The following is a 907,656-nucleotide window of genomic DNA, read 5'->3' as shown; positions in this document are numbered from 1 at the left end:
CTGTTCTCTGCGCCTCCTGTGCGGCGCCTTGGCGGTAGGCAGAGTCCGCGCTCCAGCATCTCTCGATCCCGGCTTTCGCCGGGATGAGCCGTGGCCAGGGCGTGATCCGCACGCCGGTACTATGAAGGCTCTGACTCCTGGCCGCCGTCACCTCGGCCGCCAGGTCTCCCCGATTATCTCGTACACCCTTCCTGACGTTCCGCCTCCAACCACCTGGCAGGTCCCGTCGTCGCTTTGTCCGCCATGCCAGCGCGACGGGTGAGTTTCAGGCTTCGCTATCTCCCAGCGAGCTCGCCACCTGACCCGGCCGAATCGAGTTCGTCATCCTACGGACCGCCAGTTCGCCTCCGGTTGCTCCCCACCCCGCCTCGCGACGACGCAGTTACCTTTGGCTACGGGGCCATGGCTTACCCCGATGCGGACTCTCACCGCACTGTGTGCACGCCTTCTCGGGCGCACTGGGAGGGAGCTTCAGCTCGCGAAGTAGCGCGCAGCGCTACCCATGGGACGCCTCCGGCGCCTTCGTCGAAGCGTCGAACCGCCGGCAGAGTCGAGACGTCGAACCGCGGCCTCCCACCATCAAACCTGAAACAGGTTCACGCTAGTCTGTGAAGAACCTTTTTATTGCTGCGATGGCGACAGACCATCAGCATGGGATATAGCCTGTCCTCATGAGGGCGACCACCTCACCCCCGGTCGATCGCTGCCGCAGAAGGAACCAGGCCATGCCCCACCTGCACATCGCGCTGGTCAACGAGCATCCCGAGCACACCCTGATCCCGCTGCTCCAGCTGCGCCCCGAGCGGATCATCCTGGTGGCCTGCCGACGCGGGCAGCAGGCTGCCGAGCGACTGCGCATCCTGCTCCAGCACGAGCTGCCCGAGGCCCGCGAGATTCGCCTGCACGAGAGCCTGCCCCAGGGCGCCCCGGGGCGTACCGCGGAACTGGCCCTGGCGCTGGCCCGGGAGCTGGCCGCGCAGCAGCGCGACGTCCCGCCCCTCGAGGTCACCTGCGACCTGGCCGGCGGCGACCGCCTGACGGCCCTGCTGTTCCAGCAGGCCATGCGCCACTGCGGCGCCGACTGCCTCCATCTCGACCCCGAACGCAACGTCATCCACCGCCTCGGCCCGACGCTGGATCCCCGCTCCCTGCAGCGCCTGCCGATCAGCGCGGTACTGACGGCGGATCACATCCTTCAGGCCCACGGTCGCAAGCGCATTCGGGCCGCCTCGGATCGGGACGCATGGCGCAAGGCGGTCGAGGCCCGGCGTCCCCTGACCCGCTTCCTGGCCCATCAGGCATCGCGCATCGCGCCGCTGCTCGGCGAACTCAAGGCGCTGCTAGCGCCCTCCCCGGCAAGCCAGGCTGCGGGAGAGGGGGACACGTCACACCTGCTGGCCCATACACCACACTTTCCCGAAACCGACGCCCTGCAGCAGCTCGGTGAGGCGGGACTGATCGATTGGTCCCAGGAGCAGCCCCGGGCACTGAGCGTGACCACCCCGGCCGCGGCCGACTACCTGGCGGGCGGCTGGCTCGGCGAATACGCCTGGCTGTGCGCGCAAGAAGCCGGGCTGGCGCGAGTCTGCGCCGCGGCTCATGTGCTTGACCTCAGCGGACGCCACAACGACGAGCCCACGGTGTTTCACTGTTTGGCCGTGCACCGCAACCGGTTGCTGATCCTCGAGTGCCTGGAGCAGCCCGAAGACGACGCCACGGTGCTCCATCGCCTCTACGAGCTGGCCGAACACGGCGGCGAGCTCGGCGCCACCCGGGTACTGTTGACGGACGCCACCCTGGGCAGCGCCGAGCGGCGCGAGTCCCACCTGCGCCGCGCCCAGCGGCTAGAGGTTGCGGTATTGGAGGGCCCGGAGCTCACCCGACTGCCGGCCAGCCTCCGGCAGTGGAGGGAGAGCGGTCAGTGGCCTGAGAGCTAGTCATCAGATCGATAAACTTGTCTCGAAATCCGTGTTCCTCGCGACGATCGGTCAAATCCGACAGGCTCCTAGGCGGCGCGAGCCGCCCTCGGCATCAGCCGGCTGTCGGTTCGCCCCCACCAGTGGGCCACTCCCTCGGCCCAGCCGGCAGGCCCCATGGCCGCGGTCCGATAGAGGGCCGGATGGGCCGGCTCGACGGCAAGCCCGTGGCGGCTGCGGATCACCACCGCCTGATCCATTGCTTCGAGCATGCCGACATCGTTGGGCCCATCCCCGAGCCCCAGCGTCTGCGGGCGGCGGCCCCGCAGGGCCGTGAAGCGCCCCAGCAGCCACTCCACGGCACATCCCTTGTCGACCTGGCCGGTGACATACCAGAAACGCTCGCCGCGCAGCAGGCTAAGACCATCCCCCGCCAGCCCCTCTCGCAAGGCTTCGAGCTGGGCGTCATCGCCGTGCCACAGCAGCGGCTCGCTGCCCTCGCGCATGCGCGCCAGACGCGCTTCGGCCTCATCGACCTCGGCCACCTCCATCAGCCGCGCCAGGGCGATCTCGCTGGTCAGGGTGAACTCCGCTCCCAGGCGCTTGCGCCAGACCGAGAGCCGCTTGCGAATGAAGGCGATATCCACCCCCAGGGTCTTGACCGAGACCCCGTCTGGGCCGGGAGATCGCTCCAGCCGCGCATGGCACCAGGCCGGCGGCAGCCCGACCACGGCACCGTTCTCGGCGATAAAGGGCGTATCGGCGAGCCCCAGGGACAGGCGCAGCGGCGCCAGCTCGTGGCGCGTCCTGCAGGTCACGGGAATCACCGGCACCCCGTGCTGCTTGAGGCGGGCAAGCCAAGGGTGCGCCAGGGCCCCGTCGCGGCTACGCGGGTCCAGCAGCGACCCGTCCAGGTCGGTAAACAGCAGCCGCGGCGTCAGGGCGTCCCGGACAGGCGCCTTGCGGCTGGCGGCGTCTGGCAAAGCGGCGGACAGGGTGTCGGTCGGCATGGCATCACCTTCGTGGAGAAGAATCACCCTATGACCTTGCAGGTAGCATGCCAACCTGCGGCTGGGCGACAGGCCACGCCGAGCGGGCCAGTGCGCCGATGTCGCTGCCTTATGGAGAGGCAGCGCACCTCGAGAGCGCACCAAAATAGCGCAAGACCGACGCAAAGCGCCCCCGACACCGAGGGCGTCGAGGGCGCAGGCGAAGCGCGGGGAGTCGCTTCAGAACCGGAAGCGCACACCCACGCTGGCGGCATCGAAGGTGCCGTCAGACTTGTCCAGGTAGCGCATATAGTCAGCGCCGACTGCCAGGTTAGGCGCCACGTCGAACTCCGCCCCGGCCCCGTAGGAGAAGTCGCTCTCACGATCCACGTCGAAGTCCACCTCGGTCACCCCGGCCAGGCCGTAGAGCCGAAACTCCTGGGAGATCGGCACGATGCCCTTGGCATAGGCGCCCACCAGGTAGTCGAGTTCGACAGGGCCATCCGACCCGCCGGTGCCCAGGTGGCCTTCCACGGCGAAGAACTCATTGAACTGGGCGCCGCCGCGCAGGCGCAGGCCAACGCTGTCGCGACTGGGCGCACCGTCGGGATTGATTTCCCAGAACATCGCATCGCCCCCAACGTAGGGTTGGGGGTAGAGGGGCTGCTGGGCCTGGGCGGTGGTAGCGAAAGCACCCGCCAGCAGCAGCGCGGAAATCGATGTAACGGCAACGGTTTTCATGGTCTACCTCCAATTAGGAAACGGTGTTTCCCTACGCAGCCCCCATTTTGGTACAGGGACCGTCCCCGTGCAAGACTCAAGTCGCTCAGCCCTGTCGCGACAGGCTCAGCACCACGATGCCGCCCAGTACGATAGCGCCGCCCAGCAGCTGCACGGCCGAGAGCATCTGCCCCAGCACCAGGTAGCCCAGCGCCAGCGAGGCCACCGGCTCGACGTTCATCACCGGGGCGTCGCCACGCTAGCCAGGAGCAGCACGGCAAGATGGCGCGGAAGCGGTCCCGAGGCGGCCTGGGTCGCAGTGGATGTCGACATGTCCGGGTGTCCTTGGGGTTTCGACGAACCGCTCAGCATGCCAGCCTTGCCAGGAGAAGACGACTCCTGGCACTCCCTGCTGCAACGCAACACATGGTAGACTAAGGTCTAAATCAACCCCTCAGCGGAGACTCGATGAACGCACCGGTGCTGGTCATCAACTGCGGTTCCTCCTCGATCAAGTATGCCCTGGTGCCGGCCACCGCCGACCAGCCGAGGCTGGCCGGTCTGGCCGAGCGGCTGGGCAGCAGCGACGCCCGTCTCAAGGGCACCGACAGCCGGGGTGAGGCCTACACCCAGGCGCTGCCCGGCGCCGATCACACCGCCGCCCTTGAGGCGATACTGGCGCGCCTGGAGGGCCGGCGGCCCGGCGCCGTGGGCCACCGCATCGTCCACGGCGGCGAGCGCTTCACCCGTGCCGCCCGCATCGACGATGAGGTCGTGGCCGCCATCGAGGCCACCGCCACGCTGGCCCCGCTGCACAATCCCGCCAACCTGCAGGGCATCGCGGCCACCCGCCAGGTGTTCGCCGAGCTGCCCCAGGTGGCGGTCTTCGATACCGCCTTCCACCAGACCCTGCCGCCCCACGCTTACCGCTACGCCCTGCCCGAGGCGCTCTATCGCGATCACGGCATCCGCCGCTACGGGTTCCACGGCACCAGCCACGCCTACGTCAGCCAGCGTGCGGACGCCTTGAGCGGCCTGACAGGCGGCGGCTGGCTGACCGCCCACCTAGGCAACGGCTGTTCCACCGCCGCGGTGTGGGAGGGCCAGAGCCGCGATACCAGCATGGGTCTGACGCCTCTGGAAGGCCTAGTGATGGGCACCCGCAGCGGCGACGTGGACCCGGGCCTGCACGCCCACCTGGCGCGCCAGCTGGGCTGGAGCCTGGCGCGCATCGACGAGGTGCTCAACCGCGGCAGCGGCCTGCTGGGCCTTTCGGGGCTGACCAATGACATGCGCGAACTGGAGGTCGCCGCCGACGAGGGCCACGCCGCAGCGGCACTCGCCATCGAGGTGTTCTGCTACCGCATCGCCAAGTCCCTGGCCGCCCTCTCCTGCGCCCTGCCCCGCCTGGACGGCATCGTCTTCACCGGCGGCATCGGCGAGAACTCGCCGCAGGTCCGCACGCGGGTGGTCGCGGCACTGCCCCACTTCGGCTGTTGCCTGGACGCCGCCGCCAACGCCGCCACTATTCGCGGCGGGGAAGGCCGCATCGACGCCGGCGGCCCTCAGCTGTGGGTGATTCCCACCGATGAAGAGGGGCGCATCGCCGACGAAACCCGCCAGCTTCTCCAGGAGGGTCATGCATGACTCCGCGTAACGCCCGTCCCCAGCCCCAGGTCTTGCTGATGGTGCCCACCAGCGAAGGCGTCGGCCTGACCTCGGCCAGCCTGGGCCTGATCCAGGCGCTGGACACCGTCGGCCTGAAGGCCGGCTTTCTCAAGCCGTTTCGCCAGGACGAGCTCAACGGCCCCGGCCCCGACCGCTCCACGGCGCTGGTCGGCAGCACCCTGGGCCTGCGCCCGCCGAGCCCGCTCGACCAGGCCCACCTGGAGCGCCTGGTGCGCCAGGATCGCCTGGACGTCCTGATGGAGCAGGTGATCGATCTGCACGACCAGGCCGTCGAGGCGCACGAGGGCAGCCGCCCCGACCTGATCGTGGTGGAGGGGCTGGTACCCACCTCCCACGGCACCTATGCCACGGCCCTCAACGCCCAGCTGGCCCATGCCCTGAATGCGCGGATCATCCTGGTGGGCAGCGGCGACATGCGCGACCCCCAGGCGCTGGCCGAGCAGCTCGACATGCACGCCCGGGCCTTCGGCGGCGTGGGCTCGACGCGCACCCTGGGCTGCATCCTGATGCGCATGCGCCACCTACCCGGCGCCGAGGAGAGCCCCGCCCTGATCCCCGGCACCGCCAGCCCCGCCCTGGATGACGAGCTGCTCACCGAGCTGCGCCGCTACTCGCCGGCGCTGGCCACCGACCGCTTCCACCTGATCGGGGTGGTGCCCTACAACCCGGCGCTGGTGGCGCCGCGGGTGCTGGACGTGGCCCGGGCGCTGGGCGCACGCTTTCTCAGCGAGGGCGAGGCCGCCAGCCGCCGGGTGCTCTCCACCAGCCTGTGCGCACGCAGCGCCGCCAACGCCCTGCATGTGTTCCGCCCCGGCAGCCTGATCGTCACCTCGGGCGATCGTGACGACATCGTGCTAGCCTCGGCGCTGGCCACCATGAACGGCGTCCCCATGGCCGGCGTGCTGCTGACCAACGGCTTCATGCCCAACGACAACATGGTGGAGATGTGCCGGCCCGCGCTGAAGACCGGCATGCCGGTGCTGGCGGTGGACACCGACAGCTTCACCACCGCCAAGCACCTGGGCGCCATGGGCAACGACATCCCCATGGACGACCTGGAGCGCGCCGAGCAGGTGACCCGCTTCGTCGCTGGCCATATCGACCTCGAGTGGCTCAAGGAGCACCTCAGTCGCGGCTACGCCCGGCGCCTCTCCCCTTCGGCCTTCCGCCACCAGCTGGTCAGGCTCGCCCAGCAGGCGGACAGGCGCATCATCCTGCCCGAGGGCAGCGAGCCGCGCACCGTGGAGGCGGCCGCCATCTGCCAGCGCCGCGGCATCGCCCGCTGCGTGCTGCTGGCACGCCGCGAGGAGGTCGAGGAGGTGGCCCGCAACCGCGGCATCGAACTGCCCGACGACCTGGAGATCATCGACCCCGACCGCATCCGCGGCCGCTATGTGGCCCCCATGGTCGAGCGCCGAAGCGGCAAGGTGAACGCGCTCACCGCCGAGGCCCAGCTGCAGGACAGCGTGGTGCTCGGCACCATGATGCTGGCACTCGACGAGGTGGACGGCCTGGTCTCCGGCGCGGTTCACACCACCGCCAACACCGTGCGCCCGGCCTTCCAGCTGATCAAGACCGCCCCCGACTACCGCCAGGTGTCGTCGATCTTCTTCATGCTGCTGCCCGAGCAGGTGGTGGTCTACGGCGACTGCGCGGTGAACCCCGACCCGGACGCCGAGACCCTGGCCGAGATCGCCCTCCAGAGCGCCCGCTCGGCCCAGGCCTTCGGCATCGAGCCGCGGGTGGCGATGATCAGCTACTCCACCGGCGAATCCGGCAGCGGGGCCGACGTCGATAAGGTGCGCGAGGCCACCCGCCTGGCCCGGGAGCAGGCCCCGGAGCTTCTGATCGACGGCCCGCTGCAGTACGACGCTGCGGCCATCGAGAGCGTGGGGCGCCAGAAGGCGCCGGACTCGCCGGTGGCGGGCCGCGCCACGGTGTTCGTCTTCCCCGACCTCAACACCGGCAACACCACCTACAAGGCGGTGCAGCGCAGCGCCCGGGTGGTCAGCGTCGGCCCCATGCTGCAGGGCCTCAACAAGCCGGTGAACGACCTCTCCCGCGGCGCCCTGGTGGACGACATCGTCTTCACCATCGCCCTGACCGCCATCCAGGCGGCGCAGGGTAGCTGATCGACCTCGCGCTGCCCCGCCCATGTCATCAGCGGGTCAGCGCAACAATGAACCATCAGGCCGCGGAAATACGCCCCGCCTGAGGCGATGAGGCTTCCGCCCGGTCGCGCCGCGGCATGCGCCCGGCCAGGAAGGCCTCTCTTCCTGCCTCGACCGCAAGCTTCATGGCCCGGGCCATGCGCACTGGCTGCGGGGAGTGGGCAATCGCCGAGTTCATCAGCACCGCATCGCAACCCAGCTCCATGGCCAGCGCCGCCTCGGAAGGCGTACCGATGCCAGCATCGATAAGCACTGGGACGCTGGCGCGCTCGATGATCAAGCGGATGTTGTGCGGGTTCTGGATCCCACAACCGGAGCCGATCAGCGACCCCAGCGGCATGACCGCACAGCAGCCCAGTCGCTCGAGCTCCAGGGCGACGATAGGGTCGTCGCTGGTATAGGCCATGACGTCGAAGCCATCCTTGACCAGTTCCTCGGCCGCCTTGAGGGTCTCCACCACATTGGGATAGAGGGTGGCCTCATCCCCCAGCACCTCGAGCTTGACCAGGGGGTGTCCGTCGAGCAGCTCGCGGGCCAGCCTGCAGGTGCGTACAGCAGCACGGGCGTCGTAGCAGCCGGCGGTGTTGGGCAGCAGCGTATAGCGATCCGGCGACACTGCATCCAACAGACTGGGCTCATCGGCACTCTGGCCCAGGTTGGTGCGCCGCACGGCGAAGGTCACCACCTCGGTGCCACTCGCCTCCAGCGCCCTGGCCGTTTCATCGAAGTCCCGATACTTGCCGGTTCCTACCATCAAGCGAGAGTGAAAGCGTCTGCCGGCCACCACCAGCGGGGCATCTGCAAAGGGTTGGTCATGCATTGCGAACTCCTCCAAGTCCAGGTTCAACCGCCACCGATGGCATGAACGATTTCGACACGATCCCCATGGCAGATCCGGCAGCTGTCATGTTGGCTGCGAGGAACGATCTCCTCGTTTAACTCGACCGCTACACGACGCTCCTCGAGCCGACTTTGGACCAGCAGCTGACGGATCGTCGTATCCGGGTTCAGCAGACGGCTCTCGCCGTTAATCCATACTTGCATCACAGACTCACCACGCCAAACAGGATGAAGGCCAGCACCAGCCCGAGCAGGAACAGGGTCTCGGAGACCATCAGGATGACCGGCTTCCACCCCACTACGGCGAGCTTCTGGAAGGAGGTCTTAATGCCCAGGCCGGCAATCGCCGTGACCAGGCACCAGCGCGACAGATCGGTCATGCCGTCGGCCACGCTCGTCGGAATCGCGCCCAGGCTGTTGATGATCACCAGCACCACGAAGGCCACCAGAAAGCCGGGGAGACGGGGTATCTTGCTGTTGTTCTGGCTGCCTTCAGCATGGCGGAATAGCAGGATGAAGCACATCACCACAGGCACCAGCATCGCCACGCGCATTAGCTTGACGAAGGTGGCGACGTCGCCGGCATCCTCCGAGATCATGTAGCCCGCACCGACGACCTGGGCCACATCATGGATGGTACCTCCGAGAAAGACCCCGGCCTGCTGGTCGGTGAGACTCAGCACACCAGCAATCAGCGGATAGAGCACCATTGCCGCCGTCGACAGCGTGGTAACCCCCACCACTGTCAGGATGGTATTGCGCTCGCTATTAGCACCACGCGGCATCACCGCCGAGAGTGCCAGGGCCGCCGAGGCACCGCAGATCGCCACCGCGCCCCCGGTCAGCAGCCCCATGTCACGGTGCAAGCCCATTACTCTGGCCAGCAGTACGCCCACCAGAATGGTCAGCACCACGCCGGCCACCACCGTGATGATCGGTCCCATGCCAAGCGAGGTGACCTGCTCCACGGTGATCCGCACGCCCAACAGGGCCACCCCGAAGCGGAGAATGGTGCGGGCGGCAAACTCAATACCAGCGACACAGCGCCCCTCCTCAGAGAGGAAGTGCAGCGCCATACCGAACAGCAAGGCATAGAGCAAGGTGGGGCCGCCGTAATGATCGGCGATGAAGGTCGTTGCCAGGGCAATGGTGATGCAGATCAGCACCCCCGGCATGACCTGGGGCAACCCTTCGACAGCCGCACGCGACAGGGTGATGGGACTTCGAATGGCTCGTTTACCGCGTTCGATGATCATGTTGTAAACTTCCTTCGAGCGATACTGGGTACGAGCGCATCCTTGGCGCCGCTCTGGCGCCATTTGAGCCCTCGCTTCAGTTGGAAAAACTGGCGTGATGACGGGGATCGACCTTCGCTCTTCTGAGAGAAAAATCTCCCGAAAGCTCCTACTCAGGCGGGGGCACGACCACGACCGGCACCTGGCTGCGCTTGAGAACACCGCGCGTCACCTTGCCGGCATAGGCGGCAGTGAACCCACGCGTGTTGGAGGCCATCACGATCAGGTCGCAGCTCAGCTTCGATGCTCGCTGGACAATGACCTTGGCAGGATAGCCTTCGATCACGTCTCGACTGGCCACACAGGATGCCAAGACGTCGCCGCCCTCCCCCAAGGCACTGAAGAAATTCTCCAGTTTGGCATCCAGCTGCTGTTGAGCATCATCCAGGCGTTTGCGAATCAGCCCCTGAAGAGTCTGCTTGTCGCGAATATTGACGCGCAGGGTGTTCATCACGTCATCGTCAAGCGACTTGACAGCGTGCAGGACATGCAGCTTGGCGCCGGTGGCCGATGCCAGTCTTACCGCCTGCTCCAGCACCACGTGGCTATCGCTGCGAAGCCCGACACAGCACAAAATGTTATCGATCGACTTCTCCATACCCTCTCCCGTGAACTCTGAAGTTGATCCCTAGACCCAGTTCAGTAGCCCATCACTCTAGGCAACCAGAGGGCGATCTCCGGAACATAGGCGATGATGAAAAGGGCAATGATCGAAGCGGCTGCAAACGGCAGCGCGCGGTAGGAGATCTCCTCGATGGAGGCCCCGCCGATCCCCGAGGCGACGAACAGGTTCTCGCCCAGCGGCGGCGTCTGAAAGCCGATCGCCAGAGCACAGACCATCACGATGCCTACGTGGACGGGGTCGGCCCCCAGCATGTACATGATGGGCAGCAGTACCGGGGTCAGGATCATGATGGCTGCCAGGGTTTCCATAAACATCCCGACAAACAGCAGGAACATGATGATCATGGCCCAGATGAGGTACATGTTCTGGGTAAAGTCCAGCATCGCCGAGGCAATATAGGCGGGCACACGCTGCTCGACCAGCAGGCGACCGAATACCGTGGCGGTAAACAGAATCAGCAGCACCCGACCGCTGATCCAGGTAGTGGTTTCCAGGGTTTTCATGGCCGGTTGTAACTTGAGCTCTTTATGGATAAAGATACCTACCACCAGAGTGTAAAAGATCGCGAAGATGGCCGACTCAGTAGGGGTGAAGATTCCCGAGTAGATGCCTCCAAGAATAATGATCGGCGCCAGGATGGACCAGATACCGCGACGCAGCGCCGTCTTGATCGAGGCCGTCGACCAATGATCTGTCAGCCCCCGATAGCCATGTTTTTTTGACAGGACATAATTCATGGTCAGCAGGCTGCCGGCAATCACCATTCCGGGGAAGATACCGGCGATAAAGAGCTTGGGGATCGACAGTGTCTGGAAACTGCCGTGCTCCGCAATCGCTTCCGGCGGTGGCATCATGCCCATGCCGGTAATACCGAAGATGACCATCGGAATCGATGGAGGGATCACCACCCCCAGCCCGCCTGAGGATGCGGTGATCGCCGAGGCGTAGCCTCTGTCGTAGTGACGCTGCACCATGGCGGGAATCATCAGCATGCCCACGGCGGCCGTGGTCGCCGGTCCCGACCCCGAGATGGCACCGAAGAACATGCAGGCAAAGACCGTCGCCGCCGCCAGCCCCCCGGTTGCCGGACCGGCAAATGCCTCGGCAATATCCACCAGCCGGCGCGATATCCCTGAGGCTTCCATCAGCGCGCCTGCCAGAATGAAAGCCGGAAGCGCCATCAGCGGAAAGGAGCCCACCGAGGTGAACGCAATCTGCACAAACGAGGCCGGATTCTGGCCAATGTAGAGAAACGCTGCCAGAGCCGACACACCGAGCGACGCCGTAATGGGAGCGCCAAGTATCAGCAGCAGAAAAAAGGTGCCGAATAGCACATAGATGAAGGTGGGATCCATGACATTATCTCCGCTTTCTCAGCTCTTGTCGTCAGCATTACTCTGGGTACGCTTCAGCTTTTCAATCTGCTCTTCCTCTGGGTCTATCACCTGCTTTTTCATGACATGCTTCACATACATATTCTGCAAAATACGCAATGACATGACCAAGAAGGCAATCGGAAGAATCATATAGAAATACTTCATCGGAACCCCCATTGTCTGGGACTTCCAGAAGACGTTCATGCGATTGAAAACAAAGTCATAACTCAGATAAACGAAGTATAGGTTGAACCCTACCCAGACCAGGTCGGTGAAGATATTACAAATCTTCTCCACGACTCTCGGAAAGAAGCGAAACTGGAAGGTGACGCGGTTATGAGCAGACATCTTGGCCGCATAGACCGCCCCCATGTAGGCAAACCACACAAAGGCATAAGTGGCCAGCTCATCCCCCCAGTCCAGAGAACCATCAAACACATTGCGCAGCACGATCTGGACAAACAGAAGCACCACGAAGAACACCAGGAGAAACTGGCAAAGATAGTTTTCCAGGTTGTCCAGCACTTTTAAAATAACCTGTTTCATTTGGCCGACACCTCACTGATGTTCCATCCACAAGATCCGAAGGCTGCCCCGACCTTGGTAATCGCTGAATAAATTGGCGAGCGGGATGAAGCACAAGGCGTACGGAGCACAGAAACCGGAGCCTATGGGGTATAGGTGAGGATTTCGCGCACCGCGCAACGCAGTGATTCGCCCGCGCAGTCATTTATGCAGTGTTTCCCTTGGTGTCGGCGCAGCACATTCAGGGGGAAAGTGAGATCAGTTAAAGGTCACGGCCCAGCGCCTGGAGTGCTGCTTCCAGCCGCTCCTCACCGCCAATGCTGTCATAGAAGCGCGGCCAGATGCTGGAAGCCCGGTCGATCCACTCCTGTTCGCCATTGGCCGGCTCGATGATCTGCATGCCGTGCTCTTCCACCAGTGTTTGCTTGATCGCTTCTTCCGAATCCAGCAGGTAATCATAGCTATAGGCAGTGGCTTCACGCCCCGCCTCCAGCACGAGCTCCTGCATATCCGGGCTCAGGCTCTGGAACTTGGACTCGCTCATGATCAGCGGCTCAAGCGAGAACACGTAGCAGATATCCGTGATGTAATCCTGAACCTCGTAGAATTTCATCGCGTTGATGGTGATATAGGGATTGTCCTGCCCATCGACGACCCCTTGCTGAAGGGCTGTGAAGGTCTCAGACCAGGCCATAGGCAGCGGGTTGACGCCCCACTCCTGATAGGAGGCAATCATGATCTCGTTACGCGGAACACGAATGGTCAGGCCGCGAAGGTCTTCCGGGCTGGCGACCGGCTTGCTGGAGTTGCTGAGAACCCGGCATCCCGAGTAGGCCCAGGAGAGGATACGAACACCGGCATCGCGAATGGTGTTTTCTGTCAGCTCTTCGCCGATTTCCCCCTGAGTCAGCACCTTGGCATCCTCATGCCCCGTAATGACATAGGGAAGTGTCAGGACCCCGACCGTCGGGGAGAAGGGAGTAATGTTATTGATTGCCAGCACCGAGAGATCCAGCATGTCCATGCTGGCGCTGCTGACCGTGTCCTGCTCGCTGCCTAGCTGGCCGTTGGGAAACAGGTCGACATTGACCTGACCGTCGGTCTTCTCATGAATCAGCTGGGCAAATTTTTCCCCCATGGCATACTGGGTGCCACCTTGTGCATCGCCTAGCGCCATGCGCCACGTCTCGGCAAAGGCACTCTGGCTCATCACTGCACTAACCGCTGCCACGGCCACAGGAAGCATCATCTTTTTCATGTCATTCTCCCGGCAAGATATTGTTGTTGAGTTTTCTTTACTCAGAAACAGGCACTCGGATTATCTTGTGGATCATGCGCTGCTCTGTGGCTCTCACTTTAGCCCCCCTGCCGATGGAGACTAGAGCCAGACACTATCCATCGATTGGTCCAGTTATGCAGCAAACCATCATCATGAAACCCTCATAGTTTTCTTTGCACTGCATCGAATGCAACTCACTGATTTATCGGTTATTGCGCTGGACACCGGACGGTTTTCTTGGCATGTTCGAAGGCATGTGGGTCAACCCTTGAGCAGCACTCCCCAGCCGTACCACATCGGCTTTACTGCCACGACCTGCCGGGGAGGCTCATCTACTCGAGTGAATCATGAGCCAGCTTCTATTCCACCTCGACTCCAGCCAGCCAACGAGCCTGCAGCAGCAGCTACGCGAGCAGATTGTTCACGCCATCCTGGACGGCCACCTCCCCCTCGACGAGGCCCTGCCCTCTAGCCGCAAGCTTTCCAAGGAGCTCCAGGTGGCACGCAATACGGTGATGCTGGCCTACGAGCAGCTGCTCGATGATGGCTACCTGATCGCCAAGAGTCGCAGTGGGTACTTCGTCAACCCGGAAATTCTCGAAGGCCGTGCCGAAAAACCTGTCCGACTCAACGACATCGATGCCGAGCAGATGCCCTGGGAGAAGCTGTTGACGGTTCGCCCCTCTCAACAGGAAACCATTCGCAAGCCCAGCGACTGGCACCGCTACGACTATCCGTTCCTCTACGGTCAGATCGATCCTACGCTCTTTCCCACTCAGCACTGGCGGGAGTGCAGCCGCGACTCCATGAGCGTGCCGGCGATCCGCAGCTGGTCGGTCGATCATCTCAGCGATGACGACCCGCTGCTGGTCGAACAGATTCACCAGCGGCTGCTGCCACGAAGGGGGGTGTGGGCCAAGCCCGAAGAGATTCTGGTCACGGTCGGCACTCAGCAGGCGCTATGGATCGCCGCCATGCTGCTGCTCAAGCCGGGCCGGCAGTTCGGCATGGAGAACCCCGGCTATGTGGACATGTACAACATCGCGCGGATCTTCACCGACGACATTCGCCTGCTGCCGGTCGACGAACAGGGCATGCGACCCGTCGAGGAGCTGACCCAGTGCCAGCTGGTCTACACCACTCCCAGCCACCAGAGCCCCACCACGGTGACCATGCCGCTCGAGCGCCGCCGGCAGCTGCTGGACATGGCTGAGATCGACAACTTCCTGATCATCGAGGACGACTACGACAGCGAGACCAACTACCTGAGCAACCCCACGCCGGCCCTCAAGAGCCTCGACCGGCACAGTCGGGTCATCTATGTCGGGAGCCTCTCCAAGACCTTGGCACCGGGGCTAAGACTCGGCTACATGGTGGCCCACCCGACGCTGATTCGCGAAGCCCGTGCGCTGCGGCGGCTGATGCTTCGCCACCCGCCAACCAATAACCAGCGCGCCCTGGCGCTGTTTCTCGAGCGCGGCTATCACGATGCGCTGATCCGACAGATTCATCAGACGTTCCAGGCGCGCTGGCAACGCATGAGCGACGCCCTCGAGCGACACCTGCCCGACTGCTATACCCCCTCCACCTACGGTGGCTCCTGTTTCTGGATCAGAGGCCCCAAAGGGCTGGACTGTCAGCGCCTCCAGGCGCTGGCTCGTGAAGAAGGCATCCTCCTGGAACGCGGCGATCTGCACTACTTCGATCGTCCTGCCGCGGAGTATCTGCGTCTGGGCTTCTCGGCCATTCCCGAGGAGCGCATCGAGCCAGGCATTGAACGCCTGGCTCGACTGATACCGCTGGCGATGACGCCAGGGGCCTAGCCCCACTCCCCCACCGGCTCGCCTAGAGCACCTCGTCCTTGAGGTAGTACCAGCGATAGAGAAATCGCTGCCCAAAGCGCCGGAAGGGGGCGAAGGCCTGGGATTCGACCATTTCCCGGATATTCGGGAACGGCAGCTTGGAGGTGAAGATCGGCAGGTCGAGTTGCTTGCCGTCACCGGCGATCCACTGGGCCAGGCGACGTCCGGCCTGGGCGGAATACATGACACCGTTGCCCCCGTACCCCAGCGCATAGAAGACGGTCTCCTTGAGGTCGGGCTGGTGTATGCGCGGCATCATGTCATGACTGACATCGACCCAACCCCACCAGGAGTAATCCAGTGCCACTCCTTTCAGCGCTGGGAACTTGCGGGTCATGTTGCTCACCAGCGCGTCTTTGTATTTCTGCTGCGGCGCATCGCGCCCGGTGATCGCACTGCGGCTGCCGATCTGCAGGCGGTTGTCCGGGAGCAGGCGGTAATAGTGTCGCAGTACGCGGGTGTCGGTGATTACCTGGTGGGTACGCAAGCTACAGACATCGATCTCACCGGGAGTGAGCGGCCGGGTAACGATCGAGTTCGACAGGATCGGCAGCAGGCGATTCTTGAGCTCAGGGTGGAGGCTCTGGGAGGTATACCCGCCGGTGGCGATACCTACCGCTCGTGCCTTGACCACACCTCCCGGGGTCTTCAGATAGTGGACACCATCACGGGTCTCCCAGCCCTGCACGGGGCTCGAGGGATATACCTTAGCGCCCAGCGCCCTCGCTTTCTTGAGATAGCCAAATGCCAGCTTGCCGGCGTGAATGCCGATACCTTCGGGTTCGTGCATGGCACCGGCCGCTTCCTGATCACCGATCCAGTCCCGCTTGACCGTCTCGGCATCGAGGATCTGGGCATCGTAGTCGAAGGTCTCCCGCAGCAGCTTGGCTTCCTTCTCCAAGGTCGGCATGACCTTGGCGCGGTGAGCCACGTAGAGATGACCGCCGTGCTGCGGCTCACAGTCGATGTCCTGGATCAGAGACTTGAAGGTCTCCATGCCCGCAAGACACTCGCGATGCAGCTTGAGCGCGGTATCCAGGCCGTAGCGCTCGATCCACTGGGAGCGCTTGAGCCGTCCCGAGGCACACTGAGCCTGGCCACCATTGCGGGTGCTGCACCCCCAGCTGGTGCGATTGGCCTCTAGCACCGCGGCGTGAATGCCGTACTCCTGGGCCAGGAAGATGGCCGCGGTCAGGCCGGTGAAGCCGGCGCCGATGATCACCACATCGACGTCCATGTCGGCGGTCACCGGGCCATCATCGGCAGGCGGCTCCCCCGCCGTGCCGATCCAGTAGGTGGGGGCGTAGTCGCGGCCCTGCCCCGGAGTCGCACTGCTGAGCGGATCGTAAGCCGGATCATAAGGCTGGGAGGGGGCGGTCGCGTGACACTGCTCGTCTCCCGCCCTGCTGGCGAATGTCTCCATGATCGACTCCTTGTTGTCGTTGGTGGACCGTGACGACGCGACGGACTTAGCGGTCGCCGCCAGCGACCGGCGGACGGTTCTTGCGGAAGGCGTTCTTGACGGCGATCTTGCCGTCGCGGAAGGTGAAGGCATCGATCATGCGCGCCTCGGAGCGCACCCCGTCGGTGGTCGTACCCTTGTAGGTGGTTTCTGAAAAACCCCGGTCGCCGATCACGAAGTGCTCGCCATCCACCCAGCAGGCATCGGGCGCCGTCTTCCAGGCGTTCTCCAGTCCTTGCCGCACCTCGGCCTGGCCGATGAAGCTCTTGCCGACCAGCTCGGGGCCGGCCACGGCATGAAACACGCAGTCGTCGGTCATCATCGCCATGACCGCATCGATATCGTGACGATTGAGGGCGTCGCTGAACGCCTTGAGAAATTCCACATCAGGCTGGCGCATTGGTGTCTCCCGCAAACTGGCTGATAATCGCAATGAACGCGGCTCTGACCGGCGGCTGCCATGAGCCAGAGCCTGAGGGCGAGACTACCGTTGCGCTTGACATCCGCTTAGCGCCAGTTACGGACAACCTGTTGGACCAGGATTTTTTCTCTAATTATTCAATGGGTTGGAGAAACACCTAGGGGTCCTTGCCTAAGCCGTTGGCGGGGCGCATAGGGAGCGGGATCGATCAAGGGAGCGCGCCCCAGCAGTCGGTCGACAAGCAGCCGTGCCGATGCCGGTGCCAGTACCAGGCCATTGCGGTAGTGGCCGGCATTGACGAACAGCCCTTGGATCTCCGACAGCTCACCAATGAAAGGAATACCGTCAGGCGCCGCCGGCCTTAGCCCTGCCCAGTGATGCTCTATGGCGCAGTCGGCCAGGGCCGGCAGCATGGCCAGTGCACTTTGGCGCAGCGACTCACGGGCATCCCCGGTGGGCGTCTTGTCGAAGTCCGCATCTTCCAAGGTCGAGCCGATCAACACCCGCCCGTCCCCTCGGGGGATCAGATAGCGGCCATCGGCCAGCACCACCCGCTCGAGAAGCTGCCTGCCTTCGGCCATCGGCGGGGTACGAAACAGCATCATCTGGCCCTTCACCGGGCGAACCGGCAGCGCCACGCCAAGACGGTCGAGGAGCACGCCGCTCCAGGCCCCGCCACACAGCACTACCTGGCCGGCCGCAAGTCGCCCTCGGGACGTCTCGACTCCGGTCACCCGCCCCTCCTCGACGCATAGCTTTTCAACCGCCAGTCCCTCTTCCAGGGTCACGCCCGGCAGCGCCATCAACCGGGCCCGAAGCGCCTGGCAAAGGCGTGGATTGCGAATGCTACCCAGGGTCGGCATCCACAGTCCCGACTCGATCCCCCCGGTCAGCCAGGGCTCCTTTTCGTAAATCAGATCCGCGCCGACCGCCTCGAGGGGCTTGCCGAGTCGGCGTGCCCAATCGAAGGCCCGGTCGCCATCCTCGACGCGCAGATAGAGCAGCCCTTTCTGGCGATACTCGGGATCGATGCCGGTCTCTTCGAGCAGCCGGGCGGCCAGCTGCGGATATTCCTGCTCGGCAAAGCGCGCCAGGCTGGAAACCGGCTCGCTGTAGCGCCAGGGATACAGTGGGGAGACGATGCCTCCCCCGGCCCAGGAGGCCTCTTCGCCGCACCGTCGGCGCTCCACCAGGGTGACGGAGCTGCCTGCCTCGGCCAGCTGCCAGGCGGTCATCATGCCGATGACACCGCCGCCAATGATCAAGACGTCTTGCATATCACGCTGCCCCTCTCATATCACACTCCCCTATCGGCCCGGGGTGACTGTGCTGACGCCACCGTATCAGCCCACCAAACAGGATCCCCGGTCCGGCAGCGAGACACACTGCCCGGCGACCGGGGATCATCCGATGGAACGTTATGCCAGCTCGAGCGCCATATTTCGAGCCGCTGGAGAGGCGGCTCGAGTCCGACACACGGTGTCACACGTAGTCCTGGTACTTCTCCAGCAGGCGCACCGGCTTCTTCAGCGCGTCGCGGCGGAACGGGTCGCCCAGCTCACGGGTACACATCACCTCGATCACACAGGTCTTGCCCTCGGTCATCTGCATCTCCACCGCCCGCTTCAGCGCCGGGCCCACGTCTTCGAGCTTATCCACGGTGATGCCCTCGGCCCCCATCGCCCGGCCGATCTCGGCAAAGCTCTGGTTGTCCAGCTCGCCCGCCACGAAGCGGCGGTTGTAGAACTCCACCTGGTTCTTCTTCTCCGCACCCCACTGGCGGTTGTGGAACACCACCGCGGTCACCGGGATGTTCTCGCGCACCGCCGTCATGGTCTCCATCAGGCTCATGCCCCAGGCGCCATCCCCCGCGTAGGCGATCGCCGGACGGTGCGGGGCCGCCGCCTTCGCACCGATGATGGTCGGCAGCGCATAGCCGCAGTTGCCGAAGCTCATCGGCGCGAAGAAGCTCCGCGGCTTCTCGAAGCGCAGGTAGCTGTGCGCCACGGCGTTGATGTTGCCAATGTCGGTGGAGACCATCACGTCCTCGGGCATCGCCTTCTCCAACTCGCGCAGCACCTGACGCGGATGCAGGTACTCGCCGCCGGAGAACGGCGTCTCGCCCTGGGCCTCCTCGATGGCATCCAGGCTGAACGGGTCCTTCTCGTGGGTCCACTCGTCCAGCTCGCGCTCCCAGGCGGCCTTCTCGCTGGCGATCTGCTCGGCACGCTGGCCCTTGGTGGCGTCACAGGCCAGTTCGCGGCCGGCCAGGCGCTCGCTGAGCGCTTCCGCGGTGGCCTTGGCGTCGCCGCAGATGCCTACTGCGATCTTCTTCACCAGCCCCAGCATCTTGTGGTCGGCGTCGATCTGGATGATCTTGGCGTCCTTCGGCCAGTAGTCCAGGCCGTGCTGCGGCAGGGTGCCGAAGGGGCCCAGCCTCGTGCCTAGCGCCACCACCACGTCGGCTTGCGAGATCAGCTTCATCCCCGCCTTGGAGCCCTGGTAGCCCAGCGGGCCGCACCAAAGCGGATGGCTGGCCGGGAAGGAGTCGTTGTGCTGGTAGCTGTTGACCACCGGCGCGCCCAGCCGCTCGGCCAGCGCTTGGCAGGCCTCCACCCCGTCGGCCATCACCACCCCGCCACCGGAGACAATCACCGGAAACTTGGCGCCCGCCAGCAGCTCGGCGGCCTCGTCGAGGGTCTTGGTGCCGCCGGGACCGCGGTCCAGCCGCGAGGGCGCGGGGATCTCGCACTCGATCTCGCCATAGAAGTAGTCGCGCGGGATATTCAGCTGGGTCGGGCCCATTTCGGACATCGCGCGATCGAAGCAGCGCCCGGTGTACTCGGCCATGCGGGCCGGATGGGTGACATGGCCCTGGTACTTGGTGAACTCCTGGAACATCGGCAGCTGGTGGCACTCCTGGAAGCCGCCGAGGCCGATACCGGTGGTGCCCGCCTCGGGGGTGACGATCACCACCGGGCTGTGGGCCCAGTAGGCGGCAGCGATGCCGGTCACGCAGTTGGAGATGCCCGGGCCGTTCTGGCCGATGACCACCCCGTGACGGCCGGAAACTCGCGCATAGCCGTCGGCCATGTGGGCGGCGCCCTGCTCGTGCACCACCGGCACCAGGCGAATGCCGGCCGGGGCGAAGATATCCATGGCGTCCATGAACGCCGAGCCCATGATGCCGAACATATCGGTCACGCCGTTGGCCACCAGGGTTTCGACGAAGGCCTCGGACGGGGTCATGGTCTGCTTGCCCTGCACGACCGGGCGGGTATCGGGGGTAGTGTCGGTGCTCATGGGAGTCCTCCGGGCGACATTGGCCATTCTGTGTTTTATATGAAACCTATGATTCCGATTATCGAAATCCACAATGACTCTAGGCTTGGAGCAGCCGGGCGTCAAGTCAAAATTCCATAAAACGATACGGTTTGATTCTTTTTATGAAACTAAATATGATCGCTAGACACCCTGGCAAGGCCCCTCCCCCGACAACGCGGCCGCGCCCCAGGGCCAGAGGCCCATGGTGGCAAGGAGACAGTGATGACAGATCCGATCAACACCCAGCCCGACGTCATGCGCTCGGCACGCGAGCTCTTCGGCATCGACAGCGACATGCAAGTGCCCACCTTCCGCGAGCGAAATGACTACGTACCGGACATCGACGAGGCCTACCGCTTCAATCCCGACGTGACCCTGGCGATTCTGGCCGGTTTCACATGCAATCGACGGGTCATGGTTCAGGGCCTGCATGGCACCGGCAAGTCGACCCACATCGAACAAATTGCCGCGCGTCTCAACTGGCCCTGCCTGAGGGTCAACCTGGACGGTCACATCAGCCGCCTGGATCTGGTGGGCAAGGATGCCATCGTGGTGCGCGACGGCGTGCAGGTCACCGAATTCCAGGAGGGCATCGTGCCCTGGTCGCTGCAGCGGCCGGTGGCGCTAATCTTCGATGAGTACGACGCCGGCCGGCCGGACGTGATGTTCGTCATCCAGCGCATCCTCGAGCGAGATGGCCACTTCACCCTGCTCGATCAGAACCGGGTGATTCACCCACACCCCAGCTTCCGGCTGTTCGCCACCGCCAACACCGTTGGGCTGGGCAATCTCACAGGGCTCTATCAGGGCACCCAGGTGCTCAACCACGCCCAGATCGACCGCTGGAACATCGTCGCCAAGCTCGACTATCTGCCCCGCGACGAGGAGGTGGCCATCGTGCTGGCTCGGGTGCCGTCCAAGGACGGCGACAAGGGGCGCAAGCTTATCGCTTCCATGGTGGCGGTCGCCAAACTCACCCGCCAGGGCTTCGCTGCCGGTGACCTGTCGACGCTGATGTCGCCGCGCACGGTGATCACCTGGGCAGAGAACTGCGAGATCTTCCGCAATCCGGCCCTGGCCTTCCGCCTCTCCTTTCTCAACAAATGCGACGAGGCCGAGCGCCCCATCATCGCCGAGTACTATCAGCGCTGCTTCGGCGAGGAGCTCGACGAGTCCTGGGTGCGGGAGGCGGATCCGTCATGAGCGCGAGCGCCCAGCAGCAGGCGCGCCGCCAGCAGCGCATCGAGGAGCTTTGCGCGGCCAGCCTGCGTGCAATGACCGGCAATGCCGGTCTGCACTACCGCGGAAGGCGCCTGTACCAAGGCGAAACGCGCCTGCCGCCCCAGGCACCGCACCTGCGCATCGACTCCGCCCAGGACGACTTCGCCGACTGCCGGGCCGCCGCCGACGGCATGGCCTTGCGGCTGCTGCATTCCGATGCGGCCCTCCACCGCCGGCACGCTCCTGAAGATCCCCTCGAGCGGCTGGTGTTCGAACTGCTCGAGCAGCTGCGGGTGGAAACCTTCGCGCCTATCGACATGCCGGGCATGATCACCAATCTCCGTCAGCGCTTCGAGCGCTGGTCCCGCGCTTTCCATCGATCCGGGGTGACCGAAGGCAGCATCGGCCTGCTGCTCTATACCGTGGCCCAGATGTGCTGGTCCCGGCTACATGCCCGGCCAGTGCTGGAGGAAACCGAGGACTATATCGAGGGCACCCGCGCCTCCCTGGTGGGCCAGCTGGGCACCGCGCTGGCCGGCCTACGCCGGCATCGCCGCGACCAAGGTGCCTACGCTGAGCATGCGCTGACCATCGCCCAACTCGTCGGTGAGCGGGTGCGCGCGGAACGGGCTGCGGCCGAAAGCGATGACGGGAACGCCGATCAGGAAGAAGAAGCCACCGGCACCTTCGCCCTGCTACTCGACTTCGATGAGGGTGACGGCGATGACAACGGCATCGTGGCGGCAACGTCCGGGCGCAGCAAGGTCTTCGAGGACGCCGCCCAGTCCTACCGTGTGTTCACGACTCGCTTCGATCGAGAGGTCGCCGCAGGCAGCCTGGTCCGCTCCGCCTTACGCCGCGAATACCGTGAACAGCTGGACCAGGCCACCAAGGAGCAGGCCATCAATCTGCCACGCCTGGCTCGCCGGCTCGGCAGCGTGCTGTGGGAGCCGCGCCCCAGCGGCTGGATGTTTGGCGAGGAAGAGGGCCGTATTGATGGTCGTCGGCTCGCGCAGCTGGTCAGCTCGCCTACCGAACGGCGACTGTTCTATCGCGAGCAGGTCACCCTGGGCACCGACTGTGCGGTCAGCCTCCTGATCGACTGCTCGGGCTCCATGAAGCACCATATCCTACCGGTGGCGATGATGGCCGAGAGCCTGCTGCGCGCGCTGGAGATGATCGGGGCGAGCACCGAGCTGCTCGGCTTTACCACCGGGGCCTGGAACGGCGGCCGCGCCTACCAGGCGTGGATGCGCGGTGGGCGCCCCCGAGGGCCAGGACGCCTCAACGAGGTCTGCCACATGGTGTTCAAGGACGCCGATCGCAGCTGGCGGCGCGCCCGCAACGACATCGCGGCCCTGCTCAAGCCCGACCTGTTCCGCGAGGGCATCGATGGCGAGGCGGTGGACTGGGCGTGCGAGCGCCTGCTGGCACGCCCCGAGAGCCGGCGCATCCTGATCGTGATCTCCGACGGCTGCCCCACCGACAGCGCCACCAACCTGGCCAACGACGCCTACTACCTGGACAACCACCTGAAGGAGGTGGTCGCCCGGCGCACTCGGGAGGGACAGGTGGAGGTCCTGGGGCTAGGCGTGGGCCTGGATCTCAGCCCCTTCTACCGTCGCTGCCTGGCCACCGACATGGCCCAGGCGCTGGACACCCACCTGTTCGACGAGGTCGTCGAGCTGATCGGCGGTCGCCACCGTCGTTGACGGCCGCTTGGTGAATCTCGAATAGGCGTCAACTCACAACGGAGACCTTAGATGGCCAAGACCCGCATGGTGCACCAGTTCGGCATGGGCACCTCAATCCGCAGCCGCAACTACACCGAAGCGGCCGCCCGGGCGATCCGTGACGCCCTCTGGCACAACTCGCTGAACGTGGCCGACGCCTTCGGCTTTCCCAAGTCGGCCATGCTGATCGACGTCGAAATCGGCGTTCAGCAGCCGGAGGCCGTGGACAGCGACGCCCTGCTCGGCATCTTCCCCTATGGCCAGCCCCGCATCTCGGTGGTCAAGGGTGGGCTCGACGTGGACAAGCCCGACGGCAGCGTCACCACCGTGATCGCCAACGCCGCCGTCATCGTTTCCTTCGACATGGAGCGCAGCCATGACTGAGCGACGCATCATCCTCGAGATGGGCACCGGCAACGACCTCTACGGCGAGGACTACACCAAGGCCGCCTGCCGCGCCGTGCAGGATGCACTGCACCACTCATCCATTGTGCTGTTCAAGTCACTAGGCATCGACCACCGGCAGATGCGTGTCGAGGTGACCGTTGGGGTGCAACAACCGGAACGGGTCGACACGAGTGTGGTGGCGGCCGAGCTGCCCCGCGGCCGAGCCGAGGTCAGCGTCGTCTACGGTGGGCTCAACGTCCATGACCCCGAAAACGCCACTACCCACGTGATCGCCACGGCGGCCATCGCCGCCATGCTGCCCATCGATGGGGACCGGTGGCAGCTCAGCGGCTAGGCGATGGGCCGGGCAGGCCTGCACGCCTCCGGCCTCGTCACCGACGGGCAGGCAGGCCATGCCAATACTCACTGGCCCCATTGTCGTGATAAAACTGGCCCCATATGTGCTGTCCCAGCCCTGTTACGCTGGAGGGGCAGTGGCTAGCCGCACGGCCTGGTCATGGCTAGCCGATATAACAACGACAATGACCCCAGAGGCATTCAGGTTATGCATCCCCTTATCCAGCGCTCTTCGCGTATCGGGGTCGGTGGCCTGGCGGCAGTGCTGCTAGGCGCAGGCTCCAGCGCCCAGGCGGCCGGCATCGACCAGGCGGCCGAGACCCTGATCGCTCCCGTGGCCTCGGCGGTCTCATCACTGATCTTCTTCGCCCTGCCGCTGTTCGGCGCCGAGCTGCCGCTGGTGGTGCTATGGCTGATCGCCGGCGCGATATTCAGCACGTTCTACTTCAACTTCATCAACCTGCGCGGCCTCACCCATGCCTTCAAGCTGGTGCGAGGTGACTATGCCCAGCCCGGGGCCCGCGGCGAGGTATCGCATTTCCAGGCGCTAGCCACCGCCGTCTCCGGCACCGTGGGCATTGGCAATATCGGCGGGGTCGCTATCGCTATTTCCCTGGGCGGGCCTGGGGTGCTGCTGTGGATGATACTGGCCGGCTTCCTGGGCATGTCCACCAAGTTCGTCGAGTGCTCCCTTGCCACCCACTATCGCCGCCAGAACGCCGATGGCAGCGTTTCCGGCGGCCCTATGTTCTACCTCGCCCGGGGCCTTGCCGAACGCGGCCTGCCCCGCCTCGGCAAGGCGCTGGGCAAGTTCTATGCGATCGGCATCGTGATTGGGTGTCTGGGCATCGGTAACATGTTCCAGTCCAACCAGGCCTTCATGCAGTTTGTCAATGTCACCGGCGGTGCCGAAACCAGCTGGTTTGCCGACAAGGGGTGGCTATTCGGCGTCGTGCTGGCGGCACTAATCGGGCTGGTAATCCTCGGCGGAATCAAGTCCATCGCCCGGGTCACCGAGAAGGTGGTGCCCGTCATGGCCCTTCTCTACTGCAGCATGGCACTGCTGATCCTGGCCATGAATGCCGATGCCATACCCTTCGCCATCCAGGCGATCTTCCACGGCGCCTTCACCGCCGAGGGCATCGCGGGTGGCACCCTAGGCGCCATGATCATCGGCTTTCAGCGGGCGGTGTTCTCCAACGAAGCCGGCATCGGGTCCTCGGCCATCGCTCATGCCGCGGCGCGCACCCGCGATCCGATGACGGAGGGTTATGTCTCACTGCTCGAGCCGCTCGTCGATACCATTATCATCTGCAGCCTCACCGGCCTGGTGATCGTTACCACCCTCTACTACGATCCGGCGCTCACCGAAACCGCCAGCGGCATCCAGATGACCTCCCAGGCCTTCGAACGAAACGTGGCCTGGTTCCCGCTGCCGCTATCGGTGGCCGCCCTGCTGTTCGCCTTCTCTACCGCCGTCTCATGGTCGTACTACGGCCTCAAGGGCTGGTGCTACCTGTTCGGCGAAGGCCAGTGGGGTCGCAATCTGTTCAAGCTTTTGTTCTGCACCTTCATCGTGATTGGGTCGATGATCCAGCTGCAGTCGATGCTCACGCTTTCCGACGCGCTGGTCTTCGTGATCTGCGTGCCCAATATCCTCGGCATCTATCTGCTGGCCCCGGTGGTCAAGCGCGAGCTCAAGCGCTATCGCCAGCGGCTGGCCAGCGGCGAAATCGTTGACTACCGGCGCACTGGGAGCGCCACCCCTGCGGCCTTGTCAGAGCGACCCCGGCCGTGAGCCGGCTTACCCCAGAACGCCGACGCAGCGCCTCCTACAAATGGTCAGGGGATGGGATCAGGCGAGCGCCGAGACGATCAGGCTGACGCCGATCATCACCAGCACCACAAAAGCGATGCGACGCATGGCCAGAGAGGAAAAGGGCAGCGGGAACCGGCGGCCCGTATAGGTGGCTATGGCAATGACTGGCATGGACCAGGCGGTCAGCCAAAGAATCTCGGCATTCATCTGTCCCTGCGAGGTGATAAACAGCGTACGCATGCCCGAAGTCACGGCAAACAGCAGGATCAGCAGATTGCGGATTCGCACCGGCTCGATGGGCTGACGGTAGCAGTGATAGATCAAGGGCGGACCGGCGATACCAAAGAGACCGCCCAGTAGCCCCGAAAGGCCACCGAACAAGGCAAAACTGCGTCGAGAGGAGAGCTGTTGCTGGCGACTAGGCTGAAACAGCAGGCTGGCACCGCCGTAGAGAATCACCAGGCCCAACAGCAGGCTGAGCAAGGTTGTGGCTCTGCCACTGAGATAGTCAAGCAGCAGCACCCCAAGCACAATCATGGGTACTATGCCCATGGCAGCAGCCCGAGCCGACGGCCAGTCAATGTGCTGCAGCCGCCCGGGTAGGGCCACCAGGGAATTCATCAACATCATCAGGCTGACCACCGCAGCAACCGACGCCACCGGGGCAATGCCGAGTCCGCTGGTTGCCCCCATGACGATCAAGCCCAGGCCGAAGCCGGTCACTGTCTGGAAGTAACCGGCCAGGGCAGCGATCAACAGGAACGCCAGCAGTGTCTCCACGGCCATGGATCAGGCACTCGCGATCTGGCGTGCGTTAGCTGCCTGGGCCTGTACCGTCGTCACAGCGATGACGTGATAGATATCTTCAACGCTACAGCCTCGCGACAGGTCGTTGGCCGGTTTCGCCAGCCCCTGGAGCAATGGCCCGATCGCCTCGGCCCCGCCGATTCGCTCGGCCAGCTTGTAGCCGATATTGCCGGCCTCGAGGTTGGGGAAGACCAGCACGTTGGCACGCCCCCTGACCTGCGACTCGGGTAGCTTGCGCTCTGAAATTTCGGCAACGATGGCGGCATCCAGCTGCACGTCCTCGTCGATGGCAAGCTCAGGACGCTCGGTCTTGACTCTCCGTGCCGCCTGCACCACCTTCTCCACGTTGCCGTGCTGGGCGCTGCCGCTGGTTGAGAACGACAGCATGGCGACCCTCGCCTCCTCGCCCAGCAGCGCCTCGGCGCTGTCCGCCGCCGCCATGGCAATTGCCGCCAGCTGATCGGCATCGGGGTCAATGACCAGCCCGCAGTCTGAGAAGATCATGCCGCCCTTGAGGTTGTGAAACGGCTTGCACAGCATCATCAAGAAGAAGCTGGAGACCAGCCGACTCCCCGGCGCCAGGCCAAGAACCTGGATAGCTGTCCGGACAACATCGGCGGTGGTGTTGACCGCGCCGGCCACGCTGCCATCGGCATACCCCTCACGCACCAGCAGGTTAGCGAAGCACAGCGGCTCTCGTACCGCGTCTTCGGCCTGCTCACGGGTCATCCCCTTGTGCCGGCGAAGCTCATACAGCGCCATGGCCAACGGCTCGCTGAGGGGTGAGTCGGCAGGATCGAGCAATTCAATACCGTTCAGGTCGAGCCCCTGGTCGGCTGCCATGGCCACCATGGCCTGACGCTTCCCCACTAGCAGGATGCGAGCAATACCTGCCCTGGCCGCCTTGACGGCCGCCTGGAGTACCCGCTCATCCTCCCCTTCACAGAGCACGATGTGCCTGGGGTCCCGACACGCCCGCTCCACTATCCGATTCAGTGCTTTCATATCGGCTACCTCGCTGGGTCGATGGATAACGCTGGAGAAAAAACCCCCGGCCAAGCCGGGGGAAGACCACTGCCACTCAACGGCTTAGCCGTTACGCTACGTTCTGGTGGATCACACGTAGTCCTGGTACTTCTCCAGCAGGCGCACCGGCTTCTTCAGCGCGTCGCGGCGGAACGGGTCGCCCAGCTCACGGGTACACATCACCTCGATCACACAGGTCTTGCCCTCGGTCATCTGCATCTCCACCGCCCGCTTCAGCGCCGGGCCCACGTCTTCGAGCTTATCCACGGTGATGCCCTCGGCCCCCATCGCCCGGCCGATCTCGGCAAAGCTCTGGTTGTCCAGCTCGCCCGCCACGAAGCGGCGGTTGTAGAACTCCACCTGGTTCTTCTTCTCCGCACCCCACTGGCGGTTGTGGAACACCACCGCGGTCACCGGGATGTTCTCGCGCACCGCCGTCATGGTCTCCATCAGGCTCATGCCCCAGGCGCCATCCCCCGCGTAGGCGATCGCCGGACGGTGCGGGGCCGCCGCCTTCGCACCGATGATGGTCGGCAGCGCATAGCCGCAGTTGCCGAAGCTCATCGGCGCAAAGAAGCTCCGCGGCTTCTCGAAGCGCAGGTAGCTGTGCGCCACGGCGTTGATGTTGCCGATGTCAGTGGAGACCATCACGTCCTCGGGCATCGCCTTCTCCAGCTCGCGCAGCACCTGACGCGGATGCAGGTACTCGCCGCCGGAGAACGGCGTCTCGCCCTGGGCCTCCTCGATGGCATCCAGGCTGAACGGGTCCTTCTCGTGGGTCCACTCGTCCAGCTCGCGCTCCCAGGCGGCCTTCTCGCTGGCGATCTGCTCGGCACGCTGGCCCTTGGTGGCGTCACAGGCCAGTTCGCGGCCGCCCAGGCGCTCGCTGAGCGCTTCCGCGGTGGCCTTGGCGTCGCCGCAGATGCCCACCGCGATCTTCTTCACCAGCCCCAGCATCTTGTGGTCGGCGTCGATCTGGATGATCTTGGCGTCCTTCGGCCAGTAGTCCAGGCCGTGCTGCGGCAGGGTGCCGAAGGGCCCCAGCCGGGTGCCCAGCGCCACCACCACATCGGCCTGGGCGATCAGCTTCATCCCCGCCTTGGAGCCCTGGTAGCCCAGCGGGCCGCACCACAGCGGATGGCTGGCCGGGAAGGAGTCGTTGTGCTGGTAGCTGTTGACCACCGGGGCGCCCAGCCGCTCGGCCAGCGCCTGGCAGGCCTCCACCCCGTCGGCCATCACCACCCCGCCACCGGAGACAATCACCGGAAACTTGGCGCCCGCCAGCAGCTCGGCGGCCTCGTCGAGGGTCTTGGTGCCGCCGGGACCGCGGTCCAGCCGCGAGGGCGCGGGGATCTCGCACTCGATCTCGCCGTAGAAGTAGTCGCGCGGGATATTCAGCTGGGTCGGGCCCATTTCGGACATCGCGCGATCGAAGCATCGCCCGGTGTACTCGGCCATACGGGCCGGATGGGTGACATGGCCCTGGTACTTGGTGAACTCCTGGAACATCGGCAGCTGGTGGCACTCCTGGAAACCGCCGAGGCCGATACCGGTGGTGCCCGCCTCGGGGGTGACGATCACCACCGGGCTGTGGGCCCAGTAGGCGGCAGCGATGCCGGTCACGCAGTTGGAGATGCCCGGGCCGTTCTGGCCGATGACCACCCCGTGACGGCCGGAAACTCGCGCATAGCCGTCGGCCATGTGGGCGGCGCCCTGCTCGTGCACCACCGGCACCAGGCGAATGCCGGCCGGGGCGAAGATATCCATGGCGTCCATGAACGCCGAGCCCATGATGCCGAACATATCGGTCACGCCGTTGGCCACCAGGGTTTCGACGAAGGCCTCGGACGGGGTCATGGTCTGCTTGCCCTGCACGACCGGGCGGGTATCGGGGGTAGTGTCGGTGCTCATGGGAGTCCTCCACGGCATGCGCCGTTTCAATATCATTTTTGTGGTACAAAAAGTTCCGATTAACGAAACTTGAATAGAATCTAGCCGTGACAGCAACCAACGTCAACGAAAATTTCAAAAAACGGGACAAATTGATTTTTTTTAAAGAACCCCTTACCTTGGCGCCAAAGGGAGACCACACCATGACCCGCCAAAAATCCGAGATTACCAAGCTCGACGGCGATACCCCGGCCCAGCGGCTTCTGGCGCTGCTAGAGGTAATTGCCGAGAAGGATCAGTTCTTTACCCTGCAGAGCCTGGTCGACGAGACCGGACTGCCCAAGCCCACCCTGCACCGCATGCTGCAGCAGCTCGAAGGCTCCGGCATGCTGCAGCGCGAGGCCGACAGCCGCCACTACAGCAGGGGCAACCGACTACGCCGGCTGGCCGAGAACCTGCTGCTCAACGACACCGTCCACGGCGCCCGCCATGCGGTGCTCAGCCAGCTGGTCGACGACATCGGCGAGAGCTGCAACATCACCGCCCTCTCGGGTGGCGAGGTGCTCTATCTCGACCGCGTCGAGACGTCTGAGGCGCTGCGTTTCTACCTGCACCCCGGCTCGAGAGTTCCAGTGCACTGCTCCGCGAGCGGCAAGCTGTTTCTGGCCCAGATGACCCCGGCCCAGCGGCGGCGGCTGCTCGGTGAAATCCCTCTCAAGCCGTTCACCCGCAATACCCTGACCGACCTCGCGGCGCTGGAGGACGAGATCGAAACAGTGCGCCAGAATGGCTACGCCTTCGATGACGAGGAGTTTCTGCCCGGGCTGATCTGCATCGCCGTGCTGGCGCCCAGCCCAAAAGGCAAGTCCAACCTGGGTATCGCCCTCCAGGCACCGATCATGCGAATGAACCGGGAGAAGGCCCTCGAGTGCCTTCCGGCCCTGCAGCGTGCCGCCAAAGCCATTGCCGCCATCGACCGCCAGGCCATGCCGCAGGATGACAGCCTGGCCGGGTCGGAGGCCTAAGCCGCATCCAACAACCGGCGGTCGATACTTGCGCAGCACTGGTACAGAAGTCGTTACAGCCGAACAGGCAAGCTGGCCGGTCAAGGACCAGCCAGTCACCTGCCAGGGCATCATCAACCTGCCGCGGAAGCCTCGTCACGACGCGCCGCGGTTCTTTGGCGCCAGCGCTTGAGATTACGAATGGTGATCAGAATCAGCGACACGACCGTCAGCGCCAGGAAGAAGATCGTGATCTCGTTGCGCAACAGGATCGAGTAGTCTCCGTTCGACATTTGCAGGGCGCGTCTCAGGTTATTCTCCAGCATCGGGCCCAGCACAAAGGCAATCAGGAAGGGGGCCGGCGGAATATTGGCCTTGAGCATCCCGAACCCCAGAATGCCGACCATGAACATCACCAGCACATCGAAGGGATTGCTGTTGACCGCATAGGCGCCGAATACGCAGAGCACCAGTACCACGGGGAAGAGCACGGTATTGGGGATATCGGCAATGCGGGCGAATACCCGGATACCTAACTTGCCCCACATCACCATGAACACCGAACTGAGCAGGATTCCGCAGAAGATGGCGTAGACGATGTCGATGTTGTCCTGGAACAGCAGCGGCCCCGGCGTCAGGCCGTGAATCATGAAGGCACCGAGAATCACGGCGGTGATGACATCACCTGGCACCCCAAGCGACAGCAGCGGGATCATGGTCGAGCCGCACACACCGTTGTTGCCGGCCTCCGAAGCCGCCACGCCTTCCAGCTCTCCCTTGCCGAAGTTGTCGCCGTTCTTGGAAGCCCGCTGCGCCGCACCGTAGGAGACAAACGCCGCCGGCGCGCCACCAATACCCGGAATAGCGCCCAGCACCACCCCGATGACGCTGCCGCGCATGATGCTACGCAGCGACCCTTTGAACTCTTGCCAGCTGACCCGCGCATTGGCTGCCTCGGCGATTCGCGTGGTAACTCGATAACGCTTGGTGAACTGATTGATGATCTCCGGCATGGCGAACAGGCCGATCAGGATGGGAATGAAATTGATCCCGGCGGTCAGTTCCACCTCACCAAAGGCGAAACGCGGTGTTCCGAAGATGATATCCAACCCTACGCTGGCCAGCAGCAGGCCCAAGGCCGCTGAGGCCAGCCCCTTCATCAAAGAGCTACCCGATACCCCGGCAATAATGGTCAGCGAAAAGCACATCAGGGCGAAGAACTCCGGCGGACCGAAGCGTAGCGCGAAGGCCGCGATGAACCCTGCCAGAAAGATAAGCGCCAGGTTGGAGATAAAGTCAGCGCAGGCAGAGGAGTAGAGGGCCATGTTGAGGGCCTTGCCCGCCTTGCCCTGGCGGGCCAGCGGATAGCCATCCATCACGGTACAGGCTCCGCCAGGGGTGCCCGGCGTCTTGATCAGAATTGCAGGAATCGAACCACCATAGACCGCGCCCTTGTAGACGCCCACCAGCAGCAGGATGCCAGTCACCGGCGGCAGAGAAAAGGTAAAGGGAAGCACCAAGGCAACGGCCATGGTACCAGTCAGGCCGGGGATAGCACCGAACACGATCCCCGCCAGCACACCGATCAATATCGCCAGTATATTACCCCAGCTCAGAAAGAGCTCGAGGCCTTGAGAAAAGTTGTCGATTATCATGAATACGTCCTTCTGCGCCCAGGCCAGGCAACAGTATTCTCAAATAGTGGTGAACCGTAGTGGTCCGCTCAGAAAAGTGCGCGGAACACCGTTCTGGCCAGCGGATCGGGAATGGGAATTCCCGCCACATAGACGAAAAATAGATAGAGGACCACCGGCAGCAGCAGCGCCACGGGTATCAGGATCTGCCAACGACGTTCGCCGTAGGCATAGCCCAGCAGCACGATCCCCAGGGTAGAGGCAACGACCATTCCCACCCGGGTCATTGCCCAGTAGTAGCCAGAAAGCAGAACGAAGCCGACAACCAGCCCAACTATGGCACTGGCCAAGGGGCGCGGTTCGTCACCTTCATCACCGCCATCTGGCGAGCCAAGGCCTTTCTCGAACCAGGCCATCGCGGTCAGTACCAGCCCTGACATCACCAGAATCGAGGTGGCAATCAGCGGCCAGAAGCGCGGCGAAAGCTGACCCTCTCGTAATCGGCTAGGCTGGGGTATACCTTCGGGAATCAAAAAGATAAGAAGCAGGAAAGCAAGGGCCAAAACGAACAGGCCGATACCGACTTCCTTGAGTCTCATGGTCATGGAAACACCCGCCCTTGATAGCAGGCTCGGATCGAGGAATAGCCGAGCAGAATGAACGTCACAGGGGGCTGCCCGGCAGCCCCCTCAAGACACCGGAACGCGATGCTCAGTTGGCGAGATCCAGACGCTCGACGATATCGCGTATGACGGCAACCTGATTGCCTACAAATTCCTTCGTCTCATCGGGAGACATGATGCTGGGAATTGCACCTAAACGAATCACAGCGGCGTTCCAGCTTTCGGAATCCCTCAACTGCGTCAAGGCCTCGGACCAGGCCTCGACGATGTCACCGTTGAGGTCGGGCGGGCCTACCAGCGCACTCCAACCGATGCCGGCTTCCATGCTGTCGTAGCCCAGCTCGGTGAAAGAGGGAACATCCGGAAGGTCGTCGACACGGCTCGGTGTCGTCACGCCTAGCGCCTTGACGGTTCCGGAGTTGATCTGGCCCAGTGCCGGGGAGAGGTTGACACAGGTGAAGTCCACATGACCGCCTACCACCGACGAGACCACTTCACCGTCACCTTCATAGGGGACGTGGTTGGCGGTCTCGGGATCGATGCCCTGACTGTCGAGCAGCAGGGAAACTACCAGATGATTGCCGGTGCCGAACCCCGAGGTCGAATAGCTGTACTCACCGGGATTGGCTGCGACTCCATCACGCCACTCGTCCAGACTGTCGTAGGGTGAGTCTTCGGGTACGATGCAGACGAAGGCATCGAGAGACAGCATGCCCAGATAGGTAAAGTCATCCCACTCATAGGGGGCATCGGGGTTCAAGGCCGGCCCGGTCGCATGGGACCCATAGCGGGCCAACAGCAGCGTCTCACCGTCCGGTGCAGCGTTACGAACGAAATTCGAACCCACTACGCCAGCTGCACCGGTACGGTTCACCACCAGCACATTGGCCCCGACGTAGTCGGGGATGGATGATGCCATAGTGCGGGCAGCCAGATCCGAGGATCCGCCTGGGCCGTAGGGGGCCACTACGGTAATCGGGCCATCTGGGTAGTCAGCCAATGCCGCGAAGGAGGTCATCGACATGGCAGATGCAATGGCGAGGGAGAGAGACTTCGAGGAGAGCTTCATTCTGATTCACCTGATTCTGTTGGCATTGTTGTCACTGTCGTCAACGAGACGAAGGCCATGCCATCAAGCCCCTTCATCCGCTGACTTAACCTGACGCTACTCGCCAGCTGAAAGGGGCAATAGAACCAGTCATGACCTGTGGGTAAGGCCAGTTGGCGACTATTGCCGACAGGCAGAAACTCTCCGCTCGGTCAAAATCTCACCGTTTCAGGGCCTCATCGTAGACGACACCCTTGCCGCCCAACGCCCCAGGCCCAATCTCTACCGCGCCGGGCGGGGCCTGCTGCGGCGGCAACGTAACCCGTTCTTTCCTGGGAGCCTTGACTAGCCTAGAGTGGAAGCATGTTTCGTCCATATGCAGGAGGCAGGCCCATGACGGCGCAAGACCGACCCAAGGCGGTAGCAGGACCCCAGCGACGCGCCCAGCTCTCGCTGTTCGCACGCAACTTTTTCAAGCACCCCAAGATGCTCGGCTCGATCATTCCCAGCTCCCCCTTCCTGGTCAGGCGCCTGCTGGATCAGATCGACTGGGAGAATGCCCGAGTGGTCGTGGAGTTCGGCCCCGGTGTCGGCACTATCACCCGAGAGCTGCTACGCCGCATGCCGCCGGATTCGACGCTGCTGGTGCTGGAGACCAACCAGGACTTCGTCGATTTTCTCGAGCAGTCGATTCCCGACCCGCGCCTGCAGGTGATCAACGGTTCGGCTGAGAACGTTCAGGCCGAACTGGAGCGCCTGGGCCTGCCGCCCGCCGACTATGTCCTGGCGGGCATTCCCTTCAGCACCATGCCGGCGGAGATTCGCGAGCGGATCCTGACGGGCACCGCCGGTGCCCTCTCGCCCAGTGGCTCCATGCTGATCTACCAGTTCTCCTCACGGGTGCTGACCGACCTGCGCCGGGTCTTCTCCGCCGTGGAGACCGACTTCGAGCTGCTCAACATCCTGCCCGCCCGGCTCTACTACTGCCGTCCCTGACGCGCCCCAGCGCCCCTGCCCGGTTTGACTCGGCCGCCGCGACCAGCATATCCCGCTGGCCCGCGGCGGCCGTTGCGCCTATCCTCAGTGGCTTGAATCCTTACACTGCAAGAAATAGGGAGAGAAAGATGTCCGGCCTGCTACCCGATGTCGACCCCGATGGGCTACTGGAATACTCGGTGGTCTACACCGACCGCTCGCTGAACCACATGTCCCAGCGCTTTCAGGGCGTGATGCGCGATATCTCCGCCACGCTCAAGCGGGTCTATCACGCCCATAGCGCGGTGATCGTGCCCGGCAGCGGCACCTTCGGGATGGAGGCCGTGGCCCGCCAGTTCGCCGCCGGCAAACGCTGCCTGGTGGTGCGCAACGGCCAGTTCAGCTACCGCTGGAGCCAGATCCTCGAGATGGGTGACATCCCGGCCTCGGTCTCGGTGCTCAAGGCTCGTCGCCTGGACCCGGCCGATCTGCAGTCCCCCTTCGCCCCGGCTCCCATCGAGGAGGTCGAGCAGGCCATCCGCGAGCAGCGCCCCGAGGTGGTCTTCGCCCCCCACGTGGAGACGTCGGCGGGTATCATCCTGCCCGAGGACTACCTCAAGCGTCTCGCCACCGCCGTCCACGCGGTGGGCGGGCTCTTCGTGCTCGACTGCATCGCCTCCGGCACCCTGTGGGTGGACATGCAGGCCACCGGCGTCGACATCCTGGTAAGCGCCCCTCAGAAAGGCTGGAGCGGCCTGCCCTGCTGCGGCATGGTGATGCTCTCCGAGCTGGCGCGTGAGCGCATCGAGGCCACCACCAGCAGCAGCTTCGCCTGCGACCTCAAGAAGTGGCTCGGCATCATGGAGACCTATGAGGCCGGCGGCCACGCCTACCACGCCACCATGCCCACCGACGGGTTGGCTCGGCTGCGCGATATCATGGCCGAGACCGATGCCTATGGCTTCGACAAGGTGCGCGAAGAGCAGCTGGCCCTGGGCGAGGGGGTGCGCGCCCTGCTGGCCGAATACGGCTATCGCAGCGTGGCCGCGCCCGGCTTCGAGGCACCGGGGGTGGTAGTGTGCTACACCGACGATCCCGGCATCGCCGGCAAGTTCGCCGCGGCCGGCGTACAGATCGCCGCCGGCGTGCCGCTGATGTGCGATGAAGGCGACGACTACCGGGCTTTCCGCATCGGCCTGTTCGGCCTCGACAAGCTGCACCATCGCCAGCGCAGCCTGGCCAATCTGGAAGCCGCCCTCGCACAGATCGGCTGAGGCCAGCCCAAAGCGCAGCGGGGCGGCCCTTGTGCCGCCCCGCTGCGCTCACGTAGCCGGCTGGCTCAGTAGCCGCCCACGCCCCGCGGCACCAGCCCGACATTATTCTCCACCGACTTCACCCCCGGGGTGTTCTCGACGGCTACCTGCACGGCCATCCGCTCGTCCTGATTCTCCACCAGGCCCCAGACCTGTACCGCGCCATCGGCAACGATGACGTTGATCCGATCGACCCAGACGCCGGTATTGTCGTCGATTTCCTTGAGGATGGCGTCGCGAATCTCACGATCGTCGGCGCTGACCGACGGCTCGGCGTTCGCTTCGCTAGCGGAGAAGCCGCGCAGCAGGTTGGCACGACTGACGATGCCCACCAGGCGACCGTCACGCACCACCGGGACCCGCTTGATATGGCGTTTCTCCAGCAGCTTGGCGATCTGGCGCAGCGAGGCGTCCTCGGCGATGGTCACCGGGTCGCGGGTCATGATCTCGTGGGCCTTGCGCGCATGGGTCTTGACGTATTCGCCCGCGTTGTTGCCTTCGAACAACTGCAGCCACCAGGAACGGCGCCGCTGGGTGCCGGTCTCGACCCGGCGCATCAGATCCCCTTCGCTGACGATCCCGACCACCTTCTGGTCATCGTCCACCACCGGCAGTGCGCTGATGTTATTATCGAGCAATAGGCGGGCAATCTCCTGGACGTCCGCCTCGGGGGACACGGTGATGACGTTGGGCGTCATGACATCGGCAGCTTGCATGGTGGCTTCTCCAGCGTTGGGTCGTCAGATCAAGGGATAATCTAGTTTGACTCTAGCCCGGGTCGGCGACTCTCTCAATCCGGGCCAAGGCATTCCAGCGTAGCAAGGTATCAACGATGGATCCTTGACATACAACAACATGGACGGCCTCAGGCGCTGAAATGGCGGTGAAGATAGGCCTTTATTGCCTCGGGACCATAGAGCCACTCGTCGCCTCCCGGGCGGGCGATGCGCAGGCAGGGCGCTTCCAGCCTGCCGCCCTGCTTCTCCAGGGTCTGGCGATGATCGTAATCGAGCTGGGCATCACGCACCTCGATGGTCAGCCCCAGGCGAATGATCTCGCGACGCACCTGAATGGATTCCGGGGAGCCGCGGAAGTGGTAGAGCGCAAGCCCTTCACACTCGCGGTCGACCCGGGCCTGCTCGTCGGGTGGGCGAGTCACCTGCGGCGAGGGACCGAGCCTTGTGGCCAGCCACTCCAGCGGTGCCAGCAACTTCTTGAGCGGTGAGCGCATCGCGTCTCTCCTCCTGGTCGTCGGCGCCTTCCTGATAGACCCGTTCGACATCGACGATCCGCGAACGGCTCATGACGATCTTCCACCGCTGCAGCGTCGGCTCGGCGCTGCCCCCCTCCTCGCGAATCACCAGGTTGAAGAGGTGGCGCTTTTCCACCGACTCCCGTGAGACCTGGCCATCCTTGAGCCGATAGACATGGTGCTTGCCCTTGTCCATCAGACGCGCCAACAGCGACAGGTCCAGCGACAGCGTCTCGCGGGTCTTCTCGTAGCCGCTGAGGAAGCGTGTCGGCGACATCCGCGAACTCGACCGATAGTGCAGCACCACTTCCTCACGCTGGGCGACGTTGCGCTTGCGCACCCGCTGGATCTCCTCGTCGAGCCGGGCGAAACGCTTATAGTCGAACCACTCCAGCTGGCGACCCACCAGGGCATTGCTGGTGGCGTCCAGGTACTGGCGTCGCCACTTGGGGCGCCCACGACGCAGCCAGCGCCACAGGGTGTTGCGCAGATCGTCCTTGAACACCTCGCGCATGGCGTAAAGCACCGCCATGGCCAGCACGAACAGCGCGGTGATATCGCCCAGGGTGTCACGGGCATGCAGCAATCCCAGCGACACGAAGATCATCACCACCGCCGTGGCCAGCCCCTTGACCGCCTTCTGCTCGCCGCTGCCGAGCTCCTGGCTCTGCTGCTTGAGGGTCACCGGGTACTCGATCAGGCGGCGCAGCAGCCGCATCTTGTTGGACATCCGCGTGGGGTCGCGGGTGACCCGGGCCGAATTGTACTCGGCTCGCTCGCGATGCTCGCTCTCGGCCTGACAGATCGCCAGCAGGCGGTTGCGAATGGCCCGATAGCCCTTGCCTCGGGGCAAATGCGCCACCAGTGCCAGCAGGCGTTGCTCGGTGAACCAGGAGAGGTAGTTGTCGATGTTGGCGTAGTACTTATGCAGGCTCTCCTCGCTAGGCCGGTGGCGCCGCAGGCGCCTGAGGATACTCTGGGCCAGCTCGCACAGCTCCTCAAGCTGCGCATTGAAGCGCTCGGCCTGCTCCGCCAGACGCGCCTGGTCGGCGCGGCGTGCCTCGGCTCGCCCCGACTCGGCCGCGGCCTGGGCTTCGGCCTTCTCGACGGCCTCCTCGGCGGTGTGCAGCAGCTCCTGGGTCGCCCGCTCCAGCGCCACCGCGTACTGGTAGGCGTAGAGGCTCAGGCTCAGGCGGTACTGCTCGGTGCTGAGCTTGCCGCGGCTGGCCAGGCGGCTGAGCACCAGCGGCAGGTGGTGCTTGTCGCTGTAGTAGGTCCGCTTGACATGAATGGCCCCGTGATAGAAAGCGTCTTCCGAGATCACATGGTCGTTGAGCCCCAGCTCGCCGGGCACGAACAGGAAGACATCCAGGCGGTGGGAGGTCTCCTCCTTGAGCACCCGGGAGATCCTGAGGTGGAAGCCATCGCGACGCTCGACGCGGATCACGTCGGCGACGCTCCATCGGGTGAGGCGCCACGCACGCTGGTGTCACCATGCGGGTCGGCCACCCCCGCCTCGCCCGTCTCGCGGCCCTTGGCATCGCGCTGCCGCGCCTGCTCGTCGCCCTCCAGGCTGTTGGCGCCACGTCCCTCCATGCTGATGCTCAGTCGCGGCATGTCCAGATCGATCTCCTGGGCCTCCATGCGCTGTTTGAGCAGCAGGTTGAAGGCGCGCGCCACGTCCCACTGCATCTCCGGGGCGGTGCGAAAGCGCATGCGCAGGATCGGGCAGCCATCCTCGAAGGCCTGGATACCCTGCATCTCCAGCGGCGACCAGATATGGTGGCGCATCATCGGATCCTGGCGCAGCTCCAGCGCCGTCTCCTGCATCAGGGTGATGGCATCATCGATCTTCATGGTATGGGGAATGCGCAGGCGCATCAGGGCGATACCGAACTGCCGCGACATGTTGTGGATGGACTCGATCCGGCTGAAGGTGATGATATGCACCACGGCGTCCAGGTCACGCAGCCGCACGGTGCGCAGCGTCAGTCCCTCGACGGTGCCGATGTGGCCGTTGATCTGCACGAAGTCGTCCACCGCCAGGGAGTCCTCGATGATGATGAAGATACCGGTGATCAGATCCTGCACCAGGGTCTGGGCGCCGAAGCCCAGCGCCAGGCCGATGACGCCGGCACCGGCCAGCAGCGGCGTGACGTTCACCCCCAGGTTGGCCAGGCCGACGATACCGGCGATCACCACGATGGTGGCGAAGATCACGTTGCGAATCATCGGCGTGATGGTCTGGGCCCGCGCCTTATTGACCCGCCGCCCGCGCGAGCGCCCCGACGAGATCAGCGCCCGCTGAATGGCGGTGTCGGCGAAGATCCATGCCAGCCAGGCCAGCAGCACGGTGAAGCCCAGCGCCAGCAGCGCCTGGCCGATGCGCGCGCCGGCCACCCCGGCCTGGCCGATCCCGAACAGCGAGCCGCCCCACACCTGCAGCGACAGCTCCGCGAAGACGATCCAGGTCAGCATATGCGAGAGCGCGTAGCCGAAGCGCTCCAGCCGACGGCGATAGTCGCTGAGTCGACGCCGCTTGCTGCGACGCTCGCCGTGGCGACGAATCAAGCCGGTGATCACCAGCGTCAGCACCAGCAGTGCGGCGGTCACGATCGAGCGGGCCAGCGCCGTTCCCACATCGCCCACGGTCACGAAGATCGCCAGCAGCGAGCCCCCCACCACCAGCAGCGCCGGCACATGCCAGAGCCCACCGATGATCCGCGCGAGATCGGGCCCGGAACCGCCTTCCCGGCGCACCCGCCAGGGGCGGTTACGAATCAGGTGCTTGATCGGTCGCTTGAACTTGAGGATAAAGCGCACGCTGAGCAGCGCCGCCAGCATATTGGCCAGCACCGAGCCCAGCGCCGCCAGATCGTCGCCGATCATCACCGAAAGCCGCTCGGAATTGAGCGCATCGCCGAGTGCGATCAGCGCCCCGATCACGAACAGCAGGCGCAACCCCTGCTGCTGCAGGATCTTGACCGCGCAGAAGCGGTGGCCACGGGTGAACACCGAGACCACGCACTCCACCACCACCGACAGCGCCCGACCGCACAGCGACACATAGGCGATCACCAGCGCCATGGCACGCCCCGGGCTGTGAGGGAGCAGCTGCGCCAGGCCCAGCACCAGCACGAAGGCCAGCGCCCAGGGCAGCATGCGCCGCAGGAAATGCAGCGCCAGCAGCCAGCCCCGCGGGTCCCGGGGCAGGTCCAGCGGCATCCGCCGGCGCAGAAACAGCAGCCGTCCCAGGGCGATCAGAATCACCAGCAGCCCCGCCCAGATGCCCAGCAGCACCGCGCTGTCGATGACCACGTGCATCAGCTGGGTGGTGCCGGTCTCCACCATCAGGTCGCTGAGATCCGACCAGCCCTGTTCGAGCTGCCGCTGCCAGTCATCGATGGGCGATTCCCCGGCCTCGGCCTGCTCCCCCAGGTCGCTGAGGGTCTCCGCCAGCGCCCCCAGCAGCCCCTGGCGGGGGGCGATACCGACCTCACCGGTGCTCTCGGCATGCACCCGCTGCAGGTCACGCAGACTCTCGAGCAGCGCGCCGCGCTGCTCGGCGTCCTCCAGGGTCTCGATCACCTCCTCCAGGGACTGCTGGAACGCCCTGGGATCGTGCTCCGGGCCTTCGGCTTCGGCGCCCAGGCCGGTGAGCGGCAGCGTCTGGGCGGCTGACGGAGCCGCGGCCATCAGCAGCACCGCCGCCATCACGCACAGCAGCCACATCCACAGGCCGGCTGGTCGCCGGTCCGGTGTCAGCGCCTGCAGGAAATCAGCTGGCATCGCCTCTCCATCCCTCCATTGATCGTCGCCTCTGGTCGCGGTGATTCTGCGGAGCGGCACGGCGTCTGCCGCCCTCTCACCATGCTGCCTGCCGAGCCGGGACAACGCTATGGTAGGCTGACAGGCGATCGCCGCTCGAATCGCACAGGATGCCCCCATGTCACCGCAATCACCACCCGAGACACTGAATTTCCAAGGAGAACCCCGCCGCGTGGGGGTGGAAATCGAGTTTGCCGGCCTCCCCCCCCAGGCCACCGCCGAGCTGGTGCGTGAGCTGTTCGGTGGGGGCATCGAACTGATCAGCCCCCACCGCCAGAAGGTGGTCGACACCCGCTGGGGCAGCTTCACCATCGAGCTCGATACCCAGTATGCCCACCCCGACAGCAAGGTGCTCGAGGAGGTGCCCCGCAAGGACACCGAGTGGGAGCGCCAGCGTCATCAGATGCGCCTGGATTTCCACAACAAGACCCGCGAGCTGATCGGCGACGTGGTCACCGGCCTGGTGCCCACCGAGATCGTCTGTCCACCGGTGCCCTGGGACGAGCTCGGCGAGCTCGACGCCCTGTTCGCCGCCCTGCACGCCCATGGCGCCAAGGGCACCGACGCCAGCCTGCTCTACGGCTTCGGCCTGCACCTCAACCCCGAGGTGGCAAGCCTGGAGATCCCGCATCTGCTCGACCAGCTGCGCGCCTATCTGCTGCTCGCCCAGTGGCTGCGCGAGGAGATCGACGTGGACATCACCCGCGAGGTGCTGCCCCATGCCAACCCCTTCCCCAAGGAGTACGCGCTCAAGGTGCTCGACCCGGACTACGCTCCCGACCTCGACCGCCTGATCGCCGACTACATCGACTATAACCCAACCCGCAATCGCGAGCTGGACCTCTATCCGCTGTTCGCCTATCTGCGCCCCGACTATCCCCACGAGCTGTTCACCGACAGGCTGGTCAAGGCGCGGCCGACCTACCACTACCGACTGCCCAACGCCCAGCTGTCGCAAGCCGACTGGGGGGCCACGCTGGAGTGGAACCGCTGGGTGGAAGTCGAACGCCTCGCCGCCGACCGTGACCAGCTCCACCAGCGCGCCCGCCGCTATGTGCGCTACCACACCCTATCGCCGCTGACCCGGCTGTTCCTGCGGGTGCGCGACTGGCTGCGGGAGGGGCGGGCCACCTCATGAGACGACCGCTGATTGGCATCACCACCTCCGACTACAAGAGCCGCATCGCCTGGTGGTTCGACTGGTTCGCCGTCTGGCGCCACGGCGGGCGACCGCTGCGCCTCTCGCCCTCGCGGCCGCTGCCGGAGCGGCTCGACGGCCTGATCATCGGTGGCGGCGACGACATCCAGGCACATCTCTACGGCGGCGAGGTGCAGCTCGATGTACGCGTCGACCCTCAGCGCGACGAGCTGGAGCTCGAGCTGATCGAACGCTTCATCCCCCAGGGCAAGCCGGTGCTCGGCATCTGCCGCGGCGCTCAGCTGCTCAACGTCTATCTGGGCGGCACTCTGGACCCCGACATCTACACCACCCACGAGGGCCTCAAGCGCCGGCGCACCGTGCTACCCCGCAAGACGGTGGACATCGTCGCCGACAGCCACCTGCATCACCTGCTCGGTGTCAGCTGGTGTCGCATCAACAGCTTGCATCACCAGGCGGTGCAGGAGACCGGCGAGGGCATCGAGATCGTCGCCCGCGACCGCGAGGGGCTGGTGCAGGGCATCGAATCCCGCGACCACGAGTTTTTGATCGGCGTGCAGTGGCACCCGGAGTGGCTGATCTTCAACCGCCCCCAGCAGCGGCTGATCCGTGGCCTGATCAAGGCCGCCCGTCGCCGGCTGACGAACTGAAGGCGGCCGCCCGAGGGCGGCCGCGCTGACGCTATGGCAATGCAGTCCCCGTCGCGGGGGCCAGGAGGAGAGACGAGGGTTCAGTCTTCCAGGGCCGCATCCAGGGTGATCTCGGCATTGAGCAGCCGCGACACCGGACAGCCTTCCTTCGCCTTGTTGGCCGCCTCTTCGAAGGCGGCCGCGTCGGCCCCCGGACTCTTGACCCGCGTGACCAGGTGAATGGCAGTGATGCTGAAGCCGTCGCCGTCAGGGGTCAGCGACACGCTCGCCTCGGTGCGGATACGCTCCGGCGTCAGCCCCGCCTCGCCCATGATCAGCGACAGCGCCATGGAGTAGCAGCCGGCGTGGGCCGCACCGATCAGCTCCTCGGGATTGGAGCCCGGTGCATCCTCGAAGCGCTTGGCAAAGCTGTAGGGAACGTCCTGGAGCGCGCCGCTCTGGGCGGAGACGCGACCCTGGCCATCCTTGATGCCGCCCTCCCAGACGGCGCTTGCAGTTTTCTTGATGCTCATGTCGACTCCTTGCCGTTAAGCTCGGCCATGATGAACACTGGCCACGATCCAACAGGTGGCGCAGCGCGCCACCTCCCTTCCACACCATAGATCATGACATTGCCTTCGTCAGCCGCCCTCTGAAAAATAATGGAAAGTTTTTCCAAAAATTCTCTCCGCATGCCCACACCGACGCCGCCTTCCCCGCCCCGGCCCGTAAGGAGCCGCTGGATATCGTGTGACGCCTCGGCGATTCAGCCACCGCGCCGCGAGGCCAGGCGATCGGCGAGGCGAGTGGGCTCCGGCAGCTTGGTGCGGCCGAGACACCCCACCACCCACTCCCGCGCCGTGGCAAGCGACACCCGATGGCCGGTCGAAACGAAGATCGGCTTCACGCCTACCCGCGAGCGCAGCACCGCGCCGATTACCTCGTCGTCGGCGCCATCGGTCAGCGCCGCCCAGTCGCCCTGGGCCGGCCCCGGCTCCGCGTGCCGCCCGCAGAGCCGCGACTTGGCCACTCCGATGGTGGGCAGGTCGAGCCACAGCCCCAAGTGCGAGGCCACCCCCAGCCGGCGCGGGTGGGCGATGCCCTGGCCGTCCACCATCACCAGCTGCGGCCGGGTCGCGAGCGTCTCGAAGGCGGCCAGCGCCGCCGGCACCTCGCGAAACGACAGCAGCCCCGGCACGTAGGGCATGCGGGTCGGCTCCCGGTGCACCGCCTCCTCCACCACCCGGAAGGCACCTCCCTCCTCCGGCGGCCAGGCCAGCACCACCACCGCCGCCCGGGTGACGGCACCGTCCTGCTCGAAGCCGATATCCACCCCGGCGACATGGCGCACCGGATCCAGGCGATCCTCACGCTCGACGCGGCCGGCCAGGCGGCGCTGCAGGGCGATGGCCTGGGTCGGCGTCAGGTGCCAGTCGTGAAGGGGTGCGCGAGACATGGGAACTCCTGAGGATTCTTCAACGTTGCACTCGGCTTGTCGCCAGCTCAGCACCGATGGGATGGCTCCAGGGCAATCGCACGACAAGCATACCTCTCGTCTAGGGGTGATTCCTCCTGTGGGAGGCCGCTTCAGCGGGCGAAGCAGCGCCCAGCGCTGCCAGAGAATGGACGCCTGACGGCGCCTTCGCGCGGCAAAGCCGCCCTCCCACCGGTCACCCCTGGCCAATCAGAAGCCGCTCGATGAGAAAACGTTGCATCATGCGATCACCCTAAGGATGGCTCCGGGGGCCTGAACAGCCGCTGCCGAGTCACGTAGACTATCGCCTTTGGATGCCAGCCAGGGAAGGGAACCACGCCGACGATGCTAACGCTGATCCACACCGCCGACTGGCACCTGGGCCAGGGCTTCCACGGCCAGGAGCGCCACGCCGAACACCGCGCCTTCCTCACCTGGCTGCTCGACACCCTGGCTGAACGCCGGGCCGACGCCCTGCTGGTGGCCGGCGACCTCTTCGACGTAGTGAACCCCTCGCTCGCCGCCCAGGCGCTACTCTACGACTTCATCGTCGAGGCCCATGCCCGGCTGCCCTGCCTCGATATCGTGCTGATCGCCGGCAACCACGACAGCGGCAACCGCGTGGAGCTGCCCGCCCCGCTGATGCGCCGCCTGCGCACCCACGCCCTGGGCCGGGTCGGCTGGCGCGACGACGGCACCCTGGACGCCGAGCGCCTGCTGGTGCCGCTCACCGACGAGGCGGGCGAGACCCGCGCCTGGTGTCTGGCGCTGCCCTTCCTGCGGCCCGCCGAGGTCACCGGCGCCGGCCTGGCCCGTGACCCCGCCGACGACACCGCCTCGCGCGACAGCCCCCGCAACGACTACGTGGCCGGCATCGGCCGGGTGCATCGCCAGCTGATCGAGGCGGCCCGCGACAAGCGCGAGCCCGGCCAGGCGCTGGTGGCCATGAGTCACGCCCACCTGCACGGCGCCGCCGTCTCCGAGGCCAGCGAACGCCCCATCGTGATCGGCGGCGAGGAGTCGATCTCCGCCGCCCTCTTCCCCGCCGAACTCGCCTACGTAGCGCTGGGCCACCTGCATCGCGCCCAGCGGGTGGGCGAGGCGCGCATCCGCTACAGCGGCAGCCCCCTGCCCCTGGACTTCAGCGAAGTGGACTACCCCCACCAGGTGGTGGAAGTGACCCTGGAGGGCGAAGCGCTGGTCGATGCCACGGCGATTCCCGTTCCCCGGCCGGTGGCCATGCACCGCCTGGGCCCCGCCCCGCTGGAGGAGGTGCTGGCCGAGCTGGCCGCGCTGGAGGACGACCCGGCGCTGCCCCGCGAGCACTGGCCCTGGCTGGAGGTTCGCGTGACGCTCGAGGCGCCGATCCCCGATCTTCGCGCCCGGATCGAGTCGGCGCTCGAGGGCCGCGCCCTGCGCCTGCTGCGCCTGGAGCGCCGGCTGCCCCGGGGCGAAGGCGACACGGTCCAGCCGCGGGTCGACCTGGAGACCCTGGGGCCCCGCCGGCTCTTCGAGCGCACCTGGCAGGCGCGCTGGGGCGAGCCGCCCGGCCCCGAGGTGCTCGCCGACTTCGAACGGCTGCGCCAGGATGTCCTGGAGGGCGACGACGCCGATGACCGCCCCGGGGAGGGCCGCCCATGAAGATTCTCGCCCTGCGCCTGGCCAACCTCGCCTCCCTGCCCGGGCCGCTGACCCTCGACTTCACCGAGGCTCCGCTGCGCGACGCCGGCCTGTTCGCCATCACCGGCCCCACCGGCGCCGGCAAGAGCACCCTGCTCGACGCCCTCTGCCTGGCGCTCTACGGTAGCACCCCGCGACTGCGCCAGGCCCCCAGCCGCGAGAGTCAGATCGACGACACCGCAGACTCCACCCTGACCACCAGCGATGCGCGCACCCTGCTGCGCCGCGGCACCGCCAGCGGCTATGCCGAGGTGGACTTCCTGGGCCGCGACGGCCGCCGCTACCGCGCCCGCTGGGCGGTGCGACGCGCCCGGGAGAAGGCCACCGGCCGTCTGCAGGCCGCCGAGCAGTCGCTCACCGACCTGGACGCCGACCGCCTGCTCACCGCCCAGAAGCGCGAGTTCGAACGCCTGCTGCCCGAGCGCCTGGGGCTGACCTTCGACCAGTTCACCCGCGCCGTGCTGCTGGCCCAGAGCGAGTTTGCCGCCTTCCTCCAGGCCGACGACAACGCCCGCAGCGACCTGCTGGAGCGTCTCACCGGCACCCAGGAATACTCGCAAATCTCCATGGCCGCCTACCGCCGCGCCTCCCAGGCGAAACGGGCCGTGGACGCCCTGCAGGCGCGCCTCGCCGATGACCTGCCCGCCGACCCCGAGACCCGGACCACGCTGGAAGGCGCCGCGGAGGCGACCGGGCAAGCGCTCACTCACCTGCTGCGCCAGGAAGAAGCGCTCAAGACCCAGCAGCGCTGGCACGAGGAGGACCGGCGCCTGGCCGAGACCTACCGCGAGGGCCTGGCCCGGCAGCAGGCGGCCGAACAAGGGTGGCAAGCCCTCGCTGGCCGCCGCACCGACCAGGCGTGGCGCCGGCTCATCGCGCCCCGGCGCCACGCCCTCGCCCGCCGGGCCGAACTGCCGGCGGAAATCGCCGCGCTGGAGAGGACCCACGCCGAGACCCAGCAGGCGCTGGCAGAGGCCGAGTCGGCACAGCGGGCGGCGCAACGCGACAAACAGACCGCCGAGCAGACCCTGACCGAGGCCGGCGACGCCCGCCAGCGGGCCGATCCGGCGCTGCGCGAGGCCCGTGAGCTGGCCCAGCGGCTGGCCACCCTGACGCATCGCCTCGCCGAGGCGACCGAACACCACCGCCAGCAGCAGGCCCAGGCCGCCAAACTCGCCGACCGCCATCGCGAGGCCCTCGATGCCCAGCGCGCCCGCCAAAAGAAGCACGACGCCTGGCGGGCCAGTCTCGAACAGCTAGTGGGCACTCACCCACGCCTGAATGACGCCCGCCAGGCCGCCCAGCGGGACCACGACCGGGCGGCCCAGCGCCACCTGGCGCTGAGCGAGCTGGCCAGCCGCCGGCACGAGCACGCCCGTGCTGCGACAGCACGGCAGCGGCTGGCCGACCAGGCGGCCGAGGATCGAAAGCGCCGCGAGCGGCTGCTGGGCGACGGCCAGACCGCCCGCCGGCGGCTGGACGATGCCCAGACGCGCCTCGACATCGTCACCGAGCAGGTGGAGCGAAGCCGCGCCGTGCGCAGCGAGAGCGTGGTGCGACTGCGCGAGGCCCTGCAGGAGGGCGAGCCCTGCCCGGTATGCGGCGGGCGCGACCACCCCTGGCGCCAGCGGCCGCCGGCGACCCCCGAGGCCGCCCAGCTCGCCGCCCAGGAGGCCGAAGAGGCGCGCCAGCTCGACGCCGCCCGCGAGGCCCGCGATGCGGCCCAGGCCCAGCGCGACACCCTGCTGGGCGAATACCGTGCCGTGGAGGCCGCCCTGGAGCAGCACCGGCGGGACCTGGAAGCGGCCGAGGCGCAGCGTGACGACGCCCGGACGGCGCTGGAAGCGCACCCGCTGTATGCCGAACTGGCCGCGGTGAGCGACACCGAGCGGGACGGCTGGCTGCACGCCCAGCGCGAGGCCAGCGACGCGCAGCGCCAGGACCAGCGGCGGACCCTGGACGCCCTGACCCAGGCCGAGGCCGAGCTGGCCCCGCTGGAGGAGGCGCTTCGCCAGGGTGAGTTGGCGCTCACCCGCCTGGACACCGAGAAGACGGCGGCCGAGAAGGCGTTCGCCGAGCGGGAGGCGCAGCTCCCGCCGCTGCGCGCGCAGCGCGAGGCGCTGGCCGGCGACCTCGCCGCCCGGCTCGGCGAGCACGCCTCGCCGGATGCCTGGCAGCACGCTCTCGAGGCCCGTCAGCAACGCGCCCACCAGGCCCGGGATAGCGCCCTGACGCGCCTGCACGAGACCCAGCGGGAAGCACAGCGCCTCGCCCAGCAGCAGGCGCATGACGCCAGGCAGCTCGACGCCCTGCGTCAGGAACGGCAAATGCTAGGCGAGGAGCTCGACGCCTGGCGCCGCGCCCACCCCGAGCTGGATGATGCCACCCTGGCGAGGCTGCTGGCCCAGTCCGACGACGAGGCCCAGGAGGAGGAGCGCCGTATCGAGACGGCCGAGCAAGAATGGCAGCACGCCGCCGCCACCCTGGCCGAACGTCGCCGGGCGCTGCTGGCACACCGCCGCGAGCAGGCACCGGATGCTTCGGAAGAGGCGCGGCTGGCCGAGGCGATGGATCGCGAGCTGACCGGGCGCCGCGCGGCCCTGGACGAGGAGCAGCAGCGCCTGGCACCGCAGCTGGAGGAGGCCCAGCGGGCGCGGGACACCGCCCTCTATGCGCTCAACGACGACGACCGGCGCCGCGAGCGGCAGCGGGAGGGGCAGGCCGAGCTGGAGGCGGCCCAGGCCGACTACCGCCGTTGGGGCCAGATCAGTGAGCTGATCGGCTCCGCCGACGGCAAGCTATTCCGGCGCATCGCCCAGGCCTACAACCTGGAGCAGCTTCTCGAGCACGCCAACGCCCACCTGGCCGGGCTCAGCCGCCGCTACCGCCTGGTGCGCGGCGGCAGCCCGCTGGGGCTGCTGGTGGTGGATACCGACATGGGCGATGAGCGGCGCTCGGTGCACTCGCTCTCCGGCGGCGAGACCTTCCTGGTCTCGCTGGCCCTGGCGCTGGGGCTCGCCTCCATGGCCTCGAGCGAACTGGTCATCGAGTCGCTGTTCATCGACGAAGGCTTCGGCAGCCTCGACCCCCAGTCGCTAGCCCTGGCCATGGAGGCCCTGGACGGCCTGCAGGCGCTGGGCCGCCGGGTGGGCGTGATCTCCCACGTGCAGGAGATGCACGAGCGCATTCCGGTGCAGATCCAGGTGGAGCCGCAGGGCAACGGCACCAGCCGGGCGACCCTGGCAAGCCTTTAAACGGATTCATCACAGCTGGCGTGAAATGGCTTGCCTGCACAACAGATTCAGGCGGATCGGTGAAGAACCAATTCCTTGGCAACTTCCTGAGCGCCGCTACCCATGCGCGCGTCCCATGGCCCCGAGCCGCGCCGGAAAGGTAAAATGCGGCCACCCCCCAAGCATTACGGAGCCCAGCGTTCATGCATACCCCCGTGCTCGCCGTCGCCCGCACGCCGCTGGTCGCCGTCTACGGCACCCTGAAACGCGGGCTACGCAACCACCACTGGCTGGAAGGCGCCGAGTTTCTGGGCAGCGACCGACTGACCGGGGCGACACTCTACGACCTGGGCCCGTATCCGGGCGCCAAACCCGAGCCCTCTCGCGGCATCGACGTGGAAGTCTTTCGGGTCGACGCCCGCCAGCTGGCCGACCTGGACCGACTAGAGGACTATCGGGTCCGCACGCCCGCAGCGGGGCTCTACGATCGCGCCATTTACCCAACCGCCTTCGGCCCCGCCTGGCTCTACCTCTACAATCGCCCCGTGGCCGGCTGCCCGGCGATCCGCCACGGCGGCTGGCTGCCACGCCAGTGTGGTATAACGCCTTGAAGAAGGCTCCGTTCAGCTGAGGCCAGGAGGATACATGGGCCGACTCTTATCCCTGATCGTGATCGCCGCCCTGGCCTACGGCGGTCTCTATGTCTACTACGGCATCACCCTGCAGCAGACCATCGCGGAGCAGCTCGAGGCCCGCGGCCTGGCCGCCCTCGAGGTGCAGAGCGTCGACTACGGCCTCCTCGCCCCGGCCAGCACGAACAGTCAGGTCTCGGCCACCGTCAGCTACCGCGGCGCCGAAGCCAGCCTGGACATTCGCGTCATCGGCCATCCGGTCTTTTCCGACGAGATCCGCCTGGAGCTGGACGGCCTGCAGGCCCTGCGGCTGCGGATCGGCGCGGGGCAGTGAAGAGAGGGCAACGCGCGCCTCTCCAGCGCCTATAGATGGATGCGCTCTCGGAAACCGCCCCAGAGCAGCCGTTTGGGATCGAAGGGCAGCCTTGCACGGTCCAGCATATCGGCCAGCCGTGGGTCATCCATCACCTGTGCCAGGATGCGGTCGCGCTCCTGTCGAGACGCATAGCGGACCCAGGCGAAGATCACTGTCTCGCCCGGCTCGAGCGTGACGCTCTGCTCAAAAGAGGTACCCTCTTCTGTCGACCTGAGGTCATCGGCCACGCACTCGACGTACTCCAGGGCACCGTACTCCTTCCATACCTCGCCGGCATGGCGGGTGAAACGCAGGTAGTCATCCAGCCGCTCGAGCGGCACCGGAATCACGAAGCCATCGACATAGCTCATGGAGGTCTCTCCCTAAGATCAACGCGTGGACCTTGTCACAGTTTGGACCGAGGGCTCCGGGAATGCGTTCTGCCCGGCGCATCGTGATAGGCTTCTCTCAATTCGTCGTGGGCATCATCAAGAGGAGCGCGATATGACCACCGCTACCGACATGCTCGAGTCTCTGGTGGGCTTTCCCACCGTCTCGCGCGACTCCAACCTCGACCTGATCGCCTTCGTCGAGGCCTACCTCGACCGGCACCAGGTACCGCATTGGCGCATTGAGAGCGACGACGGCAAGAAGGCCAACCTGCTGGCGCGTATCGGTCCGGACCTGGCCGGCGGGGTAGTGCTTTCCGGCCACACCGACGTGGTACCGGTGGACGGCCAGCCCTGGTCCACCACCCCCTTCCGGCTGGTCGACAAGGGCGACGGACGACTCTATGGGCGCGGCACCTGCGACATGAAGGGCTTCATCGCCTGCGCCCTGGCCGAGCTGCCGCGCTGGGTCGAGCTCGACCTGAAGACCCCGATCTGGCTGGCGCTCTCCTACGACGAGGAGGTGGGCTGCATCGGTGCGCCGCGCATGATCGAGACGCTGATGGCCGAGCATCCACTGCCCGCGGCGGTCATCGTCGGCGAACCGACCCTGATGCACCCGGTGGTGGCCCACAAGGGCGCCACCAACCTGCGCACCACCGTGACCGGGCGCGCCAGCCACTCCAGCCAGGTCAACCAGGGGGTATCGGCTATCCACGTGGCGGCGAAGTTGGTCACCTATATCGAAGCGGTGATGGCCGAGCTCCGTGCCGAGGGGCGGGTCGACGAGGCCTTCAACGTGGCGCACTCGAGCCTGCACGTGGGCAAGATCGCCGGCGGCACGGCGATCAACATCATGGCTCGGGAGTGCACCTTCGAGTGGGAGATCCGTCACCTGCCCAGCGACCGCTTCGAGGCGCTGGTCGGACGCGTCGAGGCATATGCCCGTGAGCTGGAGGCCGAGATGCGCCAGCGCGCGCCGGAGGCCGCCATCGTCACCGAGGCGCTTAACGAAACGGTGCCGGCACTGGCCGACGACAACAACGCCGAGGTACTCGCCCTGTGCCGCGACCTGCTCGGCGAGCGCCCCTCGGGCGCGGTGGCCTATGCCACCGAGGCCGGGCAGTTTCAGCGCCAGGGGCTGCCCACGGTCATCTGCGGGCCGGGCAGCATCGCCCAGGCCCATCAGCCCGACGAGTACATCGAGATCGAACAGCTCAAGGCCGGCGAACGCTTCATGGCGGCCCTGGGCGAGCGGCTGAGCCGCGACTGAACGCTGTCAAGGAGAGACCCATGCCCCGACTGTTGATCGTCAAGACCGGCGACGCCTTCCCCGAAGTCGTGGAGGCCCACGGCGACTTCGAGGCGCTGTTCCAGCGGGCGCTGGCCAGCGCCGGGTTCGAGGCCAGGGTGTTCGATGCCCGCAGCGAGCCCCTCCCCGCCCTCGATGAGATCGACGGCCTCTATATCACCGGCTCTCACAGCATGGTCAGCGACGCCGAGCCCTGGAGCGAGGCCCTCAAGCCCTGGCTGGTCGAGGCCCGGGAGCGCAACCTGCCGATGCTCGGGGTCTGCTACGGCCACCAGCTGATGGCCGCGGCCTACGGCGGGGCGAGCGGCTATCACCCGGCGGGACGCGAGTCCGGCACCCATGCCGTAACGCTCACCGAGGCCGGCCGCGAGGACGCTCTACTCGGTCAGCTGCCCGAGCGTTTCCCGGCCCAGTTGACCCACGCCCAGTCGGTGCTCCAGGCGCCTCCCGAAGCGGTGGTGCTGGCGAGCAACGGCCACGATGCCTACCAGGCGCTGCGCTACGGCCCCCGCCAGTGGAGCGTGCAGTTCCACCCGGAATTCACCCCGGCGGTGATGCGCGCCTACCTGACCCGTCAGGTCGAGTCGCTGCGCGACCAGGGCCAGGACCCCGAGGCGCTGCTCGCCGGGGTCGCCGCCACGCCCGAGGCCGGCTCACTGCTGGGTGGCTTCGCCAGGGCGGTGGCCGCCCAGCTTCGCTATCACAACTGACCCGCGGGACGACACCAGAGTGCTTCATCGTCCACGATGGGCCCACCCAGTGAAATAGGGGTACGTCACCAATTTCCTGGACATATCCGGGCGCCTGCGGCGCCTTCGTCGAAGCGTCGAACCGCCGGCAAAGCCAGCCTCCCACAGTTTTTTGGTTCTTCACACTTTAGCGTGAACATATTTAGCAGGTTTTATGGATAGGGGTCGGGAAGGGCTGTGCCCTCCCCGCCCTCCGAACCGTGCGTGCGGTTCTCCCGCACACGGCTCTCCAGTCGATGGTTTTCCTCATCGGGATTGGCTCGCGTACCGCCAGGCTCCGGCTAGGGTGAAGAGCCCTGCGGTCGCGAAGAACGTATTCGACCAGCGCCATGTGTCCGACCGGGTGTTACCACGCCCCGGGCGCTTCTCCTGCTTGCGCAGCATGGCCCGAAGACGTCGACGAATGAAGCCATCCAGAGGCCGGAACGTCGTCCGATAGGCATGCTGGAAGTAGCCGAACCAGCCTCTCAGCATGGGGTTCAGCGAGGCAATGACGTGCCGCAAGCTCTTGCCTTCCGTCCGCCGCGTCTTGCTTCTCACCTTGTCCTTGAACGCCTTGAGGCTCTTCTTACGCACCCAGCGCCTGCCCGCCTCGAAGCGGTAGCCTAGGAAGTCGAAACCCTGTCCCTTCTGCCGGCAATCGCCGACGTGGGTCTTGTCAGGGTGCAGGGTCAGGCCATTCGCCGCCACCCATTCCTGTACGTGGGCCAGGGCTTGTCGGGCCTCCTGCTCACTGTGGCAGAGAATGACGAAGTCATCGGCATACCGCACCATACGGTAGCCGTGCTGTGTCACTTCCTGGTCCAGCGGATGCAGGTAGACGTTCGCCAACAAGGGGCTGATGATCGCTCCTTGTGGCGTCCCTGACGTGGGGGTCCATCGGCTCATGTCGCTGACAATATCCTGGCTCAACCAGCTTCGTAGCAAGGCCAGCAGTCGACCGTCGCTGATCCGTCCCTCGACGCGGGCCATCAGGCGGTCGTGCGGGATGCTATCGAAATAGCCTTGCAGATCCGCATCCACCACCCAGGTCATGCCCGCCTTGAGCGCCTCATCAACGTCTCGTAAGGCATCCTTGCAGCCTCTGCCCGGCCGGAAGCCGTAGCTCATCGGCAGGAACTCATGCTCGAAGATCGGTTCGATCACGCGCTTGACCGCTGCCTGGACAATACGGTCCTTGACGGTCGGAATGCCCAGCGGGCGCATCTTGCCGTTGCCCTTGGGGATCTCGACGCGTCGCACCGCTTGCGGGCGGTAACGCCCCGCTGCCAGGTCGGCCTGGAGCTCCTCAAGATAGCGTTCGGCCTGCGACGCAAAGCGGGACACGCTTTGCCGATCGACACCCGCCGCTCCCTGGTTGCGGTAGACCTGCAGCCAGGCACTGACCAGGGTCGACGAGCGGTATACCTTGTCGATCAGACTGAACCACTTACGTCCTTTGACGCCGTTATCCAGCGCCGCCAACATGCGGTCCGTCCAGATCGAGCGGTCAATCCCTGCCATCGTGGCGGGTGTTGACGCATCTTGTTTAGCCCCATCGTGGGGCACTGTCGATGCTGTGCTGTCGCGTTCGCTCATCTCTGGTCGTCTCTCGCATCCATCTTCCTGCCTCCCTTCCCTCGACGCAGGTTCTGTTCTCTGCGCCTCCTGTGCGGCGCCTTGGCGGTAGGCAGAGTCCGCGCTCCAGCATCTCTCGATCCCGGCTTTCGCCGGGATGAGCCGTGGCCAGGGCGTGATCCGCACGCCGGTACTATGAAGGCTCTGACTCCTGGCCGCCGTCACCTCGGCCGCCAGGTCTCCCCGATTATCTCGTACACCCTTCCTGACGTTCCGCCTCCAACCACCTGGCAGGTCCCGTCGTCGCTTTGTCCGCCATGCCAGCGCGACGGGTGAGTTTCAGGCTTCGCTATCTCCCAGCGAGCTCGCCACCTGACCCGGCCGAATCGAGTTCGTCATCCTACGGACCGCCAGTTCGCCTCCGGTTGCTCCCCACCCCGCCTCGCGACGACGCAGTTACCTTTGGCTACGGGGCCATGGCTTACCCCGATGCGGACTCTCACCGCACTGTGTGCACGCCTTCTCGGGCGCACTGGGAGGCCGGCTCTGCCGGGCGAAGGCGCCGAAGGCGCCCCAATGGGTAGCGCTGCGCGCTACTTCGCGAGCTGAAGCTCCCTCCCACAGCGCCTGTTCACGCCAGTCTGCGGAGAACCAGTTTTTCCTTCACCCGGCGGAGCCGGAAAGGTCTGCCTCAGCCAAAAGCCCCGACGCCGTCAGACGGCGTCGGGGCTTTGGCGTGGCGAGCCGGGCGCTGAGCCCGGCGTCACTCAGGCGCTGGTGCGGCGGCGAATCGGCGCATCGCCATCTTCGCGGCGGCGGCGCGGGGCACGCTCGGGAGCGCCGCGATCCTCGCTGATCTCCAGCGGACGGCCGGCGACCCGGGCGCGGGCCATCTTGGCCAGGATGCTCGCCGGCAGGGAGCTCGGCAGCTCGACCACCGAGAAGGCGTTGCGGATATCGATGCGGCCGATGCGCGCGCCTTCGATCCCGCCCTCGTTGGCCAGTGCGCCGACCAGCTGGCCGGGCTTGACGCCGTCCTTGTGGCCCACGGCCACGCGATAGCGGGTCATGCCCTCGCTGGGACCGCGGTCGCGACGCGGCGGCTTGCCGTCGCGAGAGGCGCGATCATTGCGCTCCTTGCGCGGCGCCTGCAGGCGGCCGATGGGCGCTTCGTCGGCACGCGCCAGGCGAGCAAAGGCACAGGCCAGCTCGATGGGGTCGTAGCCCTCTTCGACCAGGCGCTCGACCAGGGCACGCTGCTCTTCGGCGCCGGCGGTCAGGGCGGCGATGACGCGCTGGTGGAAGACCTCGTCGCGATGGGCGCGAATGGCCGCCTCGTCGGGCACCGGCATTTCGCTCATTTTCTGACCGGTGGCCTGTTCGATCCAGCCCACCTTGCGCCCTTCACGGAAGCCGACGAAGGTGATCGAGATGCCGGTGCGCCCGGCCCGACCGGTACGGCCGATACGGTGGGTATAGGCCTCGCTGTCCTGGGGCAGGTCGTAGTTGAAGACATGGGTGATGCGCGGCACGTCGAGACCACGAGCAGCCACGTCGGTGGCGATCAGGACGTCGACCTTGCCGCGTTTGAGGCGTGTGATGGTGCGCTCGCGCAGGCTCTGGTCCAGGTCACCGGAGAGGCTCGCCACGTTCACGCCGCGGGCGGAGAGCTGTTCCATCAGGGTGGTGCAGGCGGCCCGGGTGCGCACGAAGACGATGGCGGCATCCACCGGCTCCACTTCCAGGATGCGCGACAGCGCTTCCAGCTTGGCGCCGCCATCGACGCGCACCAGGCGCTGCTCGATGTTCTCGCCGGTGGTGGTGCGCGACTCGATGGCCACCTTCACCGGATCCACCAGGTAGCGGTTGACGATGCGCTCGATCTCGGTCGGCAGGGTGGCGGAGAAGAACACCCGCTGGGCTTCCTTGGGGGTATCGGCGACCACGCGCTTGACGTCGTCGATGAAGCCCATGCGCAGCATCTCGTCGGCTTCGTCCAGCACCAGCGAGGTGAGGCCGTCGAGCTTGAGGCTGCCGCGATCCAGGTGATCGATGACCCGGCCCGGGGTGCCCACCACCACCTGGGCGCCGCGCCTGAGCGCGCTCAGCTGCTCGCGATACTCCTGGCCGCCGCACAGAGTGGCGACTTCCAGGCCCTGGAGGTTCTGGCCGTACTTGCTGAAGGAGACGGCCACCTGCTGGGCCAGCTCACGGGTCGGCGCCAGCACCAGCACCTGGGGCTCGCGGCGGGTCAGTTCGAGACGCGACAGGATCGGCAGCGCAAAGGCAGCGGTCTTGCCGGTGCCGGTCTGGGCCTGGCCCAGCATGTCACGGCCTTCCAGCAGGGCCGGAATGGTCTCGATCTGGATCGGCGAGGGGGTCTCGTAGCCCAGGGTCTCGACGGCAGAGAGAACGGCAGGCAGCAGAGCAAGATCGCCGAAGCTCGGCGAGGCGACAGGAGTCGAGGTCATCAATCACACCTTGGTAGGCCGGCAGTGGCCGGCAAATCACATTGAGGCATCCCCGACGCAATCAACAACGGTCGGGCGCGCTGCGCCTATTGCTGGCCAATGGGCCGAGGGCAGAGCGAATCACGGTATCGGGGACGCCGGTCGCACCTGGCATCCGGTTCGCGCCCTGGGGGTCAGCGAACCGCTGTGGCGACCTTTCTGCGCCGATGCCACCCGTCTGGCGGCATCTGGTGGCGCTCCATCTTCACATCTCGGACGCTGGCGGTAGATGACCGCCGGTCTCGGTGATTCGACACAGGCGCTCGGCGCCAGCGAATCGTCATGATGGGAGGGTCAGCACATGCGAGGAGCGCGCATGCTACCATCGCCCCTAGTCGCTGGCCAGCCTTTTCGGCACGCCCTTGCCTTTCCCTTCCCGCCAGGAGTATCCCCATGCCGAGTCTTTGGGTCGACGCCGACGCCTGCCCCAAGGTGGCCCGCGAGATCATCGTGCGGGCCGCCGAGCGCACCGCCACCCCCGCCTGGTTCGTGGCGAACCACAGCATTCCCCTGCCGCCGTCGAAGTGGGTGAAGTCGCTTGCGGTGAGCCACGGCTTCGACGCCGCCGACGACGAGATCGTCGACCGCATTCAGGCCGGCGACCTGCTGATCACCTCGGACCTGCCGCTGGCCATGGCGGCCATCGAGCGCGACGCGAAGGTGATGACCACCCGCGGCGAGGCGCTGGATGCCAACAACATCCGCGCCCGGGTGCAAATGCGGGATTTCATGGAGACGATGCGCGCCAGCGGCGAGCATACCGGCGGGCCGAAGGGCTACTCCGACGGCGACCGCCGCGAGTTCGCCAATGCGCTGGATCGGTGGCTGGCGAAGAACAGGCAATAACTGTCGGGCGCCTGACGGCGCCTTCGTCCAAGCGTCGAACCGCCGGCAGAGCCGGCCTCCCACATTCGGTCACCCAACCGTTGGGAGGAGCGTTGTGGGAGGGAGCTTCAGCTCGCGAAGCAGCGCGCAGCGCTGCCAAGGCAGCGGCGTCTTGGGCGCCTAGCGGCGCCGTTCGCCCGGCAAAGCCGGCCTCCCACAGAACTCCCAAGCGCTACTCGCTCCTTATTTTCCCTTCTCGCGAATCCCCTTACCCGGCAGCCGCTCGCGGTCGTGGGGGCGCTCGAGGTCGAGCACGGGGCCCCTGGGCACGATGCGCGTCGGGTTAATGGTGTCGTGGCTGTAATAGTAGTGGCGCTTGATATGGTCAAAATCCACCGTCTCCTTGATGCCCGGCCACTGATAGAGCTCGCGCAGGTAGTTCGAGAGGTTCGGGTAGTCTTCGATGCGCCGCAGGTTGCACTTGAAGTGGCCGTGGTAGACGGCATCGAAGCGTATCAGGGTGGTGAAGAGGCGGATGTCGGCCTCGGTCAGCCACTCGCCGGTCAGGTAGCGGTGTTCGGCGAGCCGCGCCTCCATGCGATCCAGCGCCTCGAAGAGCGCCACCACGTGCTTGTCGTAGACTCCCTGCCGAGTAGCGAACCCGGACTTGTAGACGCCGTTATTGATGTGATCGTAGACATCGGCGTTGACCGCATCGATGGTTTCGCGCAGATCCTCGGGATAGAAGTCCAGGCGATTACCGGCCAGCTCATCGAAGGCGCCGTTGAGCATACGCAGGATATCGGCCGACTCGTTATTGACGATGCGTCGGGTCTGCTTGTCCCACAGCACCGGCACGGTCACCCGCCCGGTATAGTCGGGGTCGGTCAGGGTGTAGAGCTCGCGATGAAAGGCTACACCGTTGATCGGGTCACCGCTGGAGCCCTCCGCCTGATCGTAGGTCCAGCCGTCACTGAGCATCAACGGACTGACGTGGGAGACGCCGATCAGGTCCTCGAGCCCCTTGAGCTTGCGCAGGATCAGGGTACGGTGCGCCCAGGGGCAGGCCAGGGCAACATAAAGATGGTAGCGATCGGCCTCGGCCGGCAGCCCCGGCTGGCCGTCGGGCCCGGGGGTTCCATCAGACGTCACCCAGTCACGCAGCTGGGCGGATTCGCGCACGAACTCACCGCCGTGCTTGTCGGTGTCATACCACTGATCATGCCACTCGCCGTCGATCAACAGGCCCATGCTACCTCCGGTTCAGAATGCGTTTCCCCCTAGAATAAGCCGATTTCATCGACGCTCAAGCGCACTTTTTCCCGAATTTCTTTCGAAAAAATCGAACTCACCCCCGAGCGCTTGCCGGGCAGGTATCGGCAACCCCCTCGCGCAGCGCCGTGGCCATGGCGTGGGTGGCCGGCCCGGCCCGGTCCCGGTCACGATAGATCAGCTGTATCGGCGCCTCGCGCAGCCCCCCGGCGCTGAGCGGCAGGGGAATCAGGGTGCCCGACTCGAGCTCAGGCTGGATACGGGTCTCCGGCAGCCAGGCGAAACCCAGCCCACGTCGCACCATATCCAGCGAGGTCTCCAGATGGCTAACGGTCCAGCGCTGCTCGGCCTTGAGCCAGCCGGCATCCATCGATTGGCGCAGCGCCGAATCGCGCACCACCAGTTGCCGATAGCGCTGCAGGTCGCGCAGGTCTAGCTCGCGCCCCAGGCCGTGCAGCGGATGCTCGGGATGCGCCACGGCGATGAAGTTGACCGTCACCAGCGGCTCCCCCAGGAAGCCCTGGGCGGCAAGCCCCGAGGCCACCAGGTCGGCCCGCCCGTCGTAGAGCATCTCGATGCCACCGTTGAGTACCGTTTCGTGCAGCTGTACCCGCACATGGGGAAAGGCGGCCGAGAACCGGCCCAGCGCCTGGGCCAGGGCATCGGAGGGAAAGATCTGATCCAGGGCCAACACCACTTCCGCCTCCAGCCCCTCGGCCAGCCGTCCGGCGACATCCTCCAACGCCTCGGCGCTCTCGATCAGCTGGCGCGCCCGGCGCAGCAGCATCTCGCCGGCCTCGGTGAGCCGCACCTGGCGGCCGACCGGCTCCAGCACCTTGACGCCCAGCTGCTCCTCGAGCTTGTGCACCGCATGGTTGAGCGTCGACGGACTCTTATGGACCGCCTCGGCGGCGCGGGCGAAGCCGCCGTGATCCACCACGGCGGCCAGCATCTGCCATTGGGCCAGGGTGACGCGTGACATTTTCGATTTCCTCGAACAGTGAGTGCAAAACTATGCGCTTAATCTTCGAAAATTCCGCTCTAAAATGCCAGTCAGATCCCTTAATTCCGAGGACGGCTACCATGACTACCTCACCGACACTGCGCCGGCTCGACCGCCGCCTGACCAGCCAGCCCAGCCAGGACGGCGACGGCGTGAAGATTCAGCGCATCCACGACTTCGGGGGCGGCCTCGACCCCTTCCTGATGCTCGACGAGCTCGGCTCCGACCGGCCCGACGACTACATCGGCGGCTTTCCGCCACACCCGCATCGCGGCATGCAGACGCTAACCTACGTGATCCACGGTGGCCTCACCCACGAGGATCACCTCGGGCACTCGAGCACCATCAATGCGGGCGACGCCCAGTGGATGCACACCGGCCGCGGCATCATTCACTCCGAGATGCCGCTCACCGACAGCCAGGGCCTGCACGGCTTCCAGATGTGGATCAACCTGGCGGCGAAGGATAAGCTGAGCCCCGCCACCTATCGCGACGTTCGCGCCAGCGAGATGCCGCACCTGACCGGGGCAGGCGCCGAGCTGATCGCCCTGGGCGGCCGCTGGCAGCCCACCGAGGGCGACGCCGTCGAGGGCCCCCTGGACGCCCTGGCCGGCCAGGCGTCCGTTGGCCACCTGCGCCTGGCAGCCGGTGGCGAGCTGACGCTGTCGGTCAACGACGAAACCCTGGTGGTCTATGCCTTCGAGGGTGAGTTGGAGATCGCCGGGGAGCGTCTGCGCGCCGGAGAGCTGGGGCGGCTCGGCAAGGGGCAGACCCTGGCACTGAGCAGCGCCGGAGGTGGCCAGGCACTGATTCTCGCCGGCACCCCGCACCGCGAGCCCATCGCCCACTACGGCCCCTTCGTGATGAACGACATGCGCGAGATCGAACAGGCCCTGAGCGACTATCGCAACGGCACCTTCATCAGTGGCTGAGCCACCCGCACGCCCCCATCGGCAGGGGGGTTGAATTTCGAACGCCGTTCGCGTTCAATGTGGAGAGATTAAGGAACAGCGTTCGACATCCAAGCCACGACCCGCAGGGCCCTAGCGGCCCCGGCGGGGCGTGGCTTCTGTATGGATATACAGACTAGGCAGGCCATACGGCATGGGGTAAGGTTCCCGTGCCTTTTTTGCTTTTTTTCATTTATTTTTAATATGGCCTTTACCCATGTTGCGAATCCTCCATTCGCTGCCCCGCACGCATAAGTTGCTGTTGTTACCGGTCGCCACCATGGTCACTGTGCTGGGCGCACACAAGATCGTCACCCTCGTTGAAGACAGTCAGCGTCAGCCGCAAACCGCCGACACCCTACTCCTTCCCCTGTCACCCGAGAGCCAACCCGGCCTACCGTCACTGAATTCCGAACGCTTCCCGGTGGCCGATGCCCTGGAGATCGCCACCCAGACCATCGACGCCACCCGTAACACCATCCCGCTTTCCCAGCTCCGCCCCACCGAGATCGTCGATCTTGGCGAGCGCAAAGACACCGCTGGCGCCGGCACCACCCCGCCGGCCACTCTGGCCGCCGCGCCGCTTGGCGCCTCCTCAGCGCAGGATGCCACCATCGTCGAGCCCGACGCCTCCGACGCGCTGCTCGATCCCGGGGCCCTGCACATGGCGGTAGTGCTCGGCACCCTCAGCGGTGGCCTGCTGGATGCGGAACCGGCCGACGAGGCGCTTCTCGCCGATGCCACCTCCTACGAGGACATTCCGGACGAAGAGCTCGGCCTGTTCGACGATGGCCCCATCGTCTTCGAGCAGGAGCTCGCCACCGCCGAGCCCTTCGTGCCGGAGTGGGAAACCTACACCGTAGAGTCCGGCGACACCTTCGCCGTTTTGGCACAGAACCGGCTCGGGCTGGGCTACAGCGAAGCCATGCGGCTGCTAGACAGCCTGCCCGACCAGCGCTTGCTGACCCACTGGCGGGTGGGCAACCAGTTCGAGTATCAGCTCGATGAAACCGGCCGCCTGCTGACACTTCAGGTGATGAAGAACGCCCGGGAGGGCGTGCGGGTCAAGCGCGACGAGGAGCAGTTCGAGGTGGCCAGCATCGAGCGCGCCGGGGAAGCCACCCAGCGGCTGTTCGCCGGCAGCGTCAGCGGCAGCTTCGCCCGTTCGGCCCAGGCCACAGGCCTGTCCAGCACCGAGATCGCCCAGGTCTCCCGTCTGCTGGAGAAGAAACTCGACTTTCGCCGCGACACCCGTCGCGGCGACCAGTTTCAGGTGCTGATCGAGTCCGACATCATCGACGGTCAGAGCTTCGATGCCCGGGTGCTGGCGATCCAGTACGAGGGCGAGCGCATGAACCTGACCGTGGTGCGCAACAGCGCCGACAACAACTTCTACACCCCCGAAGGCGAAAGCCTCGACCCCGCCTTCGCCCGCTACCCCTTCGAGGGCAGCTACCGCATCAGCTCGCCGTTCAACCCGCGTCGCAAGCACCCGGTCACCGGCCGAGTGAGTCCGCACCGTGGCACCGACTTCGCCATGCCCATCGGCACCCCGATCACCGCCCCGGCCGACGGCCGTGTGGAGAAGGTCGCCAACCATCCGGTGGCCGGCCGCTACGTGGTCATCCGCCACGACAACGGCTACCAGACCCGCTACCTGCATCTTTCTCGCCCGCTGGTCAGCCGCGGCGACCGGGTCGAGATGGGCGAGCGCATCGCGCTGTCCGGTAATACCGGTCGCAGCACCGGCCCGCACCTGCACTACGAGGTACTGGTCAGCAGTAGCCAGGTCAACCCGATGACCGTGGACCTGCCGGAAAACACCAGCCTCTCCGGCGAGAAGCTGATCGCCTTCCAGCGCGAGGCCGAGCCGCTGCTGGCGGTTCTGGAGAGCGGCGAAACCGGGCCGGTGGTGGCCAGCACCGCCGAGCGTTCGGACGACGACGAAGGCTGACGCCGCCGTTCGCCCTCGCCTGCCGACGCCCCGCTCGCCAGCGGGGCGTCGGCGTGTTCGCCCCCTGGCCCGCTCGCGCCTTGCTCATCGCCTCGGAGAGACCGTTTGTCCTCGCCCCACATGCGCCGCGCCATCCCCAAGCCACCGCCTGACGGCAACCGCCTGAGCGCCTTCTTCGGCGTGTTCCGCTACAGCCGGCGGGCGCTATCCCTGGTGTGGCAGACCTCGCGGCCGCTGACCGTGGGGCTGGCGATCTGCACCCTGGTGGCCGGGGTGCTGCCGGCGGTGGCGGCATGGATCGGCCAGTTGATCGTCGACTCGGTGGTCGATGCCATGGCCCACCACCGCGAGACCGGCGAGGTCGACTGGTGGTCGGTGCTGCGCTACGTGCTGGCCGAGGCCGGGGTGATCGCACTGATCGCCATGGCCCAGCGCGGCCTCTCGGCCCAGCAGTCGCTGCTGCGCGCCCTGCTCGGCCAGAAGGTCAACGTGATGATCCTCGAAAAGGCCGGCACCCTGACGTTGGCACAGTTCGAGGATTCGGAGTTCTACGACAAGCTGACCCGGGCGCGCCGCGAGGCGTCGATTCGCCCGCTGGGGCTGGTCAACAAGACCTTCGGCCTCGCCCAGAACGGCATCTCGCTGGTCAGCTTCGGCGTGCTGCTGGTGCAGTTCTCGCCCTGGGCGCTGCTGATCCTGGTGATCGGCGCCCTGCCGGTGTTTCTCTCCGAGGCCAAGTTCTCCGGCGACGCCTTCCGGCTGTTCCGCTGGCGCTCGCCCCAGACCCGCATGCAGATGTACCTGGAGACGGTGCTGGCGCGGGAGGACAGCATCAAGGAGGTCAAGCTGTTCGGCCTGGAGCCGCTGCTGCTGGGCCGCTACCGCGACATCTTCGAGACCCTCTACGCCGAGGATCGGCGACTGACGATTCGCCGCGAGACCTGGGGCTTTCTGCTCGGTTTGCTGGGCACCCTGGCCTTCTACGGCGCCTACGCCTGGGTGGTCGCGGAAACGGTGACCGGCCAGCTCACCCTGGGCGAGATGACCATGTACCTGATGGTCTTCAAGCAGGGCCAGTCGGCGCTGTCGGCGAGCCTCACCGCCATCAGCGGCATGTACGAGGACAACCTCTACCTCTCCAACCTCTACGAGTACCTGGAGCAGCCGGTAGCCCCACAGCAGGGCACCCTGACCCAGGGCAGCGTCCCCGGCGACGGCATTCGCTTCGAGCACGTCGGCTTCACCTACCCCGGCGCCGAGACGCCGGCGCTGGCCGACATCTCGCTGCATCTCAAGCCCGGCGAGAGCCTCGCCCTGGTGGGGGCCAACGGCTCGGGCAAGACCACCCTGATCAAGCTGCTCACCCGGCTCTACGAACCCACCGAAGGGCGCATCCTGCTCGACGGCAGCGACCTGCGCGACTGGGATATCCAGACCCTGCGCCGGCGCGTCGGGGTGATCTTTCAGGACTTCGTGCGCTATCAGATGAAGGTGGGGGAAAATCTCGGCGCCGGCGACGTGGCCGCCTTCGAGGATGAGGTGCGCTGGCAGGAAGCGGCCCGCCGCGGCCTGGCCGAGGACTTCATCGCCGACATGCCGGGGGGCTACCACACCCAGCTGGGGCGCTGGTTCAAGGGTGGTCAGGAGCTCTCCGGTGGGCAGTGGCAGAAGATCGCGCTGTCCCGAGCCTACATGCGCGAGAGGGCCGACATCCTGGTGCTCGACGAGCCCACCGCGGCCATGGACGCCGCCGCCGAGGCCGCGGTGTTCGCCGACTTCCGCGAACACAGCCGCGACAAGATGACCATCCTGATCTCCCACCGGTTCTCCACGGTGCGCGCCGCCGAGCTGATCCTGGTGATCGACGGCGGGCGCATCATCGAGCGCGGCGACCATGCCAGCCTGATGGCGCTCAACGGCCGCTACGCGCGGCTGTTCCGACTCCAGGCCAGGGGCTACCAGTAGGGCCGGGGCAGGATCCGCTCGCCGCTCTCTCCCTGACGCCCCCTCGCGCGCCCCTCAGAGCACCAAGGGCCGGTCCAGCGCCTCGAGCAGGGCCGCGTCGCGCTCGTAGATGTCAGGCCGAAAGGCCAGCTCGCCATCCTCGTCGGGGTGGACCGTCCAGTAGTGCAGAATCACCGGGACCGGCTCGGCCAGCGACACGTTGCGGGTACGGCCGGTCTCGATCAGCGCATTGATATCCCGGGCGCTGTCGGTATCGTCGAACAGCAGCTGGGCAAACTCCCGCACCCCTTCCACCCGGATACAGCCGGAGCTGAAGGCGCGCTGATCACGATCGAAGAGGTACTGCGCGGGGGTGTCGTGGAGATAGACCAGGTGATCGTTGGGAAAGCGGATCGCTACCTTGCCCAGGGCATTGTGCGGACCCGGCGCTTGGCGCAGCACGACATTGCCGGGGTTGTCCCAGTCCACCTCCCAGGGATCGAGCGGCTGGCCCGAGGGGCTGAGCACCTGGATACGCTCGCGCCACAGGTAGCCGAGGTCACGACGTATCTCGGGCAGCACGTCATTGCGCCGGATGGTGGGGGGGATCGTCCAGCTGGGGTTGACGGTCATGTGCGTGATCTCGGAGCGCAGCGACGGGGTGCGTCGATAGGGGCGTCCCACCACGATGCGCGAGCGCCATACCTCGCCGCTGGGGCGAAAATAGCGCAGCTGGTAGCCGGCGATATCCACCAGCACGAAGGACTCCGGCAGGCCGTGAAGCAGCCAGCGGGCGCGCTCCAGGTTGACGCGAATCTGGTCGATGCGCGCCTCCACCGGCACGTTCAGCGCGCGGCGTGTCTGCGGGCCAACCAGACCGTCCACCTCCAGCAGGTGGCGGCGCTGAAAGCGGCGTACCGCAGCCTCCAGGGTGGCATCGAAGCGCCGCGGATCGGGCGTCTCGAGCATCGCCCCCGGAAAGGCGTCGGCGTCGGCGGCCATCACTTCCAGCTCACCGATCACCGCCAGCCGCAAGCGCAGCAGCGCCACCGCATCATCCACATCGCCCGGACGCAGCACGCGGGGCGCGTCAGGAAGGGGCTCCCAGCCCCCCAGCCGCTCGATGTTGCGATAGCGGGCCAGCCCCGCACGCAGCCGCTCGTAGGGGGCGTAGGAGGGGCGCGCCTCGGCGAAGGCCTGCTCGAAGCGTTGCCCCTCGATGGCCCGGGCGATGGCTGCCGGGTCGCGGGCAGGCGCCTCGACCGGCACCTCCCAGTGGGTATCGAGCTCTCGCGGGTCAACCTTGCCCCGCTGCAGATGCTCCAGCGCGGTCATCAGCACCCGGGTAGCATGCAGATCGAAACGCGCCAGTTCCCAGACCTCCCCGGAGGCACCGGCCTGGCGATGCCCGGCCACCAGCGCGTCGGGCCGATAGTCTTCGGGCCTTAGCCCATCGCCATCCAGGGTGTGCAGCGCAGCGGCGAAGGCCGCCACGGTCTCGCGGTCGCGCCACGCTGGGCGATGGTCGCGCAGCGCATAGAACGCCTGCAGCTCGCCGTCGGCGTCTTGCGCCAGGTGCTCGATCTGGACCGCAAGCGGCGCTTCCGCCCGATCGCCGGCCGCGGGGGAGTCGCCCAGCACGGCGCCCGACATACCCAGCAGCACGGCCAGCACACTCCCCATGGCGAGAATTGCCCGCATATTCGCCTCCTGCTTCGTTGATGGCTCAACTGGCCTTCCCGGCCCTCGCCCTCATAATAGAGGCTGCTACGGGGCCACAGGGAAGCCGGCCCCGTTTCGTGTGTCCGGGACATGCCGGCAACGGCTCTGCACGACATGGCCCGATGATTCGACCACCTCAGGTTGCCCATGACTCGATCACGACCGTCTTCTCCCGTCGCCTGCGCCACCCTGGCCGGCTCCCTGCTGTTCGCTTCCCTCCCGCTCCAGGCCGGCGATTTCGTGGCCCAGATGCTGCCTCACGAACAGCTGACCCGTCACACCTTGGACCACACCCTGACGCGCCTGGCTCCCGACGCCAACCCCGAGGTACTGACGCATGCCGCCAGCGCCCTGGCCTGCGCCGACCCGGAGGCCGAGCGTCTGGCGGTCATCGATTTTTCGCTGCCCTCCACCGAGCCGCGCCTGTGGGTCTTCGACCTGGCCGAAGAGCGGTTGATGTTCGAGGAGCTGGTGTCCCACGGCCAGGGCACCGGGGATGCCATGGCCGAAACCTTCTCCAACGTGCAGGGAAGCCACCAGTCGAGCCTGGGGCTGTTTCGCACCCTGAACAGCTACTACGGGCGCAACGGCTATTCGCTGCGCTTGGAGGGGCTGGAGCCGGGCATCAATGACCTGGCCTACCAGCGCGCCATCGTGATTCACGGCGCCGACTACGTCAGCGACGCCTTCATTCGCCAGACCGGCCGACTGGGGCGCAGCCAGGGCTGCCCCGCGGTGCGCCAGGAAGTGACCTATCCGCTGATCGACAGCCTCAAGGAGGACCACTACCTGTTCGCCTACTTCCCCGACTCCGAGTGGCTGGAAAGCTCCGCCTTCCTGTCCTGCGAGCGCGACGACTACCAGCTGGCCATGCACTGAGCCGCAGCGCTCACCGCAGCAGGCACCAGAATCGGGCGTCAGCGTACCGCACTGCACCATCGGAATGCCCATGCCCCCCTTAACGACGGGCCGCCTGGCAAAGGCGGCCCGCTTTTTCTCACCAACCCCATGAAAAAAAAAGAAAAACCTGGAAGTGGCAACTCATTTGCTTAACACAGGTCAAGATTTGGTGGACGTGGACCAGGCTCCGTGGAGCACGAGTGCGTCGAACCTGACCTTCAACGTCGAAGGGCTCGTTTGTTAACGCGACTGAACTGCTCCGCGAGGTAGCGCCATGGACATTCTCAACAAGGCCAACAGGATCCGCCTGCTGGACGTCACCACTCCCCAGATGCGTGCGTTCCACTTCTCCTGGTTCGCTTTTCATATCTGTTTCTTCGGCTGGTTCGGCATCGCCCCGCTGATGGCGGTGGTCCGCGAAGACCTCAGCCTGACCCAGACCCAGATCGGCAACACCATCATCGCCTCGGTGCTGATCACCGTGATCGTGCGCCTGGCCATCGGCGTGCTCTGCGACCGCATCGGGCCGCGCAAGACCTATACCGGCCTGCTGCTGCTCGGCTCGATCCCGGTAATGGGCATCGGTTTCGCCAACAGCTTCGAGACCTTCCTGCTGGCCCGCCTGGCCATCGGTGCCATTGGCGCCGCCTTCGTGATCACCCAGTACCACACCACCATGATGTTCGCCCCCAACGTGGTGGGTACTGCCAACGCCACCAGCGCCGGCTGGGGCAACCTGGGCGGCGGCACCACCCAGATCCTGATGCCGCTGATTTTCTCCGGGATCCTGATGCTCGGGGTCAGCGAGACCCTGGGCTGGCGGCTGGCCATGGTGGTGCCCGGGGTGGTGATGTTCATTACCGGCATCGGCTACTGGCTGTTCACCCAGGACGCCCCCAACGGCAACTTCGACGAGCTGCGGGCCCGGGGCGAGCTGCCGCCCGCCAGCGGCGAGAACGGCGCGGGCCAGAGCTTCATGGCCGCCGCCAAGGATATCCGCGTCTGGGCGCTGTTCGTGGTCTACGCCATCTGCTTCGGCGTCGAGCTCACCATCAACAACATCGCCGCCATCTACTTCTTCGACCACTTCGATCTGACGCTGGCCACCGCCGGGATGATCGCCGGCCTGTTCGGGCTGATGAACGTCTTCGCCCGCACCCTGGGCGGCATCTTCTCCGATCTGTTCGCCAGGAACGGCGGCCTGAAGGGGCGAGTGCGCTGGCTCTTCATCGCCCTGATCTGCGAGGGCATCGCCCTGGTGGCCTTCTCGCAGATGCACGTGCTCTCCTATGCCATCGGCATCATGCTGGTCTTCAGCCTGTTCGTGCAGATGGCCGAGGGGGCCACCTACGGCGTGGTGCCCTTCATCAACAAGAAGGCCCTAGGCGCCGTGGCGGGTATCGTCGGGGCCGGCGGCAACGTGGGGGCGGTGGCCGCGGCCTTCCTGTTCCGCTCCGAGGCCATCACCTACCAGCAGGGGCTCTTCTACCTGGGGCTGATCGTGCTGGTGCTGGCCTCCTGCGCGCTGCTGGTGCGCTTCTCGGACGAGACCGAGGCCGAGGAAGCCAAGGCCTACCGGGACGCCGTGGGCGAGGAGACCGGTGCCGGCGCCCTGTCGCTGCGCTGAGTGCAAGCACCGCGGCGGCTGGCTGCCGCGGCACATGCCCAACAGACCGCCGCCCCGGAGGCGGCGGTCATCGTGTCTGCATGAGGTGAACCATGACACCTGCCGAACGCCTGCTAGTGGCAGCCAAGCGCTGCGAAATCGCGGATCTCGAACATCTCACCGCCGCCTGCGACATCGTCGGCGACGTCAGCCGCTTCGTTCATGCCCTGCAAAAGGAGCGTGGCGCCTCGAACGTCTACCTGGCCTCTCGGGGACAACGCTTTGCAGAACGACGTCGCGAGCGCATCGAAGAGAGCCTGGAGAACGAAAGTGCGCTACGCCTGCGCCTTGACGCACTTGGCACTACCGCCGGGCGCCCTGCCACCACCGCCCGGCTGCTAAGGCGCGTCGCCTGCGTCTGGCACGCCCTCGATAGCCTGACGGCGCTGCGTAGCGAGATCGAAGCCCTCGACACCGGCCCCGACGCCGCCACCCTGGCCTATAACCAGCTGATCAGCGCACTGCTTTCCGTGGTGTTCGAGGTTGCCGATACAGCCATCGATCCCGAGGTCACACTGGCCCTGGTCGCCATCTTTCATCTCATGCAGGGCAAGGAACTGGCCGGCCAGGAGCGCGCCTGTGGCGCCGCCGGCTTCACCACCAGCCGCTTCGACGAGAGCCACCGCCAGCTGCTGGTACAACTCATCGAAGACCAGCAGCGCTGCTTCGATATCTGCCTGGAATTCACCAGCGAGCAAGGACGTCGGCAGTGGCAGCAGGAGATGCCGGCGCGGACCCTGTCCGGTATCCAGCAGCTGCGTGAAATGGCCTGTAACGATATTTTGTTGGCGCAAGGCACCAGCCCCCTGGGGGAAACCTGGTACGAGCTGACCACCCGACGCATCGACGCCATCCAGCGCGTGGAAGCCTATCTGATCGAAGAGCTCTCGACCCTGTGCCTGGCCAAGACCGTCGAAGCACGCCGCAACCTGGCGCACCAGGGCGACTTGCAGGCTGAGCTGAACGACGAGGCCCCGGGCGTCTGCCAGCAGCTCGTGGAGCTTTTTGACAGCTGTGCCAGCCAAGAGCTGGGGGAAGTGACCGCGCGCATCGTGGGGTCATCGCTGAACCGATCGCTGGTGGGGCTGATGCGCGCCCAGTCGGGGCGCCTGCAGGCACTCAGCGACGAGTTGGAAAATACCCGGCGCGCGTTGCGTGAGCGCAAGCTGGTCGAACGCGCCAAGGGCCTGATCATGGCGCATCAGCAAATGACCGAGGAGCAGGCCTATACCTTCCTGCGCAAGTTGGCCATGGACCAGAGCAAGAGCATGAGCGAGATTGCGCAGTCCGTGCTAGGACTGGCCGATATCCTGAAATCCTCAGCCAAGGAAACCGGCGATACCGGCTAGCTGCGTTTTGGTGCGCCGCACAACCGGCCTGCACCGTTGCGCCCCCCTACCTGGCCAAGCAATAGTTGATTGACATCACACGAACAAATGCAGACACCTGTTTTATTTAATATATTTTAGAGAAAGCCGCCATATGGCACCCAAGCTGCAAGGTAGATTCGTCCGCTGAGTCAACGACGGTTCAGCGCTTCCATGCAGCATCAGGACCAGGCAACGGCGTCTGCCCAGGTTCCCGTGACATCGTCACGCGAATCGGGGCAGGCGCCGTCTTTATTTGGCCAGACACTTCTAATTGGGAGCCATACCCATGAACAAGACCAACAAAGGCGGCCCTGCACTCGACCGCCGCCGTTTTCTCAAGCAGACCGCCAGCGTCGTGGGCGGTACCGCCCTGCTCAGCAGCCTGCCGCTGAGCTGGGCCATGGCCAGCGGACGGCCGGAAACCACCTCGGCCAAGCTCGGCTTCATCGCCCTGACCGACGCCGCTCCGCTGTTCGTGGCGGTGGAGAAGGGCTTCTTCGCTGCTCACGGCATGACCGACGTGGAGGTCCTCAAGCAGTCCTCCTGGGGCACCACCCGCGACAACCTAGTGCTGGGCTCCCAGCGCAACGGCATCGATGGCGCCCATATCCTCACGCCAATGCCCTACCTGATTGCCAGCGGTGCCATGACCCCCAACAACGTGCCGGTACCCATGAGCATCCTGGCGCGGCTCAATCTCAACGGTCAGTGCATTTCGGTGGGCCGCGAGCATGCCGATCTCGAGGTGCGGCTCGACACCGCCGAGTTCGCCCAGGCCATCGCCGCCAAGCGCGCCGGCGGTGACGCGGTCAACGCTGCCATGACCTTCCCCGGCGGCACCCACGACTTGTGGATTCGCTACTGGATGGCCGCTGGCGGCCTCGATCCCAATCGCGACATTTCGACCATCGTGGTGCCGCCGGCGCAGATGGTGGCCAACATGCGCGTTGGCAGCATGGAAACCTTCTGCGTCTGCGAGCCGTGGAACCAGCAGCTGATCAACCAGGGCATCGGCTACACCGCCAATACCACCGGCGAGCTGTGGAACGACCACCCGGAGAAGGCGTTTGCCATGCGCAGCGACTACGTCGAGGCCCATCCCAACGCCACCCGGGCGCTGCTGATGGCGATCATGGAAGCGCAGATGTGGTGCGAGGACCCGGCCAACCACGAGGAGATGGCCCAGATCTGTTCGCGCCGGCGCTGGATCCACGCCCCGTATGCCGATCTGATCGACCGTATCCAGGGCAACTTCGATTACGGCACCGGCCTGGTGATCGAAGACCACCCGCAGCGCATGCGCTACTGGCAGCACCACGCCTCCTACCCCTACAAGAGCCATGACCTGTGGTTCCTCACCGAGAACCAGCGCTGGGGCTACCTGCCCCAGGACTTCGACAGCCGGGCGCTGATCGAGCAGGTCAACCGCGAGGACCTGTGGCGCGAGGCGGCCGCGTCGCTCGGGGTCGACGCTGCCGACATTCCCGACTCCACCTCCCGCGGCGTGGAGACCTTCTTCGACGGCAAGACCTTCGATCCCGAGAATCCCCAAGCCTATCTCGACAGCCTGGCCATCAAGCGCCTCGCCTGACATCGCACGAGAAGGAGACATCCTCATGAATAGCGTGCAACGCAGCAATACCCTGGCCAAGCCGGCCGCCCTCGCCTGGTCCCCCGACTTCGTCGCCCTTCAGCAAGCGCTGGTGCAGCGGGTGCTGCCACCGGTGGTGATCATCGCCCTGCTCGGCGCCCTGTGGGAGCTGCTCTGCTCCTCCCCCGGCGCCGTGCTGCCGCCCCCCTCCCAGGTACTGCGCGATACCTGGGAGCTGATCGCCAACCCCTTCTACGACCACGGCGGAAACGACGTGGGCATGGCCTGGCAGATACTCGCCAGCCTCGAGCGGGTGGCCTATGGCTATGCCCTGGCCGTGGTGGCAGGCATCGCGCTGGGCGTGCTGGTAGGCCAATCGACCTGGGCCATGCGCGGCCTCGACCCAGTGTTTCAGGTGCTGCGCACCGTGCCGCCCCTGGCCTGGCTGCCGATCTCGCTGGCCGGGTTCCAGGACAGCGCGCCCTCGGCAATCTTCGTGATCTTCATCACCGCCATCTGGCCGATCATCATCAACACCTCGGTGGGCATTCGTAACATCCCCGAGGACTACCGCAACGTGGCCCGGGTGCTGCGCCTCAACGGCCTGGAGTACTTCACCCGCATCATGCTGCCCGCCGCCGCTCCCTACATCTTCTCGGGGCTGCGCATCGGCGTCGGCCTGTCGTGGCTGGCCATCGTCGCCGCCGAGATGCTGATCGGCGGCGTGGGCATCGGCTTCTTCATCTGGGACGCCTGGAACGCCTCGATGATCAGCGACATCGTGCTCGCCCTGATCTATGTCGGCATCGTCGGCTTCATCCTCGACCGCCTGGTCGCCTTCATCGGCAACCGGGTGACCCGCGGCACCGCCCAAGGCTGAGGAGAACAACATGAGCAACCGCTACCTGAGTATCGAAAACGTCGACATGACCTTCTTCGCCAAGGGCACGCAGAGTCAGGTGCTCAAGGGCATCGACCTGGCCGTGGACCGCGGCGAGTACATCTCCATCATCGGCCATTCCGGCTGCGGCAAGTCGACCCTGCTCAACATCGTCGCCGGGCTCACCGAATCCACTTCCGGCGCGGTGATCCTCGACGGCAAGGAGGTCAACTCGCCGGGCCCCGACCGCAGCGTGGTGTTCCAGAACCACTCGCTGCTGCCCTGGCTCACCGTGTACGAGAACGTGGCCCTGGCGGTGAACAAGACCTGTCGCACCAAGAGCAAGACCGAACGCCACGCGTGGATCGTCAAGAACCTGGAAATGGTGGGCATGGGCCATGCGCTGGACAAGCGCCCGGCGGAGATATCCGGCGGCATGAAGCAGCGCGTGGGCATCGCCCGCGCACTGGCCATGGAGCCCAAGGTGCTGCTGCTCGACGAGCCCTTCGGCGCCCTCGACGCCCTGACCCGCGCCCACCTGCAGGAGGAGGTGATGCGCATCCAGGACGAGCTGGGCAATACCGTGATCATGATCACCCATGACGTGGACGAGGCGGTGCTGCTTTCGGACCGCATCGTGATGCTGACCAACGGCCCCTCGGCACGCATCGGCGAGATACTCGACATCGACCTGCCCCGCCCCCGCGACCGTATCGCCCTGGCCGACGACCCGCGCTACAACCACTACCGCCAGGAGGTGCTGCGCTTTCTCTACGAGAAGCAGCGCAAGGTGGAGAGCCTGGCGCAGCGGCGCGGCGCCGGCGCCGTCGGCGAGAAGGAGAAAGACGAGAAGGAGAAAGCCAAGGAGAAACGCATGGCCAAGGCGTAAACCTCGCCCTGCCCCTGCCCCTGCGCCAACGGGCCAGCTTTGGGTGGCCCGTTGGCGCGTTGAGCCGACCTTAAAGGTCGTCGTCTGCGAGCGTCACGCTCATGCTCAGCAGTAAATAGGAGAGCGTCTTGCCGTGGCCATCCAGATTGAGGGCGCCGTTAACCCCGCCCTGCAGCACATCATCAATCACCAGGTTCATTCCTGACAGGGTCGGCATCGGATAGCGGCGAACCTGGGTTGCGCCGCGATGGGCGAACAGGGCCAGTACCCGCTCTTCGGTGATTTGGGCCAGCAGCGTCTCGTAGTGGCGAGGGTCATAGGCGAATACGGCCAGATTGAGCCGGTCACCCTTGTCGCCGGCCCGCGCATGGGCCAGGCGGTGCAGTGGCACGCTAAGGGTCTCGACTTGCGGCTCGAGCGGGGTCAGGTCAACTCGCGACATCGCCTTGGCTCCTTTCTGCATAAGGGCTCGCGGAATAGAGACTCGCGGAGGGAGTGACGTCCTGGCGACGCACTAGATAGGAGGCGGTACACACGCGCCTTTGGAACTGGCGTCTCACCCCGCCACCGCCCGCCGGGCCGGCGCAGTAGAGGGCTAGCAGCTCCTGGGTGGCACGCTCAACCCAGCGCCGTTCGACATGCTCGGCGGCGAGTCTCAGGCGATAGTCACCGCTGTCGGTCATCATGGCCATCCGCTGCAGGACCCCCGCATCCCCGTCGAAGACGCTGGCATGACCCACCACATCCAGTCGCGTGCGCAGTTCAGGCGGGGCGCGGAAGGTGAGGCGCTCTCGCAGCACCTCGGCCGCCAGCTGCGCCCGCGCCAGGGCGTTGGGGCCGGCGTAGGAGATCTCCGCCTCCCCCTGCCAGCCGCCCTCGTAGCAGACCGTGGTCTTGAGCCTCTGGGGGGCCGGCTTGCCACCTATACCTCTCACCGCCACCCGGTCGGGGCCGATCTGCTCCACCCGCACGGCGGAAAGATCCACCACCACATCGGGGGTCAGGTAGTTGGCCGGATCATGGACTTCGTAAAGCAGCTGCTCCTTGACGGTACGCTCGGTCACGCAGCCCCCGGTACCCGGCGGCTTGGTCACCACCAGGCTGCCGTCCGCCTCCACCTCGATGATCGGGTACCCCACCGTGGCCAGGTCCGGCACATCCTTGAAGCCGGGGTCGGCGAAGTAGCCGCCGCTGACCTGGGCCCCGCATTCGGCCAGATGCCCGGCCATCATGCCGGCGGCCAGGCGATCCCAATCGTTCCAGGCCCAGCCGAAATGATGCACCAACGGGGCAAGGAAAAGCGCCGGGTCGGCCACCCTACCGGTCACCACCACCTCGGCCCCTAGCGATAGCGCCTCGGTGATAGGTGCCGCCCCAAGATAGACATTGGCCGATATCAGCGCTGACTCCCCGGGCAACTCGCGGTGCTCGGCTTCCCAGCGCTGCAGGTCAAGAGTCGCCATCCGAGTGCGGATATCGTCGCCCTGAACCCGGCCGATACGGACCTGGGCATATCCCGCCTGCGCGGCTAGCCTGGCCACCACCTCACAGGCGCCTTCCGGGTTGGCCGCGCCAAAATTGCCCAGTACGGATATGCCGTTGGCCAGACAAGCTTCGAGCACCGGCTCCAACAGCTCAGCCAGCAGCGGCTCGAACCCGGCACAGGGGTCCTCGCGCATGGCCCGGTGCGCAGCGGCCAGGGTGCGCTCGCCCAGGGTCTCGAAGACCAGCGCGGCGGGCTGGCCGCGGCGGATCAGCTCTTTCACCACGGGAATGGCGGCATCGGTGCGGTCGCCGGAAAAACCGGCGCCGCTGCCCAACAGAAAGGTCATGAGTGGCTCTCCTTGGGCGCCAGGCCATGCTTGGTTTGCGACGGCGGCCGAGCCTCCCCTGTGGAAGCCACGCTCGCCTGCTGACGGCGCCTGGCATAGAGTCCCGCCAGCACGAGCAAGGCGCCCAGGGTGGTCAACCAGCCCGGGGTCAAGGCCAGACCCACCACCAGCATCAGGCTCACCGCATCCAGCCACCGGCTACCGGTGATCGCCACCCGCGACATCAGCGACGCAAAGGCCAGAACGAACGCCACGCCCTGGGAGATCGCCAGCAGGATATCGAAGGCGCTGCCGAAGCCGGCCAGGGCGGGATAGATCAGCAGCAGGAAGGGAATCACGTAGATCGCCGCCGCCAAGCGCACCGCCTCCCCCGCCGCCGGCAGCCAGTTGGTGCCGGCGATACCCGCGGCGACGAAGACCGCCACGCAGACCGGCGGCGTGATCACCGACAGGGTGGCGAAGTAGAACACGAAGAGATGGGCGATCAGCGGCTCGACGCCGATGGTGGTCAGCGCCGGCGCCAGCACCGAGGCCACCAGCACATAGGCCGCGGTGGTGGGAATGCCCATGCCCAGGATCAGGCAGACGCCGCCGACGATGAAGGCCACCAGGAACAGCGACTGGCCGCCGACGTTGACGATCAGGCTGGCCAGGGTCACACCGATCCCAGTCATGCCGATCATCGCCACGAGTATCTGGGCACCGGCCAGCAGCACCCCGATGATCACCATGCCCCGCCCGGCATCCATCAGCCCGGAGAGCAGCTTGCCGGCGATCTCGCGCAGCGGCATCCTCGCCAGCAGGGCGAAGGGCACGAAGGTGAGCAGCGTCATCAGGATGCCGTAGAAGGCCGACATCTGGATCGAGCGCCCGGAGAGCACGCCGTAGAAGAGCCCGCCCAGCGCCGCCAGGATGGGAATGATCCGCTCCGGGCGCAGCACGTCCGGCCAGCTCGGCAGCTCGTCGTCGGGCACCACCTGCAGATTGCGGCGCTTGGCCACCAGGTGGATGGTCAGAAAGACCCCAAGATAGAAGAGCGCCGCCGGCAGCAGCGCGGCAAGCGCGATGCGCAGGTAACTCTCGCCGAGGATCTCGGCCATGATGAAGGCTGCGGCCCCGAGAATCGGCGGCGCGATCTGGCCGCCGGTGGAAGCCACCGCCTCCACGCCCGAAGCGAAGGGTCGCGGATAGTTGAGCCGCTTCATCATCGGGATGGTGAAGTTGCCGGTGGTGGCCACGTTGGCCACGGCGCTGCCGCTGACCATGCCGAACAGGCCCGAGGCCACGGTGGCCACCTTGGCGGCCCCACCCGGCGAGCGCCCGCTGATCCGCAGCGCCAGATCCATGAAGGTCTGACCGCCGCCGGTGTGCAGCAGCAGGCAGCCAAACAGCACGAAGGCCGCAATGGTGGTGGCGGCCACGCCGACCAGCATGCCCCATACGCCCAGATCCCCCAGGTAGAGGGTCTCGGTGATGTAGTAGACATCGAAGCCGCGGTGGCCAAGCGGCCCGGGAATAACGGCCCCCAGCCAAGCATAGGCCAGGCCGGCCACCACCAGCAGCGGGAAGATCACCCCGATGGCCCGGCGCGAGAGCTCCAGGATCGTCACCAGCAATACGCCGGTGAACAGCATGTCCCGGGGCGAGGCCCAGGGGAGCTCCACCAGAATACGGTCATGATTCATGGCCACATAGCCGCAGGCCAGCACCACCCCGGCCGCCATCGTCAGGTCCGCCGCCAGCCCCAAGGGGCGCCAGCGCTTGCCGGCGCCCAGGGGATAGACGGTCAACCCCAGCAGGATGACCAGCGCGAGAAAGATGCTGCGCTGAACCAGGCTCTCGAAGGGGCCGGTGGCCGACGTGTAGAGAATCAGCCCGCCCAGCAGCAGGGCCAGCACTTTAGTCAGGTTCGCGCGCATGGCAGACACCTTTGGGTAGGCGTTACTGGGCAGGCTGCAGGGCCTCGGGGATCTCGTGGCCCTGCTCCTCGAAGTAGCGGGCCGCACCGGCATGCAGGGGCACGGTGCCGACATCGAGGGTCATCTGCGCCAGGTCAGCGTCACGCACGGCGGAAAAGGCGTTGGCCTGGGGCTCGGGATTCTCCATCACCGCCTTGACGATCTGGTAGGCGGTCTCCTCGTCGAGATCCGGATGGGCATGCACGGCCACGCCGAAGGCCCAGGTGGTATAGGCGGGAATACCCTCGCCGGCGCCTTCCGGCACATCGACGATGGCCACATCAGGCATCTCCTCACGCAGCGTCTCGGCCTGCTCGTCGGACAGCGAGAGCACGCTGATCGGCGTGAAGGTAGCGATGTCGAGGCTCGAGCCGTCGAGGCGGTTACCGACCCCGGACTTGGCCGAGCCCATCACCCGCCCATCCTTCATGGCATCGACGATGTCGGTGGTCGAGCCGCGCACGTAGTTGGGCGAGATCCCCAGGGTGCGCATGACGGCCTCGGTGGTCTTCTCGGTGGCAGAGCCGGTGATGCCCGGATTGAAGCGCACGCCTTCCAGCTCTTCCAGGGTGGCCACCTCGGCATCCTGGCGCATCACCACGTTCTGGGGCGCCACGGTGTAGACCCACAGCAGGCGACTATCCACGGGGCGACCCTCGAAATCCTCCTGGCCGGCATAGGCATGGTAGCCGGTGTTGGTCGTCACCAGCCCCATGTCGATCTGATTGCGGCCGAGGCGACGCAGGTTGTCCACGGTAGCGCCGGTCTCAGCCACCGAGGAGCTGACGCCATCGAGCTGGCTGTTGATGATCTGGTTGACCGCCACGAAGTAGCCGTAATGGCTCGACGAACTGGAGGTCGAACCGATCAGCAGACGCTCGTTGGCCTGCACGGCCGTGGTGGAAGCAGCAATGACGGCGGCACTGGCCGCCACGGCGGTGAACAGGGTTCTCATGATTGGCTCCTTGGCCCGCGGTGCGGGCTTGTTGTTGTCACATCGCGGTGGGGAATTTCCCAATAGCAGGATGGAAGGGGACAGAAATTTTGTATATTGAATAGTTTTTAAATTCTGTTTTACTTTCTAAATGAACCCCAGCATCAAGCAGCTCAAGGCCTTCGTCGCCGTGGCCCAGTCCCGAAGCCTCGCCGAGGCGAGTGATCGCATCCATCTGTCCCAGCCGGCGATCTCCATTACCATTCGCAAGCTGGAAGAGACGGTCGGCGGGCCGCTGTTCTCGCGCACCGCACGCCAGCTCGCCCTAACGCCGGAGGGAGACGCCTTCCTGCCGGTGGCGGTACGACTGCTCCATGACTGGGAAGACGCCTTTGCCGACCTGGGTGAGCGCTTCACCAAACAGCGCGGCAAGATCACGGTGGCCGCCCTTCCCACCCTCGCCGCGGGGCTGCTGCCGCGCATCATTGCGGCTTTCCACGCCCGCTATCCGCGCATCAACTTCAGCCTTCACGATGTGCTGGCCGAACAAGTCAATCAGATGGTGCGCGAGGGCCGCGCTGATCTGGGGCTGTCGGTGCCGCCCCAGCAATCGGAGGATCTCGGTTTCGAACCGGTGCTGGAGGATCGCTACGTGGCGGTCTGCGCGCTGGGTCACCCACTGCTCGAACAGGAAACCATCGCCTGGGCGCAGCTGTCGGGACACCCCTTCATCGGTATCAACCGTCTTTCCAGCTCCCGCCAAGACATCGATGACATCATGGAGGCGGTGGGCCATCCCCTGGATATCCTCTGCGATGCCAGTCAGATCGCCACTGTGGGCCGCATGGTGGCCGCTGGGCTGGGCATCAGCGTGCTGCCGTCGCTGAGCTTTCGCCAGATTGCCACGGAGGGCATCGACCACCGACCGCTGGTCTCACCCACCATTCGACGCGAGCTCGGCATCGTGATGCGCCGGCGCGATCCGCTGTCTGCGGCCGCCGCCGCCTTCAAGGCGATGATTCAGGACGACCACCTCGCTTCCTTGGCCGACGGGGCTCCCCCCTATCGACGCGACAGCTGACGCCCCGGCGTCTATCCTTCGACAGGTAGGATGCAACCGGCGGGCGCGGCCTGGCCCGCCGAGGAACCCAGGGAGCGCCGAGCGTGGTCGATGAGCCCCCCGTGATCGCCTTCTTCGATGAGCGCACGCTGGCCCATCAGCCGGACAGCGATGCCGCCTTCGTTCCCGGCCGCATGGACCGGCGTATTCGCCAGCTGCTGTCGGGGCTCGGTGTACCCTGGAAATACCCCGAGCACCCCGGCCGTCTCGTCGCCATCCGCCAGCTGCTGGAGCGCGAGCCTATCGACGGGCTGCGCTTCGAGGCCGGGCGCGCCGCCACCCGCGAGCAGCTGGCTCGGGTGCATACCACCGGCTACCTGGATCACCTGCTCAGGCTGCGCGGCCAGAGCGCCTGGCTCGATGTGGATACCACCGCCGTCTCGCCGGGCAGCATCGAGGCCGCGGAGGTGGCCGCCGGTACCGCCATCGCCGCCGTGGAGGCCGTGACCCAGGGACGCGCCCGCCACGCCTTCGCGCTGGTGCGCCCACCCGGCCATCACGCCGAGCCGGTTCGTGCCCGCGGCTTCTGTCTGTTCAACAACGTGGCGGTAGCCGCCGCCCACGCCCAGGCGGCGCTGGGCTGCGAGCGCGTGCTGATCGTCGACTGGGACGCCCACCACGGCAACGGCACCCAGGACATCTTCTGGGCCGACCCCAGCGTGCTGCTGTTCGACCTGCACCGCGCCGCCCCCTTCTATCCGGGAACGGGTAAGCTCGAAGAGGTCGGCGTGGGCCTCGGCGAAGGCACCACCCTGAATGTTCCGCTGCCGGCGGGCGCCGGCGACCAGGCTTACCTCAAGGCCTTTCACGACATCCTGGTGCCGGCCACCGAGTGGTTTCAGCCAGACCTGATCCTGGTCTCGGCGGGCTTCGATCCTCACTGGCACGACCTGGCGCTGAACGTTTCCTACGAAGGATTCGCCGCCATGACCGGCATCCTTCAGGCACTGGCCGCCACCCACTGCGAGGGGCGCCTCGCCTTCGTGCTCGAAGGGGGCTACAACCTGGAATCGCTGGCCCGCGGGACCCATGCTGTACTCAGGGTACTGGCGGGAGGCGAGGTACCCGAGCCCGGCATCTGCGGCGTGGCCGAGGTGGCGGCGGCCGCCGCCTTCCACCGCCCGGCCTTTCTTCCCGAACAGAACCCCTGAATGCGGCCGCCCCTGGCGGCCATAAGCGCAGCCCAACCACAGGAGACGACCATGAGACACGACAGCATGACCGCCCGCGGCAGCTGCCTTTGCGGCGCCGTCACCCTGGCCGTGGAGGCCCACAAGCAGAATCTCGGCGCCTGCCACTGCCGCATGTGTCGCACCTGGGGCGGCGGCCCGCTGCTGGCGCTTGAGTCGGTGACCCGGGTGGAGATCGAGGGCGAAGACAACGTCAGCCTCTACCCCTCCTCGGACTGGGCGGAGCGGGCCTTCTGCCGGCGCTGCGGCACCCACCTCTTCTACCGGCTGAAGACCGGTGACCACTACGCCGTGCCGGTGGGACTGGTGGACAACGGCGAGGCCTGGACCTTCGATACCCAGATCTTCATCGACGAGAAGCCCGCGTTCTACACCTTCGCCAACCAGACCCAGGATCTGACCGGCCAGCAGGTGTTCGAGGCCTACCAGGGAGACTGACACGACGGCCCCTCAATCGACTGGACACACCGCGAGAGTTCAGTAGGCTGGCAGTAAGCCACTCCGGCCCGATCGACCAGGAAGCTGCCGATGCCTCTCACCACGGGTGACACCCTGCCCGACGTTTCCCTCAAGACCCACGGCGCCCAAGGCCTCGAGGAGATCGCCACCGGCGCTCTGTTCGCCAGCAAGCGGGTGGTGCTCTTCGCGGTGCCCGGCGCCTTCACTCAGGCCTGCTCCGAGACCCACCTGCCCGGCTTCGTGGTCAAGGCCGATGAACTCTTCGCCCGTGGGGTCGACACGGTGGCCTGCCTGGCGGTCAACGACGCCTTCGTGATGCGGGCCTGGCAAAAGAGCCAGAACGCCGAGGCGATCCTGATGCTGGCCGACGGCCATGGCGACTTCACCCGTGCCGTGGGCATGGAGAACGACCGGCGCGCCGCCGGCATGGGCATACGCAGCCTGCGCTATGCACTGATCGCCGAGGACGGCGTGGTGCGCTATCTGGGCGTCGATACCGAACGCGGCGTGGTCGACCAGAGCAGCGTCGACGCCATCCTCGCGCAGCTGTAGCCCGGGCCGCGCTGCCCTGCCTCAAGCTCGGCGCCGGCTGGCCGATAAGGCGTATATTGTGCAGGATCGCTCATTCGCGATGAGGCCTGCGATGGCCAAGGAGGCAAGATGCAGGAGCACGACACCACTGAGCTGCTGCACCAGCTGGAGCAGGCCAACAGCCAGCTGCTGCAGTCCGAGAAGCTGGCCTCCATCGGCCAGCTGGCCGCCGGGGTCGCCCACGAGATCAACAACCCCATCGGCTACGTCTTCTCCAACCTCAAGACGCTGACCGACTACGTGGGCGACCTGGTGCGCATCATCGACGCCATCGACGACGCCACCCACCTGGACGACCTGCGCACCCTCAAGCAGCGCCTGGAGTATGGCTATATCCGCGAGGACGTCCAGGCGCTGCTTGGCGAATCCGAGGAGGGTCTCGAACGGGTCAAGAGCATCATCGGTGCCCTCAAGGACTTCTCGCATATCGAGGAGGAGGACTTCGTCGAGACCAACCTGCACCGAAGGCTCGATACCACCCTCAACCTGGTCAACAACGAGCTCAAGTACAAAGCCGAGGTGGTCAAAGCGTACGGCGACCTGCCGCCGGTCGAGTGCCTGCCCTCCCAGATCAACCAGGTGATACTCAACCTGCTGACCAACGCCGCCCAGGCCATCGACGGACGCGGGCAGATCACCCTGCGCACCGGCCGGGAGGGCGAGCGGGTGTGGTTCGAGATCGAGGACAGCGGCCGCGGCATCCGCCCCGAACATCGCGAACGGCTCTTCGAGCCCTTCTTCACCACCAAGCCGATCGGCGAAGGCACCGGGCTCGGTCTGGCGCTCTCCTTCAGCATCGTGCGCAAACACGGCGGGCAGATCGAGGTCTCAAGCGAGGTCGACCAGGGCAGCCGCTTTCGCGTCTGGCTGCCCATTCGCCATGCTAACGGCTCCACCCCGGAGGGCGTTGCCCCATGATGTCAGATGCCACGCGCCCCGCCGCCGAAGCCAGCCTGCTGCTGGTCGACGACGAACCCCACGTGCTCTCGGCACTGCAGCGCGCATTGCGCCGGGAGGGCCATCGACTGCTCACCGCCACCAGCGGCGAGCAGGCCCTGGCACTGCTGGAAGCGCAAGCCGTCGACCTGGTGATCTCCGACTCCCTGATGCCGGGCATGGATGGCGCCGAGCTGTTGAGCCGGATTCAGCAACGCCGGCCGGACTGCCTGCGCATGCTGCTCACCGGGCGCGCCGACCTGGCGGCCACGGTGCGCGCCATCAACGAAGGTCACATCTACCATTTCATCGCCAAGCCCTGGAGCGACGACGAGCTGCGCCTGACGATTCGCCAGGCCCTGGCGCATCAGCAAGCCGAGCGCGAGCAGCAGCGGCTGGAAGCCCTCACCCGGGCGCAGAATCGCGAGCTCATAGAGCTCAATGCCACCCTGGAGCAGCGCGTCGAGGCCCGCACCCAGGAACTGCAGCAGGTGGCCGACATGCTGGATGCCGCCTACGGCGAGCTCAAGCAAAGCTATGTCACCGCCACCCAGGTCTTCTCCTCGCTGCTCAACCAGCGCCTGCCGCGCCATTTGCAGACCAACGCTCAGGTCGGCGACCTGATCAAGGCGTTTGGCGAGACCCACGGCCTGGAGGAGGAGCTGCAGCGGGAGCTCCAGATGGCCGCCGCCCTCTACAACCTGGGCAAGCTGACCTGGAACGACCACCTGATCCAGACCCCTGCCCAGCGGCTTTTCATCAAGGAGCTGGCGGCCTACCAGCGCTATCCGGAGACCGGGGAAAGCCTGCTGATGAGCCTCGAGCCGCTCCAGGGTGCCGCCAGGATCATTCGCCACCACCGCGAGCGCTGGAACGGCAGCGGCTACCCCGACCACTTGAAGGGGGAAGCGATCCCCTACGGCGCCCGCCTGCTGGCCCTGGCGGTGGACTTCATCGAACTGCAGCGCGGCATGATCCTGCCGCGCCGGGTGCCCCGCGAGGATGCCCTGGCGCTGCTGCGCAAGTTCTCCGGCCGGATCTATGACCCCGCCCTGTGCAAGCCCTTCGTGGCGATATGCATCGAACAGGCCCCCGACCTGGGCCTCGCTGGCAAGAAAGTGCTGTCGCTGCCCCCGCGCAAGCTGGAACCGGGCATGACGCTGGCCCAGGACCTCCACTCGCTGAACGGGCTGCTGCTGTTGAATCAGGGCAAGGCGCTGACCCGCCAACTGATCGACAAGCTGATCCGCCTGGAGGAGCTGGAAGACACCCGGTTCTCCCTGCTGGTACACCCGCCAGAGGCAACCGCCGACGACTCTCCGCCTCCCCAGTCGACCTAGCGGAAACCATAGCCACATGCCAGCGAAGTCCCTAACGCACAGCTCCCTTATCTACCTGGTGGCGATCACCTGCCTGGCGATCGGCGCCTTCGCGCTGCTGGACGCCTGGCTCCAGGCCTTCCCGGCCGCCTCCCGCGCGCTGATCCATCCCGACGGCGGGCTAGCCACCGCGCTGCTGGGCCTCGCCCTGCTGCTGTCGCTGCATGGCTGCAGGCGGCTCGCCAGCGTTGCTGCCGCAGGGCAGCTCGCCACCGCGGCCGCCAGCCCCTGGCTCGCCGCCGACACCAGCATGCCCCACGCCATGGCGCTGATGTTCGCCCTGCTGGCCATCGGCCTGCTGCTGCTTGGCCATCGCGGCTCGCGGTCGCTTGGCATCTGTCGCTGGCTGGGCCGGGGACTCGCCCTGGTCGGCGGTCTTTTTTTGCTCACCGGCTGGCTCACCGGACTGCCAGAAGCGCTCTTTACCCACTACCACACCGCGGGCATTGCCGCCCTGGTGATCCTCTTCGCCGGCCTGTCGCTGGCCCATCTGGCACAGCCCAACCGCCCCCCCTCCCCCCTGCCGGCATGGCGGTCGATTGCCGCCGGGGCGCTGGGTGCCCTGCTCTCGGTGGGCGGCTGGTATCTATTCAGCAGCCAGAGCCTGCAGCGCATCGATCAGGGGGGTGAGTTCGCCATCGCCCAGAGCGAGGCCACCATTCAGCGCACCCTGGCGGAGCACATCCGCCTGATGCATCGTCAGGTCGGACGCTGGGAGGTCCTGGGCCGGCTGCCGGAGACGCCCCTCTGGCAGCACGAGCTGGAAAGCTACCTGGACGACTACCCGTCGCTGGGCTTCATTGCCCTGCTGGATGACAGCCCGGCCACCTGGCGCCTGGAGTCCCGGCACCCCGGCATCGATGCCGCCTGGCTCGACGACACCCTGAGCCATCCCATCCTGGACGGATGGCTCACCGCCAGCCAGCACGACCGCCAGGAACGCCTGAGCCCACTCATCCCAGGCCCTGAGGGCGAAAGCCGCATCCTGCTGGCCCTGCCGCTGACGCTCCCCGACCACCCCGACCACTGGCTGCTCACCAGCCTTGACATCCCCACCCTGCTGGGCAGAGAGATCCCCCATACGGGCCGGTACGTAATCCAGCTGAGCCAGGACGACAACCTGCTGTTCTCCAGTAGGCCGGTCAACGCCACCCATGACCTACGCCCGATTGGCAGCACGGTCCTGGCGCTGCCGGGCGAGGCGCGATGGACTCTCTCTGCCCAGCTGCCGCGGCAGCAGCTGGTGCAAAGCGCCCTGCTGCCCAGCGGCCTGCTGCTCAGCGGCCTGCTGCTGACCCTCCTGCTGATGACCAGCCAGGAACTCTATCGGCTCTCCAACGAACGTCGGCGCCACCTCGACAACAACCACCGGGCGCTGCGCAAAGTCCTTCAGCAGCGCGACCAGTTTTTCACCCTGTCGCTGGAGCTGTTCTGCCGGGTGAGCCTGGAGGGGCGCTTCCTGCAGGTGAATCCGGCCTTCCAGCAGCAGCTCGGCTACGCCCCCGAGGCGCTGATCGGCCATCGCTACAGCGAACTGATCATGGCAGAGGACCACGACCTGATCGCCGCAGCCATCCAGCAGCTGGCCCAGGGAGAGCGGGTCACGCAGTTGGAAACGAGGATCATCGATGCCCAGGGCGAGGTTCGCTGGGTGGAGATCAACGCCGACCTGGGCGAGGAGGAGGTCATCTACGCGGTGGCCCGCGACATCACCCAGTGGAAGCACCGCGAGCGTCAGCTACGGATTCTGGAGCGCAGCGTCGAGGCCAGCGTCAATGGCGTGGTGATCGCCGATGCCCGGCAGCCCGATACCCCGATCATGTACGTCAATAACGCCTTCGAGCAGATCACCGGCTACACCCGAGAGGAAGTGATCGGCCGCAACTGCCGCATCCTGCAAGGCGACAAGACCGACCCCGACAGTCGACAAGCCATCCGCCAGGCGCTCCTGGCCCATCGCAAGCTGCACGTCACCGTGCTCAACTACCGCAAGGACGGCACCCCCTTCTGGAACGATCTCTATATCTCCCCGGTACACGACGAGCAGGGCGAGGTCACCCACTTCATCGGCGTGCAGAGCGATATCTCCACCCAGCGCGAGTACGAATCGAAGCTCGCCTACCACGCCAGCCACGACGCCCTGACCGGGCTGCCCAACCGCACCCTGCTGGAAGATCGCCTGGAGCAGAGCTGCCAGTTCGCTCGTCGCCACGCCCGCAGCCTGGCGGTGCTATTCCTCGATCTGGACGAGTTCAAGCCGATCAACGACTCGCTGGGTCACGAATTGGGTGACCGCATCCTGGTCGAGGTGGCGCGGCGCCTGGAGCAAGGGGTGCGCCCCGGCGACACCGTGGCGCGCTTCGGCGGCGACGAGTTCGTGGTGCTGCTGCCCGACCTGGCCCATCAGGACGATGTACTGATCGTCGTCGAGCGGCTCCTCGATACCATCGCCCGCCCCTATCGCGACGACAGCGGCGAGCTGCGGCTCACCGCCAGCATCGGCATCGCCATGGGAGAGGGCGAGATACGCCAGCCCACGCGGCTCATCCAGCAGGCCGACCTGGCGATGTACAAGGCCAAGCGCCAGGGCCGTAACACCTACCAGTGGTACACACGAGACCTCAATCACAAGGTGAGCGAGCGGGTCGCCCTGCGCAATGCCCTGCAGCGCGCCATCGACGATCAGCAGTTCGAGCTGCACTATCAGCCGCAGGTGCATGGCGTCACCGGCTCGATCCTCGGCTTCGAGGCGCTGATTCGCTGGTGCCACCCGGAGCGCGGCTACATATCGCCCATCGATTTCATCAGCCTGGCCGAGGATACCGGCCAAATCATCCCGATCAGCCAGTGGGTGCTCACCACCGCCTGCCGGGACAACGTCTACCTCAACGGCCTGGGGCTTGGCGACTTCGTCATGGCGGTCAACGTCTCGCCCATGCAGTTCCATCGCCCGAACTTCCTCGACGGTATTTCCCAGGCCCTGGAGGCCTCCCGGCTGTCCCCCTCGCTGCTGGAGCTCGAGCTCACCGAGGGGGTGCTGATGGACGGTTCCGGGAGCGCCATCGACAGCCTCCACGCGCTGCGCAAGCGCGGCATCCAGATCGCCATCGACGACTTCGGCACCGGCTTTTCCAGCCTCAGCTATCTGAAGCAGCTGCCCATCGACAAGATCAAGATCGACCGTTCCTTCGTGCGCGAGGTGATCAGCGACCACCGCGACGCCGCCATCGTCCAGGGCATCCTCTCCATGGCGAGCCCGCTGCAGCTCAAGGTGGTAGCCGAAGGGGTCGAGACCCAGGCCCAGCTTGCCTATCTCAAAAAACACCTCTGCGATGCCTTTCAGGGCTACCACTTCGCCCGCCCCATGCCGCTGGCCGAACTGGAGCCCTTCCTGCGTGAGCACCAGGCCACCCAGCAGCTGCAGCAGGCGCACCAGCACGGCGACGAGGGCCGCCAGACGCTGCTGCTGCTCGACGATGAAGCCAACATCCTGCGCGCCCTGACCCGGACCCTGCGGCGCGACGGCTACCGTATCCTCACCGCCGAGACCGCCCAGCAGGCCTTCGAGCTGTTGGCCACCGAGGAGGTGCAGGTGATCATCAGCGACCAACGCATGCCGGGCATGAGCGGCACCGAGTTCCTGGGGCAGGTCACCGAACTCTACCCCCAGACCCTGCAGATCGTGCTCTCCGGCTACACCGACCTCAAGACAGTCACCGCCGCGATCAACGAGGGCGCCATCTACAAGTTTCTCACCAAGCCATGGGACGACGATGAGCTGCGGCTGGTGGTCCAGCAGGCCTTCCGCAAGGCCGCCAGACGCAAGGTTCGGGAACAGGCGCATGGGCATCAGGACGGCTAGGCCATCTGCCCCTTCAGCGCCAGCGTTGAATGCCTCGGTGCTGGGCCCCGTGCCAGGTTGCTAAGGTGGAAGCAGCGGGGAGGTCGCCGGGGGCAACACCTCCCCCCGACTCCGAGGGGCTGCGATGCAATGGCGAAAGGGGCGTGAAGGCGGCTGGGATCCACAGCGCTGGAAGATGTTCTCGCTGATCGCCGGCCTGCTGCTGCTGGCGGCGCTGGGCACCGGGTTCAACGTGGTCGTGGTACAGATGCAGGCGGCGGCCTCCGCCTATGTCAGCGGCGAGAGCATCTGGTCGCGGGCCCAGGTCTCCGCGGTTCAGTATCTCGAGCGCTATGCCCTGACCGGCGACGCCGATACCCTGGCACAGGCGCGCGACTGGCTAGAGATCCCGCTGGGGGATCTGCAGGCGCGCCAGGCCATGGAGGCTGACGAGCTGGACCGCGAGGCGGCCCGGGACGGGCTCTTACAGGGCCGCAACCACCCCGATGACATCCCCAACATGATCCGGCTGTTCCGCCACTTCGCCGAGGCCCCCTACTTTCGCGAAGCGGTGGCGGTGTGGCGCGACTCCGACCCCTACATCCTCGAGCTCGGCCGCCTGGCCGACCGACTGGAAGCCGAATGGCAGTCGTCCTCCCCATCTTCGGCGGCGCTGTCACGGCTGCGCGCGCGCCTTCACCAAGTCGACCAGGCGCTCGCTCCCCTCAGCGCCACCTTTCGCCAGGCCATCGGCGATGCTGCCCGCTGGCTGGGGCAGCTCCTGACCGCTGCCAGCGTGCTCTTCCTGCTGGTGCTGGGCCTGATCGCCTGGCTGCTGGGCTGGCGCCTGACCCGGGCGCTGACCGCCGCCGAACGCGCCTTCCGGGCCACTTTCGAGCAGGCGGCAGTGGGCATGGCCCTGGTGGATGACAAGGGCCGCCTGCTGGACGTCAATCAGGCCCTGTGCCAGATCCTTCGCTACCCGCGCCCCCATCTGCTCGGCCAGCGCTACCCCGACCTGGTGCATCCCGAAGACCAGCAGATCGGCCGTCAGGAGCAGCGCCGCATCCGCGCCCGCGAACTCGACAGCTACACCATCGAGCATCGACTGCTGCGCGGTGACGGCGACACGGTGTGGGGCAAGCTGACGGTGTCGAAGATCCGCGATGACCACGACCTGAGCGCCTGCCATGTGGCCATTCTCGAGGATGTCTCCGAACCGCGCCGGCTCTCCGCCAGGCTCCAGTACGAGGCCAACCACGACCCCCTCACCGGGCTCTACAACCGCCGCGCCTTCGAACGCAGCGTGGCGGAGGTGCTGCGCCAGTCGCGGACCGAAGGGTCCATCCATGCGCTGTGCTTCGTGGATCTCGATCAGTTCAAGGTGGTCAACGACACCGCCGGCCATGTCGCCGGCGATCAGTTCCTGCGCCAGATTGCCGACACCCTGCACCGCCAGCTGCGCGAGGGCGACCTGCTGGCCCGCCTCGGCGGCGACGAATTCGCCATCATCCTCGAAGACTGCGACATGCAGGGCGCCCATGAGGTCACCGAGAAACTGCGCGCCGCCGTGGCCAATACCCGCTTTCGCTGGGAAGAGAGCACCTTCAGCGGCGGCTGCAGCATCGGGGTGGTGCTGATCGATGCCGAGAGCCTCGACCCCGGCAACCTGCTGCGGGCCGCGGATATCGCCTGCTACCTGGCCAAGGAGCAGGGCCGCAACCGGGTCTACCTGCTACGGGAGGACCACCCCCAACTATCCGAGCGGCGCAGCTAGCAGATGGGGGGCACTACCCGAACCAGGTGAGCTTCGCGCAAGGCCATGGCCTGCATCACCCCTGCCGCTTCGAAACGCTGCTCTCCGACAGGCCGCTGGTAACGGCGCGTTGAGAGGTGCCAGCCACGCCGGGCGCGGCCGGACTCTGCGCCACCATGCGCACCACGCTGCCCACCACGATCAGGCAGGGCGAGGGCAGCGGCTTTGCCGCCAGCCTCTCGGGCATATCGGCCAGGGTGCCTACCAGCGACGCCTGCTCCGGCAGGCTGGCGTTGGCCACCAGCATGATCGGCCAGTCGTCGGGCAGCCCGGCCTGGCGCAGCCCCTGGCAGATCGCCTCGACCTTGGTCAGCCCCATGTAGAAGATCAGCGTCTCGTCCCGGCGTGCCAGGGTGTGCCAGTCGGGCTCGCCGTCGGCGCGGCACCGCTGCGCGGTGACGAAGCGCAGCTGCTGGGCGTGGGCCCGGTCGGTGAGCGGGATGCCCATGCCGGCGGCGGCCGCCGAGGCGGCGGTGATGCCCGGCACGATCTGGGCGGGCACGCCCGCCTCGCCCAGGGCGGCCAGCTCCTCGCCCAGGCGCCCGAACATCCCCGGGTCGCCGCCCTTGAGGCGCACCACCGACTTGCCCTGCCCCGCCAGCTTGACCAGCAGCGCGCCGATCTCGGCCTGGGGCACGCTATGGTGGCCGCGCGCCTTGCCCACGTAGTAGCGCTCGCGGCCGGGGGGAATCAGCGCCAGCACCTCGTCGCCCACCAGGCGGTCGTAGACCACCGCGTCGGCCTCGCCGAGCAGGCGGGCGGCCTTGAGGGTCAGAAGCTCCACGTCGCCGCTTCCCGCGCCTACCAGGTAGACCCGGCCGGTGCGGCCCTCGCCGCCCAGGCTCGCGTCGTCCGCCGGGGTGCAGCAGTGCGCCGCGCTTCGGGGCGAGCGCAGCAGGCCGCCCAGCCCGTTCAGGCGTGACAGGGCGCCCGCCACCGGCGCCATCCGCCCGAGAGCAGGCTCAGGCCACAGCAGAGTCTTCAGTCGGCTCAGCGCACGCATGGGCCTTCTCCTCTTCGATCAACGATTTCAATTCGGGAATGCAGCTGCCGCACTGGGTGCCGCAGGCCAGCCGGGCCCCCAACGCCTCGACGCTGCCGTCGCCGCCCCGGATAGCCTCCAGGATACAGCGCTGGCCCACCTGATGGCAGCTGCAGACCACCGGGCCGCTGTCGGCGGCGCCGTCGTCGCAGCCGGCCAGCAGGCGACGCCGGCGCTCGGCGGAGAGCGGCTCGCCCCGGGCCGCCTCGGCGAAGCGCTCGTCGAGCCAGGCCAGCCCCGGCAGTTCGGTGGGCGGCCCCACCATCAGCCACCAGCGCAGGCGACCCGCCTCGATACCCGCGGCACGCAGGCGCCCGCCGGCGGGATCCTCCAGCCACAGCGCCGCCGCCGGCAGGTGGCGCGTCACCCAGGCCAGCCAGTCGCGGTCGGCGCTCTCGGGGGCGCCGGCCAGCTGCCAGCGCTGGCCATGGGCCAGGGGGATACGCGCCCAGTAGGCGCTCTCCTCGCACCAGTCGGGGCTCACCGCCAGGTCATCGGCCACCAGCAGGGTGGCCTCCCAGGCCACCGGCAGCGGCTCGAGCGCCACGGCGCCGTGCTTGGACTCGGGCTGGCCGGAGACGGGGTCGAGGTGGGCCGCCAGCAGGCTGCCCATGCGGGCGCTGCCGCTGAAGCGATCGGTCCAGTGCATGGGCACGAACAGCTCGCCGCGGCGCTGGCCCTTGGCGAGCCGCACCCGGCCCAGGTAGTCGCCGCCTTCGCCGGTCAGCCGAGCCAGCTGCTGGTCGGCCACGCCGAAGGCCTCGGCGTCCTCCGGAGTGATCTCGATAAAGGGCTCGGCGCGGTGGTTCATCAGCCGCGGCGCCCGGGCGGTGCGGGTCATGGTGTGCCACTGGTCGCGGATGCGCCCGGTATTGAGGCGCAGGGGGCGCGTCTCGGAGAGCGCCTGCTCGGGCTCCCTGGGGCGCACGGGGATCAGCCGGGCCAGGCCGTCCGGGGTGGCGAAGCGGCCCTCCTCGAAGAGCCGGGCGGTGCCCTGGGGGGAAGCGGCATTGACCGGCCACTGGATGGGCGCGAGGGCGTCATAGGCGGCGCGGTCGAGCCCGGCCAGCCCGGAGATATCGAACAGCCGCTCGCCCTCGTCCGCATTCTCGAAGCCGGAGAGCCGGGCGTGCTCGTCGAAGATCTCCGCCGGGTGCGCGTAGGGAAAGGCCTCACCGTAGCCCAGGCGCCTGGCCACCTCGGTGATGATCCACCAGTCGTGCTTCGCCTCCCCCGGCGGCGGCAGCAGGCCCCGCTGGCGGGAGATGCGCCGCTCGGAGTTGGTCACGGTGCCGTCCTTCTCCGACCAGGAGGAGGCCGGCAGCACGATATCGGCGTAGGGCAAGAGGTCGGTATCGGTCACGCACTCGGAGACGATCACCAGCGGGCACTTGGCCAGCGCCGCCCGCACCCGGTCGACCCGGGGCAGGCTGACCGTCGGGTTGGTGGCCATGATCCACACCGCCTGCACCTCGCCGCGCTCGATCGCCTCGAACAGTGCCACCGCCTTGTGGCCGGGCCCTTCGGGCAGGGTCGGGGTGAGCGTGGCGGTGGTCCAGAAGCGGGTGACCCGGTCGAGGGCCCCGGGGCTGTCGTAGTCCATGTGGGCGGCCAGCTGGTTGGCCAGCCCGCCCACTTCGCGGCCGCCCATGGCGTTGGGCTGGCCGGTGATGGAGAAGGGCCCGGCGCCGGGCAGGCCGAGCTTGCCGCCGGCCAGGTGGCAGTTGATGATGGCGTTGCCCTTGTCGGTGCCGCTGCTCGACTGGTTGACCCCCTGGGAGTAGAGGGTCACCACGTGCAGCTGGCTGGCGAACCAGTAGTAGAAGGTCTCCAGGCGCTCCGGGTCCAGATCGCAGTCGGCGGCCACCGCGGCCACCGAGACGTCGTCTTCCCGGGCCGCGGCCAGCGCCTCCTCGAGGCCCTGGGTGTGGCGCTCCAGATAGACCCGATCGAGCCGGCCCTTGTCGGCCATCCAGGCCAGCAGGCCGTTGAACAGCCGGGCGTCGCTGCCGGGCTTGATGCCCAGGTAGAGATCGGCGATCTCGCAGCTGTCGGTGATCCGGGGGTCGATCACCACCACCCGCATCAGCGGATTGCGGGTCTTGGCCACCTTGAGGCGCTGATAGAGCACCGGATGGTTCCAGGCCAGGTTGGAGCCCACCAGCACCACCAGCTCGGCCTCCTCGAGGTCCTCGTAGCTGCAGGGCACGGCATCGGCGCCGAAGCTGCGCTTGTAGGCGGCCACCGCCGAGGCCATGCAGAGCCGCGAGTTGGTATCCAGGTGCGGCGTGCCGAGAAAGCCCTTGAACAGCTTGTTGGCGACGTAGTAGTCCTCGGTGAGCAGCTGGCCGGAGAGATAGGCCGCCACCGCCCCGTCGCCGTGCTCGCGGCGGGTCGCCGCCAGGCGGTCGGCCACGGCAGAAAGGGCCGTGTCCCAGTCCACCTCCACGCCGTCGAGGCGCGGCCGGGTCAGCCGGCCGTGATCGCCCAGCGTCTCGTGCAGGGCCGAGCCCTTGACGCACAGTCGGCCGTAGTTGGCGGGATGATCGCTATCCCCGGCCACGGCGGCGATTCGCTCGCCGTCGACCTCTGCCACCACGCCGCAGCCGACGCCGCAATAAGGGCAGGTAGTTTTTGCCTGGTGCATGCCGTTCTCCTGGTCGGGGTCGGTCGGAAACGCAGACGCCCATCAACGGCTACCTTGGTAGACAGACGTTGATGGGCGTCGTTGCCGCATCTGAAGGGGGACTTGCAAAGGGCATCTGCAAAGAGCGTTTGCAAAGCGTGTGCCAGAAGCCGCTTTCCCCTCCCCTACCAGTGAGCTGAGTATGATCGCAGGGTATCTGAGGCGTAGCGTGACGCCGCCGATTCGCACCAGCGGCTGCCGCCAAGTGCACTGCTTGCACCAAACCGGTGCCGACTCGGCGCCGCGGCGTAGCCCTTACCCGCGCCGTTGCCGCGGCGCGTCGGCTCTCGGGATGCTGGAATGCATCTTGCATACCCCTGGGCAGACGTGACTTCCCACCAATGACGACACTGCCATGCCCCCCCAGACCACTACTTTAAAGGTGCTGCTAGTCGACGACGAGGTCGTACGCGCCGCCATGGTCGAGGAGGCCCTGATCGCCGAGGGCCATGAGGTCATCTGTCGGCTGCAGAGCCCGGCCAGCCTCAACGAGATGGTCGCGCGTCACGAGCCCGACGTGGTGATCATCGATATGGAGTCCCCCGACCGCGACACCCTCGACAGCATGGCCCTGCTCAACCGCGAGAACCCGCGTCCGGTGGTGTTCTTCGCCGACCAGCACGACCCCGACACCATGCAGGCGGCCCTCAAGTCGGGGGTCAGCGCCTATGTGGTCGACGGACTGGTGGCCGGCCGAGTCAAGCCGATCATCGAAGTGGCCATCGCCCGCTTCGACGCCTTCCAGTCCCTGCGCCAGGAGCTCGACCAGACCCGCAACCAGCTCGCCGAGCGCAAGCGCATCGAGCGCGCCAAGGGGCTGCTGATGAAGCACCAGGGCTGCGACGAGGAGCAGGCCTACCGCATGCTGCGCAAGCTGGCCATGGACCGCGGCCAGCGTATCGCCCAGGTAGCCGACAGCGTCATCGATGTGCTGGAACGCCTGACGCCCCCATCGTCCGAGCCTGAATAGGGATTCCCCATGAGTGTGACATCGACTCCCCCTCCCCACCGCCACCCGACGGCCAGGCCGCTGCCCCCTGAGCTCGACCGCGTGACCCTGGGCTTTATCCCGCTGCTGGATGCCGCCCTGCCGGTGATCGCCCGCGAGCACGGCTTCTTTGCCGAGCAGGGGCTAGAGGTGACGCTATCCCGGGAGAACGCCTGGTCCACCCTGCGCGACAAGGTCGCCGCCGGCCTACTCGACGGCGCCCAGATGCTCGCCCCCATGCCCTTGGCCATGAGCCTGGGCCTGGAGCGCGCGCCCTGCGACACCCTGGCGCCGATCACCCTGTCGCGCAACGGCAATGCCCTGGTGCTCTCCCGCGCGCTTGCCGATGCCTGTAACGTCACCCTCGATGACGCCCCCGAGACCAGCGCCAGGGCGCTGGCCCGAGGGCTGGGCGAACAGCCCGAGCGGCGGCGACCTCGCCTGGCCATGGTCTACCCCTTCTCCTGCCAGCACTATCAGTTGCGCGACTGGCTCACACTCGGCGGGCTCGACCCGGACCGCGACGTGGAGCTGGCGGTGCTGCCGCCGCCGCGCATGGCGGATGCCCTGGAGGCCGGCGAGATCGACGGTTTCTGTGTCGGCGAGCCCTGGGGCAGCCTGGCCCAGCATCGCCAGACCGGGCGCATCATCGCCACCGGCGCCCAGCTCTGGCCGGACGCTCCGGAGAAGGTGCTGGGCGTGACCCGCTCCTGGGCCAGACGCTACCCCGCCACCCTGGCCGCGCTGATTCGGGCGCTGATGGCGGCAAGCCAGTGGCTCGGCGCGGCCTTGGCCCATCGCCGCCAGGCCCGGGACTGGCTGGCGCTGCCGCCCTATCTCGACCGCTCGGTGAGCCATCTCGACACCCTGCACCTGGACAGCGTCCCGATCCACCAGCGCCTGTGCGGCGCCGGCGTGCTGCGCCCCGATATCGAGTCCATGGGGCGGGTGGCCGAGGCGCTGAGCCGTCACCTGGAAGACCGCGGCCGCTCACTGGACATTCGCACCCTGCACGAGTGCTACGCCCCCGTGCATTTCGATGCCGCCATGCACCAGTGATGTGCATGGCATCCGCCGCGCGGCGCGCCCCAGCCCACGCCACTCCTCTCCAATCCCTTGAAAGAAAAGAACAAAACCGTGCCACACAGCATCTTGGCCGGTTTCTTGATAGGTGAAGGGCAGCACGGTGATCAAAGGCGATCACCCCTGACGACAGAAGACACGCATTGGACGAAGGCGTCCCAGCGCTCTCCCCCCGGGGAGTTGCGCCGGGGCGCCTTCTTTTCGTTGTCGCCACCCCTTTTGACTCAGCGGAGGTGCCTGAGCATGCATCAAGCCCCCCATCCAGCGAACGAGCACCTGGTCATCGTCGGCAACGGCATGGCAGGCCACCGGCTAGTGGAAGCACTGGCCGGCAAGCCGGGGCGGCCAGCGCGCATCACCGTGATCGGCGACGAACCGGACCCGGCCTACAACCGTATTCTGCTCTCACCGCTGCTGGCCGGCGAAATGACGCGTCCGGCGCTGACCCTGCATGACAGCGACTGGTACGCGGACCAGGGGATCGACCTGATCCTCGGCGAGCGAGTCACCGACATCGACCGCGCCGCACGGCGCCTGACCACCGATAGCGGCCGCACCCTCGACTACGACCGGCTGGTGCTGGCCACCGGCTCCCGCCCGGCCCGCCCCCCGGTGCCGGGGCTCGAGCTGCCCGGCGTGGAGGTGTTTCGCGACCTCCGCGACGCCGAGGCCCTGATTCGCTTCACCCAGCGCCAGGCCGACGAGCGCGACGGCGGCGCCGTGGTGATCGGCGGCGGCCTGCTGGGCCTGGAAGCCGCCGAGGGTTTACGAAAGCGAGGACAGGGCAAGCGCGCACAGGACCAAGGCGGCATGCGGGTGAGCCTGCTACAGCGCGACGACCGCCTGATGAACCGCCAGCTCGACCTCACCGCCGCCCGGCTGCTCGAAAACGAGCTGCGCGGCCGCGGGCTCGACATCCACACCAACGCCCAGCTCGAGCGCCTGGAGGCCGACGGCCAGGGCCGGGTGTGCGCCGCCCTGCTGACCGACGGCACCCGCCTGCCTGCCAGCTGCGTGGTGGTGGCCATCGGCATCGTGCCCAACGCCGAGTTGGGCCGCGTTGCCGGGCTCACCGTCGAGCGCGGCATCGTGGTCGACGCCTGGCTCACCACCAGCGACCCGGCCATTCACGCCCTGGGCGAGTGCTGCGAGTTCGAAGGCCAGACCTTCGGCCTGGTGGAGCCTATCTGGCGCCAGGTCGAGGTGCTCGCGGCCCACCTCTCCGGCGAGACGGTGGACGGCTACGTCGACACCCCCTGCGCCACCAAGCTCAAGGTCAGCGGGGTCTCCCTCTACGCCTTCGGCCCCACCGACCCCGACCCCGACCACGAGGTACTCAGCTATCGCGACCCCCAGCAGGGCGACTACCGCCGCCTGCTGCTGAAAGACGGCCGCCTGGAGGGCGCCGTGCTCTACGGCGACACCGCCGCCGGCCCCTGGTACTTCGAGCAGGCCCTGGCCGGGCGCGATCTCAGCGCCGGCCGCGCCGGCCTGCTGCTCGGCGCCGCCGACGCCCAGGCGCAGCTCGACGATGCCGCCGACGCCGCCACTGATTCACCGCACAGCCCCGCGAAGGAGGCCGCATGAACACGCCCGCTAAACCGCAACTGATCGTCATCGGCAACGGCATGGTCGGCCACCACCTGGTCGAGCAGCTGGTCGAGCGCGGCGCCACCGAGCGCTACGCCATCACCGTGTTCGGCGAGGAGCGCCATCTGGCCTACGACCGCGTGCACCTCTCCGAGTACTTCAGCGGGCGCGACGCCGACTCGCTCGCCCTCTCCACCCGCGACTACTACGCCGAACACGGCATCGCGCTGCGCCTTTCCGAGGCGGTGGTCGCCATCGACCGCAACAAAGGCGAAGTGGTCACCGACCAGGGTCGCATCCCCTACGACCGCCTGGTGCTGGCCACCGGCTCCACCCCCTTCGTGCCGCCGATTCCCGGCAACGACCGCGAGGGCTGCCTGGTCTACCGCACCCTGGAGGACCTCGACGCCATCCGCGAGGCCGCCGAGACCGCCACCACCGGCGTGGTGGTGGGCGGCGGCCTGCTCGGCCTGGAGGCGGCGGGTGCCCTGCGCGGGCTCAACCTCGACACCGCCGTGGTGGAGTTCGCTCCGCGCCTGATGCCGATGCAGGTGGACAGCGAAGGCGGCGAGCTGCTGCGCGAGAAGATCGAAGCCATGGGCGTGCAGGTCCTCACCGGCCGCGCCACCCAGGAGATCGTCGACGGCGAACGCAGCCGCCACCGCATGGTGTTCCAGGACGAAAAAGTGCTGGAAACCGACCTCATCGTTTTCTCCGCCGGCATTCGTCCCCGCGACGAACTGGCCCGCGACTGCGGCCTGGAGATCGGCGAGCGCGGCGGCGTGGTGATCGACGACAACTGCCTGACCAGCGACCCGGCCATCCTGGCCGTCGGCGAAGTGGCACTGTGGAACAACAGCATCTTTGGCCTGGTCGCCCCCGGCTACCAGATGGCCAAGGCCGCCGCCGTCACACTGCTCGAAGGCAATGAGCCCTTCAAGGGCGCCGACATGAGCACCAAGCTCAAGCTGATGGGCGTCGACGTAGGCTCCATCGGCGACGCCCACGGCGACCGTACCCCCGGAGCACGCCAGTTCCGCTTCCTCGACCCGCTCAAGCAGCAGTATCGCAAGCTGGTAGTCTCCAGCGACGGCAAGCGCCTGGTAGGCGCCATGCTGGTGGGCGACAACAGCGTCTACGATACCCTGCTGCAGTACTACGCCAACCGCATCGACCTGCCCGAGGACCCGGCCTCGCTGATCCTGCCGGCCGGCAGCGACGCCGCCCCCGCGCTGGGGCCGGACGCCCTGCCCGACACCGCCATGATCTGCTCCTGCCACAACGTCACAAAGGGCGACGTCTGCGCCACCATCGACGCCGGCGCCGTGGACCTCGGCGCCGTGAAGGGCGAAACCAAGGCCAGCACCGGCTGCGGCGGCTGCGCCGCCCTGCTCAAGACCCTGGTGGACCACGAGCTGGAGAGCCGCGGCGTGGAGGTCGACAAGTCGATCTGCGAGCACTTCTCCCATACCCGCCAGGAGCTCTACGACATCGTGCGGGTGGAGGGCATCAAGACCTTCAGCGAGCTGATGGAAAAGCACGGCAACTCCGACACCCACGGCCTGGGCTGCGACATCTGCAAGCCGGCGACGGCCTCGATCCTCGCCTCCTGCTTCAACGAGCCGATCACCGACGCGGCCCACATTCCGCTGCAGGACACCAACGACACCTTCATGGCCAACATGCAGAAGAACGGCACCTACTCGGTGGTGCCGCGCATCGCCGGCGGGGAGATCACCCCCGACAAGCTGGTGGTGCTGGGTCAGGTGGCGCAGAAGTACGACCTCTACACCAAGATCACCGGCGGCCAACGCATCGACCTGTTCGGCGCCCGCCTGGAGGACCTGCCGGCGATCTGGGGCGAGCTGATCGAAGCCGGCTTCGAGACCGGTCACGCCTACGGCAAGTCGACCCGTACCGTGAAGTCCTGCGTGGGCAGCACCTGGTGCCGCTACGGCGTGCAGGACAGCGTGGGCATGGCGATCGAAATCGAGCACCGCTACAAAGGCCTTCGCGCCCCCCACAAGCTCAAGTTCGGGGTGTCCGGCTGCACCCGCGAGTGCGCCGAGGCCCAGAGCAAGGACATCGGCGTGATCGCCACCGAGAACGGCTGGAACCTCTACGTATGCGGCAACGGCGGCATGCGCCCCCGCCACGCCGAGCTGTTCGCCACCGACCTCGACGACGAAGCGCTCTACCGCACCATCGACCGCTTCCTGATGTTCTACATCCGCACCGCCGACCGCCTGCAGCGCACCTCGGTGTGGCGCGAGAACCTGGAAGGCGGCCTGGACTACCTCAAGGAGGTGATCCTCGAGGACAGCTTAGGGATAGGTGAGGAGCTGGAGCGTCAGATGCAGGCCGTGGTCGACACCTACGAGTGCGAGTGGGCGGGCGCCATCAGCGACCCCGAGAAGCTCAAGCGCTTCCGCAGCTTCGTCAACGACGCCCGCCCGGACCCGGACATCATCTATACCACCGAGCGCGGGCAGCTCCGCCCGGCCTGATCGATCAATCCGGCATTCGCGCGCTAAAGCGCCCTCCCACAAGGCGTTTCTCCCACCGCGGTGGGAGAATCCCGTGGGAGGCCGGCTCCGCCGGGCGATTGGCGCCGTCAGGCGCCCCCAGTCAACCGTACAAGGACACGATTCATGAGCACAGCAACTGCAGCCAAGACCATGACCCAGACCTGGCAAATCCTCTGCACCCGCGCCGACCTGGTGCCCTACTCCGGCGTCGCCGCCTGGGTGGAAACCCCGGAAGGCCCCGCACAAGTCGCCGTTTTCTACCTGCCCGGCCACGCGCAGGAGCTCTACGCCCTCGACCACCACGACCCCTTCTCCGGCGCCAACGTCATCGCCCGCGGCATCGTCGGCGACATCAAGGGCCAGCCGGTGGTCGCCTCGCCGATCTACAAGCAGCACTTCCGCCTGGAAGACGGCCAGTGCCTGGAGGACGAAGCCGTCACGCTGCGCACCTGGCAGGTAAGCTTCAAGGGCGATGAGGTGTGGATCGAGGCGTAAGGTTTCGGTCTTCTGGAAAGAAAAAAGGCTCATCGCAGACTGGCGTGAACTTGCCCTGTGGGAGGGAGCTTCAGCTCGCGAAGTAGCGCGCAGCGCTACCCACGGGGCGCCTGCGGCGCCTTCGCCCGGCAGAGCCGGCCTCCCACCATAAAACTTGCCAAACATGGTCACGCTAAAGTGCGAAGAACCAGAAAAAAGCCGCCGACGCATGAAAAGCGTCGGCGGCTTTGGGTAAGCCCACCCGCATCTCAACCGCGAAACGCTGCCTCGATCTCGGCGATGTCGATTTTCCGCATCGTCATCATGGCCTCGAACGCCCGCTTGGCGGCGGCGCGGTCGGGACTGGAGAAGGCCTTCGTCAGCGCGATGGGGGTAATCTGCCACGAGATGCCCCACTTGTCCTTGCACCACCCGCATTGGCTCTCCTGGCCGCCATTGCCGACGATGGCGTTCCAGTAGCGATCCGTCTCCTCCTGGTCTTCGGTCGCCACCTGAAACGAGAACGCTTCGCTATGCTGGAAGGCCGGCCCGCCGTTCAGCCCGAGGCACGCCACGCCCAGCACGGTGAACTCCACCGTCAAGACGCTCCCCTCCTCCCCCGCTGGGTAATCCCCAGGGGCCCGGTGCACCGCGTCGAGCGATGAATCGGGGAAGGTCTCGGCATAAAATCGTGCGGCTTCCTCAGCGGCGCCATCGTACCAAAGGCAGATCGTGTTCTTCGCCATGTGCTTCATGATCAGCTCCCTTCTGTGAGTGATTGCCGTGAGTGGCAATCTATTGTCGAGCGGAGCTGCCCGAAATCGACAGCAGTGGTGGTGGCTGACGACCGCAATCACCGGTGACAAAACCGGCGCGAAGCAGAGGCTTGGGCATACGGTGCATGGCTTGGTTATGTGTTGCTTCAGGCGGCGACAAGCTTCTTGACCTTGAGCTCTTTACGATGCTGCTCAGCATGCCAGAGCTCATACTGGGACTGCTGATTCAGCCAACTCTCTGCCGAAGTATCAAACGCAATAGAAAGCCGAATGGCCATCTCTGGACTAATGCCAGCCTTGCCGTTCAACACAGCACTCAGGGTTTTTCGACTCACTCCCAATGCTTCTGCAGCGGCCGTTACAGAGAGGCCCATGGGCTCCAGACAAAGCTCACGCAACACTTCACCAGGGTGGGGGGGATTGTGCATCAACATCGGCAATACCTCAGTGGTAATCTTCGTAGCTCACTATCTCGGCGTCTCCGTCCTCGAACCGGAAGGTCACGCGCCAGTTACCACTGACCGTTACTGACCAAATTCCGGCGCGATTCCCCGAGAGCTCGTGCAGCCGAAGGCCTGGCAAGTCCATATCTTTGACGTCAGATGCTGCATTTAGCCTACCGAGAATCAGTCGAAGCCTCTTCGCATGAGCGGCCTGGATCCCTGCGGTGCTGCCGGACTTGAAAAATTTGGCCAAGCCCTTGTGCTTGAAGCTTCGAATCATGCTCTAAGTGTAACCTGTAACGCCTCGGGTGTCAAACGCACATAACGCCCGCCATAAACGGCGCGAGGAACGAGCGTCCGGCGACCGCAGGGAGCGAATTTAATGGCGTTGTTAGACAAGCCTATTCTCCCGTAGAGTTTGTTCTCCGCTCGGAGTTAGCCGCAAATCGCCATTGTCATCTGGACAGATGAAGCCAGATTGTTGCATTCTGTATAGAGCTTCGTCAGATACAGTTTGGCCTTTGACCCAATTAGCAAGCGCAAGAATTATCGGTGATATTTGTGGTTCTGCGGTCACGACTTTGTAGTTCTCCATATCAGGAAGTTGCTCAATTGTGGGTCTTATCTGACGCTCAATGTAGATTTCCGGTTCTAGTGGTAGAGAGTTCCCAAACGGATCTACAACTTGAACGCTAATTATTTCTCCATTACTTAAGCGTTGTACATATAACCCAGTATAACTACTCATCCTCTTTCTCCGTGAATGGTGATAACTGACGTCTAACAGTGATTGGACGGCGCGTCCTGATATTGAATGAACATCCTGCGCGTTCAACGATTTTATCTGACGCGCCCCTTCTCTCCCAACGCATTGATTTTGCACCAGATTAAGTATAGCTCGGCCACCCATGCAGAATTCGCGCGCTTGCGCGTTTTGCCGGAACCAATAATACTGTATGTACATCCATGTCAGGGAAGGAGCTGCCGTATGGATACGCGCACCAGGCCGCCAAAGCTGATGGACCGTGTGAAGGCCACCATGCGGGTGAAGCGCTACAGCCCACGTACCGAGAAAACCTACTGCTACTGGATACGCTACTTCATTCGCTTCCATGGCGTGCGCCACCCTTCCAGCATGGGTGGCTCCGAGGTGCGTGCCTTCCTGGAACACCTTGCGGTGGAGCGCCAGGTGGCAGCCGCCACGCAGAACCAGGCGCTGAATGCTATCGTCTTTCTCTATCGCCATGTTCTCGAGCAGCCCTTGGGAGAGATCGGTGAATTCTCACGCGCCAAGCGCCCACGCCGATTGCCGGTAGTGCTATCCCATGAGGAAGTGATGCGCGTACTGAGCCACCTTTCCGGCTCCATGTATCTGATGGGGACATTGATGTACGGCTCAGGGCTGCGGCTCATCGAAACATGCCGCCTACGTGTCCGGGATATCGACTTCGAGCGTCAGGTGATTACGGTGAGAGCTGGCAAGGGCGACAAGGACAGAACCACCCTGCTTCCTGCGACCTGTATTCCCGCCATGCAGCATCAAATCTCCACGACCAAACAGCAACTTGACTATCGCCTGCATCATGGCCGCGTACCAGTGACGCTGCCCCACGCGCTGGATCGCAAGTACCCCAATGCAGGCATCTCCTTGGCTTGGCAGTGGCTCTTCCCTGCCAGCCGTCCCTGCTGTGACATGGATGGCAAGGTGGTACTTCACCATATCCACCCATCGGCAGTGCAAAGGGCGGTCAGGCACGCCATGCGGGCCGCTTCGCTGCCACGCCCCGGCTCCTGCCATACTCTGCGACACAGTTTCGCCACTCAATTGCTGAGCCAGGGAACGGATATCCGCACCGTTCAGGAATTGCTGGGGCACAAGAGTGTGGAAACCACCCAGATCTATACGCATGTGCTGGGCAAGGGCTTTGCCGGCGTGCGCAGCCCTCTGGGATAAGGAAAATCGAGGCGTTCAGGCACGCTACCGCCAGGGGATGCGGGTCACCAGCCCCCTCCCTGGCGCTTACAGGCCGCCTGAATGCCATCATCGGATTACGCAGGAGTCCGATTCAGTAATCGAGGCAGCCACAGTTTTTTTCTCAAGAAAAAGATTGGCTCTTCACACTTTGGCGTGAATCCGTGCTTCTGGCTACACTATGGGAGTCCGGCCCTGCCAGCGGTTCGACGCTTCGGCGAAGGCGCCGCAGCCCCCCCCCTTTGGCAGTGCTGCGCACTGCTTCGCGAGCTAAAGTCGAGGCGTCGAACCGTCCCTCCCACAAAGCCATTTCACGCCAGTCTGCGATGATCCAAAAGAGTCGGCTTTAGGCCACTGCTTCAGCCCCCTTAGCGCCAACCTACCGCCTTCTTCCGTGTAAATCCATGCGGTCGGGCCCGGCGATTGACCTTGGTCGCATCGGCGTGGGCGATGACTTACAGCATGTAAGCCATTTCTTACGCCACTTGGCAGACTGAGGCTGCGCTGGCGTGAAAGGCGGTATTCTCCCTTGCCTTGGGGCGTTCTACAGCCCCAGCAGCCGCCAGGCCAGCGGCAGGAACAGCGCAGTGAAGATCCCCGTCAGGCTCATGCCGAGCGAGGCGAAGGCGCCCGCGGTGGGGCCGAGTTCGAAGGCGCGCACGATGCCCACGGCGTGGCCGTTCACCCCCAGCGCGAAGCCGAGGATGCGCGGGTCGTCGATCTTCAGCAGGCGGGCCAGCAGCGAGACGAAGATGGTGGTCAGCACCCCGGTGATCAGCAGCCCGCCCAGCATCAGCGAGACCGAGCCACCGATCTGCTCCACGATGCCGATGCTCAGCGGGGCGGTGACCGACTTGGGCGCCAGCGAGGCCAGCACGATGGGCGGTGCCCCCAGCAGCCAGGCGATCAAGACAGCGTAGAGCGCGGCCAGCAGGGCGGCCAGGGGCAGGCAGCAGAGAATCGGCTTCCACAGGGCGACGATATGCCGGCGCTGCTGGTAGAGCGGCACCGCCAGCGCCACGGTGGCGGGGCCCAGCAGCAGCGTCAGCCCGGCCACGTTGCGCAGGTAGTCGGCGAAATCGAGGCGCAGCAGCCATAGGCCTGCCGCCGTGAGCACGGCGCCGATCAGCACCCCCGGGCACCAGCTCGGCCGGCCCATGCGCTCGAACAGGGCCATGCCGGCGAGGTAGGCCGCCAGGGTCAGGGCAACGGCGAGGGCGGGAGTGTCCAGCAGCGAGGCGTGGAGGTCGTTCATGCCGGGCGACTCCCTTCGTCGCGCTCGGCGTCTTCTCTCGGCATGAAGCGCCGCATCAGCCACAGCGTGGTCAGCACGCTCAGGAAGGTCCCCACCAGCAGCGCCACCATCACCGCCGTCCAGTGGCCGGCGAACTCGTCGATCACGAAGAATACCCCCACCACCCCGGGCATGATCAGCATGGCGAGCAGCGGTATCAGCGCCTGGCTCGCCGTGGCGACGCTTTCGCTGAGCCCTCGATTCACCAGCAGCCAGGCCAGCAGCAGCAGCAGCCCCGCCATGGCGTGGGAGATCGGGAGCGCCAGCGCTTCGACGAGCACCTGACCGAGCAGTAGGAAACCGAGCAGCCAGAGAAAGCCGCGCAAGAGTGTCATGTCGCCCCCATCCGGAAAGTGATCCGCCTACGGCCCCGCTGTGACCATCGAGGCAGAGCGGGGGCGGAGGTGAAGGGCAAAGGTTAACACGCTATCGGTTGCGTGGCGGGCACGCCGGGCGCATCGGTGTTGTCGTCGATGAGATCGTCAGGCCGAGGCGCCAAGCAGTGAAAAGAAGGTTCATCGCAGACTGGCGTGAACTTACCCTGTGGGAGGGACGGTTCGACGTCTCGACTTCAGCTCCGGTTCGACGCTTCGATGAAGCAGTGCGCAGCACTGCCAAAGGGGCGCCTGCGGCGCCTTCGCCCGGCAGAGCCGGCCTCCCACCAGAGAACCTGCCAAACATGTTCACGCTAAAGTGCGAAGAGCCGAAAAGAAGAAGGCGACCCACAGCCCCATCAGCAGCACGAAGCTCGACATGTAGGCCGCCAGGCGGTGCATCACCCGGTTGTACGTGCAGTGGATGAGGCTATGCGCCGCGCGGAGGGCGACGAAGAGCCAGGCGCCGAGGGCCAGCCAAGCCGGCGTATGCTGCACCGCGAGGGAGACGGCCGCCAGCCCGTAGAAGAGCACTGGCACTTCGAACAGGTTACGAAAGTTGTCGGCGGCCTGGACGTTCTCCAGCCGCGCGGACATCTGCAACGAGGTCGCGGCGGACTGCGGGTGGATGCGCTTCTCCCGCATTTCCGTGACCCGGGTATAGAGCAGCCTGATGCCGACGAGGAAGGTCAGGATCGCCAGCGCCAGCATGGCGCCGACGAGCGTGATATGAGCAGTCATAGGGGGCCCAAATAGAGACATCTCTTGCAAGGTGGATTCACGCCGAGACCGGCAGCGATGCCGCCGCTGCGGGATCATGCATTCCTCGGCACAGGGGGCGAGAGAGGACGGGCCGGCGCCGCCCAGGCGGCACCGGCGGGTGCTGAGGTTAACCGGTCGGCGGTTCCAGGCCAGCGTAGCGGACCCCGGTGAGCAGCGCCATCTCCCGGTGCCAGGTGGCCAGGTCGTCCTTGTGGAACTGGCTCAGGGCGTCGTGGCCGCAGGCCCGGGCCATCACCTTCATCAGCTGGGTGGAGGCCTCGAAGAAGGTCTTCAGGCGCTGGGTAGAGCGATCGACGTCGAGGCGCCTGCGCAGCTCCTCCTTCTGGGTGGCCACGCCGGCCGGGCAGTTATTGGTGTGGCACATCCGCGCCGACACGCAGCCCACCGCCTGGATGGCGCTGTTGGCCAGGGCGATGCCGTCGGCGCCCAGGGCCAATGCCTTGACGAAGTCGATGGGCACCCGCAGGCCGCCGGTGATGATCAGCGTCACCCGGCCGCTGGCCTTCTGGGCGTCCAGGTAGCGTCGGGCGCGGGCCAGGGCGGGGATGGTCGGCACGCTGATATGGTCGCGGAAGATCTCCGGGGCCGCCCCGGTGGCGCCCCCGCGGCCGTCGAGGATGACGTAGTCGGCGCCGGCATCTAGGGCGAACTGGATATCCCGCTCGATATGGTTGGCGCTGAGCTTGAAGCCCACCGGCACCCCGCCGGTGATCTCCCGCACCCGGTCGGCGAAGGCGCGGAAGTCGGCCACCGTGACCAGATCCTCGAAGGTGGGAGGAGAGGTCGCGTCGGTGCCCTCCTCCAGCCCCCTGACCTGGGAAATCTTGCCGCGGTTCTTGATGCCGGGGAGATGCCCGCCGGTGCCGGTCTTGGCGCCCTGCCCGCCCTTGAAGTGGAAGGCCTGGACGCGCTCCAGCAGCTCCTCCCGATAGCCGAACTTGGCGCTGGCCAGCTCATAGAAGTAGCGTGAGTTCTCGGCCTGCTCCTCGGGCAGCATGCCGCCCTCGCCGGAGCAGATCCCGGTGCCGGCCAGCTCGGCGCCGCGGGCCAGGGCGATCTTGGCCTCCTCCGAGAGGGCACCGAAGCTCATGTCCGAGACGAACAGCGGGATCTTCAGCGTCAGCGGCTTCTTGGCCTCGGGGCCGATGACCAGCTCGGTGGCCACCTCGGCGTCTTCCATCAGCGGCCGCGTTGCCAGCTGGGCCACCATGAGCTGCAGGTCGTCCCAGTGCGGCAGGGTGTGGCGCGGCACGCCCATGGCGGTGATCGGGCCGTGGGCGCCCATCTTGGAGAGCCCCTCCTCGGCCAGTTGGTGGATGAACGCCACCGTGGGCTCCTCCTGAGTGGCCTTGGCGATCACCCTGTCGTCGCCGCTGGCGCCCGGCCCCTCCTTGCCTACCTGGTCACTGCTGAACGACTTGTGGGTGCCGTCGCAGAAAGGCATGTCCTTGGAGTGCTTGCATCGACAGAAATACCCCTCGCCGCCCTCCTCGGCCGTGTACTTCTGCGGCTTGAAGCCGGTATCCGCATGGGAGCCGTCACAAAAGGGCTGGTCGCTGGATCGACCGCAGGTGCAGAAGAAGTAGGTCTCTCCCTTCTCAAGCGTTTGCTTGATCGGCTTGTTGTCGGAAATCACCGGGTTGCTCATCACGGGTCGCCTTATTCTGAGAAATCGCCCCTATCACCATAGTCGCCACCGCCGGAGGACGCTTTCACGCTGCATCATCCCCGCGGCTAGCGTTGAAGCCATCGACGGTAGCCGCGGAGCCGAGGCTTCATGCTGATGTCATAAAGCCAAGCAGGGCGAAACGGAGGAGATCACGCAACGCAGGTGACACTGGCCACGAGGGAGCCCGGCTGTCATGTGACGGTAAGGTGTCAGTGCCAGTGTCGAAGGTGCCGTCAACCCAGGAGTGCTGCCCCGATGGTACGACTCGACAAGAAAGCCAAGCGGCTCTACGTGCTGGACACCAACGTCCTGCTTCACGACCCCGCTGCCCTGTATCAGTTCGAGGAACACGAGGTGGTCATTCCCATGACCGTGCTCGAGGAGCTCGACAAGCACAAGAACGGCATGCGCGAGATCGCTCGCACCGCCCGCCAGGTCAGCCGTACCCTCTCCGACCTGACCAATCAGGTGACCTTCGACGAGATCCAGCGCGGCATCCCCATCCCCCGCGCCGGCGGCACGCCGCTGGGCCGGCTGCGGTTCCTCTGCTATCCCGAACTCGAGCCCCTGGAGCATCTGGAGGAGAGTCCCGACAACTGCCTGCTGGCGGAGACCTGTCGACTACGCGACGAACGCCCCGATGCCTCGGTGATTCTGGTCACCAAGGACATCAACCTGCGGGTCAAGGCCGCCGCCCTGCGCGTGCCGGTGGAGGACTACCTCACCGACCGCGCCTTCAGCGACAGCGATGCCATGCCCGACGGCGTGCGCATCTACCCCGACGCGGAGAGCGACGGCAGCGGCCCCTGGGAGGCGCTGAACGTGGAGGTCGCGGTGGAACGGGTCGACCACCACACTTTCTACCAGCTCAGCGGCGAGCTGCCCGGCGATTGGCACCTGGGCATGCTGGTCTCCGACAGCGAGAACGGTGCCGGCTTCGAGGCCATCGTACGCGAACTCTCCCCCGGCCAGGCTCGGCTGCAGCTGCTCACCAACTATCGCCACAAGGCCGGCGCCTGGGGCGTTCACGCCCACGACAGCCGCCAGAACTTCGCCTTGAACCTGCTGATGGACGACGATATCGACCTGGTGACCATCGCCGGGAGCGCCGGCACCGGCAAGACCTACATGACCCTGGCCTCCGCCTTCCAGCAGACGCTGGACGCCAAGCGCTTCGAGCGCATCGTCTTCACCCGGGCGCCGATCTCCATGAGCGAGGACATCGGATATCTGCCCGGCACCGAGGAGGAGAAGATGTCGCCCTGGATGGGAGCCTTCCACGACAACATGGATAACCTGCTGCGCGACGAGAAGGACGGCTCGACCAGCTGGAGCGAGGACGCCACCCGCACCCTGATCGGCTCACGGGTGCAGATCCGCGCCCCGGGCTTCATGCGCGGGCGCACCCTCAACGACACCTTCCTGATCATCGACGAGGCGCAGAACTTCACGCCCAAGCAGCTCAAGTCGCTGCTGACCCGCGCCGGGCGCAACACCAAGATCGTCTGCCTGGGCAATGTGGGGCAGATCGATACGCCCTATCTCACCGCCAACACCTGCGGCATGGCGGCGGTGGTGCAGCGCTTCCGCGACTGGCCCCACGCCGGCCACGTGACGCTGAGAAGCGTGGAGCGCTCGCGGCTGGCACTGGCCGGCGAAGAGCTACTGTAATCTCCATAGGTTGGGGTAGCCCCCGCTACCCCAACCAAAACCCCACCAGCAGCAGCAGCGCCACCCCCACCATCAGCGGCACCGCCAGGCGGCGGAAGCCGCGCTCATAGCGGCTCAGCTCGGCGAGCCCTTTGAGCAGGCGCCGCTCGGCCTCCACAAGCCGCTCGCGCCGCCGCGAGGCCCAGCCCTCGAGCGCCCGGCCGGCTCCGTCCAGGGCGCCGACCAGCTGCTGGGCCAGGGAGGCATAGAGCCACCAGAAATCGCCGGGCAGCAGCCGCCGGCTGATCCGCCAGGGCAGCGCCCGGGCCAGCTGCCAGACCGCTACCGCCAGCACCAGGCCCAGCCCCACCGGCCACAGCAGGCCGGCCAGCTCCTCGGCGGGCGGCCAGTGCGGCCCCGGTCCGGCCATCGGCAGCCATAGCGGCACCGTGGCGGCCAGCGCCACACTGGCCAGCCAGGTCACCGGCATGGGTGCCCAGGTAGCGCCCTCGGCCTCGCCCCGCTCGCGCCACTGGCGCCACAGCGCCCGCGCCATTAGCGCCGTGGTGCCCACCGCCGCCAGGCTCAGCCACAGCACCAGCGTCGATAAGCCGCCGTCGTAGAGCGCCGCCTTCAGGGTCCACTTGGTGGAAAGTCCCGAGGCCAGCGCCCCGGTCAGCGATAGCGCCGGCAGCGCCAGCAGGGCCCACAGCAGCCAGGCCGGCAGGCGCGGGGGGTGCTCGCTGATGCCGACGCCCAGGAACAGCGCGCCCTTGGTCATGCCATGGTGGGCGGCGAACAGCACCAGCGCCGCCGAAAGCGCCGGCCACAGCGCCGGGGCCGCCAGGCCCGCGCCGAGGGCGGCGGTGAGCATGCCCATCTGGCTGACGCTGGAGTAGGCCAGCACCGCCTTGGGGTGGCGCTGGGTGACCCCGAACAGGGCGGCCACGAAGGCCCCCGCCAGCCCCAGCACGATCGCCACTCGCCCCAGGGACTCGAGCCCGGCCGCGGGGTCACCCAGGGGCAACGTGCCCAGCCAGCCCAGCAGGCCGGCCTTGATCATCACCCCGCTGAGCACGGCGCTGGCCGGCGTCGGCGCCACCGGGTGGGCCAGCGGCAGCCAGACGTGCAGCCCCACCACGCCGGCCTTGACGCCGAAGCCCAGCCACAGCAGGGTGGCCATCCAGCTCCCTCGCTCGGCGGCGGCGATGCCCTCGCGCAGGCCGCCGAGAGTCAGCGCTTCGGCGCTGCCGGCGGCCCACAGCAGCCCGGCGAGGATCATCGCCTCGCCGAACAGCGCCAGAATCAGGTAGGCCCGCGCGCCCAGCTGGGCGTCGCGATTGCCAGCATGCACCACCAGGCCGTAGGCGGCGAAGGTCATCACCGCGAAGCCGAGATAGAAGCTGGGAATGTCTTCGGCGAGGATCAGCAGCAGGTTGCCGGCCAGGGTCAGCGGCCACAGCAGCGCCAGGCCCAGCAGGCGGCGGAAGGCGCCTCCGTGACCGGCCTCCGCCACCTGCTGTTCGGCGGCCAGATAGCCGCGGGCATAGCCCCCCGCCAGCAGCCACAGCAGGGCGCTGAACGCCAGCCAGGGGCGGCGGGTCTCGTCGAGCTGCCAGAGCCCGCCGAGCAGCCAGCCATCGAGCAGTAGCGCGCCTTCCCCCGGCCACAGCGCCAGGAGCAGCGCCGGCAGCGGCGCCGTGACCCAGACCCCATCGAGCAGCTGCGGCCGCTGGCCCGGCCGCCACAGGCCGTCCTGCTCCATCATCAGCCGCAGCGGGTTGCGCAGCATCACCACCAGCGGCCAGGCCACGGCCAGCGCGATCAGCAGCTCGACCATCATGGCAGGTACTCCTCGGTGGCCACCAGGGTCGCCAGGTCCAGGGGGCTGAACGGCAGGCCGGCCAGCAGCCCCGCCAGCAGGCTGAACAGCGCCGTGACCACCGCCGGCCACAGCAGCCAGCCGCTGGTCTCCAGCCGCCCCAGGCGCTGCTCTGCGGGCCACTCGCCGCGGCCGTGATCCGGGCCGGGCCGGAACCACAGACGGTGCAGGATAGGCAGGAAATAGGCCGCGTTGAGCAGGCTGCTGGCCACCAGCACGGCGATCACCCAGGGCATGCCGGCCTGCACGGCGCCCAGGCCCAGGTACCACTTGCTGATGAAACCGGCCACCGGTGGCAGCCCGATCATCCCCAGCGCGCCCACGGTGAAGGCCAGGCTGGTGAGCGGCATGCGCCGCCCCGCTCCATCGAGCTCGTCGATACGATGAATGCCCAGCTCTTCGGCGTAGTTGCCGGCGCAGTAGAACAGCGTGACTTTCATCAGCCCCTGGTGCATCAGGTGAACGAGCCCGGCGATGGTGCCGAAGGGGCCGAACAGGCTGATCCCCAGCACGATGTAGGAGACCTGGCTAACCGTGGAGAAGGCCAGCCGCGGCTTGAGCTCCTGCTGGGCCAGGGCGCGCACCGAGCCGTAGAGGATGGTCACACAGGCCACCGCCGTGAGCACCCCGAGCAGCCCCAGTTCGAAGCTCAGCTGGATGCCGTAGACGTCGTAGACCAGCCGCACGATGCCGAAGGCACCGGCCTTGACCACCGCCACCGCATGCAACAGCGCGCTGACCGGAGCCGGCGCCACCATGGCGCGAGGCAGCCAGCCGTGCAGCGGCACCAGCGCCGCCTTGACCGCAAGCCCCAGCAGCAGCACCAGGAAGAGCCCGACCAGCAGCGGCCGGCGCTCCGGGTCGAGCGCGGCCAGCGCCTCGCGCTCGCCGAAGGTGACATCGCCCACCAGGGCGTGCAGCCCCACCACGCCCAGCAGCAGCACCAGCCCGGCGGTCAGGGTGTAGCGCAGGTAGAGGCTGCCGGCGGCCAGCGCCTTGGGACTGCCACGGTGCACCACCAGCGGATAGGTGGAGAGCGTGAGCATCTCGTAGAACAGCAGGAAAGTGAACAGGTTGCCGGCCAGGGAGATGCCGATGGTGCTGGCCACGCAGAGGCTGAAGAAGCCGAAGAAGCGCTTGCGGTTGGAGGAGTCCTCCAGGTAGCCGATGGCGTAGACGGTGGTGGCCAGCCACAGCAGCGACGACAAGCCGGCGAACATCATCCCCAGGGCATCGACCTTGAGCAGAAAGTCGACGCCGTCCACCACGGTGAAGGCGAACTGATAGTCGCGGCCCCGGTAGAGCCCCACCACCATCAGCCCCACCAGCAGCAGCTTGGCCAGGGCGGCGGCGAGGTTGAGCACCGCCCGGGCTCGCCAGGCGCGCTCCGGCAAGGCGAAGATCATCGGCGCCACCAGCAGCGAGGTGGCCAGGGTGGCAAGGGGCAGCCAGGCGGCGTTCATGACGCACCTCCCAGCTGCAGCAGGGCCAGCGGCCACTGGGCCACCAGGCCCAGCGCCATGGCGACGAGGGCCAGCAGCAGGGCGATCATGTCCATGCTGCGGGGGACCGGGGTGAAGTCGTGCCGCGGGGCCTGCTCGTCGAAGGTGTAGCGGAACACGCGAAACACATAGGCGGCGCTGAGCAGCGTGCCCACCGCCAGCACCACCAGCCAGGGCCAGTGGCCGGCGGCGAGCGAGGCGTGCAGCAGCAGCCACTTGGCGGTGAAGCCGGCACTCGGCGGCAGGCCCACCAGGCTCACCGCGGCGATGCCGAAGCTCAACAGCGAGAGCGGGAAGCGCCGGCTCGCCCCGGCCATGGCGGCCACCTTCGATTCGCCGGTGGCCAGCATCAGGTTGCCGGCGGCCAGGAACATGGCCGCCTTGGCCAGGCCGTGGGCGGCCAGCTGCAGCCAGGTGCCCTCCCAGGCGATGGCGGCCACCGCCGGCGCCGTGCCCACCAGCAGCGGAAAGCCCAGTAGCAGGTAGCCCAGCTGCGACACCGTGGACCAGGCCACCACGTCCTTGAGCTTGGCCGCTCGCCAGGCCATCAGTCCGCCCCAGATGACCGCCGCCCCACCCATGGCGCCCACGGTCCAGGCGGCCACCGCGGCATCGGGCACCAGCACCAGCCACAGCTTCAGGGCGATGAAGAAGGAGGCCTTGATCACCAGCGCCGCGTGCAGCGCACTGACCGGGGTCCAGGCCGAGGCATGCACCGGCGCCAGCCAGGCGTGCAGCGGGAAGGCCGCCGCCTTGAGCAGCAGCCCGGCGCTAAGCAAGGCCATGGCCACCCACAGCAGCACCCCTGGCTCGGCCGCGGCGGCCAGCCCCACCAGGTCCAGCCGCCCCCAGGCCGCCAGCAGCAGCGCCACACCAAGCAGAAAGGCCAGCGAGCCAACCAGCGCCAGCAGCAGGTAGCGCATGCCCGCGGCCAGGGCCTCGACCCGCCCTGGCAGCAGCATCAGCCCCACCGCCGCCAGCCCCATCAGCTCCAGGCCGACGTAGAGCGTCAGCAGGTCGGCGGCGAACCAGATCAGCGACAGGCTGGCGGTCAGCGCCCCCAGCAGCGGCCACAGCCAGGCCGCGCCGATGCCGTGGGATACCCCGTCGCCCCGCAGATAGGCCGGGGCATAGGCGGCGCTGGCCAGGGTCAGCAGCTGGGTCAGCAGCAGCAGCACCAGGCTGAGGCCGCCGGCACGCAGGTGCAGCGTCAGGCTGCCCACCTCGAACGTCCAAACCTGAACGCCCTGGTTGCCCACCAGCCACGCCAGCCAGGCGCTGACCAGCAGCGGCAGCAGGGCCAGCCCCGCCACCGGCCCGCTTCGCGAGGGGCGCAGCAGCCCACCCAGCACGCCGAGCACCAGCGGCAGGCCCAGCACCAGCAGCAGCGGGACGACGCCGCTCGTGGTGTCCTCAGGGGGGATGAGGCCCAGGCGCTCGATCATGAGGCGGCGCCGCCGCTGCTGGCGGCCTTCATGACCCGCCGGCCATCCAGGGCATTGAGGCGGCGGATCAGCAGCGCGCCCAGTGCCGTGCCCAGCAGCGCCACCACCAGCCCGGTGATCACCAGGCCCTTGCCGGCCGCCGGCGCTGTGTCCCGCACCAGCGAGATCAGCAGCAGGAAGATCCCGGTGCCGATCACATTGAAGGCCAGCAGGCGCCGCAGCAAGTGGCGGTGCAGGGCGAAGGCCCACAGGCCGAGGCCCAGCAGGGTGATGCCCGCCAGTCGCAGCGGTTCGGTGCCCTGACGCACATCGGGCAGGGCCGCCAGCGCCAGGCCCAGCATGCCCATGGCCGTCAGCGCCGGCAGCAGGCGGGCCAGGCCGCGCGGCCAGGTCAGCGGTACCGGGTCGCGCCAGCGCGCCAGGCGCCCTCGCGGCGCCACGCCCCCTCGCCTGACGCCCAGCGCCAGGAACAGGAAGGCGCCGGTCAGTACCGCCCCCAGCAGCGCTTCCAGCGCGGCCAGCCAGACGAAGCCCAGCTGCCACCACGCCAGGGCAACGGCCAGGGCGAAGATCACGAAGACCGCGCAGGCCCGCACCAGGTGACGGTCGAACAGGCTCAGCCCTGCCATCACCACCAGCGCCAGGGCCAGCGGCCATTCACCGATTAACGGCATGTGATGGCTCGGCGCCTAGCGGGCAGGGCGATTGACGACGGTCTCGAGCAGCGCTTCGCTTTCGCTCCCTGGGCCGAGCCGCAGGAAGGTCAAGGCGTCATGGTAGCGGCAGAAGTCGTGCTTGCAGGAAGCGCAGCGCACCGGATCGTCGACGTTATGCGTCCGGGAGACGCGAAACAGATGGCTGCCGCACTGTGGGCAGGCGACCGGCAGACGAATCTCTTCGTTAAGGTCAGGCATGGCGATGCGCTCCTCGTCCGGTAAGGGTTGGCTATCATCTTGATACCTTGGGACTCATCCTGCCCGACTCAACCCCGAGGGGCCACCCCGAGCGATCAACGTGGCGGGGTGGTCGAGGCGTCGGCTGGTCGCTCCCCCTCCCTGGCGATGCGATTGCGGCCGCCCTGCTTGGCGCGGTAGAGCGCCCGATCGGCGGCCGACAGGGTCCCCTCCAGGCTGCCGTCGGGCGGCAGGAAGGCCAGGCCGATGCTCACCGAAAAGCGGACGGCAGCGCCCGCCAGATCGAGCTCGAGGGCCGCTACCGCCTCGCGCAGTCGGTCCAGGATCAGCCAGGCGTCATCCAGCTCGGTGTCCACCAGCAGCACCGCGAACTCCTCTCCCCCCAGGCGCCCCAGCAGGTCGTAGGGGCGCAGGCAGTCGCGGCAGGCCTCGGCAAAGGCCTGTAGGGCCCGGTCCCCAGCGGCGTGGCCGAATCGGTCGTTGAGTTGCTTGAAGTGGTCCAGGTCGAGCATCGCCACCGGCAGCGTGCGCCGCTGACGCCGCGCCTGGGCATGCACGGCGGCGCCGCGTTCGAAGAAGGCGCGGCGGTTGAACAGCCCGGTGAGCGGGTCAGTGTAGGCCAGGCGACCGAGCCGCTCCTCGCTGGCCTTGCGCTGGGTGGCATCGAACAGCACGCCGTGCCAGAGGGTATAGCCGCCCGCCTGGCGCTCGGGCATCGCCAGCCCCTCGACCCAGCGCTCGCTGCCGTCGAGGTTCACCAGGCGGAATTCCAGATGCCAGCGGGTCAACCCCACCGCCGACCGGGCGACGGAGGCCTCGACGGTCGCCTGGTCATCGGGATGCACCCGCCCGAGCAGGCGCTCGGGGTCGTCCAGCACCGCCTGGGGCGACAGTCCGCAGAGGTGACGAATGCCCTCGCTGATATGAAAGAAGGCGAGCCGGCCACGGGGGTCGCGGCAGGACTGGTAGACCGCCACCGGCACCTGGCCGAGCAGATGGCGCAGCTGGGCCAGCTCGCTCTGGTCGGCCAGCCGCGATTGCCACGCCTGGGTGATATCGCGCAGCAGCACCAGCACCCGGGCGCGGCCGCCGTGGGAGGCGCTCAGCGGCTGCAGCACGGCGTCCTGGTAGGTGCTGGTGTGACCATCGGCGCCGACGTTGCAGCGCACCACGCCCTGCCAGGGCTCGCCGCTTGCCAGGCAGGCATCCAGGGCGCGCCTGAGGGTACCCTCGAGCGGGTCGACATCGAGGCTAACCAGGCGCCGGCCCAACAGCGATTCGGGCTGAAGCCCGGTCTGCTCCTCGAGCTGCGGGCAGGTCTGCCGAACCACGCCGTCGCCGTCCAGCAGCAGCACCGCCCCGGGGTAGTGGATCAGCAGCTGTCGCGCGAACGCCTGGTCATGCGCCTGCTCTCCCAGGTCGCGCCGCTCCAGACCGAAGCCCGCTGCCGCCAACCCGGCCAGGGTCACGCCCGCCAGGCCCAGGGCGGGCCCCAGGCCCACGGCCAGTTTCAGCAGCCCGACCGCCACCCCCACCGGCAGGGTGCCGGCGACGATGATCATGATCCAGCGGCGAGCGAGCCTTCTGCGCCGATCCGTCGGCGCATTCTGTGTCGGAACCGTGGTCACACCTTGCCACCTTGGCGATTGCCCAGCCGGGGCCACAAGGCAGGGCCCCTCCCCGCCGCGTGGCGCTTACCCTAACCCTAATGCAATTTTGAAGGCGGCACCGGGTTTTTGGGTAACGGTTCAGACAACGCTCCGAGGCGACAATTGGCTCCCACTCAGCTCATAGACCGAGTTTCTCGGCGACGTAGTCGGCATCCTTGTCGCCGCGGCCGGAGAGATTGACCAGGATATGCTGGTCGGCGGGCAGGGTCGGTGCCACGCGCATCGCCCAGGCCACGGCGTGAGCGCTCTCCAGGGCCGGGATGATGCCCTCGACCCGCGAGAGGGTGAGAAAGGCGTCGAGGCACTCGGCGTCGCTGGCGGTCTCGTAGTCGACCCGGCCCAGCTCCTTGAGGTAGCTGTGCTGGGGCCCCACGCCGGGGTAGTCGAGCCCCGAGGCGATGGAGTGCACCGGCATGGGATTGCCGGCCTCGTCCTCCAGCACGTAGCAGGCCATGCCGTGGATCTCGCCGGGCTTGCCCAGCGTCAGGGTGGCGGAGTGGCGCGGGGTATCGAGGCCCTCGCCGGCGGGTTCCACCCCGACCAGATGCACCGCGTCGTCCTCGAGGAAGGCGGTGAACATGCCGATGGCATTCGAGCCGCCACCCACGCAGGCGGTGACGTGCTCGGGCAGCTTGCCGTGGCGTGCCAGGAACTGCTCGCGGGCCTCCTGGCCGATGATCGACTGAAAATCGCGCACCATCTTGGGGAAGGGATGCGGGCCCACCACCGAGCCGATGGCGTAGATGAAGTTCTGCGGGTCCTTGAGGTACTCCTCGAAGGCGCTGTCCACGGCGTCCTTGAGGGTGGCCGTGCCGCGGGTCACCGCCACCAGCTTGCAGCCGAGGATCTTCATCTTGGTGACGTTGGGATGCTCCTTCTCGATGTCCACCTGGCCCATGTGGATCTCGCAGGGGATGCCCACCAGGGCGCAGGCGGTGGCCAGCGCCACGCCGTGCTGGCCGGCGCCGGTCTCGGCGATCACCTTGGTCTTGCCCATGAACTTGGCCAGCAGCGCCTCGCCCAGGCAGTGGTTGATCTTGTGGGCGCCGGTGTGATTGAGATCCTCGCGCTTGAGATGAATCTGGGCGCCGCCCAGCTTCTCGGAGAGCCGCCGGGCGTGGAAGATCGGGCTGGGGCGGCCCACGTAGTCGGCGAAGAGGCTGGTCAGCTCCTGCTGGAAATCCTCGCGGAGGCGGATCTCCTCGTAGGCGGCGTCGATCTCGTCCATCACCCGCTTGAGCTCGGGCGGAATGTGCTGGCCGCCGAAGCGGCCGAAGTAGCCCCGGGCATCGGGCAGGTCGGTATAGGGAGAAGGGCTCATGGGGCGTTCCTGACGCAGTGGATAACGTCGGAACATCTTGCCGAGCCGGTTCGGCGCTGTCGAGACAGACCTTGGCCGGAGAGCGGCTCGGGACACGGGAAAGCGCCCAACCTTGCGCCGGGTCAAGCGGGCAAGGCGGACCGCGCGCCGGGCCGGCGGATCAGCGCGCCAGGCGCTCGGAGAGCCACTTGCCGATATCGCCGACCTGCTGGGGACAGACCGCATGGGCCATGGGGTACTGGCGATAGTGGGCCGGGTAACCCAGCGACAGCACCTTCTCGAAGCCGGCCTTGCCCAGCGCCTCGGGCACCACCGGGTCGAAGCTGCCGTGATGCACCTCGATGGGCAGGCCGCGGTTGGCCTCGGCCAGTTCGATGCTGTCGGCGGTGGCGAAGTAGGTGGACATGGCCAGCAGGCCGCCCAGGGGCCGGTCGAAGGAGAGCGCCGCCTGATAGGCCACGGCGCCGCCCTGGGAGAAGCCGGCGAGGATAATGCGCCGGCTGTCGATGCCCTGCTCGATCTGCTCGGCCATCAGGGCCTGGATGCGCTCCGCCGAGGCCATGAGCTGCGGCTCGTCGACGCGCCGGTCGAGGTTCATCTCGAGAATATCGTACCAGGCGGGCATCACCATGCCGCCGTTGATGGTCACCGGCAGACGCGGCGCATGGGGCAGGATGAAACGCACCGCGTCGTCGGTGGGCAGCGGCAGGGCCGGCACCAAGGGCTCGAAGTCGCTGCCGTCGGCCCCGAGGCCGTGGAGGATGAACACGCAGGCATCGGCGGGTCGGCCGCTTCTCGGTTCGATGATCAGTTCGCCGGGCTGGCTCATGGTGTTGCGTCCCTCGTCGTGCTGTCGGTGGAAAGCCGTCACCCTACCGCAAACGCCAGGCGGCGGCGACCTCCGCCAGGGCGCCTATCGGCGCCAGTCGCGACGGGGACCGGCGCTCCTACAGGCGGCCACCTCTAATGTAGGAAATGGGATGGACCCGTCCCTCCCTGTGCCAAGATGAGTTTGCAACGCCATCTTGGGTGCACGGGGCACCACGCGGCATCTCGAAGAGAGGGTCCATCCATGAATCACATTAGCATCGTCGGGATCGATCTCGCCAAGCATGTCTTTCAACTTCACGCCGTCGATTCCAAAGGGCGGCAGGTGTTCAGCAAAACGGTGTCACGCTCGGCATTTCCCACCACGCTAGCCCAACTGCCTCGCTGCGTTGTCGCCATGGAGGCCTGCGGTGGGGCCCATTACTGGGCCAGGGAGATCCAGGCGCTGGGGCATGAGGTCCAGTTGATTCCGCCCCAGTACGTGAAGCCCTTCGTCCTCGGGCACAAGAGCGATGCCCGGGATGCCCGCGCGATTGCCGAGGCAGCGGCCCGGGATGCCACGCCACGGGTGGCGCCCAAGACACTGGAACAGCAGGCGCTGCAAGCCATGCATCGCGTGCGCTCACGGGCCATCGCCAGCCGCACGGCGCTGGGCAATGAGCTGCATGGCTTGCTCGCCGAAATGGGGATCATCGTGGCCAAGGGGCACTCGGTGTTTCGCCAGGGGGAGGTCAGGCGCTTGCTCGCCGAGCATCGAGTCCAGCTGGGCGACGACCTCTTCGTGGTACTGGATGATGTCCTGGACCAGTGGCTGGCGCTGGATGCCCGCATCCGTGCCTATGATCAGCGCCTGGCACGGCTGGCCAAGACGACGCCGGTTTGTCAGCGCTTGATGAGCGTGCCCGGCATCGGGCCGGTCAATGCCACCTTGCTGGTCAGCCATATCGGCGATCCGAAACGGTTTGCCAATGGCCGCGCCTTCAGCGCCTCGATTGGCTTGGTGCCCCGCCAGCACTCGAGTGGCGGCAAGGAGCGATTGATGGGCATCTCCAGGCGGGGCAACGGCGAGGTGCGTCGACAGCTCGTGCATGGTGCCCGAGCGGCCTTGCGTGCCTTTCAGCGCCAGCAACAGCCGGATCGGTTGGCACGTTGGGCATGCTCCTTGGCCGCGCGACGCGGCGCTGCCAAGGCCACTGTCGCCCTGGCGAACAAGCTCGGCAGGATCTGCTGGGCGGTGATGGCGCGTGACACGCGCTACACAGCCATGCCGTGAAGCACGAAGATGGCATGAAATAACTCAGATTTCCCCGGAGGTTGCGCAGGTACGTACGTAGATGGCAGGACAGGTCAGACCGGCTCTCCGCCACTCTGTGAAGCTGTATGGCCACTCGTGAGGCCGAGTAGGAGATCAGATCGGAGAGCGCGCATCCCATCATGGCCAGGTACCGACGAAGTGCCACTGACAGGCCGGATATAAGCGTGCAGTCTCACCCCCGCCGATACGTGTCGGGCTTGCACAACGGGACGGGTCCATATAAGCAGCTTCAGCTCCGGTCCGACGCTTCGGCGACTGGAGGCGCAGCCTCCCGGCGGTGTTGCCTGCGCTGGCGGTCAGCGCCAACGCCGGCAGCCTCCGCCAGGGCGCCTATCGGCGCCAGTCGCGACGGGGACCGGCGCTCCTACAGGCGGCCACCTCTAATGTAGCAGCTTCAGCTCGCGACTGGAGGCGCAGCCTCCCGGCGGTGTTGCCTGCGCTGGCGGTCAGCGCCAACGCCGGCAGCCTCCGCCAAGGCGCCTATCGGTGCCAGTCGCGACGGGGACCGGCGCTCCTACAGTACTAGAAGGGCCAGATTCGGGGGATCAGCGTCAGCGCCACCGCAGCGACCAGCAGGTTGAGCAGCCCGCCCACCCGCAGGTAGTCGCCGAAACGGTAGCCGCCGGGGCCGTAGACCATCAGGTTGGTCTGATAGCCGATCGGGGTGAGAAAGCTGGCCGAGGCGGCGAACATCACCGCCACCACGAAGGGCATGGGGCTCACCCCCAGGCTCTCGGCGCTGGCCATGACGATGGGGAAGATGATCACCGCGGCGGCGTTGTTGGTCACCAGCTCGGTGAGCAGGGCCACCAGCGCATAGGTGCCAACCAGCAGCAGCCAGGGGTTGCCGTCGGCCAGGCCCAGAGCCAGGCCGGCCAGAGTGCCGGCAGCGCCGGAGCTCTCCAGTGCCGCCCCCAGGCCGAAGGAGGCGGCGATGGTCAGCAGCACCTGAGTATCCATGCCACGCTTGGCCGCTCCCACCGTGCAGCAGCCGGTGAGCATGGCCAGGGCGGCGCCCAGCATGGCGGCGTTCATCATGCTCATCACGCCGAGGCTGGCCAGTGCCACCACGCCCAGCAGGATGCTCCAGGCCAGCCAGGCCTTCTCGTGCACTGGGCGGGCGGCGCCGTTGACCTGGCTGATCAGCAGGAAGTCGCGGGACTGGCGGTGACGCTCGATGAAGGGCGGGCGCGCCTCGAGCAGCAGCACGTCGGCCGGCTGCAGGCGCACCTGCCCCAGGTTGCCGAGCACCCGCTCGCCGCCGCGGCATACCGCCAGCACGGCGGCACCGTAGAGGGTGCGGAAGTGGCCGTCGCGAATGCGCCGGCCGACGAACTGGCACTGGTCGGAAACCACCGCCTCCACCAGGCGACGCTCCTTGAAATCCTTCTCCAGGCTCGATTCGCCGTGACGCGAGGGGATCAGGCCACGAATCTGCTGCAGCTCCACCGCCGCCGCCGAGGTGCCGGCGAACACCAGCCGGTCGCCCCCCTTGAGCCGCTCTCCCGGTCCCACCACGCTGACCACGTTGCCGTCGCGCTCGATCTCCACCAGAAAGAGCTCCTGCAGATGGCGCAACCCGGCCTCCTCCACGCTCTTGTCGACCAGCGGCCCCTCGGGGTCGACCTCCATCTCGATAGTGAACTCACGGGGGTTCTCGAAGGCCGCCTGGGCGCCGCGGCGCTCGGGAAGCAGCCAGCGCCCCACCAGCATCAGGTAGGCGAGCCCAACGACGGCTACCGGCACGCCGACCCAGGCGATATCGAACAGCCCCATGGCGAGATCCGGGTAGCGCTCGATCAGCAGGCCGTGCACCACCAAGTTGGTGCTGGTACCGAACAGCGTGATGGTGCCGCCGAGGATGGAGGCGAAGCTCAGCGGCATCAGCAGCCGATGGGCGGGGATGGTCAGGCGACGGCTCCAGCTCAGCACCGCCGGGATATAGGTGGCCACCACCGGCGTATTATTGAGGAAGCCGCTGAGCGAGGCCACCGGGAGCAGCAGGCGCGCCAGCGCCCGGCCCTCGCTGCGGGGACGACCCAGCCCATAGCGGATGATCAGGTCGATGCCGCCGGTCTCGCGGATGCTGGCCACCAGCACATAGAGGAAGGCCACGGTGAACAGGCCGCTGTTGGAGAAGCCGCCCAGCGCCTGGCCGGTATCGATCACCCCCAGGGTGAGCAGCAGGATCAGCGCGCCGAGCAGCACCATGTCGGGACCGATGCGCGTGAACGCCATCAGCGGGAAGACGGCGCTGACGACAGCAAGCGAGATCCAGGCATCCAGGGGCATAGGGGGGGAGTCCATCACCAGGCAAAGTCACCCGGCCATTGTGAACGCCGCCCTTTATTCCTTAAAGTTATTTGTGGAAATTTATGTATTCGATTTCATAATATATAAGCACTAGCCCAGCACAAACGCGCAGGGCCCGCTTTCGCGGGCCCTGCGTTGCGTCACCCGGGGGTGGCGCCCATCAAGATCGGTGACGAATCAGCCGATGACCTTGATGTTGGAAGCCTGGAGGCCTTTCTTGCCCTGAGTGACGTCGAAGGAGACCTTCTGACCGTCCTGGAGGGACTTGAAGCCGTCAGCCTGAATCTCGGAGAAGTGCGCGAACAGGTCGTCGCCGCTGTCGTCCGGAGAGATGAAGCCGAAGCCTTTAGTGTCGTTGAACCACTTGACAGTACCGGTAGCCATTATCGAATTCCTCGAATAGCGTTTGATTTGCCGGGAAATACCCGAGTTGCAGTGGGTAAAACAAGAAACTTTCACCGGGAAATCGACGCCATGAGCCTTCGATGACCACTTGCGATGTTCCACTTGCTAACCAACTGCGCACAGCTTGCGCCCTTCTCGGGCGCAGGTCAAACACTATTTGCACCCTGTGACAAGAAAGTTACTCCCCGGCCAGCAGCCACCCGGCCGCCTTCTCGGCGATCATCAGGGTCGGGGAATTGGTGTTGCCGCTGGTGATGGTCGGCATCACGCTGGCATCCACCACCCGCAGGCCCTGGACCCCGCGCACCCGCAGACGCGCATCCACCACCGCCATGGGGTCGTCGTCGCGCCCCATCTTGGCCGTCCCCACCGGGTGGAAGATGGTGGTGCCGATATCGCCGGCCAGGCGGGCCAGGTCGTCGTCGCTCTGGTACTCCAGCCCCGGCTTGACCTCCTCGGGGCGATACTTGGCAAAGGCCGGCTGCTCGGCGATGCGTCGGGTGACCCGCAGGGAGTCCGCCGCCACCTGGCGATCCTCCGGGGTGCTCAGGTAGTTGGGGGCGATGGCCGGCGCCTGGCGCGGGTCGCGGCTGGTGATGCGCACCGTGCCACGGCTGGTGGGATTGAGGTTGCACACGCTCGCGGTGATCGCCGGGAAGGTGTCCAGGGGCTGGCCGAAGGCGGGCAGGCTCAGCGGCTGGACATGGTACTCGATGTTGGGGTGCGCCATCTCCTCACTGCTGCGGGTGAAGGCGCACAGCTGTGAAGGCGCCATGCTCATCGGGCCGGAGCGCTTGAGCGCATACTCCAGGCCGATCTTGGCCTTGCCCACCAGGGAGTTGGCCATGGTGTTGAGGGTCTTGGCCCCGGTGACGCGATAGACCGAGCGGATCTGCAGGTGGTCCTGGAGGTTCTCTCCCACGCCGGGCAGCTCGGCCACCAGCGGAATCTCGTGCTCGGCGAGCAGGTCGGCCGGGCCGATGCCCGAGAGCTGCAGCAGCTGGGGCGAGCCGATCGCCCCGGCAGCCAGGATCACCTCGCGCCCGGCGCGCACCAGGACCTCCTCGCCGCCATGGTCCACGCGCACGCCGGTGCAGCGCGGTTCGCCATCCGCCCTGTCAAAGTCGAGCCCCAGTACCTGGCTGGAGTGCCACAGGGTGAAGTTGCCGCGCTTCTCGCACGTCGGGCGCAGGAAGGCCTTGGCCGCATTCCAGCGCCAGCCGCTGCGCTGGTTGACCTCGAAGTAGTCGACCCCCTCGTTGTCGCCGCGGTTGAAGTCGCGGGTACGCGGAATGCCGGCCTCCACGGCGGCGGTGGCGAAATCGTCGAGCACCTGCCATTTGAGGCGCTGCTTCTCGACCCGCCACTCACCGCCACGGCCATGGAAGTCACGGTGGGGGGCATCGGCATCACCTCCCGCATCCAGGCGATAGTGGTCTTCGTGTTTCATGAAGTCCGGCAGGCAGTTCTCCCAGCGCCAGGCGTCATCGCCGGTGAGTTCGGCCCAGCCGTCGTAGTCGCGGGCCTGGCCGCGGATATAGAGCATGCCGTTGATGCTCGAGCAGCCGCCCAGGGTCTTGCCCCGCGGGTAGATAAGCGAGCGACCGTTGAGGCCGGGGTCGGGCTCGGTGCGAAAGCGCCAGTCGGTGCGGGGGTTGTCGATGCAGTAGAGGTAGCCCACCGGGATGTGGATCCAGTGGTAGTTGTCGCGGCCGCCCGCCTCGATCAGCAGCACCCGGTTGGCCGGATCGGCGCTGAGGCGGTTGGCCAGCAGGCAGCCGGCGGTGCCGGCCCCCACGATGATATAGTCGAATTCCTGCTCTGCCATGGTGTGTTCTCACTGCGGCAAATGGTGGCTCATACTGCTTCTTGCGCAAACTGGCATGAGCCCTGGTTGAGGCTGAGAACTTATTGTGGGAGCTGGGCTTTGCCCGGCGAATGGAGGCCGAAGGACTCCTGGCGGAAGATGCCAACCTCACCAACACCGCCGGGGCGCCTGCGGCGCCTTCGCCCGGCAGAGCCGGCCTCCCACGAAACTCAGAGCCGGCTTCCCACAACGGCCCCGCCTGCAAGTCGATGCGCCATGCTCCATTACTTATGCGTCGGCATGGCAAACTCGGCGCCGGCGTTGATCGAGTCGGACCAGCGCTGCATGATCGACTTTTGCTTGGTGTAGAAGCGCACCCCCTCCTCGCCGTAGGCGTGGGTGTCACCGAACATCGAGCGCTTCCAGCCGCCGAAGCCGTGCCAGGCCATGGGCACCGGGATCGGCACGTTGATGCCCACCATGCCCACCTGGATGCGGCGGCCGAACTCGCGAGCCACGCTGCCGCTCTCGGTGAAGCAGCTCACGCCGTTGCCGAACTCGTGGTCGTTGATCAGCTGGATGGCCGTGGCGATATCGGGCACCCGCACGCAGGCGAGCACCGGACCGAAGATCTCCTCCTTGTAGATGGTCATCTCCGGGGTGACGCGGTCGAACAGCGAGCCGCCCATCCAGAAGCCCTCGGCGCAGCCCTCGCCGGCGCTCGCCGCATCGAAGTGCCGGCCGTCCACCACCAGCTCGGCGCCCTCGGCCACGCCTTTGTCGATATAGCCGGTGATGCGCTGATGGGCCTGGGCGGTGACGATGGGGCCCATCTCGGCGTCGAGCTCCATGCCGTTCTTGACCTTCAGGGCGCGGGCCCGCTCGGCCAGGCGTGGCACGATCTTATCGGCCACGTCGCCCACCAGCACCGCCACGCTGATCGCCATGCAGCGCTCGCCGGCGGAGCCGTAGGCGGCGCCGACCAGCGCATCGACGGCCTTGTCCAGGTCGGCATCGGGCATCACCACCATATGGTTCTTAGCCCCGCCGAGGGCCTGGACGCGCTTGCCGTGACGGGCGCCGCGCTCGTAGATCAGGTTGGCGATGGGCGTGGAGCCGACAAACGATAGCGCTTGCACCTCGGGATGGTCGATCAGCGCCTCGACGCTCTCCTTGTCGCCTTGCACCACGTTGAAGACACCGTCGGGCAGTCCGGCCCGCTTGAGCAGGTCGGCGATCAGCAGGGAGGCGCTGGGATCCAGCGGGCTCGGCTTGAGGATGAAGCTGTTCCCCGCGGCGATGGCGATGGGGAACATCCACATCGGCACCATGGCCGGGAAGTTGAAGGGGGTGATGCCGGCCACCACGCCCAGCGGCTGGCGCATCGTCCAGTTGTCGATGCCGGTGCTGACCTGCTCGGTGTAGTCGCCCTTGAGCAGCTGGGGAATGCCGCAGGCGAACTCGACGATATCGATACCGCGGGCCACTTCCCCCTGGGCGTCGGTGAACACCTTGCCATGCTCCTTGGTGATCGCCTCGGCCAGCTCATCCCGGTGGGCGTTGAGCAGCTCCAGGAACTTGAACATCACCCGAGCGCGGCGGATCGGCGGGGTGTCGGCCCAGGCCGGGAAGGCGGCGGAGGCCGCCGCCACAGCCGTGTCCACATCGGCCCCGGAGGCCAGGGCGACCCGGCCGGTCACCTGGCCGGTGGCCGGGTTGAAGACCTCCTGGCTCAGGCCGGACTCGCCTTCGGATATTTGCCCATTGATATAATGCGGGATCTGTCTTGCGCTCATGAGTGCCTCGCTGCCGTGATCGTTTCAGCGGCGCTAATGCCGCCAGTGGCTTTCCAGCCTAGCCTGACCGGCGCCAGGATCAATTGAGAAATGCAAAACCCATATATAAACTCTGCTTATATCACTTACCCACGAGCGCCCTATGCAGGATCTTCAAGCGCTGCGCGCCTTTGTCACCGTGGCCCGGGAGGGCAGCGTGTCCCGGGCCGCCGAACGGCTGCACCTGACCCAGCCGGCGGTGAGTCTGAAGCTCAAGCAGTTCCAGGCGAGCCTGGGTCTTACCCTGTTTCAGCGCCGCCCCAAGGGGCTCGCACTGACCGAGGATGGTCGAGCCCTGCTGTCCGCCGCCGAGAAGGCGCTGGCCGCCGTGGCCGCCTTCGAGCAGAGCGCCCGGGCGCTGCACAGCACCCTGCGCGGCCGCCTCAAGATCGGCACCATCGTCGACCCCGAGTTCATTCGCCTGGGCGCCTTTCTGCATCGCCTGGTGGAGCGCGCCCCGCAGCTCGAGACCGAACTCACCCACGGCATGAGCGGCACGGTGCTGGAGTGGGTGCGCCGGGGGGAGCTCGACGTGGGGTTCTTTCTGGCTCCGCCAGGCGAGGGGCCGGGTCTGGCGGATATCGCCTACCGCGAGCTGACGCAGTTTCACTATCACGTCATCGCCCCGGCCGGCTGGGGCGGCCGCCTGGCTGATACCGGCTGGCCCCAGCTGGCCGCCCTGCCCTGGATCGTCACGCCTGCGGCCTCGGTCCACCACCGGCTGCTGCATGGCGTGCTCGACCCGCTTGGCGTCACCGTCAACGGCGTCGCCCAGGTGGACCAGGAAGCCTGCATGCTCGACCTGGTACGGGCCGGCGTGGGGCTCAGCCTGGCCCGCGACGCCCTGGCCATGGCCGAGCGCCAGGAGCGCGGCCTGGTGGTAGCCGAGGGACTGCGGCTACCCTGCGCGCTCTGCTTCGTATGGCAGCAAAATCGCAGCGATGAGGCGGTGATCACCACCGCCCTAGAGGTACTGGCCAGCGTTTGGGGCCACGGCTAGCCGCGTGCCGACGCCTCGATGGCCACCTTGAGCACCCCGTCACGCTGGTGGGAGAAGAGGTCGTAGGCCTCGACGATCTCTTCGAGCCCATAGCGGTGCGTCACCAGGGGGCCAAGATCCAGGCGCTGGGTCTCGATCACCTGCATCAGGCGACGCATGCGCTCCTTGCCGCCCGGGCAGAGTGAGGTGATGATCCTGTGATCGCCCAAGCCGGCACAGAAGGCACCCAGCGGTATGCTGAGATCCTCGGAGTAGACCCCCAGGCTCGACAGGGTGCCGCCGGGCTTGAGCACCCGCAGGGCGTTCTCGAAGGTGGACTGCAGGCCCAGCGCCTCGATGGAGGCGTCGACGCCGCGGCCGCCGGTCAGCCGCAGGATCTCCTCCACCACATCCACCTTGCGGTAGTCGAGGGTGATATCGGCGCCCATCTGGCTGGCCATCTCGAGCCGCTCGTCGATGCCGTCCACGGCGATGATCAGCCCCGCCCCGCGCAGCCTGGCCCCGGCGGTGGCGCACAGGCCGATCGGCCCCTGGGCGAAGACCGCCACGCTGTCGCCGATCTTGATGCCCGCCGACTCGGCGCCGGCAAAACCGGTGGACATGATGTCGGGGCACATCAACACCTGCTCGTCGGTGAGTCCGTCCGGCACCGGCGCCAAGTTGGCCTGGGCATCCGGAACCCGCAGGTACTCCGCCTGGGCGCCGTCGATGGTGTTGCCGAAGCGCCAGCCGCCCATGGGCTTGTAGCCGTGGGCATGATGGCCACCGTCCTGGGCGCTGCAGCCGTCCTGACAGGCGTAGGAGGTGAAGCTCGGGCAGATGGCGCCGGCGATGACCCGCTGCCCTTCCCGGTATCCCTGAACGTTGGCACCCAGCTTCTCGATGACGCCCACCGGCTCGTGGCCGATGGTGAGCCCCCGCTCGACCGGATACTCGCCCTTGAGGATATGCACGTCGGTACCGCAGATAGTCGTGGTGGTGACGCGAATCAGGGCGTCGTTGGGGCCGATCTCGGGAATCGGCTTGTCGTCGATCTCGATACGACCCGGCTCAACGAAGATGGCGGCTTTCATCATGGCAGGCATGGCGGCTCCCCTGTGGCGACGCTGAGGGCCCGGAGGTGGGCACACATCAGGTTTGGCACAGCCGCCCGGAGCCTGCCTTGACGCAAGTCAACTCTCGAAACAAGACCGCGCCGGTGGCAGCCGGCGCGGTCTGGTCATGGCGTCTCTATCATGGCGTAGCAGCGAGGCCTTGCCTCACATCACCGGCACCCCGGTGATCCACACATGCAGATGGAAGGCGAAGAGATAGTAGAGCACCAGCCCCGCGACCACGGTGATGGCGGTTCCGGCCAGGCGCGGCTCGGTCACCGTCGGCTGCTGGGGGCGACGACGAGCGGAGCGGAAGTCGAACACGGCCCACGCCAGGAAGGCGCCGAAGAAGACGATATCGCCCAGTCGACCGTTGGCAAGCAGGTGGGAAAACGCCCAGAGCTTAACGGCGATGATCATCGGGTGGCCCAGCTTGACCTTGAGGTGGTTGCCGGGCACATAGGCCGCCACCAGCAGGATGAACGCGGGGATCATCAGCAGCGCCACGGCGTGACGCAGCCCCACCGGCGGAAACCAGACCCAGGTAGGGTCGAGACGCATCTGGCCATAGCCCCAGATGGCAATGGCCAGGCCGACGATCGAGGCGACGGAATACGCCGCCTTCCACGGCAACTCGCCCATGCGGCGAATCTGCTCGGTGCGCCAGTCGTCGGCAACGATGCGCACCGAGTGCACACCAAGAAAGATCAGCAGGCCTAGGATCATCACGGTCATGGTCGGGCTTCCTCTGCGGGTGGTTTCCAGGACAGGCAGCAGCTTAACCACCCCGGGGCTCCACACCAAGACCTGTGCACCCTTATCACGGTTGCCACCCGGCCGGCGAGACTCGACAATGGGGCCGCCACCCAGGCGAGCCAGCCCGGCCGGCGCACCGCGCACCGGTGCTGTTCTTCCCCCTTCAGCCGCAGGACACAGGGACACCATGCAGCGCATCGAGATCACCTACGAACAGGTGGCCGCCGCCGCCGAGAACCTGACGGCCAAGGGCATTTCCCTCACCCTGCAGCGCATCGGCGAACACCTCGGCGGCGGTTCGCCAAATGCCATTCAGCGCCATCTCGCCGCCTGGCGCGGCAAGCAGCCCCCGGCCAAGCGCCCCGCCCCCACGCTGCCCGACGCCCTGGTGACGGCGCTGACCGAAGAGCTCCAGCGCCAGACGCTGGCCGCCCATGGCGAAGCCGACCAGGCGATTCAGGAAGCCCGCAGCGACGCCACCACCCTGGCGGAGCTAGGCGAAGAACTGGAGACCCGCGTCGAGCAGCTGGCCAAGCGCCTCACCACCTCCGAACAGGCCCTGGAGCAAGCGGCGACCGAGCGCGATGCGCTCAAGGCCGAGCGCGACGATCTGCGCGGCGAGCTCAAGCAGGAGCGTCAGTCCCATCAGAAGGCCCGCGAGCAGGGCGTCAAGGCACAGCAGCAGGTCGAGATGCTCACCGCCCAGCTGGAGGAGGCCCGACAGGCCCGACTGGTGGCCGAGCGAGCCACCCAGACCGCCCAGACGGCCCTGACCAAGGCCGAGCGCCATCAGGCGGTGGCGGAAGCACAGCGCGATGCCGCCCTCGAGCAGGCCCACGACCGGGCCCGGCAGGTGGAGCAGCACCGCCAGGCGCTGCAGGCCGAGCAGACCCGGCATCGCAAGGAGATCGAAAACATGCGCGCCGGGCAGAAGTCGCGCCTGGAAGACGTCGAGCGTGCCCGCAAGGAGGCCATGGATCAGGCGCAGAAGGCGACCCAGCGCGCCTCCAAGGCCGAAATCCGTGCCGAGGCCCTGGAGGCCACCCTGTCCGCGCTCAAGTCGCGCCTGGATGCGCTGCAGGTCCAGCAACGCCAGCAGCCGCTGGCTGGCAAGCAGACCGGCGCTCCCCGCCAAGAGAGCTGAGCGCCCCACTCCGCTTCCCTCGTACCGCTCCCCGGCCGCCGGCGGCTTGTCGTCGCGCCATCGGCGACCTACTATGGTAACGTTCCCATAGTGTAGGACCCGCGATGGCCCCTTCCCCCCGCGCCGTTCCACCATTCACGAAGTCGCCCGCGATGCCGGCGTCTCCAAGACCAGCGTGTCGCGCTACTTCGGCAACGAACGCGAGCGGCTCTCACCGGCGCTACGAGAGCGCATCGCCACTGCCGCCCGGCGGCTCGGCTATCGCCCCAACCAGATAGCCCGTGGCCTCAAGGGCGGCCGCTCGAAGCTGATCGGCATGCTGGTGGCCGACATCCGCAACCCCTTCTCGGTGGCGGTGATGCACGGCGTCGAGCAGGCCTGTCGCGAGCGGGGCTATTCGCTGCTGGTATGCAACACCGACAACGATGCCGCTCAGGAGCGCACACACCTGGCGCTGATGACCTCGTATCGGGTCGAAGGGCTGGTGATCAACGCCGCCGGCAGCCCCGACCGAGAGCTGCAGGCGCTGATCGACCAGGGCACGCCACTGGTGCTGCTCGACCGCGAGCTGGGGGCCGTTGCGGCCGACCTGGTGGGGCTCGACAACGAACGCGCCATCGACATGGCCCTCGACCACCTCCAGGCCCAGGGCTACCGCGAGCTGCTCTATATCGGCCAGGCTCCCGAGCACGCCAGCTCGCGCCGGGCTCGTCTGGTGCGCTTCCAGCGAGGCCTCACCGCCCGAGGCCTGCAGGGGATCACGCACTGCCTGAGCGCCGAGGAGGCGTCACTGGACGAGGCCATCGGCAATTTTCTGAAGCAACCGGAGAGCGTCCCGCGGGCGCTGCTGTGCGCCAACGGCAACGCCACCCTGGCCGCCGCCCGGGCCCTGAGGGCTCTCTCCGTGCGCCTGGGCGAAACGGGTCTGCTGGGCATCGACGAGCTCGACTGGTGCGGCCTGGTGGAGCCCGGCGTCACCACCCTGGCCCAGCCCACCGAGGCCATCGGCCGCGCCGCCGTCGAGAATCTGCTTCAACGCCTGGAGACCGATCAGCGGCAGGCACCACCGCGTCGTACCCTCTATCAGGCAGAGCTGATTTCCCGAGGATCCACGCGCCTCCCTACCCACTCTCCGTCCCAGGAGCCAACATGAGCGACACGCCAACACCCCCCGAGATTCTCACCTTCGGCGAGCCCATGACGATGTTCGTCGCCCAGTCCAGCGGCGAGCTGGCCGAGGTCGAGCACTTCCAGCGCCGAATCGCCGGGGCCGATACCAACGTGGCCATCGGCCTGGCGCGCCTGGGGTTCCGGGTCGGCTGGTTGAGCCGGGTCGGCCAGGACAGTTTCGGCACCTTCATTCGCCGCACCCTGGAAGCCGAGGGGCTGGACTGCCGGCACCTGAAGGTGGACCCGGACCATCCCACCGGCCTGGTCTTCAAGGAGCGCGCCGAAGGCGGAGCCGACCCCCGGGTCGAATACTTCCGCCGCGGCAGTGCGGCCAGCCATCTGGCACCGGCCGATGCCGCGGATGTCGACTTTTCGGCCCTGCGCCATCTGCACGCCACCGGGATCCCGCCGGCGCTCTCCCCCAGCGCCCGGGAGCTCTCTCGGCAGATGCTGGAACAGGCACGCAGCGCCGGGGCCAGCATCTCCTTCGACCCCAACCTGCGCCCCAGCCTGTGGAAGAGCGAGGCCGAGATGCGCGATACCCTCAACGACCTGGCCGGCCACTGCGACTGGGTGCTCCCGGGACTGGCCGAGGGCCGCCTGCTCACCGGACGCGATACCCCCGAGGCGATCGCCGATTTCTACCTCGAGCAGGGCGCGTCGGCGGTGATCATCAAGCTCGGCCCTGAGGGCAGCTACTATCGCGGCAACCTCGCCGGCAAGGAGGAGAGCATCACCGTGCCGGGCTTCACAGTGGCCGAGGTGGTCGACACGGTGGGCGCTGGCGACGGCTTCGCCGTAGGGGTGGTGAGCGCCCTGCTCGATGGCCGCCCCCCCCGCGAGGCGGTGCGCCGCGGCAACCTGGTCGGCTCACTGGCCGTCCAGGTGGTGGGCGATATGGAGGGCCTGCCCCTTCGCCCGCGGCTGAACGAACTGGAAGCCAACCTGGACTGAGGAGATTCCCATGCGCAAGCGTATCCTGGCCTATGGCCGCCTCAACGACGACCAGCTCGCCGAGCTTTCCCGCGACTTCGAGGTGCAAGTCTTCAGGGGACTCGATACGACCGAGGACCCCGCTTTCCAAGCCGCCCTGAAAGACGCCCACGCCCTGATCGGCTCGAGTCTTGCCATCACCCCGGAAAGGCTCGATGCGGCGCCGAACCTGGAGGTAATCGCCAGCATCTCGGTGGGCGTCGACAACTATCCGGTGGACGAGCTGACCCGCCGCGGCATCCTGCTCTGCAACACCCCCGACGTACTCACCGAAACCACCGCCGACACCGGCTTCGCGCTGATCATGGCCACCGCCAGGCGCGTCGTCGAGCTTGCCGACTTCGTCCGGCGTGGCGACTGGCAGGCGAGTATCGGCCCCGAGCACTTCGGCAGCGACGTGCACGGCAAGACCCTGGGCATGGTGGGGTTCGGGCGCATCGGCGCCGCCGTGGCCCGCCGCGGGGCCCTCGGCTTCGGCATGAAGGTGCGCTATGCCAACGCCTCGCCCAAGCCGGACCTGGAAGCGGAGCTGGGCGCCGTGCACTGCGAGCTCGACGACCTGCTGGCCACGGCAGACTTCATCTGCGTCACCGTCCCACTCACCGCCGAGACCGAGCATCTGATCGGCGAGCACGAGTTCGCCCGCATGAAGCCCTCGGCGATCTTCATCAATATCGCCCGGGGCAAGGTGGTCCACGAGGCGGCGCTGATCGAGGCCCTGGAGATGGGGCGAATCCGCGCCGCCGGCCTCGACGTCTTCGAGCAGGAGCCGCTGTCGCCGGAGTCGCCGCTACCGCATATGCCCAACGTGGTGGCGCTGCCGCACATCGGCTCGGCCACCCATGAGACGCGCACCGCCATGGCCCAGCGTGCCGTGGACAACCTCTGCCTAGCGCTCCAGGGCAAGCGCCCCATCAGCCCAGTCAACGCAGAGGCCTGGTGGCCGACCCAGGACGAATGACACCACCTTAGACGAAAGGCTATTGGCAAGGTGACGTAGCAGCCTCTAACTTTTAGACCAGTCTAAAAACAATGCCGCCCCGACAAGGAGCCCGCCCATGGCCCGCGACCCAGCGCCCCGCCGCAGACAGCGTGAATCCGGCAGCGTCACGCTGCAGGACATCGCCGAGCATGCCGGCGTATCACGCGCCACCGTGTCGCTGGTGCTGCGCGAGAGCCCCTTGGTTGCCGAACAAACCCGAAGCAAGGTGCAGCGTTCCATCAAGGCGCTTGGCTATGTCTATAACCGCGGGGCGGCAGCGCTGCGCGGTAGCCGTACCGCGACACTGGGGGTGGTGGTCTACGACATCACCAACCCTTTCTTCGGGGCCATGGTGGCGGGCATCGATGCGGCACTCAATCGCCAAGGCTATGTCGCCTTCCTCGCCAATAGCGAGGACTCCCCGGAGCGTCAGCAGCGCTTTCTGGAACGCATGCGGGAACACCGGGTCGACGGCATCCTGCTATGCCCCGCGGAAGGCACCTCGCCCACGCTGGTCGAGACGCTGACCGAGTGGCGAATGCCCTGCATTCAGTTACTTCGCCATATCGGAACGCCCCCCTTCGACTATGCCGGCACCGATTTCCAGCACGCGGTCTGCCTGGCCATGGACCACCTGGTGGCGCTGGGCCACCGGCGGATCGCCTATCTCGGCGGCCATATCGAGCACTCGGCCACCCAAGAACGCTGGCAGGGTTATCGCGACGCCCTGCAGCGTCATGACCTGGACTACCAGCGCCTGCTGCGCGCCAAGGTGACACGCCGCCAGGGTTTCGAGCTGATCCAGCAGCTGATGGCGGAGTCACCTCCCCCCAGCGCCGTTGTCTGCCACAACGACCTGGTCGCCTTCGGGGCCATGCTGGGGCTCAAGCGCATGGGGCTCGTGCCGGGCCGCGACTGCGCGGTCATCGGCACGGATGACGTCGAAGAAGCCGCCCTCAGCGACCCGGCACTGACCAGCGTTGCCACCCATCCCTACGCCATCGGCGAGGAAGCGGCGAGGCTTGCCTTGCGGCGTATCGCTCATCCCGACGGGGCACGGGAACAGGTCGTGCTGTCGCCCCAGCTCAAGATGCGCGACTCATGCGGTGCCAGCCTGACGGCGTCCTCGCGGCTCGCACCGACACTCTGATGTGGCCCTTGCCACATCGACGCCAGCCACCCTGGTTTTGCGCAGGGTGCCAACAACAATAGGTGTACTATGACTCATGAACGGATCGCTTCACTCCGCCACCCTCTTCGTCCCTTGGCCCGCGGCCTGCTGGCGGGCGCTGTCATGACCGCCTCTCTGGGCATGGCCGGCACCGCCCAGGCTTTGGAGCTACGCTTCGGCCACGGGGGGACCGAAGACACGGCCTACCATCTGGGCGCAGAGCGCTTCAAGGCGCTGTTGGCCGAGAAGAGCGACGGCAACATCGACGTCACCATCCTCGGCAATAGCGTGCTGGGCCACGAAACCGAAATGTTCGAGCAGCAGATGGCCGGCGCGCTGGACATCTCGATCATCAATCCGGGACTGATCACCGACTTCTCACCCTCCGCCAACGTCTTCTCGATCCCCTTCCTGTACCGCGACGAGGCCCACTGGCAGACGGTACTCGACGGCGAGGTGGGACGTGCCATTGCCGACCAGATCACTGCCGAGACCGATGTCCGGGTACTCGCCTTCTATGGGGGCGGCAAGCGCCAGATCGTCAGCAGTCAGCCGCTAGAGAGCCTCGACGATCTGTCAGGGCTGCAGATTCGCACCAACCCCACGCGGCCGCTGATCACTGCCTGGGAGGCCCTGGGCGCCGACCCGACGGTCATGGAGTGGAGCGAAATCTATACAGGCCTGCAGCTGGGGGCCATCGATGGGCTGCTCAACGAGGCCGAGTGGATCCATCGCATGCGCTTCCACGAGGTTGCCCCGCATATCGGGCTCTCCGAACACGACATTACCGTTCGCCTGCTGACCCTCTCCCAGGCCACCTGGGACCGCCTGGACGATACCCAGCGCGAGCAGATTATGGCGGCGGCAGCCGAGTCGGCCGACTATGCCCGAGAGGTCCAGCTCACCCAGGACGCCGAGGCCCTGGACCTGCTGGTCGATGAGGGTGCCACGCTCCATGAGATGGACCGCGAGACCATGATGGAGAGGGTCGCCGGGCCGCTGGAGGGCGTCATCAGCGACATGGGCCTCACCGAGCTCCACCAGATGATCGTCAACGCCGAATAAGGCCCTAGGCGCCTGTTGGATGTGACCGATTTCGCAGTGGATCAGCGCTACCTCCGACAGTCGCCCAGGTTCTGCCCGAACCATCGGCGAACGCCGCCCGTTTTCAGACAATGCCCAAGCCCCGGCCCGCTTCGGGCCGGGGCCATCAGCAAAGCCCTTCCTTCATTACACACGATCACAAGGTCATGCCATGTCCCGACTGCTCAATGGCCTGGCAAGCCTCAACCGAGCCCTGGAGCGTCTGCTGCACGTGGTGCTGCTAGCGCTGGTGCTCGGCTTCATCCTGCTGATCATCTATCAGGTGGTCAGTCGCAACCTGCCGTTTATGCCGCGCCTGTATTGGACAGAGGAGTTCAGTCGCTTCACCTTCCAGTGGATGGTCATGCTGGGTGCCGCCGTTGGCGTACTGCACGCCGATCATTTCGTGCTCGAGGCCTTCCCGCGCGGCTCGCGCGCCGACCTCGTCACTCGGGTGATCCGCGACCTCGCCTGCCTGGCAATAGGCCTGATCTTCGTCATCTATGGCAAGGACTTTGCCCAGTCGGGCCTGCGGCGCAGCGCCACCGCCTCCGGCCTCTCGATGGTCTACGTCTACTCCACCTTCATGGTCAGCGGCGTGTTCATCCTGCTATTCAGCGTCCAGCGCCTGCTGCACGCTGCGCTATACGGCATGGACGACATGGAGACTGCCCTCAACACCCCCAACGAGATCGACACGCTCGACGTCGATGAGCCCGACCAAACACCGCTCGAAGGCCTCGACAGGCGCCTGGACAGCGATCACTCCTCGAACGACAACGGGGGCACCCGCTCATGATGCCAACGGACTGGATGTTCCTGCTGCCCTGGCTGCTGTTTGGCCTCCTCGGGGTGCTGATCGTCGTGGGGGTTCCCATCGCCATGGCGCTGATCCTCACCGCCTTCAGCATGATCCTGCTTGACCCACGGCTGACCGCCTGGGTGATGTTCCAACGAATGTACAACGGCATGGACTCCTTCGTGCTGCTCGCCGTGCCGCTGTTCCTGCTGGCGGGCAACCTGATGAATGCCGCGCGCATCACCGACCGACTGATCACCCTGTGCATGCTGATGGTGGGCCACCTCAAGGGCGCCCTGGCACACGTCAACGTGCTGGTCAGCATGCTGTTCGCGGGCGTCTCCGGGTCCTCCACGGCCGACAGCGCCGGGGTTGGCACGGTGCTGATTCCGGCCATGAAGCGCGAAGGCTATCCAACAAACTTTGCCGTGGCGGTGACCGCCGCCTCCTCGGTGATGGGGATCATCATCCCTCCTTCGATCAACATGATCGTCTGGGGCGCCCTGACCAATACCTCCATTGCCGGCCTGTTCCTCGGCGGCATCCTGCCAGGCGTCATGATCGGCGTGGCGATGCTGAGCCTGAATATGCTTTTCGTACGCCGCTACAGCGTGCCGGTACGCAGGCGCGCCACCTTCAAGGAACTCGCGCACTCCGGCAAAGACGGCCTGATGGCGGCGGGCATCCCGGTGGTGATCATCGGCGGCATTACCCTGGGCATCGTCACCCCCACCGAAGCGGCGATGATCGCGGTACTCTATGCGCTTGCGCTGGGCTTCATCGTGTATCGCGAACTGCGGTTTCGCGACGTGCTGGAGGCTTCCACGGCTACCGTGCGGCTCTGCTCACTGTCGCTGTTCAGCCTGGTGGGGGCGGCAATCTTCGGCTATCTGATCAGCTTCTATCAGATTCCGCCTAAACTCATGGCCGGGGTCAATATCACCGACCCCATCGTGCTACTGCTGATCATGACCGTGGTAATGCTGATCATCGGTACCTTCATGGATTCGCTGCCGGCCATGGCGATCATGGCGCCCATCTTCCAGCCGCTGGCCATGCAGGCCGGCATTCACCCGGTGCACTTCGGGGTCATCGGCGTCATGGCGCTGGGGCTGGGGCTGATCACGCCTCCCTATGGGCTCTGCCTGATGATATCGGCCAAGATCGGCGGCATCCCCTTGCTCAAGGCGCTGGGCACCACCCTGCTCTACCTGCTGATCATGCTGGGGGTCATCCTGCTGCTGATCGTCTATCCCCAGTTGATCCTGGCCATTCCGCGCTTCCTGGTACCGGACTTTGTCTGAGCCAAGGACGTCATACCCCTGACACCGGCCCATGCCAGGCTGGACCGGTGTCCCTTCCCCCTGACGACGAGGTCGCCATGCCCCCTGCGCTCTGCCTGCTCTTCGACTCCGACGGCACCCTGGTCGACAGCGAGATTCTGCTCGCCGAGGTGATGGGCGAGATCCTGCCAACCTTCGGCCTGCCCTTCTCCGCCCGACAGTACATGGAGGAGTTTCGCGGCGTCCGCTTCAAGACCATCATCGAGGCCCTGGAGAGGCGCCATGGCGACCTGGAAGACGGACGCTTTCCGGTGATGGAAGCAACGATGCGCGACCAGATGGAGGTTCGTATGCGCGCCGAACTGCAGCCCATCGCCGGCATCCCGGCGGCGCTGGACGTCCTGGCCGTCCACCCCAAGGCGGTGGTCTCCAACGGCCCGGAGCGCAAGATCCGCTGCGCCATGGAGAGCAGCGGCCTCGCCCCCCACTTCGGCGACAAGTTGTTCAGCGCCTACACCCTGAACGTCTGGAAACCCGACCCTGACCTCTACCGCCAGGCCGCCGCGGCCATGGGCCAGCCACCCGAGCGCTGCGTGGTGATCGACGATGCGGCGGTGGGAGTAGAAGCCGGGCTCGCCGCCGGCATGCAGGTCGTGCACCTCAACCACTTCCCCGAGGAGGAGAGGACGCCCAAGGGCGCCATCGCCATCCGCCATGCCAGTGAGCTGCCCGGGGTCGTGGCCAGGCTGGCCGCCACCACGGCCTGAGTCGCTACCCCAGGGGCTCTTCCAGTCCCGCCACCGGCGCCGGCATGCCGAGCAGGCTGCCCGCCGCCGGCCAGCGCGCACGTCCCTCGCCATCCAGATGCTGGGTGGCGGTGGTGACGTAGAGCCTGCGCAGGTCAGCCCCGCCGAAAGCCAGCATGGTGGGGTGTGGGCACGGCACCTCGATCTCGGCCAGCAGCTCGCCCTCGGGCGAGAAGCGCACCACACGACCGCCGGCGTAAAGCGCACTCCAGTAGCAACCTTCGCTATCCACTGCCGCGCCGTCGGGCACGCCGGGTAGCCCCAGCGCCTCGAGGTCGACCCAGGTGTCGCCCTCTCCCAGCTCACCGCGCTCCACGTCGAAGGGGTAGCGCAGGATACGCCTTGTCAGCGAGTCGGTGTGGTAGAGCCAGCGCCGGTCGGGGCTGAAGGCCAAGCCGTTGGCGATGCCGATGCCCGACACACGGCGCTTGAGCTGCCCGCCGTCGAGGCAGTAGAGGGCCGCCGTGGGATGGGTCTCCTCGGCGTCGATGGTGCCGACCCACAAGCGCCCGGCGGGATCGCAGCGGCCGTCGTTGAAGCGGTTACCTTGCCCCGCCTGCCGCTCTTCGTTCACCTCTTTCTTCCACTCTGGATTGTCCGCCAGGCGTTCTAGCCGGCCGTCGAAGGGCAAACGCAGCCGCACGATTCCCGAGCTCATCGATGCCAGCAGCCCGTCTTCACACAGCGCAATGCAGCCGATCTTCTCATCCAAGCGGATCCTCTCCGGCGGCGCCTCACCGGCGGGCTGCCAGGCATAGATCGTGCCGCGATTGATATCCACCCAGTAGAGCGTCTGGCGCGCTACCGACCACAGCGGACTCTCGCCCAGGCTCATGTCCAGTGCGTGCACGATCTCGATGTCTTCTGCCGCCATCTCGCCTCTCCTCGGTTATTGCGTGTCGTGCCACTGCACCGGGCCAAACCGCCAGCGCTGCCGTAAACAGTCGCCGCTTGCCAGCTCGACCAGCCCCTCGCCGAGCGGGTCGTCGCAGTGGTGGGCATTGACGCTATGGCTGACCGGCTCGAAGCAGAAGAAGTCGGCGTCGCATCCCGGTGAAAAAACCAGGTAGCGGGATAGCCTCGGCGCCACGCTCACCGCCATGCCAAGCCTACGCTGCGGCCAGCACAGCTCGGTACGCCCGCGCCAGCCGGTGAACAGATTATCGATGCGCCCCTCGGGCAGCGCCGCCTGCTCGGCAAACTGCCAAGGGTCGTCGGCCGCCAGGGGCCGCCAATGGGTAGGCAGCTGATCGGCATCCACCTCCCAGACGCCGCTGGCCGGCGCCGATAGGCGCACGTCCGGCGTACGAGGAAACCAGGGATGCATGCCCACGCCGTAGGGAGTGGGCCGCAGGCCAAGGTGGGTCAGGGTTAGATCGACCACCAGGCTGGCGCCCTGCAGGCGGTAGTCGAGCACGGCCCGATAGTCGAAGGGTGGCTGCCAGGCCGAGTGCAGCGCGAGCCGGATCCTCTCTGGCGCCAGCGCCACCACCCGCCAGGGCTGCTGCCAGCCGTCGCCGTGGATCGGCAGCGGCTCGCCGGCCAGGTTGGCGGCTAGCGTATATTCCTGGCCACGCCAGGCGAAGCTGCCACCAGAGATACGGTTGGACCACGGCAGCAGCGGATACATGCCCATGCGGTTGGGGTCGTCATCCGCCCCTTCCCCGGGCCGAAAGAGTGGCACCGGGCCCGCCGCCGTCAGGGCGTCGAAACGCACCACGCAGGCGCCGTTGCCCGGCGCGACCACCAGCCTGAGGCGGCCGTTGTCGAGGGTCAGCGCCTCACACATCCACCCAGCCGCCTCCCGCCGCGGACGACGCCAGCGCACCGGTGATGAACTGCAGGCCGTCGACCCCATCCATCACGCCCGGGGTATTGGCCGCCAGCGCCGCGGCGGTGCGGTCGCCCTGGCGGGCACGAATCTGCTCGGCGAAGTCGGTGTAGAGCTGGGCGAAGGCCTCGAGGTAGCCCTCCGGGTGCCCGGGGGGAATGCGCGATGCCGCCAGCGCCGCCTCGCCGAGGCCCGGGCCGTTGCGGGTGAGGATCCGCGGCGGCTCGCCGAGCGGCGAGTGAATCAGCCGGTTGGGCGTCTCCTGGTGCCACTCCAGGCCGCCACGGCTGCCGTAGACCCGCAGCTTGAGGCCGTTCTCGTTGCCCGGCACCACCTGGCTCGACCACAGCATGCCACGCGCCCCGCCCTTGAAGCGCAGCATCATGTGCACGTTGTCGTCCAGGGCGCGGCCCTCGACGAAGGTGTGCATGTCCGCCGCCAGCGACTCGAGCTCGAGCCCGGTGACAAAGCGTGCCAGATGATAGGCGTGGGTGCCGATATCGCCCAGGCAGCCGGCCGGCCCGCTGCGGTGCGGGTCGGTACGCCACTCGGCCTGCTTGACGCCGCTCTCTTCCAGGCGGGTCGATAACCAATCCTGAGGGTACTCCACCTGCACCACCCTCAGCTCGCCCAGCTCACCGGCGGCGACCATGTCGCGGGCCTGGCGCACCAACGGATAGCCCGAGTAGTTGTGGGTCAGGCCGAAGAACAGCCCGCTGCGTTCGACCAGCGCGGCCAGCGTCTGGGCATCTTCCAGAGTGGTGGTCATCGGCTTGTCGCAGATCACGTGGATGCCCGCCTCGAGGAAGGTACGGGCCACGTCGAAGTGCAGATGATTGGGGGTGACGATGGCGACCACGTCGATGCCGTCCGGGCGCTGGCGCTCGGCTTCGGCCATGGCGCGATAGTCAGGGTAGGCACGCTCCTCGGCCACGTGCAGCTCCGCGGCCGCCGCGCGGCCGCGCTCGGGGTCGGAGGCGAAGGCCCCGGCCACCAGCTCGTAATGATCGTCGATTCGCGCGGCAATGCGATGCACGCCACCGATGAAGGCGCCCTGGCCGCCACCGACCATGCCCAGGCGCAGCCGGCGGGGAGTGTCGTGATGTTGGCTCATGTCGTTCTATCCTTCAGTCGAGGCCCAGCAAGCGACGGTTGGCCGCCTCGTCGGCGCCCCCATCGGCGAAGTCGTCGAAGGCTCGCTCGGTCACCTGGATGATATGGTCGCGAATGAAGGCGGCCCCTTCACGGGCACCGACCTCGGGGTGCTTGAGGCAGCACTCCCACTCCAGCACCGCCCAGCCGTGGTAGTCGTTGGCCGCCATCCACGAGAACATCGACTTGAAGTCGATCTGGCCGTCGCCCAGCGAGCGGAAACGCCCGGCCCGCTCGGTCCACGACTGGTAGCCGGAATAGACGCCCTGCTTGGGACTGGGATTGAACTCGGCATCCTTGACGTGAAACATCTGGATATGCTCGCGGTAGACGTCCAGGAAGCCCAGGTAGTCGAGCTGCTGCAGAATCAGGTGGCTAGGGTCGTAGAGGATATGGCAGCGCGGGTGATGGCCGACCCGTTCGAGAAACATCTCGAAGGTAATGCCGTCGTGCAGATCCTCGCCGGGGTGAATCTCATAGCAGAGGTTGACCCCGGCCTCGTCGAAGGCGTCGAGGATCGGCCGCCAGCGCTTGGCCAGCTCGTCGAAAGCGGTATCGATCAAGCCCGCCGGGCGCTGCGGCCAGGGGTAGAGGAACGGCCAGGCCAGCGAGCCCGAGAAGGTGCCGTGGTCGGTGAGGCCGAGGTTCTGCGAGGCCCTGGCGGCCAGCATCAGCTGCTCGACCGCCCACGCCTGGCGAGCCTGGGGATTGCCGCGCACCTCGGGTACCGCAAAGCCGTCGAAGACCTCGTCGTAGACTGGGTGCACGGCCACCAGCTGGCCCTGCAGGTGGGTGGAGAGTTCGGTCAACGACAGGCCGTGCTCGGCCAGCCTCCCCTTGATCTCGTCGCAGTAGGTGCGGCTCTCGGCGGCACGTTTCAGATCGATCAGGCGCGCATCCCAGCTGGGAATCTGCACGCCTTTATAGCCAAGCCCCGCTGCCCAGGCGGCGATGCCGTCGAGGCTGTTGAAGGGGGCGTCGTCACCGGCAAACTGAGCGAGGAAGATCGCCGGCCCTTTGATGGTTTGCATAGTGGGCTCTCCGATAGGGTGTCAGGCATGTCGAAGCGGGCAAGCGTTGCGACGCCCGCCCGCAGGCTCGATCAGAACGGTGAATCGGGGAAGTAGTACTGCTCGGCGTTCTCCTGGGTGATCAGCGGCGAGCCGAGGATGTACTCACCCACCACCGGGCCGTTGGAGACGAAGTTCTGCACGGTGAGATCCATGGCGGTGGCGATCATCGCCGGCGGATAGAGCACGTCGACCGGCACCAGCTCGTCGCCCTCCATGACCCGCGCGATGATGTCCTTCATGCCCGCCCCGCCAACGATGAACAGCTCGTCCTCGCGGTTGGCCTGGCGTACCGCCTCGATCACGCCGAGGGCGATGTCGTCGTCCTGGGCCCACACCGCGTCGATGCGGTCGAAGCGCGCCAGAAAGTCCTGCATCACCTCGAAGCCGTCGTCGCGGTTCCAGTTGGCATGCTGCATGTCGAGGATGTTGATATCGGAGCCTTCGATGGCCTCCTGGAAGCCCTGCACACGCTCTTCGTCGATGACCGTGGGGATCCCGCGCAGCACCACGATGTCGCCCTCACCATCGAGCTGGTCGCGGATGTATTCGCCAGAGACGCGGCCCATCTCGTGGTTGTTGCCGGCCACATAGAGGTCTTCGATGCCCTCCTGTTCGAGCCCGCGATCGACCACGGTGACGAACACACCGGACTCCTTGACGCGGCGCACCGGGTCGGTCAGCGGCCCGGACTCGAAGGGCAACACCACCAGCGCATCGATGTTGCGCTGCGAGACCAGGTCTTCGAGGTCGTTGGCCTGCCCGCCCGGGTCGCTCGCCGTTGAGATGGTGATGGCGATCTCGGGGTGCAGCGCCTCGAGGCGCTCCTTGGCCTGCTCGGCGTGGAAGTTGACCCCGCCGGTCCAGCCGTGGGTGGCGGCAGGAATCGACACGCCGATGGTGACCTCCTGGGCCACGGCGAGCGTGGGAACTCCCAGGGCCGCAGTGGCGGTCAGAGCCGCCAGTGTCATCTTGGTATTTTTCGTGATGGACATGGTGATGCTCCTCTGCTGTTTGTGCTTGTTATCTTGCTGCCTACTCGAGCGCCTCATGGCGCCGACTTCCTCCACGACGCGCGCTGCAGGTACACCGCGACGATGATGATGATCCCCTGCACCGTGCCGTTGAGATAGTTGGAGATGGCATCGGTGAGGTTGAGGATGTTGCCGATCATGGTCAGCATGATCGCCCCCACTACCGTGCCCCAGATGCGCCCGTGCCCGCCCTTGAGCACGGTGCCGCCAATGATCACCGCGGCGATCGCCTCGAGCTCCCAGAGCACCCCGGTGGCGCCCGATGCCGAGCCCAGCCGCGGCACGTAGATGATGGTCGCCAGCGCCACGCACACGCCCTGCAGCATGTAGGTCATGGTCTTGATGCGATCGACGTGGATGGCGCTGTACTCGGCCACCTTCTCGTTGGAGCCGATGGCGAAGCAGTAGCGACCGAAACGGGTATGGTTGAGCAGGATGTAGCCGACTACCGCCACCAGCAGGAACACCAGCACCGGAATTGGGATGCCCATCAGGCTGCCGTAGTAGACCGGCCGATAGAGATCGCGCACCCCCCAGTCCAGCGACAGGGTGCCCCCGTCGGCCAGGTAGGTCACCAGAGAGCGGTAGATCCCCATGGTGCCGAGAGTGACGATGAAAGCCTCGATCTTGCCCTTGGTGGTCACCATGCCGTTGATGAAACCGGCACACAGCCCCAGCAGCAGCGAGGCGCCGATGCCCAGCAGGATGGTGGTGAGGCCGGGGCCGAACTGTTCGACCAGGCTGTTCATGAAGATGATCATCACCCCGGCGATGAAGGCCGCCATCGAGCCCACCGAGAGGTCGAGCCCGCCGGCGGTGATCACGAAGGTGGCGCCGATGGCGATGATGCCGATGAAGGCGCTACGGGTGAGCATGTTGGAGAGGTTGTCCAGCCCCAGGAAGGCGGGATTGATCAACACCCCCAGCAGCGCCAGGGCGACCAGGGCGATGAAGGGCCCCCAGGTCTTGAGGTCGACGGAGACGTGACTCCGAGCGGCTGGCTTGTGGTCAGGCACGGCGTTGTTCATCGGCTCCTACCCCCTTGATCCCGGATGCGTACTGCATGATGTCGTGTTCGTTTATCTGCTCGCCCTCGAGCACGCCGGTCAGCACCCCGGCGCACATCACCGCGACCCGATGCGAGAGGCCGATCAGCTCGGCCATTTCCGAGGAGATCAGGATCACCGAGCGGCCGGCGTCGGTAAGTTCGCGCACGAAGTGGTAGATCTGGTGCTTGGTACCCACATCGATGCCCCGGGTCGGCTCGTTGATGATCACGATCTCGGGATCGATGGACATCACCTTGGCCAACAGCAGCTTCTGCTGGTTGCCGCCGGAGAGCTCCGCGGCGGTGGCCGCCTGGGTGCGCAGGCGGATGTCGAAGCGCTCGATGGCCTCCTGGAAGGCCTGCTCTTCGCGACGCCGGTCGATCAGCGGCCGGCAGTAGGCGCGCAGGTTGAGTAGCGTGAGATTGGGGCGCAGGCCCATGTTGAGGACCAGGCCCTTGCCCTTGCGGTCTTCGGTGAGATAGGCAATGCGATGGCGCACGGCATCGCGCAGATGGCGAAGCGTCACCGGCCGGCCGTTGCGCAGCACCTCGCCCGCGCTGCGGCCGCGCAGCCCCAGCAGCGCCTCGATCAGCGCCGTGCGCCCGGCGCCGACCACCCCACCGAAGCCCAGCACCTCGCCGCGACGCAGGGTGAAGCTCGCCTGTTTCACGGCCCCGGGTACCACCATGTCGCGAGCCTCCAGCACCACCTCGGCGTCGCTGGCCAGCGCACTGCGCTCGGGGTACATGTCGGTGATCTCTCGCCCCACCATCAGCCGCGCCAGCTCTTCCTTGCTGCGCCCGGCCATCGGCCCACTATCGATCAAGCGACCGTCGCGCAGCACCGTGACCCGGTCGGCGATACGCTCGATCTCGCGCAGCTTGTGGGAGATGTAGAGGATCGCCACGCCGCGCTGGCGCAGCCGCCCGATCAGCGCGAACAGCACCTCCACTTCATGCTCGGTGAGCGTGGCCGTGGGTTCATCCATGATCAGTACCCGCACGTCGCGGGTGATCGCCTTGGCGATCTCGACCATCTGCTGGTCGGAGGTGCTGAGCTCCTTGACCCTGGCGCGCGGGTCGACCCGGGTTTCGAGCGCTGCCAGCGCCTCACGGCAGCGCTCGCGCATGACGCGACGGTCGAGGAAGGGGCCGCGGCGCAGCTCACGCCCCAGGAAGATGTTCTCCTCCACCGTCAGCTGCTCGGCCAGGACCAGTTCCTGATGGATCATCACGATGCCGTCGGCTTCGGCGTCACCGCTGCTGCGGTAGCGACGCGCCTCGCCATCCAGGCGGACATCCCCCTCGGTCGGACTCAGGTAGCCGGAGAGAATCTTGACCAGGGTCGACTTGCCGGCGCCGTTCTCGCCCAGCAGCGCATGCACCTCGCCGGGCACCAGATCGAGGTCGATATCGAACAGCACCTGATTGGGACCAAACGAGCGGCAAATGCGGCGGGCCGACAGCAGCGGGGGGTTGTGATCGCTCATTAGCCCCACCCCGCATCGACCGAGAATTCGTGGCCCGTCAGCTGGGCGCTGTCGTCGGCCGCCAGGAACAGCACCATCGGCGCCACGTGCTCAGGCGCCAGGCGCACCTTGAGGCACTGATGCTCGCGGATGCGCGTTTCATCGTCGGGGCCGATCCATTTGTCGAGCTGCCGCTCGGTCATGATGCAGCCGGGCACCACCGTATTGACGCGGATATTCTGCTCGCCCAGGTCGCGGGCCAGGCTGCGCGTCAGACCGTGCACCGCCGCCTTGGCGGTGACGTAGGCGGAGAGGTTGCCCAGCGCCAGACGCACGCTGATCGAGCCGAAATTGATGATCGAACCGCCACCGGCCTGGGCCATCCGCTCGGCCACCGCCTGGCTCGAGAAGAACATCGGGCGCAGGTTGAGCGACATGCGCTCGTCCCAGTACTCGACGCTCACCTCACGCCAATCGTGGCGGTCGTCGTTGGCGGCATTGTTGATCAGGGTGCGAATCGGCCCCAGGCGCTCACTGACCTCATCGATGACGGCCTGCAGCGCGGCGATGTTACGGATATCGCAGTGTCGATAGCAGGGCGCGCGGCCGGTCCGGGCCTCGAGCTCACGGCACAGCGCTTGGCTTGCCGCATCGTCGATATCGATGAACGCTACTCGCGCCCCCTGGTGATGAAAGGCCCTCACCAGGGCGGCACCGATCCCACCACCGCCACCGGTAACGAAGACGACGCGCTCGGCAAGACTGGGATAGCAAGCCATCGGCTCGCGCATGGCAATCTCCCTTGTTGTTGTCGTTGAAGGAGTGAAGCGTTTGGCGCTGATTTACTTTAGACGCTAAAATAAATACCCATCCATGCAACTTAAGTCGCATGCATCACGCCGCGGAGCCTTGCCTGGCCAATCGGGTCGGGGTGACTCTGGTAGACTTTCCATGACGTAACGCAACGGCGATATCCATGGCCTCTCAGCCACACGACAGCAGCCGCCACGACAACACCCTGGCGGTGATTCGCACCCTTCGCGAACGCGGGCCGGTGGCTCGCGTCGACCTCGGTGCCCTCAACGGCATCAGCTCGGCGACCGTCACTTCGATCAGTGCCGACCTGCTTCAGCAGCGACTCATCACCGAACTGCCCCCCGACGGATCACGCCCCAGCGGTCGTGGGCGCCCCAAGACGCTGATCCGGCTCGCCCCCGACGCCGCCTGCGTCATCTGCGTCAAGCTGTCGATCAATGAGTTGCAGCTGGTGGTGGGTAACTACGCCGGCCAGGTGCACTACAGCGAACACCATGCCGTGCCCACCCTGAGCCTGACGCCGGATGATCTCGTGGCGCTGCTCGAGGAGAAGATTGCCGCGGTGCGCGCCACGGCACTGGCCAGCCACCGCCGGCTAGTGGGGATCTGCCTGGCGGTGCAGGGCGTGGTGTCATCCCACAGTGGCACGCTGATCTGGTCACCGGCATTGAGCTTTCGCAATACGCCGCTGGCACCGCCCCTGGCAGAGCGCTTCGACTGCCCGGTGCTGCTCGAAAACGACGCCAACTGCATCGCCAGCGTGCTGGCCGCGCAGCCCGCCTACGCCGGCTACCCCAATCTGGCGGTGATCATGCTGGGCTACGGCATCGGCATGTCGGTGATGATCGACGGCGTGCCGTTTCTGGGAGCCAACGGCTCCGCCGCGGAGTTCGGCCACAGCAAGTACCAGCCGGGGGGCGCCCAGTGCGCCTGCGGCAAGCGCGGCTGCATCGAGGCCTATGCCAGCGACTACGCGCTCTATCGCGAGGCCCGTGAGGTACTCGAGCTGCCCGCCGGCGACAGCGCCCACCCCTCAGAGGCACAAATGCAGGCCCTGACCCAGTTGGCCATGCAGGGCAACCCCGAGGCCCGGCGCATCTTCGCCGAGGCGGGGCGGGCATTGGGCTACGGCATGGCCAATCTGCTGGCGCTGTTCAATCCCGACCTGGTGCTGGTGACCGGCTCCGGGGTACGCGGCTACGCCGCCATGCAGGAGAGCATGCAGGACGCCATCGACGAGGCGCTGGTCAGCGAGCTGATCGGCCCCACCCGGATTGCCAGTTGCCCCTGGGATCGCGACATGACCTGCCTGGGGGGCATCGCGATTTCCCTGCAGGCCGCCGACTCGCAGATTCTAAGCGACGGACAGGCGAGCTAGCCGAGTCCAAGCCGGCTTCATCGCTCAAGGCAGGCCGTCCGTAGATTCTGGCGAGGGCAAGCACTGCACCCGACTCTCCCGCAGGGGGCAACACGCGTCTCAGGGCAGCTCGACGCAGCGCCCCAGCGAGCTGGCACCAGGTTCGATCCCCAGCGCCTCGGCGGTGCCGGCCAGCACCGCCTGGGCGGCCAGGAAGGCCTCTCGCGGGCGCCGCATGCGAATGCTCTCCATCAGCTGGCGATGCCGCTCGAGACTCTCCTCCGGGTCGCTGGCATTCTCATTGGACATCCACACCAGCAGGTGGATCGAGGGGCGCAGGATATGCGAGAGCTGGGCCCAGACGATGTTGTGGGTGGCCTTGAAGATCGCCACGTGAAAGGCCACGTCGCATTCGCTGTGCAAGCGCCGCTCCTCCGGGCAGCCGGCGTTGCGCAGGTTCTGCCCGAGGCCTTCGAAGGCCTCCTCGATGGCGACCAGGTCGCGGGCCTTGGCCCGACGCGCCGCGGTCATCGCCACATAGGGCTCGACATCGAGACGAAAGGCCAGGATCTCGCGCTGGATATCGGGGTTGGGCGCCGCATAGTGGGTCATCCACTCGGTCACCTGGGGGTCGAGGATATGCCACTCGCTGTACTCGCGAACCTTGGAGCCGTGGCCGGAAATCCGCTCGATGATGCCGGCATCGACCAGCTGACGAAGGTCGCTGCGCACCGCTGAGCGATTGATGGCGAAGCGCTCGCAGAGATCCAGCTCGCGGGGCACGAAGTCCCCGGGCTGATAGCGACCGGCGAAGATCGCCTCGGCCAGGTGTTCGGCGATGCTGGGGCGGGAGCCGGGCTTGGGGGCCGCGAGCCGGGAGCGTGAAGACGTCAAAGCAGTGAGATCCTGTTGCGATTCCTGGGCATGATAACGTATTCCCTCGATCGGCCGGATGGGCCCCGCCACCGATCAGTGGTTGTCCCGCGGCGGGCTCCGCCGGGCCACGTCGCGGTAGCGGGTGGCCGGCTCCAGCGTCATGCCGCGATCCAGCGGCTCCACCAGGGTGCGCTGAATCTCCTGCCAGGGCGTCTGGTGGTCGGGGTAGCGATAGCCGCCCCGGGCCTCGAGACGCTCGCGCCGCGCGGCCAGTTCGGCGTCGTCGATCAGCAGCCGCACCTCGCGCCGGCCCAGGTCGATGCGCAGCCGGTCGCCGTCCTCGAGCAGCGCCAGGCCGCCGCCGGTGGCGGCCTCCGGGGCGGCGTTGAGGATCGACGGCGACCCCGACGTCCCCGACTGGCGGCCGTCGCCGAGGCACGGCAGCGACTCGGTGCCGGCGCGAATCAGCGCTTCCGGGGGCTGCATATTGACCACCTCGGCGCCGCCGGGGTGGCCCACCGGCCCCGCGCCGCGCATCACCAGGACGGTGCGCTCGTCGATGCCCAGCGCCGGGTCGTCGATGCGGGCGTGGTAGTCCTCGGAGCCGTCGAACACCACCACCCGGCTTTCGAAGGCCTCGGGGTCCGAGGGGTCGCTGAGAAAGCGCGCGCGGAAGTCGCTGGAGATCACGCTGGTCTTCATCAGCGCCGAGTCGAACAGGTTGCCCTTGAGGTTGAGAAAGCCGGCGTGCTCGACCAGCGGCTCGGCGTAGCGGCAGATCACCTCGGGATCCTCGATGCCGCGCCCCGCCAGGTTGTCCGCCAGGCGGCATCCATTGACGGTCTGAACGTCGCCGTGCAGCTTGCCGGCGGCGAGCAGCTCGCTCATCACCGCCGGCACGCCGCCGGCACGATGAAACTCCTCGGAGAGGTAGGCGCCGGCCGGCATCACGTTGGCCAGCAGCGGTATCTCGTGACCCAGGCGCTGCCAGTCGTCGTTGGTGAGCTCGACGCCGGCATGCCGGGCGATGGCGTTGACATGGATCGGGGCATTGCTGGAGCCGCCCAGCGCCGAACAGGTGACGATGGCGTTCTCGAAGGCCTCGCGGGTGAGAATATCGCTGGGGCGCAGGTCCTCCCAGACCATCTCGACGATGCGCTCGCCGGTCTGGTAGGCGACCATGGCGCGCGCCTTGTAGGGCGCCGGGATCATCGCCGAGCCGGGCAGGCTCATGCCCAGCGCCTCGGCCATGGAGTTCATGGTGGAGGCGGTGCCCATGGTGTTGCAGTGCCCCACCGAGGGCGCCGAGTCGGTGGCCCGGGCCAGGAACTCGGCGTAGTCGATGTCGCCGGCGGCCAGCCGCTTGCGCAGCTCCCAGATGATGGTGCCGGAGCCCACCCGCTCCTTGTCCCGCCAGCCGTTGAGCATGGGCCCGCCGGAGAGCACGATGGCCGGGATATTGACCGTGGCCGCGGCCATCAGCGCCGCCGGGGTGGTCTTGTCGCAGCCGGTGGTCAGCACCACGCCGTCCAGCGGATAGCCGTGCAGCACCTCCACCAGACCCAGGTAGGCGAGGTTGCGGTCCAGCGCCGCGGTGGGCCGGCGCACGTTCTCGTGAATCGGGTGCATCGGAAATTCGAAGGGCACCCCGCCGGCGGCGCGAATGCCGTCCTTGACGCGCTTGACCAGCTCGATGTGGTGGCGATTGCAAGGTGTGAGGTCCGAGCCCGACTGGCAGATGCCGATGATCGGCTTGCCGCTGGTCAACTCGTCCAGGGTCAGGCCGTAGTTGAGATAGCGCTCGATGCACAGCGCCGTGGTGCCGGGGTGCTCGGGGTTGTCGAACCAGTAGCGCGAGCGAAGCTGCTCGGGGTCGACCTTGTGGTGTGTCGTCATCGTCTCCGCTCCATCCGCTGGGTTGATGCCAGATCAACGACGCCTTCATCCCGTTCGGTGCAGACGGCCTGCCGGGCCATCTCGGCTGTTTCCGTCAGCCGGGCCGGATGGGACACGTGTCGCCGCGATGCTGGCACCTTACTCCCCCACGCGCCGGATAGTCGATACATACAAAAGTATATGTTGAACAAATTGGCAATAAGTTCGACATTCCAGTGGCGGACGACGCAATCGGTGCGGCTTACTGCGGTACCCCCCATAACAATCAATGTCACCCTGGAGACTCACCCATGCTCCCAATCTGGCGTACCACGCTCACGCTGGCCGGCGCGGCCACCCTCTCTGTCAGCCTCGCTCACGCCCAGACCCCCGACCTCTCTGCGCCTCCCGCCATCGAAGGCGACACGGTCGGCGATCACGGCAGCGTCACCCTGCGCATGGGGATCGGCCTGGCCGAGACCTCGCCCCAGTACCTTTCGACCCAGTACTTCGCCGATATCCTCGACCAGCGCAGCGAAGGGCGCATCAGCGTCAACATCTTCCCCAACAGCCAGCTCGGCGACGACGTGCAGATGATGGAGATGCTGCAGACCGGCTCGCTGGACATGACCTATCCGTCGAGCTCGCCGGCCACCACCTATGTCAGCGAGCTGGCGGTGTTCGACCTGCCGTTCCTGCTGCCGACCCGCGAGGCGGCCATCGCCGTGCTCAACAGCGAGGTCGCCCAGGCGATGCTCGACGGCTTCGAAGGCACCGGCATCAAGGCCCTGGCGTTCTCCGAGAACGGCTTCCGCCAGCTCTCCAACAGCGCGCGGCCGGTCGCCACGCCGGAGGACGTGGCCGGCCTCGACGTGCGCGGCCTGTCGGTGCGCACCATGGAGAACCCGGTGCACCTGTCGATCTGGGAGACCCTCGGGGCCAACCCCACGCCGATGGCCTTCGGCGAGCTGTTCTCGGCCATGGAGCAGGGCGTGGTCGACGGCCAGGAAAACCCCTGGAGCACCATCCTCACCTCCAACTTCTATGAGGTGCAGGACTACGGCTCCGAAACCCGCCACGTCTACACGCCGTTCATCAAGATGATCTCCGAGCGCACCTGGAACCGCCTCGACGAGGAGTATCAGGCGCTGATTCAGGAAGCCGCCCGCCAGGCCGCCGAGTACGAGATCCAGCTGGCCACCGAGTATGACGACTGGTCCCGCGATCAGCTCGAAGCGCGCGGCATGCAGATCACTCGCCTCGACGACGACCAGATCGCCGCCTTCCAGGAGGCCGTGCAGCCGGTCTACGAGGAGTGGGCGCCGCGCATCGGCGAGGACCTGGTCGCCGAGATCCAGCAGATCGTCGAACAGACCATGAACGACTAAGGCGTCTGCCCTCGGGCAACCCATGAGTCAGACGCGGGGCACGCTGCCCCGCGTCCTGTCCGTCCGCGTTTGGAGCGCCTATGCAACCCTCTCACTCCCCGCCGGACCCGGCGGAGTTTCTCGACGACCCGCGCCGCCAGCCGCTGGAGATCGATACCGAGCAGCGCCGCGGCCCCGCGCCGTTCCGCTGGCTGACCGTGGCCATGGAGCACCTGATCGCCACGATCCTGGTGGCCCTGATCGTCTCGGTGTCGGCCAACGTCATCGGCCGGGCGCTGCTCAACCGCTCGCTGCCCTGGGCCGATGAGCTGGCGCGCATGCTGTTCATCTGGCTGGTGTTCATCGGCGCCGCCGCGGCCTTCGCGCGCTTCGAGCATATCGCCGTCGACCTGCTGCTGCGCAAGCTGCCGGCGCGCGCCGCCTACGGCCTCTACCTGATCCAGCACCTGCTGATCACCGGCCTGATGATCGTGATCATGGTCGGCGGCTACCTCGTCATTTCCCGTTCCACCGGGCGCACCGCGATCCTCGGCGTGCCCTGGAACCTGATCAATCTCTCGCTGGTGCTGTGCGCCGCCTTCATCGCCGCGGTGGCGATCTGGCGCGCCTGGGGCGCCGCCCGCCTGATGCTCGGCGCCCGCTAGGAGGCCTCTGTCATGCTCTGGATCTTTCTCGGCATTCTGTTCGCCTCCCTGGCCCTGGGCCTGCCGATCGCCTTCGGGCTGGGCATCGCCGCGGTGGTGATGGCGGTGATCTCCGATATCCCGCTGTCGATCCTCATCGAACAGTCGGTGCGCGGGATCAATAATTTCCCGCTGCTGGCCATCCCCTTCTTCATCCTGGTCGGCGAGGTGATGAGCGCCGGCGGCATCGCCCGGCGACTGATGGAGCTGGCCGGCGCGCTGGTCGGCTTCATCCGCGGGGGGCTGGGCCAGGTGGCGATCACCGGCTCGATGTTCTTCGGCGGCATCAGCGGCTCGGCGGTGGCCGATACCGCCGCCACCGGCTCGATGATGATCCCGTCGATGAAGCAGCAGGGCTATTCGGCGCCCCAGGCCACGGCGATCAACACCGTCTCCTCGGTGATCGGCATCATCATTCCGCCGTCGATTCCGCTGATCCTCTACGGCATCGTCACCGAGACCTCGATCAGCCGGCTGTTCATCGCCGGCATCGTGCCGGGGGTGATGATCGGTCTCGGGCTGATGGTTACCACCTTCATCATGGCCAGCTTCGGCGGCGCCGGGCAGACCCGCACGTTCCGCCTCGGCCCGCTGTGGCAGGCGTTCAAGGCCGCCTGGCTGGCGCTGGTGCTGCCGGTGATCGTGGTCGGCGGCATCATCGGCGGGGTCTTCACTGCCACCGAGGCGGCGGTCGCCGCGCTGCTCTACTCGCTGTTCATCTCGCTGGCGGTCTACCGCGAGTTCCACGTGCGCGAGCTGTGGGGGATGCTGATCCGCACCGCCAGGCTCACCGGCATGGTGCTGCTGCTGCTGGCCTTCGCCACGGTGATCGCCTGGTTTCTGACCATCAACATGGTGCCCCAGACCCTGGTGACCCAGGTGCAGGCGATCACCCAGGACCCGTTTTGGCTGCTGCTGATCGTCGCCGGTCTGCTGCTGCTGGTGGGCTTCGTGATGGACCTGACCCCGGCGATGGTGATCATGGCACCGATGCTGACGCCGATCGTCACCTCGGTGGGCATCGACCCGGTCTACTTCGGCGTCTTGATGGCGTTCATCCTCGGCATCGGGCTGCTGACGCCGCCGGTGGGCACCTGCCTGTACGTCGGCTGCGGGGTGGGCAAGGTGACCATGGAGCAGCTGGTCAAGGCGATGCTGCCCTACTACGCCACCCTGCTGGTCATGGCGGTGATCCTGATCGCCTTCCCCGGCCTGGTGACCTGGCTGCCCGATCTCGCCGCCGTGCGTGGCAACTGATCGGCCCCGTGCACATCCGACACGAGAGACACAATGAAGATCACCCGACTCAGGACATGGCAGGTGCCGCCTCGCTGGCTGTTCCTCAAGATCGAGACCGACGAGGGCTGCTACGGCTGGGGCGAGCCGGTCGTCGAGGGACGTGCCGCCACCGTGGAGGCCGCCGTTCACGAGTTGGCCGACCTCCTGGTGGGCCAGGATCCCCAACGCATCGAGCACCTCTGGAACCGGATGTACCGCGGCGGCTTCTACCGCGGCGGGCCGATCCTGATGAGCGCCATCGCCGGCATCGACCAGGCGCTATGGGACCTCAAGGGCCGCCATCTAGGGGTGCCGGTGCATCAGCTGCTGGGCGGCGCGGTGCGCGACCGCATGCGCATGTACGCCTGGACCGGTGGCGACCGCCCCAGCGACGTCGGTGCGGGTGCCCAGGCACTGGTGGCGCAGGGCTTCACCGCCTTCAAGATGAACGGCACGGCGGAACTGGCGATCGTCGACTCCCACCGCAAGGTCGACGAGGCGGTGGCCCGGGTGGCCGAGGCCCGTGAGGCCGTGGGCCCCGACGTCGGCATCGCCATCGATTTCCACGGCCGGGTGCATCGCCCCATGGCCAAGGCGCTGCTGCGCGAGCTCGAGCCTTTCCACCCCCTGTTCGTCGAGGAGCCGGTGGCCCCCGAGCACCTGCCCTGCCTCAGCCAGATCGCCGGCGGGCTCGGCTACCCCCTGGCCACCGGCGAGCGCCTTCACACCCGCTTCCAGTTCCGCGACCTGCTGGTCGACGGCATGGTCGACATCGTCCAGCCCGACCTCTCCCACTGCGGCGGCATCAGCGAGGGGCTGAAAATCGCTGGCCTGGCCTCGGCCTTCGATGTGGCGCTGGCGCCCCACTGCCCGCTGGGCCCGCTGACCCTGGCGGCCTCGCTGCAGCTGGATGCGGTCAGCCACAACGCCTTCATCCAGGAGCAGAGCATGGGCATCCACTACAACCGGGATAACGACGTCCTCGACTACCTGGTGGACAAGTCGGCGCTGGCCATCGAGGAGGGCTTCTGTGCCATCCCCCAGGGGCCAGGGCTCGGAGTGGAGATCGACGAGGCCTTCGTCGAGGAGCGAGCCCGTATCGGCCACCGCTGGCGCAACCCGCTGTGGACCCACGAAGACGGCTCGGTGGCCGAATGGTGAGCGAAAGCATCCGCGAGCGCGTCCGCTGGGTCGGCGTTGACTGGGGGTCAAGCCGGCTTCGCGCCTGGGCGCTGGACGCCGGTGACGCCGTCCTGGCCCGCGGCAGCAGCGACCGCGGCATGCTCTCGCTGGCCCCCGACGAGTACGAGGATGCCCTGCTGCGGGTGATCGGCGACTGGCTGCCCGACCGCGACCAACGGAACGTGCTGGTCTGCGGCATGGCAGGTGCGCGACAGGGCTGGCGAGAAGCCGCCTACCTGCCGGTGCCGACCCGGTTGAACGCCATGGCTCGGGGGGCCGTGGCGCCACGGTGCCAGGATCCGCGGCTGCGGGTCCGGCTGCTGCCGGGGCTCTGCCAGACCACCGACGGCCACTTCGACGTGATGCGTGGCGAGGAGACCCAGCTCGCCGGCCTGGTAGCCAGTGAGCCCGAGGCCTCGGGCCTCGTCTGCCTGCCCGGCACCCACGCCAAGTGGGCTCGCCTCGATAAAGGCGCGGTGACCCATTTCACCACCTTTCTGACCGGCGAGCTCTACGCGCTGCTGTCCCGACAGTCGGTGCTGAGACACTCCCTGGAGCAGGATCAGGGGCAGGACGAGAACGATCTGGCCGATCCCGGCGACCATGAGGCCTTCGTCAAGGCCGTCCGCGAGAGCCTGGCCGCCCCGGGACGCTACTCGTCGCGTCTGTTCGGCCTGCGCGCCGCCGACCTGCTGGACGCCGACCTGCCCCCCGGCAGGGCTCGCGCCACCCGGCTGGCGGCACGCCTCTCTGGGCTCACCATCGGCCTGGAGCTCGCCGGCCTGCCCCTCTCGGCCCCGGACGCCGCGACACCCGGCCCCGTTACCCTGATCGGCGACGCCGCGCTCTGCGACCGCTATGCCCTGGCGCTGGAGGCCGCCGGCCACACCAGCCGCTGCCTGAAGGGTGAGCGCGCCGGACTGGCCGGCCTCGCCCTGGCCCATCGAACCCTGCAACCCCTCGCCGACTGAGACACGACACGGGAGACACCCCATGACCCTTCCCGAGCCCCTGCCCCTGATCGGCATCCTGCGCGGCGTCTCCCCCGAGGAAGCGGTGGCGGTAGGCGAGGCGGTGCTCGCCGCCGGCATCACCACCCTGGAGGTGCCGCTCAACTCCCCCGCGCCCCTGGAGAGCATCCGTCGGCTGGTGGAGGCGCTGGGCGAGCGCGCCCGGGTGGGGGCCGGCACGGTGCTGACGGTCGACCAGGTGTACGAGGTCCAGGCCGTCGGTGCGCAGCTGGTGGTTTCGCCCAACTGCCGCCCGGCGGTGATCCAGGCCAGCCGCCGCCTCGGGCTGCAGAGCTGGCCGGGCATCGTCACTCCCACCGAGGCCTTCGACGCCCTGGACGCCGGCGCCACCGGTCTCAAGCTGTTCCCCGCCGTCCAGGTCGGCATCGACGGTATGCAAGCGCTGCGCGCCGTGCTGCCGGCGGGCACCCGCCTCTATGCGGTGGGCGGCATCGGCGTTGGCAACTTCGCGGCCTGGCAGGCCGCCGGCATCGACGGCGCCGGGCTCGGGGGCGCCCTCTACCGTCCCGGCCAATCACCCGTCCGGGTCGAAAAGCAGGCCCGCGAGCTGGTCGCCGCCTGGCGAGATGGTAGGACATGAATTGCCATAGTGTAGACCTGTATGATGACATGACAGTCAGCACACGCACCCCGACACCAGAAGTCCCCCGGCACCACAAGCCGTGTTTCCAAGACAGAAAGGAGTTCCCATGACCCCGCAAGGTACTTCCCTCATCGGCCGCGAGGCCGTCACCGGCGACCAGGCCATCATCCGCGCCGTGAATCCCGCCACCGGCGAGGCCCTGGCCCCGGACTACCCCGGCCTGGACCGTCAGGCCGTGGCGCGGGCCTGTGAGCTCGCCGAGGCGGCCTTCGCCACCTATCGCGAGACCGACCTCGAGGCGCGCGCCGCCTTCCTCGAGACCATTGCCGACGAGATCGAAACGCTGGGGGACGCCCTGATCGAGCGCGCCATGGCCGAGACCGGCCTGCCCCGGGCCCGCCTGGAGGGCGAGCGCGGCCGCACCTGCGGCCAGCTGCGCCTGTTCGCCTCGGTGGTGCGCGCCGGCGAGTGGCTCGACCTGCGCCTCGACCCGGCGCTGCCCGAGCGCACGCCGATGCCCCGGGTCGACCTGCGTCAGCAGCACATCCCCCTTGGGCCGGTCACCGTGTTCGGCGCCTCCAACTTCCCGCTGGCTTTCAGCGTGGCCGGCGGTGATACCGCCTCGGCGCTGGCCGCCGGCTGCCCGGTGGTGGTCAAGGCCCACTCCGCCCACCCCGGCACCTCCGAGCTGGTGGGTCGCGCCGTGCAGGCCGCCGTGGCCAAGTGCCAGCTGCCCGAAGGGGTCTTCTCGCTGCTGTTCGGCGCCGGCCGCGAGGTGGGCCAGGCGCTGGTGGCCGACCCGCGCATCCAGGCGGTGGGCTTCACCGGCTCCCGCGCCGGCGGCCTGGCGCTGCTGGCCACGGCCCAGGCGCGGCCCCAGCCGATCCCGGTCTACGCCGAGATGAGCTCCATCAACCCGGTCTTCCTGCTCCCCGAGGCACTCAAGGCGCGTGGTGGCGAGATCGCCGAAGGCTTCGTCGCCTCGCTCAATATGGGCGCCGGGCAGTTCTGCACCAACCCCGGCCTGGTGATCGGGGTGAAGGGCCCGGACCTCGACGCCTTTCTCGAGGCCGCCGGCGAGGCGGTCAAGGGAAGCACCGCCCAGACCATGCTGACACCGGGTATCCATGCCGCCTACCAGCAAGGCGTCGACACGCTGGCGACTCATCCCAAGGTACGCGAGATCGCCCGTGGTCAGGCCGGTGAGGGCCCGAACCAGTGCCAGCCCGGCCTGTACGTTACCCAAGCGGCCGACTTCCTCGCCGACGAGACGCTACAAGCGGAAGTCTTCGGTGCCACCTCGCTGGTGGTTGCCTGTGCCGACGTCAGCGAGATGAAGGCGGTCGCCGAATCCCTGGAGGGCCAGCTCACCGCCACCCTGCAGATGGACGACGGCGACCTGGAGGCGGCGCGCCGCCTGCTGCCGGTGCTCGAGCGCAAGGCGGGACGCATCCTGGCCAACGGCTGGCCGACGGGTGTCGAGGTGTGCCACGCCATGGTCCACGGCGGCCCCTACCCGGCGACCTCTGATTCCCGTAGCACGTCCGTGGGCAGCGCGGCGATCCAGCGCTTCCTACGCCCCGTCTGTTATCAGAACCTGCCGGCTGGCCTGCTGCCCGAGGCCCTCCAGGACAGCAACCCGTTCGGCGTCAGCCGCCTGGTCGACGGCAAGCGCGAATAATCGAGACAGGGGACACATGTTGGAGATCCTTGGCGGCCTGCGGGCCGCCTTTTTCGTGGCCGTCGCCCGGCGGCCGGTGGAGTTGGCAAGCTCGCCGAGATGCTCCATACTAACCAACAGTCATCCTAGCATCCTGTCATACCAGCAATGCCATAAACGGCTCCGCCACCCGTCGAGGACGCTCGAGACATGCGATTGAAGGACAAGACGGCCCTGATCACCGCCGCCGGACAGGGCATCGGCCACGCCACCGCGGTGCGCTTTGCAGCGGAAGGCGCACGGGTCATCGCTACCGATATCGACAGCGACAAGCTCAAGGACCTGGAGGGGCGCGAAGGCATTGAGACCCGCCGCCTGGACGTACTCGATGCCGCGGCCATGGCAACCCTGGCGACCGAGCTGCCGCCTCTGGACGTGCTCTTCAACTGCGCCGGTTTCGTGGCCAGCGGCTCGCTGCGGATGAGTCCGCCTACACCACCGGCACGGCCCAGGTGATCGACGGCGGCTGGCTGATTTGAACCAACCGACCCGAATCGATCGAACCGAACACCAAGGAGAGTCCATGAAACTGCTGCGCTTCGGCCCCCAGGGCCACGAAAAACCCGGCCTGCGCGACGCCAACGGAGCGATCCGCGACCTCTCGGCTCACCTGCCGGACCTCGACGGCCACCACCTCAGCCGCGAGCGGCTGGCCCGACTGGCCGAGCTCGACACTTCTCAGCTCCCCGAGGTCCCGTCAGACACCCGCCTCGGCCCCTGCGTCGGCCGGGTCGGCAAGTTCATCTGCATCGGCCTCAACTACTCCGACCACGCCGCCGAGACCGGCGCCGAGGTACCGCCGGAGCCGGTGGTGTTCAACAAGTGGACCAGCGCCCTCTGCGGCCCTGATGAAGACGTGATCATTCCCCGCGGCTCGACCAAGACCGATTGGGAAGTGGAGCTCGGCGTGGTCATCGGCAAGACCGCACGCTATATCGACGAGACCGACGCCATGGATCACGTGGCCGGCTACTGCGTGGTCAACGACGTCTCCGAGCGCGAGTTCCAGCTCGAGCGCAGCGGCACCTGGGACAAGGGGAAAGGCTGCGACACCTTCGGCCCGCTGGGTCCGTGGCTGGTGACTACCGACGAGATCGCCGATCCCCATGAGCTGGACCTGTGGCTGGAGGTGGATGGCCACCGCTACCAGGACGGCAACACCCGCACCATGGTTTACCGCATTCCCTTCCTGATCAGCTACCTGAGCCGCTTCATGAGCCTGCAGCCCGGCGATGTCATCTCTACCGGCACCCCGCCCGGGGTGGGCATGGGCCAGCATCCGCCGACCTACTTGAGGCCAGGCCAGCGCATGCGACTGGGCATCGAGGGTCTCGGTGAGCAGCAGCAACGCCTAGTCGCCGAAGGCGACGTCAGATGAACAGGAGCCCGACCATGACCTCTCCCATTGCCAGCGACGCCGGGCGCCTGACCAGCCTGCGCGTGCACGCCGACGATAACGTGCGCGTCGCCCTCAAAGACCTGCCCGCCGGCAGCGAGATCGACGACGAGGGGCGCCTGCTGCACCTGGCCGAGCCGATCCGCCACAAGCACAAGTTCGCCCTGCATGATCTCGCCGTGGGCGACAGCGTGATCATGTACGGGGTTACCGTGGGGCGCGCGACGCAAGCGATCGCCGCGGGAGCGGCCATCACCACCGCGAATACCAGGCACAGCACCGCTACCACTGAGCCCCAGGCCCGGCGCGGCGAATGGCGCGCCCCCGATGTGACGGCCTTCGAGGGGGTGACCTTCGACGGCTACCACCGCGCCGATGGCAGCGTCGGCACCGCCAACCTGTGGCTGGTGGTGCCGCTGGTGTTCTGCGAAAACCGCAATATCGAGGTGCTGCGCCAGTGCGTGGCCGACGCCCTCGGCGAAGACCCCTACCGCGACTACAAGCAGATGGCGCGCCAGCTGCTGCACGGCGAGGCGGCCTCCGCCGCGCCGCAAACCGAGTCGGAGCGGCTGTTTCCCAACGTCGACGGCGTGCGCTTCCTGACCCACACCCTGGGCTGCGGCGGCACCGACGACGACGCCCAGGCGCTCTGCCAGCTGCTGGCCGGCTACATCTGCCACCCCAACGTGGCCGGTGCCACGGTGCTCAGCCTGGGCTGCCAGAAGGCCCAGATCGACATGCTCAAGAGCGCCGTGGCAAGCCGCGACCCCAAGGGGCTGCGCCCGGTTCACTACCTCGAGCAGCAGGCAAGCTCAAGCGAAGAGGCGCTGATCCGCGAGGCGCTGACCACCATCTTCGACGGCCTGGCCGAGGCCAACCGCACGCCGCGCCGCCCGGCGCCGCTCTCCGCCCTCACCCTGGGCGCCGAGTGCGGCGGCTCGGACGGCTTCTCGGGGCTCTCCGCCAACCCGCTGGTAGGCGCGGTGATGGACCGGCTGGTGGCGCTGGGCGGCAGCGGCATGCTCAGCGAGTTTCCCGAGCTGTGCGGCGTCGAGCACGAGCTGGTGGCGCGCTGCGCCAGCGACGCCGTGGCCGAGCGCTTCCAGGCCCTGATGGTCGCCTACCAGCGCCACGCTTCCCGGGTCGGCGCCGACTTCTCGATGAACCCCTCACCGGGCAATATCCGTGACGGCCTGATCACCGACGCCATGAAGTCCGCCGGCGCCGCCAAGAAAGGCGGCGACAGCCCCATCGTCGACGTGCTCGACTACACCGAGCCGCGCAGCCGCGCCGGCTTGAGCCTGCTCTGCTCGCCGGGCAACGACGTCGAGTCGACCACCGCCCTGGCCGGCTCCGGCGCCAACCTGATCCTGTTCACCACCGGGCTCGGCACGCCCACCGGCAACCCGGTCACCCCGGTGATGAAGATCTCGAGCAACAGCGAGCTGGCCGCACGCATGAATGATGTGATCGACTTCGACGCCGGGCCGATCATCCGCGGTGAAGCGCAGATCGACGACCTCGCCGAGGAGCTGCTCAGGCTCTGCATCGAGACCGCCTCGGGGCGCTACCTGACCAGGGCGGTCAGGCTCGCCCAGTACGACTTCATCCCCTGGAAGCGCGGCGTATCGCTGTAGCCACCCTGAACGCAACGAGCCCGCCGATATCGGCGGGCTCGTTGCATTAGGGACACCAGGCAGCGCTAGGCGGATTCATCCTCCCTATCATCCAGCCGCTTCTTGAGCTGCATATAGGTGCCATAGTGGCGATCCAGGTGCCGGCGCATGGCGGCCTCGGCGGCGTCGGGATCGCGGGACTCGATGGCCTCCACGATCTCGATATGCGCGGCCATGGCGGCCTTGTCCTCATCCTTCTGCTGCAGTACCTGGGCGCGACGGTCGTCGAGCCACTCGGAGAGCGAATCGTGGATGGCGTCGAAGATGGGGTTGCGGGCGATATTGGCCAGCACGCCGTGGAAGGCGTTGTCGGAGCGCTTGAAGCGTGCACCGTCACCCACTGCCTGACGATTGTCGTCGAGGGCGGCACGCAGCCGGGCCAGGTCGTCCTCGCTGGCGTGCTGGGCGGCATAGCGGGCCAGCGCGATCTCGAACATCGCCCGCGCCTCCTGAAAATACTGCTGGCCGTCGGGCTTGGAGAGCAGCTGCCGGGTCACCCCGGAGAGCCGCGCCATCACCGCCTCGGCGGTGGGACGAATCACTCGCGCGCGGGTGCCGCTACTGATGGCGATCAGCCCCAGCTGCTGCAGATGAAACAGCGCCTCGCGTACCGCCGGACGCCCGACGCCGAACTGCTCCATTAGCTCGCGCTCGGAAGGCAACTGGTCGTTCTCGCTCAGTCGCCCCTCGAGGATCTCGGCCTCGAGCTGCTCGGCGACCTGTTCGGACAGCGTCTTGCGCTCTACGCGGTACTTGCTCATCTACGTCCCTCTTGCTCTGCTAGGGCGTCCACCCCGCAGGGCGTCGCCGACATGCCGACCATATTACTGCATTATCGCGTCGACATCGCGCTCCCGGACGGATCTCACAGCGCCGTCAAGGGTGCGATCTCGAGCCGCTCGGCGAGCGCGGCATAGGCGTCGCGATTGGCGCGATCGAGGGGAATGCCCTCGGCATCGCGCTGGGCCATGCAGCGCCACTCCCGGTCGCCCGGCGCCAGCACCTCGCCGCCGGCCACGGCGGGCTGGCGGCGGAGGTCGGCGAGGTAGTCGCCCAGGCGATGCTGGAACTGCTCGACATCGATGAAGCCAACCGGGTTGATGGCCAGGAAGAAGTGGCTGACGCCGCGCGGAGTGGCCAGGTCGTCGCCCCCCATCATCGGCAGCAGCCGAAAGCCGTTGAGCATGCCCGACAGGGTCGAGCTGAGGATCTCGGCGAAACCACCCAGCGCCGCCCCCTTGAAGCCGAACTCGCTGCCGCCCAGCGGCAGCAGCGCACTCACCTCCGAAGGCGTGCGGGTCACCTCGCCGACGGCGGTGGCCGCCACCTGGTCGGGCAGCTGACGGCCGATGGCGCCGTACTGCTGCACGCGGTTCCAGGGAATCGCGCTGGTGGCCATGTCGATGACATAGGGCTGGCTGCCCGCCACCGGGGCGGCGAAGGCGATCGGGTTGGTGCCGTGGAAGGCCCCCTCGCTGCGATGCAGCAGCACGAACGCATCGGAGTTGCTCACCGTCAGCCCCAGCATGCCCTGCTCTGCCGCCGCCAGCGCATAGCAGCCGGCGGCACCGTAGTGGGAGGAGTTGGCCACCGCTACCGCGCCCAGGCCCACCTCGCGGGCCATGTCGACGGCGTGGCCCATGGCAGTGTAGCCGGCCAGATGGCCGATGGCGTGATCGGCATCGAGGTGCCCGGTGGCCGGCAGGCGGCGCGTGAACAGCGGCGTTGGCCGAGGATTGATGCGCCCGCCGGCGAGCGCCTCGAGATAGTGCGGCAGCAGGCGCAGGCCGTGGCTGTCTGTGCCCCAGCGCGAGGCGGTGACCAGTGCCCGGATGACCGCCTCGCGGCTGCGAGCATCGGCCCCACGGCACGCCAGGGCTTCATCCATGAAGCGCTCCAGGTCGTGGCGGTCAACGCGAATGGCGGTGTAGGTGTCGCTCATGAGTGCTCTTGCTCTCCTTTGCGTCGATCAGCGATAGATCAGGGTCGGCAGCCACATCGAGATGGCCGGAATGAAGGTCACCAGCAGCAGGCACAGGACCAGCGGAATCAGGAACGGGATGGTGCCGCGCATGCAGCGCTCGAAGCTGACGTTGGAGACCCGCGACAGCACGTAGAGCACCATGCCCACCGGCGGCGTCAACAGACCGATCATCAGGTTTAGCACCATGATCACGCCGAAGTGCACCGGGTCGACCCCCACGGCCATGGCCATGGGCAGCAGCACCGGCACCAGAATGGTGATGGCGGCGATGGTCTCCATGAAGCAGCCGATGATGATCAGCACCACGTTGGAGAACAGCAGCACGGCGATCTTGCTGTCGGCGAACGGGCCGAGCAACGCCACCAGATGCTGAGTGACCTGATTACTGGAGAGGATCCAGGCAAAGATCGATGCCGCCGCGACGATGAACAGGATGATCGCCGTGGTCTCGATGGTCTCCATGCTGACCTTGAGCAGCTTGCGCCAGTTGAGGGTGCGGTAGACCACCACCCCAAGGAACAGCGCATAGGCCACGGCGGCGACCGCCGACTCGGTGGGCGTAAAGACCCCGGTGATGATGCCACCAACGATGATGACCGGGGTCATCAGCGACAATACCGCGCGGCTGAAGGTCTTGCCCAGCACGCCCACCGAGAAGCGCGTATCGGCGGTGTAGCCCCGGCGCCGCGAGATGAAAAAGATCATCCCCATCAGCATGGCGCCCATCAGCAGGCCGGGGATCAGACCCGCGGCGAACAGCTGACCCACCGAGGCGGAGGCCATCACGCCGTAGATCACCATCGGCAGGCTGGGCGGAATGATCGGCCCGATGGTCGACGAGGCGGCAGTGATGCCGACCGCAAACTCCTCGTTGTAGCCGGCATCCTTCATGGCCTTGATCTCGATGGTGCCTAACCCACCTGCATCGGCCACCGCCGCCCCGGACATGCCGGAGAAGACGATGCTGGCGCCGACGTTGACGTGGCCGAGACCGCCGCGCATCCAGCCCATCAGCGCCTTGGCGAAGCTGAAGATGCGCTCGGTGATACCGGCGTTGTTCATCAGGCTGCCGGCAAAGATGAAGAACGGAATCGCCAGCAGCGGAAAGCTGTCGATGCCGTTGATCATGCGGTGGGCAACCACCACGTCCGGCACCTGGCCGGAGATCAAGACGAACAGCAGGCAGGCGCCGGCCAGGCTGATGGCGATGGGCACGCCGAGAACCAGCAGCGTGAACAGCATGAAAAACAGAAACGACAGGTAGTGGCCGGTCACGGCCAGCACGACGCAGCCGAGCACGGCCAGGGCCGAGAGCAGTGGCGTGACGATCGGCGCACGCCAGCGCAACATGGAAAGTCGAGACATGGGAATGCACCCTTACTGACGAGCCGCGCGCAGGCGCAGGACGATTCGCTGAATGCCGCGCAGCGCCATCACCACGAAGGCGGCAAAAACGGTGAAATAGATGATGTTCTTGGGCAGGTCGACCGAGATCATCATGCTGCCGGTACGATCGGCGAGCTTGTAGGTCACCCAGGCCATGGCGAAGTAGAAGCCCACGCTTACGGCCTCGGCGACACCGGCGACCAGCTTGCCGAGCCAGTTGGGCATGTAGCGATAGAAGAACTCCACCATGATATGGGTGCCCTTTCGCACCGCCAGGGCACTGCCCGCGAAGCCGACGATGATCAGCAGGTAGCGGGCGATCTCCTCCGTCCAGGTGGTCGAGTCGCCGAGCACATAGCGGGTAAAGAACTGCAGTGAGACGACCAGAATCAGCGCCCAGAAGATTGCCAGCGTGAAATAGTCCTCGATGGCATAGTCGCTGAACCGGAACTCGTCATCCTCGAAGGCCGACTCGAAGTCCATCATCGGGTCGACGGCGTCGTCGAGACCCTCGCTGTCTTTCGACATGACACTCCTCCCGGCACCCACCACGGCGTGGCGGGCGCCTCCGTCGATGTCCGCTTACTGGCCGATGGCCTGCAGGCGCTCGTAGGTCTCTTCGTCCCAGTCGGCGTCGTCGCCAAGGTGATACGGCACGGTGACGTCACGGAACGGCGTGCGATCCACCTCGTTGACGGTGGTGCCCTGCGCCTCGAACCATTCGGCAAGCTCCGCCTCGGCCTGGAGGATATCGGCGGTATTGTTCTGGGCCGCCTCCAGCAGCACCTCACGGAAGATCTCCTGATCCTCCTCGGAGAGCTGGTTCCAGCGCGAGCCGCTAACGATGGTCACCAGGGAGTCGGTGACGTGGCCGGTGAGGTTGATGTAGTCCTGGACTTCGTGGAAGGCCATGGCCCGGATCGCCGGCAGCGGGTTCTCCTGGGCATCCACCACGCCCTGCTGTAGGGCCAGGTAGGTTTCGTCGAAGGAAACCGGGGTCGGATTGGCGCCGGCGGCGCGCGGGAACATCATGTACAGGGGGGCCCCCGGCACGCGAATGCGCAGGCGCTCCATGTCCTCGGGCACGTTGATCGGGTCGTTGGAAGTGACGTGGCGTTCGCCGTAGTAGTTCAGCGCGATGGGCACGTTGCCGGTGGCCCCCTCGAAGCCGGCGGCGATCTCCTGGAACAGGTCGCTCTCGGCGTATGCCTGCCAGTGATCGACATCGCGGAACATGTAGGGCGCGCCGGCGATGCCCATGGGCCCATAGTAGCGACCGGCGAACTGGGTACCGGTGTAGATGATGTCGACCGTGCCCAGCCCCAGACCTTCGTTGATGTCCTCTTCGCTGCCCAGGGAGGAGGCCGGGTGCACGCTGATGCTGTAGCGGCCGTCGGTACGCGCCTCGATCTCGTCGGCGGCCCACTCGGCCCACTGATGGAACGGCTCGGAGGTCTCGTAGACGTGGGCGAAGCGCAGATTCTCCTGGGCATAGGCGACACTGGCCAGGCTGACCCCGGCGGCTAGCAGCGAGACGGAGACCCAGCGACCCAGGGTGTGATGGCGGCGAGTATTGTTGTTCATTTGCGTACTCCTGTGGGGATTATCAGATAGTGATAGTGTTGTGCTGTATACGTATCATACCACCAAGGCAAAACCTAGCCGTTCCTGGAAGGCGTTGCAAGCCCGGTGGGCCGTTATCGACTCACGATGTTGTGCGCGACAGGGGCATCCCGTGCCGTGCTGCCGCCGTGAAGCTCCGCCAGCAGCGAGGACTCGCCGAAGCCGCCGGCCTTGGTGATCACCGGACGCGCGGTATCACCGTCACACAGGCACAGCACCACACCCGGTGACCACTCCGCCGAGACCGTCAAGTAGCGCACCTCGAGCCGTGCCAGGATGGCCAGCGCGGTGTCGCCGCCGGTGGCAAACAGCAGCCCCGCCGGGTGGGCCTCGCGCCAGGCCGCCGCACACTCCGCCAGGTCGCGGGCCACCTGGGCCGGGTCGCTCTGCCCACCGGGTGTGGGCCGAAGCAGCCACTGGGCCGGCAGCGACGACGCCTCACTCGCCTGCCGTGGCGTGAGGACCGCCAGGTCCGGCGCGTGGCGGCGCAGCGCGTCACACTGCGCCTGGCTGCGAGCCGCCCGAGATCCGACGACATAGAGTCGCGGCTGGTTCGGGAGGCGCACCGGTCGTCGCCCTGGCAGACGCCCGAACAGACACTGGGCGACGGCCTGGGCGAGCCCCGCCGCCCCGGCCAAACAGAAGGCTCCGGTAGCGCACAGCGCGGCATCGTAGAGCAAGGCAAGCTCGCTATCGCGGCTGGCATCCACGATGGTGTCGCGATGGGCCAGCACCATGCCTGGCTGTGCCGTCACCCGCGCGAGCGGCAATCCTGCCGCGCGAAATGCGGTATCGATGGGGCCCACCAGCGGTGCCGAAAGAGCATCGCGGCGATAGTCGCTGTCTGCCAGCCGCACGCCCTCCACCCACACCTCGGCGCCACGCACCTCGCGGCGCTGGGCCGGCACCGCCGGCGCCAACAACAGCGGCAGGCCGAGGACCTGCCCCAGCGCCAGGCACTCGGCAATCACCTGCCCGCGCAGCGTGGAGTCGACCTTCTTGAACCACCGCTCGGGGCCCAGCGGCTGCAGCGCCGCAAAGGCCGCCGTCACCCGTGCGGCAGCCTCCTCAGCCGGCAGATGCCGTGACTCGGCGTTGACCGCCACCACCTGGGGCGGCGCCTCCCGCCACTCGGCGACCAGCTCAGACAACCGCTGCTGGGCTATCACCACCCGAGCATCGGCGCCGCGGGCGGCGAAGGGCGCACAGGCATCCAGGGCGCCGGTCAGGTCGTCGGCGATGATCGCGATCCGACAGGGCGTCACGTCATGCCTCCCGCCACCAGGCGGTGGGCATAGGCCAGCGCCGAGTTCAGGTTGGTGGCGTTGGCGCGCCCCTGCCAGGCGATATCGAAGGCGGTGCCGTGATCCACCGAGGTGCGCTGGATCGGCAGCCCCAGGCTGACGTTGACGGTGGTATCGAAGGCGATCAGCTTGACCGGAATATGCCCCTGGTCGTGGTACTGCGCCACCACCAGGTCGAACTCGCCGCGAATGGCGCGATAGAACACCGTATCGGCGGAGATTGGCCCGCTCACGTCGAAGCCACGTTGTCGCAGCGCCTCGACCGCCGGCACTATGCAGCGCACGTCCTCATCGCCGAAGATGCCGCCTTCGCCGCAGTGCGGGTTGAGCCCCGCCACGGCGATACGCGGCTCGGCCAGGCCCAGCGCCTTGAGGTGGGCATGGCCAGCCTCGACGGTGGCGATGATGCGTTCCGGCGTGACCCGGTCGATGGCATCGCGCAGCGCCACATGGGTCGAGACGTGCAGCGTGGAGAGCGTCTCGGAGGCCAGCAGCATGAAAGAGGAAGGGGCGCCGGTCAGCGAGGCCAGCATGCCGGTATGGCCGTCATAGTCGTGGCCGGCGGCATGCAGCGCCCCCTTGTTGAGCGGCGCGGTGACGATCACGCCGGCGTGGCGTGCCTGGACCAGTTGCACCGCACGCTCGACGCAGCGAAACGCCATATCGCCGGCGGCGGCGCTGATCCTGCCATCGGGCAACTCGACGCCGCTTGGCGCCTCCACGGCCGACACCGCCACGCCGTCGTCGGCAAGCGGCTGGCCCGGCGCCCAGGGCACCAGCGCCAACCGCGCGCCGATCAGGTCGGCGGCGCGACGAAAGATCGCCGGGTCGCCTACCAGCAGCGTCTGGCGGCGCGTCTCTGCGGTCATCTCGGCCACCGCCCGGCAGATGATCTCCGGCCCGATGCCGGCGGGATCGCCCATGGTGATGGCGGTCGCGAATGGGGGTGTCGCAGCGACTGCAGTGTGGGAATGACTCATGGCATCAATTGCCCTCCGTTGACTTCGATGACCTGGCCGGTGACATAGCCGCTCAATGACTCGCTGCCCAGGAACAGGTAGGCCCCCACACACTCCTCGGCGCTGCCTAGCCGCCCCATGGGGATGCTCGCCCGGGCCGCGGCCAGATGGTCGTCATTGGAATGGCGAGCATGAAAATCGGTGGCGATGGTGCCGGGCGCGACCGCATTGACCCGGATGCCCTCGGCAGCCAGCTCCTTGGCCATGTTGCGGGTCAGGGTGCTGACGAAGCCCTTGGCCGAGGCATAGAGACCGGCACCGGGGCCGCCGCCGTTGCGGGCGGCGATGGAGCTGGTATGGATGATATTGCCACCCCCGGCCTGGCGCAGATGCGGCAGTGCCGCCTGGGACACCATCACCACCGAGCGCACATTGAGATCCATGACCCGGTCGTAGCGGTCGTCATCGATCTCCTCCAGTGTCGCCCGACCCAGCATATCGCCGGCGTTATTGATCAGCATATCGAGCCCGCCGAGCTGACCGACGGCTTCATCGACCACCCGCTGTGCCGCGTCGCTGCCGCCGAGGTCGCCTTTCAGGGTCACCGCTTCGCCCCCCGCCTCACGAATCGCATCGGCGACCTGCTCTGCCCCCTCGGCGCTGGCGTGATAGTGCACGCCGACCCTGGCCCCCAGCCTGCCAAGCTGCAGCGCCACTGCCGCACCGATTCCGCGGCTGGCGCCGGTGATCAGTACGCGCTTACCTTTCCATTCATCGAACATGGCATCACTCCGGATCTTGCTGTCATGGCTGATGATGCGCTACGCCCTATCGATATCGGGTACGTTACGCTGTTATAGTCTTGGCATACCTTTCATACAAGACGACATCAATAACATGATAGGCGACGCCGAGCCAATCGCCAGCTCGCCACTTCTGGAGGCTCCATGACCGCATCTGCTCCCCACGCCCTGCTCCCCGAGGATCTCGACCGCGCGCTGCTGGTTGGGCGCGTCTGGCGCGAGACACCGCAGCCGCGCCCGGCTCTGATCATGCTGCGCGACGGTGAGGCGATCGATATCAGCCACCTGGGGCCGACCATGGCCGATCTGCTCGAGCGCGACGATCTGATCGAGTCGCTGCGCAGCGCCGAGGGCGAGTCCCTGGGCTCGGCGGAGACCCTGCTCGACAACTCGTTGGCCGAGCCCCAGCGCGCGCCCTATCTACTGGCCCCCTGCGATGTGCAGGCGGTCAAGGCGTGCGGCGTCACCTTCGCGGTGAGCCTGCTGGAGCGCGTCATCGAGGAGCAGGCCGCTGGCGATCCCGGTCGCGCCAGCACCCTGCGCGCCGAGCTGCAATCACTGATCGGCAGCGATCTGTCACGCATCGTGCCGGGCTCGGACGAGGCCATGGCGCTGAAGCGCGAGCTGCTGAGCCGCGGCGGCTGGTCGCAGTACATGGAGGTGGGCATCGGCCCCGACGCCGAAGTGTTCTCCAAGGCGCCGCCGCTGTCGTCGGTGGGGTTCGGGACCACCGTGGGCCTGCACCCCGCCTCGCAGTGGAACAACCCGGAGCCGGAGATCGTGCTGGCGGTGGACAGCCGCGGCGAGGTGAAGGGGGCGACCCTGGGCAACGACGTCAACCTGCGCGACGTCGAGGGACGCAGCGCCCTGCTGCTAGGCAAGGCCAAGGACAACAACGCCTCCAGCGCCATCGGCCCCTTCATTCGCGTGTTCGATGACACCTTCGGCATCGACGACGTGCGCCGCGCCAAGGTCTCGCTGCGCATCGAGGGTCAGGACGACGACTTCCTGCTCGAGGGCGAGAGCGACATGGCCGAGATCAGCCGCGACCCTCTCGACCTGGTGCGCCAGACCATCGGCGCCCACCATCAGTACCCGGATGGCGTGATGCTCTACCTGGGCACGATGTTCTCGCCGATCCAGGATCGCGACGGCCAGGGCCAGGGCTTCACCCACCACCTGGGCGACACCGTGACCATCGCCACCCCGGCGCTGGGCGCCCTGGTCAACCGGGTCGGTCGCAGCGACCAGCTGCCCCCCTGGACCTACGGCATTCGCCAGCTGATGCGCGATCTGACGGAACGCTGACCCCCGCGAGTGGCGCCGGGGACAAGCCGAAGGGGAGGTCCTACGCCAGGGATGGCGTCGGTAGCGTACAAGGATGTATTCACAGCGCCTCCGCGCCGGCTTGTCGACGGAACAGCCACCAGTAACCCGGCCACCTGCGCCAGGCCATTCAGCTCGCTTGACACGCCCCCACTTCGGAGCCCCCATGACCACCATCACCCATGTCGAGGTCCAGGACATCCGCTTCCCGACCTCCCGCTCGCTGGACGGCTCGGACGCCATGAACGCCGCGCCCGACTACTCCGCTACCTACGTGATCCTCCATGTCGACGACGGCGGCCCCGAGGGGCACGGCCTGACCTTTACCATCGGCCGCGGCAATGAGATCGTGGTCACCGCAGTGCGCTCGCTGGCGCCTCTGGTCGAGGGGCGCTCCCTTGCCACCCTCACCGAGAACATGGGCGCCTTCTGGCGAGAGTTCACCGGCGACAGCCAGCTGCGCTGGATCGGCCCCGACAAGGGGGCGATCCACTTGGCCACCGCGGCCATCGTCAATGCTCTCTGGGACCTCTGGGCCAAGCGAGAAGGCAAGCCGGTATGGAAGCTGCTGGCCGACATGACCCCGGAGCAGTTGGTGGGCTGCCTCGACTTCCGCTTCGTGACCGACGCCCTGACCCCGGAGGAAGCGATTGCGCTGCTGCGCAGGCGGGAGGCCGGAAAGGCCGACCGTGAGGCCGAGATGCGCCGCGACGGCTACCCCGGCTACACCACCTCGGCGGGCTGGCTCGGCTATGACGATGACAAGGTGCGGCGACTCGCTCGTGAGGCCTTGGCCGAGGGCTGGACCCACTTCAAGCAGAAGATCGGCGGCAACCTCGAGGAGGATGCCCGCCGCGCGGCGCTGCTGCGCGAGGAGATCGGCTGGGACAAGGTGCTGATGATGGATGCCAACCAGGTGTGGGAGGTCGACGAGACGGTGGCCAAGATGCGCCGCCTGGCCGAGTTCGACCCGCTGTGGATCGAGGAACCCACCAGCCCCGACGACATCCTCGGCCATGCCGAGATCCGCCACCGCCTGGCCCCCATCGGGGTGGCCAGCGGCGAGCACTGCCACAACAAGGTGATGTTCAAGCAGTTCTTCCAGGCCGAGGCGTTGGACTACTGCCAGCTCGATGCCGCCCGCCTCGGCGGGCTCAACGAGGTGATTCTGGTGATGCTGATGGCCGCCAAGTTCGGCGTGCCGGTCTGCCCCCACGGCGGTGGCGTGGGCCTGTGTGAATACACCCAGCACCTCTCGCTGTTCGACTACATTGCCGTCTCCGGCAGCCTCGAAGGGCGTATCCTGGAGTATGTCGACCATCTCCACGAACACTTCCTCGACCCGGTGGTGATCAAGCGCGGCCGCTACCGGGTACCCGAGGCGCCGGGCTACAGCATCACCATGCACCCCGAGGCCCTGGCCCGGCACCGTTTCCCCGATGGCGCCGCCTGGCAGGAGGAGGCGTAACATGAACCATCCGACCCCGCAAAACGATCTGCTCGATGCCCTGCAGCAGCACCTAGGGGAGCGCGGCCTGCTGCAGGATGCCGCCTCCATGGACCGCTACCTGAGCGACTGGGCGGGAGATCGCCTGGGTCTGCCCCTGGCGGTGGCGCGCCCCGCCTCCACCGCGGAGGTGGCCGAGACGGTGCGCCTGTGCCAGGCCCACGGCGTGGCCATGACGCCCCAGGGTGGCCACAGCGGCCTGGTGGCCGGCGCCCTGCCCGCCGCCGACGGCGGCGAGCTGGTGATCAGCCTGGAACGCCTGGATCGTATCCGCGACATCGACCCGATCAACTTCACCATGACGGTGGACGCCGGCTGCATCCTGGAGACCATCAAGCAGGCGGCCGCCGAACACGACTGCGACTTCCCGCTCTCGCTAGGGGCCCAGGGCAGCTGCCAGATCGGCGGCAACATCGCCACCAACGCCGGCGGTCTCAACGTGCTGCGCCACGGCATGATGCGCCAGCTGGTCCTGGGGCTGGAGGTAGTGCTGCCCGACGGCCGGGTGTGGAACGGCCTGACCGCCCTGCACAAGGACAACCGCGGCTATGCCCTCTCCCAGCTGTTCCTCGGCAGCGAGGGAACGCTCGGCATCGTCACCGGCGCGGTGCTCAAGCTCTCGCCCCGCCCCATCCAGAGCCGCACGGCACTGCTCGGGCTGCCCTCGGTGGAGGCGGTGATCGCCCTCTATGGCCGGGCACGGCGCGACTGCAGCGACCTGCTCAGCGCCTTCGAGCTGATCCCCCGGCGCTGCCTGGAGCTCGCCATGGAGGCCACCCCCGAGCTCTCCGACCCGCTGGACGCACCCCACCCCTGGTACGTGCTGATGGAGGTCAGCGCCAGCGGTCCCCTGGACCTCGACGCCATGCTCGAAGGGCTGCTGGAGGGCGGCATGGAGGCCGACCTGGTGCAAGACGGCGCCCTGGCCTCGAGCGATACCCAGGCCGCGCGGCTGTGGCAGTTCCGGGAGAGCATGCTGGAGGGGCAGCGGCGGCGCGGCGAACACCTGCGCACCGATATCGCGGTACCCATTTCGGCGATCCCCGACTTCGTGACACGGGCCAGTCAGGCGATCCAGCAGAGCTCCCCCGACTGCGAGATCATCGCCTACGGCCACGTGGGCGATGGCAACCTGCACTTCAATATCCTGCCGCCGCCGGGGCTGAGCGACGACCAGAAGAAGGCCCACCTGCACGAACTGGAGTCCCAGCTCTTTGCGATCCTCGACGACGTCGGCGGCAGCATCAGCGCCGAGCATGGCATCGGGCGCACCAAGCAGGATGCCTACCTGGCACGCCTCTCGCCGGTGGAGCGGGAACTGGTGGAAGGGATCAAGGGGCTGTTCGACCCGGACGGGCTGATGAACCCGGGCCGGATATTGCCAGTTGCGGACTAGAGGCCCCTGCCCTACAACAAGGCTCCAGCCACCACGTTCCACTCTCGCACCTGCCAACGGGTTACGAGACCGTTGAGCACATAGGGATCATGCTCGACAAAGGCCTCAACCACGCTTTGGTCATCCCCCTTGAAAAGCAAAACGCCGGTATCTACGGGGTTGGCCAAGGCTCCACCCAGCAACAGTTCACCTCGCTCTGCCGCCTCCCGGGCTTGAGCTAAATGCGTCTCACGGTACGGTTGGCGTTTCTCGAGAATGTTGTCGACATAATCATAGGTGAGCAGGAAATACATCAGGGTCTCCAAGGCTTCATGCAGAAGCCGTTCAGGGTTCTTCCAATGATAGTCATCACGGCATCATATCCCCTTCAACCCTGACCAAAGCGCCCGGCCAGCCCACGCAGCCCCTCGGCCAGCACCAGGGCATCGACCCCCACGCCGACGAAGCCGCACCCGGCTTCCAGGTAGCCGTGGGCCTCGGCCTCGTCGAGGGTGATGATCCCGGCGGCCTTGCCGGCGGCGCGGATCCGCACGATGGCGTCGTCGATGGCCGAACGCACCTCGGGATGCCCGGGGTCGCCACGGTGGCCCATGGCCGCGGAGAGATCCGCCGGCCCGATGAATAACCCGTCTACCCCTTCCACCGCCGCGATGGCCTCCAGGTTGGCCAGCGCCTGGGGGCTCTCCAGCTGCAGAATCAGGCAGATCTGCTCGTCGGCATGGTCAAGGTAGTCCTCGACCTGGCCCCACCGCGAGGCCCTGGCCAGGGCGCTGCCCATGCCGCGAACGCCCTCGGGGGGATAGCGGGTGGCAGCCACCACCCGAGCCGCCTGCTCCGCCGTCTCCACCATCGGAATCAGCAGGTTCTGAACGCCGATATCCAGGTACTGCTTGATCAGCACGGTGTCGCCCTGGGGCGGGCGCACCACTGGCGCACTGCCATAGGGCGCGATGGCCTGGAGCTGGCCCAGCAGGCTGGCCAGGTCGTTGGGCGCATGCTCGCCGTCCAGCAGCAGCCAGTCGAAGCCGGCGGTGGCGGCGAGCTCCGCAACGTATGGGCTTGCCAGGCCCAACCAGACGCCCGTCATGGGCTCACCACGGCGCAGGCGATGCTTGAAGGGGTTGGGGGTCATGGAACGTCGAGACTCCTTGGTGAGCGTCGCCTCCGGTGAGGATTCGCTTCGTCGATGATGCTTCCTCAGACACACTTGTCATACAAGCATACATAGCGCATTTCACCAAAGCACTTAAAGCGCCCTGTGGCCACATTCCCGGCAGGAGCCCCGCAGCGCCACTATTCCGAAACGGAACCTGATTCAGGAAGCCGCGCCAGGCCGTCGAGTCCGCGATAGACGAAACAACGGCTGGCGGGGTCGCGACGTGAGGCGCAGAGTACAGCGAGCCGGATCAGGTCAGCCGGCGCACCGCCAGCTCCACCCCGCGCAGTTCGGCCAGGCCACGCAGGCGGCCATAGAGCGGGTAGCCCGGGGCCGTATCACGGTGCTGGTCGTCGAGAATGTGGTGGCCGTGGTCGGGGCGAAGCGGCAGGCGCGGCCCGCCTTCGCGCTCACGGCGACGCTCTTCGTCCACCAGCGCCCGGATCACCGTCACCATATCCACGTCGCCGTCGAGGTGCGGGGCCTCGTGGAAGGAACGCGGGTCGGGAGCCTCGCGCCGCGTCGAGCGCAGGTGGGCGAAGTAGATCTTCGGTCCGAAGCGCCGGGCCATCTCGGCCAGGTCGTTGTCCTCGCGCACCCCATAGGAGCCGGTGCACAGGGTCAGGCCGTTGGCCGGGCTGGGCACAGCGTCAAGGATCCACTGGGCATCCTCGGGAGTCGAGACAACTCGCGGCAGGCCCAGCATCGGCCGAGGCGGGTCATCGGGGTGGATCGCCATGCGGATACCCACCTCCTCGGCCACCGGAATGACCGCGCGCAGGAAATAACCCAGGTGCTCGCGCAGGCGCTGAGCGTCGATTTCGGCGTACTCGGCCAGCACGCCACGGAACTGCTCCAAGGTATAGTGCTCCTCGGCACCCGGCAGGCCGGCGATCAGCGTATTGACCAGCTTGTCACGGCCGGCCTCATCGAGGCCGTCGAGATAGCGCCTGGCCGCGGCCTTCTCGTCCTCGCTGTACTCCGCCTCGGCCCCGGGGCGTGTGAGCAAGTAGAGGTCGAAGGCGGCGAAGGCGGTCTGATCGAAGCGCAGTGCCAGCGCCCCGTCCGACAGCGACCAGGCCAGGTCGGTGCGGGTCCAGTCCAACACCGGCATGAAGTTGTAGCAGACGGTGTCGATGCCGCAGGCCGCCAGGTGCCGCAAGGTCTGGCAATAAGTCTCGATCAGGCCATCGCGCTCCGGCAAGCCCAGCTTGATAGCCTCGGGAACCGGCACACTCTCCACCACCGACCAGGTCAGGCCGGCGGCTTCGATCATGGCTTTGCGCTCACGAATTGCCGTCGGGGGCCAGGCTTCATGGTTAGGCACCTCGTGAAGCGCCGTGACGATGCCGGTGGCCCCGGTCTGGCGGATCTCCTCGAGGCGAATGGGATCCTGGGGACCGAACCAGCGCCAGGTCTGTTCCATGGGAGTCTCCTCCTGTCAGGTTCGCGCGCACTCGACCAGAGCGGCGGCGAGCCCATGTTGTGTCAGGGTGCGATAAGCAGCCAGCAGCGCCGCCACGAAGTCGGTGTCGGTCGCGAGCGCCGGCGGCATCACGTCTTGCATGGCGAGAAAAGCCCCTACCAGCGCCTCATCATCCTGGCCGTGCCGCTCATGCAGAGCGGCGAAGCGCGCTGCCAGGGGGTCGTCCACCGGGTAGACGTTACCGCGGTGATCATGGCCGGCGGTATAGCGAATCCAGGCAGCCAGCCCCAGAGCGACACAGGGCGCCGGCCGGCCGGCCTGTCGGCGCGCCAGGGTGCCCTGCAGCCAGCGCTGGGGAAGTTTCTGGCTGCCGTCCATGGCAATCTGCTGCAGGCGGTGGCGCAGGCTGTCGTTGGCGAAACGCGCCAGCAGGGAGTCGGCGTAGGCGGCGAGATCGGTATCCTCGGGCATGGCGAGCGTCGGAGCGGCTTCCTCCAGCATATAGCGGCGCAGCAGCGCCCGCAGGTCGTCGTGGCCGACCGCTTCGGCCACCGTCTCGATCCCCGCCGGGGCCCCCAGGTAGGCGAGCAGCGAATGGCTGCCGTTGAGCATCCGCAGCTTCATGGTTTCGAAGGGGGCGACGTCGGCGACCATCTCCACGCCGTCGGCCGCCCAGTCGGGACGCCCCTGGGGAAAGTCATCCTCCACTACCCACTGGGCGAAGGCCTCGCCGACCACGGCGTTGAGGTCGTCCACGCCCAGCTCAGTGAGCCGCGCGAAGTCGGCCTCGGTCATGGCCGGCACGATGCGGTCGACCATGCTGCAGGGGAAGGCCACCTCGCGCTCGATCCACTCGGCCAGGCTGGTATCGCGCTGCTGGGCCAATTGGATCACGGCCCGGCGGGTGCGCTTGCCGTTGTCCGGCATGTTGTCGCAGGAGAGCACCGCAAAGGGCGCACTCCCCTGCGCCCGACGCCGCGCCAGCCCCTCCACCAGCAGGCCCGGGGCGGTGCGCGGTGCCTGGGGCGAGGCGATATCGGCGGCGATCATGGGATCATCCACCAGCAGCTCGCCGCTGGCAGGACTGAGGAAGTAGCCCTTCTCGGTGACGGTCAGAGTGACAATGCGGGTGTCCGGCGATGCCAGCCGCGCCAGCAGGGCCTCGAGGTCGCGCCCCCAGCGCCCATTGGCATCACGCCCGGTGAAGAGCGTCTCCTCGATCACCCCAATCTCACGCAGGGTCAGCCTCTCGCTATCGGCGTATTCGGCCACCTGATAGCGATGGCCGGCGGCGCGCAGGCCATCCACCAGGTCCACGCCGGTGCGCAGGTTGGCACTGCTGATTCCCCAGGCGTCATTGCCGGTACGCTGGCGATAGTGCTCCAGGTAGACCGCCTGATGGGCGCGGTGAAAGGCGCCAAGGCCCAGGTGGACGATGCCAATTCGCCCGCTGGCATCCGCGGCGGAAAATCGCGTGATGATCATTGAACCCCCTTGGTCATCAGGCTACTCGCCCATCAGCAGCGTGGGCAGCCATAGGGAAATCGCCGGCACGAACGACACCAGTAGCAGTATGATGAGGTTGCAGACCAGGAAGGGCATGATGGCCTTGGCCACGGTCAGCATCGGCAGCTTGCCGATTCCCGACACCACGAACAGGCAGACCCCGACCGGCGGCGTCGTCAAGCCGATCATCAGATTGAGTACCGCGATGACGGCAAAATGCACCGGGTCAAGCCCCACCCCGGTGGCCACCCCCAGCAACGCCGGGAAGAGGATGATCAGGGCGGCGATGGTCTCCATGAAGGCGCCGACGAACAGCAGGATCAGGTTGAGAATCAGGATGACGATGATCGGGTTCTCGCTGATGGAAAGAATCAGCGCAGCGATCATCTGGGGGACCTGTTCGCTGGTGAGTATCCAGCCGAACAGATTGGCCAGGCCCACCAGCAGCAGCAGCGCCGCGGAGGTCAGCACTGTGTCGCTAAGAATCCCCGGCAGCTTGCGCCAGGTGAGCCCCTTGTAGACATACATGCCCACCACCAGCGCATAGAGGCTGGCAACGATCGAGGCTTCGGTGGGGGTGAAAAAGCCACCGATGATGCCGTAGAGGATGATCACCGTCATCAGCAGCGCCCAGAAGGCCGTGCGCGCCTCGCGCAGCAACTGCAGGAAGGGCACCCGCGCCCCCTTGGGATAGCCGCGGCGCACGGCGAGAATATACACCGTGATCATCATCGCCAGCCCCAGCAGCAGCCCGGGGATGGCGCCGGCCAGGAACATGCGCCCCACCGAGACCCCGGAGAGCGAGCCGGCGATGATCATCGGCACGCTGGGCGGAATGATCGGCCCCACGGTGGAGGAAGCGGCGGTGACCGCGGCGGCGAAAGGCTTGTCGTAGCCGGAGCGCGCCATGCCTGGAATCATCACCGAGCCAATGCTGGCCGAGTCAGCCACGGCGGTGCCCGAGATGCCGCCGAAGATCATCGAACCGCCGACGTTGGCCAGGCCCAGGCCGCCGCGAATATGGCCCAGCAGGGCATTGGCAAAACGCACGATGTGTTCGGTGATATTGCCGACATTCATCAGGTTGCCGGCCAGTACGAAGCCGGGGATGCAGAGCAGCACGAAGGTGTCGATGCCGGCATACATGCGCTGCGGCACGATGGTCAGCGAGATGCCCTCGAGCAGCAGGTAGCTCAGCGAGGCGATGCCCAGGGCAAAGGCGATGGGCACGCCGATGACTAGCAGCACCAGGAAGACGCTGAACAGAATGATCACTTCCATTACGGCGTCTCCACAGTGTCGTTATCAGGTTGACGGAACATGGCGACTAGCCCTTCCAGAAAGCCGAGGACGCTGTAGACCAGCAGCAGGCCAAACAGCACCACGGTGGAAAAGAAGACATACAGCATGGGGATCTTGAGGGTGGGTGAGCTCTGCCAGGCGGCATTCTGCGCATAGATCCACGCATAGGGCAGCACGATATAGGCAAAGACACCGACCACCAGACAGACCAGCGCCTGGTAACCGGCCCGGGCACGCGGCCCAAGGCGATGATGGAAGAGCTCGACGTTGACGTTGCGGTTCTGGCGCAGCACCACCCCCGCCGATAGCGCCACCATGTAGACGAACAGGTAGCGCGACAGCTCCTCGGTCCAGGCCAGGGTAAACGGCAGAAACAGCCGGCCGGAAATCTGCAACAGCACGGTAATGGCGATCGCCACCAGCGCCGACACGGCAAGCCCCATGAACAGGGCGTCGATCCAGCCGACCAGGCGCCCAACGGGCCCCTTGAAATGGGGAACCGACGCCAGCGGGGAGTCCAGGCTTTCGATGATTTCCTGCTCAACCGCCTTAGGGTCTGGGGAGTTCATACTCGAACCTCGCTCAGCCACACTGCCCATACGGGTAGTCGGACGGACACAGGCGTGTCCGCCCGGGCCGGATTATGGACCTGGCGAACAGGGGACCGGCCCCTGACCGCCGCACGCATTACAGGTCCTGGATGGCGTCAAACAGTGCGCGCTGTTCCTCGTTCAGCGCATCCAGCACGGCGGGACGCGCCTTCTCGGCGAAGGCCTCGATATCCACTTCGACGAACTCCATGCCACGCTCCTGCAGCGCCTCTTCGAGCCGCAGCTGATCTTCCTCGAACAGCTCGGCCTGATACTCCTGCATCACCGCGGCGGCATCGAAGATCACCTGCTGCAGCTCTTCCGGCATGCCATCGAGCTGGTTCTGGCCGATCACTACGTAGATCCAGCTGCGCACATGACCGGTGAGGTTCACATAGTCCTGCACCTCGTAGAAGCTGGCGCTCTCGATGAGGCTCAGCGGGTTCTCCTGGGCCTGGATGGTGTTCTGCTGCAGGGCGGTAAACACTTCGCTGAAGGCCATGGGCGTGGGCCGGGCCCCCAGGGCTTCCCAGGTGTCCACGAACAGCGGCACATTGGGCACCCGCAGGCGAATACCGTCCAGGTCATCGGGATGCTGGATCGGGCGGTTAGAGGTCAACTCCCGCGGGCCGCGTTCGAACCAGGCCAGCGGCACCAGATTGGCGCGCTCGGTGATCTGGGCCTCGATTTCGGCGCCCACCTCGCCGTTCACCGTGGCATGCAGATGCTCGGCATCGCGGAAGGCATAGGGAACGGCCATCATCGCCGCCTTGGGCGCCCAGTTTTGCAGGCTTTCGCCGGTGATGGTCATGTCGGCGGTGCCCAGCTGGATGCTATTGATCACATCCATCTCGGCGCCGAGCTGCTCGCTGGGGTAGATTCGCACCTCGATGCGGCCATCGGAGTTGGCCTCGACCTCTTCCTTAAAGCGCTCCGCGGCCAGGTGCCAAATGTTCTGTTCATTGGCCAGGTGACCAAAGCGCAGTGTGAAATCCGCTGCTAGAGCCGTCTGGCTGCCGATCAGGGTCGCGCCGAGCACGGCGCCGGTTACCAGTTGCTTGATCATGGTGTGAACTCCTGCACTTTCTGATTATGGGTTGTTGGCGATAGTGGGTTGTCGAGCGTGCTTCGTTACAAGCATCGAGCCACCCTCAGGCACCGATCTGGATCAGCACCTTTCGGGCCCTTTCAGGATGGTGATCGAGCATGTCGATGGCACCCGGCATCTCGTCGAATGGCAACCGGTGGCTAACCAGCGCCAAAGGATCGAGACGGCCAGCAGCCATCAGCTCGAGCACCTCCGGAAACTTGCGGTTGTTCAGGCGTGACCCCACCAGGGTCAGCTCCTTCTTGATCACCTCCAGCTGCACCAGGTCGCTTGGGGTCGGATTGAAGCCCAGCAGACCGATGCGGCCGGCCGGCGAGGCCAGGCGCAGTATCAGCGGCAGCAGCGCCGGCACGCAGGCGGCGTCGGCGATCAGCGGCACTCCCTCGCCCTCCGTCAGTTCGCGGACCACCTGCTCCACGTCCTGATCACGGCCGTGGACCACATGGCGCGCGCCCAGCTCGCTGGCGGCCGTCAGCCGCTCGTCGATGACGTCGGTGACGATCACCTCTTCGATACCCTTGGCCCGGGCCATCTGCAGGATGGTCAGGCCGATCACTCCGGCGCCGAACACCAGCAGGCGATCGCCCGGATGGGGCTGCATGCGGTCGAGGACGTTGGCGGCAATGGTGTAGGGCTCCACCAGGGCCGCCGCGTCCAGGTTCAGTCCCTCGGGCAGCCGGTGCAGGTTGGCGGCCGGCACCGCAACACGCTCCTCGAAGCCGCCGTCGCGATGCACGCCGATGACTTCCAACGAGGTGCAGACGTTGGGTCGGCCGATACGGCAGGGATAACAGTGGCCACAGCTGATCACCGGGTCGATGCAGACCCGATCGCCTTCGGCCACGCCTTCGACGCCCTCGCCCACCGCCTCGACCACACCGGCGAACTCATGGCCGGTGATGCGCGGGAAGCGCACGAAGGCGTTGTCGCCGTGGATGATGTGCATATCCGACCCGCAGATGCCCGCGAACGCAACGCGAACCAGCGCCTCACCGGGCCGGGCCCGGGGCACCTCCACCTCGGCGAGCCGGTAGTCCAGCGGGGCGTTGACCTGAAATGCCTTCATGATAGGTATCTCCTCACCAGTGCCAGAGGGTGCCATCTTCCAGGCGATTGACCGGCAAGCTGGCGCGCTTGTAGGGGTAGCGCTTGGCCAGCGCTTCATCGATGTCGACACCGTGCCCGGGCGTTTCGCCGGCGATGAAATGGCCATCCTCGAAGCGGTAGTCGTGGGGGAAGACCGCATCGGTCTCCGGGGTGTGGGGCATGTACTCCTGGATACCGAAATTGGGCACCCAGGTGTCGAAATGGATAGCGGCCCCCAGGCACACCGGCGACAGATCGGTGGGACCGTGGAAGCCGGTACGCACGTGGTAGAGCCCAGCCAGATCGGCGAGGCGACGCACATGGGTGATGCCGCCGGCGTGGGTCAGGGAGGCGCGGATATAGTCGATCCACTGGTTCTCGATCAGCGTCTTGGCATCGAAGAGGCTGTTGAACACCTCGCCCACCGCCAGCGGCGTGGTGGTGTGTTGACGAATCAGGCCAAAGCCTTCCTGATTCTCGGCCGGCACGCAGTCTTCAAGCCAGAACAGGTGGTAGGGCTCAACCTCCTTGCCCAACCGCGCCGCCTCGATGGGGGTCAGGCGATGATGGACGTCATGGAGCACGTGCAGGTCGTCGCCGAAGCGCTCGCGCACTGCAGCGAACAGCTTGGGCACGTGGTTGAGGTACTTCTCGGTGCTCCAGACGTGCTCGGCGGGCAGCTCGTTGTCGGCGGGTTCATAGCGCTCGCCGGCCTTCTTGGCTACCCCGTAGATGCTGGCGATGCCCGGCACCCCGGCCTGGACCCGCACAGCGCGATAGCCCTCATCGACGTGGCGAGCCACCTCGTCCAGACAGGCCTCGATGTCATGGCCGGTGGCATGGCCGTAGACCATCACCCGCTCGCGGCTCTTGCCACCCAGCAGCTGGTAGAGCGGCATGCCGGCCAGCTTGGCCTTGATGTCCCACAGCGCCATGTCCACCGCGGCGATGGCGCTCATGGTCACCGGGCCACGCCGCCAGTAGGCGCCACGGTAGAGGTAGTGCCAGATGTCTTCGAGACGCTGCGGGTCGCGCCCGATCAGCGCCGGGATCACATGCTCCTCTAGGTAGGCCACCACGGCCATTTCCCGGCCGTTCAGGGTGGCATCGCCGATGCCGTAGACCCCCTCGTCGGTGACGATCTTGAGGGTCACGAAATTGCGCCCCGGCGAGGTGACTAGGGTATAGGCCTGTTCGATTCTCATTCGCTGGCCTCCATGACCAAGGAGTGGGTCTGCTGCGCTTCGAACATATCGGGGAAGCGCCGCACCAGGTCGGGCAAGGACTTGAGGATCTCGCGCTGGTGAAGACGCATGGCCTGTTCGGCGCCTTCCACGTCGCGCGCCTCGATCGTAGAAACGATGGCCGCATGCTGCTCGATCAGCCGAGCGATGGGCGTGGCATCCGGCACGCTGAGATAGCGCACGCGGTCGAACTGAGCCTTCACCTCCTCGATCACTTTCCAGGCCGCCTGCTGGCCAAGTCCCAGCGACAGGGTGCGATGGAAGGCCTCGTCGAGGCGGTAGAAGCGATTGAAGTCGTGGGGCTCGACACAGCGCCGCTGGCGCTCCAGCAGCTCATGCAGCTCGGCCAGTGTGGCCGCATCCAGGCCCTTTGCCGCTGCACTTCGCACTACCGCCACCTCGATCGCCTCGCGCACGAAGCGCGCCTCCAGCACCGCCCGCTGGGAGATTTTCACCACATAGGTGCCCCGCTGGGGCCTGACCTCCACTAGCCCGGCCTCGGCCAGGCGAATGAAAGCCTCGCGTACCGGCTGGCGACTCACCGAGAAGGTAGCCGCCATCTCCTTTTCAGACAGCGCCTGCCCGGGAGCCAGCACCATATGGATGATCGACTCGCGTAGCACCTGGTAGAGCCGCTGGCGAACGGAGTCACTGTCGCGAGTTTCCTGCCACAAAGTTAGCAGTGTCGTGTTCATGGCACCTGTCCTGATTCGAAGGTCCACAGAGTGGCTAACCCTGCCCTGATATGACTAGTATGGTAGTATGGAGCAAAGATCGAAAGCGCGTTCCGCTTAGACGTTGGTATGATACGAATCGCCAGGAGATTCCCATGAAGCGCCGCCCCTACGCAGGAACCGACCACCGCAAGGCCCTCAGCATCGACGATCTGGAGCGCATCGCCCGTCGACGCCTGCCCCATTTCGTCTTCGAATACCTCTACGGTGGCTCCGACGACGAGCAGTCGCTGCGCCACAACCGAGCGGTGTTCGATGACTACCGGTTCGAACCAAACACCCTGACAAACGTCGGCAACCGAGATCTGTCGACCGATATGCTCGGCCGGCGCCACGCTCTACCCTTAGTGATCGGTCCCACCGGCTATAACGGCATGGTGAGCGAGAACGGCGACGTCAAGCTGGCCAGGGCGGCCGCCGGTCACGATATTCCCTTTGTGCTCAGCAATGTCTCCACCACCTCACTGGAGGAGATTGCCGCCCTCGAGGGCCTGAACGCCTGGATGCAGATCTACTTCTATCGCGATCGCGACTACGTCCGAGCGCTGATCGAGCGCTGCCGGGCCGCCGAGTACTCGACACTCGTCATCACCACCGACAGTGCCATCTACGGCAATCGCGAATGGGATGCGCGCAACTTTCGCCGCCCCATGAAGCTCGATCTCAGAAACATGCTGCACGTGCTCTCGCGGCCACGCTGGATCTTCGATGTGCTGGTCCCCCACGGCGTGCCCACCTTCAAGAACCTCGGCGACCTGCTGCCACCCGAGCGCAACACCGTGCAGGGTGCCTCGGCGGTGATCGGCGAGCAGCTCGACCCCTCTCTGAATTGGGACGACATCGCTTGGCTACGCGACCACTGGCGGGGCAACCTCATCGTCAAGGGCATCCTGGCTCCTCACGAAGCCCAGCGCGCCGCCGAGCTGGGCGTCGACGGCGTAGTGCTCTCCAACCATGGAGGGCGGCAGCTCAACCACTCTCGCTCGCCCCTGGAGGTGCTGCCTGAGGCGCGACGCCGGATCGGCAGCCGCTGCGCGCTGTACGTCGACAGCGGCTTTCGCCGCGGTACCGACGTGGTCAAGGCCCTTGCCCTGGGGGCCGATGCCGTCTGGCTGGGACGTGCCACGCTCTACGGCCTAGCGGCGGGCGGCCAGGCCGGCGTCGAACACGCCCTCGGTATTCTTCAGCGGGAAATCGACAGAACCGTCGGGCTGCTGGGCTGCAACAGCGTGGCCGAACTGAAACCCGAGCTGGTAGTGCCGGCGCTACGCTAAACAGGCCCGCCCTCGGCCAGCCGGAGACCCAGATACCCAGATACCCAGATACCCGGCCAGCAGCAGACTAGCCTCCATCCCGGGGTTTCCCATAAGATACGTTATAACGTAACGTTTCTAACTCCTGAATCGACCCGTAGCGCCTTCGAGTTAGGGGGTACCCATATGGGGCCTAGCAAACCCGTCGGCCACCGCCCATCACACCGAGGGTCACGAGAGACCGCGATGCCGCAATCAGCCGAAGAGGCGCGCCTGCTGGCGATGCCCGACGACGATTACATGAACGACGAGCAGCTGGACTTCTTCCGCCGGCGGCTGCTCGAGGAGAAGGCGCAGGTGGAGCGCCATCTGGACGAGGTACGCGCCGCCATGGCCTCCCATGAGCGTGACAGCGACGAGCTGGACCAGGCGGCCTTCGAGGAGGCGCTACGCCTGCAGCTGCGCCAGGCCGATCGCGAGACCCGCCTGCTAGCCAATATCGAGGCGGCCCTGCGCCGCATCGAGGCGGGCGACTACGGCTACTGCGAGGAGACCGGCGAGCCGATCGGACTGCCGCGGCTGCTGCTGCGTCCCACCGCGAGGCTCTGCCTGGAGGCCAAGGAGCGCCAGGAGCAGCGCGAGAACCACTACCGCAAGACCCGAGGTGACGGCTGATGACATCCCCGCAAACGCCCCTGCCGGTGACCGTGCTCTCCGGCTTTCTGGGTGCCGGCAAGACCACCCTGCTCAACCACATCCTCGCCAACCGCGAGGGCCGTCGGGTGGCGGTTATCGTCAACGACATGAGCGAGGTTAATATCGATGCCGCCCTGGTGCGCGGCGCCCCCGGTGGCGAGGAGGAGGTGACCCTCAACCGCGCCGAGGAGCAGCTGGTGGAGATGAGCAACGGCTGCATCTGCTGCACCCTGCGCGAGGACCTTCTCGTGGAGGTGCGCCGGCTCGCCGAGGAGGGGCGCTTCGACACCCTGGTAATCGAGTCCACCGGCATCTCCGAACCGCTGCCGGTGGCCGAGACCTTCACCTTCGCCGACGAGCAGGGGCAAAGCCTCTCGGACGTCGCTCGGCTCGACACTCTGGTCACGGTGGTCGACGGCGCCAACTTCCTCACCCAGTACCGCGAGGCGCAGTCCCTGGCCGAGGCGGGTGAGAGCCTGGGCGAGGAGGACGAGCGCAACGTCGCCGACCTGCTGGTGGATCAGGTCGAATTCTGCGACGTGCTGCTGATCAGCAAGACCGACCTGCTCACCGCCGCCCAGCTCGACGAGCTCACCGCCGTGCTGCGCTCACTCAACCCCGAGGCGGAGCTGATTCCCATCACCCACGGCCAGGTGCCGCTGGAGAAGGTGCTGGAAACGGGGCGCTTCAGCTTCGAGCGCGCCCAGCAGGCCCCTGGCTGGCTCAAGGAGCTGCGCGGCGAGCACGTCCCGGAGACCGAGGAGTACGGCATCTCGAGTTTCGCCTACCACGCCCGGCGTCCCTTCCGACCACAGGCGTTCTTCGAGCTGCTGCATGGCGACTGGTTTGGCGGCAGGCTGCTGCGCTCCAAGGGCTTCTTCTGGCTGGCCACCCGGCCGCAGTTCGCTGGCCAGTGGAGCCAGGCCGGCGGCATCGCCCACTACGGCTTCGCCGGCATGTTCTGGAAGGCGGTGCCGGAGTCCCGCTGGCCGGAGGACCCCGACTATCGCGCCGCCATCCTCGACAAGTGGCAGGAGCCCTTCGGCGATATGCGCCAGGAGCTGGTCTTCATCGGCCAGAACCTCGACGAGGCGCGCATCCGTCAGGCTCTGGACGCCTGCCTGCTCAGCGAGGAGGAGCTGCTGGCCGGCAAGGCGGCCTGGCAGGCGCTGCCCGACCCCTTCCCCGCCTGGGAGTAGCCCATGCACGACGCAGACCTCATGCCGGTCACGGTGCTGACCGGCTTTCTCGGCAGCGGCAAGACCACCTTGCTCAACGCGCTGGTTCGCCAGCCCACCATGTGCGATGCCCTGGTGGTGATCAACGAGTTCGGCGATATCGGACTCGACCACCGGCTGGTCGCCGAGGGCGACGAGCACAGCGTGGTGGAGATGAGCAGCGGCTGTCTCTGCTGCACCATTCGCGGCGACCTGAGCCGAAGCGTCCAGCAGGCCTGGGAGGCGCTCGCGCGCGATGGCGGCCGGCCGATCTCCCGGATGATCATCGAGACCACCGGCCTCGCCGACCCGGCGCCCATCCTGCAGACGCTGATGACCGACCACTGGCTCGCCCACCGCTTCCGCCTGGATGGCGTGGTCTGCCTGGTGGATGCCGCCAACGGCGTCTCGACCCTGAACGCCCACCGGGAATCCCAGCGCCAGGCCGCCATCGCCGACTGTCTGCTGATCACCAAGGCCGACCTGGTGGACGACGACCGCCTGGCCCGGCTGCGTGAGCGGCTCACCGAGGTCAACCCCGCCGCCGAGCAGTTAGAGGTGCGCCACGGCGAGGTGGACGCCGAGCGGCTGACCGCCCGGCGCCTGCCCGCCTCGGGCAAGGCAGGCCAGCAGGCCGAGGGCTGGTTGGGTGCCGCCTCCTACGCTCAGGTGTCGCTCCAGCCGGGACTGGCGCCCACCGCCAGCGAGGCCGCCGCACCGCTGCTGGCGCCAACCACCGCCTCGCCGCTCAGCCGGCACGGCGAGCAGATTCGCTCCTTCTGCTTCAGCGTGGAGGCGCCCATTGCCCCCGAGGCGCTGGAAGACTGGCTGGACCTGCTGATGAGCCTGCTCGGTGACAAGATGCTGCGCATCAAGGCCATCGTGAACGTGGCGGGGCAGGTGCAGCCGCTGGCGCTGCACGGCGTCCAGCATATCTTTCATCCACCGGTAACCCTGCCGTCGGAAGCCTGCCCGGACGGCGTCTCGCGCTTCGTGTTCATTACCAACGGCGTGGCGCCCGAGGCCGTGACCCGGCTGTTCGACTTCTTCCAAGCGCCCCAGGCCGAGCAGACCCCACCGCCACCGTAAGCCACCCAAGAGGACGAAAAAAAGCGCATGGTGCTTGTCAGCCATCATGCGCCAATACGTTCGAAACAAAAGACTCAAGGAACGGCTTTCATGTCATATCAGCACTCCGACCACATTCTCACCAGGTTGTTGTAGGTGCCCGTCAGGGCGACCAGGTCGGCCTGAGCCTCGCCCTGCTCGGCCCTCAGGCGACGCAGCGAATTGTCCATTTCGTAGAGCAGGCGGCGCTTTTCCGTGTCGCGAATCAGGCTCTGCATGAACATGTAGCACCCCAGCCGCTCGCCGCGCGTCACCGGCGTGACCTCGTGCAGCGAGCCCGACGGATAGGTCACCAGACTCCCCGCCGCGAGCTTGACGGTCTGCTCACCGAAGGTGTCGATGATCTTCAGCTCGCCCCCGTCGTACTCCTCCGGATCCGACAGGAACAGCGTCGCGGACACGTCGGTGCGCAGATAGCTGCCGTCCGGCAGCGGCCGCAGCGTGCTGTCGATATGCTTTCCGTAGTGGCTATCCTCCACGGTATAGCGGTTGAAGTTCGGCGGAATGATCTTGAAGGGAAGCAGCGCGCTCATGACGTCGGGCGAACGGTTCAACGCCCGCATCACCGATGTTCGCAGCTCGCTCAGGACCGCCGACTGCTCGGGAATCTGTAGGTTCTTCTTTACCTGTCTGGCCTGGGGACCGGCACTGATACCTCGCGCCCACTCGGCAGCCAGCAGCTGGCGGCGCATGGCCGCCAGCTCGTCAGGCGTCAGGATGTTCTCGAAACTGACAATCATGCCTTGGCCTTAACATTAAATCGCTTAGAACTCATAGCGAACCGTGGCGATGGCATGCCGGCCCGGCCCGGGAATACCTTGCGCCCCACCTTCTGCCAACTGGGAGATATAGTCCTTGTCGGTCAGGTTGAAGGCGTTCACACGCACCTGGAGCTCATCGGTAAAGCGATAAGACGTTGACGCATGGAAGATCGAGTAGCCATCGATCTCGACCTGGCGACGGCGCGCCCCGGGCTCGGACGCCACATTGTTCACCTGGCTAGCCACATACTCCATGCCGCCGCCGATGCTCCACCGGGGGGTCACGTCGTAGTCCGACCAGATATTGAACGTGTGGCGCGGTGTGCCGCCCAGTCGCGATCCCACCTCCCACTCGTTATTGGAGCTACGCACTTCCGATTCCATATAGGTATAGCTGGTATAGAGGTCCCAGCCGGGCGCCAGGCTGCCCATGGCCCCCACTTCGAAGCCCTCCACGCGCTGCTTGCCGTCCAGGACGTCGAGCAGGTCGCCGCCGCCCTGGGCAGGGGTCCGCGCGTTGGTCTTGTCGGTACGGAACAGCGCCGCGCTCAGCAGCAGGTTATCTGCGACGTTCCACTTGGTACCGAGCTCATAGGCGACGGTGCGCTCGGGGTCGGTATCGAAGGCCGACTCATCGATGATGTCCTCCCGCCGCCGATCGCCGCCATGCTTCTGACCCGTCGCATCGGCACCACCGGCCAACTGCACCAGGCCCCGGTCGAAGGTGCCGGTCACATCGAAGGCGGTTCCCACCGAGGCATAGACGGTGCCGTTCTCCGTCGGCTTGAAGACCAGGCCGAGGTTGCCGCTCCACTCGCTGTCGGTGCGCGATACCGGCCCCAGATTCCCTTGAGGGAGTGCTTCATAGCCGGTATCCGTCGCCGTGGACTTGACGTGGTCCCAGCGCACTCCGGTGTGAAGGTCCCACTGGGGCGAGAGGGCGGCGACATTCAGGGCATAGAGACCCAGCTGCTCCGACTCCAGGCGGTGGCGCGTCCCATCATAGTAAGCCACTGGCCTGACGCGACGCTCGGGATCGTACAGGGACGTCCGGGGGCCGTTCTGATCGGGACGGCGATCGTTCTTGATGTCGACATAGCCCAGTTCCGCACCGAGGACCAGGTCGTGCGCCACCCGACCGGTATCGAAGTTGAGCAGCAGGTCGGTCTGGTTGAAGAAGGAGGTGTCGGTCTGGTCGCGGGGCTTCAGGTCGCCCTGCACCAGCGCCTGGTCGAAGTCGCCGCTTCCCCAGGCCGCTTCAGGCACCTTGATGCGCGGCGAGGAGGTGATGGAGTCGTTTTCTACCCGGCTGGCACGAAACTGGTTGCGCACGCTCAGGCTGTCGTTCACATAGTGTTCCACCGCCACGCCCAACTGGTCGACGTTGACCTTCTGGTAGTCATCCACGTGGCCGTAGTAGCTGCCGTAGTCGATGCCCGGCGGTACTCGACCCGTGTAGTAGCCGTCACCGGCGCGCTGCCCCCCGGGGTTCGCGTATTGTTGTTGGCCGTCAATTCAGCGGTATCACCGCTGAAGCCTTCGCGGTCGATCGGGATCCCCTGGTCAGGAATGTTGTTCTGCCGAGTGTGCAGGAAATCGAGCTCGACCCGCGTGTCCTCCTGCAGCCCCCACACGTAGGCGGCATAAACCCCGTGGCGATCCTGCTCCACCACGTCCCGGCCATGGCCGTCCTGGGTATGGTGCATGAGGTTAAGTCGGAACGCGCTGTTATCGTCGATGCGGCGGTTGAAGTCCCCGGTCAGGCGAAAGAGGTTATCCGTGCCGATCGACGTATCGATCCGGTTGCGATCCTCCATGAGGGGCTGCTTGGTGACGAAGTTGATGGTGCCACCGGCAGAGCCACGGCCGGAGAACGCCGAGTTGGGCCCCTTGATGACCTCGATTTGCTCCACGTAGAACGGATCGCGGAAGTAGTTGCCCAGATCCCGGGCGCCGTTGACGTTGATATCGTCGCGAGCATTGAAGCCGCGAATCTTGAGCTGGTCACCGCCGGGCGGGTTACCCTCCCCCGCCTGCAGGCTGATACCGGAAACGTTGCGCAGCGCATCGCGCAGCTCGGTCACGTTCTGGTCGTCGAGCAGGTCGCTGGTCAGCACAGTCACGATACGCGGCGTTTCCTGAACGCTACGCTGATAGCGCACGCTGTCCATGAAGGTGCCGCGATACCCTGTCACGGTCACGGTGTCCAGCTCAGCGGATGGGGACTCTGGCGTCTGCGCATGAACATTGACGCTCATCGCGGCCAGCATGCAGGCACTGGCGGCTAGCACGCTGCGACCGAAGGAAGATTTTGCTGGCGCCGGGGAAAGCGCCTCTAGCGCCTTGGGCAGCGCTTTTTTCTGGCAAAAATGCATTGAGTGTTCCCTTATATGGAGAAGGCGAATGACCTGCCTCCCGCTCATTTCGTCACGATCCCTCCACCTCTCCGTGTGGAAGCGTTGTTGTTCGTTAGCTCCTGATCCGCAACACTGTAACAAAAGAAGAAAAAAACATAAAAAAAAAGGATTTGCATTCAGTAACTGCCATGCATCAGCCCCCCCTTCCTGCCAAACAAGCTCCTAGCCGGCGAAGGTATCGTCCGACGGCATCGGATCGACCGCCTGTGACTGCGCCAGGGGAAGCGCTTGATGTCGAGGGTCCAGGGGCTCGGCGGCGATCACGTAGTCCGCGCCGCAGGCCAGCCCCTTCTCGCTGCGCGCATGGGGGAGCGCCTCGGCGCGCAGCGTTTCAACGCGGCTTCTCAGCGCCGCTTCCAGGGCGGGATCCTTCAGGGCCTCCAGCTGCTTCAGGCACATGTCGAGCTGCGAGTTGACGAAGCGCTCGCGGTAGCGGATAGGAAACTGCCGGATCTCTCGCACGCGAAAGCCGGCAATGCCGAGCTGGCGCAGCACCCAGGAGGCCGGATACTCCCGATAGGGGCGCCCATTGCCCATCAGCAGGCAGGCGTCACGCAGCCGGCCGATGGCCTGGACGATGCGCCCCTCTTCGGTATCGGGTGCGTCGAGCACGTAGGGCTCGGTGCCGACGATGTAGAGCCTGCCCTTCACGTGGGGCCTCAGACGCGTCAGCACCTGCTCCTGCCAGTAGGGCGCAAACCCGTCGATGGCGCCAATGAAGTAGTCCAGCAGCACCGTATCGAAGCACTCCCCGTAGAGCAGTTCGGGAGCGACCCAGTTGGCCACCAGCACGCGATCCTGAGGGCGCATGCGCTCCCCCGCGGCCTTCTTGGCGGTGCGCGCCATGCCGGTCGAAGCAGTGACCGCGGCCCAGCGCTCGGTCTCCAGCGAGGAGACCCAGCGTAGGGAGTTGTAGCCGGTGCCCGCATCGAGAAAGCTGCCCCAGGGCAGGCTGCCCTGCAGGGTCTCGATGGCGCGGAAGATCGGCGAGGTGGTCTGGGACACGGTCTGAGAAGGCGCTGTGCTCATTGGGTGATCTCGTTAATCCAAAGCCGGCAACGGAAGATCCGAAGCGTATCACGACAGTAGCGGCAACCCACCCGCTGGCGCGCTGCCGGCCTGCCAGGCTAGCGAGGCCCCGAGCCACAGGATGATCAGACCGCCGGCCATGGCCAGCCAGCCACTCAACCGCCCCAGGCGCACCGCGCCCCCGCCGCTGGCGAACCGGCCGTAGTGGCGAATGACCCAGTCCCGGGCCAGCACGCTGGCCAGCGCCAGGGCCGAGACGGTCATCCCCGTGCCCAGCGCCATCACCATGACCGCCGCGGCGCCCAGGGCCGCATGGCCCAGCAGGCTGGCCGCCCCCATCATCAGCACCGCGCCGGTGCAGGGGCGCAGGCCGATCACCACCACGGTGGCCAGCGCCGTGCGCCAGTTGCCGACCTCCTCCGGGGCGATATGGTGGCGCGACCCGCAGCCGCAGCCATCATGCCGATGGTCGGGAGCGTGCCCATGAGCGTGGCCGTGATCATGCGTATGGCTGTGGTCATGGGCGTGGCTGTGGTCATGGGCATGGGCATGGGCATGGCGGTGAGCGTGCTCATGACCGAGGCCGGGTTCTGGCCCCAGCGCGTGCTGATGGCCGTGAGCGTGGTCGTGATCATGGTGGTGAGCGTGGTGGTGGGCATGGTGGTGGGCGTGGCGGTGATCATGCTGGCCGTGATCGCCGCTGGCCTTCGTGCGCCGCAGCAGCCGCCAGGCCCTCAGGCAGAGCCAGGCCCCCAGCAGCGCCACCATCAGAAAGCTCGCCAGCTCCAGGCTCGCCACGCTGCCCATAGCCTGGCGGGTCAGCCAGCCCAGGCCCTGAACCAGCACCAGCACCATGGCGATGGCCATCATGCCCTGCAGGAGGGCGGCGCTGAACGAGAGCCCCAGGGCGCGCTTGAGGCCACCGCCCTGGGAGACCAGGTAGGTGGAGAGCACCGCCTTGCCGTGGCCGGGGCCGGCGGCATGGAAGACCCCGTAGCCGAAACTCAGCGCCAGCAGCCAGCCGGCGGTGGCCCAGCTGGGCGTCTCGGACCAGCCGCTCACGGCCAGGGTGAGCGCCCGATGCAAATCGCGCTGCCAGGCCAGGATCTGCAGGCTCAGGCCGCGCATTACGCCCAGCTGTAGTAGCAGCGCGGCCGCGATAAACAGCAGCGCCAGGCCGCCCAACAGCCATCGGTGGCGTGTCAGGAAACCTCTCAGCCGGGAGGAAACGCCGGCCGGGTCGGTAGACGAAGGGAGCGAGCTGGCGTGACGCGTCATGGTGGACCTCTGGTGACGGTACTCTCTGGGCAGGGCTATCGCTGGTAGCGGCATCGCTCAAGGCTGCTCCGGGGACAGGTCGAAGAGGGGGTCCTATGCCAGGGATGGCATCGGTAGCGCCCAAGGAGGGGTTCACAGCGCCCCCTCTCAGGCCTGTCCCCGGCGCCTTTCGCTAACCGGCATCGGTAACTGCGGTAGCCCTACTCACGTAGTCCTTGGCTGGTTATCGGTCGGGCTCGAATGTTATGTTATAACATTTACTGCATCAACCACCGAGAGCGGTCCATGAACAAGCATCCTCTGGAAGATATCGCGGCGGCCCCCGCCACTCGCCTTGGCACACTGGGCTGGGTCGGGATGGAGGGCATCGCCCTGCCGCTGCAGGTGGCCGGCCAGGCCATCGCCGGCCGCGCTTCGGCGGGCGTCAGCCTCGATGATCCCACCGCCCGCGGCATTCATATGTCGCGTCTCTACCTGGCACTGGCCGAGCTGGAGGGTCAGGAGCTCTCGCTGTCGCGGGTGGCCGGGGTGCTCGACGCCTTCCTGGAAAGCCACGAGGGGCTCGCCCACCGGGCCTTTCTCGACCTGGAGGGGGAAGCGCTGCTGCGCCGCCCGGCGCTGATCAGTCCCCTGTCGGGATGGAAGACCTACCCCTTCACCCTGTGCTGCCGCCGCGACGCCCAGGGCCTGCACGCCATCCTCGAGCTGAGCGTGGGCTACTCCTCCACCTGCCCCTGTTCGGCGGCCCTGGCGCGCCAGCTGATCCAGCAGGCCTTCGACGAGGACTTCACCGAGATGCCGGTGAGCCGCGAGGCGGTGCGGACCTGGCTGGGCAGCGACCAGGGCGTGCTGGCCACCCCCCACAGCCAGCGCAGCCAGGCGCACCTGGCCGTGCGCCTCGACGCCGGCCAGGCGGGGCTGCCGCTGCTGGCGCTGGTCGACCGCGTGGAGCAGGCGCTGGGCACCGCCCTGCAGACCGCCGTGAAGCGCGTGGACGAGCAGGCCTTCGCCCTAGCCAACGGCCAGAACCTGATGTTCTGCGAGGATGCCGCCCGGCGCCTGCACCACGCCCTGCGCGACCAGCCCGGCATCGAGGGCTTCTCCCTGCGCGTGGTACACGCCGAGAGCCTGCACGCCCACGATGCCGTGGCACGCAGCCAGTGGAACTGGCAGGAGGCGTGATGGATATCTGGCTACAGCTGGAGCAGGCCGAGCGCGGCGAGCGTCGAGCGCTGGAAGCGGTGCTAGCCGCCATTCCCTGGAACGCCGACGGCCTGATCACCGCCATCGCCCAGCAGCACGACAGCGGCGAGGTGCTGATGCTGGCCTGGATGAACCGCGAGGCGCTGCTGGAGACCCTGAGCACCGGGCGAGTCTGCTACTGGTCGCGTTCGCGGCAGACCCTGTGGCGCAAGGGCGAAAGCTCCGGGCATCGCCAGCGGCTGATAGAAGCGCGGCTGGACTGCGACGGCGATGCGGTGCTGCTGCGGGTCGACCAGCAAGGCCCCGCCTGCCACACCGGGCGCCCCAACTGCTTCTACAACGCCATTCGCGACGACGCGGTGGAGGTCATCACCGCGCCGCTGAACCGGTAACGCCAACGCCGCCTGACCGAATCCAGAACAGCGGAAGCCACCCACGGGAGCACGATGCAACTCTTCAATACACTGACTCGCCGCCGCGAGGCGCTGCGCACCGAACGGCCGGACCGCGTGACCCTCTACGTCTGCGGCCCCACGGTCTACAACTACGCCCATATCGGCAACGCCCGCCCGGCGGTGGTCTTCGACCTGCTGGCGCGGGTGCTGCGCCACGACTATTCGCAGGTGGTCTATGCGCGCAACTTCACCGACGTCGACGACAAGATCAACGCCGCGGCGGCCGACGCCGGGGTACCGATCCGCACCATCACCGAGCGCTATATCGACGCCTACCACGAGGACATGCAGGCCCTCGGCGTGCTGCCGCCGGACCTCGAGCCCAGGGTCACCGAGCACATGCCCGAGATCATCGCACTGATCGAGACCCTGATCGAGCGCGGCCACACCTACGAGGCCGAGGGGCACGTGCTCTTCCAGGTCGGCTCCTTCGCCGAATACGGCCAGCTCTCCGGGCGCCGCCCCGAGGAGATGCTGGCCGGGGCCCGGGTAGAGGTGGCGCCCTACAAGCGCGACCCGCTGGACTTCGTGCTGTGGAAGCCCTCCTCGCCCGAGCAGCCGGGCTGGGAGAGCCCCTGGGGGCGCGGACGCCCTGGCTGGCACGTGGAGTGCACCGCCATGATCGGCGAGCACCTGGGCCACACCCTCGATATCCACGGCGGCGGCCAGGACCTGATCTTCCCCCACCACGAGAACGAGATCGCCCAGGGCACCTGCGCCCACGGCGCCCGCTACTGCCATAACTGGGTGCACAACAGCTTCGTCACCGTGGACGGCCAGAAGATGTCGAAGTCGCTGGGCAACGTGCTGCTGGTGCGCGACCTGCTCGACCAGGCCCCGGGGGAGGCGGTGCGCCTGGCCCTGCTCGCCACCCACTACCGCCGCCCCCTGGACTGGAACAGCGAGCGCCTGATGCGCGCCCGCCGCACCCTGCTCGACCACTACCGGGCGCTTTCCGAGGTGGAGGGGCTCGAGGCAGACCCCAAGACGCCGCCGGATGCCGAGCTGCTGGCGGCGCTGCGCCGGGACCTCAACGTGGCCGAGGCGCTGACCCGGCTGCAGCGGCTGGTGGATGACCTGAAGGCCGCCACCGACGACGCCGCGCGCGCCCGCGCCAAGGGTGCCGTGCTGGCCTCGGCCAGGCTGCTGGGCCTGCTGCAGCAGCCCCCCGCCGAGGCCCTGGCGGCGCTTTCGCCCCGGCGCTCCGACCTGCCGGTGGCGCGCATCGAGGCGCTGGTCGCCGAGCGCGAAAGCGCGCGACGGCAGCGCGACTTCGCCCGCGCCGACGCCCTGCGCGACGAGCTGGCCGAGCTGGGTGCCGAGGTGCGCGACACGCCTGAAGGCCCCCGCTGGGCGCCGCTGACGCTCGCCGCCGGCAGCGCCTGATACCCCATCTCCCCGAGAACCGCCATGAGAACGACACCATGACCGAGACGCCCTCCCCCGCCGCCGGCGAGAGCCTCACCATCACCCTGCCGGACGAGCGCGAGCTGACGCTGGCGTCCCCCACCAGCGTGGCGGAGATCGCCGCCGCCATCGGCCCCGGCCTGGCCCGCCAGGCGCTGGCCGGTCGCGTGGACGGGGCCCTGGTGGACGCCGGCGATCCCATCACCCGGGACGCCCGGGTGCAGGTGATCACGCCAAGCGACCCCGAGGGGCTGGAGATCATCCGCCACTCCTGCGCCCACCTGGTGGGCCACGCCGTCAAGCAGCTCTACCCCGATGCCGAGATGGTGATCGGCCCGGTCATCGACGACGGCTTCTACTACGATATCGCCTTCGAGCGCCCCTTCACGCCGGAGGACCAGGCGGCCATCGAGGCGCGCATGAAGGCGCTGATCGCCCAGGAGTACGACGTCATCAAGCGGCGGGTGCCCCGGGAAGAGGCCCTGCGGCTCTTCCGCGAGCGCGGCGAGCGCTACAAGCGGCGGCTGATCGAGGAGATGCCCGACGAGGCCACCCTGGGGCTCTACTTCCATCAGGAGTACGTGGACATGTGCCGCGGCCCCCACGTGCCCAACACCCGCTTTCTCAAGCACTTTCGGCTGACCAAGCTCTCCGGCGCCTACTGGCGGGGCGACGCCCGCAACGCCCAGCTGCAGCGCCTCTACGGCACCGCCTGGGCCGACCGCAAGGCGCTCAAGGCCTACCTCAAGCGCCTGGAGGAGGCCGAAAAGCGCGACCATCGCCGCCTGGGTCGCCAGCTGGGGCTCTTTCACTTCCAGGAGGAGGCCCCCGGCGCGGTGTTCTGGCACCCCGGCGGCTGGACGGTGCTGCAGACCCTGATCGCCTACATGCGCCGCCGCCAGGCCGCCGGCGGCTACGTGGAGGTGAACACGCCGGACATCATGGACCGCGGCCTCTGGGAGACCTCCGGCCACTGGCAGAACTATCAGGAGCACATGTACACCACGCAGACGGAGGACGGTCGCTCCCTGGCCCTCAAGCCGATGAACTGTCCCGGCAGCGTGCTGCTCTACCGCCACGGACTGAAGAGCTACCGCGACCTGCCCATCCGCATGGGCGAGTTCGGCAAGGTCCACCGCTACGAGCCCTCCGGCGCCCTGCACGGCCTGCTGCGGGTGCGCCACTTCACCCAGGACGACGCCCATATCTACTGCACGCCGGAGCAGATGAGCGCGGAGTGCCGCCGGGTGGTGGCGCTGGTGCTCGACATCTACCGGGAGTTCGGCTTCGAGGAGGTGCGCCTCAAGCTCTCCACCCGGCCGGAGAACCGCATGGGCAGCGAGGCCGTATGGGACCGCCTGGAGGGGGCCTTGACCGACGCCCTGGAGACGATGGACCTGGCCTACGAGCTCAACCCCGGCGAGGGCGCCTTCTACGGGCCCAAGCTCGAGTTCGTGCTGCGCGACGCCATCGGCCGCGACTGGCAGTGCGGCACCCTGCAGGTGGACATGAACCTGCCCGAGCGCTTCGGGCTCGACTACGTGGATGAACAGGGCCAGCGCCTGCGCCCCGTGCTGCTGCACCGCGCGCTGTTCGGCTCCCTGGAGCGCTTCCTGGGCATCCTGATCGAGCATCACGCTGGCAAGCTGCCCGCCTGGCTGGCGCCCCAGCAGGCGGTGGTGATGTCGATCACCGAGGCCCAGGCGGGCTACGCCGAGGCCCTGAGCGAGGCGCTTTGCGGCGCCGGGCTGCGCGCCGAGGCCGACGTGCGCAACGAGAAGATCGGCTACAAGATTCGCGAGCAGACCCTGCAGCGGATTCCCTTCCTGCTGATCGTCGGCGGCCGGGAGGCGGCCGAGGGCCGAGTGACCCTGCGCCACCGGGACGGCAGCGACCTCGGCACCCTCGAGGTGGAGGAGGCCATCGCCCGACTCCAGGCCGAGTGCCAGGCCCCCGACCGGGAGGCTCGGCGCCGCGACCAGGCGGCCCGCCTGGAACGCCTGCGCGCTTTGGCAAGCGCCGAGGAGGCCTGGGCATGAGCTAGCCCGACGACCTCGGCGCGCGCCTGGCCCGTCGCCACGCCGACCTGCTGGTGCTGGGGGGTCGGGGCAATCTGGCGCAATGGTCTTGATAAACGCCGCGAATAAACAGGTGCATTTTAATTCAATTTGCCACTTAAGGATGATGCACCTGCCCCCTTCGGACATTACGGGATTCGACTATTCGGCACAACACATAAAAGAGGGGTGTTTAGCATTCAGGTTATACGTACGCTGCACGAGTAGGGCACCCCTTTTCAGGCCCGTAAACTCAACATTCCCGAATCGCCGGAATAGCCTATGAATCCTTTATCTACTCCCACTCCGTCTCCCGGGAAGCACGGTCTCACGCTGCATACTGCGCTGGCGGGGGTCATCACGGCAGCTCTTGTCTGGCCGGTTACGGCTCAGGCTGAGGATACAGAGGCCTTTATCACCACCTGGGAAACCCTCGAGGCCGACGAGGAGGTCTTTATCCCCACGGCCCCCTACACCGACTATGACTTTACGATCGACTGGGGGAACGGCATCGTGGAGGAGGTCTCCGGCAGCGATCCGAACCCCTCTCACACCTACACGGAGCCAGGTATCTACCAGGTGACGATCCACGGAGACTTTCCCCGTATCTTTCTGGATGTCTGGTTTGATGGCAACGGAAATCCGGACGATGCCGAAAGGCTAAAAACCATTGAGCAATGGGGGGACATCGAATGGTCGAGCATGGAGGCCGCCTTTGCCGGCGCCGTCAACATGACGTATAACGCCTCGGACACGCCCGACCTCTCCAGCGTCACCAGCACCCGTGACATGTTCACTCATGCCCACTCGTTCAACGGAGACATCGGCGACTGGGATGTCTCGAACGTGAGGGAAATGAATCATATGTTCTCTGACAACCAGATATTCGACCAGGATATCAGCGGATGGGATGTCTCCAACGTCACCAGCATGGAAGGCATGTTCGCCGGAGCAGTAGCCTTCAACCAGGAGATTGGCAGCTGGGATGTCTCTCGCGTTACCCACATGGGCAACATGTTCGTGGGTGCGGCGTCCTTCAATGCGGATATCGGTGGCTGGGATGTGTCCAGCGTCACGAACATGGAGGGCATGTTCTTTGACGCCGAAGTATTCAACCAGGATATTAGCGCCTGGGACGTCTCCAGCGTGGAGTCCATGAGCGAGATGTTCAACAGAGCCGCCTCCTTCAACCAGGACATTGGCTCCTGGGATGTTTCCAACGTCACCACCATGGACGGGATGTTCGCGCGCGCGACGTCATTTAACGGTGATATTGGCGATTGGGACGTCTCCAACGTCACCAACATGGCCGCGATGTTCGCGATTGCCGAGTCGTTCAACCAGGATATCGGCAGTTGGGACGTCTCCAACGTCACCAGCATGGAGCGCATGTTTGGAGGCTTTGGCGGCGGAGCCGAGTCGTTCAACCAAGACCTGAGCGGCTGGGATCTCGCCGACGATGTCAATACGTCCGCCATGTTCGATGGCGCCGAGGCCTTTGACTCCGCCAATGCACCACCAAGGATTGAGTTGGACTAACGACGCTTTACGTCGCCACTCGAACGGCGGTGATGCCCACGGCTCTCACCTCAGACACTGCACGGATATCGACATGATGACGCCTACTTATACCGATGCATCCCTGCCCCGCCGGATACTGATACCCCTTTCAGCCGCGCTAGCAGGCTTGCCCCTCGCGCTACCCCTCACTGTGCATGCACAGGAAAATTCGGACTTCACCCTTGCGCCCAATGGCGTCACCGTGGTGTGCGTGGAGGCCGAGCTTGGAGACAGTGGCGAGGTCGAGGGCACCGTTTACACCAAGCGAGCCGCCGACGACATCACCCCGGATAATGCCGCCACGACCTGTACCAGCGGCATCAACGGGATGAGCCGACTATTCGATATGAGCCGGTTGGGCGAGGACGAGGCCGGGTTCAATGAGGATATCAGCCATTGGGACGTATCCCGTGTCAACAACATGAGCCAGATGTTCATGGGCGCCGAGGCGTTCAACCAGGACATCAGTGCCTGGGATGTCTCCCGGGTCCACAACATGCGCCATATGTTTGCAGAAGCCAAGGCCTTCGACCAGGACATCGGCGACTGGAATGTCGCCCGCGCGACCAACATGACCAACATGTTTTACGGCGCGGAGGCTTTCAACCAGGATATCGGCGATTGGGATGTATCGCGTGTGCGCAACCTCCACGGCATGTTTGCCGGAGCCAGGTCCTTTAATCAGGATATTGGCCGCTGGGATGTATCCGGCGTGACCGACATGTCCTACCTATTCTGGAGTGCCAGCGCCTTCGACCAGGACCTGAGTGACTGGGACGTTTCCCGTGTCACCAACATGGGCAATATGTTTGCCGAAGCTGATGCCTTTAATGGCGACATCAGCCGCTGGAGTGTCTCCCAGGTGACGAACATGAGATCCATGTTCAGCAATGCCTCCTCCTTCAATCAGGATATTGGCAGCTGGGATACCGGCAGCGTCACCAACATGCAGCAGATGTTTGCTGGGGCGTCTGCCTTCAATCAGGACATCAGCGGCTGGGATGTATCCAGTGTTACCGAGACACGTGCCATCTTTCATGGTGCAAGCGCCTTCGACCCCGAGAATGCCCCCGCCGGGCTGGAATAGCGACACTCATTGGTCCAACACTGAAATGCACAGACAGCGCCCCGGCAAGCGCCGGGGCGGCCTGGGCATGAGCAGGCCTGGGGGAGGCAGTGCGATTGAGAAAAATTCTAATCCTCGCCATTGACCTCCATTAGCCAAGTGTCTACTATCGCCGCGCTGCTGCATGGCAGCGAAACCCCCTTAGAGGAATCTAATGGAACCTCCGAGTCGCCATTACACGACCGACTACTCGATTGATCGCGCCGCGTCGTCTTGCGTGGTGCGCCGGAGCCTGCCCCTGCCTATCCGCTAGGCCGTGGTTCCTGCGCGCCCCAGTGACGCGCGTCAAGGAGCCATACCATGAGCTATGCCGTTCTCGCTGCCTCCCTGCGCAGCGCCCTTCAGCGTCAGGACACCGACGCCATTCGCCACCTGGTCGCCGAGATGCAGCTCGCCGACCTGGCCGAGTTCATCCAGCACGAGCAGGAAGACACCTCCATTTCCCTGCTGGACTACCTGCCCATGGAGCAGCGGGCCAGCGCCCTGGGCTACCTGGAAGAGGAAACCCAGAGCGCGCTTGCCGCCGAGATGGAGGACGCCACCCTCGCCGAGCTGATGCACTTCATGGATGCCGACGAGCGTGCCGACCTCTTCAAGCTGCTCGACGAGCCCCGCCAGCAGGGCCTGCTGCGCCGCCTGGCCCACGCCGAGCGTGAGGATATCCGCAAGCTGGCCAGCTACGAGGAAGGAACCGCCGGCGCCCTGATGACCTCCGAGTACGTGGCCGTGCCCGCCGAGGCGGACGTGGCCACGGCGCTAGAGAAAGTACGCCGCACCGGCCCCAACGCCGAGACCATCTACCAGATCTACTGCGTCGACGCTGAGGGCCGGCTGCTCGGCACCCTGTCGCTGCGCGAGATGATCCTGGCCAATTCCCAGGACACCCTGGCGAGTCTGATGACCGAAGAGCTGGTGGTGGCCAAGGTAGAGACCCCTCAGGAGGAGGTGGCCAAGCTGATCTCACGCTACGACCTGATGGCCCTGCCGGTGACCAACGGCGGCGACCGTCTGGTGGGCATCGTCACCTACGACGACGCCATGGACGTGGCCGAAGAGGAAGCCACCGAGGACATGCACAAGGGGATGTCCATCGGCAAGATCGAAGGTAGCCTGCGCTCGGCCAGCCTGTTCGATCTCTACCGCAAGCGGATCGTCTGGCTGGTGCTACTGGTGTTCGCCAACATCTTCTCCGGCGCCGGCATCGCCTACTTCGAGGAGACCATCGAGGCCTATATCGCGCTGGTGTTCTTCCTGCCCCTGCTGGTGGACAGCGGCGGCAACGCTGGCTCCCAGGCGGCGACCCTGATGGTGCGCGGCATGGCCACCGGCGACGTGCGAACCCGCGACTGGGCCAGGCTGCTGGGCCGCGAGGTCAGCGTGGCCATCGGCCTGGGCCTGACCATGGCGCTGGCCGTCTCGGTGGTGGGTATCTTCCGGGCCGGCACCGAGATCGCCATGGTGGTGGCCATGAGCATGGTGCTGATCGTGATCATGGGCAGCCTGATCGGCATGCTGCTGCCCTTCCTGCTGCAGCGCCTGCGCTTCGACCCGGCCACCGCCTCCGCGCCGCTGGTGACCTCCATCGCCGACGGCGTGGGCGTGCTGATCTACTTCGCCATCGCCACCGCGGTGCTGGGCCTGCCCACCTGACCCCAGGGGGGGGCGTAACCGCTTCCGACGTTTCGCCCCGCCCCTTTCCCCTGCCCCTTTCCCAGCTCCGGTCCCGACACCACATCCCGCTGGCGACTGTCCGCCAGCCACCTCAACCAACCTTGGACAAAGCCCTCCCTGCCTCCAATATCGACTTACCCTCATGGGGAGTAAGCATATACAGAGCCGTGCCTCTACACTGCGGAGTCAGCTGGCGACCTATTGATCGGTGAGCGAGATCCGGCAATCCCGCCAGCAAGCGACGTGAAAAATGGAGACGATTCAAAGGGACAACGCTGACAATGCCAACTCCAAACCGCTATGCCATCACTGCTCTTATCGCACTACTCGCCTCTCCTGTCGGCGCCGAGCCGCTATGGCTCTCGCCGGAGCTCCAGCTCGAGACGCGCCGTTCCAGCGACACTACACAGGGCCATATTGTCGTGCGGTGCGACAACATCAGAGCTGCAGATTACTGCGACACCTCAGCCGCCACGTATGCCCGGGCCAGGGAACAGGCCGCGCGCATCGGCGAGACCCTGCTCGAGATCCGCGAATGGTTCGATGACACCGGCCTGTTCCCGTCAAACCTACGGCTCAGAAGGAATAACGAGCGCCAAGTCTTGCTCCAAGAAGGTTTCGCGCGTGACGAAGACGGCACCCGAGCCCTGGTTGGCGGCGTGGAGAACATTGGCAGCTTGACATTGGAAGTTGGCACCGTCGCCCTTGATGACAGATTATCGCAAACGCTTGCGCATGAGTGGTATCACACGGCTTCCGCCCGCAGCCCAGCCCTAAGCTTGCGGCCCGCCCAGGAGGTCTTCAACCTCGAAGAGGCCATTGCCGAGGCCGTCGGCATTGCCTTCGCTTTCCCCAATAGCGATTTGATCGATGTCCTGGCGGCTACCGAGCGAAGCCTCGAGCTGCAAGAGCCGTTTCTCGCTCACCCTGTTGCCGAAGGCTATGAGAAGGCGCCCTATATTCTGTTCGTCGGCGACAGGCTGGGTGCGAAGCACAACATCGCCCACATCCGATCACTCATGCACCAGCTATCGGATGACGGCCATCACGGTATGAGCTACCTCTATCACCCATCGTTGGGCTCCGAAGTGTTTGACCGTGCCTTCCCCGAATTCGTCGCACGGATCAACCAGCCCAGGGGCGACCGCTACTACGGCGCGGTTCCAAGCGAGACCTGGCATGCCGGCGCCTACGGCAGTTTTGAGAACTTCTCCATTGACCGGGTCATCCGCTCGAATGCCGCCAGTCCCTTGCTGATCGAAACGATCGAGGTCAGCGGTCTCCCCGACGAACCACGCGACCGACTCGCCGTGGCCCAGTTAGAGATTGAGCCTGCAGATGCGGATGCCGAGGGGCATATCAGCATAGTCTACGAGCATCAGGTGATTGCCGACGGTACCAAGCGCTGGCTCGTGCCGTTGGAGGAAACCAATGAGGGGCCGTTCACACGGGTGACCAATGCCGGGCCAGAGCCGGCTGCCACGCAGGTGCGAGAGGCGACTCTCGAAGGAACCCTGAGCGCCATGAACTTCGAGCTGCCAGCGTGCATGGAGCCGGGAGAGACCAGAATGATCCGGGCGTCCGGCGCCTCACTCGATGGTGTGAGCAATTTCGAGATCGACACCTCGGCAGGGTCGATGGATGGGCTAGCCTTCACCGCACCGGAAGCTCCCGGTGAGGTGGATGTCACCCTTTCCATCTCCTCGACCATGACTCGTGGCCCGACCATCGCCCCGGTGCAGCGCCCCGATGTCGAGATTCCTCTCGGCACCATAACTGTCGTTGAAGAAGACGGCTGCGCACAGCTCGTTTGCCTCGAGCCCGGTGACTCCTGGCAGTTTGCCGCCGATAATCCGGCACTGTTTGGCAGGCCCATCGAGGTGGATTGGCGCAGCGACCGCGGCACCATCGATGCCGATGGTACCTTTACCGCCCCCGGTCAGCCCGGCCCCGTCACTGTCACCGCCACCGCGGTCGAGAACGAAGCGCTGACTGCCCAGACGACGTTCCAGGTCGGCGCCTGCTGCCACTACGAGATCCGTGTCGACGGACTGCTCGAAGGACAGGAGGCGGTCACCTGGAGCAGCCTCGACACTCCAAGCACCTCCGCCTTCGGTGGCGACCCCATTCCACGGGGCATCACCCTACAGGGCGTGGACTGGGAGACCGGCACCTTTGAACGTGCCACGTTCGGTCACATGGAGGGAGTGCTCGCACTGGAGACCGCGAAGGGCGGCGGCAGTGAGTTGCCAAGCGCCTTCGACATCGTCCACGTTCGCGACGACGCGGTAATGTATGAGTACCTGCCGGGCAGGGCGGAGTTTCCTGAGCGGATCGGCTATCGCCTGCTGTGGGCGGGCGACGACAGCCCCTACCAGGGCCTCAACATCCCTGTCGCGAACTGGAACCCACAGCCAGTGCCGGCACAGATTGAGGTCAGCGGAGTGCCCATTGATCCCGAAACGCCCACGCTGGAGCTCGGTATGCGTATTCAGGGCCCCATGCTGGTTGGACGCGAAGTGGTGAACACCGTGGACGGCAGCGGCCAGTGGGCCATGGCGGAGGCCATCACCGCCGAGCCGATCCTGGGCTCGATCCGCATCCGAGTCGATGGGGTCTTCCGACCCGATTTCGACCAGCGAGTCCCGCACCCCGAGCGGGACGACGTCAGTCAGGGGATGATCATTGACTGGGATCTCGATGGCGACGTCGCCTGGTGCGGCGGGTCGCGCTGGGAACGACTCCAGCACTACCAGTCCCCCCGCCCATGATCAGATTGCCTTCCCCTCGGCGCCACGCCAAGCGTGGCGCCGGGGTACGAGCGATCAGCGCTCCACGAGTTCGACCCGCCGATTCTGCTCGCGGCCTTCCTCGGTGCGGTTGGTGGCCACCGGCGCCATCATGCCGGCACCGGCGGGCTGCAGACGGTCGGCATCCAGGCCATGGCGCTCCTCGAGCCAATCGGCTACCGACTGAGCCCGCTCCATGGAGAGGCTAAGGTTATAGTCGAAGTCGCCGACGTTATCGGTGTGGCCCACAATGACCAGCTCCAGCTCGCTGCTCGACTCCAACACTTCGGCGATGGTGGCCAGGGCATCGGCCGACTCGTCGATAATCTCGGCGCTGTCGAACTCAAAGAGGATATCCCGCACCGCGACTCTGCCTTCCGCAACAATGCCCTCCTCTATCTCGGCAGCACTCAGGTCTTCAGCGTCGTGCGCGGCCACTATCTCATCACGCTCCTGTGGCGGTTCTGCAGGCTCAGGGGCCACGACACCCAGAGCGGGGGCTTCCTCGGGCTTCTCCACGACATCGACGCGCAGCACGGGCTCGCCGCCATCACGCCGATTCTCGTGGATATAGGCATTCACGAAAACCGCTTCCTCAGTATGGCGGGCGGCCAGGAAGTGCCTGTCACTTTCACTGCTCGACCAGCCATAATCGTGCACGCTGGTCCCGCTGGGTCGGCTGCGGTCGAAGGTGTCGAAGCGATGAAAGCGACGACCGAGCTCGTCTCGGCCACTGCCGGCAAACTCGATCTCGAAGCCGGCATCCTCCAGCCCCTCGCGGTAGGCGCGCTTGACCTGTAGTGGGCTCACCTCCGGTCTGCGCAGCAGGTAGAGCAGCTGGGTATGCTCACCTTCCAGAGTGCGTGCATCGGGATACTCGCCATCTTCGCGAGGCCCAAAGGTCAGTTCGACGCTTTCAAATTCAGCGTACTCGTAGGAAAGCAGCTCGCTCCCCTCAATCCTCGGTACCAGACGATGATCCCCCCACTCGTCGGGCTCAGCATGAGCAAGGGCGGGAGCACCAGCCATCGCCAGAAGCGCCAGTCCTGATATCGTGCTGCGAGTCAACAACATAGTCCATCCTTGATGAGTTAAGCGTATGAGCGGGTTCAGCCTCTCCAGACTAGCAGTCCGAGGCACCCTGTCGATCCCTGCCGATGAAGGGGAAAAGGATTGACAGCCGGCCGTTCCTTTAATAGAACGTTCGTTAAATGGAACGCCAACAGGGCCCGTCATGGACAAGCGCTCACTCGCCACCCTCGGCCAGCACCTGCAGTCCCTCCGTGTGACCCAGGGCTGGTCGCTCTCTCAGCTGGCCGCCGCCGCCGGCATCGCCAAATCGAACCTCTCACGGCTCGAGCAGGGCAACGGCAACCCCACCCTGGACACCCTCTGGCGTCTGGCGGTCCAACTGGGCGTACCCTTCGGCACCCTGGTGGCACCGATCAGCGTGCCGCTGGGCGAAGAAGGGGTGGAGGTGCGGCTGCTCGACCAGGGCAAGGACAGCCCCCAGGTGGACGCCTACTGGATGCGCTGCGCGCCTCACACCGTTCGCCGCGCCGAGCCCCATACCCCCGGCGCCCGGGAATCGCTGACCCTGATCAGCGGCCGGCTAGAGGCCGGCCCGGAAGGCGACACCGCGCGGCTGGCGGCGGGCGAGACCCTGAACTTCCCTGCCGACCGCCCACACCTCTATCGCACCCATGACGCCTGGGCCACGCTGCTGCTGACCGTCATCTATACCGGGGAGGGAGACAGCCCATGAGCCTGCAGGCCACCAACGCCCTCTCGCGCCCCTGGCTTGCCGGCCTGCGCGAGGCCATCCCGCTGCTGGGCGGCTATGTGCCGGTGGCCATCTCCTTCGGGCTGATCGCCGTACAGGCCGGTTTTAGCACCTGGGAGGCGGTGCTCATCTCCACCCTGATCTATGCCGGCGCCTCGCAGTTCCTGTTCGTCGGCATGGTCGCCGCGGGGTCGCCGCTGTGGCTGGTGGTCATCATGACGCTGCTGATCAACGCCCGCCATGTGGTCTACGCCCCCAACATCGCGCCCTGGCTGACGACCAGCCGCGCCTGGCCCTGGCTGATGCACGGCCTTACCGATCAGGTCTTTGCCCTGGCCCACACCCGGCTGCCGCAGCTGCCGGCGTCGCAGCGCCTCGGCTGGTTCACCGGCGCCGCGCTACTGGCCTGGGCCAGCTGGATCGGCGGCACCGCACTGGGCGCGGTGGCCGGCGAGGAGCTGACCCGGCGCTGGCCGCTGCTCGGCGAGATCATGCCCTTCGCCCTGCCGGCCCTGTTCCTGGTGCTGCTGGCCCCCCGCTTCACCAGTCGACGCTGGTCGCTGGCGCTGGGCGTGAGCATCACCATCGCCCTGCTGCTGGCCGTCACCGGGCTGACCAACGCCGCCATCCCCCTGGCCGCCGCTTGCGGCGCGCTCTGCTTTTATCTGGTGAAGTGCAATGTGACATCGAGAGGAGGACGCCATGAGTAACGCCCTCTGGCTGGCGGTGCTGGTCTCGGCGGCGGGCACCCTGCTGATGCGGCTGCTGCCGCTGCTGTGGATGCGCCGCCGCCTGGCGCGGCTCGGCGGCGACGACGGCCTCGAGGCCACGCCCCAGTGGCTCGGCATCCTCGGCCCGCTGATGATCGCCGCGGTACTCGGCGTCTCGCTGGTGCCGACAACCACCGACGCCATCTCCTGGCTCGCCACCGCCCTCGGGGTGCTCGCCACCCTGCTCGTCTGGCACCGGCTTCGCTCGCTCGGCTGGCCGATAGCCGCCGGCGTGGCGGCCTACGGCGCGGTGGTCGTGCTGGCGAGCCTGGCGGAGCTGACGGTGCTAGGCTGACGCGACAGCCAAGGAGTCACAACACCGACATGGAGGCCAGGATGACCGAGACGTTTCCCCCCCGCCCCTTCGGCCGGCACCGGCGCCACCCCGTGGCCGCCGGCGCGGCACTGCTGCTGGCCCTGCTGCTGACGACCGCGCCGGCGGCGGCCGACTGTCCCGAGGCGTCCACCGCCGACCTGGCCGCCATCAAGGGCACCGGCAACGCCTCGCCCCTGCCCGAGGGCCGGGCGGTGGTCACCGAAGGCGTGGTGACCGGCGCCTTCCTCGGCCGCGACAACCTGAACGGCTTCTACCTCCAGCAGGCCACCGAGCAGGGCCCGGTGGGCCTGTTCGTCTATATGCCAGGCGCCACCGAGCGCGACGCCGAGCACCTCCGCCCGGGCAAGCACGTTCAGCTCCACGCCCGTACCGGCGAGCACCGCGGCCGCCCCCAGCTGCAGCGAGTCGAGCGAATCGCGGTCTGTGACCGCGACCGGCTGCCCGAGCCGCAGGCCCTGAGCTGGCCTCTGGACGCGGCGACCCTGGAAGCCCACGAGGAGCTGCTGGTCACCTTTCCCCGGGCCCTGACCGTCACCGGTAACCATGAGCTCGCCCGCTACGGCAGCCTCTCGCTTGCCACCGAGCGCCTCTTCCGGCCCACCAACGCCCCCGGCGAGGACCAGGAGCGCGCCGTCCTGATGCTGGACGACGGCAGCTACCGCGCCTTTCCTAGCCCCATTCCCTACCTGAACGACGAAGGCACTCGCCGCGTGGGAAGCCGGGTCGCGGGGCTTACCGGCGTGCTCACCCACGCCTTCGACGCCTACCGCCTTCACCCGACCCGTGAGCCGCGCTTCGAGGAGGCCAACCCGAGACCGGGGCCCCTCGAGGCGCCGGGACAGCAACGGCGGGTGGCCACCTTCAACGTCGAGAACTACTTCACCACTTTGGGCCGACGCGGGGCCGCCAATGCCGAGGAACTGGAGCGCCAGCGGGCCAAGCTGGCCGCGGCGGTGGCCGGCCTGAATGCCGATATCCTCGCCCTGGTGGAGGTGGAGAACGACCCGGCGGCCCTCGCCGACCTGGTCGAGCAGCTCGGCGAGCGCACCGGGGTGCGCTATCGCGCCGTCGGCGGCAGCGCCGACCGGGGCTCCGATGCCATCAAGCTGGCGATCATCTACCGGCCGGACCGGGTGGAGGCCGTGAGCGAGCTCTATGCCGACAACCAGCGCACCCACCACCGCCCGCCCCTGGCGGCCTTCTTCCGCGACCGAGAAGGCGGGGCGTCCTTCGGCGTGGTGACCGCCCACTTCAAGTCCAAGACCGGCTGCCCACCCCGGGGCGATATCGACCAGGGCCAAGGCTGCTGGAACGAACGCCGGCTGGCCCAGGCCCGGGCCGTGGCCGCCTTCCTCGAGCGCCTCGCCGCCGCCGAGGGGCATCAACGTCTGCTGCTGATCGGCGACCTCAACGCCTACGGCGCCGAGGACCCGATCCGCGCCCTCACGGAGGCGGGCCTGGTCGACCTGCTGGCCCGGGAGCTGCCGCCGGAGCGCCGTTACTCCTATGTCTTCCGGGGGGAGTCGGGCTACCTGGATCATGCCCTGGCCAGCCCCGACCTGGCCGCGGCCGTGGCGGCGGTTCGTCCCTGGCCCATCAATGCCGACGAGCCCGACTTCCTCGGCTACGACGGGCCGGAGAGTGCGGCGCCCCACTTCCGCCCCGATCCCTTCCGTTCCTCGGATCATGACCCGATCGTGGTGGACCTCGCCCCGGAGGCGATGAGGTAACCCGGGGCGCCGGACGAGTGCGATAAAGGAAGAGGGACAGGAGCGGGCGTGGAAAGAACGTGCGCAAGATGCCGAGAAAAGGGGTGCAATGGCGGCTATTTACGGTTAGATAAGGAGAGAACAAGGACAATTCCGCCCCAGCGAGGACGCCCATGGAGTCACTGTCGGACGCCACCGCACTCCCCGAAAACCAGCGCCCCTGGGTGCGCCACTACGGCGCCATCCCGGCCGAGCTGCCGCCCCCGGAACACCCCAACCTGGCCGCCCTGATCAGCGCCAACGCCGAGCGCTTCGCCACACAAAGGGCCTTCACCAGTTGCATGCCCAACGGCATGAATGGCGCCCTGAGCTACTCCCAGGTCGACGAGGCCTCCGACGCCTTCGCCGCCTACCTGCGCGAGGGGCTCCAGCTCGCCCCGGGCAGCCGGGTCGCGGTACAGCTCCCCAACTGCCTGAGCTACCCGATCGTGGTCTTCGGCATCCTCAAGGCGGGCTGCGTGCTGGTGAACACCAACCCGCTCTACACCGCCTCGGAGATGACCCACCAGTTCCGCGACAGCGGCGCCGAGGCGCTGGTGATCGTCGATCTGTTCGTCGACAAGCTGCCCGAGGTGCTGCCCCACACCGCCATCCGCCAGGTGGTAACAACGAGCCTTGCCCAGGGCTTCCCCCCCGTGGTGCGCCAGGTCGTAAAAGCGGTGCTCAAGTACTGGAACCGGGTGATCCCGCCCTGCCCCGTCGAGGCCACCGCCCTCGGCGAGGCGCTGGCCGAGGGGCGTCGCCTGGGCCAGGGCGTCACGGTGAAGGATTACTGGCGCGACCTGGGGCCGGAGAGCCTCGCCGCCCTGCAGTACACCGGCGGCACCACCGGGGTCGCCAAGGGCGCCATGCTCAGCCACGGCAACCTGCTCGCCAACGTGGCCCAGATCGAGGCCATGGCCGGCTCGCACATCAGCGACGGCGAGGAGTGCGTGCTCACCGCCCTGCCGCTCTATCATATCTTCGCCTTCTCGGTGAACCTGCTCGCCTTCTTCAAGCACGGCGCCCACAACGTCCTGGTGCCCAACCCGCGGCCGATCCAGAACCTGCAGCGGGCCATCGAGAACTACCCCATCAGTTGGATCAGCGGGGTCAACACCCTCTTCAATGCCCTGCTCAACGAGGAGTGGTTCACCCTCTACCCGCCGCGCCGGCTGCGCGCCGCGGCGGCCGGCGGCACGGCCCTGCATGCCGCCGTGGCCGAACGCTGGGAGAAAGTCACCGGCACACCGCTGGTGGAGGGCTACGGCCTCACCGAGAGCTCGCCGGTGATCAGCTTCAACCCCCTGGTGGGGACCCGCAAGCCGGGCAGCATCGGCATCCCGGTGCCGGGCACCGAGGTCCGCCTGGTCGATGAGGGCGGCGCGCCGGTGGCCCAGGGCGAGCCGGGGGAGCTTACCGCCCGCGGGCCCCAGGTGATGCAGGGCTACTGGCAGCAGCCCGAGGCCAGCGCCGAGACCCTGCGCGACGGCTGGCTGCATACCGGCGACGTGGCCGCCATGGACGAGGACGGCTACCTGCGCATCGTCGACCGCAAGAAGGACCTGATTCTGGTCAGCGGCTTCAACGTCTATCCCAACGAGGTGGAAGACTGCATCGCCCTGCTGGACGCCGTGCAAGAGGTGGGAGTGATCGGCGTGCCCGACGCCGATAGCGGCGAGGCGGTGCGAGCCTATATCGTCACCCGCGGCGAGCTCGACCCCGAGACGGTGAAGGCCCACTGCCGGAAGCACCTGGCCCGCTACAAGGTGCCCAGGCAGGTCGAATTCGTCGACGACCTGCCCAAGAGCCCCATCGGCAAGGTGCTGCGCAAGGACCTGCGCGCCGACTACCTCAAGGATCATCCACAAGCCGCCGACGGGAGCCCCGCATGCTGAGCCCACTCGAGGAAACGCTGCTGGCCATCATGATGGCCGTGATCATGCTGGGCATGGGGTCGTCGCTGACCTTCAAGGACTTCCGCATCGCCATGCGCCATCCCCAGGCGATCGGTATCGGCTTCGCCTCCCAGTACCTGTTCATGCCGCTGCTCGCCTTCCTGATCGGCCGCGCCCTGCAACTGCCCCCCATCCAGGCGGTCAGCCTGATCCTGATGGGCTGCGTGCCCGGCGGCACCACCTCCAATATCTTCGCCTACTTCTCGAGGAGCCTGCTCGGCCTCTCCATCCTGATGACGGTCTGCTCGACCCTGCTGGCGGTGGTCATGGTGCCGCTGGTGCTGGCCCTCTACACCACCGGCATCGACGCCGCCTTCCGGATCCCCTCGGGCAATATCGTCGCGGTGCTGGGGGTGCTGCTGGTGCCGACCCTGTTCGGCATGTGGCTGCGCCGGCGCAACGCCAACCTCGGCGCCTGCACCGAGCTGCTGGGCGGCATCCTCGGCGTGGTGGTGATCGTCTTCTTGATCGCCACCTGGGTGCCGCGCAACTGGCAGCTGTTGATGACCACCGGCGCCGAGGTCTACCTGGCCGCCATCGGCCTCGGCCTGTGCGGCTTCCTGATCGGCTACTGGTTCAGCCGCGCCGCCCGCCTCAACCCGCTCAAGGCCCGCACCGTGTCGCTGGAGACCGGCATCCAGAACGGGCCGCTCGCGGTGCTGATCATCACCCTCTCCTTCACCGGCGAGACCCAGCAGCAGATGCTGCTGATCCCGGTGATGTACTCGCTGTTCATCGTTATCAACTCCACCTTCGTGACCTTCTACTACCGGGCACGCAGCCTGCGCGAGGAACTGGCCCGCGACCAGGCGAAGGTGGAAGCCGCGGCACCGGCCAGGGCCTGAGGCGAAGCATCAAGCAGGCCCGAGCCGGGAACCCCGGTGCAGGGCCTGCCGAGGCTCGGAGGCCGCCAGCGGGCGGCCCGCTGGCCACTTGGCAACTCGCCAGACACCAGCATTTCCCCAGGACAGCAACATGCGCCAAGAGGGCGTATTTCCCATTGCCGCTGGTCCATCAGCACGATGCCTACAGTTTTCCCCTGACCCGCCGATAGCGCATTGACCAATCGGTCAACACAAGCGCATCCGTCCTGAGGGTGCGCCAGCCAGGGGAATAACAATGAAGCACCTGACGATTGCCAAGAAACTGCTGATCGGCATCGGCCTGAGCATGATCCTGATCGTCGGCGGGGTGACGGCCATTCAGTATCACCTGTTCAGCGACCTGATCACCGAGCGGGTCACCGGCGCCGAACTGCCGGCCACCCTCGAAAGCATTCGCAATGACATCGACGCCACCCTGACCGGGCCGATCACCACGACCCAGGGCCTGGCGCATAACGGCTATCTGCAGGAGTGGCTGGCCGAGGGTGAGTCGCGGGAGGAAAGCAAGCGTGCCATCAGCTACTTCGAGCGACTCCAACAGCGCACCGGGGCCAACACCGTCTTCTATGTGTCGGCGCTCAGCGGCAACTACTACACGGCCGAGGGCATCGCCCGCACCCTGAACCGGGAACAGGACGCCTGGTTCTATCGCCTGGTCGAGGGGGCCGACGCCCCCGAGTACACCCTGGATATCGATTCCGAAGGCGGCGAGCTGAAGGTCTTTATCAACCACGTGATCGAACTGGACGGCGAGCGGGTGGGGATCGCCGGGGTCGGCTATGCCCTGGACGCCATGGCCGAGACGATCGGCGACTACCGGCTCGGCGAATCCGGCATGGTGTTCCTGGCGAACCGGGACGGCCGGATCAGCGTGCACCCCGACGGCGCCGCCCTGGCCGGTCGGCCGGTGGCGGAACTGCCCGGCTGGGAGACCCGGGCCGCCGAGCTGCTGGCGGGGACGGGCTATCGGGACGCCACCCTCACCGACGCGCAGGGCGCCGAGCAACTGGTCGCGGCCATCGACGTGCCCGGCACCGACTGGGTCGTCTTCGCCCAGATACCGCGCGGCGAACTGTTCGCCGACCTCAACCGGGCGGTGCTGCTGGTCATCCTGATCGTGGCCCTGGTCATGCTGGCGAGCCTGGCGAGCCTCGCCCTGCTGCTGCGCACCCTGTTCCGCCCCATTCGACTCACCGCGGAGGCCATGGGCGAGATCGCCGCCGGCGATGGCGACCTGACCCTGCGCCTCCCCGTGCAGGGCCGGGACGAAGCGAGCGAACTCGCCATCCAGTTCAACGCTTTCGCCGACAAGATGCATGACGTGCTGGCCCGGGTCAGGAGCAGCAGCGACGCCGTGCGCCACGCCGCCCAGGAGATCGCCAGTGGCGGCCGGGACATGGCGCGACGCACCGACCAGGCGGCCTCCAGCCTGCAGCAGACCTCGGCCTCGATGGAACAGATCACCGGCACGGTGGAAAACACCTCGGCCTCGTCCGGCGAAGCCAACCGGCTCTCGCAATCCGCCGCCGAGCTGGCCCAGGGCACCGGCGACACCGTCTCCCGGGTAGTGACCACCATGGGCGAGATCCAGCACGCCGCCGAGCGGATCGGCGATATCATCAAGGTCATGGACGACATCGCCTTCCAGACCAACCTGCTGGCGCTCAACGCCTCGGTGGAAGCGGCCCGCGCCGGCGAGAGCGGCAAGGGCTTCGCCGTGGTGGCGAACGAGGTTCGCCAGCTCGCCACCCGCAGCGCCCAGGCCTCACGGGACATCCGCAGCCTGATCGACGCCTCCGGCGAGAAGGTCCGGGGCGGCACCCGACTGGTGCGCGACGCCGGCAGCGCCATGCACGACCTGGTCGAGGTGGTGAACCGCGTGGCGGGCATGCTGGGGGAGATCAGCCACGCCACCACCGAGCAGAGCGATGGCATCGGCCAGGTCAATATCGCCGTGGCCGAACTCGACCGCATGACCCAGCAGAACGCCTCGCTGGCGGAGGAGTCCACCGCCGCCGCCGAGCAACTGCGCGAACAGGCCGACCGCCTCGCGGAGCTGGTCGGCAGCTTCACGCTCAAGGACGAACCACGGGAAAGCCAGCGGATTCCGGCGCTGGCGTAGTCCTACGAAACCGACGAAGGATCGAAGGCGGCGACATGGAGGTCTGATCTTACCCAGCATTGGACCCTGGATTCATAGAATAACCGCAGCGCTTTGGACCACGCGGTAGAAGCAAGGGGGCCAGCGCCGGTACCCTCCCTGCTTTACCGACCAAAGTGAAGCCGAGCTTTGGTGGCAGATTGCCCACCGTCCCACCACCTTTCTTCTACCTTATCGACATGCTATATTTATTCAAGGATTAATGATATTTAAACAAAGTTAATACCCAAGCTACGACATCGCCAGATCAATCGAACCCTATCAACACATACATAAAACCACAACAAAACAAGACACTTTGAAAATAAAAGGGAGCTAACCCTGTGCTAAATCAATCTTTTACTCCACACAATTTGCGAAAGATTTATGACAAGGAAAACCAAAAAGGAGATTATATAGAAAAAGGCTTCCCCTCTGAAATAGAAGAGCTGTCTTTAGCCATAAAAAGATGGCGAAATGTAAAAAAAAGACTGAAGAAGAGAAAAGAAAAGTACTCAGAAGAGGTATATCAATCTCGGCTTCAGAAAGCCCGGGACTCCATTAGGTCGTACGACCAAGCCCGTGACAACTCAATAAACTCACATCTAGAAGAAATATCTAAAAACATCAACAACAAGAAATTTAAACTCCAGATTGAGAAACATACATCCTCGCACCACGACAAGACAACTTATCGTGTAAAAAATAATCTAGAATCATTTTTCTCCGAAAAACAAGTCCAACAAAACATAAAATCCACATATGGTGTAAAACAGGCTTGCCGAGACATTATAATATCGCAACTAAAGTCTTCTCTTAACGACAACTTCCCAAAGCAAATTGTCAGAACCGATATTTCCAGCTTCTACGAGAGCATAGATAGAGAAAAACTAAAAGACAAAATAAACAACAACCCAAAACTATCTTTAGCTTCTAGGAAAATGATTGGGCAGGTAATGACAGGATATAAGGACATCACTCATAGCACAAAAGGCATCCCAAGGGGGGTTGGCATCAGCGCTTATCTAGCTGAGCTTTACATGCGTGATGCTGACGAAAAGATAAAATCGTTACCCGGTGTAATCTATTACGCTAGATATGTTGATGACATAGTCGTTATTTTTTCACCCTCAAGCACAATTGACGCTGAAGAAAGAAAAAGAAAAATAGCTGATATCATGTCAGACATAGGACTTTCCTTAAACGAGGCAAGCCGAGAGAAAACAAAGACAATAAACTTCAAAAAAGGCACCGGCTTTACCTTTGATTACTTGGGATACAAACTTCAACACCGCGAAAAAAAGCTAACAATTGGCGCCAGTGAAAATAAGACCAAAAAGTATAAGACTCGCATAGACAATGCATTTAGCAAATACCGAAAGAGCTATGGGTCCAGCGCCGACAGAAGGATCTTGATAGATCGCATTAGGCTTCTCACAGGAAATACAAAGCTTACCAATAACAAAGGAGGTGCATTCATTGGAATCTACAGCTCCAACAAGTGGATTGACGATCTTTCTTTTTTGGATCAGCTTGACCACCACCTAAGAAACCATGCTGGCCAGTTGACATGCCCCACCTTACAGAGAAAGCTTTCAAAGCTCTCTTTTAGAGATGGGTTTACAAAAAAGAGCTTTAGAAAATTCAATGCTCGCGACCTGGCAAAAATCACACAAGCATGGAAGCATTAAAATGAAAAAAAAGGTAAAACTGACGCATACAAAAGAGAGAGCCGTCATATCTGACGTGCTGCCATATGAGATACCACTAACTTTTTCCAATAGGCACTTTTATGATTTCCTTGTCGAAAACTCTGTTGAGTATAACAATGGAACCTTTGAGTGGATTCCTAGATGCAGTGGTTATCACTTAGCCATACAGATACTTCTCGGTGTTTACAACCCGAAATCCACCACTTATAAGAGCGGGGAATCACACAGCTTTAAACCTGATAAAAAAACAATGACTACAATCCCATTCACTTATGGAATTACACATAAGGAGGGCGAACTCAGAACTCTTTCATTCTCACACCCTCGGAACCAAATCAAGCTAGTGAATTTTTACGAAAATTACAAACACCTAATGATATACCATTGCAAAAAAAGCAAATTCACTCTTCGCGCACCGTCCAGTATTGCAAAATGCATATTTCTGGATAAAAACTCAAAGCTTCCCAGACAAAATGATGAAGATGAACCAGTCGGAAAGGTGGAGGAAGAAAATAAAGACTACAGAAGCCTTAAGTCCTTTTTTGTCTACAAAAAACACAGCAACATCTTCAAGTTCTTTGAGTCAAACAGGTACCATCAGTGCGAGAAAAAATACAACAACATGGCTCGCCTCGACATATCAAAATGCTTCGACAGTATTTACACTCATTCTATTGCTTGGTCTATATTTGGGAAGAATACTGTTAAAGATGTAATGGCAGGGGCAATTGAAGGAGGAGGACTAAAAGGGTGTTTTCCTGATGCCTTCGATGAACTTCTGCAAACTGAGAACTATGGAGAAACAAATGGAATCCTTATAGGACCAGAAGTCTCAAGGGTATTTGCTGAGATTATATTACAAAATATAGACAACGATGTCTACGAGGAACTTAAATCTCAAGAAATTCACCATGAGTCTCATTATGAGATTTTTCGTTATGTTGATGACTACTTTGTCTTCTACAACGACAAAGAAGTATACAAAAAAATCATCACTCAACTGCAAGCTAGTTTAAAGCAGTACAAACTCAACCTTAATACCGAGAAAGAAAAGATATATCAAAAGCCTATCATCACTGAAATAACGATAGCAAAAAAACAAATATCAAAGCTTCTCAGCGAAAAACTAAAATATAAAATCGAAGAATCAGAGATCTTTCGCAATGGTGAGAATTTAAAAGTCAAGCATGGAAAAATTTTTATTAAATCGTCACCATTGATAACAGGCTTCAAGACCATAATAAAGTCCAGCGGAGTTGAATATAAAGACATCCTCAACTACTCGCTCGCAATTGTTGAAAACAAATCAAAAAAAATTATCGAAGATTACTACGAAATTGAAAAAACGGAAAACTCAAAAAGTTCTTTGGCTTATGCTATCAGCTCAATAATTGAATTCACTTTTTTTATTTACTCAGTATCCCCAAGAGTTAACACAAGCGTAAAACTCATCAGAATACTATATATATTCATCTCTTTCTTGAGGACAAAGCACGCCACCCAAGATGACATGAATGGAATTTTTAAGCAGATCTTTGAAAACATTTACTTCATCACTGGAAAAAATAGGTCCAATCGACATACTCAGGTAGAGACTCTATATTTATTGACAGCCCTCTCCGAGCTAGGAAAAGACTACAGGGTGGAAGAAGAGATTTTAGCTTCCTATTTCGGAGCAAAAAAGCAAGAATCCACTAACAGCTACACACTCGACAATGAACTAAACCTGTTCTCTATTACTGTTGCTTTATTTTACATGAAAGACAAGAAAAGGTACACAAAACTCAAATCATGTATTGAGAGCCATATTTTTGAAAAAATGACAAACAGCAAAAGCTCTTTGACGAAGGACACAGAGAAGACAATGCTCCTTTTTGAAAGCTTGTCTTGCCCGTACTTAAGCACAACTCTAAAAAGAAAGATTTTAAAGCTCTATGGGATAAAATCTGTTTCTGAACAAGACTCACTGATAAACCTCAGGAAAGAGTGGTTTACGAAATGGACTGATTTCGATTTTGGCAAGGAGCTTGACGCAAAAAGGAGTCTTGAAGTATATTAGAAAAGTCCATGCATCATCCAACCGTCAATGGCTGTAGGCAGCTCACACACTCGCGTGGATGTTGCTGCTGTCCCATGCACGGAAGCGGCGACTAGGGTGGTCCGGATGAGCCACCCGCCTATCCTTCTCCAAAAGCTGGATGGAATATCCGAAGAAATCGGGGGCAGCCACTTTTTGCCGTTTAGATGAGCAAATCACGTCCTTGGCTACTCATCTCGCCAGCTCCTCCTCGCCAAAAGCATCAGCAGCGAAAGTTCTCCCCATCTCCTAATCTTCCCAACAGAGGCATGCTGAGTTTTCCTGGCCGCTCAAGGCGTTGAGCATAGCGTTGGAGGCCTTCTTCAGGAAAAGGCAGTGCATCACCTTGTTTTCCCTGTGATTGCGCACCAGAGCCATCCCGCTCCGTCAAGCTCGATACGATCGACAATGCCATTGGTGGAGTGCAACTGTCGTCGTCGCTCACTTCGGCTCTGTAGAGGTCGTTGAACCGGTCGATGATCTCGGCCAGCCGCGGCAGCGTCACAGGGCTCCAGCGGCAGGTAGGCCAGGTCGATATCGACCGATAGACGGGGTAATGGCTGCACGAAGAGGTTGATGGCCGTACCGCCCTTCAGGGCGAAGCACGGCTCATCATTGAGAAACGGCAGCAGCGAGACCAGCAGCCTGACCTGTTCGTGGTAGCGAGCTTCAATCGGCATGCAGGAACGCCTCCGGCACCGTAACGTGATATTCCCTGTCAAGCTTGCCGCCCTGGCAGAGCTGCCGCTTGCCTCTGCCGAGGTCCAGTCGGTCTGGTGCCAGCCGACCGTACCAGGCATGCCCAGCGTGGCGAGCCAGCACCAGGAAGGCCCGCTTGGTTCTCACCGAACGGCACCCCTCTAGCAATGCCTGCAGCCGGCGCGGGCGCAGCGTGTTAAGCCCGCCGAAGGTGTCCACCAGCTCACTGCTGAACAGCAGCGCATTCGGCGTCACGGCGATCCACTCCAAGACCGCTCGCTCGGGGGTCGATACCTGCAAACTGAAGGCCCTGCCATCCGGCGCGTAGTCCGTGAAGCTGCCGGGAAGCTGCACCGGCAGGCCCTTTTCAGAGTGGAGCACCATCCGCCCTGCCCACTCGGCATCACTCAACCAACGGGGCAGCCGAACGGCTTCCTTGCCATACAGGTTCGTCGTGCTCTCCCCCATGTGCAGGTAGTGGAAAAAGCCATGCAGTGCGAGGGCCGTCTGGCCACCCGGCCAAAGCGGTGGTAAGCCCGTGTCGTCGCTCGTCTGCAGGGCGAAAACAGCGCTCTCCCAGGTAAGAGGCTCCCCCGCTTGGCAGTAGGCGCCGTACCCCACGCGCTGCAGCCAGCCACTGCTGGCCAGCTTACGCGCCTGATCCGAGGTGACGCCGTGTGACGCCAGCCAGGCGGTCGTCACCACGGCGCCATACGGGATCTTGTGCAGCAGCTGGTTTATTTTCACATCAAAAAGCGGCCTTAATTTCCGTCTTCAAAGTGAAGAATAAACCACGTTGGTTTATCTTCAAGCACAAAATCGCCATTCAATGCCGTTTTTAGCATAGAATTTAAACCAAAGGCTGAGTCTCCGTCCCTGCTTGTGTCCAAATTTAGCGGGAGGAAGCTTGAGGGACGAAGCCAGGCAGAGAAGGCCGCTGCAGGGGACAAAGCGGCCACACATCACGTCAATCCTGATAGTGCGTGTACTTTTTCGCACTCCCCTTCACTTGGTCGGCGGGATATTTCTCCGCATTCTTCTCCATCTTCGCCCGGCATGCCGCTTCGATATCCACGTCCAGCTTGCCCGCCAGCCGGATCAGATAGAGCTGAACATCGGCAATTTCGTCACGCACGGCGGCCAGTTGCTGCTCATCCAGCTCCCTTGACTGCGCCTCGGTCAGCCACTGGAAGCACTCCTGCAGCTCGGCAGCCTCCACCGTCAACGCCATGGCCAGGTTCTTCGGCGAGTGGTACTGGTCCCAGTCGCGCTCTGTAGCGAACTGATCCATAGCGTCACGGAGCTGCTTGAACGGGTCTGACATCTAGGGGTCACCTGGTTCTACGGTATCGGATAGCAGTGAGCATGCCTGCTCTGTTGCCCACTATCCAGCCAGCATCGGCATGGGCGACCATCCAGCCGCCCACTCGTTCACAGCACGGAGAGGAATTCGCCGATGACCTTCAGGTCCTCAAGCTCGTCCTCTAGCACGATGTCCTTGTAGCCGAAGGCGTTGGTCTGGGGCTTCAGCACGATGCGCTGGTTCACGAACTCGCCGTACTCCTCGACCTTCTCGCTCTGATACAGCTTTACCGTGAAGCTGCCGCCGTGATCCGGATCCTCGATGGCTCGATGCTGTACCACGACGACCTTGCCTTGCCGTGTGCCACCAGGGTTGGCACGGAACAGGCACCAAGCGCCATTGGGGATGCGCCGATTCATCGACTCCCCCACTACCCGGCTGACGAAAAGGTCGGGGCTTGCGCGCATGAAATCCGGTAGCTCGACCCAGTGCTCGGCTTCGGCGATCTGCATCTCGCTGAACTCGCCGGCGGCGATGCTCAAGTCATAGACGGGCACATGGCGCTCGAATGGCGCTGCCTGGTCACGCGTCACGATGGGAAGGTGCAGGCCATCCAACACTTCGGCGTCCTCAGACGCGTCCAGTTGCCCGGGCGCCGCCTGAGAGCGAACATAGGCCGCAAAGTACTCGCGGGTCTCGGGGTCCGTGGCATAGACGTAACAGCCCTTCTGGCCCCGCGTCATCAGCGTACGATAGGTGTTCTTGATGATCTGGTCCGCCAGGCCACGGGCATGCTCAGGCTGCTCCTTGAGCATCTTCTTGTAGCCATGCACCGAGCGGTCCTGCCCTGCCCGCTTGGCCGCGTCTGTCACCGCACGGCCGTCACGAATCACGAAGTCGTCCCCGATGATGACGCCGACGTAGTCGAACTCGAGCCCCTGGCAAGTGTGGATGCAGCCGACCTGCTCTGCTGATCCATCGGCAATCGCCCACAGCATGCCGTCGTCATCGAGGTTCCACTGGGCCGCGAAGCCATGTTCGGGAAACACGATGTCCATGGCCTGCTTGTCCTTCTTGCTGGCCCAGGGCCAGCAGTAGCCCGCCACCATGCGTGCCTTGTTGGCCTTGCGGTTCTTATCGAGAATCGCCCGGCGCATGGCACTCGGGTCATCGAACACCTGGAAGTCGTAGTCGATGTCCTCCAGGTCGGTGTTGGCCGTGGTGCGAATCTGAAGGGCGTGATCGAGCCATGCCAAGTAGCCGTCCGAGCCGTTGCAGCGAAACTGCGATGCTAGCTCAAGCTCTTGCACCTCGGCGCCGCACTCGGCCGCACGTCGCCGGATCTCCTCGACCGTACCCACGTCCTTCAGCGTCACGCGCTGCGCTTCATCGATAAAGAAGATCGAGAAGCGTGACGCGGCGATCACCTCCTTGATCTGGCTCTCCCCCAGGTTCTGGTACATGCCGGACTTTTCGTTCAGGCGGTGCGCCTCGTCCACGATCAGGGCATGGAAGGTGTCTGGCTCGGCGTTGACGTAGCTACCCGAACCCTTGAAGAGGTTATCGATGTGCGTCTTCTTGCGCGTGCCGGTCAGCTTCTTCTTGAAGACCTCACGAGGGGCCGAGTTGCGCGAGACGTACTGCGTCATCATCTCGCGCTTCGTCAGCTCCACCAGCAGGTTGATGGCCACCACCGACTTGCCGGTGCCCGGTCCGCCCTTGACGATCAGGCACTGTTTGTTGCCGCTACCTGCACGATGCGCAAGATCGATGGCGGTTTCATAGACCAGCTTCTGGTCGTCGATCATCAGGAACTCGGCGTTGCCCTGCATCATCGAGGCCAAGGCATCCGCCAGGTTCTTGCTCGGCTTGATCACACCATGCTCGATGCGATACATGATGTCGTTGCTGTCGCCGTACTTGATGTGCTGGCTCAGAAACGCCGAGAGCTTCAAGGCATCCTGCGAGATAAAGACCGGCGCACGGCGCGTGTGGTGCTCGTAGAAGGGATCATTGATGGCGTCCCCTTGCTTCATGTTGTGCAGGTAGGCGCAGGGCACCAGGCGGATCGACTCGGAGCGAACCGTCTCGTTGTAATCCTCGATCAGCGCGCCATAGGACCATGCCTGATACGACGGATGGTTGGTCTCGCGTACGCCGCCGCCCAGCTGGGTACGCACGATGGCATCCTTCTGCGTCACCTCGACGGACTGCCACTGTTTCAGTTCCACGATGACCGCGGCATCGTCCCGCTGGTGGTTCTTGCCGGTCAGGATGAAGTCCACGCGGCGATTGGTCAGCGGAATGTTGTATTCGATGGCTACGCCTGCCGATGCGGGAATGCCCTCATCGAGCAGCACGCTCATCATGAAGCGAAGGGAGTTCTCCCAGGACGTCACCTCACTGCGCGGCGAGTTGCGGTTCAGCCTGCGTGCCACCTCGTTCTCAATGGCGTCGGTGATGACGTTGGCTCGTACATCGTCGATGAATTGCTGCTTGGTGGCGTTGTAAACCAGCATCGTCTCAAGGATTCCTTTCAAGACCGGAATTCAGCCATCTTGGCTCATGGAATAACCGCAGCACTTTGGCCAACGGGATAGAAGCAGCCAGGCAGGCCGATACCATCCTACTGTGGCTGAGCCACGATGAGGAGAGTCCTACACAGAAGGCATGGCTACCCTATCTCGGCATGACCCACGCTCGCCACAGCGGTTGATCAGCCACAGTCCCAAATGGACACAACGTAGACAGGTACCGCGAAGAACAGCGAGAAGAAGGGGAAAGCTAAGCGTAAGTGCCTGATTCTTGGTGGGCCCAGCTGGACTCGAACCAGCGACCAAGGGATTATGAGTCCCCTGCTCTAACCAACTGAGCTATAGGCCCTTTCAGCGTAGGAGGCGCGAGCGCGCCGAAGTATGATAGCGAATGGCGATGAAGGAGGCCATAGCCGGCCGCACTCCCCCGCCTATTCCGCCGCCGCGGCACCTTCTCCCGCTAGCGCGGTCTTCATTGAGCCCGCCCCTTCTGGAGATCCGCCGGTGCCCCTTCGCTCTCTTTCCCGCTCGTTAACCCGCTTTCCCACCCCGGGCGCTGCCCTGTTGGCGCTGCTGGCTGCCCTGCCGGCCACCGCCTGGGAGCTGGACCCGGCCCATTCGCGGGTGGCCGCCACCGTGGTGCAGCTCGCTCCGGAGGGGCCGATTCCCCGCCAGCATGAGGTGCGCCGGCTCTCCGGTGCGGCCGAGGCGGATGGCACCCTGAGCCTGCTGCTGCGGCTGGCCCAGAGCGACGTGATCGAGCGGATGGGCCCGCTGCCGCCCTGGCTCTCGGGCTTCACCGAGCGACCCATGGCGACCCTCACCACCCGCTTCCCGCCGGAGCGGCTGGAGGCCCTTGCCGTGGGTGATTCCCTGGTGGAGGTCCTCGAGCTCTCGGTGCAGTCCGGCAATGCCACCCGCCACGAGCCCTTGGCGGTGCGCTTTACCCGGGAGGCGCCAGAGCGGGTGCGGGTCACCAACGCGGAACGGGTGGCGCTGGACGGCCGCGAGCTGATGGCCGACCCCACCCTGCGCTCGGTGATGCTGCTGCTCGGCTACGAGCAGATCGGCGACGAGGTGCCGGTGAGCCTGGATGCGGTACTAGTGAGGCGGTAGTCGCCGCGGCGAACCGATACCGTGCCTGGCATGGCGCACACCGGCATTTTTGATAATGATTATTGCTTGTATAATGAGGCTTTCCGCAAATCCGGTGGTCTCGCCATGCCCTCCTCCCTGGCCAAGCTCTACATCGGCCCCCTGCAGCACCTTGCCCCGCCGGCGATCACTCCCCTGGCGGCCCCCCTCGGCATGCCGGACCGAAAACTGCCGGACGGGCGCCGCAATCCGCTCTTCCAGCCGGTGCGCTACCTGGCCGACGTCGCCGGGGGCGAGCCCGAACGGCGCCGACGCCTGTGCTGCATCCGCTACCTGATTCCCGAGCTCGGCTACTGCGGCAACTGCCCGCTGAGCTGTCGCCGGTCCACGCCGTAGGCGAGGTGACAGGCCATGTTTCCGACCCGCCGCCACACCGTCGCCGACTTCCTCGGCTACGGCCGCCGCTACCAGATCGACTACCGCTTCCCGGCGGCGCCGAGTCAGCCGGCGCGCGCCGCCCGGCTGCCCATCGCCCAGGGCCGGGTGGAAGAGGTCGCGCTGACGGCGGGGGCCGAGCTGGTGCTCTCCGACCTGGAGGTGGTCCAGCCCTATGCCTCCCGCTCCCGGGGCCAGGCGGCGCTGCTGATCGTGGCGGTGATGGAGGGGCGAGTGCGCCTGGGGCTGGCGGGCAGGGAGCGCTGGCTCACCGCCGGCGAGGCCTACACCCTGCGCCTCGACGACCGCCAGGTGCTCGGTGCCCACCAGCCCGCCGGCCAGCGCCTGCGCACCCTCAGCCTGGCCCTGAGCGATGAGGCCCAGGGCGAGTGGTGCGACTCGCTGCCCGCGGCGGCCCCATACGCCTGGTCGCTGCCCAATGCCCTGGCCCTGACCCTGGAGCAGGGCTATCGCAGCGGCCTCTCCGGCCAGTCGCGCCGTCTTTTCCTGCAGGGGCTGGCGCTGCAGCTACTGGCCCAGGGGCTCACGCCCCCCGCTCCGGAACGCCTCCCGGCCACGGCCACCGCGACGACCCCGGCCAGGCGCCTGGAGGCGGTCCGTCGCCTGCTCGAGGAGCATCCCGAGCGGGAACATGACCTGGCGGCCCTGGCGAGCCTGGCCGCCATGAGCCCCAGCACCCTGGCACGCCACTTCCGCGCCGCCTACGGCTGCTCGCCCATCGACTACCTGCGCCGCCGGCGCCTGGCCCGGGCCCGGGAGCTGCTGCTCGGCGGCCATAGCGTCCAGCAGGCCGCCCACCTGAGCGGCTATCGCCACGCCAGCAACTTCATCACCGCCTTCCGCCGCACCTATGGCGTCTCGCCGGGGAGCCTGGCGAGTTCCCGCCACTAAGGCAGGCTGGGGCCCGCCCATAACCCCTTGCGCGGCGCGCATAACTCGCCGGGGCGAATAAGTGGAACAATTCTCACTTTCACAGCAACCCTCCGAGTGTGATCCATGCCCCGCTTGCATCGCCTGACCCTCGCCATCGCCCTGGCCTCCGCCCCGCTCTCCACGCCACTGCTGGCCGACGAGGCCCTGGAGACCCTGACGGTCACCTCCAGCGCCGCCACCAAGACCGAGACGCCCTTTATCGAGACGCCCCAGGCGATCTCGGTGGTCGAGCGGGAGGACTGGGAGACCCGCGGCGCCGAGAGCGTCCAGCGCGCCGCCGACTATACCCCCGGCGTCTTCACCAACCAGATCGGCGCCTCCAACCGCTACGACTACCTGGTACTGCGCGGCTTCGCCGACGGCAGCATCAACAACACCTTCCTCGATGGCCTCAAGGTGATGAGCGACGGCGGCTCCTTCAGTTCGCTGGTGATCGATCCCTGGTTCCTGGAGCGTATCGAAGTGGTCAAGGGGCCGGCCTCGGTGCTCTATGGCCGCGCCTCCCCGGGGGGCCTGGTGGCCCAGACCAGTCGCCGCCCGGAATTCGAGTCCGGCGGCGAGCTGCGCCTGCGCCTGGGCAACAATGCCCAGCGCAGTGCCGCCTTCGACCTCACCGGCCCGCTGGACGCCGAGCGCCGCCTGGCCTTCCGCCTCACCGGCCTGGCCCGGGCCGCCGATACCCAGTTCGGCCCGGTGGAGGAGCGGCGCTACGCCATCGCCCCCCAGCTCATCTGGGACATCAGCGACGCCACCAGCCTGACCCTCCACGCCTACCTGCAGCGCGACCCGGAGGGCGGCTACCATGCCGGCCTGCCCTTCGAGGGCACGGTGGTGGACCGTAACGGCCGCCGCATCGCCAACACCTTCTTCGAGGGCGAGGAGGCCTTCGAGACATTCGAACGCGACCAGCTCATGGTCGGCTACGAGTTCGAGCATCGCTTCCATGACGGCCTGAGCGCCCGCCAGCGGCTGCGCTATACCGAGACCGAGGTGGAGCTGGCCCAGGTCTACGCCTACGGCTGGGCCTCGCCCACCGAGCTCAACCGCTACTTCTCCGGCGGCGACGAGTCCCTCGATGCCCTGACCGTGGATAACCAGCTGGAGGCGCGCCTGGCCACCGGCGGCGTGGATCACACCCTGCTGCTGGGCCTGGACCATCAGCGGCGCAACAACGACGTCACCTGGACCTCCGGGGCCTTCCCCGCCATCGACGCCTTCGATCCCCAGTACGGCACCGGACCCAGCATGATGTTCCCGGAGGTACGTCAGCGCCGCGAGCTGGAGCAGACCGGCCTCTACCTCCAGGATCAGCTGGCCTTCGGCAACTGGCGGGCCAACCTCGGCCTGCGCCACGACTGGGTGGATATCACCAACAGCGACCCGGTGAGCGGCACCCAAAGCGTGCTGGATGACACCCAGGTCAGCGGCCGCGCCGGCCTGCTCTATGCATTCGACAACGGCCTGGCCCCCTATGCCAGCTACTCCACCTCCTTCAGTCCCAACAGCACCACCGACCAGGACGGCGACCTGCTGGCCCCCACCGAGGGCGAACAGTGGGAACTGGGCCTGAAGTACCAGCCCCCGGGGACGCGCCACCGCTACAGCCTCGCCCTCTTCGATATCACCCAGGAGAACGTCTCCGCCAAGCGGCCCAACGAGACCTTCTATCGGGCCACCGGCGAGATCCAGTCCCGCGGCGTCGAACTGGAGGCGCACCACCAGTTGACCGAGGCCCTCTCGCTGCAGGCCGCCTACGGCTACACCGACGTGACCCTGGAGAAGACCGGCGACGCCACCCAGGGCAATCGCAGCAACCAGGTGCCGCGCCATCAGCTCGCGGTCTGGGGCCACTATACCGCCCAGTCCGGCGCCCTGGCCGGCCTGGATGCAGGACTCGGCGTGCGCCATCACGCCGATATCTACGCCGACGACGCCAACACCCAGAGGGTGCCGGACACCACCCTGGTCGACGCCACCCTGGGCTATGACCTGGAGCGCCTGGGCCTCGACGGCATGAGCGCGCGCCTCAACGTCAGCAACCTGCTCGACGAGACGTACGTGGCCTCCTGCTACGACCTGAACTTCTGCTACTTCGGCGCCGAACGCAGCGTTACCGCCTCTTTCCACATCGCATTCTGATCAACACATAGGAAACACCGCATGTTCGAGAACCACACTGCCACCTTCGAGGTTCACGGACGGCAGCTGCTTGGCGCTACCGGCCTGCCCCTGAGGGGTGGCCGGGTGCATGGCCTGATTGGCCGCGAGCTGGTGGCCTCACTGCTGGGCGACGCCTACTCCAGGGGCCCCGGCCGCCGATAGGCACGGCGCTCGCCTCTCACGCGCCGGGCATGGCCGCGCAGACATCTTCCTCGCGGGTATCGCCGACCTATCGGTCGGGAATCAGCCGGCCCGGCACGAGGCGCAGGAAGGCCACCATGCCGAAGAGTTCCACCAGCGATTGGAAGACGATCACCACCACCGCCGCCTGCCAGGCCTCGGGCAGCGCCAGGGCGATGGGCAGCACCACGAAGGAGTTGCGGGTGGCGAAGCTGAAGGTGAGCGTCCTGGCCGCCGGGGGCGCCAGGGCGAATGCGCGCCCCAGCGTCCGACCCAGCAGGGCCGCCAGCGCCAGGTAGGCCACGAAGATCGGCAGCACCTGCAGCAGCACACCGCCCAGGGTCGTCACGCTGCCCACTTGGGTAGCGGCGATGCTGAACAGCACCGCGGCGAGCAGCGGCACAGGCAGCCAGCCGAGCCCCGCCACCAGACGGCGGGCGCCGGCGCGGCGCCTGGCCAGGCGCTCGGTCAGCCAGGCCGCCGCCAGCGGCGCGAGGATCAGTCCGGCGAAGGCGGAGAGCAGCGGCCCGCTGATGGCCACCCGGGCCCAGTCGGCGCCCAGGAAGAGCCAGAGGTAGGCCGGCAGGGCCACCAGCTGCACCAGCAGCAGCAGAGGGGCGGCCGCAATCGCTCGGCCGGCGTCGCCGCGCCCCAGGTGGGTGAAGCTGATGAACCAGTCGGTGCAGGGCACCAATAGCACCAGCAGCACCCCGACCTGGACGGCGGGCGCCAGGGGCAGCAGGAGCACCAGGGCCCCCACCGCCAGGGGCAGGATCAGGAAGTTGCCGGCCAGCAGGGCCGCGCCGAAGCGCCAGTCCCGCGCCGCCAGGCCGAGCCGGCCCAGCGGCACCTGGGTAAAGGTGGCGTAGAGCAGCAGGCCGAGCAGCGGCCAGAGCGCGCCCTCCAGCGCCCCGGCCGCCTCGGGGCGGGTCATCCCCAGGCCGAGCCCCGCCAGGAGCGCCACCAGGTAGCCCCACACCTGGTGGCGATCCAGCGCCTCACGCACGGGTGGCGTCACCCAGGGCGGTATCCGCCATCAGCGCCCCGGTCTGCACCCGCCACTGGGCGGCGTAGCGGCCGTCGGCGGCGAGCAGCGTCTCGTGGCTGCCGCGCTCCACCACCTGGCCACCCTCGATCACCACGATCTCGTCGGCGTGGACAATGGTGGAGAGGCGGTGGGCGATCATGATCACGGTGCGGCCGTGGGCGATCTTGCGCAGGGAGCGCTGGATGGCGGCCTCGGTCTCGTTGTCCACGGCGCTGGTGGCCTCGTCCAGCACCAGGATGGGCGGGTCCTTGAGCAGCGCCCGGGCCAGCGACAGCCGCTGGCGCTGGCCGCCGGAGAGGCGAATGCCGCGCTCCCCCACCGGGGTGTCGAGCCCCTGGGGCAGCGCCTGGATAAAGTCCCACGCCTCGGCGGTCCTGGCCGCCTCGATGATCTCGACTTCCGCGGCCTCGGGCTTGCCGTAGGCGATGTTGTCGCGGATCGAACCCTCGAACAGGTAGACGTCCTGGCTCACCAGGCCAATGGCGCCGCGCAACGAGGCGAGGCTCACCTGGTCGATGGGCTGGCCGTCGATCCGCACCCGCCCGGCGCTGGGGTCGTAGAAGCGCAGCAGCAGCTTGATCAGGGTCGACTTGCCGGAGCCGGTGGCGCCCACCAGGGCCAGCGTATTACCGGCGGGCACACGGAGGCTGACGTTCTCCACCCCCACCTCGCTTGCCGCATAGCGAAAGCTCATTCCCTCGAAGCTCACCTCGCCGCGCAGGGGCTCGGCCAGCGGCGTGGTGGCGTTGTCGCGCACGGTGATGGGCACCGCCAGCAGGTCGAGGATGCGCCGGGTGCTGGCCATGGCGCGCTCGAACAGGTCGATCACCTCGGCCAGGCCCGTCAGCGGCCAGAGCAGGCGCTGGGTGAGGAACACCAGCACGCCGTAGGCGCCCACGTTGAGGTCGCCGCGCAGGGCGAGCATGCCGCCCACGGTGAAGGTGGCCAGGAAGCCGGCCAGGATCGCCATGCGGATCACCGGGATGAAGGCCGAGCTGACCCGGATCGCGCGGCGGTTGGCCTCCACGTAGGCCTCGCTCACCTCGCGCAGCCGCGCCGCCTCCCGGGCCTCGCTGGTGAAGCTCTTGATGGTGGCGATGCCCGCCAGGTTGTTGGCCAGGCGGCTGGAGAGGTCGCCCACCTTCTCGCGCACGTCGGCGTAGAGCGGGCCGGCCTTGCGCTGGAAGAAGAAGGCGCCCCAGACGATCAGCGGAATCGGCGTGAAGGCGAGCAGCGCGATCAAGGGCGAGATGATGAAGAAGACCGCCCCCACCGCCACCACGGTGACGCCCACCTGGATCAGCGAGTTGGCGCCGCCGTCGAGGAAGCGCTCCAGCTGGTTGACGTCGTCGTTCATGGTGGCGACTAGCTGCCCCGAGCTCTTCGACTCGAAGTAGGCCATGTCGAGCCGCTGGGCGTGCTCGTAGGTGTCCAGGCGCATGTCGGCCTGGAGGCGCTGGGCGAGGTTGCGCCACAGGATCTTGTAGAGGTACTCGAAGATCGATTCGCCGGCCCAGATAAAGAAGGTCAGGATCGCCAGAACGAATATCTGCTCCTGGGGCGTGGTGAAGCCGAGGCGCGCCACGAAGCTGCGCTCCTGGTTGACCACTACGTCGATGGCCACGCCGATCAGGATCTCCGGGGCGATATCGAAGATCTTGTTGATGATCGAGCAGCTGGTGGCGGCGATGATGCGCCGGCGGTAGCCGCGGGCGTAGCGCAGCAGGCGCACCAGCGCCTGGAAGCTGTTGGGGGCAGCGGTGTGGGTCATGGGGTGTCCTTGTGATTGACGCGCACAGGATAGCCGACGGCGGCCCTGCCCCACCAATGCCTCCGGCATTCACTCAGGGGAGCGCAGCCGCCGCAGGTCGGTGAGGATAGGGGTGCCGGTGACCGGGTCGTGAAGCAGGGTGCAGGCGACGTCGTAGAGCTCGCGCACCAGCGCCTCGGTGACCACCTCCGACGGGGCGCCCTGGGCCACGATACGCCCGTCGCGCATGGCCACCAGGTGGTCGGCGTAGCGGCAGGCGCTGGCCAGGTCGTGGAGCACCAGGGCCAGGGTGCGGCCGGCGCCAGCCAGGCGGCGCACCAGCTCGAAGACCTCCAGCTGGTGGCCCAGGTCCAGCGCCGAGGTGGGCTCGTCGAGCAGCAGCAGCGGGGTCTGCTGGGCGATGGTCATGGCGATCCAGGCACGCTGGCGCTGGCCGCCGGAGAGCGCCTCCATGGGGCGCTCGGCCAGGGCCTGGAGCCCCGCCGCGGCCAGCGCCTCCTCCACCGCCCGCTGGTCGTCCGCCGACCACTGGCTGAGCCAGCCCTGGTGGGGCTGGCGGCCGAAGCGGATCAGGTCGCGAACGGTGAGCCCCTCCGGCGCGCTGGCCTCCTGGGGCAGCAGCGCCAGGCGCCGGGCCAGCTCCCGGGCCGGCAGCTTGCGGATATCGCCGCCATCGAGGAGAACCGCGCCCCCTGCGGGGGCGTGCAGCCGGGCCAGGCCGGCCAGCAGGGTCGACTTGCCGCAGCCGTTGGGCCCGACGATGGCGGTCACCCGGCCCGGCGGCAGGGCGAGATCCAGGCCCTCGATCACCGGGGTGCGGCCGTGGGCGAGACGCAGCGCCTCGGCTTCAAGGCGCTGCGGCGGCGGGGTTCGCACGTTCATGTGAGCCTCCTCGAGGCGGGTCGCAGCAGGATCCACAGCAGCCAGGGGCCGCCGACGATGGCGGTGACGATGCCCACCGGCAGCTCGATGGGGGCCAGCAGCACGCGGCCGGCCAGGTCGGCCAGCACCATCACCAGGGCGCCGGCCAGCGCCGAGGCGGCCAGGGGCACGCCCCGGGACGACGACAGCGAGCGGGCGATCTCCGGGCCGATCAGCCCCACCATGCCCACCGGGCCGGCCACCGCCACGGCCAGCGCCGTCAACAGTACCGAGAGTGAGAGCACCTGCGCGCGGCGGCGGCGCAGCCTGACGCCGAGCCCGGCGGCCACGGCGTCGGAGAAACGCATCAGCGAGAGCGAGCGGCCCAGGGCCAGGGCCAGCGGCAGGCCCACTGCCAGGCCCAGGGCGAGCACGGTAACCGCGCTGCCCGGCCGGGCGTTGAGGGTGCCCACCGTCCAGGGGTAGGCGGCATTGGCGGTGTCGATGGGCACCCGGGCCAGCAGCAGCTGGGTGATGGCGCCGAACACTGCGCCGATGCCGATGCCGGCCACGATGAAACGGTAGCCGCGGGTATCGCCGCCGCTGGCCAGGCCGAAGGTGATCGCCGCGGCGGTGGCCGCGCCGGTGAGGGCCATGGCCGGCGGCGCCAGGGAGACGCCGAGTCCCACCACCGAGGCCACGGCGAAGGCGGTGGCGCCGTTGTCGATGCCGATGATGCCGGGGGTGGCCAGGCGGTTGCGGGCCAGGGTCTGCATCAGGCAGCCTGCCACGGCGAAGGCCGCGCCGGTGAGCCAGGCGGCCGCCAGCCGCGGCAGGCGCAGGTCGTGGATTACGAAGGTGGTGACCACCTCGCCGTCGCCGGCCAGCGCCCGCGCCAGCTCCGCGAGGCTGACCGGGATGCTGCCGACCATAAGGTAGGCGGCGGAGGCGGCCAGCAGCAGCGTCAGCAGCAACAGGTTGACCGCCAGGGCGCGGCGCTCGATCAGCAGGGTGGCTCGCCCGGCGGTCAGGTGCCAGTAGCCGGGCGGGACCCCGCCGCTGCCGGGGTCAGTCCCCGGCGGTATCAGCCCCGTTTGTGAAAGGCTCGGCGTCCCCATCGTCTCTTCCATTTTGTCTAAAGCGTCGGCAGGCGGCGGGCGCGCACCACCGCCACCAGCACCGGCGCGCCGAGCAGCGCGGTCAGCACGCCCAGGGGCATCTCCGCGGGGCTGACCAGCAGCCGGGCGGTGACGTCGGCGCCGAGCACCATCAGTGGGCCCAGCGGCAGGCAGAGCCAGAGGGTGCGGCGAACGTCGGGGCCCGCCAGGGCCCGGGCGGCGAAGGGCACCACCAGGCCCACGAAGGCAATGGGGCCGGCGATGGCCGTGGCGGCGCCCACCAGCAGCGCCACCGCCAGGACCACCAGCAGGCGCACCCGGCCGGGATGGTGGCCGAGGCCCGCGGCCACCCGCTCGCCCAGGGCCAGCGCCGCCAGGGGGCGGGCCAGCCACAGGGTCAAGCCCAGGGCCAGGGCGAGGCTCGGTAGCACCGCCAGCAGGTCCTCCAGGCGCCGCCCGGAGAGACTGCCGATCACCCAGAAGCGGATCTCGTCGGCACTGCGCTGATCGAAGAGCAGCAGCAGCGAGGTGAGCGAGGCGAGCAGCGCAGAGAGCGCCGCGCCGGCCAGCACCAGGCGCACCGGGTCGCTGCCCACGCCGCGCAGGCGTACCACGCTCAGCACGGCGGCACAGCCGAGCAGGGCGCCGAGCTGGCCCACGGCCACGCGCAGGGTGGCGGTGCTGGCGCCCAGCCAGAGCGCCACGCCCACGGCGAAGGCGGCCCCGGCGCTGACGCCGAGCAGCCCCGGCTCGGCCAGGGGATTGCGGGATACCGCCTGGAGCAGCGCGCCGGAGACCCCCAGCGCCAGCCCCACCCCGATGCCGATCAGGGTGCGGGGCAGGCGCAGCGACCCCACCACGAAGCGCGCCTCCTCGTCCCCCGCCCCCAGCAGCACGGCCAGGGCCCGCGTCGGGCCCACGTCACCGGCGCCCAGCAGCAGGCTGGCCAGCGCCGCCAGCAGCAGCAGGACGCAGGCCAACGCCGTCATCCCGGCCAGGGAGCGCCGGCCGTGCAGGGCCCCATAGGCCGCCACTCCCGCCATCAGGGCAGCAGGGCCGCTTCGATATCGTCGAGGATTGCCAGGGCCGCCAGGGGCCCGTTGGCGCTGGTCCACAGCTGGCCATCCACCGGCACCACCCGGTCGGCGGCCACCGCGGGCAGGCGGGCAAAGGCAGGGGAGCGGCGGGCCGCCTCCAGCGCCTCCTGGCCCTCTTCATTGAGAGTGGCCAGGAAGAGCCAGTCGCCGTCCAGCCGCGAGAGGTTCTCCAGGCTCAGGGGGTCGCTGTGCACCACGCCATCGCGCACCAGGCCGGCCTCGCCCAGCTCCAGGCCCGCCTTCGCGATCAGCCCGGAGGCGAAGAGCCGCTCCGACATCACCATGGGGCCCTGGGGCATCCAGCGGATCAGGTTGGCGGAACCCCCGGCCTCGGCCGCCTCCAGCGCCTCGGCCAGGGCGGCGCTGCGCGCCTGGACCTCGGCGATGGCCGCCTCCATGGCATCGGTCTCACCCAGGGCCTCGCCGAAAAGGCGCGCCTCGGCCTCCCAGTTGTCCGCCGCCAGGGGGCGGGTCTTGGGCACCACGGTGGGAGCGATACGCGACAGCAGGGCGTACTGCTCGGCGCTGAGCTGCGGCGCGGCCAGGATCAGATCCGGGCGCTGGGCCAGCACCGCCTCTAGGTTGATCTCCCGCACCACGCCGACGATGGCCAGCGACGCACCGGGGTGCTGCGCCTCCAGGTGGGATTCGATATAGCGGGCCACGCCGTCGCCGCCGCGGGTAGTCACCGCCGCCACGGGCAGGTGCCCGGCGGCCAGGGCCGCATCCAGGGCACCCTCGTAGAGGGTGACGATGCGCTCGGGGGAGGCGGGCACCTCGACCGAGCCGTTGGCGGTCTCGACGCTGTTCGCCTGGGCGGTGCCGGCGAAGGCCAGGCAAAACGCCAGCGCCGAGAAGGATCTCCCCAGCAGGCGGGACTTGAGGAAGGCGAGCGAGGCAGGCGGCATATGACGGGCTCCTGTGAGGACGAAACAACCAGAGGGCGAATAGTAATGATTAACAATTCACTGTTCAGCCCGCCCTCCTGGAACGTACCGTTCGAATCCGCGCAACAAGCAGCGGGCTTGCACCCCACCGAGCCGATTCACGACAATGCCTCGCTGACTCCACGAGGAAACCCGATGCTCGCCGAACTCTTCGCCGTGATGGCCCCCGTGCTGGCCGGTGCCGGCCTGGGCTTCACCTGGATCCGCCTTGGCCACCCCTATCCAGTGGAGTTCGTCACTCGGCTGGTCTTCAATATCGGCACCCCGGCGCTGGTGCTGGCCTCGCTCTCCGGGGCCGAGATCGATGCCAACAGCTTCGGCCGTACCATGCTGGCCACCGCCCTGGTGATGACCGCCATGGCGGCGGCAACGGTCGCCATGTCTCGTCTGCTGCGTCGCAACTGGCGGGTCCTGCTGGCTCCCATGATGTATCCCAATACCGGGAACATGGGCCTGCCGGTGGTGCTCTACGCCTTCGGCAGCGCCGGCTTCGCCTTCGGCATCACGGTGATGGTCACGGTGTCGCTGTTTCAGTTCACCCTGGGGGCGGTGCTGGCAAGCCAAGGCAATCCGTGGCGCACCCTGGCCCGCACACCTACCGTCTATGCCATCCTGATCGCCCTGGCGCTGCTGCTTACCGATACTGAGCTGCCGCTGTGGCTCGACAATAGCGTCGACCTGATCTCCGGGTTCACCGTGCCGCTGATGCTGATCACCCTGGGGGTCTCCCTGGCCAGCATTCAGGTCAAGAGCCTCAAGTCGGGCATCGGCTTCAGCCTGCTGCGCACCCCGGTGGCGGCGCTGCTGGCCTGGGGCATCGGCACCCTGCTGGGGCTGCCGCCGCTGGCCCTCGCCATCCTGGTGCTGCAGATGAGCATGCCGGTGGCGGTGTTCAACTATCTGTTCGCCCAGCGGTCCGGGCATGAGCCCGAGTATGTGGCCAGCCTGGTGTTCTGCTCCACCCTGCTGTCGCTGCTCTACCTGCCGATCCTGCTGGCGATCCTGATGTAGCCGGCCGACTCCGGAACACCCGCCGGCCCCGGGAGTCACTATGCTGTGGTAGGGAGAGCCACCAACCGGGAGAACAGGATGCACACCACACGCAAACGGCTATCCATACGCAAGCGACTCTCCACCCCTCTGCTGCTGGGCACGGCGCTGGCCGCCGGGAGTGCCCAGGCGGTCGAGGTGGTTCAGGAGCGTATCGCCACCGAGCACCTGGACCTGCGCCTGGAGCGGCTGGCCACCGACCTGGCCCACCCCTGGGGCCTGGCCATGCTGCCCGATGGCCGCTTCCTGGTCAGCGAACGGCCAGGGCGCCTATCGCTAATCGAGGAGTCGGGCGAGGTCCGCCACCTGGAGGGCCTGCCGGAGGTCAACGACCGTGGCCAGGGGGGACTGCTCGACGTGGCGCTCCACCCCGACTATGGCGACGGCGAGCACGACTGGCTCTATTTCACCTGGAGCCAAGCCGGCAGCGGCGGTACTGCCACGACACTCTCCCGGGCACGCCTGGAGGGAGACGCCCTGACCGACGTGGAGGAGCTGTTCGTTCAGGACCGCTTCTCGGGCCCCGGCCGCCACTATGGCTCACGCCTGGCCTGGCTGCCCGACGGCACCCTGCTGATGAGCATCGGTGACCGCGGCAGCGAGCCGCCTCGCGCCCAGGACAAGGGCGATCATGCCGGCAGCGTGCTGCGGCTGACCGCAGCCGGCGGCGTGCCCGACGACAACCCCTTCGTCGATGACCCCGAGGTCCTCGACGAGCTGTTCACCGCCGGCAACCGCAATATTCAGGGCATGATCGTCAATCGCCACGGCGAGGCCTGGGCCACCGAGCATGGCCCCCGGGGGGGCGACGAGCTCAACCATCTCCAGGCCGGCGAGAACTACGGCTGGCCGGAGGTCAGCCTGGGCCGCGACTATGCCACCGGCGAGCCCATCGGCGCCGACTCCCTGCCCGGCATGCGCGACCCCGTTCACGTTTTCGACGGCACCCTGGCCCCCTCCGGCCTCGCCGAGGTCACCGCCGACACCTTCCCCGACTGGCAGGGCGACCTGCTGGCCGGCGGTCTGCGCAGCGAGCGGCTGATACGCCTGACCGTGGCGGACGGCGAGCTGGCTCATCTGGAGGTGATCCTCGACGGTCATATCGGCCGGGTGCGCGACGTGCGCCAGGGCCATGACGGCGCCCTCTACCTGCTCAACGACGATGCGCCGGGCAGCCTCTACCGCCTGGTGCCCGCCGACTGAACCAGCCCACTGCCGGCGGCCCGCCACCGGCAGCGGCCCTCCACTCCCTACCCCGGGCTGCCATGCGCCTACGCAACCTCATCATTCTCACCGTCATCGTCCCGCTGTTCCTGGTGCTGCTGGTCTTCAGCATGGTCGCCATCACCTCGCTGGAGGAGAACGTCCGCTCCCGCCTGGAGCGGGAGGTCCAGGTCATCACCCATGTGATCGGCACCTCGCTCAGCCACGCCCTGGCCCGCGACACCACCGAACCGCTGGAGGAGTCGCTCTATTCGGCCTTCTCCTTTCATCGCATCTACGGCGCCTATGTCTTCGACGCCCAAGGCCAGGAGGTCTACGGCCTGGGGCTGGGCCAGGCGCTGTTCAGCCCCGAGGACATTCGCGCCGTGGCCGAGGCCGGCGAGATGCAGGCCGACTACCGCAATGACGATGGCTGGCACTACTATTCGGCCCTCAAGCCGCTGACCTCGCCCACCGGCGAGGTGCGCGGCGTGCTGCAGGTCAACCGGCTCAATACCGGCATCGAGAACTACACCGGCTTTCTCAGTCAGGTCGCGCTGCTCGCCTTCGTGATCGGCGCCGCCGGCGTGGTGCTGGGCATCTGGTGGGGGTTTCGCCGCCATATCGAGCGCCCCCTCGAGCGCCTGCTGGCGGTGATGCAGCGGGTCGAGAGTGGCGATCGCCACGAACGGGCCATCGTCAAGGGGCCCCAGGAGTACCAGCGGCTCGCCGCCGGGCTCAACGGCATGCTAGACGGTCTCGCCGAGAAGGATGCCGATATCGAAGCCAGAAGGCACAAGGAGATCGAGCTCGAGCAGCGCCTGCGCAAGTCGAAGAAGCTGGCGGAGCTCGGCGTGCTGGCCGCCGGCGTGGCCCACGAGATCGGTGCGCCGCTCACGGTGATCAACGGCCAGGCTCAGCGGCTGGCGCGACGCGACAACATCGGCGACGACGAACGGCAGCGCCTCGGGCGCATCCGCGGCGAGGTGGAGCGTATCGTCGAGATCGTCCGCCAGCTCATGGAGCTCGGTCGCCGCCATAACGTAGAGAAGGAGCCGCTGGCCCTGGACAGCCTGGTCGACGCCGCCCGGGAGCTGGTGGAGGAGGACCTGGAGCAGCGCCGCATCCGCCTGGTGCTGGAACTGCCCGAACCGATGCCGCGGCTGCTGGCCAACGGCCAGCAGCTGATCCAGGTACTGACCAACCTGCTGCGCAACGCCGCCCAGGCCGAGGACGTACAGCGGGTGCGGATTCGCGCCCGCCAGGATGAGGCCTGGCTGACGCTGTGGGTGGAGGACGACGGCGCCGGGATCGCCCCGGCGGACCAGTCCCAGGTCTTCGACCCTTTCTTCACCACCAAACCCGTCGGCCAGGGCAGCGGCCTGGGGCTGTCCATGGTACACCGCATCATCAACGATCACGGCGGCACCATCGGCGTCTTCGACAGCGACCTGGGCGGGGCCGGCTTCGAGATCGGCCTGCCCCTGGATGACACCACCCACGGAGGACTCACCACGTGACAGGGAACGACTGTCTCACACTGCCGCTGCTGATCGTCGAGGACGACCCGGCGATTCTCGAACTGCTGACGGAGGAACTCGAGGAAGCCGGCTACCACACCCTGGGCGTCGGCAGCGCCGAGGAGGCCTTGGCCACCCTGAGCCACAGCGAGGTGGCGCTGATCATCAGCGACGTGCGCCTGCCGGGGATCAGCGGCATGCAGCTGCTGGAGCAGCTGCGCGCCGAGGGCTATCGGCAGGGCTTTATCGTGATCACCGCCTTCGGCACCATCGATCAGGCGGTGGAGGCCCTGAAGATCGGTGCCGACGATTTCCTGACCAAGCCGCTGGATCTGGAGGGCGTGCGCGATGCCGTCTATCGGGTGCTGGAGAGCCGACGGCTGGTGGAGCGCTTCCAGCAAACCACGCCCCCCCGCCACTTTCATGGCATCGTCGGCGGCAGCGATGCCATGCAGACGCTGTTCCACGATGCCGCCCGGCTGGCCAGAAGTGATGCCCCCATCCTGGTACTGGGGGAGAGCGGCACCGGCAAGGAGCTGCTGGCGCGGGCCGTGCATGCCGAGAGCCCCCGCGCCGGGCGGCCCTTCGTGGCGGTGAACTGCGCCAGCATTCCCGCTGAGCTGATGGAGAGCGAGTTCTTCGGCCATGTCAAAGGCGCCTTCACCGGCGCCAGCGACGCCCGCCAGGGCCTGTTCCAGGCCGCCCATGGCGGCAGCCTGTTTCTCGACGAGATCGGCGAGATGTCCGCCGGCCTGCAAGCCAAGCTGCTGCGCGCTCTGCAGGAGAAAGCCGTGCGTGCGGTGGGCGCCGAGAAGGAAGAGGCGGTGGACGTGCGCATCATCGCTGCCACCCACCGCGACCTGGAGCAGGAGATCGAGGCGGGCCGCTTTCGCAGCGACCTCTTCTTCCGCCTGGAGACCTTCTCGCTGCGCATACCGCCATTGCGCGAGCGCCACGGGGATATCGAGCGCCTGCTCTCGGCGCTGATCGACAAGCACGCCGAGAGCCAGGGCAAGACGATCGACAGCGTCGAGCCCGCCGCGCTCCAGGCGCTGCTCGATTACCCCTACCCGGGCAACGTGCGCGAACTGGAGAACGCCGTAATGCGCGCCGTGACCTTGGCCGAGAACGGCCTGCTCAGTCACGGCGACCTGCCCGAGCGCATTCGCCAGCACGGCGCCGAGCAGCGCCGAGCCGGGAGCGACCGGGAAGCCGGCAATGCCCTGACCCCGACCGTGCCACAGAGCGGCTGGCCGCGCCTGGAGGAGGTCGAAAAGCGCTATATCCAGAAGGTGCTGGAAGCTACCGGCGGCAACAAACGGCGCACCGCGGATATCCTGGGCATTGCCCGTCGCACGCTCTATCGGCGCCTCGAGGAGGAGTAGCCATCCCCGGGCATGCCGTCGCGACGCACACCACAATGGTTCCGGCGAAAAAACGCCCCCGTGGGGAGCGGGGGCACAAGGGCGCCTTGTCCAGGCTGACGGCACTCCTGGGCTATGCCGCCAGGAGCTCAGGGAGGGTGGTGGGACCGTCAGTGGAGGGCGGCGCCAAGAGGTGAGTCATGCACCATGACAACGATCCGGCTTTAGGGCGAAGGCCCTGGCCCATCAGGCCAGGGCCGGGAACGCCTTACCAGCCGCTCTCCTCGTCATCCTCGTCGGGATACTCCCACTCTTCCTCCTCGTCTTCATACTCCATCACCGGATCGTCGGCCGGGTCCGACTCGCCGGGCATCGGCTCGGTGCCGCTGCCAAATCCGGGCTCATCGGCCGGTGATGTCTCGGCACCCGGTGCGGCGGGGTCAGCACCCGGCGCGGCGGGGTCAGCACCCGGCGCGGCGGGGTCGGCACCCGGTGCGGCGGGGTCGGCGCCCGGCGCGGTCTCAGCGCCCTGCTGCTGGGTGGCAGGGTTCTGATAGTCGTCGTCCTGCTGGAAGCTGCCCGCCATGGCAAGCGGACTTGCCGTCAAGCCAACGGTTACGCCAAATACGCCAAGCTTCTTGAGAAACGTCTTGGACATCATCTATATACCTCCTGGGAGTCGTCTTTTCCGACGAAGTGTGGAGGGCCTTTTGCCCTCTGCCGCTGTCCGCCCAATGCCGGACAGCGGCATGCAGTTGGGGGTGGCGCCGCGGGCGCCGTGGCTTGGTGGCGTTAGAAGCCGCCCTGCTCGTCATCCATCGGCTCGCCCATGGGCTCTTCCGGCTCCATGCCGGGATCCTGCCCCATGCCGGGGTCATCGGCAGGGTCCTGCCCCATGCCCGGATCCTGGGCCGGCTCTTCCATGGGCGGCTCTTCCATCGGTGGCAGTTCGTCATCGTTGCCGCAGCCGGCAAGGGCCAGGGTGCCCAGTGCCAGGGCCGCGATGGAGGCGAGTGCCGCCAGACGACCGCGGCGCGAGAATCGAGTGTGATCGGTGTGTTTCATCTGGATGTCTCCCTGAGTCATTCGCGTTCACCCAGAGAATTGCAGGGGGCATGCCACACACGCCAAAAAGACAAAAAAACAATAAAAATCAATATTTTGACAAGATTCGGAAAAGCTCTAGCAACGCACACTCAGCCCCAGGGCGCTGGTGAAAAATGACACATGGGTCAGGGCTGTCACAGCGCACTCCCCTGCCCTGCCGCGGTCTCCCTATCCCAGACAGGATGAAAAACAGGCGTTTAAACCCATTCGGAATCAAGGTGTTTGATCATGTACAATGCGTCGGCGATCGGCGACAGGTGGCGATAGCGATCACCAGCCCCGTTGACAGCAGGAGGCCCGCGGCACTGGCGGTGTTCGACAAAACCGCCACACTCAAGGGGGCAGCCGTACAGGATACTGCCGCGATTCCCTGAGCGAGCCCGCTGGTCGCTCTGCAGCGAAAGGAGGAGTAGGGTATGTACCGCAAGATCATGGTGCCGATCGACTTGGCACATATCGACGTCATCGAGCCATCCCTGGAGGCGGTCGCCGACTTGGCCCGCCATTATGATGCCGAGGTCTGCTACGTGGGCGTGACCTCCAGCAGCCCCAGCAGCGTGGCTCGAAGCCCGGAGGAGTTTCAGCAGAAGCTGGACGCCTTCGCCCAAAAGCGGGCCCAGGTACACGGCCAGCCGGTCAGCACCCATACCGTGCATAGCGCGGACCCGGTGGCCAATCTGGACGACCTGCTGCTAAAAGCCATCGACGAGGTGGGCGCCGACCTGGTGGTCATGCCAACACATCCCCCGAAGCACCTGGATGTCATCATGCCTTCCCACGGGGGTAAGATCGCCACGCACACCGACGTCTCGGTGTTTCTGGTCAGACCCAAGGCAGACTGAGCCACATCGCCAACCGCTAATAATTCAGATGTCAAAAAAAGGGAGAAAGTCAAGTGGACAAGCATCCTGACGACGACAGCGCCCCAGAGGCCAACAAGACCTCTGAAGGGATACCGGCCCCGGAAGGGCCCGCCGATCTAATCGATACCGACTACGTGATCGGTCAGGACAACATTACGGCCAGTCCCCTTGGGATCAACCTCGACCTGCACGGCAAGGTGTTCACTGTCTCATCGATAGTGATCCTGTTCTTCGTGATCATCGCCCTGGCGCTGCAGGATCAGATCGAGCCCATCTTCAATGTCGGCTTCAGTTTTCTGACGGTCAACATGGCCTGGTTCTTCCTGCTGGCCGCCAATATTTTCGTGATTCTCTCCATCGTGCTGATCTTCACCCCCCTGGGGAAGGTGCGCATCGGGGGGGCCGAGGCCAAGCCGGATTTCAGCTATCTCGGCTGGTTCTCCATGCTGTTCGCCGCGGGGATGGGCATCGGCCTGATGTACTTCGGGGTCTCCGAGCCCATGGACCACTTCCAGTCGGCGCTGGGGGGGATCGCCACCGAGAATGGCGCACGTACGGACTGGGCGCCGCTGGGCGCTGCCGAAGGCAACGAGCAGGCGGCCATTGCCCTGGGCATGGCGTCCACCATCTTCCACTGGGGGCTGCATCCCTGGGCGATCTATGCGGTGGTGGCGCTGGCGCTAGCGCTGTTTTCCTTCAACAAGGGCCTGCCGCTGACCATGCGCTCGGTCTTCTATCCCATCCTGGGTGAGCGCGTCTGGGGCTGGCCGGGCCATGTGATCGACATCCTGGCGGTGTTCGCCACCCTCTTCGGCTTGGCCACCTCCCTGGGGCTCGGTGCTCAGCAGGCTACCAGCGGCCTCAATAGCCTGTTCGGCATTCCCGATGCCAATGCCACCATGGTGCTGCTGATCATGGGTATTACCGTGGTCGCCATGGGCTCCATCACGCTGGGGGTCGACAAGGGGGTTCAGCAGCTCTCCAAGCTCAACATGGGGCTGGCCTTCCTGCTGCTGATATTCGTGATCCTGGTCGGCCCGACGCTGATGATCGCCACCGGCTTCTTCCAGAACCTGCTGGCCTACCTCACCAACCTGCCGGGCCTCTCCATGCCCTTCGGCCGCGAGGACGCCAACTTCAGCCAGGGCTGGACGGCCTTCTACTGGGCCTGGTGGATCTCCTGGTCGCCCTTTGTCGGCATGTTCATCGCCCGGGTCAGCCGCGGCCGCACCGTGCGCGAATTCCTGGTCGCCGTGCTGCTGGTGCCGTCGCTAGTGTCGGTGCTGTGGATGACCTCCTTCGGTACCGCCGGCATCCAGCAGTTCCTGGCGGGCAACTTCGAGGGCGACGTCGATGCGCTGTTCATCATGCTGGGCGGTCTCCCGCTGACCGAGATCACCTCCTTCATCGCCATCGTGCTGGTGATGGTGTTCTTTATCACCTCGTCGGATTCCGGCTCGCTGGTGATCGACTCCATCACCGCCGGCGGCAAGATCGATGCGCCCAAGCCCCAGCGGCTCTTCTGGGCGATCATCGAGGGGGCCATCGCCATCGCCCTGCTGCTGGGTGGCGGCCTGACGGCCCTGCAGACGGCGGTGATCACCACCGGCCTGCCCTTCACTCTGGTGCTGCTGGTGGCCTGCTACGCTATCGTCAAGGGCCTGATGAGCGAGCCCAGGGCCGTATAGCATAGCCACGCAAGACAGGCGCAAGACCCAAGCAAGACTCACGAGGCGGCCCACGGGCCGCCTTTTCGTTCTCCGCAGCGCGGCGCCTGCGCCGCTGTCGCCTCCGAGCTAGTGGCGAACGGTGCTCGGCAGCCCGCCGAGAGTCAGGTCCGCCACCGGCGCCGGCCGGCCATAGAGAAAGCCCTGATAGAGCCGACAACCATGGGCCTCTAGCCACCGGCGCTGGGCCTCGGTCTCGACGCCTTCGGCCAGGGTCTCCAGTGACAGGGTGGTGCTCAGGGTGATGATCGCCTCGACGATGGCCGCGTTGGTGGCGTCCTGGTCCACATCGCGGACGAAGGACTTGTCGATCTTGAGCCGGTCCAGGGGCAGTCGACGCAGGTAGGCCAGCGACGAGTAGCCGGTCCCGAAGTCGTCCAGGGCAAAGCCGATGCCGCGCCGCCGCAGGCGCAGCATCTTGTCGCGGGTGTCCTCCGGGTCGTGCATCAGCAGCGATTCGGTAACCTCAAGCTCGAGCCGCTCGGCCGGGGCGCCGGTGTCGGCCAGCACCGCCTCGACCTGGTCGACGAAGTCCGCCGCCGCAAACTGCTGAACGCTGACGTTTACCGCCACCCTGAGACCACGCCTGTCTGGCTCCTGCGCCCAAGCGGCCAGCTGGCGGCAAGCCTCGTGGAGCACCCAGCGGCCGATGGGCAGCATCATGCGGGTCTCCTCGGCCAGCGGAATGAAGATCCCAGGACTGACCTGGCCGCGGGTAGGATGCTCCCATCGCAGCAGCGCCTCCACGCCAACGACGGCCCCTTCGCTGTCCACCTGCGGCTGATAGTGCAGACTCAGCTCCTCGCAATCGAGGGCCTGGCGAAGATCGGCCTCCAGGGTGGCCCGCTCAATCACGCTGGCCTGCATCTCGGGGTCGAAGAAGCGCAGCGTATTGCGCCCGGCGGCCTTGGCCTGGTACATGGCCAGGTCGGCCTGCTGCATGATCTCGTCGGTGCGGCTGCCGTGGTCGGTGAACAGGGTGATGCCCAGGCTGCCGCTTACGGCGAAGCGCTGCTCTCCCACCTCATGGTACTCCTCGAGGACGGCCAGCAGCTTTTCGCCGACCCGCTCGGCGATCTGGGCCGCGGCCAGCGGCGCCTCGCCAAGGTCGGTGAGCATCACCACGAACTCGTCGCCACCCAGCCGCGCCACGGTATCGGACTCCCGCAGCACCGCGGTCAGCCGGCGGGCGACCTCACGCAGCAGGTCGTCGCCCCGCTGGTGGCCCTGGGTGTCGTTGATCACCTTGAAGTTGTCCAAGTCGATGAACATCAGGGCGCCATACTCGGCGCTGCGATGGCTGGCCTTGAGCGCCGCCTCCAGGCGGTCGAGCAGCAGTCGACGATTGGGCAGGCCGGTAAGAGGGTCGTAAAAAGCCAGCTGAAACGCCTGCTCTTCGGCATGCCGGCGCCGGGTGATATCGGTCAGGGTCGCCACAAAGTGGGTCACCTCGCCCCTATCGCTGCGCACCACGCTGATGGTCAGCCACTGCAGGTAGAGCTCACCGTCCTTGCGGCGATTCCATATCTCGCCCTGCCAGCTGCCGGTCTCGTGGATGGCCTGCCACATGCGCCGGTAGAAGCGCCCATCATGCTTGCCGGAGCTCCATAGTCGCGGATTCCTGCCGACCACTTCTTCCTGGGTATAGCCGGTGATGGCGGTAAAGGTGCGATTGACTTTCAGAATGGCGCCGCGGGCATCGGTGATGATCATGCCAAGGTGGGTCTCGAAGGCCATGGCGGCAATGCGCAGGTTGGCCTCCTCGAGAGAGGAGCGCAGCGCATCGCGAACCTCCTGGGGAGAGCGCCGCTGGACACCCTGGTGAACCGCCAGCGCCAGCACCATCAGCCCCAGCAGCCCGGCGGCGACCGCGAGCGGCCAGACCCGCTGCTGCCAGCTCGCCAGCCCCAGCAGCAGAGCCAGCAGCACTGGGATCAGGTGGCGCTCGGCAGTCCTCAGCGCCAGCCAGCGTTGCTCCATGGCGCTCTCCTTGTCGTTGTCAGTGTCCGTGGTAGGGTCGTGGAGAATGATGTCGCGGTGATCGTGTCATCACCGTGTGCCGCATGGCTGGCGTGCCACTATGCCGTTTCCCGCTCTGTTGCGCATTGTCCAGCGTCAACCCGCCGCCATCTAATGAGCGACAGCGCCGATGGCGACCGGCACTGGCAACCCGACGCCGCTTCGGGCATATTTTCCTGGCACCCTGTCGTTGCACCCCCGACCCAATAGGAGCCACCCGCCGCCAATGATGGCCCCCGAAGACGCCTTCCGCCTGCTGGCCGACAGCCTGGGCAGTAGCGGCACCCCCCGGGTGTTCGATCTGCTGGTCGAGCGCGTGGCCGCCATATTCGAGGCCGAGCACGCACTGATCGCCGAGGTGCTGCCCGGCGGCGAGTCGGTGCGAACGGTGGCCGTCTGGTCACAGGGACAGCTGCAGCCTGCGGTGAGCTATCCGCTGGCTGGCACACCCTGCGCCCATGTGCTGGACGACCGGACCTGCCACTATCCCGACAACGTCTGCGCGAGCTTTCCCGACGATCCCATGCTGCGCGAGATGGGGGTTAACAGCTACATGGGGGCGCCCATCAAGGCGCCGGACGGCCAGCTGCTGGGGCTGATGGCGATCCTTGGCAATCATCCCCTGGCACTGACCGACTACGCCCCGGAAGTGCTGCGTATCGCGGCGGCTCAGGCCGGCGCCGAGCTGACGCGTCAGGCCACCGAGCGGGAGCGGCGCAGCAGCCACCACCGCATCGAACAGCTGGCCTACTGGGACAGCGTCACCGGGCTGCCCAACCGCCGCCAGTTCATGGAGCGACTCACCGATGGCTGCGCGCAGGCCCGCCGAGAGGACTGCGCCCTGGGCCTGGTCTATCTCGACCTGCGGCGCTTCCGGCAGGTCAACGATACCCAGGGTCATGCCCTGGGCGACCGTCTACTGGCCGAGACCGCCGCCCGCTTCGGCGCCGCAGCGGCCCCCGGCGAATTCGTCGCCCGCCTCGCGGGCGACGAATTCATGGTGCTGCTGATGGACACCGACGAGAGCGCCATGGCCAGCGCGATCGAGCGCTACCGACGCAGCCTCTCCCCACCGATCCGCATCGCCGAGCGACGCTTTTCCCTGGCCACCAGTGCCGGGGCGGCGCTGTTCCCGCTGGATGCCGACGACGCCCAGTCGCTGTTCCAGCACGCCAGCATCGCGCTGAACCATGCCAAGCGCAGCAGCGACCGGACCCGCTTCTTCAGCACCGACATGGCCGATGAGCTGCATCGGCGCGAAGTCCTTCAGGCACGCTTCCTGCACGCCCTGAGCCAGGGGAGCCTGTTGCTGCACTTCCAGCCCCAGTTCAGCCTGGCAAGCGGCGAGCTGATCGGCGCCGAGGCGCTGTGTCGCTGGCAGGACGCCACCCTGGGCTGGGTCAGCCCCGGCGACTTCATCCCCCTGGCCGAGGAGCAGGGCCTGATCGGCCGGCTGGGCGACTGGGTGCTGGACACCGCGTGCCGCCAGCTGGCGGGCTGGGAGGCTCAGGGCAAGGCGTTCCCCGGGCGGCTATGCATCAACGTTTCGGCCCAGCAGATGGACGACCCCCGGCTGGCCGAGCATATTCAGCGCCTGACCGCACGGGTGCCGTCGGCGTGCATCGGCCTGGAGCTGACCGAGAGCGGCCTGATGCGCAACCCGAATCAGACCGTGCGCATTACCCGCACCCTCTGTGATGCCGGCTTCGGCATGGCGATCGATGACTTCGGCACCGGCTACTCGTCGCTGAACTACCTCAAGCGCTTCGCCGCCGACACCCTGAAGATTGACATGTCGTTCGTGCAGGACATGCTCAAGAGCAGCCACGACCACGCCATCGTCGCCACCATCATCGCCATGGCCCAGACCCTGGGCATGCAGACCATTGCCGAAGGGGTGGAAACCCGGGAGCAGGCCGAGGCACTCAGGGCGCTCGGCTGCAGCGGCGTGCAGGGCTTCTACTTCGGCCGGCCGGTGGATGCCGACAGCTTCGCTGCCCGGTGGCTGTGAGCCGTTAGCCGTGAAGCGGCTGGCCAGAGCTCAGGCCGGCGGTGGCGCCTCCGCGCCGCCCTCCTCCAGGCAGACCCGGTCACGGCCCTCGGTCTTGGCCCGGTACATGGCCAGATCGGCACGCTGGAGCAGCGTCTTGCGGCTGTCCCCCGGCCGCCACAGGGCCACGCCGATGCTGGCGGTGATCGACAGCGGCAGCCCCTCGACCGCGACCTCGGCGATCAGCCGGCGCAGCCGCTCGCCAAGGCCCGCCGCGGCCTGGCGATCGGTTTCGGTGGCCAGCACCACGAACTCCTCGCCGCCCCAGCGCCCCAGGTGGTCGCAGCCGCGCAGCGACTGCCCGACCCGCCGCGCCAGCTCGCGCAGCACCCGGTCGCCCATCTCATGACCGAAGCGGTCGTTGATGCGCTTGAAGTGATCGGCATCGAACAGCAGCAGGGCAAAGGAGCGTCCGTAGCGCTCGGCGGCGGCCAGCTCAACGTCGATGGCCTGCTCGATCCGATAGCGATTCCACACCCCGGTGAGCGAATCGAAGTGGGCCAGCTGCTCGAGCCGGCAGTTGGCATCGGCGAGCGCCTGCTGCTCCTCATGCAGGCGGGCGTTGAGCCGGTCGATCTCATGGACGGAAGCCGCCAGCGCCAGGTCCTCACCGAGGTCCATGGCGGCCAGGCGCTCGATTCGCTCCCAGGCGATACTGCGACCGCTGACCTCCTCGCGCCAGGCCGAATGGCGACCGGGCAGCGGCTGGTCAGGGACAGCAGCGGACCGCGCCTTTGCCGACTCGCCGGCCACCGCCCAATAGAGGGTCTCGACCTGCTCGGGACGAAACAGCAGCAGCCAGTCGCGGCGCTGAGTATTGAGCCGCAGCGGAATCGCCAGCACGCCGCAGACGCCGTCGAGGGCCAGCCCCTGGGTCATCGCCTGCGTGCCGGCATTGGCGGTATACCAGGGCCCCTCGTGGCGATGCTGCGCTTCCAGCCGCAGGACCAGGGTTTCCAGGGCCTCATGGGCCGGCACCTCGCCGAAGCTGACCAGCTCCCCGTGATGCACCAGGGTCACGCCCTGGGCGCGAAAGAGCGCCAGCCACTCGGCGCCATGGCGGCGTACCAGCAGCTCGGGGCTGGGCAGGCGCCGCCGGGCCCGGGTGAGCAGGTCGCGGCTGTCCTGCACCCGCTGCAGGTAGCGAGCCTCCTGACGGGCGCGCAGCAGGAACAGCCGCTGGGTGGCCATCTGCACCAGGGCCCGGGCGGCCTCCCGGATCGCCGGCGCCAGCGGCACCGGCGCCATGGCATGGCCGATCAACAGCCCCCACAGCTCCTGCTGGCTCTGAATGGGTATCGACAGCATCGCCCCGACCCCGAGATGCTCCTGATAGCTCACCTGCTCGGGAGAGGGCGCTCGCAGCACGCTCGCCGTCAAATCGTCCCTTAGCGCGCCAAGCTCGCTTTCGCTACTGAGCACCTCGACGGGACGCGACTGGACATCCGGCACGCTGCGCACGGGATTGTGCTCGATCAGGCTGCGCGCCTGGGGGGGAAAGTCGCTGGCGGGAAAATGCTGGCCCAGCAGGGAGTCCATCGCCCCCCGACGGTACTCTGCCACCACCTTGCCGTGCCAGTCGGCATCGAACCGGCACACCAGCACCCGGTCATGGCCGGTCAGCTGCGCCACCCCCTCCACCAGGGTGTCCAGTAGCCGGTCGCGGCTCTCGGCCTCGGCGATCCGCCTGAGCCACTCGTTGACCAGGGCCATCAGCCGCCGTTGCCCCACCGAGCCCAGGGGCTCGATCTCGACGATGACACGGTCGCCCCGGCGGTGGGCATTGACCTGGACCTTCAGCGGGCCGCCATCGACTCGGCGGGTGACCGACAGCGGCGCCGGCAGGCGCGAGCGCCCCTTGAGCTCGCGTTTGAGGCGAGCCACCAGGCGGCGCCCCAGCAGCTCGGCCGGCCGGGCATCGAGCAGTCGAGGCACGGTCAGGCCAGTGAGTTCCGCTAGGTTGGCGCTGGCCTGCAGCACGCTCGACGCCTCGGCATCGAGCACCAGCAGCCAGCCGCAGGGCTGGATGCGGCCGATGGGCCGAATGGCCGAGCGACCTGCAGAAGCGGGAGAGGAGGATGTCATGGGCGTCAGCGTGACCTCGCGTACCGACTGGCCAGCGAAAGGGTGAAACGCGCCTATCGTGCATCAGCCCGGGCGTCGATGAAAGCCGGAATAGCACAGTCAAAGCGGCCTGAAGGTCGACATGGTGGACCGATCAGCATGCCCCGGGTGGCGACAGGGCCCATGCCTGGCCAAACGGCGACGCCCGGCTCAGCTCCACAGCTCCCCCACGGGTGTCTGGGGGGCGTAGTGGGTGGCGATCTGCGCCTGCAGCAGTTCGGCAGTCGCCAGGGCATCGACCAGGGCATGGTGCCCCTGGTAAGCCGGCAGGCCGTAGCGCGCGCGACTGTCGTGCAGGCGGATCGACACCGGCGGCCGCCCCATCCAGCGCCGGAACCGCGACCACAGCGAGAGCCGGTGGCGCCGCGCCTCCAGCGACATGGTGTCGATCACCGGGAAACGCACGCCCTCCCCCAGGCGGGACTTGACCGCCGACTCCAGGAAGGGGCGCTCGATATGCCGAAAGTGCACCACCACCAGGCGTCCGGCCAGGGCGTCTAGCAGCTCGGGCAGGATCATTTCCAGGTCAGGCGCCTCCGCCACCTCCGAGTGGGTGATGTGGTGAAGAGTCACCGACTGGTGGGAGAGCGGCCGGGTCGGTCGCACCACCCAGTAGCGGCGCTCCGCCAGCCGGATCCGCCGCAGCGTGAAGGGCACCAGGCCGACGCTGACGATGGCGTGACGCCGCTCATCCAGGCCGGTGGTTTCCATGTCCAGTGCCGCCAACGGCGCCTCACCGATGGGCGTTTCCGCCGCCGGGCAGCCCGCGGCGAAGAAACGCGCCAGCAGCGGATGCGAGGCGCCGCCGGCGCGCTGGGCCATGTAGCCCGGCCAGTCGGGCACGGTGCGCCGGGACGGCAGTCGCAGGAGAGACATCGGCTCAGCGAGACCGTGCGCCACGCGCCGGCAGCGGGTAGCGATACTTGAGGAATTTCTGGGCGTTGCTCAGCACCTGGAAGGCATCCTTGAGGTTGTGACGTTCACTGTCGGCGACGTTCTCCGGCTCGATATTATTGTCCGGCTCGCGCTCCTCCTGAAGATCGATCACCTGGTGATGAATCCGCGACATGGCGAGAAACTCCAGCGCATAGCGCAGCTTCTCGCCGACGCCGGGCGCCAGCAGCTGGGTGCGGCCGATGTCATCGAGCCGCTCGAAGCTGTTCTGGGCGCGGGAGCCACAGGCCAGGGCATGAACACGGATCAGGTCGACCATGGGCGCCGTACCGCGGCGCTTCAAGTTGATGGAGTTGTTGTGCTTGCCATCCTTCTCCATCACGAAGGTACGAAAGAAGCCCAGCGGCGGCGTGCGGTTCAAGGCGTTGCGGGCCATCGCCGCCAGGAACAGCGGGCTCTGGGGCGCCTTCTTGGCCACCAGGTCCTGAAGCTGTTCGACCAGCGCCTCATCGCCGTAGGCGCTGTCCAGGTCGAAGAAAATCGAGCTGTGCAGCAGCCGTTCCGGCGTGGGGTTGTCGATCCAGTCGTTGAAGTAGCCCTTCCACACCGACAGCGGCTGACGCCACTTGGTCGTGGTGGCCATCACCTCGCCCTTGCAGTAGGTGTAACCACAGGCATCCAGCCCGTCGCTGACCCGCTTCGCCAGGGCCAGGAAATAGGCATCGTGCTGGTCGGGGTCGAAGTCATCGGCAAGCACCAGGGCATTGTCCTGATCGGTGACGATGGACTGCTCGTTGCGCGCCATGGAGCCATTGACCATGAAGCAGTAGGCCACCGGCGGCGGCCCCAGCTCCTCCTCGGCAAGCTCCAGCAGGCGCCGGGTGAAGCTGCGGCCGATGGTCGACAGGGCGCTGCCGATCATCTGGGAGTTGTTGCCCTCCTCCACCATGCGCACGAAGGCGGCGCGCACGTCGGGCGCCAGCCGGGCCAGGCCCTCGGCGCTGGACTGGCTGAAGATATTATTCACCAGGTAGAGGCTGGAGTGGGTCTCGTAGCGAATGATGTCCGACAGGTGCACGATCCCCACCGGGCGGCGGCGATGCAGCACCGGCAGGTGATGCACGTTGTTGCGCAGCATGGTGAGCATCGCCTCGTGCACGGACTCGTCGGACTGGATGGTGATCAATCGTCCGTCGACCAGATCCCCTACCGGGGTATCGGGGGAGAGCCCCTCGGCCACCACCCGGGTGCGAAAGTCGCTGTCGGTGAGGATGCCACACAGCTGCCAGGGGCGGTCCTCGCTGTCGGTAAAGGTGTAGCGCGGCTGCTCCCCCGGGGCATCGAGCACCAGCGCCGATGACGCCTGAGCCTCGGTAATCTGGCGCGCCGCCGCCTGCACCGTGGTGGTAGCCTCGACCATCACCGGATAGCGCGTCAGCAGCTTGCGAATCCGGGTGATCATCATGTCGTTGGCTTTCTTCTGCTGCTCCACCACCGCCTTCAGGCGGGGGCGGTCGAGCTCGACGAAGTCGGCGAAGTGCTCGTCGGCATCGCACAGGCGGCGAAACTCGGCCTCGGGAATGAAGTAGATCAGGGAGTCTTCCAATGCCCGGGCCGGAAAGCGCACGCGGTGATTTCGCATCAGGCTGAAGTGGCCGAAGATATCGCCCTCGCCCAGGCGGTTGTAGAGATCGCCGTTACGGCGGTAGACCTCCACAGCCCCGCTGCGGATATAGCAGAAATCGTGCACCTCCTGGTCGAGCACCAGGATATCCGCCCCGGCCTTGAAGTAGCCCACTTCGACCCGACCGGCCAGAGCGTCGAGGTGCTCATCGGAGAGACCGTCGAAGGGCGGAAAGCGCCCCATGTGCTGGCGAATTTCCAGCAGCTCTACTTCCATGCGTCCCCTCCGATTGCGTGGCGATCCGGCATTATCGCAGTGTGAAAGGGCGCCCGTTGACTGTAAAGCACCCAGCCGAGGGTCGACCACATAGGCAAGAGGCCACCCATGGGGTGGCCTCTCAAAGGTGCCGCTTGGCGAGTCGCGCGTTTACGACTGCTCGGCCATCGCCTGGACACGCTGCATCAGCTCGGGGTCCTGCTGAATGGCATGGCCAATGGCGTTGAAGGTATCCACATCGAGACCGCTGTCCTCGACCACTTCGACCATTTTGTCGTTGGCTTCCATGCGGACCTCGTTCTGGGCCTGCTCGTCTTCGGCCGCGTGAAGGCGCTCGGTGTACTCTTGGGAGATGACGGCGATCTCTTGCGAGGCATCGGCGAACTGCTGAAGCTGGTCATCAGAGAAGTCCTGCGCCGGGGCTGCCGCCTGCGGCTGTTCCGGTGCGGCTGCCGGGTCCTGCTGAGCATGGGCGTGAGCGGCCATCAGGCCGGCAGTGAGCAGAGCAGCCGAGAACAGGGCAGTGATCCGTTGCATGAATACCTCCAAGGGGGTGTTGCGGTGTATGTGCCCCCTGTGACGGACCACGGGCATAAGGGTTCACCATTTTCTTGTAACGCTATGTAATATATCGATAGTCCGCTAATTGCTACCTCGGTCGTCTTCCACCGACGTGCTCGAAGCCGTATCGTCGAGCCTTTCCGTCGGTCAAGGACGTCGCCCCTCATGCCTGCCTCTTCTTCCGCCACGCTCAAGTCCCTGGGTCTGGCCGCCATGCCGCTACTGTTCGTGGCCCTGTGGAGCACCGGCTTCATCGGGGCCAAGTTCGGCCTGCCCCACGCCGAGCCCTTTACCTTCCTGTTCGTGCGCTTCGTGCTGACCCTGATGCTGCTGATTCCGCTGGTACAGCTCTTCAACGGCGGCTGGCCCCAGGGAGCACGGCTCTGGGGGCATATCGGCGTATCCGGCCTGCTGGTGCACGGCGCCTACCTGGGCGGGGTCTTCTACGGCATCCACCTAGGCATGCCGGCCGGGCTGGCCGCGCTGCTGGTGGGGCTCCAGCCGCTGCTGACCGCGACCCTGGCAAGCCCTCTGCTCGGCGAGCGCATCACGGCCGTCCAGTGGCTGGGGCTGGCGCTCGGTCTGGTGGGGATCGGCCTGGTGCTGGGCAGCAAGCTCGATCCGGGCGCCGCGCTGTTCCAGGGCTTCGGGGTCGGCGCCCTGGCCAGCATCTTGGCCGCCCTGGGGGGCATCACCCTGGGCACTCTCTATCAGAAGCGCTTCTGCACCGGCATGCCCCTGCTCTCCGGCACCGTGGTGCAGTACCTGGCGGCGGGCACCCTGCTGGGGCTGGGGGCGCTGCTGTTCGAGGAGCGCAGCATCGACTGGACCCCGACCTTCCTGCTGACCCTGGCCTGGCTGGTGCTGGTGCTGTCGATCAGCGCCATTCTGCTGCTGATGGCGCTGATCCGCCGCGGCGCCGCGTCGCGGGTGGCCAGCCTCTTCTATCTGGTCCCGCCGGTGACGGCGCTACAGGCGTGGTGGCTGTTCGACGAGCGACTGCCCCTGGCCGGGCTGATCGGCATGGCGGTGACCATCGTGGGCGTGGTGCTGGCAGTACGCGGCAAGCCGGATCAGTCGCCTCCCAGCCGCTCCAGGTAGCGCGGGCCACCCAGGTTGCGCATCTGCTGGCGTATCCATTGACTGCGCCGCTCCACATGGGGGCTGGGGCGCGCCGCATCCCAGCCGCGGGGGTTGGGGAGGATGGCGGCCAGGCGGCTGGCCTGGGCTTCGCTGAGCCGGTCGGCGGAAACCCCGAAGTAGTGCTGGCCGGCCGCTTCCAGGCCGAACACCCCGTGGTCCCACTCGGCGATATTGAGATAGACCTCGAGGATGCGCTGCTTGGGCCATAGCGTCTCGATCAGTAGCGTGAACCAGGCCTCCAGGCCCTTGCGGCCCCAGCTGCGCCCGGTCCACAGGAAGAGGTTCTTGGCCGTCTGCTGGCTGATGGTGCTGGCCCCGCGCAGCCGCGCCCCGTTGCGGCTGGCCTCCCAGGCGCGGCGCATCTCGACCATGTCGAAGCCGCGATGATCGGGAAAGCGCTGGTCCTCGGCGGCGATCACCGCCAGCTTGGCGTGGTCGGAGAGCTCGCTCCAGGGACGCCACTGGCGCTGGATCGCCACCGGCTCTCCGACCAGCCAGCCCTGCACCTTGCGCTCGAACATCACCATCGAGCCGTAGGCGGGCACCTCTCGCAGCGCCAGCACCAGCAGCACCGAGAGCGTAATAAAGACGGCCACCGCGAGGGCCGCCCAGCGCAGTAGTCGGCGCAGCAGCGCCCGGATCATGCCGCGCCCTGGGTCGGGGGACGGTCAACGCTTGAACAGATGCTCCGCATGATAGCGCAGGTGGTCCTCGATGAAGCTGGCGATGAAATAGTAGCTGTGATCATACCCCGGCTGGCGACGCAGCGTCAGGGGGTGATCGTGCTCGGCGCACACCGCCTCCAGCCGTTCGGGCCTGAGCTGCTCGTCGAGGAAGTCGTCGCTCTCACCCTGGTCGATGAACAGGCGCTGGCTGGAGGCCCCCTTGGCCACCAGCTCGCAGGCGTCGTACTGGGTCCAGGCGCCGGGGTCGTCGCCCAGGTACTCCCCGAAGGCCTTGCGCCCCCAGGGGCACTGGCTGGGGTTGACGATGGGAGCGAAGGCCGACACCGAGCGGTAGTGGCCGGGCCGGCGCAGGGCCATGATCAGCGCGCCGTGACCGCCCATGGAGTGGCCGCTGATCGACTCGCGGCCGTTGACCGGAAAGTGCTGGCGCACCACCGAGGGCAGCTCCTCGGCCACGTAGTCGTACATGCGATAGTGCGCCTTCCAGGGCTGACGCGTGGCGTTGACGTAGAAGCCGGCCCCGGACCCCAGGTCGTAGCTATCGTGCTCGCCGGGCAGATCGGTCCCCCTGGGGCTGGTGTCCGGGCAGACGATGGCGATGCCCAGCTCTGCGGCCAGGCGCTGGGCGCCGGCCTTTTGCATGAAGTTCTCGTCGGTGCAGGTGAGCCCCGAGAGCCACCACAGCAGCGGCACCCGCTGGGTTTCCGCCTGGGGCGGCAGGTAGATGGCAAACACCATCTCGCAGTCCAGCGCCCGCGAGCGGTGGCGGTAGCGCTTGTGCCAGCCGCCAAAGCACTTGTTGCTCGACACCAGCTCCAGCTGTTCGGTCATGGTCATAACGCTCTCCCGGCGCGCAAAGATGTCACCCGTCGCGCGACACGCGACGGCTAAGTTGAGACATGGCGGCGCATGTCACGGCTCAATAGTGGAGCACGGTACGGATGCTTTCGCCACGGTGCAGCAGCTCAAAGGCCTCATTGATCTGCTCGAAGGGCATATCATGGGTAATGAAATCGTCGATGTTGATCTCGCCCTTCATGTAGCGCTCGACATAGCCCGGCAGCTCGCTGCGCCCCTTCACCCCGCCGAAGGCGGAGCCCTTCCAGACCCGGCCGGTGACCAGCTGGAACGGCCTCGTGGCGATCTCCTCGCCGGCCCCGGCCACGCCGATGATGATCGACTCGCCCCAGCCCTTGTGGCAACACTCCAGCGCCGAGCGCATCACGTTGACGTTGCCGATGCACTCGAAGGAGTAGTCGACGCCGCCGTCGGTCATCTCGACGATCACCTGCTGGATCGGGTCGGGATAGTCCTTGGGGTTGACGAAATCGGTGGCGCCGAACTGGCCGGCCAGCGCGAACTTGTCGGGATTGACGTCGATGGCGATGATACGGCTGGCCTTGGCCATCATCGCCCCCTGGATCACCGCCAGGCCGATGGCCCCCAGACCGAACACCGCTACGGTAGAACCCGGCTCCACCTTGGCGGTATTGAGCACGGCGCCGATGCCGGTGGTCACCCCGCAGCCCAACAGGCAGATCTTGTCCAGCGGCGCCGTCTTGGACACCACCGCCAGCGACACCTCGGGCAGCACCGTATATTCGCTGAAGGTGGAGCAGCCCATGTAGTGGTGCAGCGGCTTGCCCTCTAGCGAGAAGCGGCTGGTGCCGTCGGGCATCAGCCCCTGCCCCTGGGTGGCACGCACCGCCCCGCACAGGTTGGTCTTCCCGGAGAGGCAGAACTTGCACTGGCCGCATTCGGCGGTATAGAGGGGAATCACATGGTCGCCCGGCCTGACGCTGGCGACACCCGCCCCCACCTCCTCCACGACACCGGCCCCCTCGTGGCCCAGCACCGAGGGAAACAGCCCCTCCGGGTCGGCGCCGGAAAGAGTGTAGGCGTCGGTATGGCAGACGCTGGTGGCGGCCATGCGCACCAGCACCTCACCGGCCCTGGGGCCTTCCACGTCGATCTCGGCCAGCTCCAGCGGCTTGCCCGCAGCCCGGGCAATGGCGGCTCGTGTCTTCATGGCGATCTCCTGACGAGATGGTCGATGCCTTTCAGTCTAGGCCGCTTATGGAGCTGGCGAAACCCAAGGGAATCAGAGAATTATCTCAATAAAAAAAGCGCCCCGTAGGGCGCCAGGAAGAGGCCTTGCCGATGCCTTCACTTGAAGTTCTTTCGATAGGACTTGAGGATCTCGCCGACGATGCCGCTACGGAAGCTCAGCACGCAGACCACGAAGATTACCCCCAGGATTGGACCCACCCAGGCGCCCAGGGCGCCCTGGGCCAGCAGATGCTGCAGGCTGACCACCAAGCCGGCGCCCACCACCGGGCCGAACAGGGTGCCCACCCCGCCCAGCAGGGTCATCAGGATCACCTCACCGGACATGTGCCAGTGAGCGTCGGTCAGCGAGGCCAGCTGGAACACCACCGTTTTGGTGGAGCCGGCCAGGCCGGCCAGGCCCGCGGAGAGGATGAAGGCCAGCAGCTTGTAGGCATCGGTGTTGTAGCCCAGCGACACTGCCCGCGGCTCGTTCTCGCGGATCGCCTTGAGCACCTGGCCGTAGGGTGAGTGCACGGCGCGCTGCACGATGGCGAAGCCGATCAGGAAGACGGCGAACACGAAGTAGTACATCGCCAGGTTGCTGCGCAGGCTGATCACGCCGAACAGCTCGCCCCGCGGCACCCCGTGCAGGCCATCCTCACCACCGGTAAAGGGCGCCTGAACGTAGAAGAAGTACACCATCTGCGCCAGCGCCAGGGTCACCATGGCGAAGTAGATTCCCTGGCGGCGAATCGCCAGGGCACCGAACACCGTGCCCAGGGCCAGGGCCGCCAGGGTGCCGACGATGATGCCCATCTCCGGGGTCAGCGCCGGGTAGCTGGCCAACAGGTAGCCGGTCACGTAGCCGCCGGTGGCCAGGAAGGCGGCATGCCCGAAGGAGAGCAGCCCCGCGTAGCCCAGCAGCAGGTTGAAGGCGCAGGCGAACAGCGCGAAGCACAGCACCTTCATCAAGAACACCGGGTAGGCGAAGAAGGGTGCCACCAGGCCGATCGCAATCAGCACGAGATACAGGAGGTTGCGGCGCATATTGGCGCGCCGCTGGCGCTCCATGGTCGGGGTCAGGGTTTGCGTCGTGGCCATGACGTCATGCCTCCTTGCCGAAGAGACCGGCGGGTCGAATCAACAGCACCAGGATCATTACCAGGAAGATCACGGTGTTGGCCGCCTCGGGGTAGTAGACCTTGGTGAGGCCCTCGATCAGGCCCATGCCCAGGCCGGTGAGCACGGCGCCGAGGATCGAGCCCATGCCGCCGATCACCACCACGGCAAAGACCACGATCAAGAGGTTGGAGCCCATGGTCGGCGACACCGGATAGAGCGGTGCGGCCAGCACCCCGGCGAAGGCGGCCAGCGCCACGCCGAAGCCGTAGGTCAGGGTAATCAGCAGCGGCACGTTGACACCGAAGGACTGCATCAGCGCCGGGTTCTCGGTGCCGGCCCTCAGGTAGGCGCCAAGCCGCGTGCGCTCGATGATGAACCAGGTACCCAGACAGACCACCAGCGCCGCCAGCAGCACCCAGGCGCGATAGACGGGCAGGAACATGAAGCCCAGCTGGAAGCCGCCCTGCAGCGCCTCCGGCGTGGGATAGCGGGCGCCCGAGACCCCGAAAAAATTGACCAGGGTGCCTTCGAAGATCAGCGCCAGGCCAAAGGTCAGCAGCAGGCCGTAGAGGTGGTCCAGGTGGCCGATGCGGCGCAGCAGCAGCCGCTCGATCACCATCCCCAGCAGGCCCACCACCAGCGGCGCCAGCAGCAGTGCCGCCCAGTAGTTGATACCCAGGTAGCGCATTCCCAGCAGGGTGGCGAAAGCCCCGAGCATGTACATGGCCCCGTGGGCGAAGTTGACGATCTTCAGTAGGCCGAAGATCACCGCGAGCCCCAGGCTCAGCAGGGCGTAGAAGGCGCCGTTGATCAGGCCCAGCATCAGCTGGCCCATGAACACCGCCAACGGCACCCCGAATATCATCGTCATGTTAGGTTCTCCTCGCCGTCAGAGGGGCGGCGGCTGGCGCCGCCGCCGTGTCTTGCCCAGCTTAGTTCTGCACCAGCTTGCACTGGCTCTCGGAAAGCGGGCGGTAGGCTTCTTCGGCAGGAATGGTGGCCAGGATCTCGTAGAGGTCCCACTCATGGGTGGAGTCGGCCGGCGACTTCACTTCGGCCAGGTACATGTCGTGCACCATGCGGCCATCCTCGCGCAGGCGGCCGTTGCGGGCGAAGAAGTCGTTGATCTCCTGATCCATCATGTGGGCCCGCACGGTCGCCGGATCGTCGCTGCCGGTCGCTTCCACCGCCTGCAGGTAGTGCATGGTGCTGGAGTAGATGCCCGCCTGGACCATGGTCGGCATGCGGCCCACGCGCTCGTAGTAGCGCTCGGACCACTCGCGGGACTCATCGTCCATGTTCCAGTACCAGCCGGTGGTCAGCAGCAGCCCCTGGGTGTCCTCGAGGCCCATGGCGTAGACGTCGTTGAGGAACACCAGCAGACCGGCGAGCTGCTGGCCCGCCTCGACCACGCCGAACTGGGCGGCGGTCATGATGGCGTTGACGGTGTCGGCGCCGGCGTTGGCCAGGCCGATGATCTGGGCGCCGGAGCCCTGGGCCTGGAGAATGTAGGAGGAGAAGTCGTCGGTGGGGAAGGGGTGACGCACGCCGCCCACCACTTCACCGCCGCTCTCTTCCACCACCCGGGTCACGTCGCCTTCCAGGGCGTGGCCGAAGGCGTAGTCGGCGGTGAGCATGAACCAGCTCTCGCCGCCCTGGTCGACGATCGCCCGTGCGGTGCCGTTGGCCAGCGGGTAGGTGTCATAGACCCAGTGGATATGGTTCGGCGTGCAGTGCTCATTGGTGATGCTCGAGGCCGCCGAGGCGGACACGATGCCGAAGCTGTTGTTCTCTTCCAGCACCCGCGTCACGGCGATGGTCACCGAGGAAGCCACCAGGCCGGCGACCATGTCGACGTTGCGGGTGTCGATCCATTCCCGCACGGTGCTGGCGCCTACGTCGGCGCTGTTGCGGTCATCGGCGCTGAACACCTCGATCGAGGCGCCGTTGACGTTGCCGCCGAAGTCTTCGACCGCCATGCGCAGGGCCTCGAGGCCGCCCGGGCCGGCCAGGTCGCGATAGGTGCCGGACATGTCGGCCAGGTAGCCGATACGCACTTCGCCGTCGCTGATCTCGGCCTGGGCGGTAGCGGCCATGGCGGCGGTGGCGGCAATGGCGATGCTGCTGGCGAGGGTCTTCTTGATGAAGGTCATTTTCGTCTCCATGGCCCCGTAGGGCTGCTTGTTGTTGTCGCGGGCGCTGCGATCAGTCGCCGCTGTGGTGGTGGTTACGAAAGTTGCGGTTGTGGTTTTTGGTTAGCCGCCGAGGCGGCCCAGCTACTGCGCTTTCGGGAAGGCATCCAAGCCAGGGCACCCTCCGGAAAAATCGTCCCGCGCGATGGACTCACACCCCCAGCAGGGAGTTGAGATGGTCGCGCTTGCCGGCCAGCTCGGTCTTGCTGATCTCTTCGACGATCCGGCCGTGCTCCATCACATAGTGGCGGTCGGCCAGGGGCGCGGCGAAGCGGAAGTTCTGCTCCACCAGCACGATGGTCATGCCGCGGTCGCGCAGCTTGACCAGCACTTCGCCGAGTTTCTGCACGATGACCGGGGCGAGCCCTTCGGTGATCTCGTCGAGCAGCAGCATGCGCGCGCCGGTGCGCAGGATGCGCGCCATGGCCAGCATCTGCTGCTCGCCGCCGGAGAGTCGGGTACCCTGGCTGCGCCGCCGCTCATAGAGGTTGGGGAACATCTCGTAGATCTCGTCGAGAGACATCCCGCCGGAGCGCACCGTGGGCGGCAGCAGCAGGTTCTCTTCGACGTCGAGGCTGGCGAAGATGCCGCGCTCCTCCGGGCAGTAGCCGATGCCTAGCCGCGGAATGCGGTGGGGCTTCATGCCCAGCGTCTCGTTCCCGTTGATCATGACCGAGCCGGTGCGCCGGCCCACCATGTTCATGATCGCCTTGAGGGTGGTGCTGCGCCCCGCGCCGTTGCGGCCCAGCAGGGTGACCAGCTCGCCACGCCTCACGTCGAAGTCGACGCCGTGGAGGATGTGCGATTCGCCGTAGAAGGCGTGCAGGTCGCGCACCCGCAGCATTTCGGCGCCATCGTGATCCTGATAGTGCGTGGCGTCGGCGACCGGTTCGGCTACCTGATTCATGCGCTGGCCTCCTCTTCTGCATCCGCTTCAGTGCCCATGTAGGCCTCCTTGACCCGCGGGTCGGCGGACACCTCGGCGTAGTCGCCTTCGGCCAGCACGGCCCCACGCGCCAACACGGTGATGCGATCACACAGCCGGCTCACCACGCTGAGGTTGTGCTCCACCATCAACACGGTGCGGCCCTTGGCCACGCGACGGATCAGCTCGACGATGCGGTCGACGTCCTCGGCGCCCATGCCCTGGGTCGGCTCGTCGAGCAGCATCAGGGTCGGCTCCATGGCCAGGGTGGTAGCCACTTCCAACGCCCGCTTGCGCCCGTAGGGCATCTCCACGGTGAGCACGTCGGCGTACTCGCGCAGGCCCACTTCGTCCAGCAGTTCGATGGCCCGCTCGTTGAGGTGCTCGAGGGTGCGCTCGGACTTCCAGAAGTGGAAGGAGGTGCCCATGGGCCGCTGCAGCGCCACCCGCACGTTCTCCAGCGCGGTCATGTGGGCGAACACCGCCGAGATCTGGAAGGAGCGCACCATGCCCAGTCGGGCGATCTGGTTGGCCTTCATGCCGGTGATGGCGTCGCCGCGATAGAGGATCTCGCCGCGGGTCGGCGGCAAAAACTTGGTGAGGAGATTGAAGACGGTCGTCTTGCCGGCCCCGTTGGGACCGATCAGGGCGTGGATATGTCCTTCCCGGACCTGCAGGTTGACATCGTCCACGGCGGTGAAGCCGCGAAACTGCTTGGTCAACCCGCGAGTTTCCAGTATGAACTCCTGGGTCATGTGACGTCCTCTCTGGATCGCCGCCAGCGATCCGCGCTGATTTGTTGTCTTTGTCATGAAGGCTGATAAGCGAGTACCAGCCCGGGACTTTCTAACCTTTACGTTAACGTAAGCTAGAGGAGACGCCCCCGAGGAGCAACACCTGAAACGCCGAACTCGACCAATGGCGTAGACGCTCCGGTTTTCAGTAGCTTGCAAACAAAAACGCGACACCCGTCGGGGCATCGCGCTGGCTCGATATAGAGGATTGATCTAGAAGAAGCTTTCGCCCCTCAGCACTCGATGGCGTTGACCGCCAGCCCCCCACGGGAGGTCTCCTTGTACTTCTCCTGCATGTCGGCCCCGGTGTCGCGCATGGTGCGAATCACCTTGTCCAGGGAGATGAAGTGCTCGCCGTCGCCGCGCAGCGCCATCTGGGCGGCGTTGATCGCCTTCACCGAGGCGATGGCGTTGCGCTCGATGCAGGGCACCTGCACCAGACCCCCTACCGGGTCGCAGGTCAGGCCCAGGTTGTGCTCCAGGCCGATCTCGGCGGCGTTTTCCACCTGGCCGACGCTGCCGCCCATCACCTCGGCGAGCCCCGCGGCGGCCATGGCACAGGCCGAGCCGACCTCGCCCTGACAGCCCACCTCCGCGCCGGAAATGGAGGCGTTCTTCTTGCACAGGATGCCCACGGCGCTGGCGGCCAGCAGGAAGTCCACCACGTCGCGCTCGCAGGCGCCCGGCTGAAACTTCATGTAGTAGTGCAGCACCGCCGGAATGATGCCGGCCGCGCCGTTGGTGGGGGCGGTCACCATGCGCCCACCGGCGGCGTTCTCCTCGTTGACCGCCAGGGCGAAGACGTTCACCCAGTCCATGGCCGAGAAGGTCGAGGCGATCAGGCTACGGTCATCCTCGGCGGCGAGCAGGCGACGGTGCAGGGAGGCCGCGCGCCGCTTGACGTCGAGCCCCCCGGGCAACACCCCTTCGTGGTGCAGGCCGGTCTCCACGCAGGCCTGCATGGCCTGCCAGATCTCCCACAGCCCGGCGCGCACCTCCGCCTCGCTGCGCCAGGCCTTCTCGTTCTCCAGCATCAGCTCGCTGATGCGCAGGTCGTGCATGCGACACAGCGCCATCAGCTCGGCGGCGGAATTGAAGTCGTAGGGCAGTGCCGTGGTGTCGCTATCCAGCTCGCCCCGGGCGGCCTGCTGCTCGTCGACCACGAAGCCGCCACCCACCGAGTAGAAGGTGTTGCGGTATAGCTCGTCACCGTGACCATGGGCCACCAGCGTCATGGCGTTGGGATGATACGGCAGGCAGTCGTCATGCCACTGCAGGTCTCGAGCCCACAGGAAGGCGATCGCCAGGCGGCCGTCGAGCAGCAGGGTGCTGGACTCCAGCAGCTCTTCGATGCTGGGGCCGACGATGGCGGGGTCGATGACATCGGGGCGCTCGCCCATCAGGCCCATGAGCACGGCGCGGTCGGTGCCATGCCCCTTGCCGGTGGCCGACAGTGAGCCGTGGAGATGCACCTCGATGCGGGCCACCCGTTCGAGCAGGCGCCGCTGGCGCAGTGCCTCGACGAAATCGTAGGCGGCACGCATCGGCCCGACGGTGTGGGAGCTGGATGGACCGATACCGATCTTGAAGAGATCGAAAGCGCTGATTGCCATGACATCTACCTCGCAGGGGAACGGCGACTGACGGCGGGCAAGACGCTCCGAATACCGGCAAATACATCAGTGGAGCTAAACAGTCTTGCCATCTTGTTGGCTTTCGCTCTATGTTGAAGCGGTTCGCTGCGGCGGACAAACCAGAATAACTTCCCTTGAGTATAGAATGACTAAAGCATGAGCCGCCTCCTGCACGCCCAGACCCACGCCTGGCTGAAGGTCTTTGCCGTCAGCGCTCGCCACCTCTCCTTTACCCGCGCCGCCGAGGAGCTGCACGTGACCACCGGCGCGGTCAGCCAGCAGATCAAGCAGCTGGAGGCCCGGCTGGGCTTCAAGCTGTTTCGCCGACTGCCGCGCCGACTGGAACTCACCGAGGAGGGCCGCCGGCTTGCCGGCGTGGTCGACGAGGCCTACCAGGCGGTGGGCCTGGAGGTGAAACGCCTGCGCAGCGGGGTGATGAGCGGCATCGTTCGCCTGCGCAGCGTGCCGGCCTTTCTCAGCAAGTGGCTGATGCCGCGCCTGCCGCGGCTGCAGGCGCGATTCCCCGACATCGAAATGCAGCTGGTCGCCGAAGACAGCAGCCTGTCGCTGCGCGAGGGCGACTTCGACCTGGCCATCGACCTCAACGATGGCCACTATCCCGGCCTCTCGACCACGCCGCTGATGGAGGAGGTGATCTTCCCGGTCTGCGCGCCGGCCCTGCTGCACCGCCGCCCCTCGCTGTCTAGCCCGGCAGAGCTCGCCTGGTACCCGCTGCTCCACGACGTCACCGCCTGGCGCGGCGGCCACCCCTATGCCGAGTGGGAGCACTACCTGCAAGCGGTCGATGCACCGCCGATCAACGCCCGCCGCGGCTATACCTTCAACCGACATCGCCTGGCCCTGGAGGCAGCCGTGGCCGGCATGGGCGTGGCCATCGCCCGCCAGGCCCTGCTGACCGACGAGCTCAAGACCGGCAGCCTAATCGCCCCCTTCGCCACCCGCATCCCCACCGGCAAGCGCTACGGCATCGTCCACACCAGCGGCGCCCTGGACGACCGTCGGGTCGCCGCGGTGCACGACTGGATCGTCGAAGAAGCGCATCGATAACACCTCCCTCCCCCCTGCTCGAGGCCTCTGCGAGAGGCTGCTTCTGCCCCAGCTCAAAAAAAAGCAGGAATGGGTTTGCAGAACGCGCGCATGCCAAGTAATGTCGCGCGCCATGCCTTTAAGGCAACACAATATCCTGCAAAATAGCCATACAACGAGATAATTCAATGTCAGCTAATGCAACGCGCAGCGAGCGTCTCCGCCGCGGCGCCTTCAACCGCTTTCTCGACAGCGTGGAGTGGCTCGGCAACCTGCTTCCCCACCCGGTCACGCTCTTCGCCCTGCTCTGCGTCATCGTGGTGGTGGCCAGCGGTATCGCTGGCGCCCTGGGCGTCTCGGTGGCGGACCCGCGCCCGGCCAACGAGGGCGAGTGGATCGCCGTCAACTCGCTGCTCAACGCCGAGGGCCTGCGCCGCTTGATCAGCGAGATGGTCACCAACTTCACCGGCTTCGCCCCCCTGGGCACGGTGCTGGTGGCCATGCTGGGCGTCGGCGTGGCCGAGCACTCCGGCCTGCTCTCGGCCAGCATGCGCGCCCTGGTGCTCAACCGCTCGCCGCGCATCGTCACCTTTGCAGTGGTCTTCGCCGGCATCATGTCCAACATGGCCGCCGAACTCGGCTATGTGGTGCTGATTCCGCTGGCGGCGATGATCTTCCACTCCCTGGGCCGACACCCGCTGGCCGGTCTGGCCGCGGCCTTCTGCGGGGTCTCCGGCGGCTACAGCGCCAACCTGCTGATCGGCACCGTCGACCCGCTGCTCTCCGGGATCACCCAGGAGGCCGCCCGCCTGCTCGACCCCGCCTACAGCGTGGGTGCGGAGGCCAACTGGTTCTTCATGATCGTCAGCACCTTCGCCGTGACCCTGATCGGCGGCCTGGTGACCGAGCGCATCGTCGAGCCCAAGCTCGGCAAGTTCGATGCCGCCTATGCCGAGGACGATATCGACAACCAGCGCATGGAAGGCCTCTCCACCACCGAAAAGCAGGCCCTGAAGGGCACCGGCCTGGCCGCCCTGGCGATCGCCGCCACGCTGGCCCTGATGGTGGTTCCCCAGTGGGGCATTCTGCGCCATCCCGAAACCGGCGCGGTCAGCGGCTCGCCCTTCCTCGGCGGCATCGTGGTGATCGTGGCGGTCTCCTTCACGATCCTGGGCTACGTGTACGGCCGCCTGGCCGGCACCATGCGCGGCGACCGCGACATCGTCGACGCCATGGCCAAGAGCATGAGCAGCCTGGGGCTCTATATCGTGCTGGTGTTCTTCGCCGCCCAGTTCGTGGCGCTGTTCAACTGGAGCAACTTCGGCACCGTGATCGCCGTGGCCGGCGCCGACGTCCTGCAGTCCCTGGGGCTGCGTGGCCCGGCACTGTTCGCGCTGTTCATCCTGCTGTGCGCCTTCGTCAACCTGTCGCTGGGCAGCGCCTCCGCCCAGTGGGCGGTGACCGCCCCGATCTTCGTGCCGATGCTGATGCTGATGGGCTACGCCCCGGAGGTGATCCAGGCCGCCTACCGGATCGGTGACTCGGTGACCAACCTGATCACGCCGATGATGAGCTACTTCGGGCTGATCATGGCCGTGGCGGCGCGCTACCGAAAGGACCTGGGCATCGGCACCCTGGTCGCCCTGATGCTGCCCTACACCCTGTTCATGCTGATCGGCTGGAGCCTGCTGTTCTTCGTCTGGGTGTTCGTGCTGGGCCTGCCGGTGGGCCCGGGATCGGCGACCCACTACGTGCTGTAGACCTCCCCAAACCGGGTCAACGCGTCCGGCCCCGGCCGGACGCTGCATGCCACCGGGTGACGCAGACAGCGAAAGCCCCCGCCGGCAGTGCCGGCGGGGGCTTCGTCGTATCAGGCCAGCCGGAGGCTGACCGGGCGGCGGGCGGTTACTCGTCCAGGAAGGAGCGCAGCGGCTCGGAGCGGCTGGGGTGACGCAGCTTGCGCAGCGCCTTGGCCTCGATCTGACGGATCCGCTCGCGGGTGACGTCGAACTGCTTGCCGACCTCCTCGAGGGTGTGATCGGTGTTCATGTCGATACCGAAGCGCATGCGCAGCACCTTGGCCTCGCGGGCGGTCAGGCCGCCCAGCACGTTGCGAGTGGCCTCGATCAGCCCCTCGCCGGTGGCCGAGTCGATGGGCAGCAGCATGGTGCCGTCCTCGATGAAGTCGCCCAGGTGGGAGTCGTCATCGTCGCCGATGGGCGTCTCCATGGAGATCGGCTCCTTGGCGATCTTGAGCACCTTGCGCACCTTGTCCTCGGGCATCTCGAGGCGCTCGCCGAGCTCTTCCGGCGTGGGTTCGCGGCCCATCTCCTGGAGCATCTGCCGGGAGACCCGGTTGAGCTTGTTGATGGTCTCGATCATGTGCACCGGGATGCGGATGGTGCGCGCCTGGTCGGCAATGGAGCGCGTGATCGCCTGGCGAATCCACCAGGTGGCATAGGTGGAGAACTTGTAGCCGCGGCGGTATTCGAACTTGTCCACCGCCTTCATCAGGCCGATGTTGCCCTCCTGGATCAGGTCCAGGAACTGCAGGCCGCGGTTGGTGTACTTCTTGGCGATCGAGATCACCAGGCGCAGGTTGGCCTCGACCATCTCCTTCTTGGCGCGACGCGCCTTGGCCTCGCCGATGGAGAGGCGGCGGTTGATCTCCTTGAGCTCGGGCACGGCCAGCTGGACCATGTCCTCTTCGAAGGCGATGCGCCGCTGGGCGCGCTGGATGTCGCCGCGCAGCGCGGCGAGGCGGTCGGCGTACTTGCCATGGGCGGCGATGAACTCGTCGAGCCAGTCCTGGCGCGACTCGTTACCCGGGAAGGCCTTGATAAAGGTCTTGCGGGGCACCTTGGCCTTCTTGACGAACAGCTGCATCACCGCCTTTTCCTGGGCGCGCACCTGCTCGACGCTGATGCGCACCTGGCCGACCAGGCGCTCGAAGTGCTTGGGCACCAGCTTGATCGGCGAGAACAGCTCGGCCAGACGCTCGAGCTCGGCCCTGGCTTCGGGAGAGCCGCGCCCATGGGCCGCAATCGCCGCCCGGGCGCTCTCGTTGAGCTCGCGGATCTGCTCGAAGCGGGCCCGAGCCTCTTCCGGATCCGGACCGCCGGTGGTCTCTTCCTCGCCCTCGTCCTCGTCGTCATCCTCGTCGCCGTCGCCCTCGGACTCGGGGCGCGGCTCCTCCTCCGGCACTTCGGCCTCGGCCACGCCGGGGATGCCCTCGTCGGGGTCAATGAAGCCGGAGAAGAGGTCGGACAGGCGGCCGGGCGCCTCCTCGTCCTGGGTGGCGTCGTAGGCCTCGAGAATGGAGTCGACCGCGCCGGGCAGCCAGGCCAGCGCCGACATCACCTCGCGGGTGCCCTCCTCGATCCGCTTGGCGATCTCGATCTCGCCCTCGCGGGTGAGCAGCTCCACGGTGCCCATCTCGCGCATGTACATGCGCACCGGGTCGGTGGTGCGACCCACGTCGCTCTCCACGGCAGCCAGTGCCGCCACGGCCTCTTCGGCAGCCGACTCATCGGTGGAGTGATCCGACATCATCAGGGTATCTTCATCCGGCGCCACCTCGACGACGCTGATACCCATGTCGTTGATCATGCCGATGATGTCTTCCACCTGGTCGGGGTCGGCGATGTCCTCGGGAAGATGGTCGTTGACCTCGGCATAGGTCAGGTAGCCCTGTTCCTTGCCGCGCGCGATCAACTCCTTCAGACGCGACTGCTGCTGCGCATTTCCAGCCATAGAAACCCTATCTCGACGAAGAAGAATGAAGCACCTGAAGCGCTGGGGTGGAGAAAACTCATGAAGCCGAACAGTATAGCGGAAAATGCCTACCCCCCGCCAGCTCGACCCATTTGCTCGGTCACTCAGGTGTGTTAGTTTGTTCGGTTGTGCTGGCGCCGGTGCCCGCGGACCTGCTGCCAAGATGGGGGTGGCCGCGGCGATTTCAACCCCGGCTACCGCACCCGGCCGGCCCTTCACGCATCCACACGGCTCCTCAGCTCTTCAGCTCCACCAGCAATTCCATTAACCTTAGACGCGCTTCGCGCGGCAGTCGTTCGCCGCTGCGCTCCCTGGCCAGCAGGGCCGCGTACTCTTCCTGGGGCGACTGGCGACGCCGGTGGCGCCGCAGATGCTCCACCAGGCCATCGATTTCGGCCGCCCGGGCGCCGCGGGGAATCAACATCTCGCGCTGCGCCAGGGCCGCCAGCCGCTGCCCCGACTCGCTGCCGTGAAAGTGCGCCAGCAGCACCTGGGCACTGCGATAGCGCCCGGCTCGCAGCAGCGCCACCACCTCACGACACAGCCCGCTGTCCGGATCCCCCTCGGGGTACCAGTCGTCTTCGGCGGGCAGCCGCTCGACCAGCGCGGGCTCATGCACCAGCAGCTGCAGGATTCGCCCCACCAGCCCCAGCGGCGCCCTCTCGACGCCCAGCGAATCGCCTTCACCCGCCGGTCGATCGCCCAGCGGCGGCGCCATCGGTGCGACGTTGTCGGCAGCGGCCTCGGGCGGCATGGCGACATGGCGCGTCATCAGTGTCTCGAAGCGAGACTGATCGACGCCGGTTCGCCGCGAAAGTTCGCCCAGCAGCAGCGATTTCAGCACCCCCTCGGGGAGCCTGGCGATCGCTGCCAGCACCTGGCTGGCATAGCGCTCACGCTCCTCGATGCGCGCCAGGTCGCGCCCCGTGGCCGCCTGATCGAAGAGAAACTCCGACAGCGGACTGGCGCAGGTAATGCGGTCCTCGAAGGCCGCCTGCCCCTCCCGACGCACCAGAGTGTCCGGGTCCTCCCCCTCGGGAAGAAACAAAAAACGCGCCTGGCGCCCGTCGATCATCAGCGGCAGCACGGTCTCCAGGGCGCGACTGGCGGCCTGACGGCCGGCCCGGTCGCCGTCGAAGCAGAACACCACCTCGCTGACCATTCGGAACAGCCGCGTCAGATGCTCTTCGCTGGTGGAGGTGCCCAGCGTGGCGACGGCGTTGCGGATGCCGAACTGAGCCAGCGCCACCACGTCCATGTAGCCCTCGACGATCACCAGCCGCTCGAGGCGCGAGCTGGCCTGACGCGCCTCGTAGAGCCCGTAGAGCTCGCGCCCCTTGTGAAAGACCGGCGTCTCCGGCGAGTTCAGGTACTTGGGCTTGGCATCGCCCAGCACGCGACCGCCGAAGGCGATGGTGCGGCCGCGCAGGTCGCGAATCGGAAACATCACCCGGTCGCGGAAGCGGTCGTAGGTCCGTCCGCTCTCCTCGCGCTGCACCAGCAGGCCATACTCGACCTGCACCGACTCGGGAATTCCGCGCTCGCCCAGATGGCGCTTGAGCGACTCCCAGCCGTCCGGCGCATAGCCGATGCCGAAGGCCTGCTGCACGTCCGCTGAGAGGCCACGGCGTTCGAGATAGGCTCGCGCCCCCTGCCCTTCGGGCATCTTCAGGCGCTCGCGAAAATAGCTCGCCGACAGCTCCAGCAGGTTGACGCCTTCCCGGCGCTTGCGCTCGCGAGCCTGGGCCCGCGGGTCGTCATCCCCCTCGCGAGGCACCTCCAGCCCCAGCCGGGCGGCCAGCTGCTCCACCGCCTCGGGAAAGCGCAGCCGCTCGTACTCCATCAGGAAGCGCAGGGCATTGCCATGGGCACCGCAGCCGAAGCAGTGATAGAACTGCTTGTCGGCACTGACGGTAAAGGACGGCGTCTTCTCCTGATGAAAGGGGCACAGGCCGGCGTGATTACGCCCCGCCTTTTTCAGCGGCACCCGCTCGCCGACCACCTCGACGACGTCGACGCGGGCCAGCAGGTCATCGATGAAGCGCTGGGGAATCTGACCGGCCATGCGGTTATCGCCACCTCGACATAGGGCAGGTGGATGAAAGTCGCGGCGGGATCAATGGAAAAACAAGCGGCCACCCGCCGGCGGCCGCTTGGTCATCCTTCCAGGACAGCCGGGACGTACGCCTCGACCGCCCCACAGTACGGATCAGTAGAGCCGTTCGAAGCGCTTGCGCTCGCGCTGAAGCTTCTTGGCGTGACGCTTGACCGCGGCGGCCGCTTTGCGCTTGCGCTCTGCAGTCGGCTTCTCGTAATGCTCGCGACGGCGAACCTCGGACAGAATGCCGGCTTTTTCACAGGAACGCTTGAAGCGACGCAGGGCGACGTCAAACGGCTCGTTATCACGTACTTTGACAGAAGGCATTAAGCACTCACCTACCTTAGGTTTCTTGAGTTCGGTTTGTACGCACACCCTCTTCGGACAGATCTCGCGGTCGCCTAACCTCACCGGCAGCAAACTACCGGTGGCGACAAGGCAACGGATGCGGGAAATGCCCCTGGATGCACGACCCAGTCTTGCAGCGCACAGTATTTTAGTCGTCGCTCCCGCGCTTTGCAAACCATGTGAGCGTCAATGCACGCGTTATCTTGACATCACCGGTCATGTTGACGCACTCGGCTTGCCAGCCCCTGCCCGCCAGGATAGCGTGCTGTCTAGCTTTATAAGGAATTTATATATTTTCCCATGAGCGCCAGCCCATGCCCCGCCAACGCGAGTAGGCGGCACCAGGGCCAAGAGGTGGCTTTGCCGATGACCATCCGTAACCTGCTGATTACCCTGCTGACCCTCATGGGCCTGCTGATCCTGGTCGGCTCTAGCTGGGAAATTCGTGAGATTCGCGCCAAGCAGAGTGCCGCCCAGTGGGTGCACCAGAGCAATCAGGTGGCCGACCTCTCCCTGCGCGCCAGCGGCGTCATGGCCATGGAGCGCGGCATCACCGCCGCTATTCTCTCGGACCCCGATCGGGCCAATCCAGAGATGCTCTACGAAATGGCCGAGCAGCGCCGCAGCGGCGACGAGCTCTACGGCACCATCGTGGCACTGGCATCGGAGCTGACCGACGCCGATGCCGACCTGCCGCTGTCACGCAGCCTGCGACAGTTGGAACATCATCGAAACGAACTGGCCAGCGCCCGCCAGCAAGTGGACCAGCTGATCGCCGGTGACGCTCCCGCCCTGAACGAGCAGCAGTGGATACGCTTGGCAACCCGCCACATCGAGACACTCTCAGATCTTCGCGACGCCACCAATCAGTCCAAGCCCGGCAACCTCTACTCCCACACCCCCAATCCGGTGATCAAGGAAGTCTTGTTCAATGCCAGCGAGCACGCCGGCCGCGAGCGCGCCATCGTCGGCGCTGCCATTGCCCAGTCGCGCCCGCTGAGCGAGGCCGAGCTGGCGCGACTAGAGCGCTATCGCGACATCGTCGACATCTCGCTGGAGCGCGCCAACACCTTGCTCAAGCAGCTGCCCGACATCCCCGAGATGTCAGCGGCACGGGGGGCGCTGGACGCCGGGTTCCTGGGGGACTACCAGGCGCTGCGCGAGGCAGTGTATGCGGCCAGCCATGAAGGCGAGCCCTACCCGGTCGGCGCCAGCGAGTGGTACCAGAACGCCACTCGCGGAATCGGCACCCTGCTGGTGCTCTCCGAGGCGGTCAGCGAGCACTTTGAATCCCGCCTGGAACGGCTGCGGGACCACGCCCGGCTCTCACGGGCAATGGTGGCCATATCGATTCTCACCGCCGTCAGCGTCTTCCTGTTCGCCGTCTGGTCGATTCGCCGGCGCATCCTGCACCCTCTGCGCCAGCTCGAGGGGTCGATGAATCAGGTGACACAGGGCCATCTCGACCGCCCGCTGCCGCGCTTTCGCAACGATGAGATCGGCAGCCTGGCACACGCCTTCGAACAGCTGCGCGTAAGCCTGATCGACGATATTGCCCGGCGCGAGGCCAGCGAATCGGAGCTGCGCAAGCTCTCCCACGCCGTGGAACAGAGCGCGGATTCGGTCATCATCACCGACCGCGATCGCAACATTCAGTATGTCAACAGTGCCTTCGAGCAGCTGCGAGGCTACCGCCGCGAGGACATCATCGGCATGAACGCCCGCCTGCTGAGAAGCCACGAGCGCAACCCTCCAGAGGTCTACCGGGGCTTTCGCGAAGCGCTGGACAAGGGCGAGACCTTCCGTACCATCCTCGTCAATCTGAGCGCCAGGGGCGAGCTCTACTACGAGGAAATGGCGGTCTCGCCGCTGTATGACGATGCAGGGGAGATCACCCACTATGTGGCCAACGGCCGGGATATCACCGAACGGATGCGCGCGGAGCAGGAGCTAAAGAAACTCAACCAAGCCATCGACCAGAGCGTCAGCTCGATCGTGATCACCGACGCCAACGGCATCACCGAGTACGTCAATCCCCAATTCACGCGCACCACTGGCTACCAGCCCGAGGAAATCAAGGGGCGACGCATCCCCCTGCTGGAACCCGGCCGCCTGCCCCGCAGCCAGTATCAGAACCTGCGCCGCACCCTTCAGCAGGGCAAGGTCTGGGAGGGCGAGATCCTCAACCGCCGCAAGGACGGCCAGGCCTACTGGGAGCTCACCTCGATCAGCCCGGTGCGCAATCAGCACGGCGTCATCACCCACTTCGTCGGCATCCAGTACGACATCAGCGAACGCAAGCAGATGGAGGAGCAGATCAACCTGCTTGCCTACTACGACGACCTGACCCATCTCCCCAACCGCACCCTGCTGGCCAAGCGATTCGACAAGCTGGCCAAGCGGGCCTTGCAACGCGGCCAGCAGATTGCGGTCCTCTCCCTGGATATCAGCCGTTTCCATCTGATCAACGACAGCCTGGGCCACCGCGCCGGCGACAAGGTGCTACGCACCGTCGGCCAGCGGCTTGGCGAATGCGCCCGCGGCCAGGATACCGTCGCTCGCTACGCCGGCGACGAATTCGTCGTGATCCTTGCCGACGCCCCTCACTATGAGGGCGTAGCCGCCGTGGCCCAGCGCATGATCGATGCCGTGTACCGCCCCATGGCCATCGAGGGCCACGAGCTGCACATCAACATGCACGCAGGCATTAGCGTATTACCCCAGGACGGCCGGGATCTCGAGACCCTGCTCAGCAACGCCACCACCGCCCAGCACATTGCCGCCCGAGAGGGGCAGCGGGTGTTCCGCTTCTTTACCGAGGATCTCAATGCCGCAGCCCTGAAGCGGCTCGCTCTGGAGCAGGAGCTGCGCCGTGCCCTGGAGCAGAACGCCCTGGAGCTGCACTATCAGCCCAAGGTGGATTTTGCCAGCGGCGAGGTAGTGGGCATGGAGGCCTTGGCTCGCTGGCATCACCCCAGCGAAGGCCACATCTCGCCCATGCACTTCATTCCGGTGGCCGAGGAGACTGGGCTGATTCAGCCGCTGGGCGAATGGGCCCTCTACGAGGCTTGCCGACAGGGCCAGGCATGGCGGGACCAGGGCCTTGGCTCACTCAACATGGCGGTCAATCTCTCGGCCCGGCAGCTGCAGCAGCCGGACCTGGCCGCCTCGGTCGGCAGGGTCCTCGCCGATACCGGCTTTCCGGCCGAGCTGCTGGAGCTGGAGCTGACCGAAAGCGCGGTCATGGAGCGCCCCGACGAGACCATCACCGTGCTCAAGGAGCTTAAGGCCCTGGGGGTGCGCCTGGCCGTGGACGACTTCGGCACCGGCTATTCCAGCCTGGCCTATCTGCGCCGCTTCCCCTTCGACACGCTGAAGATCGACCGCAGTTTCATCACCAACATCACCACCTCCCCCGACGAGGCCTCCATTGCCCAGACCATCATCGCCATGGGCCACGGCCTACGCCTGCAGGTGGTGGCCGAGGGCGTGGAAACCCTGGCCCAAGCCGCCTACCTGCGCCGCCGGCACTGCGACCAGCTGCAAGGCTACCTGTTCAGCCGGCCGCTGCCCGCCGCGGAAACGGCCTCGCTGCTCAAGGAGCGGCCCCGCATGGCCCTGCCTCCCAGCACCCCACCCGAGGGCGACCGCACGCTGCTGCTGGTGGACAGCGACGGCGAGGCGCTCGCCGCGCTGGCCGGTGTGCTGCAAAGCGCTGGCTATCGCACCTTGACCGCCACGGGTATCGAAGAGGCCTTCGACCTGCTCGCCCTCAACGGCGTTCGGGTGGTGATCGGCGGCCTGCACCTGCCGGAAATGCCCGGGCTCGAGTTCCACCGGCGCGTCAGGGCCCTCTATCCCGAGCTCGCCTGCCTGGCCCTAGCCCGCCCCCAGGACGCATCGAGGGTCGCTGCCGCCGTCGACAGCGGCCTGCTCCACGGCTGGCTACCCGGCACCTGCCGAGAGCGAGAGCTGCTCGATCAGGTGCAGGCGGCCTTCTCCCTGGCCGCCTTGAGCGCAGCTCGCGGTGATGAACCCCTCGACGCCACGCCCTGCCCCTGACACCTAGCTCCGGCTACGACTTATCAGGCGGGCTCTGCCAGCCGACTCGTCGCAGGCGATGGCAGCATGGGGGGCGTATCAGACTGGTGCCGGTCACGCGACCCCAGCACGAAGGCGCTCATCAAGGCATTGAGGTGCTCGGCCTGTTCGCGCATATCGGAGGCAGCATTCGTGCTCTGCTCCACCAGGGCAACATTGCGCTGGGTGTTACCGTCCAGCTCACTGACAGCCTGGTTGACCTGAGCGATACCGGCGCTCTGCTCGCGAGCCCCGGCACTGATCTCGGCGATCACCGCGCCGACCCGCTCAACGCTGTGAACGATATCCTCCATGGTAGCGCCGGCATGCTGCACGATCTCTGCCCCGCGCCGGGTGTTGACCACCGATGCATCGATCAGCTGACGAATTTCATGGGCGGCATCGCCGCTGCGGCTGGCCAGGCTTCGCACCTCCTGTGCCACCACCGCAAAGCCGCGCCCCTGTTCACCGGCTCTCGCCGCCTCCACCGAAGCATTCAGCGCCAGGATATTGGTCTGGAAAGCGATGCTGTCGATCAGGGTGATGATCTCGCCAATTCTCTCGGCGGAGGCACTGATATCCTCCATGGTGACACCCACCTCCTGCATTGTGTTCTCACCCCGGCGAGCCACCTCGGCGGTGGAGAGCGCCAGCGCATCGGCCTGCTGAGCCGAGTCGGCGCTGTGGCTGACCGTAGCGGTGATCTGCTCCATGGAGGCCGAGGTCTCCTGCAGGCTCGAGGCTTCCTGCTCGGTGCGGGCGGCCAGCGCCTCGCTCCCCTGGGCGATCTCCTCGGCCGTGAGGTATACCCGCTGGGCGCTTTCCTTAACATCAAGCAACAGCCCCTGCATACGCGCCGCAAAGGCATTGAACTGGGCCGCCAGACTACCGATTTCATCATGATGGGTCACACTCAGGCGGCGCGTCAGGTCACCATCACCCTCGGCAATCTCGCGCATGGCCTGTGCGGTTTGACGCAGCCGCAGGACCGTACTGCGCCCGATCATCACCGCCACTAACACCACAAGTCCGGCGATCATGGTGGCGATCACACCGTTGCGAATCAGGTCTTGCCTAGCTCCGTCGCGCAGGCCAGCCACCAGTGTTAGCACGTTATCGGCCAGCGCATCCTCTACAACCTTCAGCCGATCTATCTTGACCGACTGCCACTCGAACCAGCGCTCAGGATCGACACCAAAGGCCTCTCGCGCGACGCTGTGAAGCACCGCCCCGCGGAGTTCGTCCAGCCGTTGGATCTCTGGGCCAGCCAGCTGCGCGTCGAGCAGCCCGCGCTGCGCGGGGGAGGCAAGGATCCGAAAGCTGTTCAGCTGGGCTTCCTGGGCGCCAATCAGCGAGACAAAGCCCCGATACCCCTCACCATCGATTCGGTCCGCGCCGAACGCACGCGAGAGCAGCGCCCGCTCGATACCAGCCAGTTCCTTGGCACGCAGGAGGTTGTAGTAGGCCGCCAAGCTACGGGTAGTCTGTGCCTCATCGGTGACATGGCTAAGCTGGCCCACGATGCCGATCAGTTCTGTGTTGAGCTCGGTATACTGGCCAGGTGCCTGGGTAACCGAGACGCCGAACTCATCCACTCGCTGTCGTAGCGTCGATAGGTCGGCCAGCTGGGCTGTGACGGTTTCGATCGGTGGCCGGACCTGACTGTCACTCGCGCCATGCCCCAGTGCCTGCAGCTGTGCCTTGAAACGCTCGATCAGGCGGTCGGTTTGTACGCGCTGCGCCTTCAGCTCGTCGCCGAACTGCCGCCCCTGGGTGCCGAGGTAGATCGCCGTGCCACCCCGCTCACGCTGAAGCTCATGAACTAGGTCCCCGGCAGTCAGCGCTAGACCGGTCAGCCCATGCAGCTGACTCATATGACTGGCCAGCTGCTGACGCTCCAGCAGTTGCAGACCGGCAAAGCCCGCCATGGCCAGCAGCGGCAGCATCAGCGCCAACAGTATCTTGTGACCAATAGAGATATGACGAAACAAGTGCATGACAATCCCCCACGCATTACCGGCAGCGCTCCTGCCGAGCTTGTTATGGTTGTTCCCAACTCAGCAGCCTAGGCCAATGCCAATATACCCCCATGATTCAGATCAATTTTTCGCCAACACTGCGAGACCGAGCGGACGTCATGCGTTGAATTTCGGACAATTCTAGCGGCTTGCTTTTCCCATCCTGCCGCTCTTGCCAACCGCCTCCTCGGCGACTTTGCTAGAATGCCGGCCTTAGCCCATTTCGCGAGCCTGAATCATGCGTGTCCTCGGCATCGAAACCTCCTGCGACGAGACCGGCGTCGCCCTCTACGACACCGAGCGCGGCCTGGCGGCCGATGCCCTCTACAGCCAGGTGGCCATGCACGCCGAGTTTGGCGGGGTGGTTCCCGAACTGGCATCGCGGGACCACACCCGCCGGCTACTGCCGCTGATCGAGCAGGTGCTCGAGCAAGCGGGGCTCTCCCGCGGCGAGCTCGACGCCATCGCCTATACCGCCGGGCCCGGCCTCGTCGGCGCTCTGATGGTGGGGGCGGCCACCGCCCACGGCATGGCCCGGGCGCTGGGCATACCGGTGCTCGGCGTGCACCACATGGAGGGCCACCTGCTGGCCCCGATGCTGGAGGACGCGCCGCCGGCCTTCCCCTTCGTGGCACTGCTGGTCTCCGGCGGCCATACCCAGCTGGTGGAGGTGCAAGGGCTGGGGCACTACCGGCTGCTGGGCGAGTCGGTGGACGATGCCGCCGGCGAGGCCTTCGACAAGGCCGCCAAGATGCTCGGGCTCGACTACCCCGGCGGCCCCCAGGTGGCCCGCCTGGCCGAACGGGGCGACCCGGGGCGCCTGCGTTTTCCGCGCCCCATGACCGACCGTCCGGGGCTCGATTTCAGTTTCTCGGGGTTGAAAACCCACACCCTGACCGCCATCCGCCGGCTCGAGGCCGAGGGCGGGCTGGACGACCAGGCACGCGCCGACGTGGCCCGCGCCTTCGAGGAAGCGGTAGTGGATACCCTGGTGATCAAGTGCCGCCGCGCGCTGGACCAGACGGGCCTGAAGCGGCTGGTGGTGGCGGGCGGCGTCAGCGCCAACGTTCGCCTGCGCGAGCGTCTGGAGCGGGAGTGCGAGAAGCGCGAGGCCCGAGCCTTCTATCCCCGCGGGCGCTTTTGCACCGACAACGGGGCGATGATTGCCTATGTGGGGGCAGCCCGACTGCTGGCCGGCGAACGCGACGAGATCGGCGTGATGAAGGCGGTGCCCCGCTGGCCGATGGAGACCCTTCGGGAGCCGTAAGCCGTAAGCCGTAAGCCGTAAGCCGTAAGCCTTGAAGATGCCTCTGCGCTGGCCAATGGCAATGGTTTTCTCTTACAGCTTATCGCTTACCGCTCCGGGCGAAGCCCGGGTTGGCTTATAAACCCGGCTCATCGCCGCGGCGCAGCCGGCGGATATTGAGCAGGTGGCGCACCAGCACCACCAGCGTGAAGGCGATCACCACTCCCGTATAGTCCGGCGCCAGCCACAGGCTGGCGAGGGGCGCGGCGGCGGCGCTGACCAGAGAGGCCACCGCGGCAGTGCGCACCCGCCAGGCCAGCAGGGACCAGAGCCCGGCGCACGCCAGTGCCACCCCCGGGGTCAGCACCAGCATCACGCCGAAGGCGCTGGCCACCGCCTTGCCACCGCGAAAGCGATGCCAGACGGGAAAACTGTGGCCAAGCAGCACGGCGAGCCCCACCAGTCCCTGGGCCCAGGGCGGCAGCCCCAGGTGGATCGCCAGCAGCAGCACCGGCATGCCCTTGGCGGCATCCACCAGCAGGGTAGCCAGCGCCAGCCGGCGGCCGTGGAGCCGCAGCACGTTGGAGAACCCGGGGTTACCGGAGCCGGCGCGGCGCGGGTCGCCCACGCCGGCCAGCCGACAAACGCTCAGCGCGCCCAGCCAGGAGCCGCTGAGATAGCCCAGCCCCATCAGCGGCAATAGCCACTCGACCACAGTCACCCGCTACTCGCCCTCCCGCACCTGATCTCGACGGCGGCCCCTGGCCGGCAAACCCCGCCGGAGCCGCATGGCCGCTGTCATCCCCTGGCCGGCTCACGTACAATCGGGCGCCTGCAGAGGATGCCGTGCATCCGCCACCACTAGTTAGTAGCCGGTCGGGGAGCCCGCCATGGACCAAGTTCTGATCGAGTCGCTCGGCGTGGACACCGTGATCGGCGTCTATGACTGGGAGCGTACCATCTCCCAGCGGCTGCTGCTCGACCTGGAGCTGGCCACCGACATTCGCCCCGCCGCCGCCGATGACGATATCACCCAGACCCTCGACTACGCGGCCATCTGCGAGCGCATCGCCCGCTTCGCCGCCGACCACCGCGTCGCCCTGGTGGAGACCTTCGCCGAACGACTGAGCGAAACACTGCGCGACGAGTTCGGCATCGCCTGGCTGCGCCTGACGGTGCGCAAACCCGGCGCCGTGCCCGCCGCCGCCGCGGTGGGCGTGCGTATCGAGCGCGGCACGCCCCCGGGGAGCCCCTGATGGCCTGGGTCAGCGTCAGCATCGGCAGCAACATCGACCGCGACCGCCATATTCGCCGCTGCCTGGATGCCCTGCACGCCGAGTTCGGCGAGCTGGCGGTCTCCCGGGTCTTCGAGAGCGAGCCGGTCGGATTCGAGGACGGGCGCAACTTCTACAACCTGGTGGTGGTCTTCGAGACCCACTGGACGGTGGGGGAGCTGCAGGCCTGGTGCAAGCGCCTGGAACTGGCCAACGGCCGCCGCCCCAACAGCCCCAAGTTCAGCCCCCGCACCCTGGATATCGACCTGCTCACGGTGGGCCGGCTGACCGGCGTCCATGACGGCGTCAGCCTACCCCGCGACGAAATCACGCAGCATGCCTTCGTCCTTCAGCCCCTGGCCGAAGTGCTGCCGGACACCCCACACCCGCTTACCGGAAGGCGCTACCTCGATCTCTGGGCCGAACTGGGCGCCGACTTCAAGGCCGCCGGCCAGCGCCTGTGGCCGGTGACCTTTCGCTGGGCCGGTCAGCCCATTTCCTCCCACGACCGAACCGACTGAGCCGACAAGCGTCAGGTCTCGTCACCCCCCAGCGCGGCAGCGATAGCCTCGCCGCGCCGCCGGGCCAGCTCCTCCCCCAGGGCGCGGCCGCGAAACCCCTCGGCCAGCAGCGCCCTTGGCGCAAGGGCTGCTGCGGCCTGCCAGCCCCGGGCCGCCGCTTGCGCGAGCGCTGGCGCCTCCAGGGCCAGTAGCGCCAGCAGCGGTGGGATGCGCTCCGGGCGCCGCCAGGCGTCGACACCGTCCAGCCAGGCCTGTACGGCATCGACGCTCGGCTCAGGCTGGCGCCACAGCTCCCGGGTCAGCGCCGCCTGACGCCCCAGGTCGCCGTAGGCCCGGGGCAGGCGCAGCCGCTCGGCGATGGCCGACCGCGCGTCCTCATCGAGGTGCTCCACCAGCCGCGCCCAGCGCCAGCGCCGCTCGCCGCCCAGGTCGGCCGGCAGCCGCTCGAGCCGTGCCAGCGCCGCCGACAGCGCCTGCTCGTCACCGGTCAGCTCGGGCAGCAGCACGGCCAGGGCACCGCACTCGTCCAGGCAGCGGAAGTAGACCGCGGGCTGCGGCTCGCCCAGGGCCTTCTCGGTTTCGGTCCAGACCCGCTCGGCCACCAGGTGAGAGAGCTCGCCGCTGTCGACCAGCTGGCGCATCAGCGTCCGGGTCTCCTCGGCGATGACGAAGCCGAGCCCGGCGTAGCGGGCCAGGAAGCGGGCGGTGCGCAGCACCCGCAGCGGGTCCTCGACGAAGGCCGGCGAAACGTGGCGCAGCACCCTCGCCTTGAGGTCGGCCAGGCCGCCGTAGGGGTCGACCAGCTCGCCCTCGGGGGTCTCGGCCATGGCGTTGATGGTCAGGTCGCGGCGGGCCAGGTCCTCCTCCAGGGTCACCTCCGGGCTCGCATGGACCACGAAGCCGGTATAGCCGTGCCCGGACTTCCGCTCGGTGCGCGCCAGGGCGTACTCCTCATGGGTGACCGGGTGCAGAAACACCGGGAAGTCGCGCCCCACCGGCTTGAAGCCGCGGCGGCGCATCGCCTCCGGCGTCGCCCCCACCACCACCCAGTCGGTGTCCTTGACCGGCCAGCCGAGGTGGGCATCACGCACCGCCCCGCCCACCCGGTAGACCTCGAGCCCCTCGATGCTGGGGTCGCGACCGTCACCCATGGCGGCCTCGACGCTGGCTGGGCACGCTGACGCGCTCGCCGCTGTCGAGGTTGAGGGCGGTCAGGCTGCCGCCCCAGACACAGCCGGTGTCCAGCGCCTCGGCGCGCACCCGGGCGCCGGGCAGCCCGCCCTCCAGCGCCGCCCAGTGGCCGAACACCAGGCGGGCCGCATCGTCGCGGGGATACTGGAACCAGGGCGCGAAGCCCTCGGGGGCGCTGTCGAGCCCCTCCTTGGCGGTGAAGTCCAGGCAGCCTTGGGCATCGATGAAGCGCATGCGGGTCAGCACGTTGACGATGACCCGCAGTCGGTCCATGCCGTCGAGATCGTCGTGCCAGCAGGCCGGGTGGTTGCCGTACATCCGCTCGAGAAAGGCGCCACTGCGCTCACCGCCGAGCCTCGCCGCCACCTCCTCGGCCAGCGCCTCGGCCCGCCCCACCGACCACTGCGGCAGCAGGCCGGCGTGGGTCATCAGGGTATCACGCTGCGCCGCATCGCCTCGGCGCACCAGCAGCGGGCGCGACTGCAGCCAGTCGAGCAGCGCCTCGCGGTCCGGGGCGGCGAGGATGGCGTCCAGGGTGTCCTTACGGTTGAGCGCGGCCCCGCCGCGGGCCACCGCTAGCAGGTGCAGGTCATGGTTACCCAGCACCGTCAGGGCGGCCTCGCCCAGGGCGCGCACCTCGCGCAGGCAAGCCAGCGAGCCCGGCCCGCGGTTGATCAGGTCGCCGGCCAGCCACAGCCGGTCGCGGCGAGGGTCGAAGTCGAGCCGCTCGAGCAGTTCGACGAATTCGGCGTGGCAACCCTGGAGGTCGCCGATGGCGTAGGTGGTCATGGCCACTCCCTGTGCGATATCGAGGCGCGCCGGACGCTCCGCGTCAGTGGACCTGGTTGGGACCGGCCAGCCGGAAGGGCGGCACCGCCACCTCGAAGGGCCGCTGGCTGGCGGTATCCACGCAGGTGTAGTCGCCCTCCATCACCCCCACCGGGCCGTCGAGAATCGCCCGGCTGGTGTAGCGGAAGGTCTGCCCGGGGCCGATCATCGGCTGCTGGCCCACGACCCCCTTCCCGCGCACTTCCTGCACCTTGCCGCTACCCTGGGTGATCTTCCAGTGGCGCGCCAGCAGCTGCACGCTGCGCGGCGAGTGGTTATGAATGGTCACCGTGTAGCTGAACACATAGCGCGACTCGTCCGCCGAGGACTCCTCCTCGCGGAAGGCCGGCTCCACGTCGATGCGAATCTCGCCGGCATGGGGAGTCTCCGAAGCCTGGGTCATGGGGTTGCCTCCGTCGCGGCCAGATGGTTGGCGATACGCACGAACTCTTCCACGTTCAGGGTCTGGGGGCGACGCGCGGGGTCGATCCCCAGGGCCTCGAGTGCAGCCCCGTCGACCAGCCCCTTGAGGTTGTTGCGCAGCGTCTTGCGCCGCTGCCCGAAGGCCTGGCGCACCAGGCGAAACAGCAGCGCCTCGTCCTCGGCCGGATGCGGCGGCTCGCCGTAGGGGGTCAGCCGCACGATGGCGGAGTCGACCTTGGGGCGTGGCACGAAGGCTTCCGGCGGCACCACGAACAGCGCATCCACGCGGCAGCGGTACTGAGCCATCACCGAGAGCCGCCCCCAGTCGGCCCCGCCAGGGGCCGCCGCGAGCCGGTCGACCACCTCCTTCTGCAGCATGAAGTGCATGTCGGCGACGGCATCGCCCGCCTCGAGCAGGTGACCGATCAGCGGCGTGGAGATATTGTAGGGCAGGTTGCCCACCACGCGCAGCGGCTCGCCCGCGCCGCGCAGGGCGCGAAAATCAAACTTGAGGGCGTCGCCCTCGTGGATCACGAAGTCGGGGTGGTTGAAGAACTGCACCCGCAGCCCCGGTATCAGGTCGCGGTCGAGCTCGATCACCTCGAGGCGACCGCCGGCGGCCTCCAGCAGCGGCTCGGTGAGGGCGCCCTGGCCGGGGCCGATCTCCACCAGGCGGTCGTCGGGGCGCGGCGCGATGGCCCGCACGATGCGCGAGATGATGCCGGGGTCGCGCAGGAAGTTCTGGCCGAAGCGCTTACGGGCCCGGTGAACCGGGGGGCGAGCTGCCATTCAGGGGTGTCCTTCTGTCTCTGTCTTGAGTGCGGTAGTGACTTCAATGCGGGGCTGATCTGGCGGCACGCCTGCGAGCGGGGCCGGCCTTCCGGAGGCGCTGTGAATACGTCCCTGTACGCTACCGACGCCATCCCTGGCGTAGGACCTCCTCTTTGGCTTGCCTCCAGCGCCCCTCGCGTTGGTGCTAAAAAGAACTTCCAGCCATCTCAGCGGCCAGGGCCACGGCCACGGCCAGGCTGCCGGGGTCGGCGCGGCCGCTGCCGGCCAGGTCCAGGGCGGTGCCGTGATCCACCGAAGTGCGCGGAAACGGCAGGCCCAGGGTGATATTGGCGGCGCGCCCGAAGCCGGCGTACTTGAGCACCGGCAGCCCCTGGTCGTGGTACATCGCCAGTACCGCGTCGACGCCGGCCAGGTGACGCGGTGTAAACAGGGTATCCGCCGGCAGCGGCCCGTCAAGGTCGAGGCCCTCGTCGCGCAGCCCGGCCAGGCAGGGGGCGATGATCTCGAGCTCTTCGCGCCCCAGGTGCCCGCCCTCGCCGGCGTGGGGATTGAGCCCGCAGACCGCGATGCGCGGCCGCTCGACGGCGAACCAGCGCCGCAGATCGGCGTGCAGAATGCGCAGGAGACGCGCCAGGCGCGGCGCGCGGATGGCATCGGCTACCTCACGCAGCGGCAGGTGCGTGGTGGCCAGCGCCACCCGCAGCGCCGAGCCGCCCTGCCAGTCGGGCGCGGCGGCGTGCAGGGCGCTGTCGGTGGCCAGCATCATCACTACCTCGTCGACGCCGCAGGCGTCGCGCAGGTACTCGGTATGCCCCGTGAAGCCGGCATGGCCGGCCTCCAGGATCACGCCCTTGTGCAGTGGCGCGGTGACCATGCCGGCGGCGTGACCGGCGCGACAGGCGGCCACCGCCACGTCGAGGGTCTCCAGCACGTAGTCGGCGTTGGCCGTGGCCAGTTCCCCCGCTCGGCTCGGCGCCCGCAACGCCACCGGCCACACCGGCAGCACCCCGGCGCGGGGCGCGGGCACCGGCTCGCCGGGCGAGAGCCGCGGCAGCGACAGATCGAGCCCCAGCAGGGCGGCGCGCTCGGCCAGCAGGGCCGGGTCGCCCACCGCGACCAGCCGTGCCGACGGCGGTGCGGCGGCCGCCAGCTTCAGCGCTAGCTCGGGGCCAACACCGGCGGGTTCACCGGTGGTCAGCGCCAGCACCGGCGCCTGGGCCGCATCGGCCATCAGCGCGCGGCCGACAGGCGATTGTCGATGAAGGCCTCGGCACGGATCTCCTGGATCCACGCCTCCAGGGCCTCGTTGGCCTTGCGCTGGAACACCGCCTGGCGCGCCTGCTCACGGCTGACCGCACCGCCCTGCTGTTCGATGAAGCGCTCGACCTCGCGCTCGCTGACGTTGACCCGGTTACCCACCTGGCGCTGCTGAAGCTCGCGCATCAGCATCTCGCGGCGAATCTCTTCACGCACGGAGGCGAGCGTCAGGCCGTCGGCCTCCAGGGCGTCGGCGAACTGCTCCAGGCTCATGCCGTTGTCTTCGGCGATGGCGCGCATCTGGCGATTGAGCTGAGTATCGTCCACCGAGAGCCCCGCCTCGGCGGCCTTCTGCAGCTGGATCTCCTCGAGGATCAGCCGTTCGAGGACCTGCTCGCGCATCACCGACTCCGGCGGCAGGTTCTGGGCCTGTTCGCCGGTCAGCTGGCTGCGCGCCTGCTCCAAGCGATCGCTGAGCTGGCTCTCCATGATCGCCTGCTGGTTGACCACCGCCACGATGCGGTCCAGCGACTGACGCTCCAGCGGCTGGAAGCTCTGCGCCTGGGCGCCGAGCGACAGGGCCCCGAGGCACAGCGCCAGGATGACGCCCAGGGTGGCGATTCGCGGAGTGCGCATGTCGTTCTTTCCTCTCATCATGTCTCTCGTTTGCCGACCACGCGGGTCGTTCAGAAGGCCGTGGCGCGGTAGCCCGGCACGGCCCGTTCGAAGTAGTCGCCGGCATCGCCGCCCACGCCGCCAAGGCCCTTCAGCACGAAGCGCAGGAAGATGCCGCGGTCGGTGGTGTCGTCTTCGACCCGGGCGGTATCGTTGTCGTCGATCCACTCGCGCCAGACCAGCTGCAGACCATAGCAGCAGTCATTCCACTGCACACCCGCCAGCTGCTCGAGGAAGCGGTCGTTGGTATGGTCGTAAAGCGCGCGGCCGATCAGGTCGATCCGCGGCGAGGCCTTCCAGGCAAACGACACATCGTACTCTTCGCGGTTGAAGTCACGGAAGGCGTCGTCGCCGGGCTCGACCGACGGATCGAAGCCTTGGAGTTCCCAGCGGTACCCCAGGTTCAATACGTGGCCGGCGAGGGCACGGTACTGCAGGTCGAGGGAGGCGCGTTCGGTCTGCTCGAAGTGGTCGTCGTAGAGCCACTGCCAGCGGGTGCGCCAGCGCTCGGTCACCTGCCAGTCGGCGCGGGCGACCAGCGGCGAGCGGTCCCGGGTGGCACGGTACCAGCCCTGGAAGTCGTCATCCCGCGCCGGCACCGTGTCCGGATCCCCGTCCATGTCGATGCGCCGGTCGTCGAGGTAAAACGCCTGCCCCACGCCGACCGCCAGGCGCTCACGCCCGCGGTCATCTTCCAGCAGGCGCGAGTCGAGGCCCAGCGACAGGCGATTGAGATCCCCCACCCGGTCGGCGCCGGAGAATCGGTACGGCGACCAGAGCTGCTCCCAGGAAAAGGCGCGCTCGCTGGTATCGAAGTCGGGAAACTCGGCCTGGTCGCGGGCCGGCACATAGGCATAGTTGAAGCGCGGCTCCAGGGTCTGGCGATAGTCGCGCCCGCCCAGCGCCAGCTCGCGCTCGAAGACCAGGCCGCCGTCGAGGCTACTCACCGGCAGCGTCCGGGAGAGCGAGGTGTCGCGGTCGGTCTCCCGGCGGCCGTAGTCCAGGGCGTAGCCGGTGTAGAGCCACTCCACCCGCGGCTCCAGGTGCCCCCAGCGCTCTTCGAAGCGCCAGCCGGTGGCCGGCGAGAGGTGCAGCCGGGTGCCAAGCGCCGCCTCCCGGTCGCGGGGAATCGCGGTCTCGTCCACGTCGCGCCAGAAATAGGTCAGGTTGGAGCGCCACTCCTGGTAGAGGCCACCCGGCTGCGACCAGCGCGCGTCGGCGGAGAGACTGGGCAGACGATAGAAGGGCTTGTCGCGGTCGCGCAGCGGGTCATCGAGGCGCTGGAACCCCTGGGCCCGGGCGTCCAGCCGCCAGACATCGCCGCCGTAGTGGAGCCGGGCCAGGCGCGACATGCTCGACGGGCTGTCACCGAAGACGCTGCCGAAGTCATCGAAGTAGCGCCCGTCGCTGGCCGCCCCGTAGCGCAGCTGGTAGCCGGTGCGCTCATCGAAGCGCCCCTGGTGCCGGTAGTCGAGGTACCAGCGATCCTCCCCCTCGAAGCGCCGCGAGGGAGCGGCGGGGTCGTCGCTGGAGCCGCCGCCGTCGCGGGCCAGGTAGGCGCCCTCGATCTGCCCGGCGTCGGTGGGGAAGAGGTAGCGATATTCGCCGCCCAGCAGCAGGCCACGGTCGCTGATCCAGCGCGGGGTGATGGTGGCGTCGTGGTTGGGCGCGATGTTCCAGTAGAACGGCTGGGCGTAGTCCAGGGCGCCACCGGAGACGCCGATCTCCGGCCACAGAAAACCGGTATGGCGGCGGTCGTCGATGGGAAAGCGCACCCAGGGCCAGTAGAAGACCGGCACCCGACCCAGTTCGAGTCGCGCATGGCGGGCTGTCCCGAAGCCGCTTTCGCGGTCGAGCACCACGTCGCCGCCGACCAGCCGCCACTGCTCGCTGCCCGGGTCGCAGGTGGTGAAATTCGCCGAGGTCAGGCGAAAGCGCCCGTCCTCCTGGCGCGCCAGGCGCAGCGCCTCGCCGCGCAGATGGCGGTCATGGATCACGTAGTGGGCAGCGTCAATACGCACGGCATCGCTGACCAGCGAGACCTCGGCGGCCTCGCCGCGCACCAGCAGATTCTGATCCCGCAGCGCCAGGGGGCCCTCGGCGAAGGCGCTTTCGCGGGCTGCCGGCACGCTGACGCGCGGCGATTCCAGCTGGCTGTCGCCGCGGCGCAGCACCACCTCGCCGCCGAGGATCGTCTCGCCGTCCTCGCCGTAGAAGGCGGTATCGGACTCGCTGCGCACCTGGCGCGGGTCGTCGGGGGCGGGCAGGCGATAGTCGGGCATCACGTAGACGCCGCGGCACAGCGCGTCCGCCGGCCGCTCGTCTCCCCAGGGGCGCCAGTCGAGACGCTCGGCCGGCATCGGCTCGGCCGCGGCCGGCGGCGCGCCGGCGCCCAGGCCCAGGGGGATCAGGCCGGAGGTGATCAGGCCGGCAAGGGCCATCCCTGAGTATCGCTTGCCCATGGTGCTCGCTGTCCTCGGCGAAGAGAGTCGGTATTATACAGATCGCATCCCGCCTGTCGTATGCGCCGCGGCCGCCGAGCCAGCATGCGGCGGCGTCCCACGGGCGTCAACCGCCGATGCCCGACACTCGCAAGGAGCCCGAATGACCGAGGCCGATTCTCCGACACGACTGAGCCAGCTGCGCCGCTGGGCGGCCGAGCGACACGGCCTCGCCGCCGATGCCCTGGACCTGCGGCTGGCCGCCGGCGACGCCAGCTTTCGTCGCTACTATCGACTGCGCCTGCCCGACGGGACGACGCGCATGCTGATGGATGCGCCGCCCGAGCAGGAGGACAGCCGCCCCTTCGTCGCCATCGCCCGCCGCTGGCGCGCCGGCGGCCTGCCGGTGCCCGCCCTGCACGCCGAGGCGCTCGAGACGGGCTTTCTCGAGCTCGACGACCTGGGCGACACCCCCTTGCAGCACTGCTTTGACGGCGACGACCATCCCGCGACCCTGGCCTGGCACGAACGCGCCATCGCGCTGATCCATGCCCTGCAGAACCGCGCCTCGCCGGACGCGCTGCCGCCCTATGACGCCGCGCTGCTCCAGCGCGAGCTGGACCTCTTTCCCGACTGGTGTCTGGACGAGTGGCTGGGGGTCGCCGCGCCCCCGGGCTGGGAGGCGCTACGCGAGGCGCTGGTCGACTCGGCGCTGGCACAGCCGGTGGTCGCGGTGCATCGCGACTTCGACGCCATGAACCTGATGGTCCAGGATGGCAGTCTCCATCTGATCGACTTCCAGGACGCGGTGGCCGGCCCGCTCAGCTACGACCTGATCTCGCTGCTCCGCGGCCGCTACTGCCGCTTCGCCGCCCCGCGCTTCGCCGCCTGGGTGGAGGCCTTCCGGCAGCGCGCCGCGGCAGAGGGCCGCCTGCCCTCGCGCACCGACCCGGCCGCCTTCCTGGCTCAGACCCAGGCCATGGCCGCCCAGCGCTCGCTCAAGGTGCTGGGCATCTTCTGCCGGCTGACCCTGCGCGACGGCCGCGACGGCTACCTGGCCCACCTCCCCCACTTCCTCGCCCACCTGGAGGACAGCCTGGCGGGGCTCGACGGCCACGAGGCCTTCAAGGCCTGGCTGGGGGAGACCTTCCGCCCCACCCTTGAGGCACGGCTGGAGCGCGGCGCATGAAGGCGATGATCCTGGCGGCGGGGCTCGGCAAGCGCATGCGCCCGCTCACCGACCATTGTCCCAAGCCGCTGCTGCCGGTGGCGGGCAAGCCGCTGATCGCCCACCACCTGGCGCGGCTGCGCGAGGCGGGCATCGTGGAAGTGGTGATCAACGTGAGCTACCGGGCCGAGCAGATCGTGGACGCGCTGGGGGACGGCGCCGGGTACGGGGTGCGCATCGCCTGGAGTCGCGAGGCGGCGCCGCTGGAAACCGGCGGCGGCATCCGCCAGGCGCTGCCGCTGCTGGGGAAGGCGCCCTTCCTGCTGGTCAACGGCGACGTCTGGTGCGACCTGGACCCGACCGAGCTTTCGCCGCTGGGCGGCGACCTGGCCCGGCTGGCGCTGGTGGACAACCCCGATCACCATCCCCAGGGCGACTTCCATCTCGACGCCCGGGGTCGGGTGCACGCCGAGGGCGAACCGCGGCTGACCTTCGCCGGCATCAGCCTGATGCGCCCCGAACTGGTGGCCGCGGAGCCCCCCGGCGCCTTCGCCCTGGCCCCCCTGCTGCGCCGGGCCATGGCCGAGGGGCGCGTGGGCGGCCACCATCACCCTGGCCAGTGGGTCGACGTGGGTACCCCCGAGCGGCTGGCCGAGCTCGACCGGCGCCTGGGGGGCTGAGCCGAAGACTGTAGTGGCTGGCAGGATCGCTCGAGGCTGTTCCGGCGACAGGCCTTCGAGGGGGCGCTGTAAATACTTCCTTGTACGCTACCTCGGCCATCCCTGGTCCTCGGACCCCCTCTGCGGCCTGTCCCCGGCGCCTCTCGCTATGGCGCCTCTCGCTATGGGCAGCTGCGATACCCCTGTATGCTGGCCCACTTTACCCGACAATCGAAAAGGAACCCTTGTCATGAAAGCCTCAATCAAATGGACCGACGGTCGCCAATTTGTTGCCGGGGGTTGTAGAAAGCCGGCAGCGGCCACGGTGGCCGTCCTGGGTCAGCGCATCTAAACCAATCGGAAGGAGTTCAGCTCGTGAAAGCCTCAATCAAATGGACCGACGGTCGCCAATTCGTTGCCGGGGGTTGTAGAAAGCCGGCAGCGGCCACGGTGGCCGTCCTGGGTCAGCGCATCTAAACCAATCGGAAGGAGTTCAGCTCGTGAAAGCCTCAATCAAATGGACCGACGGTCGCCAATTCGTTGCCGAATCCGGAAGCGGCCACAGCGTGGTCATCGACGGCCCGCCCGACCACGGCGGCCGCAATACCGGGCCGCGCCCCATGGAGATGATGCTGATGGGCATGGGCGCCTGCGCCTCCTTCGACGTCATGGAGATCCTCGAGAAGGCCCGCGCCTCGGTGACCGACTGCGTGGCCCAGCTGGAGGCCGAACGCGCCGATGCGGTGCCGGCGGTCTTCACCAGGATCCACGTCCACTTCACCGTGACCGGCCGCGGCCTGAAGGAGGCCCAGGTCAAGCGGGCGGTGGCGCTCTCCGCCGAGAAATACTGCAGCGCCTCCATCATGCTCGCCCAGGGCGGCGTCGAGATTACCCACGCCTATACGATTCTGGAGGAGTAGGCCCGGGGGGCGAGCGGCCGCTGGCCCCGTCGATCCGATCAGACCCGGTAGACGCTCTTGGTCATCACCTTGGACATCAGCGACATGCCGAACTTGACCGGGGCGGGAAAGCGGCTGCCCCCGGCCTCCAGCGCCAGCTGGGCGTGGTGCGCCTCGTCGATGGCCATCTGCCGCAGCACCGCGCGGGAGCGATGATCGGCGGCGGGCAGCCTGACCAGGTGATCCTCCAGGTGGTGGCCGACCTGCTCCTCGGTGGCGGCCACGAAGCCGAGGCTCACGCGATCGCCCACCGCGCCGGCCACGGCCCCCAGCCCGAACGAGGCCGCATAGAAGACCGGATTGAGCAGGCTGGTGCGCCCGCCGAGCTCCTGCAGGCGGTCGTCGCACCAGGCCAGGTGGTCGATCTCCTCCTGGGCCGCCTGCTCCATCTGGCCGCGCACCTCGGGCAGCTTGGCGGTCAGCCCCTGGCCCTGGTAGAGCGCCTGGGCGCACACCTCGCCGGTATGGTTGATGCGCATCAACCCTTCGGCATGGCGGCGCTCCTCAGGGGTCATGTCGTCATCGCGGATGTCCGGCGTCATCGGCGATGGCCGGGAGGAGCGGGCCGCATGGGGCACCAGGGTGCGCAGCACGGTATCGAACTGATGGATCAGCGCATCGGCGCGGCTCAGCTTGCGGTTCATGGCAACCCTTCTTCAGGACAGGTTCGGCGTCGGAGCCCCCATTTTACCCGAGCCGGGCAGCGGCCAGAAGTTCCCGCCCGGCATGACGGCAACGCCACCCTGAGCGGGTGGCGTTTCGGGGGTATGCACCTGATGCGTCGAACACCTGGTCGCGCGCGATTGACACCGCCGAGCGCCAGCTAGCCAGCCGGCCAAGTAAAGCGTCGACCGCCCATCAGGTGCATATGAATATGATAGACCGTCTGTCCCCCCTGGTCATTGCAGTTCATGACCACCCGGTAGCCCTCCTCGGCGAAGCCACGCTCCTCGGCCAGCCGGGCAGCGATGAGCGGCAGCCGCCCGACCAGCGCCTGGTCCTCCTCGCTGATATCGTTGAGGGTGGCGATATGACGCTTGGGAATGATCAGGATATGGGTCGGCGCCTGGGGGTTGATGTCATTGAAGGCGAGCACCTCGTCGTCCTCGTAGACGATATCGGCGGGAATCTCGCGGTTGACGATCTTGCAGAACAGGCAGTCCATGGGCATTCGCTCCTGTGGGAATGAAGATGGCGGCCGCCGCAGGCCGCTCAGCGAAAGCGGCGCTGGGCCAGCAAGTGGCGCACCAGCGGTGCCAGGATCAGCTCGATGGCCAGCGACATCCGCGCGCCCGGCACCACGAGCGTGTGGGGCCGGCTCATGAAGGAGTCCTTGATCATCGCCAGCAGCCAGGGAAAGTCCACCGTGGCGGGGTCGCGGAAACGGATCACCACGAAGGACTCGGCGTCGTTGGGAATATCCTGCACCTCGAAGGGGTTGGAGGTGTCCACCGTGGGCACCCGCTGGAAGTTGATGTGGGTGCGCGAGAACTGCGGCTGGATATAGCGCACGTAATCGTCCATGCGCCCGAGGATGGTGTCGATCACCGCCTCCTGGGAGTGGCCGCGCAGCTTGGTATCCCGGTCGATCTTCTGGATCCACTCCAGGTTCATGGTGGGCGCCACGCCCACCAGCAGGTCCACGTGCCGGGCGATATCGTAATCGGCGGTGACCAGGCCCCCGTGTAGCCCCTCGTAGAAGAGCAGATCGGTGCCGCAGGGCAGGGCCTGCCACTCGGTGAAGGTGCCGACCCGGTAGCCCGCCTCGATCATCTGCTTGTCTTCGGCATGGATATAGTGGCGATAGGTCCCGGTGCCGTATTCGCCATACTCTTGGAACAGCGCCTCGAGGCGGTCGAGCAGGTTGGCCTGCACGGCGAAGTGGGAGAGCTCGTCCTTGCGCTCGGGCTCATCACGGAAGATCCGCGCCAGTTCGTCGCGGGTATAGCGATGGAAGGCGTCGCCGTCGACGAAGGCGGCGTGCACGTCCTCGCGCAGGAACATCCGTTCGAAGGTCCGCTTCACCGTGGTGGTCCCGGCCCCGGACGAGCCGGTCACGGCGATGATCGGGTATTCGCGCGACATCAGGCGCTCCCCGCTCCGGCAATGGCCTGCTGCACGGCCTCGGGAATCGCCACCGGGCGCCCGATGGCCGGGTCGACCAGCATCACGTTGAGCCGGGCGGTGGCCACGGGCTTGCCGCCCTCGGCGTGACACACCCGATGATAGACGACCAGCGCCTTGCCCTGCGGCGACGGGATGGCCGTCTCCACCACCAGCGCATCCGGCCAGCGGGCCTCGGACTGGTACTGCACGGCGAGATCGGCCACCACGCTGGGAAAGCCGCCCATGTCCCATTCGGTGAGCCCGAGGGCCCCGAAGGCCTGGATACGCGCCTCGTGGAGCAGCGACACCAGGGTGTCGTGACCCAGGTGGCGGCCATAGTTCATGTCGGTGATGCGCACCGACAACGGATGGCGGTGAATCACCGCCTGGGCGGGAAACTCGAGTCTGATGCGTTCCATCCTCGCTCCGTCTCGTTGTTGTTGGGGAGGGATTTGCCAGGCCGGATCAGTCGGCCCGGCGCTCGCGGGCAATGGCGCGATGGGCGATATCGCGGCGGTACTGGGCGCCCTCCCAGCCGATGGCGGCCACGCCCCGGTAGGCCAGGTCGCGGGCCGCCTCGACACCTTCGCCCAGCGCCGTGACGCACAGCACCCGACCGCCGGCGGTGACGATCTCGCCGCGCTCGTTCTCCGCGGTGCCGGCATGGAAGACCTTGCAGTCCCGGGACTCGGCGGCCTCGAGCCCGCCGATCGCATCGCCCTTGGGGTAGCTGCCCGGGTAGCCGCGAGCAGCCATCACCACGCCCACCGCGGCGCGCGGGTCCCAGTCGCAGGTGTGGCCGGCCAGCTCGCCGCGCGCGCCGGCCAGGCACAGCTCGGCCAGGTCCGACTGCAGGCGCAGCATGATCGGCTGGGTCTCCGGGTCGCCGAAGCGACAGTTGTATTCGATGACCCTGGGATTGCCCTCGGCGTCGATCATCAGGCCGGCATAGAGAAACCCGGAGTAGGGGTGCCCCTCCCGGGCCATGCCGCGCACCGTGGGCAGGATCACCCGCTCCATGATGCGCTCGTGGACGCTCTCGGTGACCACCGGCGCTGGCGAATAGGCGCCCATGCCCCCGGTGTTGGGGCCAGCGTCGCCGTCCAGGGCCCGCTTGTGGTCCTGGCTGGTGGCCATGGGCAGCACCGTCTCGCCATCCACCATGACGATGAAGCTCGCCTCCTCGCCCTCGAGGAACTCCTCGATCACCACCCGCGCCCCGGCGTCGCCGAAGGCATTGGCCTCGAGCATGTCGCGCACCGCCGCCTCGGCCTCGGCGAGGGTCATGGCCACGATCACCCCCTTGCCGGCGGCCAGGCCATCGGCCTTGATGACGATGGGCGCCCCCTGCTCGGCGAGATACGCAAGCGCCGGCGCCACCTCGGTGAAGGTGCGATAGGCGGCGGTGGGAATCGCATGGCGGGCCAGGAAATCCTTGGTGAACGACTTGGAGCCCTCGAGCTGGGCGGCCCCGGCGGTAGGACCAAAGATCGCCAGCCCCGCCTCCTGGAAGCGGTCGACCACGCCCGCGACCAGCGGGGCCTCGGGACCGACGATGGTGAGGTCGACGCGCTGCTCGCGAGCGAAGGCCACCAGGCCGTCGAGGTCGTCGACGCCGATGGCGATGTTCTCGAGGCCGGACTCGCGGGCGCTGCCGGCATTGCCGGGGGCGACGAAGACGCGCTCGACGCGGGGCGACTGGGCGACCTTCCAGGCCAGGGCATGTTCGCGGCCACCGCCGCCGATGATCAGAACCTTCATCCGCTGTTCTACCTATAAAACGACTGGGAACGGGCACGACGCCTGCGCCCTGGGGACGCAGGCGAAAAATATCGCCGCATTATGTCAGAAAGACGCCGCCATCGCCGCCCCGGTCACGACGTCTTGGAGTCGTCATCGTCGTTGTTCTGGGGGCCTCCCTGACCGATGGTCTGCTGCCAGAAGCGCATGTTCTCCTCCGCCAGGTCGCGCATCAGCTCCATGGGCGAGTGGCGCATGGCCTGCTGCCACTGATCCTGCATGCGCTTCTGCTGCTCGAGCATCAGCCGCGTGCCCTGCTCCAGGTAGCGCGCCAGCGGCAGCGGCTGGGCCATGTCGTAGACGCGGATGAACTCCGCCAGCAGGTCGTTGGAGAAGACCTCCGCCTCGCCGTCGGCCTGCTCCTGCTCGATGATGATCGACAGCAGAATGGTCCGGGTCAGGTCCTCGCCGGATTTGGCGTCCTCGACGCGAAAGGGCTCCTGATCGAGGATCAGGCGACGCAGATCCTCCAGGGTCACATAGCGGCTCTGTTGGGTATCATAGAGCCTGCGGTTGGCATATTTGCGTATGACGCGCACGGCGGCACTCCTTGTTCATGGCAGGCAGTGTTGCCTTCATACTGCCATTGTGCACTGCGCCACCGCCCTTGCAACTCGAACCGATGCGACGAGGCCCGATGAACCTGATCCTGCTTGCCCCCGAGGACATCGAAGACAGCCGCCAGGCCCGGGTACGCGACCCGCGCCGACTGCGCCACTTGAGGGAGATCCACCGCGCCGGAATCGGCGATCGCCTGACGCTGGGCGTTCAGGGCGGCGGCATCGGCCGCGGCGAGCTCGTGGCGCTTGACGCCCACGAGGCCCGCTTCACCCTGGACGCCATGAACCAGCCACCGCCCCCGCCGCTGCCGGTGCATCTGGTGCTGGCCCTGCCGCGCCCGCGGATGCTGGCCCGCAGCCTCGAGCATGTCACCGCCCTGGGCGTGAAGCAGATCACCCTGCTGCACACCCGCCGTGTGGAGAAGAGCTACTGGCAGTCCCCGGAGCTCGGCGAGCAGAAGATCCACGACCACCTGGTGTTGGGACTGGAGCAGTCCCGAGACACCGTTATGCCCGAGGTGAACCTGGCCAGGGGGTTTCGCCCCTTCGTCGAGGAGCGGCTGGCGGAGCTGCTGGCCGGGCGGCGCGGCCTGCTGGCGCATCCGGGCATGCCCAGCCCCTGCCCGCGCGGCCTCGACCAACCGACCCTGCTCATCGTCGGGCCAGAGGGTGGCTTCATCCCCTATGAGGTCGAACGGCTGCTAGAGGCCGGCTGCGAGGGCATTCACCTGGGCCCGCGTATCCTGCGCGTGGAGACGGCGGTGACCGCCCTGCTCGCTCGACTCTTTTAGCGGTGGCCAGGAACTCTGCCCGGCATGCATCAGTCATGAGTGATATGCCCGGCCCAAAGGGGCGATGGGTTTGCTGCATCGAACAGATCGACAGCGCTGACCAAGCTGTCGTCTACACTGAGGGCCACATCATGGAAAAGGAGGACGCCTAATGGCACAGCGCCGCTTTGCAAGGACGACTCTCGCTACCGCCGTGGGCTTGCTGACCGCCAGCCTCGCGGCGGGCGCTCATGCGCAGTACGAGCCCCAGGGCCTCTACTCGGTCCAGTCGATTCTCGACGCCGACGTCTACTTCGAGGCCATCCCAGACACTGAAGCCAGCAACGTGACAGACGTGCTGCTCGGGGATGACATGCGGGTTCACGGCCTGGTGGTACGCCCCGACGGCGAACTGGGGCTCGGCGACACCCCGCTGGTGGTCACCAACCCCCACTACCATCTCGTCACCCACGAAGACGCGGACGGCCAGATCACCCACGATGTGATCGTCGACACCCCCGAGGAGGCCCTCGAGGAGATGCCCCACTACGACCAGGACTGGTGGGATCTGGCGCGCGAGCGGGCACGCGAGGCCTGGGATACCACCCAGGAGGGTGCCATCAGCGCCTGGCACTATACCCGGGAAGGCGCCGACCGCATCGGCGAAGGGGCCGAAAGCGCCTGGGAGCGCACCCAGGAGGGCGCTCAGCGGGCTGGAGAAGCCATTGAGGAGGCCATCGACAACATGACCGACTAGGCCTCCACCATAGCCAACCGCGCCCCCGCCCTTGGCGGGGGCGCTTGTCGTTCGGCCGTGTGTGACGGGCCAGGCGCCGATCCCCGGTCGCCTTGGCGCCTGGCTCAGCGCTGCAGCCGCTCCAGCAGCCGCCGGGTGGCGAAACCGTCGGGAGTGGTACCGATCTCACGCTGGTAGGCGCGCAGCCCACGGCGGGTATTGGGGCCCATGATGCCGTCGGCGGCGCCGACATCGAAGCCACGGGCGTTCAAGGCCTGCTGCATGTCGCGGACCTGGCGGCGCGCCAGCGGCTGCTCGTCCCGGGGCCAGCCCGCCACGATACCGTCACGACCGGCGATCTCATTGGCCAGGGTCCCCACCGCCAGCGCATAGCTGGTGGCATTGTTGTAGCGCAGAATGGCCCGGTAGTTGGGTCCCACCAGGAAGGCCGGCCCCCGGGCGCCGGCCGGGGCGATTACCGACGCCTGTTCGAACGCCGGCAGCGCCTCACCGCCACGGGCACGCACGCCCTGCTCGGCCCAGTCGCGACTGCTGCGCCGCGTGGAGAGCTCGGTCTGGGCGTAGTCGAAGTCGTCGGGCAGCTGCACCTCCACGCCCCAGGGCTCGCCCTCTCGCCAGCCGGCACGGGCCAGATAGTTGGCGGTGGAGGCCATGACGTCGGGAATGCTGCCCCAGATATCGCGTCGCCCATCGCCGTCGCCATCCACCGCGTAGGCTTCGAAGCTCGAGGGGATGAACTGGGTGTGCCCCATGGCACCCGCCCAGGAGCCCACCATCTGCCGGGGGGCAATATCCCCGGACTCGATGATCCGCAGCGCCGCCATCAGCTCGCCCCGGGCGAAGTCGCTACGGCGGCCGTCGTAGGCCAGGGTGGCCAGCGCCTCCAGGGTGGAAAAGTCACCGAAGTTGCCGCCGTAGTTGCTCTCGATCCCCCAGATGGCGACGATGATCTCCGCCGGCACGCCATAGCGGGCTTCCATGCGCCGCGCGGTGTCGCGGTGCTGGGCGAGTTTCTCTCGGCCCTGGGTCACGCGTGCCGCCGAGACGGCGGTATCCAGGTACTGCCAGATCGGGCGCACGAACTCCGGCTGAGAGCGATCGAGTTCGATCACCCGCGGTCGATAGCGGATGCCGTCCAGGGCGCTGGCCAGGGTCGCCTCGGAGATGCCCTCGGTACGAGCCTCGTCTCTAAAGCGGGCCAGCCAGGCATCGAAGCTAGCGGGGGGAGACGGCTCCGCGGCAACGGGTTCGACCGATGCATTGTCGGCGGCCACGGCAGCATCGGGGGGCGACGCCTCGTCGGCGCTGGCCTCGCGCACGGGGCCGCCCTGACAGCCGGTCAGAACGCTTAACAGCAGGCTCAGCCCAAGGGTCCGTTTCAACACGCGATCACTCTCCTGGCAGGGTTCAGGGGGGGATCATCGCGCAGATTCGGCGCCACCGCCAGGGCCAGGGACAGTCGAGGAAGAGAGGGAGTCATGGCATCTCCTGATCCGATTCCGGCACAAGCGATAGCGGGCGCTGCGGACCGCCGGGCCGCTCGGCAAGCGCCGGCAGCCAGCGCGCCACATAGGCGCCTTCGAGGTCATAGCGCTGCGCCTGCCATTGCACGTCAAAGCGGTGGGGGCGGCGATTTCTGCCGACGCCGGCAATGTAGCGCCAATTGCCCCAATTGCTGGCCGTGTCATAGTCGATGAGGGTGTGCTCGAACCAGGCCGCCCCGAGGCGCCAGTCGCCTCCGAGCTCGTGGATCAGAAAGCTGGCCACGTTCTGCCGCGCCCGGTTGGAGAGCCAGCCGGTGGCGGCTAACTCGCACATGGCGGCATCGATGAAGGGCACCCCGGTGCGGCTGTCGCGCCACGCCCGGAAGGCATCGCCGGGCGCCGGCAGCTCGCGACGGCCGTATAGTGCCGCCCCCTCCTGGCGGGCCGCCCAGTGAAAGTAGTCGCGCCACAGCAGCTCGAAGATCACCCAGTAGCTTGATTCGTTGGCGCCATGCTGCGCCTCCCAGGCCCGCACCGCATCGTGCACCTGGCGCGCGGACAGGCAGCCGTGAGCCAGCCAGGGCGAGAGCCGCGTGGAGAAGTCGGCGCCATGAAGGCCGTTGCGGGTCTGCTTGTAGTGTGCGACGGCGCCGCTGTTCCCGAGGTAGTGCTCGAGGCGGGCGAGCCCCTCGCTTTCGCCGCCGGCAAAGCAGAAGGCCGCTCGCTTATCCGGCAGCCAGCTTTCGGCCCGGCTGCACACCTTGCCCAGAGGCGGCAGCCCCCGCGGGGCGCCCTCCGGCCAGGGCGGCAAGGTCACGGGCGGTGGTGCTGCCACCGGCACCGACCAGGCACGCTCCGTCTTGCGGCGAAAAGAAGAGAAGCTGGTCGGAAGGGAGGGCACCGGCATCGGCAGACAGACCTCATCGAGCAGCATACCTCCATCCAGCTGCCTGAGCGTGACGCTCTTGCCTAGCCGTTGACCAAGCCGCTGCAGGTGCCGAGTCTCGTCCCAGCCAGCGTCTCGCCTGACGCGAACCTGGTCGGCGCCATGGCGCAGCGCCAACTTGGCCACCACCTCCACCGGGTCGCCGATGCGCACCAGGAGGTCGCTGCCGCGCTTGAGCAGCTCGCCGCGCAGGGCAATCAGGCTCTCCCACAGGAAGCGCAGCCTCGCCGGCCCCAGGCGCGACACGTCGAGACGGCCCGGCGCCTCGAGCCATTGCCGATCAAGCACATAGACACATAGCAGCTGCTGCTGCGGCGTCTCGAAACGCAGCAGGGGGTTGTCGGTCAGGCGCAGGTCGTGACGCAGCCAGACGAGGGTGAGGCTCATGGCGCATCACCTGTAGCCGTTTTACCGCGACGCGAGGCGAGGCGCCGTGGACGGCTCCCCCAGCACATGACGGTCAGGTGCGGCTTGCGTGGCATGGCGATTACCTCGAGCGAATAAATGGACAACACATGCATTGTCGTACAGATATCGTACAAGATAAAGCCTTGCGCGCCGCCATCGGCCGACGCCTAATGCCAGAGGCCGCCCGCAGGCGGCCTCTGGCGTCATTCGGTTCCGTATTCCCCTCAGGGCGGGTCGTTGTCCTTCGGCTCGCGCCGGGCGTTGGCCTGGGTCTCCATCCCGCTCTTCAGTTCGTGGGTGAGCGGATCGTAGTTGGGGCGCAGCTCGTCCTTGACCGTGCCGCTCCACAGCTTGGAGCCGACGAAATAGCCGGCTCGCCCGATCACATGGGCCGCCACCGGTGCGGTCATCAAGACGAAGACGATGATCGCGAAGGCGCGTGCGGCCACCGCCACCTCGGCGAAGTGCAGCGCCACCGCCAGCATGATCAGGATCACCCCCAGGGCCGCGGCCTTGGTGGTGGCGTGCATGCGGGTCAAAAGGTCCGGCAGGCGCAGGATGCCCAGCGCCGCCAGCAGCATGAACACCGCACCGGATAGAATCAGCGTGCCCTTGACGACCTCAATCATCGCGCGGCCCTCCCCGCTCCAGGAACCGAGCGAAGCCGATGGCGGCGAGAAAGCCCATCAGCGCGATCACGATGGCGGCATCGAGAAAGCTCGACACGTCCATCTTGATGGCATAGACCCCGACCAGCCCCACCACGATGCTGGCAAAGAGCTCCAACGCCACCACCCGGTCGGGCAGGCTCGGGCCGCGCACGACGCGCACGAAGGCGAGAATCAGCGCCAGGGCCATTACCACCTGGCTGATCAGAATCACGGTGTCCATGTCGGCACCTCGTAGTCACGGTCAGCGAAACAGCTCCAGGGCACGGGATTCCATTTCCTTGAGGTTATGGCGCAGCTCCTCTTCATCGTCGAGGAACATGGCATGAATGTAGAGCACCCGACGGTCGTCGGAGACGTCCAGGCTCAGGGTGCCCGGGGTCAGCGAGATCAGGTTGGCCACCATGGTGATCTCGAGCTCGGTGCGCGCCTCCAGGGGCATGGCGATCACCCCGGGCTTCATGTGCCAGGGCGGCGTGAGGATATCGAAACCGACACGCAGATTGGCCTGTACCAGCTCCCGAATGAAGAAGCCCAGAAAGCGCAGGATGCGCGGGATGCGCGCCGGATAGCCCTTGAGCGCCTCCACCTGGGGCTCGATCAGCACCAGGGTGACATAGCCGAAGACCAGCCCGACCACCAGGTTGAGGCCCGAGAAATCGCCGCTCAGGACGACCCAGGCGATGGCCAGCAGTAGATTCCAGATGGCACCGGTCATGGGGTCACCTCCTGCGCCTCGATCAGCGCGTCTTCGACGCCCACCTCGGCGCCCAGCACCGCCTCGATATATCCCTGGGGATGCATGAGCTGCTCCCCGGCCTGGTTCATGATACCCATCAGCGGCTCGGCGAAGAGGCCGATCAGCAGCGAAAACAGCGCCAGCACCGCCACCGGCAGGTACATCAGCCACAGGCTCGGCGGCACGATTCGGCTGTCGTCACCAACCACGGTCGCCTCGACCGGCACCCGGTTGTCCTCGGGCAGGGTCTTCCAGAACACCTCGTTCCAGATCTTGACCATGGAGTAGAGGGTCATCAGCCCCACCGCCAGGGCGATGCCCGTCACCACGTAAGCCTCGGCCTCGATGCCCGCCCTCACGATCACGAATTTGGCGAAGAAACCCGACAGCGGCGGAATCCCGGCCAGCGAGAAGGCCGAGAGGAAGAACGCCACTGCCAGCCAGGGCCGCTCACGATAGAGGCCGCCCATCTTCTTGAGCTCGTAGGTGCCCTGCAGCCGGCGGGTGATGCCGCTGATCAGAAACAGATTGGTCTTGACCACCATGTTGTGCACCACCGCGAAGATCCCCCCGGCGATGGCCAGCGGCGTGAACAGCGCCAGCCCCAGGATCATGTAGCCGATCTGGCTGACGATATGAAACGACAGGATACGCCGGAACTCGAACTGCGCCGCCGCCCCCAGCACCCCGGTGACCATGGTCAGCGCCGCCCCCCAGATCAACAGGTCCTGGGTGTAGCCCAGGGTCTGGTCGAACATCAGGGTGAACACCCGGAACAGCGAGTAGACCCCGACCTTGGTGAGCAGCCCGGCAAACAGCGCCGAGACCGCCACCGGCGGCGTGTGGTAGGAGGCCGGCAGCCAGAAGAACAGCGGGAAGGCCGCCGCCTTGATGCCGAAGGCCACCATGAACATCACCGCCAGCACCTCGACCATGCCCTGGTGCTCGGCCACTGCCAGGCGCTGGGCGATATCGGCCATGTTGAGGGTGCCGACCATGCCGTAGGTCAGGCCGATGGCGGTCAGGAAAATCACCGAGGCGAGCAGATTGAGGGTCACGTACTTGATGGCCCCCTCCATCTGCGCCTTCTCGCCGCCGAGGATCAGCAGTGCGAAGGAAGCCACCAGCATCACCTCGAACCAGACATAGAGGTTGAAGATGTCGCCGGTGAGGAAGGCGCCAGCCACCCCGGCCAGCAGCAGGTGCATCAACGGGTAGTAGCCGAATTTTTCATGCCCCGGCCCGGTGGCGGCCAGCGAATAGATCGCCAGGGCCAGCCCCAGGATGGCGGTCAGCACCACCATCACCGCGCTGAGCATATCGGCCACCAGGGAGATACCGAAGGGCGCCGGCCAGCCGCCCATCTGGATCACCACATAGCCTTCGCGGCTGACCGCAGCGATCAGCCAGAGCGCCACCCCCAGCAGGGCGGCATTGCCGGCCACCGCCACGAAGCGCTGCATGGGGCGCGAGCGCCAGAACAGCAGGGAAACGGCCCCCGACAGCAGCGGGAGGAGGACGGGAAGTGCAACTTCGGGCCTCACGTGTCGGTTTCCTTCATCTTGTCCAGATCATCGGCCTTGACGATTTCATAGGCCCGGCGAATCAGCACCACGGCGAACGCCAGCACGCCGAAGGCGATCACGATGGCGGTCAGCACCACCGCCTGGGGCAGGGGGTCGGCCACCTCGCCCAGCGGCGCCGCCATCCCCTCGGGGATCAGCGGCGGGGCCCCGCGGGTCATGCCCGCCGACGTGAAGATCAGCAGGTTGGCGGCATTCGAGAGCAGGATGAGGCCGATCACCAGCTTGACGATGGAGCGGCGCAGCATCATGAAGATCGCGGCGGCGTAGAGCGTGCCGATGGCCACGGCCATTATAGGTTCCATACGGGACCTCCCTGGCAGGTTGGCGTTGCGGCGAGGGCCAGCGGTTCAGGGTTCATCCTTGTCCACCTCCATCAGCGTCATGACCATGGCCAGCACCGAGCCGAGCACCGCCAGGTAGACGCCGATATCGAAGATCAGCGGCGTCGAGGCTTTGAAGTCGATGCCCGGAATCTCCCACCACTGGGCGGTAAGGAAGGGCTGGTCCATGAACCAGGCGGGAAACACCGAGATCATGCCGAGCAGCAGCCCCATCCCGACCAGGTCGCGGGGGTCGACCATGCGCAGCACGTCGCGGGTGGCACTGACGCCGAAGGCGAACAGATAGAGAGTGAAGGCACCTGCGGCCACCAGGCCGGCGATGAAGCCGCCGCCCGGCTCATCGTGGCCGCGCAGCAGCAGGAACACCGAGAACAGCAGCTGCAGCGGCATCAGGATACGCGCCGCCGTGTGCAGTATCAGGGTACCGGACTTAACCATCGTACCGCTCCTTCTCCGGGGTCGCTTTCTTGGCCGCCTTGTCGCCGGCGCGCAGCTTGAGCATGGCGATCACACCGATGGCCGCCAGGGCCAGCACGAAGATCTCGCCCAGGGTATCCAGCGCCCGGTAGTCCACCAGGATGACGTTGACGATATTGCGGCCGTGGGCCAGCGGCACGCTGTTGTCGATCATGTAGCCGGAGATCGGCACGAACTGGTCGATGCCCCAGGCGGTCAGCACCAGCAGGGTGATCAGCACCCCTACGCTCCCCGCCACGACGATATCCCGGACCCGCTCCACGGGTGTCGAGAGGCTGGCGAAGCGAGGCAGGCGGAACAGCACCAGCACCAGCAGGATCACAGTCAGCGTCTCTACCAGCAGCTGGGTGATGCCGAGGTCCGGCGCGCTGAACAGGATGAAGGTCAGGGCGATGGAGAAGCCCATGATACCCACCGACACCACGGCGCTGAGTCGCGAGCGGGTGATGGTGGCAAACAGTGCCCCCATCACCAGCATCCCCACCACCACGACCTCGTGGAAGCGAACGTCGACATGGAAGGCGATGGCCGGGGCATGGCGCAGCAGCAGCGAGTTGCCGACCAGGGCGATCAGGGTCAGCACCATCACCATGATGTAGTTGCGCATGTAGCCGTTCTGCAGGATTCGGGTCTGCCAGTCGGAGACCACCGTGACCCCGTGCATGAAGCCCTCGTAGCCCGCCTCCGGGCCCCGCGCCATCAGCGGGTCGAGGCGCGCGAGCCGCCCTCGCACCCGGTCCCAGCGGCGGAACAGCGCATAGCCGAGCCCCAGGCTGACCAGCGACATCAGCAGCGGCAGGTTGATGCCGTGCCACAGCGACAGCGACACCTCGATCGGCTCGCCGATCACCGCCGAGGCCGCCGCGGTGAGCAGGCCGGTGCCGGCCAGCATCGGGGTCAGCCCCAGCAGCAGTGACAGCACCGCCAGCACCGCCGGGCCGATCAGCATCGAGGCCGGCGCCTCGTGGGCGACCCGTGGCGTCTGACGGCGCTCGCCGAAGAAGGGCCGCAGGGCGACGATGGCCGCCACCGCGATGGTCAGGAAGGCCGCGGAGAAGGCCAGCAGCACGATCAGCGAGCGAAAGGCGCCCGCCTCGAGCACCGACTCGAACATCAGCTCCTTGGCGATAAAGCCGAACAGCGGCGGCACCCCGGCCAGCGACAGCGCGGCGATCAGCGCCACCACCGCGGTGACCGGCATCAACGGCCGCAGCCCCCCCATGGCCGTGACGTCCTTGGTGCCGGTCTCGTGGTCGAGAATCCCCGCCACCATGAACAGCGCCCCCTTGTAGAGGGAGTGAGCGAGCAGGAAGGTGACGAAGGCGATCAGCGCCCCGTCGGTGCCGATGCCCAGCAGCATAGTCAGGGTACCCAGCGCCATCACCGTGGAGTAGGCCAGCAGCTTCTTGATATTGGTGTGGCGAATGGCCAGGAAGGCACCGGTGAACATGGTCAGCGCCCCTACCACCGAGAGGATGCCGATCCACATCTCGGTACCGCCCAGGCCCGGCTGCAGGCGGGCCAGCAGGTAGATCCCCGCCTTGACCATGGTCGCGGAGTGCAAATAGGCCGACACCGGGGTGGGCGCCGCCATGGCGTTGGGCAGCCAGAAGTGGAAGGGGAACTGCGCCGACTTGGTAAAGGCCCCGAGCAGCAGGCAGATCAGCAGCGGCGTGTAGAGGTCGTGCTCGCGCAGCACATCGCCCATGGCGTTGAGCTCGGCCAGCGACCAACTGCCGCCGGCGATGCCCAGCATCACCAGCCCGGCCATCAGCGCCAGGCCGCCGGCGACGGTCACGAAGAGCCCCTGGCGGGCCGACTTGCGCGCCTCCAGGTCGGCGTGGTTGAAGCCGATCAGCAGGTAGGAGGTGATGCTGGTCAGCTCCCAGAACACGAACAGTGTCAGCAGGCCGTCGGCCAGCACCAGCCCCAGCATCGAGACCATGAAGGCCAAGATGACAATATGAAAACGCACCAGGTCGCGGTGCCCCTTGAGATAGCCGCCGGCATAGATCAGCACGAAGGTGCCGATCACCGTGATCAGCAGGGCAAACAGCAGCGACAGCCCGTCGACGACGAAGGTCAGGCTCATGCCCAGCGAGGGGACCCACTCCATTGCCAGGGTCAGCGTCTCCCCCTCCATCACCGTGGGCACCTGGCCCAGGAACCAGAGGGCCAGGGCGGCGGGAAAGGCCGCCAAAACGAAGCTAGTGCGCTCGCCGAACCAGCGATGCAGCAGCGGCGCGAAGGCGGCCAGCAAGAAACCCGATAGCACGGCTAGTTGCATCATGCAGCTCTCTTTTTGGTCAATCCTGTGTCAGGGACTGTCATGGCATGACGCCCGCCGTGCAGGCGCCCCACTCCCTAGGCAGCCGCCAACCCTACAACGGCTTTCCACGTCCGCTCAACGACAGCGAAGCAAGCTTTCCGGCCAGCGTCGCCGATCGCATTCAACGCTGATTCACGGCGCCTGGCCTACTCCCAATGGATGAGCCTGAGGGGCCCATGTCGCGCTGTTTATTGCAGCGCAAAAGCTTTAAACTTTCCGCCGCAGCTGGCAGCACCGGGCCCCGTTCGTCGATGAAACGGCCTGATAGTATAGCGATTTTCCGCCGTTTCTTCATATACCGCCCGCCTGACGCCAGCCGCGCGATCCGCCGATCGCCGCCAATCCCGATGAGCCTCTGTGTGGTATCCGGGTGCATCGCACGCCACGACACCATGACCCAAGCGTGGCGCAGACACCACCCTAGCCGCCGTCAGAATGGACGAGCCACCGATGTCATTGCTGTGGATTCCGCTTCTCACCATTGTCGGCACCCTGGTGCCGGTGATGACGTCTCGCCGTGGTCGCAAGGTCTGTGTCGCCACTACCCTGATCGCCCCGCTACTCGCGCTGCTGCTGGTGCTGTTTCACGCCCCGGCGGTGATCGGCGGTGAAGTGGTCAGCGTCCAGCTCAGCTGGATGCCGCTGCTCGGCCTCGACCTGGCACTACGCATCGACGGCCTAACCCTGCTGTTCGCGCTGCTGATCCTGGGCATCGGCAGCCTGATCCTGCTGTACGCCGGTTTCTACCTCAGCGCCGAGGAGGACGACGGCCGCTTCCTCTCCTACATGATGCTGTTCATGACCGCCATGCTCGGCATCGCCATGGCCGATAACCTGATTCTGCTATGGCTGTTCTGGGAGCTGACCAGCATCTCCTCGTTTCTGCTGATCGGCTTCTGGGGCCACCGCAGCGACGCCCGGCGCGGCGCGCGCATGGCGCTGACCGTGACCGGCGCCGGCGGCCTGGCGCTGCTCGCCGGCTTCCTGCTGATCGGCCAGGCCGCCGGCAGCTTCGCCCTCGGCGAGGTGCTGGCGGCCGGCGACACCATCCGCGCCTCGGCGCACTATCCGCTGATCCTGCTACTGGTGCTGTTCGGCGCCTTTACCAAGTCGGCGCAGTTCCCCTTCCACTTCTGGCTGCCCCATGCCATGGCCGCCCCGACGCCGGTCTCGGCCTTCCTGCATTCGGCCACCATGGTCAAGGCCGGGGTCTTCCTGATGGCACGCCTCAATCCCGCGCTGGGCGACAGCGCCCTGTGGGCCATCACGCTGTCGCTGGTGGGCCTGGCGACCCTGCTCTATGCGGCCTGGTTCGCCCTGCTCGAGCGCGACTTGAAGGGCATCCTGGCCTTCTCCACGGTCAGCCACCTGGGCCTGATCACCCTGCTGCTGGGGCTGGGCAGCCCGCTGGCCATCGTCGCCGCGGTGTTCCATATCCTCAACCACGCCACCTTCAAGGCGGCGCTCTTCATGAGCGTGGGGATCATCGACCACGAGACCGGCACCCGGGACATCGACCGCCTGGGCGCGCTGTGGTCGATGATGCCGCTGACCGGCACCATGACCCTGCTGGCCGGGGCCGCCATGGCCGGGTTCCCGCCGTTCAACGGCTTTCTCTCCAAGGAGATGCTCTTCGAGCAGAGCCTGGTCAATGACGTCCTGGGCGCCCTGAGCGGGCTGATCCCCCTGCTGGTGGTGATGGGGGCGGTGCTCTCGGTGGGCTACTCGCTGCGGCTGGTCTGGAGCCTGTTCTTCGCCGCCCCCAAGCTGACCCGCGAGCAGAAGGCCCAGCCGCCCATGCAGGTGCACGACCCGGCCCGCGGCATGCTGGCGCCGGGGCTGTTCCTCGCCGCCATGAGCCTGCTGGTGGGACTCTTCCCCATGACCCTGGCGGCCCCGCTGGTCAATGCCGCCAGTCTCGCGGTACAGGGCGACACTACCCCGCTGTTCACCCTGGCGCTGTGGCACGGCCTCAATCTGCCGCTGGTCATGAGCCTGGCGGCCGTGGCCGGCGGCGTGCTGGTACTTATCTATCACAAGCGCTTCGCCGGTATCGCCGCGCTCTTCCCGTCGCGCGATGCCAGCCTGATCTTCGAGGCGATCATGCTGCGCCTGATCAAGGCCACCCTGTGGCTGACCCTGCGCCTGGAGAACGGCTCGCTGCAGCGCTACCAGGCCCTGCTGATCCTCACCGCCCTGGTGATGACCGGCATCGGCCTGTCACAGCTCAACGCTCTGACCGGCGAGCGCGGCCTGCAGCCGCTGGATGGCATGCTGCTGCTGGGGGCGGGGCTGATGATCTTCGGCGCCATCGGCAGCGCCCTGAGCCACCGCTGGCGGCTGGTCTCGCTGCTGATGCTCTCGGTGGTGGGCCTGTCGGTGTCGCTCACCTTCGTGCGCTTCTCCGCCCCCGACCTGGCGCTGACCCAGCTGTCGGTGGAAGTGGCCTCGATGATCCTGATGATCCTGGCCCTGTTCTTCCTGCCCCAGCGCCCCCCGCTGATGGTGTCGGGACGCCGCATCGTGCGCGACCTGGTGCTGGCCGCCTCCCTGGGCCTGATCGTGGCCATGCTCAACTATGCCCTGCTGACCCGCGAGACGCTGACCATCGCCGACTATTTCCTGCGCGAGGCGGTGCCGGGCGGCGGCGGCACCAACGTGGTCAACGTCATCCTGGTGGACTTCCGCGGCTTCGACACCCTGGGCGAGATCACCGTGCTGACCCTGGCGGGACTGGCTACCTTCAAGCTGCTCAATCGCATGCGGCTGTTCATGCCCGCCGGCAACCTGGAGGGCATCCGCTGGTCGCGCCATCGCTATCCGCTGATCCTCTCGGTGGTGGCGCAGATCCTGCTGCCGCTGGCGCTGCTGGTCTCGGTCTATATCTTCCTGCGCGGTCACAATCAGCCCGGCGGCGGCTTCATCGCCGGCTTGATCACCTCGGTGGCGCTGATCCTGCAGTACATGGCCCGCGGCCACGACTGGACCCGTGAGCGCCTGCCGCTCTCCTACCCGGTGGTAGCCGTCACGGGCCTGGCCATCGCCACCGGCACGGGGCTCGCCAGCTGGCTGTTCGGCTATCCCTTCCTGACCTCGGCCTTCGATCACTTCCATATCCCGCTGATCGGCGAGATAGAGCTGGCCTCCGCCATGCTGTTCGACGTGGGGGTCTTCCTGGCCGTGGTCGGGGCGACTCTGATGATTCTGATCAACCTGGGTCGGATCACCACCATCCACCGCCCAAGCCTGGAGGAACGCTGATGGAAGCCCTGTTCTCGCTGGTGGTCGGCGTACTCACCGCCAGCGGCATTTACCTGCTGCTGCGCGGGCGCACCTTCCCCGTGATCGTAGGCCTGGCGATGCTGGGCTATGCGGTCAACCTCTTTCTGTTTTCCACCGGCGGCCTCAATACCCATGCCGCCGCGGTGATCGGCGAATCGCTCACTCCCACCGACCCGCTGCCCCAGGCGCTGGTGCTCACCGCCATCGTCATCGGCTTCGCCATGACCGCCTTCGTGGTGATCCTGGCGATCCGCGCGCGCAGCGAGCTGGGCTGCGATCATGTCGACGGCCAGCAGGGCGAAGAGGGGGATGCACGCTGATGCCTCAACACCTGATCGCCCTTCCCATTCTGCTGCCGCTGGTCGGCGCCCTGGGCCTGCTGCTGGCCGGCAAGGCCTCGGATGCCGCACACCGGCGCGTCAGCGTGGCGCTTACCGCTGCTCTGCTGGTGGTCAGCCTGCTGCTGCTGAAGCGGGCCGCCGGCGGTGAGCTCGCCTTCTATGCCCTGGGCAACTGGCAGGCGCCCTTTGGCATCGTGTTGATGCTCGACCGGCTCTCGGCGCTGATGCTGACCCTGACCGCGGCGCTGGCGCTGGGCTGCGTGCTGTTCGCCTGCGCCGGCGACGACGCCCGCGGCAGCAACTTCCACGGGCTCTTCCAGCTGCAGCTGGTAGGGCTCAACGGCGCCTTCTTGACCGGCGACCTGTTCAACCTCTTCGTCTTCTTCGAGATCCTGCTGCTGGCCTCCTATGCGCTGCTGATGCACGGCGGCGGAAAGGCGCGGGTCGCCGCCGGCCTGCACTACGTGATCCTCAACGTCGCCGGCTCGGCGCTCTTCATCATCGCGCTGGGCGTACTCTACGGCGCCACCGGTACCCTCAACATGGCCGACATGGCCCGGCGCATCGCGGTCATGTCCGGCGACGAGGCGGCTCTGGTCACCGCCGGCGCGCTGCTGCTGATCGTGGTGTTCAGCCTCAAGGCGGCGCTGCTGCCGCTCTACTTCTGGCTGCCGCGCACCTACGCCTCGGCACCGGCGCCGGTGGCGGCGCTGTTCGCCATCATGACCAAGGTGGGGCTCTACGCCATCCTGCGGGTGCACTCGCTGATCTTCGTCGACAGCCCGGCCGAGGCGGCCATTACCGCCTGGCTATGGTGGTCGGGCCTGGCCACCATCGTGCTGGCCGCCGTGGGGGTGCTCGCCGCCCGCGACCTGCGTCCGCTGATCGCCTACCTGGTGCTGGTCTCGGTGGGCACTCTGCTGGCAGGCACCGCCCTGGGGACCCCGGCGGCCACCACCGCGCTGCTCTACTACCTGCCCCATACCACCCTGATCTGTGGGGCGCTGTTCTTGATCGCCGAGCTGCTTGGCCAGCAGCGCGGCAAGGCCGGCACCCGCCTGGTACGCGCCCGCCGACTGCATCAGCGCTTCCTGCTTGGCGGGCTGTTCCTGATCGCCGCGGTGGGGGTAGCCGGGCTGCCCCCGCTGGCCGGCGCGCTGGGCAAGCTGCTGCTGATGCAGGCCACCGAGGGCAGCGCCCGGCTGTGGCTGTGGCCGCTGCTGCTGCTGGCCGGGCTCTGCGCGCTGATCGCCATGTCGCGGGCCGGCTCGGTGTTCTTCTGGGCCAGCTACAAGGGCGAAGTGGCCACCGGCAAGGTCAGTCGTGCCCAGCTTACCGGGGTGGTCTGGCTGCTGGCCAGCGCCCCCCTGCTGGTCGCCTTCGGAGGGCCGATCAGCGCCTACACCCAGGCCACCGCCCAGCAGCTCGCCAACCCGCAGCAGACGATCGTTGAACTGTTCGGCGAGCCACCCGCCGCGCACGCGGCCACCTTCCACGAGATCAACGGGGAGGCACCATGAGAGCCCTGGGACGCTATCTACCCACTCCCACCCTGTCGCTGGTGCTGCTGACGGTCTGGCTGCTGATGGTGCGCAGCCTCGCTCCGGGCCAGCTGCTGCTAGGGGCCTTTCTGGCGGTGGGGATTCCACTGCTCACCCAGCGTTTCTGGGAACCGCTGCCCCAGGTCAAGCACCCGGTCAAGCTGGCCTGGTTCGTGCTGGTGGTGCTGTTCGACATCGTCAAGGCCAACGTGCAGGTCAGCTTGATGATTCTGCTGCCCAAGCGCGAGCCGCATCCCGGCTTCATCGAGTATCCGCTGCAGGTCAAGGACCGGTTGGCGATCACCCTGCTGGCCAACACCATCACCATGACGCCGGGCACGGTCTCCACCAATATCCGCCTGGACGGCTCCTCGCTGCTGATCCACGCCCTGGACATGAGCGACGAGCAGGCGCTGATTCGCGAGATCCACGAACGCTATGAGCGGCCGCTCAAGGAGATCTTCGAATGCTAGACACCGCGCTGATGATCAGCCTGACGCTGATCGTGCTGGCCATGTCGATGAACATCTACCGGCTCGCCATCGGCCCTGACATTCCCGACCGGCTGCTGGCCCTGGACACCCTCTACGTCAATACCATCGCCCTGATCGTGATGCTGGGGCTGTGGCTGAACACCAAGACCTACTTCGAGGCGGCCATCCTGATCGCCATGCTGGGCTTCGTCAGCACCATGGCCATCTGCCGCTACCTGCTGCGCGGCGATATCATCGAGTAAGGGGGGACGCCATGACGTTCTATGTCATTGTCGAGGGCATCATCGCCTTCCTGCTGGTCGCCGGTGGCGTCTTCGCCTTCACCGGCTCGCTGGGCATGCTGCAGTTCAAGGACTTCTTCATGCGCCTGCACGGCCCCACCAAGGGCACCACTCTGGGCATTGGCTGCATCCTGATCGCCTCGATGCTCTACTTCTCGGTCACCCAGCGGGAGCTGCACATTCAGGAACTGCTGATCACCCTGTTCCTGTTTATCACCGCTCCGGTGACCGGCCACATGCTGGCCAAGACCGGCCTGCACATGCACCTGCGCTTCATTACCGGCACTCGCGGGTCGGTGCCCGAGTTCCGCGACGAGGACGTCGGCCAGAGCCGGGTGGCGCGTCCGGCCCGCGCCAAGCATCCCTGGAAGTACCGCAAGGCCAAGCGCTCGCGGCTGCGCCGCTAAGCAGAAGCCCCAGAACGCGAAAGGCTGCCATCCAGGCAGCCTTTCGCGTGATAAGGAGCGGTCGGCCAGGCGGTCAGCACCACCCCGAGAGCTCGCGACGAATGACCGTCAGCAGCGCCTCGATGTGATCCTCGCGGTCGTTGAGACAGGGGATATAGGTGAAGGTCTCGCCCCCCGCCTCGATGAAGCTGTCGCGAATTTCCTCTTCGATCTCCTCGAGGGTCTCCACGCAGTCGGCGGAGAAGGCCGGCGACACCACCGCGATATGCTTCTTGCCCTGGCGGGCCAGCTCGGCCACATGATCCACCGTTTGGGGCCCCACCCACTCCTCGGGGCCGAACTGGGACTGGAAGGCAGTCTGAATGGTGTCGCCCTCCCAGCCCAGCGCCTCGCGCAGCAGCCGCGTGGTTTTCTGGCACTGACAGTGGTACGGGTCGCCTTCCAGCAGATAGCGCTTGGGCACCCCGTGATAGGAGGCCACCAGTACCTCGGGACGCGAGGCGGCCGCCTGGTAGGCCTCGCGCACCGAGTTGGCCAGGGCCTCGATATAGCGTGGCTCGTCAAAGTAGGCCGGCACGGTGCGCAGGGCGGGCTGCCACTTGAGTTTCATCAGGGTGCGGAAGGCCTGATCGTTGGCGGTGGCGGTGGTCGGCGACGCGTACTGGGGGTAGAGCGGGAAGAACAGGATCTTCTCGCAGCCCTGCGCCTGCATGCGCCTGAGCACGCTATCGGTGGAGGGGTTGCCGTAGCGCATGCAGAAGTCCACCACCACCTGCTCGCCAAACTGCTCATGTAGGCCCTCGGCGATCTTACGGGTCTGGTCACGGGTAATGGTGAGCAGCGGACTCTCGTCTTTCTCAGTGTTCCAGATACCGCGATAGGCGGCGCCGGAGCTGAACGGACGCTTAGTGAGGATGATCAGCTGTAGCAGCGGCTGCCACTTCCAGCGCGCATAGTCGACCACCCGCTGGTCGGAGAGGAACTCGTTGAGGTAGCGACGCATGGACCAGTAGTCGGTGGCATCCGGCGTGCCCAGGTTCGCCAGCACCACCCCGACCCTGGCCCGGGGAATGGGAGGATGGTCCGCCGGAGCATGCTGAAGGCGTCCGCTGCCGGGGCTGTCCAGGTCGGGCTGATTGTCCGAGTTCGCTGGGGTCATGCGTGAGGTTCCTCCGGGTCGATGGTGTGCAGTGGGGACAGTCTATCAGGAGTGTCGCTTGGGAGTCGGATAAAGTTGTACCATAAGGGATAATTGTACAGTCTGAGAACAAGCCATGTCCTACCCCCTGATTCTGGTGCTCGGCGACCAGCTCAGCCTCGACCTGGCCAGCCTGCATCACCGCTCGGACAGTGCCGTGGTGGCGCTCTGCGAGGTGGCCGGCGAGGGGCGCTACGTCCCCCACCATCCCCAGAAAATTGCCATGATGCTGTCGGCCATGCGTCACTTTGCCGCATCGCTGCGTGAGCGCGGCTGGCGGGTGCATTACAGCGCCCTGGAGAATCCGGACAACACCCAGGATCTCATCGCCGAAGCGGAGCGGCTTGCCAGCCTCTACGGCTGTGACGAAATCATCGCGGTTCGCCCCGGCGAGTGGCGGCTATGGCAGGCCATGCGCGAGCGTGCTGCAGCTCCCCTGCCCTGGCGGCTACTCGAGGACGACCGTTTCTATACCACGCCGAGCGACTTCGCTGACTGGGCCCATGGCCGACGCGCCCTGCGCATGGAGTACTTCTACCGAGAGCAGCGCCGCCGTACTGGGCTGCTGATGGAGGACGAGGCGCCCGCCGGCGGCAAATGGAACTTCGATGAGGCCAACCGCCAGCCACTGTCGGCATCGGCGCCGCTCCCCGAGCCCCCGCACCATGGCCGGGATGCCACGACGGAGGCGGTACTGACCCTGGTGGCGGAGCACTTCGGTGACCATTTCGGCGAGCTGAAGGCCTTCAACTGGCCGGTGACACGGCGCCAGGCACTGGTCGACCTGCGCCACTTCCTCGCCCATGCCCTGCCCGAGTTCGGGCGCTACCAGGACGCCATCCGTGACGACGCGCCGTTCCTGTTCCACTCGCGGCTCTCGGCGGCGCTCAACCTGGGGCTGCTCTCGCCCCGGGAGGTATGCGAGGCGGCCGAACGGGCCTACTACGCGGGTAGCGCCCCGCTCAACTCGGTGGAGGGGTTCATTCGTCAAATACTGGGCTGGCGGGAGTTCGTGCGTGGGATCTACTGGACCCGCATGCCCGACTACAAGCGGGAGAACCGGCTGGGCGTGGAGGGTAGCCTGCCGGCCTGCTACTGGAACGGCGAGACCGACCTGCGCTGCCTCAGGCGCGCCATCGAGATGACCCGCGACAACGCCTACGCTCACCATATCCAGCGGCTGATGGTCACCGGCAACTTCGCCCTGCTCTGCGACGTGGCCCCCGAGGCGCTGTGCGACTGGTACCTGGCCGTCTATGTCGACGCCTGCGAGTGGGTGGAGCTGCCCAATACCCTGGGGATGGTGCTTCATGCCGATGGCGGCCTAATGGGTTCAAAGCCCTACTGCGCCTCTGGCAAGTATATCCATCGCATGTCCGACCACTGTCGACACTGCCGCTACGATCCAAAGAAGCTGACCGGCGAGGACGCCTGCCCGTTGAACAGCCTCTACTGGGGCTTCCTGGAGCGTCACTCCGAGACCCTCGCCGCCAACCCGCGCATGAAGCTGATCTACGGATCGCTCGCGCGCATGGGCGAGGCGAAGCGCGCCGCTCTTCGCCAGCAGGCCGACGCCTTCCTGGCCAAGCTGCCTCGCGCCGCGGCCTGGGACGAGGCGGGCGAGGCGCAGCGCACCCACCACCTGGCCGGCTACCGGGAGGAGCGCCCATGAGCCGCCGCGAGTCACTGGCCGCCAGGCCCCCCGTCACCCTCTATCACGATGGCCGCTGCCCGCTGTGCCAAAAGGAAGTGCAGTGGCTGAGCCACCACCCTCGAGGCAACCGGATACGGCTGGTGGATATTCAGGCGCCGGGCTTCGATCCGCAGGCCCTGGGCATACGTTTCGAGGCGATGATGGGAAAACTGCACCTGCGCGATGTCGAGGGGCGCTGGTTCATCGGCATGGACGCCAGCCGGGCCCTCTACGCCGTGCTCGGCTATCGCCGCCTGGTCTGGCTGAGCTGCCTGCCGGGGGTGGCCACCGTGATGGATGCAGGGTATCGCGGGTTTGCCCGCCGCCGGGTGCGCCTGGGGCGCTGGCTGGAGGGGCGGCGGCGGAAGCGGTAGGGAAAGGCGCTGCCTGGATGGCGAGGATTCGTCCGAAAAGCCGGCGAGCTAGGAGCCTGTCGGGTTTGACCGATCGTCGCGAGGAACACGGATTTCGAGACAAGTTTATCGATCTGATGAGGCGAATAGCGCGCTATTTAACGAATCAGATCGAATGAAATTGGCCGAAAGCCCGGGTTTCGCAGCAGATCAGCGTTAAGTCCGACAGGCTCCTAGAAGACCAGCGGCATGCGCGAAGTGAGCGGATCCTGGTAGTGGGCCTCGCGGCCGATCACCTCGTCCTGGGGAACGTGCTGGACCAGGTAGGCACGGTGGATCCCGGCCCGCTTGAGCTCCAGGTAGACATCCTCCAGCGAGCGGAACACCGTGGGCTTGCCTCGCCGACTCAGCATGTGGCGGGCACCTTCCACGTCTTCCAGCTCCACTTGATAGCAACGGCTGCCGCTATGGGTGATGACGCGAATCTCGAAATTGTCGTGGCGCGCCACGAAGGCCTTGAGGTCGTCGAATTCCATGTTTACCTCCATGTGGTCGACAGTCTGGCGGTTAGCAGCAAATACAAAAGTGGGCACAGCCTGACTGTGCCCCGTGACAGCTGCATTAACCTGCTATTTCAAAGCTGTGACCACCAGGCAAACGCCGGGTTCCCGCGGTTACATGGCGTTACTGGTAGCTGCTGGGATCGATGGCCTTGGCCAGGGAGTTGCGGTCGACCCACTTGCCGGCCTTGGTCTCCTTGTAGCGAAACACCACCCGATCGCCGACCGCAACGCCCAGCTCGGCCTCTTCAGTCTGATAGCTGTAGGCCTCGCCGTCGACCACCAGGTGGAAACGATAGAGGTCGGGCATGCCCAGCCACTCCTTGAAGGGCCCCTCCCGCTCCAGTGATTGCAGCTCGCCACGAGCCTCTAGCTTCGGGGTACGCTGGCGCTTACCGCGCCGAAATCCGCCTGCCATGCTGCCTCCTTCGGGGTGATCTGTCAGGGGGTCGGCATTATACGGTGCCCGTCTTCAGGCTCAAGTGCCGCCGGCACTCAGTCGCCGAAGGAGTCTCCGTAGCTGTCCGGCGCCAGATCCTCGAACCGGGTGTACTTGCCGATGAAGGCCATGTGTACCGTGCCGATGGGGCCGTTACGCTGCTTGCCGATGATCAGCTCGGCCAGCCCCTGGTTGTCGGGGTTATCCGGATTGTAGACCTCGTCACGGTAGACGAAGGTAATGATGTCTGCATCCTGTTCGATGGCGCCGGATTCACGTAGGTCCGACATCACCGGACGCTTGTTGGGGCGCTGCTCCAGCGAGCGGTTGAGCTGGGAGAGCGCCACCACCGGGCAGCCGAACTCCTTGGCCAGCCCCTTGAGGGAGCGAGAGATCTCCGAGATCTCACCGGTGCGGTTCTCCGAGAAGCCGGGAATCTGCATCAGCTGCAGGTAGTCGATCATGATCAGCGCCAGGTTGCCGTGCTCGCGCACCACCCGGCGAATGCGCGAGCGCATCTCGTTGGGCGACAGGGCCGCGGTATCGTCGATGAACAGCTGCTTGTCCTTGAGCAGGTTGACCGCCGAGGTGAGTCGCGGCCAGTCCTCGTCCTCCAGCTGGCCGGTACGCACCCGAGTCTGGTCGATCCTGCCCAGGGACGAAAGCATGCGCAGCATCAGCGACTCCGCCGGCATCTCCATGGAGAACACCATGACCGGCTTCTCGCTGGCGATCACCGCATGCTCCACCACGTTCATGGCGAAGGTCGTCTTGCCCATCGAGGGCCGCCCGGCAATGATCACCAGGTCGGAGGGCTGCAGCCCCGAGGTCATCTCGTCCAGGTCGCGAAAGCCGGTCGAGAGCCCGGTCATCTCGCCCTGCATGTTGAACAGCTCGTCGATGCGATCCACGGCCTTGGCCAGCAACTCGCTCATGCCCACGGGACCGCCCGTTTTGGGGCGTTCCTCGCTGATCTGGAACACCAGCCGTTCGGCCTCATCGAGCAGCTCGTCGGCGGGGCGGCCCTGGGGGGAGAAGGCGCCGTCGGCGATCTGGCTGGCGGCGCGGATCAGCTTGCGCAGGGTGGCACGCTCGCGAACGATATCGGCATAGGCGCGGATGTTGCTGGCCGAGGGGGTATTGCGCGCCAGCTCGGCAAGATAGGCCAGCCCGCCCACGGTCACCAGCTGGTCGCGCCCCTCCAGCGCCTCGGAGAGGGTCACCACGTCCAGCGGCTGGCCGGCCTCGGCGAGCCCGATCATGACGTTGAATACCAGGCGATGCTCATGGCGGTAGAAGTCGTCAGCCACCAGGCGGTCGGCCACGTTGTCCCATGCCTGGTTGTCGAGCATCAGACCGCCCAGCACCGACTGCTCCGCCTCCAGCGAGTGGGGCGGCACCTTCAGGGCGGCGGTTTCCTGATCCAACTCGACGGTGTCGTTCATGGCGGTCAGTGAGCCTCGGCAGCAGAGTAAGCGGCGCTCATTCTACCCCATCGCCCGGCGACACCCCATGGCCACATGCGGCCCTGAAGGAAAATCCCCGCGACCCTGACGGGCCGCGGGGAAAGATCGAAACAGCAGCCCGGCATCGCGACACGCCAAAGCTCCCGTTATCTGCAGTATGGTCGGGAAGTGGCCAGGAACCAGCGCCATGCAAGAACGCATTGGCCGTACTGTCAACGCAATAAAAAAGGGGCGCGGGGAGCCTAGCTCCCCGCGCCCCTGGCGGGCGTGACGCAGCCGATTATTCGGCCACGACCACCACGCGCACGGTGGCGTCGACTTCGGCGTGCAGGTGCAGGTCGATGTCGTATTCGCCGGTCTGGCGGATCGGACCTTCCGGCATACGCACTTCGCTCTTGGCGACATCGATGCCGGCCTGGCCCAGCGCCTCGGCCAGGTCGCGGGGACCGATGGAGCCGAACAGCTTGCCCTCATCGCCGGACTTGGCCACCAGCGACAGCTCGATCTCGGCCAGCTGGGCGGCACGCGCCTCGGCTTCGGCCTTGCGCTCGGCGGCCTGGGCCTCGAGCTCGGCACGCTGGGCCTCGAAGGCCTCGGTGTTTTCGCGGGTTGCCGGTACGGCCAGACCGTAGGGCACCAAGTAGTTGCGGCCATAGCCGGGCTTGACGGCGACCTTGTCACCCAGGCCGCCCAGCTTGCCAATCTTGTCGAGCAGAATGACTTCCATCTCGTGAACCTCTTGTCAGTCGCTGCGGGAGGCCAGACGGCCGCGGAAATCCACGAACACGTCGATGCAGGCCGCCAGCAGCACGATCAGTATCGTGGGCCAGGTGGTGATCAGCAGCAGATAGAAGGCGATCAGCCACAGCCCGTTCATGCCCTTGGCCCCGATGAAGCCATGTACCAGCGCGATGCCCGCCACCAGCAGGGGGATCCAGGCGAGCATGCTCAGGGCGGGAATCCCCACCACCATGCCCACCACAATCAGCGCGACCAGCAGCGCGAACTCGCGCACCGACAGGCGCAGCGCATGGAACTCCTGTCGGAAACCGCCGGGATTGTAGAGCCCCGCCTGCCAGCTGCGCCCCAGCGCCAGGCAGGCCACGGAGGCGACCAGCACCACCAGGCCAGTGACGCCGCCGATCAGCAGCGTGGCCAGCTCCTGGGTATCATACCCCTGGCGGGCCAGCTCGGTGAGCATGCGGTCGATCTCGTCCGATCCCTGGCGTAGCTGCTCCAGCAGCGCTTCGGTCCCGCCGGGCGGCACGAAGACCCCCAGCTGGATCAGCACCGCCCCGGCCAGGGCGCCGACGATCAGCGCTTCGCTCCAGCGCATGCGCTCGCGCAGCACCACCGCCATCAGCGTGACCAGCAGGACGGTGGCCAGCGGAATGGCATCGCCCCGGGTCCACCACAGGCCGGCCGGCACAGCCGCCGCGACGATGACCGGCAGCGCCGGCATCAACCCGCGACGCAGGGTCATCAGGGCGGCCACGGCGGCACTGAACCAGAACAGCCAGGGGACCAGCGCGGCCACCGCGGCCCCGCCTGCGGCATAGGGGGTTCCGCGCATCAGCCAGCGGGCAATCGGCAACATCAGGGCGTTCGACTTACTGGTGGCTGTCGGTGTAGGGCAGCAGCGCCAGGTAGCGTGAGCGCTTGATGGCGGTAGCCAGCTGGCGCTGATAACGGGCCTTGGTCCCGGTGATACGGCTGGGAACGATCTTGCCGGTCTCGGTGATGTAGGCCTTGAGCGTGTCCAGATCCTTGTAGTCGATCTGCTTCACGCCCTCTGCGGTGAAACGGCAGAACTTGCGGCGACGGAAAAAGCGTGCCATTGAGAGTCTCCTCTGGACGTGCGGAATCAGTTGGCTTCGGCGGTTTCGGCGCTACGCGGCTTTTCTTCGCGACGCGGGCGCTTCTCTTCTGCCGGCTTCATCATCGGCGAAGCTTCGGTGACGGCTTCCTTGCAACGCACGACCAGGCTACGAATGATGGCGTCGTTGAAGCGGAAGATGTTCTCGATTTCCTCGAGGGTCTCGCCGCTGCACTCGACGTTCATCAGCACATAGTGGGCCTTGTGGATCTTGTTGATCGGGTAGGCCAGGTGACGACGGCCCCAGTCCTCCAGGCGATGCACGGTGCCACCGCTGTCGGTGACGATGCTGGAGTAACGCTCGACCATGGACGGCACTTGTTCGCTCTGGTCCGGGTGGACCATGAACACGATCTCGTAATGACGCATGGGATCTCCTTTCGGGTTGGCAGCTTCCTCGTGAGAACCGCAGTCGCTCAGGGGAAGCAAGGAGGTGATAGTCAAAATGCAAACGCCCGCTCACGCAGGAACGGGCGCATGCATTCTAGTGAGGCGTGGCGCCAGATGCAAGAAAAGACCCGCTTTTCGGCCGCTCAGACGGGGGGCGTGCGGCGCTGGCGCACCGCCTCGAACAGCACAACTCCGGTGGCCACCGAGACGTTGAGGCTCGACACCGCGCCCGCCATGGGCAGCTTGACCAGGCTGTCGCAGGCCTCGCGCGTCAGCCGGCGCATGCCCTTGCCCTCGGCGCCCATGACCAGCGCCACGGGCCCCGTGAAGTCGGCATCAAAGACCAGCTGCTCGGCCTCGCCGGCAGTGCCGATGACCCAGACGCCCAGCGCCTTGAGCTTGGCCAGCGACCGGGCCAGATTGGTGACCTGATAGACCGGCACGCTCTCGGCGGCGCCACAGGCCACCTTGCGCACCGTGGCATTGAGCGGCGCGGCCTTGTCCTTGGGCACGATGACCCCGTGCACGCCGGCGGCGTCGGCACTGCGCAAACAGGCGCCGACATTGTGCACGTCGGTAACGCCATCCAGCACCAGCAGCAGCGGCGGGGCCGACAGCGGCCAGGCCTCCAGCCGGAACCAGAGTGCCGCCTCGCTCTCGGCGACCAGCGGTGGACACAGCGCCACCACCCCCTGATGAGCCGCCCCCTGGGCCAGGCGGTCGAGGTCATCCCGTGAGCGCGACTGCACCCGAGCCCCCAGCCGCCGGGCGGTCTCAACCAGCTCGGCGAGGCGCCGGCCAGCGTCGCCCTCCTGTATCCAGAGCTCACGCGGGGCCTCGCCACGCTCGATCAGGGCGCGAACCGCGTGCACCCCGAACACGGCCTCGAGCCCGCCAGGCACTCCGGCGGGTGGCCGGCCCCCCCCGCGCTTGCCGGACTCACCGCGACGCCTGCCCTGCCCCGACGCCATCAGCTGCGCCTCGGCTTGCGCGGCCCGCGGCGGCGCTTGCCGCCGCGAGCGCGCTTGTCTTCGCTCTTGTCGCCTGACGGGGACGCCGCGGGCGCCTCCGCGCTGCCGGCACGCCGCTTGCGGGGCGCACGCTTGGGCCGCGGCTTGTCGTCGGCCAGGGCGAAGTCGATCTTGCGATCGTCCAGATCGACCCGGGCCACCTGCACCGTGACGCCGTCGCCCAGCCGATAGCTCATACCGGTGCGTTCGCCCTTGAGGCGATGCTTCTCCGGCTCATAGTGGTAGTAGTCGGACGGCAGCGAGGTGACATGCACCAGGCCTTCCACAAAGACCTCATCGAGGCGCACGAAGATGCCGAACTGGGTCACCGAGGCGATGGTGCCGTCATACACCTCGCCGAGCTTGTCAGACATGAACTCGCACTTCAGCCAGTCCTCGACATCGCGGGTGGCATCGTCGGCGCGGCGCTCGGTCATCGAGCAGTGCTCGCCGAGCTCGAGCATCTGCTCGAAGGTGTAGGGGCACCACTTGCTGGGCGGGTCCACCTTGGCCCCCTCGGCGCGCAGCACGGTGTTGGTCTGACGCGGACCGCGGATCACCGAGCGGATCGCGCGATGCACCAGCAGGTCGGGATAGCGGCGAATCGGAGACGTAAAGTGGGCATAGGCCGGGTAGGCCAGGCCGAAGTGGCCCTCGTTGTGAGGCGAGTAGACCGCCCGGCTCATGGAGCGCAGCATCACGGTCTGGATCACGTCGGCATCGGGACGATCCTTGATCACCTCGGCCAGGTCGCGATAGTCCTCGGGACTGGGATCGTCGCCGCCCCCCAGCGACAGCCCCAGCTCATTGAGGAACAGACGCAGCTTGTCCAGGCGCTCCGGCGACGGCTTCTCGTGGATACGATAGAGGGCCGGCAGGTCGTGCTTGTCGAGGAAGCGGGCGGTGGCAACGTTGGCCGCCAGCATGCACTCCTCGATGATCTTGTGGGCATCGTTGCGGGAGCGCGGCACGATCTTCTCGATCTTGCGCTCCTCGTTGAAGACGATGGCCGTCTCGGTGGTCTCGAAGTCGATGGCCCCGCGCGCCTCGCGCGCCTCGCGCAGCACCCGGTAGAGCGCATTCAGGTTCTCGAGCGGCTTGACCAGCTCGCGGTACTCCTGGCGCAGGGCATCGCCCTCGGGGGCCTCCTCGTCGAGGATCGCCGCCACCTTGTTGTAGGTCAGCCGCGCATGGGAGCGGAACACCCCCTCGTAGAAGCGATAGCGGCTGATGGCACCGCTCTTCGAGATATTCAGCTCGCAGACCATGGCGAGGCGGTCGACGTCGGGATTCAAGGAGCACAGGCCGTTGGAGAGCAGCTCCGGCAGCATCGGCACCACCTGCCCCGGGAAGTAGACCGAGTTGCCGCGAGTGATCGCCTCCTGATCCAGCGCGCTGCCGGGACGCACGTAGTGGGCGACATCGGCGATCGCCACGATGAGCTTCCAGCTACCCGACTTGGTCTTCCAGGCGCAGACGGCGTCATCGAAGTCCTTGGCGCTCTCGTCGTCGATGGTCACCAGGGGCACGTCGCGCAGGTCGATGCGGTGCGCCTTGTCCTCCTCGACCACCTCGGCGGACATGCCGGCGATCTGGTCGTTCACCTCGGGGGGAAACTCGGCGGGAATCTCGTAACTGCGGATGGCGATATCGATCTCCATCCCCGGGTCCATGCGCTCGCCGAGCACTTCGATCACCTCGCCCACCGGCTGCACCCGGGTCTCGGGCTGCTGCACGATTTTCGCCGAGATCACCTGGCCATCCTGGGCCCCGCCGCAGGCGCTGTGGGGAATGATCACCTCCTGGGTGATGCGCGGATTCTCGGGAATCAGCACCCCGAACTCGGGCGTGTTCTCGCGGTAGACGCCCACCATGGTCTGGGTGTTGCGGGAGAGCACCTCGGCGATGGTGGCCTCGTCACGTCCTCGCCGGTCGCGCCCGCTGATGCGCACCAGCACGGCATCGCCGTGGAAAACGCGGCGCATCTGGCGCGGCGGCAGCACCAGGTCGGGCTTCTTGCCATCGTCGCGCAGCACGAAGCCAAACCCGTCGCGGTGGCCAAGCACCTTGCCCTTGATCAGGTCGAGCTTGTCGATCAGCGCATAGGCGCCGGCGCGGTTGCGCAGCACCTGGCCGTCGCGCTCCATGGCCGCCAGGCGGCGCCGCACCGCCTCCTGCAGGTCCTCATCCTCGAGCCCCAGCATGCGGCTCATCGCCTCATGGGTGATCGGCTTGCCGTACTCCTCGAGCCGGGCGAGCAGATACTCGCGACTGGGCGCCGGGTTGTCGTACTTGTGGGCCTCGCGGCTCGCGTGCGGGTCGTCGCTGAGCGTCCAATGGGTCATGCGTCAGGCATCCTTGGCAACGTCGGAGTGTGCGTTCTCGGTAGGGCCGATGGGGCGCAGGCGATACGCCGCGGGGGTGGGAACTTGCTATTAGGGTCTATTGTCATGGCCGCAGTATAGCGCCGGCGAAGGCACGACCCAACCTTGGGCATTGACACGCGCTTCCCGGCGGCGTTTTTTTTCGCCTCGCGACGCCGCGCGGCCTTGCATTGAGCGCGAAATTGGGTAACATACGCCTCGCCTGCCCAGATGGCGGAATTGGTAGACGCGCTAGCTTCAGGTGCTAGTGTCCTTACGGACGTGGAGGTTCAAGTCCTCTTCTGGGCACCATCGCCCCCCGGCCCGCATGGCCCGGGACGAAAAAAGGCATCGCTCGTGTTCGCCCAGGTGGCGGAATTGGTAGACGCGCTAGCTTCAGGTGCTAGTGTCCTTACGGACGTGGAGGTTCAAGTCCTCTCCTGGGCACCATCCCAGATGCGTGAACACGACAGCGACATGATGCGCCCAGGTGGCGGAATTGGTAGACGCGCTAGCTTCAGGTGCTAGTATCCTTACGGATGTGGAGGTTCAAGTCCTCTCCTGGGCACCACCGTTCTCACGGTCCCAGCCGCGTCATGTCGAGACAGCAAGCTATCGGAAACCGCGACGCGATCGCGGTTTTTTTGTGCCCACCAATCAAGCCTAGCCATTACCGTCGCGAGCGAAGAAAGGCGGCTTCTCGCCGGAGCGCAGCAACCGGAGTTGACTTGCGGCTCAATGAGGATTGCGAGTACCGCCGAGAAGCCGGATTTCGAGCGCAGCAGGGAATGGCCGGCTTGATCAGAAGCGGGCGGGCAGTCGCGCCACTTCTTCCAACGCCCACCCCTCGGCCACCACCTCCCCTTCCAGCGCCTCGGCCACCGCCTCAGGCAGCTGCGGGAAGAAATTCAGCCCGGTGCGCGCCTCGACCTCCTCGACGCTGACCAGATAGTCGTCCAGCGGCTCATCGCCACGCACCGCCTGGGGCATGATGAAAGCCAGCACCCTGGGGGACTCGGCCGGCACCACGATGATCTTGTAGAAGGCCTCGGGAATCTCGACGAGCCCCACGCGATTGAGCACGTTGTCGAAGAAGCGTTCCGGAAACACCGGCCCGGTGATCACCTGCACCACCCCGAAGCGCGGCACGAAGTGGTCGATCACGACCTCCTCGAGGCGCTGCCACAGCCGCCGGTTGAGGTCCGGGCGCTGGGGCGAGATATTGCTCATCAGAAAGGTCTGGCGCTGGGCATCGGCCCCGTGCACCGAGGCGATGGCGTAGTTGGGGGCGAGGTGGCCGCGGTCGTAGCCGCTGCCGAAGTAGCTATCGGCGGCGATAGGCCAGAGGGTACGCCAGTCGCGACGGAAGTTCGGCCGCGGACCGACGCCGGTCTCATCCAGCTCATACAGGAAGTAGCTCACCCACAGTGGGTTGACCCGTACGTCGGACCAGCCCACCAGAAACCCATCGTTGCGCAGCACGCGGTGTGCGGTGAGCGGCGTGAACGTCTCCCAGGTGGGGACGCCCATCCAGCTGAGCGAGTCGCGGTACTCCTGCTCCTGGGTATACCAGAGCCCGCTGCCCACCAGTACGAACAGCAGGGTGATGCCGAAGCGGCGGGCCTGGCGGCGCCAGCGTGACAGGCGTGGGGAGCGTCGGCGTCTTGCCATCCTTGGTCGTTTCGCATCCGGTCAGTGAGGCCGCCGGACGTCTCAGCGCGGCGGCATGGGGGCGAGAGAGCGAACGTATCCGTTGGCTACCAGCCCAGCGAAAACATCGTCTCGAGGTCGTGGCGAGAGTGCACCTGCATGGCGTTGAGTGTCTCGGTGTCGCGAATGCCCTCCACGGCGTTGAGCCGCTCGGTGACCAGCTCGGCGAGGCTCTCGAAGTCCCGAGTGCGGGCGATCGCCACCAGGTCGTAGCGGCCACAGGTGGAGTAGACCTCGCTGATTCCCTCGACGTCGGCGAGCCGTTCGGCCACCGCCTTGACCTGGCCCTTGTCGGTGTTGATCAGGATCACGGCATTCTGCATCGGACACTCTCCCGGGTCGGATAACTCCCGCGGCAAGGCAGTCGCCGCGACCTGGCGCGAGTATAGCAGCGCACCGAGCCAAGCTGAATTGCCGCGCCTCCCCGACCGATGCTTCGCCCGGTCACCGATCAGATGTAGTAGAGCAGCAGCGAGGCGGTCAGCAACACGGCCACCCAGAGCACCATGCTGCCGGTCGGCCAGGTGCGCGCCAGAACCCCCCTCGGTCCGTGGTAGCGCATGGCCTGAACGACGATGCGGCGCAAGGGCCAGCGCAGGGCCGCGAGCAGGCTGCGCCAGGCGATGGTGCCGTGGCGGTGGACCAGGCCAACGGCGCGGGGCGCCGCCACGCGATAGAACCAGTCCGTGTCGAGGGTGATTCTGTCCTTGGGCGCCATGAACCTCAGCAGGACGAAGAAGACCAGGCCGACGAACGAGAGCAGCTGCAGATCCCAGAACACATGGGCCAGCGTATAGGCGTTGTAGCCCACCGGCTGATGCGGAAGCATCTGGTAAAGCCACTGCGGATAGACGCCGATGAAGAGGCAGAAGAACGCCGCGATCCCCATGGCGACCAGCATGTTGGTCGGCGCCTCGCGGGGGCGTAGCCCGCTGTCGCGCCCCAGGAAGGCGAACCAGGGCAGCTTGAGACCCACGCTCAGGAAGGTACCGGCCGATGCCAGCGAGAGGACCAGCCAGACAAGTGCCGCCTGACGGTCGGCATAGGCCTCGAGGATCATCGTCTTGCTGACGAAGCCACTGGTCAGCGGCAGCGCGGAAATCGAGAAGGCGGCGATCATGTAGAAGACGAAGGTCACCGGCATGTAGCGGTACAACCCACCCAGCTCGGTCAGCTTCGCGCGTCCGGTCATCTGGATGATGGCCCCGGCGCTCATGAACAGCAGCGCCTTGTAGAGGATATGGGTGTAGGCATGGGCCGCGGCGCCGTTCAGCGCCATGGCGGTACCAAGACCGATACCGGCCACCATGAAACCGACCTGGCTGACGATGTGATAGGCGAGCAGCCGACGGATGTTGTTGGCCAGCACCGCATAGGTGACCCCCCAGAGGGTCATGAGCGCCCCCAGCCAGACCAGCACCTCGGCCTCGGGAAATCCCCGAATCAGGGTGTAGACCGCCGTCTTGGTGGTAAAGGCACACAGGAACACCGCCCCGGTCACCGTGGTTTCCGGATAGGCATCGGTGAGCCAGGCATGCAGGGGCGGCACCGCGGCATTGATCATGAAGCCGAGCAGAATCAGCCAGAACGCCGGACCGCCCGGCTCGATGGCATCGAAGCTCAGGCTTCCGCCCTGGCTGTAGTAGAGCACGATGCCGGCCAGCAGCAGCACGCCGCTCACCGCGTGCACCAGCAGATAGCGAAAACCGGCCGCCAGCGAGGCGGCCCGGCGATTGCGCCAGATCAGCCAGACCGAGGAGAGCATCATCAGCTCCCAGAAGACGTAGAGGGTGACCAGGTCGCCGGCAAACACCACGCCCATGGCCGAGCCGGCATAGAGCAAGCCGGCCACGTGCTGGATGGTGTCGCGCACATGCAGGGCATAGATGGCGCCTAACAGGGCCATGATGGCGAACACATGAGCAAACACCAGGCTCAGCGCGTCTACCCGCCCCAGGGTCAGCGGCATGGCGAGGAATTCAAGGCTGCCGTGAGTTCCCGGTGCGCTGCCGAGCACGGCGAAAAGGGCCAGCGTGGGCGCGGCCAGCAGCATCAGCTTCTTCGCCACTCCGCGCAACACCGAGACCAGCAGCCCCCCCAGGATCAGCACCAGGGAAGGCGAGAGCCACTCGATGATAGGCCAGTTGATCGCGAACCACTCATGCATAACGGCTGATCCTCAATGGTGGGCTGCATTCCACTCGGCTCAAGACGGGTCGGATCTACCGCGCTCCTCGTCGTCCTCGTCGAGCGCCCGGTAGGGGGCCAGCTCCTGGTCGTAATAGGCCTCCCGGCGATAGACCAGCCCCAGGCCCAGCGCCTTGGCCAGACCAATGAGGATCAGGCAGGCCAGCGCCCCGAACAGCGCGCCGAATCCGCCCCACGTCTCCCAGGCGAAGCGGTCATAGCCGGTAGGGATCAGCCAATCGGCGATCACCAGCCCCGCCATGGCGGCCAGCACTCCCCGTTTCAGCCAGTTGGCATGGCGTACCAGTCGGTCGAGCAGCTTGACGAGCATGTTCCCCCCCGTGGATCCGAATCAGTTGGCGAACAGCCCGGCCAGCATGGCGCGCAGCGGGTCCGCCGCCAGGAACAGCGCCATGCCGCCCAGCGCCGTGAGGCACAGCGGCACCACGCACAGCAGCGGCGCCTCCCGGATACCGCCGTGCCCCTCCGTCGCCTGCTTTGGCGGCATGAGAAACGCCCTCACGACCGGCGTGAGTAGATAGGCGATATTGAGCAGCGTGCTCAGCATGATCACCAGGACCATGAGCAGCTGCCCGCTGTCGGCCGCCCCCAGCACCAGATGCCACTTGCTCCACAGCCCCCCCATGGGGGGGACGCCGATGACCGCCAGGGCCCCGAGCAGGAAGGCGCCCATGGTGAAGGGCATGCGTCGCCCGAGGCCGTCCATCTCGCTGACATGGGTCTTCTTGCTGGCCACGTAAATGGCGCCGGCACAGAAGAACAGCGTAATCTTGCCGAAGGCGTGCATGACGATATGCATGCCGCCGCCAATGGCCGCCAGCTCGTGGGCCAGCATCGCCCCCAGGGTGATGTAGGAGAGCTGACCGACCGTGGAGTAGGCCAGCCGCGCCTTGAGATTGTCCTTCTGGATGGCCACCAGCGATGCCGCCAGCAGGGAAAAGGCGGCGATAGACATCAGCAGGTCCGCACTCCACAGCTCGCGGAGATAATCCTGCCCGAAGATGTAGGTGCTCACCTTGAGCACGGTGAAGACCCCGGCCTTGACCACCGCCACGGCGTGCAGCAGCGCGGATACGGGGGTAGGCGCCACCATGGCAGCGGGCAGCCAGCGATGAAAGGGCATCAGCGCGGCCTTGCCGATGCCATAGATGTAGAGCAGCAGCAATAGCGCCCCCAGGCCGTGGCCCACGCGCCCCTCCATGATCCCACCGTCGGTGAAACTCAGGGAACCGGTCAGCCACCAGGTCGCGACGATGGCCACCAGCTGGAAACCAATGGACGTCCCCAGCAGCAGTCCCAGGTAAGTGCGCGCCCCTTGCTGGGCTTCTCGGTTGCCCTTGTGGGCCACCAGCGGATAGGTAGAGAGCGTCAGCACCTCGTAGAAAATGAAAAGCGTGAACATGTTCTCGGCAAAGGCAATGCCCATCACCGAGAACAGGGCAACCGCGAAACAGGCATGAAAGCGCGTCTGCTTGCTCTCGTTGGCGCCGCGCATGTAGCCGATGGCGTAGAGCGAGGTGATGATCCAGAGGCTGGAGGCCACCAGCGCGAAGACCATGCCAAGCGGCTCGACCTCGAAGGCCATGCTCAGCCCCGGCAGCAGTTCGATCAGCGTCACGGCGGGCCGCTCGCCCGCCAGCACGGCCGGCAAGAGCTGCAGCACCGCGGTGAACAGCAGCGCGGCGATGGCCACCATCAGGCCATCACGAAGATTGGGGTGGCGGCCGCTCAGTGCAATCACCCCCGCCCCGAGGGCCGGAATGGCCAGAGTAAGCGGAATCGCCACGGAGGCGTCGATGAACGAGAACACACTCACCGGTAGCCTCCCATCAATGCCTCGGCGGCATGCTCGGCCAGGCCCACCGGCAGGGAGGTCTCGATACCGAAATAGAGGCAGGCCAGGGTGAGAAACCAGGTAGGAAGGAGCAGCGACAGCGGTGCTTCTCTCACCGCCATTCGCCTCAGCGGTGCGTGGAAGAACGCCACCTCCACCACCCGCCAGACGTAGAGCAGGGCCAGCACCGAGGTGCCCAACAGGAAGACGGCGATGGGCCAGAGCCCGCCGTCCAGGGCGGCAAGAATCAGATGCCACTTGGTGACGAAGCCGGCCGTCAGCGGGACGCCGATCAGCGACAGCCCGGCAATGATGAAGGCCGTCATGGTCCAGGGCATCCGCTGCCCCGCCCCCGTCATGTGAGCGAGGGACACACCGCCGAGCCGGTAGGCGATGCAGCCCAGCGCCATGAAGAGTGCCGCCTTGGTGATCGCATGATTGAAGAGGTGCAGCACCGAGGCCATCAGCCCCAGGGTGCTGGCGAAGCTGATGCCCAGAATGATATAGCCCACCTGCGCCACGCTGGAGTAGGCAAACATGCGCTTCACGTTGGTATGGAAGATGGCCACGATCGAGGGTATCAGGATGCCGAGCATCGCCAGCGGCATCAGCAGCAGGTTCATTTCAAGCTCATCGAAGCTCAGCTCATAGCCGAACACGCCGAAGATGAAGCGCATCAGCACATAGATGGCCACCTTGGTTGCCGTGGCGGAGAGGAACACGGTGACCATGGAGGGGGCGTAGGCGTAGGCGTTGGGCAGCCAAAGGTGAAGCGGAAAGAGGGCCAGCTTCAGCGAGATGCCCACCACGATGAAGGCCTGAGCGGCACGCACCGTCCTGGTGTCGTTGACCTCCGGCAGCCTCTCGGCCAGGTCCACCAGGTTCAGGGTGCCGGTCATGATATAAAGAAAGCCGATGCCGATGAGCAGGAAAGTGGTCCCGATCGTTCCCATCATCAGGTACTGATAGGACGCCATCACGGCCTGGCGCTCGCGCCCCGTGGCAATGAGGGAGTAAGACGCCAGCGCGGCAATCTCGAAGAAGACGAAGATATTGAAGGCATCACCGGTGATGGCGATGCCCAGCAGCCCGCAGTTAGCCAGCAGGAAGGCGGCATAGAAGAAGCCGTGCTTGTCTTCGCGGACCTCACTGGCCACGCTGAGCCGCGCGAAGGGCATGACCACCGCGCTGATGAAGCTGATCACCAGCAGCACCAGAATATTGACCGAGTCCACCCGGTACTCGATTCCCACCGGCGGCAGCCAGCCGCCCATATGGTAGGCGACGACGCCTTCGGCCTGAACACGGAGCAGCAGCAGTAGGGAAATCGTTAGAGTGAGCCAGCTGGCCAAGGTCGCGGTCGCCCAAGCCGCCCGCGGCGAGCGGGCCATGAGCATCACCAGCGGGGCCGCCAGCATGGGCACGATGACCTGAAGCGCCGGCAAATGATGCTCAATAAGCCCCATCACTGGGCCTCGTCCTGAGCGTGGATTTCGTCCTCCTCGATGGTGCCGTAGAGCTCATGGATACGCACCACCAGGGCAAGACCCACGGCGGTCAGGGCCACGCCCACCACGATGGCGGTCAGGATGAGCACATGGGGAAGCGGGTTGGAGTAGTCGCTGACCCCTTCCAGGTAAACCGGTGCGGTGCCGCCATCCAGCTTGGCCAGGCTGATGAAGAAGATGAACACGGAGGTCTGAAAGATGTTCAGGCCGACGATCTTCTTGATCAGATTGCCCTGGGCGATGACGATGTAGAATCCCACCATCATGAGCACCACCACCACCCAGTAGTTATAGAACCCGATCCACTCCATTACTCCCGCTCCCTGCCGGCAAAGGCATAGAACAAGGTAAGGGCAACGGCGGCCACGGTGATGCCTACGCCCAGTTCGATGCCGATGATCCCTAGGGTTTCGCCTGCCTGGTCGTTCGTCAGCAGCACCTTGTACTCGAGAAACTGGCCGCCCAGTAGAATGCCGGCGAGGCCAATGCCGATATAGAGCAGCACGCCAAGCGCCGCCAGAAACCGGGCCACCTCCGGGGGAATGGCCTCCTGAGCCATGTCCAGCCCGAAGATCAGGCTGAAGATGATGAAACCAGCGGAAAAGATGATGCCTGCCTGGAAGCCGCCTCCAGGGCTGTATTCGCCATGAAACTGGATGTAGAGCGCATAGATCACGATCAGCGGAATCATGATCTTGGTGACGATCCGCAGCACGATGTGATGTCTCACGCGCCGCCCTCCCTGCTGCCCGCCCTCTTCCGACGGCGCTTGCGCTGTCGGGCCCGACCGCTGCCGATCACCAGCAGCACCGCCACCGCGGCGGTGAGCACGACCACGGCCTCCCCCAGGGTATCCAGCGCTCGATAGCTGGCCAGCACCGAGGCCACCATATTGGGGATGCCGATCTCCTCCACCGACTGCTGGGTGAAATAGGGCGCCAGATGGGTATGAGCGGGCGCCTGGGGATCACCGACCTGTGGCATGTCCAGGGTGCCGTAAATGAGCGCCGCGCCGGTGATGATGACCACCACCAGCGCCAGGGCGTTCTGCCGCGTGATGCGTACCTTCTCTTCGCTGGTGGTGAGTGCCAGAGCGGCCAGCATGAGGATGATCATGATCCCAGCCCCCACGGCGGCTTCTGTCAGCGCCACATCCACGGCGTCAAGCATCACGAACAACGAAGCCGCCAGCAGGCTGTAGATGCCCGTGAGCATGATCACCGCGAAGAGGTTGCGAATCCTCACCACGGCAATCGCTACCAGTGCCATGAAGGCCAGCAGTACAAGGTCGATCAGGGCTGCGATGACTCACCCTCCTTGTCAGACCGCCAGGGAGAGAGCTTGCGCTGGCGCGCCGTCTTGGTCAGGGCATGGCTGGCGGCAGGCGCGGTAAAAAACAGGAACACCAGGGTGAACAGCAGCTTGGCCGCGACCCCAAAGGAGTCGGCCTGGAGCATCAAGCCACCGAGAATCAGGATCATGCAGAGGGTATCGGTCATCCCGGCGGCCTGAATACGGGAGTAGAAATCGGGAAAACGCAGCAGGCCGACGCCGCTGATGACCACCAGTATGGCGCCGCTGACCAGCATGAGCCCGCTGAGCAGATCCAGTAACAGGCTCATGATGTCTCCTCCTCATCGCGGCTGCCCGCTGCGCCGAAGCGGCCGGACTCGAAGAAGCGCAGAACGGCCACGACGCCGATGTAATTGAGCAGCGCGTAGACGATGGCGATGTCGATGAACTCAGGACGGCCGACGATGAAGCCAAGCAGGGCAATGAGCAGTACCGTCAGGCTACCCACGACATTCACTGCCAGGAGCCGGTCGAAGAGCGTAGGGCCCAGATAGGCGCGGGTCAGTGCGCAGCCTATGCTGACAAGAACGGCCAGGGCGATAACAACCAGCATCAGGATTTCCCCTCGAGTTGCGTTACTCGCCGGTCCATTTCACCGCGCAGCACGCCCTGCTCCAGCTCCTCGGTCAAGGCGTAGAACCACACCTCCTGTTCACGAACATAGACGGTCACCGTGCCCGGCGTCAGCGTGATGGAGTTGGCGAGAAAGACCCTACCCAGATCGGTTTTTTGGGTGGCATCCAGGCGGCTAATGCGCGGACTCAGGCTCTTGCGCCCTCTAACGATATGAAGGGCCACCACCAGATTGGCCTTCACGACCTCCTTGAACAGCCAGGGAAGATACTGGATGACGGGGAGCATCAGGTGGATGGGATGCCCTTCTCGATCCAGAATTCTCATGCGGTATGCAAGATAGACGGTGAGGGCGACCGATGCAGCGCCTAGCGGCACAAGAACCGGATGCGTCCAGTAACCGGACAGCAGCAGCCAGATGGCAGCCATCATGACAGTCAGGCTGACAGCATACTTGAGCACATTGCCCCCTTGAATGACCGCAGGAAGTTTAGCGCATAAGGTCTATCCACCTTACATCGTTCAGCCGTCACATGACGCGCCGACTGATTTAGACTTTGTACTTAATTTCCGCCTTATCTACCCCATGGTCACTTGCGATTAACGCTCATTCAAACGGAAAATCAACCGCCTTGGCGTTCGGCACGCCCTTAGAAGCAAGCCGTATCCAATCCCTCCAGAGCGAGCAGGCGGCGCTTTAGTTCGAGCCCTCCGCTGTACCCTCCCAGCCCACCGGCCGCCACCACCCGATGGCAGGGAATCAGCAGCGGCAGGGGATTTGCGCCGTTGGCGGCGCCGATCGCCCGGGCCGCTCCCTCGCGTCCCAGCCGCCTGGCCAATTCGCCGTAGGTGCAGGTCTCCCCGTAGGGAATGCGCTGCAGCGCCGACCATACCTGGCGCTGAAAATCGCTGCCGCCCGGCGCCAGAGGTAGACTAAAGCTGCGACGCCGCCCCGCCAGGTAGGCCAGCAGTTGCTCGCGCACTTCCTCCAGCGCCTCGTCATCACGGCGCGCATCGGTGGGGTCCGCCAGCCCCTCGGCATCGAGGGTCAGCCGCGTGATCCCCTGGTGCTCGTCGGCCTCGATCAGCAGCTCGCCCAGCGACGAGCCCAGTCGCGTAAAGATTGCCATCTCTCCCCTCCCTTGTCTGTGTCTGTCGATCGCCTGGGCGCTCGTCCCAACCGCTTCCTTCAGCGTTCGGCGCGTCGCTTCGAACTCAACGCCCCGAGACGGGTCGGAGCAACAGACGGACGACTACCGTCGACTCCATGATACCCGCCAATAGGGCTATCATGGCCGATAACTCAGACCGTGACGATAAGGAGACTCCATGGGCAATCAGAGCCGTCGTGACTTCATGCGCAACAGCCTGCTGGGCCTGGCCGCCCTGCCCCTGGGCGCGGGCATCCTATCGAAACAGGCCTTCGCTGAGACGCTGCCGCGCCTGGACCCCAACGACGACCAGGCACAGGCCTTGAACTATGTCGAGGTGGCCAGCGATGCCAGCGACCACCCGGCCTACGAAGAGGGTGAGGTCTGTGACAACTGCATGTTCTTCGAGGCCGATACGGAAGGCTGCCAGCTGTTCCCGCAGCACAGCGTAGAGCCCCAGGGCTGGTGCCAATCCTGGGCTCCCATCACCTGAGGGCAACGTCGCGAGTGCACTATCTGCATGTCAACGACCGGGCGCCCGCCCGGTCGTTTCGTTTGCCTTGATGACGATATGCCATGCCTGGTATGACCGCCAGGGCTCAGTGCGTACGCGCCTCTTCTTCGGGGAGCGGCCACTGATAGCGCCGGGCGACGCTGTCGTCGTCCATGGTCGACTCCAGGCGCACCGGAAAGCCCCATAGCTGGTGGAGATGGCGCATCACCGGATAGACGCTGCGTGCCAGCGGACGCCGGCTGTCCTGGACATGGCGCAGGGTCAGGGAGCGATCCCCACGGATGTCCGCCGAGTAGACCTGGATATTGGGCTCGCGAACGGCCAGCGCATACTGGGTGGCCAGGGCCTCACGGATGCGCCGGTAGCCACGGTCGTCATGGATCGCCGCCACTTCCAGCATCTCTTCCTGGTCATCGTCGACCACCATGAACAGCTTGAGGTCGCGGATCACCTTGGGCGACAGGTATTGCTGAATGAAGGATTCGTCCTTGAAGTTGCGCATGGCGAAGTGCACCGCCTCGATCCAGTCGCCCCCGGCGGTGTCGGGGAACCATTCGCGATCCTCGTCCGTGGGCGCCTCACACATGCGCTTGATATCGCTGAACATGGCGAACCCCAGGGCGTAGGGGTTGATGCCGCTGAAATAGGCACTGTCGAAAGGCGGCTGGCTGACCACTGCCGTATGCGACTGCAGGAATTCCAGCATGAAGCCTTCGTCCACCAACCCCTCATCGAAGAGCCGATTCATCAGCGTATAGTGCCAGAAGGAGGCCCAGCCCTCGTTCATCACCTGGGTCTGGCGCTGGGGATAGAAATACTGCGCCAGCTTGCGCACGATGCGCACCACCTCACGCTGCCAGGGCGCCAGCAGCGGTGCATTCTTCTCGATGAAGTAGAGCAGGTTCTCCTGGGGTTCAGGCGGATAGCGCTCGCCGCCGTGCAATCCCAGCGGATCCTCCTCATCCTGATCGTCGCTGCGCGCCTCGCTGGTCAGCGGGCCGGGTATGGTGCGCCACAGGGTGTTGACCTGGGCCTGCAGGTGCTCCTCACGCTCCTTCTGGCGCCGCATCTCCTCTTCGGCGGAGATCGGTGAAGGACGTTTGTAGCGGTCGACGCCATAGTTCTGCAGGGCATGGCAGGCATCGAGCAGCTGCTCCACCGCAGTAACCCCATGACGCTCCTCGCACTCCGCCACGTACTTTCGCGCAAACACCAGATAATCGATGATCGAGCTGGCGTCGGTCCAGGTGCGAAACAGGTAGTTCCCCTTGAAGAAGGAGTTGTGGCCGTAGCAGGCGTGGGCCATCACCAGCACCTGCATCATCAGGGTGTTCTCCTCCATCAGGTAGGCGATGCAAGGGTCGGAGTTGATCACCAGCTCGTAGGCCAGCCCCATCTGGCCACGCCGGTAGGCCTGCTCCACCGCCAGGAACTGTTTGCCGAAGGACCAGTGGTGATAGCCCACCGGCATGCCCACGCTGGCATAGGCGTCCATCATCTGCTCGGTGGTGATGATTTCGATCTGGTTGGGATAGGTGTCCAGGCGGTACTCGTCGGCCAGGCGCACTAACTCCTGCTCGTAGGCCTCCAGCACCTCGAACGACCAGTCAGAGCCGGTAGCGATGGGCTTGCGTCGGGTCATGCTGCCTCCTCATCCGCATCAGGTGGCGGTTCGGCGCCGAAACAGATCGCGAAAGACGGGATAGATATCGCCGGCCTCGACGATCTGGCGCATCGCGAAGCGATCGGAGAACTCGGCGGCCACCGTCTCATACTCTTCCCATAGCGCCTGGTGGGCATGGGGCGTGATCTCCACGTAGGTGAAGTACTGCAGCCGCGGCATCAGCGATTTCATCAGCAGCTCGCGACAGTTCACCGAATCGTCGTCCCAGTTGTCGCCATCGGAAGCCTGGGCCACGTAGAGATTCCACTGCCCCGGGGGGTAGCGTTTCTCGATGATCTCGTCGACCAGGGTCAGCGCGCTGGAGACGATGGTCCCACCGGTCTCCCGGGAGTAGAAGAACTCCTCTTCGTCGACCTCCTTGGCCGCGGTATGGTGGCGCACGAACACCAGCTCCACCTTCTCGTAGTTGCGCTCCAGAAAGAGGTAGAGCAGCAGGAAAAAGCGCTTGGCGATATCCTTGTGCCCCTGGGTCATCGACCCCGAAACATCCATCACGCAGAACATCACCGCCTTGCTCGAGGGCTGAGGCTGATTGATCAGATTGTTGTAGCGCAGATCATAGGTGTCGATGAAGGGCACCGCCTCCAGGCGCCGCTCCAGGCGTTCGATCTCCTCCTTGAGCTCGGCGATACGCGAGGGGTTGCGCAGCACCGGGTCCTTGCGCTCCTCCTCCGCCAGCGCCTCGCGGGCCTCCCGCAGGGCGCGACGGATCGGCGCGCGCATGGCGATCCGTCGCGCCTGGGCCTCACGCATGGAGCGCACGATATTGATCCGCGCCGGCACGCCCTCCTTGGAGACGCCGGCGCGCACCGGGCGCACCTCATCGAGATCCACCAGCGACTTGCGCTCCAGATGGGGAAGCTCCAGGCCGTCGAAGACGAAGTCGAGGAATTCCTCCCGGGAGAGGGTGAAGGCGAACTCGTCCATGCCCTCGCCCTGATTGGAGGCGCTACCCTCGCCGGCGCCTCCGCCGCCTCCCCCGCCACCCGGCCGACGCAGCCGGTCCCCCTCGACAAACTCCTTGTTGCCCGGCGCCACGATGGTGCGCTTGCCACCGGGACCGTGCTGAAACACCGGCTCGGAGATGTCGCGGGTGGGGATCGACACCTTCTCGCCGCGCTCCATGTCGGTGATCGAGCGGCGGTTGACCGCCTCTTCCACGGAGCGCTTGATATGGGTCCGGTAGCGATCGAGGAAGCGCTGCCGGTTGACCGCACTCTTGTGCTTGGCATTGGCGCGTCGATCGATGAAATAGGTCATGCAGACCTCCCGCCTTCGCGGCCGTTACTGCGATTTGCGCACCCGCAGGTACCACTCGGACAGCAGCCGCACCTGCTTTTCGGTGTAACCACGATCCTTCATGCGTGCCACGAAGTCCTCGTGCTTCTTCTGATCCGCCGTGGACGCCTTGGCGTTGAAGGAGATCACCGGCAGCAGCTCCTCGGTGTTAGCGAACATCTTGTGCTCGATCACACCGCGCAGCTTCTCGTAGGACTGCCAGCTGGGGTTCATGCCGTTGTTCTGGGCACGCGCCCGCAGCACGAAGTTGACCACCTCGTGGCGGAAGTCCTTGGGATTGGAGATGCCGGCCGGCTTCTCGATCTTTTCCAGCTCCTCGTTGAGGGCCTGGCGGTTGAACAGCTCGCCGGTCTCGGGATCGCGGTACTCCTGATCCTGAATCCAGAAATCAGCGTAGGTAACATAGCGGTCGAAGATATTCTGGCCGTACTCGGAGTAGGACTCGAGATAGGCGGTCTGAATCTCCTTGCCGATGAAGTCCACGTAGCGCGGTGCCAGGAACTCCTTGATAAAGCGGAGGTAGCGCTCGAAGGTCTCACGCGGCAGCTGCTCCTGCTCGAGACGCTGCTCAAGGACATAGAGCAGGTGCACCGGGTTGGCGGCCACCTCGTGATTGTCGAAGTTGAACACCTTGGAGAGGATCTTGAAGGCGAAACGGGTGGAGAGCCCGTCCATCCCCTCGTCGACCCCCGCCGCATCGCGATACTCCTGGATCGACTTGGCCTTGGGATCGGTATCCTTGAGGTTCTCACCGTCATAGACGCGCATCTTGGAATAGATGCTGGAATTCTCCGGTTCCTTGAGCCGCGAGAGCACCGAGAACTGGGCCAGCATCCGCAGGGTATCCGGCGCACAAGGTGCCTGGTTGAGCGAGGAGTGCTCGAGCAGCTTCTGGTAGATCTTGATCTCCTCGGTGACCCGCAGGCAGTAGGGCACCTTGACGATATAGACCCGGTCGAGGAAGGCCTCGTTGTTGCGGTTGTTACGGAAGGTCTGCCACTCGCTTTCGTTGGAGTGGGCCAGCACAACGCCTTCGAAGGGAATCGCCCCCATGCCCTCGGTGGGGTTGTAGTTGCCCTCCTGGGTCGCGGTCAGCAGCGGATGCAGCACCTTGATCGGTGCCTTGAACATCTCGATGAACTCCATCAGCCCCTGGTTGGCCTTGCACAGCCCACCGGAGAAACTGTAGGCGTCGGGATCGTCCTGGGAGTAGAGCTCGAGCTGGCGGATGTCGACCTTGCCCACCAGGGAGGAGATATCCTGGTTGTTCTCATCGCCCGGCTCGGTCTTGGAGATAGCGATTTGATTGAGCCGCGAGGGGTAAAGCCTGACCACCCGGAACTGGGAGATGTCGCCACCGTATTCCTGAAGCCGCTTGGCCGCCCAGGGCGACATCACGCTCTTCAGGTAGCGACTCGGAATATGGAACTCCTTCTCGAGCAGCTCACCGTCCTCCTCGGGGGAGAAGAGTCCCAGCGGCGACTCGAAGACCGGCGAGCCCTTGATGGCATAGAAGGGAATGCGCTCCATCAGCAGCTTGAGACGCTCGGCGAGGGACGACTTGCCCCCCCCGACCGGCCCCAGCAGGTAGAGGATCTGCTTGCGCTCCTCCAACCCCTGGGCAGCATGACGGAAGTAGGCCACGATCTGCTCGATGGCCTCCTCCATGCCGTAGAACTCGGAAAAAGCCGGGTAGCGACGGATCACCTTGTTGGAGAAGATCCTCGAGAGCCGCGAATCCTTCGCCGTGTCGATCACCTCGGGCTCGCCGATGGCCTTGAGCATGCGCTCGGCGGCGCTGGCATAGGCCATGGGATCCTCGCGACACAGCTCCAGGTACTCCTGCAGGCTCATTTCCTCCTGCCGGACCCGTTCGTAGCGATTCTGCACATGATCGAAGATGCTCATCGAAGCCTCCTGTTTGCCCGCCCCTTCAGCCATCGAGACACCGCATGGCCTCCGTGGGTTACCCATCAGCCTAGACAGCATCAGCCAATGGCGGTCTGCGAGCTATCAACGCAAGGAACATGTACCCATGAGAACGCGGGGAGCAGGCAGGGTTCGATCAGCAGCAGGAGAGCCATTAAACGCTGCAAGGACGCTTGGCTTAGGCCCTTCGACGTACCCAAGGAAGCGTGACGGCCCCGGGTCAGGGGGCCGTCACGTCGGTTCGTCGGGCCGGTTTCGGGTCAACCAGGAGGGATCAGCGCGCGGCCTGCTCACGCACGGCCGCCAGGTCCCAGGCGCTCAGCAGCTCCACCGCGACGTCCTGGGAGGCGAGGTTCTGGCCCTTCACCTGCATGAGAATGCGACCATCGAGTAGTAGGGTCGCCTCGACCCGGGAGCGATCGGGCTCCCACTTGACGATGGCCGACTCGCGGCCCAGGCGCACTCGCTCCATGTTGGGCTGCGCGGCAATCAGTGCCGGGTTGCTGAACATCGCCGCCATGCCCTGCACCATCGGATTGTCGATCATCAGGGAGGCCTCGAGCTGGGCATTGCCGTCCTGCTCACGATACTGACGCTGCAGCATGGTGCCGCCCGCACCGCCCAGCATGGCCGCCGCACCGCCGCCGGCCGACTCCACCTCCCCAGCCGTCCAGCCATCCGGCGCATCGGGGAAAGTCGCGCCGATTCGCCCCGACATCAGCTTGCGGATATCGTTGATGGCAAACTCCAGCTCGGTGATGGCCGCACCGTACTCCTCTTCCTGATAGAGCTCGAGCCCCAATTCTATCTGCTCGATGACCTCGTCCTGGGCCTGGACGGCCATCGGCCAAAGCAGTGCGGCCCCCAGGGCGGCAACGCCCAACCGGCTACGAAGGATTCCCATGGTCTGCTTCCCCATTTGTTGGTATTGAGATCAAGATAACCCACTGCTCGAATTCTAGCCCCTCGAGGTGCCCTGACAGGCTTACCTCATCCTCTCCAACTGCCTGAAACGCCAGCTCGGCTTTCATCACCCGGCGCTGCCGGTGGAAACGGCATCCTTCTGCTGGCCACCGGCCTCCTTGGCGCGCTCCTTGAGTTTGCGAAACGGCTTCGACATGCCATCGAGCTTGGCCTCCCACTCCGGGTCGGGCTGCTGGCCTTCAATGGTCTTGAAATAGGCCTGCATCAGGCAGGTGATGGCGAAGGGCTCGAGCAGCGCCACCTTGACGCTCCAGGCGAACAGCAGCGCCACGATCACACCGGTCGCCGACCAGCCGCCGGGGATCAGGTAGGCCACCAGGGCGGCCGGTGCCAGCATTACCAGGAACACGACAAAGGAGAGCCCGTAGACGATCAGCGCCAGCCAGGCGGCGTTCTTGAGCATCGGCTTGTAGTTCTGCCCATAGAGCACCAGGGCCTCGCGGGATGAGGCCCAGGCATTGTCGGAGCGGGTGCGAATGCAGTAGGCCAGGATCACCTCGTCGATGAAGCCCACGGCAATGCGCAGGAACATCTCGATCAACCGAACGAACTGGCGGGCCCCGGGAATCGGCAGCAGACGAAACACGCCGCGAGCCAGCCCGGTCAGGGTCTTCAATACCCCTTTTATCAGCTGGTCGACACCGAACAGCAGGCTGGCCTGACCGAAGCGCTCCTTGACCACGGTGGCGGCATGGTCGATCTGGCCCCGTCCTTCGGGCAGCGGCTGCTTGTCGAGCAGCTCCACCAGTACGGCGATATGGCCGGCCTTGACCATATAGAGCAGGTACTCGCGCAGCACGTACATGATGGCGCCGACGATGCCGAAGCCTACGACACCGCCCCAGAAGGTGGAGGCGGCACGAAAGCCCTCGTCACCGAAGCCGCCGATCCCCCAGCCGACGCCGGCACCGACGCCGGTCATCAGCACATAGGCCAAGGCCACGCCGAAATAGACGGCCAGGCGGAAAAGAATGAAGGGCAATGTCTTGGCCATCAGTCCTAGCGACTGACCGATCCGAAAGTCCCACATGGGTCCCCCTATCGCATGAAATGATACTCAGGTAGCAACAGCCTAGACGTGTCTCAGCCCCACGGCCCCCTTCATTCGAACGGGGCCGTGAGGCCAGCCATCTGGGCCGGACATGATGTGTCGGCCGTCCCCCTATCGAGGCGCCACCATGCTCGTCAATAGCAGAGCTCGGTAGTCCACTCATCTGACTCAGTGGGCCCGCGACGGCACTGGTGCTTGCGCTCCACCCGAGTCAGCTCCCAGCGGCCATCCTCGAGCGGCTCGAAGATGAGTCGATAGCGCCAGGCCCGTGAGGCATCGTCCTTCAGGTTGCTCAGGGTGAGCATCACGCGTACCTCCCCCGAGTCCAGCATCCACTGCTCGATGCGCTCCTCGGTCACGGGGTTGGGCAGCTCCCGGCTGTAGTGCTTTCGGGCCAGGGTCACGGGATCGCGCGCGGTAGTCTCTCCGGGCAGGTCGAGGACGAGATAGTCCGCCTCTTCCCCGCTGCTCTGATCCACGGCGGCGACATCGGCAGTTGCTGCGGCCTGCCAAATGCGCAGAATCGGGGAGGGATAAGTCGGCGGCTGGCCGGCCCAGGCCAGGCGGGTGCCCTCCTCGCTCACGGCAAGGGCGGTTGGCGGTCCCTGCCGGGGCATGGGCAGCTCAGGCGCCGCCGCCTCGGCATCCCCCGGAGGCAGCAGCTCGCCGGGAAAGCGCTCTGCCCGCTCCAGCAGCTCGCCCGTCTCCAGAGAGTAACGCTGAACATCCCGGCCACAGGCGGCCCAGACGCTCTCTCCATCGGCCGCAAAGGCGACCTCGCGACACCCCTGGCTACCCGCCAGGGCGTGAAGCGCCTCCCCCGTTGCCGTGTCCCAAAGCTTGAGCGACGCCTTGGGGATCACGCCGGGGTTCCAGCTGGTGCTCGCCAGAACGCTGCCATCGGGGCTGAAGGCCAGGCCAGTGACGGGGAGCGGCCAGTCCACTTCCGGAGAGCGATGGCCATCCAGCTGCTGTTTCAGCCTGCCGGTGGCCGTCTCCCACACCTTCAGGGACGACTCGCTTCCGCTCGCCAGAAGGGCGCCATCGGAGGAGAACGCCAACTACTCGACGCTCGACTCCAGCTCGAACTCATGCTGCATCTCGGCGGCTGCCCAATCGGCCGAGCCACCGCCCAGTGCCAGGGCCGGCAGCAATGCCAATATACCCAGCACAAGCGCGCGGCAGGCCGCCGGGCAACGGGACATGACGGCGTGGCGCCAGTAAAACATTGTCGATACCTCCTCTTGCCGTGCTTTTATGCGTCCGGAGCCTGCTATATGTGGCATAAGTGGTTACGGGCTCCCCTGACTGCCTGGCGCCGCCACCGGCTCGGGGTCTTCGGCCTCCATGCGCAGATAGGCTTCCAGCTCGCCGCGGATCTCCGGGACGATGTCATCGGCGTGGGTAATCCGCATGTAGAAGATCGAGAAGTAGATCACCTTGACCGAGGCGGCCATGCGCTCCAGCACCACGCTGAACAGCTTGGCGATCCACAGGGCGATCAGAATGGGCAGGGCCGTGATGGGCAGGGTGTCCGGCAGCGGCCCGGCACCGGCCATCGCCGTGCCCGCCAGGGGGTCCCCCAGGTAGTAGGGTGACTGGGGATCGCCCACCCAGATGCCGATCAGCAAGCCCACCAGCACCATCAGGACGTAGATCGGGAACATGATGGTGCCCACGGCCCGAGCCGCCACGTCGATCCCGAACACCCCGGCCAGGGTCTCGGGCACGTTCTCCTTGAGTCGCTTCATGCGCGATACGCTCTCGCGAATGCCGTAGCCGTCGATGACCACCGAGGGCAGCAGATAGTGGTTGACCAGGTCCCACACCTCACGGAGCCCTTTCAGCAATATCGCCATCAGCACGCCAACGCGACCGATACGCAGCGCCCAGCTCAAGGCCCCGTTGAACACCATCTCGAACAGCGCGATGAGCCGGCTGGCCCCCTTGAACCCCTTGACCCTGGCCTTGGCTTCCGACGCCGTGCGCCGATGACCTTGCAGGGCCTCGCTGACCAGCCAGCTCTGCCGGAGCTCCTGACGCACATAATAGAAGTACTTGTAGACGAACATCACAAGGCACAGCAGCAGCGCCGGGGTACCAATGTCACCGTTGTTGACCCACAGGGCGATCATGCTGATGAAGAATAGGCTGGCCATCACCACCCCGTAGACGGACATGCGAATCCAGGGCCTGAGAATCCCCGGGTCGCGGCCCACTAGGGCGAAAGTGTGCTTGAGCAGATAGCCCAGCTGCACAACACGCTCCTTGACAGCGGGCTGTCGAAGTGTCTCAGGTGTCATGTCACCCCCCAACCGGAATGGAATCGATGGGCCCACGGCACCACCGCATGCGTGGCCGGCGCAACAACCGGAAAGGCCAGCGTACTCGACGCCAGCCGCCTCGCCGCTCTACCCAATGCACTGGTCATTCTGCATGATCAAGCCTAGTGGATTCATATCAGACTTCCCCCATTCGTTTGAACGGGGACAACCCAGTCTGCCGGTCGGAAGATAGGAGGCACGATATTGGCTATGGTGTGCACGACCCGATCGCATTGCCGAGGAGACCACCATGCTAAAACGCTACCACGCCATACTCACGGGTGTTGTCTGCGGACTGCTGGCTGCCCAAGCGTCCGCCGCGGCCCTACCGGTTCCCGATAGTCCCCCACTGCTGCGCGTCAGCGGGGAGATCGCGCGCACCAATGTCGGTGACGAAGCCCATTTCGATCGCGCTCTGCTGACCGAGCTCCCACGCCAGCGGCTCGATACCTCGACCGTCGTTACCGACGGCGTCAACCGCTTCGAGGGATTTTTGATGCGCGACCTGCTGGAATGGGTCGGTGCCGAAGGTGACACCGCCGTGGCGACGGCGCTCAACGACTATGTCGTCGACATTCCGCTGGATGACTTTCGTGATTTCGATGTCGTGGTGGCTACCCACATGGACGGCGAAGAGCTAACCCCACGCGACAAAGGGCCGCTGTGGATCGTCTATCCCCGCGACGACCACACGGCCCTGCAGGATATCCGCTATGACTACCGCTGGGTCTGGCAGCTGGAGCATCTGGAGATTCAATGAGGTCCTGGCTGCGACATCGACCGCCTTACCTGCTGCCGATGGTTGCCGTGGTCGCCTTCGCTGCCTTTCTCGGCTTTTCGTTGTTGCGCCTGTTTCAGGTGGAGCAGGACATGCGCAGCAATGTCAGCGAGAACATGCTGTGGGTCATCACCCAGGCCCAGGTCGCCAGCCACCGACTCGACGAGGAGGTCCACCGGCGAGTGCTCGGCGACGAGCAGGCACACCCCACGCTGCGCCATGACGTCCTGGCCAGTCGACTGGTTCTACTCGATGAAGGCCCCCAGCGCCGCTACCTCGCCGAGATTGGCTTCGCCGAGGCGGTGGACGAGGCTTTCGAGCAGCTCCAGGCCGTGGAACCGCTGCTCGATGACGTCCAGCCGGGTCGTCTCGAGGCGGCCGATGCCATCTACACGCGGCTCAAGCCGATGATGATATCCCTCAACCGCATCGCCAATGCGGTGATGATCGAAGAGTGGGAAAACACCGGCGAGCGACTGGATCGCCACCGCAGCAGCCTGCTGCAGGTGATTGCCTCGGTGGTGGGCATCCTGCTCAGCGGACTGCTGCTTGCCACCCTGCTGATTGGTGCGATACGTCAGCGTCTGATGGCCCAGCAGTTGGAACGCTCACTGGATCAAGAGCGAGCGCTCAGCGAGTTTTATCGCAGCTTCGCCGCCATGGTGTCGCATCAATTTCGCACGCCCCTGGCGGTGATCGACGCCGGCCTGCAGCGCCTGATCCGACGCGGCGAACGGATGTCGCCAGAGGAGCGGCAGGCGCGTTACGGCCGGGTTCGTGATGCCGTGGGCCAGATGACGCGCCTGGTCGACAACTCGCTGACCACGGCGCGGCTGGATGGCGGCCAGGTAACCGTCACCCCGGCCCGCCACGATCTGCGCCGCATTGCCGAGCAGGTCTGCCGGCTGCAGCAGGAGGCCTCCGGCCAACGGTGCATCGACCTGGAAGGTGTCGCGCAGCTCGCCGTGCGCTGCGACCGTTCGCTGACCGAGCAGATACTGGCCAACCTGATCGCCAACGCCCTGAAGTATTCGCCCGAGGAGACGACGGTCAAGGTCCATCTGGCCCGACACGGCGGAAAAGCCGAATGTTGTATCATCGACGCCGGGATCGGCATTGCCGAGCAGGACCTGCCCCAGCTGTTCGAGCGCTACTTCCGGGCGCGCAACGCCACCTCGTCCCAGGGTATCGGGCTGGGACTGCACATCGCCCGCCAGTTAGCCCGGCTCCAGCATGGCGAAATCAGCGTGCACTCGAGGGAGAACGCCGGCACCACCATGACGCTGACACTACCGCTCGACGACAGGGAGGCCACACCATGAGCGAGACGCCCCTCACCCATGACACGCCGCTGGTACTGCTCGCCGAAGATCACGCTGAGCTGCGCGGCCATATCCGTGACGAGCTGCGCGATGCCGGCTATGCGGTAATCGAAGCCGCCGACGGCGAGGAGGCCGTGGGCCAGATTCACGCCGTGGCACCGGACCTGATCCTGTGCGATATCAACATGCCCGGGCGTAACGGCTATGAGGTGCTGCGCGAGATTCGCGATACCCGCCCCGACCTCGCCGACATGCCCTTCGTGTTCCTGACCGCGCTCTCCGACCCTCGCGATGTCATTGATGGCAAGCGGCTGGGCGCCGACGACTACCTGGTCAAGCCGATCGATTTCGATCTGATGCTGGCCACCCTGGAGGCTCGCCTGCGCCAGGTGCGGCGCATGCGTCGCAAGGCCTCACGGGAGATCGACGAGCTGCGCCAGGCGATGACCGACCTTCGCCATGAAGCCAGCAGCCAGGCATTTTCCGCCGCTACGCGAGCCCTGGACCTGGTGGCTCCGGGCATGGTGCTGCTGGGCCCAGACGGCCAGCTGCTATATGCCAATCGCGCCGCTCGACAGCTGGCCGGAGAAGTCGAGGGACTCGAGGTCACGCACGGCCTGTCGATCAGCAGCGGTACCGACAGCCAGGCACTGCGCCAGACGATACGCGCCACGCTGTCGGCCAGCGATGCCGGTCGGGAGGCCGTGAACTGCCTGCGCTTGGCCCGCCCAGGAAAGCGACGCGCCCTGCTAGTGCTGGCCTGCTCGCTGGGCGACGTCGGCGGCCTTGCCCAGGAGCCGGCCGCCGTCATTCTGCTCGCGGATCCTGAAAAGCGGGCCCGCGTCCCCCAGACGGTGCTCGCCAGCCTGTTCGGGCTGACCCCCACCGAGGCGCGGATCGCGCTGGCCCTGGCGGAGGGGCTGCGCAGCGACGAGATCGCCGAGCAGATGTCGGTATCGAGCACCACGGTTGCCTTTCACCTGCGCAACCTGTTCCAGAAGACCGACACCCATCGCCAGGCCGAACTCATCGCGCTAGTGCTCTCGGGCTCGATGTCGGTCGCCTTGAACTGAGGCAGCCGCCGGTCATAGACCAGCCGCCACCCGGGTGCCCTGCTCGATGGCACGCTTGGCGTCCAGCTCGGCGGCCTCGTCGGCGCCGCCGATCAGGTGCACCGCCACGCCGGCCGAGCGTAACGGCTCGAGCAGATCGCGCACCGGCTCCTGGCCGGCGCAGACCACCACGCTGTCCACCGCCAGCAGCCGCGGTTCGCCGTCGAGGCGAATGTGCAGGCCCTCATCATCGATGCCCATATACTCGCAGCCGGCCAGTGTCTCGACCCCACGGTGCTTGAGCGACGCACGGTGCACCCAGCCAGTGGTCTTGCCAAGCCCCTTGCCGGGCTTGGAGCGTTTGCGCTGCAGCAGGGTGACCTGGCGCGGCGTGTCCGGACGCTGGGGCTCGGTGATACCGCCCCGCCCGGCTACACTCAGATCCACGCCCCATTCGGCACACCAGGCCTGGGTGTCCAGCGCCGGGTGCCCCACATGGGTCAGCAGCTCGGCCACGTCGAAGCCGATGCCACCGGCGCCGATGATCGCCACCCGCCGCCCGACACGCTCGGGGTGCAGGATGGCCATGGGATAGCTCATGACCTTGGGGTGATCGCTGCCAGGCAGCTCCAGCGGTCGCGGGCGAACCCCGCTGGCCAGCACCACCGCGTCGAAGTCCTTGAGCCCATAGACATCCGCCTCGGCGTTGAGGCGCACCGAGACACGGTACTTGTCGAGCATCACCCGGAAGTAGCGCAGCGTCTCGTCGAACTCCTCCTTGCCGGGAATCTGACGCGCCAGGTTGAACTGGCCGCCCAGCTCCGCTGTGCGCTCGAAAAGGGTCACCCGATGACCGCGGCGGGCTGCCGTGACCGCCGCCGCCAGCCCGGCCGGCCCACCACCGACCACGGCCACCTCCTGCGGTGTTTCAGCAGGCTCGATGACGAGCTCGGTTTCGTGGCAGGCCAGGGGGTTGACCAGGCAGGAGGTCAGCTTGCCCTGGAAGGTATGATCCAGACATGCCTGATTGCAGGCGATACAGGTATTGATCTCTTCGTCGCGCCCTTCGGCCGCCTTGCTCACCCAGGCGGGGTCGGCAAGGAAGGGGCGCGCCATGGAGACCATATCGGCATGCCCCTCGGCCAGCACCTTCTCCGCCACCGCCGGCATGTTGATGCGATTGGTGGTGATCAGCGGAATGGAGAGCTCGGCCTTCATGCGCCGGGTCACTTCGGTGAAGGCCGCACGGGGGACGCTGGTGACGATGGTGGGCACCCGGGCCTCGTGCCAGCCGATGCCGGTATTGATCAGGCTGGCGCCAGCGGCCTCGATGGCGCGCCCCAGGGTCACCACCTCCTCCCAGGTACTGCCCTCCTCCACCAGGTCGATCATCGACAGGCGGAAGATAATCAGGAAATCCTCGCCCACCGCCTGGCGGATGCGCGAGACGATCTCGACGGCGAAGCGCATGCGGTTCTCGAAGGGGCCACCCCAGGCATCGCTGCGTCGGTTGGTGCGCAGACACAGGAACTGGTTGATGAGATAGCCTTCCGAGCCCATGACCTCGACGCCGTCGTAGCCGGCCTCCCGGGCCAGGGTCGCACAGCGCACATAGTCATCGATCTGCTGCTCGACCTCGTCCGCGGTCAGTTCACGCGGGCTGAAGGGATTGATCGGCGCCTGGATCGGCGAGGGCGCTACCAGCGCCGGCGAATAGGCGTAGCGCCCGGCATGTAGAATCTGCAGGCAGAGACGCCCCCCCTCGGCGTGGACCGCCTCGACCACCGCGCGATGGTCGGCCACCTGGTCGGGACGCATCAGCGTCGCCGCGCCGTCGAACACCGCGCCCTCGGGGTTGGGGGCGATGCCGCCGGTGACGATCAGCCCCACCCCCTCCCGGGTCCGCTCGGCGTAGAAAGCGGCCAGCCGTGCAAAGCCGTCGGGCGCCTCCTCCAGATTGGTATGCATGGACCCCATCAGCACCCGATTGGGCAGCGTCAGATGGCCCAGGTCGAGCGGTTGGAAAAGATTCGGGTAGCGCACGCCGGATACCTCCTGCTGATCGTGTCACGGTGTCGGACAGACGAAATTCAAACAACTGTATGATAGTCGGCCGCGATGCGCAAAGAGAAAGCACCCTGCCCACCCCTTAGCGGCTATGGGCCTAGCTGCTAAGGACATAGCACCTTGGCGAAGCCGGGGCCAGGAAATACGTGATCCGCACCGAGGGTGGGGAGGAGGGGAGAAGGCCGCAAAGGATCGGCGGACACATAGAGACACGTGCAGGAGAAGGCACAAAACGAACGACCCCGAGCCGTGGGCTCGGGGTCGGAATTCTTACGACTGCGATGGCGGACCGGACGGGACTCGAACCCGCGACCTCCGGCGTGACAGGCCGGCATTCTAACCAACTGAACTACCGGTCCGCGTGGTGGGTGATACCGGATTCGAACCAGTGACCCCCAGCATGTGAGGCTGGTGCTCTAACCAACTGAGCTAATCACCCACGCTACACGCAATTGTCGTACTGCTTATTACCGCATTGCCAAGCCATCGTGGCGGACCGGACGGGACTCGAACCCGCGACCTCCGGCGTGACAGGCCGGCATTCTAACCAACTGAACTACCGGTCCGCAAGACGACTGCGGCAACGGAAACATGTGGCGGACCGGACGGGACTCGAACCCGCGACCTCCGGCGTGACAGGCCGGCATTCTAACCAACTGAACTACCGGTCCGCTGCGTGTTTCCTACGTGATCGGCGCCGCTCGGCGGCGATGGTGGGTGGTACAGGGTTCGAACCTGTGACCCCCAGCTTGTAAGGCTGGTGCTCTCCCAGCTGAGCTAACCACCCCCGGTCACGTGGCGCTGCATTCTACAGGGCCGGCGCCGGTTGTCAACGCCTTTCGCACTCGCCCATGAACGACGCGATCGCCGTGGCCGCCGCCTCGATATGCCCTTGCTGGGTATGTCCCGAGGCGCGCCGCGGCTTCCAGTCATGATCGCCGTCTTCCAGCAGGTGGACGGCCACCGAATCGGGCAGCGCATAGCCTTCGATCTCGTCTCGACTGCCAAAGGGGTCGCGACTGCCCTGCACCACCAGCGTCGGACAGGCGAGCAGCGGCCAGTGGGCCAGGCGCAGGCGCTCCGGCTTGCCCGGCGGATGGAAGGGGTAGCCGCAGAGAATCAGGCCCGGCGCCTGGTCGCGTGCCGCCAGCAGGCTAGCGGCACGCCCCCCCATGGACTTGCCGCCCAGCCAGAGCGGCCCCAGCTTGGAGTGTGTCAGAATGTCGCACCAGGCAGCGAGTTCATCCACCAGGCGATCGATGCGCGGCGGCGGTCGCCGACGCGCCTCCTGCTGCATGCGCTGCATGTAGTCGAACTCGATGGCCAGGGTCTGCACGCCCCGCAGAGCCAGGGCATCGCGCAGCGTCCGCATGAATTCCGACCCCTGCCCAGCGCCCGCCCCGTGGGCAATCAACAGCCTGCCAACGGTGCCGCTGCCCTGCACGTCGAGCGGCCCCATCCCCTCGACTTGCCAGCTCTCGGCCGCTCCGGCGCACAGCGACTCCGCCACACCCGCCGGGGGGATTGCGACCCGCTCAAGTCGTGCAAAATTCGACACCCGTCAAACTCCACTATGAGTTTTCACCAATGGCCATGTTTCAGTCTGTCACGTGCCTGCGCTAGAATCCGGGGTGTTTTGACCTGCATCACCTCTACCGGGAGCGACGGCTGCGGCAGGCTGCCACAGTCGCTTCTCGATACCGCGTTCGATGGGAACCTGACATGAGCACAGCATTAGAGCACCCGACCTACAATTACAAGGTAGTTCGGCAGTTTGCGATCATGACAGTGGTGTGGGGCATCGTGGGCATGCTCATCGGTGTCATCCTTGCCGCACAGCTGGTCTGGCCGCAACTCAACCTTAACCTGCCGTGGACGAGCTTCGGCCGTCTGCGACCGCTGCATACCAATGCCGTCATTTTCGCCTTCGGCGGCTCGGCACTCTTTGCCACCTCCTATTACGTCGTGCAGCGCACCTGCCAGACGCGGCTCTTCTCTGACAAGCTGGCGGCCTTTACGTTCTGGGGCTGGCAGGCGGTGATCCTCTCGGCGGTCATCACGCTGCCGCTGGGCTACACCACCACCAAGGAGTACGCCGAGCTGGAGTGGCCGATCAACATCCTGATCGCCGTGGTCTGGGTGAGCTATGCCATCGTCTTCCTGGGCACCATCAAGCTGCGCAAGACCTCTCACATCTACGTGGCCAACTGGTTCTTTGCTGCCTTCATTCTCACCGTGGCGGTGCTGCATATCGTCAACAATGCCGCAATTCCGGTCACCGCCATGTACTCCGTCTCCCTCTACTCAGGCACCATCGACGCCATGGTGCAGTGGTGGTACGGCCACAACGCGGTCGGCTTCTTCCTGACCGCCGGCTTCCTGGGGATGATGTACTACTTCGTGCCCAAGCAGGCGGAGCGCCCGATCTACTCCTACCGCCTGTCGATCGTGCACTTCTGGGCGCTGATCATGATCTACATGTGGGCCGGCCCGCACCACCTGCACTACACGGCCCTGCCCGACTGGGCCCAGTCGCTGGGCATGATCATGTCGATCATCCTGCTGGCGCCCTCCTGGGGCGGCATGATCAACGGCATGATGACCCTCTCCGGCGCCTGGCATAAGCTGCGCACCGACCCGACCCTGCGCTTCTTGGTCGTGGCCCTGGCCTTCTACGGCATGTCCACCTTCGAAGGCCCGATGATGGCGGTGAAAACCGTCAACGCCCTGTCCCACTACACCGACTGGACCATCGGTCACGTGCATGCCGGGGCACTCGGCTGGGTGGCGATGATCACCATCGGCTCCATGTATCACCTGATCCCGCGCCTCTTCGGCCGCACCGAGATGTACTCGGTGGGCATGATCGCCGCGCACTTCTGGCTGTCCACCATCGGCACCGTGCTCTACATCGCCTCGATGTGGGTCAACGGCATCCTCCAGGGCCTGATGTGGCGCGCCATCAATCCGGACGGCACCCTGATGTACACCTTCATGGAGTCGGTCGAGGCCAGCGGTCCCGGCTACATCGTGCGCCTGATCGGCGGCGTCTTCTGGGTCGTGGGCATGCTGATCATGGCCTACAACGTCTTCATGACCATCAAGCGTAGCGAAGCCGCGCGTCAGCCGATTCCGCAGACCGCCTGAGCAACCGGGGATACCGAAACCGATGAAACACGAGATCGTCGAAAAGAACGTGGGCCTGCTCGCCGTCCTGATCCTGGTGGTGATCAGTTTCGGCGGCCTGGCCGAGGTCGTGCCGCTGTTCTTCCAGAAGCAGACCACCGAGCCGGTGGACGGCCTGCGCCCGCTCTCCGCGCTGGAACTGGAGGGCCGCGACATCTACCGCCGCGAGGGCTGCGTTGGCTGCCACTCGCAGATGATCCGCCCGTTCCGTGCCGAGACCGAGCGCTACGGCCACTATAGCGTGGCCGGGGAGTTCATCTACGAGCACAACTTCCTGTGGGGCTCCAAGCGCACCGGCCCGGACCTGGCCCGCGTCGGCGGCCGCTATAGCGACGACTGGCACCGCGCCCATATGTACAACCCGCGTGACGTGGTGCCCGGCTCGATCATGCCCGCCTATCCGTGGCTGTTCGAGCGCACCCTCGACGGCGAGGATACGCCCAAGAAGATGCGTGCCCTCAGAGCGCTCGGCGTCCCCTATACCGACGAGGACATCGAGAACGCCACCCGCGAGGTACGCGGCCAGCAGGAGATCACCGCCCTGGTCGCCTACCTGCAGCAGCTGGGCACCGTGCTCGAGGGTACGCGCTGATCATGGATACCGGCACCTTTCGCGGCATCATCACCGGGCTGTTGATCATTGCCTTCCTGGGCATCACCTGGTGGGCCTACTCGAAGCGGCGCAAGCGTGACTTCGACGAGGCGGCCCACCTGATCTTCAACGAGGATGATGAGCGCCCCAACCGTGACCGGAGCGCCTCGACGCCGAACGACTCGGGCGAGGCCGCATCCCCACAAGTCGATTCCCGAGAAGACAAGGGAGACAGGAACGCATGAACAATCTATGGGATGACTCCCTTTCCGGGTTCTGGAGCGCCTGGATCATCGTCCTCACGCTGGGCTCCATCGCCTTCGCCTTCTGGCTGCTGTATGCCAACCGGAAGACCGATAAGCAGCCCGACGCCGAGGGCAACGTCGAGACCACCGGCCACGCCGCCGACGGCATCGAGGAGTACGACAACCCGCTGCCGCGCTGGTGGTTCCAGCTCTACGTGGGCACCGTGGTGTTCTCGCTGGGCTACCTGCTGCTCTATCCCGGCCTTGGTAACTTCGCCGGGCTGCTGGGCTGGACCCAGGAGGGGCAGTGGGAGCGCGAAGTGGCCCGCGCCGAAGAGCGCTTCACGCCGATCTTCGCCCAGTACCAGGAGATTCCGATTCCCGAACTGGCCCGCGACGCCGAGGCGATGCAGGTCGCCGAGCGCATCTATCAGAACAACTGTGCGGTGTGCCACGGCGCCAACGCCCAGGGCGGCTACGGCTTCCCGAATCTGACCAACGACGATTGGCTCTATGGCGGCGAGCCCGAGCAGATCATGACCAGCCTGGTCCAGGGTCGCAGCGGCCTGATGCCCGCCTTCCAGCAGATCGGCGAGACCAACATCGAGAATGTGACCCAGTACGTGCTGGCGCTCTCGGACCTGCCCCACGATGAGGAGCGAGCCGAGCAGGGCGCTTCGGTCTATGCCTCGGTGTGCGCCGCCTGCCACCTGCCCGACGGCACCGGCAACCAGGCCCTGGGGGCACCGAACCTCACCAACGACATCTGGCTCTATCAGGCACCGGGCCAGAGCGTGGCGGACTCCGTGCGCCAGACCCTGCGTAACGGGCGCAATGGTCACATGCCGGCTCAGGAGGCCTACATCGGCGAGGAGCGCGTCCACCTGGTGGCCGCCTACGTCTACAGCCTACGTTTCCGCGACTGAACCGCCGGCCGCGAGAAAGGGTGCGACCTCGGGTCGCACCCTTTCGCTTTGTGATGCCCCCTCGATACAATGACCCGACCGCACTGCTCCCCTTCAGCGGGCCCTCCTCGCCCGCCACGAGATCGCCATGAGTGACAAGATACCAACCCACGATGTGACCCCGGATCCCGTGGGCCATCATTCTCCGCGCGAGACGGTACAGCAGGAGATGTACGCCAAGCGGCGCCATATCTATGTGCGCGAGATCAAGGGCCTCTTCCAGCGCCTGCGTCGGGGCAGCAACTGGGTCTTGATGCTGGCGTTCTTCGGGCTGCCCTGGGTGCAGTGGGGCGACCGGCCGCTGATCTGGTTCGACCTGCCGGGACGGGAGTTCCACCTCTTTGCCGCCACCTTCTACCCCCAGGAGTTCGTGCTGCTCTCCTGGCTGTTGATCATCTGTGCCTTCGGGCTGTTCTTCATTACCGTTTTCGCCGGCCGGGTCTGGTGCGGCTACACCTGCCCCCAGAGCGTCTGGACCTTTCTCTATATCTGGGTCGAGCACCGCCTGGAAGGCTCGCGCAACCGGCGCATCAAACTCGACCAGCAGCCGATGAGCGTCGACAAGGCCTGGCGCAAGGGCGCCAAGCATCTCATCTGGCTGGCCATCGCCCTGGCTACCGGGGTGACGTTCGTCGGCTACTTCACGCCGATTCGCCAGCTGGTCATCGACCTGCCCACCCTCCAGGCCCACGGCTGGTCCTACTTCTGGGTCGGCTTCTTCCTGGTGTTCACCTATCTCAATGCCGGCTGGCTGCGCGAGCAGGTATGCATCTACATGTGCCCCTATGCCCGCTTCCAGGGGGTGATGTTCGACGCCGATACGCTGATCGTCTCCTACGACGCGGCCCGGGGCGAACCCCGCGGGCCGCGCAAGCGCAGCCTCGGCCACGCGCAGGCCCGAGAAGCGGGCTACGGCGACTGCATCGACTGCGATCTCTGCGTCCAGGTCTGCCCCACCGGCATCGACATCCGCGACGGCCTGCAGTACGAATGCATCACCTGTGCCGCCTGCATCGACGCCTGTGACAGCGTGATGGACAAGATGGGCTATCCCCGCGGCTTGATTCGCTACACCACGGAAAATGCCCTGGAAGGCAAGCCCACGCACATCCTGCGCCCGCGCCTGCTAGGCTATCTGGCCGCCCTGGTGGTGATGATCGGCATGTTCGTCTGGGCCGTCGCCGACCGCACCCCGCTGGGCGTGGAGATCGAGCGCGAGCGCGGCCAGCTGTTCCAGATGACCCGCGAGGGCCGCATCAGCAACGTCTATACCCTAACGGTGCGCAACCTCGACCGGGAAGACCACGTCTTCCGCCTCGAGATCAGCGGACTGCCAGGCCTGGAGCTCGACACCGACAGCCTCAGCGTGCCGGCGGGCAGCTCTCGCACCCGGGTCATCCAGATCACCGCCGACCCGGCGGTGCTCGAAGTGCCCAGCCACCCCATTCAGCTGCAGGTCACCTCGCAGCACGACGAACGCGTCGCCCTAGAACGTGATACCCGCTTCATCGGTGAAGCCCGGAGATAACCATGACCCCCCTGATCCCCACCCCCTGGTACAAGCAATTCTGGCCGTGGTTCCTGCTCGGCCTGTTGTTCACCTCGATCTTCGGCAGTTCGACCCTGGCCGTGATGGCCGTGCGCACGGCCGACGGCATGGTCCAGGAGGACTACTATGAGCACGGCCGCGCCATCAACATGGTGCTGGCCAAACAGCAGCGCGCCCACGAGCTTAACCTCTCGGCGACGGTGCGCATCGACCCGATGACCAGCGACATCGTCGTCCAGCTCGACGGCGACGACCGGCCCGACCGCCTCTATCTCGAGCTGATCTTCCCCACCCAGGACAATCGCGACCAGACCCTCACCCTCGAGCACGTTCGCGAGGGCCGCTACCTGGGCCAGGCGCCGGACAACCTGCGCTACCGCTGGTACCTGCAGCTCCACCCTACCGACGAGACCCCCGAGTGGCGGATCGTCGGCGAGGGTCGCTTCCCCAGTGACGATGACTTCGCGCTGACCCCGGGCATCGCCGATCGCCGCAGCTGACGCCGCCGCGCCAGACCACAGGACGCCATGACCGACGCCGCCATCAGCGCCAGCCCCGACAGTTACCTGGACTGCTACCACTGTGGAAGCCGAGTACCCGACGGCGCCCCCTGGTCGATCACCCTCGACGAGACCCGCCATCCGCTCTGCTGCCCCGGCTGCGAGGCGGTAGCCCACGCCATCGTCGACGGTGGCCTGTCGAGCTACTACCGCTTTCGCACCGAGCTGCCCGAGCGCCCTGACGACCGCGAAGCGGCCCGCACCGAGACCTGGGCGGTGTTCGACGACCCGGGCCTGCAGCGTCAGTTCGTGCATCCGGAAGGCGACAGCGACCGGGTCCACGCCACTCTGGCGGTGGACGGCATCACCTGCGCGGCCTGCGCCTGGCTGATCGAGCATCGCCTCAACGCCGTGCCGGGCGTCGACTCCAGTGCGGTCAACCTCAGCCACCACCGGGTGCGGGTGAGCTGGGACCCCGAGGCGGTAAAGCTGTCGCGCATCCTCGCCGAGCTGGCCGCCATCGGCTACCAGGCGCAGCCCTACGAGCCCGACGAAGCCCAGGCGCGTCTCCAGCGCGAGGAGCGCATGAACGTGCGCCGCCTGATCGTCGCGGCAGTGGGCATGGCCCAGGTGATGATGTTCTCCATCCCCATCTACGTGGCCGGCCCCGAGGGGATCAGCAAGGACTTCCATGCCCTCTTCCACTGGCTCTCCTTCGCCCTGGCCACCCCCGTGGTGTTCTTCTCGGCAGCGCCCTTCTTTCGCAACGCCATTCGCGATCTGCGCACTCGGGTGCTGGGGATGGATGTGCCGGTCTCGCTGGCCATCGGCTTCGCCTACGCCGCCAGCGGCTACGCGGTGATCACCGGCAAAGGGGAGGTCTACTTCGACTCCGCGGCCATGTTCACCTTCTTTCTGCTGTTCGGCCGCTATGTGGAGGCCCGTGCCAGGCGGCGCAGCGGCCATAGTGGCAACGCCTTGGCCGGCGCCCTACCGCTCTCGGCGACCCGTCTCACCGAGGCGGGCGAGGAGCGCATCCTGCCCGCCAGCGAGCTCGCCGCCGGCGATCGTATCCTGGTCAAGGCCGGTCACGGGGTGCCCGCCGACGGCGTCATCGAGGACGGCGAGTCGAGCCTCGACGAATCGATGCTCACCGGCGAGTACCTGCCGGTCACTCGGCGTGCCGGCGACACCGTCACCGGCGGCAGCCAGAACATCGAGAGCCCGCTGGTGGTGCGGGTGACCCATGCCGGGCGCGACGCTCGGGTGGCCGGAATCGTCGACCTCACCGACCGCGCCTTCGCCAGCCGTCCGCGCCTGGCGCAGCTGGCCGCGCGCATGGCTCACCTCTTCGTATTGCGCCTGCTGCTGGTCACCGCCGTGGTCACCCTCACCTGGTGGTTCATCGACCCGGCGCGAATGCCCTGGATCATGCTCTCGGTGCTGGTGGTCACCTGTCCCTGCGCCCTGGCGCTGGCCACCCCCACCGCCCTGACCGCCGGCCACGGCCAGCTGCGCCGTCGCGGCGTGCTGGTGACCCGCGCCGACGCCATCGAGGCACTCTCCCAGGTGGACCGGGTTATCTTCGACAAGACCGGCACGCTGACCCGCGGCGAGATGGCGCTCGTGGAGACCCGGGCCCTGGGCGAGCTCGACGCCAAGCGCGCCCGCACCCTGGCGGCCGCCCTGGAAGCGCGCTCCGAGCACCCCATCGCACGGGCCTTCCGCCCCTTCCGCCTGGCCACGGTAGCCGCCACCGACGTGACCAGCCGCACCGGCCAGGGCCTGGAAGGCATCCTGGAGGGCCGCCGCTGGCGGCTCGGCAGGCCCGGCTTCGCCGCCCCCGACGCCGGCCTCGAGGCGCCCGGCGACGGCCAGTGGCTGCTGCTGGCCGAGGAGGGCGAACCGCGGGCCTGGTTCGCCCTGCAGGACGACGTACGGGAAGACGCCGACGAAACCGTGGCGGCGCTGCGAGCCCTGGGCCTGGAGGTGGAGCTGCTCTCCGGCGATACGCCCGGCGCCGCCGGAGCGCTGGCCCAGCGCCTGGGTATCGCCAGCTGGCGCGGCAGCGCCACGCCCGAGGACAAGCTGGCGCGCATCCGCGAGCGTCAGGCCGCCGGTGAGAAGGTGGCCATGATCGGCGACGGCATCAACGACGTCCCGGTGCTGGCCGGCGCCGACGTGGCCATCGCCATGAACGGCGCCACCGACCTGGCCCGCACCAGCGCCGACGCCATCCTACTCAGCCCGCGCCTGTCACGGATCGTCGAGGCCATCGAGATCAGTCGCGCCACCCGGCGGGTGATGCGTCAGAACATGATCTGGTCGGTGTGCTACAACTTCTCCGCCATGCCGATCGCCGCCATGGGCTTCGTGCCGCCGTGGCTGGCGGCCATGGGCATGTCGGCCAGCTCCCTGGTGGTGGTGGGCAACGCCCTGCGCCTCAACCGTTTTCGCAGTCGCGCCGTACCGGCAGCAGCGCCCCTGCCCACGCCCTCCTCCGAACCGACACGGGTGAACGCATGAGCATTCTCTACCTGCTGATTCCGCTATCGCTGATACTGCTGGGCCTGGCCGTCTGGGCCTTCTTCTGGGCGGTCAAGCACGATCAGTTCGAGGATCTGGAGGGGCCGGCCCACCGCATCCTCTTCGACGAGGACGACAACGACCTGCCCCCCGAACAGCGCCGCCAACGCCGCGACGCCGGCGACAAGCCAGACGTCGCCGAGCCTCGCGACGACGACGAGCCACGCTGATGGATCCTACCGGTCTCGACCTGCCACCGCTCGCCGCGGCTTTCGTCTTCGGGCTGCTGGGGGGCGCCCACTGCATTGGCATGTGCGGCGGCATCATGAGCGCCCTGACCTTCGCCGTGCCGCCCAGCATGCGCTCCCCCGGCCGCCTCACCGGCCTGCTGCTGGGCTACAACCTGGGACGCATCGCCAGCTACATGATCGCCGGCGCCCTGGTGGCCGGCCTCGGCACCCTGCTGACCCTGACGCCGGCCAGCCGAGTGGCGCTGCAGCTGTTCGCCGCGGTGATGCTGATCCTGATGGCGCTGTATATCGCCGACTGGTGGAAGGGGCTGCTGCGACTGGAAGCCCTGGGCAAGCGGCTATGGCGCCACCTGGAGCCCCTGGGGCGCCGGCTGATGCCGGTCGTGAAGGTGCCGCAGGCGGTGGGGCTGGGCGCCGTCTGGGGCTGGCTGCCCTGCGGCCTGGTCTACTCGATGCTGGCCTGGAGCCTGGCCATGGCCGACCCACTGCGCGGCGCGACGCTGATGGCCGCCTTCGGCCTGGGCACTCTCCCGGCGCTGCTCGCCACCGGTCTGGCGGCGCGCCAGCTCGCCGGGCTGATCCGCCACCCGGCCACCCGCACGCTGGCCGCGCTCTCGATCATCGCCTTCGCCCTCTGGCAGCTCGGCGGGGCACTGCTGCCAACCCACGGCGGGCACTGATCCCGGCGACCATTGGCGCTTCGCTTGACGCAGCTCAATCCACTGTGGTTCAGGGCCCGCTAGCATGAGAGCACCTATCGAGCCGCCGGAGTGCCTTCATGTCCGTCCCCGCGATGTCCGTACATCGAGCGATGGCCGACCCCTTCGCCTGGGACGAGTCGCTGCTGCGCCGCTACGCCATCGGCGGGCGTCGCTACACCTCGTACCCCACGCCGTCCGCCTTCCAGGAAGACTTCGGTGAAGTGGACTACCAGGCCGCGCTGGCGCGCAGCAACGCCGGGGCCCGACCGCTGTCGGTCTATGTGCACATCCCGTTCTGCCGCACTATCTGCCACTACTGCGCTTCCAACAAGGTAGCCGCCCGGGCCAACCGGCTCGCCGAGCCCTACCTGTCGCGACTCGACCGGGAAATGGTGCTGATCCGGCAGCGCCTGGACACCGCGCGGGAGGTCCAGCAGCTGCACTGGGGCGGCGGAACCCCGACCTTCTTGAGCCTCGACCAGATGAGCGATCTGATCGACCGGCTGGACGCCCGTTTCGGCCTGTCCGGCGCGCGTGATCGAGACTATGCCATCGACATCGATCCGCGCGAGGCGGATGTCTTTACCCTGCGCCACCTGCAGGCGCTGGGCTTCAACCGCTTGAGTCTCGGCGTCCAGGATCTCGACCCCCGGGTATTGAAGGCCATCAACCGCGTCCAGCCGCGGGTGCTGACCGAAGCGCTGATCGATGAAGCCGACCGCCTGGGCTTTCGCTCTCTCAACCTCGACCTTATCATCGGCCTGCCGCTGCAGACCCGCGACAGTTTCGCCGTCACCCTGGAGCAGGTAATCGCCATGGCGCCGCCCAGGCTTTCGGTGTTCCACTACGCCCACCTGCCCGAAAGGTTCGCCCCCCAGCGGCGTATCCGCCGCGAGGAACTGCCCAGCCCGGAGGAAAAGCTGGCGATCCTGCGCACCGCAGTGGCCATGCTGACCGCCGCCGGCTACGTACATATCGGCATGGATCAGTTCGCCCGGCCCGACGACAGCCTGGCGAAGGCCCAGCGCCAGGGCAGCCTGCAGCGCAGCTTCCAGGGCTACGACTGCCATGTCGACAGCGACCTGGTGGGGCTCGGGGTCTCGGCTTTTTCTCGCGTCGACGATGTCTACGCCCAGAACCACCCCCACCTGGCGGCCTACGAAGGGGCGCTGGATGCCAGCGGCCTGCCCATTTCCCGAGGGCTGCGGCTCAACTTCGACGACCGGGTGCGCCGCTACGCCATCGAGCGGCTGATGTGCGACATGGGACTGGACCTGGACGCCCTGGGCGAACGCTTCGGTATCGATGCGCCGCGCTACCTCGCCGACGCCATGGCCCGCCTTGAGGTCCTGGAGCGGGACGGCCTGCTGGGCTGGCAGGGCAGTCGCCTGGAGGCAACGCCCATGGGGCGCCTGCTGATCCAGCATCTCGCCATGGCCTTCGATGCGCGCCGTCCGGACGAGTCACCTCCTCGTTAACCAGGCGCTGCGCCTGACGTTTTCCCCCTTGCGGAGATTCCGCGCGGTCCTTGCCTTGCGTCCAATCGTCGCAACGAGCATTTTACCTACCTGAATAATGCTACATAATGACACCATGATCACGATGAGGAGGTGGCCATGGCTGTCAATGCGGCCAGTGCGGTCAACAAGCGGCGCTCCCTGCTGCACGAAACCCGCTGTCAGAACTGTAGCCTGAGTTCGCTGTGCCTGCCGTTGGCGCTGGAGCTCGAGGACATGGAGCAGTTCGACGCCATCATTCGGCGTCGTGCGCCCCTGAAGAAGGGCGAATCCCTGTTCCGTCAGGGCAGCGAATTCAACAGCGTATTCGCGGTGCGCTCCGGCAGCCTCAAACAGGTGACCACAGAAGGCTCCGGCGAGGACCAGGTCACCAACTTCTACCTGCCCAGCGAGCTGGTGGGGCTGGACGGTATCGACGAGGAAGCCTACCCCGGCAGCGTGATCGCCTTGGAAACCACCACGGTGTGCGAGATTCCCTTCGACCGGCTCGATTCGCTGTCCGAACAGCTTCCCGAGCTGCGCGGCCAGCTCTACCGCAGCATGAGCAAGGAGCTGCGCGACGACCGCCGCATGATGCGCCTGCTGTCGCGCAAGACCGCCGACCAGCGCCTGGCCAGTTTCTTCGCCAGCCTCTCCGACCGCTTCCGGCGCCGCGGCTACTCCCCCTACAGCTTCCGACTCTCCATGTCCCGGGCCGACATCGGCAACTACCTGGGGCTGGCTGTGGAGACCGTGAGCCGCATCCTGGGGCGTTTCCAGCAGCAGGGGCTGGTGGAGGTCTCCGGGCGCGAGGTCAACATTCTCAACCTGGAGGCCCTGCTCGAGCAGGCCCAGGAAGAGAGCTGACGCCCTACGCCACCTTGCGCCCACCCAAAACCCCGGCAAGCATCGCTTGCCGGGGTTTTAGGTAAGACGTTACACGTCCAGCTCGCTCAGTCAGCGGCCGGGCACCTCAAGCGCATCGATGCGCCGCGCCTGGCGATGGGCCTGCTCGGCTTCCAGCCCGGCAAAGTCGAACAGCGCGCGGTCGGCCAGCTGGGAGGGCGCCACGTTGGTCACCGCCTTGAACATGGTCTCCAGCCGCCCCGGATGCTTGGCCTCCCACTCGGCCAGCATCTCCTTGATCACCTGGCGCTGTAGGTTGGGCTGGGAGCCGCACAGGTTGCAGGGAATGATCGGGAAATCCATCAGTCGCGCGAACTCGGCGATGTCCGCCTCACGGCAGTAGGCCAGCGGGCGGATCAGGATGTTCTTGCCGTCATCGGAGAGCAGCTTGGGCGGCATCGCCTTGAGACTGCCGCCGAAGAAGAGATTGAGGAACAGCGTTTCGAGGATATCCTCGCGATGGTGACCCAGGGCCACCTTAGTGGCACCGATCTCTTCGGCGAAGCCGTAGAGCGAGCCCCGCCGTAGCCGCGAGCAGAGCGCGCAGGTGGTCTTGCCCTCCGGCGTCTTCTCCTTGACCACCGAATAGGTGTCGCGCTCGAGGATGTGGTAGTCGACGCCGATTCGCTCCAGGTACTCGGGCAGCACGTGCTCGGGGAAGCCGGGCTGCTTCTGGTCGAGGTTGACCGCCACCAGCGAGAAGTTCACCGGGGCGTTGCGCTGCAAATTGCGCAGGATCTCCAGCAGCGTGTAGCTGTCCTTGCCGCCGGACAGGCATACCATCACCTTGTCGCCCTCGTGGATCATCCCGTAGTCGATGATGGCGTTGCCCACCTGGCGCCGCAGGCGCTTCTGCAGCTTGTTGAACTCACGCCGGGCTTTGCCATCCAGGGCGTCCAGCGGGGACGGCGAACGCGCGGCGGGCGCCTCGGAGGACGCATCGCGGGAGGTGGCGGAAGCGAGGGGGTCGAAAATCATGGCGTCTTGCATGGTGGGGGGCGCTGCCAGGGCGGGTGGTGGATAACGGCCGCCATCCTACCATCGCGACCGCGCTCTGGCGACGGGCCCACGCAGGCCCGGACCGGCGAAGTGGGCATCAGGCCTCGCGCCGGGCCGGCAGCGCACCACGCTCCAGGCGCAGGTACATCAGCGCCGTGGTCACCGCATCCCCGAGGGCGGTATTGCGCCCCATGACCGGCACCCCCAGCGCCTCTGCCGCCGCCTCGAAGCGCGGTGCCGTGGCCGCCTCCAGGTGGCTGCGACGCAGCTGACGATGGTAGAGCTGGGCCACGTCGATACCGCTGTTGGGCAGATCGAAGCCGAAGCGCGGGCGCAGCTGGCGATTGAGGATCGCCAGGTCGAAGTCCAGCCGCCAGCCGAGCAGCGGGCGGTTGCCGATGAAGTCGAGCAGCTCGGCGAGGGCCTGGTCGAGGCACGCGCCGTCGTCCAGGTCGATGCCGCGTAGTCCGTGAACGCGGATCGACTCCCCGGACAGCGTCGACGGCCGCTGCAGCCGGAGATCCAGCGACTCGCTGGTCAATACCCGATCCCCGCGCACCTTCACCGCGGCGATGGAGACCGGCTCGGCGGTGCGCGGGTCGACCCCGGTGGTCTCGCAGTCGATCGCCACCAGCTCATCGCCGGTGTAGGGGTTGAACAGCCAGCCATATTCGCCGTTGGCGTGGCGGCGTCGATCGCTGACGCGTCGCAGGGCACGCAGCATGCAAGACCTCCGTGATGATTGTTGTCGTTACCTTGTTGAGGGAGAGCCGGCACGCCGCGGCTCAGCTGTATTCCAGGTGATAGCGCTGGGAGAGGTGCTGCTTGAAGTCCTTGACGATATGCAAGGCCTCGCGCAGCAGGTCGCGCTCCAGCGACGACAGCTGCTGTACCACCACGCGGTCGGGGCTGCTGCCGTCATCCTCCTGGTCCAGCCGCTCGAGCTGCTGCTTGAGGCGCAGCTCGGTAAACAGCGACAGTGCCTCGCCCAGGTTTTCGGCAGTGCGCTCGTCCAGGCGCCCGTCCGCCGCCAGGGCGTCCAGTCGCTCCAGCGTCGAGGTGGGCTTGATGCGCCGTTCCAGGGCCATGGTCCGCACGCCATGCACGATCGGAAAGATTCCCCCCTTCTTGATATCGATGCCGTGCTGGGGCTTTTTCAGCGAACCGAACAGGGTCAGCGGCGTGGAAAAGCGCAGGGCGGCCCGAGCGAAATAGGAGAGCAGTATCTCGTCGCGGGAGCACTGCTCGAAGAGCCCCTCGCGCAGCCGGTCGAGCAGCGCCGGATTGCCCGCTACCGCGTGAGAGTCGAGCATGATGGCCAGTTTCATCAGGCTGTCGCCGTCGCGCACCTGCACCCAATGGGCGATGCGCTCGCGCCACTGCGACTCGGTGCCCACCCACTCCGGGTTGGAGACCATGATATTGCCTGGACAGGGCGGATAGCCCAGATCGATGAGGGTGCGGGTCAGCGCCTGCATGCGCTCATCGAGATCGGGCCACTCCAGGTCGTCGGTCAGGATCAGGCCGTTGTCCTGGTCGGTCTTGAGGATCTGCTCGCCGCGCCCCTCGCTGCCCATCACCATCAGACAGGCATCGCGGTGATAGCGCTCGTCGATCAGAAAGCCCCAGGCCTTGGCCATGATCCGCCCGTTGAGCGCCGCCAGCAGCCCCATGGCGAAGCGCAGCTTGACGCCCTGGGCCATCAGCGCCTTGACGAGCTCCGGGGTGCGATGGCTGGCGCGCATCAGCGCCTCCAGGCTATCGGCCTGTTCCACCTGCAGGCTGACCACATAGCTACGACTGGAGAAGAAGCTGAGCACGTCGGTCAGCTCCACGACGCCCACGGGCTTCCCCTCCTCCATGACCACCACTCGCTCGACCTTGAAGCGGGTCATGATGACCAGCGCCTCGAACAGGTACTGGTTGGCCCCTACCGTGACCAGCTCGAAGTGGGCAATGTCCATCACCGGGCTGTGCTTATCTCGCTCTTCGATGACCAGCGCATTGAGCAGGTCGGTCTTGGTGATCATGCCGGCGCCCTGCTCGCCCTCCACCAGCAGGCTGTCGGCATGGCCCTCATTGAGGGTGTTCACCGCCTCGGCGACGGTGGCAGCGGGCGCCACGCACAGCGGCTTGCGCATGCATTCGCCCACCTTGGCCAGCATGAAACCGGCCATGGTCACGCCCCCTTCGGCGCGCTGCTCGGTCAACAGACGCGCCTTGTGGGAGAGCGTCTGGCGAAAAAACTCGGCGAACGGCGGGTAGTCGTTGCACAGCTGCAAGAACAACGCCTTGGGCAGCAGGTAGCAAAGGCTCTCCTGCTCGGCGCGAAAGCGGTAGCGGCTCTTGCCATTGAGGATGCTGATCGCTCCGAACAGATCCCCCTGGGTATAGTGGCCGATGCGCTCACGCGCCCCGGGCAGGGTAGTGTCCAGCTCGGCGACTTCGCCCTTGTGGATGATGAACACGAACTCACCGGGCTGGCCCGTTTCGAGGATAATCTCGTCGCGGTCGAAGTAGGCCAGGTCCACGCCACTGCGAATGCGCTCACGCCCTTCATCGTCCAGAAAGGTAAAGGGTGGCTGTGAGAGATCGACCTCGACCATGGTGCTGTCCTCGTGTTGCGGCGGTTCCCCTCGAGGGGCTCCGGGGGAGTCAGTCCGGTGGCGAAGCCACTCAGTAGGATGCCGCTTCGTCGCTGATGATACCCATGAACCACCATGAAGATGACATTCAAGTCAGAATAGCAACATCTACTTTTACGACGATACATAGACGATCGTTCAAGGCCGGCGACTCTAGACGAACGTCCAAGACGCCCTTCCCATAGACCAAGGTTTTAGAATGCCCGAAAGGTCATCTCCAGCCCCTGCTCGCCAGGCTATACCATCGTCCTATACGCTTGCGAACAGCCCCGCCAAAGACCCGGACAAGTCATCACAACTATATGAAAAATAACGATTTAATGTAACATCGCTCAATCACAGTTAACTCATGATACCAAAGTCTGGGATTTAATTTTCGCCTTCATTGCCCACTATCCATTCGTGCGTCATGCAGGGTAATCGCACGTCGATAACCGCCTCCGACAGCGCGCACTCAGGACGGACACCGCTCTCTTTGCGAGCGGCTCTGCCAACGGTGTCACGCGAGGATTCAGGCTGTAGACGCCCGATTGCCTTGATGAGTCAGCCCAACTCTTCAGTGCAATTTCCAAACCTTTAACAACAAGTGGAGTGCAACACTATGGCAGATGAAAAATCCAATGCCGCTGCTTACTGGAAGGCGAATGTCCGCCTGATATTCGGTTGCCTGGCCGTCTGGGCGCTGGTCTCCTACGGCTTCGCCATCCTGCTTCGCCCCCTGCTCTCCGGCATCCCCATTGGCGGGACCGACCTGGGCTTCTGGTTTGCCCAGCAGGGCTCGATCCTGACCTTCATCGCGTTGATCTTCTTCTACGCCTGGAAGATGAACAAGCTCGATGAACAATTCGGTCTCGGGGAGTAATCCGGCATGAGTCAGTTTGCAATCAACTTGTTATTCGTGGGGGCGTCCTTTGCCCTCTACATCGGCATCGCCATCTGGGCGCGCGCCGGCTCCACCAAGGACTTCTATGTCGCCGGCGGCGGCGTCCACCCCGTCACCAACGGCATGGCGACCGCCGCCGACTGGATGTCGGCGGCCTCCTTCATCTCCATGGCCGGCCTGCTGGCCTCCGGCGGCTACGCCAACTCATCGTTCCTGATGGGCTGGACCGGCGGCTACGTCATCCTGGCCATGCTGCTGGCCCCCTACCTGCGCAAGTTCGGCAAGTTCACGGTGCCGGACTTCATCGGCGACCGGTTCTACAGCAATACCGCACGCACCGTGGCGGTCATCTGCCTGATCGTTGCCTCGGTCACCTACGTCATCGGTCAGATGACCGGCGCCGGCGTGGCCTTCTCGCGCTTCCTCGAAGTCAGCAATACCTGGGGCATCTGGATCGCCGCCGGTATCGTTTTCCTCTACGCGGTCTTCGGCGGCATGAAGGGCATCACCTACACCCAGGTGGCCCAGTACATCGTCCTGATCATCGCCTATACCATTCCGGCCGTGTTCATCGCCTTCCAGCTGACCGGCAATCCCATTCCGATGTTCGGGATGTTCAGCACCCACAATGAATCCGGGCTGCCGCTGCTGGCCAAGCTGAGCGAGGTGCTGGTGGAACTTGGCTTCCGCGACTATGCCGCGGACGTGGACAACAAGCTGAACATGGTACTGTTCACCCTGTCACTGATGGTCGGTACCGCCGGTCTGCCCCACGTCATCATCCGCTTCTTCACCGTGCCCAAGGTGGCGGATGCCCGCTGGTCGGCCGGCTGGGCGCTGGTGTTCATCGCGCTGCTCTACCTGACCGCTCCCGCCGTGGCCTCCATGGCACGCCTGAACCTGCTGACCACGGTCTATCCGGAGGCCGCCGGCCAGGTGGAGAACTACGAGGAAGCCATGGCCGAGCCGATCCTCTACGAGGAGCGCCCGGACTGGTTCCGTACCTGGGAAGAGACCGGCCTGATCACCTTCAATGACCTCAACAACGACGGGCGCATCCAGTTCTACAACGATGCCAACGAAGACTTCGCCGACACCGCCGCCGAGCGTGGCTGGGAAGGCAACGAGCTCGAGGTCAACAACGACATCCTGGTACTGGCTAACCCGGAAATCGCCAATCTGCCGCCCTGGGTCATCGGCCTGATCGCGGCCGGCGGTATCGCCGCGGCACTGTCCACCGCAGCGGGCCTACTGCTGGCGATCTCCTCGGCCATCAGCCACGACCTGATCAAGAAGACCATCAACCCCAGCATCAGTGAGAAGGGCGAGATGCTGGCGGCGCGGATCTCCATGGCCGGCGCCATCCTGTTGGCCACCTATCTGGGGCTCAATCCGCCCGGGTTCGCGGCGCAGGTGGTGGCACTGGCCTTCGGTATCGCCGGCGCTTCCATCTTCCCGGCCATCATGATGGGGATCTTCTCCAAGCGGGTGAACAGCAAGGGCGCCATCGCCGGTATGCTCGCCGGCCTGCTCGCTACCCTGCTGTATATCTTCACCTACCTGGGCTGGTTCTTCATCAGCGGCACCAACATGCTGCCCAACACGCCGGACAACTGGATCTTGGGTATCTCGCCGCTCTCCTTCGGGGCAATCGGTGCGATGATCAACTTCGCTGTGGCCTTCGCGGTCTCCAGCGTCACCGAAGAGCCGCCGCAGGAGATCCAGGACCTGGTGGAAAGCGTGCGCTATCCGAAAGGCGCTGGCGCCGCCACCGGCCACTAAGCGATAATGGTATCCCGGCCCTGACGGTCAGGGCCGCGGAGCCGACACTCATCGGGCTTCCCCTCGGGAAGCCCGTTTTCATTCAGGATGACGCACTATGATATGGCACTTGATCGCCGCCGCCTTCGCCGGCCTGGGTGCGGCGGGCATCGGCCTGCTGCTACGCTTTCTCAGCGGCAAGCGCCTGCCCCGTTGGATCATCCCGGTCTGTGCCGGCCTGGGCGTACTGGGCTACCAGATCCATCACGAATACACTTGGTTCAGCCACAAGCAGCTTCAGCTCCCCGACTCGGCCGAGGTGGTCTCCCGAGAGGCGGGAGGCGCCATCTGGCGCCCGTGGACCTACGCCTTCCCCATGACCACCGCCTTCAGCGTGGTGGACCGGGACAACGTGATTCCCCGCCAGGCCGATGAACACCGGCTGGTCGAGTTCATTCTTTACCGCTTCGAGCAGCAGTACGTGGACCAGGTCACCCACCAAGCCTACCTGATGAACTGCACCACTCGGGAACTGCTGCCGCTGGTCGGCGAGTCACGTCAGCCGCGCTTCGAGTCGCTGCGCGAGCTCGACGCCGATGATCCGCTCTATGGAGCGGTGTGTGAGGAGCGCGCGTAGCGCTTGACGTGGTGCTGCCCCGGCTGCCCTCGCAGCCGGCATTACCCTAAAATAAGGGTCTTCGCACTTTGACGTGAACATGTCTGGCAGGTTTTATGGTGGGAGGCCGGCTCTGCCGGGCGAAGGCGCCGCAGGCGCCCCTTGGGTAGCGCTGCGCGCTACTTCGCGAGCTGAAGCTCCCTCCCACAGGGCCAGTTCACGCCAGTCTGCGGAGAACCAAAAATAGGCGGACACCGAAGAGGGGACCCGCATGTTCGCTGGCTGGCTACTGGTCGCCGTTTCACTGCTGTATATCGCCGTGCTGTTCGCCATCGCCTGGCGCGGCGACCGCCATGCCCGCAAGCACGGCGCCAGCCGCCGCCGGCCGATCATCTATATCCTGGCGCTGGCCATCTACTGCACCTCCTGGAGCTTCTACGGTGCGGTGGGCCAGGCGGCCACCGCCGGCTGGTCGTTCGCCAGTATCTACGTGGGGCCGATCCTCACCTTCCTGCTGTTCTGGCCGGTGCTGGCCAAGATGATTCGCGTCGCCAAGCGGCAGAACATCACCTCCATCGCCGACTTCATCGCCTCGCGCTACGGCAAGACCCAGTCGCTGGCGGCCTTCGCCAGCCTGGTGGCGCTGATTGGCACCCTGCCCTACATCGCCCTGCAGCTGAAGGCGGTCTCGACCTCCTTCGCGGTGCTTACCGACGCCACCGATATCACCCATGCGCCGCTGTTCGCCGATACCGCCTTCTACGTGGCGCTGGTGATGGCCGCCTTCGCCATTCTCTTCGGCACCCGCCATACCGATGCCACCGAGCACCACGAGGGCCTGATCCATGCCGTGGCCTTCGAATCGCTGGTCAAGCTGCTGGCCTTCCTGCTGCTGGGCGCCTATGTGACCTGGGGGATGTTCGGCGGCCTGGGCGACTTGATGGGGCGCGCCGATAGTCAGCTCGAGCTGCAGCGCCAGCTGGCCGACCAGAACTTCGGGCATGGCTTCTGGGCCCAGACCCTGCTGGCCATGCTGGCGATCTTCTGCCTGCCCCGCCAGTTCCATGTCGCGGTCGTGGAGAACACCCACCCCGACGATGCGACCAAGGCGCGCTGGCTGTTCCCGCTCTACCTGGTAGCGTTCGCCTTTTTCATCCTGCCCATTGCCGCCGCCGGCCTGGCGATGTTCCCCGACGGCTCGGTGGAGCCCGACACCTTCGTGCTGGCACTGCCCATGGCGGCCGGCAACGAGTGGCTGACCCTGCTCACCTATATCGGCGGCTTCTCGGCGGCCACCGGTATGGTGATCGTCGCCACGGTGGCGGTATCGATCATGATCTCTAACGAGATCGTGATCCCGGCGCTGTTCCGCCTGCATTGGCTGGACGCCCGCCCCCGCGACTACGGCCGCCTGGTGCTGCGCGCCCGACGCATCACCATCGGCGTCATCCTAGCACTGGCCTATGGCTTCTATCACCTGATCGGCGAGTTCGGCTCGCTGGCCTCTATCGGCATGCTGTCGTTTGCCGCCGCCGCCCAGTTCGCCCCCGCTCTGCTCGGCGGCCTCTACTGGAAGCGCGGCAACCGGCTGGGGGTGATCGTCGGCATGAACGCCGGCTTCGCCATCTGGGCCTACAGCCTGCTGATGCCGGCCATGATCTCCGCCGGGGTGCTGCCGGGACACTGGCTCGACGGCGGCCCCCTGGGCCTGGCCTGGCTCTCCCCCACGGCGCTGTTTGGCCTCAACTTCGGCGACGGCTTCACCCACGGGGTCATGCTCTCGCTGGGCGTGAACCTGTTCTGCTACATCTTTATCTCACAGGTCACCTCCCAGCGGGTGGTGGAGCGCATCCAGGCCTCGCTGTTCGTCGACAGCGTGGAGACCCGCCAGACCTCGGTCAATCGCCCCTGGACCGGCGCCACCACCGTGGGCGACCTCAAGGTTCTGTGCGAGCGCTTCCTGGGCGCCGGCCAGGTTCAGCGGGCCTTCGACGATTACGCCCGACGCAGCGGCACTTCGCTGGAAGACGGTACCCGCGCCTCCATCGACGTCATCCAGTTTACCGAACGCTTCCTGGCCTCGGTGCTCGGCGCCTCCTCGGCACGCATCGTGGTCAACTCGGCGCTGCAGGGCCGCGGCATCGGCATCTCCGACGTCATCTCGATCGTCGACGAAGCCTCCCAGGTGCTGGAGTTCAACCGCGCCCTGCTGCAGGCCACCATCGAGAACATCAACCAGGGCATCAGCGTGGTGGATCAGAACATGCGCCTGGTGGTGTGGAACCAGCGCTACCTGGAGCTGTTCCGCTTTCCCGACCACCTGATCCGGGTCGGCGCTCCCATCGACAAGATCTTCCGCTACAACGCCCACAACGGCGAATACGGCCCCGGCGACCCCGAGGAGCACGTGCGCCTGCTGATCGACAACATCCGTGACGGACAGCCTCATCGCTACGTACGCTATCGCCAGGACGGCAGCGTGCTGGAGGTACAGGGCAACCCCATGCCCGGCGGCGGCTTCGTCTACACCTACCAGGACATCACTCAGCAGAAGCGCATCGAAGAGGCGCTGATTCGCTCCGAGAACAATATCCGCATCTACACCGACAATGTGCCGGCGTTGATCGCCTACTTCGACAAGGAGTGCCGCTATCTCTTCACCAACCGCGCCTATGAGGAGGCTTTCGGCATCGACCGCAACGAGGTCATCGGACAGCATGTCGATACGGTGATCACCGGCGAGATGGCCCGCGAGCGTGCGCCCTGGATCCGCCGCGCGCTGGCCGGGGAGCGGGTCAGCTTCGAGGTCTCCATGCAGGGCAGCGACGGCATTCGCTACATGCTGGTGACCTACACCCCGCACTTCGGCGACAGCGGGGCAATACTGGGCTTCTTCGCCCTCTACCAGGACATCACCGAGCGCCGCCTGGCCGAGATCGCCCTCGAGGAAACCAACGAAACCCTGGAAGAGCGGGTGCGCGAGCGCACCCAGGCGCTCTCCGAGGCCAACGCCGCGCTGCGCCAGGAGAACCGCGTGCGTGCCGAAGCCGAGCAGGCGCTGCGCCAGGCCAAACAGCTGGCCGAGAACGCCAACGCCTCCAAGACGCGTTTCCTGGCGGCGGCCAGCCACGACCTGCTGCAACCGCTCAATGCCGCCCGGCTGTTCACCTCGGCACTGGCTCAGGAGATGAACCCCGTCGATATGAAGCGCACCGTCGGCCATATCGACAACTCGCTACAGGCCGCCGAGGAGCTGCTGGGTACCCTGCTCGACATCTCCAAGCTGGATGCCGGTGCCCTGACCCCGAGACGCAGCCACTTCGCCCTGGCCGATGTCTTCCAGCCGCTGCGCGCCGAGTTCGAGGTGATGGCCGAAGATCGCGGTCTCGACCTGGTGGTAGTACCGACCCACCAATGGGTCGACAGCGACCCCCAGATGCTGCGGCGCATCGTGCAGAACTTCCTGTCGAATGCCATTCGCTACACTCAGGAGGGACGGGTGCTGCTGGGCTGCCGCCGTCAGGGCGAGCGGCTTTCCATCGAGGTGTGGGACTCCGGCCCCGGGATCCCCGAATCCAAGCAGGCCGAGATCTTCCAGGAGTTCCGCCGCCTGGATCAGGCCTCTCGCCACAAGGAGAGCGAGAAGGGCCTGGGACTGGGGCTCTCCATCGCCGATCGCATGAGCCGGGTGCTCGACCACCCGATCCGGGTGCGCTCCTGGGAGGGCTTCGGCACCGTCTTCGCGGTCAGCGTGCCGACGGTGCAAGCGCGCAGCCCGGCCCAACAGGCCGAGGAGGCCGCCTCGCCCCGGCGGAGCGGCAACAAGCTGGCCGGCACCCGCATCCTGTGCATCGACAACGAGACGCTGATTCTGGAGGGCATGAAAGCGATGCTCTCCGGCTGGGGCTGCGAGGTGTTCACCGCCACCTCCATCGGCGGCGCCAAGTCGGTCCTGCGCCACCTGGACGGCGACCCGGACGCGATCCTCGCCGACTATCACCTGGATAACGAGGTCACCGGGCTGATGGCCCTGGAAGCCCTTGCCGAGCGCTTCGAAGGGGTGGTGCCGGGCATCGTGATCACCGCCGACCGCACCGAGGAAGTCGCCGCGGAGATTCGCCGCTCGGGCTATCACCTGCTGCAAAAACCGGTGCGCCCCGCCGCCCTGCGCGCCCTGCTCACCCGCACCCTGCAGGCCAGCCGGGCGACGCAGTAGAGCGAGGGGCGAGGAGCGAGGAGCGAGGAGAAAGGAGAAAGGAGAAAGAAATGAGGGGCGAGGAAGAAGCGTCAAACAATAACATCGCCACCTAATGCAAGAACCCACCGTATGGTGGGTTCTTGCATTACCTCGAACCTCGAACCTCGAACCTCGAACCTCGAACCTCGAACCTAAGACTCGACCTTCGGCGGCTCCACCTCGAGCTTCTGGGCGGCGATCACCGCCTGAGTGCGGGAGTGCACGCCCAGCTTGCGAAGAATGGCAGTGACGTGGGCCTTGATGGTCGCCTCCGAGACATTGAGCTCGTAGGCGATCTGCTTGTTGAGCAGCCCTTCCGTCAGCATGTTGAGCACGCGAAACTGCTGCGGGGTGAGCGAAGCAATCGCCTCGGCGAAGCGGGTTTCGTCCTCGTTGGCATCTCCCATGGCATCGGCCAGCTCCGCCGGCAGCCACACCTCGCCGTCGAGTATCTCGCTGACCGCCTCGGCAATCAGCGCCAGCGACGACGACTTAGGGATGAACCCAGAGGCCCCGTAGTCGATGGCACGGCGCACCACATGGGGCTCATCGCTGCCCGAGACCACCGCCACCGGGATATCCGGGGTCTGACCGCGCAGCTGGATCAGCCCAGAGAAGCCGTGGGCGCCCGGCATATGCAGGTCGAGCAGGATCAGGTCGGCATCGGGATGTCGCGTCACCACCTCGTTGGTGGCCTCCATGGTATCGGACTCGACGATCTCGGCCTGGGGTGCCAACTGACGCAGCGCCTGGGTCAGGGCTGCGCGGAACAGCGGATGGTCATCGGCAACGATGAATTTCTGGGCAAAAGCCATGGATACTCCTCCGGTTCCTCGAGCAGCAGGGGGGGCGGCCGGCCGCCACGACGCTGGGCACAATCTATCGATGAAGCTATGAGTTTCCAGAATGTTACCCCATGGGCAAAGCGATTCCCAAGCTCTGCCGGCGCCACATCCCGATTTCCTGACCTGCGACCACAAAAAGCCGGCCCGAAGGCCGGCAAAGGGGGGTCAAGCGATCCGCATGATCAGCGCGAGGCGCGATGCTCGATAAGCTCATCGACCACGCTAGGATCGGCCAGGGTGCTGGTATCGCCCAGGCCATCGGTCTCGTTGGCGGCAATCTTGCGCAGAATGCGGCGCATGATCTTGCCCGAGCGGGTCTTGGGCAGACCCGGCGCCCACTGGATGACATCCGGCGAGGCGATCGGCCCGATGTCCTTGCGCACCCACTGAGTCAGCTCCTTCTTGAGCTCGTCGCTGGGCTCGACGCCATCGGTCAGGGTCACATAGATATAGATCCCCTGACCCTTGATATCGTGGGGGAAGCCCACCACGGCGGCCTCGGCCACGGCATCATGGGCGACCAGCGAGGACTCGATCTCGGCGGTACCCATGCGGTGCCCGGAGACATTGAGCACGTCGTCGACGCGGCCGGTGATCCAGTAGTAGCCGTCTTCGTCGCGGCGGCAGCCGTCACCGGTGAAATACATGCCCTGATAGGTCGAGAAGTAGGTCTGAACGAAGCGCTCGTGGTTGCCCCAGATGGAGCGCGCCTGACCGGGCCAGGAGTCCAGGATCACCAGGTTGCCCTCGGTCGCGCCCTCGAGCAGATTGCCCTCGTTGTCGACCAGCGCCGGCATCACGCCGAAGAACGGCAGGGTTGCCGAGCCGGGCTTGAGATCCATGGCGCCGGGCAGCGGGGCAATCAGAATGCCCCCGGTCTCGGTCTGCCACCAGGTGTCGACGATCGGGCACTTCGAGTTGCCGATCACCCGATAGAACCACTCCCAGGCCTCGGGGTTGATGGGCTCGCCGACAGAGCCGAGCAGGCGCAGGCTGTCGCGCTTGCTGGAGTCCATGACATTGTCGCCATGGGCCATCAGGGCCCGGATCGCCGTGGGAGCCGTGTAAAGAATGGCGACTTTGTGCTTGTCGACGATCTCCCCCATGCGGCCGTGACTCGGGTAGCTGGGCACGCCCTCGAACATCAGCGTCGTGGCGCCGTTGGCCAGCGGTCCGTAGACGATGTAGCTGTGGCCGGTAACCCAGCCCACGTCGGCGGTGCACCAGTAGACCTCGCCGTCTTGGTAGTCGAAGACGTACTGGTGGGTCAGGCTAGCGTAGGTGAGATAGCCGCCGGTGGTGTGCTTGAGCCCCTTGGGCGCCCCGGTGGAGCCCGACGTGTAGAGGATGAACAGCGGGTCCTCGGCGTTCATGACCTCCGGCTCACACTCGGTGGACTGCTGGTCGACCAGCTCGTGGTACCAGACGTCACGCCCCTCCTTCCAGTCGATCTCGCCACCGGTGCGCTTGACCACCAGCACCTTCTCGCACACCTCGGTGCCCGGCCGGGTCAGGGCGGCGTCGACGTTGTCCTTGAGCGGCACCTGCTTGCCGCCGCGCACCGACTCGTCGGCGGTGATCACCAGCTTGGAGTCGGCGCCGATGACCCGCTGGGCCACGGCGTCCGGCGAGAAGCCACCGAACACCACCGAGTGCACGGCACCGATGCGGGCGCAGGCCAGCATCGCCACGGCAGCCTCGGGGATCATCGGCATATAGAGGGTCACCACGTCGCCCTTGCCGATGCCCAGCGCTTTCAGGGCGTTGGCCAGCCGGCAGGTCTGGGCGTGCAGTTCGCGGTAGCTGACGTGCTTGGCGTCATTGGGGTCGTCGCCCTCCCAGATGATCGCCGTCTGATCGCCCCGGGTGGCCAGATGACGGTCGAGGCAGTTGGCGCTAGCGTTGAGCTTGCCATCCTCGAACCAGCGGATATCCACGTTGTGGGAGTCGAAGGAAGTGTGCTTGATCTTCGTCGGTGCCTGAATCCAGTCGAGGCGCTTGGCCTGCTCGGCCCAGAAGCCTTCGGGATCGTCGACGGACTGCTGATAAAGCGCCTGATACTTTTCTCTATCGATCCACGCCTTGGCGGCAAAGTCGTCGCTTACCGGATGGACTTTTTGCTGTTCGGTCATTGAATAGCCTCTTCCAGGAGATGCACCCACTCTGTGTATGACACCGGCTCTGTTTATTATTGGCGAACCGGAACCTTGATGCCCACCCAGCATATACCCCCTGGGACAACCTTCCCCTTAGACATTGGTATCAAGAATTTCCTTTTTCATATCAATTAGTTGTATCGATTTTCAGCGATCTACCAACGGTTGATAGACCAAGGTCTGAGCGCAGTGGCGGCAGCGATAGCCGCGTCCTCGACGCACCAGCGCATGACGCTGCGGGCTAAAGGCGTGCTCACGACAGGCGCAGACATAGCGGTAAGGGGCCGGGCTCGCCCGGTGGGTATCGAAGCAATGGGTCACCCGCGGCGCGAGTCCGAAGAGCCCGCGCATCACTGTCTTCCACTCGCGCCCGTGAGGACGGGCCAAGTGTCCGTCCTCGAGATGGTGGACCAGCCAGTGGGCCATTTCGTGGGGCACCACCTCGACCAGGAAGTCGACGCGATTCTCTCCCAGCAGCACCGGGTTGAAGCGCAGACCTCCGCGGCCAAAGTGAGCCTGACCGGCACACTTGCCGCGCAAATCGCACCATACCGCCGGCCTGGGCAGGGCGGGATGCACCTCGCAGCAAAGCCGCCAGGCGAGCTCGACTCGATCTCGCAGCGCCCGCTCCAGCCCTGCGGCATTCAGGGCGGCGAGACCTTCGGAATCGGGAGGGGGGAGCGCGGGTCGGTTCATGGGGTGCTAGAATGGCGATCCTGTCCGGCGGCGTCCAGCCCGCTCGTCATACCGCTATTCCGACTGCGCAAGCGAGAAGCCCGATGTCCGATACGCCAATGCCCCAGCCCCTGCTCGAGGATGACGAATTCGAACGGCTCGAGGACTTTCTCGACTCCGATCGGGTCGACCCCGATGCCCTGGACCTGATCTCGGCCCACGGCTTTCTGGTGGCCCTGGCGGTGGCCCCGCGGGATATCGAGCCGGCGGTGTGGGTGGCCGAGCTGTTCCACGGCGAACCGGCCTTCGCCGATGACGACGAGCGCGGCGAGATCCTCGCCCTGCTGGAGCGGCTGCGTGATAACGCCATCACCACCCTGGAGCAGGGCGGGCTGCCGGAACTGCCCTGCGAGGCGACCCTCGACGGCCTGCCGGCGGAGGAGACCCCCATCGGCGACTGGTGTGCCGGCTTCATGGAGGGGGTATTTCTCGACGAGGCTGCCTGGTTCGAGCAGGACGAAGAGACCGTCGCCACCCTGCTGCTGCCCTTCATGGCGCTCTCGGGACTGTTCGATGACGAGCCGGACATGGCGGAGTTTCTCGCCGACGGCTCCCGCCTGGAGACACTGGCCACTCAGCTACCCGAGCTGGTGCTCGACCTCTACCTGCACTATCGGGTGCCGCCGGAAACCCCCAAACCCACCCCGCGCAAGAAAAAACCGGCAGGACGCGGTTCCGGCAAGGGCAAACGGTAAGCGGCATTGGGCGGCGGGCCGGACCGTCCCCCCGGCCTCCCGTCTCCCGAACCTCGCCCATCGCACCTCTTCCCTCGCCCCTCGCACCTCTTCCCTCGCCCCTCGCCCCTCGCACCTGGAACCCTATCGTAACCGCGTCAGCCAGGCGTCCAGGTTGCCGAACCACCACTCCTTGAGACGCTGCAGCCGCGGCCGCCTGGCCCACTCATGACGGTGGATCTCCTGGCTGGCGGCGAAATTGCGCTCGAACAGCGCGGCGACCTCACCGGCAAAGCGAGCGTCGTCCACTTCCTGGTTGGCTTCCAGGTTCCAGTGCAGGCTCCAGTGATCGAAGTTGCAGGAGCCGACGCTCGACCAGTGGTCCACCAGGGTGAACTTGGCGTGAATGAAACTCGGCGAAAACTCATAGATCCGCACCCCGGCCCTGAGCAGGCGTCGGTAGAAGCGCTGCCCGGCATAGCGCACTCCGGGATGATCATGATCCTTGCCCGGCAACAGCAGGCGCACATCGACGCCGCGCCGTGCCGCCCTGGCCAGGCGCAGACGCAGGCTGAAGGTGGGCACGAAATAGGGCGTGCACAGCCAGATCCGCCGCTGGGCCGAGGAGACCCGGCCGTAGAGCGAGTGGCGAATCGCCTGGTAGCGATAGCCCTGCCCCCAGACCACCCGGCCGCGCATGCCGCGATAGTCATCGCGATGGGCAAGCGAGGTGCCCAGCTCGCGCACCAGCCCTGCCGGCCCCTCGCCGCGGGTCATCGGTGAATCCCACAGGCGCGAGTAGAGGCGCACCCAGTCGGCCACCACCGGCCCTTCGATGCGCACCGCCACCTCGTACCAGGCATCGAGGAACTCGTCGACGGCACCAAAGCCACCGGTGAAGGCGACCCGACCATCCACCACCACCAGCTTGCGGTGGTCACGGGTCAGGTTGCGGGCCAGGGAGTGAAAGCCCAAGGGATTGAACAGGCGCAGCGCCACACCGCCGGCCTCCAGGCGCCGCCGATCCTCGCCGGAAAGCCCCATGGCGCCGTAGCCGTCCAGCATCAGCGCCACCTTGACGCCGCGCGACACGGCCCGGGTCAGCGCTTCGATCAGCGCCGTGGCCAGCCGCCCCGACTCCATCAGGTAGAGCTCCACCAGCACCGAGTGGCGCGCGCCCTCGATGGCCTCGAACATCGCCGGCAGAAACCGCGATGATTCCGCCAGTAGCTGGAAGCGGTTGCCATCCCGCCACACCCCATGCATGGCATGCCTCCCCGTATCCCTGTTGCATCGCTGAATTGACGCATGTTTGCGTGTCGAGGAAAAGCGCTTACGCCAACCCGCCCGCCGCGGAGCCCGGCATAGCCAGCCCTGTCCCGCTGACCCGTGACCTGGCCGGATAAGGGTCAGCGGGTCAGCGCCCGATGGACATAGAGGTCATAGCGGCTGGTCTTGCCCTCGAGGACATGGCGCGGGGCGGGGCCGGCGATGGGCGGCGCCTTGCGCGGCCGCTTGACCACCACCCGATGGCTGGCCACGTCCAGGGCCGCTTCCAGCAGACGCGGTGCGTCCTCATCGTCGCCGGCCAGGGTGCGGAACAGGCGCATCTCCTTCTTGACCAGCGCCGACTTGTCGCGGTGGGGAAACATCGGGTCCAGATGAATCACCTGGGGCGGAACATCCGCTTGGGCCACCAGGCCCTCGAGGTCGCGGGCCGCGTCGCCATGCACCAGGCGCATGCGAGCGGCGATCTCGGCGGTCTCGGCGTCCGCCCGAGCGCGGGCCAGGCCATCCTCGAGCAGCGCGACGATCGCCGCCACCCGCTCGACCAGCAGCACCCGCGCGCCGAGACTGGCCAACACGAAGGCATCGCGCCCCAGGCCAGCGGTGGCGTCCACCACCGCCGGCGTTACCCCCTGGCCGAATCCGCAGGCGCGGGCGATCAGCTGCCCGCGCCCCCGCCGAAGCGGCGCCGATGGGCGGCGCGGCCGGTCACGAAATCCACGCTCAGCGGTTTACCGTAGCGCCGGGGATCCCCGGCCAGCGCCAGGCCGTTCGGGGTAGGCGTCAGGATCAACTCGGCATCGGCGGCGTCGCACCACGGCAGCCCCAGGCGCGAGGCGAGCTCGACCAGGGCCGGATCGATCGCCGCCACCGAAAGACGTTCGTTCACTGGGACTTTTTCCACGCCACCTCGTCGCGCAGGTAGACCGGCTGCACCAGGTGGGCCGGCTGCCCCTTCCCGGCCTGCAGGTCGTGCATCGCCAGCAGCGCCATGTCGGCGGCATCGACCTCCTGGTCGGCCAGCCGCTGACCGAGCCCCGCCTGCACCTCGGCGGGCATCTGCTCCCACAGGCCCCAGCCGGAGCCGACTCCGACCCAGTCATGGTCATCGTGACTCGGGGGCAGACGCAAGCGCTCGGGCGGCATCACTGCCTCCTCGAGAAGCGGCTCGGGCAGGCCATCCCGGCACTGCCAGGCGGCCACGTAGATCTCGCCCATGCGCGCGTCCAGGGCGGTGATCAGCCAGCGGAAATGGTGGCGGCGATGGGCCCCCAGCGCCAGGGCGGCCAGGGTAGAGACGCCCAGCAGCGGACGGTCCAGGCCATAGGCCAGGCCCTGGGCGGTTCCTGCGGCGATGCGCAGCCCGGTAAAGGAGCCTGGGCCGCGGCCATAGGCCACGGCGTCGAGTTCGGCGGGACTCACGCCGGCTTCGGCCAGCACCTCATCGATCATCGGCAGCAGGCGGCGAGTATGCTCGCGCGGCGTCAGCGCGAAGCGGGAGATCAGTTCGTCACTGGCCCCCTCGCGGCGGCGCAGCAGGGCAGCGGAGCAGGCTTGGGAGGAGGCATCCAGGGCCAGCAGGATCGGCATGGGCGAGCAGCCTCATCAGGATCGATTAGGGACGGGGCATTATACAGTCCCCAAACGACGATGGCCCGCTTGAGCGGGCCAGGGAAACCACGTCGTGGAGAGGCAGGGGCGCCGGGGACAGGCCTGGAGGGGGTCCTATGCCAGGGATGGCATCGGTAGCGCCCAGGGAGGGGTTCACAGCGCCCCCGAACAGGCCTGTCGCCGGATCAGCCCCCTGCTCCGGCATATGCTACTGAGGAAATCAGCCCTCCAGGGCCTTGATCACCTGGGCGGTGATATCGTCGACGCTGCCCACGCCCTCGACCCGGTGGTAGGCCGGCGCCGCCTGCGGGTCCTGCTTGGCCCACTGCTGGTAGTAGTCCACCAGCGGTGCGGTCTGCTCATGGTAGACGGCCAGGCGGTTACGCACCGTGGACTCGCGGTCGTCGTCGCGCTGGATCAACGCCTCCCCGGTGACGTCGTCCTTGCCGGTCTCCTTGGGAGGATTGTACTCCACATGGTAGACCCGGCCGGAGCCCGGATGCACGCGGCGGCCCGCCAGGCGCTTGACGATCTCCTCGTCCTCGACGGCGATCTCCAGGACATGATCGATCTTCACACCGGCATCCTTCATGGCATCGGCCTGGGGGATGGTGCGGGGGAAACCGTCGAACAGGAAGCCATTCTCGCAGTCAGGCTGGCCGATGCGCTCCTTGACCAGCGCAATGATCAGGTCGTCGGAGACCAGGCCGCCGCTGCTCATGATCTCCTTGACCTTGAGACCCAGCTCACTGCCTTCCTTGACCGCCGCGCGCAGCATGTCGCCGGTGGAGATCTGCGGGATATTGAACCGCTCGCAGATGAACTGGGCCTGGGTCCCCTTGCCGGCACCCGGGGCGCCCAACAGGATCAAACGCATCTGGTTGCTCCTTGAAAGCGTGGTAAATCTTGTGGTGATAAAAAGTTGGAAAAGAACGATAACCGTGGCGCCGCGGCCAGACAACCACACCAAGGTCAATGAGGCTCCCGATACTAGCCAAAGCGCCTGATTTTTCAATCCATTAACGAGCAACTAGCACTTTGGTCTTCCTCGTTGACCCAGCGTGCCACCCAACCGCAAACAGCGGCGGCGCCCGCCAGGGCGCCGCCGCTGATGACCCACGAGACGCCTGCGATTACAGCAGCAGGCGACGGATATCGGTCAGCACATCGGCCAGGAAGGCCGTGAAGCGCGCCGCATCGGCACCGTTGATCGCCCGGTGATCGTAGGAGAGCGACAGCGGCATCATCAGCCGCGGCTCGAAGTCGGCGCCGTTCCATACCGGCTTCATCTGCGCCTTGGAGACGCCGAGAATGGCCACCTCGGGCGCATTGACGATGGGCGTGAAGGCAGTACCGCCAATGGAGCCAAGGCTCGAGATGGTGAAGCAGCCGCCGGTCATCTCCTCGCGCTTGAGCTTCTTGGTCTGCGCCTTCTTGCCGAGCTCGGCCATGTTGGCGGCAATCTCGATCAGCGACTTCTTGTCGGCGTCGCGCACCACCGGCACCATCAGCCCGTCCGGGGTATCCACGGCGACCCCAATGTGGACGTACTTCTTCCATACCAGGGTCTCGCCGTCGCCCTTGAGGCTGACGTTGAACTGCGGGAACTTCTTCAGCGCAAAGGCGCACGCCTTGACCAGGAAGGGCAGCGGCGTGAGCTTGGCGCCCTGGGCCTCGGCCTCCGCCTTCATCGCCTTGCGGAAGGCCTCCAGCTCGGTGATGTCCGCCTCGTCGAACTGGGTCACGTGGGGCACGTTGAGCCAGCTGCGATGCAGGTTGGTGGCGCCCATCTTGAGCAGGCGACCCATGGGTTTCTCTTCCACCTCGCCGAACTGGCTGAAGTCCACCTCGGGAATCGGCGGAATCCCAGCGCCGCCGGCCGCCGGCGCCGCGGCCTGTGCCGGCGCCTTGGCCTGGCCGGCCATTACCTGCTTGACGTAGGCGTGGACATCCTCCTTGAGGACCCGCTCTTTGGGACCGGACGGCTTGACCAGCCCCAGGTCGACGCCGAGCTCACGGGCCAGCATGCGCACCGCCGGACCGGCGTGGACCAGCTTGCCATCGCGCGGTCGGTGGGCGGCCATCTGGGCTTCGGGGCTCGGTGAGCCGGCCGGCGTTGCCGCCGGCTTGTCAGCCTTGGGCGCCTCGGCCTTGGGCGCCTCAGCCTTCGCCGCGGGCTGCGGCTTGGCCGCAGCGCCGGCCACCTCGATATAGCCGATCAGATCGCCCTCGGAGACGCTGTCGCCCTCCTTGACGGTGAGCTCGAGCAGCTTGCCCTTGAAGGGACTCGGCACGTCCATGGAGGCCTTGTCGGACTCCAGGGTGATCAGCGGGTCCTCCTCATCGACTTCATCGCCGACGGCCACGCCGATCTCGATGATCGGCACGTCACTGGAGCCGGAGAGGTCCGGCACGCGAATCTCCCGGCGCTCGGGCTCGCCGGAGGCCTCAGCGCTCGGCGCCTGCTGGGGCGCGGGCTCGGGGGCTTCGGCGGCTGGGGCCGATGGTTCGGCCGCGGCCGCCTCCCCACCCCCTGCCCCTTCGACTTCCATGGTGCCGATGACGTCACCCTCGGAGACGCTGTCGCCCTCCTTGACCGTCAGGCTGAGGAGTTTGCCGGCATGCGGGCTTGGCACGTCCATGGAGGCCTTGTCGGACTCCAGCGTGATCAGAGTGTCCTCTTCGGCCACCGAGTCGCCCTCGGCCACCGCCACCTCGATGATCTCCACGTCCTCGGCGCCGCCCAGGTCGGGCACCCTGATCTCGACGCTGCGCTTGCCGCCGTCACCGGCCTTGGCCGCCGGCTTGTCCGCGGCGGGCTCGGGGGACTTTTCGGGCGCCGGCTCTGACGCGGACGGTGCCTCGCTTTCGCCGCCGCCGGCACCCTCGGTCTCCAGCTCGACGATATCGTCGCCCTCGGAGACGGTATCGCCCTCCTTGACCAGCACCTTCACGACTTTGCCGCCCTTGGGGGCAGGCACGTCCATGCTGGCCTTGTCGGACTCCAGGGTGATCAGGGTGTCCTCGGCGTCGATCACGTCGCCTGCGGCGACCGCGATCTCGATGATTTCGACATCCTCACTGCCGCCGATGTCGGGAACTTTGATGATTTCGCTACTCAAGGTCGCGCTCCTTCCAAATCGTGCCTGGAACAGGCGGGCCCGGGGCCCGCCCTGCCACCGGAATCAGCTGGTCAGCGGATTGGGCTTGTTGGGGTCGATGCCGTACTTCTTGATCGCCTCGCCGACGACCTTGCGATCCAGCTCGCCGCGATCGGCCAGCGCCTTGAGCGCCGCCACGGTAACGAAGTAGCGATCCACCTCGAAGAAGTGGCGCAGCTTTTCGCGCGTGTCGGAGCGCCCATAGCCGTCGGTCCCCAATACATGGTAGTCCCCCGGCACCCAGGCGCGGACCTGATCGGCGAACAGCCGCATGTAGTCGGTGGAAGCGATGACCGGGCCCTCGCGTCCCTCCAGGCAGCGGGTGACGTGGGGCTTGACCGGCTCGGCCTCCGGATTGAGGAAGGCCTCGCGCTCGAGCAGCAGGGCCTCGCGACGCAGCTCGTTGAAGCTGGTGACGCTCCAGATCTCGGCGCCCACGCCCCAGTCGTCGCGCAGCAGCTCGGCGGCCGCCTCGACCTCGCGCAGGATGGTGCCGGAGCCCAGCAGCTGCACGCGGCCCTTGTTGCCCTGGGTCTCGCTCAGCCGGTACATGCCCTTGATGATGTCCTCGGCGGGCACTTCCTCGAGCGCCGGGTGCTCGTAGTTCTCGTTCATCACCGTGAGGTAGTAGAAGCAGTTCTCCTTGTCGGCGAACATCCGCTTCAGACCGTCCTGGACGATCACCGCCACCTCGTGGGCATAGGTGGGGTCGTAGCTGCGACAGTTGGGAATGGTCGAGGCCTGCAAGTGGCTATGACCGTCCTGGTGCTGCAGCCCCTCACCGTTGAGCGTGGTGCGACCGGCAGTGCCGCCCACCAGGAAGCCGCGCGCCTGCAGGTCACCGGCCGCCCAGGCCAGGTCGCCGATACGCTGGAAGCCGAACATCGAGTAGTAGACGTAGAACGGCAGCAGCGGCAGGTTGTGGTTGCTGTAGGAGGTGGCCGCGGCGATCCACGCCGACATGGCGCCCGCCTCCGAGATGCCCTCCTCGAGGATCTGGCCCTGCTTGTCCTCGCGGTAGAACATGATCTGGCCCTTGTCGACGGGCTCGTACTTCTGGCCTTCGGAGGTGTAGATACCCAGCTGGCGGAACATCCCCTCCATGCCGAAGGTGCGCGCCTCGTCGGGCACGATGGGCACCACCTGCTTGCCGATCTGCTTGTCCTTGACCAGGCCGTTGAGAATCCGCACGAAGGCCATGGTGCTGGAGACCTCGCGCCCCTTGGAGCCGCCCATCTGCGACGCGAAAGTCTTGTCGTCGAGGTCGGGAATCGGCAGCGCCTCGAAGTCGCTGCGCCGGCTCGGCAGATAGCCGCCCAGGCGCTCGCGCTGCAGGTGCATGTACTTGAGCTCGGGGGAGTCGTCGGCCGGCTTGTAGTAGGGGACGTCCTTGAGCTGTTCGTCGGAAAGCGGAATGCCGAAGCGGTCGCGGAATTTCTTCAGCGCCTCGTATTCCATGGTCTTGACCTGGTGAGCCTCGTTGGCCGCCTCACCGTCGCCGCTGCCCATGCCGTAGCCCTTGACGGTGTGCGCCAGGATCACGGTGGGACGGCCGTTGGGATTGTTGACCGCCTCATGGTAGGCCGCATAGACCTTGAAGGGGTCGTGGCCGCCGCGGTTGAGCCGCCAGATGTCCTCGTCGGACATGTCCTTGACCATCTCGGCGGTCTCGGGGTACTTGCCGAAGAAGTGCTCCCGGGTATAGGCACCGCCGTTGGCCTTGTAATTCTGGTACTCGCCGTCGACCGCCTCGTCCATGCGCTTTTGCAGGATGCCCTTCTTGTCCTTCTCGAACAGCGGGTCCCATAGCCGCCCCCAGACCACCTTCTGAACGTTCCAGCCGGCGCCGCGAAACACGCCCTCGAGCTCGTCCATGATCCGCGAGTTGCCGCGTACCGGACCGTCGAGGCGCTGCAGGTTGCAGTTGATGACGAAGATCAGGTTGTCGAGCTTCTCGCGGCTGGCCAGATGAATGGCGCCCAGGGATTCCGGTTCGTCACACTCGCCGTCGCCCATGAAGCACCAGATCTTGCGATCGTGCATGTCCCTGAGCTCGCGGGAGTCCAGGTACTTCATCACGTGGGCCTGGTAGATGGCCTGGATCGGCCCCAGGCCCATGGACACCGTAGGAAACTGCCAAAAGTCCGGCATCAGCCAGGGGTGCGGATAGGACGACAGGCCATCGCCGTCCACCTCCTGGCGGTACTTGTCCATCTGCTCCTCGGTGAGGCGACCCTCCAGGTAGGCGCGGGCATAGACGCCCGGCGCCACGTGTCCCTGGATATAGACAAGGTCGCCCTCGAAGTCCCCGTTGGGGGCGCGGAAGAAGTGGTTGAAGCCGACGTCATAGAGGGTCGCGGCCGACATGAAGCTGGCGATATGGCCGCCGAGGCCGGGGTTCGCCCGGTTGTTGCGGATTACCTGAGCGATGGCGTTGTAGCGAATCAGGGAGCGGATGCGGCGCTCCATGAACAGGTCACCCGGCATGGGCGCTTCGCGATGCACCGGAATGGTATTGCGATGCGGCGTTGTCACCGAGAAGGGCGCCTGGACTCCGTCACGGCGCAGCCGATCGGCCAGGCGGGTCAGCAGGTACCGGGCGCGCTCTTCGCCCTCACGATCCACGACCGATTCCAGGGAATCCAACCATTCCGTGGTCTCGACCGGATCGAAATCTTCTCTTGCCTCAAGACTCATAGACGTCTCTCCGAGTGACAATGTGATGTCAGAATGCCCGAGCGGGTAGCCGGGACGTTGCGCGTGACCGACGATCAGGGGTAATCCGTGCCGTCTCGCGGCGACTTGTAGTCATTTTACAAAACAATGGAGCGGCGAATGCCACCAATGTCGTAGAACATACCGTAAACTGCCCGTGCTGCCAATTCAAATGCAATGGAAATTTTTTCCACAGACGCCATATTGCATTGCAACACAAGCCGTTACGCCAATGACGGCAGCCGAATCGGCACAGTAATGCGCCATGTAATAAAACTACCGTATGATCTAGCCATGGCGTCGCTGACACTGCCGGAAATAGGCCCAGTCGAAGGCGGGTCCCGGGTCGGACTTGCGCAGCGGCGCGATGTGGGCATGGCCAGTGATACGCGCCGGGGTAAGCGCCGGATAGGCCGCCATCAGCGCCCGCAGGGTCGCCGTCAGGGCACGATACTGGGCCTCGCGATAGGGGCGGATCTCGTCGCCTTCCAGCTCGATGCCCACCGAAAAATCGTTGAGCTCCCCCCGCCAGCGCCGTCCATCGAACCAGCGCGAGCGCCCCGCGTGCCAGGCCCGGTCGTGGAAGGGAACGAACTGCACGCACTCGCCGTCGCGGCGAATCAGCAGATGGGCCGAGACCCTGAGCCCGGCGATCTGGGCGAAGAAGGGGTGGGCCGCAGGGTCCAGGCGGTTGGTGAAGAGGCGCTCAATATGCTCGCCGCCAAACTCCCCCGGCGGCAGGCTGATGGCGTGCAGCACCAGTGCCGAGACTTCGCCGGCGGGTCGGGCATTGTGGTTCGGCGACGGCACGCGCCTGGCGCCCTCGAGCCAGCCCTTGTCGATTCGCATAGACTCCCCTGACGTCCTCATCGATGTTTCCCTATAATGGCGGTCTCCCTGCTTCATGACCATGAGAAGGCCCGCCATGCACTATCAGGATGCCCTTGCCGAAGCGATCCGCGAAGCCGCCGCCCACCTGCTGGCGGAGGACGTCGGCGGTGGCGATATCACCGCCCAGCTGATCCCGGAGTCCCGCTGGGCCAGCGCCCGGGTGATCACCCGGGAGCCAGCGGTGCTGTGCGGCGTGGCCTGGGTAGACGAGATATTCCGCCGCCTCGACGCCACCGTCACCCTGCGCTGGCACGCGGCGGACGGCGACCGACTGGAGGCCGGGCAGTGCTTCCTGGAACTGGAGGGCCCGGCACGCTGCCTGCTCACCGGCGAACGGGCGGCGCTGAACCTGCTGCAGACGCTGTCGGCCACGGCCACCCACACCCGCCGCTGCGTCGACCTGCTGGAAGGCACCGGGGCGCGCCTGCTCGACACCCGCAAGACGCTGCCCGGACTGCGTCTGGCCCAGAAGTATGCGGTTACCTGCGGCGGGGGTCACAACCATCGCCTTGGGCTTTGGGACGCCTTCCTGATCAAGGAAAACCATATCGCGGCCTGCGGCGGGATCGCCGCAGCGGTCAAGGAGGCGCGCAACATCGCCAGCGACCTGCCCGTGGAAGTGGAAGTGGAATCCTTCGACGAGCTGGACCAGGCGCTGGCCGCCGGCGCCGATATCATCATGCTCGACAACTTCAGCCTCGACGACATGCGCGAGGCGGTGCGTCGCACCGCCGGGCGGGCGACGCTGGAGGCCTCGGGCAACGTCGATGAGACCACCCTGCGCGCCATCGCCGAGACCGGGGTAGACTGCATCTCCAGCGGCGCCCTGACCAAGGACGTCCAGGCGATCGACCTGTCGATGCGCATCGTCGAGCAGTAGCGTCACAGGGCGTCAGGTTTCCAGAGCCGCCAGGCGCTTCTCCATGCGATGACGGCAGAGCGACTCACCGCCGCGCTCGACCCACTCTTCGCCCAGGTCGCACCAGCCCCGCTTCAGCAGGCTGTCGACCAGCACCAGGCTGGCCTCTATGCGTATCCGCCCTTGACCCTGTTCGAGGAAGAGCCGTTCGGCATGGGCCAGCAGAGTGGTGCCGATGCCGCGTCGCCCCAGCGAGGGCCAGACATAGAGGGTCACGATGCGCCCAGCGGGAATATCGAGCTCGGCGAATCCCACGCAGCGCCCGTCGCAGGCTGCCACCAGGGTAGTGTAGAGCGCCTGGCGCGCCGCCCAGGCGCTGGCCTCACGGGGCAGCACCGCGGCCCAGGCATCGCGTTCGACCCGACTATAGTGGGCAGCGGCCCCCTGCAGCACGGCGTGATGGAAGACCTCGGCCTGGTCGGCGGCGTCCCGGGCCTTGGCCAAGCGATAGAGGATGCGCGGCCCATGGTCGGAAGGCGGCACGCTGTCCCGGTCGGTATCGGACGGAATCATGACGGGGCGTCTCTCAAGCGGTGTCGCCAGCAGACTACACAAGCGGGCGCCGGCGGCCAATCCCCCTCGCGAGACACCGCCCCCCCAGGCATAATGCCGCCATGAATCCGACGCCTCCCCCGCCCGACGCCCAGGGCCTGGCGATGACGCCGATCGGCGTCATCGAGAGCGACTATCCCGACAAGTTTGGCATCCCCCGCCAGCCCGGCCTGGCGACGGCCGCCCGCGCCTGCCTGGTGCTAACGCCCCCCTTCGACGACCCGCTGGCGGTGCGCGGCCTGGACGCCTTCAGCCACCTTTGGCTGACCTTCGTGTTTCATCAGAGCCCGCCGCGCTGGACGCCGCTGGTGCGCCCCCCGCGGCTGGGCGGCAACGCCAAGGTGGGGGTCTTCGCCAGCCGCAGCACCCACCGCCCCAACCGCCTGGGGCTGTCGCTGGTGGAGCTGCTCGAGATCGACACCCGGCGCGGCGTGCGCCTGGTGCTCGCCGGTGCCGACCTGGTCGACGGCACCCCGGTGCTCGACATCAAGCCCTACCTGCCCTGGGCCGAGGCCAGGCCCGAGGCCCGCGCCGGCTTCGCCCCGGAGACCCCACCCCGGCTGCCGGTGGACTTCTCCACGGTCAGCGAGACCACCCTGGCCGGTCGCGCCGACGGCGACTCGCTGCGCGCACTGATCATCCAGATATTGGCCCAGGACCCGCGTCCCGCCTATCACCGGCGCACCCTGGGCGGCGATCATGACCGGATCTATGGCGTAAGGCTGCGCGACGTGGACGTGCGCTTTCGCGCCGTCTCATGCAGCCATGGCACGCAAATGGAGGTGGTCGAGATCGTGGCGACCTGAGCGGCTCCCGGCCCCACCACGACGAAGGGCCCCGAGGGGCCCTTCGCGGTCTTGCCTTAGGCGCGACGCGCCGGCCTCAGGTGAAGTCGACACCGATGCGGCGCCCCACCTCCTCGTAGGCCTCGATGACACCGCCCAGCCCCTGGCGGAAGCGATCCTTGTCGAGTTTCTCGCGGGTCTTGGCATCCCACAGCCGACAGCCGTCGGGAGAGAACTCGTCGCCGAGCACGATCTGCCCCTTGAACAGGCCGAACTCCAGCTTGTAATCCACCAGCAGCAGGCCACCCTCGGCGAACAGCGCCTGGAGCACGGCGTTGACCTTGAAGGTCAGCGCCTTCATCTCGGCCAGCTGCTCGGGCGTAGCCCAGCCGAAAGTCTCGGCCAGCGACTCGTTGATCATGGGGTCGTGCAGGGCGTCGTTCTTGAGGAACAGCTCGAAGGTGGGCGGCGTAAGTTCCTGGCCCTCGGTGACGCCGAGACGCTTGACCAGACCGCCGGCGGCGATGTTGCGCACCACGCACTCCACCGGGATCATCTCGAGGGTCTTCACCAGGCTCTCGGTGTCGGAGAGACAGCGCTCGAAGTGGGTGGGGATCCCCGCCGCTTCGAGCTTGCCCATGATGAAGGCATTGAAGCGGTTGTTGACCATACCCTTGCGCGCCAGCGACTCCATGCGTTCGCCGTCGAAGGCGCTGGTGTCATCGCGAAACTGCAGGACCACGAAGTCCGGGTCATCGGTGGCGTAGACCGACTTGGCCTTGCCGGCATAGAGTTCTTGGCGCTTTTCCATGGGTGTCTCCAGGCATGATGGCGCTTGAGGAAATAAGGTTGGGCGGCTCAGATGATCGCCTGCCAGTGTAGCCCCTGATCCTGGGCGGCGACCGTCAGCCGCGAGGCGTCGCCGTCGAGCAGCGGGGTCAGCGCCTCCAGCGCTAGCTCGGGGCGGTTGTTGTGTTCGGAGAGGTGCGAGCAGACGATGCGCTGCAGGCGATCCAGCCCCAGGCGCTGAAGCAGCGCCGCCGCCTGGCCGTTGGCCAGGTGGCCCCAGTGGCCGCCGACGCGGCGCTTGAGCCGCGGCGGATAGGGGCCCTCGGCGAGCATCTGCACGTCATGGTTGCACTCCAGGACCAACGCATCGCAGCCGGCGAAGGCGCTGGCGACGTGCTCGGTGGGATGCCCCAGGTCGGTGAGCACGCCGAGGCGACGACCGCCGGATTCGAAGCGAAACTGCACCGGCTCGCGCGCGTCGTGAGGCACAGTCACCGGGTCGATGGTCAACCCCTTGATGGCGAAGCGCACCTGGGGGGTCACCCAGTGGCGCTGCGGGACCTCGCCCAGGCGGCCCGCCAGCCAGGTACCCGGCGTCAGATAGACCGGCACCGCATGACGGCGAGCCAGCGGCCCGACGCCGCGCAGGTGGTCGCCGTGCTCGTGGGTGACCAGCACGGCATCCAGCTGACGCGGGTGAACCCCCAGCCGGGCCAGGCGCCGCTCGGTCTCGCGCAGGCCAAAGCCGCAGTCGACCAGCAGGCAGGTCTCCCCGTCGCTGACCAGGGTGGCGTTACCCTTGCTGCCGCTGCCCAGGGAAGCGAAGCGTAGCCGTCCGGGGGCGGACAGGCTCGCCGGGACGGTGGCGCCTTCTCCGGCCATCAGCGCAGCAGGCCCGCCACCCGCTCCAGCAGTTCGCGGGCATCCCCCTCCGTGAAGCGGCGATCGCTCTCGTTGACGGCGCGCAGTTGGGTCTGCTGCGGCCCCGTCTCTTCCAGCACCAGGCGAATCTGCTGTGACATCTGCCGCACGTCGGGGCTCAGCACGATCTGCACGAAGCCGCGCTCGCGCTCGCTGGCGGTCATGTAGTCGATCACGAAATCGCGAGCCTGGGGGTTCTGCTCCAGCAGGTTGCGACGCTCCTCGACAGTGAAATCGGCCTCCAGCTGATGGCTCAGCTCGGCCCACACCCGATCGATCTCCAGCGGGATCTGAACGACCCACTCGCCGCTGTCGAGCTGGTCGAGGCGCAGGCGCGCTTCGCCGGCGAGCCGCTGGCCGGCCAGGGAGGCGGCGCTGGCGGTGGCGGTGCGAGCGCTGAAGTGCGACTCGAGCGCCTCCAGGCAGGCCGCCACCGGCCGCCCCTGACGGTCACAGCGCACCTCGCTGTCCCCGGCACGCAGCCCCTGGCGGACGCTCAGCCGACCTTCGGTGGTCTCCAGCACGCCGCGATCCGCATCGCTGGCCTCGACGCTCAGGCCCCGGGTACGGGCGAAATCCTGCAGCTGCGGCCAGACCATGCCGGGGTCGGCCCCAACCACCAGCCAGCGGTCATCGCCCACCTCGCGGCGCTCGACGAAGTCGCGTTCCACGGCCCGTCCGGTGGCCAGGCGCTCGGGGCTGGGTGCGCGGAAGCGCTCGCCGTCGCGGCGCAGGGTGCCGGTCGCCTGGGGCACCGGCATGGCATCCCGATAGCGCTGCTCGTCACGGCTTGCCGGGAGCGACAGGGGCGCGCTGCGCTGGGCCTCCACGTAGTCGATGTTGCGGTCGTCGTAGAAGCCGTCTCGGGCGCAGCCGGCCGTGGCCAGGGCGATAACGGCCGCCAGCGGCATCCATTTCAGCGCAGAATTCATGCGTCCACCTTGCATTGTGTTGTCGGGCCGAGGAGCCTGTCGGGCTTAACGCTGATCTGCTGCGAAACCCGGGCTTTCGGCCAATTCCATTCGATCTGATTCGTTAAATAGCGCGCTATTCGCCTCATCAGATCGATAAACTTGTCTCGAAATCCGTGTTCCTCGCGACGATCGGTCAAACCCGACAGGCTCCTAGTGACTCGTCGAGCGTTGTAACGTTCAGTCGTCGATCACGCCGGCCAGCTGCAGGGCCTCGTCCACGGTTGCATGGTACTTCTCGGAGAGCCAGGTCAGCGGCAGCCGGATGCCGGGCTCGACCAGTCCCATGCGGTGCAGGGCCCACTTGACGGGAATCGGATTGGATTCGATGCCCAGATTGGTGTGCAGGGGCATCAGCCGGGTGTTGAGCTGGTGGGCGCGGTCGGCATCGCCGGCCACCGCGGCGGTACACAGCTCGTGCATCGCCCTGGGGGCCACGTTGGCGGTCACCGAGATGTCGCCATGGCCGCCCATCAGCATGAACTCGCAGGCGGTGCCGTCGTCGCCGGAGTAGAGCATGAAGCCGCTGCCCGCGAGGCGTGCGATGAGGTCCTCGGCGCGCTCGAGGTTACCGGTAGCATCCTTGAGGCCGATAATATTGTCCACCTCGACCAGGCGCAGCACCGTCTCGTTGTAGAGATCGGAAGCGGTGCGGCCCGGCACGTTGTAGAGGATCACCGGCAGGCGGCTGCCGTCGGCCACCGCCTTGAAGTGCTGGAACAGGCCTTCCTGGGTCGGCTTGTTGTAGTAGGGGCAGACCGACAGGCAGTAGTCGGCCCCCACCTCGCTGGCGTAGCGCGCCAGCTCCACCGCCTCGGAGGTGGCGTTGGCCCCGGTGCCGGCGATCACCGGGATGCGGCCGTCGACTTCCTCCACCACCGTGCGAATCACGTCGAAGTGCTCGGCGAACGACATGGTGGTGGGCTCACCGGTGGTCCCCGCGGCCACGATGCCGTCGGTGCCGTTTTCCAGGTGGAAGTTCACCAGGCGGCGCAGCGCCTCCCAGTCGATATCGCCATTGACCTTCATCGGCGTCGCCAGGGCGACGATACTGCCAGTGATCATCCTGTCATTCCTCTCGCTCATGCCCCGCCCGCGAGTGTCGAATCGGCCCGCGCCAACGGCGACACCCCGTAGCCAAAGGGTAAATGGTACTCAGGCGGTGGAAGGCTGTACAGCGGCGCGCGGCCTGTCTTTGACAGCGTCGCCCCGGTTGCGTGTAATCAGCAGCGGGCTGCACGCAGGTTTCGCTGCGGCCACCCCTTCCCCGACCCACCAAGGAGCGCCCCATGACGCTTGCCATCGGCCAGCCCGTCCCCGACTTCACCGCCGACGCCACCGGCGACACCCGCGTGACCCTTTCCGAGCTGCGCGGCCAGCAGGTGGTGGTCTACTTCTACCCCAAGGCCAGCACCCCCGGCTGCACCACCGAGGGCGGCGACTTTCGCGACCACAAGGACGCCTTCGATGCCGCCAATACGGTGATCCTCGGCGTATCCCGCGACGGCCTTCGCGCCCAGGAGAACTTCAAGGCCAAGCAGGGCTTCAACTTCGCACTGATCTCCGACAAGGACGAGACCCTCTGTCGGCTGTTCGATGTCATCAAGCTCAAGAAGCTCTACGGCAAGGAACACTTAGGAATAGAGCGCAGCACCTTCCTGATCGACGCCGAGGGCCGGCTGGCCCGGGAGTGGCGCGGCGTGAAGGTGAAGGGCCATGTCGAGGAAGTGCTGGCCGCCGCCCAGGCGCTGCACGCCGAGGGCTGATCGTCGGCGGCGCCCGCCATCGGCGGGCGCCGCCGCCGCTCACTTCTCGACGCTCTCCTCGACGGCCTCCTGGGCCTGGACCTGCTTGATGCCCCGCGGCCAGGCGTAGACCAGGGCCTTGAGCAGGGTGGCCAGCGGAATCGCGAAGAAGATCCCCCAGAAGCCCCAGACGCCGCCGAAGAACAGCACCGCCACGATGATCGAGACCGGATGCAGGTTGACGGCCTCGGAGAACAGGATCGGCACCAGCACGTTGCCGTCCAGCGCCTGAATGATGCCGTAGGCGATCAGCACGTAGATGAACTGGTCGCTCATGCCGAAATGAAACCCCGCCACCGCCGCCACCGGCAGGGTGGCCACCGCGGCGCCGATATAGGGCACCAGCACCGAGAGCCCGACCAGCACCGCCAGCAGCGCCGAATAGGGCAGTCCGAAGAAAGCGAAGGTAAAGAAGGTCACGGTGCCGACGATGATGATCTCGACGAACTTGCCGCGCACGTAGTTGGCGATCTGGTCGTCCATCTCGTACCAGATGCGGGTCATCAGGGTGCGCTGCTGGGGCAGCAGCGAGAGGGTGAAGGCCACCAGCTGCTCGCGATCCTTGAGCAGGAAGAACACCAGAATCGGCACCAGCACCAGGTAGATGATCAGCGACAGGACATTGCCCAGCGACGCCAGCGACAGGGTCAGGGCACGCTGACCGAACTGGGTCATCTCGCGACCGGCCACCCCGATCCACTCCTGCACCTGGTCCGGCGTCACCAGGTTGGGGTAGCGCTCCTGGACGTCGTCCAGCCAGCGCTGGCCGCTGGCCACGATGCGCGGGGTTTCCTGTACCAGCCCCACGAGCTGGTTCCATATCAAGGGCATCAGGATGAAGGCCATCGCCATCAGGATCCCGATGAACCCCAGGAACACCAGGGTTACGGCCAGCAGGTGGGGCACCCCGCGCCGCGTCAGGGCGTTGACGCCACCCTGCAGCAGAAAGGCGATCACCAGGGCGGTGAGAAAGGGCGCCAGCATGCGCCCGAACAGGATCAGGGCGCTGAAGCCGAGCACCAGCACCACCAGCAGGATCACTGCTTCCTCGTCGGAGAAATAGCGCTCGACCCAGCTCTTGAAAACGGCGCGCAGGGTCATGGCGCCACGTCCCCACCCTTGCGGATCCAGTAGTGAAAGACCTCGCCGCGCTCCTCGCGGGCGACCAGCTCGTGGACGCTCTGCTCGGCAAAGGTCTCGAAATCGCGCCACGAGCCGGCATCGGTGGCCACGACTTCGAGCAGCTGTCCCGGCGCCAGCCGAGCCAGCGCCTGCTTGGCCTTGAGCAGCGGCAGCGGACAGGGCAGCCCGCAGGCATCGAGCACGTCGTCTGGTTGCACAGCCATGATGTCTCCCGGGAGAATGCTGAAATGCGACGCCCCGCGACCGGCAGCGTCAAAACCCTTGGGATTTAAAGGCACTTTGCAGGCCGAATCAATGTCGGAAAGAGACCCGACCGCCCCATCATGACGAGGATGGCCATGCCCCGCGACTTACGATCCTGCCTCAGCGCCGGCACCCTGGCGCTACTTCTGGCCTTCACTCCCCTCGGCTCGGCCAACGCGGCGGATGACTATGGGCTGCCCAGCCTGACGGGCAGCAGCCAGGCCATCAGCGGCGAGGAGTACCGATTGGGCCGCGCCTGGCTGCGCCAGTTCCGCGCCCAGGCCCCGCTTTGGCAAGACCCGATCGCCCAGGCGTACGTGGAAGCCATGCTGGCGCAGCTGTCGCCCCACAGCGGCCTCACCGACGCCCGCACGGTGGTGACCCTGGTCGACAGCCGCCAGCTCAACGCCTTCGCCGTGCCCGGCGGGGTGATCGGCGTCAACGCTGGACTCTTCGCCTTCGCCGATGAAGAGGACGCCGTGGCCTCGGTGCTGGCCCACGAGCTGGGCCACCTGTCGCAACGCCACTATGCCCGCGGCCAGGCCCGCGCCGAACAGACCCAGATTCCGGCCATGGCCGCCATGCTGGCGGGCATGCTGATCGCCGCCAGCGGCGGCGGGGATGCCGGCATCGCCGCCGCCATGGGCTCCCAGGCCGCCTTCATCCAGGATCGCCTGGCCTACTCGCGGCGCTTCGAGCAGGAGGCCGACCGCATCGGGCTGCAGGCTATGGCCCAGGCGGGCTTCGACCCCCAGGCGATGGTGCGCATGTTCCGCGCCATGCAGCGCCAGGCCAGCCTGCAGGGCGGCAATCCGCCGGAGTTCCTGCTCACTCACCCGCTCACCGAATCACGCATCAGCGACGCCGAGGACCGTGCCGCCCAGCTGACGGCCAGCGATCGCCGCCACCGCGACCCCAGCTATCACCTGGTGCGCGCCCGGGCACTGCTGACCATTCACCAGCGCGCTCCCCAGCAGGCAGCCACACGCCTGGAGCAGGACGGCGCACCCACCGAGGCGCAGCGCTACCTGGCCGCGCTGATCGCGGCCCGGCAGAACGATACCGACAGGGCACTGAATCAGCTCGACGCCCTGGCCCGGGAGCTGCCCGACCTGGCGATGATCCCGGTCAGCGCCGCCGAGGTGGCCTTTGCGGCCGGGCGCTACGACGACGCCATCGAGCGCAGCCGGCGCCTGCTGCGGCTGATGCCGGGCCATGTGCCAGCCACGATGGTGCTGGGCGAGGCGCTGCTGCAGCGCGATCCCAACGAGGCCTACCGGGTGCTACGCGACCTCGCCGAGCGGCGTCCGGAAGACCCCCTGGCCTTCACCCTGCTGGCCGAGGCCGCCGGACGCAGCGGCCGCGAAGCCTGGGGCCACCTGGCCCGCGCCGAGCAGCTGCAGCTCACCGGCGAGATCGATCGCGCCATTCGCCAGCTCGAGGTGGCCCGAGGGGTCGCCGAGCAGAGCGGCGACGGCAACGCCGCGGCGCGCATCGAACAGCGCCGCGAGGCCTTCATCGGCTATCGGGAGACGCTGGAGAAGTTCTGAGCAGGGGCGAGGAACGAGGGGCGAGGGGCAAGAAAGAGGCTCTTCGCACTTTAGCGTGAACATGTTTGGCAGGCTCTATGGTGGAAGGCCGGCTCTGCCGGGCGAAGGCGCCGCAGGCGCCCCATGGGTAGCGCTGCGCGCTACTTCGCGAGCTGAAGCTCCCTCCCACAGGGCAAGTTCACGCCAGTCTGCGATGAACCAGAAAGCGTGCCCCTCGTCCCTCGAACCTTACGCCTTGAAATTGAGCATCCGCTCCAGGGGCTTGAGGGCGCGCTGGCGCAGCGCGGCATCGACCTGGATCTCGCCGCTGCCGTGGCGCAGAGCGCCGGCCAGATTGTCCAGGGCGTTCATGGCCATCCAGGGGCAGTGGGCGCAGCTCTTGCAGGTGGCGCCGTTGCCGGCGGTGGGCGCCTCGAACAGGGTCTTCTCCGGCACCGCCTGCTGCATCTTGAAGAAGATGCCGCGGTCGGTGGCCACGATCAGCTTGTCGTGGGGCAGCTCCTTGGCGGCCTTGATCAGCTGCGAGGTGGAGCCCGCCACGTCGGCCAGCTCCACCACCGCCGCCGGCGATTCGGGGTGAACCAGCACCGCCGCGCCGGGATAGAGCGCCTTGAGGTCCTCGACGCCCTTGGCCTTGAACTCCTCGTGGACGATGCAGGCGCCGTCCCACATCAGCATGTCGGCACCGGTCCGCTTCTGGATATAACCGCCCAGATGCTTGTCCGGGGCCCACAGAATCTTCTCGCCACGGGCCTGCAGGTGCTCGATGACATCCACTGCAATGGATGAGGTGACCACCCAGTCGGCGCGAGCCTTGACGGCCGCGGAGGTGTTGGCATAGACCACCACGGTGCGGTCGGGATGGGCGTCGCAGAAGGCGCTGAACTCGTCTGCGGGACAGCCGATATCCAGCGAGCAGGTCGCCTCGAGGGTCGGCATCAGTACCCGCTTCTCCGGCGAGAGGATCTTGGCGGTCTCGCCCATGAAGCGCACCCCGGCGACGACCAGGGTGTCGGCCTCGTGACGGGCGCCGAAGCGGGCCATCTCCAGGGAATCGGCCACGCAGCCGCCGGTCTCCTCGGCCAGCTGCTGGATGGCGTCGTCGGTGTAGTAGTGGGCCACCAGCACGGCGTTGTGGGCCTCGAGCAGACGCTTGATTTCCGCGACGCGGGCCTCGTCCTCGGCGGGAATGCGGGTGGGGCAGTAGGCGCGAGCCAGGTGGTCGCGCACCTCGGCTCGGGAAGTCATGATCGTCATCGTGTCTACCACTGTGACTGGCAGGGGCTCCCCCTGCGGGTAACGGGTGCATCGCGAGCAGCGCGCTCCGCGCCGACGATGCGCCTGGGGCCGGCAGCGTCTCTCGCCGCCGATGCCCATAGCGCTATTCTAGACCACAACGCTGGGGTATTGACCAGCCCCGGCCCGAAAAGCGGCATCACGCCTGTTATGGGGGCGCCCCGGGTCCGATACAAGCCCCTTACCCGATACAAGCCATAGGACCGCCCAAACACAACGCCCCCGCCTCACTGGGAGGCGGGGGCGTCAGCAACTGGTGGGTCGTGTAGGATTCGAACCTACGACCAATTGGTTAAAAGCCAACTGCTCTACCAACTGAGCTAACGACCCGGTGCTTGCGAACAAGCGTACAGGCTCGGATGGTGGGTCGTGTAGGATTCGAACCTACGACCAATTGGTTAAAAGCCAACTGCTCTACCAACTGAGCTAACGACCCGTCCGAACGGGTGCAGATATTACTGATCGCACCCTTCACTGGCAAGGACTTTTTTGCCTTTGGTCGCAGCCGGCGGCCTCACCGGCCACGCTGCCCCTTGGGCTTGCGCATCGCCTGCACCGGGCGGCGCTTGTTCTTGTCGCGGCTCCAGCGGTTCTTCTCGTCCGGCGTCAGCTCCGGCACCTTGCGCGGCGCCAGCCCGGCATTCACCGCCAGGTCGTCGATCTCGTCCTGGGAGAGCTCGACCCATTCCCCGGCGCGGGCCCGCTTGTCGAGAAAGATATTGCCGTAGCGCACCCGCTTGAGGCGGCTCACCGTCAGACCCTGGGACTCCCATAAGCGGCGCACCTCGCGGTTGCGGCCCTCAGTGATCACCACGTGGAACCAGGTGTTGATGCCCTCCCCACCGAACTCCTGCACGTCGGTGAAGCGCGCCGGTCCGTCTTCGAGCATCACGCCCTCGACCATGGCCCGCACGTGCTCCCGGGTCACCTCCCCCATGACGCGCACGGCATACTCCCGCTCGATCTGGGTGGAGGGGTGCATCAGGCGATTGGCCAGCTCGCCATCGGTGGTGAACAGCAGCAGGCCGCTGGTATTGATGTCCAGCCGGCCGATGGCGATCCAGCGCTCGCCCTTCAGGCGCGGCAGCCGCTCGAAGACGGTGCGCCGCCCCTCCGGATCCTTGCGGGTGCACAGCTCCCCTTCCGGCTTGTTGTACATGATGACCCGCCGCGGGGTCTCTTCGGCGCCGCGCAGGGTCACCGGGCGCTCGTCGAAGCTGACCCGGTCGCGCAGCTCGATGCGATCGCCCAGGGTCGCCGGCTTGCCGTTGACCTTGACCCGGCCGGCAGCGATGGCCGCTTCCATCTCGCGGCGCGAGCCGAGCCCGGCGCGGGCGAGAACCTTCTGCAGTTTTTCCGTGGTGTTGCTCATGGGTCGTCAGACCTCTCTTCGGGTATGGATTCCGCCCCCGCTCCGCCGTCTTCCGCGACGCTGGTGCGGGCACGTTCGGCCAGGCGAGCCTCGAGATCAGCGAAGCTCAGCCCTGACCGGTCGGACGCCGTCCCGGCGTGTGTCTCGTCGGCCGTCCCGGCCGTCGTGTCGTCATGCTGCTGGTCGGCTGCCACTGAAACGTTGGCCTCATCGTCCGGGCCGGGGGCATCGGCCTGGGCCAGCACCTCGGCCGGCGCGGCCGGCGGCGCCTCCTCGGCGTAGGGGTCGCCGAACGGCGACTCGTCGAGGTTCTTGAGCTCATGCATGGGCGGCAGCTCATCCAGGGTCTTGAGCCCGAAGTCGTCGAGAAAGGCCCGGGTGGTGGCATAGACCGCCGGGCGACCCGGCACGTCGCGATGCCCGACGACCCGCACCCAGCCGCGTTCGGCCAGGGTGCGCATGATCGAGCTGCTCACCGCCACCCCGCGCACCTCCTCGATGTCGCCACGGGTCACCGGCTGACGATAGGCGATCAGCGCCAGGGTCTCCAGCAGCGCCCGGGAGTAGCGCTGGGGGCGCTCATCCCACAGCCGCGACACCCAGGACGAGAGCCGCGGCCGAATGCGCAACTGAAAGCCCGAGGCGGTCTCGAGTAGTTCCATGGCGCCGCACTCGTGGCGCACCTCCACCCGGGTGAGCGCCTCGCGCAGCGACCGGCGCGGCGGTCGCTCGTGATCATCGAACAGCGCCTCCAGGCGATCCAGCGACAGGGGCTCGCCGGCCGCCAGCAGCGCCGCCTCGAGGATCTCATCCAGGCTGCCCGGCTGTTCCATGGCCGTCATGTCGCCTCGCCTCCCTCGGGGTCATCCTCGGCGAAGGCGCTCTCCCCCGCCTCCTCGCTCGCTACTGCCTCGTCAGCCCCCGACTCGACCTCCGCCTCGGCATCATGGGGCGTCCGGGCGCGCACGTGGATCGGCGACAGCGGGGCATTCTGCACGATCTCGATCATCGCCTCCTTGGCCAGCTCCAGGATCGCCATGAAGGTGACGATCACGCCCGCGCGCCCCTCCTCCAGGGTGAACAGCGCCTCGAAGGGGGTGTAGCGCTCATGGCTCAGCCGCTCCATGATCGCCAGCATCCGCGCCCGGGTGGAGAGCACTTCGCGGCTGATCTGGTGGGCCTGGTTGAGCTCGGCGCGCTTGAGGATGCCGGCCAGGGCGCCGAGCAGCTCATCGAGCTCCACCTCGGGATGGATCACCCGCGCCTGCAGCGGCGGCAGGGCGGCACGCGCCGGAAACCAGTCGCGCCCCACCCGGGGCAGCTCGGCCAGCGACTCGGCGGCCTGCTTGAGCTGCTCGTACTCCTGCAGGCGGCGGATCAGCTCGGCCCGCGGGTCCTCCTCGTCGCCGTCCCCGCCCTCCTTCGGCGGGCGCGGCAGCAGGGTGCGCGACTTGATCTCGGCCAGCATCGCCGCCATCAGCAGGTACTCGCCGGCCAGCTCGATCTCCATGGCCTTCATCAGCTCCACGTACTCGATGTACTGGCGGGTGATGGCGGCCACGTCGACGGTCAGGATATCCAGGTTCTGGCGGCGAATCAGGTAGAGCAGCAGGTCCAGCGGCCCCTCGAAGGCCTCGAGAAAGACCCGCAGCGCCTCCGGCGGGATGTAGAGATCCTCGGGCAGCTCGGTGATCGGCTCGTCGAACAGCCGCCCCAGCGCCGCGGCCTGCTGGGGCGCGGCGGCACCTTCTCCGCCGCTCTCGGCGGCGCTCGGCTCGGGGCTGGCGGTATCGGGGGTGGCGCTCACGCGGCGTGCCTCTCCGGGGACGCAGGATCAACGCGCCAGTCTAGCAAGATGGCGGTACGAGAGACAGTTCTGACACTCTCCGAGGCTGCTACTTCCACATCGCTCGGGTACACCGCTCGGGGCTGACCCGGCGACAGGCTTCCGAGGAGGCGCTGTAAACCCTTCCCCGGGCGCTACCGATTCCCTGCTTCGCTCTCGCATCCTGCTCCGCCTGCAGGACCGGTGCTGGCCATCCATGGCCAGCCCGTTCGGAGCAGTGCTCCTCACCCCTGGAATCGGACCTCCTCTTCAGCCTGCCCCCGGCGCACCTCGCTCCAAACTAGATACTTTCCTCTACTCCGCCGCTTCGGCACGGCGATAGCGCCCGACGTAGTCGAAGAGCTTTTCGCGCACCTGCCAGTGGCGCCCCACCTTGCGGCCCACCACGAAGTCCGGGTGGCGCAGGCGGCGCCGCTCGGCGACCACCTCCTCCGGCGTGGTGGGCCGGAAGGGCACCCCCGGCGCTCGCAGATGGTCGCGCAGGAAGGCCGCAGCGAAGGCCCCACGCTGGGGCGGGGTCTCCAGAGCGAACCACTCCGACAGCGCGGCCCCATCCTCGTCGTGGTAGGTGACCCTGAGCCGCGGCAGGCCCCGGCCGTTGACCGTGGCCTCGAGCTGCATGCCGGCCACTCTGAGAACCCGGGCGTCGCGCAGGCGCAGCGCCTCCTTTAACTTGTCGTCGGCGTCCACCAGCAGGGTGCCGCAGCCGTGGCAGCGCCGTGCGGCGATATCATTCTCGGCGCCGCAGTCGCCGCAGGTCTTGAAGCGAAAGCGAAAGTCGCACTGTCTATCGACGCCCGAAGCCGCGCCATGCTGTCTATCGGCGCCCGCTTCCCCTTCAACCAGCCCCTGGCAGCGGCGGCCGAAGTGCTCGATCACCAGGTCGCCGTCTCGCTTGCCCCAGAAGAGGTTGGCATGACCGCAGGCGGGACACGCCACCTGCACCGGCTCGCAGTCGGAGGTGGGCCTCGGCGATCCCACCTCCGGCACGTAGAGGTCCCAGGGGTTGCCGGCGTAGTCGAGGATCAGGCAGTCGCGCTTGCCGGGCGAGAGGCGCAGGCCGCGACCGACGATCTGCTGATAGAGGCTCACCGACTCGGTGGGACGCAGGATGGCGATCAGGTCCACATGGGGGGCATCGAAGCCGGTGGTGAGCACCGCCACGTTGACCAGGTACTTGAGCCGGCGCGCCTTGAAGGCGCCGATGAGGCGTTCGCGCTCGACGGAGGGGGTCTCACCGGTGATCAGCGCCGCCTCGCCGGTGGGCAGGTAGCCCATGATCTCCTCGGCATGGGCCACACTGGCGGCGAACAGCATCACGCCCTGCCGGTCGCGGGCACGCTCGATCACTTCGGCGATGATGCCCGGCGTGGCGCGGTTGCCCGCCGCCACCCGATTGAGAGCCTCCTCCCGGAACAGCCCACTGGACGAGGGAATCAGCGCCGAGAAGTCGTAGCGTTCGACGGCAGCATCGATTCGCCGCGGCTCGGCCAGATAGCCCTGCTTGACCATCAGCCGCAGCGGCTGCTCGAAGACACAGTCCTGAAAAAAGCTGTCCGCCTCGCCGCGCACCATGCCGTGATAGTGGCGGTGGTAGATGAAGCCCTGCCCCAGCCGATAGGGAGTGGCGGTGAGCCCCAGCGTCTTGAGCCGCGGATTGGCGGCGCGCAGGCGGTCGATGACCCGACGGTAGCTGGCCTCCTCGGCCGGTGAGACCCGGTGGCACTCGTCGATCACCAGCAGGGTAAAGGCTCCGTCGGCAAACGCCTCCAGGTGGCGTACCACCGACTGCACCGAGCCGAACACCACCTGGCGGCTGCTCTCCTTGCGTCCCAAGCCGGCGCTGAAGATGTCCGCCTCCAGGCCATAGGCCTGGTACTTGGCGTGGTTCTGCTCGACCAGCTCGCGCACATGGGCCAGCACCAGCACCCGCCCCCGGGCGAGGCGCGCCAGCTCGGCGATCACCAGGGACTTGCCGCTGCCGGTTGGCAGCACCACCACGGCGGGCTCATCGGTACCGCGAAAGTGCACCACCACCCGGCGCACCGCCTCCTGCTGATAGGGACGAAGCGTGGGCGGGGCAGTGGAGGGTGCGGTCATGAAAAAAAGCGGCTCCGGGACGGGCGACCTATCCTACTCGCCCAGGGTGCCCACGTCAGGGGGTGAAACGCGCCGGGCGACCGGCCAGGCGTGCCGCCACGGCCTCCTGCTGCTCGGCCGAGCCGAGCAGCGTAGCTTGCAGGCGCGCCTCCCGGGCCAGCCGCTCGCGGCGGTCCAGGCCCGGCGCCCCGTCCAGCAGCTCGCCCACCGCCGCCACCGCCCGGGGCGAGTGCTCGGCGATGGTGGCCGCCACCTGCCGCGCGGTCTCCTGCGGTGTGGTCGACAACCGGGTCGCCAGCCCCAGAGGCACGGCTTCCTCGCCGCCCACCTTGCGGCCGGTCCAAGCCAGCTCGCGCAGCACATCGCCGCGAAGCCCGCCACCCGTGACGCTGATGGCCATGTCGGGAATGATGCCCCAGACGATTTCCAGCAGCGCCAGCCGCGCCTTCGGGTGAACCACGCGGATATCGGCCCCCAGGGCAATCTGCAGCCCCCCACCGTAGACGTGCCCCTGGAGCGCGGCGATCACCGGCACGCCGGGGGTGCGCCAGCCCAGCGCCAGGCGCTGCACGGGATTGACGCCGTCGGCGGTATCGGGCTCGAGCAGGCTGGACACCCGCTCGGGCTGGGCCATGATCGCTCCCATGTCGAGCCCGGCACAGAAGCTCTCGCCCTCCCCCGTCAGCACCAAAGCACGCAGCCCCTCGCGCTCGGCCAAGCACCGCTGGGCCGCCAGCAGGCCATCGATCATGGCCCAGTCCAGCCCATTGTGGGCCGCCGGCCGGGCCAGGCTCACCTGGGCTACGCCCGCCGCATCGATCGTCAACCGCACCCGTTCTTCGAAGCACCTTTCCACGGCCATTCTCCTCACCTCGTCAATGTATCGAGTGTGCCCGGGGAAAGCACCATATTCAAACACTTGTTTTATATGCGCCCTATCGCGCACGCCCACCCCGCAGGACGCTTCTCTGGTCTATAGTGAGCGGAGGTGCCGAATTAGACGAAAGCCGCAGTCTGTCTGGGGAATGGGGGAGGCAGGCCGCTGACTTTCATCATGCTTGTTTTATGAAATGCCTGATTCATCGTCATTATCGCCAGGATTTCTTGACATAGATCATGAAATCCCGGGGCACAATTTATCAGGATGCTTCGCAGGTCGAACTCCCCTGAAGATTGCGCCCCCATTTCGAGGTACTGCCCATGCCAACGACTCAAACAACGACAGCGAAGCTGGTGCTGGTATTGGACGAACTGCTGACGCTGGCCGATGCCCACGAGCGCGCAGAGCTTAACCGCTACCGACGACTCGCCTTCAGTTTTCTGACCTTCAACACTGCCACCAGCCGCTTGATGGCCTCGCTGGGCATCCAGTGCGAAATGCGCGTGGAGGAGCTGAAACGCATGGCAGAGCAGCTTGGACACGCCTCCTCACCCGCCCGCGGCACCCAGCAGCGCCACGGCCATCACGGCAACTCGACCCACCGCTTTGTCATCGATGGTCCGGACGCGGCCCTCGATGAGCTCCAGCAGGCGATCGCTGGCGCCGAATACTCTCTGCATTTCTATGAGCACCTGCGCGAGGCCAGCGCCATTCCCGCCCTCGACCCGGCACTGTCGGCGATACTCCGCCAGAAGCGCGCCGAACACGCCGTGCTGCAGGAGTACCGCGCCGCCTGCCGACAAAACGGCAGGATGGCATCGGCGGGATAGCCGCTGGCGCACCTTCCAGCATCATGATGCGCAAGAGGCGGCCAGTGGCCGCCTCTGCTGATGGGATCAGAGCCTTCTCCGGCTTCAGTCCACCCAGATCCGGGCGTTGCGGAACAGCCGCAGCCAGGCGCCGTCCTGGGTCCAGTCGCCGGGGCGCCAGGAGTTGGTGACGGCCCGCACCACCCGCTCCGGGTGGGGCATCATGATGGTGACCCGGCCATCCGGGGTGGTCAGGCCGGTAATCCCCGAAGGCGAGCCGTTGGGATTGGCCGGGTAGCGCGTGGTCACCTGACCGTAGTTGTCCACATAGCGCAGGGCCACCTGGGTGCTGCCCTGGATGCCGCGCAGGTGGGCGCTGTCGCGGAACTCGGCACGGCCCTCACCGTGGGCCACGGCGATGGGCAGGCGGGAGCCCTGCATGCCGGCCAGCAGGATCGACGGGCTCTGCTCCACCTGGACCATGGCCACCCGAGCCTCGAACTGCTCGGATTCATTGCGCACGAAACGCGGCCAGGCCTCGGCGCCGGGAATCAGCTCCTTGAGCTGGGCGAGCATCTGACAGCCGTTGCAGACCCCCAGCGAGAAGCTGTCGCCGCGGCCGAAGAAGCCCGCGAACTGCTCCCGGGCCCGATCGTTGAACAGCACCGACTTGGCCCAGCCGCCGCCGGCGCCAAGCACATCGCCATAGGAGAAGCCGCCGCAGGCCACCAGCCCCTTGAAGTCCTCCAGCGATACCCGTCCTTCGAGGATATCGCTCATATGCACGTCCACGGCCTCGAAGCCGGCGCGGTCGAAGGCCCAGGCCATTTCCAGGTGGCCATTGACGCCCTGCTCGCGCAGGACCGCCACCGCCGGACGCGCCTGGTGGAAGTAGGGCGCGGCGATGTCCTCGCCGATATCGAAGCTGGGGGCGGCGGATAGGCCCGGGTCGCGGCCGTCGAGCAGGTCGTCGAACTCGCTCTTGGCGCAGTCGGGGTTGTCGCGCAGCGCCTGCATCCGGTAGCTGGTCTCGGCCCAGGTGCGCTGGGCCAGCAGCCGGGTGGTCTCCAGCAGCGGCTCCTCGAAGAGGGTGACCCGCACCTGGTCATCGTAGCGCGGGCGGGCGATGACGCCACAGGTCTCGATGCCCGCGGCGGCAAACTGAGCCAGCACCGCCTCGGTATGCTGGCGGTTGACCTGAATCACCGCGCCAAGCTCCTCGGCGAACAGCGCATCCACCGCCTCGACGGGCTCGTCGACCAGCCAGTCGAGCTTGATCTCCAGGCCGGCACGCGCGGCGAAGGCCATCTCCAGCAGAGTGACCAGCAGGCCGCCATCGCTGCGGTCATGGTAGGCCAGCAGCTGGCCCTCGGCGTTGAGTCCCTGGATCACCGCGAAGAACGCCTTGAGATCCTCCGGGTCGTCCAGGTCGGGGCACTCGCTGCCCACCTGACCGTAGACCTGAGCCAGCGCCGAGCCGCCCAGACGATTCCTGCCGCCGCCCAGGTCGATCAGGATCAGGTCGGACTCGTCCTGTTCCAGATTGATTTGCGGGGTGAGCGTCTTCAGGGCATCGGTGACCGGGGCGAAGCCGGTGACCACCAGCGATAGCGGCGAGGTGATGCTCTTCTCCTCGGGCTCGCCTTCGCCGCTCTCCTCCTGCCAGGCGGTGCGCATGGACATGGAGTCCTTGCCCACCGGGATGGCGATCCCCAGGGCCGGGCAGAGCTCCATGCCCACGGCGTGGACGGCGTCATACAGCGCCTGGTTCTCGCCGGCATGGTCAGCGGCACTCATCCAGTTGGCGGAGAGCTTGATGTCGCCGATCTTCTCGATAGGGGCCGCGGCCAGGTTGGTGATCGCCTCGGCCACCGCCAGCCGGGCACTGGCGGCGGGGTCGATCAGCGCCACCGGCGGGCGCTCGCCCATGGCCATGGCCTCGCCGGCATGGGTGTCGAAGCTCGCCGTGGTCACGGCGACGTCGGCCACCGGCACCTGCCAAGGGCCGACCATCTGGTCGCGGGCCACCATGCCGGTAATGGAGCGATCGCCAATGGTGATCAGAAAGCTCTTGGAAGCCACGGTAGGCAGGCGCAGCACGCGCTCCATGGCCTCGCGCAGGTCGAGGTTGTCGAGCATCACCCCGGGCAGCTCGATGGCCTGGCGGCTGAACTCGCGGGTCATCTTCGGCGGCTTGCCGAACAACACGCTCATCGGCAGGTCGACGGGCTGGCTGGCGAAATGGCCATCGCGCACCTCGAGATGGTGCGCCTCGGTAGCCTCGCCCACCACCGCATAGGGGCAGCGTTCGCGGCGACACAGGGCGTCGAAGGTATCGAGGTCCTCAGGGGCCACCGCCAGCACGTAGCGCTCTTGGGCCTCGTTGCACCAGATCTCCAGCGGGCTCATCCCGGGCTCGGCGTTGGGCACCTCACGCAGCTCGAAACGACCGCCGCGGTTGCCGTCCTTGACCAGCTCGGGCAGGGCGTTGGAGAGCCCCCCGGCGCCCACATCGTGGAAGAAGCGGATGGGATTGGCCTCGCCCAGCGCCCAGCAGCGGTCGATCACCTCCTGGGCACGGCGCTCGATCTCGGGGTTCTCGCGCTGCACCGAGGCGAAGTCGAGATCGGCGCTGGAGGTGCCGGAGGCCATGCTCGAGGCCGCCCCGCCGCCCAGACCGATCAGCATGGCCGGCCCACCCATCACGATCAGCTTGCCACCCACCGGAATCTCGCCCTTCTGGACGTGGCCGTCGCGGATGTTGCCGTAGCCACCGGCGATCATGATCGGCTTGTGGTAGCCGCGCCGCTCGATGCCGTTCGCCCCCAGGGCGTCCTGCTCGTAGCTGCGGAAGTAGCCGGCGAGGTTGGGGCGGCCGAACTCGTTGTTGAAGGCCGCACCGCCGATGGGCCCCTCGAGCATGATGGAAAGCGCCGACTGCATCCGCTCGGGCTTGCCGTAGTCGAAGGCCTCCCAAGGCTGGACGAACTCGGGGATGCGCAGGTTGGAGACGGTGAAGCCGGTCAGCCCCGCCTTGGGCTTGCCGCCGATGCCGGTGGCGCCTTCGTCGCGGATCTCGCCGCCGGCGCCGGTGGCCGCACCGGGATAGGGCGCGATGGCGGTGGGATGGTTGTGGGTCTCCACCTTCATCAGGATCTGGATCGGCTCCTCGACGGCGCCGTAGCGGGCCCGCTCGCCATCGGCGCCGGTCAGGGGCGTGGCGAAGAAGCGTGGCGCCGTGGTTCCCCGAATCACCGCGGCGTTGTCGCTGTAGGCAGAGAGGATGTTCTCCGGCGAAGCCTGGTAGGTGTTCTTGATCATCTTGAACAGCGAGTGCGTCTGCGCCTCGCCGTCGATCACCCAGTCGGCATTGAAGATCTTGTGGCGGCAGTGCTCGGAATTGGCCTGGGCGAACATCATCAGTTCGACGTCGGTGGGGTTGCGGCCAAGCTCCTGGAAGGCGCCCACCAGGTAGTCGATCTCGTCCGCGGCCAGCGCCAGGCCCAACTCGCCGTTAGCGGTCTCGAGCGCTGCGCGCCCTCCCGCCAGGATATCCACGCTGCCCAGCGGCGCCGGCGCGTGATGGGCAAACAGCCTGGCCGCGTCAGAGGCGTCGGTGAGCACCGTTTCGGTCATGCGGTCGTGCAGCGTGGCCACGATCGCCAGGAAGGCGGCTTCGGACATCGGCGCCTTGAGGGCTACCCGATAGGCGATCCCGCGCTCCAGGCGACGTACCTGGCCGAGGCCGCAGCTGTGGGCGATATCGGTGGCCTTGGAGGACCAGGGCGACTGAGTGCCGATGCGCGGCACCACCAGAAACAGCTGACCGTCCCCGCGGGCGTCGGACGCCCCCTCGGCCTTGACGCCATAGTCGAGCAGCTGAGCGAGCAGGTCCCGCGCCCGGTCAGGCAGTTCGCCGTCGTGATCCACGAAGTGCACGTAGTCGGCGTGCAGCGACTCGATCTCGGGAACCCGCGCGCGCAGGGCAGCCAGCAGCTTGGCATGACGGAAAGCGGAAAGGGCGGGCGCGCCTCGAAGTTCGAGCATGTCTTGGAGCCTCTGAAGCCAGCATGAGGGGGAACCGCCGCGGGCGGCGCAGAAAGCGCCCATGATACTGGAAAGCGGGGGGCTGGCGAAATGCAGCGGATGACAGCCGCCGCTGCGGCCGCTATCGTGTGGCTCTCATCGCCGACCGTCGCCTTCATGCCCGGACTACCGTCTCATCCAGCGCTGCGCCACCTGCGTATCGCCACCGCCCTGCTAGTGGGCGTGGCGCTGTGCCTCGTGCCCTATCGCCACCTGACGCCCCCGGAGGGTCAGCTCGAGGCGGTGCTGGCCCGCGACTTCCTCAGCGTGCATACGCGCAACACCCCCACCACCTACTACGAGGGCCGCCATGGCCCCACCGGCTTCGAATACGAGCTGATGCGGCGTTTCGCCGACCACCTGGGCGTCAGCCTGACCTTGGATGCCAGCCACTCCATCGAAAGCGTGCTTGAGACCGTGGCGCGCGAAGGCGACCTGGGCGCCGCCGTCCTGCCCCTGGAGCCGACCCGGGAAGGCCTGATCTACAGCCGGGCGATCCTCGACCTGCAGCCGCTGCTGGTCTATCGCCGCGGCCTGCCGCCGGTCACCGATATCGAGCGGCTCGCCGGGCTCGAGATCGGGACCATTCGCGGCTCCGGCGCCGACCGGGTGCTGCGCGAGCTGCAGGCCGAACACCCGGAGCTGGGCTGGCAGGAGTCCTCCGACGTGGAGGTGGCCGAGCTGCTCAGCCGGATCGAGAGCGGCAGCCTGGATGCCGCCGTGGTCTACGAGCATCAGTTCCGCCTCAACCGGCTGTTCTTTCCCGACGTGGAGCGCGGCTTTCCCTTGGGGCGACCGCTCTCCATGGCCTGGGCGTTTCCCCACCCCGGCGGGCTCGGACTGCAGCAGGAGGCCAACCGCTTCCTGCACGCCCTGCACCAGGAAGAGGTGCTGGACGACCTGGTGGCCCGCTACTTCGGTCATGACGACTACCTGGAATACGTCGGCGCTCGGGTGTTCATCGGCCACGTGCATGGCCGACTGCCCGACTATACCGAGCTGTTCCGCGAAGCCGCCCGCGACACCGGCTTCGACTGGAAGCTGCTGGCGGCCCTGGGCTACCAGGAATCCCACTGGGACCCGGAGGCCACTTCGCCCACCGGGGTGCGCGGGCTGATGATGCTGACCCTGCCCACCGCCGGCGAAATGGGCGTCGACGACCGCCTCGACCCGGCCCAGAGCATCGACGGCGGCTCCCGCTACCTGCGCCACATCAAGGACCGGCTCCCGGAGTCGATCCAGGGGGAGGATCGCCTGTTCATGGCCATGGCCGCCTACAACGTGGGCCTGGGCCACCTCTACGACGCCCGGCGCATTGCCGAACAGCTCGGCGGCGACCCTGACGCCTGGGAAGACGTGCGCGAGGCGCTGCCGCTGCTGCAGAAGCGCGAATGGCACAGCCAGACCCGCCACGGCTATGCCCGCGGCGGCGAGCCGGTGATCTACGTGCGTAACATCCGCCGCTACTACGAGATCCTCACCCATGTGGATCGCAGCCAGCAGCAGTACCTGCAGCTCAACGAACTGCTCGACGACGAGGAAGGCAACGGCCGGGAGTTCGAGATCGTGCCGCCCATCCTGTAACCGGCACAGCGGGGGCGCGGCTCATGAAGCCGCGGAGTCCGAAGCCTCACGTCGCGCTTGGAAGAAAGCCTTGAGCAGCCGCGAAGCGCGGGCGGCCAGCACCCCGCCCTGCACCTCCACCCGGTGGTTGTGCCACGGCTGGGCCATCAGGTTGGCCTTCGACTCCACCATTCCGGTGCGCGGCTCGGCGGCGCCGTAGACCAGCCGAGCGATACGCGCATGGATGATCGCCCCGGTGCACATCAGGCAGGGTTCCAGCGTCACGAAGAGGCTACAGCCATCGAGACGGTAGTTGCCCAGCCGCGCCCCGGCGTCGCGCAGCGCCCGAATCTCGGCATGGGCGCTGGGGTCGTGCTCCGAGACCGGTGCGTTGTAGCCCTTCCCGACGATCTCTCCGGCGGCATCCACCACCACCGCGCCTACCGGCACCTCCCCGGCAGCCAGGCCGAGACGCGCCTGATCCAGGGCGCGGTGCATGTAGAATTCGTCGCTGCGCATCGACCGGCACTCCGTGTATGCTGACAGTGAAACAACCGTATGAGACGCCCCTGAGGATCCCCCCATGTCGGACGCGCTGAATGCCCTGGTCGACCTGCTCGGCCTGGAAGAGCTGGAAGAGAACCTGTTTCGGGGTCGCAGCCAGGATCTCGGCCTGCCGCAGCTATTTGGCGGCCAGGTGCTGGGCCAGGCCCTGTCGGCCGCCACGCGCACGGTGGACCCCGCCCGCCGTGCCCACTCGCTGCACGGCTACTTCCTGCGCCCCGGCGACCCGCATCGCCCGGTAGTCTATCAGGTGGACGCGGTGCGCGACGGCGGCAGCTTCACCACCCGCCGAGTCACCGCCATCCAGAAAGGCCGGCCGATCTTTTTCTGCAGCGCCTCCTTCCAGGGCGCCGAGCAGAGCCTGGCCCATCAGATGGCGATGCCCGAGGTGGCCCTGCCGGAGGCGCTCACCAATAGTCCCGATGCCCGCCTGGAGCGCTTTCCCGGCCACCCCATCGAGTTTCTCCACCTGGGTGACGAGACCGAGCCGGGCCAGCCCGGGCGCAAGCGGCTGTGGTTCCGCCTGACCGGCGATATGCCCGACGACCCGGCGCTGCACCGCTACCTGCTCGCCTATAGCTCCGACTTCAACCTGCTGACCTCGGCCCTGGTGCCCCACGGCATCAGCTTCCGCGACCCGCGGCTGCAGATCGCCAGCCTCGATCACGCCCTGTGGTTTCATCACGACGTCAAGATCAACGACTGGCTGCTCTACGACATGGACAGCCCCTGGGCCGGCGGCGCCCGAGGCTTCGCCCGGGGTAGCATCTACGATCGCAAGGGTCGACTGGTCGCCTCCACCGCCCAGGAGGGTCTCACCCGGTTGCGCGATTCGACCTGAGCCACGCCGATGACCACATCACAGCGCCTCGCCATTACCGCCCTGGCTGGCTTCGGCATCATGGCCGCCGCCACGGGGCTTCGCGCCATCCTGGGCCTGGAGCCGTTCATCGCCCACGGCCTGGCCAGTCCCGTCTTCTCCGGCGCCTGCGCCGCCCTCATCGCCTGGCTTGCCACCCGCTCGCGGGAGTGAAGGCGCCGCCCACCGCACGCCCCCCCGACGCAGCGTCGGGGGCGAAGCTAGCCAGAGCCGGTAGCGGCCTCAGGTGCGTATGGCGGGGGCGTCGGGCTGCTGGCGCTGACGCGGCGCCCGCGGCGTGGGAACGTCGGTGGAGAGTTCCAGCTCATGCTCTTCGCCTTCCTGCCAGTAGCGCAGCCGGGCCTCTTCGCCCTCGGGCGTATCGCGCACCAGCTCGAGGAACGCCATCGGCGTCGCCGGCACCTGACCATTGACCTCCAGCAGCAGCGCCCCGGGGGTCAGCCCGGCCTCCGCGGCGGGCCCGCTGGCGTCGCTGACCAGCACGCCTTCCTGGTCCGGCAGGCCGAGGGCCTCGCGCAGGTCATCGCTGACCGGGGTGACGGTAATGCCCAGTGCGGCCACCGCCTGGTCTTCCAGGCCCTGATACTCGATCTGCTGAGCGGCCTCCAGCACCTGGGGGGCCACATGGATGCTCGCCCCGGCATAGAGCGCCAGCGCGATGGCGTCGCTGGGTCGGCTATCGATGCGTACCGGCACCTCCTGCCCCTCCAACCGCAGTTCCAGCATGCCCAGGAAGGTGTTATCGACGATGGCATCGACGTAGACCCGCTCCAGAGTGACATCGATGCCCTCGAGCACGCTGCCGAGAAGCTCATGGGTCATGGGGCGCGGCGTGCGATCGCCGCTCAACCCCCTGAGGATGGCGCCGGCCTCGTTGGGCCCGATAAAGATCGGGATCACCGCCCGGGCCCCGGGCTCGCGCAGCAGCACCACCGGCGGGCCGCCGGCTCCTGCCACGCCGACGGTGGCGATCTCGACCTCGACCATATCGGCAGGCTCGGCGGCCAGCTCCCGAGCGGCGGCATGTTGGAAGCCAAGCAGCAGCAGGCTGCCCAGCAGCAGAGGCGCCAGATAGCGCCGGATCGACGGCAGTGGCATAGGTCTCCTTCAACACCGGCTTTCGGGGACAGGGATGTGCCTACAGGATGGCACCCCGGCGCCACCTTCGCCATTCCCGCCGCTGACGCCCTGTCGCCGCACCGCACGGGGCTTGCTAGCAGTGACGCCAGCGCGATCTTTGACGCCCCCGAGGCCTCACCCCGCCCTGACGTTCATCAGCTCATCCCAGCGCGTGGTGTAGCGCGGCGTGCGCCGCTGGCAGCGCAGCATCCAGGCGCTGTCCCGGTGCGGCAGGCCAAAGCGCACGGTGTCGCGTCCCATCTCGCGGTTGAGCCGGTCCAGCGTTGCCATCAGCCGCCGACATCGGTCGCGCCTGGCCTCGTCCACCGGCCCTTCCAGCAGGGGGAGCTGACGGCGCTCGGCGTCCACCAGGTCCAGCAGCATCACGCCGCACTTCTGGTAGCGATAGCCTTCGAGAAACAGCGCCGCAAGCCCGCGCGACGCCGCCTCGAGCACCGCCCGGCTGTCATCGGTAGGCTCGGGCAGCGGCACCACCACGCTGTTGCGGTACTGGGGCTCGCCGGCCAGAAAGGGGTTGGTTCGCAAGAACACCTGCAGCGCTCTCGCCAGGCTGCCCTGGCGACGCAGCTTCTCGGCGGCCCGGGCGCCGTGCTGGCGAACGGCCGCCTGCAGGTCGTCGAGTTCACCGGTGAGCCGCCCGAAGGAGCGCGACACCAGGATACGCTGGCGCGGCGCGGCCAGGTCCTCGAGCACGATGGCCGGATGGCCGCGCAGCTCCCAGACGATGCGCTCCAGCACCACCGAGAAGGCGCGCCGAATGCGCTTGGGGTCGGCCTGGCGCAGCTGCCAGGCGGTGTCGATCCCCATCAGCGCCAGCCGTTCGCCGCTGCGCCGCGCCACGCCCCACAGCGCGGTCACCGGCAGGCCCTCGAGCACCCGGCGAGTCGCGGCACCCTCGGCCGTCAGCCGGCACACCCCCTCGTGGGCGGGCTCTCGCTTGGCCTGGTGGTTGGCCACCTTGGCCAGCACCCGGGTCGGCGCCACGCCGACCCCGACGGGAATCCCGGTCCACTGGCGTACGGTGTCGCGCAGCGCCCGGCAGCGTGCCTCCAGGTCCCGTTCGGGAAAGCCATCGAAGCCCACGAAGCTCTCGTCGATGGAGTAGGGCTCGACGTCCGGCGAGAACTCCGCGAGCACCTGGTTCACTCGCCGGCTCATGTCGCCGTAGAGGGCGTAGTTGCTGGAGAGCAGCGTGGCGCGCCGGCGAATCTCCGGCGGCAGCAGGTGCAGTGGCGCGCCCATGGCCACGCCCAGCGCCTTGAGCTCGGGAGAGCGCGCCACCACGCAGCCATCGTTGTTGGAGAGCACGCCCACCGGGCGCCCCTCCAGGCGCGGGTCGAAGACCCGCTCGCAGCTGACATAGAAGTGGTTGGCGTCGACCAGGGCTATCATGGCGCCGCCTCCGGCAGGGCATGCACCACATGGGTGACCACGCCCCACACATGGCATTCGCGTCCGGCCAGCGGAATCGGCGCGAAGCGCGGGTTGCTGGCCAGCAGCACGATGCCCTCGCCCTGCCGGGCCAGCCGCTTGACGGTGGGCTCGCCGTCCACGGCGATGACGACCACCCGCCCCGGCAACGGCTCGAGGCTACGGTCCACCACCAGCAGGTCACCGTGGTGGATGCCGTCGCCGCGCATGGAGTCCCCCTCGGCACGCACGAAATAGGTGGAGGCCGGCCGGCGCACCACATGGGCATGCAGGTCGATCTCCACGTCCAGATGATCGTCCGCCGGGCTGGGAAATCCGGCCCGCACTCGGCACCCCATCAGAGGCTGAGTGCGGGCCGCGGACTCGATCATGGCGCGACCGACAAGACGTACGGCCGGTGGCAGAGCCTGTCGCATGAGCACCCCCAGGTACTGTATTTTAATACAGTATCTGTAAGATTCGGCCGCTTGGCAACTCCCCCGCTCACCGAGTGCTCCGAGGTCTGTGATAAGGTGCCGTGACAACAACAATCCCCAAGGGAGCCCGCCCATGGACCGCCAGACCCACCCGCTACTCTCCCGCCGCCCCTTCACCGAAAAGGGCAAGTTCGTATCCGCCCGGGAGGCCATCGACCTGATCCGCGACGGCGACGCCGTGGCTACCGGCGGCTTCGTCGGCATCGGCTTCGCCGAGCACCTGGCGGTGGCTCTGGAGGCGCGCTTCCTGGAGACCGGCCGCCCCCGCGACCTGACCCTGATGTACGCCGCCGGCCAGGGCGACGGCAAGCGCCGCGGGCTCAACCACCTAGGGCATGAGGGCCTGGTCGGCCGGGTGATCGGCGGCCACTGGGGGCTGGTGCCGGCCCTGCAGCGGCTCGCCATCGAGGGGCGCATTCAGGCCTGGAACCTGCCCCAGGGGGTGATCTCCCACCTCTTCCGCGACATCGCCGCCGGCAAGCCGGGCACCCTGACCCGGGTGGGCCTGGGCACCTTCGTCGACCCGCGGCTGGGCGGCGGCAAGATCAACGAGGCCACCACCGAGGAGCGGGTGCGGCTGCTGCCCATCGACGGCGAGGAGTATCTCTTCTACCCGGCGCTGCCGCTGCAGGTGGCGCTGCTGCGAGGCACCACCGCCGACACCCTGGGCAACGTGACCATGGAGCGCGAGGCCCTGGTGCTGGAGGCGCTGGCCATCGCCACCGCGGTGCGCAACTCCGGTGGGCTGGTGATCGTGCAGGTCGAGCGGCTGGCCGAGCGCGGGACCCTGCACCCCAAGGACGTGCGCATTCCCGGGGTGCTGGTGGACTGCGTGGTGGTGTGCGACGAGCCCGAGCATCACTGGCAGACCTTCCGTACCCCTTACAACCCGGCCTACTCCGGCGAGATCAAGGCGCCCATGGCCACCCCGGAGGCCCTGCCGCTCTCGGCGCGCAAGATCATCGCCCGCCGCGCCGCCTTCGAGCTGGCCGCCAACAGCGTGGTCAACCTGGGAATCGGCATGCCGGAAGGCATCAGCGCCGTGGCCAGCGAAGAGCGAGTGCTGGAGCTGCTGACCCTCACCGCCGAGCCCGGGGTGATCGGCGGCCTGCCCGCCGGAGGACTCGATTTCGGGGCCGCGCTCAACACCCAGGCGATCATCGACCAGCCCGCCCAGTTCGATTTCTACGATGGCGGCGGGCTGGACATCGCCTTTCTCGGCATGGCCCAGGTGGACGCTGCCGGCAACGTCAACGTCTCGAAGTTCGGCCCCCGGCTGGCCGGTGCCGGCGGCTTCATCAACATCAGCCAGAACGCCCGTCGGGTGGTGTTCATGGGCACCTTCGTCGCCACCCAGGAGGCTCTGACCATCGTCGACGGCCAACTGCGCCTCCCCGCGGGCGGGCTGCACAAGTTCGTTGCCGAGGTGGAGCAGCGCACCTTCAGCGGCGTTCTGGCCGCCGAGGATGCCAAGCCGGTGCTCTATGTCACCGAGCGCTGCGTCTTCACGCTGACCCCGCAGGGCATCGCCCTCACCGAGATCGCCCCGGGGGTGGACCTCGAGCGCGATATCCTGGCGCTGATGGATTTCACCCCGCTGATGCCCGAGCCGCCACGGCCGATGGACGCGCGCATCTTCCGCGAGGCCCCGATGGGGCTGCGCGAGTCGCTGCTCACCCTGCCGTTCGAGCAGCGCTTTCACTTCGACGCCGCCGAGGAGATCTTCTTCATCAACTTCGAGAACCTGAAGATCGCTTCCCAGGCCGATATCGACGCCATTCGCCACACCGTGGAGCGCCACCTGTCACCGCTGGGACGCCGGGTCTACGCCATCGTCAACTACGACCACTTCCGCATCGACGAAACGTTGCTGGACGCCTACACCGCCATGGTCGGCGACCTGGAGCGACGCTTCTATCACCAGGTCACCCGCTACACCACCAGCGGTTTCATGCGCAAGAAACTCGGCCACGCGCTGGAGGCGCGCGCCGTGCCGCCGCATATCTATGAAAGCGCCGAGGAGGCAAGGGCGCACCTGAAAGACCCCGACTGAGGCCGAGCGACCGGCGACAGCCTAGACGCCCATCGGCCGCCGCGTGGCAATTGCTACCAGGGCCGTGACGGTCCACCATGAAAAGGTCATGGGCCGCCTTCGAATGCCGGGATATCAAGCACATGGACGACGTCGCCAGCCAGTTCATTGCCGCCAACGAAACCGCTATCCAGCTGGCGGTGGCGCTGCTGCTGGGGGCCCTGATCGGCATCGAGCGCGGCTGGGTGGCACGCAGGAAGAAGTCGGGGGAGCGCGTGGCGGGGATACGGACCCACGCCCTGGTGGGGCTGCTCGGTGGCATCGCCGCCCTGCTTGCCGAAACCGTGACCGTCTGGATCCTGCCGCTGGTCTTCCTGGCCGTGGCAGTCATCGCCCTGGTGGGCTACCGGGCGCGCATGGAGCAGAGCCAGGACTACAGCATCACCGGCCTGGTGGGGCTGCTGCTGACCTTCTGCTTCGGCGCCGTGGCGGTGGCCGTGGACCTGGTGCTGGCGACCGCCTGCGCGGTGGTGACCGCGGTGGTGCTCGACAACAAGCAGGAGATCCACGGCCTGCTGAACAAGCTGCAGGCCCACGAGCTGGATGCGGGCCTCAAGCTGCTGCTGATCTCCGCCGTGATGCTGCCGCTGCTGCCCAACCGCGGCATGGGGCCAGGCGAGGTACTCAACCCCTACGAAATCTGGTGGCTGGTGGTGCTGATCGCCTCGATCTCCTTCGTCGGCTACTTCGCCATTCGCGTGGGCGGCACCGAGAAGGGCATCCTGTTCACCGGGCTGTTCGCCGGGCTCAGCTCCTCCACGGCCCTGACCCTGCACTTCGCCCGCCAATCCCGCCGTAACCCGGTGCTGAGCCCGATGCTGGCCGCCGGTATCCTGCTGGCCTGCGGCACCATGTTTCCGCGTATCCTGCTCTACGCCACGGTGATCAGCCCCGGCCTGGTCCCCCAGCTGCTGCTGCCGATAGCGCTGATGGGGCTGACGCTCTACGTGCCGGCCCTGGTGATCTGGTATCGCCAGCGCCAGGCCCTCAAGGTCGACCACCCGCTGAGCCAGAACCCGCTGGAGCTGCGCGTGGCGCTGCTGTTCGGCGCCCTGCTGGCACTGATCATGGTGCTCGGCGAGTGGCTGCGCGAGCTGCTGGGCGAGGCCGGCATCTACCTGCTGGCGGCCTCCTCCGGCCTGGCCGACGTGGACGCCATCACCCTGTCGCTGAGCCGCATGTCGCTGACCAGCATCGACGCCAGCACCGCCGTGCTGGGCATCATCATCGCCGCGGCGGTGAACAATCTAGTCAAGGCGGGCATGGCAACCGCCGTCGGCACGCGGCCAATCGGCCGCCGCGTCGCCGTGCCGATGCTGCTGTCGCTGGCGGTAGGCCTGACGGTGGCCTGGCTGGCTTGATCCCCCGGTAGCGGGCTCAGTCGTGGGCCACTCCCAGCAGGCGCACCCCGAGACACCGCGCCAGCCCGGCAGCGCCGTCGCGCATCACCGCATGATGGCTCCAGGCGAACAGCGGCCGTGCCAGCGGTGCCATCAGGTTCATCCAGCGCCGAGTCGTGCGCACCTGCCACTCGTAGCGTACGCGAGTCACCCGCCCTTCCTCGCTCAGCCGCCATCGCCCGCGGCCCTGAACATCGCCGCTGGCCTCACCCTCGATCAAGCAAGGCGCCTCCACACGGCTGACGCGGATATCGAAGCGCAGGCGATAGCCCAGGCGACTTTTCCAGGCGTAGCGATACATGCGCCCGATGCCTCGCTCATCGCCCGGCGCCAACTGCTCTACCGACGTGACGCTGGGCCACCAGGTCGGCCAGCGCTGCGACTCGGTCAGCACGCGATAGACCTCATCAATGGGTGCCTCGAGCTGCCAGGTGGTCACGAAGTGGTAGGCCGCCATCTGTCGCCTCCCAGGCCGCGGGGCCTCACAGCAGCCGCTCCACCACCTGCGACAGGTCGGCCTCGACCCACGCCTCCGGCACCCGGGATGCATCGCCCCGGCGATACTTGCCGGAGCGCACCAGCGCGCCCTGCATGCCGATCGCCATGGCCGCGGCCACATCGGCCTCGACGTCGTCACCGACCATCAGCGCCTCGGCGGGCGTCACCCCGATATCCTCGAGCACTCCGTGATAGAAGTCCGGCGCCGGCTTGCCAAGCACCAGGGCCTGGGTATCGGCGGCATACTCCAAGGCCTTGACGAAGGGACCCACGTCAAGATGCAGGCCGCCATCCTGATGAAAATAGCGATTGGTGCCCACGGTCAGCAGCGGCGCTCCCCGCTGCAGCACCTGGAAGGCGTCGTCGAGATGGCGATAGTCGAGGCGATGCTCGGCATCGCACAGCACCACGGCGTTAGGCTCGACGGTATCCAGCCCGGCGAACTCCGGCTCGAGCTGCTCGTGAATCAGCAGGTAGGGGCGCAGTCGCTGCTCGACCAGGTGGCGTCGGATCGCCGCCGGGGCCGTGACGATCTGCTGGCGCTCCAGTTCGAATCCCATATGGGTCAGCTCAGCATAGACCGTAGCGGCCGTCTTGCGGGACGTATTGGTCACAAAGCGCAGCGCCAGACTGGAGGCCTGCAGTCGCGCCACCGCCTCGACGGCGCCCGGCAGCGCCTCCCCATCCTCGTGGAGCACACCGCTGATATCGAGTAGTACGGCCTGCAACATCGTCACCTCCCTTTGCCGCGGGTTGTGGGTTCAGCCTAGCAGGAGGCGTCGATTCCGGTTCGAGCAGGATGCACGACAGCGGCGCGAAGGGGTCAAGGCGAAAAGTGGTCGGCAGGCAGCACCGGGTCGATCTCCAGCGCCTCGAAGCGCACCGCCTCGAGGCGTCGCCCCTGATCGTCGCGACTGATCACCTGGAGGGGAAAGCGGGTCTCGGGGTCAATCCACAGCTCGTAGCGGGCCACCGCCCCCAGGTGCGGGTCCGCAGCGCCCTCGACGACCAGCTGCTCGGCACGCCGACCATCGAGAGTGACAACGCCCAGCCGCTGGCAACGGCCATGACGCTCCAGCCGCTGGACATTGCGCAGCAGAGTCGCCACATCCGATTCATCGACCCGATGCCCCCGGGCGCTGCGCACCAAGCGGTTGTCGGGGGCAAGCGTCATCCCGGGCCGACGCCCGGGGCCGCCGAGCGGCCAGAGCCGCACCTGATGCGTGTCGGGGCGATAGAGAATCACCGCGCCGCGGTAGGGGGCGACCATGTCCAGGCGAATGAAGCCGGGCCGGCGATAGCTGTAGCGAATGACCTCTTCACCGCCGTCGCCCTGGCTGCGCAGGATCAGCCGGTAGGCGGTGGCTTGCTCAACGCGAGTCAGCGCCGCTGCCACCGGGTCGGCTTCCGGGTTCACGGCCATCGTCAGCAGCAGCTCCGGCAGCATGGTTCGCCTCCCTTACCTGGCGCTCGACCGCCAGGCATGACACGGCTCGTAGGCCACACTCTCACCATAGCACGACCGCCCCAGGCGGCCTTCGACAGCCAGCCACGGCCGGTAGCAACGGAGGGAAAGCCGAGCGTTTTGTTCTACCCTGAAAGCGAGCAGCGTCTCTACTAGGTTTGGCACGCCGGGAGGCGGTCATGACAGATGAGGAATTTCGCCGTCTGGCATTGGGACTACCCGGCGCGGTCGAGCACGCCGAGATGTATCACCCCGACTTCCGGGTCAGCGGCAAGGTCTTCGCCGCCCTGGGCCATCCCGATGCGGCCTGGGGCCTGGTCATGCTGACGCCAGACGACCAGCAGGCGTTCATCGCCGCCGACCCCGACGCCTTTGCCCCCGCCCAAGGCGAGTGGCAGCGGCCCGGCTGCACCGGCGTGCGCTTGGCCGTGGCGGACCACCACCGGGTGCGCGCCGCCCTGATCGCCGCCTGGCGCGGCAAGGCCCCCCGGCGCATGACCGAGCACTTCCCTGAGTAGCTTCATCCTATCGAGGGACCCGCCGGCGGTGGAGAGCGGCCCTCGCGGGCGATGCTCCACCGCCGGTCGGCTATCGCTTAGGCCTCCTCCCGTGGCTCCTCATAGGGGCGTGACCAGACATCATCCGGCTCGTGGCGGCGAAGAATCTCCTCCGCTTCGGGCTGGGACGTGTCCGGGATGATCACCTTGACCTGGCTGGTCTCCTTGTCGAAATAGAGCTTCTCGCGGGGGAAGCCTTCGGCCACCAGTTCATCGAAGGCGTTACGGGCCTTGTCGGTACTACTGTAGCTCGCGGTAACCGTCTGCGTCATATCATCCTCCCAAGTGTTCTGCACATGGCTGAGTGATACTGCCGTTGGGTATTGCCGGGCTACCGACGCCACGCAGTGACGTCGGCCTGTCCCCCAGCATAGAGGGTTATCGCCACTTCAACAGACGCGGCAACTGCGTCACACCGTCACAAGGGCTCCCAGCGCCGTCGGCTCACATCGCCACTTCCACCGGGCTGACCAGTCGTTCGAAGGCCGTGTAGGCCAGCTGCATCACTTCGGTGTGGCTGCCCGCATTGAAAGCGATCAGGTCCGCCTGGGTCAGGTGCGGCGCCACGAACACCTCCAGGTCGAACAGGTTGCCGAAAGGCGGCATGGCCCCGACCTCGCAATCCGGGAAACGGTCCTGAAAGTCCGCCTCCTCGGCCAGCACGACCTCCCGCGCCCCGGTGGACTTGCCCAGTCGATCCAGATCCACCTGATCGGTCGCCGGCAAGACCGCCATGGCCAGCCGACCATCGATCTTGACCATCACGCACTTGGCGAAGTGCCTGCCGGGCACGTGCACCGCCTCGGCCACCTCCTGGGCGGTATAGGCCTCGGAGTGCTGCATGATGACGTATTTCACGTTCTGCTCATCGAGATACTGCTTCACTGTTGCCATGGTCATGGCCGTCACTCCCCTGCTGGTTGCCGATCACAGCGGTACTTCCCATAGGATAGTCACGGCAGGAGCCCCTATCCCAGCCAGATCCCCCCGGAGGCCTCCAGCGGCGCCACCAGCTCGTGGAAGAAGCGCAGCGCCAGGGCCGGCTCCAGCCAGAACATGAAGGCCACCCCCCAGGCACCGCCCCACAGGTGAGCGCTATGGTTGATGTTGTCACCTCCCTGGCGCTGGGCGCGAAAGGAGTAGATGACGTAGGCGGCGGCGAACAGGATCGCCGGCACCGGGATGAAGAACACGAACAGCAGCGACCAGGGGCGCAGCAGAATATAGGCGAAGAGCATCGCCGAGACGGCCCCCGAGGCGCCCAGGCTGCGAAAGCGAGGATTGCGACGGTGGCGAAAGTGCGTCGGAAGGATGGCCACCAGCAGGCCCGAGAGATAGAAGAGCACGAAGCCCAGGGGCCCGATGCGCGGCGTCAGCACCAGCTCCATCACCGTGCCGAAGAAGTACAGGGTGATCATGTTGAAGAGCAGGTGGGTACCGCTGGAGTGAATGAAGCCGTGGCTCAGCAGCCGCCACCACTGCCCCCTGGCAACGCCGGGCGGCCAGTAGATCAGGGCGTCGAACAGTCGGGGCCAGCGCCACGCCAGCAAACTCACCGCCGTGGTGACGGCCACCAGTGCCAGAGTCATGCTCATGAGCGGCAGGGTCGACAGGCGGTCATCGCGTCTCCTTGAGCGCTTCCTTGATGAGACGTTGCTATCGACCCTTGTGACAGGCCCGGTCGCCGTTGGTGCCCAAGCGAGACGAGGGCCGCACCGGATTCAGCGCCGGCACGCCGTCGGCCAACGGCTCAGGACGCCCGCGACTGCGCCGCAGGCGCGCGGTCTTGCTCGTTCATCTTGCGCGCCATCGCCTCGCGCTCGGCGGCCTCATCGGCCAGCGAGCGCTTGGGCAGCACTAGGTTCAGGGTGAAGGCCACCCCCGCCGCCACCACGATGGGCGAACCACCCAAGACCAGCTGCAGCATGTCCGGGAAGGCCTCGATCGCCTCGGGCACCGCATAGATCCCCATGCTCAGCGCCAGCGCCAGGCTGGCGATGGTCATGTTGCGGGCCGAGAGCTCATCCTTGGTGATCAGCTGGATACCGGTCATGGTGATCATACCGAACACCGTGATGGTGGCCCCGCCCAGCACCGGATAGGGAATGGTGGTCATGACGGCACCAAACTTGGGGACCAGCCCCGCCACCAGCATGAAGATCGCCGCCAGGGCCAGCACGAAGCGACAAGTCACCTTGGTCATGGCCACGATGCCCACGTTCTGGCTGTAGGAAGAGGTCGGCATGGCGCCGAACAGCGACCCCACCGCCGTAGTGGCGCCGTTGCCCATCAGCCCGCCGAACAGCTCGCGGGTGGTGGGCTCGCGATTCATGCCCCCCACCGAGGTGGCCGAGAGATCGCCGATGGTCTGCACCGAATTGACTACGCAGATGATCACCACCGAGATGATCGCTGCCAGGTGAAACTCCAGCTCGAAGGGCATCAGGCGCGGCGTACTGATCCAGCCGGCATCGCGTACCGGACTGAAGTCGACCATGCCCAGAAACAGCGCCAGCCCGTAGCCCACGCCGATGCCGCAAATGATCGCCGCCAGCTTCATGAAGCCGCGGGCGAACTGGGAGACACCCAGCACCACCAGCAGGGTGACGATGGCCACCAGCCAGTTGCGCGGATCGCCGTAGTCGCTGGCGCCGACACCGCCGGACATGTAGTGGATGGCGATGTCGTAGAGCGACAGGCCGATGACCAGCACCACGGTACCGGCCACGATGGGCGGGAACAGATGGCGAATCCGGGTGATGAACAGGCCCACCAGCATCATGGTCACCCCGCCAACGATCTGGGCGCCGAGGATGCCGCCGATCCCGTACTGGGCGCCCACCGCGACCAGCGTCGGCACATAGGCGAACCCCACGCCGAAGATGGTCGGCAGGCGGGCGCCGAAGCGGCCGATACCGTAGAGCTGGATCAGGGTGGAGATGCCGGCGGCAATCAGCGATATCTGGATCAGCAGCATCTGCTCGGCGAGGCTGCCGCCCACCGCGCCGATGACGATGATCGGCACGGTCACCGTGCCCATGATCATCGCCAGAATGTGCTGGAAGGAGAGCGGCAAGGCCTTGCCCAGCGGAGGCTTGCCATAGAAGTCGAAAACTGACTGGTTATGTTGTGGTGTGCTCATCTCAGATCTCGTGGCTATTTTTATGTATACAACAATAATGCACACGACACCCTAATAGAAACGAAAACAGTAGACAATTTTTGTATACATGAAATTGTCAGCTCAGCGCTCTCCCAGCTGCCAGTCGTTGTCGGTGAGCGGTTCGCCGCCCCGTGACGTCACTCGCACGGTATCGCTGATCCCGATGCCCCACTGCCCCGGCAGGCGCAGGCAGAGCGGCAGGTGAAATACCATGTCGGCGGCAAACTCACGCTGCTGACCGGCGGCGATGAAACCGGTGCCCTCGACCCAGCTGGGCGGGAACTGAGCCCCTACCGCATAGCCGTACACCCCAGAGAAGAACAGTCGCTCGGCGTTGGGCGCGAGCACCGACTCGGCGGCGCGGGCGGCGGCATCGAAGCTGTTGCCCGGGCGCATGGCGTCGCACAGGGTCTCGAAGAGGGCGCGGCACAGATCACGGACCGCCCGCATCTCGTCGCTGGCGCGGCCGGCCACCACGGTGCGCATCATCGGCGCCGTATAGCGCTGGAAGGCAGAACCGAACTCCAGGAACACCGGCTCGCCCGCCTCGATGGGGACGCGCTTGTGGTTGACGTGGATGACGCTGGCGCGACGTCCCGTGGTAACGATCGGCTGCAGGCTCATGAACTCACCGCCGGCAGCCAGCATGGCGCGCGCGCCCTCGGCGGCGATTTGGTTATCGGTCACTCCCGGGGCAATCAGCGCCTCGGCCTCACGCAGCCCGGCGGCGGTGATTCGTGCACTCTCGCGCAGGCAAGCCAGCTCGGCGGCCGACTTGACGATGCGCAGTCGATCGAGCAGCTCCCCACCGTCGTCGCGAAAGCGCTCGGCGCCGAGTCGCGCCTGCAGCTCCCGAATCACCCCCAGGCGCAGGCCGGCACCGAAGGCGTCGATGCCGATGGTGCGATAGCCGGACAGGGTTTCGGCCAGCGGTGCGATCACTTCGTCGATGCCCTCCCAACGATAGCCCAGGATCTCGTCGATCCGGGCAGTGACCACCGCCGGGCCGGTCTCGATGGAGGGCACCTGGAGCACCACGCGGTCGGCCGAGACCACCAGAGCCGCATGCACCGAGACCTCGAAGGTGTGATAGCCGGTCAGGTAGAAGATATCGGCGGGGTCGGTAAGCAGCAGCGCCTCGAGCCCGGCGGTACGCATCGCGTCTCGGGTGTGCGACAGGCGGGCATCGAACTCCTCGGCGGGGAAGGGCAGCTCGGCCCCCTCGAGATGCGAGGCCAGGGCATGACGGTAGGCGTGATGATCCATGGGGGGAAAGCTCCAGGCAGTGACAGGGTTCAGTCGCCAGTGTAGCCATGACGTCCGTCATGCCGCCCGGAATCGGCACGAAATAAGGCTGTTCCCTCCTCCCCGGGTTTCGTAGAATCCGGGGCGTATTTGACGCGACAGGACAACGATATGGGCAGGGCCTTTCAGAACCGCAAGGAATCCATGGCCAAGACGGCCGCCGCCAAGACCAAGGTGTACAGCAAGTACGGCCGCGAGATCTATGTGGTCGCCAAGCAGGGCGGCACCGACCCCGCCGGCAACCTGAGCCTGCGCGGCCTGATCGAACGGGCCAAGAAGGATCAGGTACCCAGCCACGTGATCGACAAGGCGCTGGACAAGGCCAGCGGCGTGGGCGGTGAGGACTTCTCCCCGGCACGCTACGAGGGCTTCGGGCCGGGCAACTGCATGGTCATCGTCGACTGCCTCACCGACAATCCCAACCGCACCTTCGGCGACGTCCGCGCCTGCTTCAACAAGGCCAAGAGCAAGCTCGGCACCCCGGGCAGCGTCAGCCACATGTTCGACCACTGCGCCATCCTCGCCATGGCGGGCGATGACGAGGAAGCGGTGCTCGAAGCGCTGATGGAGGCCGATGTCGATGTCACCGACATCGAGAACGAAGAGGGTCGGATCACCGTCTTCGCGCCCCATACCGAGTACGCCAAGACCAAGCAGGCGCTGATCGACGCCTTCGGTGAGCTCGAGTTCGAGGTCGACGAGATCCAGTTCGTGCCCCAGACCACCACGCCGGTGGAGGGCGACGACGTGGCCATGTTCGAGAAGCTGCTCGACGCGCTCAACGACCTGGACGACGTGCAGAACGTCTTCCACAACGCCGAGCTCCCCGAGCAGTAGACGAGCCGGCGTCACCGCCGCGGCAGCCCGCTGAGTTCGTCCAGAAACGCCTCGATGCCGTTGGAGTAGTCCGGCTCGCTATCGAGGAAACCGGTGTTATGGCCGCCGCGGATCACCAGCAGCTGCTTGGGGTCGTTGGCGGCCTGGTAGACGGCCTCGCCCTCGCTGAAGGGGATGATCTCGTCATCGCGACTGTGGATCACCAGCAGCGGGGCGTCGATTCGCGCCACCCGCGACTCGGTATCGTAGTCGAGCCGGGCCAGCCAGCGCACCGGCAGGAAGGGATAGAGCCGCTGGCCGAGCTTGGGCACCGAGCGGAAGACGGACTCCAGGATCACCGCCGCCGGCTGCTCACCTTCGTCCCGGGAGACGGCCAGCTCCGCCGCCACGGCAGCCCCCAGCGAGCGGCCGAACAGCACGATCTCCTCTGGCGGCACCCCCCGCTCCTCGACCAGCCAGCGCCAGCCGGCCCGAGCGTCCAGCGCCGTGCCGTCCTCCGAGGGCCGGCCCTCGCTGCGGCCATAGCCCCGGTAGTCGAGGATCAGCACCGAGAGCCCGAGGCGGTGGAACTGGCGAATCGAATCCAGCCGGTGGGAGATATTGCCGGCGTTGCCGTGGAAGAACAGCAGGCTGCCGCGCTCGTGCTGGGCCGGCACCCACCAGGCGTCCAGGGTCAGACCGTCCTCGGTAGTCAGCGCCACCTCTTCCCAGGGCATGCCCCGGTCGGCGGGGTTCGCAACGTGGTCACGCCCCACATGGGGCAGGTAGAGCAGCCGCTCCTGGAAGAGCCAGGCCAGCGCCACCACCAGCAGGTAAGCCAGCGCGATCCACGCAAGCGAGCGTAGTAGCATCTTTCCTCCTAACGCTTCTGCACGAAGCTGCCTGACCCTCAGCCGCCGGCTACCGACAGGCGTAACCACAGCCACAGCGCCACCAGCAGCGCATAGAGCGCCGTCAGGCCCAGCAGCGCATTGAGGGCCGCGCCATCGCGCCGGTGCAGCTCGCGAACCAGGGCCAGGGCCGCCAGGCCGGCCAACAGCCAAACGCCCCACCACCAGGCCGGCAGCCCCAGGGGCAGGGTGACCGCCAGCGGCCCTGCCGTCAGCATAGCGAAGAGCCGCCGGGTCGCGCCCGGCCCCAGCCGCACCGCCAGGGTGAGCTTGCCGGCCCGCGCATCGGTGTGGCGATCCCGCAGGTTGTTGACCACCAGGATAGCGGCTACCGGCATGCCTACCAGCACGCTGGCCACCACCGCCTGGAGCGTGATCGGGCTCTGCTGGGCCAGCAGGCCGCCGAGCACCGCCACCGGGCCGAAGAAGCACCACACCACCGCCTCGCCCAGCCCCAGGTTGGCGTAGGGGCGCGCTCCGCCGCTATAACCGAGCACGCCGAGCAGCGCCAGCGCCCCCAGCAGCCACAGCAGCCAGTGGCCAAAGAGGACCAGCCACAGCCCCGTCACCACAGCCACACCCAGCGCCCCGGCGAGCCCCGCCCAGAGCTCACTGGCGCTGAGCCAGCCCGCCTGCAGGGCACGGGTGGGGCCAAGGCGATCGGCCTGGTCGACTCCGGCGAGGCCATCGAAGAGATCATTAGCCAGATTGACCGCCAGCTGCAGCGCCAGGGCGCAGAGCAGGCAAAGCAGCGCCGTGGACCAGGCGAAATGCCCGGGCACCACCAGCCCCTGGCCCAGCGAGACCGGCCCCAGCGCCGCCGGCAGGGTCCGCGGGCGCAGGGTGTGCAGCCAGATGGCCATTTTGTTCATTGCGTCGTCCTGTCCTTTGTCATCCCTGAACATGCGCTTCCGGTCGTCGGCACGCCCAGCGTGGGGCATACTCTGTGGTGTCATGAGGACGATCGCAAGGAGGCAGGATGTCCGCCGACGGGTTGTCACAGCTTGCCCTGCCCTGGGTGCTGGCCAGCGTGATGCTGGCCATGGGCCTGAGCCTGACCGGGACCGACTTCACCCGCACCTGGCGCCATCCCCGCCGGGTTCTGCTCGGTAGCGGCCTGCAGCTGCTCGCCCTGCCGCTGCTGGCCTGGGCGCTGGTCCTGCTGCTTCCGCTTTCGCCACCGGCAGCCGCTGGCCTGTTGCTGGTGGCTCTGGTGCCGGGCGGAGCCACCTCCAACATGTTCAGCTACCTGGTACGGGGCGACCTGGCCCTGTCGGTCACCCTCACCGCTCTCGCTGCGGTGCTGGCTCCCTTCACCCTGCCGCTGATCATGGGCTGGAACCTCGAGCGGCTGGGGCTCACTGCGCTGGGCTTCTCGCTGCCCTACTGGCAGACCGTGGGCCAGCTGCTGCAGGTCACCCTGCTACCGGTGCTGGCCGGCATGCTGCTGCGCCGGGCCCTGCCACCGCACTGGCGAGAGCGGGTGCTGCCGGGGGTCAAGGGGTTTACCGGTGTGGCCATGATCGCGATGGTGGTCGCACTCTTCGTCGCCCACGCCGAGCGGCTGCCGGCACTGATCAGCCTGGAGACCCTGGCCGTGCTGCTGCTCTGCCTAACCAGCATGGCGCTGGGGCAAGGCGTCGCCCGCCGGCTTCGCCTGCCCCAGGAGAGCGTGCGCGCCATTACCGTTGAGGTAGGCGTACAGAACGCCGGCGTGGCGATGATGGTGGCCTTCGTGCTGCTCCAGCAGCCGGCCATCGGCCTGGTCCCGCTGCTCTACGGCCTGCTGATGAACGTGCCGGTGTTCCTGTGGATGTTCGCCTGTCTGTGGCGGGATCGCCGCCCGGCGGCTCTCCTGACATCGAGGCGCTAACGGCCATGTCGCTTGCCTGCCTATCGATGAAGGTCAGATTGGCCATGCCCAATGTCTCCGCCGGCTGGCTGGCGGTGGCCACCGCCCTGGGGGTAATGGCCGTCAACCGCCTGCGCGGCGCCTGACGGCCGCCCGCCCTACTCCACGGTGACGGTGATGACATCAGAGACCAGCGGCGGGTCGAAGCTGACATGGCGGTAGTCCATGAACAGCAGCTGTAGGCGGTACTCGCCCGGCTCCAGTTCTAGGACGCCTTCGGTCTGGCCGCCGCCGAAGTGGCGGGTGTGGTTGGTGAAGGGCAGCGGCGCGTCCAGGTCCACGTCCTCCAGCGGCATGTTCACCAGCAGGTGATGGTGGCCGGTATCCGGGAAGTCGGCGCCGGCCGGGGCCACGCCCATGCCCCTGAGTCCCATCCGCACCGTCACCGGACCGGACAGCGTCGCGCCATCCTCGGGCGAGATGAAATAGACCTCGGCGTCCTCGGCGGCCGAGATACGTTCCAGGTCGGCCAGGGCCGGCGCCGCCAACAGCGCGCTGCCCGCAAGCCCCAGCGCCAGGGCATAGATCCGCTTATGCATGGTGTCCTCCTTTGCCATCCCGCGATGGCGTGCTGGGCGGCCACCGCCGCCGATTGGCTCGGCGGGCTACCCGCAGCCCGCCTCCACCCTCCCAGCTTAGGAGCCCGTCTGATTTAACACGAATCTACTGCGATATCCGGTCAAGCCCGAGAGGCCCTTGGGCGAGGGCGGCGGGGCTGGCAGGTGGGCTCAACGCTCCCGCTGGGACGCCTGCCACTCCTCGGCGGCCTCCTCCACCCCGGGCTCGTCGCCGCGATTGAGGGCCGCCCGGCGGTAGGCCTCCTCGTCGCGCACGTCGTCGATCACCGTCATCAGCTCGTCGACATCCACGGGGGTGGTGTCGTGGACGAAGCAGCCGGTCAACTCGCTCTCCGGATGCAGCTCGCCCGCCTCATAGAGCGCCCAGATCTCCTTGCCGTAGTCGGTGGCCAGAAGCTCAGGGGCGAAGCGCCCGAAGTAGCGGCGCATGTTGTCCACGTCGCGCTCGAACATCCACTCGGCGCTGTTGTTGCCGGCGGCGTCCACCGCCTGGGGCAGGTCGATGATCACCGGGCCGTCGGCGGCCATCAGCACGTTGAACTCGGAGAGATCCCCGTGCACCAGACCGGCACACAGCATCTTCACCACGTCGCGGATGATCTTGGCGTAGGCCTCGCGGGCCTGCTCGGCGCTCAGGGTGATATCGTCCAGGCGCGGGGCGGTCAGCCCCTCGGCGTCGGAGATCATCTCCATGAGCAGCACGCCGTCGATGAAGCCGTAGGGCTTGGGCACCCGCACCTCCGCCGCGGCCAGCCGATAGAGGGCGTCGACCTCGGCGTTGAGCCAGGCCTGCTCCTGCTCCTTCTGGCCGTAGCGGGTCTTCTTGGCCATGGCCCGGGAGCGGCGGCTGTTGCGCTCGCGGCGCCCCTCCTGGTACTGCACGGCCTGCTTGAAGCTGCGCTGTTTCGCCTCCTTGAAGACCTTGGCGCAGCGCCGCTCACCGTGGGAGCGCACCACGTAGACCTGGGCCTCCTTGCCGCTCATCAGCTGGCTTTCGACCGCCTCGATCAGGCCGTCGTCCACCAGCGGCTGCAGTCGCTTGGGTATCTTCATCTCGTCTCCCGAAATTCGCCGAGGCGCCTCACCGGCCGACCCGCCGGGCGCGAACGCTGCGCCCCTTGATTCTGCCATTGAGCAGCCGCGCCAGGGCCTCGTCGGCCACCTCGCGCCGCACGGCCACAAAGGCGCTGTTGGCCAGCACCTTGATCTTGCCCACCTGGTCGCCGGCCAGCCCCGCCTCGCCGGTCAGGGCGCCGAGGATGTCGCCGGGGCGCACCTTCTGCTTCTTGCCGGACCCCAGCTGCAGGGTCGCCATGGGCGGTACCAGCGGCTCGCGAGAGAGCACCGAGCGGGGCGGCAGCGGGGCCTCCTCCAGGGGCTCGCCGAGGAAGTCGTTGAGGCGCGCCAGCCGGTAGGCCTCGCCCTCGCCGACCAGGGTGCAGGCGATGCCGGCGCTGCCGGCCCGGCCGGTCCGCCCGACCCGGTGCACATGTACCTCCAGGTCGCGGGCGATGTGATAGTTGAACACCGCGTCCAGCTCGGCGATGTCGAGCCCCCGAGCCGCCACGTCGGTGGCCACCAGGATGGAGGCGCTGCGGTTGGCGAAGCGCACCAGCAGCCGGTCTCGGTCGGCCTGCTCCAGGTCGCCGTGCAGCGCCAGGGCGCTGAAGCCCGCCGCCCCGAGCGCCTGGGCCACCTCGTCGGTCTCGCGCTTGGTATTGCAGAACACCACGCTGCTACCCGGGCGGAAGTGCAGCAGCAGCCGGCACAGCGCCCCCAGGCGCGCCTCGTCGCCATCGCCCACCCGATAGACCCGCTCGTGGATGCTGCTGGCGTCGTGGGCCTCGGCCACCTCCACCGTCACCGGGTCGCGCATCAGCGCCTCGGCCACGGGGCGCACGGCGTCGGAGAAGGTGGCGCTGAACAGCAGGGTCTGCCGGCGGGCCGGGGTCTCGGCGACGATCGCCTCGAGGCTCGCCTGGAAGCCCATGTCGAGCATGCGGTCGGCCTCATCCAGCACCAGAGTCTCGAGTCCGTCCAAGGCAAGCGAGCCCTTGCGCAGATGCTCCTCGACGCGCCCCGGGGTGCCCACCACCAGGTGGGCGCCGTGGGCCAGGGAGGCGAGCTGGGGGCCGAAGGGAGCACCGCCGCACAGGGTCAGCACCTTGACGTTGGGAAGGGTGCGCGCCAGCCGACGCAGCTCGCCGGCCACCTGGTCGGCCAGCTCCCGGGTCGGGCAGAGGATGAGCCCCTGCACCCGAAAGCTCGCGAGGTCGAGCCGCGACAGCAGCCCCAGGCCGAAGGCCGCGGTCTTGCCGGAGCCAGTCTTCGCGCGGGCGAGCACGTCGCGACCGGCGAGGATCGGCGGCAGCCCCTCGGCCTGGATCGGCGTCATGGCGGCAAAGCCCAGGGAGGCGAGGTTATCGATCAGCGCCGGCGCCAGCGGCAACGTGGCGAAGGCGGCATCGGGAGAGACATCGGACAAGGTGAGATCCTGCAGAGGAAGTCAGGGCCGTCGGGACGGCGAGATAACGAGCAGCCAGAGCCGGGCGGCATCGGCCAGGAATGCGGGCATACGGACGGCCGCAGGATAGCAGAAAGGCGGCAAAGGCGCCGGACTATCGTCCGGTCTGCTGGCCGCTGCCCGCCGCCTCGAGCACCTCGCCAATCGCCTCGGCTTCCAGGGTCTCGCGCTCCTCCAACGCCGATGCCAGGGCATCCAGGGCGGCACGGTGCTCCTCGAGCAGGCGCCGGCCCCGCGTCTCCAGCTCGGTCAGCAGGCGGCGGATCTCCTCGTCGACCAGGTTCGCCATGGCCTCGCTGTGCTCGCGGGCCTGGGCCATCTCCTTGCCGAGGAACACATGCTCGCGGCTCTGGGCGAACATCACCGGCCCGACCCGCTCGCTCATGCCCCAGCGGGCCACCATGCGGCGTGCCAGCTGAGTGGCCTGCTCCAGGTCGTTCTCCGCCCCGCTGCTTACCTCGCCGAAGACGATCGACTCGGCCAGGCGGCCGCCGTACATCACGGTGATGCGATCGCGCAGGTAGGCCTCGCCGTGGTTGTAGCGCTCCTCGTCCGGCACCTGGGCGGTCACTCCCAGCGCCTGGCCGCGGGGCAGCACCGTGACCTTCTCCAGCGGGTCGGCCTTGGGCAACAGATAGGCCAGCAGCGCATGGCCCGACTCGTGGTAGGCAACGATATGGCGCTCCTGGTCGGAGAGGCCCACGTCCTTGGCCTCGCCCAGCAGCAGCCGGTCGCGGGCGTCGGTGAAGCAGGCCCAATCCACCGCCTCGTACTCGCGGCGCCCCGCCAGCAGCGCCGCCTCGTTGGCCAGGTTGGCGAGATCCGCCCCGGAAAAGCCGATGGTGATCTCGGCCAGCCGCTCCAGGTCGACATCCTCGGCCAGCGGTATCCGGCGGGTGTGCACTTCCAGAATCGCCTGGCGCGCATCGCGGTGGGGGCGCTCCAGGGTGATCTTGCGATCGAAGCGGCCGGGGCGCAGCAGCGCCGAATCCAGCACATCGGGGCGGTTGGTGGCCGCCAGCACTACCACCGACTCTTCCGCCTCGAAGCCGTCCATCTCCGAGAGGATCTGGTTCAGGGTCTGCTCGCGCTCGTCGTGGCCGCCGCCCATGCCGGCGCCCCGGGAGCGGCCGATGGAGTCCAGCTCATCGATAAAGATCACTGCCGGCGCCTGCTCCTTGGCCTGTTTGAAGAGGTCGCGAACCCGCGACGCCCCCACCCCCACGAACATCTCGATGAACTCGGAGCCGCTGATGCTGAAAAAGGGGACCTCGGCCTCGCCGGCCACCGCACGCGCCATCAGCGTCTTGCCGGTGCCTGGCGGCCCCATCATCAGGATCCCCCGGGGAATCTTGGCGCCCAGCGCCTGGAAGCGGTCGGGCGACTTGAGGAACTCGACCACCTCGATGATCTCGCGCTTGGCGTTCTCGGAGCCTGCCACGTCGTCCAGGCGGGTCTCGCTCTCCTCGCTGCGCACCCGACGGGCCTGGGACTTGCCCATGCTAAACATGCCGCCGCCCGACATGGCGCGCTGCTGCATGCGGTTCCAGAACCAGAACAGCAGGGCCAGGATCAGGATCCACGGCAGCGCCCCCACCAGAATACGCTGCCACCAGGGCGGGTCCACCGGGCGTGCCGCGATATGAACCCCCTGGGCCTCCAGCCGCTCCAGCAGCCGATCGCTTTCCACGTCCGGCCGCGTGGTCTCGAAGGTTTCGGCTTCGCCTACGTCCAGCGTCTCGCGTCCGGACTCGGAGAGAAGCCCCTCCACCGACTGGCCGCGCAGGGTGACCCGTTCGACGTATCCGGCATCGACCGCCTCGAGAAACTCGGTGTAGCTCAGTTCGGCCTGCACGTCACGCTGGGCCGCATCGAGATAAAAGAACAGTAGCAGAATGGCGAAGGCGAACCAGAGAAACAGCGGCCACTGGGGACGCGGCGGGGGCTGCAGGCCGCTACCCGGCGACTGCGACTCCCAGTCGAGCGGGGCAGGCGGCTTGCCAGAGGGTTTGTGGGGATCGGGCTTCGGCATGGCGCACTCGACATCCAAGATGTGTGCCTACAACATGCCGATCCCCCGGCGGCATGACAAGGCCGAACGGCCACTCTCCCTTCTACGCACCGCACCAAAGCCAGTAAACTGAGCGCTGCCCGCCCGCGCCATCCGTCGAGGACTCCATGCTTTTTACCCATCCCCTTCACCGCCGCTCATGCTCGGCCACGCTGCGCTGGCCACTGCTGCTGATGTTGCTGCTGGCGCTATGGCTGCCGGGCCAGGCTAACGCCCAGAGCGAGGTGCCCTCCTCCCTGGAAGCGCTGGAATCCGAACTCGATGGGCTGCCGGAATTCGATATCACCCCGCAGCCCCCGCTCGAACAACGCGAGCGAGACGAGGCGCTGCGCCAGCTTCGCGATATCCAGCGCTCGCTGGTCGAGGTGCGCAGCCGCGGCGAGATGCTTCGCCACCAGCTGCAGGGGCTCGACGCGGATGACGAGGAGTACCGGCAGATTCGCGAGCAGCTCGAGCAGCTGGAGCAGCAGCGCCGCAACCTGCGCGAGCTCTTCGAGGACGTGGCGATCGGCGGCCTCGATCGCTCGATCCTCACCGAGCAGGTCGAGCAGGAGGACTTCAATTGGCAGGACGAGCTGCTCTCGATCATGCGTCCGCTGTTCAGCGAGATGCGTCAGCTCACCGAGCGACCGCGGACCCTCGAGCGCCTGCGCCGGGACCGCGCCCTGATCCATCAGCGCCTGGGGGTGATCCACCAGGCCCTGAACAATATCGAGGCCTTCGCCGAGGCCGACCACGACGAGGCCACAGCGGCCCGGCTGGCGGAGCTGGAACAGGGCTGGCGGGACCGCCAGGCCGACCTGCAGCGCCAGCAGGCCATCGTCCAGCTGCAGCTCGACAACCTGATGGAGCGGGACGAGAGCCTCTACGAGCAGGGCCAGCGCGCGCTGCGCGAGTTCTTCGTCGGCCGCGGCCTGACCCTGCTGGTCGCCATCGGCGCCTTCGCCCTCACCGTACTGGTGCTACAGGGCGGCATGAACCGCCTGCTGCAGTACCGCGAACGGCGAGGCATACCGCGTCGCGGCATGCGCACCCGGCTGTTCCTGCTCGGCTACCGGCTGGTGGCCGCGCTGCTGTCGGTCCTGGTGTTCATGATGGTGCTATACGCGGCCGGCGACCTGGTGCTGTTCTCGCTGGCGCTGCTGTTGATCGTGGCGCTGCTGCTGAGCTTTCGCACCTACCTGCCACGCTACCTGGCCGAGGCCCGGCTGTTCCTCAACGCCGGCCAGGTGCGTGAGCGCGAGCGGGTGATCTACCACGGCATTCCCTGGCGGGTGCGGGCCATCGGCTTCTACTCCTGGCTGGTCAATCCGGAGCTCGAGAACGGCCGCCTGCGTCTGCCGCTGTCCGAACTGGCGACGCTGATCTCGCGCCCGCTCAACCACGACGAGCCCTGGTTCCCGACCCGGCCGGGCGACTATGTGCTGCTCGACGACGGCACCTTCGGCCAGGTGGCGCGCCAGTCGCCCGAGGTCGTCCAGCTGCGGGTGCTGGGCAACCTGGTGCAGTACGACACCGCCGGTTTCCTCGCCGCCCGGCCGCGCAACCTCTCCCGGGACAGCTTTCTGGCGGTGGTGGTCTTCGGCATCGACTACCGGCACCAGAGCCTGCCGGTGGCCGAGGTGGCCGACATCTTCCGGAACGCCGTAGAGGCGCGGCTGGCCGGCTCCGAGCTGGCCGACTGGGTGGAGAGCGTCAGTGTGGAGTTCCGCGAAGCGGCCGACTCGTCGCTGGACTATCAGATCATGGTGACGCTCAGCGGCGAGGCCGCCGCCTACTACTTCAAGGTCAACCGGCTGATCCAGGCGGCCTGCGTGCAGGCCTGCAACGAGCACGACTGGGTGATTCCGTTCAACCAGCTGACCATCCACCAGGGCGAGGGCTTCGCCCGGCTCAACGCAGCGCCCGAGTGACGACGCGCCGGCGGCCCCACGGCCGCTGGCCGCTACTCTCCGCCGATAAGGCGCCGGTAGGCTTCCCAGGCGTCCCCCACCGCCGCCTCGAGGAAGCGCTCCCCGTGCGCCACGCTGGCCAGCGACGGGTCGGAGCCCATGCGGCCGTCGGGGAAGCGGCGACGGAAGGTCTCGGCATCGCACAGCGCGCTGCCGGAGGGCGCAATGCGCGGCGACATTGCTACCCGCTTGACCGCCTCGGGGCGGGCGAACCAGGAGAGCGATACCTCGGACGCCGTGGCGTGACTGCCCTCGGCCTCGCCGTAGAGCGAATCGGCGAGCTCGCGCACCCGCGGGCCGGCGAACCAGTTGCACAGCCCAAGCTGCAGCGCTCCCTGGGACGCCCCGTCGCGCTCGGCGTAGATCTCGGCAAAGGCCGCGTTGATCGTGGCGATATTGCCGCCGTGGCCGTTGAGAAACATCACATGGGTGAAGCCGTGGCGGGCTAGCGAGGCCACGGTATCTCGCAGCACCGCGATCAGCGTGCTGGGGCGCAGGCTGATGGTGCCGGGAAACGCCAGGTGATGCTGGGCCACGCCCAGGTGCTGGGTCGGTCCCACCAGCACCTCGTGCCGCTCGCCCAGCGCCCCGGCAATGGCCTCGGGACAGATCGCATCGGTGCCGACCAGCCCGTTGGGGCCGTGCTGCTCGGTCGAGCCGATGGGGACGATGATCCCGGTGGCACGCCGAAGGTAGGCCTCCACCTCCTGCCAGGTGGCCAGCTGCAGTTTCATGGCGACTCTCCTCTGGACTCAGTCAGGGCCAACCTCATAGGGTCAACGCCAGGCATCAGCGCTATTAAGGCTCATCCCGCGCCTCATCACGCCTCAGCCACGGCACACGACGGGTGATGGCCTCCAGCGCCTTCTTCAGGGCGAAGAGGCGAATCACATACGCCAGGGCCAGGCCCATGACGATCGAGAACAGCATGCCCAGCCCCACCCGGAACATCAGCGCGGTAAAGAAGGCGGTCATGACCGCGGTGGCGATCTCCTCGAGGTGACCCTTTATCCACTCGCGCTGTGCTGGATTGATCATGTATCGAATCTCCCTGTGTCGGTTGTCTCTCGTCGGTTGAATGGGCGAAGGCTCAGCGCTCTTCGGCAACGGGCTCGTACAGGCCGCGAGGATCTGTACCGGCATGTGCGACCACTCGATTGCGCCCGGCCTGCTTGCCGCGATACAGCGCCTGGTCGGCGCGCCCCAGCAGCGATTCGGCAGTTTCTCCCGGCGCCAGTTGCGCAACGCCCAGGGTACAGCTCAGGTGAACGGCTTCCCCGGTTTCCAGCTTCAGCGGCTGCCGCGCCAGCTCGCTGCGGATACGCTCGGCCACCTCCGCCGCCTGGGACTGGCTGCGCCCAGGCAGGACGATAGCGAACTCCTCTCCGCCGTAGCGGCAAGAGCTGTCCTCGCTGCGTACCACGCTGCGCATCACCTTTGCCAGGTGCTGCAGGGCACGGTCGCCCTCCAGGTGTCCCCAGCCATCGTTGAATCGTTTGAAATGATCCAGGTCCAGCATGACAAGGCTCAGTGGCGAGCCCTCCGCCTGGGCGGCGGGTACCAGCGTCCCCAGCCTTTCGTCCAGAAAGCGCCGATTATGCAGGTTCGTCAGCCCATCGGTATAGCTCATCCCCTGCAACCGGGTTTGCTCATCGAGCAGCGTCTCCCGCTCACGGTGCATCAGGCTGATGCGATCCGCCAGCGCCAGGGAAAGCAGCATCGCCTCGATGGCCGAGCCCACTTGAAAGCCGTAGTAGGTGAGAAAGTGGTGCGGCAGAAGTCCGTAGGTGGCGAGGATGAAAGCCGTCGCCCCCGCCACCAGCGACGACCAGGCCAGCAGCAGCCAGCGCGCCGGCCGAAAGTGACGGCGCAGCGCACGCACGGACACCAGCAGGAAAAGCCCCATCACTGCCAGACCGAAAAGCGAGAAGAACACCACGGTGGTATGTCCCGGCCGCCACCAGGCCAGGAACACGCCCGCTAGTGCCAGAATCCCCACATACTGCAGCCAGCGGTCGAGCCTGGGGTCTTCCCTGGACATCAGCAGAAAGCGTCGACAGAACTGGAGCGCGCTGGCGGCTCCCACCGCCAGGGAGGTGAACATCAGCGCCTCATTGAGCGGCAGAGACAGCGATGGCCAAAACTCGTACAGCAGCCCCTTCTGGAACACAAAGTAGCCGGCCAAGCCCAGCACGAAGCCGAGGTACCAGAAGTAGCTGGCATCTCGCAGACTCAACAGCAGGACGCTGTTGTAGATTACCAACCCCAGCACCAGCCCCAGGTAAAGCCCCTGCCCCAGGCTGAAGCCACGCCAGTCGCGCTCCAGCGCCTTTGGCGTTTGCAGCGTCAGCGCGAAACGCAGCGCCTGGGTAGAATCGATCTTCAGTAAGTAGTCGCCTGCGGCAGCCGCGGGAAAGATGGGCCGCCAGGCCGAGGCCTCTTCGCCAGAGAGCGACACCATACGTTGGCGCGGCACCGGCTGCCAGGGAGCCGGCTGTGCCGCCTCATGGCGGTAGAGCTCGACATGGTGCAGCAGTGGGTTGTCGAGATGCAGCAGGCGCTCGGCCTGATGCTCGGACAGGCGCAACTGCAGCCACACCGGATGAGCGGCTACGCCCAGGTTCTGACGCTGGGAGCGGGGCAGCTCCTGCCCCGACAGCGACGCAACCGGCTGGTCGGGCGGAGCCGCGCCGCGATGGTCCAGCAGCCGCAGCGTATCCGGGGTGGCTGCCTGCGCCAGCGGGGCACCCAGGCCAAGCCAGCAGGTCCAGAGTACCAGCAGCAAGCCACCCCATCGCGCCTGTCCAAGCCCGATCCGATGATCCCGCATCGCGATACTCCCTCCCTATTTGGCCAAGCCCTGTTCACTGACTGTCGCGGCATCCCGCCGACGTGGTGATACGGCGGGGCTCATACTCGGCGAGGCACTCCTCGGCGCCCATCTCGAACTCACGACAGATCCAGGGGCGCTGCGCGTAGATCCGGCAGCGCAGGGTGTCACGATCCAGCGCGGCGCACCAGCCATCCGCCAGCCGGGCCATCACCTGGCCGCCCCAGGCATCGGTGTCGATATAGCGCTCCGGCACGCCGGTATCGGTGATCAGCATCACTTCAAGGCGGCAGCAGCTGGCCCGGCAGCTGGCGCAGCTCACTTCGGCCGCTGGCAGGTTTACCGCCGCGATGGGTTCACGCAAGCTCCCTCCCCTCGGGCACCAATGCCCCTGATCGGCAACACGTTAAAGCCTCTGACAGTAGCGTATTGCCACAACCGTGGCGAGAGCGGGCTGCAACGCCCATCGCGAGGTATGCTTATGTAGAGAGCGTTCACGCAATGACGACCTGATGGAGGGTCCGAGATGGCCGATATCACGCCGCGACTGAAGCGCATCAAGGAACAGATCCGCGAGCTGGCAAGCCTCGCCGACAGCGACAAGGCCGAGACTGCCCGCCGACTGGCAGACGACCTGCTGGCCGAACTCGATCTCGCGGCTCAAGAAGGCACGGCGCAGCCGGTCAACGCGGCCACGCCCCATCGTACCCTGCCCCGGGCGCCGCGAGACGATGTGGCACGCTGCCCGATCTGTTCGCTACGCAGCTTCCGGTTCCAGCAAGGCACGGTGCGCGAAAGCGCCGCGGGCGACGGCCGCTATGAAGGGTTCTACCGCTGCCAGAGCTGTGCCCACGAGGCGTGGCACGACATCGGGTGACACCACAACATCGCGCCCTACCCCGCGGCTATCCCAGGAGCCCTGCATGACCCGACCTCTTGCCGCCGGCCTCGCCGGCATCCTGCTGGCCAGTCTGCTGCTGGCTGGCGCACCCGCGCCGAGTGCGGCCGACGATACCCCTCGTCCCACCATCGGCCTGGCGCTGGGCTCCGGCGGTGCCAGCGGCCTAGCACACATCGCCGTGCTGCAGGTCTTCGACGAACTCGAGATACAGCCCGACCATATCACCGGCACCAGCATCGGGGCGGTGATCGGCGGACTCTACGCGGCCGGGCTTTCCGCCGCCGAGATCCTCGACCTGTTCGACGATTTCGGCGGCTCGCCGCTGGACGCCCTCACTCAGCTGGCCGGCGACAGCGAGCTCGGCGTGACCGATCTGCTGCAGCTCGGCCTCGGTGAAGGCGGCCTGCTCGATTCCAGCGGTTTCTTGCGCTTTCTCGCCGGCCATACTGAGGTGCGGGACTTCAGCGAGCTGCGCATCCCGTTCTCAGTGGTCGCCACCGACTACTGGAGCGGTGAGAGCGTGGTGCTCGAAGAGGGCGAGCTCTTCCCGGCACTGGCGGCCAGCATGGCGGTGCCGGGGCTGTTCAAGCCCAGCCGCCGCGACAGCCAGCTGCTGATCGACGGCGGCACTTCCAATCCCCTGCCCTTCGACCTGCTCCAGGGCCGGGTCGATCGGGTCATCGCCGTGGACGTGACGGGCAGGCGCGAACCGGTCGCGGGAGAGGCCACCGGGATGACCGACCTGCTGTTCAAGACCTTCGAGATCATGCAGCAGTCCATCATTCGCCAGATGGTGCAGCACCTGCCGCCCGACCTCTACCTGCAGCCGGACGTGACCGGCGTGCGACTGCTGCACTTCAACCGCGTCGAGGAGGTGATGGCCCAGGCCCGGCCCACCGCCGACGAGCTACGCGAGCGGCTCGAGGCCTGGCGGGCAGAAGCGGATAGCCAATCTCTCGCCGGCGACGATTAGGCTCTTAGCTGTCGGGGCAGAATGGCCCCACCTGATAGAAACGCCGACAGCGGAACTCGGCCTCGCAGGCGGCCAGCTGCGACCGATAGCGGTTAGCGCGTGCCTGGACGCGGCTGGCGGCCTGCATCACCGGGGGCTTGCTTCGGTAGCTGCCCCGCCGATAGCCTCCGGCCCCTTCGTGGTAGGCCAGATAGAGCTGCTCGGGGTTGTCGAGCGAAATCCCCAGCTGCCGATGGGAGCGGGCGTTGTACCAGCCGATGAAGTCGGTGGCGTGCTTCATGTGGGTGCGGCGTGCCAGGGTAGCGCCGGCATCGTCCCGGTACTCCCCCCAGGCCGGGTCCAGCGCCTGAGCATAGCCGCGGGCGGAGGAGGGGCGGCTGCCGGGGATGAAGCCCAAGATGCGCTGACGGGGCGGGCGCGCATGGCTGCGAAACGAGGACTCCTGCTGAATGAAGGCCATCTGGGTGGCAATCGGCGTACCCCAGGTGTCCTGGGCGTCGCGGGCATAGTCATACCAGCGGGGCTGCTCGCGAAAGATCTCGCAGAGATTGCGCTGATCCTCGGGCGGAGCGGGCGCCATCATGGCACAGCCGCTGGCCAGCAGCCCCAGCCCGGCCACCCCAAGCCAGCGCAGGGGGCGCAGCCAGCGCCCTACCCCCGGGTTGCCGCTTGCCTTGCTTGCTGTCGTCATTCGCCTTCCCCTACGGCGTCACCCCACCTGAGCGACCATGGATCGGGCCGTCACCGCTGGGCAGCGGCCGAGATCCTGCAAGCCCTTATTAAGCAAAGGGTGACATGCAAACTTTTCATGCTGCAATGCAACAAAAACACCTATGCTGGTCAAGGTAGTCCCTACAGGAGGGTCCGCACCATGCATATCTCATCTACCCCCGACCGTTCAATCGATCGCGAAGTGCTGCAGTTCTGGGCCGCCCAGGCCCTATGGCAGCGCACCGCCGCCGACGCCATCGCCGCCTACCTGGGCTGACACCCGACTGCGCCTGGCACTTCGCACCTTATCTCCCTCGAATGCCTGGTAGCCGATGCCGGGCGAGCGGTATAGTGGGCGGGCAAGAGATTCTGACACGGAGTAACCACCACGATCGATCATTCTTTCCCAGCCAGCACAGGAGGTTCACATGAAGGTCTACAAGCCTGAGTGGCAGTGCACGTTTAGCGTAAACGAAGGCGTGGAAGCGTCTGCCGGCTGGAGGGAGCGTATCGCCTGGAGCATGCGAGCGCTGGCCGACAGACTGGAAGGCGGCGGAAGAACGATCAAGATTGACTGCAGCGTCACCCCGCAGGTAAGCCGGGAAGAGATCGACACCTGTTTGGGCAAGGGATTCGCGGTGACCCAAAGCCTGCTCACCCAGCTTGCCCACCAGGCCGCCTGCGAGGACGTCATGCGCGACGCCAAGGCCGAGCTGTTCGAGGAAGAGCAGCAGCCCTGACGGCATGATCCTGCTACCCAGCAGACCCACACCCCACTCGGCCCCGGCCGGTTGGGGTGTTCTGCTTTTCGGCCTATCACTCAGAACAGGCTCATCCGCTTCATCACCCCGTCACGCCGAATCAGCCAGTGATAGAGGGCGCCGGTGATATGCAGGCTCACCAGCCCCAGAATCGTCCAGCCCAGCCAGCCGTGCCACATGAACAGCCGCTCCGAGAGCGCCTCGTTGACCCCGACGACACCGGGCAGGTGCCAGTGAAGGAACTGCACCGGGAAATCGCCGCTGGCGGTGGCCGCCCAGCCCAGCATGGGCTGGGCCAGCAGCGCCACATAGAGCGAGTAGTGCACGGCGGTGCTGAGAACGCGCTGAAAGGGGTGCAGCGGCGGGTCGTGATCGGGCACCACAAACAGCAACCGAGAGATCAGGCGCACGGTCATCAGCGCCAGAATCGCCACACCCAGGGACTTGTGAGAGGTGTAGAGGAAGTCGGTCCCGGCGCGGCCAAAACGCTCCATGGCGCCTTCGAAACCGAGAAAGCCAAGGGTCAGGCCGCTGGCCAGGGACAGCAGCATCACCACGGCCACCAGCCAGTGCAGCACGCGATGAGGATAGGCGTAGCGATCCGTCTCCGACATATCGTTCTCCAAGGAAGCGAGACTGGGCATGGCTTTAGCCTAGTCAATGCGGAGCACGACGCCTGGCTGCGCCGCCAATTCTGCTTCAACGCCCGGCGTAGCGCCAGGCGGTGAACACCCACCGAATAAGGGCAAATTCGCGACATTGTCGCCATTTGGCGCCCATCTCCCGCCATCTCCAACAGGGCTTGCCGCCCTCACTGAAGCCGGTTACCATGGCCACGCCCTCGAGGTATATTGCATCGCAGCATGCGATAGCTGCATCATGAGATCCGTGAGGTAACCCTATGGGAACCCGATCGCGCCTGTTCCTGACCTGCTGCCTGACGGCGGCATTGACCCTCGGCACCCACGCCGCCCTGGCCCACCAGATCGAGGCGGAGCCCCAGGAAGGCATTGCTTCCTTCTACAGCGACCGTTTTCAGGGCGCCACCACCGCCAGCGGCGAGCGCTTCGATCAGAATCAACTGACCGCCGCGCACCCCGACCTGCCCTTCGGTACCGAGGTGGTGGTAACGCGCGTGGACAACGGCCGCGAGGTGACGGTCGTCATCAATGATCGCGGCCCCTTCGTTCGCGGGCGAATCATCGACCTCTCCAAGCGTGCCGCTCGTGAGCTCGGCATGATCAGCCGCGGCATCGCGCCGGTGGTGGTCACCGCCGTGCAGTGATCCTCAGCCGCGCGCGGTTGCGGGCAGGGCCTCGCGGATCCGCTCGGCCGCCTCGGCCAGCGCCTCGGGCTCGGCCTGTGCAAGCCCCTCCACCCGGATATCCTGCATCGCATCAATCGGCACCAGGTGGATGTGCACGTGCGGCACCTCCAGGCCGACCACCAGCATGCCCACCCGCTCACAGGGGTAGGCGCGCTTGAGCGCCTTGGCCAGGGTCTGGGAAACCCCCATCAGGTGAGCAACGAGATCGGCCGGCAGATCGTCCCAGTGGTCGACCTCCTGACGGGGGATCACCAGCAGGTGGCCCGGCTTCATGGGGTTCAGGGTCATGATCGCCACGCACTGGTCGTCTTCCCAGACGAAGTGTCCCGGAATCTCGCCCTGAATGATGCGGGTAAAGATGCTTGCCATATTGGTGACCTCCAGACAGAAAAGCATAATATGCCACAGCCGGCGCTGGCAGGGTCACCGTGGCGGCATCAGGGCTCGATGCCACGCAGCCAGCCGTAGACTGCGCCCAGCACGGCGCCGAACACGATATGGCCCACCAGCGTGGAAAGCGGTGCCGCCAGCCCGAAGCCCAGGCCGAAGAAGCCCGAGCCAGCCAGGGGGAACACCGTGAGCATCACCACCACCCAGGCCACCAACCCGAAAACCAGGCCGCGCCGCACCCGGGTACCACCGGGTAGCATGGGCGCCAGCAGCCCGAACAGGGTGCCCCATATCAGCCCCCCGACCACGAAGTGGATAAGCCACCCCACCATGATGCTATCGGGGGTGCCCAGCGCACTCTGGGCCGTCAGGTTCATGATCTCGATGGGGTTGTACCAGGGCATCAGCCCCGCCGACAGACGCAGGATCAGGAACATTGAGATGACCAGGGTGGCCACCAGTCCCGCCACGATACCTCTCCAAAGACGCGCGAGCATGTCACACCTCCCAAGGTCGCTGTCGTCAGACTCAGTATAGTGCAGGGGGAATTTCCTCCTACCGACAGCACCCGGCGCGCCTCTGCGTCAGTCGCAGAGGGCGCTCAGTCGCCTGAGGTCACCGGCTCGAGTTTGTCCTGGGTCCGGGTCGCAAAGTCGCTGGCGGCATGGCGCTCATGGAGCTGCATTCCCAGGTCGCCGAAGGTGCGATTGACCATCCGCCCGCGCTGTACCGCGGGGCGGGCATCGATCTCCTGCGCCCAGCGCTGCACGTGCTCATACTCCTGCACCTGCAGGAATTCGGCGGCGTCATAGAGCCGACCCAACGCCAGCTGGCCATACCAGGACCAGTTGGCGATATCGGCCAGGCTATACGCCTCCCCGGCCAGGAAGCGATGCTCGGCCAGGCGGCGATTCAGCACGTCTAGCTGGCGCTTGGCCTCCATGGCGTAGCGGTCAATGGCGTATTCGATCTTCTCCGGGGCATAGGCGTAGAAGTGACCGAAACCGCCGCCCAGGAAGGGGGCGCTACCCATCTGCCAGAACAGCCAGTTTAAGGCCTCCGTGCGGCGAGCATGATCGCCGGGCAAGAACTCACCGAACCGCTCCGCCAGGTAGAGCAGGATGGAGCCGGACTCGAACACTCGGGTAGGCGGCGTCGTAGTGTGGTCCATCAGAGCCGGAATCTTGGCGTTGGGATTCACTTCGACGAAGCCGCTGCCGAACTGCTCGCCCTCGGTGATTCGGATCGGCCAGGCGTCATACTCCGCCCCCTCATGGCCCAGCGCCAGCAGCTCCTCCAGCATCACCGTCACCTTGACCCCGTTGGGGGTGGCGAGAGAATAGAGCTGCAGGGGGTGCTGACCCACCGGCAGCGCCTTCTCGTGGGTCGGCCCGGCAATGGGCCGGTTGATGCTGGCGAACTTGCCGCCACTGGCTTTCTCCCAGGTCCAGACCCTGGGGGGCGTGTAATCGTGTCCTTGGCTCATGAAGCCTCCTGTTCAGGCAACGTGACAGGCATCCTGGCATTGGCGCCGCTGCGGGGGCCGCCAGGCCCAACAATCTCCCTCCGACAAACGATAGCCTGTTAAGGTTTCATTGGCTAAGCCATCGCCTCCTGAGCATCGACAAATGAATACCGAAATCCTTTGACCCACATCGCCAAGCATGACACCGTGGCACCAGTTGGTTGGCAAGTATGCATAGTTTCAGCAGCATTCGAATTCTTTCGTTCGATAGCCTGTCATTGTATTCCTTGTTGTACCCGCTGCTCATCTGGGTAATACCAGGATATATTGCAATGCGCTAAGCGCGAGAGGATTTCTTATGACGACTGGCACAGTCAAGTGGTTCAACGATTCAAAGGGTTTTGGCTTTATTTCGCCCGCTGACGGCGGCGACGATGTTTTTGCCCATTTCTCCGAAATTCAGGCGGAAGGCTTCAAGTCTCTGCAAGAAGGCCAAAGCGTCTCTTTCGACGTGACTCAAGGCAAGAAAGGCCTTCAGGCTTCGAACATCAAGGCACTCGCCTGACCTAAGGGTCATGCGAGTACTCGAACCCTAGGGGTTCGACATCAGGGCCCGCCTCGGCGGGCCCTGATGCGTTTAACGCCCCTGTTCCATGCCCCTTCATTCGAACACGAGTCGCTACTCCTGCTTGCCGACCAGCCAGTGGGTCACCCCCAGCGCCAGCACCACCGCCGCAATCGCCAACATCTCCTCGGCCGAAATGGTTTCGATATCCAGGATGATCACCTTCCGCGCGATGGCCATCAGCGCCGTGGCGATCACCAGCCGGATAGGCAGGACGTTGGTTCCCAGGTAGAGCCGAATGTTGATGAAGATCTCCACGGCGATCAGCACCACCATGAAGGCGCCGAAAATCACGAAGATGTCACCGACTTCGAACAGCAGCACCGGCGGCGCAAGGAACTTGGTGTAGAGCACGTAGATGACATCCAGCACGCCCCAGATGATCACCAGCACCATCAGCACCGCCAGCAGCTTGATGGCGTAGCGGATGACGACGTGCAGCCGCCGGATCAGCGGATCCTCGTGCTCCTTGGGCAGCTCGTCATGCATCAGCTGCGGTCCACGGTGCGGCGGTTTCTGGTCAGGCTCCATGGCGAATCTCCCTCATAGGCCCGGCGACACAGGGTTCGCGGCGTGCGAGTGCCGGACAGCAAGAAGCATATGGTGCGCCTGGCAGCGGCGCCAGACGTTAATGCCCGCGCCGGCCGGTCCTTCAGGCGAGGCCGCAGCAGACCTTGAACTTGCGCCCGCTGCCGCAGGGACAGGGCGCGTTGCGGCCGGGCTTGAGCCGATGCACGGCGGGGTTGCCCTCGACATAGCGCCAGCGCCCCGCCTCGCGCAGGAAGCGCGACGCCTCCTCCAACACCGACCAGCGCCTGCCCTCCTGGAAGGTGGCGCGGAAATGCACCCAGCCCCGCTCGCCCTCCTCGCCGCTGTCGACTACCTCGAGACGCTTCCAGGTGGTGGCGGCGTCCGCCTCCAGGCTCGACGGGCGGGTGGCGGGATGCCAGGTGGCCAGCAGATAGTCGGTCAGGCCGAGCGCGAAGGCGCTGTAGCGCGAGCGCATCAGCGCCTCGGGGGTCGGTGCCGGCTCGCCGGCGTGGTAGCGCCCGCAGCAGCCGGTCAGGGCCTGGCCGCTGCCGCAGGGGCAGGCTGTGGTGCGATCGGGCTGTGTCATGCAAGTCGAACCTCCTGTGGTGGGGAGCCACCCGGATCGGGCCCCCGTTGCCAGATTCGCCGGCCGGCACAGTGCCCGGGAGATCGTCCCGCAAAGGGTGATGATAGGGTGTCATGCCGCCCGGATAGAATCATCGCTCCGGCGTATCGTCCCGGTCGTTCTTGCCGGAGGCCTCGGGCACCTCCCAGGTGACCAGAAATCGCTGATCGAAAAAAGGTCGGCGCGAAGATGCCGCCTCGCACGGCAACCGCTATGGTCGTCATTGTGATCAGGCGCTTGGTGATGGCTACCCGCCCTTGACGATAGTCGAGGCGCCCGGGCCCCACCACCAAGCCGCGCCCGAGGCTACCCCAGCACCATGCCCCCTCCCCTGTGCCGAGCGGCAGACCTGGCGGTGCGGCACGGAAAGCGATCTAAAATAAATGCCACAAGCAGATAAAAACACTGAAAACAAAAATTAAAATAGTGATTTCATCTTAATTATCAGGACATATCCGATTTTCTGGGAAGCACTGCTAGACTCCCTGCATGACAAGCTCCGCCCGCGGCGGAGCTTTCCATTTCCATCGGCAGGGAGACTCTCATGGCCCGCAATATCCTCGTTCTTGGTGCCGGCATGGTCGGCGTATCGGTGGCCTGGCATCTGGCGCGTCGCGGCCATGACGTCACCCTGGTGGACCGCCGCGAGCCGGGGCTCGAGACCTCCTTCGGCAATGCCGGCATCATCCAGCGCGAGGCGGTGCGCCCCTACGCCTTCCCCCGGGATATCGGTACCCTGCTGCGGGTGGTGCCCAACCGCCAGGTGGACATTCGCTACCGCCCAACCGGCATGATGAGTGCGGCGGGCCCGCTGCTGAACTACTGGCTGAACTCGAGTGGCAAGCGCTACGAGCGCATCGTGACCGAGTGGGCGTCGCTGATCATGCGCTGCCAGGATGCCCACGCGCCGATGATCGAGGCCGCCGGCGCCGAGGCGCTGGTGCGTCAGGGCGGTTGGCTGGAGCTCTACCGCACCTGCAAGGCGTTCGAGGAGTGCCAGGACAAGGCCAGAGAGAACCACGAGCGCTTCGGGGTCGAGTATGAGGTGCTCGACGCCGAGGCGCTCTACGCCATGGAGCCGCATCTGGGCAAGGGGCTGATCGGGGCGATCCACTGGACGCAGCCCTGGATGGTCTCGGACCCGGGCGGCCTGGTGCAGGCCTACGCCCGCAGCTTCGAGGCGCAGGGCGGCCGGGTAGTGCAGGCAAGCGTCGAGGACGTGCTCCAGGTAGAAAGCGGCTGGCGGGTCGAGACCAGCGAGGGGCCACTGGAGGCCGAGGAGGTGGTGGTGGCCCTGGGCCCCTGGGCCGGCGACATGCTGGAAAGGCTGGGCATGAAGGTGCCGCTGTTCGTCAAGCGCGGCTACCACATGCACTACTCCTCCGAGGAGGGGGCCAAGCTCAACCACTGGGTGATGGACGCCGAGAAGGGGTTCCTGCTCGAGCCGATGCGGGCGGGGATTCGCCTGACCACGGGCGCCGAGCTGGCCGACCTGGACTCGCCGCCCCAGTACAAGCAGCTGGCCGCCGCCGAGAAGGTGGCACGTAAGCTGTTCCCGCTGGGCAAGCGCCGCGACAGCCAGCCCTGGAAGGGGGCGCGCCCCTGCATGCCGGACATGAAGCCGGTGATCGGTCCGGCCCCCGACAAGGCCGGGCTGTGGCTCGCCTTCGGCCACGGCCATCAGGGCTTTACCCTGGGCCCGGCCACCGGCGAGCTGCTCGCCCAGATGATGGATGGCGAAGAACCTGCGGTGGACATGGCCCCGTTCCGCTTCGACCGCTTCTGAGTGCGAGGTCCACGACCCAAGCGGGCGCCCTGGCGGCGCCCGCTTGTTACATCATGGCAGGGTTCCATCGGCGGCGTTCATGGCATGGTGCCCCGTCTTCGGCGGACGCGAAAGCCCCCGCTCCTCTGCCCCCAACGCTTCGCCGGAGCGGCATCCCAGCGAAGCAAGGTATCCGGGGCGTTGAGCAAGCGGCACATGGCAGCGCCCCTTCCCTTCAGGGTCGGCGCATGGCGGCGACCAGGGCGCTCGCCCCGATCAGGCTGCCGGCACCAGCGCGGTGCAGGATGCGGCGAAACCGGGCACTCAGCATCCGGCCGCCGGTGGTGGCCAGGAAGGTGAAGGCAAGATCGCTGAGCACGCCGATGGCCAGGAAAGTCGAGAACAGGATGGCCAACTGTGGCATCAAGGGCTGGCTCGGTGTCACGAACTGGGGCATGAAGGCCATGAAGAAGGCCAGGCTCTTGGGATTCAGCGCGGTCACCAGAAAGGCCTTGGCCGTGCCGATCCGGATGTCCGTACCCGTCGGCTGCAGGTCGCCAAGCCGCCCCGCCTCACGCCACATCTTGATGCCCAGATAGAGCAGATAGGCTGCCCCCAGCCACTTGAACAGCTGGAACAGCTCGGCGGAGGCCATCAGCAGCGCGCCCACCCCGGCGAACGACAGGGTCATGGCCAGCAGGTCGCCCAGGAAGAAGCCCGGCAGCATGGCCAGGGCGGCGCGTCGTCCGCGGTTGATCCCGGTGGTCACCAGCAGCGCCACCGCGGGGCCGGGAGACACGATGATCAACAGGGAGGCCAGGCAGAAAGAGAGCCAAAGTTCCAACGGCATAGCGCGCTCCTCGCACGAGCGTCAAAGGGTGATATCGGTATTGTTCGGCATATGCTGAATCAAGCATCACTGCCGCCACCTCGAAAAGCAACAGGGCGCGCCGCCCCGATCCCGGGTCATTGGCTCGACGCCCTCCCCCTCCCTGTCATCACCGCCTTTACCGGCCACGATTTTCCGCGCAACATGCCCGCCGGTGATGTCGATCGTGGCTTCACCAGACGATTGCCCGTATCAAACCCAACGCACGGGAGGCACCATGATCGCCAAACGCGAACGCGGCAAGCTGGAGCGGCGCCTGGTCGCCTCGCTGACCCACGCCTGCGAACAGGCCAAGCCCCTGCTGCCCGGCTTCTGCTGGCTGACCCACGAGGTCGATTACCAGCATTTTCCCGAGAGCCTGGTGGTGACCTGGGTATTCGACACCCACGGCCACCTGGCCCAGGCGCTCAAGGGCGATACCCGGCGCCACATCGATGAGCTGACCGCGGCGGCACTGGCCGAGGCCGGCATCGAGGTCGGCGATGCCTCGCGACACCTCGACCTCGACAGCGAAGAGGCGTGCCGGCGGGAGCACGGCGGCGACTGGCAACGGCGTCTACGCTCCAAGCCAACGAGACACTGACATGGCCAACACGATCGAGAGCCCCTGTGTGTCGGTATGCCAGCTTTCCGGAGGCCTGTGCACCGGCTGCGGTCGCAGCCTGGACGAGATACGCCAATGGAGGAGCATGAAGCGGCCCGAGAAGATGAAGACCGTGAAGCGCGCCAGCGAACGCTTGAAGAAACTCTCGCGGCAGTGATGCCGCCTTGATTGGGAGGCGCTTGCCTCAGAGCCGAATCGTTCCGCGCAGATAGGGGGCCACCTGGCCGGTGAGCATGGCCCGGTCGCCCCGGCATTCACAGGTCAATTGCCCCTGGCGGGCGCCCCCTTGCCGGGCCGTCATCCTCGTCTTGCCCAGCCGCCCGGCCCAGTACGGCGCCAGGGTGGTATGGGCCGAGCCCGTCACCGGGTCCTCCTCGACGCCGACCTTGGGCCCGAACCAGCGTGAGACGAAGTCGAACTCCCGCCCCGGCGCCGTGACCACCACGCCGCGCCCCGGCAGCGCCGCCAGCTTGGCCATGTCCGGCGCCAGCGCCGCGACGAGGGCCTCGTCATCCACCGCGACGACGATGTCGTCGGTCATGACGACCTCGCCCTGGGCCACGCCCAGGGCGGCCAGCACCGGCTCGGGGTCGGCCATCGGCTCGGGCCGCTTGGCGGGAAAGTCCATCGCCAGGCCCTCCTTGGTGCGGCTGACCCGCAGCTCGCCGCTGCGGGTGGCGAAGCGCAGCGTCTCCCCCGCCTCCCCCAGTTCGTGGAAGATCACCCAGGCGCTCGCCAGGGTGGCGTGTCCGCACAGGTCGACCTCGACCGCGGGCGTGAACCAGCGCAGGCGATAGCCTTCCCCCTCGCGCACGAAGAAGGCGGTTTCGGACAGGTTGTTCTCCGCCGCGATGGCCTGCAGGGTGGCATCGTCCAGCCACTCGGTCAGCGGGCATACCGCCGCGGGATTGCCCTCGAAGGGCCGCCGCGCGAAGGCGTCCACCTGGTAGAGATCGAGTTTCATGGGATCCATTATGGGGTCGCTGGGATGATCATGAAGAATCACTGCCGTCGCATGGAAAAGCAACAGCGTCATCCGCCGGTTATTGCGGATGCGCCGGTGCGGGGTGGTGATCCCACATCGACAAGCTGCTACATCGCACCCTGCTGGATAAGCACTGGACTTCCCCCGAAAATCTCGTTGATGATGTGGTTGGAGACGGTCTCCAGCAGCTCATATGGCAGGTACGCCCAGCGGGCGGTCATGAAGTCGATGGTTTTCACGGCGAGCAAGGTGATAATCCACTCGTAGCGGCAGCCGTCGCCGATGACCACTACTCAGCCGCATCCCACCCTGCCCTATCATCTTGTCCCCTTTCCGTATCATCCAGTTCGTCGACGCTCTTTTCCTCAACAGGGTCTCTCCGATGCAGCTTGGGAGGTGGCGCCACCCAAGCACGCAGGCGCTGGCCCACCTGCTCGTAGAAGTGGGGGACCGCCTTCTCCAGTTCTTCGATAAAGACCTTGCTACCGGCGAAGCGGTGGGCCAGATCGGCCATATAGAAGACCTCAAAGGCGCTGGGGACCACGGCGGTGGCCGGCGAGTCCAGCGCCGCGGCATCTTCGAGGACCTGGGCAAGGGGCGCCTGGGTCTCCTCGGCACGGCCCGGGCGGACGGCCTTGACGAACATGCTTTCCGGCTCCGCCTTGGTGAGCTGCCGCGCCAACCAGTTGACCCGCGCCGTGCTGCGCTTCTTGTCCTGCGGAGCCATGAGACGCATCGAGCAGACGATCGTCCGCTTGGTCAGGTCGGCCGTTACGTCGAGATCCGCTGCAGCATCCGGCACTTCCAGGCAGCATTTGAGCACCTTCTCCTTCGACAGGAATTCGCAGTCATCCTTGAGGCGCTTCACGGGATCGGTGCGATGAGCGCGGGCCAACTTGAGCTTGACGGGCCGCCCCAGCTTTCGGCTCATCACCAGGCAGAGGTCACGCTGCTCCTGGTGCCAGCTGGAGACGGTGTTCTCTACCTCTTCGGTACTCTTGCCTATCACGGCACCACTCTTCACCTTGCCTACCACCTCCTTCCACTCGCGATTCATGCTGTCGAAGCGGGAAATGCCACTGGAATCATGGCCGAGGTAGCGAAGCACTTCTTCCAGCAGAAATCGCTGATCGGGTGAGGTGATCTCGCCGGATTCCAGCAGCAGTGTCGCTTGTGTCACCGCATACATCCAAGACCAGTGGAAGAGTTCGACGCCCTTGATCAACGTCTTCGGCACCTTCACCGGGTGGTGAGAGGGCATGGCCACGAACTGGTTGGTGATGGTCAACACCGCATCCACCTTGTGCCTCTTGGCTTGCTGGAGGTAGTGCTTGAGCTGCTCTTCGCCAATCTCGGCATTGCCGATCTTGGCTTCGACGAGCGCCAACCAGCGCTTGCGTCCCGTTTCCAGCACGATCAGCCCATCGGGCCGATCGCTCTTTGCGGCACCGGAGTCGTCTTCCAGCACCACCTCGGTCCAGGCTTCCAGGGTCGCACGACTGCCGATACGCAGCCCCAGGGAGCCCAGCATCAATTGCCGATACTCGTGCACGCCTCGCAGGGCGGCAAGCAATACCGATGCCGCACGTTGCTCACGACTGGTATCCGCCACCACCGGAATCAGCCGTGCCACTTCGGCACGTTTTACGAAGTCGGGTCGTTCCATTCTCGCTCTCCTGATGTCTTGTGCTTGTTGTTCTGGAAGGCGTCGCTGAAGGCAGCGGCCAGGATGCCGGTGTGCATGGCGATGATGCCGATGCCAGCAACGGCGGTGAGTCCGGCGAAGAACTTGCCCAGGGCGGTGATCGGGGTCACGTCGCCATAACCCACCGTGGTCAGGGTGGCGATGCTCCACCAGAGCGCCCGGGGCACGCTACCGAAGGCCTCCGGCTGGGCGGCGGCTTCCACCACATAGAGGCAGGCGGAGGAGAACAGCAGCAGCAGGCCCGCCACACCCACGCTGAGCAGCAGCTCATGACTGCGTGTCTTCAGCGCCTCGGCCAGCGCCGACCAGGCGCGACTGAATCGCCCCAGGCGCGAGAGCCGAAGGATGCGAAGAATGCGCAGCAGCCGCAGCAGAAAGGCGTTGCTGTGGGAGAGGAAGCCCAGAAAAAACGGCAGGATGGCGATCAGGTCGATCAGCGCCCAGACAGAGAAGACGTAGCGGATGCGGCCGCCGATGCCCCGGTAGCGCGGGTCCTCCCCCACCGCATAGAGACGCAGCAGGTATTCGAGGACGAAGAGGGAGACGAAGACCACCTCAAGCGTGGTGAAGAGTCCTGGCGCCAGGCGACGCAGAGTCGGCTCGGTCTCGAGGATGGCGGCCAGAGAGGCCAGCAGGATCAGCGCACAGATAAGCTTGTTGAGCGGTGACAGGCCGGGCTGCTGCCAGGCCTCCGGCGCCAGCTGCCGATGGAGGACAGCCCTATCCATGCCCCCGCCCCATCCTATGCTCCCTCACGCAGGTTTCTGCCCTACCTGGCATAGTGTGATGGCCCCGCATGCCACCTCCCTTCGACAATCCCCTGGTTCCTTGCCACTCGTTAGTAACGATCAACTCAAGTGACCTTAGCCCCAGTACACCGGACCCTGTAATGGATTGCAAAGAAAAAGGGCCTACCCTTTGGTAGACCCTTGATCTTAGTTAGCTCAGCCGCGTCAGGCGTTCTGCCTAGGTGCGCCTCACTCCCACTCCATAGCAACCCATTGTAAAAACTCAATATTTTCAACATCTTAACAATAGGACAACAAGCATGTGTAACTTTTGTGCAATTCAAAGAAATTTTCCACGTCTCAAGCAAGGTAACGATTTCAAGAGGTTAGCTATAAACGTTGCACACTGCGCTACCGCCCAAAATAGCCTTGGCATTATGGACGATAGCTGGACAGCATCAAGTCGTGTTAACACGAACAGCTAGCGCTTCGCTTTGCGCACGCCTCTCGCGTATGTGGCTTGCTGTTCAACAATGCCATCTAGCTCGCCAGCAAGCACAGCCTCTTTAATCTTCTGCAACGTTGGTTCCACTTCTTCAATGCTTGACAGCACGATAGCTTGTTTTCCTTTAGCAAGCTCAAGTGGCTTGCTGCCATATCGCACTGTTAACAGTACACTACCATCAGCAGCATTATTCCACCAGCGCTTCACTCGCTTGGCATACTCAACTTTCTTCTGAGCGCCATCTTCGTCTGTCACCCACTTAGTCTTAGTAGGAGAAAATTCTGAATCTGTAGCAAGCGCAATTTGCTCATCAATTTTGGTAACCAGCTTGTTCCGCCGGTTCACTACGGGATCATTAGCTGACTGAGGGTTGTGCTGAACGAGCTTGAGCGAATTGAGAATTGACATAAAGCAGCCTCCTTTTCTGTATAACTACACTATAGTTTCAGACTCAGGAGGCTGTCATCCAATTTAGCCAAAAAAATCAAATATCCAACTCGGCACACCAAACAGTAATGCCCAAGCTCCAACCGGAGCTGTCACGATGTAAAAAAGAGGGAACAACCCTACTATGAACATAACAAAGCTACCAAGTTGGATGGCTAACCACAGCCAGTATATCGCTCCTATTCCAAGCAGAAGCGTGCCTCCATAAAAGAGCCCAAACACAAAAAAGTTAACAACGCCTCTTAAAAATCCCATATCCCCTCCATACTGTGAAAGTCACCTAGTTTACAGCCCCGCGCGTAACCGCCTCATAATCTTCAATATAGTACTGCTTACCACCACAGTAATAATTAAATTCGTTTTGAATCGACTTTGCTCTTATAGCGATTTGGTTATACTCTTTAAGCAAAACCTCATTATAATATTCAACCCTCTCGGAATGCTGCTCAATGCGACGATTAAACCTATCCACTGAACTTTGACTATATACATCCACATCTTCTCTAGCTCGCTCCACCTCTTCTGCCTCTCTTATGATTTCTCGCAGTTCAGCATCAATTTTATTCTCCTCCTCCTCCAGCAAATTTTCATACTCCTGAAGCCTAGCCTCTTTTTCAAAACACTCCCTGAGTTCTTCCCGGCTAAGCACATCAGCTTCATCACCCGAATGCCTTCCAGAACGAATTCCACTGCCAAGCCCTCTCAGCCCACCCCTACGAGCATAGCCGGTTGTGCTCAGGCACAAAGCTATAGCCCCACCGAGAAAAATTAAAAAAGAACGACGTTTCATAAAAAAATCCCCATGTCAACTTCGGCGGTTTAGAGCTTGGCTTCCGCCCAATTTCTTTACGCATATTATAATTCACATACTCAAGTTCAACCAAAAATACACCTCATTCATCTGCCTTTCATTGCCAGTTTTTCGCACTATCCCTGCTCAAGTGTTATCAATTAAAGAAAGCTCCCTAAGCCGACATTTCTAATAAGCGCCTTAGCCTTTCCGATGTCTCGTGAAACCTGCGTTGAAACCACCCTTTTAGTGCTTGCCATGTTTGACACTTCTTTCACGCTAGACAAACCACCAACCTGTTCAAAAACTTTAGCATCAACCAACTCCAAATTCGATAATTTTTTTCCCATTTTTTGCGCATCGACTTTCTTAATATAATATTCAAAAGCTCTTTTTATAGGTGGCAAAAGAACATGCTTATTGACAGAATACCGTGCTTGGCTTTTTGAAACATCGCGTACATCCCTCCCTTTTTTTACTGCCAAGTTCTTTTTAAGCAGCCTATCAATAGCCTTATCTATATGTTGCCGCTGACGATTGACGGGAATGGCGATTAATAACACACCTTCATCAGAAGCTATCCTAACTGCTTTTTCGGCATCAGTAACTAGCTCAATCCGCCCTTCCACAAGAGGCTCAGCAAACAAGTACTCCCCCCTCGTCTCTTCGCTGCCAACCCGCTCACGCCACCACTTAGCGAAAGCTCGATAGCGACAGCCTTCATAACGAACGTCTCCAAAGTCCTCATACACCTGATGCATGGCTTCTGGGAAGTCAGTTTCAGACTCTGTTAACAGAGTCCCAAACTCTCGCAGCTCACACAAATGCGCATACGTCTCATTTAGCGTGAGCGCGTACCACCACCAGAAGTACGGCGACGCTTCAACGAGGTAGGGCTTGGGCTTCTTGTAGGAGCCGAACGTAGGGTACTGGGAGATGAAGTATCGGTACATGTTAACAACCATCAAAGAAAGTGATCCTGGTTGGAATCCAGATTAGCGCACCTACCGTAGACTGTACATATCGCTTGGCAACGAGCGATTCAACCAACCACACACGAGGCGACTAACATGATGCTCACTATCAATGATAAAACCACTGTAATCAACTCTTCTCCCACGACTCCTGAATTAAATATTGAAGATGTGCTCAAAGGACTTCAAGCGCAACACCATAAGTGGCAATCACAGAAGAGAATTGCTGAATCTACACTGTATGCGCTCATGGATGGGTGCCTAGAGTTTTACTACTTCTTGAAAGAGGATGCAGCTAACGAAGAAGCTTTCAAGAAGCTGTGCACTTTCAAGTGGGGGCGAAAAACAAAGCTCGAAACCATTATTGCTAAAGCAGTATTTGGTGCTGAGAACAAACAGCATTATGCATATGCGAAGGCACTTGCAAAAGCTATTCAGCAAGGCGTAGGCACTACAGGCGCAATATCAATGCCAGAGTGGTTGAGCAACAACGGTGGCGTCAATGGTGTTATCAGAAAACAAACTGATGGCATTGATGCTGAGACAACTAAAGACTTCGGCATGTATATTGCTTTGAAAAAAATAAACTATCAAGAGCTAGCAGACCCTAAAAGAAAAGAGTTTATCATGAAGAGCAAGGGGATATGCAAATCAGTCGATAGTGCTCAAAGAATTGACTGCTTCATTTATGCGTTTGTTGACAGAAGCGGAGATGACGTAAAAGTACATAACCTAGTCCTTGATGGGGAAGTAGTTTCTAAAATGCTAGATTTACTTTACAAACACTACGGAGCTGATGAAGAGTTAAAATCTAAATACTTCCAAGAGTACAAAGATGTAAAAGCTAAGTTAGCCCAGCTAGAGAAAGAAAGGGTAGACAACGTAGCGAAGAAACTACAACAAATATCTAAAAATATAAACACTGCTGCTTAATCAACAACTGCTCAATGCCCCCTAGCTGGGGCATTTTTTATTTTATAGCACACAACATAGTCTGTTCATCATTCTGTTAACAGAAACCAATTACGCCTATACACCGCTCATAAACCACCCAAAGCTTAGCAGCTGCTCACTACGCTCGTTGATTAGGTAACGGTGGAACTGGCTTAATCGGCGCATTCGATGCTTGAGGCTTACTTATACTTCTCTTCTCTCTTGGCTGTGGAGAAGGCTGCTTAACAATTTGCCGCTGGGGAATAGAGACGGTACGTTTTTTGGTAACCACTTTCGGCTTTGTTATCTTCTTTGCCATTGCTACCACGCTTTGGCTTGTTCCCATCAAAAGCTGTAACGCTGCCAGCTTTGTCTCTGCGTCCTCTTTTTCAAGCTGACTCCGTATAATCATAAGTGACTTTTGTATAGAAGTTAGCGTCTCGTTACTCATTATGACTCCTTTGAAATTTGGGGTGAGCTATAATCACCAGGCAGATTCTGTAAGTACTCCACCACAATTTTTTGTAAAATGGAAATTCATTAGGCTGTAGAACCAATTTCAGCAGAGCCCCATAAAGATTTGCTCTTCAAGTTAATTTCTTTGTGGCACTGCTCACTCAACTCATAGAACCGTTCTGACTCAGATTTGTACTCTTCTATTCCCTCCATCACGCCTGCATAATGCTGAAGCTTGCTAGCGCATATTGCCAGTGTGGCAATACTAGGCTCACTCCCTTTGAATCTTAACGTCCTGAGATAGCACTCACTACGTCCTAGCCAGTCTTTACAAAACTCACTTTCACTCGAAACCACCTCCATTTCGCGCAGGAGTAAAAATACATCACTTAGAATCTTTTTTGACACTACAATCCCTCTCGTTGATAAATAACTAAAGCTACTATGCAACCACCCATTGCAAGTATTTATCTGAACAAGGGCTCCATTCAAAGGCATTGAGTCTGCCAGCTATGCTGTTGCCGACAGAGCTTGCCGCCCACTTTGCTTTATCAGAGGCAATTCAAGTAGAAGAGGAACAAGATAGGAGGCTGACTTAGTCAGTACCTTGTATGTGTTGAAGTGGAAAGTGTTTGTCTGCTTCAGCATTGCGTTGCGAATAACTCACCACACGTAAAGGTAACAGCGTAACCCCACCAACACCAGCTTAGCTGGTTGTGTGCAAACACTGGCAGAGGAACTCACAGAAAGTCCATTGTCACAAGTGAGGCGTAAAGCCTCACTATGACTTCAGAATCTACAGAAAGCCCCCGAGTTGAATAAGACAAAAAGAGCGCTGATTCATTTGTGAGAGACAGCGAAGCTGTTTCGAAGCAAATGCAGCAAGCGCTTGGGGAACTGCGTAGCAGTGACGCAACAGCCAAATTTAAAATGTAAGGAAATACATAAAATATTACATTCCCACATAAACCATTGAAATCAATAAAGAGACAAGTACAGCCATATGGCTTGCTCAATTAAAATATCAGAAAATATACTACTTGAACGATAAACGTACATTTTGTGGAGGAAGCTATGGCGCAGGCAAAGACGCTCAGCAAAGCGGAGCTAAAGCGCGTGCTCCAGTACATTGACGCTTGCGAACGCTACAGCGAGCGGAACAGGGCAATGCTGCTGCTCACGCACTGGTGTGGGATGCGCGTCGGGGAGGTTGCCAGCTTGCGCGTGAGCGACGTCGTAAGCGAGGACGGCAGCATTCGCTCAGAGATACGTTTGACAGCATCACAGACGAAGGGCAAGCGCGCTCGCGTCGTGTACGTGCCGTCTCGCATGCGGAAGGAGCTACAGCGCTACGTACAGCGCTCAACGACGCCCGCTCGCAGCGTTTACCTGTTCAACACGCAAAAGAGCCAGCGGTTCACGGCAAACACTGCTACGCAGCTCCTACAGCGCTTGTACGCACGTGCGGGCATTGCCGGGGCTACAAGTCACAGCGGACGCCGTACGTTCATCACAGAGCTTGCAGGCAAGGGAGTGAGCGTGAGGGTGCTTGCCGAGCTGGCAGGGCACCAGAGCATACAAACTACGCAACGCTACATTGACGTTAACGATGACATGCTTCGTAAAGCTATAGAGTCTATTTGAAGCAATAGTCGCTATAGACTAGCAAACATCACTTAAGTCATGCCCATTTCAGAATAAAAAACGTCTTATCGCGCTCTGACTTGAACTTAAAAACAACATGCCCCTTAGAATTACACTCGAACTGCGAAATAAGCTCTTTCTTTCCGAACGCTTCCAAAAGCTCTTCAATGGCTTCTTTTCTTGCTGTTGGCTTTACCCATTTCAACATACCCAGCACATCGTTGTCTTCCAGATAGTTTTTAGCCCAAGAAGGCATGTTAGAATCAATTTTAACAGCGACTTTCTTCATTTTCCTACATCCTCTGCTCACTGTATTCATATGGGAACAATAGTCCCATCGTCGCTTCTCTTATAGTCTGCCAGAGCATTAGTGCGCCTGATTTCATCATTCAGATGGTAGTATGTTCTTTCAATCTGGGCAACACTTGTACCGCACATGTCGGCAACTTGCCTAAAGCTGAGCCCGCTCATGATGCGCTGAGTTATCATAAAGTGCCTGAGACTGTATGGCACCAAGTTTCTATTCTCCCTGCCTTCAATGTTTGCCAACTCTACAATTTTATGGAAGTGGTATAGCAGTGCTCGCTTACTTATCTCGGTTTCGCCGTCGACACTAAACACCAAGGCATCACTTGTTGAAGGCGACAAAATCCTCTTTAATCTTTCAAAGTACTGTCCGCCACGACAGTAAACGATTCGACTGGTTCTGACTTTACTTGTCTCTGCACGCACTCGAATCTTAGCAAGCTTCTTCTCTACACCCTGGCTCTTTACGACGTCAACTTCGACATCACTCCACCTCAGTTGACGCTGCTCACCAACTCTCAAGCCACTGTTTGCTGCAATCAGTATGTAGTGCCTTACAAGCTGGCGCATTACTAGCTCATCAGTATCGACTTTCTTATTTGACTTTGCACAATATGCTCTCATCGTCTTTACAAGCTTGTCGTACTCCTCACTTGTAAATGTCGCTCGCCTTATGGCTTCATTATTCCTATCTACTTTGGGGAGCTTAGGGAAATCAAACGAATCAATGTGAGTATCATGCTGCTTGAACAGATACCGCATGCAGCCATTGATAGTACTTTGCTCGTTTTTAAGCGTAACTTGTTTTACGTTCCCTTTGGACACTTTCATTCTGTGGTGAAAGTAACCCTCGCAGTCTGTCCGTGACAATTCTTTAAGCTTCGCCTCTCTCCCAATGTAATCGAGCCAGTGCTGGAGGTGTGTTTTGATAGTCACCAGCCTACCACTTACTATCAGCTTGCTTTCCACGTCTCTTTGGCGATGGGCAAGGTACTTGTCAACTCCTCCCTTTGTGGTGAGCGAGAAGTAAGCTTTCCCCATCTTCTGATTAGCATATAGCTCTAAATAGAGCTCTTTCCCCTTCTCCATAGCAGTCGATTGACTGCGGGTACGCAAGCTTTTCCTGGCATACTTTTTCTCATTCTCCAGCCACATGCGAAAATGCCAGTATTCACCACGCTTATATATTATGGCTTCGTCAAAAATCTTTATTTCGTCTTCTGAAAAACTCTTCTTCTTTATAGTCATTGCCAAGTCTCGAAGTACTACTGTCCGCAGTAGTCACAGTTCTGTGCGACATTTTGTGCAACGCTATAAAAAAAACGCAAGGAAATCAACGAGTGAAATCCTTGCGCGTCACTTTTGTGTAACTTTTTAATCCTGTTAAATCAATAACTTACAATATAAGCACTACTCCCACTCGATCGTCGCGGGCGGCTTGCTGCTGACGTCGTAGGTCACCCGGGAGACGCCGGGCAGCTCGTTGATGATGCGGTTGGAGACCTTCTCCAGCAGCTCGTAGGGCAGGTGGGCCCAGCGGGCGGTCATGAAGTCGATGGTCTCCACGGCGCGCAGGGCGATGACCCACTCGTAGCGGCGGCCGTCGCCGACCACGCCGACCGATTTCACCGGCAGAAAGACCGCGAAAGCCTGGCTGGTCTTGTGGTACCAGTCGGCGTTGTGCAGCTCCTCGATGAAGATGGCATCGGCCTCGCGCAGGATGTCGGCGTACTCCTTCTTCACCTCGCCGAGAATGCGCACGCCCAGGCCCGGCCCCGGGAAGGGGTGGCGGTAGACCATGTCGTAGGGCAGGCCGAGTTCGACGCCGAGCCTGCGCACCTCGTCCTTGAACAGCTCGCGCAGCGGCTCCACCAGCTTGAGCTTCATGGTCTCGGGCAGGCCGCCGACGTTGTGGTGGGACTTGATCACATGGGCCTTGCCGGTCTTGGCGGCGGCGGACTCGATGACGTCGGGGTAGATGGTGCCCTGGGCCAGGAAGTCGACGCCCTCGATCTTGCTGGCTTCCTCGTCGAAGACGTCGATAAAGGTGTTGCCGATGATCTTGCGCTTGGCCTCGGGGTCGGCCTCGCCCTCGAGCTTGTCGAGGAACAGGTCTTCGGCGTCCACGCGGATCACCTTGACGCCCATGTGCTTGGCGAAGGTCTCCATCACCTGGTCGCCCTCGGCCTTGCGCAGCAGGCCGTTGTCGACGAACACGCAGGTGAGCTGGTCGCCGATCGCCTTGTGCAGCAGGGCCGCCACCACCGAGGAGTCGACGCCGCCGGAGAGGCCCAGCAGCACGTGGCGGTCGCCCACCTGGTCGCGCACTCGGGCGATCTGGTCTTCGATGATCTGGGCCGGGGTCCAGAGGCGCTCGGCGCCGCAGATGTCCAGCACGAAGTGCTCGAGGATGCGCTGGCCCTGCAGGGTGTGGGTCACCTCGGGGTGGAACTGCACCCCGTAGAAGCGCTTCTCCTCCCAGGCCATGGCGGCGATGGGGCAGCTGGGGGTGGAGGCGGTGACGGTGAACTCGCCGGGCACCCGGGCCACCTTGTCGCCGTGGCTCATCCAGACGTCCAGCAGGCCGCGGCCGGTGTCGTGGTCGACGTGGTCCTTGATGTCCTTGAACAGCGCGGTCTCCTCGTCGACGCGCACCTGGGCGTAGCCGAACTCGCGCTTGTTCGAGCCCTCCACGGCGCCGCCGAGCTGCTCGGCCATGGTCTGCATGCCGTAGCAGATGCCCAGCACCGGCAGACCCATCTCGAACACGCACTCAGGCGCGCGGGGCGAGCCGAGCTCGGTGACCGACTCCGGACCGCCGGCGAGGATGATGCCGTTGGGGTTGTACTCGCGGATCTCGGCCTCGGTGATATCGAAGGCGCGGATCTCGGAGTAGACGCCGATCTCGCGCACCCGGCGGGCGATCAGCTGGGTGTACTGGGAGCCGAAGTCGAGGATCAGGATCTTGTGGGCGTGAATGTCAGTCATCTGGGGGCGTCTCTACTCGTATGGCGACGGGCCATGCTCACGGCGCATGAAAGAATAAGCAGCGTCGCTGGCTGAGCGTCAGGCTAGGCGAAAACGGCCGAAGCAGCGGAGTTGACGTGTTTGTCAATGAGCATGCTAAGGCCGTTTTCAACAACGCATGGCGCCAGTCCAGCGGCGTTGCTAGCCGGCTCGGTAGTTGGGGGCTTCCTTGGTGATTTGCACGTCATGCACGTGGGACTCGGCGAAACCGGCCCCGGTGATCTGCACGAACTGCGGCTTGGTGCGCATCTCCTGGATGTCGGTGCAGCCGGTGTAGCCCATGGAGGCGCGCAGCCCGCCCATCAGCTGGTGGACGATGGCGCTCATCACGCCCTTGTAGGGCACGCGGCCTTCGATGCCTTCCGGCACCAGCTTGTCGGCGCCGGCGTCCTTGTCCTGGAAGTAGCGGTCGGAGGAGCCCTGGCTCTGGGCCATGGCGCCCATGGAGCCCATGCCGCGGTAGGCCTTGTAGGTGCGGCCTTGGTAGAGCTCGATCTCGCCCGGCGCCTCCTCGGTGCCGGCCAGCAGGCCGCCCACCATCACCGTGCTGGCGCCGGCGGCCACGGCCTTGGCCAGGTCGCCGGAGAAGCGCACGCCGCCGTCGGCGATCAGCGGGATGTCGTACTCCCTGAGCGCCTCGGCGACGTTGGAGACCGCGGTGATCTGCGGCACGCCGACGCCGGCCACCACGCGAGTGGTACAGATGGAACCCGGGCCGATGCCCACCTTGACGCCGTCGGCGCCGGCCTCGGCCAGCGCCCTGGCCGCCTCGGCGGTGGCAATGTTGCCGCCGATCACCTGCACCTGGGGGAAGTGCTCCTTAGCCCAGGCGACCCGGTCGATCACGCCCTTGGAGTGGCCATGGGCGGTATCGACGATGATCGCATCGACCCCGGCCTCGGCCAGGGCGGCGATACGGTCGGGCGTCTCGGGGCCGGTGCCCACGGCGGCGCCGACCAGCAGGCGGCCGTCGCCGTCCTTGGCGGCGTAAGGGAAGGTGCGCGCCTTCTCGATGTCCTGGAAGGTGACCAGGCCGCGCAGGTGGAACGCCTCGTTGACCACCAGCATCTTTTCGACCCGGTGCTCCTGCATCTTGCTCTTGATGACGTCGAGACCGGTGCCCTCGGTCACGGTGACCAGGCGCTCACGGGGGGTCATGATATCGGCCACGCTGTCGCCGTGGTTGGGCTGGAAGCGCATGTCGCGCTCGGTGACGATGCCCACCAGGGCCTCGCCCTCCACCACCGGGAAGCCGGAGAAGCCGTGCTCCTGGGCCATGGCCAGCAGGTCCTCCAGCTTGGCCTTGGGGCCCACGGTGACGGGGTCCTTGACGATCACGCTCTCGTGCTTCTTGACCTTGCGCACCTGCGCCGCCTGCTGGGCGATGGTCATGTTCTTGTGGATGATCCCGATGCCGCCCTCCTGGGCCATGGCGATGGCCAGGCGGGCCTCGGTCACGGTATCCATGGCGGCGGAGACGAGCGGGATATTGAGAAAGAGATTGCGGGTCAGGCGGGTTCTGAGGCTGACGTCCTTGGGCAGGACCTCGGAGTAGCCGGGCACGAGTAATACGTCGTCGAACGTAAGAGCTTCTTGGGCCATACGTAGCATAGTCGGCAACACCCAGTGGACTGGTGAGAGGGAGGGGAGCGAAGTTAATCCACCATTATAGCGGCCAAGGGCGGGTGGCGTCACGGGGTGGGCAGGCCTCGCCGACATGGTAGCCTGTCGGTCTCGCCCAGCCCCGGAAGCCCAGCCATGCCCCCCACGACCGACCCCACCCTCTCCGTCAGCGACCTCAATCGCCTGGCCCGCCAGGCGCTGGAGCGCGATATCGGCGAGGTGTGGGTGGAGGGCGAGCTCTCCGGCGTCTCCCGCCCGGCCTCGGGGCATGTCTACTTTACCCTCAAGGACGCCTCGGCCCAGCTGCGCTGCGCGCTGTTTCGCACCCGGGCGCGCTTCGTGGCCGCGCCGATGCGCGACGGCGACCGGGTCAAGGTGCGCGGGCGAGTGTCGCTGTTCGAGCCCCGCGGCGACTACCAGCTGATCATCGAGGCAGTGCAGGCGGCGGGCGAAGGCGACCTGCTGGCCGCCCTGGAGCGGCTCAAGCGGCGGCTGGCCGGTGAGGGAGTGTTCGCCAACGCCCGCCCCCTCCCCTACCCGCCGCGCCACCTGCTGGTGCTCACCTCACCCAGCGGCGCGGCGATTCGCGACGTGCTGGCGGTGCTGGCGGCGCGCTGGCCGCTGGCCGACGTCACCCTGATCCCGGTGCCGGTGCAGGGTCGCGAGGCGGCGCCGGGCCTGATCGCGGCGCTGGGCCTGCTCAATCGCCAGTCGGCGCTGGACCCGCGCCGCGACGCGGTGCTGATCACCCGCGGCGGCGGCAGCCTGGAGGATCTCTGGGCCTTCAACGACGAGCACCTGGCCCGGGCGATCTTCCATTCCCGGCTGCCGGTGATGTCGGCGGTGGGCCACGAGGTCGACACCACCCTGTCGGACCTGGCCGCCGATGCGCGCGCGCCCACGCCCTCGGCCGCAGCGGAGCAGCTGGTGCCGGACCGGCGCGACCTGACCCAGCGCCTGACGGCCCTGGAGGGGCGCCTGCTGCGCACCACCCAGGGGCGACTCGACGGCGAGGCCCAGCGCCTGGATCACCTGCGCGCCCGGCTGCGCCACCCCGGCGAGGTGCTCAGCCGCCAGCGCCGCACCCTGGCGGAGCTCGACGCCCGGCTGGAGCGCGCCCTGCGCCAGCGGCTGGCCGCCGAACGGCAGCGCCTGGCGCAGCTGCAGCGGCGGCTGGCGGCGCGCCCGCCCCGCCGCGAGGTAGAGCAGGCCGGCGCTCGACTGGACGCGGCCCGGGCGCGGCTCGACCAGGCCATGCAGCACGCCCTGACCCGGCAGCGCGAGCGCCTGGCGGGCCTTGCCCGGGAGCTGCAGGCGGTGAGCCCGCTGGCGGTGCTCGGGCGCGGCTATGCCATCCTGCAGGACGACCGGGGCCAGGTGGTCCACCGCGCCGCCGATACCCGCCCCGGCCAGGCGCTGACCGCCCGGCTCGGCGAGGGGCGTCTAAAAGTCGAGGTGAAGCGGCGCCTCAAGAAATAGGGGCTCCTAGCGCATTCAGGACTGACCGCCGCCGGGCTTGAAGGCGCCGGGCTCGATCTCGTGGCGGTTGAGCAGCTTGTAGAAGTCGGTGCGGTTACGCCCGGCGATCCGCGCCGCCTGGGTCACGTTGCCCTCGGTGATCTTGAGCACCTTGATCAGGTAGCTGCGCTCGAAGCCGGCGCGGGCGTCGCTGAAGGTGGGCAGGGCGCTCTCCTCGGCGGCCAGGGCCTGGGCCACCAGCGCCTCGGGGATCATCGGCGAGCTGGTCAGCGCCACGCACTGCTCCACCACGTTGACCAGCTGGCGCACGTTGCCGGGCCAGGCGCTGGTGGCCAGCAGGTTGAGCGCCTCCGGCGAGAATCCCTTGACGAAGGGCTTGTGGCGCGCCGCGGCCTGGGCCACCAGGTGGCGGGCCAGCAGCGGCACGTCCTCGGCGCGCTCCTTGAGCGGCGGCAGCCGAAGGTTGACCACGTTGAGGCGGTAGTAGAGGTCCTCGCGGAACTCACCCTGGTGCATGGCCTGGCTCAGGTCGCGATGGGTGGCCGAGAGGATGCGCACGTTGACCGGGACCGAGGCCGTGGAGCCCAGGGGGCGGATCTGGCGCTCCTGCAGGGCGCGCAGCAGCTTGACCTGCAGCGGCAGCGGCATGTCGCCGATCTCGTCGAGAAACAGGGTGCCACCCTCGGCGGCCCGGAACAGGCCGTGGTGCTCGCTCACCGCGCCGGTGAAGGCGCCCTTGGCGTGGCCGAACAGCTCGCTCTCCAGCAGCTGTTCGGGCAGCGCCCCGCAGTTGATCGCCACGAAGGGCTTGTCGGCGCGCGGGCTCGCCTGATGAATGGCCCGGGCCAGCAGCTCCTTGCCGGAGCCGGAGGCCCCGGTGACCAGCACACTGACGTCGGAGGCCGCCACCATGCGCGCCTGCTCCAGCACCCGCTCCATCTCCGGGCTGCGGGTGATGATCTCGGCACGCCAGGCCTCGTCGCCCTCGCCGCCGGCCGGCGCCTGGGCCAGGGCCTCGTCGATGGCGGCGAACAGCTCGTCGCGGTCCACCGGCTTGGTGAGAAAGCCGAACACCCCCTGCTGGGTGGCGCTGACCGCGTCGGGAATCGAGCCGTGGGCGGTGAGGATGATCACCGGCAGCCCCGGCAGCTGACGCTGGATGGCTTGGAACAGCGCCATGCCGTCCATCTCGTCCATGCGCAGGTCCGATAGCACCAGGTCGGGGCGCTGGGCGCTCAGGCAGCGCAGCGCCTCCGCGCCGCTCTCGGCGGTGGTGACCCGAAAACCGCGACTCTCCAGGCGCATGCCCAGCAGGCGGAGCAGGCTGACGTCGTCGTCCACCAGCAGGATGTGCGCCCCTGTCTGGGCTTCGGCGCGCACTTCGTTGCCGGCACGGCGGGTGCCGGGGGCCACGGGCCGTGGCATAGCGTGCAGTCGTGCCGCATCCATCACGTTATCTCCCAGTTGCCAGCCCCCTTCAGGGCGACTGCTGTCTCAGGTTGATGCTGCGCTCGATGGCGGTCAGCGCCTCGAGCTTCTCGGCCAGCTCGGCATTCTCGGCCTCGAGCTCGGCCAGCTCGCTGGCCGAGCGCGCTAGCCGCCCGGCCATGGCGCGCCGTCCTTCCAGCTCGTTGAGCCAGTAGCGCAGCAGCGGCTGCAGCTCGGTCGGCGCTTCGCTCAGGTCGGCCTTGTACAGCTCCGAGGCCTGATCCCACTGGCGCTCGCTGCCCCAGGCAAGCACCACCGCGCGGGCCAGGCGGCGCTCGGCCTGGCTGCCTTCCAGGCGCTGCAGCATATCGCTGCGCCAGTCGCGGTCGCCGCGCTGGGAGGCCAGGCCGAAGGCCACCCAGTCGGGCAGCAGGCAGGCATCGTCGGTGAAGGCGGGCACCTCGGCCTCGCAGACCGGGGATACCTCCATCGCGGGCGCCTCGGCCTGCGAAAACGGCTGCTCGGGGAGCCACTGACAGCCCGCCAGCCATAGCGCCATTAGACAGGCGCCGAGAGGGCGAAACCTCATATCATTCATTCCTCGCGTCGATTCTCGTCCGGGCGGGCACCGCGTTGTCGGGGATTGTGCCAAGCGTCACCGGCCGATGCGGCAGGGCGAGTCGAAAACACACCGCCAGCGTCGGATCGTCCACCAGCGTCAGCTCACCCTGCTGCAGGCGGGCGCAGTCGGCGGCCACCGAAAGGCCGATGCCGGAGCCCTTGAGCGGCCCCTTGCGCCGGGTTCTCCCCTGATAGAAGGGCTCGAAGAGGCGATGGCGGTCCGCTTCGGCGATCGACTCGCCGCTGTTGGCCACCTCCAGCCACAGCCACTCGCGGCCGGGCTGGGCCCGGATCACCAGCTCGCCGCCGTCCTCGCCGTAGGCGATGGCGTTGGACACCAGGTTGTCGAGAATGCGCCCCATAGCGGTCCGATCGGCGACCCACTCCAGCGGCCCGTCGAAGGCGGTGACCCGCATGCCCTTGTGCTCCAGCGCCAGGCGGTGCTTGGCCAGGGTGCTCTTGACCAGGGTTGCCAGGTCCAGCCGCTCCAGGCTCACGCGGCGGCTGTGCTGAAGGAGATTATAGTCGAGCAGCTGTTCGATGAGCCGCTGCAGCTCGCCGCCGCTGACGTCGATCAGCGTGAGAATCTCGCGCTGACGCGGGGTCATCTCGCCGGCCACGCCGTCGGCAAGCAGCGCCGAGCCCTCCCGCACGCTGGCCAGGGGCGTCTTGAGCTCGTGGGACATATGGCGCAGGAACTGCTGCTTCTGGGCTTCCAGCTCGCCGAGCCGCGACGACAGCCAGTCGAGCCGCTCACTGAGCCGGACCAGCTCCGCCGGCCCCTGGATGGCCTGGGTTTCGGGCCCCTCCACGCCACTGCCGATGCCAAGGATACGGCGCTCCAGCTGGCGTACCGGGCGGATGATCAGCCAGCTGAACAGCAGCATCAGCGCAAGACTCGCCGAGACCAGCGCGCCGGTCTGCCACCACAGCCGCGTCTGCACCGCCTCGGCGCGCGCGCGGATCGTCTCGATGCGGGCATCGATCTGGCGGTTGGTGGCCTGGCGCATGGCCTCGGTGTGCTGGGCGAAGGGGCCGAACAGCGAGAGCCACACGCCCAGCGCCTCATCCTCCAGCTCACCGAGTCGGCCCAGCAGCACCAGCTGCTCGCTCAGCGCCAGGACATCGGGGTCGTTGGGCAGCAGCCGGCGATGCTCGGCCAGCAGGGCGGTGAATTCGGCGTGGCGCTCGGCGTAGATGTCGAGCAGGCTCTCCTGCTCGACCACCGCATACTGGCGAGCGCTGCGCTCCATTTCCAGCGCCAGGGCGCTGAGGGTGCGCGCCCGGCGGGTCTCCTCCACCGCCTGGCGCGCGCTGACATCGGCCAGCCGCGACAGCTCGGTGAGTGCCTGCCCGGCCTGGAACATCAGGACGCCGAGCGGCAGCATCACCACCAGAAAGGCCAGCAGCACCAGCTGCAGCAGGGAGCGTGGGCGCCAGCGACGCGAAACCCGTGAGGTCATGACCAGCGTACTATTCAGGAGTCGATAAGGGACCGCCATGGTGCATGCCTGCAGGATACCAGAGTTCAACGCCACACTCGGCGTTATGCCAACCGCCTGCGCCGCCGAAACGGCAAAAAAGGCTCTTCGCAGACTGGCGTGAACTGGGCCCTGTGGGAGGGACGGTTCGACGCCTCGACTTCAGCTCGCGAAGTAGCGCGCAGCGCTACCCATGGGGCGCCTGCGGCGCCTTCGCCCGGCAGAGCCGGCCTCCCACCAGAAAGCCTGCCAAACATGTTCACGCTCAAGTGCGATGAACCCAAAAAAAAGGGCCGGCATGGCCGGCCCAAGTACGCAGGGAACTGAAGGGTTCGAAAGCATGGGCATCGTTCGCCTGGTCGAGCCATGTCCCACACTTTCGATGGGCCCGAGGGCCCCGAAGCGCTGCGCCGGCCGGTTAGCCACCAGGAGCGGGCCTGCGCAGGCGGGCGGCGAACCGCCCGGCTTCGTTCTTGCTGCGACATCGCCTCGGCCGGAGCCGGCGGCGCTGTCGCGAGATTCGATCCCCCGCAGGGGATGAGGCATCCGTGCCAGGGCTTCCGTGCCCTGCTGGTACCCTTCCTTGCCAAGCTGGCGGTACCCGTCTCATCGCAACCTTAGGTTACACATCGCGGAGCAGACACTGATCACCGTTGGGCCCGAGTGCACAGGGCATGGGGGTGGTACCCGAGCTTGCCGGTGATCCAAAGCGGTTCGAGCCGTTTGAACCGCTTCCGTTGCTCACCCAACCTATTGCCAGTTGCGTGCCAATAATAACCAAAAACCCAGTAATTCAACAGGTTAAAAACGCCACTCCAGCAGGAATCGAGGTTGAGCCGCGTCAATCGCGCATTTTCGTCGGTCTCGGGCAGGCATTTTGTTGCCATTTGGCGACGCCTATCGGGACAGAGAGGGAAAGCTGAATAAAATCAAATGAATAGGATGTTGCCAAATGCCGACACCCACCACTACCCTGACGCCTTGAGGCGACAGGGCAGCCCTCAAGCGGCCGGCTACATCCTATCGAGAGCTCGACGACACGCCCTCAAGGCATCTCGATGCCCAGCTCATCGATGAAGTGGTCCCGTCGAGTGATCGCCATGGCGGCATCATCTCCGGCTACCGTGGCGCAAGCATTGATCAGGCACTCGGCCGCGGCGAAGAAGGCGACCATGCTATTGGAAATGAAGCTGGTCTCATGGGGCACCAGAATCGAGACACCAGAGTGTCGTACCAGCGGAGAGCTCGCATAGTCGGTAATGATCAACGTCTTCACGCCGTGTTCATGGGCGAGGCGACAGACATCGACTACCTGACGCGTGTAGGGCTTGCAGCTAGCGGCAACCAACACGTCGCCGGGCGACATCGCCGCGAGGCCTTCGGCGATGCCGTTACTGTAGTCGTTGAGCAGTCCGACATCGGCACGAATCATGCCCAGGCCATAGGCGATGAAACTACACAGGGCATGGAACTGGCGCACCCCATAAAGCCGAACCCGATCCGCTGACATCACCGCCTGGGCGAAGGCCTCGAGATCCACCTGCGAGAGTCCCTGCCCGAAGCGCTCGATGTTCTGCTGGTTCTCCGTGCAGAGCCTGACGGCCTGGGCCTTGAGGCACTGCCGGTCGGCCTGCAGCGCCGCGCTGGCGTGATCCCGGTAGAAGGATGCGGAGTGGGACAGCGTGCTACTCAGCAGCACACTCTGCAGGTCGCTGAAGCGCTCGTAGCCCAAAGAGCGCGCCAGCCGTGAGATGGTGGAGGGATTGACCCCCAGATGGCGAGCAGCCGTGGAGATAGACAGCAGGGCCTGATCGCCGTTGAGTTCGATCAGCCTTGCCAGCACCTCCTGCGCCTTGGGCCCAAGGCGCAGGTCGGACTCCCCCCGCGAGATGCGCAGGGAGAGTTCACGTAGGGCGTCAACCGTCTCGGGAGGATGAGCGGCTCGGGTGGTGTCCGGCATAGAGGGGCGCGGCTCCTGGTCGATCATAAACCTGCCATGCTACCCCATCCGGGCCCGGTTGCATTACTGCCGTGGCCAGGGTGTTCTCCTGGTCGGGATCGTCCGGGTCCAGGCGCAGGATAGGCAGCCCGCTCCCCTGCCGGTCGTGCAGCACCGTCAGCGGATCGCGAGCCCCCTCCGCGACCAGCGCATCGCCACGGAGCTGGCGATCCCGGGAGGAGTCGGTAACGATCTGGTAGGCCAGACCGCGGGGATGGTGCAAGGCATGATTGGCGTGAACCCATGGCGTGACGATCTCCTGCGCCGACACCTCGCCCCCGCCGAACTCGACGCTGATGATCGGACCGCCGGCGACCTCTGCCAGGGTGAAGTGAAAGCCGCCACTGCCGGGGTGACGGCGCAGCAGCGACAGCGCCGCCCCGACGTCGACCAGATCGAGCACCGCGCGGCCCAGCACCATCCGCGGAACCTCCGGCGCCAGCCCGGTCAGCCGCAGGTTATTGACCGCCTGCACCAGGCCGGCATTGTTGAACGCCAGGGTGTGTCCCGGCAGGGAACCCGGATAGCAGAAGGCGGTGAACCCCGGCCCCTGATCCGGCTCGCCCTCGAACATGAAGCAGTGGCCGGCAAGCTGCGGCAGGCCATCCTCATTGTGGGCGATCACAGGGCGGGTTCCCGGCACCACCAGGGTGGTGCAGCCGTCGGGCACGCTGGCCAGCAGGTCGCCGCGGCAGTTCCAGGCAAATACCGGCTCGACGGGCAGCTCCAGGCCCTCGGCGAGACCCTCGATCTCGGCCCATACCCTGGGGAAGTGACGCTGAGTGCTCGCGGCCATGCGCGCCACGGCCGGCCGATGCACCGGGTCGTTCAGGCGTTTCCAGAGCGGGGTCGGCAGCAGCCGCTCGTGGACCGCGCGGCGACCCGCCCGTCCCAGCGCCAGCCCCAGGGTCCGGGGGTCGCCGCTGGCCCGCTGCCAGCCGATCAGAGGAGTGTGGTCAGACATGGCGCAGAAAGTCCCTCATCCTGTCATTAGGTGGGCTATCGATCACCTCGGCCGGCTTGCCATCCACGGCAATCTTGCCGTGCTCCATGAAGATGAGCCGCGTGCCCACCTGCTTGGCAAAGGACATTTCATGAGTGACTACCACCATGGTCATGTGCTCGTCGGCCAGCGTCCGCATGACGTTGAGCACCTCTTGCTTGAGCTCGGGATCCAGCGCCGAAGTGGGCTCATCGAACAGCATCACCTTGGGTTTGATCGCCAGTGAGCGGGCAATCGCTACCCGCTGCTGTTGACCGCCGGAGAGCTCATGGGGGTAATGCGCCTCCTTGTCGGCCAACCCCACCTTATCCAGCAGCTCGCGTGCATGACGCTTAGCCTCCTGGCGCCCCACATGGCGTACCTGCCGCTGCCCAAAGGCGATATTTTCCAGGGCCGTCATCTGCGGAAAGAGATTGAACTGCTGAAACACCATGCCCGCCTCCTGGCGGATCTCGCGCAGTACCTTGTTGCCCCCCTTCACGCTTAACTGATCGACAATCAGGTCGCCGCCGCTGATCATCTCGAGGCCATTGATACAGCGCAGCAGGGTCGACTTTCCGGAGCCAGAAGGGCCCACCAGCACCACTACCTCGCCACGGTGTACCTCCAGATCCACCTCATCGATCACTTTCAGTGAGCCGAAGTGTTTGGAAACATTGTGAAATTGAATAATGGCGCTCATAGAATTCTCATCCGCTTCTCGATCATCCGCAGGATCATCGTCAGGGTGCCGGTCATGATCAGGTAGAAAACCGCCACTGCCGTCCAGATTTCCACGGCACGAAAGTTGGCTGCCATGATCTCTTGACCGGTGCGTGTCAGTTCGCTTACCCCAATCACAATGAACAGCGACGTATCCTTGAGGCTGACGATACACTGGTTGCCCAGGGGCGGAATCAGTCGGCGAAAGGCCAGCGGCCCCACGATGTAGACGATGACTTTCCAGCGCGGCAATCCGATCGAAAGGCCTGCCTCGGTCAGCCCCTTGGAAATCGACAGCACCGCCCCGCGGACGATCTCGGCAATATAGGCGCCCGCATTGATCATGATCGCCAGAATCGCCGTCGTCATCGGATCGATACGGATACTGGCCAGCACGGGAAGCGCAAAATAAAGAAACATCACCTGAACAACGATAGGCGTGCCGCGGATCACCTCGACATAAACGAAGGCGAGGCCATTGATGACATGCCCACCGTAGGCGCGCATCAGACCGACGATGGCACCGATCAGCATGCCGCCTGCCAGTCCCATTACGGTGATATAGAGCGTGACCCTGGCCCCGTCCATCAACTGGGGCAGGAATCCGGAAATAATGGACCAATCGACATTCATGCTCGAACCCCCGAGTTTCCATTTCGAGCGGGCGGGACACCCCACCCGCTCGGTGCTTTCTAGCCGATGAAGGGAGGGTTACTGAGCGCCATCTTCGCCGAACCACTTGGCGTAGATCTCGTCGTAACGGCCATCTTCGCGCATGGAGGCCAGCACGCCATTGACCGGCTCGACCAGCTCACTGCCCTTGGGGAAGGCGATACCGTACTCGTGCGCCATCATCTGCTCACCGACGGCCTTCACCTGGCCATCGCCTGCCGTCGCGATGTAATAGAGCACATTGGGCGTATCATGCATGGCCGCATCGACTCGCCCGGTCCGCAGCTCGAGATAGGCGTTATCGATGTTGGGAAACTGGCGCAGCTCGGTGTCGGTGAAATTCTCTCGAGCGTAATCTGCCGCAGAGGTACCGGTACGCACGGCGAGGGTCTTGCCGGCTAGATCTTCGGCGCCGGTAATGTCGCTATCCGTCGGCACCATGATGCGGAAACCGCTCTCATAGTAGCCGTCCGAAAAATCGATGACCTCGGCACGATCGGGTCGGATCGTGATGCCGGCGAGCGCGACATCGATCTGGCCAGTCTGCAGGCCGGGAATGATGCCGTTGAAGTCCATCGGCCGCAGCTCGTACTCGAGGTCCAGCTCATCGGAGATGATCTGCCACATGTCGATATCGAAGCCGACATATTCACCATCCTGCATAAATTCGAAAGGGACGAAAGCCGTATCGGTGGCCACCACCAGACGGTCGGCCTGAGCGGCAACAGCGGCTAGGGAGAGTGCGGCGGTAGCCGTCCAGATCGTCAACTTTTCCATGGAAGCGTTCCTCATCACTATTGATGTTGTTTGGGCAACGGAGGAGGAGCCTGACTGCTGCCATTGTGGGTGGTCGCGATTCGGCAGCGCCAAGTCCTGCAATTATATTTGCACAGAACGAAAGATCGGGCAAATATTTGCATCTAGAAGGCGCGACAGTCTGCCGCCGGCAGCCTTCTGCCGCCGGCGGTGCCTCAGAGTAAGGCGATGATCAGGCCAGCGCCTTGATCAGGATCTTGGACTGGCGGGCGTGGTTGTAGGTGTCGCGGCGCAGCGGCGGCAAGGCCTCGATATCGGCCAGGCGGAAGCCGTGCTCGAAGAACCAGTGGCTGGTATGGGTGGTCAGCGCGAACAGCGCCGTAAGCCCCAGGCGCCGGGCGCGTCGCTCGATCTCGTTGAGCAGCAGGGCGCCCCGGTCGCCGCCGCGATAGCCGACATGCACCGCCACGCAGGCCAGCTCACCCATGTCGGCCTGGCCGAAGCAGTGCAGCGCCGCGCAGGCGATCACCATGCCGTCGCGCTCGATCACCAGGTAGTCGTCGATCTCGTACTCCAGGCGCTCGCGGGAGCGCGGCACCAGCATGCCGCGCCGCTCTAGCGGCTCGAGCAGTTCCAGCAGGCCGCCGATATCGCCGAGCTCGGCGGCGCGCAGCTGCTCGTAGCGGTGCTGGGTGATCATGGTGCCCACGCCGTCGCGGGTGAACAGCTCGCCGAGCAGGGCGTCATGGTCATGCCAGGACAGCAGGTGGGTCCGCGCCACCCCGTGGCGGGCGGCGGCGCAGGCGGCGGTGAGGTGGCGGGCCTGCTCGCTGCCCGCCGCGGCGCCGGCCAGCAGCGGCTCGGCGTCGGCCGGGGTCAGCTGGCGCTGCAGGGCGCCGCTGTCGTCGTGCAGGCCGTCGGCCTCGCCGAGCAGAATCAGCTTGTCGGCCCCCAGCGCCATGGCCGCGTGCTGGGCCACCTCGGAGGCGTCCAGGTCGAACACCTCACCGGTGCTGGAGAAGCCCAGCGGCGGCAGCAGCACCAGCGAGCCGCGGTCGAGCAGCCCCTGGACCGCCGCGGCGCGCACCCGGCGCACCTCGCCGCTGTGGCCGAAGTCGATCCCCTCGCGCACCCCCAGCGGCTTGGCCATCACCAGGTTGCCGGACACCGCGGTCAGCTCGACGCCGTGCAGCGGGGTGTTGGGCAGCCCCAGGGAGAGCCGCGCCTCGAGCCACAGCCGCTGCTCGGCGGCCACCCGCTCGACGCAGCCCATGATCGCCTCGTCGGCCACCCAGCGCCCATCGTGACGCTTCGGCACCAGACCGGCGGCGTCCAGCGCCTGCTGCACCTGGGGGCGAATGCCGAACACCACCACCAGGCGCACGCCCAGGGTGTGCAGCAGCGCCAGATCCTGGATCAGCTGCTCGCCGCGCCCGCGCGCCATGGCCTCGCCCTCGATGAGGATCACGAAGGTTCGGCCCCGGTGGGCGTTGATATAGGGCGAGGAGTTGCGAAACCAGTCGACGAAGGGGAAACGAGTATCCAAGGCCGCGCTCCGGCAGCAGATGAGCGGAAGGGTGTATGAGTCCTTGACTATATCAGAGCCGACAAAACGGCGGCACCACTAGCAGGTACAAGGGACGAGGGACGAGGGACGAGGGGCGAGGGGCGAGGGACAAGGGACGAGGGGCGAGGGACAAGGGACGAGGGGCGAGGGACAGGGACGAGGGACGAGGGACAGGGACAGGGACAAGGGACGAGGGGCGAGGGGCGAGGGACAAGGGACAAGGGACAAGGGACGAGGGACAGGGACAAGGGACGAGAGGCAGCGTTCACCGGATGAACCGGATGCCTGCTCCTCGAACCCCGAACCTCGCACCCCGAACCTCGAACCTCGAACCTCGAACCTCGAACCTCGAACCTCGAACCTCGAACCTATTATTCTCCAAACATGACCTTGAACAGGAAGAAGAAGACGATCGCCAGGCTCGCCCCGGCGGGCAGGGTAATCAGCCACGACATGACGATGGTGCCGATCACCCGCAGGTTGAGCGCCGCCATACCGCGGGCCAGGCCCACGCCGAGCACAGCGCCCACCAGGGTATGGGTGGTGGAGATCGGCAGGCCGGTGCCCGAAGCCAACACCACGGTGGTGGCCGCGGCCAGGGTGGCGGCGAAGCCGCGGCTGGGGGTCAGCTCGGTGATGCCGGTTCCCACGGTGGCGATGACCTTGTGACCGTAGGTCACCAGGCCGGCCACGATGCCGCCGCCGCCGAGGATCAGCACCCACCAGGGCACCAGGGCGGCGCTGTCGATGACGCCGTCGCTGCGCACCACGCTGATCACCGCGGCGAGCGGCCCCACGGCGTTGGCCACGTCGTTGGAGCCGTGGGCGAAGGCCATGGCGCAGGCGGTGAAGATCATCAGCACCCCGAACACCCGCTCCACGCTGCCGTAGCCGAAGTGGTCGTCGATGCGCCGTTCGGCCTTGACCCGGCTCTCCAGCACGATGCCGATGCCCATGACGCCGAGCCCCATCAGGATCGACAGCAGGAAGCTCTGGCCGAAGGTGAAGTCGAGCCCGACATGGGTCAGCCCCTTGGTCAGGGTGACCATGGCGACGATGAAGCCCACCAGGAAGATATAGAAGGGCACCGTGCGCTTGGCCGCGGCGAAGGGGTCGCGGGCCTCGAAGATCAGGTGCTGCACCGACTTGAACAGCAGGAAGGCGATGGCGCCGGCCAGCAGCGGCGAGATGACCCAGCTCGAGGCGATGGTACCCACCCGCCCCCAGGCGACGGCCTCCATGCCCAGCCCCACGGCGCCGAAGCCGACGATGGCGCCGACGATGGAGTGGGTGGTGGAGACCGGCCAGCCGCGCATGGAGGCGACCAGCAGCCAGATGCCCGCGGCCAGCAGCGCCGAGAGCATGCCGTAGACCAGCAGCTGAGGATTGGCCTGGAGCAGCGCCGGGTCGACGATGCCGCCACGAATGGTGGCGGTGACCTCGCCGCCGGCGAGCCAGGCGCCGAGAAACTCGAAGATGACGGCGATGATGATCGCCTGCTTGATGGTGATCGCCTTGGAGCCTACCGAGGTGCCCATGGCGTTGGCGACGTCGTTGGCCCCCACGCCCCAGGCCATGAAGAAACCGAAGAGGCAGGCCAGGATAATGAAGACTTCACCGTGCTGCGCAATGATCGACATAGGGAGTGATGTCCTATGTGGCTGTCTGATGGGGTGTGCATCGCCCCGGGATCGCCGGGCAAGGCGCGGCGCTACCGGGCCGTGAGGATCTGCAGACGGCTGCCGACACGCTCGGCCCGATCGGAAAGCTCACCGACCCAGTCGATGATCTTGTAGAGGAACACCACGTCCACCGGCTTGAGCCGATCTTCCAGCTCGAAGAGCCGGCGGCGAATGGCGATTTGCTGGTCATCGGCCTGCTGCTCGAGGCTGTGCAGCTCGCGAATCATGTTGTGCATCACGTCGGCCACGTGGCGCCCGAAGCCCGACTCCAGCAGGTCCTCGAGCTCCTCCAGCGCCTGGCGGGCCTGGGCCACGCAGGCCACGGCGGTACGCATGTAGTCGCGCATGGGCTGGGCCAGCTCGCCGGGTACCTGCATCTTGCGACCCAGCATGATCCCGGTGATGTCGCGCACCTTGTTGGCGATCTTGTCCTGGACGGTGATCAGGTCGAGCAGGTCGCTGCGCGAGACCGGTAGGAACAGGGTGTTGGGGAGGTTGAGGCGCAGCTCGGTCTTGAGGCTGTCGGCCTCGTGCTCGAGCCGGGTGATGACCTCGCGAATGCGGGCGGCCTCCTCCCAGTCGCCCTGAAGCGCGGCCTCGAAGAAGGGCAACAACTGGTCGGCGCACTCGTTGGCCTTGACGATATGCGCCAGCAGCGGCTGGAACGGTGAGCGACCGAACATCGCCGAGAAGGGGTTAGGCTTGACCATGGCGTATCATGCGCTTGAGAAATGGCGGCGCCAGTATAGAGACTACCCACTGTCACGTCATTGAAAAAATAGTGTCACACCAGGCCATAGCGGCCGCAGGAGCCCTCATGAGTCACGAGATCGAACTGAAACTGGCCCTCGGCCCCGAGGGCCCCGCGGGGCTGGCGCACCACCCCCGGCTGGCGACCCGCGCCGCCGAGCAGCGCCAGCTGACCAACACCTACTTCGACACCCCCGACGGCGCGCTGGAGCGGGCTCGCATGGCGCTGCGCCTGCGCCGCGACGACGGCCGCTGGGTGCAGACCCTCAAGACCGAGGGCGAGAGCCACGGCGGCCTGAGCCGGCGCGGCGAGTGGGAGTGGCCGCTGACCGAGGGCGTCCTCGACCGGTCGGGACTGGCCGAGCTGCCGCCCATGGCCGCCCTCGATCCGACGCTGATCGAGCGTCTGGCGCCCCGCTTCACCACGGACTTCAGCCGCCGGATCTGGCGACTCGAGGTTGCCGGAGCGGACATCGAGGTAGCGCTGGATGGCGGCGAGATCACCGCCGACGGCCGCCGCGTGGCGATTCGCGAGCTGGAGCTGGAGCTCAAGGCGGGGGCGCCCGAGGCGCTGTGGCAACTGGCCGGCGAGCTGGCCGAGTCGGTGGCGCTGCGCCCCGCCGACACCAGCAAGGCGGCCCGCGGCAACGCCCTGCTGACCGGCGCCTGGACGCTGCCCGAGGGCGGCGACGCCGACGCCTGGCTGCATCGTGCCATCGTCGCCCTGGACGCCCTGGCCGACACCGACGAGGCTGACTGGCAAGCGGCGGCCCGCGAGGCCCTGGGCCGGCTGGCCGAGCGTGAGCCGGACGCCGACATCCTGGCGAGGGCGCTGGACGGGTCAGACTGGCTGACCCCGGCCTTCGGCCAGGCCGCGCTCAGGCTGGCACGACGCCTGGCCAACGACGCCTGACCAGTTCACCTGCAATGAACCCACCATGACCGCTCGGCCCGGGCACAATGATTTTTACGGATTTTTTAGCCCGGCCTGTGGTGCCATGACGTCCATCAAGCGTCCGCAAGCGCGCCGGGACGGGTGGACAAGATCATGGCGAGTCGTTGGCAAGTCATACAGGTGCAGTGGCGCCACTGGGCGCCGATCCTCAAGGTGCTGTCGGTACTTTGGTTGGTGTTGGCCGCCTTCATGGCCGTGCCCTGGCTGGTGCTGGTGATCGAACGGGAGCCGGATGCGAGTGCCTTCGCCCACTCTATCGCCATTGTGCTGGGAGCAGTGGCGCTGAGCTGGCTGGCGACCCTGCGCGTCGAGATCGCCCTTAAGCCATGGCAGATGTTTCTGGTGACCACTCTCAGCTGGGTCACTATCAGCACCCTGGCCAGCCTGCCACTGGTGCTGGGGGCGCCTCAGCTCTCCTTCACCAATGCGGTCTTCGAGTCGGTGTCGGCCATCACCACCACTGGCTCCACCGTGCTGGAGGGTATCGAAACCCTCTCCGACGGCCTCAAGTTGTGGCGTGGCATGATGCAGTGGCTGGGAGGCATCGGCATCATCGTGATGGGGATCGCCATCCTGCCCTTTCTCAAGGTGGGCGGCATGCGGCTCTTTCACACCGAGTCCTCCGACTGGTCCGAGAAGGTAATGCCGCGCACCGGCGGTATCGCCAAGGCCACACTGTCAATCTACGTGGGCTTCACCCTGGTGGCCATGCTGGCCTACTGGCTCGGGGGAATGGCACCCCTGGATGCCGTGGTGCACGCCATGACCTCGGTCGCGACCGGGGGGTTCGCCAACTCGGATGCTTCATTCGGCGCCTACGCCGACCGCCCTCACCTGTTGTGGATGGGCTCGCTGTTCATGCTGATGGGGGCCTTGCCCTTTGTGCTCTATATTCGCTTCCTACGAGGCGCCCGGAGGGCGATCTGGCGGGATCAGCAGGTTCAAGGCCTGCTGGTCTTCCTGCTGATTGTGATTCTGAGTCTGGCGGGATGGCGCATGTGGCACGGGACGCCTCCCTTCGAGGCACTGACCCATGTCGCCTTCAACGTCATCTCCGTAGTGACGACCACCGGCTACGCTTCTGACGACTACAGTAGCTGGGGGGCACTGGCGATCGTGGCGTTCTTTTATCTGACCTTCGTCGGTGGCTGCAGTGGTTCCACCAGCGGTGGCATGAAGATCTTCCGCTTCCAGATCGCCAGCATCCTGCTTCGCAATCAGCTCCGCTATCTGATTCACACAAGCGGGGTCTTTCCCACTCGCTACAATGGCCAGCCGATTACCGATGACATTACCCGAGGCGTGGTTGCTTTCTCGTTCTTCTTCTTTCTGACCATCGCCGGGCTGGCCTTGGGTCTGGCGATGATGGGGCTCGATATCGTGACGGCCCTGTCGGGGGCGGCCACGGCGGTGGCCAACGTGGGACCTGGTCTCGGCGATACCATCGGCCCGGCCGGCAACTTCGCGCTGCTGCCGGATGCCGCAAAGTGGCTGCTGTGTGTGGGCATGCTGCTGGGTCGGCTGGAGATCCTCACGGTACTGGTGCTGCTGACGCCGATGTTCTGGCGCCGCTAGTAGAGTAGGCGTTACGAGAGAGCTGCAGGAGAGAGCATGCAAGAGCACGCTGAGAAGACGCCCGAGTCGAACCGCCTAGCGCCTGTTCGATTGCTGGTGGCGCTGAGCGGTGGGGCCGAAGATGCGGCTCTGGTGAGGTCGGCCCACCGGTTGGCGGTACGTGATGGGATCAACTGGTGTGCGGCCTATGTGGACAGCGGACGCGAGGCCCCTCGTAGGCGAGAAGTGCTGGAGCGAGACTTTGCCCAGGTACAGCGACTGGGTGGTGAGACTCGGGTCGTCATGGGACAGGATCGTGCTCGTGAGCTGGTGGCCCTGGCCAGGGAGCTCAAGGTAGCAACTCTGCTGGTAGGACATGGTCGCCCCTCCGGGTGGCGCATCTGGCGCCGCCCGGTGGCGGAGCGCCTGGCCCGCCTGGGCGGCCCCTTCGACCTGGTGGTCGTGGCCGAAGCGCGTCAGCGCCCCCGCTTCCAACCGCACCGCCGGAAGCTGGTGTGGCGCTGGCGTGATCCCTTAATCGCAGTCAGTGCGACGCTGGCGGCACTGGGGCTTGCGCTGGGGTTAGAGACCTGGCTTCAACTGGGTAACCTCTCGCTGCTATTCCTCGCGGCAGTGCTGGTCAGTGCGACGCTGGCGGGAACCCGCTCGGCCATGCTGGCCGTGCTGCTGGGTTTTATTAGCTTCAACTTTTTCCTGACCGACCCACGCCACTCCTTGGCCATGGTAGAGCAGGACCAGGTGGTGACCGTTGCTGTTTACCTGCTGGTGGCGGTGGTGGTGGGGCAGCTCGCCGGCAGCGCTCGTAAGCACCTATTGGCCCTGCGTGCCAGTCGCGAGCAGACCTATCAGCTGCTGGCCTTTTCGCGAGAGCTCGCGGCGGCCACACATCGCGAGCAGGTCGAAGTGGCGGGGGCTGCGACCCTGATGCGCTGGCTCGGCTGCCCGGTAGTCATCCTGCCTGCCGAAGACTATGCGGGCGAGATTACGCCTCGGTGCAGCGCCCCAGAAGGCGTCTCGCTGGATGCCGGCGCGAAAACCAGCGTGACCTGGAGCCGTCAGCACCTTCGTCCCAGCGGCAAGGGAACTCAGCAGCCGATGGACACCGATTGGCAGGTGATCCCGCTGCTTGAGCAGCAGCGGCTGGTCGCCCTGGTGGGGTTGGCCCTTGGCCAGCGGGAGCGTCCCCCATCGCCGGATGAGGAGGGACACATCGATGCCATGCTCCGGCTGCTGGCCCTGGCGCTGGCGCGCACCCGTCTGGTGGCCGATCTGGAGGCCTCGCGCCTCTCCGAGGAGAACGAGCGCCTTCGCTCGGCGCTGCTCTCTTCCGTGTCCCATGACCTCAGAACACCGCTGGCATCGATCATCGGCTCGGCCAGTACCCTGCGCGACCTGGGTGATCAGCTCAGCGATGCCGATCGTACCGAGCTGCTCGATGGTGTGCTCAGCGAAAGCGAACGCCTGGACCGCTATATCCAGAACTTGCTGGACATGACACGCCTGGGCCAGGGCGGTCTGAAACTGGAGCGCGACTGGATCTCTCTGGATGACCTCGTGACCAGTGCGCTCAGGCGGCTGTCTCCCCTGCTGCAGGAGCTGAGGGTGGAGAGGCGCTGGCCGGACGGTCTTCCGCTGCTGCATGTGCATCCGGCGCTGATCGAACAGGCGCTGGTCAACGTGATCGAGAATGCCGCACGTTTCTCGCCACCCGGTGGCGTCTTGGGCATCGAGGCCGGCCTCGGTGCAGGGGAGCTATGGCTGTCGGTCACCGATGAGGGGCCTGGTATCGAACCCCACCTGCGCGAGCGCGTCTTCGACATGTTCATCACCGGCGGTGAAGGAGATCGCGGACGCCATGGTAGCGGTCTGGGACTGGCCATCTGTCGCGGTATGCTGGGCGCCCATGCAGGCACGGTCGTAGCCGAGCCAGGGCCAGAAGGGCAAGGAACCCGTATCGTGATGCGGCTTCCTCTACCAGAGATCCGGGAGCCGAGCGACGACCATGTTGACTGAGCCTCATCGTATTCTGGTGATCGATGACGAACCGCAGATCCGCCGTTTCCTTCGCATCAGCCTGACCTCCCAGGGATTCATGGTATACGAAGCGGCGAATGGTGGGGAGGCGCTCACTCGGGCCATCGAGGAGGCACCTCATCTGGTCCTGCTGGACCTGGGGCTACCCGACATGGATGGCCAGGAAGTGCTCGACCGGCTGCGCGCGCGCAGCCAGGTGCCGGTGATCGTGGTGTCTGTGCGCGGGCATGAAGCCGAGAAAGTGAGAGCCCTGGACCACGGGGCCAATGATTATGTCACCAAGCCCTTCGGCATCCGGGAGTTGCTGGCCAGGATTCGCGCTCTGTTACGGCTTCATCAGGTGAATATCCTGCCATCAGAGGGGGAGCGCTACCGGAGCGGTGACCTTCTCATCGACCTGGTGGCCCGGCGGCTTTGGCTTGACCAAGTCCCCGTGCACCTAACCCCCAAGGAGTACTCGGTTCTGGCACGACTCTGCCGCCACGCGGGCCGTGTCGTGACCCAGACCCACCTGCTGCGGGAGGTGTGGGGCCCTACCCACGTCGAGGATACCCACTACCTGCGCATCGTGATCAGCAAACTGCGTCACAAGCTTGGGGATGACCCGAAGTCACCCCGGCTACTGCAGACCGAGGCCGGCGTTGGCTATCGCCTGCTGGTCGAGCCCGAGGCTTCCGACGACCCGAATGGCCACATGGAGCCCCTGACATGAAGATCATCATTCTCGGCGCCGGCCAGGTCGGCGGCACCCTCGCCGAGCACCTGGCCCGCGAAGAGAACGACATCACGGTGGTGGATACCGACGGTGAGCGCCTGCGCGAACTGCATACCAAGCTCGACATCCGCACCGTGGTGGGCCCTGGCTCCTACCCCATGGTGCTGCGCCAGGCCGGCTGCGAGGATGCCGACATGCTGATCGCGGTGACCAGCCAGGACGAGGTCAACATGATCGCCTGCCAGGTCGCCCATACCCTGTTTCGCACCCCCACCAAGATCGCCCGGGTGCGCGCCACCGCCTACCTGACCCGCAAGGGGCTCTTCGCCCACGAGGCGGTGCCCATCGATGTGCTGATCAGTCCCGAGCAGGTGGTCACCGACCATATCCGCCGGCTGATCGAGCACCCCGGCGCCCTGCAGGTGCTGGAGTTCGCCGGCGGCCTGGTGCAGCTCGTCGCGGTCAAGGCCTTCTACGGCGGCCCGCTGGTGGGCCAGGACCTGGGGTTTCTGCGCCGCCACATGCCCAGCGTCGACACCCGGGTGGCGGCCATCTACCGTCGCAACCGACCGATCATCCCGCGCGGCGACACCGTCATCGAGGCCGACGACGAGGTGTTCTTCATCGCCGCCCGCCGCGACATCCGCGCGGTGATGAGCGAGCTGCGCCGGGTCGACCGCGACTTCCGCCGGGTGATGATCGCCGGCGGCGGCAACATTGGCGAGCGGCTCGCCGAGCACCTGGAGCACAGCCACCAGGTCAAGATCATCGAGCACGGCATCGAGCGCTGCACGGTGCTCTCCGAACGCCTCGACCGCACCGTGGTGCTGCACGGCAGCGCCACCAACAAGCGGCTGCTGGAAGAGGAGAACATCGACGAGTGCGACATCTTCTGCGCCCTGACCAACGACGACGAGGTCAACATCATGTCGTCGATGCTGGCCAAGCGCATGGGCGCCAAGAAGGTGCTGACGCTGATCAACAACGCCGCCTATGTGGACCTGGTCCAGGGTGGCGAGATCGACATCGCCATCTCGCCGCAGCAGGCCACCATCGGCAGCCTGCTGACCCATGTGCGCCGCGGCGACATCGTCAACGTCCACTCCCTGCGTCGCGGCGCCGCCGAGGCCATCGAGGCGATCGCCCACGGCGACATGCAGTCCTCCAAGGTGGTGGGCCGCGCCATCGGCGAGATCGACCTGCCGCGCGGCACCACCATCGGCGCCATCGTGCGCGGCAAGGAGGTGCTGATCGCCCATGACGACGTGGTGGTGGCGTCCGGCGACCACGTTATCCTGTTCGTGATCGACAAGCGCCGCATCCGCGAGGTGGAGCGGCTGTTCCAGGTCGGTCTGACGTTTTTCTGACAAGTCTTACTTACATTTTTTGACGCAGGACTGTTGGGTATCCGGGTTACTGAGGGGTATCCGGCGTTTTATTAAGGTTCATCGCAGACTGGCGTGAATAGGCCTTGTGAGAGGGACAGTTCAGTGCGATGGCGAGAACTGTTCGATGGCAACGGCGCCTAGCCAACATGAACCTGCCCCTCAGCGTAACGAAGTCCGCGAGGTTGTCGTGCACTCAGGAAGTAGCCTAGGGACATGGGGCCAGCACGACCCAGCAGCATTGTCAGAATGATGACCAGCTGGCCAGGCAGGGAGAGTTCGGGGGTGATTCCGTGGGTGAGTCCCACCGTACCGAATGCCGATACCGACTCGAAGGCAAGCGCCAAGAATTCCTGTTCCGGTTCGCTAATGGTCAACAGGAACAGGCAGCTGAAGATCAGCAGCAGCCCGACCAAGGCCACCACCACCGCCTTGATCACGGTGCCTTCCGGGATGGCCCGATAGAATATCCGTGGCTGCGGGCTGCCCTGCAGAAAGGCACGGGCGGCGAGCAGCAGCACTACGAGGGTAGTGATTTTGATGCCGCTGGCCGTGGACCCGGGACCGGCACCGATGAACATCAGCAGCATGATAAATAGTGAGGAGGGCGCTTCCAGGGCGGCAGTATCGAGAGTATTGAATCCTGCGGTACGCGGCGTAACGGCCTGGAACCACGCTGCCTGAAGACGCGCTCCCATACTCTCCAGCCCACCCAGCGTATGGGGGTTGTTCCACTCCAACAACAGCAGCGCTCCCATGCCCACCAATGACAGCCAGAAGGTGGCATGCAGCACGATCTTCGAATGGAGACTTAGCCTAGTGTGGTGTCGCCGTGCGGCGAGCTCCGCCACCACAACAAAGCCTAGCCCACCCACAATAAAGAGCAGGCTGATCACGCCCGTTACCAACGGGTTGGCTACTTCATCGGTTAGGCTGTGGGGCCAGGTAGAGAAACCGGCATTGTTGAACGCGGAAATGGCGTGGAAAAGACTGACCCATAGGCCTTCGACAAGGCCGAAGCGAGGCACCCAGACGATCGCCAACAGCAAGGTGCCGAGGCCTTCCGCCAGCAGGGCAAATAGAACCACCAGCCGTATTAGAGGGGCCAGGTCACGGTAGGAAGTGTAGTTGAGGCTCTCGCGTATCACGTACTGCTGGCGCAGGGGTAGACGCATGCCCAGCAGCACTAGGGTTAGCGCCGCAAACGTCATGAAGCCTAACCCCCCTGCCTGTATCAGGCCCAGGATCACAAGCTGCCCAAACAGCGTGTATCCGGCAGTATCGACCACCACCAGCCCGGTAACTGTCACTGCCGAGGTGGCCGTAAAGAGCGCTTCGTGCCAGGCCAATGGCTGGACCGATGCCATGGGTAGCAGCAGAAGCACCGTGCCGAAAAGGCTGAGCAGGGCGAAACCGATCAGCAGCAGTTCCGGGGGCGAGAGCCGGATAATGCGCCCATGGGGGAATTTTCTGAGCGGACGCTGCAAACGCCGGGGAAGTCTCATCCTCCTGTGCGTCTCCTCAAGCTAGAATTTCCTTCCCAGCTTACGCAGCTCATCCATGTTCCCCATCAGTACCATGTGATCACCCACCTCCAGGGTTGTCCCTTCGCTAGGGGAAGCGATCAGGATGTCATCCCGTTTGATCGCGACAAGTGCCAGATCGATCTTACCTAGTTCGAGGCTCTCGACCGTTTCATGCTCACCGCGCACCCGAGGGGTGACCTCCAAATCGACGACATACTGATGGTCTCCCAAGTCAATGAAGTCGACGATGACATTGTAATGCAGATTTTCCGCAACTCTGATGCCGGTATCTCGTTCAGGATAGACGATATGATCGGCCCCCAGATGCGTGAGCAACTGATAGTGTATATCTGACTGGGCCTTGACCCATATCCTGCGGGCCTTCTGCTCACGGGCCAGTACAGTGCAGATCATGCTGGCCTCGAGGTTGTCATCGACATCAATTATCACGGCATCATAGCCATCCAGCGACAGCTCGGCCAACACACTCCTGTCCGTAATGTCAGCGACCAGGCCGTGACTGAGATAGTCATCAAGGGCATTGACCCGCGCCTCGTCGCGATCCACTCCCAGCACCTCGTTGCCAAGACGATAAAGCTCCTGGGCCACCGTGACGCCGAAAAACCCCAGGCCAAGAATGGCGAATTGCTGTTTCATGCTTACTCCCGGAAGGGGGCCACATCGCCGCGGCCTTCGCGAACGATCGTCGGCGGCAGGTCGCGCAGGTCGATGACGCTGGTGGGCTCCAGGTGGCAGGCGCCACCATCGATGATCAGGTCGAGATGGCCGGCGTAGCGCTCGCGAATCGCCTCGGCGTCGGTCATCGGCAGTTCCTCGTCCACCGGGATCAGGGTCACGCTCATCAGCGGCTCGCCCAGCGCCTCGAGCAGGGCGTGGGTGATGCGATGGTCGGGCACCCGCACGCCGATGGAGCGCCGCTTGGGATGCAGCAGCAGGCGCGGCACCTCGGTGGTGGCGTTGAGGATGAAGGTGTAGGCCCCCGGCGTATGGGCCTTGAGCAGGCGGAAGACGGCGTTGTTCACCTTGGCGTAGGTGCCGATCTCGGAGAGGTCGGAGCACACCAGGGTGAAGTTGTGCTTGTCGTCCAGGGAGCGCAGCCACTTGATCTTGTCGATGGCCTTCTTCTCGCCCAGGTGGCAGCCCAGGGCGTAGCCCGAGTCGGTGGGATAGGCGACGACCCCACCCTGGCGGATGATCTGGATCGCCTGGTCGATCAGGCGCTTCTGGGGATTCTCGGGATGCAGCTGGAAGAACTGACTCATGATAAAGCTCCTTGTCGATGACCAGACCCAATCGTAGCGCCGCTCAGAGCTGATCCGGCGCTCTTCGCTGAGGTCGCGATGGGCCGCCTTAAAGGGTTCATCGCAGACTGGCGTGAACTTCCCTGTGGGAGGGACGGTTCGACGCCTCGACTTCAGCTCGCGAAGTAGCGCGCAGCGCTACCCATGGGGCGCCTCCGGCGCCTTCGCCCGGCAGAGCCGGCCTCCCACCGTAAAACCTGCCACACATGTTCACGCTAAAGTGCGAAGAACCCCTTAAAGCACGCCCCTAACTATAGCGCCAAGGCGGCCGCCAGCCTCGGGTGTGTCCACACCGGGGCCACGGCGGTGCGCGGCACAGGGCTCATGCTGCCCGGCGCCAGATGGCCGCCGGGAAAATGAAAGTCGCTGCCCACGGAGGCCAGCAGCCCGCGCTCATCGAGCTGCCGGGCCAGGTCGCGGGTCACGTCGGCGTTCTGGAAGCCGCTGACCAGCTCGGCGGCCTGCCCGCCGGCATCGCGGAAGTCATCCAGCAGCAGGCCGCGCTTGCGCCGGGTCAGGCCATGACGCAGCGGGTGCGCCAGCACCGCCACCCCGCCGGCGTCGAGCACCCAGCCCACCGCCTGGGCCATGGCGGGCCAGTGGGACTTGACGTCGCCGGGCTTGCCGCTGCCCAGGTGCTTGCGAAAGGCCGTGGCCATGTCCGGCACCAGCCCGGCGGCCACCAGGGCGCGGGCGAAGTCCGGCCGGCCCAGCGGGCGCATTGAGCCGGCCTGATCGCGGGCACGGGCCAGGGCATCGGGCAGCCCCACCTTCTCCAGGCGCTGGGCGATCACCTCGGCGCGCGCCTCGCGGGCCTCGGCCTGGGCCTTGAGCCCTGCCGCCAGGCTGCCGGCCACGCCCCGCGGCAACAGCCCCACCACGTGGATATTGATGCCCGACCAGCGGGTCGATAGCTCGGTGCCCGGCAGCAGCCGAATGCCCAGCCGGTCGGCCGCCGCGGCGGCCTCGGCGACCCCGGCCACGCTGTCATGGTCGGTCAGGGCCACCAGCCCGAGGCCGCGCTCGACGCACAGGGCCATCAGCTCGGCGGGCGCCAGGGCGCCGTCCGAGGCGGTAGAGTGCATGTGCAGATCGACCCGGGCGGGGCCAGGGTCACCGTCGAAACGGGAGGGAAACAGGGGCATTGGCATGACGCCGGGAAGCGACTTTGTCAGAATAATGGCCCATGGTGCGCGCCCGGCGAGGGCCGGTCAACGTTAGCGCCCCGTTCGAGTCCCGCGGCTCGCGCCGCTCATACCCGAGGAAGCCACGCGATGCTGTATGCGATCATCAGCGAAGACGTCAACAACAGCCTGGAGCGCCGGCTGGCCGCCCGCCCCGACCACCTGGCCCGGCTGGAGAAGCTGCGCGACGAGGGCCGCCTGGTGCTGGCCGGCCCCCACCCCGCCGTCGACGCCGACAACCCCGGCGAGGCCGGCTTCACCGGCAGCCTGGTGGTGGCCGAGTTCGACAGCCTCCACGATGCCCAGGCCTGGGCCGATGCCGATCCCTACATGATCGCCGGCGTCTACGCCCGGGTCAGCGTCAAGCCCTTCAAGAAGGTACTGCCCTGACCCGCGGCCGATAACGGCACCGCCCCCTGACGACCGCTGCAGCCAGTTTTCCACAGGGCCTTGCCCACAGCTCCTGTGGATAACACTGTTGATACGCCGCGGATGCCTGCCGCCATCCCCCATGACAGGTCGCCGCGTCCCGATCGATCAATTCTTGAGCGCCCTGCGCCCCGGAGCTCGCCGTGTCCGATTCCCATGCCGCCCTGCCGCCCCTGGCCGGGCTGGAAACCGCCCGTCTCGACTGGTCGCCCGGCGAGGACGGCGCCGCCGCCCCGCTGTCGGCCCGCTTCGACGATGTCTACTTTTCCCAGCAGGATGGGCGTGCCGAGACCGAGCACGTCTTCCTCGACGGCAACGACCTGCCCCGGCGTTTCGCCGCCTGGCGGGAGCAGCGCCCCTTCGTGATCGGCGAGACCGGCTTCGGCACCGGGCTCAACATGCTGTGCGCCTGGGCCTGCTTCGACGCCTGCGCTCCCGCATCGGCGCGGCTGCACCTGGTCTCCACCGAGCGCTTCCCCCTCACCCGGGAGGATCTCGCCCGGGCGCTCGCCGCCTGGCCCGACCTGGCCCGGCGCGCCGAGGCCCTGGTGGCCCAGTGGCCCGCGCCGGTGGCCGGCGTGCACCGGCTGTGGCTCGACGAGCGGGTGACCCTGGACCTGCACTTCGGCGATGCCGCCGAGCGGCTCGCCCTGCTCGAAGGCCGGGTGGATGCCTGGTTCCTCGACGGCTTCGCCCCGGCCAAGAACCCCGAGATGTGGCGTCCCGAACTGTTCGCCGCCCTGGCGGCCCGCTCGCGGCCCGGGGCCAGCTTCGCCACCTTCACCTGCGCCGGGGTGGTCAAGCGCGGCCTGGCCGAAGCCGGCTTCGCCTGGCGAAAGGCCCCCGGCCACGGCCGCAAGCGCGACATGCTGATCGGGGAGATTGCGGCGCCGCCCAGCGACAGTCGTCGCCAGCGTACGCCCTGGTTCCGCCCGCCCGCGGCGCAGCCGCCGCACCACGTGGCGGTGATCGGCGCCGGGATCGCCGGGGCCAGCGCCGCCGCCGCCCTGGCCCGGCGCGGCGTCGCGGTCACCCTGATCGACCGCTTCCACCGGGCCGAGCTGGGCGCCACCCACCTGCAGGGGGCGCTCTACGTGAAGCTCGCCGCCGACACTAACCTGCAGAGTCGCAGCTATCTGGCCGGCCTGCTCCACAGTCGGCGCTGGCTGGAACGGCTGGACCCGGCGCAGACCCTGTGGCGGCCTTCCGGCGTGCTGCAGCTGGCGCTGAGCGAGAAGGAGCGGGCGCGCCAGGCGCGCTTCCTGGCCCATCACCCCCTGCCGGAGAGCGTGGTGCGGGGCCTCGACGCCGAGGTGGCCAGCGCCGTCGCCGGCGTCCGGGTGGCGGGCCCGGCGCTGGACTATCCGGAGGCGGGCTGGGTCAGGCCGATGGAGCTGTGCGCGCGCCTGGCCGACACGCCGGGGGTTGGTTTCCGCCGAGGCACCGTCACCGCGCTTGAGCCCGGCGCGCAGGGCTGGACGCTGGCGCTGGACGACGGCGAGCGGCTCAGCGCCGATCAGGTGGTGATTGCCACCGCGGTGGAGGCGGCGAGCTTTCCCCAGACCTCGGCGCTACCGCTGCAGCCGGTGCGTGGCCAGATCAGCCAGATCCGCGTGCCCGAGGGGGCGCCCGCCCTGGACCGGGTGGTCTGCGCAGGGGGCTACGTGCCGCCAGCGGCGGACGGCGTGCTCAACGTCGGGGCCACCTTCGGCCCGGGCGATACCGACCTGGGCGAGCGCACTGCCGACCATCTCGCCAACCTGGCGGAGCTGGAGCGCGACCTGCCCGACTTTGTCGCCGGGCTGCGCACCGCCGGCGCCGAACTCTCCCCCGAGCGGCTGACCGGCCGCGTCGGGGTGCGGGCGGCCAGTCCCGACAAGTCGCCCTACTGCGGGCCGGTGCCCGATGTCGAGGCGTGGCGTGAGGCCTACGCGGCCCTGGCCAAGGACGCCACCCGAGTGCCCGCCACGCCCGGCCGCCACCATGAAGGCCTATGGATCAGCGCCGCCCACGGCTCCCGGGGGCTAGCCAGCGCTCCACTGTGCGCGGAGCTGCTGGCCTCGCGCCTCTGTGACGAGCCGCTGCCCCTCGAACAGCCGCTGGTGGATCATCTGCACCCCGGACGGCGGGTGATCCGCGAGCTGATTCGCGGCCACTGAGTCGGCTTGGCGGCCCGGCGCGGGCGCGCCGGGCCGTTCAGGGCGTTCGCAGCGCCGTGGCGCGGCCGCCGGCGGGGCACCTGTCGAGCACGAACTGCGGCCCCGGGCGCCCCAGGTGGTAGCCCTGGCCGTAGTCGATGCCCAGCTCGCACACCTTCTCGAGCACCGCCTCGTCCTCGATAAACTCGGCGATCGTTTCGATGCCCAGGCTCTGAGCCAGGGTCACGATGCTCTTGACGAAGGCCATGTACTTGTCGTCGTTGAGCATGCTGCGGATGAACTCGCCCTCAATCTTGATCACGTCGATGGGGAACTGCTTGAGGTAGCGGAACGACGAGAAGCCCGAGCCGAAATCGTCGATGGCGAAGTTGAAGCCCTCGAGCTTGAGGTCGAGCACGAACTTCTCCAGCAGCTTGAGGTTGCTGACAGTCTCGCGCTCGGTGAGCTCGAAGACGATGCGCTCCGGGCGGATGTCGTAGTCGATGGCCAACTGGTGGATGCGTCCGATGAACTCCCCGATGATCAGCGACTTGGGAGACAGGTTGATGAACAGCATGCCGGTGTAGCCCTGCTCGCTGACCTGGGCGAAGGCCTTCTCGATCAGCTGGTAGTCCATCTTGTGGATGACGCCGATGCTCTCGGCGATATCGATGAACTCGCCGGCCGGAATGATGCGCTCGTCGATCTCGATGCGCATCAGCAGCTCGTGGATCTGCACCTCGCCGGTCTTGGCATCGGCGATGGGCTGGAAGTAGGGCACGATGCGCCGCTCCTCCAGGGCGCTGAGCACCATCTGGTTCTTCTCCCCGACCTGGCGGAAGATCGCCGCCACCTCGTCGTCCTCCGGCAGCGCGACACAGTTCTTCCCCTTGCGCTTGGCCTTGTACATCATGTTGTCGGCCATCAGGAAGAGGTCGTGGGCGTCGCCGGCATGGCGGGGATAGGCGGCTATGCCGATCGAGGTGGTGGCCCGCACCGTGGTGCCGTCCGGCGCTACCAGCGCCTGCTTCTCCAGCTGGTGGGCGATGCGCTGGGCCACCGAGTAGGCCTGCCCCTCGTCGGTCTCGGGCAGGATGATGGAGAACTCGTCACCGCCATAGCGGGCCAGGAAGTCGCCCGGGCGCACCGACTCGCAGAGCGTCTCGGCGAAGGCCTGTAGGAACTGGTCGCCGAAGGCGTGACCGTAGCGGTCGTTGACCGTCTTGAAGTTGTCCAGGTCCATCATCAACAGGCTGAAGGAGTCGCCGTGGCGCTGGGCGCGCCCCACCTCGTAGCCCAGCAGGTCCTTGAACATCCGCTGGTTGTGCAGCGAGGTGAGGGGGTCGCGGGTGGCGTAGAACTCCAGGTCCTGGGTGTACTTGTAGATCGCCTTGACCGACCCCACGAGGTTGAGCAGCGTGGAAAGGATGCCATCGATGACGATATGGCGCAGCGGGTCCTGGGCCAGGTCCGACTGCACGCCGATGCCGACGATGCCGCCGATCTTGGGCGCCTCGAGCAGCAGCGACTTGGTCTGCAGGCGAATGTCCTCCGCGGTGATCTGCGGGGACGCCTCGTCCCCCGGCACCCAGGGGTGAACGGCGTGGTGGATCACCTTCAGCACCCGCACGTCGGTTTGGCCGTGGTGCTTGTTCTCGAGCAGCTGGGTCAGCAGGGATTCGAAGGTCTCGCGGGTCTGCGGCGCGACGTCCCGGTGCCAGAATACCTCCAGCTCGTAGCCCTCCTCCTCCACCTGGAAGATCGTCACCAGGGTGTGGGCGGTGATGATGGTGTTGATCTCACCCAGCAGCTCCTTGATGAACTCGCGCCAGTCGCGCACCACGTCGGAGGTGATGATGAACTTGCTGAGCAGGCGAATCTCGAACTCCAGGATGTCCTTGTCCACGGCCACGTTCTTCAGCCGGCCGGCCAGGGCATTGACGTTCTGGAAGGCGTCGTTGAGCTCCTGAAAGTGCACGTCGACATCGTTGACGTCGAGCTGACGGAAGTCCTCCACCGAGTTCACCGCGGCCAGCCGCTGCCGGAAACCGTCCATGGATTCGCGAATGCGGTTGGAGAACACCGTGGAGATGGCCAGCGCCAGCAGCAGCAGCATCATGGAGGCGACGATGAACAGCGCCACGTAGTTGCCGCGCATCTCGGCGCTGATCGGCGACATGTCGTGACGGATATCGATGACGCCGAGGATATCGCCGGAGGCGGCGTTCTGGTGGCAGCTCAGGCAGTCGGAGCCGGCCACCAGCGGCATCACCCGGCGCAGCTGCCCTTCCTCGCGCAGCACCCGGGGCTCTCCCGAGGCGAAGGCCGCGCCGATGGCAGCATCCCTGGGGGGCTGGTCGACCTCGCCGAAGCGCTCGGCGACGCGCTCGCCGCGATACAGCGCGAAGCGGTAGGCGCTGTCGGCATGGGCGCGCTTCATGCCCGCCATGAAGGCCTCCATCTCCTCGCGGCTCCAGCCCTGGCGCATCACATGCAGCATGGCGTTGTAGCTCTGCTGCGCGAGGGTCTCCGAGGCCTCCTCGGCCTGGCGGGCGATGATGTCCTCGTAGAGCAGCGTCGCCACCAGGGTGACACTGAAGAATACCGCCAGGGATACCGACAGAATGGCTACCAGCACGAACCCCTTGAGGGTCCGCAGGTAGGCCAGAAGCGACTTGGCCATGGTCAACATTGGATACTCGTGGCAGAAAGGTCAGCATCGCTGACCGCTAATCTGCCAGACTAATCCACCGCCGGCCTCGGCAGAATTGACCATTGGTAAGGCTCATACCTTAACCCCATAAAGCATGACCTGGATCAAGCGAGGCAGCCTCAGTCCTCCTCGTCATCGGCCAGGTCGCGGCCGAAGGCCCGCCACTGGGCCAGGGTCATCACCTCGGTGGTCTCGGTCTGCAGGTCGTGGGCGATGATCAGCTCGTCGCGCTCCAGCTGGCGCTTGAGCTCCGCCACCCAGCCGCGCATGCCATCGCCGGTGTCGGTGGTGTCGTAGCCCTGGCGGGTAACGAAGGCCTCGAGCAGCGCCTCCAGGGTCTCGGCCGGCAGCATGCGGTAGGGAATGTCGACGAAGCGCCCGCTCATGATGCGTCCTCCTCGGGTTCGGTGTCTCCCGCTTCCCAGCGCTTCAGGCGCTCGAGGAACTGGGCCTCATCCAGTACCGGCACCCCGAGCTGCATCGCCTTCTCGAGCTTGCTGCCGGCGGCCTCGCCCGCCACCAGGCCGGCGGTCTTCTTCGATACGCTACCGGCCACCTTGGCGCCCAGCGCCTGCAGGCGCGCCTTGCCCTGGTCCCGGGTCATGCTCTCCAGGGTGCCGGTGAGCACCCAGCTCTGGCCCGCCAGCGGCTGGGGGCGCTCGCCGACGGCCGCCTCCTCCCAGGTCACGCCCTGGGCGCGCAGCTCCTCGATGGTTTCGCGGTTATGGGGCTGGCGGAAGAAGGTGTGCACATGGGCGGCGACAATGGGACCGACGTCCTCCACCGCCTCGAGATCGGCGATATCGGCGGCCATCAGCGCCTCCAGGGTGCCGAAGTGGCGCGCCAGGTTGGCGGCGGTGGCCTCCCCCACCTCGCGGATCCCCAGCGCGTAGATAAAGCGGGCCAGGGTCGTGGCCTTGGCCTTCTCCAGCGCCGCCACCAGGTTCTCCGAGGACTTCTCGCCCATGCGCGGCAGCTCGGTCAGCCGCTCGGCCTCCAGGCGGAACAGGTCCGCCGGGGTGGTGACCCAGTCACGCTCCACCAGCTGATCGATCAGCTTGACCCCCAACCCCTCGATATCCAGGGCGCGCCGCGAGGCGAAGTGCTTGAGCGCCTCCTTGCGCTGGGCGGCGCAGTAGAGCCCCCCGGAGCAGCGCGCCACGGCCTCGCCCTCCAGGCGCTCGATCTGCGAGTCGCAGACGGGGCAGCGCTCCGGGAAGACGATCTCCCGGGCGTCCGCGGGGCGCTGCGCCTCGATGACCCGCACCACCTGGGGGATGACGTCACCGGCGCGGCGGATCGCCACGCTGTCGCCGATCTTGACGCCGAGCCGGTCGATCTCGTCGGCATTGTGCAGGGTGGCGTTGGCGACGGTGACGCCGCCCACCGCCACCGGCTCCAGGCGGGCCACTGGGGTGATGGCGCCGGTGCGCCCCACCTGGAACTCCACCTCGTTGAGGCGCGTGACGGCCTCCTGGGCGGGAAACTTGAAGGCGATGGCCCAGCGCGGTGCCCGGGCCACGAAGCCCAGCTCGCGCTGCAGGCGCAGGTCATCGACCTTGATCACCACCCCGTCGATATCGTAGCCGAGGCGGTCGCGCCGCTCGCCCAGGCGGCGACAGTAGTCGATCAGCCCGGCCGCGCCCTTGACCACCTCCAGCTCGGCGCTGGTGCGCAGCCCGAACTCGGCCAGGTGGGCCATCAGCGCGCTATGGGTGGCGTCGCCCTGGTCCGGCTCGAGGCGCGCCACCTGGTAGGCGCTGAACTCCAGCGGCCGGGTGGCGGTGACCTTGGGGTCGAGCTGGCGAAGGCTGCCGGCGGCGGCGTTGCGCGGATTGGCGAAGACCTTGCCGCCCGCCTCCCGCGCCCGCTGGTTGAGGGCCTCGAAGCGGGCGTGGCTGATGATCACCTCGCCGCGCACCTCGAGCAGCTCGGGTGGGGCATCGCCACGCAGCCGCAGCGGCACGGAGCGCAGGGTGCGCAGGTTGGAGGTGATCCCCTCGCCGGTATGCCCGTCGCCGCGGGTGGCGCCGCTGACCAGCACGCCCCGCTCGTAGACCAGCGATACCGCCGCGCCGTCGAGCTTGGGCTCGCAGCAGAAGGCCAGCTCGTCGCCCTCCCGCTCCAGCCGGTCGCCGACCCGCTTGACGAAGGCCTCGAGCTCCGCCTCGTCGAAGGCATTGTCCAGGGAGAGCATGGGCAGCGCGTGGCGCACCTCGGGAAAGCCCTCCGCCGGCGGCGCGCCGACCCGCTGGGTGGGGGAGTCGGAGGTCTGAAGCTCGGGGTGTTCGCTCTCGAGCTGCTGCAGGCGGCGCAGTCGGCGGTCGTACTCGGCGTCGGTCAGGGTCGGGTCGTCGAGCACATAGTAGCGGTAGTTGGCGTCATCGAGCTCGGCGCGCAGGCGCGCCACCTCGTCGCGAATCGGCTGGTCGGGCTGGGTCATTGCGTCAGGGGTCTCGTCCATGGCGAAGGCTTCAAAATGTCCGCTTCGAAGCCGCGAGTCTGGCCTAGCTTACCAAAGCAACGACCCCCGACGGGACACCATCGGGGGTCGTTTTCACGCCTGGCAAGGATATGAATACGGCCTAGTTCGCCTGATAGCGATTGAGACGAGTACGCCGCACGAACTCCTGGACCCGCTGGCGGGCAAACTCCACGGTCTGGGCGGTCATCACGCTGTGGTTCTCGTCCTTCAGCTCGCCGCCCAGGTGGCGCACGATCACCATGGCAGTTTCCACCATGGCCTCGAAGGCCGCCGAGGCGTCCTCAGCCCCGGGCAGCGGCATCAGCAGGGTGATACCGGGCGTGGTGAAGTCGTCCATCGCCTCGATGGGGAAGCTGCCCGGCTTGAGCACGTTGACCATGGAGAACTGCAGCTCGCTGTCCGGATCCTCGGTCTCGAAGCGGTGGAAGATCCCCATCTCGCGACTGTAGCGCAGCCCGCAGGCCAGCATCAGGTCAAGTAGCGCCGGGCCCGAGAAACCCGCCTCGTCGCGGGCCATGACGCTGATCACGATCACCTCTTCGGCATGGCTCAGGGTGTCGCGGGCGTGCTCGGCGTTGACGTCGTGGCGCAGCGCCTTCTCCAGGGTGGGGTGGGCACGGACCACGTCGTCTTCCCGAGCCTGCGGTACCGGCTCATCGCGCTGCGCGCCCGGGGCCGTCTCGACATAGCCGTATTCGGCGTCGCCAGAGTGGACATCGTGGGCCTGGCGAGAACGCGGCGGGGTAAACAGCGGGTCGTCGTCATCCGCCTGGGCAATGGCCTCGGCCTCAAGGCGGCGGCGCTCGGCCTCTCGGGCAGCCTGCTCGGCGGCCGCCTGCTCCTGGGCCAGGCGACGACGCTCGGCTTCCCGGGCGGCCTTCTCGGCACGGGCCTGCTCGCGGCGCTCTTTCTCGAGGCGCTTCTGCTCGCGCCGCTTGGCCATCCGCTGCTGGACGGAGCTGCCGAAGCGCTGCATCGACTGCCCCATGCGCCGGGAGCCGCTCTTCAGCGAATCGCCCATGCCTTCCAGGTCGACGAGGCGATAGCGCTCGTCGTCGTCATGCAGCTCGTCATGATCCTCGGGGTCGGCCACCAGCGGCTCATCGACCTGGGCTGCCGGCGGCTCGTGGTCATCCAGGGCCGAGAGGGTCGGCTCGCGGCGCGCCTGGGGCGCCGCTGACGGGGCAGCCTCGCGCTCCGAGTCGGCGCTGGCCTTGGCCACGTCGTCGGCGGCGTCGCGGGGGCGGGTCGTACTGGCGACTGGGTCCTCGGCCTGGGAAGGCGCCTGGCGCTCTGCCCGGGCCTCGGCGGCGGGCGCTGCTCCCTGGCGCGGCTTGGCATCGGCCGTGTCGGCGCTCGGCGCAGCAGCGCCGGACGCCGCCGGCGCAGCGGCCGAAGGCGCGGATGACTCGTCGGGCCGCGAGGGTGCCTTGGAGGCGTCCCGGGCGGCCGACGTCGGCTCGGCCGCGGGTGCCGCCTCGGCGGCGGCATCCCGGCGCTGGGCCGGCACGCGCTCGGAAGCCTTCTCCGAAGGACGGGGCGCGGCCTCGCTCCCCTGACCCGCCGCGCCGGGCGCCGTTCTGGCCCCCTGCTTCAGGCCGGCGAGTACCCGGGAGGGGCCGGGATGTTCCTGGCGCTGCAGTTTGGGCTTGGGCTGCACCTGCGAATAACTGGCAGGACTGACGACGCGCGCGCCGCCGTTGGGCAGTTCCCAGTTGGCGTCGTCATCGGCGCTATCCCCCGCCGCTGCACCGCCTGTTTCGAGCCCGGGCTCGCTTCCCGCCTGATCGAGGCGCGGGATTCGGCGCTGGCGCTTCAGGCGACGTACCCCATCGATGACGATGAGAGTCACCAGCGCCAGCCCCAGAACGATCAGCCATTCTCTAAGTTCCATGGGTCGTCTTGCCTATCGCTAGGGCGCCATGCCGGATGGTTGTTCGTCACCAGCATAGCGCGATTGCCAAAAAAAGGGCCACTTTTTTTGTTTGTCAAGCCCCGGCATTCTCGCCTGAGAGTCCAATCGACCCTGCGTCATTCCCTGTACCATCGACTCGTCATGAGTGCGATGCGACCATGATGCCCTTTCTGATATCGCGTTTATCTCCGGCTTGCAAGCCCTTCAGGCCTCGGCCAGCGCGGCCGCCTCCTCAACCCCGACCGCCACTAGCCGGGATACCCCCGGTTCCTGCATGGTCACCCCCATCAGCCTTTCGGAGGCCTCCATGGCGATCTTGTTATGGGTAATATAGATAAACTGCACGGAATCGGACATATCCTTCACTAGCTTGGCATAGCGTCCCACGTTGGCATCATCCAGCGGCGCATCCACTTCATCGAGCATGCAGAAAGGCGCCGGATTGAGCTGGAAGATGGCAAATACCAGCGACAGGGCGGTCAGCGCCTTTTCGCCGCCGGACAGCAGATGAATGGTGCTGTTCTTCTTGCCGGGAGGCCGCGCCATGATGGCCACCCCGGTATCCAGCAAATCCTCGCCGGTCAGCGTCAACCATGCGGTTCCCCCACCGAAGACTCGGGGGAAAAGCGACTGCAGGCCCTGATTGACCCGCTCGAAGGTGTCGCGAAAGCGGGTGCGCGTTTCCTGGTCGATGCGACGGATCGCCTTGTCGAGCGTCTCGAGTGCTTCGCTGAGCTCCGCGTGCTGGGCCTCCAGGTAGTCGCGCCGCTCGGCCTGCTGGTCGTACTCCTCGATGGCCGCCAGGTTGATGGCGCCCAGCCGGCGAATGCGCTCGCCGACCGCCTCGAGCCGGGTCTGCCAGGCGGACTCCGTGGCGTCCGGGTCGAGGTCCTCGGCAAGCGCCGCGGCGTCATGGCCCAGCTCGGCCAGCTGCTCGTCCTGAGCCTCTGCCTTGAGCGACAGGGCCTGGACCTGCATGCGCGCCTCCTGAAGGCGCTCGCGCGTTCCCTCCAGGCTGCGCTCGTGGTCCTGGCGGCGCTGCTCGTCCTCGCGCAGGCGCTCGACCAGCTCGGCGGCGCGGGCGCGGGCCGCATTGAGGGCGCGCTCATCGCGCTCGCGACGGTGCAGCAGCTCGTCGAGCTGCTCACGATGCTCCTCGTCGGGCTCGCGCAGGGCCTCGAGGGCCTCGGCCAGCTCGGCGCAGCGCGCTTCCAGGCGCTGGCGAGCCTCGCCGGCCCGCCCCTGCTGCTCGGCTAGCCCGGCCCGCTCGGTGGTCAGGCGCTGGTGTTCCAGCGCCAGCCCCTGGGCCTGCTCGCTCAGCGGCCGCTGACGGGCACGCAGCGTGGCGAGGCGCTCGCGGGCATCGCTGCGCGAACGCTCCAGCCGTTCACGACGCTCGGCGCCCTCCTCGAGGCCGGCCATGGCCTGCTGCCAGCGCTCACGGGCCTCCTCGATGGTCAGCCGGACCTCCTCCCCCGTCTCCGTGAGCCCCTCCAGCTCTTCGGCCAGCTCGGCGGCGCGCCCTTCCAGATGATCGAGGCGGCTGGCCAGGCCGCTGTCCTGGACAGCCAATTGCTGGTGCGCATCGCTTAGGCGGCGCTCCTCCTGGCGCAGTCGCTCCAGCTCGCTTTCGGCCCGCTCGGCGATCTCGCGGGCGGCGGTCAGCCGGTGCTCCAGGTCGAGCAGGCCGGTTTCCACCTCGTCGAGTTCGGCGACGGCAAGGTCGCGCCGCCGCCGGCTCACCAGCAGCGTGTCCGGCCCCTCGCCCTGGCCCCGGTGACGCACCCAGTCGGGTCCCAGCCACAGCCCCGCGGGGGTGATGAGGCTCTCGCCGGGGGCCAGGGTGGCGCGCTCAGCCCAGGCCTGGGCATCGCTCTCCACGCAGCGAATGGGCGCCAGCCAGGCGGCGGCGGCACCGGCGCCCTGCACTCGGGCGGCCAGGCTCTGGGGGTTGGCCTCGACGCCGGCATCGGGGGACAGCGCCCCCAGCTCGGCGGGAGGCGCGGCGCTGGCCGCATGGAAGGCATCGGGCTCGGCCAGGCGCGCGGCCAGCCAGGGCGCCAGCACCCAGGAAACACTGGCCTCCCAGCCGGGCGCCACGCGCAGGGCCTCCCCCAGACGCGGCGCGTCGGCCAGGTCATGCTCGCTCAGGTGGCGGGTCAACGCCTCGTCGGGGTCGGTGAGCGCGGCCTGTATCAGCGCGTCCAGCGAGGCCAGCTCGCCCTGCAGGGTGCTGCGCCGGCTGCGCTGCGCCTCGCGCGCTTGCTCGTGGGTCGCGGCGTCTTCCCGGGCAGCGTCGCGCTCGGCCTGAAGCGCCTCGCGGCGGCCCTCAACGCGCTGCTGCTCCAGCGCCAGCTCCTCTAGCCGTTCGCTGAGTTCGGCGCGCCGCGCCTGCAGCTCGGCGAGATCGGGGAGCTCCTGGCGCTGCTGACGGCGGCGCTGGGCGTCGCTCTCGACCTGCGCCAGGCGGTGTTCGAGTTCACGCAGCCGGTCCTGGGCCCGCTCAGCGTCGCGGCTGGCCTCACGCCAGCCCTCGTTGAAGCGCTCCCAGGCCTGTTCGGCCTCCTCGGCGGCGGGCTCGGCCTCCTCCAGCATGGCGTCCAGCTCGGCCAGCTGCTCGGCGACGTCCTCCTGCTCGGGGCCAAGGGCGTCGAGGCGCTCGTCGAGGCGCAGGCACCGCTCACCGTCATCCTCGCCTAGGCGGTCGAGTTCGTCCAGCTCGCGCCGGGCGGCATCCAGGTCGCCGGCCAGCTGGGCTTCCCGGCTGCGGGCATGCTCCAGGCTCTGTTCGAGCCGAGCGATAGCGGTGGTGGTCTCGAAGAAGCGTGTCTGGCAAGCGTCGAGCTCCTCGGCCAGGCGGTCGTGGGCGGCACGGGCTTCCTCGAGGCGGGCCTCGCACTGACGCATTCCCAGGATGTCGCGCTCCACCGCCGTCTCCAGCTCGCGAACCCGGCGCTCCTCCTCATCCTGCTGCGCACGCAGGGCCCGCCCGCGAAGCAGCGCCAGCTCGCCCTTGAGGCGATGCTCCTCCTGCTTGAGGGCCTGGTAGCGGCGGGCGGCCTCGGCCTGGCGCTTGAGGCGCTCGAGCTGCTTGTCGAGCTCTTCGCGGATGTCCTCCAGGCGTTCGAGGTTCTCCCGGGTGCGCCGCATGCGGTTCTCGGTCTCGCGGCGGCGCTCCTTGTACTTGGAGATACCGGCGGCCTCTTCCAGGGTGCCGCGCAGCTCCTCGGGACGCGCCTCGATGAGCCGCGAGATCATGCCCTGGCCGATGATCGCGTAGGAGCGGGGCCCCAGGCCGGTGCCCAGGAAGAGGTCGGCGATGTCGCGGCGGCGACACTTCTGACCGTTGAAGAAGTAGGTCGACTGGCCCTCGCGGGTGACCTGGCGCTTGACGGCGATCTCGGCGTACTGGGCGTAGGGGCCGCCCATGGCCCCGTCACCGTTGTCGAAGCGCAGCTCGATGGACGCCAGCCCCACCGGCTTGCGCGCGGTGGAGCCGTTGAAGATGACGTCGGTCATCGACTCGCCGCGCAGGGTCTTGGCCGAGGATTCGCCCATGACCCAGCGCACGGCGTCGATGATATTCGACTTGCCGCAGCCGTTAGGCCCGACGATGGCGGTCATGTTGCCATCGAAGGGGACCGTAACCGGGTCGACGAAGGACTTGAAGCCGACCAACCGAATCGATGTAAGACGCATCCGGCTATTCGATGACGCGGTCGATCACCAGCTCCACGGGCTCACCGTCGACGCTGCCCACGGCCACGGCCTCGAGGTCGCCGAACATGTCCCCGGGGGTGGGCGCGGGGTCACCGGTCTGGCTGACCCGCACCAGCAGCCTGGCCTCGCGGACCTGGGAGAGGCTGGCCTCGTCGGACATAGCGTGCCGGTCGTCGAGCACCAGAGTGGTCGGCAGGTCGCCCAGGGTCACCCGAGCCGCGGCCAGGGGGGGCAGCTCGCCCTCCATGTCGCGGGCCACGATGAACACCCGGGTGTTCTCATCCAGGCGATTGGCAAGGGTCTCGTCTAGGCTGACCCGCACCTGAATGCCGGGCCCCTGGGCAAGGGGTTCCTGCTCTTCCGGGGCGACGCCCAGGCGCTGCTGGGCCACGCGGATGCCTTCGCGCAGGGCCTCGGCCGAGCCGCTATCGCCCATGCCGGCGATGGCACGCCGCCAGCGGTCGATCGCCAGCTCGTAGTCGCCACCCTCGAAGGCCTGAACGCCGAGCATGCCCAGCACGGTCGGCTCGCGGGAATCCTCCTCCATGACTTCGTCGACCAGCGCCTGCACCTCGGCGTCGATGGTGCGATTGGCCATGAAGAACTTGACCTGAGCCTTCTGGGCCAGCAGCGACGGCTGTCGCCCTTCCAGCTCGATCAGGTTGTTCAAGGCACCTAGCGCCGCCTCGCCCTGGCCCGCATCGCGATAGAGGGGGTAGAGCGCGGCCCAAACGTTGGGGTTGCCGGGCTGGCTGGCCGCCTCCCCCTCCAGGCGCTCGATCAGGACGGGCAGGGAGTCGCTCTCCTGATAGGCGGCATACAGGGCCAAGTCGCCCTCCGCCCCGTACTGCTGGTACCAGAACACCGAGCCGATGACCACTGCCACGGCCACCACCGGCACCAGAAAGCGGCCGGACGCCGGCGAGTGCAGCGGGCCGCGCCGCTGCTCCTCGGTATCCTCGAGCAGGCTGCGGTCGAGATCGAGGCGGTCCTCTTCATAGCGCGCCTGATCGATGTCGCCGCGCTCCAGCGCCGCCTCCAGCGAGGCCAGGCGCCGCCGATAGATGGCGACGTTCTGCTCGGTGGTGGAGTCGTTGGCCTCGAACTCACGCTGGGCCTGGTAGACCCGCTGCGCACGGCGCAGCGGCGCGACCAGCAGCCACAGGGCGGGCAGCAAAAGGATGGCAAAGCCAAGCCATAACAGGGTCATTCGGTCCTCCCGCGATTGATCAGGGCCTCGAGGCGGGCGCGCTCCTCGGCGCTCAGCTCACGGGCAGAGGCATTACGCCGGGCGCGCACCACCAGCACCACCAGCACGGCGCCGAGGACGACCAGGGCCACCGGCAGCCCCCACAGCAGGAAGGTGCGACCTTCCAGGCGCGGGTTGTAGAGCACGTAGTCGCCAAACCGCTCGACCATGTGCTCGCGGATCTCCATGTCGGAGACGCCTTCGTTGAGCAGCAGGTAGACGCGGTCGCGCATGTCGCCGGAGACCGGCGCATCGGAGTCGTTGATGGCCTGGTTCTCGCAGGTGGGACAGCGCAGCGAGGCGGTCAGGCTGCGGTAGCGCTGCTCCATTACCGGGTCATCGAATTCACGCACTTCGATGGCCCCGGCATGCAAGTTGCCGGCCATCATCAGCAGCGCCAGGCCAGCGAGCATCCATCGGATCACTGCCATTTTTCCACCTCCGGCAGGATGTGTTCACGAACGTCACCCGGCGAGATATAGCCGGTGTGGTGATAGCGGATGATACCCTCACGGTCGACCAGGAAGGTCTCCGGCGCGCCGAACACTCCCAGCTCGAAGCCCAGCTCGTTGTCCGGGTCGAAGATATTCACCTCGAAGGGATTGCCGAACTCCTCCAGGAAGCCGAGCCCCTTCTCACGGGTATCCTTCCAGCTGATCCCGACCATGCGAATGCCGCGATCGGAGAGGTCCAGCAGCTGGGGCATCTCGCGTTTGCATTCCGGGCACCACTCGCCCCAGACATTGACCAGGGTGAGTTCGCCGGTGGCCAGCAGGGAGCGGTCCACGCGGCGCTCGGGATCTTCCAGGGTCGCCAGGTCGAACGCCGGGAAGTCCCGCGCCATCAGCGCGGAATCCCGGTGGAAGGGGTTCAGCGAGAGCCCCTGGTAGAGAAACAGCGACAGCACCAGGAACCCCGCCAGGGGCAGCAGCAGCAGCAGACGGCGGGTCATGCGGTGGCCTCCCGGGGTTTGCCGGTGGGCGACACCGCCTCGGGATCGCGCGAGGTGGCCAGGCGACGATAGCGACGGTCGGCCACGGCCAGCACGCCGCCGGCAGCCATCAGCAGCCCACCGAGCCAGAGCCAACGCACGAAGGGCTTGTATTGGACGCGCATCGCCCAGCTGTTGTCGCCGAGATCTTCGCCCATGGCCACGTAGAGGTCGCGGAAGAAGCCGGGGCGCAGCGCCACCTGGGTCATGGGCATGCCCCGGGCGATATAGAGGCGTTTCTCCGGATTCATGGTGAAGCTGCGCCGGCTCTCACCGCGCTGCACTTCGATCACCGCCCGGTCGGCCAGGAAGTTGGGGCCCTGACGACTGGTCAGCTCGGTCATGGTGAAGGTGTAGCCAGCGACCTGAACGCTGTCGCCCGGCGCCATGCGCACGTTGCGCTCGATGTTGTAGTTGGAGACCACCGCCACGCCGATAATGGTCACCGCCACGCCCAGGTGGCCCAGCTGCATACCCCAGTAGGCCGGCGAGATCTTCTTCAACCCGGCCAGCCGCGACGGTGCATTGCGGGTCTTGTCGAAGAGGTCGCGGATCATCGGGAAGACGATCCACATGGCGGTTACCAGGCCGATGGCGACCCAGGCGTTCCACTCCTGACCGAAGATGAACGGCATGATACTGCCGATCACCAGCGCCGCGGCGCCGGCGAGCCAGAGCCGCTTGACCAGCATGCGGGGATCGGTCTGCTTCCAGCGGGCCACCGGCCCCATCCCCATGAAGATGCACATGATCACCGTCAGCGGCACGAACAGGGCATTGAAGTACGGGGGGCCCACGCTGATCTTGCCGAGGTCGAGCGCATCGAGCAGCAGGGGATAGACGGTACCCATCAGCACGGTGACCGTGATGATCACCAGCATGATGTTGTTGATCAGCAGCAGCGCATCGCGGGAGAGCCAGTTGAAGCCGGTCTTGTGGCTGACCCGCGGCGCGCGCAGGGCAAAGATCAGCAGCGACAGGCCCACGGTGATGCCCAGCAGCATCAGGATGAAGAAGCCGCGGGAGGGGTCGTTGGCGAAGGCGTGGACCGAGGTCAGCACCCCGGAGCGCACCAGGAAGGTGCCCAGCAGCGACAGCGAGAAGGTGGTGATCGCCAGCAGCAGGGTCCAGCTCTTGAAGGAGCCGCGCTTCTCGGTGACCGCCAGGGAGTGCATCAGCGCCGTGCCGGTCAGCCAGGGCAGCAGCGAGGCGTTCTCCACCGGATCCCAGAACCACCAGCCGCCCCAGCCCAGCTCGTAGTAGGCCCACCAGCTGCCGAGTGCGATGCCCACGGTGAGAAACGCCCAGGCCAGGTTGGTCCAGGGCCGCGCCCAGCGTGCCCAGGCCGCGTCGAGGCGACCGCCCAGCAGCGCGGCGATGGCGAAGGCGAACACCACCGAGAAGCCCACGTAGCCCATATAGAGCGCCGGCGGGTGCAGGATCAGGCCGATGTCCTGGAGCAGCGGATTGAGGTCGGCGCCGTCCTGGGGAACGTTGGGCAGAATGCGCTCGAAGGGGTTGGAGGTGACCAGGATGAACAGCAGGAAGCCCACGCAGACCATGCCCATCACGCTGACGACCCGGGCCACCACGTCCCGCGGCAGCTCCCGGGAGTAGCGCGCGGCGAAATAACCCCAGCCGGCCAGCATCAGGCTCCACAGCAGCACCGAGCCCTCATGGTTGCCCCAGACCGCGCTGAACTTGTAGTACCAGGGCAGCATGGAGTTGGAGTTGTTGGCCACGTTGAGCACGCTGAAGTCGTCCAGCATGTAGCTGGCCGTCAGGGCGGCGTAGGCGATGGCCACGAACAGCAGCTGCCCAGCCGCCATGGGGCGGGCATAGGCCATCAGCAGCGGCCGGCGCAGCGAGGCGCCGGCCACCGGCAGCACCGACTGTATCACCGCAAAGAGCAGGGCAATGACCAGGGCAAAGTGGCCGATTTCGGGAATCATCTGGATCTGCATGGGGACTCCGGGTCAGTACTGGCTTGCGCCGTTACTTTCCGCTTCCTGTTTTTCGACGCGCTCGGCCACCTTGGCGGCCTTCTGCTGGAAGTCGGCGGGCGAGTAGCCGGCAGCTTCCAGGGCATCGGCGACCTCGGGCGGCATGTAGTTCTCGTCGTGGCGAGCCAGCACCTGGTCGGCCTTGATATAGCCGCCCTGCTGCAGCTGGCCGACTACCACCACGCCCTGCCCCTCGCGGAACAGATCGGGGAGGATACCACTGTAGTAGACGCGCACGTCCTCCACGTAGTCGGTCACCGTGAACTCCACGTCCAGGCTATCGGGATTGCGATAGACCGAGCCTTCGCGCACCATGCCGCCGGCGCGGATCTGGCGTTCATAGGGGGCATCGCCGGCGGCAATCTCGATGGGGCTGAAAAACAGGTTGATGTTGGCCCGCAGGGCGTAGAGCGTCAGGCCCACGGCGATTGCCGTGAGGGAGACGAGCCCTAGGACCACGAACAGCTTCTGCTTGCGTTTAGGCGTCATTGGTATATCCACCCCTGTCATGTTGAATCGGTGTCGCCCTGGCGGAGTCTGCGGCCAGTCGGCCTTCGCGCCGGACGCGGCGCTCGAGCTGGCGAAGCAGCTGGCGGCGCTCGGCGCGGGCATGCAGCACGCAGCCCAGCAGCAGGGCCGCGGTCAGGCCCCAGGAGGCCCAGACATAGGGGGCATGGCCGCCCATAGCGAGAAATTCCTGAAAGGTATCGAAGGCCATCAGCGTGTCTCCCCGGCCAGTTCACGGACCCAGTGCTTGTTGGCCTCGCGGCGCAGGATCTCACTGCGCACGCGGGTCAGGGTCAGGGCGATAAAGAAACTGTAGAACCCCAGCACCATGATCAGCAGCGGCGCCCACATCTCCATGGGCATGCCAACGCGGCCGGTGACGGTGAAGGTGGCCGGCTGGTGTAGGGTGTACCACCAGTCGACGGAATACTTGATGATCGGGATATTGATCACGCCCACCATGGCCAGCACCGAGGCGGCGCGGGAGGCGCTGTCGCGGCTGGTGAAGGCGCCGCGCAGGGCGATCACGCCCAGGTAGAGAAACAGCAGGATCAGCATCGAGGTCAGTCGCGCGTCCCACATCCACCAGGTGCCCCAGGTGGGCACGCCCCAAACCGCACCGGAGAACAGTGCGATAAAGGTCATGGCGGCTCCCAGCGGCGCCATCATGGCGGCGGCCATGTCGCAGATCTTGATCTTCCAGACCATGAACACCAGGCCGGTGATGGCCATGGAGACGAAGATCGACTGGGCCAGGAAGGCCGCCGGCACGTGGACATAGATGATGCGGAAGCTGTTGCCCTGCTGATAGTCGGCCGGGGCAAACGCCAGCCCCCAGATCGTGCCAGTCACGATAAGGAGCAGCGCCGCGGCCCAGAACCAGGGCTGAAGGCGGGCGCTGATGGCATAGAACCACTTGGGAGAACGCAGTTTATTAATGAAGGCCCACATGCCTCGTCAACCTCTCAACCGTTGATACTGATGCGCAGCGAAGCCGCGATCGCCCAGGGCGCCAGGCAGAGTGCCAGCGACAGCAGTGCGCCGAGAATCGCCAGATGCGCCATGATGCCGTCACCCAGGATGGCGGCTTGCACGGCACCGGCACCGAAGATCAGCACCGGAATGTAAAGCGGCAGCACCAGCAGCGACAGCAGCACGCCGCCCCGCGACAGGCCTACCGTCAGTGCCGCCCCGATGGCTCCGATCAGGCTCAGGCTGGCCGTGCCCAGCGCCAGGGAGAGCGCCAGCACCAGGTAGCTACCCGCGGGCAGGGCCAGCATGATCCCCAGCACCGGCGCCATCAGCGCCAGGGGGAGGCCGGTCAACAGCCAGTGCACGGCCACCTTGGCCAGGGTCAGCAGCGCCAAGGGCTGCGGCGTCAGCAGCAGCTGCTCCAGGGAGCCGTCGTCGTAGTCGGCGCGAAACAGGCTGTCCAGCGACAGCAGCGCCGCCAGCAGCGCCGCCACCCACAGCAGCCCGGGGGCGATCGCTGCCAGAAGTTCCGGATCGGGGGAAATCCCGATCGGGAACAGCGTGATCACGATGGCGAAGAACACCAGCGGATTCATCACCTCGCTGCGGCGACGCAGCATCAGCACCAGGTCACGCTTGAGGGTGGCCCAGACTGCGACCGCCAGGCCGCCCTGAGGTTCCGTGCGAGCGACACGCATGTCGTCACCGATCAAGGAGCCGTCAGTGGCCGACATCGATACCTCCCCCGCCCAGGCGGATACGGCGCAGCTCGGCGCAGGGCGTCAGTTCATGGTGCGTGGTCACCAGCACGCTGCCGCCGCGGCGGGCGTGCTCGACCAGGCGCTGCTCCAGGGCCCCCACACCGTCGCGATCGATGGCGGTGAAGGGCTCGTCGAGCACCCACAGCGGGCGCGGGGTCAGCACCAGCCGCGCCAGCGCCACGCGGCGCTGCTGGCCGGCGGAGAGCTGCCCCGCCGGCAGGTCCTCGAAGCCCGTCAGGCCCACGTCTTCCAGCGCCGCGAAGCGTGCCGCCTCATCGCGCGGCTGTCCGGCCATGGCCTGGTACCAGGCGAGATTCTCCAGCGGGGTCAGCGCCGCCTTGACCCCGGGGGCATGCCCCATATAGAGAAGGTTGGAAAGAAAGGACTCGCGAGCCTGGCGCATCGGACGCTCGTCCCAATACAGCTCACCCTCGTAGTCGGCCAGCTGCCCGGACAGAATCTTCAGCAGGGTGGTCTTGCCGCTGCCGTTAGGCCCTTCGATGCGCACGATCTCGCCGGCACGGATATCGAGATCCAGGCCCCGGAACAGCCAGCGATCGTCGCGCTCGCAGGCCAGGTTATGCGCTTGCAGACGCAGGCTCAAGGCACTCTCCAGGAATGGCGATTTTCGCCCGGACTCTACACGGAATGGGCCTATGCCGCCAGTCAAACGGCCGTCTCCCGGCGCCACCCTTGACCTGCGGCAAGGGTGGCGCCGAGCCATGGAACTTGCCACAACGTCGCGGGGTGCTATGATGCAAAACACCTGTACATTTCAACAGGTCTTGAGACAGGGGAGACACCACATGCCTGAGGTTTCCACACGGTATCTGCAGCGACGTCCCAACCTGCCACTGGCCGACTCCTGGTCCAGCGTCGAGGCCACCGAGCTCATCGAGATCCCGCTGCTCGGCGACGTCTCGGCAGGCATGCCCATCGAGGCCTGCCCCAGCGGCGGCACGGTCCGCGCTCCCGCGAGCATGGTGCGACGCAACACCTACGCCCTGCGCGTGCGCGGCAACTCGATGGTCGACTGTCATATCTACGATGGCGATGTGATCATCATCGAGCGCCAGGAGAGCGCCGAGAACGGCGAAACCGCCGTGGTGCTGATCAACCAGCAGGAGGTCACCCTGAAGAAGCTTTATATAGAAAAGTCCGGCGTGCGTCTGCAGCCCGCCAACGAAAGCATGGCACCCATCTATCTCAAGAACAGCGATATCCAGGTGCTCGGCATGGTCATGGGCGTGGTACGCCAGCGCGAGCTGACCCACTGATGCGCTACCCAGTCCCCGACCTGCCTGCCGGCGAATGGCAGGCAACCGAACTGGAGGTAGAGCGCAGCCGCTTTATCGCCTGGGTCTGTCATGCCCCCAAGCCGGCCGCCCTGGACGCCCTGCTCGGGACGGCCCGTCGGACGCATCCCGCCGCCAGCCACCACTGCAGCGCCTTTATCGCCGGCCCACCGGGGGAGCAGGCCGCCATCGGCTTTGCCGACGACGGCGAGCCCGGCGGCACCGCCGGACGCCCCATGTTTCAGGTGCTGGAAGGCAGCGGGCTTGGCCAAGTGGGCTGCGTGGTGATCCGCTACTTCGGCGGCACCAAGCTCGGCACCGGCGGGCTGGCCCGGGCCTACGCCCAGGCCGTGGCGCAGGCCCTGGAGGCACTGCCACGCCGCGAGGTCGTCGAGCGCCTCGCGCTGCGCCTGCGGGTGGACTTCGCCGGCGAGGCCGAGGCGCGCGCCTGGCTCGAGGGCCAGGCCGTGCCCGTGGAGGCCGCCGAGTACACCGCCGACGGCGTGGTCCTCACCGTGGGCTGGCCCCGCGATGTCGCGCTAGACCTCAGCCCGCTCGAGGCCCGGCTGCGTGGGCGCCTTGAATGCCTCAACCCACCCAAGGTGCCAAGCAACGCCAGCTAGGCGGGGGAGGAAGGGGGAGGAAAGAGGAGGCGCTGCGCAGGTCATCACCGCCAGTATGCCGGCACCTACTACCCCAGCTCGGCGAAGCTCTGGAGCGCCACTTCATATGAACGCTGCACATGATCCTCCATCACCGCGCGAGCAGCCCGGGTGTTGCGTTTCAGCGCCAGCTCCACCAGCTCTTCATGCTGAGCATCCAGGATCCGTCGCACATCGGGCGCTTCAGGCGCCAGTCGCCGGTAACGGTCAAACTGGTCGTGCAGCTGCTCAATGAAGCGCAACAGCCATACCGAGCCGCAAGGGGCCACCAGGGTCCGATGGAAACGCGCATGCAGTTGCTCCCACTCGTCGATCTGCCCCGCTGCCAGCTCGAAGCGCTTGAGGCGATGGGCCGCCGCCAACAGCTCCGACTCCCACTCCGCATCCCCCCGACCTATCGCCCACTCAAGCGCCATCCCTTCGAGCTCCCGACGCATGCCGGCAATGTCCTCGAGCTCTTCACGCACCATCTTCGGCACCCGGAACCCACGCTGATTCTCCTGAACCAGCAGCCCGTAGGCCGCCAAGCGATTGAGCGCCTCACGCAGCGGACTGAGCCCAACCGCATAGCGCTCCTTCAGGGTGCTGATCGCCAGTTTCTCCCCGGCCTCGAAGCGACCGTTTAGCAGATCCTGACGCAGGATGTCGTAGATACGGCTGGACGTCGTTGCTCGGCCTGTCCGCTCGGGTATCGCCATGCCACCTCCTCCCTTGGCTGAAACAGCGTCTGATACAAGCTTGACCCATCTTCACCGGGCAATCTATATTTCATGACCAATAATCGATTTTTTAGTTCAAGTAAGATGAGTCATGGACAAATCAATTAATAATACTTTCGTCGATCGAAACTGGAGCCGGTCTTGAGCCCCGCCACCCCGCCTCCACTACGCGCCCTGTTCTGGGCCTTCACCCGCATCGGCCTGCTCGGCTTCGGCGGGGGGCCCGCCATGATTCCGCTGGTTCGGCAAGAAGTGGTCGATCGCTATCGCTGGCTGAGCGATGACGAATTTGCCGACGTGCTGGCCATCGGCAACACTCTGCCCGGCCCCATTGCCACCAAGATGCCCGGCTATATCGGTTACCGGGTCGCGGGCGTGCGCGGCTGTATCGTCGCCGTCGGTGCCGTGATCCTGCCCATGATCCTGGCGATGATTCTGCTGCTCGGTCTCTTTACCCGGTACCGCCATGTCGGCTGGATACAGGGCATGAGCCAGGCGGTGGTGCCGGTCGTCATGGTGATGATGGCGCAGCTAGCCTGGGACTTTTTCAATAAGTCGCGGCTGGCCCTGGGCTGGGGCGTCAGCCTGGCCATGTCGGCGGCGGCCGCGGTGCTGATCTACGCCGCAGGCCTGCACCCCGGCTGGCTCATCGGCAGCTTGCTGGCCGCAGCGCTGCTGCGCCCGGTGGCACCACCAAGCAGGGCCGCCCAATGATTTACTGGGAGCTGTTTCTTGCCTTCTTCATCCCGAACATTATCGGCTACGGGGGTGGCCCGGCCATCATTCCGCTCATCGAGGCCGAAGTGGTCGGCCACTACGGCTGGATGAGTGCCCACCAATTCGCCGAGACCCTGGCGCTGGGCAATGCCCTGCCCAGCCCCATCGCCACCAAGATGGCCGGGCATGTGGGCTACGAGGTTGCCGGTACCGGTGGCGCCGCAGTGGCAGTGCTGGCCACGGTGGCACCCTCGCTGCTGCTGATGCTCGGCGCGCTGGGTCTGCTCTATCGGCATCGCCACTCCCCCCGCGTGCAGCGCATGAGCCAGTGGGTCCGTCCCGTCATCGCCTTGATGATGGCCGCCCTGGCCGTGGGTTTCTTGCTCGAGGGGGTGCGCAGTGCCGGGATGTTCCACACCGGACTGATCGCTGCGGTCTCCGCCATCGCCCTACTGCGATTCAAGACGCATCCGGCCCTGGTGATCATGGCCGCACTGATCTATGGAGGGCTTTTCATCACCTAGCACTCTTTCGCTACGCAACATCACCTGTTTCACAACAAAGACAAACCGAGGTATTTCATGAAGCTCCACACCCTCATTGCCGCATCCACCGCTGCCGCTGCTCTGGCCGTGCCCCCTCTTACCATGGCTGCCGACAGCTATCCCGAAAAGCCCATCGAGTTCATCGTCCCCTGGGGGCCGGGAGGCGGCAGCGACCTGTTGATGCGCATCGTCGGGCAGCACCTTGAGGAAACCCTGGATGAGGCCGTGCCGATCATCAATATGCCCGGTGCCAGCGGCACGATCGGCCTACGAGAAGCCACACGCCGCGACAATGACGGCTATACCATCACCCAGATCCACGAAGGCCTGCTGATCGCGCACCATTCCGGCGTCACAGACCTGAACTGGGATGATTTCGAGGTTATCTCCATGATGACCAGCATCAACTCCGTCATTGCCGTCAACGCCGACACCGGCTGGGAAACCCTCGACGACCTGCTCGAGGATGTCAGCGCCAGCCCGGGAGAGTACCGAATGGGCGTCACCATGGGCGGCATCCCCCACCTATGGGCGGTGCAGTTCGAGGAGGCCACCGGTACCGAGTTCGGCTACGTCGGCTACGAGGGGACCGGTGAGCGGCTGCGCGCCCTGGCAGGTGGCCATATTACCGTCGCCATCGAGGATTACTCGTCCACCAGCGCCTTCGTGGAAAACGGCGACATGAACATTCTCGCAGTGGCCACCACCGAGCGCATCGACGAACTGCCGGACACGCCGACACTGCAAGAGCTAGGCTACGACCTGGAGTTCCTGGTGACGCGCGGCCTGGTAGCGCCCAAAGGCACTCCTGACGCAATTCTCGATACGCTCGAAAGCGCACTGGCCACGATTGCCGAGAGTGAGTCCTTCCGTACCCAGGTCGCCAATGTCGGTGGCACCGTTCGCTACATGGGGCGAGCCGACTATGCCGACTACCTGCACACCATGAACCAGGCCATTGAGGCCAACGCCCACCTCCTCGACTGAGGCTGGGTGTCTACAGGAGGCCCGCATGGAAAGAAAAACCCAAGAGGAGAGCTTGCTGCCCACACTGCAGCTTCTCTCCTATGCCATCATTGCCTCTCTTGCGCTGTTCATGTCACTCAAGGCCGGCTCGCTGCCGGCCTCTCGCTGGGAGCCAATGAGTGCCGGCGCTTTTCCTCGCATCATTTTCCTGTCGATTGCCGGGCTCTGCACCATCGCCTTCGTCACGGAGCTCTTCAAGCACGGCCTGCCCAGGACCTCCTGGTCAGTCTGCCTGGAACGCGTGGCCAACCTGAAGACGGTGATCATCAATCTGGTGCTGTTCATCGCCTATATGGCCACGCTGCCTTGGCTCGGGTTCATGATCAGCACCTTCCTGTACCTTTCGACTGCCCAGATTCTGATGGCCCCGAAACGGCTGACTGCCATTGCTATCGCATTGCTAGTCGCCGTCGTCTTTTCCGCCGGCCCCTACTACCTCTTTTCCGAGGTATTCAGCATCTACCTCCCCAGAGCAAGATGGTAATCAGGTGAAATCATGACAGACGCTTTCCTGTTGGCGCTGGGTGGCATCATGACACCCTACACCCTGGCGCTGATGGCAATCGCCACCCTTGCCGGCATCGTGTCCGCCGCCATCCCCGGCTTCACGATCACCATGGCCATCGTGCTCACCCTGCCCCTGACCTTCGCGATGCCGCCGCTGCAAGGGGTCGCGGTCATGCTCTCGGTATACGTCGGCGGGCTGAGCGGCGGGCTGTTCAGCGCCGCGCTGCTCGGTATCCCGGGAACGCCTTCGGCCGTAGCGACCACCTTCGATGCCTTTCCCATGGCGCGCAAAGGGCATCCCGGCAGGGCGCTTTCCATCGGCCTGCTCGCCTCTTTCGTGGGGTCCTTGATCTCCATCGTCGTGCTGATCATGGCGGCTCCACCGTTGGCGCTGATGGCCGTCAAGCTGGGGCCTTGGGAGTACTTCGCCTTGATCGTGTTCGCCTTGACCATCATCGCGAGCCTGGTCGGCGACTCGCTGCTCAGGGGGCTGATTGCCGGGCTGATCGGCATTGGACTGGCCACCGTCGGCCCCGACCCGATCATGGGGCGAGAGCGCTTCACTTTTGGTTATGAATTAGTGGCGGCCGGCATTCCTTTCCTGGTCGTTCTGATTGGCATGTACGCCATGAGCCAGCTGCTCTCGGAGCTGGAGCCCGCTCGAGGGGGCAAGCCGCAGCCCGGGTCGTTGATCAGTGGCGACATGCGCCCCCACCTGCTCGAGACCGTAAAACAGGTGATTCTCAAACCCGTCAATGTGGTACGCTCTTCGTTGATCGGCGTCTTCATCGGCGCAGTGCCCGGGGCAGGCAGCTCGATTTCCAACCTGCTCGCCTACGATCAGGCCAAGCGTGCCTCGAAGCACCCGGAGTCGTTCGGCAACGGTGAACCTGAAGGTGTCGTGGCGTCGGAGTCCGGTAACTCCTCCACGGTGGGCGGCAGCCTGATTCCACTCATTGCCCTGGGGATTCCCGGCTCCCCTGCCGATGCGGTGCTGATGGCCGCCATCATGGTGCATGGCATCAGCGTCGGGCCGCGGCTCATCCTCGACAACCCGGACCTGGTCTATGGCATGTTCATCTCTATGGCCGTGGCCTCGGTGTTCATGCTGTTTATCGGCCTGATCCTGATGCGCGCCTTCCTGCGCCTGCTCAACGTGCCCAAGTACATCGTGGTGCCGGTGGTTCTGGCCTGCTGCGCCATCGGGACCTATACCCTGAACAATCGCATTTCCGATCTCTACCTGCTCGCCTGTGTCGGTGTGGCTGGCTATGTCCTGAGAAAGCTCGACTACCCGCTGGCGCCGCTGGTGCTTGGGGTTGTGCTGGGCCCGATCGCCGAAACCAACCTCAGGCGGGCCTTTCAAACCAGCGATGAGTGGACACTGTTCTTTACCCGACCGATATCCGCCCTCCTATTGACCTTGGCGGTGGTCTCGATTCTGTACAGCGTCATTAGCTACATGAGACGGCGCAAGGCCTTTTCCCAACGAACCAACGCCTCGCTCGAATAGGACACGCCATGAACTTCGATCCCCACTACTACCCAGCCGCCTCGCGGCGCATGATGAGCGTCGGCCAGCGCGGCATGGTCGCCACCTCCCAGCCGCTTGCCGCTCAGGTCGGCGTCGATATGCTCAAGCGCGGCGGCAACGCCGTGGATGCGGCCATCGCCACCGCGGCGGCGCTGACCGTGGTCGAGCCAACCTCTAACGGTATCGGGGGCGACGCCTTCGCCATCGTCTGGGTCAACGGCGAGCTTCACGGCCTCAATGCCAGCGGCCCCGCCCCGCGTGGTATCTCGGCGGAGGCCGTCAAGGCCCTTGGCCACGACGAGATGCCGGCCCACGGCCTGATCCCGGTCACCGTTCCCGGCGCCCCGAGCGCCTGGGCCGCACTCTCGGAGCGCTTCGGCAAGCTGCCGTTCGCCGACCTGCTGGCCCCGGCCATCGAGTTCGCCACCCAGGGCTATGCCGTAACGCCCGTCGCCAGCCAGCTGTGGCAGGCCGCCGTGAAGCGCTACGGTCAGTACAGCGGGGCAGAGTTCGCCCCCTGGTTCGAGCACTTCGCCCCCGGCGGCCGGGCGCCGGCGGCCGGCGAGGTCTGGCGCTCACCGGAGATGGCCGCCACCCTCCAGGCAATCGCCGAGACCCGGGGGCGCGCCTTCTACGAGGGGGAGCTGGCGGATCGCCTCGACGCCTTTTCTCGCCGGCACGGGGGCTTCCTGCGCCGCGAGGATCTCGCCGCCTACGCCCCCGAGTGGGTCACTCCCATCAGCACCCGCTATCGTGGCCACGATATCTGGGAGATACCCCCCAACGGCAGCGGCCTGATCGCACTGCAGGCGCTGGGCATGCTGGAAGCCCTCGGCGATGAACCCTGCGATCCCGTGGAGAGCCTGCACCGGCGTATCGAGGCCACCAAGCTGGCCTATGTGGACGGCCTGCACTACGTCGCCGAACCAGAGGCGATGCATGCCAGCGTGGAACAGCTGCTCGCCGCCGACTATCTGGCACAGCGCGCAGACCAGATCGGCACCCAGGCCCTGGACCCGGTACCCGGCGATCCCCTCAAGGGGGGCACCGTCTACCTGGCCGCCGCCGATGGCGAGGGCAACATGGTCTCCTTCATCCAGAGCAACTTCGAGGGCTTCGGCTCGGGAATAGTCGTCCCCGGCACCGGCATCAGCCTGCAGAACCGCGGCTGGTCCTTCTCCCTCGAACCGGAGCATGCCAACGTCCTGGCACCGGGCAAGCGCAGCTACCACACCATCATCCCGGGCTTCATCACCCGGGACGGCCAGGCCGTGGGGCCCTTCGGCGTGATGGGCGGCTACATGCAGCCCCAGGGGCACGTCCAGGTGGTCACCGCCATGCTCGAGGATAGGCTCAACCCCCAGGCGGTGCTGGACCTGCCGCGCTGGAAGTGGACCGAGGGCCGCACCGTGGAGGTCGAGCCCGAGTTTCCCGACCATCTGGCCCAGGCGCTGGCCCGCCGCGGCCACCACATCGTCAAGTGCCGCGACGGCCTGACCTTCGGCCGGGGGCAAATTATCCTGCGCGACCCCGAGAGCGGGGGGCTTTACGCCGGCACCGAACCGCGCACCGACGGCGCCGCCCTGCCCTGGTAGGTCCCGGCCATTGCCGTAAAACGCCAGCGGCGCCCCAAGGGGCGCCGCTGGCGTGATCATGGCAAGGACGCCGGATCAGGTCAGGTACTTGATCATCACCCCGGCGGCCACCGCCGAGCCGATCACCCCGGCCACGTTGGGGCCCATGGCGTGCATCAGCAGGAAGTTGTGGGGGTTGGACTCCAGCCCCACCTTGTTGGCCACCCGGGCGGCCATGGGCACTGCCGAGACTCCGGCGGCCCCGATCAGCGGGTTGATGGGCATCTTGCTCATCACGTTCATCAGCTTGGCCATGATCACCCCCGCCGCCGTGCCAATGGCGAAGGCCACCATGCCCAGCCCCATGATCCCCAGGGTCTCCAGCGCCAGGAAGCTCTCGGCCATCAGCCGCGAGCCCACGGCAAGCCCCAGCACGATGGTGACGATGTTGATCAGGGCATTCTGGGCGGTGTCGGTGAGTCGCTCCACCACGCCACACTCGCGCATCAGGTTGCCGAAGCAGAACATGCCCAGCAGCGGCGCAGCATCCGGCAGGAACACCGCCACCAGCATCAGCAGCAGCAGCGGGAAGACGATCTTCTCCAGCTTCGACACCGGCCGCAGCTGGGTCATGGTGATTTCCCGCTCGCGCTTCGAGGTCAGCAGCTTCATGATCGGCGGCTGGATCATCGGCACCAGGGCCATGTAGGCGTAGGCGGCCACGGCGATGGCGCCGAGCAGCTCCGGGGCCAGCACGCTGGAGACATAGATCGAGGTGGGGCCGTCGGCGCCGCCGATGATACCGATGGCGGCAGCCTGCTCCAGCGAGAAGTCCATCCAGCCCATGGCCGACATGCCCACCGCGCCGAATACCGTGGCGAAGATGCCGAACTGCGCCGCGGCGCCCAGAAAGAGGGTACGCGGGTTGGCCAGCAGCGGGCCGAAGTCGGTCATCGCCCCCACGCCCATGAAGATCAGCAGCGGCGCGATCCCCGAGGCCACGGCCACCTCGTAGAAGGTGAAGAGCAGGCCGTCGCCGTAGCCGACGTTGACCGCCACGTCCTTGGCGGCACGCAGCTGGTCCGGCGAGGCGCCGTTGTCGAGCAGCGCCTTGAGGGTGGCCCGCCAGGCCTGCTCACCGGCCAGCGGATCCAGGGTGGCGCCCAGCGCCGAGGCGATCTGGTGCAGCACCGCGGGGCGCGCCACCTCGACGGCCTGATCCAGCGCCGAGATGGCCAGGCCCGCCTCGGGAATGTTGGCGAGAATGCCGCCGAAGCCGATCGGCACCAGCAGCAGCGGCTCGAACTTCTTGGCGATGGCCAGGTAGAGGAGGATCAGCCCCACCGCGATCATCACCGCCTGGCCGAGGGTCAGGTTGTAGAGGCCCGAGCCCTCCCACAGGGTCAGTAGCTGTTCCATGACGGAGGGCCCTTTAAAGCTTGATCAGCACATCGCCGACGGAGACGCTGTCGCCTTCGCTGACCTTGACCGCGGAGACGGTGCCGGCGCTGGACGCACGCACCTCGGTTTCCATCTTCATGGCCTCGAGGATGATCACCACGTCGCCCTCCTTGACCGCATCGCCCGGACGCACGTTGACCTTGAAGATGTTGCCGGCCAGGGGTGCGTCGATGGTGGCACCGCTTGGCGCCGGTGCCGACTCGGCCGCCGGGGTAGCAGGTGCCGCGCCGCCTTGGGCCTGGACGTCGGCGATCTCGCCGCCTTCAGCGACCTCCACCACATAGGCCTTGCCGTTGACCTTGACGGTGTAGGTCTCGGGGCCGGCGGCGGCGCCCTGAGTGGCCGGGGGCTTGGCCTGGGCCCCGCCCTTCTGTGACGCGACCGGCAGCTTGGCGCCGGCCTCCTCCTGGCCCGGCGCCTGGGGGGCCGGCTCGAAGGCATCGGGATTGTCGCGGTTCTTGAGGAACTTCAGACCGATCTGCGGGAAGAGCGCATAGGTCAGCACGTCGTCGATCTCGCGCTCGCCCTCGGCCAGGCGGATGCCGTCGGACTTGGCCTTCTCCTTGAGCTCGGCGGCGAGCCTGTCCATCTCGGCCTCGAGCAGGTCGGCGGGACGGCAGGTGATCGGCTCGCCGCCCTCCAGCACGCGGTTCTGCAGCTCCTTGTTGAAGGGGGCCGGGGCGGCGCCGTATTCGCCCTTGAGCAGCGCCTGGACCTCCTTGGAGATCGACTTGTAGCGCTCCCCCATCATCACGTTCATCACCGCCTGGGTGCCGACGATCTGCGAGGTGGGCGTGACCAGCGGGATGAAGCCCAGATCCTCGCGCACCTTGGGAATCTCCTGGAGCACGTCGTCGAGCTTGTCGCCGGCGCCCTGCTCCTTGAGCTGGTTCTCCATGTTGGTGAGCATGCCGCCGGGCACCTGGGCCACCAGGATGCGCGAGTCGATGCCCTTCAGCGAGCCCTCGAAGGCGGCGTACTTCTTGCGCACTTCGCGGAAGTAGGCGGCGATCTCCTCGAGCAGCTCCAGGTCGAGGTTGGTGTCCCGCTCGGTCCCCTTGAGGATCGCCACCACCGACTCGGTGGGGCTGTGACCGTAGGTCATGGACATCGAGGAGATGGCGGTGTCGACGTTGTCGATGCCCGCCTCGGCGGCCTTGAGGGCGGTAGCGGTGGACATGCCGGTGGTGGCGTGACACTGCATGTGGATGGGGATGTCCACGGCCTGCTTGAGCCGCGAGACCAGTTCAAAGGCGGTATAGGGCGTAAGCAGGCCGGCCATGTCCTTGATCGCCAAGGAGTCAGCGCCCATGGCGGCGATGGTGCGGCCGAGCTCCACCCAGCCGTCCAGGGTGTGCACCGGGCTCACCGTGTAGGAAAGTGTACCCTGGGCATGGCCCTCGACGTTGCGCACCGCCTGGATGGCGCGCTCCAGGTTGCGCGGGTCGTTCATGGCATCGAAAACGCGGAAGACATCGACGCCGTTGGTCTTGGCGCGCTCGACGAACTTGTCCACCACGTCATCGGCGTAGTGGCGGTAGCCGAGCAGGTTCTGACCCCGCAGCAGCATCTGCTGGGGGGTGTTGGGCATGGCCGCCTTCAACGCCCGTATCCGCTCCCACGGGTCTTCGCCGAGGTAGCGGATACAGGCGTCGAAGGTGGCGCCGCCCCAGGATTCCAGCGACCAGAAGCCGACGCGGTCGAGCTTCTCGGCGATCGGCAGCATGTCGTCCAGGCGCAGGCGGGTGGCGAACAGCGACTGGTGGGCGTCGCGCAGCACCACATCGGTGATGCCCAGCGGGCGGTTGGTATCACTCATGACGATGACCCCGTTGAGATGGCGTATTGTGTAGTAGTATTAGGCGTTCGGGCGTCGGCCGATCGCTCAGCGGCGATGACGACGGCGATAGCGATGCACGGCGGCGCTGAGCACGGCCATCAGCTCGGCATCCGCGGCGTCATCGCGGGCCGGCTCGACGCGGCGGCCGGCGGCAGGCGTGGCGGTGGCGGCAGGCGCCGGCGAGAGGCGGCGCACCAGCAGCGACATCAGGGTCGTGCCGGCTACCAGAACGGTAAGAAAAACAAAAACAAACCCCATGCCGACCCCCATCAGGGTCAAGCCATCGTGCAAAAGCTGCATATCCTGCATGCGGTTTCTCCCGTATAGCCAGCCGACCTGGTCGCGATTTCGCGCGATTAGGACGGGTAGCTCGAAAATTCGACCATCTAAACTGCCACACTGACGAAAGATTGCAAGCGCCCTATGGTGGAAGCTCCCGTTGTTGGTTTACTACAAAACGGCCGAATTGGCCTGGCGCCCATGGAGGGCGTCATCGATGCGGTCACCCGCGATCTGCTGACGCGCACGCCCGGCTTCGACTGGACGGTCACGGAATTCGTCCGCGTGGTCGACGCCAGACTGCCCCCGCGCGTCTACTACAAGCACTGTCCCGAACTACTCGGACGACCGGTCGCGACCCCCTCCGGGGTGCCGGTGCAGCTCCAACTGCTGGGCAGCGACCCGGCGAGCCTGGCAGCCAACGCCCGCCAGGCGATGTCGCTCGGCGCCATCGGTATCGACCTGAATTTCGGCTGCCCGGCCAAGCTGGTCAACCGCCACGACGGCGGCGCTTCGCTGTTGCGCACCCCGCACCGGGTCGAAGCCGCCGTTGCCGCGGTACATACCGCCGTGGGCGGTGAGATTCCGGTGACCGCCAAGGTTCGCCTGGGCTTCGCCGACCGCCGCCAGGCGGTCGCCTGCGCTCGTGCCGCCGAAGCGGGCGGCGCCGCCCAGCTGGTCATACACGGCCGCACCCGCAATGAAGGCTACCGCCCTCCCGCTCACTGGGAGTGGATCGGCCGGGTGCGTCAACACCTGCGCATCCCCGTGGTCGCCAACGGCGACATCTGGACCCTGGAAGATTACTGGAAAGCGAGAACCCTTTCCGGCTGCCGGGACGTGATGCTCGGCCGCGGCGCCCTGGCCGATCCCTGGCTGGCGCCGCGCATCCGCCACTGGCTGACCACCGGGGAGCGCCTACCCGCCACCAGCTGGCAGCACCGGGCCGCGACGCTCACCGCCTATGCTGCATTGCAGCGAGAAAAACTGCAAGACAGAGTCGTGGTCTCGCTGATCAAGCAGTGGCTTAATCAGATGCGCAGCCGCGACGCCGAGGCGCAGCGACGCTTCGAGCGACTCAAGCGGATCACCGACCTCGACCGCCTGCTCGCCGGACTTCACGACGAACGCCAGGCCACCGGGAACGAACCCGCGGCGGCAGGCCGAGCGCAGCGCCAGCCGGCCTGATCGCCGACCGCTGGAAATGCACCGGCAATCCTCATGACCAAAAAAAGGGTGCGCGTCGCCAGGCGACGGCACCCCAAACGATCGCGCGGCCGACAGCCCCAAGGACCGACGGCAGGGCTAGCACTGCGGCTGCGGCGACGAGGCCACAAAGAGAAAACCCGCCCTCCGGAGGAGGACGGGTCGAAATCTGGCGCGCCCGGGAGGATTCGAACCTCCGACCACCTGATTCGTAGTCAGGTACTCTATCCAGCTGAGCTACGGGCGCTGACGGCATGGCCGTAAACGACTTGCTTCATGAAGCCGGTCAGGCATCACTGCCTGTCGAAGATGGCGCGCCCGGGAGGATTCGAACCTCCGACCACCTGATTCGTAGTCAGGTACTCTATCCAGCTGAGCTACGGGCGCTTGCACTTCGCGTCGTGAATGCGCCTTTACGGCCACCGCACGACCTGCTTCACGGGCGTCGATATGGCGGAGAGGGAGGGATTCGAACCCTCGATGGGGCTATAAACCCCATACTCCCTTAGCAGGGGAGCGCCTTCAGCCACTCGGCCACCTCTCCCTCATCGACACGGCGCATATCCTATCGTCTGCGCGATCTTTTGTCCAGCGTATTCAGGAATTTGTTTCCCGCGCGCGATCCGCGACGCCAGCCCCGGCGCTCAGGGCGTGGAGGAACCGCCCCCCTCTTCGTCGGACTTCTCGCGCTGAATGCGCTGGTAGATTTCCTCGCGATGTACGGCGACATCCTTGGGCGCATTGACGCCGATACGCACCTGATTGCCCTTGACGCCAAGGACGGTCACGGTGATGTCATCACCGATCATCAGGGTTTCTCCGACACGGCGGGTCAGGATGAGCATGACTGATCTCCTTCTCAGACGACTGGCAACGGGATGGCGCCGAGCTCAACGACGCTTGCTTATTATGTGTCACGACACCACTGTGCACCAACGGCGCCGCCATGACACCCCATGGCGGCTTTGAAGGGAAGCCTTCTCGCCTCTGGTAGCCGACCAAGAAGGCTCTCCCCACAAGCGTAGAAGCTACAGGCCGTAGCGCTCGCCCTTATTCGCTCTCGATATCGCTCTTGTCCAGACCGAAGGCCTTGTGCAGGGCGCGTACGGCGAGTTCCATATGCTTCTCGTCGACCACCACCGAGATCTTGATCTCCGAGGTGGACACCATGCGAATGTTGACGTTCTCGTCGGCCAGCACGCGGAACATCTTGGAGGCCACGCCGGCATGGGAGCGCATGCCCACGCCCACCAGCGACACCTTGGCAATGTTGTCGTCACCCTTCACTTCGCCCTCGCCCAGGTCGGGCAGCACCTGCTCCTGGAGAATCTTGAGGGTCTTCTTGTAGTCGCCCTTGGCCACGGTGAAGGTGAAGTCGGTGTAGTCGCCGGCCGGCGCCACGTTCTGCACGATCATGTCGACTTCGATGTTGGCGTCGGCGATGGGCCCGAGGATACGCGAGGCCACGCCCGGCACGTCCGGGGTGTTGAGCAGGGTCAGCTTGGCCTCGTTGGCGGTGAAGGCGATACCGGAGATCAGCGGTTCTTCCATGGAGTCCTCGTCTTTGTCGGAGTCTGCAACGATAAGGGTGCCGGGGCCGCCCTGGAAACTGGACAGCACGCGCAGCGGAACATTGTATTTGCCGGCGAATTCGACGGCGCGGATCTGCAGGACCTTGGAGCCGAGGCTGGCCAGCTCGAGCATCTCTTCGACGGTGATGCTGTCGAGGCGCTGGGCCTTGGAGCAGACGCGGGGGTCGGTGGTGTAGACACCGTCGACATCGGTATAGATCTGGCATTCGTCGGCGCCCAGCGCGGCCGCCAGGGCCACCCCGGTAGTGTCGGAGCCGCCGCGACCGAGGGTGGTGATATTGCCCTCTTCGTCCACGCCCTGGAAGCCGGCCACCACGACCACCTGACCGTCATCCAGGTCGGCCTGCAGGTCATCGGTCTCGATGCGCTGGATACGCGCCTTGGTGTGGGCGCTGTCGGTCTGAATGCCCACCTGGGAGCCGGTGTAGGAGGTGGCGGCCACGCCCAGCTTGTGCAGCGCCATGGCCAGCAGCGAGATGGTCACCTGCTCGCCGGTGGAGACCAGCATGTCCAGCTCCCGCGGCGTCGGCTCGTCGTTGATCTCGTTGGCCATGCCGATCAGGCGGTTGGTCTCGCCGCTCATGGCGGAGACCACCACGACGACCTGGTGGCCCTGTTCGCGAAAGCCCTTGACCTTCTCGGCCACGGCCTTGATGCGCTCCACGGAGCCCACCGAGGTGCCGCCGAACTTCTGTACGTATAGTGCCATATGCGGTGTTTCCCTCGTGTGTCGAGAGCCTGAGGCGCTCGGATGAGTGAAAGGTGGATCCATGCTGACAGGGCCGGGACCCTGCGGTCACCGGCCCTGCCAATCGTGAGTTACTGGAGGCGCGCCTCCACCCAGGCGGGGACGCTCTCCAGCGCCCCCGGCAAGGCCGCGACGTCGCTGCCGCCGGCCTGGGCCATGTCGGGACGGCCGCCCCCTTTGCCGCCCACCTGGGAGGCCACGTGATTGACCAGCTCACCGGCCTTGACGCGGCCGGTGAGGTCCTGGGTGACGCCGGCGATCAGGCTGACCTTGCCGGCCTCGGCGTCGGCCACGCCGAGCACCACGATCCCGGAGCCGAGCTTGTTCTTGAGCTGGTCGAGCACACCGCGCAGCTCCTTGCCGGAGACGCCCTCCAGGCGGGTCGCCAGCACCTTGACCCCGGCGATCTCGCGGGCCTCGGCAAGCATGTCGCTGCCGGCGGCGCTGGCCAGCTTGGCCTTGAGACGCTCGAGCTCCTTCTCCAGGCTGCGGTTGCGCTCGACCAGCGAGTCGACGCGCTCCTCGACCTGCTCGGGCTTGGCCTTGAGGCGCTCGCCGATGCGGCTGAGCCGCGCTTCCTGCTCGCGGAAGTAGGTCAGTGCGCCCTCGCCGGTGATCGCCTCGATCCGGCGCACGCCCGAGGCGATGCCCTGCTCGCTGACGATATGGAAGCAGCCGATGTCGCCGCTGCGGGCCACGTGGGTGCCCCCACACAGCTCGATGGAGAAGTCGTCGGCGCCGATGGTCAGCACCCGCACGCTGTCGGCGTACTTGGCCTCGAACAGCGCCGCCGCTCCCTTGGCTTTGGCCTGGTCGAGAGTCATGGTCTCGATCAGGGTGGGCGCGTTGGCAAGGATCTGCTCGTTGACCAGGCGCTCCACCTCGGCGAGCTGTTCGGGGGTCATCGCCTCGAAGTGGCTGAAGTCGAAGCGCAGCCGCTCGGGGGTCACCAGCGAGCCTTTCTGCTGCACGTGCTCGCCCAGCACCAGGCGCAGCGCCTTGTGCATCAGGTGGGTGGCGGAGTGGTTGCGCACGGTGGCACCGCGCAGCTCGCCGTTGACCTCCGGGCGCACCGCGGCCCCCACGGCCAGCTCCCCCTCCAGCAGCACGCCGTGATGCAGATGATGGTCTCCCTGTTTCTGAGTGTCGGTGACCAGGAAGCGGCTGCCGTCGTCCAGGTGCAGGTAGCCGGTATCGCCCACCTGACCGCCGGACTCGGCGTAGAAAGGCGTGCGGTCGAGCACCACCAGGCCGCGCTGCTCGGTGGCGAGGCGAGCCAGGGCATTGCCCTCACGATCGATCAGGGCGGTTACCGTGGCGCGATCATCGAGCCGGTCGTAGCCGGTGAAGGTGGTCTCGCCCTCGAGCTCCAGGGCGGCGCCGTAGTCGGCGCCGAACTGGCTGGCGGCCCGGGCGCGCTCGCGCTGGGCCTCCAGCGCCCGCTCGAAGCCGATCTCGTCCAGGACCACGTCGCGCTCGCGACAGACATCGGCGGTGAGGTCGTAGGGGAAGCCGTAGGTGTCGTAGAGCTTGAAGACGGTCTCGCCGGGCAGCACCTCGCCGTCGAGGCCCGCCAGGGCCTCCTCGAGCAGGCCCATGCCGTGCTCCAGGGTGCGGGCGAACTGCTCCTCCTCCTTGAGCAGCACGCGTTCGATCTGGTGGCGCGCCTGGCGCAGCTCCGGATAGGCATCGCCCATCTCGGCGTCCAGCGCCCCCACCAGCCGGTGGAAGAAGTTGCCCTGGGCGCCCAGCTTGTGGCCGTGGCGGATGGCCCGGCGAATGATCCGGCGCAGCACGTAGCCGCGCCCCTCATTGGAGGGCAGCACGCCGTCGGTGATCAGAAAAGCGCAGGAGCGGATATGGTCGGCGATCACCCGCAGCGAGGGGTGGCGGGTATCGGCATGGCCGGTGCGCTGCGCCGCTGCCGCCAGCAGGTTCTGGAAGAGGTCGATCTCGTAGTTGGAGTGCACCCCCTGCATGACAGCGGCCACCCGTTCGAGCCCCATGCCGGTGTCGATGGAGGGCTTGGGCAGCGGGTTGAGGGTGCCCGCAGCGTCGCGGTCGAACTGCATGAACACCAGGTTCCAGATCTCGATGTAGCGGTCGCCGTCCTCCTCGGGGCTGCCGGGCGGCCCTCCCCACACCTCGGGGCCGTGATCGAAGAAGATCTCGGAGCTGGGGCCGCAGGGGCCGGTATCGCCCATCTGCCAGAAGTTGTCCTCGTCGAGCTTGGAGAAGCGCGACGGGTCGACGCCGATCTCCTCCTTCCAGATCTTCTCGGCCTCGTCGTCGCTGATATGCACCGTGACCCACAGCTTCTCCTTGGGCAGCCCCAGGGTCTCGGTGAGGAAGGTCCAGGCGAAGCGGATGGCGTCACGCTTGAAGTAGTCGCCGAAGCTGAAGTTGCCCAGCATCTCGAAGAAGGTGTGGTGGCGGGCGGTGTAGCCGACGTTGTCCAGGTCGTTGTGCTTGCCGCCGGCACGCACGCAGCGCTGGGAGGAGACCGCCCGCACGTAGGGACGCGACTCGCGGCCCAGGAAGACATCCTTGAACGGCACCATGCCGGCATTGGTGAACAGCAGCGTCGGGTCGTTGCCCGGCACCAGGGAGCTGGAGGGCACAACGGTATGCCCGTGCTGCTCGAAGTAAGTCAGAAAGGCCTGTCTGATGTCTGCGCTTTTCATGGGATATCCGTGACGATGAGCGTGGTGTCCCGGCGGGCGGGCGAGGCTCCGCGTACCCGGCAGAGCGGGCCGGAAACGGCACGCCGGCGCGCATCAGGGGCGCGACCCGGGGCGTTGGCAAAGGGGAGCATTATAGCGCAGTTGTCAAGGGACTGAAGGGGCAGCACCAGCAAGACGCGGGGCTGATCCAGCGACAGGTCTGCGAGGAGGCGCTGTGAACCCCTCCCTGGGCGCTACCGACGCCATCCCTGGCGTAGGACCTCCTCTTCGACCTGTCCCTGGCGCCCCTCACCAGCTAGTCCAGGTCTGATGTTTAGCCCCACGCGTGCTCGAGCGCATGGCGCAGCTGGTCGAAATCGAAGCCGCGCCCGGCCAGGAAGCGTTCGCGCCGTGCGCGCTCGCGGGGGGTATCGCCGGGGCCGGGGAAGCGCCGCGCCAGGGTATCGGCGGCCAGGGCGAACCAGTCCACCTCGCCGCGCTGCTCAAGCTCGGCGAAGGCCGCCGCCACCGTATCGCGATCGACCCCGCGCCGGGCCAGCTCGCCGCGGATCTTCAGCGGCCCCTGGCCACGCGCCACCCGCGAACGCAGGAAGGACTCGGCGAAGCGGGCATCCGACTGCAGGCCCTGCTCGGCCAGAGCGTCGAGGCAGGCGGCGACCTCGGCCGCCTCATGCCCCTTGGCATTCAGCCGCTCGACCAGCTCGGCGCGGGAATACTCGCGCCGGGCCAGCAGGCGCAGGGCAGCGTCGCGGGGCGTCTGGGCCTTCTCCTTCGCCTGGGCGGTATCGGACATGCGCGGCATGAAGAATTAGAGCAGGTCGTTCTCGCCGCTCTCCTCGCTGGCCACGGGCTCGGCACTCTTCGGCTCCTTGGGTTCCGCCGAGGTCAGCAGCTGGGCGCGGATCTGACTCTCGATCTCCTCCATCACCGCCGGGTTGTCCTCGAGGAACTGGGCGGCGTTGGCCTTGCCCTGGCCGATCTTGTTGCCCTGATAGCTGTACCAGGCGCCGGCCTTGTCGACCAGCTTGCACTGCACGCCCAGGTCGACCACCTCGCCGGCATGATAGATGCCCTTGCCATAGAGAATCTGGAACTCGGCCTGGCGAAACGGCGGCGAGACCTTGTTCTTGACCACCTTTACCCGGGTCTCGTTGCCGACCACCTCGTCGCCCTGCTTGACCGAGCCGGTACGGCGGATGTCCAGGCGCACGCTGGAGTAGAACTTCAGGGCGTTGCCACCGGTGGTGGTCTCGGGTGAGCCGAACATCACCCCGATCTTCATGCGGATCTGGTTGATGAACACCACCATGCAGTTGGCGTTCTTGATATTGCCGGTGATCTTGCGCAGCGCCTGGGACATCAGGCGCGCCTGCAGGCCCACGTGGGAGTCGCCCATCTCCCCCTCGATCTCCGCGCGCGGGGTGAGCGCGGCCACCGAGTCGATGATGATCACGTCGACCCCGCCGGAGCGCACCAGCATGTCGCAGATCTCCAGCGCCTGCTCGCCGGTGTCGGGCTGGGAAACCAGCAGGTCATCGAGATTGACGCCAAGCTTCTCGGCGTAGCTCGGGTCCAGGGCGTGCTCGGCGTCGATGAAGGCGCAGGTCTTGCCCTGCTTCTGGGCCTGGGCGATCACCGACAGGGTCAGGGTGGTCTTGCCCGAGGACTCCGGGCCGAAGATCTCCACCACCCGCCCATAGGGCAGGCCGCCGATGCCCAGCGCGATGTCCAGGCCCAGCGAGCCGGTGGAGACCGCCGGCATCGCCACCCGCGGGGCATCGCCCAGGCGCATCACGGTGCCCTTGCCGAACTGGCGTTCGATCTGGCTGAGTGCGGCATTCAGCGCCTTGGAACGGTTGTCGTCCTGTGCCATGAGGGCTCTCCTCGCAGAAGAATCTGACGCGGGCGGCGACAGGCCGCCCGACAAACACTGTATGATTGGCCAGTATTATGGCGCAAAAAAGCCGGCTCGCCTACTCCCGGCGCTCCAGCCGTTGCAGCAGGCCCACCAGGGCCTCGCGCACCGCCTGCTCGCGCACCGCGCGGCGGTCGCCGGGGAAGTGCCGGCACTCGGCCTGCTGGTGCTCGGCATCGCCCCAAGCGAGCCATACGGTACCCACCGGCTTGTTCGGCGAGCCGCCGCCGGGGCCGGCCACGCCGCTGATGGCCACGCCGAGTCCCGCCCCGCTGTCACGACAGGCGCCGGCGACCATGGCCTCCACCACCTCGCGGCTCACCGCACCCTCGGCCTCGAGCAGCGCCTCGGGCACACCGAGCAGACGCGTCTTGGCGGCGTTGGAGTAGGTCACGTAGCCGACCTCGAAGTAGTCGGAGCTGCCGGCCACGGCGGTGATGGCGCTGGCCACCCCGCCGCCGGTGCAGGATTCGGCGGCCGTCACGCTCACGCTGCGAGCGCGGCAGGCCCGCCCCAGGCGCTCGGCGAGGGTAGTCAGATCGAGGTTGGCCAGGCGGGCGGCGCTGGGCGGCATGGTGTCTCTCCCTGGGGCGGCCGCCGCCGTCCTTCGCCGACGACGACCACGCATGTGCGATGACTTTTCCGTACAATACCGCCTTTGCCAGCGACATGCATGGCGCAAAGCCAGCCCGATTCGACACCAGTGAGACAGGTACCCCATGTCCCAGGCCAGCACCCCGCACACCCCGATGATGGCCCAGTTCCTGAAGATCAAGCGCGAACACCCGGACGTGCTGCTCTTCTACCGCATGGGCGACTTCTATGAGCTGTTCTTCGATGACGCCAAGCGCGCCGCGGCGCTGCTCGATATTACCCTGACCCAGCGCGGTCAGTCGGCGGGCAAGCCGATCCCCATGGCCGGGGTGCCCTACCATAGCGCCGAGGGGTATCTGGCGCGCCTGGTGGCCGCCGGCGAGTCGGTGGCGATCTGCGAGCAGATCGGCGATCCGGCCACCAGCAAGGGGCCGGTGGAGCGCCGCGTGGTGCGCATCGTCACCCCCGGTACCCTCTACGACGAGGCGCTGCTCGACGCCCGCCGCGACAACCTGCTGGTGGCCGTGCACACCGCCGGCGAGCGCTTCGGCCTGGCCTGGCTGGAGCTCTCCAGCGGGCGCTTCGGCGTGCTGGAGGTGGAGGGGGAAGGCGAGCTGCTGGCCGAGCTGACACGCCTCGACCCCGCCGAGCTGCTGGTGGCCGAGAGTCTCTCGCTGCCCCCAGCCCTGGATGGCCGGCGCGGCCTGCGCCGCCAGAGCGACTGGCTGTTCGATGCCGAGAGCGCCCAGCGCATCCTCTGCGACCAGTTTGGCGTCGCCGACCTGCGCGGCTTCGGCTGCGCCCACCTCGAAGCCGCGATCACCGCCGCCGGCGTACTGATCGAGTACGCTCGGGACACCCAGCGCTCGCGTCTGCCCCATGTTACCGCCATCGGCGTGGAGAGCCGCGACGATGCCGTGGTGATAGATGCCGCCAGCCGCCGCAACCTGGAGATCGACACCAACCTGAGCGGCAGCGGCGACAACACCCTGGCCAGCGTGCTCGACACCACCACCACGGCCATGGGCTCGCGGCTGCTCAAGCGCTGGCTCAACCGCCCGCTGCGGGACCGCGAACAGGTAACACGACGCCAGGGCGCGGTGGCACTGCTGCTCGACCAGGAGGGCTTCGTCCCCCTGCGCGAGTCGCTCAAGGCGATCGGCGATGTCGAGCGCATCCTGGCCCGGGTGGCGCTCTACAGCGCACGGCCCCGGGATCTCGCCCGATTGCGCGACGCGCTGAACGCCCTCCCCACCCTGCAGGCCGAGCTGACCGGCTTCAGCGAGGGCACCGCCCTGGACGAGCTGGCCCGCCATATCCGCCCCTTTCCCGAGCTGGCCGACACCCTGACCCGCGCCCTGGTGGAGAACCCGCCGGTGGTGATCCGCGACGGCGGGGTGATCGCCGAGGGCTTCGACGCCGAGCTCGACGAGCACCGCGGCCTGGCCGAGCACGCCGGCGACTATCTGGTACAGTTGGAGACCCGGGAGCGGGAGCGCACCGGCCTGCCCGGCCTCAAGGTGGGCTACAACCGGGTCCACGGCTACTATATCGAGATTCCCCGGGCCCAGGCGCGCGACGCCCCGGCAGACTACGTGCGCCGCCAGACCCTGAAGAACGCCGAGCGCTTCATCATTCCCGAGCTCAAGGCATTCGAGGACAAGGCGCTGTCCGCCAAGTCCCGGGCGCTCGCCCGGGAGAAGCTGCTCTACGACAGCCTGCTCGACACCTTGAATGCCGAGCTCGATGCCCTCCAGGCCACCGGCCGGGCGCTGGCCGCGCTGGACGTGCTGTGCGCCTTCGCCGAGCGCGCCCAGGCCCTGCAGCTCACCCCCCCGAGACTCGCCGAGCACCCCGGCATCGAGATCCGCGGCGGGCGTCACCCCGTCGTGGAGCAGGTCAGCGACACGCCCTTCGTCCCCAACGACCTGGTGATGGGCGATGAGCGCCGCATGCTGGTGATCACCGGCCCCAACATGGGCGGCAAGTCCACCTACATGCGCCAGGCGGCACTGATCGTGCTGCTCGCCCACACCGGCAGCTTCGTGCCCGCCGACAGCGCCGAGATCGGCCCGGTGGACCGCATCTTCACCCGTATCGGCTCCTCGGATGACCTGGCCGGCGGGCGCTCCACCTTCATGGTGGAGATGACCGAGACCGCCAGCATCCTGCACAACGCCACCGACCAGAGCCTGGTGCTGATGGACGAGATCGGCCGCGGCACCAGCACCTTCGACGGCCTGTCGCTGGCCTGGGCCAGCGCCGAGCACCTGACCCGCTCCCGCGCCTTCACGCTGTTCGCCACCCACTACTTCGAGATGACCGCCCTGGCCGATCAGGTCGAGTCGGTGGCCAACGTGCACCTCACCGCGGCCGAGCACAAGGAGGGCATCGTCTTCATGCACCGGGTGGAGGACGGCCCGGCGAGCCAGAGCTACGGGCTGCAGGTGGCGCAGCTGGCCGGCGTGCCCCAGGGCGTCATCGCCCGGGCCCGCGATAAATTGACCCAGCTCGAGCAGCAGGAGATCGACCAGGGCAGCCGCCCGGCGGGGAGCCTGAACAGCACGCCCTCGGCGCCGCTGCAGAGCGACCTCTTCGCCAGCGCCCCCCATCCGCTGGTGGAGGAGCTCGGCGGCCTCGCCCTGGACGAGCTGACGCCGCGCCAGGCGCTGGAGCTTCTCTACCGCTGGCGGGAGACGCTGTAAGGGGTGGTAATACCGGTCGCTGCGAACGGGAACCATCTTGCAGCGGCGGGGCACCGGAGACAGGTCGGTTCATCCGGGGCTGATCCGGCGACAGGTCTAGGCGGGGGCGCTGTGAATACGTCCCTGTACGCTACTTTTTCCATCCCTGGAAAAAGACCCCCGCTGCGACCTGTCCCCGGCGCCCCTCGCCAAGCACCATTGCGATTACCCTGGGAAGGCGAGGCCACCGCTTGCGACGCTATGGGGGCACGACTAGAATGGTCAGATTCCCGGCCGTCCTAGCATAAAAACACCGGCTCTTATAACTTTTTTATCAACTATCCACAGTGGCCGAACGACCCCGGCCAGAGGAAGGGAGAGCGGCATGACATTCGTCGTCACCGAGAACTGCATCAAGTGCAAGTACACCGACTGTGTCGAGGTCTGCCCGGTGGACTGCTTCTACGAGGGCCCCAACTTTCTGGTGATTCACCCGGACGAGTGCATCGACTGCGCGCTGTGCGAGCCGGAGTGCCCGGCCGAGGCGATCTTCTCGGAAGACGAGCTACCGGAAGGGCAGGAGGAGTTCATCGCCATCAACGCCGAGCTGGCCGAGGTGTGGCCCAATATCGCCGAAAAGAAGGATCCGCTGCCCGACGCCGAAGAGTGGGACGGCAAGCCCGGCAAGCTCGAGCACCTGGAGCGCTGAGCTCTCGCGCCCAGTTCCCGGACAGGCAAAAGCGCCGATGCTCCACGAAGCATCGGCGCTCTTTCGATAGGGCGGCGCATAAAAAAGGCGACCCTAAGGTCGCCCGCTCCCAGCCGTTCCATGGACGGTTCCCTCCGTCCGAACTCCTGTGGTGACATCCCTGCCCGGAGGCGACGTCCTGTCACACCGAGCGCACCACGCAAAAGCATCCCGTTGCTTTTTTGCATCCTGCCGGAAAGCGTTACCGCTCTCCCTTGTCCCGAAGTCATTGTGGCATTTCTGCACTGCAACGCAAGTCGACCTCGAGTCGCGCCAGCGCCCGGCACCGGCACGCACCCCACGCTAAAAAACCATATAAAACAATAGGATAAAAAAAGCCGACGCCCCTGGCGCCGGCTATCCTGCCCGAATTCAAGCGGCTAACGTCGCCGCTTTGTAGGCAATTTCCTACAAACCGAATCGGCGATATCGTCGCCTCACTTCACTGCCCCTTGATCGCCGCGCGGCCGGGGTAGGCGGCCACCTCGCCCAGCTGCTGCTCGATCACCAGCAGGCGGTTGTACTTGGCCACACGGTCGGAGCGGCACAGCGAACCGGTCTTGATCTGACCCGCGGAGGTGCCCACCGCAAGATCGGCGATGGTGGTGTCCTCGGTCTCGCCGCTGCGGTGGGAGATCACCGCGGTGAAACCGGCGTCCTGCGCCATCTTGATGGCGTCCAGGGTCTCGGAGAGCGACCCGATCTGGTTGAACTTGATCAGGATGGAGTTGCCGATCTGCTCGTCGATGCCGCGCTTGAGGATCTTGGTATTGGTGACGAACAGGTCATCGCCGACCAGCTGCACCTTGTCGCCGAGCTTGTCGGTCAACGCCTTCCAGCCGGCCCAGTCGGACTCGTCCAGGCCATCCTCGATGGAGACGATGGGGTACTGATCGCACAGCTCGGCCAGGTAGTCCACGAAGCCGGCCGCATCGAAGGTCTTGTTTTCCCCCGACAGGGAGTACTGGCCGTCCTGGTAGAACTCAGAGGCGGCGCAGTCCAACGCCAGGGTGATGTCCTTGCCCAGCTGATAGCCGGCGTCTTCCACCGCCTGCTGGATCACGGCGAGCGCCTCGGCGTTGGACGCCAGGTTGGGGGCGAAGCCGCCCTCATCACCCACCGCCGTGGACAACCCCTTGGCCGACAGCACCTTCTTCAGGGCGTGGAAGATCTCGGCCCCGACGCGCAGCGCCTCGCGGAAGTTTTCCGCGCCTACCGGCTGGATCATGAACTCCTGGATGTCGACGTTGTTGTCGGCATGCTCGCCGCCGTTGAGGATGTTCATCATCGGCACCGGCATACGGTACTGGCCCGGCTGGCCGTAAAGCTCGGCGATATGGGCGTAGAGCGGCATGCCCTTGGCATTGGCGGCGGCCTTGGCGGCGGCCAGCGACACGGCGAGGATGGCGTTGGCGCCGAGCTTGGCCTTGTTGTCGGTGCCGTCGAGCTCGAGCATGGCCGCATCCAGGCCACGCTGATCCCTCGCATCCATGCCCACCAGGCGCTCGCGGATCGCCCCGTTAACGGCCTCCACCGCCTTCAGCACGCCCTTGCCGAGATAGCGGGCCTTGTCGCCGTCGCGCAGCTCCAGGGCCTCGCGAGAGCCGGTGGAGGCGCCGCTGGGGGCGCAGGCCACGCCCACGGCCCCGCTCTCCAGGCGTACCTCGGCCTGAACGGTGGGGTTACCGCGGGAGTCGAGCACCTCGAGGGCGTGGATTTCGACAATCTTGGTCATGGTGTGTCGTCCTTTTTTATGGGTCAGCGTTGAGTGAGTCGGTGGGGGGCTCAGGCGACGGTCAGGGGCGGGAAGCCCTTGACCAGCTCATCGATCGCCTTGAGCTGGGCCAGGAAGGGCTCGAGCTGGGCCAGCGGCAGCGCGCAGGGACCGTCGCACTTGGCATTATCGGGGTCCGGATGGGCCTCCAGGAAGAGCCCGGCGAGGCCCACGGCGACCCCGGCCCGGGCCAGCTCGGCCACCTGGGCACGCCGGCCGTCGGCGCTGTCGGCCCGCCCGCCGGGGCGCTGCAGGGCATGGGTGACATCGAAGAAGACCGGACAGCCGGTCTGCTTCATCTCACCGAAGCCGAGCATATCGACCACCAGGTTGTTGTAGCCGAAGCTGGAGCCGCGCTCGCAGAGGATCAGCCGGTCGTTGCCGGCCTCCTCGCACTTGCGGATGATGTGCCGCATCTCCTGGGGCGCCAGGAACTGCGGTTTCTTGATATTGATGACCGCCCCGGTCTCGGCCATGGCCACCACCAGGTCGGTCTGGCGCGCCAGGAAGGCGGGCAGCTGGATGATGTCGGCCACCTCGGCCACCGGCGCGGCCTGCCAGGGCTCGTGCACGTCGGTGATGATCGGCACGCCAAAGCGCTCCTTCACCTCGGCCAGTATCGCCAGCCCCTTCTCGAGGCCAGGGCCGCGGAAGGAGTGGATGGAGCTGCGGTTGGCCTTGTCGAAGCTGGCCTTGAAGACGTAGGGCATGCCGAGCCGCCCGGTGACGTCCACGTAGGTCTCGGCGACCTCAAGGGCCAGCTCCCGGGACTCAAGGACATTCATGCCGCCGAACAGCATCAGCGGCAGCGCATTGCCGGCGGTGAGGCCGGCAATGCGCACATGACGCTCCGGCTCGCTGCGCTGGGGGTCTGCCATGTTTACGCTCCTTTGCCCTGGGGTCGGGCTGTGATGGGGCGGCCTGGGCCCCTCACCCCTGGGGCTGGGCCTGGGCCTGCTGACGGGCGCGCAGGTTCTTGTGATCGAGCGCCGCGTTGACGAAGCCGGTGAACAGCGGGTGGCCGTCCCGGGGCGTGGAGGTGAACTCCGGGTGGAACTGGCAGGCCAGGTACCAGGGATGGTCGGGCAGCTCGACCATCTCCACCAGGGAGTTATCGATGCTCTTGCCGGAAACCACCAGGCCGGCCTGCTCCAGCGCCTCCACGAACTGGTTGTTGACTTCATAGCGGTGGCGGTGGCGCTCGACGATCTCGTCGCTGCCGTAGGCCTCGCGGGCCTTGCTGCCGGCCTTGAGCTGGCACACCTGGCCGCCCAGGCGCATGGTGCCGCCGAGGTCCGAGGCCTCGTCGCGCAGCTCGATCTTGCCCTCGGGGGTGAGCCATTCGGTGATCAGGCCCACCACCGGGTGCTGGGTCTCGTGGGTGAACTCGGTGGAGTCGGCGTCTTCCCAGCCGGCCACGTTGCGGGCGAACTCGATCACCGCCACCTGCATGCCCAGGCAGATGCCCAGGTAGGGGATGCCGTTCTCGCGGGCGAAGCGGGCCGTGGCGATCTTGCCCTCCACGCCGCGCTCGCCGAAGCCGCCGGGCACCAGGATGGCGTCCTTGCCGGCCAGGCGCTCGGTGCCGTGGCGCTCGATGTCCTCGGAGTCGATGTAGTCGACGTTGACCTTGACCCGGGTCTGGATGCCGGCGTGAATCAGCGCTTCGTTGAGCGACTTATAGGCGTCGAGCAGCTCCATGTACTTGCCGACCATGGCGATGTTGATCGACTTCAGCGGGTTGAGCTTGGCGTCGAGCACATGGATCCACTCGGCCAGGTCGGCCTCGCTGGCCTCCAAGCGCAGCTTGTCGCAGACGATCTCGTCGAGGCCGTGCTCGTGGAGCATCAGCGGGATACGATAGATGGTGTCGGCGTCCTGAAGCGGCACCACGGCGCGCTCCTCGACGTTGGTGAACAGCGCGATCTTGCGCCGCTCGCTCTCTTCGAGCTCCACCTCGCTGCGACAGATCAGGATATCGGGCTGGATACCGATGGAGCGCAGCTCCTTGACGCTGTGCTGGGTCGGCTTGGTCTTGGTCTCCCCGGCGGTCTTGATATAGGGCACCAGGGTCAGGTGCATAAAGATCGCCCGATTGGCGCCCAGCTCGCTTCGGATCTGGCGGATCGACTCCAGGAAGGGCAGCGACTCGATGTCGCCCACGGTGCCGCCGATCTCCACCAGGGCCACGTCGAAGCCCTCGCCGCCGGCATAGACCCGGCGCTTGATCTCGTCGGTGATGTGCGGGATCACCTGCACGGTGCCACCCAGGTAGTCGCCGCGGCGCTCGCGGCGCAGCACGTGCTCGTAGACCCGGCCGGTGGTGAAGTTGTTGCCCTGGGTCATCTTGGTGCGAATGAAACGCTCATAGTGGCCCAGGTCGAGGTCGGTTTCGGCGCCATCTTCGGTGACGAACACCTCGCCGTGCTGGAAGGGGCTCATGGTGCCCGGATCCACGTTGATGTACGGGTCGAGCTTGAGCATGGTGACCTTGAGGCCGCGCGCCTCGAGAATCGCCGCCAGCGAGGCCGACGCGATGCCCTTGCCGAGAGAGGACACAACGCCGCCGGTCACGAAGATATATCGTGTCATGGAGAACCTGTCGAAACGTGATCATGAGGCTTGGCAGAAAGCCGCGCCAGGATGGGACGACAGACTAGCAGAATACGACCTTTGGCTCAATTTCAGGACCGAGGATCGAGGATCGAGGATCGAGGATCGAGGATCGAGGATCGAGGATCGAGGATCGAGGATCGAGCAAAATGATAGCGGCTTTACGGCCATCGCAAGCGGCGCCGGGGACAGGTCGCAGCGGGGGTCCGATTCCAGGGAAGGAATCGGTAGCGTACAGGGACGTATTCACAGCGCCCCCGCCTAGACCTGTCGCCGGGAAAGCCGCGGGTTAAAGCCACCGGAACCAGCTGCTTCAACCCGCAGGGGCCTCAGACCTTCAGGTAATCCAGAATCCCCTCGCCGGCCTGGCGGCCCTCATAGATAGCGGTGACCACCAGATCGGAGCCGCGCACCATATCGCCGCCGGCGAAGATCTTCTCATGGGTGGTCTGGAAGGGGTAGGCGCCCTGCTCCGGCGCCAGCACCCGGCCACGCTCGTCCATGTCGATGCCCACGTGCTCGAACCAGGGCGCGGGGCTGGGCTGGAAGCCAAAGGCAATGACCACCGCATCCGCCGGCAGGATCTCCTCGGAGCCCGGTACCACCTCGGGACGCTGGCGACCGTTCTCGTCGGGCTCGCCGAGCCGCGTCCTCACCACCTTGACGCCCTCGACGCGCTCGTCGCCGACCACCGCCACCGGCTGGCGGTTGAAGAGGAACTCCACGCCCTCCTCCCGGGCGTTGGCCACTTCGCGCTTGGAGCCCGGCATATTCTCCTCGTCGCGGCGGTAGGCGCAGGTGACGCTGGAGGCCGCCTGGCGAATGGCGGTGCGGTTGCAGTCCATGGCGGTATCGCCACCGCCGAGCACCACCACCCGCTGCCCCTCCAGGGAGACATAGTCGGCCGGGTCCTTCTCGAAGCCCAGACAGTGGTTGACGTTGGCGATCAGGTAGTCGAGGGCCTTGTGCACCCCGGGCAGATCCTCCCCGGGGAAGCCCCCCTCCATGTACTTGTAGGTGCCCATGCCCAGGAAGACGGCGTCGTACTGGCTCAGAAGCTTGTCGAACTCGACCTCCTTGCCCACCTCGACGCCCAGGCGGAACTCCACGCCCATCTCCTCGAACACCGCCCGACGGCGCTCCATCACCGTCTTCTCGAGCTTGAACTCGGGAATGCCGAAGGTCAGCAGGCCGCCGATCTCGGGGTACTTGTCATACACCACGGGCTTGACGCCGTTACGCACCAGGATATCGGCGCAGCCCAGCCCCGCCGGGCCGGCCCCGATGATGGCCACCTTCTTGTCGGTCCAGGTCACCTGGGACATGTCCGGGCGCCAGCCCATGGCGAAGGCCGTATCGGTGATGTACTTCTCCACCGAGCCGATGGTGACGGCCCCGAAGCCATCGTTGAGGGTGCAGTCCCCCTCGCAGAGGCGATCCTGGGGGCAGACCCGGCCGCACACCTCGGGCAGGGTGTTGGTGCGGTGCGACAGCTCGGCCGCCTCGAGGATATTGCCCTCGGCGACCAGCTGTAGCCAGTTGGGGATATAATTGTGGACCGGGCACTTCCACTCGCAGTAGGGGTTGCCGCAGTGCAGGCAGCGGTGCGCCTGGCTGGCCGCATCCTGAGGCTTGTACGGCTCGTAGATCTCGGCGAACTCCCGCGAACGGGTGCGGGCGTCCTTCTTCTGCGGGTCCTGGCGACCCACGTCGATAAACTGGAAATCGTTGTTCAAACGGTTGGCCATGTCTGTTGCTCCTCTCTGCGGGCGGGCTCGGAACGCCGACACTCCAGGCGTTCCGGCCGATACCGCTTCATTCATTCCGGCTGACGCCGCCTCACACGGGCGGACGCTGCCTCATTCATTCCGGCTGGCGCCGCCTCAATTCACTCCGGCTGACGCCGGGATTGGGCCAGCAGGCTGTTGAGGCTTGCCGCCTTGGGCTTGACCAGCCAGAAGTGGCGAACGAATTCACTGAAGTCGTCGAGGATGTCGAGCCCCCGGCGCGAGCCGGTCTCGGCCACGAACTCCTCGATGATTTCCCGCAGATAGCGCCGGTAGGCCTCCATGGCCTCGGTATTGACCCGATGGATTTCCACCAGCTCATGGTTGTAGCGGTCGACGAAGGAGCGATCCTCGTCGAGCACATAGGCGAAGCCACCGGTCATGCCGGCGCCGAAGTTGACGCCGGTTCTGCCCAGCACACAGACCAGGCCGCCGGTCATGTACTCGCAGCAGTGGTCGCCGGCGCCTTCGATCACCGCGTGCGCCCCGGAGTTGCGGACCCCGAAGCGCTCCCCGGCGGTCCCGGCGGCGAACAGTTGGCCGCCGGTGGCGCCATACAGGCAGGTATTGCCGACGATCGCCGTCTTGTGGCTCTCGAAGCGACTGCCCTTGGGCGGAGTGATCACCACCTTGCCGCCGTTCATGCCCTTGCCCACGTAGTCGTTGGCATCCCCTTCCAGGTAGAGGTTGAGCCCGCGGGCGTTCCACACCCCGAAGCTCTGCCCGGCCACGCCGGTGAAGCGCAGCGTGATCGGGGCGTCCTCGAGGCCCGACTCGCCGTAGCGCTTGGCCACCGCGCCGGAGGAGAGCGCCGGCACCGAGCGGTCGCAGTTGGTGATGGTGAAGGCAAACTCGCCGCCCGACTTGGCCTCGATGGCCTCGTCCAGCGCCGCCAGCACCTCCTGATTCTTGGCGCCCGGATCGTGGGGCACGTTACGGCTGACCTGGCAGAACTGCGGCGCATCCGCCGGGACGAAGTCGTTGCCAAGCAGCCCCGAGAGGTCGAGCTTGCGCTGGGCAGGGGTCTGGCCCTCCAGCACCTCAAGCAGGTCGGTGCGGCCGATCAGGTCGGTGAGCTGGCGCACGCCCAGCATGGCCATCAGTTCGCGCACCTCCTCGGCGATGAAGCGGAAGTAGTGCTTGACCATGTCCACGGTGCCGCGGAAGTGCTCGTCGCGCAGGTACTGGTGCTGAGTGGCCACGCCGGTGGCGCAGTTGTTGAGGTGACAGATGCGCAGGTACTTGCAGCCCAGCGCCACCATCGGCGCGGTGCCGAAGCCGAAGCTCTCGGCACCCAGTATCGCCGCCTTGACCACGTCGAGGCCGGTCTTCAGGCCGCCGTCGGTCTGCAGGCGAATCTTGTCGCGCAGCCCGTTGATGCGCAGCGCCTGATGTACCTCGGGCAGGCCCAGCTCCCAGGGGCTGCCGGCATGCTTGATGGAGGTCAACGGGCTGGCCGCGGTGCCGCCGTCATAGCCGGAGACGGTGATCAGGTCGGCATAGGCCTTGGCCACCCCGGTGGCGATGGTGCCGATCCCGGGCTCGGAGACCAGCTTCACCGACACCTGGGCGTCGGGGTTGACCTGCTTCAAGTCGAAGATCAGCTGCGCCAGGTCCTCGATGGAGTAGATGTCGTGGTGCGGCGGCGGCGAGATCAGCGTCACGCCGGGCACCGAGTAGCGCAGCCGGGCGATCAGCTCGTTGACCTTGCCGCCGGGCAGCTGGCCGCCCTCGCCGGGCTTGGCGCCCTGGGCCACCTTGATCTGCAGCACCTCGGCGTTGACCAAGTAGGCCGGGGTGACGCCGAAGCGTCCCGAGGCGATCTGCTTGATCTTGGAGCTGCGGATGGTGCCGTAGCGGGCCGGGTCCTCGCCGCCTTCGCCGGAGTTGGAGCGCCCACCCGCCTCGTTCATGGCCTGGGCCAGCGCCTCGTGGGCCTCGGGCGAGAGCGCGCCCAGCGACATGCCGGCGCTGTCGAAGCGCGGAATCAGCGACTCGACCGACTCCACCTCCTCCAGGGCCAGCGGTGTCTCGGCAGGCTTGAGGGCCAGCAGGTCGCGCAGGGTCGCCACCGGGCGCTCGTTGACCAGCGCCGCGAATTTCTTCCACTTGGCGTAATCGCCCTCCTGCACCGCCTCCTGCAGCGCCTTGATCACGTCGGGGTTGTAGGCGTGGTACTCGTGATCATGGACATACTTCATCAGGCCGCCCTGACTGATGCCCTTGCGCGGAATCCAGGCGTCACGGGCCAGCAGCTCCTGCTGCAGCTGCAGCTCACTGAAGCCGGTGCCCTCAATGCGCGAGGCCATCCCGGTGAAGCACAGCCCGACCACCTCGCTGGAAAGACCCACCGCCTCGAACAGCTGGGAGCCGCGGTAGGAGGCGAGCGTCGAGATCCCCATCTTGGAGAGGATCTTGAACAGCCCCTTCTGCAGGCCCTTGCGGTAGTTCTCGCGGGCATCCGCCGGGTTGCCGGTGAGCTCGCCGGTGCGGTGCATGTCGGCCATCACCTGATAGGCCAGCCACGGGAAGACCGCGGTGGCCCCCACGCCGAAGAGTACCGCCATCTGGTGGGCATCGCGGGCATAGCCGGTCTCCACCACCAGGTTGGCATGGGGGCGCAGCGCCAGCTTGCCCAGGTGATGGTGCACGGCGCCCACCGCCAGCGCGGCATGAATCGGCAGCTGGTCCTTGTCGAGCTGGGCATCGGAGAGCACCAGGATCACCTTGCCGTCGCGCACCGCCACCTCCGCCTGGCGACAGAGCTCGGCAATCGCCCCCTTGAGGCCCATCTGCTGCGGATCATAGCCCAGGGTCAGGGTATGGCTGGCGAAGGCCGGGTCGTCCTGATCGAGCAGCGCGGCGAACTTGCGCGGCGACAGCACCGGCGTGGTCAGGATGATCCGGTGGGCGTGCTCGGGCGTCGCCTTGAAGACGTTGCGCTCGGCGCCGATGCAGGTCTCCAGCGACATCACGATCGCTTCGCGCAGCGGGTCGATGGCGGGGTTGGTGACCTGGGCGAACTTCTGGCGGAAGTAGTCGGTGAGCAGGCGTTGCTTGCCGGAGAGCACCGCCATGGGGGTGTCGTCGCCCATGGAGCCCACCGCCTCCTGGCCGCTCTCGGCCAGCGGCCGCAGCACCTGGTCGCGCTCCTCGAAGCTGACCTGGAACATCTTCTGCCAGGTCTTCACCGCCTCGGCGTCCATGTTCTGGAAACTGGCAAGCTCGGTGAGCGCCGACTCCAGGTAGTGGGCCTCCTCCTTCAGCCAGCGCTTGTAGGGGAAGGCGGACTTGAGGCGGCTGTCGATGTCCTCGGTGTGCAGCACCTCGCCGGTCTGGGTATCCACGGCGAGCACCTGGCCGGGCCCCACGCGCCCCTTGGCCACCACATCCTCGGGGGCGTAGTCGTAGGTGCCGATCTCCGAGGCCAGGGTGATATAGCCGTTCTTGGTGATCACCCAGCGCGCCGGGCGCAGGCCGTTGCGGTCGAGCATGCACAGCGCCTGGCGGCCGTCGGTCATCACCACCCCGGCGGGGCCGTCCCAGGGCTCCATGTGCATGGAGTTGTACTCGTAGAAGGCGCGCAGCTCGCCGTCCATGGTTTCGACGTTCTGCCAGGCCGGCGGCACCATCATGCGCACCGCCCGATGCAACTCCATGCCGCCCATCAGCAGCACCTCGAGCATGTTGTCCATGCTCGAGGAGTCGGAGCCGCTGGTGTTGACGATCTCGGCGAGCTCGGCGATCTCGGGCAGGCGCTCGTTGACGAAGTTTTCCTTGCGCGAATTGGCCCAGCCGCGGTTGGCCTCGATGGTGTTGATCTCGCCGTTATGGGCCAGCAGCCGGAACGGCTGGGCCAGCGGCCAGCGCGGGGCGGTGTTGGTGGAGAAGCGCTGGTGGAAGACGCAGATGGCGGTCTCCAGCCGCTCGTCGCCGAGGTCTTGATAAAACGCCGGCAGGTCCACCGGCATCACCAGCCCCTTGTAGGAGATGACCCGGGAGGAGAGCGAGCTGACGTAGAAGTCCGCCTCGTCACGCAGCATCTGCTCGGCGCGACGGCGCGCCATGAAGAGATCCACGTCGAAACGCTCGGCGTCGCTGCCCTTGCCGGGCTCAACGAACAGGTGGCGGATGCGCGGCAGGCACGCCAGCGCCATGGGGCCGCAGCAGGCGGGATCCACCGGCACGTCGCGCCAGCCGCGAATCACCAGCCCGCAGGCGCGCAGTTCGCCCTCCAGCACGCTGCGCGCCCGAGCCTCGCGGGCATCGTCATCGGGCAGGAAGACCGCCCCCACCGCGAAACGCTCACCCAGCTGGACATCCAGCGCTTCGGCCGCCACCTCGCGCATGAAGGCGTCGGGCAGCTTGAGCAACAGCCCGCAGCCGTCGCCAGTCTTGCCGTCGGCGGCGATGCCGCCACGATGGGTCATGCAGGTGAGGGACTCGATGGCCGTGCGCAGCAGGTCGTGGCTGGCCTGCCCCTCCATGTGGGCGATCAGACCAAACCCGCAGTTGTCACGGAATTCGCCGGGGTGATGAAGGCCTCTAATCATGGGCGTGCCTCTAGAAAGACGATAGACATCACAGCGATGCATTGATATTATAATAGGTTTTTTAAAATTCATGCTTGCCGAATCAGGCCGGCCGCTGTGGCGGACAAAGGAGGCACAGCATAGTCACCCCGGGGCGCTCGACGCAATCGACTACCCCCTCCCCACCTAAAAAAATCTTGCCAAATCCGCCACTTGGCGAAACAGCACGAATAAAAAACACCCCCAAGTCAACAACTTGCAGAGCACATTAACGCTATTCAAACGAAAAGAGGGAGAGGTTAGACTTTAGTCGGAAACGGCGCATTTCCCCCATACCGATACGGCATATGGCATACAGATTTCATCGAGGGACCCGTCCGACACGACGACGCCCGCACGGTGGCGGGCGTCGATAACGAGGGTCGCTGGAGTCGAAGGGCGGAAAAAAGCGCTCAGCGGCGCGGAAAGTCCCTGAGCAGCGCGGAGAGCGTCTCGGCGGGGGTTTCGTCATGCACGCAGGCATCGCCCAGGGCGCGCAGCAGGATCAGCCGCAGGCGGTCGTCGAGGTTCTTCTTGTCCAGGCGCATCAGCGCCAGGAAGTCCTCCTCGCCCATCTCGGCGGGCGCGACCCGCGGCAGGCCCGCAGCCTCGATGAGATCGCGGGTGCGCGCCACCTCGGCCTCGTCGAGCCAGCCCAGACGATGCGACAGCTCGGCGGCCATCAGCATCCCGGCGCCTACCGCCTCGCCGTGCAGCCAAGTGCCGTAGCCCTGATGCGCCTCGATGGCGTGACCGAAAGTATGTCCCAGGTTGAGCAGCGCCCTCACGCCCTGCTCGGTCTCGTCGGCGGCGACGATCTCCGCCTTGAGGGCGCAGCTGCGCTCGATGGCGCGGGTCAAGGCCGCGGTATCCAGATCGCTCAGCGCGGACATCTCGGCCTCGAGCCAGGCGAGGAACTCGGCATCGCGGATCAGGCCGTATTTGATCACCTCGGCGAGCCCCGCGGAGAGCTCGCGGGGCGGCAGGCTGGCCAGGGTATCGGTGTCGATCAGCACCGCCCGGGGCTGCCAGAAGGCGCCGATCATGTTCTTGCCCCGCGGGTGATTGACACCGGTCTTGCCGCCCACCGAGGAGTCGACCTGCGCGAGCAGCGTGGTGGGCACCTGGATGAAGGCCACGCCGCGCTGATAGCAGGCCGCGGCGAACCCCACCATGTCGCCGATCACCCCCCGCCCAGGGCGATCAGCGTGCAGCGACGATTGAAGCCGGCCTCCAGCAGGGCATCCCAGATGCGCGAGACGCTCGCCAGGGTCTTGGTGGCCTCGCCGTCGGGCAGCACCAGCTCATGCACCTCGGCGTCGGCCGGCAGGCCGCGGCGGCACCGCTCGAGATAGCGGGGCGCCACCACCTCGTTGGTGACGATCATCACCTGGCGCCCGGCCAGGTGGGGACGCAGCCACTGGGGGTCGCCAAGCAGCCCCGGGCCGATATGAATGGGATAGCGTCGCTCGCCCAGCTCCACCTGCAGGCAGCGCGGGGCGTTGCGGGAATCATTGAGGGTCATGGCATCAGGCCTTGGCTTGAAGGGGATCGACCAGCCGCTGCACGCGCCGCACGATGTCATTGACCACGGCCCGCGGTCCACGGCGGTCGGTGCGCACCACGATATCGGCGGTGGCGCGGTAGAGGGGATCGCGCAGGGCGAACATCTCGCGCAGCAGCGACTCGCGGTCGCCGCGCTGCAACAGCGGCCGGTTGCGGTCCTTGGCCACGCGCTTGAGCTGCTGCTCCACGGTGGTGAACAGGTAGATGACGGTGCCGCGTTCGCGCAGCCGGCGGCGGTTCGCCTCGCGCAGGACCGAGCCGCCGCCGGTGGCCAGCACCACATGGTCGAGCCTGGTCAGCTCCTCGATCATCTGCTCTTCGCGCTGGCGAAAGCCGGCTTCCCCCTCGACGTCGAAGATCCAGGGAATATCCGCGCCGCAGCGCGCCTGGATCTCGTGGTCGCTGTCGTAGAAGTCGCGTGACAGCTCGGCCGCCAGGAGGCGGCCGATGGTGCTCTTGCCGGCCCCCATGGGGCCGACCAGTATCAGGTTGGGCAGGTCCTGCATCAGCGAATCGCCATGCCGTCGTCGAGTATACGCGGAGTGATGAACACCAGCAGCTCCACTTTCTGGTTGCTCTGCTCATTGTATCGGAAGAGCCGGCCGAGCACCGGCAGATCGCCGAGAAAGGGCGTCTTGACGATGCGGCTAAGCTCCTCGGTGGTCAGGATACCACCCAGCACGACGGTTTCACCATTGTCGACCAGCACCTGGGTCTCGATCTGGTTGGTATCGATGACCGGCACCCCGCCGAATACCTCGTCGGCAATGGTGTCGTTGTTGATCACCAGGTCCATGATGATGCGGTTGTCGGGAGTGATCTGCGGCGTTACCTCCAGCGACAGCACCGCCTCCTTGAACTCCACGTTGGTGGCCCCGCTGGCGGTGGCCTCCTGAAAGGGAATCTCCTGCCCCTGCTTGATGACAGCGGGCCGCTGGTTGGCGGTGATCACCCGGGGCTGGGAGATGGTCTGGCTCTTGTTCTCGCTCTCCAGCGCGCGCAGCTCGAGATCGAGCAGGATATCGCCGGCCAGGTAGCCGAAGGTGAAGGCCGAAAGTGGGTCCTCACCGCCCAGATCCACCGCCAGCCCACCCCGGGCGCGATTCAGCCCCTGTGGGTTGATGTCCCGTCGGACAAAGTCGAAGACGTTCTGCTCTTCGGGCAAAGAAGGATTACTGGAAGTTCTTGGACGCCCTCTCTGATCAAAACTCCCCATTAAATCACCATCAATCTCCCGCTCCCTGAATCCCCGGGTTGAAGACGCTCCCCAGTTGACCCCCAGCTCCTGGGTCACGCCGTCCCGGGCGATGACGATCCGCGCCTCGATCTGCACCTGACGCACCGCCACGTCGAGCCGGTCGACGGTGGCCAGAATCTCCTGGATCTGATCGGCGGTGTCCTGGATCAGCAGGGTATTGGTGCGCTGGTCCACGGCCACCCGACCGCGCTCGGAGAGCAGCCCGAAGCCGTCCTCGCCGCGCAGCAGCCGGGCCAGGTCCTCGGCGCGAGCGTAGCGCACCTGCAGATACTCCGAGGTCAGCGGCGCCAGGGTTTCCATCTGGGTGCGCGCCTCGAGCTCCTGCTGCTCGATGCGGGCCAGCTCGCTGGCCGGGGCCACCACGATGACATTGCCCTCCTGGCGGCTGGCCAGGCCGTGGCTCTTGAGCACCAGGTCCAGCGCCTGGTCCCAGGGCACGTCCTGGAGGTTGAGCGTCACCCGGCCGGTGACGCTGTCGCTGGCCACCAGATTGAGCCCGGTGAAGTCGGCGATGATCGCCAGCACCGAGCGCACTTCGATATCCTGGAAGTTGAGGGTGATGCGATCGCCGGTATAGGGAAACTGCTCGCGTACCCGCCGCTCGCGCTCCGCCTGGGTCACCGGCTGCGCCTCGATGGCCAGCTGCCGGCCGCTCTGGGTGGAGACCATGGCGTAGTCGCCGCTGCCTTCGATCTCGAGGGTGAGGCCGTCGCGACCGGGGCGCGGCGTGATGCGTCGCAGCGGCGTGCCGAAGTCGCTGACATCGAGGACCTGGTTGAAGGCCTCGGGCAGCTCGACGTCGCGCAGCTCGGCAACGATGCGGTTGCCGCTCGCCTCGCGGACCCGGGCATCCACGCCGGCACGGTCGAAGGTGACGATCAGCCGCCCGGCGCCCCCCTCGCCGCGGCGAAAATCGATATCCTCGAGGGTCGGCAGGCGGCTTGCAGCCGCCGGGCGAGACTCGGGCTCGGTCGCCGTGGCCGGCCGTGCCGCGGCCGGCTGGGCCGCCACGCTGCCACCGATGGCCAGGCGTAGGCGGTCGCCCTGCTCGGTGGTGCTGTAAGGCAGGGGCTCCTCGAGGTTGAAGACCAGACGGGTACGCGCTCCCGCCTCCAGGGCGGTCACCTGCTCCACGCCTCCGACCCCTAGGTCGATGCGCCGCTGATCGAGCCGGTTGCCGGTCTCCATCAGGTCGATGGTCAGGCGCGCCGGATCATCGAGGCGATAGCCCCGCACCTCGGGCACGCCGCCGCGGAAGGTCAGGTCGACCTGCACCTCTCCCCCAGGCCCCTGGCGGAAGTCCAGGTCGGTCAGCGTCGAAGCCGCCAGCGCGGCTGTGGACGCCACCAGCAGGCCAAGCACCAGCGCTGCGCGAATCATCTGTCTCATGATATCCATCCCCTGCCCTGCACCGACGCTCCCCTGGAGGTGGCCGGCATCGGTTATTTACTCGCTGAGTGTCAGGCGTCGGCGCTGCTCGACCCACCCCTCACGCTGCATGACCGTTTCGATCAGCTCCACGGCTGACTGAGAGATGCCGACGATGCGGCCGTGATTCTCGCCCAGATGGTTGCCGACCTGCAGCCGGTGCACCTGCCCGTCCGGCGCGCGCACCAGCGCCGAGGGCTGCCCCCCCACGGTGAGGATACCGACAAGCTCCAGCTCACCGAGCGAGAACCGCTCCAGCGGCTCCCGGGGGCGATCCGGATCGGGGGCCAGCTCGCGGCTGAACGCCTGAGGGCGCCGCTCATCGGCCTGCTGACGAGGCTCGAAGGGGCTGCGACTGTCGGCCTCGCGGTACGGCGTGGCCCGGTAGTCAGGCACCTCGGGCAGCGCCAGACGGGGGGCCGCGCCGGGGTCGACGCGAATCGCCGCCAGCTCCCGATCCAGTTCGTCCAGCTGCGGGTCGGCACAGCCTGCCAGGGCCAACAGGCCGACGACGACGAGGCCCGACCAGGGGCGATGCGTGGTGATCATGGCGCCACCTCCGCGTCGTCATCTCGATAGCTGTAGGTGCGGGCCAGCATCGACAGCCTGAGCTCCTCGCCGTCTTCCACGGGCGACAGGGTCAGGTCGTGCTGGGTGATGATACGCGGCAGGGCGGCAATGCCGGCCAGGAAGGTGGCGATGCGGTGATAGTCGCCGCGCACCTGGATGTCGAAGGGGCGCTCAACGTAGAAGTCGCGCTCAACCGGCGTGCGCAGGCGAATGAAATCGATGGAGAGCTGGCTGTCGAGGGCCAGGTCGCTGACGCTGTCGAGCAGCGAGGGGATCTCGGCGCCTGAGGGCAGCATGGCCATGAGTGCCTCCATGCGCGCCTCCAGCACCTCCATCTGTTCGACCATCTCGGGCAGCCTGGCCGCCTGGGCCGCCCGCAGGCGGTAGTCGCGCAGCAGCTGCTGCTCCTCGCTGCGGGCCTGCTCCAGCTCGGCCTGCTGAGGCGTGGCAAAGTACCAGTGAATGCCGGCGAAGGTCAGGCCGAACACCAGCGCGCAGCAGAAGACCTGCAGCGACCAGGGCCAGCCGCCCGATTCCTTGATATCCAGCTCCCGCCAGTCGAGTTCACGTAGGCGGCGCATTTCGGCGCTGAGACTCATGACCCCTCCTGTGCCGTATCCCCGGGAGGCGGGTCAGCCTCTTCCGCGTCGCCTGCGATGTCGGGCGACAGCTGCATGACGCTGAGGCTGAAGCGCCGGCGCGCGCCCTCGTCCGTTTCGACCTCCGAGAGCACCGGCTCGGCCAGCGACGGCGCCGCCGCCAGGGCACGCAGCTGATCGGAGACCCGGCGATTGCTCTGGGCCAGACCGCTGAGCCGCAGGCGGTCGTCCTGACGGCTCAACTGCGTATAGTGCACGCCATCCACCAGGCTGGTGGTCAGATCCCGCAGCACCTGAACGGTTTGCGAGCGCCCCTGCTGCAGCTCGCTGAACACCTCGACCTGGCCAATCATCCGCTCGCGGATCGCCTCGTACTCGCCGATCGACTGGATATCCCGATCGAGCTGCTGCATCTGCTCGCGGATATGCGCGTTGCGCTGCTGCTGCGCATCGCGCCTGTCCTGATAGTGATAGGTCGCGCCCATCCCGACCGCGATCCCCAATACCGCCATGAGCCCGATGGCGAGCTGGAAGCGGCGACTGCGGCGCGCACGCTGCTGCTCCCGCCAGGGCAGGAGATTGATCTCAATACTCATTTTCCCGCCCTCATGGCCAGACCGCATGCCGTGAGCATGGCCGGCGCATCGCCGGCCAGGGTCTGGACATCGATGCGGGTATTGATCTTCATGCGCAGGAACGGATTGGCAATCGCCACTTCCATGCCGGTCTCCTGAGCCAGCCGGTCGGCTAGACCGGGAATCACGCTAGACCCACCAGCCAGGATCATGCGCCGCACCTCGTGCTTGCGCCCGGCGGTGTAGTAAAGCTGCAGGGAGCGGCCGATCTGCTGCACCAGGGTGTCCAGGAAGGGGGCCAGCACGCTGGTTTGGTAGTCCGCCGGCAGCCCCCCCCGTTTCTTGGCCAGGCCCGCCTCCTCCAGCGTCAGGCCATAGCGGACCCGGATCTCCTCGGTCAGCTGGCGCCCACCGAACACCGTGTCGCGGCTGTAGGTGATGCGACCACCGCGTATCACATGAAAGGCGTTCATGGTGGCACCGATGTCCACCAGCGCCACGCACTCCTCTTCGCCCCCACCCGGCGGCAGCTGATGACGCAGCTCGCCGAAGGCACGCTCCATGGCGAAGGTCTCCACATCCACCGCCGCCGAGGTCAGGCCGGCCTGCAGCAGCGCATCGGTAAGCTGGTTGACATCCTGCTGGCGACAGGCGACCAACAGCACGTCCTGCTGGTCGCCGTAGCGGGCGTTTAGCCCCAGGCGCTGAAAATCGAAGGCGACTTCACTGAACGGAAAAGGAATATGCTTGTCCGACTCGAGTTGGATACGTGCCTCGATCTCATCATCGTTGAGCGAGGCGGGCAGGGTCAGGGTCTTGGTGATGGCCGCGCTGGCCGGCACCGCCACCACCGCCTGTCGCGTGGAGGGCCGAGCGCTCTCCACCGCGCGTTGGAGGGCGTCGGCGACTTCGCCCATGTCGCGAATGCGCCGCTCGACCACGGCGCCTTCGCGCAGGGGCCTGACCGCATAGCTTTCGATCTGATGGTGGGAGCCCGCCCGCCTGAGCTCGATCAATTTCACGGTTGCCGATGTGATATCGACGCCAATCAGTCCCTTGCCGGAGGCCCTGAGTCGCATCTATCCATGCCCCTGCCTTGATTCACTGCGGTAACCCGCTTGTTGTGGTTGCGCCGCACATCCAACTCAGTCGAATGTCTCAGCGAAATCATACCCTGCAATGTGAGGTCGAGGTTACATGATATTGCCACCAAGCACATAAAGTTGGACAGTGCGCCTCCTCAACGCTGGTGACCCATCGCCCGGCTTCCTATAATAGCCAGCGCCAGTGAAGGCTCCTCCATCGCCGCCGCCCTCCCTGTTTTCACGACGGACACCGACATTACATGAAGTGGATCAAAACCCTGATTTTTTCGGTCTTCTGGCTGCTGGTATCGCTGTTCACGGTATCGCTGCTGGGCGTGGCCGGTGCCGCGCTCTACTTTACACCGGGGCTGCCCGATGTCCGCCAGCTTCAGGACTTCGAGCTGCACACCCCGCTGCGCATCTTTACCCGCGACGGTAAGCTGATCGGTGAGTTCGGCGAGGAGCGGCGGATGGCCGTGGACTTCGACGAGATTCCCGAGGAGTTCATCCAGGCCCTGCTGGCCGCCGAGGATGCCGCCTTCTTCGACCACCGCGGCGTCGACCCCCGCGGCCTGGCGCGCGCCGGCCTGGAGCTGGTCTCCAGCGGCGGTGACATTCAGTCCGGGGGCTCCACCATCACCATGCAGGTGGCGCGCAACTATCTGCTGACCCTGGATCGCACCTTCACGCGCAAAATCCGCGAGATCCTGCTGGCGCTGCAGATGGAGCGCATCCTCACCAAGGAGGAGATCTTCGAGCTCTACGTCAACAAGATCTTCCTCGGCCACCGCGCCTACGGCATTGCGGCAGCGGCGGAGGTCTACTACGACAAGCCGCTGAACGAACTGAGCCTGGCCCAGACGGCCATGATCGCCGGCCTGCCCAAGGCGCCCTCGTCGTTCAACCCGCTGGCCAACCCCGAGCGCTCGCTGATCCGCCGCAACTGGATCCTCTATCGCATGCGTCAGCTGGGCAACATTGACCAGGCCACCTACGAAGCGGCGGTACAGGAGCCGATCACCGCCCGTCGCCACATCACCCAGGCGGAAGTCGATGCCGACTATGTGGCCGAGATGGCACGCCAGTACGCGGTGGAGCGCTTTGGCGATGACGCCTACACCGGCGGCTACCGGATCCACACCACCCTGGATAGCGAACTGCAGCCCCATGCCCGCAACGCCCTGGCCAACGGGCTGATCGACTACGACACTCGCCACGGCTGGCGCGGACCGGAGCAGCGCGACATTCCCCCCGGCCTCGCCGAGGCCCAGGCGCGCACCGAGCGTCGCGGCCTGGAGGAGGAGCTCGACGAATCCCCCGAGATCCTGCAGACCGCCCAGCGGGCGGCACAGCGCAGCCAGACCGAGGTCGAGGGCGTCGAGGGCGACGTCAGCAACTGGCTGGGGGTGCTGGAGCGCACCTCGGGCTTCGGCCCGCTGCAGCCGGCCATCGTGGTCGAGAGCGAAGGCCGCGAGATGCGCGTGATGACCCGCGGCGGCGAGCTGCATACGCTGGCCTGGGACGGCCTTTCCTGGGCCCGCGAGTACCGCAGCCCGCGCGCCCGCGGGCCCGAACCGAGCTCTGCCGCCGAGATCGCCAGCGCCGGCGACCTGGTGCGCATCCTGCAGCGAGAGGACGGCAGCTGGCGGCTCTCTCAGCGCCCCGACGCCGAGGGCTCGGTGGTGGTGATGGAGCCCGACACCGGTGCCATTCTCGCCCTGCAAGGCGGCTTCAGCTTCAACGCCAGCAAGTTCAACCGCGCCGTCCAGGCCCAGCGCCAGTCGGGCTCCATCTTCAAGCCCTTCATCTTCCTGGCCGCCCTGGACAGCGGCATGATGACCGCCTCCAGTGTGGTCAACGATGCGCCGGTGGTGGTCCAGGACGGCAGCAACGAGCTGTGGCGTCCGGTCAACGCCAGCCGCGACTTCCTGGGCCCGACCCGGCTGCGCGTGGCGCTGGCCCGCTCACGCAACCTGGTGACAATTCGCGTGCTGCAGACCCTGGGGCTCGATGCCACCCTCGACTATCTCGAGGGCTTCGGCTTTGCCCCCGGCCGCCTGCCCCGCGGACTGTCGCTGGCCCTGGGCAGCGCCGACCTGACCCCGCTGGAGATGACCAACGCCTACGCGGTGCTGGCCAACGGCGGCTACCAGGTCACCCCCTGGTTCATCGAGCGCGTCACCCGCGGCAGCGACGACCAGGTCATCGAGGAGGCTCGTCCTACCATCGTGTGCCGGGAGTGCAGCGACGGGCAGACCGAGGTGGAGATCGACGGCAAGCGCTATGGTGTCGCCCCGCGAGTGGCCGATCCCACCGCCACCTACATCCTCTCCGACATGCTGCGCGACGTGATCGAAAGCGGTACCGGCCGAGCCGCCCTGGCGCTGAACCGCAGCGACGTGGTCGGCAAGACAGGCACCACCAACAACCAGCGTGACGGCTGGTTCGCCGGCTATAACAGTGAGCTGGTGACCACGGTCTGGGTGGGCAAGGACGACAACACGACTATTGCCGAGTATGGCGGCAACGCCGCACTGCCGATCTGGATCGATTTCATGCAGCACGCCCTGGAGGGGCGCCCGGAAGCCAAGCTCGAGGAGCCGAACCTGCTGGTCCGCGCCCGAGTCGACAGCCGAACCGGCCGACGCCTGGCCGATGGCCAGTCCGGCGGGATCAGCGAGCTGTTCCACCCCGACTTCCTGCCGGACCAGGAGTCGCGGCGCATCGAGGAAGAGGTCGAGCGGCGCAGCGGCGCCCAGGGCACCGGCTCCTACGAAGCGATCTTCTAGCCGTAGCGAGGGCGGCACGGACGCCGCCCCGACCCGCTGGACCGTCGTCAGCGCCGCACTCGCGGCGCCCTCCACCGACAACCTCCCGGTGTCTGTTTATGCCCCGCCGCCCTGCATCGCCATGGTTCGCCATTGCCCTGCTGGCGCTGCCGGCCAGCGCCTTGGCCGGCCCCTTCTACGCGCCCCCGCCGCCGGCCGAGGATGCGCCCACCTTCAGCGGTGAAGCTGAGCTGGGCTACACGCATCTCTCGGGCAACACCGACAGCCAGACGCTGATCGGCAAGAGCCGCCTGACCTGGCTGACCGGCGACTGGACCCACAGCCTGCGCGGGGAGGTGCGCAACGTTACCCGCAACGGTAACACCAGCGCCGAACAGTACCTGCTGGCTGGCCGCGAGCGCTACGATATCGAGGGGCCCCACTACCTGTTCGGTTTCGCTCGCTGGGAAAAGGACCGCTTCAGCGGCTACGATCAGCAGACTACCGCGATCGCCGGCTATGGACGCCAGGTCCTCGATACCCCACGCCACCGCCTCTCCCTGGAAGCCGGCCCCGGATATCGTCACGACCGCATCGAGGAAGAGGAGAGCGAGGGCCTCAGCGTGGCCTACAGCGCCCTGGACTACCGCTGGAGCTTCTCTGGCAACGCCAGCCTGCGCCAGGAAGTCTCGGTGGAGGGCACCAGCGACAACACCACCTCCCGCTCGCTGACCGCGCTCACTGCCCAGCTCAACTCGCGCCTCTCCCTGCGCCTCTCCCACGAGGTCAAGCGCAACTCCCAGCCGCCGCAGGGCGCCGAGTCGCGCACCGACCGCACCGTCAGCGCCGCACTTCTCTTCAGCTGGTAGCCCCATAACGCACGACGCCGACCCCACAGGGAGCCGGCGTCGCACAGCCACGGGACGGCAGCGTCGAATCAGCCGCCGTAGACATCCTCGATGGTCTTGAGCGGATAGTGGGCCGGATAGGGACGCCGAGCCACCCCGGAATCTACGGCCGCCTGCGCCACTGCCGAGGTAACGCGGTCGAGCAGCCGCACGTCCACCGGCGTGGGAATGATGTAGTCAGGGCCGAACTCCATGCGCTCGCGCTCATAGGCATCGAGTACATGCTGGGGCACCGGCTCGCGGGCCAGGTCCTTGAGGGCATGCACCGCGGCGACCTTCATCTCCTCGTTGATGCGCGTGGCGCGCACGTCCAGCGCCCCGCGGAAGATGAAGGGGAAGCCCAGCACGTTGTTGACCTGATTGGGAAAGTCCGAGCGACCGGTGGCCATGATCACGTCCGGCCGGGCATCGCGGGCCACGTCGGGGTGGATCTCCGGGTCTGGATTGGTGCAGGCGAAGACCACCGGATTGGACGCCATCTTGCGAATGTGATCGGCGGTCATCAGGTTCGGCCCGGAGAGCCCGATGAAAACATCGGCCCCGTCGATGGCATCGTCCAGGGTGCGCTTGTCGGTCTCCACGGCAAACATCGCCTTGTAAGGGTTGAGGCCTTCGCGCCCGGCATGAATCACACCGCGACGGTCGAGCATCACCAGGTTCTCGGAGCGCGCACCGCAGGAGACCAGCAGCTTCATGCAGGCAATCGCCGCCGCGCCGGCGCCCAGACAGACGATCTTGGCATCCTCAAGGCGTTTGCCGGCAATCTCCAGAGCGTTGAGCATGCCCGCCGCGGTAACGATGGCGGTACCGTGCTGGTCGTCATGGAAGACCGGGATGCTGCACTGTTCGATCAGCGCCTCTTCGATCTCGAAGCACTCCGGCGCCTTGATATCCTCGAGGTTGATGCCGCCCCAGCTGTCGGCGATGCGTGCCACGGTATCGATGAATGCCTGAGGGCTCTCGGCGTTGACCTCGAGGTCCACCGAGTTGATGCCGGCGAAGCACTTGAACAGCACGCCCTTGCCTTCCATGACCGGCTTACTGGCCAGCGGCCCCAGGTTGCCGAGCCCCAGAATGGCGCTGCCATCGGACACCACCGCTACCAGATTGCCCTTGCCGGTGTAGCGGTAGGCGTTTTCCGGGTCGCGGGCGATCTCGCGGACCGGCTCGGCAACGCCCGGGCTGTAGGCCAGGGAAAGGTCGCGAGCGGTGGCGGTGGGCTTGGTCAGCTCCACCGAGAGCTTTCCGGGAATGGGCTTGGCGTGATAGTCCAGCGCGGCCTGCTTCTTGGCGTCTGTCATGCGGTCGTCCGATGTCAATGTGATAACGAGTGTATACAGAATATAGAAAAACTTTCCACATCTCAACGCCAGACCGTTTCGCGGATTTTGATCGCTCGTTCAGGGATGATGACAACCATTTACTGAAACTTATGCAACAACACCCAGCCATAAGCCATTACTTATCGCTGACGGGAAAACCATCGTCGCGACAAAAAGAAACCCGCCGATGGGCGGGTTTCTTTTCAGTCCGGATGCTCGGCCGGAAGCAAAGGCTCAGCCGCGCTTGATGGCGGCACCGAAGCGCTTGTTGAAGCGCTCGACGCGACCGCCGGTGGTCGCCTGCTTCTGCTTGCCGGTATAGAAGGGATGGCACTGGGAGCACACATCCAGGGACAGGTCATGGCCGGCCGTGGAGCCGACCTCGAAGGTCGCGCCACAGGAGCAGGTGGCGGTGACCGTCTTGTAATCCGGGTGGATACCTTGTTTCATCTTGAGCCTCATGAAGCGGTATGCCGCCACCTGATCCATTGCCAGGCACCGCATACGGGTTGTCTGTCGATACATACTAACCGGTTGCCGCCGGCGGACGCCAGGCGCCACGGCGGCCGCGCATTCTAGCAGAGCCAGCGCCGGAGGCCAATTGCCCGATTCTCCCCACCCACTCCAGCCCCGCGTACTGCGCGTGGCCGTGCCCACACCGCTGCGCCGGCTGTTCGACTATCGGCCGTGTAGCGAGCCGCCCCCTCGAGGCTGGAGGCCCGGGCTGCGCGTGCAGGTGCCTTTCGGCCGGCGCCAGGTGGTAGGGGTGGTGGTCGGCTGCGGTCATGACAGTGAGTTGCCCCAAGCCAAGCTGAAGCCGATTGCCGGCTGGCTCGATGCCGACCCGCTGCCCGAAGACTGGCTGTGGCTGTGTCGCTTTACCGCCCGCTATTACCAGCACCCGCTGGGCGATACCCTGCACCAGGCCATGCCCACGCTGCTGCGCCAGGGACGGGCGCTGGCGAGTCGCATGCGCGAGCAGTGGCAGGCGACTGCCGCGGGGCGCGCGGCGGATGGCGAGCCGCTCAAGCGAGCGCCGCGTCAGGCCGAGCTACTGGCGATGCTCGCCCAGCACCCTCGCGGGCTGGCCAGTCAGGCGATTCTCGCCCAGGGGTTTTCCCGCGATCAGCTCAAGGCGCTCGCGGCCAAGGGCCTGGTGGAGCGCCATGAGATCCCGCGTACCGCCGCTGAGAGCCCCCGCTCCGGCCACCTGTTGGCGCAGCCGCCCCTGTCCCTGAACCGCGAGCAGGCAGCGGCGCTGGCGGCCATTCATGAGCGGCTGGAAGCCTATCATCCCTGTCTGCTCCACGGCGTCACCGGCAGCGGCAAGACCGAGGTCTATCTGCAGCTGATCGAGGCGGTGGTGGAACGCGGCCGACAGGCGCTGCTGCTGGTGCCAGAGATCGGCCTGACGCCCCAGACCCTGGCGCGCTTTCGCCACCGTTTCCAGGTCCCGGTGGTGGCCCTGCACTCGGGGCTCACCGACCATGAGCGCCTGGATGCCTGGGAAGCCGCCGCCAGCGGCCGCGCGCCCATCGTCATCGGCACCCGCTCGGCGATCTTCACCCCCCTGGCGCGCCCCGGGGTGATCATCGTCGATGAAGAGCACGACGGCTCCTTCAAGCAGCAGGAGGGGCTGCGCTACCACGCCCGCGACCTGGCCGTCGCCCGCGCCCACCGCCACGCCATTCCGCTGGTGCTAGGCAGCGCCACGCCGTCGCTGGAGAGCCTGCAGCGCGCCCGACTGGGCGACTACCGCCACCTGCGCCTGACCCAGCGCGCCAGCCGCCACGCCCCGGCCCGGCTGGAGCTCCTCGACCTGCGCGGCCGCCCCCGCCAGGGCGGCCTGATACCGCCTGCCATCGAGTCGATTCGCGAGACGCTGACCGCCGGCCACCAGGTACTGGTGTTCATCAACCGCCGCGGCTTCGCGCCGACGCTGGCCTGCCACGCCTGCGGCTGGCTCGCCGAGTGCGAGGCCTGCGACGCACGCATGACCCTGCACCGCCAGCCACCCATGCTGGCCTGCCACCACTGCGACAAGCGGCGTCCGATTCCCGACGCCTGCCCCGAGTGCGGCAGCGCCGACCTGCGCCCGCTGGGCAGCGGCACCGAACGCACCGAGGAGACCCTGGCGGCGCTGTTCCCCGAGGTGGCCGTGCACCGCATCGACCGCGACAGCACGCGGCGCCGCGACGCCCTCGAGGCGGTGCTGACCGAGGTACGACGCGGCGAGCCCTGCCTGCTGGTGGGCACCCAGATGCTGGCCAAGGGGCACCACCTGCCCCATGTCACCCTGGTGGTGGTGGTCAACGCCGATGCCGGCCTGTACGCCAGCGATTTTCGCGCCCTGGAGCACAGTGCCCAGCTGCTGGAGCAGGTGGCCGGCCGCGCCGGCCGCGCCGCCCACCCGGGGCGGGTGCTGGTGCAGACACTCCACGACGACGACCCGCACCTGCGGCTGCTGGCCGAGCGGGGCTACGATGCCCTGGCCGAGCGCCTGCTGGAAGAGCGCCGGGCGGCTCGGCTACCGCCGTTTCGCTTCCTCGCCCTGCTGCGCCTGGAGAGCCCCCGGGAAGCCGCCGCCACGGAACTGGGGCGCGAGGCCGCCGCCGCGCTACGCCGCTGGCTCGCCGAGCGGCAGCTGGCGGTGGACTGTCTGGGCCCGGTGCCGGCCCCCATGGAGCGCCGCCAGGGCCGCTATCACCTGCAGCTGATGTTGGCCGCCGACCGACGCAGCGGGCTGCACGAAGCCTGCGCCCGGCTGAGCGCCTGGCTGGAGGCCACGCCCGAGGCGCGACGGGTACGCTGGTCGCTGGATATCGACCCCCAGACGCTGAGCTGAAAACCGTAAGCCGTAAGCCGTAAGCCGTAAGCCCAGAGGCTGCTACCAGCGCTTCTGATGGCAATGTCTTTGTCTTATAGCTTAAAGCTTACAACTCCCCGTCTCGGCGAAGCCGAGACGGGGCTGGGCTTTAAAGCCGCGCCACAATTGCCGATAATGGCCGACCAGCCCAACTTTCGTGGCCGCGCCCTTCGCGAGTGCCTTGTCACCGTCACTATCTCGTGCGCCCGCCGCAACAGGACATTATCGTTTCATGAAAGACACCATCGCTTCCCTGCTCGAGGCCGCCCTCGACACGCTCCGGCAGCAGGGCGTGCTGCCCGCCGATGCCGCACCGCCCCTCAAGGTCGACCCTACCAAGGACAAGGCCCACGGCGACTACGCCACCAACCTGGCGCTCGCACTGGCCAAGCCGGCGGGCAAGAAGCCCCGCGAACTGGCCGAGGCCCTGGTGGCCGCCCTTCCCGAGAGCGATGCCGTGGAGAAGGTGGAGATCGCCGGCCCCGGGTTCATCAATTTCTTCGCCGCCACCGACGCCGCCGCCCAGGTCGTGCGCCAGGTGCTCGATGCCGGCGACACCTTCGGCCGCAGCCTCAAGGGCAAGGGGCAGAAGGTGCAGGTAGAGTTCGTCTCCGCCAACCCCACCGGCCCGCTGCACGTCGGCCACGGCCGCGGCGCGGCCATCGGCGACTGCCTCTGCCGCCTGCTCGAGGCCACCGGCTTCGATGTCACTCGCGAGTTCTACTACAACGATGCCGGCGCCCAGATCAGCAACCTGGCACTCTCCGTTCAGGCCCGGGCCAAGGGCATCGAGCCGAGCAGCAGCGCCTGGCCCGCCGACGGCTATCGCGGCGACTACATCATCGAGGTGGCCAAGGACTACCTGGCCGGCGAAACGGTACGCGCCGACGACCGCCACGTCACCGCCAAGGGCGACCCCGAGGACCTCGACGCCATCCGCGAGTTCGCGGTGGCCTGGCTGCGCCGGGAGCAGGACCTGGACCTCAAGGCCTTCGGCGTCGAGTTCGACGTCTACTTCCTGGAGTCGTCGCTCTACGAGCAGGGCAAGGTCGAGGCGGTGGTGGACCGGCTCATGGCCAACGGCCACACCTACGAGCGCGAAGGCGCCCTGTGGCTGCGCACCACCCGATTCGGCGACGACAAGGACCGGGTGATGCGCAAGTCCGACGGCGGCTACACCTACTTCCTGCCCGACGTGGCCTACCACCTGGACAAGTGGCAGCGCGGCTTTACCACCGTGATCAACGAGCAGGGCGCCGACCACCACTCCACCGTGACCCGGGTTCGCGCCGGCCTGCAGGCGCTGGAGGCCGGCATCCCCCAGGGCTGGCCGGACTATGTGCTGCACCAGATGGTGATGGTGACCCGCTCCGGCGTGGAGGTGAAGCTCTCCAAGCGCGCCGGCAGCTACGTTACCGTTCGCGACCTGATCGACGAGGTGGGCCGCGACGCCACTCGCTTCTTCCTCGCCGCACGCCGGGCGGACTCCCAGCTCACCTTCGACATCGACCTGGCCCGCTCCCAGTCCAACGACAACCCGGTCTACTACGTCCAGTACGGCCACGCCCGGGTCTGCAGCATGCTGCGTCGCGCCGAGGCCGACGGCCTGCCCTTCGACCACGACCTGGCCATGGTCAGCCTGGCACGCCTCGACGCCGACCAGGAAAAGGCGCTGATGAACCGCCTGGCCCGCTTCCCGGAGGTGGTCGAGCATGCCGCCGCCGCCCGCGAGCCGCAGCAGGTCGCCCAGTACCTGCTCGACCTGGCCGCCGACTTCCACTCCTGCTACAACGCGGTAAAAGTCATGGTCGAGGACGACGAGCTGCGCAACGCCCGCCTGGCGCTGGGCCTGGCCACCCGCCAGGTACTGCGCAACGGTCTCGACCTCATGGGTGTGAGCGCACCCGAGGAGATGTAACCCATGGCCCGCCGACCCGCCCCGAAGAAGCGTGGCGCAACCACCAGCCGCCGTCGACCCGCCCGTCGTCGCGAGGGCTTCCGGCTGCCCGGCTGGCTGTGGGGGCTGGCGGGCCTCGCCGCCGGCTTCCTGCTGGCTCAGCATCAGCACGGGACCGCCCCCTGGCAGGAAGGCCATGACTCGCCCCTGGCCACGGTGCTGCCCAAACCGCCCGCCGACACTCCCCAGGACGAGGCGCCGCCGGCTGCCAGCGAGCCGCGCATGCCCACCTTCGAGTTCTACACCCTGCTGCCGGAGTCCGAGGTGGTCGCTCCGCGTGGTGAGGTCGCCGCGGCGCCGCCACCGCCACCACCAACGGCTGCCGCCCCGGAGACACCGGACGACGACCCCATTGCCCAGGTGATCGCCGCCAACCTCCAGGACGACGCCAGCGAAACTGCCAACGGCGGCGACGGGACCAGGCCGGCACCCACCGGCGCCGCGTCGCGCTACATGCTGCAAGCCGCCTCCTTCCGCGAATCCGGGGACGCCGAGCAGCTCAAGCAGCGGCTGCGCAATCTCAGCCTGGTGGCCCAGGTCAGCCAGGTCCAGGCGTCCGGCGGCGAGACCTGGCATCGCGTCCAGGTGGGCCCCTACGACGACACCCGGGAGCTCAACCGCGCCCAGGACCTGATGATCACCCAGGGGATTGAGCCGCTGTTGATTCGCCTGCAAAACTGACCCACTGCCTGGCCGCGCTTGAATTCCGGGCGCTGCGCCCACACCTCCCCTGAAAGCTCAGTCACGGCGCCCGGCGATCCGCGGCGCCGAAAGTCATCGGGAGCCCCGGCTCCCCGTTACGGAGTCTTTCTCCATGACCACGATCGTTTCCGTGCGCCGCGGTGACCAGGTCGCACTGGCCGGCGACGGCCAGGTGTCCCTGGGCAACACCGTGATGAAGGGCAACGCCAGCAAGGTACGCCGCCTCTATCGCGGCGAGGTGCTGGCGGGCTTCGCCGGCGGCACCGCCGACGCCTTCACCCTGTTCGAGCGCTTCGAGGCGCAGCTGGAGAAGTATCAGGGCAACCTGGTCAAGGCCGCCGTGGAGCTGGCCAAGGACTGGCGCACCGACCGCGCCCTGCGCCGGCTCGAGGCGCTGCTCGCCGTGGCCAACAAGGACGCCTCGCTGATCATCACCGGCAACGGCGACGTGGTGGAGCCCGAGCGCGGCATCATCGCCATCGGCTCCGGCGGCAACTACGCCCTGGCCGCGGCCCGGGCGCTGCTCGAGAACACCGAGCTCTCGGCCCGCGAGATCACCGAGAAGTCGTTGGCCATCGCTGGCGATATCTGCGTGTTCACCAACCACCACGTCACCCTCGAGGAGCTGCCCTCCGCGCAGCGCTAAGGCGACCACCATGACCCAGATGACTCCCCGCGAAATCGTCCACGCCCTGGACCAGTTCATCATCGGCCAGCAGGACGCCAAGCGCGCCGTGGCCATCGCCCTGCGCAACCGCTGGCGGCGCATGCAGCTCGACGACAGCCTGCGCCCCGAGGTCACCCCCAAGAACATCCTGATGATCGGCCCCACCGGGGTGGGCAAGACCGAGATCGCCCGTCGCCTGGCCAAGCTGGCCCGCGCGCCCTTCATCAAGGTCGAGGCCACCAAGTTCACCGAAGTGGGCTATGTGGGTCGCGACGTGGACTCGATCATCCGCGACCTGACCGAGGCGGCCATCAAGCTGGTGCGCGAGCAGGCCAAGGAGGAGGTGAGCCACCGCGCCGAGGACGCCGCCGAGGACCGTATCCTCGACGCCCTGCTGCCCCCGCCCCGGGGCCAGGAGGAGAGCGCCCGCGCCGACAGCTCCACGCGCCAGATCTTTCGCAAGAAGCTGCGCGAGGGTCAGCTCGACGACAAGGAGATCGACATCGAGGTCTCCCAGCAGGCGCCGGGCATCGATATCATGACCCCGCCGGGCATGGAGGAGATGACCAACCAGCTGCAGAGCCTGTTCGCCGGCATGGGCAAACAGAAGACGGAGACCCGCCGGGTGGCAGTGAAGGACGCCTTTGCCCTGCTGCGCGACGAGGAGGCCGCCAAGCTGGTCAACGAGGAGGAGATCAAGCACCGCGCCATCGAGGCGGTGGAGCAGCACGGCATCGTCTTTCTCGACGAGATCGACAAGGTGGCCAAGGGCAGCGGCCAGTCCAGCGGCGGCGAAGTCTCCCGGGAGGGCGTCCAGCGCGACCTGCTGCCGCTGATCGAGGGCTCCACGGTCTCCACCAAGTACGGCATGGTCAAGACCGACCATATCCTGTTCATCGCCTCCGGCGCCTTCCACCTGTCGCGCCCCTCGGACCTGATCCCCGAGCTGCAGGGCCGCCTGCCGATCCGCGTCGAGCTCAATGCGCTCACCCCCGACGACTTCAAGCGCATCCTTACCGAGCCCTCGGCATCGCTGACCAAGCAGTACAAGGCGCTGCTGGCCACCGAGGGGCTCGACGTCGAGTTCACCGCCGACGGCATCGCGCGCATCGCCGAGATCGCCTGGAAGGTCAACGAGGGCACCGAGAACATCGGCGCGCGGCGCCTCCACACGGTGATGGAGCGCCTACTCGAGGAGGCCTCGTTCAAGGGCGCCGACATCGGCTCGCCGCTGGCCATCGACGCCGCCTACGTGGACTCTCAGCTCGGCGAGCTGGCCATGGACGAGGATCTCTCGCGGTATATCCTCTAACCCCCAGCTTTAAGCCGTAAGCTATAAGCTGTAAGTGAACCCCACAGGCGCAGTGTTCGCAGACCTTGAGCAGCGAACCTGCGTCTGGCTCGCCGATTCTTGCAAGCCTAACCCTTAGCCGTCCCGGCCATGGCCCGCCATGCCAGACGGTAGCGGGCTTACGGCTTCAGGCTTACAGCTTACGGCTCACCGGAGGTGCCCATGACAGCCCCCACCCCAACCCGAGTGCACTACCACCGCAAGGCCCAGGAGCTGGAGCTTGGCTACGGCGATGGCGAGAGCCACCGGCTCGCCATCGAGTACCTGCGGGTCTTCTCCCCCTCCGCCGAGGTGCGCGGCCACGGCCGCGGCCAGGAAACCCTGCAGGTGGGCAAGAAGTTCGTCGGCCTCAAGGACATCACCCCGGCCGGGCGCTACGCGCTCAAGCTGCACTTCGACGACGGCCACGACAGCGGTCTCTACAGCTGGGACTACCTGTGGTGGCTGATCGAGCATCGCGAGGCCAACTGGGCGGACTATCTCAAGCGCCTGGAGGAAGCCGGCGCCAGCCGCGAGCCCCTGGGCATCGAGATCAAGCAGCTGTAAACGCACCCCCGTCAAGACAATCGCCGCCGGGGAAGGCTACAATGGCGCGCAATTCGAGGCCGCCCGCCTCTCCCCCTGCAGCGACTCGGGAGTCCCATCGCCCATGGACAAGCGCACCACCCACTTCGGCTACCAGGAAGTGCCCGTCGAGGAGAAGGCCTCGCGCGTGGCCGACGTCTTCCACTCCGTTGCGGCTCGCTATGACGTCATGAACGACCTGATGTCGTTCGGCATCCATCGCCTGTGGAAGCGCCTGACCCTGGAGCGCGCCGGGGTGCGACCCGGCCACAGCGTGCTCGATATCGCCGGTGGCACCGGCGACCTGACGCTCAAGTTCTCGCGCCTGGTGGGCCCTCGCGGCCGGGTGGTGCTGGCGGACATCAACGAGTCGATGCTGCGGGTCGGCCGCGACAAGCTGCTCGACAACGGCGTGGGCGGCAACGTCGAATACGTCCAGGCCAACGCCGAATGTCTGCCCTTTCCGGACAACAGCTTCGACTGCATCACCATCGCCTTCGGCCTGCGCAACGTCACCGACAAGGACGCTGCCCTGCGCTCGATGGCCCGGGTCCTCAAGCCCGGCGGCCGCCTGCTGGTCCTGGAGTTCTCCCACCCCACCAACCCGCTGCTCTCCAAGGCCTACGACGAATACTCCTTCCGCCTGCTGCCGCGCATGGGCGAGATGGTGGCCGGCGACGCCGAGAGCTATCGCTACCTGGCCGAGTCGATCCGCGTCCACCCCGATCAGGAGCGCCTCAAGGCGATGATGGAAGCCGCAGGACTGGAGCGGGTCGAATACACCAACCTCACCGGGGGCATCGTCGCCCTGCACCGCGGCATCAAGCTCTGAGACCGTCATGACGTTGACACCGACCCTGCTGCTGGCCGGCATCGAGCGTACGCTCAACGCCCTGCTTGCCCGCGACCCGGCGGCCCCCGGCCGGCTGGCGCGCCTTGCGGGCAGCCGCCTGCTGCTGCGCCTGGAACAGCCTGCCCTGACACTGCTGGTCAGCTTCCACGCTCACGGTCTCGACCTGCTGCGCCAGGACCACGCCGACGAAACCGCCGCCGACGCCGTGGTCGAGCTCGACGCCGAGACCCTCGGCGAGCTGCTCGGCGGCCAGTCCATGGAGCGGCTGATGTTCCAGGGCCGGCTGGCGGTACGCGGACGCACGCACCTGCTGGAGGAGGTGCGCGACCTGCTGTTCGACCTCGAACTCGACTGGGAGGCCGAACTGGCCCGCTGGCTTGGCGACGTCCCGGCCCACTCGCTGGCCGAGGGCCTGCGCCGGATCGCCCGCTGGGGGCTGCGTGCCCACGACGAGCTGACCGCCGACGTGGCCGAGTACGTCTTCGAGGAGGCGCGCTGGCTGCCCGGCCGCCATCAGCTCGAAGACCTGCGCGACCATCTCACCGAGCTGGAGGTGGCCACCGACCGCCTCGAGGCGCGCCTCGCGCGCCTGCGGCGTCGACTGGAAGGCGAGGCCTCAACGAGATGAACCTGCGACTGCTGCGCATCCTGTGGGTGATCACCCGCTTTCGCCTCGACACCCTGCTGCCCCTGGAGCGGTTGCCCTGGCCGCTGCGCCTGATGTTCACCCTCTCGCCGCTGCGCATGATACCGGTCGGCGAACGCAGCCGCGGCGAGCGCCTGCGCCTCGCCCTGGAGGCCCTCGGCCCGATCTTCGTCAAGTTCGGCCAGCTGCTCTCCACCCGCCGCGACCTGCTGCCCGAGGACATCGCCGACGAACTCCGGCGCCTGCAGGACCAGGTGCCCCCCTTCCCCGGCCAAGAGGCCAGCGCCCTGGTGGAAGAGGAGCTGGGGATGCCCCTGGCGACGGCCTTCGCCCACTTCGACCCCGAACCGCTGGCCTCTGCCTCCATCGCCCAGGTGCACGCCGCCCGCCTGCACAGCGGCGAGGAGGTGGTGGCAAAGATCACTCGCCCCGGCATCGAGCGGGTGATGCGCCAGGACATGGCGCTGATGTATCGGGTCGCCGGGGTGCTGGCACGGATTCCCGAGGCGCGGCGACTGCGCCCCGTCGAGGTGGTACGCGACTATGAGGCGACCCTGTTCGATGAGCTCGACCTGCACAAGGAGGCCGCCAACACCTCCCAGCTCAAGCGCAACTTCAAGGACTCGCCGCTGCTCTTCGTGCCGGCCATCCACTGGTCCCACACCCGTCGCCGAGTGATGGTCCAGGAGCGCATCTACGGCATTCCCGTGGCCGACACCGCAGCCCTGGTCGCCCAGGGCACCGACCTCAAGAAGCTCGCCGAGCGCGGCGTGGAAATCTTCTTCACCCAGGTGTTTCGCGACAACTTCTTCCACGCCGACATGCACCCGGGCAATATCTTCGTCACCCGCGAGCACCCCCACGACCCTCAGTACATCGCCATCGACTGCGGCATCGTCGGCAGCCTGACCCGCGAGGACCAGGACTACCTGGCGCGCAACCTGCTGGCCTTCTTCCATCAGGACTACTATGAGGTAGCCGCCCTGCACATCGAGTCGGGCTGGGTGGGCGAGGATACCCGCGCCAACGAGTTCGCCGCAGCGATCCGCACCGTCTGCGAGCCGATCCTCGAGAAGCCCCTCAAGGACATCTCCTTCGGCCAGGTGCTGCTGGGGCTGTTCCAGACCGCTCGGCGCTTCAACATGGAAGTGCAGCCGCAGCTGGTGCTGCTGCAGAAGACCCTGCTCAATATCGAGGGGCTGGGCCGCCAGCTCTACCCCGACCTGGACCTGTGGACCACCGCCAAGCCCTATCTGGAGCGCTGGATGAAGGAGCGCGCCGGGGCCAGCGGGCTATGGGAATCCCTCAAGCGCCAGGCGCCCGAGCTGTCGCGCCAGCTGCCGGAGCTGCCGACCCTGGCCCACCAGGCGCTCAGCCGGGTCGAGCACGAGCATCGCCAGCGCAGCCGCCAGGCAGTTGCCGTGGCCGGCATCCGCCATCAGCTGGCCCAGACCCGGCGCAGCGGGCGGCGCCTGCGCCTGGGCCTGCTGCTGGTGGCCCTGGCGCTGGCCTGGCAGCCGCTGACCCAGTGGGCCGGCGACCAGCCCTGGCCGGTGCTCGCGGCGGCCGCCATCGGCCTGGCGCTGCTGGCCTGGCAATGATCTTGATCCATCGCAACTGGAAGGCCTGTCATGCGTGATACTCTCGACGAACTCTTCAAGGTACTGGAGCAGCGCCGCAGCGCCGATCCCGAGGACTCCTACGTGGCCGCCTTGCATCACCGGGGGCTGAACAAGATCCTCGAGAAAGTCGGCGAGGAAGCCACCGAGACCCTGCTAGCGGCCAAGGACGCCGAGAACGGCGACGATAGCCAGCGCCGGGCAGTGGTCGCCGAAACCGCCGACCTGTGGTTTCATAGTCTGGTAATGCTCTCGCACCTGGGGCTCGACCACCGCGACGTGCTCGACGAACTGGCCCGCCGCTTCGGCATTTCCGGGCACGAAGAGAAGGCCGCAAGGTCCAAGTGAACCCGACCTCCGGAAACTCCGGAACATCGAATCAGAGGAATCCTTCATGTTAGGTGGTATCAGTATCTGGCAACTGCTGATCGTGCTCGGCATCATCATCCTGATCTTCGGCACCAAGAAGCTGCGCAACGTGGGTAGCGACCTAGGCGGCGCGGTCAAGGGCTTCAAGCAGGCCGTGAACGAAGACGACAAGGACGACAAGGACAAGCCCCAGGCCAAGGTCTCTCACGAAGAGCCGGCCAATACCTATGACGTCCGGGCCGAGGAGAAGAAGGCCGAGGAAAACGTCGAGGATCGAGAAGAGCGCAAGTAAGCCGCCATGTTCGATATCGGCTTTCTCGAACTGCTGATCCTCGGGATCGTGGGGCTGCTGGTGCTCGGCCCGGAGCGCCTGCCCAAGGCGGCGCGCACCCTGGGCCTGTGGGTCGGCAAGATCAAGCGCACCGTCTCGGGGATGCAGCGGGAGATCAACGCCCAGCTGGAGGCGGAGGAGCTGCGTCAGAAGCTCAAGGAGCAGCAGGAGAAGCTCGACGAGAGCCTCAACAAGGCCAAGCGCGACGTGGAGAGCATCGCCGAGCCCCCGGCATCGCCCCGGCGTGAGCCCCGCCAGGAGGAAAAACGCGAGCCAGCGACGGCGTCCGAGCCCCCGCCGCCCTCCAAGCCGGCGGCCGAGCGGCTGGACGACGCCCTGAGCAGCGCCCGTATCCCCGAAACGCCTCCTGAGGTGCCCGACCGCGCGGCCGAAGAGGCCTCTTCCGACGATGACAACAAGGATGCCGCGTCCCGATGAGCGACTCCGGTGACAAGCAGGAAATGGAGCAGGCGCCGCTGATCGAACACCTCATCGAACTGCGCTCGCGCCTGCTGCGAAGCGTCGTGGCGATCCTGGTGATCTTCCTCGCGCTCTATCCCTTCGCCAATGACATCTACACCTTCGTGGCCCAGCCGCTGATGGCGCTGCTGCCCGAGGGGGCGCAGATGATCGCCACCGAGGTGGCCTCGCCGTTCCTGGCGCCCTTCAAGCTGACCCTGGTGGTGGCGCTGTTCGTGGCCATCCCCTATGTGCTGCACCAGGCCTGGGCCTTTGTGGCGCCAGGACTCTACGACAACGAGAAGGCGCTGGCGATGCCGATCCTCGCCTCCAGCGTGGCACTGTTCTACGCCGGCGCGGCCTTCGCCTACTACGCGGTCTTCCCGCTGCTGTTCTCTTTCTTCACCCAGACCGGGCCGGAGGACGTGGCGGTGATGACCGACATCAACGCCTACCTCAACTTCGTTCTCAAACTGTTCTTCGCCTTCGGCGTGGCCTTCGAGATTCCCATCGCCACCTTCCTGCTGATCGCCTCCGGCGCGACCACGGTGGAGAGTCTGGCGAAGAAGCGTCCCTACATCATCCTCGGCTGCTTCGTGGTGGGCATGCTGCTGACCCCGCCGGACGTGATCTCCCAAAGCCTGCTCGCCGTCCCCATGTACCTGCTCTATGAGGTGGGCCTGCTGTTCGGCCGCCTGGCGAGGCGCAAGAAACAGCGGCGCGAGGCGGAAGACGACGTGTAAGCCATAAGCTTTAAGCTGTAAGCCATAAGAAACCCCCAAGGCTCAAGGCATTGGAGGTTTCACTTACAGCTTACGGCTTATAGCTTACCGCTCCCGGCGAGGCCGGGTCACAGGTCCATCAGCTCGTCGATGCGATCGACCAGCTTGAAGATCCCGGTGGCGGCCTCGCTGATACGGGTGGCCAGCATATAGGCCGGGGTGGTCACCACGCGGTTCTCGAAATCGACCACGATATCCTCCACGCCGCAGCTGCGGTGCAGCCCGCCCATGGCGCTGATCGCCCCGGAGACCCCCGGGTCATGGCCTACGGTCACGGCGATGCCCGAGCCCAGTAGCCGCGGCACCAGCACCGGCGAAATGCACATCAGGCCGATGGGCTTGCGCGCCGCATGAAATTCGCCCAGCGGCTCGGCCAGCGCCTCGATCACGGTCATCTCGTCGCTGGCAACGGCGAAGTTCGACAGGTTCTTGGCTGCGCCGAAGCCGCCGGGCAGGATCACTGCGTCGAACTCCCCGGGCTCTAGCGTGGCGAGGTCGCTGATCTCCCCCCGCGCCAATCGGGCGGACTCGACCAACACGTTGCGCGACTCATCCTCAGCCACCTCGCCGCTACGATGATCAATCACATGCTGCTGCGCGATATCCGGCGCGAAGCAGCGATAGCCGATCCCCAGCTGATCCAGTCGCAGCAGCGTCAGGGTGGTCTCGTAGATTTCCGAGCCATCGTAGACGCCGCAGCCCGACAGGATGACCGCCACCTGTTTACTCATGCCTTTCTCCTCGAATATCGGACCGCGAAACGACGCCCCTGAGCAGTAACGACTCGCGATTCCGAAGGGCTCTCTAGCAGCCTGTCAGACTTAGCGCTGATCGACTGCGATCGGTCAAATCCGACAGGCTGCTAGAATCCTAAAGCCAACACTTTAGAGAGTCATACCGGGTGCGACAAGGCGCGGCTTCCGGCGAGCCGAGGCACTGATATACTCGAGGCATCAACCACGGGGTTGTCATCGAACCGTCATGCCATGCCGGCACACTGGCCGGGATGGCGAGCATGGCCCCATAGCCGGAGAAGAGAGCCTTGAGTTTCATGACCACGCGCCAGTTCCCCGCCACCCGCATGCGCCGCATGCGCCGCGACGATTTCTCACGCCGCCTGATGCGCGAAAACACCCTGACCCCGGCCGACCTGATCTGGCCAGTGTTCGTGCTGGAGGGTGAGCAGCGGCGCGAGGCCGTGCCCTCGATGCCCGGTGTCGAGCGCCTCTCCCTGGACCTGCTGATCGAGGAGGCCAGGGAGGCCCGCGACCTGGGCATCCCCGCCATGGCGCTGTTTCCAGTGGTCGACCAGGCGCTCAAAAGCGAGCTGGCGGAGGAGGCCTACAGCGCCAGCGGGCTGGTGCAGCGCAGCGTGCGGGCCCTGAAGGATGCCGTCCCCGAGCTTGGCATCATCACCGACGTGGCGCTGGACCCTTACACCAGCCACGGCCAGGACGGCATCATCGACGCCGCCGGCTACGTGCTCAACGACCGCACCGTGGAGACCCTGCTCAAGCAGGCTCTCTCCCACGCCGAGGCCGGCGCCGACGTGGTGGCCCCCTCGGATATGATGGACGGCCGCATCGGCGAGATCCGCCAGGTGCTGGAGCAGGAGCACCTGGTGAATACCCGCATCATGGCCTACAGCGCCAAGTATGCCTCGCACTACTATGGCCCCTTCCGCGACGCCGTGGGATCTGCCGCCAATCTCGGCCGGGCCGACAAGCGCACCTACCAGATGGACCCCGCCAACGGCGAGGAGGCCCTGCACGAGGTGGCCCTGGACCTGGCCGAAGGCGCCGACATGGTGATGGTCAAGCCGGGCATGCCCTACCTGGACGTGGTGCGGCGGATCAAGGACGAGCTCAAGGTGCCCACCTACGCCTATCAGGTCAGCGGCGAATACGCCATGCACATGGCCGCCTTCGAGAACGGCTGGCTCGATGCCGACACGGTGATCCTCGAATCGCTGCTGTGCTTCAAGCGCGCCGGTGCCGACGGCGTGCTCACCTATTTTGCCAAGCGAGCGGCACGCCTGCTCGCCCCATGACCGCAGGGGGCTCGGCGGCAGCGCGGCGCCCTTGCGGCTCACCACTCGGGAGAGACCATGGAAGACCCGCAACGCCCTCCGCCGACGCCCCTTTCACCGCCGGACGACACCTCGCCGTCGGGGAGCTCGGCTGCTACGGTGCCGACCGGCGACGAGGCGCCCAGCGAGCCCGGCCTGCCTCGACTCAATCAGACCCGTACCGGCATCAAGCCCAAGGCGCTTCCCGCGCCCGAGGCCGACCTGACCGACGCCGGCCTCTACTTCAATCGCGAAGTCTCACACCTGCAGTTCAACATCCGGGTTCTGGAGCAGGCCCTCGACGAAGCGCATCCGCTGCTCAACCGGCTGATGTTCCTGCTGATCTTCTCCTCCAACCTGGACGAGTTCTTCGAAATCCGAGTCGCCGGACTGAAGCACCAGATCGCCTTGGGCGACGAAAGCGGCGGGGCCGATGGCCGCTCGCCGCGCTCGGTGCTCGAGGAGATCGGCCGGCTCGCCCATGAGCAGGTCGCGCGCCAGTACCGGATTCTCAACGAGACGCTGATCCCCGCCCTGGAGGCCAAAGGGCTCCGTTTCCGGCGCCGCGGGGAGTGGACCGAGCCGCAGCGCGCCTGGGTCCACGACTACGTGGAGGCCGAGATCATGCCGGTGGTCAGCCCCATCGGACTCGACCCCTCCCACCCCTTCCCCCGTCTGGTCAACAAGAGCCTCAATTTCATCGTCGAGCTGGAGGGCAAGGACGCCTTCGGCCGGGAAGGAGGACTGGCCATCCTGCCGGCGCCGCGCTCGCTGCCGCGCATCATCGCCGTGCCCGACAGCCTCTGCGAGCCCGGCATGCGGGAGTTCGTCTTTCTCTCCTCGATGATCCATGCCCATGCCGAGGAAGTCTTTCCGGGCATGGCGGTGCGCGGCCTCTATCAGTTCCGCCTGACCCGCAATGCCGACCTCTCGGTGGACCCGGAGGAGGTCTCCGACCTGGCCTCGGCGCTGCGCGGCGAGCTGCTTGCCCGACGCTATGGCAGCGGCGTGCGCCTGGAGGTGGCCGACAACTGCCCCGAGGCGCTGACCGACTTCCTGCTCAAGCAGTTCGAGCTCGACGCCGACGACCTCTACCGGGTCAACGGCCCGGTCAACCTGACCCGTATGATGTCGGTGCTCGACGAGGTGGCCCCCGCCGAGCTGCTCTACCGCCCCTTCACGCCCGGGCTACCCAAGGCGCTACGCGACAAGCCGAGCCTGTTCACCGCCATCGGCCGCGAGGATATCCTGCTCCACCATCCCTTCCACAGCTTCGCCCCGGTGGAGGACCTGCTTCGCGAAGCGGCCCGCGACCCGGAGGTCCTGGCCATCAAGCAGACCCTCTACCGGACCGGGGCCGACTCGGCGATCGTCGGCGCCCTGGTGGAGGCCGCCGGAAGCGGCAAGGAGGTCACGGTGGTGATCGAGCTGCGGGCGCGTTTCGACGAAGCCGACAACCTGGCGCTGGCCTCGCGCCTGCAGGAGGCCGGCGCCATCGTCATCTACGGGGTGATGGCGTACAAGACCCACGCCAAGCTGATGCATATCGTGCGCCGCGAAGGCGGCAAGCTGCGCCACTACGCTCACCTGGGCACCGGCAACTATCACGCCAGGACGGCGAGGCTCTACACCGACTACAGCCTGCTGACCGCCGATCCCACGCTGTGCGCCGACGTGCACAAGGTCTTCCAGCAGCTGTCGGGCATGGGCCGGGCGCGGCGTATCACGACGCTGCTCCACGCCCCTTTCACCCTGCACGAACGGCTGGTGGCAATGATCGAGCGGGAAGCCGGGCACGCACGGCGGGGACGCACGGCGAGGCTGATCTTGAAGTGCAACGCCCTGACCGAGCCCAAGCTGATCCAGGCGCTGTATCGGGCCTCCCAGGCCGGCGTCGAGTGCGAGCTGATCATCCGCGGCATGTGCTGCCTGCGCCCGGGCATCCCCGGGGTCTCGGAGCGTATCCGCGTGCGCTCGATCATCGGCCGCTTCCTCGAGCACACTCGGGTCTTCTACTTCCACAACGACAATGCCCCAGAGGTCTGGTGCTCCAGCGCCGACGCCATGGCCCGCAACATGTTCCACCGCGTGGAGACCTGCTTCCCGCTGCTCAACAAGAAGCTTGCCGCCCGGGTGCGCAAGGACCTGGAGACCTACCTGGTGGATAACTGCCAGAGCTGGGAGCTGACCCCCGACGGCCACTACCTCAAGCGAGAACCCGGCGACAAGGCACCGATCAGCGCCCAGGAGACGCTGCTCTATGCCTACGCCGCCAGGGCATGAGGCGGCCCGGCCGTCGCTAGCCGCGCTTGAAGGCGGCGAGATCGTCGGGGTCGAAGCCGTCGACCCGCTCGGGCAGCCCCTTCTCCTGGCGCTGCAGGCGAACCTTCATCTTCTCGGCGAGCAGCTCCGAGTCGTCATCCAGGGTCCGGCCGTTGAGTTCGGCGAGCTGAGTCATGCCCTGGTGGTAGAAGGTCAGCAGGTCCAGGGCCAGGTCGTTGCCATTCTCGATCTCGCGGCGCAGGGCGGGCAGGTAGCCGCTGACACGGGAAAGATGATGCTTGAGCTGCCACACGTAGCGCATCTCGGTCATCCAGGGGCGCTCGCGCAGCACCGCGAAGGTCATGCTGGTAGCGATCAGGCCCAGCAGCACGCCCAGGGCATTGAGCCACAGGCTGGACCCGAAGGTGGTGGTCAGCAGCTGGGCGAAGACCAGGCCGAAGACGATCAGCTGGCCGGCCATGGCCAGGCTGATCAGCCGCGCCTTGCGCCGGTAGGTCTCGGGGTCGTGACGTTCGAAGCGAAAGCGCATGGAGCCTCCAGGGTGGCGAGTCGGAAATGGGGGTGATTATCCCGACTCGGCTCCCCGGGGTACAGGCCATATCCTTTCATGCCCCCACCGCTCGGGGCTGATCCGGCGACAAGTCTACGAGGGGGCGCTGTAAATACCTCCCTGTACGCTACCGATTCCCTGCTGCGCTCTCGCGTCCCACTCCGCTTGCAGGTCCGGTGCTGGCCATCCATGGCCAGCCCGTTCGGAGCAGTGCTCCTCACCCCTGGAATCGGACCCCCTCTTCGACTTGTCCTCGGCGCCCCTCGCTACGGAAGCGGCAACAATCCCCCGACCGGCAAGCCACATTAGCGCAGGCGTAGCTGTTCCGCGGCGCTAAGCAGCAGACGCTCGGTGCTCTCCCAGCCCAGGCAGGCGTCGGTGACCGAGACACCGTAGCGCAGCCCCGACGCCAGGGGCTGCTTGCCCTCCTCCAGGTGGCTCTCGAGCATCAGCCCCATCAGCGCCTGCTCGCCGGCGAGCCGCTGGTCGATCACGTCTTGCAGCACCTGCTCCTGGCGGCGGTGGTCCTTGCAAGCGTTGGCGTGGCTGCAGTCGACCATCAGCCGCGGGGTCAGGCCGGCCGCCTCGATTGCCTCCCGACAGGCCCTCACCGACTCACGGTCGTGATTGGGGCCCGCGTGGCCGCCGCGCAGCACCACGTGGGTGTTGGGGTTGCCGGCGGTTTCCCGCATCACCGGTCGGCCGTCGGCGCTGAGCGCCACGTGCTGATGCGGGTGGGCGGCGGCTCGCATCGCATCCAAGGCCACCTGAATGTCGCCGCCGGTGCCGTTCTTGAAGCCCACCGCGGCATCCAGGCCGCTGGCCAGCTCCCGATGCAGCTGGGACTCGGTGGTGCGAGCGCCGATGGCCACCCAGGCCAACAGATCGTCCAGGTAGGAGGCGAGCATCGGCTGCAGCAGTTCGGTAGCCACCGGCAGACCCAGGTCGACCACCTCGCGCATCAGCTCGCGGGAGAGATGCAGCCCGCGGGCCATGTCGCCACTACCGTCGAGGTGCGGGTCATAGGCAAGCCCCTTCCAGCCCACGGTGGTGCGCGGCTTCTCCACGTAGACGCGCATCACCGGCAGCAGCCGGTCGGCCACCGCCGGGGTCAGCTCGGCCAGGCGCCGGGCGTACTCCAGCGCGGCCGCAGGGTCGTGGATCGAGCAGGGGCCCACCACGACCAGCAGTCGGTCGTCGTGGCCGGCGAGGATATCCCGCACCGCCTGGCGCTGCGCATGCAGACGCTCCACCAGCGGGCGCGACAGGGGCAGGCGATGACGCAGTTCGACCGGGGTGGGCAAGGCCGTCTCGGTGACGGCGGGGGCCAGCGGGGTCGGGGCGTGGCCGGGCAGGCGCTCGGCAAGGGAAAGCGAGGCATTCATGGTGTTCAGCTCCGTGAGATCGGTAAACATCGTGTCGAGGTCATGCCACCGTTGGTCTCACGGTCGGAGGTGGCGCACTGGCCCGACCGCGCGGCGCTAAATCGCCAGCCATAGCCTGCGCCATAATAGTCATGGCAGGGTGAGGCGAAGGCGGCAATGGCGGCGTGGCGGTCGATCATGGTGCGACTCCTCTTCGATTGATGATGTTCTGGCGACCAGAACGCAAAACCCCCGGTCGGGTTGCCGACCGGGGGTTTCAGGGGGAGGCAACCCGGCTGGGTGTGCCTTCGCGGCGATGTCCTCGCTCAGGACTCGGCCGCCGGCACACCGGAGCTAAACCAATACCAGTACTGGCCGGCGGCGGCCAGCACCACCCCGACGCCACCAGCACGCAGCACCGCGCGCTCCCACAGGGGGCGGTGAACGGCGTACAGGCAATGGGCGGTCGAGGTCATGGGTGTCTCCTGAGTCATGAGCTTATCCTGCCGGCTTGGGCACCGCTTGGCAAGCCTCAGTTGCCCAGCACCTTGATGATGCCGACCACCAGGGGCAGACAGGCCAGCCCAACGGTCACCACCAGCCCGACGACCAGTGACCCCAGGCCGCTGTCGTCGTGGTACGGCTTATTGCTGTGTCCTGCCATGACGTTCTCCTTGCTTAGGCTGCATATCGGTGCCCATCATTCTAACCAAGATGCCGGCCCCCATCGACCGGCAGGGTGACGCCGGTGACATAGCGGTTGTCGAGCAGATAGCGCAGGCTCTGGTAGATCACCCCGGGGCCGGGGATCATCCGCATCGCCGACTTGGCGCGCGCCTTCTCGACATAGGCCTCGCTGTCGCCCTGGTTGAGCATGATCAGCGCCGGGGCAATGGCATTGACCTGAATCGACGGTGCATACATCGCGGCGAAAGAGAGGGTCAGGTTGTCCAGGCCGGCCTTGGTGGCAGCATAGGCGGCGTGCTTCCTGGAGCCCTTCTGCACTACGTAGTCGGTCATGTGCACGATATCGCGCTGCGGCTCACCGCAGGCCTCGAGGAGTTCGCGGCACTGCAGGTTGATGAGATAGGGGGCCAGCATATGGATGCGAAACAGCCGCTCGAAGTTGCTGCCGGCATCTTCCCCGGTTGAATCCGGCGCCCAGTCGCTGGCGTTGTGCACGATCGCCCGCAGCGACGAAGTCTCGGCCTTGAGCCGGGCGATGAAGTCGAGGATCCCCGCCTCGCTGGCGAAATCCGCCTGCAGCGTCACGATGCCTCTGGCCCGCAGCTCGTCCAGCTCTGGCCGCTCGCGGCGATAGCTGATGATCACCGGGTGACCCTCTTCCACCAGCCGCTCGGCACAGTGGCGCCCAAGCCGCTGGGCCCCGCCGGTGATCAGGATCGGCGATCCACTCACGAGTGGCTCTCCCGCCGCAGGCTGCCCACGGTCGGCACGAGCGGGGTGCGCGGCGCATAGGCGAAGACGTCCGAGAACACCCGGGAGGGCGAGAGCGACAGCGACGCCAGCACGTCGACACAGGCATAGACCATGCCAGGTGAGCCGGAGAGATAGACGTCGCAGCCGCCAACGTCGTCGAGTCCGGCGGCCAGCGCCTGATCGATGCGCCCGCGGTGATAGCTGACTCGCTCGCCGGTGACCGGGGGCTCCGGCACCACCTCGGTGACCACATGGAAGTGGAAGTTCGGGTGGGTCGCCGCCCACTCTCGGGGAAGACTCTCCAGGTAGAGATCGCGCCGCTCGCGGGCGGCCCACCACAGCGCGATAGGGCGCTCGGGCGCTTCGTGCAGGGAGGCCTCGACGATCGCCTTCATCTGGGCGAAACCGGTGCCCGCCGCAATCAGCAGCAGCGGCCTGGCGCTATCGCTGTCGAGCACGCAGTCGCCGCCGGGAAGGCGCAGCGTCAGGTGGTGGGCCTCCTTGACCAGTTCGCGCATCCGCTCGGAGTTCTCGCGCTGCGGCCAGTGCTGGATATGCAGCTCCAGGCTGCCGTCGCCCTCATGGGCGTTGGCGATGGAGAACGGCACCCAGGTCTCGTCGTCGAGCTTCAGCTCCAGATACTGGCCCGGTTCGTGGGCCATGGCCTCGGCGCGCCCTTCCAGGCGTACCCGGAACACGTCGGGGGTCAGATCCTCTACTGCCGTTACCTGGCAGGTCAGGGTCCTTGGCGTCATGCATGCCTCTTGTCGTCAGGGAGTGGGGGGCAAGTCGATACCCAGCTCGTTCCAGCGCTCGCTGACACGGGCCTTGACGGCCTCGTCCATGACGATGGGCGTGCCCCATTCTCGGTCGGTCTCACCGGGCCACTTGCTGGTGGCATCCAGCCCCATCTTGGAGCCGAGCCCCGCCACCGGGGAGGCGAAGTCCAGATAGTCGATGGGCGTGTTTTCCACCATCACGGTATCCCGGGCCGGGTCCATGCGTGTGGTGATGGCCCAGATCACGTCCTTCCAGTCGCGGGCATCGACGTCGTCGTCGAGCACCACCACGAACTTGGTGTACATGAACTGGCGCAGAAAGCTCCACACGCCCATCATCACCCGCTTGGCGTGGCCCGGGTACTGCTTCTTCATGGTCACCACCGCCATGCGGTAGGAGCAGCCCTCCGGCGGCAGGTAGAAATCGACGATCTCGGGAAACTGCTTGCGCAGGATCGGCACGAACACTTCGTTGAGCGCCACGCCGAGGATCGCCGGCTCGTCGGGGGGCCGCCCGGTATAGGTCGAATGGTAGATGGCGTCGCGCCGCTGGGTCAGGCGCGTTACCGTGAACACCGGGAAGTGGTCGACCTCGTTATAATAGCCGGTGTGGTCGCCGTAGGGGCCTTCCGGCGCCGTATCGTCCGGGTAGATGAAGCCTTCCAGGATGATTTCCGCCGACGCGGGGACCTCCAGGTCGGCATGGCCGCACTTGACCAGCTCGGTGCGCGAGCCCCTCAAGAGCCCGGCGAATGCGTACTCGGAGAGCGAATCCGGCACCGGGGTCACCGCGCCAAGGATGGTGGCCGGATCGGCCCCCAGCGCTACCGCCACCGGGAAGGGTTCGCCGGGATGGGCCTGCTGCCACTCCTGAAAATCCAGCGCCCCGCCGCGGTGCGACAGCCAGCGCATGATCAGGCGGTTCTTGCCGAGCTTCTGCTGGCGGTAGATCCCCAGGTTCTGGCGCTTCTTGTGGGGCCCGCGGGTGACCACCAGCGGCCAGGTCACCAGCGGCGCGGCGTCGCCGGGCCAGCAGTGCTGGATCGGCAGGCGGTCGAGGTCGACGTCGTCGCCCTCCAGCACCACCTCCTGCACCGGGGCGCTGCGCACGGTCTTGGGCCCCATGCTCATCACCTGCTTGAAGATCGGCAGCTTCTCCCAGGCGTCGCGAAAGCCCTTGGGCGGGTCGGGCTCCTTGAGGAAGGCGAGCAGCTTACCCACCTCGCGCAGCGCCTCGACGCTGTCCTGGCCCATGCCCATGGCCACCCGCTTCGGCGTACCGAACAGGTTGCCCAGCAGCGGCATGTCATGACCCTTGACGTTCTCGAACAGCAGCGCCGGGCCGCCTGCTCGCAGGGTGCGGTCGCAGATCTCGGTGATCTCGAGATAGGGGTCCACCTCGGCGGTGATACGCTTGAGCTCGCCCTGGGCCTCCAGGGCGCTGATGAAGTCGCGCAGGTCCTTGTACTTCATTCGATTTCCCGTTTCCGGAACCACAAAAGGGGCAGCATACCACGCCGCCCCTTTCCACACCGCCGAACAAAGTGCTCCAACAGGCGCTAGCCTCCGCTGTAGGAGCATCTTTAGATCGCGACTGGAGGCCGCAGGCCTCCCGGCGGTGTTGCCCGGCGTAGGCCGTTACCGCAAACGTTGCAGCCTCCGCCGGGCGCCTACGGCGCCAGTCGCGACGGGAACCGGCGCTCCTACAAACGAAAACTTCTAATGTAGGAGGAGCTTCAGCTCCGGTCCGACGCTTCGGCGACTGGAGGCCGCAGGCCTCCCGACAGGATTGCAAACACTGGCGACGACTCCAACGCCGCCGAAGACGCTCAACTGCGATCAGCGTCGTTTCATGGCTTCGAAGAACTCGAGGTTGGTCTTGGTGTCCTTGAGGCGGTCGATGAGGAACTCGGTGGCCGCGGTATCCTCCATGGGATTGAGCAGCTTGCGCAGAATCCACATGCGCTGCATCTCCTCATCGGAGGCGATCAGGTCCTCGCGGCGAGTACCGGAACGGCGGATATTGATGGCCGGGTAGACGCGGCGCTCGGCGAGCTTGCGGTCCAGGTGGGCTTCCATGTTGCCGGTGCCCTTGAATTCCTCGAAGATCACCTCGTCCATCTTGGAGCCGGTGTCCACCAGCGCCGTGGCGATGATGGTCAGGCTGCCGCCCTCTTCGATGTTGCGCGCGGCACCGAAGAAGCGCTTGGGCTTTTCCAGGGCATGAGCGTCCACGCCGCCGGTCAACACCTTGCCGGAGCTCGGCACCACGGTGTTATAGGCCCGCGCCAGGCGAGTGATGGAATCGAGCAGGATCACCACGTCCTTCTTGTGCTCGACCAGGCGCTTGGCCTTCTCGATGACCATCTCGGCGACCTGTACGTGGCGGGCCGGCGGCTCGTCGAAGGTCGAGGCGACCACCTCACCGCGCACCGTGCGCGACATCTCCGTCACCTCTTCCGGACGCTCGTCGATCAGCAGCACGATCAGGTGGCACTCGGGATTGTTGCGGGTAATGGAGGTGGCGATATTCTGCAGCATCAGGGTCTTGCCCGCCTTGGGCGGGGAGACCAGCAGCCCACGCTGCCCCTTGCCGATGGGCGCGGTCAAATCGATGATGCGCGCCGTGAGATCCTCGGTGGAGCCATTGCCGATCTCCATACGCAGCCGCTCCTGGGGGAACAGCGGCGTGAGGTTCTCGAAGAGGATCTTGTGCTTGGCGTTTTCCGGCTTGTCGAAGTTGATCTGGCTGACCTTGAGCAGCGCAAAATAGCGCTCCCCTTCCTTCGGCGGGCGAATCTTGCCGGAAATGGTGTCGCCTTTTCGCAGGTTGAAGCGTCGAATCTGCGACGGCGAAACGTAGATGTCATCGGGCCCGGCCAGATAGGAGCTGTCGGCGCTGCGCAGGAAGCCAAATCCATCCTGGAGAATTTCCAGCACCCCGTCGCCATAAATATCCTCGCCGCTCTTGGCGTGTTTCTTGAGGATGGCGAAGATGATGTCCTGCTTCCGAGAACGGGCCAGGTTGTCGATGCCCATCTCGCGGGCAGTCTCCAGAAGTTCCGGAACGGGCTTTTGCTTGAGTTCGGTAAGATTCATCGGTGTGTTCAGAAGTTGCTCATGGAAGCCGGGCGGCCAAGCGCCGTGACAAGACAGGAGGCGAAGCGATAACGCCGCGTGGATGCGTTCAGAGCCCGGACAGGCTGCCACTCGTCATGTTGCATCGTATGGCTATGGACTGGCGACCGCACCTTGAGGGGTAGCCGGGCCGATATCGGAAGCGAGGGAGCAGGTTCGTTTTCGCCTGATCAGCGCGTCCTGGCCACAGGGCCGGGAGTGCAGGCTGATGCAGTGGGCTGTCTGACGACTTGGAACTGACCGCGACGGGGTCGCCGTGAAACGGTCGGAAAGCATTCGGAACAGGCGAACGCCTCGATACTAGTCAAGGGCGGCGCCGAACGCAACCCCATCGATACCACAATTGACAGGCCCGGGACGGCACCGCACCCTTTGGCCATCCACGCTCAGGACACCACGACGATGCCCCCCAAGGACCGGATGCCACCCGTTGCTCCCACCCGCCGGCTGGCGGCCATTGACCTCGGTTCCAACAGTTTCCATCTGCTGGTGGCCAACTACCAGGATGACCGCCTTCAGGTGGTCGCCCGCCTGGGGGAAAAGGTCCAGCTGGCCGCCGGTCTCGATGACGCCGGCCGGCTCAGCGAGGCCGCCATGCGCCGCGCCCTGGACTGCCTGGCGCGCTTTTCCCCGTTCCTCGACGGCATCGCACCGGGCCAGCTGCGGGTGGTGGGCACCAATGCCCTGCGCGACGCCGCCAACAGCCAGGCCTTCATCGAGCGGGCCGAGGCGCTGCTGGGCAGCCGTATCGAAATCATCGCCGGTCGTGAGGAGGCACGCCTGATCTACCTGGGGGCAGCCCACTCGCTGGTCGAGAGTGGCCGGCGGCTGATCGTCGATATCGGCGGCGGGTCCACGGAGTTCATCATCGGCGAACGCTTCGAGCCCATGGCCCTGGAGAGCCTGCGCATGGGGTGCGTCACCTTCACCCGCCGGTTCTTCGCGGACGGCGCGATCACCGGGACGTCAATGCGCAAGGCGGAGCTCGCCGCCCATTCGGAGCTGGCCAACATTCGGCGCCCCTATCGCCAGCTCGGCTGGCAGGACCCGGTCGGTGCCAGCGGCACCATCAAGGCCGTGGCCGCGGTCTGCCACGCCGCGGGGGCCTCGGCGGAGGGCGTCATCACCCGAGAAGGCCTGTTCGCCCTACGCCAGCGGCTGATCGACTGCCGGCGACTCGATCGCGTCTCCCTGACGGGCCTCAAGGCCGACCGTGCGCGGGTCTTCCCCGCCGGCGTGGCGATTCTCTGCGCCGTCTTCGAGGCCTTCGAGCTCGACACCATGCGCTATGCCGATGGCGCCCTGCGGGAAGGGGTGCTTTACGACCTGGTCGGGCGCAACAGCCCGGAGGATTCTCGTCTCAAGACGCTGGCGGGGCTGGAGCGTCGCTACGGCGTGGATGCTCGCCAGGCCGACAACGTGGCCATGACGGCCCAGGCACTGCTGGCCCAGGTTGGCGACGCCTGGGGACTGGAGGCGGAAGAGGCCCGCTTTCTCGAGTGGGCCGGGCGCGTGCACGAGTGCGGCCTGGCCATCGCCCATAGCCAGTTTCATCGCCACGGCGCCTATCTGCTGGAGCACTCCGACCTGGCCGGCTTCTCGCGGCCCGAGCAGCGCCTGCTGGCCTTTCTGGTACGCGCGCACCGCCGCAAGTTCCCGCTCAAGGAGTGGCAGGCCCTGCCCGTGGCGGAGCAGCGATCCCACGCTCGGCTGGCCAGGCTGCTGCGCCTGGCGGTGCTGTTCAATCACGCCCGCCCGGAGCAGCCCCCCTCGGTGCCGAAGATCGAGGTCGACGGCGAGACCCTGCGGCTGCGCCTCGGTGCCGACCACGACCAGCCGCTGCTGCTCAACGACCTGGAGCAGGAGGTCGACTATCAGCAGGCCGCCGGCTTCACTCTGAGACTGGACTAGCTCGCCACCCCTGGGCCACCAGCAACCAGGCTCCCCGCTCGGGCGACAGCACCGCCACCGGGACCTCACCCTCCCAGACCACCAGCAGCCACTGCCGCTCCCAGGGGGGCACCCCGCTCTCCTGTAGCAGGCGCTTGAGGTCGCGGCTGCCGCGCCCGGCGAGCCGCAGCCGCTCGCCGCCGCGGCGCCGGGTCACGCGCAGCCAGGGCGGCGCGTCACGATCGGGCGCCGGCACCAGGCGGACGGCGACCTCGCCTGCGGGGGTGGCGAGCGGCCTGCGACCGCTCCAGCGCCCTTCCCAATCATCCGACGGGGGCGGCGGCGACAGCAGGTAGAGCCGCCGGCGCCACAGCCTTGCCTCGGCGCCGGGCCAGACAACCCGCACCTGAGCGTCCGGCCCCACCGCCAACTGGGCCAGCAGCGTCTCGAGTCGCGTCTGGGGCGGCGAGGGCAAGCCAAGCCGCGCGCAGCAGTGGCGCACCAGAAGACGCCGTCGGGCAGGCGACAGCTCGCCCAGCCCCTCGACGGGCAGCCGGCCGGCCTGGGCGCCCAGCCGGGCCAGGTCCTGCTCGGCCAGCTCGGCCAGCAGCGTATCGGCATCCCCGCTCAGCGCCGCGCTGCGGGCCAGGGCCTCACCGGCATGGGGCCAGCGGGTTTCCAGCAGCGGCAGCACCCGACGGCGCAGAAAGTTGCGATCGAGCCGTTGGTCGGCGTTGCTGGGGTCCTCCACCCAGGCCAACTCCTGACGCCGGGCCTCGAGCTCCAGCTCGGCCCGCGATGCGCCCAGCAAGGGCCGCGACAGCGCCCTGCCCTGCCAACCCCGAATCGGCGGCATACCGGCCAGGCCGCGCGGCCCGCTGCCGCGCAGGGCCGCGAGCAGAAAGGTCTCGGCCTGGTCGTCGCGATGCTGGGCTAGCCACAGGGTCTCGCCGGGAGCGACGCGGCGGGCGAAGGCGCCGTAGCGCGCCTGCCGAGCCGCGCCCTCGACCCCCTTTCCGGCGGCGAGGTCCACCTCGACCCGCTCGACGAACAGCGGCACGCCCAGGCGCGAGGCGAGCCGGCGGCAGTGACGCTCGAACTCGTCGGCGGCATCCTGCAGGCCGTGGTGCACATGGAGGGCATGGAGCGGTCGCGGGTGGCGCCGACAGGCATCGGCGGCCAGCGTCAGCAGCAGCGCGGAGTCGAGCCCGCCGGAGAGCGCCACCCAGACACAACGCCCCGGCGGGGTCTGGGCCAGGGCGCGATCGATTGCGGATTGAAGAGACATTGAGCCCACTCCCGACCAGCGGGGCCGATTTTTAAGGTTCTTCGCATTTTAACGTGAACATGTTTGGCAGGTTTAATGGATAGGGGTCGGGAAGGGCTGTGCCCTCCCCGCCCTCCGAACCGTGCGTGCGGTTCTCCCGCACACGGCTCTCCAGTCGATGGTTTTCCTCATCGGGATTGGCTCGCGTACCGCCAGGCTCCGGCTAGGGTGAAGAGCCCTGCGGTCGCGAAGAACGTATTCGACCAGCGCCATGTGTCCGACCGGGTGTTACCACGCCCCGGGCGCTTCTCCTGCTTGCGCAGCATGGCCCGAAGACGTCGACGAATGAAGCCATCCAGAGGCCGGAACGTCGTCCGATAGGCATGCTGGAAGTAGCCGAACCAGCCTCTCAGCATGGGGTTCAGCGAGGCAATGACGTGCCGCAAGCTCTTGCCTTCCGTCCGCCGCGTCTTGCTTCTCACCTTGTCCTTGAACGCCTTGAGGCTCTTCTTACGCACCCAGCGCCTGCCCGCCTCGAAGCGGTAGCCTAGGAAGTCGAAACCCTGTCCCTTCTGCCGGCAATCGCCGACGTGGGTCTTGTCAGGGTGCAGGGTCAGGCCATTCGCCGCCACCCATTCCTGTACGTGGGCCAGGGCTTGTCGGGCCTCCTGCTCACTGTGGCAGAGAATGACGAAGTCATCGGCATACCGCACCATACGGTAGCCGTGCTGTGTCACTTCCTGGTCCAGCGGATGCAGGTAGACGTTCGCCAACAAGGGGCTGATGATCGCTCCTTGTGGCGTCCCTGACGTGGGGGTCCATCGGCTCATGTCGCTGACAATATCCTGGCTCAACCAGCTTCGTAGCAAGGCCAGCAGTCGACCGTCGCTGATCCGTCCCTCGACGCGGGCCATCAGGCGGTCGTGCGGGATGCTATCGAAATAGCCTTGCAGATCCGCATCCACCACCCAGGTCATGCCCGCCTTGAGCGCCTCATCAACGTCTCGTAAGGCATCCTTGCAGCCTCTGCCCGGCCGGAAGCCGTAGCTCATCGGCAGGAACTCATGCTCGAAGATCGGTTCGATCACGCGCTTGACCGCTGCCTGGACAATACGGTCCTTGACGGTCGGAATGCCCAGCGGGCGCATCTTGCCGTTGCCCTTGGGGATCTCGACGCGTCGCACCGCTTGCGGGCGGTAACGCCCCGCTGCCAGGTCGGCCTGGAGCTCCTCAAGATAGCGTTCGGCCTGCGACGCAAAGCGGGACACGCTTTGCCGATCGACACCCGCCGCTCCCTGGTTGCGGTAGACCTGCAGCCAGGCACTGACCAGGGTCGACGAGCGGTATACCTTGTCGATCAGACTGAACCACTTACGTCCTTTGACGCCGTTATCCAGCGCCGCCAACATGCGGTCCGTCCAGATCGAGCGGTCAATCCCTGCCATCGTGGCGGGTGTTGACGCATCTTGTTTAGCCCCATCGTGGGGCACTGTCGATGCTGTGCTGTCGCGTTCGCTCATCTCTGGTCGTCTCTCGCATCCATCTTCCTGCCTCCCTTCCCTCGACGCAGGTTCTGTTCTCTGCGCCTCCTGTGCGGCGCCTTGGCGGTAGGCAGAGTCCGCGCTCCAGCATCTCTCGATCCCGGCTTTCGCCGGGATGAGCCGTGGCCAGGGCGTGATCCGCACGCCGGTACTATGAAGGCTCTGACTCCTGGCCGCCGTCACCTCGGCCGCCAGGTCTCCCCGATTATCTCGTACACCCTTCCTGACGTTCCGCCTCCAACCACCTGGCAGGTCCCGTCGTCGCTTTGTCCGCCATGCCAGCGCGACGGGTGAGTTTCAGGCTTCGCTATCTCCCAGCGAGCTCGCCACCTGACCCGGCCGAATCGAGTTCGTCATCCTACGGACCGCCAGTTCGCCTCCGGTTGCTCCCCACCCCGCCTCGCGACGACGCAGTTACCTTTGGCTACGGGGCCATGGCTTACCCCGATGCGGACTCTCACCGCACTGTGTGCACGCCTTCTCGGGCGCACTGGGAGGCCGGCTCTGCCGGGCGAAGGCGCCGCAGGCGCCCCATGGGTAGCGCTGCGCGCTACTTCGCGAGCTGAAGTCGAGGCGTCGAACCGTCCCTCCCACAGGGCCAGTTCATGCCAGTCTGCGAAGAGCCTTGATTTTTAACGCCGTATGGCCGAGCGCTGAAAGGGCCGTTAAGCCGAGGCGCCATAGCTCATCAGCCGCTCATACCGGCGTTCGAGCAGCGCCTCGGTCTCCATCGCCTCGAGGCGCTCGAGGCTGCCCAGCAGCGCCTCCTTGATCCGCTCGGCGGTGGTCTCCGGATGGCGATGGGCGCCGCCCAGCGGCTCTTCGATCAGGGTGTCGACGAAGCCCAGCTCCCGCAGCCGCTCGGCGGTGATGCCCATGGCCTGGGCGGCGTCGGCGGCCTTCTCGGCGCTCTTCCACAGGATCGAGGCGCAGCCCTCGGGAGAGATCACCGAGTAGGTGGAGTACTGCAGCATGGCCAGCTCGTCGCACACGCCGATGGCCAGGGCACCGCCGGAGCCACCCTCGCCCACCACGGTGGCCAGGATGGGCGTCTCGAGCCGGGACATGACGGCGAGGTTGTAGGCGATGGCCTCGGACTGGCCGCGCTCTTCGGCATCGATGCCCGGATAGGCCCCGGGCGTATCGATGAAGGTCAGCACCGGCATCTTGAAGCGCTCGGCCATCTCCATCAGCCGGCACGCCTTGCGGTAGCCCTCGGGACGCGGCATGCCGAAGTTGCGGCGCACCTTCTCCTTGACCTCGCGACCCTTCTGATGGCCAATCACCATGACCGGTCTGTCGTCGAGGCGCGCCACGCCGCCGACGATGGCGGCATCGTCGGCGAAACGCCGGTCGCCATGCAGCTCATCGAAGTCGGTGAAGATATGCTCGAGATAGTCGAGCGTATAGGGGCGCTGGGGGTGGCGGGAGAGCTGGGAGACCTGCCAGGGCGAGAGATCCTTGAAGATCGATTCGGTGAGCTTGCGGCTCTTCTCCTCGAGCCGGCTGATCTCGTCGCTGAGGTTGACCTGGCTGTCGTTGCCGACCAGGCGCAGCTCCTCGATCTTGGCCTGGAGCTCGGCGATGGGCTGTTCGAAGTCGAGATAGTTGGGATTCATTGGCCGGATGCCTTGTGGTGTTTCACCGCCCTGGCGACTGGGGCCAGGCACGGCGCGAAAAATGGAGTGGCAGGCATTATCGCACCCTCAACGTGGCACGCAAGGCAGGCAGGGTGGCACGAGGAGCGCCGGGGACAGCTCGAAAGGGAGGTCATTTGCCAGGGATGGCAAATGTAGCGCCCAGGGAGGGGTTTACAGCGCCTCCCTGGAGAGCTGTCGCCGGAACAGCTCCGAGCTTCCCATCTCCGGCCCGTCCCCGGCGCCCCTCGCTGGAATGCGACAGACCGCAGCCGGCAGCCAGTTACCGATATTTCAGCCGCACCCCGTCCTGGCCCTGCACCTCGCGCAGGCCGATCAGCAGCTCGTCGCTGGGCGCCACCTTCCACTGGCCGTCCAGCTCCAGCCAGCCGGCGGCCTCGGCATTGCGGTAGCGTAGCCGGACCGGCAAGCCCTCGCCATCGCGGTGAGGCGCGAGACTCTCACGCAGGCTCTCCACCAGCCGGCCGTTGACGGCCGCGCCGTCGAGCGAGAGTTCCACCGCCTCCCCGTAGCGGGTGCGTGCCGCCACCATGGGGGTGACCTCCTTGCCGCGCAGGCGCAGTCCGCCCGAGTAGTCGTCGGAGGAGACCTCCCCCTCGACGATCAGCACCTGATCGGTCTCCAGCTGGCTACGCACGGTATCGAACAGCTCGCCGAACAGCGACGCCTCGATGCGGCCGGTACGGTCGTCCAGGGTAATGAAGGCCATGGTGTCGCCGCGCTTGGACTTCATGGTGCGAAGTCCCACCACCAGGCCGGCGATCCGCTGGGGCTCTCGCGAAGGCTTGAGGTCGGCGATGCGCGTGGCAACGAAGCGCGCGAGCTCACCCTCATACTCGTCGATGGGGTGGCCGGTGAGATAGAGCCCCAGGGTCTCCTTTTCGCCAGCCAGGCGCTCCTTGTCGCTCCACTCGCGGGTGCGGCGATAGGCCGCGTAGGGGTCGCTCTCGGCCGTCTCGTCGGCGAAGGCCTCGCCGAACATGTCCATCATGCCCAGGTTCTGGTTAGCCTGGGTCTGGGCCGCGGCCTTGAGGGCGTCGTCCAGGGCCGCGCTGAGCACGGCGCGGTTGGGTCCCAGGCTGTCCAGGGCCCCGGAGCGAATCAGCGCCTCCAGGGTGCGCTTGTTCATGCGCTTGGGATCGACCCGCCGGCAGAAGTCGAACAGGTCCTTGAACGGGCCGTCAGCCTCGCGGGCCTCGACGATACCGCCGATGGGTCCCTCCCCTACCCCACGGATGGCGCCGAGGCCATAGACCACGCGCCCCTCGGTATCCACGGTGAACTTGTAGCCGCCCACGTTGACATCCGGCGGCGTCACCGTGAGCCCCAGGTTGCGGCACTCCTCGATCAGCGGCACCACCTTGTCGAGGTTGTCCATCTCGGTGGAGATCACCGCCGCCATAAAGGGGCCGGGATAGTGCGCCTTGAGCCAGGCCGTTTGATACGAGACCAGCGCATAGGCCGCCGAGTGGGACTTGTTGAAGCCGTAGCCGGCGAACTTCTCCACCAGGTCGAAGATGTTGCCGGCGAGCTCCTTGTCGATGCCGTTTGCCGCGCAGCCCTCCATGAAGCCGGCGCGCTGCTTGGCCATCTCCTCGGGCTTCTTCTTGCCCATGGCGCGGCGCAGCATGTCGGCCTGGCCCAGGCTGTAGCCGGCCATCACCTGGGCGATCTGCATCACCTGCTCCTGATAGAGGATGATGCCGTAGGTGGGCTCGAGCACCGGCTTGAGCAGCTCGTGCTGATAGTCCGGGTGGGGGTAGGAGATCTCGGCACGACCGTGCTTGCGGTTGATGAAGTCGTCCACCATGCCCGACTGCAGCGGCCCGGGGCGGAACAGGGCGACGAGTGCGATCATGTCGTCCAGCGAATCGGGCAGCAGGCGCTTGATCAGCTCCTTCATGCCGCGGGATTCGAGCTGGAACACCGCCGTGGTCTCGGCGCGCTTGAGCATCTCGAAGGTGGGGGCGTCGTCCAACGGAATGCTGTCGATGTCGAGCGGCCCTTCGCCCTTGACGGCGCGCACCTTGTCCACCATCTCCAGGGCCCAGTCGATGATGGTCAGGGTGCGCAGGCCGAGGAAGTCGAACTTGACCAGCCCAGCGTCCTCGATATCGTTCTTGTCGAACTGAACCACCAGCCCCGAGCCGTCCTCGTCGCAGAGCAGCGGCGAGAAGTCGGTGAGCTTGGTGGGGGCGATCACCACGCCGCCGGCGTGCTTGCCGGTGCCGCGGGTGATGCCCTCGAGCTTGAGCGCCATCTCCCAGATCTCGGCGGCCTCGTCGTCGGCCTCGACGAACTCCTTGAGGGCCGGCTCCGCATCGATGGCCTTGGCGAGCGTCATGCCCACCTCGAAGGGGATCAGCTTGGAGAGCTTGTCGCCCAGCGAATAGGGGCGCCCCTGTGCGCGGGCCACGTCGCGCACCACCGCCTTGGCGGCCATGGTGCCGAAGGTGACGATCTGGGACACGGCGTTGCGGCCGTAGCGGTCGGCCACGTACTCGATGACCCGGTCGCGCTTCTCCATGCAGAAGTCGACGTCGAAGTCGGGCATGGAGACCCGCTCGGGGTTGAGGAAGCGCTCGAAGAGCAGGTCGTAGCCGATGGGGTCGAGGTCGGTGATCTTCTGGGCGTAGGCCACCAGGGAGCCGGCGCCGGAGCCGCGCCCGGGCCCCACCGGGACGTCGTTGTCCTTGGCCCACTGGATGAAGTCCATCACGATCAGGAAGTAGCCGGGGAAGCCCATCTGGATGATGATGTCGAGCTCGAAGTCGAGCCGCTCGCGGTAGCGCTTGTCGATCTCGGCGTACTCGGCGCCGTCCCGCGGGTACTTCTCGACGGGGTAGAGGAAGTCCAGGCGCTCGGTGAGGCCGTCGTGGGAGACCTTGCGGAAGAACTCGTCCTGGGTCATGCCCTCGGGGATCCCGAACTCGGGCAGGAAGATCTCGCCCAGCCGTACGTCGACGCTGCAGCGGGCGGCAATCATCACGCTGTTCTCGAGCGCCTCGGGGATGTCGGCGAAGAGCTCCGCCATTTCCTCGGGGCTCTTGAGGTATTGCTCCTCGCTGTACTTGCGCTCGCGGCGCGGGTCGTCCAGCGCCTTGCCCTCGCCAATCGACACCCGGGTCTCGTGGGCCCAGAAGTCTGCCTTCTCCAGGAAGCGCACGTCGTTGGTGGCCACCACCGGGGTGCCGGTCTCCACGGCCAGGGCCACCGAGAGATGCACGCACTCCTCCTCCAGGGGACGACCGGTGCGAGCCAGCTCCAGGTAGAAGCGCCCCGGGAAGGCGGCGTTCCACTCTTCGAGCAGCGCACGGGCCTCGTCGCGATGGTCGCTGAGCAGATGCCGGCCGATCTCCCCCTCGCGACCGCCGGAAAGCGCGATCAGTCCCTCGCTCTGGGCCAGCACCCAGGCGCGATCGAGCACCGCCCGGCCCTGGCGCTGCCCCTCCACCCAGCCTCGCGAGATCAGCTCGGTGAGGTTGCGATAGCCATCATTGTTCATGGCCAGCAGGGTCAGGCGGTAGGGGTGGGCCTCGTCATGGGGGTTGGCGAGCCACAGGTCGGCGCCGATGATCGGCTTGAGGCCGGCCCCCTGAGTCGCCTTGTAGAACTTGACCAGGCCGAAGAGGTTGGCCTCGTCGGTGACCGCCAGCGCCGGGGCCCCCTGGGCCACCGCCGTCTTGACCAGCGGCTTCAAGCGAACCAGGCCATCGACCAGGGAGTATTCGGTGTGGACGCGAAGATGAACGAAGGGCGTGGTCATAGGGAGCTCGGGGCTTGGCGGTGTATGGTCAGCACGGAAACCAGACTGTTGGTCCAGCGATATGGCTTAGGGCTCAGTATCCTGCTCCGCTCGGGGCTGATCCGGCGATAGGCCTATGCGGGGGCGCTGTAAATACTTCCCTGTACGCTACTTTTGCCATCCATGGCAAAAGACCCCCGCGACGGCCTATCCCCGGCGCCCCTCGCTATCGGTGGCGACGCGCTGGGCTAGAACAGCGCCAGCTGGCGCTTGACCGGGCCGAAGGAGCGGCGATGCTCCGGCAGCGCGCCCAGGCGCACCAGGGCGGCCAGGTGCTCCCGGGTCGGGTAGCCCTTGTGGCGGGCGAAGCCGTAGTCGGGATGGCGGGCATCGAGCTCGACCATCTGGGCGTCCCGGGCCACCTTGGCGAGTATCGAGGCGGCGGCGATGGCCGGGTGCCGGGCGTCGCCCTTGACCACCGCCTGCCCCGGGAGATGATGCCCGGGGAGGCGATTGCCGTCCACCAGCAGGTACTCGGCGGCGGGGGCCAGGCCGTCGATGGCCCGCCGCATGGCCAGGTGGGTGGCGTGGTAGATGTTCAGCTCGTCCACCTCGCCGGGGCTCGCCTCGGCCAGGGCGAAGGCCAGGGCCCGCTCGCGAATCTCGGCGTCCAGGGCCTCGCGGCGGCGGGCGGTGAGCGCCTTGGAGTCGCCGAGCCCCGCGATGGGGCGCGTCGGGTCCAGGATCACCGCCGCGGCTACCACGCTGCCCACCAGGGGGCCGCGGCCCACCTCGTCGACGCCGGCCAGGCGCTCGCCGTGGTAGTCCACCACCAGCGGCGGCAGCTCGGCGGCCTTGCCCCTTGCCGAGCTCATGATGCCGCCTCCTCGGCCCGCTCGGCCGCCACGCTCTCCGGGAGTGGCCGGCCCGCCACCAGCGCCTCGATGGCATCACAGGCCCGACGGCTGGCGTCGCGCTGCAGGCCGGCGTGCATCTCGGCGAAGCGTGCCTCCAGGGCGGCGCGGCCGGGGGCGTCGTCGAGCAGCGCGCCGAGCCGCTCGGCGATCGCCTCCGAGGTGGCGGCATCCTGCACCAGCTCGGGCACCAGGGTCTCGCGAGCGATCAGGTTGGGTAGCGAGATCCACTCGGTCTTGACCAGCCGCTTGACCAGGGCGTGGCTCATCGGAGCCATCTTGTAGGCCACCAGCATCGGCCGATGGCAGAGCATCGCCTCCAGGGCGGCGGTGCCGGAGGCAAGCAGCACGGCATCAGCGGCCACCATGGCCTCCCGGGACTGGCCGTCGAGCAGGGTGACCCGCTCGGCCAGAGCGGGCCGGGCGGTCAGCAGCGCCTCGAGCTCACGGTGGCGGGCCGGCGTGGCGGCCGGTATGACCACCCGCAGCTCGGGGCGCTGCTCACAGAGCCGCTCTGCCGCTTCGAGGAAGGTCTCGCCGAGAAAGCGGATCTCGTTGGCCCGGGAGCCGGGCAGCAGGGCCAGCAGCGTGGCCGGCCCGGGCAGGCCAAGGGCGTCCCGGGCGGCATTGCGCTCGCTGTGCAGCGGGAACTCGTCGGCGAGGGGATGCCCAACGAAGGCCACCGGCACCCGATGGCGGGCGTAGAAGGCCGCCTCGAAGGGTAGGAAAGTGAGCATGGCATCCACGGACTTGGCGATGCCCTTGACCCGCCCCTGTCGCCAGGCCCAGACGGTGGGGCTGACGTAATGGGCGGTGGTGATGCCGGCCCGGCGCAGCGCCCGCTCCAGGCCGAGATTGAAGTCTGGGGCGTCGATGCCGACCATGATGTCGGGCCGCCAGGCCAGCGCATCGGCCTTGAGAGTACGGCGCACCCGGATCAGCTCGGGCAGGTGCTTGAGCACCTCCACGAGCCCCATGACCGAGAGGGTCTCCAGCGGAAAACGACTGTCGATGCCCTCGGCGATCATCTTGGGGCCGCCGATGCCGCGAAACGCGACGCTGGGGTAGCGCGCCTTGAGCGCGCGCATCAGGCCGGCGCCCAGGGTATCCCCGGACAGCTCGCCCGCGACCAGATAGATCCGCAGGGGCCTGGACGTGTCGGTCATCTCGAGGTCGGTCATGGCCTAGCGCGTGATACCGCGGGAGGAGACTTCGATGGAGGCGACGAAGGTATCGATCTCGGCCAGATCAAAGCGGGCTCGAATCGCGTCCAGCGCCTGTTCCACGGTCAGCCCCTGGCGATAGACCAGCTTGTAGGACTCGCTTAGCGCCTTGATGGCCTCGCGGCTGAAGCCGCGGCGCTTCAGCCCCACCAGGTTGAGGCCGTGGGCACTGGCTGGGTTGCCGTTGATCAGCACGAAGGCCGGGGTGTCCTTGGTGATGATGGAGCCGCCGCCGGCCATGGCGTGGGTGCCGAAGTGGCAGAACTGATGAATCGCCGAGAGCCCGCCAAGGATCGAGAAATCGCCGAGGGTCACGTGACCGGCCAGGGTCACCTGATTGGCCAGGATACAGTCGCTGCCGATGATGCAGTCGTGCCCCACGTGCACATAGGCCATGAACAGGTTGCGCGAGCCGATGGTGGTTTCACCACGATCCTGGGCGGTGCCGCGATGCAGCGTCACCCCCTCGCGGATGACGTTGTCATCGCCCATCACCAGGCGGGTCGGCTCACCGGCATACTTCTTGTCCTGGCAGTCTTCCCCCACAGAGGCGAACTGGAAGATCCGCGTGCGCGCGCCCAGCACGGTGGGGCCCTTGATCACCACATGGGGACCGATCCGGCTCCCGGCGCCGATCTCGACGTCGGGGCCGATCACCGTGAAGGGGCCGACCTCGACGTCATCGGCCAGTCGCGCCTTCGGGTCGACGATGGCAGTGGAATGAATCAAGCGACCTTCCTCTCGGCACAGATGATCTCGGCCTCGCAGGCCACCTCGCCGTCTACGGTAGCACGGCAGGCAAATTTCCAGATGCCGCGCTTTTCACGCTCTACCCTCGCTTCCAGCTTGAGCCGATCGCCGGGCACCACCGGACGCTTGAAACGCACGTTGTCGCTGCCGACCAGATAGTAGACGTAGCCGTCCGCCGGGAGCTTGTTGACGGTCTTGAAGCCGAGGATGCCGCAAACCTGAGCCAGCGCCTCGACGACCAGCACGCCGGGCATGATCGGATGGTGGGGAAAGTGGCCGTTGAAGAAGGGCTCATTGATGCTGACGTTCTTGTAGCCAACGATGGCCTCGCCCAGTTCCAGCTCCGTGACCCGATCCACCAGCAGGAAGGGGTAGCGGTGGGGCAGATAATCACGAATCTCGTTGATGTCCATTACCATCGTAGCGACCTCTGAAATATGGTGGGGAAGCCTGCCGCGGCGCTTTCGCCGCGCACTCGGCTTCCCGAAGCTACCGCGCGAGGGGGCCCTTTCGGCCGCTGTCTCGACGGGTGGCAGGGCCGGGGATTATAGCGCCCCCGACGCGGGTCTCAACCCTGGGGGTTGCGCTTCTCGAGCCTGGCCAGGCGGCGGGCGATCTCGTCGAGCTGCTTGAAGCGCACGGCGTTCTTGCGCCACTGGGCGTTATGCATGGCGCCGGTGCCGGAGGAGTAGACACCCGGCTCATCGATAGAGTTGGTCACCAGGCTCATGCCGGTGACCTGCACCCGGTCGCAGATCGTCAGGTGGCCGGCCAGCCCTACGCCGCCACCCAGCATGCAGTAGCGGCCCACCCGGGTCGAGCCGGCGATGCCGACGCAGCCGGCCAGGGCGCTGTGGTCGCCGATCTGCACGTTGTGGGCGATCTGCACCTGGCTGTCGATCTTCACGTCGTTGCCGATCCGGGTATCCTCGAGGGCGCCGCGATCGATGCTGGAGCAGCTGCCGACCTCGACGTCGTCCCCCATTACCACGCTCCCCAGCTGGGCGATCTTGTGCCAGCCGCCGCCATCATGGGCGAAGCCGAAGCCGTCCCCGCCGATCACGCAGCCGCTGTGCAAGATGGCCCGCTCGCCGATCACCACGCCGTGACAGACCGTGACGTTGGGATGCAGCCGCGAACCCCGCCCAATGCGCGCTCCGGCCCCGATCACGCAGCCGGGGCCGACCACTACGTCATCGCCTAGCTCGGCGCCGGCTTCGACCACTGCCAGGGGGCCGACCTCGACTCTCTCGCCGAGCCGCGCCTCCTCGGCCACCACCGCGGAGGGATGGATGGCGGCCGGCGGACGGCTAAGCAGCGGGTCGAACAGCCGCGACAGCTTGGCGTAGCCCAGGTAGGGGTTATCGAGTTCGAGTCGATCCACCGGACACTGGGCGGCGTGCTCGGGATGGAGCAGCACCGCCCCCGCGGCCGTCGCCGCGAGGTCCTTGAGGTAGGTGGGGTTGGTCAAGAAGGCGAGACGGTCCGGTCCGGCATCCTTCAGGGTCGAAAGCCCACTCAGGCGGCGGCTGCCATCGCCGACCAGCCGGGCATCCAGGTGCTCGGCAAGCTCGGCGAGGGTATAGGTCGGGGGGTGTGGTTGGGTCATGGAAGCCTGGTCAAAGCGTTGGCACGGCGCTGTGGCGCCGCACCAGGTCAGTTGAGCGTGTTGAGAATCTCGGTGACTTCCCCGGTCAGGTCGGGAAGCTCGACGCTGGAGTGCAGCACCCCCTGGGGCTCCACCAGCACCTGAATGCCGTGACGAGAGATGACCTGATCCACGGCCTGCTCGAGCTTCGGCTCGGCCTCCTGGAGGAAGCTCTGCTCGGCGCGCATCTGCGCCTCCATGATCTGCTGGCGCAGCTGCTCGAAGCGGCTGCCCTTCTGCTGGAACTCCTGCATCAATGACTGCCGGTCGGCCTCGGACAGGTTGCCCTGCTGCAGGCGCTGCTGCATCTGCTGCAGCTCGCTACCCAGCGACTCGGCTTCCTGCTGCTGGCCGCTGATCTGGCTCTCCAGCCGGCTCATCGAGCGCTGGGCGGCATCCGAGGACAGCAGCGCCTGACGCCAGTCGAGCATCGCGACCTCGGCGGCCTGGGCCGAGAGCGTCACGGCGCCCAGGAGGGTGAAGCAGAGTGCGGCAGTCAGCTTGCGCATGTTGGCGATTCCTCGTCGCGAGCGGATCAGAAGGTCTGACCCAGGGAGAACTGAAAGATCTGGGTATCGTCGCCGCTCTTGTCGTTGAGCGGTTCGGCGATGCTGAAGGTCAGCGGTCCCACCGGCGTCAGCCAGGAGAGCCCCACCCCGAGACTGTAGCGCAGATCGCCGAGATCGACGCCGGACGAGCAGTTGGACGGGCCGTCACCCTCCACCACCGGGTAGCAGCTGGTCAGGAAGGTATTGCCGGCATCCAGGAAGAAGCCGGTCTGCAGCGAGCGCTGATCCTCGACGAAGGGCAGCGGGAAGAGCAGCTCGGCGCTGCCCTCGACCAGCACGTTGCCGCCCAGGGTGCGGTCGCGGCCGGCCTCTCGCGGCGTGGTGCGCTGCCCCAGGGTGTTGGCAGTGAACCCGCGCACCGAGCCAAGGCCCCCGGCGAAGAAGTTCTCGTAGAACGGGTAGGGGTCGCCGCCGATGCTATCCGCATAGCCCAGGGTGGTGCCGAACTTCAGCGCCCAGGTCTGCTCCTCGTTGAGCGGGAAGAGCTGCTGAGCGCGGGCGCGCAGCTTGAAATAATCCGCATCGCTGCCCGGGGCGGCGGTCTCCAGGGAGAGACGCTGGTAGTTGCCGGCGGTGGGCATGATGCCGCGATTAAGGTTGTTGCGGGTCCAGCTGGCGGTGAGCTTGAGGCTCTGGGCATCGCGGCCCTGGTCCTCGACGTAGCGCACGATCTCGGAGGCCGTGTCGCGATACGTCTTGACCGTCAGGTCCTCCACCGAGGCGCCGAAGTTGAGTCGCGACAGCTCGCTGATCGGATAGCCGAAGTTGATCCCCCCGCCGAAGGCATCGGTGGAGTAGGTCGAGATGTCGGAGTCCTCGAAGTCGGTCTCGCGATAGAAGAGGTTGTAGCCCCGCGAGATGCCGTCCAGGGTCCAGTAGGGATCGGTGAAGCCAAAGTTGAGGCTGGTGAAGGTATCGCTGCGCTGGGCGCCGACGTTGACCCGATTGCCGGTGCCCAGGAAGTTGTTCTGGGCCAGCGAGGCGCCGTAGATCACCCCGGCGCTTTGCGAAAAGCCAATGCTCGCCGAGATCGAGCCGGAGGGCTGCTCCTCGACGGTGTAGGTGACATCGAGCTTGTCCGGCTCGCCGGGCACCGGCTGGGTCTCCACGTCAACCTGGCGGAAGAAGCCCAGGCGATCCAGGCGCTGGCGCGACTGGCTGATCGACTCGGTGGACGCCGGCGCCCCCTCCATCTGGATCATCTCACGGCGCAGCACCTCGTCCTGGGTGGTGGTGTTGCCGACGAAATTGATGCGTCGCACATAGGCGCGCTGCCCGGGCTCGACCCGGAAGACCAGATCCACGGTGTCGGCATCGGTGCCGGGCTGCGGGATCCCCTCGACGTTGGCGAAGGCGAAGCCCTCGGCCCCCAGGCGCGCGCGCAGCGCCTCCGTGGAGGCGGTCACGTCGCTGCGCGAGAAGACCTGGCCGGCCTCCACCTGCAACAGCTCGCGGGCCTCGCTGGTGCCGATCCTGAGATCACCCTGGAAACGCACCTCGCCGAGGCGGAACTGCTCGCCCTCCTCGACGTTGATGGTCACGAAGATCTGCGACTTGTCGGGGCTGATCGAGACCTGGGTGGAGGTGATGTTGAAATTGATATAGCCGCGGTCCAAGTAGAAGGAACGCAACCGCTCCAGGTCGCCGGCCAGGGCCTCGCGAGAGTACTCGTCGCTGGAGAACCAGCCGAAGAAGCGTCCCGGACGGTCGTTGAGCTCGAAGACGTCGCGCAGCGCATCGTCATCGAAGTGGCGGTTGCCGACCAGATTGATCTGGCGGATCTTGGCCACCTCACCTTCGTTGATGTCGATATCGACCTGCACCCGGCCTTCATCGATCTCGCGCACGCTGGCATCGATGCGCGCGCTGTAGCGCCCCTGCGCCTGGTAGACCCCCTCCAGCTCGCGCTGGATCTCCTCGAGGGTGGAGAGCTGCAGCACCTGGCCCTCGGACAGCCCTGCCTCGCGAAGGCCGCGCCGCAGGTCCTCATCGGAAAGCTGGCGGTTGCCGCTGATGGTCAGCCGCGAGATGGTCGGCCGCTCGACCACCTGAATGATCAGCACGTCGCCGTCGCGGGCCAGGTGGATATCGTCGAACAGGCCGGTGGCGAAGAGACTGCGCGCCGCCTCCGCCAGCTCGCGGTCGTCCACGCGGTCGCTGGCACTGACCGGGAAGGCGTTGAAGACCGAAGCGGCGGAAACCCGCTGCAGCCCCTCCACGCGAATGTCGGAAACTTCAAAGGGGTCGGCCAGTGCGGTCTGGGCACCGGCCAGCAGCAGTGCCGCCAATCCGAGGGTCTTGATATTCATGCAGTCGCTTCGCTCGCGTTGATACGCCCGCCAATCCAGACAGGCACCTTATACATTTGTGCGGGTGACTGACAAGGGCGGAGCCGGGCCCCACCTCCCTGTGCCCCCGGCAGGGGGAGTCGCTCGCTACCAAAGCCGCATCAGATCGAAATACAGCGCCATCACCATCAGGGTGACGATCATCGCCAGGCCGATGCGCAGCCCAATGGCCTGGGTCCGCTCGGAGACCGGTCGGCCGCGTATCGCCTCGGCGAAATAGTAAAGCAGGTGGCCACCGTCGAGCACCGGAATCGGCAGCAGGTTGAGCACCGCCAGGCTGATCGACAGGTAGGCCATGAAGCTGACGAAGCTCTCCATGCCGGTGCGTGCGGTATCGCCGGCCACCTGGGCGATGGTGATCGGCCCGGAGAGGTTGGAGGGCGAGATCAGCCCGACCAGCATCTTGCGGATCGCATCCAGCGTCAACACGGTCATTTCGCCGGTTCGCGCCAGCGACTGCCCCACCGCGGCGACGGGCCCGTAGCGGATCTCGCGACGATACTCCTCCGGCCACTCGACGGGCTCGACGCCCGCCCCCACGTAGCCAATGGTCGCGCCATCGTCCAGGGCCTGCTCGCCGGGCACCAGGGTCAAGCCGAGCCGCTCATCGCCGCGGGCCACCTCGAGCTCGAGGCTCTCGCCCGGGCTTGCCCGCACCACGTTGACGAAGCCCATCCAGTCGTCCACCGCGGTGCCGTTGACCGCCAGCACCTCGTCACCGGGCTGCAGCCCGGCCCGGGCCGCGGCCTCGCCGTCCAGCACCTGGCCGAGCACCGCGGGGAACGGCGGCTGCCAGGGAGTGATGCCCAGGGTCTGGAGGGGGCGCGGCGGGTCCTGACGCACCAGGTAGGCCTCCACCGGCAGACGGTAATCCCGGGCGTCCGCGGCGGCATCGTCCCGAGCCCGCATGGTGAGCTCACCGCTGGCACCGATCGAGGCCACCAGCTTGAGATTGATGTCGTTCCAGGAGCGCACCGCATCGCCCTGCACCGCGACGATCTCCTGGCCGCTGCGCAGCCCGCTCTGCTCGGCGGGCGAACCGGGGGCGATATCGCCCACCACCGGCGCCACCGTGGTGGTGCCGGCGACGAACAGCGCCCAGTAGGCGACGATGGCCAGCAGGAAGTTGGCCGCCGGGCCGGCGGCCACGATAGCGATGCGCTGCCAGACGCTCTTGCGGTTGAAGGCCTGGTCCTGCAGCTCGGGAGGAACCGGCGCCTCTCGCTCGTCGAGCATCTTGACGTAGCCGCCCAGGGGAATGGCCGCCACGGCAAACTCGGTGCCGTGGCGGTCGACCCGGGACCACAGCGGCTTGCCAAAGCCCACCGAGAAGCGCAGCACCTTGACGCCACAGCGCTTCGCCACCCAATAGTGGCCATACTCGTGGAAGGTAATCAGCAGCCCCAGCACCACGATGACGGCCAGAATGTTCTGGATCAGGCCCAAGTCAGTCTCCTTGCAGATTGCATGCCGCCGATCACTGCCCGGCCGCTCTCTTCATGCACGCATCAGCCGGCGGCGGGCATCACGCCGGGCCCGGGCGTCGAGTTCGAGTATCGACTCCAGGTCGTCGGCGGCCTCCACCGGCAGCGCCTCACAGACTCGCGCCACCAGCTCGCCAATGCCCGTGAACCCCAGGCGCCCCTCGAGGAAGGCGTCCACCGCCACCTCGTTGGCCGCATTGAGCACCGCCGGAGCCGTGCCGCCGGCCGCCATGGCATCGCGAGCCAGGCGCAGGCAGGGAAAGGCGACCTCGTCCGGCGCCTCGAAGTCGAGCCGCGCCACGGCAAACAGGTCCAGGGCCTCGACCCCGGCCTCGATGCGCTCCGGCCACGCCAGCCCGTAGGCAATGGGCGTGCGCATGTCGGGATTGCCCAGCTGGGCGATCACCGAGCCGTCGCTGTAGGCGGCCATGGAGTGGATCACGCTCTGCGGATGCACCACCACCTGCACCTGTTCCGGCCGGGCATCGAACAGCCAGCACGCCTCGATCAGCTCCAGCCCCTTGTTCATCAGGGTGGCGCTGTCCACCGAAATCTTGCGCCCCATGGACCAGTTGGGGTGCGCGCAGGCCTGCTGGGGCGTGACGGCGGCCAGGTCGCCGAGCGTCCAGCCGCGAAAGGGGCCGCCCGAGGCGGTCAGCAGCAGCTGGGTGACCCCGTGGCGCGCCAACCCACCACGATGCTCGGAGGGTAGACACTGGTAGATGGCATTATGTTCGGAATCGATGGGCAGCAGCGTCGCCCCATGGTGCAGCACGGCGTCCATGAACAGGGCGCCGGACATCACCAGCGCCTCCTTGTTGGCCAGCAGTATCCGCTTGCCGGCGCGAACCGCCGCCAGCGTGGGCAGCAGCCCCGCCGCTCCGACGATGGCTGCCATCACCACGTCGACCTCGGTGGCTTCGGCCACCTCGATCAGCGCCTGGCGCCCAGCCCTCACCTCGATGGCCAACCCCGCCTCGCGCAGCCGCTCGCGCAGCCAGACGGCATCCGTCTCGGCCGCCAGCACGGCCACCTCTGGACGGTGGCGCCGGCACAGCGTCAGCAGCGACTCGCGGGAGCGATTCGCCGTCAGGGCGTGAACGCGATAGCGCTCGGGATGGCGAGCGATCACGTCCAGCGTGCTGGCGCCGATCGAACCGGTGGCCCCCAGCACCGTCACCGCCTGTGGGCGCCGGAGGCTGGACTCTCTCACCGCCACCCTAGAGCACTCCGAGCGAGAGCAGGGCGAACAGCGGTACGGCCGCGGTGAGACTGTCGATGCGATCCAGCACGCCGCCGTGCCCGGGGAGCAGCTGGCTCGAGTCCTTGATGTTGCGGTAGCGCTTGAGCATGCTCTCGACCAGGTCGCCAAGCACCGACACCAGGGTGACCACCGCCGTGGCCAGCAGCAGCGCCAGGCCGCCGCCCAGGCCGAGGCCCTGCCAGACGGCGAAGATCAGCGCCAGGCCGAAGGTGACCGCCAGGCCGCCGGCGACGCCCTCCCAGCTCTTGCCGGGGCTGACCCGCGGCGCCAGCTTGCGCCGGCCGAAGGCCCGGCCGGCGAAGTAGGCGCCGATATCGGCGCCCCATACCAGCAGCAGCACGAACAGCAGCCAGACAGCCCCCGAATCGCGCAGCACGTTGAACCCCACCCAAGCCGGCAGCAGCACCCAAAGGCCCATGGCGAGGCGGCGCGTGGCGGACTGCCACTGCTCGCCCTTGCGCGGGTAGTGCACCACCCAGTAGAGATTGAGCAGCCATCCCAGCGCCCCCAGCCACAGCGGCCAGGCGGCCAGGGCAGCGCCGCTCATCCACAGCATCAGCATGGCCATGCCCAGCACCGCCACCAGCATCAGCCGGTGGTCGCGCTGGCGAATGCCGGCCAGGTTGGTCCACTCCCAGCCCGCCAGCAGCACGATGACGGCGGTGAACAGGGCAAAGCCACCGCCGTGCAGGCCAAACAGGCCGGCCAGCATCAGCGGCGCCAGCCACGCCGCGGTAATGATCCGCTGTTTAAGCACCTTACGCCTCGATCTGTTCGTCGGTCATGCCGAACCGGCGCTGCCGTCGGCGGAAGTCGTCGATGGCGGCGTCGAACGCCTCGCCGTCGAAGTCGGGCCACAGCAGCGGCGTGAAGTAGAGCTCGGCATAGGCCATCTGCCACAGCAGGAAGTTGGAGATCCGCTGCTCGCCGCTGGTGCGGATGCACAGGTCCACCGGCGCATCCCCGGCCAGGCAGACCTCGCGGTCCAGGCTCGACTCATCGATGTCGGCAGCGCCGATCTCGCCGGCCGCCACCCGCTCGCCCAGTCGTCGCGCCGCCCGGGCGATGTCCCAGCGACCGCCGTAGTTGGCGGCGATCACCAGGTGCATGCCAGCGTTGTCTCTCGTTAGCGCCTCGGCACGGGCGATATGCGTCTGGATGGCCGCGGAGAAGGCGCGCTGATCACCGATGATCGACAGGCGGATATCGTGCTCGTGGAGTTTCTTGACCTCGCGCTTGAGCGCCATCAGGAACAGCTCCATCAGCGCCCCCACCTCCGCTTCGGGCCGCTTCCAGTTCTCGCTGGAGAAGGCAAACAGGGTAAGGGTCTCGATGCCGCGCTCGGCGGCGCGCCGTATCACCGCACGCACCGCCTCGACGCCGGCACGATGGCCGCGCACGCCGGACTGGCCGCGCGCACGGGCCCAGCGATTGTTGCCATCCATGATGATGGCCACGTGTCGGGGCAGGTCATCGCCGGTGGCCGCCGGCGCATCCAGAGAGTCTGTAGACTGCGGTGACGTCATGTTGTCTCGCATTGCGATGGACCGAGCCGGGCAGCTGCCCGCCGTAAAGCCGCGCTTCGGCAGGAGCCGACCGGCATCTCGTCAGACCTGCATCAGGTCGTGCTCCTTGGCCTCGAGCAGCTTGTCGATCTCACCGATGTACTTGTCGGTGAGCTTCTGGATGGCGTCCTCGGCCTGGTGCTGCTCGTCCTCGGAGATCTCCTTCTCCTTGAGCAGCGACTTGATGTCGCCGTTGGCATCCCGGCGCACGTTGCGAACCGCCACGCGGGCGTGCTCGGCCTCGCTTCTGGCCTGCTTGATGTAGCCCTTTCGCGTCTCCTCAGTGAGCATCGGCATCGGCACGCGGATGACGTTGCCGGCACTGGCGGGATTGAGCCCCAGGTCCGAGGTCATGATGGCCTTCTCGATCTTGGGCACCATGTTCTGCTCCCAGGGCACCACGGAGAGGGTCCTGGCGTCCTCGACGTTGATCGAGGCCACCTGATTGAGCGGTACCTGACTGCCGTAGTACTCCACGGTCACCGAATCCAGAATGCTGGAGTGGGCGCGCCCGGTACGGATCTTGTTGAAATTGCCGTGAAGGGCCTCAAGGCTCTTCTTCATGCGGCTTTCTGCATCTTTCTTGATGTCATTGATCACGGTATCAACCTCTGTCTATCAGCGTGCCTTCCTTGCCACCCACCACCAGATTCAGCAGGGCGCCCGACTTGTTCATGTTGAAGACGCGAACCGGCATGTCATGGTCCCGCACCAGGCAGATAGCGGTCAAATCCATGACCCCGAGCTTCTGGTTCAGGGCATCGTCATAGCTCAGCTGCTCGTACTTGACGGCATCGGGATGCTTCACCGGGTCCTTGTCGTAGACGCCGTCGACCTTGGTGGCCTTGACCACCACGTCGGCGTCGATTTCGATGCCGCGCAGGCAGGCCGCCGAATCGGTGGTGAAGAAGGGATTGCCGGTACCCGCGGAGAACATTACCACGTCCCCCGAGGTCAGGTAGCGGATGGCGGTGCGGCGATCATAGTGCTCCACCACGCCGCTCATGGGAATGGCCGACATCACCCGTGAGCGGATGTTGGAGCGCTCCAGCGCATCGCGCATGGCCAGGGCGTTCATCACCGTGGCGAGCATGCCCATGTGGTCGCCGGTCACCCGATCCATGCCGGCCTCGTGGAGCGCCGCACCACGAAACAGGTTGCCGCCACCGACCACGATCCCCACCTGCACGCCGATACCCACCAGCTGGCCGATCTCCAGCGCCATGCGGTCGAGCACCTTGGGATCGATGCCGAACTCGGCCTCCCCGGTCAGCGCCTCACCGGAGAGCTTGAGCAGGATGCGCTTGTACTTCGACTTCTCGGAGCGGGACTTCTCGGACCGGGGCTTCTCGCCGCGCGAGGCGTCCGATTCGGTATAAGCGTCGCGGTGGTCGGCACTGGGCATGGGGGGTGTCTCCTGAATCACCAGCGGGATGGAGGGTAGCGGCCGAACCGGCCGGCCGGATACAAGAAGGCGTGCGCTTCCGCGCACGCCATCTCAAACGTGGAACCTGAGACCTCAGCTGCGCCCGGCCTGTTCCATCACTTCCTTGGCGAAGTCGACCTCTTCCTTCTCGATGCCCTCACCCACTTCGAAACGGGTGAAGCTCAGCACTTCGCCACCGGCGGCCTTGACGAACTCGGCCACGGTCTGGTTCGGATCCTTGACGAAGGGCTGCTCGGTCAGGCTGTTCTCGGCCAGGTACTTCTTGAGGCGACCCTGGACCATCTTCTCGGCGATCTGCTCGGGCTTGCCGGCCATGTCGGGCTGGGCAAGGATAATCGCCTTTTCCTCATCGAGCTGCGCCTGGGGCATGTCCTCGGGACGCGCCACCGCCGGGTTGATGGCGGCCACGTGCATGGCGACGTCCTTGGCCACTTCGGCGTTGCCGCCCTGGATCACGGTGAGCACGCCGATGCGGCCGCCGTGGACGTATTCACCCACCAGCGCACCCTCCGGTGCCTCGATCACGGCACAGCGGCGAACGCCGATGTTCTCACCGATCTTCTGCACCAGCTGCTCGCGGGCGGTCTCCAGCTCGCCGGCCATGACCGCGGCCACGTCTTCGCTCTTGGCGGCGAAGAAGGCGTCGGCGACCTTCTCGGCGAAGGCCTTGAAGTTGTCGTCACGGGCGACGAAGTCGGTCTCGGAATTGATCTCCACCGCCACGCCATAGCGGCCGTCTTCGGCCACACGCGTCACCACGGCGCCTTCGGCGGCGGTGCGGCCCGCCTTCTTGGCGGCCTTGAGACCGGAGCTCTTGCGCAGGTTCTCGATGGCCACATCGATATCACCGCCGGCTTCGGTGAGTGCCTTCTTGCACTCCATCATGCCGAGGCCGGTACGCTCACGCAGTTCCTTGACCTGGGAGGCACTGATCGCTGCCATGGTATTCACCTCTATGGTAGTTCGACCCGCAAAAGGGGGCGACCTGAAAAACGGGACGCCAAACCCCTGGTTCGGCGAGATACGGCCCCGCGGCGGGCGGGGCCTTCGGCGGGCCGGGCCGGAGTGCCGCCGGCCCGCCGGGCGCAGGCAGTGCCTGCTGGGATGCTCGTCGTTACTCGGCGGCGGCGCTGCTGCCTTCGCTCTCGGTGACTTCGACGAACTCGTCCGGGCGCCCTTCCTTGGCACGGCCGCAGGCGTTGGCGATGGCCTGGACGTAGATCTGGATGGCGCGGATGGAGTCATCGTTGCCGGGGATCACGTAGTCGACGCCGTCCGGGTCGGAGTTGGTGTCCACCACGCCGATGACCGGGATACCCAGCTTGTTGGCCTCGTTGATGGCGATGCGCTCGTGGTCGACGTCGATCACGAACAGCGCATCGGGCAGGCCACCCATCTCCTTGATGCCGCCCACGGAGCGCTCGAGCTTGTCCTGCTCGCGGGTCGCCATCAGCACTTCCTTCTTGGTCAGCTTCTCGAAGGTGCCGTCTTCGTGCATGGCTTCGAGTTCGCGCAGACGCTTGATGGAGACGCGGATGGTCTTGTAGTTGGTCAGCATGCCGCCGAGCCAGCGATGGTTGACGAAGGGCTGGCCAACGCGGGTCGCCTCTTCCTTGATGATCTTGCTGGCGCTGCGCTTGGTGCCAACGAACAGAATCTTGTTGTTGGCCGCCGCCATCTTCTCGACCACGTCGATAGCCTCGTTGAGGGCCGGCAGAGTGTGCTCGAGGTTGATGATATGGATCTTGTTACGGGCGCCGAAGATGAACTTGCTCATCTTCGGGTTCCAGTAACGGGTCTGGTGGCCGAAGTGAGCGCCTGCCTTGAGCAGGTCACGCATATTGACGTGTGCCATGGATGACTCCTGAAAATATCGGGTTAGGCCTCCATGCACCCCATGGATCCGACCGCCGGGAAGCACCGCGGCAGCACCCGGGACCATGTGCCGGTGCATGTGTGTTTTCAAGGCTGTGGTTGTCGAAGCTTGCGGTATGCGCTTCGCATGCCCCCTCACTGCCGCCGCGACTCGGCCGGCCAAGGGCCCTGGCGAGGTCGACGATTGCAGGAAAGCGCGCGGCTTTATACCATAGTTCGCCAGCGAGATGAAGTCGAACGCCGCCCGAACCGCCGCGCCCCGGGCGGCAAGCCCCTCTGAACCGAGATTCCATGAACATTCCCATCAAGACGCCCGCCGAGATCGAGATGATGCGCGAAGCCGGCCGTCAGGCCGCCAGCGTACTGGAAATGATCACCCCCCACGTAAAAGCCGGCGTGACCACCGGCGAGCTGGATCGACTCTGCTACGACTATATCGTGGACGAGCTCGGCTCCACGCCGGCGCCGCTCAACTATCACGGCTTCCCCAAGTCGATCTGCACCTCGATCAATCATGTGGTCTGCCACGGCATCCCCGACGATGCCAAGAAGCTCAAGAAGGGCGACATCATGAACCTGGACGTCACCGTGAAGACCGCCGACGGCTATCACGGCGACTCCAGCGTGATGTTCATCGTCGGCGAGAGCATCCAGGGCGAGCGCCTGTGCCGCATCACCCAGGAGTGCCTCTACCACAGCATCGCCCTGGTGCGTCCCGGCGTGCGCCTCTCGGAACTGGCCCGCGCCATCCAGAAGCACGCCGAAGCCAACGGCTACTCGGTGGTACGCGACTTCTGCGGCCACGGAATCGGCGCCAGCTTCCACGAGGATCCCCAGGTGCTGCACTACGATGGCTACGCCCCCGAGGCCGATGCCGTGCTCGAGGCCGGCATGTGCTTCACCATCGAGCCGATGATCAACGTGGGGGGCCACCAGACCAAGGTGCTGCGCGACGGCTGGACTGCGGTGACCCGCGACAAGAGCCTCTCGGCACAGTGGGAGCACACCCTGCTGGTCACCGAGACCGGGGTCGAGGTGCTCACCGCCCGCGGCGAGGAAGACCTCGCCTTCCTCGACCGCTGACATGCTGCTCCACCACTACCGTTTCACGCCCGATCCAACGCTGTTCGACGCCGAGACCTTCCGCGCCGAGCTGGCCGGCAGCCGCTCGCCCATCGCCCCCTTCAAGGCGGCGCTGGCCGATATCCAGGCGCGTCTCGACGAGCGCTTCCGCGCCGGCGCCGACATTCGCGACCTGATCCACGGCCGCGCCTGGTGCCTCGACCAGCTGCTGCAGGTGGCCTGGTCACGCCACGCCTGGCCCGACGATGGAGTGGCGCTGCTCGCAGTGGGGGGCTATGGTCGCGGGGAGCTGCACCCCCACTCCGACGTCGACCTGCTGCTGCTGCTGGAAGACGATGACGATGCGCCCTACCGCGAGCCGCTGACCGACTTCATCACCTTCCTGTGGGACATCGGCCTGGACATCGGCCACAGCGTGCGCTCGCTGGCCGACTGCTCGCGGGAGGCCGAGGCCGATATCACCGTGATCACCAACCTGCTGGAGTCGCGCACCCTGGCCGGCCCCGAGCGGCTGCGCGACGCCATGAAGGCGCGCATCGCCCCGGAGCGGCTGTGGCCCGCCGACCGCTTCTTCGAGGCCAAGTGGCAGGAGCAGATCGCCCGCCATCACCGCTTCAACAACTCCGAGTACCACCTGGAGCCCAATCTCAAGAGCTCCCCCGGGGGCCTGCGGGACATCCAGATGATCGGCTGGGTGTCCAAGCGCCACTTCGGTACCCAGCGCTACGAGGACATCGTCGCGGCCGGCTTCATGAACGATGCCGAGCTGCGCATCCTCAGCCAGGGCCAGGCCTTCCTGTGGCAGGTGCGCTACGCCCTGCACATGCTCACCGGCCGGGCCGAGGATCGGCTGCTGTTCGACCACCAGCGCACCATCGCCGAGCTGTTCGGCTTTCACGATACCCCGGAGCGGCTGGCCGTGGAGCAGTTCATGAAGCGCTACTACCGCCATGTCACGGCGCTGGCAGGGCTCAACGACATGCTGCTGCAGCACTTCGACGAGGCCATCCTGCGCGCCGGCGAGGCGCTCGAGACCGTGCCGCTGAACGAGCGCTTCGAGATCAAGGGCGGCTATATCCAGGCGCGCTGTCGCTCGGTGTTTCGCGACCACCCCTCGGCGCTGCTCGAGCTGTTCCTGCTGATGGCCGAGCATCCCGAGATCGAAGGGGTCCGCGCCGACACCATTCGGCTGATCCGCGACCATCGCCACCAGATCGACGATCTCTACCGGGACGACGCCCGCCACCAGCATCTGTTCATGGCCCTGCTGCGCTCCGGGGGCAACGTAGCGCGCCAGCTGCGGCGCATGAACCGCTACGGCGTGCTCGGCAAGTACCTGCCGGAGTTCGGCCAGGCGGTGGGGCTGATGCAGCACGATCTCTTCCACATCTATACCGTGGATGCCCACACCCTGCGCCTGCTGAAGTGCATCCAGTACTTCCGCGAGCCCGAGGCCCGCGACGAATTCCCGGTGGCGGCGGCGCTGATCCACCAGCTGCCCAAGCTGGAGCTGCTGTGGATCGCCGGGCTCTACCACGATATCGGCAAGGGGCGCGGCGGCGACCACTCGATCCTGGGCGCCCGGGACGTGGAGCGCTTCGCCGAGCGTCACGGCCTGACGCTGCGGGACACCCGCCTGGTCAGCTGGCTGGTGGAGCACCACCTGCTGATGTCGATGGTGGCCCAGAAGCGCGACATCACCGATCCCGACGTGATCCGCGACTTTGCTCGCACGGTGCGCGACGAGACCCGCCTGGACTACCTCTACGTGCTGACCGTGGCCGATATCAATGCCACCAATCCCACCCTGTGGAACGGCTGGCGCGCCTCGCTGCTGCGCCAGCTCCATGCCGAGACCAAGCGCGCCCTGCGTCGCGGCCTGGAGAACCCGCCGGACCGCGACGACTGGGTGCGCGAGACCCGCACCGAGGCCCGCTCGCTGCTCGCCGCGGTGGGCGCCGACCTGACGCGAGTCGACCGCCTGTGGGAGTCCCTCGGCGAAGACTATTTCCTGCAGTACGCGCCCAGCGAGATCGTCTGGCAGACACTGGGGATTCTCGCCCACGGCGGCACCGAGCTGCCCCTGATCCTGGTCAGCGCTCCCGCCGACGACATGAGCGACGGCGGCACCAAGGTATTCATCCACACCCGCTCGGTGGACGACCTCTTCGCCGCCACCGCCGCCGCCATGGAGCAGCTGGGGCTGTCGATCCACGATGCGCGCATCGCCACCTCCAGCAACGACTGGACGCTGAACACCTTCATCGTGCTGGACGATCGCGGGCGAACCATACGCGACGCCGAGCACATCGAGGAGATTCGCCGCCACCTGGTGGAGGAACTCGACGACCCCGACGACTACCCGCAGATCGTCACCCGCCACACGCCGCGCCAGCTGCGCCATTTCCAGGTTCCCACCCAGGTGCTGATCGAGCAGGATCCGGCCAACGAGCGCACCGCGCTGGAGCTCACCGCCCCGGACCGTCCCGGCCTGCTGGCCCGGGTGGGCCGCATCTTCATGGAGCAGGACATCGCCCTCTCGGCGGCCAAGATCGCCACCCTGGGCGAGCGGGTCGAGGACGTCTTCTTCATCACCGACAAGGCCGGCAAGCCGCTCACCGACCCGGAGCGCCAGCAGCGCCTGCGCGAACGGCTGGTGGAGGTGCTGGATGTCTCGGGCTAAGCCCGAGAGGGCAGAGTCGCGAGGAGCGCCGGAGAGGGGACAACGCGGGGCAGCGGCCTCGCGTTTGAGGCCTTCCCTGGCCTTCCCTATAATCACCGGCTTGCCCGCATCCACGACAACGACGCCGCCCCACGGCGCACCTGGACACCTATGAACCCGGATCTCGATGCTCTCAAGCCCTACCCCTTCGAGAAGCTCGCCGCGCTGAAGGCCGGCGTGACGCCTCCCGAGGGGCTGGCCCACGTGCCGCTGACCATCGGCGAGCCGCAGCACGCTCCCTATGCGGCGGCGCTGGAGGCCCTCGTGGCGCACCAGCAGGATTTCGCCCGCTACCCGGCGACCGCCGGTACGGACGCGCTGCGCGAGGCGATCGCCGACTGGGCAAGGCGACGCTTCGGACTCGCCAGTCTGGCCCCGGAGCATCAGGTGCTGCCGGTGAACGGCACGCGAGAGGCGATCTTCGCCTTCGTGCAGGCGGCGCTGGACCGCACCCGGCCGGCGAAGGTGGCGGTGCCCAATCCCTTCTATCAGATCTACGAGGGCGCCACCCTGTTGGCCGGGGGCGAGCCCCTCTATCTGGACTGCAGCGCCGAGCACGGCTTTCGCCCCGATTTCGCCAGCGTCCCGGCGGCGGTGTGGCGCGATGTACAGATTGTCTTCCTCTGCTCGCCGGGCAATCCCACCGGGGCGGTCACGCCCCTGGCGGAGTTCAAGACGCTCATCGAGCTGGCCGACGAACACGACTTTCTGATCGCCTCGGACGAGTGCTACTCGGAGCTCTACCTGGATGAGGAGGCCCCGCCGCCGGGGCTGCTGGAAGCCTGCGCCACCCTCGGCCGCCACGACTACCGGCGCTGCCTGGTCTTCCACTCGCTCTCCAAGCGCTCCAACCTGCCGGGACTGCGCTCGGGCTTCGTGGCCGGCGACGCTGAACTGGTCGCCGCCTTCAAGCGCTATCGCACCTACCACGGCTGCGCCATGGCCCTGCCCGTGCAACAGGCCTCGATCAGCGCCTGGCGCGACGAGACCCACGTGCGCGCCAACCGTGACGCCTACCGTGAGAAGTTCGCCGCCGTGACCGAGATCCTCGCGCCGGTCATGGACTTCCCCACCCCGGAGGCGAGCTTCTATCTGTGGCCGGCGGTGCCGGGGGGCGACGACGAGCGCTTTACCCGGGCACTATTCGCCGAGGAGCACGTCAGCGTGCTACCGGGCCGCTATATGGGACGTCCCGGGAGTGCCGTTCACAACCCCGGCGCCGGCCGAGTGCGTCTGGCGCTGGTCGCCGAGCTGGCCGCCACCGTGGAAGCGGCACGCCGCATTCGCCGTTTCATCGAAAGGAGCGCACGATGCTGACACTCTACGTGATCAAGAACTGCGATACCTGCCGTAAAGCGCGCAAGGCCCTGGAAACCCAGGGGATCCCCTATCAGGTGCATGATCTGCGTGACGACGGCCTCTCCGCGGCGCTGCTCGAGCATATTCTCCACCGGGTCCCGATGGTGGAGCTACTCAACAAGCGCAGCACCACCTGGCGCGAGCTTCCCGACGACGTCAAGCGCGAGGTCGACGCCAACAAGGCCCGCGAGCTGATGCTCGCCCATCCGACCCTGCTCAAGCGCCCGCTGCTGGAGACCAACGACGGGGACATCCTCGTCGGCTACCGCGACGGCGACTACGACAAACTCCAGGGCTGAGCCGCGGCTCGCCCCCACTCTTCAAGAGGATATCCCATGCTGAGCTTTGCACTTGGAATCGGCACCCAGAACACCCAGGGCGACTGGCTGGAGATCTACTATCCGGCGCCGCTGCTCAACCCGGACGACAGCCTGGCGAAGGCCGCCGCCGAGGCCCTGGACGCCCCGGAAGGCAACGCCGCCATCAGCTTCCTGCCCGAGCACTGCAGCGCCCTGGCCGCCGCCCTGCGCGATGCCGGCCACGCCGACCAGGCCGAGCTGGCCGAGTCCCTTGCCGCCAGCCAGCGCCCCCTGGTGGCCATGTTCCTAGCCGAGGATCTGCCGCCCCAGACGGCGCCGGAGGTCTACCTCAAGCTGCACCTGCTTTCCCATCGCCTGGTCAAGCCCCACGACCTGGACCTCACCGGCATGTTCGGGCTGCTGCGCAACGTGGCCTGGACCAGCGAGGGGCCTATCGATATCGAAGAGCTCCCGGCTCGCCGCCTCAAGGCGCGCCTGGAAGGCCGTACCCTCTCGGTGGACTGCGTCGACAAGTTCCCCAAGATGAGCGACTACGTGGTCCCCGGCGGCGTGCGCATCGGCGACACCGCCCGGGTGCGGCTGGGCGCCTACCTGGGTGAAGGCACCACCGTGATGCACGAAGGCTTCGTCAACTTCAACGCCGGCGCGGAAGGTCCCGGCATGATCGAGGGCCGCATCTCCGCCGGCGTGATGGTCGGCAAGGGCTCGGACCTGGGCGGCGGCTGCTCCACCATGGGCACCCTCTCCGGCGGCGGCAACATCGTCATCAAGGTCGGCGAGGGCTGCCTGATCGGCGCCAATGCCGGCATCGGCATCCCCCTGGGCGACCGCTGCACCGTGGAGTCGGGCCTCTATCTCACCGCCGGCGCCAAGGTGGTGCTGCTCGATGACCAGGGTCAGGAGGTCAAGACCGTGGCCGCCCGCGAGCTGGCCGGTCAGAGCGACCTGCTGCTGCGCCGCAACTCTCTCACTGGCCGCATCGAGTGCTTGACCAACAAGAGCGCCGTGGCGCTCAACGAAGCGCTGCACGCCAACCAGTGATTCCACCCTCCTGACCGCGGCGACGCCCTTGGCGTCGCCCGGCGACTGCCGGAAGCCCGCATGTCCCAAGACGCCCCCGACCTCTCTCCCACCCTCGCGCTCGCCTGCGAGCTGATCCGCCGCCCCTCGGTGACCCCCGACGACCTCGGCTGTCAGACGCTGATGATCGAGCGCCTCGAGCGCCTCGGCTTCCACATCGAGCGCCTGCCCTTCGGCGACGTGGAGAACTTCTGGGCGACCCACGGCCACCACGGCCCGGTGCTGGCCTTCGCCGGCCACACCGACGTGGTGCCTAGCGGCCCCCACGTGCACTGGGACACGCCCCCCTTCGAGCCGGTGATCGACGCCGAGGGCATGCTCCGGGGCAGAGGCGCTGCCGATATGAAGGGCAGCCTGGCGGCGATGATCACCGCGGTGGAGCGCTTCGTCACCGCCCATCCGGACCACCACGGCCGAATCGCCTTTCTGATCACCTCCGACGAGGAGGGCCCGGCGGTGGACGGCACCCGGGCGGTGGTCGAGCACCTGCGCGAGGCCCACGAGCGGCTCGACTACTGCGTCGTCGGCGAGCCCTCCTCCACCGAGGTGCTGGGCGATGTGATCAAGAACGGCCGGCGCGGGTCGCTGGGCGGCGTGCTGCACATCAAGGGCCAGCAGGGCCACGTGGCCTACCCCCACCTGGCACGCAACCCCATCCATCAGGCCATGCCGGCCCTGGACGCCCTGGTGGGCGAACACTGGGACGAGGGCAACGCCTTCTTCCCCGCCACCAGCTTCCAGATCTCCAATATCCGCGCTGGCACCGGCGCCACCAACGTGATCCCCGGCGACGTGGAGGTGGTGTTCAACTTCCGCTTCTCCACCGAAGTGACCCACGAGCAGCTGCGCTCACGCACCGAGGCCCTCCTCGATGCCCACGGCCTGGAGTACCAGCTCGACTGGACGCTCAACGGCGAGCCCTTCCTGACGGCCGAGGGGGAGCTGGTGGATGCCGCCCTGTACGGGGTCGAGGCGGCGCTCGGCCGCCGGGCGCAGCTCTCCACCTCGGGCGGCACCTCGGATGGGCGCTTCATCGCCACCCTGGGCAGCCAGGTGGTCGAACTGGGGCCCCGCAACGCGACCATTCACCAGGTCAATGAGCGGGTACGGGCCGCCGACCTCGACGACCTGAGCCGGGTGTACGAGGCGATCCTCGCCAAGCTGTTCGTCAACGGAACCGCCCAGCCCTGAGAGAGCCGTTATGCCAACCCAGCACGATAGCGAGACGCACTACCCGGATATCGAGATCTACCTGGCCCGGGCGCCGCTGGAGACGGTGAACGCCTGGCTGGGGGAGCGGCTGGATGCTCCCCCGCTGCGCGCCGCCGGCCGGCACAAGTGGCAGACCCGCGGCACCCACCAGGGCCGGTCCATCCCGGTACTGCTGGTAGAGAAGGCCGCCGACGGCTTCGCCAGCCTATGGTTCGACAGCGCCCATACCCCCTGGCCCCGCGACACCGACTGCGCCAGGGAAGCCGCCTCCCGGCTGGGCTGCGAGGTGCGCTGTTCGCTGGGCGGCTGGCAGCCCGGCGACGATCCGGACCGCTTCTGGCAGGTGCAGCCCGACGGCAGCGAAGGCGTCATCGACTGGCCCGACTCCGGCCAGTGACCCGAAACGACATCGGCCCGCACGTTCGACAACGTGCGGGCCGATGGTAACCAAGCGGTGTCTACGAGAGAGACGTCGCCAAGCGTTAGCCAGGCGCGTCGTTCAGGTAATCACCGTGACATCGTCGGCTTGCAGCCCTCTTTCATTCTCGATCACGTGGTAGCGCACCTTCTGGCCCTCGGCCAGGGTGCGGTGCCCGCGGCCGCGAATGGCGCGAAAGTGCACGAAGACGTCCTCGCCGCTGTCGCGCTTGATGAAGCCATAGCCCTTGTTGACGTTGAACCACTTGACCTCGCCGATCTCACGATCGTCGCTTTCGACCTCGGCCAGGTTGACCAGCTGCGGCGTCAGAGCGTTGACGGCCAGGGTGGCCAGCATCAACAGCACGAAGACCGCCGCCGCTACCGCCACATAGACCAGGGCGGTGCCGCCGACCTCGAGACTGGCGAACAGCTGGCGTGACAGATCGCCACCGGTAAGATGGACGAACAGCGCAATCAGCAGCGGCGCCGGCGCGGCGAGCAGCAGGCTGATCAAGCCACAGCGCAAAAAGACCTTTTGATTCATGGATTTGAAAGACTCTCTTGTAATGACATAGATAGAAGGTATTGACGCTGGTATCCGACTGCCTCGAGCGGGCAGCGGACACATCATCGGATGACGCGATAAACGGCATCACCCCAAGCGGGAGAATCTTATCATGAGCCATCAACGATCGCCTGACGAACTGGCGGGGCGACTGGATGCCCTGGAGAGCCGCGTTGCCTACCAGGAGCACTGGCTGGATACGCTGGATGCGGCCGTCGCCGCCCAGGAGCGGCGCCTGGCCCAGCTGGAACGCCTCAACGCGCTGATGCAGGAGAAGCTCCGCGAGCAGCAGCGAGCGCTGTACGAGCTGGATGCGGACGCCCCGCGGCCCCAGGACGAGGTGCCGCCGCACTACTAGCCGCTTCGCGGCAGCCGTAAGCCGTAAGCCGTAAGCCGTAAGCCGTAAGCCGTAAGCCAGCTTAAGGCCCCCAAGTCTTGCAGTACGGGGTTTCTTACAGCTTACAGCTCCGGGCGAAGCCCGGTTAGAGTTCGTCCAGATAACGCTCGGCGTCGAGTGCCGCCATGCAGCCGGTGCCGGCGGAGGTCACCGCCTGGCGGTAGACATGGTCCATGACATCGCCGGCGGCGAACACACCCGGCACGCTGGTGGCGGTGGCATTGCCGTCGAGGCCGGACTTCACCCGGATATAGCCGCCGGCCATCTCCAGCTGGCCCTCGAAGATCCCGGTGTTGGGACTGTGACCGATGGCGATGAAGAGCCCCGGCGCAGCGATCTCCTTGGTGTCACCCGTCTCGGTGGACTTGACCCGTACCCCGGTGACGCCGCTGGCATCGCCCAGCACCTCATCCAGGGTGTGGTTCCACTCCAGCACCACATTGCCGCTGGCGGCCTTCTCGAACAGCTTGTCCTGAAGAATCTTCTCGGCGCGCAGGCTGTCGCGACGATGCACCAGGGTAACCTTGGAGGCGATGTTCGACAGGTAGAGCGCTTCCTCCACGGCGGTGTTGCCGCCACCCACCACCACCACCTCCTGGTTGCGGTAGAAGAAGCCGTCACAGGTAGCGCAGGCCGAGACACCCTGGCCCATGAACTTCTGCTCCGAGGGCAGGCCGAGATAGCGGGCGCTGGCGCCGGTGGCGATGATCAGCGCGTCGCAGGTGTAGGTGCCGCTGTCGCCCTTGAGAGTAAAGGGCCGCTCCCTGAGCTCCACCTCGTGAATATGGTCGAACAGCACCTCGGTATCGAAGCGCTCGGCGTGGCGCTTCATCCGCTCCATCAGCTCGGGGCCCTGGACGCCGGCATCGTCTCCCGGCCAGTTATCCACGTCGGTGGTGGTGGTCAGCTGCCCTCCCGCCTGGATGCCGGTGATCAGCAGCGGCTTGAGATTGGCCCGGGCCGCATAGACGGCCGCGGTGTAGCCGGCCGGACCGGAGCCGAGAATGATCAGGCGCTCGTGACGCGCATCGCTCATGAAGAAACCTCGTCGCAATGAAGATGAAACAGGATCCGGCCATTGTAGCAGCCGTGACGGGGGCTACAGCACCTCATCGTCACGCCCCAGGCTTACCTCCTCCAGTTCACCGTCAACGAGCGAAACCGCAATCCGCAGCTGGATAGGGGCGCAGCAGTGCGGGCAGTCCTCCCAGGTCTCCTGGCTGCCCTGGGACACGTCGACCATCAGGTCGAAGGGCATGTCGCAGTAGGGACAATGTACCGGGCGGGTGTCGAGACGCTCTTCATGCATGGCTGACTCCCCTGTGATCGCCGAGTAGCCGTGACAGCGTGATAGTGAGTCGGCGCCCCTTCACGGCGAGGCGGCACCGAAACGACGGGCGGCGCTTGAAACCGGCGCCTATCATGACCATGTATTACCGATGGTCCCAGTAAGGTTCGTTCACTCCCACCGCGAACGCGAGAAGGAGAACCGCATGAGCAACGCATCCCTATCGGATACCCTGCAGACGCTCCAGGCCGGCGACGCCACCTACCACTACTATAGCCTGGCCAAGGCCGCGAAAGCGCTGGGCGACATCGACCGGCTGCCGATGACCCTCAAGATCCTGCTGGAGAACCAGCTGCGCTTCGCCGATGAGGAGGGGGTCGCACGCGAGGACATGCAGGCCCTGGTCGACTGGCAGAAGACCGCCAGCTCCGACCGCGAGATCGGCTACCGCCCGGCCCGGGTATTGATGCAGGACTTCACCGGCGTCCCCGGGGTGGTGGACCTCGCCTCCATGCGCGCCGCCGTGGAGGCCCTGGGCGAGGACCCGGCCCGGATCAACCCGCTCTCCCCGGTGGATCTGGTCATCGACCACTCGGTGATGGTGGACAAGTTCGGCAACCCCACGGCCTTCAGGGACAACGTGGCCATCGAGATGGAGCGCAACCATGAGCGCTACGCCTTCCTGCGCTGGGGCCAGCAGGCCTTCGACAACTTCCGGGTGGTGCCGCCGGGCACCGGCATCTGCCACCAGGTCAACCTGGAGTACCTGGGCAAGACGGTGTGGACCAAGGAGGTGGACGGCAAGACGCTGGCCTACCCCGACACCCTGGTGGGCACCGACTCCCACACCACCATGATCAACGGCCTCGGCGTGCTGGGCTGGGGCGTGGGCGGCATCGAGGCCGAGGCCGCCATGCTCGGTCAGCCGGTCTCCATGCTGATCCCCGAGGTGGTCGGCTTCAAGCTCACCGGCAAGCTGCGCGAGGGCATCACCGCTACCGATCTGGTGCTGACGGTCACCGAGATGCTGCGCGAGAAGGGCGTGGTGGGCAAGTTCGTGGAGTTCTACGGCGACGGCCTCAAGGACCTGCCGCTGGCCGACCGCGCCACCATCGCCAACATGGCGCCGGAGTACGGCGCCACCTGCGGCTTCTTCCCGGTGGACGACGAGACCCTCGCCTATATGCGCCTGACCGGCCGCGACGAGAGCCAGGTGGCGCTGGTAGAGGCCTACTGCAAGGCCCAGGGGCTATGGCGCGAGCCGGGCGCCGAACCGGTCTTCAGCGACACCCTGGCGCTGGACATGGGCGAAGTCGAGGCCAGCCTGGCCGGCCCCAAGCGGCCCCAGGACCGGGTCACCCTCAAGGACATGCAGGTGGCCTTCCAGAAGGTCATGGCCGACGACGGCAAGTCGGTCACCTCCTCCGAGGAGAAGGGCCGGCTGTTCTCCGAAGGCGGCCAGACCGCGGTGGGCGTCGAGGAGAGCTATGAGCACCATGACAGTCAAGCGGTGGACCTCGACGGCGAGGCCTTCCGCCTCGACCCCGGCGCCGTGGTGATCGCCGCCATCACCTCCTGCACCAACACCTCCAACCCCAGCGTGATGATGGCCGCCGGCCTGCTGGCCAGAAAGGCCCGCGAGAAGGGCCTGGCCACCAAGCCCTGGGTGAAGACCTCGCTGGCCCCGGGCTCCAAGGTGGTGACCGACTACCTGGCCGCCGGTGGCGTCCAGGAGGACCTCGAGGCCCTGGGCTTCCACCTGGTGGGCTACGGCTGCACCACCTGCATCGGCAACTCCGGCCCCCTGGCCGAGCCCATCGAGAAGGCCATCGAGGACGGCGACCTGGCCGTGGCCTCAGTGCTCTCGGGTAACCGCAACTTCGAGGGCCGCGTGCACCCGCTGGTCAAGACCAACTGGCTCGCCTCGCCGCCGCTGGTGGTGGCCTACGCCCTGGCCGGCAACGTCCAGCGCGACCTGACCCGCGAGTCGCTGGGGGTCGATCGCCACGGCAAACCGGTCTACCTCCAGGACATCTGGCCCACTCAGGCGGAGATCGCCGAGGCCGTGGAGACGGTCAAGACCGCGATGTTCCGCAAGCAGTACGCCGAGGTGTTCGACGGCGACGAGGTGTGGAAGGCCATCGACGTGCCCGATAGCGAGGTCTATCAGTGGTCTTCCGACTCCACCTACATCCAGCACCCGCCCTTCTTCGAGGGCATGGGCCGCGAGCCCGACGCCACCGAGGACGTCAAGGAGGCCCATATCCTGGCCATGCTGGGCGACTCGGTGACTACCGACCATATCTCGCCGGCCGGCGCCATCAAGCCCGACAGCCCCGCCGGCCGCTACCTGCAGGAGCGCGGGGTCAAGCCGGTGGACTTCAACTCCTACGGCTCACGGCGCGGCAACCACGAGATCATGATGCGCGGCACCTTCGCCAACGTGCGCATCAAGAACGAGATGCTCGACGGCGTGGTCGGCGGCGAGACCCGTCACGTGCCTTCCGGGGAGCAGATGGCGATCTATGACGCCGCCATGCGCTATCAGGAGAAGGGCACGCCGCTGGTGGTAATCGCCGGCAAGGAGTACGGCACCGGCTCCAGCCGCGACTGGGCCGCCAAGGGCACGCGCCTGCTCGGCGTGCGCGCCGTGCTGGCCGAGTCCTACGAGCGCATCCACCGCTCCAACCTGATCGGCATGGGCGTGGTGCCGCTTCAGTTCCCTGAAGGGGAAAGCCGCAAGAGTCTCGGCCTTACCGGCGACGAAAAGGTCTCCATCGAAGGGCTCGATGCTCTCACCCCGGGCGGCCAGGTCAAGGTGACCGTCAAGAGCGACAAGGGCGAGAAGAAGCTGGATGCGCTCTGCCGCATCGACACTGCCAATGAGCTGGCGTACTACCGCCACGGCGGCATCCTGCACTATGTGCTGCGCAAGATGATTGGGTCGGCCTGACAGGACGGCCTTACAGGCGGGCCTGAGGCCCGCCCCCATCACAGCAGTGAAAGCCCCCGACGGGGGCTTCTTTTCTTCGAGGTTCGAGGTTCGAGGTTCGGGCAGCATGCTAGCTCGACGCTCGAGCCCCGTCCTCCGTGGCTGTTCTCTAGAACGAGCGGCGGCGGTAGCGCCGATACTCCGGCGTCCAGCAGTTGCGCTCGATCGACTCGCGCAGCTTGATGCCGTCGGTCTTCAGGGCCACGCCCTCCTGCTGGGCCTGGGCGGCTACCTCGAAGGCGATCGCCTTGGAGAGCTCGCGAATCTGTGACAGCGGCGGCAGCAACGCGCCCTCGCCCTGCTTGACCAGCGGCGCCTCGCGGGCCAGCGCCCGGGAAGCGGTCATCAGCATCGCATCAGTGACGCGCTTGGCCCCGCTCGCCACCACGCCCAGGCCGATGCCGGGGAAGATATAGGCGTTGTTGCACTGGGCAATGGGGTAGGAGGTGCCGTCGTAGACCACCGGCTGGAAGGGGCTTCCGGTGGCCACCAGCGCCTGTCCGTCGGTCCAGTTGAGCACGTCCCAGGGGGTCGCCTCGGCCCGCGAGGTGGGGTTGGAGAGCGGCATGATCAGCGGCCGTTCGCAGCCGGCATGCATGGCTCGCACCACGTCCTCGGTAAAGATCCCTTTCTGGCCACAGACCCCGATGAGCACGGTAGGCTTCACCTGGCGGGCTACCTCCAGCAGCGACTGGCCATCCCAGCCCTCGGTGAGGGCAGGGTCGTGGGCCAGGCGGAGCTGAAAGTCGCGCAGCCACGCCTGGTCCGAGGTCACCAGGCCTTCCCGGTCGACCATGAAGATGCGGCTGCGCGCCTCCTTCTCGGAGAGCCCTTCGGCCTGCATGGCCACCACCACCTGCTCGGCGATACCGCAGCCGGCCGAGCCGGCCCCCACGAACACCACCCGCTGCTGGGCCATGCGCTCGCCGCGTGCCTGGCAGGCCGCCATCAGGGTACCCACGCAGACCGACGCGGTCCCCTGAACATCGTCATTGAAGCAGCACAGCTCGTTGCGGTAGCGCTCCAGCAGCGGCAGGGCATTGGCCTGGGCGAAGTCCTCGAACTGCAGCAGCACATTGGGCCAGCGCCGCTTCACCGCGGCAATGAAGGTCGCGATGAAGGCGTCGTACTCCTCCTGGGAAATGCGCGGATGCCGCCAGCCCATGTACATGGGGTCGTCGAGCAGCGCCTGATTGTTGGTGCCCACGTCGAGCATGATCGGCAGCGTATAGGCCGGGCTGATGCCGCCGCAGGCGGTATAGAGCGCCAGCTTGCCGATGGGGATGCCCATGCCGCCGATGCCCTGGTCGCCCAGCCCCAGGATGCGCTCACCGTCGGTGACCACGATGACCTTGACCCTGTCCTTGGTGGCACTGCGCAGGATGTCGTCCATGCGGTCGCGGTCGTTGTAGGCGATGAACAGCCCGCGATGGTTGCGATAGATATTGGAAAACTCTTCGCAGGCCTTGCCCACCGTCGGGGTATAAATGATCGGCAGCATCTCCTCGAGATGCTCCGAGACCAGGCGGTAGTAGAGGGTCTCGTTATCGTCCTGGATGGCACGCAGGTAGATGTGCCGGTCCAAGTCGCTATGGCACTGCCGGTACTGGCGATAGGCCCGCTCGAGCTGCTCTTCGATGGTCTCCACCGCCTGGGGCAGCAGGCCGATCAGGTTGAACTCGAGCCGCTCCTCCTGGGTGAAGGCGCTGCCCTTGTTGAGCAGCGGCATCTCGAGCAGCGGAGGGCCAGCATAGGGAATGTAGAGTGGGCGTTTGGGTTCGATGGTCATCTCTGATCTCGATGCAGTGACTGGAAACCGGGCCGTGGGCGCTCTACCGGCGCCTTAGGCCCCAACTCTACCATGCCCGAAACGCCAGCGCCCCGGGCTGAGCCGGGGCGCTGACAAGGCCATTGGGAGTTAACAGCCCTTGGCGACCGGCCGACGGGCCACTTCGCCCTCGAAGAACAGCGGGCGCAGTTTGACGCCGACCATGTTGCCGGCAAAGCCGGCCACCAGCCATACCCAGCCGTGCAGGCTGCCCGAAGCGATGCCGCTGAAATAGGCGCCGATATTGCAGCCGAAGGCCAGGCGCGCCCCGTAGCCAAGCATCAGCCCGCCAATCACTGCCGCCAGCAGCGATTTCAAGGGGATGCGGAAGTTCGGCGCGAAGCGGCCCGCCAGGGAGGCGGCGACCAGCGCCCCGACCATGATGCCGACGTTCATCACCGTGGTGATATCGCGCCACACGCTGGCCTGCAGCGCCGCGGCGTTGCCGGGCGACTGCCAGTACCCCCAGGCCGAGACATCACCGCCCAGCAGCTCGAAGCCCTTGGCCCCCCACAGCGCGAAGGCCGAGGTGATGCCCCAGGGCCGGCCGGCCAGGGCCAGGGTGACGTAGTTGAGCAGCGCCAACGCTACCGCGCCGGCCAGCAGCGGCCAGGGGCCGGTGAGCCAGCGCCGATTACCGACGTCGACCCTGGGCACCTGCTCCAGCTGGCCATGACGGCGTCGCTCCATCACCAAGGTCAGCGCGGCGATGGCGGCAAACAGTGCCAGGCTCACGGCGATGCCGCCAACGACGCCCGCCTCGGTGACCAGCGAAGTCGGCCGGAAGGCCGGCAGGCTCTGCCACCAGGCGAAGTGGGCGCTGCCGATCACCGAGCCGACGATGAAGAACAGCAAGGTGACGAGCATCCGGGCGTTGCCGCCGCCGGCGGTGAACAGGGTGCCCGAAGCACAGCCACCGCCCAGCTGCATGCCGAGGCCGAACAGAAAGGCGCCGACCACCACGGAAACACCGATGGGCGCCACGAAGCCAAAGACCGGCTGGCCGAACAGACTCCCGGCCCCCAGCGCCGGGAAGAACAGCACCACGGCAATGGCCAGCATCACCATCTGGGCGCGCAGACCACGCCCTCGGCGCTCGGTGATGAACACCCGCCAGGCGGCGGTGAAGCCAAAGGCGGCATGGTAGAGGACCATGCCCAGTAGTCCGCCCACCACCATCAGCAAGCCGGTACGAGCGCCAAAGGCCAGGCCAACCGCCAGGGCACCCAGCAGCAGCAGGCCGGCGGCACTGGCCGACAGGGAGAGCCGGAAACGCGAAGAAGCAGCGAGGTCACTCATGGCAGTCTCTCTGGATGGCATCAGGGAAGTCGGGACGCGATGATATCAAGCATGCTAATAACCTACACACAGAACGTAAAAGAATTCAGGGGACGGTCTTCAGGTCGAAAGCGAATAGATCGATCGGCGCTATCCGGCGGATAGGCATCGAGCATCGATGAGAACCGCGAAGGGGCCCTCGGGCCCCTTTCATCAAACAGGTATCATCCGACAAGGGGCCGACTAGATAAAACGTCCCAGCCCTGCCGCCACCCGTAGACGATCCATGAAGGGGGCGGCTTCGGCCCGGGCACGCTCGGCGCCTTTCTGCAGCACCCGCTCGATATGGGCGGGGTCTTCCATCAGCCCCTGGTAGCGCTCGCGCGGCTCACGCAGGTGCTCGTTGAGGTAGTCGAAGACCCGATTCTTGGCCTCGCCCCAGCCGATACCATTTTCGTAGTCGCGCCGCAGCTCGGCGCGCTGCTCCGGGGTCGCGAAGGCCGAGTAGATCTGGAACAGCGTGCAGGTGTCGGGATCCTTGGGCTCGCCCGGCTCCAGGGAGTTGGTCTTGATCTTGCGCACCAGCTTCAGCAGCTTCTTCTCGGAGACGAACAGCGGAATGGTGTTGTTGTAGCTTTTGGACATCTTGCGCCCGTCGAGGCCGTTCAGCGTCGCCACGTTGTCATCGACCACCGCCTCGGGCTGGGTGAAGTAGGCCCCCTGGTAGAGGTGGTTGAAGCGTCCGGCGATGTCGCGGGCCATCTCGATATGCTGGATCTGGTCGCGCCCCACGGGCACCCGGTGGGCGTTGAACATCAGAATGTCGGCGGCCATCAGCACCGGGTAGCCGAACAGGCCCATGGTGATGCCCTTGTCGGGGTCCTGATTGCCGGCGGCCTCGTTGTCGGCCACCGCCGCCTTGTAGGCGTGGGCCCGGTTCATCAGCCCCTTGGCGCAGACGCAAGAGAGCATCCAGGTGAGCTCAGGGATCTCGGGAATATCCGACTGCCGATAGAAGATGGCGTTGTCGGTATCCAGGCCCAGGGCCAACCAAGTGGCGGCGATCTCCAGGCGCGATGCCTGGACGCGCTTGGGGTCCTGGCACTTGATCAGCGCATGCAGATCGGCGAGGAAGTAGTAGGACTGGACCGTCGGATCCTGGCTGGCGGCGATAGCGGGCTTGATGGCGCCGACATAGTTGCCCAGATGGGGCGTACCGGTGGTGGTGATACCGGTGAGAACGCGGGTCTTCTCGGAAGCTGCACTCATGGAAAGCGGACTCTGCTGTCGGAAATGCCCGCTATGGTAACGCGAGGCCTCGATCAAGGCGACCGGCCAGGTAGGCAAGGCGGTGGCAAGTCCGCCGCGGCTTTCCCGGCGACAGGCCTTCGTGGAGGCGCTGTGAACCCATCCCTGGGCGCTACCGATGCCATCCCTGGCATCGGACCTCCACTACGGCCTGTCCCCGGCGCCGCTCGCAAGCGGCTGTACTCGACTCTCAACGCACCAGGCGGGCAGCGTCGACGCTCTCCAGGCCGAAGGCTTCGGCCACGGCGCGGTAGGTGACCTGGCCATCGTGGACGTTGAGCCCGGCTCGGAAGTGGGCGTCATCGGTCAGCGCCTGCTTCCAGCCCTTGTCGGCCAGGGCGATGACGAAGGGCATGGTGGCGTTGGTCAGCGCCTGGGTGGAGGTGCGCGCCACCGCCCCCGGCATATTGGCCACGCAGTAGTGCACCACGCCATCGACAATATAGGTCGGATCGGCGTGGGTGGTGGGCCGGCTGGTCTCGAAGCAGCCCCCCTGATCGATGGCCACATCCACCAACACGCTGCCCGGCGTCATCTCGGCGAGCATGGCGCGAGTGATCAGCTTGGGCGCGGCGGCGCCGGGAATCAGCACGGCGCCCACGATCAGGTCGCTCTCGCGCACCGCCTCGTCGATGGCATCGGCGGTGGAGAAGACCGTCTTAATGCGGCCCTGATAGCGGTCGTCGAGCACTTCCAGGCGCGGAATCGAGGTGTCCAGCACGGTGACGTCGGCGCCCAGCCCCAGCGCCATACGTGCGGCGTTCTCGCCCACCACGCCGCCACCGATCACCGCCACCCTGGCCGGCGCCACCCCGGGCACGCCGGGCAGCAGCACGCCGGCGCCGCCCTGGGCCTTCTCCAGGCTGTGGGCGCCGGCCTGAATGGCCATGCGCCCGGCCACGGTGCTCATCGGCGCCAACAGCGGCAGCCCACCCTGGGCATCGGTGACAGTCTCGTAGGCGATGCAGGTGGCCCCGCTTTGCATCAGGCCCTGGGTCAACCGCTCTTCGGCGGCGAGGTGCAGGTAGGTGAATAGCGTCTGGCCGGCGGCGAGGCGCGCCACCTCCTCCGGCTGGGGCTCCTTGACCTTGACGATCAGCTCGGCATCGCGCCACAGCGCCTCGATGTCGCCGTTCAGCATCGCCCCGGCGGCCTGGTAATCGCGGTCGGCGAACCCCGCTCCCTCGCCGGCACCGGCCTGCACGGCCACGACATGGCCGCGGGCCACTAGCTCCCGGGCACCGCTGGGGGTCAGGGCGACGCGATACTCATGGTTCTTGATCTCCTTGGGGACGGCAATCTTCATGGCACCTCCGGTGATGAAAGCGGGCAACGCTGCAGCATGCTGTCATTACAGCATAAACAGCTCATCCACGAAGGTTACACGGCATGGAATAGTAAAAAATCATATATTGCCGGCCGCCGACCGACGATTTTTCAGATTTTCAGGCACACCATCGCAAGATGCTCGGCCGACTACTCGGTCACCAGAGCCTCGCCATAAGTCGCCAGGTACTCTGCCGGCAGCCGTCTCGGCCGGCCGCTGGAAAGCTCGATGCAGGCGAAGCGGGTCCGCGCCCGCAGCAGGGTCCTGCCATCCTCGGGGCGCAAGAGCTGGAAGCGGCGGATCAGGGTCAGGCGACCGTCGCAGCCGACGATCCAGGTGGCCAGCCGCAGCCAGTCGCCCTCGAAGGCCGGGGCCAGGTAGTCCAGCTCATGGCGGTGCACGGCCATGGCCCGGTCCAGGGCCCGATACCGGGCCAGGTCCAGTCCCAGACGCTCGGAGTGGGCCCAGCTGACCCGCTCCACCCAGCGCAGGTACTCGGCGTTGTTGGCATGGCCGTACTCGTCGATGGCCGAGGCCTCGACGCGGATATCGATCACGAAGGGGTCGGGCAGATCCCAGCTCACCTCAGCGCTCCTTGTCGTCCCATTGGCGCTGCGTGCCGCAGTTCCAGCAGGTATCGAAGGCGCCCTCCAGCGGCTCGCCGCAGCCTGGACAGGTCCAGTCGGGTCGCTCGCTCACGCCTTCCAGGGCATCCTGGATCAGCGCCTCGGCCCGCTCGCGATTGTGCGGCGCGACCCACACCTCGGGTTCGCACTCACCCAGCGGCAGCTCGCCGGCACCGCCGCCGAGGGTCATATTGCGCAGCTCGGCGGGGATGTCAGCGGCTCTCAGCACGTTGTGCACATGGCTGACCAGCAGCGCATTGCTATGGGCGAAGACACGCACGTACTCGGGCGGCATCAGCATCAGTCCCGAAAGACGCGAACGCCCAGCGCCTTCAGATAGGCGGTCTCGGGGATCGCCGGATGCACCGGGTGGTCCGCCGCCTGGTGCCCCTGATAGATCAGTTGGCCGTGACGGTCCTGATGGCGCACCGCCCCGCGCACCACCTCCACCAGCCGCTCCGGCGCCAGATGCATGGAGCAGGAGGCAGAGAGCAGCAGGCCGTCGCGCCCCAGCAGGCGCATCGCCTCGCGGTTGAGCCGCGAATAGGCGCGCTCGCCGTTGGGAATGTCCTTGCGCTTCTTGATGAACGCCGGCGGGTCGAGGATCACCACGTCGAACTGCTCACCGTCCGCCTTGAGGGCCGCCAGGGCCTCGAAGGCATCGCCCTCGCCCACCGCCACCTGCTCATGAAGGCCGTTGAGGGCGGCATTGTCGGCGACGCGCTCCAGCGCCTGAGCGCTGGCATCCACGCAGAGCACCTCTCTGGCGCCGTGGGCGGCGGCCTGGATGCCCCACCCCCCCACGTAGCTGAACAGGTCGAGCACCCGCTTGCCCGCTACCAGGCCGTTGAGCCAGGCGCGGTTGGCGCGGTGATCGAAGAACCAACCGGTCTTCTGGCCGTCGAGCACCGGCGCCTCGAAGCGCACGCCGTTCTCCTCCAGCGGCACCGGCCCCTCAAGCGTCCCCTTGACCACCGTCACCCGGGACTCTAGCTGCTCCTGGCGGCGCCCGGAGGAGTCGTTCTTGAACACGATGACCCGAGGCGACAGCACCTTGTCCAGGGCCGCCACGACTTCCTCGGCGAGGCGCTCCATGCCCAGGGTATTGAGCTGCACCACCACCACATCGTCGAAGCGGTCGACCACCAGGCCGGGCAGCAGGTCGCCCTCGCCGTGCACCAGCCGATAGAAGGGCTTGGGATAGAGGCGTTCGCGCAGCGCCAGGGCCTGGTTGAAGCGATGCACCAGCAGCGAGCGGTCGAGGCGCATGTCGGCATCGCGGGAGACCACCCGGGCACAGATCAGCGAGTGCGGGTTGACGTAGGCCACGCCCATGGCCTTGCCGTTGGCGGCTTCCACCACCGCCTGGGCCCCGGCCTCGAAGCCTTGCAGCGGCGTGACCTGGGTGTCGACCTCGTTGGAGTAGAGCCACAGGTGGCCGGCCTTGAGGCGGCGGTCGGCGTTCTTCTTGAGGCGCAGGCGCTGGGTAACGGGGTTGGTCGTCATAAGATCGTCTCGGCTAGGCGGGCGATGGGCGCATCGGCCCGGGAAATCATCGAATCTGGCAATTCATCAGTGTTGGCAGCGACCACAGAAGACACTGGCGCGCTGCCCCAGCGTGACTCGGAGTAGCTCGGCGCCACAGCGCCGACAGGGTTCGCCGTCGCGACCGTAGACGTTGAGCCGCTGCTTGAAGTAGCCGGGTTCGCCGGTGCCGCCGACGAAGTCGCGCAGGGTGGTGCCGCCCTGCTGGATGGCCGCGGCCAGCACCTCCTTGGCCGCCGCGGCCAGCCGGTCGTAGCGCGGGCGGCTGATCCGCCCGGCGGCGCGACGGGGATCGATCCCGGCCAGAAACAGCGCCTCGGCGGCGTAGATATTGCCCACACCCACCACCACGGCATTGTCCATCAGGAAGGGTTTCACGCCGAGGCGACGCCCTCGTGACAGCGTATACAGCCGCTCACCGTCAAAGGCCTCGGAGAGCGGTTCCGGCCCCAGCCGCGCCAGCCGCGGGTCCCGTTCGGCGCTTCCCGCCAGCCAGTCGACGAAGCCGAAGCGGCGCGGGTCATGGTAGCGCAGCACGGCACCATCCTGGAGTACCAGGTCCAGGTGGTCGTGCTTCCTGGGCAGCTCCCCCAGCCGGACGATGCGCAGGCTCCCGGACATGCCCAGGTGCCAGATCAGCGCAGACGCCTCGCTCCCGGCCTCGGCCAACGGCATCAGCAGGTACTTGGCCCGCCGCCCCAGGCGACCGATATGCGCGCCCACCAGCCGGTCGATGAGATCATCCGGCACCGGCAGGCGCAGCCGCGGCTGGCGCACCACCACCTCGACGATCTCGCGCCCCTCCACGTGGGGGGCGATACCGCGGCGGGTGGTTTCGACTTCGGGCAGTTCGGGCATGGCGGCGCTCAACGGCTGGACGAGCGGAGCTCAGATACGCCTGAACCCGACCGCGGGGCCGGGTTCAGGAGGACAGGCGGGTTAGGGCCTGCGGTGGAAGCGATCAAGCCTTACTTGATCTTGGCTTCCTTATACATCACATGCTTGCGGACCACCGGATCGTACTTTTTGAACTCGAGCTTGTCCGGAGTGTTCCGCTTGTTCTTGTCGGTGGTGTAGAAGTGGCCGGTACCGGCGCTGGACACCAACTTGATCTTGTCACGCATGACTGCTGTCTCCCTGGAGTGGTTCGCTTAGACGGCTTCGCCGCGCTTGCGCAGATCGCTGAGCACCGCGTCGATGCCGCGCTTGTCGATGATGCGCATGCCCTTGGAGGAGACGCGCAGCTTGACGAAGCGACCCTCGGACTCCACCCAGAAGCGATGGCTGTGCAGGTTCGGCAAGAAACGACGGCGGGTCTTGCGCTGGGAGTGTGAAACGTTATTACCGGTCACCGGGCGCTTGCCGGTAACCTGACATACTTTGGACATTGGAGCCTCCAACCGCTTGGCCAGGTAGATCAGTACCTGAGTGTTCAAAACCTGTCGGGCAAACCGGGCGATCCCGCGAAAGTTAACCCCAGGGAATTCAAAGGCTGCACTTTATACCAGACCATCGCGCCACTGGCAACATCGACCTACCAGCGTGCGAACCGCGCGAGCGAAGGCCAGACAAGGCGAACCTCGCTGAGCAAGCGGAGTTTAGCCTGCTAAATGAGCATTGCGAAGCGAGGTTCAACGCCGTATGGCCGAGCGCAGCCGGTTCCTTACCGCATCAAAGCCAGCCGCGCTCGGCGAAGGAAACCACCTCCCCATCGCCCACCACGAAATGATCCAGTACCCGGACCTCGAACAGCCCCAGGGCCTCACGCAGGCGCTCGGTGATGCGCCGGTCGGCGTCAGACGGCTCGGCCACCCCGGAGGGGTGGTTGTGGGCGAAGATGATCGCGCCAGCGCCCAGCTCCAGGGCGCGCTTCGCCACTTCCCGGGGGTAGACCGAGGCGCTATCCAGGGTACCGCGGAACAGCGACTCGAAGCGGATCACCCGATGCTGGCTGTCGAGAAACAGGGCGGCGAACTCCTCGTGGCCCAGGTGGCGCAGCTGCGAGGCGAGATAGGCCCGCACCAGCGTTGGCGATGTCAGGGCGTTGCCGCGGGCCAGCTGGCTGGCCAGGTGGCGACGCGACAGCTCCAGGGTCGCCTGCAGCTGAACGAACTTGGCCGTGCCCAGGCCGCGCTCGGCGCAGAAGCGCTCCCGCTCGGCCTCGAGCAGCGGGCGCAGGCCACCGAACGCCGTCAGCAGGTCCCGCGCCAGGTCCACCGCCGAGCGGCCGGCCACCCCCACGCGCAGAAAGATCGCCAGCAGCTCGGCATCGGACAGCGCCTCCGGCCCCAGCGCCAGCAGCTTTTCCCGGGGGCGCTCGCCCTCCGGCCAGTCACGAATCGACATCCCTGTCTCCTCCCTGGGTTGTACTCCACTCCGGCGCCAGCCACGGCCCGGAGGCATCGACGGGTGGCGCTGGCTTGCAGTGTAGTCAATCGAGGGCGACCTGCCGCGGCTGCGCGGGTGACGTCGCGGTGGTAAGGTAGGCGGTCGGATTTCACCGTGGGATTCAGCCATGTCTACGCCGTCGGATCGCCGGGACGCCGGCCGCCGGGACGCCGGCCGCCGGATCGCCGGCCGCAATATACTGCTTGGCATCAGTGCCGGCATCGCCGCCTACAAGAGCGCACAGCTCGCCCGCCTGCTCAAGCAGGCGGGAGCCGAGGTGCGGGTGGTCATGACCGAGGGCGCCCAGGCCTTTATTACGCCGCTGACCTTGCAGGCGCTCTCCGGCGAACCCGTCCGTACCTCGCTGCTCGACCCCGAGGCGGAGGCCGGCATGGGCCATATCGAGCTGGCCCGCTGGGCGGATCTGATCCTGATCGCCCCGGGCACCGCCGACCTGATGGCGCGCCTGGCCGCCGGCATGGCGGACGACCTGCTCACCACCCTGTGCCTGGCCAGCGACGCCGAGAAGGTCATGGCGCCGGCCATGAATCAGGCCATGTGGCGGCATGTGGCCACCCAGCGCAACGCGCAGCAGCTGATCGACGACGGCTGGCGGCTGCTGGGGCCGGACAGCGGGGACCAGGCCTGCGGCGACGTCGGCCCGGGGCGCATGCTCGAGCCCGAGGCGATCCTCACCGCCCTGGACGCCGCCGCCGACACCGGGCCTGCCGTCGGGCCGGAGCCGGCCCGGGGCCTGCATATCGTGATCACCGCCGGGCCGACCCGCGAGCCGCTGGATCCGGTGCGCTATCTCTCCAACCACAGCTCCGGCAAGATGGGCTACGCCCTGGCCGAGGCCGCCGCCGCCCTGGGTGCACGGGTCACCCTGATCAGCGGCCCGGTGTCGCTGGCGACGCCCGAAGGCGTGGAGCGCCTCGACGTGGAGACGGCCGTCGAGATGGACGAGGCCGCCCGGCGGCTCGCCGAGGGCTGCGACATCTTCATCGGCTGCGCGGCGGTGGCCGACTACCGGGCACAGACCCTGGCCGAGCACAAGATCAAAAAGACCGAGGGCGAGGACGGGCTGACCCTGAAGCTGGTCAAGAATCCCGATATCATTGCCGGCGTCGCCGCCCGCCGCGACGCGGCGACCCGCCGCCCCTTGGTGGTGGGATTCGCCGCCGAGACCCGCGACCTGGAACGCTACGCCCGCGACAAGCTGACCCGAAAGGGGCTGGACATGATCGTCGCCAACGATGTCTCCCAGGCGGGGCTCGGCTTCGGCGCCGACGACAACGCCGCCCTGCTGATGTGGCGCGACGGCGAGGGTGAAGGCGGCGAAGCGCTGGCGCCCCAGCCCAAGGCCCAGCTGGCCCTGGCCGTCATCGAGCGGGCGCTCGACTGCCTGCCCGAGCGCCCGGCCCACTGACCCCGACTGAATTCGCTGCAACGGAAGCCCCGATGACCGACACGACACCCCCTTCTTCTCTCGACCGGCCGCGGCTCGCCGTCAAGCTGCTCGACGAGCGCCTGCGCGACTACCTGCCCCGCTACGCCACCGACGGGGCAGCCGGCATGGACCTCCGCGCCCTGCTCGACGCCCCCCTGACCCTCGAACCCGGCCAGTGCGAGCTGGTGCGCACGGGCCTGGCCATCCATATCGCCGACCCCGGGCTTGCCGGCATGATCCTGCCCCGCTCGGGGCTCGGCCACAAGCACGGCATCGTGCTCGGCAACCTGGTGGGCCTGATCGACTCCGACTATCAGGGCGAGCTGATGATCTCCACCTGGAACCGCGGCAACGCTCCCTTCGTGCTGGAGCCCTTCGAGCGCCTGGCCCAGTATGTGCTGGTGCCGGTGGTGCAGGCCGAGCTCGAGGTCGTCGACGACTTCGAGGCCAGCCTGCGCGGCGTGGGCGGCTTCGGCAGCTCGGGCCGCCACTGATTGCCAAGGATACGACCCATGACAGCTGACCCGACCCCGACCGTTTCCGCCTCGATCTTCCGCGCCTACGATATTCGCGGCATCGTCGACGACACCCTCACCGAGGCGAGCGTGGAGCAGATCGGCCACGCCATCGGCAGCGAGGCCGCCGCCCGCGGCGAAGCCACCGTGGTGGTGGCCCGCGACGGCCGCCTCTCCGGGCCGCGCCTGGCCGCCGCCCTGACCCGCGGCCTCAACGCCGCCGGTCGCGACGTCATCGATATCGGCATGGTGCCCACCCCGGTGCTCTACTTCGCCACCCATGTGCTCGACGGCACCGCCTCCGGGGTGATGGTCACCGGCAGCCACAACCCCCCGGACTACAACGGCTTCAAGATCGTGCTCGGCGGCGAGACCCTCTCCGGCGAGGCGATCACCTCGCTCTACCGGCGCATCGCCGACGGCGACCTGACCGAGGGCCAGGGCAGTGTGCGCGAAGAGGACGTGCGCGAGGCCTATCTGGCGCGCATCCTCGATGACGTCCGGCTCGACCGCCCGCTCAAGGCGGTGGTGGACTGCGGCAACGGCGTGGCCGGCGAGCTGGGCCCGGCGCTGATCGAGAGGCTCGGCGCCGAGACGGTCCCGCTGTTCGCCGAGATCGACGGCACCTTCCCCAACCACCATCCGGATCCGGGCAAGCCGGAAAATCTGGTCGACCTGATCCGCACCGTGAAGGAGACCGATGCCGACATCGGCCTGGCCTTCGACGGCGACGGCGACCGCCTGGGGGTGATCACCCCCGCCGGCGAGCTGATCTACCCCGACCACCTGATGATGGCCTTCGCCGAGGACATGCTCTCCCGCAACCCCGGCGCCAAGGTGATCTTCGACGTCAAGTGCACCGGCAACCTGGCCCGGGTGATCGATGAGGCCGGCGGCACCCCCGAGATGTGGCGCACCGGCCACTCCCTGATCAAGGCGCGCATGAAGGAGACCGGCGCGCCGCTCGCCGGGGAGATGAGCGGGCACATCTTCTTCAAGGAACGCTGGTACGGCTTCGACGACGGCCTCTACGGCGCCGCCCGACTGCTGGAGATCCTCTCCCATCAGGGCGACGACGCCGACACCTTCTTCGCCCGCTACCCCCAGGACATCGGCACCCCGGAGATCAACGTCACCGTCACCGACGAGACCAAGTTCGAGCTCGTGGCGAAGCTGGCCCGGGAAGGCGACTTCGGCGACGACGGCGTCAAGACCACCCTGGACGGCATCCGCGTCGACTATCCCGACGGCTGGGGCCTGTGCCGGGCTTCCAACACCACCCCGGTGCTGGTGCTGCGCTTCGAGGGCAAGAGCGAGGCCGCCCTCGAGCGCATCCGTAACCGCTTCGCCAAGGCCCTGCAGCAGGTGGACCCGACCCTGTCGCTGCCGCACTGAGCGGCCGCGACCCCGCATTCGAAAGGAATCCGCTCATGACCGAACAGACCCGCGACCCCCGCCTGGTAGTCGAGGTACTCTCCGAGGCGCTGCCCTATATCCAGCGCTTCTCCGGCAAGACCGTGGTGGTCAAGTACGGCGGCAACGCCATGACCGAGGACACCCTGATCGACTCCTTCGCCCGCAACATGGTGCTGATGAAGGAGGTGGGCATCAATCCGGTGGTGGTCCACGGCGGCGGCCCGCAGATCGGCGACCTCCTGGCCAAGCTCAAGATCGAGTCGCGCTTCGTCAATGGCATGCGGGTCACCGACGCCGAGACCATGGACGTGGTAGAGATGGTACTGGGCGGGCTGGTCAACAAGGGCATCGTCAACCTGATCAACCAGTGCGGCGGCAAGGCGATCGGTCTGACCGGCAAGGACGGCAGTCAGATCCGCGCCCGCCAGCTCAAGGTGGAGCATCAGACCCCGGAGATGACCGTCCCCGAGATCATCGACATCGGTCACGTCGGCGAGGTGGAGCATATCTCCACGGACCTCATCGAGATGCTCGCCGAGCGGGACTTCATTCCGGTGATCGCGCCCATCGGCGTCGACGAGGCGGGGCACAGCTACAACATCAACGCCGACCTGGTGGCCGGCAAGGTGGCCGAGGCGCTCTGTGCCGAGAAGCTGATGCTGCTGACCAACGTGGCCGGGCTGATGAACGCCGAGGGCGAGGTGCTCACCGGGCTCACCACCGCCCAGGTGGACGCCCTGATCGCCGACGGGACCATCCACGGCGGCATGCTGCCCAAGATCCGCTGCGCCCTGGAAGCGGTCAAGGGCGGCGTGGCCAGCGCCCATATCATCGACGGCCGGGTGCCTCATGCCACCCTGCTGGAGATCTTCACCAACGCCGGTGTCGGCACCCTGATCACCGACGCCGAGTCGCCGGGCCAGGGCGCTGACTGACCCCGCAGCCTGGTCCGGGCGGTGACGCTCGAATCAGGATGTCGCAAGGCTCATCATCGAATCGGACAACCAAGAAGAACCGACCAACATGACGCAGGCAACCCCCCCTCCCAGCCGGCGCGAGCAGATCCTGCAGGCGCTCGCCCTGATGCTGGAGGAAGACAGTGGAAAACGCATCACCATCGCGGCCCTGGCCCGGCAAGTGGGCGTCTCCGAGGCCGCGCTCTATCGCCACTTTCCCAGCAAGGCGCGGATGTTCGAAGGGCTGATCGGCTTCATCGAGGAGTCGCTGTTCGAACGCATTACCCGTATCCTGGAGGAGGTACCCGAGGCGGTGCCACGCTGCGGGCAGATTCTTACCCTGCTGCTCGCCTTCGCCGAGAAGAACCCGGGGCTTTCGCGGCTGCTCGACGGCGGCGTGCTCACCGGTGAGACGGCGCGGCTGCGGCTGCGTATCCACCAGCTGTTCGAGCGCCTCGAGACCCAGCTCAAGCAGGTGCTGCGCGAGGCCGAGCTGCGCGAGGGGCGTCGCACCCGGCTACCGGCCTCGGCCACCGCCAACCTGCTGCTGGCCCACGCCGAGGGGCGCATCGCGCAGTACGTGCGCAGCGACTTCCAGCGCCGCCCCACCGAGCACTGGGAGGATCAGTGGGCGCTGCTCTCGGCCCAGCTGCTGCGAGAGAGCCCGCAGACGGTATAAAGGAAAGGTTCATCGCAGACTGGCGTGAACTTACCCTGTAGGAGGGAGCTTCAGCTCGCGAAGTAGCGCGCAGCGCTACCCATGGGGCGCCTGCGGCGCCTTCGCCCGGCAGAGCCGGCCTCCCACCATAAAGCCTGCCAAGCATGTTCACGCTAAAGCGCGAAGCGCCAAACAAAAAGGAGCAAGCCAAGGGGTTACCTTGAGGCTTGCTCCTCGTCGCTTGTCACTCGGTGCTCTTACGCCGCCAGGGTATCGCCCAGCTGCTGCTTGAGCTTCTTCATGGCGTTCTTTTCAAGCTGGCGGATGCGCTCGGCGGAGACGCCGTAGACGTCGGCCAGCTCGTGCAGGGTCGCCTTGTCCTCTCCCAGCCAGCGCTGCTGCAGGATATCGCGGGAGCGATCGTCCAGGGCCGAGAGCGCGGTCTGTAGCCGGCGACTGGCATCGTCTTCCCAGTCGCTGTCCTCCAGCTGCGAGGCCGGATCCGCGCCGGTGTCGTCCAGGAAATGCACCGGCGCCTGGTAGGCCGACTCTTCGTCGTCACCGGGCGAGGCATCGAAGCCGGCATCGTGGGCCGACAGCCGCCCCTCCATCTCGCGCACCACCTCCGGCTTGACGTCGAGGTCCTTGGCGATGGCGTCGACCTCGTCGTTGTTGAGCCAGGCCAGGCGCTTCTTGGCGCTGCGCAGGTTGAAGAACAGCTTGCGCTGGGCCTTGGTGGTGGCGATCTTGACGATGCGCCAGTTGCGCAGCACGAACTCGTGAATCTCGGCCTTGATCCAGTGCACGGCGAAGGAGACCAGGCGCACGCCCTGGTTGGGATCGAAACGCTTGACCGCCTTCATCAGGCCGACGTTGCCTTCCTGGATGAGGTCGGCCTGGGCCAGCCCGTAGCCGGAGTAGCTGCGCGCGATATGCACGACGAAGCGCAGGTGCGACAGCACCAGACGGCGCGCCGCTTCCAGGTCGCCCTCGTCGTGCAGGCGAAAGGCCAGCTCGCGCTCCTCCTCGGCGGTCAGCATCGGAATGGTGTTGACCGCCTGGATGTACCCGTTCAGGTCATGCCCTGGGGATAGTTGACCCACCGGCAGAAGACTGGTGCTCATGTGCAGGGTGTCTCCCTTTGAACCGTACATGCATGGTATTCGGTGTCGCCGCCTTTGACGGCAGCTGACGAAGATCGTTCCGTCCTGGCTGGCACGGCGGGGAGATGCCTTGCGCCCGCCCCTCGCTAGCGAGGCCGCACCTGGGCCAGGTGGCGGCTTACGGCGATCCAGGCGCCCAGCCAGCCTAGTAGTGTACTGCACAACAGTAGGATTGCCGAGCCCTGACCGCCTAGCCGAGGCAGCTGGTAGGCGGCGCCATAGCTGGCGGCCAGGGCGCTGACCGGGGCCGCCAGCCACTCGTTGCCAAGCGCCAACAGCCCCCAGGCGAAGAGCCCGCCGCCCAGGCCGTACCAGGCACCGCTGTAGAGGAAGGGGCGCCGCACGAAGGCATGGGTGGCGCCGATCAGCATCACCACCTCGATCTCCTGGCGGCGGCTCTCCACCGCCAGGCGAATGGTGTTGCCCACCACCAGCAGCACCCCCAGGCCGAACAGCACGCCCAACGCCAACGCCACCCGGTGGCCGAGCTCGGCCAGATGGCGCAGCCGCTCGAGCCAGGCCAGGTCGAGGCGCACCTCCTCGATGCCGGATAGCGCCTCCAGCTCCCCGGCCAGCTCACGCACCGCCTGGGGCGCCGGGTCACCGGGCGTCACCACTACGCTGGCCGGCAGCGGGTTATCGTCCAGCCGCCCCAGGGCATCGGCCAGGCCCAGCGCCTGCTGGAACTCCGCCATGCCCTCGGCGGCGGTGATCAGCCGGGTTCGCACGACCGCCGGCTGGGCACCGATGGCTTCCTCGATGCGGGTCGCCTGGGCATCGTCGACGTGCGGCTCCAGGTAGGCGGTCAGGGTGGCGCTCTCGCCCAGCTCGGCGTCGAGCAGCCGGGCGCTGTCCAGGGCCAGCCAGAGAGCGGCCGGCAGCACCAGGGCGATGGCGATGGCCAGCATGGTCAGCAGGCTGCCGACGGGGAAGCGAATCAGCCGGCGAGCGCTGTCCAGGCACATGGCTCGGTGGTGGCGCCCCCAGGCGCGCAGGCGGCTGCCGGACCCCGGGGAGGGGCTGCGCGCCCCACGGGGTGCCTGGCGGGCGGCATCCCGGCTCATGCGGCGTCCTCGTCGGCCACCAGGCGCCCGTCGCGCAGTCGCAGGATCCGATGGCGCAGGCGGGCGATCAGCGCCAGGTCGTGGCTGGCGATCATCACCGTGGTGCCGATGCGATTGAAGTCCTCGAACAGCGCCATGATATCGGCGGAGAGCTGAGGATCGAGGTTGCCCGTGGGCTCGTCGGCGAGCAGCAGGGACGGCTTGTTGACCACCGCCCGGGCGATCCCCACCCGCTGCTGCTCGCCCCCGGAGAGCTCGATGGGCAGCGCCCTCTCGCGATGCAGCAGGCCCACCTTGTCCAGGGCCGCCCGCACCCGGCGCGCGGCCTCGCGCGGCTCGACGCCACGAATCTCCAGGGGCAGCGCCACGTTATGATAGATCGAGCGATCGAAGAGCAGTTGATGGTCCTGGAAGACCACGCCGATCTGACGCCGATAGAAGGGGACCTGGCTCGCATGCAGCCGGGCGATGTCGTGGCCGGCCACCAGCACCCGACCGCGGGTGGGGCGCTCCAGGCGCATGATCAGGCGCAGCAGCGAACTCTTGCCCGCTCCCGAGTGGCCCGTGAGAAACACCATCTCGCCGCGGCGCACGCGGAAGTCGAGGTTGGCCAGCGCCTCGAAGCGTCCGCCGTAGCGCTTGCCCACGTGCTCGAAGACGATCATGCCGAGTCGGCATCACGCTCGTCGCCCCGGTCGAACAGGGCATCGACGAAGTCGCGGGCCGCGAAGGGCCGCAGATCATCCAAGGACTCGCCCACCCCAATGAAGCGAATCGGCGTGCCGAGCTGCTTGGCCAGGGCGAAGATGATACCGCCTTTGGCGGTACCGTCGAGCTTGGTCAGGGTGATGCCGGTCACCGGCACCGCCTCGTTGAAGGTGCTCGCCTGGGAGAGCGCGTTCTGCCCGGTGCCGGCGTCGAGCACCAGCATCACCTCGTGGGGAGCCGCGGCATCCACCTTGGCCATCACCCGATGCACCTTCTTGAGCTCCTCCATGAGGTGCGACTTGTTGTGCAGCCGCCCGGCGGTATCGGCGATCAGCACGTCGATGCCCCGCGCCTTGGCGGCCGACACCGCGTCGAAGATCACCGAGGCGCTGTCGGCACCGGTGTGCTGGGCGATCACCGGCACCTCGTTGCGCTCGCCCCACACTTTGAGCTGCTCCACCGCGGCGGCCCGGAAGGTGTCGCCGGCAGCCAGCATCACGCTTCTGCCCTCGCGCTGGAAGCGCTGGGTCAGTTTGCCGATGGTGGTGGTCTTCCCGACGCCGTTGACGCCCACCACCAGGATCACGAAGGGCCCTTCGCCCTTGGAGGGCAGCGTCAGCGGCAAGGCCACGGGGTCGAGCATGGCGCCGAGCTCCTCCTGCAGCGCCCCATAGAGGGCCTGGGGATCCTTGAGCTCCTTGCGCGACACCCGCTCGGTGAGGCGGTCAATGATCTCGGTGGTGGCCTCGATGCCCACGTCGGCCATCAGCAGCTGCGTCTCGAGGTCCTCGAGCAGCTCATCATCGATCTGCTTCTTGCCGAGAAAGAGCCCGGCGATGCCATCGGTGAGATTGGCCCGGGTCTTGCCGAGACCGGCACGAATACGTGCGAACCAGCCCTTCTTCTCGGAGACCGGCTTCTCCTGCAGCGGCGTGCGTCGCGGCTCTGGCTCCGGCTCCGGCTCCGGCGGCGACTGTGGCTCGGGCTGAGGCTCGGGCGTCAGCGACTCTCCGCGCAGCACCGCATTCTCCTCTTCCCGGTCGAACGCATCGACCGCCTCGGTGCGCTCCCGCGCCTCATCCGCCGCGGGACCGGCCATGGCGCACTCCTCGGCGCGTGGCGCCTCGACCACATCGGGCTCGGCGGGCGCTGGTTGGTCCTCGACCGGCTCGGTGGACACGGCCTCTGCCGGTGCTTCACTCGCCGCTGTCGGCGCCTCCTCGGCGGGGGGGACCTCGCGCGTCCTCTCCTCCTCGGGCTGCGGCGACCGCTGATCGTTCTGCTCGTCCTGCTGCTGTTCCTGCTGCTTCTTGCGCTTGAAAAAACCGAACATGGGGGAATTCAACCTCACGGGTGAATGATCGCTACATCCTAACACCGCGCATCATGACTGTGGACAAAGCGGCAGGTACAATTCGCGACCATGACCCGACGCCGCCCTCCCCCTCGTTCGCGCCCCCTCGCCGGCGCTCGCTCGCCCAAGGGCGCCGGCCGCCGGGACGCCGGCCGCCTGCGAATCATCGGCGGCGAATTCCGCCGGCGAGTGCTGCCGGTACTCGACAGCCCCGGCCTGCGCCCGACCCCCGACCGGGTGCGCGAGACGCTCTACAACTGGCTGACCGCGGCCACGCCCGGCGCCCGGGTGCTGGATCTCTTTGCCGGCACCGGAGCGCTGGGCCTGGAGTCGCTCTCCCGCGGCGCCCGGGAGGCGCGATTCGTCGAGCGCGACCCCCGCATCGCCGCGGCACTGGCCGATAACCTGGCCACCCTGGGCATCACGACACGCGCCCAGGTGGTCACCGCCGATGCGCTCGACTTCCTCGCCCAGCCCCCCACGCCCTTCACTCTGGTGCTGCTTGACCCGCCCTTCCGCCAGGGACTCGCCGCCCCCTGCTGCGCGGCCCTGGAGACGGGCTGGCTGGCAGAAGACGCCTTCATCTACCTGGAGACCGAGGCCGAGCTGACCCCGGCAGTGCCCGAGCACTGGGTACTGCATCGCGAGATGCGCGCCGGCGATAGCCACGGGCGACTCTTCCGCCGGCTGGGAGACAGCTGACCTAAGAGGGTGATGGCGTCTGGGCCGGCGCCGACGCGAACAAGGCCGCCAAGGGATGCTTGCCGAGCCACAGCCGGCGGCGTTACGCTGCGCCTCGGGAATTCAGCGGCGGGCAGGGGCTCGCCCCAGCAGGCATTGTCAGGAGAACAGGATGAGCACCGAACTCTTCAACCGGCTCGAACAGAAAGTCACCAGCGCCGTGGAGGCCCTGGAACTGCTGAAGATGGAAGCCGAGGAGCTGCGCGAAGAAAACAGCCGTCTCAAGCAGGAGCGCGAGGAGTGGCATCGCCGCATCGAAGCCCTGCTGGGCAAGTTCGATGAGGCGGAGGTGGAAACCAGCCGCTAGGAGCCTATCCCACCAGCGGGCGAGACATCAGCAAGGCGTCTTCCCGGGGCTCGCCCGCCGACAGCGGCGGGTAGTAGCCGCGCCGCTGGCCGTCCTCGGCGAAACCTGCCCGCTGATACAGCGCGATGGCGGCGCGATTGCCGGCCCGGACTTCCAGCAGCAGCCGCTCGCTGCGCCAGGCCAGTGCCTGCTCGATCGCCGCCGCCAGCAGCCGCGCCGCCAGGCCGCGCCGGCGCCAGGCGGGCCGCACCAGGATCGCCTCGAGCTCGGCCTCGAAGGGCAGCCTGGCGACCACCGCATGGCCCACCAGCTCGCCTTCCGCCCCCTCGATCGCCAGCACGCAGTGCGCCGCATCGTCCAGCGCGGCGCGCAGCTGCTGGCCCGACCAAGGGCGCGGCTGGGCCGCCTGCTCCAGCGCCGTCAGGCGCGCCAGGTCGGAGGCCCCCAGGCGGCGCAGCCGAAGCTCAGCCGTCTTGAGGCGCATTGCCTTGGGTCGCGCCGATGCCAAGCCAGGCATCCCGCCAGCCAGCCAGGGTCGGCCAGAGGTCGCGCTTAGCCTGGGCGCTGCCGGCCAGCGTCTCCAGGGCGGGGCCCTGCCAGCCGGGCAGCGCCAGCAGCTCGCAGCGACCGTCCTCGAGATTCAGCAGCCGATCCAGCGTCTCGTCACGACCGAACACCAGCACCCGCTCCGGCGCCCAGCCGCGACGCCCGGCCCCTTCGATAAAAGCACACAGCCCTTCACGCGCCTCTTCCAGCGGCGCCTCCACCGGCAGCCCTTCCACCTGCGGCCAGTGGAACGCCTGAAAGGCGGGCGGCTGCTCGGGCACCACCCCGGCGGCACGCAGCAGGTTGCCCAGCAGCCGCAGCGCCACGGCATCCGGCGCCCGCGAGCCCGGCAACAGCAGCAGCCAGCGGCCGTCGAGGCAGGCCACCTGCAGGTCGAAGCGCAGCGGTTCGGGGGCGGGGGCCGCCGCCTCCGAGCCCCGGGGCGATTCGGCCAGCGACGTCGACGATGGCGCGCCCTCCGGCACCTCGCCGCCCAGCAGCTGTCGGGCGCGCCCGGGGCCACGCGACTCACGGGGCGGAACCGGCACAGGGGCCGGCGCGGGCAGCGTCTCGCGCGGCTCATCGAGCAGCGCATGCAACCGCTCGCCGGGCGGTGTCGGCTCGGGGGCGGCCGGCAGCTCCCAGTCGCAGGCCTCGCTGGGCCTGGCGTTGGGCAGCCGATAGCGGGCCACCCAGGCCGTCAGGCCCATGGCCTCCAGGTACTGCAGGCGATGCGGCTCGGCTGTCACGCGCCGGCGCCGCTGCAGTTGGGCGACGCCGGTCGGTCCTCGCCGCGGGCGACCCACTCCTCGGGCGTGTAGAGATGCAGCGCCAGGGCGTGTACCGGCCCGGCGAGCTCGTCGGCCAGCTTCGCATAGACCTGCTGATGGCGCTTGACCGGCATCAGGCCCTCGAAGCGGGAGGATACCAGGGTGACCTTGAAGTGGGTCTCGGAGTTGGCGGGCACGGCGTGCCGGTGGCTCTCGTTTTCCACCGCCAGATGGGTGGGCTCGAGGGCCTGCAGCTTCTGTTCAATCTCGGCCTGAATGCTCATGGGGGCTCCTCGATGGTGGCTGTGAGGCCATTGTACTCTCTTGGCCGGCGCCCGACGACGCCAGCCGCTGCGCGGCACCGGCCAGCGGTACCCGGGCCAGGCTGGCCGCCAGCGCCAGCGCGCAGGCCGCGCAGCCCAGCCACAGCGTGGTCTGCACCGGCGCTCCGCCGGCCAGGAAGGCGCCGACCAGCGCCACCCCCAGCGACTGCCCCACGGTACGCGAGGTGCTCATGATGCCGGAGGCGTTGGCGCTGCGCTCGCGGGGCACGCAGCCCATCAGCTCGCGGTTGTTGGGCGGCTGGAAGAGCCCGAAGCCGACCCCGCATAGCGCCATGCGCCACAGCACCTCGACCACGCCGGCCTCGGCATCGAGCCCCGCCAGCAGCGCCAGCCCCAGCAGCAGCAGGGCGAGCCCGGCGCTGGCCAGCAGGCTGGGATTGACGCGGTCGGCCAGTCGCCCGGCCCGAGGCCCCACCAGCATGATCGCCAACGGCCAGGGAGTGAACAGCCAGGCGGTCTGCAGCGGCGTAAAGCCCATCTCCTGCTGAAACAGAAAGGAGAGCGCCACGAAGGCCAGCCCCTGACCGACGAAGGCACTCCCTTGTGCGGCCAGGGCCAGGCTGAAGCGCCGCTCGCCGAAGATATCCAGCGGCATCAGCGGATACCGGGCAAGACGCTGGCGCCGCAGGAAAAGCAGCGCGGCCGCCAGGCCTGCGCCCAACCAGGCCGCCACCTGCCCGGCCGGCATGCCATGGCCGAGGCCGTCCATGGCCAGGAAGAAGCCGCACAGCATGGTCACGGAGAGCAGCGCCCCCACCAGGTCGAAGCCAGCCTGCCGTCCCGGCTCCCGGGGCAGTGCCCGCCAGGCCAGGGTCACCGCCACCGCACCCAGCGGCAGGTGCAGGGCGAACAGCCACGGCCAGTCCGCCACCGAGAGCAGCACGCCGCCGATGGCCGGCCCCGCCGCATAGCCCCCGGCCACCACCATGGCCGAGAGCCCCAGCGCCGAGCCCAGCAGCCGCGAGGGAAAGATCTGCCGATAGATGGAGGGACCGATGGAAAGCGTGGCCGCGGCTCCCAGCCCCTGCAGGGCGCGGAACACCAGCAGGGCTTCGAGGCTGCTGGAGAGCGCAGCGCCCAGCGCCGCGAGGGTGAAAACGCCCACCCCGGCCACATAGAGTCGCCGCCGGCCGAGCAGCTGACTGAGCGCGGCGAACACCAGCAGAAAGGCCGCACAGCTGATCTGGAAGAGGTTGGTGACCCATACCGCCCGGGAGGCCGGCACCTCGAGGGCGGCGGCGATGGAAGGCAGGGCGATATTGACCATGGTGACATCCACCACCGCCATCAGCGTGCCCAGGATCAGCGCCAGCACGGCCAGGCGCCGCTCGGGGCCGGGCAGGCCGTCGTCGCCGGGGCGGGTGTCGAAGAGTCGACTCATCTTGGGGTCCTAACGAAGAAAACCGGCCGCGGCCGGTTTCTGGTGCGATCTACCACGGGGGAGCCGGTTCAATCCTGGTCGGTCTCCAGCAGCAGGGCATCGTCCACTTCGGAGATCTCCAGCGCTGCCTCGCTGTCCAGGTCAATGGCCAGGTAGCTGTGCTCCACCTGCAGGAAGCGCTGAAACAGCGACCAGTCTACGGTTTCGGGCCACTGGCGCTCGTCCTCCTCCCAGGCGCGAAGCTCGGTCTCGAGGATCTCCAGGTAGCGTTCACGAACGAAGGCTTCTAGCGCTTCGGGCGTATCCATCTCGGGGATCAGGTAGACGGTGCTCTCGCGCTCGACGTCGGCCAGGGCGATGTCGTCATCCCCCATCGTCGGCTCAAGGGCGTTGATCCAGTCCACGAAATGCTGGGTCGGGCGGACGCTCAGGGCAGAGCGGTTGAGCAGCTTCATGGCGGTCTCCTCGACGTCGAAACGACGACCATTATGGGCGCTGGCCGCGACGTTTACCAATGCTTCCGCCGGGGGGGCAAAGAGAAGCCCGGGGCTTTACCGGGGGGCAGGCCTTCGAGGAGGCGCTGTGAACCCATCCCTGGGCGCTACCGACGCCATCCCTGGCGTAGGACCTCCTCTTCGGCCTCCCCCCGGCGCCCCTCGCTCAGCCACCTCTCCCAGCGGAAGGAGGCAAGCAAAGGCTAGGCTAGGCGCAGCCCCTTCATTCCCCTTCAGGACGCATGGCCGGGAACAGCAGCACGTCGCGTATGGAGGCGCTGTCGGTCAGCAGCATCACCAGGCGGTCGATGCCGATACCCTCGCCGGCGGTGGGCGGCATGCCGTACTCCAGGGCGCGCACATAGTCGGCGTCGTAGTACATCGCCTCCAGGTCGCCGGCCTCCTTCTCTGCCGCCTGGGCGCGGAAGCGCTCGGCCTGGTCCTCGGCGTCGTTGAGCTCCGAGAAGCCGTTGGCGATCTCGCGGCCGCCGACGAAGAACTCGAAGCGCTCGGTCACGAAGGGGTCGCTGTCCTTGCGGCGCGCCAGGGGGCTCACCTCGGTGGGGTACTCGGTGATGAAGGTGGGCTGCTTGAGGCGGTGCTCCACGGTCTTCTCGAAGATCTCGATCTGGACCTTGCCCAGACCCCAGCCGTCCTTGACCTCGATATCCAGGCGCTCGGCGATCTGGCGGGCAGCCGTCTCGTCGGCCAGCGCCTCGGCGTGGATATCCGAGTTGTACTCGAGGATGGCATCGAACACCGTGATCCGCTTGAGCGGGCTGCCGAAGTCGTACTCGAAGGTCTCCAGCACCTCTCCCTCGCTGTTGCGCACGGTATTGACCACCGTGGTGGAACCCAGCACTCGGCGAGTCACGCTGCGCAGCATCTCCTCGGTGAGGTCCATCAGGTCGTGGTGGTTCGCATGGGCCTGGTAGAACTCGACCATGGTGAACTCGGGATTGTGGCGCGTGGAGAGGCCTTCGTTGCGGAAGTTGCGGTTGATCTCGAAGACCTTCTCGAAGCCGCCCACCACCAGGCGCTTGAGATAGAGCTCAGGCGCGATGCGCAGGTACATATCGATGTCCAGCGCATTGTGGTGGGTGACGAAGGGGCGCGCGGTGGCGCCGCCGGGGATCGGCTGCAGCATGGGGGTCTCCACCTCCATGAAGCCGCGCTCCTCGAAGAAACGGCGCATGGCGCTGATCACCCCGGCCCGGGTCTCGAACACCTGGCGCGAGTCGGGGTTCATGATCAGGTCGACGTAGCGCTGACGATAGCGCGCCTCCATGTCGGTGAGGCCGTGGAACTTGTCAGGCAGCGGGCGCAGGCTCTTGGTCAGCAGCTTGGCCTCTTCCATCATCACGTAGAGATCGCCCTTGCCGGACTTGTGGACCGGACCGCGGGCCGCGACGATATCGCCGATGTCCCAGCCCTTGATGTCCTCCAGCACCTCGCTCGGCAGCCCCTTCTTGTCGACGTAGAGCTGAATCACCCCGCTGGGGTCCTGGATCACCAGGAAGGGGCCGCGCTTGCGCATGATGCGCCCCGAGACCGCCGCCCGACGACTGAGCGCCTCCAGTTCGGCCTTCTCCTTGTCGCCCAGCTCATCGATCAGCGCCGCGGCCAGGCTGTCGCGCCGGAAATCGTTGGGAAAGGCGCTCTCGCCGCGCTCGGCGGCCTGCTCCCGGCGCGCGGCCAGCTTGGCGCGCCGCTCGGCGATCAGCCGGTTCTCGTCGGTCTGGGCGCCGTTCTGTGAGGGGCTGTTTAGTGAAGGGCTGTCCGGTGAGGAGCTCTCGTTGGCCATTTCGCTACCTAATTGGAAATCTGTGATAAGGAAACTGGGACACACCTGCCGCCATAGCCGCGCGAGTCTGGTGGGAGGCCGGCTCTGCCGGGCGAAGGGAGGCCGAAGGCCTCCCCGCTACGCGGTTCCAGGCGGGTGACTATAGGCCCTGCTTAAGGCTGGCGACGATAAACTGGTCCAGATCACCATCCAGCACCTTGTCGCAGCTGCTGGTCTGCACGCCGGTGCGCAGGTCCTTGATGCGCTGGTCATCCAGCACGTAGGAGCGGATCTGGCTGCCCCAGCCGATATCGGCCTTGGACTCCTCCGCCTCCTGCTTGGCGGCGTTGCGCTTCTGCATCTCGTGCTCCCACAGCTTCGCCTTGAGCTGCTTCATGGCGAAGTCGCGGTTGGCGTGCTGGCTGCGCTGGCTCTGGCAGGCCACCACGATACCGGTGGGCTCGTGGGTGATACGCACCGCCGAGTCGGTGGTGTTGACGTGCTGGCCGCCGGCGCCACTGGAGCGGTAGGTATCGACGCGCAGGTCCGCCGGGTTGATCTCCACCTCGAAGCTGTCGTCCACCTCTGGCGACAGGAACACCGAGGCGAAGGAGGTGTGGCGCCGACCCCCGGAGTCGAAGGGGCTCTTGCGCACCAGACGATGCACCCCGGTCTCGGTGCGCAGCCAGCCGAAGGCGTAATCGCCCTGGACGTGGATGGTCGCCGACTTGATGCCCGCCACCTCGCCGGCGGAGGCTTCGATGATCTCGGCCTTGAAGCCGTGATGCTCCGCCCAGCGCAGGTACATGCGCAGCAGCATGTTGGCCCAGTCCTGGGCCTCGGTGCCGCCGGAGCCGGCCTGAATGTCCAGGTAGGCGTTGTTGGCGTCCATTTCGCCGGCGAACATGCGCCGGAACTCGAGCTTCTCGAGGCTGCCCTGCAGGCCCTCGAGCTCCTTCTGGACCTCGGCGACGGTGGCCTCGTCCTCCTCCATCTCGGCCAGCTCCAGCAGGTCCCGGCTGTCGCCAAGCCCCTGGTCGAGCTCATCGATGGTGGCCACGATCTGCTCCAGGGAGGCGCGCTCCTTGCCCAGCTTCTGGGCATAGTCCGGGTCGCTCCAGACGTCGGGGTCTTCCAGCTCGCGGGTGACTTCCTCTAGCCGATCCTTGCGTTCGGCATAGTCAAAGATACCCCCTCAGGACGTCTGTCCGCTCGGACAGGTCCTTGATGAGGTTGTGAACGGGGTTGGTTTCCAGCATGGGGCTCATCCGAGTCAGCAATGGAAAAACGACTGCCGTGGCGAAGCGTCTCGCCTGCGCCCGGCAGCGGGGAAAAGTCGCCTATTGTACCGAACCTGCGGCCGCCCCGCATCCGCCACAGCCCCAGACGTAGGGCAATCACACGACAACAATGACTGTCGCCAAGGGGTGATTCCTACGGTGGGAGGCCGCTTCAGCGGGCGAAGTAGCGCGCAGCGCTGCCAGAGAATAGGCGCCTGACGGCACCTTCGCGCGGCAAAGCCGCCCTCCCACCTGTCACCCTTGCCAATCAGAAGCCGCTCGATGAGAAAACGATGCATCATGCGATCACCCTGGCCCCAGACGCAGGGAACCCGGCCGAGGCCGGGTTCCCGTATCGCGCTGGCTGTCGGCCGTCTAGAAGCGGTAGGTCAGCTGGGCGCCGAAGCCGTGGGCCTCGTTCTTGTAGTCGGCGGAGTAGGTGGCGCCGCCAACGCCTTCGAGCAGGTCATCACGCTCCTGGCTGACGAAGGTGCTGCGCTCGGAGAGGTAGGAGTAGGCGAAGTCCAGGGTCAGGTCGTCGGTGGGGCTCCAGCCGGCGCCGATGGAGAAGATGCGACGATCGTCAGATGGAATCCGTACGCTGCGGAACTCGTCATTGGTCGGCGTGGTGTCGATGGTCACACCGGCCCGCAGGGCCAGCTGAGGATTCAGCTGGTACTCTCCCCCAACAGAGTAGGCCCAGGCGTTGGAGTAGTTCTGGGTTTCCTGGGTAATGGTGTCGCCCTGGCTGCCGGTGACCAGGATCTGGTCGAAGCGGCTCCAGCGCGCCCAGGAGGCCCCCAGCATCAGCTTGAGGTTGTCGCTCATCTGCTGGGTCACCGAGAAGTTGACGGTTTCCGGCGTGGTCAGATCCAGGTTGGCATCGTCTGCACGCACCACGTTGCCCATCGGGTCGAAGGCGCGGAAATCACCGGTGAGCGTGTAGGAGACCTTGGAACGGTAGGTCAGGCCCAAGGTGGTTTCCGGCACCGGCTGGAAGATCACACCGAGATTGTAGCCCCAGCCATCGTCATCGCCATCCACCCGCGAGTCGACATCGGCGGATGGGTTAAAAGAGGGCTCTGTGGGCAGCTGGCGACGCAGCTCGCCCTCGACCCGGTTGTAGGTCACCCCGGCCCCAATGGCCCACTGATCGTTGAAACGGTAGGAGACGGTAGGCTGGGCACTGATGACGCGCACCTCCGTGTAATCGCCGAAGTAGCGACCCTGGAAATCGTTCTCGTAGTCGGTCTTGGCGCCGAAGGGAGCATAGACGCCAAAACCGAAGGCCAGCCGCTCGTTGACCGGCTGCGCATAGAAGGCGAAGGGCACCAGGGTACCGGGCACCATATCCCCGTCATTGCCGCCCGGCACATCGCCCACCGGCACCTGCATGCCCACGGGAGCACCGCCCTGAGCAACGCCGGCATCCAGGGTCCGCTGCGCCTGGACGTTCTTGATATCGCTATTGACGTTCAGGTAGGTCCCACCGGCGGTCACCTGGGCGCGGTCGAGAAACGACATGCCGGCCGGGTTGCCGAACACGATGGTGGCATCGTTGACGTTGGAGCTGCGCCCGGCGTGGCCATAGCCCTGGCCGCTGACGCTCTGCTCGTTGATCTGATAGCCGCCGGCATTGGCCTGGCTGGCGAAAGCGGCGGCGGCAATGGCCACTGCCCAGCTGAGCTTGTTGAACTTATTGTGCATGGGTCTCGACGTCCTCTTCCTGAAGCGTGCTGGAGCTGTTTATGTGGTGCGCCCTCGCCGGGACGCTGGTGTACTGCCCCCCGTTTTCGCCCATCAGCGCGCCAGGATCAAGGGCAAACGTTCGTTTTAATACGATAAATGCTAATACTTTGGTATTAAGACCTCTCGGACTCATGAACTTTCATGACCTTAGGCAATACACCGGCGACTTCCCCAGCCGCGGCTAGTGGCCCTTGACCTTTGTGTTACCCATAGGTTTTACACTGGCAGGCATGACCCATTACCCCGAGCCCCGATCATGAAGGTGAGCGAATTGGCCAGACAGGCCGGCGTCACTGGGGAGACCGTGCGCCACTACACCCGCGAGGGACTGCTGCATCCGCGCCGCCACCCCGACAACGGCTACCAGCTCTACGACCGCACCGACCTGGAGCGCCTGCGCTTTATCCAACGCGCCCGCACCCTGGGCTTCGGCGTAGCGGAGATCCGCGACATCCTCGATCACGCCGACCAGGGCGACTCGCCCTGCCCCCTGGTCCGTGACCTGCTGGCCAGTCGGCTGCCCGAGATTCGCGAGCGAATCCGCGAACTCGAGGCCCTGGCCGAACGCATGGAGCAGGCCCTGGACGCCTGGGCCGAGATGCCGGACGGCACGCCGGACGGCCATAGCCTGTGCCGGTTGATCGAGAGCTTCCCCGAACCGCTAAGCCGCGACCACGCGGTCAAGGAGACCCGATGAGCGCCCCACAGACACGGGAACGGACGGTCCCGGGCATGAGCTGCCAGGGCTGCGTCAAGCGCATGCGCGAGGCGATCCAGGCCCGAGACCCGGACGCCGAGGTGATCGGCACCCCGCCCGACAAACACCTGGACGTCACCACCACGCTCGACGACGACGCCCTGGACCAGGCCCTGGTCGATGCCGGCTATCCGCCCGGCGCGCTCGACGAGACGGCTAGCGAAGACGAGAACGCCGCCGACGAGCCGGCGTCCGCGGCCGAGACGTCGGCCTCCACGGCCACCGACGAGGCGCGCGCCATGACCCGTCGGCTCGCCATCCACGGCATGACCTGCGCCAGCTGCGTCAAGAGCGTGCAGCAGGCGCTGGCGCGCACGCCGGGCGTGGTCAGCGCGGAGGTCAACTTTGGCAGCCGCAGCGCCCAGGTGCGCGGCAGCGCCGGCGAGGCCGAGCTGATCGGCGCGGTCGAGTCGGTGGGCTACGAAGCGGAGCCGATCCTCGATCTGCGCCAGGCAGAGGAGGCCCGCACCGCCCGGGACGCCGAGACCTATCGGCACCGCCTGCGCGGCAGCGCCTGGTCGCTGGCACTCGCCGTGCCGCTGATGGCCAGCATGTTCTTCTATCATCCGCATCCGGTGGGCGCGGGCAGGCTCTTCTGGCTGGTGATCGGCTTGTTGACGCTGGCAGTACTGGTGGGCCCCGGCCGCCACTTCTTCATCAACGCCTGGAAGAACTTCCAGCATCACCAGGCCAATATGGACACCCTGATCGCCATGGGCACCGGCACCGCCTGGGTCTACTCCATGGCGGTGGTGGCCTTCGCTCCCTGGCTGCCCCAGGTGGCCCACGGCATCTACTTCGAGGCCTCGGCGATGATCATCGGACTGGTGCTGCTGGGCAACGCCCTGGAGCTGCGCGCCCGGGGCCGCACCAGCGAGGCGCTCAAGCGCCTGCTGGACCTGCAGAGCCGCACCGCCCGGGTGATCCGCGACGGCGAGGAGCGCGAGCTCGATATCGACGCGGTGCGCCAGGGCGACCATATCCGCGTGCGCCCCGGCGAGCGCCTCCCGGTGGACGGCGAAGTGACCGAGGGGCAGAGCCATATCGACGAGTCCATGCTCACCGGCGAGCCGCTGCCGGTGGCCAAGGGGGCCGGCGACGAGGTGAGCGCCGGCACCGTCAACGGCAAGGGCTCGCTGGTCTACCGGGCGACCCGCGTCGGCGCCGACACCAAGCTCGGCCGCATCACCGAGCAGGTGGCCAGCGCCCAGAACTCCCGGCCGCCCATCGGGGAGCTGGCCGACAAGGTCTCCAGCATCTTCGTGCCCACGGTGATGATCATCGCCGTACTCACGGCGCTTGTCTGGTTCAACGTCGGCGCCGAGCCCCGGGTAATCCACATGCTGGTGACCGCCACCACGGTACTGATCATCGCCTGCCCCTGCGCCCTGGGGCTGGCCACCCCGATCTCCACCATGATCGGCGTGGGCAAGGCCGCCGAGCACGGCGTGCTGGTCAGAACCGGCGAGGCGCTGCAGGTGGCCAGCAAGCTCACCACCCTGGTGGTGGACAAGACCGGCACCCTCACCGAGGGCAAGCCCAGCGTGACGGAAGCCGAGGTGCTCGATGGCGACAAGCCAACCGTGCTGGGCCTGGTGGCGGCGCTGGAGCGCGGCTCCGAGCACCCCCTGGCAGCCGCCCTGCTCGCCTACTGCGAAGAACAGGCGGAAGAGGCCGGCGCCGAGGCCGCCGAGATCCGGAACTTCGAGAGCGTCACCGGCGGCGGCGTGAAGGCCGAGACGGCCGACGGCAAGCCGCTGCTGCTGGGCAACGCCCGGCTGCTGAAGGACGCCGGCGTCGACCTGGCCAGCGGCCAAGAGAAGGCCGACGAGCTGGAAGTCCAGGCGCGCACCGCCGTCTATCTCGCCGTGGACGGAAAGCTTGCCGCCCTCTTCGGCATCAGCGACCCGCTTCGCCACGATACCGTCGCGGCGGTCAGGCGCCTGCAGGCGGACGGTCTCAAGGTGGTGATGCTCACCGGCGACAACGAGCACACCGCCGCGGCCATCGCTCGGGAGGTGGGCATCGACGACTTCCGCGCGGGCCTGCTGCCGGAGGACAAGCACGCCGAGATCGAACGCCTGCAGCAGGCGGGCGAGAAGGTCGGCATGGTGGGCGACGGCATCAATGACGCCCCGGCACTGGCCCGGGCCGACGTGGGCTTCGCCATCGGCCAGGGCACCGACGTGGCCATCGAGAGCGCCGGCATCACCCTGATGCGCGGCTCGCTCCACGGTATTGCCGACGCCATCGAGATTAGCCGGGCGACCCTGACCAATATCAAGCAGAACCTGGTGGGCGCCTTCGGCTACAACACGCTTTGCATCCCCATCGCCGCCGGTGTGCTCTACCCGATCACCGGCATGCTGCTCTCGCCGATGATCGCCGGCGTGGCCATGTCGCTGTCATCGATCACGGTGGTCAGCAACGCCAACCGCCTGCGCCTGATGAAGACCCGCGGCAGCCGCGAACACGCCGCCCCGGGCACTCAGGGCACCCAGGGCGCGAAAGAGGAGGTCGCCGTATGAGCTGGATCGTCAATCTCACCGGGCTGATCCTGATCGCCGCCATCGTCTGGTGGTTTTGGGGGCCCGCCTAGGGGTGGCCGACTAGGTGGGCCCGCCTAGGGGTGGCCGACTAGGTGGGGCCGCCCACCGGCGGCCCGGCGCCGACAGCTGCTAGGCTGATAGCAGATGGCAAGGAGGAGAGGCGACCATGCCCAAGCTCAACGGTATTCTGGAAACCGCGCTCTACGTCGAGGACATGGATCGGGCGCGGGTCTTCTTCGAAGGCGTGATGGGGCTTGAGCCCTTTAACGCCGACCACCGCTTTACCGCCTATGACGCCGGGGCGGGCACCGTGCTGCTGCTGTTTCTGCAGGGGGAGACGCTGGAAACCGTGGTGCTGCCCGACGACATGGGCACCATTCCGCCCCACGACGGCAAGGGCCGCGTGCATATGGCCTTGGCCATTCCGGCCCGGGAGCTGGCGGCCTGGGAGCGCCAGCTAGAGGATCACGGCATCGCCATCGAAGGGCGCACCCACTGGCCCCGCGGCGGCGAAAGCCTGTATTTCCGCGATCCTGATGGCCATCTACTGGAGCTGGCGACGCCCGGCGTCTGGCCTAATTATTAGACTCTTCGCACTTTAGCGTGAACATGTTTGGCAGGCTTTATGGTGGGAGGCCGGCTCTGCCGGGCGAAGGCGCCGCAGGCGCCCCTTGGGTAGCGCTGCGCGCTACTTCGCGAGCTGAAGCTCCCTCCCACAAAGCCAGTTCCCGCCAGTCTGCGAAGAACCATTTTTAAGAAACCCCCATATAGCGACCGGGCTTGTGATTGAGGGCAATGATCAGGTTAAGCGCCACGGCCCCCAGCACCGAGAGCCCGACTCGATCGGCGGGCAGCACCAGGAAAGCGGCCAGCATGATCAGCCCGTCGATGCCGAGCTGCACGTAGCCCGCGCGAAGCCCGTAGCGGTCCTGCAGGTATAGCGAGAGAATATTGATGCCGCCGAGGCTGGTGCGGTGGCGAAACAGCACCAGCATGCCGATGCCGATCAGGCTGCCGCCCATCAGGGAGGCGTAGAGCGGATTGAGGCTCTCGATCACGAGCCACTTGCCGGTTAGCTCGGAGAACAGCGATACCAGGGCGATGGCCACGAAGGTGCGCAGCGTGAACGACCAGCCCATTCGCTTGATCGCCAGATAGTAGAACGGCAGGTTGATCAGAAAGAACCACACCCCGAAGCGCCAGCCGGTGGCGTACTGCAGCAGGAAGGCCATCCCCGCGGTGCTGCCGGTCAGCAGCAGCGCCTGGCTATAGAGCGTCACGCCGAGGGCCACGAACAGCGTCCCCACCAGCATGGCCATGACGTCTTCATAATGGCGGTGGGGGTCGGTGGGCAGGTCCTGAGGGTCCATGGGAGGTCCTTGTATGTCGATAGCTGGGGAGCGGAAAGGGCGCAAGTTTACACCCTCCCGGCCCGGGCTGGGTTGATCGACCTCAGGCCGGCCAGCCGCTGCCGCTCATCCCGGCTCGGCGTGCTCCACCATCAGCTGCAGCGACTCCTGGCCACGCCAGCGATTGCGATTGAGCCGATAGGCGCAGCGCAGCCGGTCGCCCAGGCCGAACGCCGGCAGCTCCCCCGGGGTCAGCGCCCGAAACCAGATCGCCCGGTGGGCCACCGCCCCCATGGCGAGTTCCAGCATCAGATGGGTGCCGTCGGCGCCCACCGGGCGCAGTCGCTCCACTAGGAACTCCCCCTGGAAGAGCGGCGCCTCGAACTCGCGACCGAAGGGCCCCAGAGCCTCCAGCTCCCCCAGGGTCGCCAGGCTGAGCGCCTCCGGGGCCAGGTCGCCATCGGTCAGGATCCTGGGGTAGAGCTCGGCCCCACCCAGCTGCTCCGCCACCGCCTGCAGGAAGGCCGCGCGAAACTCGTCCAGCCGGTCCGCCGGCACGCCCACGCCGGCCGCCCCGCGATGCCCGCCGAAGCGCGGCAGCGCCTGGGGGGCCAGCTCGAAGGTGCGCTGCAGGGCATCGCGCAGGTGCAGCCCCTCGATGGAGCGGCCCGAGCCGGTGAGCATGCCGGGTGCCGCCGCCGGGGTCAGCACCAGGGCCGGCCGACCGAAGGCCTGTACCAGGCGTGAGGCCACGATCCCCTGTACGCCGGGATGGCCGCTCCCCAGATAGACCACCACGGCGGGCTCATCGGCGGCCAGGGCCGGCGCGGCCAGAGCCCGCGCCTCTTCGGCCATATCGGCCTCGATCGCCTTGCGCGACTGGTTGTCCCGATCCAGCACGTCGAGGTAGCGGCTTGCCACATGATCCTGCTCGGCGAGCATGAAGTGCAGCGCCGCATAGGGATCGTCGAGCCGTGAGCGGGCGTTGATCCGCGGCCCCATCTGGAAGCCCAGGGTCTCGGCGTCGAAGGGCACGCTGTCCGCCCCGAGACGCGCCGCCATGGCGCGCCAGCAGGCGGCCTCCATGCGATTGATCAGCGCCAGGCCGTGGGTCACCACCGCCCGGTTGGCGGGGCTGCCGCCCAACGAGACGCAGTCGGCCACGGTGCCCAGCGCCACGTAGGAGAGCCAGGGGGAGAGCTTGGGGGTGGCCTCGGGCAGCGCGCCCCACTCTATCAGCACGCTGCGGGCCAGCGACATGGTCAGCCAGGCCACCATGCAGCCGGCGATGGTGGGGTCGGGATAGTCGCAGTCGTCCCGGGTGGGATTGACCACGGCATGGGCCGAGGGCGGCGGCCCTTCCACCGGCAGGGCGTGGTGGTCGCTGACCACCACGTCGATGCCTGCCTCGGCCAGCCGAGCGATGCGCGGCTCGTCGCTGCTGCCGCAGTCGGCGGTGATCACCAGGCTCGGCCGCGGCGAGAGGGCCAGGGTGCGCTCCACCAGCGGCAGGCTGATGCCGTAACCGTCATGGATGCGGTGGCCGATCAGGCTGTGCAGCTTCGCCTCCGGCACGCCGAACAGCTCCACCAGGGTGCGCCGGATCACCACATGGGAGGTGATGCCGTCTACGTCGTAGTCGGTGAGGATGCCGATATGCTCGTCCTCGGTCACCGCCCGGGCGATGCGCTCGGCGGCGCGGCGGCCGTCGGCCAGTTTCTCGGGGTGGGCCAGGTGGCGCAGGCTGGGCGAGACCAGGGGCGCGAGCTCCCCCTCGAAGCCCGCCAGGCGCCCGGCCAGCACCCGTGCCTGGAGCTCGGTGAGCCCCTCCCGCTGGGCGCGGGCATAGAGGGCGGCGTCCCGGGGCCGCGGCAGGATGCGCGGCCTCAGGCGCTCGCTCAGATCGATGGGATCGCTTACGGCGTTCAAGCCTGACTCCTGTGGTTCGCACTCATTGGCACGATGACGTCTTGCCGACATGAAGAGCGAGGGGCGCCGGGACAGGCCGAAGAGGGGGTCCTATGCCTGGGATGAGAAGCACTGCTTCGAACGGGCTGGCCATGGATGGCCAGCACCGGTCCTGCAAGCGTAGCAGGACGCGAGAGCGAAGCAGGGCATCGGTAGCACCCAGGGAGGGGTTCACATCGCCCCCTCGTCGGTCCGGCGTTCCGGGGCCTGTCGCCGGATCAGCCCCGAGCGGGCATCCAGCTCCAGCGACATTGAGACCTCCCTGACCTGTCCCCGGCGCCCCTCGCTACCCTTCGTAGCCCTCGCTTCCGGCTCCTGGCTGTCGGCCTTAGCGCCGGTTGTCGGCCACGAATTGCTGCACCGCGGCAAGCTCCGCCGGCAGCACGGTATAGCGCTCCTCGCGCTCCAGCAGGTCGTCCATATGGGGCGGCAGCGGCACGCCCGGGAAGCCCGCCTTGACCACCGCCTCGGCGAACTTGGCCGGGTGGGCAGTGGCAAGCGTGATCATGGGCACGCTCGCCTCGCCCCGCTGCCGCTCCGCGGCACGATAGCCGGTGGCGGTGTGGGGGTCGAGGATCTCCTGGGTGCGGTGGTGCGCTTCGCGGATCACCTCCAGGATGGTGGCGTCGTCCACGCTGTGGCTGGCGAAGCGCTCGCGCAGCCGGGCCAGGGGCGCATCCGCCAGGACGGTGGGCTCGGCCTGGAAGCGTTCCAGCAGTGCGGCCACGGCACCGCCGTCGCGATCATAGGCCTCGAACAGCAGGCGCTCGAAGTTGGACGACACCACGATGTCCATGGAGGGCGCCAGGGTCGCCTTGAGCTCCTGCTTGGAGAAGTCGTTGGCGGCGAGCGTGCGGTGCAGGATGTCGTTGGCGTTGGTGGCGATCACGAAGCGCTTCACCGGCAGGCCCATGCGGTAGGCCATGTAGCCGGCGAAGACGTTGCCGAAGTTGGCCGAGGGCACGCAGAAGCTCACCTTGCGGTGAGGCGCGCCCAGGGCCACGCCTGCGGCCACGTAGTAGACGATCTGGGCCATGATGCGCGCCCAGTTGATGGAGTTCACCGCCACCAGCCGGGTGCCGTTCAGGAACGACTGGTCGGCGAAGCTCGCCTTGACCATGGCCTGGGCGTCGTCGAAGTTGCCCTCGATGGCGACGTTGAAGACGTTGTCGGCCAGCACCGAGGTCATCTGCCGGCGCTGCACCTCCGAGACCCGGTTATGGGGGTGGAGGATGAAGATGTCGAGGTTGTCGCAGTGGCGGCAGCCCTCGATGGCCGCCGAGCCGGTGTCGCCGGAGGTGGCGCCCATGATCACCGCCCGCTCGCCGCGCTTGGCCAGGAAGTGATCGAGGATACGGCCGAGCAGCTGCAGGGCCACGTCCTTGAAGGCCAGCGTGGGGCCGTGGAACAGCTCCAGCAGGAAGTGGTTGGCATCGAGCTGGTTGAGCGGCACCACCGCATCGTGGCTGAAGGTGGCGTAGGCATCATGCACGATGCCGCGGAACGTCTCGTCGTCGATCTCGCCGTTGACGAAGGGCCGCATGACCCGAAAGGCGATCTCGGCATAGGAGAGCCCGGCCATCCCCTCGAGCGCTTCGCTCGACAGCTGGGGGATATCCTCCGGCACGTAGAGGCCGCCGTCGCTGGCCATGCCGGTGAGCACGACCTCCTCGAAGGAGAGCGCGGGCGCCTGCCCGCGGGTGCTGATATAGCGCATCGGTTATTCCTGCTCGTCCAGGGATTCGACGCGGATCCGCGTCACTGGCCCGGCGATATCGGCCAGCGACTCGATATGGCGGATCGCCTCGTTCATGTGCTGCTCGCGGGTCCGATGCGTCAGCAGGATGATCGGCACCAGCTCACCCTCGGTGGCCTCCTTCTGGATCAGCGCCTCGATGGAGATGCCCTGTTCGGAGAGGATGGTCGCCACCCGCGCCAGCACCCCGGGCCGGTCCACCGCCAGCAGCCGCAGGTAGTAGGCGGAGATGATCTCCTCCATGGGCATGATCGGCAGCTGGCTGACGTCCTCGTCGATGCCGCTGAAGGCCAGATAGGGAACCCGGTAGTGATGGTCGGTGGTGATATCCCGCGCCACGTCGAGGATATCGGCCACCACCGAAGAGGCGGTGGGCTCGGCCCCGGCACCGGCCCCGTAGTAGAGCGTCGGCCCCACGGCATCGCCCATCACGGCGATGGCATTCTTGACCCCGTGCACATTGGCCAGCAGCCGCTCCTTGGGGATCAGGGTGGGGTGCACGCGCAGCTCCAGGCCAGCGTCGGTACGCTTGGAGATACCCAGATGCTTGATGGTGTAGCCCAGGTTGTCGGCCTGCTCGACGTCTTCGGCGGTGACCCGCGAGATGCCCTCGGTGAAGGCCTTCTCGAACTGCAGCGGGACGCCGTAGGCGATGGAGGCCAGGATGGTCAGCTTGTGTGCCGCATCGATGCCCTCGACGTCGAAGGTGGGATCGGCCTCGGCATAGCCCAGCGCCTGGGCCTCGGCGAGCACGTCCTCGAAGGCACGGCCCTCGTCGCGCATGTGGGTCAGGATGTAGTTGCCGGTCCCGTTGATGATGCCCGCCACCCACTGAATGCGGTTGGCGCCCAGCCCCTCGCGCAGCGACTTGATCACCGGAATGCCGCCGGCCACCGCCGCCTCGAAGGCCACAATCACGCCCTGCTCGTGGGCCGCCTGGAAGATTTCGTTGCCGTGTACGGCGATCAGCGCCTTGTTGGCGGTGACCACGTGCTTGCCGTGCTCGATGGCGGTCAGTACCAGCTCCCGGGCCACCTCATAGCCGCCGATCAGCTCCACCAGCACGTCCACATCGGGGTTGGTCGCCACCTCGAAGACGTCCGAGGTGGTCTTGAGGCCGGTGAGGTCACACTCCGGGTTGGGGGTGCGATAGGCGACCTGCTCGATGACGATCGGGCGGCCGGCCCGCCGCGCAATGTCGTCGGCGTTGCGCGTCAGCACGTTGAAGGTTCCGCCACCGACGGTTCCCAGCCCACAGATTCCCACTCTCACCGGTTTCAATGTCTTTCCCCTTTAATTACCTGTTGCCTTGTGTCTCAGCGAAGGTCGGCGGTCCTCTGCGGGACCGCCTGACCGGGATCAAACTCGTACGTTACATACAGCGCCGGCCTAGTCGTCCAGCCCCAGCATGCCGGCCAGCCGCTCGGCGGGCACATAGCCGGGCACCATGCGGCCGTCGGGCAGCACGATGGCCGGCGTACCCTGCACGCCGATCTCCATGCCCAGATGATACTGCGACTCGACCGGATTGTCGCAGTCGGCGCTGTTGTTCAGCGCTTCCTGCCGCTTGGCCGTGGTCATCGCCTCGCTGGGGTTGTCGGCGCACCAGATCCGCTCCAGTACCCGCGCGCCCTCGGCGTTCATCCCGGTGCGCGGAAAGGCCAGGTAGTGCACCTCGATGCCCTGCTCGTTGAGGCGCGGCACCTCCTCGTGAAGCTGGCGGCAGTAGGGGCAGGTGGTATCGGTAAACACCACCAGCTCGGCGCGGCTCTCTTCGGCACCGCGGAAGATCACCCGCTCGGCATCGGGAATCGCCGCCAGGCGCGCGGCACGCTCGGCGTTGCCGGCCTGTTCGGTGAGATTGACCAGCCCCTCGGGGCCATTCTCGTAGAGATCGCCCACCAGGAAATAGCGTCCCTCGGCATCGCTGTAGAAGGACTCGCCGGTTTCCAGGCGCACTTCGAAGAAGCCCTCCACGGGCGTGGCCCGGACGCTGGCCACGGGCATCGGCTGGCCGCGCACTTCCAGGCGTTCGGCCAGGCGTTCGGCGGTGTCGGCCTGGGCGGCCAGCGGCAGGCCCAGGGCCATCAGGGGCAGACTGAGGGCGCCCAGGGCACCGGCAAGGCGAAGAGCGGATAGGGTCATGAATCAACCTCGAGGATGATGTTCGGCGTGCAGGGCTTCGAGTCGCGCCTGCGCCACATGGGTATAGATCTGGGTCGTCGACAGGTCCTGGTGACCCAGCAGCAGCTGTACGACACGCAAATTGGCCCCATGATTCAACAGATGCGTGGCGAAGGCATGGCGCAGCGTATGCGGCGACAGCGGCCGCGTGATGCCGGCGGTTAGCGCATGGGCCTTGATACGGTACCAGAAGGTCTGTCGCGTCATGGCCCGATCCCCCCGCCCGGGAAACAGCGCCGGGCGCGTCGGGTCCGCCATCAGGGCGTTGCGCGCCGTGCGCAGGTAGCGTGACAGCCAGTGTACGGCCTCTTCCCCCAGGGGCACCAGGCGATCCTTGTCGCCCTTGCCGCGCACCCGAACCACGCCCTGGCGAAGATTCACCGCATCCAGGGTCAGGCCCACCAGCTCCGAGACCCGCAGGCCACAGCCATAGAGCACCTCGAGCATGGCCCGGTCGCGCAGCCCCAGGTCGGTGGAAAGATCCGGGGCCGCCAGCAGCCGCTCCACCTCCGCTTCGTCGAGGGTGTCCGGCAGGTCAGGGCGCACCCGCGGCAGCCGCACCTCGTTGAGCGGGTCGCGCTCGATGAGCCCCTCCCCCAGGGCCCAGCGGTAGAAGCCGCGCAGGCTCGACAGCAGCCGGGCATTGCTGCGCAACCGGTAGCCCTGCTCGCGGCGCGTCTCGAGCCAGGCGGCCAGCGTCGCCTCGCCGGGCGCAAGCAGCGATTCGCCTGCCTCCTCGAGGTGCGCCGACCAGGCCTCCAGGTCGTGCCGGTAGGCGGCCAGGGTGTTGGCGCTCGCCCCCAGCGCCAGCCAGCGGGCATCGAGAAAGGCGTCGATCAGGCCCATGGGGCTGCCGGCCATCGTCATGCGACTCCTCCCGTACCGCCGGCGCCAATGCAACGAAACCCCGCCCCGCGCAAGCGGTGACGGGGTTTCGCGGCGGGCCCACCCTGGGGTGCGCCCTCGGCCGACCCGGCTATCAGGACAGCTTTTCCTTGATGCGGGCGGACTTGCCGCTGCGCTCGCGGAGGTAGTAGAGCTTGGCCTGGCGGACGTCACCGCGACGCTTGACCGCGATGGAGTCGACCAGCGGGCTGTAGGTCTGGAAGGTCCGCTCGACGCCCACGCCGTGGGAGATCTTGCGCACGGTGAAGGCGGAGTTCAGGCCGCGGTTGCGCTTGCCGATCACCACGCCTTCGAAGGCCTGCAGGCGCTCGCGGCTGCCTTCCTTGACCTTGACCTGGACGACCACGGTGTCGCCCGGGGCGAATTCCGGCACCGCCTTGCTCATCTGCTCGGCCTCGAGCGCCTGGATCACCTTGTTCTTGCTGCTCATGACGATAACTCCTCGAAAAAAAACGTGACTCACCGATCCGGTTGGCTGCCGGTGAATCGTGATCCCGGCGCTCGAGCCTGCTCGAGAGCGCGGGAGACAATGGGTGACACAGGTCCACGACCCGGGCGGCCCGAAGGCGCCGCCCTCAACGTCTCGCGTCCTGCACCTCCGCCCTGTCGTTGGACAGGCCGTATTCCTCGATGAACTCTTCCAGCAGCTCGCGCTGCTCCGGGTCCAGCGTCCTGCCTTCGAGCAGGTCGGGACGCCTGAGCCAGGTTCGCCCCAGCGACTGCTTCAGGCGCCAGCGCCGAATGGCGCCATGGTGGCCGCTGAGCAATACATCCGGCACCCGCCGCCCGTCGATCTCCTCGGGGCGCGTATAGTGCGGGCAGTCCAGCAGCCCCTGGTTGAAAGAGTCCTCGACCGCGGAATCCTGATGCCCCAGCACCCCGGGGACCAGCCTGGCCGCGGCATCGATCAGCACCATGGCCGGCAGCTCACCGCCGCTGAGCACATAGTCGCCGATCGACCACTCCTCATCGATGTCGCACTCCACCACGCGCTCATCGATGCCCTCGTAGCGCCCCGCCACCACCACCAGCGGGGGGCCCGAGGCGAGCTCCTGCACCCCGCGCTGATCCAGCCGCCGCCCCTGGGGCGAGAGATAGATCACCCTGGGGCGCTGCCCGGTGACCTGTTCGGCCCGTTCGCGGGCGCTGTGGATCGCCGCGCGCAGGGTGTCGACCTTCATCAGCATGCCGGGGCCGCCTCCGTAGGGGCGATCATCCACGGTGCGATGCCGATCGGTGGCGTAGTCGCGGGGGTTCCAGCACTCCAGCGCGACATGCCCCCTGTCCACGGCTCTACCGGTCACGCCGTGGCGAGTGATCGCCTCGAACATCTCGGGGAACAGCGACACCACGCCGATCCACAGACTCGGCCCGGGTGCCTCCTGGGCGTCCGGCTGACTCAAAAGTCGGGGTCCCAGTCGACGGTCATGACGCCGGCGTCCAGGTCCACGTCGAGGATCACCTCGTCGGGCAGGAACGGCAGCAGCCGCTCACGGTTATCGATGGCCGACGGCGTTCCCTCGGGATCGCCCTTGACCACCATGACATCGTTGGCCCCGGTCTCGAACAGGTAGCGAATACGCCCCAGGGCCTCGCCCTCGCGAGTCACCACCGCGAGACCTTCCAACTGATGCCAGTAGTAGTCGCCGCGGGGCAGTTCCGGCAGGTCTGCCTTGGGCAGCAGCACTTCGGCGCCGGCCAGACGCTCCGCCGCACCACGATCCTCGACGCCTTCCAGCTGGGCCACCAGGCCCTTGCCGTGCCGACGCCCCTGCAGCAGCCGATGACGGCTAACCGCCTGACCCTGGCGCAATACCCACTCGGGATAGTCGAGAATGCCGTCCATCGGGCTGGTATGGGAGTAGACCTTCAGCCACCCCTTGACGCCGTAGGGGCTGGTCAGCTTCCCCAGCACCACATGGCCATCCCGCTCGATGTCTTCGGCTTGCTCGCTCATGTCATCACCGCCAAGCAACCGGTTCAGGCCTGCTTGCGGGCTTCCTTGACCAGCTCGGCCACGCGGTCGGACATCTGGGCGCCCTGGCTCTGCCAGTGGGTAATGCGGTCCAGGTCGACGCGCAGACGCTCTTCACCGCCACGGGCGATGGGGTTGAAGAAACCCAGACGCTCGATGAAGCGGCCATCGCGCGCGTTGCGCGAATCGGTCACGGTCAGGTGATAGAAGGGACGCTTCTTGGCGCCACCACGTGCCAGACGAATGGTAACCATGGCGTTAACTGTCCTTCGGTTGAGGTTACGTTGAATACCGATCTACGCCGGGCCCGGCAAATGGCCGGGGGCCTCGGCATCCTGCTCGGAAAGCGGGCCGATTGGCCCGCCTTCGCGTCGTTCGGTCACTTTTGCATGTCAAGCGTGCAGCCGTGCGGTTGCCACGGTCCTGCCATGAAGACGCAGCATTCTACGGAAAACCGCTCGACTTGGAAAGCCCGGCTCGCCATTCCTTTTTCAGGCGCGCCTGGGTAAGGCCGGCGTCAACGCCTGGGGAAGCCACCGGGGCCGCCCATGCCCCCCATACCGCCGGGCCCGCCCATTCCGCCTGGGCCACCCGGACCGCCGCCGCCCATCATGCCGGACATGCCGCGCATCATCTTCTGCATGCCGCCCTTCTTGCCGGCCTTCTTCATCATCTTCTGCATCTGCTTGTGCTGCTTGAGCAGACGATTGAGGTCGGGCACCTGCAGGCCGGCGCCGGCGGCGATGCGCCGCTTGCGCGAGCCGTTGATGATCTCCGGGCGACGGCGCTCCTTGGGCGTCATGGAGTTGATCAGCGCCTCGAGCTTGCCCAGCTCCTTCTCGGGGCCGGGCCCCTGGGCCATTTCGGCCATCTGCCCCATCCCCGGCAGCTTGCCGAGCAGCCCACCCATGCCGCCCATCTTCTTGAGCTGCTGCAGCTGGTCGCGGAAATCCTCGAGGTCGAACCCCTCGCCCTTCTTGACCTTCTTGGCGAGCTGCTCGGCTTTTTTCTTGTCGACGGTGCGCTCGGCCTCCTCGATCAGCGAGAGCATGTCGCCCATGCCGAGGATGCGCGAGGCCACGCGATCGGGGTGGAAGGGCTCCAGGGCATCGACCTTCTCGCCCACCCCCATGAACTTGATCGGCTTGCCGGTGATGTGGCGCACCGACAGCGCCGCGCCGCCGCGGGCGTCGCCGTCGGCCTTGGTGAGGATCACCCCGGTCAGCGGCAGCGCCTCGTGAAAGGCCTTGGCGGTATTGGCCGCGTCCTGGCCGGTCATGGCGTCGACCACGAACAGCGTCTCCTGCGGCTGGCAGGCGCGGTGCAGCTCGGCGATCTCGGCCATCATCGCCTCATCGATGGCCAGGCGACCGGCGGTATCAACGAGCAGGACGTCGTGAAACTGAATCTTGGCGTGCTTGATCGCCGCCTTGGCGATATCGACGGGCTTCTGATCGGAGCGGGACGGGAAGAACTCGACGCCCACCTCGCCGGCCAGCGTCTCGAGCTGGTCGATGGCCGCCGGGCGGTAGACGTCGGCGGAGACCACCAGCACCTTCTTCTTCTCGCGCTCGCGCAGGTAGCGGGCCAGCTTGGCCACCGAGGTGGTCTTGCCCGCCCCCTGCAGGCCGGCCATCAGCACCACGGCGGGGGAGCCCTTGAGGGCAAGCCCCTCGTTGGCCTCGCCCATGATCGCCTCGAGCTCCTGCTGGACGATCTTGACGAACTGCTGCCCCGGCGAGAGGCTCTTCGAGACCTCCTGCCCCACGGCACGCTCACGGACGCGCTCGATGAAGGCCTTGACCACCGGCAGGGCGACGTCGGCTTCGAGCAGCGCCCGACGCACCTCGCGCAGGGTGTCCTTGATGTTGTCCTCGGTCAGACGCGCCTGACCCTTGATGGACTTGAGCGTCTGCGACAGCCGCTCACTGAGATTCTGGAACATGGGCCACTCCGGCTGCGATCCTGGCAGTACCTGACGTCCCGCCGTGCGGGGGCGCTTGCAAGACAGGGTCTGTGACGATTCGCCACATGCGACTGGCGTCCTGCGTTACCCGCGATACTGTAAAACAGTCGCGATCGACCGTCATTGTCGAACGTCGCATGGCGATGATTGGGTAGGAATTATACGCCTTGTGGCCGGCAGTCTCCATGCGACCGTCGGCCGTCACGGCAAGCGCCCCCTGCTGTGCGACTCTGCACGAATTGGGTATAGTGGCAGCGCAACCGCGCAATACCCTGTCAACACTCGACACGCTTAGACGCCGGCAACGGCGCACGGATGGCAACTGATGCAGGCGCTTTCACTGGCCGTCATGGCCCTGATCTTCTATATGGGTGCCGCCTCCTGGCAGGCAATGACGCTGCTGCGCCGCGCCCCGGCGCGGCCCGCCCTGGTCCGCACCCTGGGGCTGCTGGGCCTGCTGAGCCACCTGCCCCTGGCCGCCAAGCTGGTCAGTCAGAGCCCCGGCATCATGCCCGGCCTGTCGACCAGCGCCGTACTGCTGACCGCCGTCATGGTCACCGTACTGCTCCTCGTGAGCCTCGCCAAGCCGGTGCTCAGCGTGGCGGTGGCGCTCTTCCCCATCTCCGGCCTGGCCCTGCTGCTGGCCGTGGGATTGCCCAGCCCCGAGCGCACCGGCGGCCTGACGCCGGGCATCGCCCTGCACGCCATCAGCTCGGCACTGGCCTTTGCGGTACTGGCCATTGCCGCCATTCAGGCGGTGCTGCTGGGGCTTCAGAATCAGGCCCTGCGCCACCACCGGATCCGCGGCATCGTCCAGTCGCTGCCGCCACTGACCACCATGGAACGGGTCCTCTTCGAGCTGATCTGGGGCGGCATGATCCTGCTGACCCTGTCGATCATCAGCGGCTTCGTGTTCCTCGACACCATGTTCGCTCAGCACCTGGCCCACAAGACGATCCTGTCGCTGGCCGCCTGGGTGATCTTCGCCGTGCTGCTGGTAAGTCACCACGTCCTGGGCTGGCGCGGCATGCGCGCAGTGCGCTGGACGCTGGGCGGCTGCGCCGTGCTGCTGCTGGCCTATTTCGGCAGCCGTTTCATGCTGGAGGTGGTCCTGCAGCGCGGCTGAGGCGAGCCTCGCCTTGACACTGCCGGGCCGACACCCTACAACACTGGGCTGACACGCCAGAGAGGAACCTTCGACTTGAGCGACGACTTCCCTGTGGGATTGCTGTTCGGCCTGCTTTTCCTGCTCGTCTTCCTTTCTGCCTTCTTTTCCAGCTCCGAGACCGGCATGATGTCGATCAACCGCTACCGCCTGAGCCACCAGGCCGGCAGCGGCGACAGCCGAGCCAAGCGTGTCGCTCGCCTGCTGGCCCGCCCGGATCGCCTGATCGGCGTGATCCTGATCGGCAACAACCTGGTCAACAACCTGGCCGCGGCCATCGCCACGGTGCTCGCCATCCACTTCTTCGGCGAGGTCACCGGCCCCGCCATCGCGCCGCTGGTCCTCACCATCGTCATCCTGATCTTCGCCGAGGTGACGCCCAAGACCTATGCGGCGGTCAAACCCGAGCGGATCGCCTTCCCCGCCTCCCTGGTGCTGGAACCGCTGCTCAAGCTGCTCTATCCGCTGGTGTGGCTGGTCAACGTCATCTCCAACGGCCTGCTCAGGCTGCTCGGCGTCAAGAGCATCGAGGGCGGCGGCGACCACCTGACCCGTGACGAGCTGCGCACCGTGGTGCACGAGGCGGGCACCCTGATTCCTCATCGCCACCAGGCGATGCTGCTGTCGATCCTCGACCTCGAGAACGTCACGGTGAACGACATCATGGTGCCTCGCCACGAGGTGGTCGGCATCGACCTGGATGACGAGCTCGAAGACATCCTGACTCAGGTCCGCACCAGCCAGCATACGCGCATCCCCGTCTACAAGGGCGACATCAACAACATCATCGGCATGCTGCACCTGCGCAACGCGGCGCGCTTCCTGTCCCGGGACGAGGTGACCAAGGCCTCCATCGTTCAGGAGGCCCGAGAGCCCTACTTCATCCCCGAATCGACGCCGCTGCACACCCAGCTCTTAAACTTTCAGAAGCAGAAACGGCGCATCGGCATCGTGGTGGACGAGTACGGTGACGTGGAGGGCCTGGTGACGCTGGAGGACATCCTCGAGGAGATCGTCGGCGAGTTCACCACCGACGTGGCCGGCCAGGATCAGGACATTCACCATCAGGATGACGGCAGCCACCTCATCGACGGCACCGCCAACATCCGCGATATCAACCGCCTGCTGGGGTGGCAGCTGCCCACCGACGGCCCCAAGACGCTCAACGGCCTGATCCTCGAGCACTTGGAGTCCTTCCCCGATGGCCCCGCCTGCCTGCAGATCGGCACCACGCGCATGGAGATCCTCGAGGTGCGTGACAACCTGATCACCGCGGCGCGCTGCTGGCAGGCGCCTCGCCGGGCGTCACGCACCCGCGGCCACTCCCCCTGAGCGGCGGCGTCAACGACGCTGCAGCGGCGCGGCAGCCGAGCGGGCCCGCGACCAGGGCTCGGCCTCGGCCTTGAGCGCGCGAACCCTGGCCTCCAGGCGATCCCGCCGCACCTGGCGCGGCGGAATGGGCTCGCCGAAGTGCAGCGCCACCCGGGGGCGCAGGCGGCGCGGCCACTTGGTCAGCGCCGGCCCGCCCTGGTGAGACGCCCAGGAGCCCCACAGCCCGGCTAGACCGGCGGGAATCACCGGCACCGGATCCCGCGCCAGGATCAGCTCGATGCCGCGGCGGAAGGCATGGATCTCGCCATCCGGCGTCAGCCGCCCCTCGGGAAACAGCATCACCACCTCCCCGCTGCGCAGGGCCAGGCTGATTTCATCCAGGGCGCGGCGCACGCTGCCGGGGTCCCGGCGATCGGCGTCGACCGGTATGGCCCCGACCAGGCGGAAGAGCCAGTTGAGCCAGGGCGACTCGTAGATGGGGCGATCCATCAAGAAACGCAGCGGCCGCGGGCTGGCCCCGCCGATGACCAGCGCATCCATGAAGCTGACGTGGTTGCAGACCACCAGCGCCGGGCCGCGGGCCGGGATGAACTGGCGGCCACGCAGACGCAGCCGATAGATAGCGTGGATCAGCGCAAATACTATCAGGCGAATGACCGGCCGCGGGCGCCGGGAGCAGCGCCAGCCCCCCACCACGGCCAGCAGGCCAAGCAGGCCCAGAAGCGAGAGATTCACGTCATGTCGGACCGATGCTTGAGACCGGCGAGGGTCGTGGTCAAGAGCTGGTCGAGCAGCTCGCCCACCTCCAGCTGCTGCCCCTGCCAGTAGCCCAGGCGCTCGTTGAGCCCCAGCAGCACCAGGCCATGCACGCTGCCCCACAGGGTGCGCCCCAAGCGACGTGCCTCCAGGTCGCCCAGCGCCGGCTGATACTCCTTGAGCGTCGCCTCCACCCGCAGAAACAGCGCCTCGATCATGTCGGACTGACGCTGGTCGAGCTCGCCCTCCTGGGCCAGCGGGTAGTCGAAGAGCAGCTGCCAGCGATAGGGTTCGCGCTGGGCGAACTGCCAGTAGGCCAGGGCCAGGGCCTTCAGCCGCGGCTCCGGTGCCATCTCCTCTTCCAGCGGCTCGATGACCGTGCGCAGCAGGCTCAGGGTGTGAATGTTCACGTGCTGCAGCAGGTTGTTGAAGCTGCCGTAGAGCTTGAGCAGGGTGCTGGGTGCACAGCCCACTTCACGCGCCAGGGCGCGCAGCGACAGCGTATGGACAGGATTGTCCTGCAGCCAGGCATCGCAGGCCGCCATGACCTGGGCATGGAGCGCTTCGGGCGCATGCTGTCGGGGACGGGCCATCGGGCTCCTCGCGGGGACGTTAACTTCAGAGGCCATCATAGCGCACATCGAACACTGTTTTCGAGCATCGGCGAGCGCCCCCTTTTCAGCCCTGTGAGACTTGGCTACTCTGGCGCCACCCCCTATCCGGAGTCGCCATGGCCGGCCGCCTGTTCATCCCGCCCCTCGATGCCGCCCACTTGCTGCCGGACCTGCGCCTCGACGCCCCGCTGGTAACTGCCACCAACCTGGCGCCGAGACGCCCCCTGTCGATCATTCGCCTGGAGGCCGGCACCCCCTGCCTGACCGAGGCCTTCTGGGGGCTCACGCCGCCCTGGCTGACGGTACTCGACCACGCCCCGCACTGCGCCCGGGCCGAATCGCTCGACTCGCGGGCCATGTTCCGCGACGCTTTCGCCGCGCGCCGCTGCCTGGTGCCGGCCGGCGGTGTTTACGTGTGGAAGCCCCAGCCGCGCTTCAAGCAGCCGTTCCTGGTCACCCGCCTCGACCGCCGTCCGCTGCTGCTCGCCGGCCTGTGGTGCCGCTACCACACCACCCTGACCGAGCACGCCGACTCGACGGCGCTGATCACAGTGCCCACCAATACGCTGCTGGCGCCGCTCAGCGACCGACTGCCGGCGATCATCGACGCCGCCGATGCCCCGCGCTGGCTGGACCCCCTCACCCCCGCGGAGACTGCTCGCCGGCTGCTGATTCCCGCCCCTAGGGAACTGTTGGGCGCCTTTCCGGTATCAAGACGAGTGAACAATCCCCTGAACCAGGAGCCGAGTTGCGCCCACCCCACCGGCCCCATGCTGCGCTGGACACCCGAACAGGAGAGATGATGCCTACCCTTGCCGCAACGCTGCCCTACCGCCGCCACGCCCTGGCGCTGACCCTGGCCTTGCCTTTGCTGATCGTCGGCACGCTGCCCGGGGTCGTCGAGGCGCGCCAGGCAGAGGCCGAGGAGGCCATCGCCGAGGCCATCACGCCCCGCGTCAGCCCCCACGACGAACGTGATTACCGGGTGCTGACCCTGGACAACGGCCTGACCGCCCTGCTGGTCAGCGACCCCGAGGCCGACCGTGCGGCCGCCTCGATGAACGTCGCCGTGGGCAGCGCCCAGGACCCCGACGACCTGGCCGGTCTGGCCCACTTCCTCGAGCACATGCTGTTCCTGGGCACCGAACCCTATCCCGAAGCGGACGCCTACCAGCGCTATATCCGCCGTCACGGCGGCAACTTCAACGCCTTCACCGCGCCCCAGGACACCAACTACTTCTTCGACATCGAGCCCGACGCCTTCGCCGGGGCACTCGACCGCTTCAGCGAGTTCTTCCTGACCCCGCTGTTCAACGCCGACCAGCTGGAGAGCGAGCGCAATATCGTGCACTCGGAGTACATGGCACGGATCCGCGACGACGGCCGTCGCGAGAACGACGTGCTCAATCAGGTGCTCAATCCCGACAACCCCACCACCGGCTTCTCGGTGGGCAGCCGCGAGACCCTGGCCGACCCGCCCGAAGGCGAGCCGACGCTGCGCGAGCGGGTGATCGACTTCTACGAACGCTACTACGACGCCAATGTCATGCAGCTGGCGCTGATCGCCCCGCACTCCCTCGACGAGCTGGAGATCCTGGTCACCGAGCGCTTCGCCGACATCGCCGACCGCGGCCTCTCTCGCCCCGAGATCACCACTCCGCTGGCCCGCGAGGACGAGCTGCCGCGTTACCTGGAAGTGCAGTCGGTGAGCGACCGGCGCCAGCTGCGCTTCCTCTTCCCGGTGCCGGACCCGATTCAGGCGTATCGCCACAAGCCCGCCGACTACCTGGCCAACCTGCTGGGTCATGAAGGCGAGGGCAGCCTGCTGTCGGTGCTGCGCGAGGCGGGACTGGCCGACGGCCTGGCCGCCGGGGTCACCCGCGGCGACGGCCACCACGCCCTGTTTGCGGTCAGCATCAGCCTGACCCCGACCGGTGCCGAACGGCTCGACGATATCCAGGCCACGCTGTTCGATACCATCGCACTGATCCGCGAAGAGGGGCAGGACGAGTGGCGCTACGATGAGCAGGCCCGGCTCGCCGAGCAGGAGTTCCGCTTCCAGCAGCACGGCTCGCCGCTGCAGGGCGCCATGCGCCTGGCCATGAACCTAGCGCGCTTCCCGGTGGAAGACGTCCAGTATGCCGCCTATCGCATGGACGGCTTCGACCGGGAACGGATCGAAACCTATCTGGACGCCCTGCGCCCGGAACGCCTGCTGCGCCTCTACAGCGCCCCGGACGTGGAGGGCGAGCAGGAGTCGCCGTGGTTCGACGCCCCCTGGCGGGAGATCAGCCGGGCCGCCGACGCCGAGGGCAGGCCGCTCGCCGGCCTGGCCCTGCCCGCCCCCAACCCCTTCATTGCCGAAGACCTCACGCTGCTCGAGGAGCAGCATGAACGCCCGACGGCGCTGGTCGACGCCCCCAGCTTCAGCCTCTGGCACATGAGCGACGCCAGCTTCAACACCCCCAAGGTGGAGTGGCGCTTCAGCCTGCAGCACCCCGACGCCAGCGCCGACCCGCGCCGGGCCGTGCTGTCGCGGCTGCTGGCCGGCTGGCTCGACGACAGCCTCAACGAAGACTTCTACCCGGCACGGCTGGCCGGCCAGAGCGCCGAGGCCTACGCCCACGCCCGGGGCATCACCCTCTCCTTCTCGGGCTGGCGGGACCGCCAGGAGCAGCTGATCGAGCGCACCCTGATCCAGCTGCAGGAGGGCGAGATCGACGAGGCAAGCTTCGCTCGCGCTCACTACCGGCTGCAGCGTGAATGGCGCAATGCTCCCCAGGCCGCACTGTTTCGCCAGGGCCACCGCACCCTGGCCGAGGCGCTGATGCGCCCGCAGTGGCCGACCGAGCAGCTGCTGGAGGCGAGCCACGACCTCGGGGTCGATGACCTGCGCGACTACCGCGACGCCTTCCTCGCCTCGCTGCGCCTGGAGGCCATGGCGGTGGGCAATCTCGACGCCGAGCTGGCCAATCGGGTGGGGCGGAGCGTTGCCGAGGCCCTGGACCCCGGCCTGGAACCGGCGGCGATCCCCGACCTCACCCCGCTGCGCATCGACGGTGAGCTGCCGCCGCTTCACCCGGTGACCTCCCGCGAGGAGTCGCTGGTGCTGCGCTACCTGCAGGGGACCGACCGCACCCTTGCCACCCAGGCTAGTCTGGCGGTACTCGGCCAGGTGCTCGACACCCCCTTCTACCACCGCCTGCGCACCGAGGAGCAGCTGGGCTACGTGGTCAACGCCGGCTACACACCGCTTTTGGATGGCCCCGGTCTTAGCCTGCTGGTGCAGTCGCCGAACACGCCGAGCGAGGCGATCCAGGCGCATATCGACGCCTTCCTGGACGACTTCGGCGAGCAGCTGGCGGCGATGAGCGATGACGACCTGGCCACTTACCGCCAGGCGGTCCACGACGAGCTGCTAAAGCGCGACACCAGCCTCTCCGGGCGAACCAACCGGCTGTGGCGCGCCCTCTCCTTCGGCGACACCGACTTCGACCGCCGCGAGCGCCTGGCCGACCGGGTGCTCGAGGTCGACATCGAGGCACTGAAAACGCTGTGGCCCGAACTGCGCGAGACCGCCGTGGCCAACATCACTTTCGATCCTGGCACCGACCCCAGCAACGTCGCCGAGCTGACGCGCCATCTGGAGCCGCTGCCCGAGGCAGAGGAGTAAGGGGCGAGGGGCGAGGGGCGAGGGGCGAGGGGCGAGGAAAGAGTAAGGAGTGAGGAGTAAAGCGCAAGACAAGGTGTGAATCCAGCGCCCGGCCCAATGGCCGGGCGCTGTCGTCTGGCCGGGCAGTTAGCGTTAGCCGAAGGCCTGGGGCGGCATGATCGCTTCCACGTGCATCACCAGCTCCTCGAGGATCTGGCGGTCGCGGTCGCCGAGCGCCACCTGATTGAGGCGCTCGATCTCGCGGGCGAAGTCCTTCAGGGTGAAGCCGGCCAGCGCCGCATCGTTCATCCGCTCCCAGCGGAAAGCCTCCCAGCGCGCCTGCTCCTCGCCGGTGAGGGTGTCCGGGAAGCTTCGCGCCCGATAGCGGAACAGCATCTCCTCCAGGCGGGGGTCCTGAAAGGCGAAGCGCGCCTCCACCAGCTCCCAGGGGTCGGTGTCCCGTACCCGCTGCATCTGCTGGCGATCCGCGGGAGAGAAGAAGCCCCCCGAGTAAAGCATCAGATCGGGGTCGGCCGGCCCTTCCGGCGGCGGCTCGGCGAACGCCGCCGCCGCCTTGGCCGCGGCCTCGGGGCTTTCCACCAGGTGCTGCCAGTGCCGGCGACAGGCGCCCAGATCCAGCTCCAGGCGCTCGACGATGTCGCCATACTCCCCCTGCCGCGGCCCCTCCACGTCCTTGAGCGCCGCGGCGGGCAGGATCACCGGGCTCTTGTTGATGTGGATCACCTTGAGCGGGATGCGCGCCTCGCCCTCGGCCAGGTCTTCGCTGCTGACGAAGACCCGCTGGCGAATCTGCTCGGCGTCGAGAGCCAGCAGCGGGGCGGGGTCCACCGAGAGGTCGTAGACGATCACCCCGTTGGGGTTGGTGGGATGCTCCGCCAGCGGCATCACCAGGGCGCTGCAGCCGCGGCTGGCGGGATAGCGGCGCGAGACGTGCAGTACCGGCTTGCGCTTTATGACATCGAGTCCCTTCGCCGCCTCGCGCTTGCGGCGCAGCGACAGCAGGTAGTCGAAAAGCTTGGCATTGCGCGCCTTGAGCAGCCGCGCCAGGGCAATGGTGGCCCGCACATCGGCCAGGGCGTCGTGGGCACCGGCGTGTTCGATGCCGTTGGCGGCGGTCAGGTCCTCGAGGCGAAAGCTCGGCGCGCCGTCTTCGCGGGTGGGCCACTCGATGCCCGCCGGGCGCAGGGCGTGAAAGGCCCGCACCGCATCGATCAGATCCCAGCGGGAGTTGCCGTTCTGCCACTCCCGGGAGTAGGGGTCGAGCAGGTTGCGGTAGAAGAGATGACGGCTGACCTCGTCATCGAAGCGCAGGCTGTTGTAGCCCAGCGCGCAGGTGCCGGGTTCGCTCATCAGGGCATGGATGCGCCCGGCGAACTCGGCCTCGGGCAGCCCCCGGCGCCGGGCCTGCTGCGGGGTGATCCCGGTGACCAGGCAGGCCTGGGGATGGGGCAGGAAGTCGTCGGCCGGCTTGCAAAACCACTCCACCGGCTCGCCGATCTCACGGAAGTCGGCATCGGTGCGAATCGCGGCGAACTGCGAGGGGCGGTCGCGACGCGGGTCGGCGCCGAAGGTCTCGTAGTCGTGCCAGAGGAAAGTCATCGGGGCGGCATCGGGCTTCGCCATGGGCGAGGGGTCTCCTGACTCTGCGTCGCTGAAGGCCACAGCCTAGCACACCGTGCGTCCGCCCCGCTCAGGCCCGCGGCAGGGTGACGTTGAGCTCCAGCACCGAGCAGTTGTCCTCGCTGTCCAGACTGATGTTGATGGCATCGTCGTCCACCTGGACATAGCGGCGGATCACCTCCAGCAGCTCCTTCTCCAGCATCGGCATGTAATCGGGCTGGCCCCGCTGGCTGCGCTGATGCGCCACGATGATCTGCAGCCGCTCCTTGGCGACCGACGCGGACTTCTTGCGCTCGCGCTTCAGGAATTCAAGCAACTTCACCGGCGACCTCCTCCGAACATACGGCTCAGCAGACCCTTCTTCTGGAACTCATGGAAGCGCAACGGCACCTCCTCGCCGAGCAGGCGCGAGACGGTATCGACATAGGCCTGTCCGGCATCGCTTTTCTCGTCGTGGGTGACCGGCACCCCCTGGTTGGAAGCCCGCAACACCGCCTCGGACTCCGGAATCAGGCCGATCAGATCGATGGCCAGGATCTCGCGGATGTCGTCCAGATTGAGCATGTCGCCGCCGTCGACCCGCTCGGCGTTGTAGCGGGTGATGAGCAGGTGCTCCTTGATCGGCTCCTCGCCCTGCTCGGCCCGCCGGGTCTTGGACGCCAGCAGCCCCAGGATGCGGTCGGAGTCGCGCACCGACGACACCTCGGGGTTGGTCACCACGATCGCCTCGTCGGCGTGGTACATGGCCAGCTGGGCGCCCCGCTCGATGCCCGCCGGCGAGTCGCAGAGGATATAGTCGAAATCGCTGCTCAGGGTCTTGAGCACCTTCTCGACGCCCTCGGCGGTCAGCGCATCCTTGTCGCGGGTCTGGGACGCCGGGAGGATGTGCAGGTTGTCGACGCGCTTGTCGCGGATCAGCGCCTGATTGAGCCCCGCCTCCCCCTGGATGACGTTAACCAGGTCATAGACCACGCGGCGCTCGCAGCCCATGATCAGGTCCAGATTGCGAAGCCCCACGTCGAAATCGATCACGACGGTCTTGTTGCCACGCAGCGCCAGCCCGGTGGCGATGGCCGCTGCGCTGGTTGTCTTGCCGACCCCACCCTTGCCGGAGGTCACTACGATGATCTTGGCCAAGTTGAGCATCCTTTCGAAAGCGTTAAATAAAGAATAAGGAATATGCCTGTGGGCGCTAGAGCGGCGTGATCTCCAGCTGGGCATCGCGCAGCGCGACCTGCACCGCCGTGCCAAGCAGCTGCGGGTCGATATCCTCGAGACGCTTGTAGTTGCCGGCCACCGACAGCAGCTCGCCGCGCAGTTCGCGACAGAAAATGCCAGAACGGGTGTCGCCATGGATGCCGGCCAGCGCCCGGCCGCGCAGCGCCCCGTAGACGTGCACGCTGCCGGCGGCCAGCACCTCGGCACCGGCGTTCACCGCCCCGATGACCACCAGGTCGCCCTCCGGGGCGGTGACCTGCTGGCCGGAGCGGACGGTGCCGCGGTAGATGCGCCCACCGCTGGCCACGCTGACGGCCTCCTCGCCAGCCTGGGCGTCGCCATCGTCCGGGGCACTCTCCACCGCTGCGGCGCTCTCAACCGCCGCCACACTCTCCAGCGGCCTAGCACGAACGCCGTCGCTGGGCGGAAACCAGCCCAGCCCCAGCGCCCAGGCCGACTGCTTGACCGGGTCGGGACCGCCGCGCACCGCCACCGGCAGCAGCTTGTGGGCCCGGCAAACGGCACAGATGCGCTCCAGCGCCAGATGCGGCTCATCGAGCTTCTCGACCGCCAGTACCACCGGGGTATGCTGGAAAAACGCCGGCGACTGGCTGAGCTTGCCGGAAAGCTGCTCGCGAATGCGCTCGGGGTCGGCGCTGGCCAGCTCCATGACCGTCATCGGCAGCATGCCCCCCTTGAAGGTGAATGCCATGCTTGCCCTGTCCAGGTTGAGACTCATTGCCGGGCTCCACTCGGGTGATATCGGATCGTGGGACTAAAGCTAAGCGAGTCCCCCGGCCCCTGCAACTGATGATACGGCCAGCGAGCCGACAATGACATTGTCGCCATCTGGCCACACCCGACCTGCCGCACAGGCTTTTCTGCCGCCGCAGCGCATGCTTAGATAACAATGAAACAAAGATTGCCGACCACGATAGCGACCATCGTGGCTTGCGCGGGGTCTAGCCACGCGCCCAAAGTTCAGGATACCTCATGCCCGGATTTCTTCGACGCTTTCTCGCCCCGCGCTGGCAGCACGCCGACGCCCAGGTACGCTGCCAGGCCGCCGGCCGGCTCGACCCCGCTCGCCCCGACCAGCGCCAGGCGCTGGAGCAGCTCTGCCTGGACGATGACCCTCAGGTGCGGCGGACGGCACTGGCGCGGCTCGATGACCCCGAGGCACTCCTGCGCCTGCTCGCACAACGCCCCGACAATCCGGAGCTGCGAAGCTACCTGACCGAGCTGCTGTGCGGCCAGACGGGGGGGCTCGAGCTCGCCTCACGGCTGGCGCTGGTCGAAGCGCTGGACGACACCGCCCTGCTCGTCGCCATCACCCTGCAGGGCGACAACCAGCAGCTTCGCCTCGCTGCCCTGGCACACCTGGAGAGCGAAGACGACCTCATCCACCAGGCCTGCGAGAACGGGATTGCCGCCGTGCGTCACGCCGCCGCCGAGCGGGTCGTCAGCGAAGCCGGCCTGCAGCGACTGGCCCAGCAGGCGCGCCGCGACCGCCAGGTCATGCGCCAGGCCCGCGAGCGGCTCAATCGGCTGCGGGCCGATGCCGCTTCGCTCAAGGCCGCCCGCGAACGCCGCGAGTCCCTGCTCAGCTCCCTGGAGGCCCATGCCCGCGCGCCCTGGGAGCCACTCTATGCTGGCCGCTACCGACACCTGGTCCGCGAGTGGGAGGCCCTGGAGGACCTTCCCGATGCCGGCCAGGAGCAGCGCTTTCAGGATGCCAGCCTGCGCTGTCGCAAGGTGATCACCGACCACGAAGCACAGGAGCACGCCCAGGCGGCGGCTGAGCGGCGCCACGAGCGAGCCAGCGAGGCCCGCGAGGCGCTGCTCGAAGCCCTGGAAGAGAGCCTCGCCGGACTCCCCCGGGGCGACACCCTCAGCGAGCAGGACATCGCCAGCCTGCGCGCCCAGAAGCTGCTGCTGGCCAATCGCTGGCAGGCGCTCTCCGAGCTGCATATCACCGACGAGGCCCTGCGCCGGCGCTACGATGCCGTGATGGCCGACTACGACAGGGTCATTGCCGCCTGGGAGCGCGTCGTCGCCCGCCGGGAGGAGATCGAGACGGCCCTGGCCAACCGTGATCACCAGCGCCTGGCCGCCCACCTGGACGCCTGCGACTGGCCTGACGACCTGCCCGAGACCCCGCTCCTAAAGCGGGCTCGCAGTGAGCTGGCCGGCGCCACCGCGCGCCAGGAGGGCGATCTGGACGCCCAGCTGGCACGCTTCGGCGAGGACCTGGCCCAGCTCGAACAGCTGCTCGAGCGCGGCGCCTTCAAGGGGGCCAGCCGCCTGCACCAGAGCCTGAAGCATCGCGCCGAGACGTTGCCGGCATCTCACCTGCGACCGTACCAGGCCAGCCTGAAGCGACTGGGTGCACGCCTCGCCGAGCTGCGCGACTGGCGCGGCTTCGTGGCCGGCCCCAAGCGCGAACAGCTGTGCCAGGCGATCGAAACGCTGGCCGACGACGGCGGCCTGAGCGACGCCGAGCTCGACCGTCGCCACCGGCAGCTGGTGCGCGACTGGAAGGGACTCGGCGATGCCGCCGCCACCCGCGAGCTCTCGGAACGCTTTCGCGCCGCCTCCGACCGCATCCATGAGCGCCTCGGCCCCTGGCGCGAGCGCCTGGCCGCCGAACGGTCTCACAACCTGAAGGCCCGCGAGGCGCTGTGCGAGCAGCTCGAGGCCCTGCTAGACTCCCCCGCCGAGAACGCCGACCCCGACGCGCTGCGCCGGATCCGCGACCAGGCCCGGGAAGAGTGGCGCCGCTACTCGCCCGTTCCCCGGGACCAGGCAGAGGCGATCGGCCGCCGCTTTGGCCGCATCCGCCATGCGCTGCAGGGGCTGATCGACCAGCGGGCCGAGGAGGTCGCCAAAGCCAAGCGCCAGTTGATCGACCAGGCCGGCGCGCTTCTGGAACAGCAGATGCCACCCTCCGCTCGAGCCGAAGAGGCCAAGGCTCTGCAGCAGCGCTGGCGCAGTCTCGGGCGCGCCCCCCGCGGCGAGGAGCAGGCGCTGTGGCGCACTTTCCGCGGGCTATGCGACCAGATCTTCGCCGCTCGGGAGGCCCAGCGCGAGGATCATGTGCAGCGCGCTCGCCAGCGCCTGGATGAGATGCAGGCGCTGATCGACCGCCTCGACGCCTGGCATCCGACCCGGCATGCCGATAGCGAGGTGCTGGAGCAGGCCATCGACCAGGCCGCCGCCCTGGAGCCGCTGCCCTCCGGCCGCCGCACCGAGGGCATGCGACGCCGCTGGAGTGGCATCGTCCGGGCCCGCCGGGAACGCCTGACGCGGCTTGCCGTGGTCGAAGAAATTCAGCGCTGGCAGGCCTGCCGGCCGCTGCTGGACGCCCACCTGCAGGCCGACGCAAGGCTGCTGCAGGAGGGCAAGGCGGAGAGCGTCCCGCTGGACGACGACCTGGCACTTCCTGCGGACATGATCGCCGCCCACGAGCAGCGCAATGCCGCCCGCCACCGGCCCGACGATGCCGAGGCAATCACCGAGCAGCTGGCACGACTGCGCGTGCACCTCTCGCTGCTGGCCATGGGCCGGGTCAACCAGCACGATGAGCCACTGCGCCTGGCCATTCAGGTCGAACGGCTCAACGAAGGGCTCGGCCGCGAGCTCTCGCGGGCCGAAGAGGTCCGCGCCGTGCTGCGCAGCCTGCTGGCCACCGGCCCGGTCTCGCCCGAGCAGTGGCAGCGCGAAGTGGGAGAGTTCGACGGTCTGCTGACCCGTCTGACCCAGCTCCCCCCGCCCTGAGCCGCCATAGCACCGGCGGCGGCGACTCCCCGCGGCTGCCGCACAACCGGGCAGCCGCCCTGTCACCCCGGCGCAGAAATGCACGCGGGAGGCCGAAGCCTCCCGCGTCCTGATCCAACAAGATACGCTTCGCCGGTTTAGCCCATGAACTGACCGCCGTTGATATCGATGTTGGCCCCGGTGATGAAGCCCGCCTCCTTGTCGGCCAGGAATACCACCAGTCGCGCGATCTCCTCTGGCGTGCCGTAGCGCTTGACCGGAATGGTCTCGCGAATCGCCTCGCGCACCTTCTCCGGAATCTTCATGATCATGTCGGTGGCGATATAGCCCGGCGACACGGTGTTGACGGTAATCCCCTTGGTGGCGGTCTCCTGTGCCAGCGCCATGGTCAGGCCGTGCATCCCCGCCTTGGCGGCGGAGTAGTTGACCTGGCCGAACTGGCCCTTGCGGCCATTGATCGAGGAAATGTTGATGACCCGGCCGTAGCCATGCTCCAGCATGCCCTCTATCACGCTGCGGCAGGTATTGAAGACGCTGTTGAGGTTGGTGTCGATCACTTCATGCCACTGTTCCGGTGACATCTTCTTCAGGGTGCCATCGCGGGTGATGCCGGCGCAGTTGACCAGCACGCTGACGGGACCGTGGGCCTCTTCTATCTCCTTGACGCCGGCCACACAGGCGTCATAGCTGGTCAAGTCCACCCCGGACAGGGCGATATTGTCGAAACCGTCAGCCTTCTGGGTCTCGAGCCAGGCCTTGGCCTTCTCCGGATTGTTATACCCCGCCACGACCTGATAGCCCGCTGCGGCCAGCGCGCGGCAGATCGCCGATCCGATGCCGCCGGTTCCGCCGGTTACCCAGGCAACGGGTGCTGATTGAGCCATATTCCACCTCCCTGATCATGACATGTCAACAGGATTACTTGATGCAGATCAAAATCCCATACGCAACAGGATGCTAGCTGAAGGAGTCCCCTTCAAGCCATCCTTTATGATTATGGACCCTTTGGCGCAGAGTGCACGAGCGTTGAATGATTACTTGACACAGAGCGTCAAAGGGTTAGAATACGCCCCACGTCGATGCGGGGTGGAGCAGTCTGGTAGCTCGTCGGGCTCATAACCCGAAGGTCGTCGGTTCAAATCCGGCCCCCGCTACCAAATTCGAAAACCGAGGCCACCAGCCTCGGTTTTTTTGTTGCGCTCACGAACAGCACCGACGACCGTCGGTTCGCTCTTCATTTCAAAGTCAGCGGCCCCCGCTACCAAATTCAAAAACCGAGGCCACCAGCCTCGGTTTTTTGTTACGCTTTAGAGAGGCGGATCAGTCACCTACTGATCCGCCTCTTTTTGGCTGCCTAAACGCACCCGGCCGACGACGCGGCGTTCACTGCATCCCCGTGATTGAGCTTACACCTCAGACGTCAGCGCCTCGAGCGAGCGCGAGGCCAGGGCGATGCCGCGGTCGTCGCCGGTGGTACCGCGGCAGAAGGCCTCGCTGTAGAAGAGGCGAACCAGGTCGCGGTGGCGCAGCCGGTCGCCGCGCAGGTCGTCGAACCAGTGGCTGAGCTGGCCGGAGACCCGGCTTCCATCGCTGGCGACGAACTTCTCGGCCGCGCCATCGCTCATCACCGCCACCCCCGTGACCCGGTTCAGCGGCTGGCTGCCGCTCTGCACCTGTTCAGGCGACAGGCGCTCGTCGATGAACTGCGTCTGATTGGCGAACTCGCCCTTGCCGGTCTCCCCCAGGGTTGTCAGCTGCGGCGCCAGTTGAGGACCGGCATCCGCCTCGGCCGGGTCGACGGTCACCGCCCGCTCCATGACGATGGCGCCGTCACCCACCTTGAGCCACAGCAGCCGCTCCCGCCCCAGGATCAGCACCGAGAGGGTGCAGCGCAGGTCGCGCACCGGCCGGCAGTGCGCCTCGGCCAGATCGCGCAGCACGCCCTGGGCATGCTTGACCAGCAGCAGGGCGAACTGCCGCTGCGTCTCGGTGGTGGGCTCGGCGGCCGTATCCAGCAGCTCGACCAGCTGCCCGTCCAGGGTATCCACCAGCCGGAGGGTCGCCCCGACCACCGCCCGGGCCCCCAGGTCGGAGGCCGGTGAGCTGCCGGCGCCGTCGGCCACCGCCAGGGCGGCACGCGGTGCGCGCACGCAGGCGGCGGCGTCCTGACAGGGCAGCGCCGGGGAGGCCTCCAGGTGTGCCAGGCCGGCCACGGCGGCGGCCAGGGCCTGCCAGGCGGGGCGAACCTCGTGCGCATCGTCCGCCGCCGCCGGGCCCGACAGGGACGGGTGCCGCTTATCCGACATGCCGCCCTCCCGAAGATGCGGGGGTGCTCGGCTTGACCAGCCGACGAGGAAATTCCCCCCGGTCCATCTGCTGCTGGTAGGTCTCCAGGGCGGCATGCCACTGCGCCAGGCTAGCCCGGCGGCTCGGCTGGTTGGCGCCCTCGGTGAAGGTGGTGACGAACATGTCGCGAATCGCCTCGGGCAGTTCGCTCCACAGCGCGTACCAGGCGCCCTCTGGCACGTCGCGCTGCCCGCGGCCGTAGGCGAAGTTGCCGCGGCGCAAGTTCCGTACCGGGTCGTCGCCGCCGACGATATCGTAGGGGTGGCGGCCCAGCATTAGGCACTTGAAGAGCACGATGGCCAGCGAAAACGCCTCGCTCTGCGGGTTGCGCACGATATCGCGAAAGGCGATGCCCTGATGCTCCTTGGGGGTCATGTCGGGGCTTCCCACCGGGCAGGGATAGAAGGTGCCGGCCACGCGCAGCTGGTAGCTGTCGCAGTCGATCAGGGTGACCTGCCCGGTACCCGGCACGCAGTAGACATTGTTGAGGTTGTAGTCGCCGATGCAGATGCCCGCCCGGTGCAGCTGCTGGACGATCTCGATAAAGCGGATCAGATAGCCGACGATCTGCCGGCGGTCGAGGTTGGGGAAATAGCGCTCGTAGAGCAGCGCATGGGCCAGCAGGCCCATCTTCACGCCCCGCGCCCGGTACATGGCGAAACCGATCCAGCGATGGCGGTCATCGAAGACGCGAATCAGCGGCCAGCACACGTCCCGGGTCATGTGGCTGTCGCGCAGCTCGCGCATGGCCTCTACCTTGCGGTGCAGCTCGTCGCCGCGCTTCTGCAGCACCTCGGGGTAGTACCACTTGACGATCACGTCGGGCCGCCCCTGCAGGGCGAAGATCTCCCCCTCGCCGCCGCGGGCCAGACGCTTGCCGAGCTTGCGCTGCTTGCCCAGCGCATCCGTTACCACCCGTCCCCACAGTGCCACGCATCCTCCTTACCGGCCGCACCTCCCGGCGCGCCCCTTGTCTGCCCGTCAGATACTGTCCCAGCCGTCCGTGGGGGGCAGCTTGATCTGGGCGGTGGTCGAAGCGGACGCCGAGACACGGCTCATGCTGGCCGACAGCCACAGGAAGAACTCGCGGAACTTCAGGCCATCGAGGCGCTTGGCCGGGCGCGTGGAGAAGGCGCCCAGGGCATCGAGATCGGCCTCCTCGACGCCCACCGGCATCACCACCATCTTGCGCTGCTGCGCCAGCGAGCGGGCGCGGGCCGCCACGGCCTGCCAGTCGTCGGTGGGCACGCCGTCGCTGATCACCACCAGCCACGGCTGGTAGTAGGCCACTCCGGCCTTGCGATAGGCGGCGGTGCGCGCCTCCAGGCGGTCCAGCGCCAGCTCCATGGCCGAGCCCAGGGGCGTCAAGCCGGTGGCGGCAAACTGGCGGCACTGAGTGATGTTCATGGCGGTGGTGAACGGCAGCTGCTCGGTCACGCGCCCCCCGGCGGTGATGACGCCGAGCTCGACAGAGCAGGCGGCCATCTCGTCTTCCTTGATCGAGGCGATGAACTCCTGAACCCCAGCGTTCAATTCCTGGATGGGCTGGCCGAACATCGAGGCGGAGGTATCGAGTACCAGCATGCAGGCACAGCGAGGGGAAGGGTTCTCGATCAGGTCGCTACTGGTGTTCAGCTGATATGTCGCCATCGACGGTTCCTCGTATCTGAATGCCTGGCCATGTGACTACCAGGCGATCACGAGCCTACCACAGGGCGTATCGCGATGCTCCGCCGGCTTGAGCAAAGCGGCCAACGCCCTGCCCCCTTGAATCCGCGGCCCGCCACCCGCATCTATCTGCCAAATTCACTCTTTTGCAAGGCTATCGCCCATGTCCATCGTCGATCCCCGCAGCGGCGCCCCTCTGACTGCCAACGAATCCGCCGACACCCAACCCCAGGCGGCACCGCCGGATGAGCAGCTGATCATCGACGTCGATCGCGACAACATCCAGCAACTGCTGGAATTCTCCATGCAGGTGCCGGTCCTGCTCGACTGCTGGGCCCCCTGGTGTCAGCCCTGCAAGACGCTGACCCCCATGCTGGAGAAGCTCACCCGGGAATACGCCGGCACCTTCATTCTCGCCAAACTCGATATCGATGAAAACCAGGACATCGCCGCCCAGCTGGGCGTGCGCTCGGTGCCCGACGTCAAGCTGATCAGCCAGGGCGGGCTGGTCGACCAGTTCCAGGGCGCGCTGCCCGAGAAGGAGATTCGCGAGTGGCTGGGGCGCTACTTCCCGGCTCCGGAAGAGGCGCCGGCCAGCCCCGAGGAGCAGGCCGCCGAGGCGCTCGAACAGGGCGACACCGCCACCGCCCGCGCGCTCTATGAGCAGCTGATGCAGGCCCATCCCGAGCACTACCCCTATCAGGTAGCGCTGGCTCGCACCCTGGTCGCCGAGGGTCGCGGCGACGACGCCCGCACGCTGCTCGACAACCTGCCCCCCGAGGAGCGGGATGCCCCCTCGGCCCGCGGCGTGCGCGCCAGCATCGAGTTCACCGAGGAGGCCCCCGACGACGAGGAGCTGGCCGCCCTGGCGGGCCGCGACGACAGCGAGGCCCAGTTCAAGCGTGCCCTGCGCCAGGTCGCCGACGGCGACTACGAAGCGGGCCTGGAGGGGCTACTGGCGCTGATGAAGCGCGACCGCGCCTACGGCGAAGATGCCGCCCGCCTGACCCTGCTGCGAGTCTTCGACGCCCTGGGCGCCGACCACCCGCTGACCGTGACCTACCGCCGCCGCCTCTTCACCCTGCTCTACTGAGGGCGTCCTCCATGCACCCCGCCTCCCAGGGGCGGGGCTTGCGAAGAGAGAGCATCAGACCTTGAGCACACCGTCCAGGCGGGTCAGCGCCGCCTCGAGCTGAGCGGCGGTGGTGCCGAAGTTGAGCCGCGCGAAGCCCGGCCAGCCGAAGTCGGCGCCGTCGGAGAGCGCCACGCCGGCATCGGCCAGTAGCGCCCGCTGGGGCGATATCGCGCGCCCTTCGCCGACGCGCCCGGCCAGCCCCTGGGCATGCCGCAGGTCGAGCCAGGCCAGGTAGGTGGACTCCGGCGCGCTCATGGACACCCCGGGCCATTCGGCGACGCGCCGCACCAGGGTGCGGCGATGCTCGCGCAGCACCGCCAGCAGCGCCTGGCGCCAGGGGTCCCCTTCGGCATAGGCGGCCTCGGCGGCCACCAGCCCCAGCACGTTGGCATCGGGCATCAGGCCGCGCATGCCGGCCGCGAAGCGACGGCGCAGCGCTTCGTCCGAGACGACCGCACAGGCGGTGGTGAGACCGGCCAGGTTGAAGGTCTTGGAGGGCGCCCACAGCGTCACGGTGCGTGCCGCCAGCTCGGGGAAGGCCGCCGCCAGCGGTCGATGCCGGGCGCCCTCGTCCAGCAGCAGGTCGCAGTGCAGCTCGTCGGAAACCACCCAGAGGTCGTGGCGCTCGACCAGGGCGGCGAGTCCCGCCAGCTCCTCCTGGCGCCACACCCGCCCGGTAGGGTTGTGGGGCTGGCACCACAGCAGCAGCCGGGTCTCGGGAGTGATCGCCGCCTCCAGGGCGTCGAGATCCAGCCGCCAGGGCTCGCCCGGCGCCGCGGGCTCGGCCAAGGCCGCCTGCTGAGGCAGGCGGCCGGTGCGCTCGGCGACCCGCAGAAAAGGGGGATAGATCGGCGTGACGGTGAGCACCCCTTCGCCCGGCTCGGTCAGCGCCAGGCTGGCCAGGTGCAGGGCGGGCACCACCCCGGGCAGCCACAGCTGCCAGCCGGGCGCGATAGACCAGCCGTACTCCCGTTCGCTCCACTCGCAGAGGGTACGCCGCAGGCTGTCGGGCACCAGGCCATAGCCGTAGACGCCGTGCGCAACCCGGGCATGCAGCGCCTCGATGACCGCCGGCGGCGAGCGGAAGTCCATGTCGGCCACCCAGAGCGGCAGCACGTTAGCATCGTGGCGATGCCACTTCTGCGAGGGCCAGTCGCCGCCGGAGGGGTGGCGGCGCTCGACGGGCGTGGCAAAATCGTACTCCATGTACCTTCCTCGGATCAGGGAAGCAGCGAAATGATGACCAAGACCATGCCGCAAAGCGGCTTCTATGCCAAGGTGCGCCAGGGCATGCCGGCGCTGATCGACCAGTGGCGTCGCCTGGGCCGGGGCGAGCCGGACCGGCTGGCGCTTATCCTGGCCGAGACCGCGCGCGTGGCCAAGCTAGGCGAGCCCGAGGCGACGCCGGACGGTGCCACCCTGACCGCCTGGAGCCGCCCCGGGGCGGGCGACACGATTCCGCTCTGGGCGGCACGCACCGCCGCCTTCCTGGTGATGCAGATGCCCGCAAGCCCCAAGCCCCATAGCGACGAGGAGGCCTGCGCCTGGGCCTACTGCTGGCTGCTCAACCGCGACTTCCCCGACGTCGAGGCCGCCCGCGCCGCACTGCCCGACCACCTGCGCGACACCCTGACCCATGCGGTGGGGGCCGCCTGGGCCGACCGCCAGGGACTGCGCCTGGTGTGACCTCCACGCGCGCCTCCGCCAGGGGCTCGCCCTACCGCCGGACGACCGGGCGCTTGACCTAGCGTTTGCTCGGGGCAATGCTGTAGCTTTGCTGGCCGGCGCCCCCTGTCGCGACATGCCGGCCACCGACATGCCACGCATAACAAGGACACGCCATGTTCGTTCGCACCATCGAACCCGCCTTCTACGACACCGATGCGCTAGGGCACATCAACAATACCCGCCTGCCGGCCTGGTTCGAGCTGGCCCGTAACGACCTCTTCAAGCTCTTCACCCCCGACCTGGACCCGCGCAAGTGGCGACTGATCATGGCCCGGATGGAGATCGACTACCGCGCCGAGCTGCTGTACGGCAGCGATATCGAGCTGCGTACCTATCTCTCCCGGCTTGGCACCAGCTCCTTCACCGTGACCCAGGAAGCCTGGCAGAACGGCGTGCTCGCCAATCTGGGCCATACCGTGCTGGTCCAGTTCGACCACGTCGCGAAGCGTGCCGTGCCCATCGAGGGCGAGCTGCGCGATGCGCTGGAGGCCCACCTGCAGCCGGTGACGGAGCCCGAGGGCGCATGACGCCAGCGGTCAGGCAGCTCGAGCGGGAAGGCGTCGACTTCGGCCTGCTCAGCTACGACCACGACCCGCGCACCCCGGCCTACGGCGAGGAGGCCGCCCAGGCGCTGGGGCTCGACCCGCAAAGCGTCTTCAAGACCCTGGTGGCACGACTCGACGACGGCCGCCTCGTGGTGGCCATGGTGCCGGTCGCGGCCCGGCTCGACCTCAAGGCCCTGGCCCGGGCCGCCGGTGCCCGCAAGGCGACGCTGGCCGACGCCGCCGAGGCCGAGCGCGCCACCGGCTATGTGGTCGGCGGCATCAGCCCCCTGGGTCAGAAGCGGCGCCTGGCCGCCTATCTCGACGCTAGCGCCGAGGCCCTGGAGACGATCCACGTCAGTGGCGGACGACGCGGCCTGGAGATCCGCCTCGCCCCGGGCGAGCTGATCCGGCTGAGCGGCGCCCGGCCGGCCGACCTCACCCGGCGCTGAGGCGGGCGCGAGCCGAATGCCCCCACCCACTGTCCTATTCCTAGCCCCCAACCAGGAGCCTCCCATGTCCATCCGCTACAATCTATGGCTCGACCCCGACAATACCGAGCAGCACCGCGCGGTGGAGGCCGACCTGGAGCGCTACTTCATGGAGCGCTTCGCCGACTACCCGCACATCCGCTTGTTCGGGGCCGACCCCTACGATTATGATGCGCCGTTCAATCGCCTCTACGACGTGCTGATGGCACGGGCCAACGAGTACTGCGAGCGGCGCTGGGCAGGCTATGTGCCCACGCCCGAGCAGCTCAACCGGACCTTCTTCCGTGCCGTGGGGCGCTCCACCAAGTTCGTACGGGACCCCAACGATGGTGATCCAGACCGATCAGACGCCTGACGCCCGCCAGCTGGCCATCATCGCCGAGCAGCTGGGTCGCGCCCCGCGGGGCATCGAGGCCGTGGCGGCCGTGGACGGCGAAGGCACCCCGCTGGTGCTGCGCATGGCCCCCATCGTCGACGGCAAGCCCTTTCCCACCCTCTACTGGCTGAGCTGCACCCGGCTCAAGGTGGCGATCTCCCGCCTCGAGGCCGGCGGCGCGATCAAGCAGTTGGAGAGCCGCCTGCAGGAAGACCCCGACTTCCTGGCCGCCTATCACGCCAGCCACCGCGACTACGTCGAGGCCCGCTGGCACCACATGAGCGACGCCCAGCGCCGCGAAGTGGACCACCTGGGCTACCAGCAGGTGCTGACGCAGCGCGGCATCGGCGGCATCGCCAACTGGGACCAGGTGCGCTGCCTGCATACTCAGTACGCCCACCACCTGTGCGGCCACAACGTCGTTGGCCAGTGGATGGACGCCGAGCACGGCGTGGCCGACTGCCTGCCCTGAGACTCCCCCTTGGCACGCTGAGGCTGCTAGGATGGCTGCCTTGCCAAGGAGATCCGCATGTCGAGATTCTGTGTCTATCTGGGCTCCCGCGACGGTCGGGACCCCGCCTATCTTGAGGCCGCCCGCGCCCTGGGCCAGGAGCTGGCCAAGCGCGGCCACGGCCTGGTCTACGGCGGTGCGCGCATCGGCCTGATGGGCGAGCTGGCCAATGCCACCCTGGCCGCCGGCGGCGAGGTGATCGGCGTGATGCCGGACCATCTGGTGGAGCGCGAGCAGGCCCACGAGGGGCTGCCAACGCTGATTCGCGTCAACAACATGCACGAGCGCAAGGCCAGCATGGCCGCCCACGCCGACGCCTTCATCGCCCTGCCCGGTGGCATCGGCACCCTGGAGGAGCTGTTCGAGGCCTGGACCTGGCAGTATCTGGGGCTTCACGACAAGCCCATCGGGGTGCTCGACACCGCCGGCTTCTATTCGCCGCTGCTGAGCTTCCTCGACGCCACGGTGGCGCAGGGGTTTCTCAATGCGCGCACCCGCGACTGCCTGCTCGATGCCGAGACGCCCGGCGCCCTGCTGGACGCCCTGGAGGCCCGCCTGGCCGCCGGCTGATACCGCCAAGGAGACGCTATTCATGCATGCCATCCATATCGACGATTCCCGGCTGGCGTGGCGAGAATGCGCCGCACCGGGCGGCCCGGCGGCGGGCGAGGTGCGCATCCGGGTCGCCTGGACCGGCGTCAACCGCGCCGACCTGATGCAGCGCGCCGGGCACTACCCGCCGCCGCCCGGGGTCAGCGAGACCCTGGGCCTGGAGGTCAGCGGCACGGTGTGCGAAACGGGAGCCGGCGTCGACCGCTGGCGCGTCGGCGACCGGGTCTGCGCCCTGCTCGCCGGGGGCGGCTATGCCGAGGAGGTAGTGGTGGACGCCCGCCAGGTGCTGCCGCTGCCCGAGGGCCTCGGCCTGCGTGAGGCCGCCGCCCTGCCGGAGGTGTTCGCCACCGCCTGGCTCAACCTGTTCATGGAAGCCCGGCTCGCCCCCGGGGAACGGGTGCTGCTGCATGCCGGCGCCAGCGGCGTCGGCACCGCCGCCATCCAGCTGTGTCGCGCCTTCGACCACCCCTGCTTCGTCACCGCCGGCAACGATGACAAGCTCGACGCTTGCCGCGAGCTGGGCGCCGCCGCGGGCTGGAACCACCACCGGGGCAGTTTCGTGGAGGCGGTCAAGGCGTGGGGCGGCGCCGATGTGATCCTCGATCCGGTGGGCGGCGCCTACCTGGCCGATAACCAGCGGGTGCTCAACGCCGATGGCCGGCTGGTGCTGATCGGCTTGATGGGCGGGCGCAGGGCCGAGCTGGACCTGGGCAGGATGCTGATGAAGCGCCAGCGGCTGATCGGCTCGACCCTGCGCGCCAAGCCGCCCGCGGCCAAGGGGGCCATCCTCGACGCCCTGCTGGCCGAGGTCTGGCCGCGCCTGGCCAGCGGCGAGATTCGCCCCCTGGTCGACCGCAGCTGGCCGGTAACGGAGGTCGAGGCGGCCCACGCCCATCTGCAGAGCGATGCCAATATCGGCAAGGTGCTGCTGTCGATCAGCGGGGAGGAGTAGGCCGGCGCCACCGTCAGGGGCGCTCGGCTAGCTCGCGGGTACGCAGGTAGGTCAGCTGCAGCAGGCGGGCGTCCTCGCCGGCCCGGTGGCGGTGGATGCCCAGCTCCTGGACCAGCGCCTCCCGGGTGGCGTGCCACAGGGCAAGCTGACGCTCGTCGAGCAGGATTCTCAGGGCCTCGAGGCGAAAGGCCGGCAGCATGCTGGCATGATGAAACAGCAGTGACAGCCAGGTGTTGTCATAGCCCCAGCTGTCGCTGTAGGCGACGCCGACGCTGGCCAGCTCGTCGTTGAGCCAGCGCGCCACCTGGGCCACGGGCAGTCCTTCACGCTGCAGGCGCGCGCGAGAGATGCCGTGGAGGAGCTCCGCCTTGGGATCCCAGTGGGTCCATTCCGCCAGCGGCTGCACCAGGAAGGCACAGTGACTGCCATCGGCCCGCGCCAGGCCGACCTCGATGGGGTAGCTACCGCGCCCGAATCCGGACGCCTCGATATCCAGCAGTGTCGGCAGCGTCACGGATGGATCCGTCCTCGTGATCTGGGCCCGGGGGGCAGGTGGCGTATGAAGGGCAGTCAGTGTCGCGTCTGGGTGCCGTCGCTGTCCAGTTCGGCGCCTTCCAGACGAGCGTGGCGGTCCGCCAGGGCCTGCCAGTGGGCCGCATGGGCGGCGTCCACCGGCAGCCCCAGCTCGCCTGCCCGGTAGGCCTTGGCCAGCCGGGCGGCGGCCAGCGGATGCCCCGCCTCGCCGGCGCGAGCATACCAGGTCACGGCGCGATCCTCCCGCCGGGGATACTGTGCGCAGCCGTGTTCGTGAATCCGCCCGGCCTGATACTGGGCCTTGAGGTCGCCGGACTGGGCGGCCTCCAGCACGTAGCGGGCCCCGCGCGCCTTGTCCTGGGGGCTGGCACCGCGGTGGAACAGCATGTGACCGTAGAGTGACAGCGCCGCGGGGTGTCCCGCATCGGCACAGCGCTGAAAGAGATGCATGGTCAGCCGCTGAGCGCGCGGTGAGCGCGGCAGCCAGGGGGTATGAAACAGCTGCTCCGCGAGCCGATACTCGAGCCGGGTGAACAGTGACGATGCCTGCGTCATGGCAAACAACCTTGCATCCAGAAAGGTAAACGCATGACGACCTCACCCTCCCATGGTTGCCGTCATGGCCTGAATAAGCACGCCTCTCAGTCTCCGCCGGGGCCGCCAAGGGTCGCCAGCATACGCCCGCCCCGTCGGCGACTCAACCCCTGCCATTTGCCGCCTTCTTGGCCCCCGGCTACCATGGCGGGCAACACCGGCAACCCCACCGACAGGAGTGACGGATGCAGACGCGACCGCTTGGCAACACGGACATCGAAGTCAGCCGCCTGTGCCTGGGCACCATGACCTTCGGCGAGCAGAACAGCGAGGCCGATGCCCATGAACAGCTCGATCGCGCCGTGGCCTTCGGCGTCAACTTCATCGACACCGCCGAGATGTACCCCGTGCCGCCCAAGGCAGAGACCCAGGGAAGCACCGAGTCCTATATCGGCCGTTGGCTGAAGGCCCGGAGCAGCCGCGACGATGTGATCATCGCCAGCAAGGTGAGCGGCCCCGGCCTCGACTATCTGCGGGGCGGCTCGCGCCTGACCCGCGAGCAGATCCACAGCGCCATCGACGCCAGTCTGTCACGGCTGCAGACCGACTACCTTGACCTCTATCAGCTGCACTGGCCGGACCGTCGGACCAACTTCTTCGGAAAACTCGGCTACACCCACGACGAGGACGAGCAGGCCACCGACCTGGAAGAGACTCTCTCCGCGCTAAAGGAGCTGGTGGTGGCGGGCAAGGTGCGCGCCATCGGGCTCTCCAACGACACGCCCTGGGGGGTGATGCATGCCCTGCGGCTGGCCGAGCGGCTCGACCTGCCGCGCGTGGTCAGCGTGCAGAACCCCTACAACCTGCTCAATCGCAGCTTCGAGGTGGGCCTGGCCGAGATCGCCCATCGCGAGGACGTGGGGCTGCTGGCCTACTCGCCGCTGGGCTTTGGGGTGCTCTCCGGCAAGTACCTCGACGGTGCGCGCCCGGCCAATGCCCGCCTGACCCTGTTCGAGCGTTTTCAGCGCTACACCACGCCCCAGGCCGAGGCGGCGACCCGCGCCTACGTGGAACTGGCCCGCGAGCATGAGCTCGACCCGGCTCAGATGGCGCTGGCCTTCGTCAACTCGCGCAGCTTCCTCACCAGCAACATCATCGGTGCCACCACCATGGAGCAGCTGGAAGACAATCTGGCGAGCGAATCGCTCAAGCTCGAGCAAAGCGTGCTCGAGGGCATCGAGGCGATTCACCAGCGCTTTCCCAATCCCTGCCCCTGAACCAAGGGGTCGGCAACGCGGGGCTATCGACGCGATAGACCCGCGCTTCGCATCGCCTTGATATACTGGGCTGACCGATTCGCCAGGCCACAGGAGTGCCCCGATGCTGAGCGTCATCTCCCCTGCCAAGTCGCTGGACTTCGAGTCCCCGGCCACCACCTCGCTCTATACCGAGCCGGACTTTCTCGACCAGAGCCGCGAGCTGGTCGATATCCTCATCGACTACTCCCCCCAGCGTCTCAGCGAGCTGATGGGCATCAGCGACAAGCTCGCGGGGCTCAACGCGGCGCGCTTCGCCGAGTGGCACACTCCCTTCACGCCGGAGAACGCCAAGCCCGCGGTCCAGGCCTTCCAGGGAGACGTCTACCTGGGCCTCGAAGCCGAGACCTTCAGCGATGACGACAACGCCTTCGCGCAGCAGCACCTGCGCATCCTGTCGGGGCTCTACGGGCTGCTGCGTCCGCTGGACCTGATCCAGCCTTATCGCCTGGAGATGGGCACCAAGCTGGCCAACCCGGCCGGCAAGGATCTCTACGCCTTCTGGAAGGGCACCCTGACCGAGGCGCTGGACAGGGCCGTCGCCGAGAGCGGCTCCCCCGTCCTGGTCAACCTGGCCTCCAACGAGTACTTCAAGGCCATCGATGCCAAGCGCCTCAAGGCCCGGGTCATCACGCCGGTCTTCAAGGACGAGAAGAACGGGCAGCTCAAGATCATCAGCTTCTACGCCAAGAAGGCCCGCGGCCTGATGAGCGCCTGGATGATTCGCCAGCGGCTGGATGACCCCGAGGGGCTCAAGGACTTCGACGTGGCGGGCTACCGTTTCAACGCCACCCTCTCGGAGGGCGACACCCTGGTCTTCACCCGCCGTGAAGAGCAGCGTTGAGGCGAGCGCTGTTTAGAAAAAACGCAGCGGGCGCGGCGACCGCGGCTTCAAAAAGCGACGGTGGACATCCTTGAAGCGTTCGCTGTCGCAGCGGTGCAGCCACTCGTAGGCCACCATGTCGGCACTCACCGGCACCGCGCCCGAGCGCGTCATGCGCTCGCGAGCCAGGCTCGCTTCCTCGGCGCGCCGGCTCACCGCCGCATCGGACAGCCAGTAGACCTCGTAGCCCGCCTCGAGCAGCCCGAGCCCGGTCTGCATCACGCAGATGTGCGCTTCGGTACCGCACAGCACGACCTGGCGCCTGCCGCTGTCGGCCAGGGCGCCGGCGAAGTCGGACTCCTCGTGGGCGTTGAAATGCACCTTCTGCCACAGGCGGTGCTTCGGCAGGGCCTCGAGCAGGCGTGGCTCACTGCCCCCCATGCCTTGCGGATACTGCTCGGTCACCCACACCGGGATGTCCAGGGCCTCAGCAACGCCGCCCAGCCAGGCCGCCTCGGTCACCGCCTGCTCGCCCCCCTCGACCACCGGCAGCAGGCCGGCCTGCAGATCGACGATCAACAGCAGGCTCTCGTCAGCTTGTATGCGCATGTGTGCTCCTCTTGTTCTGTTATCGGTCGGTAGGCGCCACCATCTGCTCCACCTCCGGCCAGCATACCGGCTAGAATGGACGGCCTGAACACTTTACGAGCCATCTCACTACACGGAGTCTTCTCATGCGTCAATTCCTCGTCATGCTGGTCGTCGGATTCCTGACGCTTGGCCCGGCCATGGACTATGCGGAAGCCCGCCGCATGGGCGGTGGCGGCAATGTCGGCAGTTTCTCACGCTCGGCCGACCGTCCCGCCGCGGCACCCAACCAGGCAGCCCCGGCCCGCCAGAGCCAGTCCCAGGCCGCCGGCGGCTCGCGCATGCCCGGCATGCTCGGCGGCCTGCTCGCCGGCGGCCTGCTCGCCGCCCTCTTCTTCGGCGGGGCCTTCGATGAGCTGCGCATGATGGATATCCTGCTGATGGCCGGCCTGGCCTTTGCGGTGATCTGGTTTCTCCGCCGCCGCACCGCCATGGCGGGGGCAGGCGGCACGGCACCCCAGGCCTCCAGCGAGCCCTCCGCCAGCGCCCCCCAGCCCGGCGCTCAGGCCTTTCAGGCCAGCACCCCGCTGAGCGGCGGTAGCGCCTTCGCCAACGAGCCGGAGTGGTTCGACCGCGAGCGCTTCCTGTCGGGTGCCAAGGAGCATTTCATGACCCTGCAGCGAGCCTGGGACAACCATGACTTCAGCGGCATCCAGGAGTACGTGACCCCCGAGCTCTATAACCTGCTGCGCGAGGAACGCGCCCGGCATCCGGCCAACAACCGTACCGAGATCGTGCGCCTCTTTGCCGAGATGGGGGACATCCGCGAGGTCGGCACGCAGGCCGAGGCCACCGTCATTTTCCACGGTATCCTGGATGAGAACGGTGAGCAGACCGAATTCAACGAGACCTGGCACCTGATCCGCGAACTGCGCGACGACGCCCCCTGGTACCTGCAGGGCATCGAGCAGAACCCGTCAGCCTAAAACCGTCAGGCAGTGACCAAAAGGCCGGGCAATATCGCCCGGCCTTTGCGCATCACCGCCAGGGGCGATCATTCACCCTCGGCAGCATCCTGGATCTCTTCGCCCATCTCCTCGACGCTCTCGCCAGCGTCCTCCATGACCTCGTCGATCTCCTGTCCCGCCTCTTCGGCCGGTCCGGGATCGTCCTGACAGGCCACCAGCCCTCCTGCCAACATCATTACCAGCAGCATCAGGCCCAACGTACGCATCACATCTCGCTTCATGGGTGTCTCCTCCTGAGAACGCTCCGTTATGGAGAGCGACAAGATTTGGTTCATCGCAGACTGGCATGAACTTGCCCTGTGGGAGGGACGGTTCGACGCCTCGACTTTAGCTCCGGTTCGACGCTTCGACGAAGTAGTGTGCAGCGCTACCCATGGGGCGCCTGCGGCGCCTTCGCCCGGCAGAGCCGGCCTCCCACCATAAAACCTGCCAGACATGTTCACGCTAAAGTGCGATGAACCCAAGATTTACCCTAGTGCCCAGGCAAAGTCGCTGCCACCTGCATCGGGAAACGCTCTGTAACGAACTGTCACGAGCCTGATCGAAGACCGCCCCTATACGACGAAACCCCGACCATTTGGCCGGGGTTTCTGACTAAGTGTCTGACAATGCGAAAAGCCCCGCGCTCTTTCGAACGCGGGGCTTTTCTAAATAAATGCCTGACGAGGACCCGGGCGGCGCTCCGCTACTCTCGCATGGGGGTGAGAGCGCCCGGCTCTTCGCGGCACCGCCGCGAGGGCGCTCGAACGCCCCGAGCCTGCGAGGGGCCGGCCCGCGAAGCGGCCCCACGAATAAAGAGCGGGCTGACCCATGCCCATGAAAAAACCCCGAACATTGAAATGTCCGGGGTTTTCTCGGTATAAGTGCCTGACGATGACCTACTCTCGCATGGGGAAGCCCCACACTACCATCGGCGCTGAGCGGTTTCACTGCTGAGTTCGGCAAGGGATCAGGTGGTTCCCACTCGCTATGGTCGTCAGGCGAAAACGGTTGGAATCATGCCGACGCTACGTCTCGTCGTATCCGTCAATGTCGCGCGCAATGCGCAGACCCCTTGGGGTTATATGGTCAAGCCTCACGGGCCATTAGTACCGGTTAGCTCAACGCCTTGCAGCGCTTCCACACCCGGCCTATCAACCAGCTGGTCTCGCTGGGCCCTTCAGGAGGCTCGAGGCCTCGGGGATGTCTCATCTTGAAGGGGGCTTCCCGCTTAGATGCTTTCAGCGGTTATCCCGTCCGCACATAGCTACCCGGCAATGCCACTGGCGTGACAACCGGAACACCAGAGGTGCGTCCACTCCGGTCCTCTCGTACTAGGAGCAGCTCTTCTCAAACATCCAACGCCCACGGCAGATAGGGACCGAACTGTCTCACGACGTTCTAAACCCAGCTCGCGTACCACTTTAAATGGCGAACAGCCATACCCTTGGGACCGACTTCAGCCCCAGGATGTGATGAGCCGACATCGAGGTGCCAAACACCGCCGTCGATGTGAACTCTTGGGCGGTATCAGCCTGTTATCCCCGGAGTACCTTTTATCCGTTGAGCGATGGCCCTTCCATACAGAACCACCGGATCACTAGAACCTACTTTCGTACCTGCTCGACGTGTCTGTCTCGCAGTTAAGCACCCTTATGCTCTTGCACTCATTGCACGATTTCCGACCGTGCTGAGGGTACCTTCGTGCTCCTCCGTTACGCTTTGGGAGGAGACCGCCCCAGTCAAACTACCCACCACACACTGTCCTCGATCCGGATCACGGACCTGAGTTAGAACGCCAATGATGCCAGGCTGGTATTTCAAGGTTGGCTCCACCCGAACTGGCGTCCGGGTTTCCAAGCCTCCCAGCTATCCTACACAGGCAACATCAGCGTCCAGTGTGAAGCTATAGTAAAGGTTCACGGGGTCTTTCCGTCTAGCCGCGGGTACACAGCATCTTCACTGCGATTTCAATTTCACTGAGTCTCGGGTGGAGACAGCGTGGCCATCATTACGCCATTCGTGCAGGTCGGAACTTACCCGACAAGGAATTTCGCTACCTTAGGACCGTTATAGTTACGGCCGCCGTTTACCGGGGCTTCGATCAGGAGCTTCGCCCGAGGGCTAACACCATCAATTAACCTTCCGGCACCGGGCAGGCGTCACACCCTATACGTCCGCTTACGCGTTTGCAGAGTGCTGTGTTTTTAATAAACAGTTGCAGCCACCTGGTATCTTCGACCGCCTTCCGCTCCGGCCGCGAGGGCCTTCACGTAGTGGCGGCGTGCCTTCTCCCGAAGTTACGGCACCATTTTGCCTAGTTCCTTCACCCGAGTTCTCTCAAGCGCCTGGGTATTCTCTACCTGACCACCTGTGTCGGTTTGGGGTACGGTCCCACTGTATCTGAAGCTTAGAGGCTTTTCCTGGAAGCGTGGCATCGATGACTTCCACCCCGTGGGGTGTTCGTCTCGCTTCTCGGCCTTAGGGATCCGGATTTGCCTGAACCCCCAGCCTACAAGCTTTCACCAGGACAACCAACGCCTGGCTCACCTAGCCTTCTTCGTCCCCCCATCGCAATACAGTGAGGTACGGGAATATTGACCCGTTTCCCATCGACTACGCCTTTCGGCCTCGCCTTAGGGGCCGACTCACTCTGCTCCGATTAGCGTCGAACAGAAACCCTTGGTCTTCCGGCGGGGGAGTTTTTCACTCCCCTTGTCGTTACTCATGTCAGCATTCGCACTCGTGATACCTCCAGCAAGCCTCTCGACTCACCTTCGTCGGCGTACACGACGCTCCTCTACCGCTTGTGTGCATCCCGAAAACCACTCGCTGCTGGCTCGGCTTACGTTGGCGACCAACTCGACTATTGTTGGGCGCTTTCGCTCGCTTCGCTCGCGTAAACGAATAGCTTTGGGTGATGCACACAAGCCCGTAGCTTCGGTACCTGGTTTAGCCCCGTTACATCTTCCGCGCAGGCCGACTCGACTAGTGAGCTATTACGCTTTCTTTAAAGGATGGCTGCTTCTAAGCCAACCTCCTAGCTGTCTGAGCCTTCCCACATCGTTTCCCACTTAACCAGGATTTGGGGACCTTAGCTGACGGTCTGGGTTGTTTCCCTTTTCACAACGGACGTTAGCACCCGCTGTGTGTCTCCCACGCTGGCACTCACCGGTATTCGGAGTTTGCCTCGGGTTGGTAAGTCGGGATGACCCCCTAGCCGAAACAGTGCTCTACCCCCGGTGGTGATACGTGAGGCGCTACCTAAATAGCTTTCGAGGAGAACCAGCTATCTCCGGGCTTGATTAGCCTTTCACTCCGATCCACAAGTCATCCAAATCTTTTTCAACAGATCCTGGTTCGGTCCTCCAGTTGATGTTACTCAACCTTCAACCTGCTCATGGATAGATCGCCCGGTTTCGGGTCTATATCCAGCGACTGGTCGCCCAGTTAAGACTCGGTTTCCCTACGCCTCCCCTAATCGGTTAAGCTCGCCACTGAATATAAGTCGCTGACCCATTATACAAAAGGTACGCGGTCACACGACGAGCGTGCTCCCACTGCTTGTACGCATACGGTTTCAGGATCTATTTCACTCCCCTCGCCGGGGTTCTTTTCGCCTTTCCCTCACGGTACTGGTTCACTATCGGTCAGCCAGGAGTATTTAGCCTTGGAGGATGGTCCCCCCGTCTTCAGTCAAGGTTTCACGTGCCCCGACCTACTCGATTTCACTGGATCAGGCTTTCGGCTACGGGACTATCACCCGCTATGGTCGCGCTTCCCAGCGCGTTCGCCTAACCATTCACCAGCTTAAGGGCTGGTCCCCGTTCGCTCGCCGCTACTGGGGGAATCTCGGTTGATTTCTTTTCCTCGGGGTACTTAGATGTTTCAGTTCCCCCGGTTCGCCTCCCAACACCTATGGATTCAGTGTGGGATACCCTGCTGATGCAGGGTGGGTTTCCCCATTCAGAGATGCCCGGGTCACAGGTTGTTTGCCACCTCGCCGAGCCTTATCGCAGGCTTCCACGTCTTTCATCGCCTCTGGCTGCCTAGGCATCCACCGTATGCGCTTAATCGCTTGACCATATAACCCGAAAGGGTCTGGTCGGCGATTACGTACGACAATTGCCGGATACGCTTGAGACGTATCTCATGTCCTTTCTTCTCAGAAAGGAACTTGTCAGCATGATTCACATTGTTAAAGAGCATTTAGAGCGGTAAGCCCTAAGCAGTAAGCTTTAAGTGAACACCTTTATGGCATCATCAAAGCTCATTGCTTAGCGCTGACATCAGACTGTTTTGATGGGGTTTTCTTACAGCCTCAAGCTTACGGCTTAAGGCTGAGAAGATGGTGGAGCCAAGCGGGATCGAAGTCGTGCGCGACCCCAGGCTGACCACCTGACGTGCAAGGCACGGCGCTCTCCCAGCTGAGCTAAGGCCCCTAAAACCACTGTAAGCTGTAAGCCATAAGCTTCAAGCTAACCCTAGCTCGCGATTCCAAGGGGGTTATCTTACAGCTTCAAGCTTATAGCTTAAGGCTAGAGATTGGTGGGTCTGGGCAGACTTGAACTGCCGACCTCACCCTTATCAGGGGTGCGCTCTAACCAACTGAGCTACAGACCCAAACAGTCTTTGCTCTGGCCGATCAGGTAATTCATTGTGAGCACTTGCCGCGAGGCGGCGATATGTCGTTTAAGGAGGTGATCCAGCCGCAGGTTCCCCTACGGCTACCTTGTTACGACTTCACCCCAGTCATGAACCACACCGTGGTGATCGCCCTCCGAAGTTAGGCTAACCACTTCTGGTGCAGTCCACTCCCATGGTGTGACGGGCGGTGTGTACAAGGCCCGGGAACGTATTCACCGTGACATTCTGATTCACGATTACTAGCGATTCCGACTTCACGGAGTCGAGTTGCAGACTCCGATCCGGACTGAGATCGGCTTTATGGGATTAGCGCACTCTCGCGAGTTGGCAACCCTTTGTACCGACCATTGTAGCACGTGTGTAGCCCTACCCGTAAGGGCCATGATGACTTGACGTCGTCCCCACCTTCCTCCGGTTTGTCACCGGCAGTCTCCCTAGAGTTCCCGACCGAATCGCTGGCAAATAGGGACAAGGGTTGCGCTCGTTACGGGACTTAACCCAACATTTCACAACACGAGCTGACGACAGCCATGCAGCACCTGTCTGTGCGCTCCCGAAGGCACGAATCCATCTCTGGAAACTTCGCACGATGTCAAGGGTAGGTAAGGTTCTTCGCGTTGCATCGAATTAAACCACATGCTCCACCGCTTGTGCGGGCCCCCGTCAATTCATTTGAGTTTTAACCTTGCGGCCGTACTCCCCAGGCGGTCGACTTATCGCGTTAACTGCGCCACAAAGTCCGCGAAGGACCCAACGGCTAGTCGACATCGTTTACGGCGTGGACTACCAGGGTATCTAATCCTGTTTGCTACCCACGCTTTCGCACCTCAGTGTCAGTGTCAGTCCAGAAGGCCGCCTTCGCCACTGGTATTCCTCCCGATCTCTACGCATTTCACCGCTACACCGGGAATTCTACCTTCCTCTCCTGCACTCTAGCCTGACAGTTCCGGATGCCGTTCCCAGGTTGAGCCCGGGGCTTTCACAACCGGCTTATCAAGCCACCTACGCGCGCTTTACGCCCAGTAATTCCGATTAACGCTCGCACCCTCCGTATTACCGCGGCTGCTGGCACGGAGTTAGCCGGTGCTTCTTCTGTGGGTGATGTCCTTCTTCCGGGGTATTAACCCGAAAGCCTTCTTCCCCACTGAAAGTGCTTTACAACCCGAAAGCCTTCTTCACACACGCGGCATGGCTGGATCAGGGTTGCCCCCATTGTCCAATATTCCCCACTGCTGCCTCCCGTAGGAGTTCGGGCCGTGTCTCAGTCCCGATGTGGCTGATCATCCTCTCAGACCAGCTACGGATCGTCGCCTTGGTGAGCCATTACCTCACCAACTAGCTAATCCGACATAGGCTCATCCGATAGCGCAAGGTCCGAAGAGCCCCTGCTTTCTCCCGTAGGACGTATGCGGTATTAGCCTGAGTTTCCCCAGGTTATCCCCCACTACCGGGCAGATTCCTATGCATTACTCACCCGTCCGCCGCTCGACACCCGGGAGCAAGCTCCCGTCGTTTCCGCTCGACTTGCATGTGTTAGGCCTGCCGCCAGCGTTCAATCTGAGCCATGATCAAACTCTTCAGTTTAAGATCATATAGTTCTTGCCCTCCCGAAGGAGGAAGCGAACCAAACTTGGCTCAAGGTTCAAACGTCTCGTTTGACGAGTCGCTTGCCTTGATAATGGTGTGACTTCTCACCACCTCATCGACAAGCGCCCACATGAATTACCTGATCGATTGTTAAAGAGCGGCTCCAAACTCCCCTTTTTTCAACCCAAGGAGCGGAGCGTCTCGCTTGCCGCCGTGACCGGAGCTTCCGGCCTCGCCAGCACCCTGCGAGGAAGGCATATTCTACTGAACCGGCCGAGTTTGTCAACTCTCTTCGCCGCCTCACTGTCGTGAGCCTGGCGTCGAAGCCCAGCGTTGCTGGTGGCCGCCCAGAGCCCCTGACGGGCCTCTGTATCGAGTGGGGCGCATTCTACCAAATCCGCCGCGAGCGTCAAGTCGGAATTTTGCGAAGCGATTCGAAAAACCCAAAGCGAGACAACCACTTACCACTCTCGTCACCGCCTGCAACGTTGCCCGTCGCCGGCAGCGGATGCGTACTTTACGGCTTTCCCCCGCCGGACGCAAGCCCACTTGTAAAAAACTTTCCGCTCGGCCGGCGAAACGATCCACACCCCCTCCGACAGCCCACCGCCTGTGGATGACAGCCGAGTCAGCTCGCCGGTTTGGCACGGCTCGCCCGGTCCAGCAGGGAGAGGATCGAACGATAGGGGATTCCGCCGTGCTGGGACAGGCCAATCTCGCAGGTGCGCGAATTGGAATAGCCGGCGTCGCAGTCGGCCACCTGAACCGCCAGCCCCTTGAGCGCCGAGGCATTGAGCTCCGGGGTCACCAGCCCCTTGTCGCCGGCGAAGCCGCAGCAGGTAATCTCGGCGGGAACTACCACCTCACGAGCACAGGCCCGTGCCAGGCCGACCATCTTGTCGCCCAGGCCCATATGGGTGCTGGAGCAGGTGACATGCACCGCCACCCGCTCGTCGAGGGGCGAGAGCTCAAGCCTGGGCAGCAGGTGGTCATGGGCGAAGGCAACCGGCTCCTGCAGCAAGAGTCGCTCGTCGAGCCGCGACTGGATATGCAGCACGCAGGGGCTGGTATCGCTGATCACCGGATAGCGACCGTTCTGGCTGGCCACCAGCAGCTCCCGATTGAGCTCCTGGGCCTTGGCGGTCGCCTCATCGAACTGCCCCTTGGACTGGAACGCCATCCCGCAGCAGAGCCGCCCGCTCTGCTGGGGCACGATCACCTCGAAGCCGGCCCGCTCAAGCAACGTCAGGGTAATCTCCATGATCGAACGACTCTCGTCATCGCCGTAGCTGGCCCCAAAGACCCGGGTGGCGCAGGAGGGCAGGTAGACCACCTTGTCTTTGCCGGCCGATGAGCGCGTCGGCTGCGCGAGCACTCGGATCGGCGCCGCCTTGGGGAGTGCCGGGACCCACTGGGGCACTCGGTTACCGCTGAGCCGAGTGACCGCGCCGCTGACCTTCGACAGCCCTCGATCGCCCAGCACCCGACGACCGATGCCGGCCAGGCCGAGCACACCGCGAGCCGCCCGGGTGGCGCCGTCGAAGTGGCGGCCGATTCGACGTGCCAGGCCGGCACGGTGGCTCAGTCGACGATGACGCATCTCGCGAACCAGCTCGCCGGTGTTGATACCCACCGGGCACTGGGTGGCACAGAGGCCGTCCACCGCACAGGTCTCGTCACCGGCGTAGCGATAGTCCTGGCGCAGCCGCGCTAGTCGCTCGGTTTCCCGGGCGTCGAGGCTGTCACCAAGCGCCTCGAGCCGGGCCATCTCGCGGGCGATGACGATCCGCTGACGCGGGGTCAGGGTCAGATCCCGCGACGGGCAGACATGCTCGCAGAAGCCGCACTCGATGCACTTGTCGACGATGGGATCGGCAGCGGGCAGCGGTTTGAGATTTTCCAGGTGCAGGGTCGGATTGCGGCTCAGGATCACCTCGGGATTGAGCAGGTTCTCCGGGTCGAACAGCGCCTTGATCTCCCACATCAGGGCGTAGGCCTCGGGCCCCCATTCCAGCTCCACGTAGGGTGCCATATTGCGTCCGGTGCCGTGTTCGGCCTTGAGCGAGCCGCCATATTCGACGCCGACCAGCTGGGCCACCTCATCCATCAGCGCCTGGTAGCGCTCCACCTCGCCGGACTTCTCGAAGCCCTGGGGGAAGACGAAGTGCAGATTGCCCTCCAGGGCATGGCCGAAGAGGATGGCGTCGTGATAGCCGTGGCGGTGGAAGATATCGGTCAGCGCCAGCACGCCCTCGTCGAGGCGTTCGATGGGGAAGGCCACGTCCTCGATGATCACGGTGGTGCCGGTCTCGCGCACCGCCCCCACGGCGGGAAAGAGCCCCTTGCGGATCTTCCAGTAGAGCGCGTAGGTGGCGGCGACGCGGGTGAAGGCCACCGGCTCCAGGGTCTCGATGCCCTCCAGGGTCGCCTGAACCTCGGTGAGACGCGCCGCGAGCTCGTCATCGTCGTTGCCGCGCACATCCACCAGCAGCGCCGCCGCCCCTTCGGGCAGCGTCTTGAGCACCGCCGGCATGCCGGCCTGGTCTTCCACCGAATGCAGTGCGGCGCGATCCATCAGCTCCACCGCTGACACCGGCGCCTGCTTGAGGGCGATGGTGGCCCGGCAGGTGGCGGCCATGTCGGGGAAGAAGGCCAGCGCCGCCGCCTTCAGCGGCTCATCCACCACGGTGTCGTAGGTGATGGTGCTGATGAAGCCCAGGGTGCCCTCGGAGCCGATCATCAGGTGCTTGAGGATCTCGATGCCATCGTCGAAGTCCACCAGGCTGTTGAGGGCGTAGCCGGTGGTATTCTTGAGCCGGTACTTGTGGCGGATGCGCTCGGCCAGCGCCTCGTTGCCGCGGGTCTCGGCCGCGAGACGCTCCAGCCCCTCCACGAGCGCGGCATGGCGACGGCGAAAGGCGGCAACGCTGGCCGGATCCGCCGTATCCAGCCGGGTGCCGTCGGCGAGGATCACCCGCAGGTCGCGCACCGTGCGATAGCTGTTCTGCGCGGTGCCGCAGCACATGCCCGAGGCGTTGTTGGCAGCGATACCGCCGATCATGCAGCTGCCGATAGAGGCCGGGTCCGGACCGATCTTGCGGCCGTAGGGGGCCAACAGCGCATTGGCCCTCGCCCCGATCACCCCGGGCTGCAGCCGAATCGCGCGGCCCGCCTCGAGGATTTCATGGCCACGCCAGCCCTCGCCCATCTGGATCAGCACCGAATCGGTGACCGCCTGCCCGGAGAGGGAAGTCCCGGCGGCGCGAAAGGTCACCGGCAGCCGGCGCGAGCGGCACTCGGCCAGCACCGTCATCAGCTCCTCTTCCGTTTCGGGCCGCACCACCAGCTGAGGCACCAGGCGATAGAAGCTGGCATCGGTGCCGTAGGCCAGGGTGCGCAGCGGATCGTCGATCAGCCGCTCGGGGGGGAGCGTGCCGCGCAGGGCTTCGAGCAGTTGCTTGTAGGGGGCGTTCATGGCGGCTCTCGATCAGCGGAAGTGGTAGGGGCAAGCGTTGCAACGCCAGGCAGGGAGAGGCTCACGGCGAGGCGGTCGTCGAGCCGGCCCCTAGCATGGCGGGAGGCCAGCCCGGTCATTCAGCCGATCTCTTGGCTGGCGCCCGCCACCAGCGAGCTGGGTCCGAGATCGGCAATGCTGCGCGCACCGGTGAGCGTCATCGCCACCCGCATCTCCTTTTCGAAGAGGTCGAGCAGGTGGGCAACGCCCGACTCGCCGGCAGTGGCAAGCGCATAGAGGAAAGCGCGTCCCAGCAGCACGGTGTCGGCGCCCAGGGCGATCATCCGCACGACATCCAGGCCGTTGCGCACGCCGGAATCGGCAAGAATGGCAAGATCGCCCTTTACCGCATCGGCGATGGCCGGCAGGGCCCGCGCCGTCGAAGGAACCCCGTCGAGCTGGCGACCGCCGTGATTGGAGACGACGATGCCATCCGCGCCGAAGCGGACCGCGTCACGGGCATCATCGGCGTCGAGTATTCCCTTGATGATCATCGGACCGTCCCAGAGTTCGCGAATCCACTCCAGGTCCTTCCAAGAGATGGAAGGGTCGAAGTTGTCCCCTAGCCAGGCGATGTAGTCTTCGAGCTCGGTCGGCTGGCCGCGGTACTCCGACACGTTACCCAGGTCATGAGGGCGACCGTGAATGCCAACGTCCCAGGCCCAGAAGGGGTGCGTCGCCGCCTGGAGCATGCGCCGAATCGGCGCGTGCTTGCCGCTCATGCCGGAATGCGCATCACGATAGCGCGCCCCCGGCACCGGCATGTCGACCGTGAAGACCAGCGTCTTGACGCCGGCCGCCTTGGCTTTCTCCAGGACATGCTTCATGAAGCCCCTGTCCTTGAGCACATAGAGCTGAAACCAGATGGGACGATCGACCGCAGAGGCCACCTCATCGATGGGACACACCGATACCGTCGACAGCGTGAAGGGGATCCCCTTGCTGGCAGCGGCGCGTGCCGCCTGAACCTCGCCGCGCCTGGCGTACATGCCGGTCAGCCCGACCGGTGCCAGCGCCACCGGCATGGCGAGCGGCTCACCGAACAGCTCGGTCGAAAGCGACAGGGTCGACATGTCCTTCAGTACGCGCTGGCGCAAGGCAATACCGGCCAGGTCCTCGACGTTACGCCGCAGCGTATGTTCGGCGTAGGCGCCCCCGTCAGCGTAGTGAAAGAGAAAAGGGGGAATACGGCGCCTTGCTGCTTGGCGGTAGTCCGTGGATGCTGAAATGATCATGGCGAACCCTGTGCAGTTGATGCGCCGCCCGAGCCGTATGACCGCAGAGATCCTGGCAAGCACTCAGCGGGAATTGGCAGAATAGGCGGACGAAGCGCACCGCAATAGCGGGAAATTGGTAAAACCAATTGACCGAAATAAGTCTGAGAACCTTAGGGGCAGCCCTCCGCAGTGTCAAACCGGAGAGGGGCTTTTACCGGCCACAGCGCCCTATACTTTGGTATTAATGGCGAGAACTCCCGGACAACTCGCTGATATCCGGATGAGTTTTGTCGAGCCTGCTGCATTGCATCGCGCTGAAAATCGCGCCATTATTGGTAAGACCAATTAAGATCCCCGACGGCTCTTCAGGAACCGCTGCATGACCTATCAGACCCTGCGCCAGCCCAAGCTGGCCGATGTGATCACCGAGCGCCTCGAGGCCATGATCCTCGAAGGCAGCCTGAAGCCGGGGCAGCGCCTCCCCCCGGAGCGCGAGCTGGCCGAGCGCTTCGGCGTTTCGCGCCCTTCGCTACGCGAAGCCATCCAGAAGCTATCCACCCGCGGCCTGCTGACCAGTCGCCAGGGCGGCGGCACCTTCGTGACCCATGAGCTCAACAGCGGCTACAGCGACCCGCTGCTGGACATGCTCTCCCGGCATCAGGAGTTTCACCTCGACCTGCTCGAATTTCGCGACGCCATGGAGGGCATCTCCGCCTACTACGCCGCCCTGCGTTCGACCCCCGCCGACAAGGCGATGCTGATCAAGCGCTTCGAGGAGCTGGAGGCCTGCTTCGCCGGACGCGACCCGGAGCTCGAGGCCAAGGCCGACGCCGCCTTCCACCTGGCCATCGCCGAGGCTGGCCATAATGTGCTGCTGCTGCATACCATCCGCGGCATCTTCCACCTGCTGGAGAAGAGCATCGTCGACAACCTAGCCCACCTGTTCGAGAAGCCCCAGTCGCGCCCGCTGCTGATGAAGCAGCACCGCGCGCTGCTGGACGCCATCCTAGAGGGCCGGGCCGAGGATGCTCGCGCCAGGGCCCACGAGCACCTGGTCTTCGTCGAGGAGGAGCTGCTGGAGATGGAGCGCGCCGAGACCCGCGCCCAGCGCGCCCTGCGTCGCGCCCAGGCACTACCCGAACACAGCAGCTGAGGACGCCTGCCGTTGAGTCCCCCGCTTCGCCCTCCCCGGCTACGCCGTCCGCTGCGCTGGCTGCTGCTGTCGCTGCTGTCTCTGGGCCTGGCCTTGACCGCCTGGCAGGCCGCCCAGGTGGCCCGCGAGCAGGCCCTGCAGAGCCTGGTTCGCGAAGCCGAGAATGAGCTGCGCCTCTCGGCGGCCGGCCTCGAAGGTCACCTTACCCGCCACGACTACCTGCCGCAGCTGCTGGCGTCCCGCGAGATGGTCAAGCGCTTTCTCGCCCGGCGGGGGCCTCAGGATCCCATGCTGCTCAACCGGCTGCTGGACCAGTTCCGCGCCGTAGCCAACGTGTCCGACGTCTACCTACTCGATCGTCACGGCACCACCCTGGCCGCCAGCAACTGGCATATGGAGAACACCTTCATCGGCCACAACTACGCCTTTCGCAGCTACTACCAGGATGCCATCGCCGGAGGCCGCGGTCGCTTCTTCGGGCTCGGCACCCAGTCGCTCGAACGCGGCTACTACTTTTCGGCCCCGGTATGGCTCGATGAGACCTCCCCCGATGCCCGCCCCGACGGCGTCATGGTGGTCAAGGTGCTGCTCGACGCCGTGGAGGAGAGCTGGGCGGAGCAGGACGCCGAGCTGCTGGTCAGCGACGGCGACGACATCATCTTCATGGCCAGTCGCCCGGAGCTGCGCATGGCGGCCCTGCAGCCGCTGTCGGATGAGGAGCGCGAAACGCTGCTCGCCACCCGACGCTACGCCGACGAGCCTCTGCCCCCTTCCCATATCGAGGTCGAGGAGCGGCGCCCGGACGGCAGCCGCCTGGTCAAGTTCACTCATGGCCCCCTCTCGGAGGCGCGCTACCTCGGCCTGACCCGCCACATGAACGCCTATGGCTGGGACATGCATATCCTCAAGCCGCTCGACAGCGTCTACCAGGCGCAGTGGCTCGCCGCCGCTCTCGCCGGCGGCCTCTACGGCGTGGTCGTGCTGGCCGGCGGCGTTGGCTGGCAGCGCCTGCGGCTACGCCGCGAACGGGAGCTGTTTGCCGAGCGCGAGCGGCGCACCCTGGCCCACGCCCGCGACGAGCTGGAGCGCAACGTGGCCCGGCGCACCCGCGACCTGGTCGAGACCAATCGCCGCCTCTCGGGCGAAATCGAGGAGCGCCGCCGCGCGGAGGAGAGCCTGCGCCAGACCCAGGACGAGCTGATCCAGGCCGCCAAGCTGGCGGTGCTGGGCCAGCTTGCTGCCGGCATCAACCACGAGCTCAACCAGCCGCTGGCCGCCATCCGCGCCTATGCCGAGAACGCCCGCGCCTTCCTCGAGCGGTCGCGCCTGGAGGCCGCCAACAGCAACCTCGAGCAGATCGTCGATCTCACCTCGCGCATGGCCGAGATCAGCGCCCAGCTGCGCCAGTTCTCGCGCAAGAGCGGCGGCGCCCTGACCCCCGTCTCGGTGCCCGCCTGCTTCGACTACGCCCTGCGCCTCTATCAGGGGCGGCTACGCAGCGCCGGGGTGGCGGTCGAGCGCGCCTGGGCGGACGAGGACATCTGGGTCCAGGCCGACCTGGTGCGCCTGGAGCAGGTGCTGGTCAACCTGATCGGCAACGCGCTCCAGGCCATGGCCAACACCCCCGACCCGCGCCTGACGCTGAGCATCGAGCGCGACGGCAAGCAGGTTCGCATCGGCGTGGCCGACAACGGCCCCGGCATCGCCGAGCCGCATCTGCCGCGCATCTTCGAACCCTTCTTCACCACCAAGTCGCCCGGCAGCGGGCTGGGGCTTGGCCTGTCGATCTCCTCGCGCATCATCGATGATCTCGGCGGCCACCTTGCCGCCGCCAACCGGCCTGGCGGCGGCGCCCTGTTCACCATTATCCTGCCGCGTGAGAGCAGCCCCGATCGCCACCCCCCTACGCACTCCCAGGAGCAGTCATCCCATGCATGAGCCGGCGACCGCCCCGGTCCTGATCATCGACGACGAGCCCCATCTGCGGATCACCGCCGGTCAGACCCTGGAGCTGGCCGGCTACCTGCCCGAGCCCCATGAGAGCGCCGAAAGCGCGCTGGCCTCCCTGATGCCGGACTTCCCGGGGGTGATCGTCAGCGATATCCGCATGCCCGGCATGGACGGCATGGCCCTGCTGCGGGAGGTACGGCTTCGCGACCCCGATCTGCCGGTCATACTGATCACCGGCCACGGCGATATCTCCACCGCCGTGGAGGCCATGCGCGAAGGCGCCTGGGATTTCCTGGAGAAGCCCTTCGCCGGCGAGCGGCTGGTGGAGATGGTGCGTCGCGGCATCGAGAAGCGCCGCCTGAGCCTGGAGAACCGCCGCCTCAAGGCGGAGCTGGAAGCCCAGCAGTCGGCCCCCGGCCCGCGCCTGGTGGGGCGTACCCCGGCGATCCAGCGCCTGGCTTCCATGGTGCAGCGTATCGGCCAGGTGGAGACCGACGTGCTGCTGTTTGGTGAGACCGGCACCGGCAAGGATCTGGTGGCGCGAGCCATCCACGAGCGCAGCCCCCGGGGCGGCCACCCCTTCGTGGCCATCAACTGCGGCGCGGTGCCCGAAAGCATCATCGAATCGGAGCTGTTCGGCCACGAGAAGGGCGCCTTCACCGGCGCCGTGGAGCGGCGCATCGGCAAGTTCGAGCACGCCAACGGCGGCACCGTCTTCCTCGACGAGATCGAGTCGATGCCCCTGGCGCTGCAGGTCAAGCTGCTGCGGGTGCTGCAGGAGCGCTGCGTGGAGCGTCTCGGCGCCAACGAGCCGGTGCCGCTGGATATCCGGGTGATCGCCGCCACCAAGGTCGACCTCAAGGCCGCCGCCGAGGCCGGGGAGTTTCGCGAGGACCTCTACTACCGCCTCAACGTGGTGACCCTGCCGATCCCCGCCCTGCGCGAGCGTCGCGAGGACATCCCGCTGCTGTTCCAGCACTTCGCGGTGGTCGCGTCCAACCGCAGCGGCCTGGAGATGCCGCCGCTGGATACCAGCGACACCTCGACGCTGATGGCCCACGACTGGCCGGGCAACGTGCGCGAGCTACGCAACCTGGCCGAGCGCTATGTGCTGCTGGGCTCGGCCTTCGACTACCGCCTCGACGCCCTGCTCGAGGGGGTCGAGACCGAGACCAGCGAGCTGGCCCTGCCCCAGCAGGTGGAGCTGTTCGAGAAGAGCCTGATCAGCCAGTCGCTGGCCAGCCACCATGGACGCATCACCGAGGTGTGCGAGCATCTGGGGCTGCCGCGCAAGACCCTCTACGACAAGCTGCGCAAGTACAGCCTGAAAGCCGAGGACTATCGCCACAAGGCTGCGCCCTGACCCAGCAGCCCCCACAGCACCGGCCAGGAGGGCAGCCAGGGGGCCAGCGCCAACCCCGCCATCAGCATCGCCAGGGTGTTGCCGGGCACCTTCCAGTCAAACGGCTTGATCGCGGTGCCGAAGGAGCGCTTGATGCGCGCCCCGGTCAGATCGACGCTATAGCACTCGTCGAGGGCGAGATGGATGACGAAGCCCACCGTCACGGCGAGCCCGTGCAGCCACGCCAGCCGCTCCGGCTGATCCAGCAGCCGAAAGCTCAGCGCCGCCGCGGCCAGCCCGCAGAGCCCGGCGGCCAGCAGCGAGTGCCAGATGCCGCGATGCACGGTGAAACGGGAGAACAGCGCCCCGGCCAGATAGCGCACGACCAGATAGAGGCCGCCGCAGGCCATCAGCAGCGGCCCCGGTGCCAGCCGCGACTGCAGCAGCAGCGCGCCGAGGACCACCGCCGGCACCGCCAGCAGGTTGAAGATCAGGCGGATCGCCTTCGAGCGGTCGGCGTCGATATCGGGCAGGATGCCGCCGAAGGTCACCAGCCCCAGTACCGCCGCCCCCTGCCACAGGTCCCACAGGCCGGCCTGCCAGCCACCATGAGCCAGCACCGCGCCGCCGGCGGCGGCCACGCCAAGATGGGTGCGAAAGTTGGCCATGCCGGGGCGAGCCCTCGATAGCTGGATAAATCACCAGATTATCGCCCGCGCCGGCATGGTAAAACAATGGGTTAGGACGCGAGATATTCGTCCTTGAGCCTGACGTAGTTGGCCGCGGTGTAGGGGAAGAAGGCGCGCTCGCTCTCCTTGATCGGCCGCAGCGCCCTGGCCGGGTTGCCGGCATAGACGTGACCGCCCTCGAGCCGCTTGCCCGGGGTCACCACCGCCCCGGCGGCAATGATCACCTCGTCCTCCACCACGGCGCCATCCATGACGATGGCGCCCATGCCCACCAGGATGCGACTGCCCAGCGTGCAGCCATGCAGGATCGCCTTGTGGCCGATGGTGACATCGTCGCCGATGGTCAGCGGGAAGCCGTCGGGATTGAAGTCGCTGGCATGGGTGATGTGCAGCACGCTGCCATCCTGCACGCTCACTCGGGCGCCGATGCGGATACGGTGCATGTCGCCGCGCACCACCGCCATGGGCCATACCGAGCAGTCGTCGCCCAGCACCACGTCGCCCAGCACCACGCTGGCCGGATCCACATAGACCCGCTCGCCCCGCGCGGGCATCACCCCCTTCCAGGGGCGCAGGGAATCACTGCTCATCGTTCACCTCCCTCTGCCGGCCAGCGGCCGGCCGCTTTCGTTTCAGTCAGACCCGCTCAAAGCAGGCTGGCCGCCAGCACCACCAGGGTCAGCGGGATGGAGACCCAGCGCACCACCCCCTGCCACAGCCGGAACCCCGCCTCGCCCACGTTTAGAGCGGCGCGGGCGTCCTCCCGACGCATCACCCAGGCGGCGAAGATCGCGATCAGCAGGCCGCCCACCGGCAGGAAGAACTCGGTGGGAATCGTCGTCACCAGGTCGAAGACGTTCATGCCCGCCACCGGCCGCCAGTCGGCCAGCGTCGAGAACGACAGCACCGAGAGCAGGCCCACCAGCCACACCGCTACCCCGATGATGCCCGCCGCCTGGCCGCGCTTGAGCCCCAACCCCTGCAGGGTGGCCACCATCGGCTCGGCCAGGTTGATCGACGAGGTCCAGGTCGCCAGCAGCAGCAGCAGGAAGAAGACGCTGAGCCACAGCGCCCCCCATGGCAGCTCGGCGAAGGCCACCGGAAGGGTGACGAACATCAGCCCCGGCCCCTCGCCGGGGTCCATGCCCTGGGCGAACACCACCGAGAAGATCGCGATGCCGGCGAGCAGCGCCACGGTCACGTCGAGCACCGCCACCGCGCCGGCGGCCTGGGGCAGGCTCTGGCGGTCGGGCATATAGGCACCATAGGCCATCAGCGCACAGGCCCCCACCGCCAGGGTGAAGAACGCATGGCCCATGGCGTGCAGCACCACTACCGGCGTGATGGCGGAAAAGTCCGGCTGGAACAGCCAGGTCAACGCCGGGCCGAACCCCTCGGTGGTAGCGGCATAGCCGGCCAGCAGCACCAGCAACAGATAGAGCAGCGGCATCAGCAGGTTGTTGAGCCGCTCGAGCCCCTTGGCCACCCCGGCGGCCACCACCGTCATGGTCATGAACAGAAACAGCGTATGGTTGAAGGTCATGCGCCGCGGATCGGCGAGGAAGGCCTCGAAGCCGGCGCCGATCTCGGCGGCGCTGCGACCGACGAAGTCACCGTTCACCGAGCTGATCAGAAACTCGATCGACCACCCGGAGACCACCGAATAGAACGAGAGGATGCAGAATACCGTAAAGGCGCCGAACAGCCCCAGCAGCCGCCAGTGGCCGCTGGCCCCGGCCGCCGCGGCCAGGTGGCCCAGCGACTGCATGGGGCTGCGCCGACCGGCGCGGCCGACCAGGATCTCGGCCATCATCACCGGCAGGCCCAGCAACAGCACGAAGGCGATATAGAGCACCAGGAAGGCGGCCCCGCCGTTCTCGCCGGTGATGTAGGGAAAGCGCCAGATATTGCCCAGCCCCACCGCCGCGCCGGTCACCGCCAGGATGAAGGCGCGCCGCGTGCTCCAGCGCTCCAGGGTTGCACTCATGCCGTCGACCTCTCAGGGGGAAAGCCCGCAAGCCTATCAGGCCGGCATTAGCGGCACCAAACCCTTTGACGGCATTGAAACCCGCTGCTCTCGGCCGCATCTAACGTCATCATTGACCGTTCCCCCAGCCGCATTAGAGGTGCGCATGTCCCACAACCCCCTGCTCGACGCCCACGACCTGCCGCCCTTCGAGGAGATCCTGCCTGAGCACGTGGCGCCGGCCATCGAGAAGCTGCTAGCCGACAATCGCGCCGCCATCGACCGCCTGGTCGCCCAGGCCGAGCAGGAGACGCCCAGCTGGGAGAGCCTGGCGGCTCCCCTGGAGGCCCTCAACGACCGTCTCGCCCGGGCCTGGTCACCGGTCTCGCACCTCAACGGCACCATGAACTCGCCGGCCCTGCGCGAGGCGTATCAGGCCTGTCTGGAGCCGCTCTCCGCGTACAGCACCTGGCTCGGCCAGCACGAGGGGCTGTTCCGTGCCTGGCGCGCACTCAAGGAGGGCCCCGCCTGGGACAGCCTCGACGAGGCCCAGCGGCGCAGCGTCGACAACACCCTGCGCGACTTCCACCTGGCCGGCGTCGACCTGCCGGCGGAAAAGAAGCAGCGCTACGGCGAGATCAAGGCGCGCCTCTCCGCTCTTGGCAATACCTTCTCCAACCAGCTGCTGGATGCCACCCAGGCCTGGCACAAGGACATCGCCGAGGCCGAACGACTGGCCGGACTGCCCGACAGCGCCCTGGCCACCCTGGCGGCCAACGCCGAGGCCAAGGGCATCGACGGCTACCGCATCACCCTGGACTTTCCGAGCTTCTATCCGGTGCTGACCTTCGCCGACGACCGCGAGCTGCGCCGCGAGGTCTACACCGCCTTCATCACCCGCGCTTCCGACCAGGGCCCCCATGCCGGCGAGTACGACAACGCCCCGATCATCGAGGAGACCCTGGCCCTGCGCCACGAACTCGCCGAGCTGCTGGGTTTCACCACCTATGCCGACCTGTCGCTGGCCACCAAGATGGCCGAGTCACCGCGTCAGGTGCTTGACTTCCTTGAGGACCTGGCCCGACGCGCCGTGCCCCAGGCCCGCGAGGAGTTTGCCGAGCTCGAGACCTACGCTCGCGATGCGCTGGGCCTGAACGAGCTCGCCCCCTGGGACGTGGGCTACGCCAGCGAGAAGCTGCGCGAGGCGCGCCACGCCATCTCCCAGGAGCAGCTGCGGCCCTACTTCCCCGCCCCGCGGGTGGTGGACGGCCTCTTCCGGGTGGTGGAGCGCCTGTTCGGCGTCACCTTCGTGGAGGATGCCGAGGCGCCGCGCTATCACCCCGACGTGCGCTTCTTCCGCATCCTGGAGGGGGAGACGCCCATCGCCGGCTTCTACCTGGATCTCTACGCCCGTGAGGGCAAGCGCGGCGGCGCCTGGATGGACGAGTGCCGTGTCCGCCGCCTGGAGGGCGACACCCTGCAGCTGCCGGTGGCCTACCTGACCTGCAACTTCACCCGTCCGGTGGGCGATCGCCCGGCGCTGTTGACCCACGACGAGGTCACCACCCTGTTCCACGAGTTCGGCCACGGCCTGCACCACATGCTCACCCGGCAGACGGTGGCCGACGTGTCCGGCATCAACGGCGTGGCCTGGGACGCGGTGGAGCTGCCCAGCCAGTTCATGGAGAACTTCTGCTGGGAGCGCGAAGGGCTCGACCTGATCGCCGGCCACGTCGACAGCGGCGAGCCGCTGCCCGCCGAGCTGCTCGAGCGGCTGCAGGCGGCCAGGAACTTCCAGTCGGCCATGGGGCTGGTGCGCCAGCTGGAGTTCTCGCTGTTCGACCTGCGCCTGCACCACGAGCTGACCGCCCCGGACGCCGCCCAGGTCCAGGCCCTGCTCGACGCGGTGCGCGACGCCGTCTCGGTGGTGCCCCGCGCCCCCTTCAACCGCTTCCAGAACGGCTTCAGCCATATCTTCGCCGGCGGCTATGCGGCAGGCTATTACAGCTACAAGTGGGCCGAGGTGCTCTCCGCCGACGCTTGGAGCGCCTTCGAGGAAAGCGGTATCTTCGACGCCGAGACCGGGCGGCGCTTCCGTCGCGAGATCCTCGAGCCGGGCGGTGCCCGCGATGCCGCGGAGCTGTTCCGCGCCTTCCGCGGCCGCGAGCCCAGCGTCGAGCCGCTGCTGCGCCACAGCGGTATTCGCGCCGCCTGAAGCCGGTGCCGCCCCCTGGCGGCACCCACCGAAGCCTGCCGCCGGGGGACGCCCGGCGGCTGACATTAGGGGAGATACCATGGCCGTGCCAAAACGCTTTATCGCCGGGGCCATCTGTCCCCGCTGCGCCGCAATGGACCGCATCCGCGCCTGGGAGCAGAACGGCATCCGCTACCGCGACTGCGTCAACTGCGATTTCTTCGAGCAGCAAGCCATCGAGGATGACGCCATCCCCGAGCTCGAGACCCGCGTCAACCGCGAACGTGAAGAACAGCGCCGCAACACCGTCACCCCCGTGCGGATTCTCGACCCCGGGAGCCACTGAGGGTGACCCGCCAGGGAGCGGCCGAGAGGCAGCGGGGCGCCCGGCGACGACTGGAGCTGCTGGGCCTGGCCGCCCTGGCGGCGCTGCTGCTGGCCAGGCTGGACCTGGCCACCCTGGCGGCAGGCATCGGTCTCTTCCTGTGGGGCATGAGCCATCTGGAGGAGGCCGTCAAGCGCCTCTCCGGCGGCACCCTGGACCGCTGGCTGCACGCCGCCACCCGCGCCCCCACCCGCGCCATCGGCGTCGGTGCGCTGGCCACCGCCCTGGTGCAGTCCAGCTCCCTGGTCACGCTGCTGGCCATGTCCTTCGTCGGCGCCGGACTGGTCAGCCTGACCGGCGCCATCGCCCTGCTGTTTGGCGCCAACCTGGGCACCACCACCGGGGCCTGGCTGATCGCCGGCTTCGGGCTGCGCTTCGACCTGGCCCAGTACGCCATGCCGCTGCTCGCCGTCGGGCTGCTCGGCCGTTACCGCCTGAGCGGCCCCCTGACGGGCCTGGCCGAGAGCGGCTCCGCTGGCAGCGACTGCCCCCCTGGCTGGCCTCCACGCTGATGAACGACCTGCATCAGGCCAGTCGACTGATTGCCGCGCTCGGCGAGCCGCCACGCTCGGACTGAGGCCGCCCCGGCGTGCGGAAACCCGCACACCGGAGCGCTCGCCACGTGCGGAATTCCAGCCCATTGAAAAACCGGCACTTTCCACCTTAGTCGAACTCGATTGCGACAACTCTTTGATGCAATGGCTTTTTATTCGCCAAGGCACGGGCTTTGCCTATACTGACGGATGTATGCCAACGCATCTTTCATGAGCGAGCGCTTTCCCGCGGAGAGGGCTACGCTCTTCATAACGACAAGGCAATCGGAGTGACACCATGCGACATACCGCATCCAAGCTGATCCTGAGCACCTGTCTAGGCGCCGCCCTGATCGCGACCGGCGCCCAGGCCGACGACCGTGACGACTGGCCCCGCAGCCTGACCGTAGGTACCGCCAGCCAGGGGGGCACCTACTACATCTACGGCTCCGGCTGGGCCAACATGGTTGGCGACGCCCTCGGCGTGCCCTTCGGTGCCGAAGTCACCGGCGGCCCGGTGCAGAACGCTACTCTGGTCCAGATGGGCGAGCACGACTTCGGCATGGTGACCATGGGCCCGGCCTACCAGGCCTGGATCGGCGAAAGCGAGCTGGCGCCGGGCGTCGAGCACACCGATGTGCGGGCCGTTTTCCCGATGTACCAGACCACCCTGCAGATCATCACCCTACAAGGCTCCGGCATCACCTCGGTCTCCGACCTCGACGGCATGACCGTGGGCGTGGGCCCGGCCGGCGGCACCTCGGACATGTACTACCCGCAGCTGTTCGAAAAACTCGGCCTCGACGTCGACACCCGTAACGGCGGCGCCTCTGACCAGGCCGGCCAGCTCCAAGACGGCCTGATCGACGCCTTCGCCTTCGCCGCGGGCATTCCGATCTCAGCCTTCAGCCAGCTCGAGGCTCAGGCCAACGTCAACATCTTCTCCTTCTCCGAAGCGGAAATGGAGCAGGTGCTGGGCGACTACCCGGAGCTCTCCCCGGCCTCCATCCCGGCCTCCGTCTACAGCAGCCTGGAAGAGGATCTGCCGGCCATCTCCATCTGGAACTTCGCCATCACCCATAAGGACATGCCGGAGTCGCTGGTCTATGAGGTAACCAAGACCGTGATGGAGAATCACGATCGCATGGTGCAGATCCACGGCGCCGCCCGCGAGACGGTTCCCGAGAACTACGAGCACAACACCTTCCTGCCGTGGCATCCGGGTGCCGTGCGCTGGTTCGAAGAGAACGGCTACGACATTCCGGAAGACCTGCGCGGCTGATCGTCCCAGCGCGCCATCGACGCCGGCCTACGGGCCGGCGTCATCGCCTCGCGCTAACGCAGGCTTTCGCAACCCTTTAGGCACTCCGGCATGACTCAAGACACCCAACCAAACGAACCCGCTGCAAAGATCGGCACGACAGGGGTCGCTGACATCCCCATCGCTCACAACGAGCGCGTACTCTCGGGCCTGCTCGGCAAGACGGTCTTCGCCGCCTGCGTCCTGTTCACGGCCATGCACCTCTATGCGCTCAATATTGCGCCTATCGAGACCTGGGCCTTTCGTATCATCCACGTGGCCGGCGGCCTGGCCGTTGGTTTCGCCATCACCGCGGCGATGACCCTGGACCGCAGCCCCGGCAGCGTGCGTATCGGCCGCGCCGAATGGTTTGCGCTGATCCCCTCGGTCGGCGCCATCGCCTACGCCAGTTTCTGTATTCTCTACGCCTGGTTCGTGCGCGAGACCCGCGGCACACCGCCCGCCGACTGGGTGCTGGTGCACTTGAGCTGGTCGCTGGTCATCGCCTCCGCCATCGCCCTGATCAGCAGCTGGGTGTGGCGCAGCTCCAGCCGCTCGATCCACTGGGCCGATGCCGTGCTGATCGTCGCCTCGATCATCGTCGCCGCCTTCCTGCTGTTCGTGCTCAACCGCTGGCGCATGGCCGCCGGCACGCCGTTCGTCGGCCAGACCGAGTTTCTGATCTCGGCGGTGGGCGTGGCGTTGATCATGGAGCTGACCCGTCGCGTGGCCGGCCTGGCCCTGATCATCATCACCGCCGTCTTCCTGGTCTATGCCTTTGCCGGCCCCTATCTGCCAGGCCTGCTCGAGCATCGCGGCTACTCACCGCAGCGCTTCTTCACCTATCTCTACACCGACAACGGCATCCTCGGACCGACCACCGCCGTTTCTTCGACCTATATCATTCTGTTCATCACCTTCGCCGCCTTCCTGCAGGCGTCCAAGGTGGGGGACTACTTCATCAACTTCGCCTTCGCCGCCGCCGGCCGCGCGCGGGGTGGCCCGGCTAAGGTAGCGGTCTTTGCCTCCGGCCTGATGGGCATGATCAACGGCACCTCCGCCGGCAACGTGGTGGCCACCGGTTCGCTGACCATCCCGCTGATGAAGAAGGTCGGCTACCGCCCGCGCAGCGCCGGTGGCATCGAGGCCGCGGCCTCTACCGGCGGGCAGATCGTGCCGCCCATCATGGGCGCCGGCGCCTTCATCATGGCCGAGATCACCGGTATTCCCTACACCGAGATCGCCATTGCCGCGCTGATCCCCGCCGCGCTCTATTTCCTCTCCATCTACCTGATGGTCGACCTGGAAGCCCGCCGCGACGGCATGCAGGGCATGCGCAAGGATGAAATTCCGCAGTTCCGTCGCCTGGTCAAGCAGGTCTACCTGTTCCTGCCCATCATCATTCTGATCGGCACCCTGTTCATGGGCTACTCGGTGATCCGCGCCGGCACCCTGGCGATGGTCAGCGCCGCCGTGGTCTCCTGGTTCACCCCGCACTGGATGGGGCCCAAGGCGCTGCTCAACGCCCTCTCGCTGGGCGCCCGCATGGCGATTCCGCTGATCGCGGTGTGCGCCTGTGCCGGCATCATCGTCGGCGTCATCTCCTTGACCGGGGTCGGCGCGCGCTTCGCCTCCATGCTGCTGGGCATCGCCGATGCCAGCCACCTGCTGGCGCTGTTCTTCGCCATGTGCATTTCGATCCTGCTGGGCATGGGCATGCCCACCACCGCCGCCTATGCGGTGGCCGCCTCGGTGGTTGCCCCGGGCCTGCAGCAGATCGGCATTCCGCCGCTGGTGGCACACTTCTTCGTGTTCTACTACGCGGTGCTCTCGGCGATCACACCGCCGGTGGCGCTGGCCGGCTACGCGGCCGCGGCGATCTCCAATACCGACCCGCTGAAGACGGCCATGACCTCCTTCAAGTTCGGCCTGGCCGCCTTCATCGTGCCCTTCATGTTCTTCTACAGCCCGGCGCTGCTGATGGACGGCACCTGGTCGCAGATTCTGCGCGTGGCCATCACCGCCGGTATCGGCATCTACCTGCTGGCCTCGGCCGTGCAGGGCTGGTTCCTCAACGGTGTCGCCAACCTCGTGCAGCGGGGCCTACTGCTCGCCGCCGCGCTGTCGATGATTGCCGGCGGCTGGATGACCGACCTGGCAGGCTTGGCAGTCGGCGCTCTGGTCTTCGCCTGGCAGGCCGCCGCACTGAAACGCAAGCCCAGCGTCTCGAGCTGATCCTTCGGCGCGAGGCGCCCGCAGTGCCCGGCCGGGGCGGCATCCGCCGCTCCGGCCGTTTTGTCAGCAAGACGAACGACCCAAGGAGGCAGGCCATGCTTAGCGTACGGTATACGACCCTCCCCTTCCTGCTTGCCGCCAGCGCCCTGCTGGCCGGCAGCCCCCTCGCCGACGAGCGCAGCGACTGGCCCGAGCGCGTCCACTTGGGCACCGCCTCGCTAGGCGGCACCTACCAGGTCTACGGCGACGGCCTGGTGACCCGTATCAGCGACGAGCTCGGCGTGCTTGCGCTCTCCCAGGCCAGCGGGGGGCCCTTCCACAACATGACCCTGGTACACACCGGCGAGGCCGAACTGGGCCTGGTGACCCTGGGGCCGGCCCGGGAGCTATGGGACGGCGAAGGGGTCGTCGCCCCCGGCGAACAGATGCGCAACGTCCGCGCCCTCTTTCCCATGTACCAGACCCCCTTCCACGTGGTCACCATGGCCGACTCGGGGATCGAAAGCCTCGAGGACCTCAGCGGCCGGCGGGTCGGCGTGGGCCCCATGGGCGGCACCTGCGCCGCCTACTGGCCGCAGTTCCTGGAGGCGCTGGGTATCGAGGACGTGAACCTGCAGTACGCCGGGGCCAACCACCTGGCGGACTACCTGCCGTCACGGCTCAGCGACGCCTTCGCCTTCTGCGCCGGGCTGCCGATCCGCGCCTTCCAACGCCTCGAGCGCAACCATGCCGTGCACATGTTCGGCCTCACCGAGGCTGAGCAGGCCAGCCTGCTCGAGGCCTTCCCCGTTGAACCCTTCGAGATCCCGGCTGATACCTATGCCAGCATGGACGCTCCGCACGCCTCGGTCTCCTTCTGGAACTTCGCCATCGGCCACAAGGACCTGCCCGAGAGCTTCGTCTATGAGCTGATGGCGCTGGTGCTCGACGACCCCGACGCCATGGAGGCCATTCATCCCGCCGCGGCGGAGACCCGCGCGGAGCACCTGGACAAGAACGACGTGCTCTGGTTTCACCCCGGCGCCGTGCGCTACTACGAGGAGCATGGGTTCGAGGTACCGACCGCCATGCTGCCCCCCGAGCTGCGCCCGGACGAGGAGAACGACGAGGACGACGAGGACGCGGTCAACGAAGATGAGGAGGCGATCGACGACAGCGAAGCCGACGATAGCGACGCGGCCGACAGCGCTGCCTGACGCCCGCCGTCTTGGCAGCGCATCAACGCCCTCGCCCCGCCATTGGCGGGGCGAGGGCGTTTTCAGGGCTCTTCACACTTTGGCGTGAATCCGTGCTTCTGGCTGCATTGTGGGAGGCCGGCTCTGCCGGGCGAAGGCGCCGCAGGCGCCCCTTTGGCAGTGCTGCGCACTGCTTCGCGAGCTAAAGCTCCCTCCCACAAGGCCTGTTCACGCCAGTCTGCGATGAACCGTTTTCAGGGGCGGCGGCCGGTGATATTGTCGAGCACCTTTAGACTCGGCTCGGCCTGGTTCAGGGTGTAGAAGTGCAGCCCCGGGGCGCCGCCGTCGAGCAGGCGCTGGCCGAGCCGGGAAATGACCTCCTCGCCGAAGGCGGCGATGGACGCACTGTCGTCTCCGTAGGCCTCGAGCTGCTTGCGGATCCAGCGCGGAATCTCGGCGCCGCAGGCATCCGAGAAGCGGGCCAGCTTGGTGTAGTTGGTGATCGGCATGATGCCGGGCACGATGGGTGCCTCGACGCCCAGCCGGCGCGCCCGCTCGACGAAATGAAAATAGGCATCGGCGGTAAAGAAGTACTGGGTAATCGCGATGTTGGCGCCGGCCTTCATCTTGCGGGCGAAGTTCTCGAGATCCCGCTCGAAGCTGGGCGCCTGGGGATGCGACTCCGGGTAGGCGGCCACGGCGATTTCGAAGTGATCGCCGGTCTCCTCGCGAATGAACTCCACCAGCTCGTTGGCGTAGCGCAGCTCGCCGACGCCGCCCATGCCGGAGGGCAGATCGCCGCGCAGGGCCACCAGGCTGTCGATGCCCTCTTCGCGATATTGGGCCAGCAGGTCGCGCAGCTGCGCCTTCTCGCTGCCGATGCACGACAGGTGGGGCGCGGTGCTGATGCCGCTCTCGCGCACCTGGCGTACGGTGTTCAGGGTGCGGCTCTGGGTCGAGCCGCCGGCGCCGTAGGTCACCGAGAAGAAGCGCGGATTCCGGCTGGCCAGGGCGTCGCGCACCCCCATCAGCTTGTCACGCCCCGCCTCGGTGTTGGGGGGGAAGAACTCGAAGCTGATGCCCAGCGGATGTTCCTGCGTACTCATCGATTCACCTCATGAAGACCGTGCCTGTTGGCCCTATTCTGCCCACTGCCCGCGGGCCCGGCCAATGAAAGATTCGTGGCCCACTATCGATGTCATTCATATTGGTGGCGCTGACATCCCGGCCCCGTCCAGGCATGATGACGGCTTTCCGATTGGCGAGGGAGTGCACATGATCGACCCCGGCACCCTGATGGGGCCGCTATGGACCCTGCTGGGCTTCGTCGGCCTGGGCTGGCTGGCGGCCCGGCGGCTGGCCGTCGACCCGCGCCCCATCGCCACTCTGCTGATTTACATCATCGCCCCGCTGACCTTCTTTCGTGGCCTGCTGCTGGGCGGTCCCACCCCGGAGTATCTGCTGCTCACCGCGGCGCTGTTCGTCGCATGCAGCCTGGTCGCCCTGGTCGTCAGCCGCCTGGCGCGCCCCTTCTTCGCGCCCCAGGAGAGCGCCCTGCTGGCCTTTTCGGCGGGCACCGGCAATACCGGCTACTTCGGCCTGCCGGTCGCCATGATCCTGCTCCCCCCGGAGGGCGTCACCCTCTACCTGTTCTGTATCCTGGGGGTCACCCTCTACGAGTTCACCATAGGCTTCTACCTCAGCGCCCGCGGCCAGTTCTCGGTGCGCCAGAGCCTGGTCAAGATCGTCCGCCTGCCGCTGGTGTATGCCTTTCTGGCCGCGCTGCTGGTCAGCGGCCTGGGGCTCTCGGTGCCCGAGGCGCTGATGGATGGCCTGGCGGTGTTCCCGGCTACCTATACCCTGCTGGGCATGATGATCATCGGCATGACGCTGGGACGGGTCGCACTGCATGAGTTCGACGCGCGCTTCATCACCGCCTGCGTGGCGCTGCGCTTCGGCCTCTGGCCGCTGCTGGCCGTGGGCACGGTGCTGGGCCTGCAGGCGATCGTCCCTTTGCCCAGCGAGCTGGCCCTTGCGCTGCTGCTGATCGGCGTGGTGCCCATGGCCGCCAACGTGGTGGTGGTGGCCATGGAGCTGGCGATACGCCCCGCCAAGGGTGCCCTGGCGGTGCTGGCCACGACCCTGGCCGCCCCGCTGCTGATCCCGCTCTATCTGACGCTGATGGGGCGCCTGGCAGGGCTGTAGAACGTTTGGCCTTGAAGCTCGGCCCGGTAGAGCTAGCCTGAAGCAAGACACCTTCGGAAGGAGGCGATCATGCATCGTTATGGATTTTGGGCGCTCGCCATCATCATGCTGCTTTTCCTCGCCCCCGCCCAGGCCCACCACGGCTGGGTCGGCGGCGAGACCATCGAGATCGAAGGCACCATCACCCATGTGCGGCTGGGCAATCCCCACGGCGAAGTGCAACTCAACGTGGATGGCGAAACCTGGACGGTCGAGGTCGGCCAGCCCTGGCGCAACGAACGCGCCGGATTGGCAGAGGGCGACCTCGCCGAAGGCGTGGAGCTGCGCGTCTCGGGCGAGCATGCCCGTGAACATGTACTCAAGGCCGAGCAGCTGTGGATCGGCGAGGAGCACTACGTGCTCTATCCCGGGCGAATCTGACTTGGCAGCGTGGAAGCCCTGCTGACATCGCTCGCCGATACGGCCCTGGCCGAATGGGTGCGGCTCTCACGCTGGGGCTATGCGGCGATCAATGCCCTGCACGTGCTGGGCATCGCCCTGCTGGTCGGCGCCATCGTCACCCTCGACCTGCGCCTGCTGGGTTGGCGCAAGCGCTTGCCGCTGCATGAGCTGGGCCGGCTGCTGCAGCCGGTGGCGATCGCGGGGCTGCTGCTGGCAATGGTCACCGGGGCGCTGCTGTTTCTCGCCGACCCCAGCGGCTATACCGCCATGCCGCTGTTCGTGCTCAAGCTGGCGCTGATCGCACTGGCCATCGCCAATGCCCTGCTGCTCAATCTGGGGCCGGGGCTGGCACATGCCACGCCCCGACGGCTGCGCGCGGCCGGCATACTGTCGCTGCTGCTGTGGCCGGCCGTGCTGCTGGCGGGCCGCATGCTTGCCTTCGTCGACGGCTGACAAATGGAAGCGCCGCCCGCAGGCGGCGCTTCGTTTTCCGTTACCTCGCGATACGCCTTAATAGCGATAGGCATCCGGCTTGTAGGGGCCCTCCGCCGGCACCCCGGTATAGTCGGCCTGGGCGCGGGTCATGCGGGTGATCACCCCGCCGAAGCCGGCCACCATGTAGCGGGCCACTTCCTCGTCGAGATGGCGAGGCAGCACGCTGACCGCCAAGGCGTCACGCTTCTCGGCCTCCGGCCGATCGGCGAAGCGGCGCTCATAGAGATGCATCTGCGCCAGCACCTGGTTGGCAAAGGAGCCGTCCATCACCCGGGACGGATGACCGGTGGCGTTACCCAGGTTCACCAGCCGGCCCTCGGAGAGCAGGATCAGGTAGTCGCGGCTGCCGGGATCGAAGTCGCCAGGCGTGCTGTCACGATAGACCTTATGAACCTGGGGCTTGACCTCCTCCCAGTGCCAATGGCGGCGCATGTGGGCGGTGTCGATCTCGCTGTCGAAATGGCCGATGTTGCATACCACCGCGCCGGGCTTGAGCGCCTCGAGCATGGCCGCGTCACAGGCATCGATGTTGCCGGTGGCCGTCACCACCAGGTCGATGCGCTCGAGCAGTGCCCGGTCAGTGCTCTCGGCGCCCCGGTTGTCGCCGTCACGGTAGGGCGAGACCACCTCGAAGCCGTCCATGCAGGCCTGCATGGCGCACAGCGGGTCGATCTCGCTGACCTTGACGATCATGCCCTCCTGGCGCAGCGAAGCGGCGGAGCCCTTGCCCACGTCACCGTAGCCCACCACCAGCGCCTGCTTGCCGGCCAGCAGATGGTCGGTGGCGCGCTTGATGGCGTCGTTCAGCGAGTGGCGGCAGCCATACTTGTTGTCGTTCTTGGACTTGGTGACGGCATCGTTGACGTTGATGGCCGGCACCCGCAGCGTGCCGTCGCGCAGCATCTCCTGCAGGCGATGCACCCCGGTGGTGGTCTCCTCGGAGATGCCGTGCACCGCATCGAGCAGCTCGGGGCGCTTGTCGTGCAGTAGCGCGGTGAGGTCACCGCCGTCGTCCAGCACCAGGTTGGGGACCCAGCCGTCCGGGCCCTCGACGGTCTGCTCGATGCACCACCAGAACTCCTCCTCGGTCTCGCCCTTCCAGGCGAATACCGGGATGCCCGCCGCGGCGATGGCGGCGGCGGCATGGTCCTGGGTGGAGAAGATATTGCAAGAGGACCAGCGCACCGTGGCCCCCAAGTCGGTGAGGGTCTCGATTAGCACCGCCGTCTGGATGGTCATGTGGATACAGCCGGCGATGCGCGCCCCGGCCAGGGGCTGCTCGTCGCGGTACTTGTCGCGGATCGCCATCAGCGCCGGCATCTCGGTCTCGGCGATACGGATCTCGCGACGTCCCCAGTCGGCCAGGCTGATATCGGCGACCCGATAGTCCTGCACCTCAGGGGTCGAAACGGCGGGCTGGTTCATGCGTCACCTCCAGATGGGAAATTCGGTGACTTTCACTATAGGCCGAGCCGCCCCCCCCCTGCCAAGCCAGCACCAACGCGGGTCAACGCACCGGTGCCCCAACGACGACGCCCGGCACTTGGCCGGGCGTCGTGCTCTCCGCGGGGCGCGACTCAGAGGCCGGCGGCCTGGCGCAGGGCCTTCGCGCGGTCGGTCTTTTCCCAGGGGAAGGCGGTGAAGGTCTCGCTGCGCTGCTCGCCCTTGTCGTCCCTCCAGGTGTAGCTGGTCTCGAAGGGCGCGCGACCGAAGTGGCCGTAGGCCGCGGTGAGCTGGTACATGGGGTGGAGCAGATCGAGCATGCGGGTGATGGCGTAGGGGCGCAGGTCGAAGTGCTCGCGCACCAGCTCAATGATGCGGGCGTCGTCGATCTTGCCGGTGCCGAAGGTATTGATCGAGACCGAGGTGGGCTCGGCCACGCCAATGGCGTAGGAGACCTGGATCTCGCACTTGTCGGCCAGTCCCGCGGCGACCAGGTTCTTGGCCACGTAGCGGCCGGCGTAGGCGGCGCTGCGATCGACCTTGGAGGGGTCCTTGCCGGAGAAGGCACCGCCGCCGTGGCGGGCCATGCCGCCGTAGGTGTCGACGATGATCTTGCGTCCGGTGAGGCCGCAGTCGCCCACCGGCCCGCCGATCACGAACTTGCCGGTGGGGTTGATATGAAACTTGGTGCTCTCCCCCAGCCACTCGGGGGGAATCACCTCCTCGATGATCTCGCGTCGCACCATCTCGCGCAGCTCGTCCTGGTCGATCTCCGGGTCATGCTGGGTGGAGAGCACCACCGCCTCGACGCCGCAGGGCATCCCTGCCGCGTCATAGCGGAAGGTGACCTGGCTCTTGGCGTCCGGGCGCAGCCAGGGCAGCAGGCCGTGCTTGCGTAGCTCCGCCTGGCGCTCCACCAGGCGGTGGGCGTAGTGGATCGGCGCCGGCATGAACGACTCGGTCTCGTTGGTGGCATAGCCGAACATCAGCCCCTGGTCGCCGGCGCCCTGATCCTCGGGCTTGGTGCGATCGACCCCCTGGGCGATGTCCAGGCTCTGCTTGCCGATCAGGTTGAGCACGCCGCAGGTCTCGCCGTCGAAGCCCACATCGGAGGAGGTATAGCCGATCCCGGTGATCACCTCGCGCACCAGCGTCTCGAGGTCGACCCAGGCCGAGGTGCTGATCTCGCCGGCGACGATCGCCACGCCGGTCTTGACCAGCGTCTCGCAGGCCACCCGAGCCTGCTTGTCACGGGCGATGATGGCGTCCAGCACGGCATCGGAGATCTGGTCGGCGATCTTGTCCGGGTGGCCCTCGGAAACGGACTCGGAAGTAAACAGGGAGTATTCGCTCATGGCGTCCTCGACCCTTTGTGGAACGTCGGCAAAAGTAGCGCGGCGCTGTCCAGGCGGGGCTTGACGACCCTGCCCGATGCGGAGAAGGGCCCGTGCGGGCCGGAAACGGTATCCACCGGTTTCGCGGTGCAGAGTTTACACGCTGCCACCCGCTCTGGCACCCGCCATTTGATGACCGACGGCAAGTCGGCGACAATAGGCGTCCGAATTCGACCGCGCCGCCCCACCCCTGCGGCGCCCCCAGCCAGAACGCACACCCGGCCGGCCCCTCTGCATACGGCAGACAGGCGCCGCCGTGGACTTGCCCCATTCTGCCGCAGGCGAGGAGCTGACCCAATGCCGTCCCGTTTCGAACTGGCCAACGCCATTCGCGCCCTATCGATGGACGCCGTCCAGAAGGCCAAGTCCGGCCATCCCGGCGCCCCCATGGGCATGGCCGACATCGCCGAAGTGCTGTGGAACGACTACCTCAAGCACAACCCCAACGATCCCAAGTGGCCCGACCGCGACCGCTTCGTGCTCTCCAACGGCCACGGCTCGATGCTGCTCTACTCCCTGCTGCACCTGACCGGCTACGACCTCGACCTGGAACAGCTGCAGAGCTTCCGCCAGCTCCATTCCAAGACCGCCGGGCATCCCGAATTCGGTTACGCTCCGGGCATCGAGACCACCACCGGCCCGCTGGGCCAGGGCCTGGCCAACGCCGTGGGCATGGCCATCGCCGAGAAGACCCTGGCGGCGCAGTTCAACCGCCCCGGCCACACCATCGTCGACCACTACACCTACTGCTTCGTCGGCGACGGCTGTCTGATGGAGGGGGTCTCCCACGAGGCCTGCTCCCTGGCCGGCACCCAGCAGCTCGGCAAGCTGATCGCCTTCTACGACGACAACGGCATCTCCATCGACGGCGAGGTGGAGGGCTGGTTCACCGACGACACCGCCAAGCGCTTCGAGGCCTACGGCTGGCACGTGGTACCCAAGGTGGACGGACACAATCCGGAGGAGATCAAGGCCGCCATCGAGCTGGCCAGAAGCCAGGACGACAAGCCCAGCCTGATCATCTGCCAGACGGTGATCGGCTTCGGCGCTCCCAACAAGCAGGGCAAGGAGGAGTGCCACGGCGCCCCGCTGGGCGAGGAGGAGGTCGCCGCGGCCCGCAAGCAGCTCGACTGGCCCCATGCCCCCTTCCACGTGCCCGAGCCCATTTACCAGAGCTGGGATGCCCGCGAGAAGGGGCAGTCCGTGCAGGGCGACTGGCAGCACCGCTTCGAGCGCTACCGTGAAGCCCACCCGGAGCTGGCCCGGGAGTTCCAGCGCCGCGCCCAGTGCAAGCTGCCGGCGGAGATCACCAGCGAGGCCATGATCGAGCAGGCCCAGCAGGCCGGCGAGAGCATCGCCAGCCGCAAGGCCTCACTCAACTGCCTCAACGAGCTGGGGCCGCAGCTGCCTGAGCTGCTGGGCGGCAGCGCCGACCTGGCGCCCTCCAACCTGACCTTCTGGCAGGGGGCCCGCGCCATCACCCCGGAGACGCCAGACGGCAACTACCTGCATTACGGGGTGCGGGAATTCGGCATGGGCGCCATCATGAACGGCATCGTGCTACACGGCGGGTTCATTCCGTACGGCGCCACCTTCCTGATCTTCATGGAATACATGCGCAACTCGGTGCGCATGGCGGCGCTGATGGGCAAGCGGGCCATCTACGTCTTCACCCACGACTCCATCGGCCTGGGCGAGGATGGCCCCACCCACCAGCCCATTGAGCAGCTGACCAACCTGCGCACCACGCCGAACCTCTGCACCTGGCGGCCCTGCGACGCCGTGGAGACCGCCGCCGCCTGGGACGCCGCGATCAAGCGCAACTCCGGTCCCACCGCCCTGGTGCTGTCGCGCCAGGGACTGCCGCACCAGGCGCGCAGCAAGCCGCAGCTGGCCAATATCCAGCGCGGCGGCTACGTGCTGAAGGAGTGCGAGGGCACCCCCGAGCTGATCCTGATCGCCACCGGCTCCGAAGTGGGGCTGGCCATGGACGCCGCCGCCGAGCTGGAAGGCCAGGGCCGCGCGGTGCGGGTGGTCTCCATGCCCTCGACCTACCGTTTCGACGGCCAGGAGGCCGAGTACCGTGAGCAGGTGTTGCCCCGTGCCGTGACCAAGCGCCTGGCCATCGAGGCCGGCCACGCCGACTACTGGACCAAGTACGTGGGCCTGGACGGCGACGTGATCGGCATGCGCAGCTACGGCGAGTCCGCCCCGGCGGGAGATCTGTTCAAGCACTTCGGCTTCACCGTCGACAACGTGGTGGCCCGGGCCCAGGCGCTGCTCGACGCCTGATCGCTACCGCCAGCGCAGTCGGCAAAAGGGCACGGCCATTCGGCCGTGCCTTTTTCGGACCTTCACAGACTGGCGTGAGCATGTTTGGCAAGCTTCAAGGTGGGAGGCCGGCTCTGCCGGGCGAAGGCGCCGCAGGCGCCCCTTGGGTAGCGCTACGCGCTACTTCGCGAGCTGAAGCTCCCTCCCACAAAGCCAGTTTCGCCAGTCTGCGATGAACCTTTTTTCGTTCATCATGCGGGCGGGCGCTGGGGCTCAGGCGACGGTGATCGAGTCGTCGAGATAGACATCCTGGATGGCGTTGAGCAGCGCCACGCCCTCGGTCAGGGGCTTCTGGAAGGCCTTGCGTCCGGAGATCAGCCCCATGCCGCCAGCGCGCTTGTTGATCACCGCGGTGCGCACCGCCTCGGCGAGATCGCTTTGCCCCTTCGAGCCGCCGCCCGAGTTGATCAGGCCGGCACGCCCCATGTAGCAGCTCGCCACCTGGTAGCGCGCCAGGTCGATGGGGTGATCGGAGGTCAGCTCGCTGTAGACCCGGTCGTGGGTATGGCCAAAGCCGATGGCGCGATAGCCGGCGTTGGTCTCCGGCAGCTTCTGCTTGACGATATCCGCCTTGAGGGTCGCGGCCAGGTGGTTGGCCTGGCCGGTGAGGTCGGCGGCCACGTGGTAGTCGGCGCCCTCCTGCTTGAAGGCCGGGTTGCGCAGGTAGGCCCACAGCACCGTGACCAGGCCCAACTGATGGGCACGCTCGAAGGCCTCGCCGGTCTCCAGGATCTGCCGACGGCTCTCGTGGGAGCCGAAGTAGATGGTCGCCCCAACGCCCACGCAGCCCATGTCGAAGGCCTGCTCCACCTGGGCGAACGGTGTCTGGTCGTAGATCGCCGGATAACTCAGGGTCTCGTTGTGGTTGAGCTTGAGAATCATCGGCACCCTGTGGGCATAGCGCCGGGCCACCGAGGCCAGCACGCCAAGCGTCGAGGCCACGCCGTTGCAGCCCCCCTCGAGGGCCAGCTCGACGATATTGGCCGGATCGAAATAGCGCAGATTGGGCGCAAAAGAGGCGCCGGCGGAGTGCTCGATGCCCTGGTCCACCGGCAGCAGGCTGAGATAGCCGGTGCCGGCCAGCCGGCCGTGGTCGAACAGCGACTGGAGATTGCGCAGCACCGCCGGGCTGCGGTCGCTCGCCACCACCACCCGGTCGACGAAGTCCGCCCCCGGCAGGTGCAGCGACTCCTTAGGCACGCCCTCACAGCGGTGCTCAAGCAGATGGTGGGCGTCGTCGCCCAGCAAGCTGACGATATCGGTCATCTCTCTCCCCTTGATCGGATCTCCCGGCCCTTTCAGCGTAGCGCAAGCGTTCCGCCGCGGGGGAAGGAGCGCATCGGGGAGAGTCGTGCGGCAGGTGGCGCCTAACAGGCGGGAGCGGCCGACGGCACTGCCCCGTCGGCCGCCGGGGCGAGCGCTCAGGCCGCCTTGACCTCGATGCGCCGCCGCTGATGGGTCTGCTTCTTGGGCAGCACCAGGTGCAGGACCCCATTCTCCACCCGCGCCTCGATAGCCGCGGTATCGATCTCCTGGCTCAGGGTGAAGCGCCGGGCGAAGCGTTGCGCCCGCACCTCAGCGTAGATGGCCGACAGGCCCTCCGGCATGTCGAGCCGGATCTCCCCTTCCAGGCTCAGCACGCTGTCGTCGACCTCGATGCTCAACGACTCAGCGGTCACACCGGGCATGTCAGCGACCAGGTGCAGGGCGTTGCCCTCCTCGTAGATGTCCACCGGCGGCTGCAGCGCCACCTCCTGAGGCTCGCCCGTGACCGGCGGCTGACCGGCGGTCAGCTGGCGGGCGGTGTCTTGCTGCTTGGCGATATCCTTCATGACGGCTCACCTCCTCACTATCGACGCTGGACGATGTCATGCCGAACGAATCTCGATTCGCCGCGGCTTGAGTTCCTCGCGCTTGGGCAAGAAAATCTCGAACACGCCGTTGTGCCAACGCGCCTCGGCACGGTCGGCATCCAGGCCGTCGGGCAGCGCGATGGCGCGGGCGAACTCGCCGCTGCTGCGCTCGCGGCGGAAGTAGGGACGCCGCGCCTCTCCCTCGGCCGCCTCGGATTCGGCGGCGCGCGTGCCGCGCACGGTGAGCACGTTGTCCTGGATGCTGACATCGAGCTCGTCGGCGGACAGCCCCGCGGCGAACACATAGACACGCACCGCATCATCGGTGCGTCCCACATTGATCATCGGGTAGCTGCCACGAGGCACCGAGCGGATATCCGCCGCACCGCTTTCCGGAAACATCTCGTCCATCAGTTGGCGGAACCAATCCACGCCCCGGGACGACCCGGTATCGAAACGCCTGAGATCTCCGAACATCACGAACACCTCCTACGCTAGACAGGGCAAAAGTGATGGGGCACGGCCTCGCAAGGCTCCCCGAAAGGAGAAATAGGGGTGCGCCCGCGCTTTTCAAGGCCCCTTCGGCCGCCCATCGTCGGCTGGGACTCGACGGGGCATTTGCGCTAGAATTACCGCTTTGCCCCGCCCGCTCGAGGAGACTTCGGCGCCCCCATGGCCCAGCGTATCGCCATCAACGGTTACGGCCGCATCGGCCAGTGCGTGCTGCGCGCCCTGGTGGAACGGGCCGCCCCCGAGCTCGAGGTCGTGGCCATCAACGAGCTCTCCGACCTCGATACCATCGCCTATCTGACCCGCTACGACACCACTCACGGCCGCTTCCCCGGCCAGGTATCGGCGGCGCATGGCCGCCTGGTGATCAACGACCGGCCGATTCGCGTGCTCTCGGAGAGCGACCCTTCCCGGCTGCCCTGGCAGGCCCTGGGCATCGACCTGGTGCTGGAGTGCTCGGGCAGCTTCAGGGACCGCGCCACCGCCGAGCGTCATCTCGCGGCCGGGGCCGGGCGGCTGCTGTTCTCCCAGCCCGCGGAGAGCGACGTGGACGCCACCATCGTCTGCGGTATCAACGACGAACAGCTCAGAGCCGAGCAGCGCATTCTCTCGGCGGCCTCCTGCACCACCAACTGCCTGGTGCCGGTGCTCACCGTGTTGGACGAGGCGCTAGGCATCGAACACGGCGTGACCACCACCATCCACTCGGCGATGAACGACCAGCCGGTGATCGATGCCTATCATCAGACCGACCTGCGCCTGACCCGCTCGGCGATGCATTCCATCGTGCCGGTGGACACCGGCCTGGCCCGCGGCATCAATCGCCTGATGCCGCACCTGGCCGGGCGCTTCGAGTGCCTGCACATGCGCGTGCCCACCATCAACGTCTCGGCCATGGACCTGTCGCTGTGCGTGCGCCGCGACACCAGCGCCGCCCAGGTCAACGCCCTGCTCCGCCACGCCAGCCAGGAGCGCCTGGCCGGCCTGCTCGGCTACACCGAGGAACCCATGGCCTCCGTCGACTTCAACCACGATCCCCGCTCCGGTATCGTGGACGCCACTCAGACCCGGGTGGCCGGCCACCGCCTGATCAAGCTGCTGTGCTGGTTCGACAACGAATGGGGCTTTGCCAACCGCATGCTCGACGTCGCTCGGCGCGTGGCGGCGATGCCGCCCGCCAACTAATTTACTTCGGCCCTTCCCAAATGAGGAATCCGCTTCCATGAACGTGCGCAAGATGACCGACCTTGACCTGCGTGGACAGCGCGTGCTGATCCGCGAGGACCTGAACGTGCCCGTCAAGCATGGCAAGGTGACCAGCGATGCCCGCCTGCGGGCCAGTCTGCCGACCATCCAGGCCGCCATGGAGGCCGGCGCCAAGGTGATGCTGATGAGCCACCTGGGCCGCCCCACCGAGGGCGAGCCGGCCGAGGAGTTCTCCCTGGCGCCGGTGGCCGAGCGCCTGGGTGAGCTGCTGGGCCGCCCGGTGACCCTGATCAGCGACTACCTGGACGCCGCCCTGGACCTGGCCGACGGCGAGGTGGTGCTGCTGGAGAACGTGCGCTTCAATGCCGGTGAGAAAAAGGACGACGAGGCACTGGCCAAGCGGTACGCCGCGCTGTGCGATATCTACGTGATGGACGCCTTCGGTACCGCCCACCGCGCCCAGGCCTCCACCCATGGCGTGGCGCGCTTCGCCCCGGCGGCCTGTGCCGGCCCGCTGCTGGCCGCCGAACTCGACGCCCTGGAGAAGGCGCTGGCCAGCCCCAAGCGTCCCATGGCCGCCATCGTCGGCGGCTCCAAGGTCTCCACCAAGCTCGACGTGCTCAACGCCCTCTCCGAGAAATGCGACCAGCTGATCGTCGGCGGCGGCATCGCCAACACCTTCATCGCCGCGGCGGGCCATCCGGTGGGCAAGTCGCTCCATGAGGCCGACCTGGTCCCCCAGGCCAAGGCGCTGATGGAGCGGGTCGAGATCCCGCTGCCCACCGACGTGGTGGTAGCCACCGAGTTCTCCGAGTCGGCCGAGGCAGTGGTCAAGCCGGTCGATCAGGTTGGCGACGACGAGATGATCCTGGATATCGGCCCGGAGACCGCCGCGCGCCTGGCCGGCCTGCTCAAGGATGCCGGCACCATCCTCTGGAACGGCCCGGTGGGCGTGTTCGAGATCGACCAATTCGGCCAGGGTACCGAGGCGCTGTCTCGGGCCATTGCCGAGAGCCCGGCCTTCTCCATCGCCGGTGGCGGCGACACCCTGGCCGCCATCGACAAGTATGAGATCAATGATCGGGTCTCCTACATCTCCACCGGCGGCGGCGCCTTCCTCGAATACGTCGAAGGCAAGACCCTCCCGGCGGTGAAGGCTCTGGAAGACGCCGCCACCCGCTAAGCCCCGACATCCCTTGACCGGCACCGCCACCGGCGGTGCCGCCTCTGCACAGCGATAGACACAGGTGAGTTCATGGCACTGATCAGTATGCGCCAGATGCTGGACCACGCCGCCGAATACGGCTACGGCGTGCCGGCCTTCAACGTCAACAACCTCGAGCAGATGCGCGCCATCATGGAGGCCGCCGACCAGACCGACTCCCCGGTGATCGTCCAGGCCTCCGCCGGCGCCCGCAAGTACGCCGGCGCGCCCTTCCTGCGCCATCTGATCCTGGCCGCGGTGGAGGAATTTCCGCACATCCCGGTAGTGATGCACCAGGACCACGGCACCAGCCCCGCGGTGTGCCAGCGCTCCATCCAGCTGGGCTTCTCCTCGGTGATGATGGACGGCTCGCTGGGCGAGGACGGCAAGACCCCCATGGACTACGCCTACAACGTCGACGTCACCCGGCGCACCGTGGAGATGGCCCACGCCTGCGGCGTCTCCGTGGAGGGGGAGTTGGGCTGCCTGGGCAGCCTGGAGACCGGCATGGCCGGCGAGGAAGACGGCATCGGCGCCGAGGGCAAGCTCGACATGGAGCAGCTGCTCACCGACCCGGAGGAGGCCGCCGACTTCGTCAAGGCCACCCAGGTGGACGCCCTGGCCATCGCTATCGGCACCAGCCACGGCGCCTACAAGTTCACCCGGCCGCCCACCGGCGACACCCTCTCCATCCAGCGCATCAAGGAGATCCACGCCCGCATCCCCGACACCCACCTGGTGATGCACGGCTCCTCCTCGGTGCCCCAGGAGTGGCTGGCGGTGATCAACGAGTTCGGCGGCGAGATCCCCGAGACCTACGGCGTGCCGGTCGAGGAGATCGTCGAGGGCATCCGCCACGGCGTGCGCAAGGTCAACATCGACACCGACCTGCGCCTGGCCTCCACCGGCGCGGTGCGCCGCTTCCTGGCCCAGAATCCGTCCGAGTTCGACCCGCGCAAGTTCCTCAAGGAGACCGTCAGCGCGATGCGCGATATCTGCATCGCCCGTTACGAGGCCTTCGGCTGTGCCGGCAACGCGTCGAAGATCAAGCCGATCAGCCTCGAGGCCATGTACCAGCGCTACGAGCGCGGCGAGCTGGCCCCCAAGGTGAAATAAAGGGTTCATCGCAGACTGGCGTGAACTTACCCTGTGGGAGGGAGCTTCAGCTCGCGAAGTAGCGCGCAGCGCTACCCATGGGGCGCCTTCGCCCGGCAGAGCCGGCCTCCCACCATAGAACCTGGCAAACATGTTCACGCTAAAGTGCGAAGTGCCAAATAAGGTAGCCGAAACGCCAAGGCAGCCGCATCAGGGGCGTCAAGGGTGACGCCCCAGCGCCCGGGCCACAGCGACGAAAAAGCCGCCCCGGTGGCGGCCGGGGCGGCGAAGGCGGGTGACGCTGCCGTGATCACCCGATGGGAGAACGACCATCCCTCCTGGATGGCCTCAGGGCTTACCAGCCCTCGTCATCGTCGTCGTCACTCGGGACTTCCCACTCTTCCTCTTCGTTCTCCTCCTCGTACTCGAACTCGAACTCCTCTTCTTCGTCCTCGTACTCGGTGGCGTCATGGTCGGTGCCGAAGGTGTCATCGGCGGAGCCGTAGTTCTCATCGGGCGCCGTCTCCTCCTGCGGCACCGGCTCCTGCTCCTCTTCCTCGTGGAAGCCGGCAAAGGTCAGGGGGCTGGCCAGCAGGCCGAAGGACACACCGAGCACACCGAGCTTCTTGAGAAATTCCTTGGACATCATGGGTCGCACCTCCAATCTTCAGGTCTGGACTTGCGAATGGCGAAAGCCGCGAAGGCTTTCCAAGTTGCTTGCCGGCGTTATGCCTTTAGGGCGTGGTCGCCGACCGTGTCGAATCACCCTGAACGTTGCACAGGGCAGGCCAACCTCCGGCCATGATTCGACAAATATCTTTAATATCAAAAGGATAAGGAAACACCACGGTTCGAGAATGACACCCCGCCCCGGCCGCTTTCGGTGGTGATATCTGACACATGCGCCTTGGCGCGCCACCCAATCGGCGCCCCAGCGGCCACCTTCACCTTGAAGGTTGGCCAGGTTGGCGCAATACTATTCGGAAACGGCGTTCGCAAAGTCTTGCGCAGTGTGCTGCCAGACGCGCGAACGGTCGGACACAGATAAGGTAATGATCACCACGTAGCGGTGAAACGCCCCTGGCCTGCGAGAGATGTTCGGCAATGACACGCCCGCTCTGCCTGCTCTTTGACTGTGACGGCACTCTGGTCGACAGCGAGCCCCTGCTCGCCGACGAGATGGCCACAGCCCTCAACGCCGTCGGCCTGCCGTTCCAGGTCAACGACTACATCGGCGAGTTCCGCGGGGCCCGCTTCCGCCGGATCGTCGCCGAGCTGGAGAGCCGGCACGGCCCCGTGGACCCCGCCACTCTGGCGCCCCTCGAGGCCACCATGCGGGCCAACCTCAATCACCGCCTGGCCACCGAGCTCACCCCCATCGAAGGCGCCGCGGAAGCCCTGGCGCTGCTGCACCACTACCCCATGGGGGTGGTCTCCAACGGCCCGACCAACAAGATCCGCACCTCCCTGGTCGCTACCGGTCTCGATGGCCTGTTCGACGATCGCCTGTTCAGCGCCTACGCGGCCAACTGCTGGAAGCCCGACCCCCGCCTCTACCTGCATGCGGCCAGCGAGATGGGCTATGCCCCGGCGCAGTGCCTGGCCATCGAGGACTCCGTGGTGGGCGTGCGTGCCGCCCTGGCCGCCGGCATGACGGTGGTCCACCTCAATCGCTTCCCCGACGCGGAGGAGACCCCCGAGGGGGCCATCATGATCACCAGCATGTACCAGCTGCCCACGGTCGTCAGCCAGCTGGCCGGCGCGATGGAGCCGCAGCGCCGGTCGAGCGCCCTCAGCCGCTGAGCCGGCACCCAAGCCAAGGGCCCGGGGCGGGATGCAGGCCGCGCCATCCAGCGGTATCATCGCCTCACCTCCACCGCAAAGGAGCCCGCCATGGCGACCCTGCAGGACCAGCTGCGCGGCCTGGTCTACTCCACCGAGCACGGCGACATCTGCCCCGGCTGCCGCCACCCGAAGGCGGAGTGCAACTGCGCCGAAGCGGCCGAGCAGGCGCGGATCGCCGCGCTCGACGGCATCGTGCGCATTCGCCGGGAAACCAGCGGCCGCAAGGGCAAGGGGGTAACCACGGTGACCGGCGTGCCGCTGGCCGAGAAAGCGCTCAAGGCCCTGGCCAAGGCCCTCAAGCAGCGCTGCGGCACCGGCGGCGCCGTCAAGGACGGCGTGATCGAGATCCAGGGCGACCACCGCGACTCGCTCAAGACCGAGCTGGAGAGCCGCGGCTACACCGTCAAGCTCGCCGGCGGTTAGGGAGGTCCGCTATGTCCCCGACACACCGTTTCCCCGGGCGCCCGCGACGCCTGGCGCTGCCCTTGCTGGCCGCCCTGGCGCTGGCCGGCTGCGCCGCCACGCCGGAGTTCGCCGAGCTGCACACCCGGGTGCTCCCCCCGCAGGGCCTGAGCCTCGACGACCGCGCCGAACTTCGGGTCGCCCTGAGCGATGCCGATGGCACCCTGGCCGAGACCCGGCTCGAAGCGCACGGCAGCGGCCCCTGGTCGGCGGTTCTTCGCTATGACCGCCGAGCCCTCGCCGCGGCCGAAGCGCCACGGCTCAACGCCCAGCTTCGTCAGGCGGGGCGTCTGACCCATGCCTCGCCCGAGCCGGTGGCAGTGGATCCCGAGGCATCGGCCGATGATATCGATCTCCCGCTGGCGGCTCGGCCCTGACGGCCGCCGCCAGGGCACTCAGGGTCTCGCCGGCAGAGGCCTCGAGCTTCAGCACATAGAGCCCGTCGGCCCGGGTACGCCCCTGGTTCACGCAGGCCAGCGGCTTGCCGGCCCGAGCCGCGGCCCGGGCGAAACGGTACCCCGAATAGACCATCAGCGACGACCCCACCACCAGCAGCGCATCGGCCGCCTCGACCAGGGCCATGGCCTGCGCCACCCGCGCGGCGGGAACGCTGTCGCCGAAGAACACCACGTCGGGCTTGTAGATACCCCGGCCGCAGCGCCCGCAGCCCGGCACCTGAAAGTCGGCAAAATCCCGTTCCAGGTCGGCGTCGCCGTCGGGCCGCAGCGGGGCTCTGGCGGCGTCGGCGGTCTGCCACTGCGGATTGCATGCCGCCAGCTCGGCGTGAAAGTCATGGCGCATGCGTCGCGCGCCACAGGCCATGCAGCGCACCAGGTCGGCGCGACCATGGAGGTCGACCACCCGACGGGAGCCGGCCTGCTGGTGCAGGCCATCCACGTTCTGGGTGATGAGTCCGCTCACCACGCCCTGCGCCTCCAGCTCGGCCAGCGCGCGGTGCGCGGGACCGGGCCGCGCCTGCTGAAGTGCCCGAAAGCCGACCAGCGCGCGTGCCCAGTAGCGCTGACGCGCCCCGTGGCGACTCATGAACTCGCGATGCTGCATCGGCGGCGAACACTTCCAGGCACCGCTGGCATCGCGGTAGTCGGGGATGCCGCTTTCGGTGCTGACCCCGGCGCCGGTGATCACGACGAGGCGCGGGTAGCGCGCCATGAAGGCCCTCAGCCGTTCGTCCGCGACCGCCTGTCTCGCCGCTGCTGTTTCGCTCATCATCTCTCCCCCTGGCCTGCCGGCCATCGTGCTTCACCACGGCTTCCCAACAAAGACCATGGCCTTGGCTGGGTGAGGTTGTCTAGAATGAATCGCTCATGCGCCCATAACAGGCAAGGACGGACCCCTTGATGGCCTGGCTGGAATACCTGCTTCCCCTGATCTTCCTGTTCCCCCTGGGGGCAACGGCGGTGATCGTGATCGCCCTGCGCAACCTGCATGACGCCCGGGTGCGCTCACCGTTCAACGCCCGCCCCCTGCGCGAACCCGGGCAGGCGCTGCGCGACCGCCTCGACCGCGCCTTCGGCACGCTGTTCCTGGACGGCGCGCTTGGCCCCATCGTCACCCTGGCCCCGCTGGTCTACGGCATGGGGCGCATGCTCTTCGCCAACCAGCAGATCTGGATCGAGTGGGCTCTCTACGGTGCGCTCAGCACCCTGCTGGTGCTGGTGTTCTGCTTCCTGCTGATCCGCGACTTCCAGCACATCCGACGCATCAAGCTGGGGCTGGCCTGCGAGCTGGCCGTGGGTCAGGAGCTCGAGCGGCTGATTCGCCCCGAGGCCCATCCCTACTACGTCTTCCACGACGTGCCCACCGACAGCCACACCATCGACCACGTGGTGGTCACTCCCCACGGGATCTTCGTGGTCGAGACCCGTGCCCGCACCCGCCCCTTTACCGCCGACGGCAAGGAGATCAACGTGGTGACCGTGGAGCGCGACCGGCTGCGTTTTCCCGGTTGGAGCGAGCGCCGGTCACTGGAGAAGGTCCACCACGATACGCGCTGGCTGGCCGAGTGGCTGGAGACGCAGTGTGGCGAACCGGTGCCGGTACGCGGGGTACTGGCGCTGCCCGGCTGGGACATCCTCTGCCAGGCCCCGGCCAAGGGGCTGCTCGTGGTCAGCGGCGAGACCCTCTCCCAGCAGCTCAGCGAGCAGCACCTCGGCGAGCTGAGCAAGGCCCTGCATGACAAGGCCATCAGCGTGCTGCTCGAGCGAGCCGCCCTGCTGGAAGAGACGCCCAACCTGCGCCCCCCTGCCGTTTAGGCGCTGTTCAAGAAGACGCGCGGAGCGGCTCAGTCCCCCTTGAGCCTGCCGCCCATCTCCTGGGCCAGATCCACCGCATAGTGGTCGGTCATGCCGCCGATGAAGTCGAGCATGCGTCGATAGCTGGCGTACAGCGACCAGGAGGGCAGCGGGGTGTTCTCGCCGATCAGCGCCAGCACCCGCTGGTGCTTGAAGGTGGAGCGGCCGGTGTGGTGCAGCTCATGGGCGGCACCGATGAAGGCCTCCAGCAGAATTCCCAGGGTGGTGTAGGCGCCGATCTCCAGCTTGGCCTTGCGCTCGTTCTGGAAAATCCGCTCCCGAGCCAGCTGCTTGGCCGATTTGACGCCCCAGCCCAGATCGGGGTGGCACAGCTCCAGCAGATCCTCCTGCAGGGTGCCGGCCAGCAGCTCGGCCTCGTGCTGCACGAACACCGCTCCCACGTCATTGACCGCCCGCTCCATGGCGGCGCCGCGCAGCGCGGCGATACGCCGCCGCTGGGACACCCCTTGACGCTGCATGGCGGCGTAGTCCGCCGGCGGGTCCCCGGCGATCTGCAGCAGCACCTCGGCCACCTCATCGAAGCGCAGGATGCCCATCTCCAGGCCGTCCTCCAGGTCGAGCAGCGCATAGCAGATGTCGTCGGCGGCCTCCACCAGCCAGGCCAGGGGATGCCGGCACCAGCGCCCGGCGCCGCGGGGCAAGAGCCCCAGCCGCTCGGCCACCTCCGCCAGCAGGGCCTTTTCGCTCTGGTAGCTGCCGAACTTGCCGGCCGCTCCAGCATGCTCCACGGTCCAGGGGTACTTGAGCAGGGTGCCCAGGGTCGCGGTAGTCAGGCGCATGCCTCCGCGGAACTGGTTGTACTCGATCTGGGTGACGATGCGAAAGCCCTGGGCGTTGCCCTCGTAGGTGAGCAGGTCGGCGCGCTCGTGCTCGGAGAGCCCCTCCAGCAGGCCGCTGCCATCCGCCTCGGCACGCTTGAACCAGTCGCGGATGGCGTACTCGCCGGCATGCCCGAAGGGGGGATTGCCGATGTCGTGGCCCAGGCAAGCGGCCTGGACGATCACCCCCAGGTCCGCCGAAGTGATCCAGGCCGGCAGCCGCTCGCGCAGCCCTTCGCCGACGATCATGCCCAGGGAGCGCCCCACGCAGCCGACTTCCAGGGAGTGGGTCAAGCGGGTGTGGATATGATCATTGTCGGTGAGCGGGTGCACCTGGGTCTTGCGCCCCAGGCGCCGGAAGGAGCCGGCAAAGACGATCCGGTCATGGTCCTTGTGAAAGGGGCTGCGGCCGATTTCGTCGCGTCCGCTGCGCTCTCCGTGCAGCCGTGAGGGGTCCAGCAGCCGCTGCCAGGTCATCTGCGTCATGGGCATCTCTCCTTGAGAGCCCCATTCTGTCAGCCCCCGGCGCCGCCGCCCAGCCCCCGCGCACGGTGCTGGCTCAGCCCCTCGATTGCCATGACACCAAATAAGGACTAAATTAAGTCCACATACCCAAGCGGAACCGAACGCCATGAAGTACTCAGAGAACATCAAGCCGATCAGCTATCTGAAGGCCCATGCTGCCGAGATTTCCCGATCGCTCAACGAGCTTCGCGAGCCGATGGTGATCACCCAGAACGGCGAGGCCAGGATGGTCGTGCAGGACATCAGGAGCTATGAGCAGACCCAGGAAACCCTGGCGCTGCTGAAGATCCTGGCGCTAGGCAGCCAGGAGGTCGAGCAGGGCAAGACTTTGGATGCGGCCGAGTGTTTCAACCAGTTGCGCCGAGGAGAGCGCTAGCGGTGGCGCTGCAGGTCGAACTCACCGCCTCGGCCTTCGAGGACCTTCGCGAGCTTTACGACTTCATAGCCGAAGATTCTCCCCCTGCGGCCGAGCAGCTGCTCGAGACCATCGAGGCACGCATCCTATCACTGGGGCAGCATCCCGAACGTGGCAGTCACCCCCGGGAGCTGCTGGAGCTGGGCATACGCGACTATCGCCAGGTCATCGAGCCGCCGGTGCGCATCCTCTATCGCCAGCATGACGAGCGCCTCATCGTCTACCTGATTGCCCACAGCCGGCGCGACATGCAGCGGCTGCTGGCGCGTCGACTCCTGAGCTAACTCACTCGCCATCCGCCAGCGCCGGCAGCAGCGTCTTGAGCTTGCCTGCCCTTCAAGAGAGCGCGTATTGCGGCCCCCTCTTCTTTAGGTTCATCGCAGACTGGCGTGAACAGGCTATGTGGGAGGGAGCTTCAGCTCGCGAAGTAGCGCGCAGCGCTACCCATGGGGCGCCTGCGGCGCCTTCGCCCGGCAGAGCCGGCCTCCCACCATAGAACCTGGCAAACATGTTCACTCTAAAGTGCGAAGAGCCCTTCTTTACTCGCCATCCGCCAGCGCCGGCAGCAGCGTCTTGAGCTTACGCGTCAGCGTATTGCGTCCCCAGCCCAGCAGTTCGGCGGCCTCCCCCTTGCGCCCGCCGGTGTGCTTGAGCGCCGTCTCGATCAGGATGCGCTCGAAGTCCGGCACCGCTTCTTCCAGCAGGTGGGTGTGGCCAGCGGCCAGGGCACGGTCCGCCCAGTGGCGAAAGGCGGTGCGCCAGTCGCCACTGACGCCGTCCACGGCCTCGGGCTCGCGCAGCTCGGGAGGCAGGTCCTCCACCAGCACCTCGCGGCCCGAAGCCATTACCGTCAGCCAGCGGCAGGTGTTCTCCAGCTGGCGCACGTTGCCGGGCCACGGCAGGCGAGTCAGATGCGCCTCGGCGTCGGCGGTCAGGACCTTGACGTCGGTGGCGAGTTCCTTGGCCGCCTCGGCCAGGAAATGGCGGGCCAGGCGCGGGATGTCCTCGCGCCGTTCGGCCAGCTTGGGCAGGTGCACCCGAATCACGTTGAGGCGGTGGAAGAGGTCCTCGCGAAAGCGGCCATCCTCCACCAGGATCTCCAGGTTCTGGTGGGTCGCGGCAATGATCCGCACATCCACCTTGACCGGGGTGTGCCCGCCCACGCGGTAGAACTCGCCGTCGGCCAGTACCCGCAGCAGCCGCGTCTGGGTCTCGGCGGGCATGTCGCCGATCTCGTCGAGGAAGAGGGTGCCGCCATCGGCCTGCTCGAAGCGCCCCTGGCGCTGGGCGGTGGCACCGGTGAAGGCGCCCTTCTCATGGCCGAACAGCTCCGACTCGATCAGGTCGCGGGGAATCGCCGCCATGTTCAGGGCGATGAACGGCCGGCCCGTCCGCGGACTATGCTGGTGCAGCGCCCGGGCGACCCGCTCCTTGCCGGTCCCCGACTCGCCGTTGATCAGCACGGTGATATGCGAATGCGACAGACGGCCGATGGCGCGAAACACCTCCTGCATGGCCGGCGCCTCGCCGATGATCTCGGCGTCCAGGCCTTCGGGCACGCTGACCGGCCGCTTGCGCTCACGGGCGTGGGCCACGGCGCGCCGCACCAACGCCAGGGCCTCATCCACGTCGAAGGGCTTGGGCAGGTATTCGAAGGCCCCGCCCTGATAGGAGGCCACGGCGCTGTCCAGATCGGAGTGGGCGGTCATCACGATCACCGGCAGGTCGGGATGCGCTTCGCGGACCCGCGACATCAGGTCGAGCCCATCGATGCCGGGCATGCGGATATCGGTGACCAGCACGTCCGGCGGGTCGTCCAGCAGGCGTCCCAAGGCCTTGTCGGCGCGCTCGATGCTCTCGACCTCGAGGTCGGGCTGGGCCAGGGCACGCTCCAGCACCCAGCGAATGGCGCGATCGTCGTCGACAATCACCACGCGTGCGACATCAGTCATGGCGCTTCTCCAGCGGAATCAGTAGTCGAAATTCGGTGTGGCCGGGCCGTGAGTCGCATTCGATCAGCCCCTGGTGCTGATGCAGAATGCCCTGGGCGATGGACAGCCCCAGCCCGCTGCCGTCGGCCCGGCCCGATACCATGGGATAGAAGAGGGTTTCCTGCATCTCTTGGGGAATGCCGGGGCCGTTGTCGATCAGGGCCACTTCGCAGACCAGGCGGTGCCGCTCGGCGCCAAGCGTGAACTGGCGGCGCGCCCGGGTCCGCAGCTGCAGGCAGGGCGCCTCGGTTCCCGCCGCGGCCATGGCCTCCACGGCATTGCGGGCCACGTTGAGCACGGCCTGGATCATCTGCGCCTCATCGCCGGGAAAGTCCGGCAGACTGGGATCGTAATCGCGGCTGATCTGCACCTCGGGCGTCTCGGCCACCAGCAGGGCACGCACTCGCTCGAGCACCTTGTGGACGTTGAGCGACTCATGGCGCGCCAGCCGATTCGGCCCAAGCATCGAATCCACCAGGTCGCGCAGCCGGTCGACCTCCTCAATGATGATATGGGTGAACTCGGCCAGCGCCGGGTCGTGCAGGTCCCGCTCGAGCAGCTGAGCAGCGCCGCGAATGCCGCCCAGCGGGTTCTTTACCTCGTGGGCGAGCCCGCGGGAGAGTACCTTGATCGCCTCCTGACGATTGAGCAGCGCCTCCTCCCGGGAGATGCGCAGCAGCCGGTCGCGAGGCTCCATCTCCACCAGCAGCTCGCTGGCAGACAGCGGCGTTACCGTATAGTCGACGGTGAGCGTGGCGCCAGTGACCAGAGTCAGCCTGACCTCACGCTGGGTGAAGGGATGAAACCCATCGCGGGCCTTGGCCAGCACCGCCACCATGCCATCGTCGTCGGCGGCCAATGACGACAGCGGCACCCCCGTGACCCGCCCCAGGCTGACCGCCAGCAGCGCCTCGGCGGCCGGATTCATCCAGCTCAGCCGCAAGCCGTCATCGAGCAGCAGCACCGCGGTGGTGAGATGTTCCATCAGGCGTTGGTACATGGTGGCCTATCCTTGAATAGAGGCTTGCACCCACTTCGTGCCTCCCCGGGCAATCATGAAGCGGCAACTGGCGCGGCGCTGCCCTGCAAGGGCGCCGGCACTCAGCTAGAAAGAAGCAAGAAGCGCGCCAACCAGCGTTTCCGCGGCCCGGCGCCGTTTCGGTGCTTTCGCACCCGAGGTTATTGCACCAATATAGTGCGCCGCCAGGGCGGGTGCACACCAGTGAGAAGAGCACTGCCCTGATACGCCACCTCTGACGGACACACCGTCCCGCTCAAGGGTCGCGAAACAGGTGGCGCTCGAGCGATGGCCCGTCGCGGCGGCGCTGCTCCTGGAAGCGCGCCGCGGGCCCGCCATCTGCCGCTTCGGCCTCATCGCGACCGTCATCGCGCGGCTTGTCGCGACAGGGCCTGGGAGTGCCGTCCGGGCAAAGCGGCGGGGGTGCCCGGCGAGGGGCGAGCTAATCGGGGCGGTTGGGGTTCTGGGGCAGGTTGACGCTGGCGCGCTGCACATAGAGTGTCACCGGCTCGGTGCGGTGGCGCACCTCACCGCTGGCATCCAGCAGCTCGGCCTGCAGCACATGCTCGCCGCGGTAGAGGCCGGTAAGCATGAAGGCACTGGTATGCATGGCCGACTGGCTGACCTCGCCGCCGACCAGCAGCCGCACCTGATGGTCTTCACGAAGCGCCGGCTCGATGGCCAGCTCCACCGCGACATCACCGGCGTAGCCGGTGGGCAGGGTCTCTTCGTGCTCCGGCGAGACGATGCGGAAGGTATCATAGGGCATGAAGGGCTGCCCCGGGGCCGGGTCACGACGCGGCGCCTCGCGGCCCTCCACCCGCTCCGGCTCCGCCGAGCGCACTTCCCCCCGCGAGGGCACCACCGTCAGGGGCGCCAGTTCCACCTGCTCGCCGCCGAGATCGGGCCGGTCGGTAAAGGTCACGTTACCCTGGGCATCGGTGGTGCGATAGATGGTAGTGGCCAGCGCCGATGTGGCCATCATCATCAGCCCCAGGGCCAGACACGCCAACGCCTTGCTCATACCGGAAGTCCTCTTCGTCGCTCTCCACGCCGCCCGCCGACGCCTCGCCGACTCTCTTGGCCGCCTTCGCCACGCCTGACCGGCACCTTCTCCTTGGAGAGTGTACGACAAAAAGGGGTTCCACCGTGGCGGAACCCCCATGCAGGTACGGTGCGGCCAGCCCTGGGGCGGCCGTCCGCTTCAGCAGCTGTAGTACAGGTCGAACTCGACCGGATGGGTGGTCATTCGCAGGCGCTCGACGTCTTCCATCTTCAGCTCGATATAGGCATCGATCATCTCGTCGGTGAACACGCCGCCCTCGGTGAGGAAGCCACGATCGGCGTCCAGGGAGGCCAGCGCCTGGTCGAGGCTCTCGGCCACGGTGGGCACGGCCTTGCCCTCTTCCGGCGGCAGGTCATAGAGGTTCTTGTCCATGGCGTCGCCGGGATGAATCTTGTTCTTGATGCCGTCGATACCGGCCATCAGCATTGCCGCGAAGCACAGGTAGGGGTTGGCGGTCGGGTCCGGGAAGCGGGCCTCGATGCGCTTGCCCTTGGGGCTCGCGGTGTAGGGGATACGAATGGAGGCAGACCGGTTGCGGGCGCTGTAGGCCAGCATCACCGGCGCCTCGAAGCCAGGCACCAGACGCTTGTAGGAGTTGGTGGAGGCGTTGGTGAAGGCGTTCAGGGCACGGGCGTGCTTGATGATGCCGCCGATGTAGTAGAGCGCCATCTCGGAGAGCCCGGCGTACTCGTCACCGGCGAACTGGTTGACGCCATCCTTCCAGAACGACTGGTGGACGTGCATGCCGGAGCCGTTGTCACCCACCAGCGGCTTGGGCATGAAGGTGGCGGTCTTGCCGTAGGCGTGAGCCACGTTGTGGACCACGTACTTCATCTCCTGCAGCTCGTCGGCCTTCTTCACCAGGGTGTTGAACTTGACGCCGATCTCGTTCTGGCCGGCGTTGGACACCTCGTGGTGGTGCACCTCGACGGTCTGGCCGATGGCCTCCAGGGTGTTGCACATGGCGCCACGGATATCGTGGAAGCTGTCCACCGGCGGCACCGGGAAGTAGCCGCCCTTGACCCGCGGACGGTGGCCCAGGTTACCGCCTTCGACCTGACGGTCGGTGGACCAGGCCCCCTCCTCGGAGGTGATCTTGTACATGGCACCTTCGATATCGGCCTTCCAGTGCACCTCGTCGAAGATGAAGAACTCCGGCTCCGGGCCGAAGAAGGCGGTGTCGCCCAGGCCGCTGGACTGCAGGTAGGCTTCGGCGCGCTTGGCGATGGAGCGCGGGTCACGCTCGTAGCCCTGCATGGTGGCCGGCTCGATGATGTCGCAGCGCAGCACCAGGGTGGCGTCTTCGGTGAACGGGTCGAGGAAACCGGTACCGTCTTCCGGACGCAGGATCATGTCCGACTCGTTGATCCCCTTCCAGCCGGAGATGGAGGAGCCGTCGAACATCTGGCCGTTCTCGAAGAACTCTTCATCGATGTCACGCGCGGGGATGGTGACGTGCTGTTCCTTGCCCTTGGTATCGGTGAAACGCAGGTCCACCCATTTCACATCATGCTCTTCAATCAGGGCGAGAGTCTTGGCTGACATGCTGTCCTCCGTTTGAGCCTAGGCTCGATTCGTTGGCGAGTGATCCACTGGCGCTGGTTCGTCCCAGCAAATGTTGTAGCACGCCGCAGGCCGGCTGCCCACGACCACCATGCACGAACATGGCGCTGCCCAATACAATGCAGACAGCGTGCCAACATCGCACCAAGAGTGACGGAAAAACAGACAAACACTTGAAAAACAATCGGTTTTTCTCTCTTCGCCCGTGCACCCGAAGAGCGCCTGGAAAAAATCGCTGCCGCCAACGCTCCCTCAAGCCTCGGCAAATGCACCAATAAAGTGCCCAAAACACAAAAGTGCACTAGCTTTGTGCAGACTCTTCAGGCGCTGCCACGCCGTAGAGCAAGTACATCTTGGGCGGCAGGTCAACGGCAGCGGTCAAGCAGCGTCGTTAATTTTTCGTTTAATCTAGGGTTTGTGAGGGTGTCGACCAGAGGATACCGTCCATCGCTACCGCGATACGTAGCAAATCAGCATTTCATCAAGCTGATATTCAATAAAAAGCGCTACTTCATCCGCGCCATTGGCCGCATCGGCCCGCCACCCACAACGACAACTTCCAACAACAGACTCACATGACTGATATGCCACGTAAGAATTTCTGGTCCGGGCTAGGTGTTGCCGCCGTGACGGTGGTGCTGCTGACCTGGATCATTCCCACCTACGGCGGCAGCGGCTTCGCGTTCGGCCTGCAGCCCCAGCGGCTGGCCACCCTCGGCGCCTGGCTGATCCTCGGCTGCTCCATCACCCTCTCGGTGGTAAGCGCCATCGCCCTGAAGCGCCGCGGCGAGCCCTTCGCCATCCTTCCCGATCTCGGCCACCTCTGGCACCAGGCGTGGCCGTTTGTGTATGTGCTCGGCTTCATCGCCTTGATCGACCGCTTCCCGTTGACCTGGGTGGCGCCGGCCCTGATCGGCGGCCTGCTGCTGCTGCTCGGCGAACGCCGCTGGTACGTGGTGGTGTTGACCGCCGCCGTCCCCACCGCCGGCCTCTATGGCCTCACGGCCCACCTGATGCGCATCGGAGTGGTATGACATGATCGGATTCGACGCCATCCTCGGCTCCTTCGCCGCCGTCTTCCACTACGAGTCCATCGCCATCATCCTCGGCGGGGTGCTGCTCGGCTATATCGTCGGCGTGATCCCGGGGCTCAACCGGGCGGTGGCCATCGCCATCGCCATCCCGCTGACCTTCTACATGTCGGCCTACGCCGCCATCGCCTTTCTGATCGGCCTCTCCAAGGGCACCGCCGCCGGCAGCGCGGTCTCGGCCATCTTGCTCAACACCCCGGGGGAGCCCTCCTCGGCGGCCACCTGCCTGGACGGCTACCCCATGGCCAGCTCCGGCAAGCCGCGCAAGGCCCTCAAGGTGGGCCTGCTCGCCTCGGTGATCGGCGACCTGCTGGCCACCCTGCTGCTGATCGCGGTCGCCATCCCCTTCGCCTCGGTGGCGCTCAAGTTCGGCCCCTACGAGCTGACCGCCATCCTGATCTTCGCCCTGGTGTTCATCGCCGGCATGGCCGGGGGCTCCTTTCTCAAGGGCCTGGCCGCCGGCGGCATGGGGGTGATCCTCGGCACCGTGGGCCTCGATCCCGAAACCGGCGCCATGCGCCTGACCTTCGGCTATGCGGAGCTGATGGAGGGCGTGCCGATCCTGCCCCTGGTGATCGGCACCCTGGCACTGGCCGAGATGTTCGTGCAGCTCGACGAGTACCGCCGCAACAAGGCCGGCAGCGTCATCAAGCTGGGCAACAGCGCCGACGACGACCTCTCCTACCGGGAGTTCAAGGGCACCCTGCCGACCATCTTCAAGAGCACCGGGGTGGGCGCCTTCGTCGGTGCCTTGCCGGGGCTTGGCCCCTCGGTGGGGGCCTTCATGGCCTACGGCCTGGCCAAGCGGACCGCCAAGGACCCGGACAGCTTCGGCAAGGGCAACCCCAACGGCATCGCCGCCGCCGAGGCCTCCGACAACGCGGTGATTCCCGCCAGCTACATTCCGCTGTTCGGCCTGGGCATTCCCGGCAGCGTCTCGGCCGCCCTGCTGGTCGGCGCCTTCATGATCCACGGCATCCAGGTGGGGCCGCTGATGCTGCGTGACCACCCCGAGATGCTGTTCACGCTGTTCTCGGGGATGATCGTGGCGAGCCTGCTGATGCTGGCCGTGGGCTGGTACGGCCTGCGCATCTTCGCCCGGGTCACCAGCGTCCCACCGCATATCGTGATCTCGGTGGTGATCTTCCTCTGCCTGGCCGGCATCCAGGTGCAGGGCTACGGCACCTTCGGGCTGCTCACCGTCTTCGTCTTCGCGATCTTCGGCTACTTCCTGAAGAAGTTCGACTACTCCTTCGTGACCTTCCTGGTCGCCTTCATCGTCACGCCCATGCTGGAGATGAACCTGCGCCAGTCGGTGATCCTCTCCGGCGGCGAGATTGGCATCCTGCTCGAGCGCCCCATCGCCCTGGCCTTCGTCGTGTTCACGGTGCTGATGGTGCTGCACCTGGGCTGGACCAGCTATCGGCGCTGGATGCAGGCCAGGCACAAGGCCAAGCCGGTGTGATCCCCTGGCCGGCCACCGGGCCGGCTGTTACCACGGCCCCAGGGCCATCGCAGCACAACCCCCACAACAACGCCACCAACGAGGTTCCTAACATGAAGATGAAACTGCTGAGCACCGCCGTTCTCTCCGCCGCCATGGCCTTCGGCCTCGCCGGCCAGGTCCAGGCCGACGACTTCCCGTCCAAGCCGCTGACCCTGGTGGTCGGCTGGGGCGCCGGCGGCAGCACCGACATCCAGGCCCGGGTGCTGGCCGACATCATGACCGAAGAGCTCGGCCAGCCGGTCAACGTGGTCAACCAGCCCGGCGCCGGCGGCGGCGTGGCCCTGGCGCGCCTGGCCAACAGCACCGACGAGGGCTACACCTTCGTCTTCGGCACCTCCATGACCATCACCTTCGGACCGCTCTCTACCGAGACCACCTACGACCTGGATGACTTCCGCTATGTGGCCGGCGTGACCCTGGGCCAGTCGGCCCTGGTCACCGGCGAGAACCGCCCCTTCGGCGACAGCTGGGACGACCTGGTGGAGTACGCCCGCGAGAACCCGGGCACCAGCTACGCCAACCAGACCGCGCTGGACCGCATGATCATTGAGTACATCGCCCAGCGCGAAGGGCTCGACCTGCGCATCGTGCCCACCTCCGGCGGCGCCGGCATGGCCCCGCTGATCCTCTCCGGCGACGTGGACTTCGCCTACAGCGGCGGCACCCACTCCGGCTACGCCGAGACCGGCGAGATGCCGGTGCTGCTGAGCCTGGCCGAGGATCGCCTGGTGGCCTACCCGGACGCCCCCACCCTCCAGGAGGCCGGCTACGACATCAACGCCGCCGAGATCCGGGTGGCCATGGTGCCCAAGGACACCCCGGACGCCCACGTCGAGCGCCTCGCCGAAGCGCTGAAGGCGGCCACCGAGGACGAGCGCTTCCTCGAAGTCACCGAGGAGCGCATCCTGATGCCGGTGACCTGGATGCCCGAGGACGAGGTCACCCAGACCCTCGCCGACCAGGTCGAGGGCTACAAGGCGCTGCTCGAGGAGCTCGGCGGCCTGCCCGGCGCCGAGTAATCCCGACGCGCCTGTCGGACGTAGCACGAAGCGCCCTTCGCTTCCGGTCGCCTGGCGGACACCCCGGCAGGCGACCTGAAAGGGCGAGTCAACAAGCGGGGCCAACCTGGCCCCGCACTCGCCGATCCGGCATCTCGCGACACCCGCAGGTGCCACGACACCACTGAGGTCCAACAATGAAAATGAAGCTGCTGAGCACCGCTGTTCTCTCCGCCGCCATGGCCTTCGGCCTCGCCGGCCAGGCCCAGGCCCAGGCCGACGACTTTCCCTCCAAGCCGCTGACCCTGGTGGTCGGCTTCGGCGCCGGCGGCAGCACCGATATCCAGGCCCGGGTGCTGGCCAACGTGCTCGAGGAGAACCTCGGCCAGCCGGTCAACGTGGTCAACCAGCCCGGCGCCGGCGGCGCGGTGGCACTAACGCGCCTAATGCATAACCAGGATGAGGGACACACCTTCGTCTACGCGGGCACCAACGGCACCCTCACCTTCGCCCCCCACGCCCACGACACCGAATTCACCCTGGACGACTTCCGCTACGTCGCCAGCATCACCACCGTCCAGCACGCCATCGTCACCGGCGAAGACCGCCCCTTCGGCGACAGCTGGGACGACCTGCTCGACTATGCCCGTGACAACCCGGGCACCAGCTATGCCACCCAGCACGCCCTGGATCGCCTGGTGATCGAGTACATCATGGAGCAGGAGGGCCTCGACCTGCGCATCGTACCCACCTCCGGCGGCGCCGGCATGGCCCCGCTGATCCTCTCCGGCGACGTGGACTTTGCCTACAGCGGCGGCACCCACTCCGGCTATGCCGATACCGGCGAGATGCCGGTACTGCTGGGCATGGACGGCGAGCGGCTGTTCGCCTTCCCGGACGCGCCGACCGTGATGGAAGCCGGCTACGATATCGATACCTCCGACTTCCGCGTGGTGGTAGTGCCCAAGAACACCCCGGACGCCCACGTCGAGCGCCTCTCCGAGGCTCTGGAGGCAGCCACCCAGGATGAGCGCTTCATCGAGATCACCGAGGAGCGCATCCTGATGCCGGTGCACTTCCGCGACGAAAGCGTGGCCACCGAGATGCTCTTCGCCCAGTCCGAGAACTACCGTCAGCTGCTCGAAGAGATGGGCGGCGTACCGGAAGACGACTGAGCCTGGCTCGGTCCTTCAGCCATGCCCAGCCGCGCCCGCCGATATGGCGGGCGCGGCCTTGAGGGGCTGGAGAAACGGCATTGGGCGACAGCACCTGACCGCCGGGGAGCACGCCTCGGCGTTGGACCTCAGGTCTCGCCGCTGGCGACCCGAGCCTGGCAGGCGCGCAGGCGGCCAAGCAGCTCGGGCAGCGCCTCGGCCTCGAGACCGGGATCGAAGCCGCCGATACGCTCGAACCAGCTGCGGGTCACGCAGAAGGCGTCGACCAGGGAAGGGCGGCGCAGCAGACGCCACAGCAGCGGCAGCGAGCGCGCCCGTGGCGCCGATAGCACCGCCGCATCCCAGTCCTGAGAGCGGCGGCCGCTGACCAGATCGGCCAGCCACTCGGGCGAAAGGTCGATGGCCGCCCCTGGAAAGATCAGGATCTCACCGGTGCTGCTCGATACGCTCGCATTGAGCCGACTGCCCAGCGCCATGGCGTTGACGAACAGCAGCCGCACGCCGTAGCGCTGGGTCAGGCTGGAGAGCCGCGCATCGTTGGTGTCATCGACCACCAATAGCTCCACCGCGCCCTGCTGGTTCCACTGGCGCATGGCTTTGTGCAGGGTCCCCAGCTGGCGAGGCAGCCGAGCGCCCGAAAGGCGAGCATCCAGGACGATGCTGCAAGTAGGCATGGTCAGTCGAGCTCCCAGGGCGACCGCCATGCATGGCGCTCACCGGTTCAACCCGCAGCCGGCCACCGGCTACAGTGTAAGTTAGTGTATCTCCAGGTTTGAAAAAGTATCAATGAAGAGAGGGTTGAAATTCCTATTGTCCGCCCTCTCAGCTTCCCCCTGTAAAATACTGGCAACCCGGCTTACCGAAGCCTGGATGTGCCACGCCGGTTCCTGCAGCGTCGCTTACCCCCTGGCGGCACTTAGCGCTGTTAAATCAAGGCGGTGCGGCGCCAAGCCCGGGGCAACCGGCGTGAGCCGGGCGCCGGAGGCTCGTAAAACCGCCCGCGTGGCACCGGTAAAGGTGGAAGCCGCAGCGCCCCAGCCCCTATAATGCGTCCCCACTTTTTCCCAGCAGGATCGCGTCGTGATCGAGAATCTTCGCAACATCGCCATCATCGCTCACGTCGACCACGGCAAGACCACCCTGGTCGACAAGCTCCTCAGCCAGTCCGGCACCCTGGACCGCAAGGCCGAGGGGCAGGAGCGCATCATGGACTCCAACGACCAGGAAAAGGAACGCGGCATCACCATCCTGGCCAAGAACACCGCGATCCGCTGGCGAGACGGCAACGGCCGCGACTTCCACATCAATATCGTCGACACGCCAGGACACGCCGACTTCGGCGGCGAGGTGGAGCGCGTGATGTCCATGGTCGACTCGGTGCTGCTGCTGGTGGACGCCGTGGACGGCCCCATGCCGCAGACCCGTTTCGTCACCCAGAAGGCCTTCGACCAGGGCTTGAAGCCCATCGTGGTGGTCAACAAGATCGACCGCCCCGGCGCACGCCCCGACTGGGTCATCGACCAGATCTTCGATCTGTTCGACAACCTGGGCGCCAGTGACGAGCAGCTCGACTTCCCGATCATCTACTGTTCGGCGCTCAACGGCATCGCCGGCCCCGAGCCGGAAGAGCTGGCCGAGGACATGAGCCCCATGTTCCAGGCCATCGTCGACATCGTCGAGCCGCCCAAGGTGGAGATCGACGGCCCCTTCCAGATGCAGATCTCGGCGCTGGACTACAACAGCTACGTGGGCGTCATCGGCCTGGGCCGCATCAAGCGCGGCGCGGTGCAGCCTAACCAGCAGGTGGTAGTGGTCGGCACCGACGGCGCCACCCGCAAGGGCAAGGTCGGCCAGGTAATGACCCACATGGGCCTGGAGCGGGTGCAGACCGAGCAGGCCACCGCAGGCGATATCGTCTGCATCACCGGCATCAGCGACCTGGCGATCTCCGACACCCTGTGCGACCCCAACGCCGTGGAGGCCCTGCCGCCGCTGTCGGTGGATCAGCCCACCGTCTCCATGACCTTCCAGGTCAACGACTCGCCCTTCGCCGGCAAGGATGGCAAGTACGTCACCAGCCGCAACATCAAGGACCGTCTCGACCAGGAGCTGATCCACAACGTGGCGCTGCGGGTCGAGCAGGGCGAGAGCCCGGAGAAGTTCATCGTCTCCGGCCGCGGCGAGCTGCACCTCTCGGTGCTGATCGAGACCATGCGCCGCGAAGGCTTCGAGCTCGCCGTGGGCCGCCCCGAGGTGATCATTCGCGAAATCGACGGCGAGAAGCAGGAGCCGTACGAGGAAGTGATCATCGACTGCGAGGAGCAGCACCAGGGCGCCATCATGGAGGAGCTGGGCTACCGCAAGGGCGAGCTCTCCAACATGAACCCCGACGGCAAGGGCCGGGTGCGCCTGGACTTCATGATCCCCGCCCGCGGCCTGATCGGCTTTCGCGGCCAGTTCATGACCCTGACCTCGGGCACCGGCATCCTCACCAGCCGCTTCGACCACTATGGCCCGCTCAAGCCCGACGCCGCCATCGAGCGTCGCAACGGCGTGATGGTCTCCATGGTGGACGGCAAGGCCCTAGCCTATGCGCTCTACGCCCTGCAGGATCGCGGCAAGCTGATCATCGATCACGGCACCGAGGTCTACGAGGGCATGCTGATCGGCATCCACAGCCGCGCCAACGACCTGGTGGTCAACCCCACCAAGGGCAAGAAGCTCGACAACATGCGTGCCTCGGGCAACGACGAGAACATCGTGCTGACCCCGCCGGTGAAGTTCACCCTGGAGCAGGCCATCGAGTTCCTCGACGACGACGAGCTGGTGGAGATCACCCCCAACCATATCCGCCTGCGCAAGAAGTTCCTCAAGGAGCACGAGCGCAAGCGCGCCAGCAAGAAATAGGGTTCATCGCAGACTGGCGTGAACTGGCCTTGTGGGAGGGAGCTTTAGCTCGCGAAGTAGCGCGAAGCGCTACCCAAGGGGCGCCTGCGGCGCCTTCGCCCGGCAGAGCCGGCCTCCCACCTTGAAGCTTGCCAAACATGTTCACGCTAAAATGCGAAGAATCAGAAATAAGCGGCCTCGGCCCCGGCAACGCCCGCCCCTCCGGCGGGCGTTTTCGTGTGCGCCTTGCCGACCAAACCGCTACGCTGGGCGTCTGATCCCAACCGAAGAGGCAACGCCATGCACCAGCACGTAGAGTGGGACGACCCCGGCGCCGACAGCGTGATGCGCCACTTTGCCCAGGACCCCATGGGACACAGCGACCCGGGGCCCGGCGATATCCTCTCGGCACGCTACCAGGGCGACGTGGTCCGCATTCGCGTCGAGGCCTACGTGGGCGACACCAGCATCGGCGAGGTGGTAGCGCTGATCGACCCAACCTCCGGCGAGCGCCGCAAACGGTGCGGCAAGCTCACCCTGGGCGATACCGTGCGCCTGCCCGACGCCTGCCGCGCGCTGGAACCGCACCCCGCGGAGCGAGGCGATGACGAGGACGACGAAGAGGCCCCGTGACATCCACGAACGCGCCCCTCGGTCACCAGCGCCACCCAACGGGCCCTAAACGCTTGACCACTGGCAATGCAACCGGAATCTGGCACAGTTAGGCTTTTCTACCTGAAAACCGGCCACCCGGCCCACAAGGCCTGAACCCAAACCGTCGGAACCCCCATGAGCACGCACAACGTCTGGACACACAAGGGCACCTTCCTGCTGGCTGCGGTTGGCTCGGCGGTGGGGCTTGGCAACCTGTGGCGCTTCCCCTACCTGACCGGCGAAAACGGCGGCGGCGCCTTCATCCTGGTCTACGCCCTGACCATCTTCGCCGTGGGGATCCCCATCCTGATCGCCGAAACCATGCTCGGCCGCAACAGCCGTCAGAGCCCGATCATGGGCATGCGCCACCTGACCCGGACCCACAACACCTCCCGCGCCTGGGAGTCGATCGGCTGGCTGGGCGGCGCCTCGGCGTTCCTGATCCTGAGCTTCTACTCGGTGATCGCCGGCTGGGCGATCCACTACACCTGGCAGATGCTCACCGGCTCACTGTCCGGCGCCGACGCCGAGACCATCGGCGCCGGCTTCGACGCCCTGCTGGCCTCCCCCGGCCTGCTGACCCTCTACCACACCCTGTTCATCATCGCCTCGGGGCTGATCGTCGCCATGGGCATCCACAGGGGCATCGAGAACGGGCTGCGCATCATCATGCCGGCACTGTTCGTGATCCTGCTGGGCGTGCTGGCCTACGGCGTGGCCAACGGCGACTTCGGCGCCGCGGCGAGTTTCCTGTTCACCTTCAATATCGCCGACCTGAGCCTCGAGGGGTGGCTGGCCGCCATGGGGCAGTCGTTCTTCACCCTGAGCCTCGGCATGGGCGCGATCATGGCCTACGGCGCCTACATGTCCAGCGAGGCCTCGCTGACCCGCACCGCGGTGGCGGTGGCCTTCGTCGACACCGCCGTGGCCATGGTGGCGGGGCTGGCCATCTTCTCGCTGGTGTTCGGCGCCGGGCTCTCCCCGGGCCAGGGCCCGGGACTGATGTTCGTCACCCTGCCGCTGGCCTTCGCCGAGATGCCCTTCGGGGCGCTGATCGGCGGGGTCTTCTTCATCCTGGTGCTGGGGGCGGCGATCAGCTCCTCGATCTCGCTGATCGAGCCGGTGGCCGCCTTCCTGGTCGAGCGCTTCGACCTGACCCGCCCCCAGGCGGTCACGATCATGGTCCTGGCCAGCTGGGCGCTGGGGCTGCTCACCGTGGTCAGCTTCAATATCTACGCCGAGGGGACGATCTTCCACGCCCTGTTCGGCCGCAGTGCCTTCGACTTCATCGAGCTGCTGACCAATATCTTCATGCCGCTGGGCGGCCTGCTGATTGCGCTGTTCGCCGGCTGGGCGCTGACCCACTCCGAGGTCATGAAGGAGATGCGCACCAGCGAGACCTGGTTCTCCATCTGGCGCTTTTTGGTCCGCTTCGTGGCCCCGGCCGCGGTGGCCTTCGTGTTCCTGCGCAGCATTCCGCAGATCGAGGGCTACCTGATCCCGACCATCGGGGCGCTGGTGATCGTCGGAGCCTTCGCCGCCGGCCGCACCTTCCTGATCGACCACAGCCAGGAGCAGTAGGCCGGTCCACCGGCAATGGCCACCGCCCGCGGGCGGTGGCCAAGGAACCGAAGGGCACTCGTTCCGGCCAGCCCCCTGGGCGGGCGAGCGCCCCATAACAACCAACTCCGCAAAGGAACTGGGCACAACGCTATGGCTGCCATCATCGACGTGCGACACGTCCACAAGGCCTTCGGCGGTCTGAAGGTCATCAACGACTGTTCGATTCAGGTGGAGCAGGGCTCCATCACCGGGCTGATCGGCCCCAACGGCGCCGGCAAGTCGACGCTGTTCAACATCATCGCCGGGGCCCTGCCGCTGGACAGCGGCCAGGTGCTGCTCGACGGCAAGGACATCACCAACCGCCCCGCCAACGAGCTGTTCCACAAGGGGCTGCTGCGCACCTTCCAGATCGCCCACGAGTTCTCCCAGATGACCGCGCTGGAGAACCTGATGATGGTGCCCCCCGCCCAGGCCGGCGAGAACCTCTTCAACGCCTGGCTCAAGCCCGGCCTGGTGCGCCAGCGCGAGACCGAAGTCCGCCAGCGCGCCCTGGAGGTGATCGACTTCATCGGCCTGCGCCACGTGCGCAACGAGCTGGCCGGCAACCTCTCGGGCGGCCAGAAGAAGCTTCTCGAGCTGGGTCGCACCATGATGACCGACGCGCGGGTGGTGCTGCTCGACGAGATCGCCGCCGGGGTCAACCGCACCCTGCTGGGCGACCTGGTCGGCAACATCGAGCGCCTCAACCGCGAGATGGGCTACACCTTCCTGGTCATCGAGCACGACATGGAGATGATCGGCCGGCTGTGCGACCCGGTGATCGTGCTGGCCCAGGGCAGCGTGATGGTCGAAGGCACCATCGACGAGATCCGCAACAACCCCGAGGTGATCGAAGCCTACTTCGGCTCCAACGTCGCCTGACCCAATACGAACAACGACCCTACGCTGGAACTTCACAATGCCTCTACTCGACGCACGCGACGTGCACGGCGGCTACGGCGGCATGAACATCCTCAACGGGGTGAACATGGCCGTCGAGGCCGACGAGATCGGTGTGATCGTCGGCCCCAACGGCGCCGGCAAATCGACCATGCTCAAGGCCATCTTTGGCCTGCTCACCGTCAGCCAGGGCGAGATCCTGCTGCACGGCCAGCCGATCCATAACCTGCCGCCCAACAAGCTGGTGCAGAAGGGAATGGGCTTCGTGCCCCAGGAGAAGAACGTCTTCCCGAGCCTGACGGTGAAGGAAAACCTGGAGATGGGCGCCTTCCTCAAGCCCGAGAACGTCAAGCGCATGCTGGGCAAGGTCTACGAATTCTTTCCTCCGCTCTATGACAAGCGCCATCAGCCGGCCGGCGAGCTCTCTGGCGGCCAGCGCCAGATGGTGGCCATGGGCCGAGCGCTGATGGCCGAACCCGAGATGCTGCTGCTCGACGAGCCCACCGCCGGCCTCTCGCCGCTCTACATGAACGAGATCTTCGAGCGGGTGAAAGAGATCAATGCCGCCGGCGTGGGCATCCTGATGGTCGAGCAGAACGCCAAGCAGGCGCTGGCCATCGCCGACAAGGGCTTCGTGCTGGCCGCCGGCCAGAACCGCTTCACCGATACCGGGGCCGCGCTGCTGGCCGACCCGGAAGTGGCCAGGAGCTTCCTCGGCGGCTAAGCCGCGGGGAACAGGGGAGAGAAACCGTCGTGAATGAACTCGTCTTTTTCATCAACAACGTGATCGTCGCCGGCAGCGTGACCGGCTCGATCTACGCCATTGGCGCCATCGGCGTGACGCTGGTGTTCAGCATCATGCGCTTCGCCCACTTCGCCCACGCCGACATGATGACCTTCGGCGCCTTCATGGTGCTGCTGCTGACGCTGGCCTTCCCCGGCGTCGGCAGCGTCGTCGGGCTGCCCACCCCGATCGTGATGCTGCCGCTGGCGATCGTGTTGACCTCGCTACTGGCGGTGGGCATCGACAAGGCGTTCTACAAGCCGCTGCGCGCCCACGGGGTCAAGCCCATCGTCATGGTCATCGGCTCGCTGGGCGTGACGCTGATGCTCCAGGGCTTGATCCGGCTGTTCGCCGGCACCAGCGCCCAGAACCTCTACCTGGCCGGCGAGCGCAAGGCGATCTACCGCCTGGAGCTGCCCTTCGAGCTGGCCACCCGGCCGGTGATCGTCACCGAGCCGCAGGTCATCCTCTTCGTGCTGACCATCGCCTGCGTGGTAGGCCTGCACCTCTTTCTCAGCCGCACCCGGCTGGGCAAGGCGATGCGTGCCATGTCCGACAACCCCGACCTGGCACGGGCCTCCGGCATCAACACCAACCATATCGTGGCAGTAACCTGGATCATCGCCGGGGGCATGGCCGCCACCGCCGGCACCCTGCTCTCCCTGGATGTCACCTTCAAGCCCGACCTCAGCTTCTTCCTGCTGCTGCCGATCTTCGCCGCGGCCATCGTCGGCGGCGTGGGCCACCCCTACGGCGCCATCGCCGGCGGCTTCGTGGTGGGCTTCGCCGAGACCCTGGCGGTGTTCAACTGGTCGGTGCTGCTGCGGCCCATCGCCCACCACTTCCCGGAGTGGCTGGAGCTGCCGCGCAACCTGGCCTTCGTCGGCACCGAGTACAAGATCGTGGTGCCCTTCTTCATCCTGGTGGCGATCCTGGTGTGGCGCCCCACCGGCATCTTCAAGGGTAAGGTGATCTGATGAGCACACAACATACCGAACGCCGAGACGATAGCGTCGCCGCACCGTCGCGCTTCCCGCTGCGCGAGGTGGTGCTGTTCACCGCCCTGTTGGCCGTGGTGCTGGGCGTCTATGCCATGATGGGTACCGCCTACAGCACCCGCATGCTGGTGGAGGCGTCCTGCTACGCCATCCTGGCCCTGGGGCTGACCATCCAGTGGGGCTACGCCGGGCAGTTCAATGCCGGGGTGATGGGCTTCGTGGCCCTCGGCGGCTTCAGCGCCATGTTCTTCAGCGTGCCGGTCAACGACGCCTTCTGGGGCAGCGAGCTGCCCGGCGAACTGGGCCGGGTCCTGCTCTATGGCGCCGCGGCCGCCCTGCTGGTCTACGGCGCCACCAAGCTCGACCGCCTGGGCGTACCGAAGAAGCTGCGCACGGTGATCGCCGTGGTGCTGGCGGTGGTGCTCTACCTGGTGGTGATCAGCCTGCTGCGCGGGGTCACCGGCGAGATTCAGTCGCGGGCCGGCTTCATCGGCGGCCTGGGCCTGCCGGCCTGGACCGGCTGGCTGGTCGGCGGCGCCCTGGCGGGAGGGATCGGCTATTTCATCGGCAAGATCTGCCTCGGCCTGCGCAGCGACTACCTGGCCATCGCCACCCTGGGCATCGCCGAGATCATCAAGGCGTTTCTCAAGAACTCCGACTGGCTGACCCGCGGCACCGCCACCGTCTCGCCGCTGCCCTGGCCCACGCCTGGACCCAGCGAGCTGGGCTTCACCCTGGCCCGGGCGCTGTATCTGTCGGTGACGGCGCTGATGATCGCGGTGATCTTCTTCCTGCTGCACCGCGCCTACCACGCCCCCTGGGGGCGGATGATCCGCGCCATCCGCGACAACGAGATTTCCGCCGCGGCCATGGGCAAGGACATCAATCGCCGCCGCCTGGAGATCTTCGTGCTGGGCTGCATCCTGATGGGCATCGGCGGCGGGGCGCTGGCCTCCTTCAACAGCCTCTTCGACCCCAACGGCTACCTGCCGCTCAACCACACCTTCCTGGTGCTGGTGATGGTGATCCTGGGCGGGCCCGGCAACAACCTGGGCACCATCTTCGGCGCCGTGGCGGTCTATATCATCTGGATCATGTCGGAGCCCCTGGCGCTGTTTCTGATGCAGCTGGCGGTAAGCCTCGGCGAGGGCGCCTTCGGCTGGGAGCCGCCGGGCAACCTGGACAGCCGCGCCCTGCAGGCCCGGGTGTTCGTGATCGGGCTGCTGATCACCCTGGTGCTGCGCTTCGCGCCCCAGGGGCTGCTGCCTGAAAAAGTTCGCCACCACGGGTAGAGAGGGCGGTGGGAAGTAAGGTTCATCTCAGGCTGGCGTGAACTTGCCCTGTGGGAGGGACGGTTCGACGCCTCGACTTCAGCTCGCGAAGTAGCGCGCAGCGCTACCCATGGGGCGCCTGCGGCGCCTTCGTCGAAGCGTCGAACCGCCGGCAGAGCCGGCCTCCCACCATCAAACCTGCCAAACATGTTCACGCTAAAGTGCGAAGAACCGAAAGTTATAGGCCCCGGCGGGAAATCCCGCCGGGGCCTTTCATTGCCAGGTGGCTGCGTTAGCGCTTACAGGTCGACCAGGCCCTTGCTGACGAAGGCGCCGTCTTCCACCACCATCTCGACCACCACGCCCGGCACGTCGCCGTTCTCGTCGAACTCGTGGGTGCCGGAGGCGCCCTCGTAGTTGATCTCGGTGCCGGCGGCGATCAGCTCCACGGCCTTCTCCCACTCGCCGGGCAGAATCACCTCGCCCGGGGCGGTGGCGACGCTGCGCAGGGCGGCGGAGAGGCCCTCGCGCTCGGCAGTACCGTTCTGCTCGATGGCCAGCGCCAGCAGGAAGGCGGCATCGTAGGCCTGGGCGGCGAACACCGCGCTGGGATCGAAGCCGGCCGCCTCTGCCGCCTCGGCGAAGATATCGGTGCCGGGCAGTTCCGGGCTGCCCGGGCGGGTGGCGATCATGCCCTCCAGCACGTCGGCCCCGACGGCCTCCACCAGCGAGGAGCCGACCATGCCGTCGGCGCCGGCGTACTGGGTGAACATGCCGCTCTCGTAGGCCTGGCGCAGAATGGTCTGGCCGGAGCCGTCGGCGTAGGCCAGCACCACCAGGGTCTCGGCGCCGCTGGCGGAGAGCGAGCCCAGCTCGGAGCGGTAGTCGGCACGGCCGTCCTCATGGGCCAGGTTCTCGGCCAGGAAACCGCCGCCGGCTTCGAAGGCTTCGGCGAAGGCATCGGCCAGGCCGCGACCGTAGTCGTTGTTGACGTAGGTGACCGCGACCTCATCGAAGCCCTTGTCGAGCATCAGCTTGGCCAGGATCTCGCCCTGGAAGGCATCCGAGGGCACGGTGCGAAACACTAGGTCGTTGTCGTCCAGCTCGGTGACCGCCGGCGCCGTGGAAGCCGGCGAGACCATCACCACCCCGCCCGGAATGGCCGCGCTGTTGGCGGCGGCCACGGTGGCGCCGGTGCACAGCGCGCCGACGATGGCGGTGACATTCTCGGTGTTGACCATGCGGTCCGCCGCGTTGGAGGCCGCCGAGGCGTCGCTGCAGGTGGTATCCGCATTGGGCATCACCAGGGTCTGGCCGCCCAGGATACCGCCCTGCTCGTTGATCTGCTGTACCGCCAGCCGCGCGCCGTCGTAGATCGGCGGGGTCAGGCTCTCGATCGGGCCGGTGAAGCCGCCGATGAAGCCGACCTTGACTTCCGCCTGGGCCGCTCCGACAAAGGCCACGCTGGACGCCGCTACCGCAATCGCCAATACGCTCTTCTTCATGGTTGTTCTTCTCGCTCTGGTTGCAAGGATGGGACACGCCTTCAATCTGGAAGGACGGCACGCAAAATACAAGCCCCCGCTGCCAACGTTAGCCGGCTTCGCCGTCGCCACAAGCCGCTGATTGTGCAAGCACAATCAGCGCCACCTGGGCCGGCGAAGAAGACTTCAACGCTGTGCAGGCAGCGCCTGCGGCAGGCACCTATACTGGGGGCCTCACCCCGACCAGGAGGCGCCCCGTGACACTTCCCGTCACCGAACTCTCCGGCAGCCGGCGCATGATCGGCGAGGCCCATGGCCGCATTCACGCCCGATTGATCCGGCACAGCCTGACCGTCTACGCCCAGCTGTTCCGGGATTTCGTCGGCATCGACTGGGAAGCCGCGCGCCGCGAGGCCCACCGCTTCCAGGCCATGATCGAGCGTGGCTTTCCGGCGATTCTCGAGGAGATGGAGGGCATCGCCCGCGGCGCCGGAATCGACTTCATCGACGTGCTGACCCTCAACTGCCGCAGCGAAATCGCCCTGACCCGCGCCAGCGGCGGTTGCTCGGCCTTCGCCCTGCAGCAAGACGGCCAGCAGTGGTTGGCCCAGAACTGGGACTGGCGAACCGATCAGCTGCACAACGTGGTGGTACTGCGCATCGAAGGGATCGGCCGACCGGCGCTGATCAGCGTCGGCGAAGCCGGCATGGTGGGCAAGGTGGGGCTCAATGACCGGGGCCTGGGGGTCTGCCTCAACGCCATTCGCTCACAGACCTGCGGCGAGGGGCTGCCGATCCACATCGCCCTGCGCAAGATCCTGGAGAGCCCCGACTGGGAGAGCGCGCTGCGGGTCGCCACCCACGACCGGGTCTGCTCCCCCGCCCACTTCCTGCTGGCCGGCGCTCCGCCAAGTGGTGACGCCTGCCAGGCCCTGGGGCTGGAGGTGCTGCCCGGCGAGCCCGGCCGGCTCGAGGCACAGCAGGGCCGGGTCACCCACACCAATCATCTCTATGCCCCCGGCGCGACCCACCAGGTCGAGGACTTCCCCCGGGCCGACTCCCGCCCGCGGCTGGCGCGGCTCGATGCCCTGCTGCAGAACGAATCGCACTTCGACGAGGCCGCCCTGTTCGACATCCTCAGCGACCACCACGGCGCGCCGATGTCGATCTGTCGCCACTTCAACCCCGACCAGCCCCCGGACGAGCGCATGGAGACGCTGTTCGCCGTGGTCATGAACCTGAGCGAGCGCCGCCTGACCCTGCGCCACGGCAAGCCCTGCGAGACCGCCGACGAACTGCGCCTGACACTCGACCGAGCGGCTTGGCTCCGCACTCCCTAGCCACGGAGCTGGCCCTTCTCATCGAGTTGGCCCTTCAGGTACTGCTCCGAGGTCCGCAGGAACAGCCGGCGAAACAGCGCATGGATAGCCTCCTCCCGACGCAGCTGCAGCAGCTGCCGGTCGGCTTCACTCAGCGTGTCGCCTGGACGGGGAAGCTGCCGTGCCAGGCGCACCGAGCCCGCCGACACATCGCAGACCTGCAGCGCGGCGCTGGTATCCGTATACACGGGCGTGGAGCAGTACCTCATGGCGACCTCCTTGATCACACAATTTATGATAACGATTATCATTGGCAATCGTGAATTTAGTCCACCACTCTCCCGCTGTCAAATCCCTGGTCTTGCATCGGCCGCGAGAAAAATCCCGTGCGGCGCAACATTCACGCTTGCCGGCTGCGACCGGTCGGCCTAGTTTCAGAAAGCACCATCAGAACTTCACTGAGGTTAGCCGCCATGAAGCATCTGCTGTTCTCCGCCCTGCTCGTTGCCCTGCTGGCCACCGGCGCCCACGCCGAGGAAGAAGACGCACCGGAGCGCCCCCGCCACCACACGGGGCAGACCGCCGCGACCCTATCCCAGGCTGTATCCAACCTCTCCAGCGCCAACGACCACCTCTCGGCGCTGCTCGCCAAGCGCGAGCTGAGCGACGCTGACCTGGGGATCATTCACCAGCTCACCTATACCATTGAGAATGCTCTGGCCCGGATCGACGAGGAGGTCGCCACCATGGCGGCCCTGGTGGAAGAGGTCCATCAAGGCAGCGAAAGCGGCGAACGTGAGCGCGTACGCGACAACGGCAGGGCCTATCTAGAGGCCATCCGTCCGCTAGTGAAGTAACTCCCAACCGCCGCGGCGCCGTATCGGCCGCGGCGGTGCCAATCAGCCGGCCAGCGCCTCTTCCACCAGCGCGCGCGCCTCGTCGCTCATCGGCAGCCCCAGCGCCAGCTCATGGGCCCGCGGCGACATCTTCTTCCAGGTCTTCTGGACGATGCGGATCAGGTGGTCATGGTCGACCTGCTTCGAGAAGTCGGCGAAGTAGTTCTCCAGGAACACCAGGCATGCGCAGTCCTCCACCGCCTGGGTGCCGGCCTCCCGGCCCAGGCCCTGCTTGCGAATCATCCGCGCCACCCGCTCGGCGTCCTCTTCCGAATAGCCCGCCTCGCGCATCAGCTGCGCCGTGGTCTCGCCGGCCCGCTGGCCCTGGTCGCGCCGCCAGGTGAGATAGCCCACCCGACCCTCCGGATACTCGCTGCGCGGCACCTGCCAGCGCTGCAGGTGCTGCGCCCGCACGGCGATGCGGGTCAGCTCGTCGGGGGTGTCCACCAGCCGCTCCAGCCAGGCGCTCATGCGACCGGCGTGCCACAGCTCCTGGGGCATGGCCTCGCCGTCGACCTCCACCCGGCGGGGGTCCTGGGCATGGAGGGCATCGATGGCGCTCAGGGTGGCGGCGAAGGGCGTTTGATCTGACATAGGGTTTTCCTTGCAAGCGATGGTGACTTCAGCATACCGCAACCGAGCAGGCTGGCGAGACACGGGCGGCCAAGGAAGGGCAGCGTCAGGAACCCGCTGGGCTGGGGGCACCGGGAAAGCGCGGCGGATACGCCTGCATATAGGCGTGACAAACACGCAGCACCCGCGCATCGTCATGCTTGCCGCCGGCCAGCTGAAAGCCCACCGGCAGGCCGGCCCGGGTGAAGCCGCAGGGCACCGAGGCGGCCGGCTGCTGGCTGAGGTTGAAGGGGTAGGAGAAGGCGGCCCACTCCTCCCAGTCGCGCATGCCGCTGCCCGGGGGAACGGCATGATGCAGGGCGAAGGGAGAAATCGTCACCGCCGGTGTCATCAGCAGATGATAGCGCTGGTTGAAGTGCTCGAGCCGCTCGGTGAGCCGGGCCCGCTCGGTCAGGGCATGGAACAGATCGACCGCGCGCCAGGCCTCGGCACGACGCGCATCGGCCACCAGCCCCGGATCGAGCCGCTCACGCTGCTCCTCGTCCAGCTCCTCCCAGACCACCAGCGAGGCGGTGAACCAGAGCTTCTGGAAGGTATCCAGCGGCGAGGCGAATCCCGGGTCCACCTCCTCGACCTCGGCGCCCAGCAGCCTGAGCCGGCGGGCCGCCTCGCGCACCCGCTCGGCGACCTCGGCATCCACCTGGGCATAGCCCAGGTCCGGCGAATAGGCGATACGCAGGCCGCGCAACCCCTGATGCAGCGCCATCCCCCAGTCCTCGGGCTGCCCCCGCACCGCGTAGGGGTCGCGAAAATCGTAGCGCCCGATCACATTGAGCATCCGGGCGGCATCGGCCACCGTGCGGGTCAGGGGACCAAGATGCGACAGGGTGGGCTCCTTGCTCGGCGGCCACTGCGGGGTCCAGCCGAAGGTGGGCTTGAAGCCGAACACCCCGGTAAAGGCGGCGGGGATTCGGATGGAGCCCCCCGAGTCGCCGCCCTGATGCAGCACCCCCATGTTGAGCGCCGCCGCCACGGCGGCCCCGCCAGACGACCCGCCCGGGGTCAGGCGGGTATCCCAGGGGTTGGCCGTGGCCCCGAAGACCCGATTGTCGGTCACCGCCTTCCAGCCGAACTCCGAGGAGTTGGTCTTGCCCAGGATCACCGCCCCCGCCTCGCGCAGCATCCGCGCCGGCGGCGCATCCCGCCGGCAGGGGGTGTCCGGCACCGTCAACGAGCCCTGGCGCGCCGGCATGCCCGCTACCTCGGTCAGGTCCTTGAGCGACACCGGCACCCCGTCGATGGGGCTCAGCGGCTCCCCGCGCGCCCAGCGCCTGCCCGAGGCGCGCGCCGCCGCCTCGGCCCCCTCCCGGTTATAGAGCGACAATTACTCTGGCCGGCCGCATTGCCTCGCCGAATTGGTTACCCAACATGGGGTGTTGCCTCACATACTGGGTTACCAAGGGTAGAAGCTGAGGTGGCGGGGATGGCAAAGAAAATGACGACTCCTGGTCGGCAAGAGCTGATTGGCGTTCTGAGAGAGCGCTATGCGCAGGGTTCTCGTGAAGAGAAGGGTCGGATCCTCGATGAATTCACCCTGACCAGTGGGTGTCATCGGAAATCAGCCATCCGGATCTTGAACGGATCGTCAGATCTCGATCCCCAGCCACGGAGTGGCAGGCGGAAGCGAATCTACGATGACGCAGTACACCAGGCGTTGATCGTGATTTGGGAGGCCTCCGACAGGATCTGCGGCAAGCGCCTCAAGGCATTACTTCCTATCCTGCTTCCAGCCCTTGAGCGCCATGGCCATCTACACCTTGATTCCGGGGTCCACGACAAGCTCATGTCCATGAGCGCCGCCACCATCGACCGGTTGCTTTGCGAGACCCGCGTCGGGGGCTCGCGTCGTCAAGCTCGGAGAAAACCCACGGCAGCGCAGCGCAACGTGGCAATCCGCACTTTTGGCGACTGGACTGATCCCTTGCCGGGCTATCTGGAGATGGACCTGGTGGTGCATTCCGGCGAGAGGCTGACGGGAAGCTATCTTCACACCCTCTCGGTGACTGATGTGGCGAGTGGCTGGACCGACTGTACGCCACTCTTGGCTCGGGACGGGACGCTAGTCGTCGAATCCGTTAAGGCCCTGCGTGGGGGCTTGCCTTTCTTGCTACGTGGGCTTGATGTCGATAATGGCTCCGAGTTTCTCAATGAAGTACTGCTGCGATATTGTGCTACCCATGGTATCGAGCTGACCCGATCGAGGCCCTATCACAAGAACGATCAGGCCTGGATCGAGCAGAAGAACGGGGCGGTTGTCAGACGACTGGTGGGTTACCGTCGGCTTGAGGGCCTGGCCGCCTTCGAGGCTCTGTCACAACTTTATGCGGCGGCACGCTTGTTCATCAACTTCTTTCAGCCGTCGTTCAAGCTCAAAGAGAAAGTCCGCACGGGGGCCCGAGTCGTGAAGCGCTACCATGCACCGCAGACACCCTGTTCGCGATTACTGGAGTCTAATACCATCCCCGACGCCATCAAGGCGCAACTACAGCACTTATCGGAAGCTCTGGACCCCCTCCAGCTTCTGGTTCAGATTCGCACCATGCAGCAACGACTGGCGATTATCTCAGCAGGCGGCGAACCACCTACGCCTGCGCATAAGGAAGATGATCTCACCCGTTTTCTCGCCAGTCTGTCGACGGCATGGCATGAGGGAGAGGTTCGCCCCACGCACCGCACGGCACCGAAGGCAAGCCGGCACTGGCGTACCCGGAAGGACCCGTTCGAAGGCGTGTGGCCAACGGTCGTGGGTTGGTTGGAAACTTCTCCCGATCAATCAGCGAAGGGTCTGTTAGAGCGGTTGCAACGGGAGCACCCTGGTACGTATTCCGATGGACACCTTCGGACACTGCAACGCCGGGTCCAGGAGTGGCGCAGGCAGATGGCGCTTCATCTTGTATTTGGTCAAGGTAGTACCGATGTTGCTTTCCCGACATATGACCATGAAGAGAAGTTCAGCAATGAAGTGGGACAACCACTCGGTATAGAGCGACAATTACTCTGGCCGGCCGACGACAACTACTGTGACCGGTTGCCCTAAGCTTGACCGCTTGTCCCGACCCACCAGGGAGCCGGTATGGCGGTCACCAGCCAACAGGTCATGCTCTATATGTCGCAACGTCAACAAGGCCAGACCCAGGAGGTCGCCGCCGCCAAGGCCGGCCTCTCCGTCAGAACCGCTCGCCGCCTCGAACGCCGGGCCGAGTCCTCCGAGCCGCCGGCATCACGGCACTGGCGAACCCGGCCCGACCCCTTCGCTGAGGTGTGGGAGACCACGCTCGTCCCCCAGCTGGCCGCCGCCCCGGGCTTGCAGGCACTGACCCTGCTGGAGTGGTTGCAGGAGCAGCACCCCGGCCAGTACCCGGACAGCCTGCTGCGAACCCTGCAGCGCCGGGTCAAGGGCTGGCGAGCCGCGCATGGCCCGGAGAAAGAGGTGATGTTTCCGCAAACCCATGGCCCCGGGCTGCGCGGCCTCTCCGACTTCACCGAGCTCAAGGGGATTGTCATTACCGTGGCAGGGGAGCCGCTTGATCACCGGCTCTACCACTTCCGCCTGGCCTACAGCGGCTGGTGTTGTGTCCGGGTGGTGCTCGGTGGCGAGAGCTACCCGGCACTGGCTGAAGGTCTGACCCGTGCGCTGGAGCGCCTTGGCGGCGTCCCCGCGGAGCACCGCACCGACAGCCTGTCGGCAGCCTTTCGCAACCTGGGCCGGGAGGCGGAAGCCGACCTCACCGAGCGTTATGCCGCCCTGTGCGCTCACTACGGCATGACGGCCACCCGCAACAACCCGGGTCGCGGCCATGAAAACGCCAGCATCGAGTCGCCGCATGGCCACTTCAAGCGGCGCCTGCAGCAGCGCCTGACGCTGCGCGGCTCCCAGGACTTCACCAGCCTCGACGCCTACCAGGCCTTCCTCGATGAGGTGACCACCGCGATCAACCGTCGCAACGCGGCCCGGATCACCGTCGAGCGTGGCGCGCTGCAGCCACTGCCCAGCCGGCCCGGTACCGACTACAGCGAGGTGACGGTGCGCGTCACTACCTCCAGCACCATCCAGGTGCGCAAGGTGCTCTACTCGGTGCCGTCCCGGCTGATCGGCGAGAACCTGCGGGTGCACCTTTACGATGATCGCTTGGTGCTGCATCACGCACAGCAAGCATTGCTGACGCTGAGACGGCGGCATGCCACGCCGGAAAGCGGCCGGTTGCGGGTCATCGATTACCGCCATGTGATCGGCTGGCTGGTCCGCAAGCCCCGGGCGCTGGCGGGGCTGACGTTCCGCGACGACCTGTTGCCGAGTGCGGCGTGGCGCGAGCTGTACGCCCGGCTGATCGCCGCCTCGCCGGTCGCCGAGGCCTGCAAGCGCATCGTTGGCGCTCTGGCGTTGGCCGCCGAGCAGGACCAGGCCGAGGAGATCGCCAGTTACTGGCTGGGCGCCCTGGCGCGTGGGAAGAGCCCGACACTGGCCGAGCTCCAGGCCCGCTTCGCCGCCACGCCGAGCGCCACGATGGCGTTCCCCCAGGTGACCCAGCATGACATCGCCAGCTACAACCACCTGGTGCCCAGCGTGCCGACCACGGAGGTGCGTTGCCATGCCTGATGCCCAGACGTTGCCGCTGCTGCTGCGACAGCTCCGCCTGCCCACCATGGCCGCCTGTTGGCCCCAGTTGGAGACCCAAGCCCGGGCCGAGAACTGGAGCCTGCCACAAGCGCTGGCCGCCCTATGCGAGCACGAGCTGGCCGAGCGTGAGCGACGCCGGCTGGCCCGGCACCTCAAGGAGGCCCGGCTGCCGGTGGGAAAAACGCTGGAGTCCTTCGAGTTCGACGCCATCGCGGCCGAGCAGCGTCGGCAGCTGAGCGCCCTGGCGGGCGACACGCAGTGGGTCGACCAGGCTCACAACCTGCTGCTGTTTGGGCCCTCCGGCGTCGGCAAAAGCCACGTGGCGGCCGGGCTCGGGCATACGCTGGTCGACCAGGGTTACCGGGTGCGCTACGCCACCGCCTCAAGCCTGGTCCAGGAGCTCCAGGCTGCCAAGCAGGCACTGCGCCTGAGCGACGCCCTGATCAAGCTCGACAAGTACGCCGTGCTGGTGATCGACGATATCGGCTACGTTCAACGCAGCGAGGCCGAGACGTCAGTGCTGTTCGAGCTGATCGCCCATCGCTACGAGTCGGCCAGCCTGATCATCACCGCCAACCAGCCGTTCAGCGCCTGGGACAGTATCTTCCCCGACAGCATGATGGCAGTGGCCGCCATCGACCGGTTGGTGCACCACGCCACGCTGATGGAGCTGAGCGGGGAGAGCTACCGTAAGCGTGCTTATCAACGACAATTACAAGGAGGAAAAGCTGGGTCGTCGGACTGACGACAACTACCCCACCCAACCGGCCATTTTAATTGTCGCCAAGCGGCCAAAGTAGTTGACGTCGCATACACTCGGTAACATTTCTGATGAGGCATCAGAGTAACCTTTCATCGTGAGGCAACACGAGCGGCCAAAGTAGTTGACGTCGCATACGTAGGGGGCGAAACGCCAGGTGATCACCGTTTTCTGAGCTGCCTGTGCGGCAGCTCACTGGCGAAATCGCGCTCCTCCAGGCCGTCGTAGTTTCTGAGCTGCCTGTGCGGCAGCTCACCTGGTGGAGCTGGACAGCGCCGAACAGCAGCTTTTCTGAGCTGCCTGTGCGGCAGCTCACGTAATCGCTGCGCGAGACGTAGGTGTTTCGTTTCTGAGCTGCCTGTGCGGCAGCTCACCTGCGCGCAGCGGCGTGGGGCGCACCGAGGTATTTCTGAGCTGCCTGTGCGGCAGCTCACCGGATCCTCGGCCGGCACTGGGGCGCTGGCTGTTTCTGAGCTGCCTGTGCGGCAGCTCACCTGTGGCTGGCCCGCACCGTGCTACAGGGCGATTTCTGAGCTGCCTGTGCGGCAGCTCACGCACTAGATCAGCTCCACGGTGGTGTGGGTGCTTTCTGAGCTGCCTGTGCGGCAGCTCACGGTGCACATTATTCGTCCTCCGGTTTTGGTGCTTTCTGAGCTGCCTGTGCGGCAGCTCACCGCACCTTCGGCACCGCCGCCCCCTACGAGCATTTCTGAGCTGCCTGTGCGGCAGCTCACGTCATGGGATGATGCGCCGGAGTGGGCGCAGTTTTCTGAGCTGCCTGTGCGGCAGCTCACGCACCACCGCCCTGCGCCGCATCGACGACGCTTTTCTGAGCTGCCTGTGCGGCAGCTCACAATCCAGGCGCTGAACCACCCGACAGGCTGCTTTTCTGAGCTGCCTGTGCGGCAGCTCACACTATCCCCGACCTGCCCGCCATCTTGCGCGATTTCTGAGCTGCCTGTGCGGCAGCTCACGATAGCTGGAGGATGGGCTATGGTTAGGTACTTTTCTGAGCTGCCTGTGCGGCAGCTCACATAATCTATGCCCAAAGGGAGATAATCATGAATTTCTGAGCTGCCTGTGCGGCAGCTCACGAGGAAGCGCGCCGGGAGGCCCAGCAGGACAATTTCTGAGCTGCCTGTGCGGCAGCTCACCCGCTGGTGTAGTTGCCTAGCGGCGGGTCGACTTTCTGAGCTGCCTGTGCGGCAGCTCACAACACCGCCCACGGGCACGCCTATGTCACCGTTTTCTGAGCTGCCTGTGCGGCAGCTCACATTTACCGAGTTACCTACCGCCTGCTCGAGCATTTCTGAGCTGCCTGTGCGGCAGCTCACGTGTGGCCTCGTTCGAAGTCACCTGGTGGGACTTTCTGAGCTGCCTGTGCGGCAGCTCACGCAGTCTCGGCCTCGTCCCTAAACTGCTCAACTTTCTGAGCTGCCTGTGCGGCAGCTCACCCCTGCCCGGCGTACTTAGCAGAGGCTGGCTATTTCTGAGCTGCCTGTGCGGCAGCTCACACCCCGCGTTTATCAACTCCATGAATGATCTTTTTCTGAGCTGCCTGTGCGGCAGCTCACCGGTGAGCCGGGGCGCGTCCCGCTGCCCATCTTTTCTGAGCTGCCTGTGCGGCAGCTCACGTCATGATCGGCACCATCACCTGCTACGTCATTTTCTGAGCTGCCTGTGCGGCAGCTCACTGGCTAGTCGGCGCACCGCCCGCCGTGATCGATTTCTGAGCTGCCTGTGCGGCAGCTCACGGACATAATCGAACCTGGCTACGGCTGGGCATTTTCTGAGCTGCCTGTGCGGCAGCTCACACGTCCTTGAGCCAGGGCAGCCGTATATCCATTTTCTGAGCTGCCTGTGCGGCAGCTCACTTGCACTCTCTTAGGTTGCTCCATGCATTGTTTTTCTGAGCTGCCTGTGCGGCAGCTCACATTGAGTTTGATGGCGTTGTCGTGCGGGACGATTTCTGAGCTGCCTGTGCGGCAGCTCACAGTTTGGCGGTGATGTCAGGCGTGACGATTCTTTTCTGAGCTGCCTGTGCGGCAGCTCACTGGGTGCATTATGATCAAATCCCAGCCACACTTTTCTGAGCTGCCTGTGCGGCAGCTCACCCTGTCGGCGCGTGACGCTGCGCGGGACGGGATTTCTGAGCTGCCTGTGCGGCAGCTCACGGCTAAAAGCTACTCCCCGGCCAGTGTTAGGAGTTTCTGAGCTGCCTGTGCGGCAGCTCACGATGACTGGTACCGCGCCACGCTCTACCGCTGTTTCTGAGCTGCCTGTGCGGCAGCTCACGTAGGCCAGCACGGTGCGCTGGCCGGGGAGCTTTTCTGAGCTGCCTGTGCGGCAGCTCACCTGACGCCGCGCCTGATGCACGACAAACAGTTTTTCTGAGCTGCCTGTGCGGCAGCTCACCCGCTCGGGCTCATACTCCATCGGCAGGCATATTTCTGAGCTGCCTGTGCGGCAGCTCACGAGCACGGCCACCTCCACATCGAGATCACGCATTTCTGAGCTGCCTGTGCGGCAGCTCACGCCCCGGCGCCCGCGCGGCCACGCTCTAGCCTTTTCTGAGCTGCCTGTGCGGCAGCTCACGACACCCCCGAAAGCCCCGGCGCCGCCCAGCATTTCTGAGCTGCCTGTGCGGCAGCTCACCCTGCCGTCACAGGCCAGCCATCCATCCGCCTTTTCTGAGCTGCCTGTGCGGCAGCTCACGCGTCTCTTCGTCCTCCCAGTCCTCTCGGCGATTTCTGAGCTGCCTGTGCGGCAGCTCACCAACTGGTGCGCGACTTCCTGCGCTTCCGGCTTTTCTGAGCTGCCTGTGCGGCAGCTCACAGGAAGGTAAAGAGATCGAGGCCTAGCACTCTTTTCTGAGCTGCCTGTGCGGCAGCTCACTCATCCCTCGACCAGTCGTGGAGCAAATGAGATTTCTGAGCTGCCTGTGCGGCAGCTCACGGCGTGGCTTGTCACAGCACCCCCGCCGCTTTTTTCTGAGCTGCCTGTGCGGCAGCTCACCCATCCATGCCGCCGCCGCGGTACTCTTCCATTTTCTGAGCTGCCTGTGCGGCAGCTCACTGGCACGTCGATGCCATCTGCGAGCATCTTGATTTCTGAGCTGCCTGTGCGGCAGCTCACTTGATGCCTTCGTCTGCTGTCGCCTCGATCTTTTTCTGAGCTGCCTGTGCGGCAGCTCACGTGCTGACAGCGATGGATGCCGGATTACCGTTTTTCTGAGCTGCCTGTGCGGCAGCTCACTTGATGCCTTCGTCTGCTGTCGCCTCGATCTTTTTCTGAGCTGCCTGTGCGGCAGCTCACGTGCTGACAGCGATGGATGCCGGATTACCGTTTTTCTGAGCTGCCTGTGCGGCAGCTCACCACTCCGGCGCGTCATTGATGGGGACGTTTGAGTTTCTGAGCTGCCTGTGCGGCAGCTCACGAGTACGGATTTACCGGCACCAGGGCTGCCGATTTCTGAGCTGCCTGTGCGGCAGCTCACTCATGTCGTCATGCCCGGTCACTGCGCCGGTATTTCTGAGCTGCCTGTGCGGCAGCTCACCATCATTTCGTCATCGACATTCCGGCCGGCAATTTCTGAGCTGCCTGTGCGGCAGCTCACAGGGCCTGCCCCAACTGCTCAATGCTGGTGTTTTTCTGAGCTGCCTGTGCGGCAGCTCACCAGGCCGGCCAAGCGCAACGCTTTCTGGCTCATTTCTGAGCTGCCTGTGCGGCAGCTCACAGTGTTGCGGAAGCAATCGGCGAGCAGGAGCATTTCTGAGCTGCCTGTGCGGCAGCTCACACTAAGGGGGCCTTCACGGCCCCCTTCTTATATTTCTGAGCTGCCTGTGCGGCAGCTCACCCCTTGAGCTTGCGAGTCACACGGTCGCCAATTTTCTGAGCTGCCTGTGCGGCAGCTCACCCCATGCCGTTCCAGACGCTAATGACGCCTGTTTTCTGAGCTGCCTGTGCGGCAGCTCACGATGTGCAGGTGGGCGGCGGCGTGCAGGTGCATTTCTGAGCTGCCTGTGCGGCAGCTCACAACGCCCACGGCGCGATGCGCCGGGTCTGGCATTTCTGAGCTGCCTGTGCGGCAGCTCACCTGATCGGCCACGCGGCCTCCTGATAGCGATGTTTCTGAGCTGCCTGTGCGGCAGCTCACGTGGGGGGCTGGGAGATCGTCCATATCAACGATTTCTGAGCTGCCTGTGCGGCAGCTCACGTTGACATGCCCCCCGACGACGACAACGTCGCTTTCTGAGCTGCCTGTGCGGCAGCTCACCTCGAGGCCCTGGCCGCTGACACCGACGAAGATTTCTGAGCTGCCTGTGCGGCAGCTCACCTGCTGCCCCAGTCCTCCAGCACCGCCGTGGCTTTCTGAGCTGCCTGTGCGGCAGCTCACTACTGGAACTCGCCATCCTCGGGCCCGTCCTCTTTCTGAGCTGCCTGTGCGGCAGCTCACGTGCGGGAGAGTTCGTGGCCGATGCCGATGTGTTTCTGAGCTGCCTGTGCGGCAGCTCACCCCCCATGGCCAGCAACACGGCATCACCGATCTTTCTGAGCTGCCTGTGCGGCAGCTCACCGGTATCGTGCCCGAGAGCGTGGTCGTCAAGTTTTCTGAGCTGCCTGTGCGGCAGCTCACTTGAGCATGGCCTCGCCGCTGTTGCCCCAGATTTTCTGAGCTGCCTGTGCGGCAGCTCACGGCAATGCCGCCGACCACCCAGCCGATGGGCATTTCTGAGCTGCCTGTGCGGCAGCTCACGCTCGGCGTGGCTGATGATGGCGTCATCGTCATTTTCTGAGCTGCCTGTGCGGCAGCTCACGCCCTGGGTCAGCAGATGAGCGACTCGCTGATTTTCTGAGCTGCCTGTGCGGCAGCTCACCGGAGACGAATAGGGATTTGGTTTGGAGGATTTTTCTGAGCTGCCTGTGCGGCAGCTCACACCAGATGCCCGGCCACACCCTGCCCGACATCTTTCTGAGCTGCCTGTGCGGCAGCTCACCTTTCGTAGCTGCCGGTGAAGCGCAGCAGGCTTTTCTGAGCTGCCTGTGCGGCAGCTCACGTCTTGTGGCGGCCACGCACGACGATCTCGACTTTCTGAGCTGCCTGTGCGGCAGCTCACACGTCGCCGAACGCTACGACCTGGCCCTGTAATTTCTGAGCTGCCTGTGCGGCAGCTCACTTGCCCCAGGCGCGTCTGGCCGTCGCGCATGCGTTTCTGAGCTGCCTGTGCGGCAGCTCACCCTCGGCCATGGTGTCGGCGAGCACTTGGGCGTTTCTGAGCTGCCTGTGCGGCAGCTCACCAGCTGCTGGGCGAGGCTTTCGGTTTCTTCCTTTTCTGAGCTGCCTGTGCGGCAGCTCACTACGCGCCGGAGGTGATCAGCCCGGACCAGGTTTTCTGAGCTGCCTGTGCGGCAGCTCACTTCGAGGGCAGCATCGACTACGAGACCGGGCTTTTCTGAGCTGCCTGTGCGGCAGCTCACCCGATCCACTACGTCAACCGCGCCGGCTACGATTTCTGAGCTGCCTGTGCGGCAGCTCACGCGCTGCACTACCACGGCCGCCAGTTCGACGTTTTCTGAGCTGCCTGTGCGGCAGCTCACGTGGGTGTCGTCCTGGGCCTGCTGTAGTAGCTTTTCTGAGCTGCCTGTGCGGCAGCTCACGGCATGGCCACCGTTGCGCTGTATGACGTGGATTTCTGAGCTGCCTGTGCGGCAGCTCACTCCTCGCCGTGATGGCGCGCCTCGATGCGATATTTCTGAGCTGCCTGTGCGGCAGCTCACCAAAGCGTCGCCGACATCCTCACCACGCCCCTTTTCTGAGCTGCCTGTGCGGCAGCTCACTAGAGCAGCTTCACGTTAAGCGATTGATTGTTAAAGAGCAATGCTTCCAAAGAGCAACGCCTCCCTTTTCAGGGAGGCGTTTCTAACAGACTGATTTTCCTTGAACTAAAGAATCCACTCTAGAAAAGGGTCAAAACCATGGCACTGTAGCCTCGCTGCTCAACCCATAGCGATTGAAGCGCCCCGCGACAGGCTGAGACTGAGGCTGGCCATGCTCGATGAATAGCGCAAACCGCTGACCACTTGAGCGGCTGCTGACCTGCACGAAAGGCAGGGCGATCTGCCGGGCGGCAGGTGCCTCCATCAGGCGCTGTGCTTCTTCGAACTCGATGCCATGCCGTTGTGCATAACGCCTGGCTCGGCTGGGGCCTCCGGTATTGAACTGTCGACGCCGCACGATTCGGTGCTTTGCATCGGCAGGCACCGGTTGAATGGATGCCAGCGTGACGTGGTCGCGCATGCCGGTGAGCCACGGGATCGCCATCAGTTGCTCTAATCGCGACTGCTCAGCGTGCAATCGCAGCCGATCTCCTGGCGTGCGGGCACGCACGCCGAGTTTGTGATCTGGAAAACTGACGCCGATGTCATTGGCCTCTAGGTCGAAAAGGGCGCGATGCAACTTGCTGTATAGCGCCCCCATCAGCATCGCAGCTGGAAAGTCCGGGTCGGGCCGTAAGCGGATATCGATATAGTGATCCATGGCTTACCCCGCATCACCGAACACGCCACCGCGAATAAGGGTTGCCATCACGAAGTGCTGCTGTTCTGTAGGAGGCACCTTATCCTTTAACAACCAGTTATCGAGCAGGTTATAGAAGTCCACTTTCTGCTTCGGCTGACGGTAGGCACTTCCCTGAGTGGTCACCGAGCCGTAGGGCTCCACGGCAATTGGACCAAGATCACTGCCATCCTCCGGAGCCGGATACCAGGTATCGATGGTTCGCAGGGCATTGCCCAATTTCTGAGAGTGGATGGCGGCATTTTTATCGTCACCAATGCTATAGAGTGTCTTGCTCTTGTCTCCCCGGCTACGATCCAGAATCAGCTCCTGTGAAGGGAAGACTTCCTGCCCGGCACCAACACGCGCAAAGGCCACCACATCCAACAGTAGATAGCGCTCACCGGCGAGCGCCTCATTGATGAGCTCGCCTAGCTCACGAGTTTCTTTGCTACCTTCAAAGCTTCGCAGAGAGTGATCGAGCGCATTGAAGGTCCACTGCTTCGCCGCTTGGCCGTCTTTCACCTGGCTGACGATAACTTCGACTTCTTCGGCACCGATACGATTGCGCCACAGGAACCGGCCATTGGCGAGATTGCAGGCATAGCGATGAGCGAGCTCGCCAAAGCCGTGCTCGTTGACGTAGCCCGTTACCGTCTTCACCAGTTTCTTCTGGTATTCAGCATTGTTGCAAGCGGAAGGCGTGCCAGCTCCAGCTAGTACGCGCAGAGTAAAATGTACGGCCAAGGTGTCGGCATCATGCGGCAGCGCTGCGACATCTACTGTCTGAAGGTTGGGGTTCTCAATGGCAGCATCCAGCTTGGCCGGATCTTGGTCCTTGGCCTTCAGCCGGTTGGAAATGGTGCCGCGAACCGATTTTTCGCGGACGGGAACGCCACTCCACTCCGCATGTTGAGTGCGGTCTTGCCAGTTACCGGCACTGAACAGTGCGTCGGACGGATCGAGTTTACGCTCGAAGGCGAGTACGGAGGCGGTTTTGAGTGCGTCATTCTTGGCCATGAGAGGTATCCTGCGTCAGTCGTTGATCAAGGTGTCAGTGTAGGCATTACTCAAGCGATAGGTGCCACGTTCGAGGTCGTTCTCCACGAACCACATCAAGGCTTCGGGATCTCTGATTCGGTGCGGGCTTACCCATTCGCCGATCGAGTAGAGGCTTTCGACAAACTGGAATGACACCTCAGGGTCTCGGGCATTAGCCACCGTGCCCGGATCGAACAAGTCCGAAATGGCGCCGTAGCCCACCGGAATTGGCACTAACCAGCCAGGATACGGGCGGCGAACCTCCCAGCTGACCTGCTCCTTACCGTTATCGTCTTCGTTCCTTGTGATCCGACACTCGTGATTGAGCCGCGACAGGTCGAGCCAGGCGTCCAGCGGTGTAGCACTGTCGTCGTTCGCTTTCAGTGTGGCGGTATGCTCCGTGAGCCGATCATCCCGAAGTACCAGCGCAAATCCTGGCAACAGCTTATGCTTGAGCCTGCGCCACTGCTTCGCACCTTTTTCCTCGTTGGCATCGAAGCTGGTCAGCTCCGGCCGGTAGCGTCGTTCACCAAGGAGAGGCGGCATCACACTGCCACCTGCAATACGCATGCCCTGCACTTGCTGATAAAGCTGTTGAGCAATGGCCTGGCGGCGCTCTGCGCTTGTCAGGTCGTCGCTACCGTCTGCCTCAACGCCGATCAACAATGAGACTTCCAGATGTGCCCGGCCCTCCTCGACGATGGCCGCCGTGCTGCCCGTCTTGTCCACAGGGTTACGGGTGAGATGGAAGGCACGGGTGAAGCCACCCGATGTGACCTGAGGGTCGAGACGGTGACACACCACCCCGATCTCGTTGAAGACCAGTCGGATATCATCCGGCAGATTGCGCTCCAGCGCCTGCATCAGCCCCATGAAGGCGCTCATGGCGGGAAAACCCCAGGTCATGGGGCTGGAGATGGTATTGGCGTTCTGGATACGCAGCCGCGGAAGCAGAAGAAGATGCTGGATCATGCTGCGTCTCCTTGGTCATCGTCTTCATCACGCAGCGCTTCTTGAAGATCATCGAGCTGTTGGCGGAACTCTTTCACGATGCCATCAAACTGACGTTTCCAGTGATGGTGCTCCGCATCACCGAGGCTGAGAGGGCTTTTGTCGCTCAGTTCACGGTTAAGCCAACTGGCCGCACGTAAGTTGATGGTTTCATGCCAGCTCGACTGCCGGCGCGCCTCGGCAAACTCGCTATCCTCATCGGCTCGCCCTGGATCCAGCCAATACTGCTCTTCCGGGGCCAACTGACACTTCTCATCCGCCGTCCAGCCTGGCGCCAAGGAGTGGATATCGAATGTGAACAACATCAGCTCGTCGACCAGCATGGAGGTGAGGTCGTCGCGCAGGTCACGGGTGTGCATGTTCTTGGCAGGATCCGTTTCCAGAAAGCGCTTGAGCTCATCCACGATGCGCCAGACGTTCGGGCGCCTTTTGAATGCTCGGAAGGGGTCGCGCATCGGTGAGTACACCTCGCGCGACTCCCAGTTTGGCGGTAACGATGCCAGCAGATAATTCTGGCCGCCTCGTTCACTATTGAGCTGTGAGATGTTTTGCGGTTTGGTGCCGCCGAGTTTCTGGACGGCCAGATTGGGGTAGCTGGTATAGCCGCCCTCAAACGGCGCCTTGTCCTTCAACGCCTTACGTGCCGCCTTGTTGTGATCGCCAAAGAACCAGGTGTTGGGACTGACCTGCGCATAGAAGCGGTGGGTCAGCGCAGTGGCATAGAGCGGCGCCAGCAGGTGGTAGCTTTTATCATCGGTAGGGTCATCGCCGACCAGCCAATAGAGCTGTTTACCCATCACATGGGAGCTAGGCGCCCCCTTAGGCTCGGTGATGCTAGCGAAGGCGCGTACCCAGCTTTCGGCTTCCTCGCGATCCTGGCTCAAGGCATCGATCAGTGCTTCGTCGAAATCGAGCGCCCGCTCCAGCAGCGTACGCCCTTTCCACTCCAGTTTCAGGAACTTGTAGACATCAAGTGCTGCCGCGTTGCCGACGACGTCGCCCTGAAAATCGGCAGGCAGGCAGTGGCTGCCGACCAGGCCACCTTGGCTTAGCTGGCCGGGCACGACGTAGAGGTTCGTGCCCTTGGCATCCGGGTGAATCGCCTTCAGGGAGTGCGTGACGACCTGAAGCTGGCCGACGCGACGGGCCGCATCGGCCAGCCAGGTTTGCGGATCGAACTGCTGCTGGAGGCCAAGATACTTGGGATCGTCTGCTGGGATCTTTTCCGTCTTGGTCGCGAATCGGTCATAAATAAACCATTCGACCAAATCGCGTATAGACGCATGGGGTTGAGGCTCTGACATAGGTTCCCCGCCTTAGCTTGGGTGGTAATCCCAAGGCATGTCATAATATGCCCCAAGCGCGGTAACGCTTGGGGCGTGATTGGGCCAAACTACTCGTCTCTTCTAACGGAACGATAGCCAATCATTCACACACCTCCTTGCTCTTCCCAAAGCAGGTTAGACGTTATCGATGCTTTGCTCGCCCATTGAGTGGCCCCTCAATGGGCGAGCACCCAGCCCGGCAGTGCCAAGCTTGATATCAATGTACGCCACCACCGCAGCAAAATCAACCTAGCAACACGTACTGGAAAAAACAAACAACGAAAGCTATGGTAATCTCCCCAGGCAGCCGAAGAGGCCGCTTAGAAATAGCACCACGTTCTGGACAGGTATCCACTGCCGCACAGGCAGCCTCAGCCGGCCCGATCCAGGCCGGCTGCTTACTTTCTCCTCACGAATCCCAGCGCCGGATGGAAGTGCCATCCCTGCGGGGCGTAGTTCGTTTTCAGGCGGATGCGGCCGAAGCGCCGGGCGCAACGCCCTAACTCCATGTCCATGGCCTCGGCTTGGTCCGCCAGTGCGGCCATGTAGTCGGGCTCGTTCCAGGGCGCGATGCTTGGTTGGCGGAAAACCTCCTCCGGTATCCGGTCCAGCTCGGTCTCCACGCGCTTCAGCTTTTCCTCCTTGCCATCCTGCTCCACCCGCCAGAAGCCGTAGTCTTCCTCTGTCTCATCCGGGAGCAGCACGAATTCGCACTCCGGTTCGTTGTCCTCCCGAAAGGGGTGGTGCTGTATCGGTAGCGCCCCGAGGGTCATCGATGCGTGGCGATAGAATAGATAGGCCCCAAGATGAATCTGCGCCGGCTCACCGCGACGCCTGCGTCGTTGGCGACCAGGAGCGGCATCGGCCCCCTCGACCATGAGCGCGGCAAGTCGCGCATGCTCGAGATCGACCAGCTTGTGCGCCGACTCTAGCGCCTCCACCGGCAACAGGCGTGGTCGCGAGTCGATATGCTCGATCTCAGCCTCTCTCAGAAGCTCCGCCAACTGATGTGACCTCAGCGGCCAGTCCCGCTCGGTCTCGAAACCTGGCCGACTGAAGGCCGGCGTGACCCGTTTCAGGTGCCGAACGTTGGCTCCAAGCAGTGCAATGTTGGGAGCATGAACGAGGGCAGGACGGTGGCGCCGCACGCGACCGGCAAGTTGAATGATCGAGCGCATCGATGAGGGCTCGACCACGGCCCAGTCATAATCGTGGTCCCTACCAACCTCGGTGACCGGCGACCCAAGCACGATAAAAAGGTGATCCTGAGCGGAGCAGCCGTCGAGCCGCACGCGAATGTCGGCGAGATCGAAAACGGCATCCTCGCTGCGTCGATCGAGCGTTCGGTCCAGGCGTGCTTCCAGGCGTGAGCGCAGCAGCAGCGGAAACTGGGCGTGGTAGACGCAAAGATGAATTTGCCACCCTTCCGGAATTTCCGACCGGTAAAGTGCCTGGGCAACGGCAGCGAGCGGCTCGATATTGGCCATGCGAACCAGGCCGAAGCTGACTCGCTTGTTACTATGGGGATCGACGGCGTGGTGCTGCTCGTGCAGGGAGCAGGCATGAGTAAGTATCGTCTGCGCGACCGCCTGATGTACGGCGTCCGGATGGGCGCTAGGAGCAGACATCGGCACGAGATAGCCACGACGGGCCGGCATCTGCTCTCCTAGCCGAACGGCGCGCTGCTGAGCAAACTGCCTGTGTGCGGCATCGAACTGCTCACCCTCGGCGCACTGCTGCTGGGCGCAGCCAAACTCATCGAACCAGGCACAACAGGGGTTCAGTGGAATGCTTGGAACGCCACGATGCCGCTGGTACTCTGCCCGGCCGGCGCAATAGGCCTCAAACAGCCCACGCACCATGGCAGGCGGCAGCGTGGCCGAGGAGAGCAGTACCCGCGAGCCCAGCAGCCCTGCCCAGTACACCAAACGCGTCAGGCCGGGTAGATCACTGATATCGAAGTCATCCGGCTCATCAAGCACGAGGTCACTGCTCATTAGCCGTAGCATGGGGGCGATCTGGTGACCGCCGCGCAGGCTCTCCGTGGCCGGTATCAGGTGATCGATGGTACACACCAGCACCGGCGCGCCGATCAGCGCTCGGGCATGGGTGTCTTTCGCGGCTCGCGATAGCAGAGGGTGTTCATCGATTTGCCCTTCGAAATGGACATGGCTCTGCTCATCCAGCAGTGCGGCGCGGGACTCTGAGCCCCCATTCTCGTGCTGCTGGTGCTCGAAGAGTGCGCGGCTGGCACTGCCACCCACCCGGATGGCCAAGTCGTCGCTACCCAGCCCAAGCCTCTCACGGTACACCTGCCCGGTTTGCAGCGTGAGCGTTCTCAGGCCGAGGGCTATCGAGAAGCGAGCGCCTTTCTCGGGATCGCTCAAAGCGTACATGATCCGGCCGTTGGCAATGGTCTTGCCGCAGCCAGTCGACGCCATGTTGATGCCAAAGAAGCCCTGTTCTCGGGCCTTGTCACGCAAGCCTGTCGCCAGGTCGAAGGCCTTGTCCTGCCAGCGAAAGCGAGGGTCGCAGCTACGCTGGCGAAAGCCCTTGTGCCGTGCGATACGCGGCAGGGCGCTAGCCATGTCCGGCAAACGATGGACGATTTCACCCGCTACCCGGGTTACGCCCAGCAGGTGCTCATCCAGAGGCTGGCATAGCTGACGCTTGCCATTCAGCACGGTGGTATTGGCATATAGTGCGGTCGACCAGGCACCGGGGAGCCGCCCTGTGCCGGTCAGGCTCGAATAGTGGTGATCCGCCAGCATCAATGCCAAACGCGCCAAGTGCATGACGTAGGGAGACTCCAGCGGCGGCGTCGATACCTTAATGTCTTTTATCTGCCGCGCCAGCCGCCGACTACGCTGCCGCCATGCATCAGTCGTGACAGGCAGGCCATGGGGAAACTCCCAGTACGGCCCGACGTCTTGTGTCTCGGCCAATTCGACGCATTCGTTCCAGGCCGCCGTGATGGCCTCGGGGAGCGCCGGCAGGTTAGCGGCGTTCATGCTGGCGCGAGCCCCGACCCATTTTTGTCGGCCGTTATCGTCATAGGCCGGCAATGCCGGCAGACGGTGATGACTCAGGACCAGCCAGCCAATCGCTGCGGCAAGCGGCGGCAGTTGGATAAAAGGTGTTTTCTCCCCATCGGCGACGTCAGCCACTCCATCGCTCTTGAGGTAGCCCAACCAGCGTGCATCGTCGTCGGGAGAGGGCTTTTCGAGCCGAGCAAGCCAGGTCTCATCATCGTCATCGCCCACGAAGGCTTCCAACAAACGCAACGATACCCATTCATGCCGATAGCGGTTGCGTCCCTCCAGACGCCCATGGAGCCGATCCTGGAATGCGTGACTAGCCTTGCCGAGGTCATGGAACAGGGCGGCCATCGACGCAAGAAGATGAATCAGACGCCCGCTGTGCCAGTCATTCTCATCCTCGGCACGCAGGATATTGCGGCGCGTGGTGTTGGTCGGAGACGCTCCCTTCGTATTGAACTGGGCGGCATTGCCAACGATCCACATCAGCTCGCTATGATCCCGTCCGCGAATCCAGTGACAGGCCACGGCGGTGTTCTTGCGTGCCGTCTTGCGCAAGAGCTTCCTGAGCGTAGCGAGCCCTTCCATGGTGATCGGCGTCTGCCAGGTGCGATCGCCGCGCCGTTCGGCGAACTGGTCGAGAATCCGACGCGTCTCCTTGAGCGCGTTCTTGTTGCACTGGGAGACCAGAAGTACGTTCACGCTGCTGGCCCTCCCAGTTCAAGCGCCACGTCCTTCAGGGTGTCGATCATGTAGTCGAGAGATTCCGTACGCGTCAGCCGCTCGATGCACGCCTGACGAAACTCCTGCTCCTCGTCGCCCTGCATAGCGGAAAGAAACGCCTGCGGAAGGATCACCGCGTCCTTGACCAGGTCGGCCACATCGAAGACCAGGCCACCGCGGCGGGTCTTGCCGTGCAGCACCGCCAGGCCATGTGGAATGCCGAGCACCCAAGTCGCCGTCGCCGCCAGACCGTAGGCCAGATAGTTACCATGATCGAGAAAGCGGTTGGCGGGGTCGGTGCCGCTACCGCGCTTGGCCCGGGTGAAATCACCATAGCTCACGGCCTGAGTCGCGAGCTTGAACAGGTACTTGGTCAGTCGGGCTTCCAAGGTCAGCAAATCGGTCGTGCTGGGCGACTCGGTAATCGCATCGCGATGTGTTGCCAAGGCTTGATGGAGTGCATCCGGCGAGACCGTAAAGCCAGCCTCCTTGAGAAAACGTTCCGCCCACAGCGCTTCGATCCTCTTCAGACGCGCCAGTTGGAAAGCCTTGGCCGCCTCAAGGCGTTTCTCGTCGTCGAACCAGAAATGCACCCAGTGCTGCAGATACTCGGTGGGTCGGTATTCGCTCTGAGGAGTCAGCCAGGCGACATCGACATCCACCTCGTTGGCAGCAAATAGAGGCGTACCGCCGCCGCCACAGAAGCCAACCAACACACCGGCCTTGGCCAGCTCACGCATGGCCGCCTGTGTAATGGACGTACCCGTGCCGAGCAATAGCGAAGTGGTGTTGGCGATGGGGATATTCCAGTAGCGAGAGCGGCTGCCCTCATCGGTGACGTACTCAACACGACCGCCATTGACCAACACACGGCAGTGCTGCAGGTAATAGAGGTTGGCACGCTTGGAATGAAGGATCGTCTTCAGATCGGAGGGTGAGAGGTCATCCATGACACGTCCTTTTTCTGTCAGGCTGACTCCCATCCAAGCACCCCTGGGCCAGCTTCACCACCCCTGTCGATTCAACCACCGTACTCTTCAACCCGATCCTGACGTCGGTCATGCTGGTAAGGCAGCCACGGAAGGAAGGAGCCTCCCATGCCCGAAACGTCAACTCTCCCCTGGGACACCCTCGCCCGATATCGCCTGATCGAGATCCTGGCGCTTTGGGAGGGCCGGGTGGTGGCCTCGCAGATCGGCGAGGCGTTCGGCATCGGGCGCCAGCAGGCACAGAAGGTGCTCCGGATCTATCGGGAGCTGGTCCCCGACAACCTGATCTATGACGAGTCGCGCAAGGGCTTCCTGCCTACCGAGCGGTTCGCACCTTGCTTTACTCAGGGCCGGGTCGAGGAGTACCTACATCTGCTGGGCTCACACCAGGAGCTGGGCTCGCCCTTCACGGGTCTCGGGCTCGGCGCGGCAGACACAGAAGCCCTGCCCAGGCCGAGCCGTGCCGTCTCCCCGCAGGTGGTGCGCGAACTGGTCAAGGCCGCCCGTGCAGGGCAACGCCTGGAGGTCACCTACGCTTCGTTCACCAGTCCCGAGGGGGAGGAGCGCATCATCGTGCCCCATACGCTGGTGTTCGCCGCCGGACGCTGGCATGTGAGGGCTTTCTGTGAAAAGCACTGTGACTATCGGGATTTCGTGCTGAGCCGCTTCCGCGGCGTGCCGGAGCCGAATGGCGACATGCTGGGAGCGCACGGCATTGCCGAGGACGCGGCCTGGCATACCCACGTCGAGGTGCGCCTGATCCCCGATAGGCGGCTACCGCCACAGGAGCAGGCACTGATCGCCGCCGACTACGGCATGCAGGACGGTGAGCTCAGCCTGTCCTGCCGGGGGCCCTTGGTGCTTTATGCGCTACGTGAGCTGGGGGTCAATCCCCATCACGTCGAGACCGAACCAAGGGCTCAGCAGGTCGAGATCGCCAATCGCCCGGCCCTTGCGGGGTGGATCAACTGGGCGTGATGTCCAAGCCCAGCCGTCGGCTTGCAGCGCAATGGCTCGATCCTGTATTTTTATTGATTGAACATTCAATAAAAGGAATCCCATGACGCTGCTCAACCCCCAGCCGTTTCGTTACGCCCTGACCGCCCTCGGCACCGTGGCGCTGGCTGCCCCGGCGCTGGCGGAGACCACCCCGCTGCAGCAGCAGCTGGACGATCTGCAGGCGTTTCAGGTGATCGCCCACCGCGGCGCCAGCGGCCAAGCCCCGGAGCAGACGCTGCCGGCGCTGGTGCTGGCCGACGAGATGGGCGTGGACTACCTGGAGCTGGATATCCAGATGACCGCCGACGGCGAGCTGGTGGCCTTCCACGACGAGACCATCGACCGCACCACCGATGGCGAGGGCGAGCTCAAGGACATCACCCTGGGGGAGCTCAAGGCACTGGATGCCGGCAGTTGGTTCAACGCGGCCTACCCCGACTACGCCGACGAGGCCTACGAAGGCGTCGAGGTCCTCACCCTGGGCGAGGTGATCGACCATTTCGGCACCGATGTCCGCTACTACCTCGAGACCAAGTCGCCGGAACTCTACCCCGGCATCGAGGAGGCGCTGCTCGAGGAGTTGGAAGCTCACGGGCTGATCGAAGCCGGCGCGGTGGTGGTGCAGTCGTTCAGCCAGCCGAGCCTGCTCGAGGTTCAGGCGCTGAACGATCAGGTGCCGCTGGTGCAGCTGGTGTGGTACCACCCCCAGGCCGAGGGCAGTGAAGCACTGCAGGAGTGGACCGGGGTCACCCCGGGGCCGAGCGAGATCACCGATTCAGACTTCCAGGCCATCCGGGAGTATGCGGTGGGCATCGGCACCAACCTGACCTACCAGGATGACCTCCAGGTGATCGATGCCGCCTTCATCGAGCAGGCCCAGGCCAACAACCTGCTGGTGCATGTCTACACCATCAACGAGCAGGATGACATGCAGACGCTGCTCGACTGGGGCGTCGACGGCATCTTCACCGACTTCCCGGACCGCCTGAACGCCCTGATCGACTAATCGCGCCCTCTCACACCACCTGGGCCACCTCATCGAACGCCAGCCGCGGCCCGCGGGGGCGCAGGCTGGCGGGGTCGCCGACGCCGAGGTTGACCAGGAAGTTGCTCTGGTAGCGCCCGTCGGGGAAAAACTCCTGATCGACCATGGGCCGGTCGAAGCCGCTCATGGGGCCCACGTCCAGGCCCAGCATCCGGGCGGCGATGATCAGGTAGCCGCCCTGCAGGGTGGCGTTGCGCCAGGCGGTATCGGCGGCCTTGGCGGGGTCGGCGGCGAAGCGCTCCCGGGCGTTGGGCGAGCCGGGGAACTGGGTCGGCAGGTGCTCGTAGAAGCGGGTGTCGGTGGCCACGATCACCGTGGCGGCGGCCTCGCGGGCCTTGTCCCGGTTGCCCTCGGAGAGGGCCGGAAGCAGCCGCGACTTGCCGACCAGGCTGGTCACGAAGACGTAGCGGGCCGGCTGGCTGTTCATCGAGGTCGGCCCCCACTTCAGCAGGTCGTAGAGCCGATGCAGGGTGGCGTCATCGATCGCCACGTCGCGAAAGCCGTAGTGGGTGCGCGCCTCGCGGAAGGCGGTGTCGAGGGCGGTGTCGTCGAGCGGCGGTCGCATGGGGGTCTCCGGGTCGGTCTCCCCCTGACTCTACGGGAATGGGTCTTGCCGGTCACTCCACCCTGCTAACCTCATAGCATCACTCGCCTGGTTCTGGAGCCGCTCATGTTCCCGACTCGCCCCTGGTCACCCGCTCGCTTCTTCCTGCTCGCCCTGCTGCTCTATGCCGTGTCGCCCGGCGCCGTTGCCGAGCCGGCTCGGCAGGAATTTCAGGCCTATCAGGACGCCCTGGAGCGCGGGGCGCGACAGGCGGGTATCTGGCAGGCGAGCTGGACGGGGATCTACGCCGGCAGCCTGGCGCTGAACGCCTATCAGGCCAGCGAATCGAGCAGCCGCGATACCCGCTACGATGCCCGCGTGGGGGTGGTGAAATCGGCCCTGGCGCTGGGCGGCATGTTCCTCGACCGCCAGCCGCACCCTCAGGCGCGCCGTGAGCTTCGTGATGGCCCGGGAGATATCGAGAACGCCCGCCGGCTGATGCAGGCCCTCGCCGAGGAGGAGCGCCAGCGCCGCAGCCTGGAGGCACGGCTCGGCTCGCTGGCCGTCAACACCGCGGCGGGGCTGCTGATCGGGGTGGGCGACGGCCGCGGACGCGACGGCGCCATCAACTTCGCCACCGGCATGCTGGTCAGCGAGCTGCAGCTACAGACCCAGCCGCGCCAGGCCACGGCGGCGATCAATCGCTTCCAGCCGGCGCGGGTGTCGCTGGGCGAACTTCACCTGGAAGGCGAATATGCGCTGCTGGTCACTCCCAACCACCTGGGAGTGGCGCTGCGCTATTGAAGTCGGACGGGACGGCCAACGGTTCCATTTTTCGCTGAATGCGGGATACTGCCGCCCATCAACGGGTAGTCACGCATCGCGAAGCGCTGGATGACGCCCAATTTGTTATGTTATAACCTCATCCATCCGTCGCGAGGGCCCGCTTATGGCACACCGTACACACTCGCACCGGCACCGCCAGGAAGGGCCGTGCCATTTTTCCCTGCTTTCGCTCTCCGCCGGGCGCCGGCTGCTGTTGGTGGCCGCTCCCCTGGCACTGCTGTGGCTGACGGTCGGCTGGGCCGCGGGGTGGTGGCAGTGATGCCGGTACCTGAGCCCGCCCGCCTGGCCCTCCGCGACCTGCAGCTGGCCCAGGGGCATCGCACCGTGCTGCAGCACGTGGACGGCGAGTTCGCCGATGGCGCCATCACCGCCCTGGTGGGGGCCAACGGCGCCGGCAAGAGCACCCTGATCCAGGGCATCACCGGCACCCTCAAGCCGGTGGCCGGGCGTATCGACTGTTCGATTCCCAAGTCGCGGCGCGCCTGGCTGCCCCAGCAGCTGGCGCTGGACCTCACCTTCCCGATGAGCGTGGAAGAGCTGATCATGGTCGGCACCTGGCCCAGCCACGGGGCGCTGAAAGGCTACTGCGGCGCCCACTACCGCCGCGGCCGTGAGATCATGGCGCGCCTGGGCATCTCGCATCTGGCCCACCGCCCCCTGGGCGAGCTCTCCGGCGGCCAGCGCCAGCGGGCGCTGATCGGCCGCACCCTGATGCAGGAGGCCGAGCTGCTGCTGCTCGACGAGCCCTTCGCCAACGTCGATGCCGAGACCGTGGAGGTGCTGATCGAGGTGCTGCGCGACATGGCCGATGCCGGCGCCACCCTGCTGGTGGTGCTCCACGACATGGACCAGCTCACTAGGCTCGCCGACGAGGTGGTGGTGCTGGCCGGCGGCCATGCCCACTGGACCACGGCGGCCGCCTTCCGCGAGATGACGCCGGCGGAGCTGATCCAGCTCACGGCCCCGCTGCCGATCGCGGGGGTCAGCGCATGCTAGCCGAACTGTTCGGAACCCTGCACGAGTGGCTGATCGCCCCCTTCGACTACGGCTTCATGCGCCGCGCCCTGGTGGCCGGCCTGGCGCTCTCCCTGGCCGCCCCGCCCATGGGGGTGTTCCTGGTGCTGCGCGGCATGAGCCTGATCGGCGATGCCATGGCCCACGCCATCCTGCCCGGCGTGGCGCTGGGCTTTTTGCTGGCCGGCTTCTCGCTGCCCGCCATGAGCCTCGGCGGGGTGCTCTCCGGGCTGCTGGTGGCGGTGCTGGCCGGCAGCGTCTCGCAGATGTCCGGCCAGCGCGAAGATGCCGCCATGGCCAGCTTCTTCCTGATCTCGCTGGCCGCCGGGGTGATGCTGGTCTCGCTGGGCGGCAGTAGCGTGGACCTGACCCATGTGCTGTTTGGCTCGATACTGGCCGTCAACACCACCGCCCTGCTGCTGATCGCCGCCATCAGCAGCCTGATCGTGGTGACCCTGGCGGTGATCTTCCGCGCCCTGGTGGTGGAGTGCCTCGACCCGCTCTTCCTGCGCGGCCAGGGGGTGCGCGGCAGCCTGGTCCACGGGGTCTTCCTGGGCCTGGTGGTGCTCAACCTGACCGCCGGCTTCCAGACCCTGGGCACCCTGATGGCGGTGGGCCTGATGATGCTGCCGGCCACCGCGGCGCGCTTCTGGAGCAAGCGCCTGGAGGGGCTGATCGGCGTGGCCATCGGCCTGGCCATGGTCGCCAGCACCGGCGGGCTGCTGCTCTCCTACCACCTCAGCATCCCCTCCGGCCCGGCGATCATCCTGCTGGCCGGGGTGGGCTATATCCTCTCCGCCCTGTTCGGCCGTCACCACAGCCTGAGCGCCCGCCTGCGACGGCGGGCCGCCCCCTTGGGCGCGCCCGAGCCTCACTGAACGCACAACCTTTGACAACCGCACCAAGGAGATAGTCAATGCCAAGCTTCAAACCCTCCGCCCTGATGATCGGCGCCACGGCCATGCTGGCGCTGCCGGCCGCCATGGCCGCGGAGCGCGTCCAGGTGGTGACCAGCTTCAGCATCCTGGCCGATATGGTCGAGAACATCGGCGGCGAGCACGTCGAGGTGACCTCCCTGGTGGGCCCCGACAGCGATGCCCACGTCTACTCGCCCACCCCCCGTGACGCCCGGGCCCTTGCCGATGCCGACCTGGTGGTGTTCAACGGCCTGCTGTTCGAGGGCTGGATGGAGCGGCTGATCGACTCCAGCGACTACGCCGGCCCGCTGGTCACCGCCACCGATGGCATCGACAGGCTCGAGTACCACGACGACCACGGCCATGACCACGACGATCACGGCCATGACCATGATCACGACGACCATGGCCACGATCATGACCACGACGACCATGACCATGGGCACGAACATGGGCATGATCACGACCATGTGCATGGCGACTACGATCCCCATGCCTGGCAGGATCTCGCCATGGGCCAGGTCTACGCCGGCAATATCCTGGAGGGCCTGATCGAGGCCGACCCGGACAAAGAGGCCGCCTACCGTGAGAACGCCGAGCGCTACATCGCCGAGATGCAGGCGATGGACGAGGAGATGCGTCGGCTGATCGTCGAGATTCCCGCCTCCAGCAGCGTGATCACCGGGCACGACTCCTTCGGCTATTTCGCCAACGCCTACGGCCTGAACTTCCTGTCACCGGTGGGGCTCTCCACCGAGGCCGAGCCCAGCGCCGCCGACATGGCGCGGCTGATCGACGTGATTCGCGAACAGAACGTCCGCGCCCTGTTCCACGAGAACATGACCAGTCCCGCGGTGATCAACCAGCTCGCCGAGGAGACCGGCCTGCCCGTTGCCGGCACCCTCTACGCCGATGCCCTGGCCGCGGAGGGCGAAGCGAGCACTTACCTCGGCATGATGCGCCACAACGCCCAGACCCTGCACGACGCACTGGCAGCGCCGGGCCATGACGACCATGACCACGACCACGACAATGACCACGATCACGATCACGATCATGACCATAGCCACTGAGCCCGCCTGACGGCGACTCGTTCAGCGGACCGATCGGCGGGGGCACCTTAGGGTGCCCCCGCTTTTCTGACTCTTCGCAGACTGGCGTGCATTGGCTTTGTGGGAGGGACGGTTCGACGCTTCGGCTTCAGCTCCGGCTCGACGCTTCGACGAAGTAGCGCGCAGCGCTACTCATAGGGCGCCTGCGGCGCCTTCGCCCGGCAGAGCCGGCCTCCCACCATTAAACCTGCCAAACATGTTCACGCTAAAGTGCGATGAACCCTTTTTCTGTCCCGCTCCACCTCCAAGCTCCGCCGACGATGCCTTGCAGCCTGGCATCATCTGTTCCGCCTTGTTCTCTCCCATTGCCACCCGGCCTTGCCAAATACGCCTCAACCCACTGAATAAGTGGAAGAAGCAGCCACGTTACGCCGCAGTCGCGCCGTCCGCCGACTCACACCAAGGTCTTACACTGTGTCGTGACGCCGAAAGATTGGCACGAAATGCAAAAAGTGTGGCCGGATGGGTAAACCCCGCGGCGACCTTTGCTCCTACCATGAAGCCGGCAGCCCCCCGCTGCCCGTACACAACAACAAGCAAAGGCCAAACGAATGATCACATCCCGCCAGTTCGCTCTGGGCGCTCTCGCCGCCTCCGTCATGCTTGCCTCTCAGGCCGGCGCCACCGAGATCACCGACAACGAAATCCGCATCGGCTACCTGGCCGACATGTCCGGCATCTACCGCGACCCGATCGGCCCGATCGGGCTCGATGCCATCGAGATGGCCATCGAGGACGTGGGCGGCAGCGTGGCGGGGGCCGACATCGTGGTCTTCAGCGCCGACGACCGTAACAGCGCCGATGTGGGTTCCAGCGTCGTTCGCGAATGGATCGACGAGCGCAACGTCGACATGGTGACCGGCCTGGTGGCCTCCTCGGTGACCCTGGCCGCCGTGCGTCTGCTGGAAGACGAGAACCGCCTGGGCCTGGTCAACGGCGCCGTCTCCTCCGGCGTGACCAACGAGAGCTGCTCGCCCAATCACATCCACTGGGTCTACGACACCTGGGCCATGTCCAACGGTACCGCCCGCGCCATCACCCAGGAGGGCAACCCCAACTGGTACCTGCTCAGCGCCGACTACTCCTTCGGCCACGCCCTGGAGGGCGACGTGGAGCGCGTGGTCACCGAGAACGGCGGCACCATCGTCGGCAAGGCGCGCCACCCCTTCCCCAGCAGCGACTTCTCGTCGTTCATGCTGCAGGCCCAGGCCTCCGGCGCCGACGTCATCGCGCTCAACAACGCCGGCGGGGATACCATCAACGCCATCACCACCGCCGGCGAGTTCGGGATCACCCAGGCGGGCCAGATCCTCGCCGGCATGGTGCTGTTCAGCACCGACATCCGCAGCATCGGCCTGGAAGACGCCCAGGGCCTGCAGTTCACCAAGGCGTGGTACTACGACCTCAACGACGAGACACGCGCCTGGGCCGAGCGCTTCCGCGAGCGCACCGGCAGCATGCCCACCATGGTCCACGCCGGGCTCTACTCCAGCACCCTGCACTACCTGCAGGCCGTCGACGCCATCGGCACCGACGAGGCCCAGGCGGTGCGCCGGCAGATGATAGAGACGCCAGTCGACGACATCTTCGCCACCGGCGGCTATATCCGCGAGGACGGCCGCATGGTCCACGACATGTACCTGGTGGAAGTGAAGTCGCCGGAGGAAGCCGCCGATGAGGACGACCTCTTCCGCATCGTGCGCACCATCCCCGCCGACGAGGCCTTCCGGCCGCTGTCCGAGAGCCAGTGCCACCTGGTCAACGGCGGTGCCTGAGCGCGCCGGTGCGGGGCGTGACGGGTCGCCGTCGCACCGTTGCCACTCGGCGCCTGTCAGCGCCTCCCTGCTCTGGGTGCTCTGCCCCGACGAGCCCCTCCCGCCCCCGGCCGAGGCCGGGGGCAGGCGCCAAGCCGCCGTTTCGCCGCGATCCCCGCTGTCTGAGAGGTCAAGCAAGCGATGAAGACAACGACTCCCCCATCTCGCATCCAGCAGAACACCATCGGCGCCGCCCTGGCCCGCAGCGCCCGCAAGCATGGCGCCCGCCTGGCGCTCGCCTTCAATGACCGCCACTGGACCTATGCCGAGCTCGACGCTGCGGTGAATCGGGTGGCCAACCGGCTGCTGGCCCAGGGCCTCGCCCCCGGGGACCGCCTGGCGGTCTACGGCAAGAACTCCGACGCCTATGTGATCGCCTGGCTGGCCGCCACCCGTGCCGGCCTGGTGCACGTGCCGGTGAACTTCGCGCTGAGCGGCGACGAGCTGCGCTACATCCTCGAGCAGTCCGGCGCCGCCGGCCTGCTCAGCGACCTCAGCCTGGCCGACAACGTCGCCGCCGCCACCCAGGGCCTGGCGCTGACCCTCGCCGGCACCCTGCACGCCGGGGAGCCCCAGGGCCTCGACGTGCTTCAGGTCGCCCTCGACGAAGCCGGGGGCGATGCCGCCGAGCCGGCGGTCGACCTCGAGGGAGCGAGCCTCGCCCAGCTGCTCTATACCTCCGGCACCACCGCCGCCCCCAAGGCGGCGATGATGACCCACCAGGCGCTGCTCGCCGAGTACATGGCCTGCATGGTGGAGCTCGACATCAAGGGCGACGAGCCGATGCTGGCCGCCCTGCCGCTCTATCACTCCGCCCAGATGCACGTCTTCCTGATGCCGGCGCTGCTGCTGGGAGCGCCGGTCCACCTGCGCGAGGCCCCGCTGCCCGACGACTGCCTGGCCCAGATCAGCCGCCAGGGCATCGCCTCCTTCTTCGCCCCGCCCACGGTGTGGATCGGCCTGCTGCGCCACCCCGACTTCGACGCCCACGATCTCTCGGCGCTGAAAAAGGCCTACTACGGCGCCTCCATCATGCCGGTGCCGGTGCTGGAGGAGCTGCGCCGGCGCATCCCCGGCGTGGGGCTCTACAACTGCTATGGCCAGAGCGAGATCGCCCCGCTGGCCACGGTGCTGCGCCCCGAGGAGCACGACGAGCGCCCCGCCTCCGCCGGCCGCCCCATCCTCACCGTGGAGACCCGCATCGTCGACGCCGAGATGAACGACGTGGCGCCCGGCGAGCACGGCGAGATCGTGCACCGCTCGCCGCAGCTGCTCACCGGCTACTGGGACAAGCCGGAGATGAGCGAGGAGGCCTTCCTGGGCGGCTGGTTCCACTCCGGCGACGTGGGCTACCTCGACGACGCGGGCTATCTGTACATCGTCGATCGCATCAAGGACGTCATCAACACCGGCGGCGTGGTGGTGGCCAGCCGTGAGGTGGAGGAGGCGCTGTTCACCCACGCGGCCGTCTCCGAGGTGGCCGTGATCGGCCTGCCCGACGACAAGTGGATCGAGGCGATCACCGCGGTGGTGGTGCCCAAGGAGGGCGCCGAGGTGAGCGAGGCGGCGCTGATCGCCCACGCCAAGGCGACCATGGCGCCCTACAAGGTGCCCAAGCGGGTGGTCTTCACCGACGCCCTGCCCAAGAGCACCGCCGGCAAGATTCTCAAGCGCCACCTGCGCCAGGAGCTCAAGGGCTGACCATGACCACACCCCATGACGACATGACGCCGCTGTTTCTCGACATGATTCGCCGCTTCCTGGAGCAGGAGGTGGCGCCCCACTACGAGGCCTGGGAAACCGCCGGCGAGATGCCGCGCTCGCTATGGCAAAGGCTCGGCCAGGCGGGACTGCTGGGCATCGACCTGCCCGAGGCGCTGGGCGGTGCCGGCGCCGACTTCGCCATCGTGCCCATGGCCCTGGAGGAGATCTCCCGCCAGGGCTTCGGCGGGCTTGCCAGCGCCTACAACATCCACGCCAACATCGTCATGCCCTACCTGCTGCATATCGCCACCGAGTCGCAGCAGCAGCGCTGGCTGCCGGCCATGGCCAGGGGCGAGGCGATCGGCGCCATCGCCATGACCGAGCCCGGCGCCGGCAGCGACCTGGCGGCGATGAAGACCCGCGCCCAGCGCACGGAAAGCGGCTGGCGCCTCGACGGCAGCAAGCTGTTCATCACCAACGGCCAGGTGGCCGACCTGGTGATCGTCTGCGCCAAGACCGACCCCGCCGCCGGCGCCAAGGGGGTCTCGCTGTTCCTGGTGGACGCCTCGCTGCCCGGCTTCTCGCGGGGCCAGCCGATCAAGAAGATCGGCCAGCACGCCAGCGACACCGCCGAGCTCTTCTTCGACGGCATGGCGCTGCCCGCCGACGCCCTGCTCGGCGAGCCTGGCGCCGGCTTCGCCTACCTGATGCAGGAGCTGCCCCGCGAGCGGCTGGGGGTGGCGGCCCAGGCCCTGGGCGCCATGGAGGGCGCCCTGGCGCTGACCCTGGACTACGTGAAGGAGCGGCGCGCCTTCGGCCGCACGGTGGGCGACTTCCAGAACACCCGCTTCACCCTGGCCGACGTGCGCGCCCAGATCGAGATGGGGCGCGCCTACTTCGCGCAGTGCGTGGGCCGCTACCGCCGGGGCGAGATGAACGCCACCGACGCCGCGGTGCTCAAGCTGCAGCTCAGCGAGATGCAGTGCCGCACCATCGACGACTGCCTGCAACTGTTCGGCGGCTACGGCTACACCCGCGAATACCCGATCTCACGCTTCTACCTGGACGCCCGCATCCAGACCATCTACGCCGGCACCTCGGAGATCATGCGCGAAGTGATCGCTCGCTCGCTGCTGGGAAAGGCCTAACACTGGAGACACCCCATGCATCTGGATTCCGTCGTCATCCTCGATGGCGTTCGCACCCCCATCGGCGGCTTCGGCGGCAGCCTGGCCGGACTCGCCCCCCACGAGATGGGCACCCTCACCGCCAGGGAAGCGCTCAGCCGCGCCGGGCTGGAGGCCGAGGCCATCGACCACGCCGTCTACGGCCATATCATCGCCACCGGCCCCCAGGACGCCTACCTGGCACGCCATATCGCCCGCGACGCCGGCGTGCCCGACAGCGCCGGCGCCTTCAACGTCAACCGGCTGTGCGGCTCCGGCGTGCAGGCGCTGCTCAGCGCCGCCCAGCAGATCGCCCTGGGCGACAGCAAATTCGCCCTGGCCGGCGGCGCCGAATCCATGAGCCGCGGCGCCTATCTGATGCCGCCCCAGGCACGCTTCGGGCTGCGCATGGGCCACGCCGCGGTCACCGACCTGACCCTGGGCATCCTCAGCGACCCCTTCGGCAGCGGCCACATGGGCTGCACCGCCGAGAATATCGCCAGCCGCTACGGCCTGACCCGCGAGGCGGTCGACCAGTTCGCCCTGGAGAGCCACCGCAAGGCCGCCCGCGCCATCTCCGAGGGGCGCTTCACCGACCAGATCCTGCCGGTCAGCGTGCGCGAAGGGAGGGGCGAGCGGGTCTTTGCCCAGGACGAGCACGTGCGTGACGCCATCACCCTGGAGGACCTGGCGCGACTCAGGCCCGCCTTCCAGAAAGACGGCCTGGTCACCGCCGGCAACGCCTCGGGGCTCAACGACGGCGCCGCCAGCCTGGTGCTGGCCGACGCCGACGCGGCCGCCCGCCGCGGCCTGAAGGCCCGGGCGCGGCTGGTCACCGGCACCGTGGCCGGGGTCGAGCCCGAGGTGATGGGCCTGGGGCCGATTCCCGCGGTCACCCGCTGCCTCGAGCAGGCCGGCCTCGGCATCGGCGACATCGACGTCATCGAATCCAACGAGGCTTTCGCCGCCCAGGCCATGGCGGTGGCCCAGGCCCTCGACTTCCCCGCCGAGCGGCTCAACCCCAACGGCGGCGCCGTGGGCCTGGGCCATCCGGTGGGCGCCACCGGCGCGATACTCACGATCAAGGCGCTGGCCGAGCTGGAGCGCATCGCCGGCCGCTACGCCCTGATCACCCTGTGCATCGGCGGCGGCCAGGGCATCGCCCTGCTGATCGAGCGCTTCGGCTGAGCGGGCCCCACCTTCTGCCAGTAAACAACAACGACAAGGAGCCACCCATGAGCACCGTCACTCCCAAGATCCTGCCCGCCACGCCCTCGGCCACCAACCCGCCGCTGTTGATCGGCGACCTGCTCGACTCCGGGGTGCGCATGGCCGGCGACAACCCCATCGTCTACCGCGACCTGAGCCGCCACAGCTACCGCCGCTTCCGCGAGCGGGTCCATCAGCTGGCCCACCTGCTCACCGCCCAGGGCGTGGGCGCCGGGGACGTGGTGGCGGTGCTCGACTGGGACAGCCACCGCTACCTGGAGGCCTTCTTCGCCATCCCCATGCTCGGCGCGGTGCTGCACACGGTGAACGTGCGCCTGGCCCCGGAGCAGATCCACTACACCATGGAGCACGCCGAGGACGACTTCGTGCTGGTGCACGAGGACTTCGTGCCGCTGCTGGAGCCGCTGGCCGAGCGGCTGCCGCGCATCCGCGGCTATCTGCTGTGCCAGGATGAACCCCGTCCCCTGGAGAGCGCCCTGCCGCTGGTGGGCGAATACGAGGCGCTGCTGGCCGAGCAGCCCGGCCACTACGACTTCCCCGTCTTCGACGAGAACGCCGTGGCCACGCTGTTCTACACCACCGGTACCACCGGCAATCCCAAGGGGGTGTTCTTCACCCATCGTCAGCTGGTGCTGCACACCCTGGGCGAGGCCAGTACCTTCCAGTCGCCGGGCTTCGAGCTGCTCAATCGCGACAAGGTGTACATGCCGATCACCCCCATGTTCCACGTCCACGCCTGGGGGGTGCCCTACACCGCTACCCTGATGGGCGCCACCCAGGTCTACCCCGGCCGCTACGAGCCGGAGATGCTGGTCAAGCTGCTGGTGGGCGAGAAGGTCGACTTCTCCCACTGCGTGCCGACGCTGCTCAATATGGTGGTCTCGGCCGAGCCCATCGCCTCGGGCAGGGTCGACCTCTCCGGGTGGAAGGTGCTGGTGGGCGGCAGCCCGCTGACCCAGCCGCTGGCCCGCAAGGCCTGGGAGCTGGGCATCGACACCCGCAGCGCCTACGGCATGTCCGAGACCTGCCCACTGCTGACCGCCGACATCCTGCCCCGGGATATCGCCGAGGCGGACTTCGAGACCCAACTGCCGTGGCGCTGCAAGGCCGGGGTCGCCGTGCCGCTGGTCAGCCTGCAGGTGGTCGACGAATCGGGCACCCCGCTGCCCCAGGACGGCGAGAGCGTCGGCGAGGTCAGGGTGCGCGCCCCCTGGCTGACCCAGGGCTACTACAAGGAGCAGACCCGCAGCGAGGAGCTGTGGCGCGACGGCTGGCTGCACACCGGCGACGTCGCCGCCCTGGACGAGCGCAGCTTCCTGCAGATCCGCGACCGCATCAAGGACGTGATCAAGACCGGCGGGGAGTGGATCTCGTCGCTGGAGCTGGAGAACCTGATCGGCCAGGTCCCGGGCATCGAGGAGGTGGCGGTGATCGGCGTGGCCGACGACCAGTGGGGCGAGCGGCCCGCGGCCCTGGCCGTGGCCAGCGACCCGGCGAGCCCGCCCGACGCCGAGGCGGTCAAGGCGTTCCTCACCCGGTTCGTCGAGCAGGGCAAGATCAATCGCTGGGCGATTCCCTCCTTTATCCGCTTCGTCGACGAGATCCCCAAGACCAGCGTGGGCAAGCTCGACAAGAAGCGCATCCGCCAGGAGGTCTGATCGGGCCTACGCTCAGGGGGCGGGGACGGGCGGCAATAGCGCCCGCCGATAGGCGGCAGGCGAGTTGCCCGTCCACGCCTTGAAGGCGCGACTGAAACACGCCAGGTCCTCGAACCCCAGCGCCTCGGAGATCCCCAGCAGGGGCCGGTCGCTGCGAGTCAGGGCCTGGATGGCGTAGTCGCGGCGAAACTCGTCCTTCACCGCCTGGAAGTGGGTGCCCTCGGCGGCCAGTCGCCGGGAGAGTGTGCGCACCGACATGTGCAGCGCCGCCGCCACGTCCCGCACCGAGCCGGAGGTGGCCAGGTTGCGGGAGAGATGCTCGCGCACCCGGTGCGAGACCAGGCGATCCTCGAAGGAGACGTAGAACCAGTCCGCCGGCGCCCGGCGCAGGAAGGCCCCCAGGTGCTTCTTGGTCTGGCGGATCGGCTCGTCCAGCACCGCGCGGTCGAAGTACATGGCCGATTCCGGCCGCTCGAAGCGCACCCGGCCGGGATAGAAGTAGAGGTAGTCGGCGCTGTGGGCCGGCTGGGGGTAGGCGCACTCCATCATGATCGGCGGGATCTTGCGCGCCACCATCCAGGAGGCGATGCCGTGGAACAGCTTGAGCATCAGCTCGTGGACGAGGATGCGGCTGCCCGCCGGCGGCTGCCGTTCCACCAGCGCCACCCGTGCCAGCTCCCCCTCGACGGAGTAGTCGTAGCCGAAGTCATCGAGCAGAATACGAAAGAACAGCGTGTAGCGGTGCAGCGCCACCTTCAGGGTCGGCGCCTCGAGCACGCTCAGGCAGAGCAGCTTGAGGGTGCCGCCGCGCAGCGGCCGGGCGAAGAAGCCTGGCGTCTCGTCGTCGCACTCGTTGACCAGCAGCCGATAGAGCTCGGCGAACTGCTCCACGGTGACCCGCCCGTGGGGCGCCTCGAGCAGAAAGGGCGAGATCCCTGCGCGCTTGAGATAGGCGGCCTGGTCGCGGGCGATGGCCGGCACGCCGCGAAACAGCTCGTTGACGAAATGCATCGAGACCGTGACGGTCAAGGCAGCGTCTCCTCTGGGACCAGTGAAGCACGAAGGTACTAGCAGCCTGTCGGATTTGACTGATCGTCGCGAAGCAGATCAGTGTTAAGTCCGACAGGCTGCTAGACTCATCTTGCCATTGATGGAGTAACTCGCAATGCGCTTGACGTATGAACAGACCAGAGTCCTGCGCGACATCGTGCGCGACCTGGCCGATGACGAGGCCGAGATACGGGTGTTCGGCTCCCGCCTGGATGACAGACGCCGCGGAGGAGACCTCGACATCCTGATCATCACGATGGAGCCACTGCCGCGCCTGGCACTGGCCGAGATCAAATACGCGCTGGAACAGGCGCTCTACCTGCCTGTGGATATCCTGAATTATACACAGGGCCAGCCCCCGACCCCGTTTCAGGCTATCGCCCTCTCACAAGCCCAACCCTTGGATGATGCGGCATGAGTACCGATCTACTTGCCGAGCAGCATCGCCACTTGGCCAGGCTGCTCGAGGCCATCCAGCGTTGTGCCTGGTTCCTCCATGAGTCCGACGCCAAGATGGAATGGCCCATTGAGGCCGACTGGCTGGGTCATCACAAGAAGGATGTGGAACTCTTCGAGACCCTGGCCGCCATCAATGAGCGGTTTGCCAAGCTGCAGGATTCCCTTGCCTCCGCCATGCGCCACAGCGCGCTGTTGATGGGTGAGCCTACCGACAGTTTCCTCAAGGTGCTGGCTTTCTTCGAGAAGCAGGGCGTGATCGACTCCATGGGGGATTGGCAACGCTGCCGAGCCGTACGCAATATGGCGGCTCATGACTACGCCACGGACTACGGTGAGATCGCCGAGCACTTCAACCTGCTCCATGAGCTCAGCAGCTTGCTGTTCCAGACGGCACGAAAGCTGATTCAGCTTTGCCATAGTCTGCTCGGGATTGAGCCAGCTTCCACCGACTTCACTGAAGAGTTCGAACGTATCTTCGCCTAGGCAACCCGCCTATGGGAGGATGAGTCTTCCCCCCAACAAAGGCGTGGTCATGCTGGAATTCCATCAGGTTCACAAGGCCTACCCCACTCCCCAGGGGCCCCTCGAGGTGCTGGACGGCATCGACTTGCGGCTCGATGCCGGGGAGAGCCTGGCGCTGATGGGCGAGTCCGGCAGCGGCAAGTCGACCCTGCTGCACCTGGCGGCGGGGCTCGACCTGCCGGATCGCGGCGAGATCCGCCTCGAGGGGCAGGCCCTCTCGGCGCTGGCCGAGCCGGCCCGGGCGCGGCTGCGCCGCGACGCACTGGGCCTGGTGTTCCAGCAGTTCCACCTGGTGCCAAGCCTCAACGTGGCCGACAACCTGCGCCTGCAGGCGCGGCTGGCCGGCCGCGAGCGCGCCGACTGGTCGGCGTATCTGCTGCAACGCCTGGGCCTTGCCGGCCTCGAGACGCGCTACCCCGAGCAGCTCTCCGGCGGCCAGCAGCAGCGCCTGGCCATCGGCCGCGCCCTGGCCCCGCGCCCGGCGCTGCTGCTGGCCGACGAGCCCACCGGCAACCTGGATGAGGCCACCGCCGACGGCGTGCTCGCTCTGCTGCTCGAGCTGGTCAGCGAGAGCGGCAGCGCCCTGCTGGTGGTCACCCATAGCCCCCACGTGGCCGCGCCGCTGGACCGCTGCCTGCGGCTGACCCGCGGGCAGCTGACCCCCGTCGCCCTGACGGAGCCGGCCCGCTGATGCTCACCGCCCTGGCCACCCTGCTCTCCCACTACAAGCGCCACCCCGGCCAGCTGGCCATGCTGCTGCTGGGCCTCTGGGTGGCCAGCGCCCTGTGGAGCGGCGTGCAGGCGATCAACGCCTCGGCCCGGGACAGCTACGCCCGCGCCGAGGCGCTGTTCACCACCGGGCTCGACCGCCTGGAGCGCCGCGACGGCGAGCCACTGACCCGCGACGATTACCTGGCCCTGCGCCGCGCCGGCCTGCCGGTCTCGCCGCTGCTCGAGGGCACCCTGGACGCTCCCGATGGCAGCCGGCTGACGCTGATCGGCATCGACCCCCTCACCCTGCCCGGCGACAGCGCCTTCGCCGCCGCCAGCGGCACCGCTCCCCTGAACGACTTCCTGCAGCCGCCCTGGCAGACCCGGCTGGCCTCCGACAGCCTGGCCGCCCTGGGGGTGACGCCGCGCGAGGCCGAGGGCGCCACCCCCGCCCTGGCCGACGGCCGGCGGCTGCCGCCGCTGGTCATGGCGCCCGCGCTGCCTCCGGATACCCTGGTGATGGATCTCGCCGCCGCGGCGGACCTGCTGGCGCGCGGCGAGACCCTGTCACGGCTGGTCACCCGACCGGACGCCCTGGAGGTCGCCCCCGAGGGACTGACGCTGACCCGCGCCGAGACCCTGGCCTCACCGGGCCAGCTCACCGAGAGCTTCCACCTCAATCTCACCGCCATGGCGCTGCTGGCGCTGGTGGTGGGGCTGTTCATCGTGCAGGCGGCGCTGGGCCTGGCCCTGGAGCAGCGCCTCGGCCTGCTGCGCACCCTGCGTGCCCTGGGGGTGTCGGGCCGGCGCCTGGTCGCCCTGCTGGTCGCCGAGCTGGTGCTGCTGGGCCTGGTCGGCGCCCTGGCCGGGATCGTCAGCGGCGTCTGGCTGGCGCGCGCGCTGCTGCCCGACGTGGCCGCCACCCTGGGCAGCCTCTATGGCGCCGGGGTGGGCACCGAGCTCAGCCTGCCCTGGCACTACTGGGCCGGCGGGCTCGCCGTCACCCTGGGCGGCCTCTTCCTGGCCGGCAGCGGCGTGCTGTGGCGCGCGGCCAGGCTCAACGTGCTGGGGCTGGGCCAGGCGCGGGCCTGGCGCGCCGGCTTTCACCGCCAGCTCCGGCTGATGACCCTGGCCGGCGCGGCGGTGGCCGCGCTGGGGCTCGGCCTCTGGGCCTGGCTGGCCGGCCAGCCCCCCGGCGAGGGGCTCATCGCCGGCTTCGGCCTGGTCGCCGCGCTGCTGCTGGCCAGCGCCCTGTGGCTGCCGCCGCTGCTGGCGGCGGGGCTCGCGGGGCTGGAGCGCCTGGCCAGGCGCCGCCCGCTGACCCAGTGGGCGCTGGCCGACCTGCAGCTGCAGCTGCCGCGGCTGTCGCTGGCGATGATGGCGCTGCTGATCGCGCTCTCCGCCAACCTGGGCGTGAGCAGCATGGTCGGCGGCTTTCGCCTGACGTTTCTCGACTGGCTCGACCAGCGCCTGGTCGCCGACCTCTACTTCCGCCCGCCGCCGGCCCAGTACGAGGCGATCGACGCCTGGCTGGCCGAGCGCCCCGAAGTGGCCGAGCGGCTGCCCACCCGACGCAGCGAGGCCAGGCTGCTTGCCGGAAACGGCGACGCCCCGCGCAGCACGCCGGTGAGCCTCTACGGCATCACCCCCGGCGAGTCGCTGATGCCCCACTGGCCGCTGCTGGCCACCCGCGACGGGAGAGCGGCCGCCTGGCAGGCCTTTCGTCAGGGCGAGGCCTTTATCAACGAGCAGTTGGCCATCGCCTCCGGCCTCGCCCCCGGCGACCGCCTGACGCTGGACACCCCCCAGGGCCGGGAGAGGGTCAGGGTGGCCGCCATCTATCCCGACTACGGCAATACCCGCCGCGAGGTGCTGTTCAGCACCGAGGTGCTGGCCAGCCGCTTCAACGCCCCGCCGGGCTCGCTGGGCATCGTGCTCGCCGAGGGGGCCGACGGCGGCGACCTGGCCCGCGAGCTGGGCGAGCGGTTCGCGCTGGCCAGCGACAGCCTGGTGGACCAGCGCGAGGTGAAGCGCATCGCCACCGAGATCTTCGAGCGGACCTTCACCATCACCCGGGCGCTCAGCGCCCTGACCCTGGGCGTGGCCGCCCTGGCGCTGCTGGCCAGCCTGCTCGCCCAGGCCCGGGAGCGCCGCGCCCAGCTGGCGCCGCTATGGGCGCTGGGGGTGCCCCGGGCCCGGCTGGTGCGGGTGCAGCTGGCCCAGTTGGGCGCCGCGGCCCTGGCCACCGGCGCCCTGGCCGTGCCGCTGGGCATCGCCCTGGCGCTGGGGCTGGTGGCGATGATCAACGTCGCCGCCTTCGGCTGGCGCCTGCCGCTCTATCTCTTCCCGGGCGAGATGGCGCTGACCCTCGCCACGGCAGTCGGCGTCGCCCTGCTGGCCACCGCCCTGCCGGCCCTGCGCCTGTGGCGCTCACCGCCCCGCGCCCTGCTCGCCGAGGAGGGCGGTCCATGAGCCGTCTCGCCCCCGCCGCGATGCTGCTGGCGCTGCTGGCCCTGGCCGGCTGCGACGCCGCCCCGCCCGCGGAGGACGACGCGCCGCCGGCCGGTTTCGCCGGCCTGGGCGAGGCCGCCGGCGACTTCGCCCAGGCGCGTCCCGGCACGCCGCTGCGCTTCCCCGAGGATCACGGCCCCCACCCCGACCATCGCATCGAATGGTGGTACCTCACCGCCAACCTCCGCGACGACCGGGGTGACCCCCTGGGCCTGCAGTGGACGCTGTTTCGCCAGGCGCTGGTGCCGCCGGACGAGCGACCGCCACCGGGCCCCTGGGTGGCCGACCAGCTGTGGATGGCACACCTGGCGGTCTCCCGGGGCGAAACCCACCGGGTGGCGGAGCGCTTCGCCCGCAGCCACTCCCGGGATGACGACGGCCAGGCCGGGGTGCGCGCCCACCCCTTCCATGCCTGGCTCGACGACTGGGCGCTGACCACCCGGGTGGAAGACCCCGACGCCGACACCTTTTCCCGGCTGACCCTCTCCGCCTTCGACGGCGAGGGCGAGGCGCGCGTCGGCTACCGGCTAGACCTCACCGCCGAGGGGCCCCTGGTGCGCCACGGGGAGGCGGGGTTCAGCCAGAAGGCTGCCGACGGCCAGGGCTCGATGTACGTCAGCCAGCCCTTCTGGCGCATCGAGGGGAAGGTGACCCTGGAAGGCGAGACCCGGGCGGTCAGCGGGCGCGGCTGGCTCGACCGGGAGTGGAGCAGCCAGCTGCTGGGGCCCGAGCAGCAGGGCTGGGACTGGTTCGCCCTGCACCTGGCCGACGGCCACCGGCTGATGGCCTTCCGGCTGCGCGGCGGCGGCGAGGCGGGCGGCGACTATCGCTCGGGCACCTGGATCACCCCCGAGGGCGATCCCCGGCCCCTGGCCCCGGACGAGCTGGCGCTGACGCCCCTGGCCACCTCGGCCGTGGCGGGCCGCGAGGTGCCCACCCGCTGGCGCCTCGAGGTGCCCGCCGCCGAGCTCGACCTGGTCGTCGAGGCGCCCCACGCCGAACGCTGGATGGACACCAGCGTGCCCTACTGGGAAGGCGAGGTGATCGCCTTCGACCGCGAGAGCGAGGCGCGCCTGGGCGAGGGCTACCTGGAGATGACCGGCTATTGACAGGCGATTATTTCATAAGCCTGCTATCGATCTTCCCGTCGCGAACCACTATCCTGAAGGCAGTCCCCTGTTCGGAGCTCGCCATGCTGCCCAGTCTCTTTATCTCCCACGGCTCCCCCATGCTGGCGCTCACCGAGACGCCGGCCCACGGCTTCCTGCGCGAACTCGGCCGGGAGCTCCGCCCCGAGGCGGTGGTGGTGGTCTCGGCCCACTGGGCCAGCCGATCGCTGCTGGTCAGCACCAGCGCCCGGCCCGAGACGATCCACGACTTCGGCGGCTTTCCCCGGGAGCTCTACGAGTGCCAGTACCCCGCCCCGGGCGACCCCGAGCTGGCGCGGCGCCTGGCCCGGCAGCTCAACGCCGTTCCCACCGAGCGCGGCCTGGACCACGGCGCCTGGGTGCCACTGTCGCTGCTGTTCCCCGAGGCGGAGGTGCCGGTGGTCTCGCTGTCGCTGCCGGTGGAGTGGTACAACGCCGAGCTGGTGGCGCTGGGCGAGAAGCTCGCGGGACTTCGCGAGGCGGGCGTGCTGGTGATCGGTTCGGGCAGCCTGACCCACAACCTCTACGAGATGCGGCCCCAGGACGCTGCCATGCCGGCCTGGGTCGGCGAGTTCGCCGACTGGGTGCACGCGCGCCTGACGGCGGACGACCGCGAGGCGCTCATGCAGTGGGAGACGGCCCCGCGGGCCCGGGAAAACCACCCCACGCCGGAGCACTTCCAGCCGCTGCTGGTGGCCATGGGCGCCGGGGGGCCGGGCAAGCGGCTGCACCACAGCGTGGAGCACGGCGTGCTGGCCATGGACGTCTACGCCTTCGGCTGATCGATCGGGAACGGCCGCCTCCCGGGCACGCCCCTCAGTGGCGTGCCCGGAAGTGCTGTTCCCCCGGCGCCACATCGTTGCGCACGGCGGTCAGCAATTCGGCATCCAGGCTCGGATCGTCGAGCGCCAGCAGCCCGCATTGCGCCAGGGCCTCGCGCACGCCCACCTGCTCATCGAGACGCTCATAGAGGACGCGTACGCAGCAGGGCATGCGCTCGCTGCTGTCCGCCACGCCGAGCTTGAGGCCGGTGAGCCGCTTCACCTGGCTCTGGAAGCTCGGGAAGAGGATGGTCTGAGTAACCTCATGACCATTGAGGGTCTCGTGGTCCACCAGGAAGATGCGGTCGGCCAACTTGACGGCTACGCCCTGGTAGCGATTGTGACAGGGTCGGGGATTGGCCGGGGTCTGCATGCGCTCGGTGCGCTGGTAGACGACGCCGCTCTCCCGCTCCTCCAGGCACACCAGGGTGCGGATCAGGTGCCCGGGCCGTGACATCGAGTGGTAGTACTCGAAATAGCAGCCCAGGTAGCGCGCCATGTCCTCACGGCCGCTGTGCAGCAGCGCATCCGGCCAGCCCACCCCCGACACCTGGGTCGACTCGGTCGGCCCCCGTCCGGCCTGCACCAAAGTGCAGAAGTCCTCATGGGGCAGGTAGAGCTCATGCTCCTCCACGCCGAAGAAGGCGCAGAGGCGCCGCATGGCGGCATGCCTAGGGCGGTAGCGCCCCGTCAGGTAGCGATTGAACTGGGCCCGATTGATCTCCAGCCGTCGGCACACCTCCGCAATGGACGGGTAGTAGCTGCACAGCAGACGCAGGTTAGCGACGAAGTCGTCTTGCATGAAGTGCTCCTCGGAGCCCTGGCTGAATGGTGCACGCCAAGTGGTGCAGTCTGACTCACTCAGCTTTGCGGATAGTGCACTGGAGTGCAACGGAGCGCCAAGTCACATTGCCCCGCTCATCTGCTTCAATTCTCTCATGTGCGTTGCGCCATCGCGCCAACCGTTTCCCATCGGCCCATCCCAATAACAAGTAACCGAAGGCAACCCAATGATACGCAAGAATTTCTGGTCCGGGCTAGGTGTTGCCGCCGTGACGGTGCTGCTGCTGACCTGGATCATTCCCACCTACGGCGGCAGCGGCTTCGCGTTCGGCCTGCAGCCCCAGCGGCTGGCCACCCTCGGCGCCTGGCTGATCTTCGGCTGCTCCATCACCCTCTCGGTGGTAAGCGCCATCGCCCTGAAGCGCCGCGGCGAGCCCTTCGCCATCCTTCCCGATCTCGGCCACCTCTGGCACCAGGCGTGGCCGTTTGTGTATGTGCTCGGCTTCATCGCCTTGATCGACCGCTTCCCGTTGACCTGGGTGGCGCCGGCCCTGATCGGCGGCCTGCTGCTGCTGCTCGGCGAACGCCGCTGGTACGTGGTGGTGTTGACCGCCGCCGTCCCCACCGCCGGCCTCTATGGCCTCACGGCCCACCTGATGCGCATCGGAGTGGTATGACATGATCGGATTCGACGCCATCCTCGGCTCCTTCGCCGCCGCCTTCCACTACGAGTCCATCGCCATCATCCTCGGCGGGGTGCTGCTCGGCTATATCGTCGGCGTGATCCCGGGGCTCAACCGGGCGGTGGCCATCGCCATCGCCATCCCGCTGACCTTCTACATGTCGGCCTACGCCGCCATCGCCTTTCTGATCGGCCTCTCCAAGGGCACCGCCGCCGGCAGCGCGGTCTCGGCCATCTTGCTCAACACCCCGGGGGAGCCCTCCTCGGCGGCCACCTGCCTCGACGGCTACCCCATGGCCAGCTCCGGCAAGCCGCGCAAGGCCCTCAAGGTGGGCCTGCTCGCCTCGGTGATCGGCGACCTGCTGGCCACCCTGCTGCTGATCGCGGTCGCCATCCCCTTCGCCTCGGTGGCGCTCAAGTTCGGCCCCTACGAGCTGACCGCCATCCTGATCTTCGCCCTGGTGTTCATCGCCGGCATGGCCGGGGGCTCCTTTCTCAAGGGCCTGGCCGCCGGCGGCATGGGGGTGATCCTCGGCACCGTGGGCCTCGATCCCGAAACCGGCGCCATGCGCCTGACCTTCGGCTATGCGGAGCTGATGGAGGGCGTGCCGATCCTGCCCCTGGTGATCGGCACCCTGGCGCTGGCCGAGATGTTCGTGCAGCTCGACGAGTACCGCCGCAACAAGGCCGGCAGCGTCATCAAGCTGGGCAACAGCGCCGACGACGACCTCTCCTACCGGGAGTTCAAGGGCACCCTGCCGACCATCTTCAAGAGCACCGGGGTGGGCGCCTTCGTCGGTGCCTTGCCGGGGCTTGGCCCCTCGGTGGGGGCCTTCATGGCCTACGGCCTGGCCAAGCGGACCGCCAAGGACCCGGACAGCTTCGGCAAGGGCAATTCCAACGGCATCGCCGCCGCCGAGGCCTCCGACAACGCGGTGATTCCCGCCAGCTATATTCCGCTGTTCGGCCTGGGGATTCCCGGCAGCGTGTCCGCCGCCCTGCTGGTCGGCGCCTTCATGATCCACGGCATTCAGGTGGGCCCGCTGATGCTGCGCGACCACCCGGAGATGCTGTTCACACTGTTCTCGGGAATGATCGTCGCCAGCCTGCTGATGCTCGCCGTGGGCTGGTACGGCCTGCGCATCTTCGCCCGGGTCACCAGCGTCCCGCCGCATATCGTGATCTCGGTGGTGATCTTCCTCTGCCTGGCCGGCATCCAGGTGCAGGGCTACGGCACCTTCGGGCTGCTCACCGTCTTCGTCTTCGCGATCTTCGGCTACTTCCTGAAGACGTTCGACTACTCCTTCGTGACCTTCCTGGTCGCCTTCATCGTCACGCCCATGCTGGAGATGAACCTGCGCCAGTCGGTGATCCTCTCCGGCGGCGAGATCGGCATCCTGCTCGAGCGCCCCATCGCCCTGGCCTTCGTCGTGTTCACGGTGCTGATGGTGCTGCACCTGGGCTGGACCAGCTATCGCCACTGGCTGCGCAAGCGGCTTAAGGCACCCCAGGCGTGACCGACCGCCGGCCAGGCGCCGGCGTTCTTCCCCTCCCTCGCGCAACAACAACGCAATGAAGAGGTTTCGACCATGAAAATGAAATTGCTGACTACTGCCGTTCTCTCCGCCGCCGTAGCCCTCGGCGCCGCCGGCCAGGTCCAGGCCGACGACTTCCCGTCCAAGCCGCTGACCCTGGTGGTCGGCTGGGGCGCCGGCGGCAGCACCGACATCCAGGCCCGGGTGCTGGCCGACATCATGACCGAGGAGCTCGGCCAGCCGGTCAACGTGGTCAACCAGCCCGGCGCCGGCGGCGGCGTGGCCCTGGCGCGCCTGGCCAACAGCACCGACGAGGGCTACACCTTCGTCTTCGGCACCTCCATGACCATCACCTTCGGACCGCTCTCTACCGAGACCACCTACGACCTGGATGACTTCCGCTATGTGGCCGGCGTGACCCTGGGCCAGTCGGCCCTGGTCACCGGCGAGAACCGCCCCTTCGGCGACAGCTGGGACGACCTGGTGGAGTACGCCCGCGAGAACCCGGGCACCAGCTACGCCAACCAGACCGCGCTGGACCGCATGATCATTGAGTACATCGCCCAGCGCGAAGGGCTCGACCTGCGCATCGTGCCCACCTCCGGCGGCGCCGGCATGGCCCCGCTGATCCTCTCCGGCGACGTGGACTTCGCCTACAGCGGCGGCACCCACTCCGGCTACGCCGAGACCGGCGAGATGCCGGTGCTGCTGAGCCTGGCCGAGGATCGCCTGGTGGCCTACCCGGACGCCCCCACCCTCCAGGAGGCCGGCTACGACATCAACGCCGCCGAGATCCGGGTGGCCATGGTGCCCAAGGACACCCCGGACGCCCACGTCGAGCGCCTCGCCGAAGCGCTGAAGGCGGCCACCGAGGACGAGCGCTTCCTTGAAGTCACCGAGGAGCGCATCCTGATGCCGGTGACCTGGATGCCCGAGGACGAGGTCACCCAGACCCTCGCCGACCAGGTCGAGGGCTACAAGGCGCTGCTCGAGGAGCTCGGCGGCCTGCCGCAAGACGAGGAGTGATCGACACACATTGCCCAGTGTAAGCGGGCAGTGACACCGCGCCCGAGGCCAGCGAAGAGCGGCCTCGGGCGTTTTTTGGGGTTCAGCGCAGACTGGCGTGAATGGGCCTTGTGGGAGGGAGCTTCAGCTCGCGAAGTAGCGCGCAGCGCTACCCAGGGGGCGCCTGCGGCGCCTTCGCCCGGCAGAGCCGGCCTCCCACCATAGAGCCTGCCAAACATGTTCACGCTAAAATGCGAAGAACCTTTTTTTGGCGATAGCACCCAATGCATCAGGCGGGTGGTGCGGTCCGCTGCACTCGGTGGCGCCGGGAATGCGACGCAGTGCATCGTTTCGCCCAATTTCTTCCATCAAATCAACTGGTTTAATCGGGGAGCGCTATCAACAAGACAACAGCGGAGACCCCTCATGTTTGACCTGCTCAACGAGCTCCTCTGGGGCAAAATCCTTCTCATCCTGCTGGTCGGCGTGGGCATCGGCTTCACCGTTGCCTCACGCTTCGTCCAGTTTCGCTACTTCGGCCGCATGTTCCAGATCCTGGGATCTCGCCAGGCCTTCCGCCATGACAAGCACGGCCACCTCAGCAGTTTCCAGGCGCTGGTGCTGTCCGTCGCTGGCCGCGTGGGCGGCGGCAATATCGCTGGCGTTGCCGTGGCGATCACCCTGGGCGGCCCGGGAGCCATCTTCTGGATGTGGTTGGTCGGCCTGATGGGCATGGCCACGAGCTTCCTCGAATGCACCCTGGCGCAGACCTACAAGCAGCCCCAGGGTGACGGTACCTATCGCGGCGGGCCGGCCTACTACATCGTCAAGGGCCTCGGCCGCAACTGGCGCTGGTTGGCCGGTTTCTATTCGGTGCTACTGCTGCTGACCTTCGGCTTTGCCTTCACTGCGCTGCAGTCCTACGCCGTGTCCACCTCGTTCAACGACGCCTTCGGCGTGCCGGTGCTCTACAGCGGCATCGCCCTGGCGATGCTGGTCGGCCTGATCATCTTCGGTGGGATCAAACGGATCGCGCGCATCTCCGAGGTGCTGGTGCCCTTCATGGCCGTCGGCTATCTGCTGATCGCACTGATCGTGGTCGGCTTGAACCTCGAACGCATCCCCGAGGTGGTGATGCTGATCGTCAACAGCGCCTTCGGCCTGGAGCCTGCCATCGGCGGCGGCATCGGGGCGGCCATCATGATAGGCCTCCAGCGCGGTCTGTTCTCCAATGAGGCAGGCCTGGGTAGCGCTCCCAACGTTGCCGCCGTGGCCTATGTGCCGCATCCCGCCAACCAGGGCATCGTGCAGGCCTTCTCGGTCTTTATCGATACCCTGATCATCTGCTCTTCCACCGCTTTCCTGATCCTGCTCAGCGGTGCCTATGACCCCGGCGCCAGCGGCAATGTCGAGGGTATTGCGCTGACCCAGTCGGCCCTGGCCGACCATGTCGGGGAGTGGGGCCGCTCCTTCGTCAGCGTGGCACTGCTGCTATTCGCCTTCAGCACCATCCTTTACAACTACTACCTGGGCGAGAACAGCCTCAACTTCTTCAGCCGCGACAACCAGAACCTGTTCAACGCCTTCCGCGTGGCGATCGTGCTGCTGGTGTGCTGGGGCGCCACTACCAACCTGGGCACCGTGTTCGGCTTCGCCGATGTCACCATGGGCCTGCTGGCGGTCACCAACCTGGTGGCGTTGATCCTGTTGTTCAAGAAAGGGCTGCGCATCCTCAAGGACTACGATGACCAGCGCCGCCAGGGCGTCAGTCAGCCAGTCTTCGACGCCAGCCAACACCCGGATCTCAACCTCTACCCGCAGGCCTGGGACCTCGAGCCCGAGGATCGGGAACGCCTGCAGGCCCACGCCAGCAAGGCGCCGAGCAGCCCCGCCATCGAATGATTCACGTCGCCTGCCAGCCCCCTGGCGGGGCTGGCAGGGCCGTCCGACCCAAGAGCGCTGACCCCATGACCACACGTATCGAACACGACCTGCTGGGCGAGCGCGCCCTGCCGGCGGATGCCTGGTACGGCATCCAGACCCAGCGCGCGCTGGAGAACTTTCGCATCACAGGGATTCCGATCAGCCACTTCCCCGAGCTGGTGCAGGCACTGGCCATGGTCAAGTCGGCCGCCGCCAACGCCAACCAGGCAGTGGGCACCCTCGAGCCCCACAAGGCCGCGGCGATCCAGGCCGCCTGCCAGGAGATCATCGACGGCGCACTGCACGACCAGTTCGTGGTCGACCTGATCCAGGGCGGAGCGGGCACCTCCACCAACATGAACGCCAACGAGGTCATCGCCAACCTGGCACTGGCCAAGCTGGGCCATCCCAAGGGGGCCTACCAGCACCTGCATCCCAACGACGACGTCAACCGCTCCCAGTCGACCAACGACGCCTACCCCACCGCCGCCTGCCTAAGCCTGCAGTTCGCCGCGGAGCCGCTGGTCTCCGCCATCAGCGAGCTGCGCGATGCCCTGCAAGACAAGAGCGTGGCCTTCGCCGACGTGGTCAAGATGGGGCGCACCCAACTGCAGGACGCCGTGCCCATGACCCTGGGGCAGGAGTTCGAGGCCTTCGCGGTCAACCTCGGCGAGGACATCGACCGCCTGCGCGAGGCCCAGCGGCTGCTGTGCGAGATCAACCTCGGCGGCACCGCCATCGGCACCGGCCTCAACGCCCCGGCAGGCTACCAGGCGCTGGCCGTCGAGCACCTGGCACAGCTGTCGGCGCGCCCGCTGGTACCGGCGTCACACCTTATCGAGGCCACCTCGGACATGGGCGCCTTCGTGTTCCTGTCGGGGATGCTCAAGCGCTTCGCCATCAAGCTCGGCAAGCTGTGCAACGATCTACGCCTGCTTTCCAGCGGGCCGCGTACCGGACTGGGGGAAATCACCCTGCCCCCGGTGCAGCCCGGCTCCTCGATCATGCCAGGCAAGATCAACCCGGTGATTCCCGAGGCGGTCAACCAGACCGTCTACCAGGTGATCGCCAGCGATCTCGCCGTGACCATGGCCGCCGAGGCGGGGCAGCTGCAGCTCAATGCCATGGAACCGATGATCATCTACAACCTGCTCAATGCCATGCGCATGCTGGGCGAGGCCTGCCATATGCTGCGCACCCGCTGCATCGTCGGCATCGAAGCCAACCGCGAGACCTGCGCCCAGCACGTCGAGCGCAGCATCGGCGTGGTGACCTCGCTGGTCCCCCACATCGGCTACGTCAACGCCACGCGTATCGCCCGCCAGGCCCTGCACAGCGGCGCCACGGTCCGCGAACTGGTGATCGCCGAAGGGCTGCTGGACCCCCAGCGCCTCGATGCGCTGTTGCAGCCCAACGCCATGCTGGCCCCGATGCCGGAGGAGCCCCCGTGCCACGACTGTTGATACTGTATACCGGCGGTACCCTGGGCATGCAGGCATCACCGGCGGGCTACGTGCCCTCGGCCGACTTCGACGAACGCCTGGGCGCGGCCCTGGCGGCCTATCCGGCTGGGGCGCTGCCGGACTACAACCTGCACAGCCTGCAGCCATTGATCGACAGCGCCGACCTTGATCCAGCAGCGTGGAATCGGCTGGTGGCCGCCCTTGGCGCGGCCTGGGAGCGCTACGACGGGTTCGTCATCCTGCATGGCACCGATACCATGGCCTACACCGCCTCGGCGCTCTCCTTCCTGCTCGGTGCACTCGACAAACCGGTGATCTTGACCGGGTCCCAGATCCCACTCGGCGAACCGCGCAGCGATGCCCTCAACAACATCATCCTGGCCATGCAGGCGGCCACACACCCGGCTGCCCCCCGCGAGGTGTGCCTCGCCTTTCACGACCGCCTGCTGCGCGGCAACCGTGCGCGCAAGTGCCGGACTCAAGGCCTGGATGCCTTCGACTCGCCCAACGCCCCCTGGCTCGGCGAGGCGGGCATCGAGCTGCGTCTCGGCCGGACGCCGCCCCTGGCCAAGGGTGTACCGGACTTCTCGGCGGCGGCCCTCGAGGCCGATCGCGTTGGCCTGCTGCACTGTCATCCCGGCATGTCATCCCGCCTGGTGGAGGCGCTACTCGAGGAGCCCTGCCTCCAGGGCCTGGTGCTGGCGACCTATGGCGTCGGCAATCCACCGAGCCTGGCGGGACGCCTCCTGGCCGACCTGCGGCGGGCCACGGATCGAGGGCTGGTCGTGGTCAATGTGACCCAGTGTCACCAGGGGCGGGTCCACCAGGGCGCCTATGCCACCGGCGCCGCCCTCAATGCCGCCGGCGTCGTCTCCGGCCAAGACATGACCCCGGAAGCCGCGGTGACCAAGCTGCAGGTACTGCTAGGGCGGGGCCTGGAGGGCGAAGCCCTGCGCCAGGCCATGTCACGGCCGTGTCGCGGCGAAATGACGCCTGCCATGCTGCCTGGCGGCTAGGAGGGCGGCGTGGGCATGCTCGGCGACGCCCGGGTCAGTCGCCCAGGGCGGCCAGCCGGTCGGCCTGGATCACCTCGATCCAGTAGCCGTCGGCGTCCTTGACGAACACCACGTCCTTCAGCTTGCCCTGATCGGCGCGCTTAACGAACGTCACGTCGTTGGCATCGAACCAGGCTTCGGCGGCATCCAGGTCCGGCACCGAGAAGCAGATATGCCCGAAGCCCTGGGGCTCGGAGTTGCCGTCGTGATAGGCGAAGTCGTCCTGGGTCTCGGTGCCCCAGTTGTGGGTCAGCTCCAGCAGACCCCGCTGCTGGAAGGTCCAGACGGTGCGCTCCCCCGTCTCCTCGGGCACCGCATCGCCCTCCTCCAGCCGGGCCAGGAAGTAGAGCGAAAACTGCAGCTCTTCGAAGTCGAGCCGACGCAGCACCCGCATGCCAAACACCCGACTGTAGAAGGCCAGCGCCTTTTCTGGATCCTTGACCCGCAGCATGGTGTGATTGAGCCGGAAGCCGGCGCTGTCCGCGGTGGGCGTCTGAACGCCGGGATACTGCTCACCCTTGAAGCTCATAGCGGTCTCCTTGCGTCGTGAGGGGATACATCGATGATGGCGATGCCTGCCTGACAATACCAGCCCGAGGCGAAGCGGACCCGGGCCAAAAATAACAGTACAACTACTATACAGACACGTCGCCATGTGAAGCCATACCGGCGAGCATCGCCCAATCCCGATGACAATGGCGAAAAACCGCCCCCACGACATGGAAAAAGCGCCTCCAGACTTCTACGCTGGTTATACCCCCCCCCCGCTAAGACGAGAACGCCCCATGTCCGACATCGACCACTCCATCGGTGACCATATCACCCACAAGCAGCTCACCCGGGCCGTGGCCAACGGCTTTACCCCCATCGTCGAGGTCGAGTCCCAGGACGGCATCTATACCGTGCGCCTGCATCACGCCAACGGGGTCTCCACGCTCTCCGATGCTCAGGGGCATACCCTGACCTTCATGGGCACCGGCGAAATCCGCGACCTGCTGGGGGAGACCGGCCTGACCCACGGGGTGCTGACCTGGGCCGACCAGTGCGGCGACGAGATGATCGGCGTGCCGGGCCATGCCATGACCCCCGACGAGATGTTGACCTACGGCACCCGCATCGCCTTTCGCTGAGGCTCTGTCCGAAAACTGTCTGCGCTCGACCATACGGCGTTAAAAATCGGCTCAAAGTACTCATTTACACCCAGTAAACTCCGTCTTTTCGCCGATTTTTGCCTTGCGACCCACAGGGATGTGGGAAGTGCGTTGGCCCGTAGGGAACGGGCTTAGCCCTGGCCTTCGCTCGCCGACTTTTCGGACAAAGCCGAGGCTCCGCCTGAGGCTTCCCCATTCCCGGAGCAGCGGCTAATGTAGGAGCATGCCCACCGCCCAGGAGCCCCGGCATGCCCCAACGATCCGCTATCTGGCGTCTTGTTGCCTGCCTGGCGCTGCTCGGCCTGCTGGCCGGCTGCGCCGGGCGGGATCTCGCCGATCGTGCCCCGGTCGAGGAGGAGGGCCTCTCCATCGAACGCGCCCTGGCGCTGTCGACCGCCAAGCGCGCCCTAGGCACCCCCTACCGCTTCGGCGGCAACACCCCGGAGGGCCTGGATTGCTCGGGGCTGGTGGAAATGGCCTACCGCGCGGCCGGCATTCAGGTCCCGCGCACCGCCGATGAGCAGTACCGCCAGCTGCCCGCCGTGGAACCGCCGCAGCCCGGCGACCTGCTGTTCTTCGGCGATCGCCGCAAGGCCACCCACGTGGGCATCTATCGCGGCAACGGCCAGATGATCCACGCCCCGGGGCGCGGCCGCGAAGTGGTCAGCGTGCCGCTGGACGTGACCTACTGGCAGCAGCGCTACCTTGGCGCGGCACGCCCGACCCCCTGAGCCTTCCCTTGGCTGCCGGCCACGGCGTATCATCGACGCCCTGCGACGGGGGCGCCGGTGTGCCAGCGAGGAGCCCCCGGATAAAACGGGTTCTTCGCACTTTAGCGTGAACATGTTTGGCAGGTTTTATGGTGGGAGGCCGGCTCTGCCGGGCGAAGGCGCCGCAGGCGCCCCATGAGTAGCGCTGCGCGCTACTTCGCGAGCTGAAGTCGAGGCGTCGAACCGTCCCTCCCACAGGGCAAGTTCACGCCAGTCTGCGATGAACCATAAAACGAATCCTACCGGCGGAGGCCCCATGCGACTCGACCTTTCCCTCTACCTGGTGACCGACCCCCGGCTGTGCGCCCGCCTTGGGCTGGTGGAAACCGTGGTGGCGGCGGTGCGCGGCGGCGTGACGCTGGTGCAGCTGCGCGACAAGCACGCCTCGGACGCCGAGCTGATCGACCAGGCGCGACGCCTCAAGGCCGCCCTGGCGGGCAGCGGCGTGCCACTGATCATCAACGACCGGCTCGAGGTGGCCCTGGAAAGCGGCGCCGATGGCCTGCATATCGGCCAGGACGACGGCGACGTGGCGCGTGCCCGCGCGACCCTGGGCCCCCAGGCCCTGCTCGGCCTCTCGGTGCAAACCCATGACCAGCTCGCCGCCCTTGATCCCGCGCCGCTGGACTACCTGGGGCTGGGTCCGGTGTTCGCCACCGCCACCAAGCAGGATCACGCCGTACCGCTGGGCTTCGAGGGCCTGGCCGCCCTGGTGGCGAAGAGCCCCCTGCCGGCGGTGGCCATCGGCGGCCTGCAGGCCGAACATGCCGCGCGGGTGCGCGCCGCCGGCGCCCAGGGGCCGGCGGTGATCTCGGCGATCTGCGGACAGGCGGACCCGGAAGCCGCCGCACGGGCATTCTTCGTCGAGCGATAGCGAATCGAGGGGCGAGGGGCGAGGGGCGAGGGGCGAGGGTCAGGAGCCTCAGCGCTCCTGCTCACGAGTGAAGCGCTGCATGATGTCCAGGGTTTCCTGGCTGACGTGGTGCTCCATGCCCTCGGCATCGATGCGCGCCGTGCGATCGCTGACCCCCAACGCCCGCAGAAACTGCAGCACGATGGCATGCCGCTGATGCGACATGGTCGCCATCGCCTCTCCCTTCTCGGTCAGGAACAGCGAGCGGTAGGGCTTGCTGGAGACCAATCCCTGTGATTTCAGCCGCGAGACGGTCTTCGACACCGTGGCCTGACTGACGCCCATCCGGGCGGCGATGTCGGTCGAGCGCGCCTCGCCCTGATGTTCGAGCAGATCGGCGATCAGCTCTACATAGTCTTCGAGAAGCTCGGTTTCGTGAGCGTTGCGCACGGCAGCGTACTGCTGGGCATGCTGGTCGCTGGGCGGCAGGGCATCCGCCTTGGAAAGGCGATCCGGCGTCACGTCGTTCGAGGAGTCGGTCATCGCGCCAATATAGCCAAACTCCTGATAGGGCAGCAACCAAGCATCGATAGAAATTTCCTACTACCCTACAAGTTAACCTTGGCTAAAATATTGGCTATATACTCAACAAGCTCACCAAGGCGACAACACTGACAGTCAACGCCCAGCAGCCTGTCGGATTTGACCGATCGTCGCGGGAGTGTCGGATTTCGAGACAAGTTTATCGATCTGATGAGGCGAATAGCGTGCTATTTAACGAATTAGATCGAATGAAATTGGCCGAAAGCCCGGGTTTCGCAGCAGATCAGCGTTAAGTCCGACAGGCTGCCAGACACTAGAGGAGAATGCCCCGATGCCGACCGCCAAAGGCTTGATGCTGCTCAGCGCCCTGCCCTTCGCGCTGTCGACCCTGGCGATGTCGACCACGGCTCAGGCCGAGCAGGCCCCGCTCAGGGTGGCCGCCTCATTCTCGGTGCTCGGCGACCTGGTGCGCGAGGTGGCGGGCGACGACGCCGAGGTCAGCCTGCTGACCCCGGTGGGGGCGGAAGTGCACGAATGGGAGCTGATCCCGAGCAACTTCATCGCCATCGAGGAAGCCGACATCGTCTTCTACAACGGCTTCGATCTCGAGCAGTGGATGGGCCAGGTCGATGCCACGGTGGGCGATGGCGTCCCGGTGGTGGCGGTCGCCGAACGGACCGGCTACCCCACCCGGCCCATCGTGACCGGCGAGTATGCCGGCGACGTCGATCCGCATATGTGGATGGATCCACGCGCCGCGGCGGCGTACGGACAAGTGATCGCAAAGACCCTGGCCGAGGCCAGGCCGGAGAGCGCCGAGGCCTTCCAGGCGCGCGCCGAGGCGCTGGAGGCGTCGCTTCATGCGCTGTATGACGAGCTGACCGAGGCCCTCGCGCCCCTTCCCGAAGAGCGGCGCCTGCTGATCACCAGCGAGGCGGCCTTTGTCTATTTCGCCGATGCCTTCGGTTTCGAGCACGACGGCATCTGGGGCACCAACGCCGAGGAAGAGGGGTCACCGCGCCAGATCATGCGCATCGTCGACCTGATCGAGGGGAAGCAGCCGGCCGCCATCTTCTGGGAGAGCACGATCTCCGATCGCCATGTGCGCAGCGTGGCCGCCGAGACCCAGGTGGAGATCGCCGGCCCGCTGTACGTCGACTCCCTCAGCGAGCCCGATGGCGACGCGCCCGACTACGCTGGCATGCTGCGCCACAACGTTCAGCTGTTGCGAGACACTCTGGGAGATGCCGATGACTGACGCCGTACCGGCGCTTCAGGCCAGCCGCCTCTCTGCGGCCTACCACCAGCAGCCCGTGCTGGAGGACATCACCCTGACGCTGCCCCAAGGGCAGTGGACGGCGATCGTCGGCCCCAACGGGGCCGGCAAATCGAGCCTGCTCAATCTGGTGATCGGCAGCCTCACGCCGCTGCGCGGTAGCCTGACGATCCTCGGCCAGCCCCCCGCCGCCCAGCGTCGGACCGGCAACATCGCCTACATGGCCCAGCAGGAGGCGATGGAGTGGGACTTCCCCATCTCGGTGAGCGAGACGGTGCTGACGGGCCGCTACGGGCTGATGCGCCGGGATCCGCTTTGGCAGCGCCTGCTGCCGCGCTACTGGGCCAACCCCTGCCACCGCCAGGCCGTCGAGGCCGCTTTGGAAGCCGTCGACATGGCCGAGCATGCCGCCCGTCCCATCGGCGAGCTCTCCGGCGGCCAGAAGAAGCGCGTGCTGCTGGCCCGCGCCCTGGCCCAGCAGGCCAAGATCCTGCTCCTCGACGAGCCGCTGGCCGGTGTCGACTCCCCCAGCGAAGCGCTGATTCTCGCGACGCTGGAGCGCGAGCGCAGCAACGGGCGCACCGTCATCATGGTGACCCATGACATGCCCAGCGCCCGCCGCTATGCCGACAACGTGCTGCTGATCAATCGCACCCTGGTGGGCATGGGCTCGCCCGACGACATGCTCAACGACGCCATGCTGGCCCGCCTGGCGGTGGGGACACCCGAGACCGAACGGGGAGGGGTGAGCGTTGCCGCTTGAGACACTGGCCACCGGCGTCATCGACGCCCTGATCAGCCTGCTGATGGTGGCGGTCAACCTGCTGCCCGACTCCCTGGCGGCCCCCTTCGAGTACCGCTTCATGCAGCGCGCCCTGCTCACCTCGGTGCTGGTGGGCGCGATCTGCGGACTGCTCTCCTCCTACGTGGTGCTCAAGCGCTGGTCGCTGCTGGGTGACGCCATCTCCCATGCGGTGCTGCCCGGCGTAGCCATCGCCTACCTGCTGGGCTGGCCGTTCTTCATCGGCGCCTTCGTCACCGGCGCCCTGACGTCGCTGGGCATCGGCGCCCTGGAGCGCCATACCCGCATCAAGGCGGATGCCGCCATGGGCCTGATGTTCACCGCCGCCTTCGCACTGGGCATCGTGATCATCAGCAAGATCGCCACCAGCACCCACCTGATGCACATTCTGTTCGGCAACGTGCTGGGGGTGCAGACCACCGCACTGCTGCTGACCCTGGCGGCAAGCCTGGTGGCCGCGCTGGTCATCTGGCTGGCCTATCGCCCGCTGCTGCTCTACACCTTCGACCCCCAGCAGGCTCAGGCGCTGGGGTTCAACACCAGCCTCATCCACTATGGGCTGATCCTACTGCTGACCCTGACCATCGTGGCGAGCCTGGAGACCGTGGGCATCATCCTGGTGGTGGCGATGCTGATCACTCCCGGCGCCACGGCGCACCTGCTCACCGACCGCTTCCCCGCCATGCTGGCGATCTCCGTCGGCGTCGGCGTGATCTCCGCCGTGGCGGGGCTGGTGCTCTCGGTGCAGCTGGATGTCGCCTCGGGGGGCGCCATCGTGCTGGTGGCCTCCGCCCTCTTCCTGGTCGCCCTGCTGGCAGGCCCCCGGCATGGCCTGGTGGCACGCCAGTGGCGGCGCTGGCGGCTCAATCGCGCCTGACCCGACGTGGATCAGGACGTCGGGCGGCGTTTGAGTGTCGTCCGGCGATCGTGATAGGCGATGGCCAGGCCGCTGCCGATGATCAACACGCTGCCGACAAAGACCCAGAGATCGGGCATCTCCCCCCAGAACCACCAGCCCAGCAGCACCGCCCAGAGCATGGCGGTGTAGTCGAAGGGGGCGGCGATGGCGGCCGGTGCGAAACGAAACGCCATGGTGATGCAGCCCGTGGCGCCCACGCCGAAGACACCCGCCGCCAGGAAGCCCACCCAGTGCCAGGGGTAGGGGGTCTGCCACACCCAGGGCAGCGCTACCGCGGTGATCACCAGCGGCACCAGCGTCATGTAGAAGACCATGGCCCAGAGGTGCTCGCGGCCGCCGTAGCGCCGCGCGGTGATCATCATCAGCGCATAGAACAACGCCGCGCCGATCAGCACCAGCGAGCCGAGCTGGAAGGCGTCGCCGCCGGGACGCACCACGATCAGCACCCCCACGAAGCCGAGCAGCGAAGCCGCCAGCACCGGCCGGTCGATCTTCTCGCCGAGCAGCGGCACCGACAGCAAGGTGACGAACAGCGGCGCGACGAAGGCGATGGCGGTGGCCTCGGCCAGCGGCAGCAGGGTCAGGCCCAGCACGAAGCAGACCATGGTGCCGGTATAGATCAGCCCTCGCACCAGGTGCACCCCGGGGCGACGAGTGCGCAGCTTGCGCAGGCCGCCGCCGTAGTAGGCCAGCAGCGCAATCAGCGGCAGCGACACCAGGGTGCGAAAGAAGATGATCTGCAGCGGGGAGTGAACCTCGCCCAGCCACTTGGCGATGGCGTCACCAATGGCCAGGCACAGCACCCCGGCACACATGAACAGAATACCCTTCAAGGATGGTGACATGGCCCCCTCTCCACGGCTGCCAAAAAACCACCCCGCCGACCGGAGACGGCCAGCGGGGCTTGTTGATTAACAACCTAACGGCTTGAACGGGTGTCAGCAAGTGCCGCGCCTCACTGTGTCGCGAAGGGATGCGCAGGGGGGGGCGTCCTAGCGCGCTGCCAACATCATTGTTATGTTATAACGAATCAATTACATTCACGCCTCTTTGCCCGGGCGCCTGTCTCTTTCGCAACACGCCAGTCAGTCAAGTCTCTTCGACAAGACGATAGGTTATAACATCTCATAGGGAGGCAGCATGCTGTTCCACTCAACTTCACAGCACCTCGAACACTGGGCCTTCGATCAGGATATCGCGGTACTGCCACGCATCTTCGAGGAAGCGATCACCCTGGCCGTGATGGAGCGCCGGCTCGACCCGGCGCTGAGTCTGGCCGTGCGCAGCCAGCTTGCCGGCCGGGGTGGTTTGGAGTGGCACTGGCGCGGCGCACCGAGCCAGGCCATGAAGGAGGACCTGGCAAAGGCGCTCCCCGCGCCCGAGGCGGGTAACGCCCTGATCGAGGATATCGCCCACATCGCCACGGCCATGGCCTACCTGTTCGACACCGAGACCATCGGCGTGCGCCTGCGCACCCTGGAGGGCGCCATGTGCCCGCGCTTCCACGTCGACAACCTGCCGGTGCGGCTGGTGACCACCTACGCCGGCCCGGCCAGCGAATGGCTGCCGGAACACGCCGTCAACCGCGCCGGACTTGGCGCTCCCCACCCGGATAAGCCGGAAATCGTCGCCGCCCCCCAGGCCATCCAGCGCCTCCAGGCGGGCGATCTTGCCCTGCTCAAGGGCTGTGGCTGGGTCGGCAACGAAGCGCGCGGCCTGGTCCACCGCAGCCCCCAGCCGGCACCCGGCGAGCGCCGCCTGTTGCTGGCGCTGGACCCCGGCTGACACGCCCAGCCTCCACACACCCCTTGCCCACTCAATACACCGAGGATGACCTCCATCATGCAGCTTTCCATTCGCCCACTCCTACTCGGGCTGGCCTTGCTTCCCCTATCCGCGGCAGCCGATCGCCCTCTCTCGGTGGTCGCTCCCTGGGAGATCACCGGCGCCGATCCGTCGACCTCGGGCTATGTCTTCGCCCGCATGCGCGTCGCCGAGACCCTGGTCGACACCGACGCCGACGGCCAGCCCGCACCGGGATTAGCCGAGTCCTGGCACGATAGCGAAGACGGTTTGACCTGGCGCTTCGCCCTGCGTGAAGACGTCACCTTTCACGACGGCAGCCCGCTGACGGCGGAGGCGGCGGCCACCAGCCTGCAGCACGCCCTGGCCAAGCCGGGCATCCTCGACTCGGCCCCCATTACCCGCATCGAGGCCGATGGCAACGAGGTGGTGATCGAGCTCGAGAGCCCCTTCGCGCCGCTGCCGGCGCTGCTGGCCCACTCCACCACCCTGATTCTTGCCCCGGGCGCCTTCGATGACGAGGGGCGGGTCACCCAGGCGATCGGTACCGGCCCCTACCGGGCGGAGAACGTGGCCCCCCCACAGCGGCTCGATGTGGAGCGCTTCGACGACTACTGGGGCGAGACGCCCGCGATCGCGCGCGCCAGCTACCTGGCGGTGGGCCGCGGCGAAACCCGGGCGCTGATGGCCGAGAGCGGCGATGCCGACGTGGTATTTACCCTTGACCCGGCGAGCCGCGCGCGGCTGGCGCGCCATGACCGTCTCGCGCTGTACGCCGAACCGCTGCCGCGCACCATCGTGCTCAAGGTCAATGCCTCTCACCCGTTGCTCGAAGACGAGCGCGCCCGCCAGGCGATGAGCCAGGCCATCGATCGTGAAGGCATTGCCGCCGGCCTGCTGCGTAATCCCGAGGCAGCCGCCGCCGAGCTGTTTCCGTCCAGCCTCGGGCCCTGGCACCTGGGCCTCGACGCCGGCGAGGCCCAGGACCTGGAGCGCGCCCGGGAGCTGCTCGCCGAGCTGGGCTGGAAAGCCAACGGCAGCGGCATGCTCGAGCGCGACGGCGAGCCCTTCCGCTTGACCCTGCGCACCTTCTCCGACCGGCCCGAGCTGCCGCTGGTGGCTACCGCCCTGCAGGATCAGTGGCGTGAGATCGGCGTGGCGCTGGAGGTCGCGGTGGGCAATGCCAGCGGAATTCCCTCCGGCCACCAGGACGGCAGCCTGGAGCTGGGCCTGATGGCACGCAACTACGGCCTGGTGCCCGATCCGCTGGGCACCCTGCTCGACGACTTCGGCACCGACTCCGAGGCCATGGGCGGCGACTGGGGCGCCATGGGCTGGCGCGACGACGACGTGGCGGCCTGGCTCGACACCCTGCGCCAGGAGGCCGATCCCGAGGCTCGCATCGAGCTGGCGGGACAGGTCGCGCGACGCCTGAACGAGGCCATGCCGGTCGTACCCGTGGCTTGGTATCAGCAGACGGCAGCGGTCAACGCCGAGCTGGAGGACTTCTCCATCGACCCGCTGGAGCGCAGCTACCGCATCGATGAGCTGAGGTGGAGCGAATGACCCCGGCACTGGCTTCACGGACGACTCCAACCTGGACGGCAGGCCTTCGCGGCCTGCTGCTGCAGCGGCTGTTTCAGGCCGGCCTGGTGGCCTGGATGGTGGGCACACTGACCTTCGTGCTGACCCGCTCCTTGCCCGGCGACATGGCCTACCGCATCGCCGCCGGACGCTACGGTCACGACATGGTCAATGCCCGCGCCGCCGAGGCGGTGCGCGCCGAGCTGGCGCTGGACCAGCCGGCGCTGACCGCCTACTTCGGCTGGCTGTGGGACCTGGTGCAGCTCGATCTGGGCCGTTCGCTGGTCAGCGGCCAGCCTGTGGTGTATGAACTCTGGCACCAGCTCGGCCACTCCCTGGGCCTGGCGGCAATGGCCGTGCTGCTCTCGCTGCTGCTGGGCCCGCCGCTGGGACTGATCGCCGGGCTCAAGCCCAGCGGCTGGCTGGACCGCGTCAGCGAAGTGGCGGCCAGCGTGCTGCGTGCCCTGCCGCCCTTCGCCGTGGGCCTGCTGCTGATCCTGATGTTTTCGGTCACGCTCGGCTGGCTGCCCGCGGCCGGCCATGGCCGCTTCGCCCACGGCGTGCTGCCGGCGTTGACCCTGGCGCTGGCCCTGGCCGCCATCTCCAGCCGCGTGGCACGCAACGCCATGGCCGACGTTTCCCAGTCGGCCTACTACGCCTTCTCGCACACCAAGGGACTGGGCGGGCGCCTCAGCTTCCTGCGCCATGGCCTGCGCAACGCCGCGGTACCGGTGATCGCCTATCTCGGCGTGCAGTTCGTCTACCTGATCGAGGGCGTGGTAGTGGTCGAGACCCTGTTCGCCTGGCCCGGCATCGGCCATGCCCTGGTGCACGCCATCGTTGCCCGCGACGTGCCGATGATCCAAGGCACCGCGCTGGTCATGGGGCTGATGTTCGTCGCGCTCAATACCGTGGTAGATCTGCTCTGTCACTGGCTCGACCCCAGGAGGCGCAGCCTATGAACGGCTCTGTTCTGACTCTCTCCCGCCGCTGGGCCTGGCCGGCCCTGAACGGCCGCCAGCGACTCGGCGCGACGCTGCTGGCGCTGCTGCTCGCTTTCGCCTGGCTGGTGCCCTGGCTCTTCGACGCCGACCCCGCGCGCCAGCAGCTCACCCGCATCCTGCAGCTGCCGACGCTTGCCGAGCCGCTCGGCACCGACCATCTAGGGCGCAGCCTGCTGGCCCGGCTGGCCGCCGCCGTGCGCCTGTCGCTGGGCATGGCGCTGCTCAGCGTGGTCAGCGCCGCCGTGCCGGGAGTGATTCTCGGCGTGATCGCCGGCTGGCGCGGCGGCTGGCTCGACCGCGGGCTGGGCAGCCTGGCCGACGCCTGTCTGGCCCTGCCGGGCCTGCTGCTGGTGCTACTGCTGGTCGCCATCGCCCCGGGCAACTTCTGGGCGCTCTACGTCGGCATTTCGCTGGTGCTGTGGATCGAATACTTCCGCGTGGTCAGGGCCCGCACCCGGATACTGGTCGCCACCCCCCAACTCGAGGCGAGCCGGCTGCTCGGCTTCAGCCCCTGCTACCTGTTCCGTCGACATCTGTGGCCCGAACTCGCCCCTCAGGTACTGACGCTTGCCGCCTTCGGTGCCGCCAGCGCGATCCTCGCCATGGCGGCACTCGGCTTCGTCAGTGTCGGCCTGCGTCCGCCCACCGCCGAACTGGGGCTGATGATGATCGAGCTGCTGCCCTACTACCACGAGGCGCCCTGGGCCATGGCCCAGCCGATCCTGGTGCTGTTCGTGCTGGTGTTGAGCCTCAACCTGCTGGCCGGGAGGGATCCCCGATGAGTGCGTACTTACTTCAAGCCGACGGCATCACGATCCAGGGCGAGGGCGTCACGATCGCCCCCTTCTCCTGCACGCTAGAGGCGGGCGGCCGCCTGACCCTGCTCGGCGAGACCGGCTCGGGCAAGAGCCTGATCGCCCAGGCCATCATGGGCACGCTGCCCCGGGGCCTGGCCGCCCAAGGGCGGCTCGTCATCGATGGGGAGACGTTCGATGCCGCCGATGGCCGATCCCGTCGCGCCCTGTGGGGCCGCCGCCTGGCGCTGCTGCCTCAGGAACCCTGGCATGCCCTCGATCCGACCATGCGCGCGTCCGCCCAGATCGCTGAGAGCCATCGCTACGTCGCCGGCCTGAGCCGCCCGCAGGCGCGCCAGGCCGCCCAGCGCGATCTTGCCGAGCTCGATCTGGAGAACGCCGCAAGCAAGTTGCCCGGCGAGCTTTCCGGCGGCATGGCGCAGCGAGTGGCGTTTGCCGCCGCCAGTGCCGGTGGCGCCCCGATCGTGATCGCCGATGAGCCCACCAAGGGGCTCGATGCCCCACGGCGCGATGCGGTGGTCGAACTGCTGGCCAGAACTCCAAATGCCGGCGGCGCCCTGCTCACCATCACCCACGACATCGACGTGGCCCGCCGCCTGGGCGGCGAGGTGATCATCCTGCGACAGGGGAGGGTGGTCGAGCACGGCCCGGCTCGGCAAGTGCTTGCTCAGCCGGAAACCGACTATGGCCGACGCCTGCTGAGCGCCGAGCCGTCACGCTGGCCGGCCCCGGCACCGCTCGCCCGCAACGCGAAGGCCGCGCCGGTGGTAACCGGCCATGGCCTGACCAAGGCTCGCGGCGGCCGCCAGCTTTTCCACGATCTCGAGGTGAGCGTGCATCCCGGCGAGATCATCGGGGTGGTTGGGCCATCGGGCTGTGGCAAGAGCACCCTGGGGGACCTGCTGCTGGGCGTGACGGCTCTCGATGCCGGTCATGTTGAGCGTACGACGGGGCATCGGTTCGGCTTCCAGAAGCTGTATCAAGACCCGCCGGCGGCCTTCTCGCCCCACTGGCGCCTTTCCCGACTGCTCGACGATCTGGTCCAGCGTCATCGCCTCGAACGCTGCGCCATTGCACCGCTGATGGCGCGCCTGGGCCTCGACGAGCGCCTGCTGGACCGCCGCCCGGGCGAGATCTCGGGCGACGAGCTGCAGCGCTTCGCCATCCTGCGCGTGCTGCTGCTCAAGCCGTGCTTCCTGTTCGCCGACGAGCCGACATCGCGGCTGGACCCCATCACTCAGCGCCAGACCCTCATGCTACTGGTGGAGCTTGCGCGCGAGCGACACTGCGGCGTGATGCTGGTGAGCCATGACCCGGCGCTGATCGAGAATGTCTGCGACAGCCGCATCCTGCTGGATACCGCCGAGACTACCCCGCAGGCGCTCGAGCCCGCTCCGGCCTGACCACCCTCCTCGCCCATCAACGACTGACGCCCCGCGTGGGGGCGTCAGTGCAGGCGGGGGCGGGGGCCGGCTCAGTAGTGGGCCACCACCATACAGTCCATGCCTTGGGCGCGCAGGCTATCGCAGGCGCTATAGGCTTCGCTCTCCTGCAGCTCCACCAGGCGGGCACGATAGACGCTCTGCTCGCCTTCCGAACGCGCCACCGCGACACGCCCCCCGTTCATCTGACTGGCCAGCCGCTCGGCGGCGCGCGCCGCCAGGCTGCGGGCCTGGTCGGCATTGCTGAAGGCGCCCACCTGGACGGCCCAGGCGCCCGTCGGCGGCGAGGCATCGGCCCGGGCGATCAGGTCGCGTATCGGGTCGTCCGCGGAGCCCATCTCGGCATCGGAGCGGCCGTCCGAGCTCGGCTCGGCGAGACGAGTCTGCAGGGCGGCGCTCAGCGACACCGATGACGCCGGCTCGGCGCTGGCCACCTGGACGGCCGGCGTCGGCGGCGACGGCTGTTGCGGCAGCTCCATGCGGTCGCCGAAGACGTCCGCCTGGGCGATCCAGTCGCCCCGCTGCAGCATGTTGAGCCGCACGTAGCCACGATCGAGCAGGTCGGCCATATGGGCGTCGCGCGAGGCGGCGGTGAAGCCTCCCATCACCACCGAGAGGATGCGCCGATTGTCGCGCACCGCCGAGGTCGCCACGTTGAACCCGGAGGCGCGAATAAAACCGGTCTTCAGGCCATCGGCACCGGGGTAGTTGCGCACCAGCCGATTATGGCTGGTATGAGTGGTACCTCGGTAGGTGAAGCTCTGGGTCGAGAAATAGTGGTAGTGCTGGGGAAAGTCCTGCATCACGCGGATCGACAGGGTCGCCATGTCGCGGGCCGTGGTGACCTGCTGACCGTCGGGCAGCCCGGAGGCGTTACGAAAAACGGTAGCCCCCATGCCCAGCTCACGAGCCCGGCGGGTCATCATGTCGGCGAAGTGCCGCTCGCTCCCCCCCAGGGCCTCGGCGACCACCACCGCCACGTCGTTGGCGGAGCGCACCACCAGGGCGCGGATGGCATCCTCGACGCTGATGCTGCTGCCGGCCTGGAGCCACAGTTTGGAGGCGGGCATGGCCGCGGCCCGGGACGAGACCGGCAGCGGCTGGTCGAGCCGCAGGCTGCCATCTTCCAGGGCCTCGAAGAGCATATAGAGCGTCATCATCTTAGTCAGCGACGCCGGGTAGCGGGTGGCATCGGCATTGGCCGAGTGCAGCACGTCGCCGCTTTCCACATCGATCACGATCGCCGCGTAGCGCGGGTTGGCGTGGGCCGTCTTGACCGTCAGCAGCAAACAGCCCAACAGCACAAAGAGAATCGCCCCGAGGCGATGTCGGTGGGAGGAGTGCATGGCAGACACCTCTAGGTTCCCTTGTTGTATCCCCTGCGGCCCGCTTTTCTCATGCAAGCCTAGCAGCCTCTGATTCGGTAAATGGCGCGTTATTCGCCTCATCAGATCGATAAACTTGTCTCGAAATCCGGCTTTCTCGCGACGATCGGTCAAATCCGACAGGCTTGCTAGCTGCAGTATGGCCATTAATCGCCGGCTTTACAGCCCGAAAAGCTGGGAAAATACCCCACATACCAGAAACGTTGAACGATTCAACCCTTCTCGCCGCCCCGCCTCCACCGCTCAGGCGGCCCCGCCCTGGCGTCGACGCCCTCCCCCGGTGAGGCGATGGTAATGGCCGGCCTTGATATTAACGAGAATCGTTTATTTTTATAAGCGGAAGTGGCACACTCTCGGGGACCCTCCGTCACCACGGCCGTTCTCACCATGTACGATCTCGACGAGCTGACCTCCTTCGTCCAGGTCATGCGGACCGGCAGCCTGACGCGCAGCGCCCAGCATCTCGGCGTAGCCAAGTCGACGCTGAGCCGTCGCATCGCCCAGCTGGAACATCAGCTGGGCCAGCCCCTGCTGCGCCGCCAATCCAACCGGCTGCTGCCCACCGAGGCAGGCCTGACGTTTCACGGCTACTGCCTCAGAATTCTTGAACTCGCCGATCAGGGGCAGCAGGCCCTGAACGAGCTGCGCCTGGAAATCAGCGGCGAGCTGGTGGTCGAAACGCACAACGCGCTGGCTCGCAGCTGGCTGGCCTCGCAGCTGGCCACCTTCATGGAGACGCACCCGGGAATTCACCTGACGCTGCAGACCTGCCACGCCCCGCCGAGCTGCGCCGATAGCCCCTCCATTTGCCTTTGGCTGGGCGAAGTGCCGCCCTCGGCGCTGCGCCAGGAAACCCTGGCCTGGCTGGGACGCGGGCTCTATGGCCACCCCGACTATCTTGCCCGGCATGGCCATCCCGACCATCCCGAAGCACTCTCCCGCCATGCCTGGATCGACCTGCTGGGCGAAACCGAGAATGGCCTGACGCTGCATCACCCCGAGCTTGGCGACTATCGCTTTCAGCCGCCCGATTCCCGCTTTCGCGTCGATCAGCACATGCTGCACGGCGATGCCATCGCCCGAGGCCATGGGCTCGGCGTAATACCCCACTGGATGGCCGCCAAGCGCGAAGCCGCCCACCCGGGGTCGCTGCAGGCCTGCCTGCCCGAGTGGCAGGCCCCGCCGGCACCGGTGACCCTGCTGCATGCCTACGGACATCAGCCGCGCAAGGTCTCGGCCCTGCTCGACCACCTGCGCCGGTCGTTGCCGCAAGAGTGGCAATCCCCCCAGCGTCTGTCGGTCCCTGCGTGAGTGCGCCCCCACGCCGAACGTCTCCGCAAGCTGTTGTCGGTTGCGCAACGCAACGTTGCACCTGCCATCCCTGGAAATAAGAATTTCGCGCACTAGAATCGCCTGAGCGATTGATAATCAATATCATCAACACAGGTGACTCATGTTCCGTTCACGCCCGACCGCCCTGGCGGCGGCCATCGCCGCCGCCACCAGCCTCACCGCCCACGCCCAGGACAGCGCCCAGCTCGATAGCATCGTGGTAACCGCCGCCGGCTTCGAACAGGCCCTGCAAGACGCCCCGGCCAGCATCTCGGTGGTCACCCGAGAGGAGCTGGAGCGCAAGCGCTTCTCCAATATTGGCGAGGCGCTCGCCGACGTGCCGGGCGTCGACGTGCGGGCCGGCACCGGCAAGACCGGCGGGAAGAACATCAGCATTCGTGGCATGCCCAGCGACTATACGCTGATCCTGATCGATGGCCGCCGCCAGAACACCTCCGGCAGCGTCACCCCCAACGGCTTCGGGGAAACCTCCACCAGCTTCATGCCGCCGCTCTCGGCCATCGAGCGCATCGAGGTGATTCGCGGCCCCATGTCCACGCTGTACGGTTCCGACGCCATGGGCGGGGTCATCAACATCATCACCCGCCCCGTCAGCGACACCTGGACGGGCAGCCTCACCCTCGACACGACCTTCCAGCAGGACCGGGACGCAGGGAACACCCAGGGTCTCAACCTCTACACCTCAGGCCCGCTGGTCGACGACTTGCTGGGGCTGCAGCTGCGTGGCCGGCTGTTCGACCGCGACGCCTCCGAGCGCCTGATTCCCGACAGCGTCGGACGCGACCCGCGGCCCGTAGAGGGCCGCATCTACTCGCTCGGTGGACGACTGACGCTGCGAGCCGACGACAGCCACTCGGTCTGGCTGGATGCCGAGCGTGCGCGCCAGACTTACTCCAACGACGACTGCCGGCTCGGCACCCTGGACGGCACCAGCCGGGCGACCTGCGAGCCGGAGCCAGGGCAGTTCTGGGGCTACGAGGACGAGCTACGCTTCAATCGCGACCAGCTGGCCATCGGCCATACCAGCCGACTCGCCACCGGGACCCTGGAAAGCAGCCTCACCCACAATACGACCGAAACCCTTGGCCGCACCTTGCCGGCAGGCAGCGCCCCGGCCTATGGCTACGAGGCTCAGGGCGGCGAGCCGCGCCTGCTGGAGAACCGCGATATCGTCTTCGATACCAAGTTCACCCTGCCGGTCGATCGCCATATGGTGACGGTAGGCGGACAGTACATCGATGCCCGTCTCGAGGATGGCGCGGCCGGGGACCAGACCTTCGAGCAGCAGAGCTGGGCACTGTTCGCCGAGGATGAATGGTGGCTCCGTGAGGACCTGGCGCTGACCCTCGGCGGGCGCTACGAGCACCACGACGCCTTCGGCGGCCACTTCAGCCCACGCGGCTATCTGGTGTGGAACACCACCGACCAGTGGACCCTCAAGGGCGGGGTTAGCCGGGGCTACAAAACGCCAACGCTCAATCAGCTGCATGACGGTATCACCGGCTTCGGCAATCAGGGCCAGAGCGTGTCCATCGGCTCTCCCGACCTGGAGCCGGAAAAGAGCACCAACTACGAGCTCGGCGCGATCTATGACAGCCTGGACGGGCTCTCGGTCAGCGGTACAGCATTCTACAATCGCTTCACCGACCGCATTGCCACAGGCGCGGAAATTCCCAACTGCCTGCATCCGGACGGCAATGTCCCCGGCTGCATCAGCGTAGGCAACTTCTCCCAGCAGACCGGCTTCTCCCAGCAGATCAACATCGACAAGGCAGACACGCGGGGCGTCGAGCTGGAGGCGCGCTATCGCATCACCCCCGCCTGGGAAGTGAGCGGCGGCTATACCTTCACCGATACCGAGATCACCTCCGGCGAGCAAGAAGGGCTATTGCTCACCAATACACCCAAGCACAAGCTCACCGCCAGCCTGGGCTGGGACGTGACGGACAGGCTCAACGCCACCCTCGAAGGTGAGTATTACTCCTCACGGGAGCGATTCACCGACGGCATACCGGAGAGCGGACAAAACCTGGCAATGTATGAGCAGGTCGGCAACAAGCTGGATGGCTACGAGCTGTTCCATCTGCGCACCCACTATCGGTTCACCGACCAGCTACGCCTGACCGGCACCGTTTACAACCTGCTCGATAAGGATTTCGGCAAGTCGGACAGCTACGAGTGGCAGGGCGACACCTACCAGGCTCAGCGTTATACCCAGACCGGACGCGCCACAGACGGCGTCGCCCTGGACGGCCGCAGCCTGTGGCTCTCCGCCACCTATGAGTTCTAGGCATCAGTCCGACCAAACGCTTTTGCTAGCACGATCGTCTTTGCCCCGGCCTCGGCCGGGGCTTTTTCATAACGGCTATGGGGGAGACGCTCGCGGGCGTCAGGTGGCAAGCTTCACCGGCTCAATGGGGTTGTCGCAGCGGGCCTGGTCGAGATCGACAGCCGCATAGACTCCGCTCAGGGTCGCCGGGTCGTCCAGCAGGTCGGCCACCAGCATGGCCAGGTCAACCCGGTGAATGAAGCCATGCATGGCAGGGTCTCTGCTCAGGATGCCCTTTCCAGTGGCGGGCTCGCTCTTGAGCCCGCCGGGTCGCAGGATGGTGAACGGCAGCCCGCTGCCTCGCAGGTGGTCTTCGGCCCGGGTCTTGGCATCCACGACATGCCCGAAGGCCTCGACGGCACGCGGTGAGCGATAAGGCGCCATTTCACCGCAGCCAATGGCCGTCACCAACACACACCGCTGTGGGGTGAAATCCATGGCCACGTCGAAGACCCGACGACTCCCCGCTTCATCGGTGACGTCTCCATCGGGGGTACGCCCAGCCAGCATGGAGATCACCACGCCGCCCTCGCCGAGGGTGGCAAAGGCGGTGCGCACATCCTCCTCACACAGCGCGTCGCCTGTGACGCATTCGACGCCCAGTGACGCCAGGGCCGCCGGATCGCTGGTGGGGCGCACGAGGGCGACCACCCGCTGGCCACGCTCGCGCAGGATTCGTGCCACCTCCAGGCCTGTGCCGCGCGCTCCCCCAAAGATCAGCGCCGCACTCATGCCGGGATGCGTTCCGACCGGGACAGACGCTGCGCCAAGGCGTCGAAGCGCTCCAGCTGTTCGCTGCGCAGCTGACGTGCGGCATCACGGCCGACATAGACCTTGAACATACTGTTACCGTCGGCGCTGAAAAACTGCACCGAGGCCGTTCGCGTGCCCATGAAAGGACGCTTGAGAAAGATGATGTCGCTGCAGCGGTCGGGCTTGAGGTGGCCGCTCAGGCCCAAACCGCCCTTGAGGTTGTAGAATCCGCGGCCCAGCTCGCCACCGGGCAGCGGGCCGGAAAACTCGAGGATCACCCCCTCGGTATGCACGATGGTGATGACATCTCCCCAGTCGGCCATATCTTGCATGGCGCTGACGAAATGCTCACCGTCTGCGCGAACCCAGCACTCATCGGGAAGGCAGCGCACCACATCCAGCAGCGTCAGCTCATGCTGCACGGCGATGCCTTCCAGGATGCCATCATGATTCTCCGCCAGCTGTCGGCGCAGCGCCTCGATACGCTCGGTCTTGCCGGGTTGCAGGGCTGTGGTCATGGATCTCTCCTCATTTCGGTTGAATGTCATCGATACAGAGGTCGCTCGCCGACTCAGTCGGCGCAGCGCCGCCGGCGGCAAGCTGCCGGTTGAATCCGGCAATCAGGTTGGTACTCCAGAATCGCCCCGCCGTGGTGAGCCTCACCACCTCGTTGCGGCAATACGCCAGCCCCGCCGACTCCCAGTGGTGCACCAGCCCCTCCAACTGAGGGGCCAAGGCTTCCAGGCTCGGCCAGCGCCGCCGTAGCTCGGCCATGTCCAGACGCGCCGTCTCGAGGCTGCCGGCCACCCAGTCACGCTGGGGCTGCAGCGCATCCGCTTCCAACATGCCGGAGAGCGGTTTGCGCCCCTCGCCGTTTGCCTTGAGGTAGGCCTGAAGGTCGGGGTCGACGCTGTAGCTGAAACGTCCAAGGCTTCCTCCGGCCCCCGAGCCAAATGCCAGGGTCTCGGCACCGCGCTTGATCAAGAGATTGTAGAGATTGCGTTCACGGGTATTTCGCGCCCAGTGGCTATTGCTCACCTGATGCCACCCTGCTCCGCCCAGCCGCTCGCAGGCCTGGGCATACATGCGTCCCTGCTCGGCCAGCGTCACGGGGGGCTTCACCTTCCCCTTGGCCACCGCCTGATAAAGCGGCGTCCCGGGAAACATGGCCAGACAATAGGCATCCAGTCCATCCGAGCCCAGGGCAAGCGCCGTCTCGATATCTCGCGCCCAGGTTGTCTGATCCTGGTCCGGCAGGCCGTACATCAGGTCGATGACCACGGCGGCTCGATCACGAGCGATCAAATCGGCAATGAAGCGCTCCGCCTGTGAACCACTGGCACGCCTGCCCTGCTGTTGACGCACCTGCGTATCGAAGCTCTGCACGCCGATGGAGATCCGATTGATGCCCGCATCAAGGCAGGCATCGACCTTCTCATCATCGAAGTGCAGGATGCGCCCCTCGAGGGTGAGCTCACAGTCCGGCGCCAGTGGAAGCGCCTCTCTCAGCGTCTCGATCAGCGCCACGAGATCCGGCGTTTCCAGCGCCGTGGGGGTGCCCCCACCCAGGTAGAGCGCATGGATAGGGGCCTGCCCCACGCGTGGCGTTTCGGCATCCCGGCGTACCTCCTCGATGACTGCACGGGCGAAACGTGCCGAATCTTCCGGACGATACTTGTTACGATAGAAGCCGCAGAACAGGCAGTGGTTGGCGCAGAAGGGCACATGCACATAGGCCAGACGCTTGCCCGGCGCCGGCGAGGCCTCCTCGAGACGTTGCCAGATCCCCGCCACCTCGGCCCTGGCTACCGGACGCTTGTCGCGCCAGGGCATCAGCGGCTCTCGCGAAGCGAAGGCTTCCGTAAGCGGGTCGACGCTCAGCCTGGGCTGCCGGGCATCTTTCTGCGGCACCTCCAGGTGTGCCGGGGGGACTCGGTGCGGCGCACGAGTCGAGGCGATCAAGCGCATCCGAAACCCCCTCCTCAGAAGTGCAGCGTCGTGGTCAGGGCCACACTTCGCTCTTGACCGGTGAGCTCTCCGAACGAGCGGTAGCGCTTGTCGAGCAGGTTCTCGAGACTCAGGCCTACATCCAGGCGGTCGGCATACTGAACACCCAAGAAGGCATTGAGCGTACCGTAGCCGGCAGTGCGCTGAGTCACTTCCCCGGCTGCATTGCGCTGACGCGCCTCGCTTTCACCGCGCAGGAACAGGTCACCTTCCAGCCGCGTAGTCGGTGTCAGCATCCAGTCCTGCCGGACCCCGACCCGCCCCGAGAGCCGCGGCGTGCCGCTGTCATAGGTTTGGGACTCGCCGAAATCGAACTGGCGTCGCATCAGGCTGCCGTTCACGTAGAACGCAGTGTCGGTCGACGCAAGGCGATACTCTCCGAACAGCTCCAGCCCCGTGGTCGTGGCCTGGTGGATATTGACGTAGCGGCGGATGGGGCGGTTTCCGTTTCCGGCCTGCTCCTCGGTACCGATATAGTCATCGGCCCGGGTATGGAAGAGGGTCGCATCCAGCGTCACCACGGCATCGCGATAGCGGGCGCCCAGCTCCAGGGTGTCAGCCGTTTCAGGCGCGAGCCCAGGATTGCCGACGGTGGTCTGACCGCCCGCCGTCGTGGTGAGGAAGAGCTGCTGCAGCGTGGGATAAGAGTAGCCTTGCGAAAGGTTCGCGCGCAGCGACCAGCTGTCCGTCGGTGTGTAGACCAGCCCGATCGAGCCCAGCGCCTGCGTATCGGTGTTGCGCTCGAGCGGTTGGTCGCTGCTCGCTTCGAGCTCTGCCTCGACGGCATAGACGCGCCCGCCGAAGTAGGCCGTCGTGGTGTCGTTCAGCTCCCACGCCTGTTGGGCATAGGCGGACAGCGTCTCGATACGCGCCTCATCGGTAGTCGCGGAGAAGGTGCGCTGTCCCGGCGGTGGAAACGGCATGAACACATCCGAGGTCTTGTCGGTGTCCAGCGCATCGTTCTCATACTCGACCCCCACCACGGTGCCGCCCAGCTCGGTCAGCGCCAGTTCGAGCTGCAGGTTGCTGCCAAAGGTGGTCTGGCGGTCATCGCTGGTGGTTTCCACTGTCATGCCGCTGGTCATTGCCGCGCGGTTCTCGAAGCGTCGATCGATCGTCTGATGGTACAGACTGGCCTCCACGTGGCTGATTGCAGGAGACAGCTCTTCCCCCTCATAGAAGATGCCGACCTTTCGCAGGTCCCGCTGCGGCAGGCGAATGAAGAACTCATCGAAGTTGGGCGGCAGGGGGTTGAAGACGTCGGCCTCGAGACGATACTGATCGGCCTTCAGCGCTACGTAGTGGTTATCATGGCGATATCCCAGGTGGGTCGAGAGCTGATCCTGCTCGAAGCCGGAAGGCGAGAGCGTCCCCTCCGGCGTGCGTCGATCCCCTTCATCCGCCAGGCTGCCGGTAACCCGCCAGTCCACCCCCCCGCTCGCTCCCTGGAGAGTGGCACTGGCCTGATAGCCGCGAGTGGCAGAATAGCCTGTCGCGCTGACGCTACCCGCCAACGGCGCCTCACCGCCGCGTCGCGTAATGATGTTGACCACCCCACCGATGGCGTTGGAGCCGCTAAGCACGGAGGATGGCCCGCGCACCACTTCGATGCGCTCGATGATCGAGGGATCGAGCAGCAGCGGCGTACCATAGGGCGAATGATCGGTCAGGGCATGGCCGTCGATCTTGATGGTGACCCGGCGCGACGTCTCGCCGCGGATGCTGATGCGCTTCATGCCGGCCGTACCGTCGTCGAATAGCCTCACCCCAGGGACATCACGCAGCAGCTCTGCCACGCTGGAGGTTGGATTGCGCCGCAGCTCATGGGCCTCGAGCGCCGTGATTGAGGCGGGGCTCTCGAATACCGGCGTCTGCGTCCCGGTGCCCAGCACGACCAGGGTATCCAGCACCCCGTGGGCTTGGCGGGCCGTGTCGTCGTCGGCAGCGGCCGACTGCCATGCCAAGGGCGCGCCAAGTGCCACCATCATCAACCTGCGCTGCCATGCATGCTTACCCGTGTTCATGAGGACTCCTTCTCATGTCGCTGGCCAAAATTTGAATATAAAATTTAATGATAGTGATTCGCAATAAATAATAACTCTTTGTATGATGTGGATCACATCCTTGTCCCTCGCCGGCCTCCCGTGGCGCCGCCGGTGAGCTTGGGGCTTGACGGGGCAAACGCTAATGATAATTCTTAGTGTTTAATGCAGGAGGTGACCATGTCCATCGACCCACGGCGGCTACCGCCCTACCCTGCCCAGGGTGCCGACTCGACCAGCCAACAGCGCCTGCTGCAGACGCTTCTGATAGCGGTCCTGTCATGGGCATTCCTCACGCCAGCCCATGCGGACGAGCGCATCGTCATTGCCGGTGGCGACCTCGCCGAGATTGTCTTCGCCCTGGATGAGGGACACCGCGTGGTCGGTGTCGATACCACCGCCACCTACCCGGCCACCCTCGAGACGCTGCCCAGCATCGGCTACGTGCGCACGCTCTCTCCGGAAGGCGTGCTCTCGCTGCGCCCCGAGATGGTGCTGGCTAGCCACTTCGCCGGCCCCGATGCCACCCTGAAGCGGCTACTCGCCGCCGGCGTTGCCGTCCATCAGGCACCGGCCCCCCAGGGCGAAGCAGCCGAAGACGTTACCGCCAAGATTCGCTTTGTCGGCGAGGCACTGGGTCGAGAAAACGAAGCCGACCGCCTGGCAAGCCGCTTCATGTCGGAGTTCACCAAGGTGCAACGGCGTATCGAGATCGCTCCCCAGCCCCCCCGGGTCCTGTTCGTGCTTTCAGCGGACAGCGGGCCGATGATTATCGGGGGGGAGGATACCGTGGCCGAGGCGATGATCCGGATGGCAGGAGGCCAGCCGGTGACTGGCGGCATTGCCGGCTATCGTCCCTTGTCCATGGAGTCGGTGATTTCCCTGCAGCCCGATATCGTGCTGATGATGGAGGAGCAGCTCGACGGCCGGTCACCGGAGTTGATTCTGAATCGGCCGGACCTCGGAGAGACGCCTGCCGGCCAGCAGGGCCGTCTTATCTCCATGGAGGGCATGCTGCTACTCGGCTACGGTCCTCGTACCCCCCACGCCATCCGCACACTACACGAAGCGCTCGCTGGCGCCATGAGCACGGCTAGGGAAGCTTCACCGTGAGCGCGACGATCCTGCGCAGAGGCATTCTGCGGTCAACGGCTTCCCGCCAGCCGCTGATACTGGCGGGGCTCGGCGCGCTGGCACTCGCCCTGGCGCTGGCCGAGCTGATGCTCGGTCCCGTACCGATCGACGGCACCCGGCTATGGGCGGCACTCGCCGGCCAAGGGGAGCCGCTGGACGCCAGCATTCTCTGGCAGATTCGTCTGCCCAGGCTGACCCTGGGCCTGGCGGTGGGCATGGCTCTTGCTCTCTCCGGCACCGCGCTGCAGGGGATGCTGAGAAATCCGCTCGCCGACCCCGGCCTGATCGGCATCACGGCGGGGGCCTCGATCGGGGCCGTCAGCGCGATCGTGCTCGGCGGGCTAGTAGCCCCGGAGCTGCCTGCGCTAGCTCAGGGTGCGCTGCTGCCGCTGGCGGCGTTTATCGGCAGCACGGTTGCCATGGCATGCGTGTTCACACTCTCCCGCTGCGGGGGCGAAACCTCCGTGGCCATGCTGATCCTGATCGGCATTGCCATCAATACCATCGCCGGCGCCCTGCTGGGCGTACTGGTGTATATCGCCGACGACCAGGCGCTGCGCGATCTCACCTTCTGGACCATGGGGGGACTGGGTCACGCCGGCTGGCCGGTCGTATTGATGGCGCTGGGCATCACCCTGGCGATGACCCCGGTCTTCTGGTGCCAAGCGCGTGGGCTGGACCTGTTTCAGCTGGGAGAGCGGCAGGCCTTTCACGCCGGGCTGGATGTGGAACGCAGCAAGCGCCGCCTGGCCTTGGCCGCCGCACTGTGCGTCGGCGCGGTCACCGCGGCCGCCGGCCCCATCGGCTTCATCGGCCTGGTCGCCCCCCACCTGGCACGGCTACTGATCGGCCATGGCCACCGCTGGGTGCTGCCGGCGGCCGCCCTGCTGGGTGTCAGCCTGGTGCTGGGCGCCGACCTTGCCGTGCGCCTGACGATTCCGCCTCAGGAGCCCCCCATCGGCATCGCCACCAGCCTGATCGGCGGGCCCTTCTTCCTCTGGCTGTTGACGCGACGCTCCAGGAGCCTTTCACATGCTTGAAGCCAAAGCCTTAACCCTGGTAAAGGGCGGCAAGCGGCTGCTCGACAACATCGACCTGCAACTACGCCCCGGTGAGTTCGTGGCGGTGCTGGGACCCAATGGCGCCGGCAAATCCACGCTGATGCACTGTCTCAGCGGCGCCGAGCAGGGAACTGGCGAAGTGCGCATGGACGCCCGTTGCCCCAGCGCACTCAGCGCCTTCGAGCTGGCGATGCAGCGTGCCGTGCTGGAGCAGACGCCGAGAGTCATTGCCCCGTTCAGCGTCGAAACGCTGGTGCAGCTTGGCATTCCGCAGGAGCTGACGAGTCATGAGGTCACCGCGATCACCGACCGGGCACTGCGACGGCTCGACCTGGAGGCACTAAGACAGCGCCCGATAGCCCGGCTCTCCGGCGGCGAGCAGCATCGCACCCACATGGCCAGAGTCATGGCGCAACTGTGGGCCGGTCAGCGGCTCGGCGGTGGGCGCTATCTGCTCATCGATGAGCCTACCGCCAGCCTCGACCTGCAGCATCAGATCACGGTACTCAAGGCGGCCCGAAACGCCGCCGCGCAAGGGGTCGGCGTTCTGGCCATACTCCACGATATCAGCCTGGCCGCCAGCGTGGCCCAGCGCATCGTGCTGCTCAAGCGCGGACGGGCCGTCGCCGACGGCTGCCCACGGGCGATCTTGACCGGCCCACGCCTGAGTGAGCTCTATGGGGTGCCCATCCGGGTCCAGCAAGAGGGTGACAGCCTCACGGTAACCCCTCATTATTCGGCGTGCTGGGCAACCGCCTGAGCGAACCACATCACCCGCCGAGTATCTCCAGCCGCTCCCCGCCCAGCCAGATCAGGCGCAGGGCGAGAAGGGTGAGAACCCACTTGAAGATGGCATCGAAGCGATGATCGCTGAGCCGATGCAGCAGCCGCAGGCCCAGCCAGGTGCCGGCGAAGCCCACCGCCACCATCGCCAGCATCAGCCCCAGCCAGTCGCGGAACACGAATCCAGCCACGCCGAACACGAAGGCTTTGGTGAGATGCTGGGCGCTCATGCAGGCGGCGAAGGTAGCCACCCGCGGCAGGCGCGCCGCGAAGTGCTGCTGGATCACCGCGGCCACCAGTGGGCCTGTGGCCCCTACCAGGCTGGAGAGGAACGTAGTGAGCCCCCCGGCCAGCAGGGTGCCGGCGCGCCCCAGCAGCGCCCGCGGCCAACCCGGCCCCCAGCAGGCGTAGAGCACGAAGGCGGCGATACACAGCTCCAGCACCCCGGGCGGCAGGCGCACCAGCAGCCAGGCGGCGGCCAGGGCGCCCAGCACCACGCCGGGCAGGAAGGCGGCCAGCAGGCCGCGATCCAGGTGGCGCCAGGTCATCAGCGCTCGGCCGCCGTTGGAGCCCAGCTGGACCATGCCGTGCACCGGGATCAGCGCCGTCGCGGGCATCACCTGCGCCATGGTCATGATCAGCAGGGAGCCCCCACCGATGCCTGCGGCGGCGGAGATCATCGAGGTGAAGGCGGACAGCGCCACCAGCCCCAGGTTGATTCCGCCCGACAGCGGTGAGAGCCACTCCAGCATCAGCGCCGTCCGTTCACTCGATGCGCCCCTCCTTGACGCCGTGACAGGCCACTTCGCTGCCGTCGCTTCTGGCAATCAGCTGCGGCACTTCCCGCTGACAGCGCTCGTTGGCATGGGGGCAACGCGGATGGAAGGCGCAGCCCGAGGGAGGATGCACCGGGTTGGGCACCTCGCCTTCGATCATGGTGCGCTCCTTGCCCGCGCCCTCCAGGGACGGCACCGCGGCCAGCAGCATCTTCGAGTAGGGGTGGTGCGGCGTGGCAAAGAGCTGCTCGGCGGGGGCGATCTCGGCGATGCGCCCCAGGTACATCACCGCGATGCGATCGGCCATGTGCTTGACCACCGCCATGTCATGGCTGATGAACAGGTAGGTCAGCCCATACTGATCCTGCAGGTCACGCATCAGGTTGAGGATCTGCGCCTGCACCGACACGTCCAGCGCCGAGGTGGGCTCGTCGCAGATCATGAACTCCGGCTCGTTGGCCAGCGCTCGGGCAATCGAGATGCGCTGACGCTGGCCGCCGGAGAACTCGTGAGGGTAGCGGTTGGCGTCGGGCGCCGACATGCCCACCTGCTCAAGCAGCTCGCCCACTCTCCGGCGGCGCTCGGTGGCGCCGAGCTCGGGGCGGAAGACCCGCAGCGGCTCGCCGATGATGGTGCCCACCCGCCACAGCGGGTTAAGGCTGGCGTAGGGGTCCTGGAAGATCATCTGGAAGCGCCTGCGCACCGCCGCGGCCTGGCGCCCGGTGCGGCTCGCCAGGTCGCTGATCTCCTCGCCGTCGAACACCAGCTTGCCACGAGTCAGGCCGTAGAGCCCCACCACCAGCCGGGCCACCGTGGACTTGCCACAGCCCGACTCGCCCACCAGCGCCAGGGTCTCGCCGCGGCGGATGGCGAAGCTCACCCCGTCCACCGCCTTGAGGGTCAGCTTCTCGCTGCGCTCCAGCACCCGGTTGAGCCAGGGCTTGGAGACATCGAAGTGACGCGCCAGGTCATGGGCTTCCAGCAGGGTGTCACCCGACGCCGCCGTCTTCTTCACTGCGGTATCAGCGCACATGGCTCACCTCCTCTCCTGCGACTGTTGCCGCTGACCGCGGCGGCAGCGGATCGTCCGGGTCGTGCAGCCAGCAGGCCGCCTGGCCGGCCCCGGCCGGCATCAGGTCCGGACGCTCGCGCCGGCAGCGCTCCTGGGCATGGGGGCAGCGCGGGTTGAAGGCGCAGCCCTCGGGAATCGCCGCCAGCCGCGGCATGGCCCCCTCGATCTGGTAGAGCCTATCGAGACTCTTCTCGATGCCGGGGATCGAGGCCATCAGCCCCTCGGTGTAGGGGTGCTGAGGGTGGCGGATCACCTCGTCCACCGGCCCGATCTCGATGAGTCGCCCGGCATACATCACCGCCACCCGGTCGGCGGTCTCGGCGATCACCCCCATGTCGTGGGTGACCAGCATCACCGCGGTGCCGTGCTCGGCACAGAGGCGCTTGAGCAGCGCCAGGATCTGCGCCTGCACCGACACGTCCAGCGCCGTGGTGGGTTCGTCGGCAATGATGAACTCCGGCTCGGCGGCCAGCGCCAGGGCAATCACCACCCGCTGGCGCATGCCCCCCGAGAACTGGTGGGGATAGGCGGCAAGGCGCGTCTCCGGCGCCGGAATGCCCACCTCGCGCAGCAGCTCCAGGGCCCGCTCCCGGGCCTGCTTCTCGTTCATCGGCAGATGGGCGCGAATGGTCTCCACCAGCTGATCGCCGATCGAGAAGAGCGGATTGAGGCTGGTCAGCGGATCCTGGAAGATCATCCCGATATGGCGGCCGCGCAGCGGCACGAACTGCTCTTCCGGCAGGTTATCGATACGCTTGCCACCCAGGTGCACCTCGCCGTCGGCGATACGACCGGGCGGCTCGAGCAGCTGAATCACCGCATTGCCGGTCATCGACTTGCCCGCACCGGACTCGCCCACCACGCCGAGGACCTCCCCCGGGGCGATATCGAAGGAGACGTCGTCGAGCGCCACCAGGGTGCCGTGGCGGGTGGGAAACTCCACCCGCAGATGCCGCACGCTAAGGACCGGCGTCTCACCCTGTTCGCCCCTGGCCTGGGGCGCGGGGCGTGGATTATCGGAGCTTGGGGTTGAGGACATCACGCAACCAGTCTCCCAGCAGATTGACGGAGAGCGCCAGCATCAGCAGCGCCACCCCGGGGAAGAGCAGGATCCACCACTCTCCCGAGAACATGTAGTCCTGGCCGACCCGGATAAGGGTGCCCAGGCTCGGCTGGGTGGCCGGCATGCCGACCCCCAGGAACGACAGCGTGGCCTCGGCGATGATGGCCAACGCCAGGCCGATGGTGCCGATCACCAGCACCGGACGCATCACGTTGGGCAGGATGTGCTGGAACAGGATCTTGGGCGCCGGCAGGCCGATGACCCGCGCCGCCTGCACGTACTCCTTGCCCTTCTCGACCATGGTGGCCCCGCGCACCGCCCGGGCGTACTGCACCCAGTCGGAGAGGCCGATGGCGATGATCAGCACGATGATCGCCACCTCGGCGTGCATCGACCGCGGAAGGAAGCCGCGGATCACGCCGAAGATCAGCAGCGCCATCAGGATCGACGGGAAGGTGAGCTGGACATCGGCGATGCGCATGATCAGGGCATCGCGCCAGCCGCCGCGGAAGCCCGCCATCAGGCCGAGCGCGGTGCCCAGCACCAGGGCGAAGAGCACCGCGGCGAAGCCCACCAGCAGCGAGATGCGCGAGCCGTAGAGAATCGCCGAGAAGACGTCGCGCCCCTGGCTGTCGCTGCCCAGCAGATAGAAGTTGCCGGTGAACTCCGAGGTCGTCAGGGGCGCGCTGAAGGCGTCGATCAGTTCCAGCTCCCGCGGATCGAAGGGATTCTGCGGCGCGATCCAGGGGGCAAAGAGCGCCCCGGCGAACATGATCAGAGTCACCAGGGTAGCCAGAATGACCACCGGCTGGCGCTTCCAGGAGTAGACGATGTCGCTCTCCAGGAAAGTGCGCCACTTGCTCGGCTTGGGCGGTAAGATGGGCGCCTCCGGCGTCGGTTTCGGTTGCTGGCTCATTTGCCACCTCCCTGCGCGCGCAGGCGTGGATCCACGGCGTAGTAGAGCAGGTCCACCACCAGGTTGATGACCACGAACACCAGACCGATCATCATCAGATAGGCGGCCATGACCGGGATATCGACGAAGCGCACCGCGGTAATGAACAGCGCCCCTACCCCTGGCCACTGGAAGACCGTTTCGGTGATGATGGCGAAGGCGATGATGGTGCCAAGCTGAAGGCCGATGATGGTGATCACCGGGATCATGGTGTTCTTCAGCGCATGACGCAGGTTGACCACCCGCTTGGAGAGCCCGCGGGCCCGGGCGAACTTGATGTAGTCGGTGCTGAGCACCTCGAGCATCTCGGCGCGCACCAGGCGCATGATCAGCGTCAGCTGGAAGAGCCCCAGAGTGATCGCCGGAAGGATCAGCGAGCGCAGCCCGCTGGCGGTGAGCAGCCCGGTGGTCCACCACTCTCCCAGGCGCACCGTTTGCCCGCGACCGAAGGCCGGCAGCCAGCCCAGCTCCACGGCAAACAGGTAGATCAGCAGCACCCCGATCAGGAAGGTCGGCAGCGAGACGCCGATCAGCGAGGTGGTCATGATGAACTTCGACAGCCAGCTGCGGCGACGCAGGGCGGTATAGATCCCCAGGCCGATGCCCATGACCACGGCGAAGATCGCCGAGATGATGGCCAGCTCCAGGGTCGCCGGCAGTCGCTCCATGATGAGATCGGTCACCGGGCGCGCCGAGCGGTAGGAAATGCCGAATTCGAACTGGGCGGCATTGACGATGAAATTCCAGAACTGCACCACCACCGGCTGGTCGAGACCGAGCTGGGCCCGCAGCGCGGCGCGGTCGGCCTCGGTGGCCTCCTGCCCGAGCATGTTGAGCACCGGGTCGCCGACGTAGTGGAACAGCGAGAAGGCGATAAGCGCGACCACGAACATCACGAAGATGGCCTGCAGCACGCGCTGGATCAGAAACGCTAGCATGGGATCACCAAATAACGACGATGCCCCTGGCCGCTTGTGGCGGCCAGGGGTCGTGCCTCGAGAGACTTACTGGTTGAACTTCAGATATTTGAAGTGCGGCGTGTTCTCGCTCTGCACCTGGAAGTCGATATCGTCGCGCATCGACCAGGTCAGCATCTGATGGTGGATCGGGATGTAGACGATCTCGTCATGCACGATCTGCCAGGCTTCCGCGATCATCTCGTTGCGCGCCGCCTCGTCGGTCTCCTGGCCCATGGCCACGGTCAGCTCGTCGACCCGCTCATCGCTGTAGCCGGTGAAGTTCCAGGTGCCGCGATCCTCCTCCTTGGTGTGGTAGAGGTAGTTGAAGACGTACTCCGAGTCCATGGTGGGCACGCCCCAGCCGAGCATGTAGAAGTCATACTCGCCGCGGGCCAGCTCCGCGAAGTGCAGCGAGCGGGTCTGGGCCACCAGGTCCACGGTGATGCCGATGCGCGCCAGCATGCTGACCACCGCCTGGCAGATCTGCTCGTCGTTGACGTAGCGGTCGTTGGGGCACTGCAGGGTGACGCGGAAACCGTCGCCGTAGCCGGCCTCTTCCATCAGCTGCTGGGCGCGGCCCACATCAGCCGGCAGCACCACATCCATCTCCTCGCTGTAGCCGTTGACGAAGGGCGGCGCGATCATCCCGGCGGGTTCGGAGTTGCCGCGCATCACCGCGGTCTGAATGGTGTTGGCATCCACCGCCAGGTTGATCGCCTCGCGCACGCGGCGGTCGGCGAAGGGATTGTCGTCGGTGTCGACGGTCTCTAGCGTGGCCGAGGCCAGGTCCATGCCCAGGAAGATGGTGCGGTTCTCGGCGCCCTGCTCGTTCTTCAGACCCGGGGCGTTGGCCAAACGCTCGATGTCCTGTACCGGGGTCTCCTGGAGCAGGTCGACCTCACCGGAGAGCAGCGCCGCCACCCGAGTGGCCGACGATTCGATGGGGGTGAACACCAGCCGCGTGATCTCCATCGGGTAGTGATCGATGCCCCAGTAGTCGTCGTTGCGCACGAAGACGGTGCGCACGTCCGGCTCGCGGCTCTCGACCCGGAAGGGGCCGGTGCCGTTGGCGTTGCGCACCGCATAGGTCTCTTCCCCGGCGGCGTAGTTCTGCGGATCCTCGACGCCGTGCTCCTCGGCCCACTCACGGCTCATGATGAACAGGTTGGTGAGGTTGTTGGGCAGCAGCGGATTGGGGTCGTGGGTCTCCACGTGCACGGTGTAGTCGTCGGCAGCGCGCACCTCAGCGATGGAGGTGAGCAGGCCGCGCATGTCGGCGTGCTCGTGGCGGGCGCGGTTGAGGGAGAAGACCACGTCGTCGGCGGTCAACGACTGCCCCTCGTGGAAGGTCACGCCCTCGCGGATCTCGAACACCCAGATCTTGGGGTCGTCCGGGTGAACATACCAGTCGGTGGCCAGGCCCGGCTGGTAGGCTACGTCCATGTCCTGATAGATGAGAGTGTCGAAGATCTGGTGGTTGACCGAGTGGGTCGGCCCCTCGTTCTGGGAGTGGGGGTCCATGGTCAGGCTGTCCGCGGAGCGGGTCCAGCGCAGGGTCTCGGCATGAGCGGCGGAGGCCAGCATGGCACCAATCACGGCGCTGGCCAGTACGGTCTTCTTGAGCATCTTGTTGTTCCTCGTTCAAGCGTTTGATGGGCTCTCGCCCTTGGCGTCGTTTTTCCCACACCTTAGTCAAGATTGCCAGCCCGACGAGGAACGCGGCTTTCAGCGTTATTTCGACTCTGGTCCTTGCATCAGCCCCATGCCGAGACAGCTCGCCGCCCGATCTACCGCTCGAAGACCACGGTGCGCCTGGCGTGGAGGAAGACGCGGCGCTCCACGTGCAGGGCCACGGCCCGGGCCAGGGTGAGACACTCGATATCGCGCCCCTTGGCCACGAGGTCCTCCGGATAGTCGGCGTGGCTCACGGGCTCGATCCCCTGGGTGATGATCGGCCCTTCGTCCAGGTCGTCGTTAATGTAGTGGGCGGTGGCGCCGACCAGCTTCACGCCCTTCTCATAGGCCTGGTGGTAGGGCTTGGCGCCCTTGAAACCCGGCAGCAGGGAGTGGTGAATGTTGATCGCGCGGCCGCTGAGCTTCTCGCACATCTCGCTGGAGAGCACCTGCATGTAGCGGGCCAGTATCACCAGCTCGGCGCCGGTCTCCTCGACCACCGCCCACACCTGCGCCTCCTGCTCGGGCTTGGTGTCGGCGGTGATCGGGAAGTGGTGATAAGGGATGTCGTGCCACTCCGCCAGGGGCGCCAGGTCCGGGTGGTTGGAGACGATGGCGCGAATGTCGATGGGCAGCTGGCCGATACGGTAGCGATAGAGCAGATCGTTGAGGCAGTGATCGGCCTTGGAGACCATGATCACCACCGGCATGCGGGTGCCCGGGGGGGTGAGCTCGAAGAGCATGTCGAACTCGGCGGCCCGACCCGCGAACTCGGCCTCGAAAGCCGCCTGATCGAACCCGTCCGCCTCGGGACGAAACTCCGTGCGGATAAAGAAGCGCCCGCTCAGGCGGTCGTCGAAGGAGTGCTGCTCGGTGATATAGCAGCGGCGCTCCTTGAGAAAGCGCGTGACCACGTCCACGGTGCCGAGCTGGCTCGGGCACTGGGCGGTGAGGATCCAGGTATTGACACTACGGCTCATTACTAACTCTCCTATCACCAGAGGCCCGGATTATCGTTCTTGGGGGCTGATCCGGCGACAGGTCTATGCGGGGGCGCTGTGAATACCTCCCTGTACGCTACCGATTCCCTGCGGCGCTCTCGCGTCCCGCTTCGCTTGCAGGGCCGGTGCTGGCCATCCATGGCCAGCCCGTTCGGAGCAGTGCTCCTCACCCCTGGAATCGGACCCCCGCTGCGACCTGCCCCCGGCGCCCCTCGTCCTACCCAATAGCGGGACGGGTGGAAAAGGCTCAGCGCTCGACGCCGATAGCGTACTCCGCGCCCGCATCCAGAATCCAACGATAGCAGTAGTCGGCGAAGCTGCGGCGCAGCACCAGCTCCCAGCGATGCTCGCTGGGCCGACGCAGGATCAGGTTGGCCTTGGCGAACACCGTGGTGACCCCCTTGCCCACCGGGAAGGCGTCCGGGTGCACGTCGTAGGGCGTCGACTTCATCAAGAGCTCCCGGGCCATCTCGCCCTCGAGCTCGATCAGGGTCTGGCCGCCGCTGACGTTGACGATGGCATAGTGTTTCACAGCGGTATCGCGGGCGTCGCCCAGCGCCTCGCGCAGCTTGCCCTCCAGGGCGAACTCCTCGCCGCCGGGCACGATCAGGAGCCACTCGTCGGGGGAGAGCCACTGGATCGAGCGCTGGCCGCCCTCGTCCTGGGTCAGGGTATTGGGGCGCCCCGGCAGGCCGAAGCCGAGCACCTGGCGGACGGCCTCGTCGAGGACGATGGCGCCGCCGCGCAGGATCAGGTGGCCCAGCATGGCGCGCTCGCGCAGCACCACGCGGCTCTTCTGGCTGACCGCCGGGCGGCCGGTCTCGTGGTAGGACCAGGCCAGCGGAGACTCCGCCGGCACCTCGGCCTCGGGACGCGCGTCGTAGTGGTTGAACCAGGTGGCAGTTTGCTCAGACATGCTGGCGCTCTCCCTTGGGATCGACAAAGATCGGGCTGACGATTTCGGCGGCGTGGGTCTTGCCGTCCGCCATGGGCAGGTAGACGGTCTGGCCCATCCGCGAGTGGCCACCCTTGACCACGGCCAGGGCGAAGCCGCTGCCCAGGGTCGGGCTGTAGTAGCTGGAGGTCACGTGGCCCACCATGGGCATGGGGATGGCGTGATCCGGATCGAAGACGATCTGGGCGCCCTCCTCCAGCACCACCGCCGGGTCCTTCGGCCTGAGGCCCACCAGCTGCTTGCGGTCGACGCGCCGGGTATCGGAGCGCGACAGGGCCCGCTTGCCCACCCAGGAGTAGGGCTTGTCGTAGCCGACCGCCCACTGCATGCCCAGGTCCTCCGGGGTCACCGAGCCATCGCTGTCCTGGCCGACGATGATAAAGCCCTTCTCGGCGCGCAGGACGTGCATGGTCTCGGTGCCGTAGGGGGTCAGACCGTACTTCTCGCCGTGCTTGAACAGCGTCTTCCAGACGTGCAGGGCGTAGTTGGCCTGGACGTTGATCTCGTAGGCGAGCTCGCCGGTGAAGGAGATGCGGAAGACCCGCGCCGGCACCTCGGCGACCTTGCCCTCGCGCCAGTCCATAAACTTGAAGCTCTCCTTGGCCAGGTCGATGTCGGTGATCTCGCCCAGCAGGTTGCGCGCCTCGGGCCCGGTCACCGTCATGGTCGCCCAGTGGTCGGTCACCGAGGTGAAGGTGACGTCGAGCTCGGGCCACTCGGTCTGGTGCCACAGCTCCAGCCATTCCATGACCCCGGCGGCGCCGCCGGTGGTGGTGGTCATCAGGAAGTGGTTCTCGGCCAGGCAGCTGGTGGTGCCGTCATCCATCAGCATGCCGTCGTCCTTGCACATCAGCCCGTAGCGGGCACGACCGGGCGCCAGCTTGGCCCACTTGTTAGTGTAGATGCGACCCAGAAACTCCCGGGCATCCGGCCCCTGGATATCGATCTTGCCCAGGGTCGAGGCGTCGAGAATGCCGACCTTCTCGCGCACCGCCAGGCACTCGCGGGCCACCGCTTCCGCCATGCTTTCGCGTTCGCCGTTCGCGGCGTCGGGGCGTACTTGTGGAAAATACCAGGGGCGCTTCCACTGGCCCACGTCCTCGAACTCGGCGCCGTTCTCCACGTGCCACTGGTGCAGGGCGGTGTAGCGCTCGGGGTCGAACAGCTCACGGCAGTGGCGGCCGGCGATGGCGCCGAAGGTCACCGGCGTGTAGTTGGGCCGGAACACCGTGGTGCCCACCTCGGGGATCGACTTGTTCAGGCAGCGCGCGGCGATGGCCATGCCGTTGATGTTGCCGAGCTTGCCCTGGTCGGTGCCGAAGCCCATGGCGGTGTAGCGCTTGACGTGCTCGATGGACTCGAAGCCCTCGCGGGTGGCCAGCTCGATGGCCGCCGCGGTGACGTCGTTCTGCAGGTCGACGAACTGCTTGGGCGCGCGCAGGGTGGGCTTCTCGTGGGGCACCTGATAGAGCGCACAGGCCTTGCCCTCGCGGCGGGCATCGACCTGGGGCAGCTCGATGGCCTGGGCCCTGCGGCCCAGCGCGGCCAGCGCCTTCGCCGCCGCGGCCACGCCGTCGGCCAGCCCCTCGGCCAGGTCGTGGATCCCCCGGGCGCTGCCGGCGGCGTGCACGCCCTTCACCAGGCTGGGCACGAAGCCGAGGATCTCATCGTTCCAGGTGGGCCGGGCACCGGTGTGGGAAGCCAGGTGGATCACCGGGCTGTAGCCGCCGGAGCTGGCGATGGTATCGCAGGCCAGGGTCTCGGCCTGGCCGGTCACCTTGAACGCCTGGGCATCGAGGGTGGCCACCCGGGCACCGCTGACGCGGCTGCCTCCCTTGGCCTCGATCACCGCGGCGCCTTCGATGATGCGGATCCCGCGGGCGCGGGCCTGCTCCACCAGCTCGCCGTCCGGCGCCTGGCGCGCATCGACGATGGCCACCACCTCGCGGCCGGCGTCATCCCAGTCCAGGGCGGCGCGATAAGCGTGGTCGTTACTGGTGGAGAGCACCAGCTTGTTGCCCGGCACCACCCCGTAGCGGCGGATATAGGTGGAGACGGCGCCGGCCAGCAGGTTGCCCGGGACGTCGTTGCCGGCGTAGACCAGCGGCCGCTCGTGGGCACCGGTGGCCAGCAGCACCTGACCGGCACGCACGCGGTGCATGCGCGAACGGGAGGGGCGGCAGCCGTCCACGGTCGGCGAGGTCTCACCGAGATGCTCGGTGCGCCGCTCGTGCAGGGTCACGAAGTGGTGGTCGTGATAGCCGTTGGCGGTGGTACGGGCCAGCAGGGTGACGTTGTCGAGCCCGGCGAGTTCCTCCAGCACCTGCTCGGCCCACTGGGCGGCGGGCTGGCCGTCGAGCAGCTCGCGGCTGTCCAGCAGCGAGCCGCCCATCTCCTCCTGCTCGTCGGCCAGAATCACCCGGGCGCCGCTGCGGGCCGCGGTCAGCGCCGCGGCGAGGCCGGCGGGCCCGGCGCCGATCACCAGCAGGTCGCAGTGCTGGTTGAGGTGATCGTAGCTGTCCGGATCGGCTTCCATGGGGCTGCGGCCCAGGCCTGCGCCCTTGCGGATGTACTTCTCATAAGTCATCCACATGGAGGCCGGTGCCATGAAGGTCTTGTAGTAGAAGCCCGGCGGCATGAAGCGACCGCCCAGCTTGCCCACCAGGCTCATGACGTCGCGCTGGACGTTGGGCCAGCCGTTGGTGCTGCGCGCGACGAGCCCGTCGAACAGCGCCTGCTGGGTGGCGCGCACGTTGGGCACCTGGGCCGCCTCGGTGCTGCCCAGCTGAATCAGCGCATTGGGCTCCTCGGCGCCGGCGGCGACGATGCCGCGCGGGCGCGAGTACTTGAAGCTGCGGTTGACGATATCCACCCCGTTGGCCAGCAGCGCCGAGGCCAGGGTGTCTCCGGCATGGCCCTGGTAGCGCTTGCCGTTGAAGGTGAAGGTCAGCCGGCGTGCGCGATCGATGCGCCCGCCCTGGCTGAGACGATTCGGCTGATTCGACGACTGGCTCATGCCTTGACTCCTTCCTGACGTTCGACCGCTTCCGCCTCGGCGGCCACCGGCTCGGCCGGCTTCCCCTCGGGGTGCTCGGCGGTAAAGCGCGGCTGCTCGCCGATCTTGTAGGTCTCGAGGATCTCGTAGCTCACGGTGTGGCGCGTGACGTTGAAGAACTTGCGACAGCCGACGGCGTGCACCCACAGCTCGTGGTGGATGCCGCGGGGGTTGTCACGGAAGAAGAGGTAGTCGCCCCACTCCTCGTCGGAGCAGGCCTCGGGATCCGCGGGGCGTACGATATGCGCCTGGCCCTTGGGGTGGAACTCCTCTTCCTCGCGGAGCTCCTCGCAGTAGGGGCAGTAGATCAGAAACATTTTTTATTCCCCCGTAAGTCGGGATAAGAACTGTGAGCTTCTGCGCCAGCGAGCCGCGTGAGGGCAAGGCGTCCGATGAAGAGGAGCCGCAGTGTACGGGGTAGGTACATGAGGACTCCGATGAATCGGACAACGCAGCCATCGCGTGGCGCAGCTCGCAGAAGTTAGTGGGCCACGCCGGCCGCACCGTGCTCGTCGACCAAGGCCCCGGTATGGAAACGGTCGATGGAGAACGGGGCCGCCAGCGGATGGGCCTGGTTCTTGGCCAGGGTCCAGGCGAACACATGGCCCGACCCCGGGGTGGCCTTGAAGCCGCCGGTGCCCCAGCCGCAGTTGAAGAAGAGCCCCTTCACCGGCGTGGCGGAGAGGATCGGGCAGGCGTCCGGGCAGGTGTCGACGATGCCGCCCCACTGGCGGTTCATGCGTACCCTCGAGAAGATCGGGAACATCTCGACGATGGCCTGCAGGGTGTGCTCCACGGTGGGGTAGCTGCCGCGCTGGCCGTAGCCGTTGTAGCCGTCGATGCCGGCGCCGATCACCAGGTCGCCCTTGTCGGTCTGGCTGATGTAGCCGTGCACGTGGTTGGACATCACCACGGTGTCGAGCACCGGCTTGAGCGGCTCGGAGACCAGCGCCTGCAGCGGGTGGGACTCCAGCGGCAGCCGGAAACCGGCCATCTTGGCCAGCACGCCGGAGTTGCCCGCCGCCACGCAGCCCACGGTCTTGGCCTCGATGTCGCCGCGGTTGGTGTGCACCCCGTAGACGCGGCCGTCGCGGATCTTGAAGCCGGTGACCTCGGTGTTCTGCAGCAGATCCACGCCGAGTGCGTCGGCGGCCCGGGCATAGCCCCAGGCCACGGCGTCGTGGCGCGCCACGCCCGCCCGCGGCTGCCAGGAGGCGCCGAGGATCGGGTAGCGGGCGTTCTTCGAGCAGTCCATGATCGGCACGATCTCCTGGATCTCCTCGGGGGTGAGCACCACGCTGTCGATGCCGTTCAGGCGGTTGGCGTTGACCCGGCGCTGAACGTCGCGCATGTCCTGCAGGGTGTGGGCCAGGTTCATGACGCCCCGCTGGGAGAACATGACGTTGTAGTTGAGGTCCTGGGAGAGCCCCTCCCACAGCTTCATGGCGTGCTCGTAGAGGGCCGCCGATTCGTCCCACAGGTAGTTGGAGCGCACGATGGTGGTGTTGCGGGCGGTGTTGCCGCCGCCCAGCCAGCCCTTCTCCACCACGGCGACATTCTTGATGCCGTGCTCCTTGGCCAGGTAGTAGGCGGTGGCCAGGCCGTGGCCGCCGCCGCCGACGATGATCACGTCGTACTGCTTCTTGGGCGTGGGATTGCGCCACTGGCGCTCCCAGTTCTCGTGGTGGCTGAGCGCGTGCTTGGCCAGCCCGAATCCTGAATAGCGTTGCATCTCGTCTCTCCTCGACCGGCCCCGGCGGGCGGGGCCGTTACCCTAGGCGTTCAGGCGGTGGCGGTTTCGCGGGCCGGGGCGGCGGTGGCGGCCCCATAGACCGGATGGCGCTCGCAGAGCGCGGCGACCTTCTCGCGTACCTCGGTCTCCACGGCGTCGCTGTTGCGCTGCTCGGCCAGCACATCCAGGATGTCGCAGATCCAGCCCGCCAGCTCGGCGCACTCGGCCTCGTCAAAGCCGCGGGAGGTCACCGCCGGGGTGCCGATGCGCAGGCCGGAGGTGACGAAGGGGCTCTGCGGGTCATTGGGCACGGCGTTCTTGTTGACGGTGATATGGGCGCGGCCCAGCGCCGCATCGGCGTCCTTGCCGGTCACGCCCTGCTTGATCAGCGAGACCAGGAAGAGGTGGTCGTCGGTGCCGCCGGAGACCACGTCGTAGCCGCGCGCCATGAACACCCCGGCCATGGCCCGGGCGTTGTCGATCACCCGCTGCTGGTACTGGACGAAGTCCTGGCTCATGGCCTCCTTGAAGGCCACCGCCTTGGCGGCGATGACGTGCATCAAGGGGCCGCCCTGCTGGCCGGGGAAGACCGCGCCGTTGAGCTTCTTGTAGAGGTCAGCGTCGCCGTGGGCGGAGAGGATCAGGCCGCCGCGGGGACCGCGCAGGGTCTTGTGGGTGGTGGTGGTGACCACGTGGGCGTGGGGAATCGGGCTCGGGTAGTGGCCGGCGGCGATCAACCCGGCCACGTGGGCCATGTCGACCATGAACCAGGCGCCCACCTCGTCGGCGATGGCGCGGAAGCGGCGCCAGTCGACGACGCGGGCGTAGGCGGAGAAGCCAGCGATGATCAGCTTGGGCTTGTGGCTGCGCGCCAGCCGCTCGACCTCCTCGTAGTCGATCTCGCCGGTCTCCGGGTTCAGGCCGTACTGCACGGCGTGGTAGTGCTTGCCGGAGAAGTTGGGCGCCGCCCCGTGGGTCAGGTGGCCGCCGTGGGCCAGGCTCATGCCCAGCACGGTGTCGCCCGGCTTGACCAGGGCCATGAAGGCCGCGGCGTTGGCCTGGGCGCCGGAGTGGGGCTGGACGTTGGCGTAGTCGGCGCCGAACAGGTCGCAGGCCCGGTCGATGGCCAGCTGCTCCACCACGTCGACGTGCTCGCAGCCGCCGTAGTAGCGCTTGCCCGGGTAGCCCTCGGCGTACTTGTTGGTGAGCTGGGTGCCCTGGGCCTCCATCACCGCCCGGCTGGCGTAGTTCTCGGAAGCAATCAGCTCGACGTGGGCCTCTTGGCGCACCACTTCATCGGCGATGGCGGCGGCGATCTGGGCATCGAAGGCGGCGAGAGACATCGGGTTCATGACTGACTCCTGTTGTTATCGGGGGTGGCAGGCTGTTCCTCGAATCTATCGGCGACCCGCCCACGTGAAAAATTTGAAATCCTTATGCGCAGATAACCGCTGCGCAGCCTGTCGGGCTCACAGGTCGATTAAAGGCCAGGGGGGCGAGAATGAATTGAACAAATGCGACAGGCTTGCTGAACGTACGCCGCGGGAACGCCGGCACTCTGCGTCTCTTCCGGCGGCGTCATGCCGAGGATCCGGGTCGGGGGAGGCGAAGCCACCAAGGCTCCCCTAAGGCCTTGTAAGAATGGGTTCATCGCAGACTGGCGTGAACTGGCTCTGTGGGAGGGACGGTTCGACGCCTCGACTTCAGCTCGCGAAGTAGCGCGCAGCGCTACCCATGGGGCGCCTGCGGCGCCTTCGCCCGGCAGAGCCGGCCTCCCACCATAAAACCTGCCAAACATGTTCACGCTAAAGTGCGAAGAACCTTGAAAGAATGGCGCTCTTTTCCTGCCCGCCGCTATCCCGAGCGCTGGAGACGCTCGCCGATATGCGCGACCAGGTGGTCGACCAGCAGCCGGATCTTGGGCGACAGGTGTCGGTGGCGCGGGTAGACCGCCCACACCGCGGTATCGCGATACTGAAAGTCGCCGAGCACCGAGACCAGTTCGCCGGACGTCAGGTAAGGCGCCACGTAGTAGTCCGGCAGCTGCGCCAGCCCGAGCCCCTTGAGGGCCGCATCGAGCAGCGCCGACCCCGAGTTGGCCTGCCAGCGCCCTTGGACCCTCACCTCGCGGCGGGAGCCGCGCACATCGAACAGCCAGAAGTCCCGCGAGCCGAGCAGGCAGCGATGGCGGGACAGCTCGGCCAGCGACTGGGGGCGGGCATGCTGAGCGAAATACTCCCGGGAGCCCACCACGTACTCCCGGCGTTCACACAGGCGTCGTGCGATCAGCGTCGAGTCCTTGAGCACGCCCATGCGGATGGCGATGTCATAGCCCTCCTCGATCAGTGCCACCTGGCGATTGGTGAAGTGCATCTGGACCTCGAGCTGCGGGTGCAGGCGCTGGAAGTCATTGACCAGCGGCGCCACGAAGCGCTCGCCGAAGGTGGTGGCCGAGGTCAGCTTGAGGAGCCCCTTGGGGCGGTGCTGCAGGTCGTCGATGGCGGCCTCGGCCTCGCGAAAGCCGTCGAACAGGCGGTGGCAGTGCTCATAGTAGAGAGTGCCGGCATCGGTGAGGCGGATCTGCCGGGTGGTCCGATAGAGCAGCTGGGTGCCCAGATGATTCTCCAGCTGGCCGACCAGGCGGCTGATATGCGAGGTGGACACCCTGAGGTGGCGGGCGGCGGCCGAGAAGGAGCCCAGCCGCACCACCTCGATGAAGGCCTCGATGCGATCCCAGCGTTGCATGACGGTCGATTCTCCGTGGGATTGTTGCCAGGTGGCAATAATTTTGTGAGCCAAGCCCCGTTTATCCCGCCTCCGCGGCTACCCTAGACTGGCGGGACACCGGCGTGGCGCTCGGCAGCCGCCGACCCACGCCTCGACGCATGGGTCTACAGGAGTCCACCAATGAAGTCACGCGCCGCCATCGCACTGCAACCCGGCCAGCCGCTGGAGGTCACCGAGATCGACGTCGAAGGGCCGAAGGCCGGCGAGGTGCTGGTGCGCATCAAGGCCACCAGCGTCTGCCACACCGACGCCTACACCCTGTCCGGCGCCGATCCCGAGGGCAATTTTCCGGCGGTGCTCGGCCACGAGGGCGCCGGCATCGTCGAGGAGGTGGGCGAAGGCGTCACCTCGCTGGCCGTCGGCGACCACGTCATCCCGCTCTATACCGCCGAGTGCGGCCAGTGCAAGTTCTGCCTCTCCGGCAAGACCAACCTGTGCGGCAGCGTGCGCGCCACCCAGGGCAAGGGCCTGATGCCCGACGGCACCAGCCGCTTCTCGCTGGACGGCAAGATGCTGCACCACTACATGGGCTGCTCCACCTTCAGCGAATACACCGTGCTCCCCGAGGTCTCCCTGGCCAAGGTCTCCAAGCAGGCGCCGCTGGACAAGATCTGCCTGCTGGGCTGCGGGGTGACCACCGGCATCGGCGCGGTGCTCAACACCGCCAAGGTGGAGCCGGGCGCCACCGTCGCGGTGTTCGGCCTGGGGGCCATCGGTCTCGCCGTGATCCAGGGCGCGCAGATGGCCAAGGCCGGCCGCATCATCGCCATCGACGTCAACCCGGACAAGTTCGAGCTGGCCCGCCAGTTTGGCGCCACCGAGTTCGTCAACCCCAAGGAGCATGCCGACCCGATCCAGCAGGTGATCGTCGACCTCACCGACGGCGGCGTCGACTACTCCTTCGAGTGCATCGGCAACGTCAACGTGATGCGCTCGGCGCTGGAGTGCTGCCACAAGGGCTGGGGCGAGTCGATCATCATCGGCGTGGCCGGGGCCGGCGAGGAGATCTCCACCCGCCCCTTCCAGCTGGTCACCGGCCGGGTCTGGAAGGGCTCCGCCTTCGGCGGGGTCAAGGGGCGCAGCGAGCTGCCGGGCTACGTGGACCGCTACATGGCCGGCGAGCTCAAGATCGACGAGTTCATCACCCAGGATATGCCCTTCGAGCAGATCAACGAGGCCTTCGAGCTGCTGCATGCGGGCAAGAGCATTCGTACGGTACTGCATTATTAAATGCGCTTCGCTGATCCATGCCGATCAGCAAGTCATGCAGCACCGCTCAGGAACGGAGGCGTGCCATCTCATCACGGCGCTGCTGCGCAACAGCAGCGCCACTGTCTCGTTACCGACACTCACAGCGACCGCCGCATGCCAGTTTGCGACACGATTGTCGTGAATTACTGCATCCCGGTTTTTCGATAGGCAAATTTGAGCTGCGCTGACGCCGACAGAACGATTACCTTTCGATGGCATGCCCGTTAGCGACCTATGTCAGCGGCACGGCGCTGGCACATCCAATAACGATAACACCACTCCTCAGCCTCCCCAGGCCAACAATGCCGGAGTAATGCATGACCGACTCTCCTCAAACAGCCCGTCCTACTGCGACGCCTCAGACCCTGGGATTTCTTCTGCTGGACGACTTCACCCTGATCTCGCTGGCCTCGGCCATCGAACCGCTGCGCATGGCCAATCAGCTGGCCGGTCGTGAGCTCTACCGCTGGTACACCCTGACCCCGGACGGGGCGCCCGTGCGCGCCAGCGATGGCCTTCAGGTGACCCCGGATGCCGCCACCGGTATCCCGCTGGCGCTGGATACGGTGATCGTCTGCGGGGGCGTCGGGCCCAGCCGCAGCGTCCATCGCGAGCACGTCCATTGGCTTCAGGCCCAGGCACGCCAGTCGCGGCGCCTCGGCGCGGTGTGCACCGGCAGTTGGGCGCTGGCCAGTGCAGGGCTGCTTGACGGCTACGAGTGCAGCATCCACTGGGAGTGCCTGGCGGCCATGCAGGAGGCCTTCCCGAGGGTGGCGCTGACCACCCGGCTGTTCTCCATCGACCGTGACCGGGCCACCGCCTCAGGCGGCACCGCCCCCCTGGACATGATGCTCAACCTGATCGGCCGCGACCACGGCCGTGACCTCTCCGCCGGGATTTCGGAGATGTTCATCTACGACCGGGTGCGCAACGAGCAGGACCAGCAGCGGGTGCCCCTCAAGCACGTGCTGGGTACCACCCAGCCCAAGCTGCTGGAGATCGTCGCCCTGATGGAGGCCAACCTGGAAGAGCCCATCAGCCTCGACGAACTGGCGCAGTATGTCGATATCTCTCGGCGCCAGCTGGAGCGGCTGTTCCATAAGCACCTGCACTGCTCGCCGTCGCGCTACTACCTCAAGCTGCGGCTGACTCGAGCCCGCCAGCTGCTCAAGCAGACACCCATGCCGATCATCGAGGTCGCCTCGGCCTGCGGGTTCGTCTCCACGCCGCACTTCTCCAAGTGCTATCGCGAGTATTTTGGCATACCGCCCCGGGATGAGCGGCTGGGGACCTCGCGTCCCAAACAGCGCGCCGAGGTGACGGTAGCGCTGCCCCTAGCCGCAGCCAGCGTGCCCCAGGAACCGGTCTCGAGCGCGGTGCTGGCCCTGGCCCAGGCGCGCGGCGAACCCACCTACGCCAGCGTGCCGATCTAGATCTAGGTCTTTCACCTTTCCTTGCATGAGCGCGTGCCCCGGCCCTCGGGGCACGCGACTCTTTTCACGGCCCCGATGAGGTCTGCACGGCCTGCTTGTCGAGATCACGACAGCCGTGACGCTTTTGGAATTCCCCCTGTCGTTTCCAAGCGTCGGCCCGCTTCAGGGCGGCGCTATGCTGCCGGCAAATCAACAGCACTGCCGGAGCAGCCAACATGTCCCCGTCCGACCTGCATAACGACGCCATCGTCATCGACGGCCTGATCATCGCCAAGTGGAACCGTGAGCTCTTCGAGGACATGCGCCGTGGCGGCCTCACCGCCGCCAACTGCACCGTCTCGGTCTGGGAGGGCTTCCAGGCCACCGTGGACAACATCGTCAGGTCCAACCAGCTGATGGCCGAGTGCAGCGACCTGGTGCGGCCGGTACGCACCACCGCGGACATCACCCGGGCCAAGGAGGAGGGCAAGACCGGCATCATCTACGGCTTCCAGAACGCCCACGCCTTCGAGGACCAGATCGGCTACGTGGAGATCTTCAAGCAGCTCGGAGTGGGCATCGTGCAGATGTGCTACAACACCCAGAACCTGGTGGGCACCGGCTGCTACGAGCGCGACGGCGGTCTCTCCGGCTTCGGCCGCGAGATCGTCGCCGAGATGAACCGTGTCGGCATCATGTGCGACCTCTCCCACGTGGGCGGCAAGACCTCCGAGGAGGTGATCCTCGCCTCCGAGAAGCCGGTCTGCTACTCCCACTGCCTGCCCTCCGGCCTCAAGGAGCACCCGCGCAACAAGTCCGACGAGGAGCTGAAGTTCATCGCCGACCACGGCGGCTTCGTCGGCGTGACCATGTTCACCCCCTTCCTGCGCGCCGGCATCGACGCCACCGTCGACGACTACGTCGAGGCCATCGAGTACGTGATGAACATCGTCGGCGAGGACGCCATCGGCATCGGCACCGACTTCACCCAGGGCCACGGCCAGGACTTCTTCGAGTGGCTCACCCACGACAAGGGCTACGCCCGCCGCCTGACCAGCTTCGGCAAGATCATCAACCCCGAGGGCATCCGCACCATCGGCGAATTCGGCAACCTCACCGAAGCGCTGCTGCGTCGCGGCTTCAGCGAGCGCCAGACCCGCAAGATCATGGGCGAGAACTGGGTCCGAGTACTGAAGGACGTTTGGGGAAACTGATCTAGCAAAGGCCGACACCGGATGCATTCGGGGGCGCCGGGGGCAGGCCGAATAAAGAGGAAAAAGGCCTGCCGCCGGAACAGCCCCCGAAACCGCCAAGCCAGATGGCGACTGCCAAGAACAACGATTATTGAGGAATGAGACCGTGACCAAGATGGCCCCCGAACTGCCCATCGACGTGGATAGCGAAACCGGCGTCTGGACCACCGACGCCCTGCCCATGCTCTATGTGCCGCGGCACTTCTTTATCAATAACCATGTGGCCGTGGAGGAGGCGCTGGGCGCCGAAACGTACGCCGAGATCCTCTACCACGCCGGCTACAAGAGCGCCTGGCACTGGTGCGAGAAGGAGGCCGAATTGCACGGCCTGGAAGGCGTCGAGGTGTTCGAGCATTACATGCAGCGCCTCTCCCAGCGCGGCTGGGGCAAGTTCGTCACCGAGGCCATCGACCTCGATGCCGGTACCGCCCGGGTGCGCCTGGAACACAGCGCCTTCGTCTATCAGCTCGGCAAGGTGGGTCGCAAGATCGAGTACATGTTCACCGGCTGGTTCGCCGGGGCCATGGACCAGATCCTCGCCGCCCGGGGCAGCGACCTGCGCACCGTCGCCGAGCAGACCCAGAGCGCCGCCGAGGAAGGCTGCGAGGTGGGCATTTTCGAGACCAAGCCGCTGACCGGCGCCATCCGCTGATCCCGGAACGAGGAGAGAGAACCATGGCATTCGACGCGATCTTCCAGCCGATCCAGATCGGCAAGCTCACCATCCGCAACCGGGTCGTCAGCACCGCCCACGCCGAGGTCCACGCCACCGACGGCGGCATGACCACCGAACGCTACGTCAAGTACTACGAGGAGAAGGCCAAGGGAGGCTGCGGGCTGGCCATCTGCGGCGGCTCCTCGGTGGTCTCCATCGACAGTCCCCAGGCCTGGTGGAGCTCGGTGAACCTCGCCACCGACCGGATCATCCCGCACTTCCAGAACCTCGCCAACGCCGTCCACCAGCACGGCGGCAAGATCATGATCCAGATCACCCACATGGGGCGCCGCTCCCGCTGGGACGGCTACAACTGGACCACCCTGCTCTCGCCCTCCGGGATCCGCGAGCCGGTGCACCGCTCCACCTGCAAGACCATCGAGGAGGAGGAGATCTGGCGCATCGTCGGCGACTTCGCCCAGGCCGCGCGCCGGGCCAAGGAGGGCGGCCTCGACGGCGTCGAGCTGTCCGCCGTGCACCAGCACCTGATCGACCAGTTCTGGAGCCCGCGGGTCAACAAGCGCGAGGACCAGTGGGGCGGCAGCTTCGAGAATCGCATGCGCTTCGGCATGGAGGTGCTCAAGGCGGTGCGCGCCGAGGTGGGCGACGACTTCGCGGTGGGCATGCGCATCTGCGGCGACGAGTTCCATCCGGACGGCCTCTCCCATGAGGACATGAAGCAGATCGCCGCCTACTACGACGCCACCGGCATGCTCGACTTCTTCGGCGTGATCGGCTCCGGCTGCGACACCCACAACACCCTGGCCAACGTCATCCCCAACATGTCCTTCCCGCCGGAGCCCTTCCTGCACCTGGCGGCGGGCATCAAGGAGGTGGTCAGCGTCCCGGTGATCCACGCCCAGAACATCAAGGATCCCAATCAGGCGCAGCGTATCCTCGAGGGGGGCTATGTGGACCTGGTGGGCATGACCCGGGCCCATATCGCCGACCCGCACATCATCGCCAAGATCAAGATGGGCCAGATCGACCAGATCAAGCAGTGCGTGGGCGCCAACTACTGCATCGACCGCCAGTACCAGGGCCTCGACGTGCTCTGCATCCAGAACGCCGCCACCTCCCGGGAGTACATGGGCCTGCCGCACATCATCGAGAAGTCCGAGGGGCCCAAGCGCAAGGTGGTGGTGGTGGGCGGCGGTCCCGGCGGCATGGAGGCGGCCAAGGTGGCGGCCGAGCGCGGCCATGACGTCACCCTCTTCGAGGCCGCGGAGCAGCTCGGCGGCCAGATCACCATCGCCGCCCAGGCCCCGCAGCGCGACCAGATCGCCGGCATCACCCGCTGGTATCAGCTGGAGCTGGCGCGCCTCAAGGTCGACCTGCGCCTGGGCACCCGCGCCGACGAGGCCACGATCCTAGACCTCAAGCCGGACATCGTGGTGCTGGCCACCGGCGGTCAGCCCTTCCTCAGCCAGTACCCGGAGTGGGGCTACTCGGAGAAGGCCGAGGAGAGCCTGGTGGTGAGCACCTGGGACGTGCTCTCCGGCAAGGTCGCCCCGGGCAAGAACGTGCTGATCTATGACGCCATCTGCGAGTTCTCCGGCGTCTCGGCGGCGGACTACCTGGCCGACAAGGGCGCCAAGGTGGAGATCGTCACCGACGACATCAAGCCCGGCGCGGCGGTGGGCGGCACCACCTTCCCCACCTACTACCGCAGCCTCTACGAGAAGGAGGTGATCATGACCTCCGACCTGATGCTGCATAAGGTCTACCGCGAGGGCGACGGCCTGGTGGCGGTGCTCGAAAACGAGTACACCGGCGCCCTGGAGGAGCGGGTGGTGGACCAGGTGGTGGTGGAGAACGGCGTGCGCCCCGACGAGGCCCTCTACTACGCCCTCAAGGGGCAGTCCCGCAACAAGGGCCAGGTGGACCTGGAGGCGCTCTACGCCGCCCAGCCCCAGCCGTGCCTGAGCGAAGCGGGCGACGGCTTCCTGCTGTTCCGCCTGGGCGACTGCACGGCGCCGCGCAATACCCACGCGGCCATCTACGACGCCCTGCGGATCTGCAAGGACTTTTAACCCCAGCCATAAGCTGTAAGCCGGAAGCTGTAAGTGGGGAGGTAACTTACCGCTTACAGCTCAAGGCTTACGGCTTTTCATCGAGGAAGCCGAGATGCTCGAGACTCTGCTGCCGATATTGATCTTCGCCGCCCTGGGCCTGGCGGCGATCGGTGCCGTACGCCGTATCCGCCTGTGGCGTCAGGGGCGCCCCGCCGCCGTGCCGCTGTTCAAGGGCCTGGCCGCCCTGCCCCGCCGCTACCTAGTGGACCTGCACCATGTGGTGGAGCGCGACAAGGTGATGTCCAATACCCACGTGGCCACCGCCGGCGGCTTCGTGGCCGCCGCCGTGCTGATGATCCTGGTGCATGGCCTGGGGCTGGGCTCTTCAGAAGCACTGGGGGGCGTGCTGGGCTGGCCGCTGCTGGCGACCAGCGCCGCCATGTTCGTGGGTAGCCTGTTCGTGGCGCGGCGCCGCCGCAACCCGCCGGCGCGCCTCTCCAGGGGGCCCTGGATGCGCCTGCCGAAGAGCCTGATGGCCTTCTCGGTCGGCGTCTTCCTGATCACCCTGCCCGCGGTCGGCATCCTACCCGCCGACTTCGGGCACTGGCTGGTGGCGCTGCTGCTGGCGGGCCTGGTGATCTGGGGCCTGGGCGAGACGGTCTTCGGCATGACCTGGGGCGGACCCATGAAGCACGCCTTCGCCGGCGCCCTGCACCTGGCCTTCCATCGTCGCCCCGAGCGCTTTTCCACGAAGAAGGGGGGCAGTGGCCGCTCCACCGGCCTCAAGGCGCTGGACCTGGAGGACGAGTCGGCGCCGCTGGGCGTCGAGAAGCCCGCCGACTTCACCTGGAACCAGCTGCTGGGCTTCGACGCCTGCGTGCAGTGCGGTCGCTGCGAGGCGGTCTGTCCGGCCTTCGCCGCCGGCCAGCCCCTCAACCCCAAGAAGCTGATCCAGGACATGGTGGTGGGCCTGGCCGGGGGCAGCGATGCCAACTATGCCGGCTCTCCCTACCCCGGAAAACCCGTGGGCGAACACTTTGGCTCCCCCCAAGGGCCCATTGTGGCGCGGGAAGGCACCGCCCTGGTGGATGCCGAGACCCTCTGGTCCTGCACCACCTGCCGCGCCTGCGTGGAAGAGTGCCCGATGATGATCGAGCACGTGGACGCCATCGTCGACATGCGTCGCCACCTGACCCTGGAACGGGGCCAGACCCCGGGCAAGGGCGCCGAGGTGCTCGACAACCTGATCGCTACCGACAACCCCGGCGGCTTCGAACCCGGCTCCCGGCTGCACTGGGCGGCGGACCTCGAGCTGCCGATAATCGCCGAACTGAAGCAGGTCGATGTCCTCCTGTGGCTCGGCGATGGCGCCTTCGATATGCGCAATCAAAGGACGCTCAGGTCGCTGGTGAAGGTGCTGCGCGCGGCGGGGGTCGACTTCGCGGTGCTCGGCAACGAGGAGCGCGACAGCGGCGACGTGGCGCGGCGCCTGGGCGACGAGGCGACCTTCCAGTCGCTGGCCAAACGCAATATCGCCACCCTGTCCAAGTACCGCTTCCAGCATATCGTCACCTGCGACCCCCACAGCTTCCATGTGCTCGGCAACGAGTACGGCGAGCTGGGAGGCGTGTACGACGTCCGACACCACAGCACCTATATCGCCGAGCTCCTGGAGGCCGGGCGCCTCGAGCTGGCGAACTGGAAGGGCGGCAGCGTCACCTACCACGACCCCTGCTACCTGGGCCGCTACAACGGCGAGTATAAGGCGCCGCGCAGCGTGCTGGCGGCGCTGGGGATCGAGGTCAAGGAGATGGAACGTTCCGGCTTCCGCTCGCGCTGCTGCGGCGGCGGCGGCGGGGCCCCCATCACCGATGTTCCCGGCGAGCGGCGGATTCCCGATATGCGCATGAACGACGTCAAGGAGACCGGCGCCGAGCTGGTGGCGGTGGGCTGTCCCCAGTGCACCGCCATGCTCGAGGGCGTGGTGGACGGCCCCGCCGAGGTGCGCGATATCGCCGAGCTGGTGGCCGACGCTCTGGTTGTCCCCGCCGACGCCAAGACCCAGTCCCGCAGGGGGCACGCCGTTGCCGAGGAGGTGAGCGCATGAGCGAGATTCGTCGTCGCGATCCACGCCGCGAGTGGATCGCCCGTAACCGTCTGCACCCCGAGCACGCCAGCGCGCTGGCTGAACTGGGAGAGGGGGCTGCCGCGGTAGAGTGGATGGGCCCCAACGGGGTGATTCGCAAGAACCCCCATGCCATCGGCTTTATCGGCCCCAATGGCGTCAAGCGCATCGACCGCAGCGGCGCCCAGCAGGGCGGCCAGGCGGGGAGCGCGAGCCGCCAGGCGGCCCAGGATAGCCGCCGCGCGGTCACCATCGAGGCGCCCGCCTTCCTGGTGGCGGTGGTGCCGGAGCTCTCCGGCGGTCGCCTCTCCAGCCATGACAAGGACCTGCTGGGCCTGGCCAGGCGCCTGGCGGATGCCGATCCGGAACGCCCCGGCGCGGTGCTGGCGGTGGTGTTCGGCGAGCACAAGGAGGAAGCGTTTGGCGAGGCGGGCATCGATCGGCTGCTGCACCTCGAGGACGACGCCTACGCCGGCTTCGGCCCCGAGGCGCGGCTGGCGGCGCTCACCGCCGTGGAGCGGGAGCTGGCGCCGCGCCACTGGCTGCTCCCCGACTCGCCCCTGGGCGGGGCCGACCTGGGGCGGCGCCTGGCGCTGCGCCTGGGCGAGCGCCCCGCCACCGGGGTCTGGCAGCTCGAGGCCGATAGCGAGGCGCCGCTGGGCTGGCGCTGCACCGCCCGTGGCGCGGCGGAGCGCCTGGATATCCAGCGTCCCCTGCCCCGGGTCGCCCTGGCGCTGGCCGAGTGCGCCGAGCCGGTGGACGAGACCCGTCACGCCGCCGAGCCGCTGAGCCTGGCGGAGACGATCCCCAGCGCCTTCTCGCGAATCGAGGACCTGGGCCAGGTGGCGGTGGACCCCGCCGGGGTGGCGCTGGCCGAGGCGGAGTTCATTGTCTCCGGCGGCAACGGCGTCAAGGACTGGGAGGGCTTCCACCATGCCGCCAAGGTCCTGGGAGCGACGGAAGGCGCTTCCCGGGTGGCGGTGGACGACGGCTTCATGGCCCGCGACCGCCAGGTGGGGGCCACCGGTACCTGGGTCACCGCCCGGGTCTACCTGGCGGTGGGCATCAGTGGCGCCATTCAGCACCTGCAGGGTATCCAGACCTGCGACAAGGTGGTGGCCATCAACCTCGACCCGGGATGCGACATGATCAAGCGCGCCGACCTGGCGGTGATCGGCGATAGCGCCGAGATCCTCGCCGCCCTGGTGGCCATGGTGGAACAGCAGCGAGGAGGGCAGCGCGATGCGGCCTGAGCAGCAGGGAATCGAGGTGGCGGTACTGGTCTCGGTGGGGCGTCACCCCATCACCGGGCGCGCGCGGCACGCCGATCAGGATGCCCGGGGCCTGGAGCTGGCCCTGGGCCTGGAGCGCCGGCTGCCCGGCAGCCGGGTCAGCCTCTTGCATGCCGGCCCGCGTAGCGAGGAGAGCGAAGCGGCGCTGCGCGGCTACCTGGGGATGGGGCTCGATACCCTGACCCTGCTGGAGCAGGCCGAGGGCAGCGATGCCATCCCGGCCCTGTCCGAGCACCTGGCCGCGGCGCCGCCGCAGCTGGTGGTCACCGGCGCCCGGGCGGAGCGCGGCGAGGGCTCGGGACTCTTGCCCTATGCCCTGGCCGAGCGCCTGGGCTGGCCCCTGGTCAACGGCCTGGCCGAAGTGGAAGCGATCGAGAACGGCGTGGCGACCCTGCTCCAGGCCCTGCCCCGGGGTCAGCGGCGGCGCTTGAAGGTACGCCTGCCGGCCATCGTCAGCGTGGATGGGGCGGCGCCGGCGGCCCGCCAGAGCGCCTTCGGCCCGGCCCGCCGGGGCGAGCTGGCGGCGACGCCGGTGTCCGCCGAGCCGGACCGGGAGCTGGCCGAGTGGCAGCTGGCCCCGGCCCGCAAGCGCCCCAAGCGACTCAAGATCGTCAAGGCCGCCTCGGCCCGGGACCGCTTCAAGGCCGCCGCCGCCAAGGCGGAGGGCGGCAGCGGCCAGGTGCTGGAGGGGGTGTCCGCCGAGCAGGGCGCCGAGGCGATCCTCAAGCTGCTCAACGAGGAGGGGGTGCTGAGATAGGCGTTGCCCTTCTGCTACTCCCTACTCACTCCCCCACCCCGCAACCCCGGCCCCGGCCGGGGTTTTGCGTCTGGCGAGTCACGTCGCGCTCGCGACCACCCTGCCCTAGGCTCTGTCTGAAAACTGGCTGCGCTCGACCATACGGCGTTAAAAATCGGCTCAAAGTACTCATTTACACCCCGTAAACTCCGTCTTTTCGCCGATTTTTGCCTTGTCTGGCCTTCGCTCGCCGACTTTTCGGACAGAGCCTAAACGAGCAGCCGGCTCGACATCTGGAAGCGGGAAGTCTGGTGACGCAATGGCGCCTGCCGCGGGACCACCCCGCGGCAGGCGTGCCACTCGAAGAGAAGAGCCGCTCCTCCTAGCGGATAAAGCCCAGCTGGCGCGGCAGGAACAGCGAGAGCTCCGGCACGAAGGTGGTGATCAGCATCACCGGGATGCCCACCACGGCGATCAGCATCAGCGCCGGCGAGAAGGTCTTGTGGATGGAGACCCGGCCGATGCGACAGGCCATGTAGAGGATCGGCGCCACCGGCGGGCTGTTGGCGCCGATCACCACCGAGCAGGCGACGATGGAGGCGTAGTGCACCGGGTGCACCCCGGTCTCCACCATCAGCGGCAGGAACAGCGGCGCGATCACCACGGTCACCGAGACGTCGTCGAGCATGGCTCCGGCCAGGATCAGGAAGGCGTTCACCGCGATCAGGATCAGCAGCGGGTCGCTGATCAGCAGGGTGATCAGCTCGGTGAGCTCCTGGGGCACCCGCTCGGCGGCCAGGATCCGCCCGATCATGAAGGAGAAGAGCAGGATCAGGATGATCGAGCCGGTGGTCTCCGAGGCGGCGATCACGCTGCGGTAGAAGCCCTTGAGGGTCTGGTCCCGGTAGATCAGGAAGCCCACGACGATGGCCGCGAAGGCCGCCACCGCCGCCGCCTCGGTGGGCGTGAAGACCCCACCGTAGATGCCGCCGAGGATGATCACCGGCAGGCAGAGCGCCGGGAAGGCGTTGAGACTCGCCCGGGTTCGCGACACCGGCTTGGTACCGCTGAGCCCCCCTTGCCCCGCCACCTCCTGGAAGAGGCGCCCGCAGGCAAAGCGATTGACCAGGATCAGGCCGACGATCAGCAGCAGCGCCGGCCCCACGGTGGCGGCGAAGAGCGCGGCCACCGACTGGCGGGTCACCACCGCGAAGAGGATCATGGTGATGGAGGGCGGGATCAGGATCCCCAGCAGCGAGGAGATGCCCAGCAGGGCCGAGGAGTAGCCCCGTGGGTAGCCGCGCTGCTCCAGCGGGCCGACCATGATGGTGCCGATGGAGGCCACCGCCGCGGTGGCGGTGCCAGCAATCGCCCCGAAGATTCCCGAGGCCAATACCAGGGAGGCCCCCATGCCGCCGCGCCGGCGCCCCACCAGGGTCTCGATGAACACCACCAGGCGTGCCGCGATGCCGCCGCTCTGCATCAGATAGCCGGTCAGCACGAAGAGCGGCAGGGCGATGAGGATCACCGAGTCCACCGAGCGGAAGCCCTGCATCATCAGGGTATTGAAATTAGCGTCATAGACCAGCGCCAGATAGGCCAGCACCCCGGCGAAGGACCAGGCGATCGGCACCCCCAGCCCCATCAGCACTACCAGCAGCCCGATCGCGAATAGACCCGCCATCAGCCTTCTCCTTCACTGACCAGGGGCGCGTCGGCGCCGTTCGTGCAGAATTGCCGCAGCGCGGCGACGATATCGCGCAGCGCATAGCAGAAGCAGCCGATGCTCGCGACCATGATGGAGGCCTGTGAGATCCACAGCGGAATACCCAGCTCCGGGGTGCGCTGCGGCCGCACCATACCCCAGGCGAGCATGCGATAGGCCCAGTAGACGAAGCAGGCACTAATCACCGCCACGATGCAGGCGACCAGCAGCCTGTGCACGGCCCGGGTGCGGGAATCGCGGATCTGCAGTTCGAGGAAATCCACCACCAGATGCTCGTTACGCCGACTGGCGATCAAGGCCCCGCTCATGTAGAGCCACATGCCGGCCAGCATGACCAGCTCCAGGGTGCCGACCAGCGACCAGCCAAATACATAGCGCGCCAGGATCAAGAAGATCATCAGCCCGACCACCAGCAGGCTGGCGGTAAAGGCAACGAGGTCGAGCACCCCGCCGATCACCCGATCCAGCTTCGACCAAAACCCGTTCATTGCTCCCCCTTGGTATCCCCGTGATGCCTTGCCCGGTCACCCGGGACAGAACGTCGTGTCCCGACAGACCACCCCCACCGGGGGCCTGTCGGGACAACGGCGACGCGGAACGGTTACAGCGGCGAGGCGTTGGCGCGAATCACCTCGACGATCTCCTCGCCGAGCTCGCGCGCCATCAGCGGCCAGACCTCTTCCCGGGCTCGCTGGGCGAACTCACGCAGTTGATCATCGGCAAGCTCGAAGTACTGCATGCCATCGGCCTGGGCCTTGGCGATGTAGTACTCATCCTGCTCCTGGGCAGCCACGAATTGCTGGTTCATGATCTCCTCGGCCGCCTCGGCCACCACCTGCTGGTGCGCCTCGGGAAGCGACTCGTAGACATCCAGGTTCATGGTCAGGATGCCGGTCATGAAGAAGTGCTTGGTGTGGACGTAATAGTCGAGGATGTCGCGGAAATATTCGTAGGGCCAATAGATGACGTTGCCGGCCTCGCCATCCACCACGCCGGTCTGCAGGGCGGTGTAGACCTCGCCCCAGTCAATGGCGGCGGTGCGATAGCCCAGCGCCTGCATGGTCTGGGGGGCGGGGAAGACCGTCATGGTGCGCACCATCAGGTCGCCGGTCTCTTCCATGGTCAGGGCGTATTTTCCCCGGGACGCCACGCCGTTGAAGCCTTCCGGCCAGGGCCCGAAGAACTTCAAGCCGATATCAGCGTAGATATCGCCGAGCAGCTCGTTGACCCAGCCGCCCGGGCTGTAGGCGTCGAAAGCTTCGTCCCAGGAGAGGGTCATGTAGGGGGTGTAGATCACCCCGATGCGCCGATCGTAGGAAGTCATCGGCCAGTTGAGCATCATGTGGACATCGCCCGATACCAGCAGATCGAAGACCTCCTGCTGCCCGCCCAGCTCGTTCTGGAAGAAGACATTGACCTGGATCTCGCCGTCGGACTTCTCCTCGATCAGCTGCGCCCAGCGCTCCAAGGCATCGCCGGCGGGCGAGCCCTTGGTCCCGGAGTCGGTGGCCAGGCGCAGGGTAGTGGCACTGGCGGAGAAGGAAGCCCCCAGCAGCAGGGCGGCTGACAGGGCGGTGACGACGGGGAGCGTGGCTCCCTTGCGGCGCTCGAATGTCATGACAGGCTCTCTCGATTGTTGTGGTTGGCCTGCTCTGTTTATCTCCGGCGCCGGCAGCGGTCAAATGCCATGCCCATGGCGCAAAATTGGGCGATTCAGCCATTTAATGACAACAATTAAGTAAAAATACTCGATTATAATTGAAAAAAAGGAATCAATATCTCCTTACGACCAGCAAGCTAGCACACGCCCTGTTCGCGCCGAATTCGAGGATGTCGCCCCTGCTTTTCCAAAGGTCGCATCGAGATAGGGTTCTCTCCTGCCCAAGACGGTACAGCGGAAAAATTGATCTGGATCATTGAAACCAGGCCGACTTTTCGGTAATGCCCCGCGCCTGGATAGGGACTGAAGTCGCTTGGGACGCCAGCAAAAAAAACCCGGCCGAAGCCGGGGTAGAGAGAATCAGGAGTGGTCTCAGCGCGCGCCGGCCAGGGCCAGGTCCAGCTGTTCCTCGCGCAGGCCCTTGACCAGGCTGAAGGCCATCACCAGCAGCACCAGGGTGAAGGGCAGGCCGGTGGCCACGGCACCGGCCTGCAGGGCGCCGAGTGCGGTGCTGCCGCCGCCGTAGAGGAGCACCCCGGCGATCACCCCGACCAGGGTGGCCCAGAAGACCCGCTGACCCTTGGGCGCATCGGTCTTGCCGCCGGCGGTGATCTTGTCGATCACCAGGGATCCCGAATCCGAGGAGGTGATGAAGAAGATCAGCACCAGCAGGATCGCCAGGGAGGACGTGAGGGTGGTCAGCGGCAGCTGTTCGAGCATCTGAAACATCGCCAGGGAGACGTCGCCGATGCCGTTCGCCAGCTCGCCGACCCCGGCCGCCGACTGGCGCAGGGCGGTGCCGCCGAAGGCGCTCATCCAGACGATGGTGACCAGGGTCGGCACCACCAGCACGGCGGTGAGGAACTCACGCACGGTGCGACCCCGGGAGACCCGGGCGATGAACATGCCGACGAAGGGTGACCAGGAGATCCACCAGGCCCAGTAGAACACCGTCCAGCCGTGGTACCAGGTGGTATCGTCGCGGCCGACCCAGTTGGAGAGCGGCACGATATGGGCCACGTAATCCAGGGTGGTGGTGGCCAGGCCGTTGATGAACAGCAGGGTGCCACCGGTGATCACCACGAACAGCAGCAGGACCAGGGCGATCACCATGTTGATGTTGGAGAAGAGCTTCACGCCGCCGTCGATGCCGCGCCAGACCGAGAACAGCGCCACGGCGGTGACCAGCACGATAATCGCGATCTGGGTGCCCAGGGTATTGGGAATATCGAACAGATAGGTCAGGCCGCCGGCGGCCTGGGAGGCGCCGAAGCCCAGGGAGGTGGCCAGGCCGAAGATAGTAGCCAGCACCGCCAGGATATCGACGGTATGGCCGATCCAGCCCCGGGTATGCTCACCCAGCAGGGGTGTGAAGGCGGAGCGCAGCGTCAGCGGCAGGCCGCGGTTATAGACGAAGAAGGCCAGCGACAGCCCCACCACGCCGTAGATCGCCCAGGGGTGCAGCCCCCAGTGGAACAGGGTCGCTCCCATGGCGGCGCTGGCGCCCTCGGCGGTGCCGGCGGCGGCATTCAGGGGCGTGCCGTACCAGTCGGTGTAGTAGGCCACCGGCTCCGCGACGCTCCAGAACATCAGGCCGATGCCCATGCCGGCGGCGAAGAGCATGGCGAACCAGGAGAGCCGGGAATACTCCGATCGAGCCTGGGCACCCCCCAGGCGAACCTTGCCCAGCGGCAGCACGATCAGCATCAGGCAGAGGAGCACGAAGAAGTTGCCGGCGATCATGAACAGCCAGTCGAAGTGCTCGATGGACCAGCCGCGGGCGGTGCCCAAATGGCTGCTGGCGGCATCGGGATAGACCAGGGCGTAGAGGATGAAGGCCAGGATGGCCAGTGCAGAGAGGGGAAAGACGGGATTGTGGAAGTCCAGGCCCAGCACCTGGGTGTTGTCCTGCCCCGGCGACAGGACCGGGTCGTCATCTCGGGTCATGGGGGTTCCTCGGGGTTGTTATTGGTGTCCTGCTCGGTGGCCGGGTGTGGCGACACACCGCGGCCCCGGCATTCTTGGGCCCGTCGGATGCGAGCAATGTCGTGAGAGCGACCCGGAAATATCCGACAGCTCCTGAAAGGCAAGGGATGTCTCGAATGGACATCCGGATGTCTCTGTGGAGCACGCCTGCGGTGGGGGGACGGGACTAGGCTGACTCACTGGCGACAGGCCAGTCAGCTTCCCGGCCGCCGTCGGGACATGAGAACAACGCATAAGGAGCCAGCCATGAGTGCAGCCAATCGCGGCGTCGTCTACAAGGGCCCGGGCAAGGTCGACGTCGAAGCCATCCCCTACCCCGAACTGGCGCTGGGCAATCGCAAATGCGACCACGGCGTGATTCTCAAGGTGGTCACCACCAATATCTGCGGCAGCGACCAGCACATGGTCCGCGGCCGCACCACCGCGCCCTCTGGCCTGGTACTGGGCCACGAGATCACCGGCCTGGTGATCGAAGCCGGTCGCGACGTCGAATTCATCAAGCCGGGCGATCTGGTCTCGGTGCCCTTCAATATCGCCTGCGGGCGCTGCCGCAACTGCAAGGAGGGCCGCACCGGCATCTGCCTCAACGTCAATCCGGCGCGCCCCGGCGCGGCCTACGGCTACGTGGACATGGGCGGCTGGGGCGGCGGCCAGACCGAGTACGTCATGGTGCCCTACGCCGACTTCAACCTGCTGAAGTTCCCGGACGCCGACCAGGCCATGGAGAAGATCAAGGACCTCACCCTGCTCTCCGACATCTTCCCCACCGGCTTCCACGGCTGCGTCACCGCCGGGGTCGGCCCGGGCAGCACCGTCTATATCGCCGGCGCGGGGCCGGTGGGCCTGGCGGCGGCGGTCTCGGCCCAGCTGCTGGGGGCGGCCTGCGTGATCGTCGGCGACATGATCGAGGAGCGCCTGGCCCAGGCGCGCAGCTTCGGCTGCGAGACCCTCGACCTGACCCAGGAGGGCGACATGGCCGACCGGCTCGAGGTGATCCTCGGCGAGCGGGAAGTCGACTGCTTCGTCGACTGCGTCGGCTTCGAGGCCCATGCCTGCGGCTGCAACCACGGCAAGGAGGCGCCGGCCACGGTGCTCAACTCGGCCATGCAGCTGACCCGCGCCGGCGGCCAGATCGGCATCCCGGGGCTCTACGTCACCGAGGACCCGGGGGCGGCCGACGACGCCGCCAAGCAGGGCGCGCTGAGCATGCGCTTCGGCCTCGGCTGGGCCAAGTCCCACTCCTTCCACACCGGCCAGTGCCCGGTGATGCAGTACCACCGCCCGCTGATGCAGGCGATCCTGTTCAACAAGGTGAAGATCGCCGATGCGGTCAACGTCCAGCTGATCTCGCTGGATCAGGCCCCCCAGGGCTACGCCGACTTCGATGGGGGAGCCGCCAAGAAATTCGTCATCGATCCCCACGGCAGCGTGGCCGCTTAAGGAGCCGCCCGAGCTGGCCGCGGCTGGCGCCAACAGGCGGCGCGGCCAGCTAATTCGGGGTATCGATCCCCACGGCAGCGTGGCCGCTTAAAAGTAGCCGCCTGCCGGCTCAGCAGAGCCGAATCGGCCTGATCGCCGCGGCGCCGATTGCCGGCGCCGCGACCCACCGCTGGAGGACCTTACGATGATGATTGCCGAGTTGATCGACGGTGACGACTTCCGTCAACGGCTGACGGCACTGGGCATCCATATCCCCGAAGGGGCCAGTCCCAATACCTGTGCGCGGCTGGCGCGGCGCTGCCGGGCCGAGGGAGAGGTGCCCGGCCTCGATGAACTGCTGCGTGAGCTAGAGGAGAAGCGCGAGGTGCTGCTGCCGTCGGTCAGGACGGCGCTGGACACCCATCTGCGGTAGTCGGGGCTCCCGGATGATGGACGCCCCTGCCGTCGACGGACAGCAGGGGCGTTGCTCAGCCCTGCACCACCTTGAGGTGCGGGGCGCTGTGACCCAGGTTCTCCAGCATCCGCTCGCCGTACCAGTCGATGAAATCGATCACCCCGAACTCGTAGGTCTCAGAGTAGGGACCCGGCTCGTAGGCCTGGGAGTTGATACCGCGCTGATTCTCCTCGGCCAGGCGGCGGTCCTGGTCGTTGGTGGCGTCCCACACCCGGCGCAGGGTCTCGGTGTGGTAGTCGACCCCCTCCTCGGCATCCTTGTGCACCAGCCACTTGGTGGTGACCAGGGTCTCCTGGGGGCCCAGCGGCAGCACCCGGAAGACGACGGCGTGATCGCCCATGAAGTGGTTCCAGGAGTTGGGCAGATGGAGGATACGCAGCGAACCCAGATCGGCGCTCTCGATCCGCCCCATCAACTTCTGGCAGGCCGGCTTGCCGTCCAGGGTCATGGAGACCGTGCCATCGAGCAGGGGGGTGCGGGTCAGGCGGTTGCGCTTGCCGAAGCGCGCGAGCTGCCAGGGCACCCGCTGGGCGTCCCAGTCGGCCTGCTTCTTGGCCACCAGAGCCTTGTAGGCGGGAGTGGCGCGGGGGTCGTCGGTGTCGTCGAACTCCTGCAGGGAGTTGAGCAGCTCCGGATGGGAGCCGTTGCAGTGGTAGCACTCCCGATTGTTCTCGATCACCAGCTTCCAGTTGGCCTGCTCGACGATGGAGGACTCCACCGCCACCTTGGTGTTCTCCATATCGTAGGGTTCGAGGTAGTGATCCAGGCTTTCCAGGAAGTCGTCGATGGCCGGGGGCTCGTCGGCCAGACTGATGAAGATAAAGCCGCCCCCGGTCTTCACCTGTACGGGTTTCAGGCCGTACTGAGTCAGGTCGAAGTTCTCGCCCATGTCAGCGCCGGCGAACAGCAGGCGGCCGTCCAGCTCGTAGGTCCACTGATGGTAGGGGCAGACCAGCTTGGCGACCTTGCCCTTCTCACTGACGCAGAGTCGGGAGCCGCGGTGGCGACAGACGTTGTGGAAGCCGTGCACCTGGCCGTCGTTGCCGCGCACCAGGATCACCGGGTTGTCGCCGATCGCCACGGTCATGTAGTGGCCCTTGGCGGGAATCTCGCTGGTCATGCCGGCGAATAGCCACTCCTTGCCGAAGATCTCCTGCATGTCCAGCGCGAAGAGACGCTCATCGTTATAAAAAGGCTGGGGCAGCGAGAAGTGGCGCTGACGGCTGCGCAGCATCTCCGCGGTGGCTTCCCGGGCGGGGGCCAGGGGATCATCCAGACGAGCGATGGACTTGGATTCCATGGGGCACTTCCTCATTACAGGCGGCAGGGCACGCCGAGTCATTGTTGATTGTGGGTGTCGTCAGCGGTTGGGAAGGGGACGCGCTGCAACGGCGCGTTCCTGATTTTCGGCGAGTGTGGAGCAGAGCTTCAGAAGACAATTGCCTGGCAGCGACGCCGGACGATACGCTGGCGACGCTAGGCACCACGTCTCGCCTACCCGCTGGACCCCATGGATATGCCCGCGTCGTAAACAGGCATGTGGTGACGCTATGCATTGGCGCAGAATTCGCTCAACGGCAGGCGGTGGCACCGCGGTCGGAGATAGCCCCCATGGTGCAGCCAGGCGAATCGACAATGACAACCAGCTTCCTCAATCCCGTCACCACCCAGACCTGGACCAACGGCCGCCACCTGGTGCGCTGCGTCAAGGTGATTCAGGAGACCTGGGACGTACGCACCTTCTGCTTCATGGCCGAACAGCCGGTGCTCTTCTTCTTCAAGCCGGGGCAGTTCGTGACCCTGGAGCTGGAGATCGACGGCGAGCAGGTGATGCGCTCCTACACCATCTCCAGCTCCCCCTCGGTGCCCTACAGCTTCTCGATCACCGTCAAGCGGATGCCGGGCGGCAAGGTCTCCAACTGGCTCCACGACCACCTCAAGGTCAATGACGAGCTGGCGGTACATGGCCCGGTGGGTAACTTCAATGCCATCGACTACCCGGCGGAGAAGATCCTGATGCTATCCGGCGGCGTGGGCATTACGCCGCTGATGTCCATGGCGCGCTGGTTCTTCGATACCAATGCCGCGGTGGACCTGGAGTTCGTGCACAGCGCCCGCACCCCCCAGGACATCATCTTCCACCGCGAGCTGGCGCATATGTTCTCGCGAATCCCCGAATTCAAGCTGCACATTATCTGCGAGCGCAGCGACGAACTGGGCGAGGCCTGGTCGGGCTTCCGCGGCTACCTGAGCCAGGCCATGCTGGAACTGATGACCCCTGACTTCATGGATCGCGAGATCTTCTGCTGCGGCCCCACCCCCTATATGAACGCCGTCAAGAACCTGCTCCAGAACAGCGGGTTCGACATGAGCCGCTACCACGAGGAGTCCTTCGGGGCCACGCCGGTGGACGTGCAGGAGGAGGTGCTGGAGCTGGCCGAGCAAGCCGAAGCCGAGGCCGAGGAGCTGGACGTCGCCGAAATGATCAGCGTCGAGTTCTCCACCACCGGGAAAAGCGTTCGCATCCAGCCGGGCGAGACGGTCCACAACGCCGCCGCCAAGCTGGGGCTGCATATCCCCAAGGCCTGCGGCATGGGCATCTGCGGTACCTGCCGCGTTCCACTGACGTCGGGGCGGGTGGAGATGGAGCACAACGGCGGCATCACCGAAGAAGACGAGGCCGAGGGCTATATCCTCTCCTGCTGCAGCAAGCCCCTGGGCAATGTGGTCGTGAGCTACTGAGCTTCTCGACGATAACGCCGTGCTATCTAACAGACATCACCAGGACCGAGGAAGGGGAGCGCGATGAGCGAGTCTCGAGAGTGGACGCCGCAGTCGATCCAGGCGGAGATCGACGCCCTCAAGCACAAGCCGGGGGCCCTGCTGCCCATCCTCCACGCCATTCAGGATCGCTTCGGCTTCATTCCCGAGGCGGCGGTGCCGATCATCGCCGAGGCCCTGAACCAGACCCGCGCCGAGGTGCACGGGGTGATCGGCTTCTACCATCACTTTCGCACCACGCCCCCCGGGCGGCATGTGGTGCAGCTCTGTCGCGCCGAGGCCTGCCAGGCGGTGGGCGGCCGGGCCCTGGAGGCCCACGCCCGGGCGCGCCTGGGCATCGACTACCACGCCACCACCGCCGACCGGGAGATCACCCTGGAGGCGGTCTACTGCCTGGGCAACTGCGCCTGCGGCCCCGCCGTGCGGGTGGACGATCGGGTGCTGGGCCGGGTCACCCCCGAGCGCTTCGACGCCCTGGTCGACGAACTGCAGACCCGCCCCCTGGAGGTGATCGCATGAGCGTGCGCGTCTTCGTCCCCCGCGATACCACCGCCCTCTCCCTGGGCGCCGACGCGGTGGCCGCCCGCCTGGAGCGGGAGGCCCGCGCCCGCGGCCTGGCCCTCACCCTGGTGCGCAACGGCTCCCGCGGCGCCGCCTGGCTGGAGCCCCTGGTGGAGGTGGAAACGGCCAACGGTCGCCTGGGCTTCGGGCCGGTGGCCGCCGAGGATATCCCCGGCCTGCTCGACGCCGGCCTGCTCGATGGAGCTCTTCTCGCGGGCGATACCGCCCATCCCCTGGCCCTGGGCCCCACCGAGGCGCTGCCCTGGTTCGCCCGCCAGCAGCGTTTCACCTTCGCCCGGATCGGCCTCACCGACCCGCTCTCCATCGCTGACTACCTGGCCCACGACGGCTTCCGCGGCCTGGAGCTGGCCCTGACCCGCCCCCCCAGGACATCGTCGAGGAGGTCAAGGCCTCGGGGCTGCGCGGCCGCGGCGGCGCCGCCTTCCCCACCGGCATCAAGTGGCAGACGGTGCTCGACACCGCGGCGGACCGGAAGTACATCGTCTGCAACGCCGACGAGGGCGACTCCGGCACCTTCGCCGATCGCCTGGTGATGGAGTGCGACCCCTACCTGCTGATCGAGGGCATGACCATCGCCGGCCTCGCCGTGGGCGCCACCCAGGGCTATATCTACCTGCGCTCCGAGTACCCGCTGGCCAAGACGATCCTCGACGCGGCCATCGCCCGCGCCGAGGCCGACGGCTACCTGGGCGAGGACATCCTCGGCAGCGGCCGCGCCTTCCAGCTGGAGGTGCGCCTGGGTGCCGGCGCCTATATCTGCGGCGAGGAGACCTCGCTGCTGGAGAGCCTGGAGGGCAAGCGCGGCCTGGTGCGAGCCAAGCCCCCGCTGCCGGCCATCGAGGGCCTCTTCGGGCGCCCCACCGTGGTCAACAACGTCCTCTCCCTGGCCGCCGTGCCCTTCATCCTCGCCGAGGGGGCCGCGGCCTATGCCGAGGTCGGCATGGGCCGCTCCCGGGGCACCCTGGCGCTGCAGCTGGCCGGTAATGTCCGCCGCGGCGGCCTGGTGGAGCTGGCCTTCGGCGCCAGCCTGCGCGACCTGATGGAAGCCTTCGGCGGCGGCACCGCCAGCGGGCGGCCGCTGCGCGCCGTCCAGGTGGGCGGCCCCCTGTGCGCCTATCTGCCGGAAAGCCAGTGGGACCTGCCGCTGGACTACGAGGCCTTCGCCGAAGTGGGCGCAGGGGTCGGCCACGGCGGGGTGGTGATGTTCGACGACAGCGTCGACATGGCGGAGCAGGCCCGCTTCTCCATGGAGTTCTGCAAGGTGGAGTCCTGCGGCAAGTGCACCCCCTGCCGCATCGGCTCGACCCGCGGCGTGGAGGTGATCGATCGCATTCGCGCCGGCCGCGACCGCGAAGCCAACCTCGACCTGCTCCGGGATCTCTGCGACACCCTGGAGGATGGCTCCTTGTGCGCCATGGGCGGCATGACCCCCTTCCCGGTGCGCAGCGCCCTGACCCATTTCCCCGATGACTTCCGGCGACCGGCGGAGGGAGCCTGACCATGATCGAGCATTTCGACCCCCGACAGCATGCCAAGGACCTCGGCACTCCTTGCCCAACCCGAGCCGCAGGCGCTGCCCCCGCGGCGGGTGCCGCCCCGGTCAGCTTGACCATCGACGGCGTGGCGATCCGCGTGCCCGAGGGCACCTCGGTGCTGCGCGCCGCGGCCCTGGCCGATATCAATATCCCCAAGCTATGCGCCACCGACAGCCTGGAGGCCTTCGGCTCCTGCCGGCTGTGCGCCGTCCAGGTGGAGGGCCGGCGCGGCACCCCCGCCGCCTGCACCACGCCGGTGACCGAGGGCATGCAGGTCACCACCCAGAACAAGCGCCTGGCCCGGCTGCGCCGCAACGTCATGGAGCTCTACATCTCCGACCACCCCCTGGACTGCCTCACCTGCCCGGCCAACGGCGACTGCGAGCTGCAGGACATGGCCGGCGCCGTGGGGCTGCGCCAGGTGCGCTACGGCTTCGAGGGCGAGAACCACCTGCAGGCGGCCAAGGACGAATCCAACCCCTACTTCAGCTTCGACCCCAGCAAGTGCATCGTCTGCTCGCGCTGCGTGCGCGCCTGCGACGAGGTCCAGGGCACCTATGCCCTGACCCTCGACGGCCGCGGCTTCGACTCCAAGGTTACGGCGGGCCAGGGCGAGGCCTTTATGGACTCCGACTGCGTCTCCTGCGGCGCCTGCGTCCAGGCCTGCCCCACCGCCACCCTGATGGAGAAGAGCGTCATCGACGCCGGCCAGCCGGAGCACAGCGTGATCACCACCTGCGCCTACTGCGGGGTGGGCTGCTCCTTCGAGGCCCAGATGAAGGGCGACCAGCTAGTGCGCATGGTGCCCTACAAGGGCGGCGACGCCAACCACGGCCACTCCTGCGTCAAGGGGCGCTTCGCCTTCGGCTACGCCACCCACCCGGACCGACTCACCGCGCCGAGGATCCGCGACGCCATCGACCAGCCCTGGCGGGAGGTGAGCTGGGAGGAGGCGATCGCCTTCGCCGCGGCACGCCTCCAGGCGATCCAGGCCGAGCACGGCCGCGAGAGCATCGGCGGCATCACCTCCTCGCGCTGCACCAACGAGGAGACCTACCTGGTGCAGAAGCTGGTGCGCGCCGCCTTCGGCAGCAACAACACCGATACCTGCGCCCGGGTCTGCCACTCTCCCACCGGCTACGGCCTCAAGACCACCCTGGGCGAGTCCGCCGGCACCCAGACCTTCGACTCGGTGATGCAGGCCGACGCCATCCTGGTGATCGGCGCCAACCCCACCGACGCCCACCCGGTGTTCGGCTCGCTGATGCGCAAGCGGCTGCGCCAGGGCGCCAGCCTGATCGTCGCCGACCCGCGGCGCATCGACCTGCTCAAGACCCCTCACCTGGCGGACGCCCAGCATCTGCCGCTGCGCCCGGGCACCAATGTGGCGCTGATCAATGCCCTGGGGCACGTCATCGTCACCGAAGGCCTGGAGGATCAGGACTTTATCGCGGCCCGCTGCGACACCGCGGCCTACCGGGCCTGGCGCAACTTCATCTCTGAAGAACGCCACTCCCCCGAGGCGACCGAGGGGATCACCGGGGTGCCCGCCGAGGCGGTGCGCCGGGCCGCGCGCACCTACGCCAGCGCCGGTAACGGCGCCATCTACTACGGCCTGGGGGTCACCGAACACAGCCAGGGCTCCACCATGGTGATGGGCATCGCCAACCTGGCCATGGCCACCGGCAACCTCGGCCGCGAGGGCGTGGGGGTGAACCCGCTGCGCGGCCAGAACAACGTCCAGGGCGCCTGCGACATGGGCTCCTTCCCCCACGAGCTGCCGGGCTACCAGCACGTGGCCGACCCCGTCGCCCGCGGGCGCTTCGAGGCCGCCTGGGGCGTGCCCCTGGACGACGAGCCGGGGCTGCGCATCCCCAACATGTTCGACGCCGCCATCGAGGGCAGCTTCAAGGCGCTCTACGTGCAGGGCGAGGACATCGCCCAGTCCGACCCCAACACCCAGCACGTGGAGGCGGCGCTCTCCGCCCTGGAGTGCCTGATCGTCCAGGACATCTTCCTCAACGAGACCGCCAAGTACGCCCATGTGCTACTGCCGGGCTCGAGCTTCCTGGAGAAGGACGGCACCTTCACCAACGCCGAGCGGCGCATCAACCGGGTGCGCCGGGTGATGCCGCCGCTGGCCGGCAAGGCCGACTGGGAGGTGACCCAGGAACTGGCCCGGGCGCTGGGCTACCCCATGGACTATGCCCATCCGTCGGAGATCATGGACGAGATCGCCCGGCTGACGCCGAGCTTCGCCGGGGTCAGCTACGCCAAGCTCGACGAGCGCGGCAGCCTGCAGTGGCCCTGCAACACCGAGCACCCGCTGGGCATGCCGACCCTGCACGAGGACGACTTCCCCATCGGCCGCGGCCGCTTCGCCATCACCGAGTACGTGGCCACCGAGGAGCGCACCAGCCGCCGCTTCCCGCTGCTGCTGACCACCGGGCGCATCCTCTCCCAGTACAACGTCGGCGCCCAGACCCGGCGCACCGACAACCAGGTATGGCACGACGAGGACGTGCTGGAGCTGCACCCCGCCGACGCCGAGCTGCGCGGCATCCGCGACGGCGACTGGCTGGGCATCACCAGCCGTGCCGGCCAGACGGTGCTGCGCGCCCGGCTCAGCGAGCGCATGCAGCCGGGGGTGGTCTATACCACCTTCCACCACCCGGGCAGCGGCGCCAACGTCATCACCACCGACAACTCCGACTGGGCCACCAACTGCCCGGAGTACAAGGTCACGGCGGTGCAGGTGGAGAGGGTCAGCCAGCCCTCCGCCTGGCAGCAGCGCTTCGCGGCCTTCGACCGGGCCCAGCGCGACCACCTGGCCGGGGCGGCGCAGCGGGAGTCCGCGCCATGAGCGGCGGCGATACCCTCCCGACGGGCGCCGTCACCGCCGTGGCGCGCCACCCGGTGGAGGTCCAGCGGGGCAGCAACGGCTGGTACACCGACGTCCAGCAGGACCTCCTGGCCCTGGAGGTCCCGGTGGCCCTGATCTACAACGGCATCTCCCACGCGGTGATGATGGCCACGCCCGCCGACCTGGAGGAGTTCGCCCTGGGCTTCAGCCTCTCCGAGGGGATCCTGGCGCATCCCCACGAGTGCTACGACCTGGAGGTTTGCGAGGAGGCCCATGGCCTGGCGGTGCAACTGACCATCAGCAGCCAGCGGCTGGCGGCCCTCAAGGCCCGACGCCGCAGCCTGGCCGGGCGCACCGGCTGCGGCCTGTGCGGCACCGAGGCCCTGGAACAGGCGATTCGCCCGATCCCCCGGGTCACGGCGCCATCACTGAATGATGCCGCCATCCAGCGCGCCCTGGCGCAGCTGGCCGAGCACCAGGCCCTGCAGGCCGTCACCGGCGCGACCCACGGCGCCGCCTGGTGCGACGGCCGGGGGGAGATCCAGTTGGTGCGCGAGGACGTGGGGCGCCACAACGCCCTGGACAAGCTGATCGGCGCCCTGGCCCGCCGCGGCGGGCCCGCGCCGGACGGCTTCGCGCTGGTCTCCAGCCGCGCCAGCTACGAGATGGTGCACAAGAGCGCCAGCGCCGGCATCGGCGCCCTGGTGGCCGTCTCGGCGGCCACGGCGCTGGCGGTGGAGCAGGCCCGGGCGGCCGACCTGCTGCTGGTGGGCTTCGCCCGACCGGGCCGCCACCTGATCTATCATCGCCCCGCCGCCCCCGTGGCGGCCCGGGCCCATGGCTGAGGAATCGACGATGTCACTGCACCACCACGCGCACCTGATCCGCATGGCCAACCAGATCGCCGCCAACCTGGGCGGCGGCCGCGACGAGGCCCAGGCCGTGGCGGCCATCTGCCACCACCTGGAGACCTTCTGGGCCAGGCCGATGAAGCAGCGCCTGATTGCCAGCCTGGCGGAGGAGACCCCCGAGCTGACGCCCCTGGCCCGGCGCGCCGCCCAGCGGCTGGCCAAGCGGCTGAGGGAAGCGGCCTCGGGCGCCAAGCCGGGCGCATAGCGCTCACTGCCCCGGCAGGCTCTCGACATGCAGGAAGAAGGGGTCGACCCGGTCGCCGCCCGGCTCGGCGACACGCTTGCGCATCTCCGACGGCGTCATGCCGAAGGCGCTGCGGAAGTGGCGTGAGAAGTGGGCGGTATCGGCGAAGCCGCAGCGCTCGCCGATCTCGGTGATGCTCTTGCCGGTGTAGTGGAGCAGCCACACCCCGTAACGCAGGCGTAGGTCTCGGGCGAACTTCTGGGGCCCCACCCCCAGGGTCTCGCGAAAGCGGCGCTCCAGGTTGCGGCGCGAGGTACCGACCCGCTCCGCCAGCGCCTCCATCGAGATCGCCTCCCCCAGATGCTGCTCCAGCACGGTGATGGCGCGGCGCACCAGGCGATCCTCGATCTTGCCGAAGACCACCGGCTGGGGCTGGGGGTGGCCCCCCGTCCGCGCCTCGTCGAGCAGCATGATGTTCAGGCTCTTCATCGCCCAGGCCTTGCCCAGGTGGCGCTCGACCAGATAGGCCGCCAGGTCGGCCGCCGCCGCCCCGCCGGCACAGGTGAGTCGGTCGCCGTCGTCGACGAACAGGCGGTCGGCCACCGGCTGGATGGTGGGGAAGCGCTGCACCATGTCGCGATGGTGATACCAGCTGACGCAGCAGCGACGCTCCTTCATCACCCCCGCCTGGATCAGGGCGAAGACACCGGTGCAGAGCCCCACCAGCGGCACCCCGGCACTCGCCGCCTGGCGCAGGTAGGCCAGAGCGGCGGTGTCGGGCCGATCCCGCTCGTCCTGCACCCCGCCGATCACCACGATATAGTCGAACGCTGTGGGGTTTCGATAGCTCTGGCAGGGGGAGACGGTGGCGCCGCAGCTGGAGTGGGCCTCCTGGCCGACGCTGGTCATGAAGGTCCAGTGGCAGCGCAGCTGGCGGCTGCGGTCGCCCTCGTCGGCGGCCAGGCGCAGGCAGTCGACGAAGGCGGCAAAGGGCAGCAGCGTAAAACGGTGCAGCAGGACAAAGCCCACGGAGAGGGGCTCGCCTTGTGAGGAGCGATTGAGGGTTACGGCTGACATCGGATTACCGCTCGAAGGTTTGATTCCAGACCGCCAGCATACCCCATCGAGCTCCCGGGGCCCCTACCACAGAAAGCATGTTGAAGTCGGCTCGCACTACATCGACGACGGCGAACAGCTGGAGATCACACAAGGGGTACTCTTTCACCGCCCTGCGGACAATGTGGTCAGCGTCACTGGCGTACGCACTGCCCGATGGCGAGCTGCCCCTTGAGGATGCCGGCGATCTGGGCGAGGCTCACTGCTATATGCTCAGGGACCGCCTGGTGACCGATCCGAAACCAGAGCGCGTCCCCCCCTGATCCCCACTGCCGGAGGCAAAGAACCATGATGCGACTGCTCTTCACCCTGCTGCGTATGCGCCGCCTGATGCGGCTCTACCGCATGTTTACCGGCGGCGGCCGTGGGGGATTCAGCCCCCACGGTCGGGGCGGGCTAAACCGCCCCCAGCGGCACCGGACCCAGGGGCCCGACCCCCTGAATGAGCCGCCCCAAGCCACACCGGGTGCACGCAACCGGAACCCGGACGACCACCGGCCGTGACCAAGCCCCAACAGCCCTACACCGCCGGGCAGAGGTAGTGGGACACGTCGCCTCACGACGACACGACGTCGCCTGTCGCCAACTGTCGCCGCTGCCTCTCCCCCACACTGCTCCTGACGTCACGCCCTTGAACGACAGGAGCCGAACATGAACCGCAATGTCATCCTCACCTGCGCCGTTACCGGCGCCGGCGACACCACTGCCAAGAGCCCCCATGTGCCGGTCACGCCGAAGCAGATTGCCGACGACTGCATCGCCGCCGCCAAGGCCGGGGCCAGCGTGGCACATATCCACGTGCGAGACCCCGAGACCGGCGCCGTCAGCCACTCCCTCGACCACTTCCGCGAGGTGATGGAGCGCGTGCGCGAGGCGGACGCGGATATCGTCATGAACATCACCGCCGGCGGCGGCGGCGACTGGATCCCCGACGCCGAGGACCCCACCCGCGGCGGCCCGGGCACCGATATCCAGACCCCGGCCGAGCGCCACGAACCCGTGGGGGAGCTCTTGCCCGAGCTCTGCACCCTGGACTGCGGCAGCCTCAACTTCGGCGACATGGTCTACGTGAACCCCGCCGACTGGCTGCGCGAGCATGCCCGCCTGGTGCAGGCCGCCGGCGTCAAGCCGGAGCTGGAGTGCTTCGACCTCGGCCATGTGTGGTTCGCCCGCCAGTTGCAGCAGGAGGGCCTGATCGACGGCGACCCGCTCTACCAGCTCTGCCTGGGCATTCCCTGGGGCGCCGAGGCGGACACCGAGACCCTGCTGGCCATGCGCAACAAGCTGCCGACGAACGCCAACTGGGCGGCCTTCGGCATCGGTCGCCACCAGATGCCCATGGCCGCCCAGGCGGTGCTGCTGGGCGGCCATGCCCGGGTCGGCCTGGAGGACAACCTCTATCTGAAGAAGGGCGTCCTGGCCACCAACGCCCAGCTGGTGGAGCACGCCGCCGGCCTGATCGAGAACCTCGGCGCCCGGGTGATGACCCCCGCCGAGACCCGCGCCCACCTGGGGCTGCGCGACCCGCGTACCGGCCGGATCCTGGAGAAAGTCGCCGGAGGTGAGGCATGAGCCGCAAGCTCTCTGTGATCGGCACCGGGGTGATCGGCAACGGCTGGATCGCCCGGGCCCTGGCCCGAGGCTGGGACGTGGTGGCCTTCGACCCGGCCCCGGAGGCACCGGCGCGCACCCGCGCCTTCGTCGACAACGCCTGGCCGTCTCTGGAGCGCCTGGGCCTGGCGGAGAGCGCCAGCCCCGCGCGGCTCACCTTCGTCGACAGCCTCGAGGCTGCCGTGGCCGGCGCCGACCTGATCCAGGAGAACGTCCCGGAGCGGCTGGACCTCAAGCGCGAGATCCTTGCCGCCCTGGACGCCGCGGCAGCACCGGCGGTGATCATCGGTTCGTCGACGTCCGGCTTTAAGCCCAGCGACCTGCAGCGGGACTGCACCAAGGCGCCGGGGCGGGTGATCGTCGCCCACCCCTTCAACCCGGTCTACCTGCTGCCCCTGGTGGAGCTGGTCGGCGGCGAGGCCACGGCCGTTGAGCAGACCGAGCGGGCCCGGGGGCTCTACCAGGCCCTCGAGATGCGCCCCCTGGTGGTGCGCCGCGAGATCGAGGGGCATATCGCCGACCGGCTGATGGAGGCGCTGTGGCGCGAGGCCCTGCACCTGGTCAACGACGGCGTGGCCACCACCGAGGAGGTGGACGCCGCGGTGGTCTACGGCTGCGGCCTGCGCTGGTCGCTGATGGGCACCTTCCTCACCTTCCACCTGGCCGGCGGCGAGTCGGGCATGCGCCATATGCTGGAGCAGTTTGGCCCCGCCCTGAAGCTCCCCTGGACCAAGCTCGAGGCCCCCGAGCTCACCGAGGAGCTGATCGACAAGGTGGTGGAGGGCTGCGACCACCAGGCCGCCGGCCGGTCCGTCAGCGAACTCGACCGTCGCCGGGACGACTTCCTGGTTGAACTGCTGGACCTGGTGCAGAAATACTGGCCGGAAGCGGAAGGCCTGGAGGGACGCATCTGATGGTAATTCTGGAGACTCGGGTAGCCCCGGAGTGGGTCGACTACAACGGCCATATGAACGACGCCGAGTACGCCAGGGCCTTCTCCCTGGCGGTGGAGGCGCTGATGGACCGGATCGGCCTGGACGCCGAGGGGCGCCGCCGTCACGGCTATACGATCTATACCCTGGAGACCCACCTCTGCTATCGCCGCGAGGCCCACGAGGGCCAGCCGCTCGAGGTGACGGTGAGCCTGCTGGACCGCGACGCCAAGCGGCTGCACGTCTTCTTCGAGCTCTACGACGCGGAGCGCAACCTGCTGGCCACCAGCGAGCAGATGCTGATGGGCATGAACCAGGAGAGCGGCCGCCCTGACGCCTTCCCGGCGCCGGTGGCCGAGGCCCTGGCCGCCCTGCCCCACGCCGAGACGGGCGCCTGGCCGGAGCTCGCCGGTCGCACCATCGGCATCCGGCGCTAGCCGCCTCCGCACCCCTGCTGCCTGCGCGGCGGGGGTGCGCTACCCTGCTCGACATGCGACTCCACTACGCCGGCCCCGAACCGGAACCCATCGGTATCCTGCTGCTGCCGCGCTTCGCCATGGTGGCGCTCTTCTCCGCCATCGAGCCGCTGCGGATCGCCAACCGCATGGCGGGCCGCGAGCTGTTCCGCTGGCACCTGATCGGCCTGGACGGTGCCCCGGTGACGGCCAGCAACGGCATGTCCCTGGGGGTCGAGCTGGCCCTGGCGCAGGCCCCGGACTTCCCCAGCCTGGCGGTCTGCGCCAGCTTCGCCCCCGAGGCGGCCCTGACCCCGGCCCTGCTGGGCTGGCTGCGCGAGCGGGCGGCCCGGGGCTGCGTGCTGGGCGGCATGGACACCGGCTGCGTGGCGCTGGCCGCGGCGGGGCTGCTCGACGACCGGACCGTGACCCTGCACTGGGAGAGCCTACCCGACTTCCGCCGCCGCTTCCCGCGGGTCGACGCCGTGGAGTCCCTCTACGAGGTGGATGCCCGGGGCTTCTCCTGCGCCGGCGGCAGCGCCGCCATCGACATGGCCCTGGATCTGGTGCGACGCCGCCACGGCGAGGCCCTGGCGGCCCGGGTCAACGCCCAGCTGGTGCATGCCCGGGGGCGCCTGCCCGCCAGCCGCCAGCGCCCCGCGCTACCGCCCCACCTGCCCCTGGAGCTGCGCCGTGCCATCGGCCTGATGGAGGCCAACCTGGAGTCGCCCCTGGCCATCGCCGATCTGGCCCGGCGCCTGGCACTCTCCTGGCGCGGCCTGGAGCGCCTCTTCCTGCGCTATCTGGCGTGCTCGCCCCGGGATCACTACCTGGGGCTACGCCTGGATCACGCCCATGGGCTGCTGCTGGAGACCTCCCACCGGGTGCTGGAGATCGCCCAGGCCTGTGGCTTCGCCTCCGCCTCCAGCTTTACCCGCGCCTTTCGCCAACGCCACGGCCTCACCCCCAGCCAGCTGCGACGCCAGCAGGATCGGGCCTGGCTGTCGAATGGCGCATAGTCGGCGTCGAATGGCGCCGCTTCCACCGGCGCCGCCACGGGCAAGCTAGGCCTCTCGACTCCACGCTCGACCCATCCCAGGAGAGGCCATCATGAACTCGCTGTCGTCACCGACGCTGCCGCTTACCCCGGACTACGACGCCTGGCCCATCGAGGCCGAGATTCGCTCCGTCACCCACGACGCCCGAGTGGTGACCCTGGACTGGAGCGACGGTCGCGTGAGCCGCTACCACGGCATCTGGCTGCGCGAGAATGCCGCCGACGAGAGCACCGTCAATCCCGCCACCCGGGAGCGTATCCTCGACCTCTCCACCCTGCCCGCCTGGCCGGAGATCGCCGCCGCCGAGGTGGACGCCGCCGGCGCCCTCTGCGTCACTTTCGCCCCCGAGGCGCGCGTGCTGCGCTTTCATCCCGGCTGGCTGCGCGCCCACGACTACGACAACGGCGCCACCCAGGAGGGCCCCCTGGTGCCGGTAACGACCTGGCCGGGCGGCCCCGAGGCGACCCCCGACAGCCTCGATGCCAGCGGCCTGCTCGACGCCGAGCCGGCCAGCGAGGCCGAGGAGGCGATCCTCGCCCCGGCCCTGGAGAGCCTGCTCGGCAAGGGGCTGGTGCGCCTGCGCGGCCTGCCCACCGCGCCGGGCTCCCTGGCTGAGATCGCCGCGCGCATCGGCCCGCTGCGGGCCACCAACTTCGGCACCCTCTTCGACGTGCGCGCCAAGCCCGACCCGGACTCCAACGCCTATACCTCCATCGCCCTGCCACCCCATGTGGACCTGCCCACCCGGGAGTACCAGCCGGGGCTGCAGCTGCTGCACTGCCTGGAGAACGACGTGGCGGGGGGCCAGGCGGTGATGCTCGACGGCTTCGCCGTGGCCGAGGCGCTGCGCGACCGCCATCCCGAGGCCTTCACCACCCTGACCCGCCAGCGCTGGTGCTTCGCCAATACCGCCCGCACCACCGATCATGTCTGGCATGCCCCCATGATCGGCCTGGACGAGCGCGGCGAGCTGGCCGAGGTGCGTATCGCCGACTTCCTGCGCGGCCCGCTGCAGGCGCCCTTCGAGGCGGTGGAGCCCGCCTATGAGGCGCTGATGGCGCTGCAGGCCCTGCTCCACGAGCCGGCGTTCGCCCTGCGCTTCGACTATGCCCCGGGGGACTTGGTGATCTTCGACAACCGCCGCCTGCTGCATGCCCGAGACGCCTTCGCCGGGGGCGGCGGCCGGCGCTGGCTGCAGGGCTGCTACCTGGAGCGGGACGAAGTGCGCTCCCGCTACCGGATGATCCAGCGCGCCCGACGCCAGCGGCGGCTCGACGCGTGACACTAAGGCTAACGCGGAGGATCTAGAGTGCCACGCGCGGCGGTAGTACTCGGGGCCTCGTTGAAGCGTCGCCGATAGGCTCGCGAGAAGTGCGCCAACTGGTTAAAGCCGGCGGCCAGGGCCGCCTCGGTGACCCGGCAACGGCTATCGGCCAAAATTCGCCGTGCCTGGTCAAGGCGCAGTCCCAGATAGCACTGCTTGGGGCTCTCGCCGAAATGCGTCATGAATAGCCGCGTCAGCTGGCGCTGGGATTGACCCACCAAGCGGCACACCTCGGGAATCGGCAACGCCTGGGCCAGGTTGGCCTCCATCACCGCCAGGGCCCGCACCACGCTGCGCGGCAGCGTCTCGTAGAGGTAACGCTGGGCCAGGGAGGCCTCGCCCCGGGCCCGCTGGTGGACCAGCTGGCGCCCCACCGCATTGGCCAGAGCCGGCCCATAGGCCTGCTCGATCCAGTCCAGCATCATGTCGATGCTGGCCGAGCCCCCGGAGCCGGTCAGACGCTCGCTACCGAACTCGTAGCGGGCCTGGCTGATAGTCAGATGGGGAAACTCCTGGCGAAAGGCCGGTACGCTCTCCCAGTGCAGGGCCACCCGGTGCCCCTCCAACACTCCCGAACGGGCCAGGATAAAGGGCGCCGTATCCAGGCCCCCCAACCAGCCGCCATGAGCAGCGATGCGCCGCAGCACGGCCCGCTCCGCCGCCCCCACCGTTAGCTCCGCTTCGTAGGAGGAGACCACGATCAGGCCGGCATCGTCGGCCAAGGTCTCGAGGGGGCCATCCACGTCGATACGCACCCCGTTGCTGGCCACCACCGCCTGCCCGGTGGCGGAGCGCAGCCGCCAGGCGAAGAGGTCGCGCCCAAAGCGATTGGCCACCCGCAGCGGCTCCAGCAGGCAGAACAGCGTCAGCATCGAGAACTTGGGCACCAGCCAGACATCCAGGGTGTGCTCGGCCTCCTCGGGAGTCAGCAGGGGAGGCGAGTCGGGACGCGGATAGGGCCATTCGTCGGGATAAGACTCCATCATGGCCAATAAAATCAATGATACGGCTAATTTTATCAAGTTTTGGCGTCAAGCCATCGATAAAGTAATAAGCATTCACATCATTACCAGTGAACCAACCTATTGGAGGCGCCGTCATGACTCACGTCAGGCTCCGGGCCCAGGGCCAACGCCTGGTACTCGACCATCGGGACCAATCGCGGGAGTTCACCGCCCTGTGGCTGCGCGAACGCAGCCCCGCCCCCCAGACTCGGGACCCACGCACCGGCCAGCGCCTGATCGAGGCCGCCGAGCTGCCCCTGGACCTGCGCCTCGAAACCGCCGACGTCACCGGCGCTGCCCTGGCACTGCGCTTCAGCGATGGCCACCGCTGCGAGGTGACGCTGGAGGAGCTTCTCGAGGCGCCCATCGATCCGCCCCGGCGGCTCTGGGACGCCGCCGGTGCCCCTAGCCCCCGGGCCGACTTCGCCGCCGCCCTGAACGACGACGGCGCCCTGCTGGCGCTGCTGGAGGCGCTGCACCGGGACGGCTTCGTTCTAGTCTCCGGGGTCCCCGCCGAGGAGGATGGCATGCGCCCGCTGATCGACCGCATCGGCCCGCTGCGGCGCACCAACTGGGGCGGCATCGCCGACGTCAAGTCGGTAGCCAATGCCTACGACCTGACCATGACCCAGCGAGGCCTGGAGCCGCACACCGACAATCCCTACCGGGACCCCATCCCCGGCTATATCTGGCTGCACTGCCTGAGCAATGCCGCCGAGGGCGGCGACAACACCCTGGTGGACGGCTATATGGCGGCGCACCGGCTGCGTGAGCGCGACCCCGTGGCCTTCGACTGCCTGACCCGGGTGCGCCCGGGCTTCCGCTACCGGGACGACACCACCCACCTGGAAAGCGAGGGGCCGCTGATCGAACTGGATCGCCAGGGCGAGCCGGTCCGCGTGCGCTACTCCAATCGCACCGAGCGGGTGCCGGCCCTGGCCCCCGAGACGCTGGACACCTACTACGCCGCCCGCCGCGCCTTCTATGAGCTGATCACCGGCGACGAGCTGACCCTGCATCTCAAGCTGGCGCCGGGACAGATGCTGATCATGGACAACTACCGGCTGTTCCATGGCCGGCGCGCTTACCAGCTGGCCGGCGGCGTGCGCCACCTGCGCCAGGGCTACGTGGATCGCGACAGCACCGCCAGCCGCCGACGGGTATTGCGCCGCCAGGCCGAGCCCCGTGCCCAAGGAGAGCCCGCATGACTCAGGCCGGTTTCCGCCACTTCGGCGAGGCCCAGCGCGACGACTGGGCGCTGATCGATGCCCACTTCCGCGACTATGTGGCCGATGCGCCGCGCCGGGTGCTGGCCCACCTGCACAACCTGGCCGGGGACACCCACGGCTACCCGGTGGACCGCTACGAGCACTCCCTGCAGACCGCCACCCGGGCGCTGCGCGACGGCGCCGACGAGGAGATGGTGGTCTGCGCTCTGCTCCACGATATCGGCGATGACCTGGCCCCGGCCAACCACGCCGAGATCGCCGCGGCCATCCTCGAGCCCTTTATCGACCCCCTCAATGCCTGGATGATTCGTCACCACGAGCTCTTCCAGGGCTACCACTATCGCCACTACTTCGGCCTCGATCGCCACGCCCGCGAACAGTATCGCGACCACCCGGCCTATGCGCGTACCGTGCGCTTCTGCGATGACTGGGACCAGGCCAGCTTCGATCCCGACTACGACACCCTGCCCCTGGAGCACTTCCTGCCCATGGTGGAGCGGGTCCTGGGGCGCCCGCCCTTCGGTGGCCTGCCCGACCCGGTATCCCCGGTCGACGAGGAGACCCCGCGATGAACCAGACCTGCGCCAGCTATCTACTGCGGCTATTGGAGGCGTACGGGATCGATACCGCCTTTGGGATCCCCGGGGTGCATACCATCGAGCTCTACCGTAGCCTGGGCGACAGCACCATCCGCCACGTCACCCCGCGCCACGAACAGGGCGCCGGCTTCATGGCCGACGGCTATGCCCGGGCCAGCGGCAAGCCCGCCGCCTGCTTTATCATTACCGGCCCCGGCATGACCAATATCGCCACCGCCATGGGGCAGGCCCTGGCCGACTCCATCCCCATGCTGGTGATCTCCAGCGTTAACCGTCGCGATACCCTGGGCCGCGGCCAGGGCCGGCTCCACGAGCTGCCCGGCCAGCGCGAGACCCTGGCCGGCGTCAGCGCCTTCAGCCACACCCTGCTCGATCCGGCGGCGCTGCCGGAGGTGCTGGGGCGAGCCTTCACGATCTTTCAGGGCGCACGCCCGGGGCCGGTGCATATCGAGATCCCCCTGGACCTGCTGGCCGCCCCCCTGGAGGCCCCAGCGCCACGCCCGCTGCGCGTCTATCCGCCGGCGGCACCGGCGGCGGCCATCGCCCAGGCCGCCGACTGGCTGGCCGGCGCCGAGCGCCCCCTGCTGCTGCTGGGCGGCGGCTGTGCCGATGCCCCCCAGGCGGCCCGCGCCCTGGTGGAGCGCCTGCAGGCGCCGGTGCTGACCACCATCAACGCCAAGGGGGTACTGGGTCAGGATCACCCCCTGGACCTGGGCGCCACTGCCAGCCTGCCCGCCGCGCGCCGCCTGGCCGCCGAGGCCGATGTGGTGCTGGCGCTGGGCACCGAGCTGGGCGAGACCGACTATGACCTGGTGTTCGACAATGGCTTCCGCCTCGACGGGCGGCTGATCCGGGTGGATATCGACCCCCAGCAGCTGGCCCGCAACCAGGCCGCCGACCTGGCCCTGGTGGCCGACGTGGGCCAGGTGATGCAGGACCTGGCCGAGGCCCTGCCGGCGCGCGCCGGGGATGGCCGCGCCGCGGCGGTGCGCGACGCCCTGGCCCTCGAGGCGGACCCGGAGCTCGCCCCCTATGCGCCCCTCTATGCCAGCCTGCGGGCGGCACTGCCCGAGGCGATCCTGGTGGGCGACTCCACCGGGCCGGTCTATGCCGGCAACTTCCTCGCCTCGCTGCCGGCGCCGCGGCGCTGGTTCAATGCCGCCACCGGCTACGGCACCCTGGGCTACGGCCTGCCGGCGGCCCTGGGCGCCGCCCTGGCCTGCCCGGAGCGGCCGGTGATCGCCCTGGTGGGCGACGGCGGCCTGCAGTTCGTGCTCGGCGAGCTGGCCACCGCCCGCGACCTGAGCCAGGCGGTGGCGGTGGTGATCTGGAACAACCAGGGCTACGACGAGATTCGCCGCTACATGGCCATGCACGAGGTACCCCGGCTCGGCGTCGACCTGGCGCCGCCGGACTTCGCCAGCCTGGCCGCGGCCTACGCCTGTCGCTACCGGGCGGTGGGTGATCCGGCCGCCCTGGGCGAGGCCCTGGGCCGGCTCGGCGAGGCGGCCTCGCCGCTGCTGATCGAGGTCGATGCCGCCGCCTGGGCACGGGCGCTGTGAGCACGACCCCAACGACAACGACCAAGGACCCCTGATATGCGCTATTCTCGACTGACCGACCGCATCGCCGGCGAAGGGGCCGCGGCCTGGGATATCCACTACCGCGCCCTGGCCCGCCAGGCCGCCGGCGAGGAGATCACCGTGCTCTCGGTGGGCGATCCGGATTTCGCCACCCCGGCGCCCATCGTCGAGAGTGCCGTAACCAGCCTGCGCGGCGGTGCCACCCACTACTCGGACGTGCAGGGCAAGCTGGCGCTGCGCCAGGCCATCGCCGACGACTACCGTCGCCGAGGCATCGCCGCGGGACCGGACAACGTCATCGTCATGGCCGGCGCCCAGTGCGGCCTCTATGCCGCCGCCCAGTGCCTGCTCGATCCCGGCGACGAGGTGCTGGTCCCCGAGCCCAGCTATGTCACCTACGAGGCGGTGCTGCGCGCCACCGGTGCCGAGCTAGTGCAGGTACCGCTGGACGGCGAGGCGGCATTCCGCCTCGACCCGGCGGCCCTGGAGGCGGCCATCACCCCGCGCACCCGGGCCATCCTGCTCAACAGCCCCCACAACCCCACCGGCCAGCTGATCGACGCCGAGATCTGGGCGGCGATCGCCGCCCTGTGCCAACGTCACGACCTCTGGCTGATCTCCGACGAGGTCTATGCCGAGCTGATCTTCGAGGGCGAGCACCTCTGTCCCGCCGGCCTGCCGGAGATGGCCGAGCGCTGCGTGGTGATCAGCAGCCTCTCCAAGTCCCACGCCATGACCGGCTGGCGCCTGGGCTGGGTGCTGGGCCCCGAGGCGCTGATCCAACACCTGACTCACCTGGCGCTGTGCATGCTCTACGGCTGCCCAGACTTCATCCAGGACGCCGCCTGCGACGCCCTGACCGCGCCGCCCGTCGAGCTGCAGACGATGCGCGAGGTCTACCGGGGCCGCCGCGACGCCGCCTGCGCGGCCCTGGCCGAGAGCCCGGCGGTCACGGCGATCCGTCCGCCGGCGGGAATGTTCCTGATGGTGGATATCCGCGCCACCGGTCTCTCCTCCCAGGCCTTCGCCGACCGCCTGCTCGACGAGGAGGGCATCTCGGTGCTCTCCGGCGAGGCCTTCGGGCCCTCGGCGGCGGGCTTCGTGCGCCTCAGCCTGACCGTGGAGGCCGAACGCCTCGCCGACGCCTGTCGACGCCTGGCGGCCTGTGCGGAGCGCGCCCGCGATGCCGGCGCCCCGCAAGCCCTGCCACCCACCGCGGCCCCGGAGGCCGATTGCCTATGACATCATCACTCGAGCTCCCCCTCCGTCCTCAGGCCGCCACTGCCGATGCGGTGGTGGCCGACCACTTGATCAAGCGCTATGGCGATCTGGAGGTGCTCAAGGGCGTCTCCCTGAGCGTCCCCGAAGGCACCGTCACCTCCATCATCGGCGCCAGCGGCTCCGGCAAGAGCACCCTGCTGCGCTGCATGAACCTTCTGGAACGCCCCAACCGCGGCGAACTGGCGATTGCGGATGAGGCGATTCGCTTCGCCCGCAATCCCCAGGGCGACATCACCGGGCTGGATCGGCGCCAGCTGCAGCGGCTGCGCGCCAAGGTGGCCATGGTCTTCCAGCAGTTCAACCTCTGGCCCCACCTCAGCGTGCTGGGCAACGTCATCGAGGCCCCCATGCGGGTCAAGGAACTCTCCCGCCGGCGCGCCACCGCCCTCGGTGAGCACTACCTGGAGCGGGTCGGCATGGCCGACAAGCGCGACGCCTACCCCGCCTTCCTCTCCGGCGGCCAGCAGCAGCGGGTGGCCATCGCCCGCGCCCTGGCCATGGAACCGCGCCTGCTGCTCTTCGACGAGCCCACCTCGGCCCTCGACCCGGAGCGGGTCAATGAGGTGCTGGGGGTGATCCGCGGCCTGGCCGACGAGGGTCGCACCATGCTGCTGGTCACCCACGAGATGCACTTCGCCCGCGAGGTCTCCGACCAGCTGGTCTATCTCGACCAGGGGCGCATCGCCGCCTCCGGGCCCCCGCAAGCCGTCTTCGAGGATCCCCGCTGCCGCCACTTCGTGGCGCCCGCGGCCTGAACGCTCCACCAACCATAACGACAGGAGAAGACCATGAAATTCCCCCTGATGATCGCCACCGCCGCCACCCTGGGCCTCAGCCTCACCGCCCAGGCCGACGCCCCCCTCAAGGTGGGCATCTCCGGCGAGCCCTACCCGCCCTTCACCTACCGCGCCGCCAGCGGCGACTGGACCGGCTTCGAGGTGGAGCTGGCCGAGGCCATCTGTGACGCCATGGGCCGCGACTGCGAGATCGCCCCCACCGGCTGGAGCGGGATCATTCCCTCCCTCAACGCCGGGCGCATCGACATGATCATGAACTCCATGTCGATCACCGAGCAACGCCAGCGGGTCATCGACTTCACCCGCCCCTACTACTTCACCCCCGGCGCCTATGTGGCCGCCAGCGACCTGGCGCTGGACATCCCCGACGGCCTGGACGGCCTGATCATGGGGGTGCAGGGCGCCACCACCAACGCCACCTATGCCCGCCGCGAGCTGCGCGACAGCGGCGTGGATATCCGCCTCTATGACCAGGCGGAGCAGGTCAACAACGACCTCCTGGCCGGGCGCCTGGACCTGATCCTCGCCGACGAGATCGCCATGCTGCAGTTCCTCGACCGGGACGAGGCGGCGAACTTCGAGATCAAGGCCACCGCGCCCCACCACGAGGCCTATGGGGAAGGCATCGGCATCGGACTGCGCCAGGAGGACGACGAGCTCCGCGAGGCCCTGAACGCCGCCATCGCCGCGGTGATCGAGGACGGCACCTGCGGCGAGCTTTCCGAGCAGTTCCTGGGCACCGACGTCTGCGTCTACGACTGAGCCGTCAACGGCTGCCATGACCCCCGGCGCCGGCGGCGCCGGGGACTTCGTCGCGTGACCGAGGAAAGGTTCCACCATGACTTCGATGACACCGGAGGGGCTCGGCGACTGGGCCGGTCCCATCCTGGCCGGGGCCCTGACCACGGTTCAGATCGCCGTGCTGGCCTACGCCATCGGCCTGCTGCTCGGGCTGCTGGGGGCCGGCGCCCGACTCAGCCCCTGGGCGCCCCTGCGCGGCCTGGCCACCGCCTACTCCACCCTGATCCGCGCAGTGCCCGAGCTGCTGCTGATCATCCTGCTCTACTATGCCGGCGCCCAGGCCCTGGACGCCCTGCTGGACCGGCTCGGCATAGCCGGCGCCGTGCAGATCACCGGCTTCGCCACCGCCGTGGGCGTGCTGGCCTTCGTCCAGGGGGCCTACATGACCGAGGTGTTCCGCGGCGCCATCCTGGCCATTCCCCGGGGCCAGCTGGAGGCCGCCGATGCCTACGGCTTCTCGCGCTGGACGCGCTTCCACCGCATCGTGCTGCCCGGGATGCTGCCCAATGCACTGCCGGGCATGTCCAACCTCTGGCTGATCCTGATCAAGGACACCGCCCTGATCAGCGTGATCGGCTTCAACGAGCTGTTCTTCACCATCCAGCAGGCCGCCGCCAGCAGCCGTGCCTACTTCCTCTTCTATGCCGCCGCCGGCGTCATCTACCTGCTGATGACCCTGACCTCCACGGCGCTCTTCGCCCGCCTCGAGCGTCATGTGCGCCGCGGCCAACCCACGGAGGCCTGAGATGGACTTTTCCTGGCTGAGCGACCCCTTCTACCAGGCCTATCTGTGGGAGGGCTTCGTCAATACCCTGTGGCTGCTGCTGGTCTCGGCGGTGGGCGGCCTGATTCTCGCCGTGGGGGTGGCCCTGGCCCGACTGCGCGGCCCCCGTCCCCTGGCCTGGCTGGCCTGGGCCTTTACCACCGTGATTCGCGGCACCCCACTGCTGGTGCAGCTGTTCTTCTTCTACTATGGGGTGGGGCGACTGCTGGAGGGGGTCCCGGGCATCCGTGACAGCGTCTTCTGGCCGCTGCTGCGCGACCCCTTCTTCTTCGGCGCCCTGACCTTCATCCTCAGCGTCGGCGCCTACTCCGGCGAGGTGATCCGCGGCGCCATGCAGAGCGTGCCCCGGGGCGAGCTGGAGGCCGGCCGCGCCTTCGGCCTCTCCGGCTTCCAGGTGCTCTATCGGCTGTGGCTGCCAAGGGCCATCCAGCTCTGCCTGCCGACCCTGACCAACGAGATGATCCTGCTGCTCAAGTCGGTGCCGCTGGTCTCCACCATCGCCCTGATGGACCTGCTGCAGGCGGCCAATATCATTCGTGACGAGACCTTCCTGGTCTACGAGCCGCTGCTGCTGATCACCGGCATCTACCTGGCCACCACCATCGTGTTGACCCTGGTGCTGCGCCTGGTGGAGCTGAACTTCCCCGGCATGCGCCCGACCCGGCGCCGCTGGCTACCCATTCGCTGAGCGAGGAGAGGCCGATGCACGTCCTGACCGAGCAATTCATCGCCAACGCCTGGGTGGCCAGCCAAGCCAGGGCGCGCCACCCGCTGATCGATCCCTACCGGGAGGTGGCGATCGGCGAGGTGACCGCCGGCGATCCGGCCGACGTGGAGGCGGCGGTGGCCGCCGCCCGCCGGGCCCTGCCCGGCTGGCGGGCGACCCCCGAGGCCCGCCGCGGCGACGCCCTGGAGGCCATCGCCGCGGGGCTCGAGAGGCGCCGCAGGGCGCTGGCCGAACTGTCGAGTCGCAACAACGGCAAGCCGCTCGCCGAGGCGCACCAGGACCTGGATGACGCCATCGCCTGCTACCGCTACTACGCCACCCGGGCCCGCGCCCTGGGCGAACGCCAGGGGCAGCGCGACAGCAGCGGCATCGACGGCCTGACGGCGCGGCGCTACTGGGACCCCATCGGGGTGGTGGGGCTGATCACCCCCTGGAATTTCCCCCTGGTCAGCAGCGCCTGGAAGCTGGCCCCGGCGCTGGCCGCCGGCTGCACGGTGGTGTTCAAGCCCTCCGAGGTCACGCCCCTGCCGGAGCGCGTCCTGGCGGAGATCGTCCGGGAGGCGGGCCTGCCCCCGGGGGTGGTCAACCTGTTGCATGGCGACGGCCAGGGCATCGGCGCGCCGCTGAGCCGCCACCCGAGCGTCGACAAGCTCTCCTTCACCGGCAGCAACCCGGTGGGCGAGGCGGTGATGCGGGCCGCCGCCCGCGGGGTGCGGCCGGTCTCCCTGGAGCTGGGCGGCAAGTCGCCGATCCTGGTCACCGAGGACGCCGACCTGGCCCAGGCCCGGGACCTGGTGATGGCCGGCATCTGCTACAACGCCGGCCAGATGTGCTCGGCCACCAGCCGGTTGCTGGTCCACGAACGCCTGGCGGACGCCCTCTATGCGGCCATCGACGCGGCCATGGGCGCCATGCGCCTGGGCGATCCCCTGGCCGCGGAGACCGATATGGGCCCCCTGGTCAACGCCGCCCAGCGCGACCGGGTGCGGGGCTATCTGGCCCTGGCCGAGGCCGAGGGGCTGCCTAGCGAGACCCCGGCGCTCGCCCTGCCCGAGCAGGGCTGCTTCGTGGCCCCGCGCCTCTATCGCGAGGTGCCGACCACCAGCCGGCTATGGCGGGAGGAGATCTTCGGGCCGCTGCTCTGTGCGCGACGGGTGGCCAGCGACGAGGAAGCCATCGCCCTGGCCAACGACAGCGACTACGGCCTGGCCGCCAGCGTGGTCACCGGCGACCCGGCCCGGGCCGAGGCCATCGCCCGGCGCCTGGAGGTGGGCAACGTCTGGATCAACTGCGACCAGGTGGCGCCGCCCCACGCCAGCTGGGGCGGCGTGAAGGGCAGCGGCATCGGCCGCGAGCTCGGCGAGGCGGGACTCGCGGCCTATCTGGAACCCAAGCGGGTGACTCAAGCGCAGAAATGAATACCTAGGCCCCCTGACGCACCTGGCGCGGCGACTGACCGTAGTGGGCGCGAAAGGCGCGGGCGAAGCTGGAGGTAGGCAAGGCGATGAATAGCGCATGACTCGACGAGAGTTGGCCAACCCCTGCGTGGCTGACTAGCCTGAAGCAGGCAGCCGCTGCCGTTTGCCTGTACGAACGGCAGGGCCCTCCAATCGACAAGAAACGGAGAAGATCATGCCTGCTTACGCCACGCGCTTTTCGTCACTGCTGCGCACCGGCCTGCTCGCCCTGGCGGCCTCCGGCCTGGCGCTTTCTCCCATGGCCCAGGCCGATGGCCACGGCAACTGGCCCGAGCGCGATATCGACTTCATCATCCCGTTCGGTGCCGGGGGAGGCAGCGACGCCTGGGCACGCACCATTTCTACCGGCGCCCAGGAGCATTTCGGCGTCGGCTGGAATCTGCAGAATCGCCCCGGCGCCGGCGCCACCCTCGCCTGGGAATACCTTCTGGATCAGCCCGCCGATGGCTACACCGCCATGCTTTCCAGCCCGACGCCGGTGATGACGGCGCTGATGGAAGACGACCCGCTGGTCGACCCCCTGGACTTCAAGGCAGCCGCGTATATTTCTGCCTTTCGCTCCTTGATCGTTGCCAGCAACGACAGCCCCTTGGCGGACTGGGAAGGGCTCAAGGCGGCCGCCGAGGATAGCCCGGTGGTGATCGCCGGCACCAACGCCCTGCTGGCCGGGGTGGCCAATATCTTCGACCAGGCCGGTCTCGAGGCCGTCTATGTGCCCTACAGCTCCACCGGCGAAGCGGTCAGCGACTTTCTGGGCGGTCATGTCGACCTGCTCGCGGCCACCGCGTCTACGGCACTCGGCATCGTCCCTGAAAGCGGCACCGTGGTGATGAATACCAGCGATATTGCGCTGCCCGAGGACGTCGAGGAGCAGCTGGGTGGCAATGTCCCCATCGCCGCCGATTTCGACTTTGAGGGCATGCGCTTCCCGCGCCCGATCGGCTTTCATCCCGATACCCCCGACGAAATCGTCGCCGAGTTCTCGCGCCGGCTGGAAACGCTGCTGACCGAGGACGAGAGCGTTCCCGCCATGCTCGACCGAATGGGGGAGGAGGTCATCTTCATGGGCTTCCCCGAAGCCAACGAGGATTACGTTCGGCTGGTCGAGCGCATGCGCACCGCCATCGATCTACTCGACTGATCCAAGGTAACGCGGCAGTGACCCGGGGTGGGTCCCTGCCGTACTTTCGGGAGCCACGCCATGCAGCGCAAGCCAAGCCACCGGGCGCCAGCAGGATGGTGGCGCACCAACCAGGCGGTGGGGCTCGGCATTGCGATAGCCGTTGCCCTGCTATTCGCCTATCTCTGGCAGCAGGACTGGTATCACCGCGAACAGCGTGATGGGTTCATCCTCGGCTTTTTTCCAGGGCTGGGGCTTGCCGCCATGCTGGTGACCGCCCTGGCGCTCACCCTCGACCGGTGGCGCCACACCGTGGTCGAGGAAATCGCCACGCTGGATTGGCGCGACCTGCTCTGGGCGGTGGTGCTCAGCGCCGCCGCCCTGGGCATGTATGCGCTGATGGAACCGCTGGGCATGCTGCTGCCCATCGCCCTGTTCCTGGCGCTGATGATGCTGCTGCTGGGGCTTCGCCCCTGGTACCTCGCAGCGGGCCTGGCCGCCGCGATCGCACTGATCATCCTGGCCGTGTTCACGCTGCTGGGTATCCGCCTCCCCGGCGCCTTCCTGCCGCTGCTGATCTGATCTCCGGCAGCCAAGGGGCCACCCCGACGGAGTCGATCCATGTTTCAACCCGATGCCTTTATCGAGGCCCTTTATCTGGTGCTCAACTGGAACACCCTGATGTGGTTGACCATCGGCGTGTTCGTCGGGGTGGGCCTGGGCGCGATACCCGGCCTGACCACCTCCACCGGGGTCGCCCTGATGCTGCCGCTGACTTTCACCCTGGACATCACCGGGGCCCTGGGCCTGGTCATCGGCCTCTACAAGGGCGCACTGTTCGGCGGCTCGATCTCGGCCATCAGCTTTGCCACCCCCGGCGCGCCGGACTCCGCCGCCACGGTCTTCGATGGCTACCGCATGACCCAGAAGGGCCAGGGACGCAAGGCGCTGCTGACGTCACTCTACTCCTCGGTAACCGCCGACTCCCTCTCCGACGTGCTGGTGATCCTGATTGCCCCGATGATGGCACTGGCGGCGCTGCAGTTCGGCCCCGCCGAGCGCACCTGGCTGATGGTAGTGGCCATCGCCCTACTGGGGGCCCTCTCGGGCAAGCACGTGGCCAAAGGCCTGTTCGCCGCCGCCATCGGGCTCTATATCGGCACCATCGGCTCCGACCCCATGGGCGGCGCTTCACGCAACACCTTCGGCCTGGCCTGGCTGCGCGATGGCATTAGCCTGGTGCCACTGATCATCGGCCTGTTCGCCATGAGCCGCATGTTGGAGCAGGCCGTCGAGCTGATCCATGAGTCGCGCCTGGGCCACAAGGTCGAGCGCAAGATGAACGACCTGTTCAGCAACAAGGAAGACACCCTGACCTTTCGCGAATACCTGAGCAACTGGCGCGAGATGAGCATCGGCCTGGGCGTCGGCAGTTTTGTCGGCATGCTCCCGGGGTTGGGCGCCACGGTGGCCTCGTTTCTCGCCTACGGGATCGCCAAGCGCCTACTGCCCCACAAGCGGATCGGTACCGGGGTGATGGGCGGCGTGGCCGCCGCCGAGTCCGGCAACAACGCCACCGCCGGCCCCACCCTGGTCCCGCTGCTGGCCTTCGGCATCCCGGGTAGCGCTACCGCGGCGCTGATCGGCGGTGCCCTGCTGTTGCAGGGCATTACGCCCAGCCCGCGCATGTTCGAACTGCATGCCGATGTCATCTATGCCCTCTTCACCATCCTGATCCTGGCCAACCTCTTCAATCTGGTGATCGGGCGGGGGTTCGCCTTCTTCTATGCCAAGCTGGGCGGACTGCCCAAGCCGGTGCTGGTGCCGACCATCATGGTGCTGGCGGTGATCGGCAGCTTTGCCACCCAGGGCAACCCCTACGACGTGGGGGTCATGCTGTTCTTCGGCTTCGTCGGCTTCTTCATGCGCCGCTTCGGTATCCCCGAGGCGCCGCTGATCATCACCTTCCTGATCGCGCCCATGCTCGAGGAGAGCATGCGCCGGGCGGTGCTGATCAGCGGCGGCGACTGGCTGGGCGGCCTGCTCAACAGTCCGCTGAGCCTTATCCTGATGGGGCTCGCCGTGCTGGTGCTGGTGCTCTCCTACCGCATGCGCTTCTCGGAGCGGCTCGAGGCCATGGCCCACGAACAGGATAGCCAAGGCGCCGCCGATGACGATGCCAAACGTTGAGCATGGCAGCCGTGACCCTGCTGTTTGCCGCCCTGGGCGCAGCGGCCTTTGCGCTGCTCGGCGTGCCACTGCCCTGGCTGCTGGGCAGCCTCACCGCCGTGCTGCTGGCCGGCGCCCTGGGCTGGCCCCACCTTCCGCCCGCCTGGCTCAAGCCGGTGGCCCTGGCCCTGCTGGGTCTGCACGTAGGCAGCTCTGTCGACGCCGAGCTGCTGGCCGAAGCGCGCCGCTGGCCGCTAACCCTGGCGGGTATGCTGCTGCTGGTAGCGGTGACCACCTTCGTGAATACCCGCTATTTCGAACGGCGGGCAGGACTCGACCGGCCTACGGCGATGTTCGCGGCCGTACCCGGCGCGCAGTCGGTGGTGCTGCTGACCTGCGACGCCCATGGCGCCGACCGCCGGCAGGTGCTGCTGGGCCAGATCAGCCGCATCATCGCGGTGATCTATCTGGTCCCGCTGCTGCTGACCCAGTTCCTTCCCCGTGAGCCCGACGGCGACGCTACCGTCCGTCAGATCGGGCTCGGCCTGACACTGCCCGACCCCCAGGCACTGCTGGTGACCCTGGCGGCCGGGGCCGCGGGCTGGTGGCTGGCCGGCCAACTGCGGCTGCCGCTCCCCATCCTGGTCGGCCCGATCCTCGGTGTGGGCTTGGTGCAACTGCTGGGACAGCCGGCGATGGAGATGCCCCCGGCGTCGCTGCTGGTGGTCCAGTTCTGCCTGGGCACCTCGCTGGGCGCCTACTTCGTCGGCCTCTCGCTGCGCGATACCCGCATCATGCTGGGCCACGGCCTGGTGGCGATGCTGATCACCCTGCTGCTGGCCCTGGCCATGACCCTGCTGATGTCGCGGGTCACCGCGCACGATACCGCCGCCCTCTTTCTCGCCTTCGTGCCGGGCGGACTGTCGGAGGTGGTCCTGCTCGCCGCCGCGCTGGACGTCGACCCGGCCTTCGTGGTTTTCCACCACCTGTTTCGTTTTATCGCCATCGCCAGCCTGCTTCCCTGGCTGGCAGCGCGCCTGACACGGTGACCCGGCCACCTCCCTCGTCGTTGCGGTCAGACACCGGCGGCGTGCTCTACCCGCTGCCATCGCTGCGCCGCGCCTGGCGCGGCGACTGACCGTACTGGCCACGAAAGGCACGGGCGAAGCTGGAGCTGGAGGAGAAGCCGCAGGCCAGCCCCACCGAGAGCACGTCCAGGTCGGTCTCGGTGAGCAGCCGCCAGGCCCGCGCCAGGCGCTGCTGCAGGTACCACTGACGCGGCGAGGTGCCCAGGTGCTGCTCGAAGAGACGCTGCAGCTGGCGCAGCGAGACGCCGCTGCGGCTGGCCACCTCGGCCAGCGGCAGCGGCGCTTCCAGATGCTGCTCCATCAGCGCCACCGCCTCTACCAGGCGGCGGTTGTGGGTGCCCAGCCGCCGGGCCAAGGTCATGCGCTGCTGATCGCCGCGGGTGCGGATGCGCTCGTGGATCAGCTGCTCGGAGACGTCGATGGCCAGGCGGGCGCCGTGGCGCCGGGCGATCACTTCCAGGGCCATGTCCATGGCCGCCGCCCCGCCGGCGCAGGAGAAGCGCCGCTCGCCCAGCTCGAAGAGCTCATCGGAGGTCTCGATGCCGGGAAAACGCTCCTGGAAGGCAGGCAGGCTCTCCCAGTGCAGGGTGACCCGCTCCCCCTCGAGCAGGCCTGCGGCGGCGAGCAGGAAGCCGCCGGTGTCGAGCCCGCCCAGGGTGCAGCCGGCCTGGTCCAGGCGATGCAGCCAGGCCATCAGCGGCCGGCTCAGATGAGCCTCGGGCTCGAAGCCGCTGCACACCGCCAGCGAGGGCAGGTGATGCACCTCGCCGATGGCCTGGTCGGCGAGCAGGGTCATGCCGTTGGAGGCGGTGACCGGCCCACCGTCCTCGCTGATCAGGGTCCAGTCGAACAGCGGTCGGCCGCTGATGCGGTTGGCGATGCGCAGCGGCTCCACCGCGGCAAAGAACGCCATCATCGAAAAGCGCGGCACCAGCAGAAAGCCGACCCGTTCGGGCAGTGGGCCCCGGTACTCCAGGCGCATCGACGTCTCCTCAACCGACCTTGCGGGAGGCTCCCGCCCCGGCGGGCAGACGCACCGCCGCGGGATTCTGGAACAGCGACTTGAGGATCCCCAGCGTCATCAGGATGATCACCACGCTGAGCGGCAGCGCCGCGGCGATCGACGCCGTCTGCAGCGCCCCCAGGCCGCCGGCGACCAGCAGCACCGCGGCCACCGCACCGATCACCGCCCCCCAGAAGATGCGCATCGGCTTGGACGGATCATCGTTGCCCAGGGACAGGATGGTGGTGATCACCAGCGTACCCGAGTCCGAGGAGGTGATGAACCAGCTGGCCAGCAGCAAGGTGGCCAGGGCCGACACCGCCCAGGAGAGCCAGGGGGTGGCGCTGATCCCGTCGATGGTGGCGTAGAGCGCCGCCGGCAGGTTCCAGTTGCGCACCAGCTCGATCAGCCCGGCGCTGCCGGCGCCGCCCTTGGCGGTCAGCTCCTGGTGAATGGCCACGCCGCCGAATACGCTGAGCCAGCCGATGATGATCAGGGTGGGAATCAGCATCACGCAGAGCATGAACTCGCGCAGGGTGCGGCCCCGGGAAATACGGGCGATGAACAGCCCCACGAAGGGAGCCCAGGCCAGCCACCAGCCCCAGTAGAAGATGGTCCAGTCACCCTGCCACTGGGCCGCCCCCTCCTCCTGGGGGAACCACAGCCCCATCTGCACGAAGTTGCCCAGGTAGTGGCCCAGCGACTCGCCGAACATGCCCAGCAGCCAGGCGGTGGGGCCGCCGAACAGGAAGAAGCCGAGCAGCAGCAGCGACATCACGATGTTCCACTGCGAGAGATATTTGATGCCCCGACCCACCCCGGAGACCGCCGACAGGATCGACAGGGCGCTGATGCCGGCGATCAGCGTCAGCTGGGTCGGGTTGCCCGGATCGATGCCGAACAGCCGCTCCAGGCCGGTGGCGATCTGGCTCACCCCCAGGCCCAGGGAGGTGGCCACGCCAAACACCGCCCCGAAGACCGCCAGCAGGTCCACCAGGTGGCCGATGGGGCCATAGATGCGCTTGCCGATGAAGGGGTAGAGCGAGGAGCGCAGCGCCAGCGGCAGCTTCTTGCGGTAGGCGAAGTAGGCCAGCGACAGCCCCACCAGCACGTAGACGGCCCAGCCGTGCAGCCCCCAGTGGAAATAGGTCACCGAGAGCGCGGTCACCGCACGCTCGTGGCCGATCTCGGTGGCCCCGGCCAGGTCGGCATAGGGGCTGTTGGGGTAGCCGAAGGCGCCGCGGTCATCCAGGTAGAAGAGCGGCTCGGCGACGCCGAAGAACAGGATGCCGATGCCGATGCCCGCCGAGAACAGCATGGCGATCCAGGCGAAGGTGGAGAACTCCGGGCGGCTGTCATCGTCGCCCAGGCGG

General features: G+C 66.6%; 791 protein-coding genes, 16 tRNA genes, 3 rRNA genes, 8 pseudogenes and 1 CRISPR repeat array (1 of these 819 running past the window's edge). Of the genes and pseudogenes, 357 read left to right on the top strand and 461 right to left on the bottom strand.

Annotated elements, in window-relative coordinates:
- Positions 1-725 precede the first annotated feature (725 nt).
- Positions 726-1,937 (top strand): Card1-like endonuclease domain-containing protein, encoded by a 1,212-nt coding sequence (locus ACZIYR_RS05115; protein WP_483528450.1) that lies wholly within the window; start codon positions 726-728, stop codon positions 1,935-1,937.
- Between the two features lie 68 nt (positions 1,938-2,005).
- On the opposite strand, the gene ACZIYR_RS05110 is transcribed toward ACZIYR_RS05115, so the two are convergent.
- The 3 genes from ACZIYR_RS05110 to ACZIYR_RS05100 all read right to left on the bottom strand — a co-directional run bounded on the left by ACZIYR_RS05110 (position 2,006) and on the right by ACZIYR_RS05100 (position 3,866).
- The gene (locus ACZIYR_RS05110) at positions 2,006-2,926 is read right to left on the bottom strand and encodes an HAD-IIB family hydrolase (protein WP_483528449.1); all 921 of its coding nucleotides are present in this window, start codon (positions 2,924-2,926) and stop codon (positions 2,006-2,008) included.
- A 219-nt stretch (positions 2,927-3,145) separates the two neighbouring features.
- On the bottom strand, positions 3,146-3,646 hold the full coding sequence (locus tag ACZIYR_RS05105; RefSeq protein ID WP_483528448.1) for a porin family protein: 501 nt from the start codon (positions 3,644-3,646) through the stop codon (positions 3,146-3,148).
- Positions 3,647-3,731: 85 nt separating this feature from the next.
- Positions 3,732-3,866: a hypothetical protein gene (locus ACZIYR_RS05100; protein WP_483528447.1), complete on the bottom strand. Its 135-nt coding sequence runs from the start codon at positions 3,864-3,866 to the stop codon at positions 3,732-3,734.
- 227 nt (positions 3,867-4,093) lie between these two features.
- Here ACZIYR_RS05100 and ACZIYR_RS05095 point away from each other — a divergent pair, with 227 nt between their 5' ends.
- Both ACZIYR_RS05095 and pta (ACZIYR_RS05090) read left to right on the top strand, forming a co-directional pair.
- Entirely contained in the window at positions 4,094-5,272 is a 1,179-nt protein-coding gene (locus tag ACZIYR_RS05095) for an acetate/propionate family kinase (RefSeq protein WP_473032685.1), read from the top strand.
- On the top strand, positions 5,269-7,446 hold the full coding sequence (pta, locus tag ACZIYR_RS05090; RefSeq protein WP_483528446.1) for a phosphate acetyltransferase: 2,178 nt from the start codon (positions 5,269-5,271) through the stop codon (positions 7,444-7,446). The genes ACZIYR_RS05095 and pta (ACZIYR_RS05090) overlap by 4 nt, the downstream gene beginning before the upstream one ends.
- A 55-nt stretch (positions 7,447-7,501) precedes the next feature.
- Here pta (ACZIYR_RS05090) and ACZIYR_RS05085 read toward each other — a convergent pair whose 3' ends face one another.
- From ACZIYR_RS05085 to ACZIYR_RS05050, 8 genes and pseudogenes are all read right to left on the bottom strand, one after another.
- Positions 7,502-8,305: a thiazole synthase gene (locus ACZIYR_RS05085; RefSeq protein WP_483528445.1), complete on the bottom strand. Its 804-nt coding sequence runs from the start codon at positions 8,303-8,305 to the stop codon at positions 7,502-7,504.
- Positions 8,298-8,384, bottom strand: a pseudogene (locus tag ACZIYR_RS05080) (hypothetical protein); the annotation flags it as partial. The pseudogene ACZIYR_RS05080 and the gene ACZIYR_RS05085, both read right to left, overlap by 8 nt.
- Positions 8,344-8,529 (bottom strand): annotated as a pseudogene (gene thiS / locus ACZIYR_RS05075) (sulfur carrier protein ThiS); the annotation flags it as partial. The pseudogenes thiS and ACZIYR_RS05080, both read right to left, overlap by 41 nt.
- Entirely contained in the window at positions 8,529-9,581 is a 1,053-nt protein-coding gene (locus tag ACZIYR_RS05070; protein WP_483528444.1) for a YeiH family protein, read from the bottom strand. The pseudogene thiS and the gene ACZIYR_RS05070, both read right to left, overlap by 1 nt.
- A 148-nt stretch (positions 9,582-9,729) precedes the next feature.
- A complete protein-coding gene (locus tag ACZIYR_RS05065) occupies positions 9,730-10,218 on the bottom strand; it encodes a universal stress protein (RefSeq protein WP_483528443.1) in 489 nt (162 codons plus the stop codon).
- 41 nt (positions 10,219-10,259) lie between these two features.
- Complete coding sequence (locus ACZIYR_RS05060; protein ID WP_483528442.1) at positions 10,260-11,600, bottom strand: TRAP transporter large permease; 1,341 nt, start codon at positions 11,598-11,600, stop codon at positions 10,260-10,262.
- An 18-nt stretch (positions 11,601-11,618) separates the two neighbouring features.
- Positions 11,619-12,167 carry a TRAP transporter small permease gene (locus tag ACZIYR_RS05055; protein ID WP_483528441.1) on the bottom strand — a complete coding sequence of 183 codons (549 nt, stop codon included), beginning with the start codon at positions 12,165-12,167 and terminating at the stop codon, positions 11,619-11,621.
- 241 nt (positions 12,168-12,408) lie between these two features.
- Positions 12,409-13,404 (bottom strand): TRAP transporter substrate-binding protein, encoded by a 996-nt coding sequence (locus ACZIYR_RS05050; RefSeq protein ID WP_483528440.1) that lies wholly within the window; start codon positions 13,402-13,404, stop codon positions 12,409-12,411.
- 368 nt (positions 13,405-13,772) lie between these two features.
- Here ACZIYR_RS05050 and pdxR point away from each other — a divergent pair, with 368 nt between their 5' ends.
- Complete coding sequence (pdxR, locus tag ACZIYR_RS05045) at positions 13,773-15,248, top strand: MocR-like pyridoxine biosynthesis transcription factor PdxR (RefSeq protein WP_483528439.1); 1,476 nt, start codon at positions 13,773-13,775, stop codon at positions 15,246-15,248.
- A gap of 22 nt (positions 15,249-15,270) precedes the next feature.
- On the opposite strand, the gene ACZIYR_RS05040 is transcribed toward pdxR, so the two are convergent.
- The 4 genes from ACZIYR_RS05040 to xsc (ACZIYR_RS05025) all read right to left on the bottom strand — a co-directional run bounded on the left by ACZIYR_RS05040 (position 15,271) and on the right by xsc (ACZIYR_RS05025) (position 20,473).
- Positions 15,271-16,710, bottom strand: coding sequence for an NAD(P)/FAD-dependent oxidoreductase (locus ACZIYR_RS05040; protein WP_483528438.1), 1,440 nt, complete (start codon positions 16,708-16,710; stop codon positions 15,271-15,273).
- A 46-nt stretch (positions 16,711-16,756) separates the two neighbouring features.
- Positions 16,757-17,149: a nuclear transport factor 2 family protein gene (locus ACZIYR_RS05035; RefSeq protein ID WP_483528437.1), complete on the bottom strand. Its 393-nt coding sequence runs from the start codon at positions 17,147-17,149 to the stop codon at positions 16,757-16,759.
- A 158-nt stretch (positions 17,150-17,307) separates the two neighbouring features.
- Complete coding sequence (thiO, locus tag ACZIYR_RS05030) at positions 17,308-18,447, bottom strand: glycine oxidase ThiO (protein WP_483528436.1); 1,140 nt, start codon at positions 18,445-18,447, stop codon at positions 17,308-17,310.
- A 205-nt stretch (positions 18,448-18,652) separates the two neighbouring features.
- Entirely contained in the window at positions 18,653-20,473 is a 1,821-nt protein-coding gene (xsc, locus tag ACZIYR_RS05025; protein ID WP_483528435.1) for a sulfoacetaldehyde acetyltransferase, read from the bottom strand.
- Between the two features lie 243 nt (positions 20,474-20,716).
- Between xsc (ACZIYR_RS05025) and ACZIYR_RS05020 the strand changes: the two genes are divergently transcribed.
- The 5 genes from ACZIYR_RS05020 (at position 20,717) to ACZIYR_RS05000 (ending at position 25,990) form a co-directional block, all read left to right on the top strand.
- The gene (locus ACZIYR_RS05020) at positions 20,717-21,697 is read left to right on the top strand and encodes an AAA family ATPase (RefSeq protein ID WP_483528434.1); all 981 of its coding nucleotides are present in this window, start codon (positions 20,717-20,719) and stop codon (positions 21,695-21,697) included.
- Positions 21,694-23,427 carry a cobaltochelatase CobT-related protein gene (locus tag ACZIYR_RS05015; protein ID WP_483528433.1) on the top strand — a complete coding sequence of 578 codons (1,734 nt, stop codon included), beginning with the start codon at positions 21,694-21,696 and terminating at the stop codon, positions 23,425-23,427. The genes ACZIYR_RS05020 and ACZIYR_RS05015 overlap by 4 nt, the downstream gene beginning before the upstream one ends.
- A gap of 51 nt (positions 23,428-23,478) precedes the next feature.
- Positions 23,479-23,832, top strand: a complete 354-nt coding sequence (locus ACZIYR_RS05010) for a Lin0512 family protein (RefSeq protein WP_483528432.1) — start codon at positions 23,479-23,481, stop codon at positions 23,830-23,832.
- Positions 23,825-24,190, top strand: coding sequence for a Lin0512 family protein (locus ACZIYR_RS05005; protein ID WP_483528431.1), 366 nt, complete (start codon positions 23,825-23,827; stop codon positions 24,188-24,190). Before ACZIYR_RS05010 ends, ACZIYR_RS05005 begins: the two co-directional genes overlap by 8 nt.
- A gap of 210 nt (positions 24,191-24,400) precedes the next feature.
- Positions 24,401-25,990, top strand: coding sequence for an alanine/glycine:cation symporter family protein (locus tag ACZIYR_RS05000; RefSeq protein ID WP_483528430.1), 1,590 nt, complete (start codon positions 24,401-24,403; stop codon positions 25,988-25,990).
- 57 nt (positions 25,991-26,047) lie between these two features.
- On the opposite strand, the gene ACZIYR_RS04995 is transcribed toward ACZIYR_RS05000, so the two are convergent.
- The 3 genes from ACZIYR_RS04995 to xsc (ACZIYR_RS04985) all read right to left on the bottom strand — a co-directional run bounded on the left by ACZIYR_RS04995 (position 26,048) and on the right by xsc (ACZIYR_RS04985) (position 29,755).
- Positions 26,048-26,797 carry a TSUP family transporter gene (locus ACZIYR_RS04995; protein ID WP_483528429.1) on the bottom strand — a complete coding sequence of 250 codons (750 nt, stop codon included), beginning with the start codon at positions 26,795-26,797 and terminating at the stop codon, positions 26,048-26,050.
- Positions 26,798-26,800: 3 nt separating this feature from the next.
- A complete protein-coding gene (gene pta, locus ACZIYR_RS04990) occupies positions 26,801-27,823 on the bottom strand; it encodes a phosphate acetyltransferase (protein WP_483528428.1) in 1,023 nt (340 codons plus the stop codon).
- 111 nt (positions 27,824-27,934) lie between these two features.
- Positions 27,935-29,755 carry a sulfoacetaldehyde acetyltransferase gene (xsc, locus tag ACZIYR_RS04985; protein WP_483528427.1) on the bottom strand — a complete coding sequence of 607 codons (1,821 nt, stop codon included), beginning with the start codon at positions 29,753-29,755 and terminating at the stop codon, positions 27,935-27,937.
- Between the two features lie 182 nt (positions 29,756-29,937).
- Here xsc (ACZIYR_RS04985) and ACZIYR_RS04980 point away from each other — a divergent pair, with 182 nt between their 5' ends.
- Entirely contained in the window at positions 29,938-30,759 is an 822-nt protein-coding gene (locus tag ACZIYR_RS04980; protein WP_483528426.1) for an IclR family transcriptional regulator, read from the top strand.
- Positions 30,760-30,872: 113 nt separating this feature from the next.
- Here ACZIYR_RS04980 and ACZIYR_RS04975 read toward each other — a convergent pair whose 3' ends face one another.
- From ACZIYR_RS04975 to ACZIYR_RS04965, 3 genes are all read right to left on the bottom strand, one after another.
- The gene (locus ACZIYR_RS04975) at positions 30,873-32,393 is read right to left on the bottom strand and encodes a tripartite tricarboxylate transporter permease (protein ID WP_483528425.1); all 1,521 of its coding nucleotides are present in this window, start codon (positions 32,391-32,393) and stop codon (positions 30,873-30,875) included.
- Between the two features lie 68 nt (positions 32,394-32,461).
- On the bottom strand, positions 32,462-32,977 hold the full coding sequence (locus tag ACZIYR_RS04970; protein ID WP_483528424.1) for a tripartite tricarboxylate transporter TctB family protein: 516 nt from the start codon (positions 32,975-32,977) through the stop codon (positions 32,462-32,464).
- Positions 32,978-33,083: 106 nt separating this feature from the next.
- On the bottom strand, positions 33,084-34,064 hold the full coding sequence (locus tag ACZIYR_RS04965; RefSeq protein WP_483528423.1) for a Bug family tripartite tricarboxylate transporter substrate binding protein: 981 nt from the start codon (positions 34,062-34,064) through the stop codon (positions 33,084-33,086).
- A 372-nt stretch (positions 34,065-34,436) separates the two neighbouring features.
- Between ACZIYR_RS04965 and ACZIYR_RS04960 the strand changes: the two genes are divergently transcribed.
- On the top strand, positions 34,437-35,039 hold the full coding sequence (locus ACZIYR_RS04960; RefSeq protein ID WP_483528422.1) for a class I SAM-dependent methyltransferase: 603 nt from the start codon (positions 34,437-34,439) through the stop codon (positions 35,037-35,039).
- 128 nt (positions 35,040-35,167) lie between these two features.
- The gene (locus ACZIYR_RS04955) at positions 35,168-36,292 is read left to right on the top strand and encodes an aminotransferase class V-fold PLP-dependent enzyme (RefSeq protein ID WP_483528421.1); all 1,125 of its coding nucleotides are present in this window, start codon (positions 35,168-35,170) and stop codon (positions 36,290-36,292) included.
- A 65-nt stretch (positions 36,293-36,357) separates the two neighbouring features.
- On the opposite strand, the gene ACZIYR_RS04950 is transcribed toward ACZIYR_RS04955, so the two are convergent.
- From ACZIYR_RS04950 to ACZIYR_RS04935, 4 genes are all read right to left on the bottom strand, one after another.
- On the bottom strand, positions 36,358-37,047 hold the full coding sequence (locus ACZIYR_RS04950; RefSeq protein WP_473032681.1) for a CBS domain-containing protein: 690 nt from the start codon (positions 37,045-37,047) through the stop codon (positions 36,358-36,360).
- Positions 37,048-37,196: 149 nt separating this feature from the next.
- Positions 37,197-37,490, bottom strand: coding sequence for a glutathione S-transferase N-terminal domain-containing protein (locus ACZIYR_RS04945; protein ID WP_483528420.1), 294 nt, complete (start codon positions 37,488-37,490; stop codon positions 37,197-37,199).
- Positions 37,444-39,030 (bottom strand): hypothetical protein, encoded by a 1,587-nt coding sequence (locus ACZIYR_RS04940; protein WP_483528419.1) that lies wholly within the window; start codon positions 39,028-39,030, stop codon positions 37,444-37,446. The genes ACZIYR_RS04945 and ACZIYR_RS04940 overlap by 47 nt, the downstream gene beginning before the upstream one ends.
- Positions 39,027-41,372, bottom strand: a complete 2,346-nt coding sequence (locus ACZIYR_RS04935; RefSeq protein WP_483528418.1) for a mechanosensitive ion channel domain-containing protein — start codon at positions 41,370-41,372, stop codon at positions 39,027-39,029. The genes ACZIYR_RS04940 and ACZIYR_RS04935 overlap by 4 nt, the downstream gene beginning before the upstream one ends.
- Positions 41,373-41,529: 157 nt before the next feature.
- On the opposite strand from ACZIYR_RS04935, the gene ACZIYR_RS04930 reads away from it, so the two are divergent.
- Complete coding sequence (locus tag ACZIYR_RS04930; protein WP_483528417.1) at positions 41,530-42,549, top strand: amidoligase family protein; 1,020 nt, start codon at positions 41,530-41,532, stop codon at positions 42,547-42,549.
- The gene (locus ACZIYR_RS04925; RefSeq protein ID WP_483528416.1) at positions 42,546-43,220 is read left to right on the top strand and encodes a gamma-glutamyl-gamma-aminobutyrate hydrolase family protein; all 675 of its coding nucleotides are present in this window, start codon (positions 42,546-42,548) and stop codon (positions 43,218-43,220) included. Before ACZIYR_RS04930 ends, ACZIYR_RS04925 begins: the two co-directional genes overlap by 4 nt.
- An 80-nt stretch (positions 43,221-43,300) precedes the next feature.
- On the opposite strand, the gene ACZIYR_RS04920 is transcribed toward ACZIYR_RS04925, so the two are convergent.
- Both ACZIYR_RS04920 and nfi read right to left on the bottom strand, forming a co-directional pair.
- Positions 43,301-43,732 (bottom strand): OsmC family protein, encoded by a 432-nt coding sequence (locus tag ACZIYR_RS04920; RefSeq protein ID WP_473032676.1) that lies wholly within the window; start codon positions 43,730-43,732, stop codon positions 43,301-43,303.
- Positions 43,733-43,965: 233 nt separating this feature from the next.
- Positions 43,966-44,655: a deoxyribonuclease V gene (gene nfi / locus ACZIYR_RS04915; RefSeq protein ID WP_483528415.1), complete on the bottom strand. Its 690-nt coding sequence runs from the start codon at positions 44,653-44,655 to the stop codon at positions 43,966-43,968.
- A gap of 363 nt (positions 44,656-45,018) precedes the next feature.
- Here nfi and ACZIYR_RS04910 point away from each other — a divergent pair, with 363 nt between their 5' ends.
- From ACZIYR_RS04910 to ACZIYR_RS04895, 4 genes are all read left to right on the top strand, one after another.
- On the top strand, positions 45,019-46,314 hold the full coding sequence (locus tag ACZIYR_RS04910) for an exonuclease SbcCD subunit D (RefSeq protein WP_483528414.1): 1,296 nt from the start codon (positions 45,019-45,021) through the stop codon (positions 46,312-46,314).
- A complete protein-coding gene (locus tag ACZIYR_RS04905; RefSeq protein ID WP_483528413.1) occupies positions 46,311-49,607 on the top strand; it encodes an AAA family ATPase in 3,297 nt (1,098 codons plus the stop codon). The genes ACZIYR_RS04910 and ACZIYR_RS04905 overlap by 4 nt, the downstream gene beginning before the upstream one ends.
- A 182-nt stretch (positions 49,608-49,789) precedes the next feature.
- Positions 49,790-50,197 (top strand): gamma-glutamylcyclotransferase family protein, encoded by a 408-nt coding sequence (locus tag ACZIYR_RS04900; protein WP_483528412.1) that lies wholly within the window; start codon positions 49,790-49,792, stop codon positions 50,195-50,197.
- A gap of 34 nt (positions 50,198-50,231) precedes the next feature.
- On the top strand, positions 50,232-50,552 hold the full coding sequence (locus ACZIYR_RS04895; protein ID WP_473032669.1) for a hypothetical protein: 321 nt from the start codon (positions 50,232-50,234) through the stop codon (positions 50,550-50,552).
- Positions 50,553-50,581: 29 nt separating this feature from the next.
- On the opposite strand, the gene ACZIYR_RS04890 is transcribed toward ACZIYR_RS04895, so the two are convergent.
- Positions 50,582-50,944 (bottom strand): DUF1428 domain-containing protein, encoded by a 363-nt coding sequence (locus tag ACZIYR_RS04890; RefSeq protein WP_473032668.1) that lies wholly within the window; start codon positions 50,942-50,944, stop codon positions 50,582-50,584.
- A gap of 133 nt (positions 50,945-51,077) precedes the next feature.
- Between ACZIYR_RS04890 and argE the strand changes: the two genes are divergently transcribed.
- Both argE and ACZIYR_RS04880 read left to right on the top strand, forming a co-directional pair.
- Positions 51,078-52,235, top strand: a complete 1,158-nt coding sequence (gene argE, locus ACZIYR_RS04885) for an acetylornithine deacetylase (RefSeq protein ID WP_483528411.1) — start codon at positions 51,078-51,080, stop codon at positions 52,233-52,235.
- 20 nt (positions 52,236-52,255) lie between these two features.
- A complete protein-coding gene (locus tag ACZIYR_RS04880; RefSeq protein WP_483528410.1) occupies positions 52,256-52,984 on the top strand; it encodes a glutamine amidotransferase in 729 nt (242 codons plus the stop codon).
- Positions 52,985-53,269: 285 nt separating this feature from the next.
- Here ACZIYR_RS04880 and ltrA (ACZIYR_RS04875) read toward each other — a convergent pair whose 3' ends face one another.
- The gene (gene ltrA / locus ACZIYR_RS04875) at positions 53,270-54,601 is read right to left on the bottom strand and encodes a group II intron reverse transcriptase/maturase (RefSeq protein ID WP_483527168.1); all 1,332 of its coding nucleotides are present in this window, start codon (positions 54,599-54,601) and stop codon (positions 53,270-53,272) included.
- Positions 54,602-55,347: 746 nt separating this feature from the next.
- Positions 55,348-57,051, bottom strand: coding sequence for a DEAD/DEAH box helicase (locus ACZIYR_RS04870; protein ID WP_473032665.1), 1,704 nt, complete (start codon positions 57,049-57,051; stop codon positions 55,348-55,350).
- Positions 57,052-57,483: 432 nt separating this feature from the next.
- Here ACZIYR_RS04870 and ACZIYR_RS04865 point away from each other — a divergent pair, with 432 nt between their 5' ends.
- Positions 57,484-57,936 carry a YaiI/YqxD family protein gene (locus ACZIYR_RS04865; protein WP_483528409.1) on the top strand — a complete coding sequence of 151 codons (453 nt, stop codon included), beginning with the start codon at positions 57,484-57,486 and terminating at the stop codon, positions 57,934-57,936.
- Positions 57,937-58,158: 222 nt separating this feature from the next.
- Here the strand turns inward: ACZIYR_RS04865 and ACZIYR_RS04860 are convergent, their stop codons facing one another.
- Together ACZIYR_RS04860 and ACZIYR_RS04855 are read right to left on the bottom strand one after the other, a co-directional pair.
- Complete coding sequence (locus ACZIYR_RS04860) at positions 58,159-59,166, bottom strand: glutathione S-transferase family protein (protein ID WP_473032663.1); 1,008 nt, start codon at positions 59,164-59,166, stop codon at positions 58,159-58,161.
- Positions 59,167-59,263: 97 nt separating this feature from the next.
- Positions 59,264-60,169, bottom strand: a complete 906-nt coding sequence (locus ACZIYR_RS04855) for a LysR family transcriptional regulator (RefSeq protein WP_473032662.1) — start codon at positions 60,167-60,169, stop codon at positions 59,264-59,266.
- A gap of 101 nt (positions 60,170-60,270) precedes the next feature.
- On the opposite strand from ACZIYR_RS04855, the gene ACZIYR_RS04850 reads away from it, so the two are divergent.
- The 3 genes from ACZIYR_RS04850 (at position 60,271) to ACZIYR_RS04840 (ending at position 65,059) form a co-directional block, all read left to right on the top strand.
- The gene (locus ACZIYR_RS04850) at positions 60,271-61,122 is read left to right on the top strand and encodes a pirin family protein (RefSeq protein WP_473032661.1); all 852 of its coding nucleotides are present in this window, start codon (positions 60,271-60,273) and stop codon (positions 61,120-61,122) included.
- Positions 61,123-61,357: 235 nt separating this feature from the next.
- Positions 61,358-63,094 (top strand): peptidoglycan DD-metalloendopeptidase family protein, encoded by a 1,737-nt coding sequence (locus ACZIYR_RS04845; RefSeq protein ID WP_483528408.1) that lies wholly within the window; start codon positions 61,358-61,360, stop codon positions 63,092-63,094.
- 120 nt (positions 63,095-63,214) lie between these two features.
- Positions 63,215-65,059, top strand: coding sequence for an ABC transporter ATP-binding protein (locus ACZIYR_RS04840; RefSeq protein WP_483529046.1), 1,845 nt, complete (start codon positions 63,215-63,217; stop codon positions 65,057-65,059).
- A gap of 54 nt (positions 65,060-65,113) precedes the next feature.
- On the opposite strand, the gene ACZIYR_RS04835 is transcribed toward ACZIYR_RS04840, so the two are convergent.
- Entirely contained in the window at positions 65,114-66,739 is a 1,626-nt protein-coding gene (locus tag ACZIYR_RS04835) for a L,D-transpeptidase family protein (RefSeq protein WP_483528407.1), read from the bottom strand.
- A 168-nt stretch (positions 66,740-66,907) separates the two neighbouring features.
- Here ACZIYR_RS04835 and ACZIYR_RS04830 point away from each other — a divergent pair, with 168 nt between their 5' ends.
- The 6 genes from ACZIYR_RS04830 to ACZIYR_RS04805 all read left to right on the top strand — a co-directional run bounded on the left by ACZIYR_RS04830 (position 66,908) and on the right by ACZIYR_RS04805 (position 74,056).
- Complete coding sequence (locus ACZIYR_RS04830; protein ID WP_483528406.1) at positions 66,908-67,639, top strand: murein L,D-transpeptidase catalytic domain family protein; 732 nt, start codon at positions 66,908-66,910, stop codon at positions 67,637-67,639.
- A 295-nt stretch (positions 67,640-67,934) separates the two neighbouring features.
- The gene (locus ACZIYR_RS04825) at positions 67,935-69,287 is read left to right on the top strand and encodes a NarK family nitrate/nitrite MFS transporter (protein WP_483528405.1); all 1,353 of its coding nucleotides are present in this window, start codon (positions 67,935-67,937) and stop codon (positions 69,285-69,287) included.
- Positions 69,288-69,379: 92 nt separating this feature from the next.
- Entirely contained in the window at positions 69,380-70,675 is a 1,296-nt protein-coding gene (locus ACZIYR_RS04820; protein WP_473032654.1) for a nitrate- and nitrite sensing domain-containing protein, read from the top strand.
- Between the two features lie 307 nt (positions 70,676-70,982).
- A complete protein-coding gene (locus ACZIYR_RS04815) occupies positions 70,983-72,287 on the top strand; it encodes a CmpA/NrtA family ABC transporter substrate-binding protein (RefSeq protein ID WP_473032653.1) in 1,305 nt (434 codons plus the stop codon).
- A 25-nt stretch (positions 72,288-72,312) separates the two neighbouring features.
- Positions 72,313-73,167 carry a nitrate ABC transporter permease gene (gene ntrB, locus ACZIYR_RS04810; RefSeq protein ID WP_483528404.1) on the top strand — a complete coding sequence of 285 codons (855 nt, stop codon included), beginning with the start codon at positions 72,313-72,315 and terminating at the stop codon, positions 73,165-73,167.
- 10 nt (positions 73,168-73,177) lie between these two features.
- On the top strand, positions 73,178-74,056 hold the full coding sequence (locus ACZIYR_RS04805) for an ABC transporter ATP-binding protein (RefSeq protein WP_483528403.1): 879 nt from the start codon (positions 73,178-73,180) through the stop codon (positions 74,054-74,056).
- Between the two features lie 70 nt (positions 74,057-74,126).
- Here ACZIYR_RS04805 and ACZIYR_RS04800 read toward each other — a convergent pair whose 3' ends face one another.
- Genes ACZIYR_RS04800 through ACZIYR_RS04785 form a run of 4 tightly spaced genes read right to left on the bottom strand, consistent with a single transcriptional unit; the run spans position 74,127 to position 78,801 of the window.
- Positions 74,127-74,498 carry an AtuA-related protein gene (locus tag ACZIYR_RS04800; protein ID WP_483528402.1) on the bottom strand — a complete coding sequence of 124 codons (372 nt, stop codon included), beginning with the start codon at positions 74,496-74,498 and terminating at the stop codon, positions 74,127-74,129.
- Complete coding sequence (locus ACZIYR_RS04795; RefSeq protein WP_483528401.1) at positions 74,485-75,888, bottom strand: acyclic terpene utilization AtuA family protein; 1,404 nt, start codon at positions 75,886-75,888, stop codon at positions 74,485-74,487. The genes ACZIYR_RS04800 and ACZIYR_RS04795 overlap by 14 nt, the downstream gene beginning before the upstream one ends.
- Positions 75,885-77,807: a TRAP transporter permease gene (locus ACZIYR_RS04790; RefSeq protein ID WP_483528400.1), complete on the bottom strand. Its 1,923-nt coding sequence runs from the start codon at positions 77,805-77,807 to the stop codon at positions 75,885-75,887. Before ACZIYR_RS04790 ends, ACZIYR_RS04795 begins: the two co-directional genes overlap by 4 nt.
- A 22-nt stretch (positions 77,808-77,829) precedes the next feature.
- Positions 77,830-78,801, bottom strand: a complete 972-nt coding sequence (locus ACZIYR_RS04785; RefSeq protein ID WP_483528399.1) for a TAXI family TRAP transporter solute-binding subunit — start codon at positions 78,799-78,801, stop codon at positions 77,830-77,832.
- 130 nt (positions 78,802-78,931) lie between these two features.
- Here ACZIYR_RS04785 and ACZIYR_RS04780 point away from each other — a divergent pair, with 130 nt between their 5' ends.
- From ACZIYR_RS04780 to ACZIYR_RS04745, 8 genes are all read left to right on the top strand, one after another.
- Positions 78,932-79,861: a LysR substrate-binding domain-containing protein gene (locus tag ACZIYR_RS04780; protein WP_483528398.1), complete on the top strand. Its 930-nt coding sequence runs from the start codon at positions 78,932-78,934 to the stop codon at positions 79,859-79,861.
- 83 nt (positions 79,862-79,944) lie between these two features.
- Positions 79,945-81,051, top strand: coding sequence for a histone deacetylase family protein (locus ACZIYR_RS04775; protein ID WP_483528397.1), 1,107 nt, complete (start codon positions 79,945-79,947; stop codon positions 81,049-81,051).
- 51 nt (positions 81,052-81,102) lie between these two features.
- Positions 81,103-81,528: a GFA family protein gene (locus ACZIYR_RS04770; RefSeq protein ID WP_483528396.1), complete on the top strand. Its 426-nt coding sequence runs from the start codon at positions 81,103-81,105 to the stop codon at positions 81,526-81,528.
- 90 nt (positions 81,529-81,618) lie between these two features.
- Positions 81,619-82,101 carry a peroxiredoxin gene (locus ACZIYR_RS04765; protein WP_473032642.1) on the top strand — a complete coding sequence of 161 codons (483 nt, stop codon included), beginning with the start codon at positions 81,619-81,621 and terminating at the stop codon, positions 82,099-82,101.
- A 108-nt stretch (positions 82,102-82,209) separates the two neighbouring features.
- Positions 82,210-83,058, top strand: coding sequence for an ATP-binding protein (locus ACZIYR_RS04760; protein ID WP_473032641.1), 849 nt, complete (start codon positions 82,210-82,212; stop codon positions 83,056-83,058).
- The gene (gene nosR, locus ACZIYR_RS04755; protein ID WP_473032640.1) at positions 83,055-84,416 is read left to right on the top strand and encodes a response regulator c-di-GMP phosphodiesterase, NosR family; all 1,362 of its coding nucleotides are present in this window, start codon (positions 83,055-83,057) and stop codon (positions 84,414-84,416) included. Before ACZIYR_RS04760 ends, nosR begins: the two co-directional genes overlap by 4 nt.
- A gap of 16 nt (positions 84,417-84,432) precedes the next feature.
- On the top strand, positions 84,433-88,317 hold the full coding sequence (locus tag ACZIYR_RS04750; RefSeq protein WP_483528395.1) for an EAL domain-containing protein: 3,885 nt from the start codon (positions 84,433-84,435) through the stop codon (positions 88,315-88,317).
- Between the two features lie 124 nt (positions 88,318-88,441).
- Positions 88,442-90,073, top strand: a complete 1,632-nt coding sequence (locus ACZIYR_RS04745) for a diguanylate cyclase domain-containing protein (RefSeq protein ID WP_483528394.1) — start codon at positions 88,442-88,444, stop codon at positions 90,071-90,073.
- A gap of 55 nt (positions 90,074-90,128) precedes the next feature.
- Here the strand turns inward: ACZIYR_RS04745 and cobA are convergent, their stop codons facing one another.
- Positions 90,129-91,115, bottom strand: coding sequence for a uroporphyrinogen-III C-methyltransferase (gene cobA, locus ACZIYR_RS04740; RefSeq protein WP_483528393.1), 987 nt, complete (start codon positions 91,113-91,115; stop codon positions 90,129-90,131).
- Positions 91,075-93,801: a nitrate reductase gene (locus tag ACZIYR_RS04735; protein WP_483528392.1), complete on the bottom strand. Its 2,727-nt coding sequence runs from the start codon at positions 93,799-93,801 to the stop codon at positions 91,075-91,077. Before ACZIYR_RS04735 ends, cobA begins: the two co-directional genes overlap by 41 nt.
- Positions 93,802-94,195: 394 nt before the next feature.
- Between ACZIYR_RS04735 and ACZIYR_RS04730 the strand changes: the two genes are divergently transcribed.
- From ACZIYR_RS04730 to nirD, 5 genes are all read left to right on the top strand, one after another.
- A complete protein-coding gene (locus ACZIYR_RS04730; protein ID WP_483528391.1) occupies positions 94,196-94,810 on the top strand; it encodes an ANTAR domain-containing response regulator in 615 nt (204 codons plus the stop codon).
- Between the two features lie 9 nt (positions 94,811-94,819).
- Positions 94,820-95,887 carry a CmpA/NrtA family ABC transporter substrate-binding protein gene (locus ACZIYR_RS04725; protein WP_483528390.1) on the top strand — a complete coding sequence of 356 codons (1,068 nt, stop codon included), beginning with the start codon at positions 94,820-94,822 and terminating at the stop codon, positions 95,885-95,887.
- Between the two features lie 267 nt (positions 95,888-96,154).
- Positions 96,155-97,498, top strand: a complete 1,344-nt coding sequence (locus tag ACZIYR_RS04720; protein WP_483528389.1) for an NAD(P)/FAD-dependent oxidoreductase — start codon at positions 96,155-96,157, stop codon at positions 97,496-97,498.
- The gene (gene nirB / locus ACZIYR_RS04715) at positions 97,495-100,008 is read left to right on the top strand and encodes a nitrite reductase large subunit NirB (RefSeq protein WP_483528388.1); all 2,514 of its coding nucleotides are present in this window, start codon (positions 97,495-97,497) and stop codon (positions 100,006-100,008) included. Before ACZIYR_RS04720 ends, nirB begins: the two co-directional genes overlap by 4 nt.
- A gap of 144 nt (positions 100,009-100,152) precedes the next feature.
- Entirely contained in the window at positions 100,153-100,524 is a 372-nt protein-coding gene (gene nirD / locus ACZIYR_RS04710) for a nitrite reductase small subunit NirD (RefSeq protein ID WP_483528387.1), read from the top strand.
- A gap of 248 nt (positions 100,525-100,772) precedes the next feature.
- Here the strand turns inward: nirD and ACZIYR_RS04705 are convergent, their stop codons facing one another.
- The 3 genes from ACZIYR_RS04705 to ACZIYR_RS04695 form a co-directional block, all read right to left on the bottom strand.
- Positions 100,773-101,258: a VOC family protein gene (locus tag ACZIYR_RS04705; protein ID WP_483528386.1), complete on the bottom strand. Its 486-nt coding sequence runs from the start codon at positions 101,256-101,258 to the stop codon at positions 100,773-100,775.
- Positions 101,259-101,425: 167 nt separating this feature from the next.
- Positions 101,426-101,713: a HigA family addiction module antitoxin gene (locus tag ACZIYR_RS04700; RefSeq protein WP_483528385.1), complete on the bottom strand. Its 288-nt coding sequence runs from the start codon at positions 101,711-101,713 to the stop codon at positions 101,426-101,428.
- A 10-nt stretch (positions 101,714-101,723) separates the two neighbouring features.
- Complete coding sequence (locus ACZIYR_RS04695) at positions 101,724-102,002, bottom strand: type II toxin-antitoxin system RelE/ParE family toxin (RefSeq protein ID WP_473032626.1); 279 nt, start codon at positions 102,000-102,002, stop codon at positions 101,724-101,726.
- 708 nt (positions 102,003-102,710) lie between these two features.
- On the opposite strand from ACZIYR_RS04695, the gene ACZIYR_RS04690 reads away from it, so the two are divergent.
- Complete coding sequence (locus ACZIYR_RS04690) at positions 102,711-103,676, top strand: integron integrase (protein WP_483528384.1); 966 nt, start codon at positions 102,711-102,713, stop codon at positions 103,674-103,676.
- Positions 103,677-104,238: 562 nt separating this feature from the next.
- On the opposite strand, the gene ACZIYR_RS04685 is transcribed toward ACZIYR_RS04690, so the two are convergent.
- The 4 genes from ACZIYR_RS04685 to ACZIYR_RS04670 form a co-directional block, all read right to left on the bottom strand.
- On the bottom strand, positions 104,239-104,949 hold the full coding sequence (locus tag ACZIYR_RS04685) for an LrgB family protein (protein WP_483528383.1): 711 nt from the start codon (positions 104,947-104,949) through the stop codon (positions 104,239-104,241).
- Positions 104,946-105,323 (bottom strand): CidA/LrgA family protein, encoded by a 378-nt coding sequence (locus ACZIYR_RS04680; protein ID WP_483528382.1) that lies wholly within the window; start codon positions 105,321-105,323, stop codon positions 104,946-104,948. The genes ACZIYR_RS04685 and ACZIYR_RS04680 overlap by 4 nt, the downstream gene beginning before the upstream one ends.
- Positions 105,324-105,671: 348 nt before the next feature.
- Positions 105,672-106,103: an MAPEG family protein gene (locus ACZIYR_RS04675; RefSeq protein ID WP_483528381.1), complete on the bottom strand. Its 432-nt coding sequence runs from the start codon at positions 106,101-106,103 to the stop codon at positions 105,672-105,674.
- 148 nt (positions 106,104-106,251) lie between these two features.
- A complete protein-coding gene (locus ACZIYR_RS04670) occupies positions 106,252-107,793 on the bottom strand; it encodes a glutamate synthase-related protein (RefSeq protein WP_483528380.1) in 1,542 nt (513 codons plus the stop codon).
- Between the two features lie 276 nt (positions 107,794-108,069).
- On the opposite strand from ACZIYR_RS04670, the gene ACZIYR_RS04665 reads away from it, so the two are divergent.
- On the top strand, positions 108,070-109,485 hold the full coding sequence (locus ACZIYR_RS04665) for a PhoH family protein (protein ID WP_483528379.1): 1,416 nt from the start codon (positions 108,070-108,072) through the stop codon (positions 109,483-109,485).
- A 25-nt stretch (positions 109,486-109,510) separates the two neighbouring features.
- Here ACZIYR_RS04665 and ACZIYR_RS04660 read toward each other — a convergent pair whose 3' ends face one another.
- The 8 genes from ACZIYR_RS04660 to ACZIYR_RS04625 form a co-directional block, all read right to left on the bottom strand.
- The gene (locus ACZIYR_RS04660) at positions 109,511-111,307 is read right to left on the bottom strand and encodes a complex I subunit 5 family protein (RefSeq protein ID WP_483528378.1); all 1,797 of its coding nucleotides are present in this window, start codon (positions 111,305-111,307) and stop codon (positions 109,511-109,513) included.
- On the bottom strand, positions 111,304-112,809 hold the full coding sequence (locus ACZIYR_RS04655; protein ID WP_483528377.1) for a complex I subunit 5 family protein: 1,506 nt from the start codon (positions 112,807-112,809) through the stop codon (positions 111,304-111,306). The genes ACZIYR_RS04660 and ACZIYR_RS04655 overlap by 4 nt, the downstream gene beginning before the upstream one ends.
- A complete protein-coding gene (locus ACZIYR_RS04650; protein ID WP_483528376.1) occupies positions 112,806-114,293 on the bottom strand; it encodes a complex I subunit 5 family protein in 1,488 nt (495 codons plus the stop codon). Before ACZIYR_RS04650 ends, ACZIYR_RS04655 begins: the two co-directional genes overlap by 4 nt.
- Positions 114,290-114,967: an NADH-quinone oxidoreductase subunit K gene (locus tag ACZIYR_RS04645; protein ID WP_483528375.1), complete on the bottom strand. Its 678-nt coding sequence runs from the start codon at positions 114,965-114,967 to the stop codon at positions 114,290-114,292. Before ACZIYR_RS04645 ends, ACZIYR_RS04650 begins: the two co-directional genes overlap by 4 nt.
- A gap of 15 nt (positions 114,968-114,982) precedes the next feature.
- The gene (locus ACZIYR_RS04640; RefSeq protein ID WP_473032609.1) at positions 114,983-115,207 is read right to left on the bottom strand and encodes a hypothetical protein; all 225 of its coding nucleotides are present in this window, start codon (positions 115,205-115,207) and stop codon (positions 114,983-114,985) included.
- Between the two features lie 95 nt (positions 115,208-115,302).
- Positions 115,303-116,835, bottom strand: coding sequence for a sensor domain-containing diguanylate cyclase (locus ACZIYR_RS04635; RefSeq protein WP_483528374.1), 1,533 nt, complete (start codon positions 116,833-116,835; stop codon positions 115,303-115,305).
- Positions 116,836-116,995: 160 nt separating this feature from the next.
- Positions 116,996-118,198 carry a tryptophan synthase subunit beta gene (gene trpB, locus ACZIYR_RS04630; RefSeq protein WP_483528373.1) on the bottom strand — a complete coding sequence of 401 codons (1,203 nt, stop codon included), beginning with the start codon at positions 118,196-118,198 and terminating at the stop codon, positions 116,996-116,998.
- A 160-nt stretch (positions 118,199-118,358) separates the two neighbouring features.
- Entirely contained in the window at positions 118,359-119,027 is a 669-nt protein-coding gene (locus ACZIYR_RS04625; protein WP_483528372.1) for an alpha/beta hydrolase, read from the bottom strand.
- Positions 119,028-119,270: 243 nt separating this feature from the next.
- Between ACZIYR_RS04625 and ACZIYR_RS04620 the strand changes: the two genes are divergently transcribed.
- Positions 119,271-120,299, top strand: coding sequence for an IS110 family RNA-guided transposase (locus ACZIYR_RS04620; RefSeq protein ID WP_483526849.1), 1,029 nt, complete (start codon positions 119,271-119,273; stop codon positions 120,297-120,299).
- 564 nt (positions 120,300-120,863) lie between these two features.
- On the opposite strand, the gene ACZIYR_RS04615 is transcribed toward ACZIYR_RS04620, so the two are convergent.
- From ACZIYR_RS04615 to ACZIYR_RS04600, 4 genes are all read right to left on the bottom strand, one after another.
- On the bottom strand, positions 120,864-122,633 hold the full coding sequence (locus ACZIYR_RS04615) for an SLC13 family permease (protein ID WP_483529045.1): 1,770 nt from the start codon (positions 122,631-122,633) through the stop codon (positions 120,864-120,866).
- Between the two features lie 198 nt (positions 122,634-122,831).
- Positions 122,832-123,038: a cold-shock protein gene (locus ACZIYR_RS04610; RefSeq protein ID WP_238978801.1), complete on the bottom strand. Its 207-nt coding sequence runs from the start codon at positions 123,036-123,038 to the stop codon at positions 122,832-122,834.
- A gap of 199 nt (positions 123,039-123,237) precedes the next feature.
- Positions 123,238-124,887 carry a GMC family oxidoreductase gene (locus ACZIYR_RS04605; RefSeq protein WP_483528371.1) on the bottom strand — a complete coding sequence of 550 codons (1,650 nt, stop codon included), beginning with the start codon at positions 124,885-124,887 and terminating at the stop codon, positions 123,238-123,240.
- A 263-nt stretch (positions 124,888-125,150) separates the two neighbouring features.
- Positions 125,151-126,662 (bottom strand): CoA-acylating methylmalonate-semialdehyde dehydrogenase, encoded by a 1,512-nt coding sequence (locus ACZIYR_RS04600; RefSeq protein ID WP_473032603.1) that lies wholly within the window; start codon positions 126,660-126,662, stop codon positions 125,151-125,153.
- 142 nt (positions 126,663-126,804) lie between these two features.
- Between ACZIYR_RS04600 and ACZIYR_RS04595 the strand changes: the two genes are divergently transcribed.
- Positions 126,805-127,701 carry a LysR family transcriptional regulator gene (locus ACZIYR_RS04595; protein ID WP_483528370.1) on the top strand — a complete coding sequence of 299 codons (897 nt, stop codon included), beginning with the start codon at positions 126,805-126,807 and terminating at the stop codon, positions 127,699-127,701.
- Here ACZIYR_RS04595 and ACZIYR_RS04590 read toward each other — a convergent pair.
- Both ACZIYR_RS04590 and ACZIYR_RS04585 read right to left on the bottom strand, forming a co-directional pair.
- Positions 127,698-128,786 carry an NAD(P)-dependent alcohol dehydrogenase gene (locus ACZIYR_RS04590; RefSeq protein ID WP_483528369.1) on the bottom strand — a complete coding sequence of 363 codons (1,089 nt, stop codon included), beginning with the start codon at positions 128,784-128,786 and terminating at the stop codon, positions 127,698-127,700. The genes ACZIYR_RS04595 and ACZIYR_RS04590 overlap by 4 nt on opposite strands.
- Positions 128,787-128,960: 174 nt before the next feature.
- Positions 128,961-129,530, bottom strand: coding sequence for an NnrU family protein (locus ACZIYR_RS04585; protein ID WP_473032600.1), 570 nt, complete (start codon positions 129,528-129,530; stop codon positions 128,961-128,963).
- Positions 129,531-129,738: 208 nt separating this feature from the next.
- Between ACZIYR_RS04585 and ACZIYR_RS04580 the strand changes: the two genes are divergently transcribed.
- The 9 genes from ACZIYR_RS04580 (at position 129,739) to ACZIYR_RS04540 (ending at position 138,943) form a co-directional block, all read left to right on the top strand.
- Complete coding sequence (locus tag ACZIYR_RS04580) at positions 129,739-130,695, top strand: DNA-binding protein (protein WP_483528368.1); 957 nt, start codon at positions 129,739-129,741, stop codon at positions 130,693-130,695.
- Positions 130,696-130,870: 175 nt separating this feature from the next.
- Positions 130,871-131,848: a LacI family DNA-binding transcriptional regulator gene (locus ACZIYR_RS04575; protein ID WP_473032598.1), complete on the top strand. Its 978-nt coding sequence runs from the start codon at positions 130,871-130,873 to the stop codon at positions 131,846-131,848.
- Positions 131,845-132,819 carry a sugar kinase gene (locus ACZIYR_RS04570; RefSeq protein WP_483528367.1) on the top strand — a complete coding sequence of 325 codons (975 nt, stop codon included), beginning with the start codon at positions 131,845-131,847 and terminating at the stop codon, positions 132,817-132,819. The genes ACZIYR_RS04575 and ACZIYR_RS04570 overlap by 4 nt, the downstream gene beginning before the upstream one ends.
- 10 nt (positions 132,820-132,829) lie before the next feature.
- Positions 132,830-133,819 carry a 2-hydroxyacid dehydrogenase gene (locus ACZIYR_RS04565; protein ID WP_483528366.1) on the top strand — a complete coding sequence of 330 codons (990 nt, stop codon included), beginning with the start codon at positions 132,830-132,832 and terminating at the stop codon, positions 133,817-133,819.
- 97 nt (positions 133,820-133,916) lie between these two features.
- Positions 133,917-134,990, top strand: coding sequence for a LacI family DNA-binding transcriptional regulator (locus ACZIYR_RS04560; RefSeq protein WP_483528365.1), 1,074 nt, complete (start codon positions 133,917-133,919; stop codon positions 134,988-134,990).
- A gap of 144 nt (positions 134,991-135,134) precedes the next feature.
- Positions 135,135-136,076, top strand: coding sequence for a TRAP transporter substrate-binding protein (locus ACZIYR_RS04555; RefSeq protein WP_483528364.1), 942 nt, complete (start codon positions 135,135-135,137; stop codon positions 136,074-136,076).
- Positions 136,077-136,266: 190 nt separating this feature from the next.
- Positions 136,267-136,893: a TRAP transporter small permease gene (locus tag ACZIYR_RS04550; RefSeq protein ID WP_483528363.1), complete on the top strand. Its 627-nt coding sequence runs from the start codon at positions 136,267-136,269 to the stop codon at positions 136,891-136,893.
- A complete protein-coding gene (locus tag ACZIYR_RS04545; RefSeq protein WP_483528362.1) occupies positions 136,890-138,197 on the top strand; it encodes a TRAP transporter large permease in 1,308 nt (435 codons plus the stop codon). The genes ACZIYR_RS04550 and ACZIYR_RS04545 overlap by 4 nt, the downstream gene beginning before the upstream one ends.
- A 77-nt stretch (positions 138,198-138,274) precedes the next feature.
- Positions 138,275-138,943 carry an HAD-IA family hydrolase gene (locus ACZIYR_RS04540; protein ID WP_483528361.1) on the top strand — a complete coding sequence of 223 codons (669 nt, stop codon included), beginning with the start codon at positions 138,275-138,277 and terminating at the stop codon, positions 138,941-138,943.
- Between the two features lie 4 nt (positions 138,944-138,947).
- Here the strand turns inward: ACZIYR_RS04540 and ACZIYR_RS04535 are convergent, their stop codons facing one another.
- The 8 genes from ACZIYR_RS04535 to ACZIYR_RS04500 all read right to left on the bottom strand — a co-directional run bounded on the left by ACZIYR_RS04535 (position 138,948) and on the right by ACZIYR_RS04500 (position 147,377).
- Positions 138,948-139,856 carry an SMP-30/gluconolactonase/LRE family protein gene (locus tag ACZIYR_RS04535; protein WP_483528360.1) on the bottom strand — a complete coding sequence of 303 codons (909 nt, stop codon included), beginning with the start codon at positions 139,854-139,856 and terminating at the stop codon, positions 138,948-138,950.
- A 15-nt stretch (positions 139,857-139,871) separates the two neighbouring features.
- Positions 139,872-140,771, bottom strand: a complete 900-nt coding sequence (locus tag ACZIYR_RS04530) for an aldose 1-epimerase (protein WP_483528359.1) — start codon at positions 140,769-140,771, stop codon at positions 139,872-139,874.
- Positions 140,764-141,927: a Gfo/Idh/MocA family protein gene (locus tag ACZIYR_RS04525; RefSeq protein WP_483528358.1), complete on the bottom strand. Its 1,164-nt coding sequence runs from the start codon at positions 141,925-141,927 to the stop codon at positions 140,764-140,766. Before ACZIYR_RS04525 ends, ACZIYR_RS04530 begins: the two co-directional genes overlap by 8 nt.
- A gap of 13 nt (positions 141,928-141,940) precedes the next feature.
- On the bottom strand, positions 141,941-142,996 hold the full coding sequence (locus ACZIYR_RS04520) for a sugar phosphate isomerase/epimerase family protein (RefSeq protein WP_483528357.1): 1,056 nt from the start codon (positions 142,994-142,996) through the stop codon (positions 141,941-141,943).
- 71 nt (positions 142,997-143,067) lie between these two features.
- Positions 143,068-144,030, bottom strand: a complete 963-nt coding sequence (locus tag ACZIYR_RS04515) for an ABC transporter substrate-binding protein (protein ID WP_473032585.1) — start codon at positions 144,028-144,030, stop codon at positions 143,068-143,070.
- 53 nt (positions 144,031-144,083) lie between these two features.
- Complete coding sequence (locus ACZIYR_RS04510; RefSeq protein WP_483528356.1) at positions 144,084-145,097, bottom strand: ABC transporter permease; 1,014 nt, start codon at positions 145,095-145,097, stop codon at positions 144,084-144,086.
- Positions 145,078-146,607, bottom strand: a complete 1,530-nt coding sequence (locus ACZIYR_RS04505) for a sugar ABC transporter ATP-binding protein (protein WP_483528355.1) — start codon at positions 146,605-146,607, stop codon at positions 145,078-145,080. Before ACZIYR_RS04505 ends, ACZIYR_RS04510 begins: the two co-directional genes overlap by 20 nt.
- Positions 146,607-147,377, bottom strand: coding sequence for an SDR family NAD(P)-dependent oxidoreductase (locus tag ACZIYR_RS04500; protein ID WP_483528354.1), 771 nt, complete (start codon positions 147,375-147,377; stop codon positions 146,607-146,609). The genes ACZIYR_RS04505 and ACZIYR_RS04500 overlap by 1 nt, the downstream gene beginning before the upstream one ends.
- Positions 147,378-147,562: 185 nt before the next feature.
- On the opposite strand from ACZIYR_RS04500, the gene ACZIYR_RS04495 reads away from it, so the two are divergent.
- Positions 147,563-148,780 (top strand): ROK family protein, encoded by a 1,218-nt coding sequence (locus ACZIYR_RS04495; RefSeq protein WP_483528353.1) that lies wholly within the window; start codon positions 147,563-147,565, stop codon positions 148,778-148,780.
- A 99-nt stretch (positions 148,781-148,879) separates the two neighbouring features.
- On the opposite strand, the gene ACZIYR_RS04490 is transcribed toward ACZIYR_RS04495, so the two are convergent.
- Complete coding sequence (locus ACZIYR_RS04490) at positions 148,880-149,653, bottom strand: FadR/GntR family transcriptional regulator (RefSeq protein ID WP_473032580.1); 774 nt, start codon at positions 149,651-149,653, stop codon at positions 148,880-148,882.
- A 75-nt stretch (positions 149,654-149,728) separates the two neighbouring features.
- A complete protein-coding gene (locus ACZIYR_RS04485) occupies positions 149,729-151,531 on the bottom strand; it encodes an IlvD/Edd family dehydratase (protein ID WP_483528352.1) in 1,803 nt (600 codons plus the stop codon).
- 290 nt (positions 151,532-151,821) lie between these two features.
- Here ACZIYR_RS04485 and ACZIYR_RS04480 point away from each other — a divergent pair, with 290 nt between their 5' ends.
- The 10 genes from ACZIYR_RS04480 (at position 151,822) to ACZIYR_RS04435 (ending at position 162,408) form a co-directional block, all read left to right on the top strand.
- The gene (locus tag ACZIYR_RS04480; RefSeq protein WP_483528351.1) at positions 151,822-152,898 is read left to right on the top strand and encodes a TRAP transporter substrate-binding protein; all 1,077 of its coding nucleotides are present in this window, start codon (positions 151,822-151,824) and stop codon (positions 152,896-152,898) included.
- An 80-nt stretch (positions 152,899-152,978) separates the two neighbouring features.
- Positions 152,979-153,542, top strand: coding sequence for a TRAP transporter small permease (locus tag ACZIYR_RS04475; RefSeq protein ID WP_483528350.1), 564 nt, complete (start codon positions 152,979-152,981; stop codon positions 153,540-153,542).
- A 12-nt stretch (positions 153,543-153,554) separates the two neighbouring features.
- Positions 153,555-154,838, top strand: coding sequence for a TRAP transporter large permease (locus ACZIYR_RS04470; protein ID WP_483528349.1), 1,284 nt, complete (start codon positions 153,555-153,557; stop codon positions 154,836-154,838).
- A gap of 33 nt (positions 154,839-154,871) precedes the next feature.
- Positions 154,872-156,020, top strand: a complete 1,149-nt coding sequence (gene dgoD, locus ACZIYR_RS04465; protein WP_483528348.1) for a galactonate dehydratase — start codon at positions 154,872-154,874, stop codon at positions 156,018-156,020.
- A complete protein-coding gene (locus ACZIYR_RS04460) occupies positions 156,014-157,012 on the top strand; it encodes a 2-dehydro-3-deoxygalactonokinase (protein WP_483528347.1) in 999 nt (332 codons plus the stop codon). Before dgoD ends, ACZIYR_RS04460 begins: the two co-directional genes overlap by 7 nt.
- A gap of 22 nt (positions 157,013-157,034) precedes the next feature.
- On the top strand, positions 157,035-157,652 hold the full coding sequence (locus tag ACZIYR_RS04455; protein WP_483528346.1) for a 2-dehydro-3-deoxy-6-phosphogalactonate aldolase: 618 nt from the start codon (positions 157,035-157,037) through the stop codon (positions 157,650-157,652).
- Between the two features lie 109 nt (positions 157,653-157,761).
- Positions 157,762-159,336 (top strand): aldehyde dehydrogenase (NADP(+)), encoded by a 1,575-nt coding sequence (locus tag ACZIYR_RS04450; RefSeq protein ID WP_483528345.1) that lies wholly within the window; start codon positions 157,762-157,764, stop codon positions 159,334-159,336.
- Between the two features lie 189 nt (positions 159,337-159,525).
- Positions 159,526-159,831 (top strand): SDR family NAD(P)-dependent oxidoreductase, encoded by a 306-nt coding sequence (locus ACZIYR_RS04445; RefSeq protein WP_473032572.1) that lies wholly within the window; start codon positions 159,526-159,528, stop codon positions 159,829-159,831.
- 67 nt (positions 159,832-159,898) lie between these two features.
- A complete protein-coding gene (locus tag ACZIYR_RS04440) occupies positions 159,899-160,753 on the top strand; it encodes a fumarylacetoacetate hydrolase family protein (protein WP_473032570.1) in 855 nt (284 codons plus the stop codon).
- Between the two features lie 14 nt (positions 160,754-160,767).
- Positions 160,768-162,408, top strand: a complete 1,641-nt coding sequence (locus ACZIYR_RS04435) for a UxaA family hydrolase (RefSeq protein WP_483528344.1) — start codon at positions 160,768-160,770, stop codon at positions 162,406-162,408.
- A 65-nt stretch (positions 162,409-162,473) separates the two neighbouring features.
- Here the strand turns inward: ACZIYR_RS04435 and nanR are convergent, their stop codons facing one another.
- The 8 genes from nanR to ACZIYR_RS04395 form a co-directional block, all read right to left on the bottom strand.
- Complete coding sequence (gene nanR / locus ACZIYR_RS04430; protein ID WP_473032568.1) at positions 162,474-163,208, bottom strand: transcriptional regulator NanR; 735 nt, start codon at positions 163,206-163,208, stop codon at positions 162,474-162,476.
- 104 nt (positions 163,209-163,312) lie between these two features.
- Positions 163,313-164,389: an Ldh family oxidoreductase gene (locus ACZIYR_RS04425; protein ID WP_483528343.1), complete on the bottom strand. Its 1,077-nt coding sequence runs from the start codon at positions 164,387-164,389 to the stop codon at positions 163,313-163,315.
- 27 nt (positions 164,390-164,416) lie between these two features.
- Positions 164,417-165,796, bottom strand: a complete 1,380-nt coding sequence (locus ACZIYR_RS04420; protein ID WP_483528342.1) for a TRAP transporter large permease — start codon at positions 165,794-165,796, stop codon at positions 164,417-164,419.
- A 12-nt stretch (positions 165,797-165,808) separates the two neighbouring features.
- Positions 165,809-166,345 (bottom strand): TRAP transporter small permease, encoded by a 537-nt coding sequence (locus tag ACZIYR_RS04415; RefSeq protein WP_483528341.1) that lies wholly within the window; start codon positions 166,343-166,345, stop codon positions 165,809-165,811.
- A 54-nt stretch (positions 166,346-166,399) separates the two neighbouring features.
- On the bottom strand, positions 166,400-167,401 hold the full coding sequence (locus ACZIYR_RS04410; RefSeq protein ID WP_483528340.1) for a sialic acid TRAP transporter substrate-binding protein SiaP: 1,002 nt from the start codon (positions 167,399-167,401) through the stop codon (positions 166,400-166,402).
- A 113-nt stretch (positions 167,402-167,514) separates the two neighbouring features.
- Positions 167,515-168,705, bottom strand: coding sequence for a four-carbon acid sugar kinase family protein (locus ACZIYR_RS04405; RefSeq protein ID WP_483528339.1), 1,191 nt, complete (start codon positions 168,703-168,705; stop codon positions 167,515-167,517).
- Positions 168,702-169,724: a 4-hydroxythreonine-4-phosphate dehydrogenase PdxA gene (gene pdxA, locus ACZIYR_RS04400; RefSeq protein ID WP_483528338.1), complete on the bottom strand. Its 1,023-nt coding sequence runs from the start codon at positions 169,722-169,724 to the stop codon at positions 168,702-168,704. The genes ACZIYR_RS04405 and pdxA (ACZIYR_RS04400) overlap by 4 nt, the downstream gene beginning before the upstream one ends.
- Complete coding sequence (locus tag ACZIYR_RS04395) at positions 169,721-170,485, bottom strand: SDR family NAD(P)-dependent oxidoreductase (protein WP_483528337.1); 765 nt, start codon at positions 170,483-170,485, stop codon at positions 169,721-169,723. The genes pdxA (ACZIYR_RS04400) and ACZIYR_RS04395 overlap by 4 nt, the downstream gene beginning before the upstream one ends.
- A gap of 165 nt (positions 170,486-170,650) precedes the next feature.
- Between ACZIYR_RS04395 and ACZIYR_RS04390 the strand changes: the two genes are divergently transcribed.
- From ACZIYR_RS04390 to ACZIYR_RS04380, 3 genes are all read left to right on the top strand, one after another.
- Positions 170,651-171,814, top strand: coding sequence for a fumarylacetoacetate hydrolase family protein (locus ACZIYR_RS04390; protein WP_483528336.1), 1,164 nt, complete (start codon positions 170,651-170,653; stop codon positions 171,812-171,814).
- Positions 171,815-171,998: 184 nt separating this feature from the next.
- The gene (locus tag ACZIYR_RS04385) at positions 171,999-173,300 is read left to right on the top strand and encodes an L-fuconate dehydratase (protein ID WP_473032566.1); all 1,302 of its coding nucleotides are present in this window, start codon (positions 171,999-172,001) and stop codon (positions 173,298-173,300) included.
- 1 nt (position 173,301) lies between these two features.
- Entirely contained in the window at positions 173,302-174,735 is a 1,434-nt protein-coding gene (locus tag ACZIYR_RS04380) for an FAD-binding oxidoreductase (protein ID WP_483528335.1), read from the top strand.
- Positions 174,736-174,746: 11 nt separating this feature from the next.
- Here ACZIYR_RS04380 and ACZIYR_RS04375 read toward each other — a convergent pair whose 3' ends face one another.
- The 10 genes from ACZIYR_RS04375 to ACZIYR_RS04330 all read right to left on the bottom strand — a co-directional run bounded on the left by ACZIYR_RS04375 (position 174,747) and on the right by ACZIYR_RS04330 (position 184,848).
- Positions 174,747-175,028 (bottom strand): YciI-like protein, encoded by a 282-nt coding sequence (locus tag ACZIYR_RS04375; protein WP_473032562.1) that lies wholly within the window; start codon positions 175,026-175,028, stop codon positions 174,747-174,749.
- A gap of 74 nt (positions 175,029-175,102) precedes the next feature.
- Positions 175,103-175,867 carry a 4-hydroxy-2-oxoheptanedioate aldolase gene (gene hpaI / locus ACZIYR_RS04370; RefSeq protein ID WP_483528334.1) on the bottom strand — a complete coding sequence of 255 codons (765 nt, stop codon included), beginning with the start codon at positions 175,865-175,867 and terminating at the stop codon, positions 175,103-175,105.
- Between the two features lie 274 nt (positions 175,868-176,141).
- Entirely contained in the window at positions 176,142-177,317 is a 1,176-nt protein-coding gene (uxuA, locus tag ACZIYR_RS04365) for a mannonate dehydratase (protein WP_483528333.1), read from the bottom strand.
- Positions 177,318-177,332: 15 nt separating this feature from the next.
- Positions 177,333-178,802, bottom strand: coding sequence for a mannitol dehydrogenase family protein (locus tag ACZIYR_RS04360; RefSeq protein WP_483528332.1), 1,470 nt, complete (start codon positions 178,800-178,802; stop codon positions 177,333-177,335).
- A gap of 21 nt (positions 178,803-178,823) precedes the next feature.
- Entirely contained in the window at positions 178,824-180,104 is a 1,281-nt protein-coding gene (locus tag ACZIYR_RS04355; RefSeq protein WP_483528331.1) for a TRAP transporter large permease, read from the bottom strand.
- Positions 180,104-180,694 carry a TRAP transporter small permease gene (locus ACZIYR_RS04350; RefSeq protein WP_483528330.1) on the bottom strand — a complete coding sequence of 197 codons (591 nt, stop codon included), beginning with the start codon at positions 180,692-180,694 and terminating at the stop codon, positions 180,104-180,106. Before ACZIYR_RS04350 ends, ACZIYR_RS04355 begins: the two co-directional genes overlap by 1 nt.
- 118 nt (positions 180,695-180,812) lie before the next feature.
- Positions 180,813-181,781, bottom strand: coding sequence for a TRAP transporter substrate-binding protein (locus ACZIYR_RS04345; protein ID WP_483528329.1), 969 nt, complete (start codon positions 181,779-181,781; stop codon positions 180,813-180,815).
- A gap of 85 nt (positions 181,782-181,866) precedes the next feature.
- Entirely contained in the window at positions 181,867-182,889 is a 1,023-nt protein-coding gene (locus ACZIYR_RS04340) for a Zn-dependent oxidoreductase (RefSeq protein WP_483528328.1), read from the bottom strand.
- Between the two features lie 13 nt (positions 182,890-182,902).
- Positions 182,903-184,114: a D-mannonate dehydratase ManD gene (gene manD / locus ACZIYR_RS04335; protein ID WP_483528327.1), complete on the bottom strand. Its 1,212-nt coding sequence runs from the start codon at positions 184,112-184,114 to the stop codon at positions 182,903-182,905.
- The gene (locus ACZIYR_RS04330; protein WP_483528326.1) at positions 184,111-184,848 is read right to left on the bottom strand and encodes a GntR family transcriptional regulator; all 738 of its coding nucleotides are present in this window, start codon (positions 184,846-184,848) and stop codon (positions 184,111-184,113) included. The genes manD and ACZIYR_RS04330 overlap by 4 nt, the downstream gene beginning before the upstream one ends.
- Before the next feature lie 134 nt (positions 184,849-184,982).
- Here ACZIYR_RS04330 and ACZIYR_RS04325 point away from each other — a divergent pair, with 134 nt between their 5' ends.
- From ACZIYR_RS04325 to ACZIYR_RS04310, 4 genes are all read left to right on the top strand, one after another.
- Entirely contained in the window at positions 184,983-186,161 is a 1,179-nt protein-coding gene (locus ACZIYR_RS04325; protein ID WP_483528325.1) for an alpha-hydroxy acid oxidase, read from the top strand.
- A gap of 225 nt (positions 186,162-186,386) precedes the next feature.
- A complete protein-coding gene (locus ACZIYR_RS04320) occupies positions 186,387-186,815 on the top strand; it encodes a TraR/DksA family transcriptional regulator (protein WP_483528324.1) in 429 nt (142 codons plus the stop codon).
- On the top strand, positions 186,815-188,035 hold the full coding sequence (gene zigA / locus ACZIYR_RS04315; protein WP_483528323.1) for a zinc metallochaperone GTPase ZigA: 1,221 nt from the start codon (positions 186,815-186,817) through the stop codon (positions 188,033-188,035). The genes ACZIYR_RS04320 and zigA overlap by 1 nt, the downstream gene beginning before the upstream one ends.
- A 3-nt stretch (positions 188,036-188,038) precedes the next feature.
- Positions 188,039-189,142: a CobW family GTP-binding protein gene (locus ACZIYR_RS04310; protein ID WP_483528322.1), complete on the top strand. Its 1,104-nt coding sequence runs from the start codon at positions 188,039-188,041 to the stop codon at positions 189,140-189,142.
- A gap of 98 nt (positions 189,143-189,240) precedes the next feature.
- Here the strand turns inward: ACZIYR_RS04310 and ACZIYR_RS04305 are convergent, their stop codons facing one another.
- The 5 genes from ACZIYR_RS04305 to ACZIYR_RS04285 all read right to left on the bottom strand — a co-directional run bounded on the left by ACZIYR_RS04305 (position 189,241) and on the right by ACZIYR_RS04285 (position 194,666).
- Positions 189,241-189,921, bottom strand: coding sequence for a Fe2+-dependent dioxygenase (locus tag ACZIYR_RS04305; RefSeq protein ID WP_483528321.1), 681 nt, complete (start codon positions 189,919-189,921; stop codon positions 189,241-189,243).
- A gap of 24 nt (positions 189,922-189,945) precedes the next feature.
- The gene (locus tag ACZIYR_RS04300) at positions 189,946-191,376 is read right to left on the bottom strand and encodes a TonB-dependent receptor (protein ID WP_483529044.1); all 1,431 of its coding nucleotides are present in this window, start codon (positions 191,374-191,376) and stop codon (positions 189,946-189,948) included.
- Entirely contained in the window at positions 191,289-192,317 is a 1,029-nt protein-coding gene (locus ACZIYR_RS04295) for a TonB-dependent receptor (RefSeq protein ID WP_483528320.1), read from the bottom strand. The genes ACZIYR_RS04300 and ACZIYR_RS04295 overlap by 88 nt, the downstream gene beginning before the upstream one ends.
- Positions 192,318-192,521: 204 nt before the next feature.
- The gene (locus ACZIYR_RS04290) at positions 192,522-193,388 is read right to left on the bottom strand and encodes a class I SAM-dependent methyltransferase (protein ID WP_483528319.1); all 867 of its coding nucleotides are present in this window, start codon (positions 193,386-193,388) and stop codon (positions 192,522-192,524) included.
- Between the two features lie 48 nt (positions 193,389-193,436).
- Complete coding sequence (locus tag ACZIYR_RS04285) at positions 193,437-194,666, bottom strand: nickel/cobalt transporter (protein ID WP_483528318.1); 1,230 nt, start codon at positions 194,664-194,666, stop codon at positions 193,437-193,439.
- Between the two features lie 285 nt (positions 194,667-194,951).
- Between ACZIYR_RS04285 and folE2 the strand changes: the two genes are divergently transcribed.
- The 8 genes from folE2 (at position 194,952) to ACZIYR_RS04245 (ending at position 206,916) form a co-directional block, all read left to right on the top strand.
- Positions 194,952-195,848: a GTP cyclohydrolase FolE2 gene (gene folE2, locus ACZIYR_RS04280; RefSeq protein WP_483528317.1), complete on the top strand. Its 897-nt coding sequence runs from the start codon at positions 194,952-194,954 to the stop codon at positions 195,846-195,848.
- Positions 195,848-196,261, top strand: a complete 414-nt coding sequence (gene hisI, locus ACZIYR_RS04275; RefSeq protein ID WP_483528316.1) for a phosphoribosyl-AMP cyclohydrolase — start codon at positions 195,848-195,850, stop codon at positions 196,259-196,261. The genes folE2 and hisI overlap by 1 nt, the downstream gene beginning before the upstream one ends.
- 54 nt (positions 196,262-196,315) lie before the next feature.
- Entirely contained in the window at positions 196,316-197,710 is a 1,395-nt protein-coding gene (cysS, locus tag ACZIYR_RS04270) for a cysteine--tRNA ligase (protein WP_483528315.1), read from the top strand.
- 38 nt (positions 197,711-197,748) lie between these two features.
- Entirely contained in the window at positions 197,749-199,770 is a 2,022-nt protein-coding gene (thrS, locus tag ACZIYR_RS04265; protein WP_483528314.1) for a threonine--tRNA ligase, read from the top strand.
- 300 nt (positions 199,771-200,070) lie between these two features.
- On the top strand, positions 200,071-201,327 hold the full coding sequence (locus tag ACZIYR_RS04260) for a BspA family leucine-rich repeat surface protein (RefSeq protein ID WP_483528313.1): 1,257 nt from the start codon (positions 200,071-200,073) through the stop codon (positions 201,325-201,327).
- Between the two features lie 73 nt (positions 201,328-201,400).
- Complete coding sequence (locus tag ACZIYR_RS04255) at positions 201,401-202,435, top strand: BspA family leucine-rich repeat surface protein (protein ID WP_473032543.1); 1,035 nt, start codon at positions 201,401-201,403, stop codon at positions 202,433-202,435.
- Between the two features lie 339 nt (positions 202,436-202,774).
- Positions 202,775-204,124 (top strand): magnesium transporter, encoded by a 1,350-nt coding sequence (mgtE, locus tag ACZIYR_RS04250; protein ID WP_473032542.1) that lies wholly within the window; start codon positions 202,775-202,777, stop codon positions 204,122-204,124.
- 302 nt (positions 204,125-204,426) lie between these two features.
- Entirely contained in the window at positions 204,427-206,916 is a 2,490-nt protein-coding gene (locus ACZIYR_RS04245) for a hypothetical protein (protein ID WP_483528312.1), read from the top strand.
- Between the two features lie 54 nt (positions 206,917-206,970).
- On the opposite strand, the gene ACZIYR_RS04240 is transcribed toward ACZIYR_RS04245, so the two are convergent.
- On the bottom strand, positions 206,971-207,963 hold the full coding sequence (locus tag ACZIYR_RS04240; protein WP_483528311.1) for an OmpA family protein: 993 nt from the start codon (positions 207,961-207,963) through the stop codon (positions 206,971-206,973).
- A 205-nt stretch (positions 207,964-208,168) separates the two neighbouring features.
- Here ACZIYR_RS04240 and ACZIYR_RS04235 point away from each other — a divergent pair, with 205 nt between their 5' ends.
- The 9 genes from ACZIYR_RS04235 to drt3b all read left to right on the top strand — a co-directional run bounded on the left by ACZIYR_RS04235 (position 208,169) and on the right by drt3b (position 220,325).
- Positions 208,169-208,699: a helix-turn-helix domain-containing protein gene (locus ACZIYR_RS04235; protein WP_483528310.1), complete on the top strand. Its 531-nt coding sequence runs from the start codon at positions 208,169-208,171 to the stop codon at positions 208,697-208,699.
- Positions 208,696-209,427, top strand: coding sequence for an AzlC family ABC transporter permease (locus ACZIYR_RS04230; protein WP_483528309.1), 732 nt, complete (start codon positions 208,696-208,698; stop codon positions 209,425-209,427). Before ACZIYR_RS04235 ends, ACZIYR_RS04230 begins: the two co-directional genes overlap by 4 nt.
- Positions 209,420-209,782, top strand: coding sequence for an AzlD domain-containing protein (locus ACZIYR_RS04225; RefSeq protein WP_483528308.1), 363 nt, complete (start codon positions 209,420-209,422; stop codon positions 209,780-209,782). The genes ACZIYR_RS04230 and ACZIYR_RS04225 overlap by 8 nt, the downstream gene beginning before the upstream one ends.
- Positions 209,783-209,823: 41 nt before the next feature.
- Positions 209,824-211,554: an ExeM/NucH family extracellular endonuclease gene (locus ACZIYR_RS04220; RefSeq protein ID WP_483528307.1), complete on the top strand. Its 1,731-nt coding sequence runs from the start codon at positions 209,824-209,826 to the stop codon at positions 211,552-211,554.
- 152 nt (positions 211,555-211,706) lie between these two features.
- Positions 211,707-213,470: an AMP-binding protein gene (locus ACZIYR_RS04215; protein WP_483528306.1), complete on the top strand. Its 1,764-nt coding sequence runs from the start codon at positions 211,707-211,709 to the stop codon at positions 213,468-213,470.
- On the top strand, positions 213,464-214,375 hold the full coding sequence (locus ACZIYR_RS04210; protein ID WP_483528305.1) for a bile acid:sodium symporter family protein: 912 nt from the start codon (positions 213,464-213,466) through the stop codon (positions 214,373-214,375). Before ACZIYR_RS04215 ends, ACZIYR_RS04210 begins: the two co-directional genes overlap by 7 nt.
- Before the next feature lie 274 nt (positions 214,376-214,649).
- Positions 214,650-216,536 carry a methyl-accepting chemotaxis protein gene (locus tag ACZIYR_RS04205; protein WP_483528304.1) on the top strand — a complete coding sequence of 629 codons (1,887 nt, stop codon included), beginning with the start codon at positions 214,650-214,652 and terminating at the stop codon, positions 216,534-216,536.
- 362 nt (positions 216,537-216,898) lie between these two features.
- Entirely contained in the window at positions 216,899-218,245 is a 1,347-nt protein-coding gene (gene drt3a / locus ACZIYR_RS04200; protein WP_483528303.1) for an antiviral reverse transcriptase Drt3a, read from the top strand.
- 1 nt (position 218,246) lies between these two features.
- On the top strand, positions 218,247-220,325 hold the full coding sequence (gene drt3b / locus ACZIYR_RS04195) for an antiviral reverse transcriptase Drt3b (RefSeq protein WP_483528302.1): 2,079 nt from the start codon (positions 218,247-218,249) through the stop codon (positions 220,323-220,325).
- A 497-nt stretch (positions 220,326-220,822) separates the two neighbouring features.
- Here drt3b and ACZIYR_RS04190 read toward each other — a convergent pair.
- The 5 genes and pseudogenes from ACZIYR_RS04190 to ACZIYR_RS04170 form a co-directional block, all read right to left on the bottom strand.
- Positions 220,823-221,023, bottom strand: a pseudogene (locus tag ACZIYR_RS04190) (nucleotidyl transferase AbiEii/AbiGii toxin family protein); the annotation flags it as partial.
- The gene (locus tag ACZIYR_RS04185) at positions 221,013-221,789 is read right to left on the bottom strand and encodes a type IV toxin-antitoxin system AbiEi family antitoxin domain-containing protein (RefSeq protein ID WP_483528301.1); all 777 of its coding nucleotides are present in this window, start codon (positions 221,787-221,789) and stop codon (positions 221,013-221,015) included. The pseudogene ACZIYR_RS04190 and the gene ACZIYR_RS04185, both read right to left, overlap by 11 nt.
- A gap of 220 nt (positions 221,790-222,009) precedes the next feature.
- Complete coding sequence (locus ACZIYR_RS04180) at positions 222,010-222,366, bottom strand: nucleotide pyrophosphohydrolase (RefSeq protein ID WP_483528300.1); 357 nt, start codon at positions 222,364-222,366, stop codon at positions 222,010-222,012.
- A gap of 107 nt (positions 222,367-222,473) precedes the next feature.
- Complete coding sequence (locus ACZIYR_RS04175) at positions 222,474-224,864, bottom strand: DNA/RNA helicase domain-containing protein (protein ID WP_483528299.1); 2,391 nt, start codon at positions 224,862-224,864, stop codon at positions 222,474-222,476.
- A gap of 287 nt (positions 224,865-225,151) precedes the next feature.
- A tRNA-Ile gene (locus tag ACZIYR_RS04170) sits at positions 225,152-225,228 on the bottom strand.
- 155 nt (positions 225,229-225,383) lie between these two features.
- Here ACZIYR_RS04170 and ACZIYR_RS04165 point away from each other — a divergent pair.
- The 5 genes from ACZIYR_RS04165 to ACZIYR_RS04145 all read left to right on the top strand — a co-directional run bounded on the left by ACZIYR_RS04165 (position 225,384) and on the right by ACZIYR_RS04145 (position 229,685).
- Positions 225,384-225,995, top strand: coding sequence for a hypothetical protein (locus tag ACZIYR_RS04165; RefSeq protein ID WP_483528298.1), 612 nt, complete (start codon positions 225,384-225,386; stop codon positions 225,993-225,995).
- A 105-nt stretch (positions 225,996-226,100) separates the two neighbouring features.
- A complete protein-coding gene (gene fhuF / locus ACZIYR_RS04160; RefSeq protein WP_483528297.1) occupies positions 226,101-226,370 on the top strand; it encodes a siderophore-iron reductase FhuF in 270 nt (89 codons plus the stop codon).
- A gap of 15 nt (positions 226,371-226,385) precedes the next feature.
- Positions 226,386-227,321 (top strand): helix-turn-helix domain-containing protein, encoded by a 936-nt coding sequence (locus ACZIYR_RS04155; RefSeq protein ID WP_483528296.1) that lies wholly within the window; start codon positions 226,386-226,388, stop codon positions 227,319-227,321.
- A gap of 105 nt (positions 227,322-227,426) precedes the next feature.
- The gene (locus tag ACZIYR_RS04150) at positions 227,427-229,502 is read left to right on the top strand and encodes a TonB-dependent siderophore receptor (protein ID WP_483528295.1); all 2,076 of its coding nucleotides are present in this window, start codon (positions 227,427-227,429) and stop codon (positions 229,500-229,502) included.
- 21 nt (positions 229,503-229,523) lie between these two features.
- Complete coding sequence (locus tag ACZIYR_RS04145) at positions 229,524-229,685, top strand: hypothetical protein (RefSeq protein ID WP_473032519.1); 162 nt, start codon at positions 229,524-229,526, stop codon at positions 229,683-229,685.
- 67 nt (positions 229,686-229,752) lie between these two features.
- Here ACZIYR_RS04145 and ACZIYR_RS04140 read toward each other — a convergent pair whose 3' ends face one another.
- The 6 genes from ACZIYR_RS04140 to ACZIYR_RS04115 all read right to left on the bottom strand — a co-directional run bounded on the left by ACZIYR_RS04140 (position 229,753) and on the right by ACZIYR_RS04115 (position 236,506).
- Complete coding sequence (locus ACZIYR_RS04140; protein WP_483528294.1) at positions 229,753-230,721, bottom strand: arsenic resistance protein; 969 nt, start codon at positions 230,719-230,721, stop codon at positions 229,753-229,755.
- Entirely contained in the window at positions 230,702-232,522 is a 1,821-nt protein-coding gene (locus ACZIYR_RS04135) for an ABC transporter ATP-binding protein (protein WP_483528293.1), read from the bottom strand. Before ACZIYR_RS04135 ends, ACZIYR_RS04140 begins: the two co-directional genes overlap by 20 nt.
- A 69-nt stretch (positions 232,523-232,591) precedes the next feature.
- Entirely contained in the window at positions 232,592-233,404 is an 813-nt protein-coding gene (locus ACZIYR_RS04130; protein ID WP_473032515.1) for an ABC transporter ATP-binding protein, read from the bottom strand.
- Complete coding sequence (locus tag ACZIYR_RS04125) at positions 233,401-234,501, bottom strand: FecCD family ABC transporter permease (protein ID WP_483528292.1); 1,101 nt, start codon at positions 234,499-234,501, stop codon at positions 233,401-233,403. The genes ACZIYR_RS04130 and ACZIYR_RS04125 overlap by 4 nt, the downstream gene beginning before the upstream one ends.
- A 17-nt stretch (positions 234,502-234,518) precedes the next feature.
- On the bottom strand, positions 234,519-235,490 hold the full coding sequence (locus ACZIYR_RS04120) for a FecCD family ABC transporter permease (RefSeq protein WP_483529043.1): 972 nt from the start codon (positions 235,488-235,490) through the stop codon (positions 234,519-234,521).
- A gap of 53 nt (positions 235,491-235,543) precedes the next feature.
- Positions 235,544-236,506, bottom strand: coding sequence for an ABC transporter substrate-binding protein (locus ACZIYR_RS04115; RefSeq protein ID WP_473032513.1), 963 nt, complete (start codon positions 236,504-236,506; stop codon positions 235,544-235,546).
- Positions 236,507-236,680: 174 nt separating this feature from the next.
- Here ACZIYR_RS04115 and ACZIYR_RS04110 point away from each other — a divergent pair, with 174 nt between their 5' ends.
- The 4 genes from ACZIYR_RS04110 to ACZIYR_RS04095 all read left to right on the top strand — a co-directional run bounded on the left by ACZIYR_RS04110 (position 236,681) and on the right by ACZIYR_RS04095 (position 241,703).
- Positions 236,681-237,556: an AEC family transporter gene (locus ACZIYR_RS04110; RefSeq protein WP_483528291.1), complete on the top strand. Its 876-nt coding sequence runs from the start codon at positions 236,681-236,683 to the stop codon at positions 237,554-237,556.
- Between the two features lie 78 nt (positions 237,557-237,634).
- A complete protein-coding gene (locus tag ACZIYR_RS04105) occupies positions 237,635-238,798 on the top strand; it encodes a PQQ-dependent sugar dehydrogenase (RefSeq protein ID WP_483528290.1) in 1,164 nt (387 codons plus the stop codon).
- A 62-nt stretch (positions 238,799-238,860) separates the two neighbouring features.
- On the top strand, positions 238,861-240,318 hold the full coding sequence (locus ACZIYR_RS04100; RefSeq protein ID WP_483528289.1) for a sensor histidine kinase: 1,458 nt from the start codon (positions 238,861-238,863) through the stop codon (positions 240,316-240,318).
- On the top strand, positions 240,315-241,703 hold the full coding sequence (locus ACZIYR_RS04095; protein ID WP_483528288.1) for a sigma-54-dependent transcriptional regulator: 1,389 nt from the start codon (positions 240,315-240,317) through the stop codon (positions 241,701-241,703). Before ACZIYR_RS04100 ends, ACZIYR_RS04095 begins: the two co-directional genes overlap by 4 nt.
- 247 nt (positions 241,704-241,950) lie before the next feature.
- On the opposite strand, the gene ACZIYR_RS04090 is transcribed toward ACZIYR_RS04095, so the two are convergent.
- Both ACZIYR_RS04090 and ACZIYR_RS04085 read right to left on the bottom strand, forming a co-directional pair.
- Positions 241,951-242,343, bottom strand: a complete 393-nt coding sequence (locus tag ACZIYR_RS04090) for a hypothetical protein (RefSeq protein ID WP_483528287.1) — start codon at positions 242,341-242,343, stop codon at positions 241,951-241,953.
- A 131-nt stretch (positions 242,344-242,474) separates the two neighbouring features.
- Positions 242,475-242,747 (bottom strand): hypothetical protein, encoded by a 273-nt coding sequence (locus ACZIYR_RS04085; protein WP_473032509.1) that lies wholly within the window; start codon positions 242,745-242,747, stop codon positions 242,475-242,477.
- Positions 242,748-243,205: 458 nt separating this feature from the next.
- Here ACZIYR_RS04085 and ACZIYR_RS04080 point away from each other — a divergent pair, with 458 nt between their 5' ends.
- Together ACZIYR_RS04080 and ACZIYR_RS04075 are read left to right on the top strand one after the other, a co-directional pair.
- Positions 243,206-243,631, top strand: coding sequence for a universal stress protein (locus ACZIYR_RS04080; RefSeq protein ID WP_483528286.1), 426 nt, complete (start codon positions 243,206-243,208; stop codon positions 243,629-243,631).
- 53 nt (positions 243,632-243,684) lie between these two features.
- Positions 243,685-245,340 carry a BCCT family transporter gene (locus ACZIYR_RS04075; protein WP_483528285.1) on the top strand — a complete coding sequence of 552 codons (1,656 nt, stop codon included), beginning with the start codon at positions 243,685-243,687 and terminating at the stop codon, positions 245,338-245,340.
- Positions 245,341-245,448: 108 nt separating this feature from the next.
- Here ACZIYR_RS04075 and ACZIYR_RS04070 read toward each other — a convergent pair whose 3' ends face one another.
- Positions 245,449-247,359: a putative bifunctional diguanylate cyclase/phosphodiesterase gene (locus tag ACZIYR_RS04070; protein WP_483528284.1), complete on the bottom strand. Its 1,911-nt coding sequence runs from the start codon at positions 247,357-247,359 to the stop codon at positions 245,449-245,451.
- Between the two features lie 265 nt (positions 247,360-247,624).
- Between ACZIYR_RS04070 and ACZIYR_RS04065 the strand changes: the two genes are divergently transcribed.
- Entirely contained in the window at positions 247,625-249,409 is a 1,785-nt protein-coding gene (locus ACZIYR_RS04065) for a putative bifunctional diguanylate cyclase/phosphodiesterase (RefSeq protein WP_483528283.1), read from the top strand.
- Positions 249,410-249,439: 30 nt separating this feature from the next.
- On the opposite strand, the gene ACZIYR_RS04060 is transcribed toward ACZIYR_RS04065, so the two are convergent.
- From ACZIYR_RS04060 to ACZIYR_RS04045, 4 genes are all read right to left on the bottom strand, one after another.
- The gene (locus tag ACZIYR_RS04060; protein WP_483528282.1) at positions 249,440-251,533 is read right to left on the bottom strand and encodes a sensor domain-containing diguanylate cyclase; all 2,094 of its coding nucleotides are present in this window, start codon (positions 251,531-251,533) and stop codon (positions 249,440-249,442) included.
- A 189-nt stretch (positions 251,534-251,722) separates the two neighbouring features.
- On the bottom strand, positions 251,723-252,448 hold the full coding sequence (locus ACZIYR_RS04055; protein ID WP_473032501.1) for a 3'-5' exonuclease: 726 nt from the start codon (positions 252,446-252,448) through the stop codon (positions 251,723-251,725).
- A gap of 4 nt (positions 252,449-252,452) precedes the next feature.
- Positions 252,453-254,366: a DUF294 nucleotidyltransferase-like domain-containing protein gene (locus ACZIYR_RS04050; RefSeq protein WP_483528281.1), complete on the bottom strand. Its 1,914-nt coding sequence runs from the start codon at positions 254,364-254,366 to the stop codon at positions 252,453-252,455.
- Between the two features lie 150 nt (positions 254,367-254,516).
- Positions 254,517-254,903 (bottom strand): DUF4168 domain-containing protein, encoded by a 387-nt coding sequence (locus ACZIYR_RS04045; protein ID WP_238976901.1) that lies wholly within the window; start codon positions 254,901-254,903, stop codon positions 254,517-254,519.
- A 189-nt stretch (positions 254,904-255,092) separates the two neighbouring features.
- On the opposite strand from ACZIYR_RS04045, the gene ACZIYR_RS04040 reads away from it, so the two are divergent.
- Positions 255,093-256,028, top strand: a complete 936-nt coding sequence (locus tag ACZIYR_RS04040; RefSeq protein ID WP_473032500.1) for a DMT family transporter — start codon at positions 255,093-255,095, stop codon at positions 256,026-256,028.
- Here the strand turns inward: ACZIYR_RS04040 and mtgA are convergent.
- The 9 genes from mtgA to ACZIYR_RS03995 form a co-directional block, all read right to left on the bottom strand.
- Positions 256,001-256,714 (bottom strand): monofunctional biosynthetic peptidoglycan transglycosylase, encoded by a 714-nt coding sequence (mtgA, locus tag ACZIYR_RS04035; RefSeq protein WP_473032498.1) that lies wholly within the window; start codon positions 256,712-256,714, stop codon positions 256,001-256,003. The two genes, ACZIYR_RS04040 and mtgA, sit on opposite strands and share 28 nt — an antisense overlap.
- 24 nt (positions 256,715-256,738) lie before the next feature.
- Positions 256,739-257,593, bottom strand: a complete 855-nt coding sequence (fghA, locus tag ACZIYR_RS04030; protein ID WP_483528280.1) for an S-formylglutathione hydrolase — start codon at positions 257,591-257,593, stop codon at positions 256,739-256,741.
- Positions 257,594-257,675: 82 nt separating this feature from the next.
- The gene (locus ACZIYR_RS04025; protein WP_483528279.1) at positions 257,676-258,785 is read right to left on the bottom strand and encodes an S-(hydroxymethyl)glutathione dehydrogenase/class III alcohol dehydrogenase; all 1,110 of its coding nucleotides are present in this window, start codon (positions 258,783-258,785) and stop codon (positions 257,676-257,678) included.
- Positions 258,786-258,922: 137 nt separating this feature from the next.
- Positions 258,923-259,906 (bottom strand): branched-chain amino acid ABC transporter permease, encoded by a 984-nt coding sequence (locus tag ACZIYR_RS04020; protein ID WP_473031804.1) that lies wholly within the window; start codon positions 259,904-259,906, stop codon positions 258,923-258,925.
- Between the two features lie 4 nt (positions 259,907-259,910).
- Entirely contained in the window at positions 259,911-260,798 is an 888-nt protein-coding gene (locus tag ACZIYR_RS04015; protein ID WP_473031805.1) for a branched-chain amino acid ABC transporter permease, read from the bottom strand.
- Between the two features lie 61 nt (positions 260,799-260,859).
- Positions 260,860-262,080, bottom strand: coding sequence for an ABC transporter substrate-binding protein (locus tag ACZIYR_RS04010; RefSeq protein ID WP_483528278.1), 1,221 nt, complete (start codon positions 262,078-262,080; stop codon positions 260,860-260,862).
- Positions 262,081-262,270: 190 nt separating this feature from the next.
- Positions 262,271-263,026 carry an ABC transporter ATP-binding protein gene (locus ACZIYR_RS04005; protein WP_483528277.1) on the bottom strand — a complete coding sequence of 252 codons (756 nt, stop codon included), beginning with the start codon at positions 263,024-263,026 and terminating at the stop codon, positions 262,271-262,273.
- Positions 263,023-263,799 (bottom strand): ABC transporter ATP-binding protein, encoded by a 777-nt coding sequence (locus ACZIYR_RS04000; protein WP_483528276.1) that lies wholly within the window; start codon positions 263,797-263,799, stop codon positions 263,023-263,025. Before ACZIYR_RS04000 ends, ACZIYR_RS04005 begins: the two co-directional genes overlap by 4 nt.
- A 272-nt stretch (positions 263,800-264,071) precedes the next feature.
- Complete coding sequence (locus tag ACZIYR_RS03995; RefSeq protein ID WP_483528275.1) at positions 264,072-265,451, bottom strand: L-serine ammonia-lyase; 1,380 nt, start codon at positions 265,449-265,451, stop codon at positions 264,072-264,074.
- Between the two features lie 177 nt (positions 265,452-265,628).
- On the opposite strand from ACZIYR_RS03995, the gene ACZIYR_RS03990 reads away from it, so the two are divergent.
- Together ACZIYR_RS03990 and ACZIYR_RS03985 are read left to right on the top strand one after the other, a co-directional pair.
- Positions 265,629-266,540, top strand: a complete 912-nt coding sequence (locus ACZIYR_RS03990) for a LysR substrate-binding domain-containing protein (RefSeq protein ID WP_483528274.1) — start codon at positions 265,629-265,631, stop codon at positions 266,538-266,540.
- A 167-nt stretch (positions 266,541-266,707) separates the two neighbouring features.
- Entirely contained in the window at positions 266,708-268,279 is a 1,572-nt protein-coding gene (locus ACZIYR_RS03985) for an AbgT family transporter (protein WP_483528273.1), read from the top strand.
- A 145-nt stretch (positions 268,280-268,424) separates the two neighbouring features.
- Here the strand turns inward: ACZIYR_RS03985 and rpoD are convergent, their stop codons facing one another.
- The 3 genes from rpoD to rpsU form a co-directional block, all read right to left on the bottom strand.
- Entirely contained in the window at positions 268,425-270,272 is a 1,848-nt protein-coding gene (rpoD, locus tag ACZIYR_RS03980; protein ID WP_483528272.1) for an RNA polymerase sigma factor RpoD, read from the bottom strand.
- A gap of 256 nt (positions 270,273-270,528) precedes the next feature.
- Positions 270,529-272,358 (bottom strand): DNA primase, encoded by a 1,830-nt coding sequence (gene dnaG / locus ACZIYR_RS03975; protein WP_483528271.1) that lies wholly within the window; start codon positions 272,356-272,358, stop codon positions 270,529-270,531.
- Positions 272,359-272,502: 144 nt separating this feature from the next.
- Complete coding sequence (gene rpsU, locus ACZIYR_RS03970; protein ID WP_010629611.1) at positions 272,503-272,718, bottom strand: 30S ribosomal protein S21; 216 nt, start codon at positions 272,716-272,718, stop codon at positions 272,503-272,505.
- 387 nt (positions 272,719-273,105) lie between these two features.
- On the opposite strand from rpsU, the gene ACZIYR_RS03965 reads away from it, so the two are divergent.
- Positions 273,106-276,801 carry an EAL domain-containing protein gene (locus ACZIYR_RS03965; protein ID WP_483528270.1) on the top strand — a complete coding sequence of 1,232 codons (3,696 nt, stop codon included), beginning with the start codon at positions 273,106-273,108 and terminating at the stop codon, positions 276,799-276,801.
- Between the two features lie 23 nt (positions 276,802-276,824).
- On the opposite strand, the gene ACZIYR_RS03960 is transcribed toward ACZIYR_RS03965, so the two are convergent.
- Positions 276,825-278,816 (bottom strand): methyl-accepting chemotaxis protein, encoded by a 1,992-nt coding sequence (locus ACZIYR_RS03960; protein WP_483528269.1) that lies wholly within the window; start codon positions 278,814-278,816, stop codon positions 276,825-276,827.
- A gap of 259 nt (positions 278,817-279,075) precedes the next feature.
- Between ACZIYR_RS03960 and tsaD the strand changes: the two genes are divergently transcribed.
- Positions 279,076-280,104 carry a tRNA (adenosine(37)-N6)-threonylcarbamoyltransferase complex transferase subunit TsaD gene (gene tsaD, locus ACZIYR_RS03955; RefSeq protein ID WP_483528268.1) on the top strand — a complete coding sequence of 343 codons (1,029 nt, stop codon included), beginning with the start codon at positions 279,076-279,078 and terminating at the stop codon, positions 280,102-280,104.
- A 115-nt stretch (positions 280,105-280,219) separates the two neighbouring features.
- On the opposite strand, the gene plsY is transcribed toward tsaD, so the two are convergent.
- The gene (gene plsY, locus ACZIYR_RS03950) at positions 280,220-280,774 is read right to left on the bottom strand and encodes a glycerol-3-phosphate 1-O-acyltransferase PlsY (RefSeq protein ID WP_483529042.1); all 555 of its coding nucleotides are present in this window, start codon (positions 280,772-280,774) and stop codon (positions 280,220-280,222) included.
- Between the two features lie 199 nt (positions 280,775-280,973).
- Between plsY and folB the strand changes: the two genes are divergently transcribed.
- Together folB and folK are read left to right on the top strand one after the other, a co-directional pair.
- Positions 280,974-281,339, top strand: coding sequence for a dihydroneopterin aldolase (gene folB, locus ACZIYR_RS03945; protein WP_483528267.1), 366 nt, complete (start codon positions 280,974-280,976; stop codon positions 281,337-281,339).
- Positions 281,339-281,878, top strand: a complete 540-nt coding sequence (gene folK / locus ACZIYR_RS03940) for a 2-amino-4-hydroxy-6-hydroxymethyldihydropteridine diphosphokinase (protein ID WP_483528266.1) — start codon at positions 281,339-281,341, stop codon at positions 281,876-281,878. Before folB ends, folK begins: the two co-directional genes overlap by 1 nt.
- 11 nt (positions 281,879-281,889) lie before the next feature.
- On the opposite strand, the gene ACZIYR_RS03935 is transcribed toward folK, so the two are convergent.
- The 7 genes from ACZIYR_RS03935 to ACZIYR_RS03905 all read right to left on the bottom strand — a co-directional run bounded on the left by ACZIYR_RS03935 (position 281,890) and on the right by ACZIYR_RS03905 (position 289,506).
- A complete protein-coding gene (locus ACZIYR_RS03935) occupies positions 281,890-283,029 on the bottom strand; it encodes a tRNA nucleotidyltransferase/poly(A) polymerase-related protein (RefSeq protein ID WP_483528265.1) in 1,140 nt (379 codons plus the stop codon).
- A complete protein-coding gene (locus tag ACZIYR_RS03930) occupies positions 283,022-283,858 on the bottom strand; it encodes a symmetrical bis(5'-nucleosyl)-tetraphosphatase (RefSeq protein ID WP_483528264.1) in 837 nt (278 codons plus the stop codon). The genes ACZIYR_RS03935 and ACZIYR_RS03930 overlap by 8 nt, the downstream gene beginning before the upstream one ends.
- Before the next feature lie 43 nt (positions 283,859-283,901).
- Entirely contained in the window at positions 283,902-284,300 is a 399-nt protein-coding gene (gene apaG, locus ACZIYR_RS03925; RefSeq protein ID WP_483528263.1) for a Co2+/Mg2+ efflux protein ApaG, read from the bottom strand.
- Positions 284,297-285,109, bottom strand: a complete 813-nt coding sequence (gene rsmA, locus ACZIYR_RS03920; protein ID WP_483528262.1) for a 16S rRNA (adenine(1518)-N(6)/adenine(1519)-N(6))-dimethyltransferase RsmA — start codon at positions 285,107-285,109, stop codon at positions 284,297-284,299. Before rsmA ends, apaG begins: the two co-directional genes overlap by 4 nt.
- Positions 285,110-285,296: 187 nt before the next feature.
- Positions 285,297-286,343: a 4-hydroxythreonine-4-phosphate dehydrogenase PdxA gene (gene pdxA, locus ACZIYR_RS03915; RefSeq protein WP_483528261.1), complete on the bottom strand. Its 1,047-nt coding sequence runs from the start codon at positions 286,341-286,343 to the stop codon at positions 285,297-285,299.
- Complete coding sequence (locus ACZIYR_RS03910; protein ID WP_483528260.1) at positions 286,343-287,005, bottom strand: SurA N-terminal domain-containing protein; 663 nt, start codon at positions 287,003-287,005, stop codon at positions 286,343-286,345. The genes pdxA (ACZIYR_RS03915) and ACZIYR_RS03910 overlap by 1 nt, the downstream gene beginning before the upstream one ends.
- Before the next feature lie 50 nt (positions 287,006-287,055).
- A complete protein-coding gene (locus tag ACZIYR_RS03905; protein WP_483528259.1) occupies positions 287,056-289,506 on the bottom strand; it encodes an LPS-assembly protein LptD in 2,451 nt (816 codons plus the stop codon).
- 142 nt (positions 289,507-289,648) lie between these two features.
- On the opposite strand from ACZIYR_RS03905, the gene ACZIYR_RS03900 reads away from it, so the two are divergent.
- From ACZIYR_RS03900 to ACZIYR_RS03890, 3 genes are all read left to right on the top strand, one after another.
- Positions 289,649-290,674 (top strand): aminoglycoside phosphotransferase family protein, encoded by a 1,026-nt coding sequence (locus ACZIYR_RS03900; RefSeq protein ID WP_483528258.1) that lies wholly within the window; start codon positions 289,649-289,651, stop codon positions 290,672-290,674.
- Entirely contained in the window at positions 290,671-291,333 is a 663-nt protein-coding gene (gene murU, locus ACZIYR_RS03895; protein WP_483528257.1) for an N-acetylmuramate alpha-1-phosphate uridylyltransferase MurU, read from the top strand. Before ACZIYR_RS03900 ends, murU begins: the two co-directional genes overlap by 4 nt.
- Positions 291,334-291,812: 479 nt before the next feature.
- Positions 291,813-292,232: an OsmC family protein gene (locus ACZIYR_RS03890; RefSeq protein WP_483528256.1), complete on the top strand. Its 420-nt coding sequence runs from the start codon at positions 291,813-291,815 to the stop codon at positions 292,230-292,232.
- A 38-nt stretch (positions 292,233-292,270) separates the two neighbouring features.
- Here ACZIYR_RS03890 and coq7 read toward each other — a convergent pair whose 3' ends face one another.
- From coq7 to phaR, 6 genes are all read right to left on the bottom strand, one after another.
- Complete coding sequence (gene coq7, locus ACZIYR_RS03885) at positions 292,271-292,915, bottom strand: 2-polyprenyl-3-methyl-6-methoxy-1,4-benzoquinone monooxygenase (RefSeq protein WP_473032477.1); 645 nt, start codon at positions 292,913-292,915, stop codon at positions 292,271-292,273.
- A gap of 179 nt (positions 292,916-293,094) precedes the next feature.
- Positions 293,095-293,436: a histidine triad nucleotide-binding protein gene (locus tag ACZIYR_RS03880; RefSeq protein ID WP_483528255.1), complete on the bottom strand. Its 342-nt coding sequence runs from the start codon at positions 293,434-293,436 to the stop codon at positions 293,095-293,097.
- Positions 293,437-293,483: 47 nt separating this feature from the next.
- Positions 293,484-294,356: a phosphoribulokinase gene (locus tag ACZIYR_RS03875; protein WP_473032476.1), complete on the bottom strand. Its 873-nt coding sequence runs from the start codon at positions 294,354-294,356 to the stop codon at positions 293,484-293,486.
- Positions 294,356-294,796 (bottom strand): acyl-CoA thioesterase, encoded by a 441-nt coding sequence (locus ACZIYR_RS03870; protein WP_483528254.1) that lies wholly within the window; start codon positions 294,794-294,796, stop codon positions 294,356-294,358. Before ACZIYR_RS03870 ends, ACZIYR_RS03875 begins: the two co-directional genes overlap by 1 nt.
- Positions 294,797-294,842: 46 nt before the next feature.
- Complete coding sequence (gene purD / locus ACZIYR_RS03865; RefSeq protein ID WP_483528253.1) at positions 294,843-296,138, bottom strand: phosphoribosylamine--glycine ligase; 1,296 nt, start codon at positions 296,136-296,138, stop codon at positions 294,843-294,845.
- A 113-nt stretch (positions 296,139-296,251) separates the two neighbouring features.
- A complete protein-coding gene (phaR, locus tag ACZIYR_RS03860; protein WP_473032473.1) occupies positions 296,252-296,716 on the bottom strand; it encodes a polyhydroxyalkanoate synthesis repressor PhaR in 465 nt (154 codons plus the stop codon).
- A 98-nt stretch (positions 296,717-296,814) separates the two neighbouring features.
- Between phaR and ACZIYR_RS03855 the strand changes: the two genes are divergently transcribed.
- Both ACZIYR_RS03855 and ACZIYR_RS03850 read left to right on the top strand, forming a co-directional pair.
- On the top strand, positions 296,815-297,528 hold the full coding sequence (locus ACZIYR_RS03855; RefSeq protein WP_483528252.1) for a 16S rRNA (uracil(1498)-N(3))-methyltransferase: 714 nt from the start codon (positions 296,815-296,817) through the stop codon (positions 297,526-297,528).
- Between the two features lie 151 nt (positions 297,529-297,679).
- Complete coding sequence (locus tag ACZIYR_RS03850; RefSeq protein ID WP_483528251.1) at positions 297,680-298,264, top strand: PRC-barrel domain containing protein; 585 nt, start codon at positions 297,680-297,682, stop codon at positions 298,262-298,264.
- A 104-nt stretch (positions 298,265-298,368) separates the two neighbouring features.
- On the opposite strand, the gene ACZIYR_RS03845 is transcribed toward ACZIYR_RS03850, so the two are convergent.
- From ACZIYR_RS03845 to ACZIYR_RS03805, 9 genes are all read right to left on the bottom strand, one after another.
- Positions 298,369-299,646: a lytic murein transglycosylase gene (locus ACZIYR_RS03845; protein WP_483528250.1), complete on the bottom strand. Its 1,278-nt coding sequence runs from the start codon at positions 299,644-299,646 to the stop codon at positions 298,369-298,371.
- Between the two features lie 94 nt (positions 299,647-299,740).
- Positions 299,741-301,081 (bottom strand): DASH family cryptochrome, encoded by a 1,341-nt coding sequence (locus tag ACZIYR_RS03840; RefSeq protein WP_483528249.1) that lies wholly within the window; start codon positions 301,079-301,081, stop codon positions 299,741-299,743.
- 245 nt (positions 301,082-301,326) lie between these two features.
- Entirely contained in the window at positions 301,327-301,731 is a 405-nt protein-coding gene (gene mnhG / locus ACZIYR_RS03835; protein WP_483528248.1) for a monovalent cation/H(+) antiporter subunit G, read from the bottom strand.
- Entirely contained in the window at positions 301,724-301,993 is a 270-nt protein-coding gene (locus ACZIYR_RS03830) for an MrpF/PhaF family protein (RefSeq protein WP_473032467.1), read from the bottom strand. Before ACZIYR_RS03830 ends, mnhG (ACZIYR_RS03835) begins: the two co-directional genes overlap by 8 nt.
- A 21-nt stretch (positions 301,994-302,014) precedes the next feature.
- Entirely contained in the window at positions 302,015-302,488 is a 474-nt protein-coding gene (locus tag ACZIYR_RS03825) for a Na+/H+ antiporter subunit E (RefSeq protein WP_483528247.1), read from the bottom strand.
- Positions 302,485-304,053 (bottom strand): Na+/H+ antiporter subunit D, encoded by a 1,569-nt coding sequence (locus ACZIYR_RS03820; protein ID WP_483528246.1) that lies wholly within the window; start codon positions 304,051-304,053, stop codon positions 302,485-302,487. Before ACZIYR_RS03820 ends, ACZIYR_RS03825 begins: the two co-directional genes overlap by 4 nt.
- Positions 304,050-304,397, bottom strand: coding sequence for a Na+/H+ antiporter subunit C (locus tag ACZIYR_RS03815; protein ID WP_473032465.1), 348 nt, complete (start codon positions 304,395-304,397; stop codon positions 304,050-304,052). Before ACZIYR_RS03815 ends, ACZIYR_RS03820 begins: the two co-directional genes overlap by 4 nt.
- A 45-nt stretch (positions 304,398-304,442) precedes the next feature.
- The gene (locus ACZIYR_RS03810) at positions 304,443-304,874 is read right to left on the bottom strand and encodes a Na+/H+ antiporter subunit B (protein WP_483528245.1); all 432 of its coding nucleotides are present in this window, start codon (positions 304,872-304,874) and stop codon (positions 304,443-304,445) included.
- Positions 304,867-307,200, bottom strand: a complete 2,334-nt coding sequence (locus ACZIYR_RS03805) for a putative monovalent cation/H+ antiporter subunit A (protein ID WP_473034981.1) — start codon at positions 307,198-307,200, stop codon at positions 304,867-304,869. Before ACZIYR_RS03805 ends, ACZIYR_RS03810 begins: the two co-directional genes overlap by 8 nt.
- A gap of 47 nt (positions 307,201-307,247) precedes the next feature.
- Between ACZIYR_RS03805 and ACZIYR_RS03800 the strand changes: the two genes are divergently transcribed.
- From ACZIYR_RS03800 to ACZIYR_RS03770, 7 genes are all read left to right on the top strand, one after another.
- The gene (locus ACZIYR_RS03800) at positions 307,248-307,373 is read left to right on the top strand and encodes a hypothetical protein (protein ID WP_483528244.1); all 126 of its coding nucleotides are present in this window, start codon (positions 307,248-307,250) and stop codon (positions 307,371-307,373) included.
- A gap of 319 nt (positions 307,374-307,692) precedes the next feature.
- A complete protein-coding gene (locus ACZIYR_RS03795; RefSeq protein ID WP_483528243.1) occupies positions 307,693-310,503 on the top strand; it encodes a monovalent cation/H+ antiporter subunit A in 2,811 nt (936 codons plus the stop codon).
- Complete coding sequence (locus ACZIYR_RS03790) at positions 310,503-310,844, top strand: Na+/H+ antiporter subunit C (protein WP_473032463.1); 342 nt, start codon at positions 310,503-310,505, stop codon at positions 310,842-310,844. The genes ACZIYR_RS03795 and ACZIYR_RS03790 overlap by 1 nt, the downstream gene beginning before the upstream one ends.
- A complete protein-coding gene (locus ACZIYR_RS03785) occupies positions 310,844-312,385 on the top strand; it encodes a monovalent cation/H+ antiporter subunit D (protein WP_483528242.1) in 1,542 nt (513 codons plus the stop codon). The genes ACZIYR_RS03790 and ACZIYR_RS03785 overlap by 1 nt, the downstream gene beginning before the upstream one ends.
- Positions 312,382-312,879, top strand: coding sequence for a Na+/H+ antiporter subunit E (locus ACZIYR_RS03780; RefSeq protein WP_483528241.1), 498 nt, complete (start codon positions 312,382-312,384; stop codon positions 312,877-312,879). Before ACZIYR_RS03785 ends, ACZIYR_RS03780 begins: the two co-directional genes overlap by 4 nt.
- Complete coding sequence (locus tag ACZIYR_RS03775; RefSeq protein WP_473032460.1) at positions 312,873-313,142, top strand: K+/H+ antiporter subunit F; 270 nt, start codon at positions 312,873-312,875, stop codon at positions 313,140-313,142. Before ACZIYR_RS03780 ends, ACZIYR_RS03775 begins: the two co-directional genes overlap by 7 nt.
- Before the next feature lie 11 nt (positions 313,143-313,153).
- Complete coding sequence (locus tag ACZIYR_RS03770; protein ID WP_473032459.1) at positions 313,154-313,588, top strand: Na+/H+ antiporter subunit G; 435 nt, start codon at positions 313,154-313,156, stop codon at positions 313,586-313,588.
- Between the two features lie 73 nt (positions 313,589-313,661).
- Here the strand turns inward: ACZIYR_RS03770 and hemH are convergent, their stop codons facing one another.
- Positions 313,662-314,747 carry a ferrochelatase gene (gene hemH, locus ACZIYR_RS03765; RefSeq protein ID WP_483528240.1) on the bottom strand — a complete coding sequence of 362 codons (1,086 nt, stop codon included), beginning with the start codon at positions 314,745-314,747 and terminating at the stop codon, positions 313,662-313,664.
- 115 nt (positions 314,748-314,862) lie between these two features.
- On the opposite strand from hemH, the gene ACZIYR_RS03760 reads away from it, so the two are divergent.
- Both ACZIYR_RS03760 and ACZIYR_RS03755 read left to right on the top strand, forming a co-directional pair.
- Positions 314,863-316,458 (top strand): cryptochrome/photolyase family protein, encoded by a 1,596-nt coding sequence (locus tag ACZIYR_RS03760; RefSeq protein ID WP_483528239.1) that lies wholly within the window; start codon positions 314,863-314,865, stop codon positions 316,456-316,458.
- Positions 316,455-316,853, top strand: coding sequence for a thiol-disulfide oxidoreductase DCC family protein (locus ACZIYR_RS03755; protein WP_483528238.1), 399 nt, complete (start codon positions 316,455-316,457; stop codon positions 316,851-316,853). Before ACZIYR_RS03760 ends, ACZIYR_RS03755 begins: the two co-directional genes overlap by 4 nt.
- A gap of 212 nt (positions 316,854-317,065) precedes the next feature.
- Here the strand turns inward: ACZIYR_RS03755 and ACZIYR_RS03750 are convergent, their stop codons facing one another.
- The 9 genes from ACZIYR_RS03750 to rnr form a co-directional block, all read right to left on the bottom strand.
- Entirely contained in the window at positions 317,066-317,368 is a 303-nt protein-coding gene (locus tag ACZIYR_RS03750; RefSeq protein ID WP_473032456.1) for a DUF6482 family protein, read from the bottom strand.
- A 148-nt stretch (positions 317,369-317,516) separates the two neighbouring features.
- Entirely contained in the window at positions 317,517-317,810 is a 294-nt protein-coding gene (locus tag ACZIYR_RS03745) for a hypothetical protein (RefSeq protein ID WP_473032455.1), read from the bottom strand.
- A 77-nt stretch (positions 317,811-317,887) separates the two neighbouring features.
- Positions 317,888-319,276 (bottom strand): replicative DNA helicase, encoded by a 1,389-nt coding sequence (gene dnaB / locus ACZIYR_RS03740; protein ID WP_483528237.1) that lies wholly within the window; start codon positions 319,274-319,276, stop codon positions 317,888-317,890.
- Between the two features lie 301 nt (positions 319,277-319,577).
- Positions 319,578-320,024, bottom strand: a complete 447-nt coding sequence (rplI, locus tag ACZIYR_RS03735) for a 50S ribosomal protein L9 (protein WP_473032454.1) — start codon at positions 320,022-320,024, stop codon at positions 319,578-319,580.
- Positions 320,025-320,039: 15 nt separating this feature from the next.
- A complete protein-coding gene (locus ACZIYR_RS03730; RefSeq protein ID WP_483528236.1) occupies positions 320,040-320,894 on the bottom strand; it encodes a hypothetical protein in 855 nt (284 codons plus the stop codon).
- Between the two features lie 13 nt (positions 320,895-320,907).
- Positions 320,908-321,135: a 30S ribosomal protein S18 gene (rpsR, locus tag ACZIYR_RS03725; RefSeq protein WP_102652548.1), complete on the bottom strand. Its 228-nt coding sequence runs from the start codon at positions 321,133-321,135 to the stop codon at positions 320,908-320,910.
- Positions 321,136-321,161: 26 nt separating this feature from the next.
- Positions 321,162-321,542, bottom strand: a complete 381-nt coding sequence (gene rpsF, locus ACZIYR_RS03720; RefSeq protein WP_473032451.1) for a 30S ribosomal protein S6 — start codon at positions 321,540-321,542, stop codon at positions 321,162-321,164.
- A 164-nt stretch (positions 321,543-321,706) separates the two neighbouring features.
- A complete protein-coding gene (rlmB, locus tag ACZIYR_RS03715; RefSeq protein ID WP_483528235.1) occupies positions 321,707-322,534 on the bottom strand; it encodes a 23S rRNA (guanosine(2251)-2'-O)-methyltransferase RlmB in 828 nt (275 codons plus the stop codon).
- Positions 322,534-324,918 carry a ribonuclease R gene (gene rnr / locus ACZIYR_RS03710; RefSeq protein WP_483528234.1) on the bottom strand — a complete coding sequence of 795 codons (2,385 nt, stop codon included), beginning with the start codon at positions 324,916-324,918 and terminating at the stop codon, positions 322,534-322,536. Before rnr ends, rlmB begins: the two co-directional genes overlap by 1 nt.
- A 243-nt stretch (positions 324,919-325,161) precedes the next feature.
- On the opposite strand from rnr, the gene ACZIYR_RS03705 reads away from it, so the two are divergent.
- From ACZIYR_RS03705 to ACZIYR_RS03695, 3 genes are all read left to right on the top strand, one after another.
- Positions 325,162-325,248, top strand: a tRNA-Leu gene (locus ACZIYR_RS03705).
- A gap of 51 nt (positions 325,249-325,299) precedes the next feature.
- Positions 325,300-325,386: transfer RNA gene (locus ACZIYR_RS03700), tRNA-Leu, on the top strand.
- A gap of 34 nt (positions 325,387-325,420) precedes the next feature.
- Positions 325,421-325,507 (top strand) — tRNA-Leu (locus ACZIYR_RS03695).
- 230 nt (positions 325,508-325,737) lie between these two features.
- On the opposite strand, the gene ACZIYR_RS03690 is transcribed toward ACZIYR_RS03695, so the two are convergent.
- From ACZIYR_RS03690 to ACZIYR_RS03630, 13 genes are all read right to left on the bottom strand, one after another.
- Positions 325,738-326,607 carry a DNA/RNA non-specific endonuclease gene (locus ACZIYR_RS03690; RefSeq protein WP_483528233.1) on the bottom strand — a complete coding sequence of 290 codons (870 nt, stop codon included), beginning with the start codon at positions 326,605-326,607 and terminating at the stop codon, positions 325,738-325,740.
- A gap of 86 nt (positions 326,608-326,693) precedes the next feature.
- Positions 326,694-326,969, bottom strand: coding sequence for an Lrp/AsnC family transcriptional regulator (locus ACZIYR_RS03685; RefSeq protein WP_043510462.1), 276 nt, complete (start codon positions 326,967-326,969; stop codon positions 326,694-326,696).
- 128 nt (positions 326,970-327,097) lie between these two features.
- Positions 327,098-328,813 (bottom strand): Na(+)/H(+) antiporter subunit D, encoded by a 1,716-nt coding sequence (locus ACZIYR_RS03680; RefSeq protein ID WP_483528232.1) that lies wholly within the window; start codon positions 328,811-328,813, stop codon positions 327,098-327,100.
- Between the two features lie 39 nt (positions 328,814-328,852).
- Entirely contained in the window at positions 328,853-329,164 is a 312-nt protein-coding gene (locus ACZIYR_RS03675; protein WP_483528231.1) for a hypothetical protein, read from the bottom strand.
- Between the two features lie 21 nt (positions 329,165-329,185).
- A complete protein-coding gene (locus ACZIYR_RS03670) occupies positions 329,186-330,670 on the bottom strand; it encodes a proton-conducting transporter transmembrane domain-containing protein (protein ID WP_483528230.1) in 1,485 nt (494 codons plus the stop codon).
- Positions 330,667-332,154, bottom strand: a complete 1,488-nt coding sequence (locus ACZIYR_RS03665; RefSeq protein WP_483528229.1) for a monovalent cation/H+ antiporter subunit D family protein — start codon at positions 332,152-332,154, stop codon at positions 330,667-330,669. Before ACZIYR_RS03665 ends, ACZIYR_RS03670 begins: the two co-directional genes overlap by 4 nt.
- The gene (locus tag ACZIYR_RS03660) at positions 332,154-332,507 is read right to left on the bottom strand and encodes a cation:proton antiporter subunit C (protein ID WP_473032445.1); all 354 of its coding nucleotides are present in this window, start codon (positions 332,505-332,507) and stop codon (positions 332,154-332,156) included. The genes ACZIYR_RS03665 and ACZIYR_RS03660 overlap by 1 nt, the downstream gene beginning before the upstream one ends.
- The gene (locus tag ACZIYR_RS03655; protein ID WP_483528228.1) at positions 332,507-332,926 is read right to left on the bottom strand and encodes a Na(+)/H(+) antiporter subunit B; all 420 of its coding nucleotides are present in this window, start codon (positions 332,924-332,926) and stop codon (positions 332,507-332,509) included. Before ACZIYR_RS03655 ends, ACZIYR_RS03660 begins: the two co-directional genes overlap by 1 nt.
- The gene (locus tag ACZIYR_RS03650; RefSeq protein ID WP_483528227.1) at positions 332,923-333,465 is read right to left on the bottom strand and encodes a DUF4040 domain-containing protein; all 543 of its coding nucleotides are present in this window, start codon (positions 333,463-333,465) and stop codon (positions 332,923-332,925) included. Before ACZIYR_RS03650 ends, ACZIYR_RS03655 begins: the two co-directional genes overlap by 4 nt.
- Positions 333,466-333,488: 23 nt before the next feature.
- Complete coding sequence (mnhG, locus tag ACZIYR_RS03645) at positions 333,489-333,818, bottom strand: monovalent cation/H(+) antiporter subunit G (RefSeq protein ID WP_473032442.1); 330 nt, start codon at positions 333,816-333,818, stop codon at positions 333,489-333,491.
- A complete protein-coding gene (locus tag ACZIYR_RS03640) occupies positions 333,815-334,102 on the bottom strand; it encodes an MrpF/PhaF family protein (RefSeq protein WP_473032441.1) in 288 nt (95 codons plus the stop codon). Before ACZIYR_RS03640 ends, mnhG (ACZIYR_RS03645) begins: the two co-directional genes overlap by 4 nt.
- On the bottom strand, positions 334,102-334,584 hold the full coding sequence (locus ACZIYR_RS03635) for a Na+/H+ antiporter subunit E (RefSeq protein ID WP_483528226.1): 483 nt from the start codon (positions 334,582-334,584) through the stop codon (positions 334,102-334,104). Before ACZIYR_RS03635 ends, ACZIYR_RS03640 begins: the two co-directional genes overlap by 1 nt.
- 188 nt (positions 334,585-334,772) lie before the next feature.
- The gene (locus tag ACZIYR_RS03630; RefSeq protein ID WP_483528225.1) at positions 334,773-335,252 is read right to left on the bottom strand and encodes a methylated-DNA--[protein]-cysteine S-methyltransferase; all 480 of its coding nucleotides are present in this window, start codon (positions 335,250-335,252) and stop codon (positions 334,773-334,775) included.
- 199 nt (positions 335,253-335,451) lie between these two features.
- Between ACZIYR_RS03630 and ACZIYR_RS03625 the strand changes: the two genes are divergently transcribed.
- Positions 335,452-335,766 carry a high-potential iron-sulfur protein gene (locus ACZIYR_RS03625; RefSeq protein WP_473032438.1) on the top strand — a complete coding sequence of 105 codons (315 nt, stop codon included), beginning with the start codon at positions 335,452-335,454 and terminating at the stop codon, positions 335,764-335,766.
- A 106-nt stretch (positions 335,767-335,872) separates the two neighbouring features.
- Here ACZIYR_RS03625 and ACZIYR_RS03620 read toward each other — a convergent pair whose 3' ends face one another.
- The 8 genes from ACZIYR_RS03620 to ACZIYR_RS03585 form a co-directional block, all read right to left on the bottom strand.
- Positions 335,873-337,429 carry a SpoVR family protein gene (locus ACZIYR_RS03620; protein ID WP_483528224.1) on the bottom strand — a complete coding sequence of 519 codons (1,557 nt, stop codon included), beginning with the start codon at positions 337,427-337,429 and terminating at the stop codon, positions 335,873-335,875.
- A gap of 18 nt (positions 337,430-337,447) precedes the next feature.
- Positions 337,448-338,731 carry a YeaH/YhbH family protein gene (locus ACZIYR_RS03615; RefSeq protein WP_483528223.1) on the bottom strand — a complete coding sequence of 428 codons (1,284 nt, stop codon included), beginning with the start codon at positions 338,729-338,731 and terminating at the stop codon, positions 337,448-337,450.
- 24 nt (positions 338,732-338,755) lie between these two features.
- Positions 338,756-340,678, bottom strand: a complete 1,923-nt coding sequence (locus ACZIYR_RS03610) for a PrkA family serine protein kinase (protein ID WP_483528222.1) — start codon at positions 340,676-340,678, stop codon at positions 338,756-338,758.
- A 295-nt stretch (positions 340,679-340,973) separates the two neighbouring features.
- Complete coding sequence (locus ACZIYR_RS03605) at positions 340,974-341,603, bottom strand: hypothetical protein (protein ID WP_473032437.1); 630 nt, start codon at positions 341,601-341,603, stop codon at positions 340,974-340,976.
- Between the two features lie 126 nt (positions 341,604-341,729).
- Positions 341,730-342,713, bottom strand: coding sequence for a hypothetical protein (locus ACZIYR_RS03600; protein ID WP_473032436.1), 984 nt, complete (start codon positions 342,711-342,713; stop codon positions 341,730-341,732).
- A 155-nt stretch (positions 342,714-342,868) separates the two neighbouring features.
- A complete protein-coding gene (locus ACZIYR_RS03595) occupies positions 342,869-343,795 on the bottom strand; it encodes a WD40 repeat domain-containing protein (protein WP_483528221.1) in 927 nt (308 codons plus the stop codon).
- Positions 343,796-343,963, bottom strand: a complete 168-nt coding sequence (locus tag ACZIYR_RS03590; RefSeq protein WP_483528220.1) for a hypothetical protein — start codon at positions 343,961-343,963, stop codon at positions 343,796-343,798.
- 63 nt (positions 343,964-344,026) lie between these two features.
- Entirely contained in the window at positions 344,027-344,992 is a 966-nt protein-coding gene (locus tag ACZIYR_RS03585; RefSeq protein ID WP_483528219.1) for a hypothetical protein, read from the bottom strand.
- A gap of 316 nt (positions 344,993-345,308) precedes the next feature.
- Between ACZIYR_RS03585 and ACZIYR_RS03580 the strand changes: the two genes are divergently transcribed.
- The 3 genes from ACZIYR_RS03580 to ACZIYR_RS03570 are packed head-to-tail and all read left to right on the top strand — an operon-like array spanning position 345,309 to position 348,231.
- Positions 345,309-345,818, top strand: coding sequence for a putative pterin-binding protein (locus tag ACZIYR_RS03580; RefSeq protein ID WP_473032431.1), 510 nt, complete (start codon positions 345,309-345,311; stop codon positions 345,816-345,818).
- Entirely contained in the window at positions 345,815-347,158 is a 1,344-nt protein-coding gene (locus ACZIYR_RS03575; protein WP_473032430.1) for a sensor histidine kinase, read from the top strand. Before ACZIYR_RS03580 ends, ACZIYR_RS03575 begins: the two co-directional genes overlap by 4 nt.
- On the top strand, positions 347,155-348,231 hold the full coding sequence (locus ACZIYR_RS03570) for a response regulator (RefSeq protein WP_473032429.1): 1,077 nt from the start codon (positions 347,155-347,157) through the stop codon (positions 348,229-348,231). The genes ACZIYR_RS03575 and ACZIYR_RS03570 overlap by 4 nt, the downstream gene beginning before the upstream one ends.
- Before the next feature lie 12 nt (positions 348,232-348,243).
- Here the strand turns inward: ACZIYR_RS03570 and ACZIYR_RS03565 are convergent, their stop codons facing one another.
- The 7 genes from ACZIYR_RS03565 to ACZIYR_RS03535 form a co-directional block, all read right to left on the bottom strand.
- The gene (locus ACZIYR_RS03565; RefSeq protein ID WP_473032428.1) at positions 348,244-350,253 is read right to left on the bottom strand and encodes an FAD-dependent oxidoreductase; all 2,010 of its coding nucleotides are present in this window, start codon (positions 350,251-350,253) and stop codon (positions 348,244-348,246) included.
- Between the two features lie 306 nt (positions 350,254-350,559).
- Positions 350,560-350,636 (bottom strand) — tRNA-Asp (locus tag ACZIYR_RS03560).
- 3 nt (positions 350,637-350,639) lie between these two features.
- Positions 350,640-350,716: transfer RNA gene (locus ACZIYR_RS03555), tRNA-Val, on the bottom strand.
- 50 nt (positions 350,717-350,766) lie between these two features.
- Positions 350,767-350,843 (bottom strand) — tRNA-Asp (locus ACZIYR_RS03550).
- A gap of 28 nt (positions 350,844-350,871) precedes the next feature.
- Positions 350,872-350,948: transfer RNA gene (locus tag ACZIYR_RS03545), tRNA-Asp, on the bottom strand.
- A gap of 40 nt (positions 350,949-350,988) precedes the next feature.
- Positions 350,989-351,064, bottom strand: a tRNA-Val gene (locus tag ACZIYR_RS03540).
- Between the two features lie 42 nt (positions 351,065-351,106).
- Positions 351,107-351,835 (bottom strand): alpha/beta family hydrolase, encoded by a 729-nt coding sequence (locus tag ACZIYR_RS03535; protein ID WP_483528218.1) that lies wholly within the window; start codon positions 351,833-351,835, stop codon positions 351,107-351,109.
- A gap of 164 nt (positions 351,836-351,999) precedes the next feature.
- On the opposite strand from ACZIYR_RS03535, the gene ccoN reads away from it, so the two are divergent.
- The 11 genes from ccoN (at position 352,000) to fnr (ending at position 363,155) form a co-directional block, all read left to right on the top strand.
- Positions 352,000-353,424, top strand: coding sequence for a cytochrome-c oxidase, cbb3-type subunit I (ccoN, locus tag ACZIYR_RS03530; RefSeq protein ID WP_473032426.1), 1,425 nt, complete (start codon positions 352,000-352,002; stop codon positions 353,422-353,424).
- Between the two features lie 22 nt (positions 353,425-353,446).
- Positions 353,447-354,055: a cytochrome-c oxidase, cbb3-type subunit II gene (gene ccoO / locus ACZIYR_RS03525; protein WP_238976815.1), complete on the top strand. Its 609-nt coding sequence runs from the start codon at positions 353,447-353,449 to the stop codon at positions 354,053-354,055.
- A gap of 2 nt (positions 354,056-354,057) precedes the next feature.
- Positions 354,058-354,300, top strand: a complete 243-nt coding sequence (locus ACZIYR_RS03520) for a cbb3-type cytochrome oxidase subunit 3 (protein WP_473032424.1) — start codon at positions 354,058-354,060, stop codon at positions 354,298-354,300.
- Entirely contained in the window at positions 354,297-355,226 is a 930-nt protein-coding gene (gene ccoP / locus ACZIYR_RS03515) for a cytochrome-c oxidase, cbb3-type subunit III (protein ID WP_473032423.1), read from the top strand. The genes ACZIYR_RS03520 and ccoP overlap by 4 nt, the downstream gene beginning before the upstream one ends.
- Before the next feature lie 127 nt (positions 355,227-355,353).
- On the top strand, positions 355,354-356,793 hold the full coding sequence (ccoG, locus tag ACZIYR_RS03510; protein ID WP_483528217.1) for a cytochrome c oxidase accessory protein CcoG: 1,440 nt from the start codon (positions 355,354-355,356) through the stop codon (positions 356,791-356,793).
- 2 nt (positions 356,794-356,795) lie between these two features.
- Complete coding sequence (locus ACZIYR_RS03505; protein ID WP_473032422.1) at positions 356,796-357,314, top strand: FixH family protein; 519 nt, start codon at positions 356,796-356,798, stop codon at positions 357,312-357,314.
- A 27-nt stretch (positions 357,315-357,341) separates the two neighbouring features.
- A complete protein-coding gene (locus ACZIYR_RS03500) occupies positions 357,342-359,840 on the top strand; it encodes a heavy metal translocating P-type ATPase (RefSeq protein ID WP_483528216.1) in 2,499 nt (832 codons plus the stop codon).
- A complete protein-coding gene (ccoS, locus tag ACZIYR_RS03495) occupies positions 359,837-360,070 on the top strand; it encodes a cbb3-type cytochrome oxidase assembly protein CcoS (protein ID WP_473032420.1) in 234 nt (77 codons plus the stop codon). Before ACZIYR_RS03500 ends, ccoS begins: the two co-directional genes overlap by 4 nt.
- Positions 360,070-360,771 (top strand): sulfite exporter TauE/SafE family protein, encoded by a 702-nt coding sequence (locus ACZIYR_RS03490; RefSeq protein ID WP_483528215.1) that lies wholly within the window; start codon positions 360,070-360,072, stop codon positions 360,769-360,771. The genes ccoS and ACZIYR_RS03490 overlap by 1 nt, the downstream gene beginning before the upstream one ends.
- 98 nt (positions 360,772-360,869) lie before the next feature.
- Positions 360,870-362,270, top strand: a complete 1,401-nt coding sequence (gene hemN / locus ACZIYR_RS03485; protein WP_473032419.1) for an oxygen-independent coproporphyrinogen III oxidase — start codon at positions 360,870-360,872, stop codon at positions 362,268-362,270.
- 138 nt (positions 362,271-362,408) lie between these two features.
- Positions 362,409-363,155, top strand: a complete 747-nt coding sequence (gene fnr / locus ACZIYR_RS03480; RefSeq protein ID WP_473032418.1) for a fumarate/nitrate reduction transcriptional regulator Fnr — start codon at positions 362,409-362,411, stop codon at positions 363,153-363,155.
- A gap of 90 nt (positions 363,156-363,245) precedes the next feature.
- On the opposite strand, the gene ttcA is transcribed toward fnr, so the two are convergent.
- The 3 genes from ttcA to ACZIYR_RS03465 all read right to left on the bottom strand — a co-directional run bounded on the left by ttcA (position 363,246) and on the right by ACZIYR_RS03465 (position 366,799).
- The gene (ttcA, locus tag ACZIYR_RS03475) at positions 363,246-364,172 is read right to left on the bottom strand and encodes a tRNA 2-thiocytidine(32) synthetase TtcA (protein ID WP_483528214.1); all 927 of its coding nucleotides are present in this window, start codon (positions 364,170-364,172) and stop codon (positions 363,246-363,248) included.
- A 118-nt stretch (positions 364,173-364,290) separates the two neighbouring features.
- A complete protein-coding gene (locus ACZIYR_RS03470) occupies positions 364,291-364,917 on the bottom strand; it encodes a 3'-5' exonuclease (protein WP_483528213.1) in 627 nt (208 codons plus the stop codon).
- Between the two features lie 61 nt (positions 364,918-364,978).
- Positions 364,979-366,799, bottom strand: coding sequence for a putative nucleotidyltransferase substrate binding domain-containing protein (locus ACZIYR_RS03465; RefSeq protein ID WP_483528212.1), 1,821 nt, complete (start codon positions 366,797-366,799; stop codon positions 364,979-364,981).
- 640 nt (positions 366,800-367,439) lie between these two features.
- Between ACZIYR_RS03465 and ACZIYR_RS03460 the strand changes: the two genes are divergently transcribed.
- The 4 genes from ACZIYR_RS03460 (at position 367,440) to ACZIYR_RS03445 (ending at position 374,314) form a co-directional block, all read left to right on the top strand.
- Positions 367,440-367,700, top strand: a complete 261-nt coding sequence (locus ACZIYR_RS03460) for a DUF4212 domain-containing protein (RefSeq protein WP_473032415.1) — start codon at positions 367,440-367,442, stop codon at positions 367,698-367,700.
- Positions 367,701-367,706: 6 nt separating this feature from the next.
- Complete coding sequence (locus ACZIYR_RS03455; RefSeq protein WP_483528211.1) at positions 367,707-369,503, top strand: sodium:solute symporter family protein; 1,797 nt, start codon at positions 367,707-367,709, stop codon at positions 369,501-369,503.
- Positions 369,504-369,600: 97 nt separating this feature from the next.
- Positions 369,601-370,119: a hypothetical protein gene (locus ACZIYR_RS03450; protein WP_473032414.1), complete on the top strand. Its 519-nt coding sequence runs from the start codon at positions 369,601-369,603 to the stop codon at positions 370,117-370,119.
- A gap of 250 nt (positions 370,120-370,369) precedes the next feature.
- Complete coding sequence (locus ACZIYR_RS03445) at positions 370,370-374,314, top strand: hybrid sensor histidine kinase/response regulator (RefSeq protein ID WP_483528210.1); 3,945 nt, start codon at positions 370,370-370,372, stop codon at positions 374,312-374,314.
- Positions 374,315-374,487: 173 nt separating this feature from the next.
- Here the strand turns inward: ACZIYR_RS03445 and ACZIYR_RS03440 are convergent, their stop codons facing one another.
- From ACZIYR_RS03440 to ACZIYR_RS03430, 3 genes are all read right to left on the bottom strand, one after another.
- Complete coding sequence (locus tag ACZIYR_RS03440; RefSeq protein ID WP_238976798.1) at positions 374,488-375,150, bottom strand: LuxR C-terminal-related transcriptional regulator; 663 nt, start codon at positions 375,148-375,150, stop codon at positions 374,488-374,490.
- A 212-nt stretch (positions 375,151-375,362) separates the two neighbouring features.
- Positions 375,363-377,312: an acetate--CoA ligase gene (gene acs, locus ACZIYR_RS03435; RefSeq protein WP_483528209.1), complete on the bottom strand. Its 1,950-nt coding sequence runs from the start codon at positions 377,310-377,312 to the stop codon at positions 375,363-375,365.
- A 171-nt stretch (positions 377,313-377,483) separates the two neighbouring features.
- Entirely contained in the window at positions 377,484-378,032 is a 549-nt protein-coding gene (locus ACZIYR_RS03430) for a SprT family zinc-dependent metalloprotease (RefSeq protein WP_483528208.1), read from the bottom strand.
- 83 nt (positions 378,033-378,115) lie between these two features.
- Between ACZIYR_RS03430 and ACZIYR_RS03425 the strand changes: the two genes are divergently transcribed.
- The gene (locus tag ACZIYR_RS03425) at positions 378,116-378,766 is read left to right on the top strand and encodes a YecA/YgfB family protein (RefSeq protein ID WP_483528207.1); all 651 of its coding nucleotides are present in this window, start codon (positions 378,116-378,118) and stop codon (positions 378,764-378,766) included.
- A gap of 123 nt (positions 378,767-378,889) precedes the next feature.
- Here the strand turns inward: ACZIYR_RS03425 and ACZIYR_RS03420 are convergent, their stop codons facing one another.
- From ACZIYR_RS03420 to ampD, 7 genes and pseudogenes are all read right to left on the bottom strand, one after another.
- Positions 378,890-380,011, bottom strand: coding sequence for a phospholipase D-like domain-containing protein (locus ACZIYR_RS03420; RefSeq protein ID WP_473032410.1), 1,122 nt, complete (start codon positions 380,009-380,011; stop codon positions 378,890-378,892).
- Positions 380,012-380,154: 143 nt separating this feature from the next.
- A pseudogene (locus tag ACZIYR_RS03415) lies at positions 380,155-380,855 on the bottom strand (class I SAM-dependent methyltransferase).
- Positions 380,856-380,917: 62 nt separating this feature from the next.
- Entirely contained in the window at positions 380,918-381,622 is a 705-nt protein-coding gene (tsaB, locus tag ACZIYR_RS03410) for a tRNA (adenosine(37)-N6)-threonylcarbamoyltransferase complex dimerization subunit type 1 TsaB (protein WP_483528206.1), read from the bottom strand.
- Between the two features lie 241 nt (positions 381,623-381,863).
- Positions 381,864-382,520, bottom strand: a complete 657-nt coding sequence (adk, locus tag ACZIYR_RS03405) for an adenylate kinase (RefSeq protein WP_483528205.1) — start codon at positions 382,518-382,520, stop codon at positions 381,864-381,866.
- Between the two features lie 256 nt (positions 382,521-382,776).
- Entirely contained in the window at positions 382,777-384,765 is a 1,989-nt protein-coding gene (aceF, locus tag ACZIYR_RS03400; RefSeq protein WP_483528204.1) for a pyruvate dehydrogenase complex dihydrolipoyllysine-residue acetyltransferase, read from the bottom strand.
- 63 nt (positions 384,766-384,828) lie between these two features.
- Positions 384,829-387,501 (bottom strand): pyruvate dehydrogenase (acetyl-transferring), homodimeric type, encoded by a 2,673-nt coding sequence (gene aceE, locus ACZIYR_RS03395; RefSeq protein WP_483528203.1) that lies wholly within the window; start codon positions 387,499-387,501, stop codon positions 384,829-384,831.
- Between the two features lie 306 nt (positions 387,502-387,807).
- Complete coding sequence (gene ampD / locus ACZIYR_RS03390; protein WP_483528202.1) at positions 387,808-388,368, bottom strand: 1,6-anhydro-N-acetylmuramyl-L-alanine amidase AmpD; 561 nt, start codon at positions 388,366-388,368, stop codon at positions 387,808-387,810.
- Positions 388,369-388,444: 76 nt separating this feature from the next.
- Here ampD and nadC point away from each other — a divergent pair, with 76 nt between their 5' ends.
- Positions 388,445-389,290 carry a carboxylating nicotinate-nucleotide diphosphorylase gene (gene nadC, locus ACZIYR_RS03385; protein WP_473032407.1) on the top strand — a complete coding sequence of 282 codons (846 nt, stop codon included), beginning with the start codon at positions 388,445-388,447 and terminating at the stop codon, positions 389,288-389,290.
- Between the two features lie 12 nt (positions 389,291-389,302).
- On the opposite strand, the gene ACZIYR_RS03380 is transcribed toward nadC, so the two are convergent.
- Complete coding sequence (locus ACZIYR_RS03380) at positions 389,303-389,842, bottom strand: GNAT family N-acetyltransferase (protein ID WP_483528201.1); 540 nt, start codon at positions 389,840-389,842, stop codon at positions 389,303-389,305.
- A gap of 101 nt (positions 389,843-389,943) precedes the next feature.
- Here ACZIYR_RS03380 and tsaA point away from each other — a divergent pair, with 101 nt between their 5' ends.
- A complete protein-coding gene (gene tsaA / locus ACZIYR_RS03375; RefSeq protein ID WP_473032406.1) occupies positions 389,944-390,687 on the top strand; it encodes a tRNA (N6-threonylcarbamoyladenosine(37)-N6)-methyltransferase TrmO in 744 nt (247 codons plus the stop codon).
- 76 nt (positions 390,688-390,763) lie between these two features.
- Here tsaA and purC read toward each other — a convergent pair whose 3' ends face one another.
- The 4 genes from purC to dapA all read right to left on the bottom strand — a co-directional run bounded on the left by purC (position 390,764) and on the right by dapA (position 394,412).
- A complete protein-coding gene (gene purC / locus ACZIYR_RS03370; protein ID WP_473032405.1) occupies positions 390,764-391,477 on the bottom strand; it encodes a phosphoribosylaminoimidazolesuccinocarboxamide synthase in 714 nt (237 codons plus the stop codon).
- Positions 391,478-391,524: 47 nt separating this feature from the next.
- On the bottom strand, positions 391,525-392,337 hold the full coding sequence (locus ACZIYR_RS03365; protein ID WP_483528200.1) for an MBL fold metallo-hydrolase: 813 nt from the start codon (positions 392,335-392,337) through the stop codon (positions 391,525-391,527).
- Positions 392,337-393,308, bottom strand: coding sequence for a lipoprotein, NlpB (locus tag ACZIYR_RS03360; RefSeq protein WP_473032403.1), 972 nt, complete (start codon positions 393,306-393,308; stop codon positions 392,337-392,339). Before ACZIYR_RS03360 ends, ACZIYR_RS03365 begins: the two co-directional genes overlap by 1 nt.
- 219 nt (positions 393,309-393,527) lie before the next feature.
- Positions 393,528-394,412, bottom strand: a complete 885-nt coding sequence (dapA, locus tag ACZIYR_RS03355; RefSeq protein ID WP_473032402.1) for a 4-hydroxy-tetrahydrodipicolinate synthase — start codon at positions 394,410-394,412, stop codon at positions 393,528-393,530.
- Between the two features lie 224 nt (positions 394,413-394,636).
- Here dapA and ACZIYR_RS03350 point away from each other — a divergent pair, with 224 nt between their 5' ends.
- Positions 394,637-395,113: a peroxiredoxin gene (locus tag ACZIYR_RS03350; protein WP_473032401.1), complete on the top strand. Its 477-nt coding sequence runs from the start codon at positions 394,637-394,639 to the stop codon at positions 395,111-395,113.
- A gap of 39 nt (positions 395,114-395,152) precedes the next feature.
- Here the strand turns inward: ACZIYR_RS03350 and ACZIYR_RS03345 are convergent, their stop codons facing one another.
- Positions 395,153-396,253, bottom strand: coding sequence for an AI-2E family transporter (locus tag ACZIYR_RS03345; protein WP_483528199.1), 1,101 nt, complete (start codon positions 396,251-396,253; stop codon positions 395,153-395,155).
- Positions 396,250-396,498: a sulfurtransferase TusA family protein gene (locus tag ACZIYR_RS03340; protein ID WP_473032400.1), complete on the bottom strand. Its 249-nt coding sequence runs from the start codon at positions 396,496-396,498 to the stop codon at positions 396,250-396,252. The genes ACZIYR_RS03345 and ACZIYR_RS03340 overlap by 4 nt, the downstream gene beginning before the upstream one ends.
- A gap of 135 nt (positions 396,499-396,633) precedes the next feature.
- Between ACZIYR_RS03340 and ACZIYR_RS03335 the strand changes: the two genes are divergently transcribed.
- Positions 396,634-398,088, top strand: a complete 1,455-nt coding sequence (locus tag ACZIYR_RS03335) for a M48 family metalloprotease (protein ID WP_483528198.1) — start codon at positions 396,634-396,636, stop codon at positions 398,086-398,088.
- Positions 398,089-398,316: 228 nt separating this feature from the next.
- On the opposite strand, the gene nadA is transcribed toward ACZIYR_RS03335, so the two are convergent.
- The 8 genes from nadA to ACZIYR_RS03295 all read right to left on the bottom strand — a co-directional run bounded on the left by nadA (position 398,317) and on the right by ACZIYR_RS03295 (position 405,564).
- Positions 398,317-399,345: a quinolinate synthase NadA gene (gene nadA / locus ACZIYR_RS03330; protein ID WP_473032398.1), complete on the bottom strand. Its 1,029-nt coding sequence runs from the start codon at positions 399,343-399,345 to the stop codon at positions 398,317-398,319.
- A gap of 293 nt (positions 399,346-399,638) precedes the next feature.
- Positions 399,639-399,714: transfer RNA gene (locus ACZIYR_RS03325), tRNA-Lys, on the bottom strand.
- Between the two features lie 30 nt (positions 399,715-399,744).
- Positions 399,745-399,820 (bottom strand) — tRNA-Lys (locus ACZIYR_RS03320).
- 78 nt (positions 399,821-399,898) lie between these two features.
- Positions 399,899-400,756 (bottom strand): 23S rRNA pseudouridine(2605) synthase RluB, encoded by an 858-nt coding sequence (gene rluB / locus ACZIYR_RS03315; RefSeq protein WP_473032396.1) that lies wholly within the window; start codon positions 400,754-400,756, stop codon positions 399,899-399,901.
- Positions 400,753-401,598, bottom strand: a complete 846-nt coding sequence (gene scpB / locus ACZIYR_RS03310) for an SMC-Scp complex subunit ScpB (protein ID WP_483528197.1) — start codon at positions 401,596-401,598, stop codon at positions 400,753-400,755. Before scpB ends, rluB begins: the two co-directional genes overlap by 4 nt.
- Positions 401,595-402,563: a segregation and condensation protein A gene (locus ACZIYR_RS03305; protein WP_483528196.1), complete on the bottom strand. Its 969-nt coding sequence runs from the start codon at positions 402,561-402,563 to the stop codon at positions 401,595-401,597. Before ACZIYR_RS03305 ends, scpB begins: the two co-directional genes overlap by 4 nt.
- Positions 402,564-402,896: 333 nt before the next feature.
- The gene (gene radD / locus ACZIYR_RS03300) at positions 402,897-404,702 is read right to left on the bottom strand and encodes a DNA repair helicase RadD (RefSeq protein WP_483528195.1); all 1,806 of its coding nucleotides are present in this window, start codon (positions 404,700-404,702) and stop codon (positions 402,897-402,899) included.
- Between the two features lie 55 nt (positions 404,703-404,757).
- Entirely contained in the window at positions 404,758-405,564 is an 807-nt protein-coding gene (locus ACZIYR_RS03295) for an enoyl-CoA hydratase-related protein (protein ID WP_483528194.1), read from the bottom strand.
- Positions 405,565-405,902: 338 nt separating this feature from the next.
- On the opposite strand from ACZIYR_RS03295, the gene ACZIYR_RS03290 reads away from it, so the two are divergent.
- Positions 405,903-406,412 carry a hypothetical protein gene (locus ACZIYR_RS03290; protein WP_483528193.1) on the top strand — a complete coding sequence of 170 codons (510 nt, stop codon included), beginning with the start codon at positions 405,903-405,905 and terminating at the stop codon, positions 406,410-406,412.
- Between the two features lie 84 nt (positions 406,413-406,496).
- Here the strand turns inward: ACZIYR_RS03290 and purL are convergent, their stop codons facing one another.
- Positions 406,497-410,438, bottom strand: a complete 3,942-nt coding sequence (purL, locus tag ACZIYR_RS03285; RefSeq protein ID WP_483528192.1) for a phosphoribosylformylglycinamidine synthase — start codon at positions 410,436-410,438, stop codon at positions 406,497-406,499.
- 156 nt (positions 410,439-410,594) lie between these two features.
- On the opposite strand from purL, the gene mltF reads away from it, so the two are divergent.
- Entirely contained in the window at positions 410,595-412,061 is a 1,467-nt protein-coding gene (gene mltF, locus ACZIYR_RS03280) for a membrane-bound lytic murein transglycosylase MltF (protein WP_483529041.1), read from the top strand.
- Between the two features lie 21 nt (positions 412,062-412,082).
- Here mltF and tadA read toward each other — a convergent pair whose 3' ends face one another.
- Positions 412,083-412,559 carry a tRNA adenosine(34) deaminase TadA gene (gene tadA, locus ACZIYR_RS03275; RefSeq protein ID WP_473032390.1) on the bottom strand — a complete coding sequence of 159 codons (477 nt, stop codon included), beginning with the start codon at positions 412,557-412,559 and terminating at the stop codon, positions 412,083-412,085.
- Positions 412,560-412,623: 64 nt separating this feature from the next.
- Here tadA and ACZIYR_RS03270 point away from each other — a divergent pair, with 64 nt between their 5' ends.
- Entirely contained in the window at positions 412,624-413,445 is an 822-nt protein-coding gene (locus ACZIYR_RS03270) for an acyl-CoA thioesterase (protein ID WP_483528191.1), read from the top strand.
- A 9-nt stretch (positions 413,446-413,454) separates the two neighbouring features.
- A complete protein-coding gene (locus ACZIYR_RS03265; protein ID WP_483528190.1) occupies positions 413,455-413,637 on the top strand; it encodes a hypothetical protein in 183 nt (60 codons plus the stop codon).
- Positions 413,638-413,706: 69 nt separating this feature from the next.
- Here ACZIYR_RS03265 and ACZIYR_RS03260 read toward each other — a convergent pair whose 3' ends face one another.
- The 3 genes from ACZIYR_RS03260 to ACZIYR_RS03250 all read right to left on the bottom strand — a co-directional run bounded on the left by ACZIYR_RS03260 (position 413,707) and on the right by ACZIYR_RS03250 (position 416,471).
- Positions 413,707-414,582: a bifunctional nuclease family protein gene (locus ACZIYR_RS03260; protein WP_483528189.1), complete on the bottom strand. Its 876-nt coding sequence runs from the start codon at positions 414,580-414,582 to the stop codon at positions 413,707-413,709.
- 156 nt (positions 414,583-414,738) lie between these two features.
- On the bottom strand, positions 414,739-416,016 hold the full coding sequence (locus ACZIYR_RS03255) for a Y-family DNA polymerase (RefSeq protein WP_483528188.1): 1,278 nt from the start codon (positions 416,014-416,016) through the stop codon (positions 414,739-414,741).
- On the bottom strand, positions 416,013-416,471 hold the full coding sequence (locus ACZIYR_RS03250; RefSeq protein ID WP_483528187.1) for a LexA family protein: 459 nt from the start codon (positions 416,469-416,471) through the stop codon (positions 416,013-416,015). The genes ACZIYR_RS03255 and ACZIYR_RS03250 overlap by 4 nt, the downstream gene beginning before the upstream one ends.
- Before the next feature lie 133 nt (positions 416,472-416,604).
- Here ACZIYR_RS03250 and ACZIYR_RS03245 point away from each other — a divergent pair, with 133 nt between their 5' ends.
- Positions 416,605-418,584, top strand: coding sequence for an acyl CoA:acetate/3-ketoacid CoA transferase (locus ACZIYR_RS03245; protein ID WP_483528186.1), 1,980 nt, complete (start codon positions 416,605-416,607; stop codon positions 418,582-418,584).
- A gap of 122 nt (positions 418,585-418,706) precedes the next feature.
- A complete protein-coding gene (locus ACZIYR_RS03240; RefSeq protein WP_473032382.1) occupies positions 418,707-419,984 on the top strand; it encodes an MgtC/SapB family protein in 1,278 nt (425 codons plus the stop codon).
- Between the two features lie 16 nt (positions 419,985-420,000).
- Here the strand turns inward: ACZIYR_RS03240 and ACZIYR_RS03235 are convergent, their stop codons facing one another.
- From ACZIYR_RS03235 to ACZIYR_RS03225, 3 genes are all read right to left on the bottom strand, one after another.
- Positions 420,001-420,480 carry an SRPBCC family protein gene (locus ACZIYR_RS03235; RefSeq protein ID WP_473032380.1) on the bottom strand — a complete coding sequence of 160 codons (480 nt, stop codon included), beginning with the start codon at positions 420,478-420,480 and terminating at the stop codon, positions 420,001-420,003.
- 25 nt (positions 420,481-420,505) lie between these two features.
- Positions 420,506-421,252, bottom strand: coding sequence for a TIGR01458 family HAD-type hydrolase (locus tag ACZIYR_RS03230; RefSeq protein ID WP_483528185.1), 747 nt, complete (start codon positions 421,250-421,252; stop codon positions 420,506-420,508).
- A gap of 92 nt (positions 421,253-421,344) precedes the next feature.
- Positions 421,345-421,968 (bottom strand): LolA family protein, encoded by a 624-nt coding sequence (locus tag ACZIYR_RS03225; RefSeq protein ID WP_473032378.1) that lies wholly within the window; start codon positions 421,966-421,968, stop codon positions 421,345-421,347.
- A 197-nt stretch (positions 421,969-422,165) separates the two neighbouring features.
- Between ACZIYR_RS03225 and ACZIYR_RS03220 the strand changes: the two genes are divergently transcribed.
- Positions 422,166-422,504: an MmcQ/YjbR family DNA-binding protein gene (locus tag ACZIYR_RS03220; protein ID WP_473032377.1), complete on the top strand. Its 339-nt coding sequence runs from the start codon at positions 422,166-422,168 to the stop codon at positions 422,502-422,504.
- A gap of 77 nt (positions 422,505-422,581) precedes the next feature.
- Here the strand turns inward: ACZIYR_RS03220 and ACZIYR_RS03215 are convergent, their stop codons facing one another.
- The 5 genes from ACZIYR_RS03215 to ACZIYR_RS03195 all read right to left on the bottom strand — a co-directional run bounded on the left by ACZIYR_RS03215 (position 422,582) and on the right by ACZIYR_RS03195 (position 426,972).
- A complete protein-coding gene (locus ACZIYR_RS03215) occupies positions 422,582-422,815 on the bottom strand; it encodes a hypothetical protein (RefSeq protein WP_473032376.1) in 234 nt (77 codons plus the stop codon).
- Positions 422,816-422,987: 172 nt separating this feature from the next.
- Positions 422,988-423,443: an aminoacyl-tRNA deacylase gene (locus tag ACZIYR_RS03210; RefSeq protein WP_473032374.1), complete on the bottom strand. Its 456-nt coding sequence runs from the start codon at positions 423,441-423,443 to the stop codon at positions 422,988-422,990.
- A gap of 68 nt (positions 423,444-423,511) precedes the next feature.
- A complete protein-coding gene (locus ACZIYR_RS03205) occupies positions 423,512-424,138 on the bottom strand; it encodes a rhomboid family intramembrane serine protease (protein WP_473032373.1) in 627 nt (208 codons plus the stop codon).
- Positions 424,139-424,293: 155 nt separating this feature from the next.
- Positions 424,294-425,685 carry a uracil-xanthine permease family protein gene (locus ACZIYR_RS03200; protein WP_483528184.1) on the bottom strand — a complete coding sequence of 464 codons (1,392 nt, stop codon included), beginning with the start codon at positions 425,683-425,685 and terminating at the stop codon, positions 424,294-424,296.
- A gap of 102 nt (positions 425,686-425,787) precedes the next feature.
- Positions 425,788-426,972: a M24 family metallopeptidase gene (locus ACZIYR_RS03195; RefSeq protein WP_483528183.1), complete on the bottom strand. Its 1,185-nt coding sequence runs from the start codon at positions 426,970-426,972 to the stop codon at positions 425,788-425,790.
- 150 nt (positions 426,973-427,122) lie between these two features.
- Between ACZIYR_RS03195 and ACZIYR_RS03190 the strand changes: the two genes are divergently transcribed.
- Complete coding sequence (locus ACZIYR_RS03190) at positions 427,123-427,848, top strand: YebC/PmpR family DNA-binding transcriptional regulator (protein ID WP_473032369.1); 726 nt, start codon at positions 427,123-427,125, stop codon at positions 427,846-427,848.
- An 11-nt stretch (positions 427,849-427,859) separates the two neighbouring features.
- Here ACZIYR_RS03190 and ACZIYR_RS03185 read toward each other — a convergent pair whose 3' ends face one another.
- Both ACZIYR_RS03185 and menA read right to left on the bottom strand, forming a co-directional pair.
- Positions 427,860-428,699 carry an alpha/beta hydrolase gene (locus tag ACZIYR_RS03185; RefSeq protein ID WP_483528182.1) on the bottom strand — a complete coding sequence of 280 codons (840 nt, stop codon included), beginning with the start codon at positions 428,697-428,699 and terminating at the stop codon, positions 427,860-427,862.
- 38 nt (positions 428,700-428,737) lie between these two features.
- Entirely contained in the window at positions 428,738-429,610 is an 873-nt protein-coding gene (menA, locus tag ACZIYR_RS03180) for a 1,4-dihydroxy-2-naphthoate octaprenyltransferase (RefSeq protein WP_473032366.1), read from the bottom strand.
- Positions 429,611-429,717: 107 nt separating this feature from the next.
- On the opposite strand from menA, the gene ACZIYR_RS03175 reads away from it, so the two are divergent.
- Entirely contained in the window at positions 429,718-430,611 is an 894-nt protein-coding gene (locus ACZIYR_RS03175; RefSeq protein ID WP_473032365.1) for a bile acid:sodium symporter family protein, read from the top strand.
- Between the two features lie 137 nt (positions 430,612-430,748).
- Here the strand turns inward: ACZIYR_RS03175 and ACZIYR_RS03170 are convergent, their stop codons facing one another.
- From ACZIYR_RS03170 to ftsH, 4 genes are all read right to left on the bottom strand, one after another.
- The gene (locus tag ACZIYR_RS03170) at positions 430,749-431,189 is read right to left on the bottom strand and encodes a DUF4399 domain-containing protein (protein ID WP_483528181.1); all 441 of its coding nucleotides are present in this window, start codon (positions 431,187-431,189) and stop codon (positions 430,749-430,751) included.
- A gap of 189 nt (positions 431,190-431,378) precedes the next feature.
- Positions 431,379-432,281, bottom strand: coding sequence for a PA4780 family RIO1-like protein kinase (locus ACZIYR_RS03165; protein WP_483528180.1), 903 nt, complete (start codon positions 432,279-432,281; stop codon positions 431,379-431,381).
- A gap of 28 nt (positions 432,282-432,309) precedes the next feature.
- On the bottom strand, positions 432,310-433,713 hold the full coding sequence (gene dbpA, locus ACZIYR_RS03160) for an ATP-dependent RNA helicase DbpA (protein WP_483528179.1): 1,404 nt from the start codon (positions 433,711-433,713) through the stop codon (positions 432,310-432,312).
- A 133-nt stretch (positions 433,714-433,846) separates the two neighbouring features.
- Positions 433,847-435,784 carry an ATP-dependent zinc metalloprotease FtsH gene (gene ftsH / locus ACZIYR_RS03155; protein ID WP_483528178.1) on the bottom strand — a complete coding sequence of 646 codons (1,938 nt, stop codon included), beginning with the start codon at positions 435,782-435,784 and terminating at the stop codon, positions 433,847-433,849.
- 146 nt (positions 435,785-435,930) lie between these two features.
- Here ftsH and ACZIYR_RS03150 point away from each other — a divergent pair, with 146 nt between their 5' ends.
- Positions 435,931-437,736 (top strand): hypothetical protein, encoded by a 1,806-nt coding sequence (locus tag ACZIYR_RS03150; RefSeq protein WP_483528177.1) that lies wholly within the window; start codon positions 435,931-435,933, stop codon positions 437,734-437,736.
- 32 nt (positions 437,737-437,768) lie between these two features.
- On the opposite strand, the gene ACZIYR_RS03145 is transcribed toward ACZIYR_RS03150, so the two are convergent.
- The 4 genes from ACZIYR_RS03145 to ACZIYR_RS03130 all read right to left on the bottom strand — a co-directional run bounded on the left by ACZIYR_RS03145 (position 437,769) and on the right by ACZIYR_RS03130 (position 440,969).
- The gene (locus ACZIYR_RS03145; RefSeq protein WP_483528176.1) at positions 437,769-438,509 is read right to left on the bottom strand and encodes a creatininase family protein; all 741 of its coding nucleotides are present in this window, start codon (positions 438,507-438,509) and stop codon (positions 437,769-437,771) included.
- Positions 438,510-438,573: 64 nt separating this feature from the next.
- Positions 438,574-438,813 (bottom strand): hypothetical protein, encoded by a 240-nt coding sequence (locus ACZIYR_RS03140; protein WP_473032357.1) that lies wholly within the window; start codon positions 438,811-438,813, stop codon positions 438,574-438,576.
- A gap of 52 nt (positions 438,814-438,865) precedes the next feature.
- Complete coding sequence (locus tag ACZIYR_RS03135; protein ID WP_483528175.1) at positions 438,866-440,560, bottom strand: diguanylate cyclase; 1,695 nt, start codon at positions 440,558-440,560, stop codon at positions 438,866-438,868.
- A gap of 79 nt (positions 440,561-440,639) precedes the next feature.
- Positions 440,640-440,969: a YkgJ family cysteine cluster protein gene (locus tag ACZIYR_RS03130; protein WP_473032356.1), complete on the bottom strand. Its 330-nt coding sequence runs from the start codon at positions 440,967-440,969 to the stop codon at positions 440,640-440,642.
- 162 nt (positions 440,970-441,131) lie between these two features.
- On the opposite strand from ACZIYR_RS03130, the gene ACZIYR_RS03125 reads away from it, so the two are divergent.
- Positions 441,132-441,482 (top strand): hypothetical protein, encoded by a 351-nt coding sequence (locus ACZIYR_RS03125; RefSeq protein ID WP_473032355.1) that lies wholly within the window; start codon positions 441,132-441,134, stop codon positions 441,480-441,482.
- Between the two features lie 46 nt (positions 441,483-441,528).
- Positions 441,529-442,479: a patatin-like phospholipase family protein gene (locus tag ACZIYR_RS03120; RefSeq protein ID WP_483528174.1), complete on the top strand. Its 951-nt coding sequence runs from the start codon at positions 441,529-441,531 to the stop codon at positions 442,477-442,479.
- Between the two features lie 4 nt (positions 442,480-442,483).
- Here ACZIYR_RS03120 and ACZIYR_RS03115 read toward each other — a convergent pair whose 3' ends face one another.
- On the bottom strand, positions 442,484-443,170 hold the full coding sequence (locus ACZIYR_RS03115; RefSeq protein WP_483528173.1) for a transglycosylase SLT domain-containing protein: 687 nt from the start codon (positions 443,168-443,170) through the stop codon (positions 442,484-442,486).
- 448 nt (positions 443,171-443,618) lie between these two features.
- Here ACZIYR_RS03115 and ACZIYR_RS03110 point away from each other — a divergent pair, with 448 nt between their 5' ends.
- The gene (locus ACZIYR_RS03110) at positions 443,619-443,930 is read left to right on the top strand and encodes a hypothetical protein (RefSeq protein WP_473032353.1); all 312 of its coding nucleotides are present in this window, start codon (positions 443,619-443,621) and stop codon (positions 443,928-443,930) included.
- An 80-nt stretch (positions 443,931-444,010) separates the two neighbouring features.
- Here the strand turns inward: ACZIYR_RS03110 and ACZIYR_RS03105 are convergent, their stop codons facing one another.
- A complete protein-coding gene (locus ACZIYR_RS03105) occupies positions 444,011-444,565 on the bottom strand; it encodes a cytochrome b (protein ID WP_473032352.1) in 555 nt (184 codons plus the stop codon).
- Positions 444,566-444,852: 287 nt separating this feature from the next.
- On the opposite strand from ACZIYR_RS03105, the gene ACZIYR_RS03100 reads away from it, so the two are divergent.
- Positions 444,853-445,236 (top strand): septal ring lytic transglycosylase RlpA family protein, encoded by a 384-nt coding sequence (locus ACZIYR_RS03100; protein ID WP_473032351.1) that lies wholly within the window; start codon positions 444,853-444,855, stop codon positions 445,234-445,236.
- 3 nt (positions 445,237-445,239) lie between these two features.
- On the opposite strand, the gene ACZIYR_RS03095 is transcribed toward ACZIYR_RS03100, so the two are convergent.
- The 3 genes from ACZIYR_RS03095 to yghU form a co-directional block, all read right to left on the bottom strand.
- Positions 445,240-445,647, bottom strand: coding sequence for an HIT family protein (locus tag ACZIYR_RS03095; RefSeq protein WP_473032350.1), 408 nt, complete (start codon positions 445,645-445,647; stop codon positions 445,240-445,242).
- 68 nt (positions 445,648-445,715) lie between these two features.
- Complete coding sequence (locus tag ACZIYR_RS03090) at positions 445,716-446,165, bottom strand: DUF6789 family protein (RefSeq protein ID WP_483528172.1); 450 nt, start codon at positions 446,163-446,165, stop codon at positions 445,716-445,718.
- A gap of 104 nt (positions 446,166-446,269) precedes the next feature.
- Entirely contained in the window at positions 446,270-447,154 is an 885-nt protein-coding gene (gene yghU, locus ACZIYR_RS03085) for a glutathione-dependent disulfide-bond oxidoreductase (protein WP_483528171.1), read from the bottom strand.
- Between the two features lie 337 nt (positions 447,155-447,491).
- Here yghU and ACZIYR_RS03080 point away from each other — a divergent pair, with 337 nt between their 5' ends.
- Positions 447,492-447,698: a cold-shock protein gene (locus ACZIYR_RS03080; RefSeq protein WP_473032348.1), complete on the top strand. Its 207-nt coding sequence runs from the start codon at positions 447,492-447,494 to the stop codon at positions 447,696-447,698.
- Between the two features lie 114 nt (positions 447,699-447,812).
- Here the strand turns inward: ACZIYR_RS03080 and ACZIYR_RS03075 are convergent, their stop codons facing one another.
- Together ACZIYR_RS03075 and ACZIYR_RS03070 are read right to left on the bottom strand one after the other, a co-directional pair.
- Entirely contained in the window at positions 447,813-448,289 is a 477-nt protein-coding gene (locus ACZIYR_RS03075; RefSeq protein ID WP_473032347.1) for a phosphate-starvation-inducible PsiE family protein, read from the bottom strand.
- Positions 448,290-448,410: 121 nt separating this feature from the next.
- The gene (locus tag ACZIYR_RS03070) at positions 448,411-448,875 is read right to left on the bottom strand and encodes a YchJ family protein (protein ID WP_483528170.1); all 465 of its coding nucleotides are present in this window, start codon (positions 448,873-448,875) and stop codon (positions 448,411-448,413) included.
- Between the two features lie 583 nt (positions 448,876-449,458).
- Here ACZIYR_RS03070 and ACZIYR_RS03065 point away from each other — a divergent pair.
- The gene (locus tag ACZIYR_RS03065) at positions 449,459-450,700 is read left to right on the top strand and encodes an NAD(P)/FAD-dependent oxidoreductase (RefSeq protein WP_483528169.1); all 1,242 of its coding nucleotides are present in this window, start codon (positions 449,459-449,461) and stop codon (positions 450,698-450,700) included.
- Between the two features lie 214 nt (positions 450,701-450,914).
- Here ACZIYR_RS03065 and ACZIYR_RS03060 read toward each other — a convergent pair whose 3' ends face one another.
- Positions 450,915-451,529, bottom strand: coding sequence for a LysE family translocator (locus ACZIYR_RS03060; protein ID WP_483528168.1), 615 nt, complete (start codon positions 451,527-451,529; stop codon positions 450,915-450,917).
- Positions 451,530-451,785: 256 nt separating this feature from the next.
- Between ACZIYR_RS03060 and ACZIYR_RS03055 the strand changes: the two genes are divergently transcribed.
- Positions 451,786-452,151: a hypothetical protein gene (locus ACZIYR_RS03055; RefSeq protein WP_483528167.1), complete on the top strand. Its 366-nt coding sequence runs from the start codon at positions 451,786-451,788 to the stop codon at positions 452,149-452,151.
- A gap of 1 nt (position 452,152) precedes the next feature.
- The gene (locus ACZIYR_RS03050; protein WP_483528166.1) at positions 452,153-452,329 is read left to right on the top strand and encodes a DUF1289 domain-containing protein; all 177 of its coding nucleotides are present in this window, start codon (positions 452,153-452,155) and stop codon (positions 452,327-452,329) included.
- 27 nt (positions 452,330-452,356) lie between these two features.
- Here ACZIYR_RS03050 and ACZIYR_RS03045 read toward each other — a convergent pair whose 3' ends face one another.
- The 7 genes and pseudogenes from ACZIYR_RS03045 to ACZIYR_RS03015 all read right to left on the bottom strand — a co-directional run bounded on the left by ACZIYR_RS03045 (position 452,357) and on the right by ACZIYR_RS03015 (position 458,285).
- Positions 452,357-453,145 carry a PhzF family phenazine biosynthesis protein gene (locus tag ACZIYR_RS03045; RefSeq protein WP_483528165.1) on the bottom strand — a complete coding sequence of 263 codons (789 nt, stop codon included), beginning with the start codon at positions 453,143-453,145 and terminating at the stop codon, positions 452,357-452,359.
- A 119-nt stretch (positions 453,146-453,264) separates the two neighbouring features.
- Positions 453,265-453,450: pseudogene (locus ACZIYR_RS03040) on the bottom strand (GMP synthase (glutamine-hydrolyzing)); the annotation flags it as partial.
- On the bottom strand, positions 453,447-454,823 hold the full coding sequence (locus ACZIYR_RS03035; RefSeq protein ID WP_483528164.1) for a hypothetical protein: 1,377 nt from the start codon (positions 454,821-454,823) through the stop codon (positions 453,447-453,449). The gene ACZIYR_RS03035 and the pseudogene ACZIYR_RS03040, both read right to left, overlap by 4 nt.
- Positions 454,802-455,590, bottom strand: coding sequence for a potassium channel family protein (locus ACZIYR_RS03030; protein WP_483528163.1), 789 nt, complete (start codon positions 455,588-455,590; stop codon positions 454,802-454,804). The genes ACZIYR_RS03035 and ACZIYR_RS03030 overlap by 22 nt, the downstream gene beginning before the upstream one ends.
- 481 nt (positions 455,591-456,071) lie before the next feature.
- On the bottom strand, positions 456,072-456,503 hold the full coding sequence (locus tag ACZIYR_RS03025) for a DUF6641 family protein (protein WP_483528162.1): 432 nt from the start codon (positions 456,501-456,503) through the stop codon (positions 456,072-456,074).
- A 319-nt stretch (positions 456,504-456,822) separates the two neighbouring features.
- A complete protein-coding gene (locus tag ACZIYR_RS03020) occupies positions 456,823-457,332 on the bottom strand; it encodes a hypothetical protein (protein WP_483528161.1) in 510 nt (169 codons plus the stop codon).
- A gap of 161 nt (positions 457,333-457,493) precedes the next feature.
- The gene (locus ACZIYR_RS03015; RefSeq protein WP_483528160.1) at positions 457,494-458,285 is read right to left on the bottom strand and encodes a hypothetical protein; all 792 of its coding nucleotides are present in this window, start codon (positions 458,283-458,285) and stop codon (positions 457,494-457,496) included.
- 117 nt (positions 458,286-458,402) lie between these two features.
- On the opposite strand from ACZIYR_RS03015, the gene ACZIYR_RS03010 reads away from it, so the two are divergent.
- Positions 458,403-459,239, top strand: coding sequence for a hypothetical protein (locus tag ACZIYR_RS03010; protein WP_483528159.1), 837 nt, complete (start codon positions 458,403-458,405; stop codon positions 459,237-459,239).
- A gap of 139 nt (positions 459,240-459,378) precedes the next feature.
- Here the strand turns inward: ACZIYR_RS03010 and ACZIYR_RS03005 are convergent, their stop codons facing one another.
- Together ACZIYR_RS03005 and ACZIYR_RS03000 are read right to left on the bottom strand one after the other, a co-directional pair.
- Positions 459,379-459,690 (bottom strand): hypothetical protein, encoded by a 312-nt coding sequence (locus ACZIYR_RS03005; protein ID WP_483528158.1) that lies wholly within the window; start codon positions 459,688-459,690, stop codon positions 459,379-459,381.
- Between the two features lie 89 nt (positions 459,691-459,779).
- Positions 459,780-460,103: a DUF6626 family protein gene (locus tag ACZIYR_RS03000; protein WP_483528157.1), complete on the bottom strand. Its 324-nt coding sequence runs from the start codon at positions 460,101-460,103 to the stop codon at positions 459,780-459,782.
- A 666-nt stretch (positions 460,104-460,769) separates the two neighbouring features.
- On the opposite strand from ACZIYR_RS03000, the gene ACZIYR_RS02995 reads away from it, so the two are divergent.
- Entirely contained in the window at positions 460,770-461,339 is a 570-nt protein-coding gene (locus ACZIYR_RS02995) for a tyrosine-type recombinase/integrase (protein ID WP_483528156.1), read from the top strand.
- Positions 461,340-461,376: 37 nt separating this feature from the next.
- Here ACZIYR_RS02995 and ACZIYR_RS02990 read toward each other — a convergent pair whose 3' ends face one another.
- From ACZIYR_RS02990 to guaB, 4 genes are all read right to left on the bottom strand, one after another.
- The gene (locus ACZIYR_RS02990) at positions 461,377-461,628 is read right to left on the bottom strand and encodes a hypothetical protein (RefSeq protein WP_483528155.1); all 252 of its coding nucleotides are present in this window, start codon (positions 461,626-461,628) and stop codon (positions 461,377-461,379) included.
- Between the two features lie 26 nt (positions 461,629-461,654).
- Positions 461,655-462,893, bottom strand: coding sequence for a tyrosine-type recombinase/integrase (locus ACZIYR_RS02985; RefSeq protein WP_483528154.1), 1,239 nt, complete (start codon positions 462,891-462,893; stop codon positions 461,655-461,657).
- Between the two features lie 162 nt (positions 462,894-463,055).
- Entirely contained in the window at positions 463,056-464,633 is a 1,578-nt protein-coding gene (gene guaA / locus ACZIYR_RS02980; protein WP_483528153.1) for a glutamine-hydrolyzing GMP synthase, read from the bottom strand.
- 180 nt (positions 464,634-464,813) lie between these two features.
- Positions 464,814-466,283, bottom strand: coding sequence for an IMP dehydrogenase (guaB, locus tag ACZIYR_RS02975; protein ID WP_483528152.1), 1,470 nt, complete (start codon positions 466,281-466,283; stop codon positions 464,814-464,816).
- Between the two features lie 147 nt (positions 466,284-466,430).
- Between guaB and xseA the strand changes: the two genes are divergently transcribed.
- Positions 466,431-467,774, top strand: a complete 1,344-nt coding sequence (xseA, locus tag ACZIYR_RS02970; protein ID WP_483528151.1) for an exodeoxyribonuclease VII large subunit — start codon at positions 466,431-466,433, stop codon at positions 467,772-467,774.
- Positions 467,775-467,789: 15 nt separating this feature from the next.
- Here the strand turns inward: xseA and glrR are convergent, their stop codons facing one another.
- From glrR to ACZIYR_RS02915, 11 genes are all read right to left on the bottom strand, one after another.
- Complete coding sequence (gene glrR / locus ACZIYR_RS02965; protein WP_483528150.1) at positions 467,790-469,223, bottom strand: two-component system response regulator GlrR; 1,434 nt, start codon at positions 469,221-469,223, stop codon at positions 467,790-467,792.
- 28 nt (positions 469,224-469,251) lie between these two features.
- Positions 469,252-469,791 carry a hypothetical protein gene (locus ACZIYR_RS02960; protein ID WP_473032333.1) on the bottom strand — a complete coding sequence of 180 codons (540 nt, stop codon included), beginning with the start codon at positions 469,789-469,791 and terminating at the stop codon, positions 469,252-469,254.
- A gap of 1 nt (position 469,792) precedes the next feature.
- Positions 469,793-471,286, bottom strand: a complete 1,494-nt coding sequence (locus tag ACZIYR_RS02955) for a sensor histidine kinase (protein ID WP_483528149.1) — start codon at positions 471,284-471,286, stop codon at positions 469,793-469,795.
- Between the two features lie 1,063 nt (positions 471,287-472,349).
- On the bottom strand, positions 472,350-473,264 hold the full coding sequence (locus ACZIYR_RS02950; RefSeq protein WP_483528148.1) for a MurR/RpiR family transcriptional regulator: 915 nt from the start codon (positions 473,262-473,264) through the stop codon (positions 472,350-472,352).
- A complete protein-coding gene (locus ACZIYR_RS02945; protein ID WP_483528147.1) occupies positions 473,221-474,267 on the bottom strand; it encodes a C45 family autoproteolytic acyltransferase/hydrolase in 1,047 nt (348 codons plus the stop codon). Before ACZIYR_RS02945 ends, ACZIYR_RS02950 begins: the two co-directional genes overlap by 44 nt.
- Positions 474,260-474,988, bottom strand: a complete 729-nt coding sequence (gene glnQ / locus ACZIYR_RS02940; protein ID WP_483528146.1) for a glutamine ABC transporter ATP-binding protein GlnQ — start codon at positions 474,986-474,988, stop codon at positions 474,260-474,262. The genes ACZIYR_RS02945 and glnQ overlap by 8 nt, the downstream gene beginning before the upstream one ends.
- Positions 474,985-475,641: a glutamine ABC transporter permease GlnP gene (glnP, locus tag ACZIYR_RS02935; protein ID WP_473032328.1), complete on the bottom strand. Its 657-nt coding sequence runs from the start codon at positions 475,639-475,641 to the stop codon at positions 474,985-474,987. The genes glnQ and glnP overlap by 4 nt, the downstream gene beginning before the upstream one ends.
- Positions 475,642-475,719: 78 nt before the next feature.
- Positions 475,720-476,457, bottom strand: coding sequence for a glutamine ABC transporter substrate-binding protein GlnH (gene glnH / locus ACZIYR_RS02930; RefSeq protein WP_473032327.1), 738 nt, complete (start codon positions 476,455-476,457; stop codon positions 475,720-475,722).
- 211 nt (positions 476,458-476,668) lie between these two features.
- The gene (argA, locus tag ACZIYR_RS02925) at positions 476,669-477,982 is read right to left on the bottom strand and encodes an amino-acid N-acetyltransferase (RefSeq protein WP_473032326.1); all 1,314 of its coding nucleotides are present in this window, start codon (positions 477,980-477,982) and stop codon (positions 476,669-476,671) included.
- A gap of 392 nt (positions 477,983-478,374) precedes the next feature.
- Positions 478,375-479,643 (bottom strand): inorganic phosphate transporter, encoded by a 1,269-nt coding sequence (locus tag ACZIYR_RS02920; RefSeq protein ID WP_483528145.1) that lies wholly within the window; start codon positions 479,641-479,643, stop codon positions 478,375-478,377.
- Positions 479,644-479,714: 71 nt separating this feature from the next.
- Complete coding sequence (locus tag ACZIYR_RS02915) at positions 479,715-480,395, bottom strand: TIGR00153 family protein (protein WP_483528144.1); 681 nt, start codon at positions 480,393-480,395, stop codon at positions 479,715-479,717.
- 107 nt (positions 480,396-480,502) lie between these two features.
- On the opposite strand from ACZIYR_RS02915, the gene ACZIYR_RS02910 reads away from it, so the two are divergent.
- The 5 genes from ACZIYR_RS02910 (at position 480,503) to trkA (ending at position 487,081) form a co-directional block, all read left to right on the top strand.
- Positions 480,503-481,348, top strand: coding sequence for a CYTH domain-containing protein (locus ACZIYR_RS02910; protein WP_483528143.1), 846 nt, complete (start codon positions 480,503-480,505; stop codon positions 481,346-481,348).
- A gap of 135 nt (positions 481,349-481,483) precedes the next feature.
- Positions 481,484-482,965, top strand: coding sequence for a Trk system potassium transporter TrkI (gene trkI, locus ACZIYR_RS02905; protein WP_483528142.1), 1,482 nt, complete (start codon positions 481,484-481,486; stop codon positions 482,963-482,965).
- 36 nt (positions 482,966-483,001) lie between these two features.
- A complete protein-coding gene (locus ACZIYR_RS02900; RefSeq protein ID WP_483528141.1) occupies positions 483,002-484,978 on the top strand; it encodes a DUF4118 domain-containing protein in 1,977 nt (658 codons plus the stop codon).
- A complete protein-coding gene (locus tag ACZIYR_RS02895) occupies positions 484,968-485,711 on the top strand; it encodes a response regulator transcription factor (protein WP_483528140.1) in 744 nt (247 codons plus the stop codon). The genes ACZIYR_RS02900 and ACZIYR_RS02895 overlap by 11 nt, the downstream gene beginning before the upstream one ends.
- Complete coding sequence (trkA, locus tag ACZIYR_RS02890; RefSeq protein ID WP_483527414.1) at positions 485,708-487,081, top strand: Trk system potassium transporter TrkA; 1,374 nt, start codon at positions 485,708-485,710, stop codon at positions 487,079-487,081. The genes ACZIYR_RS02895 and trkA overlap by 4 nt, the downstream gene beginning before the upstream one ends.
- A 158-nt stretch (positions 487,082-487,239) precedes the next feature.
- Here trkA and ACZIYR_RS02885 read toward each other — a convergent pair whose 3' ends face one another.
- The 4 genes from ACZIYR_RS02885 to ACZIYR_RS02870 form a co-directional block, all read right to left on the bottom strand.
- On the bottom strand, positions 487,240-488,604 hold the full coding sequence (locus ACZIYR_RS02885) for a TrkH family potassium uptake protein (protein ID WP_483528139.1): 1,365 nt from the start codon (positions 488,602-488,604) through the stop codon (positions 487,240-487,242).
- Positions 488,605-488,625: 21 nt separating this feature from the next.
- Positions 488,626-489,282: a potassium channel family protein gene (locus ACZIYR_RS02880; RefSeq protein WP_483528138.1), complete on the bottom strand. Its 657-nt coding sequence runs from the start codon at positions 489,280-489,282 to the stop codon at positions 488,626-488,628.
- Positions 489,283-489,284: 2 nt separating this feature from the next.
- On the bottom strand, positions 489,285-489,908 hold the full coding sequence (locus ACZIYR_RS02875) for an L-threonylcarbamoyladenylate synthase (RefSeq protein WP_473032318.1): 624 nt from the start codon (positions 489,906-489,908) through the stop codon (positions 489,285-489,287).
- Between the two features lie 290 nt (positions 489,909-490,198).
- Positions 490,199-491,098 carry a PHP domain-containing protein gene (locus ACZIYR_RS02870; RefSeq protein WP_483528137.1) on the bottom strand — a complete coding sequence of 300 codons (900 nt, stop codon included), beginning with the start codon at positions 491,096-491,098 and terminating at the stop codon, positions 490,199-490,201.
- Between the two features lie 123 nt (positions 491,099-491,221).
- Between ACZIYR_RS02870 and ACZIYR_RS02865 the strand changes: the two genes are divergently transcribed.
- Positions 491,222-491,521: a YciI family protein gene (locus tag ACZIYR_RS02865; RefSeq protein ID WP_483528136.1), complete on the top strand. Its 300-nt coding sequence runs from the start codon at positions 491,222-491,224 to the stop codon at positions 491,519-491,521.
- Positions 491,522-491,703: 182 nt separating this feature from the next.
- On the top strand, positions 491,704-493,719 hold the full coding sequence (gene mnmC / locus ACZIYR_RS02860; protein WP_483528135.1) for a bifunctional tRNA (5-methylaminomethyl-2-thiouridine)(34)-methyltransferase MnmC2/FAD-dependent 5-carboxymethylaminomethyl-2-thiouridine(34) oxidoreductase MnmC1: 2,016 nt from the start codon (positions 491,704-491,706) through the stop codon (positions 493,717-493,719).
- A 37-nt stretch (positions 493,720-493,756) separates the two neighbouring features.
- Here mnmC and ACZIYR_RS02855 read toward each other — a convergent pair whose 3' ends face one another.
- From ACZIYR_RS02855 to ccmA, 14 genes are all read right to left on the bottom strand, one after another.
- A complete protein-coding gene (locus ACZIYR_RS02855; protein ID WP_483528134.1) occupies positions 493,757-496,381 on the bottom strand; it encodes a putative bifunctional diguanylate cyclase/phosphodiesterase in 2,625 nt (874 codons plus the stop codon).
- 149 nt (positions 496,382-496,530) lie between these two features.
- Positions 496,531-496,797 (bottom strand): YheU family protein, encoded by a 267-nt coding sequence (locus ACZIYR_RS02850; RefSeq protein WP_473032312.1) that lies wholly within the window; start codon positions 496,795-496,797, stop codon positions 496,531-496,533.
- Entirely contained in the window at positions 496,794-498,854 is a 2,061-nt protein-coding gene (gene ligA, locus ACZIYR_RS02845) for an NAD-dependent DNA ligase LigA (protein WP_483528133.1), read from the bottom strand. The genes ACZIYR_RS02850 and ligA overlap by 4 nt, the downstream gene beginning before the upstream one ends.
- Positions 498,855-498,996: 142 nt before the next feature.
- A complete protein-coding gene (gene zipA, locus ACZIYR_RS02840) occupies positions 498,997-500,790 on the bottom strand; it encodes a cell division protein ZipA (RefSeq protein WP_483528132.1) in 1,794 nt (597 codons plus the stop codon).
- A 225-nt stretch (positions 500,791-501,015) separates the two neighbouring features.
- Positions 501,016-504,510 (bottom strand): chromosome segregation protein SMC, encoded by a 3,495-nt coding sequence (gene smc / locus ACZIYR_RS02835; protein ID WP_483528131.1) that lies wholly within the window; start codon positions 504,508-504,510, stop codon positions 501,016-501,018.
- 4 nt (positions 504,511-504,514) lie between these two features.
- Complete coding sequence (gene ccmI, locus ACZIYR_RS02830; RefSeq protein ID WP_483528130.1) at positions 504,515-505,741, bottom strand: c-type cytochrome biogenesis protein CcmI; 1,227 nt, start codon at positions 505,739-505,741, stop codon at positions 504,515-504,517.
- Positions 505,738-506,211 (bottom strand): cytochrome c-type biogenesis protein, encoded by a 474-nt coding sequence (locus ACZIYR_RS02825; protein WP_473032309.1) that lies wholly within the window; start codon positions 506,209-506,211, stop codon positions 505,738-505,740. Before ACZIYR_RS02825 ends, ccmI begins: the two co-directional genes overlap by 4 nt.
- On the bottom strand, positions 506,202-506,732 hold the full coding sequence (locus ACZIYR_RS02820) for a DsbE family thiol:disulfide interchange protein (RefSeq protein WP_238977559.1): 531 nt from the start codon (positions 506,730-506,732) through the stop codon (positions 506,202-506,204). The genes ACZIYR_RS02825 and ACZIYR_RS02820 overlap by 10 nt, the downstream gene beginning before the upstream one ends.
- Positions 506,729-508,735 carry a heme lyase CcmF/NrfE family subunit gene (locus ACZIYR_RS02815; RefSeq protein WP_483528129.1) on the bottom strand — a complete coding sequence of 669 codons (2,007 nt, stop codon included), beginning with the start codon at positions 508,733-508,735 and terminating at the stop codon, positions 506,729-506,731. Before ACZIYR_RS02815 ends, ACZIYR_RS02820 begins: the two co-directional genes overlap by 4 nt.
- Before the next feature lie 12 nt (positions 508,736-508,747).
- The gene (gene ccmE, locus ACZIYR_RS02810; RefSeq protein ID WP_473032306.1) at positions 508,748-509,263 is read right to left on the bottom strand and encodes a cytochrome c maturation protein CcmE; all 516 of its coding nucleotides are present in this window, start codon (positions 509,261-509,263) and stop codon (positions 508,748-508,750) included.
- The gene (ccmD, locus tag ACZIYR_RS02805; protein WP_473032305.1) at positions 509,253-509,492 is read right to left on the bottom strand and encodes a heme exporter protein CcmD; all 240 of its coding nucleotides are present in this window, start codon (positions 509,490-509,492) and stop codon (positions 509,253-509,255) included. The genes ccmE and ccmD overlap by 11 nt, the downstream gene beginning before the upstream one ends.
- A complete protein-coding gene (locus ACZIYR_RS02800) occupies positions 509,492-510,232 on the bottom strand; it encodes a heme ABC transporter permease (RefSeq protein ID WP_473032304.1) in 741 nt (246 codons plus the stop codon). Before ACZIYR_RS02800 ends, ccmD begins: the two co-directional genes overlap by 1 nt.
- 14 nt (positions 510,233-510,246) lie before the next feature.
- Complete coding sequence (gene ccmB, locus ACZIYR_RS02795) at positions 510,247-510,987, bottom strand: heme exporter protein CcmB (RefSeq protein ID WP_483528128.1); 741 nt, start codon at positions 510,985-510,987, stop codon at positions 510,247-510,249.
- Complete coding sequence (ccmA, locus tag ACZIYR_RS02790) at positions 510,974-511,618, bottom strand: cytochrome c biogenesis heme-transporting ATPase CcmA (protein WP_483528127.1); 645 nt, start codon at positions 511,616-511,618, stop codon at positions 510,974-510,976. The genes ccmB and ccmA overlap by 14 nt, the downstream gene beginning before the upstream one ends.
- A 202-nt stretch (positions 511,619-511,820) precedes the next feature.
- On the opposite strand from ccmA, the gene ACZIYR_RS02785 reads away from it, so the two are divergent.
- Both ACZIYR_RS02785 and ACZIYR_RS02780 read left to right on the top strand, forming a co-directional pair.
- On the top strand, positions 511,821-512,291 hold the full coding sequence (locus ACZIYR_RS02785; RefSeq protein WP_473032302.1) for a LexA family protein: 471 nt from the start codon (positions 511,821-511,823) through the stop codon (positions 512,289-512,291).
- Positions 512,291-512,932: an IMPACT family protein gene (locus ACZIYR_RS02780; protein WP_483528126.1), complete on the top strand. Its 642-nt coding sequence runs from the start codon at positions 512,291-512,293 to the stop codon at positions 512,930-512,932. The genes ACZIYR_RS02785 and ACZIYR_RS02780 overlap by 1 nt, the downstream gene beginning before the upstream one ends.
- Before the next feature lie 68 nt (positions 512,933-513,000).
- Here ACZIYR_RS02780 and ACZIYR_RS02775 read toward each other — a convergent pair whose 3' ends face one another.
- Complete coding sequence (locus ACZIYR_RS02775; RefSeq protein ID WP_483528125.1) at positions 513,001-513,669, bottom strand: GntR family transcriptional regulator; 669 nt, start codon at positions 513,667-513,669, stop codon at positions 513,001-513,003.
- 162 nt (positions 513,670-513,831) lie between these two features.
- On the opposite strand from ACZIYR_RS02775, the gene ACZIYR_RS02770 reads away from it, so the two are divergent.
- Genes ACZIYR_RS02770 through ACZIYR_RS02745 form a run of 6 tightly spaced genes read left to right on the top strand, consistent with a single transcriptional unit; the run spans position 513,832 to position 519,614 of the window.
- Complete coding sequence (locus ACZIYR_RS02770) at positions 513,832-514,404, top strand: chromate transporter (RefSeq protein ID WP_483528124.1); 573 nt, start codon at positions 513,832-513,834, stop codon at positions 514,402-514,404.
- Positions 514,401-514,931, top strand: a complete 531-nt coding sequence (locus ACZIYR_RS02765) for a chromate transporter (protein ID WP_483528123.1) — start codon at positions 514,401-514,403, stop codon at positions 514,929-514,931. The genes ACZIYR_RS02770 and ACZIYR_RS02765 overlap by 4 nt, the downstream gene beginning before the upstream one ends.
- Before the next feature lie 57 nt (positions 514,932-514,988).
- Entirely contained in the window at positions 514,989-515,939 is a 951-nt protein-coding gene (locus ACZIYR_RS02760) for a tripartite tricarboxylate transporter substrate binding protein (RefSeq protein WP_483528122.1), read from the top strand.
- Positions 515,940-515,964: 25 nt separating this feature from the next.
- On the top strand, positions 515,965-516,462 hold the full coding sequence (locus ACZIYR_RS02755; protein WP_473032299.1) for a tripartite tricarboxylate transporter TctB family protein: 498 nt from the start codon (positions 515,965-515,967) through the stop codon (positions 516,460-516,462).
- Between the two features lie 12 nt (positions 516,463-516,474).
- The gene (locus ACZIYR_RS02750; protein ID WP_483528121.1) at positions 516,475-517,998 is read left to right on the top strand and encodes a tripartite tricarboxylate transporter permease; all 1,524 of its coding nucleotides are present in this window, start codon (positions 516,475-516,477) and stop codon (positions 517,996-517,998) included.
- 8 nt (positions 517,999-518,006) lie between these two features.
- Complete coding sequence (locus ACZIYR_RS02745) at positions 518,007-519,614, top strand: gamma-glutamyltransferase family protein (protein WP_483528120.1); 1,608 nt, start codon at positions 518,007-518,009, stop codon at positions 519,612-519,614.
- A gap of 75 nt (positions 519,615-519,689) precedes the next feature.
- On the opposite strand, the gene ACZIYR_RS02740 is transcribed toward ACZIYR_RS02745, so the two are convergent.
- From ACZIYR_RS02740 to ACZIYR_RS02730, 3 genes are all read right to left on the bottom strand, one after another.
- Positions 519,690-521,012 carry a sodium ion-translocating decarboxylase subunit beta gene (locus ACZIYR_RS02740; protein ID WP_473032297.1) on the bottom strand — a complete coding sequence of 441 codons (1,323 nt, stop codon included), beginning with the start codon at positions 521,010-521,012 and terminating at the stop codon, positions 519,690-519,692.
- Positions 521,013-521,025: 13 nt separating this feature from the next.
- Complete coding sequence (gene oadA, locus ACZIYR_RS02735) at positions 521,026-522,873, bottom strand: sodium-extruding oxaloacetate decarboxylase subunit alpha (protein WP_483528119.1); 1,848 nt, start codon at positions 522,871-522,873, stop codon at positions 521,026-521,028.
- A gap of 66 nt (positions 522,874-522,939) precedes the next feature.
- Entirely contained in the window at positions 522,940-523,203 is a 264-nt protein-coding gene (locus tag ACZIYR_RS02730) for an OadG family protein (RefSeq protein WP_483528118.1), read from the bottom strand.
- 171 nt (positions 523,204-523,374) lie between these two features.
- On the opposite strand from ACZIYR_RS02730, the gene ACZIYR_RS02725 reads away from it, so the two are divergent.
- Positions 523,375-524,361 carry a tRNA dihydrouridine synthase gene (locus ACZIYR_RS02725; RefSeq protein WP_483528117.1) on the top strand — a complete coding sequence of 329 codons (987 nt, stop codon included), beginning with the start codon at positions 523,375-523,377 and terminating at the stop codon, positions 524,359-524,361.
- 188 nt (positions 524,362-524,549) lie between these two features.
- On the opposite strand, the gene ACZIYR_RS02720 is transcribed toward ACZIYR_RS02725, so the two are convergent.
- The 9 genes from ACZIYR_RS02720 to ACZIYR_RS02680 form a co-directional block, all read right to left on the bottom strand.
- A tRNA-Arg gene (locus ACZIYR_RS02720) sits at positions 524,550-524,626 on the bottom strand.
- Between the two features lie 63 nt (positions 524,627-524,689).
- A tRNA-Arg gene (locus ACZIYR_RS02715) sits at positions 524,690-524,766 on the bottom strand.
- A gap of 64 nt (positions 524,767-524,830) precedes the next feature.
- A tRNA-Ser gene (locus tag ACZIYR_RS02710) sits at positions 524,831-524,923 on the bottom strand.
- A 100-nt stretch (positions 524,924-525,023) separates the two neighbouring features.
- On the bottom strand, positions 525,024-525,224 hold the full coding sequence (csrA, locus tag ACZIYR_RS02705) for a carbon storage regulator CsrA (RefSeq protein ID WP_238977541.1): 201 nt from the start codon (positions 525,222-525,224) through the stop codon (positions 525,024-525,026).
- Between the two features lie 205 nt (positions 525,225-525,429).
- The gene (locus ACZIYR_RS02700) at positions 525,430-526,680 is read right to left on the bottom strand and encodes an aspartate kinase (RefSeq protein ID WP_473032294.1); all 1,251 of its coding nucleotides are present in this window, start codon (positions 526,678-526,680) and stop codon (positions 525,430-525,432) included.
- 110 nt (positions 526,681-526,790) lie between these two features.
- On the bottom strand, positions 526,791-529,403 hold the full coding sequence (gene alaS / locus ACZIYR_RS02695; RefSeq protein ID WP_473032293.1) for an alanine--tRNA ligase: 2,613 nt from the start codon (positions 529,401-529,403) through the stop codon (positions 526,791-526,793).
- A gap of 313 nt (positions 529,404-529,716) precedes the next feature.
- Positions 529,717-530,196 (bottom strand): regulatory protein RecX, encoded by a 480-nt coding sequence (locus ACZIYR_RS02690; RefSeq protein WP_483529040.1) that lies wholly within the window; start codon positions 530,194-530,196, stop codon positions 529,717-529,719.
- Positions 530,197-530,211: 15 nt separating this feature from the next.
- Positions 530,212-531,276 (bottom strand): recombinase RecA, encoded by a 1,065-nt coding sequence (recA, locus tag ACZIYR_RS02685; RefSeq protein WP_473032292.1) that lies wholly within the window; start codon positions 531,274-531,276, stop codon positions 530,212-530,214.
- A gap of 100 nt (positions 531,277-531,376) precedes the next feature.
- On the bottom strand, positions 531,377-531,892 hold the full coding sequence (locus ACZIYR_RS02680; protein ID WP_473032291.1) for a CinA family protein: 516 nt from the start codon (positions 531,890-531,892) through the stop codon (positions 531,377-531,379).
- A 145-nt stretch (positions 531,893-532,037) separates the two neighbouring features.
- Between ACZIYR_RS02680 and mutS the strand changes: the two genes are divergently transcribed.
- Together mutS and fdxA are read left to right on the top strand one after the other, a co-directional pair.
- Positions 532,038-534,617, top strand: coding sequence for a DNA mismatch repair protein MutS (gene mutS, locus ACZIYR_RS02675; RefSeq protein ID WP_483528116.1), 2,580 nt, complete (start codon positions 532,038-532,040; stop codon positions 534,615-534,617).
- A gap of 364 nt (positions 534,618-534,981) precedes the next feature.
- On the top strand, positions 534,982-535,305 hold the full coding sequence (gene fdxA, locus ACZIYR_RS02670) for a ferredoxin FdxA (RefSeq protein ID WP_473032290.1): 324 nt from the start codon (positions 534,982-534,984) through the stop codon (positions 535,303-535,305).
- 481 nt (positions 535,306-535,786) lie between these two features.
- On the opposite strand, the gene eno is transcribed toward fdxA, so the two are convergent.
- From eno to pilM, 12 genes and pseudogenes are all read right to left on the bottom strand, one after another.
- Positions 535,787-537,079: a phosphopyruvate hydratase gene (eno, locus tag ACZIYR_RS02665; protein ID WP_483528115.1), complete on the bottom strand. Its 1,293-nt coding sequence runs from the start codon at positions 537,077-537,079 to the stop codon at positions 535,787-535,789.
- A 50-nt stretch (positions 537,080-537,129) separates the two neighbouring features.
- Entirely contained in the window at positions 537,130-537,996 is an 867-nt protein-coding gene (kdsA, locus tag ACZIYR_RS02660; RefSeq protein WP_473032289.1) for a 3-deoxy-8-phosphooctulonate synthase, read from the bottom strand.
- A 52-nt stretch (positions 537,997-538,048) separates the two neighbouring features.
- A complete protein-coding gene (locus tag ACZIYR_RS02655) occupies positions 538,049-539,710 on the bottom strand; it encodes a CTP synthase (protein WP_473032288.1) in 1,662 nt (553 codons plus the stop codon).
- A 350-nt stretch (positions 539,711-540,060) separates the two neighbouring features.
- Positions 540,061-541,479 carry an FAD-dependent oxidoreductase gene (locus ACZIYR_RS02650; RefSeq protein ID WP_483528114.1) on the bottom strand — a complete coding sequence of 473 codons (1,419 nt, stop codon included), beginning with the start codon at positions 541,477-541,479 and terminating at the stop codon, positions 540,061-540,063.
- 140 nt (positions 541,480-541,619) lie between these two features.
- Entirely contained in the window at positions 541,620-546,071 is a 4,452-nt protein-coding gene (gltB, locus tag ACZIYR_RS02645) for a glutamate synthase large subunit (protein WP_483528113.1), read from the bottom strand.
- Between the two features lie 431 nt (positions 546,072-546,502).
- Positions 546,503-547,614: pseudogene (gene aroB, locus ACZIYR_RS02640) on the bottom strand (3-dehydroquinate synthase).
- Between the two features lie 4 nt (positions 547,615-547,618).
- Complete coding sequence (gene aroK, locus ACZIYR_RS02635; protein WP_483528112.1) at positions 547,619-548,161, bottom strand: shikimate kinase AroK; 543 nt, start codon at positions 548,159-548,161, stop codon at positions 547,619-547,621.
- Positions 548,161-550,302: a type IV pilus secretin PilQ gene (locus ACZIYR_RS02630; RefSeq protein WP_483528111.1), complete on the bottom strand. Its 2,142-nt coding sequence runs from the start codon at positions 550,300-550,302 to the stop codon at positions 548,161-548,163. The genes aroK and ACZIYR_RS02630 overlap by 1 nt, the downstream gene beginning before the upstream one ends.
- Positions 550,303-550,359: 57 nt before the next feature.
- Entirely contained in the window at positions 550,360-550,890 is a 531-nt protein-coding gene (locus ACZIYR_RS02625) for a pilus assembly protein PilP (RefSeq protein WP_483528110.1), read from the bottom strand.
- On the bottom strand, positions 550,887-551,510 hold the full coding sequence (locus ACZIYR_RS02620; protein ID WP_483528109.1) for a type IV pilus inner membrane component PilO: 624 nt from the start codon (positions 551,508-551,510) through the stop codon (positions 550,887-550,889). Before ACZIYR_RS02620 ends, ACZIYR_RS02625 begins: the two co-directional genes overlap by 4 nt.
- Positions 551,507-552,106, bottom strand: coding sequence for a PilN domain-containing protein (locus tag ACZIYR_RS02615; RefSeq protein WP_483528108.1), 600 nt, complete (start codon positions 552,104-552,106; stop codon positions 551,507-551,509). Before ACZIYR_RS02615 ends, ACZIYR_RS02620 begins: the two co-directional genes overlap by 4 nt.
- Positions 552,103-553,164: a type IV pilus assembly protein PilM gene (pilM, locus tag ACZIYR_RS02610; RefSeq protein WP_483528107.1), complete on the bottom strand. Its 1,062-nt coding sequence runs from the start codon at positions 553,162-553,164 to the stop codon at positions 552,103-552,105. The genes ACZIYR_RS02615 and pilM overlap by 4 nt, the downstream gene beginning before the upstream one ends.
- Before the next feature lie 266 nt (positions 553,165-553,430).
- On the opposite strand from pilM, the gene ACZIYR_RS02605 reads away from it, so the two are divergent.
- Positions 553,431-555,959: a penicillin-binding protein 1A gene (locus ACZIYR_RS02605; protein ID WP_483528106.1), complete on the top strand. Its 2,529-nt coding sequence runs from the start codon at positions 553,431-553,433 to the stop codon at positions 555,957-555,959.
- Between the two features lie 98 nt (positions 555,960-556,057).
- Positions 556,058-556,807, top strand: coding sequence for a DUF481 domain-containing protein (locus ACZIYR_RS02600; protein ID WP_483528105.1), 750 nt, complete (start codon positions 556,058-556,060; stop codon positions 556,805-556,807).
- Positions 556,808-556,875: 68 nt separating this feature from the next.
- On the opposite strand, the gene ACZIYR_RS02595 is transcribed toward ACZIYR_RS02600, so the two are convergent.
- Both ACZIYR_RS02595 and rpmE read right to left on the bottom strand, forming a co-directional pair.
- Positions 556,876-558,147, bottom strand: coding sequence for a malic enzyme-like NAD(P)-binding protein (locus ACZIYR_RS02595; RefSeq protein WP_473032280.1), 1,272 nt, complete (start codon positions 558,145-558,147; stop codon positions 556,876-556,878).
- A gap of 255 nt (positions 558,148-558,402) precedes the next feature.
- Positions 558,403-558,618 carry a 50S ribosomal protein L31 gene (rpmE, locus tag ACZIYR_RS02590; RefSeq protein ID WP_149328657.1) on the bottom strand — a complete coding sequence of 72 codons (216 nt, stop codon included), beginning with the start codon at positions 558,616-558,618 and terminating at the stop codon, positions 558,403-558,405.
- A gap of 151 nt (positions 558,619-558,769) precedes the next feature.
- Between rpmE and ACZIYR_RS02585 the strand changes: the two genes are divergently transcribed.
- From ACZIYR_RS02585 to tatC, 13 genes are all read left to right on the top strand, one after another.
- Positions 558,770-561,013 (top strand): primosomal protein N', encoded by a 2,244-nt coding sequence (locus ACZIYR_RS02585; protein ID WP_483528104.1) that lies wholly within the window; start codon positions 558,770-558,772, stop codon positions 561,011-561,013.
- Positions 561,014-561,266: 253 nt separating this feature from the next.
- On the top strand, positions 561,267-562,952 hold the full coding sequence (gene argS, locus ACZIYR_RS02580) for an arginine--tRNA ligase (RefSeq protein WP_483528103.1): 1,686 nt from the start codon (positions 561,267-561,269) through the stop codon (positions 562,950-562,952).
- A gap of 3 nt (positions 562,953-562,955) precedes the next feature.
- Entirely contained in the window at positions 562,956-563,672 is a 717-nt protein-coding gene (locus tag ACZIYR_RS02575; protein ID WP_483528102.1) for an SPOR domain-containing protein, read from the top strand.
- A gap of 133 nt (positions 563,673-563,805) precedes the next feature.
- Complete coding sequence (gene hslV / locus ACZIYR_RS02570) at positions 563,806-564,339, top strand: ATP-dependent protease subunit HslV (protein WP_473032278.1); 534 nt, start codon at positions 563,806-563,808, stop codon at positions 564,337-564,339.
- Positions 564,340-564,349: 10 nt separating this feature from the next.
- Positions 564,350-565,672 (top strand): ATP-dependent protease ATPase subunit HslU, encoded by a 1,323-nt coding sequence (hslU, locus tag ACZIYR_RS02565; RefSeq protein WP_483528101.1) that lies wholly within the window; start codon positions 564,350-564,352, stop codon positions 565,670-565,672.
- Between the two features lie 201 nt (positions 565,673-565,873).
- A complete protein-coding gene (locus ACZIYR_RS02560; protein WP_483528100.1) occupies positions 565,874-566,257 on the top strand; it encodes a gamma-butyrobetaine hydroxylase family protein in 384 nt (127 codons plus the stop codon).
- 103 nt (positions 566,258-566,360) lie between these two features.
- Positions 566,361-567,107, top strand: a complete 747-nt coding sequence (gene ubiE / locus ACZIYR_RS02555; protein ID WP_483528099.1) for a bifunctional demethylmenaquinone methyltransferase/2-methoxy-6-polyprenyl-1,4-benzoquinol methylase UbiE — start codon at positions 566,361-566,363, stop codon at positions 567,105-567,107.
- A gap of 7 nt (positions 567,108-567,114) precedes the next feature.
- Positions 567,115-567,756 (top strand): ubiquinone biosynthesis accessory factor UbiJ, encoded by a 642-nt coding sequence (locus ACZIYR_RS02550; RefSeq protein ID WP_483528098.1) that lies wholly within the window; start codon positions 567,115-567,117, stop codon positions 567,754-567,756.
- Positions 567,753-569,375, top strand: a complete 1,623-nt coding sequence (ubiB, locus tag ACZIYR_RS02545) for a ubiquinone biosynthesis regulatory protein kinase UbiB (protein WP_483528097.1) — start codon at positions 567,753-567,755, stop codon at positions 569,373-569,375. Before ACZIYR_RS02550 ends, ubiB begins: the two co-directional genes overlap by 4 nt.
- 30 nt (positions 569,376-569,405) lie before the next feature.
- Complete coding sequence (locus ACZIYR_RS02540) at positions 569,406-569,741, top strand: phosphoribosyl-ATP diphosphatase (protein ID WP_473032274.1); 336 nt, start codon at positions 569,406-569,408, stop codon at positions 569,739-569,741.
- A 46-nt stretch (positions 569,742-569,787) separates the two neighbouring features.
- The gene (gene tatA / locus ACZIYR_RS02535; protein ID WP_473032273.1) at positions 569,788-570,054 is read left to right on the top strand and encodes a Sec-independent protein translocase subunit TatA; all 267 of its coding nucleotides are present in this window, start codon (positions 569,788-569,790) and stop codon (positions 570,052-570,054) included.
- A 6-nt stretch (positions 570,055-570,060) separates the two neighbouring features.
- The gene (tatB, locus tag ACZIYR_RS02530; RefSeq protein WP_483528096.1) at positions 570,061-570,531 is read left to right on the top strand and encodes a Sec-independent protein translocase protein TatB; all 471 of its coding nucleotides are present in this window, start codon (positions 570,061-570,063) and stop codon (positions 570,529-570,531) included.
- Positions 570,528-571,295: a twin-arginine translocase subunit TatC gene (gene tatC, locus ACZIYR_RS02525; protein WP_483528095.1), complete on the top strand. Its 768-nt coding sequence runs from the start codon at positions 570,528-570,530 to the stop codon at positions 571,293-571,295. Before tatB ends, tatC begins: the two co-directional genes overlap by 4 nt.
- Before the next feature lie 107 nt (positions 571,296-571,402).
- On the opposite strand, the gene elbB is transcribed toward tatC, so the two are convergent.
- A complete protein-coding gene (elbB, locus tag ACZIYR_RS02520; protein ID WP_483528094.1) occupies positions 571,403-572,065 on the bottom strand; it encodes an isoprenoid biosynthesis glyoxalase ElbB in 663 nt (220 codons plus the stop codon).
- Between the two features lie 320 nt (positions 572,066-572,385).
- Here elbB and hemB point away from each other — a divergent pair, with 320 nt between their 5' ends.
- Together hemB and ppk1 are read left to right on the top strand one after the other, a co-directional pair.
- Positions 572,386-573,384: a porphobilinogen synthase gene (hemB, locus tag ACZIYR_RS02515; protein ID WP_483528093.1), complete on the top strand. Its 999-nt coding sequence runs from the start codon at positions 572,386-572,388 to the stop codon at positions 573,382-573,384.
- A 57-nt stretch (positions 573,385-573,441) separates the two neighbouring features.
- Positions 573,442-575,685 carry a polyphosphate kinase 1 gene (ppk1, locus tag ACZIYR_RS02510; protein ID WP_483528092.1) on the top strand — a complete coding sequence of 748 codons (2,244 nt, stop codon included), beginning with the start codon at positions 573,442-573,444 and terminating at the stop codon, positions 575,683-575,685.
- A gap of 16 nt (positions 575,686-575,701) precedes the next feature.
- Here the strand turns inward: ppk1 and ACZIYR_RS02505 are convergent, their stop codons facing one another.
- The 9 genes from ACZIYR_RS02505 to rho form a co-directional block, all read right to left on the bottom strand.
- Positions 575,702-576,214, bottom strand: a complete 513-nt coding sequence (locus tag ACZIYR_RS02505; protein WP_473032271.1) for a DUF3087 family protein — start codon at positions 576,212-576,214, stop codon at positions 575,702-575,704.
- A 326-nt stretch (positions 576,215-576,540) separates the two neighbouring features.
- Positions 576,541-577,620 (bottom strand): 3-deoxy-7-phosphoheptulonate synthase, encoded by a 1,080-nt coding sequence (locus ACZIYR_RS02500; protein WP_473032270.1) that lies wholly within the window; start codon positions 577,618-577,620, stop codon positions 576,541-576,543.
- Between the two features lie 5 nt (positions 577,621-577,625).
- Positions 577,626-577,799, bottom strand: a complete 174-nt coding sequence (locus ACZIYR_RS02495) for a hypothetical protein (protein WP_473032269.1) — start codon at positions 577,797-577,799, stop codon at positions 577,626-577,628.
- Between the two features lie 126 nt (positions 577,800-577,925).
- A complete protein-coding gene (locus ACZIYR_RS02490; RefSeq protein WP_473032268.1) occupies positions 577,926-578,093 on the bottom strand; it encodes a hypothetical protein in 168 nt (55 codons plus the stop codon).
- A gap of 38 nt (positions 578,094-578,131) precedes the next feature.
- Complete coding sequence (locus ACZIYR_RS02485) at positions 578,132-578,263, bottom strand: hypothetical protein (RefSeq protein WP_483528091.1); 132 nt, start codon at positions 578,261-578,263, stop codon at positions 578,132-578,134.
- Between the two features lie 41 nt (positions 578,264-578,304).
- Positions 578,305-579,018, bottom strand: a complete 714-nt coding sequence (folM, locus tag ACZIYR_RS02480; RefSeq protein ID WP_483528090.1) for a dihydromonapterin reductase — start codon at positions 579,016-579,018, stop codon at positions 578,305-578,307.
- Positions 579,015-579,794, bottom strand: a complete 780-nt coding sequence (locus tag ACZIYR_RS02475) for an NAD(P)H-flavin reductase (RefSeq protein WP_483528089.1) — start codon at positions 579,792-579,794, stop codon at positions 579,015-579,017. The genes folM and ACZIYR_RS02475 overlap by 4 nt, the downstream gene beginning before the upstream one ends.
- Positions 579,795-579,809: 15 nt before the next feature.
- The gene (gene ubiD / locus ACZIYR_RS02470) at positions 579,810-581,291 is read right to left on the bottom strand and encodes a 4-hydroxy-3-polyprenylbenzoate decarboxylase (protein WP_483528088.1); all 1,482 of its coding nucleotides are present in this window, start codon (positions 581,289-581,291) and stop codon (positions 579,810-579,812) included.
- Positions 581,292-581,657: 366 nt separating this feature from the next.
- Positions 581,658-582,917 carry a transcription termination factor Rho gene (gene rho, locus ACZIYR_RS02465; protein ID WP_473032266.1) on the bottom strand — a complete coding sequence of 420 codons (1,260 nt, stop codon included), beginning with the start codon at positions 582,915-582,917 and terminating at the stop codon, positions 581,658-581,660.
- Between the two features lie 441 nt (positions 582,918-583,358).
- On the opposite strand from rho, the gene ppx reads away from it, so the two are divergent.
- Positions 583,359-584,867, top strand: a complete 1,509-nt coding sequence (gene ppx / locus ACZIYR_RS02460) for an exopolyphosphatase (RefSeq protein WP_483528087.1) — start codon at positions 583,359-583,361, stop codon at positions 584,865-584,867.
- Here the strand turns inward: ppx and tilS are convergent.
- The 19 genes from tilS to rpsB all read right to left on the bottom strand — a co-directional run bounded on the left by tilS (position 584,848) and on the right by rpsB (position 608,124).
- Positions 584,848-586,134, bottom strand: a complete 1,287-nt coding sequence (tilS, locus tag ACZIYR_RS02455; RefSeq protein WP_483528086.1) for a tRNA lysidine(34) synthetase TilS — start codon at positions 586,132-586,134, stop codon at positions 584,848-584,850. The two genes, ppx and tilS, sit on opposite strands and share 20 nt — an antisense overlap.
- 167 nt (positions 586,135-586,301) lie before the next feature.
- Positions 586,302-587,633 (bottom strand): group II intron reverse transcriptase/maturase, encoded by a 1,332-nt coding sequence (gene ltrA / locus ACZIYR_RS02450; protein ID WP_483527168.1) that lies wholly within the window; start codon positions 587,631-587,633, stop codon positions 586,302-586,304.
- Between the two features lie 686 nt (positions 587,634-588,319).
- Complete coding sequence (gene accA, locus ACZIYR_RS02445) at positions 588,320-589,273, bottom strand: acetyl-CoA carboxylase carboxyl transferase subunit alpha (protein ID WP_473032264.1); 954 nt, start codon at positions 589,271-589,273, stop codon at positions 588,320-588,322.
- 301 nt (positions 589,274-589,574) lie between these two features.
- The gene (gene dnaE, locus ACZIYR_RS02440; RefSeq protein ID WP_483528085.1) at positions 589,575-593,078 is read right to left on the bottom strand and encodes a DNA polymerase III subunit alpha; all 3,504 of its coding nucleotides are present in this window, start codon (positions 593,076-593,078) and stop codon (positions 589,575-589,577) included.
- A gap of 227 nt (positions 593,079-593,305) precedes the next feature.
- Positions 593,306-593,932, bottom strand: coding sequence for a ribonuclease HII (gene rnhB / locus ACZIYR_RS02435; RefSeq protein ID WP_473032262.1), 627 nt, complete (start codon positions 593,930-593,932; stop codon positions 593,306-593,308).
- A complete protein-coding gene (gene lpxB / locus ACZIYR_RS02430) occupies positions 593,929-595,152 on the bottom strand; it encodes a lipid-A-disaccharide synthase (protein WP_473032261.1) in 1,224 nt (407 codons plus the stop codon). Before lpxB ends, rnhB begins: the two co-directional genes overlap by 4 nt.
- Before the next feature lie 3 nt (positions 595,153-595,155).
- Complete coding sequence (gene lpxA / locus ACZIYR_RS02425) at positions 595,156-595,923, bottom strand: acyl-ACP--UDP-N-acetylglucosamine O-acyltransferase (RefSeq protein ID WP_483528084.1); 768 nt, start codon at positions 595,921-595,923, stop codon at positions 595,156-595,158.
- Positions 595,920-596,363: a 3-hydroxyacyl-ACP dehydratase FabZ gene (fabZ, locus tag ACZIYR_RS02420; protein ID WP_473032260.1), complete on the bottom strand. Its 444-nt coding sequence runs from the start codon at positions 596,361-596,363 to the stop codon at positions 595,920-595,922. The genes lpxA and fabZ overlap by 4 nt, the downstream gene beginning before the upstream one ends.
- Before the next feature lie 149 nt (positions 596,364-596,512).
- On the bottom strand, positions 596,513-597,553 hold the full coding sequence (gene lpxD, locus ACZIYR_RS02415) for a UDP-3-O-(3-hydroxymyristoyl)glucosamine N-acyltransferase (protein ID WP_483528083.1): 1,041 nt from the start codon (positions 597,551-597,553) through the stop codon (positions 596,513-596,515).
- Between the two features lie 47 nt (positions 597,554-597,600).
- A complete protein-coding gene (locus ACZIYR_RS02410) occupies positions 597,601-598,101 on the bottom strand; it encodes an OmpH/Skp family outer membrane protein (protein WP_473032259.1) in 501 nt (166 codons plus the stop codon).
- Between the two features lie 26 nt (positions 598,102-598,127).
- The gene (gene bamA / locus ACZIYR_RS02405) at positions 598,128-600,470 is read right to left on the bottom strand and encodes an outer membrane protein assembly factor BamA (RefSeq protein ID WP_483528082.1); all 2,343 of its coding nucleotides are present in this window, start codon (positions 600,468-600,470) and stop codon (positions 598,128-598,130) included.
- Between the two features lie 126 nt (positions 600,471-600,596).
- Positions 600,597-601,955 (bottom strand): RIP metalloprotease RseP, encoded by a 1,359-nt coding sequence (gene rseP / locus ACZIYR_RS02400; protein WP_473032257.1) that lies wholly within the window; start codon positions 601,953-601,955, stop codon positions 600,597-600,599.
- Positions 601,956-602,006: 51 nt separating this feature from the next.
- Positions 602,007-603,212, bottom strand: a complete 1,206-nt coding sequence (ispC, locus tag ACZIYR_RS02395; RefSeq protein ID WP_473032256.1) for a 1-deoxy-D-xylulose-5-phosphate reductoisomerase — start codon at positions 603,210-603,212, stop codon at positions 602,007-602,009.
- A gap of 1 nt (position 603,213) precedes the next feature.
- Complete coding sequence (locus ACZIYR_RS02390) at positions 603,214-604,014, bottom strand: phosphatidate cytidylyltransferase (RefSeq protein WP_473032255.1); 801 nt, start codon at positions 604,012-604,014, stop codon at positions 603,214-603,216.
- 1 nt (position 604,015) lies between these two features.
- Positions 604,016-604,783 carry a polyprenyl diphosphate synthase gene (gene uppS / locus ACZIYR_RS02385; RefSeq protein ID WP_473032254.1) on the bottom strand — a complete coding sequence of 256 codons (768 nt, stop codon included), beginning with the start codon at positions 604,781-604,783 and terminating at the stop codon, positions 604,016-604,018.
- A gap of 81 nt (positions 604,784-604,864) precedes the next feature.
- The gene (gene frr / locus ACZIYR_RS02380; RefSeq protein WP_473032253.1) at positions 604,865-605,422 is read right to left on the bottom strand and encodes a ribosome recycling factor; all 558 of its coding nucleotides are present in this window, start codon (positions 605,420-605,422) and stop codon (positions 604,865-604,867) included.
- Positions 605,423-605,426: 4 nt separating this feature from the next.
- Positions 605,427-606,227 (bottom strand): UMP kinase, encoded by an 801-nt coding sequence (pyrH, locus tag ACZIYR_RS02375; RefSeq protein ID WP_473032252.1) that lies wholly within the window; start codon positions 606,225-606,227, stop codon positions 605,427-605,429.
- Positions 606,228-606,341: 114 nt separating this feature from the next.
- Positions 606,342-607,211, bottom strand: a complete 870-nt coding sequence (tsf, locus tag ACZIYR_RS02370) for a translation elongation factor Ts (RefSeq protein ID WP_473032251.1) — start codon at positions 607,209-607,211, stop codon at positions 606,342-606,344.
- A 172-nt stretch (positions 607,212-607,383) separates the two neighbouring features.
- Positions 607,384-608,124 carry a 30S ribosomal protein S2 gene (rpsB, locus tag ACZIYR_RS02365; protein WP_473032250.1) on the bottom strand — a complete coding sequence of 247 codons (741 nt, stop codon included), beginning with the start codon at positions 608,122-608,124 and terminating at the stop codon, positions 607,384-607,386.
- 311 nt (positions 608,125-608,435) lie between these two features.
- Between rpsB and map the strand changes: the two genes are divergently transcribed.
- The 7 genes from map (at position 608,436) to ACZIYR_RS02330 (ending at position 616,317) form a co-directional block, all read left to right on the top strand.
- Positions 608,436-609,227 (top strand): type I methionyl aminopeptidase, encoded by a 792-nt coding sequence (map, locus tag ACZIYR_RS02360; RefSeq protein ID WP_473032249.1) that lies wholly within the window; start codon positions 608,436-608,438, stop codon positions 609,225-609,227.
- Between the two features lies 1 nt (position 609,228).
- Positions 609,229-611,910 carry a [protein-PII] uridylyltransferase gene (locus ACZIYR_RS02355; RefSeq protein ID WP_483528081.1) on the top strand — a complete coding sequence of 894 codons (2,682 nt, stop codon included), beginning with the start codon at positions 609,229-609,231 and terminating at the stop codon, positions 611,908-611,910.
- Between the two features lie 150 nt (positions 611,911-612,060).
- Complete coding sequence (gene dapC / locus ACZIYR_RS02350; protein ID WP_483528080.1) at positions 612,061-613,266, top strand: succinyldiaminopimelate transaminase; 1,206 nt, start codon at positions 612,061-612,063, stop codon at positions 613,264-613,266.
- Positions 613,260-613,607, top strand: coding sequence for an ArsC family reductase (locus tag ACZIYR_RS02345; protein ID WP_473032247.1), 348 nt, complete (start codon positions 613,260-613,262; stop codon positions 613,605-613,607). Before dapC ends, ACZIYR_RS02345 begins: the two co-directional genes overlap by 7 nt.
- Before the next feature lie 36 nt (positions 613,608-613,643).
- Positions 613,644-614,669, top strand: coding sequence for a 2,3,4,5-tetrahydropyridine-2,6-dicarboxylate N-succinyltransferase (gene dapD / locus ACZIYR_RS02340; RefSeq protein WP_473032246.1), 1,026 nt, complete (start codon positions 613,644-613,646; stop codon positions 614,667-614,669).
- A 60-nt stretch (positions 614,670-614,729) separates the two neighbouring features.
- Positions 614,730-615,899, top strand: coding sequence for a succinyl-diaminopimelate desuccinylase (dapE, locus tag ACZIYR_RS02335; RefSeq protein ID WP_473032245.1), 1,170 nt, complete (start codon positions 614,730-614,732; stop codon positions 615,897-615,899).
- A 10-nt stretch (positions 615,900-615,909) separates the two neighbouring features.
- Positions 615,910-616,317 carry a hypothetical protein gene (locus ACZIYR_RS02330; protein WP_483528079.1) on the top strand — a complete coding sequence of 136 codons (408 nt, stop codon included), beginning with the start codon at positions 615,910-615,912 and terminating at the stop codon, positions 616,315-616,317.
- Between the two features lie 102 nt (positions 616,318-616,419).
- Here ACZIYR_RS02330 and ACZIYR_RS02325 read toward each other — a convergent pair whose 3' ends face one another.
- The gene (locus ACZIYR_RS02325; RefSeq protein ID WP_473032244.1) at positions 616,420-616,884 is read right to left on the bottom strand and encodes a cold-shock protein; all 465 of its coding nucleotides are present in this window, start codon (positions 616,882-616,884) and stop codon (positions 616,420-616,422) included.
- 133 nt (positions 616,885-617,017) lie between these two features.
- On the opposite strand from ACZIYR_RS02325, the gene ACZIYR_RS02320 reads away from it, so the two are divergent.
- The gene (locus ACZIYR_RS02320) at positions 617,018-617,263 is read left to right on the top strand and encodes a SlyX family protein (protein WP_473032243.1); all 246 of its coding nucleotides are present in this window, start codon (positions 617,018-617,020) and stop codon (positions 617,261-617,263) included.
- Between the two features lie 124 nt (positions 617,264-617,387).
- Here ACZIYR_RS02320 and trxB read toward each other — a convergent pair whose 3' ends face one another.
- Together trxB and ACZIYR_RS02310 are read right to left on the bottom strand one after the other, a co-directional pair.
- The gene (gene trxB / locus ACZIYR_RS02315) at positions 617,388-618,338 is read right to left on the bottom strand and encodes a thioredoxin-disulfide reductase (protein WP_473032242.1); all 951 of its coding nucleotides are present in this window, start codon (positions 618,336-618,338) and stop codon (positions 617,388-617,390) included.
- A gap of 63 nt (positions 618,339-618,401) precedes the next feature.
- Positions 618,402-618,611, bottom strand: a complete 210-nt coding sequence (locus tag ACZIYR_RS02310; RefSeq protein WP_473032241.1) for a zinc ribbon domain-containing protein — start codon at positions 618,609-618,611, stop codon at positions 618,402-618,404.
- Between the two features lie 184 nt (positions 618,612-618,795).
- Here ACZIYR_RS02310 and acnA point away from each other — a divergent pair, with 184 nt between their 5' ends.
- Positions 618,796-621,543 carry an aconitate hydratase AcnA gene (acnA, locus tag ACZIYR_RS02305; protein WP_483528078.1) on the top strand — a complete coding sequence of 916 codons (2,748 nt, stop codon included), beginning with the start codon at positions 618,796-618,798 and terminating at the stop codon, positions 621,541-621,543.
- 148 nt (positions 621,544-621,691) lie between these two features.
- Here acnA and ACZIYR_RS02300 read toward each other — a convergent pair whose 3' ends face one another.
- From ACZIYR_RS02300 to radC, 11 genes are all read right to left on the bottom strand, one after another.
- The gene (locus ACZIYR_RS02300; protein WP_483528077.1) at positions 621,692-623,371 is read right to left on the bottom strand and encodes an NAD-dependent malic enzyme; all 1,680 of its coding nucleotides are present in this window, start codon (positions 623,369-623,371) and stop codon (positions 621,692-621,694) included.
- Between the two features lie 129 nt (positions 623,372-623,500).
- Complete coding sequence (locus ACZIYR_RS02295) at positions 623,501-624,709, bottom strand: YeeE/YedE family protein (RefSeq protein ID WP_483528076.1); 1,209 nt, start codon at positions 624,707-624,709, stop codon at positions 623,501-623,503.
- Between the two features lie 222 nt (positions 624,710-624,931).
- Positions 624,932-625,957: a tryptophan--tRNA ligase gene (gene trpS, locus ACZIYR_RS02290; protein ID WP_473032240.1), complete on the bottom strand. Its 1,026-nt coding sequence runs from the start codon at positions 625,955-625,957 to the stop codon at positions 624,932-624,934.
- Positions 625,958-626,186: 229 nt separating this feature from the next.
- Complete coding sequence (gene ald, locus ACZIYR_RS02285) at positions 626,187-627,302, bottom strand: alanine dehydrogenase (RefSeq protein ID WP_483528075.1); 1,116 nt, start codon at positions 627,300-627,302, stop codon at positions 626,187-626,189.
- Positions 627,303-627,472: 170 nt separating this feature from the next.
- Positions 627,473-627,907, bottom strand: a complete 435-nt coding sequence (locus ACZIYR_RS02280) for an acyl-CoA thioesterase (protein WP_483528074.1) — start codon at positions 627,905-627,907, stop codon at positions 627,473-627,475.
- A gap of 1 nt (position 627,908) precedes the next feature.
- On the bottom strand, positions 627,909-628,244 hold the full coding sequence (locus ACZIYR_RS02275; protein ID WP_483528073.1) for a putative signal transducing protein: 336 nt from the start codon (positions 628,242-628,244) through the stop codon (positions 627,909-627,911).
- A gap of 5 nt (positions 628,245-628,249) precedes the next feature.
- Positions 628,250-629,455: a class I SAM-dependent rRNA methyltransferase gene (locus ACZIYR_RS02270; RefSeq protein ID WP_483528072.1), complete on the bottom strand. Its 1,206-nt coding sequence runs from the start codon at positions 629,453-629,455 to the stop codon at positions 628,250-628,252.
- A gap of 66 nt (positions 629,456-629,521) precedes the next feature.
- Positions 629,522-630,352: a bifunctional DNA-formamidopyrimidine glycosylase/DNA-(apurinic or apyrimidinic site) lyase gene (mutM, locus tag ACZIYR_RS02265; protein WP_483528071.1), complete on the bottom strand. Its 831-nt coding sequence runs from the start codon at positions 630,350-630,352 to the stop codon at positions 629,522-629,524.
- A 110-nt stretch (positions 630,353-630,462) separates the two neighbouring features.
- The gene (rpmG, locus tag ACZIYR_RS02260) at positions 630,463-630,618 is read right to left on the bottom strand and encodes a 50S ribosomal protein L33 (RefSeq protein WP_016417370.1); all 156 of its coding nucleotides are present in this window, start codon (positions 630,616-630,618) and stop codon (positions 630,463-630,465) included.
- 27 nt (positions 630,619-630,645) lie between these two features.
- A complete protein-coding gene (gene rpmB / locus ACZIYR_RS02255; RefSeq protein ID WP_473032234.1) occupies positions 630,646-630,882 on the bottom strand; it encodes a 50S ribosomal protein L28 in 237 nt (78 codons plus the stop codon).
- 283 nt (positions 630,883-631,165) lie between these two features.
- On the bottom strand, positions 631,166-631,840 hold the full coding sequence (gene radC / locus ACZIYR_RS02250) for a RadC family protein (RefSeq protein ID WP_473032233.1): 675 nt from the start codon (positions 631,838-631,840) through the stop codon (positions 631,166-631,168).
- A 169-nt stretch (positions 631,841-632,009) separates the two neighbouring features.
- On the opposite strand from radC, the gene coaBC reads away from it, so the two are divergent.
- The 5 genes from coaBC to slmA all read left to right on the top strand — a co-directional run bounded on the left by coaBC (position 632,010) and on the right by slmA (position 636,898).
- Positions 632,010-633,311 (top strand): bifunctional phosphopantothenoylcysteine decarboxylase/phosphopantothenate--cysteine ligase CoaBC, encoded by a 1,302-nt coding sequence (gene coaBC / locus ACZIYR_RS02245; RefSeq protein ID WP_483528070.1) that lies wholly within the window; start codon positions 632,010-632,012, stop codon positions 633,309-633,311.
- A gap of 32 nt (positions 633,312-633,343) precedes the next feature.
- Positions 633,344-633,826, top strand: a complete 483-nt coding sequence (dut, locus tag ACZIYR_RS02240; RefSeq protein WP_473032231.1) for a dUTP diphosphatase — start codon at positions 633,344-633,346, stop codon at positions 633,824-633,826.
- 18 nt (positions 633,827-633,844) lie between these two features.
- Positions 633,845-635,242, top strand: a complete 1,398-nt coding sequence (locus tag ACZIYR_RS02235; RefSeq protein ID WP_483528069.1) for a phosphomannomutase/phosphoglucomutase — start codon at positions 633,845-633,847, stop codon at positions 635,240-635,242.
- A 35-nt stretch (positions 635,243-635,277) separates the two neighbouring features.
- Positions 635,278-636,198, top strand: a complete 921-nt coding sequence (gene argB / locus ACZIYR_RS02230; RefSeq protein ID WP_483528068.1) for an acetylglutamate kinase — start codon at positions 635,278-635,280, stop codon at positions 636,196-636,198.
- A gap of 88 nt (positions 636,199-636,286) precedes the next feature.
- On the top strand, positions 636,287-636,898 hold the full coding sequence (slmA, locus tag ACZIYR_RS02225; protein ID WP_473032230.1) for a nucleoid occlusion factor SlmA: 612 nt from the start codon (positions 636,287-636,289) through the stop codon (positions 636,896-636,898).
- Between the two features lie 236 nt (positions 636,899-637,134).
- Here slmA and rpoH read toward each other — a convergent pair whose 3' ends face one another.
- From rpoH to ftsY, 4 genes are all read right to left on the bottom strand, one after another.
- On the bottom strand, positions 637,135-638,001 hold the full coding sequence (gene rpoH / locus ACZIYR_RS02220; protein WP_473032229.1) for an RNA polymerase sigma factor RpoH: 867 nt from the start codon (positions 637,999-638,001) through the stop codon (positions 637,135-637,137).
- Positions 638,002-638,126: 125 nt separating this feature from the next.
- Entirely contained in the window at positions 638,127-639,104 is a 978-nt protein-coding gene (gene ftsX, locus ACZIYR_RS02215) for a permease-like cell division protein FtsX (RefSeq protein WP_483528067.1), read from the bottom strand.
- A complete protein-coding gene (gene ftsE / locus ACZIYR_RS02210) occupies positions 639,101-639,769 on the bottom strand; it encodes a cell division ATP-binding protein FtsE (RefSeq protein WP_473032227.1) in 669 nt (222 codons plus the stop codon). The genes ftsX and ftsE overlap by 4 nt, the downstream gene beginning before the upstream one ends.
- Positions 639,766-641,145: a signal recognition particle-docking protein FtsY gene (gene ftsY / locus ACZIYR_RS02205; protein WP_483528066.1), complete on the bottom strand. Its 1,380-nt coding sequence runs from the start codon at positions 641,143-641,145 to the stop codon at positions 639,766-639,768. The genes ftsE and ftsY overlap by 4 nt, the downstream gene beginning before the upstream one ends.
- A gap of 90 nt (positions 641,146-641,235) precedes the next feature.
- Here ftsY and rsmD point away from each other — a divergent pair, with 90 nt between their 5' ends.
- Positions 641,236-641,868 carry a 16S rRNA (guanine(966)-N(2))-methyltransferase RsmD gene (gene rsmD, locus ACZIYR_RS02200; RefSeq protein WP_483528065.1) on the top strand — a complete coding sequence of 211 codons (633 nt, stop codon included), beginning with the start codon at positions 641,236-641,238 and terminating at the stop codon, positions 641,866-641,868.
- Positions 641,869-642,019: 151 nt separating this feature from the next.
- On the top strand, positions 642,020-642,214 hold the full coding sequence (locus ACZIYR_RS02195) for a cell division protein ZapB (protein WP_473032226.1): 195 nt from the start codon (positions 642,020-642,022) through the stop codon (positions 642,212-642,214).
- A gap of 4 nt (positions 642,215-642,218) precedes the next feature.
- Here ACZIYR_RS02195 and rimI read toward each other — a convergent pair whose 3' ends face one another.
- The 8 genes from rimI to ACZIYR_RS02155 all read right to left on the bottom strand — a co-directional run bounded on the left by rimI (position 642,219) and on the right by ACZIYR_RS02155 (position 650,519).
- A complete protein-coding gene (gene rimI / locus ACZIYR_RS02190; RefSeq protein WP_483528064.1) occupies positions 642,219-642,698 on the bottom strand; it encodes a ribosomal protein S18-alanine N-acetyltransferase in 480 nt (159 codons plus the stop codon).
- Positions 642,679-643,509 (bottom strand): hypothetical protein, encoded by an 831-nt coding sequence (locus ACZIYR_RS02185; protein ID WP_473032224.1) that lies wholly within the window; start codon positions 643,507-643,509, stop codon positions 642,679-642,681. Before ACZIYR_RS02185 ends, rimI begins: the two co-directional genes overlap by 20 nt.
- Positions 643,506-643,814 carry a BolA family protein gene (locus ACZIYR_RS02180; protein WP_473032223.1) on the bottom strand — a complete coding sequence of 103 codons (309 nt, stop codon included), beginning with the start codon at positions 643,812-643,814 and terminating at the stop codon, positions 643,506-643,508. Before ACZIYR_RS02180 ends, ACZIYR_RS02185 begins: the two co-directional genes overlap by 4 nt.
- A complete protein-coding gene (locus ACZIYR_RS02175) occupies positions 643,792-645,255 on the bottom strand; it encodes an MFS transporter (protein ID WP_483528063.1) in 1,464 nt (487 codons plus the stop codon). Before ACZIYR_RS02175 ends, ACZIYR_RS02180 begins: the two co-directional genes overlap by 23 nt.
- A 68-nt stretch (positions 645,256-645,323) precedes the next feature.
- Entirely contained in the window at positions 645,324-645,710 is a 387-nt protein-coding gene (locus ACZIYR_RS02170; RefSeq protein ID WP_473032221.1) for a hypothetical protein, read from the bottom strand.
- Between the two features lie 262 nt (positions 645,711-645,972).
- The gene (gene lysS, locus ACZIYR_RS02165; protein WP_473032220.1) at positions 645,973-647,553 is read right to left on the bottom strand and encodes a lysine--tRNA ligase; all 1,581 of its coding nucleotides are present in this window, start codon (positions 647,551-647,553) and stop codon (positions 645,973-645,975) included.
- Positions 647,554-647,692: 139 nt separating this feature from the next.
- Positions 647,693-648,791, bottom strand: a protein-coding gene (gene prfB, locus ACZIYR_RS02160) for a peptide chain release factor 2 (RefSeq protein ID WP_473032219.1) whose coding sequence is annotated in 2 segments (ribosomal slippage) — positions 647,693-648,715 and positions 648,717-648,791 — 1,098 coding nt in all. Because the reading frame shifts where the segments join, the coding sequence is not laid out codon by codon here.
- Positions 648,792-649,187: 396 nt separating this feature from the next.
- Positions 649,188-650,519 carry an OmpP1/FadL family transporter gene (locus ACZIYR_RS02155; protein WP_483528062.1) on the bottom strand — a complete coding sequence of 444 codons (1,332 nt, stop codon included), beginning with the start codon at positions 650,517-650,519 and terminating at the stop codon, positions 649,188-649,190.
- A 298-nt stretch (positions 650,520-650,817) separates the two neighbouring features.
- On the opposite strand from ACZIYR_RS02155, the gene ACZIYR_RS02150 reads away from it, so the two are divergent.
- The 3 genes from ACZIYR_RS02150 (at position 650,818) to ACZIYR_RS02140 (ending at position 654,453) form a co-directional block, all read left to right on the top strand.
- On the top strand, positions 650,818-651,258 hold the full coding sequence (locus tag ACZIYR_RS02150; protein ID WP_483528061.1) for a MerR family transcriptional regulator: 441 nt from the start codon (positions 650,818-650,820) through the stop codon (positions 651,256-651,258).
- Positions 651,255-653,846 carry a heavy metal translocating P-type ATPase gene (locus ACZIYR_RS02145; protein ID WP_483528060.1) on the top strand — a complete coding sequence of 864 codons (2,592 nt, stop codon included), beginning with the start codon at positions 651,255-651,257 and terminating at the stop codon, positions 653,844-653,846. Before ACZIYR_RS02150 ends, ACZIYR_RS02145 begins: the two co-directional genes overlap by 4 nt.
- A gap of 187 nt (positions 653,847-654,033) precedes the next feature.
- Positions 654,034-654,453: a VOC family protein gene (locus tag ACZIYR_RS02140; RefSeq protein ID WP_473032218.1), complete on the top strand. Its 420-nt coding sequence runs from the start codon at positions 654,034-654,036 to the stop codon at positions 654,451-654,453.
- A 166-nt stretch (positions 654,454-654,619) separates the two neighbouring features.
- Here the strand turns inward: ACZIYR_RS02140 and ACZIYR_RS02135 are convergent, their stop codons facing one another.
- The 11 genes from ACZIYR_RS02135 to ffh all read right to left on the bottom strand — a co-directional run bounded on the left by ACZIYR_RS02135 (position 654,620) and on the right by ffh (position 665,950).
- The gene (locus ACZIYR_RS02135; protein WP_473032217.1) at positions 654,620-655,237 is read right to left on the bottom strand and encodes a YitT family protein; all 618 of its coding nucleotides are present in this window, start codon (positions 655,235-655,237) and stop codon (positions 654,620-654,622) included.
- Positions 655,238-655,342: 105 nt separating this feature from the next.
- Positions 655,343-657,145 carry a single-stranded-DNA-specific exonuclease RecJ gene (locus ACZIYR_RS02130; RefSeq protein WP_483528059.1) on the bottom strand — a complete coding sequence of 601 codons (1,803 nt, stop codon included), beginning with the start codon at positions 657,143-657,145 and terminating at the stop codon, positions 655,343-655,345.
- 367 nt (positions 657,146-657,512) lie between these two features.
- Positions 657,513-658,901 carry a threonine synthase gene (gene thrC / locus ACZIYR_RS02125; protein WP_483528058.1) on the bottom strand — a complete coding sequence of 463 codons (1,389 nt, stop codon included), beginning with the start codon at positions 658,899-658,901 and terminating at the stop codon, positions 657,513-657,515.
- A 3-nt stretch (positions 658,902-658,904) separates the two neighbouring features.
- Positions 658,905-660,221: a homoserine dehydrogenase gene (locus tag ACZIYR_RS02120; RefSeq protein ID WP_483528057.1), complete on the bottom strand. Its 1,317-nt coding sequence runs from the start codon at positions 660,219-660,221 to the stop codon at positions 658,905-658,907.
- Between the two features lie 108 nt (positions 660,222-660,329).
- Positions 660,330-661,085 (bottom strand): DsbC family protein, encoded by a 756-nt coding sequence (locus tag ACZIYR_RS02115; RefSeq protein ID WP_483528056.1) that lies wholly within the window; start codon positions 661,083-661,085, stop codon positions 660,330-660,332.
- A 3-nt stretch (positions 661,086-661,088) separates the two neighbouring features.
- Complete coding sequence (gene xerD, locus ACZIYR_RS02110) at positions 661,089-661,970, bottom strand: site-specific tyrosine recombinase XerD (RefSeq protein WP_473034975.1); 882 nt, start codon at positions 661,968-661,970, stop codon at positions 661,089-661,091.
- A 133-nt stretch (positions 661,971-662,103) separates the two neighbouring features.
- Positions 662,104-662,460, bottom strand: a complete 357-nt coding sequence (gene rplS / locus ACZIYR_RS02105) for a 50S ribosomal protein L19 (protein ID WP_238977431.1) — start codon at positions 662,458-662,460, stop codon at positions 662,104-662,106.
- 145 nt (positions 662,461-662,605) lie between these two features.
- Positions 662,606-663,394 carry a tRNA (guanosine(37)-N1)-methyltransferase TrmD gene (gene trmD / locus ACZIYR_RS02100; RefSeq protein WP_483529039.1) on the bottom strand — a complete coding sequence of 263 codons (789 nt, stop codon included), beginning with the start codon at positions 663,392-663,394 and terminating at the stop codon, positions 662,606-662,608.
- A gap of 35 nt (positions 663,395-663,429) precedes the next feature.
- Positions 663,430-663,987 carry a ribosome maturation factor RimM gene (gene rimM / locus ACZIYR_RS02095; protein WP_483528055.1) on the bottom strand — a complete coding sequence of 186 codons (558 nt, stop codon included), beginning with the start codon at positions 663,985-663,987 and terminating at the stop codon, positions 663,430-663,432.
- Positions 663,988-664,010: 23 nt separating this feature from the next.
- The gene (gene rpsP, locus ACZIYR_RS02090; RefSeq protein ID WP_102652817.1) at positions 664,011-664,259 is read right to left on the bottom strand and encodes a 30S ribosomal protein S16; all 249 of its coding nucleotides are present in this window, start codon (positions 664,257-664,259) and stop codon (positions 664,011-664,013) included.
- 263 nt (positions 664,260-664,522) lie between these two features.
- The gene (ffh, locus tag ACZIYR_RS02085) at positions 664,523-665,950 is read right to left on the bottom strand and encodes a signal recognition particle protein (protein WP_483528054.1); all 1,428 of its coding nucleotides are present in this window, start codon (positions 665,948-665,950) and stop codon (positions 664,523-664,525) included.
- A gap of 346 nt (positions 665,951-666,296) precedes the next feature.
- On the opposite strand from ffh, the gene ACZIYR_RS02080 reads away from it, so the two are divergent.
- On the top strand, positions 666,297-667,097 hold the full coding sequence (locus ACZIYR_RS02080) for a cytochrome C assembly family protein (RefSeq protein ID WP_473032214.1): 801 nt from the start codon (positions 666,297-666,299) through the stop codon (positions 667,095-667,097).
- Between the two features lie 75 nt (positions 667,098-667,172).
- Positions 667,173-668,468, top strand: coding sequence for an HlyC/CorC family transporter (locus ACZIYR_RS02075; RefSeq protein WP_483528053.1), 1,296 nt, complete (start codon positions 667,173-667,175; stop codon positions 668,466-668,468).
- A 9-nt stretch (positions 668,469-668,477) separates the two neighbouring features.
- Here the strand turns inward: ACZIYR_RS02075 and ACZIYR_RS02070 are convergent, their stop codons facing one another.
- Entirely contained in the window at positions 668,478-669,203 is a 726-nt protein-coding gene (locus ACZIYR_RS02070; protein WP_473032212.1) for a 1-acyl-sn-glycerol-3-phosphate acyltransferase, read from the bottom strand.
- Positions 669,200-669,817, bottom strand: coding sequence for a TetR/AcrR family transcriptional regulator (locus tag ACZIYR_RS02065; RefSeq protein ID WP_473032211.1), 618 nt, complete (start codon positions 669,815-669,817; stop codon positions 669,200-669,202). The genes ACZIYR_RS02070 and ACZIYR_RS02065 overlap by 4 nt, the downstream gene beginning before the upstream one ends.
- A gap of 137 nt (positions 669,818-669,954) precedes the next feature.
- Here ACZIYR_RS02065 and ACZIYR_RS02060 point away from each other — a divergent pair, with 137 nt between their 5' ends.
- A complete protein-coding gene (locus ACZIYR_RS02060) occupies positions 669,955-670,641 on the top strand; it encodes an SOS response-associated peptidase (protein WP_483528052.1) in 687 nt (228 codons plus the stop codon).
- Complete coding sequence (locus tag ACZIYR_RS02055; RefSeq protein WP_483528051.1) at positions 670,638-673,511, top strand: insulinase family protein; 2,874 nt, start codon at positions 670,638-670,640, stop codon at positions 673,509-673,511. The genes ACZIYR_RS02060 and ACZIYR_RS02055 overlap by 4 nt, the downstream gene beginning before the upstream one ends.
- A gap of 132 nt (positions 673,512-673,643) precedes the next feature.
- Here ACZIYR_RS02055 and sbcB read toward each other — a convergent pair whose 3' ends face one another.
- From sbcB to minC, 4 genes are all read right to left on the bottom strand, one after another.
- Positions 673,644-675,134 (bottom strand): exodeoxyribonuclease I, encoded by a 1,491-nt coding sequence (gene sbcB, locus ACZIYR_RS02050; RefSeq protein ID WP_483528050.1) that lies wholly within the window; start codon positions 675,132-675,134, stop codon positions 673,644-673,646.
- Positions 675,135-675,201: 67 nt separating this feature from the next.
- Positions 675,202-675,453, bottom strand: coding sequence for a cell division topological specificity factor MinE (gene minE / locus ACZIYR_RS02045; RefSeq protein WP_102588074.1), 252 nt, complete (start codon positions 675,451-675,453; stop codon positions 675,202-675,204).
- Positions 675,450-676,268, bottom strand: coding sequence for a septum site-determining protein MinD (minD, locus tag ACZIYR_RS02040; RefSeq protein WP_473032209.1), 819 nt, complete (start codon positions 676,266-676,268; stop codon positions 675,450-675,452). Before minD ends, minE begins: the two co-directional genes overlap by 4 nt.
- Positions 676,269-676,323: 55 nt before the next feature.
- Entirely contained in the window at positions 676,324-677,088 is a 765-nt protein-coding gene (minC, locus tag ACZIYR_RS02035) for a septum site-determining protein MinC (RefSeq protein ID WP_483528049.1), read from the bottom strand.
- Positions 677,089-677,342: 254 nt separating this feature from the next.
- Between minC and ACZIYR_RS02030 the strand changes: the two genes are divergently transcribed.
- Positions 677,343-680,126 (top strand): DUF349 domain-containing protein, encoded by a 2,784-nt coding sequence (locus ACZIYR_RS02030; RefSeq protein ID WP_483528048.1) that lies wholly within the window; start codon positions 677,343-677,345, stop codon positions 680,124-680,126.
- Positions 680,127-680,263: 137 nt separating this feature from the next.
- Here ACZIYR_RS02030 and phbB read toward each other — a convergent pair whose 3' ends face one another.
- Positions 680,264-681,010, bottom strand: coding sequence for an acetoacetyl-CoA reductase (gene phbB, locus ACZIYR_RS02025; RefSeq protein ID WP_473032205.1), 747 nt, complete (start codon positions 681,008-681,010; stop codon positions 680,264-680,266).
- 196 nt (positions 681,011-681,206) lie between these two features.
- Here phbB and ACZIYR_RS02020 point away from each other — a divergent pair.
- Positions 681,207-681,283, top strand: a tRNA-Met gene (locus ACZIYR_RS02020).
- A gap of 249 nt (positions 681,284-681,532) precedes the next feature.
- On the opposite strand, the gene ACZIYR_RS02015 is transcribed toward ACZIYR_RS02020, so the two are convergent.
- From ACZIYR_RS02015 to ACZIYR_RS02005, 3 genes are read right to left on the bottom strand one after another with little or no spacing between them, the layout of a single operon-like run.
- Positions 681,533-682,432: a protein phosphatase 2C domain-containing protein gene (locus ACZIYR_RS02015; RefSeq protein ID WP_483528047.1), complete on the bottom strand. Its 900-nt coding sequence runs from the start codon at positions 682,430-682,432 to the stop codon at positions 681,533-681,535.
- On the bottom strand, positions 682,422-683,405 hold the full coding sequence (locus ACZIYR_RS02010; protein ID WP_483528046.1) for a kinase: 984 nt from the start codon (positions 683,403-683,405) through the stop codon (positions 682,422-682,424). Before ACZIYR_RS02010 ends, ACZIYR_RS02015 begins: the two co-directional genes overlap by 11 nt.
- A gap of 48 nt (positions 683,406-683,453) precedes the next feature.
- Positions 683,454-684,122, bottom strand: a complete 669-nt coding sequence (locus ACZIYR_RS02005) for a vWA domain-containing protein (RefSeq protein ID WP_473032203.1) — start codon at positions 684,120-684,122, stop codon at positions 683,454-683,456.
- Between the two features lie 181 nt (positions 684,123-684,303).
- Between ACZIYR_RS02005 and ACZIYR_RS02000 the strand changes: the two genes are divergently transcribed.
- Positions 684,304-685,233: a tetratricopeptide repeat protein gene (locus ACZIYR_RS02000; RefSeq protein ID WP_483528045.1), complete on the top strand. Its 930-nt coding sequence runs from the start codon at positions 684,304-684,306 to the stop codon at positions 685,231-685,233.
- A gap of 54 nt (positions 685,234-685,287) precedes the next feature.
- On the opposite strand, the gene ACZIYR_RS01995 is transcribed toward ACZIYR_RS02000, so the two are convergent.
- On the bottom strand, positions 685,288-686,481 hold the full coding sequence (locus ACZIYR_RS01995) for a MalY/PatB family protein (protein ID WP_483528044.1): 1,194 nt from the start codon (positions 686,479-686,481) through the stop codon (positions 685,288-685,290).
- 45 nt (positions 686,482-686,526) lie between these two features.
- Between ACZIYR_RS01995 and ACZIYR_RS01990 the strand changes: the two genes are divergently transcribed.
- The 7 genes from ACZIYR_RS01990 (at position 686,527) to ACZIYR_RS01960 (ending at position 690,487) form a co-directional block, all read left to right on the top strand.
- Positions 686,527-686,961 carry a hypothetical protein gene (locus ACZIYR_RS01990; RefSeq protein ID WP_473034973.1) on the top strand — a complete coding sequence of 145 codons (435 nt, stop codon included), beginning with the start codon at positions 686,527-686,529 and terminating at the stop codon, positions 686,959-686,961.
- Between the two features lie 155 nt (positions 686,962-687,116).
- Positions 687,117-687,530: an acyl-CoA thioesterase gene (locus tag ACZIYR_RS01985; RefSeq protein WP_473032201.1), complete on the top strand. Its 414-nt coding sequence runs from the start codon at positions 687,117-687,119 to the stop codon at positions 687,528-687,530.
- Entirely contained in the window at positions 687,527-687,997 is a 471-nt protein-coding gene (gene ybaK / locus ACZIYR_RS01980) for a Cys-tRNA(Pro) deacylase (protein WP_473032200.1), read from the top strand. Before ACZIYR_RS01985 ends, ybaK begins: the two co-directional genes overlap by 4 nt.
- A gap of 64 nt (positions 687,998-688,061) precedes the next feature.
- Positions 688,062-688,391, top strand: a complete 330-nt coding sequence (locus ACZIYR_RS01975; RefSeq protein ID WP_473032199.1) for a hypothetical protein — start codon at positions 688,062-688,064, stop codon at positions 688,389-688,391.
- Complete coding sequence (locus ACZIYR_RS01970; protein ID WP_473032198.1) at positions 688,363-688,884, top strand: DUF501 domain-containing protein; 522 nt, start codon at positions 688,363-688,365, stop codon at positions 688,882-688,884. Before ACZIYR_RS01975 ends, ACZIYR_RS01970 begins: the two co-directional genes overlap by 29 nt.
- A gap of 57 nt (positions 688,885-688,941) precedes the next feature.
- Positions 688,942-689,493: an LOG family protein gene (locus ACZIYR_RS01965; protein WP_473032197.1), complete on the top strand. Its 552-nt coding sequence runs from the start codon at positions 688,942-688,944 to the stop codon at positions 689,491-689,493.
- 22 nt (positions 689,494-689,515) lie between these two features.
- Positions 689,516-690,487, top strand: a complete 972-nt coding sequence (locus ACZIYR_RS01960) for an NAD(P)H-quinone oxidoreductase (RefSeq protein ID WP_483528043.1) — start codon at positions 689,516-689,518, stop codon at positions 690,485-690,487.
- Positions 690,488-690,500: 13 nt separating this feature from the next.
- Here the strand turns inward: ACZIYR_RS01960 and ACZIYR_RS01955 are convergent, their stop codons facing one another.
- Both ACZIYR_RS01955 and ACZIYR_RS01950 read right to left on the bottom strand, forming a co-directional pair.
- Positions 690,501-691,001, bottom strand: coding sequence for a hypothetical protein (locus tag ACZIYR_RS01955; protein WP_473032195.1), 501 nt, complete (start codon positions 690,999-691,001; stop codon positions 690,501-690,503).
- A 56-nt stretch (positions 691,002-691,057) separates the two neighbouring features.
- The gene (locus tag ACZIYR_RS01950) at positions 691,058-691,576 is read right to left on the bottom strand and encodes a tetratricopeptide repeat protein (RefSeq protein WP_473032194.1); all 519 of its coding nucleotides are present in this window, start codon (positions 691,574-691,576) and stop codon (positions 691,058-691,060) included.
- 224 nt (positions 691,577-691,800) lie between these two features.
- On the opposite strand from ACZIYR_RS01950, the gene ACZIYR_RS01945 reads away from it, so the two are divergent.
- The gene (locus ACZIYR_RS01945; protein ID WP_483528042.1) at positions 691,801-692,832 is read left to right on the top strand and encodes an NADP(H)-dependent aldo-keto reductase; all 1,032 of its coding nucleotides are present in this window, start codon (positions 691,801-691,803) and stop codon (positions 692,830-692,832) included.
- A 103-nt stretch (positions 692,833-692,935) separates the two neighbouring features.
- Positions 692,936-693,715 (top strand): peroxide stress protein YaaA, encoded by a 780-nt coding sequence (yaaA, locus tag ACZIYR_RS01940; protein ID WP_483528041.1) that lies wholly within the window; start codon positions 692,936-692,938, stop codon positions 693,713-693,715.
- Positions 693,716-693,727: 12 nt separating this feature from the next.
- Here yaaA and ACZIYR_RS01935 read toward each other — a convergent pair whose 3' ends face one another.
- Entirely contained in the window at positions 693,728-694,303 is a 576-nt protein-coding gene (locus ACZIYR_RS01935) for an isochorismatase family protein (RefSeq protein ID WP_483528040.1), read from the bottom strand.
- 125 nt (positions 694,304-694,428) lie between these two features.
- On the opposite strand from ACZIYR_RS01935, the gene ACZIYR_RS01930 reads away from it, so the two are divergent.
- Positions 694,429-695,268 carry a Tim44 domain-containing protein gene (locus ACZIYR_RS01930; RefSeq protein WP_483528039.1) on the top strand — a complete coding sequence of 280 codons (840 nt, stop codon included), beginning with the start codon at positions 694,429-694,431 and terminating at the stop codon, positions 695,266-695,268.
- Positions 695,269-695,336: 68 nt separating this feature from the next.
- Here ACZIYR_RS01930 and ACZIYR_RS01925 read toward each other — a convergent pair whose 3' ends face one another.
- The 7 genes from ACZIYR_RS01925 to lldD all read right to left on the bottom strand — a co-directional run bounded on the left by ACZIYR_RS01925 (position 695,337) and on the right by lldD (position 706,272).
- Positions 695,337-695,531 (bottom strand): hypothetical protein, encoded by a 195-nt coding sequence (locus ACZIYR_RS01925; protein ID WP_483528038.1) that lies wholly within the window; start codon positions 695,529-695,531, stop codon positions 695,337-695,339.
- Positions 695,532-696,175: 644 nt separating this feature from the next.
- Positions 696,176-696,291 (bottom strand): 5S ribosomal RNA (gene rrf, locus ACZIYR_RS01920).
- Positions 696,292-696,374: 83 nt separating this feature from the next.
- Positions 696,375-699,373, bottom strand: a 23S ribosomal RNA gene (locus ACZIYR_RS01915).
- Between the two features lie 462 nt (positions 699,374-699,835).
- A tRNA-Ile gene (locus ACZIYR_RS01910) sits at positions 699,836-699,912 on the bottom strand.
- A 70-nt stretch (positions 699,913-699,982) separates the two neighbouring features.
- Positions 699,983-701,520: ribosomal RNA gene (locus ACZIYR_RS01905) — 16S ribosomal RNA — on the bottom strand.
- The 16S, 23S and 5S rRNA genes sit together here with 1 tRNA gene alongside, the layout of an rRNA operon.
- Positions 701,521-702,151: 631 nt before the next feature.
- Positions 702,152-704,998: an FAD-binding and (Fe-S)-binding domain-containing protein gene (locus ACZIYR_RS01900; RefSeq protein ID WP_483528037.1), complete on the bottom strand. Its 2,847-nt coding sequence runs from the start codon at positions 704,996-704,998 to the stop codon at positions 702,152-702,154.
- A gap of 119 nt (positions 704,999-705,117) precedes the next feature.
- Complete coding sequence (lldD, locus tag ACZIYR_RS01895) at positions 705,118-706,272, bottom strand: FMN-dependent L-lactate dehydrogenase LldD (RefSeq protein WP_483528036.1); 1,155 nt, start codon at positions 706,270-706,272, stop codon at positions 705,118-705,120.
- 361 nt (positions 706,273-706,633) lie between these two features.
- Here lldD and ACZIYR_RS01890 point away from each other — a divergent pair, with 361 nt between their 5' ends.
- Genes ACZIYR_RS01890 through ACZIYR_RS01880 form a run of 3 tightly spaced genes read left to right on the top strand, consistent with a single transcriptional unit; the run spans position 706,634 to position 710,720 of the window.
- Positions 706,634-707,407 carry a GntR family transcriptional regulator gene (locus ACZIYR_RS01890; protein WP_483528035.1) on the top strand — a complete coding sequence of 258 codons (774 nt, stop codon included), beginning with the start codon at positions 706,634-706,636 and terminating at the stop codon, positions 707,405-707,407.
- Positions 707,408-707,419: 12 nt separating this feature from the next.
- Positions 707,420-709,345, top strand: coding sequence for a sensor histidine kinase (locus ACZIYR_RS01885; protein WP_483528034.1), 1,926 nt, complete (start codon positions 707,420-707,422; stop codon positions 709,343-709,345).
- Positions 709,338-710,720, top strand: a complete 1,383-nt coding sequence (locus tag ACZIYR_RS01880) for a sigma-54-dependent transcriptional regulator (RefSeq protein WP_473034970.1) — start codon at positions 709,338-709,340, stop codon at positions 710,718-710,720. Before ACZIYR_RS01885 ends, ACZIYR_RS01880 begins: the two co-directional genes overlap by 8 nt.
- Here the strand turns inward: ACZIYR_RS01880 and ACZIYR_RS01875 are convergent.
- The 3 genes from ACZIYR_RS01875 to ACZIYR_RS01865 form a co-directional block, all read right to left on the bottom strand.
- Complete coding sequence (locus ACZIYR_RS01875; RefSeq protein WP_473032190.1) at positions 710,696-711,367, bottom strand: metal-dependent hydrolase; 672 nt, start codon at positions 711,365-711,367, stop codon at positions 710,696-710,698. The genes ACZIYR_RS01880 and ACZIYR_RS01875 overlap by 25 nt on opposite strands.
- Positions 711,368-711,438: 71 nt before the next feature.
- Positions 711,439-711,978 (bottom strand): gamma carbonic anhydrase family protein, encoded by a 540-nt coding sequence (locus tag ACZIYR_RS01870; RefSeq protein WP_473032189.1) that lies wholly within the window; start codon positions 711,976-711,978, stop codon positions 711,439-711,441.
- 56 nt (positions 711,979-712,034) lie between these two features.
- Positions 712,035-713,375: a sodium-dependent transporter gene (locus ACZIYR_RS01865; RefSeq protein WP_483528033.1), complete on the bottom strand. Its 1,341-nt coding sequence runs from the start codon at positions 713,373-713,375 to the stop codon at positions 712,035-712,037.
- Positions 713,376-713,520: 145 nt separating this feature from the next.
- Between ACZIYR_RS01865 and prlC the strand changes: the two genes are divergently transcribed.
- The 6 genes from prlC (at position 713,521) to ACZIYR_RS01835 (ending at position 721,197) form a co-directional block, all read left to right on the top strand.
- A complete protein-coding gene (gene prlC / locus ACZIYR_RS01860) occupies positions 713,521-715,569 on the top strand; it encodes an oligopeptidase A (protein ID WP_483528032.1) in 2,049 nt (682 codons plus the stop codon).
- A gap of 79 nt (positions 715,570-715,648) precedes the next feature.
- On the top strand, positions 715,649-715,894 hold the full coding sequence (locus tag ACZIYR_RS01855; RefSeq protein ID WP_473032187.1) for a YheV family putative zinc ribbon protein: 246 nt from the start codon (positions 715,649-715,651) through the stop codon (positions 715,892-715,894).
- A gap of 2 nt (positions 715,895-715,896) precedes the next feature.
- Positions 715,897-716,445 carry a Na/Pi symporter gene (locus ACZIYR_RS01850; RefSeq protein WP_483528031.1) on the top strand — a complete coding sequence of 183 codons (549 nt, stop codon included), beginning with the start codon at positions 715,897-715,899 and terminating at the stop codon, positions 716,443-716,445.
- A 319-nt stretch (positions 716,446-716,764) separates the two neighbouring features.
- Positions 716,765-717,748, top strand: coding sequence for a TAXI family TRAP transporter solute-binding subunit (locus ACZIYR_RS01845; protein WP_473032185.1), 984 nt, complete (start codon positions 716,765-716,767; stop codon positions 717,746-717,748).
- A gap of 90 nt (positions 717,749-717,838) precedes the next feature.
- Positions 717,839-720,001: a TRAP transporter permease gene (locus ACZIYR_RS01840; RefSeq protein WP_483528030.1), complete on the top strand. Its 2,163-nt coding sequence runs from the start codon at positions 717,839-717,841 to the stop codon at positions 719,999-720,001.
- A 95-nt stretch (positions 720,002-720,096) separates the two neighbouring features.
- On the top strand, positions 720,097-721,197 hold the full coding sequence (locus ACZIYR_RS01835) for a TAXI family TRAP transporter solute-binding subunit (protein ID WP_483528029.1): 1,101 nt from the start codon (positions 720,097-720,099) through the stop codon (positions 721,195-721,197).
- A 233-nt stretch (positions 721,198-721,430) separates the two neighbouring features.
- Here ACZIYR_RS01835 and metF read toward each other — a convergent pair whose 3' ends face one another.
- Positions 721,431-722,282, bottom strand: a complete 852-nt coding sequence (metF, locus tag ACZIYR_RS01830; RefSeq protein ID WP_483528028.1) for a methylenetetrahydrofolate reductase [NAD(P)H] — start codon at positions 722,280-722,282, stop codon at positions 721,431-721,433.
- A 169-nt stretch (positions 722,283-722,451) separates the two neighbouring features.
- Here metF and ACZIYR_RS01825 point away from each other — a divergent pair, with 169 nt between their 5' ends.
- From ACZIYR_RS01825 to ACZIYR_RS01815, 3 genes are all read left to right on the top strand, one after another.
- A complete protein-coding gene (locus tag ACZIYR_RS01825) occupies positions 722,452-723,381 on the top strand; it encodes an AEC family transporter (RefSeq protein WP_473032182.1) in 930 nt (309 codons plus the stop codon).
- A gap of 69 nt (positions 723,382-723,450) precedes the next feature.
- Complete coding sequence (locus ACZIYR_RS01820; protein WP_473032181.1) at positions 723,451-723,801, top strand: DUF6152 family protein; 351 nt, start codon at positions 723,451-723,453, stop codon at positions 723,799-723,801.
- Between the two features lie 9 nt (positions 723,802-723,810).
- Positions 723,811-724,275, top strand: a complete 465-nt coding sequence (locus ACZIYR_RS01815) for a hypothetical protein (RefSeq protein ID WP_473032180.1) — start codon at positions 723,811-723,813, stop codon at positions 724,273-724,275.
- 57 nt (positions 724,276-724,332) lie between these two features.
- On the opposite strand, the gene ahcY is transcribed toward ACZIYR_RS01815, so the two are convergent.
- Together ahcY and metK are read right to left on the bottom strand one after the other, a co-directional pair.
- Complete coding sequence (ahcY, locus tag ACZIYR_RS01810; RefSeq protein WP_473032179.1) at positions 724,333-725,742, bottom strand: adenosylhomocysteinase; 1,410 nt, start codon at positions 725,740-725,742, stop codon at positions 724,333-724,335.
- Positions 725,743-725,894: 152 nt separating this feature from the next.
- Complete coding sequence (gene metK, locus ACZIYR_RS01805) at positions 725,895-727,115, bottom strand: methionine adenosyltransferase (RefSeq protein WP_483528027.1); 1,221 nt, start codon at positions 727,113-727,115, stop codon at positions 725,895-725,897.
- 336 nt (positions 727,116-727,451) lie between these two features.
- Between metK and tkt the strand changes: the two genes are divergently transcribed.
- Positions 727,452-729,446, top strand: a complete 1,995-nt coding sequence (gene tkt / locus ACZIYR_RS01800; protein WP_473032178.1) for a transketolase — start codon at positions 727,452-727,454, stop codon at positions 729,444-729,446.
- 252 nt (positions 729,447-729,698) lie between these two features.
- Here the strand turns inward: tkt and ACZIYR_RS01795 are convergent, their stop codons facing one another.
- From ACZIYR_RS01795 to ACZIYR_RS01785, 3 genes are all read right to left on the bottom strand, one after another.
- The gene (locus ACZIYR_RS01795) at positions 729,699-730,751 is read right to left on the bottom strand and encodes a class I fructose-bisphosphate aldolase (RefSeq protein ID WP_483528026.1); all 1,053 of its coding nucleotides are present in this window, start codon (positions 730,749-730,751) and stop codon (positions 729,699-729,701) included.
- Positions 730,752-730,906: 155 nt separating this feature from the next.
- Positions 730,907-731,317, bottom strand: coding sequence for an Hsp20/alpha crystallin family protein (locus ACZIYR_RS01790; protein ID WP_473032177.1), 411 nt, complete (start codon positions 731,315-731,317; stop codon positions 730,907-730,909).
- Positions 731,318-731,353: 36 nt separating this feature from the next.
- Positions 731,354-731,815, bottom strand: a complete 462-nt coding sequence (locus tag ACZIYR_RS01785; RefSeq protein WP_473034969.1) for an Hsp20/alpha crystallin family protein — start codon at positions 731,813-731,815, stop codon at positions 731,354-731,356.
- Between the two features lie 195 nt (positions 731,816-732,010).
- Here ACZIYR_RS01785 and ACZIYR_RS01780 point away from each other — a divergent pair, with 195 nt between their 5' ends.
- From ACZIYR_RS01780 to fba, 3 genes are all read left to right on the top strand, one after another.
- Positions 732,011-733,033 carry a type I glyceraldehyde-3-phosphate dehydrogenase gene (locus ACZIYR_RS01780; RefSeq protein WP_473032176.1) on the top strand — a complete coding sequence of 341 codons (1,023 nt, stop codon included), beginning with the start codon at positions 732,011-732,013 and terminating at the stop codon, positions 733,031-733,033.
- Positions 733,034-733,070: 37 nt separating this feature from the next.
- Positions 733,071-734,237 carry a phosphoglycerate kinase gene (locus ACZIYR_RS01775; RefSeq protein ID WP_473032175.1) on the top strand — a complete coding sequence of 389 codons (1,167 nt, stop codon included), beginning with the start codon at positions 733,071-733,073 and terminating at the stop codon, positions 734,235-734,237.
- A gap of 72 nt (positions 734,238-734,309) precedes the next feature.
- Positions 734,310-735,374 carry a class II fructose-bisphosphate aldolase gene (gene fba, locus ACZIYR_RS01770; RefSeq protein ID WP_473032174.1) on the top strand — a complete coding sequence of 355 codons (1,065 nt, stop codon included), beginning with the start codon at positions 734,310-734,312 and terminating at the stop codon, positions 735,372-735,374.
- A gap of 334 nt (positions 735,375-735,708) precedes the next feature.
- Here fba and ACZIYR_RS01765 read toward each other — a convergent pair whose 3' ends face one another.
- A complete protein-coding gene (locus ACZIYR_RS01765; protein WP_473032173.1) occupies positions 735,709-736,002 on the bottom strand; it encodes a hypothetical protein in 294 nt (97 codons plus the stop codon).
- A gap of 455 nt (positions 736,003-736,457) precedes the next feature.
- Here ACZIYR_RS01765 and ACZIYR_RS01760 point away from each other — a divergent pair, with 455 nt between their 5' ends.
- The 3 genes from ACZIYR_RS01760 (at position 736,458) to ACZIYR_RS01750 (ending at position 738,037) form a co-directional block, all read left to right on the top strand.
- Entirely contained in the window at positions 736,458-737,156 is a 699-nt protein-coding gene (locus tag ACZIYR_RS01760; protein WP_483528025.1) for an HAD family hydrolase, read from the top strand.
- 90 nt (positions 737,157-737,246) lie between these two features.
- Positions 737,247-737,621 (top strand): translation initiation factor Sui1, encoded by a 375-nt coding sequence (locus tag ACZIYR_RS01755; RefSeq protein ID WP_483528024.1) that lies wholly within the window; start codon positions 737,247-737,249, stop codon positions 737,619-737,621.
- 11 nt (positions 737,622-737,632) lie between these two features.
- The gene (locus tag ACZIYR_RS01750; RefSeq protein WP_483528023.1) at positions 737,633-738,037 is read left to right on the top strand and encodes a YbaY family lipoprotein; all 405 of its coding nucleotides are present in this window, start codon (positions 737,633-737,635) and stop codon (positions 738,035-738,037) included.
- On the opposite strand, the gene ACZIYR_RS01745 is transcribed toward ACZIYR_RS01750, so the two are convergent.
- Positions 737,922-738,890: an NAD-dependent protein deacetylase gene (locus ACZIYR_RS01745; RefSeq protein ID WP_483528022.1), complete on the bottom strand. Its 969-nt coding sequence runs from the start codon at positions 738,888-738,890 to the stop codon at positions 737,922-737,924. The genes ACZIYR_RS01750 and ACZIYR_RS01745 overlap by 116 nt on opposite strands.
- A 128-nt stretch (positions 738,891-739,018) precedes the next feature.
- Here ACZIYR_RS01745 and ACZIYR_RS01740 point away from each other — a divergent pair, with 128 nt between their 5' ends.
- Complete coding sequence (locus tag ACZIYR_RS01740; protein ID WP_483528021.1) at positions 739,019-739,933, top strand: nuclease-related domain-containing protein; 915 nt, start codon at positions 739,019-739,021, stop codon at positions 739,931-739,933.
- A gap of 29 nt (positions 739,934-739,962) precedes the next feature.
- On the opposite strand, the gene ACZIYR_RS01735 is transcribed toward ACZIYR_RS01740, so the two are convergent.
- A complete protein-coding gene (locus tag ACZIYR_RS01735) occupies positions 739,963-741,297 on the bottom strand; it encodes a deoxyguanosinetriphosphate triphosphohydrolase (protein WP_483528020.1) in 1,335 nt (444 codons plus the stop codon).
- 145 nt (positions 741,298-741,442) lie between these two features.
- On the opposite strand from ACZIYR_RS01735, the gene ACZIYR_RS01730 reads away from it, so the two are divergent.
- The gene (locus tag ACZIYR_RS01730; RefSeq protein WP_473032165.1) at positions 741,443-741,712 is read left to right on the top strand and encodes a type II toxin-antitoxin system Phd/YefM family antitoxin; all 270 of its coding nucleotides are present in this window, start codon (positions 741,443-741,445) and stop codon (positions 741,710-741,712) included.
- A 2-nt stretch (positions 741,713-741,714) separates the two neighbouring features.
- Positions 741,715-742,035: a type II toxin-antitoxin system RelE/ParE family toxin gene (locus ACZIYR_RS01725; protein WP_483528019.1), complete on the top strand. Its 321-nt coding sequence runs from the start codon at positions 741,715-741,717 to the stop codon at positions 742,033-742,035.
- A 255-nt stretch (positions 742,036-742,290) separates the two neighbouring features.
- On the opposite strand, the gene ntrC is transcribed toward ACZIYR_RS01725, so the two are convergent.
- The 4 genes from ntrC to glnA form a co-directional block, all read right to left on the bottom strand.
- On the bottom strand, positions 742,291-743,703 hold the full coding sequence (gene ntrC, locus ACZIYR_RS01720) for a nitrogen regulation protein NR(I) (protein ID WP_483528018.1): 1,413 nt from the start codon (positions 743,701-743,703) through the stop codon (positions 742,291-742,293).
- Positions 743,696-744,742: a nitrogen regulation protein NR(II) gene (gene glnL, locus ACZIYR_RS01715; protein WP_483528017.1), complete on the bottom strand. Its 1,047-nt coding sequence runs from the start codon at positions 744,740-744,742 to the stop codon at positions 743,696-743,698. The genes ntrC and glnL overlap by 8 nt, the downstream gene beginning before the upstream one ends.
- A gap of 460 nt (positions 744,743-745,202) precedes the next feature.
- Complete coding sequence (locus ACZIYR_RS01710) at positions 745,203-745,784, bottom strand: DUF4124 domain-containing protein (protein WP_483528016.1); 582 nt, start codon at positions 745,782-745,784, stop codon at positions 745,203-745,205.
- Positions 745,785-745,964: 180 nt separating this feature from the next.
- Positions 745,965-747,371: a glutamate--ammonia ligase gene (gene glnA / locus ACZIYR_RS01705; RefSeq protein ID WP_473032159.1), complete on the bottom strand. Its 1,407-nt coding sequence runs from the start codon at positions 747,369-747,371 to the stop codon at positions 745,965-745,967.
- Between the two features lie 593 nt (positions 747,372-747,964).
- Between glnA and ACZIYR_RS01700 the strand changes: the two genes are divergently transcribed.
- The 4 genes from ACZIYR_RS01700 to ACZIYR_RS01685 all read left to right on the top strand — a co-directional run bounded on the left by ACZIYR_RS01700 (position 747,965) and on the right by ACZIYR_RS01685 (position 752,160).
- Positions 747,965-748,423 carry a hypothetical protein gene (locus ACZIYR_RS01700; RefSeq protein ID WP_483528015.1) on the top strand — a complete coding sequence of 153 codons (459 nt, stop codon included), beginning with the start codon at positions 747,965-747,967 and terminating at the stop codon, positions 748,421-748,423.
- 1 nt (position 748,424) lies between these two features.
- The gene (locus tag ACZIYR_RS01695; RefSeq protein WP_483528014.1) at positions 748,425-749,945 is read left to right on the top strand and encodes a tripartite tricarboxylate transporter permease; all 1,521 of its coding nucleotides are present in this window, start codon (positions 748,425-748,427) and stop codon (positions 749,943-749,945) included.
- A gap of 92 nt (positions 749,946-750,037) precedes the next feature.
- Positions 750,038-751,006 carry a Bug family tripartite tricarboxylate transporter substrate binding protein gene (locus ACZIYR_RS01690; protein ID WP_483528013.1) on the top strand — a complete coding sequence of 323 codons (969 nt, stop codon included), beginning with the start codon at positions 750,038-750,040 and terminating at the stop codon, positions 751,004-751,006.
- Between the two features lie 176 nt (positions 751,007-751,182).
- Positions 751,183-752,160, top strand: a complete 978-nt coding sequence (locus tag ACZIYR_RS01685) for a Bug family tripartite tricarboxylate transporter substrate binding protein (RefSeq protein WP_483528012.1) — start codon at positions 751,183-751,185, stop codon at positions 752,158-752,160.
- A gap of 128 nt (positions 752,161-752,288) precedes the next feature.
- Here the strand turns inward: ACZIYR_RS01685 and ACZIYR_RS01680 are convergent, their stop codons facing one another.
- The gene (locus ACZIYR_RS01680; protein WP_483528011.1) at positions 752,289-752,834 is read right to left on the bottom strand and encodes a glycosyltransferase family 2 protein; all 546 of its coding nucleotides are present in this window, start codon (positions 752,832-752,834) and stop codon (positions 752,289-752,291) included.
- A gap of 406 nt (positions 752,835-753,240) precedes the next feature.
- Here ACZIYR_RS01680 and typA point away from each other — a divergent pair, with 406 nt between their 5' ends.
- The 7 genes from typA to ACZIYR_RS01645 all read left to right on the top strand — a co-directional run bounded on the left by typA (position 753,241) and on the right by ACZIYR_RS01645 (position 761,276).
- Positions 753,241-755,067, top strand: a complete 1,827-nt coding sequence (gene typA / locus ACZIYR_RS01675) for a translational GTPase TypA (protein WP_473032154.1) — start codon at positions 753,241-753,243, stop codon at positions 755,065-755,067.
- A 279-nt stretch (positions 755,068-755,346) separates the two neighbouring features.
- Positions 755,347-755,679, top strand: coding sequence for a hypothetical protein (locus tag ACZIYR_RS01670; protein ID WP_483528010.1), 333 nt, complete (start codon positions 755,347-755,349; stop codon positions 755,677-755,679).
- A gap of 156 nt (positions 755,680-755,835) precedes the next feature.
- Positions 755,836-757,281, top strand: a complete 1,446-nt coding sequence (locus ACZIYR_RS01665; protein WP_483528009.1) for a sodium-dependent transporter — start codon at positions 755,836-755,838, stop codon at positions 757,279-757,281.
- A 132-nt stretch (positions 757,282-757,413) separates the two neighbouring features.
- Positions 757,414-758,184 (top strand): ABC transporter ATP-binding protein, encoded by a 771-nt coding sequence (locus ACZIYR_RS01660; RefSeq protein WP_483528008.1) that lies wholly within the window; start codon positions 757,414-757,416, stop codon positions 758,182-758,184.
- A gap of 37 nt (positions 758,185-758,221) precedes the next feature.
- A complete protein-coding gene (locus ACZIYR_RS01655) occupies positions 758,222-758,926 on the top strand; it encodes an ABC transporter ATP-binding protein (RefSeq protein WP_473032151.1) in 705 nt (234 codons plus the stop codon).
- Positions 758,927-758,955: 29 nt separating this feature from the next.
- Positions 758,956-759,963: a branched-chain amino acid ABC transporter permease gene (locus ACZIYR_RS01650; RefSeq protein ID WP_483528007.1), complete on the top strand. Its 1,008-nt coding sequence runs from the start codon at positions 758,956-758,958 to the stop codon at positions 759,961-759,963.
- Positions 759,963-761,276, top strand: coding sequence for a branched-chain amino acid ABC transporter permease (locus tag ACZIYR_RS01645; RefSeq protein ID WP_473032149.1), 1,314 nt, complete (start codon positions 759,963-759,965; stop codon positions 761,274-761,276). The genes ACZIYR_RS01650 and ACZIYR_RS01645 overlap by 1 nt, the downstream gene beginning before the upstream one ends.
- A gap of 278 nt (positions 761,277-761,554) precedes the next feature.
- On the opposite strand, the gene ACZIYR_RS01640 is transcribed toward ACZIYR_RS01645, so the two are convergent.
- Positions 761,555-762,760, bottom strand: coding sequence for an ABC transporter substrate-binding protein (locus ACZIYR_RS01640; protein ID WP_473032148.1), 1,206 nt, complete (start codon positions 762,758-762,760; stop codon positions 761,555-761,557).
- Between the two features lie 236 nt (positions 762,761-762,996).
- On the opposite strand from ACZIYR_RS01640, the gene ACZIYR_RS01635 reads away from it, so the two are divergent.
- Complete coding sequence (locus tag ACZIYR_RS01635; protein ID WP_473032147.1) at positions 762,997-764,079, top strand: C45 family autoproteolytic acyltransferase/hydrolase; 1,083 nt, start codon at positions 762,997-762,999, stop codon at positions 764,077-764,079.
- Here the strand turns inward: ACZIYR_RS01635 and ACZIYR_RS01630 are convergent.
- Positions 764,076-764,327 carry a hypothetical protein gene (locus tag ACZIYR_RS01630; RefSeq protein WP_473032146.1) on the bottom strand — a complete coding sequence of 84 codons (252 nt, stop codon included), beginning with the start codon at positions 764,325-764,327 and terminating at the stop codon, positions 764,076-764,078. The two genes, ACZIYR_RS01635 and ACZIYR_RS01630, sit on opposite strands and share 4 nt — an antisense overlap.
- Positions 764,328-764,531: 204 nt before the next feature.
- On the opposite strand from ACZIYR_RS01630, the gene ACZIYR_RS01625 reads away from it, so the two are divergent.
- Positions 764,532-764,915, top strand: coding sequence for a DUF6746 family protein (locus ACZIYR_RS01625; RefSeq protein ID WP_473032145.1), 384 nt, complete (start codon positions 764,532-764,534; stop codon positions 764,913-764,915).
- A gap of 42 nt (positions 764,916-764,957) precedes the next feature.
- On the opposite strand, the gene ACZIYR_RS01620 is transcribed toward ACZIYR_RS01625, so the two are convergent.
- Positions 764,958-765,548, bottom strand: a complete 591-nt coding sequence (locus ACZIYR_RS01620) for a DUF4202 domain-containing protein (RefSeq protein ID WP_473034967.1) — start codon at positions 765,546-765,548, stop codon at positions 764,958-764,960.
- A gap of 85 nt (positions 765,549-765,633) precedes the next feature.
- Complete coding sequence (locus tag ACZIYR_RS01615) at positions 765,634-766,911, bottom strand: amidase (protein ID WP_483528006.1); 1,278 nt, start codon at positions 766,909-766,911, stop codon at positions 765,634-765,636.
- A gap of 111 nt (positions 766,912-767,022) precedes the next feature.
- On the opposite strand from ACZIYR_RS01615, the pseudogene ACZIYR_RS01610 reads away from it, so the two are divergent.
- From ACZIYR_RS01610 to istB, 3 genes and pseudogenes are all read left to right on the top strand, one after another.
- Positions 767,023-768,486 (top strand): annotated as a pseudogene (locus ACZIYR_RS01610) (ISNCY family transposase); the annotation flags it as partial.
- A 174-nt stretch (positions 768,487-768,660) separates the two neighbouring features.
- Positions 768,661-770,184, top strand: coding sequence for an IS21 family transposase (gene istA / locus ACZIYR_RS01605; RefSeq protein WP_483526978.1), 1,524 nt, complete (start codon positions 768,661-768,663; stop codon positions 770,182-770,184).
- Complete coding sequence (istB, locus tag ACZIYR_RS01600) at positions 770,177-770,950, top strand: IS21-like element helper ATPase IstB (protein ID WP_483526977.1); 774 nt, start codon at positions 770,177-770,179, stop codon at positions 770,948-770,950. Before istA ends, istB begins: the two co-directional genes overlap by 8 nt.
- 183 nt (positions 770,951-771,133) lie before the next feature.
- A CRISPR array of direct repeats spans positions 771,134-776,803; the repeat unit is 28 nt; unit sequence TTTCTGAGCTGCCTGTGCGGCAGCTCAC.
- Positions 776,804-776,933: 130 nt separating this feature from the next.
- Here the strand turns inward: istB and cas6f are convergent.
- From cas6f to cas1f, 6 genes are all read right to left on the bottom strand, one after another.
- Positions 776,934-777,503, bottom strand: a complete 570-nt coding sequence (cas6f, locus tag ACZIYR_RS01595; protein ID WP_483528005.1) for a type I-F CRISPR-associated endoribonuclease Cas6/Csy4 — start codon at positions 777,501-777,503, stop codon at positions 776,934-776,936.
- 3 nt (positions 777,504-777,506) lie between these two features.
- Complete coding sequence (gene csy3 / locus ACZIYR_RS01590; RefSeq protein WP_483528004.1) at positions 777,507-778,541, bottom strand: type I-F CRISPR-associated protein Csy3; 1,035 nt, start codon at positions 778,539-778,541, stop codon at positions 777,507-777,509.
- A 15-nt stretch (positions 778,542-778,556) separates the two neighbouring features.
- Entirely contained in the window at positions 778,557-779,534 is a 978-nt protein-coding gene (csy2, locus tag ACZIYR_RS01585; protein ID WP_483528003.1) for a type I-F CRISPR-associated protein Csy2, read from the bottom strand.
- Positions 779,531-780,877: a type I-F CRISPR-associated protein Csy1 gene (gene csy1 / locus ACZIYR_RS01580; RefSeq protein WP_483528002.1), complete on the bottom strand. Its 1,347-nt coding sequence runs from the start codon at positions 780,875-780,877 to the stop codon at positions 779,531-779,533. Before csy1 ends, csy2 begins: the two co-directional genes overlap by 4 nt.
- Positions 780,878-781,296: 419 nt before the next feature.
- The gene (gene cas3f, locus ACZIYR_RS01575) at positions 781,297-784,638 is read right to left on the bottom strand and encodes a type I-F CRISPR-associated helicase Cas3f (RefSeq protein ID WP_483528001.1); all 3,342 of its coding nucleotides are present in this window, start codon (positions 784,636-784,638) and stop codon (positions 781,297-781,299) included.
- Entirely contained in the window at positions 784,635-785,609 is a 975-nt protein-coding gene (gene cas1f, locus ACZIYR_RS01570; protein WP_483528000.1) for a type I-F CRISPR-associated endonuclease Cas1f, read from the bottom strand. Before cas1f ends, cas3f begins: the two co-directional genes overlap by 4 nt.
- A gap of 147 nt (positions 785,610-785,756) precedes the next feature.
- On the opposite strand from cas1f, the gene ACZIYR_RS01565 reads away from it, so the two are divergent.
- Both ACZIYR_RS01565 and ACZIYR_RS01560 read left to right on the top strand, forming a co-directional pair.
- Positions 785,757-786,626 carry a WYL domain-containing transcriptional regulator gene (locus ACZIYR_RS01565; RefSeq protein ID WP_483527999.1) on the top strand — a complete coding sequence of 290 codons (870 nt, stop codon included), beginning with the start codon at positions 785,757-785,759 and terminating at the stop codon, positions 786,624-786,626.
- An 82-nt stretch (positions 786,627-786,708) separates the two neighbouring features.
- Entirely contained in the window at positions 786,709-787,653 is a 945-nt protein-coding gene (locus ACZIYR_RS01560; protein WP_483527998.1) for a glycerophosphodiester phosphodiesterase, read from the top strand.
- A gap of 10 nt (positions 787,654-787,663) precedes the next feature.
- Here ACZIYR_RS01560 and ACZIYR_RS01555 read toward each other — a convergent pair whose 3' ends face one another.
- On the bottom strand, positions 787,664-788,257 hold the full coding sequence (locus tag ACZIYR_RS01555; protein ID WP_483527997.1) for a malonic semialdehyde reductase: 594 nt from the start codon (positions 788,255-788,257) through the stop codon (positions 787,664-787,666).
- A 105-nt stretch (positions 788,258-788,362) separates the two neighbouring features.
- Here ACZIYR_RS01555 and ACZIYR_RS01550 point away from each other — a divergent pair, with 105 nt between their 5' ends.
- The 10 genes from ACZIYR_RS01550 to ACZIYR_RS01505 all read left to right on the top strand — a co-directional run bounded on the left by ACZIYR_RS01550 (position 788,363) and on the right by ACZIYR_RS01505 (position 799,697).
- Positions 788,363-789,040, top strand: a complete 678-nt coding sequence (locus tag ACZIYR_RS01550) for a hypothetical protein (protein WP_473032134.1) — start codon at positions 788,363-788,365, stop codon at positions 789,038-789,040.
- 145 nt (positions 789,041-789,185) lie between these two features.
- Positions 789,186-789,341: a hypothetical protein gene (locus ACZIYR_RS01545; RefSeq protein WP_473032133.1), complete on the top strand. Its 156-nt coding sequence runs from the start codon at positions 789,186-789,188 to the stop codon at positions 789,339-789,341.
- Positions 789,341-790,078 carry a metal ABC transporter ATP-binding protein gene (locus ACZIYR_RS01540; protein ID WP_483527996.1) on the top strand — a complete coding sequence of 246 codons (738 nt, stop codon included), beginning with the start codon at positions 789,341-789,343 and terminating at the stop codon, positions 790,076-790,078. Before ACZIYR_RS01545 ends, ACZIYR_RS01540 begins: the two co-directional genes overlap by 1 nt.
- A complete protein-coding gene (locus ACZIYR_RS01535) occupies positions 790,072-790,974 on the top strand; it encodes a metal ABC transporter permease (RefSeq protein WP_473032131.1) in 903 nt (300 codons plus the stop codon). Before ACZIYR_RS01540 ends, ACZIYR_RS01535 begins: the two co-directional genes overlap by 7 nt.
- A gap of 38 nt (positions 790,975-791,012) precedes the next feature.
- The gene (locus tag ACZIYR_RS01530) at positions 791,013-792,086 is read left to right on the top strand and encodes a metal ABC transporter solute-binding protein, Zn/Mn family (RefSeq protein ID WP_483527995.1); all 1,074 of its coding nucleotides are present in this window, start codon (positions 791,013-791,015) and stop codon (positions 792,084-792,086) included.
- Between the two features lie 590 nt (positions 792,087-792,676).
- Positions 792,677-793,900: an ABC transporter substrate-binding protein gene (locus ACZIYR_RS01525; protein ID WP_483527994.1), complete on the top strand. Its 1,224-nt coding sequence runs from the start codon at positions 792,677-792,679 to the stop codon at positions 793,898-793,900.
- A 180-nt stretch (positions 793,901-794,080) separates the two neighbouring features.
- Positions 794,081-795,640, top strand: coding sequence for a fatty acyl-CoA synthetase (locus ACZIYR_RS01520; RefSeq protein ID WP_483527993.1), 1,560 nt, complete (start codon positions 794,081-794,083; stop codon positions 795,638-795,640).
- A gap of 2 nt (positions 795,641-795,642) precedes the next feature.
- The gene (locus ACZIYR_RS01515) at positions 795,643-796,791 is read left to right on the top strand and encodes an acyl-CoA dehydrogenase family protein (protein ID WP_483527992.1); all 1,149 of its coding nucleotides are present in this window, start codon (positions 795,643-795,645) and stop codon (positions 796,789-796,791) included.
- A 15-nt stretch (positions 796,792-796,806) separates the two neighbouring features.
- Positions 796,807-797,997 carry a beta-ketothiolase BktB gene (gene bktB, locus ACZIYR_RS01510; protein WP_483527991.1) on the top strand — a complete coding sequence of 397 codons (1,191 nt, stop codon included), beginning with the start codon at positions 796,807-796,809 and terminating at the stop codon, positions 797,995-797,997.
- Between the two features lie 47 nt (positions 797,998-798,044).
- On the top strand, positions 798,045-799,697 hold the full coding sequence (locus tag ACZIYR_RS01505) for a fatty acid--CoA ligase (protein ID WP_483527990.1): 1,653 nt from the start codon (positions 798,045-798,047) through the stop codon (positions 799,695-799,697).
- Positions 799,698-799,709: 12 nt separating this feature from the next.
- On the opposite strand, the gene ACZIYR_RS01500 is transcribed toward ACZIYR_RS01505, so the two are convergent.
- Positions 799,710-800,726 (bottom strand): AraC family transcriptional regulator, encoded by a 1,017-nt coding sequence (locus ACZIYR_RS01500; RefSeq protein WP_483527989.1) that lies wholly within the window; start codon positions 800,724-800,726, stop codon positions 799,710-799,712.
- 136 nt (positions 800,727-800,862) lie between these two features.
- On the opposite strand from ACZIYR_RS01500, the gene ACZIYR_RS01495 reads away from it, so the two are divergent.
- From ACZIYR_RS01495 to ACZIYR_RS01470, 6 genes are all read left to right on the top strand, one after another.
- Complete coding sequence (locus ACZIYR_RS01495) at positions 800,863-801,165, top strand: nucleotidyltransferase family protein (protein ID WP_473032127.1); 303 nt, start codon at positions 800,863-800,865, stop codon at positions 801,163-801,165.
- Positions 801,162-801,689 carry a hypothetical protein gene (locus ACZIYR_RS01490; RefSeq protein WP_473032126.1) on the top strand — a complete coding sequence of 176 codons (528 nt, stop codon included), beginning with the start codon at positions 801,162-801,164 and terminating at the stop codon, positions 801,687-801,689. Before ACZIYR_RS01495 ends, ACZIYR_RS01490 begins: the two co-directional genes overlap by 4 nt.
- Before the next feature lie 49 nt (positions 801,690-801,738).
- Positions 801,739-802,419, top strand: a complete 681-nt coding sequence (locus ACZIYR_RS01485; protein ID WP_473032125.1) for an ABC transporter ATP-binding protein — start codon at positions 801,739-801,741, stop codon at positions 802,417-802,419.
- Complete coding sequence (locus ACZIYR_RS01480; RefSeq protein ID WP_483527988.1) at positions 802,419-804,911, top strand: FtsX-like permease family protein; 2,493 nt, start codon at positions 802,419-802,421, stop codon at positions 804,909-804,911. The genes ACZIYR_RS01485 and ACZIYR_RS01480 overlap by 1 nt, the downstream gene beginning before the upstream one ends.
- Positions 804,908-806,059 carry a lipocalin-like domain-containing protein gene (locus tag ACZIYR_RS01475; protein ID WP_483527987.1) on the top strand — a complete coding sequence of 384 codons (1,152 nt, stop codon included), beginning with the start codon at positions 804,908-804,910 and terminating at the stop codon, positions 806,057-806,059. The genes ACZIYR_RS01480 and ACZIYR_RS01475 overlap by 4 nt, the downstream gene beginning before the upstream one ends.
- Positions 806,060-806,142: 83 nt before the next feature.
- Positions 806,143-806,880, top strand: coding sequence for a dioxygenase family protein (locus tag ACZIYR_RS01470; protein ID WP_483527986.1), 738 nt, complete (start codon positions 806,143-806,145; stop codon positions 806,878-806,880).
- A gap of 34 nt (positions 806,881-806,914) precedes the next feature.
- Here ACZIYR_RS01470 and ACZIYR_RS01465 read toward each other — a convergent pair whose 3' ends face one another.
- Positions 806,915-807,721 carry a helix-turn-helix domain-containing protein gene (locus ACZIYR_RS01465; protein ID WP_483527985.1) on the bottom strand — a complete coding sequence of 269 codons (807 nt, stop codon included), beginning with the start codon at positions 807,719-807,721 and terminating at the stop codon, positions 806,915-806,917.
- A 208-nt stretch (positions 807,722-807,929) separates the two neighbouring features.
- Between ACZIYR_RS01465 and ACZIYR_RS01460 the strand changes: the two genes are divergently transcribed.
- The 6 genes from ACZIYR_RS01460 to ACZIYR_RS01435 all read left to right on the top strand — a co-directional run bounded on the left by ACZIYR_RS01460 (position 807,930) and on the right by ACZIYR_RS01435 (position 815,326).
- On the top strand, positions 807,930-808,379 hold the full coding sequence (locus tag ACZIYR_RS01460) for a hypothetical protein (RefSeq protein ID WP_483527984.1): 450 nt from the start codon (positions 807,930-807,932) through the stop codon (positions 808,377-808,379).
- Position 808,380: 1 nt separating this feature from the next.
- On the top strand, positions 808,381-809,901 hold the full coding sequence (locus tag ACZIYR_RS01455) for a tripartite tricarboxylate transporter permease (protein WP_483527983.1): 1,521 nt from the start codon (positions 808,381-808,383) through the stop codon (positions 809,899-809,901).
- 72 nt (positions 809,902-809,973) lie between these two features.
- A complete protein-coding gene (locus ACZIYR_RS01450; RefSeq protein ID WP_483527982.1) occupies positions 809,974-810,945 on the top strand; it encodes a Bug family tripartite tricarboxylate transporter substrate binding protein in 972 nt (323 codons plus the stop codon).
- Between the two features lie 405 nt (positions 810,946-811,350).
- On the top strand, positions 811,351-812,826 hold the full coding sequence (locus tag ACZIYR_RS01445) for an alanine/glycine:cation symporter family protein (RefSeq protein ID WP_483527981.1): 1,476 nt from the start codon (positions 811,351-811,353) through the stop codon (positions 812,824-812,826).
- Between the two features lie 65 nt (positions 812,827-812,891).
- Positions 812,892-814,310 carry an aspartate ammonia-lyase gene (locus tag ACZIYR_RS01440; RefSeq protein WP_473032113.1) on the top strand — a complete coding sequence of 473 codons (1,419 nt, stop codon included), beginning with the start codon at positions 812,892-812,894 and terminating at the stop codon, positions 814,308-814,310.
- Positions 814,295-815,326, top strand: coding sequence for a type I asparaginase (locus tag ACZIYR_RS01435; RefSeq protein ID WP_483527980.1), 1,032 nt, complete (start codon positions 814,295-814,297; stop codon positions 815,324-815,326). The genes ACZIYR_RS01440 and ACZIYR_RS01435 overlap by 16 nt, the downstream gene beginning before the upstream one ends.
- Before the next feature lie 34 nt (positions 815,327-815,360).
- On the opposite strand, the gene gloA is transcribed toward ACZIYR_RS01435, so the two are convergent.
- Positions 815,361-815,894 (bottom strand): lactoylglutathione lyase, encoded by a 534-nt coding sequence (gene gloA, locus ACZIYR_RS01430; RefSeq protein ID WP_483527979.1) that lies wholly within the window; start codon positions 815,892-815,894, stop codon positions 815,361-815,363.
- A gap of 256 nt (positions 815,895-816,150) precedes the next feature.
- Between gloA and ACZIYR_RS01425 the strand changes: the two genes are divergently transcribed.
- The 3 genes from ACZIYR_RS01425 (at position 816,151) to thiE (ending at position 818,160) form a co-directional block, all read left to right on the top strand.
- A complete protein-coding gene (locus ACZIYR_RS01425) occupies positions 816,151-816,495 on the top strand; it encodes a hypothetical protein (RefSeq protein ID WP_483527978.1) in 345 nt (114 codons plus the stop codon).
- Between the two features lie 269 nt (positions 816,496-816,764).
- On the top strand, positions 816,765-817,247 hold the full coding sequence (locus tag ACZIYR_RS01420; RefSeq protein ID WP_483527977.1) for a C40 family peptidase: 483 nt from the start codon (positions 816,765-816,767) through the stop codon (positions 817,245-817,247).
- A gap of 295 nt (positions 817,248-817,542) precedes the next feature.
- A complete protein-coding gene (thiE, locus tag ACZIYR_RS01415; protein ID WP_483527976.1) occupies positions 817,543-818,160 on the top strand; it encodes a thiamine phosphate synthase in 618 nt (205 codons plus the stop codon).
- Between the two features lie 48 nt (positions 818,161-818,208).
- Here thiE and mntR read toward each other — a convergent pair whose 3' ends face one another.
- Positions 818,209-818,682 carry a manganese-binding transcriptional regulator MntR gene (gene mntR, locus ACZIYR_RS01410; RefSeq protein ID WP_483527975.1) on the bottom strand — a complete coding sequence of 158 codons (474 nt, stop codon included), beginning with the start codon at positions 818,680-818,682 and terminating at the stop codon, positions 818,209-818,211.
- A gap of 331 nt (positions 818,683-819,013) precedes the next feature.
- Here mntR and ACZIYR_RS01405 point away from each other — a divergent pair, with 331 nt between their 5' ends.
- The 3 genes from ACZIYR_RS01405 to ACZIYR_RS01395 are packed head-to-tail and all read left to right on the top strand — an operon-like array spanning position 819,014 to position 821,637.
- A complete protein-coding gene (locus ACZIYR_RS01405) occupies positions 819,014-819,940 on the top strand; it encodes a metal ABC transporter solute-binding protein, Zn/Mn family (RefSeq protein WP_483527974.1) in 927 nt (308 codons plus the stop codon).
- Positions 819,933-820,721, top strand: a complete 789-nt coding sequence (locus tag ACZIYR_RS01400) for a metal ABC transporter ATP-binding protein (RefSeq protein WP_483527973.1) — start codon at positions 819,933-819,935, stop codon at positions 820,719-820,721. Before ACZIYR_RS01405 ends, ACZIYR_RS01400 begins: the two co-directional genes overlap by 8 nt.
- A 43-nt stretch (positions 820,722-820,764) precedes the next feature.
- A complete protein-coding gene (locus ACZIYR_RS01395; RefSeq protein WP_473034965.1) occupies positions 820,765-821,637 on the top strand; it encodes a metal ABC transporter permease in 873 nt (290 codons plus the stop codon).
- A gap of 11 nt (positions 821,638-821,648) precedes the next feature.
- On the opposite strand, the gene ACZIYR_RS01390 is transcribed toward ACZIYR_RS01395, so the two are convergent.
- Positions 821,649-822,524: a DMT family transporter gene (locus ACZIYR_RS01390; RefSeq protein WP_473032104.1), complete on the bottom strand. Its 876-nt coding sequence runs from the start codon at positions 822,522-822,524 to the stop codon at positions 821,649-821,651.
- 295 nt (positions 822,525-822,819) lie between these two features.
- Here ACZIYR_RS01390 and ACZIYR_RS01385 point away from each other — a divergent pair, with 295 nt between their 5' ends.
- Genes ACZIYR_RS01385 through ACZIYR_RS01365 form a run of 5 tightly spaced genes read left to right on the top strand, consistent with a single transcriptional unit; the run spans position 822,820 to position 828,288 of the window.
- Positions 822,820-823,464: a DUF1826 domain-containing protein gene (locus ACZIYR_RS01385; protein ID WP_483527972.1), complete on the top strand. Its 645-nt coding sequence runs from the start codon at positions 822,820-822,822 to the stop codon at positions 823,462-823,464.
- A 57-nt stretch (positions 823,465-823,521) separates the two neighbouring features.
- Complete coding sequence (locus ACZIYR_RS01380) at positions 823,522-825,048, top strand: ABC transporter substrate-binding protein (RefSeq protein ID WP_483527971.1); 1,527 nt, start codon at positions 823,522-823,524, stop codon at positions 825,046-825,048.
- Positions 825,045-826,028, top strand: coding sequence for an ABC transporter permease (locus tag ACZIYR_RS01375; RefSeq protein WP_483527970.1), 984 nt, complete (start codon positions 825,045-825,047; stop codon positions 826,026-826,028). The genes ACZIYR_RS01380 and ACZIYR_RS01375 overlap by 4 nt, the downstream gene beginning before the upstream one ends.
- Positions 826,025-826,852: an ABC transporter permease gene (locus tag ACZIYR_RS01370; protein WP_483527969.1), complete on the top strand. Its 828-nt coding sequence runs from the start codon at positions 826,025-826,027 to the stop codon at positions 826,850-826,852. Before ACZIYR_RS01375 ends, ACZIYR_RS01370 begins: the two co-directional genes overlap by 4 nt.
- The gene (locus ACZIYR_RS01365) at positions 826,849-828,288 is read left to right on the top strand and encodes an ABC transporter ATP-binding protein (RefSeq protein WP_483527968.1); all 1,440 of its coding nucleotides are present in this window, start codon (positions 826,849-826,851) and stop codon (positions 828,286-828,288) included. Before ACZIYR_RS01370 ends, ACZIYR_RS01365 begins: the two co-directional genes overlap by 4 nt.
- Positions 828,289-828,359: 71 nt before the next feature.
- Here ACZIYR_RS01365 and ACZIYR_RS01360 read toward each other — a convergent pair whose 3' ends face one another.
- The gene (locus ACZIYR_RS01360; protein WP_473032099.1) at positions 828,360-829,673 is read right to left on the bottom strand and encodes a serine hydrolase; all 1,314 of its coding nucleotides are present in this window, start codon (positions 829,671-829,673) and stop codon (positions 828,360-828,362) included.
- A 426-nt stretch (positions 829,674-830,099) separates the two neighbouring features.
- Between ACZIYR_RS01360 and ACZIYR_RS01355 the strand changes: the two genes are divergently transcribed.
- Positions 830,100-831,023 (top strand): LysR family transcriptional regulator, encoded by a 924-nt coding sequence (locus ACZIYR_RS01355; RefSeq protein ID WP_483527967.1) that lies wholly within the window; start codon positions 830,100-830,102, stop codon positions 831,021-831,023.
- A gap of 142 nt (positions 831,024-831,165) precedes the next feature.
- Positions 831,166-833,355, top strand: coding sequence for a TonB-dependent receptor domain-containing protein (locus ACZIYR_RS01350; RefSeq protein WP_483527966.1), 2,190 nt, complete (start codon positions 831,166-831,168; stop codon positions 833,353-833,355).
- Between the two features lie 99 nt (positions 833,356-833,454).
- Here ACZIYR_RS01350 and ACZIYR_RS01345 read toward each other — a convergent pair whose 3' ends face one another.
- From ACZIYR_RS01345 to ACZIYR_RS01330, 4 genes are read right to left on the bottom strand one after another with little or no spacing between them, the layout of a single operon-like run.
- Positions 833,455-834,126 (bottom strand): NAD(P)H-binding protein, encoded by a 672-nt coding sequence (locus tag ACZIYR_RS01345; RefSeq protein ID WP_473032095.1) that lies wholly within the window; start codon positions 834,124-834,126, stop codon positions 833,455-833,457.
- The gene (gene hutX, locus ACZIYR_RS01340) at positions 834,123-834,665 is read right to left on the bottom strand and encodes a heme utilization cystosolic carrier protein HutX (RefSeq protein WP_473032094.1); all 543 of its coding nucleotides are present in this window, start codon (positions 834,663-834,665) and stop codon (positions 834,123-834,125) included. The genes ACZIYR_RS01345 and hutX overlap by 4 nt, the downstream gene beginning before the upstream one ends.
- A 10-nt stretch (positions 834,666-834,675) precedes the next feature.
- Positions 834,676-836,115, bottom strand: a complete 1,440-nt coding sequence (gene hutW, locus ACZIYR_RS01335) for a heme anaerobic degradation radical SAM methyltransferase ChuW/HutW (RefSeq protein ID WP_483527965.1) — start codon at positions 836,113-836,115, stop codon at positions 834,676-834,678.
- A gap of 14 nt (positions 836,116-836,129) precedes the next feature.
- A complete protein-coding gene (locus ACZIYR_RS01330; protein ID WP_483527964.1) occupies positions 836,130-838,178 on the bottom strand; it encodes a TonB-dependent receptor plug domain-containing protein in 2,049 nt (682 codons plus the stop codon).
- Between the two features lie 198 nt (positions 838,179-838,376).
- Between ACZIYR_RS01330 and ACZIYR_RS01325 the strand changes: the two genes are divergently transcribed.
- The 3 genes from ACZIYR_RS01325 to ACZIYR_RS01315 are packed head-to-tail and all read left to right on the top strand — an operon-like array spanning position 838,377 to position 841,151.
- The gene (locus tag ACZIYR_RS01325) at positions 838,377-839,309 is read left to right on the top strand and encodes a heme/hemin ABC transporter substrate-binding protein (RefSeq protein ID WP_483527963.1); all 933 of its coding nucleotides are present in this window, start codon (positions 838,377-838,379) and stop codon (positions 839,307-839,309) included.
- On the top strand, positions 839,306-840,370 hold the full coding sequence (locus ACZIYR_RS01320) for a FecCD family ABC transporter permease (RefSeq protein WP_483527962.1): 1,065 nt from the start codon (positions 839,306-839,308) through the stop codon (positions 840,368-840,370). The genes ACZIYR_RS01325 and ACZIYR_RS01320 overlap by 4 nt, the downstream gene beginning before the upstream one ends.
- Positions 840,363-841,151 carry an ATP-binding cassette domain-containing protein gene (locus tag ACZIYR_RS01315; RefSeq protein ID WP_483527961.1) on the top strand — a complete coding sequence of 263 codons (789 nt, stop codon included), beginning with the start codon at positions 840,363-840,365 and terminating at the stop codon, positions 841,149-841,151. The genes ACZIYR_RS01320 and ACZIYR_RS01315 overlap by 8 nt, the downstream gene beginning before the upstream one ends.
- 10 nt (positions 841,152-841,161) lie before the next feature.
- Here ACZIYR_RS01315 and ACZIYR_RS01310 read toward each other — a convergent pair whose 3' ends face one another.
- From ACZIYR_RS01310 to ACZIYR_RS01250, 13 genes are all read right to left on the bottom strand, one after another.
- Positions 841,162-841,926 (bottom strand): sulfite exporter TauE/SafE family protein, encoded by a 765-nt coding sequence (locus ACZIYR_RS01310; protein ID WP_483527960.1) that lies wholly within the window; start codon positions 841,924-841,926, stop codon positions 841,162-841,164.
- Between the two features lie 13 nt (positions 841,927-841,939).
- Positions 841,940-842,983 carry an ABC transporter ATP-binding protein gene (locus ACZIYR_RS01305; RefSeq protein WP_483527959.1) on the bottom strand — a complete coding sequence of 348 codons (1,044 nt, stop codon included), beginning with the start codon at positions 842,981-842,983 and terminating at the stop codon, positions 841,940-841,942.
- The gene (locus ACZIYR_RS01300) at positions 842,973-844,061 is read right to left on the bottom strand and encodes an ABC transporter ATP-binding protein (protein WP_483527958.1); all 1,089 of its coding nucleotides are present in this window, start codon (positions 844,059-844,061) and stop codon (positions 842,973-842,975) included. The genes ACZIYR_RS01305 and ACZIYR_RS01300 overlap by 11 nt, the downstream gene beginning before the upstream one ends.
- Positions 844,036-845,001 (bottom strand): ABC transporter permease, encoded by a 966-nt coding sequence (locus ACZIYR_RS01295; protein ID WP_483527957.1) that lies wholly within the window; start codon positions 844,999-845,001, stop codon positions 844,036-844,038. Before ACZIYR_RS01295 ends, ACZIYR_RS01300 begins: the two co-directional genes overlap by 26 nt.
- The gene (locus tag ACZIYR_RS01290; protein WP_473032081.1) at positions 844,998-845,978 is read right to left on the bottom strand and encodes an ABC transporter permease; all 981 of its coding nucleotides are present in this window, start codon (positions 845,976-845,978) and stop codon (positions 844,998-845,000) included. The genes ACZIYR_RS01295 and ACZIYR_RS01290 overlap by 4 nt, the downstream gene beginning before the upstream one ends.
- Positions 845,979-846,044: 66 nt before the next feature.
- On the bottom strand, positions 846,045-847,625 hold the full coding sequence (locus ACZIYR_RS01285; RefSeq protein WP_473032080.1) for an ABC transporter substrate-binding protein: 1,581 nt from the start codon (positions 847,623-847,625) through the stop codon (positions 846,045-846,047).
- A gap of 161 nt (positions 847,626-847,786) precedes the next feature.
- Positions 847,787-848,653 carry a formyltetrahydrofolate deformylase gene (gene purU, locus ACZIYR_RS01280; protein WP_483527956.1) on the bottom strand — a complete coding sequence of 289 codons (867 nt, stop codon included), beginning with the start codon at positions 848,651-848,653 and terminating at the stop codon, positions 847,787-847,789.
- A 268-nt stretch (positions 848,654-848,921) separates the two neighbouring features.
- A complete protein-coding gene (locus ACZIYR_RS01275; protein ID WP_483527955.1) occupies positions 848,922-849,590 on the bottom strand; it encodes a sarcosine oxidase subunit gamma in 669 nt (222 codons plus the stop codon).
- A complete protein-coding gene (locus ACZIYR_RS01270; RefSeq protein ID WP_483527954.1) occupies positions 849,583-852,645 on the bottom strand; it encodes a sarcosine oxidase subunit alpha family protein in 3,063 nt (1,020 codons plus the stop codon). The genes ACZIYR_RS01275 and ACZIYR_RS01270 overlap by 8 nt, the downstream gene beginning before the upstream one ends.
- Positions 852,642-853,001: a sarcosine oxidase subunit delta gene (locus ACZIYR_RS01265; RefSeq protein WP_483527953.1), complete on the bottom strand. Its 360-nt coding sequence runs from the start codon at positions 852,999-853,001 to the stop codon at positions 852,642-852,644. The genes ACZIYR_RS01270 and ACZIYR_RS01265 overlap by 4 nt, the downstream gene beginning before the upstream one ends.
- 164 nt (positions 853,002-853,165) lie before the next feature.
- Complete coding sequence (locus tag ACZIYR_RS01260) at positions 853,166-854,416, bottom strand: sarcosine oxidase subunit beta family protein (RefSeq protein ID WP_473032076.1); 1,251 nt, start codon at positions 854,414-854,416, stop codon at positions 853,166-853,168.
- A 50-nt stretch (positions 854,417-854,466) separates the two neighbouring features.
- The gene (gene glyA, locus ACZIYR_RS01255) at positions 854,467-855,768 is read right to left on the bottom strand and encodes a serine hydroxymethyltransferase (RefSeq protein WP_483527952.1); all 1,302 of its coding nucleotides are present in this window, start codon (positions 855,766-855,768) and stop codon (positions 854,467-854,469) included.
- Between the two features lie 502 nt (positions 855,769-856,270).
- Positions 856,271-857,161, bottom strand: a complete 891-nt coding sequence (locus ACZIYR_RS01250; protein WP_473032074.1) for a LysR family transcriptional regulator — start codon at positions 857,159-857,161, stop codon at positions 856,271-856,273.
- Between the two features lie 162 nt (positions 857,162-857,323).
- Here ACZIYR_RS01250 and ACZIYR_RS01245 point away from each other — a divergent pair, with 162 nt between their 5' ends.
- The 8 genes from ACZIYR_RS01245 to etfB all read left to right on the top strand — a co-directional run bounded on the left by ACZIYR_RS01245 (position 857,324) and on the right by etfB (position 868,023).
- On the top strand, positions 857,324-858,433 hold the full coding sequence (locus ACZIYR_RS01245; protein WP_483527951.1) for an S-(hydroxymethyl)glutathione dehydrogenase/class III alcohol dehydrogenase: 1,110 nt from the start codon (positions 857,324-857,326) through the stop codon (positions 858,431-858,433).
- A 338-nt stretch (positions 858,434-858,771) separates the two neighbouring features.
- Positions 858,772-859,887, top strand: a complete 1,116-nt coding sequence (gene gbdR / locus ACZIYR_RS01240; RefSeq protein ID WP_483527950.1) for a choline metabolism transcriptional regulator GbdR — start codon at positions 858,772-858,774, stop codon at positions 859,885-859,887.
- A 215-nt stretch (positions 859,888-860,102) separates the two neighbouring features.
- Positions 860,103-861,080, top strand: coding sequence for a dipeptidase (locus tag ACZIYR_RS01235; protein ID WP_483527949.1), 978 nt, complete (start codon positions 860,103-860,105; stop codon positions 861,078-861,080).
- Positions 861,081-861,225: 145 nt separating this feature from the next.
- Entirely contained in the window at positions 861,226-861,771 is a 546-nt protein-coding gene (locus ACZIYR_RS01230; RefSeq protein ID WP_483527948.1) for a DUF5943 domain-containing protein, read from the top strand.
- A gap of 23 nt (positions 861,772-861,794) precedes the next feature.
- Positions 861,795-863,867, top strand: coding sequence for a dimethylglycine demethylation protein DgcA (gene dgcA / locus ACZIYR_RS01225; protein ID WP_483527947.1), 2,073 nt, complete (start codon positions 861,795-861,797; stop codon positions 863,865-863,867).
- A gap of 94 nt (positions 863,868-863,961) precedes the next feature.
- Positions 863,962-865,956 carry a (Fe-S)-binding protein gene (locus ACZIYR_RS01220; RefSeq protein ID WP_483527946.1) on the top strand — a complete coding sequence of 665 codons (1,995 nt, stop codon included), beginning with the start codon at positions 863,962-863,964 and terminating at the stop codon, positions 865,954-865,956.
- Positions 865,953-867,227 (top strand): electron transfer flavoprotein subunit alpha, encoded by a 1,275-nt coding sequence (gene etfA, locus ACZIYR_RS01215; RefSeq protein WP_483527945.1) that lies wholly within the window; start codon positions 865,953-865,955, stop codon positions 867,225-867,227. Before ACZIYR_RS01220 ends, etfA begins: the two co-directional genes overlap by 4 nt.
- Positions 867,217-868,023 (top strand): electron transfer flavoprotein subunit beta, encoded by an 807-nt coding sequence (etfB, locus tag ACZIYR_RS01210; protein ID WP_483527944.1) that lies wholly within the window; start codon positions 867,217-867,219, stop codon positions 868,021-868,023. The genes etfA and etfB overlap by 11 nt, the downstream gene beginning before the upstream one ends.
- Positions 868,024-868,384: 361 nt before the next feature.
- On the opposite strand, the gene ACZIYR_RS01205 is transcribed toward etfB, so the two are convergent.
- The 4 genes from ACZIYR_RS01205 to ACZIYR_RS01190 all read right to left on the bottom strand — a co-directional run bounded on the left by ACZIYR_RS01205 (position 868,385) and on the right by ACZIYR_RS01190 (position 873,335).
- Positions 868,385-869,686 carry a TRAP transporter large permease gene (locus ACZIYR_RS01205; protein ID WP_483527943.1) on the bottom strand — a complete coding sequence of 434 codons (1,302 nt, stop codon included), beginning with the start codon at positions 869,684-869,686 and terminating at the stop codon, positions 868,385-868,387.
- Positions 869,686-870,216, bottom strand: coding sequence for a TRAP transporter small permease (locus tag ACZIYR_RS01200; protein WP_483527942.1), 531 nt, complete (start codon positions 870,214-870,216; stop codon positions 869,686-869,688). Before ACZIYR_RS01200 ends, ACZIYR_RS01205 begins: the two co-directional genes overlap by 1 nt.
- Before the next feature lie 113 nt (positions 870,217-870,329).
- Positions 870,330-871,346: a TRAP transporter substrate-binding protein DctP gene (dctP, locus tag ACZIYR_RS01195; RefSeq protein WP_483527941.1), complete on the bottom strand. Its 1,017-nt coding sequence runs from the start codon at positions 871,344-871,346 to the stop codon at positions 870,330-870,332.
- A 414-nt stretch (positions 871,347-871,760) separates the two neighbouring features.
- Positions 871,761-873,335 carry a BCCT family transporter gene (locus ACZIYR_RS01190; protein WP_483527940.1) on the bottom strand — a complete coding sequence of 525 codons (1,575 nt, stop codon included), beginning with the start codon at positions 873,333-873,335 and terminating at the stop codon, positions 871,761-871,763.
- Between the two features lie 285 nt (positions 873,336-873,620).
- Between ACZIYR_RS01190 and fdhA the strand changes: the two genes are divergently transcribed.
- Positions 873,621-874,814, top strand: a complete 1,194-nt coding sequence (fdhA, locus tag ACZIYR_RS01185) for a formaldehyde dehydrogenase, glutathione-independent (RefSeq protein WP_483527939.1) — start codon at positions 873,621-873,623, stop codon at positions 874,812-874,814.
- A gap of 184 nt (positions 874,815-874,998) precedes the next feature.
- Entirely contained in the window at positions 874,999-875,226 is a 228-nt protein-coding gene (locus ACZIYR_RS01180; RefSeq protein ID WP_483527938.1) for a hypothetical protein, read from the top strand.
- 55 nt (positions 875,227-875,281) lie between these two features.
- On the opposite strand, the gene ACZIYR_RS01175 is transcribed toward ACZIYR_RS01180, so the two are convergent.
- Entirely contained in the window at positions 875,282-876,568 is a 1,287-nt protein-coding gene (locus ACZIYR_RS01175; protein WP_483527937.1) for an aromatic ring-hydroxylating oxygenase subunit alpha, read from the bottom strand.
- A gap of 335 nt (positions 876,569-876,903) precedes the next feature.
- On the opposite strand from ACZIYR_RS01175, the gene ACZIYR_RS01170 reads away from it, so the two are divergent.
- The 6 genes and pseudogenes from ACZIYR_RS01170 (at position 876,904) to ACZIYR_RS01145 (ending at position 884,145) form a co-directional block, all read left to right on the top strand.
- Positions 876,904-878,010 (top strand): FAD-binding oxidoreductase, encoded by a 1,107-nt coding sequence (locus ACZIYR_RS01170; protein WP_483527936.1) that lies wholly within the window; start codon positions 876,904-876,906, stop codon positions 878,008-878,010.
- Between the two features lie 63 nt (positions 878,011-878,073).
- Positions 878,074-878,568: a formate dehydrogenase subunit gamma gene (locus ACZIYR_RS01165; protein ID WP_473032068.1), complete on the top strand. Its 495-nt coding sequence runs from the start codon at positions 878,074-878,076 to the stop codon at positions 878,566-878,568.
- Positions 878,565-880,129: pseudogene (locus ACZIYR_RS01160) on the top strand (formate dehydrogenase beta subunit). Before ACZIYR_RS01165 ends, ACZIYR_RS01160 begins: the two are co-directional and overlap by 4 nt.
- A gap of 2 nt (positions 880,130-880,131) precedes the next feature.
- Positions 880,132-883,029: a formate dehydrogenase subunit alpha gene (gene fdhF, locus ACZIYR_RS01155; RefSeq protein ID WP_483527935.1), complete on the top strand. Its 2,898-nt coding sequence runs from the start codon at positions 880,132-880,134 to the stop codon at positions 883,027-883,029.
- Positions 883,026-883,874 carry a formate dehydrogenase accessory sulfurtransferase FdhD gene (fdhD, locus tag ACZIYR_RS01150; protein WP_483527934.1) on the top strand — a complete coding sequence of 283 codons (849 nt, stop codon included), beginning with the start codon at positions 883,026-883,028 and terminating at the stop codon, positions 883,872-883,874. Before fdhF ends, fdhD begins: the two co-directional genes overlap by 4 nt.
- Positions 883,875-883,884: 10 nt before the next feature.
- Positions 883,885-884,145: a formate dehydrogenase subunit delta gene (locus ACZIYR_RS01145; RefSeq protein ID WP_483527933.1), complete on the top strand. Its 261-nt coding sequence runs from the start codon at positions 883,885-883,887 to the stop codon at positions 884,143-884,145.
- Between the two features lie 3 nt (positions 884,146-884,148).
- Here ACZIYR_RS01145 and ACZIYR_RS01140 read toward each other — a convergent pair whose 3' ends face one another.
- Entirely contained in the window at positions 884,149-885,201 is a 1,053-nt protein-coding gene (locus tag ACZIYR_RS01140) for a GlxA family transcriptional regulator (protein WP_483527932.1), read from the bottom strand.
- A 327-nt stretch (positions 885,202-885,528) separates the two neighbouring features.
- On the opposite strand from ACZIYR_RS01140, the gene ACZIYR_RS01135 reads away from it, so the two are divergent.
- The 6 genes from ACZIYR_RS01135 (at position 885,529) to ACZIYR_RS01110 (ending at position 890,578) form a co-directional block, all read left to right on the top strand.
- The gene (locus tag ACZIYR_RS01135; protein ID WP_483527931.1) at positions 885,529-885,744 is read left to right on the top strand and encodes a hypothetical protein; all 216 of its coding nucleotides are present in this window, start codon (positions 885,529-885,531) and stop codon (positions 885,742-885,744) included.
- A gap of 147 nt (positions 885,745-885,891) precedes the next feature.
- A complete protein-coding gene (locus ACZIYR_RS01130; RefSeq protein ID WP_483527930.1) occupies positions 885,892-886,812 on the top strand; it encodes a beta-keto acid cleavage family enzyme in 921 nt (306 codons plus the stop codon).
- Positions 886,809-887,765, top strand: coding sequence for an L-carnitine dehydrogenase (locus ACZIYR_RS01125; protein WP_473032057.1), 957 nt, complete (start codon positions 886,809-886,811; stop codon positions 887,763-887,765). The genes ACZIYR_RS01130 and ACZIYR_RS01125 overlap by 4 nt, the downstream gene beginning before the upstream one ends.
- Positions 887,765-888,220 (top strand): thioesterase family protein, encoded by a 456-nt coding sequence (locus ACZIYR_RS01120; protein ID WP_483527929.1) that lies wholly within the window; start codon positions 887,765-887,767, stop codon positions 888,218-888,220. The genes ACZIYR_RS01125 and ACZIYR_RS01120 overlap by 1 nt, the downstream gene beginning before the upstream one ends.
- A 53-nt stretch (positions 888,221-888,273) precedes the next feature.
- Entirely contained in the window at positions 888,274-889,257 is a 984-nt protein-coding gene (locus ACZIYR_RS01115) for a GlxA family transcriptional regulator (RefSeq protein WP_483527928.1), read from the top strand.
- A gap of 91 nt (positions 889,258-889,348) precedes the next feature.
- The gene (locus tag ACZIYR_RS01110) at positions 889,349-890,578 is read left to right on the top strand and encodes a TauD/TfdA family dioxygenase (protein WP_483527927.1); all 1,230 of its coding nucleotides are present in this window, start codon (positions 889,349-889,351) and stop codon (positions 890,576-890,578) included.
- Between the two features lie 8 nt (positions 890,579-890,586).
- On the opposite strand, the gene ACZIYR_RS01105 is transcribed toward ACZIYR_RS01110, so the two are convergent.
- The gene (locus ACZIYR_RS01105) at positions 890,587-891,606 is read right to left on the bottom strand and encodes a GlxA family transcriptional regulator (RefSeq protein WP_483527926.1); all 1,020 of its coding nucleotides are present in this window, start codon (positions 891,604-891,606) and stop codon (positions 890,587-890,589) included.
- Between the two features lie 113 nt (positions 891,607-891,719).
- Between ACZIYR_RS01105 and tmpA the strand changes: the two genes are divergently transcribed.
- From tmpA to ACZIYR_RS01040, 13 genes are all read left to right on the top strand, one after another.
- On the top strand, positions 891,720-892,832 hold the full coding sequence (gene tmpA / locus ACZIYR_RS01100; RefSeq protein WP_483527925.1) for a 2-trimethylaminoethylphosphonate dioxygenase: 1,113 nt from the start codon (positions 891,720-891,722) through the stop codon (positions 892,830-892,832).
- Positions 892,829-893,425, top strand: a complete 597-nt coding sequence (locus ACZIYR_RS01095) for an HD domain-containing protein (RefSeq protein ID WP_483527924.1) — start codon at positions 892,829-892,831, stop codon at positions 893,423-893,425. Before tmpA ends, ACZIYR_RS01095 begins: the two co-directional genes overlap by 4 nt.
- Positions 893,422-895,014, top strand: coding sequence for a 5-guanidino-2-oxopentanoate decarboxylase (locus tag ACZIYR_RS01090; RefSeq protein WP_483527923.1), 1,593 nt, complete (start codon positions 893,422-893,424; stop codon positions 895,012-895,014). Before ACZIYR_RS01095 ends, ACZIYR_RS01090 begins: the two co-directional genes overlap by 4 nt.
- A 36-nt stretch (positions 895,015-895,050) precedes the next feature.
- On the top strand, positions 895,051-896,277 hold the full coding sequence (locus tag ACZIYR_RS01085) for a pyridoxal phosphate-dependent aminotransferase (protein ID WP_483527922.1): 1,227 nt from the start codon (positions 895,051-895,053) through the stop codon (positions 896,275-896,277).
- Positions 896,274-897,071, top strand: coding sequence for an ATP-binding cassette domain-containing protein (locus tag ACZIYR_RS01080; RefSeq protein ID WP_483527921.1), 798 nt, complete (start codon positions 896,274-896,276; stop codon positions 897,069-897,071). The genes ACZIYR_RS01085 and ACZIYR_RS01080 overlap by 4 nt, the downstream gene beginning before the upstream one ends.
- Before the next feature lie 33 nt (positions 897,072-897,104).
- Positions 897,105-897,875: a transporter substrate-binding domain-containing protein gene (locus tag ACZIYR_RS01075; RefSeq protein ID WP_483527920.1), complete on the top strand. Its 771-nt coding sequence runs from the start codon at positions 897,105-897,107 to the stop codon at positions 897,873-897,875.
- Between the two features lie 76 nt (positions 897,876-897,951).
- Positions 897,952-898,659: an ABC transporter permease gene (locus ACZIYR_RS01070; RefSeq protein ID WP_483527919.1), complete on the top strand. Its 708-nt coding sequence runs from the start codon at positions 897,952-897,954 to the stop codon at positions 898,657-898,659.
- A gap of 1 nt (position 898,660) precedes the next feature.
- The gene (locus ACZIYR_RS01065) at positions 898,661-899,386 is read left to right on the top strand and encodes an ABC transporter permease (RefSeq protein ID WP_483527918.1); all 726 of its coding nucleotides are present in this window, start codon (positions 898,661-898,663) and stop codon (positions 899,384-899,386) included.
- Between the two features lie 14 nt (positions 899,387-899,400).
- Complete coding sequence (locus ACZIYR_RS01060; RefSeq protein WP_483527917.1) at positions 899,401-900,843, top strand: aldehyde dehydrogenase family protein; 1,443 nt, start codon at positions 899,401-899,403, stop codon at positions 900,841-900,843.
- Positions 900,844-901,057: 214 nt separating this feature from the next.
- Positions 901,058-902,044: a tripartite tricarboxylate transporter substrate-binding protein gene (locus tag ACZIYR_RS01055; RefSeq protein WP_483527916.1), complete on the top strand. Its 987-nt coding sequence runs from the start codon at positions 901,058-901,060 to the stop codon at positions 902,042-902,044.
- 60 nt (positions 902,045-902,104) lie between these two features.
- Complete coding sequence (locus ACZIYR_RS01050) at positions 902,105-902,605, top strand: tripartite tricarboxylate transporter TctB family protein (protein ID WP_483527915.1); 501 nt, start codon at positions 902,105-902,107, stop codon at positions 902,603-902,605.
- 39 nt (positions 902,606-902,644) lie between these two features.
- Entirely contained in the window at positions 902,645-904,213 is a 1,569-nt protein-coding gene (locus ACZIYR_RS01045; RefSeq protein ID WP_483527914.1) for a tripartite tricarboxylate transporter permease, read from the top strand.
- Between the two features lie 2 nt (positions 904,214-904,215).
- Positions 904,216-905,241 (top strand): AbrB family transcriptional regulator, encoded by a 1,026-nt coding sequence (locus tag ACZIYR_RS01040; protein ID WP_473032052.1) that lies wholly within the window; start codon positions 904,216-904,218, stop codon positions 905,239-905,241.
- Positions 905,242-905,287: 46 nt separating this feature from the next.
- Here the strand turns inward: ACZIYR_RS01040 and ACZIYR_RS01035 are convergent, their stop codons facing one another.
- Complete coding sequence (locus ACZIYR_RS01035) at positions 905,288-906,262, bottom strand: GlxA family transcriptional regulator (protein WP_473032051.1); 975 nt, start codon at positions 906,260-906,262, stop codon at positions 905,288-905,290.
- 10 nt (positions 906,263-906,272) lie between these two features.
- Positions 906,273-907,656, bottom strand: partial view of a BCCT family transporter gene (locus tag ACZIYR_RS01030; protein ID WP_473032050.1) — the 3' portion only. The gene runs 293 nt beyond the window's last position; only the last 1,384 of its 1,677 coding nucleotides appear in the window; its start codon lies beyond the right edge, outside the window — the gene reads right to left on this strand; the stop codon is at positions 906,273-906,275.

The sequence above is a fragment of the Billgrantia sp. NRB1 genome (assembly GCF_056921725.1).
This window is presented reverse-complemented; position numbering and strand designations above follow the sequence as displayed.

Coding starts and splice junctions, on each gene's coding strand:
- plsY (WP_483529042.1), bottom strand. CDS start 280,774: ATGGGGCTGGGCTATCTCAGCGGCTCCTGGCTGGGCGCGCTGAGCGTT.
- ACZIYR_RS01825 (WP_473032182.1), top strand. CDS start 722,452: ATGATCGACCCCGGCACCCTGATGGGGCCGCTATGGACCCTGCTGGGC.
- coaBC (WP_483528070.1), top strand. CDS start 632,010: ATGTCTACGCCGTCGGATCGCCGGGACGCCGGCCGCCGGGACGCCGGC.
- ACZIYR_RS04835 (WP_483528407.1), bottom strand. CDS start 66,739: ATGCGGGCAATTCTCGCCATGGGGAGTGTGCTGGCCGTGCTGCTGGGT.
- ACZIYR_RS01745 (WP_483528022.1), bottom strand. CDS start 738,890: ATGATGAGCGAAACAGCAGCGGCGAGACAGGCGGTCGCGGACGAACGG.
- ACZIYR_RS01515 (WP_483527992.1), top strand. CDS start 795,643: ATGACCACACCCCATGACGACATGACGCCGCTGTTTCTCGACATGATT.
- ACZIYR_RS03810 (WP_483528245.1), bottom strand. CDS start 304,874: ATGGTTAAGTCCGGTACCCTGATACTGCACACGGCGGCGCGTATCCTG.
- ACZIYR_RS04455 (WP_483528346.1), top strand. CDS start 157,035: ATGACCCTTCCCGAGCCCCTGCCCCTGATCGGCATCCTGCGCGGCGTC.
- ACZIYR_RS01960 (WP_483528043.1), top strand. CDS start 689,516: ATGCATGCCATCCATATCGACGATTCCCGGCTGGCGTGGCGAGAATGC.
- ACZIYR_RS04865 (WP_483528409.1), top strand. CDS start 57,484: ATGCCGAGTCTTTGGGTCGACGCCGACGCCTGCCCCAAGGTGGCCCGC.
- ACZIYR_RS03145 (WP_483528176.1), bottom strand. CDS start 438,509: ATGAAACTGCAGCTGGCCACCTGGCAGGAGGTGGAGGCCTACCTTCGG.
- etfA (WP_483527945.1), top strand. CDS start 865,953: ATGAGCGAGATTCGTCGTCGCGATCCACGCCGCGAGTGGATCGCCCGT.
- glnQ (WP_483528146.1), bottom strand. CDS start 474,988: ATGAGCGCCATTATTCAATTTCACAATGTTTCCAAACACTTCGGCTCA.
- ACZIYR_RS04785 (WP_483528399.1), bottom strand. CDS start 78,801: ATGAGAACCCTGTTCACCGCCGTGGCGGCCAGTGCCGCCGTCATTGCT.
- ACZIYR_RS01975 (WP_473032199.1), top strand. CDS start 688,062: ATGTCCATCCGCTACAATCTATGGCTCGACCCCGACAATACCGAGCAG.
- ACZIYR_RS03420 (WP_473032410.1), bottom strand. CDS start 380,011: ATGCATGGGGTGTGGCGGGATGGCAACCGCTTCCAGCTACTGGCGGAA.
- zigA (WP_483528323.1), top strand. CDS start 186,815: ATGACATCCCCGCAAACGCCCCTGCCGGTGACCGTGCTCTCCGGCTTT.
- pta (WP_483528446.1), top strand. CDS start 5,269: ATGACTCCGCGTAACGCCCGTCCCCAGCCCCAGGTCTTGCTGATGGTG.
- ACZIYR_RS02600 (WP_483528105.1), top strand. CDS start 556,058: ATGCCCCGCCGCCCTGCATCGCCATGGTTCGCCATTGCCCTGCTGGCG.
- mnhG (WP_473032442.1), bottom strand. CDS start 333,818: ATGAGCCTGTTACTGGATCTGCTCAGCGGGCTCATGCTGGTCAGCGGC.
- ACZIYR_RS01355 (WP_483527967.1), top strand. CDS start 830,100: ATGTACGATCTCGACGAGCTGACCTCCTTCGTCCAGGTCATGCGGACC.
- ACZIYR_RS04440 (WP_473032570.1), top strand. CDS start 159,899: ATGAAACTGCTGCGCTTCGGCCCCCAGGGCCACGAAAAACCCGGCCTG.
- yghU (WP_483528171.1), bottom strand. CDS start 447,154: ATGAGCCAAGGACACGATTACACGCCCCCCAGGGTCTGGACCTGGGAG.
- ACZIYR_RS03250 (WP_483528187.1), bottom strand. CDS start 416,471: ATGCGACAGGCTCTGCCACCGGCCGTACGTCTTGTCGGTCGCGCCATG.
- ACZIYR_RS02630 (WP_483528111.1), bottom strand. CDS start 550,302: ATGAGACAGATGATTCGCGCAGCGCTGGTGCTTGGCCTGCTGGTGGCG.
- ACZIYR_RS01620 (WP_473034967.1), bottom strand. CDS start 765,548: ATGTCAGATCAAACGCCCTTCGCCGCCACCCTGAGCGCCATCGATGCC.
- ACZIYR_RS01565 (WP_483527999.1), top strand. CDS start 785,757: ATGCCCGAAACGTCAACTCTCCCCTGGGACACCCTCGCCCGATATCGC.
- ACZIYR_RS03290 (WP_483528193.1), top strand. CDS start 405,903: ATGCCAACGACTCAAACAACGACAGCGAAGCTGGTGCTGGTATTGGAC.
- ACZIYR_RS01690 (WP_483528013.1), top strand. CDS start 750,038: ATGAAGATGAAACTGCTGAGCACCGCCGTTCTCTCCGCCGCCATGGCC.
- ACZIYR_RS02595 (WP_473032280.1), bottom strand. CDS start 558,147: ATGACAGACGCCAAGAAGCAGGCCGCGCTGGACTATCACGCCAAGCCC.
- ACZIYR_RS04660 (WP_483528378.1), bottom strand. CDS start 111,307: ATGATGGTCGAGCTGCTGATCGCGCTGGCCGTGGCCTGGCCGCTGGTG.
- ACZIYR_RS03140 (WP_473032357.1), bottom strand. CDS start 438,813: ATGATCAATCCAGCACAGCGCGAGTGGATAAAGGGTCACCTCGAGGAG.
- ACZIYR_RS04685 (WP_483528383.1), bottom strand. CDS start 104,949: ATGAACGACCTCCACGCCTCGCTGCTGGACACTCCCGCCCTCGCCGTT.
- ACZIYR_RS04485 (WP_483528352.1), bottom strand. CDS start 151,531: ATGACGACACACCACAAGGTCGACCCCGAGCAGCTTCGCTCGCGCTAC.
- ACZIYR_RS02800 (WP_473032304.1), bottom strand. CDS start 510,232: ATGTGGGCCTTCATTAATAAACTGCGTTCTCCCAAGTGGTTCTATGCC.
- trkI (WP_483528142.1), top strand. CDS start 481,484: ATGGCGAGTCGTTGGCAAGTCATACAGGTGCAGTGGCGCCACTGGGCG.
- ACZIYR_RS02135 (WP_473032217.1), bottom strand. CDS start 655,237: ATGGACCCTCAGGACCTGCCCACCGACCCCCACCGCCATTATGAAGAC.
- ACZIYR_RS03830 (WP_473032467.1), bottom strand. CDS start 301,993: ATGGACACCGTGATTCTGATCAGCCAGGTGGTAATGGCCCTGGCGCTG.
- ACZIYR_RS02815 (WP_483528129.1), bottom strand. CDS start 508,735: ATGCAGATCCAGATGATTCCCGAAATCGGCCACTTTGCCCTGGTCATT.
- ACZIYR_RS04125 (WP_483528292.1), bottom strand. CDS start 234,501: ATGGGGACGCCGAGCCTTTCACAAACGGGGCTGATACCGCCGGGGACT.
- ACZIYR_RS01170 (WP_483527936.1), top strand. CDS start 876,904: ATGACAACCAGCTTCCTCAATCCCGTCACCACCCAGACCTGGACCAAC.
- fabZ (WP_473032260.1), bottom strand. CDS start 596,363: ATGGTAATGGACATCAACGAGATTCGTGATTATCTGCCCCACCGCTAC.
- ACZIYR_RS03500 (WP_483528216.1), top strand. CDS start 357,342: ATGACCGACGCCGCCATCAGCGCCAGCCCCGACAGTTACCTGGACTGC.
- ACZIYR_RS01315 (WP_483527961.1), top strand. CDS start 840,363: ATGCTTGAAGCCAAAGCCTTAACCCTGGTAAAGGGCGGCAAGCGGCTG.
- ampD (WP_483528202.1), bottom strand. CDS start 388,368: ATGCGAATCGACAAGGGCTGGCTCGAGGGCGCCAGGCGCGTGCCGTCG.
- ACZIYR_RS04235 (WP_483528310.1), top strand. CDS start 208,169: ATGGACAAGCGCTCACTCGCCACCCTCGGCCAGCACCTGCAGTCCCTC.
- ACZIYR_RS03825 (WP_483528247.1), bottom strand. CDS start 302,488: ATGACCGGTGCCATCTGGAATCTACTGCTGGCCATCGCCTGGGTCGTC.
- ACZIYR_RS04770 (WP_483528396.1), top strand. CDS start 81,103: ATGAGACACGACAGCATGACCGCCCGCGGCAGCTGCCTTTGCGGCGCC.
- ACZIYR_RS04725 (WP_483528390.1), top strand. CDS start 94,820: ATGAGTGTGACATCGACTCCCCCTCCCCACCGCCACCCGACGGCCAGG.
- ftsX (WP_483528067.1), bottom strand. CDS start 639,104: ATGAGCCGGGATGCCGCCCGCCAGGCACCCCGTGGGGCGCGCAGCCCC.
- radC (WP_473032233.1), bottom strand. CDS start 631,840: ATGTCGATTCGTGACTGGCCGGAGGGCGAGCGCCCCCGGGAAAAGCTG.
- bamA (WP_483528082.1), bottom strand. CDS start 600,470: ATGAATATCAAGACCCTCGGATTGGCGGCACTGCTGCTGGCCGGTGCC.
- ACZIYR_RS04900 (WP_483528412.1), top strand. CDS start 49,790: ATGCATACCCCCGTGCTCGCCGTCGCCCGCACGCCGCTGGTCGCCGTC.
- ACZIYR_RS04145 (WP_473032519.1), top strand. CDS start 229,524: ATGTTCGAGAACCACACTGCCACCTTCGAGGTTCACGGACGGCAGCTG.
- ACZIYR_RS02650 (WP_483528114.1), bottom strand. CDS start 541,479: ATGGCCAACCGTTTGAACAACGATTTCCAGTTTATCGACGTGGGTCGC.
- ccmD (WP_473032305.1), bottom strand. CDS start 509,492: ATGGCCTTCGATACCTTTCAGGAATTTCTCGCTATGGGCGGCCATGCC.
- tsf (WP_473032251.1), bottom strand. CDS start 607,211: ATGGCAGCGATCAGTGCCTCCCAGGTCAAGGAACTGCGTGAGCGTACC.
- ACZIYR_RS01095 (WP_483527924.1), top strand. CDS start 892,829: ATGACTCAGGCCGGTTTCCGCCACTTCGGCGAGGCCCAGCGCGACGAC.
- ttcA (WP_483528214.1), bottom strand. CDS start 364,172: ATGATTTTCGACCCCCTCGCTTCCGCCACCTCCCGCGATGCGTCCTCC.
- nirB (WP_483528388.1), top strand. CDS start 97,495: ATGAACACGCCCGCTAAACCGCAACTGATCGTCATCGGCAACGGCATG.
- ACZIYR_RS01445 (WP_483527981.1), top strand. CDS start 811,351: ATGTTTGACCTGCTCAACGAGCTCCTCTGGGGCAAAATCCTTCTCATC.
- ACZIYR_RS04560 (WP_483528365.1), top strand. CDS start 133,917: ATGGCCCGCGACCCAGCGCCCCGCCGCAGACAGCGTGAATCCGGCAGC.
- lldD (WP_483528036.1), bottom strand. CDS start 706,272: ATGATCATTTCAGCATCCACGGACTACCGCCAAGCAGCAAGGCGCCGT.
- manD (WP_483528327.1), bottom strand. CDS start 184,114: ATGAGAATCGAACAGGCCTATACCCTAGTCACCTCGCCGGGGCGCAAT.
- ACZIYR_RS01985 (WP_473032201.1), top strand. CDS start 687,117: ATGTTCGTTCGCACCATCGAACCCGCCTTCTACGACACCGATGCGCTA.
- ACZIYR_RS01700 (WP_483528015.1), top strand. CDS start 747,965: ATGACTGATATGCCACGTAAGAATTTCTGGTCCGGGCTAGGTGTTGCC.
- ACZIYR_RS04600 (WP_473032603.1), bottom strand. CDS start 126,662: ATGAGCGCAAGACAGATCCCGCATTATATCAATGGGCAAATATCCGAA.
- scpB (WP_483528197.1), bottom strand. CDS start 401,598: ATGACGGCCATGGAACAGCCGGGCAGCCTGGATGAGATCCTCGAGGCG.
- rpoH (WP_473032229.1), bottom strand. CDS start 638,001: ATGAGCACCAGTCTTCTGCCGGTGGGTCAACTATCCCCAGGGCATGAC.
- ACZIYR_RS03770 (WP_473032459.1), top strand. CDS start 313,154: ATGACGTTCTATGTCATTGTCGAGGGCATCATCGCCTTCCTGCTGGTC.
- ACZIYR_RS01665 (WP_483528009.1), top strand. CDS start 755,836: ATGAGCACGCACAACGTCTGGACACACAAGGGCACCTTCCTGCTGGCT.
- ACZIYR_RS01175 (WP_483527937.1), bottom strand. CDS start 876,568: ATGGAATCCAAGTCCATCGCTCGTCTGGATGATCCCCTGGCCCCCGCC.
- ACZIYR_RS03775 (WP_473032460.1), top strand. CDS start 312,873: ATGCTAGACACCGCGCTGATGATCAGCCTGACGCTGATCGTGCTGGCC.
- ACZIYR_RS02005 (WP_473032203.1), bottom strand. CDS start 684,122: ATGGCGACATATCAGCTGAACACCAGTAGCGACCTGATCGAGAACCCT.
- ACZIYR_RS05050 (WP_483528440.1), bottom strand. CDS start 13,404: ATGAAAAAGATGATGCTTCCTGTGGCCGTGGCAGCGGTTAGTGCAGTG.
- ACZIYR_RS02625 (WP_483528110.1), bottom strand. CDS start 550,890: ATGATCACCACGCATCGCCCCTGGTCGGGCCTCGTCGTCGTCGGCCTG.
- ACZIYR_RS03910 (WP_483528260.1), bottom strand. CDS start 287,005: ATGCGCACTCCGCGAATCGCCACCCTGGGCGTCATCCTGGCGCTGTGC.
- ACZIYR_RS04545 (WP_483528362.1), top strand. CDS start 136,890: ATGATGCCAACGGACTGGATGTTCCTGCTGCCCTGGCTGCTGTTTGGC.
- ubiE (WP_483528099.1), top strand. CDS start 566,361: ATGGACAAGCGCACCACCCACTTCGGCTACCAGGAAGTGCCCGTCGAG.
- ACZIYR_RS01065 (WP_483527918.1), top strand. CDS start 898,661: ATGGACTTTTCCTGGCTGAGCGACCCCTTCTACCAGGCCTATCTGTGG.
- ligA (WP_483528133.1), bottom strand. CDS start 498,854: ATGACCCAGCCCGACCAGCCGATTCGCGACGAGGTGGCGCGCCTGCGC.
- ACZIYR_RS02330 (WP_483528079.1), top strand. CDS start 615,910: ATGCCAACCCAGCACGATAGCGAGACGCACTACCCGGATATCGAGATC.
- ccoS (WP_473032420.1), top strand. CDS start 359,837: ATGAGCATTCTCTACCTGCTGATTCCGCTATCGCTGATACTGCTGGGC.
- pta (WP_483528428.1), bottom strand. CDS start 27,823: ATGAAAGCACTGAATCGGATAGTGGAGCGGGCGTGTCGGGACCCCAGG.
- ACZIYR_RS04700 (WP_483528385.1), bottom strand. CDS start 101,713: ATGTTGATGCACAATCCCCCCCACCCTGGTGAAGTGTTGCGTGAGCTT.
- ACZIYR_RS03780 (WP_483528241.1), top strand. CDS start 312,382: ATGAGAGCCCTGGGACGCTATCTACCCACTCCCACCCTGTCGCTGGTG.
- purC (WP_473032405.1), bottom strand. CDS start 391,477: ATGGAAAAGCGCCAAGAACTCTATGCCGGCAAGGCCAAGTCGGTCTAC.
- purD (WP_483528253.1), bottom strand. CDS start 296,138: ATGAAGGTTCTGATCATCGGCGGCGGTGGCCGCGAACATGCCCTGGCC.
- ACZIYR_RS04920 (WP_473032676.1), bottom strand. CDS start 43,732: ATGAGCATCAAGAAAACTGCAAGCGCCGTCTGGGAGGGCGGCATCAAG.
- ACZIYR_RS04445 (WP_473032572.1), top strand. CDS start 159,526: ATGCGATTGAAGGACAAGACGGCCCTGATCACCGCCGCCGGACAGGGC.
- dnaE (WP_483528085.1), bottom strand. CDS start 593,078: ATGACCACGCCCTTCGTTCATCTTCGCGTCCACACCGAATACTCCCTG.
- ACZIYR_RS02300 (WP_483528077.1), bottom strand. CDS start 623,371: ATGACCATCGAACCCAAACGCCCACTCTACATTCCCTATGCTGGCCCT.
- ACZIYR_RS04050 (WP_483528281.1), bottom strand. CDS start 254,366: ATGGAAGTAGAGCTGCTGGAAATTCGCCAGCACATGGGGCGCTTTCCG.
- mntR (WP_483527975.1), bottom strand. CDS start 818,682: ATGACCGACTCCTCGAACGACGTGACGCCGGATCGCCTTTCCAAGGCG.
- ACZIYR_RS04670 (WP_483528380.1), bottom strand. CDS start 107,793: ATGAGCAACCCGGTGATTTCCGACAACAAGCCGATCAAGCAAACGCTT.
- ACZIYR_RS03665 (WP_483528229.1), bottom strand. CDS start 332,154: ATGGGGCTTATTGAGCATCATTTGCCGGCGCTTCAGGTCATCGTGCCC.
- ACZIYR_RS01840 (WP_483528030.1), top strand. CDS start 717,839: ATGACTCAAGACACCCAACCAAACGAACCCGCTGCAAAGATCGGCACG.
- ACZIYR_RS02275 (WP_483528073.1), bottom strand. CDS start 628,244: ATGCCGCCCGAGTACGTGCGTGTCTTCGCCCATAGCAATGCGCTGCTG.
- ACZIYR_RS03490 (WP_483528215.1), top strand. CDS start 360,070: ATGGATCCTACCGGTCTCGACCTGCCACCGCTCGCCGCGGCTTTCGTC.
- tsaB (WP_483528206.1), bottom strand. CDS start 381,622: ATGCCGATCCTGCTGGCCCTGGATGCCTCCTCCCAAGCCTGCTCCGCT.
- ACZIYR_RS02180 (WP_473032223.1), bottom strand. CDS start 643,814: ATGAGCATTCAGGCCGAGATTGAACAGAAGCTGCAGGCCCTCGAGCCC.
- hutX (WP_473032094.1), bottom strand. CDS start 834,665: ATGACCACAGCCCTGCAACCCGGCAAGACCGAGCGTATCGAGGCGCTG.
- ACZIYR_RS01750 (WP_483528023.1), top strand. CDS start 737,633: ATGTCCCCGACACACCGTTTCCCCGGGCGCCCGCGACGCCTGGCGCTG.
- hemB (WP_483528093.1), top strand. CDS start 572,386: ATGACCACGCGCCAGTTCCCCGCCACCCGCATGCGCCGCATGCGCCGC.
- ACZIYR_RS01125 (WP_473032057.1), top strand. CDS start 886,809: ATGAGCCGCAAGCTCTCTGTGATCGGCACCGGGGTGATCGGCAACGGC.
- ACZIYR_RS04040 (WP_473032500.1), top strand. CDS start 255,093: ATGCCTGCCTCTTCTTCCGCCACGCTCAAGTCCCTGGGTCTGGCCGCC.
- apaG (WP_483528263.1), bottom strand. CDS start 284,300: ATGACCCAGGCTTCGGAGACTCCCCATGCCGGCGAGATTCGCATCGAC.
- ACZIYR_RS04285 (WP_483528318.1), bottom strand. CDS start 194,666: ATGACGCGTCACGCCAGCTCGCTCCCTTCGTCTACCGACCCGGCCGGC.
- ACZIYR_RS02325 (WP_473032244.1), bottom strand. CDS start 616,884: ATGAATCAAAAGGTCTTTTTGCGCTGTGGCTTGATCAGCCTGCTGCTC.
- ACZIYR_RS04230 (WP_483528309.1), top strand. CDS start 208,696: ATGAGCCTGCAGGCCACCAACGCCCTCTCGCGCCCCTGGCTTGCCGGC.
- guaA (WP_483528153.1), bottom strand. CDS start 464,633: ATGACTGACATTCACGCCCACAAGATCCTGATCCTCGACTTCGGCTCC.
- ACZIYR_RS03195 (WP_483528183.1), bottom strand. CDS start 426,972: ATGGATCATCACGCCTACCGTCATGCCCTGGCCTCGCATCTCGAGGGG.
- ACZIYR_RS04890 (WP_473032668.1), bottom strand. CDS start 50,944: ATGAGCTATGTCGATGGCTTCGTGATTCCGGTGCCGCTCGAGCGGCTG.
- dapD (WP_473032246.1), top strand. CDS start 613,644: ATGCTGAGCTTTGCACTTGGAATCGGCACCCAGAACACCCAGGGCGAC.
- thrC (WP_483528058.1), bottom strand. CDS start 658,901: ATGCGCTATATCAGCACCCGCGGGCAGGCGCCCGCGCTCTCCTTCGAG.
- rpmG (WP_016417370.1), bottom strand. CDS start 630,618: ATGCGTGACAAGATCAAGTTGGTGTCCAGCGCCGGTACCGGCCACTTC.
- ACZIYR_RS05115 (WP_483528450.1), top strand. CDS start 726: ATGCCCCACCTGCACATCGCGCTGGTCAACGAGCATCCCGAGCACACC.
- pyrH (WP_473032252.1), bottom strand. CDS start 606,227: ATGCCCAGTGCCGACCACCGCGACGCTTATACCGAATCGGACGCCTCG.
- ACZIYR_RS04895 (WP_473032669.1), top strand. CDS start 50,232: ATGGGCCGACTCTTATCCCTGATCGTGATCGCCGCCCTGGCCTACGGC.
- ACZIYR_RS03235 (WP_473032380.1), bottom strand. CDS start 420,480: ATGGCGGCCTACCACTTCGTGACCACCTGGCAGCTCGAGGCACCCATT.
- ACZIYR_RS04860 (WP_473032663.1), bottom strand. CDS start 59,166: ATGGGCCTGTTGATCGACGGCGAGTGGCATGATCAGTGGTATGACACC.
- ACZIYR_RS03080 (WP_473032348.1), top strand. CDS start 447,492: ATGACGACTGGCACAGTCAAGTGGTTCAACGATTCAAAGGGTTTTGGC.
- ACZIYR_RS01145 (WP_483527933.1), top strand. CDS start 883,885: ATGTCACTGCACCACCACGCGCACCTGATCCGCATGGCCAACCAGATC.
- rpsR (WP_102652548.1), bottom strand. CDS start 321,135: ATGGCACGCTTTTTCCGTCGCCGCAAGTTCTGCCGTTTCACCGCAGAG.
- ACZIYR_RS03105 (WP_473032352.1), bottom strand. CDS start 444,565: ATGTCGGAGACGGATCGCTACGCCTATCCTCATCGCGTGCTGCACTGG.
- ACZIYR_RS04750 (WP_483528395.1), top strand. CDS start 84,433: ATGCCAGCGAAGTCCCTAACGCACAGCTCCCTTATCTACCTGGTGGCG.
- ftsE (WP_473032227.1), bottom strand. CDS start 639,769: ATGATCGTCTTCGAGCACGTGGGCAAGCGCTACGGCGGACGCTTCGAG.
- ACZIYR_RS03625 (WP_473032438.1), top strand. CDS start 335,452: ATGGGCAATCAGAGCCGTCGTGACTTCATGCGCAACAGCCTGCTGGGC.
- ACZIYR_RS01965 (WP_473032197.1), top strand. CDS start 688,942: ATGTCGAGATTCTGTGTCTATCTGGGCTCCCGCGACGGTCGGGACCCC.
- ACZIYR_RS01765 (WP_473032173.1), bottom strand. CDS start 736,002: ATGATGTCCAAGGAATTTCTCAAGAAGCTCGGTGTGCTCGGTGTGTCC.
- ACZIYR_RS03470 (WP_483528213.1), bottom strand. CDS start 364,917: ATGCTGCGTGCCCTGCGACGCGTCAGCGATCGACGCCGCCACGCCAAC.
- ACZIYR_RS02410 (WP_473032259.1), bottom strand. CDS start 598,101: ATGCGCAAGCTGACTGCCGCACTCTGCTTCACCCTCCTGGGCGCCGTG.
- etfB (WP_483527944.1), top strand. CDS start 867,217: ATGCGGCCTGAGCAGCAGGGAATCGAGGTGGCGGTACTGGTCTCGGTG.
- ACZIYR_RS01730 (WP_473032165.1), top strand. CDS start 741,443: ATGAAGTACTCAGAGAACATCAAGCCGATCAGCTATCTGAAGGCCCAT.
- ACZIYR_RS04790 (WP_483528400.1), bottom strand. CDS start 77,807: ATGCGCGCGAACCTGACTAAAGTGCTGGCCCTGCTGCTGGGCGGGCTG.
- ACZIYR_RS04815 (WP_473032653.1), top strand. CDS start 70,983: ATGAACAAGACCAACAAAGGCGGCCCTGCACTCGACCGCCGCCGTTTT.
- ACZIYR_RS03365 (WP_483528200.1), bottom strand. CDS start 392,337: ATGGCCGGAGAAGGCGCCACCGTCCCGGCGAGCCTGTCCGCCCCCGGA.
- csy2 (WP_483528003.1), bottom strand. CDS start 779,534: ATGATCCAGCATCTTCTTCTGCTTCCGCGGCTGCGTATCCAGAACGCC.
- xerD (WP_473034975.1), bottom strand. CDS start 661,970: ATGGGCCTGATCGACGCCTTTCTCGATGCCCGCTGGCTGGCGCTGGGG.
- ACZIYR_RS03615 (WP_483528223.1), bottom strand. CDS start 338,731: ATGACCTATTTCATCGATCGACGCGCCAATGCCAAGCACAAGAGTGCG.
- csrA (WP_238977541.1), bottom strand. CDS start 525,224: ATGCTCATCCTGACCCGCCGTGTCGGAGAAACCCTGATGATCGGTGAT.
- ACZIYR_RS04830 (WP_483528406.1), top strand. CDS start 66,908: ATGACTCGATCACGACCGTCTTCTCCCGTCGCCTGCGCCACCCTGGCC.
- ACZIYR_RS04950 (WP_473032681.1), bottom strand. CDS start 37,047: ATGCAAGCTGCCGATGTCATGACGCCCAACGTCATCACCGTGTCCCCC.
- ACZIYR_RS03070 (WP_483528170.1), bottom strand. CDS start 448,875: ATGACACAGCCCGATCGCACCACAGCCTGCCCCTGCGGCAGCGGCCAG.
- ACZIYR_RS03905 (WP_483528259.1), bottom strand. CDS start 289,506: ATGGGCAAGCGATACTCAGGGATGGCCCTTGCCGGCCTGATCACCTCC.
- ACZIYR_RS01550 (WP_473032134.1), top strand. CDS start 788,363: ATGTTCCCGACTCGCCCCTGGTCACCCGCTCGCTTCTTCCTGCTCGCC.
- ACZIYR_RS01545 (WP_473032133.1), top strand. CDS start 789,186: ATGGCACACCGTACACACTCGCACCGGCACCGCCAGGAAGGGCCGTGC.
- ACZIYR_RS01685 (WP_483528012.1), top strand. CDS start 751,183: ATGAAAATGAAGCTGCTGAGCACCGCTGTTCTCTCCGCCGCCATGGCC.
- ACZIYR_RS04845 (WP_483528408.1), top strand. CDS start 61,358: ATGTTGCGAATCCTCCATTCGCTGCCCCGCACGCATAAGTTGCTGTTG.
- aceE (WP_483528203.1), bottom strand. CDS start 387,501: ATGAGTCTTGAGGCAAGAGAAGATTTCGATCCGGTCGAGACCACGGAA.
- ACZIYR_RS04360 (WP_483528332.1), bottom strand. CDS start 178,802: ATGATCATCACGCGATTTTCCGCCGCGGATGCCAGCGGGCGAATTGGC.
- ACZIYR_RS02760 (WP_483528122.1), top strand. CDS start 514,989: ATGAAGCTCCACACCCTCATTGCCGCATCCACCGCTGCCGCTGCTCTG.
- gloA (WP_483527979.1), bottom strand. CDS start 815,894: ATGAGCTTCAAGGGTGAGCAGTATCCCGGCGTTCAGACGCCCACCGCG.
- ACZIYR_RS04475 (WP_483528350.1), top strand. CDS start 152,979: ATGCAACCCTCTCACTCCCCGCCGGACCCGGCGGAGTTTCTCGACGAC.
- ACZIYR_RS03020 (WP_483528161.1), bottom strand. CDS start 457,332: ATGAAACGTCGTTCTTTTTTAATTTTTCTCGGTGGGGCTATAGCTTTG.
- ACZIYR_RS02885 (WP_483528139.1), bottom strand. CDS start 488,604: ATGAGACTTCCCCGGCGTTTGCAGCGTCCGCTCAGAAAATTCCCCCAT.
- ACZIYR_RS03690 (WP_483528233.1), bottom strand. CDS start 326,607: ATGGCAAGACGCCGACGCTCCCCACGCCTGTCACGCTGGCGCCGCCAG.
- ACZIYR_RS03675 (WP_483528231.1), bottom strand. CDS start 329,164: ATGCTCGTCAAGCTGCTCGACCGACTGGTACGCCATGCCAACTGGCTG.
- ACZIYR_RS03450 (WP_473032414.1), top strand. CDS start 369,601: ATGATATGGCACTTGATCGCCGCCGCCTTCGCCGGCCTGGGTGCGGCG.
- tsaA (WP_473032406.1), top strand. CDS start 389,944: ATGAATCCGACGCCTCCCCCGCCCGACGCCCAGGGCCTGGCGATGACG.
- ACZIYR_RS02150 (WP_483528061.1), top strand. CDS start 650,818: ATGAAGGTGAGCGAATTGGCCAGACAGGCCGGCGTCACTGGGGAGACC.
- ACZIYR_RS01050 (WP_483527915.1), top strand. CDS start 902,105: ATGCAGCGCAAGCCAAGCCACCGGGCGCCAGCAGGATGGTGGCGCACC.
- ACZIYR_RS01120 (WP_483527929.1), top strand. CDS start 887,765: ATGGTAATTCTGGAGACTCGGGTAGCCCCGGAGTGGGTCGACTACAAC.
- ACZIYR_RS02855 (WP_483528134.1), bottom strand. CDS start 496,381: ATGGCCAAGTCGCTTCTGGCCTACCTGCGGACCCTCAAGGGGTTCGTG.
- nosR (WP_473032640.1), top strand. CDS start 83,055: ATGATGTCAGATGCCACGCGCCCCGCCGCCGAAGCCAGCCTGCTGCTG.
- ACZIYR_RS04645 (WP_483528375.1), bottom strand. CDS start 114,967: ATGCCGTTAATCGGTGAATGGCCGCTGGCCCTGGCGCTGGTGGTGATG.
- ACZIYR_RS01525 (WP_483527994.1), top strand. CDS start 792,677: ATGATCACATCCCGCCAGTTCGCTCTGGGCGCTCTCGCCGCCTCCGTC.
- ACZIYR_RS03100 (WP_473032351.1), top strand. CDS start 444,853: ATGGGAACCCGATCGCGCCTGTTCCTGACCTGCTGCCTGACGGCGGCA.
- ACZIYR_RS03800 (WP_483528244.1), top strand. CDS start 307,248: ATGACGCCCGCCGTGCAGGCGCCCCACTCCCTAGGCAGCCGCCAACCC.
- ACZIYR_RS01670 (WP_483528010.1), top strand. CDS start 755,347: ATGCACCAGCACGTAGAGTGGGACGACCCCGGCGCCGACAGCGTGATG.
- ACZIYR_RS02140 (WP_473032218.1), top strand. CDS start 654,034: ATGCCCAAGCTCAACGGTATTCTGGAAACCGCGCTCTACGTCGAGGAC.
- dut (WP_473032231.1), top strand. CDS start 633,344: ATGACCGACACGACACCCCCTTCTTCTCTCGACCGGCCGCGGCTCGCC.
- hutW (WP_483527965.1), bottom strand. CDS start 836,115: ATGCGCTTGATCGCCTCGACTCGTGCGCCGCACCGAGTCCCCCCGGCA.
- dgoD (WP_483528348.1), top strand. CDS start 154,872: ATGAAGATCACCCGACTCAGGACATGGCAGGTGCCGCCTCGCTGGCTG.
- ACZIYR_RS04085 (WP_473032509.1), bottom strand. CDS start 242,747: ATGAAACACACCGATCACACTCGATTCTCGCGCCGCGGTCGTCTGGCG.
- ACZIYR_RS03170 (WP_483528181.1), bottom strand. CDS start 431,189: ATGCATAAGCGGATCTATGCCCTGGCGCTGGGGCTTGCGGGCAGCGCG.
- ACZIYR_RS03150 (WP_483528177.1), top strand. CDS start 435,931: ATGCTTTTTACCCATCCCCTTCACCGCCGCTCATGCTCGGCCACGCTG.
- ACZIYR_RS05005 (WP_483528431.1), top strand. CDS start 23,825: ATGACTGAGCGACGCATCATCCTCGAGATGGGCACCGGCAACGACCTC.
- ACZIYR_RS04680 (WP_483528382.1), bottom strand. CDS start 105,323: ATGACACTCTTGCGCGGCTTTCTCTGGCTGCTCGGTTTCCTACTGCTC.
- ccoG (WP_483528217.1), top strand. CDS start 355,354: ATGAGTGACAAGATACCAACCCACGATGTGACCCCGGATCCCGTGGGC.
- lpxB (WP_473032261.1), bottom strand. CDS start 595,152: ATGACCGACCTCGAGATGACCGACACGTCCAGGCCCCTGCGGATCTAT.
- ACZIYR_RS01440 (WP_473032113.1), top strand. CDS start 812,892: ATGACCACACGTATCGAACACGACCTGCTGGGCGAGCGCGCCCTGCCG.
- ntrC (WP_483528018.1), bottom strand. CDS start 743,703: ATGACTGATGTCGCACGCGTGGTGATTGTCGACGACGATCGCGCCATT.
- ACZIYR_RS04520 (WP_483528357.1), bottom strand. CDS start 142,996: ATGCAAACCATCAAAGGGCCGGCGATCTTCCTCGCTCAGTTTGCCGGT.
- ccmB (WP_483528128.1), bottom strand. CDS start 510,987: ATGTCGGCCACTGACGGCTCCTTGATCGGTGACGACATGCGTGTCGCT.
- ACZIYR_RS01290 (WP_473032081.1), bottom strand. CDS start 845,978: ATGCTAGCGTTTCTGATCCAGCGCGTGCTGCAGGCCATCTTCGTGATG.
- metF (WP_483528028.1), bottom strand. CDS start 722,282: ATGAGTACGCAGGAACATCCGCTGGGCATCAGCTTCGAGTTCTTCCCC.
- ACZIYR_RS01420 (WP_483527977.1), top strand. CDS start 816,765: ATGCCCCAACGATCCGCTATCTGGCGTCTTGTTGCCTGCCTGGCGCTG.
- ACZIYR_RS01485 (WP_473032125.1), top strand. CDS start 801,739: ATGCTGGAATTCCATCAGGTTCACAAGGCCTACCCCACTCCCCAGGGG.
- ACZIYR_RS04255 (WP_473032543.1), top strand. CDS start 201,401: ATGATGACGCCTACTTATACCGATGCATCCCTGCCCCGCCGGATACTG.
- ACZIYR_RS02615 (WP_483528108.1), bottom strand. CDS start 552,106: ATGAGTATTGAGATCAATCTCCTGCCCTGGCGGGAGCAGCAGCGTGCG.
- ACZIYR_RS04320 (WP_483528324.1), top strand. CDS start 186,387: ATGCCGCAATCAGCCGAAGAGGCGCGCCTGCTGGCGATGCCCGACGAC.
- ACZIYR_RS04325 (WP_483528325.1), top strand. CDS start 184,983: ATGAAGCGCCGCCCCTACGCAGGAACCGACCACCGCAAGGCCCTCAGC.
- bktB (WP_483527991.1), top strand. CDS start 796,807: ATGCATCTGGATTCCGTCGTCATCCTCGATGGCGTTCGCACCCCCATC.
- ACZIYR_RS01330 (WP_483527964.1), bottom strand. CDS start 838,178: ATGAACACGGGTAAGCATGCATGGCAGCGCAGGTTGATGATGGTGGCA.
- tilS (WP_483528086.1), bottom strand. CDS start 586,134: ATGTCTCTTCAATCCGCAATCGATCGCGCCCTGGCCCAGACCCCGCCG.
- ACZIYR_RS01180 (WP_483527938.1), top strand. CDS start 874,999: ATGATGATTGCCGAGTTGATCGACGGTGACGACTTCCGTCAACGGCTG.
- ACZIYR_RS01875 (WP_473032190.1), bottom strand. CDS start 711,367: ATGGCCAACTTTCGCACCCATCTTGGCGTGGCCGCCGCCGGCGGCGCG.
- ACZIYR_RS01505 (WP_483527990.1), top strand. CDS start 798,045: ATGAGCACCGTCACTCCCAAGATCCTGCCCGCCACGCCCTCGGCCACC.
- gbdR (WP_483527950.1), top strand. CDS start 858,772: ATGACCGACTCTCCTCAAACAGCCCGTCCTACTGCGACGCCTCAGACC.
- ACZIYR_RS01140 (WP_483527932.1), bottom strand. CDS start 885,201: ATGTCAGCCGTAACCCTCAATCGCTCCTCACAAGGCGAGCCCCTCTCC.
- tkt (WP_473032178.1), top strand. CDS start 727,452: ATGCCGTCCCGTTTCGAACTGGCCAACGCCATTCGCGCCCTATCGATG.
- ACZIYR_RS02985 (WP_483528154.1), bottom strand. CDS start 462,893: ATGACTATAAAGAAGAAGAGTTTTTCAGAAGACGAAATAAAGATTTTT.
- ACZIYR_RS04825 (WP_483528405.1), top strand. CDS start 67,935: ATGGACATTCTCAACAAGGCCAACAGGATCCGCCTGCTGGACGTCACC.
- ACZIYR_RS04910 (WP_483528414.1), top strand. CDS start 45,019: ATGCTAACGCTGATCCACACCGCCGACTGGCACCTGGGCCAGGGCTTC.
- ACZIYR_RS02950 (WP_483528148.1), bottom strand. CDS start 473,264: ATGCCGGACACCACCCGAGCCGCTCATCCTCCCGAGACGGTTGACGCC.
- folE2 (WP_483528317.1), top strand. CDS start 194,952: ATGAACAAGCATCCTCTGGAAGATATCGCGGCGGCCCCCGCCACTCGC.
- ACZIYR_RS02750 (WP_483528121.1), top strand. CDS start 516,475: ATGACAGACGCTTTCCTGTTGGCGCTGGGTGGCATCATGACACCCTAC.
- ACZIYR_RS01365 (WP_483527968.1), top strand. CDS start 826,849: ATGAGTGCGTACTTACTTCAAGCCGACGGCATCACGATCCAGGGCGAG.
- ald (WP_483528075.1), bottom strand. CDS start 627,302: ATGAAGATTGCCGTCCCCAAGGAGATCAAGAACCATGAGTATCGCGTC.
- ACZIYR_RS03015 (WP_483528160.1), bottom strand. CDS start 458,285: ATGTACCGATACTTCATCTCCCAGTACCCTACGTTCGGCTCCTACAAG.
- ACZIYR_RS03875 (WP_473032476.1), bottom strand. CDS start 294,356: ATGTCGCGCGAATACCCGATCATCGCCGTGACCGGCTCGTCCGGGGCC.
- ACZIYR_RS01380 (WP_483527971.1), top strand. CDS start 823,522: ATGCAGCTTTCCATTCGCCCACTCCTACTCGGGCTGGCCTTGCTTCCC.
- ACZIYR_RS01995 (WP_483528044.1), bottom strand. CDS start 686,481: ATGGAGTACGATTTTGCCACGCCCGTCGAGCGCCGCCACCCCTCCGGC.
- hslU (WP_483528101.1), top strand. CDS start 564,350: ATGACCCAGATGACTCCCCGCGAAATCGTCCACGCCCTGGACCAGTTC.
- ACZIYR_RS03230 (WP_483528185.1), bottom strand. CDS start 421,252: ATGTTGCAGGCCGTACTACTCGATATCAGCGGTGTGCTCCACGAGGAT.
- ACZIYR_RS01795 (WP_483528026.1), bottom strand. CDS start 730,751: ATGACCGATATCGTCAGCTTGCTGGGCGACGACGCCCACCATCTGCTT.
- ACZIYR_RS04005 (WP_483528277.1), bottom strand. CDS start 263,026: ATGAATCAGGTAGCCGAACCGGTCGCCGACGCCACGCACTATCAGGAT.
- smc (WP_483528131.1), bottom strand. CDS start 504,510: ATGCGTCTTACATCGATTCGGTTGGTCGGCTTCAAGTCCTTCGTCGAC.
- alaS (WP_473032293.1), bottom strand. CDS start 529,403: ATGAAAAGCGCAGACATCAGACAGGCCTTTCTGACTTACTTCGAGCAG.
- ACZIYR_RS04345 (WP_483528329.1), bottom strand. CDS start 181,781: ATGATCAAGCAACTGGTAACCGGCGCCGTGCTCGGCGCGACCCTGATC.
- ACZIYR_RS03065 (WP_483528169.1), top strand. CDS start 449,459: ATGGCCCGCAATATCCTCGTTCTTGGTGCCGGCATGGTCGGCGTATCG.
- ACZIYR_RS03095 (WP_473032350.1), bottom strand. CDS start 445,647: ATGGCAAGCATCTTTACCCGCATCATTCAGGGCGAGATTCCGGGACAC.
- ACZIYR_RS01625 (WP_473032145.1), top strand. CDS start 764,532: ATGAAGCATCTGCTGTTCTCCGCCCTGCTCGTTGCCCTGCTGGCCACC.
- ACZIYR_RS04585 (WP_473032600.1), bottom strand. CDS start 129,530: ATGACCGTGATGATCCTAGGCCTGCTGATCTTTCTTGGTGTGCACTCG.
- rsmA (WP_483528262.1), bottom strand. CDS start 285,109: ATGGCAGCTCGCCCCCCGGTTCACCGGGCCCGTAAGCGCTTCGGCCAG.
- ACZIYR_RS02850 (WP_473032312.1), bottom strand. CDS start 496,797: ATGAGCGGGCGCTTCGTCGACATTCCCTACCGCATGCTGCCGGCCGAG.
- ACZIYR_RS03930 (WP_483528264.1), bottom strand. CDS start 283,858: ATGACCACCTACGCCATCGGCGACCTCCAGGGTTGCCACGCCGAATTC.
- ACZIYR_RS04155 (WP_483528296.1), top strand. CDS start 226,386: ATGTTTCCGACCCGCCGCCACACCGTCGCCGACTTCCTCGGCTACGGC.
- ACZIYR_RS01250 (WP_473032074.1), bottom strand. CDS start 857,161: ATGCAACGCTGGGATCGCATCGAGGCCTTCATCGAGGTGGTGCGGCTG.
- ACZIYR_RS02740 (WP_473032297.1), bottom strand. CDS start 521,012: ATGGAACAGCTACTGACCCTGTGGGAGGGCTCGGGCCTCTACAACCTG.
- ACZIYR_RS04530 (WP_483528359.1), bottom strand. CDS start 140,771: ATGTGTGAGGCGCTGACCCTCGACAACGGCCGCCTCAGGCTGGTGGTC.
- nirD (WP_483528387.1), top strand. CDS start 100,153: ATGAGCACAGCAACTGCAGCCAAGACCATGACCCAGACCTGGCAAATC.
- ACZIYR_RS01925 (WP_483528038.1), bottom strand. CDS start 695,531: ATGAAGCGAGATGTGATGCGTACGTTGGGCCTGATGCTGCTGGTAATG.
- ACZIYR_RS02690 (WP_483529040.1), bottom strand. CDS start 530,196: ATGTCCGATACCGCCCAGGCGAAGGAGAAGGCCCAGACGCCCCGCGAC.
- ACZIYR_RS01400 (WP_483527973.1), top strand. CDS start 819,933: ATGACTGACGCCGTACCGGCGCTTCAGGCCAGCCGCCTCTCTGCGGCC.
- ACZIYR_RS01455 (WP_483527983.1), top strand. CDS start 808,381: ATGATCGGATTCGACGCCATCCTCGGCTCCTTCGCCGCCGCCTTCCAC.
- ACZIYR_RS03855 (WP_483528252.1), top strand. CDS start 296,815: ATGAACCTGATCCTGCTTGCCCCCGAGGACATCGAAGACAGCCGCCAG.
- ACZIYR_RS02655 (WP_473032288.1), bottom strand. CDS start 539,710: ATGACACGATATATCTTCGTGACCGGCGGCGTTGTGTCCTCTCTCGGC.
- ACZIYR_RS04420 (WP_483528342.1), bottom strand. CDS start 165,796: ATGTCTCGACTTTCCATGTTGCGCTGGCGTGCGCCGATCGTCACGCCA.
- ACZIYR_RS04065 (WP_483528283.1), top strand. CDS start 247,625: ATGATGGCCCCCGAAGACGCCTTCCGCCTGCTGGCCGACAGCCTGGGC.
- ACZIYR_RS03055 (WP_483528167.1), top strand. CDS start 451,786: ATGATCGCCAAACGCGAACGCGGCAAGCTGGAGCGGCGCCTGGTCGCC.
- ACZIYR_RS04510 (WP_483528356.1), bottom strand. CDS start 145,097: ATGAACAACGCCGTGCCTGACCACAAGCCAGCCGCTCGGAGTCACGTC.
- ACZIYR_RS04470 (WP_483528349.1), top strand. CDS start 153,555: ATGCTCTGGATCTTTCTCGGCATTCTGTTCGCCTCCCTGGCCCTGGGC.
- istA (WP_483526978.1), top strand. CDS start 768,661: ATGGCGGTCACCAGCCAACAGGTCATGCTCTATATGTCGCAACGTCAA.
- ACZIYR_RS01090 (WP_483527923.1), top strand. CDS start 893,422: ATGAACCAGACCTGCGCCAGCTATCTACTGCGGCTATTGGAGGCGTAC.
- ffh (WP_483528054.1), bottom strand. CDS start 665,950: ATGTTCCAGAATCTCAGTGAGCGGCTGTCGCAGACGCTCAAGTCCATC.
- ACZIYR_RS02700 (WP_473032294.1), bottom strand. CDS start 526,680: ATGGCACTATACGTACAGAAGTTCGGCGGCACCTCGGTGGGCTCCGTG.
- ACZIYR_RS02785 (WP_473032302.1), top strand. CDS start 511,821: ATGCCTGAGGTTTCCACACGGTATCTGCAGCGACGTCCCAACCTGCCA.
- ACZIYR_RS04135 (WP_483528293.1), bottom strand. CDS start 232,522: ATGACCCACACCGCTGCCCCCAACAGCTTCCAGGCGCTGGTGCGCCTG.
- hpaI (WP_483528334.1), bottom strand. CDS start 175,867: ATGACCCCCAACCCCTTCAAGCATCGCCTGCGCCGTGGTGAGCCCATG.
- ACZIYR_RS02195 (WP_473032226.1), top strand. CDS start 642,020: ATGAGCACCGAACTCTTCAACCGGCTCGAACAGAAAGTCACCAGCGCC.
- ACZIYR_RS04310 (WP_483528322.1), top strand. CDS start 188,039: ATGCACGACGCAGACCTCATGCCGGTCACGGTGCTGACCGGCTTTCTC.
- nanR (WP_473032568.1), bottom strand. CDS start 163,208: ATGAGCAAGTACCGCGTAGAGCGCAAGACGCTGTCCGAACAGGTCGCC.
- ACZIYR_RS02270 (WP_483528072.1), bottom strand. CDS start 629,455: ATGACGACCAACCCCGTTACCCAGCGCCTGCGCCTCAAGAAGAACGCC.
- ACZIYR_RS04850 (WP_473032661.1), top strand. CDS start 60,271: ATGACTACCTCACCGACACTGCGCCGGCTCGACCGCCGCCTGACCAGC.
- ACZIYR_RS04425 (WP_483528343.1), bottom strand. CDS start 164,389: ATGAGCGACACCTACACCGCCATTCGCGTTGACCGCCACGACCTGGAG.
- ACZIYR_RS04480 (WP_483528351.1), top strand. CDS start 151,822: ATGCTCCCAATCTGGCGTACCACGCTCACGCTGGCCGGCGCGGCCACC.
- ACZIYR_RS03335 (WP_483528198.1), top strand. CDS start 396,634: ATGCCCCGCGACTTACGATCCTGCCTCAGCGCCGGCACCCTGGCGCTA.
- rnhB (WP_473032262.1), bottom strand. CDS start 593,932: ATGAGCTCGGCAAGGGGCAAGGCCGCCGAGCTGCCGCCGCTGGTGGTG.
- mtgA (WP_473032498.1), bottom strand. CDS start 256,714: ATGATCCGGGCGCTGCTGCGCCGACTACTGCGCTGGGCGGCCCTCGCG.
- ACZIYR_RS01385 (WP_483527972.1), top strand. CDS start 822,820: ATGCTGTTCCACTCAACTTCACAGCACCTCGAACACTGGGCCTTCGAT.
- ACZIYR_RS01835 (WP_483528029.1), top strand. CDS start 720,097: ATGCTTAGCGTACGGTATACGACCCTCCCCTTCCTGCTTGCCGCCAGC.
- mnhG (WP_483528248.1), bottom strand. CDS start 301,731: ATGATTGAGGTCGTCAAGGGCACGCTGATTCTATCCGGTGCGGTGTTC.
- xsc (WP_483528435.1), bottom strand. CDS start 20,473: ATGAGCACCGACACTACCCCCGATACCCGCCCGGTCGTGCAGGGCAAG.
- ACZIYR_RS03755 (WP_483528238.1), top strand. CDS start 316,455: ATGAGCCGCCGCGAGTCACTGGCCGCCAGGCCCCCCGTCACCCTCTAT.
- ACZIYR_RS03660 (WP_473032445.1), bottom strand. CDS start 332,507: ATGGAGTGGATCGGGTTCTATAACTACTGGGTGGTGGTGGTGCTCATG.
- ACZIYR_RS05095 (WP_473032685.1), top strand. CDS start 4,094: ATGAACGCACCGGTGCTGGTCATCAACTGCGGTTCCTCCTCGATCAAG.
- ACZIYR_RS01475 (WP_483527987.1), top strand. CDS start 804,908: ATGAGCCGTCTCGCCCCCGCCGCGATGCTGCTGGCGCTGCTGGCCCTG.
- uppS (WP_473032254.1), bottom strand. CDS start 604,783: ATGACGTCACCGCAGTCTACAGACTCTCTGGATGCGCCGGCGGCCACC.
- ACZIYR_RS04100 (WP_483528289.1), top strand. CDS start 238,861: ATGCGCCTACGCAACCTCATCATTCTCACCGTCATCGTCCCGCTGTTC.
- ACZIYR_RS04595 (WP_483528370.1), top strand. CDS start 126,805: ATGCAGGATCTTCAAGCGCTGCGCGCCTTTGTCACCGTGGCCCGGGAG.
- ACZIYR_RS04980 (WP_483528426.1), top strand. CDS start 29,938: ATGACCCGCCAAAAATCCGAGATTACCAAGCTCGACGGCGATACCCCG.
- acnA (WP_483528078.1), top strand. CDS start 618,796: ATGAGCAACGCATCCCTATCGGATACCCTGCAGACGCTCCAGGCCGGC.
- hslV (WP_473032278.1), top strand. CDS start 563,806: ATGACCACGATCGTTTCCGTGCGCCGCGGTGACCAGGTCGCACTGGCC.
- ntrB (WP_483528404.1), top strand. CDS start 72,313: ATGAATAGCGTGCAACGCAGCAATACCCTGGCCAAGCCGGCCGCCCTC.
- ACZIYR_RS05035 (WP_483528437.1), bottom strand. CDS start 17,149: ATGCGCCAGCCTGATGTGGAATTTCTCAAGGCGTTCAGCGACGCCCTC.
- sbcB (WP_483528050.1), bottom strand. CDS start 675,134: ATGGCGAAGCCCGATGCCGCCCCGATGACTTTCCTCTGGCACGACTAC.
- ACZIYR_RS02115 (WP_483528056.1), bottom strand. CDS start 661,085: ATGACCCTATCCGCTCTTCGCCTTGCCGGTGCCCTGGGCGCCCTCAGT.
- ACZIYR_RS03580 (WP_473032431.1), top strand. CDS start 345,309: ATGCTAAAACGCTACCACGCCATACTCACGGGTGTTGTCTGCGGACTG.
- trpS (WP_473032240.1), bottom strand. CDS start 625,957: ATGAGTGCAGCTTCCGAGAAGACCCGCGTTCTCACCGGTATCACCACC.
- ACZIYR_RS04350 (WP_483528330.1), bottom strand. CDS start 180,694: ATGAACTCCCCAGACCCTAAGGCGGTTGAGCAGGAAATCATCGAAAGC.
- ACZIYR_RS01040 (WP_473032052.1), top strand. CDS start 904,216: ATGGCAGCCGTGACCCTGCTGTTTGCCGCCCTGGGCGCAGCGGCCTTT.
- ACZIYR_RS01735 (WP_483528020.1), bottom strand. CDS start 741,297: ATGACGCAGATGACCTGGCAGCGGCTGCTGGACCCCTCACGGCTGCAC.
- ACZIYR_RS04150 (WP_483528295.1), top strand. CDS start 227,427: ATGCCCCGCTTGCATCGCCTGACCCTCGCCATCGCCCTGGCCTCCGCC.
- ACZIYR_RS04020 (WP_473031804.1), bottom strand. CDS start 259,906: ATGGCCACGACGCAAACCCTGACCCCGACCATGGAGCGCCAGCGGCGC.
- ACZIYR_RS01110 (WP_483527927.1), top strand. CDS start 889,349: ATGAACTCGCTGTCGTCACCGACGCTGCCGCTTACCCCGGACTACGAC.
- ACZIYR_RS04655 (WP_483528377.1), bottom strand. CDS start 112,809: ATGAACGCCGCCTGGCTGCCCCTTGCCACCCTGGCCACCTCGCTGCTG.
- ACZIYR_RS04905 (WP_483528413.1), top strand. CDS start 46,311: ATGAAGATTCTCGCCCTGCGCCTGGCCAACCTCGCCTCCCTGCCCGGG.
- ACZIYR_RS03225 (WP_473032378.1), bottom strand. CDS start 421,968: ATGCTGCCGGAGCTGCTGCTGACGATGGCCGTGAACCCGGAAGCCGAC.
- ACZIYR_RS04925 (WP_483528416.1), top strand. CDS start 42,546: ATGAGACGACCGCTGATTGGCATCACCACCTCCGACTACAAGAGCCGC.
- glnA (WP_473032159.1), bottom strand. CDS start 747,371: ATGTCAGCCAAGACTCTCGCCCTGATTGAAGAGCATGATGTGAAATGG.
- ACZIYR_RS04290 (WP_483528319.1), bottom strand. CDS start 193,388: ATGAGCACAGCGCCTTCTCAGACCGTGTCCCAGACCACCTCGCCGATC.
- ftsY (WP_483528066.1), bottom strand. CDS start 641,145: ATGTTCGGTTTTTTCAAGCGCAAGAAGCAGCAGGAACAGCAGCAGGAC.
- ACZIYR_RS01710 (WP_483528016.1), bottom strand. CDS start 745,784: ATGAGCAAGGCGTTGGCGTGTCTGGCCCTGGGGCTGATGATGATGGCC.
- phbB (WP_473032205.1), bottom strand. CDS start 681,010: ATGGCTCAATCAGCACCCGTTGCCTGGGTAACCGGCGGAACCGGCGGC.
- ACZIYR_RS04935 (WP_483528418.1), bottom strand. CDS start 41,372: ATGCCAGCTGATTTCCTGCAGGCGCTGACACCGGACCGGCGACCAGCC.
- ACZIYR_RS01780 (WP_473032176.1), top strand. CDS start 732,011: ATGGCCCAGCGTATCGCCATCAACGGTTACGGCCGCATCGGCCAGTGC.
- ACZIYR_RS01275 (WP_483527955.1), bottom strand. CDS start 849,590: ATGTCTGAGCAAACTGCCACCTGGTTCAACCACTACGACGCGCGTCCC.
- ACZIYR_RS03220 (WP_473032377.1), top strand. CDS start 422,166: ATGACAGATGAGGAATTTCGCCGTCTGGCATTGGGACTACCCGGCGCG.
- ACZIYR_RS04765 (WP_473032642.1), top strand. CDS start 81,619: ATGCCTCTCACCACGGGTGACACCCTGCCCGACGTTTCCCTCAAGACC.
- ACZIYR_RS01265 (WP_483527953.1), bottom strand. CDS start 853,001: ATGTTTCTGATCTACTGCCCCTACTGCGAGGAGCTCCGCGAGGAAGAG.
- ACZIYR_RS04080 (WP_483528286.1), top strand. CDS start 243,206: ATGTACCGCAAGATCATGGTGCCGATCGACTTGGCACATATCGACGTC.
- ACZIYR_RS02175 (WP_483528063.1), bottom strand. CDS start 645,255: ATGAGTCGACTCTTCGACACCCGCCCCGGCGACGACGGCCTGCCCGGC.
- ACZIYR_RS03445 (WP_483528210.1), top strand. CDS start 370,370: ATGTTCGCTGGCTGGCTACTGGTCGCCGTTTCACTGCTGTATATCGCC.
- ACZIYR_RS02540 (WP_473032274.1), top strand. CDS start 569,406: ATGCGTGATACTCTCGACGAACTCTTCAAGGTACTGGAGCAGCGCCGC.
- ACZIYR_RS03610 (WP_483528222.1), bottom strand. CDS start 340,678: ATGAGCATCTTCGATCATGTGCAGAATCGCTACGAACGGGTCCGGCAG.
- argE (WP_483528411.1), top strand. CDS start 51,078: ATGACCACCGCTACCGACATGCTCGAGTCTCTGGTGGGCTTTCCCACC.
- ACZIYR_RS05105 (WP_483528448.1), bottom strand. CDS start 3,646: ATGAAAACCGTTGCCGTTACATCGATTTCCGCGCTGCTGCTGGCGGGT.
- ccmE (WP_473032306.1), bottom strand. CDS start 509,263: ATGACGCCTAAACGCAAGCAGAAGCTGTTCGTGGTCCTAGGGCTCGTC.
- menA (WP_473032366.1), bottom strand. CDS start 429,610: ATGAACAAAATGGCCATCTGGCTGCACACCCTGCGCCCGCGGACCCTG.
- ftsH (WP_483528178.1), bottom strand. CDS start 435,784: ATGCCGAAGCCCGATCCCCACAAACCCTCTGGCAAGCCGCCTGCCCCG.
- ybaK (WP_473032200.1), top strand. CDS start 687,527: ATGACGCCAGCGGTCAGGCAGCTCGAGCGGGAAGGCGTCGACTTCGGC.
- ACZIYR_RS02765 (WP_483528123.1), top strand. CDS start 514,401: ATGATTTACTGGGAGCTGTTTCTTGCCTTCTTCATCCCGAACATTATC.
- rpsF (WP_473032451.1), bottom strand. CDS start 321,542: ATGCGTCATTACGAGATCGTGTTCATGGTCCACCCGGACCAGAGCGAA.
- folB (WP_483528267.1), top strand. CDS start 280,974: ATGGACCAAGTTCTGATCGAGTCGCTCGGCGTGGACACCGTGATCGGC.
- ACZIYR_RS04070 (WP_483528284.1), bottom strand. CDS start 247,359: ATGGAGCAACGCTGGCTGGCGCTGAGGACTGCCGAGCGCCACCTGATC.
- ACZIYR_RS04025 (WP_483528279.1), bottom strand. CDS start 258,785: ATGAAGACACGAGCCGCCATTGCCCGGGCTGCGGGCAAGCCGCTGGAG.
- ACZIYR_RS03185 (WP_483528182.1), bottom strand. CDS start 428,699: ATGCTACTACGCTCGCTTGCGTGGATCGCGCTGGCTTACCTGCTGGTG.
- ACZIYR_RS02055 (WP_483528051.1), top strand. CDS start 670,638: ATGATGCCTACCCTTGCCGCAACGCTGCCCTACCGCCGCCACGCCCTG.
- ACZIYR_RS01450 (WP_483527982.1), top strand. CDS start 809,974: ATGAAAATGAAATTGCTGACTACTGCCGTTCTCTCCGCCGCCGTAGCC.
- ACZIYR_RS01820 (WP_473032181.1), top strand. CDS start 723,451: ATGCATCGTTATGGATTTTGGGCGCTCGCCATCATCATGCTGCTTTTC.
- purU (WP_483527956.1), bottom strand. CDS start 848,653: ATGAGCCGTAGTGTCAATACCTGGATCCTCACCGCCCAGTGCCCGAGC.
- ACZIYR_RS04015 (WP_473031805.1), bottom strand. CDS start 260,798: ATGACGATGATATTCGGGGTGCCGTTGGCGGTGTTCATGGGCCAGCTG.
- ACZIYR_RS01630 (WP_473032146.1), bottom strand. CDS start 764,327: ATGAGGTACTGCTCCACGCCCGTGTATACGGATACCAGCGCCGCGCTG.
- ACZIYR_RS01190 (WP_483527940.1), bottom strand. CDS start 873,335: ATGACCCGAGATGACGACCCGGTCCTGTCGCCGGGGCAGGACAACACC.
- ACZIYR_RS02475 (WP_483528089.1), bottom strand. CDS start 579,794: ATGACGCCAAGGACCCTGACCTGCCAGGTAACGGCAGTAGAGGATCTG.
- ACZIYR_RS04665 (WP_483528379.1), top strand. CDS start 108,070: ATGGTACGACTCGACAAGAAAGCCAAGCGGCTCTACGTGCTGGACACC.
- rho (WP_473032266.1), bottom strand. CDS start 582,917: ATGAATCTTACCGAACTCAAGCAAAAGCCCGTTCCGGAACTTCTGGAG.
- ACZIYR_RS03030 (WP_483528163.1), bottom strand. CDS start 455,590: ATGGATAGGGCTGTCCTCCATCGGCAGCTGGCGCCGGAGGCCTGGCAG.
- cas1f (WP_483528000.1), bottom strand. CDS start 785,609: ATGGATGACCTCTCACCCTCCGATCTGAAGACGATCCTTCATTCCAAG.
- fnr (WP_473032418.1), top strand. CDS start 362,409: ATGGCTGTCAATGCGGCCAGTGCGGTCAACAAGCGGCGCTCCCTGCTG.
- ACZIYR_RS04970 (WP_483528424.1), bottom strand. CDS start 32,977: ATGACCATGAGACTCAAGGAAGTCGGTATCGGCCTGTTCGTTTTGGCC.
- ACZIYR_RS03345 (WP_483528199.1), bottom strand. CDS start 396,253: ATGACCCTGCGCGCCGTTTTCAAGAGCTGGGTCGAGCGCTATTTCTCC.
- ACZIYR_RS04880 (WP_483528410.1), top strand. CDS start 52,256: ATGCCCCGACTGTTGATCGTCAAGACCGGCGACGCCTTCCCCGAAGTC.
- ACZIYR_RS04605 (WP_483528371.1), bottom strand. CDS start 124,887: ATGGCAGAGCAGGAATTCGACTATATCATCGTGGGGGCCGGCACCGCC.
- ACZIYR_RS02730 (WP_483528118.1), bottom strand. CDS start 523,203: ATGCAGGATATGCAGCTTTTGCACGATGGCTTGACCCTGATGGGGGTC.
- ACZIYR_RS03570 (WP_473032429.1), top strand. CDS start 347,155: ATGAGCGAGACGCCCCTCACCCATGACACGCCGCTGGTACTGCTCGCC.
- rsmD (WP_483528065.1), top strand. CDS start 641,236: ATGACCCGACGCCGCCCTCCCCCTCGTTCGCGCCCCCTCGCCGGCGCT.
- ACZIYR_RS05000 (WP_483528430.1), top strand. CDS start 24,401: ATGCATCCCCTTATCCAGCGCTCTTCGCGTATCGGGGTCGGTGGCCTG.
- ACZIYR_RS04260 (WP_483528313.1), top strand. CDS start 200,071: ATGAATCCTTTATCTACTCCCACTCCGTCTCCCGGGAAGCACGGTCTC.
- ACZIYR_RS02355 (WP_483528081.1), top strand. CDS start 609,229: ATGCTGCTCCACCACTACCGTTTCACGCCCGATCCAACGCTGTTCGAC.
- nadA (WP_473032398.1), bottom strand. CDS start 399,345: ATGACGATCATGACTTCCCGAGCCGAGGTGCGCGACCACCTGGCTCGC.
- ACZIYR_RS05060 (WP_483528442.1), bottom strand. CDS start 11,600: ATGGATCCCACCTTCATCTATGTGCTATTCGGCACCTTTTTTCTGCTG.
- nfi (WP_483528415.1), bottom strand. CDS start 44,655: ATGTCTCGCGCACCCCTTCACGACTGGCACCTGACGCCGACCCAGGCC.
- rimM (WP_483528055.1), bottom strand. CDS start 663,987: ATGAGCGAGCAAGCCGAAGACATCGAGCGGGATGGCCATGTGGTGCTG.
- ACZIYR_RS01305 (WP_483527959.1), bottom strand. CDS start 842,983: ATGTGCGCTGATACCGCAGTGAAGAAGACGGCGGCGTCGGGTGACACC.
- ACZIYR_RS04720 (WP_483528389.1), top strand. CDS start 96,155: ATGCATCAAGCCCCCCATCCAGCGAACGAGCACCTGGTCATCGTCGGC.
- ACZIYR_RS02880 (WP_483528138.1), bottom strand. CDS start 489,282: ATGAAACAGCAATTCGCCATTCTTGGCCTGGGGTTTTTCGGCGTCACG.
- ACZIYR_RS01260 (WP_473032076.1), bottom strand. CDS start 854,416: ATGCAACGCTATTCAGGATTCGGGCTGGCCAAGCACGCGCTCAGCCAC.
- ACZIYR_RS04705 (WP_483528386.1), bottom strand. CDS start 101,258: ATGAAGCACATGGCGAAGAACACGATCTGCCTTTGGTACGATGGCGCC.
- ACZIYR_RS02620 (WP_483528109.1), bottom strand. CDS start 551,510: ATGAGTCTCAGCGCCGAAATGCGCCGCCTACGTGAACTCGACTGGCGG.
- ACZIYR_RS02780 (WP_483528126.1), top strand. CDS start 512,291: ATGCGCTACCCAGTCCCCGACCTGCCTGCCGGCGAATGGCAGGCAACC.
- ACZIYR_RS04210 (WP_483528305.1), top strand. CDS start 213,464: ATGCTGAGCCCACTCGAGGAAACGCTGCTGGCCATCATGATGGCCGTG.
- tsaD (WP_483528268.1), top strand. CDS start 279,076: ATGCGTGTCCTCGGCATCGAAACCTCCTGCGACGAGACCGGCGTCGCC.
- ACZIYR_RS01295 (WP_483527957.1), bottom strand. CDS start 845,001: ATGAGCCAGCAACCGAAACCGACGCCGGAGGCGCCCATCTTACCGCCC.
- ACZIYR_RS04385 (WP_473032566.1), top strand. CDS start 171,999: ATGACCACCATCACCCATGTCGAGGTCCAGGACATCCGCTTCCCGACC.
- ACZIYR_RS01270 (WP_483527954.1), bottom strand. CDS start 852,645: ATGAGCCAGTCGTCGAATCAGCCGAATCGTCTCAGCCAGGGCGGGCGC.
- ACZIYR_RS03215 (WP_473032376.1), bottom strand. CDS start 422,815: ATGACGCAGACGGTTACCGCGAGCTACAGTAGTACCGACAAGGCCCGT.
- ACZIYR_RS01085 (WP_483527922.1), top strand. CDS start 895,051: ATGCGCTATTCTCGACTGACCGACCGCATCGCCGGCGAAGGGGCCGCG.
- ACZIYR_RS02490 (WP_473032268.1), bottom strand. CDS start 578,093: ATGACTCAGGAGACACCCATGACCTCGACCGCCCATTGCCTGTACGCC.
- ACZIYR_RS01360 (WP_473032099.1), bottom strand. CDS start 829,673: ATGCACTCCTCCCACCGACATCGCCTCGGGGCGATTCTCTTTGTGCTG.
- ACZIYR_RS02945 (WP_483528147.1), bottom strand. CDS start 474,267: ATGTCTGACCACACTCCTCTGATCGGCTGGCAGCGGGCCAGCGGCGAC.
- ACZIYR_RS01865 (WP_483528033.1), bottom strand. CDS start 713,375: ATGAGTGCAACCCTGGAGCGCTGGAGCACGCGGCGCGCCTTCATCCTG.
- ACZIYR_RS04110 (WP_483528291.1), top strand. CDS start 236,681: ATGCTCGCCGAACTCTTCGCCGTGATGGCCCCCGTGCTGGCCGGTGCC.
- ACZIYR_RS04640 (WP_473032609.1), bottom strand. CDS start 115,207: ATGCCTGACCTTAACGAAGAGATTCGTCTGCCGGTCGCCTGCCCACAG.
- ACZIYR_RS01235 (WP_483527949.1), top strand. CDS start 860,103: ATGTCCCCGTCCGACCTGCATAACGACGCCATCGTCATCGACGGCCTG.
- ACZIYR_RS01785 (WP_473034969.1), bottom strand. CDS start 731,815: ATGTTCGGAGATCTCAGGCGTTTCGATACCGGGTCGTCCCGGGGCGTG.
- ACZIYR_RS01660 (WP_483528008.1), top strand. CDS start 757,414: ATGGCTGCCATCATCGACGTGCGACACGTCCACAAGGCCTTCGGCGGT.
- dnaG (WP_483528271.1), bottom strand. CDS start 272,358: ATGGCCGGTCAGATTCCCCAGCGCTTCATCGATGACCTGCTGGCCCGC.
- ACZIYR_RS05015 (WP_483528433.1), top strand. CDS start 21,694: ATGAGCGCGAGCGCCCAGCAGCAGGCGCGCCGCCAGCAGCGCATCGAG.
- ACZIYR_RS03850 (WP_483528251.1), top strand. CDS start 297,680: ATGGCACAGCGCCGCTTTGCAAGGACGACTCTCGCTACCGCCGTGGGC.
- ppk1 (WP_483528092.1), top strand. CDS start 573,442: ATGGAAGACCCGCAACGCCCTCCGCCGACGCCCCTTTCACCGCCGGAC.
- ACZIYR_RS01245 (WP_483527951.1), top strand. CDS start 857,324: ATGAAGTCACGCGCCGCCATCGCACTGCAACCCGGCCAGCCGCTGGAG.
- fdhA (WP_483527939.1), top strand. CDS start 873,621: ATGAGTGCAGCCAATCGCGGCGTCGTCTACAAGGGCCCGGGCAAGGTC.
- ACZIYR_RS02155 (WP_483528062.1), bottom strand. CDS start 650,519: ATGCACAATAAGTTCAACAAGCTCAGCTGGGCAGTGGCCATTGCCGCC.
- ACZIYR_RS03035 (WP_483528164.1), bottom strand. CDS start 454,823: ATGGAACGACCCGACTTCGTAAAACGTGCCGAAGTGGCACGGCTGATT.
- ACZIYR_RS03900 (WP_483528258.1), top strand. CDS start 289,649: ATGACCGAGGCCGATTCTCCGACACGACTGAGCCAGCTGCGCCGCTGG.
- ACZIYR_RS04955 (WP_483528421.1), top strand. CDS start 35,168: ATGTCCGGCCTGCTACCCGATGTCGACCCCGATGGGCTACTGGAATAC.
- ACZIYR_RS04395 (WP_483528337.1), bottom strand. CDS start 170,485: ATGTTCGATGAATGGAAAGGTAAGCGCGTACTGATCACCGGCGCCAGC.
- ACZIYR_RS02560 (WP_483528100.1), top strand. CDS start 565,874: ATGACAGCCCCCACCCCAACCCGAGTGCACTACCACCGCAAGGCCCAG.
- trkA (WP_483527414.1), top strand. CDS start 485,708: ATGAAGATCATCATTCTCGGCGCCGGCCAGGTCGGCGGCACCCTCGCC.
- ACZIYR_RS02235 (WP_483528069.1), top strand. CDS start 633,845: ATGACAGCTGACCCGACCCCGACCGTTTCCGCCTCGATCTTCCGCGCC.
- ACZIYR_RS03265 (WP_483528190.1), top strand. CDS start 413,455: ATGACCACATCACAGCGCCTCGCCATTACCGCCCTGGCTGGCTTCGGC.
- ACZIYR_RS04340 (WP_483528328.1), bottom strand. CDS start 182,889: ATGAAGGCATTTCAGGTCAACGCCCCGCTGGACTACCGGCTCGCCGAG.
- ACZIYR_RS03680 (WP_483528232.1), bottom strand. CDS start 328,813: ATGCATGAGTGGTTCGCGATCAACTGGCCTATCATCGAGTGGCTCTCG.
- ACZIYR_RS04460 (WP_483528347.1), top strand. CDS start 156,014: ATGGTGAGCGAAAGCATCCGCGAGCGCGTCCGCTGGGTCGGCGTTGAC.
- ACZIYR_RS04995 (WP_483528429.1), bottom strand. CDS start 26,797: ATGGCCGTGGAGACACTGCTGGCGTTCCTGTTGATCGCTGCCCTGGCC.
- metK (WP_483528027.1), bottom strand. CDS start 727,115: ATGAGCGAATACTCCCTGTTTACTTCCGAGTCCGTTTCCGAGGGCCAC.
- ACZIYR_RS04380 (WP_483528335.1), top strand. CDS start 173,302: ATGAACCATCCGACCCCGCAAAACGATCTGCTCGATGCCCTGCAGCAG.
- fdhF (WP_483527935.1), top strand. CDS start 880,132: ATGATCGAGCATTTCGACCCCCGACAGCATGCCAAGGACCTCGGCACT.
- ACZIYR_RS04245 (WP_483528312.1), top strand. CDS start 204,427: ATGCCAACTCCAAACCGCTATGCCATCACTGCTCTTATCGCACTACTC.
- ACZIYR_RS03360 (WP_473032403.1), bottom strand. CDS start 393,308: ATGAATTCTGCGCTGAAATGGATGCCGCTGGCGGCCGTTATCGCCCTG.
- ACZIYR_RS01115 (WP_483527928.1), top strand. CDS start 888,274: ATGCGACTCCACTACGCCGGCCCCGAACCGGAACCCATCGGTATCCTG.
- mltF (WP_483529041.1), top strand. CDS start 410,595: ATGCCCGGACTACCGTCTCATCCAGCGCTGCGCCACCTGCGTATCGCC.
- ACZIYR_RS01645 (WP_473032149.1), top strand. CDS start 759,963: ATGAGCACACAACATACCGAACGCCGAGACGATAGCGTCGCCGCACCG.
- fdhD (WP_483527934.1), top strand. CDS start 883,026: ATGAGCGGCGGCGATACCCTCCCGACGGGCGCCGTCACCGCCGTGGCG.
- ACZIYR_RS04215 (WP_483528306.1), top strand. CDS start 211,707: ATGGAGTCACTGTCGGACGCCACCGCACTCCCCGAAAACCAGCGCCCC.
- radD (WP_483528195.1), bottom strand. CDS start 404,702: ATGACCGCACCCTCCACTGCCCCGCCCACGCTTCGTCCCTATCAGCAG.
- rpsU (WP_010629611.1), bottom strand. CDS start 272,718: ATGCCTTCTGTCAAAGTACGTGATAACGAGCCGTTTGACGTCGCCCTG.
- ACZIYR_RS01045 (WP_483527914.1), top strand. CDS start 902,645: ATGTTTCAACCCGATGCCTTTATCGAGGCCCTTTATCTGGTGCTCAAC.
- ACZIYR_RS05055 (WP_483528441.1), bottom strand. CDS start 12,167: ATGAAACAGGTTATTTTAAAAGTGCTGGACAACCTGGAAAACTATCTT.
- ACZIYR_RS03205 (WP_473032373.1), bottom strand. CDS start 424,138: ATGAGCATGACTCTGGCACTGGTGGCCGTCACCACGGCGGTGAGTTTG.
- thrS (WP_483528314.1), top strand. CDS start 197,749: ATGACCGAGACGCCCTCCCCCGCCGCCGGCGAGAGCCTCACCATCACC.
- ltrA (WP_483527168.1), bottom strand. CDS start 54,601: ATGAGCGAACGCGACAGCACAGCATCGACAGTGCCCCACGATGGGGCT.
- ACZIYR_RS03685 (WP_043510462.1), bottom strand. CDS start 326,969: ATGCAGAATGCCGTGATCCTGATCAACACCGACAAGGGCCAGGTCAAG.
- ACZIYR_RS01460 (WP_483527984.1), top strand. CDS start 807,930: ATGATACGCAAGAATTTCTGGTCCGGGCTAGGTGTTGCCGCCGTGACG.
- ahcY (WP_473032179.1), bottom strand. CDS start 725,742: ATGAACCAGCCCGCCGTTTCGACCCCTGAGGTGCAGGACTATCGGGTC.
- ACZIYR_RS03935 (WP_483528265.1), bottom strand. CDS start 283,029: ATGGGTGACGGTCGCGACCCCAGCATCGAGGGGCTCGAGGTCTACCGG.
- ACZIYR_RS03110 (WP_473032353.1), top strand. CDS start 443,619: ATGAAGGTCTACAAGCCTGAGTGGCAGTGCACGTTTAGCGTAAACGAA.
- pdxA (WP_483528261.1), bottom strand. CDS start 286,343: ATGGCCGATGCGGCCCAGGCGCCGGTGCTGGCGCTGACCACCGGTGAA.
- ACZIYR_RS03090 (WP_483528172.1), bottom strand. CDS start 446,165: ATGCTCGCGCGTCTTTGGAGAGGTATCGTGGCGGGACTGGTGGCCACC.
- ACZIYR_RS02995 (WP_483528156.1), top strand. CDS start 460,770: ATGGCGCAGGCAAAGACGCTCAGCAAAGCGGAGCTAAAGCGCGTGCTC.
- ACZIYR_RS01395 (WP_473034965.1), top strand. CDS start 820,765: ATGGTGGCGGTCAACCTGCTGCCCGACTCCCTGGCGGCCCCCTTCGAG.
- prlC (WP_483528032.1), top strand. CDS start 713,521: ATGTCCCACAACCCCCTGCTCGACGCCCACGACCTGCCGCCCTTCGAG.
- ACZIYR_RS02345 (WP_473032247.1), top strand. CDS start 613,260: ATGCTGACACTCTACGTGATCAAGAACTGCGATACCTGCCGTAAAGCG.
- nadC (WP_473032407.1), top strand. CDS start 388,445: ATGCACTATCAGGATGCCCTTGCCGAAGCGATCCGCGAAGCCGCCGCC.
- ACZIYR_RS04105 (WP_483528290.1), top strand. CDS start 237,635: ATGCACACCACACGCAAACGGCTATCCATACGCAAGCGACTCTCCACC.
- ACZIYR_RS05065 (WP_483528443.1), bottom strand. CDS start 10,218: ATGGAGAAGTCGATCGATAACATTTTGTGCTGTGTCGGGCTTCGCAGC.
- ACZIYR_RS02725 (WP_483528117.1), top strand. CDS start 523,375: ATGGAGGGCGTCATCGATGCGGTCACCCGCGATCTGCTGACGCGCACG.
- dnaB (WP_483528237.1), bottom strand. CDS start 319,276: ATGAACGACACCGTCGAGTTGGATCAGGAAACCGCCGCCCTGAAGGTG.
- elbB (WP_483528094.1), bottom strand. CDS start 572,065: ATGAGTAAACAGGTGGCGGTCATCCTGTCGGGCTGCGGCGTCTACGAT.
- ACZIYR_RS01880 (WP_473034970.1), top strand. CDS start 709,338: ATGCATGAGCCGGCGACCGCCCCGGTCCTGATCATCGACGACGAGCCC.
- ACZIYR_RS04615 (WP_483529045.1), bottom strand. CDS start 122,633: ATGCCCCTGGATGCCTGGATCTCGCTTGCTGTCGTCAGCGCCGTCTTC.
- guaB (WP_483528152.1), bottom strand. CDS start 466,283: ATGCTACGTATGGCCCAAGAAGCTCTTACGTTCGACGACGTATTACTC.
- ACZIYR_RS03600 (WP_473032436.1), bottom strand. CDS start 342,713: ATGTGGGACTTTCGGATCGGTCAGTCGCTAGGACTGATGGCCAAGACA.
- ACZIYR_RS03050 (WP_483528166.1), top strand. CDS start 452,153: ATGGCCAACACGATCGAGAGCCCCTGTGTGTCGGTATGCCAGCTTTCC.
- rpmE (WP_149328657.1), bottom strand. CDS start 558,618: ATGAAACAAGGTATCCACCCGGATTACAAGACGGTCACCGCCACCTGC.
- ACZIYR_RS04130 (WP_473032515.1), bottom strand. CDS start 233,404: ATGAACGTGCGAACCCCGCCGCCGCAGCGCCTTGAAGCCGAGGCGCTG.
- ACZIYR_RS04565 (WP_483528366.1), top strand. CDS start 132,830: ATGCGCAAGCGTATCCTGGCCTATGGCCGCCTCAACGACGACCAGCTC.
- ACZIYR_RS04780 (WP_483528398.1), top strand. CDS start 78,932: ATGAACCCCAGCATCAAGCAGCTCAAGGCCTTCGTCGCCGTGGCCCAG.
- ACZIYR_RS04675 (WP_483528381.1), bottom strand. CDS start 106,103: ATGACTGCTCATATCACGCTCGTCGGCGCCATGCTGGCGCTGGCGATC.
- ACZIYR_RS04045 (WP_238976901.1), bottom strand. CDS start 254,903: ATGCAACGGATCACTGCCCTGTTCTCGGCTGCTCTGCTCACTGCCGGC.
- ACZIYR_RS02550 (WP_483528098.1), top strand. CDS start 567,115: ATGACGTTGACACCGACCCTGCTGCTGGCCGGCATCGAGCGTACGCTC.
- ACZIYR_RS02030 (WP_483528048.1), top strand. CDS start 677,343: ATGCCCGGATTTCTTCGACGCTTTCTCGCCCCGCGCTGGCAGCACGCC.
- ACZIYR_RS03795 (WP_483528243.1), top strand. CDS start 307,693: ATGTCATTGCTGTGGATTCCGCTTCTCACCATTGTCGGCACCCTGGTG.
- tatB (WP_483528096.1), top strand. CDS start 570,061: ATGTTCGATATCGGCTTTCTCGAACTGCTGATCCTCGGGATCGTGGGG.
- ACZIYR_RS03785 (WP_483528242.1), top strand. CDS start 310,844: ATGCCTCAACACCTGATCGCCCTTCCCATTCTGCTGCCGCTGGTCGGC.
- argS (WP_483528103.1), top strand. CDS start 561,267: ATGAAAGACACCATCGCTTCCCTGCTCGAGGCCGCCCTCGACACGCTC.
- ACZIYR_RS01135 (WP_483527931.1), top strand. CDS start 885,529: ATGATGCGACTGCTCTTCACCCTGCTGCGTATGCGCCGCCTGATGCGG.
- rpmB (WP_473032234.1), bottom strand. CDS start 630,882: ATGTCCAAAGTATGTCAGGTTACCGGCAAGCGCCCGGTGACCGGTAAT.
- ACZIYR_RS01310 (WP_483527960.1), bottom strand. CDS start 841,926: ATGCTGGAGTGGCTCTCACCGCTGTCGGGCGGAATCAACCTGGGGCTG.
- ACZIYR_RS01845 (WP_473032185.1), top strand. CDS start 716,765: ATGCGACATACCGCATCCAAGCTGATCCTGAGCACCTGTCTAGGCGCC.
- ACZIYR_RS03745 (WP_473032455.1), bottom strand. CDS start 317,810: ATGGCAGGCGGATTTCGGCGCGGTAAGCGCCAGCGTACCCCGAAGCTA.
- lysS (WP_473032220.1), bottom strand. CDS start 647,553: ATGGCCAACGAGAGCTCCTCACCGGACAGCCCTTCACTAAACAGCCCC.
- ACZIYR_RS04730 (WP_483528391.1), top strand. CDS start 94,196: ATGCCCCCCCAGACCACTACTTTAAAGGTGCTGCTAGTCGACGACGAG.
- ACZIYR_RS04000 (WP_483528276.1), bottom strand. CDS start 263,799: ATGACCCAGGAGTTCATACTGGAAACTCGCGGGTTGACCAAGCAGTTT.
- ACZIYR_RS01755 (WP_483528024.1), top strand. CDS start 737,247: ATGGCGACCCTGCAGGACCAGCTGCGCGGCCTGGTCTACTCCACCGAG.
- ACZIYR_RS03440 (WP_238976798.1), bottom strand. CDS start 375,150: ATGGCTTTTGCCCAGAAATTCATCGTTGCCGATGACCATCCGCTGTTC.
- ACZIYR_RS02920 (WP_483528145.1), bottom strand. CDS start 479,643: ATGTCGATCATTGCGCAGCACGGTGAAGTCTTCATTATCCTGGCCTGC.
- ACZIYR_RS01080 (WP_483527921.1), top strand. CDS start 896,274: ATGACATCATCACTCGAGCTCCCCCTCCGTCCTCAGGCCGCCACTGCC.
- recA (WP_473032292.1), bottom strand. CDS start 531,276: ATGGCACAGGACGACAACCGTTCCAAGGCGCTGAATGCCGCACTCAGC.
- ACZIYR_RS04410 (WP_483528340.1), bottom strand. CDS start 167,401: ATGAACAACAATACTCGCCGCCATCACACCCTGGGTCGCTGGGTCTCC.
- ACZIYR_RS03960 (WP_483528269.1), bottom strand. CDS start 278,816: ATGCACTTGTTTCGTCATATCTCTATTGGTCACAAGATACTGTTGGCG.
- ACZIYR_RS03575 (WP_473032430.1), top strand. CDS start 345,815: ATGAGGTCCTGGCTGCGACATCGACCGCCTTACCTGCTGCCGATGGTT.
- ccoP (WP_473032423.1), top strand. CDS start 354,297: ATGAACAATCTATGGGATGACTCCCTTTCCGGGTTCTGGAGCGCCTGG.
- kdsA (WP_473032289.1), bottom strand. CDS start 537,996: ATGGCAGACCCCCAGCGCAGCGAGCCGGAGCGTCATGTGCGCATTGCC.
- ACZIYR_RS03815 (WP_473032465.1), bottom strand. CDS start 304,397: ATGGAACCTATAATGGCCGTGGCCATCGGCACGCTCTACGCCGCCGCG.
- ACZIYR_RS03790 (WP_473032463.1), top strand. CDS start 310,503: ATGGAAGCCCTGTTCTCGCTGGTGGTCGGCGTACTCACCGCCAGCGGC.
- ACZIYR_RS04965 (WP_483528423.1), bottom strand. CDS start 34,064: ATGAAGCTCTCCTCGAAGTCTCTCTCCCTCGCCATTGCATCTGCCATG.
- ACZIYR_RS01070 (WP_483527919.1), top strand. CDS start 897,952: ATGACTTCGATGACACCGGAGGGGCTCGGCGACTGGGCCGGTCCCATC.
- ACZIYR_RS03520 (WP_473032424.1), top strand. CDS start 354,058: ATGGATACCGGCACCTTTCGCGGCATCATCACCGGGCTGTTGATCATT.
- ACZIYR_RS04590 (WP_483528369.1), bottom strand. CDS start 128,786: ATGCCTGCCATGATGAAAGCCGCCATCTTCGTTGAGCCGGGTCGTATC.
- fba (WP_473032174.1), top strand. CDS start 734,310: ATGGCACTGATCAGTATGCGCCAGATGCTGGACCACGCCGCCGAATAC.
- ACZIYR_RS03260 (WP_483528189.1), bottom strand. CDS start 414,582: ATGCCACTGCCGTCGATCCGGCGCTATCTGGCGCCTCTGCTGCTGGGC.
- ACZIYR_RS03840 (WP_483528249.1), bottom strand. CDS start 301,081: ATGAGCCTCACCCTCGTCTGGCTGCGTCACGACCTGCGCCTGACCGAC.
- ACZIYR_RS01205 (WP_483527943.1), bottom strand. CDS start 869,686: ATGGCGGGTCTATTCGCGATCGGGCTGCTGGTAGTGCTGATGGGGCTG.
- slmA (WP_473032230.1), top strand. CDS start 636,287: ATGACGCAGGCAACCCCCCCTCCCAGCCGGCGCGAGCAGATCCTGCAG.
- ACZIYR_RS04515 (WP_473032585.1), bottom strand. CDS start 144,030: ATGTCCATCACGAAAAATACCAAGATGACACTGGCGGCTCTGACCGCC.
- ACZIYR_RS04820 (WP_473032654.1), top strand. CDS start 69,380: ATGACACCTGCCGAACGCCTGCTAGTGGCAGCCAAGCGCTGCGAAATC.
- ACZIYR_RS02000 (WP_483528045.1), top strand. CDS start 684,304: ATGTCCATCGTCGATCCCCGCAGCGGCGCCCCTCTGACTGCCAACGAA.
- ACZIYR_RS02870 (WP_483528137.1), bottom strand. CDS start 491,098: ATGCCAATGCCCCTGTTTCCCTCCCGTTTCGACGGTGACCCTGGCCCC.
- ACZIYR_RS05040 (WP_483528438.1), bottom strand. CDS start 16,710: ATGGAGACATTCGCCAGCAGGGCGGGAGACGAGCAGTGTCACGCGACC.
- ACZIYR_RS01200 (WP_483527942.1), bottom strand. CDS start 870,216: ATGAACGGGTTTTGGTCGAAGCTGGATCGGGTGATCGGCGGGGTGCTC.
- ACZIYR_RS03425 (WP_483528207.1), top strand. CDS start 378,116: ATGTCCGATACGCCAATGCCCCAGCCCCTGCTCGAGGATGACGAATTC.
- ACZIYR_RS04495 (WP_483528353.1), top strand. CDS start 147,563: ATGGCCTCTCAGCCACACGACAGCAGCCGCCACGACAACACCCTGGCG.
- ACZIYR_RS03465 (WP_483528212.1), bottom strand. CDS start 366,799: ATGGTCGAGGTCGATCTCTCACAGCCACCCTTTACCTTTCTGGACGAT.
- ACZIYR_RS03240 (WP_473032382.1), top strand. CDS start 418,707: ATGGACGACGTCGCCAGCCAGTTCATTGCCGCCAACGAAACCGCTATC.
- ACZIYR_RS05110 (WP_483528449.1), bottom strand. CDS start 2,926: ATGCCGACCGACACCCTGTCCGCCGCTTTGCCAGACGCCGCCAGCCGC.
- ACZIYR_RS03650 (WP_483528227.1), bottom strand. CDS start 333,465: ATGGCACTGGTAGCGATTGCCGTGGTGAGGATTCGCAACCTCTTCGCG.
- ACZIYR_RS04930 (WP_483528417.1), top strand. CDS start 41,530: ATGTCACCGCAATCACCACCCGAGACACTGAATTTCCAAGGAGAACCC.
- ACZIYR_RS03120 (WP_483528174.1), top strand. CDS start 441,529: ATGACCCGACCTCTTGCCGCCGGCCTCGCCGGCATCCTGCTGGCCAGT.
- hemN (WP_473032419.1), top strand. CDS start 360,870: ATGTCCGTCCCCGCGATGTCCGTACATCGAGCGATGGCCGACCCCTTC.
- rpsB (WP_473032250.1), bottom strand. CDS start 608,124: ATGGCACACGTCAATATGCGTGACCTGCTCAAGGCAGGCGCTCACTTC.
- ACZIYR_RS01520 (WP_483527993.1), top strand. CDS start 794,081: ATGAAGACAACGACTCCCCCATCTCGCATCCAGCAGAACACCATCGGC.
- ACZIYR_RS01060 (WP_483527917.1), top strand. CDS start 899,401: ATGCACGTCCTGACCGAGCAATTCATCGCCAACGCCTGGGTGGCCAGC.
- csy1 (WP_483528002.1), bottom strand. CDS start 780,877: ATGTCAGAGCCTCAACCCCATGCGTCTATACGCGATTTGGTCGAATGG.
- dapA (WP_473032402.1), bottom strand. CDS start 394,412: ATGATCACTGGCAGTATCGTCGCCCTGGCGACGCCGATGAAGGTCAAT.
- ACZIYR_RS03455 (WP_483528211.1), top strand. CDS start 367,707: ATGAGTCAGTTTGCAATCAACTTGTTATTCGTGGGGGCGTCCTTTGCC.
- ACZIYR_RS04555 (WP_483528364.1), top strand. CDS start 135,135: ATGACCGCCTCTCTGGGCATGGCCGGCACCGCCCAGGCTTTGGAGCTA.
- ACZIYR_RS01470 (WP_483527986.1), top strand. CDS start 806,143: ATGCTGCCCAGTCTCTTTATCTCCCACGGCTCCCCCATGCTGGCGCTC.
- murU (WP_483528257.1), top strand. CDS start 290,671: ATGAAGGCGATGATCCTGGCGGCGGGGCTCGGCAAGCGCATGCGCCCG.
- ACZIYR_RS01105 (WP_483527926.1), bottom strand. CDS start 891,606: ATGATGGAGTCTTATCCCGACGAATGGCCCTATCCGCGTCCCGACTCG.
- acs (WP_483528209.1), bottom strand. CDS start 377,312: ATGACCGAACAGCAAAAAGTCCATCCGGTAAGCGACGACTTTGCCGCC.
- ACZIYR_RS04060 (WP_483528282.1), bottom strand. CDS start 251,533: ATGACATCCTCCTCTCCCGCTTCTGCAGGTCGCTCGGCCATTCGGCCC.
- ACZIYR_RS01325 (WP_483527963.1), top strand. CDS start 838,377: ATGTCCATCGACCCACGGCGGCTACCGCCCTACCCTGCCCAGGGTGCC.
- ACZIYR_RS01540 (WP_483527996.1), top strand. CDS start 789,341: ATGCCGGTACCTGAGCCCGCCCGCCTGGCCCTCCGCGACCTGCAGCTG.
- glnP (WP_473032328.1), bottom strand. CDS start 475,641: ATGAATGTCGATTGGTCCATTATTTCCGGATTCCTGCCCCAGTTGATG.
- ACZIYR_RS04505 (WP_483528355.1), bottom strand. CDS start 146,607: ATGAGCGATCACAACCCCCCGCTGCTGTCGGCCCGCCGCATTTGCCGC.
- tatA (WP_473032273.1), top strand. CDS start 569,788: ATGTTAGGTGGTATCAGTATCTGGCAACTGCTGATCGTGCTCGGCATC.
- ACZIYR_RS02955 (WP_483528149.1), bottom strand. CDS start 471,286: ATGACCTCACGGGTTTCGCGTCGCTGGCGCCCACGCTCCCTGCTGCAG.
- ACZIYR_RS03210 (WP_473032374.1), bottom strand. CDS start 423,443: ATGACCATGGCAACAGTGAAGCAGTATCTCGATGAGCAGAACGTGAAA.
- folK (WP_483528266.1), top strand. CDS start 281,339: ATGGCCTGGGTCAGCGTCAGCATCGGCAGCAACATCGACCGCGACCGC.
- ACZIYR_RS01900 (WP_483528037.1), bottom strand. CDS start 704,998: ATGAACGCCCCCTACAAGCAACTGCTCGAAGCCCTGCGCGGCACGCTC.
- ACZIYR_RS02775 (WP_483528125.1), bottom strand. CDS start 513,669: ATGGCGATACCCGAGCGGACAGGCCGAGCAACGACGTCCAGCCGTATC.
- ACZIYR_RS04540 (WP_483528361.1), top strand. CDS start 138,275: ATGCCCCCTGCGCTCTGCCTGCTCTTCGACTCCGACGGCACCCTGGTC.
- trpB (WP_483528373.1), bottom strand. CDS start 118,198: ATGAGCCCTTCTCCCTATACCGACCTGCCCGATGCCCGGGGCTACTTC.
- ACZIYR_RS04975 (WP_483528425.1), bottom strand. CDS start 32,393: ATGATAATCGACAACTTTTCTCAAGGCCTCGAGCTCTTTCTGAGCTGG.
- ACZIYR_RS02495 (WP_473032269.1), bottom strand. CDS start 577,799: ATGATCGACCGCCACGCCGCCATTGCCGCCTTCGCCTCACCCTGCCAT.
- cas6f (WP_483528005.1), bottom strand. CDS start 777,503: ATGGATCACTATATCGATATCCGCTTACGGCCCGACCCGGACTTTCCA.
- ACZIYR_RS01480 (WP_483527988.1), top strand. CDS start 802,419: ATGCTCACCGCCCTGGCCACCCTGCTCTCCCACTACAAGCGCCACCCC.
- ACZIYR_RS02505 (WP_473032271.1), bottom strand. CDS start 576,214: ATGCGCTTTCGCTTCGAACGTCACGACCCCGAGACCTACCGGCGCAAG.
- ACZIYR_RS02605 (WP_483528106.1), top strand. CDS start 553,431: ATGAAGTGGATCAAAACCCTGATTTTTTCGGTCTTCTGGCTGCTGGTA.
- ACZIYR_RS03060 (WP_483528168.1), bottom strand. CDS start 451,529: ATGCCGTTGGAACTTTGGCTCTCTTTCTGCCTGGCCTCCCTGTTGATC.
- ACZIYR_RS05085 (WP_483528445.1), bottom strand. CDS start 8,305: ATGCATGACCAACCCTTTGCAGATGCCCCGCTGGTGGTGGCCGGCAGA.
- ACZIYR_RS03025 (WP_483528162.1), bottom strand. CDS start 456,503: ATGTCAATTCTCAATTCGCTCAAGCTCGTTCAGCACAACCCTCAGTCA.
- ACZIYR_RS02485 (WP_483528091.1), bottom strand. CDS start 578,263: ATGGCAGGACACAGCAATAAGCCGTACCACGACGACAGCGGCCTGGGG.
- ACZIYR_RS04695 (WP_473032626.1), bottom strand. CDS start 102,002: ATGATTCGAAGCTTCAAGCACAAGGGCTTGGCCAAATTTTTCAAGTCC.
- ACZIYR_RS03750 (WP_473032456.1), bottom strand. CDS start 317,368: ATGGAATTCGACGACCTCAAGGCCTTCGTGGCGCGCCACGACAATTTC.
- pdxA (WP_483528338.1), bottom strand. CDS start 169,724: ATGAGTCATTCCCACACTGCAGTCGCTGCGACACCCCCATTCGCGACC.
- ACZIYR_RS04535 (WP_483528360.1), bottom strand. CDS start 139,856: ATGGCGGCAGAAGACATCGAGATCGTGCACGCACTGGACATGAGCCTG.
- ACZIYR_RS03200 (WP_483528184.1), bottom strand. CDS start 425,685: ATGAGCACACCACAACATAACCAGTCAGTTTTCGACTTCTATGGCAAG.
- gltB (WP_483528113.1), bottom strand. CDS start 546,071: ATGATTAGAGGCCTTCATCACCCCGGCGAATTCCGTGACAACTGCGGG.
- ccoO (WP_238976815.1), top strand. CDS start 353,447: ATGAAACACGAGATCGTCGAAAAGAACGTGGGCCTGCTCGCCGTCCTG.
- ACZIYR_RS04620 (WP_483526849.1), top strand. CDS start 119,271: ATGAATCACATTAGCATCGTCGGGATCGATCTCGCCAAGCATGTCTTT.
- ACZIYR_RS04610 (WP_238978801.1), bottom strand. CDS start 123,038: ATGGCTACCGGTACTGTCAAGTGGTTCAACGACACTAAAGGCTTCGGC.
- ACZIYR_RS04240 (WP_483528311.1), bottom strand. CDS start 207,963: ATGGCTGGTGCTCCCGCCCTTGCTCATGCTGAGCCCGACGAGTGGGGG.
- ACZIYR_RS01300 (WP_483527958.1), bottom strand. CDS start 844,061: ATGTCCTCAACCCCAAGCTCCGATAATCCACGCCCCGCGCCCCAGGCC.
- ACZIYR_RS03990 (WP_483528274.1), top strand. CDS start 265,629: ATGAGCCGCCTCCTGCACGCCCAGACCCACGCCTGGCTGAAGGTCTTT.
- ACZIYR_RS02680 (WP_473032291.1), bottom strand. CDS start 531,892: ATGCCGCCCAGCGCCGCCCGCCTGGCCAACCTCGATCTGACTACCCTC.
- ppx (WP_483528087.1), top strand. CDS start 583,359: ATGCCCCCCAAGGACCGGATGCCACCCGTTGCTCCCACCCGCCGGCTG.
- fhuF (WP_483528297.1), top strand. CDS start 226,101: ATGCCCTCCTCCCTGGCCAAGCTCTACATCGGCCCCCTGCAGCACCTT.
- ACZIYR_RS04435 (WP_483528344.1), top strand. CDS start 160,768: ATGACCTCTCCCATTGCCAGCGACGCCGGGCGCCTGACCAGCCTGCGC.
- fdxA (WP_473032290.1), top strand. CDS start 534,982: ATGACATTCGTCGTCACCGAGAACTGCATCAAGTGCAAGTACACCGAC.
- ACZIYR_RS01930 (WP_483528039.1), top strand. CDS start 694,429: ATGCGTCAATTCCTCGTCATGCTGGTCGTCGGATTCCTGACGCTTGGC.
- ACZIYR_RS04745 (WP_483528394.1), top strand. CDS start 88,442: ATGCAATGGCGAAAGGGGCGTGAAGGCGGCTGGGATCCACAGCGCTGG.
- purL (WP_483528192.1), bottom strand. CDS start 410,438: ATGCTCGAACTTCGAGGCGCGCCCGCCCTTTCCGCTTTCCGTCATGCC.
- ACZIYR_RS03295 (WP_483528194.1), bottom strand. CDS start 405,564: ATGGCCGTGGAAAGGTGCTTCGAAGAACGGGTGCGGTTGACGATCGAT.
- ACZIYR_RS03125 (WP_473032355.1), top strand. CDS start 441,132: ATGGCCGATATCACGCCGCGACTGAAGCGCATCAAGGAACAGATCCGC.
- ACZIYR_RS03805 (WP_473034981.1), bottom strand. CDS start 307,200: ATGCAACTAGCCGTGCTATCGGGTTTCTTGCTGGCCGCCTTCGCGCCG.
- pdxR (WP_483528439.1), top strand. CDS start 13,773: ATGAGCCAGCTTCTATTCCACCTCGACTCCAGCCAGCCAACGAGCCTG.
- ACZIYR_RS02320 (WP_473032243.1), top strand. CDS start 617,018: ATGAGCCATCAACGATCGCCTGACGAACTGGCGGGGCGACTGGATGCC.
- ACZIYR_RS03005 (WP_483528158.1), bottom strand. CDS start 459,690: ATGAGTAACGAGACGCTAACTTCTATACAAAAGTCACTTATGATTATA.
- ACZIYR_RS03870 (WP_483528254.1), bottom strand. CDS start 294,796: ATGGAACGCATCAGACTCGAGTTTCCCGCCCAGGCGGTGATTCACCGC.
- xsc (WP_483528427.1), bottom strand. CDS start 29,755: ATGAGCACCGACACTACCCCCGATACCCGCCCGGTCGTGCAGGGCAAG.
- ltrA (WP_483527168.1), bottom strand. CDS start 587,633: ATGAGCGAACGCGACAGCACAGCATCGACAGTGCCCCACGATGGGGCT.
- ACZIYR_RS02825 (WP_473032309.1), bottom strand. CDS start 506,211: ATGGCAGTGATCCGATGGATGCTCGCTGGCCTGGCGCTGCTGATGATG.
- ACZIYR_RS03115 (WP_483528173.1), bottom strand. CDS start 443,170: ATGACGACAGCAAGCAAGGCAAGCGGCAACCCGGGGGTAGGGCGCTGG.
- ACZIYR_RS03605 (WP_473032437.1), bottom strand. CDS start 341,603: ATGGGAATCCTTCGTAGCCGGTTGGGCGTTGCCGCCCTGGGGGCCGCA.
- ACZIYR_RS02755 (WP_473032299.1), top strand. CDS start 515,965: ATGGAAAGAAAAACCCAAGAGGAGAGCTTGCTGCCCACACTGCAGCTT.
- ACZIYR_RS01790 (WP_473032177.1), bottom strand. CDS start 731,317: ATGAAGGATATCGCCAAGCAGCAAGACACCGCCCGCCAGCTGACCGCC.
- ACZIYR_RS04055 (WP_473032501.1), bottom strand. CDS start 252,448: ATGTCTCTCCTGCGACTGCCGTCCCGGCGCACCGTGCCCGACTGGCCG.
- ACZIYR_RS02745 (WP_483528120.1), top strand. CDS start 518,007: ATGAACTTCGATCCCCACTACTACCCAGCCGCCTCGCGGCGCATGATG.
- hemH (WP_483528240.1), bottom strand. CDS start 314,747: ATGACCCCAGCGAACTCGGACAATCAGCCCGACCTGGACAGCCCCGGC.
- ACZIYR_RS04450 (WP_483528345.1), top strand. CDS start 157,762: ATGACCCCGCAAGGTACTTCCCTCATCGGCCGCGAGGCCGTCACCGGC.
- ACZIYR_RS01370 (WP_483527969.1), top strand. CDS start 826,025: ATGAACGGCTCTGTTCTGACTCTCTCCCGCCGCTGGGCCTGGCCGGCC.
- ACZIYR_RS02080 (WP_473032214.1), top strand. CDS start 666,297: ATGCAGGCGCTTTCACTGGCCGTCATGGCCCTGATCTTCTATATGGGT.
- map (WP_473032249.1), top strand. CDS start 608,436: ATGAACATTCCCATCAAGACGCCCGCCGAGATCGAGATGATGCGCGAA.
- ACZIYR_RS04870 (WP_473032665.1), bottom strand. CDS start 57,051: ATGACCTCGACTCCTGTCGCCTCGCCGAGCTTCGGCGATCTTGCTCTG.
- ccoN (WP_473032426.1), top strand. CDS start 352,000: ATGAGCACAGCATTAGAGCACCCGACCTACAATTACAAGGTAGTTCGG.
- csy3 (WP_483528004.1), bottom strand. CDS start 778,541: ATGGCCAAGAATGACGCACTCAAAACCGCCTCCGTACTCGCCTTCGAG.
- ACZIYR_RS03165 (WP_483528180.1), bottom strand. CDS start 432,281: ATGAAGATACCCAAGCGACTGCAGCCGCTGGTGGACGACGGCCTGATC.
- ACZIYR_RS01495 (WP_473032127.1), top strand. CDS start 800,863: ATGCGCTTGACGTATGAACAGACCAGAGTCCTGCGCGACATCGTGCGC.
- ACZIYR_RS04525 (WP_483528358.1), bottom strand. CDS start 141,927: ATGAGCCAACATCACGACACTCCCCGCCGGCTGCGCCTGGGCATGGTC.
- ACZIYR_RS01655 (WP_473032151.1), top strand. CDS start 758,222: ATGCCTCTACTCGACGCACGCGACGTGCACGGCGGCTACGGCGGCATG.
- ACZIYR_RS01530 (WP_483527995.1), top strand. CDS start 791,013: ATGCCAAGCTTCAAACCCTCCGCCCTGATGATCGGCGCCACGGCCATG.
- ubiB (WP_483528097.1), top strand. CDS start 567,753: ATGAACCTGCGACTGCTGCGCATCCTGTGGGTGATCACCCGCTTTCGC.
- ACZIYR_RS02900 (WP_483528141.1), top strand. CDS start 483,002: ATGCAAGAGCACGCTGAGAAGACGCCCGAGTCGAACCGCCTAGCGCCT.
- thiO (WP_483528436.1), bottom strand. CDS start 18,447: ATGCAAGACGTCTTGATCATTGGCGGCGGTGTCATCGGCATGATGACC.
- ACZIYR_RS01945 (WP_483528042.1), top strand. CDS start 691,801: ATGCAGACGCGACCGCTTGGCAACACGGACATCGAAGTCAGCCGCCTG.
- rnr (WP_483528234.1), bottom strand. CDS start 324,918: ATGACCCATTGGACGCTCAGCGACGACCCGCACGCGAGCCGCGAGGCC.
- ACZIYR_RS05070 (WP_483528444.1), bottom strand. CDS start 9,581: ATGATCATCGAACGCGGTAAACGAGCCATTCGAAGTCCCATCACCCTG.
- ACZIYR_RS05100 (WP_483528447.1), bottom strand. CDS start 3,866: ATGAACGTCGAGCCGGTGGCCTCGCTGGCGCTGGGCTACCTGGTGCTG.
- ACZIYR_RS02875 (WP_473032318.1), bottom strand. CDS start 489,908: ATGAGTCAGTTCTTCCAGCTGCATCCCGAGAATCCCCAGAAGCGCCTG.
- ACZIYR_RS03880 (WP_483528255.1), bottom strand. CDS start 293,436: ATGGACTGCCTGTTCTGCAAGATCGTCAACCGCGAGATTCCCGCCGAT.
- ACZIYR_RS04390 (WP_483528336.1), top strand. CDS start 170,651: ATGACCGCATCTGCTCCCCACGCCCTGCTCCCCGAGGATCTCGACCGC.
- glrR (WP_483528150.1), bottom strand. CDS start 469,223: ATGGATGCGGCACGACTGCACGCTATGCCACGGCCCGTGGCCCCCGGC.
- ACZIYR_RS04180 (WP_483528300.1), bottom strand. CDS start 222,366: ATGTCAGACCCGTTCAAGCAGCTCCGTGACGCTATGGATCAGTTCGCT.
- ACZIYR_RS02990 (WP_483528155.1), bottom strand. CDS start 461,628: ATGAAGAAAGTCGCTGTTAAAATTGATTCTAACATGCCTTCTTGGGCT.
- ACZIYR_RS04220 (WP_483528307.1), top strand. CDS start 209,824: ATGACCGAGACGTTTCCCCCCCGCCCCTTCGGCCGGCACCGGCGCCAC.
- ACZIYR_RS03190 (WP_473032369.1), top strand. CDS start 427,123: ATGGGCAGGGCCTTTCAGAACCGCAAGGAATCCATGGCCAAGACGGCC.
- ACZIYR_RS03340 (WP_473032400.1), bottom strand. CDS start 396,498: ATGGCTGTGCAACCAGACGACGTGCTCGATGCCTGCGGGCTGCCCTGT.
- ACZIYR_RS01990 (WP_473034973.1), top strand. CDS start 686,527: ATGCCGCAAAGCGGCTTCTATGCCAAGGTGCGCCAGGGCATGCCGGCG.
- ACZIYR_RS02170 (WP_473032221.1), bottom strand. CDS start 645,710: ATGAAGCTGCTCAACCGCTCTGCCCTGAGCGTCCGCCCGACCCAGCAT.
- ACZIYR_RS02895 (WP_483528140.1), top strand. CDS start 484,968: ATGTTGACTGAGCCTCATCGTATTCTGGTGATCGATGACGAACCGCAG.
- trxB (WP_473032242.1), bottom strand. CDS start 618,338: ATGAGCGATGCGCGTCACGAGCGCCTGATCATTCTCGGCTCCGGTCCG.
- ACZIYR_RS03380 (WP_483528201.1), bottom strand. CDS start 389,842: ATGATTCCGTCCGATACCGACCGGGACAGCGTGCCGCCTTCCGACCAT.
- glnH (WP_473032327.1), bottom strand. CDS start 476,457: ATGGAAAAGTTGACGATCTGGACGGCTACCGCCGCACTCTCCCTAGCC.
- ACZIYR_RS04175 (WP_483528299.1), bottom strand. CDS start 224,864: ATGCTGGTTTACAACGCCACCAAGCAGCAATTCATCGACGATGTACGA.
- hisI (WP_483528316.1), top strand. CDS start 195,848: ATGGATATCTGGCTACAGCTGGAGCAGGCCGAGCGCGGCGAGCGTCGA.
- cobA (WP_483528393.1), bottom strand. CDS start 91,115: ATGCGTGCGCTGAGCCGACTGAAGACTCTGCTGTGGCCTGAGCCTGCT.
- ACZIYR_RS04305 (WP_483528321.1), bottom strand. CDS start 189,921: ATGATTGTCAGTTTCGAGAACATCCTGACGCCTGACGAGCTGGCGGCC.
- ACZIYR_RS03505 (WP_473032422.1), top strand. CDS start 356,796: ATGACCCCCCTGATCCCCACCCCCTGGTACAAGCAATTCTGGCCGTGG.
- ACZIYR_RS02145 (WP_483528060.1), top strand. CDS start 651,255: ATGAGCGCCCCACAGACACGGGAACGGACGGTCCCGGGCATGAGCTGC.
- ACZIYR_RS03760 (WP_483528239.1), top strand. CDS start 314,863: ATGTCCTACCCCCTGATTCTGGTGCTCGGCGACCAGCTCAGCCTCGAC.
- ACZIYR_RS01130 (WP_483527930.1), top strand. CDS start 885,892: ATGAACCGCAATGTCATCCTCACCTGCGCCGTTACCGGCGCCGGCGAC.
- xseA (WP_483528151.1), top strand. CDS start 466,431: ATGCCCCCCACGACCGACCCCACCCTCTCCGTCAGCGACCTCAATCGC.
- ACZIYR_RS03245 (WP_483528186.1), top strand. CDS start 416,605: ATGGACCGCCAGACCCACCCGCTACTCTCCCGCCGCCCCTTCACCGAA.
- ACZIYR_RS03995 (WP_483528275.1), bottom strand. CDS start 265,451: ATGGCAATCAGCGCTTTCGATCTCTTCAAGATCGGTATCGGTCCATCC.
- ACZIYR_RS04625 (WP_483528372.1), bottom strand. CDS start 119,027: ATGAGCCAGCCCGGCGAACTGATCATCGAACCGAGAAGCGGCCGACCC.
- ACZIYR_RS01935 (WP_483528040.1), bottom strand. CDS start 694,303: ATGCGCATACAAGCTGACGAGAGCCTGCTGTTGATCGTCGATCTGCAG.
- ACZIYR_RS04500 (WP_483528354.1), bottom strand. CDS start 147,377: ATGCGCGAGCCGATGGCTTGCTATCCCAGTCTTGCCGAGCGCGTCGTC.
- ACZIYR_RS01695 (WP_483528014.1), top strand. CDS start 748,425: ATGATCGGATTCGACGCCATCCTCGGCTCCTTCGCCGCCGTCTTCCAC.
- ACZIYR_RS01950 (WP_473032194.1), bottom strand. CDS start 691,576: ATGACGCAGGCATCGTCACTGTTCACCCGGCTCGAGTATCGGCTCGCG.
- glyA (WP_483527952.1), bottom strand. CDS start 855,768: ATGAACCCGATGTCTCTCGCCGCCTTCGATGCCCAGATCGCCGCCGCC.
- dapC (WP_483528080.1), top strand. CDS start 612,061: ATGAACCCGGATCTCGATGCTCTCAAGCCCTACCCCTTCGAGAAGCTC.
- ACZIYR_RS02065 (WP_473032211.1), bottom strand. CDS start 669,817: ATGGCCCGTCCCCGACAGCATGCGCCCGAAGCGCTCCATGCCCAGGTC.
- ACZIYR_RS01220 (WP_483527946.1), top strand. CDS start 863,962: ATGCTCGAGACTCTGCTGCCGATATTGATCTTCGCCGCCCTGGGCCTG.
- ACZIYR_RS01970 (WP_473032198.1), top strand. CDS start 688,363: ATGGTGATCCAGACCGATCAGACGCCTGACGCCCGCCAGCTGGCCATC.
- istB (WP_483526977.1), top strand. CDS start 770,177: ATGCCTGATGCCCAGACGTTGCCGCTGCTGCTGCGACAGCTCCGCCTG.
- ACZIYR_RS04690 (WP_483528384.1), top strand. CDS start 102,711: ATGGATACGCGCACCAGGCCGCCAAAGCTGATGGACCGTGTGAAGGCC.
- yaaA (WP_483528041.1), top strand. CDS start 692,936: ATGCTGAGCGTCATCTCCCCTGCCAAGTCGCTGGACTTCGAGTCCCCG.
- ACZIYR_RS04330 (WP_483528326.1), bottom strand. CDS start 184,848: ATGAACACGACACTGCTAACTTTGTGGCAGGAAACTCGCGACAGTGAC.
- ACZIYR_RS05020 (WP_483528434.1), top strand. CDS start 20,717: ATGACAGATCCGATCAACACCCAGCCCGACGTCATGCGCTCGGCACGC.
- thiE (WP_483527976.1), top strand. CDS start 817,543: ATGCGACTCGACCTTTCCCTCTACCTGGTGACCGACCCCCGGCTGTGC.
- ACZIYR_RS01165 (WP_473032068.1), top strand. CDS start 878,074: ATGAGCGAGTCTCGAGAGTGGACGCCGCAGTCGATCCAGGCGGAGATC.
- pilM (WP_483528107.1), bottom strand. CDS start 553,164: ATGCGACTCAGGGCCTCCGGCAAGGGACTGATTGGCGTCGATATCACA.
- ACZIYR_RS04375 (WP_473032562.1), bottom strand. CDS start 175,028: ATGTATTTCCTGCTCACCTATGATTATGTCGACAACATTCTCGAGAAA.
- ACZIYR_RS04205 (WP_483528304.1), top strand. CDS start 214,650: ATGAAGCACCTGACGATTGCCAAGAAACTGCTGATCGGCATCGGCCTG.
- ACZIYR_RS04760 (WP_473032641.1), top strand. CDS start 82,210: ATGCAGGAGCACGACACCACTGAGCTGCTGCACCAGCTGGAGCAGGCC.
- ACZIYR_RS04960 (WP_483528422.1), top strand. CDS start 34,437: ATGACGGCGCAAGACCGACCCAAGGCGGTAGCAGGACCCCAGCGACGC.
- ACZIYR_RS04805 (WP_483528403.1), top strand. CDS start 73,178: ATGAGCAACCGCTACCTGAGTATCGAAAACGTCGACATGACCTTCTTC.
- mgtE (WP_473032542.1), top strand. CDS start 202,775: ATGAGCTATGCCGTTCTCGCTGCCTCCCTGCGCAGCGCCCTTCAGCGT.
- ACZIYR_RS04650 (WP_483528376.1), bottom strand. CDS start 114,293: ATGATCGAGCGCCTGGGCCTCATCCCCCCTGAGGACACCACGAGCGGC.
- ACZIYR_RS01405 (WP_483527974.1), top strand. CDS start 819,014: ATGCCGACCGCCAAAGGCTTGATGCTGCTCAGCGCCCTGCCCTTCGCG.
- ACZIYR_RS02575 (WP_483528102.1), top strand. CDS start 562,956: ATGGCCCGCCGACCCGCCCCGAAGAAGCGTGGCGCAACCACCAGCCGC.
- ACZIYR_RS01035 (WP_473032051.1), bottom strand. CDS start 906,262: ATGCGCCTGGAGTACCGGGGCCCACTGCCCGAACGGGTCGGCTTTCTG.
- ACZIYR_RS04580 (WP_483528368.1), top strand. CDS start 129,739: ATGCAGCGCATCGAGATCACCTACGAACAGGTGGCCGCCGCCGCCGAG.
- coq7 (WP_473032477.1), bottom strand. CDS start 292,915: ATGAACCGCAAGCTGAGCCGCGCCGATGCGCTGATCCATCAGTTCGAT.
- ACZIYR_RS01350 (WP_483527966.1), top strand. CDS start 831,166: ATGTTCCGTTCACGCCCGACCGCCCTGGCGGCGGCCATCGCCGCCGCC.
- ACZIYR_RS04795 (WP_483528401.1), bottom strand. CDS start 75,888: ATGACCTTTCTGTTGGGCAGCGGCGCCGGTTTTTCCGGCGACCGCACC.
- ACZIYR_RS04855 (WP_473032662.1), bottom strand. CDS start 60,169: ATGTCACGCGTCACCCTGGCCCAATGGCAGATGCTGGCCGCCGTGGTG.
- eno (WP_483528115.1), bottom strand. CDS start 537,079: ATGACCAAGATTGTCGAAATCCACGCCCTCGAGGTGCTCGACTCCCGC.
- accA (WP_473032264.1), bottom strand. CDS start 589,273: ATGAATCCCAACTATCTCGACTTCGAACAGCCCATCGCCGAGCTCCAG.
- ACZIYR_RS02310 (WP_473032241.1), bottom strand. CDS start 618,611: ATGCATGAAGAGCGTCTCGACACCCGCCCGGTACATTGTCCCTACTGC.
- ACZIYR_RS01760 (WP_483528025.1), top strand. CDS start 736,458: ATGACACGCCCGCTCTGCCTGCTCTTTGACTGTGACGGCACTCTGGTC.
- adk (WP_483528205.1), bottom strand. CDS start 382,520: ATGCGTTTGATCCTGTTGGGCGCCCCGGGTGCCGGCAAGGGGACCCAG.
- ACZIYR_RS04120 (WP_483529043.1), bottom strand. CDS start 235,490: ATGACGGCGTTGGCCTGCGTCCTGCTGCTGCTGGCGGCGCTGGCCAGC.
- argB (WP_483528068.1), top strand. CDS start 635,278: ATGACCGAACAGACCCGCGACCCCCGCCTGGTAGTCGAGGTACTCTCC.
- ACZIYR_RS04800 (WP_483528402.1), bottom strand. CDS start 74,498: ATGTCGCGAGTTGACCTGACCCCGCTCGAGCCGCAAGTCGAGACCCTT.
- ACZIYR_RS03270 (WP_483528191.1), top strand. CDS start 412,624: ATGTCGGACGCGCTGAATGCCCTGGTCGACCTGCTCGGCCTGGAAGAG.
- ACZIYR_RS01680 (WP_483528011.1), bottom strand. CDS start 752,834: ATGCCTACTTGCAGCATCGTCCTGGATGCTCGCCTTTCGGGCGCTCGG.
- ACZIYR_RS01775 (WP_473032175.1), top strand. CDS start 733,071: ATGAACGTGCGCAAGATGACCGACCTTGACCTGCGTGGACAGCGCGTG.
- tadA (WP_473032390.1), bottom strand. CDS start 412,559: ATGCGCAGCGACGAATTCTACATGCACCGCGCCCTGGATCAGGCGCGT.
- oadA (WP_483528119.1), bottom strand. CDS start 522,873: ATGAGTGATACCAACCGCCCGCTGGGCATCACCGATGTGGTGCTGCGC.
- ACZIYR_RS04090 (WP_483528287.1), bottom strand. CDS start 242,343: ATGATGTCCAAGACGTTTCTCAAGAAGCTTGGCGTATTTGGCGTAACC.
- ACZIYR_RS04415 (WP_483528341.1), bottom strand. CDS start 166,345: ATGTCGAAAGACAGCGAGGGTCTCGACGACGCCGTCGACCCGATGATG.
- ACZIYR_RS04010 (WP_483528278.1), bottom strand. CDS start 262,080: ATGACCTTCATCAAGAAGACCCTCGCCAGCAGCATCGCCATTGCCGCC.
- ACZIYR_RS01855 (WP_473032187.1), top strand. CDS start 715,649: ATGGCCGTGCCAAAACGCTTTATCGCCGGGGCCATCTGTCCCCGCTGC.
- dapE (WP_473032245.1), top strand. CDS start 614,730: ATGTCCCAAGACGCCCCCGACCTCTCTCCCACCCTCGCGCTCGCCTGC.
- mutS (WP_483528116.1), top strand. CDS start 532,038: ATGTCCCAGGCCAGCACCCCGCACACCCCGATGATGGCCCAGTTCCTG.
- ACZIYR_RS01535 (WP_473032131.1), top strand. CDS start 790,072: ATGCTAGCCGAACTGTTCGGAACCCTGCACGAGTGGCTGATCGCCCCC.
- ACZIYR_RS03460 (WP_473032415.1), top strand. CDS start 367,440: ATGGCAGATGAAAAATCCAATGCCGCTGCTTACTGGAAGGCGAATGTC.
- ACZIYR_RS03045 (WP_483528165.1), bottom strand. CDS start 453,145: ATGGATCCCATGAAACTCGATCTCTACCAGGTGGACGCCTTCGCGCGG.
- ACZIYR_RS01870 (WP_473032189.1), bottom strand. CDS start 711,978: ATGAGCAGTGATTCCCTGCGCCCCTGGAAGGGGGTGATGCCCGCGCGG.
- ACZIYR_RS04295 (WP_483528320.1), bottom strand. CDS start 192,317: ATGCATTTTTGCCAGAAAAAAGCGCTGCCCAAGGCGCTAGAGGCGCTT.
- ACZIYR_RS03590 (WP_483528220.1), bottom strand. CDS start 343,963: ATGTTTTACTGGCGCCACGCCGTCATGTCCCGTTGCCCGGCGGCCTGC.
- ACZIYR_RS03640 (WP_473032441.1), bottom strand. CDS start 334,102: ATGCTGGTTGTTATCGCCCTGGCCGTTCTTGTCAGCATAGGCTGCGCA.
- ACZIYR_RS02915 (WP_483528144.1), bottom strand. CDS start 480,395: ATGGTCAAGCCTAACCCCTTCTCGGCGATGTTCGGTCGCTCACCGTTC.
- rpsP (WP_102652817.1), bottom strand. CDS start 664,259: ATGGTTACCATTCGTCTGGCACGTGGTGGCGCCAAGAAGCGTCCCTTC.
- ACZIYR_RS01560 (WP_483527998.1), top strand. CDS start 786,709: ATGACGCTGCTCAACCCCCAGCCGTTTCGTTACGCCCTGACCGCCCTC.
- ACZIYR_RS02015 (WP_483528047.1), bottom strand. CDS start 682,432: ATGTCGGATAAGCGGCACCCGTCCCTGTCGGGCCCGGCGGCGGCGGAC.
- rimI (WP_483528064.1), bottom strand. CDS start 642,698: ATGCGCCTCAAGACGGCTGAGCTTCGGCTGCGCCGCCTGGGGGCCTCC.
- ACZIYR_RS01345 (WP_473032095.1), bottom strand. CDS start 834,126: ATGAGTGCGGCGCTGATCTTTGGGGGAGCGCGCGGCACAGGCCTGGAG.
- tmpA (WP_483527925.1), top strand. CDS start 891,720: ATGACTCACGTCAGGCTCCGGGCCCAGGGCCAACGCCTGGTACTCGAC.
- ACZIYR_RS02060 (WP_483528052.1), top strand. CDS start 669,955: ATGGCCGGCCGCCTGTTCATCCCGCCCCTCGATGCCGCCCACTTGCTG.
- ACZIYR_RS01055 (WP_483527916.1), top strand. CDS start 901,058: ATGCCTGCTTACGCCACGCGCTTTTCGTCACTGCTGCGCACCGGCCTG.
- ccmI (WP_483528130.1), bottom strand. CDS start 505,741: ATGACCCTGTTATGGCTTGGCTTTGCCATCCTTTTGCTGCCCGCCCTG.
- ACZIYR_RS03985 (WP_483528273.1), top strand. CDS start 266,708: ATGTCAGCTAATGCAACGCGCAGCGAGCGTCTCCGCCGCGGCGCCTTC.
- ACZIYR_RS03965 (WP_483528270.1), top strand. CDS start 273,106: ATGACCATCCGTAACCTGCTGATTACCCTGCTGACCCTCATGGGCCTG.
- ACZIYR_RS03350 (WP_473032401.1), top strand. CDS start 394,637: ATGACGCTTGCCATCGGCCAGCCCGTCCCCGACTTCACCGCCGACGCC.
- ACZIYR_RS01890 (WP_483528035.1), top strand. CDS start 706,634: ATGACCTATCAGACCCTGCGCCAGCCCAAGCTGGCCGATGTGATCACC.
- ACZIYR_RS04570 (WP_483528367.1), top strand. CDS start 131,845: ATGAGCGACACGCCAACACCCCCCGAGATTCTCACCTTCGGCGAGCCC.
- ACZIYR_RS01640 (WP_473032148.1), bottom strand. CDS start 762,760: ATGAAGAAGAGCGTATTGGCGATTGCGGTAGCGGCGTCCAGCGTGGCC.
- ACZIYR_RS01490 (WP_473032126.1), top strand. CDS start 801,162: ATGAGTACCGATCTACTTGCCGAGCAGCATCGCCACTTGGCCAGGCTG.
- ACZIYR_RS02820 (WP_238977559.1), bottom strand. CDS start 506,732: ATGACCCGCCGTCTGCTGCTGCTGCTGCCCCTGGCGGGGTTCCTGGTG.
- ACZIYR_RS04840 (WP_483529046.1), top strand. CDS start 63,215: ATGCGCCGCGCCATCCCCAAGCCACCGCCTGACGGCAACCGCCTGAGC.
- tatC (WP_483528095.1), top strand. CDS start 570,528: ATGAGCGACTCCGGTGACAAGCAGGAAATGGAGCAGGCGCCGCTGATC.
- ACZIYR_RS02500 (WP_473032270.1), bottom strand. CDS start 577,620: ATGAATGCCTCGCTTTCCCTTGCCGAGCGCCTGCCCGGCCACGCCCCG.
- ACZIYR_RS01740 (WP_483528021.1), top strand. CDS start 739,019: ATGGCCTGGCTGGAATACCTGCTTCCCCTGATCTTCCTGTTCCCCCTG.
- ACZIYR_RS01375 (WP_483527970.1), top strand. CDS start 825,045: ATGACCCCGGCACTGGCTTCACGGACGACTCCAACCTGGACGGCAGGC.
- ACZIYR_RS02960 (WP_473032333.1), bottom strand. CDS start 469,791: ATGAGGTTTCGCCCTCTCGGCGCCTGTCTAATGGCGCTATGGCTGGCG.
- ACZIYR_RS03010 (WP_483528159.1), top strand. CDS start 458,403: ATGATGCTCACTATCAATGATAAAACCACTGTAATCAACTCTTCTCCC.
- ACZIYR_RS05010 (WP_483528432.1), top strand. CDS start 23,479: ATGGCCAAGACCCGCATGGTGCACCAGTTCGGCATGGGCACCTCAATC.
- ACZIYR_RS04550 (WP_483528363.1), top strand. CDS start 136,267: ATGTCCCGACTGCTCAATGGCCTGGCAAGCCTCAACCGAGCCCTGGAG.
- ACZIYR_RS03255 (WP_483528188.1), bottom strand. CDS start 416,016: ATGATAGCCCTGGTCGACGCCAACCACTTCTATGTCAGCTGCGAGCGG.
- ACZIYR_RS03620 (WP_483528224.1), bottom strand. CDS start 337,429: ATGACCCGACGCAAGCCCATCGCTACCGGCTCTGACTGGTCGTTCGAG.
- rplS (WP_238977431.1), bottom strand. CDS start 662,460: ATGAGCAGCAAGAACAAGGTGATCCAGGCGCTCGAGGCCGAGCAGATG.
- dgcA (WP_483527947.1), top strand. CDS start 861,795: ATGGCATTCGACGCGATCTTCCAGCCGATCCAGATCGGCAAGCTCACC.
- ACZIYR_RS01465 (WP_483527985.1), bottom strand. CDS start 807,721: ATGCAAGACGACTTCGTCGCTAACCTGCGTCTGCTGTGCAGCTACTAC.
- ACZIYR_RS04115 (WP_473032513.1), bottom strand. CDS start 236,506: ATGCCGCCTGCCTCGCTCGCCTTCCTCAAGTCCCGCCTGCTGGGGAGA.
- ACZIYR_RS01285 (WP_473032080.1), bottom strand. CDS start 847,625: ATGCTCAAGAAGACCGTACTGGCCAGCGCCGTGATTGGTGCCATGCTG.
- ACZIYR_RS03630 (WP_483528225.1), bottom strand. CDS start 335,252: ATGGCAATCTTTACGCGACTGGGCTCGTCGCTGGGCGAGCTGCTGATC.
- lpxD (WP_483528083.1), bottom strand. CDS start 597,553: ATGACCCAACCACACCCCCCGACCTATACCCTCGCCGAGCTTGCCGAG.
- ACZIYR_RS02295 (WP_483528076.1), bottom strand. CDS start 624,709: ATGAGTGACCTCGCTGCTTCTTCGCGTTTCCGGCTCTCCCTGTCGGCC.
- uxuA (WP_483528333.1), bottom strand. CDS start 177,317: ATGGAACAGACCTGGCGCTGGTTCGGTCCCCAGGATCCCATTCGCCTC.
- glnL (WP_483528017.1), bottom strand. CDS start 744,742: ATGTACCAACGCCTGATGGAACATCTCACCACCGCGGTGCTGCTGCTC.
- ACZIYR_RS01390 (WP_473032104.1), bottom strand. CDS start 822,524: ATGTCACCATCCTTGAAGGGTATTCTGTTCATGTGTGCCGGGGTGCTG.
- fghA (WP_483528280.1), bottom strand. CDS start 257,593: ATGACCATGACCGAACAGCTGGAGCTGGTGTCGAGCAACAAGTGCTTT.
- ACZIYR_RS02865 (WP_483528136.1), top strand. CDS start 491,222: ATGCTGTATGCGATCATCAGCGAAGACGTCAACAACAGCCTGGAGCGC.
- rluB (WP_473032396.1), bottom strand. CDS start 400,756: ATGAGCAACACCACGGAAAAACTGCAGAAGGTTCTCGCCCGCGCCGGG.
- rpoD (WP_483528272.1), bottom strand. CDS start 270,272: ATGGCTGGAAATGCGCAGCAGCAGTCGCGTCTGAAGGAGTTGATCGCG.
- rplI (WP_473032454.1), bottom strand. CDS start 320,024: ATGGAAGTCATTCTGCTCGACAAGATTGGCAAGCTGGGCGGCCTGGGT.
- zipA (WP_483528132.1), bottom strand. CDS start 500,790: ATGGAACTTAGAGAATGGCTGATCGTTCTGGGGCTGGCGCTGGTGACT.
- ACZIYR_RS03430 (WP_483528208.1), bottom strand. CDS start 378,032: ATGAACCGACCCGCGCTCCCCCCTCCCGATTCCGAAGGTCTCGCCGCC.
- ACZIYR_RS01555 (WP_483527997.1), bottom strand. CDS start 788,257: ATGCGACCGCCGCTCGACGACACCGCCCTCGACACCGCCTTCCGCGAG.
- ACZIYR_RS03730 (WP_483528236.1), bottom strand. CDS start 320,894: ATGTTGCCGATTGCCCGCTGGCTGATGCGCGGAACCCCCTATGCCGCA.
- ACZIYR_RS03075 (WP_473032347.1), bottom strand. CDS start 448,289: ATGGAGCCTGACCAGAAACCGCCGCACCGTGGACCGCAGCTGATGCAT.
- cysS (WP_483528315.1), top strand. CDS start 196,316: ATGCAACTCTTCAATACACTGACTCGCCGCCGCGAGGCGCTGCGCACC.
- ACZIYR_RS04225 (WP_483528308.1), top strand. CDS start 209,420: ATGAGTAACGCCCTCTGGCTGGCGGTGCTGGTCTCGGCGGCGGGCACC.
- ACZIYR_RS01075 (WP_483527920.1), top strand. CDS start 897,105: ATGAAATTCCCCCTGATGATCGCCACCGCCGCCACCCTGGGCCTCAGC.
- ACZIYR_RS01425 (WP_483527978.1), top strand. CDS start 816,151: ATGTCCGACATCGACCACTCCATCGGTGACCATATCACCCACAAGCAG.
- drt3b (WP_483528302.1), top strand. CDS start 218,247: ATGAAAAAAAAGGTAAAACTGACGCATACAAAAGAGAGAGCCGTCATA.
- ACZIYR_RS02910 (WP_483528143.1), top strand. CDS start 480,503: ATGAGTCACGAGATCGAACTGAAACTGGCCCTCGGCCCCGAGGGCCCC.
- aroK (WP_483528112.1), bottom strand. CDS start 548,161: ATGCAGGACCTGCCCAACCTGATACTGGTCGGCCCCATGGGGGCCGGC.
- dctP (WP_483527941.1), bottom strand. CDS start 871,346: ATGACATTCGAGCGCCGCAAGGGAGCCACGCTCCCCGTCGTCACCGCC.
- minC (WP_483528049.1), bottom strand. CDS start 677,088: ATGAGTCTCAACCTGGACAGGGCAAGCATGGCATTCACCTTCAAGGGG.
- ACZIYR_RS04735 (WP_483528392.1), bottom strand. CDS start 93,801: ATGCACCAGGCAAAAACTACCTGCCCTTATTGCGGCGTCGGCTGCGGC.
- ACZIYR_RS03175 (WP_473032365.1), top strand. CDS start 429,718: ATGTCCGCCGACGGGTTGTCACAGCTTGCCCTGCCCTGGGTGCTGGCC.
- mutM (WP_483528071.1), bottom strand. CDS start 630,352: ATGCCCGAACTGCCCGAAGTCGAAACCACCCGCCGCGGTATCGCCCCC.
- rlmB (WP_483528235.1), bottom strand. CDS start 322,534: ATGGCGTCGGGGCAGGGCAGGCGTCGCGGTGAGTCCGGCAAGCGCGGG.
- ubiD (WP_483528088.1), bottom strand. CDS start 581,291: ATGAAGTACAAGGACCTGCGCGACTTCATCAGCGCCCTGGAGGCCCAG.
- ACZIYR_RS04355 (WP_483528331.1), bottom strand. CDS start 180,104: ATGGAAGTGATCATTCTGTTCAGCGTCTTCCTGGTGCTGCTAGTCATC.